The sequence below is a fragment of the Bradyrhizobium sp. URHC0002 genome (genome assembly GCF_054059515.1).
In genome coordinates this window covers 4825881-5718665 of sequence record NZ_JBSSCF010000001.1, presented here as the reverse complement: position 1 = coordinate 5718665, position 892785 = coordinate 4825881, and the positions used below count along the sequence as shown (strand labels likewise).

Here is an 892785-nt window from a genome sequence, read left to right as displayed (position 1 = left end):
GTCGCGATCGTGGAGCGCCATCTCCAGGCGTTCGTAGAAATACTTGTCGTGCATGTAGTGGATGCAGTTCATCGCGTGGACGTATGTGCGCGCCAGCCACTCCATGGTGGCGTCGAACTTGGCCATCACGTCGTCGTAGTCGAGGAAGTCACCCGCGACCGGCAGCGTTTCGGGAGCGACCTGGTCGCCTGAGACCTCGTCGCGGCCGCCGTTGATGGCGTACAGCAGCGCCTTCGCCAGGTTTACGCGGGCGCCAAAAAACTGCATCTGCTTGCCCAGGCGCATTGCCGAAACGCAGCAGGCAATGCCGTAATCGTCACCCCAGAACGGACGCATCAGATCGTCGTTCTCGTACTGAAGGGAGGACGTATCGCGGCTGACCTTGGCGCAATAGCGCTTGAATGTCGCGGGCATATGGCTGGACCAGAGAACCGTGATGTTCGGTTCGGGTGCCGGGCCAAGATTTGTAAGCGTATGCAGCATGCGATAGCTGCTCTTGGTCACCAGCGTGCGCCCATCCAGATCCATGCCGCCGACACACTCGGTCGCCCAATAGGGGTCTCCGCTGAACAGCGCGTCGTAGTCGGGCGTACGCAGGAATCGGACGATACGAAGCTTCTGAACCAGCTGATCCCAGAGTTCCTGAGCCCGGCTTTCGTCGAGAACGCCCGCTTTCAGGTCCCGTTCGATGTAGATGTCCAGGAAGCTCGATATGCGGCCGATGGACATGGCGGCCCCATTGGCCTCCTTGATCGCCCCCAGATAGGCAAAGTAGGTCCACTGGAAGGCTTCCTGGGCGTTGCTGGCGGGCTTCGATATGTCGAGGCCGTATAGCTTCGCCATCGAGGCAAGGTCCTTGAGCGCCCGCATCTGGTCGGACAGTTCTTCGCGCAGCCGAATGATGTCATCGCTCGGCCACATATCGTCGATCTGTTCCCGCTCCGCCTGCTTGGCCTCGAGGAGCCGGTCGATCCCGTAAAGGGCGACCCGCCGGTAGTCCCCAATAATGCGGCCGCGGCCGTAAGCATCCGGCAGGCCGGTGATGATCCCGGACCGCCGGCAATTCATGATCTCGGGCGTATAGGCGTCGAAGACGCCGTCGTTATGCGATTTTCGGTAGTTCGTGAAAGCCTTGTGGACAGCCGGATCGGGCTCGAAGCCCGCGGCCTTGAGGCCCGCCTCGACCATCCGCAACCCGCCGTAGGGAAAGATCGCCCGCTTGAAAGGCTGGTCGGTCTGAAGACCCACGATGATTTCGTTGTCGCGGTCGATATAACCGGCTTTGTGGGCAAGCAATGTCGAGGGAGTTTCAGCATCGACTGCGAGCACGCCCTTTTTTCTTTCCTCGGCGAAGTACGGCTGCAGTTTCGCCCAGACGGCTTTGGTGCGCTGCGAAGGCCCGGCGAGAAATGCTTCGTCGCCTGTGTAAGGCGTCACGTTACGGACGATGAAATCGCGAACGTTGATGGAGTTGAGCCAGTCTCCGGGCCGAAAACCGTCCCAGCAATGTCCGGCATCAGCTTCCTTCCTAGCCGCTGCGCTTGATTTCATGATGCCTCTCCCGCCGGAGTACATGCCTGGACGTCCGCGGCCGATCCGGACGCACCGCAGCAATACGATCATTGGGGGTCCGGCACTCCAGCCCTTGATCTAAGTCAACGAACCGATGGTCCCGCCGACGATCTTCCCGGCGCTGTGCGCTCGCCAGGCTAGGACTCAAAGTGGACAGCCATCGTTAATTCCAGCGTGATGATGCGGGGCAGTAGACCGTGTGACATCAATTTCCGACGGGACGACATGAAGAGCTCCGTCCCACCGACCGACGCACTGGAGGTTCTGCTGCGCTTCGGCGCCTTGATGCTGCAGGCGGGCAATACCGCCTTCCGTACACACAAGTGGATCAACGCGATCACGCCGAACATGGGTTTCAAGGCGGTGTCGGTCATCGTTTCGCTTGACAGCATCACTGTGAGCGTTCGCCGCGAGAGCGGTTGGCTCACGGCGATGCGGAACATTGGGCCGCCGGGTATCAATGTCCTGCGCATTGCACAGCTGGAGCGGCTGGCAATAACCATGCGCGCCGAAGTTACGCCGGCGGAATTGGCGGTTGGGCTTGATCAAATCGAGTCTGAAACTCATCAATATTCCATCGAGCAGATTGCTGCAGCCGTGGGTCTGGCAAGTGGCGGCTTTGCCTTTCTCAACGGCGCCGCAGCGCCCGAGACCCTTGCTGCAGCCATCGGTGGCGGCTGCGGCCAATGGCTGAGATTGTGGCTGACTCACCGCCGGCTGAATCAATACGGCGCTGCCGCGGCGTCGGCGATCATGGCATCAGGCGTTTTCGTTCTCCTGGCGGCAGCGGGAAGCCACCTTGGCTTCGGATTTGCACAATACCCGGCAGGCTTCATCGCCTCCATATTGTTTCTGGTCCCGGGATTTCCGTTGATCGCGGCGCTGTTCGACTTGCTGCAATACCAAACGCTCGCTGCTTTGAGCCGGTTCGCATACGGCATGATGATCCTGTTGTCCGTCGCTTTCGGCCTCAGCCTTGTCGTCGCCCTCGGTGGAGTCGACGTGACAAGGCAGCCCCCGATAGAGCTCGCCTATGTACTGAAGCTGCTGCTCCGCGGCGTCGCCAGTTTCATTTCGGGCTACGCTTTCGCAATGCTGTTCAACAGCCCACCGAGAACAGCGCTTGGTGCTGGTCTTCTGGCTCTGGGCGCGAACGGCTTGCGCTTGATCCTGGTCGACGTCGGCATGATGCCAGCGCCGGCCGCTTTCTTTGCGGCCCTTTCAATTGGAACCGTCGCTCTGATGATAGAGCAGCGCTACAAGATACCACCTATCGCGGTGACGGTGGCGCCGATCGTGATCATGATGCCCGGAATACTTGCCTTCGAAGCAATCGTGTTTTTCAATCACGGACAAATGCTTGACGCCCTTCAAGCATTCGCGTCATGCAGTTTCATTGTCGGCGCGTTGGTAATGGGGCTCGCGGTAGCAAGAGTTTTTGAAACTACGATAACGTGATCAACGGGACGCCCTGACGGCAGCTGAGCAGGTTCACTTCAGTGAAATCCTGACCTCGCTGAGGTTCGCGGCGAATTCCATCCCCGCCTTGGGCCCTTTCAAGGCGATCTTTACGCCCTTCTCATTGCCCAGCTGAACACCTCCGAATCCGCCGGCGAAGGCGCCGCCGCCACCGACGGAGCTGTAGGTGCCGGCAAAGTCGCCGACCTGCCTGATGCCTGACGCCCATCCTTCCAACCGGCTGACCGATGCTCCAGCGGTAACACCCAGGCTGAGACCTGATACCCTGAACGGATAGTCGCGGCCACGATACGTCAGGATGCCGCTGCCGGCACCGGCACCCACCACCAGGGCCGCCTTCGCCAGCTTGAGCCGGACATAGCCGGGCGCCTGCGCGAACGATGATGTCGCCGGATGAACGGCGGCGACAAGCGCGACCACGGCGAGCCGAACTATCCGTGACATCGCTGGAGCCTCGCGTTCAAGGTGCCGCCACATCCACCTTCTTCCAGGTCTGATCCGGATCGAACAGGTAGGCGCGCTTGGCGATGCTCTCGGTGCGTGGTCCGAGATCCTTCTGGTAGACGGTACCGGCATGATTGACCATGAAGGTCATGACGCCGGAATTTCCGTACTCGGCGGGGTATGCGATCAGCCCGAAGCCGCCGATCATCTTCCCCTTGACGACGTAGTTCAAAGCGCCACCCGGCGCGTTGGATCCCTGGCCCTTCAAAATTCGATAATAATAGCCATGATAGGGTGCCGCCTGCTCTCCGACCTTGTATCCTTCGGCCGACGCCTGCGCCGCCAATTCGCCCAGCGGGCTCGGGTCGCGATCGTCGCGCCAGAACAGCCCATCCTTCTTGCCGGGGCCACTGACGATGCGTTGAGCGTAGGTCCCCACGCCCTCGCCAGTGCGATCCTTTTCGGCGTATTCGTTCTGGGCATCGACGTAAGCCAGCGAGGTTTGAACAGCGTCCAGTTCATTACGTCCGATGCGACGATACAGAATCTCGAGACGCCCGGCAGCCGGGTCGAACTCCCAGCCAGTCCTGTTGTTCACCAACGGAATCGGGAACGGAAAATCGTCCGCGCCCAGGATGAGCGTGGCCTTCTTGTTCTCCTCGGCCTTGATGGAATGTTTGGCGTCATAGGCAGACAGGAAATGCTGACGCATTTCGGCATCGGCAACGTCATCGCCGGACTCGATAATGTCCGCGGCATCCTTGCCGAGGACCTTCAGAATGGTGCTCCGCGTGCCGGTCTTGACCGCGGCAGCCAGCGCCGCCGCAGCGTCCTCCGGCGAGGGATAGGCCTGCTGTGCCTGGGACGCACAGGTCAGCAGCGCCACTGCCACGATTGCGCCGAGGCCCGCCGAAGCCGTGCGACGGGGATAATTGAGCATGATCATGGCAGCGCCTCCGGTCGCGTGGGGATCTTTGCTCCGCCGGCAAGCCAGTCGCTGTAGGTGCGGAGCTTCAATCCCAACCGTTCGTAATAGACGCGGAGATACCCGTCCCGGCCGCGCGTCACGGCTTCAGGGACCAGGTTCTGCACCTCCTGCGCGATCACGCCGACATAGGGCTTGCTGCTGCCGAGATAGCTGAAGCGGTAGTAGCCGAGACCGTTGGCGAGATGACCGAGCAGAACGATGTCATGCTTCAATTCGATGTCGGAGCGCCGTCCGCCGCCGCCGCCACGGAACCCGCCACCGCCACCGCCACCGCCGTGGAAGCCGCCTCCACCTCCGCCGCGGACGCCACCCCCTCCACTGGCCATTGCCATACCGCCGCCGCGCGGGCCCATGCTCGCCATGCTTGCGTGGCCGCGGGCGGATTGCGCAGCGGCAGCCCTGCCCGACGACACGTTCATGGCGGAACCGCGACTACCGCTACCGCGCGCGGTGCTGCCGCCGCGATTGGCGGACTTCGCGCGATCGCCGCCACCCTTGGCTGCGGCCTTGGCGCGATCTCCGCCGCCGGCTTTGGCGCGATCGCCACCGCCCTTGGCACGATCCGCCGTGCCCGGCCGATTGCCGCCACGATCCCCGACACGATCGCCACCGCGGTCCCCTGCCCGATCGCCGACGCGATCACCTGCACGATCACCTGCACGATCGCCAGCACGATCGGCAACGCCCGGTCGATCCTGTCCCGGACGAAGCACCTGCTGCCCATCACGGCCGCGGAAATCCATCCGGTTTGCGGCGCCGGCCTTCAGGTTGTTGTTGCCGAAGCGCTGCTGAACGTTCGCGTTGTTGTATCGCACGCCCTGCCGATGCGCGGGATTGTGCTGCCAGGAATTCCCGATGTTGGTCGTCCTGTTGAAGTGGTTGACGTAGACGTTGCGGTTGCCCCAGTTGAATCCACCGCCCCAGTAATTGCCCCAGCGTCCAATGGCCCAGGCTGTACCGAAGGCGAGACCCGCCGCGATCACGCCGGCGCCGATATAGGACGGGTAGCCGAAGTAATAGGGTGGATATTCCGCATAAGGCCAGGCTCCATAGACCGTGGCCGGATCGTAGTACGGCACGTACATCGTATTGGGATCGGCCTGCTCGATGACGATCGCCTGCCTGTTTTCCTGTGTTTGAACGCTGACTTTCTGCTGCTTGGTGGTGACCAGCTTCTTGTTGTCATAGGCCTTGGAGCGCAGGCGCTGGATCGCGTCCATCACATCCGGCTGCTGCGCGAGCACGGCATCGCCGAGGTTCTTGGTCCAGTCGACCTTGTCGCTCATCATCGCAATGACGTCCGCGGTGCTCGCGAGCGCCTTGATGCTGTCGTCCCACGACTGCTTCTCGACTTCCTTTTTCAACGCATCGCCCTTTAGGGTCTTGCGCTCCTTGAGCCAGCGATCTGCTTGCACGACTTCCAGCGGATAGGTCGACGCCGCAAGGACATTCGCCAGCAACTCGTCGGGATAGAGCGCAATCGGGGCTACCAGCGCCTCAAGTTGCTCGGGCTTCAACAGCTCTGCAACTGGCGGCGATTGGGCTGCCGGTTGCGGCGTGCTGCTCTGAGCAGGCGGATTGTCGGCCGCTTGCGCCAAGGCGGCTACGGGGTTTGCCATCAGCAACGCGAGCGCGATCAGGGTCTTGCCGCAGCGGAACATCACACCCCTCCTTGGGCTCATCGCGGCAAGCATCGGTCCGAGGCGAGGTTGTTCTTTGATAAAGATCAAGGAAACCAGCGGCACCGCCTTGCTGCGGCGCAAGAGCAGCGTGGCCGCGCGAATCAGGCCGAAGTTGATCGACCGCGGGCGGTCGGAAGTCTGATCGTGAAAAGCGCGCCGCCGGACGACTGATTTGCCGCAGAAATCTTTCCGTGGTGGGCTTCGACGATGGTGCGGACGATCGCAAGTCCCATGCCCATGCCCTGCGGCTTTGTCGTGAAAAACGGATCGAAGACGTTCTTGAGATCGCCGGTAGCGATACCGGGGCCGGTGTCGCTAATCCTGATTTCCGCGTCGGTGCCCGAAAGGTTCGTGGTTACGTTGATTTCGCGCTCCTTTGTCTCCGCTTCGGATATCGCGTCCATCGCGTTGATCATCAGATTGAGAAAAACTTGTTGCAGCTGAATAGCATCGCCCTTGACGTTCAGATCGGTCGCGGTCATGCCGTACTTCAGTGCGATACCGCGCCCGTGGGCCACGGCTGCGACGAATCCGATCGCCTGCCGTACCGTCTCGTTCAAGTCGATATATTTCATTTCAAAAGGTGTTTTCTTCAACACGCTGCGCAGCCGACGTATCACTTCGCTGGCGCGCTGGTCGTCGCGCCTGATGTCGGCGAGGATTTCCCTCACTTCATCGAGATCGGGTGAAGAGCTCTTCAGCATGAGTTCCGCCGTTTCGGCGTTGGTAAGAATAGAGCCCAGCGGCTGGTTCAGCTCATGCGCGATAGAAGTCGTCAGTTCGCCGACAGCCGAATAACGGTTGAGGTGTGCAAGGTCCGCGAGGCGTTGGCGCGATTCGACTTCGGCGAGACGGCGGCGACGCCGTTCGTGGAGCAATCCGCCGATCAACCCTCCCTGGATCAGGATTACCCACGCAATCAGCGATAGCTGCCAACCATATCTTTCCCATATGCGGGGCTCACGAAACAAGAATTTCGCTCCCCGCGGGCAGGTTGCTCTCGCGGATGCCCCAGCGCTGCATTTCCCGCCAGTCGTACCTCGGTGATGCAAATCCGATCGGCTGCACCTTGATGTCGGCGGGCTTTTCGCCGCCGAGAATGCGAATGGCGGCATTGACGGTTTTGTCACTCGATCGCTGGATTGAATGCATCGGGCCGCCGACGGTGTCGCGGCCGAAAAAGGCTTCCTGGAAGGAAAAGATCGGGGCGTTCGCGACCGCATGAAGGCTGCGCAAGGCGAGATCGCCCTCATGGGCGAGACCTGCGCCATCGACCGACATCAAGCCCCAGAACAGAACGGTATGTGGCGGAAGCGACGATGCCTGCTTCAGTATTTCCGCAAAAGAGAGATCGGTATACCAGACGAATGCGACCCGGTTTTCGAAGGGCTTGACTTCCCTCTTTGCCTCCTCGAGCCAAAATTTCTCCAGGGGCGAGGCGCCTATAACCACGGCAATCGTCTGCGTGTCCGGCAGGACCTGAAGAATGCTGTCGAAAAAGGCTAAAAAATCGTTGTGGACCGCGATGACCGTGTCGTTATCGGTCAGGTCCGTTCGGTTCACCAGTCGCTGCTCGACCGCCGTCAGCACCATGGGCGCTTCAGGGAAAAGCTGCGCTCGATACTTCTGAACAAACCGGGCCGCAGGCGCGCCAATGCTCACCACGATGTCCGGCGGACGGCCAGAGTAAAGCGACCGGAGATAGTCGACAAACGGGGCTTCCGGTCCCGGGTTGTTAAACCGCGCCGACAGCAACGCGTGCTCTTGAAGGTCCATCGGCCATGGCGAACGCTGCTCAAGTTCGGCCCGGATGGTACTGGCATATTCGCTCCACGGCAGGAAATCCCGCCCGAAGGAGTGCAGCATTAGCACGCGTTTAGGTTCATCGCGCGGCTCGCCGCTTGCCGGTCTGGTCAGTATAGCCGCCAGGACCAGCAGGCAGACGCTGAGACGCGCGGCCAGGACTGGCCAGCCCGGACTGATCGCTGCGGTCGGGACGCATCCGCTCATTACTTACCCCGGCACTTCGAACGGCTGCATTCCAGCACATTTCCAGTGCAAGCGACACTGCAGCCAACCACCTCCGCTGTGCCGGACCACGACCTGCACGCGGGAGCAGCCATTGCAGGCGCCCGCGGCACTGACGGCAGCGCCTGCGGCTAGATCTGGCAGCGGTGATACGTCACATCCATTCCTTCCATGCCCGGAAACTCCCGGGAGATGGTGTTGTCATCAAGCACCTTCAGGAAAAACTGGACGTTTGAAAGCATAATGCTTGAGGCGCAGGCCACGACCAGGTTGATGGTTTGATCGCTTTCCTTCCTCGACCTGACCTTGCAGTTCTCGAACTTGCCCCTCAGGCGATTGGCTTCAGCGATGAAGCCGCCACCATACACGCCGGGGAAATTCGCAAAGCTTACCTGGTTTGCGCGTCCCTTGCGGGTGAACACCTTGGTGCATTGGTCCGCACTTGTGGCCCATGCACCGGTAAGCTCGAACGCATTCGCCTGCTGCGGTGATAGCAAGGGAGAGCAGAGCGAGATTGCCGCAGCGAGGACCAGGTTTCGAAGCACAATCATCGGCTTTCCCGTTGAACTTTATCAGTGGTCGCTCAGCACCAGTGTCTTGATCAGCCAGAGCGGAGCCTTGATCCGCTGCTGCTGCGAACTCGGCCGTTGACAGCGGGAACAAAGTGCGCACGACCGATGCGGATTGCTTGATTTGGATCAAAAGAACGACGCCGCCGCCACCTAGCCTTTCGGCAACGCCGACGCAGAACCACCCAGGAGCCAGTCATGCCTGACATCGATCATCTCATTCCGAGTGCAAAGCAGATCCGGACGGAAGCGGCCCTCAAGGAGGCCGAAAAGGCGGAGCAATATGCTCGCCTTGCCGCGGCCGCTGAAGCTGAGAAACATGCGCTGATCGATCGGCTCAACCGTCCGTCAGGCAAGTCCGAGGAGGAAAAGATCCAGCTCGCCTCGACAATCATCCAGCGGGCGGTGCGAAACGGATTGACGGAAGTACAGGTGTATCGGTTCCCCAACTCGCTGTGCACCGACAAGGGCCGTGCCATCATTCAGCAGGAGCCAGGTTGGGAGAAAACGCTGACGGGTATTCCAAAGGAAATATTTCAGCTCTGGGCCGATTACCTGAAACCGCGGGAGTATCGCATTAGCTACCAGGTCATCGATTACCCGGGAGGCGTGCCGGGCGACATCGCCATCACCATTGCCTGGGGGGAATGAAGGCACTTCAGGCGGATTTGGATTCAACAGGGAACGGTGAGCATGTCAGCCGACGCGCCCGCGGAAAAGATGAAGCGCAAGGACTACGAGAAAAAGCTGGAAAAGCTCCAGGTCGGGCTTTGCCATCTCCAGGAATGGGTGAAGGCCGAGAAGCTGAAGGTGATCATCATCTTCGAAGGCCGCGACGCCGCCGGCAAAGGCGGCACCATCAAGGCGTTGACCGAAAAGGTGAGCCCGCGAATTTTCCGTGTCTGCGCTCTGCCCGCGCCGTCCGACCGGCAAAAATCCCAGTTGTTCCTGCAGCGCTATATCGAGCAATTCCCGGCCGGCGGCGAAATCGTGATCTTCGACCGCAGCTGGTACAATCGCGCCGGCGTCGAATATGTCATGGGCTTCTGCTCGCCTGCCGAACACAAGCGTTTCCTCGAGTTGTGCCCGTTGGTCGAGAAATTCGCCGTCGATGCCGGCATCATTCTCATAAAGCTGTGGCTCGAGGTCGGGATGGAGGAGCAGGAAGCCCGCTTCAAGGCACGCATCGAGGATCCTTTGCGGCAGTGGAAGCTAAGCCCGATGGACACCGCGTCGTTCGGGCGCTGGTACGACTACTCGCGCGCACGCGACATGATGCTCGAGGCAACCGACACGAAGCATGCGCCGTGGCGGTTGATCCGCTCCGACGACAAGCGACGGGCACGGCTCAACGTCATCTCGCATATCCTTGAAACAATCCCGTACAAGAAGGTCGCGCGAGAAAAGGTCAAGCTGCCGAAGCGATCCAGCAAAGGCCGCTACGACGATCAGGCCAGCTTGCGCCGGATGAAGTTCGTCGAAGAGCGGTACTGAAGCAAACCGGGCCGCGCAGCTCCGCGGCCCCGTCGCCTCCCGCTTACTTCAACCCTTCAACCGTATCGTGACCCCACCGACGGCGGCAGACACTTCGGCGCCGACTCTGGGACCGCTGAGCTGCAAGATTACACCATTGGCGTTTTGCAGTTGCACACCTCCGGCTCCGGCGACGATGGCACCTCCAGCTCCGCCTACGGCATAGGAGCCTTCGATCGAAGCCGGTCCCTTCAGATTGAGTGCACGACCGACAAACTTGGTGGTGGAGGCGCCGATCGTGAAGCCGACACTCATGCCCGATACGGTGAACGGATAGCGTTTGCCTCGGAGCACGAGCACGCCCTCGCCGCCTCCGACTCCGACGATGAACCCGCCCTTGGTGAAGACGACCGCGACCTGGCCAGTTTCAGCTCGGGATGGCGTACTGATGCCAGCCACGCCCACGAGCAAGGCAACCAGGGCAACGCTAACGGCAACTTTTTTCATGACGTTCTTTCCTCTGGAGAGATGCGGAGCGACGACCACCTATGGGACCAGGAGCACGGGGAAATACCTGAACACGGTGAGCAATGCCGGACACGGCATAGGCGACGGCTCGGCGGATCGTCGCTCCCTGCCCGCCCACTCCTTTGATCCAAGTCAAGGTCTCACTCTCTCGATACGAACGCGCCAAGCTGCGCGAATGCTGTACTTCGCAATGCAATAGGCGTGAGGGATATCAGACGCTGATTGTCAGCGGGGCTTCACGATCCAGGCGGCCGTGGCGGGTCGAGACCGGACAGCCCCCTGGCATTGCTCTCACCCAGCACGCTGTCGAGTGTGCGGAGCCATTCGCTGCTGTCCGTCCGCTCCGCCAGCCCTTCCGCCCGCAACAGGTCACGCAACTGCGCATGGGCGCCGACGATACAGAACGCCACATGACGCGACGCCAGCTCATCATGGAGATCGAGCAACATGCGCGCACCGGCCAGATCGATGTAGGGGGATGCCGAAAGATCACAGGCAACCATCCTGACGTCAGACGATTGTCGCAGCGCCTTCAAGACCGCCTCCAGAATCGTCTCGGCGTTGATGTAGAGCAACGAGGCCTCAGGGCGGAACGCGATGACGCCGACCAGCGGCTCCACGCCTTCGTGCCTGGCGCTGTCGGAATAGCGGCCCGATCCCGGAAGTCGCCCGAGAAACGCTATGTTGGGCTGCGACGCTCGGCCAAGCAGCAGGAAGATGGACGCCAGAGCGGCAAGCAGCACACCCTGGAGGATCCCAAGCAGCAGCACCGACACGAGTGCGATAATCGCGGCATAGAAGTCGATGGGGCTTACTCTCCACATGCGAAGCAGCGCGCCAATGTCGACCAGCTTGTAAACGGCAACAAACACAATGCCAGCCAACACTGCCTTGGGAAGGTTGGTCAGCAACCCCGTAAAGAAAAGCAGGCAGAGCGCGAGGGCAAACGAGCAAAGCACCAATGCCAGCGGAGTGCGCGCTCCCGCCGTGTCATTGACGGCGGACTGCGATAGCCCGCCGGCCACGGGATAGCCATGGCCAAACGCGACTGCGAGGTTGGCAGCCCCCAGCCCGAGAAACTCCTGTCGAACATCAAGGCCATATCCGTGCTTCGCGGCAAAACTCCGGGCCGCCGAAACACCCTCTATATAGGCCAGCAGCAAACATCCGGCCGCTATTGGAAATAACTCCTGGAATTCCAGCATTCCGAAAGTGGGCACCTCGAATGCCGGCAATCCCTCCGGGATGTTCCCGGTGACAGGCACGCCCAGCGCCGGCAGCCCGAACAAGGTTGCCATGAGGATCGACGACGCCACCACGGCGAGTCCGATCGGTCGGCCCGATAGAAACCGTTCACCGAGCAGCAAGAGCAGGATCGCCGCGACTCCGATTGCCAATACGAGCAGATTGATGTCGCCGGCCTGACCTGCAAGCCGGATCGCCCGGTCGAAGAAATTGTGGCCACCACCGGCCACGCCGAACAGGCTCGGTAACTGACTCATTATGATCGTGAGCCCGGCCCCTGCCTTGAAGCCAACGAGGATGCTGTCGCTGACCAGACGGACGAGAATGCTGAGCCTGAAGAGCCAGGCAATCAGGCAAAGCACCGCCACCGCGAATGCCGAAAGGCTCGCGATCTGTGCGAAGCGTATCGCGTCCCCTCCGGCAAGCGCCCCGACGCTGCCGGCGATCATGAGCGAGATCGCGGACGTCGGACCGACCGCAAGCTGGCGCGACGACCCAAGGAGAGCATAGCCCAAGCCGCCAAGCATATAGCCGTAAATGCCGACCTGGGGCGGCAACCCGGCAAGGCCCGCATAGGCCAGTGACACCGGAATCGCATAAGCGGCGAGCGTGACGCCGGCGATCGCATCATGGCGCAACCAGGACGGCTGATAGTCGGCAAGCCACGCCACCGGCGGAAATATCCGTGTCCAACCCATTCGCTGGAACGAGCGTGACTTCATTGCAATTCCTTCTTGGGTCGTACCTCGCAGCGAAGCAGGACAATCAGCAGCGCCACCTCACCGTTTCGTCGCGGCGTATCGGCGGACCGGCGGCAATATCCAGAGAACTCATGTCAAGACGCAAGCTCCCGCGGGCCCCGACCGCCATAGCCGGTGTCTCGAGCCTGGCGCGGATTGATCTGGATCAAGCTTTCGACGAGTTCCGGGGAATCAAATTGATGGACTATCGAATGGAGCGCCGGTGGAGTGCGACCGTGGACACGGTCGGGTGGATCACCTCCACCGTTGCCTCGCTGGTTGAGTTTAATCAGGCCGCCACATCGAGGGAGTCCTGATATGTGTCAGCAAAGCTTCCGGGGCCTTGTCGCTGCGTTACTGCTGCTTTTCGCAAATCTGATCACGCCATCGCGGGCGGACGATCCCACGTCACGCCTTATCCAGGAAGAGATCTGGGCGCTGCCACTGCCGCTTCCGATGTTCGCCTATCTTGTGCGGCCGGTCGGCGACGGGCCTTTCCCGCTCGTGATCATGAACCATGGCGTTTCACTCAACCCGACCGACCGCAGCTTCTATCCCCTTGTGGAATTCCGCGACGCCGCCAGGTGGTTTGCCAAACGCGGCTATCTTGTCGTGGCTCCCGTCGGCACCGGATACGGCGCCTCGGCCATCGACATACCCGAGCACGGACTCTACGGCCCGTTTTTCTCGAAGGTCGGAAAGTGCAGCAATCCCAATTTTCGCGCTCCCGGCCTGGCGGTTGCGCAAGTCGATCTCTGGATCATCGACTACATGGCTGCCGAAAAGCGCATCCTACCCACCGGCGTGATCGTTGTCGGGCAATCCGCCGGCGGTTGGGCCTCGATCGCGCTTTCAAGCCTGAACCCGCCTCAGGTCAAGGCCATCATCGTCTTCGCCGGCGGCCGTGGTGGCCGCGTCGACGGCAAGCCGAACAACAATTGCGCGCCAGACAAGCTGGTGGAAGCGACCGCGGAGTTCGGCCGAACGTCGCGCGTGCCGATGCTATGGATCTATATCGAGAACGACACCTTCTTCGGCCCCGATCTGTCTCGACGCATGCATGAGGCCTTTAGCGCGGCTGGCGGCAACGCCGAATATCACCTGGTGCCGCCGTTCGGCAATGATGGGCATTTCCTTATCGACTCTCCTGATGCCATTCCCATCTGGTCGCCGCTGCTGGCGAAATTTCTTGACGAACAGCGATAACGAGCGACCGAAGCTTGGAGACACAACCATGACAGGCTCGAATCGCCGCGAAACGCAGCCGCAACGCGATTGCACAGCATTGTCCTTTGCAGCTGTCTTCCTGGCGGCGGCCGTGAGTGTTGCATCAAGTCAGCCCGCCGTGTCGCAACAGTCCGAGATTGCGACCCGAGGGCAGCGAGAAGTAAAGGACGTCACTTACGGGGACTGGCGAAAACTCTGCTACAAGCCGGGCGGTGCTCAGATGCAGTGCCGGACCTCGATCACCGGCAAGTTTGCAACCGGTCAAATGGCGGTCCGTCTCGATATCATCGAGCGGCAGGGCGACGGCAGTGCACGGCTGCAGATATTCTCCCCCGTCGGCATGTACCTGCAGAAGCCGGTCATGCTTACGATCGATCAAGGGCAGCCCCATCCCGTGCCTTATACCTGGTGTCTCACCAACACCTGTATCGCGGCGACCGTGGCCGACCCCAAGATGATCCAGGAAATGGGTTCGGGACAGACCCTTCGGCTTGAATTCGTCGATTCAAACCTGCTCGCACTCACGACGTCACTTCCGCTTGCACAGTTCGCCTCGGTCAACAAGGGCGCGCCCGTACAGACGTTCGAGCAGGACATTGACGAATGAATAAGCAGACCGATCGCGCTAGAATACTTCGGCAAGAGCTCTCTCGACCGCTTCGATAAGCGATTGGGCCGCGAATGGTTTGGACAGGTAGGCGATACATCCTGCCTCGATTGCGGCTGAGCGGTTCGCGTCGCTGTCATTACCGGTGATGAAAACTACCGGCAGTCGGACGCCTTTATCGGTGAGCTGACGCCGTAAATCTATGCCGGATTGGTCATGCAAATTGATGTCAATGATGACGCAAAAGGCGTCACTAAAATCCCCGCGACTGAGCAGCGCGACACCCGAATCGAACAGTGCGACCTTGTAGCCATACTCACGCAATAGCCGCTTCATGCACATGCGCATCGACGAATTATCGTCCACGACAAGGATTGATTTGGGTGTGCGCAAGATGAGCGACCTTCCGGATCTCAAAGCGTTGCCTACTGCGCTAAAGCGCTGCGGCCAATTTCAACGGTTTGGAGACCCGCATTAGCCGACGTACCGGCGCTTCATGCGCATTGCCTTTAGACGCCTTGTCAGCGGATTTTCATATTGTCCTTTTGGACAGGATCTCACGACGGAACCCTGCTCGTGAGGCAACGCCGTTTAGCCACCCAAATTGGCGCTACCGTCGAGAAGGCCGAGTCGTTCCGCGCTCGAAACCAACTCCGCGAGCGAGTGCACCTGCATCTTCTCCATCACTTCATGACGATGCGCTTTCACCGTGCGCTCGGTGGTTCCCAATTCCGTGGCAATTTGCTTGTTGATCTTGCCGCGCACGATCAGATCGAAGACCTGACGCTCACGCGGCGTCAGTGTTGCCAACCGAGCAAGGATCGAATTGAGTTTGCTGCGTTGACTGCGCGCTGACTCGTAGCGTGCAAGCGATCGCTCGATGGCGGCTATCAACTGTTCTGATGATGCCGGTTTGGTCAAGAAATCCTCGGCGCCCGCCTTCATGGCTCGCACTGTCGCAGGGGTGTCGGCGTGGCCGGTAACGAAGACTATCGGAAGGATGGAGCCGAGCTCGAGAAGGCGATCCTGTACTTCCAATCCGTTCAGTCCGGGCATTTGCAGATCCAGGAGGATACATCCCGGCCTTTCAGCGGCCGGCACACGATCCAGCAGCAATTGGGCCGACGAATAGGTTTCAACTTCATAGCCGGCAACCTTCAACCGGCGCTCGATCGCGGTGCGAAATGACGCATCGTCGTCAACCACATAAACAAAGCCAGGCATTGTCCCCTCCTAGCCGTTGACCAGAACTGCTGATTTCTCCTGGCAGATCAAGTCACGCCGCCGGGCAATCGCCTCCACACAAGATGTGCACCCTAAGGCGAAAACTGATCGCACTCACCAACCACTTCCTGCCCAGGACGCTGTAAAAACATCCAAATTTGCGGTTAGGACAGGTATTCTTGCCTTTCCTGAAGGGTATTACAGACCTGTCCCTTGGTACAATGACCCTTCAGCCAATAGTCAAAAATAATGCCGTCGTAGAAGATCAACTAATACGAGAGTACACTTATTTCCTGCGAAATATTTCCTAGAGGCCGACCCGGCAACAACCACCCGTGTAGCGTTCAGGAGTGTTGGCCATGTTTGTCCGCATCACGACTGATCCGGCCCCCCGCCCCACTTCTCTCGGCGAACTCGGAATAGCAAGTGAGTCAAATCCGAAGGTAAGTTTAAACGAATTTACCTACAAGAAAGGTACCGAAATCTACGGCGAAAAAGAGCCGGCGGACTATGTCTATCAGGTGAAGACAGGAGCGGTGCGAAGCTACAAGCTGCTTTCGGACGGCCGACGCCAGATCGGTGCGTTTCATCTTGCCGGCGATATCTTCGGGCTGGAAAACGGAAGCGAACACCGGTTTACGGCGGAGGCGATCGTGAATACCACGGTTCGCCTGATCAAGCGGCGCAGCCTCGAGATGGTGGCTGAGAGCGATGCGCTGGTTTCGCGAAACCTGCTCAGCATGACCACGAGCAACTTGCAGCACGCGGAAGACCACATGCTGCTGCTCGGCCGCAAGACGTCGCTGGAGCGGGTCGCCGCCTTCCTGATCGAGATGGACCGAAGGCTTACCGCGGCCGGCGTCATGCCACTTCCGATGTCGCGGCGCGACATCGCCGACTATCTTGGGCTGACATTGGAAACCGTGTCCCGTGCACTGTCGCGGCTGCACGAACTCGACATCATCGGATTCATTGGCAGCAACCAGCGTCAGATCATCCTTCTGGATCGGCGGCAGCTCGCTAGCCTCGATCTGCAGAACTGAACCAGGAAGCGCCGATCGACACGAGATGCTCGAGCGTCTTGCGTAGCACCTCGAACAGAACCGCAGTCGACCAACCGAACATCAAGATGCCGTTCATCGCGGTCATCGGCCCAATCAGCCGCCAGGCCTGCACGGGCACAACATCTCCGTAACCGAGCGTGGTATAATTGACGAAGGCGAAATAGAGCAAATCGCTGCCGGCAGGCGCCGCGCCGACGAGCGCATAGGCCAGCACCCAAACGAAAACCTCCAGCGTGTGCGCCACCATCAGCGCCGCCGCGGTGCCGACCATCACGGTCATCAGGTGCAATCGCGGCCACTTGGTGTGCCGCAAGCCCGCGGAGCGGGCAATGCCCATCGCGCCGACGGTCACCAGTGCGTGAATCATGATGTTGATCGCGCACACCAACCCGCCGACCAGGAATTGAAACGCCATTGCCTTCTCGTGCTGGATTGGGACCGGCAGAGGGTGCCCGCCGGGCCCCCCGCCGACCTTGCGGCTGCCTTCAGCTCTTTGGGGTAAAGACGCCTGTCGCAGCCTTCATGGCAGACTCGCCCATGCTCCTTGCATGGTCGGTCAGCGAGCGCATCTGCTCCTGGAAAAATTCGGACTGGATCCTGCCGGCTTCCTGCATGTCCTTTGCTTGAATCATCTTATCGCCGAGGTCGAAGGTCGCGGTGATATTGCGCTGCATGTAGCCGCAGAACTGCTTGGCCTGGCCGGCGACCGGCAGCGGCGAGGAGCTCAGACCCTTCTCGAGCAGATCGAAGTACTCCGCGCTGGCCTTTCGAAGGCGTTCGTTGGCCTCGGCCAGCATTGAACGGATCTTGTCGGCGGAAAGGTTGGCGTCTGACATGGCTAACTCCTCGCACTAAGATTGGCAAGCTTTGGGCCGAATCGCTCGAAGGCGTCGGCACTGCCATTCCCCGCGCGGAATAGCAGAAAGCCTTGACACAGATCAAAGGTGTGCCGGCGGGCCCTCGTCAACATCGCTGCCACTTCCGCGCTTTCATTGATCGCTTTGCCGACCGGAGTTTCAGTCATGAGGGCCGTTTCCGTCGAAGAAGCCGTTGCGATGATCCCTGTCGGGGCGAGCATCATGGTTGGCGGATTCATGGGTGTCGGAACGCCGGAACGCCTGCTCAACGAAGTGGTTCGGCAGCACAAGACCGACCTCTCGGTGGTCAGCAACGACGCTGCGACACCCGGCAAAGGTATTGGCAAGCTGTTTGACGCGGCTCTCGTTTCACGCCTCACGGCAACCCACATTGGCCTCAATCCAAAAGCGCAGCAGCAGATGCTGGCCAACCAGCTTGCCGTCGATCTCGTTCCGCAAGGGACCTTCGCCGAGCGTATCCGCGCGGGCGGATGCGGTCTCGGAGGCGTGCTCACGCCGACCGGCGTTGGCACCCTGGTGGCAGAAGGCAAGCGCCAGATCGAGGTAAACGGATCGACGTTTCTGCTCGAAACTGCGCTGCGGGCGCAATTCGCCCTGGTTCACGCATTCCTGGCAGATTACCTCGGCAACCTCTCCTACGCGCTGACGGCGCGCAACTTCAACCCCATCATGGCGATGGCGGCCGACACCGTGATCGTGACGGCGGAGCACATCGTGCCGGTAGGCGTCATCGGACCCGACCATGTCATGACACCGGCGCCGCTCGTCGACTACCTCATTACGAACGGGTGAACCATGGATGCGCAGACAGTCATCGCCCGGCGTGTCGCGAAAGAACTGCGTGCGGGCGACCTCGTGAATCTGGGGATCGGCATTCCGACGCTGGTCGCCAACTACGTTCCGCCTGACCTCAAGGTGTTCTTTCAGTCGGAGAACGGATTGATCGGCACCGGACCGATACCGGAGCAAGGCTTGGCTCACCCCCTTCTCACGGATGCCGGCGGACGCCCAATCAGCGCGCTGCCGGGTGCCAGCACCTTCGACAGCGCGATGTCCTTTGGATTGATCCGCGGCGGCCATGTCGATGTGACGGTCCTTGGCGGCCTGCAGGTCGACGGGCATGGACACCTGGCCAACTGGATGATCCCCGGCAAGATGGTGCCGGGAATGGGTGGCGCGATGGACCTCGTCAGCGGCGCCAAGCGGGTTATCGTCGCCATGCAGCACGCTGCGAAGGGCAAATCGAAGATCGTCGCCAAATGCACCCTGCCGCTGACGTCGACAAGGCCGGTGAGCCTGGTTGTGACCGACATGGCCGTCATCGCTTTCTCCGACGGCAGGGCGACCCTGGTGGAAACGGCGCCGGGTGTCAGCGTCGCGGAAGTCGTGGCCGTAACAGAAGCCGAGATCGCAATCCCCGACGCCGTCCCGGAAATGAATATCTGACCAGGCCGACGAACATGCGTATCTTCAGCGACTTCAACGAGATCAAATCTGCCGTTGGCACCGAGATCGGCGTGAGCGACTGGATCGAGGTCTCGCAGGAACGAATTAACCAGTTCGCGGAAGCGACCTGCGACGAGCAGTGGATTCATGTCGATCAGGAGCGCGCGAGGAACGAGCTGCCCGGAGGCACCACCATCGCCCACGGGCTTTTGTCGCTTGCGCTCGCGCCGCTGTTCATTCGATCGGTGATGGGCCTCAAGGGTCTGCGTAATACCCTGAACTACGGGGCGGACAAGATACGGTATCTGGCGCCCGTTCCAGCCGGCTCACGGCTGCGCGGACGGGTTACGGTCGCCGAAACGGAGGACGTGCCGCCGGATGGCCTGCGCGCGAACTATCATCTCGTGATCGAGATCGAGGGCGGTAAGCGCCCGGCTTGCGTCGCCGAGTTGATCGCCCTGCACTATCGCTAGCTGGCGCGCCGATCGCGTTCAATCGATGATGTGATAGCCACCGTCGATGTATTGAACGCCTCCCGTAATGAGCTTGGCCCCGTCGAGTGCCAGAAATGCAGTGGCGCGACCGACATCGTCAATACTGACGAGGCAGCGCGAAGGGGCCTTCGACTGTGCCTTGTCCATCAGTTCATCGAATTCAGGGATCCCCGACGCGGCACGCGTGGCGAGCGGACCGGGAGAAATCGCGTGAACGCGGATACCCTTCGGGCCCAGTTCCGCGGCAACGTAGCGAACGGCTGCTTCAAGGGCTGCTTTCGCCACGCCCATCACATTGTAGTTCTCCACCACCATCTGGCTGCCGTAATAGGTCATGGTGAACATGGTTCCACCGTTCTTCATCAACGGTTCGGCCAGATGCGCCATTCGCATGAACGACCAGCACGAGACATCCATCGTCTTGAGGAAGCCGTCGCGGCCGACGTCCACCACGCGCCCATGGAGCGCCTCCTTCGGGGAGAAAGCGATCGAGTGCAGCAGGAAATCGAGCTGCCCCCATTCCTTCCGGATCCGTTCGAACACCTGCTCCGTCTGGCCCTCGACCATGACATCCATTGGCATGAAGATCGGCGCCTCCAATGCCTGTGCGAGCGGTTCGACGTGCTTTTTGGCACGCTCGTTCAGATAGGTCACGGCGAGATCGGCCCCGAGTGCACGAAAGGCCTTGGCGCATCCCCAGGCGATTGATTGGTCGTTGGCGATGCCGACGATCAGGCCCTTCTTGCCCTTCAAGGCGACTTTGGTATCCGGGAATACGGGAATCATGACACCCTCGCATGTCTGGCGCTGGACGATGACGTGTTCAACAGCAGCGACAACGTATGCTGCGCGATCATCAGCTCCTCGTCGGTCGGGATGACGTAGACCGGAATGCGGCTGTCGGAACGCGATATCAGGCGCGCGTGGCGGGAATTCTCGGCCTCGTCGAGCGTCACGCCGAGCCACCGCAGCTGTTCGGCGATCCGCGCCCGGATACTCACCGAGTTTTCGCCGATACCGGCTGTAAAGACGAAAGCGTCCAGCCCCTGCAACGCGGCTGCAAGCATCCCGGCGTTGAGGCCGATCCGATAGACGAAATACGCGACCGCCAGCTGCGCCTTTGGATCCTCGCTTGCCTCCAGTTCCCGCATGTCGTTGCTGATGCCCGAGAGTCCCTTCAATCCGCAATCGCGGTAAAGGAAATTCTGCGCGTTGGAAGCCGACATTCCCTTTTCAGCGATCAGATAGAGCACGACACCAGGGTCGATTTGCCCCGGACGCGTTCCCATCGGAAGCCCATCGAGTGCGGTGAACCCCATGGTGCTCTCGGTGCTGCGTCCTCCCTTCAGCGCGCACATGGAGGCTCCGCTACCGAGATGCGCGACAATCACCCGCCCCTTTGCGATTTCGGGTGCGACCTGCGGCAAGGTCTTCGCTACATATTCGTATGAGAGACCGTGGAAGCCGTAACGCCGCACGCCCTCGGCGTGAAGCTGATAAGGAATTGCATAATAGTCCGCGACCGCGTCATGCGTGCGGTGAAACGCCGTGTCGAAGCAGGCCACCTGCGGAAGACCTGGAAAATTGGCCAGCAGCGATCGAATCGGGGCCAGGTTGTGGGGCTGATGAAGCGGGGCCAGCGAGACGAACCGCTCCAGCCGGGCGACGACGCCGTGGTCGATCACCACCGGCCGGTCATAGTCTGGACCGCCATGAACGACGCGATGACCGACGGCCACCGGGTTGATGCGAAGCTCGTCCCGCAGCCATCCGCCTGCGATGGCCATCGCGGCCGGAACATCTGGAACCGCCTCGATCGGATAAGCGCGGTCGGCCAGTGGATCGCTGTCCGCACCGCTCGCCCGCAGGCGAGGACGACTGCCAATGCCGTCCATCTGGCCTTTGATCAGCCGCCGTAACTTCCCTTCTCCCTCGACTGAAAAGATCTGGAACTTGACGCTCGAGGAGCCAGCATTGACGACGAGGATCGTATCCATGGCGATCACGCGGCAACATTTGGCGCCTGCTGGCGCCTGGCATTTGCATAGAGAGCCGCAACCGCGCAGGACGCCATCCGCGCGCGCGCTGTATCCGCACGCGAGGTCAGAACGACTGGAACCCGGGCGCCGAGCACAATGCCGGCACTATCGGCCTTGGCGAAGTAGGCGAGATTCTTCGCCAGCATGTTGCCGGCTTCGAGGTCGGGAACGACCAGGATCTGCGCCCGGCCGGCAACCTCGGATTTGATTCCCTTGATCCGTGCCGCTTCCACATCGATGGCGTTGTCGAAGGCAAGCGGTCCGTCGAGCAGGCCGCCGGTGATCTGGCCACGATCTGCCATCTTGCAGAGCGCCGCCGCCTCGATCGTGGAAGGAATCTTGGAGGTAACGGTTTCGACCGCCGACAGGATCGCTACACGCGGTGATTTGCCGAAGCCGGCTTGCGTATAGAGATCGATCGCATTCTGGATGATGTCCCGCTTGGCATCCAAATCGGGAAAGATGTTGATGGCCGCGTCCGTTACAATGAGGGTCTCGGCATAGGCCGGCACATCCATCACGAACACATGGCTGATCCGCCGCTCGGTCCGCAGGCCGCCCACCTTCGCCGTGACGCTGCGCATCAGCTCGTCGGTGTGCAGGCTGCCCTTCATCAGCATCTCGCCCTTGGCGGCATGGATGAGCTCAACACCCTTTGCAGCAGCCGCCTCGCTGTGCGGGGCATCGACGATCTCGTAGCCGGAAATATCGAGCCCGTATTTGCTGGCCGTATCCCTGATTTTCCTTTCGGGCCCGACCAACACCGGCCGGATAATGCCCGCAGCCGCGCTGTCGACAACGCCGCGCAGCGAAGTTTCATCGCAGGGATGCACGACAATGGTCGGCGCCGGCGGCACCGCCTTGGCCGCCGCGATCAGGCGGTCATACTTGCTGGGAGAGCGCGCTTTTCCTGAATCGGCTGGCATGGCTTTCATGGTGTCGCTCCGGATCTCTCCAATTGACGCTACGATGCCTTCGCTTTCGGATCGAAAGGGGCGACCTTCGAACCCTTATCTGAGAATTCGCCCGCATCGACGCCGAACAGTTCGGCAACACGTTTCAGACGCTTCGCGAGCTCACCCGATATTGCGGCACTGGCGGACAGCACTTCGCGAATCGCCGCGAAAGCAGCCTGGCGTGCTTTTGCATTGTCGGGCAACAGCTTCGGTATCGCAGCCAGCGCACCCTCTTGATCCAGCAGAAGCATGAAGAATTGCTCGCGAACCAGCATCTTGAACTCTGCCAGCGTCAGCCGCGCACCGGAGTCGCTACGGCGAACGTTGCGCAATGCTTCCAGGCTGCGCTCGTCCACCATCCCCCTCGCCGACCCGACATACAGCAGGCCGCGAATGGCTGCTTCGCGAAGGCCGCCTTCGCTGATTTTGGATTTCAGCTCGGCGATCCGCCTCTGGAGCATTTCACGGTGCGCAGCGGACATTTCCTGCCGGCGCGATGGGGTAGATTGCGGGTCAACTCCGACAGCCGCTTGCAACGCCGGCGAGCCGTAGACCGCAAGGAAGGTCGCCTCGCTGAGCCGCTCCTGCGAATCCCGCCAACCGTCCAGTGCATTGACGATTTGCTTGGAGAATTGCTCCTGAAAGGCAACGAAGGGATTTTCGGTCGAGACCTGCTTGCGATCCTCACTCACCCGCTCCGCCAGCGACTTCACCATGGCCATGAACGGATTCTTGCTGCTGAACGCTTCATACTGAAGGCGCAACGGATGCAGATTACGCATCATCTCCGCCATCTGAGGCTTCACCATGCCCTTGACCCAAGGCTGGAGATACTTCTGGTAGGCCGCGAGATTGATTTCCGATACGCGCTTGGCGGCAGCAAACCGCCGCTCATCCTCGGGCGAATTGCCGCCCATGGCACGAATGTCGTCGAGCGTCCGCGCCTCGCAACGCATCACCCACTGGCCGGCGGCGAGATCGGCATTCGTCGTATCGGTGCCCTTGGCCTCGAACGTTGCTTCGTAGAGACCCGGCGGCAGGACGTCGATCAGGTCGATATTGCTGGAAAATTCCGCATGTTCCTTTTTGGCAATACCACCGGAAACGAAAATGCCGAGATGGCCGACGGTCTCGTGAACCGTGTAGACGATCGTCTGGCCGTAGGCCCTGATTTCGTCGACGTTCGCATAGAGATCGAGGATCCAATCCAATGCCTGTTGCGGCGGGGTAATATTGTCCCCCTTGGAGCAAAACACCACGATCGGCGATCTGATATTGCGCAAATCGACCGGCTGACCGTCGGACATCGTGATCCGACCGGCCGCGAGATTGTTACCGACGAACAGCTCATCGACGATAAACTGGATTTCCTCGGCGTTCAGATTGACGTGCCCGCCCCACCAGCGTTCGAATTCGAGGTATCGGTCGGCCTCGGTATCGACCTTTGAATAGACGTTGTACTGCTTGGTCCACAGCGTATTGGAGGGATTCTGGCCCTCGAAGTTTTGCACGAGCCAGGCGCCGTCGAATTTGCCGGCTCCGAGATCGCTTGTTAGCGCGGTTAGCCAGCTTCCTCCGAGCAGACCGCCCGAATAGCGCATCGGGTTTTTGCCATGCACGCCCGCCCAATAAGCTAGCGGAGCGCCAGCGACGATAATCGGTCCGAACAGTTCCGGCCGCAGCGACGCCAGGATCATGACGGCCCAGCCGGCCTGGCAGTTTCCGATTACGCAAGGCTTGCCGTCGGCTTCCGGATGGCGACTGATGACTTTCTCGATGAACACCGCCTCGGCGCGTGCGATGCGTTCGATCGTTTGTCCTGGCATCGGTTCCGGCAGGAAGCCGATGAAATAGCAGGGATGGCCTGCCTTCATTGCGACGCCGATTTCGCTGTCTGCCTTGAATCCGCCGATCCCCGGACCATGACCTGCGCGCGGGTCGACCACGACGAACGGTCGTCGGTTGAGATCAATTTCGACGTCTTTGGGCGGAATGATGCGCACCAGCGCATAATTGACTGGTTCATCCAGCTTGCGGCCATCGATGATCAATTCGGCGGCATATTGCAGGACATGCGGTGCCGTTTCCGCGATGTGTTCCCGGTACTGGTCACCGCGTCGACGCAAGACGTCCAGGAACAGGACGCTGCGCTGGCTCGCATCCATCATGTACTCTACGGCCGAAGCGACGAGCCCTGACATCGGGCCGCCCGGCAGCTTTGCGTTTTCTATCTGCATGTTTCGACCTCACTTGTCGCGAAGTTCACTCAACGAGCCTCGCGGCATCGAACGTTGATCTAGGTCAACGTTCGAAAGTTGGTTCGGCAATGCCGCGTCGGCACGATCGGTGCGTATCCAGGCGACCGTCAATTCCCAGGCCACGGAGAGAATGATCGGTCCGATAAAGAGACCGACAATTCCATGCGCGAGCGTTCCACCGATCACCCCGACGAAGATGACGATCGTCGGCGTCGTCAGCCCGCGCCCCATCACCAGCGGCTTCAAGATGTTGTCGAGTACGCCGACGATGCACAGGAACACCGTCAACAGAAGCGCTGTGGTAAAATCCTTGTCTATCCAGATCCAGATGATCACGGGAACCAGGACGATTGCCGCGCCGATCTGCACGATTGCCAGGATCATAACCGCGAAGGCCAAAAGGCCGGCGCCCGGGATGCCCGCCAGCTTGAAGCCGAGACCTGCCAGCAAGGATTGGATGATTGCGACGCCGATGACGCCCTGGGATACCGCGCGGATGGTTGCGCCCGCCAATTCCAGGAAATGTTCACTCTGCTCGGGCACAATGCGATAGAGAAAACCCCTGCCCGCCGCCACCAGCTGCGAGCCGTAGGGAAAAAGAAAGCCAGCCAGCGCCACGGACAGGAGAAACTTGAGCGTTCCCACGCCGGCGTTGCCCGCGAGGCCGAGCATGATGCCAGCCAACGGCTTCAGATGCGGCGCTACCTCGCGCAAGGCCGTGCGAATGTTGTGGGACGCTTGGTTCCACAACTCGAAGAACCGCGGACCGATGAGAGGCCAATCTTTGACGCCGTCAGACGGAGACGGAACCACCAGGTTACCAGCAACCAGATTTGCGGCGAGATCCTTCACCCCTTCCACGGCACTCAAGCCAAGCCAGGTCGCTGGCCCGATGACGATGCCGAGATTGATGACGGTGAGAATTGCCGCTGCGAGCCTGGGACGACCGCCGAGAAGCCTGGAAAGGAGATTAAAGACAGGATAGAGCGCGACGGCGAGTACGATGCTCCAGGCCAGGATCGGGATAAAGGGACGGATCAGAACTAACGTCCAGTAGATCAGGAAAGCCAGCAATCCGAGCCGGATCGCAAGCTGGATGAGGTCCTCTCCGGACCGGAACTGGCGAGACGTTTTCAAGGACGCGCCTTCATCTGAGAGGGGCATGCGACCGCCAAGCTACCGGCCGCTTTTCGCGTTGAAGTCTTGATCCAGATCAAACGACCGCAATCCGGGCCCGCGCTTCATCCGCTGACGCCGATCAAGACACCTACTTTGTTTGCCGGCACATGAGGCCCAATGTCTGAGGCGATCAACTACACTGCACGCGAGCTTCTGCGCGACGGCAGCCAGGTTGAAATCCGTGCGCTCCGGCCTGAGGACGAAGCCGACATGCTCGCTGCGATCGAAAGGACCAGCGCGCAATCACTGCAGCGCCGTTTCTTCGTCATGAAGCGCCACTTCTCGGAGAAGGAGCGCGCCTTCTTCATGGATGTCGATTTCAAGAATCATGTCGCGATTGTCGCGCTCGCAGAGGAAGCCGGCCGCAAGGTGATTGCCGGAGGCGGCAGGTACATTGTCTTCGAGCCCGGGCGAGCCGAGATGGCATTTGTCGTCGTCGACGCCTGGCAAGGACGAGGGGTCGGCTCGATCCTGATGCGTCATCTCGCCAGGTTTGCGAGCGATGCGGGACTGCAGGAATTGACGGCTGAGGTTCTGCCCGAGAACGCCGCGATGAGAAAAGTATTCGAAAAGTTCGGCTTCAGGCCCGTCGCGCGCGGAGACCCGCAGATAGTCCATCTGGTGCTGAAGCTCGGTTAGAAACGCGCGGCCTGTCCGTGCACGCCCGTTCGGGCTCACCTCAGTCCCAAGGGCGAGCGCCGATAGCCGCTATCCCGCGCCTCATTCCTGCAGACGAAGCTGCCGGTATGTCCCGACGCGTAGCGCCTCTGGCCTTTCAGGTAATAGCGCCCTGTTCTGAAATCGAGCCACACGATCATATCCCCGGGACAATGGCGTTGCGCCTGGGATTCATAGCGGAACGGAGTAAGGCTCTGCGCTATCGCGCCATGAGACGCGCAGGAAATAATGGCCAAAAACGTAATGGAACAGCCGTAGAAGCCTAGTCGCATGTCGCAGCCGTTTCGTTGCCCTCAAACCGGTACACTGCGGCGCTCATTCTTCCGGGATCTAGCACCTCTTGCCATTACACCGGTCCGTGCGATCCCGGTGGAACCATATAGAGCGTCATGGCGAATATGACATAGATGAAAATCAGCAGAGCGCCTATGAACCATGCCGAACGACCGCTGTTCGTAACGAAGGTCGCCGTCACAGTAGAAATCATCACCATCGTCACGGCGCCGGGCCAAAACTGCAGATCCATTGGTTTGGGTCCGACGACGTAGCTCAGGACCACAAGCACCGGTGCAACGAACAGCGCAATCTGGGACGCGCTTCCGAGCGCGATGCTGACGCTCATATCCAGGCGGTTCTTGCGCGCGGCGGAAAAAGCGACAGCCATTTCGGCGGCAGCACCGACCAGGGCTACGATGATGAACCCGACGAAAGCTGGGCTCATCCCCAGTGTCGTCGCCGCGTGTTGCACCGACTCAACGAAGATTTCGCTTACCAGCGCCACCAGCACGGTAACAACGAGGAGTGTTCCGACCGCCAGGTTGATCGGCCACTTTGCCTCCTTCGTCTCGCCATGGTCTTCGCTCGCAAAAAGCTCCTTATGGGTCTTGAGCGAGAACAGCAGGCTCAATGCGTAAGCCACGATAAGCAGGATCGCCAGGGCGGCGCTGAAATTCTGGGCCATCACCTCGCCCCGCGCCAAATCGAGCTCGGAGACCGCCGCCGGTGCAAGGAGCGCAACCGTCGCCATCAACAGCAATGCCGAGTGCATCCGGCCTCCGGCACGATTGTACTCCTGAACATGATACCGGAGTCCGCCCAGCAGAAAGGATGCTCCCAGCATGAAAAGCGAATTGGTGACGATAGCGCCGGCGATCGATGCCTTCACCAGCATGTACTCCCCGGCGCGGAGTGCAGTGATGGCAATGATCAACTCGGTCAAGTTTCCAAGCGTCGCATTCAACAACCCACCGACTGCATCACCCGTCTTTTCGGAGACCGCTTCGGTTGCATGACTAAGCAGGGCGGCAAGCGGAACGATTGCGAGAACTGCGAGCACAAACAGGATCGTATGGGCGGTTGGCACAACTCTGGCTGCGATCAGCACGGTCGGCACAAATATTAGCATCCGCAGCAACGGAGTCTCTCGGATCTCCCTAAGCAGAGGGTTCATGGGTTTGGCCGTTCCTCGGAATAGGGCCTTCCGATTGCCTTCCGGATCCTCTCCCGCTTGGTGATCCCACCGGGCATCCGGGCGTAAGACAAATCGTTGTCGCACATTCCTGTTGATCTAGATCAACGGAGCCTGCGCAGTATCTGAATCACTGGAAGCTGGCTTCGTGATCGTCCCAGAGTGGTTTCAGGCCGTCGCGTCAGTTCTGACGGTAGCCGGCGCGCCCCTACGATGTTGCTATGGGGCCGAACGCGTCTCGCTTGGATACGAGGTTTGCCATGGCCGAAACACCGAAACTCTCTGTCGAGAAAGCACTGGAAAAACTGCGTGCCGCCGACGCGACGAAATCCAAGGACGCGCGACGCACCGAGGAAATGGACGCACTCGATGACGAGATAAAGCGCATGCGAGCGCAAAGACTTCGCCTGGACCGCCAACAGCGACGGTCGACCAAGAGTGATTGACATCATCATCGATTTACACTGAGGAGATGGTCCGGCCCTTCACAAGGTTCGCTACGCACAATGCTAGCGGCCGCATTTACTTTTATCGGCGCCTTGTTGTCACGGGGCAGGAGGCGCCCGCCGGATTGACCCGTATCCGAGAGTAAGGCTGCAGTCCTGATTGCGGCATCCTGTCAGAGATTCGTCACCCGCAGGACGAATTGCCGCCTTAACCCGAATAGACCCTACCTCGATTAAATGGGGTCTGTGTCATGGACCTGTTTCGGGCTGAGAGGTTTGCTACCGTCAGCGACCAATCCGACGAGACCTGTCGTCTCTGCGGCGCCAAACTCGTTCTCCTCAGATTGATCATTGATTCCGAGACAGGCACTGCCTTTCGCATGTTCGAATGCAAAGAGTGCGGCGATCACATTTGGTTCGAATAGAAGGTCCGTTACTGGACGATTAGACCGCGGTCCGGCGCACGACGTTGCCGGACGACCTAGGGTCGACCCCCCTCTAAACCGCGGATTTCCCTTGGAATGGTCTATTCAAGCTGGATGTGATCCCAGAATTGCGCCTGATGCAGAAACCCGCCGGGTTGAGATCGGCGGGTTTCGCACGCTCGCGGGGGTTTGGGCGGATTTCCGCGATTGGGCCATGGGTAGCAATCCGAGATTAACGATTCATTAAGCCTGCATCGGGCGACAGGTCCTGGCTCAAAATAAAAATGGCCCCAGCGCGAAGCCGTTCGCCGGGGCCATCGGGAGTATTCCATTTCAAACAGCCAGATGGAGTAGTGGGTACCCACCCGACTTGCCAATGGAAGCGGGAAAAGATGGCAAGGTCTGCCCAGTAGTGAACAGAACGCGGAGGTTTGTTGGAACAGCGGCCGTCTAACCCACATTGGACATTACCAGGAACCCGCAGCGTCGCTCGGAGTAGTCCATCGCTCCCGGCGGATCGTCGAGACAGGCCGGGAGAAAGTGGCGGCCCCAGCGTTCTGCCCCCAGGCTGGGGCCGTTTCTTATTCTGATACCGGTAGCTTCCTCGGTTTATTAGCATCGGGAAGAAGTGGCAGTAGCCGAGGAACCTGCGCCCGCTGGCGGAGTCAGTTCACAGCTTCCGGTTTTTGCCCCCGAAGAAACCTGCCGGAAGAAAAACTCGGGGTTGGCGGCCCCAGCTATCGGTTGAGATAGCTGGGGTCTTTTCATTCAGAAGCCAGCGCGGCAACTCCAGCCGGCGCCATAAGGCCTGTTGAGAAAGTAGTTGCGGCTGCTAAGCGCCTTCTCTGCGTACTGATCGCAACGAACGCCGGCAAGGTGCACGAGTTTACGGAGAGCAATGAACACCACTGGGGCCGCAGAAAGCTCAAGAGGCACCAATGACCGTGCTCATCTACGTGGATACGAACAAGCAGGTCGGCGACCCCGATCACCTCAAAGTCTTCGCGAACGCCGACGCCGCGGAAACCTGGCTCGAGGAAAACGACCCCGAAGGCGTAGCCTTCGAGTACGCGGTTCTGGGGAGTGAACCGGATTGGCCGGTGTTCCCGAATTAACCCGCAACGCGGACATCAAGCTTAACGCGCGAGTTTCATTGCGGGCGATCTAAACAGGTTTAGCGTGGTTGCAAGTCGCGCAGATTGGCCCCCAGTTTTGCCTGCGTACTGCGCGATTAGGGGTCGCTTCGTGCCCTCGAAGCGACCCCGCCCCCCGAAGCCGCCGCTTCCGCTCCCGATCCTGTTTTCGCACATTGACGGCCGGCCGCTGTCGCCAATCGCGCGCGGCGGCGCCCTCAGGTGCACGCCGTACGCTCAATACCAACTAAAGCGTCAGCCTGACGTTGCAGATGTCGTGTTCGACCGGGTCTGAATGCACTTCGAAGCCAAGGCTGCGGCACATCGCCAGCATCACGGTGTTGTCGGCCAGGACGTCGCCGGAGATGGCCTTCAATCCTTCCGATTTCGCATATTCGATGATCATCTGCATCAGCGCCCAGCCAAGCCCCCTGCCCTTGAGGTCCGACCGCAGCAAGATCGCATATTCGCCGCTCTCATAGATCGAGTCCGAATGAATCCGGACCACGCCGACCAGCTCATTGGTCGCCTCATCGAATGCAACGAAGGCCATCGCCCGGGCATAATCGAGCTGGGTCAGGCGGGCGATGAATTCATGGGAAAATTCCTTCATCGGGGCGAAGAACCGCAGCCGCAGGTCCTGCATCGTGACGTGTTTCAACATCCCGTGGATCAGCGGCTCGTCCTCGGGCCGGATCGGACGGACGTATATGCGCCAGCCGTCCTTGACCTCGATGTGACGCTGCCATTGCGAGGGATAGGGCCGCACGGCGAAATTCGCCGGACCCGAACCGCGAAACTTGCGCTCCACGCGCCCGATGACGACGCGTGCGTCGACGGCGAGCACGCCTGCTGCATCGGCCAGCAACGGGTTGATGTCGAGCCCGCGGATTTCGGGAATGTCCGCGGCCATCTGCGCCAGCTTGACCAGGACCATAGCGACGGCATCCTGCTTCACCGCCGGTACGTCGCGATAGCCGTGCAACAGCCGCGAGACGCGGGTGTGCGCGATCAGGCTGCGCGCCAGCTGCAGGTCGAGCGGCGGCAGCGCCAGTGCCTTGTCGTTGATGATCTCGACCGCCGTGCCGCCGCGGCCGAATACGACAACGGTACCGAAGGTCGGATCGTCGGCGAGGCCGAGAATGAGTTCGCGCGCCTTCGCCCGCACCACCATCGCCTGCACCATCACGCCCGAAATCCGCGCCTCCGGCCGCAACGATCGTGCGCGCGCGAGAATCTCGGCGGTTGCCTTGCGCACCGCGTCCGCGCTGGTGAGGTTGAGCACGACGCCGCCGACGTCGGATTTATGCACGATGTCGCGCGACATGATCTTGAGCACGACGGTCGAGCCCTGCGCGAACAGCGTGTTCGCATGCGCGACCGCCTCCTCGGCATCGGCGGCGGCGAAGGTCGGCACGACGGCGATCTCATAGGCATCCAACAACCGTTTGACTTCGATCGGATCGAGCCAGGAGCGGTCATCGGCCAGTGCGGCGGCCACGATCTGCCGCGCCGCGTCCGTATTGGGTGCAAACTCGCTCGGCATGGCAGGCGGAACCTGCGCCAGCGCCTCCACTCCCTCGCGATGCCGAACCAGGTGTATGAACCCGAGAACAGCGTCGCCGCCGGTCTGATAATTCGGAATTCCCGCGCCGCTCAGCAAGTCGCCGATCGGCTGGTCAGCGCCGACCCAGACCGCGAGAACCGGCTTCGGCGACCCGCGATGCCTGGCGCGATATTCCCGCACCACGCCGGTCACGGCCGCGGCGATCTCGTCGGCGGGCGTGATCGCCGTCTGCACGTTCATGACAAGCACGGCGTCGTTTTCGGGATCGGCCAGCAGCGCTTCGAGCGCTACCGCATAGCGCGCGGGGTCGGCATCGCCGATGATATCGACGGGGTTCGATTTCGACCATGTCGACGGTAACGCAGCGTCCAGCTTCGCGCGGGTCGCAGGCGAGATGTCGGCGGGAATGCCACCGAGTTCGACCAGCCGGTCAACTGCCAGCACGCCGATGCCGCCGCCATTGGTCAAGATTGCAAGCCGCTTTCCGGGCGGCGATTTGACCCGCCCGAGTGTCTCGGCGCAGTCGAACAATTCGCGTAAGTCCGATACGCGCAGAATGCCGGCACGCTGAAACGCGGCGTCATAGACGGCATCAGCCCCGGCGAGCGCGCCGGTATGGGTTGCAGCGGCGCGCGCGCCTTGTGCCATCCGGCCTGACTTGACGACCACGACCGGCTTGATTCTGGCGGCGGCGCGCGCGGCCGACATGAACTTGCGGGCATCCTTGATCGCCTCGATGTACAGCAGGATGGCCTGGGTCTTTTCATCCAGCGCGAAATAATCGAGCAGATCGGCGATATCGACATCGAGCTGGTCGCCAATCGAGACAATGCCGGAAAAACCCACGGCCCGCTGTGCCGCCCAATCCACCATGCCCGCGGCAATGGCGCCTGACTGCGAAATCAGCGCCAGATTTCCCGCGGCCGGCATATGCGCGGAAAAGCTCGCATTGAGGCTGACACCCGGCATCATGATGCCCAGGCAATTCGGGCCGATCAGCCGCATGCCGTATTTTTGCGCCGCCCGCTCCGCTGCTTCCGCCGGCGAACCTGGACCACGCCCGAGCCCGGCACTGACGATAACTGCACCCGCCGCACCGCGACGGCCCGCTTCGTCGATCAGGCCTGCGATGGTCTGCGCCGGCGCGGTGAGGACAACGAGTTCGGGCGCAAAGGCCAGTTCTGCGATGCTGCCGACGGACGCAACACCGTCGATCTCGTGATAGCGCGGATTGACCAGGCCGAATTCGCCCTTGAATTGGGTTTTACGAATATTGTTGAGAATGGCGCGGCCGACCGAGCCATGGCGCGGGCTGGCTCCGACCAGCGCGACGGAATGCGGCGAAAGCAGATTCTTCAGGCGATAGGTGGACATCAGGCCTTGCTATCCGGCAGGTCGCAGACACCTGTGAACCGAGATCCCGCGCAATGTGTTCCCCGCGATGATAACACGGCCCGATGACAACCGCTTGCCCGAAACGGGGCGCCGATCAGTTCAATGGACGGCCATTGATCAATTGCGACGTGCTCGCGATCATCCGCCTACTATGCCTGAACAGCCGCTCGGAATCGCGGCGGAAGAAGTCGAGTTGATGCTCGCCGCATTGCTGGCACATCGTTCTTACGTCCTGAACGGAATGTGCAGCCGCCATCTTCGTGACGAACTCGGTGAAGAGCTGCATTTCTGTGCGCGTCCGCTCCAGCATCTCGTCACTGAAAAATACCAACTCCTCTAGCATCATCTTTTGCGCACCAAGCATGAACTCCAGTGCACTCTGGTTCAGCTTGGTGGCTTCCGCCTCCGCATTTTCGCTTGGCTGGTAAGAACCGGAAGCGGCCCGCCCGGATAGCTGTGCCATGACAATCTCCGATTTGCGGATTTTACCGAAGCGATACCTGATTGGCATCAAGCCAACATTGAAATGGATCAAACTGGCGGGATTGCGACCGTCAGCCCCAGCCGAGGCTGATCGAGACGGAACATCGCATTCCCCGCTCTCCCGGACCAAATCAGTGCGACATCAGCACCGGCACGGTCATGCTGTCGAACATGCTGCGCGTGACGCCGCCCAGAATGCGCTCCTGCAATCGCGAATGGCCGTATCCCCCCATCACCAGGAGGCCGATACGGCTATCGGCCGCAACCGACAGAATAGCGCCTTGAACGCCGCCGCGGTCCGCCGTCAGCCGCTGCACCCGGGCTGCGATGCCGCGCCGCCCCAGATGCACGGCGAGCTGGTCCGAGGAGGCTTCACCAGCCTCCTCGTTAACCGCAATCACGGTCACCGCCTTGGCGCCCATCAAAAACGGCATCGCATCGCGCACCGCGCGGGCCGCAAGGCGGCTGCCGTCCCAGGCGATGCCGACATCGTGGGCGTCGAGCGGTCCCTTGTGGATATAGGGAACCATCAGCACCGGCCCGCCGGAATTGAACAGGATGTGCTGAGGAATCTCGTTGTCGTAGCTCGCTATCGCGGGTTCCGGTTGCAGCACGATCGTCATATCGTAAAGCCGGGCAAGCGTCCCGATCGTCTGCCCGGCTTCGGCCGGGATCGCCACGAAGGTCCTGGTGCCGTAGGCGATTTGGCCGAGCTTGGCCTCGATCTCGAACGCGGCGATCGCAGCGTTCGCCCTCTCGTGGGCGCGCTCCTGTTCGGCGCCTATCACGGCGGCAACGGCCGCGCCGCCACCCTCGACAATCATCCCGGCGGCGCTCATCGATTCATAACCGATGGCGACCGCATCGAGATGCGACCGGCGCGCAATGGTCAGCGCGACGGCGACATCAATCACCGGCCTGACCGGACGCTCGGAGGGAATATGAACCAGAATGTTTCTGAACATCGCCATTCTCCCACACATTCGAGGGGACTTACGGCCCCCGTCCGGGTCTGCTGCCGGAGCGAAGGTAACCGATGGACGACTGGCCGAAGTTGACCCACATCAAAACTCGGACAATGCCGGGCGGCCGCGCATGCGAACGGTGGCGTCAGGAAAACCCGGCGTGCTTGAGGTCACGATGCGCTGCGATGGCGATGCCGAGCAACTTTTCCCTTCGATCGCGATAACCCGGCGGATGCTTCTCGCCTCGTTTGCCATTATCGGCCTGCGGCGATCCGTCTGCAAGGGCAGCGAAGCGCTCGAGATCGCGCATGTCGCCCAATGCGCGCTGCATTCGTTTCGCCGGCCGGTGCAGGTGATGGAATTCGCCCCGCCCCCACAGCGCGACGGTTTCGGTCAGCGCTTCCAGCATGTAGCGGAAGCGTTTGGCCTTGATCCGCAGCCGGTGACGGCGTGACGCACCCAAGGTCTTGAGGTTCCGCCCCTTGCGGACCAGCCGTTCGTGCCACTGGTTGAGTTCGCGCGCGCAATAGGGTTGCAGCGCCTCCGCGTGCTTGCGCCGCTCATAGCGCACCAGCCAGGGACCTTGTCTGATCCAGCTTGCCAGTGCGGCGATGAAGCGTTGCGTACGAACGGAACGCAGGCAGCGCACCAGGCGGCGATGGTCCCGCGTCCGGCGCTGATCGAGCTGCTCGCCGATCACGCGCCGCGCCCATGCGGCATATCGCTTGCGGCGCGCATATTCCACGACGACATCGCTGTCGCGCGCGGCGCCGAGCGGACCATTTAGCCAGGCGATTTCCTGTTTCAAACGCCGCCATTCCGCATCGACCACGATGGGGTTAAAGAACGCCACGGCGGCACGCAATCGCGTGATCGCAACCCGGATCTGATGCACGGCCTCGGCATCGCCGGCGCACGCGCTGCTGTGATGGGCCTTGATATCAGCGACGCAGCCGAGCGTCATGGTCTGGAATGCGGTTGCACAGTCGAGACTCGCGGCTTCAGCGGCCTTGTCCCGGCTGGACGTTCTTGTTGGACGGCCCCTCATCGTCACCGCTCACCCGGCACTTCAAAGAGAGACACGGGCGCTGCGAAGCGACTGGTCCGGCGTCTCCGAGGCATCGATCATATGCCAGTTTATCGTACCGATCGCCAAAGTCTCCTGCTTCAGAGCAACATTTCCGCGTTGCATCAGACGCATCATCCCCCTGCTTGATGGCCTGGAAAGGCAGCCGTCAAATGCGCGGCAATTTGCTGCAGATGCGACCTATCCGCGCGTGCTCTCGGCCAGCGCGCGCATGATATCCTCGCGCGCGATGATCCCGACCAGCCGCTGTTCGGCATCCATCACAGGGAGACTCTTCATCCGGTGGTCCACCATCAGTTGCAGGACGCGGGTCAGTTTCATTGCCGGATCGACATGGATGAATTCCGGCGTCATCACTTCCGTCACCATCCGCGACAGCAGGTCATCATAGGCCGGAACCATGTGGCTGGGATCGAACGCAAAGCGCTTCAGGAAATCGAAATTGCTCACGACCCCGACGATGTCGTCGCCTTCGCGCACCGGATAGCAGTTGAAATTATCGGCCTCGAACATCTTGTGCAGTTCGCGCATGGTGGTGTCGCGCATAACCGTCTTCACCTTGCGCGTCATGTATTGCCCGGCGGTCGCTTCGAGAAATCTATGCACGGGAGTTCCTCGCCATTGTAGATCCTCAAACGGGACAGAGACGCGCAGCGGCGCGGTTCAGTTGCAAGGTGGCGCGTAACGCCGCCGAGTACAGCTCAGCGACCAGGGTATTCCGGTATTTTCGAGCGCGCCCGCAAAATCGTGTTACGCAACCGCCGGCGGCTGGCAGACATGGACGCCAGAGAGTATAAGCCTGGGCGACAAGAATACCGGAAGGACGGGAGGGCTAGATGAACAATTATCGCGTCTCCTTCTACAAGGATCTCTGCAATTCCGACGGCCATAGCTTCAAGTGCCTGCAACGCCAGATCGAAGTCCAGTCAGACGGACCATCCCAGGCGCTGGTGTTGGCGGAGCGGCTGGTCGATAACGGACGCCTGAACGCCGATTGCGTGGAGGTGACGCACTTGGCTGGCCATCAGGAGTTCGAGCATTCGGTGAGCCATTCGTTCGCCCGCAGCAAGGACACATGGAACCGCGTCGCGTGATGAATTGACCGCGATCAAGCCGGCCGGCTTGCGCGATGCCCACAAATCCCAAACCGGTTCCGGTCGACGCCGGCGCTTATCGATTGGATCCCGCTTCCAGTCCGCGAACGGCCTTGAAACCGTGCGAAGCCGCCTGCAGCGCCTCGTCGATATCGGCGGGGCGATGCGCCAAGGACAGGAACATATCGTGCTGGGGATGAAAGAACGCGCCGCGGCGTAGTGCCGTCGAGCAGAACGCCCTGCCCTTGCGTATATCCGCGTCAGCCTCGAACAGCATCAGCGGCATCTGCGGAGGCCCGCTCTGAGGGATCGCAAGGCCATGTTCTTTCGCCAGCGACGCCAGTCCGTCACGCAATCGCAAGCCCATCGCGCGGATATGCCCGGCCACGTCAGTCTCGCGCGCGATCCGTAGCGTCGCCCGTGCCGCCGCCATCGCGCCGCGTTCAGATGGCCCCACATGCCGCCTGGAACCACCGGCCGCGCTCTTGCGCGCAACATAGCATCCGCTGACTGCGTTTCGCTCAACAGCGGCGTGTGCTGGGTCATGACGTTCTCTTGTCTGGTTCGCAGAGTTTGCCTTGCGCTTCCTGTCTCCGCCTATGATTGGATCGCCAACAATTCACGGTCAACTCCGGTCGCCGTCAGGTCAGGTGGCTTTTGGTTCGCAAAACCAGTAGAATTGGCGGACATGACGGCTCGCCACCTCTCGCCAGTTCGTTTCGGAGTAACCGTTGAACGTTCGTCACCGCATCGCCTTCGCCGTCCTCCTCGCTTTCGCATCGCCAGCTTTCTCGGCTGCTGCCGTCGCGCAAAGCGCGATTGCCGCAGCGGTCGCCAAGCCGGTATCGCTTCCTGACATTGCAATCGGGTCTGCGAAAGCGCCGATCACCCTCACCGAATATTCGTCGATGAGCTGCCCGCATTGCGCAGCCTTCGGCCAGAATGTGTTTCCGATGTTGCGGTCGAAATATATCGATACCGGCAAGGTGCGTTTTGTGTTCCGTGAATTCCCGCTCGACATCAAGGCCGCCGCCGCTTCGATACTGGCGCGCTGCATCGGCAACGGCGATTCCGAAAAATACCTCAGCGCGGTCGAGACCATGTTCAAGCTGCAGGACGGCCTGATGGCGCAAACCAAGAATACGCCGATCTATGTCGGCAAGCAGTACGGAATGAGCGAACAGGACATCGAGACCTGCGAAAAAGACCAGGCACAGTTCGACAAACTGACCGCCGACCAGCAATATGCCGTTCAGGAGTTGAAGGTCACCTCGACGCCGACCTTCTTTCTCAACGGTGTGAGGCTGCAGGGCTCGATGCCGTTCGAGGAGCTGGAAGAACGGATCAAGCCGTTGCTGAAGAAGTAGCGGTCGCAGGCATAGCAGTAGCCCCTTGCCGGGCGCCGCCGCCTCGCCGATGATGGCCCCAACAAACATATTGGGGAGAGCGCCATGGTCGCGGCTTTGCGCGTAGTGTTGGCAGCGACGTGGCTGTTGTCCGGCGTCGCGGCGTCATCGGCGCAAAACTATCCGAGCAAACCGGTGCGCGTCGTGGTCGGCTTTCCCGCCGGTGGACCGACCGATGCCATCGCCCGCATCGTGGCGCAAAAGCTTACCGACAATCTCGGCCAACAATTCTACGTCGAGAACATCGGCGGCGCCGGCGGCAACACCGCGGCCGGACAGGTCGCACGCGTGACGCCGGACGGCTACACCATCATGGCGATCAGCACCGGCTTCGTCGTGAACCCCAGCCTCTACGCCAAGGTGCCGTATGATCCGGTCAAGGATTTCGCGCCGGTGACACTGGTTGCGGTTTCTCCGAATGTCGTGGTGGTCAACCCGCAGGTTGCGGCCAAAACGCTGCCGGAACTGGTGCAGCTCGTCAGGGACAACCCCGGCAAATACAGCTTCGCCGGGCCCGGGGTCGGATCGACGCCGCATCTGGGCGGCGAGCTGTTCCGGCTCGCCTTCAAGCTCGACCTGGTGCACGTGCCTTTCACAGGTGCCGGGCCGGCGATCCAGGCAACGGTCGGCGGACACACGCCGATTGCCTTCACCGCGCTGCCGCCTGCCCTGTCGGCGGTGCAGAGCGGACAACTGCGCGCGCTTGGGGTGGCGTCAACCGAACGTGCCGCCGGGATGCCCGACGTGCCGACCTTCGCCGAACAGGGCGTGAAGGATCAGGACGCCGACACGCTCACGGGCATCGTCGCGCCTGCGGGGACGCCGAAAGAGATCGTCGATCTGCTTTATCGTGAGATCGCCAAAATCGTCGCCCAGCCGGACGTCAAGGAGCGCCTCACGGTGCTCGGCTTCAAGCCGGTCGCCAATACGCCGGATCAGTTTGGCGCGCGTATCAGGCTGGAGATGGACAAGTGGGGCAAGGTGGTGCGCGACGCAAAGCTGCGGATCGAGTAGCGTGCTCAGCATCCCTGCTACGTTGGCGGCGGTTCAGCGACCGCATCCGCGATCTGCATGAAGGTCAGGCCGATACGATTCTTCTGGATCCAGGCGACCCGGCACTCGTGCACGACCGAGGGATCCTTTGCCATCACCAGGCGAAAGTGCTGCGGGACGAAGGCCGCGTTTTCGACATCGATCGCCGCGCCTTCACGCGAGATATTCCGCACCACGCAGGGCATGACGGAACCGCCCGACGAAACATAGGCAGGCTGGTCAATTTCCGTTCGCGGATGCTTTCGCTTCTCTTCCATGCCGTCCGTCCCGTCCCGATCGATCCCGACCAAATCGCTAGCGCAAAACCCTAAACAAAGTCGGCACGTGCGCCCGGGAAGCCGGAATAGGCGCGGCCGGCGGCCGATGCAATTGACATCGGGCTCCATTGTGCAGAGCGGCACGAAATTCCAATCGCTTATTCGCAGATGTGCTCCGCGTCACCATGGACTTGCCGACCGCGGCGATGGCACGATAGCCTTTCCACCAATGATTGGCACAAGGACGCGATGGACCGACAGGCATGGTCTTGAATACACCGATCGCAAGCTCTGCCGATCTTGCAGGCGACCAGGCGGTGATCGCCCGGGCCGAGGCCATACTTCCTGATGTCGCAACAGCTTCCGACGACATCGAGAGCGCGCGCCGGCTGCCGCCTGCGCTGCTCGACAAGCTGCACGACGCGCAATTGTTCCGTCTGTTGCTGCCCCGCTCGACCAACGGGATCGAAACCGATCCGATAACTTTTTTCCACGTCATCGAAACCATCGCCAAAGCCGATGCCTCCACCGCCTGGTGCCTTAGCCAGGCCGGCGGTTGCGCGATGTCGGCGGCCTATCTCGACCTGCCGGTGGCGCAGGCGATCTTCGGCGATCCGCGCGCGGTGCTGGCGTGGGGGCCCGGCCCCAGGGTTCGCGCGGTCGAATGCGAAGGCGGCTACAGGGTCACCGGCGTGTGGTCCTTTGCTTCCGGCGGCCGCCATGCGACCTGGCTCGGAGCGCACTGCCCGATCCATGCGGCCGACGGTTCACCGAAATACGACGCCAACGGCGCCCCGCTCGAGCGCACCATGCTGGTACGCTCCGAGGATGTCGAGTGGACCGACATCTGGAACACCGTCGGCCTGCGCGGCACCGCCAGCGACCAGTTCGCGCTCAACGATTTCTTTGTGCGCGCAGACCATTCGATAATCCGCGAGTTCGACCGGGAATGCCGCGAGCCCGGCCCGCTCTACCGCATGAGCAATCACACCTGCTACCAGGTCGGCTTTGCCGGTGTCGCCTGCGGGATCGCCCGCACCGCGCTCGACAATTTCGTCGAGACGATGCGCAACAAGGTGCCGCGAGGCACGAGGGTATCGCTGCGGGACAATGCCGTGGTCCAGTGCAACCTCGCGCAGGCGGAAGTCAATCTGCGCGCCGCGCGCGGCTACGTGTTGCAGTCGATGGCCGACACCTGGAAAGAGCTTAGCGCGGGCGCGACCATCACCGTGGCGCAGCGCATGAACATCCGCATGGCCTCTACGAACGCCATTCACAAGGCGCGCGAGGCGGTCGACTTTGCCTACAACGCCGCAGGCGCTACCGCGATCTTCGAGAACCATCCGCTGGAGCGCCGCTTCCGCGATATCCATACCGTGACCCAGCAGCTGCAGGGTCAGCTCAGGCACTTTGAAACCGTCGGCGCCTGGATGATGGGCGTCGATGCCGACCTCAGCTTTGTTTAGGAGACCACCATGGGACTTGGCGGATTGCAGCACTACACCATCGAACCATCTGACCTTGAGCGAACCAAGGATTTCTACTGCGACGTGTTGGGTCTGGAGAACGGTGACCGTCCGCCGCTCGGTTTTCCCGGCTACTGGCTCTATTCCGGCGGCACCGCCACGGTGCATCTGATGGGCACGCGCCAGCCGCGCGAGGGAATCGTGGTGCGCGGCACCGAGCGGAAGTACGACGATACCGGTCGGCTTGACCACATCGCCTTTGCGGCGACCGATGTCGAGGGCATGCGCAAGCGTCTGCAGTCGAAAGACGTCAAATTCCGCGAGAGCATCGTGCCGCGCACCGGCGATACGCAGTTCTTCCTCTACGATCCAGACGGCGTCGGCGTGGAGCTGAACTTCTCGAAAACCTGAGGCCTCGTCCGAGTCCCGCTGCTTCCCGAGCCGGCCGAATTGGTTTTGGCGGCTGAGCTGCCGGGGCGCGTATGATGTTGGGCCGCCACACTGCCCGTCAAAGAATGAAGTTCCCGACAACGCCGCAAGTCAGCCATCACTAAGGCGCGAGTCGGTCAGGGTTTCATCATCATTGCAATGAGATTGGAGAAGCCGCGCCGCTGCGGCAGAGTAGCCGGGTGCCGCGCCTTTCAACCTACCCCAGGGCATGCGTGCCCGGCTATTCGTCCGGCGGGGCCCGCTAATCGAGCCCGCGCTCGTGGCTCAAATTGACCATTTCCTGAATAAAAGTCGCCTTTTGCTTGTCGTCCAGACTGGCAAATAGCGGCTCGGCCGCATCGGCCACATTGCGCTGATCGACCGCGCGGTCGTTGAGGAACTGGGCCTCATTGCGCATCTGCTCAATGATGTCATCGGGGGGATCGCGCTTGGCGCGCGCCACACGCAGATTGAGGCGATCGGCGCCGTTGTGACCGAGATAGTGCATCGCACTGTTGAATCCGGCCCAATGCTTCTCCTGTTCGGGCGTGAGGTTTAATTCCTTCTTGATCCGCTCGATATTGGCGTCGCTGTTGGAGACGATCTGTTCAGCCGTCATTTGCGGCGCGCCGGCCTGAGTAAGGACGGCGGGCTGCTGCTGTTGCTGCTGCTTGGCGGTCTTCGTGGCCTTGCTCGCCTTCGCCGGCTTCGACGTATCACCCTGCTTGGATGGCTCGCCTTGTTTGGAAGCCTCACCTTGCTTGGAAGCCTCACCTTGCTTGGCATCCTTTGCCGCCGGTGCCTGTCCGCCCTTGTTATTGCCCCCGGTCAGCACACCGGTGACTCCGGTCACGACGCCCACGACGCCGCCAATGGCCCCGCCAAGCACGCCGCCGACCGGGCCCGCCGCCTTGTTGCCCTCGCGGGCGCCCTTCTCGACACCCTGAACCACCTGCGCATCCGCAAGCCGCGGCGCGTTGAGAAGCATGATGGCGGCCAACCCCATGGCTGCGCACACTTTCCAATGCGTGCGCAGTTTGGATGTCGGGCTGATCATTGTTGTTCTCCGTGGGTCATTAACTAGGACTGGTGTCCTCGAATCCGAATCTTATCGTCTTAGCGACGAGCAAGTCTAGCCGCGGTGCCGACCGTCATCGCCGGCGTCGAATTCCAAACCTGTGGACCGGGAACCCCCGCGCAGCGCGACCGGCAACCCCTAAACTCTCTTGCGATCATGATGCCGCGTGCAACGCAATATGCCGCGCAGGGACGCAGTATTCCGACCGCTGGAAAATCCGTACGCAACGTTAGTTCTAGAATGTCGCACATGTCATTTCTCGACAGGCGCGTTTAATTCTGTTCTGATTGCGCAACCAAATCTCCGCGGGGCACGCCATCCCAAATCGGCGCGATCGCGTGAATGCCGGTAAGAATTCAGAAGAGGGAAAACAAGACGACAACAAGAAGCCAGCAAAGGGAGACGTCATGTCACGCAAGAAGCTTTCTCGCCGACAATTCGTTGCTGCTACAGCGCTGTCATCCGCAGCGCTCATCACCGCACCCTATGTGCGCGGCGCCTATGCCGCCGGCAAGCTTTCGATCGGCTTCTGGGACCACTGGGTTCCCGGCGCCAACAATACCTCGACCGCTCTCGTCAAAGAGTGGGCCGCCAAGGAGAACGTCGAAGTTTCCATCGACTACATCTCCAGCCAGGGCAACGGTATCCAGCTCAAGATCGCAGCAGAAGGTCAGGCGAAGTCAGGCCATGACATCCTCGCGATGCCGACATGGTGGCCTCATGCGCATGCCGAACAACTAGAGCCCGTCAACGATATCATGGAGCCCTTGATCAAGCTGAACGGCGCGGTCAACGGCACGGTGCAGTATCTCGGCAAATCCGGCGACAAATGGCTTGGCGTTCCCGCCACGATCGGCAGCCAGATCAAGGGGCCCTGCTCCCGGATCGATCTGATGAAAAAGCATGCCAACATCGACGTCCAGGAAATGTATCCGGCCGGCGGCCAGCCAAAGGCGGACAACTGGACGACGGACACCTTCCTGAAAGCCGCGGAGGCCTGCCAAAAGGGCGGCGTTCCCTTCGGCATCGGACTCGGCGAGACAACCGACTCGGTCGATACCGCAGGCGCCTTTTTCCAGGCGTTTGGCGCGCAACTGGTCGACGGCAAGGGCAACCTCTCGGTCAAGACCGACGCGGTGCGGCAGGCGCTCGAATTCTACAAGAAGCTTATCGCATTCCTGCCGCCGGACGTCGGGGCCTGGGACGACGCCAGCAACAACAAGTGGCTGGTTTCCGGCAAGGGCGCGATGATCATGAATCCGCCCAGCGCCTGGGCGGTTGCCAAACGTGACGCTCCGCAGGTCGCCGAACAATGCTGGACGCATGGCTTCCCTGTTGGACCCAAAGGCCGGTTTGCCCCGTTCCTTCCCTACTTCTGGAGCATCTGGAATTTCTCCAAGAACAAGGAAACGGCCAAGAGCCTGCTGGTCCACCTTTCGCAGCCAGCATCCGTCGAGAAGCTCGTCGCAGCCAGCGGCGGTTATGATCTGCCGGCGTTCGAGAAATTGACGACCCTGAAGACGTGGGCCGAAGAAGGCCCGCCGAAGGGAACGCTGTACCACTACCCCAACCCGTACAACCATCAGGTTCTGTCGATTGCGGCGTCACCCGCACCGCCTAAGATCGCCCAACAGATCTATACGCAGGCCATCCTGACGAAGATGTGCCTGCGATACCACCAGGGCGAAGCGATGGAAAAGACCCTGGCCTGGGCGGAAGGCGAGTGTGAAGGCTACATGCGGAGCTGACGGTCTCGCCGCCGCGGCCCTGCCTCACTGCAGGCCGCGACGGCGTTCATCCATCGTCCGCCATGGCGCCCGGTTAGCCGGCAAGGTGCCGGCTTCCCGGCCGCAAATCCGGAAATGCGCCTCCTGAAATGAAACTCGCGGGGAACAAGCTTCATGGTTGATGTCGCAGCTCAGCCGAACAGTGTCGGCGCAGCGCAACCGGCGCGCAAACGCTCCAGTCTGCGGGTCGCGATGAAGCGAAAATCAACGGCGGCGTTTCTGATGACGCTGCCGCTGATTCTTCTGATCGCGATTCTGGTGCTCTACCCGGCGTTCTATTCGCTGCATCTGGCGACGCTGAACAAGTCGATGCAGCGGTTCGTCGGCCTCGGCAACTTTGAATTTCTGTTCCGGCGCGAAACCTTCTGGCTGGTGGTAAAGCAATCGTGCATTTTTGCCATCACCGCGGTGGTCTTCAAGGCATTGATCGGCTTCATCGTCGCGCACTTCGTTCACAACATTCCGGTGAAGGGCCAGCGCAAGTGGCGCGGCATGCTGCTGGTGCCGTGGGTGATTCCACCGGCCATGAGCACGCTGGCCTGGTTGTGGCTGTTCGATCCTTCCTACAGCGCCTTCAACTACACCCTGTCGTTTTTCGGCATCGGGCCGATTGCGTGGACCGGCGAGGCAGGCTGGGCCCGCTTCTCCGTCATTCTCGTGAACATCTGGTACGGCGCGCCATTCTTCATGATCATGTATCTGGCGGCGCTGAAGTCGGTGCCTGAGCAGCTTTACGAGGCGGCGGCGATCGACGGCGCCAACTGGTGGCAGCGGATCTGGTACGTGACATTGCCGATGATGCGCAACATCATCGCGATCACGACGCTGTTCTCGCTGATCGTCACCTTTGCAAATTTCGACATCGTGCGAATCCTTACCGCCGGCGGTCCGCTGGACCATACCCACATCTTCGCGACCTGGGCCTTCAGGATCGGCATCGAAGGCAGTGACATCCCGCTTGGGGCCAGTGTTTCGCTGTTCATGGTACCGATATTGGCGATCGCAGCGATCTTCATCCTGCGCGACGTCAACAAACGCGGGAATGAAGCCTGATGAGCACTGCAACGATCGACAAGGCCGCGCCGACACGTACGGTCAAATATGGCAGCATGAGCCGCGACCGCACCTGGGCGCTGCGTTGGTCGTACTTCTTCCTCACCCTGTTCGCGATCTTTTCGCTGGTGCCGCCGCTCTACATGCTGATCACGTCGCTCAAGACCAGCGCCGAGATTTCGGCGGCGATAAATCCATGGTGGATATTCCATCCGACACTGGAGAACTATGTCGGGTTGTTGACGTCGAACCAGTTCCTGACGTTTTTCCGCAATTCCGCCTTCGTCTCGATTTTCGTCGTGACCATCACCATGCTGATCAGCGTGCCGGCGGCTTTCGCACTGTCGCGAATGAGGTTCTGGGGCTCGGCGACGCTGGCCACCGGCGTATTCCTGACCTATCTGATCCCCGACACCCTGCTCTTTCTTCCGCTGTTCAAGATGTTTGCGGTGTTCGGCGACCTCACCGGCATTCAGCTCATCAACCGATGGTACGTGCTGCTGATCGTCTATCCGACCCTTACCGTACCGTTCTGCACCTGGATCATGATCGGTTACTTTGCGTCGATCCCGAAGGAGCTTGACGAAGCCGCACTGATCGATGGCGCATCATGGTTCCAAACGCTGACGCGGATCTTCATTCCGGTGGCGCTGCCGGGGATCATCGCCGCGACGATCTTCGCATTCACGGTCTCCTGGGCACAATTCCTCTATCCGTTGGTGTTCACGACCTCGACCGATCAGCTCGTGCTGCCGGTCGGCATCATCACCACGCTGATCAAGGGCGACGTCTTCAACTGGGGACAGATCATGACCGGCGCCCTGCTCGGCGCGGCGCCTCCGCTCATCATCTACGCTTTCCTGATGGACTATTACATTGCCGGCCTGACCGCCGGTGCGACGAAGGGTTGATCTCATGGCTGACGTGACGTTGCGTAAGGTTGTTAAACGCTATGACGAGGTCGAGGCCGTGCGCGGCATCGACCTCGACATCGCCGACCATGAGTTTGTCGTGCTGGTGGGACCGTCGGGCTGCGGCAAGTCGACCACGCTGCGGATGATCGCCGGCCTGGAAGATATCTCCGACGGCGACATCATGATCGGCGGCGACGTCGTCAACGACGTGCCGCCAAAGGACCGCGATATCGCGATGGTGTTTCAGAACTACGCGCTCTATCCGCATATGACGGTTGCGGAGAACATGTCGTTCGGATTGCGGCTCAAGCGTTACCCGAAGGCCGAGATCAAGAGCCGCATCGACGAGGCGGCGCGCATGCTCGACATTGTCGAGCTGGTCGACCGCAAGCCGAAGCAATTGTCCGGCGGCCAGCGTCAGCGCGTCGCCATGGGCCGCGCCATCGTGCGCAACCCGAAAGTGTTTCTGTTCGACGAGCCGCTATCCAATCTCGACGCCAAGCTGCGGGTGCAGATGCGGATCGAGATCAAGAAGGTGCACCAGAAGGTCCGCACCACGACGGTCTATGTGACCCACGACCAGGTGGAGGCGATGACGCTGGCCGACCGCGTCGTGGTGATGAACCATGGCCGGATCGAGCAGATCGGCACGCCGAACGAGCTCTATCACAAGCCGGCAACGAAATTCGTCGCCAGCTTCATCGGCTCGCCGGCGATGAATTTCATTCCGTGCCGGCTGGAGGATCTCGCCGGCAAGTTGCACGTCCGACTTACCGATCGCATCGCCTTCGCGCTGCCGCCGGCCCGTGCCGCCCGCTATCAGGGCATACCGCGCACCGACAAGCTGCTGCTGGGGCTGCGGCCCGAGCACATCACCGAGGCCAAGCCGCATTCCGAGCCGGGCGTGGAGACCTTCGATACGGTGCTTGATGTCACCGAGCCGATGGGAATGGAGACGCTGATCTATTTCACGATGGAGGGCACGCAGGTCTGCGGCCGGGTCAATCCCAATGCCGGCGCGCACGATGGCGGCCCGCTTCGATTGGCTGTGGACCTCAATAACATGCACCTGCTAAATGAGGTGACCGGCGCCGTCCTTTGACGGCGCAATTGCTGGGAATCAAGGGCAGGAAATGGCTACCAACAAGAAGAAAATCTTCGTCACGGAATCGATGTCGCAACCGGGAAGAGCGCTGCTTCACGCGCGAGACGACATCGAACTCGTTGAATTTCCCAACATGATTTCGCAGCGGGATTTCGAAGCCAAGCTGAAGGAGCATGCGCCGGTCCACGGTGTCGCCCTCGGCGGCACCCGCTTTGGCGAGCCCGAGCTCGACGCCTCGCAAGACATGCTGGTGGTGACCCGGATCGGCGTCGGGTTCGACGCCGTCGACGTTCCCGCACTCAGCCGCCGCAAGGTCCCGCTGATGGTAGCGGGCACCGCCAATTCGCCGTCCGTTGCCGAACACGCCCTGTTCATGATGCTGACGCTCGCCAAGCGCGCGACGGAAATGCATTCGCTCGTCCGGGACGACAAATGGGCGGACAGGCTCGGGATGCTGCCCTACGACCTCTTCGGCAAGACGGTTCTGATCATCGGCTTTGGGCGCATCGGCACCCGCACTGCCAAGCGCTGCCTCGCGATGGAAATGGACGTCCTGGTTTTCGACCCCTACAAGCCCGCCGCCGACATCAAGGCCTTAGGGTACGAACCGGTTGCCGACCTCAGCGCCGCGCTGCCGCGCGCCGACTTCGTCAGCATCCATTGCCCGAAGAATCCGGAGACGGTCGGGATGTTCAATGCTGACAGGCTGAAGCGGATGAAGCCGACCGCCTACCTGATCAACACGGCGCGCGGCGGAATCGTCGACGAGGCCGCGCTCCACTCCGCGCTGATGTCCGGCGAGCTTGCCGGTGCGGGCCTCGACGTTTTCGCGCAGGAGCCCCCGCCGGCCGGACAGGCATTGCTCGCCCTGCCGAACGTCATCATGGCGCCGCATGTCGCAGGCGTCACGGTGGAAGCCGGCGACCGGATGAGCGAGCAGACCGCCCGCAACATTCTGAGTGTGCTGGATGGTGATCCGCTGCGTCAGAACGTGATCAATCAGGACGTGCTCGGCTAAATCGTCCGCAAGTCAATGACCGAGGCGCGGCCACTCCACCGGCCGGCAAGTGAGGTATGCGCATGGCCTTCAAGGAATACAGCAATTACGACGCGGTCGGCCTGGCTGAATTGGTTCGGAAGAAGGAAGTCTCGGCCAAGGAATTGCTCGACGAGGCCATCGCCCGTACCGCGAAGCTCGATCCAGAGATCAACGCGGTCGTCGTCAAGCATTACGACTATGCCGAACGCCAGATCGAGCGCGGCCTGCCGGACGGCCCGTTTACCGGCGTGCCGTTCCTGCTGAAGGATCTCGATCTGCTGGAGGGCACGCGCACGACCTCGGGCGCGACGGTCCTGAAGGACTTTGTGGCCGATCACAGCGGCACGCTGGCGCAGCGCTTTCTCGACACCGGCGTCTCGATCTTCGGCAAGAGCTCCAGTCCCGAATTCGGCCTGATGCCGACGACGGAATCGCGCCTGCACGGACCGACGCGCAATCCATGGAACCTCGAGCATTCCTCCGGCGGGTCATCGGGCGGCGCGGCGGCGGCGGTTGCCGCCCGCATTCTGCCCGTCGCGCATGCCAGCGATGGCGGCGGCTCGATCAGGATCCCCGCCTCCGCGTCCGGCGTATTCGGCATGAAGCCGACCCGGGCGCGCAATCCGCTCGGGCCTGATCGCGGCGAAGGCTGGGGTGGATTCGCCTGCGGCCATGTCGTGAGCATCAGCGTACGCGACAGCGCTGTCATGATGGACGCGATCCACGGTCCCGAGCGGTCGAGCCCCTACGTGGCGCCGCCGCCGGAACGGCCGTTTTCGCAGGAAGTCGGCCGCGATCCCGGCCGGCTCCGCATCGCCTTCACCGACAAATCGCCTTATGGCGACGCCATTGATCCGGAAATCGCCGCCGCCGTGCACGAGGTTGCGGGCCTGCTGGCGGGGCTTGGCCATCAGGTGGAAGAACGGGCACCGGTGCTTGCAGCTGATCCGGCCGCGGTCATGACCACCATCGTCGGCGGCCACACCGCGCTGACGGTGCGGCTGATCGAGCAAAGGCTCGGGCGCACTGCTACGGAAAACGATTTCGAGAAATTGACGCTGGCATTCGCTCACAACGCGCAACGGACCACCGCGACCGACTATGTCGCTGCCCAACTCGCGGGCTTCCAGATTTCGCGCGCCCTCGCCGCCTTCTTCGAGAGCTGCGACGTTTTCCTGTGTCCGACATTGTGCTCGCCACCGCTGCGCATCGGCGAACTCAACAGCATGTCGAACGACCTGTCGCACATTGTCCCGATCCTGCGCCGCTATATGCCGGGGACTTCCATGTTCAACATCTCCGGCCAGCCGGCGATGTCGGTGCCGCTAGCGTGGAACAAGGCCGGCTTGCCACTCGGCATGATGTTCTCGGCCCGGTTCGGCGATGAGGCGACCCTGTTCCGGCTGGCCGGGCAGCTCGAACAGGAGCGGCCCTGGAAGAGTAAATTACCTCCAGTTTGTGCATAACCGTCGCCGCAAAAACGCCAAGATTTGACAAAGCGCGGCCGTATCGGCACTGAGGAACGTGCACCGGGCGGAAGTGGGACACCGATTCCGGAGACCGAACTCGATCCGGAGGCTTACATCGTGGCTCAAGTCGACCCGACGGACCATGCCCTGGCAACCATCGCCAGCATTCTGGACATGCCGGAAAGCCGCCGCGAGCCTCAGAACACCGCGGTCACGGAGCAACGGCCCGCCGTCCCTCCGCCCATCCCCACGGTGGTTGCACCGATCGAGGCGCACGGTTACGCCAAGTACGGTCCCGGCCCGATGGCCTCGATCCGCTTCAAGTGGACGGTCCGCCTCCAAAATGGCGACTATTATGTCGACGAGACCATCGGCGAGAATTCCGCTCCGATCGCCTCCGGCCCGATGTCGAGGGAAGCCGCGATCCAGATGGTCGACGATCGCGAAAGCGACGCACGCCGGCGCTTCGAGCAATTGAAGAGCGAGATGACCGGACGCGGCGCCGCCGCCAATCTGGTTCGCATGGACAGCGGCGGGGCCTAGCCCGCCGCTTCTCAAGCGTTATCGCGGCGGTCCCAGAAAATCCTTCTTGGCAATATCGACGCCGACATGGCGCAGGATGTCGTAGGCTGTCGTGACGTGAAAGAAAAACTGCGGGACGCTGAACGTCAGCAACAGCGATTTTCCGGTGAATTGTCGCTGCGCGCCGTTCTTGAAAGTGAAGGCGACTTCCTTGTCGGCTGCGGCTTCGATCTCCGCACGCGGCAAGCCCTGCACGAAATCGATCGCCGCCGATATCCGCGACTTGAGCTCGGGAATGTCGGGCTCGGTATCCGAAAATGTGTGAGGTGCACAACCAGCCAGCAGCGCGCCGGCAACGACCGCATGCCGGTTGGCTTCTCCCACCTGCTGCTTGAGGCTGTACATGGTGGGTGAGAGCCGCATGTTCAGAAGGACGGCGGGATCGACGTTTCGGGCTTCGGCATGTGCCGAGGCGCGGTCGAGAAGCGCCGACAGATTGCCGAGATACGGCACGAACACGCCGACGGAAGCTTCGTGGAGAGAGATGGTCACGATATCAATTCCCCGGGTGGCACCTTCGCGAGATCTGGTTTAAATCGGCGCCAATGCTCCAGAGTGTCATCTAATTCGCCGGCGGAGAAGACCCGATGTTTCGAACGTTCGTTAGCCTTGCAATGGCTGTCCTGTGGACCGTTGTCGCCCACGCGCAGCAGCCGGCGAATTCCCGTCTCGACGACATCGTCAAGCGCGGCACGCTGCGGGTCGGCATGACCGGCGACTATCGTCCCTTCACCTATTTCGACAAGACGACGTCGAAATTTACCGGCTTCGACGTCGACATGGCAGAAGCGCTTGGCAAGGCGCTCGGCGTCAAGGTCGAGTTCGTTCAGACGGCGTGGCCGCAGCTGATGAAGGATTTCGAAGCCGACAATTTCGATGTCGCGATGGGCGGCGTTTCGATCACGCTCGACCGGCAGAAGAAGGGAATGTTCTCGACGCCGATCATGCGCGAGGGCAAGACGCCGATCGCCCGCTGCGCCGACAAGGGCAAGTATGAAACCATCGCCGATATCGACAAGGCCGGCACGCGCGTCATCGTCAATCCCGGCGGCACCAATGAACGCTTCGCCAAGGCGAACATCAAGAACGCCGAGATCAAGATGTGGACCGACAACGTCACGATTTTCGACGAAATCGCCAAGGGCAACGCCGACCTGATGATGACGGACTCTTCCGAGACCCGCTACCAGCAGAAACAGCACCCCGGCGTGCTCTGCGCGGTGCATCCGGACAAGCCGTTCGACTTTGCCGAGAAGGCCTATTGGCTCCAGCGCGACGTCGCGCTGAAAGCCTTTGTCGATCAGTGGCTGCACATCGCCACCGAGGACGGCAGCTTCAAAAAAATCTATGCGGCCTGGTTCGATTGATTCCTGGTTGGACGAGCCTGTTTTCGCAGGAAATTGACCGTCCTTTAGGCGCTATTTAGACTGCCCTGCTGAATTTGAACCAAAGCCGCTAGTACACGACTTATAGTTTGAAAGTGATCTGGATCACGTTGGGTGAAGCTATTGCTGCGTAATAGCTTCGGGGATGGGGTTTCCCTGCTCAGGAGGTCGCAAATGAAGAAGTCTCTCGCTATCGCCGTGCTCCTGCTGGCGAGCAGCCTCACCGCCGCGCAGGCCCAGTACAGTTTTGAGTATGGCGGCCGCACCATCACCATCGATCCCGATCGCGGCACGGTTCAAATTCCCGGCGTCTACGATAATACCGGCAAGAAGGCCAAGCGCGCGCGTGGCGAGGAAGGCGACCTCGATCGTCCGACCAGGAAGGCGCCGCAGCAGGCGAAGTCCACCCCACAGGCTGCCCCCGAGGCGGCAACCCCGGCTGCACCTGCACCGGCCGAACAGGCTGCCGCTCCGGCGGCTGCGCCTGTGCCGGCCGCCCCAGCCACCACTTCGAGGGGCGAGCCAGCGACCGCGACGGCGGCCGTTGCGCCGGCGGATACTGCTGCGCCAGCACCGCCCCCTGCTCCTCAAGCCGTTCCGGCTGCACCGCCAGCGCCTGCTCCCATTGCCGCGCCAGCGCCTCCGCCGCCGCAACAGAAACAGGCCGCCGCCCCGGCAGCTTCGACACTTCCGTCCGCGAACTCACCGCTCGGCGTGTGGCTGACGGAGGAGAAGGAAGGCAAGGTACGGATCGAACAGTGCGGCCCCAATCTCTGCGGCTATTCCGTCGACAAGAAGTCGAACCAGAACGGCGAGCAGGTTCTGATCAACATGAAGCCCGGCAAGGACAAGTGGAGCGGTCGGATTTTCGATCCGAACAGCGGCAGCACCTATGATTCCACGATCGCATTGAAGGGCACCGACAGCCTGCGCGTTCAGGGCTGCGCCTTCGGCGGCATGTTCTGTGGCGGCCAGACCTGGACCCGCGTCAACTGACCGGCAGCTGACGCTGCGCATTCGATCAAAGCCCCGCCGCAACGCGGGGCTTTTCACTGAGCCTGTCATCGTGCTCTGGCGCGTGATGGCAGTCACAGCCGTAGTGGAACCGCTGTGAGATCGTGATCGTGTCCAAACCAAAGGGGCACGTCATGATAAAGTTTTTGAAATCCGCAGTCACCGCTTCGCTGCTTGCTGTACTGGGCTTTGCGACACCATCCGCAGCCGCGACATTCGATGGCGCCTGGAATGTGCAGATTACCTCATCGAACGCTGCCTGCAGCAGTGGCGCGTCGGTCTCGATCGGAATCAGCAATGGCCAAGTCGCCTCGAACAGCGCGACGGTAACGGCGTCTGGCCGCGTCGCCGAGGCTGGCAACATCCATGTGACTCTTTCGAGCGGCATGAAACGCGCGGTCGGCTCCGGTGTTCTCACGGGCACGTCAGGATCGGGCACATGGCGCGCAGCCCTGTGCTCCGGTACCTGGACCGCGCAGCGGATTTGAGGCTGCAGCCTAACCCACCTTTGCCGAATACTCCGCGTCAGTCACATGCTCCATCCAGTTCACGTAGCTGCCGTCGGCCGCTTCCTGCATGGCAATGTGCGTCATGGCGTTGGTCGGGGAAGCGCCATGCCAGTGCTTTTCACCGGGCGGAATCCAGACGACGTCACCGGGGCGGATTTCCCTGATCGGTCCGCCTTTGGCCTGCACCCGTCCAACCCCTGAGATGACATAGAGCGTCTGGCCCAGCGGATGCGTGTGCCAGGCTGTCCGCGCTCCCGGCTCAAAGGAGACGCGCGTCGAGGCCAGCCGTGCCGGCGCGTCGGTCTGGATGATCGGATCCTGTAGCACCGTGCCGGTGAAATATTCCGGCGGCGCCCGGCGCGTCGGCCGGGAGCCCGCGAGATGGATATCCATGGAGTTGTCTCCTTTTTGTCAGCGTATTGGTGGTGGCTGCGTAGAATCTTGTAGGTGGGCAAAGGAGCGTTAGCGACGTGCCCACCACAACCCGAACCGTATGCTGCGATAGATGGTGGGCTCGCTTCGCTCAGCCCACCCTACAAGCTCGCTACTTCTTGCTGGCCGCGTAGCGCGCCTTGGTCTCGGCGTTCATCGGATAGAGGCCGGGCAATGCCGCACCGTTATTCACTTCGTTGACGATCCAGGCTTCCATCCGCTCCTGCTCCGGCCCTTCGGCCAGCACATGGTCGAGCAACGCCTGCGGGATCAGCACCGCGCCGTCCTGGTCGGCGACGACAATGTCGTTGGGAAATACCGCGACCCCGCCGCATCCGATCGGCTCGCCCCAGCCGACGAAGGTCAGCCCGGCCACCGACGGCGGCGCCGCGAAGCCGTCGCACCACACCGGCAGATTGGTGCCAAGCACCCCTTCAATGTCCCGCACCACACCGTCAGTGATCAGCGCCGCAACCCCGCGCTTCACCATGCGCGCGCACAGAATGTCGCCGAAGATGCCCGCGTCGGTCTCGCCCATGGCGTCGACCACGGCGATGCAGCCTTTCGGCATGGCTTCAATCGCGGTGCGGGTCGAAATCGGCGACGACCAGGACTCGGGTGTTGCGAGATCTTCGCGCGCGGGCACGAAGCGCAGCGTAAAGGCCGGTCCGACCAGTCGGGGCTGCCCGGGCCGCAGCGGCTTGGTGCCGCGCATCCAGATGTTTCGCAGGCCCTTCTTGAGCAGCACGGTGGTGATGGTGGCGGTAGACACGCCGGAGAGGGTTGCGAGGGCTTCGGGGGACAGGGACATCTGAAATGCGGGCTCCGGTGGATGGGTGAAAGGTAGCGCATCTTGCGAAGCACGGGTGTCGCGTCAAGGGCTCGCGGAAAGCAGCGCGATCACAACATCTTATCATCGGCATGCAGATTAATTTATTGAACTTACTGGCTGATTTCGCGCGAAGCGAATTCCACTGGCGCCCAAAACACGCTAAGGGTTGAGTGAGCACGAGAGCTGCGAGACAGTTTACAGGCCATGGCCGCGACGCTTCCCCCGCCCCGCCTTTTGCCGAGTGGCGACAGCGCCATCACGGTGGAATTCAGCCGCAACATCGACGATGCCGCCAACCGGCGGGTGCTGGCGCTCGACCGGGCCATGACCGCCGAGCCGGTCACGGGCGTCACCGAAACCGTGCCGACCTATCGCTCGCTATTGGTCCATTACGATCCCGAGCAAATCGATTTCGACAAGCTCGGCGAACAGATTCTAGCGCTCGCGCAGCGGCCGGTACCGGCAACGACTAAGACCCGGCGCTGGCGCATTCCGGTGGTTTATGGCGGCGAGCACGGCGTCGACCTCGAGGATGTCGCCAAAACCCTCAACACCACACCCGACGAGATCGTGGCGCGGCATGTCGCCGGCGACTACCGCGTCGCCATGATCGGCTTTACGCCCGGCTGGTCCTATCTCAGCGGGCTGGAGAAGTCCCTCCACATGCCGCGTCGGCAGAACCCGCGTTTGCTGACGCCGGCAGGCACCATCTCGATCGGCGGCGTACAGACCGGCGTGCAGTGCCTCGCCGGCCCGAGCGGCTGGCACCTGTTGGGACAAACGGCGGTGCGCACCTATCAACTGCATCGCGATCCGATCTTCCTGCTGGAGCCGGGCGACAACGTCACCTTTGCGCCGGTCGATGCCAAAACCTTCGCGGAGCAGGATCGCGCCGCCGAGGCCGGCGAATTCATTGCCGAGCAGATCACCTCATGAGCAAGCTCGTCATTGCATCGATCGGCCCGGCAAGCTCGGTACAGGACGGCGGACGTCCCGGCGCCCAGCGCTATGGCCTGGTGCCGAGCGGCGCGATGGACCGGTTGGCGCTGGCGGCTGCGAATGCGCTGGTCGGCAATGAGCCCTTCACGGCGGCGGTCGAGGTCGGTCCGTTCGGAGCAAAGTTCATCGCACGCGGCGGCGCGGTGCGCATCGCGCTGGCGGGAGCCCCGCGCAATGCCGATATCGCCGGCCGCGCCGTGGCATCGGACACGTCCGCAACCCTCGCCGATGGCGAGACGCTGACGCTCGGCTTTGCCCGTGGCGGCTCGTTCAGCTATCTCGCGATCGAAGGCGGCATCGCCGGCGAGCCGATGTTCGGCAGCCTCGCCGTCAATGCCCGCGCCGGCCTCGGCAGCCCCTATCCTCGCCCCCTGCAGGCCGGCGACGAATTGCAGACGAGGGCGGCAGGCGGTGCGCCGGAACGGCGGATCGAACTGCCCGCGGCAACCGATGCGCCGATCCGCGTGGTGTGGGGTCCGCAGGATGACGAATTCGCCGATGAGACCAAAAAACTGTTTGTCGACAGCGAGTGGAAGATCTCGGCCACCAGCGACCGCATGGGCTACCGGCTCGAAGGCCCCGTGCTCAAACACCTCCACGGCCACAACATCGTTTCCGATGGTACCGTCAACGGCAGCCTGCAGGTGCCCGGCAGTGGCCAGCCAATCGTGCTGATGCCCGACCGCGGCACCAGCGGCGGCTATCCCAAGATTGCGACCGTGATATCCGCCGACTTCGGACGGTTCGCGCAGATCCCCGCCGGCCGCGCCTTTCGCTTTCGGGCCGTCAGCATGGCGGAGGCGCAGGCCGAAGCGCGCAAGTTTGCGGCGTTGTTGCGCACCCTGCCCGAGCGGCTGCGATCCATCGAAAGCGTTGATCTCAACATCGATGCGCTGCACGATGCCAATGTCGCGGGCCACGCGGTCAGCGCCGTTGATGCCGGAACCTGGCACGCCGTATCTCCGGCCGACATGGCGGGCCCGGACTGATCAATCAATCCACTCACGAGAAGCGGACCAGCATCATGACCTCAATCGACCTCAATTGCGATCTCGGCGAAGGATTTGGCGCGTGGGAAATGGGCAATGACGCTGCGATGATCGAGCTGGCGACGTCGGTGAACGTCGCCTGCGGCTTTCATGCCGGCGACGCCGACATCATGCGCCGCACGGTTGAACTGGCGAAGGCGCGCGGCGTCAGCGTCGGCGCCCACCCCGGATATCGCGACCTGCACGGCTTCGGCCGGCGGCCGATCCCCGGCCTGAAATCGTCGGAGATCGAGAACCTCATCGCCTACCAGATCGGCGCTTTGCAGGCGATTGCGACCGCCGCCGGCCACAAGGTGACTCACGTGAAAGCGCACGGCGCGCTCTCTAACGTCGCCTGTGAGGACGACATGACCGCGAAAGCGATCGCCAACGGCATCAAGGCCGTCGACCCCAATCTGATTTTCGTGGTGCTCGCCAATTCAAAACTGGTGCAGGCCGGCGAAGCCGCCAACCTGCCGATGGTGCACGAGGTGTTTGCCGACCGCGCCTATGAAGACAACGGCTCGCTGGTATCGCGCAAGAAACCGGGCGCGGTGCTGCACGATGCGAAAGAGATCGCCGACCGCGTGGTGCGGATGGTGCAGGACGGCGCGGTGGTCTCAGTCACCGGCAAGGTGATCAAGATGCGCACCGACACCGTATGCATTCACGGCGACACGCCGGGGGCGGTCGAGATTGGCCGTGGGGTCAGGCAGGCGTTGAAGAATGCCGGGATCGACGTCGCGCCGTTCAACGTGAAGCAGCGCGTGAATACATAAGTCAAACGCACGGCCGGAAGTCCGCTTCGGCGCCTTGACCCATTTTGGAATCGCGCAAGATGCGAAAAGTCGCCGATAAGCGACATGTCGCGGCGCCTGAACTCCTTCAAGAACTTGTTGGCTCAACCAAAGGGGAAAGGTATCATTATCTGCTCTCTGGACTAGCCGGCTTCGTTGGAGGGTCAAATGGTCTCCGTGTATCTCCGCCGACTGGTATCGGCGGCACCGGTCTGTGCGCTATTTCTCTCAACAAGTGCGGCGCAAGCTCAGCAAACCAGCGGCGCAGTCACGCTGTTCAACAATGTCAGGGTATTCGACGGCAAGGGCACGTCGTTGTCCGAACCAACCAACGTGTTGGTTCGAGGCAACCTGATCGAAACAATTTCACGGACGCCGATTTCGGTCGATCGAAGCGCGACCACTACGATCGTCGATGGAGGCGGCCGCACGCTGATGCCCGGCCTGATCGACAATCATTGGCACGCGATGCTGGCGCGTACGACCCCGGCACAGGCGTTCGGTGACGTCGGTTTCAACAATCTCGATGCTGGCGCCGAAGCGACGGACACGCTGATGCGCGGCTTCACCACCATTCGCGACGTGGGCGGGCCGGTGTTCGGTCTCAAGCGCGCCATCGACGAAGGCATCGTCAAGGGCCCGCCGCATCTATCCGTCCGGCGCCATGATCACGATCACGAGCGGGCACGGGGATTTCCGCCAGTTGACCGATCTGCCGCGAACGATCGGCGGCATGCTCACCCGCATGGAGCAGGTCGGTGGCGCCATAGTTGCGGATAGCCCCGACGAGGTGCGCGTGCGCGCGCGCGAACAGCTCATGCAGGGCGCCTCCCAGGTCAAATTGACGGCGGGCGGTGGCGTGTCGTCACCCTTCAGTCCGATCGACGTGACTACTTTCACCGAGGCCGAACTGCGCGCCGCGGTTGAAGCGGCCGAGAACTGGGGCACCTACGTCGTCGCGCATGCCTTTACACCGGCTGCGATCCGGGGGGCCATCGCGGCCGGCGTGAAGTGCATCGAACACGGCTTCCTGATGGATGAAGCAACCGCCAAACTGATCGCCGAGAAGGGCGTCTGGCTGAGCCTGCAGCCGCTCCCCGAGGACTTGAGGCTGGGCTTTCCAGTGGGCTCCGTGCAGCGAGCCAAGGCGGATGAGGTTTGGCCCGGCATAGCCAGGGCCTACGAGCTGGCGAAGAAGTACAAGATCAAGACGGCGTGGGGCACCGATGTGCTGTTCTCCCGCGCGCTGGCGCAGCAACAAGGGGCAATTCTGGCCTCGCTTGCCCGTTGGTACACGCCTGCCGAAGCGCTGGTCATGGCGACATCGACAAACGCCGAACTGCTGACGCTATCCGGCAAGCGCAATCCCTATCCGGGAAAACTCGGCGTGGTGGAACAGGGGGCGCTCGCGGATTTGCTGCTTGTCGACGGAAATCCCTTGGACAACATCAACCTGGTTGCCGACCCCGCCAACAACTTCAAGATCATCATGAAGGACGGCAAAATCTACAAAAACACCCTGACCAAGTGAGCCTGTCGAGTCGAACCTGCGCGCTTGAGGCGCAATTTTAGAACGGGTGAACCGAGAGCGTGCCGAACACGATGGCGGCAATGAGCGCGAACGCGCTGTAGAGCGCGGCGGTATGCAAGCCGGTGCCGGAACGGCGGGACACCGAGCGTGCGTAAAGGTGCAGGCGGGCTTCCGCCGATGGTTCGCGCATGATCGATCTCCAACGCAGCATGGAGTGCATATGGAATATCGTTTGCGCGGGGATGCAAGGTATCCGCCGAAATAGCGATGTGGGCGCTCCGGCGCAGGCCATTTCGAGGGGAAAATTCCCCTCCTCCCGACCAGCGCGAGAATTTTATTCGGGCCGATTTGAGTTGGTTGGAACCCGCAATTAGTAAACGTCCTGCTGGAACCGGCCCTTTTTCTTTAATTCCCCGACAAAACTGACGGCCTCGTCGGTCGTACGCGCGCCGAACTGGGCCACGATATCGACCAAGGCGCGCTCGACATCCTTGGCCATCCGCTTGGCGTCGCCGCAGACGTAGATGTTGGCGCCCTCGGCGAGCCAGGTCCACAATTCGCGGCCGACCTCGCGCATGCGGTCCTGCACATAGAACTTCTTGTCGCCGTCGCGCGACCACGCCAGCGACAATCGCGTCAGCAGGCCCGAGGTCTTCAAGGCGTTGAGTTCGTCGGCATAGAAGAAATCGCAGTCGCTGCGCTGATGGCCGAAGAACAGCCAGTTCTTGCCCGGCGCCCCGGTGGCGCGACGATCGAGCAGGAAGGCGCGGAACGGCGCCACGCCGGTGCCGGGCCCGATCATGATGATCGGCGTTTTGGGATCCTGCGGCAGCGCAAAACCATGAGCCTTCTGCACATAAACCTTAAGCGCATCGCCGGGATTAATGCGCTCGGCGAGGAAGGTCGACGCCAGGCCTAAGCGTTTGCGTTTGTTGATCACGTAGCGCACGCAGTCGACCGTCAGCGACAGTTTTCCGGGCGTCGCATTGTGCGACGACGAGATCGAATAGAGCCGCGGCTGCAGCGGCTCGAGCGCCTCGACAAAGGCCTCGGGGTGCGGGCGCACGCCGGAGAATTTCTGCAGCACCGCCATGACATCGAGCGTTGCCGCGTCGCCGTCGGGGTCCTCGCCCTGTGCCAGCGCCCTCGCCTTCTCGCGCGTGGCCCCGCCGGTGATGAAGGAAATCAGTTCGAACAGCGAGTCCGGCGCCGGCGCCAGCGAGACGTCATCGATCAGGACCTCGCGCAGCGTCTTGCCGTTGACCTCAGTGGTGTGGGATGCGCCGAGCAGCGCGATGATCTGGTCCACCAGGCCAACATCGTTGCGCGCAAAAATGCCAAAGGAATCGCCGACCACATAATCGAGCCCGCAACCGGACAGATCGAACTCGATGTGCCAGGTCTCCTTTTCCGAACCCTTCTTGTTCAGAAGGCGGCGTGACAGGAAGGTTGCCGCGATCGGGTTGTCGCGCGATCGGCCCGGCTCTGCCATCATCGCGGGCACGGCTGCAGGCGCCGATGACGGCGCAGCTGGCACCTTGTCGATGTCCTCATAGAGCGCCTTCAGCATCCGCGCGGTTTCCTTGCCGCCGGGGACGCACAGGTTGAGCCGCGCTTCGCTCTTGCTCGCAATCGCTTCCGAATAGTTGTGACAATCGTAGCCGCACTGGCCGCAATCCTGCTGCGCCATCGCCGCCATAAAACGTCGCCGCAACGGGCGGCCTTCGGCGAGCTTCATGCGATCGGCGATCGGCATGGTCTGGTCGTGCCACGGGGCTTCGCCATCATCGCCGTCGCCGCCTGCGCCTTGCATGACGGCCGCACCCTGCTCCGCCGACAACGGCGTCGCATCTGACAGAAGTCCAGCGAAGAACCCGTTCAGCCAGGAACGCTGCGCCTCGGAGAACGGTGCACTCGAGGGAATGATTTCGATCTTCGGTGGAGGCGTGATCTGATTCATGAGGACACCTCGGCGTCGGCGAGCTTGCGCAGCGTCTCGCCGTCATGGCGGCGCGCAAACGTCAGGAAGGTTTCTTCGGGCGAAACGCGATGCGCGAGATAGGCCTTCAACAGTCGCTCGACCGTCTTCGGCGCGTCTTCCGCCTTGAGGTCGTGATAGACCTCCTGCCCGACATCGGCATCCGGACCAAAGCCGCCACCGGTGAACAAGTGATAGCCCTCGACCGGATCGACATCTTCGCCGACATCCACTTTCGCGGCGATCAGCCCGATATCGCTGATGTAATGCTGCGCGCAGGAATGGTGGCAGCCGGTGACGTGGATGTTGAGCGGCGTGTCGACGTTGACGCGCGGCTCGCACCAGTCGCCGATCTCGGCGGCATGGCGCTTGGTGTTCGACGCCGCAAACCGGCAGCCGGCATTGCCGGTGCAGGCGATCAGCCCGGCGCGGATTTGCGAAGCCTCGACCGCAAGCCCGACCTTCCTGATCGCGGCGATCGCAAGTTCGACATTCGCGTCGCGCACGCCCGGGATCAGCAGGTTCTGCCAGACCGTCAAGCGGATATCGCCGTCTCCGAGGTCCTGCGCGATCCTGGCCAGCCCGCGCATCTGATCGCAGGTGACCTTGCCGAGCGGCAACGAGACGCCGATCCAGTTCAGCCCTTCCTGCTTCTGCTTGTGCACCCCGATATGCGCCATGCGATCGAAAGCCGGCCGCGGGGAAATCGCTTCCGGCGGCACGCGAGTAAAGGGTTTGCCGAGCCGCTCCTCGACCAGCGCGAGAAACTTGTCGTGCCCCATTCCATCAAGCACATATTTCAGCCGGGCCTTGTTGCGGTTGGTGCGGTCGCCGAGATCGATGAAGATGCGGACGATGGCATCCGACACTCTTGTGGCGTCCGCCGGCCTGACGATGATGTCACCGTATCTGGCGAAATCCCTGTGGCCGGTGATGCCGCCGAGCCCCAGGCGAAACCAGACGCCGGGCTCTGCGCCAAAGCCATCCTTCACCTCGACCGCGGAAAACGCGATGTCGTTGGTGTCCTCCAGCACCGCGATCTTGCCGGCGCCGTCGAAGGCGACGTTGAACTTGCGCGGCAGCCCGTACAGCGAGCGATCGTTGAGGATGTGGTAGTGCCACTCGCGCGCGTATTCGCGGGTATCCAATAACTCCTGCGGATCGATCCCGGCCGTCGGCGTGCCCGTGACGTTGCGGATGTTGTCGGCGCCGGTGCCGCGCGAACAGAGGCCCAAGTCCTGGATACCTTCGATCAACGCCACCGCGTGCTTCGGCGGAATCTCGCGCACCTGCAGGTTGGCCCGTGTGGTGACATGGCAGAACGGCCCGCACAGTTTTTCGGCGAGATCGGCCAGGCCGGCAAACTGCCAGTGCTTCATGATGCCGTTCGGGATCCGCAAGCGGCACATGTAGGAATCCTGCGCCGGCGCCACATAGAACAGGCCGTAATAGCGCCAGCGGAAATTATCCGCAGGGGAAGGCGGCGCATTGTCGAGCGCTTGCTGCTTCAGCCGCGGATAGGCGTCGAACGGATGCTCCTCGCGCTTGAATTTTTCCGGGTCTGCAAGCTTCTTGCCGGAAGCTGTAGCCTTGTCCTGCGCCTTGATATGCGCGGCATCCGGCCCAGTCGGTTCGGCATTCGCCTTGCCGGCGTTACCGCCGCCAAGGCCCCGCCCCACCCGGCTGATCTGCAGCCCGGTGGAAAAGCCTTCAAGGTAGCGCTTCTGCTCGTCGGTAAAATCGACTGTGAGCGTTTCGATCTTCATGGTGCGCGACGAAGCTCCTGCGGCCACGAGGGGTGGCGTCAACGAAGTTGGGGGCGACCGCCCCTGGACCAGCCCGGGCCTTGTGAGCCGGGCCTGAATTGAGCGGTCCGACCAGCTTCGTTGCTGCGGAAATCCATCTTGGACGTGGGCCGGCAGGCATCTACGACGACCGGCCGCACTGCAACATACAAGTTGCGTGCCACCTCGATCTCAATAAATTATCTATTTATTTCAATATGTTCCGAGAAAAGCCTCAAAGCTGTGAAGCAGGCTTCACTGCTGCTCTGGAAGCAAATAGCCTAAGAATTAGGCGAGACGGGTGGATGCCCAATATTTCTTCACTGAACAGTCTGTCAGGGCTTCCAGTGGCCGATCTGAAATGCCGCCAGATGGCCGGCGATGTCGCCGGGGTCAAACGCGGGACCCACAAAGGCGCCGATGGCATCGGAAGCCCCGGGGGCCCTGCCCTGGTGGCCCATGGCGGCGTCGTAGAGGTCCGGCCTGAAGACCTCCATGGCGGTCTTGAGCGCGTCCGGCCGCATCGCCGTCTGACCCCAGCGCACCATCTGCGCATAAAGCCAGGCGGCCTGCGCGGGGTCCGGACGGCCCGCGCCCTCGCGCCCGACCAGAAGATAGCGGCCGCTCTCGCGCCGCTGGCCATCGGGGGAAATCTTGAGCCGGCCGTCGAGGGTGCGCTGGATCACCTCGGCGCCGACGCCGATCCGGTCGGGCCGCGCCAGGACATGCGCGGTCTCGGCGCGGTTTCCCGGGTCCTCGATGTATTCGGCGGCGTGGGAGGCTGCACGGACCAGGGCCGCCAGCACGTCCGGATTCTTTTCCGACCAGCTTTGCCTGACCGCGAGCACCTTTTCTGCCGCGCGCACCAGGATGTCAGAGACGAAATGCAGGATGTGGCCGACGCCGAGATCGACCGCGACCGAGTTCCAAGGCGCGCCGACGCAGAACGCATCCACATGCCCATTGGCGAGGCTGTCCACCATGTAGGGCGGCGGCAGCACCACCAGGCGAACGTCCTCGTCGGGATCGACCCCGCCTGCCGCCATCCAGAACCGAAGCTGGTAGTTGTGGGTGGAGAACGGGAACGTCATGCCAAACGTCAGCGGTTCCGCGCCGCTCTTGCGCCTGCTGGCCACGACGCGCGCGAGCGCCAGTGCGGTGGCCATGGGATCGAGGACATCGCCGTCGATCTCGCCCAGGATTGCCGCATGCAGCGCCGGCGACACCGTGATCGCATTGCCGTTGAGGCCCAGATTGAATGGCGCCACAATTGGCACCTTGACGTGCCCAAGCCCGAGGCTGGACGCAATCGCCACCGGCGCCAGCAAATGCGCGGCGTCGAACAGGCCGATATTGAGCTTGTCGCGGACATTGGACCACGACACTTCCCGCACCAGCTTGACGTCGAGCCCTTCGGCCGCCGCAAAGCCCTTGTCGACGGCGATGATCAGCGCGGCGGCGTCGACCAGCGGGATGAAACCGATATGCAGCGGTGTCGTCATTTCAACAGCTCCGAGGCGGTCAGGATCGACTGCGCGATCTCTCCGATCTTCTTTTTCTCGCGCATCGCCGTGGAGCGCATCAGTACATAGGCCTCGTCTTCGGTCAGGCCCTTCACCTTCATGAGGATTCCCTTGGCGCGGTCGATAACCTTGCGTTCCTCGAGCGCGGATTTGGTGCGATCGAGTTCGTCCTGCAGCTTCGAGAAGGCATTGAAGCGGGAGATGCAGAGGTCGAGGATCGGCTTGATCCGCTCCTTCTTCAGGCCATCGACGATATAGGCGGAAACGCCGGCGTCGACGGAGGCCTGGATCGAGGCCGCATCGCTCTGGTCGACGAACATGGCGATCGGCCGCCGCACCGCGCGGCTGACCTGGAACATCTGTTCCAATACGTCGCGGCTGGGGTTCTCCAGATCGATCAGGATGACGTCGGGATCGAGCGCATAAATCCGCGCCAGCAGGCTCTGCATTTCGCTGATATGCACGACGCCGGTAAAACCAGCCTCCCGCAATCCCTCCTCCAGGATCGCGGCCCGGATCGGGCTTTCGTCGACTATGACGATTTTCGGCGACGACTCAGCGCTCATCGATCAACTCTTGGCCCGGCAGGGCATCCATAGCACGGAAGAAGCGCGCGCAAAGCCTTGTAATTATGGGCAATTGGGACTAGTTCGTGCTGATCAATCAGGCAGATTAGATATGCAACAGGCCGCTGCGCCCAAAGTCAGCTTTGTTTCGCTTGGGTGCCCCAAGGCGCTGGTGGATTCCGAGCGCATCATCACCCGGCTGCGCGCCGAAGGCTATGAGCTGGCCCGCAAGCATGACGGCGCCGACATCGTCATCGTCAACACCTGCGGCTTCCTCGACAGCGCCAAACAGGAATCGCTCGGCGCCATCGGCGAGGCGATGGCCGAGAATGGCAAGGTCATCGTCACCGGCTGCATGGGCGCGGAACCCGAACAGATCGAGGCAGCCTATCCCGGCGTGCTGTCGATCACGGGTCCGCAGCAATATGAGAGCGTGCTGGAAGCCGTGCACCGGGCATTGCCGCCGGTCCATAACCCACATCTCGATCTCGTGCCGCCGCAGGGCGTCAAGCTGACGCCGCGGCACTATGCGTATTTGAAGATTTCCGAGGGCTGCAACAACCGCTGCAGCTTCTGCATCATTCCGAAACTGCGCGGCGACCTGGTGTCGCGCCCGGCGAATGACGTGCTGCGCGAGGCGGAAAAGCTCGTCGCCGCCGGCGTCAAGGAACTGCTCGTCATCTCGCAGGACACCTCGGCCTATGGCGTCGATATCAAATATGCCGACAGCCCGTGGAAGGACCGCCAGGTCCGCGCCAGATTTTTCGACCTCGCCAAAGAACTCGGCGATCTCGGCGCCTGGGTGCGGCTGCAATATGTCTACCCCTACCCGCATGTCGACGAAGTCATCGGCCTGATGACAGAAGGCAAGATTCTTCCCTATCTCGATATCCCCTTTCAGCATGCAAGCCCGGACGTGCTGCGGGCCATGAAGCGTCCGGCCCACCAGGAAAAGACGCTGGCGCGAATCCAGAAGTGGCGCGCGGAATGTCCTGACCTGACGCTGCGCTCGACCTTCATCGTCGGCTTCCCCGGCGAAACCGATTCCGACTTCGCCTATCTGCTCGACTGGCTCGAAGAAGCCGAGATCGATCGTCTCGGCTGCTTCAAGTACGAGCCGGTCGCGGGCGCGCCTTCAAACGCCATCGGCAACGCCGTGCCCGACGAAATCAAGCAGGAACGCTGGAACGCGCTGATGGCGCGGCAGCAAAAAATCTCCGCGCGGCGCCTGAAGCGCAAGGTCGATACCAGGCAGCAAATCATCGTCGACGAGGTCGGACCGACGGTCGCAAAGGGCCGTTCAAAGGCCGACGCGCCGCAGATCGACGGCGCGGTTTACCTCACCAGCCGCCGCCCGCTGAAGGTCGGCGAGATCGTCACCGCAAAGATCGAACGCGCGGATCAGTACGATCTGCACGGTAGCGTCGCCGGGTTCTGATAATCTGATTAGAATATCCAAGCTGGATTTGTGACGAATACTATCGACTTGTGGCGCGTCGCGTCCGAAACAATCAACGCGCTAAATGGCGATGCTTAACAGTAGGCTTCGCAAGACAGGCCGGAACCGACGAAATGAAAGACGCATGGATTCCAGTTATCGCGTCCGCAGCCGTGGCGGTCATTTCGCTAGCGGGCGCAATTTACATCAAGACCAAGATAGAAAGGCCGATGATGTCGATGTGGTGGAACAGGATCGCCGCAGTCCTGGTCGGCGCTGCTGTCGCCATTGCTGCTGACCATTTCTGGCACCTCGGATGGTATTTGGCAATTCCACTGGGGGCCATCGCCTATGGCTGCGCCCGCTTCCCGGCATATCGCCGCTATGCCAAGGACGCGAAGCCTCGCGATCAAATTTCAAACTGAGACACTACCGTAACTCCAGAATAGAACCCGCAGCGTTCACGCCGCTTGACATCCACTGCCAACTGGCTGTATGGCCCATCGCCATGAAATTGAACCGGACCAACCGCCGCACCTCTCTGCGTCGTCGCACCAGCGACGATGGGTTGCGCCGTGTCCGACGACTACGCTGATTAACTAGTTCAGCAACGTTCTCGAGAAGGCCGCACCCTCAAAAGTGCGGCCTTCTTGCGTTTCGGCCCCACCTTTTCACCCCAGCCCCACCCAGAGGAGATCGACATGACTGACGCCGCCCATCCGTTCGACGCGCTGATGGAGATTACCGCTCGCCCGCCGGTGGTGTTCGTCCGCGGCGCGGGCTCCTATCTCTGGGACGACTCCCGCAAGCGCTATCTCGACTTCGTGCAGGGCTGGGCCGTCAACGCGCTCGGCCACTCGCCGCCTGCGGTTGCGGAAGCGCTTGCCGCACAGGCCAAGCGGCTGTTGACGCCGAGTCCGGCGTTCTACAACGGTCCGAGCCTGCAACTCGCCAAGGCGCTGGTCGAGAACAGCTGCTTCGATCAGGTCTTCTTCGCCAATTCAGGCGCGGAGGCCAATGAGGGCGCCATCAAGCTCGCGCGAAAATACGGCGCGAAATACAAGAACGGCGCGTTCGAAATCATCACCTTCGAAGGCGGCTTTCACGGCCGCACGCTCGCCACCATGTCGGCGTCGGGCAAGAAGGCATTCGAGCCGCTGTTCGAGCCGAAAGTATCGGGATTCCGGAAAGCGCGGCTCAACGACCTCGATTCAGTGAAGGCGCTGATCTCGGACAACACGGTCGCCGTAATGCTGGAGCCGATCCAGGGCGAAGCCGGCGTCTGGCCGGCCACCGATCAATTCCTGAAGGAGCTGCGCGCGCTGACCAAAGAGCACGGCCTGCTGCTGATCGTCGACGAAATCCAGACCGGCATGGGCCGCACCGGAAAGCTGTTCCACTACGAACATGCCGGCATCGAGCCTGACATCATGACGCTCGGCAAAGGCATCGGCGGCGGCGTGCCGCTGGCGGCCCTGCTCGCGACCACGCATGCCTCGTGCTTCGAGCACGGTGACCAGGGCGGCACCTTCAACGGCAATCCGTTGATGTGCGCCGCGGGGCTTGCGGTGCTCGAACACGTCGCCGCGCCGGAATTTTTGAAAGCGGTGGCGGACGCCGGCCTGTTCCTGGAAAGCGAGTTGCAGAAATTGTCGGCGCGGCATGGTCTCGGCGAGGTGCGCGGCCGCGGTCTGTTGCTCGCGCTCGATCTCAAACTGCCGATCGGCGCTTCGATCGTGGCCGAGGCGCTTGCGGACGGCGTACTAATCAACTCGCCGCAGCCCGATGCGCTACGATTCATGCCGGCGCTCAACGTCACCCGCGAGGAGATATCGCTGATGATCGATTGCCTTGATGCGATTTTGGTCAAGGCAGGTGCGGCGAGACGGGTGGCTTAAGCCGCGACGGGAGCCGCGCGGCGTTGCTCGTGCGACTCCCGGACACGTAACCGGAGAGATAGACGTGACCAGACCTGATCCGAAGATCAGACTACTCACTTGCGCCGATGCCTTGGCTTACAGGGACATCCGCCTCGAGGGTTTACGCCAGAATCCGGAAGCGTTCGCCTCGACATTCGAGGATGAGCGAGACAGGCCGCTGGACTGGTTCAAGGAGCTGATTACCCAGTCGCGGATCTTCAGCGCAGTCCTCGCGCAAGAGCTGGTCGGCGTCGTCGGGCTGCGCTCGCACGCCGACGCCAAGCTGCGCCACAAGGCCATGATCTGGGGCATGTATGTGCGGCATGAAGCCCGCGAGTACGGCATCGGCGAACGCCTCATCGATGCTGCCGTGGCGTACGCGTCCAGTCATGTCGAGCAGCTTCAGCTCGCCGTCGTCACCGAGAACGAGGCCGCGCGCCGGCTCTACGCCAAGGCAGGCTTTATCGAGTACGGCCATCAGATCAACGCGCTGAAGCACAGCGGGCGCTACCACGACGACATCCTGATGGTGAAATTCCTCGGGTCCGTCAATAACGACAAGGTTCCGTAGCTCAATTGAGAGAGCATCGCGTTGCCACAGCCGTCATTGCGAGGAGCGTAGTGACGAAGCAATCCATCTATCCCAGCGCGGAGACGTGGATTGCTTCGCTTCGCTCGCAATGACGGCAAGAGCACTCTACTACGGCCGCAAGATCGCGGCCCCCGTGGTCGCCCTGCTCTCCAGCTCCGTATGCGCTTTCGCCGCATCCTTCAGCGCATAGGCGTGGTTGATCGGCACATGGAGCTTGCCGTTGATGACGGCGGCAAACAGCGTGTCGGCGCCTTCGAGCAGTTCCTTGCGGGTCGAGACGTAGTCGTTGAGCTTTGGCCGGGTCGCGAACAGCGAGCCGTGGTTGTTGAGCTCGGTGAGCGCGAACGGCGGTACCGGGCCGGAGGCGTTGCCAAAACTCACGAACAGGCCGCGGGGCCGCAGGCACGACAGCGAGCCCGGAAAGGTGGTCTTGCCGACGCCGTCATAGACGACATCGCAGAGCTCGTTGCGGCTGATCTGTTTCACCCGCGCGACAAAATCTTCCTCAGTGTAGAGGATGACGTGGTCGCAACCATTGGAAAGCGCGAGGTCGGCCTTGGCCTTGGAGCCCACGGTGCCGATCACATGGGCGCCGAGCGCCTTTGCCCACTGGCAGGCGAGCAGCCCGATGCCGCCCGCGGCGGCATGGATCAGCACGCGGTGGCCGGGCTCGACCTTGAAGGTCTTGTGCAGCAGGTACCAGACCGTCAGCCCCTTGAGCATCAGGACGGCGCCCTGCTCGTAGGTGATGTGGTCGGGCAGCTTGACCAGCTTGTCCGCCGGGATCACCCGCTCGCTGGCGTAGCCGCCGAGCGTGAAATAGTAGGCGACGCGGTCGCCGGGGTGGAAATTGGTAACGCCCGAGCCGACCGCCACGACCTCGCCGGCCGCCTCGTTTCCGGCGATGAACGGCAGTCCCGGCGCCTTGTAGAGGCCGGTGCGGAAATAGACGTCGATGAAGTTCAGGCCGACGGCATGCTGACGGATGCGGACCTCGCCCGGTCCCGGCGCCGGCACGTCCACGTCCTCATACACCAGGGCTTCCGGACCCCCTACCTTGTGCACGCGCACGGCCTTGGTCATGGCAGTCTCTCCCTCGGTATTTGCTCAGGCGCCCAACTTGGATGGCAAACGAAAGCCATCGCCGCCGCCTTGTCAACTCATCGGTTCAAATCGGCTATTTGGCAACCTTCCGGCGGTTGCGCCTGGCGAGCACATTGAACAGTTCGACGGCCGCCGCAAACACGATGGCAAAGTAGATATAGCCGCGCGGGATGTGGAATTTGAAGCCGTCCGCCACCAGCGCCACCCCGATCAGCACCAGGAAGGCCAGCGCCAGCATCTTGGTGGTGGGGTGATCGGCCACGAATTTGGCTACCGGTCCCGATGAGACATACATCACAAGGCACGCGATGATGACGGCGGCGACCATGACTTCGATATCCTGCGCCATGCCGATCGCGGTGATGATCGAGTCCAACGAGAACACGATGTCGATCACGATGATCTGCATGATCGCCCAGAAGAACACGCTGGCCTTCGACTCGGTGTCCGGCTCGCCATGACTTGCCTCGACTTCGGCATGAATTTCATGTGTCGCCTTCGCGATCAGGAATGCGCCGCCGCCGATAAGGATGAGGTCGCGCCATGACAACTCGGCGCTTCTCACCGTAATGACCGGTTCCGTGAGACCGATCAGCCACACCAGCAGGCTGAGCAAGATGATGCGGAATACCAGCGCCAGCAGCAGGCCGATCTGGCGCGCACGCTTGGCCTGCATCGGAGGGATGCGTGACACGATCACCGAAATGAAAATGACGTTGTCGATGCCGAGCACGATTTCCAGTGCCGTCAATGTCAGCAGTGCCACCCAGGCTTCCGGGCTCGTCAACAATTCCATCATGCTCTGAACGACTTCATTTGCCGGATCACGGCGTCACTTCCTATTACGTACGCGCCAATGGCGCAAAGCCCGACGACGATGGGAGCACCCACGTCGAAATCGCGGACGAGCGTATATACCGCGAGCATGGCTCCGATGGCCATCAGCCACAGGGTCAGCCAGCGCAGACGCACCACCCGGATCGGGTGCAGCACATGAAACGGCGCGAATGTAAGCGCGATCAGAACTGCAATGCCGAGAGTGGAGAGCGCCGGCGGCAAGTGCAGCAAGAACAAATAAAACGCCGCGGCGTTCCACAGCGCCGGAAAGCCGCGGAAATGATTGTCCGACGCCTTCATGCGCCGGTCCGCGAAATAGAGCGCGCCCGACACCATAATGCCGATGCCGAGCAGCGGTGCCGCCACCGGCAGCAGCATTCCGCTGGCGGTGATCGCATAGGCCGGAACGAAGACATAGGTCACGAAATCGACGACGAGATCGAGCACCTCGCCCGACCAGTTCGGTTGCAGCCGCACGACGTTCAGCCTGCGCGCCAGCGGACCGTCGATCGCGTCGATGATCAGGGCGACGCCGAGCCAGCCGAACATGTTGGCCCAGTGTTCGCGCACGGCCTCCAGCATCGCCAGCAACGCGATGCCCGCGCCCATTGCCGTGAAGATATGCACGGCAAATGCTGCGGTCCGCATTCCGCTGGTTGCCGGGACGGAATCTGGCTCTGTGGTCTGGTCCATTGCTCCGGCAGTGCTATCAGGAATCGCCCCGATTTGCATATCGGCGCTTGCGGCGTTCGGCCGCGCGATAGGGCGGAAACATTTCGGCCAGTTGATGGCTTGAAAATGCCGCTCCGACCGTCAATTGTCGGGGTATGGACAATGCATCGCAAATTTATGACACCGCCGTGATCGGTGGCGGGCCGGCGGGGTTGACCGCGGCCATCGCGCTGGCCGCGACCGGCGCGAGAACCGCCCTGCTCGCCCGCCGCGTCCCCTATGCCGACAACCGCACCACGGCCCTGCTCGGGGCTTCCACCGATCTGCTCGAACGGCTGGAGGTCTGGTCCCGCTGCCGCGACAAGGCCGCCGCCTTGCGGACCATGCGCCTCGTCGACGACACCGGCCGGTTGATCCGCGCGCCCGAGGTGCGCTTCACCTCGGACGAGATCGGCCTCGAACAATTCGGCTACAACATCGACAACCGCTCGCTGATGGTCGCCCTCGAAGAGCGTGCGGCCGAGCTTCCGAACCTGACCCGATTTGACGATGAGGCGGCAACGATCGACCCGCAGGACGCGACCGTCGTCATCCATACCGGCAAGGGCGAGCGGCTTGCCGCACGGCTCGTGATCGGCGCCGACGGGCGGCAATCGCCTTCCCGCGAGGCGGCCGGGATCGGGATCAGCCGGCGCGACCTGCATCAGTCGGCGCTGACCTTCAACATTTCCCATTCGCGGCCGCACAACGGCATCTCTACCGAATTTCACACCGCGCAAGGCCCGTGCGTATTCGTGCCCCTGCCCGGCAATCGCTCCAGCGTGGTGTGGGTCTCGGCGACCAGGGAAGCCGAGCGGCTGATGTCGCTCGGCGACGACGAATTGTCGGAAGCCGCGGAAACCCAGTCGCACTCCATTCTCGGCCGCATCCAGGTTGAAGCCGGGCGCAACGTGTTTCCGCTGACGATCGAGCGTCCCGACCAATTCGCCAGCCATCGTGTCGCGCTGGTCGGCGAATCCGCCCATGTGGTGCCGCCGATCGGCGCGCAGGGCCTCAACATGGGATTGCGCGATGCGGCCGATATCGCCGACATCGTAGGGAGTGCAATCTCGCTCGGGGAGGATCCGGGGTCGCCGGCGGTGCTGGCGCGTTATCAATCCGCCCGCCGCGCCGACGTCGCGAGCCGGCTGATCGCCATCGATGTCGCCAACCGTTCCTTGCTCAGCGATTTCCTGGGCATGCAATCGCTGCGCGCTGTGGGCATGCACCTGCTTGGTTCGTTCGGCCCGCTGCGGCGGCTCGCGATGCGCGAGGGGCTGGCGCCGACCTGGAAGCGCGTGAGCTGACCATACTGCCGTAGCCGGGCGGCGAAGTGATTTTCTACTTTGCATGGGGTTGTTTTCGATATTTCGTATTTCGAGCCCCTTTACGGAAACACCAGCCGTCCGCTCTGGATGAACCACATCACGCTGGTCAGCGAGACCACGGAAGCGAAGGTTCCGATCAGCACGGCGACGGACGCCGGTTCGATCCAGGTGTTGTTCTGCCGGGCCATCACGAACACGTTCAGCGCCGGCGGCAGGGCTGCCATCAAGACCGCGGTCGCCGCCCAGGGCTGCGCGAACGGCCCGAACAGCAGCATCAAGCCGAACACGATCAGCGGATGGACCAAGAGCTTGATCGCGATCACGCCGGGCACTTCCCAGGGCACGCGATCGAACGGCCGCAACGCCACGGTGACGCCGAGCACGAACAGCGCGGTCGGCGCTGCCGCGTTCTGAAGGAACAGCAGCGTTTTATCGACCGCAACGGGCAGCTGAATATGCAGCGCGGCGGCGAGCGCTCCGGCGGCCGCCGACATGATCAGCGGATTCAGCACGATCTGCCGCGCGGCGACGCCGATCGCGTGCAGGAAGGACGGATGCTCGCGATCGGTCAGCGCCATCAACAGCGGCACGATCGAGAACAGGAAAATGCTGTCGCAGCAGAAGATCAGCGCCGTCGGCGCCGCCGCCTTGGCGCCAAGCACCGCCAGCGCCAGCCCGGGGCCCATGTAGCCGATATTGCCGTAGGCACCCGCCAACCCGGAGATCGTCGCCTTGCGTAGCGAGAGGTCGCCGATGATCCGCCCTACCACCATCGCCAGCACGAAAGCGCTGACCGTGCCGACCGTCGTTGCGATCAGGAATGGCGGGTTATTCAGTTCGGCGAACGGTGTCTCCGACATGATGCGAAACAGCAACGCCGGCAAAGAAACGTACAGCAGGAAGAAGTTCATCCAGGCGAGGCCGGATTCCGGCAGGCCCCTGGTCTTGCCGCAGGCAAAGCCGATGAAAATCAAACCAAAATAGGGAAGCGCGAGGTTGAGGATATCGGCCATCTCGGAAGCGTCTTTTTGTCAGTGATTTCTGGAGCATGGCACTGGATCCGGGCACCACGTGTAAAGGTTAATTCGTCCTATTGCCCCTAGCATCGGCCACAATCATGGTCTATTCGACGGACATGATCAAAGCGCGCACCGCCAAATTTCAGATCGGGCAGATTGTCCGCCACCGGGTGTTTTCATTCCGGGGCGTGATTTTCGATATCGATCCGGAATTCAACAATACCGAGGAGTGGTGGTTATCGATCCCCGAGGAGGTCCGGCCCCACAAGGATCAGCCGTTCTATCACTTGCTCGCGGAAAATTCGGAGTCCGAATACGTCGCCTATGTCTCCGAACAAAACCTGCTGCCGGACGATTCCGGCGAGCCGATCCGGCATTCGCAGGTGGCCGAAATTTTTGTGAAGGACAAGTCGGGCGGCTATCGCCCGCGCAACCCGTCGCTGAACTAGCAATCTTTGACCGCAATAAAAAAGGCGCCCTGCTCGGGCGCCTTTTGTGTTTTGTCGAACGACGCGGCTGTTACTTCGCCGCCGGATTGGTGCCGACACCCGCTCCCTCGAGCTTCTTGCGCTGCTCTTCAGCCCGCTTCTGCAGCTCTTCCTGCAGCTTCTTCTGGTTTTCCTCGAACACCTTCGGATCGGTCGGCGGACCGTCATAGGCCTTGGAGAATTCACCGGCCAGCGGCAGCGGCAGCGTCAGCGGCGCACCGTTGGAATTGATCGCCTGAACAACGAGATTTTGGCCCTTCTTCAGGCTGGCGATCAGCTCAGGCGTTGCTTCGTAGTCGGACATGCAACCGTTCTGGAAGCAGATGACGTAGGGGCCCTGCAGCGGCGCGTTGCTGTCGACGATGATCCGGGTTCCGTGCACGAGCTGCATGCCGAGCGGCAGGGTCACGCGCAAGAGCTTCTTCGGCTCGCCTTCCGGCTCGATGATGACGGCGGCGATGACGGGTTGGCCCGACTCGATGCGGCCGTCCTTGCCGGTGAAGCAGACCTGCTTGGCGCCGGCTTCCTGCCCCTTGAGGCAGAACTTGGTCCAGGGCGCGTAGATCAGCTGGACCTGCTGTTCCGGCGGCTGGGCAGCGGCGGCGGGCGGAGCGCCAGCCGGAGGGGCTTGCGCGGCCGGGGGAGCCGGGGCCTTGGGAGCAGCCTTCGGAGGCGCTTTCGGAGCGGCGGGCGCCGGCGCGGGCTGCTGGGCCTGCGCACCCGAAGCGATCAACATTGCCGACAATGCCGAGGCCGCCAACAGGGCCAAGATCTGCCCACGCGGCCGGATCGACCCGGCCAAGATACGGAAATTCATTGCGGAAAACCCTTTCTGAACCGCAGCGCCCGAAACCGCTACAGGCACCGACACCTAGCCGCGCTAGGGCGGCTGTCTCGTTGGCAATTGAGGCGGATACGTGACAGGTGTTCCCGCCGTTATCAATTGCCCGCCTTCAATACAGCGGCAGACGAAAAGATCAATGCCGACAGGCATCTTTGGCATTCCCCGACGGTCCGGGCCGAAGCCTATGGTAAAGCTTTCGGGTGCGCATTTTCGAATCAAATCCGTGCCCGCCTATGACCGCCTGCGGGCGTATCCTGCTACGTGTGTTGGCGTGGCTCGCCCTCGCGCTGGGTGTGACGCCGCTCGCGGCGGTCGGCGCAGCAAAGGCGGCCGAAAGCCACGCGCTGGCGATGCACGGCGCACCGGCCCTCCCCCCCGACTTCAGGCATATGCCCTACGCCAACCCCGACGCGCCGAAGGGCGGGCGGCTGGTCTGGGGCCTCCTCGGAACTTTCGACAGCCTCAATCCCCTGATCGTCCGCGGCATCGCCGTCCAGCAGACCAGGGGCTATGTGGTCGAGAGCCTGATGGCGCGCGGCAATGACGAGGCTTTCACGCTCTATGGCTTGCTGGCCAAAAGCGTCGAGACCGACGACGCGCGCAGCTACGTTACCTTCCACCTCGACCCCAAGGCGCGCTTCGCCGATGGCAAGCCGGTCACGGCGGACGACGTCCTGTTTTCGTGGGAGCTGCTGCGCGACAAGGGCCGCCCCAATCACCGGCAGTATTATTCCAAGGTCGCAAAGACCGAGTCGCCCGACCCGCTCACGGTGCGGTTCGATTTCGGCGGCGCCAATGACCGCGAGCTGCCGCTGATCCTCGGCCTGATGCCGGTCTTGCCGCGGCACGCGGTCGATCCCGCGACGTTCGAGGATACGACAATGACCGGGCCGATCGGCTCCGGCCCCTATCGCGTCACCGCCGTCAAGCCGGGGACCAGCGTCACGCTGACCCGCAATCCCGATTACTGGGGCCGCGACCTGCCGGCCAATCGCGGCTTGTGGAACTTCGACGAGATCAGGCTCGACTTCTATCGCGATTCCAACGGCCAGTTCGAAGCGTTCAAGCGCGGCCTCTATGACTTTCGGGTCGAGCACGAACCACTGCGCTGGCACGACGGCTATGATTTTCCGGCGGCCCGCAGCGGCGAAGTGATCCGCGATACCATCAAGCCCGGAATGCCGCAGCCTTCGGAACTCCTGGTGTTCAACACGCGGCGTCCGATTTTTTCCGATATCCGGGTACGTCAGGCGCTGACGCTGCTGTTCGATTTCGAGTGGATCAATCGGAATTACTTTTTCGGGCTCTATACGCGCTCAGCGGGCTTCTTCACCGGTTCGGAACTGTCTGCCTATGGCCGTCCGGCCGACGATCGCGAACGCGAGCTTTTAAAGCCGTTTGCCGAGCGCATCCGGCCCGACATTCTCGACGGCAGTTACCGCCTGCCCGTCACCGACGGATCGGGACGCGATCGGACGACGCTGCGCAGCGCGCTCAAATTGCTGTCGGAAGCCGGTTACGAGCTCGATGGAACCGTGTTGCGACAGGGTGCGACCAAAATCCCCTTCACCTTCGAAATCCTGGTGACGACGCGCGATCAGGAGCGGATCGCGCTGGCCTATCAGCGCGACCTCAAGCGCGCCGGCATCGCGGCCAGCGTTCGCGCGGTCGATCCCGTACAATTCGATCAGCGCCGGCTTGGCTACGAGTTCGACATGCTGCAGAATCGTTGGGATCAGTCGCTGTCCCCCGGCAACGAGCAGTCCTTCTACTGGGGCAGCCAGGCCGCCGACATTCCCGGCACGCGAAATTACATGGGAGCCAAGGAGCCCGCCATCGACGCCATGATTGCGGCGCTGCTCGAGGCGCGCGAGCGGGCGGCCTTCGTCTCCGCGGTGCGGGCGCTCGACCGCGCCCTGATGTCTGGCTTCTACGCTATCCCCGTTATTAACGTGGAGGAGCAATGGATCGCGCGCTGGAATCGGATAGAACAACCTGTAGCGACCGCGTTGACGGGCTACCTGCCGGAAACCTGGTGGCAGAAGCCGGGAACGAAGTGAACTCACCAAGTGATGCAACCCTCGTGACAGAGCCGAAGTAACGCCGTGACCCAGCCCACCGCCTCGCCCACGCTCGATACCTTGTTCAAACGAAACCTGGCCCGGCAGCCGGATGCGCTCGCGCTGGTCGATCCGCTGAACAAGCAGCGCATCACGGGGCAGCCGCCGAAGCGTCTCACTTTCGCGCAGGCCGACCGCATGATCTCGGCGCTATCAGCGCATTTCATCGAATCCGGCCTGCCGTCCAATTCCGTGATCGCGGTTCAGCTGCCCAACACCATCGAATTCGCGCTGACCGTGCTCGCCGCCTTCCGCGCCGGCCTCGTCGTCGCGGTGCTGCCGCTGCTCTGGCGGCAGTCGGAATTGACCATGGCGCTCAACCGCACCGCCGCGCGGGGGATCGTGACCTCCGGCAAGGTCGACGGCGTGATCTATTCCGATATCGCCATGAACGCCGCCGCCGAAGCGTTCTCGATCCGCCATGTCTGCGGTTTCGGCAGCGACCTGCCCGAAGGCATGGCCTCGCTCGACAACGCAATCTTCCGGGAATCCCTGACCACGCGCGCCGTGATTCAGGACGGCCGCAAGGCGGCGCTGATTTCCTTCGACGTCACCTCGGACGGCTTCCGGCCGGTCCCGCGCGCCCATCTCGGCCTGATTGCCGGCGGCCTTGCAATGTCGCTCGAAAGCGACGTGCCGCAAGGCGCAACCGTTCTGTCGGCCTTCTCGCCGATGTCGTTTGCGGGCCTCGCCTCGTCGCTGGCGGTATGGCTGCTGTCGGGTGGAACGCTGGTGCTGCACCATCCGTTCGACGAAGAGGCGCTGGAACAACAGGTCAACGAGCAGGCCTGCGATACGCTGATTGCACCGGCTCAACTGGCGCTGCGGCTGGACGAGATGGACCTTGCGGCGCGGATGCCAAGCCTGCGCAACGTCGTCGGCCTGTGGCGCACGCCGGAACAGGTCGGCTCCAGCGCGTGCTGGACCTCGCAACAGGCGAAGCTGACGGATGTCTATCTGTTCGGCGAGGCCGGATTGTTCGGCGCGCGCCGGATCGCGGAGGACGGCTCGCCGGCCCTGATCAAGCCCGGCCCCCACGGCGCGCCCCGCGAGTTGCCGGGATCGTCGATCGCGGGCGAGATCCTGCTGACGCCGCGCGGCACGTTGGGATTGCGCGGGCCGATGGTGCCGGTCGCGGCCTACGCACCGCCTCCGCCGACGAGCGACTCCCTGATCGCCTCACCGCCGCGCGACTACGTCGACACGGATTACGCGGCACGGCTCGACCGCGTCACCGGCGCGATCAACATCACCGCGCCGCCGTCCGGCGTCATGGCCGTCGGCGGCTACCGGTTCCTGGCGCAGGACCTGCAGGAGTGGGCACGGCGGCTCGGTCAGGGCGCGCTATTGACCGCATTGCCCGACCGCCTCAGCGGCCACCGCATCGCCGGCCGCGCGCTCGACAATGCGCGCGCCCGGGACGCGCTGACAGAACTCGGTCTTAACCCATTGATGGTGGAAGCATTCCGCGATCGGTCCGGCGCGGTCTGAGAGCCTCCGGCAGGAGCGGCGTTGACGCCGCATTAAGCGGCGCAAACTAGACTCGCTGGTTCCGATAGCGTTTTCGAGCGAAGTGGATACCGCTTCGCGTGAAGAAAACGCGTCAAAACAAAAGTTGCGCGCCTGATCCGAGTTCTCAACATGTCCCAGCAAGGTCCGATCCTCGTCGTGTCGACCGCGAGACGGCCGTCCTTTGCCGCCACGCTCGACGTCGGCAGGCTGTTTCCGGTGGTCGAGACCGAGTGGGCGGACGCGGTGCGCGCCGTCGAACAGGTGCAACCGGCCGCCGTGCTGGCTGCAACCTCCGACATCGATGCAGCCGGGCTGGCCGAGCTCGCAGCGCGGGTTGCGGCACGCCAGCCTTATCTGCCGCTGATCGCGGTCGACCCGCAGGTCCCGCATCCAGACAACGTCATTCCCTTCTTTCAGAGCCAAATCCCGCAAGCCGACACCTTGCAGACCCAAACCTTGCAAGCCCAAACCTTGCAAGCCCAAGGCGGCTCCGACCGTCTGGTGGCCCGCCTGCGTGCCGCGCTGCGCGTGCGGTCGTTGCATGCGACCGTGATGCGCCGGCTGGTGCCGGCAACGCCGATGGCGCTGTCGCATATCGATCCGGCGCGCGACGCCACCGTGCTGCTGATCGGCCGCGGCGGCGCCTATCCGACGTTGTCGGTCGAGCTTGGCGAGCGCACCGGCGTGGTGGGCGCGCTCTCGATCGAGGCGGCGGCGAAGCATCTGAACGTCAGAGACATCGACGGCATCGTGCTCGGCGAAGGTTTTAGCCCGCGCGTCATCGACGCCTTCCTCACCGTGCTGACGGAGGACGCCCGTTTCCGCAACCTTCCCGTCGTCGTGACGGCAGTCGATCTGGCACCTAGCTACGATCTGCCGAACCTCGAGGTCGTCTCCGACGATATCACCCAGGTGGTCGCGACGGTGCTGCCGCTGATCCGCCAGCATGCCTTCGAAGCGCATCTCAGCCGCACGCTGAAGGCCATCGACGCCGATGGCCTGATCGACGCGCGGACCGGCCTGCTCACCCGGGAAGCCTTCGAGCGCGACTTTGCCAGCGCCATCTACCAGACGCAGCAACGCGGCGGCGGATTGTCGGTCGCGCGCTTTGCGTTCGATCCCGAACATCCCCGCGCGCAATTCGACGGGGCGCGGATCATCAGCCGCCTGATGCGGCAAATGGATTTCGGCGCCGCCCTCGAAGGTGGCTCGGTTGTCGTGGTCTTTGCCGAAACCGACTTGAAGACGGCGCACACCATCGCGCGCCGGCTGTCGAGCGTGATGCGCCATACCAGCCACGGCCAACGCGACGCACGATCGGAGCCGGCTGTTACCGTGGCAACGCTGCTGCCGAACGATTCCGCAAAATCACTGCGGTCGCGACTCCAGGAAGAGGCGCATCGCGCGGCGTCGTAATTGTTCCGGGCGATCCGACGGGAACAACCGTTATCGTCCTGCATTGTAGATCATCAATTCTGCACTGGAGGACAATATGAAGAAAATTGCACTGATCACCGCTTCGCTGGCCATGCTTGCAAGTCCGGTTTTCGCCGAGGACGCCAAGACCGTCGGCGCGGCGCCGGCGGAAGCGAAATTCTCGACGGTGTCGAAGGACGAGATGTTCTCTTCGAAGCTGAAGGGGCTCAATGTCTATAACCAGAAGGAAGAGTCGGTCGGCGAAATCACCGACATTGCCATCAAGGGCAGCCAGGTCGACGCGCTGATCCTGTCGGTCGGCGGCTTCCTCGGCATGGGCGAGCACTATGTTGCGGTGTCGCCGTCTTCCGTCAGCGTGAAGCGCGATACCAAGAACGACAAATGGGTGGCGACGATGAACACCACCAAGGAGGCGCTGAAGGCCGCGCCGGAATTCAAGTATCCGAAGTAAGTAGACGCAATCACTGACCTCGTAGGGTGGGCAAAGGCGCGCAAGCGCCGTGCCCACCTTTCTTCTGAATGGTGGGCACGCTTGCGCTTTGCCCACCCTACGAAGCTCCTCGCGATGATGCGACGAGCTACGCCGCCTTCTTGCTCTCGGCGAGATTGGCGAGTTGCCGCAGGATCTCGGTCGTGCCCATCAACCGCTCCTCCGGCGTCTTCCATACCTGGAGGAACACTACCTTCATGTCGGGTCGCACCTTGGCGGCCTGGCCGTGCTGGCGGATAAAGAACACCAGCCGGTCCGGCTGCGCGAACTTGTTCTCGCGGAAGGTGATGACCGCGCCCTTCGGTCCGGCATCGACCTTCTCGACGTTGGCTCTGCGGCAATAAGCCTTGATGGCCGCGACCTTGAAGAGATAGCGGACTTCGTCCGGCAGTACACCGAAGCGATCGCGCATCTCGGCGGCGAAATTGTCGATCTCCTCGTCGGTCTCGAGATCGGCGAGCCGCCGGTACAGCGACAGCCGCACCGCGAGATCGTTGACGTAATCCTCGGGGATCAGCACCGGCATGCCGATGGTGATCTGCGGCGACCAGCGATCGGCGGCAGGCTCCGCTACGCCGGCCTTGAGGTTGAGGATCGCCTCCTCCAGCATCGATTGATAGAGCTCGAAGCCGACTTCCTTGATGTGGCCGGACTGCTCCTCGCCGAGCAAATTTCCGGCGCCTCTGATATCAAGGTCGTGCGAGGCGAGCTGGAAGCCCGCGCCCAGCGTTTCCAGCGACTGCAGCACCTTCAGCCGCCGCTCGGCCTGTCCGGTGATCTTCTGCTGCGCCGGCAGCGTGAACAGAGCATAGGCCCGCAGCTTCGAGCGCCCCACCCGGCCGCGCAGCTGATAGAGCTGCGCCAGTCCGAACATATCGGCGCGGTGCACGATCAGCGTGTTGGCGGTCGGGATATCGAGCCCGGACTCGATGATCGTGGTCGAAAGCAGGACATCGTATTTGCCGTCGTAGAACGCCGACATGATGTCTTCGATCACGGTCGGCGGCATCTGGCCGTGGGCGACCGCGACCTTCATCTCCGGCACGTTCTTGTCGAGGAAATCCTTGACGCTGGCGAGGTCCTCGATCCGCGGCACGACGTAGAACGCCTGCCCGCCGCGGTAGCGTTCGCGCAGCAGCGCCTCGCGGATCATCAGGGGATCGTGCGGCGCCACGAAAGTCCGCACCGCCAGTCGGTCCACCGGAGGCGAGGCGATGATCGAGAGATCGCGCACGCCGGTCAGCGCCAACTGCAGCGTACGCGGGATCGGCGTGGCGCTCAGCGTCAGCACATGCACCTGGGCACGCAGTTGCTTCAGCCGCTCCTTGTGGCTGACGCCAAAGTGCTGTTCCTCGTCGACGATCAGCAGACCCAAATCCCTGAACTTGATCGCCTTGCCGAGCAGCGCATGGGTGCCGACCACGATGTCGACATTGCCGTCGGTCAACCCCTTCTTGACCTGCGTCAGTTCTTTTGCCGGGATCAGCCGCGATGCCTGCGCGACGTTGACGGGAAAGCCGCGAAAGCGTTCGGCAAAATTCTTGCTGTGTTGCCGGGCCAAGAGCGTGGTCGGGACCACGACGGCGACCTGCTTGCCCTCTAGCGCGACCGCAAATGCTGCGCGCAGCGCCACCTCGGTCTTGCCGAAGCCGACGTCGCCGCAGATCAGGCGGTCCATCGGGCGGCCGCTTTCGAGATCCTTCAGCGTGGACGTGATGGCCCCTAACTGATCTTCGGTCTCCTCATAGGGGAAGCGCGCGCAGAACTCGTCATAGACATGCGGCTGCACCGGCATTTTCGGCGCTTCGTGCAAATGCCGCTCGGCCGCGATCTTGATCAACTCGCCGGCGATCTCGCGGATGCGGTTCTTGAGCTTTGCCTTGCGCGCCTGCCAACCGCCGCCACCCAGCCTGTCGAGTTCGACATTGGCGTGGTCGGAGCCGTAGCGTGACAGCAGTTCGATGTTTTCAACGGGGAGGAACAGCTTTGTTTCGGCGGCATAGTGCAGTTCGAGGCAGTCATGCGGCGCCCCGCCCACCTCGATCGTCTGCAGCCCGACAAAGCGTCCGATGCCGTGCTCGACGTGGACAACGAGATCGCCGGTCGAAAGGCTCGTGACTTCGGAGATGAAGTTATCGAGCTTGCGGCTCGACTTGCGCGGCCGCACCAGGCGGTCGCCGAGGATGTCCTGCTCGCTGATGACGGCGAATTCGTCGGTCTCGAAACCGCTCTCCATGCCGACAACCGCCAGCATGGCCTCGTTGCGCGGCGTCGCCTGCACCGTACGCCAGGCGTTGACGCTGGTGAGGTTGGCAAGCTTGTGATCGCGCAGCATGCTGCCCATGCGGTCCCTGGAGCCTTCACTCCACAGCGTGATCACCACCTTCTTGCGTTGCGCCTGCAACGCCAGCACGTGCGCCACCACGGCTTCGAACACGTTGACCGAACCATCGGCGCGCTCGGGCGTAAAGTTGCGGCCCTGCCGCGCGCCGGCGTCGAACACATCGGCGCTGCCCTCAGGCACCGCAAATGGCGTGAGCCGCGCCAGTGCCGCCTCATTCAGACGCTCGGTCCACTCAGCTTCCGTCAGATAGAGCCGATCCGGCGGCAACGGCTTGTAGATCGCGCCACCGCCTGGATGTTCCAGCGCCTCGCGCCTCGCCTCGTAATAGTCCGCGATCTGCTTGAAGCGCTCGCGGGCGGCGTCCTCGCTCTGGGGCTCGATCGCGACCGGCGCGCCGTCGAGATAGTCGAACAGCGTATCCATCCGTTCCTGGAACAGCGGCAGCCAATGCTCCATGCCGGGATGGCGGCGCCCCTCGCTGACCGCTTCATAGAGCAGATCGTCGCGCTGCGGTGCACCGAAGGTCGCCACATAGCCCATGCGAAAGCGGCGGATGGTTTCGGTGACGAGCTGGAATTCCGAGACCGGAACCAGATCGAGCGCGCGCATGTCGAGCAGCGTGCGCTGGGTTTCCGCGTCGAAGGTGCGGATCGATTCGAGAGAGTCGCCGAAGAAGTCGAACCGTACGGGTTGGTCGAGCCCGGCCGGAAACAAATCGAGGATACCGCCGCGCACGGCGTATTCGCCGGGCTCGCGCACAGTCGAGGAGCGGTTGTAGCCATTGTGCTCCAGCCAGGCCACGATCGAGTCCATCGGCACGACATGGCCGGGCGCCACCGACAGCGCCTGCGCTGCCACCATTTCGCGCGCCGGCACGCGCTGCACGATGGCATTGACGGTGGTGAGCACGATCAGCGGTTTGTCGCTGCCCTGCAGGCGCGACAGCCGCGCCAGCGTGGTCAGCCGCTGCGCCAGAATGCCGCCGTGCGGCGATACCCTGTCATAGGGCTGGCAGTCCCAGGCCGGAAACTGCATCACGGGCAAGTCAGGCGCGAAGAATTCCAGCGCCCGCGCGAGCTGCTGCATGCGCGGACCGTCGCGGCAAACGACCGCAAGGCTCACCGCCGGCGGTTTTGGCCGTGCCGCCACCGCGCGGGCGAGGTCCGAGATGACGAGCCCCTCGGCGCCTTCGGCAACGTTGGCAAAGGTCAGCGCACGGCCGGGGGCCAGCAGCGCGGCAGGCGATTTGACAGGCGACTTCATGCGTCGTGATCCACGGCGCGAAACGCCTTGATGCGGTCGAACAGCGCGGTCGCATATTCCGGATCGAGCGGCGTGTCCCCAATCAGCGCGGCATAGAGATCGGGATCGGGCACCTCGATCAGGCGCTCGAGTTCGGCCAGTTCGTCATCGCCCATGCCCGAAATCTCGGCATCCGCAAAGCGGCCGAGGATGAGATCCATCTCGCGGGTACCGCGATGCCAGCAACGGAACAAAAGCCGCTTGCGGCGGTCGTCGAGGCCGCTGCTTGATCTTGTCGTACCCGTCATTGTCCCATTCCGTTTCGAACGCCAAAAGCCCGGACATGCCGGGCGGGGTTGATATAGCCCTCGCACCGGGGAATGTCAGTAGCGTTTCACCCACAGGCCCATGTGAAAGTGGCGTGTGCTGCTCGCACAGCAGCCCGTTGCGCGCGCAACTCCCGCGTGGATTCCTACGTTGCTCGCGCCCCTCGCCCGTGGGGGACTTGCAGCTTTTCCATTTCGCCGCTATGTGTCTGCCGCGATCGGCGGCCGATTTTGGCACGATCATCACGGAGAAGGCTCGATGACACTGTCTCGCCGCCCCGTCGAGGGCATCGCCTAAGGGCGCGTGCGTTAGCCGCGCCGCTTGGGAGCTCGCGCGCTTAAGTCAGCGATATCTGCGCGCGCCGACGATTCTCAATCTCCTGAAAGCACCTCAATGGGCACTTCCCCAAAGGTGGACGGCTGCGCGCCGATCCACGTCTTCGCCTCGTCCAAATCCTGGATCGAGGGTAACGCCACGCTTCAACTCCAACAGGTCGCCGCATTGCGCGGCGTCCGGGCGGTCGCGGCCATGCCGGATCTCCATCCCGGCAAATATGGTCCGGTCGGCTGCGCCGTTCTGGCTGATCGCATTCACCCGCAACTGGTCGGCTCCGACATCGGTTGCGGCATGGGCCTGTTCGAGCTCGATATCGCTGCGCGCAAGCTGCGGCTCGACCAGCTGGCCGAGCGTTTGCACGCGCTCGATCAGCCGTGGGATGGCGACACGGATAGCGTCCTGGCTGACGCAGGTCTTTCCGCCACCGCCTTTGCTGCCTCGCTCGGCAGCATCGGCGGCGGCAACCATTTCTGCGAATTCCAGGCCATCGAGGAAATCCTTGCGCCTGACATCGCCGCGCAAGCGGGGCTCGACCGTGACCATGCCTATGTCCTGGTCCATTCGGGTTCGCGAGGCCTCGGTTACTCGATCCTGGAGCGCGTCCTCCTGAATGGGCAGACGGCGCTTGATCCTGCCAGCGACGAAGGCCGCGCGTACTTGGACGCACATGACCACGCGGTGCGGTGGGCAAGGCTCAATCGCCGCATCATCGCGGAACGGGCTGCAGCGGCCGCGCGTGCGGATCTGCGTCCCATCAACGATCTGCCACACAACATGGTCGAGCGTGCGCGCAGCCAAGACGGCAACGTCATGGCGCTGCACCGGAAGGGAGCGGCAGCTTCCGATCGCGGGCTGGTGCCCGTGCCGGGATCGCGCGGGACACTGTCGTATCTGGTGCAGCCGCTGGCGGCGATGCGAACCGAGGCCCTCGCCTCACTCGCACATGGCGCGGGCCGCAAGTACGATCGCGGCTCCATGCACGGCCGCGTTCGGGTCAAGAAATCCGACGTGGCGCGGCTGGAACGCAATCCCTATGGCGGCATCGTCGTCTGCGGGGATCGCGGCCTGCTCGCGGAGGAGGCGCCGGAGGCCTACAAGAACATCGAACGCGTCATCGCCGATCTGGTGGAGTTCGGCCTGGCGCGCGTCGTGGCGACGTTCCGACCGCTGGTGACCTTCAAGAAGGCGCAGTCGAATGCCGCAGCCGGCGGAGCGAAACGGGAGAAATCCTGGAAGGAGGATCGCCGATGATCCGACTTCTCTTCACCAGCGGACGCGGTCCGGCGGAATGCCGGATCGCGGTCCGCAAGGCTGTTGCAGCGCTTGCTGCAGAAGCTGCTTCGATCGGACTCGAGACCGACTGCCTGGAAGGCCCGAATACGGACGGGCATGGCCCGGCCTCGGCCATCGTGGTCATCCATGGTGATGCCGCGTCGGCGTTCGCGCGGCCGTGGGTCGGCGCAATCCAGTGGGTGGCGCAAAGCCCGCTCCGGCCGCATCACAAGCGGAAGAACTGGTTCATCGGCGTGTTCGAGCTTCCGGCGCTGCCGGATGCACCGAAGGCGCTCGCGCTCCAGGATGTTCGCTTTGAAGCCTTCCGCGCCGGCGGCCCCGGCGGCCAGCATCAGAACAAGACCGAGAGCGCCGTCCGCGCAACCCACATCGCGAGCGGCCTTTCCGTCGTGGCGCGGGAGGAGCGCTCGCAGCACCGAAACAAGGCGCTGGCATTGGAGCGAATGGCAGCGCTGCTCAAGTTGCAGGGCGAGTTGCAAGCGATCACCGCGCAGAACGATGCGCATGCGGCGCATGATCGCCTCGAGCGCGGGCGGCCGGTGAAGCGGTTCAAGGGCCCCCGCTTCCGCGCGTCATAATCGTTGAACCCGGCTCGAAAAAAGCCGTGGACGTCTCGTCCAAACCCGCGCATGACGGCACCAAACGGTCTTAGGTTTCCTCAATGCGCCCCACCTTGCTCAATCCTTTGTTTGCGCTGGTCACGAGCCTTCCCGGCGTCGGGCCGAAGCAGGACAAGCTGCTGCGCTATCTGCTCAGCCGCGATGAGACGCCGCGGCTGGTCGATTTGCTGCTGCACCTGCCGGCCAGCGTGATTGACCGCCGAGCGCAGCCGAAGATTCGCGAGGCGGTGCAGGGAACTATGGTGACGCTGGAGGTCACCGTGGATCGTCACCGGCCGCCGCCGCCGCGCAATTCCCGCGCTCCCTACCTGGTCTATGCCTCGGACGATACCGGCGACGTGGTGCTGACATTCTTCCGCGCCAAGCCCGGCTATGTCGAAAAGCTGCTGCCGGTCGGCGAGAAGCGCTACGTTTCGGGGACGCTGCAGATGTACGACGGCATCCCGCAGATCGTGCATCCCGACCGCGTCGTGGACGAGGCCGGATTTGCAAAACTCAGCGGCATCGATCCGGTCTATCCGCTCACCGAAGGCCTGGCGCTCGGTTCGCTGCGCCGCGCGATCGCGCAGGCGCTGCAGAAACTGCCTGATCTGCCCGAGTGGATCAGCCCGGAAGTCATCCGCCGCTGCAGCTTTCCGCCGATCAGCGAGGCGCTTAACCGCGTGCATGTGCCGCTCGAACTCACCGACATTTTGCCCGATGGCCCGTTCTGGTCGCGGCTCGCCTTCGACGAACTTTTGGCTGGTCAACTGGCGCTGGCGCTGGTGCGTGCGCAGTTGCGGCGCCCGGCCGGCGACCGCAACGCCGGCGACGGTCACCTGCGCCACAAGATCATCGATGCCCTTCCTTACGCGCTCACATCCTCACAGCGCGAGGCGGCTGCCGCCATCGCCGAGGATCTGCGCCAGCCGGTGCGGATGCTGCGGCTGCTGCAGGGCGACGTCGGCTCCGGCAAGACGGTCGTGGCGCTGCTCGCCGCCGCTGCGGTCGTCGAGGCCGGCAAGCAGGCCGCGCTGATGGCGCCGACCGAAATCCTCGCCCGCCAGCATATCAAGACCATCGCGCCGCTGGCCGAACGCGCCGGCCTGCGCGTGGCGATCCTGACTGGCCGCGAGAAGGGCAAGGAGCGTCGGGAAATTCTGGCACGGCTGGAAGCGGGCGAGATCGATTTCCTGGTCGGCACCCATGCGCTGATCCAGGACGACGTGGTCTTCAAGGCGCTGGCGCTCGCCGTGGTCGACGAGCAGCACCGCTTCGGTGTGCGCGAACGGCTGGCACTGACGAATAAGGGTGAAGCGGTCGATGTGCTGGTGTTGAGCGCGACGCCGATCCCGCGCACGCTGGTGCTCACATATTTTGGCGACATGGATGTCTCCGAGCTGCGCGAGAAGCCGGCCGGCCGCCAGCCGATCGAAACCCGCACCATATCGATGAGCCGCCTCGACGAGGTCACCGACGGCGTCGGCCGCGCGCTGCAGGCCGGCAAGCTGGTCTACTGGATCTGCCCGCTGGTGGAGGAATCGGAAGCCGAAGGTACCGAGCACCTCACCAACGCGACCGAGCGGTTTGAAAAGCTGCGGCAACGCTTCGGCGACAAGGTCGGTCTCGTCCACGGGCAGATGAAGGGCACGGAGAAGGACCGCGTGATGGCGCAATTCGCCGCCCACGAGATTGGCCTCCTGGTCGCGACCACGGTGGTCGAGGTCGGCGTCGACGTTCCCGCCGCGACCATCATGGTGATCGAGAACGCCGAACGCTTCGGGCTCGCGCAATTGCACCAGTTGCGCGGCCGGATCGGGCGCGGTTCGGAGGCGTCGACCTGCCTCTTGCTCTACAAGGAGCCGCTCGGCGAAATGTCGAAGGCGCGGCTGAAGGTGATACGCGAAACCACCGACGGTTTTCGGATCGCCGAGGAGGACCTGAAGCTGCGCGGCGAAGGCGACGTGCTCGGCATCCGCCAGAGTGGCCTGCCCGGCTATCGCATCGCCCGCTCCGACGTGCACGCCCAGCTGATCACGCAGGCCCGCGATGAGGCGTTGCGCATCATGAAGGACAATCCGAAACTCAAGGGCGAGCGCGGCGAGGCGCTGCGCTGCCTGCTCTATCTGTATGAGCGCGATGAAGCCGTGCCGCTGATCGGTGCCGGATAACGTGCGCCAGCCTCGGCGATGCGGCGCCGGTAGTGCCCGGTGCCCGCGACGATCTTGTCGATCAGCGCCTCCAGTGCCCAGAATTTTTCGTGGATATCGAAGGTGACGGCCCGGCTGTCGGTGCAAGCGAACGTGCCCAGACGCTGGTGGTAGAGCTTTGCGAGCTTCGGATAGCCCATCGGTTCGGCCATCGCCGACAGCGCGAGGTAAACGGAGAGTTCGTCCGCCAGCGCTGGATCGCCGGCATGCTCGGTCATCAGCCACTTGTAGAGATCGGGATGAAAGTTCGTGAACACGCCGGTAAAACCGCGTGAACCGGCCTTCATCGCATCGTAGGCAATCGCCGCATTGGCGTTGACCATGGCAAGCGGCGTGCCCCTGGTCAGCGCCACGCGACGTTTGACCGTTTCGAGGTCGCAGGAAACGTCCTTGAGGATGACGAAGCGACCGCTCTTGGCGCAGAAGGTCAGTTCATCGTCGGTGAGCAGACGGCGATAGGGCGCCGGGCATTCGTAGAGACCGAGCGGCATTTGCTTCGGCAGCCGCTCGAGCAGCCAGCTTAGATCGTCGATGAACTTGGCTCCGCCTTCCCGCCTGGCGTCGAGACGGTTGGTGACGAGCACCATGCCGTCGACCCCGGTCGCGGCAATCGCGGTCAGTTCGGCAAGCTGGTCGTCCAGGCTTTCGCTGATGTGGCCGGAAGCGATCACCGGGACGCGGCCGGCGGCGGCTTTGCTGACGAAGGCGGCGAGCTCTACGCGTTCATCCAAGCTGAGATACTGCATCTCGCTGGACTGGCAGACAGCAAACAGCGCATCCGAACCGTGATCGATGTACCATTCCACCAGCCGGCCGAGGCCGGGATAGTCGATTCCGCCGTTCGCGGTGAACGGCGTGATCATCACGGGAATGATGCCTTCGATCTTGTTGGTCATGCTTCAGCCTGTCTGACGGCGGTGGAGCGTCGCGCGTCCCCTACTCCGCCTTCACCTTCACGGGCTGCAGCGCGGCTGCCGAATTGGCCACGCGCGCCGCGTTCGCCATGCCGGCCAGCGCGGCGGCATTGCGTTTCTGCGGGTCGGAGCCGGGCTGCACCACGCCGGCCGACATGATCAGGGTCGCGGCGTCTTCGGTGCTCATATCGACTTCGATGATTTTGCTCTTTGGGACGTAGAAGAAGAACCCCGTGGTCGGGTTCGGCGCGCAGGGCAGGAAAACGGAGATGTGCTCCTCCTGGCCGGGCAATTTGTTCGCAACGTCGACGCTCGGCGACTGCGAGATCAAAACGATCGACCACATGCCCGGCGAGGGAAATTCGACCAGGCCGACCCGGCGGAAGCTCGACCCCTTGCCCGAGAACAGCGTCTCGAACACCTGTTTCAGGCCGCGATAGATCGCGCGCACCACCGGCATGCGGCCGAGCAGGCGTTCGCCAAGATCGACCAGCGTCCGCCCGATCAGGTTGGCGGCGAGGAAACCGAGCAGCGTCAGCGCGATCACGGCGACGATCAGGCCCGAGCCGGGCAGCCCGAACGGCAGGTAGGTTTCCGGCCGGTAGGCCATCGGCACGAACGGACGGACGATGCTGTCCACCCAGTTCACGAACCACCAGGTCAAATACAGCGTGATCGCAACCGGCCCTGCGACAATCAGTCCGGTCAGAAAATAGTTCCGGAAACGGGCCATTAGCCCGCGAGGGTGTTCCGGCGGGGGTTCGTCCGGGGGCGCAATCGGGGGCAGTTCTTCGCGGTTCATCAGGGTTCCAGGTCAGGGCAGCCGGACTTGACATTTGGGCGCGATCGGACGCGCCCATGCCAGCTAAGCCATCCTAGCAGGTTTTTGAAGAGCCAGCGTGACAGCCGAGTGGCTTGACTATTCCACCGTGACCGATTTAGCGAGATTTCGCGGCTGATCCACGTCGGTGCCCATCACCACGGCGGTATGATAGGCCAGCAATTGCACCGGGATGGCATAGACCATCGGGGCGAACGCCGCCGCCATGTCGGGCAGAACGATGGTGACCAGGGATTCGATGGTGGCTTCCGCCGCCCCCTTGGCGTCGGTCATCAGGATGATGTTGCCGCCCCGGGCCGCGACTTCCTGCATGTTGGAGACGGTCTTCTCGAACACCCGGTCGTGCGGCGCGATCACCACCACCGGCATGTTTTCGTCGATCAGCGCGATCGGCCCGTGCTTGAGCTCGCCGGCGGCATAGCCCTCGGCGTGAATGTAGGAAATCTCCTTCAGCTTCAGCGCGCCTTCCAGCGCCAAGGGATAGCTGGTGCCACGGCCGAGATAGAGCACGTCCTTTGATTTCGAGATGTCGCGCGCCAGCTTTTCAATTTGCGGCTCGATCGTCAGCGCCGCCGTCATCAGGCGCGGAATCTCGACGAGGCCGTGGACGAGTTTTACTTCGTCCTCCTCCGACAATTCACCGCGCGCCTTGCCGGCGGCGACCGCGAGCGAGGCCAGCACCATCAACTGGCAGGTAAACGCCTTGGTCGAGGCGACGCCGATTTCGGGGCCGGCCAGCGTCTGCAGCACGGTTTCGCTTTCGCGCGCAATCGTCGAGGTCGGCACGTTCACGACAGATACGGTGTGGACGCCCTCGCCCTTGGCGTAGCGCAGCGCGGCCAGCGTGTCGGCGGTCTCGCCGGACTGCGAAATGAAGATCGCAAGATCGCCCTTGCGCAACGGCGCCTCGCGGTAACGGAATTCCGAGGCGACATCGACTTCAACCGGCACGCGCGCGAACCGCTCGAACCAGTATTTGGCGACGTAGCCGGCATAGCTCGCGGTGCCGCAGGCCGTGATCGAAATGCGCTGGATGTCCTTGAAGTCGAACGGCAGCTTGACCGGCAGCATGACGCGCTCGCTCGCCATGTCGACGTATCTGGCAAGGGTGTGGCCGACCACTTCCGGCTGCTCGTGGATTTCCTTGGCCATGAAGTGGCGGTAGTTCGCCTTGTCGACCAGCGAGGTCGAAGCCGAGTGCTTGACCGCGTCGCGGTGCACGATCGCGTGGTTCTTGTCGTAGATGATCGCGCCCTTGCGCGTCAGCACCACCCAGTCGCCGTCTTCGAGATAGCTGATCGTATCGGTGAACGGCCCAAGCGCAATCGCATCCGAACCCAGATACATTTCGCCGTCGCCATGGCCTATCGCCAGCGGCGGGCCGTTGCGGGCGCCGATCAGCAGATCGTCGTCGCCGGCGAAGATGAAGCCGAGCGCGAACGCGCCGCGCAGTTCCGACAGCGCCGCCCTCACCGCCTCGACCGGCTTGATGCCCTGCTGAAGCAGGTTGTCGACCAGGTGCAGAACGATCTCGGTATCGGTTTCGGTCTTGAAGACCGTCCCCTTCTTCTCGAGCGCTTCGCGCAGCTCGCGGAAATTCTCGATGATGCCGTTGTGAACCACGGCGACGCGCTCGGTCGCATGCGGATGCGCGTTGTTCTCGGTAGGCCTACCGTGGGTTGCCCAGCGGGTGTGCCCGATCCCGGTGTGGCCCTTGAGCGGTTCGGCATCCAGCCGCTTTTCGAGGTTCTTCAGCTTGCCTTCGGCACGGCGGCGATCGAGATGACCGCCCTCCAGCGTGGCGACGCCGGCGGAATCATAGCCACGATATTCAAGCCGCTTGAGTGAATCCACCAACAGCTCCGCGACCGGAGCTTTCCCAAGAATGCCGACAATGCCGCACATGCGGTTCAATATCCCCAAATCGACGAATAGCGTCGCAACCCAATAGTCTCTTAACGAAGTTCGCAATCTTACAGATACTCAATAATTATTGCGAATTGAGACAGTCCTGAGCGGAAAGCTTAATGGGTAGCCAAACCGGGTATTAACCTGTCACGTCAGCGCGGCCTGTCGAATACGGGCCCGCGATCTCGCGGCATGACCTGCCCGAGCTTTGGCCTTGGTTCCCCCGAAAGAGAGGGAGCAAGGAATGCCGGATGCGCGCTGCACCCGCGGTCTCGCATGCAGTGGGTGGAAGAAAACGCACACGCGCATACAGGTTCAGCGGAGGCAATCCGGCATTCCCTGCGCAATGGCTTTACGGCTTATTTCGCGCTCTTCCCGGCGACGAATTCCTTCTTGCCACCGTCGCCAGCGGATTGAGATTTGTCTAAAGCCCGGTCGGGCCGACGCGTCTCCGCTGGCTTGACATCAGCAACGGATGCCAGAACCACACGACTTCGCCGTACGCAGCGCCCTCACCCGCCACTCCCATATGGTGCCGGCGCCGAGGTGGGCGTTGGCGCCAACGTGGATGTCGCCGACATAGGGGAGATGGTTGACCTTGGCGCCCGCCTCTAACGTCGCGGCCTTGGTCTCGACGAAGTTGCCGAGCTTCGCGGCCAAGGTCCGCTTTTGACTCACAGCGCGCATTCAAGTTCCGACTGTCTCATATCTGCCGCACATCGCTCGAACGTGACCGATCCGCCGCACTGTAGGCGTATTCGGACATTCATGCTCATGGCGTGGCTGAGAGGGGCGCGGCTGATTGCCTTGCATTCTCTAACGTAGAGGAAAACGTACTGTGATGAAGATCGTGATTGTAACGGGTGCGACGCTTGCCATGGTGACTGCGGCTGGAGCTGCCGATATCCCGCGCCCACAGCCCGTCTATCAGCAGGCCCAGTTCGGCAAGATGCCGATTGGCAAGACCCCGATCGGGAAGACCCCGATCGGCAAGACGCCCGTCGCGGCGCGGCCCTATGCGCGGTATTGACCGGGATCCTCGTTGATCCCGAGCTTTATCTTCGACAGTTGAGGGGCGAACCGTGGCAAACAGGCCGAAGAGATCAGGACTATGCTTGCTTGCGGGACTCGCTGTCCTGCTCCAGTGCGAAATCCATCCTGCTTCGGCACGCGAGATTGACATTCTCGCGGGCCTGGAACGTCTCATTTCTCCCAAACAGGAAGTCGACAAGCGCACCGCCAACGCGAGCGCGCTTGTCTCCGGTGAGGCGTCGACTCGAAAGCCAGGATCGGGATCAGCAAAGGGCCCGTACTACGTCGATTTCAGAGCCAGAACGGCGGCGAGCTGGGGACATGCTTTCGTCTGGTTCGGGAAGACAAGCGAGCGAGCCGTCGAAGTCGCGGGCCTCACCCCTGCGGGAGACACCGTGCCTTATGTACTTGGTCATCTGACCTGGGTGCCGTCCGAGACCAAGGCAAGCTATGGCGATCTTGATCCGCAGTACCTGACCGCCAGTTACCGCGTTTACTTGAATGAGCCCGACGCAAAGAGGGTTTTCGCCTACATCAAGAAACTGCAGGCGAGTTCACCAGTCTGGAACGCCGAAACAACCAATTGCACTTCGTTTATCGGCAGCATCGCAGAATTCATGGGATTGAAAGTCCCTCATCGCTGGCAGCGTCCCGAGAACTACGTCAACAGTCTCAAGGCGATGAATGACGGGCGCCAGATGATCCGCCTGTCGTCAGAGCAATAGCGTTCGTCACTGCCCCCTGAAGGATGAGCTTCGCGTCGCCCGCGACCTGAGATGCCAGCGCGTAGGATGGGTGGAGCGAAGCGATACCCATCAGCTGCGGTGCGTAAACCCGATGGGTTCGCTTCGAGGCTGAGCAAGTAGCCCGCATGAGCTCCGCGATAAGCGGGACAAATCCCGGATGTCACTGCGCTCATCCGGGCTACGCTTGCTATTCAATCACGACAAACCAAGAAGCTAACGGTGGAAAACGCTGGCCCTGCTGATCAATGGAGGCGGCGCTCCCAGCACAGCAGCCACTCCGGCTTCACGTCGAGCGCATGACACAGCTTTATCAGCTCGATCGGGTACATCCGCGCGCGCCCGCGCTCCCAGCTCACAATCTGTTCCACACTGTAGCCTGTCAGTTCGGCAAGCTCGCTGCGATTCATATGGGCCTTGGCCATCGCACGGGTCAGGCGCTCGCCGATCCGTTGCTGCTTGGCAGCGTAATTCTCGTGAGGCATCGCCGCGCCTCCCTTTGTCCAACTGTAGCCTACACCAAATGTTAAGAGACGGCAGGCTTTTCCGGCGCCAAAGACGCGGGCCCGGGATGAGGCAAGAACGCTGCAGCGACCGTTGCCGGACGATCCGCTGAAGATCGTCATGCGGGGCGCTGACAAGGAAGACAAGGCAGCAGCATAAAATTGCTCATCGGGGTTTTACCGCCACGCAGAACTGTTCCGTGACCGCTGTCGTTTCCTCTGTGACGTTCCAGCCGTTCGTCTCGGCGTTTTCCTTGGCCAGCTTTTGCTCGTTCTGAAGCATCTTTTTGATGAGCGCGTACGGTTTCCAGTCGGCCTTGGACAGCTTGACGGGGGGCGCACCGCAGACGTTGTGGGCAATCGCTTTCTGCACACTTTTGCTGACGTCGGTCATATGGTCCTCGACCACGGCGGTAAAGCGCGCCTTGGCGTATTGGCTATTGGCTGCGATGAAGTCCCTGCAAAAGGCGACCCGTTGACCTCCATCGCGGGCCTTGATGTAGGCCGTCTGCGTTTCGTAGTGCACGCGGTAGGCGAGTTTGTTGGCGTTCGGGTCGGACTTCACCGCTTCGAGCATGGCGCGATGGTCACCCGAGGTGTCGTCACTGATCCTGAAGTCACATACTTTGGCCAGGGAGACGACCGGAACGTATGCCCGCACCTTGGCTTCCAAGGCGTCGTTGGCGTTTGCAACAGGCACGAACAGGCTGGTGGCGATTGCGAAAGGAGCGAGACAGCGCTTCATTGGCGATACACTCCAGATCACCGGACCGGAAGCGGTGGCGGGGTTAGGGTCGTGGTGGTCCACCACACGCACCAGCGCAGCGACCCAGCCGCGAAGCGTCCAGCCCGGAAAACGGGTTGAGCAACTTACTGCGCGAATTCATTGGGCGGCAGTCGAGCGGCAACATTGATCTGGATCATGCCCGGGACCGGGTCGTCGGTCGTGCCCATCAATACCGCACCGCAACTCGCCATCCCGCCCCCTGGAGCCGGGGTCCGCAGGCAACCCATTTACCCTGCGAGCACCAGATCGCTCGCCTTCTCGGCCAGCGCAATTGTGGCGGCGTTGGTCATTGCCTGCGGGATTCCAGGGAAGACTGACGCGTCGATGACGCGCAGGTTCGAGACGCCCTTTACACGCAAGGCATTGTCGACGACGGCACCCATGCGGCAGCTGCCGACAGGGTGATGGAACGAATCCGCCGCACGAAGAATGAACTTGCGTATGTCGGTCGTGGTTGTTGCATCGAAATTACGGTGACAGTGCTGTCACCGTAATTCCGTAATCGGTTTGCTGTCACAAGGCGCACTAAGGTCTACTGCACACCGTAAGCTTACGGGCGATCCTAGCCGATCATCACCGCAAATCCGCCGCGCAAAATCCCGCGCTGCTCTCCTGCGGGCATGAACAGAATTTAACCGCGATAGTCTGTCGCTGGCACGCATTCACAAGCAATTGGCGCGAAATCACAAGTTACGATTCGCGTTTCTATTTAGATGTCTTGGTCGGCTTCACCTGCAAGCAGGCGTATGCGCGAGCAGCAGACCAAGATGGACGAATATAGAGAACGGTTGGAAACACTTCTGCTGGACACAGAAGACTTCGAACTGATCGCCAGGCTCGCCAAACTCTTACCTGTCATCCGGATGACCGAACAGATTCGGGCAATGGCCGCCGATTTGAAGATCGACATCGCCGCGAAACGCGCTTGCCGATCCGCAAAGACCTGAAACCACCCCTTTCGTACGAAGCGATGACAGACCAAACTCCATTGCGCGTCTTTTTCAGTTGCCTGTATTGCAAGGCGGTCTACCACGCGACGCAGATACGGAAGCCGAGCATTGTGGTCGGCCGCTTCACCTGCAAAGGGTGCAACACGACGGTGCTCCGGTGGTGGGGCACCCAATACAGTTATACGGGTTGGAAAGGACCGCTTGACGTGCGGCGACCGCGGCGACCCAATTAGGCGGGAATTACGATGACAGTGCACTTAGATGCGCAACGCGAGCAACCTTCGACCGGATTAAGCGCACTGGACTGCACCCCTGAATGAGACACGATAATTTCTGTGACAGGCATTTCGAGGATGACCTGTGGCAGCAAGAGGGACGATCCGTTAGTCTCCGACGGCTTACAAATTGAAGGCGATCAAGCGTGTTGAAGGAGGTGAAGGCGTTCTGCCTGTGGCCCGCGAGCTTCGGCGGTGCGCTGTTTGGCCATTTACCCTGCGAGCACCAGATCGCTCGCCTTCTCGGCCAGCGCAATGGTGGCGGCGTTGGTCATTGCCTGCGGGATTCCCGGGAATACTGACGCGTCGATAACGCGCAGGTTCGAGACGCCCTTTACACGCAAGGCATTGTCGACGACGGGACCCATGCGGCAGGTGCCGACAGGGTGATGGAACGAATCCGCCGCACGAAGAATGAACTTGCGTATCTCGGTCGTGGTTGTTGCACCGGGACCCGGATAAACCTCCCGCATGCGCCAGTCGGCAAAGGCAGCACCGGCCCCGATTTCGCGCGCGAGAGAAACGCCCTCGACAAGAAGGTCAAGATCGGCCGGCTCGGAGAGGTAGTTCGGATCAATCAGGGCCGGGACCCGAGGATCGCCGGAGGCAAGTTTCACGCTCCCGCGGCTGCGGGGTCGCATCAGGCAAGGCACAAGAACGTAAGCCGGTGCAGGCAACGCCCCGACGCCCGGCAGGACGAACGGCAAGGAAAGGCACATCACAAGGTGTTCGGGACTTTCCCTGGGGTCGCTGGGCGGCACGTAAAGAAGCGCATCGGCATGGTTATAATGCGAGTGCGGCACATCGCGCCGTGCCGCGTAGGCCACGCCCGCGACCAAGAGATGGTCTTCAAGATGGCGGCCGACATCCGGCAGATCCCGGACAACGGGAATACCGAGAGATCGGAGCTGGTCGGCAGGGCCTATTCCGGACAGCATCAGGAGGCGTGGCGAATCGATCGCGCCGGCGCAAAGCAGGAGTTCGCCGTCCGCCCGCACGATTCGTTCGGAAAGCCGCAGGCCGATGCACCGTCCGCCTTCGATCGCAAGGCCGAGCACTTCCGTGTTCACAAGCAGATCCACGGCCACGTTCTCGAGACTGTCGAGATATGCAGTCGCGGCGTCGTCGCGAACCCCTCTTTTGATGCTGAGTTGATTCCAGCCGACGCCTGTCGTGACCTCCCCTCCGATGTCTGAAGTCATCGAGAACCCGAGGTCTTGCGACGCCTTGACGAAAGCGGATGCCACAGGCGTGCGATCCGTGACGTCTGCGAGCGACAGCACGTGCAGAGGACCGTTGCCGCCCCGCCATGGGCTGGCGCCGCCGGAAAAAGTCTCAGCGCGCTTGAAGTAGGGCAGCAGGTCCGCCGCGCGCCACCCCTCGGGCCAGCGATCATAGGCGGCCGGATGGCCGCGCTGATAGGCGAGCGCATTGATGGTGCTTGAGCCACCCACGACCTTCCCGCGCGGACAGCGAATGATGCGGCCTCCCAGTCCCGGTTGCGGGATTGTCTGATAGCGCCAGTCAAACTGGCTGCCCTGGAGCTTGGGCCATTCTGGCGGGTCTGCGATATCAGCCAGTTTCGCCTGGCCGCCTGCCTCGACAACGAGTACCCCTCGTCCAGCCAGACCAAGCCGATGCGCCAGAACGCAACCGGCCGATCCCGCACCGACAATGACATAGTCATAGGATGAACGAAGCTGTTCAGGCGAATCGAGTATGCGCACGCCGGACACTGCGCCGGCGGACCGAGCCAGACTGGACAGCGCCAGGCCGCCGCCGATCGTCGCCGCAAGTGCCTTGCGCCGATTGACTTGCCGACCCGTGAAGCCGCCTCTGTGATCAGCAGAGATCATGCTGACGACGATTCCTGTTGGCTAGTGGTGACGGTGCGTCACCGCAACGGTCCATGTTGGCGCGGATCGGCATCCCGGCTCACTCCGCGTATAGCAACCGGTAGACAGACTTGAACCGAAAGGATTGCTTGCCAGCCAGCGCTGTGGCTTCGAACTCGGCACGATCATCCGAATAAGTTCCAGTAAACCCAATGGTGATGGTCTTTCGTGCCCATGGATACGTTCCAGAAATAGGTGAATGCTCCCGGCTCGTCATTTCGCCTTTCCACTTGCCGTCAGAACAAGTGTAACTTCCGACGGAATAATAGAATCCGCCGCCCCCGCGCATCGTGCCGTCACGCAGCACCATGATATGTCGATTGTAGGCTTCCACGCCGTCCAGAAATCTGGTCTCAGCTAGATAAAGTCCGTTCCTGATCATGATTTGATGCCGCGCTATCGGGAGCTCGGCCAAGGCCCTGCTGCCCGAGAATGGCCCCGACGATGTTGCGCCGGGGCCACTCGAGATCATCAGGCCGGGTACTTCCGCCGACCCGACGATCCTGAACTCTCAGGAATAACCGCACCGCCAGAGTTTCACCTCAGCGTACAGCGCCCTGGTGCGCGGGTGAATATACCTCGAACGAACTAGCCCTCGCGTCTTCACGAAGCGCGAGATTTTCTCAGCGCATGCAGCGCCTGCCCGGCCTTCGCAAAGTGGCACAAAACAGACACGCGGTCACCCGGAGCCGTCCGTAATCCCATGTCTGCCGCGCTCCGATAACGACCGCTTCTGTGCGTAAGGCGATGACGCGATGGGCCAACACCAGACTCATGCAGCGCAGCATGAAATCTGCGTTAAGGTGTCAGGGTCGCGGCAGGCGTTCGCCGGAGACTGCGCCACTCCCAAGCATGTCGTGCGCCGCGCCGCCTCCGGCCATTCAAAAACTGTGGCGGCAACCTGCTGCAAGTCGTACTATCTGTTTCTTGACCTCGATTGGTTCACCGTCAGCCAGGGAGGCAATCACATGATGCCGACTAGTTCGCGCACTGACCGGTTCAAACAGGGTAAAGCGCTTCGCCTCGAGACACCGCGCGAAACGCACGCGGATTTGAAGGGGAAGTCGTCGCGCAACGCCGTCGCGATCCTTGCCGAAAGCGACCGTGATCGACTGCCGGAGCTGGTCCCGGAGCGCTACGCGCGCATGTCCGTTGATCCGTTTGCGTTCCTGCGCGGCGCCGCCGCAGTCATGGCGGCGGACCTCGCCGGTCAACCGACCGCTGGCGTTCCGGTGCAGGCCGGCGGCGACAGCCATTTGATGAACTTCGGAGCTTTCGTTACGCCTGAAAACAATATTCTCTTCGACATCAACGATTTCGATGAGACGCTGCCTGGCGTTGATTTCACCGTCGACGTGAAGCGATTAGCGGCAAGCGTCGCGGTTGCGGCACTGGGGTCGGGGGCACCTAAAAAGGAAGCCCGGGCCTATGCAGCGGCGACCGCCAGAGCCTACCGGTTACATATGGCAGCGCTGGCCAAACTGTCTCCCCTGGAGATATGGCACAGTCGAATCGACCTTGAAAAAGAGATTGATCGGATCACCCATGGAAGCTTGAGACGCAAGCTGGCCGGCGTTGTCGCGAAGGCGCGCAGCGAGGGGCTGTCGAAAGACGACAACTTCCCGCATCTTGTCGGCGAGGGCGACATGCGGATCGTGGATAAGCCGCCAGCGATCTTTCACCTGGATCCCAAGGCTAACGCCCGGCACAGGCTGAGCTTTCAAAGAGTGTTCGCCGCGTATCGGGAAGGCGTTGCGCAAGATCGATTGCGGCTCCTCGATCGCTTCACGCTGAAGGACCTTGTGTTCAAGGCGGTCGGCGTCGGCTCCGTCGGCACGTTTTGCTGCGTCGGACTCTTCCTGACCGGAGACGACGAACCGCTTTTCCTGCAACTCAAGCAGGCGCAGCGCTCCGTGCTGGAGCGGCTCGGCAGCAAGCTGAAGTATAAAGGGCATCAGGGGCGTCGCGTCGTTGAAGGACAGAAGATGATGCAAGCCGCCAGCGATATCTTTCTCGGCCAAACCGAGGACGATACCACTGGGCGGCATTTCTATCTTCGAACATTGAAGAATCGCAGGCTCGGCAGCATTAGCGAGATCGGCGAACAGGAAGCGCTTTCCAGTTACGCCCAACTATGCGGCCGAACCCTGTCGCGCGCGCACGCGCGATCCGGCGACCCGGCGGCCATCGCAGGTTATATGGGCAAGAGCGAAGAATTCGACGACGCGATTGCGTCATTCGCCATGCTTTATGCCGATCAGACAATCCGTGACCATGCCGCCCTCGTGGCCGCGAGGACGGCGGCGAAATCAGCGAAGGCGGTCTCTGCGAGGCAGGTACAAGCGGCGTAATGCCGAAGAAAGCGCCGGGACCAGGGTTGGGAATTGCGGTGACAGTCCAGCGCTGTCACCGCAATCGGGGGAGCGAAGGTGTTTTCCTGACGAAGGAGAAACCAGCTACAGATTCCCGTTGAGGCCTCGCCAAGCCTTGTTCGGTTTGGTGTTCTCAGGCCCTGCTAACCGTCGCCACCGAACGCCAGCAGTCGTGATGGAACATACTCGACATCAATGCTGATGCCGTCTCCGTTGAGAGGATTCGCCGTGTAGACCGCGGACACGGACAGCTCCAATGTGCTCGCGATCGATAGAATGGCGATGGTGAGCGGGGTCTCTCCGCTCGGGGCCGGCAGAATCTCCGCGATGCGGCAACAATCGTCCATCGTCGCCGCCAGCGGCGGAAGGATGATGGTCTCGATCTGGCGTTTGGGAAGCGTAAGGGGGTTCGTGACGTCGGGCTCACGTGCAAGAACGGCACCCATGTGGATCAACGGTTGAACGAACTTCAGAACCGGCGCCTGCACGAAATTGAAATTTTGAATGTTGACCTCGGTCGCATACAGGCCCGGCCGGGTGCCTGCGACGCAGCAACAGTTTTCCCCGGTCTGTTTGCCGCACACGATCTTGACGCTGTACGTAAAAAAGCCCTGGGCGGCTGCGGCAGCACGACCTTGGGCGGCTGCTGCAGCATGCATTTCGCGCAGCTTGTCGAGAAGCGGATGGGGTTGGCGGTCAGCGTTTGCGTGCGTTTGGTTCGTAGCCATCTCGACCTCCGAAGGGTTGAGGGTTGAGGAATACGAACATAATGATCCATTCAACCCACGAGTGTATGAGTTGGCTCACACTACGATAAAGCTGGCATCACGAAATCGGCACTGTGCGGAGAGTCGTCGAATCATGAAATCGCGGCGCACGTGGAGCGCATCATCCATGACCCGCTACATCGGCTCCGTTCGCATCAAAATGTTATTGAGCAACGGGATGTCTTCGATTTATAGCGAAAGTAACATCCAGATCGTCAGACCACAGAAGACGAAAAGCCAGGTGATCGAGAGCCAAAAAATTGCGTCGTCGCGGTCCATTGTCGGTGCTGCTGGTTGATGCCGGTTCAAAGCGGAAATGACACCGAGATCGCGGTACGGTAGGAACCGAAAAACCAGGCAAAACGTAAGCCAGCTAAGCGCGTCGTCTCGGGTTATCGTCCGGGTCGGCAAGAGGATGTTGCATGGGCCGCCCGTGCCTCGGCGGCGCTAACGTGTTACCCGAACCATCGGATTGAGACTTGTGATTGCGCGCCAATGATTTGGTTTCGCGGGCCACAGCGAGTTCCGCCAAATCCAACCTTGGCCGCTGTCGCGGCGGCTTGCAGCATTCTCCTTTTGTCGAACAGTAGTCCTCCGGCATTGGAAAATTCAAATCCCAGGTGCATGTGTTCGCAGCGCACTGCACTTCTGGTTTTGTTAGGTGGCGTTTATGAGTAGTTGTTGTCGTGAACAGGCTTTGCTTCAAAGAGTTGCGAAAATCACCCAGTTGATTGCTGAACTTCGTGATCTTCGGATGCAGGTTCGGCAGGCCGAGGCGACAGCGCTTGCCAGGCAGCTTGTCGCAGTAAGCGATCAGCAAGCGTTGGCGGTCGCTGTGGATCGGCTCCATTAGATGCCAATGTTGCAATAACAGCGAGTAGCCCGCATGAGCGTAGCGATATGCGGGGGATAAACCACAACCCCGGATGTCACTGTGCTCATCCGGGCTACGCTTGCTGCTGAACGTCAACGTGCGCGGGCCAATCATTGCAAGCAAGGCAGCCCTCGCCCACCTTGCCAAGGGCGGTCGCGTTATCACCATCGGAAGCTATTTCACCGATCGCGGTCCTCGGCGTGTACGCGGCATCGAAATCGGCGCTGGCCGCATTCACGAAGGCGTTGGCGCGGGAGCTCGGCCCAAAGGAGGTCACGGTCAACCTCGTGCAGCCAGGCTCGATTGACGCCGACATGAACCCAGCGCATGGCCGCGGTCGCGGACACGCTCTCCGGCAGTTCATGGCATGAGGCCGGTATGGCAGAGCGGACGACATCTCCAACGCGGTGGCGTTCCTGGCGAGCGCGAAGACCCAGTACGTGACCGTTGACGGTGGCGCGAACGCCTAGACGCCAAAAGGGTTCGGCGGACGTGGTGCCGCCCGGCCGTACCCTTTGGTCGCTTCAGCCAGCCCAATGCTGGGATAACCGCAACCCCGGATGTTGCTGCGCTCATCCGGGCTACAATGCGCCCATCCGAACGGCTACTATGAGATGCTCTCACGACGTCGGGGATAGCGGAGAAACACCATGGATGAGAACGATCGCTTGGATTCGATGGCGCGATGGATGTGGGACGCGAGGCAGCGGCGCCAAACCTTTTCCAACCTGCCCAACGAGTTGCGGCCTGCATCCATCGCCGAGGCCTACGCAGCCCAGGAGGTTTATTATCGGTTTGCGGAGCCAGTATATGGCCCGGTTGCCGGCGCCAAGATTGCCACCACAACCAAGGTGATGCAGAAATTGATGGGCATCACGCATCCATGCGGCGGAGCGATCTTTGCACGAACGATTCATACGTCGCCGGCGAAGCTGCGGACGGCGGATTTCGTCAATCTGCGTGTCGAAAGCGAGATTGCGCTGAAACTCGGGGTTGACTTGCCCGCAACGGGCGCACCTTGGACGCGCGACACTGTTGCGCCAGCCGTCGCGAGCGCGATGCCAGCGTTCGAACTGATCGAGGACCGGCACGCGGACTATAACGCTACCGATGCCTCGTCGTTGATCGTCGAGAATTGTTGGAACGGCGGAATAGTCCTGGGTAACCCTCAGGCGGTTCAGGCCGGAGACCTTGTCGGCATCGCCGGTCGGCTCAGCATTAGTGGCAAAACGGTTGGCGAGGGCAACGCAGAGGATCCCTACGCAACGCTTGCCTGGGTCGCCAATCACCTCGCCGAGCGTGGTCGTGATCTAAAAGCCGGCATGGTGGTCATCACCGGCAGCGTCATTCCAACGGTTTCAATTGCGAGCGGCGACCGCGCGCTGTTCACGGTTGATGGATTGGGCGAAGTCGCCATGGAAGTCGTCTGAATGTGCTGCCGCCACGCTCACCCCTCCTTCGGCTTCTTCGCCCGCATCTTCATCTCGCGATATCGCTTCGCCCCGCCCTCGCGGTTGTTCTGCGGGCTGCGTTCCACCGCCATCGCATCATCCGGCACGTCCTTGGTGATGACGGAGCCAGAGCCGACATAGGCGCCGTTGCCGATTTTCACCGGGGCCACCAGCGAGGAGTTGGTGCCGACGAAGGCGCCCTCGCCGATCGTGGTCTTGTGCTTGAGGAAGCCGTCGTAGTTGCAGGTGATGGTGCCGGCGCCGAGGTTGGCGTTGGCGCCGACATGGGCGTCGCCGACATAGGAGAGATGGTTGACCTTGGCGCCCGCCTCGATCGTCGCGGCCTTGGTCTCCACGAAATTGCCAATCCTAACGCCGTCGCCGAGCGAGGTGCCGGGGCGCAGGCGCGCATAGGGACCGACGGAGGCTTTCTTTCCGATCGAAGTCTGCACGATGTGTGAGAATGAATGGATCACCGCGCCGTCGGCGATGGTGACACCGGGGCCGATCACCACGAACGGTTCGATGGTGACGTCGCTGCCGAAAATGGTATCCGCCGCGAGATGGACCGTCTCCGGCGCGATCAGCGTCACGCCGGCGTCGAGGGCTGCCTTGCGCAGCCGCGCCTGCATCACCGCTTCCGCTTCGGCGAGCTGGCTCTTGTTGTTGATGCCGCGCACTTCGTCCTCGCTGGTTTCGATCACGACGGCCTCCAATCCCATTTCCCTGACAATAGCGACGGCGTCGACCAGATAATACTCGCCCTTGCTATTGGCGTTGCCGATCCGGTCGAGAATTTCGAGCGCACGATGGCCGTCGAACGCCATCACGCCGGCATTGCACAGCGTCACCTTGCGCTCTTCTTCCGTCGCATCGGCATGCTCGCGGATCGCCATCAGGCGGTCGCCCTCGAGCAGCAGCCGGCCATAGCCGGTCGGATCCGCGGCGCGGAAGCCGAGCACGGCAAGGGCTGCGCCCTGCTCCAGCGGCGCGCGCAGCCGCGCAAATGTCTCGGCCGAAATCAGCGGCGTGTCGCCGAACGCCACCAGCAAATCGTCAGTGCCACGGGCGATCGCCGGGCGGGCGGCCAGCACGGCATGCGCGGTGCCGAGGCGCTCGGCCTGAACGAACGTTGTTGCATCCGCGCGGATGCGCTTGACCTCGTCGGCGACCGCCTTGTGGTCCGGCCCGATCACGACCGCGAGGGAAGCGCCCGTTCCGTGCGGGGCGGCGTCCAGCACATGCGCCAGCAGCGACTGGCCGGCTATGGGGTGCAACACCTTCGGCAGCGAGGATCGCATGCGCGTGCCCTCGCCGGCCGCAAGCACGACAGTCAGGCTGGATCGAGCGGTCATTCTATTTCCCTAACGGACAATTCGGATGGCGCCGGGCCGTCTTTAATTGTTTTCCCCCGGAGATCAAACCGATTCGCCGCCCTGAAAACGTCCGGATTCAAGTGGGCGGCGCTTTTCCTGTTAATGTTTACCCTGTGATTCGGCAGGGGCCTTGAGGAGGGCCGAGGGCGCTTGGCCAAAAAACCAGACCATCTCGCGGACTTCGAGGCGGATGACACCGGTGGCGTGCTGAGCAACCTGTTGGCCGAGGAAGACGAGCTTGACCGCCGCGCGCTGTGGCGGATCGGGTCCTGGGGCGTCGGCGCGACGGCTGCGGTGATCCTGGCCGTGATGGCCAACCAGTCGTCGCTCGGATTGAAGCGCGATCAGGTCGCCGCCGCCGACCTGACCCGGCAGGCGCAGCAGATCCAGTCAGTCGCCAGGGAAAGCCAGAGCGAGGCGCGGCGGCTAGCCGCCGCCATCGATACGCTCAACAGCGATCGCGACCGGCTGTATTCCCGGGTCACCGGCCTGGAACAGGGGCTCGACTCCGTCACCGGGGCCATCGCCCGGCAGGGTTCCGCTGCGGCCACGCCCCCTGTTGCCCATGCGGAACCGCAGGCCGCCCAAAACCCGCAGCCCACGCCGGCCGTAGCGCCGGTAGCGACCGCCCCGGCCATGGCGCCCGCGGACAAATCCACTGCCGCCGCGGAGCCCGCCCTGTCAGCGGTTTACTCCGCCGCAAAGGATGCCGCCAAGACCGACGCCGCCAAAGCTGACAGCGCCAGGCTGGAAGCGGCAAAGGCGGAGATGGCAAAAGCGGAGTTGGCAAAAGCGGAGTTGCCAAAGGTCGAAGCGGCAAAGGCCGACACCGTCAAGCCGGAGTCCGCAAAGCCTTCGCCCGCCACGCCGCTGGTGGCGGCGCAGTCGATGATGGCTCCGCCCGATCCCGCAGCCGGCAAGCTGATCGAGCCGGGCACGGCGCCAAACCCTGTCATCGCAAGCCCGATCCCTGACGTCATGGCGTCGGCGCCATCGGCGGCCGATGTGGAAGCCGACGATGACGCGGCGCCAAAAGTCTCGCTGCGGCGAACCGAGTTCGGGGTCGATCTTGGCACCGCCAATTCGGTGAACGGCCTGCGTATGCTGTGGCTCGGGCTGTTGAAGTCGAGATCGAACGCGCCGCTCGCGGCGTTGCGCCCGATCATCGTCATCAAGGAAAGCGCCAAGGGGCTAGGCATGCAGCTTCGCCTGGTTGCGGGTCCCTTGAACGACGCCGGCGCCGCCGCCAGGATCTGCGCCGTCCTGACCGAAAACAACCGCACCTGCGAGACCACGATCTTCGACGGTCAGCGGCTGTCGCTGAAGTCGGATGATCTGCCGCCCACCATCGCCAAGCCGCCGCCGCGCCGGCGCGGCGTCACCAAGCGGGCGGCGGTCGTCGTCGAAGAGGTGCCGCGAAAGCCGGAAGCGCCGCCTGCGGCAACGCAGACGACCCTGTCGTCCTTCTTCAACCGGAAAAGCTCGCAATAATCTTTTGACTCCAGCGCGTTACGCCGAACTTTTGACACGCTCTCGCACCATTGCCGAGCGCTTGTCCCGGCAGCCAATCCCGACCATATTGCGCCCATGAAAAAATCCCCGTTCCGGCTCACGCCCTATCAAGTTCAATTCCTGCTGGTAGTCGGCTTCATCACTGTCGGTTACGCGCTTTACCTGCGCTACCTCGCGGTCGAGTTCTCAACCGTGGCCCTCGCCTGCGACGCCGGCCTGCAAAGCATGCTTTGCAAGTCGCGGACGCTTGCGACCTACCTGTTCAAGAATTCGGTGTTCGGCATCGTCGCGCTGATCATTGCGACGCTTCACGTCATGCGGCCGTCGATCGTGCTGTTGACCGGCGGGCTGATCGCGGCGGGACTAGGAATCGTGCTCTACAATATCGTGCTGTCGGGAATTGCGATCGGCCTGCTCATTTTGGGATTTGCACGGCCCGCGCCCGCCACAGCGTAAACGCCAGCAGCAAATAGACCGCGCAGGTCCACATCGACTGCCAGTTCTGGTTGCCCTCGTTGATGCCGGTGAACAGCGCAGCCGCCACCAGCAAGCCGGCAAAGGCGGATTCGGCGATTGGGCGCACGCCCTCTTTCGGCCGGTTGAGCAGCATCAAGGCCGCGAACGGCACCACCGCCATGGTCAGTGAAGCGAACGGAAAATCGCGGTAGCGCGGATCGAACGCAAAGCCGAGCGCGGTTCCCGCCGCGATCAGCGTGGTCACGATCAGTACGAGACCCAGCAGCACCGTCAGCACCGAGTTGGTGCGGTAATCGCGCGGTCCGAGCAGTTCGAGGAAGGTCGGCAGCGGCCGTCCCGACATCGCAGCGTTCGCGCACAGCATCGGTGACGCAATGGCGGCCGCCAGCAGCGCCCCCCATTGCAGCCAGCCGCCGGCGCCGTAGCTTTCGTAATACATCTTGTCGGCGGCGATCCCGAGCAGCATGCCGGCGGTTGTCGCCGACGTCCCGACCGCGATCCACGCGGCCAGCCGCGGCTTCCACGGCCGCCGTCGCAGCGTCAGCCAGCCCGCCAGGAAGACCAAGGCGCTGAGCGCCATGCCGCATCCCATCTGCAGTTTCCAGAACGGATAATTGCTGATCGGCTCGCCGGGCGGATATTTCACCGCGCGCTGCGCGTCATCGATCAGGCCCCAATAGCCGCCGACGGTGCCCTCAAGCTGGCGCTTCCACGGCTGGTCATAGGCCTCGATCAGGTTGACCCGAAACTTTTCGCGCTTGGCGAGATCGAGGATTTCGGACACCACGCGCGCCTGGTTGGTGCGCGACGGCAGCGCGCCCTCGCGCATCCGCCCCGCGCTCGGCCAGCCGGTTTCGCCGATCAGGATTTCCTTGTTTGGAAACGCCACCGCCATCCGCTTGCGGATATCGTCGACATGGCCGGCAGCGAATTTCGCGCGCACCGGGATGTCTTCCCAGTAAGGCAGGATGTGGATCGTGACGAAGTCGACGGCCTCATAGACTTCGCGGTTGCGCAGCCAGAATTCCCAGACGTCGGCATAGGTCACGGGCACGGTCACCCGCGACTTCACCGAGCGGATATTGGCGGCGAGATCCGACGTCGTCATCTCGCCGCGCAGCAGCACCTCGTTGCCGACGACCAGCGCGGTAATGACGCCCGGGTGTTCCTTGGTCAGTTCGATCGCGATCGCGATCTGGGCGAGGTTCTTGATCCGGTTGCTCGAGAGCCAGATCCCCTGGATCACCTTCAGCCCCACCTTGGCGGCCAGCGCCGGGACCTGGTCGAGCCCGTTCTCGATCGAATAGGTCCGCACGCAGTCCGTTATCTTGGCGAGCTGCGCCAGGTCCTGCGCGATCTGCTCGGGAGAGATCTGCGTGGTCGGGATCAGGGGGGTCTGGGCGCCACGGAACGGCGCGTAGGAAACGCATTGCAGCTTTGCGTCGGGATCGATCGGCGCGCGCACAAGCGTAATCGGCGTGGCCAGCCACCACCAAAGGGCCGCGATCATACCTAGCGATGAAAGGAGAAGCGCCAGCGGCGTACGAAGAGAAATCAGTTCCATCCTCCGGGCGAGGACCGTCGATTACCCGTTCATCGGCGTTCTGCCAAGATGGAGTATAGCCCTATTGCGCCTCTTCCCCTGCGGCAGTTTTACCACCGCCATGATAAAGTTGTGACTTTGCTGGACAAAATCCGAAATACCCGTCATTTGAATCGCCTGAAGTGGCCGCCGCATTGGGGACCAATTTGGGCGGCAACAAGCCAAACATCACACCGGCCGCGCGCGGCCGGAAACTAATCGGGGTATGTATGCGTCGACGGGTGCTTGATCCTAGAGTTGCGGTTTTGAGGGGTTTCGCTGCTGCCGGCCTGGCCCTTTTGATCGGATCGGCTGGCGCGTTTGCCCAGAGCGGCAGCCCGAATCCCCAGGATCAGTCCAAGCAGCCGGCCGCCAATGCCGCCGACGCCAACAAGGACAACCAGCGCAAGGCCGACGAATTCGTCGAGGCGGCCCAGGCCATCAACGGCCCGGGTGGAAACCCCGAATGCGTCTGGCTCGGCCGCCGGGTGGTTCGCCTGATGTGGCGCGACGACCTGGATACGGCGTTCCGGCACCTCGATCTCTACGACCGGTTTGGCTGCCCCGGCGGCCATGTCCAGGCGGCCTTCCGCTGCCTGACCCGCTTCGGCGGACAGATCGATCCCAAGGTGGCCGAAACCCTCGACAGCCGCATCCACGTCTGCTGGATCAACCCGGGCGCCCAACCCCAGGCTGCGGCGGCGGCCAACCCGGCACCGGCGCCTGCGACCGCCGGCAACGCAACGCCGGCGCCTGCCGCCTCGCCCTCGCCGGCCCCCGGCGCTAGCCCTGCCCCGCCGGCAAAATAGACCCGGCATTCAGGATACGTTCAGCGGAACGATCCTAGTTTGCCAGCGTTTCTCGGCCACGCCCTGAAAACGCCGTCCTTAAAAAAGTCACGGCGTCATACCAGTTGTGAAATCGCAGGGCAGGACTATCCTTATGATGCCGCCGTGTCGGTCGAGCCTAGGGGACAGGTTCGCTTACCTCAAATTGCAGCCCCGTATGGTTTAGCTCCCGATGCGTGCCGTCGTCGCCGTTCTGCTGTTTGTGACCGCAGCTCACGCCGGGCTGTGGGGCCTGTTCCAGGAAAAGCAGCCGGCCCCCGATTTCCGCGGCATCCTGCCGAGCGTCTCCTATGCGCCGTTCGAGGGCAGCGCCCATCCCGACGTCGACAATATTCCGCAGATCGAAAAGATTCGCGCCGACCTGAAGAAGCTGTCCACGATCACGCGCGCGATCCGCCTCTACTCCTCGACCGGCGGCGTCGAACTGGTGCCGCCGATCGCCGCCGAGTTCGGCCTGAAGGTCACCGTCGGCGCCTGGATCGACAAGAACGCCGATCGCAACAAGCGCGAGATCGAGGCGGCGATCGGCCTCGCCAAGCGCAACAGCAACGTCAACGGCATCGTCGTAGGCAACGAAACCATTTTCCGCGGCGAGCAAAAGATCGACGACCTGATCGAGCTGATCAAGCAGGTGAAGAAGTCCGTCAACGTCCCCGTGACGACGGGCGAAATCTGGAACATCTGGCGCGACAATCCGGAACTGGCGTCCTCCGTCGATTTCATCGCAGCACACGTGCTGCCCTATTGGGAAAACTTCACCTCCAAGCAGGCCGTCGATCAGGCGGTTGCGATGTTCCAGCTGCTGCGTGACCAGTTTCCGGGAAAACGGATCGTGATCGCCGAATTCGGCTGGCCGAGCGCCGGCTATAATTTGAGAAACGCCGACCCCGGACCGTTCGAACAGGCCTCGGTGCTGCGCAATTTCGTCACCCGCGCCGAAGCCATCGGCATCGACTACAACATCGTCGAGGCGATCGATCAGCCCTGGAAATTCTTCGAAGGCGGCGTCGGACCCTATTGGGGCATCCTCGATGCGTCGCGCGAGCCGAAATTTTCGTGGACCGGCCCGATCGTGAACGAGAACTATTGGAAGCTGGCGGCGATCGCGCTGCTGGTCGGCATCCTGATGTCGCTGCCGATCCTGCGGATCGAGCAGCCGACCATTATGCAGGCCCTGGTGCTTTCGGCGGCAGCGAATGGCGTCGGCGCCTGGACTTCCACCGTGTTCGCCTACTGGACCGGGCACTATTTCGTGTTCGGCTCGGCGTTTGCGCTGACGCTCGGCCTGATCCTGCTGGTGCCACTGGTGCTGATCGCGATGGCGCGCATCGACGAAATCGCAGCCGTGGCCTTCGGCCACCGTCCGCGCCGCCTGATCAGCAAGAGCGCGCCGCTGGCGCCCGCCACCATCGGCGAAAACGTCGCCTTCCCGAAGGTCTCGATCCACATCCCTGCCTATTTCGAACCGGTCGAGATGCTCAAGCAGACACTCGATGCGGTGTCGCGGCTCGACTATCCGAATTTCGAATGCGTCTGCATCATCAACAATACGCCCGACCCGGAATTCTGGCGGCCGATCCAGGACCACTGCCGCACGCTCGGTGAGCGCTTCAAGTTCATCAACGCCGAGAAGGTGCAGGGCTTCAAGGCCGGTGCGCTCCGCATCGCCATGGACCGCACCGCGGCGGACGCCGAGATCATCGGCATCATCGACGCCGACTATGTCGTGCACCCGGACTGGCTGAAGGATCTGGTTCCTGTTTTCGCCGACCCGCGCGTTGGCCTGGTGCAGGCGCCGCAGGAGCATCGTGACGGCGACCTCTCGCTGATGCACTACATCATGAACGGCGAATATGCCGGGTTCTTCGATATCGGCATGGTCCAGCGCAACGAGCATAACGCCATCATCGTGCACGGCACGATGTGCCTGATCCGCCGCGCGGCGATGGACATGGCCGGCGGCTGGTCCAGCGACACCATCTGCGAGGACACCGATCTCGGCCTGACCATCCAGCAGCAGGGCTGGCTCACGCACTACACCAACGTGCGCTATGGCGAGGGCCTGCTGCCTGACACCTATGAGGCGTTCAAGAAGCAGCGCCATCGCTGGGCCTATGGGGGCTTGCAGATCGTCAAGAAGCACTGGCGGCGCTTCCTGCCCGGCGCGAGCCGGCTGTCGCCGGACCAGCGCCGCGAATTCTCGCTGGGCTGGCTGAACTGGCTGGGAGCCGAGAGCCTCGGCGTCGTGGTCGCGATCCTCAACCTGATCTGGGTGCCGATCGTGGCGTTTGCCGACATCGCGGTTCCGGACAAGATCCTGACGCTGCCGATCATCGCTTCCTTCATCGTCTCGCTGGCACACTTCCTCGCGCTGTATCGTCTTCGGGTGAAGATCAAGGCCGGCCAGATGCTGGGCGCCATGATCGCGGCCATGAGTGTGCAGTGGACGGTATCGCGCGCGGTGGCGCAGGGCCTGATCACCGAGCATATCGCCTTCGCCCGCACCTCGAAGGGCGGCCTGTCGCGGATGTCGATCGAATTCCAGGCGTTCTGGGAGGCCGTGATCGGCGTACTGCTGCTGGTCGGCGCCACCGTGCTGGTCGTGACCAACGGTTACAAGCAGGTGCGCGAGATCTACATCTTCGCGGGCGTGCTGGTGCTGCAAAGCCTGCCGTTCCTGGCCGCAGTCGCGATCGCGTTGTTGGAAAACTCCCGCACCAATTCCTTCGCCTTCTGGCGCAACAGCGCGGTGCGGACGGCGGAACTGATCGGGCTGCGCCCGGTCCGCCTGCCGGCGGTCACCAGCCAGTCCCAGCCGGTTGCATCGGAAATCCGCCGCGAGGCGAACTGACGGTGGATGAAGCGGCCCTGTCCGCTTCAACAAGCCCTGCTAAGCGTCACGGGCACAAGGAAAATTTGGGTTACTCAAGTGCCGCTTTTGTCGCGCCGGCACTATTGACCCGCAGGGGCCCGCCCCCTACACAGCGCGGCAAGTGAGCGCGTAGCTCAGGCGGTAGAGCACGTGACTTTTAATCATGGGGTCGAGGGTTCGAGTCCCTCCGCGCTCACCAACAGAATCAAGTACTTAGGGACTTCTCGGGATTCGGCTAATCTGCCAGTGTGGGCACTGTGTTGGCAAAACGATTGCGCAACTCGGGGGCTCTCATGGATTCATGGGTCATCGTCCTGGTGCTTGGTCTGGTCGCCGCCTACTTTGTCGTGCGGCTGGCTTTGCGATTCTATTTCCCGCCCGATACCTGACACGCCAAACAGCCTCGCCATGACTCTGGGAACGCCGCTGGTGCACCGGCCCGTTGCAGGCTGTCGTGTGCCGGTCGATCGTCGCCAGCGCATGGGCGGGTCTGTGCCGCTGCCAGCGCACAAAACGGCCGCCCGGGTGGGATGGAGAGGCCGGCCACCGGACGTCCCTGTACTGACATGTGCGGGTGCCCTTCGCCGGGCTTGGCGCTTACGACAAGCCGAATCGGCATAAATAGGGGCATGCAGACAATCAACCCCCAATATTTAGGTGATTGTTAACCAGGAATCGGGCTTGGTAAGCACATCCTCGGAGGTGCCTGAATTTGCCCGCCTCTTCGCAACCAAGGTGCATGCGTGCTAAGAGGCATGCATGACTGAGCAGCCGCCTTCGGCCTTGAGCACGGCCAAGATCCAGTTTCATTACATCAAATCGCCTGATTATCGCGAAGTGGCTTGCCACGGAGCCTTGGGCGGACCGACGCCGCAGAAGTACATTTGGATGTCACTTTTCTCGGAACGCACACCTATCCCGCGCGTCGTTGAATACACGGTGGAGGGTATTCCGGGACAAGAAGTCAAGCTTTCGGAGGCGACGGCAGTGCCAACCAACATCGAGTCGCGCGCGGGAGTAATCAGAAGCGTCGAGATTTCCGCTTATCTAGATCTTGAAACCGCAAAACGTGTCAACCAGTGGCTCAGTGAGCAAATCGCGCTCCTAGAAGGTGCCAAGTGAGATCACCCCTCATAGCATTTCAGCCCTCCGTATCGGCAACAACAGGTCCCGATCGGATGACGCTTCATTCGCCCACGCGCGCGGTAAGCGGAGGGTCTTACCGTCTTCCAGAACCCGAGGTCGATGAATTCTCATCGTTTGAATCCTACGACATTGACGATTGGGATGGCTATGGTGCGAAGCCGATAACGGCTGACACTGTAAAAGCTGCGCGGGCGTTTCGGCGTCTCTTCGATCAAGAAACGCCTCAACCGGATATTGCACCAGGCGCTGACGGGACGATTGGCTTTGAATGGCAGATGAGTGATCAAACACGAGTTTTGATTGATGTTGGTCCAGGAGGGAGAGTTTTCGCCCGTCGCATCGATCAATCGGGAAGAGTGTCAACCTTCGCCCCCACGCGAGTTGAAACAGCGGCCAAGCAGCTTCTGCTTGAAATCTTTTCCACCTAAACGGCGATGTGCGACGGAAGCCAGTTGCAGGAGAACCAGCCACTGCATGATGACGCGTGTTGGTTCAGAACTATCACAAACGAGGATCACCTCACTCGTACCGGAACCCTCCACTACCAAGCTCTGAAGGGCGCGCAGTTCAGCCCAGCCGACCCTGGAATGGCATGGGATCACGAGCTGTCCGGACGCGCGATTTGCCTTGCCGGCACTGCTGCGCAAATCGAAGCAGATGGCCGCTCTCGAATCGAAACCATAAAAAATAACTACGCCGCTAAGGGGAAGGTCGCCCCCAGCAAGATCAAATTCGTCGGCGTCGCAAGCGCGACTGCACTCGAAATTCGTAGCGACTTCGGCACGGTCAAAAGCGATACCGCCTATACGCCCAACCAGGCGGATGTAGCGCATTCAGATCTAGTGACGTTTGGCACTGCATCTGATTCTGACGTCGATCAGGTTCGGCATTGGCTACAAAACAGGCTGCGTATAACGCCAGCCACAAACCTCGTTATGTTGGTTTCGAATTGTGGCGTCAGCAAAGTGACCTGAGCGCGGGACCGAATCCCCGCGCCCACGTTGCGACCTTAGCTCAAAGGCTGGCAGCGTTGGGTTCAGGCCGGCGTGCGGCGAAATCCGCGAAAAATCCAGGCCAAGTCGATTCCGAAAGCCAATAGAGCAGCAGGAGGGATCACCGTGATCAACCAAGCATTGACCGCTCTATCTCCCGCCGTCGAATAGCGCATCCCAAAATGGTCTAAAATCTCGTTGCGATCGTCGGCGCCCGCTTTTTTTCCAGATGTGGCCGGTTCCCGTTGCAGCGCGTCATCGAGCGTCGCTGCAAGATCCTCATGGCTCCGTGACGTGTCTAGGGTAACTTTTCGTCCGCTACCGAACTCGATTTCATACTTCGGCGCGTTCCAGAGCAGCGCGTATGTTGGCGGCTTCGCGATGAGAACGGTCGCAGCCCCCCACAGGATAGAGAGGACGATCCACGCACGAAAGAAACCTTTGCCCCAGCTCAACATCTCAGGTCCCCGCACACCACCAATCCTTCCTTCGAACCACAAAAAAGCCCGCCGGTGCAAGTCGGCGGGCTCCGTTGTGCACTACCGCCGCAGTCTTCTGGCGTGGTTCGCCAGTCGCTGCCGGTTGCGCTTCCTCATCGATCGGCGCCGGCGCTTCATAACATCGACCCGTGTTTGCCGTACTTCGCGACGTGTCGCAGCGAGAGCCGCACAGTGCGTAACAGATGGAAGGCGAACGATTCCACCCTGGGCACCCCTCCGAAGTCACCGGCTACCACTACGTCCGTCGGCAAGATCGTGAAGTTTTTCTCGAGATACATCGTGAGATCGCACAACGCCTTGAGATCGGTCGGCATGACGATGATGAGACTTCGCGCCGCCTCGACCATCTCGGCATGAAACTTCCTGGTGTCCTCGCGCGCCGCCTCGATGCTTGCGATCGACAGGTTTTCAGCCTCTGCAGCGGCGAGCCATGACACCGCGGCCTGGTAGGTGCGACGCGCCTCGATGTGCGCCTCGATGCCGCGCTTCACACAGGCGCGGTCCCGGAGACCTAATTCTTCGGGTTGCGTCTCACCCGGATCCTCGGCCGCCTGGCGCGGGCGGCTGATCTTCGTGCCGTTCTCGGAAGGCTGCGGCGATTGCGCGCCTTTGAACGCGGACAGTTCGATAATGTTGCTCATGCCTGCACCATGATGGCTTCGATCACGGCCGCCAGATTGCGGTGCAGAACGCATGACCAGGTTTCGGCAACCTCCTCGCCGTCGGGCGGCAATTGCGGCCACGCGTCATTGTCGTCCAGATTTTCTCGTTCCTTGACATGGGCCAGCAGCGCCGCGAGGCCGGCCATCGTCGTCGGCTGAACCTTCACGAGGTCCCATGCGGCCTGGTCTGCCTTGTGGCCCGTTTGGTCGCGTCGCTGCACAGCTTCAATCCACCGGGGATCATCGGTGTCGAAGATTATCTCTTCCCAAGCGGTTACGGACGACCGCCGGCCGTCCCTCGGAAGTTTTGGTTCGAGGTCGAATTCCACTCTTACGGCTGCGTCGAACTCGGCGTGCGCCGTTCGGTGGCGCTGGATCACGGCGAGGATTGGATCAAGGACTCGCTCTGCGGCTCCCGCCGATCCGGGCAAAGGAAGTGCCAGGCCAAGGGCAGCGCCACCAGCGGCAGCTACAGCGGCTTGTGCGAGGAAGCCGCGACGTGATGGATCCACGGGCGGGAACATAGGTCTTTCGATGGTCATGGTGGTTGCTTTCGGTTTGGCTTCTCACAGCCGCGCCCAGTGACAGACTGGGCAGCCGGGGGGTGAGAACCTGCCGAAAGACAGGTCGTCGCGCTTTTAAGCCGCGAGGCTCTGGACATGGCGCAACGCCCCCGGCATAAAGCCAGAACGGCGCGCCCGCCAAGGCGCTCCTTAGCGCCAGGACAGCCCGCCAAGGCTGTTCGCGCTTTCGGCAGCAATCGACGCCAATCGATCGCCAGCCTATTTCGGTCCGGGTTCTCACACCCACGGACATGCTCCGCTGATTTGGTTAAAAAAGCAATTCCCCACCTGGGGGAAACGTGATCGCCTGTCGGCCTCCTCGAGGGATGGCGCCAATGAGCGATGAAATGGCAGAGAACGAGAATCCCGATCTCGGTTGGCCGAAGCACGATCGCACCACGGCGCCGGAGACAGGCCTCTTCGTTTCGGACACCGAGCTTTATCGCCGGCTCGGTGTGGGTCCAAAAACGGGCAGGATCGCTGTGCAAGCGCTTGCGCGAGCCGGCTTTCCGCCAAAGCAACCACTGTTTGGCAACAAGCGCTACTGGCCTGCAGTCAGATTTTTCCTCGATCGATATTATGGCCTGATCGACGGCCGCGCCGCCGTGCCTGCTGCCGCGGATCGTCGACGAGCGCCCCAAGACCGTGGGCGCTGATTCATGCCCATGCTCACGATCAAAGAGGCCGCCGCTGAGCTGCGGGTTTCGCAGCAGTGGCTGAAATATTGGCTGGTACAGCATCCGGTCGACACCGCCGGCGTTCCATTTTATATCCAGACGGGCAGCCGAAAGAAGTTTGAGCTGAAAGACATCGATCGCATCATCGCCCATCTGCGCGAGCTCGAAAGCGCTCGTCTTGGTCCCAGCGTGAAAAGTCAGGTTCGGCTCATAGGGCTTATGTCGCAGGTCGTCGGCATTGATTACGAGGAGCGTGTACGTCAGCGCGAAGCGGAGAAGCGGCGCAAGGAGGCGGAAAGACGAGAGCGGCGGGTGAAGCAACGGGTCCGGCTGCCCAGGGCAAAACGGCCGCCGCAGGACTGATTTGCGTTAAAGGGGAAGTGCATGGCAGGGGCCGAAACAGATTTGTTTGCGCGCGTTGTCTCGGGCATGGCGTTGGCCATTTCAGCGGCAACTTTCATTTGGTCTCGATTGGACAAGCATTGGGAAAGACAGGCGGCAGCGAAAGCCGACTTGCCAACGGTCCGTGCCCGATGGAATCCGCAAATCGATGACGACGGCTATTACACGATTAAGTTCGGTTTCCGGGACGTAAGTCGGGCGATCAGTTTTAATGAGGCAAGAGTGATCAAGCCTCGCCGAGCGGTGATCGCAACGTGGGACGGTAAGCAAAGGGGAAAAGATCAGTCTCGCAACATCCCTTTGAAGTGGACTTTCGATGTGTCCATAAACCCGGCCATGGGTTCCGATGCATACGCGGCTCACCTGCATCTAAAACCGCACGGCGATCTCGGCGCTAATGTTGAAATCGAATTGTCAGGGTCTTTCAGTGATGGCGCCAGAAGTCCTGTAAAAATGCGCGTTGCGGCGCGCATCGAGTAACGCGTTTCCACAGCCACGACACGCTGTAGCTTCGTGCCGTTCCGATCCCCAAGGGATTGATAATTTGCGTCATGCCGTCGGCTGCGGAATCATCCGCGATGGCTTCGCAGCGGCAACACTCTCGATGGACAGACAAATACCCTCCTGGCGGTCCGGCGGAATGGCTCGCGGACGGTCACGTGACCTGCAACATCCAATGTTCGGCCGGCAAGTGCGATCGACGGATGGTCGACGTCCGACTGGATACCCTGCCCCAAAACTTGCCCTGGTCGACGATCGGCCGCCGCCTCGCCTGCAAGGCATGCGGCGCCGCAGGTTCTGTGAACATCGTGCCAAACTGGCATGACAGAGCTGGCGCTCCCGTGCCATTCACCAAGCATTGGAAAACGTGAGACTTGCCCTCGCGCCTTCCAGTTGCGATTTCATTCAGCAATGGAAGCTATACGAAATTTGCGAAGGCGATCGGCGCGTATCATCATTCGATCAGGTTTCTTAACTCTCGCAAGGAGGAATATTCGATGGATATCGCAGCAGCCTTGTCACTTTTAGGTCAGGCCACCAACATCGTGAAGAATTTGCGCGAAGTTGAAAAGGGTTTCGACGTCGCTGCACTGAAGGCTCAAATGGCAGAATTGTACGGAACGCTCGCCGACGTGAAGATCGCGCTGTCCGACGCAAGAGAAACGATCCACGATAGAGATAAGAAGATCAAAGAACTCGAGGAGAAGATTTCTACCCTGACCTCAGGCGAATCGTGTCCGATTTGCGGCGACGGTCGAATGAAAATTGCTTCTTCTCGCCCGCATCCGCACTTCGCCTTCGCGGGCGTTCAGGAACGCACTCTGAAATGCGAGAAGTGCCCGCACACAGAAACGCGAATGTTTGACCCGAACGGCGTGACCAAGGGCAAGTAGCGGCATTGAACCGGCACCACGTCCGCGAGTTTAAACCTTCAGGTGATCCTTGTCGCCAACCTGCTTGCTGGTGTTGAACCGCGCCCCAGTGCCGGCAATTGTGCCGTCGTAGTTCGTCTCACGGATTGAAGACGCGCTGGAGGATGATGTTGCTTGTAAGGTTGCTGCCGGAGGGGTGGCCGTTCACGATGGCAGTGGTGCACGAGGCGGCGTTGAATTGTTCGAACAAGGTGATGCCATTGGGGTTGGCGGCAGATAGGGTGGCTCCAGCGGTGCAAGGGCTCACGACGTTGATATTGCGCAACGACGATGGCCCGGTGTTTTGGATTAGAACCCCATGAGAAGTACCCTCGATGTGTACGTTGGACATATGGAATTCGGAGCCACCGAGGACAGTGACGGCGGTGTGGGTGCATAGCGACGGGGCACAGCCGAACGTGGCGTTGGTGAGGAAAACCTGTGTGCCGCCAACGCCGCTGCCGACCACAAAGGAAGAGTTGGTGACTGCGGTGGCGTTTTCACAGTCGATATTTTGGAAGATTGCGTTCGCTGCGCCGCCCTTGCCGATATCGTAGTAGATGCAGCCACGGACTCCGGGCTGAATATAGACGTTGTCGACAAGGGGGAATTGCTGACCTGAGACGGAATAGATCGCCGCAATATTCGCATTCGATGCGCCGTCGGCTACGATGGCCAAATCCTTCACCGCGCAGCCGAACTGACCAAAGTTTGTGTAGATGTCGCATAGTTGGATTAGATGGTTGGCAGCGCTCTCCGCCGTGCAGAACTTGAGGACGCTGCCACCGTAGACGCCGACCCCACGGAGGACTACCCCACGAGGTATGGGTAGGACAGCACCATTGGCACCACCACAGATTAGCGAATTGCCTCGAGGTACCAAGATCGTACCACCGGAGACAATGGCGTTTGAAGAGGAGAATGGAATAGCAATCTGGGCGATGGCGGACATATACGCCGCGCGGTCGTTCGTCGCGCCGGCGTCAGTGCCGTTCCAATCGAGCTTGGCGCCGTATTGACGGACGTTGGGTACGCCACCGTCATCGGTGACGATTTGCCATTTGTTGCCCGCGCTATCGGTAAAGGATCCCGTGGCTGTGGCTATGGTGGCTACGGTAAAGGTGAAGCCAGTGCCGTTGCCGATGAAGGAATTGTCTGTCGTTAGCACATCGCCGATGGCGTAGCCGCCGCAGGGGATGGAGATCAGAACGGAGGTGACGGACCCACCGGTGGTGATGACACGGGCGGAACAGCCATTGCTGGAGCCGCCTGTGAGCGGGATGTTGTCGTAGGTGTTGTTGGCGTAGCCAGAGCCACCGGCGATGGTGCCGGTGAGGATATAGGCGTCTCTGAATGAGACTGCGGATTTCTGGAAGACGGCACCGCCGCCATCGCCGGGAGTGGTATAGCCGAGCGTCCTGATCGCTGACAGGGCGGACAGATCCGATGCGGCAGCGGCAACCCGCGACGGCAGCACGTATTGCGTAGCTGCGGTGGCGTTCACCGTGCAGTTGATGGACGTGCCCGAGCATGTGCCACCCAGCGACACGCCCGTGCCGGCGACCACCTGTTGCGTCAGGAAGGCATGCCAGGCGGCATCATCGCCGAGATACCGGCCGGTTGCCGCCGTCGGCGCCGGAACGCATCCCTTGAGAGTCAGCGTGAAGGTGTTGCAGATGTTGGCGGTGATCGTCGAGAACGGGATGGCCGATGCCGGACCGCTGCCGAAACCGGTGCGGCCTATGACAGTGTTCTGCGGGACCGTCGGGAATGTCTGCGCCGCAGCGAGCGCGGGCAGCAAGGTGGCGACGAAAGCGAGGCCGCGAAAGCCGCTGCGGATGTTCATCGCGAATCCCCCGCGCGTTGGGGGATCCCGGTGAATGCGGCGTACGCTTCAAGCGCGGTGCGAGCCGCGGCGGGATCGGCTTGAAGTGCTGCCCTGATCTTCGCCTGTACCAGCCAGAACGGCGCCGGCGGCGCTTTGCTCGTCGGCTGGCGGTCCATCGCTTGGACGATGGCGGCGACTTCTGAGGGATCTAGCCGAAGAGTGATTTCGCCGACACCCTGCGACAAGGCAGCGGTCGGCAGCAGACCAAAGACGAGAGCAAGCGTGCGGATGAGATAATTGCGCATATGCGCAAACTGGAGAATCTACCGTTCCCAGCAACGCACCATAAAAACCGGAGCGCGGATGAAGGCGCTTGCGCTAGGCCTGGAGCTGCGAATTCATCTTTCGGCCCGTCGACACGGTGGAGTAACCCCGCCGCCGCTTGGTCATGCGCCACCGGTACCCAGAGCGAGCAGTGCGGGGACGAAGTTCGAGGACGGCAAACCTTGCGCCACACAAGAGGCAATGATCGAGCGATAAAAAGCGATCTCGGCCGCCTTTACCGCAGCGGCGTAAGTGGCGTGCGAGCCGCCGGCATCGTAGACCAACTTGGCGCTGCCGATGACAGACTGCCTCGTCATTTCCGCAGCCTCGCAGGCGGCGGTGTGCGCTTTGTGTTCGGACCGAATCATCATGTCATGTGCTCCTATTGCAAAGTCACGGCCCGGACGCCGTTGCCAAGCGGGATGAAGCCGCGGGGAATGTTCGGTCGCGCCAGTGCCTGCACGTACTCTTGCGCCCATTCTAGTCCTTTCATTGCCTTGACCTGTTCGGGCGACAACGAAACCACGATCTTGCACTCTTCATTGGTTTTTGGATTTACCACGCGGACTTCGTAATTCATGGTGCTGCCTCCAAGCTTGACGGCGGGTTACGCGATCTTTTTCGCCTCGAGCTTGGCCGCCGTCGCAGCGAGCGCGATATGCTCGCGCGCCTGCTCCGCTCGGCGAAGGGCCGCATGGTCCTGCATTTCGCCAGCGTGCAGCCCGCCCTTGCGTGGGTGAGCGCAATACGGCTTGCCTGAGATGACGCAACCATCGACGTTGCATTCGTTCGGGCACATGGCTTCTGTCATGCCTGCGAGGTTCATGCTGCTTTCTCCTGGTTCTTGATCGGGCTGTTCAGCACGATGTCCGCTTCGGTCATCAGTCGTCGCGCTTCCAGATCGCCGCCGAGATATTTGGCGGTCCAATCCTTGTCCCGCATGCGGTCGGCCTTCCAGCGCTTTTGTTCGTCGTACCGCTCTTGCGTCACGGGCTTGCCGGTCAGGGTGTCGCGGATTATCTCGTCGCGGATGCCAAGCTCGCGCAGATGCTGCGCGACGCCGATCATCTGCATGTGGCCACTGCGCTGAACGGGCGAGTCGTCGAGCAGACCAGCCATCGCCCTGTCGACATCGGGATTGTCGCTCTTGTTCAGCATCTCCTGCAGAGCATGTATCTCGCGCGCTTCGGTGACACCGCCACCGAGATAGCGGTCACGCCAGGCGGTGTCGGCCTTCAATTCGTTCAGCCGCGTGGCGGCTTCGGCGGCGGTGGCCGGTGCCGGTGCCGGTGGTGCCGGCGGGACAATGGGGGGCTGGTCGGTCATCGGTTGGCTTGCTCCTGTCGCAGGATCTCGCGGTTTGCGGCGTGGTGGTTGTCGCGGATGGTGCGGTCCGCCTGGTGCTGTGGCGGGATGCCCGAACGCCGGGGATGCATGCACGCATTGATGCCGCACGCGAGCGCACAACCACCGGGGTGGCAAAGATCAGCGCATTTGTCCCGCGTGATGCCGGCAACCAGCGCCGCGGTCGGCATGGCGCGGATGCGCGCGGTAAAGGCCTCGGCCGCGAAGCGGTCGGCAACCAGCGCCGCCTTGTACGCCGCATCCTTCCGGGTGCGATCGGCCCGGGCCGCCGCGATCTTGGCTTCCAGCGCCGCAAGCGCCTCGGTGGCGCCCTTCGTGCCCTGCGCTTCGGCCAGCACAAGCACCCCCACTCGGCTTTCACATTCGGCAATCAGCCCCTCGGCCGCGCGCGCCTGCTCAAGCAACATGGGTGCCATCGGCGGCGGCGGCACAATTGAATGCTCGAGCGGCGCCTCGTCGATGCGCGCGGTGCGGGACACTGCCGAGCTCATGCTGTTACCTCCGATTTGGGATCAGTCGGCGGCTCGGACTTGGCAAGTGCGTCGCTCAAGACGTTGCGCACGAATTGAGAAACCGGCCGCCGGTCTTTCTCTGCGGCAATCTTCAGCCGCTCGTCGAGCTCAGGGTCGAGGCGCACGCCAATCATTCTGTTCGCCATGTCTGGTTCTCCAGTGTTGCCAAAATTAAACTCTGGTTCGTTGTGATTAGCACTGCACCATTGAGCCGAACGCGCTGGCTTCCTGTGGTTCGGCCGCCGCTTCCGCGGCGTCCACCGCCCCGACACCGCCGCTGCCGCCTCGGGATCTTCTGCGATCTCGATTTTCACAATCTTGAGCGCCAGCGCTCCCAAAATTGCGCCGAGCGCGATCGGCCCAATATTTTTCGCGGGCGTCAGCGAAAGACACTTACTCGTGTATGAGTCAGCCACCCCCGCGATTCCGTCTATCGTCGACGCGCTGATGTTCAATTCGTCCTGGCGCTCAAGCAAAAGCGCAATGAGTTCGCGGCGCGATTTGCAGACGCGGAGTTTCATCGCGTTAACAGTGCTCCGCAGTGTTCAACGATGTTTCTGCAGGGAGCCGCCCAAAATTTTCGGACCAGACCGCGAAAGCGCGATGGCATGTGATTTATAGCGAAAGAGTTGGATTTTCCTCCCCACCCCGTCGATTTCAGAAATAATATCAAGGACTTGCCGGATATCGGGGCGATTGCCATTGGCTGGGCTATCGCCTGGCTCATGCCTCGCGCGCGCTTGCCGGTCTTTCTCTCTGACAGTGTGGTGATAGCTGATAGAGCCCGCGCGCTAGTACCTTCCGGCCGGCCGATCGACGCTTCCCATGATCTTCCATCATGGGGCCGAATGGCGCAAATGGCTGCAGTTCGCAGGCTTGCGTGATCTTGGCTGCGGCGTGTGGGCAGTATGTGGGCGCCGGCCGTTGCGAATAACCGCGTTACCCCCTGCCAACCGTCACGGGGGTAACTGTTAGCTTTTGCGCCGATCGCCTGGATGCTCACATTGCACTGTCGGCAAAAAGGCGTTGGCGCGATTCTGCCGTAATCGGCAGAATATTTTTCGTTATGTGTATATGCGGTCAGGTGAGCTGTTATTTGCCCTCCTGCCAATGCTCTCCTCACCCATGATGGTGATCGGGTTTGGGGTCTGAGCGTTTGATCACGAGCGGAGCGACAGCGCAGCGGTGATCGAATGCGAGCCGCACGAGCGGTGCCCGGAGCCGCGCGCGAGGGCTTCGATCGCACAGGGGGGTATGGGGGGATCGAGCACACCCCGATAGCAGGGGCGATCGCAGTCGATCGCAGGGGCGATGGAATACCCGATAGCAGGGGCGATCGCACCGATGGAAGGGCGATAGCAGGGGCGATCGAAGGGGTCATGACGCTGCCCTTTCGAGGTGCTTGGTTGCCTTCGAGGGCGGTCCTTTGGTCACCACGGTGATCTTGCCGGCGGTCAGTAGTCTTTCCATGCTGGCGGTGAACGCCTTGGAGCGGATGCCGCCTGCGTCCGGATCGCGCTCGAACTCGGCGGGGGCATATTCCCTGCCCGTGCCGGGCCGCACAGGCCTCGCTTGGGCGTTGCGCTTGTCGAGCAGCTGCAGGAACACCTCGTCGACCTTGGCATCTGCAGCGATGCGCGCGAGCGAGCCTTGACCCTGTTCCAAGGCCAGTCCGCCGTCTCCCCATTGCAGCCGCACCGGTTGGCCGGTCGGACCGTAGTTCGATTTTTGCGTTTCCATCACGCGAACACCGCGCTCGGCCTCGGCCTTGTCGTCGGGCAGACGCAGATAGAGCGCTGAGCGCACGGCGTTGCGCCAGTCCATGTTGCCGCCCCGCCCGGTGCCGTTTGTCATACCGGACAGGCTCGGATGGTCGAGCAGCAACACCGCCGGGTGGCTCGGCTGGCGGGCGATCGTGCGCCAGAGGTTGACGTAGCTGCGCACCATCACGCGGTCGTTCTGGTTGCCAGTGAAGGTCGCGGCCACATTGTCGACGATGACAGCCACCGGTGCGATTTCGGCAATGGCCCGTTCGATGTCGCGGAAAAGTGGCGTCGGCTGCATGATGCCGTTGCTGGCCGGTATGGCGAATACCGCGCCGGCCACGTCGTCGGGGAACCACATATGCAGGTCGGCGAGGTCGTGAGGGTCGAAACCGTCGCGGCGGCTGTGCAACCAGATGCGCCGGCGCAATTCCCGCTGCGGTTCCTCGGCGCTGATGATCAATACGGGCCCAGCGGCGATCTCATGACCCAGCCAGTACGGCGCCCCGCGCGCGCAGCCCTCGGCGAGCTGGCAGGCGATATCGGTTTTGCCCGCGCCACCGTCCCCGTGCAGCGTCGTCACGTCGCCGCGGGGGATCCTGCCATCGGCCAGCCAGTCGATCGGCGGCGGGGCCTCGTCCGGCCAGTCCAGCGGCGTGATGAGAGCGGCTTTCGCTGACGCTGTCGTTTTGCCTGGCTCGAGGTCGGGCTCAAAGACTGGCTCGTCGTCGGCACCGTCCGGAATTTCGGTCGGCATCGGCGTGTTGTCCGGCGGCGGGTCGAACTCGCCGGTGGGGATCGGCACACCGGCAAATCGGAAAGCCTCTTCGACGGGATCGAGGCGGCGATCGGGCGCTAACATCGGGAGGCCTTCCAAATTTCGTAGAGTGCGGGCGCGTCGGCCGGGTGATTTGCAAGCCAGCGGGCGAGGCAATCCGGGTTTTCGAGCCTGTGGACATGCCAAAAGGCGTCGACGGTCGATTGCGCCGGCGCGTAGGGCTCGCACTGCCTCACCACCGGCCTTGCCTGGGGTCGAGGCTCGCCCGTGTGTCGCCAGCGGTCGCGCGGGTCGGCCAATTCCCACTCGCGCAGCATCTCGGCGGCGCGTAGCGCAATCTCAATTTCGAGAGCCTCGGCCAGTTCGGCCAACTCGTTTGCATCCGGTTCCGGCACCAGATGCGCCATGGCGATCGCCTCGCCCATGATGTCCTGAACCGCGTCCTGGCCGATCGCGGCAATCAAGCCGGTATGCTCGGCAATGGCCTGCATCTCGTCGCCATACTCGCAAACCAACAGGCTACCGTCGGCAATGAGAGGAGCGCGGCTCGCGCACAGCGCGGCAAAATCGAATTGGCTCGGGGCGAGGGTTTCGGCGGTCATTCGGCCGGATCCTCACTGTCGATCAAGCCAAGCTCTCGCGCCTTCGCCAGTGCCTTCGTGACGGCCTGGTGTAGTTCTGGCAGCCGCCGAACTACCATCGCCAATCCCTTCGGCGTCGGCACAAGCCGGCCCTCTTTCATGGCGTGCGTTCGCAGGTCGACGAGGTTGTGGCCTTCGTATGTGCTGAGCGAAACAATCACCGCGTCGTGCCGGCGGTTCTTCCAAAACTTGCTGATGACCACGGGCTCGTCGAGCGTGGGGCGGCGCGTGCTCATGGCGCGATCCGATCCAACGCGGCGCCGATCGGCGAAGATGGCTCGCCCGCACTGTTGCGCTTCATCGCGGCCTTGATCGCGGTGAGGTCGGCGCCAAACTGCAGGGCAAACGAAATGGCAATCGCCGCATCGGATACTATCGCGTCAATTGCGCTGCTGGCGCGCCTGCTGTTGATAAACAATTCGCCGAGTTGCCCGTCGCGATAATAGCCGGCAGTCACCGTGAACAGGGCCCCGCCGTGTTCGATCGTGAATGTTCCCGATGCCCTGCGGTTCGGCAGAAGCTGGCGCGCAGGTTTTAGTGCGTTGTTGGAGTTTGGGGGCTGTTCTATCGCCATGACCTTGATCGCTTGTCGAAGGGTGATCGGAACGGTGAACGAAGAAAGGTCGCCAAGGGACTCCCGCCCCTGGCGACCTATTCGTTTATGCGGCGTCTGCGCTGGTCGAATTTTTCGCGGCGCGCTCCTGCGCCTGCAGCCATTTTTCAACGCTGGCGGCGCGGTAAACCACGTCCCGCCCGATGCGCGTGACCGGTGGGCCTTTGCCGTCCTTCTCCCATGCGATCAGCGTAAATTCGCTGTATGGCCGGCCGCGCAAGCGCTCGCCAAGCTGTTTCGCCAGTTCCTTGCGGAGAATGTAGTTCGCTGCGATTTCGGTGGTTGCCATCGGGTTCTCGCCTTCGTCTTGTTGACGCTGGCGAGAATGGGCTGATTTGCTTCGGTCGTGGTGAGACAGTTAGGTCCGCAAACGTCGAGCCCCTAACTGTCTCACTTTCGCCGCCCGTTCGATAATGCGGTTCAATCTGCGGACCATGGAATCAACCTGGATTTTATCTTGCCGCCTGATCTTCCCGCCGATCTTCACCGCGTGATTTTTCAGGGCCATTTTTGCGAAGGCTCGTTTGGTCTTGCCGTTGCGAGCGGTGTTCCAAAGTTGCAGGAGGTATCTATCGCCCTCGGGGTCGTGGGGCCCTCTCCGCTTTTGTGGCGGCGGTCGCTTGCCGCGCTGTGTCGCCTTCGGCACGGCCTTTGCCTGCGCGCGAAAAAGCTTTGCTGCAGCCTTCGCGCCGAAAATCGCGCAGCCTTCGGAGAACAGAAAAGCGACGCGCTTCCTGTAGTCCTCGCGCGATTCCTCGGTGAGCCCGAGGTCGTCGGCCCCGGATGTCGGCCGCTTCATTGAACTTGCACCCGTCGCGCTGCAAGCTCCTCAACGTTTGCGGTGGGATTTAGAATTCTGTCGACGAGCGCGGCCAGTGCTTCAAACGCCGCGCGCTTCTCGTCGAGATATTCGTAGCGGTCATAGGTGCCGCGAATGCCGACGATGATGTGACCCAGCGCGCGTTCGGCGTGGTCGGGCTGCACGCCAGCGCGGGACATGAGGGTGCGGGCGGTGCGCCGCAAATCATGCAGCGTCCACTTCGGCATTGCCTCGCGCCCTTCCCGCTTGCGTAGCTCGGCAATCACCTTGTCGAGTTCGGTCTTGGCCTTTGAAAATCCGCTGAATGGCTTTTCGCCCGCGGTGGTCGAGAACACATGCCAAGAATTCTTCTTGGCGCCGGCCGGCTTGACGCCCATCAGCGCGAGCGCCGCGGCCGAAAGCGGAATAACATGGTCCTTGTCCGCGTCCTTCGGCAATCTTTTGTAGCGTTCGCCTGGAATCGTCCAAACGTCGCTATTGATTTCGATCGAATGCGCATTGGCCGCTTCGTTGCGGCGGGTGGCGGTGAGCAACAGCGACTTGACGAATGCCGGGTAGCATGCGGGCGCCTCGGTGATGGTTTCGAGCGCGGTCCACAAATCCCTGATCTCGTCATCATCGAGAACGCGGTCACGCTGCTTGGTGCTGCCCTTCCTCATGTCCTTGACGAGCGGAGTCGAAAACTGCTCGTCCCGGACGGCATACCAGTTGAACGCTTTGCGGACATAGGCCAACGTCCGATCGGCCATTACGGGCCCGCGCTCGTCCTCGATCTCGTCCAGCATGGCGTTCACATGCGAGCGGCGGACTTCGTAAATTCCAAGGTTGCCGATTTCCGGTTTCACCAGCCGATCGAAGGCGGCCTTGATCTGGTTGCCGGTGCGGAGCTTGGCTTCCTTTTCGACATAGCGCGTCATGAAAAGGTCGAGCATGCCGGCGACGTCGAGCCCGTCCGGCCGGTCGCCATCCTGCAGCCGGCGGGTACGCTCGGGCCGGGGATCTTCCCGCCGGCCATTCTTGAAGTCTTTCGCCAGTTTCTCCGCGCGCACGATCGCGTCGCGCACCGTGAGCGTGCCGCCCTGGTCGTTGGCGTCCCAGCGTCCAAGGGTTTCGAGATATTTCCGGCCGTCCATCCGGTGGAAAAGAACGAAGGCCTTGGTGCCGGCGGCGGTGCAGCGAACGCCAAAACCCGCCGGCGCCTTCTTGCCCTGCAGGGTCGCGCCGCTGAAGAAATGCACCTTGTTGCCCTTGGCTGGCACCGGCAGGGCGGCAATTATTTTTTCGCTGATCGCCTTCATTCAGTCCCCCTCGGCGCCGCCCAAAGCGCCCGTGTGGGCATTGTGTGGGCACGTCGGAACATATCCGAGCTACAACGAGGTACAATTAGAAATCACGGGACCAAGCGAATTACTCAATTATTTCTGTGGGTTTTTCTGCCAACACAAGAAATGTGTGGGCGGTCAACGGGATGGGGAAATCGGGCTGGTTTGACTTTTAATCATGGGGTCGAGGGTTCGAGTCCCTCCGCGCTCACCATAGAATCAATCACTTAGCAGGTGGCCGGCGTGTCATTCCGACACGACGTCACTGGCTCATTCCGACGTCTACCCACCCGACGCACAGGCGTTATGGGTCCCGGCTCCGCAGCGCACCGCCACGCGACCTTGCGCCCAGGGTAGCTTGATCCACATCAATCCGTCGTGGCAGCAGCGCCCACAATGGCTGTCACCGGCTCACGCCGTATCGAAGTAATCTTCGTAAGGAGGCGTCAATGCGGACATTGCCCATTGCTGCTGTGCTCGCCCTATTAGGGTCGGCTTCGGTCGCTCAGACCGACGCGCCCAAGGGTTACATCGGCGCTTACGGGCCTGACGACCCAAATCGACCGTTCGGAGGCCCTGTGCCAGAGGTGAATTTGGGTCCAGGCTTGAACGTAGTGGGCCCGAACGGAGCAACCAAGGTAGTTAAAGCCGTTCCCTGCAGCACGGCTGCCCGAGGAACCGACGGCACGACTACCTGCGTAGGGATTCCCGGCCCGATTAGAGGAAGCGGCGATTCCCGCGAAGGCACGACTACTGGCGCGTCACGTCGGTAGCGACGGGGGGGGTAGTAAGACCTCCCCCGTTCGAGAGGGATCGGTCCCGCATGATCGCGTTTGCGATTACGGCAACGGTTTGAGTTGGGTTGGCAGCTTGCGATTACCTTGCGGGCAACCCGTTCGTCCATGGGGAGACTCAGCCGGAGTTGAGGGCAGAGACGCCGAGGTCGCGCTCATAAATTCGGCCACTGCCTTGTCCGATGACCATTCCGCGTAACTAACAACCGCGAACCCAAGCGCAACGACGGTGAGAAGCTCCACCGCCACCGTGGTTCCTATTCCTCGCCAACCGAATGGGGTGCTGAATGATGGCATAGCCGCCTCCCGAAATCGGTGTTCCGACGGCCTTAGATCAAATCGCGATTTTCAAATGTGAACTGCTTCACGTCTCACGCTGTCGTGATGCCGCATCAATGCACTGTCCGGCTTGCATGCCTGTAGGCTTTAACGGCGCGCGATCATCAGGCCTGGACCAATGAGAAATATCGCCGCTTCGATCGCGGCGAGCGAATGCCGCCGGACTGGCGACCGCATGGCCAAAACTGATCCTGCACGCGCCGATACGCCGGATGGTGCCAGCCAGAGAGGCATTAATCGCCGTCAAAAATGATGCGCCGACGCATCACTTTACGAAATTCCTGGCGCGACGGTTACAAACCGTACCGACGCGAATCGGCCTGCCGACGTTCAATTGGGCTTTCATCACCGGATGACATCCGGCGAAATCATTTGATTGGGGATCAGGCATGAACGATGGGGTCGTGCAGGCCGCGATTAGTGGCGCAACACTCGGCGCCGGCGCCGCAATCTGGCTACTTGTGGGCTACCTGATCCAGCGATTTGCCTTCCGCAATCCAAGACCGACCGCCGGTACCATCCTTGCGACATCAATGAGCGTCTCGATGCTGTTGTTTTCGCTCGGAGCTTTGCTGGCGTCTCACATCCGATAAGATGATCCGGGTGCGGCTGATGGCCTGGTTCAAACGGTTCGTTGACCCTATCATTTTGCCCGACGGGCGAGAGTTGCTGACGCTGCGCGAGGCCGCCTAATATATCACCGCGCTTCCGAAAGCCGAGCATGATGCCGCCGATTGGCAAGTCGCGATGGAAACGCTGCTCTTGGTCGCCGAGCGCGACGGGCCGGAAATGCTGGCGCGGATCGCGGTCATGAAGGCGCTGAACAGAAACCGAACGCGGTAAGCGTTCGCTGACACGCATTCACAAGTAATTGGCGCGAACTCACAACTCATTGGCCACAAATTGCAAGACCGCAAGTGCAAAAGGTCGCGGATTGTTTTGCTAGCCCGGTCAAAAGAAAGAAAGCCAACCTTGAACTATCAGTTCAGCCAGGAAGAAGTCACCTTGCTCCGCCTTGCGCTCGGCATTGCGCTGAAGCAGTTCGAGGACTGCCTCGATGGCGAGGCGCCGCAAATGCTCACCTATCTCAACCAGCCATCATGGTCAGAGGCCAGCCAAGCGGCGCGTACAATGATCGAACAACTCTCGGTTCCGGGTTTGGTACTGACGATCAACGCGCAGCGCCGCAGGAATTAAGCGAACAACTCGGCACCCGCTTGGGTGGTCCTGGCGCTGCTCATGGCGGACCTCTGGACGGCCTCGCCGATGGCGTTAGATCAAGACGGGATTTTCAGATGTGAACTGGGTCACGTCTCACAGTGTCTCGATGCCGAAGCAGATCCCCCGTCGTCTCTCCAGGTTGCGGCGCCGGCTCCCCTTCTGCGCTGGTTCCAGATTTAACCTTCCCGACGGGCATCAAGCTTAATTCGTGAGTTTTGTTGCGGCCGGTCCAAACACGTCTAGCGTGACTGCAGGTCGCGCAGATGGCTAACTGTTTCGGCCTGCGTACTGCGCGATTAGGGGCCGCTTGTCCCCACGGGCGGCCCCGCCCTTATTTCAAGAAAAGCTTTTTGCGTGCCCTGGTCGACATTGCGCTAGCCGCCCCAGCACATGGGCGCCCGAGACAGATTCCTGCGGCGCCGCTTAGCAACCTTTAGGACACCGTGAGCGTTGAAGTCCGTACCCGGGGCAGGATCGCGAACCCCGGAGTTCGAATTGTGAGCATTATTCCTCTCGACCTGCAAAGAAAGTTCGAACGGCGGTGGGCTGCCAGATTTTTACGGCCGCCGCCGGCGCCTCGGGCGCATCGGCCTGAAAGCCAAAGTCAGCAGCTTGCCGTACCCAAATCCAAAAGAAAAACCCGCCGGATTGATGCGGCGGGCTTGAGGCAATTACCAACGGTGTGACGCGGGACCGAAGCGACGCGCCTTGATCTCTTGTTCTTCAGCCTTGCGGGGTTGCCGTGGTAGCCGGCAGACTTAGGGGGGCTCCTCCAAGCGAAAAAGGTCCTACAGGCTGCGGCTGCCGAGCCATCTTTTTGCGCACCGCTCGGGATAGCCGGTTACGAGCGTGCGTTGTTGAAATCGAGGAAGTTACTTCCGGGGCTATTGCATTTTGCAGCGAGTCGACCTTCGCCATAAGCTTGGTGACCTGCGCGAAGATCTTCTTCACGTCTGCATGTTCATCCGCAATCTGACCAGATATCTTCTTCACATCGACTTGCTCATCCACGACGCTCTGTCTCAGAGAAGCAAGCGCAATTGAATCCTGCTGAAGCAAAGCTGTGTTTTGCTGCAACAAGAAGTTATTCTCTTGCAGCGAGACAACGTGTTGCTGCTGCACCGACTGAATATTCTTCAATGCGGCGACAGCCGGATCATCCGATATTGGATCGGAAGCTTTCGGGTGCGGAATCAGTTCGGCCAACCTGCTGATATCAGGCAGAGCAAAATCGGACGGCGACAGCGTATAGACGGCCGCAGTCGTGTTTATTCCAAGCGCGAACACCGCAAACGCCAGGATCGATTTCCGGCTCGATTGCTTGATCGGCGCCGTGGATTCGGGTTGGTCGGCTTGGCTCTGGTTTTCCGATGTCTGGGTCACGTGCACTAACCTCAAATGAGTGAACAAAAAGGAGCCGACCGCTGGATCGTCCCTAGCGACGGCTCCTTTACGCGACACCCAACTAGAACTGCCTTGGATTATAGGCTTATCAGATTAATTCCGCGTTATCGCCGCAGCCGCCTGGCATGCACCGCGAGCCGCCGCCGGTTACGCTTCATCATCGATCGGCGCCGGCGCTTCACTGACTGCGCTCCGCCAGAAAACCCGGCAAGCTGAGACCACAGCTCATGTCAACGAGTGGCTAACGTCACCGGGACTGCAGCCTCCAAGGGCTTTGGCAAACTCGCTCGCCGATCAGAAGAAAGGACAGGCCGTCCGACATGCAGGATCATCTGGCGGCACAAGAACGTCTGCGGAAGGATGCGGCCGACGCCACGCTGATCCGGACCTCGCTACGGACAAAGCCAAGCAAGACTTCTTCGACCGATTGCACCGTCACTTGGATCAGCCAGCGGATAGATCAGCTAGCGGACGAAATTGAGCGAGCCATGAACAAGCCAAAGACGGAGTAAGGCTGCTCGGTTGGCGGCCCGGCGCACGACGTTGCCGAACGACACGCGTCGAGTCTTGCCACTCCGCTGTGACAAAATGTCGACAGCACTATGCGCCTTGGCGGAGTGACGATGCGTTCGAATTGCGATAGGGCTACGAGTATTGCCGGTTGGAATGAACCAGTTGAAATCAGGAAGTATTGAGTTCAACGGGCGCACGATCGCCTGCCTCATCCGCAGCCAGTCCGAGACTGGGGCGGCGCTGGAGGTGGTCGGCCCGCTAGGCATCCCGACGCAATTTACCCTTCTGATCGTTGCTGATCGCCTGAGACGCGGATGCACCGTGATATGGCGAACGGAACACCTGGTCGGCGTCAAATTCCACTAGGCTTATCTACCGAAGGGGTTACCCCGCCAGAGTTCCCGGAATGAAAAAGTAGCCAGGACCGGCTCTTGTTTTCCCCGATAGTGTAGTTCTGCGCTCGGAAGGGCGCGTAAGGGGGACGGCTCCAGCATGCAGACCCCCAGCCTTCGCGCTGGGGCCGTTTCGGTCTTGATAAGCCGCACTGGCGTATCGGAATCACGCGCCCCTGCCTTTCGCAACGCTGGGACGGTCCGTCCTCCCGTAACACTACGGCGCCGCTAGGCTATTTACCATTTCCGAAACCGTTGCTCCGTATTCTGCGCCTTTACTGGGGTGGGGGCCCCGCGATGGAGCTATTTCGAGCTGAAAAGATTGCCACTGTTCGCGATCAATCAAACCATGAATGCCGTTTCTGCGCAGGAAGGCTCACCCTCCTCAAAACCATCATGGAATCTGAAAGCGGAGTCGTCATTCATATATTTGAATGCCTGCAGTGCGGAGATCGCACGTGGACCGGCTAAAGCAAGAAGTTCCGCTTATCTTGTTCTGTTGTTCGCCTTGCCCCGATCCACCCCGTTTGAGCATCCATCCCCGCGGCCGAGTCGTTACGATAAAGGCCGAACAGAACCAGCCTAAATAGCAAACGGCCTCTTCATTGCCTGATTGAGACTGCGGAGGTCCGATGCACGCGCGGATCGGGATGCTGCGGGCGCTGAACGCCGACAGGCCTCGCGTGTTCAAGGAAAGCAGAATGCACCACTGGGGCCGGAGAAAGCTCAGCCCGAGGCGAGCAGGCCAGTCGGTTCAATTATGCGATTGGGCGATGCTTCCGGCGCTCTCGCGCGTGTTGCCGGCGACTTGTGGCAAGGCAAGGGTGAAAGCATCGACCAGCCGACGTCGCCAGGGCTGCGTTAGCATCGACAGCTTGCCTTCCAGCAGAGCCGCCCTTTCCCGGGCGCCGATGCTCTCCGAGGTGGTCTTGAGCAATTCGGCCAACAGCTTGTTCGTGCGCTCGCATTCTCTCTCGAAGTCGGCCCGATGGCCGCTGGCAACAGCCTTCGCCTCGATCAGTTCGGCCTGCAAGCTCTCGATTTTCTGCTTGAGGGCGGCGACCACCTGGTGACCGGCCTGTGCTTGCGGCGGACGGGTGATCGGGGAATGGCTGATTTCGGTGAGATCGACCTGCACCAACGTCTTGCCGTCGTTGGCGCGGGAACGCGGCCATCGATGTCGTTTTACCAGGGCGCGGGCCGCCTCCGGCGAAATTGTGAGTCTTTCGCCCAGGTCGGCATACGTCAGCATCTCGACGGGCATGATAGTCGCTCCCGTTTAGCCGGACGGTCACCATCCGGACACAGCAGACCGTACCGATTCATAGTTAAGCGTTGGTTTACTGTGACGGGCGAGCCGCAGGCGCGCATGATAACCTCGTGCCCGCGCTGCTCGCGGCACGACCCGGTGGAACCAGAACCACCCTATCCTCTGCGCCGCATCCCGCGCAGGTCGAGGCCCCAGAAGGCAATAAGGATCAGGGCGCATGTGCTCACGCCCAGCAACAATACAATTGCTTCCAGCATGATCGAATCACTCCGCGCTGGTGTCACAAAAGCATGCGCCCCCGCCGCGAAATTGTCATCATTCAGTTGTCGCGGAACGGTCCGGACGAAACCATTTTCTGAAGCCGACGAAAACATCCTGAAACAAAGGGCTGCCTATCTCGTTGTTAACAAGACAGGGACGGCCGTCATGCAATTCTTCTTCGAGCTCATTTGGAACCAGTCACGCAGTAGATTCCTCGCCACAATCGGTGAGGGGGAGACCGGGCAATGATTGAGATTTCAGCAGGTATCCTCACTCTGGTCAGCGTAGGCATCTTCGCCGCCCATGCGCTGGATGCCTACCGCAGCGGCTAGGCCGCAGCACAGACCGCCGCGCGCGCCGCGGGACGTTACCTCAGCGCCGCTCGTCCGACGCGGGCGACCTGTTGTGGCTCTCTGTCCAATTGAAGTCCGTGAACTCCGGATCGGTGGCCTGCGAGCGCGCCTTAAGTGATAGTCCCAGCTGGTGCGCCTTGAAGGTCACCCCACCCACAGTCCGATCCATCTTTTCGGCAATCGCCTGGGCTGAATACCTCTGAGCGAGATTCTTGAGGTCGTTGATATCCTCGAAACTCCAGCGCTTGGCCATTTGCCGCTCTCCCGCTCCTGCTTCGGAACCCAAATCGGGAAAAAGCGGAAAGTTCCCCTAAGCGCCTCCCGTCCGAACAATTTAATCGTAATTATGCCGAGATACCCGCTTGCCTGAAACTATGGGCCGATTTAATGGCTCTATTAGTTTAATTTAATGCGCCGGACGTTTGCGGGTGACAAATTATCCGCCCGACACGCATTATGCCCCCGATCGGGAGACCGCGCCTTTCCGGATGGGCCTTTCGGACGGTGGCTTCCAAAGTTTGGAGCCATGCCTCATGCATACGCGATCCAAAAGATATCTCGAAACCGCACCCTGCCCTGACGCGGCTGCCTGCCATGCGGCCCGGAGGTCGGAGATCGTTGGCGCGTATTATTATGTGTAATGGATCCAACCGGGCTTGCCCGACTCCGCACGATTTAAATATTAATTAGGAGTCGGACCCAGTGTGCGCTTGCCGGAGCGCTACGGCCGGCGCAGCCCTGCGATAGCTTCAGCAACCACCGCAACGAGCGAAGCCATGGTGTACGGCTTCGGCAGCCATCCGAGCGGGGCATAGGGCTCGGCGCGTCCGCGCGTGTGCGCATCGTCGTGTGCGGTCGCAAAGATGCAGCGAATGGCGAAGTCCTGGTACAATTGCCGGGCGGCGTCGATGCCATCGCGGGTGCTGGCGAGACGAATGTCCATCACGGCGAGCGTCGGCTGCGCCTCGCCGGCCATCGCGACGGCTTCCTCGGCGGTCGTGGCCGGGCCGATAACCTCAAAGCCGGCTGCCGTCAGCGCGATTTCGGTTTGCATGGCGATCAGAAAATCGTCCTCGACGACGAGAACGCGCGGAGGGCCATGCTTGTCTTCTATCCGTCGGGCCTCTTCAGCCGGCAACGGCGGGTTCCGGGCTGGTCCGGGCTGCGGTGAAAAAAGCCCTGCGCGCTGCTGCGGCGTCATCGATGACCGCCCTAGATTTTCGCGGCGGGAAAATCGAGGCTCGCCCGCGAGGGGTTTTTCGTGACGGAAAGCGTTCCATGCAGTTGGCGTGCGAGGCCGAGGACGAGCTGGAGTCCGGATGAATTCTTGCGGACCTTCTCAAGGTCGAACCCCTCGCCGTCATCCTCGACGCTGAGAACCAGCCGTCCATCCCGATCGGTCAGGCTGACCCGAACGCCCTGCTTCGCATGGTCCTTGATGCCGTGTTTGACGGCGTTCGTCAGAAGCTCGTTCAGTATCAGCGCGAGCGGCATGGCAACGTCGTTGGAAAGCACGCCGTGCGCCGCGCCGCTTTCGATTCGCGCCGCCGGCGGCAGCAATTGCCGGATTGTTTCACAGACCGCGGGCAGGAATTCCGCCGCCGCAAACCGGCTGGCGTCGCTGCGGCCGTACAGCACGCGCTGCGCGGCCGCCATGGCCGCGATCCGCGCGCTGGCCTCGTTGAGGACTTTCCGCGCCTCCTCGCTGTGCGCCGTTCTTGCCGCGGAGAACAGCAGCGCCTGCAGCATCTGCATGTTGTTCTTGGTGCGGTGGCTGAGTTCATCGAGCAGCAGCCGCTGCTGCGTCTCCGCCTGCCGCCGCTCGCTGATATCCACCAGCATGTTGATGGCGCCGTTGATCCTGCCGAGAGAGTCCCGCAGCGGCGTCGGGAACGGAATGAAGGGCACCCGCGTCCCGTCCGGCCGCTCCGCGACCGCTTCAGCGCCGCGGACGGCGCGCCCTTCCTTGAGTGCAACCGCCATCGGGCACTGGTCGTGCGGGAGCGGCGTGCCGTCAGGAAGGAACAGTTTCCATGTGACGCACCATTCGTCGCTGCCGAGCGTCGGCGTCCGGCCGGAAAATTCGACCGCCGCCTCGTTGAAATAGGTGATTTTGCCCTGCGCGTCGGTCGTGTAGATCGCGGCCGGTATAGCCGCAAGCAGTTCCGTGAGACGCTGCTCGCTCTCCCGGAGCTTGCGTTCGGCTTCCTTGCGATCGGTGATGTCGCGGGCGATCTTCGATGCGCCGATGATCCGTCCTGTGCCGTCGCGTACCGGCGAGACGGTCAGCGAAATGTCCAGAAGGCTGCCGTCCTTCCGCCGGCGGATGGTTTCATAATGCTGCATGCGCTCGCCGCGGCGTATCCGCGCGAGGATCCCGGGCTCCTCGTCTTCGCGTCCCGGCGGAAAAAGCATGGTCACCGGCTTGCCGACAGCCTCGCCGGCGGTATAGCCGAACAGCCGCTCCGCGCCTGGATTCCAGGTCCGAATGATCCCGTTCAGGTCCTTGCTGATAATCGCATCGTCAGAGGATTCCACGATGGACACGAGTTGCTGCGCACGCTCTTCGGCGGCGCTCCGCGCCTCTTCCGCCCTCAATCTTGCAACGCCGAAGCCGAGTTGCCGCGCGAGCGTCAGCGCGACGTCGATCTCTGATTCGACAAAGCGATGCGGCCTGTCGTAATAGGCCATGAATTTTCCGGCGAGCCGGCCGCCGATCAGGATCGGAATGAAAGCGACGGCTGCGATGCGTTCGCGCGCAACCGTTTCCTTGATCGTGTCGGAAAGATCGGACACGCCAACGTCCTCGAAACAGACCGGACGCGGATTTCGTTCGTTCCTGTCCCAAGGTGAATGGCCTTCGACGGCCTTCCGGTACCCGTCCGACAGACACCGCCATCCGACGAAGCGCATCACGTCATTGTCGTCGAACAGCAGAATGGAGGCGCGCTCGCAGGCAAGTGCCGCGAGGATGGCGTCCAGGCCGGCGTCGTAAACGCCTGGAAGCGATGTGGCGTATTGGAGCCTTTCGGAGAATTGGAACAGTGCCGCCTGCTCTTCGCTGCGGCGCGCCAGCGCCTGTTCGGCTTTCTTGCGGGCGCTGATGTCATGCTGAACACGTACCGCGTAAAGGAAATTTCCCGACGCATCGCGAACGCTCGAGGACGTCACCTCCACCCAGAGATATGAGCCGTCCTTGCGGGCGAGACGTTTTTCGATGGTGTAGCGATCGATTTCGCCGGCAATCTGTCGCCTGAACTCCGCGAGATCCTGCGCAACGTCCTGTGGCGAGGTCTCGTCAAAGATCGAGCGGCCGAGCAGATCGGCCGCTCCGCGTCCCGTCAGCTCGCAGACTTTCTGGTTGACGCGCAGCATCCGCCCGGCCTGATCGATCTCGGCGATGCCCACGCCGACGTTATCGTAGGTGGCGGCCAGACTTTCTTCGTGCGCACGGAGCCATTCGTGGCGCGGCACTTGAGCGACGTTCGGCGTGGCGGACTGACCTGGCGGGGAGAGAGTCTTGGCCGTCCGTTGCTGGATATTCATTCCGGCCATCCGCTGCCCTTGGGGCAAATCTTGCGTCACACAATACTCGGCGTCAGCAGATGCAGGGTCAGCACGCACGGCCGCTCAGGCCATAAGTCCGGCTAGCGAAAATTGTTCCCCGCCAAGACCGAACATCGAGATGTCCCTCTTCTTGCGAGCTCGCTCCCCGTGGAACCGGCATTTGATCGCTAACAGCCCCGGCAGATCCCCGTAAAACTGCTCACCTCCGGTCGCGTCCGCCGCCGAACCGGCGGCTTTCCCGGGGACGCCTGGCGCGCGCTGAAGATCCGCTGCGAGGCGCCGGTATAGGGCGGCGTCGCGAGCCGCGCGCGTGGCGCCGGCGTATCGACTGAGCCGTAGGTCGTTACCGGCGCCGGAGGGTTGGGGCGGAGCGGCGGGTTGCTCGAGGCATTGCCGATGCCGCTGGGATCGGAGAGCGCCCGGGGATTGGCCGGGCCGAACGGCACGCCGGATATCGACGAATTGCCGGCGCCGGCCGAGCCGGCTGGCGGCGTCAATTGCGCGAACGCGCTGACGGGGGCGATCAGGGCGAGCGCCGTGAAGAGAACAAGCGCCGGATAGCGGGACATCGAAGTCGCTCCAGGAAGCCATCATCAACGATCATGTGGCGTGCGCGTTCCCTGGCTTCCAGCTCGGTTTTTCCTGCCCTGCAACGGTAGGCGTCGGCGCGAGAATCAGGCCTAATCATGGCGCGATCACGTTTTGAGATTCCGGCGGAATGAACCAGCCTGATATCCTCGATTCCGATATCCGCGCCCTGCAACAGTGGCTGCGCGCTGCCTGGCAGCAGCTCGGCGATTCCTCCCTCACCACCTTCAGCCGGCGCGAGTTGCGCAACCAGATGAAGCAGTGCAGCGCCGACCTGCGGGAGCGCCTGCAAATGGCGGCCGAGCAACGGTCCGAGCCGCTTCAGCAACCGCTCCCCGCCCACTCCCGGCCAGAGCTGCGCATCCTGTCATGGTGACGGAACAAGGTCGGGCGCCTGCCGCTCCGCCGCCAGCCACGAACACACCGCTGACGGCACCGCGCCGATGAGCCCCAACAGCAGGACTTCCGGCCCGTGGGCGAAGCCCATCCAGAACGCTGCCGCGAGCGGCAGGTAGCTGATCGCATAGCCGAACAGCGCCGTGAGCGCGACGCGGTACGAGACATGGTGCTTTGCCAGCGCATGGTCGAACCACGCGGCCAACAGCGCGGGGATCAACCCGACCAGGTATATCGTCGGCAGCATCATGAGTTGGCCGACATCAAATGTGCTCGGGCTGCCCGCAAGCCAATTGGCAATCTGCAGCATCACCCAGAACGCGACGACGAAGCCGAGCGGCGGCGCTATGGCGGCAAAAACGAGAAAGCGTTTCATGCGGGTCGTCCGTGGTTGCTGATCCGGGGCTCAACCGTAGCGCCGCGCCGTTCGTTGCCGCTGTGATGCCACGCACGCTGGCCGGCGCCGCCAAGCCGGCCCGAGTTGCGCCGTCAAGGGCTAGCTCAGCCGCCCGCCCTGTTGATAACCCAAATGCCTCGGGCCTAGCGTCGAAACAGGCCGTCATGGTGTGCTATCGGCATACCGGCCTGATTAACGACGGACAGAACACATGCGGATCACCCTGGTCGGTTCCCGCCATTTCGGCGTGACGACATTCAATACGCTGCGCCAACACGGGGTCGATATCGTCCGCGTCGTCGTCCACGATGGCGAGGACCGGCTTGCCGCCACCGCGCGGGCCGCCGGGATCGACGTCGCCGTGCAGGCCGATCCGAAACGCGTGGCAGCGTCCGAAATCGCACCCAATACCGACCTGATCGTGACCGCGCACAGCCATGCCCGCGTCACCAGGGAGGCGCTGGCCGCCGCCAAACTCGGCGGCATCGGCTACCACCCTTCGCTCCTGCCCCGGCATCGCGGCATCGCCGCAGTCGAATGGACCATCAAGGAGGGCGATCCGATCGCCGGCGGCACTGTCTACCACCTTGCCGACCGGATGGATGCGGGCGCCATCGCCGCGCAGGAATGGGTGTTTGTCAAGAAAGGCGAAACTGCCCGCGAGCTATGGGAGCGCGCGCTGGCTCCGCTCGGCCAGAAACTGCTTGCCGACGTCATCTTTCACGCCAAGACCCACAACAACCTCCCTGCCACGCCGCAGGAGGAGGAGTTCGCCACCCAGGCGCCGAACCTGTCGGACGCAAAGCACTGAACGCTACCTAAATACCTCCAGCACGGTTTTGGTACCGAATCAGTGGCGAAATCGGAACTTTTTTCGTTCCCCGCCCGGAACCGGATTCACCTTGATGTGTTTGAAATCCCGGGAACATTCCGCAGTGTTGCGTTGCACCCAAGTTTGGACACATTGTGACCAGATAAGGTTCGTCATCACACACATCTCAAGGATTTGATCCATGCGCGCCAATCGCATCCGCGAAATTTTGTATGCTTCGTTTCTTGCCTCCGCCGCGACCCTGACCGCAGCTCCGGCCTCAGCTCAGTCGCCCTATGACGGCCTTTGGCAGGTCACCGTTGTCACAAAATCGGGCAGTTGCGATGCGCAGACTACCTCGACCGTGAACGTCGCCGACGGCAAGATTTCGGGCGGTCCGGTTTCCGGCAGTGTCGGCAGCGGGGGACTTGTGCGAGTCTCGATCAATGGTGCATATGCGAACGGTCAACTCAGTGGCAACTCCGGATCGGGGAAATGGAATGGGGCTTCAGCTGGTGTCGCGTGCAGCGGTCGATGGGAAGCGTCCCGTCAGTAAGGCAAGCCAGGCTTCAGAATTTTTCGCCAAAGCGCGGCGGCTGACATTCGCAGCCGTCGCGTTTTTTTTGACGGCCTTTGCGGCCTCCACGGGCTACGCCCAGTCCAGTACGTTCGCCGGCATGGCCGGCACCTGGTCCGGTTCCGGCACCGTGACGCTCGATGACGGCTCGAACGAGCGGATCCGCTGCCGCGCGACCTACAAGGTGGCGGGTGCCAGCATGGATATGATCCTCACCTGCGCCAGCGATGCCTACAAGTTCAACCTCCAGGCGGCGGTGGTCGCAGCAGGCGGCGAAGTCAGCGGCAACTGGAGCGAGACCAGCCAGAATGTTGGCGGCAACATCCAGGGCCGTGGCGCCAACGGCAGCTTCCAGCTGGTCGCCCAGGCGGCCGGCTTCAGCGCCAGCATCGCGCTGAAGACCACCGGCACCAAGCAGCAGATCGCCATGAAGGCCGACAGCCAGTTCCGCGCCGCCCATATTTCGCTGTCGAAGTAGCCCCTCAATTGTCATCGCCCGCGGCGAACGCGGGCGATCCAGTGTTCCAGAGGCGCGCGATTTGATCTCGCTTAACTCGTCTTCGGCTTCTCGAGTTTCGCCGCCGTCTCCTTGATCGTCTTGGCGATCAACAAAGCCTGCTCCTTGTTGAACGCAAAATCCTGCACGCCCCTGTGCGTGGTCAGCGACAGCACCATGACATCGGGCTGGTGCTCGGGCCAGCCGGTTGCGAAGGCTGTGACGTAGTCTGCAGAGGTCGATCGATTGGTCATTGGCTCACGATATCCTTTTGTCTTTTCCGGCGCGGTTGTTGAAGCTGATAGCGCCTGGCGTTTGTGATGTTCGGCCAGGCCTTGGTCAGGCCTTGGGCACGAAGGCGGTGACTTCGATTTCGACCTTGGCCCTGACGTCGACCAGCCCGTCGATGTAGAGCAATGTCGATGGCGGGAAATTGCGCCCGAGTGTTTCCTTCCAGGCAGCGCCGATGCCAGGACCTGCGGCTTCGTATTCGCTGCGGCTGGTCAGGTACCAGGTCAGGCGGACGATGTGCTCGGGCCCCGCGCCGGCTTCGCCAAGCAGCTTGATGATGCGCTTCAGCGCCGTGCCGACCTGGGCGGCCATGTCAGGGGCATAATCGCCCTTCTCGTCGCCGCCGGTCTGGCCGGCCAGCACGACCCATTTGCCTGAAGCGTCGACCTCGACACCGTGCGAGAAGCCGCGGGGTTTCGACCATTCGGCCGGTTGCAAGATACGCATGCGTAGGTTCCTCGTTGAGACCGCCGCTCCTTAGCACTGAACCGGCCGTCGCTCCCACAGCGAAATTGCGGTGCCGCGCATCGCTGCCCGCCGCATATGCGCATTGCAAATTGTGGCGCGCTCGCCGATACCGGCCTGCCCCAACCCCGCAAGCTTTTCGAATGGACCGCACCCCCTCCAAAACCCTGGCCGCGCTGTGGATGGCCGGCTGGCTCTCCCTGATGCTGATCATTGCGATCGCCGGACGCGAGGCGGCGCGCGAGATCAACGTGTTCCAGCTCATGGAGATGCGCTCCATCCTCGGCTTCCTGATGCTGTACCCGCTGATCCGCGCCAATGGCGGATTTGGCATGATGAAGACGACGCGGCTACCGCAGCATATTGCGCGCAACCTCATCCACTATGGCGCGCAGCTCGGCTGGTTCTTTGCGCTGACGCTGATCCCGATCGGCCAGGTGGTGGCCATCGAATTCACCATGCCGATCTGGACCGCGATCCTGGCCGCGACGTTTCTCGGCGAGCGCATGACCATCTGGAAGATCGCGGCGATCGTGCTCGGGCTAGTCGGCGTCGTCGTGATCGTTCGCCCCGCCACCAGCGAGGTCGATCCGGGCCAGTTGATCGCGCTGGCGGCGGCCGTCGGGTTCGGCGTGTCGGTCACGATGGTCAAGTCGCTCACCCGCACCGAGCAGGCGCTCTCGATCATGTTCTGGATGCTGGTGGTTCAATCGGCGGCTGGCTTGTTTCCCGCGCTCTACGTCTGGACGTGGCCGCCGACCTATCTCTGGGGCTGGGTCGTGGTGATCGCGTTTTGCGGCACGTTCTCCCACTACTGCATGGCGCGCGCGATGCTGCATGCCGATGCCACCGTGGTGATCCCGATGGATTTTCTGCGAGTTCCGCTGACCGCCGCCGCCGGCTGGCTGATCTATTCGGAACGGCTGGACCTGTTCACCGTGCTCGGGGCCGCGTTGATCCTCACCGGAAATCTGTTGAACCTGAAACCGAATCCTTCGACTAAGGCGTCCGCCCCTAGCTGAATTTTATTTGCCGGGCTGTGATCTAGATCACGCGACGATGCGTGTCGCGACGGTAACGGATGGCTCCGGATTTGGTTGTCAGCCTGCTTTTTTGTGGCGCGAAGCAGGCGATTTTCTGTACTGTCCAGCCAGCGTCACAATCAAAGCCTTTGTCGATTCTGCAGGGGGATTTCCTATGCGCTACCCAACCCTCATTTTGTCCGCCATTTGCATGGTCCTTACGGCGGGCGCCGCCAGTGCCGAGAAGCGTGTTGCCTTCGTCGTCGGTAACGGCGCCTACAAGAACGTAGCCCCGCTGCCGAACCCGTCGGTCGATGCGAAGGCGATCGCCGCGACCCTGCGCAATGTCGGTTTCGAAGTGGTCGAGGGTTCCAATCTCACGCGCGACAAGATGACCGAGCGGCTGCTCGACTTCGGCAAGAAGGCGCAAGGCGCCGACGTCGCGCTGTTCTTCTACGCCGGTCACGGCATCGCCATCTCCGGCACCAACTATCTGTTGCCGATCGACGCCGACATCAAATCCGAAATGGACGTCAAGCTCGGCGCCGCGATCAATATCGACCTCACGCTCGAGCAGACCATGGGCGACGCCAAGGTCAAGCTGGTGTTCCTCGATGCCTGCCGCGACAACCCGTTTGCGGCCAAGATCAAGTCGAACTCCGCGACCCGCAGCGTCAATGTGCAAACCGGTCTTGCCGAAATGAAATCCGGCGAAGGCACGCTGATCGCGTTCGCGACCGGCCCGGGCCAGACCGCGCTCGACGGCCAGGAAGGTTCCAACAGCCCGTTCACGCGCGCGCTGCTTGCCAACCTCACCCAGCCCGGCGTGGAGATCCAGCAGGCGATGACCAAGGTCCGCGCCCAGGTCAATGAGGAGACCAACAAGGGACAATTGCCCTGGGGTCACACCAACCTGATCGGTTCAGTCTATCTGAACGGCGCGCCCGCGCCCGGCGCGGTGGCGGCTGCAACGCCGGCAGCGGGCGCTTCAAAGGCGTCGGACGTGGAACTGGAATTCTGGCGCTCGATCAAGGATTCCAACAAGCCGGAAGAACTCAACGCCTATCTGAGCAACTATCCCAATGGTCAGTTCCGCTCGCTGGCCTTGTCGCGCATTGCCTCGCTTGAGTCTGGTCCCAAACCCGATGCCACCCGCAACCTGACCACGGGCGTCGATCCCGCGACCTTCAAGGAGGAAGCGGACCAGACCACCGAGGATCAGATCGGCCTCGACAAGGGCCAGCGCCGCGACGTGCAGCGCCGCCTCACCGGGCTCGGCTTCGACACCAAGGCCACTGGCCAGTTCGATCAGGCAACCCGCGGCGTCATCTCGCGCTGGCAGGCGGCCCGCGGCTATCCCAAGAGCGGCTACCTCAACAAGCTGCAGCACAAGGCGCTGCTGAGCGAGATCGTCGCGGCGGCGCCGACCGCGAGTTCCGACGAGGAGCGGCCGAAGCGCCGGGCCCCGAGCAGCGGCCAGGCACAATCACAGCCCCAGCCGCAGCGGCACTACAACAATAGTGGGCCTGACCCGGCCGGAGCCGGACGCTTCATCGGCGGCGTCATGGGCGGCATGCTGCGCTAGGCGGCAAGCGACGCCATTGCAAAAAGGCCCGGGTTCATCCCGGGCCTTTTTCATTGTGCGCTTCGCCAAATCAAAATGCGTACTCGCGGCAATCTACTTGCCCGCGGCCTTTCGCAAGGCCTCGTTCATGCGATCCTGCCAGCCGGGGCCGCCTTCCTGGAAAAATTCCAGCACGTCCTGGTCGATGCGCAGCGAGACCAGTTCCCTCACGCCGGGAAGCCGGGTCGTCTTCGGCGGCGCTTCCGCCACCTTGGTGGTGGTGCGTTTGAACGCGGCCTCGGCCTCGGTGCGCGCGTCGTTCAGGGTTCTCGGCCGTCGCGGTTGGTCCGCCATCGCTAGATTCCTTCAAACAGTGCGGTTGACAAATAACGCTCGGAGAATGACGGCACGATCGCAAGGATGGTCTTGCCGGCGCTCTCGGGTCGTTTGCCGATCTCGAGCGCCGCCGCGATCGCAGCACCCGAGGAAATGCCGCCGGGAATGCCTTCCATGCGCGCCAGTGCGCGCGACATTTCGATCGCCGTCGGGCCGTTGACCTTGACGATCTCGTCGATGACCGAACGATCCAGAATGTCCGGAACGAAGCCGGCGCCGATGCCCTGAATCTTGTGCGGCGTATGCTGCCCGCCCGACAGCACCGGGCTTTCCTCCGGCTCGACGGCCACCACCCGCAATGACGGCTTGCGCGGCTTCAGCACCTGTCCGACGCCGGTAATGGTGCCGCCGGTGCCGACGCCCGCGACGAAGAAATCGATGTTGCCGCCGGTGTCGTTTCAGATTTCCTCGGCCGTGGTGCGGCGGTGAATTTCGGGATTGGCAAGGTTCTTGAACTGTTGCGGCATTACCGCGTTGGGCGTGGTCCGCACCAGTTCCTCGGCGGTCGCGATCGAGCCCTTCATGCCTTGTGATGCCGGCGTCAGGATGATCTCGGCGCCGAGGAAGGCCAGCATCTTGCGCCGCTCGATCGACATCGACTCCGGCATCACCAGTTTCAGCCGGTAGCCGCGCGAGGCCGCGACAAAGGCCAGCGCGATGCCGGTATTGCCTGACGTCGGCTCGATCAGCACGGTGTCGGCGTTGATCACGCCGGCCTTCTCCATCGCGATCACCATCGCCGCGCCAATGCGATCCTTGACGCTCGCGGCGGGATTGAAATATTCGAGCTTGGCCAGGATGGTTGCGCTAACACAATGCGCCTCCGGCAATTTGCGCAGGCGGACGATCGGGGTGTCGCCGATTGCATCGACGATGGAGTCGAAAACCCGGCCCCGCCCCGGACGTTGCACTGCACTCGTGGTTGACGACGCATCCATCTCAACACTCCATAGGCGATCATCTGCGGGGAACTGCGGCTCTCCTTACTTAGGAGGCGGCCAGTGCGATGTGCAAGCTGGAATCGCCGGAGCGAAGAGTTCGCTGCATTGCAAAACAAGAGCGTCGCTAAATTTCGTGAAATCAACGCATTTGTGTTGCCACAACGTCAAAGATTTCGGACTATACTTTGGTAGTGAGCTGAACCAGAGGTGAGGTCACGATGCCAGGAATTGCTGAACTCCTGTCGCCAGTTGCGTATCGGCCCGACCCGCGTGGTTGTGATTTGCCGACGTGCCCTGTGTGCGCCGACACCATGGTGGCAGCGGAAGCTTCAGCCTACCTCAACGACCACGTGATCAGCTATCTCTGGACCTGCGACACCTGCGGTTACGGCTTCGTGACCAAACATTCGGTCAAGAGGTTTGCTTGTAATTGACTCAAGCTATCGTGGAGCAATGTCACCGCGCGCCCAACCGGCGCGCGTTTTCATTTGGAACGTCTCGAACGTGCCGCTTGCGATCGCTTCGCGCATGCCCTGCATCATGTGCTGATAATAGGCCACGTTGATTTCCGACAGCAGCATCGCCCCCAACGTCTCCCCTGAGCGAACCAGATGATGCAGATAGGCCCGCGAGATGTCGCGCGTCGCCGGCCATGCGCTTTCCTCATCCAGCGGCCGCGGATCGTCGGCGTGACGGGCGTTGCGCAGGTTGATCTGGCCGAAGCGAGTGAACGCCATGCCGTGACGCCCGTTGCGGGTCGGCATCACGCAGTCGAACATGTCGATGCCGCGCGCCACGCTTTCCAGCAGATCCTCCGGCGTGCCGACGCCCATCAGGTAGCGCGGGCGATCCGCCGGCAGAGCTGGCGCGGTTTCCTCGACCATCGCCAGCATCACCGCCTGCGGTTCGCCGACCGCAAGCCCGCCGATCGCGTAGCCGTGGAAGCCGATCTCGACCAGTCCGCGCGCATTGATATGGCGCATCTCGGGAATGTCGCCGCCCTGCACGATGCCGAACAACATGTAGCCATCAGGCGCGGTCTCGAACGCACGCTTGCTGCGCTCCGCCCAGCGCAACGACAGCCGCATCGCGCGCTCGATGTCGTCACGCCCGGCCGGCAGCCGCACGCACTCGTCCATCTGCATGGCGATGTCGGCGCCGAGCAGCCGCTGCACCTCGATCGAACGCTCCGGCGACAGCTCGACCTTGGCGCCGTCGATATGCGAACGGAAGGTCACGGCTTTCTCGCTCACCTTGCGCAGGTCCGACAGCGACATCACCTGGAAGCCGCCGGAATCCGTCAGCATCGGGCCGTTCCAGCCGGTGAAGGTTTGCAGGCCGCCGAGCGCCGCGATCCGCTCGGCGCCGGGCCGAAGCATCAGATGATAGGTGTTGCCGAGCACGATATCGGCGCCGGCATCGCGCACCTCGCGCCAGTGCATGCCCTTCATCGCACCTGCGGTGCCGACCGGCATGAAGGCCGGCGTGCGCACCACGCCATGCGGCGTGGTCAGGCGGCCGGTGCGGGAATTACCGTCGGTGGCGATCAGTTCAAAATGGTTGGGGAGGCTCATGGGGGAGCTTATTGCGTGACAAAGCCACTCCGTTCAACCCGGTTTGGAGCGATTTTCGGCCCAAAACCCGTTGACGCCGGTCGAACTCTGCCGCATAAGTCCGCGCCATGACGACTTCGACCAAAGCGACCACGAAAACCAAAGCACCCTCCGGGGGCTCGGGAGCCGTGCGCGCGTAGTCGAACGATCGCATTATCTGAACCGAAGCCCCGCCTGAAAAGGACCGGGGCTTTTTTATTGCCCGCAAGCATTGATGCTCAACCAAAGAGGATAGACCCGTGAGCCACGAACCCGTTGTAGCCATTGCCGGCGTGACCGGCGCTGTCGGCGCCGAATTCATCGCCACCATGGACAGGCGTGCTTTTCCCGTCCGCAAGCTCAAGGCGCTGGCCAGCGCCCGCTCGGCCGGCAAGACCATCGACTTCCGCGGTGAGCGGATCGTGATCGAAGAGCTCACCGAAAAGTCGTTCGAGGGCGTCGACATCGCGCTGTTCTCGGCGGGTGCCGGCACTTCCCGAAAATTCTCTCCCGCAGCCGTCAAAGCCGGTGCGGTCGTGATCGACAATTCTTCGGCCTTCCGGATGGACCCGAACGTGCCGCTGGTCATCCCGGAGATCAACGCGGGCCGTATCCGCGAGCACAAGGGCATCATCGCCGTCCCGAACTGCTCGGCGATCACGGCGCTGGTGCCGCTGTGGCCGATCCATCGGCAAAACCGCATCAAGCGCGTGATCCTGTCGACCTATCAGGCAGCGAGCGGCGGCGGTGCCGCCGTGATGCAGGAACTGTTGGAGTCGACCCGCGCTCATCTCGAAGGCCGCGCCTTCCAGCCCAAGGCGATCCCGCATCCCTACGCCTTCAACCTGTTCAGCCACAACACGGCCATCGATCCCGAGACCGGCTACAACGACGAAGAGACCAAAGTGATCAAGGAGACCCGCAAGATATTCGAGGACGATCAGATCGCGATCGGCGTCACCTGCGTCCGCGTGCCGGTGCTGCGCGCGCATTGCGAGGCGATTACCTTCGAATGCGAAAGGCCGATTACGGAAGCTGACGTGCGCGCCATCCTGGCCAACGCGCCGGGCGTCAGGATCGTCGATGACCGCGCGAAGAACTATTTCCCGATGCCGATCGATGCGTCAGGCCAGGACGACGTTCTCGTCGGCCGCATCCGCAAGGACCTCAGCGATGCCTCAGGTCACTCGATCTCGATGTTCGTGTCGGCCGATCAGCTCCTGAAGGGCGCGGCGCTCAACGCGATCCAGATCGCGGAGCTGCTGCCGCAGCGGGTCATGGCTTGAGATGGAATCGCAGGGTGGGCAAAGGCGCATTTGCGCTGTGCCCACCCTCCACACTTCTCAATCAGAGCATTGCCAATTTTACCCAAAGAGGACATTGACTCTTTCTGGTAAGTCAACCGCTCTGACTTATGGTTCGCCGGTCGCGGTTGATGTAGTTTCACGCGTGTGAGGTTACGAAACTCAGCAAGCCAGGTTGGGACAGTTTTCAATTTATCAGCCCAGGTGACATCGATTACCTGACGCCGAACAACGCAAATCACTAGCCGCTCGCATTGCAAGAGGCCGTCTCATGTCTGGCCAGTATTCGCAAGGGAGTGTGTCATGCGATTCTTTCCCAAAAGTAGCCAGTGCAGCAGTTGCCCTGTGCATGTTGTTGCTACCATTCGGCTCCAGCGCTTTGGTCGAACCGAAAACGGAGGTGGCGGCAGCGGCCTCGGCATGGGGGCAAGCTATCGGCGGAGGCGATCCAGAAAAAGTCTTGACGCTCTATGCGGACGATGCCGTACTCTGGGGCACGCTGTCGCCGACGGTGCGTTCCAATCGGGCGGCGCTACAAGATTATTTCGTGAACGCCTTCAAGGCTCTGCCCGGCCTGAAGGTCGCCTTCGGCGATCAGTTGATCCGCGTGTACGGGAATGCGGCGATCAACACCGGCTACTACACGTTCTCCTATGTCAGGGATGGCGAGGCGAAGACCCTGCCGGCGCGCTACAGTTTAACCTACGTCAAGAACGGCGAACGTTGGCTGATCGTCGACCACCATTCCTCAGCCATGCCTTCACCACCGAAATAGGAGCTGTAGGGTGGGCAAAGGCGCACTTCGCGCCGCGCCCACCACCTAGCCGCATCGGCCGTGAATAGTGGGCACACTTCCGCCTACGCTCTTCGAGCTACGGCGGACAAGTCGCTTTGCCCACCCTACGCCGCTACGCGCCCGTCACGCGCCAGATCACGTTGCCGACATCGTCGGCCACCAGCAGCGAGCCGTCGGGCCCGAGCGTGACGCCGACCGGGCGTCCGTAGGAGACCTTCTCGTCGGGTGCTAGAAACCCCGTCAGAATATCCCGCGGCGGACCGGACGGGCGGCCGTTCTCGAACGGTACGAAGACGACGGCGTAGCCGCTCAGCGTGCTGCGATTCCAGGAGCCGTGCTGGCCGATCACCATGCCGTCCGGAAAGCCTGGAAGCGTGCCTGCTGGCATCCAGCACAGGCCGAGCGACGCGGTGTGGCCACCGAGCGCATAGTCCGGTTGAATCGCCTTCGCGACCATGGCCGGATCCTGCGGCACGCGATCGTCCACCGTCTGCCCCCAGTAGCAATAGGGCCAGCCGTAGAAGCCGCCGTCGCGCACCGAGGTCAGATAGTCCGGCGGCGTCTCGTCGCCGAGGCCGTCGCGCTCGTTGACGACAGTCCAGAGCACGCTTGTGTTGGGCTCCCATGCGAGGCCCACGGCGTTGCGCAGGCCGCCGGCGAAGATGCGGTTCGTGCCGCCGGCCAGATCGAGCTCATAGATCGCGGCGCGGCCTTCCTCGACCTCCATGCCGTTCTCGGCGATGTTGCTGAGCGAGCCGACGCCGGCATAGAGTTTTTTGCCGTCCGCGCTCGGCAGCAGGCTCCGCGTCCAGTGCCCGCTGGGCTTGAACGCCACGAGCTTCCGCCCCTCGGCGGTGATGCGGTCCGCGCCCGCGACGTAGGGAAAGGCGACCACGCCGTCGGTGTTGCCGACATAAAAGGTATCGCCGACCAGCGCCATGCCGAACGGCTGGCTCAGCCCTTCCATGAAAACCCCGCGTCCCTCGGCGACGCCGTCACCGTCAGGGTCGCGCAACAAGGTGATACGGTCAGCGCTGACGCCGAGCGCCGCGGCACGCCGCATCGTTGCCTGCATCGCATAATGGAACACGCTCCTGGGCGGTCCCGCGATTTGCGTGGCTTCTGCAATGAGCACGTCGCCATTGGGCAACACGTTGATCCAGCGCGGATGATCCAGATCTTTCGCAAACGCGTTGACCTTGAGCCCGGGGGCTGCCGTTGGCTTTTGCCCGTCGCTCCAGCCCTGCGCCGACGGCATCTTGAGCGTCGGGATAGCGCCTTGCGGCTTCGCCTCCGGTATAGCCGGCGTACTGCCCCAGGCCGGTGCAGGCGCGGATCCCTGCTGGCGGCGCCACAGCAGCGCAACGGCGCCGATCAGCGCGACGACGCGCGCAAAAATACCCGACATGTTCATGAAGTTCTCCAGATGATCGCGCGCACCCTATCCGACGGCAGGAACCGTTGGAACCTCGTCGTCGAGGCACAAAAGCGCCGGCGCGCGCCGCGCACCCGGATGGTGGCAACAGAGCAACAGCACACGCGAAAGCTCGGAAGCCGGTAGTTATACCATCTTGGCGGTAACAGCCGAATCGAAGAGACAGATAGTGGCGCTTTGTTGTCAGAGCGCTTCCTCCCTGAACCTTTAGCCCGCCGCACCGGCGGGCTTTTTTTCCAGGGTGCCGCGGCTGTCCGTGCTGGCGGCACGGCAGCAAGACGCCCGGCTTTGCCTCAATCCCGTGCGCGAAACAGCAGGCAGGCATCGCCGTAGGAATAGAACCGGTACCCCGCCGCGATCGCATGCGCATAGGCATGCTTCATCGTGTCGAGACCGGAGAAGGCCGACACCAGCATGAACAGCGTCGAACGCGGCAGGTGGAAATTGGTCATGAGGATATCGACCGCGCGAAAGCGATAGCCCGGCGTGATGAAGATCGAGGTCTCGCCGTCGAACGGCTGGATGATGCCGTCTTCGGTCGCAGCGCTCTCCAATAGCCGCAGCGACGTGGTGCCGACGGCTATGATGCGCCCGCCCTTGGCGCGGGCGGCGTTCAAGGCGTCAGCAGTATCGGCCGATATCGAACCCCACTCGGCATGCATCCTGTGCTCGGAGGTCTCCTCCACCTTGACCGGCAGGAAGGTCCCTGCCCCGACATGCAAGGTCAGGCGGTGCAGTTCGACGCCACGGCCGCGCAGCGCCGCTTCCAGGTCAGGCGTGAAATGCAGTCCCGCCGTTGGCGCTGCGACGGCGCCTTCGTTCGCCGCGAACATGGTCTGGTAGTCGGCGGCGTCGCGATCGTCGGGCGTGCGCTTGGAAGCGATGTAGGGCGGCAGCGGCGGCGTGCCGAGATCGGCAATGGCCTGGTCGAGCGCCGGCCCGTGAAACGAGAACGACAGCGTGATCTCGCCCTCTTCGCCCTTGGCCTCGACCTCGGCGTCGAGATGGCCGAGCAGGCAGACCTTGCCTTCATTGCCGAAGCGAACGATGTCGCCCGGTGCGAGCTTCTTCGCCGGCTTGACCAGCGCCTGCCAGCGCGAACCGTCAAGCCGCTTGATCAGCGTCGCCTCGATCTTGGGCTCGGTCTCGCGGCCGATGCGGCGGCCTTTGAGTTGGGCTGATATCACCTTGGTGTCGTTGACGACGAGCTGGTCGCCGGGCTGCAGCCACAGTGGAAGCTCGGCGACGCTGCGGTCATGCAACACGCCGTCCGGCTGCACCACGAGCATCCGCGCCGCATCGCGCGGGCTCGCGGGCCGCAGCGCGATGCTGGTGGCGGGGAGTTCGAAGTCAAAGAGATCGGTGCGCATCGGCCCAGGCCGTCATCGCCCGCCTTGTGCGCAATTGCGCACTGCGGCGGCGATCCAGTACTCGCCGGCGTCCCACATAACGAAAGCTGGCGAGTACTGGATGCCCCGCCTTCGCGGGGCATGACATTGGAGTTCGTTACTACTTACGCCGCGTCGACGGCCATGTGCGCCTTGACGATCTTGTCCGGATTCTGCACCGGCTCGCCGCGCTTGATCTTGTCGACGTTCTCCATGCCGGAGGTGACCTTGCCCCAGACCGTGTACTGGTTGTTGAGGAAGGAGGCATCGTCGAAGCAGATGAAGAACTGGCTGTCGCCGGAATCCGGGCTCGCGGCGCGGGCCATCGAGGTGGTGCCGCGGACATGCGGTTCCTTGTTGAATTCGGCCTTCAGCTTCTTGCCGGAGCCGCCGGTGCCGGTGCCGTGCGGGCAGCCCGTCTGCGCCATGAAGCCCTCGATGACGCGGTGGAACACGATGCCGTCGTAAAATCCCTCGCGCACCAGTTCCTTGATCCGGGCGACGTGGCCCGGCGCCAGATCGGGGCGCATTTCGATGGTGACGGGGCCCTGGGTGGTTTCAAGTATCAAAGTATTTTCTGTATCAGCCATGCTCTTTTCTCTTCAGGTTTGGGTGGACGTTTGCGGGTTCTGAAAGTGACCGCGAAAGGCCGGCCGGCGACCGCACCGCCCAGTCCCTCGGTAAATGGCAACGGCGTACAGCGTTGCAATGTTTCCATGACGGCAATTCGGTACGCGATCCGGTCGTCATCGCCGGCGTTTGCGGATTCATAGGTAATCTTGGGTTGACCGAGAATGGCGCCCTCGCGGTTGAAACTGACGATAACCGTGATGTCGATCGGGTTGGCGCGTGAGGCAGGCGGCGGCCGCCAGCACGAATACAATTTGGCGTAGACGTCCTTGATGGTGTCGAGCTGCTGCGGTTGGGCCTGCGCGTGCACCGCCGGCGCAAGCCACACGAGAGCGGCGGCAAACCAGACGAACTGCTTGCTGCGCGCCGAAATCATGGCCTCACTTGATGTCGGATGCGACCTGCACCTTCACCATCTTGTCGGGATCGACCACAGGTTCGCCGCGCTTGATCTTGTCGACCACATCCATGCCCGACACCACTTCGCCGATCACGGTGTACTTCCCGTTCAGCGACGCGCCTTCGGCGAACATGATGAAGAACTGCGAATTGGCGGAATCGTTGCTTGCCGCGCGCGCCATGCCGACGATGCCGCGCTTGAACGGCACGTTGGAGAACTCGGCTGCGAGATTCGGATATTTCGAACCACCGGTGCCGTTGAAATTCTTGCCGTCGCCTGTCTGCGCCATGAATCCCTCGATCACGCGATGGAACGGCACGTTGTTGTAATAGCCCTCGCGCGCGAGCTGCTTGATGCGCTCGGCATGCTGGGGCGCGAGATCGGTCCGCAGCTTGACCACGATGCGGCCCTTGCTGGTGTCGATGACGATCGCGTTCGCCTTGTCGAGATTGGCCGGCAGCGGCTGGGCGATCGCGGGAGCCACACAGAACAGCGCGGCGACGAGTGCGAGAATTCGGATCATGAAAACTCCGGATCAAGAGGTCGGGTAAAGGGAGCGCCGACGGGACGGCTAGCTGGCGAATTTGGCCTTGAGCTGGGCCGCGACCGAGGACGGCACGAAAGCGGAGAAATCCCCACCCATCTGGGCGATTTGGCGCACCAGTGTGGCGGTGATCGGGCGGACCGCCGGCGAGGCTGGAACGAATACCGTGTGCACGTCGGGCGCCATGGCCTCGTTCATGCCGGCGAGCTGCATCTCGTAGTCGAGATCGGTGCCATCACGCAGGCCGCGAATCATGATGGTCGCGCCTGCCTTCTGGGCGGCTGTAACAGTAAGGTTGTCATACGTCGTGCAATCGAAGGCGCAGCCAGCCGTCTGGGCGATCGGTCCGCATACTTCCTGAAGCATGGCCAGACGCTCTTCGGTCGAAAACAACGGCTTTTTACTGGAATTGACCGCCACGGCGACGATCAGGCGGTCGCATAGGGTGACGGCGTGCCTCACCACGTCCAGATGGCCGTTGGTGACGGGATCGAATGAGCCGGGGTAGAGCGCGATACGGGGCATAGGTCCCTCCTACCCCGCCCCGGGCGGCCCGGCAAGCCGGACCCGGTTCCCTGCCGGGCCGGCTTTTTATTTCGAATCGGCCAATGAACCAGTCTGGGGCTTCGAGCGTCTCTCTCGGCGAGCCGGCAATGTTTCGTCCGCCACTGGCCGACGAAACAAAACTCGGCCGGGATGAAACCATTTTCGGGGCCGGTGAAGACGGCCGGAAACTTGCGCTGGCTACAAGTCCAACCAACGAAACGACGGGGCCGCCAAGGCCCATGACAGGGGACCGTCATGATCAAGGCTTTTTCCGCAATCGCTGCCGCTGGGTTCATTGCCGCCGCGCTGACCGTATTGCCCGGTTTTGCCCCCCAGGTCGAAGCCAGTGTGCCGCAGGCGCTCGCCAAGGGTGACCGCCTGGATATCCGTACCGTCGGCAAGGATTGCTCGCAGCAGGCCTGGCCGAATTTCGAGGCCTCCTGCCTCCGCGCCGCCGGCTCCAAGTCGGTCGTGCGTGAAGCGCGCCTGGTTACCGCTGATCGCACGCCGTAGGGCGTCGACCCTACCTTTTCTTCCGTTATTTGCTTCCAGATTGCTCTGGTTTGAGGTCCTCGGGATGCCCCCCGAGGACCTCATTGATTCCGGCGTTGTCGTCGACCGTACACCGTCGAACGAAAGACTCTCCCGACGATCGGAACCCCATGGCAATTTGCGGCGTCTCGTCGCAGACTGGCAGTTGATTGCGCGCCTCGGCTGATCCGGCGGGCGCGATGCCAATGGGGGCGCCAGTGACAGTCACGCCAGTTGCAACCGCCGGCCACTCCACTCAACTCCCCGCAGCAGCCACGCTCGGCGCCCTTGGTGTCGTCTACGGCGACATCGGCACCAGCCCCCTCTACGCCCTGAAGGAAGCCGCCAGGGCCGCCACCCATGGCGGGCCGCTGACAAATGAAGCCGTCCTCGGCGTGGTGTCGCTGATCCTATGGGCGCTGATCCTCATCATCTCGATCAAATACGCGCTTTTGATCCTGCGCGCCGACAACCGCGGCGAAGGCGGCATTGTCGCGCTGCTGGCGTTGCTCCACGCGCGCCATGCGCAAGCCGGAACGTGGCGCGCAAAACTGCTGGTGGTGGGCCTCATCGGCGCCGCCCTGCTCTATGGTGACGGCGCGATTACACCGGCCATCTCGGTGCTCAGCGCCATCGAAGGACTGAAGGCCGACGCGCCGTCGCTTGCGCCTGCCGTCGTGCCGCTCACGGTCGTGATCCTGATCGGGCTGTTCGTCATACAGCGGCAGGGCACCCAATTCATCGGGCGGGCCTTCGGCCCGGTCATGGTCGGCTGGTTCGCCGTCCTTGCTGCGCTCGGCATCCACGGCATCGTCATGGCGCCGGGCGTGCTGGTCGCCCTCAGCCCGCTCTATGCCTTCGATTTCCTGATCCACCAGAACTTCCACGTCAGCTTCGCCATTATCGGCGCAGCATTTCTGGCCGTCACCGGTGGCGAGGCGATGTACGCCGACATGGGCCATTTCGGGCGATTTCCGATCCGGCTGGCCTGGTTCGCGGTGGCGCTGCCCGCGCTGGTGCTGAATTATTTTGGACAGGGGGCGCTGCTGATTACCGATCCTTCGGCCGCTGAAAATCCCTTCTACCAGCTCGCGCCGGATTGGGTGCACTACCCGCTGGTCGCCTTCGCCACACTCGCCACCGTGATCGCCTCGCAGGCCATTATCTCGGGCGTGTTTTCCCTGACGCAGCAGTCGATCCAGCTCGGCTTCCTGCCGCGCATGCATATCAGTCACACCACCAGCGACGCGATCGGCCAGATCTACGTGCCGCTGGTCAACTGGTTGCTCGCGGCGGCGACGCTGGGCGCAGTGTTGCACTTCGGCTCATCGGAAGCCCTCGCCGGCGCCTACGGCATTGCCGTGTCGCTGTTGATGGCTATCACCACGCTGCTGGCGGCGCTGGTGGCTATCCAGTGGGGCTATTCGCCGATCATCGTGATCGCGGTCAACGGATTCTTCTTCGCCATCGACGTCGTTTTCTTCGCCGCCAACTCGGTCAAACTGTTCGAGGGCGGCTGGTTTCCGCTGCTGCTCGCAGCGATAATCGCCTTCGTGATGCTGACCTGGCGCAGCGGCGTCAAGCTGGTCGAGCGCGCACGCGGAAGCCTGCGCCAGCCGGAAGAGGATCTGATCGAGACCGCCATCAACCGTTGCCACGCACGGCTCGCCGGCACCGCCGTATTCCTGGCGTCCTCGCCCAAGGGGGTGCCCCTGGCGCTGACCCAATTCGTCAAGCACAATCACGTGCTGCATCAGCGCGTGGTGTTGGTGACGGTGCTGATCGAGGAATCGCCGCGCATATCCGACGAGGACCGCGCCGAGATCGTCGAAATCATCCCGGGCATTACCCGCGTCATCCTGCATTACGGCTTCATGCAGTATCCGACGATCTATGACGGGCTGGTCCTCGCCTGCAAGCAAGGCAAGCTGCCGGGCATCGACCTCACCGACATCACCTATTACATCGGCCGCGAGACCATCATCCCGCGCGAGGATGTTCCGGGCATGTGGGTGTGGCGGGAAGCCCTGTTTGCCTTCCTGCAGCGCAACGCCGAGCGCTCCGCCGCCTTCTTCGGCGTGCCGACCAGGCAGGTGGTGGAGTTCGGGACCGAGATCGAGATTTAGGGGCGTGGCCCGGATCCAGCGAAGCCAAATCCGGGAACGCTCGCGCCCACGCGATCAATGTGATGGACTCGACGGAACACCAAACACCGGAACATCGGTGCGATCGACCAGCGCCTCGGCTCCTTCGTGCGGCAGCGCCTCTGCAAAATTAAGAGCGGCGTCGATATCATTCTCCCAGACCTCGCGCGGCAGATCGTACACCAGCTCCACACCATAGCCGTTGGGATCGTGAACATAGAGGCTGTGCGTCATGCCGTGGTCGATGCGCCGGTCGAACTTCACGCCCTTGGCCTGAAGATAGGCGAGCTGACGCAACCACGCCTCGCGGCTCGGATAAGTGATACCGATGTGATTGACGGCAAGCGGCATGTCCCACATTTTCCAGTCCGTGGGTGGCGGCGGCAGCTTCGGGTTCTCCACTAGCGCAAGATCATGGTGGTGGACTCCGTCCGTTCCCGTGCTGCGATAAAACTGCATTCTGGGGGTCGTTGGCCGGCCAGGGCGCTGCCTGAATTCCCCGACCAGCCGCAGGCCGATAATCTCGGTCCAGAATTGATGACTCTCCTCCATGTCGCGCACGTTCAGCACGATGTGGTTCAAGCCGGTTGGCGCAACCGGTCCGGGGTTTGCCGTCTCCGCTGATGCCATCGTAGCCTCTCCCTGTCTCGATGCCGGCCTTCATGGCCGGAGCCTCGCCTGATCTTGGCGCAGGTGTGATAACTTCCAGCGCGTAACTTGTACGATACGTACGGGTCCACAGGTATGCTGGGTTGTCTGCTTTTCTTGCTCGATCGTCCGAGACCGGGAGGCACGCAATGACGGATGTTCTTTCGGACGTGCTGAATACGGTGCACCTGACCGGCGCTATCTTCTTCGAACGCCATCTCCACGCGCCTTGGGTAGGTGAGTCACCGCACTCGGCTGCAATCGCCTCCGCAGTCATGCCAGAGGCCGAGCATGTAATTAGCTTCCATGCCATCCTGTCGGGCTCTTGCTGGGCCGCATTGGTCGGCAGCTCCGATTCCTGTACGCGGTTCAATGCGGGCGATATCGTCATCTATCCGATCGGCGACGCCAACGTCCTGAGCTCCGCGCCCGGGATGCGCGGCATTCCCGATCTCGCGCAATACTGTCGGCCGAAAGACCGGGCTCTGCCGATCGTGACCCACCTGAACAACGACGGCGCCGAGTACTGCCACCTTGTTTGCGGCTATTTCGGCTGCGACGCGCGACCGTTTAACCCGCTTCTGGAAGCCCTGCCTCGCATGCTCATCAGCCAAATGTCCGCCGCAGGACAGAGTTGGTTGTCCAACATGCTTCGCCTCGCAACCGAAGAGGCCGAACGCGGCAGCGCCGGCAGCGAAAGTTTGCTGGCCAAGCTTGCCGAGCTGATGTTCATTGAAGTGGTCCGCAAGTACATCCTTCAGCTTCCTGATGATGCGCAGGGCTGGCTATCCGGACTAAAGCATCGCCACGTTGGACACGCGCTGCGGCTCATCCATGGGCAGCCGGCAAAGCCGTGGACGCTCGCTGAACTTGCCCGGGATGTCGGCCTCTCGCGATCGGTCTTTGCCGATCGCTTCGCCCATTATGTGGGTGTTTCGCCGATGCACTATCTCGGCAGATGGCGCATGCAGCTCGCGACCCGGCGTCTGGCGATCCCGGGCGTCAGTGTGGCACAAGCGGGCGCGGAGGTCGGGTACCAATCCGAAGCCGCCTTCAACCGCGCCTTCAAGAAATATGTTGGTGTGCCGCCCGGCTCATGGCGGAAGGGCAAGTCATCGGCACTTCTGAAATAACAAGGAGTCTTGGTCGCTTCCGGGCCGCTTCAGGTTCGCGAGCTCCTGCCGGAAGATCGCAGCGCGGCCGTAATCAGGTCGGGACCGCAATCGGCAGCGCCGAAACCAGGGCGTGAACTCACTACGCTATGAGTGCGCGCCCTGGTTCGGTGCTTAATCCAACAAGCGGTCAGTAGTCCCAGAAGACCGGTACCCAACGAAAGGCGTCGCCGTCGACCGCCACATGGCCGATGGATGGGAACGGCAAGTGAGTCGCCACCAGCAGCCCGCCGGTCTCAGCCAGTTCCCGCAAAAGACGGACCCGAACGCGGGCCGCCTCCTCAGGGTCGTGTTCGAAGCCGTTGAACCAGTCGGGGTGCTCGAACCCGGCCGCGAACACTGCGTCGCCGGCGAAGGTCAGCCGGTCGCCGCCGGACGCCAGGCGGACCACGCTGTGCCCGGGGGTGTGGCCGCCGGTGCGATGGATCACCACGCCCGGCGCCACTTCGTACTCGTCCTCGAACGGCCGCAGATGGTTGCGATACTGTTTCACGAACCGCTTGGCGGTCGCTCGAAGCGCGTCCGGGAACCCCGGCGGCATGGAGACGCGAGAGAAATCGGGCGCCTCCCAGAACTTGACCTCGGCGGCCGCCAGGTGGATCCGCAGGTCCGGACGCAGCAGGTCCTTCACCCCGTCGACGAGCAGCCCGCCAACGTGGTCCATGTGCATGTGGGTCAGCACCACGTCAGTCACGGACGAAAGATCGATGCCGGCGGCCCCCAGTCGCTTGATCAACTGACCGGCCCGCGGCAAGTGCAATTCCGGGTCCAACCCTAGCCCAGCGTCGATGAGTATGGTCCGGCCGCCGCTACGTACCACGACCACGTTCAGCGCCCAATCGAACGCGTCCGGCGGCAGGAACATGTCCTTCAGCCATGCCGCCCGGACGGCCGGGTCGGCGTTGTGGGCCAGCACTGCGGTTGGGAGCGGCAGCACGCCATCGCTGACCACCAGCACGTCAATGTCGCCGATCCGCAGCGCGTAGCGCGACGGAACCAACTCTTCGGGCGCTCGTGTGCCGGGGTGCGAGGTTCTGTCCAGGCTCATGTTTGTCAGGCTCATCTTTGTCTCCTTCTGAGTGTCGCGGTTCATCTGATTCATCTTTGAAAACTCCTGCGCTCGTTCTTGGCGCTCGATCTTGAGCGGGTCGCGCCGCCAGCCGGAACGCGGTCGTCATCGGTTGGGCGTCTAGAGGTTGGTCACGCCTTCCGGATCGGCCGACGCGAGGGCGGCGGCGCGCTCGGCCTTCGGCGGGTAGATCCAGACGGTGTTGATTTCCTGCTTGGTCTTCTTGGCGACGTCGCCGACCATCTCCACCTTGCGCTCCCAGCCACGCGTGAACAGCGCGCCGGCGTCGCCGAGATCGAGACAGGTGACGTAGGCCTTCTGGTGGTAAGGCCTGGTGGCAACGCCGAGCAGTTCGGCTGCGGCATTGTTGCCGGCAAAGGCGCCCATCCGCGTCGCGTGCTGGCACGACATCAGCGCGTAGTTGCCTTCGTCGTCGCAGGCGGCACGGGCGGCATCGCCGGTGGCGAAGACGCCTTGAACGCCGGGCACGCGCAGATCGCGGTCGACCAGCAGCCGGCCGAAATTGTCACGCTCCGCGGGGATCTGCGTGGTCAGGGGGGCGGCGCGAATGCCCGCTGCCCAGATCACGGTCTCGGCTTCGATGTGTTCGCCGCTGGACAGCGTAACGCCGGACTCATCGAGCGAGGCGACGCCGGCGCCGACACGGGTTTCCACGCCAAGCCTGCGCAGGGCGTCCTCGATGACGGGGCGAGGACCTGCGCCCATGTCGGGCGCGATGGCGCTGTTGCGTTCGACGATGATGACGCGGGTCTTCGCATCCTTGCCGAGGATCTCGCGAAGCCGCGCCGGCATTTCCGTTGCCGCCTCGATGCCGGTGAAACCGCCGCCGGCCACGACGACCGTGTCGCGTCCGTTCATGGCCGGCCGCTTGGCGAGCCCATGCAGGTGCTTGTCGAGGGCAACCGCATCGTCGAGCGAGTCGACGCTGAAGCCGTGCTCGGCAAGGCCGGGAATGTTCGGACGGAATAGCCGGCTGCCGGTAGCCATGACCAGGCGGTCGTAAGTGAGCGACTTCCGCGGGCCTTTCCCGGTCGAGATCTGCACGGTGCGGGATTTGGTGTCGACCGTCTCGGCGCTGCCTTGCACATAGTCAACGTCGATGGCCTTGAGCACATCGAGCAGCGGCGCGGTGAGCGTCTCGGGCTTCGGCTCATAGAGACGCGGGCGAACCACCAGCGTCGGCTCAGGTGCGACCAGCGCGATTTCGAATTCGTCGGGCGAGACGCCCTGGATCTCGCGCAGGCGGGCAGCAGAAAGGGCAGCATACATGCCGGCGAAGCCGGCGCCGATGATAACTAATCGCATGTGAAGTTCTCCTTTGGTTTGATTCTCTCGAAGATCCGCGCGCTACCGCCGCTGCTCCTCGGTGCGGGCAGCGATCGATGACGACGCGAAGACGTGAAATGAAGACGCCCAGCCTGTTATGGAGGTGAGCAGTTCAGCGTGAGCGGCATTGGCATGGGGCGGTCGCATGCCGCGTGGCAGCCTCTGGAGCTGAGCGGCCAGCCGCGCTGAAAGACAATCGAGCGAGCGGGTTTCAGAGGCCAATCCGTGGAGATTGGGGCGCCGTCCTTGATCATGATGGAAAGCATCGAACTGGTAGCTTGAGCCGCTTGCGCCGGACTTTCAGTTTCTTCGCCTGTCGCCGAGGTGAAGCGAACCGTCAATGAAAGCCCGTACATGAGGGCGCTTGCGACGACCCTCCGTCGTGATGTGATGGCATATGGGCCGATCAAATTATTCCAGGCCATTGCTTGTCTCCCTGGCTGTTGGCGTGAGCACCGCGATGATCTTGATCTAGCGGATCAAGCCTGGCGCCGCCCCAGAGCGATTGCCGTCGCTATAGAGCGATTGCTGCTAACGCATGCGCCTGCGCCAATCGCTCGGGGTTTCGCCGGTCAGCTTTCTGAATGCTGCAGCGAAGGCAGTCTGCGAGGAGTAGCCAAGCGCCGCTGCGATCGAGACGACCGAGTCGTCGGTGTCGCGCAGCATCTTCATGGCCTGCTCGAGCCGATGCTGGCGCAGCCAGGCATGCGGCGAGAGCCCCGTACTCTCCTTGAAGGCGCGGCAGAAGTGAAAGCGCGACAGGCCGGCATCCGAAGCCAGCGCGGCAAGCGAGACGTCCGTATCGTCTTCCGAGCGCAAACGCTCGATCGCGCGACGAAGCGCGGTTGGTGCAAGGCCTCCCAGCATTGGCTGAAAGACGGCAGGCGCCCCGGCATGTGCAGCCAGCAGGCGTGTGGCGAGAAGATCATTGAGCTGGTGCCGGAACAGCGCGTCCAGCGCCGCGCTGCCTACAATCGCATCCGATGCGCTCATCAGCAGGCGGGATGTGATGGGATCAGGATGCCCCGTTCGCTCCAGCAACTCGGCCGGCGCCGTGTCGGCTTCACCGGCAACGCGCACCAGCGTCCTGTGGGGAAGGTAGAGCTGAACGACGTTGACGGGCCCGGGAATGTCCCAGCGGGCGCTTGAGCCGGCCGGAATGATCGTCACGACCCCGGTACGCGCCGTTCCAATCGCAGCTGATTTTCCGTTACGCCGCTCCAGCCGCTGCGCGCCGGTGGGATACGTCATGATGACGTGATCGGCCATTGGCTCGACGACGTCATGCAGTGCGCCATGCTTCCAGTGAGCGATGGCGCCGCTGGCCGGGTCCGAAGCCATGCTGACCGGTGCGGTCTTCAGCACGCGCGCCATCTCCACATCGGCGGGGCGCGGCTCGCCGTTCGGCAGGAAATGCTGGGTCGCCCCGGAAGTGTCGGACTGGGTCTGCTGCGGAACGTCGCGCAGGGTTGGTCTGCAGCTCATGATCAATGACCTCGCCGTTGAGACACTTCGATTGAGCGTGTTCGGCGTGCGTTCTAGGCGCTGTGAAGGCCAAGCGTCTTTCCCAAAGCCGCCATGCTTTGTCCGAACCTACTGCAAGCGGCCATCACGCATGTGCGACCAAAGTCGGGTGGCGAACCGCCGTGGAGAGTTGCATTGCTGCGAATGGGAAAACTGCGCTCACTTTCTCGTGTAAGTTATTGGGCTTTGCGTCATAAAACCGAAGCATTGCAGCTTCGGACGAACAACTGGACGGCCGCGCAGCGATGGCGGATAATGGTACTCACCTCCCGGGCGAGCGAGTTTCGGCTTAGCCTCATTGATGAGATCATTTGGATGGCACAGTCGGGCGCCTTCGGGCCGAGGCTAGGCAAGTTCTTGCACTTGAAGGATGCGCCGCCTTCGTTGATGACGCGTTCCTTGCGCAGCGTCGAACTCGCCGTGACCGAGACCCGTGATGATAATCCCGTGCCCGGCCTCTCTGGCTCGCTTGCTCTTGAGGACGCCTTTCTCGTCAGCCTGAAACTTCACGACTACCCGGACTGCGAACTCTGGGAGAACGGCAAGTGCGTGATGAAGGCGGATGTCCCGGCGGGGGCAACATATCTGTATGATCTCAAGCGCGATCCCCGCTATGTGATCGACAAACCGTTCCACTCCCTGTTCTTCTATCTTCCTCGCTCGGCGCTCGATGGCATATCCGAGCGGTCAGGCGCGCGGCGCGTTGGCGAGATCGCCTGCGAGCTCGGCGTCGGTCATGACGACGCGATCATTCGTCAGATCGGCGCTTCGTTCCAGGAAGGGCTGCGCCGGCCGGCGGAGACCAACCAGCTCTTCATCGATCACATGATGCTCGCGCTCACCGCGCACGTTGCCCAGACCTATGGGGGATTGCAGTGCCCCGCTGAACTGGCCCGCGGCGGTCTTGCGAGCTGGCAGGTGAAGCGTGCTTGCGAAAAGCTCGAATCCGATCTTGGCGGAAAAATCTCGCTGGAGCGAATCGCGGCGGATTTCGATCTTTCGGTCAGCCATTTCTCGCGCGCCTTCCGCGTCTCTACCGGCCTGCCGCCCCACCAATGGCTGCTGCGCCAGCGCGTGAATACGGCCAAGCAGTTGATGAGCGTGCGCGACCTGCCCCTGTCGGAGATTGCGATATCGGCCGGGTTCGCCAATCAAAGCCACTTCACGCGGGTGTTTTCGGCCGTGGTCGGCGTCAGCCCGGCGGCGTGGCGCCGCGAAACGCAGGGCGCACCGGAAAGCGAAACCTGACGTTCTTCTTTTGGCGCGTTTTCTACCGCAGATAAGTCTACGCAATCTGCGTAAACTTGATTGCTAAGCGAACCGGTACCCACTTCGCTTGAAAACGCTCTGCCGGATCAGCGACGTCTTGCCTGCGAGATCGCGTAAGCGGCGCAGCGCGCCGCAAACATCTCGTCCGGCGGACGACCGATGCCTTCGGCAAGGTTGGCCGGATTGAAGACGGCCTCCTCGCACACATCGTTGGCTTCGACGCCGGTGACCACGATCGTTCCCAGTCGCAAGGCTTCGCGCGCGTCCTCGTCGGGCCATCGGATGGTGACATCCATGACGGGGTCGCCGGGACGGTCGAGCAGCGCCATCACGCTGAACCGGATATCGCGGGCCGCGATCCGGGAGTCGAGATCACCGTGCAGGAGGTCGGGAGGTTTCGCCGTGGTCTCGCTCGCGACCTCCCCGCCTTCGCCGACCGGCATGACCTTGAACTTGATGAACCGTGTCTCGCCTTTTGAATTCGTCGCGGGAAATGCGTGCACCCCCCAATAGGTCGTGCCGGCAAAGCTTGCGGGCAACGGATGCGCGGCGATGTAGCCCGCCTGATGCAGCGTTTCAGGATTGCTGGCGGAAAATGCCTCGACCTTCTGCCAATCCGGCTTGCCGTCCGGTCCCAGAATGCGTGCCGCAAGGAAGGCCAGCATCTGATCGAGCGTCCTGGCAAAATGGACCGGGGCGCTTTGCGTGAAAATTTCCGAGCGCTGACCGTCGCTGCCGAGCCGAAAGCTGAAACCGCGCAACAGGAGGTCCGTGTTCGCCGCCGTCGGATTGCCGCCGTCCAAGGAGAAGCGCGCCAGCACGCGCGATGGCTTGGTGAAGCTGCGGGATTTCGTGATCTCCCGCGCCTGATCAGAGGGGGCATAGGTACCCCGAACGCATCGGCCCCAGGCGAAGCTCGCGCGGGTCGTTGACCGCAGACCGGCTGCGGCCTTCAGGGCGTCGACAATGGATGCGGGCGTGGCAACGCCGCTAGGGAACCTGGGCAGGACGGAACCTTGGGCTCGAACATTGGGACTTTGCTTTTGGCGTAGGGCAAGCCAAGCGTCTTTCCCGAAGCAACCATGCCTTGTCCGATTCTGCGACGAAACTTGCCGATGGCAGCACGTAGCCCGGGTGGAAGCGCAATCCGGGCTACAGCACTGACCGCGATGGCAGAGGAAGCGCGCCCGGTTACCGCCGGTAATCTCAAGCGCGCGATCTTCTTGCCGGAAGATCGCGGCGCGCGGCCGCCGGTCGTCCCGGGATTGCCGACGCGCTTCAGCACCGACGTCACGACGTATCGGCCGGCGGGATGGATGCTTTCCGATATCTCGAACAGGCGGCCGTGCGCGTCCAGATAGCGACGGATGACTTCCAGCGCGGGCGATCCGGCTTCCGCTCCCAGCGCCTTGGCAAACGCGTTCGGGATCACGGTCGCCGCAACCGTTTGATGCACTTCGGAGGCGATCACGCCGTAGCTGTCCGCAATCATGTCGCAGACCAAGCGGCGATCCTTTTTGATGTCGCTCACGGCCTCGGCATAGCTTTCCTCGACATAGCAATCGACCCAGGCCAATGGCGGGCTTTTGGGCTTTGTCGAGGCACGAACGTAGGCGATCCGCAGCCAGCGCGAACCCGGCTGACAACCAAAACGCCGCGCCGCCTTGCGATCCATCACGACCGTCTCGATGCTTCTGATGTCGCGATCCGTCGCAGCAGCCAGCGCCACGAGATCGCTCAATGACCCGAGCGTCTGCTGAAAACTCTCCTGTGGAGGTTCGCGCGTCTCAACCCGCGTGCCGGAACCCTTGCGGCGCGAAACCGCCCCAAGCTCGGTGAGCCGCCGCATCGCCGCACGCACGGTCTGCCGGCTGACCTCGTAGCGCGCGGCAAGCTCCAGTTCGGTCGGTATCAGGCCGCCGACGGGATATTGGCCCCGGTGGATCGCCTCCAGCAGATCGCGGGCGATATCCTCGTAAATTGGCATGTCGAAACGGTTCTCGCGGTCGGAGTGCTGCTTAGCATGGCTTCGGCGGTCCCGCACCCCGCGCTTGACAAATTTGTACACATAAATCATATGGCCGTACATATTAACGGGGAGTGAAACAGGCGCATGGCCAGCACCATGTTCGACAGCGTCCTCTATCGCGACGTGTTCTCGACGCCGGCCATGCGGGCGGTGTTTTCCGACGAGGCTCAGCTCAAGGCCTATGTGCAGGCCGAAGTCGCGCTAGCGGTGGCCCAGGGCGAAGCCGGCGTGATTCCCCGCGAGGCGGCGCGGGAGATCGCGAAAAAGGCTCCGATGATCGTGCTCGATAGCGAGCAGTTGAAACACGACACCGAGAACGTCGGCTATCCCATCGTCGGCCTGGTGCGCCAGCTCTCGGAGCAACTCGGCGAAGCCGGCCGCTACGTGCATTGGGGGGCGACCACCCAGGACATCATGGACACGGCGACGGTGCTGCAACTGCGCGAAGCGGTGGCGCTGATCGAAGCCCAACTCGTCGAGGTGATGGCCACGCTTGCCGATCTCGCCCGCCTGCATCGCGATACACCGATGGCGGGGCGAACCCATCTTCAGCAGGCCCTGCCGATCACGTTCGGGCACAAGGTTGCGGTCTGGCTCTCGGCGCTGCAGCGCTCGGCCGACCGGCTCGCACAAGCCAAGCCTCGCGCCCTTCAGGCGCAGCTCGGTGGCGCGGTGGGAACGCTGGCCTCACTCGGCGAATCGGGACTGGATGTACGCGCCGCCTACGCGCGCGCGCTCGGCCTCACTGAGCCTGACATCACCTGGCACGTCGCCCGCGACGGGCTGGTCGAGATGGTTCAGACATCGGCTGTGATCTGCGGCGCGCTCGGCAAGATCGGCTATGACGTCATGATCCTGATGGCGACCGAGATCGGCGAGGTGTTCGAGCCTTTCTCCTCGCATCGCGGCGCGTCCTCGACCATGCCGCAGAAGCGCAATCCGATCTCGTCGGAAGTTCTGCTGGCCAACGCGAAGATATCCCGCGACGCCGCCTCGCTGATGCTCGACAGCATGGTGCAGGATCTCGAGCGCGCCACCGGCCCCTGGCACTGCGAATGGCTCGCATTGCCCCAGGTCTGTCTTCTCACGGCCGGATCGTTGGCGCAGGCGCAATTCATGCTTTCCGGCCTGATCGTGGATCAGGCGGCAATGAAGCGAAACCTCGATTCCACGCGCGGCCTGATCGTGGCCGAAGCGGTCATGATGGGGCTGGCGCCTGCGCTTGGCCGACAGCAGGCGCATGACGAGGTCTATGCCGCCTGCCGCGAGGCGTTCACCCGTAGCGAGCCGCTCCTCGATGCGTTGCTGCGGCGGCCGGCAATCGCATCCGCCCTGCCCCGCGACCGGCTCGCCGCCTTGTGCGAGCCGTCGAACTATCTCGGAACGGCCGGGATGATGGTGGACCGCGTGCTCGCGCGTCACGTCAAACGGTAAGCAAACCGATCACCACAAAACGATCGACACAAAATAATCGACACTTGGGAGGATCTCATGGCGTCCCGAATTCTTGATCGCCGCGCCGTCACGTTCGGCCTGGCAGGCGCACTCTGCATGCCGTCCATTCTTCGTGCGCAAACGAATTACCCGGACCGGCCGATCAACGTCATCGTGCCGTTCGCCGCCGGGGGACCGACCGATGCCATCGCCCGCATCTATGCCGAATTCCTCTCGCGTGACCTCGGACAGGCGCTGGTGATCGAAAACGTCGCCGGGGCCGGCGGAACGATCGGCTCGACCAGGGCCGCGCGCGCGACGCCTGACGGCTATACGATCCAGATCGGCCAGGCCGGCACGCACGTGTCCAGTGTCGGGCTCTACAAGAACCTGAAGTACAACCCCATCACGGATTACGAACATCTCGGATTGCTCGGTGATCTTCCGCAGGTGCTCATCGTCAAGCGTGACCTTCCGCCCGATAACTTCAAGGCATTCGTGGATTACGTCCGCGCCAACGAGGCCAAGCTCAACGCCGGCACTGCCGGACCCGGCTCGTCGGCGCATATGGGCGCGGCGATGCTGAACGTACGGCTCGGAACCAAAGTCAATCTGGTCTCGTATCGCGGAACGGGTCCTGCGATGAACGACCTTATCGCGGGCCAGATCGACTACATGGTCGAAGTGTCGCTCACGGCGCTGGCTCAGATACAAGCGAAAACCGTGCGCCCGCTGGCTGTCTTTCGCTCCGCGCGGATTTCCACTCTGCCCGACGTGCCCTCCACCAACGAGTTCGGCGTCGACGGCCTCGACTTCCCGGTCTGGCTCGGATTCCTTGCGCCCAAGGGAACGCCGCAACCGATCGTGGAGCGGTTGAACGCGTCGATCCGCAAGGCAACCCAGGATGCGACCTTGCGCGCCCGTCTCGCCCCGCTCGGCCTGGAAATGCCGCAGGATGCGACCAATACCCCGACCGGCTTCCGCGACTATGTCCAGTCGGAGATCAATCGCTGGGTGCCGCTGATCCAGAAGGCGGGGCTGACGATTGAGTGAGGCCTGCGCGCAGCACTCAATCCGGCCCGCGATAGTTTGGTAAAACGATCGCGCCCCAGGGAGGTGCTTGAGTCAGGTCTGCTTGTGTCCCAAAGCCAACATGACCGCGGGCGCTGCCGACTTCGACAAAAGGAGAATGCAGCAAGCCGGTGCGCGAAACACTGCAGGGCTTACGACCGACGAGGCTGAACGGCACGAGCGCGATCCACGTACAGGCTAGCGAAATTGTTGTGCTGACGGCCCTGCGACACTGTTCAAAACAGAAAAAAGCACCCGATCAGCAGGCCCGCAGAAAAGGACCAAAGCCCCAAGGTGCAAGCCGACACGACGCGCACGAGGTTGCGAACCTGCACCTCGAACTCCGCATCTGTTGTCTCATGGAACTGAGCTGTCATTTGCGTGGCCCTGCCCAGTAGGCGCGGCCGGATGTACGCACAAATCATGGTAAAGGTGGGGCGTTTGCGCCCCGCAGTGATGGCAATTGTTTTGCTGATTTAGCTGGCTCGCGGCGTCAAACCACGCGCTAAACCTTATACTTGACCATACTACCAGGTCCGAACCGCCCCTCTGCTACGAAAAGGCCTTGATTGAGCCATGCACAGCGCGGATCGCCAGTCTCAAATCGGGGCAAACGGCCCCGCGCCAATTTCCACTGGTGGCTTGAGCGTACCGGCGAGTGCAAATTCGAATTCGAAGTTCAGCCCCCTGATGGCGCGTAACGCGCACTGGCTAAATTGACAGACGTGTCGTTTAGGTCCCGGAGCCTGAAGGCCGTGCGCTATTTTCGAATTCCAATAGTGCAGAGGTACTCGCGCGGCATGGCCAGCCCGACTGGGGTACGATACTTCTCATGCATCGCGACGAAATCTCGCTGAAGTGCCGCGCGCCTTTCAGGTTCGAGCGAAGCAGCCAGCGTCTTGGTTGGACCATAGCCGGATACAAAAATGTCCCATACTGTTTGTCCGCTCGGCATACGAAGCACCGTGGTGCCACGTTCGAATGCCAAATCGAATTCATCACCTAGCAACTCCCGAACGCGGTCTTCCCGGCCCCACGCGAATGGCGAAGGAGGAGGATTGTCCGGCGGTGGTGGCATGTACGGCCGCATGGTCTGGAATATTTCATCAACCGCACTGCCAGGCAGCCAGGTGACCAGTCCGAGCCGCCCACCCTTGCGGGTAATGCGAGCCAATTCGGCAGCCGCGGCCTCGGGGCGCGAGACGAACATGACACCGAACGTCGACGTAACGCAGTCAAAACTCTGATCCGGAAACTCCAGCGCTTCGGCGTCACCGACCTTGAAGTCGATCTCCGGAGCCATCCGCTTTGCCGCCTCGATTACGCCTTCACCAATATCGACGCCAGTTACCTTTGCGCCCCAACTTGACAACCGACGCGCAGTCCAGCCCGTGCCCGTCGCAACATCCAGAATCCGCTCCGCCGACTGCGGCCAGACTCGATTCACGACATGATCGATGGCGTCAGCTATGCTTTGGCTCACGATGTCGTAGGACGCGCCGCCGGAGCCCCAAGTCGCAGCTGATTTCAGATTATGGGGAAGAACTTGTGTCATGAGCTCACTCCTCGATATGGCATCTTCGTCGATCGAGAATGACTAATCGGCCGCTAACGCTCCAACAGGAGGACACTGGCACGGAAGGCGAATCTCAACCACGCCTGGACAGCGAATGCGGCGCTATGTCTCAGATCAGATCCGGCTCATGTTCGTGGCTAGGGAGCAATCCCGATCCCGATGCCGATACCGATAATCGCCAGCGATATGACGATCACCAGCACGTCAATCGTCAGCCATGTGGGTATGCGCTTTGCAGGTTGGGTCATAGCGTGTGCCCTCCGCTGCCGCGTTATGTACCGAAAGCGCGCAAGTGGCTGTGAACGAGTTCACATGTTTGAACAATCGCCGCCGCCGTCGCCAGGGCTGGCGCGTCAACCTTCGATCACTGTGACCGCCGGGATACCACCGTTCCGCTAATGCACCATTCTGTGGGATGATCTTCGGTGAACAGTCACTCCAATCAGCACCGCTAACAGCGCCATCAACATGATGATCACCATGACGATAGTCCTGGTGTTCATCAGCGATGGTTCTGCAATCGCCGCCGGCTTGATCCGGTGCTGCGGCAGTTCTTCATCGGGCCAGCGATCCAGAATCTTCACGATCGGCTCTGAGGGCATCGCCGCCATGCTGTTTGCCCATTTGCGCAAATCATCCGGCGTTAGCGTTCCGTTGGCTCCCGTGGGCACCGGGCTGGGGTCGGCCACTTCAACTTTTACTTCCGGCTTGGGTCTGGCTTTGGTTTTATGCGACGCCTCGACCCGGTTCGCCCTTGCGGCTGCCACTTTTTTGAGACGGTGCGAGGCACGCGGCGAGGCATCCCAGCAGCGACCCTTGCCATGCCAGTACAGATACGAGGTGCGATAGATGTTGCGGGCCTCCGCCCTGGTCATGCAGTCTTTCGATGCATGCGCGACGGCTGGCGACAACAACATTACAACAGCAATGGCGACAATACGCATGTTCGGCATGATGGAGAGCCGTACCTGTTCTAAGTGCCCCGGCAATCCTATCGCAGCGTGGGTCGGTCACAACGAAACCCGCGTGTTAAGCTTGGCGATTAAGCTTGATGTGCGCTGTGCAGGTTAATTCTGGAACAGCAAGGGCATCCACCGGCATAGAGGCCTGACCATCGAGTGAGGCCTATCGCCATCTGGCCGACCGGCGCGAGGCGAACGATCACCTCGCGCTCAGAATTGTCACGGCGTCACGATGTTGAACCAGAAGGGGAATTTGTCCAGCAAGCTGAGAAAGTCTGAGACGACCTGCTCGTTACCTTCGACCTTCATGTCTCCTGCCGCTATCGCTTGCTCGGCTGTGACCTCGCGCAGCTCGATGCGATCCAGCACCACCTTGGCCAGGATGAGCTTGGCATCGGCGTTCGGTACCGCCTTTCTGGCATAGTTCAACACACCGTTCTCCACCGTGAGCGCATAGACCTCCTTGCGATCAGTAAAGTCGACATTGATCGTGAACTTCTTGCCTGCCGCCTTCGGTCCGTTGAGCCGCACAGCGAAGTAGTCGAACAGCATTTCGGGCGGCATGGCGCGGATGGTGTCTGGGCCCAGGATGTTGGCTGCGCCAAGATCGCGGACGCCATAGCGAAGCTCGAGGGCGCCTTGCAGATACACTGAACGCCACGGACCGGACTCGGCCTGATAGCCCATCTGCTCGTAGGCATCGGCGAGCAATTCCTTGCCCTCCTTGTTGTCGGGATCGGCAAAGACGACTTGCTTCAACGCCTCCGCAACCCAGCGATACTCGCCTTTGTCGAAATCGGCTCTCGCTTTGGCAAGGATTGCCGGCGCCCCTCCCATGTACTCGACATATTTCTTGGCAGCTTCTTCCGGCGGCAGCTGATCGAGCGTCGTCGGATTGGCGTCGTAGAAGCCCATGTAACGCTGATAAACCGCGCGGGTGTTGTGCCTGACCGTGCCGTAATAGCCGCGATTGTAGAACTGCTTGTCCAGTTCGGGCGGCAGCTTGACCATGTTGGATATCTCTATGCCCGTGTAACCCTTGTTCATCAGGTTGACCGACTGATCGTGGATATACTTGTAGAGGTCGCGCTGCTTCTTCAAATAGTCCAGTATCCTGGCGTTGCCCCACTGCGGCCAGTGGTGAGACTGGAACTTGATCTCCACATTCGGTCCATAGAGATCGATGGTCTCGTCGAGGAAGCTCGCCCACTTGAGAGGATCGCGCACCAGCGCGCCGCGCAGCGTGAGGATGTTGTGCAGTGTGTTGGTGACGTTCTCCGCCATCCACATCGCGTTGAATTGCGGGAAGAAGGTGTTCATTTCAGCGGGCGCTTCGGTTCCCGGCGTCATTTGAAACACCATCTTCACGCCATCGATGGTGACTTCTTCCCCTGTCTTCTTGATTTCGCGGGTAGGAAGAACGAGACCGGCGGTGCCGGTCGACACGGTCTGGCCAAGGCCGGCGTTGACGCCGCCCCTCGGGTTGCGCGGTAGCGCGGAGCCGAACATGTAGATCGACCGGCGCACCATTGCGTTGCCGGCAATCACGTTTTCGCTGATGGCGTGCTCGGCAAAATCCTCCGGCGCGAGTATTTGCACTTTGCCCGTCTTGACGTCGGCCTCGCTCACGATTCCCTTCATGCCGCCGTAATGGTCGACATGTGAGTGGCTATAGATCACTGCAATTATGGGCCGGCTGCCAAGCTCCTTGGTGACAAGCTCGTGAGCCGCCTTCGCGGTTTCCTCGGAGATCAGTGGGTCGAATACGATCCACCCGGTGTCGCCCTGGATATAGCTGATATTCGAGAGGTCGTATCCGCGGACCTGAAAGATGCGGTCGTGCACTTTGAACAGACCATGGTGCATGTTGAGCTGGGCATTGCGCCACAAGCTCGGATTCACAGTATCTGGTGCAGGTTTGTCGTCGCCAATGTAGGTCTTGTACTGCTCCAGGTCCCAGACGACCTTTCCCTTGGCGCTCTTGATTGTAAGTGTGTCGGGTTTCGCAATCAGGCCGCGCTTCGCATCTTCGAAGTCCTGCTTGTCGTCGAAGTCTAGATATTGCTGGACGGCGCGGTTGGCTGATTTGGTAGCCTCAGTCGCGGGCTTCGGCTGGGTCTGCGCTAGCGCGATCAATGGAGTAAGGGAGAGAACGGCGGCAGTTGCAGGAATTTTCACGTAACGAAACAGCGACATGTTACCTCCGCGGTTTTGTTCTGTTGCTCCTGAAATAGCTCTGGAAGAGTATTAGGTCGAAGAGCTTTGGCAAGGTGGTGCCGCACGCAGTCGCGTATGGCTAAGGGTCTGCTTTTTGCAGGCACCCGAGAGAGTGCCCGCTTTTGCGAGCACGGCAGACATAAACGGCGACGTGCGGCCGCCCTGCTTTTGACCGAGCCGGAGTAAGCGGTCCTTAAGCCGCTGCCGCTTTTCGTTCCTCTTCCTCGTAGAGTTCTTTTTTCGATAGTTTGCCGACCGCGGTCTTCGGCAATTCGGACCTTATCTCCATGGCCCCAATCATTTCATGCTTGCCAAGCTTGTCCTTCAGGAAAGCCTTCAGCTCGTCGAGCGTAAAGGCCGCGGCGCCGCTTTTGAGTTTGACGAAAGCTTTCGGCGATTGGCCGCGATAAGCGTCGCGGATGCCGATAACGCTGACTTCCTCAACCGATGGGTGCGAATAGATCGCTTCCTCGATGGTGCGCGGATACACGTTGAAGCCGCCGCAGAGCAGCATGTCCTTGGTCCGATCGACGATGTAGATATAGCCGTCGGAATCCATGTAGCCGACATCGCCGGTGCGCATGAAACCGTCGGCGGTCATGATCGCCGCCGTCGCTTCGGAATTTTTCCAATAGCCCTTCATGACGTTGGCGCCGCTGATGCAGAGTTCGCCACGTTCGCCTTGCGGCATGTATTTTGTCTGATCCTCAAGACTGAGAAATTTGATGATGACTCCGGGGATGGGTACCCCGCACGAGCCCTGCTTCCGCGGGCCCGGCACCGGCGTGAATGAGCCAGTCGGCGAGGTCTCGGTCATGCCCCATCCCTCAGCCAGTCTGCATCCGGTTGCCTTCTCGAATTCCTGCTGAACTTCGAGCGGCAGCGAGGCGCCTCCCGAGGCACACCATTTGAGTGACCGGAGATCTGCCTTCGCGACACCTGGGTGATTGATGACCGCCACGAACATCGTCGGGACGCCGGGAAATGCCGTGATCCTTTTGGTCTCGAGATCCTTGATGACGGCATCAACGTCGAACCGTGTATGCAGAACGAGTTCTGCGCCGATCCGTAGGCCGAGCAGCATATTGACGGCCAGGGCATAGATATGAAACGGCGGCAGCACCGCCAGGATGCGTTCCTTTCCAGGCTCCAGCACGGGCGGATCGCCGCGCGTGGTCTCCATATACTGGCCGATGGCAGCCGAAAGATTGGCGTGGGTCAGCATGGCGCCCTTGGGCAAGCCGGTCGTACCGCCGGTGTATTGAAGCACGGCAATCGTGTCGGCTACATTGACGACGGGGTAGCGTTGATACATGCCGTCGTTGTCGAGCAGGTTTTGAAACGTGATGTGCCTGTCGTCCGTAGGAACCTCGGCGAGTTGCCTGGCGGCTCCCAACTGAGCTTTGACGGTTTCAGGCGCGACGGACATTTCGGCGAGGTTGCCGACAATGAGCTGCTTGAGCCGGGTTGCTCCCAACAGGCGGTCCATTTGCGGATACAACGCGGCAAGGTCCAGCGTGACGATAAAATCGGTCTCGCTATCCGCGACCTTGTGCTCAAGTACTTTCTCCGCATCCAGCGGCGAGTAGTTGACGACAGTGCCGCCAGCCTTGAGAACACCGAAAAAGCTGATCAGGTAGTGCGGCGTGTTGGGCAGGTAAATCCCGACGTGAATGCCGGGCTTGACGCCGAGCTTCTGAAATCCCTTGGCGGCGCGGTTCGCGAGTTGGTTGAGTTCGTCATAGGAAATCTTTTTTCCCATGAAATCGATGGCTGGATTGCTTGGCCATCTTGCCGCCGACTCCTCAAGAATCTGCTGGACTGGCATAAGAGGGATATCGGCATCCCACCTGACGCCCGCCGGATAAGACTTGATCCATGGATGTTCGGTCATGGCTTTCCTCCCTTAAGATCGTCTAAGCGTTTGCCTATCCCCTGTGTTCTTCCATTTCTCGTCGACACCATCAGAAACCCATTCAGTTCCGCGTGCAATGGCAAAATTGATAAGCCGATTTCGCGTTTACAGGTGGTTGTCGCCAGCAAAGCCGGCACCATACTGTCGCAGGCAGCGACGCGGATTTAGGAGGTGCTGTTTGACGGGGAAGGGTCGTGACACCAGTGAATGGTGAACTGGAGAAAGACCTTGCGCGGCAAGAGCCGGCCGTGACTTCTGCCCAAGGAGACGCCGGACGCCCTTTCCCATTGCCGGCCTAAGCCGATACGATGGCTCATCCCCGGACTTGAGGCAGGCAATGAAAGCAGGCGACAGACCAACCAGATCGAGAAGCCACGCGACGGCCACGGCAAAGGCGCCAAAAGCGGCGCGCGCTTCCAGCCCCGCAAAAGCCAAAGTCGAAAGTCCTACCAAAACCGAAGTCGAGCAACTTGCCCTCGAACTTCATGAAGCCAGGGAGCGGCAGGCAGCGACAGCCGAGGTCCTGAGCCTCATCTCGGACTCGCCGACCGGTATCCAGCCGGTGTTCGACAGGATCGTCAAGAACGCCGCGCGGCTGTGCCAGAGTGTGCTGAGCGCCGTCTATCGCCGCGAGGGGGATCATGTCCATCTCGTCGCTTACGATCAGTTCTCCCCGGAATCGGTGGCCGCGGTGCGCAAGGCCTACCCTGCCCCGCTGTCCAGCAAGAACCTGATCTCGGTCGCCATCCGCGAGCGCCGTGTCGTGCACGAACCTGATGTGCTCGTCTCCGGCGGATACAGCGAGCTGCAGCGAACATCGGGTTATCGCAGTATCCTCGTCGTGCCGATGTTGCGCGACGAGGTCGCGATCGGCGCCATCGCGGTCATGCGACTGGAGCCTCAATTATTTCCCAAAGCGCAGGTCGAGCTCCTGAAAACCTTCGCCGGTCAGGCGGTCGTTGCCATCGAGAACACGCGGCTGTTCGCCGAGGTCCAGGAGCGCACGAGGCAATTGTCGCAATCGCTCGAGGATCTCCGTACCGCGCAGGACAACCTCGTACAGACCGAAAAGCTGGCCGCGCTGGGAAGGCTGGTGGCGGGCGTCGCTCACGAACTCAACACCCCCGTCGGTACCAGCCTGACCGTCGCCTCGGCTTTCCTGAACAAGCCCGATCGATTTGAAGCCGATGTCGCCCGCGGCGGCGTGCGCCGGTCTACCCTGGCTGAATTCATTGCGGCAGGCCGCGAGGCGGCATCGCAAGTCATGATCAACCTCAATCACGCGATCGATCTGATACAGTCGTTCAAGCAGGTCGCGGCCGATCGCAACGTTTCAGACCGGAGAGGCTTTGATCTCGGGCAGGTGACCAAGCAGGTCGTCAAGGGACTGCGGTATGGGCTGCGCAGAAATCTCGCGGTCAGCGTCGAGTGCGAGCCTGACCTTGCCATGAACAGCTATCCCGGACCTTACGGCCAGGTGCTCACCAACCTGGTTATCAATTCCGCGGTGCACGCCTATCCGGACGGCGCACGAGGATCCGTCCACATCGCGGCACAGGCGTCGGGCAGGCACAATGTCGAAGTGCTGTTTTCAGACGACGGCTGCGGCATGAGCCCGGAGGTCAAGCGCCAGGTGTTCGATCCATTTTTCACGACCCGGCGCGACCAGGGCAGCACCGGCCTCGGATTGCACATCGTCCACAACATCGTGACCAATCGCTTGGGGGGCCGGATCAATCTGGAAAGCAAGCCCGGCGCGGGAACGAAAATCCGGATCATCGTGCCGCGCGAAGCGCCGCTTGCCGCGGAGTGATGCGCATCTGCGGAGAGGAGCGTCGTAGCCCGGATGAGCGCGATGGCAACGCCCTCGTAAAGCAAACGCCAAATAATCATCGTCTTGGCCGACGCTGATTCATATAGCCGCCAGATTAGGAGGGCGCAAAATGGATCAGCGTGCCGACAAATCCACGACAACCGCGCTGCGCAAGAAACTGCGCGCCGCCGGTTACGATCCAATCCCGGTCAACGGCAAGAAGCCGCATCTTGACGCGTGGCAAACCAAGCTCGCCGCGCCCGATGCTGAAATTGACCGCTGGGGCAAGGCGCATCGCCACGCCAAGACTGTGGCTTCAGCCTCGGTCTTCGCCAAAGACTACAACCTTTGGCAAAAGTGAATCATCTCACAGACAGCACGGCGGGAGACGCGTAGCTTCCAAAGCGGTGCAGGATGCACCTGCACCGCGGGCCAGCATGGAGGCGGCAGCATGACAGACACAGAGAGACAGCCCGACCAGACGGGACCCTTCGGCCAAGCGAACAGTCGCCGCGTCTCACAAAGCCATGACAAACCCGGCGTCGCTGCGGCCTCAGAGACGGCAACTTCGGGAAAAGATGCCCACCTCCCGCCGCTCGCTAGCTCGCCACCAGACGCCACCCCGTTGCGAGAGCGGTTTGCGAGAAGGAGGGAATGATGGAACTCCATTTTCGCAATCGAACCTCGCAGGGGCTTTGGCTCGCGATCATGTATTTCAGCCCAGATAGCTGCCGAGATTTAGGGAAATGGGGCACGCGCGGCTGGTGGCATATAGACCCCGGCGGGGAGATACACCCCCTCAACACGAGCAATCGCTATGCCGCTTATTATGCAGAATCGGCGGACTATGTCTGGGCCGGGCCTTATGGTCCCGTCTACGTCCGTGACCAGGCGTTCGACCATTGCTATCTCATCGGCGACAACAACCCAAACACCCAAATCCTCGGAATGAAGCTCGTCGATATGCATGGTGATGACATTCACTACAAGAATCTTGATCCACCCGAATAAGCCGCCGCCACCGACGTCTGGGTTGACGTGAGCGATCATTCCGTGACGCGTCGCATGTTACGAAAATAACGCGCGCTCTGCCGTTCGTCGGCATCGTGGTCGGCCTTCGGAAGCTTGATGATGTATTCGGCCGCGTCGCGCAGCGTCAGCAGCTTGCGCCCGTCCGGAAGGATAATCGGATCGTAGAACCGCCTCAACCAAGCCATGGGAGGCCAAAATGAAACCCCGCTAGGTACCGCCCAGCGGGGCTTTATGGGGTGTATCTAAAATGCGCGCTGATGAAATATTTCCCCTGATCAGATTGGAAATCTCTTGACCTTGATTCACAAGCCGATTCTGTCTTCCCCGTATTCCTACGGGGGAAAAAGTGGCAAAGACCGCTTTCTTCTCGGTCGAGAACTCCGGCCGCACGTCCGCGACCGGTATAGGGGGTAATTGCCCCCGGCCCAGCGCCCGCCCCACGGACGGGCCGAACTACCGGCCTCGACGCCGATGCCTCCAGACCCGGTTTCTGGCCCGCCTAGCGAGGGCCTGATCTGCGGGAGACAGATCGGGGGACGGCCTGCGATTTTGTGAAACACGACAGCAAAATCAAATGGCAGTGCCCGGAGAGCGAAGCGATATCCGGGCTACTGATCCCGGGTCGAGCTACCCTCCACCCGGGCTGCACACAAGGCCGGCGGCGCTAGCCGCCGTTGCCGTTCTCGCCGTTCTCGCCGTCGTCGCCGATATGCTCGACCGACACCACGTGTTCGTCTTCAGCCGTATCGAACACGATGACGCCCTGCGTCGAGCGGCCGGCGATGCGGATGTCCTCGACCGGGCAGCGGATCAGCTGGCCCTTGTCGGTGACCAGCATGATCTGGTCGCTGTGCTCCACCGGGAATGACGCCACCAGCTTGCCGTTGCGGTTGTTGACGCTCATCGCGACGATGCCTTTGCCGCCACGGCCGGTGGTGCGGTACTCGTAAGATGACGTACGCTTGCCGTAGCCGTTGACGGAGACCGTCAGCACGACCTGCTCCTGCGCAGACATCTCGACATAGCGCTCCGAAGTCAGCTGGATCGCGCCCGACGTCTCCTCGCCCTCGGCATCGACAGGCTCTTCCGCCGCGGTTTCGCCGGCGACCGCGCGGCGCATCTTCAGGTAGGCCGATCGTTCGTCCGAGGTGGTCTCGACATGGCGCAGGATCGCCAGCGAGATCAGCGTGTCGTTGCTGGCGAGCGCGATACCGCGCACGCCCATCGAGGTACGGCCGGTGAAGACGCGTACGTCGGTGACCGGGAAGCGGATGCATTGGCCGCCGGCGGCCGTCAGCAGCACGTCGTCGCGCTCGGTGCAGATCTGCACGTCGACGATCGCCTCGCCTTCCCCGAGCTTCATGGCGATGATGCCCGAGCGGCGGACATCGACGAAGTCGGACAGCTTGTTGCGGCGGACGGTGCCGCCTGTGGTGGCGAACATCACGTCGAGATTGCCCCAGGAGGATTCATCCTCCGGCAACGGCATGATGGTGGTGATGCGCTCGCCCTGCTCCAGCGGCAGGATGTTGATCAGCGCCTTGCCGCGCGCGTTTGGCGCCGCCACCGGCAGCCGCCAGACCTTCTCCTTGTAGACCTGGCCCTTCGAGGAGAAGAACAGCACCGGCGTGTGGGTCGAGGCCACGAACAAGCGGCTGACAAAATCCTCGTCGCGGGTCTGCATGCCCGCCCGGCCCTTGCCGCCGCGGCGCTGCGCCCGATAGGTCGAGAGCGGGACGCGCTTGACGTAGCCGGCGTGCGAGACCGTGACGACCATGTCCTCGCGCTGGATCAGGTCCTCGTCCTCGACCTCGCCTTCCTGCTCGATGATGACGGTCTTGCGCGGGGTGGCGAACTCGCCCTTCACCGCCGCAAGTTCTTCCTTGATGATGCCCTGCACGCGCGCACGCGAACGCAGGATGTCGAGATAGTCGGCGATTTCCACCGCGAGCTTGTCGAGCTCTTCGGAAATCTCCTCGCGGCCGAGCGCCGTCAGCCGCTGCAGGCGCAGTTCGAGAATGGCCTTGGCCTGCTCCAGCGACAGCCGCGCGGTGCCGTCGGGGGCCATCCGGTGCCGGGGATCGTCGATCAGCGTGATCATCGCTTCGACGTCCCGCGCCGGCCAGTCACGCGACATCAACGTGTCGCGCGCGGTGTTCGGATCGGGCGAGGTACGGATAACGCGAATGATCTCGTCGATATTGGCCACCGCAATCGCGAGGCCAACCAGGATATGGGCGCGGTCGCGGGCCTTGTTGAGCAGGAATTTCGTGCGCCGCGTCACCACCTGTTCGCGGAAGGCGATGAACAGCGTCAGAAAGTCCTTCAGGTTCATCGTCTGCGGCCGCCCGGCGTCGAGCGCCACCATGTTGGCCGGGAAATTCGTCTGCAGCGGCGTGAAACGGTAGAGCTGGTTCAACACCACGTCAGGCACGGCGTCGCGCTTCAGTTCGACGACGACGCGAAAACCGTCACGGTCAGATTCGTCGCGCAGGTCGGAGATGCCCTCGATCTTCTTCTCGCGCACCAGTTCGGCGATGCGCTCGACCATGGTGGCCTTGTTCACCTGGAAGGGAATTTCGGTGATGATGATCGCTTCGCGATCCTTGCGGATGGTGTCGATGGTGACCTTGCCGCGCATCACGATCGAGCCACGACCGAGATGATAGGCCGAGCGGATGCCCTGCCGTCCCAGGATGATGCCGCCGGTCGGAAAATCCGGTCCCGGCACGATGTTGATGAGGTCGTCGATCGTCAGCGCCGGATTGTCGATCAGCGCCACGCAGGCGTCGATGACTTCGCCGAGATTGTGCGGGGGGATGTTGGTCGCCATGCCGACGGCGATACCGCCGGCGCCGTTGACGAGAAGGTTCGGGAATTTCGCCGGCAGCACCGTCGGTTCACGGTCGCGGCTGTCGTAATTGGCCTGGAAATCGACGGTGTCCTTGTCGATGTCGTCGAGCAGCGTCTGCGCGATCTTGGTCAGGCGGGATTCGGTGTACCGCATGGCGGCCGCCGTATCGCCGTCCACCGAGCCGAAATTGCCCTGGCCGTCGATCAGCGGCACGCGCATGGAGAAATCCTGCGCCAGACGCACCAGCGCGTCGTAGACCGACTGATCGCCGTGGGGATGGTATTTACCGATGACGTCGCCGACCGTGCGCGCCGACTTGTTGTACGACTTGTTCCATTCGAAGCCGTTCTCGTGCATCGCGTAGAGAATGCGCCGATGCACGGGCTTCAGTCCGTCGCGCGCATCCGGCAGCGCCCGCGCCACGATCACGCTCATGGCGTAATCGAGATAGGAGCGTTTCATCTCGTCGAGGATGGAAACGGGACGGATATCGGAGGGCTCCGGCGGCTCGCCGGGCTTGTTATCTTCAGGGTCAGACAAAGGGGGAATCCGGTCAATTCTCAGCTGAGAATCATATAGCGCATCGGGGGTCCGATAACCACCCCGAAGCGCGCTGGAAGGGTGGTTTTTCCGCTCGTTTTTTCATGGACTTACCGGGATCGGAGGCGGCTTTTTTGGTGCCTGCCGGAACCGGCATTTTCGGGACCGAAAACCAAGCCTCCAAACAGCGTCTCCAGCATCGACCTAATGGCCGAAAACCACCGCGTGCATGATCCGCCCCGGCAGGAAGGTGAACAGGCCGGCGACGATCAGCGCGCCAAAGAAGATCGTGGTCATCGCCTTCTTGTGACCGCTGACATTGTGCCGGCGCGCATGCAGGACCGCGAGCACCAGCATGATCGGCGTGAAGATCGACAGCAGATGGATGGGGCTGAACGGCCCGACCATGCGGATCTCGTGGATCCAGAACGCGCTGATCGCGACCGCAAACATCAGCAGCACCCAGATCCAGCCGATGGTCCGGTGCGGCAGCGTTCCCTTTGGGGCTGCGAATTGTACGATGCCGAGGGCGAACGCCGCCATCGCTGCGAAGGCATGCAACGGGATCGTCCCGGGGGCCTCCAGCAGCGGCGCGAGGCTCATGGGTGGACGCTCCTCCAGGTTAAGTGGGCGTTCGAGGCTGGAAGCAGCTTAAGTGCAATAGCTCATGCAAATGTTAAAGAACATCACGCGTGAGCGCTCGGATCGCCGCGTCTACGAGCCGGTTTTCAGCGGAATGCGGGTGGTTCTGCGCCGGCACATCAGCCGGCACATCAGTTGTAAATCAGGCGCAAACGCCCGTTCTCGCGAACGAATTTATCGCAAGCCAATGCGCCGGCAAAAGCCCTGCCCTAGAACGGGATGTCGTCGTCCATGTCGCTGTTGCGCGCGCCTGCCGCCACCGGCCGCCGCGGCGCGGAGCTGACGGGCCCACTGGTGCCGAAGTCACCGGCATCGTCAGAGCCGAAGCTGCCGCCACCGCCGCCGCGGCCTTCGAGCATGGTCAGGGTCGAGTTGAAGCCCTGCAGCACGACTTCGGTCGAGTATTTCTCGACGCCGCTCTGGTCGGTCCATTTGCGGGTCTGCAGCGCGCCCTCGATGTAAACCTTGGCGCCCTTCTTCAGATACTGCTCGACAATCTTGCAAAGCGGTTCGGAGAAGATCACGACGCGGTGCCACTCGGTCTTTTCCTTGCGCTCGCCGGTGCCCTTGTCGCGCCAGGTCTCCGAGGTCGCGATGCTCAGATTGGCAATCGGCCGCCCGTCCTGTGTCCGCCGGATTTCAGGATCCTTGCCGAGGTTGCCGACCAGAATCACCTTGTTCACGCTTCCCGCCATCGCCGCTCTCCACTCGATATCGCCGGCAAAAATTACTGGACCGCCCGCCAAGTGCCGGCCGCCTCCAATTCTTGACCTGTCGCCAATTCCTGACTGTGTTTTGTCCGCTCGTTCGCGTCCGCTTCCGGACATCTGAAGCGACCCTATACGCTGGCAAGCCCCGCCGACTTAGCGATCCCTCGGCAAGTCGGCGGTTATCCACATATAGCATCGCCCCGGCCCATGTTCCAGCTTTGTTCCGAAAATCCATGTCGCCATGGGCGAATTCACTACTCAACTAAACGGCGACTTCAGTTCGCCGCAATTGGGTCCCGGAAACGACAAAATGGAACCGAAAGTTCTGCCCGTTAACGGGAATAATATAGATATATCATGAGCTTGACTCCATACTTTGGCTTACAAGTGTTGCAATTCAGAGACGCAATTTCCGAGCGACTCGCGATATAGAATTGGTCAGCGGCGCGGCGCTCGCGTCATTTCGAGAACGCTTTCGGGACCAACGGGAAGCGGACAAAACCTGGAGTTAGACCATGAAGAAGCTTCTGTTGAGTACGGTTGCTCTCATTGCGTTCGCTGCCCCTGCGGCGGCCGCCGACCTCGCGGCGCGCCCTTACGTCAAGGCCCCGCCGGTGCCGGTCCCCGTCATGTACGACTGGAGCGGCTTCTACCTCGGCATCAACGGCGGCTGGGGTTCGAGCCAAAAGTGCTGGGACTTCGTGGACCCGGTGTTCGGCGGGGCTGAGGGCTGCCATGACGCAACAGGCGGCACCGTCGGTGGCCAGATCGGCTATCGCTGGCAAGCCAGCAGCTGGGTGTTCGGCCTCGAAGCGCAGGGCAACTGGGCCGACTTCAGGGGCAGCAATGTGAGCGTGCTCGATCCGACGCTCCGCAATCAGTCGAGCATCGATGCGTTCGGCCTGTTCACCGGTCAGGTCGGTTGGGCCGCCAACAACGTTCTGTTCTACGTCAAGGGTGGCGCCGCCGTTACGGCGGATCGTTTCCGCGCGTTTGCTGTTCCCTCCGGCGTTTTGGTTGCCACCACCGGCGACGACACCCGCTGGGGCGCCGTGGTCGGCGCGGGCCTCGAATTCGGCTTCGCCCCCAACTGGTCGGCCGGCATCGAATACAACCACCTGTTCATGCAGGACCGAACCCACACCTTCGTCGACACCGCCGGCTTATTCTTCGGTAACGAACGTATCCAACAGGACGTCGATCTCGTCACCGTTCGCGTCAACTACCGCTGGGGCGGCCCGGTCATCGCGAAGTACTGATCTTCGCCTTCAACCAACTGACGACCGAAAGGCCGGCCTCGCGCCGGCCTTTTTGTTTGGTTGTACCCCGACATAGTCAGCACCCGCCACGGTTGTATCTTACCTACATTTGCCGCGGATGTGGTTTTTCGGCGACAGCATTATGCGATGACTTCGCGCTATATGCGCAAGCAACCTCAAATAGACTACTCGCGTAGTTGCGTTGGAAATCCCGAAGAAGGAAGAAACAAAGTGAAGAAAATTCTGTTGACGACGACCGCCCTGATCGCATTTGGGATCGCGCCTGCGGCCGCCGCAGACCTTGCCGCGCGGCCCTACACCAAGGCGCCCGCCGCAGCGATTGCGATCAACAACTGGACCGGCTTCTACCTCGGCGCGATGGGCGGCTACGCCCAGGAAAACTCTTCGGACATCGGTACGCTCAGCGGCGGATTCGCCGGCGGCACCGCTGGCTACAACTGGCAGACCGGCAACCTCGTCCTCGGTATCGAAGCCGACGCCGCTTGGGCGGACGTGGGCGCGACCGTGGCTGTTGTCCCGGGCCTCGCCTCGCTCAGCTACAAGATTCGCGACATGGGCACCGTTCGCGGCCGCGTCGGCTACGCCTTCGATTCGGTCCTGATCTACGGCACCGGCGGTTGGGCCTGGTCCGACAACCGCTTCACCGCAACCGCGCTCGGCGTGAGCATCTCGGACAGCAAATTCCACTCCGGCTGGACCCTTGGCGCCGGTGTCGAAGTCATGTTCGCACCGAAATGGTCGGTCAAGGCCGAGTACCTCTATAAAAGCCTCGAAGGCCAGACCTACTTCGGCAACGTTGTGCGGGGCGGCCTTCCCGTCGGAACGATCAATCTCAACAGCGTTCAGCTCGGCGTGAACTATCACTTCTAAGACTTCTCTGCTGCAACTGCCTCTCGCCTCCGTTCCGATCAAACCGGAACGGAGGCGTTTTGTTTTGCGGTTCCTGCGATGGACCTGCTGACTGCTACTGCCAAAAAGCGTTTGCTTGAAGCGTTTTCCCGACGCGAACCGGTCCCTACTTCGCTTGAAACCCGAGGGCGCAAACAATCCGTTGATGATTCGCACGCGGCACTGGAAATCCATCACCGTTCTTCCTATGTTCCGACTTTCAATCATCGGCGCCTGATCCCGGCCTAGCCCGGCAATGCGCGCCCAACGTGGCGCGCGCCTGCACGCCTGGAAATGCCGATATGGATGAAGTGCTCAGGGCGAAGCGCCAACCTAACGCCGGCTCCGCATCGCGCGCGATAACCATCCGCGGCGCACGCGAGCACAATCTCAAGAACATCGATGTCGAGATACCGCGCGACAAGCTCGCCGTGTTCACCGGCCTGTCCGGCTCCGGCAAATCCTCGCTCGCCTTCGACACCATCTATGCCGAAGGCCAGCGCCGCTATGTCGAATCACTCTCGGCCTATGCGCGCCAGTTTTTGGAGATGATGCAGAAGCCCGACGTCGACCAGATCGACGGGTTATCTCCGGCGATCTCGATCGAGCAGAAGACGACGTCGAAAAACCCGCGCTCCACCGTCGGGACCGTCACCGAGATCTACGACTACATGCGCCTGTTGTGGGCGCGCGTCGGCGTGCCCTATTCGCCGGCCACGGGGCTGCCGATCGAAAGCCAGATCGTCTCGCAGATGGTCGACCGCGTGCTGGCGCTGCCCGAAGGCACCCGCCTCTATCTGCTCGCGCCGGTCGTGCGCGGCCGCAAGGGCGAGTACAAGAAAGAGCTCGCCGAATGGCTCAAGAAGGGCTTTCAGCGCGTCAAGATCGACGGCACGTTCTATGAGCTTTCCGAAGCGCCGATCCTCGACAAGAAATTCCCGCACGACATCGACGTGGTGGTCGACCGCATCGTGGTCCGCCCCGACATCGGCCAGCGCCTCGCCGAAAGCTTTGAGACCGCGCTGAAGCTTGCCGAAGGCCTGGCCGTGATCGAATACGCCGACGCGCCGGCGGGTGCTGCGGAAGAGAAGAAGTCCGACAAGAAGACCGCAAAAATCCACGACAAGAGCGGCCCCGAGCGGATTCTGTTTTCGGAAAAGTTCGCCTGCCCGGTTTCCGGCTTCACTATCCCTGAGATCGAGCCGCGGCTGTTCTCGTTCAACAATCCCTATGGCGCCTGCCCTGCCTGCGGCGGCCTCGGCGTCGAGCAGCATATCGACGAGGATCTTGTCATTCCCGACAAGGAGGCGACCTTGCGTAAGGGCGCGATCGCGCCGTGGGCAAAATCGTCGTCGCCCTATTACATCCAGACGCTGACCGCGCTCGGCAAATTCTACAAGTTTACGCTCGACACCAAGTGGAAGGACCTGCCGAAAAAGACGCAGGCCGCATTGCTGCACGGCTCCGGCGACGACGAGATTAAATTCTCCTACGAAGACGGCGTGCGCTCCTACGACACCAAGAAACCGTTCGAGGGCGTCATCACCAACCTCGAGCGCCGCTTCCGCGAGACCGAGAGTGAATGGGCGCGCGAGGAGCTGGCAAAGTATTTCTCCGACATTCCCTGCGCAGGCTGCAACGGCCATCGCCTCAAGCCCGAGGCCTTGTGCGTCAAGATCGGCGGCAAGCATATCGGCGAAATCTCGGAATTGTCGGTGCTTCGCGCCGGCGAATGGTTCCAGACCGTGCCGAAGGCGCTCAACGCGCAGCAGAACGAGATCGCCACGCGCGTGCTGAAGGAAATCCGCGAGCGGCTGTCGTTCCTGCTCGACGTCGGCCTGAATTATCTCACGCTCGCGCGCGCCTCCGGCACATTGAGCGGCGGCGAAAGCCAGCGCATCCGCCTCGCCTCCCAGATCGGCTCGGGCCTGACCGGCGTGCTCTACGTGCTGGACGAGCCCTCGATCGGACTGCACCAGCGCGACAATGCGCGGCTACTGGAGACGCTGAAGCGGTTGCGCGACCTCGGCAACACCGTGATCGTGGTCGAGCATGACGAGGACGCCATACGTCTGGCCGATTACGTGCTCGACATCGGCCCCGGCGCCGGCATGCATGGCGGCCACATCGTGGCGCAGGGCACGCCCGCCGAGATCATGAAGAACCCGAAGTCGCTGACGGGAAAATACCTCACCGGCGAAATGTCGGTGGCGATCCCCGAGCGCAAGCCGCCGAACCACAGGCGAACCATCAAGGTCATCAACGCCCGCGGCAATAATCTGAAGAACGTCTCGGCGGAAATCCCGCTCGGGCTGTTCACCTGCGTCACCGGCGTCTCCGGCGGTGGCAAGTCCACGCTCCTGATCGACACCCTCTACAAGGCGATCGCCCGCAAGCTGAACAATGCCAGCGAAGGCGCCGCCCCCCACGACCGCATCGAGGGGCTGGAGCACATCGACAAGATCATCGACATCGACCAGTCGCCGATCGGCCGCACCCCGCGTTCGAACCCCGCGACCTATACCGGCGCGTTCACGCCGATCCGCGAATGGTTCGCCGGCCTGCCCGAGGCGAAAGCGCGCGGCTACGAGCCGGGGCGCTTCTCCTTCAACGTCAAGGGCGGCCGCTGCGAGGCCTGCCAGGGCGACGGCGTCATCAAGATCGAGATGCACTTTCTGCCTGACGTCTACGTCACCTGCGACACCTGCAAGGGCAAGCGCTACAACCGCGAGACGCTCGAAGTCCTGTTCAAGGGCAAGAGCATCGCCGACGTGCTCGACATGACGGTGGAAGAAGCCGCCGAGTTCTTCAAGGCCGTCCCGCGTGTCCGCGAAACCTTCAAGACGCTACACCGCGTCGGCCTGGATTACATCCATGTCGGCCAGCAGGCGACGACGCTTTCCGGCGGCGAAGCCCAGCGCGTCAAGCTGGCGAAGGAACTGTCAAAGCGCGCGACGGGACGCACGCTCTACATCCTCGACGAGCCGACCACGGGGCTTCATTTCCACGACGTCGCAAAGCTTCTGGAAGTGCTGCACGAGCTGGTCTCGCAGGGCAACACGGTGGTCGTGATCGAGCACAATCTGGAGGTCATCAAGACCGCCGACTGGGTCATCGACCTCGGCCCCGAAGGCGGCGACGGCGGCGGAGAGATCGTTGCGTGGGGTCCGCCAGAGGATATCGTCAAGGCGCCGCGGAGTTACACGGGAAAATTCCTGGCCCCGGTGCTGAAGAAGGCGGATGGCAAGCCGCGGAAGAGCAGCAGCGCGAGCGAGGCGGCGGAGTAGCGAAAGTCAAAGTGAATTGCGGTGTGATGAGATGTGAAGTCCTCAGGAATGGGTAGCAAATACCCCGCTGGTCTTTATCCCGGCATCCGCGGCAGTCTCGCTCCGCCGACCCCACGCGCTCCGATCTCGCGAACAGACCTCGGACTTTTACTCCACGATCTTCCAGTAGGAGTCCTTGCGGATCACCTTGCCGTTGCGAAATGTATAGAAGTCGCAACCATGGACCTCTTTTCTCGCTCCCTCGCGGGTGGTGCCTGTGAGCGTCCATTTTGATATGCCCGTGTCGGCAGCCGAATCCACAAAATGTGCATCATTGCCGTAGTGGACATCAGGCAGGCCTTCAAAGCGTGTCGCCAACGCTTCCCGTACGTTCCGTTTGCCCTCGAAACGGGAGCCCCAAGGCTTGTTTCCCCTTGGCATCTCCAGGATACAATCGTCAGAAAAGAGCGCCATGATGCGATCAAGATCGTGCGCGTTGAAGGCTTCACATAGCTCCGTCAGTGTCGATCGAATGTCCATTCGTCCGCTCCATCCCCCGGATTATCGCTATTCGTTTGCGCATGGATATTGGCGCTGAGGCCGTCAAGGCCAGCAAGCGTAGCGCGGATTAGCGAAGCGTTCCCCGCCAGCACGAATCATGCCTTCAGCAAGCACCGGCGTTCTACACCGTCCAGTAATGCGGATGTGGTCGCGAGCGATCGCCCCAGTCGAAGGCTTCTTCATCGAGTTCGGACGGACCGGCGCGCAGGTCTTCCGGCGTCACATCGGTCTGGTAGACCTGCCGCGCGGGATCAAATCGGAGGGCGTCCCACCGGATCGGACAATGATGGTGGCTGCCGAGCAGCCCTCCGGTCTTGACGACGGCGTAAGCAACCGTTCCGCTGGCCTTGTCGAGCATCAGGCGTTCGATCGAGCCGAGCTTTGTGCCGTCGCGGCAGTAGACGTTCACGTGCTCAACGCGATCACTGGGCACCAGGGTATGAGGCATGGCGTCCTCCCTGTTTTCTCTTGATCTGCTGGCTTTATAGCACGGATGAGCCGGGTAGGCAGGGGCGTCCGGTTGCCGCGGAGCACCAATGCACGACTGGTTCCAGCGCGTAGGATGGGTGGAGCCTCACTCCTCCATCGCCGCTTCCACGAACCCCGCCGGGTCCTCGTAAAATTCCCGCATGACCTTGTAGTGATCGGTGCCCTTCACCGTCACCGGCTCCAGCCCGTACTTCGTCAGCCGCAACAGAGTCGCGTTGGGATACGCCATCAACATCGGCGAGTGCGTGGCCATGATGATCTGGCAATGGCCGATATTCTCCATCCGCCGCATCAGCTTCAAAAACTCGATCTGGCGCGCGGGTGATAGCGCAGATTCCGGTTCGTCGAAGATGAAGATGCCCTGGCGCTGGCAGCGCTCTTCGAAAAAGCGCAGAAAGCCCTCGCCATGGGAATGGGAGAGGAAGTCGGGCGGCGGACCTCCTCCCATTGGATATTTCTGGGCCATCTCGTCCAGGTATCGGGCGACCGAGAAAAAGCTTTCAGCGCGGAAAAACCAGCCATTGGTGATTTTGGGCAGCCAGCTCGCCCGCAACGCGCTGGACAATTTGCCTCCCATTTTTTCCAACGCCCAGGAGTGGTCGACCGTCATGTAGCCCTTGCCGCCGCCGGCTTCGTCGTAGCCGGCGAGTACGGCGATGCCTTCAAGCAACGTGGATTTTCCCGTGCCGTTCTCGCCGACGATGATGGTGATCGCCTTGTCGAAACTCAATTCGAAATCATCGCGCAGCAACGGAAGGCAGAACGGATAAGCCTCGCGGTTGGCGATGCGCGACGGTTCGAGCCAGATGCGCTTGAGGTACGGCGCCGGCAGGTTGATCGGGCGGTTGCGGCTGTAAGCCATTGGGTCGGATCCCCGGAAACAAAGCCGTTTGTCATGGTTATACTATGGAAGCCGTACAATCCTAGATGGCACAGCCGCCCCATGCCAAGCGCCACCTACACCCTCTTCCGCAACGCCATCCGCGGCGAGCAGCAGGTCGTCTGCATCTATGACGGCCGCGTGCGCGAACTGTGCCCGCACATCATCGGCACCAACAAACGCGGCGAAGAGGTCGTGCTGGCCTGGCAGTTCGGCGGCGAGAGCTCAGGGCCGCTGCCGCAATGGCGATGCCTGAAGCTGGCGAATATCAGGAGTGCCCCGCACGCGTGCGGGCCGCTGGCAAGAAGGCGGCTCGCATCAGACGACGCAGACCTGCGTCAGCGACATCGATATCGACATCAACGTTCACGTGCGAAAGCGCAGATGAGGTAAATGCTGCAGTCGCAGGGTTGGCAAAGCGTGCCAAGACATGTTCGACGAAAGATGATGGGCACACTTCGCTTTGCCCACCCCACGGGCTGCGAACTGATTTGCTTTACGCGCAAGCGCAACTTCATGCAGCGGCCTGCGACCAATTGACACCACGGGCAAATCACCAAAAATCTGACCAGCCCTTCTCGCAAAAGCAATCCATGCTGCGGCATAAAGAAAGAATGGATTGCTTCGCTTCGCTCGCAATGACGTGGAGAGAGCGCAACCACGACGCCTCCCGATATTCCAAGCGATATCGATGCTTTAAACGACAAACCGCGGCGTACTGAGCACTCGCACACGCGTACACAACGATCGTGATTGCACGAACACAGCCGCCGCTCTCTTCACAAGTCGAACAACTCCGCGCCGCGCGTCGCCGCAGTGCCGTCGAAATAGCAACCTGCCCGTGTCAATGCGCGGTCGCGCTTCGGTCCAACTTTTGCCGGCATACAAATCGTATGGTTAACCCGCAAGCGAACGTTCTCACATCCGCCGGACGTCGCTTGCAGACGGCTCTTTGAGGGCGCGTTCGCGCCCGTTTCCACAACGATACGTCACCATGCCGGTGCGATCGGTTCGCTATCGAGCCCGCAGGGGGTTATACGAATGCTCAACTACAGGGGACAAAATATGAAACGACTACTTCTAGCTGGTGTGGCCCTTTCGGTCGCGACTGCGGCCTCCGCCGCCGACATGCAGGCGCGGCCCTACACCAAGGCCCCTCCGGCGGTGGTGTCTCCGGCGTATAACTGGTCAGGCTTCTATGTCGGCGCGATGGGCGGCTATGGCTGGGGGACCGATGCGGGCAGCGGTGGCTTCGGCGGTGGCACGGTCGGCTACAACTGGCAGCTCCCCGGCAGCCAGTTCGTGTTCGGTGTCGAAGTCGACGCCGCCGGCGCCAGCCTCAAGGACAGCTTCATCGTAGAAGACGCTGGAATTCAGGCCACGGTAGACTCCAAGATCAATTCATTCGGAAGCGTGACCGGCCGTGCCGGCTTCGCGATGGATGCGGTGCTTCTCTACGCCAAGGGCGGTTTTGCATGGGGCAACAACAAGACCACCATTTCAGTGCCAGCGTTCGGCGCAACGTCTTCGGATAGCCACACTCATACCGGCTATACGCTCGGCGGCGGCATCGAATACATGTTCGCACCGAACTGGTCGGCCAAGGGCGAATACATGTTCACCAGCCTCGGCAGCGAGAACTATAATCTGTTGGGCGACTCGCAGCCTTCCGGCAATATCGACTTCCACACCATCAAGGTCGGGGTGAACTATCACTTCAGGTAAGGTCGAGAACTGTAGGGTGGGCAAAGCGTAGCGTGCCCATCTTACGGAATGATACGAACCGTCGTCACCCGCGAAAGCGGGTGACCCTGTATTCCAAAGGCAGCAGTGATTGGCTGATAAGCCGCGGCGTACTGGATACCCCGCATGCGCGGGGTATGACTCCGCTTTTGGAGCGGATAACGGACCGCTCACACCACCTCGAGCACCAGCTCCATCGTCATCAGCACCGGGTTGTCGCCGCGCATCAGCCGGCCCTCCGCGATGCCGCCGAGATAATCGACCAGCGCGACGTCGAGCTCCGCCTGCAGCGTGCCGTCGGCGCCGGGCACAATGGTGCCGGCCTTGATCGCAAGCTCGGTCGCAAACGGCACCACGGTGCGGCCATCGCTGAAATGCGCGCCAATGGTGGAGCCTACGCCGCCATGAATCCGCGCGCGCAAAATTCCGTGCTGCCGGCAGAACGTCTCCAGCGCCGCGGCAAAATCCTGATTCGGCCGCAGCCGCAGCACGAAGGCGCGGCTGTCGGCCTTCACATCGGTGCCGGCGCGCGCCACTGGCCCGAACAATTTGAAATTGGTCTCGGGATCGGGCTCGGCCACAAACATCGCGCCGTCGATGCCGAACGCTTCCACTGCGAACGATTCGGCGACGATGCTCTCCTCGGGCAGAATGTGGCCACCGTGCAGCGATCCGTCGGTCTCGGTCCACAGTCCGTGGCAATGGAAGAACGGCGCACCATCGCGTTCGCCGAGTGTCAACGCGCCGAGCTTCAGCTGCGTGATGCCGGAGGGTCGAAACGTATCGCTGTAGAACGCCGCGTTGGTGCCGGTCTTCGACAGCGCCGGCATCACATAGGCAAACGGCCCAAGCGCCCCTCCCCGCATGCTCAGCACGCCGCCTGAAAATCCGGCCTCGGCAAAGCCGCGGCGCGCGGCTTCCAGCAGCGGCAGGCCGGCGGCAAGCGTGAATGAAAACGCGCGGCCCCGGGCCTCGACCCATTGGATACGCTGGGGCACCGCCGCGCCGGGTTGGTCAATGCTGCGCATCCCTCAGGTGCCCGTCGACTTCGCAACGAGTTCAAGCAACCCTCGCGCCTCGAGTTCATCGCGAACCAGCCGCTTCGGAATCTTGCCGTAGCCGGATTTCGGCAGCGCCTCCCAGAAGAAGAAGCGCTTCGGCATTTTGTAACGCGGCACCTTAGGCGCCAGGAACGCGGCCAACTCCGCCTCGCTCACCGCGACCGCACCCTCGCGCGCGACGCAGACGGCAACGCCCACCTCACCCCAGAACGGGTCGGGCACGCCGAGGACGGCGACCTCGCCGATCGCCGGATGCGTGAGAATCTTCTCCTCGACCTCGCGCGGATAGATGTTGGAGCCGCCCGAGATGTACATGTCCGAAGCGCGGCCGGTGATATAGACGAATCCTTCCTCGTCCATGTGGCCGAGATCGCCGGTACGAAACCAGCCGTCGCGAAACGCCTTCGCGTTGGCCTCGGGGTTGTCGTAATAGCCGGCGAACACGGCCGGACCAACCACGCAGATCTCGCCGGTCTCGAAGGGCTTGAGTTCGCGCCCGTCGTCGCCCTGAATCGAGACCTGCATGCCCGTGCGCTCGAAGCCGCAGGTGCCGATGCGGGCCTGCGGGCCATCCTCGGGATCGTGCAGATTGGCCGGCATGACCGTGATATTGCCGGTGACCTCGCCGAGCCCGAAATATTGCACCAGCACCGGGCCGAGCTTGTTCAGCGCCGCCTTCTGGTCCTCGCGATACATCGGCGCGCCGGCATAGATCACGAAGCGCAGCGAGGAATGGTCGTATTTGTCGACGGCGGGATGCTCGACCATCATCTTCAAAATGGTCGGCACGGTAAAAATGTTGCTGACGCGATGCGCCTCGATCAGCCGGAACGCTTCGGCGATATCGAATTTCTCCGACGGCAGCAGGAGCGTCGGCACGCCGCGCGCCGCCTGCACGAGCTGGTGCACGCCGGCGCCATGCGACAGCGGCGCGACCACCAGCGAGGCGTCGGTCTCCGTCGTGCCCGGCATCAGGTCGGCGAGATGATTTGTCACCACAAAGGCCATCTGGCCGTGGGTGAGCACCGCCGCCTTGGAGCGCCCGGTCGTGCCGGAGGTGAAGAAGAACCAGCAGGGATCGTCGTAATCGACCGCTGCGTTATCGATCCTGGCACCTGCATGATCGGCGATCACGCCGCCCACGGCCTTTTCACCAAACGTCCCCTCGCCGATCCGCCAGATGAATTCGAGCGTGGGATTGGCGGCAGCCTTAGCGTGATCCGGAAAATCGCCATGGCACAGAAAGGCCTTCGCGCCGGAAGCGGTGGCAAGATAGGCGACCTCGTCCGGCATCAGGCGGAAATTGGTCGGCACCCAGACGGCGCCCAGCCTGAAGGCCGCAAACATCGACCAGAACATCTCGTCGCAATTCTTGGAATGCACCAGGACGCGGTCGCCCTTGGCAATGCCCCGCGCGGCGAGTCCCGCCGCCAGCGCAGAGACGTGGCCGTCGATCTCGCGCCAGGTCCAGGATTTGTCGCCCCAGATGAAGCCAATGCGGTCGCCATGGCGGCGGGCATTTTGGGTGAGCATGTGCGCCAGGTTCATCACCCGGCGTGACATCCGCGCCAGGCCGCCGCGCGGGGTGGGAATAGTCACGGTTTCAGTCACAGGGAATCAACCATCACGCTTCGAAAAACAGACATGGAACACCTCATTCCGACGATAGCAGAAAGCCTCGTGACAGAAAGCCTCCTGGCAGAAAGCCTACTGGCAGAAAGCCTTGCGCCTGCTTAAATCCGCCGCGGGCCGGCGTTACCGTGTGCCGGTCCCCTTGCAGCGCTGGCATTTGACCACCCTGTCGCCCTTCTTCAGCAGGCCCTTGCCCTCGCAATTCTTGCATTTCTGCTTCTTCTTGATGTTGGGGCCTTTTTCATTGGCCATGATAATCTCCCGGCAAGCGTTGCACGCATCACCATAGCCAGCCCTGCACTCCCGTCCATAAGCCCGCACCAACGATTTAAGAGATCACCATGGTTACCCGTCGAAAGCTGATATTGTCTGGCGCAGCCGGCCTGCTGGCCGCCATCTTGCCGCGCGCGGGGTTGGCGGCGCCGGACGATCCCGTGGGCATCGTGACCGCCATTTACACCCGTGCCGCTAAAGACAAGGGCGATGGCGGCGGCGGGTTTGTGATCGAGAACAAGGCGGCGAAGGCAAAATACCTGTCGAAATCGCTGGTCGCACTCTGGGCCAAGGCGGACGCCCGCACGCCGAAGGGGGATGTCGGGCCGATCGATTTCGATCCCGTCACCAACTCGCAGGATCCGGACGTGACATCGTTCAAGGTGGTTGCCGAGAAGCAGGAAGCCGACAAGGCGACGGTCGCCGTCACGATCGAAAGTCATCAGCGGGAGGCGCGCGCCAAGGCGGCCGACAAGACCATCCGCTACGACTTTGTCCACGAGGCTGGCCAATGGAAGATCGACGACATCAAGGGCGCCGCCGACGGCAGCCCGTGGTCGGTCCGCGCCCTGCTCGTCGCTTCATTGAAGCACTAGGGTTTGGCTCGAAGGCCCGCCGGCCACGTATGGGGCCGGCGGGCCCTGCCCGCAATTGCTACGAATGGTTGGCCAGTTCCTGATCGCTCAAGCGCCAATCCTGCCAAAGCTGAAGCGCGCCCAGCAGGACGACGATTGCACCGAGGGCGATGTGCCAGGCCCGAAGCATGTCGTCGCCGGAGTAGCCGAGGATGAGCGGTGAAGCGATCAGCCAGAGGCCGAGCGCGATCTCGCCCACCTCCTCCCAGCGCTGCAGTGCGACATATTCGAGCTGGGCCAGGCCGAAGATCAGCATGCCGACCACGAACGTATTGAGGATCATGGTGCTGCGTTCGGCGTCCATCACGTCGTGGCTGGAGAAAGGAAACCACGGCGATACCACGATCAGCGCGCCAAGCAGCATGCCGAACCAGTCTTCCCATGTGCGATGTTTGTTGAAGAAACCAAAGCCCGACATTGTAAACCTCCTCTCGCAAAGAGGCATACGTCGGCGGCCGCGATCACAGCATTTCCGATATCGAGCAGACGCGGCCGCTTCGGCGGCGTATGTCATCCCAAAGACGTGGGAACCCCACACCCCGTTGCAAGGCCTCACCTGCAAAGATCTTGCGAGCGCGAACATTACGGCGGCGCCCAGCAAAGCCGTAAGGCAGGTCAGAACCCGCATGTCAGCCAATCCCTGGCGAGCCGGTTCCCCCGTCGCCGCCGGTTTGCATCGGCGGGTTCATGTTCCTAAATGAAGGCGTGAATCATCCGGGAATCGCCACATGGCCGCCGTCCGCGACAACAAGGCTCAAAACCGCTTCGAACTCGACGTCGACGGCGCTGTGGCGTTTGCGAACTATCGCGTCACGCCCTCGGCCGTCATCATCACCCATACCGAAACGCCCCGCCCGCTGCGTGGCCGCGGCATCGCTTCCGAACTGGTCAGGGGCGCGCTCGAACTGATCCGCGCCGACGGCCGCAAGGTCATCGCCGGCTGCGGCTTTGTCGTGGATTACCTGCGCAGAAACCCGGAGTTTTCCGATCTGGCGGGGTGAAGCCGGCGCAATTCGCTGTCGTCCCTGCGAACGCAGGGACCCACACTCCGTGTGGTTAAACGTTGCGCTCGATCGAAGACAGCGTGGGCGATACTCTCGCCTATCATTGCCTTCAGTGGTTATGGGCCCCTGCTTTCGCAGGGGCGACGGCGGTGGGTGCAGTATTCTCAAACGATCCGTATCGACATATCCGGCAGGCCCTCGAGCTTACACAACAGCACGTCGCCCTTCACGACCGGGCCGACATTTTCCGGCGTGCCCGAATAGATGATGTCGCCCGGCTTGAGTTCGAAGGCATCCGAAAGCTTGGAGATCTGCTCCGCCACGCTCCAGATCATGTTGCGCAGATCGGAGTTCTGCTTGACCGTGCCGTTCACCGCGAGCGAAATCGCGCCCTTGGTAAAATGTCCGGTCTTGGCCGCGGGGTGAATCGGCCCGAGCACGGCGGAGCGGTCAAAGCTCTTGCCGATTTCCCATGGCTTCTTCTCGTCGCCCATCGCGCGCTGCAGATCGCGCCGCGTCATGTCGAGGCCGAGCGCATAGCCGTAGACGTGGTCGAGCGCCTGCTCCGCCGGAATATTGGTGCCGCCGGATTTCAGCGCCGCCACCAGTTCGACTTCGTAATGATAGTTCTTGGTGAGCGAGGGATAGGGATGATCGCCGACCGCGCCGATCGCGACATTCTGGATCGCGTCGGTCGGTTTCTGGAAGAAGAACGGCGGCTCGCGATTGGGGTCCGAACCCATTTCGCGCGCATGCGCGGCATAGTTTCGCCCGATGCAATAGATCCGCCGCACCGGAAATACATCGGTCTCCCCCACGATCGGGATGGTCGTCGTGCCAACCGGAAAAATCGATTTCGGGCCGGCCTGCGCGGCAGCCGTACCGCCTTGTACGGCCGTGCCGGCCAGCGCCAGCGCGCCCGTTGCCAGGATGGTCCTGCGATCGACATCGCTCATTGGCGTCCTCCTTGTTTTGCTTAGTCTTCTTGTCCGCCCTGTCTACAGCGTTTTCTCCGCGAAGGGGATACCTTTGCGCGTTGCTGCATTGCAATCGTACCAAAAGAAGAAAGGCCCGCGTCGCCGCGGGCCTTCGCATCCATGAACCGGGCGAAGCGTCAGTGCTTGATATCAGGCGGCAGCTTGCCGCCATTGGCGGCCAGCTTGGTCATGACCTGCTTGTGCAGCCAGATGTTCATGCTAGCGGAATCGTTGCTATCGCCGGTATAGCCGAGTTCCTTCGCGAGCTCCTTGCGCGCGGAGAAGCTGGAATCGATGTCGAGCGCCTTCATCAGGTCGACGATCGAGGTACGCCACGCCAGCTTCTCGCCCTTGGCGGCGACTGCCTTGTCGAGAATCGGCGCGACCTCGACGGTGGCGGCGGCCGGTGCTGCTGCGGCACCGCCGGAAGATGCGGCTCCGCCCGACGACGCGGTGCCCGCAGCCGCGCCACCGCTGGCCGGTGCTGCGTCCGCCTTGGTGCCAAAGATCGCACCCATGATTTTTCCGAAAATGCTCATCGTTCACTCCCAATGACTTGAAGATGGGGTTCTGTCTCTCGCGGCACTGTTTGACCGGCAGCACCACGCCGGGATCGCCTACAAGTTTAGCCAGACGGGCGAGCGTTGCCAATGAAACATTCACCTAAGCGTGAGTGCCTTTGTCGCTGTTTGGGAGTACGCTGGCTGTTCAGTTCGCGACAAGGCCAGTTCCAGCATCCTGTCTTCGCGTCTGGCCTGATGGTGATCGTTTTGAACGGGGCGTTTGCGTCTCTCGTCTGGCGCAAAGTGCGACCACCGAAGGGAGACAGCGACCATGGCCACTTCTTATCAAGGCAATGTCACATCACTGACGCAGAGCGGGCCAGATACCGCATCTGCGCCGGTGATCCGAACCATCGGCCTATCAGAACTCCATCGGGCCTTGCAGCTCGGCTGGGAAGATTTCAAGGCCGTACCAAGCCACGCAATCATCCTGTGCATCATCTATCCCGTGCTCGGATTGATGCTGGCACGCGTCGTGCTCGGCTATTCGGTGCTGCCACTGTTGTTTCCGCTCGCCGCCGGCTTTGCCCTGCTTGGCCCGTTTGCTGCGCTCGGCCTCTACGAAATGAGCCGCCGTCGCGAACGCGGCGAACAGGCAACCGCCTGGGACGCGCTCGAGGTCGTACGCTCGCCATCGTTCGGCGCGATGCTCGGGCTCGGTGTGCTGTTGCTGGCGCTGTTCGTGACGTGGGTGGCTACCGCGCAGGCGATCTATATCGCCGCGTTCGGCTATGCCGGCGTGGCGGGCGTTTCCGATTTTGCCGAGCGCGTGCTGACAACGCCGCAAGGCTGGTGGCTGATCGTGGTCGGCTGCGGCGTCGGCTTCCTGTTTGCCCTCATCGCGCTGTGCATCAGCGTGGTGTCGTTCCCGTTGATGCTCGACCGCCATGCCGGCGCCGGCGATGCGATGGTGACCTCGCTGCGCGCGGTTGCACGCAATCCCGTGCCGATGGCGGTCTGGGGATTGATCGTCGCGGTGCTGCTGGTGGCAGGATCGTTGCCGGCCTTCCTCGGCCTCGCCGTCGTCATTCCTCTGCTTGGGCACGCCACGTGGCATCTCTATCGGGAGACGATCGAGCCGGAACTCAATCCGCAGCCGCTTCCGCCCCGCGCGCACCGCGAACGCAAGCCCGCTGCCGATTTCCCGGCCAATCTGTTCCCCTGGCGGCGCAAGGACAGCGCATAGGCTTGCACGGAACCTGGTCGATCACTCCGCCGGTCGAACCGACCGGCGGTGTTGTCGTTCACCGCTCACTAACGATGAATTGAGCATATTCAACGGAAAGGCATTGAAGGCTACGACATCAGCCTTGTTTTGGCCGATCTTGCTCCGAACATTCGGCGTAGCTTGGACACTGGAGCCTCAGTTCTGGTTGAATCAGAACCCGAAGCTCTCGATTCCCTTTTTTGACGCGTTTTCGTCACGCGAACGGTAGCCACTTCGCTCGAAAACGCTACAACGTCGATGATACATCGATCGTGGAGCGAACGGCCCGATGATCTCTCGCCTTTTTCTGCGCGCTCTGACCCTGGGCGCCCTGTTGATGACTTCTGCGGCGCCCGCATTCGCCGCGCCGTGCGGCACCGGCTCGTTCGAAACCTGGCTGGAAGATTTCAAGAAAGAAGCTGCCGCCAAAGGCATCTCCGCCTCAGCCATACAGGCTGGCTTGACCGACGTCACGCTCGACAAGAGCGTGCTGGCCCGCGACCATTCGCAGAAGGTGTTCAGCCAGACGTTTGAGGAATTCTCCGGCCGCATGGTTCCGCCCAGGCTGACCCGCGGCGCCAACATGCTCAAGCAATATGGCTCGGTGCTGGGTCGTATCGAACAGGCTTATGGCGTGCCTGGCGAAGTGCTGGTGGCGATCTGGGGCCTGGAAACCGATTTCGGCGTCAATATCGGAAAATTCGCGACGCTGCGCTCGCTGGCGACGCTGGCCTATGATTGCCGCCGCGCCGACATGTTCAAGGCCGAGCTGATGGACGCGCTGCGCATCGTCGAGCGCGGCGATATCGCGCCACAGGATTTGCGCGGCGCATGGGCGGGCGAAATCGGCCAGACCCAGTTCATGCCGTCGTCCTACATCAAGTTCGCGGTCGATTTCGACGGCAACGGCCGCCGCGATCTCCTGCGCAGTCCACCGGATGTGCTGGCCTCGACCGCCAACTTCCTCGCCAACCACGGCTGGCAACGCGGCAAGGACTGGGAGCCTGGCAGCGCCAATTTCGCTGCGATCAAGGAGTGGAACAAGAGCGAGGTCTACGCCAAGACCATCGCCTATTTCGCGACGCAGCTTTCGCGGGCGCCTTGAACAAAAAAATTCAAAGGGCCGATCGCAAGCCGACCGGCCCTTTGCAAGCTGATCTACTTCGCCGTACCCACATGCACCGCCTTGCTCAGATGCGCCGCGCAGGCACCCGCCTTGCCGCTCAGCATGGCATCCTGGGCAGCCGCGATTTCCTTCTGCGCGGCGATCTTCCCCTCACCGTCCGCCATATTCTCGATCATTGTTTCGGTCTTGCTCAGATTGTCGCCGCTGCAGGCGGCCGCTTTGACGCGCGCGGCGTTGGCTGGAGAGACGGCAAATGCCAGAGCTGCTATCGCAGTAGCTCCGAGAAATTTGTTGAGCATGGTAACTCCCTTTTTGTTTTTGGACAGACTGCGCCATTGCCGCCTGCAACAGCAATTGTTCGCCGAAGCGGGAGAACTTCAGAATGAACTTCGCGCGAGGTTGTGAGCGCAGCGCGCAGAGGCCTTATGCGGAATCGTGCTTTTTCATTACGGACTGGCAACAAAGGCAAGCGCGGCTTGCGGCAATCACCTTTGGTCGTGATGCAAATCATTCCGCGGCAACGATGGCGGGCACCTCAGGCGCGCCATCGCAGACGACAACAGGACAAGCAATTGGGCGGGGCCTTCCTCGGCCCGGCAGGCCGAACGCCGGGGACGCCGGCGCAGCAGACCGGCGCTGCATGATCAACCTCGCGCGGGCAGGCTTGTATCGAGACGCAGGTTGGCCGCCCAGCCCCCAGAGTTGCACAGGCAGGCGGCATTTCGGCGCTTTCCATAATGAATATATATTCATTCTTATGTAACGAGACGCATGCGATTTGCGCATAAGATTGTTCCAAAAAGCCTAGTCTTTTCGTACATTTTGTCCGCTTGGCATCGCCGTGTGCTTGTGCTCGGCCTCCCTGGACCGCCATTTGGCCAGACCGCAGAGTTATCCACCGATTACAATAAACCCGCAAATTTACGTCACTACTTGCATGAACAGGTACCCCATCGGTCGCGGTGGCCGATCGGTCCGGCAGCCATGCGCAAAGGTTAAGCGGATGCTACCATTGCCATGCGTTTTAGGATTAGCTGCATCGCAACATCGGAACTTCTGCACTGCGGAATCTAAGCTATATTCATTTCAACGATGACGCCAACCTCAAAGGCTGAATCGTAACTGCAAGGAGACTACGATGCTACTCTCGCTCATCCGCATGATCCAGGCGTTCCGGGATTATCAGCGCAATGTCAGCGAACTGTCCCAGCTCAGCGATCGCGAACTGGCCGATATCGGCCTCGATCGTTCGGACATTCCGCGCGTTGCCGCCGGGACTTATGCCAGCTGATCTCTGTTCAGCCGCCTGACGAACGGATAACGCCCGCCCCGCTGCGGGCGTTGTCGTTTCTGGTCTTAGTTTGACGCGTTTTCTTGACGCGGACCGGTGCGCTTGGCGCGAAAACGCGCTAACCCTGCGCGCATGATTTCCTCCACTCCCCAAACTGACACCGTCCATGTGATTGGCGGCGGCCTCGCCGGTTCGGAAGCCGCCTGGCAGGTTGCCAATGCCGGCGTTCGCGTCGTCCTGCACGAGATGCGCCCGCAGCGAATGACCGAGGCGCACCGCACCGAGGGTCTCGCCGAGCTCGTCTGCTCCAACTCGTTCCGCTCGGACGACGCCGCCAACAACGCCGTCGGCCTGCTGCATGCCGAGATGCGCCGGCTGGGCTCGCTGATCATGCGCTGCGCCGATGCCAACCAGGTGCCCGCGGGCGGGGCGCTGGCGGTCGACCGCGACGGGTTTTCCGCGGCCGTCACCAAGGCCCTGCACGACCATCCCCTGATCGAGATCGACCGGGCCGAAATCGCCGGCCTGCCGCCCGCCGAATGGGGCAACGTGATCGTCGCGACCGGCCCCCTCACCTCGGCGCCGCTGGCGGACGCCATTCGCCAACTCACCGACGAGAACGCGCTGGCGTTTTTCGATGCGATCGCGCCGATCGTGCACAAGGATTCCATCGACATGTCGGTGGCGTGGTTTCAGTCGCGCTACGACAAGGTCGGGCCCGGCGGCACCGGCGCCGACTACATCAACTGCCCGATGACGAAAGAGCAGTATGACGACTTCGTCGCCGCGCTGCTGGCCGGCGACAAGGTGGACTTCAAGGACTGGGAGACCAACACGCCCTATTTCGACGGCTGTCTGCCGGTCGAAGTGATGGCCGAGCGCGGCCACGAGACGTTGCGGCATGGACCGATGAAGCCCGTCGGGTTGACCAATCCGCATAACCCGACGGTCAAGGCCTACGCGATCGTGCAACTGCGCCAGGACAACAAGCTCGGCACGCTCTACAACATCGTCGGCTTCCAGACCAAACTGAACTATGGCGCGCAGCAGCGCGTATTCCGCACCATTCCGGGCCTGGAGAACGCCGAGTTCGCCCGGCTCGGCGGCCTGCATCGCAACACCTTCCTGAATTCGCCAAAGCTGCTGGATGGGCAATTGCGGCTGCGGGCGCAGCCAAGGCTGCGCTTCGCCGGCCAGATGACCGGCTGCGAGGGCTATGTGGAATCCGCCAGCATCGGCCTGATCTCCGGCCTCTACGCCGCAGCGAACGCGCGGGCGCAGTCGCTCGAACCGCCGCCCGTGACCACGGCGCTGGGGTCGCTGCTCGGGCATATCACCGGCGGCCACATCGAGACGCCGGAAGCCGGAACGCGATCGTTTCAGCCGATGAACATCAATTTCGGCCTGTTCCCGCCGCTGGCCAGTCCGCCGACCAAGAAACCCGACGGCACAAGGCTGCGCGGCAACGAGAAGACGGTGGCAAAAAAGCAGGCGCTCAGCGCTCGCGCCCTGGCCGATCTCGATCGCTGGATAACAGATCATCTGCGCATAGCAGCGGCGGCTTGACACCATGAGCTTGCCCAAAGACGACGCCGCCATCTTGTCGGCGCGCTGGACCGAAGGCGTGCTTCTCAAGCGCGACGTGTTCTCGACCGTCGAGCGCGGTCGGTTTCGCGAAGATTCTGGCGAGGTCGATGCGGTGCTGCGCCGGCTCGACCAGGTGCCGCTGTGGTCCTATCCGCTGGCCCGCCATTTGTTCGCCCGCGAACGCCACGCGCTGGCGCTGGCGCGCGATCTCGATGTCGGCCCCAAACTGCTATGGGCCGGCCGAAGAGCGCTGGTGCGCGGTTTCATCGACGGGGTCGCGCTGCATCTGGCAAAACCGCATGGCGACCTCGCCTATTTCCGCTCTGCCAAGCTCGCTTTGCGCAAGCTGCACCGCGCCGGCATCTGCCATAACGATCTTGCCAAGGAGCAGAACTGGCTCCGCGGCAGCGATGGCCGGGCCTATGTCACCGATTTTCAACTGGCCGCCTGTTTCAAGACAAGAAGCCGCCTGTTCCGGATCGCGGCCTACGAGGACCTGCGCCATCTGCTGAAGCACAAGCGAAGCTACGCGCCACAGGCTTTGACGCCGATGGAGCGCAAGATTCTCGCGCGCAAATCCTTTGTCGCCAGTATCTGGCTCAAGACCGGCAAGAAGGTCTACCAGGCCATCACCCGCGGCCTGTTCAACTTCACCGACCGCGAAGGCGGCGGCCGACGGCTGGTCAACGACGCGCCGGTCCTGATCGACCTGATCAGGAAGAACCCTGAAGTACGCGACACCGCCATCGTGGCTTTCGCCGACCGACGCACCGGCGTCGGGCTGTACGCCTTTGTCGAGGCCGACGACGTCGCGCTGGAAAAGCAGTTGCGCAGCGAACTGTCCTCCGCCAAAGGCGTCAAGCCCCCGGAGCATATCCAGGTGGTGCACGCCCTGCCGCGCGACGCCGCCGGCAAACCGCGCACCGAGATCCTGCAACTCGTCGCGATGAACCAGCTCGACCTGATCGAGCCGCTGATCACGAGCGACGTCGACCGCGCGTTCATGAAGGACATTCTGGAGAGCCGCAAGAATCTGCGGGACCGGTTCAATTTTGAAAGCAGCGAGTTGAATTCGCGATAGGTCTCCCAGCGTCATTGCGAGCGACGCGAAGCAATCCATTCTTTCTTCGTGTTGTGAGGTGGATTGCTTCGCGTCGCTCGCAATGACGATGCGGCCACCTACCCGCCAAATTCGCGCGACCGCGCCGCGCGCCACAAGGTCCACAAGGTCTGCAACCGCGACGTCGTGTGCGGCGTGAAGGGATCGGCGTCGGCACGCGACATACGCGTCAGATCGCGGCGGACCAGCGCCAGCGGCAGGAAAACCGGCCGCGCCTGCGGCGGCACGTGCGTGAGCAGTTCGAAGGCCGTGCCGAGATGCTTTCGGGCCTCCCCCGCCAACTGATCGGTCGCCGCGCGCGCCTGCGGCGTCTGCTTGCCGGAAAAGACCGCTTCCATCCCGCTACCATGTTGCTGCAGCAACTGCAGCGGCAGGAATAGCTGGCGCCGCGCGGCATCGAGCGGCAGCGTTGCGATCACCTGCGCCATGCCCTGGGCGAGGCCAGCATGGCGTGCGAGATGTTCGATCACAGCCGACGGCTGTGCCACGATCCGCGCGGCGAGCGAGAACAGCGCCGAGGAGGTGTCGGTGACATAGCCCTCCAGCGCCGCCATCGACGGCATCGGATCGTTGTAGAGGTCGAACTGATGCTCGTCGATCAGCCGCGACAGCGGCTCGACCGGCAGGCGAAATTCGGCGATCGTCTGCAACAGCTCGGCCGCGACCGGATTGCCCTCGACGCCGCCATGGCCGGCACCTTCCACCATGTCGGTCCACCATTGCAGCCGCATTTCGCCCGGCAGAGGTTGACTGACCTGCTCGCGCACGCGCGATATCTCGACATTGAAGGCGTAGACCGACAGCAGCGCGCGGCGCTGGATCTGTGGCAGGAATAGCGTCGATGCATAGCGGGCAAAGTCGTGCGTGCGCACCAGATCGGCGCAGAACGCGGCGGAATCTTTCGACGTCGCCGCCCCGCTCATGGCACCGCGATCAATGCCGCCGCGACGCGCCGGCGCTCGCCAAGCATGACGTTGTAGGTGCGGATCGCCGGTCCCGTCTGCATCGCATCGAGCACGACGCGCACGGCGCGCAGCGCCTCGCGAAGGCTCTTTGGCGCCACCCAGACTTCAGTGCCGGTGCCGACGATCAGCGTGTCGATGGAATTGGCAGCCTTGAAGACGCGCGCGAGCGAATATTCGTCGATCTCTGCAGGCCTGGTCACCTGCCAGGCCCAGATCGCATCCGGCAGGCACAGCAGCGAGCCGCGATGCGACATGTCGGCGAAGGCGAAGCCACCCTTGCCGTAGGCTTCGATCGGCGCCGACCTCGGAAGATGCGGAGCGTCCGAGGATGTGGGCATCTTTTACTTCTTCGCAGGCTTATCCGGCGCGTCGCGGTGCTCACCAACGCCGAGATAGATCAGGATCGGCGCGGCGATGAAGATCGAGGTGTAGGTGCCGACCAGCACCACGCCGAACATCATGACCGCCGTGAAGCTGTGGATCGCGTGGCCGCCGAACACGAGCAGCGCCAGCAGGGCCAGCGTCACCGTGACGTGGGTGATGATCGAGCGCGACAATGTCGAATTGATGGATTCGTTGAGGAGCTGCGGCATCGGCATTTTCTTGTACCGCCGCAACATTTCCCGGATGCGGTCGTAGATCACGACCGTATCGTTCAGGGAGTAGCCGAGAATGGTCAAGAGCGCCGCGATACTGGTGAGGTCGAAATCGACCTGCGAGATCGACATGAAGCCGATGGTCAGCACGATGTCGTGGACGTTGGCGATCATGGCGCCGAGCGCGAACTGCCATTCGAACCGGAACCAGAGATAGATCAGGATCGCAAAGATCGCGAGCATCAGGCCGAGCATGCCGTAGGCCAGCAATTCGCCAGAAACACGCGGACCCACCACTTCGACGCGGCGGTAATCGACGGTGTCACCGAGCGCGCCGCGGACCTTGGTCACCGCCGCCTGCTGCGCGGCGTCGCCGCCGGGCTGTTCGGCCACGCGGATCAGGACGTCGTTCGGGCCGCCGAACTGCTGCAGCTGGATGTCGCCGAGCCCGAGCGTACTCAGCGTTGCGCGCATCGAGCCGATATCCGCGGGACCAGCCTTGTTCTGCACTTCCAGCAGCGTGCCGCCCCGGAAGTCGATGCCGAAGTTCAGGCCGTGGGTGAAGAACAGCACGATCGCCAGAATCGAAAGCGCCGCCGAAATCGGAAAGCTGATGCGGCGAAAGCGGGTGAAGTCGAAATGCGTATCGTCGGGGACGATGCGCAGCGGCGGCAGCAGATCGAGCGCGGCGACCACAGTCAGCACGGCGATCAGCACGCCCAGCCCAATGAGAACGAATTGAGTCACAATGAGGTCCCTAGATCGGCACGGTCTTCGGCCGTTTCCATCGCACCCAGCCGGCGACGATCAGGCTGGTGAGGGTAAAGGCGGTGAAGACTGTAGTGATAATGCCAATGCCGAGCGTAACGGCGAAGCCGCGCACCGGGCCGGTGCCGATGTAGAACAGCACCGCGGCGGCGATGAAGGTGGTGATGTTGGAGTCCAGAATGGTCGAGAGCGCGCGCCGGAAGCCGGCGTCGATCGCGGAAATCGCGTTGCGGCCGCCGCGCAGCTCCTCGCGGATGCGCTCATAGATCAGCACGTTGGAGTCGACCGCGATGCCCACTGTCAGCACGATGCCAGCGATGCCGGGCAGCGTCAGCGTGGCGTTGAGCAGCGACAGGATACCGAAGATCATCGCGACGTTGATGGCGACCGCGATATTGGCGAACACGCCGAACAGGCGGTAGGTCAACAGCATGAACACGATCACCAGGATCGAGCCGACATAGGCAGCCAGTTCGCCCTTTTCGATCGAGTCCTGGCCGAGGCCCGGACCGACGGTACGCTCCTCGATCACGGTCAGCGGCGCCGGCAGCGCGCCGGCACGCATCAGGAGCGCGAGCTCGTTGGCACCCTGCACGGTGAAGCTGCCGGAGATCTGCCCCTGGCCGCCGGTGATCGGCTCGCGGATCACGGGTGCGGAAATCACCTTGTTATCGAGGATGATCGCGAACGGCACGCCGACGTTCTCCGACGTCGCCTGCGCGAATTTGCGCGAGCCCGAGCTGTTGAACTTGAAGTTGACGATCGGCTCATTGGTGCGCTGGTCGAAACCCGGCTGCGCATCGGTCAGGTCGGCGCCGGAAACCAGCACCTGCGTCTTGACGACATAAGGCACCTTTGGCGACGCCTCGCTCATCAGGACTTCCGAGCCGGCCGGCACGCGTCCCTGCTGGGCCTGATCCGGCGAGATCGACGGATCGACCATGCGGAATTCCATCTTGGCGGTCGTGCCAAGAATGCGCTTCAACTCGGTCGGATCCTGCAAGCCCGGCACCTGAACCAGGATCCGGTCGGTGCCCTGGCGCTGGATCAGCGGCTCGACCGTTCCGAGCTGGTTGATGCGGCGCTCGACGATCTGGATCGACTGTTCGATGGTTTGCCGGACGCGCTCGGTAATGGCGGCTTGCGGCACCACGAGGCGGATCAGCCCGCCGCCGGCGTCCGAAACTTCCAGGCTGCGCTGCCCTGAGGAGCCAAGCAGACCGCCGAGCGGCTGCGACAGTTCACGCAGCTTGGGAATGGCCGCCTGCAGGTCGGTCTCCTTGACGCGAACCTCGACCGCATCAGCGCGCGCAGAAAGACCGGTATAGCCGATCTTGGCCTCGCGCAGCACGCGACGGGCTTCGTCGCGCACCTGATCGAGCTTTTCCTTCTTCACGTAGTTGGAATCGACTTCGAGCAGCAGGTATGAGCCGCCCTGCAAGTCGAGGCCGAGCACGATGTGGCGTTGCGCCCATGCCGGCCAGGTCTTCACCCGCTCCTGGGGAAAGAAGTTCGGAACCGCGAACAGGCAGACCACAAGCGCGGTCAGAATGATCGCCAGCGCCTTCCACCGCGTGAAATACAACATCGAGAGACCTGTCAGATCCAGGAAAATGCGCCGCCGGAAGCGGCGCGGGAAACTCAGCTTGCGGACGTCTCGTCCTTGGTCTCACTCTTTTCCTTGGCCGGCTCGCCCTTGGCGCGGACGCCAGAGATCATTTGCCGCATTTGCCGCACGCGGACACCGTCCGAAATTTCGAACTCGATCTGGTCGTCGTCGACCACCTTGGTCACCTTGCCGACCAGACCGCCCGAAGTGACGACCGTGTCGCCGCGGCGGATGTTTTTGACCAGTTCCTGGTGATCCTTCACCTTCTTCTGCTGCGGGCGCAGAATCAGGAAATACATGATCACGAAGATCAGCGCGAACGGCAGCAACGACATCAGCATGCTGTTGGCATCGCCGCCGGCCGCAGCCTGGGCGTACGCAGGGGTAATCAGCATTCGAACAATCCTCGTGAGATGGAAAAGAACCGGCCATGCCTCGGCATAGCGTCCTGGGCATGTCGCCGGTTCGGGCAAATTCGCGCGGACTATAGCGGCGGCGGGCCCAATTGCAACGTGGCCGGGCCTCTCATTTAGGCCGCTTGCGGGACCTTCCAAGGCCCGTTAAGGCTGCGCGGTCAGGAACTGCAAAAATGTCGAAAAAAGCAAAGAAAACAGCGCCCCGCGCGACCCCCAAGACCGCCTCGCGGGCGCCAGCGAAAACCGCGACAAAACGTCCGGCAAGCGCGCCCAACGGCGCCGCTGCCGAGCGGATCGCAGCCGCGCTCGAAGCCATCGCCGGCCACCTTTCGGCGGCCTCTCCGGCGGCGGGAAGCCATGAGTCGTTCGGCTCCGCCGACGCCTTTGTCTGGCATCCGGATGGGCGACTTTCCCCGGTGCCGCGCGTCAGCCGCGTCGACCTCGGCCTGCTCAAAGGCATCGACCAGGTGCGGGACATCCTGATCGAAAACACCGAGCGCTTTGCCGACGGGCTGCCCGCCAATAACGCGCTGCTATGGGGCGCGCGCGGCATGGGCAAATCGTCGCTGGTGAAGGCCACTCACGCCAATATCAACATCGACCGCAAGCCGGCCGATCGGCTGAAGCTGATCGAGATCCACCGCGAGGATATCGAGAGCCTGCCCGGCCTGATGGACCTCCTGCGCAGCTCCGATTTCCGCTTCATCGTGTTCTGCGACGACCTCTCCTTCGACGGCAACGACGCTTCCTACAAATCGCTGAAGGCGGTGCTGGAAGGCGGTATCGAGGGACGTCCCGACAACGTCATCCTCTACGCCACCTCGAACCGGCGGCATCTGCTGGCGCGCGAGATGATCGAGAACGAACGCTCGACCGCGATCAACCCGGGCGAAGCGGTCGAGGAGAAGGTGTCGCTGTCCGACCGGTTTGGTCTGTGGCTCGGCTTCCACCGCTGCAGCCAGGACGAGTACCTCGCGATGGTGCGCGGCTATTGCGGCCATTTCGGCATCAAGATGGGCGACGCAGAGCTGGAGCGCGAGGCGCTGGAATGGTCGACCACCCGTGGCTCCCGCTCGGGCCGCGTCGCCTGGCAGTTCACGCAGGAACTGGCGGGACGGCTGGGCGTGAGGCTTTCCGGGAAGTGACGCGGTCGCGCCTCTGCCTCTGACCGTCATCCCCCGCGAAGGCGGGGGATCCAGTACGCCGCGGCTTCCCGGCTCAATCGCAAGTGCACTGGAATACTGGATCGCCCGGTCCCAGTGCGCAATTGCGCACAAGGCCGGGCGACGACAGTTTTGGGTGTGGCGACGCCGCTGCGCAGCGATCGATTACGCCCCGTTCAGGAATTGAAGCGGGTCAACCGGCGAAGATCCCTTGCGGATCTCGAAGTGGAGCTGCGGCGACCCCACCTCACCCGATTGACCCGACTTGGCAATGATCTGACCGCGCTTGATCGTATCCCCGCGCTTCACCATCAGTTCACTCGCATGGGCATATGCAGTGACGTAACCGTTGGAGTGCCGCACCAGAACCAGATTGCCGTAACCCTTGAGCTCGTTGCCGGAATAGGCGACCACGCCATCTTCCGCCGCCTTCACCGGCGTGCCTTCCGGCACCGCCAGGTTGATACCGTCATTCGATTTGCCGTTGGTCTTGGCGCCGTAGCTCGTGATCACCTTGCCGCGCACCGGCCAGCGGAAGGTCGGCAGTGCGCCGGTGGCTTCGCTTGATTTGACGGACGCCGCTTCGACGACGGGCTTTTCTTCCACGACATTGGTGGTGGCAGAGGCCAGCCGCGCGCTCTGCGGCGGTCCGCCGGCCAAAGCCATCTTGGTGACCGGCGCCGCAACCGGGGCGACGGGCTGGGCGGATGCGGCGACGACGGGCTGCGCCACTGGCGCTGCGGCCGCAGACCTCGAACCGGGTACCGTAAGTTTCATGCCGAGACTGAGCTTGGCGGACTGATCGAGATTGTTGGCCTTGGCGAGTTCGGCAACCGGGACATTGTTGCGGCGCGCGATGCTTATCAGCGTATCGCCGCGATTGACGACATGGACGCTCGGCGGTGCGGCCGCAGCGGCAACCGGCTTGCTGGCCGCCGGCGCAAGCGCCGGCGCGGCTGCAGCCACCGCGGCCTGCTTCGGAATGATCAGCTGCTGGCCGGGCGACAGCACGCGGGGGCCCTTGTAGCCATTGGCCTGCAGGATCGTGGCGGCTGAAACGTTGTAGCGTTTGGCAATATGGTCGAGCGTGTCGCTGGTGCCGACGATGATCGTGGTGCCGTTCTGCGCAGCCGGGCGCGCGGCTGCGACCGAGCGGGGCGGCACCGTGGCGGTGGTCTCGATGGGCGAATGGGACGGCGGCGCATAGGACGAAATCCCGCGCCCTCCTCCCGACACCCCGCCCGAGCTGGCCGGATAAGCGCGCGGCGTAGCGACGGCGGGCGCCGGCAAGGGCTGGGACTGGTATTGTGGCGCGGAGGACGCCTGCGGCCGGGAATATTGCGGCGGCTCACGGCGTTCGACGGCGGGCGAGCGCACCGAACCGGTGGCTTCGGGCTGCGAGGCAAAGGGATTGGAGAAGTCGGAAAGGCGCGTCTGCATATCGGCGCTGCAGCCGGCAAAGCCGACCGACATCAGCGCCAGCACCGCGACCTGCGGCACCCGACGCGAGCGAAGCAACTCGGCAAGACGGGACATGGTTACTCACTCGTACGCAACAAAATACTGTTTTGAGTAAACACCTCGCGAGTAAATAACCGCTTAACCCTTGGAATAAGATGTTGGCGGGAACCGCCAATCCGGAATTCTACAGCTCGCGCGCAATTCCCGGCAGCGCCGGTACGAAGCGGACATCGACCAATTCCTTGCGCTCGAACCCGCTGTCCGTCCTGGTCACCCTGACCAGCGTCTGGGTGCCGTGATGCGGGCCGACCGGTGCGATCAGGATGCCGCCGGGCTCGAGCCGCTGCTGCAAGGTGTCCGGGATTTTCTCCATCGCGGCGGTGACGATGATGCGGTCGAAATCGCCGGCGCCGGGTGGAATGTCGAAGCCATCGCCGAGCATCACCTCGATATTGAAATAGCCGAGCGCTTCGAGCCGGTCGCGGGCCGTGTCCGCCAGCGTCCGGTAGCGCTCGATGGTCAGAACGTGCGCGCATAACCGCGACAGCACCGCGGCCTGATAGCCGGAGCCGGTGCCGATCTCGAGCACCTTGTGGCCCTTCTGCAGTTGCAGCTGCTCGGTCATGTAGGCCACCACGAAGGGCTGGCTGATGGTTTGTCCGCAGGCGATGCCGAGCGCGCTGTCGCGGTAGGCATGACCGCGGTCGCCAGCCGCCACGAAAACCTCCCGTGGCACCGCTTCCATGGTGCGCAGCACCGCCTGGTCGCTGATCCCCCGCCGCCGCAGGGCGAGCTGAAACATCATCTTCTCGGGCGGTTCTTGCGACATTGCGGTCTCGCGGCGGGCTCAGGCTCGCCGAGATGTAATAGCGTCCACGCACTTAAGGAAGAATTTCCTCAAGATTCTGGTTCCGGCTACTGGAACTGCCAACCTGCTCCCGGCGTTAGTGCACCGGCTAATCCGTCGCCGGCGTCTTTGCTTCAAAGCGTGCCGGTTGATGTGGACGTTGCGCCCAGGGGTGTTTTTTGCGAACCTCAAAGCCTTGGAAGGTCAAGGATTCCCCTCATGATAGCGACACGGCCGGTGGGCTGTTCTGTTTTCCTCGTTGAAGACGAGGTCATGATCCGGATGATGGTCGCTGACATGCTGGAAGAGCTGGGCCACAGCGTAGCTGCCGAGGCCGGCGAAATCGGCGAAGCGGTCAAGCTGGTGCAATCGACCGAATTCGATCTCGCCATTCTCGACGTCAACGTCAACGGCAAGGTGATCACGCCGGTCGCCGAGCTGATCACGGCGCGCAACCGCCCGTTCATCTTTGCGACCGGCTACGGCTCCTCAGGCCTGCCCCAGGAATATCGCGACCGCCCCGCCCTGCAGAAGCCATTCCAACTGGAAACGCTGGCCCAGGTCATCGCCTCCACGATGAAGAGCGCGCCGGTCTAGGACCATCCAAACGTACAACTGTCATCATCCGCGAAGGCGGATGATCCAGTATTCCAGAGACCTGCGAAGGAATCGAGAAGCCACGGCGTACTGGATCCCCGCCTTCGCGGGGATGACGCTTCGCGTCACTTCAGCGTCGCCGTCAGCTCTTCCGAAAACGCTTCGTCGGTGCGGTCGAGTCGCAGCGGCGTGACCGACACGTAGCGTGCCGCAAGCGCCGCGAGATCGGTGCCTTCGGTCGGCGTATCCTTCGTCGCGGCCCGATCGAAGCCGATCCAGAAATAGGGGTTGCCGCGGCCGTCGTGACGCTTGTCGACTTTGAGGAAGCCGAGATTGCGCTTGCCCTGACGCGTCACGCGCACGCCCTTGACCTGATCGGGCGTACAGGCGGGAAAGTTGACGTTGATCACCGTGTTCTTCGGCACGCCCGCATCGATCACCTTGCGCAGGATGTCCGGACCGAATTTCAGCGCGGTTTCCCACAGCGGCGCGTGCCGGGTCTCGATGGAAAATTCCTGGCTCAGCGCGAATGACGGGATTCCCAAAATCGTGCCTTCAAGGGCGCCGGCGATGGTGCCGGAATAGACGACGTCCTCGGCGACGTTGCGGCCCTTGTTGACGCCGGACAGCACGAGATCGGGCATCTTCTCGCCGAGGATGTGGCGCGAGCCCATGATCACGCAATCGGTCGGCGTGCCCCGCACCGCGAAATGGCGCGGGCCGACTTCGCGCAGCCGCAAGGGATCATTCAGCGACAACGAATGCGACACGCCGGACTGATCGAGCTCCGGCGCCACGATCCAGACGTCGTCGGACAGCGCGCGGGCGATCTCCTCGACGATCTTCAGGCCCGGCGCATGGATACCGTCGTCGTTGGTGCAGAGAATTCGCATCCGTCAAAATGCCTTCTGGTTCAGGTCGAGGCGGGCTTTTGCCTTTGGGCGTCGTCTTATCCGGCTATCGCGGCTGAGGCAAACCGGCCGATTTCCTCATGTCTTCTTCATCCAGACGCGCCAAGGCCGTGCGAATCTGGCGCCGCCATCGATTTTCAACTGCAGGTCCGGCGATTGCTGCTTTGCCGGCTCGATGGCAACGGGCGGCGGGCTCTCAAGCACCTGCGGTTTTGATGGAGACGGAGGCTGCACGGCAGCGGGCCGTTCAGGCTTCGGCGTTTCAAACTTCGGCGTTTCCGGCTTCGCCGGAGGCGGCGCGATCGGCGCCTGCGCAGTTACCGGCACCGGCCCCACCGCGCCCGACGACTGCGGATGTCGCGTCCGCGCAACCGCCAGCGCCTTGTCGAAATCGTCGGCCTTGAGCCACGCCTTGGCACGCAAGCTCTCGATGAGATCGCCGTCCCACAGCCGGGCCACTTCGATATCGAAGGCCCCCTCCAGCCGCTGGTCGATCAATTGCATCCCGTGGCCGGTTACAGCCCATTGCCTCCCGATCCAAAAGATGTCGCGATGCAATGCCATTTTGCTTTGCGCTATTTGTCCCGCTCGATCGTCTTGAGCCCGCCCATGTAGGACTGCAACACCTCAGGCACCGCGATTGCGCCGTTTTCCTGCTGATAGGTTTCCATGACCGCGATCAGCGCGCGGCCGACCGCCGTGCCGGAGCCGTTCAGCGTGTGCACAAAACGCGGCTTGCCGTCGGGCCCGCGCGAACGCGCATCCATGCGCCGCGCCTGGAAATCGCCGCACACCGAGCAGCTCGAGATTTCTCTGAAAGCACCGCCCTCGCCCTGCCCCGGCATCCACACCTCGATATCGTAGGTTTTTTGCGCCGAGAAACCCATATCGCCGGAGCACAGCGTCATCACGCGGTAATGCAGGTCCAGCCGTTTGAGCACTTCCTCGGCGCACGACAGCATGCGCTCGTGCTCGTCGCGGCTGGTCTCGGGCGTCGCGATCGATACCAGTTCGACTTTTGTAAATTGATGCTGCCGGATCATGCCGCGGGTATCGCGGCCCGCCGCGCCCGCTTCAGCGCGGAAGCACGGCGTCAGCGCGGTCAGCCGCATCGGCAGTTCTTTTTCGTCGACGATGGACTCGCGGACGAGGTTGGTCAGCGAGACTTCGGCGGTGGGAATGAGACCGAGACGCTCGGTCTTCAATCGTTCGTCGGGCGCCGCAAGCAATTCGCCCTTGATGGCCCAGAACTGGTCGTCCTCGAATTTCGGCAATTGGCCTGTGCCGAACATCACGTCGTTGCGCACCAATAGCGGCGGGTTGATCTCGGTGTAACCATGCTCGCCCGTGTGGAGATCGAGCATGAACTGACCGATTGCGCGCTCGAGCCGCGCGAGACCCTTCTTCAGCACAACGAAGCGCGCGCCACTCAGTTTTGCGGCCGCCTCGAAATCCATGTAGCCGAGCGCACCGCCGAGATCGTCATGCGGCTTCGGCGTGAAGGCATAGTTGCGGATCTTGCCGTAGACGTGACGCTGCACATTGCCGTGCTCGTCTGCGCCTTCGGGCACGTCGTCGAGCGGCAGGTTCGGAAGCGCTGCGAGCTCTTTCGCCAACTCTTCGTCGGCCGTCTTGGCGGCCAGCTCGAGCTCCGGCATCGTGGTCTTGAGTTCGGCGACCTCCGCCATCAGCTTGCCGGCGCGCGCCTCGTCCTTGGCCTTCTTGGCCTCGCCGATTTCCTTCGACGCCGCGTTGCGCCGCGCCTGCGCCTGCTCGGACGCCAGGATCGCCGCACGGCGTTTCTCGTCGATCGCCAGCAGCCCGGCCGACAGCGGCGCCAGCCCGCGGCGCTTCAGTCCGGCGTCGAACGCCTGGGGGTTGTCGCGGATCGATTTGATGTCGTGCATTGGCGGTCAGTCCTCGGGCGTCACGATGCAAACAGTCAGCGCTCTCGTTGACCGTTTGTGGTGCGCTCCAAGTACCACACAGGTCATCACCCGCGAAAGCGGGTGATCCAGTATTCCAGAGCACCAGTGCGATAGTCGAGAGGCCGCGGCGTACTGGATTCCCCGCTTTCGCCGGGAATGACGGCCGATTATCGGGCGCCAAGGCTGCCCTACTCCGCCGGATTGGCCTCGGGCGGCGGCGGGCTGGCGGAGGGCGGCGTGCCGGCCGCGGACTTGGCCGCAGCGGCCTTCTTCTCCACGATGGCGACCGCAATGATCGCGCCCTCGTAGAGCGCCAGCAGCGGGATCGCGAGCGAGGCCTGGCTGATCACGTCGGGCGGCGTCAGGACGGCTGCGATCACGAAGGCGATGACGATGAAATAGCGTCGCTTCTCGCGCAGCATCTTCGCGGTGACGATGCCGATCCGCCCCAACAGCGTCAGGATGACCGGAAGCTGGAACGCGATGCCGAAGGCGAAGATCAGCGACATCATCAGCGACAGATATTCGCCGACCTTCGGCAACAACTGGATCTGCGCGGTCTCGTCGCCGCCGGTCTGTTGCATGCCGAGCGAGAACCGCACCAGCATCGGCAGCACGACGAAATAGACCAGCAGCGAGCCGAGCACGAAGAAGAACGGCGTGGCGACCAAATATGGCAGGAACGCGCCGCGCTCGTGCTTGTAGAGGCCGGGCGCCACGAACATGTAGATCTGCGCGGCAACGATCGGGAACGAGATGAAGGCCGCGCCGAACATCGCCAGCTTCAGCTGGGTCAGAAAATATTCCAACAGCGCGGTGTAGATGAATTTCGAGTTTTCGGGCCCGGCGACCCAGACGAACGGCCAGACCAGCACGTTGTAGATCTGCTTGGCGAAGAAGAAGCAGAAGATGAAGGCTATGCCGAAGGCCAACAGCGCCTTGATCAGCCGCGAACGCAGCTCGATCAAATGATCCATCAATGGCGCCTTGCTGGCCTCGATATCCTCGATGGTCATGACGCTTTGGCGTCCTTGAGAACGTCAGGCGCCGCGGGCGCGATATCCTGCGCCGCCGCCTGAGCTTCACGCGTGATCGCAAGCGGCTCGGACGCCGCCGCATGCGCCTCGGCTTCCACAAAAGTCTCCGGCACAGGCTCGGCCGGCGTCGTCGGCGTGACGGGTTCGCCGATCGCGGACGCCACCTGTGCATCGTTGGGTTGGGTCGTGGCAGGCTTGTCGATGTCGCCGATCTGCAGGGCGTCGCCGACGTCCTTCTGCAGCGAGGTCATGACATTGGCTGGCGAGAGGCCTGCCGCGACGTCCTTGACCTCGTCAAAGCTTTTCTTGAGGTCGGCCATTTCGGCCTCGCGCATGGCTTCCTGGAACTGGCCCTGGAATTCAGACGCCATCTTGCGCGCCTTGCCCATCCATTGCCCGACCATGCGCAGGACGCCCGGCAGCTCCTTCGGGCCGATGGCAATCAGCGCGACAACCGCGATGACGACCAGTTCACTCCACCCGATGTCGAACATGAATTCTTCCGCTCGCGCGAGACGTCCGCGCCCCAATCCATCATAGCCACGATTTGGAGCTGCCCGCGCCTTTTCTCAACCGGCGTCGTTCAACCGACGCCTGGTCCAAGATGCCTGGTTCAGACAGCCTTGCTGCCGACATCCGTCCGTGCCGCCGTCGGCGCAGGCGCCGCATTGTGATCGATGGTCTTCACCGGTTCGGCGGGCTTCTCGGCAGCCGTCTTGTCGTCGTCCTGCATGCCCTTCTTGAAGGCCTTGATGCCCTGGGCAACGTCGCCCATCAGGTCCGAAATCTTGCCGCGGCCGAACAGCAGCAGGACCACTGCGATCACGACGATCCAGTGCCAAATGCTAAGTGAACCCATCCTGCAACCCTCCAAAAGAGACGGCCAGCTTCCGGCCAAGCTTTGCCGGAAGGTAGGCCCGAGAGGTATCAAAAACAAGGACCCCTGCCGCGGCAAATCGCTGTCGCGGTTACGTATTATGGCTATTGTTAACCCGGCTTGCGGGGCTAGCCGGCTGAGCCTTCAGAACCAGCTCCACCGCCCTCTTCGGGCTCGGCGGCCGGCGCCAGCAGGAGTTCCAGAGTATCGCCGGCGTCGAGCGGATCCTCGTCCTCACGCAGCGCCACGTCGTCGGACGGCGTCGGAACGCTGAAGCCGGAAGGCAGCCGCGAATCCAGCAGCCCCGTGCCCTTCAACTCTTCGAGACCAGGCAGGTCGCCGAGCGCTTCCAGGCTGAACTGCGACAGGAACGCTTCCGTCGTGCCGAAGGTCAGCGGCCGGCCCGGCGTCTTGCGGCGACCGCGGGGACGGATCCAGCCGGTTTCCAGGAGCACATCCAGTGTTCCCTTGGACGTGATCACGCCGCGGATGTCCTCGATCTCGGCGCGCGTCACCGGCTGGTGATAGGCGATGATCGCCAGCACCTCGATTGCGGCTCGCGACAGCCGCCGCGTTTCCGTGCTTTCGCGCGTCATCAGCCAGGACAGATCGCCGGCGGTGCGAAAGGTCCATTTGTTGGCGACGCGCACCAGATTGACGCCGCGCGGGGCATATTCGGCCTGCAGTTGCGCCAGCGCCGCCTTGACGTCGACGCCATCGGGCATGCGCTTGGCAAGCGTCGCCTGATCGATCGGCTCGGCTGAGGCAAACAGCAGCGCTTCGAGAAGCCGCAATTCCTCCGGCCGCGCCTCAACTTCAATATTCTGGTCGATGGGATGATCCTCGGCATCTTCCATGCGTTTTTCCGCCAGGCTTGCCATGGCTAGGTCTCCTTCCACTACTCGACCGTCATATCCGGCGCGGGCATCGCTGCCTGCGGCGGACGCTTACGAAAATACAGCGGCGCGAACGCCTCTTTCTGGTTCAATTCCATTTCGCCTTCCCGCACCAGTTCGAGCGCGGCGGCGAAGCTTGACGCAAACACCGTGGCCCGCTGCGAGGGATCGACCACGTAGCTGAGCAGGAAATCGTCGAGGCAGCTCCAGTCTTCGGACTCGGTCATTCCAACCAGCCGCTCCAGCGAGGCGCGCGCTTCGGCGAGCGACCACACCGTGCGCTTGGCCAGATGCACCGTCGCCAGCACGCGCTGCTGGCGCTGTGCGGAATAGGCGGTGAGCAGGTCGAACAGGGTTGCCGTGAATTTGGGATGGCGGATTTCGGCGATCGATTCCGGATTGCCACGCGGGAAAATATCGCGCTGGAACTGCGGGCGGTTCATCAGCCGGTTGGCGGCTTCGCGGATGGCCTCGAGCCGGCGCAGCCGGTTGGCCAGCGCCGTCGCCATTTCTTCCGCACTCGGTCCGTCCGGTGTCGGCGGTTCGGGCAGCAGCAGGCGCGATTTCAGGTAAGCCAGCCAGGCGGCCATCACGAGATAGTCGGCCGCGAGCTCAAGGCGGATCTTTCGCGCCGCCTCAATGAACGACAGATACTGATCGGCCAGCGCCAGGATCGAAATCTTGGCGAGATCGACCTTTTGCTGCCGCGCCAGCGTCAGCAGAAGATCGAGCGGACCCTCATACCCCTCGACGTCGACCACGAGCGCAGCCTCGCCGTCCGGGATTTCGGCAGGCCGTCCGGTTTCAAACGATAGAATCTCAGCCGTCATGCCGTTCCTACCCGATCCATCAACGCTTCAAGTTCAGCCCGTGCCGCCTGCCGGTCGAATGGCTCGGGCTGTTTTCGCGAGGCCAGCGCCCGCCTGGCGCGGTCCAAAGCTTCGCCCGCCAATTCCGGCGTCTCGCGCGCCACGTCGCGCATCTCGTCGAGCTTGCCGTTGCAATGCAAAACCATGTCGCAGCCGGCGTCGACGATGGCGCGGGTCCGCTCGGCGATCGATCCCGCCAGGGCATTCATGGACACGTCATCACTCATCAACAAGCCTTGGAACCCAATTCCGCCGCGAATCACCTGCCGGATGATTGTCGCAGAAGTCGTCGCCGGTTGGGCGAGGTCTAGCGCGCTAAACACAACATGCGCGGTCATCGCCATCGGCAGGTTCGCCAGCCGCTGGAACGCGGCGAAATCGGTCCGTTCCAGCTCTTCCCGCGATGTATCAACGGTCGGGAGCCGGAAATGGCTGTCGGCGGTCGCCCTTCCGTGGCCGGGAATGTGCTTCAGCACGGGCAGGACGCCGCCCTGTTCCAGCCCTTCGGTGACGGCGCGGGCGATCGCCGCAACTTTGCCCGGCTCGGTTCCATAGGCCCGGTTGCCGATCACGGCGTCGGCCCCGGCCACCGGCACGTCCGCCAGCGGCAGGCAATCGACGGTAATCCCAAGGTCGATCAGGTCAGCCGCGATCAGGCGCGAGCTGAGCCGCGCAGCCTTCAGCCCCAGCGCCTTGTCGAGGTCGTAGAGCGCTCCGAAGGTGGCGCCGGGCGGATAGGCCGGCCAATGCGGCGGTCCCAGCCGGGCGACCCGCCCGCCTTCCTGGTCGATCAGCACCGGCGCATCCGCTTGGCCCACACAATCCCGCAATTCGCCAACGAGGTCAGACACTTGACCTGGCGTCTCGACATTGCGTTTGAACAGGATGAAGCCCCATGGGCGCTCGCCACGGATGAATTCACGCTCCGTGGCGCTCAGTGCCCGTCCCGATATGCCCGTGATGAATGCGCGGCTGCTCATGGGGGCCGATTAGGCCCCTCACAGCACCCGGGTCAAGGAAACCGGAGATAATTCTACGGGATAAAGCACTGCCCGCCGGCAGCTTTCAGTTCGGTGCAGAACTGGGCAGCCTCCTGGCGCGTGCGATACGGCCCGATCATCGCGCGATATTTGACCTTCCCATCGGCCAGATCCACCCGCTTGATCACCGGCGAACGGGAACCAAGCACTGATGCGTACTTGCCTTGCACCATCTTGAACGACTCCCTGGCCGCGGACTCGCTGTCCTGCGACGTCACCGAGACCAGGAAACTGCCCCCACCCTCGGGAGCTGCAGCCGGGGCGGTTTGGGTCGGGTTGGTCGCAGCCACCCGGGTCGGCGGCTCCGATTCGGACGCCTGCGGCGCAAGCGACATCGGCGGGTTGGCGCTGGCATTGGCTGATGCCGGGTTACGCGCCGACGGGGCAGCCGCGGCCGGGGCAGCCGCGGATCGCGTCGGCGGAGCCGGCCTCTGCGGCGCACTGGCGCCTGCTGGAATGCCGCCATTGTCGGCAGCGTCGCCCTTGACGGCGAGCGTCCTGATCCTGCGCGGCTCGTTGTTCGGCATCGTGCCGTTGGCGGCCACAGGCATCGGCGCCGACGGAGACACACTCGCGGCCGGCGGCGGGTTGGCGTTCTGGTTCAGCGGCGGAAACACCACGCGCGGCCCGCCGGACCTCGAATTGACGTCGACCGGGGTTTCTTCGCGCGACAACAGCTTCTCGCCGCCATCGCCCGGCATCATGCGGTCGGGGTTTTTGGCCGCGCTCGCGTCGGACGGTGCCGGCACCACCTTGGTCGGGCTGTTGTCGGCCCTGATGATCGGGGGCTCGCCTGAACGGGGCGAACCGACAAAGGTACGATAGGCAAAGGCAGCGCCCGTCCCCACCACCGCCAGCGCCAGCACCGCGGCGACCGTCATCAGGCCGCTCGAGCGCTTCTTCGGCGCGGGTTCTTCCTCATACTCGCCCTGATAGGCGTAAGGATCGTCCGGATAGGCCGGATCGCGCTGATAGTCGTGCTCGCCGGTTTCGAGCCGCCCATACAGCGCATCGTCGTAGCGCGACGGGTCCTGCTGCGGCTCGTCGGCGTATTGCTGCGGCGCCTCGTAATAGTCCTGCTCGGGCTCCTGCGGCGGCGGCTGATGGGCTGCGTACTGCTGCGGCTGGTGGGCTGCGTACTGCTGGGGTTGCTGGGCCGCGTGTTGCGGCTGCTGGGACGCCGCGTAGCGGTGCACAGGATGCACCGGCGCCGCCTCGTACTCGGGCTCGTCATCGTAATCCTGCGGCACAGGCGGCACAGGCGGCGGCAGCGGGGTTTCGTGACGCGCGCGCTGCATCCATGCCGGCGGGCTCGGAGGCGCATCGGGCAGTTCTTCCGGCGGATCATACTGCTGTGGACGCACGTTGGCGCGCGACTGCAGCGGGCGCGACGCCGGTTTGGCCGCGGCTCCCAACGGATCGTTCTGCCCGATCAGCCTTGCGAGCTCCGCAAGCGGATCGTTCTCGCCGCGAGCTTGGTCGGCGGAGGGAAACGGTCGGTCCTGATATCGATCAGCCATCGTGATGATGCATCCCCTACGGGAAAGCGCCAACCCGCCATGTCAACAAACCATGACGAGCGTGGCCCCTGCCAGATACCCCACGGACCCCCATCCGTGAAGCCTTCGCCCCTGCCTACCGCATCTCGGTCGGAGCGCGGACGCCGAGAACGGCTAAGCCCGATGCCAGAACCGAGACGACGCCCTGTACCATTGCCAGACGCGCCCTCGTGATCTCTGCATCATTAGTCATAATGAAGCGTAAATAGGGCAAATCCCGCCCTTTGGTCCACAACGCATGAAATTCACTGGCCAAATCATATAGATAAAAAGCGATTCGGTGCGGTTCATGTGCGACCGCCGCTGCCTCGACCATCCGGGGATAGATCGCCAGCCGCTTCAAAAGGTCCAATTCGGCCGGATCGGTCAGCAAGCCCACTGGGGCGTCTGCCAAATAGGCAGACCGCGCAGCATCGTCCTCGGGCAGGTTGGGAACCACCTCGCGAGCATTCTTGAAGATCGAATGGCCGCGCGCATGCCCGTACTGGACGTAGAAGACAGGGTTGTCCTTCGATTGCTCGAGCACCTTGGCGAGGTCGAAATCGAGCACCGCGTCGTTCTTGCGGAATAACATCATGAACCGCACGGCGTCGGAACCGACCTCGTCGACCACCTCGCGCAGCGTGACGAAATCGCCGGACCGCTTCGACATCTTCACTGGCTCGCCGGCACGCAGCAGCCGGACGAGCTGCACGACCTTGATGTCGAGCGCGGCCTTGCCGTCGCTGACGGCCTTCACCGCCGCCTGCATCCGCTTGATGTAGCCGCCATGATCGGCGCCGAACACGTTGATCATGTCGAGGAAGCCGCGATCGACCTTGTTCTTGTGATAGGCGATGTCGGACGCGAAGTACGTATACGAGCCGTCCGACTTGATCAGCGGACGGTCGACATCGTCGCCATAGGCGGTGGCGCGGAACAGCGTCTGGATGCGGTCCTCGTAATCATCGACCGGCTTGCCTTTCGGCGGCGGCAGGCGGCCCTCGTAGACATCGCCCTTGGCACGCAGGAAATCGATGGTCTCGGCCACCTTGTTGTTGCCGGTCTCGATCAGCGACCGCTCCGAGAAGAACACCTCGTGCCTGATGTTCAGCGCGGCGAGATCGCCCTTGATCATGTCCATCATCATGGCGATGGACTTGTTGCGAACGATCGGCAGCCATGACGCTTCCGGCATCGCCTTGAGCTTGTCGCCATGCTCTGCCGCTAGCGCCTGTCCGACCGGCACGAGATAGTCCCCCGGATACAGCCCTTCCGGGATTTCGCCGATGTCTTCGCCAAGCGCTTCCCGGTAGCGCAGGAATGCCGAGCGCGCGAGCACATCGACCTGCGCGCCGGCGTCGTTGATGTAATATTCGCGCGTGACGTCGTAGCCGGCAAAATCAAGCAGACCGCACAGCGCGTCGCCGAACACCGCGCCCCGGCAATGGCCGACATGCATCGGCCCAGTCGGATTGGCCGAGACGTATTCAACATTGACCTTGGCGCCGTGGCCGATCGCGCTTTTGCCGTAAGCCGCGCCTTCGCGCAGCATCGTGAGCAGTTCGCCAGCCCAGACCTCGGGCTTCAAGGTGAGATTGATGAAGCCGGGCCCGGCGACCTCGACGGAAGCCACCAACTCGTCGGCGCGCAATTTTTCCGCGATTTTATCGGCAAGCTCACGCGGCTTTGCCTTGGCGTCCTTGGCGAGCACCATTGCCGCATTCGTCGCCATGTCGCCATGGCTGGAATCGCGCGGCGGCTCGACCACGACGCGGGAGAAATCGATGCCGGCGGGCCATTGGCCCTCGGCGGCCAGCGTCGCGCAAATCGCGTGCACGCGCGCGAGCACATCGGAAAACAGGTGTTGTGAAACTGGCTTGTCGGACATGGGCGCCGCCTAACGCAAATCCGGGGTCGAGTCAAAAAGCCTTTGATGCTCGATTAAGGCGAAACGGTCGGTCATTCCGGCGATGAAATTGCCGATCCGGCGCGCCCGCTCCCCCTCGCACTCGCGCTCTGACCCCTCGACCCATTCGGGCGGCAGGTCGCCCGGGGAGGTCCGGTAGCGTGCGAACAGGTCGAACAGGATACCTTCCGCCTCGCCCATCACCCGCATCACCCGCGGATGGCGGTACATGTGCTGTTTCAGGAACGCCTTGATCGCGGCCTCCTCCTCCGCGACCACGGGCGGAAAGGCGATCAACGGCTGATGGTGGTGGCGGACGTCATGCGCCGATTGCGGCTTCCCCGCCGCAAGCCGCCTGCCCGCCTCCGACATGACAGCCCCGATCATGTAGGAAATCAGCTCGCGCACCAGTTCCGCGCCGCGCCTGGCATCGTCGAGATTGGGATAATGCCGGTCGATCTCCTTGATGATCGCTTGGGTGAGCGGCATCACCTTGAGGTCATCGACGCCGAACAGGCCGGCGCGCAGGCCGTCGTCGATGTCGTGGGCGTCATAGGCGATATCGTCGGCGAAGGCCGCGGCCTGCGCTTCCAGCGAAGCGTAGCTCCAAAGCTCCAGATCGAACTTTTGATTGAAGTCGGCAATACCGACGGGAATGCCGCTTTCGCGGTATGGCCCGGCCGGCGCCCCACCCGGCTCGGTCAGCGGACCGTTGTGCTTGACGATGCCCTCCAGCGCCTCCCAGGTCAGGTTCAGCCCGTCGAACTCGGGATAGCGGTGCTCCAGCGAGGTCACCACCCGCAGCGCCTGCGCGTTGTGGTCGAATCCGCCATGGTCGGCGAGGCATTTGTCGAGCGCCCGTTCGCCGGCATGGCCAAACGGCGGATGGCCGAGGTCGTGCGCCAGCGCCAGGGTTTCGGTGAGATCCTCGTCGAGCCCGAGCTGGCGGGCCAGCGCGCGGGCGATCTGCGCCACTTCCAGCGAATGGGTCAGTCGCGTGCGGTAATGGTCGCCCTCGTGGAACACGAACACCTGCGTCTTGTGCTTGAGGCGACGGAACGCGGCGGAATGGATCACCCGGTCGCAATCGCGCCGGAACGGGCTGCGGGTTCGGCTCGGAGGCTCCGAGAACAGCCGGCCACGGCTGGAATCGGGGTCGCAGCCATAAGGCGCGTGGGGGGCAGCCATTCCGACCGACACGATTTTTTAGCCCTTATCCATTTGATTCCGTGAGATTACACACTTAACTATGTATGACGCCCGATACCAAATGAATTGGGTATGACGGGCCGGAGAGCATGCCATGACCACTGCCATCACCGTCAGCGAGCGGGCCGCCCGCCGCATCGGCGAAATCCTCAAGACCGAAGGCGACGGCGCGATGCTGCGCATCTCCGTCGAGGGCGGCGGCTGCTCCGGCTTCCAGTACAAATTCGACGTCGACCATGCCAAGGCCGAGGATGACTTGGTGATCGCGCGCGAGGACGCGGTGGTGCTGGTCGATCCGGCCTCGGTGCCGTTCCTCGCCGGCTCCGAAGTCGATTTCGTCGACGATCTGATCGGCGCGTCGTTCCGCGTGGTCAATCCGAACGCGACCGCGTCGTGTGGTTGCGGGACCAGTTTTTCGATCTGAGAAGCCAGCGCGGCTTTCTGCGGCCTCATGGTTCGATCGGCGATGCAAGCATCGTCCGAGTACGCGCGGCGTTGCCGCGCTCCTCACTATGAGGGTCTGAGACCTCATCTTGAGGAAGCGCGCAAGCGCCGTCTCGAAGGATGCAGGCCCCCGCTCTCTCCACGTCATTGCGAGCGCAGCGAAGCAATCCACGCCTCGGCGCGGGGATAGATGGATTGCTTCGCTGCGCTCGCAATGCCGGCTGATGGTGTCTGTAAACATGAATTCGCGATCTCGCGGCGCTGATCGCCCGAGGTTTGCATCTTCTTTTGCCCCCCCCCAAAAAATCAGAGGGCGCAGGGAAGACCGGGTGCACGCTGCACCCGCGGTCTCGCGTGCCAAATGCGCAAACAAAAACGCACACGAGCATACAGGTTCAGCGGAAACACTCCGGCCTTCCCTGCGCAATGGCTTTACGGCTTACTTCGTGCTCTCCCCGGTGAACGGCTTTCTTGCCACCGTCGCTCCACGAGCTGACCCGTGAAACTTAGCGCCAGCACCGCGACGCCAGAACCACACGACTTCACCGTACGCTTCAGCCAGCCTCGTCAGTCATGGCTTCCGCGTCCATCGCATCTCACCGTACGTTCGTGACGATGGCCAACGCCCCTCATCTGCCGTGAGACGCGCGGAGTTATGCAGGTGATTTGCCTTACGCGTGAAGCGGAATATTTTTGCCTGGCAGACTGGACGGCCCAAATCACCTTGATTGGCTTGAGAAAATCGGCGTTTTGGCGCAACGACCGAAGCGGAGATATTGGGCCTGGCTCAATCGCCCCGACCAGGGAAAGTGCGGCAATGGCGGCTCACAACCTACGCCTCGCGGGCATAGCGTGGCAGATCGGCCTTCAGCATTTTACAGGACGTCATCGCCGCGTCGGATCGCGTGTATCGCGGGTGACGGCGGCCGCCGGCGTGTCGCCTAGTCGTCTCGGGGCGCGTTCTCCGGGCCTAATACATCAAGCCGCTCGGCAATACTGACGAGTTGAGGTACCGTTTGAACCTCCATTTTGACCATGATTATTTGCCGATGAGCCTTGATCGTTCGCTCGGTGCAGCCAAGTTCGCGCGCGGCATGCTTGTTCGTCTTACCTCGCACGACCATTTCAAAGACCTGCCGCTGGCGCGGCGTCAGGGTCGATAGCCGAGCCCGTAGCGCTCCCAGTTCGCTGTTTAGCGCGCGCTCTGTGTCGTGCCGCGCCATCGCCTTTTCAATTGCTCGCAGTAAGTCCTGCGGACTTACCGGCTTGATCAGGAAGTTATCTGCTCCCGCCTTGATTGCCCTCGCCGTGGTACTGATGTCCTGGTAACCCGTCAGAAAGATGATAGGCAGGGTTGAGCCGAGTTCAGTCAAGCGGCGCTGCAGCTCAGGCCCGCTCAAGCCGGGCAATCGGACATCCAGAAGAATGCAACCCCCGGCATTTTCGTCTGGCCGCTGATCCAGCAATTGCTCAGCTGATCGATAAGTGATGACCCCGTAGCCGGCGATTTCCAGCAGTCGCTGAATGGCGGTTCGGAACGATGTGTCGTCATCCACGACATGGACGATGCCGGGCATGCTTCTCCTATGACGAAAAGTAGCGCTGTGCTTGCTTTTCTTGCTTATTGTTGCAGCGCCTTCTCGCCCGGCCATTGCCAGTCGCGTCGCTCTTGGAGGGCAACTATCGATTTGGGATTGGAAGGGCAAATTAAATTCAACTTAGCTGGCTACGCCGAAAGTCGAGGTGTGCCCTTTTGATTGCAAATGCCTCGCAAGTGCTGGTCGAAGTGCTGAACTGGATCAGGCGCGTTCGTTGAAAATTAAATTTGTGTAAGGAGGGCTGCGTTGCTGCTGAGCCAAGGGGATGCCGGCGCGGCTGTAAGAAGCATGCGTGCTCGCCGTTCGTCGGTCTCTAACAAGTGTTGTGGTGCCGATGACTGCGTGAAAGCGCGCCCACCATCAAGCAGCGTAATCGAGGATGGAGGGTGGGCACGTCGCTAACGCTCCTTTGCCCACCTACGGATCTCATCCGAGCTACGCTTCTCACAACGTCTACGCCTCGCGCGCGTAGCGCGGCAAATCGGATTTCAGCATTTCGAGGACGTCATCGCGCACGGGATCGCGCGTGCCGCGGGTGAAGGCCGCAGCGAGCGGCAGCTTGTTCATGTCCGTCGCCGCAAGGCGGATGAAGCGGACGCCGCGCGGGGCCATTCGCGAGGTCCAGCGCGGGACGATGGCGACGCCGAGCCCTGCGGAGACCAGGTTGACGATGGTCTGCTTTTCATCGGCAATCTGGGCGACGCGCGCCTCACGGCCGGCCTCGGCGAACAGTTTCATGGTGAGATCGTGGCTGTGCGGACGTGAGCGGCGTTCGGGGACGATCAACGGCTGGTTTTCGAGATCGGCGACGGTCACGCGCTTCCGCGACGCCAGCGGATGACGGTCGGCCACCGCGACGACCGCGGTCTCATGCAGCAGGAAGAGAAATTCCAACCGCTTGTCGGGCCGCTCCGGCGGACGCACGAAGGCAAGGTCGAGCCGGCCGGACAACAGGCGCGGCAGCAGGCGCACGGTCTTGTCCTCGACCAGTTGCACGGTGACGTCGGGCCGAAGCTGACGGAAATCGTGCAAGAGCCGCGGCAGCAGCCCTGCGGCGGCGCTGTCGATGGCGCCGACACGAATGACCGCAGTCCGCTTCCGGCCGCGCGTGCGAAACCGGCCGGCCAGCGCATCGGCTTGCGTCAATAGCGTCCGCGCTTCCTTCAGCAGCACGGCGCCGTCGTCCGTCAGCGCGACGCTGCGCGTCGTGCGCGTCATCAGCCGCGTGCCGAGATCGTCTTCGAGCAGCCGGATGAAGCGGCCAAGCGCCGACGGCAGCATGTCGAGCCGCTGCGCCGCCCTGCCAAAATGCAATTCCTCGGCCGCCGCCACGAAGCAGCGCAGTTGATGAAGATCCATCAGCCCTCCCGCGGAGATTATATCAATTTTTTGTATAAACGCGAGGCAATTGCCTCGCCGCGGCAGCAGTCGCAGACTTGAAAGCAAGGCAAGCAAACGCCCCCGTCATTGCGAGCGCAGCGAAGCAATCCATGCCTCGGCTTGCGGCTCTCTGGATTGCTTCGCTGCGCTCGCAGTGACGTGGATAGGCCACGGGCCCAAGCCGTTCCCAAGGAGATTTCGATGCGTGAATATTCAATCGCGGCAATTCCCGCCGACGGGATCGGTCCCGAGGTCATCGCCGCCGGCGTTCAGGCGCTCGAAAGCCTGCAGAAGCGCCTGGGCGACGTGAAATTCAATGTCGAGACCTTCGATTGGGGTTCGGCCTACTATCGCAAGCACGGCGTGATGATGCCGGCCGACGGCCTCGCCACGCTGAAGAAATTCGATGCGATCTATTTCGGCGCGGTCGGCGCACCCGATGTTCCCGACCACATCACGCTGTGGGGCCTGCGCCTGCCGATCTGCCAGGGCTTTGACCAATACGCCAACGTCCGGCCAACCCGGATCCTGCCCGGCATCACCTCACCGTTGCGGAATGTCGGTCCCGGCGACCTCGACTGGGTGATCGTGCGCGAAAACTCCGAGGGCGAATATGCCGGCTGCGGCGGAAGGGTGCATCGCGGGCTGCCGGAGGAAGTCGGCACGGAGGTCGCCGTCTTCACCCGCGTCGGCGTCCAGCGCATCATGCGCTACGCGTTCAAGCTGGCGCAGTCGCGGCCGCGAAAATTCCTCACCGTGGTAACAAAATCGAACGCGCAGCGACATGGCATGGTGATGTGGGACGAGATCGCCGACGAGGTTTCAAAGGAATTCCCTGACGTCACCTGGGACAAGATGCTGGTCGATGCGATGACGGTGCGGATGACGCTGAAGCCGCAGAGCCTCGATACCATCGTGGCGACCAACCTCCATGCCGATATCCTGTCCGACCTCGCCGGCGCGTTGGCGGGCAGCCTTGGCGTGGCCCCAACCGCCAACATCGATCCCGAGCGGCGCTTTCCTTCGATGTTCGAGCCGATCCATGGCTCGGCGTTCGACATCACCGGCAAGGGCATCGCCAACCCGGTGGCCAGCTTCTGGACGGCATCGCAGATGCTCGATCATCTCGGCGAGGCCGAGGCCTCGGCGCGGCTGATGCGCGCCGTGGAAAAGGTCACGGGCGCCGGCATCACGACGCCCGATGTCGGCGGCACCGCGACGACGAAGGATGTCACCGAGGCCGTCGTGGAGGCGATCCATAGCTCCAACGTGTGACGGCCGGTCGCCAGCCGCGACGGATCGATCGCGAGGCAAAAAGGTCCGCGAGACAAATCAGAAAAAGAATTTGGGAGGCGCAAATGCACATGAAGAAGACAGCCGCGATCGCGCTCGCATTCGCCATGGTCGGCTCCGCGGCCCTGGCGCAAAACTATCCGAACCGGCCCATTACGCTGCTGGTCCCGTTCGCCGCCGGCGGCGCGACCGACACGGTGGCGCGGGTGACCGCGCAATCGATGTCGAAACTGCTGGGTCAGCCGATCGTCATCGAAAACGCAACGGGCGCCGGCGGCACGATCGCAGCCACGCGGGCCTCCCGCGCGGAGCCTGACGGCTACACGCTGATGATCCACCATATCGGCATTTCCACGGCGGCCACGCTGTACCGCAAGCTCGCCTACGACACCAAGACCGCGTTCGCGCCTGTTGGACTCGTCACCAATGCGCCGATGACGATCATCGGCCGCCCCGATCTACCGCCGAACACGCTGGCCGAGCTGGTGACGTACATCAGGGCCAATGGCGACAAGATGACCTTTGGCAATGCCGGCCTCGGGGCCGCATCGCATCTCTGCGGCATGCTGTTCATGACCGCCGTCGGCAAGGAAATCCTCGCCGTGCCCTACAAAGGCAATGCGCCCGTCATGAACGATCTGATCGCCAAGCAGATCGACCTATCCTGCGACCAGACCACCAACACGACGGCGCCGATCGCATCGAAGCTGGTCAAAGCCTACGCCATCACGACGAAGACCCGTCTCGCCTCCATGCCGGATCTTCCAGCCGCCGATGAAGCCGGACTGAAGGGGTTTGAAGTCGGTGCCTGGCACGGCATCTATGCGCCGAAGGGTACGCCTGACGTGATCATTCAGAAACTGTCCAAAACGCTGCAGGAAGCGTTGCGCGACCCGGACCTCGTAAAACGGTTCAACGACATCAACACCGAACCGGTCCCGCAGGATCAGGCCACGCCAGAAGCGTTGAAGGCGCAATTGATCAGCGAGGTCGATCGCTGGGCACCGCTGATCCGCGCGGCCGGCCAGTTCGCGGATTGACGCCTCTCAGCGCTCGCTGCCAAACAGTGCGCGCGCATTGCCATGGGCAATCTGCGCCGCGGTCTTTGGTGGCAACTGCGCGAGCCACGCCCGATACCCGGCCATGATGTCGCCGTAGCCCTGCCAGCGCTCGTTGATCCAGGTGTCGGAGCCGAGCAGGAAGCGATCGGGATAGCGCTCGAACAGCGCGCGCCATTCCGCCGTCAGTTTTCCGCTGCCGTCGACGATGCCGCCGCGGTAGGACAATTCGCCCCACAGCTTTGGATATTTTGACAGCATTTCCGCAACGCGGTCGGTCGAAAGCCCGAAGCCGGTATGGGCCCAGATGATGCGGGAACGCGGGTTGTGCCGCATCAGGATTTCGACGGCGATATCATCGGCGTGGGCATGCAGATAGAGGTCGTGCTGAGCCGCGAAGTCGACGGTCTTCTTGACCCACTCGCCTTCGGCGGCCTTGCCCGAGATGTGAAACTCGCCGATGCCGCGGTAATAGCCGCGTTTGAATTCGTCCCTTACGAGGTCGAAGATGAAGGGATCGCCGAACCAGGTCTGGATGTCCGCGCGCACGCGATAGGGCCGGATGAAGGGTACGATCTGCAGCCCGGCGGGCTTCGCGTCCATCAGCGCATGCGTGCCGGTGTTCGGACGGCTGGTGGCGAGGATGCCGGTGACGCGGTGCTTTTTGAACAGCGCCAGCACCTCGTCGACGCCGTAATAGGGCTTTGGCTCCCAATTGTAGTGCATATGGGCGTCGAAGATTTCGATCGGCTCGTCGGCGCGAGCCGGGCCGCTCGGCGTGGCGACAAAGGCGAGCGCAATCAGAATGGCTACGTTGCGGCCCGCCGAGCGTATCGCCCGCCCGAACGCCATCATTCGGCGGCGACCACGTGCGGCCGCTCGCCCTCGCCCGTTTCTTCCAGCTGAGGTTCGAGCTTGCGCTTCAAGCGCCGGTCGATGCGGTCGAGATAGATGTAGATCACAGGCGTGATGTACAGCGTCAGCAATTGCGACAGGCAGAGGCCGCCGACCACAGCAATGCCGAGCGGCTGGCGCAGTTCGGCGCCGGCGCCCGCGCCGAGCGCAATCGGCAGCGTGCCGAAGATCGCGGCAAACGTCGTCATCATGATCGGGCGGAAACGCAGCAGCGCCGCTTCCCGGATCGCGTGCTCGGCGCTCAAGCCGACGCGGCGGCGCTCCAGCGCGAAGTCCACCATCATGATGGCGTTCTTCTTGACGATGCCGACCAGCATCACGATGCCGATCATCGCAATGACCGACAACTCCATCCCGAACAGCATCAGCGTCAAAATCGCGCCGATGCCGGCCGACGGCAGGCCCGAGATGATGGTGATCGGGTGGATGAAGCTCTCGTAGAGAATGCCGAGGATGACGAAGGCGGCGAAAACAGCAGCGAGGATCAGCACGCCCTGCCCGCGCAGCGAATCCTGGAACACCTGCGCGGTGCCCGAGAAGCCGGTGGCGATGGTCGCCGGCAGGTTCGAGTTCTGCTCGAGCTCGGTGATCTTGTCGACCGCATAGCCCAGCGAAACGCCGGGCGCGAGGTTGAAGGAGATCGTCACCGCGGGCTGCTGGCCCTGGTGGTTGATCTGCAACGGACCGACGGTCGGAACCAGTTTTGCCACCGCCGACAGCGGGATGGTCACGTTGTTCTGGGTCTTCATATAGAGCTTGGAGAGATCGGACGGGTCGACCTTGAACTGCGGCTGCACTTCCAGAATGATCTGGTAGTCGTTCGACGGCATGTAGATGGTGCCGACCTGGCGCGCGCCATAGGCGTTGTAGAGCTGGTTGCGGACCTGATCGACGGTGATGCCGTAGACCGCGGCCTTCTCGCGGTCGATGTCGACCGTCATCTGCGGGTTCTTGAGGTAGAGGTCGGTGGTGACGTCGAGCAGGCCCGGCAGCTTCTCGATCTTGTCGCGCATCTCAGGTGCAAGGCGATACAGCGACTCGGTGTCGCCGCTCTGCATCACATATTGGTACTGGCTCTTCGATACTCTGCCGCCAATGTTCAGGTTCTGGATCGGCTGGAAGAACGCCTGCATGCCGGGGATCTGGCGGGCCTTGGCCCGCAGCCGCCCGATGATCGCGTTGATATTGTCGCGTTCCTTCTTTGGCTTCAGCGCCATGAACAGGCGGCCGTAATTGGCGGTCGGGTTAGGTCCGCCGGAGCCGACGGTGGAGTTGATGTATTCGATCGCCGGATCGGCCTGCAGTATCGCGACCAGCGCCTGCTGCCGCTCCTTCATCGCCTCGAAGGAGGTGTCGGTGGCGGCTTCGGTGACGCCGATCAGGAAGCCGGTGTCCTCCTGCGGGAAGAAGCCCTTCGGCACGATCATATAGAGGTAGACGGTGCCGCCGAGGGTGGCGAGCGTCACCACGAGCATCAGCGCCTTGCGCGCCAGCACCCAGTCGAGCGTCCATTCATAGGCGCGCAGCCAGGATTCGAACATCGCTTCGAAGACGCGCAGCACGACATTCGGCTTTTTCGTCGTATCATGCGCCCGCAGCACGCGCGCGCACAGCATCGGCGTCAGCGTCAGCGACACGAACCCGGACACGATGATCGCGACCGATATCGTGACCGCGAATTCGCGGAACACGCGGCCGACGATGCCGCCCATCAGCAGCACCGGAATGAACACCGCGATCAGCGAAAACGTGATCGAGATGATGGTGAAGCCGATCTCGCGCGCGCCTTTCAGCGCGGCCTCGAACGGCCGCATGCCGTGCTCGATATGGCGGACGATGTTTTCCAGCATCACGATGGCGTCGTCGACCACGAAGCCGACCGAGAGCGTCAGCGCCAGCAGCGTCATGTTGTTGATGGAATAATCGAGCGCGTACATCACCGCGCAGGTGCCCAGCAACGAGATCGGAACCGCCAGCGCCGGAATGAAGGTCGCCGAAGCCGAGCGCAGGAACAGGAAGATTACCAGGATGACCAGCCCGACCGCGATCAGCAGGGTCTCCTCGACGTCGGCCACCGCCTGACGGATCGAGACCGAGCGGTCCATCATCACCTGCATCGTGACCGAAGGCGGAATCTGCGCACGCAGCGCCGGCAGCTTCGCCAGCACCGAATCGACCACCGCCACGGTGTTGGCGTCCGGTTGCTTCTGGATCGCGAGCACGACCGCCCGCTCGCCGTTCAGCCAGGTCGCGATCTTGTCGTTCTCGACGCTGTCATAGATTTTCGCGACCTCGTCGAGCTTGACCGGCGAGCCGTTGCGCCAGGCCACCACGATCTTGCTGTAGTCGGCCGCCTTGTCCATCTGGCCGGAGGCCTGCAGGGCGACGTCCTGCTTCGGCCCGTTCAATGTGCCGACCGGCGTCGACGAATTGGCGCGCGACACCGCGGTCCTGATGTCCTCGAGCGACAGTCCGCGGGCGGCCGCCGCTTCCGGATCGGCCTGGACGCGGATGGCGAATTTCTGCGTGCCGTAGATCAGCACCTGCGCCACGCCGGGAATTTGCGACAGCGTCTGCCCGATGGTGATGTCGCCATACTCGTTGACCGCCGACAACGGCAGCGTGGCCGAACCGAGCGACACGAACAGCACCGGGAAGTCGGCCGGATTCACCTTGCGGAAACTCGGCGGGATCGTCATTTCGATCGGTAACCGCCGCTGCGCGATGGTCAACGCCGTCTGCACGTCGAGCGCTGCGGCGTCGATGTTGCGGTTGAGATCGAACTGGATGGTGATGACGCTGGTGCCCTGCGAGGAACTCGACGACATCGAGGAAATGCCGGCGATGGTCGAGAGCTGGCGTTCAATGATGCCGGCGACCGAGGCCGCCATGGTGTCCGCGCTGGCGCCCGGCAGCGTCGCGGTGACGGCAATGGTCGGGAAGTCGACCCGCGGCAGCGCCGAGACCGGCAGCAGGCGGAAACCGAAGATTCCGAACGCGATGATCGACGCCGTGATCAGCGTCGTCATGACCGGCCGGCGGATGCAGAGTTCGGAGAGCGTCATCGGTTACGCTCCGGCCTTTTTGGCCCGGGCCTCGACCCGCGTTCCATCTGACAACAGCAATTGTCCGTCGACAACGACGCTTTCGTCGCCGGCGAGCCCCTCCAAGATCACCGACATGCCCTGCGCGGTGCGGTCGACCTTGACCGGCTGGACCTTAGCGGCTCCGTCCTTGACCACGAAGACGAAATTGCCGTTCTGGCTGCGCTGCACAGCGACCGTCGGCACCACAACCGAATCCTCGACCCGGATGACGAGCTTGGTCGCCACCAGCGTCCCCGGCCACAACGTCTCGTTCTCGTTGTTCATGATGCCGCGCACGGTGACCATGCCCGTGGTCTGATCGACGGTGTTTTCGACCATTGCGACCTTGCCAGTCTCGGAGCGCTGATGGCCCGGGATGGTGGCGGTGACGCCGGAGACGCCCTTGGCCATCGCCTCGCGCAGATCGACCAGCACGCGCTGCGGCACCGCGAAAGATACGTAGACCGGCGCCATCTGGTTGATGACGGCAAGCGCGGTGGTATCGGCGGGCCGCACGAAATTGCCGACCTTCACATTGGCGGCGCTGATGCGTCCCGAGAACGGCGCGCGGATCGTGGTGTAGCTTTTCTGGACCTTGAGATTGTCGAGCGCGGCCTGATCGGCCTTGATGGTGCCGATGAGGATGTCGGACTGCGTCCTGGCGTTATCGACGTTGACCTGCGTGGTGGCACCCTTGCCGACCAGGTCGTTGTAGCGGCGGAGGTCGCGCTGCGCGCCCTCGAGCTGGGCCTGGTCCTTGGCGAGCACGCCCTCGGCTTGTTCGATCTGGGCGTCGATCTGGCGGCTGTCCAGCGTAAACAGCAGATCGCCTTCGTTGACCTTGGCGCCGTCCTCGAAATGCACCGCCAGAATGGTGGTCTCCAGCCGCGACTTCAGCGCGACGCTGGAGATAGGCGTCACCATTCCGATCGCATCGACATCGACGGGCATGGATTTGCGCTCCGCCTTGGCCAGCTCGACGGAAACCATCCGCGGCCGCTGCGGACCCTGGGCGTTGCTGCTTCCGCCCATCCACGATGAGCGGGTAACGAAACCGGCCGCGGCAAGGATGGCGACGGCACCAACAAAAAGTATCAGGCTACGTTTTTTCATAATTTTTCACGCCGGCCAGTCCTAAAGGACGGGACGGCCTTCTCCAGCCCCTTGACGGCGATGTTTGCGCCTTATTTCTAAACGGTTATCACAGCCTTGCTGCACATGGTATGCCACTGCCAGAAAATGTGTAGTTACAATCCCGAGCCTTTTCATGCGCATTGCAACCTGGAACGTCAATTCGATCCGGCAGCGGCTCGACCATCTCCTGACCTGGCTCAGGGAGTGCTCGCCGGACGTCGTCTGCCTGCAGGAAATCAAATGCGTCGACGAGGCATTCCCGCGGCTGGAGATCGAGGCGCTCGGCTACAACGTCGTCACCCACGGCCAGAAGACCTTCAATGGCGTGGCCTTGCTGTCGAAACTGCCGTTCGACGAGACCAAATCGGGCCTGGCCGGCGACGACGAGGACGCCCATGCCAGATTCCTCGAGGGCGTGGTGACGCTCAAGACCGGGGTAATACGGATCGCCTGCCTCTACCTGCCCAACGGCAACCCGCCGGATACCGACAAATATCCCTATAAACTCAAATGGATGTCCCGACTTCTTGAATACTCGAAGGAGCGGCTTAAGGCGGAAGAGCCGCTGGTGCTCGCAGGCGACTTCAACGTCATTCCGGCAGCCGCCGACGTCTACAACCCCACGGCCTGGGCGAACGACGCCCTGTTCCGCCCAGAGACCCGCGAGGCCTTCCAGTCGCTGCTTGGCCTCGGGCTGACGGACGCGCTGCGCGCAGTGACCGACGAGCCAAACCTCTACACGTTCTGGGACTATCAGGCGGGCGCCTGGCAGAAGAACTGGGGCATCCGGATCGACCACCTCCTGCTGTCGCCACAGGCCAGCGACCGCCTGACCAATGTCGGCGTCGACAGCTATGTCCGCGCCTGGGAGAAGCCGTCCGACCACGTGCCGGTGTGGGCGGATTTCGACCTGGAGACGGCTTGAGAGCCACCGGAACGGCAACGGCAGCGATTCGGGATGCTACGCCCGATGATGCCGGCGCAGCCTGCCATGTCCTGACGACGGAGTGCCGACAGGCAAGTTCGGCACGAACGCCGGCTATCCGATGTCAAAGCTGATTGTCGCTTCGCGGCAGTCTGTAGGGTGGGCAAAGCGACTTGTCCGCCGTAGCTCAACGAGCGAAAGCGGAAGCGTGCCCACCATTGACGCCAACGAATTCGGAGAGATGGTGGGCACGCTGCGCTTTGCCCACCCTAAGGCAGCTTCACCGATCGGCTATCGCCGTCAGTCCTTCTTGCCCTGCACCCAGTGCTCGAGCATCTGCAACGCCATGGCGCGGTCCTCGTCGGAGGCCTTGGTGAAAGCGCGGTTGTAGCTTTCGCGGATCCAGGACTCGTCGGGGGCGGCGTTGTCGCGCGCCAGCGTCAGCCACATCAGGCCGCGCGCTGCCTGCCGCGGCAGCCGGTCGCCGGCGAACAGCATCTGGCCGAGCATGGCCTGGGCCTGATGCTGGCCCTTCTGGGCGGCCAGACCAAGCCAGCGCGCGCCGTAGCGGAAATCGTCCCGCGAGGCGTCCGGGGTCTTCAGGTAAAGCCGCGCCAGATCATATTGCGCGTCGGCGTTGCCGAAATAGGACGCGGCATAGGAGAACATCTCCCGGGCGCGATCGCTGTCGGGCTTGATCTTGGAATTCGGGATGCCGTTGAGGTAGTAGCGTCCCAGCGCCACGAAGGCGTTCGCGACGATCGTCGCCTGCGGCGCCGACGGGCTGTCCTCGGCATGCGCGTTGGCGATGCGGCTGAAATACTCGAAGGCGCGCAGGTCGTCCTGAATGACGCCATCGCCATCGGCATACATCCGGCCGAGCTTCCACTGCGCGACGGGATGGCCGCCCTCGGCGGCGTATTGCAGCGAATTCAGGGATGGCGCGGCAACCGCAGTCGCTGCCGGCGCCGCTGTCGAGCCTGCGGAAGGGACCTTCTTCAGGGCTTGGGCGGTGACCGCTTGCGCGGCGTCCGGCTGGCTGCCCCTGGGCAGCGTGGCGTCCGGCTTCACCGGCGCGCCATCAAATGCAAAGCCGGGAGCCGCCAATGGCGTGGCCCCTAGCATCAACGCAAGAATGATACGCCTAGATGTCCGCATAACACTGTTTCTCGTGCGCACCGCCAGGATGGGTCACAGCCCCATCCACCGCCGGCCCAACCTGTTGGGCATATTTCCACAGCGCACCCGACGTGTGGTTAGTCTGTCGAGGCACCCATTTGGTTTTACGTTCGGCGAGTTCGGCGTCGGTCAATTTTACGTTAAGGATTCCGACCTCGGCGTCGATCTCGATAATGTCACCATTCTGCAACAGGGCGATCGGACCGCCCACGGCCGCCTCCGGCCCGACATGGCCGATGCAGAACCCGCGGGTGGCGCCAGAGAATCGGCCGTCGGTGATCAAGGCGACCTTGCCGCCCATCCCCTGCCCGGTCAGCGCCGCTGTGGTCGAGAGCATCTCCCGCATGCCGGGACCGCCACGGGGCCCCTCGTAGCGGATCACGATGACCTCGCCCTCTTTGTAGGTCTTCTTCTGGACGGACTCGAAGGCGTCCTCTTCGCGATCAAAGCAGCGCGCCGGACCAGTAAATTTCAGCTTCGACATGCCCGCGACCTTCACGATCGCACCCTCCGGCGCGAGATTACCCTTCAGGCCAACCACGCCGCCCGTGACGGTGATCGGCTTGTCGGCTGACCGCACTACATCCTGGTGCGGATTCCATTTCACGCTCTTGAGGTTTTCGGCGATCGTACGGCCCGTGACGGTGAGGCAATCTCCGTGCAGGTGGCCATTGTCGAGCAGCGTCTTCATCAGAAGCGGTATGCCACCAACCTCGAACATGTCTTTGGCAACATAACGGCCCCCTGGCTTCAAATCCGCGACATATGGTGTCTTTTTGAAGATTTCGGCGACGTCGAATAAGTCAAACTTAATGCCGCACTCATGCGCGATGGCCGGCAGGTGCAGCGCAGCATTGGTCGACCCGCCGGAGGCGGCAACGACCGCGGCGGCGTTTTCCAGCGAGCGGCGGGTGACAATGTCGCGCGGCCGGATATTGGCTGCGATCAGCTCCATGACTTTCTCGCCGGCGGCGGAGCAAAACGCGTCGCGGATTTCATACGGCGCCGGCGCCCCCGCCGAATACGGCAGCGCCAGGCCGATCGCCTCGGATACTGTCGCCATGGTGTTGGCGGTGAATTGTGCACCGCACGCCCCTGCCGAGGGGCAGGCCACCCGCTCGATTTCATCGAGGTCATCGTCCGACATTTCGCCGACGGAATGCTTGCCGACGGCCTCGAACATGTCCTGCACCGTGACCTGCTGGCCACGGAAATTGCCCGGCAGAATCGAGCCGCCATAGATGAAGATCGAGGGCACGTTGAGCCGGACCATCGCCATCATCATGCCCGGCAGCGACTTGTCGCAGCCGGCAAGCCCGACCAGGGCGTCGTAGGCATGGCCGCGGACGGTCAGTTCGACCGAGTCGGCGATGCATTCGCGGGACGGCAGCGACGAGCGCATTCCGTCATGGCCCATGGCGATGCCGTCGGTCACGGTGATGGTGCAGAATTCGCGCGGGGTGCCGCCGGCGGCGGCGACGCCTTTCTTGACCGCCTGCGCCTGGCGCATCAGCGAGATATTGCAGGGCGCGGCCTCGTTCCAGCAGGACGCGACGCCGACGAACGGCTGGTGGATCTGCTGGGTGGTCAGCCCCATCGCGTAGAGATAGGACCGATGGGGGGCGCGCTCCGGCCCCTCCGTCACGTGACGGCTCGGCAATCTCTTTTTGATGTCGGTCTTAACGTCCATCCGCGGAACCTGTTTCCCCAGCCATCTCCTTGTTGGTCTCGGGAGCAATTTCCCGTCGCCTTGCTGGTGCTGTGGTCAACCAGCCAATGAAAGAAATGGTTTCATGGAGGGGTGTGGCTAAAAAGCGGCGCGAGCAAGGGCGGGCGGGGCGATTAACCAAATGTTCGCTTACTGTTGCGGTCACGCAACAATCGTGGCCCGGAGGCAACCTTTATTTGGGGTTGATCGAACCTCGCCGCGTTATCCGGCCTCGACAAGCCTCCATTTCGAGTGTCCGCGCGCACGGCCCGCCACAATCTCCGCGCGAGTGAACGGAAACTTCCCCGAGGATTCGCCTCGCATCATGGCGCGCCAACCCATCTGCCGACACGCATCGCCGAGAATCGCAAAGCGCAATTCGAATCATATTCCTGCTGCATCTGATCGTTCGATTCCTCCAGCGCGCGACGCGCGCGGCGAAAATTTCACCGCATGACATCAACCGTGTTCGAAAGGGATCGCGTCATTTTTGTGCGGCCGGCACCTTTTGCGCGCGTTTTCGTCACGCGATGATGCAGCCTGCGACACGCACGCCGACAGCGGACTTATCTTTCATACGCAAGACAGAACAACGTCGTGCGCAACTTGTCGCAGACGTTTTTGATGACCCGTCGGAATTGAGGCACGCGCCAAAGAATCGGCCGCACGAATGCCTTTCGCGTCACCATATTGCCCCTGCCGCGCGCAAATCCGCCGCGCGCACGTCCAGCCGCGGACCCGTTTGGCTGTTCATTCTTCGATGCGGGTGAGGGAATCCTGCCTCACGTTCTCCCCGCGCGCATCACTTCACGATTCCCAAAATCAGTGGTGGTCGTTTGTACCTCGTGAGGCCTCTGAGTAAGAGGTTTTAATAAATGGCACGCTTCAATCTGAACGGTTTCCTCGACAATAGCCGCTTCGAGGATTTTTTCGCCAGGTTCGGCGGCGGCAGCTCCGACCATGATCATCTGAACGGGACAACCGGCAACAACACCTTGTTCGGGGGTGCCAAGGAAGACACGCTCGCCGGCATGGCCGGCAACGACACGCTCAATGGCGGCTCCGGCGATGACAAGGTGTGGGGCGGCTCGGGCAACGACAACCTCGCCGGCGGCACCGGCAACGACCTTCTGGTCGGCGGCTTCGGCGCCGACCGGATGGATGGCGGCGCCGGCAACGACGTCCTGCTCAGCCGGTCGGATGCTGGCGAAATGGTCGCGGCCCAGGACGGCAAGACGCAGATCTTCGCTCAAGAAACCGCTGCGTTCAAAGCCGTCAACGACACGCTGACCGGCGGCGCCGGCGGCGACACCTTCCGCTTCGAAGGTATGGTCAACGCCAAGGACTCGATCGTCGCCAAGCACGTCAATGCCGACGGCACCATCGACTGGGTCGGCGTCACCGGTGAAAACGGCGCCGTCCACGACCACTGGGTCGACGGCTTCGGCAACGACGTGATCCGCGACTTCAATCGCGCCCAGGGCGACAAGATTGAAATTTCGGCGCACACCGCCGAGGTCAAATCCATCGAGTACAAGGACAGCAACGGCGACGGCAAGAACGACTACAGCGTGATCACCGTCATCAGCCAGCAAGGCAATGCCGGCGCGCATGACGAGGATCTGCTCGGCACCATCACCGTCTACGGCAACCTGGTGAAGCAAAGCGATATCAACGTTACCCAGACGGTGTACGGCGCTTACGAGAAGGTCGGCGAACTCAACGGCGCGCACTTCCAACTGGAGGACGACGGCGTGCTCGCGGGTGGCGGCACCGACGGCGGCCACCACAACGAAGCGACGGCAATGGCCAACATGCACATGTAAGGCGAAAACAACGAGACACGATCACGGACAAGGGCCGCCTCCCGGCCCTTGTCCTCCAGCGTCCGGTACCGTTTCGATCGTCACCGGGCGCTGGACTGCATTTGCGTCAATGCTCTAGTTTGATTTTTGCCTGACGTATCGGCCGGGCGCGGGCTCGATCACGCCGAAAGCGTCGTTGCCCAGTTTCGTCGGCGCGTGAACGGTGCCACTGGAATGGCCTTTCATCCATCCGTCCCAGTCAGGCCACCAGCTTCCCGGCTTCTCGTTGGCGTTCTCCAGCCAATTTTTCGCGTCGCCTTTCAGATTGTCGTTGATCCAATAACTCCGCTTGTTGCGGGCGGGCGGATTGATCACGCCTGCAACGTGACCGCTGGCTGCGAGCACAAAGCGCGGGTCTTTTCCCATAAGGTCCTTTGAGCGGAACGCGCTCTGCCAGGGAACGATATGGTCCTCGCGAGAGGCCAGTATGAAGATAGGCACCTTCACTTTTGAGAGGTCGATCCGTTGACCGCATTGGGTGGTCGCGCCGGGCTCCCGGACCTTGTTTTCAACGTAGGTATTGCGCGTGTACCAGCAGTACATCGGGCCCGGCAGGCTGACGCTATCGGAATCCCAGTAGAGCAGATCGAACGCGTCAGGCGTCGCCCCCTTCAGATAACTCTCGACAACATAGCGCCAGATCAGATCGTTGGCGCGCAGGGTTCCGAAAGTAAAGGCCAGTTCCTTGCCGGGCAGAATACCGCCCATTCCGATCGTCGCCTCGCGCAGGGCTACGGAATTCTCGTCAATAAGCAGGCCGATTTCACCGGTATCGGCGAAATCGACCATCGTCGTCAGAAGGGTTATCGTTGCGAGCTTGTTGTCTCCGCGCGCGGCGAGAACGCCCGCGGCGCAGCTCAAGATGGTGCCCCCAACGCAGAAGCCCAGCGTATGAATTTGATCGGCTTTTGCAATGTCGCGCACAACCTCGATGCTCCTTAGCACCCCGAGGTTAAGGTAGTCGTCCCAGGTCAGGTTCTGGATCTCGGGAACGGCACTTCGCCAGGAAATCAGGAAGACCTGATGGCCCCGAGAGACCGCATATTCGACAAACGAGTTTCCGGCGCCGAGATCGAGCAAATAGTATTTGTTGATGCAAGGCGGTACGATCAGGAGCGGTGTTTTCTCGACCTCCGCCGTCTGCGGCGTATATTGGATGAGCTGAATTAGCTCGTTCTCAAAAATGACCGATCCGGGCGTCACCGCCAGATTGCGCCCCACCTCAAAGGCGGATTCGTCGACCCGGGTGATGCGGCCCTTCTGCAGATCTTCAATCAGGTTCTGCATCCCGGCCACAAGGCTCCCTGAACGCGTCTGGATGGCGGTTCGAATGACTTCCGGGTTGGTCGCCGGGAAATTCGACGGACTCATCGCATCAATGAATTGACGCGCGTAGAAGCGAAGCTGCAGCTTTGATTTTTCGTCTACCTGGGCTTGATCGACAAATTCGGCCAATTGCTTTGAAGTCATCAAGTAGGACTTCTTGATGAGTTCGTAGTAAGGCGAGTGCTGCCAGGCCTCGTCCTGGAAACGTCTCTCGAGGGCCGACCGCCGGGAACCCGCTGCAGATTCGTCGCCGAGGTAGCCTTTCCAGAAATCGATAACCGGATACCAGAACTGCCGCTGCAAGTTTGCCGCGAAGGTAAACGGCCATTGTTCGCCGCGCGTGGGAGGCTTGCCCTCTATGCCCATCGCGCCGACGAGCGCATCGTCAAATTGCTTCACTGACTGCTGGCCGGCGCGCATCAGGCTCTCGAGATATGCCGAGGAATCACCTGGGAATGACGAGCTGTTCATGTGAGCCTCCCGGATTGGTTTTGTATGCCGGTCGTTGTTATGCCGGCGAACCAATCGATGCAGATTATCGCTCCAAGCCGGCGCGATCGGCAAAATAAAAATGTTTATAGTGCGCTCGGCATACGGCTTGACATAGATCAACAAAAAGTCCGCCGCCCGCCCCTAGCCCTACTGAAGCACGGGCGCGCTGGAAGCAACGTTCTATTCGGAAGCCGGGAGCGAGCCTCCGAGCTTGGCGAGTGGTGTGTGCTGTATCCACCAAGACAGGATTGTCAAATCGCTCCAGGCCATTCTGCTCCCGGGAAGTGAGGCATCATGGATCATCCGCTCAGACGGCCGGAAGAAATTCTGGCTTATCGTTCATTAAAACAGGTCATCGCCGCAAAGCCGAGGTCTCTATGGACCGTCGGGCCCCGGGACAACGCGCTCACGGCAATGCGTCTGATGGCAGAAAAGAACATTGGGCTTGTCGTGGTTATGGAGAACGGGGCAATCGCAGGCATTCTTTCCGAACGCGATTGCGTGCGGCGGCTTGTGCTTGCCGGAAAAGCTCCAGAACGTACTCCAGTGGCGGACATCATGGTCAGGGAAGTTATCAAAATTGATCCTGCGAAGACGTTCGTGGACTGTCTGAAGCTGATGCACCTGCACAACATTCGTCACCTTCCGGTGGTCGAGAACGGTACTCCCATAACCGTTATCTCAATCCGTGACTTGCTGGCCGAGGCAGTCCAACACCACGCCAAGGTCATCGACGAACTCGAGCGCGAACGCATGACCATGTTCACGTCAACGGCCTGAGCATGCCTGGATACATTGGCTGACCATTGGAAGGGGAATGTCGCCATGAATCTCTTGATCGTTCTGGGCGCCCTGGTCTTTTTGATGTTTGTGGCCTACCGCGGCTACAGTGTCATCCTGTTCGCTCCGATCGCTGCACTTGGCGCGGTGTTGCTGACGGATCCCTCGCTCGTTCCACCGCTCTTTTCCAGCGTCTTCATGGAGAAGATGGTCGGCTTTGTGAAGAACTACTTTCCCGTTTTCATGCTGGGCGCCGTCTTCGGCAAAGTCATCGAGCTGTCAGGCTTTTCCAAGTCGATCGTCGCCGCCGTCATCAGCGTGCTCGGTCGGGAGCGCGCCGTACTATCCATTGTTGTTGTCTGCGCAATCCTGACCTATGGCGGCGTGTCGTTGTTCGTCGTTGTGTTTGCGGTCTATCCGTTTGCGGCCGAAATGTTCAGGCAGGGCGATATTCCAAAGCGGCTCATCCCCTGCACGATCGCACTCGGTGCGTTCAGCTTCACGATGGACGCCTTGCCGGGGACGCCGCAAATCCAGAACATCATTCCCACGACATTCTTCAATACGACGACGTGGGCCGCGCCGGTGCTAGGGCTTGTCGGCAGCGCTTTCGTTCTCGGCGTCGGCCTTGCCTATATCGAGAACCGCCGACGGGCGGCACAAAAGCGCGGAGAAGGCTACGGCACGGAACTTCTCAACGAGCCGGTGCCATTCGAAGAGAAGGAATTGCCCAACCCGTGGATCGCCATGCTGCCGCTGGTCGTGGTGGGCGTCACTAACCTCATATTGACGTTTCTGGTACCTCGGGCTTACGGCGCGAAACACGAAGTCGTACTCGGCGGCCACCCGATCGTTACTCAGATCGGTCCGGTGGCGGCCATATGGGCAGTGGAGGGCGCGCTGCTCCTCGGTATTGCGACGGTCTTCATCTTTGCCTGGCGTCCCGTGCTTGCAAAATTCGCGGATGGCAGCAAGGCGGCGGTTGCCGGGGCTTTGCTTGCGTCGCTCAATACCGCGTCCGAGTATGGGTTCGGCGGGGTGATTGCGCTTTTGCCGGGCTTTGCGGCGGTTTCCGCTGCGCTCAGGGCGATCCCCAATCCGCTTGTCAATGAAGCCGTGACCGTGACGGTGCTCGCCGGCATCACCGGCTCGGCTTCCGGTGGCATGAGCATTGCCCTTGCCGCGATGTCCGAAGAATTCATTGCAGCCGCAAAGGCGGCGAACATACCGCTCGAAGTCTTTCACCGTATCGCGGCCATGGCGAGCGGCGGCATGGATACATTGCCTCACAACGGCGCCGTCATCACGCTGCTCGCGGTTACGGGCCTGACCCACCGCCAGGCCTATAAGGATGTGTTCGTGATCACGTTGACAAAAACTGCGGCAGTGTTCGTTGCCATCGCGTTCTTCTATCTGACCGGGATCTACTGAGGGCGTGAGCTGTCCTGGCATCTGCAGGTCGGGATTTTCGAGCTGCTTGCGCACCGCCCGGATCGTTCAGCGCATCAACGTGCGCGGCATTGAGCCGGGCAAACCCGCTCCGTCCGTGGTCGAAGGCGATTCCACGCATACTCTGGAACTTTTCGCACTCCATCGCCTCATTTTGCACGCGTTTGTTGTACAGACGTGACAATTGCATCGCGGGCGTTGTGGTACCCTTCGAACAGTTCAGGCCACGCATCACGCGATCTCCTGGTTTGACAGTGTTTGTGACGTGGGTTTCGCAGGGGGGCCATGGAATGAACCGGTGCTTACGCTCGCTGTCCTGTTTTTTCACGCTAGCCGGGCTCGCCTTCTTCTCGACAGATGCGACCGCACGGCCCAGCCATAAGCCACACGCCCAGAAGGCGCACGAAGCGACCAAGAAGTCGCAAGCGGGGAAGGAAGCCCGCCCTCGTCGCAGCGCGGCAATCGGAAAAAATCGGCACGCCAAGCACGCTTCCGCACAACGCAAGGCGAAGCAGCCGGAGGCCTCGCCCGCTCCCAAGGAAGCCATCGCGCCGCTGACGGGCGATCTTGCGCTGGTGAAAGAAGCCATCGATCTCGCGCGCGAGGCAAAGACCCAGGAGGCGACGGACATCCGGAACAGGATCGCGGATCCGGCGGCGCAAAAGCTCGTCGAGTGGTACATCCTGCGTCATCCGGAAACGATCGCGCCTTTCAGCCGCTACGCGGCGTTCATCGCCGCCAATCCCGAATGGCCGAGTGCGCCGTTGTTGCGTCGGCGCGCAGAGGCGCGGCTGTGGGAGCAGCGCATCGATGCGGCGACGGTCCGCGGCTTCACCGGCGATCGGCCCGCCAGCGCCAAGGGCAAGTTGGCGCTGGCACGCGTGCTGCTCGCAGAAGGCGATCGGGACGGCGCGGCCCGGCTGGCGCGCGATGCATGGCGGTCGGACGAATTGTCGGAGCGCCTGGAGATCGACGTGTTCGAGACGTTCCGCGACCTCCTCAATCGCGATGACCACCGTGCGCGCATGGACAGGCGCATCGGCGCCAAGGATCTTGTCGGCGCGAAGCGCGCCGCGAAGCGCCTTGGCGACGACGAGCTCGCGATCGTGAAGGCCTGTGCCGCGGTCAAGGGAAAAGCGGACAAGGCGATGGATGCGCTCAACGACGTCGCAGCCGAGGCACGGCAGGATCTCGGCTACACCCTTTGCCGTGTCCAGTGGATGCTCGCCAAGGACCAGATCGATGACGCGGCCCGCCTGATGGTGGCGGCCTCGCCGGAGACGATGGCGCTGCAGGACACCGATCAATGGTGGCGCGAGCGCCGCTCGCTCGCCCGCAAGCTGCTCGATCAGGGCAAGTTCCAGACGGCCTATCAGGTGATCCGCCCCGCCGCGCTGCCGGCCAATGAATACTACCGGTCCGACTTCCACTTCATGTGCGGCTGGATCGCCCTGCGCTACCTCGGCGACCCCGCCACCGCGGCCCGGCATTTCGCCCGCATCGATGAGGGACAGGTCAATCCGACCGTGCTGGCGCGGGCGCACTACTGGCGCGGGCGCGCCGCCGAAGCCCTTGGCCAGGCGGATGCGATGCGTGCGAGCTATGAAGCGGCTGCCCGCTACCCGACCGCCTATTACGGCCAGCTCGCGCGCGCCAGGCTTGGCCGCGACCAGATCGAACTGCGCGCGCCCTCGCCCGTTCTCGCCTCCGCCGATGCCTCGGTCACCGACGAACGCGTGCGCGCCGCCGATATGCTCTACGGGATCGGCGAGCGTGATGTCGTGCTCTATTTTGCCGCCGATCTCGGCGCACACAGCTCTGATGTTACCCTGCTCGAAGCGCTCGGCGAACTCACCGGCCGCCGCAACGACGCCCGCGCGATGCTGCAGGTTGGAAAGCCCTCACTCGGCCGCGGACTGCCGCTCGACCATTACGCGTTTCCGACCATCGGGATTCCGCCGCACCGTCAGCTCGCCCCCGAAATCGAGCACAGCATGGTCTATTCGGTGGCGCGCACAGAGAGCGCGTTCGACCAGCGCGACAAGTCTGCGGCAAATGCCGTCGGCCTGATGCAGGTGACGCCGGAAGCGGGACGCGATACCGCAAAACGCTTCAAGATCACCTATGACTGGGACCGGATGGTTTCCGACCCGGTCTACAACACGCAAATCGGCGCCGCCGAACTCAGTGCGCTGCTATCGGAATACAAGGGCAATCACATCATGACCTTTGCCGGCTACAACGCCGGACGGGGCCGCGTCCGGGACTGGGTCAAGGCGTATGGCGATCCGCGCGATCCCAAGGTCGACCCGGTCGACTGGGTCGAGCGCATCCCGTTCTCCGAAACCCGCAACTACGTCCAGCGCGTGATTGAGAATTTAGCGGTCTACCGCGCCCGGTTTGACAGCAAGACCGCGGTGGCGTCGAAGACCGACGCACGCGTTGTTACGCAGGAGACGAATGCGGCACCGGTGCCGGCGGCGAACGCGGCGCAATAAGTTCGCCGCATCGATAGGCCGTCTGCGGCCTGTCGAACAGCCGATGCGCCGGCCCGTTAGAGCATGATCGGTTCTGATTGAATCAGAACCGAAGCTCTAGATTCTTGTTTTGACGCGTTTTCTTCGCGCGAACCGGTATCCACTTCGCTCGGAAACGCTCTAGTGGGCTGCAACCTCATGCATCCCGCTGTCCTTTATCGTTGGCATCCACAGTCTTGCGAAAACCGGGATGACCAGCAGGCTGCAGATCGGGGACAACAGCATCCCGCCAACGATGACCAGCGCCAGCGGCTGCTGGACCTGCGAGCCGATCCCTGTCGAGATAGCCGCCGGGACCAGGCCAATACACGCCGATAGCCCTGTCATGAAGATTTGCCGCATCCTTGTTTGCGCGGCGCGGATGATGGCGTCCTCCGTCCCCATGCCTTCCTCGATGTCGTGGCGGATATAGGACATCAGCAGGATGCCATCCATCGCCGAGACGCCGAACAGCGAGATGAAGCCAACCGCGGCCGAGACGCTGAAATTCAGGCCGCCGATATGGAGCCCGAGAATTCCGCCGGCCACCGCGAACGGAATGCCCGACAGCGCCAGCAGGCTGTCCCGTATCGAATTGAACAGGCTGTAGAGCAGCATCAGGATCAGAAGCAGGCTCAACGGCACAATCAGCGCGAGCCGCTTCTTTGCGTCAACAAGCGCGCCATATTCGCCCGACCATTCGAGCGAATAGCCCTGAGGGAGCGGAACGTTCTTCTGAACCCGCTCCTGGGCCTCGAGCACGGTCGAACCGAGATCGCGGTCGCGGACGCTATACTTCAGCGGGATAAAGCGCTGACTGTTCTCGCGGTAGATATAGGCCGCGCCGCTGACGAGCTTGATCTCGCCAAGATCGCCAAGCCGAATATAGGCCGTCGGCGTCTTGGGATCCGAGTTTGGAAGCGCGACCGGAATCGCGCGAATGGCGTCGACATCCCTGCGGTATTCCGGTGCCAGGCGGACCGTCAGCGCGAAGATCATCTCCCCTTCATAGACCTTGGAAACTTCCTGGCCGCCGATCGCGGCCTGGACCACGGAATTGATGTCGCTGATCGAGAAGCCGTAGCGCGCGGTCTTGGCGCGATCGATCTGGACGATCAAATTGGGCTGGCCGAGCAGGTTGAAACCGGCGGGATCGGCGACCCCACGCACGCCCGAGAGTTCGGTCTTCACCGATTTGGACAGCCGCTCCAGCTCATGGAGGTCCCTGCCGAAGATCTTGATCGAGTTCTCGCCTTTCACGCCGGAGACGGCTTCCTCGATATTGTCCTGGATGTACTGCGAGAAGTTGAAATCGATGCCGACGAATTCCCGGTTGAGCTTCTCGCTCATCTGCTTGACCATCTGCTCCTTGGTCAGCCCCGATGGCCACGTGTCGGCCGGCTTGAGCGGAACGAAGAACTCGGCGAGAAACGAACCGTCGGGATCGGTGCCTTCTTCACCGCGTCCCTGCTCGGAAAACACGGTCTGGACTGGTGGATAGCTCGCTATGATGGTGCGGATCTTTGCCACCGTTTCCATTCCGGCCTCGAGCGTGATGGTCGGCGGCATCACGGCCCGGATCCAGAGGTTGCCTTCCTCCAGCTTGGGCAGGAACTCGGTGCCGAGCCGGAATCCGAGACTGAGGCACAGCACGAGAAACACTGCGGCGATGGCTGCGGCGCGGCGGTAGTTGCGGACCGCGCGCACCAGAACGGCCTGGTAGAGCTTGCGGATATGCCGGACCAGGAAGGTTTCGACTTCCTGGACATGGACCGGCAGCAGAATTGAGGCCAGCACGGGTGTCACCGTGAAAGTCGCTATCACGGCGCCGAGCAATGCATAGGCGTAGGTCCGCGCCATCGGCCCGAAGATCTGGCCTTCCACACCCTGCATCGTGAAAAGCGGCAGAAATGCTGCGATGGTGATGATGACCGAAAAGAGGATCGCCTTGTCGACCTCGACCGCGCCGGTCAGGATCCAGCCAAGTTTGTCACTGAGCCTGGCGCTACGTCCCGGCGGCAGCCGTGGCCCGTGATGGGCGATCTGGCGGAAGATATTTTCCACCATGATGACGGTGCCGTCGACGATGATGCCGAGATCGATAGCACCGACCGACAGCAGGTTCGCGGACTCGCCCCGCATCACCGTGATCATCACTGCAAGCAATAGCGCCACCGGAATTGTGGCAGAGACGATCAACGCGCAGCGGAGGTCGCCGAGAAACACCCACTGGATGAGAAAGATGAGCGCCACTCCGAACAGCAAATTATGCAGAACGGTCTGCACCGTGATCGCAACGAGATCGCCGCGGTCATAGAATGGCACGATCTTGACGCCGGCCGGCAGCGATCCGTCGGAGTTGATACGCTCCACCGCAGCGCGTACGCGCTTGACCACCTCCATGGTGCGCTCGAGTTTCTGCATCAGGACGATGCCGGTAACGACGTCGGTCCTGTCATCACGGCCGGCGAGACCGAGCCGGGGCGCGTACCCGATCTGGACCTTGGCTACGTCGGACACCAGTACCGGCACGCCGCCCTGCTGGGTCAATACGATATTGCCGATATCGTCCATCGAGGTGACGACGCCGATGCTGCGGACATTGACCGATTGTTCGCCGATCGCGATGGTGCGGCCGCCGACATTGGAATTGCTCGCCGAAATCGCGGTCATGATCTGCGGCAGCGTCAGCCCATAGGCCATCATGCGGTCGAGATTGATCTCGGCCTGGAACTCCCTGGTCTTTCCGCCGAGCACCGCGACGTCGGAGACACCGGGCACGATGCGCAGCTTGCGTTCGACCACCCAGTCCTGCAGCGTCTTGAGCTTCATGACGTCCATGCCCGGGGGCCCGGTAAGCTCGTAGCGGAAGATTTCGCTGATGCCTCCGGCGGGCGAGATCACCGGCAGGACGCCGGTCGGCAGAACCGCATCCTTCAGCCGGTTGATGGTCTGCTGACGAACGAAATGATAGTCGCGGCCGTATTCGAACTGCAGACGGATAAAGCCCAGTCCGTAGACGGTGTTGGAGCGGATGAACTTCAGGCCGGGGGTGCTGGCGACTGCGATCTCGATCGGAATCGTGATGTAGCGCTCCACCTCCTCCGGCGACTGGCCCTGCTGCTGGGCGATGATCTCGATGATCGGCGGCGCCGGATCGGGATAGGCCTCGATGTTCAGGGCCAGGAAAGCAACGCTGCCGAGACCGAGAAAGGCCACGTACGCGACCATCACCAGCAGCCGCCGCGAGAGGCAGAATGCGATCAGACTACGCAGCATCGATGGCCCCGTACCGCCTGGTCATTGGCGCCACTCGTTGTCAACGAAGATCGCCCCTTGCGCGACCACCAGTTCTCCGAAATCGAGACCGCTGCGAATCTGCGTCAAACCACCCTGCTGGATGCCGATGCCGACCACGCGGCGTTTGAACAGCATCGGCTCGGTTTCGACCCAGACGGTGGCAACGTCCCCCTCGCGGATCACCGCGTCCGTCGGCACCGCGGGGCTGGCCGATCCATCGTCAATGCTGATCTTGAACATCGCGAACATCTCGGCCTTGAGCAAGCCATCGGCATTGTCGATCTCGGACCGGACGACAACACGGCGCGTCGTCAGGTCTGAAGCCGAGTTGATGGTGTTGATGCGGGCCTTGAAGATCCTGTCCGGCACGGCGGAAACCCTGGCCTCGATCTCCTGGCCGACACGCACCTGCGCGATATCCTGCTCGAAGATCTGGGCCTTCAACCACATCGTCGAGAGATCGGCAATCGTATACAGGGCCTCGCCCGAATCGGCTTTGACATGTTGTCCAGGCCCTACCTTGCGTGAAACGACCGTGCCGCCGATCGGCGCCGTGATCGTGGTCACGCGGCTGAGCATGCCGGTCAGTTCGAGTTTCAGGATTTCCTCTTCGCTACGGCCGAGAATCCGCAGCCGGGCGCGAGCGGCCTCGAACGCCATGTCAGCCGACCGCAGGTCATTTTCGGCCGCCGCGAGCTGCGCCTCGGCCTGTTGCAAATCCTTGGACGGTGCAGCCTTGCCCTCATGAAGATCGCGAACGCGCTTCTCGACGATTTGTGCCAGATTGTGTTGAGAGCCTGCTTTCCTTTTTGCAGCCTGTGCCGCGATGAATTCGTTCTGTGGGGCCAATTGCTCGGGGCTGTCGATTTCCAGCAGCGGATCACCCCTTTTGACTTTGTCACCGGGCCTGGCAATCAGGCGGGTAACCCGGCCGGAGAATGGCGTCAGAACGACCGTGCTGGCATCCTCATTGTATCCGATCTGACCGATCGCCGACGTCTGCGCGCGGAACGCGTAAGTCCCGACCTTCACGATCTGCAGCTGATGCATTTGATCCGGGACGACACGCAAAAAGTCCGCCCCCTTCATCGGGCCTTCGGCCGCGGCGAACGATGCCGTCAACGTCCCACCGAACAGCGGGGCAAGCAGGAGCAAAAGGGCTTTCGCGGTCATTGACATGCCCCGGACGATACCTCTGCCGCGCAACCCAAGACAAAGAAAATCGCGCGGGCCGCGCCCACAGCTCTACGCTCGCCGGTCAAGAAGCCCCCATAAGCCGGAGTCATGCAAAGGGGATCAAAGCATGCGGGTCGAGTCGCAGCCAGAGACCACGAAGTGCAAATCGCCCGGAATGCCCGTTCCCGGTCATTGGTATCGATTTTGGCGCGTCCGGTCTGGCGCGACGAACCAAAACACGGCTGCAACGATGCAAGCGAACGCCAACCACGCAATGCTCCCCACCCCGTCGCGCACGGTATCAACCGTAAGCCAAGCGATCACACCGACGGGCAGAAGGTATGCAAGCGTTACCGTCCAAAAATTCCACCATCCAATGCGGGTCAAAATTACGTAGATGAGCGCGCCATAGACGAGTTGCACAGCAAGTGCAGGCCCGAGCGTCAATGCCCCCAGGCGAAGATAGGACAACGGGGATCGGAAGGTCCGCTCGTCGAGCCAGACCCAAAGTCCCATGAAGCCAACAAAGGCAACCGTAAACGCTGCGCTAGATGCAAGCCACGCCAATGCAAGCTTCTTCATTGGCGTTTCGCCCGCATGAGTTCAATCCACCTTGACGTTGGCGGCCTTGATCATCGGCCACCATTTTGCAATTTCGGCCTTCTGCCAGGCGCCGAGCGCTTCGGGCGTGAGCTTGTCCTTCGGCGGCATCTGCAGGCCGAGGTTTTCGAGCTGCTTGCGCACCGCCGGATCGTTCAGGGCGTCAACCGCCGCCGCATTCAACTTTGCGACGACGTCCTTTGGCGTGTCCTTGGGCACCCAAAGTCCGGACCACAGCGTCATGTGGAATCCAGGCAACCCCGCCTCGTCGACGGTCGGAATGTCGGAAGCTGATTCCACGCGCTTGGAGTCGGTGATGGCATAGGCGCGGATGTTGCCGGCGCGCACCTGCCCGATCGAGTTCGAAGTCTGGTCGACGATCAGGTCGATCTGCCCGGCGACGAGATCGTTCATCGCGGGGCCAGTGCCGCGATACGGCACGTATTGCAGCTTGATGCCGGCGACGTTCTCGAAATAGAGCCCGGCGATGTGACTTCCGGAGCCCGCGCCTGCGGTGCCGGCCGTCGGCGGCGACGGCTGCGCCTTCAGCCACGCCAAAAATTCCTTCAGCGAGGTTGCCGGGACCTCTTTCTTGCTGACGATGATCATCGGATTGCTCGGCAGCAACGCCACCGGTTCGAGATCGGTGACGAGGTCGTAGCCGAGCTTGTAGATCGCGCCGTTGGCAACGTGGGTGCCGAGATGGCCGAAACTGATTGTGTAGCCGTCGGGCAGCGAGCGCACCGCGCGGCCGACGCCGACCGAACCGCCCGCCCCCGTCACGTTCTCGACCAGCAACGTTTCGCCGAGCGTGGTCTTCATCCGCTCGGCCAAAATCCGCGCCATCGCATCCGACGGCCCGCCGGCGGAGAACGGCACGATGATGGTGATGGGTCGCGACGGAAAGTTCTGGGCAATCGCTGCGTTGCCGAATACGAACACCGCGAGGATCGACAGAACTAACTTTCGCATTTCAAGCTCCCATCACAACCGCCACACGACTGTCAGAGTTTCGCGTAGTCGATCGGTTGGTGGCGATCGAGCGTGCGCGTGACCGGCGGCAGCGGATATTTAAGCCCTGTCGCGCAATTGAACAGCATGACGCGATCGTTTTTCGTCACGCGCCCGTCGGCAAGGCTTTGCTGATAGGCAGCATACGTCGCGGCTCCTTCCGGACACAACAGCAGGCCTTCCTCGCGCGCCACTTCGTTGAGCGCAGCAGAAATCTTCTCATCCGGCACGGCGATCGCAAATCCCTTGCTCTCGCGGACCGCGCGCAGGATCAGAAAATCTCCGACCGCCTGCGGCACGCGAATGCCCGACGCGATGGTGTGGGCATCTTCCCAGCGCGGCGCGTGCTCGGTGCCTGCTTCAAAAGCACGCACCATCGGCGCGCAGCCCGAGGCCTGCACCGCGACCATCCGCGGCCGTTTCGCGCCGATGAAGCCGATCGCTTCAAGCTCGGCAAAGGCCTTCCACATGCCGATCAGGCCGGTGCCGCCGCCGGTCGGATAGAAGATCACGTCGGGCACTTCCCAGCCGAGCTGCTCGGCGAGCTCCAGCCCCATCGTCTTCTTGCCTTCGATCCGGTACGGCTCCTTCAGCGTCGAGGTATCGAACCAGCCCGCCTTGGCCTTGCCTTCGCCGACGATCTTGCCGCAATCGTCGATCAGCCCGTTGACGCGATAGACGGTGGCGCCCTGCAGCTCGATCTCGCTGACATTCACTTCCGGCGTATCGGCCGGGCAAAAAATCGTGGTCCTGATCCCGCAGGAAGTCGCATAGGCCGCCAGCGCCGCGCCGGCATTGCCGTTGGTCGGCATCGCCATGTGCTTGATGCCGAGCGCCTTGCCCATCGACACCGCCATGACAAGGCCGCGGGCCTTGAACGAGCCGGTCGGCAGCCGTCCCTCGTCTTTTACGATGATCTCGCCGCCGCCGATTTTTTTCGCGAGCTTCGGCAGCCGGATCAGCGGCGTCGTGACTTCGCCGAGGCTGACGATATCGGAGACTTTTCGGACCGGCAGCAGTTCGCGGTAGCGCCACATGTCGGCGGGACGCTCGCTAAGCGCCTCCTTGGTCAGCGCCTTCTTCACGCCGGCGAGGTCGTAGCGCACCAGCAGCGGCTTGCCGGCCTTGGAGAGATTGTGGATCTGATCGGCGGGATAGTGGTCGCCTTCCAACGCGCATTCGAGATGGGTCACGAACGTTGGACGTTCGATGGTCAGGTTATCGTTGTCTTTCACGGATTGCTCTTTCGTTTCTTGTTGGGCGCGACCGGGAGATCACGCCTTACATATTCAGCACGCGCCCATAAGCATCCAGCACGGCTTCCTTCATCATCTCCGACAGGGTCGGATGCGGGAATACCGTGTGCATCAGTTCTTCTTCCGTGGTCTCCAGGTTCATCGCGACCACGTAGCCCTGGATCAGCTCGGTCACTTCGGCGCCGATCATGTGCGCGCCGAGCAACTGCCCGGTCTTCTTGTCGAAGATCACCTTGACCAGTCCCTGATCCTCGCCAAGCGCAATCGCCTTGCCGTTGCCGACGAACGGGAAGCGGCCGACGCGGATCTCGCGGCCCCCCTCTTTCGCCCGGGCCTCGGTCAGGCCGACGGAAGCAACCTGCGGGTGACAATAGGTGCAGCCTGGAATGAGGTTCTTGTCCATGGCGTGCGGATGCAGGCCCTTGATGGCTTCGATGCAGACCACGCCCTCATGTTCGGCCTTATGCGCCAGCATCGGCGGCCCCGCGACGTCGCCGATGGCGTAAATGCCGGGAACGTTGGTCTTGCCGTAGCCGTCGATCACGACGCAGCCGCGGTCGGTCTTGACGCCGAGTTTCTCCAGCCCAAGGCCTTCGATGTTGCCGACCACACCGACCGCCGAAATCACGCGCTCGAACTCGACCGTTTGTGGCTTCTTGCCGTCGTCGATGGTGGCGACGACGCTGTCGGCCTTTTTCTCAAGCTTCGTGACCTTGGTGTTGCTGAGGATCTTGATCCCCTGCTTCTCAAACTGTTTTCGCGCGAGACCGGCGATTTCAGCGTCCTCGACGGGAAGGATCTGCGGCAGCACCTCCACCACGGTGACGTCGGCGCCCATGGTATGGAAGAACGAGGCGAACTCGATGCCGATCGCGCCGGAGCCCACCACCAGCAGCGATTTCGGCATCCGCTCCGGCACCATCGCCTCGAAATAGGTCCAGACCAGCTTCTTGTCGGGCTCGAGCCCCGGCAGCACGCGCGGCCGGGCGCCGGTCGCGATGATGATGTGCTTGGCCTGATAGGCGCCCTCGCCCAGCGCGCCCTTCGGCGCCTCGACGGCGGACTTCTTCACGGTGATCTTGCCCGGCGCGTCGATCGAGGCGTCGCCCCAGATCACCGTCACCTTGTTCTTCTTCATCAGGAAGCCGACGCCGTCATTGAGGCGCTTCGAGACGCCGCGCGAGCGCGCGACCACGGCCTTCGGGTCGAACGAGACCTTCTCGGCGGAGAGCCCGTAATCCTTGGCATGCTGCATGTAGTGGTAGATCTCGGCGGAGCGTAACAGCGCCTTGGTCGGGATACACCCCCAGTTCAGGCAGATGCCGCCGAGATAGGATTTTTCGATGATTGCGGTCTTGAAACCGAGCTGCGCCGCGCGGATCGCCGTGACGTAGCCGCCGGGGCCGGAGCCGATGATGATGACGTCGAAGGATGTGTCGGCCATGGAGGCTCCCGTTCAACTCAAGCAGTTGTTTCGCCGCGAGCGCGGCGATTGATAATAAACACCCTGAGCAGCCATTCGAGCGCGACGACCAGAGCTAGGATCGCCATCGCGGTCAGGACGATCGGTTGGGCGATGTTCCGTGCCAGTTGCTCCCCGGCAAAGAACGCGGAGTGCAGAAAATCGAGCCCGACGGGGTTGAGCGCGACGGCGGCTGTGAGCAGCATCGATATCCATGGCCAGCGTGTCCGGACATTCAATGTTGCCCCCTTTAAATTGGCGCGCGCCTCACACCATCATCATCACGGGGTTTTCGATCAGCTGCTTGAAGGCGCCGATCAGCTCGGCCCCGAGCGCGCCGTCGATGGCGCGGTGATCGCAGGACAGCGTCACGCTCATCATCTGCGCGATCTCGATCTTGCCGGCGCGCACCACGGGGCGCTCCTCGCTGGTGCCGACGGCGAGGATCGTCGCCTGCGGCGGGTTGATCACGGCGGTGAAGTGATTGATGCCGTACATGCCCAGATTCGACACCGCCGTGGTGCCGCCCTGATATTCTTCCGGCTTCAGCTTGCGCGCCCGCGCGCGCGCCGCATAATCCTTCATCTCGGCCGAGATGGTCGACAGCGTCTTGGTTTCCGCCTTGCGGATGATCGGCGTGATCAGGCCGCCCGGCATCGCAACGGCCACGCCGATGTCGGAATGCTTGTGCTTGAGCATGCCGCCTTCGGTCCAGCTCACGTTGCAGTTCGGAATTTTTTGCAGCGCGACCGCCATCGCCTTGATGACGAAGTCGTTGACCGAAAGCTTGTAGAGCGGCTTCTTTTCCTTGTCCTTGGGTGCGGCGGCGTTGATCTCCTCGCGGGCGACCAAGAGCTTGCCGATGTCGCAGTCCATCGTCAGGTAGAAGACCGGCACGGTCTGCACCGAGGCGGTAAGCCTTTGCGCTATCGTGCGCCGCATGCCGTCATGCGGCACGACCTCGTAGGAGCCCTCCTCGAACAGCGCCAGAATCTGCTTGTCCGACATCCCGGGCGCGAGGCTCGGGCCCGCCGCAGGCGCGGCGGCCGGGGCCTTCAGGCCCTTGCCGGATTTCGCACCCTCGACGTCGCGCGCGACGACGCGACCATGCGGGCCGGAGCCGGTGATGCGCGCCAGATCTATCCCGGCATCCTTGGCGAGACGGCGCGCCAGAGGAGATGAGAAGATGCGGGCGTGACCGTTGCTCTTGGCGGGCGCCGCGGCAGCCTGAGGCGCCGGCGCAGGTGCCGCTGCGGGCGCGGGTGTTGCTGCCGGTGCGGTTGCAGCGGCAGCAGCGGGTTTGGGCGCCTCAGCGGGCTTCGGTGCGGGCGCGGCCCCCGCGCCAGCCGCCTTCACGTCCTCGCCGTCGCCGGCCAGCACCGCGATGATATCGTTGACGGGAACATCTTGCGTACCTTCAGGCACCAGGATTTTCGCAATCGTGCCCTCGTCGACGGCTTCAACTTCCATCGTCGCCTTGTCGGTCTCGATCTCGGCGATCACGTCGCCGGACTTGACCTTGTCGCCCTCTTTCTTGAGCCATTTGGCAAGGTTGCCCTTTTCCATCGTGGGCGACAGCGCGGGCATCAAAATGTTGATCGGCATTGTCAGTGACCTTGTTGCGACCGGGACGTGGTAGAGCCCATATCGGTCGGCCGGTTGATTTCGGCTTCGAACATGTCGACGATACGCGTCAGCGCCTCGTCTTCGGTGTAGCCGCTTTCGCGCGCATAGGCGCGAGCAGCGTGGCGCGCGATGTCGACCAGCAGCATGCCCCACATGTCAGGCTCCTCGAACGCGCGCTGGAACGCGATCGAGAGCCCGCCGTCGACCACGAAGGCGCGCAGCACTTCGACAGCATCCTCGCGACCGATGACGTCGGGCGGCAGCGGCTGTTCGTTGGGACCGGCCATGGGGGATTACCGATAGGCAACGGCTTTGGCGGCCGCGACCACCTCGGCCACGCTGGGCAATGCGAGCTTTTCGAGATTGGCCGCATAAGGCATCGGCACGTCCTTGCCGGATACCCGCGCGACCGGCGCGTCGAGATAATCGAAGGCATGTTCCATGATGCGGGCGGCGATCTCGGCACCGACGCCAGACTGCTGCCAGCCCTCCTCCACCGTCACCGCGCGGCCGGTCTTCTTCACGGATGCAACGATGGTCTCGGTGTCCATCGGGCGCAGCGTGCGCAGATCGATCACCTCGGCCTCGATGCCTTCCTTGGCCAGTTCGTCGGCGGCCTTCAGCGCGTAGGTCATGCCGTTCGACCACGAGATCAGCGTCACGTCCTTGCCCGACCGCACGATCCGCGCCTTGCCGATCGGGATCACGTAGTCATCCAGCTTCGGCACCTCGCCGGAATGGCCGTACAGCATCTCGTTTTCGAGGAAGATGACGGGGTTGGGATCGCGGATCGCGGCTTTCAAGAGACCCTTGTAATCAGCGGCCGAAAACGGCGCGACCACCTTGAGGCCCGGAACCTGCGAATACCAGGCCGAGTAATCCTGGCTGTGCTGGGCTGCGACGCGAGACGCGGCACCGTTGGGCCCACGGAACACGATCGAGCAGCCCATCTGGCCGCCGGACATGTACAGCGTCTTGGCCGCGGAGTTGATGATCTGGTCGATCGCCTGCATCGCGAAGTTAAACGTCATGAACTCGACGATCGGCTTCAAGCCCGACATCGCCGCGCCGACGCCGATGCCGGCAAAGCCGTGCTCGGTGATCGGCGTATCGATCACGCGCCGCGCGCCGAATTCCTGCAGCAGCCCCTGACTGACCTTGTAGGCGCCCTGATATTCCGCGACCTCTTCGCCCATCAGGAACACGTCCGGGTCGCGCCGCATCTCCTCGGCCATCGCATCGCGCAGCGCGTCGCGGATGGTCTGGGTGATCATCTCGGTGCCTGCGGGGACTTCCGGATCGGGCTCGGCGACGGCGGCTGCCGGTGCAGCCTGTGGCGCCGAAATCATCGGCTTGCCCTCGCCGACCGGCGAGCGCGATTCCTCGACTTCCTTTTGAACATTGGGCGCGGGCGCCGGTGCCGCGGCTGCCTTGCCGAGATCGGCGGCGCTTTCGCCGTCGGCCAGAATGGTCGCGATCGGCGTATTGACCGCGACGTCGGCGGTGCCTTCGGGAATCAATATCTTGCCGAGCGTGCCCTCATCGGTCGCCTCGACTTCCATCGTCGCCTTGTCGGTCTCGATCTCGGCGATGACATCGCCCGACTTGATCGTCTCGCCTTCCTTCTTCAGCCACTTCGCAAGGTTGCCCTTTTCCATGGTGGGCGAAAGCGCAGGCATCAATACTTGAATGGGCATATCGGCTCCCGAAATCACTTTTAGTTCGTTTGAGCATGATCTTTTCGGAAAAACCGGTTTCCACTTTTCCGGATCATGCTCGAGTTTGTTCTGCGCGCTTATCGGTAGATATCGGTCCAGAGTTCGGACGGATCGGGCTCGGGATCGCGCTGGGCGAAATCCGCCGACGCGTTGACGATCTCGCGCACCTCGGCGTCGATGGCCTTCAATTCCTGTTCGCTGACCTTTGCCGCCAGGAGGCGGGCCCGCACCTGCTCGATCGGGTCCTGATCGGTACGGATCTTCTCGACCTCCTCGCGGGTCCGGTATTTCGCCGGGTCCGACATCGAGTGGCCGCGATAGCGATAGGTCTGCATTTCCAGGATGAACGGCCCCTTGCCGGCGCGGCACCAGGCGACCGCCTCGTCGCCCGCGGCCTTCACGGCCCGGACATCCATGCCGTCGACCTGTACGCCCGGAATGTTGAAGGAGATGCCGCGCTTGGAAAAATCGGTCTGGGCGGAAGAACGCGTCACCGACGTGCCCATGGCGTAGCGGTTGTTCTCGATCACGTAGATCACCGGAAGCTTCCACAGCTCCGCCATGTTGAAGCTCTCGTAGACCTGGCCCTGGTTGGAGGCGCCGTCGCCGAAATAGGCGACGCTGACGAGATCATTGCCGCGGTAGCGGTTGGCAAAGGCCAGACCCGTTCCGAGCGAGACCTGGGCACCGACGATGCCGTGGCCGCCATAGAAATTCTTTTCCATGCTGAACATGTGCATGGAGCCGCCCTTGCCCTTGGAATAGCCGCCGCGGCGTCCGGTGAGTTCGGCCATCACGCCGTTTGCTTCCATCCCGCAGGCCAGCATGTGGCCGTGGTCACGGTATCCGGTTATGACCTGATCGCCCTGCTTGAGGGCCATCTGCATGCCGACCACGACCGCTTCCTGGCCGATATAGAGATGGCAGAAACCGCCGATCGCACCCATGCCGTAGAGCTGGCCGGCCTTTTCCTCGAAGCGCCGGATCAGCAGCATGTCCCGCAGCGCTGCCAGTTCCTGTGCCTTGGTGAATTCCGGTGGGGAGTTTGCCTTCTGCCCTGATTCCTTCTCGACGCTTTTCTTGGGTGCGGCCATGGCAAATCCGGATGAGAGAGACGATCAGCCCTCTCTAACCCAACTGAAACCGCCGTGAAAGGATTGCGTGCGCTGGGGAAAATATTGCTATGCCGCACTGCAGCGCGACGCGACATTTTCGAAATCGATTTTGTTGTTTTTTGAAATTTGCGGACCGGCGTGCGGAGGTCAGGCCAACGACGGCGGTGTTCGTGACATCGCCATGAAAATCAGTTCGGCTTGATGGTCCGGACCAGATCGCGCGGACTGGCGTAGTCGAGCTGGAAGCGCGCGCGCTCGTCCAGCATGTCGGGATCGACCCGGTCGGACCGCAACAGCGAAACCCGCTGCTCGCCCTGCGCCCGCTCACGCTTCAGCCGCGCCAGTTCCGAGGTCAGCGCGATGATCTCCTGATCGAGTTCCTGGCGGGCGTTCAGCCCATATTTGCCGGTATAGGCGTTGACGCCGAAATAGCCGACCATCAGCGCCGCCATCGTATAGAGGGCGAGGCCTGTCAGAATGGATTTTAGGCGGGTGCGGGAGACCATACGCCCAAGATGCGATGGTCCGGTTAATGGAATCCTAAGATCGCGGGTGTGGGCACGAATGCCGCCTCCGTCATTGCGAGCGCAAGCGAAGCAATCCATGCCGCGGCAGAACGGATGGATGGATTGCTTCGCTTCGCTCGCAATGACGTGGATGGGTCTGCCTACCCGTTCTGCTTCTCAATGAACGCCGCAAAGGCGTCGATATATTGCTGCAGCACCTTCTGCACGGCTTCCTTGGTGAGCTGCCCCTTGTCGTCGAAGGCGTCGCCGCAGCCATTCACGTAGATTTCGGGCTGGCCGAGGATCGGGCCGGCAATACCCGGCAGGATGTTCTGCAGATGCTTGGCCGCGCTGACGCCGCCGAGCGCGCCCGGGGAATTGCTGACAATACCGACCGGCTTGCCGAGGAACGAGCTCTTGCCGTAGGGGCGCGAGGCGACGTCGATCGCGTTCTTCAACACGCCGGGGATCGAGCGGTTATATTCGGGCGTGACAAACAGCACGCCGCTCGACTTCTGCAGCTTTTCGCGGAACGCCAGCCAGTCCGCCGGGGGATTGGCTTCCAGATCCTGGTTGAAGAAGGAAATGCCTTCGAGCGTCGTCACGTCGAGCTTCAGCGAAGCCGGCGCCAGTTTTGCGAGCGCATTGGCGAGCTTGAGCGAAAAGCTCTCCTTGCGGAGCGAGCCTACGATGGTGACGACGGTGTGGGTGGCCATTGAGTATCCCTCTCGGAGCGGAAGTGCCTGCCCTCCCATACGCCATATTGCCAGAAAGATGCAAGTGCATGGAATGGGCTTTGTGGCTTCGCCGCGAGAAAATCATTCTGCAACGGACCGCAAATGCAGGACGGGCCGCCTTTGCAAGGCGGCCCGTCCGGTTCATGGCTGGATGAAGGCGCCTGCCGCCATCAGCCCTTGCTCGGATTGATGAGAAACTTCTCGCCGGTGGAGCGCTTGTTGTAGATCGCGATGTTGGCGAGCTGCAGCGTCTCCTGCAACGACACAACTTGCGTGTAATGGCTGGCAAAGGTGGTCTTGAGTTCGGAAGCGACCCGCTGGCGCAAGCGGCCGATTTCGGCGGGGCCGATCTTCTGCAGGAACGGCGTCAGCAGCCAGCCGGCGACGCCCCAGGTCAGCCCGAACGCCCGGCTCAATTCGGTCGGACGGTTGTCGAGGCTGCCGTAGATATAGACCTGCTTGTACACGTTCGAGCCGTAGCGGCTGTATTCCTTGGCGGTCTTGTTGGCGGCGATCTCCATGCAGGTGAGGATTTGCCCCGCGAGCTTGCCGCCGCCGATGGCATCGAAGGCGATGGTCGCGCCGGTTTCCACCAGCGCGTTGGTGAGATCATCTATGAAGGTATCTGCGGTGGAATCGACGACGTGTTTGGCGCCGATCTTGTGCAGGATGTCGGCCTGCTCCTTGCTGCGCACGATGTTGACGAGGCCGATGCCGTCCTTGATGCAGATCTTGTTGAGCATCTGGCCAAGGTTCGATGCGGCGGCGGTATGCACCAGCGCCTTGTGGTTTTCGCGCCGCATGGTCTCGGTCATGCCAAGCGCGGTCAGCGGATTGACGAACCATGACCCGCCGTCGGCAGGCGTGGTGCCGGCCGGCAGCTCCATCACGTCCCTCACCTTCATGGTGCGATACTGCGAGTACATCGCGCCGCCGATCATCGAGACGTTCTTGCCCATCAGCGCTTTCGCAGCGTCCGACGATCCGGTCCTGATCACGACGCCGGCGCCCTCATTGCCGACGGGCAGCGACTGATCGAGCCGGCCCCCCATCATCCGCATGGCGGCTTCCGGCATCTTCGCAGTGACCACGGGGGCGTCCGTGGTGCCGGAAACCTTGGCGGTCGACATGTCGGCCGGTCCGATCAAAAGCCCGAGGTCGGACGGGTTGATCGGCGCGGCCTCGACACGGACCACGACTTCGTCGTCGGCCGGCTCCGGCGTCGGGACGTCGACCAGCGACAATTCGAGCTCGCCGCTCTTCTTCAGCAGCGAACGCAGTTGAAACCCGCTCTTGCCATCACTCATCGCACGTCTCCCCCAATTGTGTTGGTTATATCTGGATACGCCGAAGCGTTACGCCAGTGCCTTCAGCGCCGATTTGCCCGCATATATTGCCTGCGCGCCGAGCTGCTGCTCGATACGCAGGAGCTGGTTGTACTTGGCGGTGCGGTCCGAGCGCGCCAAGGAGCCGGTTTTGATCTGGCCGCAATTGGTGGCGACCGCGAGATCGGCGATGGTGGAATCTTCCGTCTCGCCGGAACGGTGCGACATCACGGAGGTGTAGCCGTATTTGTGCGCCAGTTCGACCGAAGCGAGCGTCTCGGTCAGCGTGCCGATCTGGTTGACCTTGATCAGGATCGAGTTGGCGCGGCCGTTCTTGATGCCGTCGGCAAGGCGCGTGACATTGGTGACGAACAGGTCGTCGCCGACGAGCTGGCACTTCTTGCCGATCAAATCGGTCAATTCCTTCCAGCCATCCATGTCGTCCTCCGACATGCCGTCCTCGATGGTGACGATCGGATAGCGCGAGACGAGATCGGCGAGATATTTCGCCTGCTCGGAGCGCGAGCGGGTCTTGTTCTCGCCGCCATAGACGTAAGCGCCGTCCTTGAAGAATTCGGTCGCCGCGCAATCGAGGCCGAGCATCACGTCACTGCCTGCCTTGTAGCCGGCCTTTCCAATTGCGCTCACCACGAAATCTAGCGCGGCATCCGCCGACGGCAGGTTCGGCGCAAAACCGCCCTCGTCGCCGACATTGGTATTGTGGCCGGCCTTTTTCAGCTCGCCCCGCAGCGTGTGGAAGATTTCGGAACCGCAGCGCAGCGCTTCGGCGAAGCTCGTAGCGCCCACCGGCAGGATCATGAATTCCTGGAAGTCGATCGGGTTGTCGGCATGCACGCCGCCATTGATGATGTTCATCATCGGCACCGGCAGCGTCCGCGCCGAGGTGCCGCCGACATAGCGGTAGAGCGGCATGTCGAAGGACTCGGCCGCCGCCTTGGCGCAGGCGAGCGAGACGCCGAGGATGGCGTTGGCGCCCAGCCGGCTCTTGTTCGGGGTGCCGTCGAGATCGATCATGATCTGGTCGATCTGGACCTGCTCCTCGACGGCCTGATCGCTCAGCGCCTCGAAGATTTCGCCGTTGACGGCTTCGACCGCCTTCTGCACGCCCTTGCCGAGATAACGCTTTTTGTCGCCGTCACGCAGTTCGACCGCCTCATGCGCGCCGGTGGAGGCGCCGGAGGGAACAGCCGCGCGGCCGATCGACCCGTCTTCCAGCACCACGTCGACTTCGACGGTGGGATTGCCCCGGCTATCGAGAATTTCGCGGCCAATGATGTCGACGATGGCGGTCATGTCTTGCACTTTCCTGGGAATGGCGGGTCCGGGTTCGGGGGCGTCTTACACGGCGCGCAAGCAAATGTGAACGCTTTGGGTTCGGCCTTTTCCGGACGGTGGAGCCGGGTCAGGATAGACTGCTTGAAGGTTGATATCAGCGTTCAAACCTTCACGTTCACAAGCCGGGGTAACGCAATGAATCGCCGCCAGTTTCTTGGAACCGCCGCCTTTGGCGTCCTCGCCGCGCCCGCCCTGCTGCGAAGGGCCGCCGCCCAGGAAGGCCCGTTCCGCGTCAAATATTATCCGGTCACAGCGGGCATGGGATCGCGCGACACCACCCCCGCGCCCGACGGCACGATCTGGTTCTGCGGCCAGCGCAACGGCACGCTCGGGCGTCTCGATCCCCGCGACGGCTCCTACAAGCTGATCGACCTCGGCAAGGGCGCCGCGCCCCATGGGGTCATCATCGGTCCTGATGGCGCGCCCTGGGTGACCGAGGGCGGCCAGAACGCGATCGCGCGCGTCGACCCCGGCGATCACAAGGTGACGCTGTTCCGTCTGCCCGAAAAGGAAGCTTACGCCAATCTCAACACCGCAGTGTTCGACAAAAACGGCATCTACTGGTTCACCGGCCAGTCCGGCATCTATGGCCGGCTCGACCCGAAATCGGGCGACATGACCGTGTTCAAATCGCCGCGCGGGCGCGGCACCTACGGCATGACCATCACGCCGAAGGGCGATATCTGGTACGCCTCGCTCGCCGGCAACCACATCGCCAAAATCGACACCGCGACCGGGAACGCGACCGTGGTCGAGCCACCGACGCCCAATCAAGGCGCGCGGCGCGTGTGGTCGGATTCCAAGGGCCGGATCTGGGTCAGCGAATGGAACAGCGGCAACGTGTCGGTGCACGATCCCGCCGATGGCTCCTGGAAGGCCTGGAAGCTGCCCGGCACCAATCCGCGCACCTATGCCGTCTATGCCGACGACAAGGACAAGGTCTGGCTCACCGATTTCGGCGCGAACGCGATCGTGCGCTTCGATCCCGTGACCGAAAAATTCAACGCGTTCCCGAGCGACAAATCGGGCGCGAATGTGCGCCAGCTCGACGGCCGTGCCGGCGAAACCTGGGGCGGCGAATCCGGCAACGACCGTCTCGTCGTGATCCAGACGGTCGCGCCTGCGTGAGATTGTTCGCAGTCCTGCTGCTGTTACCGGTTCTCGCGCCCGCTCCCGCCAACGCGGAGGAAGACGGCGCGCGGGCATTCACGCCCTGCCGTGCCTGCCACAGCCTCGACCCCACGGAGCGCGGCCTGCCCGGTCCCAATCTATCTGGCGTGATCGGCCGCGCCGTCGGCGGCGCCGCTGACTTCGATTACTCGCCGGTGCTGCGCAAAGCCCGCGAAGACGGACTGCGCTGGGACCCAAAGCGTCTCGAAACCTTCCTCGCCGATCCCGCCCGGATGTTTCCGGGATTGTGGATGTCGATGCGCGGGATCGAGGATGCGGCCGAGCGCCAGGCGCTGGTGCGGTATCTCACGGACCCCTCAGCCCGCTAACAGTTGACGGCCACGCCTGTTGCGTCCATGTCAGCCTTCGCAACAGGACGATCATGATGGCCAAGAAATCATTGCAGAAATCATTGCAGCTCGGCCGCGCCGTGGAATGGCCGGACAGCCCTGAGAAAGCAAAACTCGACCGCGTGCCCAATCCGCAAGCGGATACCAATTATCTGGTTCGTTTCACCGCGCCGGAATTCACCTCGATTTGCCCTGTCACCGGCCAGCCGGACTTCGCGCATCTGATGATCGACTATGCGCCGGGCCAGTGGCTGCTGGAGTCCAAATCGCTAAAACTCTATGTCGCGAGTTTTCGCAATCACGGCGCCTTCCACGAGGATTGCACGGTCATGATCGGCAAGCGGATTGCCGCCGAGATCAAGCCGAAATGGCTTCGCATCGGCGGCTACTGGTATCCGCGCGGCGGCATCCCGATCGATGTGTTCTGGCAGACCGGCAAACTTCCTAAAGGCATGTGGGTACCCGACCAGGGCGTCGCGCCCTATCGCGGGCGCGGCTAGGCGCTGATCAGAAGGACAGACTCGCAGCGGACCTCCGAGAACGGTTTAAGCTCGAGGACGAAAGGTCAGTTGCGCTGCCACGATCCACATATCCGTTCAAGCACAGCACGAAAGTTGTATAGTGCAATCTAATTTTTTTCAGGTGCGCCAAAAGGAGGAAGTTCATGCGGAAGTCTTTCCTCGGGTTTGCCGTCGCAGCTCTTACCCTGTCGACATCCCAGCCGCTGTTTGCGCAAGATAATGTGGATCAGCAGCTTGGTACCCTGCACTTCAAAACCTCCTGCAACGACGTGGCGCAGCGTCGCTTCGATCGCGGGATGCGCTATCAGCACTCCTTCTGGTACACCAACGCAAAGGAGGTCTTTGAGGAGGCCATAAAGGCTGACCCGACGTGCGCTATGGCATATTGGGGCATCGCGCTCACGCTGATGGACAATCCGCACGCCGCAATCCCGCGGCCGAACCTGGCGCCCGGTCTCGCCGCTATTACGAAGGCCAAGGAGATCGGCGCCCCGACCGAGCGCGAACGCAGCTACATCGATGCGCTCACGGTGATGTACGCGGACTATGACAATATCTCTCACGCCCAACGCATGCGCGCACTGCGCGACGCCCTGGCTCAGGTCGCAGCGAAAAATCCAGACGATGACGAGGCTCAAATCGCCTACGCGATCATTCTCAACACCTCGGCGGATCTGAACGACAAGACTTACGCACAGCAGACCAAGGGCGCCGCAATCCTGGAGCCGATTTCCCTACGGCTGCCACAGCATCCCGGCGTAACACACTACCTGATCCATCTCTATGACTATCCGGCGACCGCGCAAAAAGGTCTCGACGCCGCCAACCGCTACGCCAAGATCGCGCCGGCCGCGCCGCACGCCCAGCACATGCCGTCACACATTTACACCCGTGTCGGCTATTGGAAGGAATCAATCGACTCCAACGCAGCTTCCGTGAAAGCAGCCAAGGCCGAGAAGTCGGTGGGCAATTACCTGCACGCGCAGGATTACATGGTTTATGCCCACCTTCAGCTCGCCCAGGACCAGCAGGCGCGCGCCGTCATTGACGACATGATAAGGGAGACCGACTTCAAGGCGACGGTCGCGGCGGCCGACTACGCGCTGGCGGCATCACCGGCCCGTTATGCGATCGAGCGCGGCGATTGGGAGGCCGCGTCGCAACTGCCTGTCAGGCCAAGCGGCTTGAACTTCGCGATGGCGGTCTCACACTTCGCCCGCGCTCTCGGCGCCGCGCACTCCGGCAAGCCGGAAGCTGCCAAGGCTGACGTCCAGAAGCTCGCCGAATTGCGCGACAAGTTACGCGAAGCCAAGGATAATTATTGGTCGGAGATCGTCGACATCCAGCGTCAGGTGGCCGTTGCCTGGGTGCTTCACTCGGAGGGCAAATATGACGAAGCGCTCAAGGCCATGAGCGCTGCAGCCGACGCCGAGGACAAGACCGAAAAGCATGTGGTCACGCCAGGTCCGCTGGCGCCGGCGCGCGAGCTTTACGGCTTCATGCTGCTCGATCGCGACATGGCCAAGGCGGCGCTAGCGGCCTTCGAGGCCACCAAGACCAAGGAGCCAAACCGCCTCCAGGGCTACGCCGGCGCTGCCAAGGCAGCCGACAGGCTCGGTGACAAGGCCGCGGCACGAGACAACTATCAGCAACTCGTGGCGCTGACGGCGAATGCCAATACGGAACGGCCAGAGGTCGCGGCGGCGAAGAAGTACCTCGCCAGCAACTAGCCCAACCAGAAGCGGGGTTGCAATGAGGAGGATCGCCGGCGCCGCCATTGCAGCAGTCTCGCTAGGGAGCGTCCTGGCGGCGGCATTGGCATGGTTCGGTCTGCCACAGCACGCGGCCGCAACGGCGACCGCGCCGGTATGGACCGAGATAGCCTGGCCCTTCCCCACCGATCCGTGGGGCAAGGGAAAGGCGTTCCGCTGCAACACGGCGGACTGCGGTACCGAAGTGAACATTTATCTGCGTGCCAAGATAGGTTTTTGCAATTGTGCGACTGGCGTGGCCGATGACGAAGATCTGGATCGCATGGGCGATCTTGCTCTGGTTGGCGAGGTTTCGCCGCTCGGCACCGGTCGTCCGATCAGCATTGCGCGGATGGACGGTCGCAGCCGCACTTACATGCTCAACGCTCGCAATCCGCTTGGCAAGACGGCGATATCGGTCGTTTTCAGGGAACGCTGCGACATGATCGCAGCGACAGCCGTGCTCGGCCACGACCGGCCGGCTGCTATCGAGCCCAGCGTGATCGCGTTTCTCAATGGCAGCACCGTGATGCGCTGGGCCGAGATCACGCTTGGCCTCTGATCTGACGGCGAGAACGCGTTGCCGTGTTTTCGCGACCGGTTGCTCTTGAGAGGGAATAAGTTCCCCGCCCCCTGTCCCATGGAGCGGGGGATCTCGTCATCCACCGATCAAGCAGGGTGAACCGTGGGCTTCTGCCTGAGAATCGCCCGGCGATCATGAATCAAACCCTCCAGCCGATGGGCGGCTATATTCAGGGTGGTGGCATCCACTGCGCTCTCGTCGCCGCTCGCCGCCCTGTCGCGTTGGGCTTTAAGAATGTTGTCGATTTCGTCCTCAATATTCAACAGTTCAGCTTCTGACTCAACCTTCCGTATGCGCCGCGCCAAGGCATAAAGTGAATCCAGCGGTCCTTCCGGCGTTAGTGGATTTCCGATCCCCAGAAATTTCCAGGCGGCCGCAAGAACAGATGCGACACCGCCCAGGATCATCGGCGCCAAAAAGATTTCATTGCTATACTCATCCATGAAGGATTGTTGCGTGCCGTTGTAGTAAGCCGCCGCCCCTGGATGTACCGCAAGGTAGGCATCTGGATCGGTGCTGGCAGCGGTGATCTGCGCGAGAAGCGGCTGCTCGGTCATGAGGTCCCGGCGTGCGGTCATGATCGTCTGCGTCAGCGTTGCGATGACGTCGGAACTGAGTTTCTTGTGGGCGACCAGGTAAAGTGACGTCCTTAGGGTCGTCACGTCATCCTCCGGCACGGGCGGCGATCCGCGCAGGGTGCCCTTCGGCACATCGAAGCTCTCATAGGCCCGTTCGGTCTCCGCTATCGCTCCGGCGGAGTCGATCGCGATCAGAACCGGCAGCGCCTTCGGACCCTGCTGAAAAAGCCCCCGTACGAGCGACAAATATTTCCCGCTTAGAGGGATGACCACCAACAGCGCGCTGACTTCCTTGGATTGGAGCGCCTGCCGGGCCTCCGTGAAAGCCAGGTTCTTGAACACGACTTTTGCGCGGGACAGGTCATACGTATTGTTCAGGACATCGACAATCTTTGCGTTCACCTCACCGCCAAGAACACCAACCGTGCGGCCCTTGAGTGTACTTATGCTCGTTATAGATGAACCTGGCGGAGCAATGATCAGCGCGGCCAAATGAGCGACCACCAAGACGGCCTGCGCTTGCGACAAGTCGCCAGCGTCGCCACGAACCACAGCCAGATCCGCTTTTCCCGCCGCAAAAGCCTTGGCGGCTTCAAGGGCGCTGCCGGTATCGGTTACGTTGAGCCTGACGGGCGCCCTGATCGAAGCGAGCCGGCCGGCAATGGCCGACATCGCCTTGGCGGCCTCACCGTCAATCGAGCCGACCGCGACCGTGAGCGTTGTGGGGCGCGCATAATAGCGATAGCCGAGGAGACTTGCGCCGGTCACGACGACGACGACACCGGCAAGGAGGACTATGCGACGCCACAACGACAATCTTATTGAGTTCATGCGCATCGTTGCAAGTCCGTAAACCACGGGATGAGCCCAGCGCCGTTCCGATGGGCCTCAGCCCCACTTCTTGATGGCCTGCTAGACACCTATGACGAAGAACGCCGTAGAAATCCCTAAAATCACCTGACCGTTGGCGGCCGGCAGCGCGACCCACCGCAGCGCAAGCCGTGACTTAGTGTCCGCTCAGCACCAGCGTCTTGATCGGCAATAGCAGCGCTTGGATCCGCAGCAGCAATGCATGAACGAGCGCGGTCGCATCGACGGCGTGCAGAGCAAAACCCTTCAGCGCACCGGTTTTCGGGTCGGCAATCACATCATGGTTGCTGGTATAGGCATTGACGATGCAGGAGCTGCCCGGCGTAACACCGTCGAGGCCCCCCTTGTAAAGCGGCTCAAGGAACACGAGAATCGAACCTGGCCTTTGCAGGTTCTGCGGATCGATCAACACCTCAGTGGCTCGGAACTGACCGGCGGCGATAAAATCCTGCACGCTTGTGACAACGAGCGGAATGATCTTCCAGGGTCTCGAGATGCAAGTGGCTTCCGCAAGCATGCCGGGCCTCATCACCTGGGCCTCGATCTGCCCAAAGCCGGCCTGCAATCTGCCGCGTCCCGCTTCATCGGGTATCATGACTCCGGCCGGCCGCATGATCTGGGCGACGAGGTCGCCGGGGCGAACGAGGAATTGCTCCACGCGGCCATCGACGCCAGCACGGACAAAGGTCTTGTCGAGATCCACTTGCGCCTCCGCCCGTGCGGCCTCGGCGCTCGCCCTCTCGGCCGGCAGCAGCGTGGAGACCCGCAACGCCGAAGATTCCCTGGCGGCAGTTGCGGCATCGACGCCGGACTGTCGCTGATCGACCAGCACCTGCAGCTTCTCGATGTCGCGTTGCGGCACGATGCCCGGATTTCGGCGTTGCAATTCGCTCTTCACGTCCAGCTCGTCCTTGGCCTGCTGCAGGGACGCTTTCGCTTCACCGACCTGGGCGTCCGCCTTGACGATATCGGCCTGCGCCGAGATCAACGACGCATCTACCTCGGCGATCTTTCGCTTGGCGGTCTCCAATGCGGCGGTCTGCTTCGAACTGTCCAGCCGGAACAGAACGTCACCTTTTTTTACCGGCGCGGTGAAGTCGACATTGACCTCAACGACCCGGCCGGAGCCCTCGGGCAGGATCGGCACCGTGCGGAAGTAGATCGCCGCGGAGGTTGTCGAGGGATGGAAATAGAAGATCATCGTGATCAGTGAGATCGTGAGCATCAAGCAGCTCGTGATGCCCCATCGCAACTCGTACCAGACGGAGAAAAAGGTAATCTCCTTGCCGAGCCGCTTGCCCTGCCGATAGCGGCGAAAGAGGTAATCGGGAAGGATCGTCACCATCGAGCAGAGCATGAGCTCAAACATGGTTGTGCACCCCTTCCCTCGCGGGCGCTTTGGCGCCGGAATGGCTGCCGGGTGTGGGCTCAACTTCGAGTTCGGCAGCCGGCGCGCCCGGCGTGGCGTCGGCAATGCGCTCGACAGAATCGGCAATACTGCGCATCGGCGTGCCGAAATCCGGCAGGTCGATCATGGCAAGCAGCAGCCCCGCGACCCAGAAAATATGCATGTGGGTAAAGAGCGATATCAGCCCGAGCACGGCGACAATCTCGAACTGCAGCTTCTGGGATTTGTGCGCCATGCGCTCGGGCAGGCTGTGCAGCTTCCAGTACAGGGTGCCCACCCATAATACAGTAGCTACAAGGAAAATGCCCATCACCACCGTCAGGGTATCCGACCCGTCAGCGCCGGGAATAAAAAACGGCAGGTGATGCGGCGCTGCCGGATGCATCTGTTCGCTCAAGGTGTTCTCCCGATCCGGACGTGTTCCAGCGATGGTTTCAAAGGGACTGTGGGTCTCATGTCGCACCACCTCTTGATCTGGATCAACGGCCGAGGCCAGCGCTGCCTAGCGCATCGGCGGCGGCGGCGATACGGCATGTTGATCGGCATTTTCGGCCTCCCGACGCTCAGTAAGTGACGCGGACAGATCACCTATTGAATTTATCTCATCGGCGGCCTCGAAATACCAGCGACTTTGCTCGGTAGCGCGCGCGAAGGCAATTCGAGTGGCTCGGGACACGACAGTTTATCCGATGAATTATGACGATGACCCAATTAGATCGGCTTGCCGACCGCGGCTCAGAGTTCCGTATGAGGTGAACGTCGTCATGAGGTCCTCATAGCCGAGGTTCTGGCTCCAAGCCTTCATGGCCTCAATGTCGCGACATGTTTTCTGGCCAAGTTAGGACGTGGACTCATAAGCCATGATTCCGACGCCCCACACTTTGGGAGCGCTTGAATCACGGTTCGTTAGCCAAGCTCAACTGGTCGCTACGCACCCGAAAGCGGACATATCCTCAGGTTGAGTTTTGTCGTTCATGACCAAAGCGGTCATACCGTGCAGCCTTCCGCGACGCGTGGAAATCGTTTCAGTGGCGGTCGCGGCTTTTCGGACGCCGATCACGAGGAATGCTTTCACGGTCACGGCTCCTTGACTTCGTTCTTGAGCGTCAGGCCAGCGGCAAAATCCGAGACGTTGGCAAGCGTCGTGTTCATGATCTCTTCCAGCGCTTCGCGCGTGAAGAAGGCCTGATGGGCCGTGAGGATTACGTTCGGGAAGGAAACGAGGCGCTGGATCACATCATCCTCGATGATGGAGCCCGACAAATCCCGGAAGAAAAGACTGGCTTCGTTTTCGTAAACATCGATCGCCATCCCGCCGAGCTGACCGGATTTGAGTCCCTCAATCGCCGCTTCGGTATCGACCAGACCGCCACGACTTGTGTTGATCAGGAGTGCGCCTTTCTTCACCTTGGCGATCGTCCTCGCATTGACGACATGCTTAGTTTGCGAAGTGAGCGGAACATGGAGGGAGATGACGTCCGCATCCGCCTGAATTTCCTCCACCCCGGCATAGCGGCCAATCTTCTCGAATTCAGGCGAGCGGTGGGCATCATAGCCCAGCACCTTGCAACCGAACCCATTCATGATCCGACCAAAGATGGTGCCGATCTTCCCGGTTCCAAGCACAGCCACTGTCCGGTTGACGAGGTCGAAACCCATGAGGCCGTCGAGTTCGAAATTGCCGTCTCGCGTCCGGTTATAGGCCCGGTGAATTTTGCGGTTGAGCGCGAGAAGGAGCGCCACCGCATGCTCTGCCACCGAATTGGGAGAATAATTGGTAACTCGCGTAATCTTGATGCCACTCTTCTTTGCGGCCGCGAGGTCTATCTGATTGTAGCCGGTTGAGCGGGTCGTCACGAGCTTGGTGCCACCAACAGCGAGCCGCTTGATGACGTCGGCATCGACTTGGTCATTCACGAAGACGGCGACCGCCGGAGATCCTGCGGCCAATAGTGCTGTGTCGGGACCAAGCAGCGGCTCAAAATAGACGATCTCATGCTTGTAACGAGAATTAAGCTCATCGAGCAATCTGCGTTCGTAATTCTTTGCTCCAAAGACTGCGATTCGCATCTTTACCTCCTGCCGGAAGCATTTCTTATGCGTGGGGAATGGCTCCGATTGTCATCGCCAGCACGATCATATTCGCGCAAGGCCGCCTTACGCCTTCTTGACGATCTCAAAGCCCCTAGCAGCCAATTCCTTTAGAATGCTCATTGCCAAATGGGAGCATTCTTCGGGCTTGATCCAACTAGCGCTCCTCCAGTCGGGGTCATCGTCTCTGGAGTATGTAGTGAACGCGGACCTTATTCCGGCTTCGATTGCACTTGTGGCCTCGTCTGGCATGCGCGCCTCCACAACATGTCTTATGAGAAATGCGTCCCGGAATTCCCGTGGCAGCGTTGACGTAGATCAATGTTGTTCTGCTGGCGGAAAGTAGTTACAGGCACGGTCGCTTCAGGCTGGCAGCCTTATCCGCTAACCCGGAACGTCTCCCATTGGCCCTTCTCCGACCTACCACGATGTCCGCTTTCGTGCTGTTGTTGAGGGCCAAGCCACATCGTAAATTATGAGTACACGGCCTAGAGAAACCTGCGCCAGACTCCGCATTTGCGATCTACAGCGGGCTTCGACGCGCGGCGGTCTAGGCCGCCGCCGCGTCCACCGGACGGGTCTGCTTGAGAAGCTTTGCGCAGACGAAGCCGAGCGCGATCATGACGGCCGCTGCGGTCAGCAAGGTCGGGACCTTGCCGGCGTGCTGGATGCCGAAACCATAGGCGATCGGGCCGATGGTCTGGCCCATGAAGAAAAAGAACGCGTGCAGCGACAGCGCGGTCGCGCGCGCTTCCGCCGATAATTCGCTGGCGAAGACCTGCAGGCTGCCGTGGATCATGTAGAACCCCCAGCCCATGAAGATCAGGCTGAGCGTTTGCAGCCTCCATTCCGGCCCCATCGCCACCACGATGAGCTGCACACCGACTAGCGCCGCGCCGCCGATCATCATGCCGTTGACGCCGATCCTCGGCAGAAACCGCGACACCGTCAGGGTGTAGAACAGCCCGCCGACGGCGAAGCCCGCGATGACGATGCCCGCGATCGAGAGCGAGGTTTCGCCGAGTTCGAACAGGAACGCCGCGATGAAGGGAAACAGTCCGAGCACACAGCAGCCTTCGATGAACACGGCCCCGTAGCAAATACGCGCATTCGGATTCGTGAAAATCGTGCGATAGCCTTGCATGAGGGCTGACAGGCTTGTGCGCGGCGGACGCGTCAGTGCGGCACCGCGAAAGCCGGCCGCCACCGCGATCGAAGCCAACACGACAAGAACGCCAAGCACGGCAAGCACGCCGCGCCAGCCGATAAAGTCTCCGATCAGGCCGGACGCAGAAGCCCCCAGAAGATTGCCGGTCATCGCGCCCGCCAGCGTTCGACTGATCGCGACCTGGCGTTTTTCGGGGCCAACGAGATCGCTGGTCAGGCTGAGTGAGACCGGGAATACGCCGCCGGAGCCGATGCCGGCGAGAATGCGGCTTGCGAACAGCAGCGGGAACGATGTCGCCATCGCGCCAAGAATATTGGCAAGCCCGAGCAGCACCAGGCAAACGATCATCAGCCGCGCCTTGCCGAATATGTCGGCCATGGCGCCGAGCACGGGCTGGATGATGGCAAAGGTGAAGGCGAAGACGGCGGCGAAACTGGCGGCGGTCGCGATGCTGACGGAAAAATCCTCAGCCACATGCGGCAATACCGGATCGAGCGCGCGGGCGGACAGGGCTGCCGAAAAGGTCGCGAGCGCAATGATATTGAGCGCCGGCGGCATGCCGCTGGATGCGGTCACGGCGAAGCGTTCGTTGCAGTGTTCTTGGCCAGCGCGTCGAAGTCCATCAGCCGCTTCACCAACGCCTCGAACTCGCGCAGCGGCACCATGTTGGGCCCGTCCGACGGTGCGCGATCGGGATCGGGATGGGTCTCGATGAACACGCCGGCGACGCCGACCGCGACCGCCGCGCGCGCCAGCACGGGCACGAATTCGCGCTGGCCTCCGGATGAGGTGCCCTTCCCGCCCGGCTGCTGCACCGAATGGGTGGCGTCGAAAATAACCGGCGCCCCCGTTGTCTGCGCCATGATCGGCAGCGCACGCATGTCCGACACCAGCGTGTTGTAGCCGAACGAGGCGCCACGTTCGGTCACCAGCACATTTGGATTGCCGCCTCCGGTGATCTTGCTGACGACGTTCGTCATTTCCCACGGCGCGAGGAACTGGCCCTTCTTGACGTTGACGACCTTGCCGGTCGCCGCGGCTGCCAGCAGCAGATCGGTCTGACGGCACAGGAACGCCGGAATCTGCAACACGTCGACCGCCTGCGCGGCTTCCGCGCATTGCGAGGGCTCGTGCACGTCGGTCAGCACGGGCAAACCGAGCGAAGAGCGTATCTCGGCGAAGATTGGCAAGGCCTGCGGCAGGCCAATGCCGCGACCGGCCGAGCCCGAGGTGCGGTTGGCCTTGTCGAAGGAGGTCTTGTAGACGAGGCCAATTCCGAGGCGGCCCGCGATCTCTTTCAGCGCGGTCGCCACTTCAAGGGCGTGCGCGCGGCTCTCAAGTGCGCAGGGGCCGGCAATGATCGAAATCGGCAAGGTATTACCGAATTTGACCGGGCCGACCGAGACGACCGGGGCTGCATCGAGTTTCGCGTTCAAGGGATTTTCCTTACGTTGAGCGCGGACCATGCCGGTCCGCGCTTTCAGGATCAACCCCGTTTAACCCCTAAATATCAGGGTTGCGCCGGCGGTTATTTTACCGCGGAGAACGCCGTCGGCACAAGCAACTGGCTGACGATGTTGTCGATGATCTGGCCATCCTCCTCGCTCTTGGCGCGGCCGGCGATCCAGTCGGGATCGGACTGGAATGCGGTCCATTTCTTCTCGCGATCGGCCAGCGAGTCCCAGGCGACGAAATAGGTCAGTTCCTGATTGGAGGTGCCGATCAGCGTGGTGTAGAAACCGGCCTGCTTGATGCCGTGCTTGTCCCACAGTTTCAGCGTCAACGTATCGAAGCGCTTCATCAGCGCCGGCAGGCGGCCCGGCAGGCAGCGATAGACGCGCATTTCCATGATCATTGGTGGCACTCCCTTTATTGTTTTTGCAGTTCAGGGAGCGGGTTGTCGCAACAATTGGCGCGCTCGTCAAAGGCGGAGCCGCAGCGTATTTGTAGGGTGGGCAAAGGAGCGAAGCGACGTGCCCACCATTCCATCCAATATGCGGTGCAAGATGGTGGGCACGCTTCGCTTTGCCCACCCTACGATTCCGCAAAAAGCCTACACCAGCCGGCTCTGCTTCGCCGCCGCCTGGATGAACGACGCAAACAGCGGGTGCGGCTCGAACGGCCGCGACTTCAGTTCGGGGTGGAACTGCACGCCAATGAACCAGGGATGATCCTCGTATTCGACGATCTCCGGAAGCACGCCGTCGGGCGACAGCCCAGAGAAGCGCAGGCCGTGCTGTTCGAGGCGGTCCTTGTAGGCCGTATTGACCTCGTAGCGATGGCGGTGGCGTTCGGAAATCTCGGTGGCGCCGCCATAGACTTCCGACACCCGGCTGCCGCGCTTCAGCGCGGCCGGGTACGCGCCAAGCCGCATGGTGCCGCCGAGGTCGCCGGATTTCGATCGCTTCTCCAGCTCATTGCCGCGCAGCCATTCCGTCATCAGGCCGACCAGCGGCTCCTTGGTCGGGCCGAATTCGGTGGAGTTGGCCGCCTCGATGCCGACGAGATTGCGCGCGGCCTCGATCACCGCCATCTGCATGCCGAAGCAGATGCCGAAATACGGCACATCGCGGACGCGGGCGAACTGCGCCGCGCGGATCTTGCCCTCGGCGCCGCGCTGGCCGAAACCGCCGGGCACCAGGATGCCGTTGACGTGTTCGAGGAACGGCGCCGGGTCCTCGTTCTCGAACACTTCGCTCTCGATCCAGTCGAGATTGACCTTCACCTTGTTGGCGATGCCGCCATGGGAGAGCGCCTCGATCAGCGATTTATAGGCGTCCTTCATGCCGGTGTACTTGCCGACGATGGCAATGGTTACGGCACCTTCCGGATTGCGCACGCGCTCGTTGATGACGTTCCAGCTCTGCAGCGCCGGCGGAATTTTCGGGCTGATGCCGAACGCGGCCAGCACCTCGTCGTCGAGGCCGGCGGCGTGATAGGCCTCCGGCACCGCGTAAATGTTGTCGACGTCGCGCGCCTCGATCACGGCGCTTTCGCGCACGTTGCAGAACAGGCCAAGCTTGCGCCGCTCTTCCTTTGGAATTTCACGATCGGTACGACACAGCAAAATATCCGGCTGGATGCCGATCGAGCGCAGTTCCTTCACCGAGTGCTGCGTCGGCTTTGTCTTCAGTTCGCCGGCGCTTGGGATGAACGGCAGCAGCGTCAAATGAATATAGACGGCGTGATCGCGCGGCAGTTCGTTCTTGAGCTGGCGGATCGCTTCGAAGAACGGCAGGCCCTCGATGTCGCCGACGGTGCCGCCGATTTCCACCAGCACGAAATCATATTCGTCATTGCCCGAGAGCACGAATTCCTTGATCGCGTTGGTGACGTGCGGAACCACCTGGATGGTCGCGCCGAGATAATCGCCGCGGCGTTCCTTGGTGATGATGTCCTGATAGATGCGCCCGGTGGTGATGTTGTCGGCCTTGGTGGCCGGCCGCCCGGTGAAGCGCTCGTAATGGCCGAGATCTAGATCGGTCTCGGCGCCGTCGTCGGTCACGAACACTTCGCCGTGCTGATACGGCGACATCGTTCCGGGATCGAGGTTGAGATAGGGGTCGAGCTTGCGGAGACGGACCTTGTACCCGCGGGCCTGCAGCAGGGCACCGAGTGCCGCTGAAGCCAGACCCTTTCCGAGCGAGGAAACCACGCCGCCGGTGATGAATATGTACCGCGCCATGGGACTCAACCTTTAAGGCCACAAACCCGATTCGCCAAAACGAATCGCATGCACGGGCAAACATTCTGCCGGGCTGTGGGTGACGTGAATTTTGAAGCGATATCAGAGCATTGATGGGAAGTTCTGATGCAGGACGGTAGAGGCCGTTCCTGCATAGCCACCCTGCTTTATTGCGAACGCGGGGCCTGCGGGCCTGACGGTGCCTGCTGTTCATCCACCTTCTTGAGCGTATCGAGCACGCCGCCGGAGGTCGGCGGGGCGATCGGCGTCGCGCCGCCCGGCTGGGATTGCGTCGCCGGCGCGCCGACGATCGAGGCCGGTTTACGATCGACGCCGGCGATCCAGGCCAGCGCCATGCTGGTCAGGAAGAAAAGCCCCGCCAGGATCGCAGTCGTCCGCGTCAAGAGATTGGCGGTGCCGCGGCTCGACATGAAGCCGGCGCCGCCGCCCATGCCGAGGCCGCCGCCTTCGGATTTCTGCAGCAGCACGGCGCCGATCAGCACCGAGACGATCATGAGGTGAACGACGATAATGACGGTCTGCATCTTAAAAACCTTCCGTCACAAGCTGAAGAGCGCCGGGCTTCGGCTGCACCAAGTGCTTGCGGGTTTTCCTGAAGTTGCGCGGTGTTACACGATCGGACGGGGCATTGTCACCCCCAACCGCCGCCGTGGAGATAATTGCCGCAGGTCGGACGGCAAGGCTGTCCCGGCTTTCGCCGACGTTCGAATCCGGACTTGAGGTTCCGTCAATTTCTCTTATAATAGACAAATGGATACTATAGTAGACGATCTCAGCGCCCGCCTCGCCCAACGCCTGCGGCTCGAGCGCGACAGCCGCGGCTGGTCGCTGGCTGATCTCGCCGAGCGCTCCGGGGTTTCCAAGGCGACCATCAGCAAGATCGAGCGCGCCGAGGTCAGCCCGACCGCGGTGGTGCTGGTTCGGCTCGCCAGCGCCTTCGACCTCACCCTCGCCGGCCTGATGCTGCGGGCCGAAGGCCAGGGCGAGCGTCTTTCGCGGGCCGCCGCGCAGCCGGTGTGGCGCGATCCCGAGACCGGCTATCTGCGCCGCCAGGTGTTCAACCGGCCCGATCATCCCATCGAAATCATCAAGGTCGAGATGCCGGCGAAGCAGCGCGTGACGCTGCCCGCCTCATCCTACGCACACATCCGCCAGGCCCTCTGGGTGTTGTCGGGCGCGCTCGTCCTGATCGATGGCGGCGAACGCCACGAACTCCGTGCCGGCGATTGCCTCGGATTCGGTCCGCCGGCGGAAGTGACGTTTGCCAACGAGAGCGCCGCGCCCTGCACTTACGTCGTTGCCCTTGCCCGGAGCTAGCTGGCGATGGCGGAGAGCGAAATCAGGCGTTCTCCGGCCGACCCGGCGAGTTCGAAAAACCCCGTTCCCGCCGGCCACAATCACGGTCCGCCGCTCGACGACGAGCATCGGCCCGAATGGGGCCTCGGCGGAATCGGGAATTATTTCTACTGGAAGGCGGCGCATCGCGCCGCCTGGCACAACCCCTCGCCCGGCATCGTCGCGTTTCGCATCAAAAAAGCCGAGCGGCTGGGCGTCACCTACGAAGAATACACATTGGAAATTCTCGAACGCGGACGTCACCTGCAGATCGAGGATGTCGAACGGATTGCAGAGATCAAGCAGGCGCGCGCTGCCCGCGCAGGCAGGAATCGAGTTGAACCCGCGGAAACGCATTTCATTCGCCCGGAGCCGATAATTGATGCCTGAGATCCAGATCCGAACACTGAAATCCTCGCCTGATATCTGCGCGACGCTCAGTGAAATGTTGGTTGAAACCGTTGAGAATGGCGGTTCGGTCAGCTTCATGCACCCTCTTCCGTTCGAAGCGGCCAACGAATTCTGGCGCAACTCGCTTGCTTCGGCCGACCGAGGCGAGCGGATCGTTCTCGGCGCCTTTGACGACGAAGACCTGATCGGCACCGTGACGCTCGTGCTCAACCTCGCGCAGAACCAACCACATCGCGCCGAGATCGTGAAGATGATGACGCGGCTCAGTCACCGCCACCGCGGGATTGCCACGGCGCTGCTGCGCGAGGCCGAGCGCATCGCGATCGCGCGCGGACGCTGGCTGTTGGTGCTCGATACCGCCGAGGACGAGGGCGCGGCCGGACTTTACGAACGGATGGGATTCAAGCTGACCGGACTGATTCCGGACTACGCGCTGAAACCCCATGGCGGCCTCACGGGCACGCTGATCTACTGGAAGCGGCTGCAGGATGCCGTGCCGGCCAACCGGCCTCACCTGAATGGTCAAGCTTTGGCAGCGCGAATGCGTGCGAGCCGCCCCCGATCGGCGCGACCGGAAGAGGTATTCAGAGCGCCGTATCACAGGCTGCTGACACAACGCTGTCAGCAGGACTGACTTAAGCACGCGTCGGCAATCAATCGCGCGTTGCGCGCGCCCTCGATTTGGATCTGCCTTCCAATCACCGATATCGACGGGTCGGCATGCACGAACGTACATCTCCTGCGGCGGATGGGCGAATTGTCCCAATCACATTTGCCCTTGGCCTCGGCGCATTTCTGACGCTGTTCGACGTGACCGCAGTCGTGGTCGCCATGCCCGGCATCGCGAAGGACCTTGGCTTCGCCGTTGCCGGCGCTGCCTGGGTCATCGACGCGTACAGCCTTGCCTTCACAGGTGCTCTGCTTGCTTCTGGGGCGCTTGCAGACCGCTTCGGCCGCCGCCGTTCGATGTTGATCGGCAACGCCGTGTTCCTCATTGCTTCTATCGCATGCGGCCTGGCGACGGATGGGCCGATGCTATTGGCCTCGCGGGTCGTGCAGGGCATCGGGGCCGCCTTCATGGTCACGGGCGCAACCGCGCTCATCGCCGGTGCATTTCCGAATCTTGGTCAACGGGCACGGGCGTTCGGCGTGATTGGAGTAATTGCCGGCGTCGCCATGGCCTTGGGCCCGACCTTGGGCGGCTTGCTCGCCTCATGGTTCGGCTGGCGCTGGATCTTTTACGCCAATATCCCCTTTTGTCTTTCGCTGACCATCGTCGTGCCGCGATTTGTTGCCGAGACGAATGATCCGGACGGACCACCGCTCGACCCCGTGGGTGTCGCGTTGCTCACGATATCGCTTGGCTTGGCGATCGATGCACTGCTTCGGCGAGACGGCTCATTGGCAATTCGAGCCGCCTGCCTCGCCGGCAGCGCCATGGCGGCACTGTTGTTCGTTTTGCAGCAGTGGCGCCGTTCGCGTCCGGTGCTCGATCCCCGCGTATTCGCAACATCGGCGATGGCGGGGGTTGGCGCGTTGCTCACCGCCATCCAGTTTGGCTACTGGGCCGTGCTCGTCTACTTGCCGCTGTTCTTGAGCACCGCGCTCCTCGTGAGCATGGAGGTGGCAGGTGTCGCATTGCTTGCCGCGACGCTGCCGATGCTCCTGGTACCACTGATCGGCGGCCGCTTTGTCACGCAGTGGGGATGGCGGTGTTTCTTCGTCGTTGCGTTTGGCATCATGGCCGCCGGAGACGCATTGCTTGCGTTGGCCGCCGTCTCCACCAGCCCGGCAATGCGCCTTGCCGCGACCATCGCCGGAATGCTCACAATCGGCGTCGGCTCCGCCCTGGCAAATCCGCAAATGTCGAGCGTGGTGCTGGCGCTCGCACCGCCCAGGCAAGCCGGCATGGCCTCAGCCGTGACCATGATCGTGCGTCAGGCCGGCTTTGCCATCAGCATTGCGGCGTTGGGAGCGACGCTCACGAGGACCGATATGGCAACGGCGTTCGCGGCACCATTCGCTCTCGCGACGCTTGCCGCGCTGGCCGCCATCGCCGCTGCGATCATCTTGCTTCCGGCCAAATCTTCTCAAAAAGACGTATCAGGTTGAGCATTCCAGGCTCCGCCGAGAAACTTGGGGCGCGACCTAACACCCCGCCGCGATCGCGAGGAAATCGGCTGCTTTCAGGCTGGCACCGCCAACCAGCGCGCCGTTGACATCGGCGACCGCCATCAGTTCCGCCGCGTTGGACGGTTTCACGGAGCCGCCGTAGAGAATCCGGATCCTGCTACCCTCCGCCTTAAATCGGCTGGTGAGAACACCGCGGATAAACCGATGAATCTGCTCGACATCTCCCGCGGTCGGGGTCAACCCGGTGCCGATCGCCCAGACCGGCTCATAGGCCACGACCAGATTGGCCGAGGTCGAGCCGTCCGGCAGCGATCCCGCAAGCTGGCCGCCGCAGATATCGAGCGTCTCTCCGGCGTCGCGCTGCTTCTGGGTCTCGCCGATGCAGACGATGGCCGTCAGGCCGGCCCGCCAGGCCGCTTCCGCTTTCTGCCGGACCAGCGCGTCAGTCTCGCCATGGTCGGCACGCCGCTCCGAATGTCCGACGATAATGGCGCTGGCGCCGGCATCCGCCAGCATTTCCGCCGAGAGATCGCCGGTATGGGCGCCCGAAGCCTTTGGGTGGCAATCCTGGGCCCCGACGGCGAGTTTTGAACCAAGCGCCTTGTCGGCAAAACCGGCGATCAGGGTTGCTGGGGGGCAAACCAGCAGGTCGGCCTTGCCGGCCAATGCACCCGCCCCCGCAATCATTGCCTCGAATTCATCCAAAGCGGACTTCAGGCCGTTCATTTTCCAGTTTCCGGCGATCAGCGGCCGAATGGCGTCGGTCATGTCAATTGTCCCGCAAATGTCAGACTTTGTGGCTTGGAGATGCGCTAGCAGAGGCGCGCCGCCAGTTCCAGATACCGGTCAGATGATCCCCCAGGCCATTAACCGCTTCAAATGGCCCACGCTGCCGAGGTTGCGAGGGGAGCGCGGCCACTTTATGATGCTTTATCAACTCGGTGACGCCCTGTTGCGGAAGTCGATCCTGAACGGAATCGAATTTTCGCCGGGCACGACCCGGTTCCCCCTCTCCTGAAAAACAAGTTGGACCCATGCTTCGAGGAATTCGGAAAGCCTCATCAAACTGGCTCGGCAAGATTGTCATGGCCACCGTGATGGGCGTTTTGATTGTCAGTTTCGCGGTTTGGGGCATCGCCGACATCTTCAAGGGGTTCGGCCAGTCGTCGCTCGCCAAGATCGGCAAGACGGAGATTTCGACCGAGCAATTCCGCCAGATCTATACCGAAAAGCTGCAGCAGCTCGGCCGCAGTTTCGGCCGTCCGCTGACCTCGGAGCAGGCCCGCGCCTTCGGGCTCGACCGGCAGGTGCTGCAACAGACCATCGCCGACGCCGCGCTGGATGAGGAAGCACGGCGCATGGGGCTCGCCCAGTCCCAGGAAGAAACCATGCGGCTGATCTACGGCGATCCCAATTTCAAGGGATTGGGCGGCAAGTTCGACCCGGCACGCTTCCAGGCCACGATCCGCCAGTTCGGCTACACCGAGCAACGCTATCTCGCTGAACAGCGGCGCCTCGGGCTGCGTCGCCAGATCGCCGGCACCGTCTCGGCCGGGGTGGAGCCGCCGAAGGTCCTGATCGACGCCATGACCCGTTTCCAGAACGAGCAGCGCTCGATCGAGTACGTCAAACTCGACGCCGCGCAGGCCGGCACCATCGATCCCCCCTCGCCCGAGGCGCTGGCCGCCTATTTCGAGGACCGCAAGACCCAGTTCCGCGCACCCGAATATCGCAAAATATCCTTTGTCGTGATCAGCCCCGAAGAGATCGGCAAATGGAGCGAGGTCACCGACGAGGATGCGAAGAAAATCTTCGAGCAAAATCGCGACCGGCTCGGCACGCCGGAGAAGCGCGAAGTGCAGCAGATGGTGTTTCCCAACGAGGGCGAGGCGCAGGCCGCGCGCGCGCGCATCACGTCGGGCATGTCGTTCGACGACCTCGCCAAGGAACGCAATCTCAATCTGGCCGACGTCGACCTCGGCATGATTACAAAGAGCGCGATCATCGATCCTGCGATTGCGGAGGCGGCGTTCGCGCTGCCATCGGGCGAAGTCAGCCAGCCGGTGCAGGGGCGGTTCGGCGTGGCGCTGGTCAAGATCGGCAAGATCGAGCCGGGCACAACGCCGACGTTTGAAAGCGTCGCAGCCCAGGTGAAGAAGGAACTCGCGACCGAACGCGCGCGCGCCAAGGTCAGCGAAATCCAGAACAAGATGGAAGACGAGCGCTCCGGCGGCGCCAATGTGGTGGAGGCTTCGCAGAAGCTCGGCCTGACCGCGATCACGATCGACGCCGTCGACCGCTCCGGCCGCAAGCCCGACGGCCAGCCCGTCGCCAACATTCCGCGCGGCCTCGACGTGGTCTCGCAGGCCTTCAACAGCGATATCGGTGTCGATAACGAACCGATCCAGTTTGCCGGCGGCTATGTCTGGTACGACGTGCTCGGCATCACGCCCTCGCGCGAGCGCCCGCTCGACGAGGTGCGCAGTCAGGTCGAAGCGAAATGGCGCGAAGACCAGATTTCGAGCAAGCTGCGCGCGAAGGCGACCGAGATGGTTCAGAAGATCGAGCAAGGCGGCACGCTCGCCGCCGAAGCGGCTGCGGTCGGATCGAAGGTCGAGACCGCGACGGGCTTCCGCCGCGACGCGTCGCTTTCAGACGTACCTTCGGCCGTCATCGCGGCCGCGTTCCGGACCCCCAAGGACGGCGTCGGGCAGACGCCGGGCGCCGGTGGCAGCGAGTGGATCGTGTTCCGCGTCACTGATGTGACCGTGCCACAAGTCGATGCCGCCTCCGAAGAGCTGAAGAAGTTGAAGGACACGCTGCAGCGCGGCCTCACGGACGAACAGGTCGCGCAATACGTGACGAAGATCGAATCCGAGATCGGCACCACTATCAACCAGGCCGCCTTCGCGCAGGTGACGGGCGCTAACAACTGAGCATGATCGGCCAAGACTAATCCAAAGCTTGCGTCGGTCATGCTTCGAGACGACACCCTATCCTGAAAGCCCACGTGATGGACGACCTCAAATCTATCATCGGAAAAGTCGCCACCGGCGCGACGCTGTCGCGCGAAGAGGCGGCCTCGGCCTTCGACAGCATGATGTCCGGCGAGGCCACGCCTTCGCAGATGGGCGGGCTGTTGATGGCGCTGCGGGTCCGCGGCGAAACCGTCGACGAGATCACCGGCGCGGTGTCGGCGATGCGCGGCAAGATGCTGCGGGTCCAGGCGCCCGCGGACGCCGTCGACGTGGTCGGGACCGGCGGCGACGGTTCCGGTTCGGTCAACGTCTCGACCTGCGCTTCCTTTATCGTCGCAGGCGCCGGCGTGCCCGTCGCCAAGCATGGCAACCGCGCGCTGTCGTCGCGCTCGGGCGCGGCCGACGTGCTGGCTTCGCTCGGGGTCAAGATCGACCTGACGCCCGATCAGGTCGGCCGCTGTGTGGCCGAGGCCGGCATCGGCTTCATGTTCGCGCCGGCGCATCATCCGGCCATGAAGAACGTCGGCCCGACCCGGGTCGAGCTCGCCACCCGCACGATCTTCAATTTGCTCGGACCACTCTCCAATCCGGCCGGCGTGAAGCGGCAGATGGTCGGCGTGTTCTCCAGGCACTGGGTGCAGCCCTTGGCGCAGGTGCTGAAAAATCTCGGCTCCGAATCCGTCTGGGTCGTGCATGGCTCCGACGGGCTCGATGAAATCACCCTCACCGGGCCAAGTTTCGTCGCCAGCCTCGACAACGGCAAGATCACCACCTTCGAGGTGACGCCGGAGGACGCCGGCCTCACCTGTTGCAGCGGCGAGGCGCTCAACGGCGGTGATGCCGATGCCAACGCGGTGGCCCTGTCGAGCGTGCTCAACGGCAAGCCCAGCCCCTATCGCGACGTCGCGCTGTTGAATGCCGCGGCGGCGTTGATCGTGGCCGGCCGCGCCGGGAGCCTGAAGGAAGGCGTCGCGATCGGCGCCAAATCGCTCGACAGCGGTGCGGCGGCGGCGCGGCTGAAGCATTTGATCGCGGTCTCGCGCGGCTGACCGCAGGAGCGCCAGAGATGTCCGATATCCTGACCAAGATCGAGGCCTACAAGCGCGAGGAGATCGCCGCGGCCAAGCGGGCGCATCCGCTGTCCGAGGTCGAAGCCCAAGCCAAGGCAGCATCGCCGCCGCGCGGTTTTCTGCGCGCGATCCGCGACAAGCTTTCGCGCGGTGACTATGCGCTGATCGCCGAGGTGAAGAAGGCCTCGCCGTCCAAGGGGCTCATTCGCGCCGATTTCGATCCGCCCGTGCTGGCCAAAGCCTACGAGGCCGGCGGCGCGGCGTGCCTGTCGGTGCTGACCGACACGCCCTCGTTCCAGGGCCATCTCGACTTCATGGTGGCGGCGCGTGCCGCAACCAGCCTGCCGGTGCTGCGCAAGGATTTTCTGTTCGACACCTATCAGGTGGTGGAAGCCCGCGCCCATGGCGCCGACTGCATCCTGATCATCATGGACGCGCTCGACGACGCCATCGCGAAGGATCTCGAGGACACGGCCATTGCGTTCGGCATGGACGTGCTGATCGAAATCCACGACCGCACCGAGCTTGATCGCGCGCTAAAACTTCGCTCGCCGATGATCGGCGTCAACAATCGCAACTTGAGGACCTTCGAGACTACGCTTGCGACCAGCGAGGCGCTCGCGCCGCTGATCCCGCGCGATCGCCTGATGGTCGGCGAAAGCGGCATATTTGCGCCGGCGGATCTGGCGCGGCTCGAGCGCGTCGGCATGTCGACCTTCCTGGTCGGCGAAAGCCTGATGCGGCAGGCCGACGTGACGGCCGCAACCCGCGCGCTGCTGGCGCGGGCTGATAGCCCGCGCGCGACCGGGACCGGCTAGCCAATGGCCGGCAAGACTTCCAAAAACAAGGCTTCCAAAGGCGGCTCCGCCCTCACCCATATCGATGCGTCGGGCGAAGCGCGGATGGTCGACGTCTCGGCCAAGCAGGCGACCGAGCGCACGGCCGTGGCCGAGGGGCGCGTGGTCATGGCCAAGGCGACGCTTGATCTGATTGTCTCCGGCAATGCCAAAAAGGGCGACGTGCTGGGCGCGGCCCGCATCGCCGGCATCATGGCGGCCAAGCGCACGTCGGAACTGATCCCGCTGTGCCACCCGCTGGCGCTGTCCAAGGTCACCCTCGACATCACGCCCGACCGGAAACTGCCCGGCTGCCTCGTTCGAGCCACCGTCAAGGTCACCGGCCCCACGGGGGTCGAGATGGAAGCGCTGACGGCGGTGTCGGTCGCTTGTCTTACGATCTACGACATGATCAAGGCGGTCGAACGCGGCGTTCGCATCGAAGGAATCCATCTGGTCGAGAAAATCGGCGGCAAGTCCGGCCATTATCGCGCAGGGCGATGAGGCCCGCCGATTTTTTGCCCGGCCAGCCGGTTCCATCGTCGAACCACCGCTCCCTGTGGTTGCCGACGGAACCCTCCGCCACCGGCTAACGCTTCATTAACCAGACTTCCTAACGTCAATTCCATCTCGGCGCGCTATCGAAGTCGTGTTGGGTGAACTCCGCTTCCGGAAGTTCATTTCTCGGCAGCGATCGCGTTCCATGGCTTCGACCGGCAGCACCTCATTAAGGATTGCGTCCGCCTTCCGCGGCGGCCCGATCCGCTGGCTGATCCTGGGCGGCACGCTCCTGATCTCGGCAATCGCCATCGGCGCGACCGTCATGGCCGGTAATTCCCGCGAGCGCGCGCTGCGCAGCAGCGAACGCGAGCTGGAAAACACCGTGCTGCTGCTCGCCGGCCATTTCGACCAGCAACTCGAAGACTTCCAGGTCGTGCAGAAGGACCTGATCGCGTTCATGCGCTCCGGCGGGATCGCGACCGCGGATAACTACAAGCGCCGGATGTCCGGCCATGACATCCATCTGATGCTGAAATCCAAGATCGAGGCGCTGTCCTATGTCGGCGGCATCAACATCTTCGACGCCGAAGGCAATTTGATCAACGCATCGGCCACCTGGCCCGTGCCACAGGTCAACTCGGCGGACCGCGCCTTCTTCAGGACCTTCAAGTCCAACCCGCAATCGCCGGAGATGCTGGTCGAGCCGGTCTACAGCCGCGTCACCGGCGCCTGGACCACGGTAATCGCCCGCAAGGTCACCGGGCCGAAAGGCGAATTCCTCGGCCTCATTGGCCGGGGCATCGAACCCGTCAACTTCGAGAAGTTCTTTGCGACCGTCGCGCTCGGACCCGGCGCCTCCATCGCCATGTTCCACAGCGACGGCACGCTGCTGGCCCGCTACCCGCACGTGGCGGATATGGTCGGCAAGAACTTCAAGAACGGTCCGGCTACCGAGCGGCAGATCTTCGAGCAACCCCGCAGCACGTCGCGTCTCACCAGCCGGATCGACGGCGAGGACCGGCTGATCTCGTCACGTACGCTGACGAATTTCCCGATCGTGATCGTCGCTTCAACCGCGACATCGACCGCATTGGCCGACTGGCGCGAGCAGATCGGAATCCTGATCACGATCACCGGACTTTCCGTGTTGGCGATTGCCGCACTGCTGCTTGTTGTCGTCCGCAAGCTTTCGCACCAGCACCGCGCGTCCAAGCAGCGGCTGTCGCTGGAAAAGCAGCGTCTCGACACCGCCGTCAACAACATGACGCAAGGCCTCTTGCTGTTCGATGCCAGACGGCATCTCGTCATCTGCAACAAGCGCTATCTCGAGATGTACGGCCTTTCGGCCGAAATCGTGAAGCCGGGCTGCAGCTTCCGCGAGGTGATCGCCCACCGCAAGGACACCGGCTCGTTCGTCGGCGACATCGACCAATACGTCGAAGTGGTCATGCGCGACATCGCGCATCGGAACGCCATGGTCATCTCGACGCCCGATGGACGCTCGATCCAGGTCGTCAACGAACCGGTGGCGGACGGCGGATGGCTGGCGACCCATGAAGACATCACCGAACGCCGCCGCGCCGAGGAGCGCATCACCCACCTCGCCCATTACGACGCGCTGACCGACCTGCCGAACCGCACGCTATTCCACGAACGGCTCAAGCGCGAACTCTCCTACGCCGCGCCGGACCGGCAACTGGCGGTGCTCTATATCGACATCGACGAATTCAAGAGCGTCAACGATTCGCTCGGCCACATGATCGGCGACGAGCTTTTGAAATCGGTCGCCGCCAGCCTCGCCGGCTGCGCGCGCAAATCCGATTTCGTGGCCAGGCTCGGCGGCGACGAGTTCGCCATCATTCAGACCGGCATCGAGGATACCGACGACGTGATGATGCTCGTCAGCCGCATCTTCCAGGCGATCCGCTCGCCCTATCAATGCCTCGGCCATCAGGTGACAACCGACGCCAGCATCGGCATCGCGCTGTCGCCGCGCGACGGCACCGATATCGACCAGATCCTGAAGAACGCGGACCTGGCGATGTACGCGGCCAAGGCCGCCGGCCGCCGCACCTATCGCTTCTTCGAAACCGACATGGAGGCCGAGGTCCGCGCCCGCCGCAGCCTGGAAATGGACCTGCGCCAGGCGCTCGTCGACGGCGGCTTCGAGGTCTACTATCAGCCCTGCCTCGGCCTGCAGACCAACGCAATCACCGGCTGCGAGGCGCTGGTGCGCTGGCGCCATCCGCAGCGCGGCATGATTTCGCCCGCCGAATTCATCCCGCTTGCCGAGGACACCGGCCTGATCAACCAGCTCGGCGAGTGGGTGCTGACCACAGCTTGCAAGGAAGCCGTGAGCTGGCCCGGCAATATCAGGCTCGCGGTCAACGTCTCGCCGATTCAATTCAGGAGCGGCACGCTGGCGCTGAAGGTGATGGCGGCGCTGGCCGCATCCGGCCTCGCCGCGAGCCGGCTGGAGCTCGAGATCACCGAGGCCGTGCTCATCCGCGACGACGAGGCGGCGCTGGCCGTTCTGCATGACCTTCGCGCCATCGGGGTCCGCATCGCGCTCGACGATTTCGGCACCGGCTATTCCTCGCTGAGCTATCTGCAGCGTTTCCCGTTCGACAAGATCAAGATCGACCGCTGCTTCATCACCGACATCGCCGAGCCGGAAGGCTCGTCCAGCATCGTGCAGGCGGTGGTGACCATCGCCGCCGACCGCCACATGACGACGACCGCCGAAGGCGTCGAGACCGAGGCGCAACGCGACTTGCTGCGCGAACTCGGTTGTTCGGAAATGCAGGGCTATCTGTTCAGCCCGCCGAAGCCGGCGGCCGATATCAGGCCGCTGCTGTTTACGGATCGGCAAGGACCCGACGCGGTACGGCCGAGCCAGGCACGCCGGCGCAAGCCGGTCGCGCGCACGGCGTGACGTGCAGGGCGCATGTCGGGGCCGCTTTGCAATCTCACACGCAAACCAGTCTCGGTCTAGGAGACAGATTTCTGATCACGATCGTCCGAATACTCGACAAACTTCTTGTAGACCCAGCGACCCCCACGGTTGCGCCGCCATACCATGCCCCAAACGAGTCGACCGGTAATCGATCGCCTCGGAATGATTATCCGCCAGAGATGCCAGGCATCGGACCACGCCTGTCCCAGATCCGAACGGACGGCAGAATGAGTATCGCTGCTGTTGGTCATTAGTCATCCGCGATATTCGAAGATGCTGAACCGGGCGTCGCGGCAATGGGCGTGGCAGGCAGCGGCGAAAAGCCGCCGCCTGCCGTCTGACTTGCCTAGCCGTTTGCGAGCGGCACGGCGACGTAACGGGACGCGTCGCCCGAGCGAAGCCGCATCAGCACGCTGCTCTTCTTGTCGGCTCGCGCAGCTTCAAGCGCGTCGCCAACGTCGCCGGGCTTCGCGACGTTCTTTCCGGCAACCTCCAGAATAACGTCGCCCTTCTTGACCCCGCGATCGGCAGCCGCGCTTTTCGGTTCGACCTTCGTGATGACGACGCCTTCCTTGCCGTCTGCCTTGCCCGCCGGAGCAAGCGTGAGGCCGAGGTGCGGAACGTCGGTACCCTTGCTCGAGCCTTTGCCCTCGCCTTCACTGTCGGCCTTGGCTTGCCGATCATTCGGCAACTGGCCAAGGGTCAGGCTGACGACCTTGCTCTTGCCATTGCGCAGAACGTCCAGCTTGACCGCACTGCCAGGTGCAAAGCCGCCGATGATGCGGGCGAGTTCGCGGGCATCCTTGACCGGCTGGCTATTTACCGCAGTGATGACGTCACCCGCCTCGACGCCGGCCTTTGCTGCAGGTCCGTCCTTCTGCGGGTCAGCTACCAACGCACCCTGCGCTTGCTTCAAACCCATGCCGTCGGCGATATCCTGGGTTACCGGCTGAACCTGTACACCGATCCAGCCGCGGCTGACGTTACCCCTGTCCTTCAGCTGAGCGACCACGTTCTTAACAGTCGTTGCCGGGATCGAAAATGCGATACCGACGCTGCCGCCGGATGGCGAATAGATCGCGGTGTTAACGCCGACGACCTCACCCTGCATATTGAAGGTCGGGCCGCCGGAATTGCCCTTGTTGACGGGCGCGTCGATCTGGATGAAATCGTCGTAAGGGCCGCTTCCGATGTCACGGCCGCTGGCCGAAACGATGCCGGCAGTCACGGTGCCACCCAAGCCAAACGGGTTGCCGACTGCCAGCACCCAATCGCCAATCCTGGCCTTGCCGGCCGAAAGCTTCGCAAACGCAAAATCCGAGCCGCCCTCGACCTTGATCAAGGCAAGGTCGGTCCGGGGATCTGTCCCGACGACCTTCGCGGTGTAGGTCTTTCCGGCGTCCGTCGTTACCTCGACCTTGTCGGCTCCCTCAACGACATGGTTGTTGGTCACCGCGTATCCGTCGGATGAAATGAAGAATCCGGAACCTTGTCCCATCGAGCCATGCCGGCCGTTACGCCCGGGATTCTGGAATTCGCCGTTCGGGCCGCCGAACTCCCGAAAGAAGCGCTCCATGGGCGAGCCCTGCTCGTCGGCGTCGTCCTTGTTGCTGGCGTCAGCGGCCTTGTCCTTCATCGTGACCTTGACCGAGATCACCGACGGCTTCACCCGCTCCACCACATCGGCAAAGCCTAGGGGCTGCTGGGTGGCGCCCGATGCGGCGTTAGCAGTCTCGGCATGGGCCGCGCTGCCAAGGATATCAATGCGATCGGGCGACGCGCTGAAGCCATACATCGCAAGCCCGGTCACGACCGATGCCATCAATGCCACTTTTCGTGCCGAGAACAGGGAGCGCTTCCGCTGCCCGTGAGAAACAAGGTTACGTTGGTCCATTACAAAATCTCCAGGATGATGATTGAGCGCAAAGCCGCACGCCGCCGTAGATGGGGTTTCCCGCATTACACGACGCTGGCTTGGGAATTAATGTTTGGAAATGAACTTCCGAAATCGCCTGACGCCTTGGATCGCAAGCCGCTTGCGCAGACGGCGCTGCAATTTCGACGGACGCTGCCCGTTATCGTCATTGCGAGCCGCCGCCGGGTCGCGAATGAGTGCCGGATGACTCGCAATGACGTGGAGGGTTCCTCGATGCAATTTTCAAACAGCTCGCCAGATGCGCGTCAGCATTCCCGCGGCGCGTTTCGCCCTACCCCTAAAGAGATGGATAAGCTCCGTTAGCGACGGGAATCTCTTGCTGCCTGTGCTCTCTTGTTCGCCTGTGACACCCGTCCAATTGTTGACCGCGGGAGTTTGATATTTCGTCGTCTGCTCGGAACAGCCTTCATGCCTTCATGGGAAGTTGGCTCATTTGTCGGGCGGGAGAATTGCTGTGCTCTACGAAGAGAAAGAGCTCGCCGAGCCGCTTCTCCCAGTTGCTTCCTCGCCTCAAATTTTTGGAGACGTGCGATCTCCTTGTTGACCCGCTTCAGGGCAGCCACGAAAACCTGTTTACGGTGGAGAGCATGCTCGGCGGACCCCGAAATGCTTTGGCCGCGCGGCTCGGCGGTGCCTTTGCTGATCCGACGCCGGCCGAAGGCGAGCGTCCGCTCCCTGTCCCGGAGTTTTCTGAGCGATGATTTCAGGTCTTCAAGTGTCGCGCGATCCGCGTCACCAATTTCGGGGTGATGAGAGGTTTGTATGAGCGCTTTCTCATCGTGATTTAGGATACTTAGCTCGAACTTGCAGGGTGCGGACATTTGACACCTCATACGTGCAATTCGTTGCCTTGCCGTCGCTGCGCTAGCCAGCTTGCAAATCATATCCACGGTGCGTTTCCGAGGCTCTCACGATAACTTGATGAAATCCGGCGAGAGTCCATTCAATTGCCGCGCAGCGCCTTTGTAACATCACGAATGAAAATGCACTGTCGCCGCAATTCCAGACCACGCACTGGCGTCGAAACGTAAGTTAAATGCGCTGCCACCGGCATTCCAGCTTCGGCAGCTCATACATGATCCCAATTGTGAAATGGCACACAGACAGGAGTCGTTCTGTCTGGTTGTGTTAAGTTAATGGTCGTCCTTGGTGGGCTTGGCCAGGAGCGCGCCACGCGGTCTCGAAAGCCGTTGCGCCATGAGATTGACGGCTCTGCCGTCCGTTTTCGTTTAAGGAGAATCGTCATGCGCGGTTTCAATCGTACGGCCCAAGTGATGTGCGCCTCACTTATTCTCGAGTCCACCTTGAGCGGGTGAACCGAAGGTTTCGCGTGCGCTGAATATTGCGTACTGGGATTTTCTGGGCCCCGCCGGCGACGGACGGGGCTTTTCCATTTCTTTTTTCTGCCCAGTGCTGCCCGGCGGTGCCCCTGTGAAGAAGGACAGGGGTCATGTGGTACTTTTGGCCCGATTTAGCATTTGATGTTGTCAAGGGGCTGGTGGCCGGAGGTGCCTCGCTGGCGTTTCAGGTGGTCGCCCCGATGACGGTTCGCGCCTTCAAGCGGTTTCGCGCACGCTGGTCGGCGCGGAAAGCCGCAAGAAAAGCAGGCCCCGATACGCCAGTGAAAGATGAAGGTTAGGAGGACGATCGCATTAAACCAGCCCGTCGGCGCATTGGCCGGCGGGCTTTCTTATCAAAAGCAAGTGGCTTGCTAGAGTCGCGCCTTCAGCGGAACCCGAAAAGTCCTGAAGCCGGGGATATCGGGAAACCACTCTGCCGCTTCGGGCGATACCAACGTCACAACCGCGGCCGGGACTTCGCCGCTGATCAGCCGCTCGATCGCGCCGGCCTGTCCTTCGCTGAACTGGACGTCGGCGGCGCCCACCGCCATCAGTGCGGCGCTGACACGTCCGCTTGATGCGGATTGCTTCGCCTCGATCGCAACGGCCTTGTTGTTCAGGTCGGACAGCGAGCTGATCTCCGGGCGCGCCAGGACGAGCGCTACCAGATTGTCCTCCTTGTCTGGCGATGCGGATGCCGTCTTGCCGGTATCGCTGGCCTCATTGGATCCCGCTGCCGGATTGTCCGATTGGTTGGCCGCTTCACGTCCCGCCCCGATTGCCGTGAGGCGATCGGCCATTCCCGTCGCTTCCACAACCTGCTTCTGGATGGTTCGGGGAGCCGAAGCGGGAGCAATGCCAACGGTAGCGGGCAACGCAGCGTTCTCGGACACAGCAGGCAGCGCGGCAATCTCGAGCGTGGCTGGCGGCGGCAGCGCAACCTCGGACTTGACCTCGGATTTGGGGGCCTCTGCGGGCGGCGATGCGGCAATCGAGGTGGCTTGCGCAGGCGCATCTGTGCTCTCCGGTTTGCGCGCCGGCACCTCTCCTCCCGCGACGGCCTTTTCCCGCGCCACTGTCGCTGTGGCCGCCGGAATATTCTTCCTGACTGCTGCGAGACTGGGCGCGGCGGCCTTTTTGGAATTCGGCGGCCTGGTCTTCGATGCCGCCACGACGCCGCGCGGCGCAATGCGGGAAACTGGCGCCGGCTGCCTCGCTACGCGCGGCAGGCCTGCGTGTTCCATTCGCTCTATTTCCGCGCCAGCCGGCACCACGACGTTGGTCCCGCGTTGCGCGCGGTGTCGGGCAGACAATGCCTGGGCGGACCAGGCCAAATAGGACTGGCACGCGCTGTTGCACGGCACCCCGTCGATATAAACGATGTCGGGTGAATCGAGCGGGTTTGCCTGCAGGGTTCCACTCGAATAAAGGGACAAGATTACCGTCAATAAAATCCATTTTTGCGACATGACTACTCCGTTTGAACGCGCATGGAGTGGGAACCGGCTTTCGTGAAAGCTCGCGCACGAGCTACGTCCGGATGGAAATGCGGTTTCAAAAAACGGTCTTGTTTCGGATCGCTGCTCGCCCTTGATGCTTTCCCGCTGCGGCCGCGACCGCCACACAAAAATACGTTATCGCGGGAACCTTGATTGGCCGCCTCGATCTGCTCGCCGCCCAATGCAAGGAGGTCGAGACCATGACCAAAATTCTCTCGGCGACAGTCGCTATAGTCGCATTCGCGGCGCCTTCATTCGCGCAGCACAAAACTGCCGGTCAGGCGCCGCGGGAATGGCTCATCGAACACAGGCAGAAGCGCAAACAGTTTTGGCGGCGGATAAAACTTGCGCCAAGTGATCGTCAAGCAATGAAGTGAAGGCGCGAGTACTGGGCTGGGTCTATTGATCGGCAAAACGACTGGCCCGCCTCGCCAGCCATTGCCTGCGACAAACGCGAAGCGTTTGCGCAAGGGAGCGGAAGCGACGACGGCGTCCGCCGAAGCTCAAGGAGCGAAGCAAAGCAATCGATTTCTTCTTGCGCGCGAACGGAGAGCTGGATTGCTTCGCTTCGCTCGCAAATGACGCGGAGAGTTTCGAGTTTCAACAACGTCAATTGCGCATTGGCTGCCGCTAATTCGGCACTGCCCGCTTCGCCATCGTCGGCGCGTTCGCGTTCACCGTCACCCCGCGCAGCAGATTGAATGCCGCGTTCAGCGCCTTGTCGTCCTTGTCGTTCGGCGGAACCCAGGCTTGCGAGCCGGCCTGCTCGGCACCATCGGCCGCAAGATGGCCGCGCATCGAGGCTTCACCCTTCAGCTCGGCGCGGTTCTTCAGTTCATCCGGCACGTCCTGCAGCACCTCGACGTCGGGCGCGATGCCCTGGGCCTGGATCGAGCGACCCGACGGCGTGAAGTAGCGCGCCGTGGTCAGCGCCAGTGCGCCATTGCCTGAGCCGAGCGGGATGATGGTCTGCACCGAGCCCTTGCCGAAGGTGCGCGTGCCGATCAGGGTGGCGCGCTTGTGGTCGCGCAGCGCGCCGGCCACGATCTCGGACGCGGAAGCCGAGCCGCCATTGATCAGCACGACCAGCGGCTTGCCCTTGGTGATGTCGCCGCCGCGCGCGGTGAAGCGCTGGGTTTCCTCCGCGGTGCGGCCGCGGGTCGAAACCACCTCGCCCCGGTTCATGAAGGCGCTCGACACCGACACCGCCTGGTCGAGCAGTCCGCCGGGATTGTTGCGGAGGTCGACAACATAGCCGGCGAGCTTGTCGGCGGGGATCTCCTTCGAAATGCTCGCGATCGCCTTTTTCAGGCCATCGGTGGTCTGCTCGTTGAAGCGGGAGATCCTGATATAGCCGATGTCGCCGCTGTCGGTCTTGTAGCGGACCGGCCGCACCCGGATGATCTCGCGCATAATGGCAACATCGATCGGCGCGGCGGAACCCTTGCGCGCGACCTTCAGCCGGATCTTGCTGTTGGCGGGGCCCTTCATCCGGCTCACCGCCTGTTCGAGGGTCATGCCTTGAATTTGCTCGTCGTCGATCTGGGTGATCACGTCGCCCGACAGCATCCCGGCCTTGGCCGCGGGCGTATCGTCGATCGGCGTCACCACCTTGACGAGGCCGTCTTCCATCGTGACCTCGATGCCTAATCCGCCGAACTCGCCATGGGTGGTTTCCTGCATGTCGCTCCAGCCCTTCTCATTCATGTAGCGCGAATGAGGATCGAGCGCGGAGATCATGCCGTTGATGGCGCCTTCCATCAGCTTGGAATCGTCGGGCTTCTCGACGTAGCTGGTCTTGATCCGCTCGAACACGCTGCCGAACAAATTGAGCTGGGTGTAGGCGTCGGAACGGGCCGCGGCCTTTGCCGCCGCCACCAGACTTGTCCCCTGCGGTCCCGTCACGACAACGGCCAGAAACGCACCCGTCACCGTGCCGAGAAGAAAGGCAAAATTCCTGCGCATGTGGGGCGTCCCTTATTCTTTCTGCGGACGCCCGCGATTCCCGTGAATCGGCGCCCCTGTCCCGGCGCCACCAACTCACAATGGCTTTTTGGTCGGATCAAGGCACGCCGACCCGGACCACTACGGCCCGCAGGAGGCCTTATCGGCTCCAAAATGATCTGAGACCCTGAAAACAGGAACATTTTCTCACTGGGGACTGGACGACAATTTGCTGAGTTTCCTGTCGAGTACAATGTAGGATGGGCGGAGCCAGATTCCGCGGGGTTCGAGGGGGAGCAACCATGGGCGATGGCGACGAAGTGCAGATCGAACCTGTGCTGACCGCGACCGACGAGGTGCGCTCACTCGTCGGTGAGTTGGATGCCGCGCTCTCCACGGAGTATTCGCCCGAGCAGCGGCATGGATTGACGCTTGATACGATCTTTCAACCGCACGTTCGATTCTTCCTCGCAAGATTACGCGGAGCGGCTGTGGGCTGCGGCGGCGTCTGCCTCTTTCCCGATTTCGCGGAGGTCAAGCGCATGTACGTGCGGCACACCGCACGGGGACAGGGAGTTGCAGACGCGATCCTGGTTCGCATCGAAGCGGAGGTCCGTCGTGCCGGGATCTCCATGTTGCGTCTGGAGACGGGAGACCGGCAGATCGCGGCGATGCGGCTCTATGTGCGGATGGGATTCCGGGAGTGTCCGGCGTTCGGCGCCTACGCAATGATGGCAACGCAATCCATTGCGAGCAGTGTGTTCTTCGAGAAGCGGATCTACACGTAGCCCGGCTTGGCCGAGCGACATCCGGGATTCTCTCATTTCCTCTGACACCCGCATATCGCGGAGCCATCGCTGCGCGAGCGCAATTGCGCTCGTCGTCGGGCACGCGTTTCGCGCGACCCGTTGGCTCATGCGGGCTACGGGTTCGGTCGCCTAATCGGCCCTCTGCAGCCCATTTTGCCAGGTCGAGGGCGGGGTTCCGAAGCCACGCTTGGCGCGGGTGCCCAGCCAGTAGCCGAATTGCGGCGGAACGTTGCGGAATGCCCCCTCCACGCCGAGCTTGAGCGCGGCGTCCATCGGCCAATTGGGATTGTTGAGGATTTCCCGCCCCACCGCGATCAGATCGGCCTGCCCATCGCGCAGGATCTGCTCGGCCTGGTCGCCATGGATGATGAGGCCGACCGCCATCGTCATGATGTCGGCCTGGCGGCGGACATATTCCGACAGCGGCACCTGATAGCTGTACTTTATTTCCTTGCCCAGGATCGGCGCCATCTCGGTGATGCCGCCGGAGGAGCAGTCGATGACGTCGACGCCCTTCGCTTTGAGGATTTTTGCCAGCCGGGCGCTCTGCTCCGGTCCCCATCCGGCATTGTCCTCGACCGAGAGGCGGACGAACAGCGGCTTGTGGTCCGGCCAATGCGCGCGCACGGCTTCGGTGATTTCGGTGATGAAACGCATGCGATTGGCTTCGGAGCCGCCATATTCGTCGCTGCGCGCGTTGGAGCGCTCCGACAGGAACTGATGGACGAGATAGCCGTGCGCGCCGTGCAGCTCCAGCACGTCGAAACCAGCTTCATGCGCGCGCCGCGCCGCGTTGCCCCAGGCCTGCACCAGGTCTTTCACCTGGCCCCGCTCCAGCGCCTTCGGAACCGGCCATTTCTCGCTATGGGGAAGCGGGCTCGGGGCCACCGGCTGCCACGCGTCCCAGTCCTCGATGTCTGATGTCCGCTGCAGCGGGCGGTCGCCCTCCCAGGGCCGGCTCGCGCGCGCCTTGCGGCCGGAATGGCCGAGCTGAATGCCGGCGACTGAATTCTGCTGTTTGATGAATTTGACGAGGCGGCCGAGCGGCTCGACAAAGGCATCATCCCAGATGCCGAGATCGCCGACCGTGCCGCAGCCGCGCCGCTCGACCTTGGTGGATTCCACGACCACGAGGCCGGCGCCGCCGGCGGCGAACTTGCCGGCGTTCATCAGGTGCCAGTCGGTCGGAAAGCCCTTCTCGGCCGAATATTGATGCATCGGCGGCACCACGATGCGGTTCTTCAGCGTCACGCCGCGGATCGTCATCGGCGAAAACAGCAGCGTTTCCGTCATCTGAAGTTTCCTCGCATCCGGACACATTGTCCCGGCATGGCGCCGGAAAGTGTCTTCTACTTTTACTTTGCGGCGCCCTCGGCGGATTTGGCCTTCGGCTTGGCCTGTGGCGCCTTGGCCGCCGCTTTCGGCGGCGTGCTGTCGCCGCGCATCGTTCCCCAGGGGTCGGTGCTCTTCTGCTCCGGAATATTGCCGAGCGAGCGGTGGTAGGCCTTTTCGGCTTCCTTTTCGGCGGCTTTTTCGGTCGCCGTCTTGGGCGTGTCCTCCTCGCCATATTTGGCAGGACCTTTTTGGGCTGCAGCAGGTCCAGCCAATAACGCGATCACGGCGACGGCGCTCAAGATTCTGCCCACGACTTTCATGCGACTACTCCCTGAAATCGGCCCAAGCCTTAGCACAGCTTGCGCACGGGCTTAAGCGCCAGATTGGGCGGAAGTCCGTTCCCTGCTGTTGCCCGGGCTCTCCCGGTTTTGTAAACGACTGTCATGAATTCGCCGATCCTGCCCCACTCCGCCGACGTGCTGCTGTTCGATATCGGCCGCGTCGTGCTCGATATCGACTTCAACAAGGTAGTGGCGAGCTGGGCCAACCACGCCGGCTGCGAGCCAGGCGATCTCGTCAGCAAGTTCTCGCCCGACGAGGCCTGGCATCGTCACGAGCGCGGCGAGATCAGCGACGCCATGTTTTTCGAAAGCCTGAGAGCCTCCCTCGGCATCGGCCTCACCGACGCGCAGTTCCTGGAAGGCTGGAACGCGATCTTCACCGGCGAGATGCCGGGAATTGCGCCGCTGCTGGCCGGCGCGGCACAACGCCTGCCGCTCTATGCCTTTTCCAACACCAACCCGGCTCATGTCGCGCATTTCTCGTCAGCCTATGCCGGCGTTCTCAGCCATTTCCGCGAGATATTCTTCTCCTCCAGCATCGGTTTGCGCAAACCCGACGCGGAAGCCTATGATCATGTGGTAAAAGCGATCGGGGTGCCGGCGTCGCGGATCCTGTTCTTCGACGACTTGGCCGCCAATATCGAAGGTGCGCGGGCGCGCGGCCTTTGTGCCATCCACGTGACATCGATGGATGACGTGGCAAGGGCACTGACCGCACTCGAAGTCTAGGAGGTCTGCCCGTGGCCTTGATGCCTGTCGCCGATGCGCTTGCCGCAATCCTTGCCGGCGCAGAACCGCTGCCCGAAGAAGTCGCCGCACTCGATGCCGCGCATCATCGCATCCTCGCGCGCGACGTCGCGGCACGGCGGACGCAGCCGCCGCAGGCGATGTCGGCGATGGACGGCTATGCAGTGCGCGCGGCGGATGCCGCCGATCTCTCCGCGCGGCTGAAGGTGATCGGCGAGGTCGCCGCCGGCCGCCCGTTCGAGCGCAAGGTGGGCGCCGGCGAAGCGGTGCGGATCTTCACCGGCGGCGTGATCCCTGACGGCGCCGACGCCGTCATTATCCAGGAAGATACGGCGACCGACGGCGATTGCCTCACCATCACGGAAGCTGCCGTTCCCGGGCGGCATATTCGCGCCGCCGGCGTCGATTTCCGCGCGGGCGACGTCTTGCTGACGCGCGGACGCCGCCTCACCGACCGCGATTTGTCGCTCGCCGCCGGCATGAACTATCCGGAGCTTGCGGTGCACCGCCGTCCGAAAGTCGCAGTGCTCGCGACCGGCGACGAGCTTGTGATGCCGGGATCGACCCCCGGCCCAGGCCAGATCGTCTATTCCAACGGCTATGGAATCCGAGCGCTGGCGCGCGCCGAGGGCGCCGAGGTCGTCGATCTCGGAATCGCCGCCGACACGGTTGCCGCCACCGCGCAAGGCATCCGCCGTGCGCGCGAGCTTGAAGCAGATATCCTGATCACCATGGGCGGGGCCTCGGTCGGCGACCATGACCTCGTCAAGCGGTCGCTGGAGGCCGAGGGCACGGCCATGGCGTTCTGGCGCATAGCGATGCGGCCGGGCAAGCCGATGATGCACGGCAGGCTGGGGGCGATGCGGGTGATCGGCCTGCCCGGCAATCCCGTCTCCTCCTATGTCTGCGGCTTCCTGTTTCTGGTGCCGTTGATTCGCGCGCTATCGGGCCGCGACAGCATCCATCACGTCAGAGAAAGCGCCCTGCTGGGTCGCGATCTCGCCGCCAACGACCAGCGCGAAGACTATCTTCGGGCACGCCTCGAAGCGCGCGAAGACGGCACGCTGGTCGCGGTGCCGGTGACCCACCAGGACTCGTCCCTATTGGGGAATCTCGCTGCGGCACGGGCACTTGTGATACGTCCGCCGTTCGCGCCGGCAGCGGCCAAGGGTTCGCCTTGCGAGCTGCTCCGGCTGCCGGAATGACGCCCTGAGCGGCCAAGCCGTAATGCGTTCACCTGAAATTAAGTGGTTGCGGAACACATATCGAACATATAGTGTCCGTTCATGATTTGTTTCGACTGCTAGTGTTTGTGGTTGGGGGTTTTGGGGACTCCCGCGATGGACCCTGACGATTCGAGACCGAGAGACGACGCCAACCGGGGGATTGCTCGCGATGCTTACGCGCAAACAGTATGAACTTCTGCGTTTCATCAACGAACGGCTGAAAGAAGCCGGCGTACCGCCCTCCTTCGACGAGATGAAGGACGCGCTCGATCTGCGTTCGAAATCCGGAATCCACCGCCTCATTACGGCGCTGGAGGAGCGCGGCTTCATCCGCCGCCTGCCCAACCGCGCCCGCGCCATCGAAGTCATCAAGCTGCCCGAGCTTGCCGGGGCCGGCGGCGGCAACGGCCGCCGCGGCTTCACGCCGAGCGTCATCGAAGGCACGCTCGGCAAGCGCTCGGTGAGCGTGCCGACTGCCGAGGACGACGGCAATCGCCCGGTCGCCGTCCCCGTGATGGGCCGGATCGCCGCCGGTACGCCGATCGAGGCGCTACAGACCCGCAGCCACACGATCAGCGTGCCGCCTGACATGCTCGGCTCCGGCGAACATTACGCGCTCGAAGTGCGCGGCGATTCCATGGTCGACGCCGGCATTCTCGACGGCGACATGGCGCTGATCCAGCGCAACGAAACCGCCGACACCGGCGACATCGTGGTGGCGCTGATCGACGAGGAGGAAGCCACGCTGAAACGCTTCCGCCGCCGCGGCGCCTCGATTGCGCTTGAACCGGCCAATGCCTCCTACGAAGTCCGCATCCTGCCGCCGAACCGGGTCCGGATTCAGGGCAAGCTGATCGGGCTGTACCGGAAATATTGACCGTCCGGTTCGCGGACATGCCTGCGACGGCAGCCCCGGCCCTGGGCCGGGGTTTTTTGTGCGCGATTGGAACCCCAAATTGAGTTAGCGCGTTTGTGATTTAGACGCAGTGCGCCAGTCGCAGAAATGCCCAGAAACAAGAAAACGCTCTGCGCCAAGTCCACTCTGATAGAGGCCTGTGCCTCCTGCCAGACACGGGTCAGCTATCTCAAACGAGGGAGCCATCCGATGTGTGACTATAGCCTGCATGCTGTGAAGACGCGGCCTGCCCAGGTCGGCGAGACGCTGATCTCCACGACATTCCGCGGGACATCGACCCGCGGCTTTGCGTCGGAACGCGAACCAGCCGTGGCGGTCTGCATGCTTCCCGGCACCGAACTCGCGTTCGCCGAGGACGTCAGATACGACAACCGCTGGATCTGGACGCGAACCACCGACTGGCGCGTCGGCAAGTTCAACCAGATCGAACCCGAAGTGGCCGATCGCCACCATGACGCGATCGAATTTCCGGACGGAAGCCATGTGCTGGTGACGCAGCTTTGCGAAGGCCAGCGCGCGACCGTGCTGCAATTGCCGGTCGTTCAGACCGATGGCGAACGTACACCGAAGGTGACGGAAGCGCCGCCGGCCGAATTCATCGTGACCGGATAAGCGACGCACATGCGATCCGCCGGTTCAAGCCGGCGGATCATGGTGGTATAGTTTTCGAGAACTCGGCGCCGAGGGGCAGTCGGTGGTCAATAAGGTTACATGGCAGAGAGCCGGACGCGTCACGGAGCCCGGACGGTACATGTTCCGGTACGGCTGGCTCACTATCACGGCCGAAGATCTCGCGATCTGGCAGCAATTCCCCGAGGCGTCGTTCACACTGGTCAATTTGCCGGCGTCCCCCGACGCGCCGGAGGAATTCCACCTCGGCGCCTTCGAAATACCGGCCAGTCCCTCAAGTCCTCCGCTCGACGAGCACTAGTTTTCTGCTTTGGCGCGTTTTCTCCACGCGAACCGGCTTCCAGCCCACGGATCAAGTCCGAGGGCATGCTTCGCTCGAAAACGCTATGTTTCGTCTATTCCTCCGCCTGAAGATCGGCCTCGGCCGGCGTGGCGTCGACGGCGCGCGGCGGCACGACGCGCGGCGCCAGCATGGTGGCGTCGGCCTCGCTCTCGTAGGCTGCGGCCGGCGACCACGGGCGGTCGATCCCCTTGGGTTTGGCCGCCTCGACGACAAATCCGTCACGGCCTCGCCGCAGCGCCATCGCGCCCTGCCGCCGCAGCCGGTCGGCGTCGATGACGGAAGCCGCGCATGAAGCCGGCGCCTGCCGCAGTGTCACGATGAGCGCCGCGCGCTCGCAATCGTCCGAAAGCGCCTCGGGCTTGAACGCCTGCGCGACGAAGCCGCCGCCGGCGGATTGCATCACGCAGCCAATATCGTCGCATGAAACGCCCGAAATGAGCGACGCGTCAGCCGCGGTTCGTGCGTCGGCATCCGCCGCCAGCCACTCCTTCAGCAGGAAGACATCCCGGGAGCCCTTCGCGGCATGCATCAGATGCAGTCGGCCATCCCCACCGCGGACGCCGACATGGCGGCCATCGGCAGAAATCAGAATATCCGGCTGCGGTACCTTCGCCGCCCACAGCGCCGCTGATAGCACCAGCACGGCGCCCGACCAGCGCAGCGGCGTACGCAACAGGCCGAGCAGAATGATGCCAAGGCTGGCCGCAATCAGCGGGCCGATGCCAAACGCCGGCACCCGTCCGACCGCGCCGGGCAGCGCCGCGACCCATTGCGTCACCGCGATCATCCAGTCGATGCCAACGCCCATGATCGCCCAGAACACACCATCGAACCCGAACGGCATCGCGACGAGGCCGAGCAGGCCCGCCGGCATCACGACCGCGGAGACGACCCGCATCGCCGCCAGATTGGCCAGCACGCCAAAGGGCGTGACCCGGTGAAAATGAAAGGCCGCGTAAGGCGTGGTGGCGAGCCCCGCCACCAATGAGGCCAGCAGCAGCATCGCGATCTCGCGGCCGCCCCACAGCGCCACGCGGGCGGTCGCGCTATGGTCCGGCGTCGCGAACATGCGCGGCAAGCCGATCTGCACCAGGGCAACGAGGCCCAGCGTCGCCGCAAACGACATCTGAAAACTCGGATGCACCAGCGCTTCCGGCGCCACCGCCAGCACGATCAGGGCCGCAACCGCGAGCGTGCGAAACGTGATCGCCCGGCGATCGACCATGACCGCGATCAGCACCACGGCTGTCATGAAGAACGAGCGCTGCGTCGCCACTTCCGCCCCCGACAGCAGCAGATAGAACGCGGCGGCGACCAGGGCTGCCGCCGCCGACCATTTCTTGATGGCGTAGCCGACGGTGAGCGCGGGAAACAGTGCCAGCAGCGCCCGCACCGCAAAGAACACGACGCCGGCGACGACGGCCATGTGGTACCCCGAGATCGACAGCACATGGCCGAGACCCGAGATGAACATCGCATCATTCACCGGCTGTGAGATCGCATCGCGCCGCCCGGTCAACAGCGCGGTGGCAATCGCGCGCTTGTCGCCCTCCAGCGTGGTCCTGATCCGCGCGTCGATCGTATCGCGCAAGCCCTGCATGAGCGCGGAATAGCGCAGGCGAAGCCCGCCACCGGTGGCCGGCGGCTCCACGGCCTTGATCGCACCCATCACGAAGCCGGAGGCGCCGATGCCGGCAAAAAACATGTCGCGGCTGAAATCGTAGCTGCCCGGCCGCACCGGCATTAGCGGCGGCAGCAGCCGCGCCTTCAGCTCGACGAAGCTGCCGACCGCAGGCGCCGTGCCCTTTTTCACCGACAGCCGCACGCGTTCGAGCTTTGTCGTCCCGCGCGCGCTCTCCATGGTGACGACGCGCAGGACAAACCGGTCGGTGCGCTCGCGGATGTCGCGGGTTTCGACAAAGCCCGTCAGCGACACCGAAAACATCGGCCGCGCCAGCACGCCATGCGCGATCCGCGCGGTCTTCCAGGTCGCGATCGCAAAGCCCGCCGCAACGGCTGCGATCATGACCGCGAGGGGAAAGAATTTTTGCCGCCGCAGCAATACCGCCACCGCACATAGCGCGATGGCCACAACGGCGGCCACCGACAGAACCGGCTCGTGATCGGCGGCAAAGTAAAAAGCGATTCCGGTGCCGAACGCCACCGGCACCCAGGGCAGCAGGCGGCCTGCACCGGCTTCCGCGCGGGCCCATGCCCGCAGGGCTTCGACAATCGGCGGCCAGAAAGCGGGCCGCGATGGCGCAAGACCGCCAATAGGCGCCGCGGAGCGCGGCGGCCAAGTTCCGGCGTAGCCCCGCTTCCGGCCCGAAATGTCGCCCTGCTCCGCCACGCCGGCTACACCTTACGATCTCGTGGAGAGCGCAAGACTACCGGACGGTGTATTCACGCCGCTAGCAGAACGGATGCAGAAACCTGAAGAAATGCACAGCGCCTGGCGCTACACTGGAGCATCCCAGGAATCGGACGAAGGTCGGACATCCCATGAAGCTTGCGGCCTGCATTTCGATTGCGCTGGCGATATCTGGTCTGCCGTCCGCACTGGCAGCGGCCGAACAATGCCGCTTCATCGAGGCGAGAGCCGAACGGGAGGCGTGCTATCAGCGCCAGGAAACTGAGCGTGCCGCCCGGCAGAAGGCCTCGGAAGCGCAACAGGCCGCACAGCCAAAGCCGTATGAGCCGATGGGGCCGGAGGATGCCCAACTCGCAAAATCCATGCGCGGCATTTGCCGGGGCTGCTAGGCCCAATCCCGCCGCGCTCGCCTATTGCGCGATCAGCGGCGTCTTCGACGAGACGTGGTGGCTGACGATCTTCCACTCGCCGTCTTCGCGAACGATCACCCAGGTGATTTTCACCACCAGCGGCTCGGCATCCTTCTCGACAGCAAAGGATGCGGTGCCTGCGACGTTGATCAGGTCGGCGGCTGCCTGCGCGGTCCTGACATCGGTGAATTGAACGGATGGCGACTGCCATCGCGGCAGCCCTTCGAAATAGGCCTGCACGCCGTCATTACCGCGGTAAAAATTCGGGTTCGAGCCGAAGAAGAACGCATTCTTTGAATAGAGCGATGCGAGTGCCTTGGCATCCAGTTTGCTGAACGCTGCAGCCCATCGGCCCATGATGCCCGAGACGATGTCGTCGGTGGCGCTTTGCATCGATGATCCAATCCGAAATCGCAGGAGCCGTAGGGTGGGCAAAGCGTAGCGTGCCCACCATCACGAGCACGTTGCTTGATGGTGGGCACGGCGCAAGCGCGCCTTTGCCCACCCTACACCCTTCACCCCTTCCCGCCGACTTCCTTCGCAAAGGTGTCGCGCAGGCCGATGGTGCGGTTGAACACCGGCTTGCCCGGCGCAGAATCCCTGTCGCGCACGAAATAGCCCTGCCGTTCGAACTGCATCACCTCGCCCGAATTATCCGATGCGACCGATGGCTCGATCCGTGCGTCGGGCAGGATTTCCAGCGACTCCGGACTGAGGTCGGCGGCGAAATTCGCGGCACTGGGACTGGGGTTCGAGAACAGCTGGTTGTAGACGCAGATTTCCGCCGGCATGGACTGCGCGGCTGACAGCCAGTGCATGGTGGCCTTGACCTTGCGTCCGTCGGGCGCGTTGCCGCCCTTGGTCGCGGGATCGTAGGTGCAGCGCAGTTCGACGACTTCGCCGGCGTCGTTCTTGATCACGCCGGTGCACTTGACGAAATAGGCATAGCGCAGCCGCACTTCGTTGCCCGGCGACAGGCGAAAGAATTTCTTCGGCGGGTTCTCCATAAAATCGTCGCGCTCGATATAGAGCTCGCGGCCGAACGAAATTTTTCGCGTGCCCAACGAAGGATCGTCGGGATGGTTGACGGCCTCTAACTCCTCGACCTGGCCTTCCGGATAGTTCTCGATCACGACCTTCAGCGGCCGCAACACCGCCATCCGCCGCTGCGCCGATTTGTTGAGGTGCTCGCGAATGCAGAACTCCAGCATGCCGACATCGACCACGCTGTTGGCCTTTGCCACGCCGATACGCTTGACGAATTCGCGCACCGCGGCCGGCGGCACGCCGCGCCGCTTCAGACCGGCAATCGTCGGCATGCGCGGATCGTCCCAGCCGGAAACGTGGCCGTCGCGGACGAGCTGCGTCAGCACGCGCTTCGAGAGCAGTGTGTAGGTCAGGTTCAGCCGGGCGAATTCGTACTGGCGCGGCTTTGACGGCACCGGCAGTTTTTCCAGCAGCCATTCGTAGAGCGGCCGGTGGTCCTCGAATTCCAGCGTGCAGATCGAATGCGTGATGCCTTCGATGGCGTCCGACTGGCCGTGGGCATAGTCGTAGCTCGGATAGATCGACCATTTGGTGCCGGTGCGCGGATGCTCGGCATGCAGGATGCGGTAGAGCACGGGGTCGCGCAGGTTGATGTTGCCGGCGGCCATGTCGATTTTCGCGCGCAGCACGCGCGTGCCGTTCGGGAATTCGCCCGCCTTCATGCGCCTGAAGAGGTCGAGATTTTCCTCCATTGGGCGGTCGCGGAACGGCGAGTTCTTGCCGGGCTCCGTCAGCGTGCCGCGGTTGATGCGGATTTCTTCCTGCGACTGGTCGTCGACATAGGCGTTGCCGGACTTGATCAGGCCCTCGGCCCAGTCGTACAGGCGGTCGAAATAGTCAGAGGCGTAATAGAGATCGGTTCCCCAGTCGTAGCCGAGCCAGTGCACGTCGGCCTGAATGGAATCGATATATTCCTGCTCTTCCTTGGTCGGGTTGGTGTCGTCGAAGCGCAGATGGCACTTGCCGGCGAATTCCTGCGCGATGCCGAAATTCAGCGCAATCGACTTGGCATGGCCGATGTGCAGGTACCCGTTCGGCTCCGGCGGGAATCGGGTCACGATCCCGCTGTGTTTCTTGGAGTCGAGGTCGGCCTGCACGATGTCGCGGATGAAATCGCGCCCTGCTTCGGCCGTTGTCGGTTCTGTGGTCATCCTAATTCCTTACGTCTTTCATTCTCGCCGCGGCGAGCCGTCCGCAATCGCCGTCAGAGCCCGGCGATTTTTGTACGCACGCGCTCCGCAAACGCTTGCCGTGAGGCCGGCGTCGATCGATCCATATCATAATGCGCCAGATAGAATGATCGAACCCCGGGCCCGCACATGGGCTTCAAGGCGCGGAACAGCACCTTGCGGCCGGGGTCCTGCATCACGATGCGGGGGAGCCACCAGGGCGAGCCATAGGTCGTCACCACGCCGAAAAGCTTGATGTTGGTTAGCAGGGGCTCGATGCGTCCGCCATCCAAATCATGCTTAAAGGCCGTTCCCGGCGCCCAGACCCGGTCGAAATAGCCCTTCAGCATGGCCGGCATCGAGAACCACCAGTGTGGAAAGCAGAAAATGATGCCGTCGGCCTGCCGCAATTGCCCAACCAAATGCGCCACCTCGTCCTCGGCGTAGGCAGGCTGATAATAGCTTCGGCGCTCCGCCTCGGTCATAACGGGCGAAAAGCGCTCCCGGTAAAGATCGGTAGCTATGACCTGATGCCGGTCTTGCAGCTGATCTACGATGATCCGGAACAAGGCGTGGTTAAAGCTGTCCGTCAGCGGATGGCTATGAACGACCTGGATTAGCATTGGCACAATCTCCCGGCCCTATGATACACGGTCGCCCATCAACCACCTTTCCTTATCCCGCGCGGTCAATGAACACCTCTTCCGTCGTCACACGCTTCGCCCCCTCGCCCACCGGCTTCCTCCATATCGGAGGCGCCCGGACCGCCCTGTTCAACTGGCTCTACGCCAAGAAGACCGGCGGCAAGATGCTGCTGCGGATCGAGGACACCGATCGCGAGCGCTCGACCGAGCCGGCCATTGCGGCCATTCTCGACGGGCTGAAGTGGCTGGAGCTCGATTGGGACGGCGAGGTCATCTATCAGTTCAGCCGCGCCGCGCGCCATCGCGAAGTCGCCGAGCAATTGCTGGCCAGCGGCAAGGCCTACCGGTGCTACGCCACCGCGGAGGAGCTGACCGCGATGCGCGAGAAGGCGCGCGCCGAGGGCCGCACCCGCCTCTATGACGGGCTGTGGCGGGACCGCGATCCGGCAGAGGCGCCTGAGGGCATGAAGCCGACCATCCGCCTCAAGGCACAGCAGACCGGCGAGACCGTGATCGAGGACCAGGTTCAGGGCCGCGTGGTCTGGCAGAACGAGAACCTCGACGACCTCGTACTGATGCGCGGCGATGGCAACCCGACCTACATGCTGGCGGTAGTGGTCGACGACCATGACATGGGCGTCACCCACGTCATTCGCGGCGACGACCATCTAATCAACGCCGCGCGCCAGAAGCAGATCTATGACGCACTCGGCTGGGACATCCCGAACATGTCCCATATCCCGCTGATCCATGGACCGGACGGCGCGAAACTGTCGAAGCGCCATGGCGCGCTCGGGGTCGAGGCCTACCGCGCCATGGGCTACCTGCCGGCAGCGCTGCGCAATTATCTGGTCCGGCTCGGCTGGAGCCATGGCGACCAGGAAATCTTCTCGACGCAGGAAATGATCGACGCCTTCGATCTGCCCGCCATCGGGCGCTCCGCGGCGCGGTTCGATTTCGCCAAACTGGAGAACCTCAACGGCCACTACATCCGAAACGCCGACGACCGCGAGCTGGTGTCCCAGTTCGAGAGCGTGCTGGATTACGTCCCCGAAGGCGCCGAACTGAAGGCGAAACTCAACGACAAGACGCGCGGCCAACTCCTTCGTGCCATGCCGAGCCTGAAGGAGCGCGCCAAGACCCTGATCGAGCTGATATCGGGCGCCTACTTCATCTTTGCCGACCGTCCGCTCGAGCTCGAGCCGAAGGCCGCCGCCCTGCTGACGCCGGAGACCCGCATCCTGATCGGCCAACTCCGGACCGCGCTCGAGGCCGTCACCGATTGGAGCGCCGAGGCCGCGGAAGCCGCCATGCGGAATTTCGCAGAGCAGAACAACCTCAAGCTCGGCGGCGTCGCCCAGCCACTCCGGGTGGCGCTGACCGGACGCACGACTTCGCCGGGTATTTTCGATGTTTTGGCGGTGCTGGGGCGGGAAGAATGCCTGGCCCGGCTAGGCGATCAGGCGGCCGGCTGAGCCCCTACCATATGGGGACCGCGGCCATCTTGCAGTGCACATTGCAATAAGCTACGCCTTTGGCGCCGCTTCTAGACAACCCGGCTTCCCTTGCTGCTGCCGCAAAATGGCACCAGGGTCGGCGCGGTTTTTCGTAACGATTTCATCGGGGATTCACGATGGACGCAAAATCCAGCAACAAGACTGCTACGCTCACGGTAGGTAACAAGACCTACGATTTCCCGATCCTCAGCGGCACGGTGGGGCCCGATGTCATCGACATCGCCAAGCTCTACGCCCAGGCCGGGATGTTCACCTACGACCCCGGCTTCACCTCGACCGGCAGCTGCCAGTCGAAGATCACCTATATCGACGGTGACGCCGGCATTCTGGAATACCGCGGCTACCCGATCGAACAGCTCGCCGAGAAGGGCGACTTCCTCGAGACCTGCTACCTGCTGCTTTACGGGGAACTTCCGACCCCGGCGCAGAAGAAAGATTTCGACTACCGCGTGATCCATCACACCATGGTTCACGAGCAGATGGCCCGCTTCTTCCAGGGTTTCCGCCGCGACGCCCATCCGATGGCGATCATGGTCGCCGCCGTCGGCGCGCTCGCCGCGTTCTATCACGATAGCACCGACATCAACGATCCGAAGCAGCGCATGATCGCTTCGATGCGCATGATCGCGAAGGTGCCGACGCTGGCCGCGATGGCCTTCAAATACACCGTCGGCCAGCCCTTCATGTATCCGAAGAACTCGCTCTCCTTTGCCGAGAACTTCCTGCACATGTGCTTTGCGGTGCCGTGCGAGGACTACAAGATCAATCCGGTGCTGGCTGACGCGCTCGACAAGATCTTCATCCTGCACGCCGACCACGAGCAGAACGCCTCGACCTCGACGGTGCGTATCGCCGGCTCTTCCGGCGCCAACCCGTTCGCCTGTATCGCCGCCGGCATCGCCTGCCTGTGGGGCCCGGCGCATGGCGGCGCCAACGAAGCCGCGCTTGCGATGCTCGCCGAGATCGGTTCGGTCGACAACATTCCCGAGTTCATCGCCAAGGTGAAGGACAAGAACTCAGAAGTCCGCCTGATGGGCTTTGGCCACCGCGTCTACAAGAACTACGATCCGCGCGCCAAGATCATGCAGAAGATGTGTCACGCCGTGCTGGCCGAGACCGGCCATGGCGACGACCCGATGCTGAAGGTCGCGCTCGAATTGGAAAAGATCGCGCTCTCCGACCAGTACTTCATCGACCGCAAGCTCTACCCGAACGTCGACTTCTATTCGGGCATCACGCTGAAGGCGATGGGCTTCCCGACCTCGATGTTCACCGTGCTGTTCGCGGTCGCCCGCACCGTCGGCTGGATCAGCCAGTGGAGCGAGATGATCGAGGATCCGCAGCAGAAGATCGGCCGCCCGCGCCAGCTCTACACCGGCGTCGCCCGCCGCGATTACGTCGCGATGGACAAGCGGAAGTAAGTCCCGGCCTCAAGGCCTTGGAAGCGGCGTCATCGCAAGATGGCGCCGCTTTCGTTTGAGGGAACCGAGACCGCACGCGACGCGGCCGATCATTCGGGAATTCCCGCGAGCCGTAGCCCCTCAACGAGACGAGCGACATCCTCCTGTCGGCGGAATGGTGCGAGTTCGCCTACGCCCGACAGTCGAAATGTTGGATCAAGGCTGAGGATTCTGCGAGCTACAGATCCGGCTTGATCGAGCTTGCCTTGGAGGGCCAGGGAACAAGCAAGAAGACGCAGCGTACCCAAATGGCCATTTGTAAGCTGCACCGCCTCGCTTGCGAGCCGCTCCGCCGTCTCGAACCGGCCCAGGAAGAAATTCGCGGTGCCGACCATTGAAATCATGATCCGCCGGTTGGGATCGCGCGGACTGAGCCGCAGGGCCCGATTCTGATGTTCGACCGCGACATCGTGGTGCCCCATGTAGAGTCTTACCCAACCACTGACGCTCCATGCGAACGCGGAATTCGGATTGAGCTCAACTGCCTGGTCTGCCAACGACGCCGCGGCATCCAGTTCACCGCCCAGAAAGCCCAGAACCAACGCACCCGCTGCAAGCGCGACCTCGTCATCACTTCCGAAGGTGACTGCAAGCCGGGCCAACCTCATGGCCTCGGCTGTTTCTTGCTGAGGATCGATCATCCAGTGAGGGTGCTTCTTTGCGTTTATGCAGAGAGCAGCGCGCGCATAGGCGCCACCATAATGAGGATCGAGCTCAATCGCCTTATATGCGAGGCGCAGCGCTTCCTCGTTTGCTTCCCGATCGCCATGCCGCCACACTGCGTTGGCCCGCAGGACGTAGTCATAGGCATCGAGCTTGTCCGTCGGCTTTCGTTGCGAGAGAAGAGCTTGCTCAAATTGGAGCCGCATATCCACGGTTACCGCGATGCGTTCGGTGACGCGATCCTGCAGCGCGAATATGTCGTCAAGCTCGCCGTCGAACTGGTCTGCCCACAAGTGGACGTTGGTTGCCGCTTCGATCAACTGTCCCGTAATGCGCACGCGGCGGCCTGCCTTGCGCACGCTGCCTTCGACCACATAGCGTACGCCCAGTTCGCGGCCGACCTGCTTGATGTCGACCGCCTTGCCCTTATAGGTGAAGCTCGAATTGCGGGCTATGACGAACAGCGACCTGAACCGCGACAATGCGGTGATGATGTTCTCCGACATCCCGTCAGCGAAATAATCCTGTTCCTGGTCGCCCGACATGTTTTGGAAGGGCAGCACCGCAATCGAGGGTTTATCGGGGAGCGCCAACGCCTGTTTCGGCGATTGAACGAGACCGTTGGCAGCTGCTTCATCGGCAGGATTCTCGGCTTCCTGCACGTGTCCGACGAAGCGGAATCCCTTCCGTGGCAACGTCTTGATCAGGCGTTGGCCCTCCCCGGAATCGCCGATTGCAGTCCGGACGGCGTTCAGGCGCGTCGTCAGCGCTGCATCCGACACGCTCCGCCCCTTCCAGATCGCGTTGATCAGGTCGTCCTTGCTGACGACGCGCTCCCTGTTGCGGATCAGGTAATCGAGGAGGTCGAAGACCTGTGGCGCAATGGAGACCACCTCCACCCCGCGACGCAATTCGCGCCGGTCGGTGTCGAATACAAAGTCCTGGAAGTGATAGCGCAAGACGCCAATCCCCTGGACAATCACCGGCTCCGTCTGGACGGTTCAGAGTATGCCGCCGATGAGAAAAATGTAAGCTGGATATCCGGGCGTCACCCTCTGGGGCCCGGCGCCCGCCCGAGGATGATATCCTGGGCGGGATTTTTGTTTGAGCGGGAGGCGCCATGCTTGCTGGAAACTGCCTGTGCGGAAGCGTGGCCCAAACTGTGAATCGAATTAAATTCACTAAACCGTAATTCCAACCTACTCGACGCGTGACACCCATCACGTACATGTCCGTACGCCCCGGTCATTCTCTTTCTCCTGAGCTGCATGGTGCAGCCACGCGGACCGGGACAACGGACATGAAAACCTCACGCATCGCTCTCTTCGCTTTCGCAGCTATCATCGGAAGCGGCTCGCTGGTCAGCTCAGCTCCGCAGGCGGCAGCTGGAAGTCTTGATTTTTTGAATCGGATGAATCCGCAGTACAAGAACTGCGTGGCCACGACACGCGCCAATATAGCTCCGCAGTATCGCGACACGCGCGCCGTTCATGATGGCATCATCGACAATTGCGCCCGGAGATTTCCTCCATTCGGCAAGTAACAGGAGCCTGCGTAGGCCCACCCATCCTACCCCCGCCGCGCCTGCCACATCGTCGCCAGCACGATATCGGCGGCACGCGCGCTGGGCAGCTGGTTGCCGGTCGAGAGGATCCCGTCGATCTTGCCGAACGCCTCCAATTGCCTTCGACGCAGGTCGCTGTCGCCGAGCACGTCGCGCAGCGCGGCTGCGAGCTTTTCCGGCGTGCAATCTTCCTGCAGGAATTCGGGGACGACGTTCTCGCCGATCACGAGATTGGCCAATATCACCGAGTTTACCTTGATGGCGCGGCGCAGGATCCAGGCCTCCACGGTGCCGGTCCGGTAGGCCGTCACCATCGGCACCCCGGCCAAAGCCAGTTCGAGCGTCACGGTGCCGGATTTGGCCAGCGCCGCGTGCGCGATCCGGAATTTGGCCCGCTTCTCCTGCTCGCCGATCACGACCTGGGGCTGCACCGGCCAGGTCTTCACCGCCTCCACGACCGCTTCCTGCAGATGCGGCATGGTCGGCAGCACCAGTTCGAACGCCACGCCCTGCTCCTGCAGCCGCGCCACCGCCTGGCCGAACACCGCCATGTGGTGGCGGATTTCGCTGCGCCGGCTTCCCGGCAGCACCAGCAACACCGGCGGCGATTCCGCCCGCCGCGCGGCTTCGTCGGCGTTCGGGCGCAGCGATGACAACTGCTCGGTCAGGGGATGGCCGACATAGCTGCAGGGCGGCCCATGCAGCCTGCGATAGGCCTCGGGCTCGAACGGCAGCAGCGCCAGCACGTGATCGACATATTTCAGCATCGCGCGCGCCCGCCCTGGCCGCCACGCCCAGACCGAGGGCGACACATAGTCGACGATCGGAATCCCGGGATTCTTGGCGCGAACGCGTTTGGCGACGCGGTGGGTGAAGTCCGGGCTGTCGATGATGACGAGAATATCCGGCGCCGCTTCCGTCACCGCGATCGCCGTTTCCTTGATCAGCCCGAGGATCTTCGGCAGATCCTTGACGACGGCGGCAAGCCCGATGATCGAGAGCTCCTCGATCGGAAACAACGACTCCAGGCCTTCGCGCGCCATCGCGCGGCCGCCGATGCCTTCGAACTGCACCGCGTCGCCAAGGCGCTGGCGCAGCACCTTCATCAAATTGGCGCCGAGGCGATCGCCGGACTCTTCCGTCGCGATCAGAAAAACCCTCCGCTCCATCCCGGCGGTGTCGCGAGACGGCGTCACGCTGATAAGCCCTGGATGAACAGGCCGGCGCTGTCAGCGGCCTCGATCATGGCTTGCGCCTCCGCGGCAATCGTATGGCCGGCGATCACGGCGATGCCGGCAAGCCCGGCCCGGGCTGCGCCCTCGATGGTTTTAGCGCCCACGGTCGGCAGGTCGAAGCGCAAATCCTGGCTGCTCTTGGGCGCCTTCACCAGCACGCCACGGCCGGATTTGGCGCGAATACGTCCCGCCTCGCGCAGCCGCGCCACGCGCGCCAACAGCCCGTCGGTGCCCTCGATGTCCTCGACCGCAACAACATGTCCGTCGATCACGACCACGGCCTGGCCAATGTCGAAGGGCCCAAGCGCGCCGAGCACCTCCCGCCCCTTGGCGATGTCAGCAGCGGCGGCAGAATCGGGCGTGGCGCGGGCAATGCTTCCCTCCGGCATCAGAATGTCGGGGGCGATATCCCTGATCCCGACCATCCGAAAGCCGTCCTGTTCGAGGATGCGGCCGATCCCCGACAACAGATGATCGTCACCGCCGCGAAACGCGGCCCAGACGCGGCCAAGGACGCGGATCGTTCCCCAGTCCAGCCGGATTTCCGACAGCGCCGGACGCAGCAGCGTACCGATGAAGATCAGGTCGCGGCAGCCCTCGCTGCGGAACAGTTTTGTGGCGCGGCCGAGTTGCCCGACGGAGATCCAGTGATGGCGGAAGCGCTCGACGCGATCAGGATCACAGGCGCCGCGGAGCGCGAACAGCACCGGCGCGATCCCCCGCCGGCTAAGCGACTCCGCCACCGCGAACGGCATGGCGCCGCCGCCTGCGATGACGCCGACGGGCGATGAAATGTCAGAAGCCGCTGAAATCATGGCTGCGGCGATCCCGTCATCACTACTTGTTGCCGTCGTCGGCGGGAAGGCAGAGCGCGCGATGCTTGCCTTGCGCGATGAAGCTGAGGATTTCGGCGATCGCCGGATCCTCTGCGGCGAGCGGCTGCACCGCATTCAGCCGCTCGGCAAAGATGCCGGGACCGTGAAACAGCTTTTGGTAGAACGCGCGCACCGTCGTCAGCCGTTCCTTGGTGAATTTGCGGCGCTTCATGCCGATGATGTTCAAACCTTCGAGGCTCGCATACTGACCGTTGGCAAGCCCGAATGGAATGATGTCGCCGCGCACGCCGCAGACGCCGCCGACCATCACCTGCGGTCCGATCCGCGTGAACTGGTGCACCGCCGACAGCCCGCCGATGAAGACGAAATCGCCGATCTCGCAGTGACCGCCGAGCGTGGCCGAGGTTGCAAAAATCGCGTCATTGCCGACCTGGCAATCATGCCCGACATGGCTGCAATTCATGAAGTAGCCGCGCTCGCCGACCCGCGTCACGCCGCCGCCGGCAACCGTACCGGCGTTCATGGTGGTGGATTCGCGGATGGTACAGCCCGCACCGATCTCGAGCCGGGTCAGTTCGCCCTTGTAAGTCAGCGATTGCGGCGGGGTACCGAGCGAGACGAACGGATAGATCGTGCAACCGGCCCCGATCGTGGTCTGCGCGGTAACGTGCACATGCGCGATCAGTTTGCAGTTCTCGCCGATAACGACGTTGGGCCCGATGATGCAATAGGGACCGATTGTCGTCCCCTCGCCGATCACAGCGCCATCCTCAACCCGCGCGGTTGGATCGATCGTACCCATCAAGCAGCCCAGCCCATCGATTGGACGCGAATATCACGCGTTTTCGGGTGGTTAGCGCGACGTATCAACGCTGTCCAGTGACGTATGGTTACGCCGTGTGTCGGCGCGTCCGGCTGCAAATCCTCCCGACGGCGGCCTGATTCCGCTGCTCAAGATCGAGATAAGACCGTTGCTAGATCATACTGCCGGGCAGGAAGCAGCGGATCGAAATCCCGGTTGCCCCTTTTACAGGCCAGACCATGGTCCGGCCGGCGCGATTTGGCACGGTAATGACGGCATCGTCGGGCACGTCGATCCACTGGCCGTCGAGCCGAACGCGATAATGACCGTCCTTCGAGTCCCAATCGACGTCGGAAACGACGGAGCCGTCGGCATCCGAGCAGCATAGCCCCTTCGCGCTTCTGAGGCTGTCGAACCAGGACTTGAGTGGGGAGTTGGCGTAGCGGCCATCATCACGGGCCGTCGCACTTCCGGCGAAAACAGCGGCTGAGGCGATCAGCGCGCCGGCGGCTCTGAGAAATTTCATGCGGCCCGTCTCCGCAACACCCTCTTCCACCGGAACTACAAACCTGTGGGCGGGTCGAAGTTCCTTCGTGGCAAAACCAAATCTGGAGCTGCGGTCAGAACCGCAGCTCTAGATTCTTGTTTTGACGCGTTTTCTACCGCAGATAAGTCTACGCAATCTGCGCAAGCTTGATTGCTGCGCGAACCGGTGCCGACTTCGCTCGAAAACGCTATGGCTAGCTGCCCGCCAGTGCGATCCATTCGCCAGGCTGCACGCGCGCGACAAGGACGGCCGGGCCCGAGTCGCTGGTCTTGTAGACGAGCGCCTCGCCTTCGCGGATATCGGCAAATTCCTTGCCGAAGGCGTCGGCGACGTTGGTCTTGTGCGTCACCGCCAGATTATTGAGCCCGGCCTTGGGAGGCGCGTTCACCAGATCGCGCACGCCACGGCCGGCCTTGGCGCTCTTGCCGTCCGGGTTGGCCATCGCGGACGAACTGCCCGCGCCGCTGTCGGTCAATGCGTCCACGGGAGAGACGTCCTTCCCGCCAAGCAGCTTGCCGGTCTCGACGGCCCGATTGAGCTGGCTCGCATAGACTTCGCCCATCGGCACACCCAATTTCTTGAGCGCAGCCCCAATCTCCCGCGCCATCTCGCGGCCTTTTTCGCTCAGCTGCCGCTGCGCGGTCATGTCGTCGAATTTGAAGGGGTAGACATCCTTCTGGCTGTCGTCGGTGGCGCCGTGTCGAAACACGAGGACGTAGCCACCGTCCTTGAAAGACGATACGAGCCCTTCCAGATCAGCCGCGTAACTTGGCGGCGACATCAGCAGAAAAATGACCAAACACGAAATGACGGGCGCAAGCTTGTTCACGGACGCCTCCGTTAAAAACGGCGAGGACCCGAACCGGATTTAATCTGCAAATTTCTTCAATCGACCTCGGCGTGGGTTCCACTACCAGCGATTGAACAAAGATATCAGGAAGACGTCGGTTGTATGGCGGATAAATACAATCCGACTTAATCCGTCAGCATCGCACCGACGTCGGCCTCCGCGACCACGCTGCCATTCACCTTGGCGTCGCCGTGAAACCACCACATCGCCTTGCGGCGGCCGATCGAGCGCATGTGATACTCGATGGTGTCGCCGGGCATCACCGGCTTGCGGAACTTGCACTTGTCGATGGTGAGGAAATAAACCGCGCGCGGCTTCTCGGTGCCCTCGACCGATTTGATGCCGATGACGCCGGCGGTCTGCGCCATGGCCTCGATCATCATCACGCCGGGATAGACCGGACGGTCCGGAAAATGGCCGAGAAACGGCGGCTCGTTGAAAGTGACGTTCTTGATGCCGATGCCTGAGTAATCGGTCCGGATCTTGATCACCCGGTCGATCAGCAGCATCGGATAACGGTGCGGGAGCGTCTTGAGGATCTCGTTGATATCCACGAGCTCGAATCTGACCGCGGCCTCCTCCATCACTCCCGTCCCTCGTCCTTCGGAGCGGCCGTGCCGCCCTGCACCAGTCGCTCCACTGCAATAATCTCCTTGAACCACTGCCTGGTCGGCTTTGCAAAGAAACCGCCCCAGCGGCCGTTGGGCGGGATGTCATCCTTGACCCCGCTCATCGCCGTAACCTGGGCGCCGTCGCCGATCTTGAGGTGGTTGTTGATACCCACCTTGGCGCCCAGCGCGACGTTGTCCCCGATCGTCAGGCTGCCCGCGAGTCCGATCTGGGCCGCGAGCAGGCAGTGCCTGCCGACGGTCACATTGTGGCCGATCTGGACCTGATTGTCGATTTTGGTGCCCTCACCGATCACCGTATCGCGCAAGCTGCCGCGGTCGATGGTGGTTCCAGCGCCGATCTCGACATTGTTCTGGATCAGGACCCGGCCGGTCTGCGGCACCTTCAGATGGCCCTCGGGGCCGAAGAAGATGAAGCCATAGCCGTCCTGCCCGATGCTGCACGCAGGATGAATCAGGACATTGTTGCCGATCAGGGAGAACTGGATCGCGGTGCGGGCGCCGACATTGCAGTCGCGGCCGATCTTGACGTCGGCGCCGATCACCGCGCCCGCACCGATCACGGTGCCGGCGCCGATCTCGACCCTGGGGCCGATCACCGCGAGCGGATCGACGATGACGCCATCCTCCAGATGGGCGGACGGATCAATGATGGCCGATGGCGCGATGCCATCATTGTCGAACCAGGATTGCGGACGAAGCGCATCGGCGTGCCATTCGCGCGACAGCTTTACGAAGGCGCGGAACGGCTGGGTGGCCCGCAGCACCGCCACATGGGCGGGCACCTGGGCCTCGAACCGCGGGCTGACCAGGCAGGCGCCGGCCTTGGTCGCCTTGAGCTGATCGGCGTATTTGAGGTTGTCGAAAAACGTCAGATGCATCGGACCGGCTTCGTCGAGCGAAGCGAGACCCCTGATCACCTGACCGCCCTTTGCGGGGTCGACCAATACCGCTCCCGTCAACGCGGCCAGTTCGGCCAGCGTCGAGGAAGGTGGTCGCTTGAAGAATATCGGCTGCGCCATTCCACCCGTCGTAGTCCGGCCGGCCTTCACACCGGAGCGCCGGCTCCGACCAAACGGAGCCGAACTCTCCTCTTATTCCCAGGTGTTCTCGTCACGCGGACCTGACGTCCGTTCGCTTCAAGCCACCTTAGAACGATGTGCCACCGCCAAACTTGAATTGCTGCACGCGGTCAAACTGACCTTTCGTAAGCGGAACCGCATAGTCGAAGCGCAGCGGACCGAACGGCGAAGCCCAGATGATGCCTACACCCACCGAGGTGCGTACCACGTTGCCGTCGTCATACTGCAATCCCAAACAGGTTCCGGGAGCGGCCGACGTCGTTGCCGTGAGCTGGGTCGGCTTGATGCAACCGGGCACGTTGACCTCGCCCGTCTGCGCCCACGCCGTCGGACCCTTGTAGTCGAACAGTCCGCCGGCGTCGGCATAGACCGAGCCCTTAAGTCCGACTTCCTTCGGCAGGAACCAGAACGGCATCTGCAATTCGAACGAAGCGCCCCAGTACTTGGTGCCGCCGAGCGCGTCACGCGTGCCGTATGGGTTGATATCGCGCGGACCAATGCCGTTCGGGGCAAAACCGCGAACGAGGTTCGGACCCATCTGGAAGTGATCGAGCATGCGCAGCTCGCTGCCGCCGAACTGGTTCAGCATGCCGCCCTGGAGATGGATCAGGCCGACGATATCGGAGACCAGCGGGGTGTAGTACTTCGCATCGATCGCCGACTTGATGTACTTCACGTCACCGCCGACACCGGCGAAATCCTGCTTCCAGTCGACCAGCAAGCCGTCGGTCGGGTTCTTGTTGTTGTCCAGCGTGTTGTAGTTCAGCGAGTAACCGACCGACGAGGTCAGCGTCTTGCCGCTCTGCAGTTCCTTGCGGACCGGCAGCGAAGCTTCGCCATCGCTGTAGCACCACAGGCCGATGCCGGAGGTGTCGGTGGCGGTCTGGCCGCCCGACGTGATCGATCCGCCCGCGGGAGCGCCGACCAGATTCGCAAATGCCGGGCTCGGATTGAACGCAAGCAACGAGTTCGACGAATTATTGTTACAGTTCGCGAGCTGGTTCGGCAGCGAGATTTGCTGCTGATAGATCGAGTAGCGCAACTGAAGCGCGAGATCTTCCCGCAGCGTAAAGCCGAGCCGCGGGCTGAAGCCCAGCGTCTTGGTGCCGTAGGCGATGTAGCTGTTGGCCAACTGCTCGCGATAGAACAGGTCGAGGCCGAGCGCGACGCGATAGTCGAACAGGTAGGGGTCGACGAACGACAGCGAACCGCCGCGCGCGTACTGACCGTAGGTCACGGCCGCCTTCGCATAGAGGCCACGGCCGAGGAAGTTGCGCTCGGCAATGCTGACTTCAGCCAGCGCACCGTCGGTGGTCGAATAGCCGCCCGACACCGAGAAGTCGCCGGTCGACTTCTCTTCGAGATCGACGATCAGAATCACGCGGTCGGTCGACGAGCCGGGCTCGGTCAGGATCTTCACGGTCTTGAAGAAGTCGAGGTTCTTCAGCCGGCGCTCGGCACGATCGACCAGGGCGCGGTTGTAGGCGTCGCCTTCGGACAGGTCGAACTCGCGGCGAATCACGTAGTCGCGAGTACGGGTGTTGCCGCGGACGTTGATGCGCTCGATATAGGTTCGCGGGCCCTCATCGACGGCGAACACGATCGAAACGGTGTGCGCTTCGAAATTGCGATCGCCGCGCGGGCGCACCACGGCGAAGGCATAGCCGCGCCGCGAGGCCTCGATCTGCATTTCCTCGACGGATTTCTCAAGCGCCTCGGCATTGTAGACCGAGCCGACGCTGACGCGCGAGTAGCTGCGCATCGAGGCGGCATCGAGGGTTGCGATGGAGGTCTGGAAGTCGACGGAGGCGACGCGATATTGCTGCCCCTCCTCGATCTTGAAGGTGACGGAGAAACCCTTTTTGTCGGGGTCATATTCGGTCAGCGCGGCGATCACCTGCACGTCGGCGTAACCGTTCTTGAGGTAGAAGCGGCGAATCAGGTCGCGATCGGCTTCGACCCGGTCGGGATCGTAGACGTCGGCGCCGCCAAGGAAGCTCAGAAGGTTGGATTCGCGCGTCTTGATGATGTCCTTCAGGCGATAGGACGAATAGGCGACGTTGCCGACGAACTCGATCGACCTGACGCCGGTCTTGCTGCCCTCGGTGACCGTGAAGATGAGGTCGACGCGGTTGTTCGGCTGCTCGATGATTTCAGGCGTCACACGCACGTCATAGCGGCCGGAGCGCCGGTAGATTTCGGCGATGCGCTGGGCGTCCGACTGAACCATCGGGCGCGAGAATGTGCCCCGCGGCTTGGACTGGATTTCAGCCGAAAGCTGCTCGTCCTTGACCTTCTTGTTGCCTTCGAACGCGATGCGCCCGATCACGGCGTTTTCGACCACGGTCACGACCAGCCGGCCGCCCACCTGGTTGATTCGCACGTCCTGGAACAGGCCGGTCTCGATCAGCGCCTTGAGGCCGTCGTCGATCTGAGCTTGCCCAAGCCGGCCGCCGGGGCCTGGCTTGAAATAGGAACGGATGGTCTCGATCTCGACACGCCGGTTCCCCTCAACGGCGATCGACGCCACGGTCTGGGCCACAGCCGGTACAGACACCAGCGCGCCCGCCATTGGCACGGAAACCATGATCAGAGCGCCCAGTAGAGCCCCCCGCACTCGCATTCCAAACATCATGCGCAACGCGCCCTCGTCATTCCAATGCCGGCCCGTACCCCTACGAACCGGCAGATTCCCAAAGTTGCACTGCTTGTAACTAATTTCGAGGGGGCGGCAAACCAGACATCGGGGTGCGATTCCATTTTCATTCCAAGACGTTGCCAATGGGCAACGTCACAAAAAAGCCGCTACTACGATCTTCCGAACAGCCCCTTCAGCCACGGGACCTGATGGAAATCGTTGTAAAAGGCGAACACCATCAACATCAGAACCAGAACCAGCCCCACGCGGAACCCGTATTCCTGGGACTTTTCTGACAAGGGACGCCCCCGCAGCACCTCGGCCGTGTAGAACAAAAGGTGGCCGCCATCGAGCAGGGGCACCGGGAACAAATTCAGCAGTCCGATTGAAATGGACAGCACTGCCGCCAGATGAAGCAGCGGAATCAGTCCCAGCGTGGCGACCTGCCCCGAAATCTGGGCGATTCGAATCGGCCCGCCGATCTGGTCCGCGCTCGCCCGCCCGGTGAAGATGTTGCCGATATAGGAGAGCGTCTGGTCGATAACGAACCAGGTTTCCTTGATTCCCAGCCAAAGCGCGCTTGCCGGATCGACCTTCTCGGTGGTCACTTCGCCGGGTGAGGTTGCACGGGTGATGCCGAGAATCCCGAGCCGCTGCGTGTTCCCGAACGGATCCTTCACTTCGCGCAGTTCCGGCGTGCCCTTCAATTGCAGCGTGGAATCACCGCGCTTGACGGTGAAGGTCAGGGTATCGCCGGCGCGCACGCTGACGAATCGCTGCATGTCGGAGAAGCTGGCGATCTTCTTGCCGTCGATCGCGGTAACGACGTCGCCGACCTGAAAGCCTGCCCGCTCGGCGGCGCTGCTGGTTTCGATCTTGTCGACGCGCGCCGTCGTACTCGGCTTGCCGAAGAAGGTGAAGAGACAGGTGAAGATGACGATCGCCAGAATGAAATTCGCGATCGGACCGGCGGCAACGATGGCCGCGCGCGCGCCGACTTTCTTGTGATGGAAGCTGCCCGCCCGCTCCTCGTCGGTCATGCCGGCGAGCGCTTCGGCCGAGGCAGGCGTCGAGGCTTCCGATTCGTCGCCGAAGAACTTCACATAGCCGCCGAGCGGGATCGCGGAGATTTTCCAGCGCGTGCCATGGCGGTCGTTGAAGCCGACGAGTTCCGGCCCGAACCCGAGCGAGAACGTCAACACCTTCACGCCCGCCCACCGGGCGACCAGGAAGTGGCCGAGTTCATGGAAGAACACGACGATGGTCAGGACGAACAAGAAGGGAATGATGTAGCCGATGAGCCCATGGCCCAACGTGTTGAAACTATTTAGAAAAAACTCTGACATCAGATGTCCCTCGACAAGAGCCAAAGGCTCCGTAACGCTCTAGGATGCCTTTAAGGCAATTTGAGGCAATAGGGCGGCAGCTCTATTTCGCGCGGCATGGTCAACGGCAATCGCGTCGTCGGCCGAACTCAAAGGCGCAAGATTCCCGGCGCGAATCCAGTCGTTCATGGTGGCTTCGACAAGGCGCGCGATCGACCCGAACTTGATCTTTCCGGCAATGAACGCCGCCACCGCCACCTCATTGGCAGCGTTGAATACCGTGGTCGCACCACGACCGGTACGTAACGCCTCATAGGCCAGCCGCAAGCCCGGGAACCGCTCGAAATCCGGCGCCTCGAAGGTAAGCTGTCCGATTTTTGCAAGATCCAACCGGGCCGAGGGGCCGACGATTCGGTCGGGCCATCCAAGGCAATGCGCAATCGGGATTCGCATGTCGGGTGCGCCGAGCTGCGCAACCACGGAGCGATCGGAGAATTCGACCATGCCGTGGATGATCGACTGCGGATGCACGAGAACGTCGATTTCCTCGGCGCTCAGCGCGAAGAGATAGGAGGCCTCGATGACTTCGAGGCCCTTGTTCATCATCGAAGCCGAATCGATGGTGATCTTCTGGCCCATGCTCCAGTTCGGATGCTTCAAGGCCTGCTCCAGCGTCGCCCGCTCGATGTCGGCCGGGGCCCAGGTGCGGAACGGGCCGCCCGAGGCGGTGATGATCACGCGCACCAGTTCCTCGCGGTTGCCGGAGGCAAGCGCCTGAAACAACGCATTGTGTTCGGAATCCGCCGGCAGGATGCAGGCGCCGGCTTTCGCCGCGCGCTGCATGAAGAAATCGCCGGCACAAACCAGGCATTCCTTGTTGGCGAGCGCCACCGTCGCGCCGCGGTCGACTGCGGCCAATGCCGGCTTCAATCCGGCCGCGCCGCTCACGGCCGCCATCACCCAGTCGGCGGGACGTGCCGCGGCCTCGATGATGGCGCTTTCGCCGGCGCCGCATTCGATGTCCGTGCCGGACAGGGCGTTCTTCAGTTCGCCGAGCCGCGCCGGGTCGGCGATTCCAGCGAATCGTGCGCCGAATTCCTTGGCGAGTTTGGCCAGCGCTTCGACATTGGAATTCGCGGTCAGCGCCTCGACGGAGTAGCGGTCGGGCGCGCCGCGCAGCAAATCCAGGGTGCTGTCGCCGATCGAACCTGTGGCGCCCAGCACCGTTACGGTGCGCGCGTCCGCTACCGGGACCTTGTTGTTACGCAATGGAACTGCGCTCATCAAATCACCAAACCATAAGACCGCGGCCGACGCCATCGGCGCCACCCCGCAGAAAGCCGAAAAGGGCCGCCACGACGACGGCTGCGACAAATCCGTCCAGACGATCCATTAGCCCGCCATGGCCGGGAATGATGTGACTTGAGTCCTTTACGCCAAAACGCCGCTTCACGGCTGATTCGAAGAGGTCGCCGAGCTGGGAGACGACCGAAAGAGCCCCGGAAACCATCAATAACGGCCCGATTTTTCCCAGACCGAACGCGGCAAATCCGCACGCCACGGCGAGGCTTGCGGCCAACCCGCCGGCGGCGCCCGCCCAGGTCTTTTTCGGGCTGACGCGCGGCCATAGCTTCGGCCCGCCAATGCCACGGCCCGCGAAATAGCCGCCGCTATCGGTCACCCATACGATCAGCAGCACGAACATCAGCGCGGCGAAGCCCTTGACGGGATCGAGACGTACCAGCACCGAGGCGATCTGGGCCGCCGCCGCGTACAAAAATCCTGCCCCTGCCCAGCTTCGCCGCTCCGGCGCGATCGACGCCACCGCAACGAAACCAACCGTCAGCACGATCAGCGCGGCATCGAGCCGGCCAATCGCAAAACAAAGCCCGGCGATCGCAAGCGCGGCCACACCCGGCACCGTCACGCGCGTAGCGCCGGCCAAACCCACGATCGCGAGCCATTCCACGAACAGGCCGATGGCAGCCAGCGTCACCAGCACGGTCCACAGCCAGCCGCCCGCATAGGCGATCGCGACCGCAAGCGGGATCAGCACGGCGGCGACGGCGATGCGCATGACGAGATTGCGCGAGTCAGATTCGCGAATTCGCGAATCGGTGCTCGCCGCCGCCGGCGCGGCCTTGTCCTCGGTCACGACCCGGTTTTCGCGGCCAGACCGCCGAAACGGCGTTCCCGTCTGGCATATTCGGCAATGGCGCTTTCCAGCGCGGCCTTGTCGAAATCCGGCCAGTGGATCGGCACGAACACGAGTTCGCTGTAGGCGGCCTGCCACATCAGGAAGTTCGACAGCCGCTGCTCGCCGCTGGTGCGGATGATCAGGTCGGGATCGGGAATGTCGGGCGCATCGAGATAGCGGCCGAGCGCATCGGCATCGATCGATGCCGGATCGCGCTTGCCCTCCGCCACTTCGCGCGCCAGCTTTTGTGCAGCGTTCGCGATTTCCTGGCGCGAACCGTAATTGAATGCGACCACCAGATTGAGCTTGGTGTTTGCCCTGGTCAGTTCCTCGGCTTCGTTCAAGAGCGTGCAGATATCGGGCTCCAGCCCTTCCCGCTCTCCGATCACGCGCACGCGCACGCCGTCGCGATGCAGCGTCGCCAGGTCGTTGCGGATGAAGCGGCGGAGCAGTCCGAAGAGATCGCCGATTTCGGTCGCCGGCCGCGACCAGTTCTCGGAACTGAACGAAAAGATCGTCAGATAGAGCACGCCGAGTTCATGGGCGGCGCGAACGACACGACGCAGCGCCTCGACGCCGCGGCGATGGCCTTCGGCACGCGGCAAGCCGCGCGCTGCCGCCCAGCGCCCGTTTCCGTCCATGATGATCGCCACATGCAACGGGACGGATCGATCCGGTCCTTCCGGTGCGGGGGCGGCGGCGTTGGGCATTATCTGAATTCCAGGACCAATCTCGATTCTTGGACGTTGCCGTCAAACGGTGAGGATTTCCTTTTCCTTCGCCGCAAGCAACTGATCGATTTCCGCAATCGTTCCGTCGGTCGCCTTCTGCACATCATTGGCAAGGCGCTCCTGATCGTCTTCGGAAATCTCGTGATTCTTCTCGAGCTTCTTGACGATATCCAGTCCGTCGCGACGGACATGGCGGACCGCCACCTTGGCGGCTTCGGCGTATTTGTGCGCGACCTTCACCAGTTCCTTGCGCCGCTCCTCGTTGAGCTCGGGAATCCGTAAGCGCAGCACCTGCCCTTCGGTCGCGGGCGAAAGGCCAAGGTTCGAATCGACGATCGCCTTTTCGACGGCCTTCACCATCGACTTGTCCCACACCTGGACGGAGAGCAGGCGCGGCTCGGGCACGCTGACGGTGGCAAGCTGGTTGAGCGGCATATGCGAGCCATAGGCCTCGACCTGCACCGGCTCCAGCATGGACGCCGCCGCGCGACCGGTGCGCAAGCCGCCCAGTTCGTGCTTGAGCGACTGGGTGGCGCCTTGCATGCGGCGCTTCAATTCGTTGATGTCAAAACCGGGCGTGGCCATAACGCTCTTCCCTCCTTAGAAACCAGCCGCCGGCGTCTTAAAGCCCGCGGTTCGAAGCAGCACTGGCCATTTCAGCCGGCAACCACCGTGCCGTGGCCGGTCCCGCGCAAGATCGCGCCGATCGAACCCGGCGAGGCGATCGAGAATACGATGATAGGCAGTGACGTCTCGCGGGCAAGCGCGAATGCGGTCGCATCCATCACCTTATAGTCGCCGGCAATCGCCTGCGAATGCGTCAGGCGGTCAAAACGCTTGGCCGACGGGTCCTTTTTGGGGTCGGCATTGTAAACGCCGTCGACATTGGTGGCCTTCAGGACGGCCTGCGCCCCGATTTCGGCCGCCCGCAGCACCGCCGTGGTGTCGGTGGTGAAGAACGGATTGCCGGTTCCACCGCCGAGCAGCACGATTCGGCCCTCGGCGAGGTATTTGTGCGCTGCACTGCGGGTGAACAGTTCGGAAATCTCGGGCATCACGAACGCCGACAGGGTTCGCGCCGGCGTCCCCTTGCGCTCGATGGCAGCTTCCAGCGCCAGGCAGTTCATCATGGTGGCGAGCATGCCCATGGTGTCGCCGGTCGGGCGCGACACCCCACGCGAGGAGACTTCGACGCCGCGAACGATATTGCCGCCGCCGATCACGACGGCCACCTCGACGCCGAGCTTCTTGGCCGCGATCAGGTCGTCGGCGATACGGTCAACGGTGGTCTGGTCGATACCGAAGGAGTTGCTGCCGGCAAGATACTCGCCCGAGAGCTTGATCACGACGCGACGATAGACCGGCTCAGCCATTGCTTATCGCTTCCTTGTCCCGCGCAGCCGACTTCCGGCGCGCCTGCGCCGGAAGATTTTGACCGCAGCGGTTACTTCTTGCCGCTGGCGGCTGCGACCTCGGCTGCGAAATCGGATTCCTGCTTTTCGATTCCCTCGCCGAGAGCATAGCGCACAAATCCGGCGATCTTCACAGGCGCACCGATCTTGCCTTCGGCTTCCTTCACCGCCTGGGCGACCGACTTGCCCTTTTCGTCGTGGATGAACGCCTGCTCCAGCAGGCAGACTTCCTTGTAATAGGTCTTCAGGCCGGATTCGACGATCTTCTCGATCACGTTCTCCGGCTTGCCCTGCTGGCGATACTTGTCGGCCAGCACGTCCTTTTCGCGCGTCACGATCGCCGGATCGAGACCGCTCGGATCCAGCGCCTGCGGATTGGTCGCGGCCACGTGCATGGCCAACTGACGGCCAAGCTGCGCGAGCTCATCGGCCTTTCCAGTGGATTCAAGGGCCACCAGCACACCCATCTTGCCGGCGCCGTCGATCACGGCGCCATGGACGTAGCTCGACACCACGCCCTGGCCGACTTCGAGCGAAGTCGCACGGCGCAGCGACATGTTCTCGCCGATGGTCGCGATCGCGTCCGAAATCGCGGTCTCGACCGTCACGCTGCCGACCTTGGCCGCCTTGATCGTCTCGACGTCGGCGCCGTTGTGCAGCGCGACCTGCGCGATCATCTTGACGAGCCCCTGGAACTGCTCGTTGCGCGCAACGAAATCGGTCTCCGAGTTGACTTCGACCACGACGCCCTTGGCGCCCGAGGTCAGCGCGCCGATCAGACCTTCCGCCGCGACGCGGCCGGCCTTCTTGGCGGCCTTCGACAGGCCCTTCTTGCGCAGCCAATCCTGCGCGGCCGTCATGTCGCCGTCGGTTTCGGTGAGGGCTGCCTTGCAGTCCATCATGCCTGCGCCGGTCGATTCGCGCAGTTCCTTGACCATCGCCGCAGTGATCGTTGCCATCGTCGAATATCCTTCTTGCCTGTTAGCCACAGCCGTAGCGCGCGCTTCGCGCCATGCCGCCGTCAGCTCCAGGGAATGCTCAGCCTTGAGGAACAGAGCCGGTGGCCGGAGAACCGGCCACGCGGCGTTACCAATTATTCCGCTTCCGCGATCAGCGTCTTGGCCTGCGCGACCCAGGCATCGGCCCGGCTCGGAAGACCAACCTCTTCACCGATCTTGTGCGCGGTGTCGTGATCGAGTTCGGCGAGCTGCCAGTAGTGGAAGATGCCGAGGTCGTTGAACTTCTTCTCGATCGCACCCGACACGCCGGTGAGCTTCTTGAGGTTGTCGGCGGTACCGCGCGGACCGGCCAGACCCTGGAAGCCGGTCGGCTGGGGCGCTGCAGGAATTTCCTCGCGGGCCGGCTGGGCAGAGGCACCGATGTCGATGCCATGATCGCCCTGGGCGCGCGAGATGCCGTCGATGGCGGCGCGGGCCACCAGGTCGCAATACAGCGAAATGGCGCGGCCGGCGTCGTCATTGCCCGGCACCACAAAGGTGATGCCCTTGGGGTCGGAATTGGTATCGACGATCGCGGCAACGGGAATGTTGAGCCGCTGCGCTTCCTGGATCGCGATGTCTTCCTTGTTGGTGTCGATCACGAAGATCATGTCGGGAAGCCCGCCCATGTCCTTGATGCCGCCGAGCGAACGGTCGAGCTTGTCGCGCTCGCGCTGCAGCGTCAGCCGCTCCTTCTTGGTGTAGGAGGATGCCTCGCCGGACGACAGCACTTCATCGAGATGACGCAGGCGCTTGATCGAGCCCGAGATCGTCTTCCAGTTGGTCAGCGTGCCGCCGAGCCAGCGCGAATTGACGAAATACTGCGCGGACCGCTTGGCGGCCTCGGCAACGCCGTCCTGCGCCTGGCGCTTGGTGCCGACGAACAGGATGCGGCCGCCCTTGGCGACGGTGTCACTGACCGCCTTCAGCGCGGTGTGCAGCAACGGCACGGTCTGGGCGAGATCGATGATGTGGATGTTGTTGCGGGCACCGAAAATGAACTCCGCCATTTTCGGATTCCAGCGGTGCGATTGGTGGCCAAAGTGCACGCCAGCTTCAAGCAACTGACGCATAGAAAAATCGGGTAGCGACATAGTGATGATTCTCCGGTTGGTTCCTCCGGAAACGTGTGAGCAAACGAGCCTTATGGCCCGGCTGCCACCGGACGGCCTTTTGAGCCATGTTTCCGTGTGAGATGGCGCGCTGTATAGCCGGATTCCAGCCAGAAGCAAGGAAATAAGGCCTGATTTTCAGCCTGCCGGCCCTGCGATTTAGGGGCCGCCGCCGGCCAGATCCCCGCGGATCTGGCCGTTAACAATCAGCATCGCGCGCCCGGCGGGCACTTCCTGGCCGCCGCCGGCGGAGCCGCACGCGGCGGTGGCGCAGCCATCCGGGGCGGCGGTGCCGCCATGCGCTGTGGCGGCGGTGCGGCCATACGCGGGGGTGGAGCGGCCATCCTTGGTGGCGGCGACGGCGCGGCCATTCTCGGCGGTGGCGGAGCGGCCATCCGCGGCGGTGGTGCCGGAGCGACGCGCGCTGCCGGCGGTGGTGGGGGCCTTGCCGCGTGCACCGCCGACGGTGGCGGGGCTCGCCGCAGTTCAGGCTGCGATTGAGGTCTCGGAGCAATCGCAGCAGCGGGCTTTGGCGGTGGGGCGGCGCTGGGTGGCGGGGCTGCGACCCTCGCCGGGCCGGAGACGCCCGGTCTCGGCTGGCCAACCGGCGCTGCGGGAGCAGTCGCCCCGACGGCGGGCCTGGAACCGGGAGCCGCGCCGGGAGCGGTCGGAGCCGCTGATCCCGGAGGTGCCGCGCCAGGCCTCGCGTTCGGATTGACGGCGCCTGGCGATACCGCAGCGCTCGGAGCGGGTGGTGCGCCCCTGGCACCCGGGATCGGCAGGGCGTTGGTCCTCGGCAAAGGCTGGGTCGACGGCAGTGCGCCCGGCGCATTGGCCGGCAACGTCCCGTTCGGCCTACCGGTCTGCCCCGCGCCGGGCAAGCCAGCCCTCGCGGCAGGATTGATCGCGGCGCTCGGCGGCACCGGCGCTTTGCCCTGCTGGATCAGCGTGGCCCTTTGCGCCACCGCGGGCGGCAGTGTCGGCGTGGCGCCACCCTGCCCCGGTGCAACCGGGGAGCCGGGGCGTCCGCCGGCCTTGGCACCACCAATTCCGCCCACGGGGCCAGCCGGCTGTGGCGGCCTGTTGATCACGTTGTTGATGACAGCCCTGTTGTGGATGTTGGCAAAGATGATGTTGTTCGGCGGCGGCGCCACGTAGCGCGGGGCCCTCACGTAGATCGGTATCGGCACGAAGATCGGCTGCGGCAGGATGAACAGCCCGATCGGCGCCGGCGGCGGCTCCAATATCACGAAATCATCCGGCGGCGGCGGCAGGTAGTAGACCGGCGCCGGCGGCGGCGCGACAAAATCGAATTCGGGATCGCCGAAGGCCAGCACCGGCCGATCGACATAAATGAACTCTTCCGGCGGCGGCGGCGGCACGTCGTAGTCGATGACGTCAAATGCGGCCGGCGGCTCCAGCGGCGCGGTGAGAATGGCGAGCCGGCGGCGCGCGTCGCCAGCATGAGGCCCGCGCGGGTAGCGTTGCAGATACGACCAATAGGCGTTCGGGGTGTCGGCGCGGAAGGTGCGGCGCCAGGTGATCGCTTCGCGCCGCGCCGCCGCGATCGCCCTCACCCGCTTTGCCATGGGATCGTCGGGATAGGCGGCGAGAAAATCCTCGTAGGCCGGGAGCGTGTCGCGCTCCAGCACCGCAGCGTAGGCGTCCTGTACACCGAGATCGCGGACCGGCTTGCTGCGGATGGCGGCGACCTGATCCGGCGGCGGAGCTGCGGGTGCATCCGGTCCGCGCTCGAAGAACGTGAAGGCCGCATCGACCTTCTGGCTGTCCCAGGGCACCTGTGCGCCCTTGCTCGCCTCGTTGACGCGAAGCCGTACGCGGTTGAAAACCTCCGGCAACGGCAACCCGCCGGTCCGGATCATCTCGGCCAGCGACTGGGCGTAGACGCCGTACGGTCCCTGCTCGGCCGGCGCGACCGTTCCGGGCGCCGCGTTGAACGCGATCAACATGTGCGGGTCCGCCTCGACCAGAGCGAGACCGCTTGCGATCTGTCCGTTGACGAAAGGCTGTTGCCGCGCCGCGTCCAGCACGACGATGCCGGCCTTCAGCGGCAGCGAGGCGAGCTGACGGATGTAGTCGCCGGTCCGCAGCGCCTCGATCGGCACATCGGTATCGCGGTTGATCGTGGAATCGACCGGCACGAAGTAGTTGTCGCCGCCCAATTGCAGCCCGTAGCCGGCCAGATACACCATCGCGACCGTGTCCGGCCCAGCGGCTTCGGCCTTGTTGATGAAGTCACGAAAACTCTTGCGCAGCGTATCGCCGTCGAGATCGCGGGCGCCGATCACATCGAAACCGGCTGCCTGCAAGGTCTGCGCGATCAGGCCGGCGTCATTGGCCGCGGTCGCCAGCGGCGATTTCGCATAGGCGCCATTGCCGACCACCAGCGCGATGCGCTTCTCCGGCTGCTGCGCGGCGGCAGTGTTCAAATGTCCCGCCAGTCCAGATATCGCGACCAGACACGCCGAGAGGATCGACAAACTTCTTGCTACCCACATGGAATTCCACCCTGTCGCCGCCCCGCGCTGCCTACGGCGCGCGTTAACGCTGCATAGGACGCGTGCTAAAATGAACGTTTCTTGAATAATTGCGCTCTCAGCAAGGCATAGCGCCTCGCCCCGCGCGGTTCCGGCACCGAAATTCGCATTGTCGCGGCCTTTCGGCGGGCGTATCCTCAATCCTATCGTGTTCGCCCGCATCGTGAGGCGACTGCGCGAGATCCTCCCGATGTGCGAATTGGCCATGCAATGGAGGAAATCGCCATGACCGTTTCCCCGACGCTGCAGAAATATCTGGATCAGGGCGTCACCTATGACCTGATCCCTCATGCCCCTACCATGTCATCGACGCGCACAGCCGAGGCTTGCCACGTACCTGGCGAGGCGCTGGCCAAGGCCGTCGTGCTGCGCCGCGACGGCGGCTACATGATGGCCGTTCTTCCGGCCTCCCGTCACCTGCATCTGTCGGCCCTGAAAAGTCAGCTCGGCCACACGGTCGACCTGGCGAGCGAAGACGAAATCGCGCGACTGTTCGAGGACTGCGACCGCGGCGCCGTACCGCCGCTCGGCGAGTGTTACGGGCTGGACGTCATCGTGGACAACAGCATCGATGCGCGGCAGCCCATCTACCTGGAAAGCGGCGATCACGCCACGCTGATCCGCATGGAGGGCGAGCAATTCGCGCGGCTGACGGCGAAGGCCTGGCGCGGCCACTTCAGCACGCACGATTGAGGCCGCTCGATCCGCCGGCTGTGCCGGCGCGGCCGAGCGACTTCAAGCAGGAGGCCTCGCGCCTGTTCGTGGTCGAACGGGCGCGAGCCGTTCAAGATGCTTCGATCGCAACAGGCCGCCGCTTCAGTGATGGGCCGCAACGCTCTTCACGTAGCCGGACACCAGATCGCCTGACGTAGAATGACTGACGTCGCCCAGGCTGATCATGCCGACCATGCGTTTGCTCTTGTTGATCACCGGCAACCTGCGGACTTTCAGCGTCTCCATGTGATGTATCGCTTTCGCAAGATCGTCGTCCTCGCGGCAGCAATGGATGCCCTCGGTCATTACGTCGCGCGCCTTGGCGCGGCTGGCATCGAAACCGTTGCCGGCGAGCCCCTTGCAGACGATGTCGCGGTCGGTCACCATCCCGACCAGTTTGTCGTCCTCCCCGATCGGAATGCAGCCGATATCGTGCGCGCGCATCAGCTTTGCGATTTCGGTAATCGGCGTGTCGGGGCTGACCCAGTCGACGCCCTTGTGCATCGCGTCTTTGACTTTCATGGCGGATCTCCGTTGCTGCGATTTCAGGTGGTATTCACGTGATGCAGAACAGTTCCCCCTCGGTGCGACTATACGCCGGATCGGGTAGATCGGCATCGCAAAAAAGCAACGCCAACTTCTTGAAACTGGTGATCGCATCGTTGCGCGCGGGTTGAAGCAACCCGCGCGCAACTCTGTTCCAAGCCAGAAGACGTCAGAAGAAACCAAGCTTCTTCGGGCTGTAGCTGACCAGGAGGTTCTTGGTCTGCTGGTAGTGATCCAGCATCATCTTGTGGGTCTCCCGGCCGACGCCCGATTGCTTGTAACCACCGAACGCGGCGTGCGCCGGATAGGCATGGTAGCAATTGGTCCAGACGCGTCCCGCCTGAATCGCGCGGCCGAAGCGGTAGAGCCGGCTCGCATCCCGGCTCCAGATACCGGCGCCGAGACCGTAGAGCGTGTCGTTGGCGATCGCGAGCGCCTCTTCATCATCCTTGAAGGTGGTGACCGAAACGATCGGTCCGAAGATCTCCTCCTGGAAGACCCGCATCTTGTTGTTGCCCTTGAACACCGTCGGCTTGACATAGAAGCCACCGGAAAGGTCGCCCGGCAGTAGATTGCGCGTTCCGCCCGTCAGCACCTGCGCACCTTCCTCGCGGCCGATGTCGATATAGGACAGGATCTTCTGCATCTGCTCGGACGACGCCTGCGCGCCGATCATGGTGGCCGGATCGAGCGGATCGCCCTGGACGATCGCCTCGACGCGCTTCAAGGCCCGTTCCATGAAGCGGTCGAAGATCGATTCATGAATCAGCGCGCGGCTCGGACAGGTGCAGACCTCGCCCTGGTTGAACGCAAACATGACGAAGCCCTCGATAGCCTTGTCGAAGAAATCGTCGTCCTCGGCGACGACGTCCTTGAAGAAGATGTTGGGCGACTTGCCGCCGAGTTCGAGCGTTACCGGAATGAGGTTCTGGCTTGCATACTGCATGATCAGCCGGCCCGTCGACGTCTCGCCGGTGAAAGCGATCTTGGATATGCGCGGCGAGGACGCCAGAGGCTTTCCGGCTTCGAGGCCGAAGCCGTTGACGATGTTGAGTACGCCCGGCGGCAACAGGTCGCCGATCAGGCCTGCCCACACCATAATCGCGGCCGGGGTCTGTTCGGCCGGCTTCAGCACGACGCAGTTTCCGGCGGCCAGCGCCGGCGCCAGCTTCCAGCACGCCATCAGCAGCGGAAAATTCCACGGAATGATCTGGCCTACGACGCCGAGCGGCTCGTGGAAATGATAGGCGACGGTGTCGTGGTCGATTTCGGAAAGCCCGCCTTCCTGGGCGCGGATGGCACCGGCGAAGTAGCGGAAATGGTCGATGGCGAGCGGCACGTCGGCAGCAGTGGTCTCGCGGATCGGCTTGCCGTTGTCCCAGGTTTCGGCCAGCGCGAGCAGGTCGAGGTTTTCCTCCATGCGGTCGGCGATGCGGTTCAGGATCAACGCGCGCTCGGCGACGCTGCTGCGGCCCCAGGCTTCCTTGGCGGCGTGCGCGGCGTCGAGCGCGTCTTCGATATCCTGGGCATCGGAGCGCGCGATCTCGCAAAGCAGTTGGCCGTTCACCGGCGAGTGATTATCGAAATATTTGCCCGAGCGCGGCTCGGACCATTTTCCGTTGATGTAGTTCCCGTATCGCCTTTCGAACGGGGCCTTCGCAGTTCGTGAAAATTCGACCTTGTTCATGGCTTTTCCTCGCTATGGCGTCGCTGGATGCGGCGCTCGCGGAAAACCATGGCGAAGGCAGGCTTGGCTGTCTGCCCGTCGAATCCGGATCGCGGGCGCGTGTGTCGCAGAACTGCGACAGTGGACCGGACAAAGCGTCAGTGTGCGCGATTTAGATCGAGGCGCCGCAGCTTTCGGTGCAGCGTCGCACGGCTGATCCCGAGCGCCTCGGCGGCGGCCGACACGTTGCCGTCGCTGCGCGCCAGCGCCCGCTGCACCGCCGCCCGCTCGGCCTGGTCGAGATCCCGCGCCGGACTGGACACGCCGCCGAGCAGGTCGGCTGCCGGCAACGGCTTCTTCAGAAAATCCCGCGTCACGCCGAGCGCCAGCCGCGCCGACCGCGTCGCGCCGATGACAAGGTCGTCGGCATCGACCGCGATCAACCCACCGCCGCCGCGATTGATATCGGGCGCAAACAGAAAGCGGGCGTTCGGAAACGCCAGTCGGAAATTCTCCGTCTCGATCCGGCGGGCGGCATCGCCGACGGCGACCGCAATGAGATTGACGAAACCTTCCGTAAGATCGGCGCGGCAGGAGGATACGTCGAGCGCCGCGGCCAGCCTGCCCTCGTGATCGTAGATCGGCGCCGACGTGCAGCTCAAAAGCGTGTTGCGCGCATAGAAATGCTGGTCGCGATGGACGGTGAGCGCGCGTTGCTCGGCCAGACACGTTCCGATTCCGTTGGTGCCCTCGCACTCCTCGCTCCAGACCGTCGCGGTCCACAGGCCCCACGCCTTGAACGTGTCGTCGTCAGACGTTGCGCCGCGCCGGTCGACCGGCACGCCGTTGCGGTCGGCCAGCAGCACGCAGCAGCCGACGCCGCCGACCGCGAGAAACAGCCGGTCGAGGTTGGATTGCGCGGCCCGGACCAGCGGCTCGATTTGCTGCCGCGCCAATTCGAATTCGGCCTGGCTCAACCGGCGCGGCAGGTTACATTCGGCGGGGTCGAGGCGATGAAAATTGGATGACCGGCGCCACGACGCCACCACGGCGGATGTTGCGGCCGAGCCACGCGCGACCGTCGCCTGCACCTGATCGGCATGGTGTTTGGTGGTCTGCGCCACACTCAATCCTCCCGCGTAGGTCAAAATATTCGGCCCGGACGGTTGGCGAATTGATCTCGATCAAGCGCGCGCGATCTTGACCCGTTCCCGCCCTCGAGCCGGCATTTAGCCGGTTATGCCCGATGATGCTGACACGTTTTGGCAGCATGCCCTGATAGACTTTAGTCGGTTTGGTAACGGGGCGGATTAATGTCGCGCGCGCAGCGCTTACTCGATCTCATTCAACTTTTACGTGGCTATCGGCATCCGGTCAGCGGCGCGGTGCTGGCGGAGGCGCTCGGGATTTCGCTGCGCACGCTCTACCGCGACATCGAAACGCTCAACGCGCAGGGTGCGCAGATCGATGGCGAGCCTGGTGTCGGCTACGTGTTGCGTCCGGGCTTCATGCTGCCGCCGCTGATGTTCTCGGAAGAGGAAATCGAGGCGATCGTGCTCGGCTCGCGCTGGGTGGCGGACCGCACCGACGCGGTTTTGAGTGGCGCCGCACGCAGCGCATTGGCCAAGATATCCGCTGTGCTTCCGCATGACCTGAAAGACAGTCTCGATACGTCGGGCCTTCTGATCGGGCCGGGAAAAGCGATCGCCGCAGGTGATGTTGAACTGCCGGTCATTCGCTCGGCGATCCGGACCGAGCGCAAGTTGCGGATCGGCTATCTCGACGGCAATGGAGGCAGCTCCAAGCGCACGATCTGGCCTTTCGCGCTCGGCTTTTTCGACCGCGTGCGCATCGTCGTGGCGTGGTGCGAGCTCCGCGAAGGCTTTCGGCATTTCCGCACCGACCGCATCGGCAAGGTGCTGGTCCTCGACAAGCGTTATCCGCGGCGGCGACAGGCGCTGTTGAAGGAATGGCGCGCCAGCGAAGGAATTGCCGAAAGATAGAAATTCTTGTTTTGACGCGTTTTCTTCACGCGAACCGGTAGCCACTTCGCTGGAAAACGCTATGGGATTTCACTACTGACAGTTTTTGGCAGGGTCATGCCCTAGGCTGAACTCATGCCGGACGCCGCAAGCGGCTTCGGCAGCGATGTTCAACCAGGAATCTTCCAGATGCCAAATTTCAGTTTCGTTCTGCTCTATGTCGAGAACCCGCCGGCCAGCGCCGGCTTTTATGCAGACCTGTTCGGCCGTCCCATTCTCGATAGCTCGCCGACCTTTGCGATGCTGCCGCTCTCGGAGGGCGTGATGCTGGGACTGTGGTCGCGCAAGACCGTGGAGCCCGCGGCCACCGCGCAGGCAGGGGCCTCCGAGGTCGCTTTCACGGTCGAAAATGCCGCCGCGGTCGAGGCGACCTTCGCCGACTGGAAGAAGCGCGGGCTGAGCATTCTCCAGGAGCCGGTGCAGATGGATTTCGGTACGACCTTCGTCGCGACCGATCCCGATGGCCATCGCCTGCGCGTGTTCGTTCCGGCGGCGACATGAGCAGGAACTGGGTGGCGGTGGCTTCCGCCGAACATGTTCGCATCGGCCGCAGCCAAGGCTTCATGCAGGTCTGTCACGGCAAGGCCGCGCCGCTCCGGCGCGTCCAGCCCGGCGACCGCGTCGTCTACTACTCGCCGACCGGTGCCTTCCGCGGCCAGGACGGATTGCAGTCGTTTACGGCGATCGGTGTCGTGGATGACGGCGCGCCGTATCAGGCGGAGATGGGCGGCGGCTTCTCGCCGTTCCGTCGTGACGTCAGCTGGTGCGCGGCCCGAGAAGCGCCGATCAAGCCCCTCGTCGGCCGGCTCGAGTTCACGACGGCCAAACGCAACTGGGGCTTTCAGCTCCGCTTCGGACTGTTCGAAATCTCCGAGCACGACATGAAGATGATAGCGGCAGCGATGGCCGCGCCGCCGGCGTGGCGGCCGGGTGATTTCGGCCCGGACGCTATTCCGCCAGTTGAAGCTCCGCGAGCGTCGTTCTCGCCGTCGGCTCGTCCAGCGGAATGAGGTCGGCCGGCCCTGTATTGTCGCTGCCGGAGGTTACGACAGACGCAACCACGGCGCCGGCCAAGCCCGCAACCATGGTCGTGCCGGTTACCGCGTCATGCCTCGCGCTGGACTTGACCAGAAAGAAATAGGTGCGGCCGGGCGCGGTGCTGAAATCGCGCTTGGTCTCGCCGGGAAACATCACTTCGGTCGCAGTGAGCTGGTGTGGACCTGCGGCGAGGTCGGCATAGGCGTAGGTTCCTACCATCACCTTGCCGATCGGACTGCCGTCCAGCTTCACGTCGCAGGCGCAAAGGGACATGGATAGGCCGTCGCGCTTTGGCTGTAGCACCACCACCCGGGACTGCCCTGGTTTCGGCGGGCCGATCTTTTGCGATATCGCCGCATAGTCTGTTCCGACTTTGGCGGTCATACACCCCGACAGCAACAACGCACCCGACAGCAACGCAATTCCACGCCCCAACATAACGCCCCCAAAACTAGTCCCCTGAAAGGGCATAGCCGGGAACTCGGTGAGGTTGCAATAGCATTTATGTTGTCGCGGCTTGTGAAGCCGGGATGGAATTGAAGCGGCCCAGGAAACCTCGAGGGATACGGATGACGGCGATTGTTGCCGCTTCTTCCCTAACGTGACCACGCTCAACCCTGGACCGAGCGCGGTGGCGCGCACCGCGCTCCGTCCAGCCGGGTCAACTCAACAGTTCGACCTTGCCGGTTGCAAGCCGGTAGATGCCGCCGACCACTTTGACCTTGTTCTGCTCGACGGCGGCGTTGAGGATCGGCGCGGCCGATTTCAGCTTGGCGACGTTATCGATCACGTTCTGCCGAATAGCGTTGTCGAGCGCATTTCCGCTCTGCTGTGCCGACGCCTTCACCGCGGGTGCAATCGCAGCCACCAGAGACGGAATGTGTCCCGGCGGCGGCTTGTCGTCCTTCAGGGATTTGATCGTCGCGTCGACGGCACCGCAACTGTCGTGACCAAGGACGAGGATCATCGGCGTGCCAAGCACGGCGACAGCATATTCCATGCTTGCAACCGTATCGTCGTTGGCGAAATTGCCGGCAACGCGGCAGACGAACAGGTCGCCCCGCCCGCTATCGAAGGCATATTCGGGCGCGATGCGCGAATCCGCGCAGCTCAGGATGGCCGCGTAGGGGTTCTGACCTCCGGCCAAGGCTTCCCTTTCATGCTTGAAGTCGTGGCGCCGCGCCGTGCCGTCAACATAGCGCGCGTTTCCTTCCATCAATTTCTTGAGGGCGGCATCCGGCGACAATACGTTCTGCGGCTTGGGAGGAGCCTTCGTATCCTTCGTATCCTTGGCGCTAGCCGTATCGGCGAGCATCAGCCCGCCAAGTGCCGAGGCCGCGAACAGAACCAGGGAACGCCGCGAGGGCGCCGTCGAATGAAGCTGACCTAATGAACATTTTTCGCACATTGCAATTTTCCTTGCCTTTGCGGCTTGCAGCGTCCAAGTCGCCGACTCATGATTTATATCACTTGTGGTTGTACGGTGGAACTTCGCGGAATCAGGATGGATAATTTTTGGTTTCTGACTTGCTTCTCAAGCTGCCGCGAAGATGCAACGATTCAGTACACTAGTAGAAGTTGCAAAGGCGGATTGGCCGCATGATCGCGAAGATGTTGGCATGCGCCATGTCCTGACGTTGGTTACAGCGTCTGCACGTCCACCACGCCGGCCACCGCCTTGATCGCGCCTGCGATCTGCGGCGAGACCTTGAAGCGCCCCGGCAGCTTCATCTCCACCTCGGTCTGCAGGTCGAGCATGATGACGAGCGAGACGTCGCCATCGGCGCCGCCCGATGGCGCGGGCGCGGGCTTTGCCGGCTGGCCCTTCGTCAACCCGTTCGGAGCGGCGGCTTCGGGCATGTTGAGCCGCCGCGCGATCGAATCCAGCGGCTTGGTGTCGCGAACGAAAATCCGCAGGCCCTTTTGCGTCTTTGCAGCGGCGTCATCCAGCGGCTCGGCGTGCAGCACCCGCGCGCGCACATCCTCGCCCTGCAACTCGGCGCCGAGCTGCAGCAACACGGCAGCCCCCGGCTCCAGCACGTCGCGATATTGCGCAAGCCCTTCCGAAAACAGCACCGCCTCGAAATGGCCGGTCGGGTCCGACAGCCCCATGATGCCCATCTTGTTGCCGGTCTTGGTGCGCCGCTCCATCCGCGACACAACCGTGGCCGCGACCTTGCCCGCGGTCGCGCCCGTTTTGACGGCGCGCGAGAATTCCGCCCAGGTCTGCACGCGCAGCCGCTTCAACACCGTGGCGTAATCGTCGAGCGGATGGCCGGACAGGAAGAAGCCGACGGCATCGTATTCACGGCGGAGTTTTTCGGCCGGCAGCCAAGGCTCGATCTGCGGCAGCATGATGGTCGGCGCATCGGCAGCGTTGCCGAACATGTCGTTCTGACCGATCGTTGCGGCCTGATGGCCGCGCTGGCAGGCGGCGAGAATGGCATCGGCGCCGGCGAACACGCGGGCGCGGTTGGATTCGAGCGTGTCGAACGCGCCGGCGGCAGCCAGGCTTTCGATCACCCGCTTGTTGATGGCGCGCGGGTTGACCCGTGCCGCGAAGTCGGCGAGCGAGGTGAAGACGCCCTTGCGCCGCTCTTCGACGATCAACTCCACCGCCTGGGGACCGACACCTTTCAGCGCGGCCAACGCATAGTAGATGGTGTTCTCGCCAACCTCGAAGGTGGCGCCCGAGCGATTGATGTTGGGCGCCTCGACCTTGATGCCGAGCCGCTGCGCCTCGGCGCGAAATTCCGACAGCTTGTCGGTGTTGTTGAGTTCGAGCGTCATCGACGCCGCCAGGAACTCCACCGGGTAATGCGCCTTCATGTAGGCGGTGTGATAGGACACCAGCGCGTAAGCCGCGGCGTGGCTCTTGTTGAAGCCGTAGTCGGCGAATTTGGCGAGCAGTTCGAATATCGTGTCGGCCTGCCCCTTCGGCACGCCGTTCTTGACCGCGCCGGCGACGAAGACCGCGCGCTGCTTTTCCATCTCGGCGCGGATCTTCTTGCCCATCGCGCGGCGCAACAGGTCGGCGTCGCCGAGCGAATAGCCGGCCATGACCTGCGCGATCTGCATCACCTGTTCCTGATAGATGATGACGCCGAACGTCTCCTTCAGGATCGGCTCCAGGATCGGATGCAGATATTCCGGCTCCTCGTCGCCGTGCTTGCGCGCGCAATAGGTCGGGATGTTGGCCATCGGACCCGGGCGATACAGCGCCACCAGCGCAATGATGTCCTCGAAACGGTCGGGCCGCATGTCGATCAGCGCGCGCCGCATGCCCTGGCTTTCGACCTGGAACACGCCGACCACATCGCCGCGCGCCAGCATCTGGTAACTCTGGGCATCGTCGATCGGCAGCGTCGGCAGATCGACCTGGATGTTGCGCTGCCTGAGCAGTTTTACCGCGACGTCGAGCACGGTCAGCGTCTTCAGGCCGAGGAAGTCGAACTTCACGAGCCCCGCCGGCTCGACCCACTTCATGTTGAACTGGGTCACCGGCATGTCGGATTTGGGATCGCGGTAGAGCGGCACCAGTTCGCTCAACGGCCGGTCGCCGATCACGATGCCGGCGGCGTGCGTCGAGGCGTGGCGCGTCAGCCCTTCGAGACGCTGGGCGATGTCGAAGGCGCGCGCGACCACCGGGTCCTCGTCGCGGAATGCCTGCAGCTTCGGTTCGCTTTCGATCGCCTGCGCCAGCGTCACGGGTGCTGCGGGATTTTGCGGCACCAGTTTTGTCAGTTTATCGACCTGGCCGTAGGGCATCTGCAGCACGCGGCCGACGTCGCGCAGCACGCCGCGCGCCTGCAGCGTTCCGAAGGTGATGATCTGCGCCACCTGATCGCGGCCGTAGCGCTCTTGCACGTAGTCGATCACCTCGCCGCGGCGATCCTGGCAGAAGTCGATGTCGAAGTCCGGCATCGACACGCGCTCGGGATTGAGGAAGCGCTCGAACAGCAGGCCGAAGCGGATCGGATCGAGATCGGTGATGGTCAGCGAATAGGCGACCAGCGAACCGGCGCCGGAGCCACGGCCGGGACCGACCGGAATGTCGTGGGCCTTGGCCCATTTGATGAAATCCGAGACGATTAGGAAGTAGCCCGCATAGTTCATGCGGTTGATCACGTCGATCTCGAAGGCGAGACGCTTCTGGTATTCCTCCTCCGTGGTGCCGGGCGACAGGCCGTGAACCTGCAGCCGCCTTGCGAGCCCCTCCCCGGCCTGGCGCTTCAGCTCGGCCGCCTCCTCGGCTTCCGCGTCCGAACCTGAGCCGGCGCCGACCGTGAAACGCGGCAGGATCGGCTTTCGCGTCTTCGGCCGAAACGAGCAGCGCTCCGCGATCTCGACCGTGGAGGCCAGCGCTTCCGGAATATCGGCAAACAGCACCGCCATCTCGGCGCGGGTCTTGAAGCGGTGATCGGGCGTGAGCTGCTCGCGATCGGTCTCGGCGATCAGCTTGCCACCGGCGATGCACAGCAGCGCGTCGTGGGCCTCATAATCGTCATTCGCTGCGAAATATGGCTCGTTGGTCGCGACCAGCGGCAATCCCTTGGCATAGGCGAGATCGATCAGGCCGGATTCGGCGCGGCGCTCCTTGTCGATGCCGTGGCGCTGCAATTCGACATAGAGGCGATCGCCGAACAGGTTCGCCAGCCGGTCGCAACGGGCCGCCGCAAGGGCTGCGTGATCGGCATGCAGCGCCAGCGAGATCGGGCCGTCGGGGCCGCCGGTCAGCGCGATCAAATCCTCGGCATCGTCTTCCAGCCATTCCAGCTTGATATGCGGGGATTGATGCACCGGCGTTTCCAGGAACGCCCGCGAGTTCAACCGCATCAGGCTGCGGTAGCCGCGCTCCCGCGCCGCCAGCAATACGATTCGCGACGGCGCCGAGGCCAGCGCATTGCGCGCGTTCGGGTCCTGGTCGCCGAAATCGACGGCGAGTTCGCAGCCGACGATCGGCTGGATGCCATAGCCCGCCATCTTGTCGGAGAATTCCAGCGCCCCGAACATGTTGTCGGTGTCGGTCAGCGCCAGGGCGGGCTGGCGATCGGCCTTCGCCAGTTCGCCGAGCTTGGCGATCTTGATCGAGCCCTTCAGCAGCGAATACGCCGAATGAACGTGGAGATGAACGAATCCGGCACTGGACATGGTCGCTTAACGGGCTCTTGCATCATGGTGGGGAGCGATCATCGGCCACTGATGCGCGCCGACTCGCCACCGCAATGGTGATGCCTTGGCCTTGCCGAGTCCACGCGGAACGCAGCTTCCGCGCCCGCCATCCGGCTTTTCCCCAGCCCGTCCGCTGGAGGGCCTGGATCAGGTTTCCGCACCACCTCAAAGCTGCGGAATCACCTGCGCCCAGACCGCAATCATCGCGACAAACAGCGTAATCGACGCCAGCGCCGCCGCTTCTTCCACGAACATCCGCAACATCGTCCGACTCCCTACGATATGAGAACATATGAGGAACATTGTTCCTTTTTTGTTCTAGGAGTCAAGGGCAGGTAGCGGGTCAGTTTGAAGAATGACCGCTGTGGTTAATTCTCGACCGGCCTCACGGCCTAGCGGCGGACCTCACGGCGCGACGAAATGAAGGACAAAAGCCGCCACGACGCATGTGCCAACGGCAATGACTGCGCCTCGCCGCCTATCCGGAATAACGCCAAGGGTGAGAACCACCAGCGCAGCCAGCAGGACAATTTTGATAAAGGCTTCCATCACCGGAATATGCGCCCGGCGTCGTCCGCTTTCCAGCCCCTTGGCCACCGGCCGCCGCAACAAAAAAAGCCCCGGGACAACCGCCCCGGGGCTTCTCTGTTTCGCTGGTTAGCTGCGAATCAGTACTTCGCGATGACCGGGCCGCCGAAGCGGTAGTTCACGCGGGCGGTGATGAGATCAGCGTCCTGCTTGATGTCGTCGTTGCGGACGTTGATGGCTCCGACCACGCTGCGGAAGTTGTAGTTCTCGGTGCCCATGAACAGGTGGTTATACTCGACGCCGAACGACCAGTTCGGAGCGAAGGCGTATTCCACACCGGCGCCAACCGAGGCGCCCCAGCGGGTCTGCTCGGTACGATCGAGCGCGACACCGGCGAACACGCCTTCGTAGCGGTTGTCGGTCACCGCAGCACCGCCCTTGACGTAGAACAGGACGTTGTTGGCGGCATAGCCGACCTGGCCGGTGAACAAGCCGAACGCGTCGATCTTGGAGCGGTTGACGGCGGGCGCCGCGAGGAGGCTCACGTTCGAACCCGTGAAATCGGCCCAGTTGCCCTGCGCTTCGAGACCGAACACCCAGTTGCCGGCCTGCCAGCGGTAGCCGACCTGACCACCGATCGTGCCGCCGTCTGCGTCGTGGCAGCCTTCGGCAGCCGGCGCAAACGGAACGCCGCCAACCGCGGTGTTGGTCCAGCAGTTGCGGCTCGTGCCCCAGCCGCCGTTGGCGCCGATGTAGAATCCGCTCCAGTCATACACCGCAGCGATCATCGGGGGCGCCTTGGTGTAAGGACGCGCAGCGAGATCCGCGGCAACAGCCGGCGCAGCCGCGCCGAGCGCGATCAGACTGGCCGTAACAAGCATAACCTTCTTCATTCTTTTTATTCCCGTTCCGTTAGACAGCCCCCAAGGCCGTGACATGCTCATAGCATCGTTCGTTCGATTTGCTGTGACCTCACGGCAACAACGCACATCAAACGGCCGCAGTATGAACGTAAGTTAATGTTGTGCCGCAGGCGTTTTTCGAAACTTTGCATTGGAACCCGCCGCAAAAGCTTCACATTCAGTTCAGCGACGGTATTGCAAGGTGGAATGGCTTGACGGACGTGCGCGGGTGCGGCTTCTGTCGATGAAACTGGAACCGGCAAAGCGCGGATGCAGGATGAGGAGATTCGAAATGCGTAAAGCGATTCTGGCCGTGCTGGCCGCGGGTGGATTGGCCGCACTCGGCGCCGCGCCCGCCGAAGCGGTTGGCACCCGATATCCATTCTGCCTTCAGGGAGACGAATATCCGGCGCTGAGCCACTGCACATTCGCCAGTTACGAGCAGTGCCAGGCGACCGCTTCGGGACGCTTTCTCTATTGCATCGCCAATCCCTATTATGTCGGCGAGAGCGAGCCGCCGTCCGCGTATCGCTCGCGCGGCCGCGCGCTGCCGCCCGCGCCCGGCACCGGCAGGTACTGAGCGCCCACCCAAGGCTCATTGCACCGCCAGCGCACGTTGAGGATCATTCAACGCGCGAACGTGATTTGACGCGGACGCAGGTGGATCTTCTGATTAGCGACTGAAGATTGGTGGCCGAAGATTCCGGGCTACCGGCGGAGGATGCATGCGTAGGGCATGGCTGGCGCTGATGGCGGCCGGTGCAGTGTCGGCAGCGGTTGCGATGCCGGCTGCGGCGCGCGAGTTTCCCTACTGCATCAAGGGCTGCGATTTCGGCGCCGGTGTCGGCGATTGCAGCTTTTCGTCGCTTGGGCAGTGTCAGGCAAGCGCCTTCGGGCGAGCTGCGAGTTGCGCTGCGAATCCCTATTTCAACGCCAAGGCGGACACGCAGACCGATCGCAGCCGCCAACACGGAAGGAGATTCTGATGCGCGTTGTGGCTTTGGCAATTTTGGCAATCGGAGCGGCCTCGGCAGCGGCACCGGCGCAAGCACAGACTTACGATCCCCGTTATCCGGTTTGCCTGCATGTTTATGGCCGGGGGGCCAGCTATTACGAATGTAGTTATACGTCGCTGCCTCAATGCAACGCGTCGGCGTCGGGCCGCTCGGCGCAATGCGTGATCAATCCCTATTTCGCGCATGCATCTCAAGACACCTCGGCACGCCGCTACAACCACTACGGCAGCGGCTATTGAGCGGAGATCACGCCGCTACTCCATTTCGACGACCTGACCGTCGACCAGCGACACCCGCCGGTCCATCCGGCCGGCCAGTTCCATGTTGTGGGTGGCGATCAGCATCGCGACCTGCGTGGCCTTCACCAGTTGCATCAGCGCCTTGAACACGTGATCGGCGGTGTGCGGGTCGAGGTTTCCGGTCGGCTCGTCCGCCAATAGCGCCCGCGGCGCATTGGCGACCGCGCGCGCGATGGCGACGCGCTGCTGCTCGCCCCCGGATAGCTCGGCCGGCCGGTGCGTGATGCGGTCGCCGAGACCGAGATAGGAGAGGATTTCCTCCGAGCGCTTGATGGTCTCGGACCGTTTGAGCCCGCGGATCATCTGCGGCAGCATCACGTTTTCGAGCGCGGTGAATTCCGGCAGCAGCCGGTGCGATTGATAGACGAAGCCGATGTCGGAGCGCCGGATCTGGGTGCGGTCGATATCAGACAATTGCGAGGTCGGCGTGCCCGCGACATAGACCTCGCCGTCATCGGGACTCTCGAGCAGCCCTGCGATATGCAGCAATGTCGACTTGCCCGAACCCGACGGCGCCACCAGTGCCACCGACTGTCCCGCCCACAGCGCGAGCTTGGCGCCGTTGAGAATGGTCAGCGTCGCCTCGCCTTGCCTGTACTCGCGTTTTATCTCGTGGAGATAGATAACCGGTACGTCTTCCGCCTCCTCGGCCATCTCGTCCTCACTCGTACCGTAGCGCGTCGACGGGATCGAGCCGCGCGGCGCGCCAGGACGGATAGAGGGTCGCCAGGAACGACAGCGTCAGCGCCATGATCACGACCGCGGTGGTCTCGCCGAAATCGACCTCGGCCGGCAGCCGGGAGAGGAAGTAGAGTTCCGGCGAGAACAATTCGGTGTTGGTCATCCATGACAGGAATTGCCGGATCGATTCGATATTCAGGCAGATCAGCATGCCGACAAAGAAGCCGGTCAGCGTGCCGACCACGCCGATCGCCGCGCCCGTGATCAGGAATATCCGCATGATCGAGCCCTGCGAGGCGCCCATGGTGCGCAGGATGGCGATGTCCTGCCCCTTGTCCTTGACCAGCATGATCAGGCCGGAGACGATGTTGAGCGCGGCAACCAGCACGATCATCGTCAGGATCAAAAACATCACATTGCGCTCGACCTGAAGCGCGTTGAAGAAGGTCGAGTTGCGCTGCCGCCAGTCGACCAGGAACACCGGCCGCCCGGCCGCCTCCGTCACGGCCTTGCGGAACGCGTCGATTCGATCGGGGTTGGTGGTGAATACCTCGATCGCGGTCACGTCGTCCTTGCGGTTGAAATAGGCCTGCGACTCCGGCAGCGGCATGAACACGAAGCTGGCGTCATATTCGGACATGCCGATCTCGAACACGGCCGCCACCTTGTAAGGTTTGATGCGCGGCGTGGTTCCCATCGGGGTCACCGCGCCCTTCGGCGCAACCAGCGTGATGGTGTCGCCGGCGTGCAGCGACAATTGATCGGCGAGACGGCGTCCGATGATGACGCCCTGCCCTTCGTCAAAACCTTCCATCGTGCCTTGTTTGATGTTCTTGGCGATCGAGGTGAGATTATTCAGGTCCGCAGACCGCATGCCGCGCACCAGCACGCCGGCGGCGTTGAAGGCGGAAGACGCCAGCGCCTGACCGTCCACGACGGGTGCTGCAAGACGGATGCCGTCGACCTGGCTGATGCGCTCGGCGACGTCCTTCCAGTCGGTCAGCGGCGATTCCAGCGGCTGCACCAGCAAATGCCCGTTCAGCCCGAGGATCTTGTCCAGGAGTTCCTTGCGAAAACCGTTCATGACGGCCATCACGATGATCAGCGTGGCGACGCCGAGCATGATGCCGAGGAAGGAAAAGCCGGCAATAACCGAAATGAAACCTTCCTTGCGACGCGCCCGCAGGTAACGTCCGGACAACAGCCATTCGAATGGCGCAAAAGGCGGGGTTCGTGCTGTCTCGTTCATGGTCTCATGCATTACTCGATAATCCCATGATTCGGACCAAATGTGGCCTTATTGGCCCACATTGCAACCGCGGTGGATATCTTATCCCGCTATCTTTGCCACCACTTCCGCCGGGCTGAGATTCTCGCGCGAACCGTCGCTGCGCCGCTTGATCTCGAGCTTGCCCTCGGCGAGGCCCTTCGGCCCGACCAGAATTTGCCAGGGGATACCGATAAGGTCGGCGGCCGCGAATTTTGCGCCGGCGCGCTGGTCGGTATCGTCATAGAGCACATCGACGCCCTTGGCCTGAAGTTCCAGATAAAGCTTCTCGCAGGCGCCATCGACAGCCGCGTCCCCCTGCTTCAGGTTCAAGATCACGGCGGTGAACGGCGCGACGGCTTCCGGCCATTTGATGCCGGCGTCGTCATGGCAGGCCTCGATAATGGCGCCGACCAGGCGCGAGACGCCGACGCCGTAAGAGCCGCCGTGGATCGGCACGTCGACGCCATCGGCGCCGGCGACCAGCGCCTTCATCGCGTCGGAATATTTGGTGCCGAAATAGAAGATCTGGCCGACCTCGATGCCGCGCGTATTGACGCGCTTGTCGGCAGGCACTTCGCGTTCGTAACGCTCGGCATCGTGGACGTCCTCGGTCGCCGCATAAACCGACGTCCATTGCTTGATGAAGTCGGTGAGATCGCCCTCGTAATCGACGTCATCGGGCGGGATCGGCAGGTTGAGCACGTCGCTGTTGCAGAACACGCCGGATTCGCCGGTTTCCGCCAGCACGATGAATTCATGGCTGAGATCGCCGCCGATCGGGCCGGTCTCGGCGCGCATCGGGATCGCCTTCAATCCCATCCGCGCGAAGGTGCGCAAATAGGCCACGAACATCCGGTTATAGGAACGGCGCGCCGCGGCCTCGTCGATGTCGAAGGAGTAAGCGTCCTTCATCAGGAATTCACGGCCGCGCATCACGCCGAAACGCGGACGCTGCTCGTCGCGGAATTTCCACTGGATGTGATAGAGATTGAGCGGCAGGCTCTTGTAGGATTTGACGTAAGCGCGAAAAATCTCGGTGATCATTTCCTCGTTAGTCGGCCCGTACAGCAATTCGCGCTTGTGGCGGTCGGCGATGCGCAGCATCTCCGGACCATAGGCGTCGTAACGGCCGCTCTCGCGCCAGAGGTCGGCAAGTTGCAGCGTCGGCATCAACAGTTCCAGCGCACCGGCGCGGTCCTGTTCCTCACGGACGATCTGCTCGATCTTCTTCAGCACCCGAAAGCCCAACGGCAGCCAGGCGTAAATGCCAGCCGCTTCCTGCCGCATCATGCCCGCGCGCAGCATCAGCCGATGCGAGACGATCTCCGCCTCTTTCGGATTCTCTTTCAGGATGGGTAGAAAAAACCGCGACAACCGCATGGGACAACTCAAGGAATCAGTGGGATACCGGAAGAGGTGCAGTGAAACCGGATCGGGTGCCAAAATACAAGGCCGGGGCCGTTGAAAAGCGGCCGAAAAGGCGGATTTCCGGGCCGTTTTTGGGCCTCGTGGTCTTCATGCCTTCACAACGGCGTCATACCCCGCGCAGCTTGGGTCGCAGGGTGGGTGGAAGCGGAATCCGCCGTCAGCGCACCTGCAATTCATCTTGCAGCGTGATCTTCTGAAAGTCCGTGACCAAGGCATCTATCTGCATGTGCCAACGTCCCGCCAGCGGCAGCGCGACGCCGCGCACGTGCCAGTAACCGTCCGGCCCGAGCGTTGCGCGACGCTCCATCGGCTCGATGCCGCGCTCCGGCAAGCTCAGGATCAGCGTCGCCTCTTTGGCCGGCAGCAGGGCGGCGTCGCCCGTCATCAGCTGCAACACAAAGTCGTTGGAGCCGACCTTGCCCGGCGACACCAGCACCTGAAACATCGCTGCATCCGTATGGATATGGACCGAGAGCGGCGCCGCAACTGATGCAGCCGAGGCGCGCGGCGGCGGCGTGAAGCGCCAGCCGGCGACCACGGCAAGAATGCCAATGACGAGAACGCATTCCAGCAGGATCGACCCTGATAGGGCCCGGGTGTTCTCATAGTCCGCAGCGACCGCGGGCGTGAAGAGGAACCGGTTCAGCGCCGCAAGGCCGAGCAGCAGGATCACCAGCGCCAGCTTGACCGAAAGAATGATGCCGTATGGGGTCTCGATCAGTGCGCGGACACTGCCAAGCTGGATGATCGACAGCGCCAGCCCGCTCAGCACGAGCAGCCCGACCAGCGGAATCGCGATGGTAGAAAACTGCTTGAGCACGCGCAGCAGGCCCTCATTGCGCCGATGCGCCATGGTCGCCAGCGGCGCCAGCGCGCCGATCCAGTAGGCAGCGGCGACGCCGTGCAGGAACAGCGATGGCCGCGTCAGCCATTGCGGCGAGGCGGTCGCGGCATGTCCGCTCATCGCCAGCGACAGCCCGACGCCCGCCATGGCTGATGTGGTCAACACCCAGGCCATCGGGATGCCCGGGCTTTTCCACGCGCACCAGCCGATGGCCATCACCACGATCGCAATCAACAGCGACGGCCCGAGGGAGGTCGCGAGCGCGCTCGCCCAGGGCGCCCACGTCACGATGCCACCCGGCGCAAGGTTGAGGAGATCGAGGCCTTGCAGGCCGAGCGAGGCCACCGCGCTGACGAGACCGACGGCGAGCGCGGCGCGGCTAACCGTCGATCCGCTCGGGCCCTGCCCGATCCAGACCGCGAAGAACGCGCCGCCGACGCCCACGAACAGCCCGAGATAGACCCCGATCCGCGCCAGCCAGATCAGCACCGCCAACGGGCTCGCTTTCGCCGGCGGCGCAGCCCCGGTCACGGCGCCGATTGAAAACACCATCGATCCCGCCACCGGATGACCGTCCTGCGAGACCACGCGGTAGCTGACGATTTGCGTTCCTATCGGCAAGTCGTCGGGCAGAACGATCAGCACGGATTGGCCGACCGCGCGCGTCGCGACGTCGCGTGTCCTGCCGCCGGCATCGATGACGCCGATCACGGAAGGCGCAACGCTCTCGTTGAAATGCAACTGCACCATCTTCGGCGGCAGCGTGAGTACGCTGCCGTCGGCAGGTTCCGAAGAAAGCAGCGTCGCATGGGCCCACGCGGCGCTCGCGATGCACAGAGCCGACAGCAGCGCGGCAAGGCCAGCGAGCACGCGCACCATCGGGATGGCTCTACGGTTTTGCGATCAGCTTGAGGCCAGGTGCCGGCGTCTTGCTGTCATGGCCACGGCCGCCATCCGCGGGGATATCGATCCAGCGGCTGACGCCCTGTTCGCATTCCTGCACCACCGGAAAATACAGCGTGGTGTCCGGCTTCAGACCCGCCGTGAGATAGCTGGAGAAGACGAATTCATCGAAATTGTCGTCGGCGAGCTTGCCGCCGCTCCACACCACTTCCTTGACGCCTTCGGACAATTTACTGCCGTGAAACTCATACTCGGTCGCGTATTTGCCCTTGACCATCTCGAGGGTCCAGCCCGGCTTGGGCATCGGCTTGATGCCGATCACGCCTTCCGGAATTTGCACCCGCAGCTTGACGGTCGGCGACCCCGCGCAGCCGTGCGGCACGGCGAACACCGCCTTGTAGTACGAGCCCACCGGCGCCTGGCGCTTCTCGAGGGTGACATGCGCGCTTGCCGGAAATGCAACGAGCACGGTGGCGATCATCAGGTAGATCTTGTTGGACATGCCGGCCTCTTATTGAATTTGTGAAGCGATCGGTGATGCCGATCGCAATGTGTATTGCTGGTCAGATTTTCAGGGACGCGCCGGCCACTCTCGCGGCAGCTTCGGCCTGGGCGATAGCTTCCTTGCGTCGACGCAATATGTCGTTGGTAAGGGCCGGCCCGGCACGTTCGGGCGAACCGGCATCGAACGGCGGTTTCGGATCGTACTCAATCAGCAACTGTATCCGTTTGGCGGTTTCTTCTCCCGCCAGCCTCGACGCGATGGTCAACCCAAAATCGATCCCGGCCGTCACGCCGCCGCCGGTCAACCGGTTGCGATCCTCGACCACACGATCCGTACGCACAATGCCACCCATAAGCGGAAGTAAATCGCGAACATACCAATGCGAGGTCGCCTGGTAGCCCCTGAGCAAACCCGCCGCCCCCAGCAGCAGGGAGCCGGTGCAGACACTGGTGACGAATCGCGCGGTTTCGCCGGCAGATCTCACGAAATCGACAGTCTCTCTGTCATTCATTGCAGCGACCGTACCCTTGAGTCCTCCCGGCACGAACAACACGTCGAATGCGCGCGGCGACGTTTCAAAGCTCTCGGTCGGTGCAACCGGCAGACCGACATCGGTCATTACCGGCTGCATGGTCTTCGCGATTAGGTGCACGCCGGCCTGCATGATGTTGAACACCGTCAGTGGGCCGGTCAGGTCGAGCATGATCATATCAGAATGGATCAGCATTCCTACGCGCGGACGAGCTGGCGGTGCTGGCTGGGCATGGGCAGCTGTTCCAAACAGGTTGGCAAGCGACGACGCAGCCAGCGCCGCGGTGAACTCTCTGCGGTCCATATGGCTTCTCCAGTCAACCGGCCCGTCACCGCAAACCGCATCGGCCTGCTCGAACTTCATCCTGCGCTCACTTCTTCATGCCGGAATGATCATGCCCCGCGGGGCCCTGTGCGCCGACGCCCTGCACCTCGAGCGGCAGGGTCACCTTGCCGGCTTTTTCGAACTCCAGCGTGAGCGGCACCTTGTCACCCTGCTTGAGTGGCGTCTTCAGATCCATCAGCATCAAATGATAGCCGCCCGGCGCCAGTTTGACGGTCTTGCCGGGCTCGATCACGAGGCCCTTGTCGAGCGGACGCATCGTCATGACGCCATTGTTCATCGCCATCTCGTGAATCTCGACCTTGCCGGCGAAATCGCCGGAGCCGCTGATCAGGCGGTCCGGCGCAGAGCCCTTGTTCTCGATCGTAAGGTAGCCGCCGGCGATCTTGGCGCCGCCGGGCGTGGCGCGGCTCCAGGCCTGCGTAATGACGAGATCGCCGGCCTTGACCTCCTGGGCGTGCGCGGGTGCGCCCAGGTGAGCAAACAGGGCGGCCACGCAAGCAAGCATGCGCATAATGTTCTTCATGGTCTGACTTTCGTGTTCAACCGGGTTCCGCATGGGTCTGCGTCGGGTGGATACCTACCATCTGTACTTCATCCCGGCAAAAACAGCCCTTCCGTTACCCGGTTCAAACAATGGTGACGTGGCGGTCGCCTGGTTGATGATGCTGGTGCTCGAAATGTAGGCCTTGTTGGCGAGATTGCGCCCCTCGATATAGGCCGAAACCGGCCCGCCATTGTCAAAGCCCATTTTCAACCCGAGCAGTGCATAGGCCTCGGTCTTCAGGGTGTTCGCGCTATCGACGAAATAGGCTTGCGGCACCCATTCGACATTAGGTCCGAAATAGAATCCGTTCGGGTTCTTGTACAGTAACTCGGCGCGGAGGTAGTGGCGCGGGGCGCCGGGCAGCAGGTTGTTGCCGAAGGTGGCATCATTGTCGAAACGGAAGTCGTTGAACGTGTAGGTCAGATTCAACCAAAGCTTGTCCGGTGCCGGGCCGTTGTTGAAGATGCCGTGGAAAATCGCCGCGCCCGCCCCTGCTTCGATGCCCTGGTGGACGGTGCGGTCGGCGTTGGTGACGTTGCAATTGCCGAACGCGCTGTAGAGGCATTGCAGTTCGTTGCGGATGTTGGCGCGATAGGCGGAGAGCTCCCAGGCGTAATCGGGTCGCTTCATCCGCGTTCCGATCTCATAGGTGGTGGCGGTCTGCGGGCGGATACTGGTGAACGGAATGAACGGTATCCCCGGCCCGTTCGAGCTTTCGCCAAAGCTCGGCACCTCGGCGCTGCGCGAGATGTTGGCAAAGGCCTGCCAGGTCGGATCGATATTCCAAAGCAGGCCGGTCTTCGGCGACCACAGATTGAACTCGGTCGACCCCGATTGGTCGCCATTGCTGAGAAAGCGATCCTGTCGGCCCCGCGTTGCGTAGAGGAATTGCGTTCCAGCGATCGCCGCCACGTTCGGCAGGAAGTAGAAGCTATCCTCGATATAGGCAGAGGTATTCTTGGAGCGGTCGATCGACGAGGACAACAGCGCGCCCTTCTGCCCGCCGAGATTTTGGAACTGCTGGTTGTCGATGCTGCCGTTCAGGATGTTGATGCCGGCGACCACGCGGTTGCGAAAGCCGCCGATGAAACGGTCGTCGGTCACCTTGGCGAAGCCGCCATAGTCCTTGTAGCTGTAATCGAGCCACTGGAAGATCGGATGCATCAAATGGCGGTCGACGCCGAAGGCGCCGAATTCGATCTTGGTGTCGTCGAGCCGGATGGTCGTCTTGTTGGCCACCCGCACCGTGTCGATGTTGCGCTGCTGGTCGATCGCGACATTGGCGGGATTGGCGGCTTCGGGAGTGGTCAGGGCCGATTGCTTGGTGACGGTACCGGGGATGCGCTGGCGAACCTCGTTGGCGTTGAAATAGAACCGCGTCTCCGCATCCGGCGAGAACTGGTAGCCGACATTGCCGCTGACGCGGGTGGCGCTGCCGAAACTGTGATCTCTGAAGCCGTCGGAGGCCTGCGTCGCGGCGGTGACGAACCCGTCCCACGGCCCGTTGGCGCCGCCGGCATTGGCTTGCAGCCGCTTGAACCCGAACGCGCCGATGCCAACCGACACCCCGTTCGGCCATGGATCGCGGCCGGTCGGAATCACGAAATTGATGGCGCCGCCGAGCGAGTTCGCGCCGAACTGCAGCGCATTGGCACCCTTCCAGACCTCGACATATTTGTACGCGGTCGGGTCGATCTCCTGGAAATCGCCGTAGCCGTCGGCGGTGTTGATCGGGATGCCGTCCATGTAGAGCTGGACGCCGCGCAGATGGAAGTTGCGCGACAGGCCGGAGCCGCGGATCGAAAGCCTGGTGTCGTCGCCCCATTTCGGCTGCGCGAAAACGCCAGGCACGTAGTCCAGGATGTCCTTGATGGTGTTGGCGACGGTCGAATTCTTGTAGGCCGCAGCCGGCACGATCGCGACGCCGCCCGGGGTGTTGTTGATCTCGGTCAGCGCCTGCTGCGCGCTCAGCACCGCCAGCGCGCCGCGACCGCCCTGCCCCTGATCGCCGGCGGTCTGCGGCGCCGGAGCGCGCACCTGCCTGACCGCGGTTGCGGACCGCGTCGCGTTGCGCGGCGGGCGGACGCCGGCGGCGCGCTTCTGTTCCGGCGCCGTGACGGTCACGGGCGGAAGGCTTGTTCGCTCGGACTGGGCCTGGGCGTCGAAGGGAGAGGCGAAGACCGCAGCCGATGCCAGCAGCGTGCTGCGCACCAGCCCGGCGGGTGGAGGAATACGAAACATGGAATGATCCTGACGCCAGCTCTTTGGCCGGCTTGCTCGACTGTACGGACCGGCACGGCCGCGGGGCCGCACCAATCTTGATGGGAGGTAGCGAGGTCGTCAGGAAAAGGTGGGAGGCGCACGCGCCTGCGCGTGCGATCCGGCGCGGACCAGCGGCATATGATCCGTAGCTTCCAGCCACGCGATAAGCCGGTATTGCCGCTGCAGGACGACAAAAATCAATGGAGGCGGATCGACCGCAACGGCGCCGCTATGGCCGATGCTACAGAAACCGCAGCAATTGACACCGTGCTGCGGCTTGACGGGAATAGCCTGTGAGGCGTCCTGCGCGGACGCCATTCCGGAACAGATCGTTGCCATGTAGAGCGGATCGGAGGCCGCATGTGCGACCACGCGAAAGGCCCCGATCGGCGCCAGCAACTGCACCATGATCGAGAACAGTACGATTGGAATGAAGACTTCCAGCCGCCGTCGCATGCTTACCCCAAAGCGTCCGAGTCGCCGTAGCGCCCACCATGCACGTTTCTCATTTCGCCGCAGCCTTTTGCTGGGCCGACCATTTTTCGAGGTCCGGTATTTCGGCCGAACCTTCGATCGTGGTGACGGTTCCGTCCCGCGCGATCAAGAGTGTGCGCGGGATATCACCCTGCCAGGCCGGGTCGATCTCGAATCGGAGGCGTTCGACAAAGCCGTCGGCGAAAAGCCAGTTCTCCGCGGCCCCGAGCCCGGCCTTCTCCAGCATCGCGCGCGCAGCACCCGGCAGATTCGGAACGAGATCGGCGCTGATCATCACGACGTCGACTTCGGCATTGTCTTTCATGAATTGTCCGAGCAGCGGCAATTCAACCTTGCAGGGGCCGCAGGTGACGCCCCAGAAATGCACCAGCGTGGGACGGCCGGCGTGCGAGCGCAGCATTTCCTGCCAGCTGCCCCGCACGAACGGCTTGAGCTCGGACGGCGTCTCGGCTGCCGGCGCAGTGGCCAGAGAGGCAAACAGGAATATGGCAGCCAGCAGGCGGCGTTTCATGATCCATCTCCAATCGGCAGCAGGCGATATCCGTCGGCCTTGGTCATCCAGGAAAGGTAGGTCGCCTGTCCGTCGCTGACCAGCAGCGGGTGGTCGGAGGTATCCGTCGTCGTGGCGATCGTGACCGGCGTCGACCAGCTCTTGCCCTCATCATGCGAGGTCATCGCATTGACCGAGGTCTTCTCGCCGTCGAATTCCTTCCAGACCATGGTGGCGCCGCGCGGGCCCGTCAGCACGAACGGCCGCGTGGGGTTGCGGTCGGCGCGGCCAAGCGGAAGCGGATCGGAAAACGTACGGCCCTCGTCCTGGGAGCGGGCATAGAACAATCCCTTGCGGGCCTTGCCGTTGGTGTACCAGCTCACATGGTAGGTGCCGCGGACGAGATCGAAAGACTTGGGCCGTGATGCGGGCAGGCGGAAATCTGCCAGTCGTCGTTGCTGACGCGACGAACCTCGCCCGGGGTCGCCGGATCGGCGAACGTCATGACCGCGTGATCCCGCACACCGCCTTCGAAGAGATTCCTGAACACCACGACGGGACGGCCGGGGCCTGCGAATGCCAGACCGAGCCGGCAGCACTCGCAGGTGTTGTCGCTTGCGAGCCGTGCCTCGGCATAGGACGCACCGCCGTCCTTCGATGACGCAAAGAACACCCCTGCGCCTTCGTATTTTTTGCCCTCCTGCTTCGCGGGTACGCGGTTGCGCTTGTCGATCCAGGCCGCGAACACCGATCCGTCAGCATCGAGGCCGAGCGCCGCAAAGCGCTGGCTCTCATTGTTCGCAGTGATCGGCTGCAACTCGGCAAAGTTCCGGCCGCCGTCGATCGACCTTGTGGCGAGCACCTGCCCGTTGAACGCCTTGTCCCGGAAGATCGAGAAGGCCAGCGCGATGCCGCCGTTTTTCTCGACCACGATCTGGGGACGCGCATCCGGACCCCAATCGAGCTTGAGCTTTTCTTTTGTCACCTGAACCGGCGTCGAAAAGCTGCGCCCCTGATCCTTCGAGCTTGCCACCGAGATCTGACTCCCCGCCATCCAGGCGAGCCACAGCGTTCCGTCTGACGCGAAGGCCGGCGTGACCTTCGACGCGCACCGCAACTCGGCCTCCTCGCACGCCGCTTCCGAGGCATGGTTGTGATGGCTCATCTGCGCCTGCGCCGCCGTCTGGCAAAGCGAGAACGCGAGCGTCGCAAGCAAGCTCATTCGCAGCATGGCCTTAACTCCTTCTGCCGTGTGGTCCTATCATTTGAACGCCAGCTTTATTCCCGCGATGAAGGCGCGGGGCGAGCCGGCGTAGATCGAGCCGGTGGTGTTCGCCAGCACGGCGGCCGGGTTCTGAATGCCGGCGGCATTCACCGTGTTGCCGATGTTGTTGGCGGAAGCCACATAGGTACGATCGAACACGTTCCTGACTTCGGCATACATGCTCAACGACTTGAAGTAATCGGACTTGAGATCCGTGTTGTAATGGACGTTGAGATTGACCAGTTCGTAACCGGGCGCCTTCAGCAGATTGGCGTTGTCCATGTAGAACGAATCTTTCCACTGGACTTCGACGAACGCCCCGAGGCCCGCAAGCGGCCCCCACATCTGATCGTAGCCAAGCCGCGCCGTCAGTTCGTTCGGTGAGACGCCGGGAATCTTGTTACCCGCGCGATTGAAGCTGAACGTCCCTCCATTGACGAGATTCTCGGTGTACTCGGTGTAGAACTCGTCGAGGTAGGTATAGGCGGCCGTGAACCGCCAGCCCGGATAGAACTTCCAGTCGGCGGCAAGCTCGACGCCGCGATGCTCCGATTTCGGCGCGTTGAACGTAAAGCTCGCATTGGGCGCGCCGACCTGGGTGGCCTGCGAAACCAGCTCGTTCTTGAAGAACTCATAGAATCCGGTCGCGCTGAATCTGAGCGTGTTGTTCGGCGTCCAGTCGAACCCGATGTCGTAACCGAGGTTCTGCTGCGTCTTGAGCTGCGTATTGTTTCCGTTCTGACCGTTCGAGAGGACAAAGAGGTTGCCGACCTGCGGCGTGCCGTAACCTGTGGCGACCCGCGCCCGGAACTGCCATTCGGGATTGAGCTTGTAGAGCAGCGCCAGCTCGGGCGCCGTGTTCTGGAATTGCCGGTCGGCGGATATCAGCGTGGTCACCGCCGTCGGGACATTCGTCGTCGGATACGCATAGGTCGTATTGACGCCCCTCAGGACCGTCGTTTCCCAGCCGATGCCGGCAATCGCGGTCAAATTGGGCGCGATCTTGACCTCCTCGCGCGCGCGACCCCCGTAGTTGGAGGTGCTGCTGAAGGTGTTGCTCTGCAGCAGGCCCAGCTTCGCATTGCCCCCCGGCATGACATTGCGCGTGTCGCTCGACGCCGCCAGCGTGTTGTACCAAGCCCCGAAATACGTCGTCGATTCCATCCCGAGGATTTCACCGCGCTTGGTGACGTCGCTCATGTAATTGTAGGACGGGAAATCGCCGATCGCGCTGGTGGCGCCGGTCGGCTGGCTGATGTTGCGATCGTCGAACGTGAACTGGTTGCGCCAGGTGGTCGTGTTGTCGAAATCGTGCTCCCAACGGCCGCCGACGATGGTGCGGCGATCCTCGCGGCCGAGCCCGGCCTGGATCGCGGTGATGGGAGTACGCGCTCCGTTGAAGCCGTTGTTGAAAAGGGGGACCGAGGCGCAGGCGGTGATGCCGGCGAACTCGCATCCCTGCTGGAACGGATTTTGATTGTACTGGTTCAGCGACAGCCGGATCGGCAGCCGCGTCTCCAGATTGTTGTTGATGAACTTGACGGTGAAGCGGTCGTCGGGCGTGAGGTGCAGCGTGCCGAGGAAGTTCACCGTCTGGGTATTGTACCAGCTGTTCTGGATAAACCCATCACCTCGCGCGTCGCTGGCAAACAGCGAGTATTCGAAATTGCCGACCTTCTTGCCCGCGGCCAGATAATTGTTGAGGTAGCCGAAGCTGCCGCCATCGACGCCGTATTCGACGCCGTCGATGGTGCGGCCCTGGCGGGTGCGGAAATTCAGCGCGCCGCCGGTGGCATAATTGCCATAGAGCGCCGACGACGGCCCACGGATGACATCGATCGCGCCATAGGCGCGCGGATCAATCAGATCGCTGCGGGAAAGCCCGTCCGGCTGCGTGACCGGAAAGCCGTCGTCGAAGATCACGAGATTGCGGATGCCAAAACCATTCCGGGCATTGGAACCGCGAATCGAAATGCCGATATCGCGCGGCCCGTTGCCCTGCTTCACCGAGATGCCGGGGCTCTCGCGCAGCACGTCGGCCACGGTAACCGCCGGCCGGTTGTCCCACTGGCTGCGATCGATGGTCGTCTCGGTTTGGCCAGTGGGTGCCTGATAGAGCAGCGCGCGCGCCACGCTCGGGGTAATGCCCGCGGTTAGCGAGGCTGATGGCGCGGGGTTGGTCGAGGCCGGCCGCGCCTGCGTCCGGGCGGACGAGCGAACGGCCGGCTTTCGGGCCGCAGGTCTTGCCGCTGTGGCGCGCGGCGCCTCGATGGTCACCGCCGGCAACGACGTCTGGGCCTTTGCGGTCGACGGCATCAGGGAGAGCGAGCCGCCGAGTACGGCTAAGCTCGCGCCACCCAAGGCGTAATAACGATACATAAGATATTCCTGACGCCAGCTCTTTGGCCGGCTCGAATGACTGCACCAACCGGCGCGGCAATCGCCGCACCGATCATTGGGTGTTCCAGGTCGTCAGGAAATGGCGGGAGGGGCGCGCGCCTGCGCGTGTGAGCCGGCGCGAGCGTTCGTCAGCCGGAAGGCAAAATCAAACCAGGCCGCCTGCTCGGCAACCCGATCGACGTCGATCACCGCAATCTGCGGCACGTCGACCGGCGCGCCGGTCTGCAGCACGCTGCAAACCGAACAGCATCCGTCATGAGCGCGGTGGCCGGTCTGATCGGTCTGCCCTGCACCGGGCGCAGCATTGCCGTGGCAGATGACGGCGCCGGCGAGCGGATCCGAGGCCGCGATGCTCGCCGCCCAGCATGCGCCGATCGGTGCAAAAATCTGCACCGCCAGGGCAAACAGGACTATGGGCAGAAATTTCTTCAGCCAGCGCATCGCAAACCATCCGACTCGGACCTAATCACCATGAGAGTCCGAAGTCGAGATCAGGTTCCCGGAACTATGTTGCGGCTTCAAGGAGTAAACCTGGCGGAAAGCGATGCTTTTTACGCCACAGGCAAGGCGCCCTACCGACCCTACCTCAATACCAAGCCTCGGGGGTATTGCAGCTAAATCCACAACCGATAGTAGCAAATTCTCATTCATTTCGCAGATTGCTGGAATTTTGAACAAAGGTTGCCGAAAATGGTGACAAGTCGAAAAAGATGGTCTACCAATCCAAGCTCAGGCTGGCCGAGAGGCTCAAGCTTGGTGGTCCAAGTCTCGGGAGGAGCCCTGACGCGCACAAGCAGCGTCGCCTCGACAATCAAGATCAAATCTACATTTGCGAGGAAATTAAGGGTCGACACAATTTTTGAGCAGGGCTTGGCGCCCTGCTCTTTTTTTTCGAGACCATCCTTTTTCAAGACGATCGCAAGCGACAATGATGGCATCGTCAAATCCGATCGAGCGAAGTTTTGAACTGGCCGCCGAGCGTTGCGAGGATCTGACGCCGCTGGTCTATCGCCGCCTGTTCGACGCGCATCCCGAAGCACGAGCGATGTTCCGCACCGAGGGCAGCGAACTCGTCATGGGTTCGATGCTGGCTTTGACGATCGACGCCATCCTGGATTTTGCCGGAGAACGCACCGGCCATTTCCGCCTGATCATCTCAGAGGTTTCCTCGCACGACGCCTACGGCACGCCGCGCGAATTGTTCGTCGCCTTCTTCGGCATCATCGCGCAGGCGCTGCGCGAAATCGTCGGAGCAGACTGGTCGGACGAAATCGATGCGGCGTGGCGGAAATTGCTCGGTGACATCGAAAGTCTCGTTGCAGCGCAGTGAAACGACGAGCACCAACGCTTCCTGAAACTCATTGATACGGACGATCAAGTCAGCCGGTGGACATTCGCGCCGAGTGTGAAAGACTGCCTCGATCCGCGGCGCGTTCAATCGACGCCGTCGGTAATAAAACGACAAACGAGGGAGCGAGCGATGTCCGGGACTGAGAAATCCTCTACGACAAGGCGTAATCTTCTTCAAGCGGCGGCGACTGGCGGCGCGGCAACCGCCCTGCTCGGCGGGTTGGGTATCAACCCGGCGCTGGCGGCAGCGGCACGTTCGGAGAAACCTCTGAAGGCCGCGTTCTCCAATGCAGGCCTGCAGGCCACCTGGTGCGCCCAGGGCAAGCAGGCGGCGGAATGGTGGGGCAAGCTGTTCAACGTCGAGGTCACCTGGTTCGACGGCCAGCTCGACGCGGTCAAGCAGCGCGCCGCGATCGACAACATGGCGTCGCAGAAATGGGATTTCGTCGCCATCCAGGCGTTCGGCATCGGCACGCTGACCCAGCCCGTGCAGAAGATGATCGACGCCGGCATTCCCGTGATCGACATGGACACGCTGATCGCGCCACTCGACCAGATCAAGGTTCATTCGTTCCTGGCGCCCGACAATGAATTCATGGGCGCGTCGGTGACCCAGGCGCTTTGCAACGCCATCGGCGGCAAGGGCAAGGTCATCATGACGCAAGGCGCGCTCGGCCATACCGGCGCGCAGGGTCGCGCCAAGGGCTTCGAGACGGTCATCAAGCAATTCCCGAACATCGAGGTGCTCGACACCCAGCCGGCGGATTGGGACGTCTCGAAGGCCGCGCGGTTGTGGGAGACCTATTTGACGAAGTACCCGCAGATCGATGCGGCGTTCTTCCACAATGACGACATGGCGCTGGCCGCCGCCAACATCATGAAGGCGCGCAACCGCACCAACATCCTGATCGGCGGCGTCGACGCCATGCCGCCGGCGATCCAGGCGGTGAGCGAAGGCCGCATGTTCGCGACCGTCCGCAACCCCTCCTGCCGCATCCATGGCGGCGCCATCATCGCCGGCGTCGCCGCGGTGACCGGCGGCGAGAAGAGCGGACAGGGCATCCCGAAGCATGTGATCACGGACGGCCCGGTGGTGACGAAGGCCAACGCGGCCGGCATGCAATGGATGGAGGACCACTTCCTGATCTGAGCCAGCATGTCCAGGGGACATCAGCCCATCCTCGAACTGCACGACATCACGAAGGCCTTCGGCGGCGTCGAAGCCCTTCGTGGGGTCGACTTCGCGCTCACCGCCGGCGAGATCCACGGTCTCGTCGGCGAGAACGGCGCGGGGAAAAGCACGCTGATGAAGATCATCGCCGGCGTGCATGCGGATTTTTCCGGCCGGCTCGTCCTCGACGGAAGGGAGACCCGCTTTCGATCGGTGCGCGACGCGCATGCGGCCGGCATCGCGATGGTTCATCAGGAACTCAGCGTCGCGCCGGACCTGACGGTGGCCGAAAACGTATTTCTGGGCAGCCAGCCGACCAACCGCTTAGGCTTCGTGCAATGGCGGCGGATGGCCCGGGAGGCCGGCGAGCAGCTCAAGCGGTTCGGTATCGATGTCGATCCGATGTCGCGGCTCGGCGATCTCCCGATCGGGCTGCAGCAACTGATCGAGATCGCCCGCGTGCTGTCTTCGGGCGCCCGCATCATCATTCTCGACGAGCCGACCTCGGCGCTGTCGCCGCCGGAAGTGGAACGCCTGTTCGCAACGCTGAAACGGTTGCGGGACGAAGGCACCAGCATCGTCTTCATTTCGCATTTCATCGAGGACATCCTGCGCGTCTCCGACACCGTGACCGTGTTCCGCAACGGCAGGAAGGTCGCGGAGACCGCCGCGTCTGAGACGAGCAAGCCGGCCCTGATCGAGGCGATGATCGGCAAGGGCCGAGAGGCACTGGAAGAGACCTACACCCACGACATCATGCTGCCGCCGCCGACCGATCAGCCGGTGGTGCTGAACGCCAATGGGCTGACACTGGCTGGCCGCCTGCGCGAGGTTTCGTTCGAGGCCCGCGCCGGCGAGGTGCTCGGCATCTACGGTTTTATGGGATGCGGACAGCTCGAACTGGCGCGGATCCTGTTTGGCAAGTTAAAACCCGACCTCGGCACGCTCGCGGTCGCAGGCCACCAAAAGGCCTTCCGCAGCACGGCCGACGCCAGGCGTTCCGGCATCGCCTTCGTTCCCGAGAGCCGGCGCGACATGCTGTTCCTGCAGGAGCCGGTCTACAAGAACATCTCGATCAGCATCCTCGATCGCATCTCGTCCCTGCTGCTCAAGCCGTCGCGCGAACGCTCGATCGCGACCCGGCAGGTCGAGCAATTGCGGATTCGGCCCGCGGCCGTCGATCTCGAGCTCGGCATGCTGTCCGGCGGCAACCAGCAGAAGGTGGCGCTGGCAAAATGGCTGAGCTATCCGCCGCGGCTCCTGGTGCTGTGCGAGCCGACCCGCGGCATGGACGTCGGCGCCAAGAACGACGTCATCCACATCGTCAGAGATTTGCGCACCAAGGGGCTCGCCATCATCGTGCTCTCCACCGAGCCCGAGACGGTGCTGTCGCTCGCCGACCGCGTCATCGTGCTCAAGCGTGGCGCGGTGGTGCGGGAATTTGCCAACGAACAGATCAGCAAGGACCGCCTCTTGGAAGCGGCGTGAGGAGACGGGACATGACTTCAGGTGAAGGCGTGACAGTCGCCGTGGATCGGAAACGGCCTCGCGGGCTCGCCGCGATAATGCGCTCCCAGATGCGCAACATCGCGCCGTTCCTGACGCTGATCTGCCTGTTTTCCTTCTTCGCGGTTGCGAGCCCCTCCTTTGCGACGCTCGACAATCTCGGCAACATCCTGACCCAGATATCGGTCACCGGCATCATCGCCGTCGGCCTCACCTTCGTGATCCTGTGCGCCGAAATCGATCTGTCGATCGCCGCCATCGCCAACGTCACCGGCATTGCGGTGGCCTATTTCACGCTGCAGGATTCCTACGTCAACATCGCCAACGTCCCGATGCCCGGATGGGCCGCGATCCTGCTGGCGCTGGCGCTGTGCGCCCTGCTCGGCCTCGTCAACGCGTTCGGGCTGACGGTGATCGGCATCCCTTCCTTCATCATGACGCTGGCGATGATGCAGATCGCGGCCGGCGTCTCGGCGCTGCTGGTGCGCGGGCAGATCGCCTACAAGGTGCCTCCGCTTGTGACGACGCTCGGATCGACATCGATCGGCGGCATTCCCTGGATCGTGATCGTGGCAGCGCTAATGCTGCTCGGGGGCCATCTGGTGCTGACCTACACCCGCTTCGGCCGTTACGTCTACATGGTCGGCGGAAACCGCGAGGCGGCGGAATATTCCGGCCTCAACGTCAAGCTGATCCTCGGCAGCGTCATGGTGATCTCGGCTGTTTGCGCCGGCATCGGCGGCATGCTGGGCGTGGCGCATTTCGGCAGCGCGCAGCAGAACGAATTCGATACGTATCTCCTGGATTCGATCGCCGCCGTCGTGGTCGGCGGCACCAGTCTCTTTGGTGGCCGCGGCGGCATCGGCAACACCATCGTCGGCCTGTTCGTGCTCGGCGTCCTCAACAACGGCCTCGACCACGTCAACATCGACAGCTTTCTGAAGATCTTGATCCGCGGCCTGATCCTGCTGGCGGCGCTCATCATCAACGTCTATGCACAGCGTTTGCGGGAACGGACCGGGGAATAAGGTACATGGTGCGCGAAGCACTGCGACACAGTTCGCGGCTCGATCTGACCGTATGGTTCGGATAAATTGGGGACGTCGCCGACCTTATGGACGGCAACGTTGACCGTTGCCACGATCAGGCCCGACTCATCTCGCCGGCATTGCTAGTGCGACATCAAAACCCAGCAGGGCGGGTCTCCAACGACAGTATAGGTAGCACCAGGCATGAAGAACTCTCTTAGCCGAGAATGTCGATAGGCGCCCATCACCAAAAGATCTATCGCGTTATTTTTGACATGTGCTTCGAAGATCTTTCCAATTGACGCCCCAGCCTTGGGAATCGTTTCGAACCGCGCCTTGATGCCGTGCGCGGCCAGATGCTTGACGAGGGCTTCTCCAGATTCCCGCTCCGCCGGCGCTTCTTTGTCGGTCACTGTGAACACTTGCACTGTTTTGGCGCCTTGCAAGAACGGCATAGCATCCGCAACTGCCCTCGTGGCCTGCTGACTGTGATCCCAGGCAATTGCTGCATGATCAAACGAATTGGGTAACCGATCCGCCCTTCCTCCTGAAAAGATCAGGAGCGGGCGCCCCGATTGGAAGATGAGTCCTTCGACCACTTTTTCATGCATATCGTCAAATGGTCTGATGGGGACCAAAGAAAGATCAATCGTCCGTGCGCACTGTGCCAAATAGGACGAAAAGTCCTCCGGAACACAGCGCTTGGTTATTTTATCGTACGCGATGCCAGATTCACGCGCTGCAGCGTCCAAAACCGCCATCATCCGTTCAGCATTCTCAAGGCTCTTTTTATGCTCAGGCGGTTCAATCGTTAAACCGCCCGTGGAAAATGGCCTTGTAAGGTTGCCGTCCAGCGGACGAGCATCCACTTCAAACGAAACAGCGGTGATTCGTGCGTTCAAGTGCGCCGCTACCCATACGGATTGCTTTATCGCGGCTTCTTCGACTGCCACCGGATAGCTGATGAGCGGTAGTAAAATTTCGCGAATTGCCATGGTCATTCTCCCACGTGCTTTGCAATCTAAGGGACACGATCGAGACCAGACGTCGATCTACCTCAAAGAAGTCGGTAGGGCGAACTCGCTGGCAGAATCGCTAGGCTTGGGCTGCAGGCAAGAGATTATGAAGAGCAGATCTGATAGATGGACAACCGTACGCGCCAATCGGTCGGCCCCTTTGATTTAAGTCAAGTGATCACCAAGCGCATATCAAAAGCCGGGTATTATTCAGTCGAACGATTGAAGGTATGAGATTGAGCGATGGCGGACGACATCCACATGCAGCCGCCATGGCTGGTCGAAACCGCGATCGAGCCGAAGTCAAAGGCCGACCGGGAAAAGCTCGACATCGCGCTGGCGAAGCTTGCCGCCGAAGATCCGTCATTCCGCGTGACGACCGACCCGGAATCCGGCCAGACCATTCTCAAGGGCATGGGCGAACTCCATCTCGCCTCCAAGATCGACATCGTCAGGCGCACCCACAAGGTCGACGCCAATATCGGCGCGCTGCAGGTGGCGTTTCGCGAGCGTGTCACCCTGCGGGTCGAGCACAGCTACACCCACAAGAGGCAGACCGGCACTACCGGCCAGTTCGCGGCCGTGACCATCATCGTCGAGCCGAACGAGGCGGGTAAGGGCTACGAGTTCGAGTCGAGGATCGTCGGCGGCTCGGTGCCGAAGGAATACATTGCCGGCGTCGAAAAGGGTCTCGAAAGCGTGCTCTCGTCCGGCGTCGTTGCCGGATTCCCGGTGGTCGACGTCAAGGTCCAGCTCATCGACGGCAAGTACCACGACGTCGACTCCTCGACGCAGGCCTTCGAAATCGCGGCGCGCGCGGCCTTCCGCGAAGCGCTGCAGAAGGCCAAGTCCGTTCTGCTCGAGCCGATCATGAAGGTCGAAGTGGTGACCCCGGATGACTGTACGGGCCCGGTCATCGGCGACCTGAACTCACGGCGCGGCCAGATCCTGGGTCAAGACAGACGCGGCAACGCCAACGCCGTCAACGCGATGGTGCCGCTCATGCGCATGTTCGGATACGTGAATAACCTGCGCTCGATGAGCCAGGGACGCGCGACCTTCACGATGCAATTCGATCACTACGCTCCTGCATCACCTTCGCCCGAAGACGACCCGCCATTTCGGCCTGCGATAGGGATGCGAGCTTGAACGCCCGACGGTACGCGATGGCTGTTGCCTCTTCCCTTTGGGAAATCAGACCAGCTACCCTCCGACTTTGTACGCGTCCGTTCAAAATAGCTGCGAGCAAGATTGCACTCGGCTATAGTGATTAGTACGCGACGGTTGGAACCGATACCGCGACCACTTATTAGTGCGTGTACCTGCAACTGGCTTTGCTTAGGAGATCAGAACATGATTTCGCGCCCATTCGTTGGTCTAGCGCTGGCTGCTGCTGTGGCATTTTCCGGTCCCGCCTTGGCGAAGGACCGCGCCAACCCGATCAAGATGTTCGACACCGACAATGATGGTACCCTCGATCTGGCCGAGGTGAAGAAGGCCGCGTCCGCCATGTTTGCCAAACTTGACCCGGATCGGGACGGCACGCTCGATGCGCGTGAGTTGCGCGGCAGGTTGAGCGCCAAGGAGCTGGCTGCAGCCGATCCCGACCGTGATGGCACGCTGACGCTGGACGAATATCTTGCTGTCGTCGAGCAGCGCTTCAACGCAGCCAATCCGGACAAGGATGGAACGTTGGACGCCAAGGAATTGAGATCGCCCGCCGGACAGGCTCTGCTGCGGCTCATGAAATAGTGCCAACTTGGAGCAGCGATCCTCGCCGGCGCGCCGTCAACCGAAATCCGGCTGCCAGTCGCGAACCTCCCGCGCCGCCTTCGTCACGGCACCGATCGTGGGGAACGAAGCCGTCTCCACCATCATCGCACGCGCCAACCGCAAACTTCGCGCCTCGCAAATGGCCCGCCGCTTCGGGTCCTCGATCAATTCGAAATCGATATTGTGCGCCAGGCCCAGAATACGGCGGATGATTTTTGCGGCCGAGAACCCAACTGTGTCGCTAAATAGCCGCGCCACATAGGCCTGCCGTTCGATCTCCAGACGCGCCGCGCCGGCTTCACCCGCGAACAGGGTCGCCGGATAGGCGTCGCCTTGAGCTTCCGTCCGCCAGAGCTCGAGGAATTCATGGGCGAACGCCGTCCAGACGTTCTCGATCGTTTCCAGCACCCAGACCTCGAACAGCCGCCGTCCGCCGGGCGAGCGTTCGTGGCCGGCGGAGGCCAGATAGCTCATCAGGAGATTGGCGATGACCGCGCCGAGATCGAACCCCATCGGTCCGTAGAAAGCGAACTCGGGATCGATCACGACAGTCGAGCCTTCCGTCACCATGATCGAGCCGGTGTGGAGGTCGCCATGGATCAGGGCCTCCGGCGCGTTCAGGAATTTAACCTTCAGCCGCGAGATCGCGACGTGGAGGTCGAGATCTTCCCGAAACGCGGCCGCGGTCGCATCGAGCCAGGGCTGTGTCCAGCGGTTCTGCTCGGCCACGCGGTAGGGATCGGTGAAGATCAGGTCCTCGGTGATCTTGCACAGCGCATGGTTGCCCGCGAACGCCGCGATCCCCTCCTTCTTCCTGGCGGCAGGAAGCGCGAGGTCGGAAGAGAAAAACAGCGTGCGCGCCAGAAAGGTCGCGATGTCCCCGACAAAGCGCGGATAGAGCGTGCCGGCAACCAGCCCCTTGCGCATGATGATATGCGGCTCGATCAACTCCATGACGACGAGCGCGAGCCCCTCGTTGTGGTGCAGCACATCAGGCACCAGCCCGGGCGCCAGCCGCGCCTGATGCGTCAGCGCCAGGTATTCGTAGTGCGAGCGCGACAGCGGCAGCGGCCAGCTTTCGCCGACGAGCCGCACGTAAGGCAGCGCCTGCTTGACGGCGATGCCGCCCGCGTCCCCCTTGACGATGAACACGAGATTGAGGTTGCCGTCGCCGACCTCGCTGATCGACCAGACGGCCGGGGCGCCGCCAAGCCGGACCGCGACCGCCGGGACGCCAGCGAGGTAGTCCCGCAGGTCGGCCTCATGAAGAATTCGATATTCGTCCTGCCGGGGATCAGCCAATGATCGCTGCTGTGAACTCATCGCAGTCTGCCCCCCAATGCCGGTGCGAAAGGTCTCACGCACTCCCGCTCCAGGAAATTCGATCCGATATCGGCCTTTTTCTTGACCGGATCATAATCGCAAAACGCTGTCGGCGACCAGCGTTCGGCATTTGACCCAGTGTCCCAAATGAGCTGCGCGAGCCAGATGGTATGGCCACCACAGTCGAGGTCCTCAACAACATGCGACACCACATCAAACCCGTTCCTATCGAGCAATGATCGATATTCGGCCGGGTTGAGGCTCGCACGATACAGCCGCAGCGTATCCAGGGCTAGCTGCTGCCCGGGCGGCAGCGGCGTATCGTCGACGATGGTGTAAGGCGCGATCACGATCTTGTCGGGCCCGCGCTCTTTGACCGGGCCGGTATCGGGGATCCGCTGCACCAGGAACACCACCAGCTCGCCGGCGACCGGCGCCGGGATGCCCGGCTTGCCCATCATGTGGCTTTCGACGGCCGCGCGGTGGGCCTCGAGCGCGGCCGCGAACTCTTCCGGCGTGCAGCCGATGGCGGAAGCTTCACTTCGTACATTCGAGCCTCGGATCATCTAGCAACTGGTCGACCAAGCCGCCGCGAATAACGCGATCGACGATCGCGGCCGTAAGCGCATTGGGATGCTGGCGTCGGCGGATAGCCTAGCTGGCCAGCTCGAGGAAGACAGGACCGCGCAGCCAGGCATGGGCCACATGCGACGCCCGCGGCGTGGTTTTGACTTCGGTCGGTTCGCTCGAGGCCTCAGCCATCCCGCGTCCGCAAGCCGGCGGTCGTCACTTTTTTCGACCTGCCAAAATAGAATCCCAGGATGGTCGTCCAACCGGCCAACAGCTCACGCGGAATGTCTGCGGAATTCTTAAACACAACTACGTAACATATGACCAATGTGACGACTATTCCAATGAGCCCCGCAACATCCCAAGTGATATCGGCAATAACTTTGTCCATAATGCCTTCTCGGGGCGGAGTAGGCGCAGCGCGCTCTGCGTCTCTGATGGCGCGCAACAGCTCAGCGAAGTCCACGCTAGTGTCCTTCAATCGAGCTTGGATAGCCGGGTCCTTCATCAACTCCATTACGTACCGGCTCTGGTTGCGTTGCGGTATTGCTACCATGAGCACGATACCTGTTATGATCACTATGACCGTCAACAGGATAGTAATTTCGATCGAATGTTCCGATATCGTGTTCATCACTGTGCCCTCCCATGTCAGCCCAGTGTTGGTAGCTTCCGTCTGACAAGCTTCCGTGTCAACGACAGGTAGTGGGTGTCCCCCAGCACGGGCTGTGCTGCACGCGGCGCGGAACATGTCAGCGCTTGCGCGCCGCTGGCTCGACTGCAGAACGGAGGCAGGCGAGTCAAATCCTGGTGTCCGTTAAGGGCTGTTATCGGATGCCAGACTTCGACTATAAACGCAGTGGTGGCTGCCCATGGATTGGAAGATTGCCGCGCTATTAGTGCTTGCCGTCGGGTAAATGCTGATCCCGATTCTTTGGGACATTCTCGATCTTCGCAATTTCTTCAAAGTGGTTGACCCGGTCGCACGATGGACCGCGGTGGTTGGAACAGCGACCGTCGCATTGGTAATCGCGACGATCTACAATGCGATCATACTCCGCATTACAGACGATACGCTCCAATATACCGTTGAGGCCGCCAACCGGGCCTGGCTAGCACCAAGCCGGGGCGACTGGACGCGGCCGGTCGAGCACGCTGAAGGCCTGCCGCCACTCTCGACTACCGAAATGTGGGCAGAGAGCCCGCGACCAACGTTCACGTCGGCATGGGCATCATCGCACTACCCCTGAGCCGCCCAATCACGTCAATGCTCGAGTTCCCTGAAGCGCGCTGGCGGATAATCAACCTAGCAGCGCCGGCATGCGTAGACATCCAACCACCCGGAAGCGGTGGCAGCGTCATTTTTCCTTCTACGACGCATGAGAGCAGCGCAACCGGCGAGATTGCGATTGTAAAACCCTGGGACCGCGATCGTCTTTTGAGTGGCGAGTCCATCCTCGTGGTCACTGCCTCCCTAGTCTATCGAACATGGGGTAAAGTGCGCCGGACGTTTGTTTGCGAGTACCTTCAACCGGATCCGAATGTCCCGTCTCAGGCCTGGGAGTTCAGAGGTTGCCCGGTCGGCAATTCAGCAAACTAGAGAAATCCCCGCCTGCGTGACCGCCCAAGCCGCTTTCCCGGCGATCGTAGATCTTCAGCGTATCGACCTTCGCGTGGCGCGTGATCGGAGCATAGTCTTGAAGGCGCGGACGCCAGCGCGCCGGCGATCAGCGGATATCGACGGGTTTGCCGGCCTTCAATGCGCGCTTGATCGTGTCTTCCGTTCCGCCCTTGCGGTCAGGTGCAGGAAACGCGATCACCCGGTCGCAATCATCTGCGACAACCTAGTTGCGAGCGTAAAAGGCTTTCGTGAATTCGAACCGCTGCCTGCAGCCCGACGTGTCCGCCAAGTGTTCGATGATAGGTAGCCCGGCCTGGCGCGCGGCACCGACTGCCCATTTATCCGGGCCGTCGCAGCCTCCGGACACGACGATTGCGCCAACTGGCAGGGAATGCACAGCTGCAATGACCGCTGCCTTCACTGTTTCCGCCGAATGAGCTGCGCGAGCCAGATGGTATGGCCGCCGCAGTCGGGGTCCTCGACGACATGCGACACCTCGCGAAACCCGTTCCGGTCGAGCAATGATCGATATTCGGCCGGGTCGAGGCTCGCATGATACAGCGGCTCGCCCCCAAAACTCCCGATCGCCTCTCCATGCGCGGGACCGCTCGTAAACATCAGCGCCGCGTTCGGCGCAGCATGCGCGCGAAACACCGGAAACATCCGGCGCTGGTCGTCGTAACAGAGATGAAAGAAACTGTCCCACGCCAGGATGCCGGAAAAAGTCCGCTGCAAGGCAAGCCCGCGCATATCGCTGACGATCCATTCCTGCTTCGGAAACCGCTCGCGGCAGACATCGATCATGGCCGGGGAGGAATCGACGCCAACGACGGAATGGCCAAGCTCGATCAGGTACGCGGCCATTGGCGCTGCGGATCCACACCCGATGTCGAGGATCGGCGCAGCGGGCGGCAGCAGCGCCCGGAATCGGTCGAGCCAGGACTTTTCAATTAACCTGGTGCGTGCGCGGCTCTCGATCCAGTCCAGCGCCTTGCGCTGGTACAGGTCGATGATCCCTGCGGCATCTTCCGACGCCATTTGCCAACTCCCGCACCACGTATCGCCCGCGCCTAGAATGTTTCCCGTTCCAGGAAGTTCGATCCGATGTCGGCCTTTTTCTTCACGGGATCATAGTCGCAAAAGACGCTATCGGCGACCAGGGTGTAGCTCGGGAAGATCGTGTCCTTGTTCAGCTTGACGGAAGTCAGGCCGATGACGGCAGTCTGCTTACCACCCGTCCATTTGAACGGAGTCGTGCTCTGCACCCTCTCGCAGGCCGCGACCGCGTCGGCGAAGACCGAACTCTCCACAAAGGCCTTCACCGTCCGAAGCTGCCCCAGCGTCTTCCAGTTCATGTAGAAGGCGCCGGCAAGGCCTGCGGCGAGCAGAACCACAAGTAATAATAAAATACGCTGAAAATTCATTCATTTCCCCCAGCCGGAATGGACCGGCGCAAAATTAGCCGATCCCGCCGGATTTGTCAGAACCCGGATACTACCCAAGGAATCCTCCACCGGGCTATTGTCGCGGCAGCTTAGATGTGACTATCGGTATCTTTCGACCTTCAGGATCGGATCAGGGGCATCCGGTGACAACTGACGACCCAGACGCGATTGCATTGCGGCCCACCGTCATCGGCGGCGCCCGCCAGGACGACGACTATGAGGTAGTCTGGCGCGGCTTCCAGGTCGGACGGATGATGAAGCAGGCGGATGGTCCGCACTGGTGGTGGGCTTGCACCGTCTACGGGCTCCCTCCGACCCCAAATGACCGCGGGCCCGCCATCAATTACAAGGACTGCCAGGTCCGCTTCCGGCTCGCCTGGGCCAGAATCAGGCCATCGCTGACCAACGAGACCATCCAGGCCGCAACGCGGCACGCCCAAGGGCTGCTGGAGCAACAGGCGGCGAAGGGAGCCGAGCCCAAGGCACCTGAACCGCTTCAGGTGCTGGAGAACCATCGCGCAGCGCCCCGGCACCGGGTATTGAAGGCAGGATCCATCGAGTTCAATGGCGGCGTTATCGACTGCACCATCCGGAATGTATCGGACACCGGCGCTGCAATCGAAGTCGCCAGTCCGGTCGGCGTCCCCGACAGCTTCTGGTTGGTGGTCTCGGGCGATCATACGCGCCGCCACTGCCGGGTGGCCTGGCGAACGGACAAGCGGATCGGCGTCGCGTTCGATTAGAGCAGGATTAGGATAGTTGGGCCGTGACGACGGTCCATCTGGTGCCCCGGACGTAAGCGGCGTCAGTACCGGGAACCCGGGCCCATTCCACTTTGCATGGGGTTGTTTTCGAGATTTTGTGCCCGCGCTCTGCGGCGTGGGGTCAGAACGGCAGCCCCATCAGCTTCGACAGCCGCTCGATGTTCAGATAGCCTTGGTAATACGCCCACATGCCGATGCCGAAAACCACGCCCGATATCAGCGTGGTCCAGAGCAGCTTGTAGCCCATTCGCGCCATGACCGGGGCGCCGGGATCGGTGCCGGGCGCGCCCTCGCCGTCCTCATGCTGGCTGCGAACGCCGAACGGCAGGGTCACGAACAGCACGACCCACCAGAGCACAAAGTAGATCGCAAGCGCGGTGGAGATGCTGTAGGCCATCGCCGTTCAAGCCTGCTCGATTTCGACGAGCGCGCCGGAGAAATCCTTCGGGTGGAAAAACAGCACCGGCTTGCCGTGGGCGCCGATCTTCGGCACGCCGTCGCCGAGCACGCGCGCGCCCTCGCTGATCAGCCTGTCGCGCGCGGCGATGATGTCGGGCACGTCGTAGCAGATGTGATGGATGCCGCCGTCGGCGTTGCGCTCGACGAATTTGGCGATCGGCGAGGCCTCGCCGAGCGGCTGGATGAACTCGATCTTGGTGTTGGGCAGCGTCACAAAGACGGTGATGACGCCATGCTCCGGCAGCGGCACCGCGCCGGAGATTTCGGCGCCGAACGCACCGCCATAGATTTTTGCAGCCTTTTCCGCATCCTTGACCGCGATCGCGACATGATTGAGCCGGCCCAGCATGACACTTCACTCCCTGCTTCTTCCCGGCGCACCCGCTCGGTTTCGAAAACGCTTTCTACCTCAAACCGTCAGCACATGAACGAGGCAAATCGGCTTCTTGCCCCAGTTCTCGTTGATGACGGCCCGCACCGCGCGGCGCACCGATTCCGCCGTCGCGTCCGCATCGCGCCGCCGCGCCCGCGGCAGGTTTTCCACCGTCGAAACCACCGCATCGAACACGATTTCGTCGATCACCTCGCCGGCCGCATTCTTCTCGGGGATGCCGACGAGATCAACCTCGGGATCGTCGGCCAGTTCGCCCTTGTCGGTCATGGCGATCGCCACGAAGGCGCAGCCGGCAAATCCCATCCGCCGCCGCTCGACCACGGCGCGGGACTTGGAATCCTCCAGGATATTGCCGTCCTTGTAGAGCCGCCCCGACGGCAGTTCGTCGATGACGGCGGGATCGCCGGGACCGAGCTTGACCAGGTCGCCATTGCGGCAGATCAGCACCTTCGGCACGCCGGCGGTGCGCGCCAGCTTGGCGTGCTCGGACAGGTGCAGCGCCTCGCCATGGACGGGGATCAGGATCTGCGGACGCACCCATGAGATCATGTCGCGCAGCTCGTCGCGGCGCGGATGGCCGGAGACGTGGACGAGATCGGTGCGGTCGGTGATGACCTCGATGCCCTGGCTGACCAGGCCGTTGATGATGGCGCCGACCGCCTTCTCGTTGCCGGGGATGGTGCGCGAGGAAAAGATCACGCTGTCGCCCTTGTTCAGCGTCACCTGCGGATGGTCGTTATTGGCGATCCTGGCCAGCGCCGCCCGCGCCTCGCCCTGGCTGCCGGTGCACAGCGCCAGCACCTTGTCCGGCGGAAAATGCCCATAATAATCGGCGCCGCGGAAATTCTGCACGCCATCGAGATAGCCGGTCTCGCGGGCAACCTGCACCACGCGCTCCATGGCACGGCCGACCACGACCACCTCGCGGTCAGCGGCTTTGGCGGCATCCGCCACCGCTTTCACGCGCGCGACGTTGGAGGCAAAGGTCGTGACGGCGACCCGGCCCTTGGCCGCCTTCACCAGCTTGGCGATGGTGGCGGCAACTTCCGTTTCCGAGGGCGAGCGCCCTTCCCGCACCGCGTTGGTGGAATCCCCGACCAGCGCCAGCACGCCGGCATCGCCGAGTTCGCGCAGGCGCCGCTCGTCGGTCGGCAGGCCGATGATTGGCGTCGGGTCGATCTTCCAGTCGCCGGTATGGAGCACGGTGCCGACGGAGGTGTGAATCGCCAGCGCATGCGATTCCGGAATGGAGTGCGCGACGGGGATGAATTCGACGGTGAACGGCCCGAGATTGATCCGGCCGCCCGACGGCACCACGGTCACGGGGATCTTCGGCGGATTGCGCTCGGCGGCGCATTTGGCCTCGAACAAGGCCGCGCTGAATTTGGTGGCATAGACCGGGCATTGCAGCTTCGGCCAGAGGTCGATGATGGCGCCGAAATGGTCCTCATGGGCGTGCGTCAGCACCAGGCCCATCAGGTTCTTGCGCTCCTTCTCCAGGAAGCGGATGTCGGGCATGATCAGGTCGATCCCCGGCAAATGCTCCTCGTCGCCGAAGGAAACGCCGAGATCGACCGCGAGCCAGGACCGCTGGTTGCGGTTGCCCAGCCCGTAGATCGACAGGTTCATGCCGATCTCGCCGACGCCCCCGAGCGGCGCAAAGGTCAATTCATCCGGCCGCCCCATCAGGCTGCTCCTACCGACGCTGCCGTACCAAAAAAGACTTCGCCGGCCGTGATCGGCATGCGCCTGCCGTCCGCGGTGCGGACGATCAGACAGCCGGTATCATCGATCGTATCGAACGTGCCTTCCACCTTCGTGGTTCCGGTCTGGATCGCGACCGGCTCGCCGACGCCAAAGGCACGCTCCAGCCACAGCTTTCGGATTTCACTGAAGCCGCGGCCATTGTCCCAGATGCCGCGGAACTCGACCCAGGCATCCGACAGCGCGGTGAACAGCTCTTCCGCACCGACATGGACGCCTAACGCGGCCAGCGACGTGGCCGGCGTCGGCGTGCCCTCGGGGGCGGCGATGATGTTGGTGCCGATCCCCGCCACAACGGCAAGGCCGCCGTCTGTCATGGCCTCGGCCTCCACCAGCAAACCGCAAAGCTTCTGCCCGCGGACCAGAATGTCGTTCGGCCATTTCAGGAGATATTGCAATTGATCCGATCCGGCCAGCCGCAGGTTGGCCTCGACGCTGACACGCTGCAGCGCGCTTTCATGCGCCAAACCAAAGGCGAAGCCCATGGTCGCCGCAACAGCGGGAGAAACATCCATGACCTCGAGCACGCTGCTGGCGAGGTTGCCGCGCGGCGCGACCCAGGCACGCTGCCGGCGGCCACGGCCCGCCGTCTGTTCCGTGGTGACGAACCAGGTCGGACCGCGCTCGCCCTGGCGCGCGTGCGCCATGGCTTCCGCATTGGTCGAACCGGCCTGATCGAAGGCAATGAGGCGGTGGCCCACCGCTGTAGCCCGGGGACCGAGTACGAAAGTCATCCTGGAAACAGCGACTTCGCCGCCGTCGTGGCGACGCTGACCAGCGGCCCCGGGTAGACGAAGAAGAAGATGTTGAAGATGCCGGCGACCGCAAGCACCGTGCGCAGCTCGATGCGCATCGGCTCGATCTCGCCGGCCGGCTCGTCGAAGTACATCACCTTGATGATGGTGAGATAGTAGAACGCGCCCACCACGCTGGAGAGCACGCCGACGACGGCGAGCGTGAACAGGCCTGCCTTGATCGCGGCGACAAACACGTACCATTTGGCGAAGAAGCCTGCGAGCGGCGGAATGCCGGCCAGCGAGAACAGCAGCATCGCGAAGAAGAACGCCAGCAGCGGATTGGTGCGCGACAGACCTGAAAAATCGCTGATCTGCTCCATCGGCTGACCGGCGCGCTTCATGGACAGGATCACAGCGAAGGTGCCGAGCGTCATCGCGACATAGATCGCGATATAGACCAGGACGCCCTGCGCGCCCTCCACGGTGCCGGAGGCGAGCCCGACCAGCGCAAAGCCCATATGGCCGATCGACGAATAGGCCATCAGGCGCTTGATGTTCTTCTGCCCGATGGCGGCGAACGAGCCCAGCGCCATCGAGGCGATCGCGACGAAGACGAGGATCTGCTGCCATTGCGGGACGATGCCGGGGAAAGCCGTCAACGTCACACGGGTGAACACGGCGAGCGCTGCGACCTTCGGCGCCGAGGCAAAGAACGCCGTGACCGGCGTCGGTGCGCCCTCATAGACGTCGGGTGTCCACATGTGGAACGGGACGGCGGACACCTTGAAGCAGAGCCCGGCCAGCAGGAATACGATGCCAAACACGATGCCGACGCTGCCGGTTTTCACCGCCGCCGCGATGCCGGCAAATCCGACCGTGCCGGTGAAGCCGTAGATCAGCGAGGCGCCGTACAGCAGCATGCCGGAGGACAGCGCGCCGAGCACAAAGTACTTCAGGCCGGCCTCGGTGGATTTGGCGTTGTCACGGTTAGAGGCGGCGACCACGTAGAGCGCGAGGCTCATCAGCTCGAGCCCGAGATAGAGCATGATCAGGTCGGCGGCCGAGATCAGCACCATCATGCCGAGCGTGGAGAGCAGCACCAGGATCGAATACTCGAAAATGCGCCGCGACGGATCGGACAAAAACTCCGTCGACAGGATCAGCGTCACCGCCGAGCCGATGATCGCAAGGGTCTTCAGGAAGCGGGCAAAATCATCGACGATGAAGCTGCCGCCGAAGGTCGCGAGCTTGCCGGTCGGCAGCATCAGTTCCAGTGCGCCGGTGACGACCAGCAGCACCACCGCAAGCGTGGTGACGAGCCTGGTCGTTCCCTCGCCGCGATAGGCGCCGAGCATCAACAGCACCATGGCGCCGACGGCCAGCACCAGCTCCGGCAGCACCGGCAGCAACTGATAACCTGCACTTGAGAAGCTCATGGCGGACTTATCCTTGACGCGTTTTCTTCATGCGAACCGGTTCCCACTTCGCTTGAAAACGCTACCCTATTGGACGACCAGCGCGGCTGCCTTCACGGCAGTCACGGCGGCATTGTAATTGTTGACGAGTTGCTGAACCGAGGCGGCCGACATGTCGAGCACTGGCTTCGGATAGACGCCGAACAGGATCGTCAGCGCGACCAGCGGGAACAGCGTCAGGCTCTCGCGCAACGTCAGATCCTTGATGCTCGCCAGCGACGGCTTGGTCAGCGCGCCGAACACGACTTTCCGATAAAGCCACAGCGCGTAGCCGGCCGACAGGATCACGCCGAGCGTTGCAAAGGTCGCGGTCGGGATCGAGACCTTGAAGGTGCCGAGCAGGGTCATGAACTCGCCGACGAAGCCGGACGTGCCGGGCAGTCCGACATTGGCCATGGTGAACACCATGAACACCAGCGCATAGAGCGGCATCCGGTTGACGAGGCCGCCATAGGCCGCGATCTCGCGGGTATGCATGCGGTCGTAGACGATGCCGACGCACAGGAACAGCGCGCCAGAGACGATGCCGTGCGACACCATCTGGAACACGCCGCCGGCCACGCCCTGCGTGGTGCCGGCGAAGATGCCCATGGTGACGAAACCCATATGCGCCACCGACGAATAGGCGATCAGCTTCTTGATGTCTTCCTGCATCAAGGCCACCAGCGAGGTGTAGACGATGGCGATCACCGACAGCGAGAAGATGATCCAGGCGAAATCATGCGACGCCAGCGGGAACATCGGCAGCGAGAAGCGCAGGAAGCCGTAGCCGCCCATCTTCAACAGGATCGCGGCCAGGATCACCGAGCCCGCCGTCGGCGCCTCGACGTGCGCATCGGGAAGCCAGGTGTGCACCGGCCACATCGGCATCTTCACCGCAAAGGAAGCAAAGAACGCCAGCCACGCCCAGGTCTGCAACGAACGCGGCACTGCGGTGTGCATCAGCGTCGGGATGTCGGTGGTGCCGGCATTCCAGTACAGCGCCATGATGGCGAGCAGCATCAAGACCGAGCCGAGCAGCGTGTAGAGAAAGAATTTGAACGATGCATAGACCCGGCGCGGGCCGCCCCAGACGCCGATGATCAGGAACATTGGGATCAAGCCGCCCTCGAAGAACAGATAGAACAGCATGAGGTCGAGCGCCGAAAACGTGCCGACCATCAGCGTTTCCAGCAGCAGGAACGCCATCATGTATTCGCGCACGCGCAGCGTGATCGATTTCCAGCTCGCGATGATGCAGAACGGCATCAAGGCGGTGGTCAGGATCACGAACGGCAGCGAAATGCCGTCGACACCCATGTGATAGGTGATGCCACTGGCGAGCCAGTTCGCCTTTTCGACGAACTGGAAATCCGCACTGGCAGCATCGAAGCGCCAGACCAGAATCAGCGACACCGCGAAGGTAACGAGCGTAGTCCACAGCGCGATCCAGCGCGCGTTGCGCCGCGCGGCCTCGTCCTCGCCGCGGATGAGATAGATCGCCAGCGCGCCGATGACCGGCAGGAAGGTGACGACCGAAAGGATGGGCCAGGTTGTCATTACTGGCCTCCCGAGCCGAACATGAACCAGGTGATCAGCCCGGCGACCCCGATCAGCATCGCAAAGGCATAGTGATAGAGGTAGCCGGTCTGGATCTTCACCACGTTGCGGGTGACATCGAGCACGCGCGCCGACACGCCATCCGGGCCGAAGCCGTCGATGACGACACCGTCGCCCTTCTTCCACAGGAAGCGGCCGAGCCGCTTCGCCGGACGGACGAAGAGGAAGTCATAGAGCTCGTCGAAATACCATTTGTTGAGCAGGAACTGGTAGAGCATCTGGTGCTGACCGGCGAGCTCGACCGGCAGATACGGCCGGCGGATGTAGAACAGCCACGACACCAGGAAGCCCAGCACCATCATCACGGTCGGCAGGAACGCAATCGCCTGCGGAATGTGGTGCATCTCGTCGATGATGTGCGGGTGCATTTTCAGCGACTCGCGGAAGAACTCTTCCACGCCATGGCCCGCGAATACTTCCTTGAACGGGAAGCCGGCCAGGATGGAGCCTGCGGCGAGGACGCCGATCGGGACCAGCATCCACATCGGCGCTTCATGGGCCGCCTCGTAATGGTGCTGGTCGTGCGGCTCGCCGTGGAACGTCTTGAAGATCAGGCGCCACGAATAGAACGAGGTCAGGGCCGCCGCGATCACCGTCATCGCGAAGCCGTAGTACGCGAATGGGTTGTGCGCGACGTAGGCGGATTCGATGATCGCGTCCTTGGAGAAATAACCGGCCGTGAGCGGGAAGCCGGTCAGCGCCAGGGTGCCGATCACCATCACGCTATAGGTGTAGGGGATCTTGTCCTTCAGCCCGCCCATGTTGCGGATGTCCTGCTCGTGGTGCATCGCGTAGATCACGGAACCTGAGCCCAGGAACAACAGCGCCTTGAAGAAGGCATGCGTGAACAGATGGAACATGCCGACCGAATAGGCCCCCGCTCCCATCGCCACGAACATGTAGCCGAGCTGCGAACAGGTCGAATAGGCGACGATGCGCTTGATGTCGTTCTGGACGAGGCCGACGGTTGCGGCAAAGAACGCCGTCGTGGCGCCAAAGAACATCACAACAGCCTGCGCGTTCGGCGCGAGCTCGAACAGCGGCGACAGCCGGGCCACCATGAACACGCCGGCCGTCACCATGGTCGCGGCGTGGATCAGTGCCGAAACCGGGGTCGGGCCTTCCATCGCGTCCGGCAACCAGGTGTGCAGCAGGAACTGGGCCGATTTGCCCATCGCGCCCATGAACAGCAACAGGCAGGTCAGCGTCAGCGCATCGGCGTGCCAGCCGAAGAAGTTGATGGTCTTGCCTGATAGCCCCGGCGCGCCGGCAAAGATCGTCTCGAAATCGGTGGTCTTGAGCAGCATGTAGATGGCGAAAATGCCGAGCGCGAAACCGAAATCGCCGACGCGGTTGACGATAAAGGCCTTGATCGCCGCCGCGTTCGCCGACGGCTTCTGATACCAGAAGCCGATCAGCAGGTAGCTGGCGAGACCGACGCCCTCCCAGCCGAAGAACAGCTGGACCAGATTGTCGGCGGTCACCAGCATCAGCATCGCGAAGGTGAACAGGCTGAGATAGCCGAAGAAGCGCGGCCGGTACGGATCCTCGTCCATGTAGCCGATGGAATAGAGGTGCACGAGCGAGGAGACGGTGTTGACCACGACCAGCATCACCGCGGTCAGCGTGTCGACCCGCAGCGCCCACGAGACCTGCAGATCGCCGGAATTGATCCAGGGAAACAGCGCGATCCTGACGACATCATGATGCAGGAAGCCGATGTCGACCAGCACCACCCAAGAAAGCGCCGCGGAAACGAACAGAAGTCCCGTGGTAATCAGCTCGGCCGCGCGCGAACCCTGCGCCGGCGGCTCCGAGACGTGGTGGTCGTCGTGGCCGTGATCGTCATGGCCATGGTCGTCATGGGCATCAGCGGCATGGGCGTGCGCGCCATGCCCGTCGTCGTGGTGCTCGACCGTATCGCCGGTCGGGTTGCGCGCATGCGCCCCGAAGATCGCGATCAGGCCGGCCAGAATGGCGCCCAGCAGCGGCAGAAAGACGATTGCCTGAACCATAGCTGCCCTTAGCCCTTCATCAGATTGACGTCTTCAACCGCGATCGAACCGCGGTTGCGGAAATACACCACCAGCACCGCCAGACCGATCGCCGCTTCCGCGGCGGCAACCGTCAGCACCAGCAGCGCAAACACCTGGCCGACGATGTCGCCGAGGAAGGTCGAGAACGCCACCAGGTTGACGTTGACGGCGAGCAGGATCAGCTCAATCGACATCAGGATGACGATGATGTTCTTGCGGTTCAGGAAGATGCCGAGGATCCCGAGCGTGAACAGGATGGCGCCGACCGCGAGATAGTGCCCCAGACCGATCGTCATTTCACCCACTCCGCCGCATCCGCGTCCTGCAGGCCCTGCCCGGACGCCACCTTGCGCACGGCCATCGCGAGCTCCGGCGTCCGCGCGTTCTGCACGTTGATGTCCTGCCGCTTGACCTTCGCCTTGTGACGCAACGTCAGGACGATGGCGCCGATCATGGCGACCAGCAACACCATGCCGGCGATCTGGAAGTAGTGGATGTACTTCGTATAGAGCACCAGCCCGAGTGCCTCGGTGTTGCTGACATTGGCCGGGATCGCCGCCGTGATCTGCTTGACGGTGCCGGGATTGATGACCCAGCCGCCGGCGACCAGCAGAAGTTCGACGAGGAAAATGCCGCCAATCACCAGACCGATCGGCAAATACTCCAGAAAACCCTCGCGCAGTTCGACGAAGTCGACGTCGAGCATCATGATCACGAACAGGAACAGCACGGCGACCGCGCCGACATAGACGACCACCAGAATCATCGCCAGGAATTCAGCGCCCATCAGGATGAACAGGCCGGAAGCGTTGACGAACGCCAGGATCAGGAACAGCACGGAGTGCACGGGATTGCGCGACACAATCACCATGACCGCCGACGCCACGCAGACGCCGGCAAAGAGATAGAAGAACAGCGCGGTTAGGATCATGCCCTCACCTCACCGGTACGGCGCGTCGAGTTCGATTGCTTTCGCAATCTCGCGCTCCCAGCGGTCGCCATTGGCGAGCAGTTTCGCCTTGTCATAGTAGAGTTCCTCGCGGGTCTCGGTCGCGAATTCGAAATTCGGTCCCTCGACGATGGCATCGACCGGGCAGGCTTCCTGGCACAGGCCGCAATAGATGCATTTCACCATGTCGATGTCGTAACGCACCGTGCGGCGGGTGCCGTCGTTGCGGCGCGGGCCGGCCTCGATCGTGATCGCCTGCGCCGGGCAGATCGCCTCGCACAGCTTGCAGGCGATGCAGCGCTCCTCGCCGTTCGGATAGCGGCGCAGCGCATGCTCGCCGCGGAAGCGCGGCGAGATCGGCCCCTTCTCGAAGGGATAGTTCAGCGTCGGCTTCGGCTTGAAGAAATAGCGCATGGCAAGGAAGAACGCCGATACGAATTCGCTCAGCAGAAGCGCCCGGGCGGTTGCGTTGACGTTGACACTCATGACGGCCTCACTTCGGCGCGATGCCGGCGAATTGCAGCACGCCGGCCACAATCACCACCATCGCCAGCGACAGCGGCAGAAACACCTTCCAGCCGAGTCGCATCAGTTGATCGTAGCGGTAGCGCGGCACGATCGCCTTCGCCATCGCGAACATGAAGAACATGAAGAACACCTTCAGCGTGAACCAGATCACCCCCGGTATCCAGGTGAAGGGCGGCAGCGCCACCGGCGGCAGCCAGCCGCCGAGGAACATGATCGTCGCCAGCGCGCACATCGTGGTGATCGCGACATATTCGCCGAGCATGAACAAGAGATACGGCGTCGAGCCGTATTCGGTCATGAAGCCCGCGACCAGCTCGGATTCGGCTTCCACCAGGTCGAACGGCGGCCGGTTGGTCTCGGCCAGCGCCGAGACATAGAACACCACGAACATCGGGAACAGCGGCCACACATACCAGTTCAGGATGGTGAGCTGCGGCAGGCCGATCAGGCTGGCAAACCCGCGGGTATTCTGCGCTTCCACCACGGCTGAGAGATTGAGCGAGCCGACGCACAGCAGGACGGTGATGATGACGAAGCCGATCGAGACCTCGTAGGACACCATCTGCGCGGCCGAGCGAAGCGCTGCCAGGAACGGATATTTCGAATTCGACGACCAGCCGGCCATGATGACGCCGTAGATCGACAGCGACGAGATCGCGAAGATGTAGAGCACGCCGACATTGATGTCGGAGATGACCCAGCCGAGATCCATCGGGATGACGGCCCAGGCCGCCAGCGCCAGCACGCACGAGACCAGCGGCGCCAGCAGGAACACGCCCTTGTTGGAGCCGGAGGGAATGACCGGTTCCTTCAGCACGAATTTGAGCAGATCCGCGAAGGATTGCAGCAGGCCCCAGGGGCCGACGACGTTGGGGCCGCGGCGGATCTGCACCGCCGCCCAGATCTTGCGATCGGCGAGCAGGATGTAGGCGATCGCGATCAGGAGCACGACGAGCAGCAACACGCTCTGCGCGACCATCACGATCAGCGGCCAGAGAAAGCCGGTCCAGAACGAGCTTGCGAAGAAATCAGCCATCAGGTCACGCTCACTCCGCTGCCGTCAGCATTTTCCCGGACGCCAGCCGGGAACATTCCGCCATCACCGCCGAGGCCCGTGCGATCGGGTTGGTCAGATAGAAATCCTCGACCGAACTCTTGAATGGCGACTTGTCGACCTTGCCGCCCTTCCCCGCCAGCGCCTTGACGTCGTCAGCCTTGCCGGGCTCGATCTGGTCGATCCGCATCAGATGCGGGACGGCCTTGAACAGCGCCTGGCGCAACGCCCCGAGGGAATCATACGGCAGCTTCTTGCCGAGCATATCCGACAACGCGCGGATGATCGCCCAATCCTCGCGCGCCTCGCCGGGCGGGAACGCCGCGCGGCTGGCGATCTGCACCCTGCCCTCGGTGTTGACGTAGAGGCCGGATTTTTCGGTATAGGCGGCGCCCGGCAGGATGACGTCGGCGCGGTGCGCGCCGCGGTCGCCATGGGTGCCGATATAAACCACGAACGTGCCGTCAGGCACCTTCACTTCGTCCGCGCCGAGCAGGAACAGCACGTCGAGCGTGCCGAAGGTCGTCATCTGCGCCAGGCTGAGGCCATTAGCACCCGCCGCAAAGCCGATATCGAGCGCGCCCGCGCGCGAAGCCGTATCCTGCAGCACGGCAAAACCGTTCCAGCCGTCCTTGAGCGCGCCGACACCTGCTGCGACCTTGGCCGCCAGCACCAGCGCCGCCGCGCCGTCATGCCGCGAAAGCGAGCCGGCGCCGACCAGCACGATCGGGTTCTTGGCGCCCTTCAGCACTTCCGTGAAGGAATGCTTGCCGCTGGCGAGTTCACTAAGCGTATCGGTGCCCGCGCCGAGATAGTCGTAATCATAGGTGAGATCGGCCTTGGCGCCGATTACGCCGACCTTGAGCTGGCCGGTGCGCCAACGCTTGCGGATGCGCGCGTTGAAGACGGCGGCTTCCTTGCGCGGGTTCGAGCCGATGATCAGCAGCGCGTCGGCCTGCTCGATCCCGGCAATGGTCGGATTGAAGATATAGGACGCGCGGCCGGCTTTGGTATCGAAGGCGTCACCGCCCTGCACCGCGAGATTGGAAGAGCCGCACTTTGCCAAGAGCTCCTTCAGCGCGAACATTTCTTCGACCGCCGCAAGATCGCCGGCGATTGCGCCGATACGCTTGCCGTCGATCCGGCCAGTCTTGGCGGCGATGGCTGCAAAGGCTTCCTGCCATGAAGCGGCGCGAAGCTTGCCGTTCTCTCGGATATAGGGCCGGTCGAGCCGCTGCGTGCGGAGGCCGTCGACGACGTGGCGGGTCTTGTCGGAAATCCATTCCTCGTTCACGGCCTCGTTGATGCGCGGCAGGATCCGCATCACCTCGCGGCCGCGGGTATCGACGCGGATCGCCGAGCCAATGCCGTCCATGACGTCGACCGACTGCGTCTTGCCGAGTTCCCACGGACGGGCGGCGAACGCGTAGGGCTTCGAGGTCAACGCGCCCACGGGGCAGATATCGACGAGATTGCCCTGCAGTTCGGAAGTCAGCGCCTGCTCCAGATAGGTCGTGATCTCCATGTCCTCGCCACGGCCGGTCGCGCCCATTTCCGGGGCGCCGGCGACTTCGGCGGAGAAGCGGACGCACCGCGTGCACTGGATGCAGCGGTTCATCGAGGTCTTGACCAGCGCGCCCAGATACTTGTCCTCGACGGCGCGCTTGTTCTCGGCAAAGCGCGAGGTATCGACGCCATAGCCCATCGCCTGGTCCTGCAGATCGCACTCGCCGCCCTGGTCGCAGATCGGGCAATCCAGCGGGTGGTTGATCAGCAAAAATTCCATCACGCCTTCGCGCGCCTTCTTGACCATCGGCGAACGCGTGGAAATTTCCGGCGGCTCGCCCTTGGGACCGGGCCGGCAATCGCGTACGGCCCAGGCGCAGCTTGCGACCGGCTTCGGGCCGCCCTTCACCTCGACCAGGCACATCCGGCAATTGCCGGCGATCGACAGCCGCTCGTGGTAGCAGAAGCGCGGAATTTCGGCGCCCGCCGCCTCGCACGCCTGCAGCAGCGTGTATTCCGCGGGAACATCGATCTCTTTGCCATCGACGATGAGTTTGGTCATTGCGCTCTCAAGTCTTTCCGAGCTTGCAGTCGGGTGGTGTAACGCTGGCGGTCTTCATGGCGGTCTTGACCCATTGCTGGGTCTCGACGCCATAGGTGGCGAGATAGGCCGGCTGGGCCACGTTCTTCTCGCACAGGAACGGCAGATGCGGCTTCAGGTCGTAATCGCAGGAGGCCTGCCATTCGCGCTTGTCGGCGAAGGCGCCGATCGTCTCCTCGCAGGCGTAGAGGAAGTAAGAGACGAAGCTCTCATACTGCACCCGCTCCTCGCGGCTGCCGGCCTTGATCGTATCGTAGTCGGGCTGCGAGAATTTCGGGTTCTGGAACGCCAGTTCAGTATAGCCCAGAAACGCCTGCCGCGCGCTCGAACCGCGGTTGTTGGTGCGGATCTCGTTGATCTGGAGCAGGATCGCAACAAAGCCGAGCAGCGCCACGGTCGCCTGCGCCATTTGCGCCAGCGTCCCGTATTTCTGCCACCAGAAAACCGGTTGCGACATTGGTCCCTACTCCGCCGCGACCATGTTCACGGGATCGCGCACGCCGATATCGTCGATATCCGCCTTGTGCGAATACTGGGCGATGCGCTCCTCGATCTCGTGCCGGAAATGCGCGATCAGGCCCTGGATCGGCCATGCCGCGGCGTCGCCGAGCGCGCAGATGGTGTGGCCTTCGACCTGCTTGGTCACTTCCAGCAGCATGTCGATCTCGCGCTTGTGGGCGCGACCATCGGCCATGCGCGAGAGCACCCGCCACATCCACCCCGTGCCTTCGCGGCACGGCGTGCACTGGCCGCAGCTCTCATGCTTGTAGAAATAGGAGATGCGCGCGATCGCCCGGATCAGGTCGGTCGACTTGTCCATCACGATCACGGCGGCGGTGCCGAGGCCGGAGCGCAATTTGCCGAGGCTGTCGAAATCCATCGGCGTATCGATGATCTGCTCGGCCGGCACCATGCGCACCGACGATCCACCAGGGATCACGGCTTTCAGATTGTCCCAGCCGCCGCGAATGCCACCGCAATGGCGCTCGATCAACTCGCGGAACGGAATCCCCATCGCCTCTTCGACGTTGCAGGGCCGCTCGACGTGACCGGAAACGCAAAACAGCTTGGTGCCGACATTGTTCGGCCGCCCGATCGCGGCGAACCACGCCGCGCCGCGCCGCAGGATGTCGGGCGCCACCGCGATGGACTCGACGTTGTTGACGGTGGTGGGGCAGCCATACAAGCCGACATTGGCCGGGAATGGCGGCTTCAGCCGCGGCTGGCCCTTCTTGCCTTCGAGGCTTTCCAGCAGCGCGGTTTCCTCGCCGCAGATATAGGCGCCGGCGCCATGCGCGACATAGATGTCGAACGGCCAGCCGTTGATATTGTCCTTGCCGACCAGCTTGGCGTCATAGGCCTGATCGATCGCGGCCTGCAGATGCTCCCGCTCGCGGATGAATTCGCCGCGCACATAGATGTAGCAGGCATGCGCGTTCATCGCGAAGCTCGCGAGCAGGCAGCCCTCGACCAGGAGATGCGGATCGTGCCGCATGATCTCGCGGTCCTTGCAGGTGCCGGGCTCGGACTCGTCGGCATTGACCACGAGATAGCTCGGCCGCCCGTCGGTGGATTCCTTGGGCATGAACGACCATTTCAGACCGGTCGGAAAGCCCGCCCCGCCGCGACCGCGCAGGCCGGAAGCCTTCATCTCGTTGATGATCCAGTCGCGGCCCTTGTCGATGATCGCCTTGGTGCCGTCCCACGCGCCACGGCGACGTGCGCCCTCCAGCCCCCAATCGTGGAGGCCGTAGAGGTTCTTGAAGATGCGATCCTTGTCGTCGAGCATGACTTGAGCTTCCTAGCGGATCAACGATTGGATTGCGCGTAAGCGAGACCCGCGGCGCATCCGCCGAAGGTCAACGCCCACAACAGGCTGGATTCGAGCGTTGCGTTCAGCCCGTAACGCTGCAGCAGAAAAATGAACGCCGCAGCCGCGAAGGCGTGCATGCCGACATAGCGCCAGTTCTTCATCGCGCTGACCCTTCCCTGCCCGATCACGGGCAATGTGCCGTTACGCGTCATGTGGTTTCCTTCAGCGTCGTCGGCCCGCCCACCGGCGCCGAGAACTGACGGTCGATCTGCGGTCCCGGCTTCGGCGGATTGCCGGACGCAAAGCCGTCCAGCACCTTGCCGAAGTTTTCCTTGGTCAGGTCCTCGTAGGTGTCCTTCCAGATCAGGACCATCGGCGCGTTCACGCAGGCGCCGAGGCACTCGACCTCTTCCCAGCTGAAATTGCCGTCCTTCGACAGATGGAAGGGATCGTGATGGATGCGGCTCTGGCACACCTTGATGATGTCCTCGGCCCCGCGCAGGCGGCACGGCGTGGTGCCGCAAACCTGCACGTGGGCCTTCTTGCCGACCGGCTGAAGCTGAAACATCGTGTAGAAGGTCGCCACTTCCAGCACGCGGATGTAGGGCATTTCGAGGAGGTCGGCGACGGCGCGGATCGCGGCTTCCGACACCCATCCTTCATGCTGTTCCTGCACGCGCCACAGGATCGCGATCACCGCGGACGCCTGGCGACCCGGCGGATACTTTTCGATCTGCGCCTTGGCCCAGGCGAGATTCTCTTCCGAGAACGTGAAGCTCGCGGGCTGCAATTCCTTCGGTGCGAGGCGGCGGACGGACATCGTTCAGTCTCTCATTGCACGCTGCGCCCGGCTTTCGCATTGAGCGCATCGATCCGGGCGAGCCAGAATGCGCTTGCGGTGCCGAACACGTTGTAGCCGACATGGGTTGAAACCTTGATCCGGTCCAGAATCGAAAGGTCGGTCACGGTTTCAAGGCGATTGCTGCGCGGGTCGTAGACGATCAGCTTCAGCGGGGTCTGCTCGAGGATATAGCGCGACACGGTGTGCTGGGGATCGTTGCCGTGCTCTTCGCACAGCAACACGCTGTCACCCTGCATCAGCCGCACGCCGCCCTTCATCGCCTCGATCTCGACGCCTTCGACGTCGAGCTTGATCAGATATTTGCCGCCGGGCGCGACCTTGCCGTCGTCGAGCAGATTGTCGAGCGCGATGACCGGCACTTCCTCGCCGGCCGACTGGTCGCCGGCGATGGAAAACGCCTCATGCTTGGTGCCGGACAGCCGCGCGGTGCCGCGCATTGCACCGATCGCGCATTTCATCGTCTCGAAACGATTGCCGTTGATCCTGGCGTTATTGGCAAGCTTCGCAAAATTCTGTCCCGACGGCTCGATCGCGATCGCCCTGTGCGAGCCGAACGGCTTGCTCGACACCAGGACCGACCAGTAGCCGTAATTGGCGCCGCAATCGAGCAGCGTGTAGTCGACGTCGGCGGAGTCCTGAAACAGCAGTTCGAGTTCGTTCTCGTACCGGAAGGTGCGATTGAGCAGCTTGCTCCAGTAACCGTCGCCGTAGGGAAACTCGTAAGTAGCGTCGGGATTGAGTTTGATCTGGATGCCGCGCTCCGGCAGCGTCGTGCGCAACAGATTGGCGCACATATTGTAGCCGCGGTGCGAAAAATTCGACGCCACCTTCGACCCCATCACCAGCGCAACTGCAGCCAAACGCTCCCACGCGCTCGCGCCTACGAGCGCGCCCGAAGCCCGGTCAAACTGGATGGGCGCCTGCGCCATCACCGATCGACCTCTCCGAACACGATGTCGAGCGAGCCGAGAATGGCCGAGACGTCGGCCAGCAGATGGCCCTTGCAGATGAAATCCATCGCCTGCAGATGGGCAAAGCCCGGCGCGCGGATCTTGCACTTGTAGGGTTTGTTGGTGCCGTCGGCGACGAGATAAACGCCGAACTCGCCCTTCGGCGCCTCAACCGCGGCGTAGACTTCGCCGGCCGGCACGTGCACACCCTCGGTGTAGAGCTTGAAGTGATGGATCAACGCTTCCATCGAGCGCTTCATCTCGCCGCGGCGGGGCGGCGCGATCTTGTTGTCCTCGACGACGACAGGCCCTTGTCCGTCGGGCGCGCGCAGCTTCGCGATACACTGCTTCATGATGCGCACGGACTGGCGCATTTCTTCCATGCGGATGCAGTAGCGGTCGTAGCAGTCGCCGTTCTTGCCGATCGGAATGTCGAAATCCATCTCGGCGTAGCATTCATAAGGCTGCGACTTGCGCAGGTCCCAGGCTCCGCCCGAGCCGCGCACCATCACGCCGGAGAAGCCCCACGCCCAGGCCTGCTGCAGCGTCACCACGCCGATGTCGACGTTGCGCTGCTTGAAGATGCGGTTGCCGGTCAGCAGCGTTTCGAGGTCGGCGACGACCTGCAGGAACGGGTCGCACCACGCCTCGATATCGTCGATCAGTTTTGGCGGCAGGTCCTGGTGCACGCCGCCGAGGCGGAAATAGGCCGCGTGCATGCGCGAGCCGGAGGCGCGCTCATAAAACACCATCAGCTTTTCGCGCTCTTCAAAACCCCACAGCGGCGGGGTCAAGGCGCCAACGTCCATCGCCTGCGTGGTGACGTTGAGCAGATGCGACAGGATGCGGCCGATCTCGCAATAGAGCACACGGATCAACTGGCCGCGGCGCGGCACCGTGATGCCGAGCAGCTTTTCCGCGGCGAGACAGAACGCGTGCTCCTGATTCATCGGCGCGACGTAATCGAGCCGGTCGAAATACGGGATCGCCTGCAGGTAGGTCTTCTGCTCGATCAGCTTTTCGGTGCCGCGATGAAGCAGACCGATATGCGGATCGACGCGCTCGACGACTTCTCCATCGAGCTCGAGCACGAGACGCAACACGCCGTGGGCCGCGGGATGCTGCGGCCCGAAGTTGATCGTAAAATTGCGGAGGTGTTCCGGTTGTTCATTCATGGTCAGGCCTTCGGCTCAGCCTTCTCGTCGCCCGGCAGCGGATAGTCCGCGCCTTCCCATGGCGAGAGGAAATCGAATTTGCGGAATTCCTGGTTGAGGCGGACCGGCTCGTAGAGCACCCGCTTCTCCTGGTCGTCGTAACGGACCTCGACGAAGCCGGTGAGCGGGAAATCCTTGCGCAAGGGATGGCCGTCAAAGCCGTAGTCGGTCAGGAGGCGACGCATGTCGGGGTGGCCGGTGAAGATCACGCCGTAGAGGTCGTAGGTCTCGCGTTCGAACCAGTCGGCACCGGGGAAAACGTCAATGACCGAGGGCACCTGCGTGGTCTCGTCGGCCTCGGCCCGGACGCGGATGCGCTCGTTCAGCGTCGGCGACAGCAGATGATAGACCACGTCGAAACGCTTCTCGCGACCGGGATAGTCCACCGCGGTGACGTCGGTGACGTTGACGAAGCGCAGCGCAGGATCGTCGCGCAGGTGCTTCATCACCTCGACGATCTTCGCCGCATCGACCGTGACGGTGAGCTGGTTGAACGCGACCGCATGGGCTGAGGCCGCGCCGCCAAGCGCGCTAACAATCGTCTGCCCAAGGGCGTCGAGTTTGCCGTCGTCCATTACCTAAAACCTTAGCGTTCGATGGTCCCGATGCGGCGGATCTTCTTCTGCAGCAGCAGCACGCCGTAGAGCAGCGCCTCCGCCGTCGGCGGGCATCCGGGCACGTAGATGTCGATCGGCACGATGCGGTCGCATCCGCGCACGACCGAGTAGGAATAGTGATAGTAGCCGCCGCCATTGGCGCACGACCCCATCGAGATCACATAGCGCGGCTCCGGCATCTGGTCGTAGACCTTGCGCAGCGCCGGCGCCATCTTGTTGGTCAGCGTGCCCGCGACGATCATGACGTCGGACTGCCGCGGCGAGGCGCGTGGCGCAAAACCGAAGCGCTCGACGTCGTAGCGCGGCATCGACACCTGCATCATCTCGACCGCGCAGCAGGCGAGACCGAACGTCATCCACATCAGCGATCCCGTGCGCGCCCAGGTGACCAGGTCGTCGGCGGCGGCAACGAAGAAGCCCTTGTCGGACAGTTCGTGGTTGACCTCGAGGAAGTACGGGTCATTCGCCCCAACCGGCTTGCCGGTCGAGGGGTCGAGAATGCCCTTCGATGCCTGCGCGATTGCGGGCGAAGAGCCTACAGCTGTCGGGCTCAATCCCATTCGAGCGCGCCTTTCTTCCACTCATAAGCAAAGCCGACCGTGAGGACGGCGAGAAACACCATCATGGACCAGAATCCGGTGGCGCCAAGCTTGCCGAACGCGACTGCCCACGGGAACAGGAACGCCACTTCGAGGTCGAAGATGATGAAGAGGATCGCGACCAAGTAGAAGCGCACGTCGAACTTCATGCGGGCGTCGTCAAAAGCGTTGAATCCGCATTCATAGGCGGAGAGCTTTTCCGGGTCCGGCTGCTGGAACGCGACCAGGAACGGGGCGATCAGGAGCGCCAGACCGATCAGGCTCGCCACCCCGATAAACACCACAAGTGGCAGGTAATTCTGGAGGATGCCGGTCATCGGCGGTGCCTTTTCCTGCGGTTTTTGAGGGCCGCAGATTCGTTGATTGGAATTATTCTTGGCTTAGCGCAGCGCAACAGAGGGCGCAAGACAAGCGATCTTGACGTCTCTCCCTGCCCTTGGCGCGTCGGCAGAACCCGAAAAAGTGTTGCGTTCCTGCCTCGCTCGGCAACCGCAGGGCCAGCCGAATGGGCCGCAATTTCAGCCCAGCTTCTTCTCGTCCGCGAGCATCTGGGCGGCGGTGTCGGTGAGGCGATCGATCTGGTCGAGCAGCACCTTGAACTCATCCTTGCTGAGCTGTTCCAGAAGGCGCCGGTTACGCTCCTGCGCGCCTGCCACAATAGCGTCATGGGCCGCCAGCCCCGCCTTGGTCAGGCAGACCAGCGTCTCGCGGTTGTCCCGCGGATTGACCTCCTTGGCGACCAACTTCCGCGTGACCAGTTCCGCCAGTGCGCGGCTGATCTGCCCCTTATCCATGCCAACCGCTTCCGCGAGCCTGATGACGCTCATCGGCGGCTGCCGCCCCAGCGAGGCCACCAGCCCAAACTCCACCGAGGACAGCCCCGCCAGCCGCTTGTAGCGCAGGATCGCGCCGCGCTTGAGCAGATTGGCCAGCACCATCAGCCGCGACGACATCATCGCCGTGATCGGCGCCAATGCCTCGTCATTCCCCGCAGCGGGCGCAGGCGCGGTGTGCTTTCCGGGCTTCTGGCTCATCCCAAACCTCTGCCAACAAAGCGGGCCGATGCCAAGATCGTCGGCGATTGCGATCGAACAAGTCAATCAAGCGATGCGATATCGATATCGTTGACATTGTCATCGATTTGCATTTCACTCAAACACGCCAGACGACCGCGGCACCAAAAGCCGTGGCGGGAGGAAACGGCATGAACATTACGCAGCGGGATCGCGATCTCGGGACCGGCTATGCCATGAAGCCGTCCACGACCCGGACCGAGCTGACCTCGGTCGGCCGCGGCACGCCAATGGGCGAGCTGTTGCGGCGCTACTGGCACCCGATTGGCCTCGTTGCCGACGCCACCGATATCCCCAGAAAAGTACGCGTGCTCGGCGAGGATCTGGTGCTGTTTCGCGACAAGCACGCCCGGGTCGGCCTGTTGCACGCGCGCTGCTGCCATCGCGGCACCACGCTCTATTACGGCAAGGTCGAGGAAGACGGCATCCGCTGCTGCTATCACGGCTGGAAGTTCGACACCGAGGGCCATTGCCTCGAACAGCCCTGCGAGCCCGAGGGCGGCCTGTTCAAGGACAGGATTCGCCAGCCCTGGTACCCCGTGCAGGAGCGCTACGGCCTGATCTTCGCCTATCTCGGACCGGCCGAGAAGAAGCCTGCCCTGCCGCGCTACGAGTGCCTGGAAAAGATGGACGACGGCGAGTTCGTCGAGGCGGACGATTCTTCAATCGGCGGCGGCGGCCCGGCCGTCATTCCCTGCAACTGGCTGCAGCATTTCGAAAACGTCGTCGACCCCTACCACGTCCCGGTGCTGCACGGATCGTTCTCGGGGCCGCAATTCACCAACATGATGGCCTCGATGCCGGAGGTGAAGTTCGAGACGTCGCCACGCGGTGTCACCGTGCGCTCGATCCGGCATCAGGACGACGGCAAGGTTTTCTACCGGGTGACCGAAGCCGCCCTCCCCACGCTGCGCGTGGTGCCCAATCCGCGCGTGGCGCAATTCGCCCGCGTCGAATCGATCGGCTGGACGCTACCGATCGACGATACGTCGTTCCGCATCTATGTCGCCGGACGAGTCAAGAATTCAGGCGACATCGGACGGATGCGCTCCAAATTCAACGGCAAGTTCTGGTGGGACATGACCGAACAGGAGCACCAGCAATTCCCTGGCGATTACGAGGCGCAGGTCGGCCAGGGCCCGGTAACGCTGCATTCGGAAGAGCACTTTGGCCAAAGCGACCGCGGCATCCTGATAATCCGGCGGATGCTGGACGATCAGCTGGAAGCGATGGCCGCGGGCCGCGATCCGATCGGCATCTCGTTCGAGGAAAACGCGCCGCCGGTTGAATTCGAGGCGGGGAATTTCATTCGCGAGGCGTGAGGCGCAGACGAAACGGAAGAAATCCGTACAGGGGGAAGAATGGTCGATCTCGCGCCGCAGGTGACCTTACAAGCGGAAACCGCCGCAAGGCCCTCGATCCGGCGCTATTACGTGCTCGGCTTGTTGACCGTCATCTACGCGCTGAACTTTCTCGACCGCACCATCTTCAACGTCCTGATCGAGCCGATCAAAAAGGAATTTGCGCTCAGCGACACCACGATGGGCCTGCTCGCGGGTTTCGGCTTCGTGCTGTTCTATTCGCTGCTCGGCATCCCGATCGCGCGCATTGCCGACCGCTTCAACCGCCGCAACATCGTGGCGATCGCGCTGGCGTTCTGGAGCGCGATGACGGTTTTCTGCGGCATGGCCCAGAGCGTGACCACGCTGGCACTGGCGCGCATCGGCGTCGGCATCGGCGAATCCGGCGGCACCCCGGCCTCGCAGTCGATCATTGCCGACCTCTTCAGCAAGAACGAACGCCCGCGCGCGCTCGGCATCTACGCCATCGGCACCTATCTCGGCGTGTTCCTCGGCTATTTCATCGGCGGCTACGTCAACCAGCACTATGGCTGGCGGATGGCGTTCTATGTCGCCGGCCTGCCCGGCATCGCGCTCGCCGCAGTGCTGTGGCTGACGATATCCGAACCGAAGCGCGGCGCGATGGCGGAGACGTTTAAGCCGGAGCCGATCGGGCCGACGCTCGGTTTTCTCGCCTCGCAACGTACATTCGTCATCCTGCTCGTCGGCTTTTGCCTGACGACCTATACCAATTACGCGACGTCGGCCTGGATTCCGCCGTTCCTGGCGCGCGTGCACCATCTCTCCAGCGTCGAGATCGGCACCTATGCCGGCACCTTCAAGGGGCTGTGCGGCATCGCCGGCACGCTGCTCGGCGGGTTCGTGGTGGCCCAGATCGGCCGCCGCGACGATCGCTGGAAATTATGGGCGCCCGCGATCACGTCGGGTCTTGCCGGCCCGGTGTTTGCGCTGTGCATGCTGACGCCGGACTTCACGACGATGGTCGCGACGCTGGCGGCGACCTCGTTCCTGGTCGGCTTTCAGCTCGGCCCGATCTTTGCGATCGCCCAAACCGTCGCCAAGCCGAGCATGCGGGCGCTGGCGTCGGCGCTCATGTTGCTGACGGCTGCCGGGTTTGGACAAGGCATCGGCCCGCTGGCCGTCGGCATGCTCAACGACGCGCTGAAGAACGACTATGGCGCCGAGGCCGTGCGCTATTCGCTGCTGTCGGCGGCGGTAACGTCCACGCTCGGTGCCCTGCTGTTCGTCTGGGCCGCGCGGTCGATTCGGGGCGATATTCAGCGCGCGAGCTGATTTCATCAGCTCGCGGCCAGCTTCCCCTTTGATTTTATTATTGTTTTTATCCCGACCCACGTCACCGCGGCCCGCATCGCTGTCGGTCAAACGACCTGTATGTGATCTACATCACTATGCTTTGACAAATAGCAGGCCAAAAACAAGCCAAATGAAACCATTTTGCCGAAACCGCGAAACGATCCTGAAACACACGCGGCGTACCTCTCTCACCAACAGGGACGCGGAAGGCGTCTGGGAGGCATCACATGAACCACTCAATTCACTCAGCGGACCGCACGACCCACCTGAAGATCGTGGTCGTCGCCCTGGTGGCGGGTATCGCGGTTGCGGCTTTCAGCATCTCCGCCCGGACCGGCGCGGATTACAGCCAGAGCGCTCAAGTCGTTAAGGCCGGCAAGGCGGTGACCGTGACCAGCTCGAGCACCTCGACGGTCCGTTAAAACGATATCGACATCGTCGGAATAAAAACGGCCGCCTCAAGGGCGGCCTTTTTGTTTGCGGCAGTCTCTATTTGCGACAGTCTCGGAAGATCGACGTCAAGCCATCGAAAAATGGCGCGAGAGACGGGACTCGAACCCGCGGCCTCCGCCGTGACAGGGCGGCGCTCTAACCAACTGAGCTACTCCCGCGGATGCCGTAATCAGGTTCTGATCCGCGCAGAACCGAGGGCATAAAGGGCCGCCCCCGCTTAGTCAAGGACGTTGCGAATCCCAGCGTCAGACGGGCGTTTCTGCGATTGCGATGCAAATAACGGCCTGTTTTCAGGCAAAACAGCGCAGGCGGCGATCGTCCGAATCGTTTAAGGCCTGATACGTCTGGGTTTCTTGAAACCCTCCCCACTCTGGTTGTACTGGATCCCCGGGGTTTCAAATCACCACGCAGGGCGTTTTCCGGCGGACCGGTTTCACAAAACGCGCTCAAAGCCATGCAACCAACGAGGAGGGCCAGATATGGCGAAGAAAGCAGCGACTCCAGCCACCATCACACTCAAGCACCTGGCGGCGGCCCTCGCCGAGGAACATGACCTGTCGAAGAAGGCCGCCGAAGCGATCCTGACCGACATGGTCGGCAAAATTGCAAAACACCTGAAGAAGGGCGAGCGGATCCGTATCGTGGGTCTCGGCATCCTCCAGGTCCGCAAGCGCGCCGCCCGCACCGGACGCAACCCCGCCACCGGCGAACCGATCCAGATCAAGGCCAGCAAGAAAGTCGCCTTCCGCGCCTCCAAGGAACTCAAGGAAGCCGTCTAAGCCGAGCTACCCAGATCGCACCAGAAAGCGTCATTCCGGCGGGGACCCGGAATGGCGCTTTTCTGTTATAGAGCGCTTCCCTTGTTCATCTTTTTCGGATCGTCATGCCGGCCTTGCCCATCACCTTCACCCACGATGGCACCGAGCGCTTCCTGCGCTATGTCGTGATCGACACCCAGTCCGATCCGGCCTCGCCGACCTGCCCTTCCACCGAGAAGCAGAAGAATCTGGGCCGCCTGCTGGCTTCGGAGTTGCTGGCGATCGGGCTCACAGACGCCCATCTCGACGAGCACGGTTATGTCTATGCCACGATCCCGGCCAATACCGACAAGAAGGTGCCGGTGATCTGCTTCTGCTCGCACATGGACACGTCGCCCGATTGCACCGGCGCCAACGTCAAGCCGCAGATCGTGAAGGATTACCGGGGCGGCGACATCGTGCTGCCGGCCGATCCCACCCAGGTGATCCGCGCCGCCGACCATCCCGCGCTCGCCGACCAGATCGGGCACGACATCATCACGACGGACGGTACCACGCTGCTGGGGGCCGACAACAAGGCCGGCCTTGCCGAAATCATGGATGCGGCGCGGTTCCTGATTCAAAACCCTGGCATCAGGCACGGCACCATCAAGATCCTGTTCACGCCCGACGAGGAGATCGGCCGCGGCGTCGACAAGGTCGACCTGAAGAAACTCGGCGCCGACTTCGCCTATACGATGGACGGCGAAACCGCCGGGAATATCGAGGACGAAACTTTTTCAGCCGACGGCGCCACCATCACCATCGAGGGCGTTTCGACCCATCCCGGTTTCGCCAAGGGCAAGATGGAACACGCGATCAAGATCGCGGCAGCCATTGTCGACCGCCTGCCTGGGGACACCTGCTCGCCGGAGACGACTGAAGGCAAGGAAGGCTTTTTGCACCCGATCGGCATTACGGGCGCGCTTGAGAAAGCCACCATCGGTTTCATCGTGCGCGATTTTACCGACGAGGGGCTGCAGCAAAAGGAAGCCTTGCTCGAAGACATCGTCAAAGGCGTGATGAAAGATTATCCGCACTCGACCTACCGGATGGAGGTCAAGGCGCAATACCGCAACATGAAGCAGGTGATCGACCGTCACCCCGAGATCATCGACTACGCCATCGAGGCGATCCGCCGCGCGGGGCTAAATCCGGTGCGAAGCTCGATCCGCGGCGGCACCGACGGCTCGCGGCTGTCGTTCATGGGCCTGCCCTGCCCTAACATCTTCGCCGGCGAACACGCGTTCCACTCGCGGCTGGAATGGGTCAGCCGCCAGGACATGGAAAAGGCCGCCGAGACGATCGTACATCTGGCGATGATTTGGGAAGAGCGGGCGTAGCGAGTTCCGCAAGGCTTTCCCCGTCATTGCCTGCGACAACGTGAGGCGTTTGCGCAAGAGCGCGATAGCGACGTGGTTGTAAGTCGGGTATGCCCCGTCTTTGAAGGAGGAAGTCTACCATGCGGTTGTCCAAGGTCGCCGCTTTGGCGCTCATCGTTGGAGCCACAGGCTCAATGTCCGCCCCTCCAGCGCTGGCCGCTTCTGACTGTCCAATATTGGTAGGACTACCGGATTGGGGCGAGAACTCGACCGGCGACATTAGCGTCGCGCCCGGGCAAAGTTGCCTGGTTCCGATCAAGATGCGCGGCACGGTGAGTAGCTCGGAGATTTCTCAAAAGCCGGCGCACGGCAAGTTGAAAAAGCTCAACGTAACGACTTACGAATACAAGGCGAAGGCCAGGTACAAGGGAAGCGATACCTTTGCCATCAAGGCAACGGGTCAGGGGCCGACGGCTTCCGGCACGTCGGTCATTACTGTGAACGCGACAATCAAATAGTGTTCCTCGCGCCCATTGCGTGGTGGCTGCGCGTGCCGTCCGAAAAGTTGCCTTATTCCACCGATCCTCTCAGGCCTCTGACACCCGTGCCCGACGTAACAGGCTCAAGTTTCTCGGGAGTGGCAGGCGCGCGGAGATCGCTGTGTTCGGACGCAGTGATGACTCGAACGATGATTGCGCCGAGCACAAGCAGCATGAGCATAATCAGCCCAGCCCGGGCCGGAGTTAGATGCCGATCGGACAAGCGCACCATTGCTGTACCCATGCGCCCATCGCCGCCAGCCCCGTGCAACAAGCGTCGTTGAGTCGTCAGGCGATTTGGTGGCGTGGCGATGGCCATCCGGCGTTCAATTGGAATGGGGCAGCCGCCAGGACGAGGGCGCTGGCTTGAATTACGACGCCCTTGCCGTGACGATCCAGACCGATGCCGGCAACAGCACCGCATCGCCCTTGGCGAACGGCGTCAGCGCCTCGCGGATCGAATTGGCGGCAGCCTTGCGCAGTTCTTCCGGCTGGCCCTCCAGCGCGCGGCTCACCGGGCCGATTTCGAACGCGCCCTGCACCGCGCCGTCGAGGCCGCGGCCGATCGCGGAATCAAGCAGCAGCGGACACGCTTCCAATTCGATTCCAGTAAAGCCGGCCTCGCCGAGAATCCGGCGCACGCGCGCCTCGGAGGCAAACGCAAACGGCCCGGGATCTTCCGGCCCCTGCTGCGGCAGTTTTGGGACGTGTTTGTAGGCGGCCTGCAGCGGCGCCATGAAGAACGGATTCTCGCGCGGCTCGCGCCAGCAGGCGAATGCCAGCCGGCCCGAGGGCCGCAACGCCTTGCGCATGTTGGCAAACGACAGCGCGGGGTCGGCGAAGAACATCACGCCGAAGCGCGAGGCCAGCACATCGAAACTGGCAGGCTCAAACGGATAGACGGTGGCGTCGGCCAGCACAAAATCGACCGGCAGATCCTTCGGCGCGCTCCGCCGCGCCCGCTCCAGCATCGGGCCGGATATGTCGACACCGAGCACATGGCCTGACGGCGCGACCTCTCGCGCAAACGCAATCGCCGTGGCGCCGCTGCCGCAGCCGACATCGATGACGCGCTCGCCCGGCTTCAGCTTCGCCCGATCGATCACAAGGTCGGCGACCGGCTTGAGCACGACGTCCTGCTCCGCCTGCCGCGCGGCCCAGCGCTGGCCGGCGGGACCGTTCCAGTAGGCGACCTGGTCGGCGTTTTGATCGTGGCCTTGGGGGGCGTCCATTTGCGCGATCCTTTTGATATTTTGGAACGTTCAGTTTTCGCGCAATGGGGTTCGAACAGTCCGCCTTCGCTCTTCGAGCTTCGGCTGGCATGCCCAGCCGTAGCGCGAAGCGCGAAGGCTGGTAGGCGGCGACAGATTCGAACTGCCGACCCTCTCGGTGTAAACGAGATGCTCTAACCAGCTGAGCTAGCCGCCCTTGAGCCGCCTGTTTAGCCCTGCGGCCCCCTTTGATGCAAGGTGCCATATCGCCGGGCTTTGCAGGGAGCTAGTCGCCCGGACGGGCAGGTAACCCCTTGAGATCGTTTATCCAGGGCGCAGCCGAGCGGCACCAGATCTGCCGCACCGGCTTGAGCTGGTCGCGCTGGCGGATGCTGCCCCAGCGGATGCCCCAGTCGTCCGGCCCGCCGTCGCCGCTGGTGAACAGCGGGGAACCACAGCCCTCGCAAAAATGCTGGAAGCGTGTGCGGCCGTTGTCGCCGGTCTTCGCGTAAATCTTCGCCGGCGCGCCCGTCACGCGGACCTGTTCCTCGGAGCAGATCACCGTGACCCGGTACGGTGAGCCCGTCAGGTTCTGGCAATCGGTGCAGTGACAGATCGATACTTTCGCAGGATCGATGTCGGCCCGATACGTCACCCGCCCGCAATGGCATTGCCCGTCGATTTCCATCCCCTTCAACTCCGCTTGGCCAATGGAGGTCCGGTCCGCACAAACAAAAACGGCGCCCGAGGGCGCCGTTTTATCATTTTCAGTGATGACCGATCGGACTTAGTGGGCCGTCAACCCACCGGCCGCTTCGTCGCCGCCGTCGGTCTTTACCGGCACCTTGCTGTCCTCTTCCCAGACGATCGGCACCGGTGGGCGGACCAGCGCCTTGGCGGTGACGTCGTCGAGCCGGGCCACCGGGATGATCTCCATCCCGCCCTTGATCGCATCGGAAATCTCCGTGAGATCCTTGGCGTTGTCCTCGGGGATCAGCACCGTCTTGATGCCGCCGCGGGCGGCCGCCAGCAGCTTCTCCTTCAGACCGCCGATCGGCAGCACCCTGCCGCGCAGCGTGATCTCGCCGGTCATCGCGACATCGTGGCGAACCGGGATGCCGGTCATGACCGAGATGATCGCGGTCGCCATCGCCACACCCGCCGACGGTCCGTCCTTCGGGGTCGCCCCTTCCGGCACGTGGACGTGGATGTCGCGACGGTCGAACAGCGGCGGCTCGATGCCGTAGTTGATCGCCCGCGAGCGGACGTAAGACGCCGCCGCCGAGATCGACTCCTTCATCACGTCGCGCAGATTGCCCGTGACCGTCATCTTGCCCTTGCCGGGCATCATGACGCCTTCGATGGTCAGCAGCTCGCCGCCGACATCGGTCCAGGCAAGGCCCGTGACAATACCGACCTGCGGTTCGCTCTCGATCTCGCCGTAGCGGTACTTCGGCACGCCGAGGAAGTCTTCCAGAGTCTTCTCGGTGACCTTGACCGACTTCTTCTTGGAAATCATCAGCTCCTTCACCGCCTTGCGGGCGAGTGTGGAGAGCTCACGCTCCAGATTACGCACGCCCGCTTCGCGGGTGTAGCGGCGGATCATCAGCAACAGGGCGTCATCGTCGATCGACCATTCCTTGGAATCGAGACCATGCTTGGCGATGGCGTTCGGGATCAGATGCTTGCGCGCGATCTCGACCTTCTCGTTCTCGGTGTAGCCGGCGATCCGGATGATCTCCATGCGGTCCATCAGGGGACCGGGAATATTCAGCGTATTCGCGGTCGTGATGAACATGACGTTCGACAGATCGTAGTCGACCTCCAGATAGTGGTCGTTGAAGGTCGCGTTCTGCTCGGGGTCCAGGACCTCAAGCAGCGCCGACGACGGATCGCCGCGGAAATCGGCGCCCATCTTGTCGATCTCGTCCAGCAGGAACAGCGGATTCGAACTCTTCGCCTTGCGCATCGACTGGATGATCTTGCCGGGCATCGAGCCGATATAGGTGCGGCGGTGACCGCGGATCTCGGCTTCATCGCGCACGCCGCCGAGCGACACGCGCACGAATTCGCGTCCCGTCGCCTTTGCGATCGACTTGCCGAGCGAGGTCTTTCCGACGCCGGGAGGCCCGACCAGACACAGGATCGGTCCGGTCAGCTTGTTGGCGCGCGACTGCACCGCGAGATACTCGACGATGCGGTCCTTGACCTTCTCGAGCCCGTAATGGTCGTTGTCCAGCACGGCCTGCGCCGCCTCGAGGTCCTTCTTGACCTTGGACTTCTTGTTCCACGGGATCGACAGCAGCCAGTCGAGATAGTTGCGCACGACAGTTGCTTCCGCGGACATCGGCGACATCTGGCGCAGCTTCTTCAGCTCGTGCTGCGCCTTCTCCCGCGCTTCCTTGGAAAGCTTGGTCTTGGCAATCTTCTCTTCCAGATCGGCGAGCTCGTCGCGGCCTTCGTCGTCGCCGAGCTCCTTCTGGATCGCCTTCATCTGCTCGTTCAGGTAATACTCGCGCTGGGTCTTCTCCATCTGGCGCTTGACGCGCGAGCGGATGCGCTTCTCGACCTGCAGCACCGAGATCTCGCTCTCCATCAGGCCCAGCACCTTCTCCAGGCGCTGCGTGACGGACAACGTCTCCAGGATGCCCTGGCGATCGGCGATCTTGACGGCGAGATGCTGGGCGACCTGATCGCTCAGCTTGGCGAAATCAGTGATCGCCTGAACCACGCCGACGACTTCGGCGGAGATCTTCTTGTTCAGCTTCACATAGCTTTCGAAGTCGGACACGACCGAGCGCGCCAGGGCCTCGGCTTCGACCGAGTTGGCGTCGGTGTCCTCGAGCGCGACCGCGGTCGCCTCGTAATATTCGCTGCGGTCGGAATATTTCTGCACGCGCGCGCGTTCGAGCCCTTCGACCAGCACCTTCACGGTGCCGTCGGGGAGCTTCAGGAGCTGCAGCACGCTGGCGAGCGTACCGACCTCATAGATCGATTCCGGGCTTGGATCATCGTCGGATGCGTTCTTCTGCGTCGCAAGCAGGATCAGCGCGTCATTCTTCATCACCTCTTCGAGGGCGCGGATCGATTTCTCGCGGCCGACAAAGAGCGGCACGATCATGTGCGGGAAAACGACGATGTCGCGAAGCGGCAGCACCGGATACGAATGGCTTTCGCCGAGAACGATGGTCGGCCGGGTTTTTGGGGTCGTCATGGCCTATTCCTTTTGTTTTGCCCCCTTGCACGCAGTCCGCTTCGCTTGCGCAACCGCCACAAGGTGCCGGGAGGTTCCGGGCCGTTTGGCCGCCTTCGCGAGCCCACGCTACCGGATCGTTTTGCGACGAATCTCGAACATGATTTCCGCCACCGACAGCATTAGGTGGCTATCGGGTATGGGGGTGTCAAGTCATGGAAAAATGCCCACAAATTGGGGCTAAACGCGCACAAAACGCTGACGCAACAACGGCCGCCGGGATGTCCGGCGGCCGTCCTTATCGGGGTAGTCCGAGCGAGGTATGCCGCGCGCGATCAGGCGCTGGCGCTGCTTTCGACGGCCCGGTCGGAACGGTCCGCATAGATGTAGAGCGGGCGAGCGGTTCCTTCGACCACTTCGCGCGAGATCACGACCTCTTCGACGCCTTCCAGGCCGGGAAGATCGAACATGGTCTCGAGCAGGATGCTCTCGAGGATCGAACGTAGTCCGCGCGCGCCGGTCTTGCGCTCGATCGCCTTGCGGGCGACCGCGCCAAGCGCCTCGTCGGCGAAGGTGAGTTCGATGTTCTCCATTTCGAACAGCCGCTGGTATTGCTTCACCAGCGCGTTCTTCGGATCGGTCAGGATCTTCTTCAGCGAGGCCTCGTCGAGGTCCTCCAGCGTCGCAACCACCGGCAGGCGGCCGACGAATTCCGGGATCAGGCCGTACTTCAGCAAATCTTCCGGCTCGACGTGGCGGAAGATTTCACCGGTGCGGCGGTCTTCGGGCGCCAGAACCTGGGCGGCGAAACCGATCGAGGTCGAACGTCCGCGCGCGGAGATGATCTTCTCCAGGCCGGAGAAGGCGCCGCCGCAGATGAAGAGAATGTTGGTGGTGTCGACCTGCAGGAATTCCTGCTGCGGATGCTTGCGGCCGCCCTGCGGAGGCACGGAGGCAACGGTGCCTTCCATGATCTTCAACAGCGCCTGCTGCACGCCTTCGCCCGACACGTCGCGGGTGATCGACGGGTTGTCGGACTTGCGACTGATCTTGTCGATTTCGTCGATATAGACGATGCCGCGCTGCGCGCGCTCGACATTGTAATCGGCCGACTGCAACAGCTTCAGGATGATGTTCTCGACGTCCTCACCGACATAGCCGGCTTCGGTCAGCGTCGTCGCATCCGCCATCGTGAACGGCACGTCGAGAATCCGCGCCAGCGTCTGTGCCAGCAGCGTCTTGCCCGAGCCGGTCGGACCGATCAGCAGGATGTTCGACTTCGCGAGTTCGACGTCGTTGTGCTTGGTCTGGTGATTGAGTCGCTTGTAGTGGTTGTGGACGGCGACCGAGAGCACCTTCTTGGCATGGCCCTGGCCGATCACGTAATCGTCCAGAACCTTGCAGATTTCCTTCGGCGTCGGAATCCCGTCGCGCGACTTCACCAGCGAAGACTTGTTCTCCTCGCGGATGATGTCCATGCAGAGTTCGACGCACTCGTCGCAGATGAAAACGGTTGGACCCGCGATCAGTTTGCGGACTTCGTGCTGGCTCTTTCCACAGAACGAGCAATACAGCGTGTTCTTGGAGTCGCTCGTGCCAACCTTACTCATTCCTGTCTCCGTCCGCCGTTCGATCCGTTACCCGATCGACCCATTCCGGCACTCACACCGGACCTCAAGGTAGATAGAGCAAATTCCGTACCAGAAAAGACCCTAACTCAAATACGCACCGTGCGAATCACGGTTTCTCGAATCCCCCGCGATCTTAACCCATCCCACACAGCCAACCATGCTGACACCCGACTATCAAGAATTCGCTAATCGGGGCCAGAATGGCTACCCGTGACAATACCGTGATTTTTGGCGTTCGCACGTGGAGAAGTTGACGAAATCGACCGAGCGTTGCGCAACTGCCACGCAGCAAAACCGGCACGAAAGCGGAACTTTCGGCCCATGCGGGGGCATGGGCACGCAGCTTTCGGCCATATTTGCCGATTCAACCAACCGTTAAGGTCAACGAGGGGTGTCGCTATCCGTTACCTTACGGGGTTTTCGTCCCCGCCGCCTCTTCGGGGCGTTTGTCGATCACCTTGTCGACGATCCCGAAGTCGCGGGCCATCTCGGCGGTCAGAAACTTGTCGCGCTCGAGCGCGTCCTCGATCGCCTTGTAGGTCTGGCCGGTGTGCTTCACGTAGATTTCGTTGAGGCGCTTCTTGAGATTCAGGATCTCCTGCGCATGCAGCATGATGTCGGTGGCCTGGCCCTGGAAGCCGCCGGACGGCTGATGCACCATGATGCGGGAATTCGGCAGCGAGAAGCGCATGTCCTTTTCGCCGGCGGCGAGCAGCAGCGACCCCATCGAGGCCGCCTGCCCCGTGCACAGCGTCGAAACGGCAGGGCGAATGAACTGCATGGTGTCGTAGATCGCGAGCCCCGATGTCACCACGCCGCCAGGCGAGTTGATGTACATCGAGATTTCCTTCTTCGGATTGTCGGCTTCCAGGAACAGAAGCTGCGCGACGACCAAGGTCGACATGCCGTCTTCGACCGGGCCGGTCACGAAGATGATGCGCTCTTTCAGAAGGCGCGAAAAAATGTCGTAGGCGCGTTCGCCGCGGTTGGTCTGCTCGACCACCATGGGCACGAGGTTCATGTAGGTTTCAACGGGATCGCGCATTAGTCACCCCAAGGGTTAGTAGAAGGGTTAGGTAGAGAACAGCGGGGGCGAACATCCATCGGCAAGGCAAACCAATCGGCAGATTGCCGCGCGGACGAACGTCCCGTGATGCGGGACTTCAACTCAGAACTCGCGGGTAAGCGAGCCGCTCACAGATATGAGCCAATTTCCCGGCGACAAGACCGGGCCATCGCGAGCCGAACTGGGCGAGTTCAAGCTGATTCGCAGGCGATCTCATAGCGACGGATGCCGTCGCCACGCCAGTTTTGCCGTTCATCATTAACGTCAGCCTGAATTAACGTCAGCCTGACCAAACCGGTCAGGCTGCGCTCTTTTCGTCGTCGTCCTTGAACAGGTCTTCGCGCGAGACCTTCTTCTCGGTCACGTTGGCGAGTTCGAGGATGAAATCGACCACCTTGTCTTCATAAATCGGCGCACGAAGCTGGGCCAGCGCATTGGCATTGTTGCGATAGTAGTCCCAGACTTCCTTCTCGCGGCCGGGCATCGAACGCGCCCGCTCGATCACCGCGCGGCTGACTTCGTCATCGGTCACGGTGATCTTGTTCTTCTCGCCGATCTCCGACAGCACGAGGCCAAGCCGGACGCGGCGGTCGGCGATCTTCTTGTACTCTTCCTGGGCCGCCTCTTCGGTGGTGTCCTCGTCGGCAAAGGTCTTGCCTGAGGATTCCATCTCGGCCTTGATCGAGTTCCACATCAGGTTGAACTCTTCCGCGATCAGCGACGGCGGCGCCTCGAATTTGTGGCTGTCGTCGAGACGGTCGAGCAGCGCGCGCTTGACGCGCTGGCGCGTGGCACCGGCGAACTCGGCGACCAGCCGCTCGCGCGCGGCTTCCTTCAGCTTGTCGAGCGATTCCAGACCGAGCGTCTTTGCGAACTCGTCGTCGATCTTGGTCTCGCCGGGCGCTTCGATCAGGGTTGCCGTGGTTTCGAACTCGGCCGGCTGGCCGGCGAGTTTTTCACTCGCGTAGTTCTTCGGGAACGACACCTTCAGGGTGCGGGTCTCGCCTGTTCCCATGCCGGTGAGCTGTTCCTCAAAACCCGGAATGAACTGGCCGGCGCCGATCACGACCGGGATGCCCTCGCCGGTGCCGCCGTCGAACAGTTCGCCGTTGATGCTGCCCTTGAAGCTGATGGTGACGCGATCGCCGGTTTCAGCCTTGGCGCCCTCGGCCTTCGCCGCATAGGGCCTGTTCTGGTCGGCGATGCGCTTGATGGCCTCATCGACCTCGGCATCAGTGACTTCGACCACCGGCTTCTCCACCGAGAAGGTCTTGAAATCGGCGAGCTGGATCGTCGGCACCACCTCGATCGCCACCGTGTAGGTCAGGTCGGTCTTGCCGGCGAGCAACTCCTCGACCTCGGCCTGCTCGGTCGGCATGGTGATCTTCGGCTCGGTCGCGAGGCGGAAACCGCGGTCGGTGAAGATCTGCGTGTTGGTGTCGCGGATGGTCTGGTCGATGGTCTCGGCCATGACAGAGCGGCCATACACCTTCTTCAGGTGGCTCACCGGCACCTTGCCGGGGCGGAAGCCGTTGAGCTTCACCTTGTCCTTGAGGTCGACCAGCTTGGCGCCCGCCTTGGCATCGAGATCCGATGCGGGAACGCTGACCTTGAACTCGTGCTTCAATCCCTCGGCGAGGGTTTCGGTGACCTGCATGATGTCAATCTTCTTCCGCTTGCGCCGGGCCAGAGCGGCCCGGCAGTGTCAAATGTTCGAGGCGTAGCCTTGCAGCCTGCGCCGGTGGTTCGGCGGACCCTCGCTTCCCGACCGGGAAGCAGGCCCTCCAGTATTCGTCATGCAAACGCTTGGATAGAGCGCTTGGTGCGGGCGGAGGGACTCGAACCCCCACAACTTTCGTCACTGGAACCTAAATCCAGCGCGTCTACCAGTTCCGCCACGCCCGCGTGAAAAGCATCCATACCCGGCCGCGATGCCGCGGGCGGCGGGCTTATAACATGAGCCTACACCTCCGCAGCAAAAAAATGGCCCTTTTTGACAGCACCGGGGCAAGGCGTCACAGCTAGGCCAGAGACAACAAAAAATGGTCCGCATTGGCCCGATGGCAAGCCCCGAATTCTCGCTGGATCGACGCGAACTGATGGCTGGGCTCGGCGCTGTCGCGCTGGGCCCATTTTTCACGTCGACAACGTTCGCTCAAACTCGCCTCGAGTTGCAGTTGGAGGGTAAGGTCGAGAACCTGCCGCTACGCTCCGAATCTCCTGCGTCCCCCGTCTGGGGGCTGGGAAACCCGGATTTGCGCTTCAAGCGCAGCGAAACCGTCAAAGTAGGTTGGGCTGGCCTTGCTGGCGACGGCCATCCCGCGATGCTCAATTGGCGCGGAATCGATGGCGCCCCGGAAGTCGGGCCGCTGCCGCCCCGTTTCTTCAAGGGCACCCGGCCAATGCCCCTGCGCCACGCTGGTACGTTTCTTTGCGACCTCGCACTCCTCGGTGACGGCAAGACGCGGCCATCGCGGGCATACCCGCTGGTGGTCCAGGAAAGCGAATCCGTTCCGGTCGACCGCGACGAGGTGTTTCTGATCGAGGATTGGCGGGTCCTGCCCGACGGCACTGCGATTACGCCTGGCGTCGATCCAAAGGAGGCCCTGCCGGTTCATACGGTCAACGGCCGGAATTTGTTCGAAATCTCAGTTCGAACCAATGAGCGTGTCAGACTCCGCTTTATCAACGCCTGTCAACGGACTGTTGTTGCAACGAAAATAGAGAAATACGAGGTTCGCGTGATGGCTATCGACGGTCAGCCCGCCGAACCATTCCAGGCCCGCAATGGTGCTCTAGTGCTAGCCCCGGGGAGCCGAACCGACGTCTTTATCGATGTGACAATGCCGGCAGGCACTTCGACACCAATCCTCCTGCATGACGGCAAGGAGGCCCGCCCAGCGGGGAAAATCGTGATCTCCGGCGAGCCGCCGATCCGCCCCGCGCCGCTGCCGCCGGCCCCGCCGCTGCCCTCCAATGGCCTACCCGAGCGGATCGAGCTCAAGGGCGCGACCCGGGTCGAACTGGCGCTCGGCGTCTCTCAGGATTGGGTGACCCCGGCCAGCTTTACCGAGACCGCCGCCCCTGTCTTCCGCGCCAAGCGCGACCGCACTGTTGTGGTGGCCCTGACCAACCGCGCTGCCATCGCCACCGTCTTCCATCTGCACGGCCATCATTTCCGCTTGCTCGACCGGCTCGACGATGGCTGGAAACCGTTCTGGCTGGATACGCTGGCGATCGAGCCCGGCCAGACCCACCGCATCGCCTTCCGCGCCGAATATCCGGGGCGCTATCTGATCGAATCCGTCGCCACCGATTGGGCCGCGCCGCGGCTGGTGCAGTGGTACGCTGTCGAGTGAGGAGGAAACCATGAGCAAGTCCGTTCCCGCCATCCGCGGCGTCAAGGCGCGCGGTGTCGTCGTGCCGCTCGCGCGCCCCCTAAAGAACGCGTTTGGCGTGTTCGATTCCGGGCCGCTGGTGCTGATCGACGTCGAGACCGATCAGGGCGTGACCGGCCACGCCTACATCTTCGCGTACGCCAAGATGACGATAAAGCCGCTGGTGCATCTGATCGAGGAAATCGGGCGGGAGCTGATCGGCAAACCGGTCGCGCCTTACGACCTGATGGCGGCGATGGACGCCAAGTTTCGCCTGCTGAGCTGGCAGGGACTCGTCGGCATGGCGGTATCAGGCCTCGACATGGCCTATTGGGACGCGCTCGGCCAGGTGGCGGGAAAGCCCGTCGTCGAACTACTCGGCGGTTCGCCCAAACCGGCCAAGGCGTATGACAGCTACGGCGTGGTCGATCCCAAGGCCGACGAGCGCGCGCTGCGCCGCTCGCTCGAACAGGGTTTTCGCGGCATCAAGATCAAGGGCGGCGACGGCGATGCCGCCAATGACGAGCGCGTGGTCAAGGGCGTGCGCGCCCTGCTCGGCCCTGACGTGGCGCTGATGATCGACTTCAACCAGTCGCTCGATCCGGCTGAAGCCGCGCGCCGGATCGCCCGCCTCGAACCCTACGATTTGCACTGGATCGAGGAGCCGGTGCCGCAGGAAAATCTGTCAGGACACGCAAGAGTGCGCGAGACCTCGCCGACGCCGATTCAGGCCGGCGAGAACTGGTGGTTCCCGCGCGGCTTTGCGGAGGCGATCGAAGCCGGCGCCAGCGATTTCATCATGCCCGATCTGATGAAGTGCGGCGGCGTCACCGGCTGGCTGCAGGTCGCAGCCCAAGCGGCAGCCGCCAACATTCCAATGTCGAGCCATCTGTTTGCGGAGGCCAGCGCCCACATGCTGGCGGTCACGCCGACCGCGCACTGGCTCGAATTCCTCGATTTTGCCAGCTTGATCCTCGCCCACCCGGCCGAGATCATTGACGGCAAGGTGACCGCGCGCGGGCCTGGGCTCGGGCTGGAATGGAATGAGACGGCGGTCGCGAAGTATCTCGTCGGATAGCGCGTCGCCTTACGGACGCGTCCAGAGATAGCGCGCGTCCGGCTCCTTCTCTTCATTGCGGGCACCGTCGGTTTCCTCGACGAGCACAAAGCCTCGCGCTTCGTAAAAGCGCCGCGCGCCCAGATTGCGCTGAAACGTCCAAAGCTGGAGGCAATCAAACGCGCGCTTTGCGACGTGCAGCAATTCGCTGCCGACGCCGCGCCCCTGCGATTCCGGCCGCACATACAACTGGTCGATCCAGTCGCTCCGGAAGGCGATGATTCCGGCCAGCGCACCGCCCTCGAAAGCTCCGTGCACGTGACACCCCGTGAACACGCGTTCCCGGTAGAACCATTGGTCTTCGTCTGATGTGTGCAGACCAGTTAGCCAAGGCAATGCATGATCGAACGCCGTGCGATGAACGCGCGCCGCCGCGTCCATGTCGGCGAGTTCGAGTTGCCTAATACTCAATCTCGAATTCGTCATAGAGTCGCCGGAACACCGCGGGCAGCACTTCCGGCAAGTCTTCCGCGATCAGCCCCGGCCCTGCCTCGCGCGCGGCTTCGCCGTGCATCCACACCCCAATGCAGGCGGCCTCGAAGGCCGCTACGCCTTGCGCCAGTATCCCCGCGATCATGCCCGCCAGCACGTCGCCGGCGCCGGCGGTGGCGAGCCAGGGCGGCGCGTTCGAGGCAATGCTGGTGCGTCCATCCGGCGAAGCCACCACCGTATCCGGCCCCTTCAGCAGCACCACCGCGCCGCAGCGTTCGGCGGCGTCGCGCACCCGCTCCAGTTTGGAGCGGCCGGGATGCTTGTTGCTGATATCGCTGAACAGGCGCGGAAACTCGCCTTCATGCGGGGTCAGGACGACCTGGGCGTCCTCGGCAGCCTTGATCGCCTCAAACAATCGCTCCGGCGCTTCCGCAAAACTCGTCAGCGCGTCGGCGTCGAGCACGAGGCCGCGTTTCGCCGCGAGCGCCGTGTGGACGAAATCGCGCGTGCGGGCGCTGACGCCGGCGCCCGGCCCGATCGCGATCGCATTGAGCCGCTTGTCGTCGAGCAGTTCGGCGAACTGGATTACATTGTCGATCGCGCGCACCATGACCGCCGTCAGCGCCGCAGCATTCACCGCGAGCGCATCACGCGGCGAGGCCACGGTCACCAGCCCGGCGCCCGCCCGCAGCGCGCCGCGCGCCGCCAGTCGCGCCGCCCCGGTCGACGCCAGTTCGCCTGACAGAACGACGGCATGGCCGCGGGCATATTTGTGGCCGTCGATGTCAGGCACGGGGAAAGCGCGTTGCCAGCTCTGCGGCACGTTCTCTGACGTCTGCGGGCGGATTTCGTCGAGCACGCGGGGATCGATGCCGATATCGGCGACACGCACGCGGCCGCAGTGCTTGCGCCCCGGCATCAACAGATGCGCCGGCTTGCGGCGGAAGAACGTCACGGTTTCCACGGCGTTGATCGCAGCCCCCATCACGGCGCCGGTCGTGCCGTTGATCCCGCTCGGCAGGTCGACGGCGAGCACCGGCGCGCCGTTGGCGTTGACCGCCTCGATCATCTCGAGCGGGTCGCCCTTGACGGGACGGTTGAGCCCGGCACCGAACAGCGCATCGATGATCAGCGCCGGCTTGCCGATCGCCTGCGGGTTGAACGGCAGCACCGGGTACTTCCAGCCACGTGCAGCGAGCGCGGCGTCGCCCTGAAGGCTGTCGCGCTCACACAGCAAGATGACGGAAACGTCCCGGCCGCGCGCCGCCAGTTCGGCCGCCGCCACAAACCCGTCGCCGCCGTTGTTGCCGCGGCCGGCGACGACCATGATCGGTCCCTCCTCGACGAGACCCATCGCGGCCTCCGCCACGGCTTGCCCTGCGCTCATCATCAGCGCGAAGCCCGGCGTGCCGGCGGTGATCGTCAACCGGTCGGCACGCTCCATCTCAGTCGTGGTCAAAACGTCCATGCCGAATCCTCGATCCGTCAGCCTTTTCTGGAGGCATATTGCCGTCGCACCCCGCGACCCTCCTGGCCTCGTCTGCACACGAATTGACCTATTTGCCTATTCTGTAGGCTCCGCTATCATACAGCGTTCGGCACGACCTCTTCCACCGGCCTGTTAAAAGTTTGATAACGTTCCGAAATCAGCCACGTTAACAACTTGGCATAGACCCTGCTTTTGAGGAAGCCGGTTAGAAAACCGCGCTCATGATCGTCGCAGTCCGCGTCAATTATGAGCAACCCGGCTTTGCCGGATGCAAGGATCAAACCAGACGGCGCCAGGGAAATTCACCAGGCTGCGACATCGAAACTATCTGCCATTTGGAAATGCCCGGGAGGCGCTCAGTGAAAAAGATTGAAGCCATCATCAAGCCATTCAAGCTCGACGAGGTGAAAGAGGCGCTTCAGGAAGTCGGACTGCAGGGAATCACAGTCACCGAAGCCAAGGGTTTCGGCCGGCAGAAGGGACACGCCGAACTCTATCGCGGCGCGGAATACATCGTCGACTTCCTGCCCAAGGTGAAAATCGAGATCGTGATCGGCGACGACCTGGTCGAGAAGGCGATCGACGCAATCCGCCGCGCCGCCCAGACCGGGCGTATCGGCGACGGCAAAATCTTCGTCTCCAACATCGAGGAAGCGATCCGGATCAGAACCGGAGAATCGGGGCTGGACGCTATCTAAGCCGGGTGCTATCCGAATTTTGCGACTAAAAAACAAGAAAAGGGCTGCTTCGGCAGCCTGATTTCGTTCGCGCTATCTCACCGGATCGTTTGCGAAGAGTCGTGTCCTGGAAACCGTCCCGTAAGCCAAAAGGGGTATTCATGAAGACCGCCAAAGACGTCCTGAAATCGATCAAGGACAACGACGTCAAATACGTCGACCTGCGCTTCACCGATCCGCGCGGCAAGTGGCAGCACGTGACCTTCGATGTCAGCATGATCGAAGAGGACACCTTTGCCGAAGGCCAGATGTTCGACGGCTCCTCGATCGCCGGCTGGAAGGCGATCAATGAATCCGACATGTGCCTGATGCCCGACCCGGTGACCGCGACGATCGATCCGTTCTTCGCCGAGACCACCATGGTCATCGTTTGCGACGTGCTGGAGCCGACCACCGGCGAGCCCTACAACCGCGACCCCCGCGGCATCGCCAGGAAGGCCGAGGCAATGGTGAAATCGTCCGGCGTCGGCGACACCATATTCTTCGGACCGGAAGCCGAATTCTTCGTGTTCGACGACGTGCGCTACCAGACCACGCCTTACAACACCGGCTTCAAGCTCGACTCCTCCGAATTGCCGATCAATTCGGATACCGAATATGAAGGCGGCAACCTCGGTCACCGCATCCGCACCAAGGGCGGCTACTTCCCGGTCCCGCCGCAGGACTCCGTGCAGGACATGCGCTCGGAAATGCTCGGCGCCATGGCCAAGATGGGCGTCAAGGTCGAAAAGCATCACCACGAAGTCGCTTCCGCCCAGCACGAGCTCGGCATGAAGTTCGACACCATGACGCTGATGGCCGACCAGATGCAGATCTACAAATACTGCATCCACCAGGTCGCCCACATCTACGGCAAGACCGCCACCTTCATGCCGAAGCCGGTCTATGGCGACAACGGCTCGGGCATGCACTGCCACCAGTCGATCTGGAAGGACGGCAAGCCGGTGTTCGCCGGCAACAAATACGCCGACCTGTCGGAGACCTGCCTCCACTACATCGGCGGCATCATCAAGCACGCGAAAGCGATCAACGCCTTCACCAACCCGTCGACCAACTCCTACAAGCGCCTGGTCCCGGGCTATGAAGCCCCCGTGCTGCTCGCCTACTCCGCGCGCAACCGCTCGGCCTCCTGCCGCATTCCCTACACGGCGAACCCGAAGGCCAAGCGCGTCGAAGTCCGCTTCCCCGACCCGATGGCCAACCCCTATCTCGGCTTCGCCGCGATGCTGATGGCCGGCCTCGACGGCATCAAGAACAAGATCGATCCCGGTCCGGCGATGGACAAGGACCTCTACGACCTGCCGAAGGAAGAGCTGAAGCAGATCCCGACCGTGTGCGGCAGCTTGCGCGAGGCGCTGGAAAATCTCGACAAGGACCGCGCCTTCCTCAAGGCCGGCGGTGTGTTCGACGACGACTTCATCGACAGCTTCATCGAGCTCAAGATGACCGAAGTCGAGCGCTTCGAAATGACCCCCCATCCGGTCGAATTCGACATGTATTATTCGCTGTGATCGCGCGCGGCGTGCGCGCCGCCGGTATCACCGTCCAATAATGCGAAAGGCGCTCCTTGCGGAGCGCCTTTTTGCTTTGGTGGTTGGTTCCCGCTCTTGCGCAATGCAAATGCGGGCTTTCCGCGTGATCTAGCGGTTCCATATCCCAGTAAAATCAAAACTTCTCCTAAATCGTGGCGCTGATGGCCGCTTTTCGACCTCGCTGGGGGTGTATTGATGGATGGGGATCAATAAGAGGCGGCATCAACCAAATGGCGACAAACGATGGTTTCCAGCCGGATCGTTCTCCTATCTTTCTCTCCGGGCATGCGGAAGAAGCCGAGCAGCCGGATATCGGGAGGGCTTGGAACATCGCGACTATCTCATCGCGAATCCTCAAGACGAGTATTTTGGCTGTAACGGTGACAGCGATCGGCATCGCTATTCTATCGATCGGAAATCCGGTTGCGCTTGTTGCAAACGTGACGGATTGGTGGGCCGACAAACCAGCGCTTCAGCCTGAACCCGATCCGTCGGCGCCAACAATTCAAACAATCGCCAGCACTCAGGATTTGCCGCCGACCACAACGGATACGCCGCCGCGCGAGGAAATTGCTGCGGCTGTCGAACCTGCCGATCAGAGCCGAGTCGAGGTCGGTCAGAGTCAAGCCGGTCAGAGCCAAGCCGAGACCAGCCAGCCACTTACTGAAGAATTGTTCAAGCAATTCCAGGCTTGGGCGGCAGAGGAAGAGACACGGGGACAGGCCGGGCTCGCACAACCCATGCAGGCTCCCACTATCAAGGTGATGCAAGATGCCCCAACGCGGGTCCGGCCCGTGAAAAAGCACCGACACGTCCGGTCCGTGCAAAATGCACGAGCAGAGATCCGAACCCAGCGAAATCATCGAGCAAGGGTCCGGGAGGAACAAGATCCACGGGGACAGGTCCCGCCCGTGGCCGACCCCCGAGCGCAGGACCCGTCAATGCAAAATACCCAGCCACCTTCACTCCTGCAAAGCTTGGGTTTGCGCAATTAGGTCCAGCGGGAAGCCTTGCCCGGGTGAGCGTGAGAATTGCAAGCGGCGCTCCGTTCGGGCGCCTTTTGTTTTTCGATCATCCCGGCATTGCCGGGCTATCCGGATCGCTCCCGCGTGACCGCAGTGAGATTCATCGTGAGCAATGCGCCGGGCTTGGGAAGGTCCTGGGCTGAAATGGCCGTACGTGCCGGTCTGCGATCTCCCATGATCTCGACATAGGCCGCGTTCATAGCCTCGAAGTCGGACATGTGCTTCAGGAAGATATTGATGTGCGTGATATGGTCGAGATCGGAGCCTACCGCTTCAAGCATCACGATGAACGATTTCAGGATTTGCTGTGTCTGGGCGCCGACGTCCGTGCCCGCCAACTGTCCTGTGGCCGGATCGACGCCGGCAGTGCCCCCGATCCATATGTGTTCGCCAACCTTGGCGATGTGACTATAAGGGCCGATCGGGTTCGGCGTGTTCGGCGGCGTGAGCGTCTCTACGCGAGATTTCATTTGTCTGCCTCGCTTTGTAACATCCGCATGCAATAGCTCGCCGGCATTCGCCGGATGGGTGGAGGCGAAGCGATACCCCATCGTCTCCAACCTTGCCACCACGATGGGCTTCGCTCGCGCTACCGAACCTGCATTCTGTGAGGCCGCAACCAAACGGCTATTTCTTCTCTGGCGGATTTTCCCGCAGGAAACGCTCGAGATCCTCCTGCACCGAATAGGGCAGCGGAATCGGATCGCCCATGTGGTCGATCGCGCGGTCGAGGCAGAGGCGCACCATGCGTGCAAGTTCGGCCTTGCGGTACGGCTTGGTCAGCAGCAGCACGCCCTCGCCGGGACGCCCGCTCGTATCGAACGCGCCGAATGTGTTGCCCGAGGTGTAGAGCACCCGGAGCGGCCGGCGCAGTTCGGCGACCTTTTGCGCGAGCTGCCGGCCGTTCATGGCGCCGGGCATGACGATGTCGGTGAACAGAAGATCGAACGTCATACCCGAATTTACCAGTTCGAGCGCCTGCGCCGCGTTGGAAGCGGTGATCACCTTGTAGCCGAGACTTTCGAGACGGCCGGTGACATGGGCCCGCACCACATCGTCATCCTCGACACACAGGATGGTTTCCGAGCCGCCGCGCAGTTCGTCATCTTCAGGCGGCGCGGGATCGCTCGCCGAAAACACGTCCGAAGGGTCGACGTCGGCCTTCGGCAGATAGATGCGGAAACAGGCGCCTTTGCCCTCCTCACCGTCGACCACGATGCCGCCGCCGGATTGCTTGGCAAATCCGAACACCATGCTGAGGCCAAGTCCGGTGCCGGTGCCGAACTGCTTGGTCGAAAAGAACGGCTCGAAAATCCTGTCGCGTATCGCAGCCGGAATGCCCGCGCCGCTGTCGATGACCTCGATGGTGACGTAATCTCCGGGACCGAGCCCGACCATTTCCGCGTCATGCGCATCGCGCGTAAAATTCGCCGTCCTGAACAAGAGCCTTCCGCCCTCGGGCATGGCATCGCGGGCGTTGATCGCCAGATTGACCAGCGCCGAGGAGAGCTGGCCGCGATCGATCAGCGCCGGCCAGGCCTGATCGCTCAATGCGGTCTCGATCTCGATCTGTCGTCCGAGCGTCGGAGACAGCAGTTGCACGACCTCCTCGACCAGCGCATTTACGTTGGTCTCGCGCGGCCGCAGCGGCTGCTTGCGGGCGAAAGCCAGCAGGTTGGCCGTGAGCTGGGAGGCGCGGTCGGCGGCATCGTCGATCATCCGCACGATCGAGGCGAGCGCCGGATCGTGCTTGACACCGTCGGCCAGTATTTCGATCGTGCCCGTGATCACGGTGAGCATGTTGTTGAAGTCATGGGCGATGCCGCCGGTCAATTGCCCGACCGATTCCATTTTCTGCGCCTGGATCAACTGTTCTTCGGCGGCGCGTTTTGCAGTGATGTCCCTGACGAACGCGTTGATGATGTGACCGTTATTGCGGCGCAGCGCGGTGAACGAAACCTCGGCGAAGAATTCGCGGCCGTCCTTTTGCAGCAGCGGCGTTTCGTATCGCCCGCCGACCGCGTCGCCTTCGGCCCCAATCAGAAACTGGTCGAGCCATTGCCGGTACAGTAGGCGCAGCGGTTCCGGAAAGAGAAGCTCTTCCACGCTCCTGCCGACGGTCTCGCCGCGCGTCCACCCCATCAAGGCCTCGGCGTGTGGGCTCCAGTCGAGAATGACGCAGGACTCGTCGGTCTGGACAAAGGCATCGAGCGCGTTTTCGACGATCGCCTGCGCCATTCTCTCACGATCGGCGAGCGCCTGATAGGCTCGCGCCTGCTCCGCCTCCGCGCCGGCAATCGCCAGCTTCGCAGCCGGCGACGGCTTGAGCAGAACATTCGTGATGCCGACGGCAAGAGCGATCGCGAGCACCGCCGCAATCGCACCACCGGCCAGCGCCGCGCTGATGATCGAAATCAACACCGCACGCGAAGCAGCTTCAGCAAGGAAATAATAGGCGAATGCACTGACAATGCAGGACGTCACCACGACCAGCAAAACCATCGCGAGCGCGAGGCGGCCGGACATCTTCTTAGCCTCCCCCCGGTCGCGAAGTGATGGACAAGTACCGGCTTTTTCAGGCCATATCGGCCGCAGCGGGCAATGCTGCAGCGTATTCTCGTTGCTTACCCGACTTCAGGTTTGCGATCCCACATTTTCCAGCCCGTAAAAGTACGGAGAATGCTTGGTACGGGCCGCCCTTATGATTCGTCCAGCAAGTCACTGGTTGCCCGTTTAAAATACAGATCCTTGCAGTTGCAATCACTTCGGGTTTATTTCCAGCCCTGGAAGGTGCCGGCATCACACGCCGAAGATTTTGCTGTAGCGCGCCTTGATCTCCTCGCTTTGCGCCTGCACCTGCGCCGGATCGGCCTTGAGCAGTTTCAGGCTGGAAAGCGGGATGTGTCCGCCCTTCTCCTTGACCTCGCCGTGAAAGGAGCGATGTGCAAAGACGTCGACCAGCATTTGCTGGGCTTCCGCACTGAAGAAGAAGCTTTGGAACAGCCTTGCCGCGTTCGGATTCGGCGCGCTGCGGAAAATGCCTGACGGTACGATGATCAGCGGCGATCCTTCGGCAGGATACACCACCTCCACCGGTTTGCCCTGGTCCTTTAGCAGCACGAGATTGTAATCATTGCCGTCGGCCATGACCGCACGCTCGCCGAGCAGGATCTTCTTTGGCGGATCGGCGGCCGACTGCACCTGCATGATCTTCTGCTGGCCGAGCTTTTCCAGATACGGCCAGCCGAGATCGCGCGCCAGCAGAAAGGTTGTGGTCAGGATGGCACCGCTATAGCCCGGATGAGCCTTGACCATCTTGCCCTGCCATTTGGGGTCGAGCAGATCGGCATAACCCTTCGGCGCGTCCTCGCGCTTGACGAGGTTGGTGTTGTACCCGATCGCCTCCGTCCACGCGCACGACGTCGCGTGCATGCCGTCGAGGTCGATCTGATCGGCCGGAAAATGTCTGGCGACGTCGGCGGGAATGTACGGCGCCAGCCAGTCGTTCTTCTTCCACTCGAGATAATGCGCGGGATCCGTCGAGTTGGCGACGTCGACGGCCTTGATGCCGCTGCCCTGCTCCTGCGCGATGCGCTGGAAAATCCGCTCCGCGCCGGAGCGCTCGACGCGCACGGCGATCCCTGGATATTTCGCTTCGAAGGTCCTCGCCACGCGCTCGGCAGTGTTGAGTTCAAGCGCCGAATAGAACGACAGCTTGCCCTCCTTCTTCGCAGCTTCGATCAAGGCCGGCGTCACCTCCGCCGCCGGCGGCGCCGCAGCCTTCAGGGGTTCGGCAAACAGCAGGCCCGCAGCGGACACCGTCGACGCCTTGAGCAGGTCGCGTCTCGTCCATTTGCGGTCTCGCATCGCATCCTCCGTTGTGACGCGACCTTTTTTTGCGGCCGCCTAGCCGGTTCGCTTATGGGTCTTCAGCGCCTCGCCGAACGCTTCGAACAGCTTTCGGTTGATCGGGTTGCGCTGCGGATCGTACTCGGCGTGCCACTGGACGCCGAGGGCGAAGCTCGCGGCATCCGCGATCCGGATCGCCTCGATGGTGCCGTCTTCGGCAATGCCTTCGATGACGACGCGCTCGCCGGGTTCGAGGATGCCCTGCCCGTGCAGCGAATTCACCCGGATGGTCTCGCAGCCGAGCAGGCTTGCAAACGCGCCGCCGGGCGTGAGGTGGACGTCGTGCCGATCGGCGAACACCACCGTCGGGTCGGGATGGATTTCGCCGTTCTCCAGCCGCGGCATGCGGTGGTTCATGCGGCCGGGGATCTCGCGGATTTCCGGGTGCAGCGAACCGCCGAAGGCGACGTTCATCTCCTGCAGGCCGCGGCAGATGCCGAAAATCGGCACACCGCGGGCGACGCAGGCCTCCGTCAGCGCCAGCGCGACGTCGTCGCGATGGATGTCGTACGGCTCGTGCCGCTCATGCGGCTCGATCTTGAAGCGGGTCGGATGAACATTGGCCCGCGCCCCGGTCAGCACCACGCCATCGACGACGTCGAGAAGCGCGCCGATGTCGGTAATCTCGGGCGAGCCCGCAAACATCAGCGGCAGCGCCCCCGCCACGTCGGTGACCGCACGCAAGTTGCGCTCTCCGACCATCTGCGTCTGGAACCGATTTTCGACGCGATAGGCGTTCCCGATCACACCGACCACGGGCCGCTTCATCGCAAAAATTCCGCTGTCATCGTCCTGTGCAAGGATCTTCCGGGTTGGGCCATGATTGGAGAAGATAATGCCTGCGAGGGGACGGCGGATCAATATCCGACGAGCGCGCGCGGGCCTGCCCTGCTATTTCCGCGTAAACGCCTCCCTGGCGTCGATCCCGTCAACTCCGGGCAACCCGGCCGCCCGAAGCGCGGCGGCTGCGGCACTATCGGCGCCGTTGAGCCACGGCAATTTCGCCACTATGCCGCGCGTGACGGGCTCGCCCAGCATGCCGCCGAAATCGATCGGCCAGAATCCGTTCGGCACCACCTCGGCGGTGATTCCCTGGAGGCGATAGCCCTTCCCGAGCACTGCTTCGGCGTCGTCCGGCGCCACGGCCCGCGCCGAGGCGGGCTTGGCCGGATCGTCGAAGGTTACCAGCACCGGAACAAGCTCCGCCTTTACCGGCACGATGCCGGTCTGCGCGCTCATCGCGTTGAACGAGACGCGCTTGCCGGAGGCGGCCGTATAGGCGCGCAAGGCGACGTAGTTGATGCCTTCGAGTTCGAGCTTGTTATTGTCGATATGCGCCAGCAGCGCGACGAGGTTCTTGCCCTGCCCGAGATCGACGAAAATGGCATCACCCAAAGTGCGAGTCTGGCCGCGGCGGGTGTAGCTGCGATCGGGATGGACGGCCACCACGCCAGAGGCCGATTTCTGCCCCTCCGGCGTCTCGACCTCGACCGTCAGGCGATATTTGTGCGCAGGCCGGTTGATCCTGATCTGGTCGCCGATCACGAGCGCCGCCAAGAGCGCAAGCGGGCCGAACCATTTGAAAATCATCTCACCCTCACCGGCCCACCATATCAGCTTCATGCACCGCTTGGCATACCGGAGCGGGCAGCGTCAAACCGGCGCGTGCTCGCCCGCTTGATCCCGGCGGCGTTTTGGCCAAAGACTGGCCGAATATTCTGCGAGAAGGAATCAATGTGACAAGTCCCGCTGACGATCGCCTTCAGGCCCGCAACGATCTGGCGTGGGCGATATCGGTCGGCGGCATCGGCGTCGTGCTGTTCGCCGCCTTGCTCGTGTTCACCTGGCAGTTCGCCGCAACCCTGTTTCTGATATTTTCCGGCATCCTACTCGGCGTCGCCCTCAACGCCATGAGCAACCTGCTCGGGCGCGTCGTGCGGCTGCCGCATGCGCTGCGGCTGACGGTGGTCTGCCTGGTGGTCGCGGGCATGCTGTCCGGCATTGTCTTTCTCGGCGGCACCACGATCGCCCAGCAGACGACGGCGTTGAGCAACACGCTCAAGTCGCAACTCGTCAACGTCAAAGGGTTTCTGGAACGGAACGGCATCGACACCAGCTTCTTCGACTTCGGCACCCTGTCGCAGCCATCGGATGATGCCGCGCCGGCACCCAACGCGACGCCCCACGCGCTTCCGAGCGCCGGCACGATTGCGGCCAGCGGCGGCGCCATATTCAGCCAGAGCCTGAAGCTGATTCTGGGCACCGCAAGCGCGGTCGGAAACTTCTTCATCGTGCTGTTTCTGGGAATAGCCTTTGCGACCCAGCCCAGCGTCTACCGCGACGGACTGTTGTTCATGGCGCCGGCCAGACACCGCGCGCGCGCGGTTGCGATCGTCGACCGGATCGGCGAGACGCTGGAGCGCTGGCTGATCGCGCAGATCATCACCATGGTCGCGGTGTTTCTGGTGACCTGGATCGGGTTGTCGATCATCGGCATCCAGAGCTCGTTCATCCTGGGCATCCAGGCGGGACTACTCGCCTTCATCCCGACGGTCGGCGCGATCCTCGGCGGGCTGATCGTGGTGCTGGCCAGCGTCGCCTCGGGATGGGTCGCGGCCCTCTCCGCCTTCATCCTGTTCCTCGGCGTGCACGCGCTCGAAAGCTACGTGCTGACCCCGATCATCCAGCGCCAGGCGCTGGATATTCCGCCGGCCACCCTGTTTGCGTTCCAGATCCTGCTCGGCGTTGTCTTCGGCATCTGGGGGCTGGCGCTCGCGCTGCCGCTGATGGCGATCGCCAAGGTGATGATCGACCATTTCAAGGCGGAAGCGGTGCCGGCGGTAACGGCTTAGGAACTCAGCCCGCCGTAGTCAGCACCGTCTCGGTGTGTTCGACCTCCGGGGGAGCAGCAAAATACTGCCCGACCAGGCCGCGCCATGCGGTGAAATCTTCCGAGCCGCGGAAATCGACGGTGTGGTTCTCCAGCGTCTCCCACTGCGCCATCAGCCGGTAACGCTGCGGCTTCTCGATCGATTTGTGCAGCTCAAAGCCCTTGCCGCCCTTGGCACGCAGAAACAGCGGGCGCGCCTTGGCAACGGCCGCCTCAAAATCCTTCTCGGTGCCCGGCTTGACGTCGATTTGTGCGATTTCGGTGATCATCTGGGTTACACCTTCTCATGAGAATTCGCGTGTCTACCCCAGTCGTCCAAAAAGCAAAAGACAGATGCAACGCCTATCCGTTGCTGCGACGCACGCGCATCACACATGACAAAATCGCGCGAGCGACATGCTCTCCCCTCAGACCTGGTTTGGTGTAGGCTTGCGCCAAACAACAAGCGGCAAGCTCGCGGCCACACGGGGAGAGAAACCATGAACCTCAATCGGATCCTGTTCTCCTTCACCTTGGCTGCGGCGGCGGGCGTGCTCAGCTTGGCCGTCGCGCCGGCGCATGCGCAGCAGGCAACGACAGTCGCAATCGACAATGATGACATCGGCGGCGTGGTAGCCGGACCTAACGGCCCGGAGGCCGGTGTCTGGGTGATCGCGGAAACTACCGAGTTGCCGACAAAATTCGCCAAGATCGTCGTCACCGACGATCAGGGCCGTTACGTGATCCCGGACCTGCCGCCGAAAGTGAACTACGCCATCTGGGTGCGCGGCTACGGGCTGGTGGATTCGCCGAAGCTGCGCGCCAGGCCTGGCCAGCAGGTCAATCTCACCGCGGTGCCGGCGCCGAGCGAGGCGGCGGCGGCTCATTATTACTCGGCCATCTACTGGTACACGATGATGAAAATGCCGCCGGCAAAGGATTTCGGCGGCAGCACCGAGATTCCGAAGGAGATCACGCAAGACATCTGGCGCCAGCGGATGAACAATGTCGACTGCATCGGCTGCCATCAGCTTGGCCAGGAATCCACGCGCACGATCCCGGGCGCGTTCGGCGAATTCAAATCGGGCGAGGAAGCCTGGATGCGCCGCGTCTCCTCGGGCCAGACCGGGGAATGGATGACAAATCGGCTCGCCGGCCAGCTCGGCGGCGTGCCATTCAAGTATTTTGGCGACTGGACCGACCGGGTGGCCAAGGGCGAACTGCCGAAATCCAAGCCGCCGCGGCCGACGGGCATCGAGCGCAACGTTGTCGTCACGTCATGGGAATGGGCGACCGAGAAGCATTTCGTCCACGACCTGATTTCCTCGGACCGGCGCAATCCCACGGTCAACGCCTACGGACCGCTGTACGGCGCGAATGAATACTCGTCCGACGACATGCCGATCCTCGATCCGAAGACGCACAAGGTGACGTTCTCCAAGATGCCGATCGCCGATTCCAATGCGCCGGAGTCGTTCGGCCCTCCGCTCCATGGCACGGCCGTGCTCAATCCGGTCAGCCCCTCGGCCTATTGGGGCGAGGAGAAGATCTGGAGTCAGCGGGCCAACAATCACAACAGCATGTTCGACAAGAAGGGTCGCGTGTGGCTGGCGGCGGCGGTGCGTGGCATCGAAAATCCGGCTTACTGCCGGAAAGGGTCGGACCATCCATCGGCCAAGACCTTCCCGCTCGAACGCTCGGGCCGGCAAGTGACGGTGTTCGATCCCAAAACCCAGAAATACAGCTTCATCGATACCTGCTTCGGCACCCATCACCCGCAATTCGGCTACGATGCCGACGATACGCTTTGGGTCTCGGGGACCGGCCCGGTCGCCGGCTGGGTCAACACCAAGCTATGGGACGAGACCGGCGACGCCGTCAAAGCGCAGGGTTGGGCGCCGTTCGTTCTCGACACCAATGGCAACGGCAAGGTCGACGAATACACCGAGCCGGGCAAGCCGGCAGAGGCGGACAAGGACATGCGGGTCGCGGGTTCGGGCCCCTACGCCGTGATGCCGCATCCGACCGACGGCTCGGTCTGGTACACCGTCAACGTGTTCGTCGGCCAGCCCGGCTTCATGCGCTTCGATTCCAAGACCAAACTGTCGGAATTTTACGCCATTCCGAAGGAAGGCATCGGCGTTCGCGGCGGAGACATCGACAAGAACGGCGTGCTCTGGGGGTCGGGCTCGAACGGCAGCCTGATCCGCTTCGATCGCAGCAAATGCAAGAACCCGCTGAATGGGCCGAGCGCGATCGGCAACCACTGCCCGGAGGGCTTCTCCTATTTCAAATATCCGGGCCCCGGCTTCGAAGGGTTCGAGAGCTCAAGCGCCGAGGCCAGCTACTACACCTGGGTCGATCACCACAACACGGTCGGCCTCGGCGAAAACATCCCGATCTCCACCGCCAACCTCAACGACGGTTTCGTTGCTCTCAAGGACGGGCAGATGGTGATGCTGCGCATCCCCTATCCGCTCGGCTTTTTTGCCAAGGGCCTCGACGGGCGCATTGACGATCCGGGCGCGGGCTGGAAAGGACGTGGGCTGTGGAGTTCAAGCGGTGACCGCACACCCTGGTTGATGGAGGGTGGCAAGGGCTCAAAGCCGCGGGCGGTGCATATTCAGGTACGTCCCGATCCGTTGGCGAAGTGAGGGATCAGCTTAGCTGAGCAGCAGCACCGTGCCGGCGACCATCAGCGCACAGCCGACGAATAGAATGGCAGGCCAGCGCGTTCTGCGCTGATCATAACGCCCCTGCGCACGACGCTCCGTGATGAGCGCCATCTCGTATTCTTCCGAGGTCGAGAACATGCAGCCAAAACCGCCGCGGGCCGAGTCTTCTGCCGCTTCGAGCGACGTCAGGGCGGCTTGGGAATTTTGTCTGCGAGGTGAATCCATGACGCAGATAATATGGACGGAATGGTAAACGGGAGGTTACCGCGCGCCAATTCCGAAAGCGACCGATCCAAAAGGATTGGATAAATCTCCGGAGGTATCGCCTTGTTCGGGCGAGGCGTTTAGATCGCTGCCGGCACCTGGCGTTGCGAAGCTGCGCGGCCGGCGGTCTTGCGCCGCCAGTTCTCCATCGACAGCGGCAACTCTTCGGCGGCCTCGACCCGGTTACGGCCAGAGCGCTTGGCCTGATAGAGCGCAGTATCGGCCGCCGCCAGCAACACTTCCAGCTCCGTGCCCGCCGGACCACCGGCGACACCGATGCTGACGGTGGTGTCGACCGGACCTTCCTCGCAGACGATGTTGGAGGTCTCGAACGCCTCGCGCACGCGCTCCGCCACGATCACGCCCTCGTCCAGCGAACACGCCAACAACGCCGCGAACTCCTCGCCGCCGATCCGCCCCGAGAGATCGCTGATGCGCAGATTGCTGACCACGACGGTGGAGAACAGTTTGAGGATCTCGTCGCCCGCGGGATGGCCGAAGCGGTCGTTGATGCTCTTGAAATGATCGATGTCGAAAATCATCACCGTCACCGGCCGCCCCGCGGCGGCCTCGCGTTCGATCACCCGGTTGCTGGCTTCGGAAAAACCGCGGCGATTCAGCATGCCGCTCAAGGGATCGACCGAAGCCGCGGTCTTGTGCACCGTCACGGCGCGGTCCGATACCAGCATGAAAATGACGAACACGGTGCCGATCGCATACAGCACCAGTTCGATCGAGAACGCCGTCACCCAGATGCTGCTGGTGAAGGTTTCGTCATGCGGGCGCAGCAAACTGCCGAGCAGGATCGGCAGCGCCAGCACGCAACCATGCATCACGGGCACGGCAATCGCCGGCCAGCGCGCGTGCATCGTCCGCCGCCGCTCGCTCCACAATTCGGAAGCCGTCAGCCCCGCATAGATCGCGACGATCGCCGCACCGACGATCAGCCGCGTGGCCGGATTCAATGGCACAGCCAGCGCCGCGCCGACCCAGACGGCGGCGCCAAACAACAGCCCCGGCAGATTGGGCTTGCGGCCGAGGAAAACGCGCGAGGCGTTCCAGACCATGCCGCAGGCCACGAAACCGAGCGCATGCAGCGCCAGCAACAGCGGCGCGCCGAGCGCGGTGCCGCCAATGGTCCAGATCGCCACCGACGATGCGCCAAGCAGATAGGCCGTCCCCCACCACTTCAAGGCCGGGATGTTTTCCTGCTTGCCGAACAGCAGCAGCATGGCCCCGAGCATGCCTGCGACCATCGTGGCAAACAGATATAGCGTAGAGGTATCGAACGACATGGGCTCACCCGAACGCGTGTGATGCAACTTGTTCGGCGCACACTGAAATGCAATTTCGCGCCGGAGCATTGGCGACACTAGGAGCGCCGTATTCCATTTTCGTTCGTGCGGGTAAGCAAGTTTTCACGAAAATCCGTGGTAACCGGTCACTAAATGGTAAGCAAAAAGGGCGCCCGATTGGGCGCCCTTTTCGTTTCGGGAATGCAGCAATACGCTGCAAATTTTAGCGAAGCAATTAGCGCTTCGAGAACTGGAACGACTTGCGCGCTTTCGCCCGGCCGTACTTCTTGCGCTCCACGGTACGGGAGTCGCGGGTCAGGAAGCCGCCCTTCTTGAGCACGCCGCGCAGATCCGGCTCGAAGTTCGTCAAAGCCTTCGAGATGCCGTGACGCACGGCACCCGCCTGGCCCGACAGACCGCCGCCGGCAACCGTGCAGATGACGTCGTACTGGCCGGCGCGAGCCGCTGCGACCAGCGGCTGCTGGATCAGCATGCGCAACACGGGGCGGGCGAAATAGACCTCGACTTCGCGGGTGTTGACCACGATCTTGCCGGCGCCCGGCTTGATCCAGACGCGCGCGACCGCGTCCTTGCGCTTGCCGGTGGCATAGGCGCGGCCGTATTTGTCGACCTTCTTGACGTATTTCGGCGCTTCGGGAGCGGCCGTCTTCAGCGACGCGAGCTGATCGAGAGACTGCATGGTATCGGACATCTTATGCGGCCCTCATGTTCTTGCGGTTCATCGAAGCGATATCAACCTTCTCGGGCTGCTGGGCTTCATGTGGATGTTCGGCGCCGGGGTAAACGCGCAGATTGCCCATCTGCACGCGGCCGAGCGGGCCGCGCGGGATCATGCGCTCGATGGCCTTCTCGACCACGCGCTCGGGGAAGCGACCCTCGAGGATCGACTTGGCGGTGCGCTCCTTGATGCCACCGATGAAGCCGGTGTGCTTGTAGTAGACCTTGTTGTCGCGCTTGCGACCGGTCAGCACGACATGCGCCGCGTTGATGATGACGACGTTGTCGCCGCAATCGACGTGGGGCGTGTAGGTCGGGAGGTGCTTGCCGCGCAGGCGCATGGCAACCAGGGTGGCGAGTCGGCCGACCACCAAACCTTTGGCGTCGATCAAGACCCACTTCTTCGTCACCTCGGCGGGTTTTGCCGAAAACGTTTTCATGTGAGGAAATCCGTGAAAATGGAAATCGGCGCCAGATGCGCCGAACTGGCGGGTTTCTAGAGAATGCGTCGCTGTCCGTCAACGCCATTTCGAACAAATTACATCAGCAAAAACAGCAGCTTATAAATATGGTGTAATATTACCGGTAAAAACCCTACGTATTTGGAATGGAGTAGGTCGCCGTCACATGGGCGATCGGATCGGGCGATGAGCCCGACAGCAGGTTGACCTCCCCGACCGCCAATCGCTTGCCAAGCTTCAAAAGCTTCGCAACCGCCAGCACGTCCTGACCGGCCAGGCCTTTGCGCAGGAAATTGATGTTGAGATTGGTTGTCACTGCAAGCCCAACCGGGCCGATCGCCGACAGCAGCAGCACATACATCGCGCAATCCGCCAGCACCATCAGTGTCGCCCCGGAGACAGTTCGGCCGGGACGAAGCATGGACTCACGGAAACGTTGCCTTATCCGACAGGTCCGACCGTCGGCATGCTCGATCGTAAGATCGTCATAGTCGAACATTTGCGGAAGCTCGGTGCGTAGGAAAGCATCGAGTTCAGCCGCAGTCATTCGCGCTGCTGTCATTATCGCGGCTCCAGGAACCGGCAAGGCGAACCATTATCAAATTTTCACGAAGTCCCCGTGCCGGCCAAGTCCCCCACTGAAGCGGCCTGCCCCAGCCACGCCGTCCTCGATCAACGCCTCGCGTCCATTGTACCATTCCTGAATCAGCGCCTCGCGGATAGTAAGGCCATGGCTCTTGATGGCAGACCGTCGGTCGGCGCGGACACATACCTGCGGAAACCGCGCGATCTCCCGCGCCAGTTCCTCCGCCTTCGCCCGCGCGCCCCCCTTCGGGACGACATATTCGCACAAGCCGATGTTCAGGCATTCCTCCGCCGGAACCTTTCGTCCCGTGAGAATGATCTCAAGTGCGCGGCCTTGGCCAACAATACGCGGGAGCCGCACGGTTCCGCCGTCGATCAGCGGGACGCCCCAGCGACGGCAATAGACGCCGAAATAGGACTCCTCAGCCATCACGCGGAAGTCACACCACAGTCCTAATTCCATTCCACCGGCAACGGCAGGCCCCTCGATCGCGGCAATGACCGGCTTGTCCAATTCGAGACGGGAGGGTCCCAGCGGACCACGCGGGATTTCGCCGCCATTGCCGCGCGGCCGAGCCGTCGGAATGTCGAGCTCGGCGAGCGGGTAAGCTGCATCTAGCGTGCTGACATATTTCAGGTCCCACCCGGCGCAGAACGCTCCACCCGCGCCATGGAACACCGCAACGGCGGCATCCGTGTCCGCATCGAATTCAAGAAAGGCTGCGGTCAGGTCATCCGCGCTTTTCGGGTCCATGGCATTGCGGGCCTCGGGCCGGTCGTGAACGATTGTCCATACTGCCCCATCCTTTTCGATCCTGACTGCCATTGCGAGCCTCCTGTATACCGTTCATTAAATTTAACATCGTTAAAAATTCTAACACCGTTAGATAAACCGTCAAGTGTGCTATTGAAACCGGATGGCGAAAGAACGGATGACGGGCCGCAGGAAGGCCGTGAGCGACCTCAAGCGCGAGTTGATCCTCGATGCCGCCCGCAAGGTATTCGAAGCCGACGGGCTGGAGGGGACGTCGCTGCGGGCGATAGCGGCCACAGCGGGCTACACCCCGGCCGCGCTTTATTTCCATTTCGAGTCCAAGGAAGCGATCTACGCAGAGGTTTTGAGAGGCTCGCTCGCCGATCTCGAACAGGCCGTCAATCGTTCGGTCGCTCGCACCAAGACACCCATCGATCGGCTTCGGGCTGCGGCGATGGCATTCTTCCGTTACTACTCCGACAATCCGAGAGACCTTGATCTCGGTTTCTACCTGTTTCGTGGTGGCATGAAACCGCACGGCCTCGGCAAAGAGCGCGACGACATGCTCAATGCCGCGCTGGAATCCGCGCTGCGGCCAATCGCCGAGGCCGCGCTGGCGCTGGGCGCCCGCCGCGAGGAGGCGCGATCGTTGATGGCGGATATTTTTGCTCACGCGGCAGGGCTGCTGTTGTTGGCCCACACCGGCCGCATTCGCATGTTCGGGGCTTCGGCCCTCAACCTGATGGAACGCTTTGTCGAGGGTGCAATCCTGACGCTGACCGCGAAGCAACGGGGATGAGAACCTGGGCTACGACTATCGAGCGCGCTCAACCATGTGGGGACTCGCATCCCTCGGCCGATGGCCTACAATGTCGACATGACGCATCTTGCCAGAGACCGGATATTTCGATGACAAGCCAGCCCGCCCGCGCCGCAGCGCCGCAACCGCCGATCTTGCTGCGCGAAACCGTGGACTCCGTCGCCGTGCTGACCCTGAACAGGCCCGTGGCGCGCAACAGCCTGTCGGAAGGGCTGATCGCGGAGTTGCACGCAGCACTTGACGAGATCCGCGACGACAACAGCGTCCGCGCCGTCGTCATCGCGGCCAACGGTCCGGCCTTCTCCGCGGGCCACGACATGAAGGAACTGACCGCGCGCCGCAGCGATGCCGATCGTGGCCGCGCTTATTTCGGGCGGATCATGAACGCCTGCAGCGCGATGATGCAGGCGGTCGTGCTTCTGCCGAAGCCCGTCGTCGCCGCCGTTCAGGGCATCGCGACCGCCGCCGGCTGCCAGCTCGTGGCAAGCTGCGATCTTGCGGTCGCCTCCGAGGCCGCGGGCTTCGCCACCCCCGGCGTCGATATCGGCCTGTTCTGTTCGACGCCGATGGTGGCGCTGTCGCGCAACATCCCGCGCAAGCAGGCGATGGAGATGCTGCTCACGGGCGAGCCGATTTCAGCGGCGACGGCGAAGAATATCGGCCTCGTCAACCGCGTGGTTGCCGCCGGCACCGAGCGCGATGCGGCGATCGCGCTGGCGCAGAAGGTCGCGCTCAAATCCGCCTACACCGTCAAGCTCGGCAAGGAGGCGTTCTATCGCCAGGCCGAAATGAACCTTGCCGACGCCTACCGCTATACGGCCGAGGTGATGACCGAGAACATGATGGCGCGCGACGCGGAAGAAGGCATCGGCGCCTTCATCGACAAGCGCGAGCCGAAATGGCAGGACCAGTAGTCCGTCATTGCGCGCGAGGCGAAACAATCCGCCACGCGAAAAGAGAATGGATCGCTTCGCTGCGCTCGCAATGACGCAAGTGGATAGAAAATGAACCACGACAATTACGACGACAACTATATCCGCAGCATCCTCAACGGCGTGAAGTCGATCGCGATGGTCGGCGCCTCGCCGGTCAATGTGCGGCCGAGCTACTTCGCCTTCAAATATCTGGCACAGCGCGGCTACGACATGATTCCGGTCAATCCCGGCCATGTCGGCAAGAGCCTGCTCGGAAAGCCCTTTGTCGCCTCGCTGTCGGATATCGGCCGTCCCGTCGACATGATCGACATCTTCCGCAATTCCAGCCACATCATGCCCGTTGTCGACGAGGCCCTGACATTGTCGCCGCCGCCGAAAGTGATCTGGATGCAGCTCGGCGCGCGCGACGACGCGGCTGCCGAGAAAGCCGAAGCCGCCGGGCTCAAGGTGGTGATGAACCGCTGCCCGAAGATCGAGTATGGACGGCTGTCGTCGGAAATTTCATGGATGGGAGTCAATTCGCGCACGCTGAGCTCGAAGCGCGCGCCGATTCCGACCCAGGGCATGCGGCTGTCGCTGAACCGGACCAGCCTCGGCGGCGGCGCGACCACGGCATCGGATCGCGCTGCGAAGAACAAGAATGAATTGACGTGACCTGAATTGCGAAATAATTGTTTCGCCAAGGTGGCGTAAAGAAGTACGCCCGTTTCTAATCCAATTTGTGATCCACCCAACTTGACGGCGCACGCGGCTGCGATCAGCATGCCGCGCATTTCAGAAACATGCCAAAAGAACAGGACGCATAGAATGACCGACCGTCTCCCGGGATTTTCGACCCTTGCCGTGCACGCCGGCGCGCAGCCCGATCCCACCACCGGCGCACGGGTGACGCCGATCTATCAAACCACGTCCTTCGTGTTCAACGATGCCGACCATGCCGCCTCGCTGTTCGGGCTGCAGGCGTTCGGCAACATCTATACCCGCATCGGCAATCCGACGACCGCGGTGCTGGAAGAGCGCATTGCGGCGCTGGAAGGCGGCACCGCGGCGCTTGCGGTCGCCTCGGGACACGCCGCGCAGGTCGTCGTGCTGCAGCAATTGCTGATGCCGGGCGACGAATTCATCGCCGCGCGAAAACTCTACGGCGGCTCGATCAACCAGTTCACCCATGCGTTCAAGAGCTTTGGCTGGAACGTGGCGTGGGCCGATCCTGATGATATCGGCAGTTTCGAGCGCGCGGTGACGCCACGCACTAAGGCGATCTTCATCGAATCGATCGCCAATCCCGCCGGCAGCATCACCGACATCGAGGGAATCGCGGAAGTGGCCCGCAAGGCCGGCGTGCCGCTGATCGTCGACAACACGCTGGCGACGCCGTATTTGATCCGCCCGATCGACCATGGCGCCGACATCGTGGTCCACTCGCTGACCAAATTTCTCGGCGGCCACGGCAATTCGCTCGGCGGCATCATCGTCGATGGCGGCACCTTCGACTGGTCGAAGGACAACAAATATCCGATGCTCAACGAGCCGCGGCCGGAATATCACGGCATCAGGATCCAGGAGACCTTTGGCAATTTCGCCTTCGCGATTGCCTGCCGCGTGCTTGGCTTGCGCGACTTAGGTCCAGCGATCTCGCCGTTCAACGCCTTCATGATCCTGACGGGCATCGAGACGTTGCCGCTGCGCATGCAGAAGCACTGCGAGAATGCCAAGGCGGTCGCGGAATTCCTTGCCGGCCATTCCGCAGTGGCGTCGGTGAACTATGCGGGCCTTGCCAGCGACAAGTACAACAAGCTCGCGCGCAAATACGCGCCGAAGGGCGCAGGTGCGGTGTTCACCTTCAGCCTGAGAGGCGGCTACGACGCCGGCGTCAATCTGGTGTCGAACCTGAAACTGTTCTCGCATCTGGCCAATGTCGGCGACACCCGTTCGCTGGTGATTCACCCGGCATCGACCACGCACAGCCAGCTCGACGACGCCGCCAAGGTGAAATCCGGTGCCGCGCCCGATGTCGTGCGCCTGTCGATCGGCATCGAGGACAAGGAAGATCTGATCGCGGATCTGGAGCAGGCACTGAGCGCGTAAAGCGTCCGCATCGTCATTGCGAGCGAAGCGAAGCAATCCACCTCACCGCCCGGGATAGATGGATTGCTTCGTCGCTATGCTCCCTTGCGCAAACGCTTCGCGTTTGTCGCAGGCAATGACGGGGTTCGAGCCCAGGCTATTCGACCAGACTCCCGGCCCAGATACCTCTCGCGCCAATCACAAGCCTCTCGTTAACGCTCATTCCGGCATAAAGTGGCGCTGAGCCGCCCTTGATGATTCGGAGCAAACGATGCTGCGCTGGACGATGCCCTTCCTGGTCGCAATTTTCGCGATCGGAACCGCTGCCGCCGAGGGCCCCGACGTGAACAAGACCACTGACGGCCCCGCAGCAGCCAAGCCTGCCGACAACCCGGCCGCCGCCCCGCCCGCGAACAGCCCGCCCACCGTCAAGTCGGCCACCAGCCCCGTCGCCGCGAAACGCGCCGCAACCAGGCGCGCCGCGGTCCAAGCCGCCAGCCAGTTGCCGCCGGGCCTGCCTCGCGCCCACTATAAATACCGGACCACGGTTGCCCCCGCCGCCCCTCTCTACGTGCGCCGTGGCCGCGCGCTGGTGGTCGAGGAAGAGGTTGATCTGTGGTTTTCACCGGTGAACCCGGCTCCCTACGCGCCACGCGTCTTCGGCACGCCGCTGCTTCCGGGCTCCTCGACGCTGCCCGGCTATTACGGTACGAGCCATTCCTATAGCTATGACGGGCCCTATTACGGCGGCCCCTATACGCCTTACTGGGACCGCTTGCCGTACGCCTGCGGCGTGTTCGGATATTGCTAGGAACGGATCATCGACGTGGCAGGGGCACAGCGAAGGACCAGTGACAAGACCTCCGCCAACGCGACCACGGCGGATCTCGTCGCCGTCCTCGTCGCCGTCACCGACGGCGAGCCCAAGATCATGACCATCGCCAACGCCGGCGCGCTGCCGAGCGGCCCGTTCGAATTTGCGCACCGTTCGCTGCAGACGGGCTTGCGGGCATGGGTCGAGGCGCAGACCGGCCATCCGCTCGGCTATGTCGAGCAGCTCTATACGTTCGCCGATCGCGGCCGGGCTGGAGATGCCAAGTCGCCGCATTCGATCTCGATCAGCTATCTGGGCCTGACGCGCGAAGACCAGGTCGGCCAGGGCTTTGAGGCGCACTGGTCCGGCTGGTACGAATATTTCCCCTGGGAGGATCAACGATCCGGTCTCCCCGCGGCGCTGGCGAAGACATTGGCGTCGCGGCTTAGGGCGTGGTCGAAATCCGCAGACACCGCCAGCCTGCAGCGCGAACGCTGGCAGCGCGTCGCCATTACGTTTGGCCTCGACGAGCGCGAATGGAACGAGGAACTGGTGCTGCAGCGCTATGAGCTGCTCTACGAAGCGGGCCTGATCCCGGAAGCCGTGCGTGACGGGGCCGATACCACTGCCGTCATTCCCGGCCGGCCGATGAGTGGAGATCACCGCCGCATTCTCGCGACCGGGATCGCGCGGCTGCGCGCCAAGATCAAATACCGTCCCGTGGTGTTCGAACTGATGCCGGCGGAATTCACCCTGCTGCAACTGCAACGCAGCGTTGAGGCGCTTGCAGGCCGGCTGGTGCACAAGCAGAATTTTCGCCGCCTGATCGAGCAGCAGCAACTCGTTGAGGAAACTGGCGCAATCGCCGCCGATACCGTCGGCCGCCCCGCCAAGCTGTTCCGGTTCCGCCACGGCGTGCTGGCGGAACGGGCGGTTGTCGGAACCAAGCTCCCGCTTTCGCGCACTTGACATCGGTTATGCTCAGGATAAGTATAAGCCAACATATACTCAAGGAGAGTATAAATGGCCGACCTCAGCTCCACTGCACGCGCCCGTTCCGCAGCGCTTTACGACCGGGTCAAACGCGTCATCCCGCCGCCTGAATGGGCGACCTTCGCCGACGACGTCGACGCCATCCTCGAACTCAAGCGAAGCCGCAACGCCGTCATCCTCGCGCACAACTACCAGACGCCTGAAATCTTCCACGGCGTCGCCGACATCGTAGGCGACAGCCTGCTGCTGGCGCGCGAAGCCACCAAGGTCGATGCCGACATCATCGTGCTGGCCGGCGTGCACTTCATGGCCGAGACGGCCAAGCTGTTGAACCCGGAAAAGACCGTGCTGATCCCGGATCTCGCGGCAGGTTGTTCGCTGGCCGACTCCATCACCGCGCAGGACGTGCGGCTGATGCGCCAGCGCTATCCCGGCGTCCCCGTCGTCACCTATGTCAACACCTCGTCGGCGGTGAAGGCGGAATCCGATATCTGCTGCACCTCGGGCAACGCACTCAAGGTCGTGGAATCGCTCGGTGTCGAGCGCGTGATCATGCTGCCGGATGAATACCTCGCGCAGAACATCGCCACGCAGACGACCGTGAAGATCATCGCATGGAAGGGCCATTGCGAGGTGCACGAGCTGTTTACGGCATCCGACGTCCGGCAGCTGCGCGAAAATCATCCTGACGTGACGATACTGGCGCATCCGGAGTGCCCGCCCGAAGTGGTCGCGGAAGCCGATTTCTCCGGCTCGACGGCCGCGATGTCGGAATTCGTCGGCAAGCAGCGGCCCCCCCGGGTCGTGCTGCTGACGGAATGCTCGATGAGCGACAACGTTTCGGTGCTCCACCCCGACGTGGAGTTCATCCGGCCCTGCAATCTGTGCCCGCACATGAAACGGATCACGCTGAAGAACATCCGTCATGCGCTGGAAACCGGCCGGCACGAGGTGACGATCGATCCCGCGATCGCCGTATCAGCCCGGCGTGCCGTCGAAAGGATGCTGGCGATATGAGCACGGAGATTTCAACGCTGAACAACCGTCCCGTCATCATCGGCGGCGGCGCGGCCGGATTGATGACGGCGTTGCAGATGGCGCCGGAGCCGATGTTGCTGCTCTCGAAGGCGCCGCTCGGCGCCGAAGCGTCGAGCCTGTGGGCGCAGGGCGGACTTGCTGCGGCGATGGGCGGGGACGACGACCCTGCCCTGCATCTAGCCGATACGCTGGCCGCTGGCGCGGGCCTGTGCGACGAGGCCGTCGCTCGTCGGATCGTTCATGCTGCGCCCGCGGCTGTCGAGCATCTCGCCAGACTTGGCGTCGCCTTCGACCGCCGGCCGGATGGCGGCTGGCGGCTCGGCCTGGAAGCGGCGCACGGCCGCAACCGAATCGTACACGCGACCGGCGACGGCACCGGGCGCGAGATCATGCGCGCCTTGATCGCAGCGGTGCGCCGCTGCCCCACGATCACGCTGTTGGAGGGCGTCGAGGCGCGCAGCCTGATCGTCGAGGACAATGCCATCAAGCGCGTGCTCGCGGTGAACGCGCACGGTCCGCTCGTGATCGACACCGGTCGCGTCGTGATCGCGACGGGTGGAATCGGTGGCCTGTTCGTCGACAGCACCAATCCTGCGGGTTGCTTCGGCCAGGGACTGGCGCTGGCGGCACGTGCGGGTGCGCTGCTCTCCGATCTCGAGTTCATCCAGTTTCATCCGACGGCCTTCGACGGGCCGTCGCGTCCGATGCCGCTGGTCACCGAGGCCGTGCGCGGTGACGGCGCCGTCCTGATCGACGACACCGGGCAACGCTTCATGGCGCATCAGCCCGGCGCCGAACTCGCGCCCCGCGATATTGTTGCGCGCGCCGTCTGGCGTCGCCGCGCGGAGGGACATCGCGTCTTCCTTGACGCGCGGCAACATCCGGGAGCGGAATTTGCAAAGCGCTATCCCGTCATTTCCGCCTTCTGCAAAATGGCCGGGATCGATCCCGCAACCGATCCGATTCCGGTGAGGCCGGCGGTGCACTACCACATGGGCGGGATCGCCGTGGATATCGAAGGCCGCAGCACCGTGAACGGCCTCTGGGCCTGCGGCGAAGTCAGCCGCACCGGGCTGCATGGCGCCAACCGGCTCGCCAGCAATTCGCTGATGGAAGCGATCGTCTGCGCGCAATGGGTTGCGGAGAGCGTCCAGAGCGCGAACCGCGGCCCGCTGAAAGCGCGCGCGGCCAACACGCCGCCGCCCGCATCCGACCCTTCCGCCGTGCGGCCGATCCTGTCGCAAGGCCTCGGCGTGCTCCGTGACCGGCATAAAATCGAACGCGCGATCTGCGGTCTCTACCCCATCGCCAGCGGCCGCGGCGCAGCCGCCGATCCCGCGCTGGTGGGATTGATGCTCGCAGTGGCAGCGTATCGGCGCGAGGAAAGCCGCGGCGGGCATTTCCGCAGCGATTTTCCGGAGGCCCTGCCCTCGGCAGTGCCGTCTACCATCTCGCTTACGGAGGCGCTCGACGCGGCGCGCAACGTCTTTGAAACCGGATCTCTGTCTGTTGGGAGTGCCCAGCCGTGACGCTTACACCGCTTCTGCCTCTCATGTACGAACCGCTGGTTCGAACCGCCCTGCTCGAAGACCTCGGACGCGCCGGCGACATCACGGCGGACGCGATCGTTCCCGCCGACCGGCACGCTTCACTGGTGTTGCGCGCGCGCCAGCCCGGCGTGGTGGCCGGGCTCGATATCGCGCGCTGTGCCTTTCAACTCGTGAATCCTTCCATCGGGCTCACTGTGGAACGGCCTGACGGCAGCGTGGTGGCACCGGGAGACGTGATCGCGACCATCGAAGGGCCGGCGCGCGGGCTGTTGACCGGTGAACGGACGGCTCTGAACTTCCTCTGCCATCTCAGCGGCGTCGCCACCGCAACGGCCTCGCTGGTGTCGGCAGCGCAAGGCACCAAGGCGCGCATCGTCTGCACCCGCAAGACCACGCCCGGATTGCGCACGCCGGAAAAATACGCGGTCCGCGCCGGCGGCGGCAGCAATCACCGCTTTGGCCTCGACGACGCTGTCCTGATCAAGGACAACCACATCGCCCTGGCCGGCGATATCAGAACCGCAATCGAGCGCGCAAAGGCGCATGCCGGCCACCTCGTCAAGATCGAGATCGAGGTCGACACGCTGGCCCAGCTTGAACAGGTTCTCGCGATCGGCGTGGATGCCGTCCTGCTCGACAACATGACGGTCGAACAACTGCGGCAGGCGGTGGCGATGACGGGCGGCCGGGCGATCACGGAAGCTTCAGGCCGCATCACTGCCGAGACCGCCGCGGCGATCGCCGCGACCGGCGTCGACCTGATTTCCGCGGGCTGGCTGACCCACAGCTCCGCCGCGCTCGACATCGGGCTCGATTATCTCGGACTCAATCGGCAGGCAGCTTAGGCGCGAGCTACTCGGCCGCGCGCATGGCCTTGTCCTCGCGCATCAGGCGGTTGTTGCGCTGGACCACCGAATAGGTCGCCAGCGCAAACAGGATCACCAGGCCCTGGATCGACAGCGATTCAAGCGTTGGATTCAGGCCGATCGCGGTCAGGAACGCCGAGCCCTTGACCTCGGTGACGGTGATGATCGCCTGTTCCTGGAACTCCTGCACGGCCTCGCCGATGAACTTGATTGCCATCGCGAACAGAAACGCCGAGGTGATGATGAACAGCGGCCGCAGCGGAAGCTTTCGCGCAATCAGGTTGATAAAATAAAACAGCACGGCGAGCCCGAGCGTTGCCGCGGCAAGGCCGGCGAACAGACCGGCGCTCCAGCCGCCTTCGGCCGTCGCCAGCGCATTGATGAACAGCACGGTTTCGGCGCCCTCGCGGAACACCGCGAGGAAGGCCAGCGCGCCGACCGCCCACACCGTGTCCTGCGACAGCGCTGAATCGGCCTTGTGCGCGAGATAGTCCTGCCAGCCGCGCGGATCCTGCTTCACCATCAGCCAGCCGCTGACATAGAGCATCAAAGCGGCGGCGACGAGGATGATGATGCCTTCGAGGACATCGCTGTGCTCGCCCGAGTTCAGCACGGCAAACAGCCAAGCGGCGATAATGCTGGCGCCGACGGCCGCGAGCGCGCCGCCGTACAGCGCCTGAATGCGATGTCCGGCACCGGCCTTGGTCAGATAGCCCGCCAATGCGGCGATCACGAGCATGGCTTCGAGCCCCTCGCGGAGCAGGATGACGGCGGCCTGGATGAATGCTGAAGACATGAAACGAACCCGTTTTTTGTTCGTTTTATCGCCCAAACCATCCAAGTAAAGCGGTGCGGCCCCACACGAACGCGTCAACGGCGTCGTGCAACAAGAAACCCCTGCAAATCGGGCACTTCCCGGAATGCCGGCAGATTAGAATCGCTCAATTTCAGCTGGGTTGCCCGAGCGGCATCGCCAGCTTCTGCCGGTCGTGCTCGGTTCGCCGCGCAACCAGGCGTTCGGTCTGCAGGACCGCGAGCGTCAGCACCACGATGGCGACAGCTTGATGCGCCAGCGCCAGATCGATCGGCACCTGGTGCAGCAGCGTGAGGATGCCGAGCGCAGCCTGCAGGATGATAGCGGCCACCAGCGACCACGCGCCGCCGATCACGGCAGCGCTGGCCCGTGACCGCACAGCATCGATAGCATGAAGCACCGCCAGGATCAGTAGCGCATAGGCGGTCATGCGGTGCTCGAACTGCACGGTGAGCGTGTTGTCGAACAGATTGCGCCACCACGGCTCCTCGAACCACAGCCGCGCCGCCGACGGAATGAAGGCGCCGTCGATCTCGGGCCAGGTATTGTACACCCTGCCCGCCCGCAGGCCCGCGACCAGCGCGCCGAAATAAAGCTGGACGAACGTCAGGGCGAGGAGGGCCACCCCGGAGAGCTTCAGCCGCACGGAGACAACGGGCTGCGCACGCGCGATCATCCGCCGCAGCGTCCAGATGATGGACGCAAAAATGATCAGCGCCAGCACCAGATGCGTCGCCAGACGATACTGGGACACTTCGGTCCGTTGTGTGAGGCCCGACGCAACCATCCACCAGCCGACCGCACCCTGCAGCGCGCCGAGGGTGAAGATCATCCACAGCCGCCGTTTCAGCTCAGTGCTCAACGCGCCGCGCCACAGAAAGTACAGGAACGGCAAAAGATAGATCGCTCCGATCACGCGCCCGAGCAGGCGGTGGCTCCATTCCCACCAGAAGATGGTCTTGAACTCCGCAAGGCTCATGCCGGCGTTGAGTTCGCGGTATTGCGGGATAGCCTTGTAGCCCTCGAACGCCTGCACCCACTGCGCCTCGTTGAGCGGCGGCAGCGTGCCGGTGACCGGCTTCCACTCGACAATCGACAATCCGGATTCGGTGAGCCGCGTGGCGCCGCCGACCAGCACCATGACCGCAATCAGCGCGGCGACCACGATCAGCCACCATCTGACGGCGCCGAGATGCGGGGCTTGCTGTGCGGAACTGGCGGTCATAAAACCCGTCTTGGCTGGCCCTAAAGGCGCGCTTGATTGAACTGGCGCGCCCCTTATAGTCCGCCCCTTCCCGCGCGCAACCCGCCACGAGCCTCACAATCCGCCATGACGATACGCACCCGCAAATTCTTCGGAACCATCGCCCTGCTGGTGCTGGTCGTCGTGTGGTCGCTCTTGGGAATGACCATCGCCCAGACGCCCTGGCTGGCCAATTCCGGCCTGTTGCAGGCGATCTTCTATGTCGTGGCCGGCCTCGGATGGGTGCTGCCCGCAATGCCGATCATCAGCTGGATGTCTCGGCCGGACCGAGCCGCCTAGATTTTGACGCATCTTCTTCATGCGAACCGGTATCCACTTCGCTTGAAAACGCTCTTTATTGCACGCGATCCAGCCGCGCGCCGTCTGCCGTCGAGCTAAAAATACCTGCCGTGCGGCCGCACACTTTCAATCAGAGCGACCGACCTTTGAGCGCTTCTTTATGACTTAAGAGCCTGCCTGCAGTGATGAATGATCATTTCGAGAAAGGTATCAGAGCCTGAGAGATCTGTACGCGTGATAGTCTTAGCAGCCCACTAAATGGAGAGTTCAGTTCAGAAATCAGGAATAAGGCGCCCGACGATGACAAGGCAAATAGAAGCACAAAGATCTTCACGGTCAGGTTCGTCTCTCCTAGAATGCTGTAGCTCGCAAAAATGATGGTCAGCCAGAAAACAAGGAGTGCCAAGAACGGCATCGGCAATGTGCTGCCTGAATCGGAAAACAAGCGTAATCGCGCCTGGGCGGCACGGCTTACTACTTCGTCAATCTGCTTCCTGAGATTTCGTTGCTGATCGGTGGATTCGGGAAGTTGATTCATGGCGATCGAGAAACGCCTCCATGCATCGGACGCCGCAAAGGCCTGGTGCGGTGGCTTGCTCCTCCCGGCCCAGATGCTATTTGCCAGCGCATCCGATTGATCCCGCAGGGCTTCCCTCGCCCCGGAGGCCGACGGGCCATATTCGGAAAGTAATTGGTCGAGTAGCACAAGATCCGATGCTATCTGACTGACTTGGGATGCGGTCGAATCGTAAGAAATCTTCGCGGTCGAGATCAACAAGCCAAGGATCAGAGCTGCCAAGGTTGAGATCAGTCCCATGCCGGACTTGATGACTCCTGCGGGTCGGTCGGCCAGATGATGCTCTGGAAGCCGGTTACGCAGCCAGGAACCGATCGCGGCACCGCCGATCATTGCCCCCAGCGAGATGATCAGTATCCATACAGATTCACTCACTCGAACACCTTCAATTAAAACGGCAAGACTGCAATACGATCAAACAATAAGAATGACCTGCGTGTGCGCACCAAACGCAACGCTTGCTGTCGCTGACAATATTGCGCCTTCGGTCAGGGTTGCAGCGGGACGTATCGGCTTCGGTGCAGGAAAAACTGCTCGAATAATTTTCCGTTGCCGACGTCTCTGGCTATCTCCTTCACGGCGAAGAAGGGCATCAGCACGATGAACATGATCAAGCCAAACACGATGAGCTCCGAAGCATTGATGCTCTCGGCAGTCGAGCGACCGTGCCAGAGTCCCAACAGGATGTCCTCCAGGAGATGGCAGGAAATCAATATCAAAGAAAACACCGCGGATTTGTACACGATAGGATAAATCAACGGCTTGCGCTTTAGATCGTCGGCGACGTTGAAGACTTCTGCAATGAACATGATCTTGGCAAGCACGAATGCGTTTATCATTGCAAAGCCCTGATGATAAAACAGGTTCGGCTCGTTCAAAACGAGCGATTTATGAACGGCGAACAATCCAAGAAGGATCCAGAGGTACGCAAATATCCAAAGAAGCTCTTTTGCTTCTGTAATACCCTTCTCCCTGAAATGGTTTAGCTGGTCACGTGTCATTTTTCGATCCCACCGATTGCGAATCAAAAAGAGGCCGGAACCTACGCATTCACGTTCCTTGCGACCGATTGGTCCACACTGCCCGGCTGTACTCGTTCTAACTCCTCGGCAAGGATCGGAACGGCTAGATTACAGGCCTGAACGCCCTGCACGACGCAGAGCTTCAGCACTTCCATAATCTCCTCGGCGGTTGCGCCCGCATTGAGTGCACCCCTGATGTGCCTACGCGTGCCAGGCGCGTACATGTGGGTGTAGGAAGCATCGAACGCGATGCTCAGAAGCTCGATCTCCTTCGGTGTGAAGGTCCCACTGCCATAGATGCCCGCGCCTGTTGCCATGAACTGATCTGTCCAGACAGGGTCGAGTTGAAAGAACGGATCCCAGGCTTGATTCCACTGTCCGATTTGCTTCATCCGGTCGCAGGCCGGTGTCGCATCCCCTACCTTGGGTGCCGGCATTTTTCCGGCCCCGGTCGCTTCCTCGATCAGAATAGGCGCGCCGAGACTGCACGAGTGAATAGACATCACCGACGCCATCTTCAGTACCGAGAGGATTTCGTCACGCGTCGCGCCGGCTTCGAGCGCGGCGCGGATGTGACGGCGTGTGCCGTCGTGGTTGAGATTTGTACAGGCGGCGTTCAGGCCCAGGCTGGTCAACTCAACGAACTTGCGCGACAAAATTCCGTTCATCCATGGATTGATGGTCATCTTGACGCAAGCGTCCGCCCATTTGGGGTCCCATTCGCGCAGTCGATCCACCGCTGAATCCCAAGGGCCAGTTACCTGGTTTGGATCGTTCTCGTTCATAAAAATTGCCTTTGGGCTCCGTCCCGCCCTCGTCAAGGGCGGGACATCCTGGATGTCGTCGCGAGTTACCTTCTCGCTGCCATCAACGCGGCTTGTGCGGCCCGGACCGGCTCTGGTGCCATCATGCACGCGGCGATCGGGTGCGAGTCGCCTCCGATGACCGGTGGCTTGATCTTCCCGTCCGTTGGCCAGGTGAGGAAGCCCGGATTGAACTCGGTGGGATTGGGCGGCATGCCGTTGTTTTGCAACGTCTCGTCAACGCTGTCATACCAGACCCCGACCTTGCAGATTTCGCGCGCTTCCGCGGCGGTCGCCACCTTGCGGCCGAACTCCTTGGAGAGACGCACCACGCCCTGAATTTGCTCGACCGTGGTTTTGCGCTTGCGATCCGCACCCCACAGGTTGTCTTCGTTGCCGACTCGCACATGCTGGCCGAGCACTAGGGACATCGCCGAGATGGAAATCAAACCTCTCATGCTGGACCAGAAGGTGTTGACCGATCCTTGCGGCACGCGTTGCAGGAAATGCATCAGATCAAATGGGTTTCGACCGAGCGTCCCACCGCCGTACGCGCAGAGCGCCATGTTCAGCGGACCCATATAAACGCCAGCACGGATACAGCGTTCGATCAGTTCCCATTGGTGAACATGCGACGGTACAAAGTAAGGCTGGATGCCATTCTTCCGAAGCCGCTTGAGATGCTCCACGTAAAAGGCCGGAGTCGAATCCACCACCATATTGGCCCACGCCGCGAGCACCTTGGGATCTTCCATGTGCGTCCCTTTGATGTCCTCGGGGGACATCATTGACATGATATCCCACAGCGAGGTGCCAGTCGTCACCGTGATAAACTCCGGCCTTGGGTTCAGCTCTGTGAGCATGTGGCGCGTGTCGTAGTCTAGCCACTTCGCCTTGGCATCGGCCGTGTGCGGGGAGAACGAAATTGAGCCGCCGACCTGAATGATCATTTCCGGCACCGCTTCCTTCACTCGCTTGAGCAAGTAATTGTATTGCTCAAAGTCCGAGGAGCCCATGCCTGTGGCCGGGTTGCGAACGTGGAAGTGCAGCATGGTGGCGCCCGCCTCGTAGCAGTCCACAGCAGCCTGGACCTGCTCATCCCAGGAGAGGGCGATGTCGCTCGCGTCTCCAGGCAACCACGCCGGGCCGTACGGTGCCGCCGTGATGATTAGCGGTGCCATGTTTTCCGGTAGAATTGAGTTATCTGTGTAATACATGTTTTCCCTTTCGATTTGGCGTTTGTGGTTCGTTGCTGATCGTTCGGGCGTGATTGGAGTTAGTCCGGCTCCGGCATCGGAAAGGCGGTCGAGTCTGCCTGCCAGATGCCGAAAACGTTTTTGGCGGGGTCCGCCACAATGGTCACCCAAGCAGTCCCTGGGCACCGCCGTCTTGGGGCGGACAATCGTACCGCCCAGGTGTAAAATGCCCGCCACTGCTTCATCGAGCGAGGGCACATTGACGAACAGCATCCACCCGTTCAGGTCTGGAATCGCGCGGTAGGTCAGGCCGCCATGCAGGGCCGGTCCATCCGCGGCGCCACTCTGAATCCGCCAGTAACCGATGCCCTCCATTTTTTCGACCTGCCAGCCGAACGCCTTGCGGTAAAAGTCAGCCAAAGCGACGGGGTGCTCGCCGTAGATTTCAAAATGAGTGACCGGGTTTGTCATGAGGTCAATTTCTCGCATCTCGATGATGGCTCCGCCATTCGCTCGGTGCGGCACCGGCCCAGCGGTGGAATGCATTCGAAAATCCGCTCGCGTTGGCGTATCCGAGCGCGAGCGCAACATCGGCTATTCGCATCCTCGTGCCTTTGAGCAACTGGCGCGCAACTTCGAAACGTGCTTCGCTGGTCAATGCGCGGAAGGTCGTGCCCTCTGCCTGCAATCGGCGGTTCAGCGTTCGCGGTTGCATTGAAAACTCATCTGCAATTTCTTCCAGGGAAGGGTTGAGAAAAATCACCCGTGCACGGAGCACGCGGCTAACCGCATGCGTCATGCTCTGCCTGTCTTCCAGCCGCCGCTTTATGCCAATAGCCGACATTCTCTTCCGCCATTGGTTCAGACCATCGAAAGCATCGATCTCTCTAACCAGCCTTCGAAAATATCGTCGACATCTCCCTTAGCTCATCGCCGGCTTCGTCGATTTGGCCTGTATCGTGGTAATGCGATGCCGATGGCGTCAGCTAATGTGGTTCGTCGCTTGATCTTGATTGAAGCAGAAGCGGCGAAAGGCCGTTTGCTAATTTGCGACACGGTGTCGGATTTGGTAGCTTTCGCCTCCAAGCTCAGTTCAGCCGGGGGTCTTCGGTATGGAAGGGCAACAACGCGTTGGTGTGTTGGTTGAAGTCCCACAGGTACTACGAGAATTGGGAAAAGACCCGGCAAGGGTCGTCGCCCGTGCGGGCGTCAACCCTGACCTTTTGCGCGACCCCGATAATTCGCTTTCGTTTGGCGAGTTTGGACGGCTCGTCGAGGTTTGTGTTGCCGAGACTGGATGTAACTATTTTGGGCTACTCGTCGGTCAACGAGCGGCCATAGCGCATCTCGGACTGGTTGGCCGGCTGATGCAGAATGCGCCGACACTCAAGGATGCGATCCTGGATTTATGCAAAAACCAAAAGCGCTATGTAAGTGGTGCCGTTGCCTATCTGTTGATCCAGAACGAGACGGCTTTTTGGGGATATACCATCCACCATCCGGCTATGCGGGCGGTTGAGCAAGTCAGTGAGGGAGCGATGGCGACAGCTTTCGCATTGACGTCAGAACTGGTGGGCATACCGCCCGACGCCATACTAATGGCTTGTCGAACGCACGATGATGTCGCTCCCTATCGACAATTCTTTGGCTACGCCCCCACGTTCAATGCACAACAATATGCAGCGGTCTTCCCTGCTGCATTGCTTGCGCATCCTGTTCGAGGCGCAGACCGCGAATTGCGCCGTATTCTGGAAAAATCGGTCGCCAACTATTGGGCATTGAAGCAACCAAGTATTACGCAATCGGTCGTTCGGATCCTCCACGCCCTGGTGGTCTCTCCTGATGCGACACTCGAAAGAGTAGCCGACGAACTCTCCATGCACCCACGAACACTGAATCGTCGCCTGGAGGCGGACGGAACCAGCTTTAGAACACTCGTCAACGAGGCGCGTTTTTCGGTTTCCCGCCAACTGCTCTCAGGCACTAAGATGGACGTCGCGGATATCTCGCTGGCGCTCGGCTATGCCGATCCGAGCGGCTTTACACATGCGTTTCAAAGATGGTCCGGGATGGCGCCAATCGAATGGCGCAAGCAGGATGTGTTTTCCACCTGACTGCTACAGGAAGTTCGTCTCTTCACCTACTGCGCCGGGCACCGCGAAAAATTGATCTCCGTGCCGTCCATACCTGGAAACACTCGCGTCAATCGCATCTAGCAACCAGCTGGAAACCCCTCGTCACCGAAGGGGCTATTCACTTTATCGAATCGGCGGAGACTAAACCCAATTGTCCCGGCTCGGCCGGACCGCAGGAAACATGATTCCCGACAGCATCACGCGCATCATGCGCAACGAACGCTGCCGCCCGTCCCAGGCGATCCGGGGCAGCGCGTGCAGATTGGTATATCCCCTGGCCTCGACAACCCCCGGGATCGTCGATACCGCGCTGGCGAAACCGGCCTCCTGCCCCATCACGACATGCTCGCGGCGCCAGGATTGCCGATCGCCGAACGGATAGGCGAAATGCCTGACGGCGCCGCGCAAGGCGGTCTCCGCGACCGCCTTGCCCATCGTCATCTCACGTTGCGCGTCGGCCGCTTTCAGGTTGGACAGCGCAGGATAGTTCACCGTCGCGCTGCCGATCGTCACCAGTGGATCGGCTGCGAGCTTCGCCAGATCGTCCCAATCCATCGACGAGTTGCGCGACAGCGCCGCGAGATCGACCGAGTAGCGCGTGCAGAGGTCGTGGATCGCGAACGCAAGATCCGGCGGCGGCAGCGTCCGCATCCAGCTCGTCAGAAATTCGAACGTGTCATATTTCTCCAAGTTGCTGGCGGTGGCGAAACGCCGCTCCTTGCGGTCGATCACCATGCTGATGCGCTCTTCGCGCGCGATCATGTCTTCCAGCGCGAGCCACCAGGCTTCGCCGAGCCCATCCGGAAACGCGGTCGGCAGGTAGACGGTGAAGGGCACGCCGTGCTTCGACAGCACGGGGTAGGCCTGCGTGATGACATCCTTGCAGCCGCCGTCGAAGGTCAGGCAGGCAAATCGATTGGCCTTCGGCAGCGTGACCGCCCGCCGGCACACTTCGTCCATCGTGATCAGATCGAAGTTCCAGCGCTTCAGCGCCCGGATCGTCCGGTCGAGAAATTGCGGTGTGATTTCACGCCACCGGTTCGGCTGAAACGGGCGGGAATCGCGCGGACGCACGCGCTCGAACCGCAAAATGACGCCGGCGCCGCCGGTCTCCCGCTGCTTCAGCCTGAAATATCCGCTGAAATAGCCGAGCTCCATCCGGGCCCGCCGCAAAATTCCGAGATCCGAAGTCAACGTTCCGCCCCCACCCTACGGTCGCGCTGCCCCCGCCGCGGCCGGATTGTATTACCCTTTGTTGACATTTCCCTGCGAAGGTCGCCAAAGCCAAAAATTGTAAACAATTTCATATAGCACGGGCTCTGCGATGACCATGGCTGCCGCGATTGAAGACCGGACGGCGGATTCAAATGCGTGGTCGAAAGCGAGCCGCATCGCCGGCATCGACATCGTTCACGACCTCACCACAGCGGAAGGCATCTGGCGCAAGCTGGAAGGCGCGCAAACGTCCTTCACGCCGTATCAGCGGTTCGACTTCCTCAGTTCCTGGCAGCGGCAGGTCGGCGAGCGCGAAGGTCTTGCTCCCTTTATCGTGGTCGCCTACGACGCGGAACACCGTCCGCTGGTGCTGCTCCCGCTCACGCTCAGGCACGCTTACGGCGCGCGTTGCGCAAGTTTCATGGGCGGCAAGCATTCCACCTTCAACATGGCGCTGTTCGACCGCGATTTCGCCGCAAGCGCAACGTTGGCCGATCTCGAAGACGTAATATCGGCAATCTCGCAGCGATCCGAAGCCGACGTCCTCACATTGCATCAGCAACCGGTTCGCTGGCGCGATATGCCCAATCCGCTTGCCTTGCTTCCGCATCAGCCGTCCGCCAATGATTGCCCGGTGCTAGTGATAGAGCCCGGCGCCGCGCCCGCGGCGCTGGTTAGCAACTCCTTCCGGCGCCGCCTCAAGGGCAAAGAGCGCAAGCTGCAGTCCCTGCCCGGCTATCGCAGTCACATCGCCTCGTCGGAAGCCGACATCACGCGGCTGCTGGACTGGTTCTTCCGCGTCAAGCCGCTGCGGATGGCCGAACAGAAGCTGCCGAATGTCTTCGCCGATCCTGGCATCGAGGATTTTGTCCGCGGTGCCTGCACGGCGCCGCTCGCCGACGGCAAGCACGCCATCGATATCCACGCGCTGGAATGCGACGAGGAAGTGATCGCGATCTTCGCCGGCGTCGCCGACGGCCACCGCTTCTCGATGATGTTCAATACCTACACGATGTCGGCGAACTCGAAATACAGCCCCGGCCTGATTTTGATGCGCGACATCATCGATCACTATGCCGGACAGGGTTATCGGGCCCTCGACCTCGGGATCGGATCGGACGATTACAAACGGCTGTTCTGCAAGGACGACGAGCCGATCTTCGACAGCTTCATCCCGCTCAGCCAGCGCGGCAAGCTCGCCGCCAGCGTGATGTCGGGCCTCAACCGCACCAAGCGGCTGGTGAAGCACAATCCGGCGCTGCTGGAGATGGCGCAGAAGCTGCGCAACGCGTTCAGCTAAGGCACCCTGTCAGCCCGTCATTGCGAGCGAAGCGAAGCAATCCACCTCTCCGCTTGCCGCGCCATGGATTGCTTCGCTTCGCTCGCAATGACGTGGCTAGATCTCGCTTAAGCCGCCACCACACGCGGGCCGGTTTCGACGGCATCCGAAGCCTGGCATGGCTTGCTCAGCATCGTCACCTCGGAGAAGCCGACTGCCCTGAGCTGGTCGCACATCAGGGCGCGCGCGTCCGACGCCATCGACGCTTCGGGCACCACGACGGCCCGCGCGTGTGACGTCAGCAATTCGGCCGGCAGATCGGAGGCCGTGCCGGCGTCCAGCAGCACATGGTCGTAAACCCGCAGCAGCGCGTCGATTGCAAGCGTCAACCGCGGCGACTGCAGCTGCGTGCGGTCGAAGCCGGGACGTCCGGCGCTGACGAGATGAACGCGCGACAGCCGATCCTTGGTGATGATTTGCGCAAACGACGCCTCGCCCTGCATCAGTTCGGCGAGCCCGGGCGCGACCGGATCGGCCGACGCCGCAGTCATCATCGGCGAGGATGCCACGAGATCGACGACCACGACTTTCGCCTTCTGCGCCATCAGCCGCGCCAGCGTCAGCGCGGTCAGCGTGATGCCGTCGCTCGATGCCGCGCCGAGCACGGTCACCTTGCGCGCCCCTGCCCCAACCAGGACATCCGCCATCTGCTCGATTTCACCGGTCTTCGTCGCGGTATCCATGCGAGGGCCGTCCGCGCGCGGCTCATCCAACATCGGCTCGAAGGCGCGATCTGCGGCGGCGAACTCCGCCGCTGGAAGTACGCGCGCGATCGCCGCTGCGCGCAAGGGTTCCGCCGGAGAAGGCAAGTCGATTTCAGGCGCGATTTCGGGGGCCACGTCGCGCTCAACCTCAGACGAAACCGCGCCGGGTCTCCGTGGCGCGGTCATGCGCAGCAGTTCGCCTGTCGCAATCGCACCCGAGGTGAGCAGCAGGGTCGCCAGCGTCGCGATCAGCACGATCGGCAGTTTCTTCGGATAGGCCGGGGTGTTGGAGACGGTGGCGCGCGAAATGATGCGGCCATCGGCCGGCGCCGCCTCGATGCTCTCACGGGCGCTCGCCTCGCGGTATTTGGCGAGGTAGGATTCGAGCAGATCGCGCTGGGCCTTGGCTTCGCGCTCGAGTGCACGAAGCTGTACGTCCTGGCCGTTATTGGAGGAAGCCTGCTTCTTCAATTGGTCGAGGCTCGCCGTCAGGCCTTCGACGTTGCCGCCGGTGATGCGGGCATCGGCCTCCAATGAGCGGGACACCTTTCCCGCCTCCTCGCGCAACTGACGATCCAAATCGGCGAGCTGCGCCTTCAATTCCTTGATGCGGGGATGACCGTCGAGCAACGTTGAGGATTGCTCGGCGAGCTGGGCGCGCAGCGTCACCCGCTGTTCGGACAGCCGGCGGATCAGCTCGGAATTGAGCACCGCGGACGCCTCGATCGGCTTGCCGCTCTGAAGCATATCCTTGATCAACCGCGCCTTGGACTCGGCGTCCGATTTCAGCGCACGGGCGTTGTTCAACTGCGTGTTGATCTCGCCCATCTGCTGGTTCGACAGCGTGGTGTTGTTGGTACCGACAAACAGGCTCGACTTGGAGCGGAAATCCTCGACGCGAGACTCGTCATCGGCCACCTTCTTGCGCAGTCTTTCGATTTCACCCGACAGCCACTGGCCTGCCGACTTTGCCTGCTGCTGCCGCGCATCCTGCTGCAGCACCAGATAGCCTTCCGCAATCGAGTTGGCGACGCGCGCGGCAAGTTCGGGATCGCGCGACTGGAATTCAATGACGATGACGCGGGACTTGTCGACGGCATAAGCCGTGAAGCGATCGTAATAGGCTTCCAGGACACGCTCTTCCGGCGTCAGGGAGAGCGGGTCGCGGCCGATGCCGACCAGGGCCAGCAATGACTTCAGCGGCGAAAATCCCTGCAGCACCGGATCGAATTCGGGGAGCTCGGCAAGCTTGTTCTTCCTGATGATCTCGCGGGCCAGGTCGCGCGACTGCACCAGTTGCACCTGACTGGTCACGGCTTCCGCATCGAGCGCGCTGCGCTCCTCGTTGCGCTCGCCGGTCGGACGCAGGAACACGTTCTCGCGGCCATCCACCAGGATGCGCGCTTCCGATTTGAACCGGGGAGTGATCATGTTGACCGCGGCGAGCGATGCCACCAGCGCCAGCACCGTTGGGACGATGATCCAGCTTCGCTTGCGCTTCAGCGCGTGGCCGAGCGCATGCAGATCGAGATCGCCGGCTTCGGACGTGGCGACGGGCTTTGGGGCCGAAGGCGTAAGCCTTGCCATCGCCCACTGCACCACCGGCTTGTCCTTGCCTGCACGCCAGAACGCCAAACGCATCGCACACTCCCGTGGACGCAACTGCTGGTCCACTCGAACCCGGCCGAGTACACTCCATTATGGTTGCCGCTGGGTTAATTTGCCCGTTTGCATCGCGAAACGCTGCCCCGCATGCGTCCAGTCATTTTTTGTTAACCATGAACACCCCTTAATCGAAGGATACCTTTTCAGGATTCCCTTGATGCGAGGCGTGCTCGCCCCAATTCCATGTCTGGTTGCTGCGCTGGCGCTTGCGGGCTGCATGGGCCGGACTGCGCCGGTCGCGATCGCCTATGCCGAGCCCGTGCCGGTCCCGCACGACGCAGCCTATCATCTCGATGCCGGCGACCGGCTGCGCGTCGTGGTCTACGGCCAGGAAGGCCTCACCAACAGCTATGCGATCGACGCCGGCGGCTCGATCACGCTGCCGCTGATCGGCGCGGTTCCGGCGCGCGGCCGCACGACAGCGGGGCTTGCGGCCGAAATATCGGCCAGGCTGCGCCGCGGCTTCATCCGCGAACCCTCCGTGGCCGTGGAAATCGAATCCTACCGGCCGTTCTTCATCCTCGGCGAAGTGGCGGCGCCGGGCCAATATCCCTATGTTCCCAACATGACCGTTGAAACTGCCGTCGCCATCGCAGGCGGCTTCTCGCCACGCGCGCGGCGCGACGGCGTCACGCTGACCCATACCGACGCATCGGGACCGACGCGTTTCGTCGTGCCATCAGGCACCCCTCTCAGCCCCGGCGACACCGTGCTCGTCGGCGAGCGCTGGTTCTGATCATGCCTCTCGTTGACGGTCAGCCGCTTCGTATCCTGCACGCCACGCGCGCGCCTGTCGGCGGCATTTTCCGCCATATCCTCGATCTCGCCACCGGCCAGGCCGACCGCGGCCATCACGTCGGCATCATCGCCGACAGCCTCACCGGCGGCGAACGCGCCGAGCAGGCGCTGGCGGAAATCGCTCCCAAGCTCAAGCTCGGCGTTCACCGCACGGCCATTCGCCGTGAGCCACTGCCGGGTGATCTTTTGGTGTGGGCCCGATTCCAGCGCATGATCCGCGAACTGAAGCCGGACGTGCTGCACGGCCACGGCGCCAAGGCCGGCGCCTACATGCGTCTCAAGACAGCCTCGCGCGACAGGATCCGGGTCTACACGCCGCATGGCGGCTCGCTGCACTATCCGCTGTCGACGCTGAAGGGCAACATCTACGCCCGTGTCGAACGCGCGCTGATGAACGATACCGACCTGTTCCTGTTCGAAAGCGCGTTTGCGCGCGACACCTATCAGCGCACCATCGGCACGCCGAAGGGACTGGTGCGATGCGTGTTCAACGGCGTCACCGCCACTGAATTCGACGCGGTCGTGAAGGCCGAAGACGCCACCGATCTGATCTATGTCGGCGAGTTCCGGCACATCAAGGGCGCCGACCTCCTGATCGACGCGGTGGCGAAGCTGCGCGCGGGCGGCCGACCGGTGACGCTCACGCTCGCCGGCGACGGCGAGGAAAGCCAAACCCTCAAAGCCCAGGTGGAACAGCTCGGCCTCGGCGAGGCCGTGCGGTTCATCGGCCACGTCAAGGCGCGCTATGGCTTCTCCAAAGGCTCGCTGCTGGTGGTTCCTTCCCGCGGGGATTCAATGCCCTACGTCGTGATCGAGGCGGCGGCCGCCGGCATTCCGATGGTCGCCGCCAACATCGGCGGCATCCCGGAGATTTTCGGCCCGCATGGCGATGCCTTGTTTGCTCCCAGCAACACAGCCGCTATGGCCGATGCGATCGAAACCGCGCTGAAGGATCCGGCCGCGGCGAAGGAGCGGGCCAAATCGCTGCGCGAACGAATCTTCATGCATTTTTCGCAGAAGGCGATGGTCGAGGGCGTCTTTGCCGGCTACCGCGACGCGTTTGCCAATCGTTAACCGTTCTTTACCAACGTAACCGTTTCTTCTGATTTGTCCCGTAAGCCGTTTGTGTGGGGAATTCCGCACCGGCAGGCACGTTCCTATGTGCATGCTCCAGAACGGACGTGGACCAGTGGAACCGATTAACGCTCGCTCGATGCTCGATGCCGCGGCAACGGCCGCGATGACCGCCACTGCCGACCGCCCGCCGGTCGAACGACGCCGCAGGCTCACTCCCGCAGCCCTTGCTGTCAGCAACCAGAAAGTCGGCCGCGCCTACTCGCCGATCGTGATCGCAGGCGTGGTTCGTGTCATCGATTTCGCAATGCTGAGCGCGATCGGCATCGCGCTTTATTTCGGATATGTCGTCCCCCTCTCCGGCTTCCACTGGGAATTTCTCGCGGCGATCCTCGGCGTGGCCGCAACGGCCGTGATCTGCTTCCAGGCGGCCGATATCTACCAGGTCCAGCTATTCCGCGGCCACCTGCGCCAGATGACCCGGATGGCTTCATCCTGGGCGTTCGTATTCCTGCTGTTCGCCGGCGCGTCCTTCATCGTCAAGCTCGGCAGCGAAATTTCGCGGCTCTGGCTCACGGCGTTTTTCTTCAGCGGCCTTGCGGCGCTGGTGACGGAGCGGTTGTTCCTGCGCTCGCTGGTACGCAGCTGGGCCCGTCAGGGCCGGCTCGATCGCCGCACCATCATCGTGGGCGCGGACGAGAACGGCGAACAGCTCGTCCAGGCGCTCAAGACCCAGGATGATTCCGACATCGAAGTGCTCGGCGTATTCGACGATCGCAACGACGACCGCGCGCTGGATACCTGCGCCGGCAGCCCCAAGCTCGGCAAGGTCGACGACATCGTCGAATTCGCGCGCCGCACCCGCATCGACCTCGTGCTGTTCGCGCTGCCGATCTCGGCCGAGACGCGCATTCTCGAGATGCTGAAGAAGCTGTGGGTGCTGCCGGTGGATATCCGGCTTTCGGCCCATACCAACAAGCTGCGGTTCCGTCCCCGCTCCTATTCCTATCTCGGCGAGGTGCCAACGCTTGATGTGTTCGAGGCGCCGATCACCGACTGGGACCTGGTGATGAAGTGGCTGTTCGACCACGTCGTCGGCTTCGTGATCCTGGTGCTGGCGCTGCCGGTGATGGGTCTGGTCGCACTTGCGGTCAGGCTCGACAGCCCCGGGCCGGCGCTGTTCCGCCAGAAAAGATTCGGCTTCAACAACGAGCGCATCGACGTCTTCAAGTTTCGCTCGATGTACCACGATCAGGCCGATCCGACCGCCTCCAAGGTCGTGACAAAAAATGACCCGCGCGTCACCCGCGTCGGGCGTTTCATCCGCAAGACCAGCCTCGATGAACTGCCGCAGCTCTTTAATGTCGTGTTCAAGAGCAACCTCTCGCTGGTCGGCCCCCGCCCGCACGCCGTGCAGGGCAAGCTGCAGAGCCGGCTGTTCGACGAGGCCGTCGACGGCTATTTCGCGCGCCACCGCGTCAAGCCGGGGATCACCGGCTGGGCGCAGATCAACGGCTGGCGCGGCGAAGTCGATACCGATGAGAAGATCCAGAAGCGCGTCGAGTTCGATCTCTATTACATCGAGAACTGGTCGGTGCTGTTCGACCTATACATTCTGCTCAAGACGCCGCTGGCGCTGATGACCAAGAGCGAGAACGCGTATTGATTTGGACGTCCGTCGTCATTGCGCGACGAAGCAATCCATCTATCCCCTAGGGCACCATGGATTGCTTTGCTTCGCTCGCAATGACGCTGCTAGCAGTGCCGTAGTTGTTTTGTTGCGTTGCGTGAGTGCGTGAGTATCGATGAGCTATGCGGCAACAGCCGGGGGATCGCTCCCATCGATGACGGCCGCGCCCGGCGTGCTTGCCTTGCAGCGCGCGCTGGTCTGGCTGGTCGGCGCATGCGGCGCGATCGTCTTCATCGAACCCTCGCCCTATGAGCTGGCGACCCTTGCCGCCTCGCTGGTGTTCTTCGCAACGGGGTTGCGGATGCGGCTGGTGTTCATGCCGCTGCTGTTGGTGCTGTTCCTGCTCAACCTCGGCTACAGCATCGCCGCAGTCGCGGTGATGGACCGGCCCAACGTTCCGAACTGGATCGCGACCTCCTGGTACATGGCGGTCACGGTCATCTTTTTCGCGATGGTCATCTCCGAGGACACCACGGCGCGGCTCGACATGCTCCGGCGCGGCCTTGTCGTCGGTGCATTGATTGCGGCGCTCGCCGGCATCGCCGGCTATTTCAATCTCGTCCCCGGCGGGCGTGACCTGCTGACGCTGTATGACCGCGCCCGCGGCACCTTCAAGGACCCCAACGTGTACGGCGCGTTCCTGATCCTGCCGGCGCTGTTCGCCCTGCAAAGCGTCGTTTCAGACAAGTTCGGCAAGGCGTTCCGCAACGCGGTCGCCTTCGGCATCATATCGCTGGCCATCCTGTTGGCATTTTCGCGCGCCGCATGGGGCGTGCTGGTGCTGACCTCCGCGTTGATGCTGGTGCTGATGGTGCTGACGAGCCGCTCGCAGTCGCAGCGCTCGCGCATCATCGTGATGGCGCTGATTGTGGTGGCGCTGGCGGTGGCGCTGGTCGCCGTGCTGCTGTCGTTCGATTCGATCGCGCAGCTGTTCAAGCAGCGCGCCAGCTTCGACCAGAGCTATGACTCGGGCCGCTTCGGTCGTTTCGGCCGGCATCTTCTCGGCGCCGAAATGGCGCTTGGCCTGCCATTCGGCATCGGGCCGTTGCAGTTCAACCGCTTCTTTCCCGAAGACACCCACAATTCCTACCTGAACGCGTTCATGTCGGGCGGCTGGCTGTCCGGCATCTGCTATCCCGCGCTGGTCTTCGTCACCGTGCTGACGAGCTTCCGCTATGTGTTCGTCCGCGTGCCCTGGCAGCCGGCCTATCTGGCGATCTTCGCAGCTTTCCTCGGCACGGTCGGCGAGAGCTTCATCATCGATACCGACCATTGGCGGCACTTCTGGATGATGCTGGGCACCATGTGGGGCATGTTCGTCGCTGCCGAACGCTGGAAGGCGGGCAACAATCCAGCGCTCACAGTGCCCGCGAAGGGTTCCTAGGTCCGCTTGCCCTTCTTGGCGGGCTTTCGCTTTGATGCATCGACCATCGACTTCAATTCCTCGGTCGCCGCCAGCATGGTCTCATAGCCTCTCGACGCAAACTCCAATAGCAGCCGCAATTCCGCGTCCGAATAAGATTCCCAAAGTTTGACCATGCCGCGCTGCATGTGTTCGTAGAACCGTCCGACCTTGGCGATGTTCTCCGGCACGGTTGCGATAAACACCTTGCGGCGATCGGCGGGATCACGCTCGCGACGAACCAGTCCCGCTTTCTCCAGCCGGTCCACGACGCCGGTGATTGCCCCGGTGGTCAGCCCCGTGACCTCCGCCAGCCGTCCGGCCGTCACGCGGCCTTCCAGGTTGAGGAAGTCGAGGCACTCAAGGTCGGAGCCGGAAATCCCGACCGTATTGGCCACCGTCTGCCCGAAAATCACGCCCTGCGCCGACGAGCGCCGCAGCGCGTGTTCCAGTTCCTGCATCAGCACAGCCCGTGCCTTCGCTCTTGACAAAGCTCGCCCCATCTCTTAGTCGATATATATCTTAGTCGCTAAGATAATTAGCGACTGTTACTTTTCCTACCACCTCGCGGATGCAAGGAGCAAGGCATGAGCAGACGACCGAAAGCGCTGATCATCGGCGGCGGTATCGCCGGTCCCGTGACGGCGATCTTCCTGAAGAAGGCCGGCATCGATGCCGAACTGTTCGAGGCGTGGCCCTATTCCACCGGGATCGGCGGCGGCCTGCAGATCGCGCCGAACGGCATGCATGTGCTGGCCGAGGTCGGCCTCGCCGACGAACTGATCCGGCGCGGATCGGTCGCGGAATCCTTCGATTTCCATTCCCAATCAGGCGCCCGGCTCGGTTCCGTCAACCAGAACATGAGGCAGCGTTTCGGCCAGCCCGCGGTGAATATGTGCCGCGCCACGCTGAACGAAGCCCTCATCAACAAGGCCTGGTGCGAGAATGTCGAGCTGCGGTTCGAGAAGCGGCTGGTTGCCATCGAGGATCCCGCCGACAAGCCCGTCGTCGCGCATTTCGCCGACGGCTCCTTTGCCGAGGGCGATTTCGTGATCGGCGCCGACGGCGTGCATTCCGCGGTGCGCGCGCATGTGATCCCCGATGGCCCAAAACCGTTCGACACCGGCCTGATCGGCTTCGGCGGCTTCGTGCCGCGATCATTGCTCGACGATGTGTCGATCGGTCAACGCGTGGTGACGACGTTCGGGCAAAGCGGTTTTTTCGGTTATGGCTTTTGCAGCTCCGATCCCAGCGACGGCGTGATGTGGTGGAGCACGCAGCCTTCGCACGGCAAGGACGCGGCAACGTTTCGCGCCATGAGCCAGGATGCGATCAGGGGGCATCTGCTCGATTTCCATGCCGGCTGGCACGATCCGATCCCGCGGATTCTGGAGGCGGCCGAAAATATCGTGGTGACGGCGACGCTCGATGTCGCGACGCTGCCGACCTGGTCGCGCCAGCGTACGCTTCTGATCGGCGATGCCGCGCACGCCACCAGTCCGCATGCCGGCCAGGGCGCGTCGCTGGCGCTCGAAGACGCCATGCGCCTAGGTCGCCTGATGCAGGACCGGCAGGAGCTTGGCGTAACCTTCCAGAATTTCGAGGTCGAACGCCGGCCCCGCGCCGAGAAGATCGTCGCCCTCGCCCGCCGCAACGGCAACAGCAAGCGCGAGTTCAGCGCCACCGGCGCCTGGATCCGCGACCGCATGCTGAAGCTGCTACTGCCGCTGTCGGCCAAGGGCATGGACTGGATGTACGCGTATGATCCCCGCGCGGCGGCGTAGCTGCTGTCGCCTCGGAGGCGGCTGTGTAGGGTGGGCAAAGGCGCGCTTCGCGCCGTGCCCACCATCTATCCACAATCGTTAGCTCGAATGGTGGGCACGCTTCGCTTTGCCCACCCTACGAATCCGAAGCCTACTGCTCCACCGTGAACGTCAATCCGGCATGATCGACCAGCCGCTTGATCAGCCTGTGCTGCATCGCCGCCCCCGGCGTCCAGATGCCGGCGGGAACATCCGGCGTGTCGCGCAGCAGGCAGATCGCGCATTCCGAGATCATCTTTGACGTCGAGCCATAGCCGGGATCGCGGTCGCCCTTTACCGACGCACGGACCTGGCGGCCGTCGGGCGCGATGGCGACATAGAGCAGATCATAGAGGCCGTTCTCGCGCTCTTCCTTCGACGGCCCTTCGCCCGGCTTGGGCGCACCGGGGCCGGTCTTTTCGGTGTTTGCGGCCATCACCAGCTTGGCGTTGGATTCGCCCTTCTCGCCAGCCCCCGTCAGCACCATTTCGTCGTAGACGAAATCCTTGCCGTACGGAAAGCCCATCAGCATGTTCGAGCGATGGATGTTACGGGTGTTGATGAGCGCCATCATGAAGGGCGCCGCCCAGGATTGCAGGTCTTCCTCATAGGCCGGCTTGCTGCCCGGCGGCTGTTTCGGCCCCTTGGATCCGGGCGTCAACGCGAACGGATCCTTGAGGATCGCAACGAGGCTGAGATCCTTGGCAACCGCGTCGAAGGTCGCCTTGGCGCTCGCGGCGGTGCCGCCGGACAGAGTGCCGCGCATATCGCGCACACGGCCCTTGACGCGCAAAGCCGGCGTGCCGAACACGCGCTTGGCTTCTTCCTGCACAAAGAAGGCACCGAGTTCGAACGGCACCGAGTCGAACCCGCACGAAAACACGATGCGTGCACCGCTGGCTTTCGCCGCGGCTTCATGCTTGTCGATCATCTCCCGCATCCAGAGCGGCTCGCCGCAGAGATCGAAATAATCGGTACCCGAGGCCACGCAGGCCGCAAGCAGCTCGTTGCCGTAAAACTGATACGGGCCGACCGTGCTGATCACGGATTTCGTCTGATCCACCATTGCTTTCAGCGAGGCGGGATCGGATGCATCCGCCACGATCAGCGGCGTATCGGCCGGCGCGCCGATCGCGTCGCGGACGGAGGCGAGCTTGTCCTTGCTGCGCCCGGCCATCGCCCATTTCAGACTGGCGTCGCCCTTGTATTGCGCGGCGAGATATTCGGCGACGAGCTGGCCGGTGAAGCCGGTGGCGCCATAGACGACGATGTCGAATTTCGACGAAGACATACCTGAATTCCCTCTAGTACTGCTCGTCATTGCCCACGGCAAACGCGAAGCGTTTGTCGCAGGCAATGCCGGTTTCCTCTCGCTTTCGCAAGCCTATTTCTTCGCGTATGAAACGCCCATGCCGGCGCGCACGTCGGCCTGGATACCATAGGGCGCGATCGGATAGCGCAGGCCGTTCTTGGCAAGCTGCTTCATGCCGACAATGGCCTTGGCGAGATGCTCTGGCTTGAGTGCCATCAGCATCTCTTCGTCGGGCACGCCGCCGTAGCGCCGCTCGGCAAAGCACGGCAGCGAAAGCGACGGCTCCCCGGTCTTGAGCGCCCTGCCCCAGGAATCCGCGCACGCGGTCTCGCCGACCACGCCCCATTCGAACTTCTTGTAGCCGGTATATTGCAGGCCGTTGATGAGAATAATCATCTGCCCGGGCGTGGCGTAGACCAGACAAATATCCGGCGGGTTGAGCCGGCCGCTGGTGAGCGGGCTCACCGCCATCGCCTGGTACTGGCCGTAAGGCACGACGTCGAGCGCCTCCTGACGCTTGCGCGCGTCCTCGGCCGTACCGTGCCAGACGCCGACGTAGTTTTCTCCGGCGAGAAACTTTTCGTCCTGCGGCGCCAGCCCGATCACGGCGCGGCACTGCGCGCCGACCAGATCGTCACCGGTGATGCCGACGGTCCAGCCGAGCCGCGAGGCCATGCTGACGATCTGGTCGGTGGTATGTACCGCCGAGGGACGGCGGATTTTCGGGATCGCGGTCATCTCCTCGACGCGGGCGAACATCTTGATGCCGATCACGGTCGTCTTCAGGCGAAGCAGACTGTTGAGGTCCGCCACCATGCCGGCCAAATCGAACGCTTCCGGCGGTGTCTGCTGTTGCATGGCATAAACTCCCGATCGGCGCGCTGAACAAGCGCCTTGCCCGATTGTAGCCCGGCTGGATGGGGGTTGCGACCTCTTACTTCGGCGCCGGCCCCGGCAACAACTCGTCGATCTTGCCGGTGAGCCGATATGCGATGAGGCCCATCCATTCGCGCACCGCAAGGTCGGTCCGTCCGAGCCCTTCGACGGCGACGTTTGAAGGCGTCATCAGGTCGTCGCGTCCGCCGACCCGCCAATCGACGGGATAGGGCTCGACCGCAAATCCCGCTTTTCGAAACAGGCCGACCGATCGCGGCATATGAAAAGCCGACGTCACCAGCAACCATCGTTCCCCGTCCTTCGGCGCGACCATTGCCTTCGAGAACTCGGCGTTCTCCTGCGTGTTGCGTGATCGCCGTTCCATGATCAGCCGCGATTTATCGACGCCGAGGCTTTCGAAGATCGCGCCCGCGAAATCAGCTTCCCTGGCATCGTTCGAGACGAGGTTTGCGTTGCCGCCGGAAAAAATCACGCGCGCGTTGGGATATCGCCTCGCCAGTGCGGCCGCAGCGATGATCCGGTCCGGCGCGCCCCGAACCACCGGCGTTCCATGCGCCACGGAGAGATCGGCTTCGATCGACGCCCCGAGCACGATGATGCCGTCAGGCGCACCGCGCGCGGCGTCCCATGACGGGAAGCGCTGCTCCAGGGGATAAAGCAAAGCTTTTCCGAGCGGCGACAGCCCGCAGATCACGAGGAGCAGCACGGCCGATACCACGAGCTTGCGGCCGAGCGATGCAAAGCGCGTCACCATCAGAATGGCGCCGACGAACCCGATGGCGATCAGGAAATTTGTGGGCAACAGCAGGTAGCCGAGCGTTTTGGACAGGACAAAAAACAAGGGAAGCCTCTGACAATGTCTGGTACAGCGTCATACGACGCCATTGCAGCAACCAAAAGCCTCCTCATGCCCCATCATCACCTGCATTCCAGCCCCGAAACCTGCCACTGGGGTTTTTTCGATGCGAAATTGAAGCCCATCATAACGATCGCCAGCGGCGATGAGGTCACCATCGAGACCGTCAGCGGCGGTCCGGAGGTCGTGCCGGACAAAAGCAAGTTTCACGTACCGCCCGAGCTTGCAGAGATTCACGCGAAGTGCGAGCGCCAGCTGCAGGGCCATATTTTGACCGGCCCGGTCGCGGTTGCCGGCGCCGAGCCCGGCGATGTGCTGGAAGTCGACATCCTCGACGTCCAGCTCCGGCAGGATTGGGGCTGGAATCTGATCCGTCCGCTCGCGGGCACCCTGCCCGACGATTTCCACGAGACGCGGATCCTGAACATTCCGCTCGACCGTGAACGCATGGTGGGCCGCATGCCATGGGGCCTCGACCTGCCGCTTAAGCCGTTCTTCGGCGTGATGGGCGTCGCGCCGCCGCCCGCCTGGGGGCGCATCACCTCGCTGATCCCGCGCGCGATGGGCGGCAACCTCGACAACAAGGAACTGGGCGCCGGTGCCAAACTGTATCTGCCGGTATTCGTGCCGGGCGCGCTGTTTTCCTGCGGTGACGGCCACGGCGTGCAGGGCGACGGCGAAGTCTGCGTCACCGCGATCGAGACCGCCCTGCAGGGCCGCTTTCGCCTGACGCTGCGCAAGGACCTGCGGCTTGATTATCCCCGTGCGGAAACATCAGATCATTACATGACGATGGCGATGGAGCCCGATCTCGACCAATGCGTGGTGCGCGCGCTGCGCGACATGATCGTGCTGCTGGGCGAGAAGCGCAACCTGTCACGGGAGGACGCCTACACGCTGTGCAGCCTCGCCGCCGATTTGCGCGTCACGCAGACCGTCAACGGCTCCAAGGGCATTCACTGCATGATCGCGAAAACGGTCGTGCACGGCTAGAGCATGATCCGGAAAAGTGGAGACCGGCTTTCCCTCGCGACAAACGCGGAACGCTTTGCGCGGAGACCATGCTCAACTAAAGAGATGAGATCATGATGCGTCAAATCGCATCATGATCTAACCCAGCCTTCAAAACTCCGAGCAGAGCTTTAGCCTGGCGTGGAACACCACGCTGGTTTTTCCGACCAGCGCCGTCCCATTCACTGCCGCCGCGTCGGCGGAATAGGCGCCGGTAAAGCCGCAGGCGACTTCACGCCCGCCGAACAGTGGCAGGCTGCCGGCGGACTTCGTGTGCTCATTGGTGATCAATTCGCCGCGCCATTTGCCGTGATCGGCGCGATAGGAGCCCGTGTAATAGAAATACGAGTCACCGCCGGCGATCTTGCCGTCGTGCAGCACAATCACGCCGTTGGCGCGGCCATGCCCGCCGTCCGTCATTTCGATCTGAATCGTGTAGAGGCCGTTCGTTACCGTCATTGCGCCCGTGCCGCCGTCCCCCGACATCATCGGCATTCCCTGCAGCGCGGCAATCAAGAAATGGGCGCGCGACTGGAGCGTTTCGCCGCGGCCGTGAACGCTGAGAAGCCCCGCCGGGAGCTCCGCTCAACAGGCGCTCAGCCACTCCACAGACCCGCCGTCGGATTTTTAACCGCTTTTTCAAACGGATAGGAAGCTATCCACAAGTCGTTTGACTCATGTGTGCAAAACTAAATAGAGTCGAAATAGTAACTTTTCAGTACATCGTTTAAAAGTTAGCGTTCCCCATGGCTACAGAAAAAGCCGAAACCGACCGCGTTCCCGTTACGTTGGCGCTCTCGACCATCAATTATCTCGAAAGACTGGTGAGACAGGGCACCCACGGCACCAGCGTTCCCGGCGTCGCAAGGACTTTGATCGAGGAAGGCATCCGGCTCGCCATCAAGGACGGGCTGCTTGCCATCCGCGACAACGGAAAGGCGTCCTGACGGGAATTTTCGGAACGCGGCGGTTCACACAGAATGTGGAACCGAGAAACATGCTTACGCATCTGCCGACCTGGACTACCGACCGCGTCGAATTGCTGAAGAGTCATTTTGAAGCCGGCCTTACCTGCCGCGAGATCGCCGCCAGCATCGGCGTCAGCCGCAACGCGGTGATCGGCAAACTCGCCCGCCTCCAGTTGACGCGCGGCCCGGCCCGCGCCGAACCGCGTCGGACCAAGACCGCCCGAGAGCGCTCCAGGAAATCCATTCCCAGGCTGCAGTATCAAATCCTGCAGGCCGTCTACGAAAACGCACAGCCGCTCCAGGAGGAGCCGATCGCAAGCGAACGCCGCTGCTCGCTGTTCGAACTCAGCGACAAACGGTGCCGTTGGCCGATCAGCACGCCCGGCGCGGAGGATTTCTGCTTCTGCGGCAACACGCCGGTTGAAGGTATGCCCTATTGCTCGGGCCACCACCGCCTCGCCTATCGTCCAGGCTCGCGCCAGCGCGTTGTGAGGGGATCAGACAATCGGTTCGCGTGAAGAAAACACGTCAACACAAGGAGAAGCCGTCGGTTCTGATTCCATCAGAACCGACAGGCCCTAGCCGAGCCGCCAGCCAACCTCTTCCGCAAAGCTCTTGAAGAACTCCGGCGTGTAGGCCTTTTCCGGGGTCTGCCGCACCCGCTCGTCGAGCTTGTGCGCATCGTCGCCGACGAGAATACGCCAACGCTCGGCCTTGACGCCGTCGAGGATGATCTTTGCCGCGGCCGCCGCCGTGGTCGGCGCCTCGTCGCGGAAGGTGCGCGCGCGGTCGAGTGCCATCTTCTGGATGTCGTCGTCCGACATCGGCGCGGTGTCGATGCCCATGCCCTTCAGGCGCTGCCGCGTCGCCAGGATTTCATTCGGGCTCAGTTGTTCGGATTCCGATCCGCTCTGGATCTTGCGCGAATTGGAAACGATCGACGTGCCGATATGCCCGGGCATCACGACCGAGCATTTGATGTGCGGCGCGTTAAGCCGCAGGTCCGTCATCAGCGCTTCGGTAAACCCTTTCACCGCGAACTTGGCGGCGCAGTAGGCGGTATGCGGCACGCCCATGCCGACCGACGCCCAGAAGCCGTTGACGCTCGATGTATTGACGATGTGGGCCTCGTCCGCCTTCATCATCAGCGGCAGGAAGGTGCGGACGCCGAGATAGACGCCGCCCCAGCAGATGTTGAAGGTGCGCTCCCACTGCTCGCGCGTGTTGGTGAACAGGCTGCCGCCACCGCCGATGCCGGCATTGTTGAACAAGAGATGGATCTTGTCGGTCGCCTGCTGCTCAATCAGCTCATCGCGAAAACGCTGGAGATGGTTCTCGATCGAGACGTCGGCGACATGCGTGGTGACGCGAAGGCCCTGCGGCAGCTTTTCCCCCTCGCACAACCGTTTGGTCTCGGCCATCGCCTCCAGCGAAACGTCGCACATTGCGACGTTGCAGCCTTCGGCCACGAGCTGGCGCGCGAGTTCGCGGCCCATGCCCGTGCCGCCCCCTGTGATCACGGCAAACTTTCCGGCAAAATCCTTCATTGAGATCGTTACCTCGGTTTTCGTTTTTGAATTGGAGCTCATGCCAACGAGCCCGTGCGTGACAGGACAGTAGCAGGTGGCAACCGCGGGTAAAGCGCAGGGACGTTTCGTCAGGCGGAATTACTCCGCCGCTTCGGTTTGACGGTCCCACGCGCCCAATCCCTCAAGCGCCTTCCTGATGGCACCCTGCTGCGCGGGCGATGCTTCCGGCATCGGTGCGCGAGAGAATGTCGTGGGCAGTCCCTGCAGCGACTGCGCATAGCGCACGCACGCCGGCAGATTGTCCGAGACGATCGCGTTCCACAACGTCAGCAGTTTTTGGTGCAGCTCCAGCGCGCGAACATGGTTGCCCGCCTTGACCACGTTCCAGAGTTCGACGGAAGCGTGCGGCGCGGCGCTCAGGATCGCCGCGATCGATCCATGCGCACCGAGCGCGTAGGATGGGTACATCAGCGCGTCGACGGCGCTGTAGATCAATTTGTCCGGCGCCATCATCATGAGATCGGCGAACAGTTTCAAATCGCCCGCGCTCTGCTTGACGCCGACGACCAGCGGCACCTCGTTCATGATGCGGGTCAAAAGCGCTGGCGAGAGGTAGGACCACGGCACCACGTTGTAAATGATGATCGGCATGCCGGTTTCGTCAGCCATGCGGCGGAAGTGATCGACCATCGCCTGCTCGTCCGGCTTGAACAGATAATGCACCGGCGTCACCTGAAGTGCTGCGACATTCATGTCGCGCACCAGTCGGCCGCGCCGGATCGCATCGCGCGTGGAGTCGACGATGATGCCAGCAATCACGGGCGCGCGCCCTTTCGCGGCTTCCACTGTCGCCGCCACCAGGTCGCGATACTCCTCATGGTCGAGCGTATGCCCCTCACCGGTCGAACCGCCCGCCGCCATGCCATGGCTGCCGGCGCCGATCAGCCAGTCCACCTGAGGAGCAACAAGACTAAAATCGATCTCGCCGTCTTTCCGGAACGGCGTGGTCATCGGCGGTATCACGCCGGTCGGACGTGCTTTCATGGGCTGGCCCTCACGCTTCCATCCGTTATGTGCGGGTGTGTCCCCGCTTTGCCGGCAACATCAGCCGGTTGCAGCGAGCCTATGGGATGTCGGGGCAGCTTTCCAGTTGCTGAATTGGCACGGCAGGTTATCGGAAACGCCGCGTGAACCGGCTGTCGATCAAAGCCGGCCCCGCGCCCGTAGCGCGCAATAATTCCACGCAGGCACATCAACGCTTGCAGATATCGCGGGTCTCTTTCTCCTCACGCATGATCCGCATGATTTCGGGGGCGGCAAAGCTGCCGAAATCAGCAGCAACAAGCGTGCCATAGCGCCGGTGGTTCTTGAGTGCGTTCAACAATTTATCGCTCATATTTCTGATGACGCTTGCGGCGTCGGCTGGGATCGGCGGCTTGGACGCTTCAGCCTGCTTTGCGAAAGCAAAGAACTTCGTGGTGGCCTCAACCATCGCTGCGCGGTTATCAGGGTCACAGAGTTCACGATCTTCCTGCGCATAAATGCAGCCCGCCAGCTCTCCCCATCTGGCGGCCAAATCAACCGTCCGGAAATCCGATCTCGGATCGTCTGGTTTGCCGGCCAGGCTGGAAATGTTCGCCTGCATGGTGCCGCCCTTGAGGATGAAGTATCCAGCACTTGGCTCCATCTTCGCCGCTTCCGGACCGACGTCCACAACGCGGAAAATGCAGCTCCGCACGACCGGCGCCACCTCCGGCCGGCCGAGGCGATTGGCATCGGCGAACAACGAGACGCTGGGCCCGACCGAGACGAAACCTGACATCGCACTCGATATATTCGGGGCCCAGATCCACCCGCCGACCACGAGGAATCCTCCGGCGAAAGCCAGGATGAGGGTGAGAAATTGACGGATCAAACTCAAAGGTCCCACTCCTAAACTCTGGGGCAGTTGTCGGTCGTGCCCTTGTACCGATCGAGCATCGGCTTCATTCCCGACGGGACGGTCCAGCCGAAGTCAGCCTTGATCAGCCGGCCATTGCTGGTGTCCTGCATCAAGGCCGTGTTGATCGCTCGGTTGCGAGGGCTGTCCCAGAGATTCCTGACCGTGGACATCTCGGATTCGCCATATCGCTTGGCGGTATTCATCATTTCATCGAACGTCGAGAAATAGCGGTTGATGTAATCGACGATGTAGGCGCGATTGTTCCGCTCGCAGATCGCGTTCGGATGGGTGACGAGATAGCAGTTCAGCGCCGCCGTCATCTCTTTCGCCCGGTTGAGGTCTCGCCAGTCGACACGATGTTCTTTGCTCGTGAGCTTTGGCAGCAGCTCATCACGCTCGGGGCTTTCAAGCGCGGGATAACAGGCTTCGCGTATTTTGGCCTCTTTCCATTCGCCCATACGTTGTCCGCCCGGCAGGTAGTCCCCGGTGTGGCCGAGGACGAAGTAGTTGATCAGGTTTATGCCCCAGAAAAATGCCACCCAAGACAAAGGCCGCACGCATCAAAAGATTCATGGCTCAACGCCCAACAACGGTTGTATCGGGATATCTATTACACTCAGAGTATGCTGAGAACGTTAATCGCGGATCGATGCGTGGGGTTGAGGCGAACTTACCGGAGCGGCGACGCGCATCGGAGTTCTGGTACCTCGGGTAGATCGTCGCGCATCAACCAGATGTCGCGGGCACTTTCGCTCAGCGCAGGCCGATCCGCCGGTCGGCTCGGGCAGAATTCTGGACCGCGCAGCTTTCAATGGCTGGCCTTGTTGGATCGCAGCACCGAACCCGTCCCGACAGCCGGTCGTTGAAGATGCTTAAAAATCCCTCAAAATGCGAGAGCATTGATCCGACTGCCGAGAAGTTGCATGGCCAGATCAATACTCCTTTCACAGTCTCGCACTATTTATGGGGTCTCAATGAATTGGGGACTCGCATGGTTGAGGATGCTGCCAACCCACCAAATCAGGTCGCGATATCCCGGAATCGCGCGGTTTCGGCCGCGCTCCATCAATGATTTTCCCACCGGTCGCGCCGACGGATGGCCCACCGACTGTGTCCTCGTTCGATCCGCGGCTGGAAAGCCTGCGTGGCCTCGCGGCGCTGATAGTATGCGTGCACCACGGAATGAGCGTGTTCGCCGACAATGCGCGTCTTGTTGTCATGGACGCGCTGATGTTTGCGTTCAATTCCGCGGCCGCGGTGATCTTCTTTTTCGTGCTGAGCGGCTACGTGCTCGGCCGCGCGCTGGAGCGCGACGGCGAATTTGTGACCTACCTGGTACGGCGGCTGTTCCGGTTGCTCCCGCCCTTCGTGGTCGTGGTGCTGTTCACGTTCGCCTGCGAGCGGCTCTTCCGTATCGATCCCGCACCGTCGGGCTTGATGCCGGGTTTCCAGCGCATGTTCTGGCCGCAGCCGACCTGGGATGCGCTGTGGGATAACCTGCTCCTCAGTTCGTTCAAGGTGAACGGTCCGACGTGGACGCTCCTTACGGAACTGCTGGGCGCCCTGATGCTGCCATTTGTGGTCGCTGTGCACGTCAGAATCGAGCCGCAGTGGCGCTGGGCACTGTTCATCGCGATCACGACACTGCTCGCGGTCAGCCCTTATCACACGCTGTTGTGGTTCTATTTCGGCTGCTTTCTCGCCAAGGAGATTAGCGCGTTGCTGGCGGGACGGCCTCGGCTTGCCGCAATCACGTTCGTCGTCGGCCTGATCGGCCTCGAGATGGCCGGCACCAACTCCGAATTTTATGCAGTCGGCATCGTCATCCCGTCAGCGATCGCAGCGGCGCTGATGATCGGCTCGGTGGCGGCATCGCGCGAGTTGCTGCAGTGGACGACGGTTGCTCCGTTGCGATTCCTCGGACGAATCTCCTACAGCCTCTATTTGGTGCATTGGCCGATCTTCTACGTCTGTACCTTGCTCGCCGTTATTTGTCGCCCGATCATGCCGACCCATATCTGGGGAAATCTGTTCGTGATGGTGACGTCCGTGATCATCGCGGTTGCCCTCGCCGGGCTGTCCTATCGATTTGTCGAAGCGCCCTCGATCAGAGCGGGCAAGTCGATGGCGCGTGCCCTGGCGCAGACGTGGACGAGGATTTGGCGGCCGCAAGCCGAGGCGGCCTGAAGCGACGGCTCAGCTCGGGCCGAGGCCACAGGGTGCGACATCAGCGCTCGTTGAACCTTTGGCTTCCGCCAACGACCTACTGACCAGAGGGAGTGTCATCCAGAGGAGGCCGCCGTGAGCCAGTGGCACGACAACATGGTCGATCGACCGGAAACGGATGGTGCGGCTTACCTGACCGGCTGGACCGTCAGCGGAGTAGCTGTGCTTGTGGCCATCGTGGCCGTCTGGGCACTCGGCATCTAGCGGACATCCGCCAACGCCCATCTATTTGCAAGTTCACGCCTAAACACTGATCGGCCGGTGTTAGGCAGAGGTTGGCGACTATCAGTCAAAGCGCGCGGCGGCGCTGCCGTTATACAGCCACTGCCGGGTCTGCTCCTCGGTCCATCCGGGAACCGCGACTTGCGGCGTGGGACCGGTGACACGTTGGATCGGGCGTAAGTGACCCTCGCGCGGTTTGGAGCGATGCGCTGGCGCGGCGTTGGCAGTAGCGCACAAGGTGATCAACAGGCCGAAGGCCATAACCGCTCGCATCGTATTTGCTCCGCTATCACTGACATCACGCTGCCATGTGCGCACGTGCGGCCGCCTCCTCAAGTTGCAACGGCTTCACGATCAGTCAAATACGCTTGATGCCGCTGGCTCGTATGCCTGTCAAAACGCACGGAATAAAAATCAATTTAAATGGTGTCGGCGGATGGCGAACTTACATCCATCTTCAGGCACTTCGGGGCAACGAATTTCGCAGAACGGCTATGTCGCGCGCTTCCGAGACTTCCTGGCGCGGGGAAGGCCCGCGAGCGGCGTCGCCAGGCGCGATCGTCAAGGGCGAGCATGGCCTGCCGGTCGGCGCGCGCAGCTACGGCAACTGGTTTCGCGACATCGCGCGTGCGGCCGGCATTCCGGATGCGGTCTTTGGAAAACGGACGCTCGCGCCGGCGGTGCCACCGAGGCCGACGAGGCCGGCGCCGCGGTGGAGGCAATTCAGGGCGCGCTGACCCACACCAACAAGGCGACGACGCTGCGGCACCCTTCGCGGCCGGTGCACCAAGACGCTTTCGGAAATCGCCGAAGCGCGCAATGGCAAGCGCGCCGCGGAAAATGACAGCGGTACAGCGTAAGAACCGCCCGTCAGAATCAGACGAAAAACGTCAGAATGGCAGGTAGGGAAATCAATGAGTTAGATGGTCGGAGCGAGAGGATTTGAACCTCCGACCCCTAGTCTCCCAGTACAGTGGGCTCGGTCGGAATCCTTTTTTCTTGTCTTCGGCTTAGCTCGCTTTGTCGAAAACAGCCTGCCGATTTCCCCGGGAAAGATTGAGCTGCTCAATGGCGTCGGCGACTTCATCCTCCAAGACGTGCGCGTATTTGCTCGTCGTCTTCAGGTTGGCGTGGCCAAGCGCTTTCTGCACGAGTTTCAAATTGCCGGTGCCGCGTAGCAGCTTGGTCGCGAAGTCGTGGCGGAAGTCATGGAAGCGGAAATCGGTCACGCCCGCGTCGGTGCGCGTGCGCCTCCATCTCGTCTTCACGCCGCTAATCGTCATCGGGTATCGCTGGCCCCGGATGATCTCACGAGGCTTGATGGTCTTCTCGGCAATGTAGGTGAAGACGGCTTCCGGGTGGTGACCTTGCAACGGCCACAGGATAGCGTGAATGCTCGGCGTGATCTTCAGGGTGATACGCTTGCCGCCCTTGCCTAGCTTGGTGATGGTCTTGGTGCCGAAGTTGACTTCGCTCCATTTTAATTCGACGGCGGCACCTTGTCGCCAGCCAGAGGCCGCCACGAAATCGAATAGCGGCCGGTAGTCGTCGCGCATCGCGGCATCGATTGCATCGCCCTCGTGATCCTGCAATTCCCGAACCCGTTCCTCCGGTTCTTTCAGGAAGTGCGATTTCCATTTCGGCTCATGCTCGAAGCGCACGCCCTCGCCTTTGGCGAACGTGAACAGCTTTTTCAAAACTTCCGTTGTGCTGCGATTGACCGTAGCGGGTGCGACCAGTGCCTTCGATCCCTTGACGTGCTGGCCCCGACGCCATGCCACCATCTTGGCAGCATCGTTGTCGGCGATCTCGGTCAACAGCTTGGCCTCGCCGAAATGATCGACCAGCCGATTGAGATCGCGTTCAGTGGTGTCGGCACCCGCGTGATGCTTGCCGATCTGTTCCCAGTAACGCGCCGCGACGTGCACGATCTGCAGCGAACCGGTAACGCGCAACGATGCCTTGATTGCCGCTTTGGCCTTGTCGCGTTCCGCCGCTTCTACTTGTTCGGCTTCTTTGCGAGCTGTGCAGCGCGTCGAGCCATGAAACCGTCGGCCTCCGATTTGGAAGTCGAACCAGTAGTACGGCGCTGACTTCTTTGATTTGTAGACGGACATGACGGCGACTCCCTTTGCGTTCGTCGTTCAATGAACTCGTCAAGGTCTGCCTTGGTGAGCCGGATGCGCGGTCGCTTTTTGCCGCGACCTACGTTGATGTATTTCAATTCACCGTCGTCGATGAAGGCGCGAACCTGATCCGACGTGATGCCGAGATATTGCGCGGCATCGTTGATCGACAACGCGGCGGGAGGCGCTGCCCTTTTGCGCGGAAACACGGCGAAGCCCAACGGCTCGCCAGTGATGACGACGTCATCAGGGTACACGCTGACAAGCATCAGATGCTCCTGAATAGTCATATAAGTTGACGCTTGGGGATTGAAAGTACCCCAAAGAGATACGTATTGGCAATGTAAGCGGCCCTCGCCGGACGTTTGGGCGCGTCAGCGAGGGCCTAAACCACAACTCTCGCCGTAGGAGGGCGAATCATGGCGAAGGCTAGAGCAAAGCGTATCGACAGCGCCAGCGTCGAGGGTATGACCGCCTATAAATTGCGCGGCGGTGGGTATGAACTCGACATCGCTGCCTCAAACGGTCAGCCCCGCACTCGCCCAACATTCAAGACGTTGGAGCTGTTGATCCGCTGTCGCGATGAGACCGCAGCGAAGAAATCCACCGGCAAGTTTAAGGTCGGTATGGGTAAAGCCACGTTCAGCGAGGCGCTGGACGATTTGATTGAGCGCAAGAAAAACGAGGACGTTGGAAAGGGCTATCGGGACGGCATTCTAAGTATCATCAACAGCCATCTTCGTCCCGCGTTTGGTGCGCGCAAGCTGCACGAATTCGCTGACGAGCACATGGAATTTGTGGAGGTCTGGTTGAAACATCAGGCCAGCCACCATCACACCGGAGCTGATCGTCTCTCGTTTATTCGCACCGTGCTTAGCATGGCGTTCAAGGAGGCGATCAGACTCCGAAAGATGGACGCGCCTAATCCCGTCAGAGAATTTGAGCTTCAAGTCCCGCAGCTGAATCAGAAAGAGGATCGCGAGGCCCTGACCCTAGAGCAGATGTCAGTGCTGGTGAAGGCGGTTCTGACTCGGACCGAATCGGATCGCAGCGAGCTGACATGGTGTACCCGTTGGATGATGATCATGATCGGCATGTTTGCCGGTCTGCGCAATGAGGAATGTTCGGGGCTGTTTTGGGATTGCGTCCACATCGAAGACCGCACCATCGATATGAACCGCATTTGGCGCGATGGTGAAGGGATTATTTCGGCTGCCAAGAGCAAAAACGGCAAGCGCACTATTCCGATGTCGCCAATTTTGGCTGCGGCTTTTGTCGCTTATGGCCAGCGGCTGGTCGGGATGGAGCGCAAACTTGAAGGCCCGGTTTTGATCTGTAAGTCAGAGATCGTGAAGCCGGAGGCCATCTCGTCTCAGCATTGGAATGCTATTGCACGTAAGGCTGGCTTTCCTGATGCTAGCGAGCCCGGACGGCACACGTTCTACACGGTCGGTCGGCATACCTGCATCAATCTATGGCGTGCCGTTGGGATTCCGCTCGATACCGTGGCGGCAATGGCGGGTGACAAAACCGACACCATCGATGAAAATTACAAGCACACGGTTTCAATCTCACGCTTCAAGGTATTGAGAAAAGAGATCGAAGCGCGCGGCTATAAGGGGTATGAGGCCGACGATTTGGTCGAGCGCTTGGGCACCGTTCTGTATGATCGCTTGTGCGCCGAAGGCATTGACGTCGGCTGCGCACCGCCTCGATCAGCAACGCCGCTATCGATCAACAGTCCGACGGCACCGCTGGCATTGACGAACGGAAACATTATCGACGTCACGCCGAATTCCCAACTTGCGCCATTCGAGGCGCAGCCGACGGTTATGATTCGCTCGTCGAAACAGCTTCGTGAATGGCAGGCCGGGGAAGTTAAACGCCTTTGGTCGGCAGGCTGGACCAAGGCCCGCATATCCATCGATCTGGGTATCGACCACAACACAGTCAGTGCAATGGTTCGCGAAATTGAAGTCCCGGAAATACAAACCGGGTTCATGCCGCGCGATAAATATCAGGCCAAGGTCAAACAGCTCGCGATCTTGCAAAAGCAGCATCCAGATTGGGCGGTGCTCGCGCTTGCAAAGGCCCTCAACGTGCGTCCGCGATGGGTCGTGCGTCACGCGGCACGCGGGGGAAATCCCCTGCGGCATTCCGGACCGGGTGCCTTCAAGCTCGGCAAGCACGAGCAGTTGATCCGGCGTTCGTTCGCCCAGAAAAAGAGCCTCAACCAGATCGCGGATGCCATCAATCTCTTGGCTACATCAGAAGCTGAGAAGGTCACGCGCACCGGGGTCAGATGGTACGCAAAGAACCTTGGCCTGACCCCAACCTACGAGGGCAATGGCGTGGCGAAGGTCGATCAGTACGACGCCGATATCATTCGCATGGTCGCCGAGGGCAAAGGCGGCAAGGCTATTTCCCTCACCTTGCCGGTCTCTCACAGCGCGGTTAACCGGCGCATCAAAAAGCTCGGCCTCACGGTCACCGCAAAGGGGACTGGTCACCAGCTCGGCGATAAGCATGATGATACCATTCGTGAGATGTTTGCCCAAGGCAAAGACGGCAGAAAGATTGCACACCTGCTATCGATTAGCCACTCTGCGATTTGTAGGCGGATCAACGCGTTAGGGCTGAACACTGGCTGACCGAAAAAGCCAATGCGACAGACATGCAAGCGAAAAACACCATAGCTCACAATATCTTATAACCCGTTTTGGGAAAGATTTGGGACATTACCCGATTCCGACCTGCTCCCGACCACTAAAAACCCAATGATTTCAGTAGGGGTCCGCGTCTAACCCAAGAAGATGGGCGTGATCTTTAGGCTATCGAAAACGCCTATTTTTATAGGGTTTCTGAGTGCCGTCGGACACCTGAATAGGCGTTTTTCCGGGTCTTTCTTGGGACGAATTTGGGAAGGCGTAAACACGCGCAATCGACCTATTTCTATAGGGTTTGCGGCATGATCGGCGCGGCTGCGTTTTGTAGTTTGGAACGGTTTTTCTGGGACGAATTTGGGAATGACGCTGTTTCTGTGCAGTGTTCCATCATCTCTTCGAATAGGCCCTCGACGCTTGGTGCGCCGGGGGCCTCTTTCGTTTGTCCGCGCGGTTCCATTGATGACAGTGGTGACAGTACTTTTCCAGAAAATCGGAAATACCCTGGGGCGCTCGACGCGCCGCGCCTCACAGGGGTCGCTGAGCGCGTTTCGCTGACGGCAGCGCCCCGAACCATCAACCTCGACTGAAACGGCACAGGCGGCACGCAGGCGTGATCCTGACGGCCGCGTGAAAGGAACACCCCGCGATGACAATGACGAACCAGACTATTCGCGTATACCGTGCCGACACCGCGCGGTTGTCGGTGACGCTGACGCAGGCGGACGGTAGCGCATTTGATCCGACCATCAACGCCGAGATCAAATGGCGGATGTCGAAAAACTGGCATTCGACCGAGGTCGAGGCCCTCGCGCGCAAGGAGATCGGTGCTGGCCTCGAAGTGGTCGATGGCGGTGTCGAAATCACGCTTGAATCGGGAGACACCGATTTCCCGCCCGGCCTCTATCATCACGAGCTGAAGTTGTTCGATGGTGGCGATGTTTCGACGGCGATGACCGGGACCGTCGTGATCAAGGCCGCGATGTGGATGGGGACGACGCGGGTGACACCGAGCGGTGTAATTTACCTTCAGGCCAGCGTGCCGACAGTGGACGCCTGATGATGAAAGACGACATCACAACGATTCCCGACGCATTGACGGCCTACGATTTCCTTGAAGCTCGGACCTACATCACGTTGCACGATGAGTTCGTGCTGCTGCGCATGCGAACGACGCGCGGCTCCTACTGGTTTCGCCTAACGCGTGAGGAATACGTTCGCTTCGCGGCATTCCTGACGAGTGAAGCACAGCTCATGAATCACTGACATGGCCAGCCACATCAAGTTCTATAACACTGCCGACTGGCGGTCGGTTCGGCGTCGTCAGCTTGTGCGCGAGCCGTGGTGCCAAAGCTGTCCTGATGATCTCACGCCTGCATTCGCGGTCGATCACATCGTGCCTATCAGTGCAGGCGGCGCGAAGCGAGACCCCGCGAATTTACAGTCACTTTGTGAAGCCTGTCACGGTTTGAAATCTCGATGCGAGCAACTCGGTCAAACATGGATAGCACTGCGGTATCGAGGATGCAGCGTCGATGGTGCGCCGCGCGTTGCTTGGGGGCCGGAGGGGGATCAGCCTCTAGGGGCTAATCGCGACCGAGCGCCCGCTTCGACCAAGCGGTAGTTTGTTTCTCAAAAAAATCAGGATGGCCGGTTGGGATTGCGAGGTCCGAACGCGAATAAGCGTGATTTAGAAGTCACTTCTAAATCAGCTGTTGCCAGCTGGAAGCGCAAGAAAACCCGTGTCGGTCGGGTCATCTCGTTCCTGCAAAGTCTGCCGATCACCAAGGGGATTTACGCCGGTCGCAAGATGCGGCTGCTGCCGGGTCAGCGCAAGTTCATCAAGGACATCTATGGCGACGTGTCGAAAGACGGTCGGCGTCGGGTGCGGATCGCAATCAAGAGTGAACCTCGCGGTAACGGCAAGAGCGGCTTGCTCGCAGGCTTAGCGCTTTGTCACTTACTCGGCCCTGAGTGCGAGCAGCGCGGCGAAGTCTACAGCGCGGCTTACAACAAGATGCAGGCCGCGCTGATCTTCGCAGAGATGAAAGCGATCATCGAGGCCGTTCCGGAGTTCGCGGCCCGCGTCAACATCAAGCGCCAAGTCAAAATTTTGGAAGTGATGGAGGGCGACGGCGTCGGCAGCATTTATGAATCATTATCGGCAGACGGCAAGCGCGCCCATGGCCTCGCGCCGTCGTTCTGGATTTACGACGAATTCGCGCAGGCTCCGAATAGCGATTTGCTCGATAACCTGCGCACGGCGATGGGCAAGCGGCGCGAAAGTCTCGGCGTCGTTATCAGCACGCAAGCCGCCAACGATCAACATCCCCTGTCGCAAATGATCGATGATGCCAAGCTCGGCGTCGATCCCAGTGTATATTTGCAGCTAGCCGTCGCGCCGGACGACGCTGATATCTACGATGAAAAAACTTGGCGCGCTTGCAACGAAGCGCTCGGCAAATTTCTCGATCTAAAGGAATTCCGGTCGCAGGCGGCGCTTGCAAAACGGTTGCCGAGTTTCCGCGCCAAGTTCGAAAATCTGCGGCTCAATCGTCGCATAGATGCCAACGTTCAATTCATTTCCGATTTCGATTGGATGACGTGCAACGCCCCGCTCGACATGGCCGAGCTACTCGGCAAGCCCTGTCACGCTGGCCTCGATCTGTCGCAGACCACGGACATGAGCGCGTTGGTTTTGTACTGGCCACACAACGGCGCGGTGCTGCCCTACTTCTGGTTACCCGAGGAAGGTTTGCTGGATCGTGATCGCAAGGAAGGCGGCCACTATCGCAACTGGCGCGATGCCGGTTTGTTGGAAACGACGCCCGGCCGCGCGATCAACTTCAAGGCCATCATCAAGCGGCTTGCCGAGATCAACGTCGAATACGATCTACGCGCCGTCGCCTATGATCGCGCCTTCATCAATACGTTCAAGGTGCAGTGCGCCGAGCAAGGCGTGGTGTTGCCGCTGGAGGAATTCGGCCAAGGCTACGTTTCCATGGCCGGTCCCGTACAACTGTTGGAGGCCGCTGTCCTCGACCAGCGCATTCATCACGGCGGGCATCCGATTCTGCGCTGGCAGATTTCGAACGTCGCCATCGAGATGGACCCGGCAGGCAACCGCAAGCCGAACAAGAAGCGTGCCATTGGCCACATCGACGGCGTCGTCAGCCTGATGATGGCTGTGGGCAGCGCCAGCCGGACACCACCGCCGCGTCGGTCGGTCTACGAGGATCGCGGCATCCTGACGATTTGAACTGGCTCAGATGAGACAGTTGTATCAATTAGTTGCTAAAGCAACTAATATCCCCCGAGGCCCGCAGTGACTGCGGCCCTTTTCCCAGTCCGGGGACGCCCGGCAAGATGGAGGCCAACTATGGCCAAGCTGCACGAGTTGCAGGAATCGCGCGCGCGCGCTGTTTCTGAAATGCAAATTCTCAATGACAAAGTCGAAACCGAGACGCGGGATTATTCCGATGTCGAGGACAAGCGCCACAAGGAATTGAAAGTTGAACTCGCCAGTCTCGACCGGCAGATTCAACGCGCGGCCGATCTGCAGGAAGCGACGCGATCAGCGCCCGCGATTCTCCATCACGGTCGAGGCGATGGGAATTTTGAAGATCGCTGCCGTCGCGATTATTCGCTGATCCGAAACATTGCGCATCAGTCCGGTATGGGCGTCGATGCTGGCTTTGAGATCGAAGCCAGTCGAGAGTTACAGCTGCGGTCGGGTATCACGGCCGGGGGCATGCTTGCTCCAACCCAAATTTTTGAACGGCGCACCATCTTGACCACTGCGCCTGTCGGCGGTCCGGGCAGCAACGTGATTCCGACCGATTACATGGCCGCGCAGTACATCGATATTCTGCGGGACAGTCTGACCACGACGCGGCTCGGCGCGCGCGTGCTGTCGAATCTGCACGGCAACGTCGCCATCCCCAGACTCAAAACTTCAGCGACTGGATACTGGGTTGCGGAAGATTCGGCGATCACCTTGTCGGATCAAGAAAACGAACACGTGACGATGACGCCGAAAACGGTCGGCGCGCGCACCGAAGTTTCGCGCCTAATGCTGTTGCAATCTTCGCCCGATATCGAAACGCTTATCAGGGACGATTTCGCTGCACTGATCGCAAGGGCTATCGACAAGGCCGCACTCGTCGGCGGCGGGGCGAATGAACCGACTGGCGTTCTCGCAACGTCCGGCATTGGCGACGTTCCGGGCGGCACGAACGGTCTCGCGCCGACTTATGCCAACATCGTTGCACTGATCACGATGGTCGCTGGCAATAACGCACTGCAGGGCAATCTCGGTTTTGCTGGCAATAGCAAGTTTGCCGGTAAGGCAGCTGGCGTTCTCAAGTCGGGTGCGGACACGGCAAGCAACTTCATCATGAGCCCCGGCGATCAGACCTTGCTCGGCTACAAATTCGTGATGTCGAATCTTGTGCCGTCCACTCTCACCAAGGGTTCGTCGGGTGCGGTCGCGTCGGCGCTGATCTTTGGCAACTGGTCCGATCTGATTATCGGTTATTGGTCGGCATTTGACGTGCTCGTCAATCCCTACGCCGAAGTGCCGTACAGCAAAGGAAACGTTCAAGTCAGAGCGATGGCGACATGCGATGTCGCGATCCGTCACCCGAAAAGCTTCGCCGCGATCAAAGATATTTTGACAACGTAATCGCCATGGACATGGAACGCCGTGCCGCATCGACCGAACTTCGCGCCAAGGGTCGGCGCTTGTCGGGCTATGCGGCAACGTTCGGCACCGAGGCGCGCATCAATGATTTTACGGAAACGATTTCGCACGGTGCGTTTCGTAAGACATTGGCCAGCGGCACGGATGTACTGGCGCTGGTCGATCACGATCCGCATCGGGTGCTGGCGCGCACCCGGTCGAACAATCTTCGCTTGATGGAAGACAGTCGCGGTCTGTCGTTCGATCTCGACGTGCCCGATACATCTTACGGCCGCGACATTCTCGAACTGGTCACGCGTGGCGACTGCGGCGGAATGAGTTTTGGATTCGTCGTCGTCGAGGAGCGTTGGGACGGCGATCACCGCATCCTCAACAGCGTTGATCTGAGAGAGATCAGCGTCGTCAGTTCGCATCCAGCCTACAGCAACACAACTGTGCAGGCCCGGTCGCGTCCGTCACCCGTATTGTCCTCACGGGTGGCGGCGCGTCGGCGTTTCTTGGAAATTGTCCGATGAGCATCCTGTCGCGCATGTTCGGATCAACTGGTCCACATGGACCAGTTGAAAAGCGCGCCGCGCCATCGTCATGGGATTTGATGCGCGGGCTTGGCGAAACGCAGTCCGGCGCAAACGTCAGTCCCTACTACGCCGAAAATTTATCGGCGGTCTATGGTTGCATCCAAGCGATTTCGGAAACGGTCGCGTGTCTGCCTCCCCGCGTGTACCGGATGGCTGGCGACGGGGTGAAGCTCGCGGACATGACGCATCCCGTCGCCAGACTGTTTAAGCAGCCGAACGAAATCCAGACTTGGCCGGAATTCATCGAGATGCTGCTGGGCCTTTGCCTGTTGCGCGGCAATGCCTATGCCGAGATCGTGCGCGATGGTGCGGGGCGGGTCGTCGCGCTGCTGCCGCTGCATCCCGATCAAGTCGGCGTCTGGCGCATCCCCAAGACCAGACAGATTGTCTATGACGTTTCCGACCTGGACGGTCGTCGTCGTCGATTGCTGCCGGAAGAAATGCTGCACCTCCGTGATCGGTCGGATGATGGCATCATCGGCAAGAGCCGATTGCAGCGAACCCGCGAAGCGCTCGGCACGACCATTGCGACCGAGACGCATGCGGCCGCGACATTCCGAAACGGCGCGCGGCTGTCGGGTGTGCTCAGTCATCCCGAACATCTCAGCACTGACGCGCATCGGCATCTGCGGGATTCCTTTACTGATAAGTTCGCCGGTAGCGACAAGGCTGGCCAAGTCGCGGTTCTCGAAGAGGGAATCAAGTGGCAGTCGATCAGTGTCAGCCCGGAGGACTCCGAGCTGCTGGCGTCGCGGCGGTTCGGCACCGAAACCATTGCACGAATTTTCAGAGTCCCGTTGCCGCTGCTCGGCGACATCTCGAACGGCTCTTATGCCAACGTCGTCGAACTCAACAGGATGTTTGCAACGCATTGCCTGACGCCGTGGATCGTGCGGCTTGAACAAGCGATCATGCGCGATCTGCTTTCGGCAGAAGGCAAGCGGACGCATTGCGTCGAGATCGATCAGGATGATCTGTTGCGAGGCGACATGCTGCAGCGCTGGCAAGCGTACCGGATCATGCGCGAGATCGGCGGCGCAAGCGCCAACGAAATCCGCGCATGGGAGCGGATCAACCGGCGCAGCGATCCGGGCGGCGACGAATTCCTGTCTCCGATGAATATGCAATCCGAACAAACCGGCGCACCGAAACAAGAATCTTAAGCGAGGCCACATCGTGTTAATGCAAACGCCGCGACGCGTTTCGACGCGCGGATATTGGGCGCAGCCAGCTGCGCCACGTCGAAAGCAGCCGCGCGTCGTCTGGCAGATGAGCGAACGTCAGCTCACCGATATTGTCAAATCGCTGCTGCCGTTTTTGCGTGAAGCGCAGCCGACAGCTTTCGCCGAAGAAGGTCCGCGCCGACACAAGATGCGTTCGAAACTATGCTTGCAGGGTTGGCCGTGGGATTACGCCGATCAGCAGGCCGCCGCTATTCTTCACACCGCCTTGAATCGGATCGGCGCGCACCGCCCCCGTTGGATCGAGGGACAACAGGAATATTGCCACGACGGATATCTGCGCGATGATCATTGCTGGGGCTGTGGATCACCACTGCCGCAATACAAAAAGAAATATTGCTGCGGTCAATGTGCCGCCGCTGTCCGTCGCGAGCACGTCCGCACGATGTATGATAACTTCATCTTCTGATCTGCTCGACCGCTGTCCGCATTGCGGAAAGCCGCTGCCGCTTGATCACGATACCCGGCAAGTGTTTTGCAGTTACAAATGCAGCCGGGCCGCCTACTGGCGGATGGTGTCGGAATCCAAACGACAGGCGCGGGCCGGGAAAACCTGTCAGCACTGCGGCGCGGAGTTCGATGCCAGATATCTCAGCAGGCAGATTTTCTGTTGCCGCAGGTGCGCCCGGGATTACCACAACGGTCTGCGGCGGCCATTGGTCCGTCGTAAACCCGGCCGTGTCCCGCGTGCCATCAGCAGAACCTGCCTTCACTGCGGTGATCGTTTCGACGCCAGAAGGGTCGAGCAAATTTTCTGTTCGCTCAGTTGCTGTGCGTCGTTTCGTAACCGCCTTCGCTTGCGCACCCGGTGCCCCGGGACTTTCCCCGGGACTCTATGACGGCAAGCCCGGGATTTTGCCCTATTTTGTCTGGGTATTAAGCAACTGTGGAATAAACCACAGTTGCAATTTCGTAAGTCTTTTCAGGGGGTTTATTGGTCGGAGCGAGAGGATTTGAACCTCCGACCCCTAGTCTCCCAGACTAGTGCGCTAACCGGGCTGCGCCACGCTCCGATGCCGTTCCATTAGCTGCGATCAGCGCCCGGCGCAAGGCGCGCGAGCGGCCTCATTGAGGCCGGTGGACCACCGGTTCCGGCCTGCCCGCTCAGCCGTCCTTCAGGGCGTTATCCAGCAATTGCCGGCAGGCGACGAGATCCTGCAGTACCCGCTCCAGACGCTCGCGGTCGGCTTCAGAAGGTCCCGGCTTGGCCTTGGCGAACGGCAGTAAAATGCCCTCGTCGTCGGTATCGACAAAGCGGTAGTCGATTTCCTTTTCTTCGGTCTCGTAATCCTCGTCTTCGGCATCGACGGTCGGCGTCTCGCCTTCCTCAGGCTCCTGCAGGCTGAGACCGATGGCCTCCTCGACCGCGCCGAACGTGACGGCGGAAGTCTGGTCGGCAAGGCCCTGCACCGATTTGATGCCGTGCTCTTTGAGGATCCGCTGCACGCCGCGGATGGTGTAGCCCTCGCCGTATAACAGCCGGCGGATGCCCTTGAGCAGGTCGACGTCGTCAGGGCGGTAGTAACGCCGCCCGCCGCTTCGCTTCATTGGCTTGATCTGGGCGAACCGCGTCTCCCAGAATCGCAGCACGTGCTGGGGAATATCGAGTTCTTCAGCGACTTCGCTGATGGTGCGGAACGCATCCGGCGCTTTGTCCAAATGCCAGCTCCTCTCAACTCATCTTGTTGGTGAAGACGCGGTACTCGCCTTGTTACGCGGCCGTGTTACTCGGTCTCGCTAGTCGATCTTGCCTTCGCCGTTGCCAACCGCGTGTCCGTTGATCCGCTGCTTCAGAATAGCCGACGGCTTGAACACCATCACACGACGCGGCGAGATCGGCACTTCAGTACCGGTCTTCGGGTTACGTCCGATCCGTTGACCCTTCTTGCGAACCATGAAGGAGCCGAACGACGACAACTTCACCGTCTCGCCCTTCTCCAGGCAATCGGTAATCTCTTTCAAAACGAGCTCGACAAACGCAGACGATTCCGTTCGCGACAAGCCCACCTTCTGGTAGACCGCCTCGCACAAATCGACGCGTGTGACTGTTTTTCCGGTCCCGGTCATCGCCTGCCCCGCACTCTCGGCGAACAATTTACTCTCTGAAATTAGGAGGTTAGCTCGCAATGGTCAACAGAGACCATCATGCAGAAGCATGAACACGGCCACAATTTTAGCCGGTACTTTTACGCAGTGCTTACCAGCGTACGAGCGCGGAACCCCAGGTGAAGCCGCCACCCATGGCTTCGAACAGCACCAGATCGCCTTTCTTGACGCGCCCGTCCTTAACGGCCACCGCGAGCGCCAGCGGGATCGACGCCGCCGACGTGTTGCCGTGCTGATCGACGGTCAGGACCACTTTCTGCGGTGCAATATGAAGCTTGTGCGCTGAAGCATCGATGATTCGCTTGTTGGCCTGATGCGGGATGAACCAGTCGATGTCCTCGGCTGTCAGACCGGTCGCGTTGAAGGCATCGACGATCACGTCGGTGATCATGCCGACAGCGTGCTTAAACACCTCGCGGCCTTCCATCCGCAAAACGCCAACGGTCTGGGTTGAGGACGGGCCGCCATCGACATAGAGCTTCGACTTGTGGCGACCGTCGGAACGCAAATGCGTCGTCAGCACGCCGCGGTCGCTCGATTTGCCCAGCTCCGTCTGCGCCTCCAGCACGACCGCGCCGGCGCCATCGCCGAACAGCACGCAGGTACCGCGGTCGTTCCAATCCAGTATCCGCGAAAAGGTCTCGGCGCCGATCACCAGCGCGCGCTTGTAACTGCCCGCACGCAGGAAATTGTCGGCGGTCGCCAGCGCAAAGACGAAGCCGGAGCAGACCGCTTGCAGATCGAAGGCAGCGCCGTGGTTGATGCCGAGGCCCTCCTGCACCGCGACCGCGGTGGCCGGAAAGGTGTTGTCCGGCGTCGAAGTTGCCAGCACGATCAGGTCGATCGCCTGGGCGTCGAGCCTCGCATGATGCAGCGCCGCACGCGCAGCCTTGATCGCAAGGTGCGAGGTGAACTCGCCCTCGGCGGCAACGTGGCGCTCACGGATGCCGGTGCGCTGCACGATCCACTCGTCGGACGTATCGAGGCGGGTCGCCAACTCGGCATTGGTCAGAATCCGCTCCGGCAAATATGAGCCACAGCCGAGCACGACCGAACGTATTGCAGTCACGACACAACCTCCTGCGCGATCTGCGCCTGTACCAGCGCACTGATCTTGGTGAGGAGATCGCAGCGGACCATCTCATAGCCAACATCAACTGCGTAGGCAAAGCCCTCGGCGTTGATTCCGCCGTGGCTCTTGACAACCACACCCTTCAATCCGAGCAAAACACCACCGTTGGATTTGTTCGGATCGAGCTTGTCCCGGAGCGCCTTGAAGGCACTGCGGGCGAACAGATAGCCGATCTTGGATTGCCAGCTGCTCGCCATTGCGTTGCGCAGAAAATCCGCCATCTGGCGCGCGGTGCCTTCCGCGGCCTTCAACGCGATGTTGCCGCTGAAGCCTTCCGACACAATTACGTCAGCCGCGCCTGCGCCGATCCCGTCGCCCTCGACGAAGCCGATATATTCCAGCTCCGGCAGGTTCATCGCGCGCAGCTGTTCGGAGGCCTTGCGAATCTCCTCGCCGCCCTTGACCTCTTCGACCCCGATATTGAGCAGCCCGACGGTTGGACGCTTCTTGCCGAACAGCACGCTCGCCATTGCGCTGCCCATGACCGCGAGCGACACGAGATGATGCGCATCGCCGCCGATGCTGGCGCCGAGATCGAGTACGACGGAATCGCCGCGCGCCGTCGGCCACACACCGGCAATGGCCGGACGGTCGATGCCGGGCATGGTGTGCAGATGGAAGCGCGCCATCGCCATCAGCGCGCCGGTATTGCCGGCGGAAACCGCCACGTCGGCCTCGCCCTTCTTCACCGCGTCGATGGCAAGCCACATCGACGAGTTCTTGCGGCCGCGGCGCAGCGCCTGGCTCGGCTTGTCGTGCATGCTGACGGTCACATCGGTATGGACCACGCGGGAGGCCTTTTGCAGCGCCGGATATTTCGCAAGCTGCTCGTCGATCTGCTTGCTGTCGCCATAGAGCAGAAATTCGCTGTCGGGATGCCGTTTCAAAGAGATGGCGGCGCCGGGAATGACGACCGATGCGCCGACATCGCCACCCATGGCGTCAAGCGCGATTCGAACCTTTTGCGGCATGAACGTCCCGGAAACCTGATCTCTTGCGGCCCTCGTAGAGCGCGGCCGCGCACTGGAAAGGCACCGCCAAAGCGGTGCTCGGCAAGACGCATCCCCGCGCCCCCGCCGGGCCGGGACAATACCGTGTCCCTGTCCCGACACAACCTCTTGACCACGCTCTTTTGGCGAAAGGCAAGCGCTGTGGCCCGAAATCAAGAATACAGAATATCCCGATATGATTCAATATCTTATGGGGCAAATTTGGCGAGACATCACAACCACCTCAAACCGATGGCGGCTTCGCCGGCCACTTTAACCGCCGGCTAGTTGCCCTTGGGCTTCCTGCTGCCTCGTTTTTTCGGGTCTGCCTTCAACGCCTTGAGCGCCGCGAACGGGTGATCCTCGGGATCGGCAGCTTCAACCACCGGCTCGAAGACGGCGCCGGGTTTGCGCGGATATGGATCGACTGCGAGATACAATGCGTCGGTGGCGACCCGGCCGAGATCGATCACTCCGTGCTCGATCGGCTCGGGCGGATCGGGTGTCTCCTCGTCGCTTTCCTCGGCCTCATCGACCAGCGCGGCCATCTGCGGGATCTGCTCGGGCGGCGCGAAGGTCAGGTCGATCGGCTCATCGATATCGGTCTCGATCTCCTCCAGCGTCACCACGCAGGTCTGTCCGATCCGCGCCCGCACGTGGCCGGCCACGTGAAAGCGGCCGCCGCGCGCTGGCGTGACGTCGAACGAAGCCTGCACCGAAAGCACCTCGCGCAAGCCCCCGACATCGGCCACCGCGTTGCGGGTGGCCTGATCAGCTTCGATATCGCGATGCAGACCCGTCTCCGGTATCTGCGCCACCGCCACGGGGACGCGCCACGGGTCGGGCTTCTCTGTCGTGCCGGTCTTGTCTGTCGTGCCAGTCTTGCTCATTGCTGCGCGCCATTCTCCGGCAAGGGAAACCTGGCCGAACCGCTCGCCACCGCCGCCTCGTCGAGGCTGTCGAGAGCGGCCATCGCGGCCTCGGCATAGGCCGCAAGCAGGCGGGCCTTTTCGATGTTCTCGCCGTTCAGGATATTCTTGCACATCGCCTGCGCCAGTGCCTCGCGGCCCTCCGTCAACGCAAAGTCATAGGCCGCCGTCCGGCCATAGAAAGCTTCGCCGAAGGCCTGCATGCGCTTCGGCACCGTGAGGTCGCCGACCCCCATCTCGCGCAGATTATCGTCCATATCGTTGCAAAAATGGTCGAACAGCCCCTGCGACAGGGCCGCTCCCCCCTCCGCCGACTTCAGGCGCCGTAGGAACAGCCACAAATGCAGCAGAAGCAGGTCAAAACGGCCGTTAACCGTGTCCGGAACCCCAAAGTCCCGATAAAACAACGGTTCTCGCGCCTGCGTCACGATCATGCCATAGATGGCCTCGATGGTGCCGCGCAACGGCGTCCGGGGTTTCCTGAAGTGATTGAACGGCCAAAGCATTGTGGGTTCCGCAAGCGGGCCCTCCAGAATCTTTGCCCGGAGACCACGCGTGTTGCAATTCAGCGTGCTGCCCGGTACGTCAACGCACCGCGCGATGCAAGAGGACGGGCTAATTCCTGAAATGACCGAGATGAGCCACCTGAGCACCAGCGTGCCCTCGCCGCGCCGCCTGACCGCTCGCCAGCGCGGTTTTCGCGCGGTCGCGGCGGTGGCATTGGTCTGTGCGGCCCTCGCCGGCTGCACCGGCGAGCAGTTCCAGAAGGGCTATATCCTGCCGCCCCGCGCGTTGGAGCAGATTCCAATCGGCGCCAGCCAGGATCAGGTGCTGATCGTGATGGGAACGCCCTCGACGGTCGCGACCCTGAACGGCGAGGTATTCTATTACATCTCGCAGCGCTCCGAGCGCAAAGTCGCGTTCATGAACCAGCAGGTCGTCGACCAGCGTGTGATCGCGATCTATTTCGACAAGAACCGCCAAGTGCAGCGGCTCGCCAATTACGGATTGCAGGACGGCAAGATCTTCGACTTCATCAGCCGCACCACGCCGACTTCCGGCCAGGAGCTCAGCTACCTGACGCCGCTCTTCAAGCTGCTCAGCTTTAACTAGCGCTTTCGCTTCTTTAACGAGTACTTGGCCCAGTTCCGGGATGCGGAAATCCTGCGCCAAGTCGCCCGCTTGCTCTCTGCGCGCGTGGTGCCTACGCTTCCTGCAAATAATGGATCAACAGGGAGCGAACTTGTGACGATTAAAGCCATTTCTCGACGCCGCGTTTTGACCGGAGCCGCAGCCGTTTCCGCCGCGGCAATCCTGCCGCGAGCGAGCTACGGTTCCGACTGGCGGCCGACCGAGACCGTGCGTCTCATCGTGCCGGCCGCAGCTGGCGGCAGCACCGACGTGATGGGACGGCTGCTGGCTGCGCATCTGCAGACCGCCTGGGGCCAGTCGGCGGTCGTGGAAAACCGCTCCGGCGGCGGCGGCACCATCGGCACTGCCGAAGCCGTGCGGGGCAAGGCAGACGGCCACGTCATCCTGATCGGCAATCCCGGTCCGAACGCGATCGCCTACAGCATCTTCCGCAACATGACCTACAAGGCCGAGCAGTTGCAGCCGGTTAGCAACATGATCCGGATTCCGAACATCATATCGGCGCATCCGTCCACCGGCATCAAGACGATCCCCGAATTGATCGCCTACATCAAGGCCAATCCGGACAAGTTGACCTACGGCTCCTCCGGCGTCGGGCAGAGCCCTCATCTCACCGGCGCCTGGTTCCTGCAACTCACCAACCTGAAGATGGTGCACGTGCCGTTCCGCGGCGCAGGTCCCGCGCTGCAGGCGGCGCTGGCCGGCGATATCCAGATCCTGTTCGACAACCTCTATCCGACGCTGCCGCAGACGCAGGACGGCAAGCTCACCGCGCTCGCCGTGACGACAACGGAGCGTAGCGCACTGGCGCCGACCGTCCCGACCATGAGGGAGAGCGCCCCCGAACTTTCGAAGTTCGATGTCTCGTCCTGGTTCGGTGTGTTCCTGCCGAAGGCCACGCCCGCTCCCGCCGTCGATGCGCTCAACAAGGAGATCAAGGCGATGCTCGCGCGCGACGACATCAAGACCACCATCGGCAAGATGGGCGCAACTGGCGACTGGGGCACGCCGCAGCAATTTTCCGACTTCGTGCAGGCGGAAACACTGAAATTCGGCGAGATCATCAAGCGCGAAGGCCTGCAGATGGACGCGGGCTGAGGGGCTCCCGTGTTTCGGTCAGGATGATTTGTTGATTTTCTTGATCTTGGCATCGGTGGCTTCAATCGACGTCGCCAATTCCAGGATCGCTTTCGACAGCAATTCGGCGGCCTCCTTCTGATCCTGGGACTTGGAAGCGCGGAGCGCATAGTTTCGGGCGGATGACAGCGACATCGATCAATCTCCATATTGTCCGCCGGTCTTTGCGGATTCGTTGAACATGCTGGCGGTTTAACTGCAACCTGCACAGAATCAAAAACCCCGCGGCTCGCACCGCGGGGTTTTCTTTTCGATGAGCTTCTCGCCGCTCAGTGCGCCAGGATCGCCAGCAGCAGCAGCGCCACGATGTTGGTGATCTTGATCATCGGGTTGACGGCCGGGCCCGCCGTATCCTTGTAGGGATCGCCGACGGTGTCACCGGTGACCGCCGCCTTGTGGGCGTCGGAACCCTTGCCGCCGTAATGGCCGTCCTCGATGTACTTCTTGGCGTTGTCCCAGGCGCCGCCGCCCGAGGTCATCGAGATCGCGACGAACAAACCCGTGACGATCACGCCGAGCAGCATGGCGCCGACGGCGGAGAACGCCGCCGACTTGCCAGCCGCACCGCCACCCGCGATCGCGTAGATCGCGAAGTAGACGAAGATCGGCGACAGCACCGGCAGCAGCGACGGGATGATCATTTCCTTGATCGCCGCCTTGGTCAGCAGGTCGACGGCCTTGCCGTAGTCCGGCTTGTCGGTGCCCTGCATGATGCCGGGCTTCTCGCGGAACTGACGCCGCACTTCCTCGACGATCGCGCCGGCCGCGCGGCCGACCGCCGTCATGCCCATCGCGCCGAACAGATACGGCAGCAGGCCGCCGAACAGCAGGCCGACCACCACGTAGGGGTTGTTGAGCGAGAAGTCGGGCAGCACACCCTGGAAGTACGGAAACTTCGCAGCATTGGCGATGAAGAACTTGAGGTCTTCATTGTAGGCCGCGAACAGCACCAGAGCGCCGAGACCGGCGGAGCCGATCGCGTAGCCCTTGGTGACTGCCTTGGTGGTGTTGCCGACCGCATCGAGCGCGTCGGTCGACTTGCGGACTTCCTTCGGCAGGCCGGCCATTTCGGCGATGCCGCCGGCATTGTCCGTGACCGGGCCGAAGGCGTCCAGCGCCACGATCATGCCGGCCAGCGCCAGCATCGTCGCGGTGGCAATCGCGATGCCGAACAGGCCGGCAAGGCTGTAGGTAATGAGGATGCCGGCGATGATGACCATCGCGGGCATCGCGGTCGATTCCATCGAGATCGCCAGGCCCTGGATCACGTTGGTGCCGTGGCCGGTGACCGAGGACGACGCGATCGACTTCACCGGGCGATAGTCGGTGCCGGTGTAGTATTCGGTGATCCAGATGATCAGGCCGGTGACGGCAAGACCGACGACGCCGCACAAGAACAGCGCCATGCCGGTGTACTTCACGCCCTCCAGCGGGCCGAAACCGATCAGCCAGTTGATGACGGCGGCAACGCCGAGCAGCGACAGCACGCCGGTCGCGATCAGGCCCTTGTACAGCGCGCCCATGATGGACTGGCTGGCACCGAGCTTGACGAAGAAGGTGCCGATGATCGAGGTGATGATGCAGACGCCGCCGATGGCGAGCGGCAGGGTCATCATGTTCACGAGGAGCGGTGAGGTCGCGAAGAAGATCGCGGCGAGCACCATGGTGGCGACCGCGGTCACCGCATAGGTCTCGAACAGGTCGGCCGCCATGCCGGCGCAGTCACCGACGTTGTCGCCGACGTTGTCGGCGATGGTCGCCGGGTTACGCGGATCGTCCTCGGGGATGCCGGCTTCGACCTTGCCGACGAGGTCGCCGCCGACGTCCGCCCCCTTGGTGAAGATGCCGCCGCCGAGACGGGCGAAGATCGAGATCAGCGAGGCGCCGAAGCCGAGCGCCACCAGCGCATCGACGACGACGCGGTCGTTGGCCTTCAGCCCCATGCCATGGGTGAGATAGGCGAAATAGATGGTGACGCCGAGCAGCGCGAGACCGGCAACGAGAAGACCGGTGATCGCACCGGCCTTGAAGGCGAGCTCAAGGCCGCCCGCCAGCGAGGTGGTCGCAGCCTGCGCAGTACGCACGTTGGCGCGAACCGAGACGTTCATGCCGATGAAGCCGGCGGCGCCAGACAGTATCGCGCCGATCAGGAAGCCGATCGCAACCAGCATGCCGAGGAAGTAGGCCAGAAGGGCGAAAATCACGATGCCGACCATGCCGATCGTCATGTACTGGCGCTTGAGATAAGCCTGCGCGCCCTCGGCCACCGCGGCCGCGATTTCCTGCATGCGCGGGTTGCCGGCATCCGATTTCAGAACGGAAGACGTCGCCCAAATGGCGTAAACGATCGAAAGCGCTCCGCAGAGCACAATCACCCATAATGCTGTCATAGAAGTTGCCTCAGATGCTGGTTTTCCGCCCCACGCCATCCCGCGAGCGCGGCCGGCGCATATTATGGAAGCCTTCCCTGCCCAAAAGGGTGGCCTCAAATCGGCGGGACCATGCCAAAATCGTCTCCCCGGCGCAACGCCGCGGAAGCTAAAAACCGTCGATTTTTGAAAGGAATCACCGGTAAAGCACCGGCAAATCGTTGGGCAGGCGAAGCAGGCGCTGGCCTTGGACCCAAAAATACAAGAACCCGCCCAATCCTATCGGGATCGAGCGGGCTCACTAGCCATTCCAGTACATCCGTGAAACGACCGTTTCGAGGCCTTAGACGAGCGACAGGTTTTCCGCGCTCACCTTGCCCCGCATCTTGTCGGTCTTGAGTTCGAACTGAACCTTCTGACCTTCGGCCAGTCCGCCGAGGCCCGCACGCTCGACGGCCGAGATGTGCACGAACACATCCTTGCTACCATCGCTCGGCTCAATGAAACCGAAACCCTTTTGACCGTTGAACCACTTCACTGTTCCCGTAGCCATTTTCTCTTCTCCAAAGCACGTAGGCTTTTAATTCCGCGCGGCGATCGCACGGATTCAAATCCGTTCTCGACGATGTCTCTGGAAGAAGCCCCTTAGGGAGCGCGTTCGAAAAGGCACGACGGTAATCGAATGACGATACACCTACAGGTTTTCCGCGAAATTGCAATGGCTGAAGGGAAAGAAATGCCCGACAGCATTAACGCAGGCACCTTCAGAAATGGCTGTAAGAGAGCCGTTCCAGCACGATTTCCCTGCCCTGCCCGTCGATGAACTTCGGAACCGCGCTACCCGCGACCACCGTTCCGATGGAACTCACGGCGACGCCGGCATGCTCCGCGGCCTGCGAGAAGGCTTCGACGCGATCCTCAGCGACCGTGCACAGTATCTCGTAATCGTCGCCACCGGTGATCAGCGCTTCCAGCCCGACAATCCCTCGCAACACCAGATTGCGCGCGGCACTCGACAGCGGGATCGACACCAGATCAATCACTGCGGATACGCCGGACACGCCGCAGAGCTTCGTAAGATCGCCGGCAAGACCATCCGACACATCCATCGCCGCACTGGCATGGCCGCGAACGATCTCAGCCATGGCCACGCGCGGCTGCGGCACGCGATAGCGCCCGACCAGCGCGTCGCGCGTGGCGATATCGCTTGCCGCGGCGTGGACCTTGCCGCCCTTGAGAACGGCAAGCCCCAGCGCGGCGTCGCCGATCGTGCCCGTCACCATCACGCGCTCGCCGGGTTTTGCGCCACTGCGATGAACCATCTTGCCCGGCGGCAGGCGGCCGAAGGCGGTGACCGAGACCATCAGCGGGCCCGGCGTCGATACGGTGTCTCCGCCCAGCAGTGGACAGGCGAACTGCGCGGCATCCTCACCAAGCGCTGCCGCGAACGGTTTTAGCCAGGCTTCGTCGGCATTGCGGAGCGCCAGCGTCAGCACGAAGCCGGCGGGCTTGGCCCCCTTCGCCGCGAGGTCGCTAAGATTCACCCGCAGTGCCTTGCGCGCGACGGTGTCGGGGGGATCGTCGGGCAGGAAATGCACGCCTTCGACGATGGCGTCCGTCGTCACCACGATATCGTCGCCCCATGGCCTCAACGCCGCGGCGTCGTCGTCGAGGTGGAACGCGCCTGGGTCGGTCGCGATCGGCCGGAAATAGCGCGCGATCAGCGAGTCCTCGCCGGACGCGGGTTTTCCGCTAGCCACGCGCGAACTCGTCGGCGCGGAACTGACGCGCGATCTGGTCGAGCACGGCGTTCACCATGCCGGTCTCTTCCTTTTCGACGAAGGCATGCGCGACGTCGACATATTCGGACACCACCACGCGGCCCGGCACATCCTTGCGGTGTTCCAGCTCATACGAACCGGCCCGCAACACCGCCCGCAAAATCGCGTCGATCCGCTTCAGCGGCCAGCCTTTCTGCAGCGCATCGTCGATCAAGGGATCGAGCTTGGCCTGGTCGCGCACCACGCCGGCCACCACGTCCTTGAAGAACGCAGCCTCCGCCGGCAGATATTTGTCGCCTTCGACCTCGTTGCCGAGCCAGTGGCTTTCGAACTCGGCGAAGATGTCGTTGATCCCGGCACCCGCGATGTCCATCTGGTAGAGCGCCTGCACGGCGGCGAGCCGCGCCGCGCCACGGCGGTTGGCTTTCCGGTCGGGAGCTTTCGCTGGCTTCTTGCTGTCTGCCATCGTCAGGCCTTTGCCAGCCGGCGCTTGATCCGCAGCATCGCGAGTGCCGCACGTGCGGCGTCTCCGCCCTTGTTGAGTTCGCTGGCGCGCGCCCTCGCCCACGCCTGCGCATCGGTATTGACGGTTATGATGCCGTTGCCGAGCGGAAAACCTCTGGCGACCGCGAGATCCATCAGCGCGCGCGAGGATTCGATCGAGACGATTTCGAAATGGATGGTGTCGCCGCGCACCACGCAGCCGAGCGCAATTGCCGCATCATAAGGCTTGCCGTTCTTTTCGGCAGCATCAAGCGCGATCGCGATCGCCGCCGGAATTTCCAGCGCGCCGGGCACCGTGATGACGTCGTGCGTCACGCCGGCCGCCTTGAGCTCGGCAATCGCGCCTTCCAGCAGCGCGTCCTGGATATCGTCATAGAATCGCGCCTCGACGATCAGGGCGCGCGCGCCTGTGATGTCGGTCTGGTCCTTCAGCGGTGCGCGCCGTGCGTCTGCCATTATTCAATCCATCTCCACGCGCTGACAATTTGTACTAACGCCAATTGTCAACATTCGCGCGTTTTAAGCGCCGTATGTCCGCCTGTCACTTCATTTCCGACAGCCGCGCCGCATAGCGGGCCATCAGATCGACCTCGATATTGACCTCGCTGCCTGCGCGCCAGCCGCTGAGCGTGGTGACGCTGAGCGTGTGCGGGATGATCAGCACCGAAAATGCGACATCCTCGACTGTGTTCACCGTCAGCGACACGCCGTCCAGCGTCACCGAGCCCTTGGTGGCGATGAAACGCGCCAGCTCCCGCGTGGTGCGCAGTTCGAACCGCGCCATGTCAGGCAGATCGTCACGCTTGACGATGGTCGCAATGCCATCGGCATGCCCCGCGACAATATGGCCGCCGAGTTCGTCGCCGATCTTCAGCGCGCGCTCGAGATTGAGTTTCGTGCCGTTGACCCAGTGTTTTGCGGTCGTCATGCCGAGCGTCTCCGCGGCGGCGTCGACGTCGAACCAGGTCTTGCCACCTTCGACGCCGGAAGCGACCACCGTCAGGCAGACGCCATTGCAGGCGATCGATGCGCCATCGGCGATGGTGGTCTGGTCGTAGCGGCATGCAATGCGCATGCGGTGCAACTGGCCCTGCGCCGTTGGCGTAAGGCTCGCGATCTCGCCGATGTCGGTGACAATTCCGGTGAACATTTAAACGCGCTCGTAGATGGTGAGGGTGTCGTTGCCGAGGCTTTCGCTAGCACGTGTCTTCAAGGCAGGCGACCCGGTGAGAGCCGACAGCGGCAATGCGTCCAGCGCGGGAATCCCGCTGGTCCCGATGGTTTCAGGCCCGCGTAGCAGCCATACTTCGTCGACCAGGCCGCTGGCGACAAAGGACGCGGCGACCCGCGAGCCGCCTTCCACCATCAGCCTTGTAATGCCCTTGTCGGACAGCGCGTGCAGCACCGCCGGCAGATCCAGCCCGGGCGGCTGCGCGGTCGCCGCAGCGCGCATCACCTGCGCGCCGGCCGCGCCGAGTTTCATGGCGGCGGGGGCTTCGGCGAAATCCGACGTCATGACCCAGAGCGGCGTCTGGCGCGCGGAATGGACCAGCTTGCTGGTGCCGGGCAGCCGTAGCGCGCGATCCAGCACCACCCGCACCGGCGAGCGCGCTTCCATGCCCGGCAGGCGACAGGTCAGAATCGGGTCATCCGCCAGCACGGTGCCGATGCCGACCAGGATGGCATCGCACTGCGCGCGCAACAGGTGCACGCGTGTCTTCGCCGCCTCGCCCGTGATCGCGACCGGCTTGTGGCCGGCGGCGCCGATCTTGCCGTCGGCAGAGACCGCGAGCTTCAGGATCACATGGGGGCGCTTGTCGCGGATGCGGCGGAAATGCCCGGCGTGATCGTGGGCGGCTTCCGCTGCACCCAGGCCAACATCGACGGCGATCCCGGCGGCCCGAAGTTTACCATGCCCCTGCCCGGCCACTTCCGGATTAGGGTCTTCGATCGCCGACACCACGCGCGCAATGCCGGAGGCGATGACCGCATCGACGCATGGCGGCGATTTGCCGAAATGCGAACAGGGCTCCAGCGTCACATAGAGCGTGGCGCCGCGTGCGGCTTCACCGGCACGTCTCAGCGCCTCAGGCTCGGCATGCGGCCGTCCGCCAGGTTGGGTCCAGCCGCGGCCAACGATCACGCCATCCTTGACGACAACGGCGCCGACGGCCGGGTTCGGCCAGGTGCGCCCCAGCCCGCGCCGGCCGAGCGACAGCGCAAGCTGCATGAAGCGCTGGTCCGCGGCACGAGCCTGTTCCTTGGCCTCTTTGGATTTCTGCGCGTACTGGTCTTCCAGAATGCGGAAGATCATTTGCGTAACGTGGCAACCCGCGCGGCGTCTTCGGCGGAGAGTTCGCCGAGCACGGCCTCAAAGTCCTTGGCTTCGCGGAAATTGCGGTACACGGAGGCAAAACGCACATAGGCGACGTCGTCGAGCTGGCGAAGATGCTCCATCACGATCTCGCCGATCGCCTCGGAGGATACTTCCGCCTCGCCGCCGCTTTCGAGTTCGCGCACGATCGCGGAAACCATCTTCTCGACCCGTTCAGGATCGACCGGCCGCTTGCGCAGACTGATCTGCAGCGAGCGCACCAGCTTGTCGCGGTCGAACGGCACCCGGCGGCCGTTGCGCTTGATGACGGTCAGTTCGCGCAGCTGCACCCGCTCGAAGGTCGTGAAACGGAAGTTGCAGGCGATGCACACCCGCCGCCGCCGGATCACGGCCGAATCCTCGGTCGGACGCGAGTCCTTCACCTGCGTATCGAGACTGTTGCAGCTGGGACAGCGCATCCAACGAAGCCTTTACTGATAAATCGGGAAGCGGTCGGTGAGTGCCTTGACGCGTTCCTTGATCGCGGCTTCGACCAGCGGCGCCTTGCCGTCTTCCGACTGCGCCAGCGCGCTCAGCACTTCGGCGATCATGCCGCCGACCTGCTGGAATTCAGCAACGCCGAAGCCGCGCGTGGTCGCCGCCGGCGTACCGAGGCGCAGACCGGAGGTGACGAACGGCTTTTCGGGATCGAAGGGAATGCCGTTCTTGTTGCAGGTGATCGCAGCGCGCACCAGCGCCTTCTCCGACACGTTGCCCTTCAGGCCCTTCGGCCGCAGATCGACCAGCATCAGATGGTTGTCGGTGCCGCCGGAGACGATATCGAAACCGTGGCCGCGCAGCGTTTCCGCCAGCGCCTTGGCGTTTTCGACCACGTTCTTTGCGTAGATCTTGAATTCCGGACGCAGCGCCTCGGCGAAGGCGACGGCCTTGGCGGCGATCACATGCATCAGCGGACCGCCCTGCAGGCCGGGGAAGATCGCCGAATTCAGCTTCTTGGCGATTGCCTCGTCGTTGCAGAGGATCAGGCCGCCGCGCGGGCCGCGCAGCGACTTATGCGTGGTGGTGGTGGTGACGTGGGCATGCGGCACCGGCGAGGCATGGACGCCGCCGGCGACGAGGCCGGCGAAATGCGCCATGTCGACCAGCAGATAGGCACCGACGGAGTCGGCGATCTCGCGAAAGCGCTTGAAGTCCCAGGCACGCGAATACGCCGAACCACCGGCGATGATCAGCTTCGGCTTCACCTGCTCGGCCTGCTTTGCGACCGCATCCATGTCGATGATCTGGTCCTCTCGCCGCACCGTGTAGTGCGAAGCCTTGAACCACTTGCCGGACATGTTGACGGGCGAGCCGTGGGTGAGATGGCCGCCGGCGGCGAGGTCGAGGCCCATGAAGGTATCGCCGGGCTGCAGCAGCGCCAGGAACGTAGCCTGGTTCATCTGGCTGCCGGAGTTCGGCTGCACGTTGGCGAATCCCGCGCCGAACAGTTTCTTGGCGCGCTCGATCGCCAGCGTCTCGGCGACGTCGACCCATTCGCAGCCGCCGTAGTAACGCGCACCCGGATACCCTTCCGCATACTTGTTCGTCATCACCGAACCCTGCGCTTCCAACACCGCCCGGCTGACGATGTTTTCCGACGCGATCAGCTCGATCTCATGCCGCTGGCGGCCGAGTTCGCCCTTGATCGCGGCCGCGATTTCCGGGTCGGCCTCGGCAAGCGTGGCCGTGAAAAACGAGTCGGGCGCGGAAGCGGTTTTGGGGGTGGAGGACGAGGAGGTCATGGCGAAATATCTCCACCGCCGCAGGCCCTTAGGGGCAAGGCGGTCGGCTATGTGTGGCGGTCGAAAGAAGTGCCTGCGAGATACCACATTGCCCGGAATTGGCCAAGCACTTGCGGTACAGGACTGATATTTATGCAAGATATGGTGGGGGGTGAAGGGGTACCTCCTGCTCTCGTCGCCCCGGCCTTGAGCCGGGGCCCATACCCACGGAACGTTATTGGGGGAGAAGGCGTCGACCAAGGTGCCCCTTCCCCGGGCCGCGGCGTATGGGTCCCTGCGTTCGCAGGGACGACACCGAGATTATCACGCAAACCGGTAGGCCCCGCCCTTCTCGACGCTCCGCAGGAACGCCGGCCGGGCGTGCATCCGTCCCAGCCAGGCCGCGAGGTTCGGGTATGGGTCCAGCTTCCCGAACACTTTTGCCATCTCGCCGACGAAGCTCATCTGGATGTCGGCGCCGGTCAGCGACGGCCCGACAAAGTACTCCCGCCCCTTCAGTGCGCCGTCGACATAGCCGAGGTGGTTGGCAAGCTCGCTGTCGATGCGCGGATGCAGTGGCGCACCGGCTTCCTTCAGCCGGGACACGTAGAGGTTCAGCATCAGCGGCAACATCGCCGAGCCCTCCGAATAATGCATCCACTCGTTGTAGGCCTCAAAGTCCGCGCTTCCCGGCGCCGGCATCATCGCGCCCTTACCGTAGCGGCGGATGATGTAATCGACGATGGCGCCGGATTCGGCGATCGTCGTATCGCCGTCGGTGATGACGGGCGACTTGCCGAGCGGATGGATCTTTGCGAGCTCCGGCGGCGCCAGCCGGGTCTCGGCGTTGCGCTGATAGCGCTTCATCTCATAGGGCGTGCCCAGTTCCTCCAGCAGCCACATAATTCGCTGCGAGCGGGAGTCGTTGAGGTGATGAAGCGTGAGCATGGGGTTTCCTCTGGTTGTTCTTGGGCGGCCGGAGCCAAACCTGTCATTGCGAGCGTAGCGAAGCAATCCATCTTCTCGCTTGTAGCACTGATGTGACCTCGCCTTCTCGCGACGCATTGCATCCGAGGTTTGATCTTCGTGTGCCCTCCTCGAAAATCAGAGGGCGCAGGGAGGCATCATTTGAAATGCGCCCGACGTGATCCAGTTCACAGTTGAATGCTTCGGCTGGGTCCATAAACGCTCAGGGCCGACAGATGGATTTCGCAAATGTCTGAATCACGCTCACATTGCGAGCACAAGACTAAATCGAACCGCTGGCTGAAAACGGCCTTCCTGATCTATGGAATGATGGTCGTCGGCCTGCTCGGATTCTTTATCGTATTTCCAGATACCAAGATCCATGGAACGCAGGGCGAAGGCACGTCCATCCAAACCGCAGCGAAGGCGGTTAGATATGAGGCCGTGATCGCTAACTGGAACCGGTATCGCAACAAAGACGCGAGGGCGGACGCGCGCTGAAACAAGCGGGTCTGGCTCAATCGAGGAGCAGGCGACCGACAGGTTCGGCGCGATCTCTGCCGCCTTTGACGACGACGATCTCGCCGCTGGCCAGCCAGGCACCGGTCAGCGCCTGAATGTTCGCACCGTGGGTTACGACAAGGAGGTTTCCGCGCGCGGTCCATTTGGCGATGAGCGCACGGGCACCCACGGCAAGCGTCTCCCTCTGATCTCGCAGCACCACGACATTGCCGAATGTCGCCTCGGTTTCGACCATCCCGAGATTGAGAAGCTTGGCGGTATCGATGCATCGGCACCACGGCGAACTCAGGATTTTCTCGAACGCAATCCCCTCCGACTGGAGCCCCGCGCCGATCTTTGCCGCATCCGCCCGCCCCTTTTCGCTGAGGTTGCGCTGCGTGGCGCAATCATCGACGCGGAAGCCTGGCGGATCCCCAACACCACCCGGCGCATCGGCATGGCGCATCAGCGCGACGTGGCCGCCTGCCCGCAACGCCTTCCATGCATTGGCCGCGTCATCGGCGCCGGCGACCTCTGCCGTGATGCAGAAGCCGAGAAGGGCCGTGAAGATGACGAAGCGCATGCGGCGCATGGCGGCAGATCTCGAAAAAGCAGGCAGTCATGCGCCCGCTCAACTTTTATGCGGTAAGCATCGCTTCCAGCATTTCCACGGTCAAGACATGCCGCGAAAGCCGCTTACAGCCCCGTATATCCCGCCTTCACCGGATCGCTGCTGCCGTCGAGCTGGCGCAAATAGGTCAGCCCGCACACCGTGAGCCGGTGCGGATCCTTCTCGCCCGCTTCCACCAGCGTGGTGAGATATTCCGTCACCTTGGCGCGCGCCTCGTCGTTGGCTGCGGCGGTGCGGTTCACCAGCAGGTCATAGGTCTGCATGATGCGGTCGATCGCGGCTTCCATCGGCTTCTCCTGAATTGCGTGATGCGGGTGATGCGGTCAGGCAGGTAGACGCGCTTCGAATTCGGAAATCGCCTTGTTGGCGAGCCGGAGCTTGTTGAATTCACCGCGCTGGAACATGTTGACGATGATTTCGAGCAGCCGCTCGTCGGTCACGATGCTATCGGCAATGGCGCCGGTCTTGCAGAGGTAGTTCGACGCGATGGCATAGGCATCGCCCACCACCTCGAAGTTCATGACCTGAATTCCGCGCTCGATCAGCATGCCTCACCTGTTCCGTGACAGTGCTGACAATGCGCCAAGTGCGCGATGGTTCCATCTTTTTGGAACCCGATCGTTTTCGCAGCAAAAACCGGCACTTCGGCCTGGTTTCACGCCGAAATCGGCAGCTCGGTCTCGGGATCGAAGAAATGCAGACGGCCGGCCTGCGCCGAAAGGCGGACCTGGTCGCCGCGCGCGATGGCGGTTTCCGCGGGCACCCGGGCCGCGGTAACGCTGGCGACGCCTACCCTCGTTTCCAGCAGGATCTCGGAGCCGAGCTGCTCAACCACGTCGACGCGGGCATCGAAACCAAGGCCCGGGGCGCCGCTGCCGAGTGTGAGGTGCTCCGGCCGTACGCCCAGGATCACGCGGCGACCGCTGTGGGCCGCGAGCGCCGACGCGTCCGCAGGCCCCACCGTGAGCCGCAGACCTTCTGCCTCGACCGACGTCACACCCGCTGCGCTGCGCACGGTGACCTCGATAAAATTCATCGCGGGCGCGCCGATGAAGCCCGCGACGAACTTGTTGGCCGGCTTGCCATACACCTGCAGCGGCGTGCCGATCTGCTGAACCCGGCCGTCGCGCATGATCACGACGCGGTCGCCGAGCGTCATGGCCTCGACCTGGTCGTGGGTCACGAATACCGACGTGGTCGGAATCGCTGCATGCAGGCGCTTGATCTCGATGCGCATCTGCGCGCGCAGCTTGGCATCCAGATTGGACAGCGGCTCGTCGAACAAAAACACCTGCGGATTGCGCACGATGCAACGGCCGAGCGCAACGCGCTGCTGCTGGCCGCCGGACAATTGTTTCGGCTTGCGCTGCAACAGTTCGTGCAGCCCGAGCATGCTGGCGGCCCGGTCGATCGCCGCCTTGATCTCGGCCTCAGCCGTTTTCTTGTTGCGCAGGCCGAAGGCAAGATTGTCGTAGACGCTCATATGCTGGTAGAGCGCGTAGTTCTGGAACACCATGGCGATATCGCGGTCGCGCGGCGGCAGATTGTTCACCAGCCGATCGCCGATCCGGATGTCGCCGCTAGAGATGTCCTCCAGCCCCGCAATCATGCGCAGCGTCGTCGACTTGCCGCAGCCGGACGGGCCGACCAGCGCCACGAACTCCTTGTCGGCAATCTCGAGATCGACGTCCTTCACGGCGTGGAACAGCGAGCCATAATGCTTGTTGAGCTTGCTGAGTGAAATTGCTGCCATTGCCCCGCCGCACCTAAACTTGAAGTTGACCTAAAAAACAATCCCGCCGCGACGTGCCGCGGCGGGATGCTTGCTTTCGACTATTGCGCGGCCTTGCTGACCAGCGGCGCACCCTCGGCCAGCACCTTCGAGATATCCTCGCGCTTGCCGGTGACGGCTTTGGTGACGGTGTCGTTGAACGCCTTGTGCACGGCGGGCCATTGCGGGAAGTAATAGGCGCCGCGCACTTTGTCCGGCGAATCCAGCACCGATTCCTTCAACAGCTTCATGAACGAATCTTCCGCCGCGATTTCCGCCCAGAACTCGGTGTTGGGCGGTGGCGCGCCGGTCGCCTTGAACAGCTTCTTCTGGCCTTCCTTGTCGACCATCATGGCTTCCAGCATCTCCTTGGCGAGCTTCTTGCGCTCCGGCGCGATCGACTTCGGGATCGCCCAGCCCCAGATATCGTCCCAGGCGAACGGCCTGGCCCGGTTGGGACCGAGCGGGAAGCGCGTGGCGGCCACCTTGCCCGCGATTTTCGACTTGGCCGGATCGTTGAACGTGCCCCACCACAGCGAGTCCGCCACGGTGAATGCTGCATCGCCGGACATGAATACGGCGTTGGCTTCGTTGCGGTCGTAGGCCGGCATGCCGCGCGGCACGATCTTGTGGGTGTTGATCGCATCCCACCAGTATTCGACAGTCTCCTGCATGCACGGCTCGGTCATGCCCGATTTCCAGCCGGCCGCGGCGAGCTTCGCATTGTCGCGCTCATAGGGCGGCATCAGCACGTCGCAATTGTTGCCCCACATCGACCAGAGCCAGCTGAACCAGCTGTTGTTCATCGACATGCCGCCGACATAGCCGAACTTGACCTTGCCGTCCGCCTGCAGCTTCTTGCTCGCGGTGACGAGTTCAGCCAGCGTCTTCGGCACCTCCTCCGGCTTGACGAGGTCGGAGCGGTAGAAGAACACGCTAAAGGTCTGTCCCATCGGCACGACCGTGTTCTGGCCCTGCGCGTTGGCGAACACCACCGGCGCCATGCTCCATTTGTCGGCAAATTTGTTGGCCGCGACGTCGTCGGTCGGCTCCAGCAAATGCGCCCAGGTCTGGCCCCAATCGTCATTGTGCCAGATCACGTCGTACTGATCCGAGTTCGAGGTCAGCGATGCCGTCATCTTCTCGACATAGACGCCGTAGGAATTCGGCACCTTGACGATCTTGACGCCATTCTTGGCGCCCCAGGCCTCGAACATCGCAATTGAGGCATCCTGGATCGGGCTCGGCTGATAGCCGATCCGAAGCTCCTTCACCTGCGCCGCGGCACCGCTGGTCGCAGCCACCAAGGCCGCGGTCGCCGCCACGAACCATCTCGCCAGTCCCTGCATAGCTTCTCCTCCCATTTTTTGTCGTTGTGTCGTGTCTCGGTCTTTCCTTGCCTAAATCCTCAAACCCCTGATCACGTATTTCTGGCCGAACAGCGCGATCAGGAACGCCGGCACCAGCGCCATCACGGCGGTCGCCGCCATCAGATTCCAGCGCAGCCCCATCTCGGTGACGAACTGCGCCATCACGACCGTGATCATCGGCACGCGATTGCCGGTCAGGATCAGCGCAAACAGGAATTCGTTCCAGGTGAACAGCCAGCACAGCACCGCGAGCGCCGAGATCGCCGGCAGCGCCGACGGCACCGCGACGCGGATGAAGGCTCCCCACCGCGTGCAGCCGTCGATCATCGCGGCGTATTCCATCGACGGGTCGATGCCGTCGAAGAAGCCCTTCATCAGCCACGAGAAGAAGCAGATATGCACCGCGACATGCGGCAGCAGCAGCCCGGTATAGGTGTCGTAGATGCCCCAGCTTTGCGCCACGAAATACAGCGGCAGCACCCAGGAGATGTAGGGCACGCAGCGGAACACATAGATCGTTCCAAACCAGATCCGGGAGGCCGGCCCGGTGAAGCGCGACAGCATGTAGCCGCTCGAGACCGTCACCAGCAGCGAGAACACCGTCGCCAGCGTCGAGATCAGCGCGCTGTTGAGGAAGGCTCCGACAATCCGCTCATCGCTCAGCACCTCGGCGAAGCTGCCGAGCGTGAATTCAGTGCCGCGATGGACGTAATAGACGCCGGATTCCGGCCGCAGCGAGGTCAGGATCAGCCATAGCACAGGAAAGGCGAACGCAAAGCAGGCCGCAGCGAGCGCCAGCGCGAACAGCGTCTTGCGGCCCATCGCCGGCAGCCACGGCAGGAATTCGGAACGGCTCACCATGGGCATCGGGTCAGGCCTTTGCGATGCGGTCGACGAGGCGATAGAGCACCACGCCGATCACGAGGATGATGAGCCCGCCGATGATGGCCGCTGCCGAACCGCGGCCGAGATCGAGGTTGAGGAAGGCGTGCACATAGGCATACAGGCTGAACAATTCCGTCGAGCGCCCGGGCCCGCCGCCGGTCAGCGTCCACACGATGTCGAAAGTGCGGAAGGCGTCGATGGCGCGGATCACCACGCAGACCACGATCACCGGGCGCAGCATCGGCAGCGTCAGGAAACGAAACACGCGCCAGGTCGTGGTGCCGTCGATCGCAGCCGCCTCGAACGGCTCCTTCGGCAAGCTCTGCAGGCCGGCCAGCAGCAGCAGCGTGAACCACGGCGTCCACAACCAGATGTCGGTCAAAAGGATGATGCCGAAGGCGCTCCAGCGCTGCACCAGCCAGGGCTGCCCTTCGAGGCCGATCGCTTCCAGCACCACGTTGACGATGCCGAACTGGTCGTTGAAGATCCAGCGGATCATGATCGCGGCGACGACCGGGGCGACCATCAGCGGCACCAGCAGGATCGTCTGCACCAGCTTTTGTCCGCGAAACGGACGGTTGAGCAGCAGCGCGAGCGCCAGCCCCGCCACCAGCGCTCCGGCGACGCTGAGCACCATGAACAGGAAGGTGTTCGGCAGCACCACGTAGAGGAACGCCGGATCCGTTATCACGGCGACATAGTGGTCGAAGCCGATCCAGGTCTTTTTGGGATTATAAAGCGCCCAGTTGCGAAAGCTGGCGTTGGCGCCGATCACGATCGGCACGACCTGAAACAGCAGCATCAACAGCGCAGCCGGCGCGATCAGCAGCAGCACGAAGCGCTGTTGCTCGCCAAACATGGGACGCCGCGATGCCGACAAGCCCGTTTTCCCCATTTGGGCGTCAAGCCGTCACGACTCTTGCGGTCGGTACGTGCGTGAAGCCTGTATTTTCAGGGAGTATGGGCGGGGCGTCGAAGGCTAGTCAATCCGGATTGTGCAAGAGCACAATCGGATGGTGCGCGAGGTACAATCGGGTTGTGCTCTTGCACAATCGGGTTGCGGGAGAGGCGAGCGATCGGGCAGACGCTCGTTCAAAACGTCAACTTGAGGTGCTCCAAAACAAAACGCACCGGACCCGGAAAACCGGGGCCGATGCGCTTTCAGCAAGGCTTGCTGCCTTGCCAGTTCATTATCCGCTGGTGGCTTGCCGGTCTTTTGAATGGCCGGCTTGACCGCTAGCGGAACGAAATTCTCAGAGCCGATACAGGATCTGGTCAGTCCAGAACCGCTCGAGGCGGTGCAGCGACTTGTTCAGCGTCGCGAACTCTTCGTTCGAGATGCCACCGACCTGCTCCACCGTTTTGACGTGCTTCTGATAGAGCGCGTCGACGATCTTGCGGATTTCCTGGCCCTGCGCGGTCAGGCGGATGCGAACCGAGCGGCGATCGACGCGCGAACGCTGATGATCGAGGAAGCCGAGCTCGACGAGCTTCTTCAGGTTATAGGAGACGTTGGAGCCGAGGTAGTAACCGCGCGTGCGCAGTTCGCCCGCGGTCAGCTCCTTGTCGCCGATGTTATAGAGCAGCAATGCCTGCACCGAATTGATGTCGGCGCGGCCGCGGCGATCGAATTCGTCCTTGATGACGTCGAGCAGCCGGCGGTGAAGCCGCTCCACCAACGTCAACGCTTCCAGATAGAGCGGCTGCACCGGAGCTTGACCGGCAGAGCGTTCAGCGGTTTCCACCGCCGTTGCAACGGCTTTGATCATGACACTTCCCCTGTCGTCGTTTTTCGACTTATTTCGACGAAACTTCTGTCCCGCCTGATAGCTTCAACTTAAGGGGGCGGTTTGAAGATCCGCTTAAATAAGAGAATAAAGAGATCATGAATTTAACAGAGTGAATTGTCGATTAAGCCCCATGGATCAAGGCCTTTTGCAATATTTCATTGACGGTGAGAGCGCCCTGTTCACGCTTCGTCTGCAAGCCCTGTCGCATTCCAAAACAGGTGCGCCGGAAATTGAAACGCTCGCGTAAGGTGTGTGGTGGAACCCTTTACGGCCCTTAACGGTGACTGAAACGTTACCGGAAAAATTTTTGAAAATTGTGCGGGATGGCGATGCGGTTTCTGCACGCGGATGAATTATGGCGAGAAACTGACACGTTGAGATTGGAATTAGGTGTTGCTCGTCATTCCCGGCCTTGTGCCGGGCATCCACGTGCTTGCTTCCTTTGAGCTAGAAGGACGTGGATGGCTGGGACAAGCCCGGCCATGACGACAGACCACATCTTCGTCGAACTACGGCGGGCGCTCTCGCGCGGCCATCCAGGCGAGTGCGAGATAGGCGCCGAGCATCACGGCCTCAAGCCCCACGACTGTGAGGCTGCCGCCGTAGATGCCCGGAAACATCAGTTCGATCACCGCCATCGACACCACCGTGGTGAGCCACACCACCGCGCCCCAGGGCGTCGCAAGCCACAGCCCGACAGCGGCGACGAGTTCGATCACGGCGAAATAGACGGTCGCGGTCTGCCAGGCCATCGACTGGTTCTCGAACGCCTCCTCCTCGCCGCCGATGAATCCCGTGACCTGCGCCCAGTGGTACAGGCCCTTCAGGATCGAGATAACCGCCATGACGCGCAGGAACAGCACCAGGCGGCGCGTCCAGACATTCTCGTCGGGCTCGATCCGCTCCGACGACATCGCCGCCATCGACATCGCATTGTCCCTGGACTTGTCCCGCCCCTGATCGCGCGCCGACGCATCAGACATGGAAGCTGACCTGGGAGCTGCGCCGGGAGGAATCGGGGCTCAACGCGTGCTGGAGTGTTCTCATGCCCATGTCTTGGCCCGCCGGGGCGGCAAAATCAATTGCCGATGAGATGGATCAAGGCTCGGTGACGGGACAGCCGCAAGGTGCTAGAACTGGAACAAATCAAAACTGAAACCCGCCGCCTTCAGGAGTACCCATCACATGGCGATCAAATTCGGGCGTCCGATCGAAATGCGTGACGCACCGCGGCGGCAGACCGCCCTCGCCTCCACCCCGCTCGACCTGGCGATCCGCCCCCGCCGCAACCGCAAGGCGGAATGGGCGCGGCGGCTGGTGCGCGAAAACGTGCTGACCACAGATGATCTGATCTGGCCGATGTTCGTGGTCGACGGCCAGAACACGCGCACGCCTGTCACCTCGATGCCCGGCGTCGACCGCCTCACCGTCGATCAGGCGGTGCGCGACGCCGAGCGCGCGATGAAGCTCGACATCCCCTGCATCGCACTGTTCCCCTATACCGAGGCGTCCCTGCGCGACGAGACCGGCTCCGAAGCGCTCAACCCGAACAACCTGGTCTGCCAGTCGGTGCGCGCGATCAAGAAGGAATTCCCTGAGCTCGGCGTGCTCTGCGACGTGGCGCTGGATCCCTTCACCAGCCATGGCCATGACGGATTGATCGAGGATGGTAAAATCCTCAACGACGAAACGGTGGCGGTGCTGGTGGCGCAGGCGCTGGTGCAGGCGGAAGCCGGCTGTGACGTCATCGCCCCCTCCGACATGATGGACGGCCGCGTCGGCGCGATCCGCGAGGCGTTGGACGACGCAGGTTTTCTCGACGTGCAGATCATGTCCTACGCGGCGAAATACGCGTCCGCTTTCTACGGCCCGTTCCGCGACGCCATTGGTTCCGCAAAAACGCTAACCGGCGACAAGCGCACCTACCAGATGGACAGCGCCAATTCCGACGAGGCGCTCCGCGAGGTCGAACTCGATATCGCCGAGGGCGCCGACATGGTGATGGTGAAACCCGGCATGCCCTATCTCGATATCGTGCGGCGCGTGAAGGACACGTTTTCGATGCCGACCTTCGTCTATCAGGTGTCCGGTGAGTACGCGATGATTGCGGCAGCCGCCAACAATGGCTGGATCGACGGCGACCGCGCGATGATGGAGAGCCTGCTCGGCTTTAAGCGCGCCGGCGCGGATGGGATTTTGACGTACTTTGCGCCGAAGGCGGCGGAGAAGATCAAGGCCGGCGGATAAGTCTCCCCTGTCGTCCCTGCGAACACAGGGACCCATACGCCGCGGCCTATCGATAGAACGATGGGGCCAGTTGCCTTTGCTGCAATGTGCAGCGGTGGTTATGGGTCCCTGCGTTCGCAGGGACGACGAGACATTGTGCCCACCCCCGAATATTGCACGCTGTTAATGGTCGCAGGCCCTTGGCGGCAGCGAGGCCGGTTCCCATGTGAGCCCGGGAATATCGACCTGGAGGACGGACCATGTCTTATAGCGGCTCTGGCAATACCGGCGGCGCCTCAAATGCTGGCGGCGGATCAAATGCTGGCGGCGCCTGGCGGAACGACGGTGGCGTGCCGCCGCATGCGTTCGATCCCGATTTGCAGCCGGAACTGTTTCGTGGGGTGCTGACGCGGCGGGTGTTTGCGTTCCTGATCGACCTCGTCGTGCTGTCGGTTCCTGTCATCCTCGGCTACATCTTCATTGCCGTATTCGGCGTGATCACGCTCGGGCTCGGCTGGATGCTGTTCTGGCTGGCGTGGCCGGCCACCATCGTGTGGGCGATCGTCTATTACGGCGCCTCGATCGGCGGCCCGCATTCGGCCACCATGGGCATGCGCGCGATGGATCTGGAGGTGCGCACCTGGTACGGCGCGCCGGGCTATTTTGTACTCGGCGCCTGCCATGCCGTGCTGTACTGGGTCTCGGTTTCGTTTCTGACACCGGTGGTGCTGCTGGTCGGCCTGTTCAACGGCCGCCGCCGGCTGCTGCACGACATCATCCTGGGAACCGTGGTCATCAACAGCTCGGTCCGTACTCAGGTAGCGCCTTCGGCACGCAGCAGCTACTGAGCGAGCAACAAACTATAATTGACCGTCAGCCCTAGGGGCGCGATGTTAGAGCCGGTCCGGCCCCGAAATGAATCGGGGCCGTACCGGCGCTTTGTCGTTTTGAGGCGTTTTCTTAACGTGAAGGCGCTATGGTTGATTGTTTCGGAGGCCTGACGACCCGACGTGACCCAGCATTCGCGTGACACCCCGCAATTCTACCTGACTGCGCCCTCGCCTTGCCCCTATCTGCCGGGCCGGCACGAGCGCAAGGTGTTCACGCATCTGGTCGGCGACAAGGCCGGCGATCTCAACGACCTGCTGACCCATGGCGGCTTCCGCCGCAGCCAGTCGATCGCCTACCGCCCGGCCTGCGACCAGTGCCGCGCCTGCGTTTCCGTGCGGGTGGTCGCCAACGAGTTCCGCCCCTCGCGCAATTTCAAGAAGGTCCTGGCGCGCAATGCCGACATCGTCGGCGAACAGCGCAGCGCGGTGCCGACGTCGGAGCAGTATTCCGTGTTCCGCGCCTATCTCGACCGGCGGCACCGCCACGGCGGCATGGCCGACATGACGGTGCTCGACTACGCCATGATGGTGGAGGACAGCCATGTCGAAACCCGCATCATCGAATACCGCAAGCGCGGCGTCGACACCGGCATCACCGGCCGCGGCGAGGAGCTGATCGCGGTGGCGCTGACGGACGTGCTCAGCGACGGGCTGTCGATGGTGTATTCGTTCTTCGAGCCGTCGCAGCAGAGTCGCTCGCTCGGCACCTTCATGATCCTCGATCACATCACCCGGGCGCGCAGGCTCGGGCTGCCTTACGTCTACCTCGGCTACTGGATCGAGGGCTCCAAGAAGATGGACTACAAGGGCCGCTTCCTGCCGCAGCAGCGGCTGGCGCCGTCGGGCTGGCTGCGGATCGACGCGTCGGGCGAAATGCTGTCCGAGCCGCAGGACTGAAAGGCGATAGGCGGTCAGGCTCATGCCGCTCCGAATCGCCGCCATCAGCGATACCCGTATCTCGGCACCTTCGGGTCTGTAACCAGCATTCACCGCCGAATATCCTCAACCTGCAATATTGTGTCGTGATAAGGGTCGATGGGTGATTCACACGCGGGACGGTCGCTGGAGCAGCTAGCCCTCATGAACGAACCGGGCCCTTCCGCCGCCAAAATGCCTCCTCACGTATCTGACGACTGGCTGCAGCGGCGGATCGTCATCGCGGCGGTCGCGTTCGCGCTTGCCCTTCTCGCCGTGCAGGCCTTTCAGGCCTGGCATGGCTATCGCACGGCCCGGACCGAGGCCGAACGGCGCGCGGCCAATTTGGTCTACATTCTAAGCGCGCACATGCAGGAGGCGGTGGCGGCGCTGGATGCCTCGCTGGTGCAGATCGCAGCGGCAAGCGCGCGGCTGGGCGGACCTTCCGGAGACGCGGACGACTGGAGTGCCGTGCTGATGGGCGCGATCGCCGGCATGCCAAACACGGGATCGCTCAGCGTCACCGATAGAGAAGGCGTCATCCGGCATGCGACGGTCGCGAGCATTCAGGGTCAGTCGCGGCGGGAGCTCTATCTGTTCCAGACTCTCCGCCGCCAGGCGAATGCCGGAATGGTGGCGGACAGACCCTACAAGGGCCTGTCCGGCGAGATGTTGATTCCTCTCGGGCGACGGCTGGAAGGCCCGGCTGACACATTCCAGGGCCTGGCTGTAGCCACCTTGCGCTTGCAGCAGCTGCGCGAATTCTACCGCTCGATCGATGTCGGTCCCGGCGGGCTGATCCGCATCCTGCATCCTGACGGGCAGGTTCTGTTCCGCGAGCCGTCGTCACGCGAACCGATCGGCGAACCCGCGCTGGAAGACCCGGTCTACCTGGCTTACCGGGCCGGCAAAGCCGATGGCCTGCTGAACGAGGAGTCTGGTCCCAATGGGCGTCCCCTCATCACCGCCTTCCATGCCCTGCCGTCGCCCGGGCTCCTGCTTGCGGTTTCTCTCGATCGCGGGGCGGCGTCCGCGGAATGGCGCAACAAACTCGCCGTCGATGGCGGCCTCCTCGCCGCGGAGATTTTGGTTCTCGCGAGCGCGACCACGATAATCCTGCAATTGCTGCGGGCGCGCCACGCCGCAACAATGCGGCTGGCAACCCGGGAGCGGCAGTTGCTGCTGGCCGAGTCGATCGCCCATATGGGCGCCGTCACTTTCGACATCGCGACCGCTACGGTTCAGCCTTCGCCGCAGATCGCCACCATTTTCGGCTGGCCGGATCCCGTCGAGGAAATTCCGCTGCAGGCGTTCCTTGCGGCCGTGCACGAAGCGGACCGGCAGTTGCTCGACCAAACGATCGCGCGCTGTGCCGAAGGCGGCGGGCCGTATCGCCAGGAATTTCGCATCATGCGCCCGGATGGCAGCGTGCGTATCATCTGGTCCGAAGGATTCCAGGACGACGGCGCGCGAACCGCCGCAGCTGGCGTCGTCGCCATCTGCCAGGATGTGACCGATCGCCGGATGGCAGAACGCCAACTGGCCCAGTCACAGAAGATGGAAGGCGTCGGCCAACTCACCGGCGGCGTCGCCCACGACTTCAACAACCTGCTGACCGTGATCATCGGCAATCTGGACACGCTGGCCGAATGGCCCGGCGCGGACGCGCGCGCCCGCGAGACGGCCGAGATCGCGCTACGGGCTGCCGATCGCGGCGCCGATCTCGTGCGCAGCCTGCTGGCCTTCTCACGAAAGCAGCCGCTGCAGCCGCGCGTGGTCAATCTGAACGAGATCGTCCTGGAAACCGACCATCTGCTGCGGCGCACCCTCGGAGAACAGGTCGAACTGGAAACCCGCCCGGAACGCAAGATCTGGCTGACCATGGTCGATCCCGCGCAATTGCAGGCCGCCCTGCTCAACCTGGCGGTGAACGCGCGCGATTCCATGACGCAAGGCGGCAAGTTGACGATCGAGACCGGTAACGTCGTGCTCGATGAGCACTACGCGCGGCAGAGAGCGGATGCCAAGCCCGGCGCCTATGTTTTGCTTGCCGTGAGCGATACCGGCACGGGCATCCCTGCCGCCATACTGGAGCGCGTGTTCGAACCGTTTTTCACGACCAAGGAGACCGGCAAAGGAACCGGACTCGGATTAAGCATGGTCTACGGCTTCATCAGGCAGTCGAATGGCCACATCAAGATCTATAGCGAAGTCGGGCACGGCACGACCGTGAAGCTCTATCTGCCGCGAAGCGAGACCACGGCGCGCGTGGAGGCTTCCGCCCCGCCGGTCGAACCGGACCAGGCGGGCAACGAGACCGTGCTGGTGGTCGAGGACGACGCGATGGTACGTGATTTCGTCGTGCAGCAGTTGCGGCAGCTCGGTTACCGGACACGACTGGCCGGGAATGGCAGGGAAGCCCTGGCGGCGCTCGGCGACGGCACCGGGATCGACCTGCTGCTGACCGACGTGATCCTGCCGGGTGCGCTGACGGGCAAGCAGGTCGCCGACGCAGCCCGGCGGCAGCGACCGGGCCTCAAGGTGCTGTTCATGTCCGGCTATACCGAAAATGCGATCGTGCATCACGGCCGGCTTGACCCGGGCGTCCTGCTGCTATCGAAGCCGTTCCGCGCCACGGACCTCGCACGGATGGTACGCAGGGCGTTTGCAGGCAACCAGCCCAGTGACGCGTGAGGCGGCTGCCGTGCCGCCTCAGCCGAAGAACGTCTCGAACAGGAGTTTTACGTTCAGCGCCACGATGATCGCGGCGACGATCCATGCCACCACAGCGACTGAACGGGAGATCGCGAAATCACCCATCTTGCGGCGATCGGAAACGAACTTCACCAGCGGGATCACCGCGAACGGCAATTGCATCGACAGCACGACCTGGCTGAAAACCAGAAGCTGGCTGGTGCCGCGCTCGCCATAGAGCGCCGTGACGATCACGACCGGAACGATGGCGATGCCGCGAGTCAGCAGCCGACGCGCCCAGCTTGGCAGCCGCAGATGCAGAAAACCTTCCATCACGATCTGGCCGGCCAGCGTCGCCGTGACCGTCGAGTTCAGGCCGGAGGCGAGCAACGCCACCGCGAACAGGGTGGAAGCGATCCCGAGCCCCAATAGCGGCGACAGCAGTTCGTACGCCTGGCCGATCTCGGCGACCTCGGTGCGGCCGGTCGCATGGAACGTCGCGGCGGCGACGATCAGGATCGCGGCGTTGATGAACAGCGCCAGCATCAGCGCAATCGTCGAGTCCGTCGTCGCCCATTTGATCGCCTCGCGGCGGCCTTCGTCGTTACGTTCATAGGCGCGGGTCTGCACGATCGAGGAGTGCAGATAGAGATTATGCGGCATCACGGTAGCGCCGATGATGCCAATGGCGATGTAGAGCATCTCGGGATTGGTGACGATCTCGGTCGAGGGCATGAAACCCTTCAGGACCCCGGCAACCGACGGAGCGGCGGCCACGATCTGAATCCCAAAGCAGATCGCGATGACGATCAGGAGCGAGATGACAAAGGCTTCGAGGAAACGGAAGCCCTTGTTCATCAGCAGTAGCAGCAGGAAGGCGTCGAGCGCGGTGATCAGCGCCCCGCCGATCAAGGGAATGCCGAACAGCAATTTGAGCGCGATCGCCGTGCCAATGACCTCGGCGAGGTCGCAGGCGATGATCGCCGCCTCGCAGGCCAGCCAGAGCATGAAGTTGACGGGCCGCGAAAAGCTGGCGCGGCAGGCCTGCGCGAGATCGCGATCGGTGACGATGCCAAGCCGCGCGGCGAGTGCCTGCAACAGGATCGCCATCAGGTTCGACAGCAGGATCACCGACAGCAGCGTGTAACCGAACTTCGAACCGCCCGCGAGGTCGGTCGCCCAGTTGCCCGGGTCCATGTAACCGACCGAGACCAGGTAGCCGGGGCCGAGAAAGGCCAGCAGCCGGCGCGACCAGTGCCCGCCAAAGGGGACCGAGATGGTCGAGTTGACCTCGGGCAAGCTCCGCTGGGTGCCAGCGGCGGCGTCAGCGCGCCAGCCGGCGGCAGTCGTATCGGTCATCGGTCCACTCTCAATCGGGGTCTTCGGGCCCAATGCGGGCGTTCGGGCGTCCATTTGAGCAAGATGACCGATCTCCATCCTTATTGCAACTCATTTGCAACTGCATCTAGCAATCACGAAAATGATACCGGCGCGACCTCTGTAAAGCACTGAGGAAGTGCTTTATGCTAAAAGCATGATCAAGATCCCGGTCGAAACGCCCACGGCCACGTTGCGATACGCCCTCGCTCCCGACGAGGGAGGCATCGCCGCCATCGAGGCGACCTTCGCCGCCTACGACCGGATGATGGCGATCCTCGCCGAGGTTGCGCCCGTCGGCGCCAACCTCGTCGCCCTTCACGCCCAGGCTTACGAAAGAATCCGCGTCGAGACCGGCCTGCCGGCGCGGCTGGTGACGCTCGGCCTGCGCGACCGCGCCGGCTACGTGGCCGATGCGGCGATGCGCCGAATTCCACTCGACGACAAGTTGTTTGCGATCAAGGGACCAACTTCACTGACCATTAGCACTGTCCAGGGACGCGTCTTGGTTCCGTTCGACGTCCCCGGCTATGTTGCCGGCTGGGAGAGTCCCTTCCCGGCTCACTTGGTCTCAGACGGCCACGCCTACGAAATCCAGATCGCCGTCAAATCGAAATCAATCCAACCGGAGGAGAAGACCATGCTTCACGAAGGCATCCTTGCACGCATGGGCCGGCTTCTTGCCGCCATCGCGAGCCAAACGATCGACAACGCCGAGAACAGCAACAAGGTCGCGCTGGTCAAACAGGCGATCCGCGAGATCGACGCCGGCGCCGACGAAGCGCGCTACGCGCTCGGCAAATCGCGCGCCGAGGAATTCCGCCTCAAGCGGCGGCGCGAAGAGCTGGACGCCGAAGTCGCGCGACTGACCGACAAAATTCGACTGGCGGTTGCAGAAAGCCGCGAGGATCTCGCGCGCGCCGGCGTCGCACGGCAAATTGATCTGGAGTCGCAGACGATCGCGCTCGAACGCGCGATGGATTTCGTCGAACTCGAAATCGATGAGCAGACCAAGGCCTTGCAGGCGATGCTTGCCGCGCGACGTGAAGCCGAAACCCGCCTCGCCGATCTCGAGGCGAGCCTCGTACAGCAGGCGCCACTTGAAACCGGCCGGGCAGTTCCCACGACTAAAACTATGAGTGCCGACCGGGCCATGGCGGCGATCGCACGCGTAACCGGCGTGCCCGCTGCAAGCGTGCTCGGCGACAGGGAGCTCGACGAACTCGACCGCCTGCATCGCGAAAAGGAAATCGCAGCAAGGCTTGAAAGGATCAAATCGCAGCAATGAGTGCAGTGACCGATATCCTGCTGGCGCCCGACGTACGTCCCTTTGCGATATCAGCCGCTATCATGCTCAGCCTGGGTGGCATCGAATTGCTGACGATGATCGTCGGTTTCTCGATCAGCGAACTCATCGGCAAGGATTTTGCGCTCGAAAGCGAGAGCCATAGCGCCATCGGCGGCTTGTTCCTCTGGATCAATGCGGGACGGCTGCCGCTGTTGATCCTGATGATCCTGGCGCTCGGGGTGTTCGCGATCGCGGGCTTCCTGCTGCAAGGGATTGCACACAGCATCGGCATGGCCGTGCCGGTCACGCTTGCGGCGCTTGCCGCCGCAGCGCTCAGCCTGCCGGCGATCCGGGTGAGCAGCCGCGGTATCGCCCGCATTATCCCGCGCGACGAGACCTATGCGGTGGACGAGGCCGATTTCGTCGGCCACGTCGCCGAGGTTTCAATCGGGCCGCTCGACCAGGGGCTGCCCGGCAAGGTCCGTCTCAAGGATGTCTTCGGCAACTGGCATTCTCTCGTCGCGCGCGCCAGTCCCGAATCCACGCCGCTTCCGGTCGGTGCCAGCGTCCTGCTGGTCGACCGCGACGCCAGAAGCTTTATCGCCATATCCGCACCAGCCGACCTCATTGCGCAACAGCCAACATCACGCAGGGCATAAAATATGTGGGAACTTGCAGTACCCGTCGCTATCAGCGTTCTCGTTGTTCTTATTATCGGCATCTTCCTCGCAAAACTCTATCGCCGCTCGACACGTGACGAAGCCTATGTCCGCACCGGGCTCGGCGGCCAGAAAGTCGTCCTCGACGGCGGCTCGCTCGTGCTTCCGGTTTTCCACTCCACCGCCGCGGTCAATCTGAAGACGCTGCGGCTCGAGGTCGCCCGCGGCGGGCCGGACTCGCTGATCACCAAGGACCGCATGCGCGTCGATATCGGCGCCGAATTCTATTTGCGCGTCAAACCCGATGCATCGTCGATCGCGCTGGCCGCGCAGACGCTGGGCAGCCGCACCAATGATGCCGCCGAATTGCGCGAGCTGGTCGAAGCAAAATTCGTCGACGGCCTGCGGTCGGTGGCGGCCACCATGAACCTCGAAGAGCTGCAGGAGCAGCGCGCCACCTTCGTCAAGGCGGTGCAGGATGCTGTCGGCGCCGACATCCAGAACAACGGCCTCGAACTCGAATCGGTATCGCTGACGCGGCTCGACCAGAGCGACATCAAGCATTTCAACCCGAGCAATTTCTTCGACGCCCACGGCCTGACGACGCTGACCAAGATCACCCGGGAGCGCGAACAGGAACGCAACCAGATCGTCCGCACCACCGAAGTCAACATCGCCCAGCAGGATCTGGTCGCCCGCCAGACCACGCTGACGATCGAATCCACCAAGCGCGAGGCCGAGCTGGCGCAGCAGCGCGACATCGCCAACAAGACCGCCTCCATGCGCGCGCAAACCGCGCAGGTCGAGCAGACCGCGGTGCAGAACGAGGCCGAATATCGCATCCAGCAGGAGCTGGCAGTCGCCAACAAGCAGACCGAAGCCAATCAATTGCGCGATACCAGGAAGATCGAGGCCGATCTGGCGGTGAAGCGTCGCAATACCGAAATGGATCGCGACCTGCAGATCGTCGCGCAGGAGAGCGCGATCGCGGTGGCGGTCAAGAGCAAGGAGCAATCCGAGGCCCAGACCATCGCCGAAACCGCGCGTGCGCTCGCCATTGCGGCTGAAGAAAAGGTCACGACCGCCCGCGCCACCGAAATCGCCGAGCGCGACAAGATCATCAACGTGATCGCGGCGCGAAAGGCCGCCGAGACCGACGCGATGCCGATCACCGTGATGGCGGAAGCCGAGAACCAGGCCGCGACCAACAAGGCGGAAGCCATCACCATGCTAGCCAGGGCCGACGCCGATGCGGCGACCACCCGCGCGGCCGGCGTCAAATCGCTCGGTCAGGCCGAGGCCGAGGTGGCGGCGTTGAAGGCGGAAGCGCGCAACAAGCTCTCCCAGGCGATCGTCGACTACGATCTCACACTGGCGCGCATCAACATCATCCCGAATGCGCTGGCCGAAGCGGTCAAGCCGATCGAGAAGATTTCCGACATCCGGATCTTCGACACCGGCGGCCTGCTCGGCCGCGGCGGCGGCAACGGCGCCATGAACGGCCACGGCAACGGTCTTGGCCTTGGCGACGGTCTTGCGGCGCAGTTGTTGTCGGTTTCGGCCTTCAAGCCGATCATCGACAAGATCCTCGCCGAAGGCGGCTTCGCTGCCGGTCCCGATGCGCTGACCAGCCTGACCAACGCGCTGGCCGCGCAGCAACTGGCAGGTCCCACCGAGCCGCCCGCCGTGCTTGATGCAGATGATGATGACGTGGTGACGCCGCCCGCAACGATCTCGGGAACGGGCAAGGCAACGCTCGGGCCCAAATCGTAATAGCCGAAGCGACAGGTCGAACTGCTGTTCGAACTGAAATCGAAACAGGCCCGCCGCAGTTCACGCGGCGGGCTTTTTCTTGCGCAGTTCCCTCACGCCCCTTGTCGGGAAACGGGTGGGTTCGATCGTCCTGCAGTCAGACAATGAGGACAGAACCGAATTCAGGAATTTGCCAAGGAATCCTGCCATGACCGCCGCCGACACGCCTCGCCTGCCCGCAACCTTCAACCGCCTGGCCTGGTCCAATCTCACCGCACAGTCGGCCGAACAGATCGCGCTGGCCGCGGCCCCGATTGTCGCCGTGCTGTTGCTCGGTGTCGGCGAAGGCCAGACCGGCCTGCTGCAGACCGCGCTGACGCTGCCCTTCATCCTGTTCGCGATTCCCGCAGGTCTCCTCGCCGACCGCATCTCGCGGCGCTGGGTGATGGCAGGCTCCGAAGCGCTGCGGGCCGCGGCGTTGGCCGGCATCCTGCTGCTGATCTGGCTGGGCCAAATGACGCTGCCGCTGCTCTCGTTGCTCGGCTTCATCGCCGTCTGCGGAACGGTCGCTTACAGCGTCGCCGCCCCGGCTTTGGTGCCGTCGCTGGTGACGTCGCAACAACTGCCCGCCGCCAATGCGCGGATCGAACTGGCGCGCACCGTTGCCTTCGCCAGCGGCCCGGCGCTCGGCGGCGTGCTGGTCGGATGGGTCGGGGCCGCGCCCGCCTTCGGCTTTGCCGCGGCGTTGTCCGTGATCGCAGTGGTGCTGCTGTCAGGCATCTATGAACCGGCGCGCGCGCCTGCCCCGCGCCGTCATCCGCTGCAGGAGATCAAGGAAGGCGCCGCCTTCGTGCTGCATCATCAACTGCTGCGGCCGGTATTCATCACACAATTCATCTTCAACACGGCGTCGTTCCTGCTGCTTGCCGTGTTCGTGCCCTACGCCGTGCGCCGCCTCGGGCTATCGGCCACCGGCGTCGGGATGACGCTTGGGATGTACGGCGTCGGCATGGTCGCCGGCGCGCTGGCTGCGACGCGGGTGATGAAGCGGCTGGCCTTCGGAACCGTGATCGGGCTCGGGCCCGTCACCGGCTTGGTCGCCGCTGTCGTGATGGCGCTGACGACCATCGTGCCGACGCCATGGCTGGCGGGCCTGAGCTTCTTCCTGCTCGGCGTCGGCCCGATCCTGTGGGTGATCTCGACCACGACGCTGCGGCAATCGGTGACGCCGCCGTCGCTGCTCGGGCGTGTCTCCGCCATCAACATCATGAGTTACGGCGCCCGCCCGGTCGGCTCTGCGCTGGGCGCCATCGTCGGCGGGCTTTATGGCGCCGAGGCCTGCCTCTATCTGGCGGCCATCATCTTCGGCGCGCAGGCGCTGGTGATCCTGCTGTCGCCGGCGGTGTCGCTGGCGCGGCAGCCGGACATGGTCGGCGAGCCGGCGGGCTGTTAGCCCGAAGCCGTTATTGCGAGGAGCGCAGCGACGAAGCAATCCATTCTCTCCGCGGAGGGATGGATTGCTTCGCTTCGCTCGCAATGACGGGAACAAGAGCAATTCATTCCAAAGCGGCCTATCCACTGGCGCTCCCCCAATTCTTTTTATATGATAGTCATCATCTTTAGGAATGGAACCGCCATGATCGACCAGACCGCCGCGATCGACACGAGTCCCCGTACCGAGGCCTCCTCGACCGTCCTGCAGATCGCTGTATTGGCAGGGCTTGCCGCCACCGGCACGCTTGCCACCAATATCCTGCTGCCGTCGCTGCCGCAGATGGCAGTGTCGCTGAAGGTATCGAGCGCGGCAGTCACCTCAGCCATCACCATTTTCCTTGCGGTGTTCGCAGTGGGCCAACTCGTGGTCGGGCCGATCTCGGATCGCTACGGACGTCGCTGGCCGGTCTTGATCGGCTTTGCGGTTTTCTTCGCCGGCAGCATCTGGTGCGGGCTCGCAACGGACTTGCCGGGCCTGCTGATCGGCCGCATGATCCAGGCCGCCGGCGCCTGCGCCACTTCGGTGCTGTCCCGCGCAATCGCCCGTGACATGTTTTCCGGTCCCGCACTGGCGCGTGCGATGGCACTGATCATGATCGCGATGGCGGCGGCCCCCGGCTTCTCGCCGCTGCTCGGCGGCGCGCTCGACCATTATTTCGGCTGGCGTTCCGAATTTGTCCTCGTCGCCGTCTTTGCCGGCCTCGGCGCCCTTGCCTATGGCACCGTGTTCGGCGAGACCCATCACGCGACCCGGACGCCGCTCGATCCCTTGGCCATTGCCAGGAATTACATCGGCCTGATCGCCGACCGCCGCTTCGTGGTGCCGGCCGCGACCGTGAGCCTGATCATGGGCGGGCTGTTCTCGATATTCTCGGCAGCGCCCCGCGTGCTGATCGAGGCGATGCACTTCACGCCGATCCAGTTGGGCTTGTTTTTTGCCGGCACTGTGTTGATCGTGTTCGCCGCCGGCATGCTCGCGACCAAACTTGCGCCGCGCTACGGGCTCGACCGCTCGATCCGCGGTGGATTATTCGTGGCCGCGACCGGCAGCATCGCGATGCTGCTGGTCTCGCTGTACAGCCCCTCCTTCCTGCCGTTTCTCGGCGCCATGAGCGTATTCCTGCTCGGCATGGGCATCGTCAATCCGTTGGGGACGGCGCAGGCACTTTCCCCGTTCGGCGACAAAGCGGGCGCGGCATCCGCGCTGGTCGGCTTCTGGCAGATGATGACGGCCGCCATCGGCGTCTGGCTCGCGGCTACGATCTCGCATGACGCGCTGTTCGCGCTCGGCGTGGTGCTGACGGTGTTCTCGCTTGTCGCGGTCGGGCTCTACACGATGCGAGCGAAACCGATCTAGCTCGCCAGATACCGCTCGTACTTCCCCGCCACCACCTCATCCGCGGCGATATCCGGATCGAGCGTGTAGAGATCCTGCGCGCGGCCGATGCCGCGCAGCGCATAACGACCGGTGGACACCAGATAGTTTCGCCCGGCGGCATCGAGGCCGGCACGGAACGCCGACGACATCAATAATTCCCGGTCGACGGAGCGGCACATCGAGGCGATGCGGCTGACCTCGTTGACGGCCGGTCCCACCACGGTGAAATCGAGCCGGTCATCGCTGCCGATATTGCCGTAAAACACCTCTCCGACATGCAGGCCGACATGGGCTGACGTGACCGTGCGGCCCTCGGCGGTGCGGCGGGCGGTGAGCGCCTTCATGTTGCGGCGGAAGCGATGTTCGGCGCGCAGCGCTGCGCGCTTGGCCGCCGCCAAGTTCTCATGGGTGAACATCGCCAGCACGCCATCGCCGATCAGCTTCAGCACCTCGCCGCCGGCCTCGTGAATCGCATCGATCGAGGCCTGCGCATAATCGTTGAGGAACGGGATGATCTCGCCGGGCTCGATGCTCTCGCTGATCGCGGTCGAGCCGCGCAGATCGGAGAACCACAGCACTGCGTTGATACGCTCGGTGACGCCGCGCGTGATCCGCCCGCGCAGCACCTGTTCGGCTGTTTCGCGCCCGAGATAGACCCGGCCCAGCGTCTTGGTGATATCGGCCTGCGCTGCGGATTTGATCGCAAGGCCCAGCACCGGCACGAGGTCGCGCAATGCCGCCAGCCCGTGCGCGCCAAAGCCCTCGTCGCGCCGGGTCACCCAATAGGAATAGACGCAATCCATCTGCCCCATGGTGCCGGCCTCGCCGAACTGGTGCACATAGGCCACCACATGCTTGTGACCCTTCTCTGCGAGCTCGCCCATGAATTTGAAATTGGGGGCCACGCCATTGGCGAGGTCGACCGGCAGTTCCTCGTGGCCGTTTTCGAGCATGTAATAGAAGACCGAACTCCGCCAGGCGTCCGCGGCCTCGCCCTCGTTGGTCGAGCCATATTCGAAGACGTCGCTTTCGTTGGTCTCGGCGTCGTTCCAGCGAAAGCCGCGGCCCTCGAAGATCGGGTGCAGCGTATCGATGAAGACCATCCCGCGCGACACGGGGAGGCCCTCGGCGCAGCAGCGCTCGCAGAAACCGCGGATCAGATCATTCTCGGGCAGGCCGGTGAGACCCTGGCTGACCAGCCAGTTCATCAGGCGCAGACGGGGCGTGAGTTCCATACGCCATTATGCCGCGCAATCGTGACGAGTAAAAGCCTCGCGCCCTTCAACGTTTCGCGCGCGCCACCGCCTCGCCGTCTTCCTTGACGAAAGATTCGATCGGGTTATCGAGCAGATCGAGCACCAGTTCCGACGGCCGGCATAGCCGACCCCCCCTCGGCGTCACCACGATCGGCCGGTTGATCAGGATCGGATGATCAAGCATGAAGTCGATCAGCTCGTCGTCGCTCCATTTGGGATCGGCAAGGCCGAGCTCGGCATAGGGCGTGCCTTTTTCGCGCAAGAGATCGCGTGGCGCGATGCCAAGTGCTCCGATCAGTTCGACCAGCTTCGCACGGCCCGGCGGGGTCTTCAGGTATTCGATCACCTCGGGCTCCTCGCCGCTCTGCCGGATCATGGCGAGCGTGTTGCGCGAAGTGCCGCAGGCGGGGTTGTGATAGATCGTGACGGTCATGGCCGGGCCTCCCTGGTGTTTGCCGCCTCGCCCGCCCCGCGCAGCAGCCAGTTCATGAAGATCAGCGCCACGACCGCGCCGCTCAGTTCGGCCGCGATAAAGCCGGGAAGATCGGCAGGGCGAATGCCCGAAAACGTATTGGTCATCGAGCGCGCGATGGCAACGGCCGGATTGGCAAACGAGGTCGAGGCCGTGAACCAGTAGGCCGCCGTGATGTAGAGGCCGACCAACCAGGGCACGGCCGTGCGGTTGAACCTGATGCCGGCGAGGATGGTCGCCACCAGGCCGAACGCGGCGACGCCCTCGGCGAACCATTGCGCACCGCCGGTTCGCGTTTTCAGCGAGGCGTCGATCAGCGGCAGCGCGAACATCGCATGCGCCATCATGGTCCCCGCGATCCCCCCGGCGACCTGCGCAGCAACGTAACCCAGCGCATCGCGCGGCGTCAGTTCGCCCTTCAAGGCAAAGACCAGCGATACCGCGGGATTGAAATGCGCGCCCGAGATGGGCCCGAGAATGGTGATGAGCACCATCAGGATCGCGCCGGTCGGCAAGGTATTGCCAAGCAGCGCGAGTGCGACGTCCTTGGTCAGGGTTTCGGCCATGATGCCGGAGCCGACCACGGTCGCGACCAATAGCGCGGTCCCGAGGGCCTCGGCAGCGAGCCGGCGCGACAGATTGAATTCGGACATCAGCTGGCGTTTCGCATGCCGAACATCTACCTCGTCATCTCACGTGCTGCAGCAGGCCGCGGTGGAAGTAGCGGCGGCTTTGGGAACGCAACACGCATTCGGCTTCTCATGCGCTACGCGGGCATTTCGTTCACCGGTACCATCGCCATAATCGGTGCTCTCACCGGTCGTGAGGAAGGTTTCCCACGCGACCCCGGCCGGGTCGTCGATCCAGGATTTTTCGGACTTGGCATAGCAGCAGACGGTTGCTCCTTGCTCAATGATGTTGCCGCCGGCCTTATGAAGCCGCGCATAGACCTCCTGCAGTTCGCCGGAGTTGTCGACCTGAATTCCGAGATGGTCGAGGCCGGCCTGCTTGCCTCGGGTGGAAATGGCAAAATTCACGCGCGGGTCTTCGAGCATCCACTTGGCATAGTCGGACTTGATCACGCTGGGTTGCGCGTCGAACAGCGCCGCATAGAAGCCGATCGATCGCGGAAGGTCATCGACTGCCATATGAATGTGAAGTCGCTTCATTTCGTTCTCCCCTCATGAACTGACCTTGGCGCGCTTGCTGCGCTCAGGCTTGCATGCCGTAGCGGGCACGCACAAATCGGCGCGGCCGCCGCAACAATCCTCAACCAGGAACGATGTCAGGTTTTGAAACGCCGCCAAATTGGCGCGATAGATGATCGAACGGCTTTTTCGTTCGCTCATCACCAGGTCCGCGCGTGCAAGCACAGCGAGGTGTGCCGACATGGTGTTCTGGGGCACGGCAAGGTGTTTGGCGATGTCCCCGGCCGCAAGTCCATCCGGCTCGTATTTCACCAACAGCTTGAAGACGCTCATCCGCGTAGACTGGGCGAGAGCGGCGAGCGCAAGGATGGCGTGTTCTGATTCCATATATCCAGATATATCGATATATACGAAGTGGTCAAGCAAATTGCGCTACCCTCGAATCCTCCCTATTCGATGACATTGGAAAAGAAAAAGAGGCGAACCGGGTGCGGATGACGCCGGCAAGAGATCAGAATGGCGAATAAGCCATGAGCGGCCCACTTCCGATCATTCTGGCGCTCGGCACAACGCAGACGCTGGCCTGGGCCTCCAGCATGTATCTGCCGGCCATCCTGGCCGACCCGATCGCGCGCGATCTCGGGGTTTCCTCGAACTGGGTGTTTGGCGCCTTCTCGGCCGCGCTGGTGCTCTCGGCGCTGATCGGCCCACGCGTCGGCCGCCAGATCGATCTGGTCGGCGGCAGATCCGTGCTGTCGATGTCCAATCTGGTGCTGGCGGCGGGCCTCGTCCTGCTCGGCTTCACCACGTCGATACCCCTGCTCGTCGCCGCGTGGCTTCTGCTCGGCGTCGGCATGGGCGCGGGCCTTTACGATGCGGCCTTTGCCGCGCTCGGGCGCATCTATGGCGATGCGGCGCGCCGCTCGATCACCGGCATCACGCTGATTGCCGGGTTTGCGTCGACGGTCGGCTGGCCGCTGTCGGCATTGGGGCTGGAGACCATCGGTTGGCGCAACACCTGCTTTGCCTGGGCGGCGGCGCATATCTTGATCGGCCTACCGATCAATTTGTGGATGCTGCCGGCCGTCACGGGGGCGAAAGCTGCCGTTGCCACGGCTGCCAAGCCGCATATTCCGATCGATCGCACCATGATCGTGCTGGCATTCGTCTTCGCAGCGGCCTGGACCGTCACCGGCGCGATGGCCGCGCATTTGCCCCGCCTCATGGAGGCGGCCGGCGCGACCACCACGCAGGCTGTGTTTGCCGGCGCGCTAATCGGCCCGGCACAGGTAGCCGCCCGGATATTCGAGGCGAGCTTTCTCAGCCGTTACCATCCGCTGGTCTCGACCAAACTCGCCTGCATCACACACCCGATCGGCGCCGCGATTCTCGGACTGGTCGGCGGCGGAGCGGCCAGCGTGTTCGCGCTCTTTCACGGCGCCGGCAACGGCATCCTGACGATCGCGCGCGGCACGCTGCCGCTCGCGATCTTCGGCCCTGAGAATTACGGCTATCGCCTCGGCATTATCGGCGCGCCAGCCCGGATGGCGCAGGCCGCGGCCCCCCTGATGTTCGGATTGCTGATCGAGGCCATGGGCGCCCGCGTCCTGATCGTCTCCTCAGCGCTCAGCATCTCGGCACTGCTGGCGCTGTTCCTGCTGCGCACACCGCCACCTCGAAGCGTGACGAAAGAGGAGATGTCTGAATGATCACCCGCATCAATCCGCCCGAACTCGGTACGCCGCCCGGCTATTCACAGATCGTCGAGGTGAAGGCGGGGCGCATCATCTTCATCGCCGGCCAGACCGCACTCGATCGCGACGGCTATGTGGTCGGCAGGAAGGATTTTGCAGCCCAGGCGGAGCAGGTGTTTCGAAACCTCGCGATTGCGCTGGAGGCGAGCCAGTGCACGCCGGCCAATCTGGTAAAGCTCACGGTCTTCCTCACCGACATGGATAATCTTGGACCCTACCGCGAAGCCCGAAACCGCTTCTTTGCCTCAGTGACGCCGCCGGCGGCGCCTGCGGTCACGCTGGTCGAGGTGTCGAAACTCTACGGTCCGGATTTTTTGATCGAGATCGAAGCCATCGCGGCCGCATAAGCGTCACGCATTCAAGACTTCCTGACCTCCGACGTTGCGATCCAGATCCCGGCAAACACCGCGACAAGCCCGAGCACAAGATTCGGTGTGATCGGCTCTCCGACGAGTTGCGTGGCGAGCAGCCCCGCCGCGAGCGGATTGACGGTCATGGTATTGGCCACGCGTGTCGGCGACGCCCGTTCCAGCGCCAGCACCCACAGGATGAACGCCAGCGCGCCGCCGGCAACGCCGAGATAAATCCCCGCGATCCATTGCGGCGTGCTGAACTGGCTCAGTGCCGCGACGCTTCCCGTCAGCAAGCCGACCAGGACCAGGGCCGCGGCGCCGGTCCCCATGCCGACGGTGAGAAAGCCAAGCGCGCTCGATCGCTGGATGAGGGGGCGAGACCAGACATTGTAGAACGCCATGCACATTACCGCCGCGGTCATGATCAGTTCGCCGCGCCACGCACCCGGCGGCGCGGCCGACAATCCCGTCGCAAGCGCGGCAACGACCCCGAGTACCGCGACGCAGACCCCGATCGATTTCCGGCTCGTCAGCGGCTCGATGCCAAGCAAGGCGCCGACCACCATGGTGTGCAGCGGCAATGTCGCCAGCGCGAGCGAGGCGCGCGCCGCGGTCGTGTAGGACATCGCGATGTTGTAGAGAACGAAGAACACGCCGAAGAAGCAAAAGCCCAGCGCGGCGACGGCCGGCCAGTCGCCGCGGCGCGGCCATCGCGCCTTCAGCAACAGCGCCGTCGGCAGCACGCAACAGAAGCCGATCGCCCAGCGCAGAATCGCAAGCGTGATCGGATCGGTGTTGCCGGCAAGATAGCGCGTGATCGCCGCCGCAGTCCCGCCGAGGCAACTCGAGACCAGCGCGATCGTGACCCCAACCCATTCGCCCACACCGTCTCTCCGCATTCAACGCGCCATCGGCTGCAGCGCTTGGCTGAACATATGGTCGCTACAGACCGGCGCGCGAGCAAAAAGCGTTTGTCGCGCGAATCTTTTGCCGGATGGCGACAACTGTCAGCAGCGCTGCCATCGCATGCAGGCTTCACGATGCATCTTGCGCGTGCGGCCATGCCGGGCCTAACCTGAACACGGGGATATCGCAGCCTCCCCGTCAAATGGCGATCCCATTCAAGCGCTGCTCGCTTTTCTGTGGAGCGGGCACATGGATGGAACGACCCTCGAACTGCCGCTGTTTCTTCTCGCGACCTTTGCCGGCGCGCTGGTCGCCGGCCTCTCCGGCTTCGCCTTCGGCCTCGTCGCATCAGCGATCTGGCTCTACATCCTCACCCCGCTGCAAACCGCGACGCTGATCATCGCATTCGGGTTGATCGTGCAGGGCTATTCGGTCTGGAAGCTGCGCTCCGCGCTGGACTGGCGAAAGCTCTGGCCGTTCGTGGCCGGCGCCGCGCTCGGCGTTCCCGTCGGCGTCGGCATCCTGACCTGGGCGAACCCCGCCCATGTGCGCATGGGCGTCGGTGCCTTCCTGGTGCTCTACAGCCTCTACGCGCTGCTGCGGCCGGCCATCCCCGCGGTGAAAGCGGGCGGCGCCGCGGCCGACGCCGGGATCGGTTTTCTCAACGGCGTGCTGGGCGGCATCACCGGACTTGCCGGAATTCTGGTGACGATCTGGTGCGGCTTGCGCGGCTGGCCCAAAGACGCGCAACGCGCGGTGTTTCAGCCGGTGGCGGTTGCGATCTTCGCCATGAGCGCAATGTGGATCGGTGTCAGGGGCGCGATCACGCCTGAGGTGATCAAGCTGTTCCTGATCGGATTGCCGGCCTTGTTCGCCGGCACGTGGCTCGGGCTGAAGCTGTTCGGGCGGCTCGACGAGGCCACGTTCCGGAAAATCGTGCTGGCGTTGCTTCTGGCGTCGGGCGCCCTGCTGATCGTCTAGGCCGGATTTTACGGGAAATATCGCAACGGATTGACGCTGCACGCAAATTTTCGCATCAATCCATTCGTAAATTTCAATCAATTGCGTCGATCCGGCATAGCAGGCCGTCAAGAAGTTTTTGGCATGAGAGGTTACCGGACCCCCTTGTTCGGTGGTTTCGAAGCTCCGGCAGGTTGGAGCTTCCGGGCTCTGGAATTGGCAATGCAAGAAGCTAACCGCTTAAGTGAATTGGAAGCCGAGTGCCGGCAGCGCGCGCTGAGCGAGCCGGACAAGAAATGGTACTGGCTTGCGCAGGCCGCCAAATACCAGGTGCAGGCAAACCAGAAACTCGCCTTTCACTCGGAAGAGGCCAACGCGCCCGACTCTCCGGAGATCAAGCTGGCGCAATGGTCGCATGTCCGTGATGAGCGACGATTGATGGAGCCCCTCCCCGACGGACGGCGAAGCCCCTGGTAGTCGCGCGCCGCGTTGATGATGATCTGACAACCCTCAACGCCGAAAGCCGAAGAACGGGCGATCCAGCTTCAATCGATCAATTGAAGGTGAACGTACGGCCGGCTTCTCGGAAAGTCCCGCAGTAATGCGCTTGGAATAAGGGCTATCGCGCCGTCCTCGTAACACCGTTGCAGTAGCCGGTGCCAGAGCACGTTGACAGTCCACGTCAGTGTGGCTGAATACAGCCATGGGGGTTTGCGATCCCCCCACGAGGCGTCATGCCCAAGTATCGCGTCCCGGTTTCCCGGAGGCGCATACGCATGCCCGAATACTTACCTTCACTCACAAAAATCCGTCAACGCCCGGCCGTGCGGCGTCACGCCTCGCGGGAACATTGCCATGGGCGGCCGAACATGGGGCGCAAGAAGGAGAACGCCATGAAACAATCCCTTACGCTACTCGCGCTCGTCACCGCGCTGCTGCTGTCACAGGCCGCCCGAGCCGACGCTATCGACTGGAAGAAGGTGGACGCCGCTCTCGGGAAGACTGCCACGGTAAGCGGCGAAGTGCATCGTTACGGGCTGCCGCGATCCGATCTGCATGTCACGCTGGACGGCGTCGCGATCAAGCCGGCGCTGGCGCTCGGAGGATGGGTCGCCTTCGCGCCCATGCAGGGAGAGGCCATGCTGATGGGCGACCTAGTGCTGTTGGATACAGAAATCACACCGGTCATAACCCGGTTGCTGGATAGCGGGCTGGACATCAGCGCGATCCACAATCACGTTCTCCGCGCTTCTCCCGCGACCTTTTACATGCATGTGGCGGGGCACGGCGACCCCGAGAAAATGGCGGCCGCGATCCGCGCAGCGCTTTCTTCGGCAAGCAAGACGCCCTTCGACCCACCGGCCACCACCGCCACCGCGGCGCCGGCGATTGATCTCGATACCGCAGGAGTCGACGCTGCAATGGGCGCCAAGGGTACCGTGAATGGCGGCGTCTACCAGTACGGCATTCCAAGGCGTGATCCGACCAAGGAAAGCGGAATGCAGGTCAACGCCGCCCTCGGCGGCGCGAACGCCATCAACTTTCAGCCGACCGGCGGCGGCAAGGCCGCCATCACAGGCGATTTTCTCGTGACCGGCAACGAGGTCAATCCCTTGATCCGGGCGCTACGTGCCGGAGATATCGAGGTCACCGCGATCCACAGCCACATGCTTGCCGAGGAGCCGCGCATGTTCTTCGTTCATTTCTGGGCCAACGACGATGCACTGAAGCTGGCGCGCAACGTTCGCGCGGCACTCGACAAGACAGCCGTCGCGCAGCATTGAACCGTCGATCGACCGCTACCGTTTTTCCTCCGGCGGCTTGATGTGACGGAATGTGAACAGGAGTGCCAGATCGTAAGCGATCTTCAGGGTGCCACAGACCACCAGCGGTAGCCCCGTAAACGACGTCATCAAGAGCGCGCCCGCGATCGCCGGGCTGATCGCGGATGCGAGGCTGCGCGGCACGGCGGTGACGCTGGCAGCCGCCGGGCGTTCCGCCGGCGTCACCACGGCCATGACGTAGGAGGTGCGGGTCGGCACGTCCATCTGCGACAGCGCCGAGCGCAACAGCAGCAACCCGAGCGCCAGATAGAGGTTCGGCGAGAACGCCGCCAGGATCAGGAAGATGCTGGAGGGAATATGCGTGAACACCATGGTGTTGACGAGGCCGATGCGCTTGGCGATCCAGGCGGCGACCGGATAGGAAAAGGCGCTCAGCGTGCTCGACCAGAAGAAAAACAATCCGGCCGCGGACAATGACAGGTCGAAACGCTCGAACAGCCAGAGCACCAAGAGGGACTGGGCAACGAAACCGCCCGCGAAGGCGTCGATGCTGAACAGCGCCGCGAGCTTGTAGACGGTGCCGCGCGATGGCCCCAGCGGCGTCTGTGGCGTCCTCTCCTCGCCGCGCGTATGCGGGACGTAACGATAGAGCGCGGCGCTCAGTATCCCGAGCGCGGCATAGGCATAAAACATCACACGGAACGCGCCGAGCGTGGTGCCGCCGTGCGAAACCAGGAAATCAGGCAAGGTTGCCGCAAGCGAGCCGGCGGCGGTGCAGAGCGCCCCGATCAGGCTGTAGCGCGCAAACACCTCGGTCCGGCGGTCGTCGGTGGCGCTCTTCGCCAGCACCGCGTGTTCGAGCGGAACCAGCACGCCAAGATCGCCGCCCGAGGGGTTGATGGTACCGATGAACGCCACAAGCACGATCAGAACGAAATGCTCCGCGCCCGGAAATGCAAGGCCGGTCGCCGCCATCAGACCTGCGCCAAAGATCAGGAGCGCGCGCAGGTCGTGACGCGGCGCGATCCAGCCTGTTATCAGTGTGAGCAGCGCCGTGCCAAGCAGCGACGCGGTCGCGACGATGCCGACCGCGATGGCGTCGTAGCCCAGCGCCGTCATGTAGGCCGGCAGGATGATGACGGCGAAACCGTCCCCGAAGCCGCGCAAGGCGCGCGCGGCATAGAGCAGCGAGATCAGCGCGTTTCCAGTCGATGCCTTTGGTTCAGTCGCGATATCGGCCATTCCAGCGTTCCCGTTACGGCAAGATGGTGATCTTGAACTGATCGAAGCGCGTTACGCTGTCGGACTTGGTCCACAGCGCCACGCCTCCCGCCTCGGCAAAAGTCTTGTCCGTCGCGCTGAATAGTTTCTTGCCATCGAAGGAGACCGTGAAGCGCTGGCCTTCCGCGCGCAAGCCGAGCGTATGCCATTCATTGGGGCTGACCTTCAAATTGGCGCCATCCAGTTGCTCGCGCCGGCCGGCGACGACGCGATAGAAGCGGACGTTATCCTCCAGCGCATTGGCGCGGGCGACATAGTAATTGTCGGCGTCCGCCAGCCGCACGGCGATGCCGCCGGCCTGATCCGTTTTACCTCGTACTGCCTTGAAGCTGACTTCGACGTCGACATCGGTGGCCGAGAGGCTCTCGTGGATCGCGAGCGGAAACCGGTAATCGGTGCGGTCGGTGCTGGTCTGCTCGATCGCCTTGCCTGCTGCAGCGGTTCGATCGGCGGTGACGGTCCATTCGCCCTCACTGCCCCGGCCGGTTCGTGCAAACGAAAATCCCGCCGGAGGCGATCCGGGCGTCATACGATCAATGGCAATCATGGCGGCTCCTGTTTGCGCGGACGCGAACAGCGTCGCGTCCGCGAGGAAACACGCGGCGAGAAAAGCGGTCAGAACTGATCTGCGGGGATAAAAAAATATCGGCCCGTTCCCATCCATGCGCAATCCTCGACACGTCGAGTGTGCGCAGAGCTTGGACGGAAGGGCCGTCTGACGGGGAGCCTGCTTTATCCCCGATGCCGACCAAGCTAGGTCCGAATGCGGAATTCCGCAAGCCTCCCGTCGGGAACCGATGCGGCACCAGTTGACAGTCGAAGCCGCAGGCGGTTAATTCGGCCTATGGGGGTTTTGCGATCCCCCCACGAGGCGACATGCCCAAGTATCGCGTCCCGTTTCTTTTACGAGGGCGCAGCCATGTCATCCTACACCACGATATCTCCAGACAAGCTTTCACGACTGATCGGCACGGCGCACATGCCTGCCCTGATCGACGTTCGCACCGACGAGGATTTCGCCGCCGACCAGCGGCTGATTCCCGGCGCCATCAGGCGCAGCCATCAGGATGCCGGCGACTGGAGCGGCAAATTTTCCGGAAACTCGGCCATCGTCGTCTGCATGCGCGGCGCAAAGCTCGCGCAGGGCACGGCCGCCTGGTTACGGCATGCCAATGTTGCCGCGGAAACGCTCGAAGGCGGCTTTGAAGGCTGGAAGGAGGCAAAGCTTCCGCTGGTGAACGCATCGAAACTGCCGGCGCGTGACGCGCAGGGTCGCACCGTCTGGGTTACCCGCGCGCGGCCGAAGATCGATCGCATCGCCTGCCCGTGGCTGATCCGCCGCTTTGTCGATCCGACCGCGGTGTTCCTGTTCGTGGCGCCTTCCGAGGTCATCGCCGTCGGCGAGCGCTTCGGCGCCGCCCCCTTCGATGTCGAAAACGTGTTCTGGAGCCACCGCGGCGAACTCTGCACCTTCGACGTCATGATCGAGGAATTCGGGCTCGCGACGCCGCCCTTGCTGCGGCTGGCGACGATGGTCCGGGGCGCCGACACCGGGCGGCTCGATCTGTCACCGGAAGCGCCTGGGCTGCTCGCCGCCTCGCTCGGCCTGTCGCGCATGTTCGATGACGATCTCGAGCAGTTGGAAGCCGGTATGACGCTGTACGACGCGTTCTATCGCTGGTGCCGCGACGCCTCGGGCGAGACGCACAACTGGCCCACCAACAAGGCGAAACCATAATGGATGCCACGATGGACAAGACGACCGAGGCCGGCGCCGCCCGCGACCTCGGTCACGGCATCAGTTTTGGTGAAGCCTTCCGGGTCTGGCTGCGGGTCGCCCTATTGAGTTTCGGCGGCCCGGCCGGACAGATCGCGGTGATGCACCGCATCCTGGTCGAGGAAAAGAACTGGATCTCGGAGAGCCGGTTTTTGCACGCGCTGAACTACTGCATGCTGCTGCCGGGCCCGGAAGCGCAACAGCTGGCGACCTATATCGGCTGGCTGTTGCACCGGACCGCCGGCGGTATCATGGCCGGCGGCCTGTTCATCCTGCCCGGCGTCATCGCCATCATGGGCTTGAGCTACGTCTACGCGGCCTATGGCAATGTCGGCTTCGTAGAGGCGGTGTTCTTCGGGTTAAAAGCTGCGGTACTCGCCATCGTGGTCCACGCCGTGGTCCGCGTGGGAAAACGCGCGTTGCGCAACCGGGTGATGATTGCGCTGGCGGCCATCGCCTTTGTCGCGATCTTCTTTTTCAACGTCCCCTTCCCGATCATCATCATCGCGGCCGGCGTGATCGGTTATTTCGGCGCGAAAAGCGGACGGCCGGAATTCGCCGCCATCGAGCACGGTGGCGGCGGCAAGAAGACCGCCGCCGTCGACAGCCTGCTCGGCGCGGAATTGCCCGATCACGTACGCCCCAGCGTCGGCCGCGCGCTACGCGTAAGCTCGGTGTGGCTGTTGCTGTGGGTGGTTCCGGTGGCCGCGCTCCTGATCGGGCTCGGGCAGGCCAACGTGTTCAGCCAGATCGCGCTGTTCTTTTCCAAGATGGCGATGGTGACGTTCGGCGGCGCCTACGCGGTGCTGGCCTATGTCGCCCAGCAGGCGGTCGAGCATTATCAATGGCTGCAGCCACGCGAGATGCTGGACGGCCTCGGCATGGCCGAAACCACGCCGGGGCCGCTGATCATGGTGCTGCAGTTCGTTGGCTTCATGGCCGCCTATCGCGATCCCGGCGCGTTGTCGCCGATGCTGGCGGCCACCCTTGGCGGCTTGCTGGCGACCTGGGTCACCTTCATCCCCTGCTTCCTCTGGATCTTCCTCGGCGCGCCCTACATCGAGACGCTGCGCGGCAACAAGGGCCTCGCGGGCGCGCTGTCGGCGATCACCGCTGCCGTCGTCGGCGTGATCCTGAATCTGTCGATCTGGTTCGGATTGCACACGCTGTTCCGGCAGACCATCCCGGTTCGCTCGTTCGGACTGTCGTTCGACATGCCGGTGTGGACAAGCCTCGATCTCGCGGCCTTCGTGCTGGCGGCGGCCGCAGCGACCGCGATCTTCCGACTCAATATCGGGATGTTGTGGGTGCTGGCGGGATCGTGCGCGGCGGGGGTGGCGCTAAGGCTTGCGGGGATGGTTTGAAGAGTGCTCGTAGGGTGGGCAAAGGCGCGTAAGCGACGTGCCCACCATTTTTCCGGAGGGTCCGAATGGTGGGCACGCTGCGCTTTGCCCACCCTACGGCACTACACCCGCTCCGCCGGCGCCAGCTTGCACACCTCGGCGGCGGCTTCGATCTGCAGCGTGGCGTGGTGGATGTTGAAGCGGTGCGAGAGTTCCTCGCAGACCCCATGCAGGAAGGCGTCGTCGCTGCCGCCAGGCCGCACCAGATGCGCGGTCAGCGCGGTCTCATTGGTGCTCATCGCCCAGATGTGGAGGTCATGCACTTCGGTGACCCCCTCCAGCCCACCGAGATAATTCCTCACCTGCGCAAGCTCGATGCCGCGCGGCACGCCGTCGAGCGCGAGGTTGACGCTGTCGCGCGCCAGCCCCCAGCCGCTCCAGAACACCACGGCGGCGATGACGAGGCTGATCGCGGGATCGAGCCATAGCCAGCCCGTCAGCATGATTACCCCGGCGGCGATCACCACGCCGAGCGAGACGCCGGCGTCCGCCGCCATATGCAGGTAGGCGCCGCGAATATTGAGGTCGCCGTGGCGGCCGCGCATGAACAACAGCGCGGTGAAGCCGTTGACGGCGACGCCAAGCGCCGCAACCACCACGACCGTCCAGCCCGCGACCGGTGCAGGACTGTAGAGCCGGTTGACCGCCTCGACGACGATGCCGCCGACCGCAACCAGCAGCAGGCCGGCGTTGAACAGGGCCGCCAGGATCGAGGCCCGGCGATAGCCGTAGGTGTGCCGTTGCGTCGGCTGCTTCTGCGACAACCACGCCGCGCCCCACGCCAGCAGGAGCGCGATCACGTCGGAGAGATTGTGGACCGCGTCGGAAATCAGCGCGAGCGAATTGGCGGCATAGCCAAAGATCAGTTCCGCAATGACGAAGGCGGTATTGAGCGCGGCGCCGATGGCGAACGCCCAGCCGAAATTATCCGGCGCATGGCTGTGGCCGGCGTGACCATGGGAATGATCATGCCCGTGGGAATGATTGTGATGAGAGTGATCGTGCGCCACGCGGATAACCGTCGCTTCTGATGTTTCGACGGCGACTTATATAGCGGGCGGATTATCGAATACTATTACAGCGATACCGCGATCAGCTCCTCCACCAGCGGACCGCCGCCGATCGGAAACACGATGAACTGCTTGCCGCCGGCCATATAGGTCATCGGCGCGCCAGTGGCGTTGGCCGGCAGCTCCATCTCGGCGAGCGTTTCGCCGCTGGTCTTGTCATAGACCCACAGATGCGGATCGAGATTGTGGAGGTCGCGTATCGGCAGATTGAACTCGGGCACGAAACGCGGCGCGCTGAAGTAGTCCAGTTGCACCACGATCATCACCGTCCTGGTGACCAGCGTCCAGTTCCGGGCCGGCAATCCCAGGTTTTCGGCAATGGCGAGCCTGCGGACCGCGCCCATCGCGTTGCTGCGCCCGACCGGAATGCGCCAGCGATGCTCGCCGGAATTCATGTCGATGGCGACGACACTGCCGAACGGCGGCTTGAGCAGCGGCAATCCGCGCGGGCCCGGCAGATATTGCGGCAGGCCGATGAAATCATACTGGCCCTGCCACGGCTCCGGCTTGCGAATGGTGACCAGCGTCGGCACGCGCTGCGTCCCGACGTAGAGTGTGCCGGTTTCAGGGTCGATCGCGGCGCCGGACCAGCTGCCGCCACCGGCATTGCCCGGCACCTGGATGGTGCCGCGCTGCGACGGCGGCGTATAGATGCCACCACGGTCATACGCCTTGGCGATGTCGATGGCTTCCTTGTGGATCTCCGGCGAAAGATCGATCAGGTCATCGTCTCGCGCGCCCTGGAGGTCGAATGGCGCAGGCTTGCTGGGAATCGGCTGCGTCTTCGATGCGCTCTCACCAGGCACGCTGGACGCCAGCACCGGCTGCTCCTCGATCGGCCATACCGGTTTTCCGGTAAGGCGATCGAACACATAGACGAAGGCCTGCTTTGTCACTTGCGCGACTGCCTTGATCGGCTGTCCGTCGACCTTGATGTCAATCAGGTTGGGCGCGGCCGGCGGATCGTAATCCCACAGGCCGTGATGAACGAGCTGGTAGTGCCAGACCTTCTTGCCGGTGGTGACGTCGAGGCAGACCAATGTCTCGCCATAGAGCCCGTCACCCGGCCGGTGGCCGCCATAATAATCGTTGGTCGGCGTGCTCACCGGCAGATAGACGTAACCCAGCTCCTCGTCCGCACTCATCGGCGCCCAGACATTGGCGTTGCCGGCGTCCTTCCAGGAATCCTTCTGCCAGGTGTCGGCGCCGGGCTCCTCGCCCTGCGCGACGGTATGGAACGTCCACAGCAGGCGTCCACTGCCGGCGTCGTAGCCTCGGACATCTCCCGGCGGCGATGGCTTCTTCGCCCACCAGTCCATCACCGACGAGCCGACCACGATGACGCCACGCACGATCACCGGTGGGGATGTCATGGTATAGTAGTTGCGGTCGACCGGCCGGCGCAGACCTTCGGTCAGGTCGATCCGCCCATCGGTCCCGAACGACGGCACCGGCTTGCCGGTTTTGGCGTCGAGCGCGATCATCTGCGCGAACGCGGTCAGGATCACGATGCGTTCGTCGTCGCCGTTGCGCCAGTATGCGACGCCGCGGTGCAACCAGCCGAGATTGGCTGGAAGCCCGAGGCCGTTTTCGTAGATTTTTGGATCGAACAGCCATTTGGTCGCGCCGGTGGCGGCGTCGATGGCGGCCACCTGCGACAGCGACGTCGAGGTGTAGAGGACGCCACCGATCATCAGCGGCGTCGATTCATTGGCAAAGCTCGGGCCGATGTTCGAATTGGCCTCCCGGACCGCCATGTCGGGCGATTTCCAGCGCCAGGCGATGTGGAGGTTCTTGGCGTTGGTTCGGTCGATCTGCGTCAGCGGCGAATAGCGCGACGCGGCGTAGGTGCCGGCATAAGCCGGCCATTCGCCCTGCGACAGGGCGTTGGCGGATTCAGGCAGCGCACCGGGGATGGACTGGGCGTGGAGTGTGGCGGGCGTTGCGCACACGACGAGCGCAAGGCCGATCATTGTGAAGAGCCGTCGCGATCCTGCTTTGCGCAATGCCGCCTCCCTGACCCTCAGGCAAGCATCGGCGAGAACAGGGACGTAGTCAAAGGGGATCAGAAAAAACTGCAGCTGGATTACGAAACCGTAATCCAGCCTCCCTGCGCTACTCCACCCCGCGCAAGAACTTGTTCGACTTCGGCAGGCCGCCCGCGAGGCGGCCGGCGTCGGCGCGGTTGCCGCGCCAGTCGGACAATTCCTTGGCGCTCATGCTCTGCTCGCGGCCGGCGGAATCCTTCCAGGTCAACCCCGCCTTGAGCTCGAACACAGCGACATCGGACAGCTTGGCGCTGGAATACTTTTGCAACCGCACGCCACGCCCACGCGCCATTTCCGGCACCTGGTCGAGCGGGAACAGCACCATCTTGTGGTTGGTGCCGATCGCGGCAACGGTGTCACCCTGCACGGTCGCGATCGCGCAGGCCTCGTTCGGCATGGTGACGTTGAGCACCTGCTTGCCCTTGCGGGTGTTGCCGACGCAATCCTCTTCCTTGACGACGAAGCCCTGCCCTTCGCTGCTCGCGATCAGGAATTTGCGTTCACCCTTGTTGACGAACAGCGAGACGATCGCGGCATCCTGCTCCATGTCGATGAACATGCGGATCGGCTCGCCATGGCCGCGGCCGCCCGGCAGTTTTGCGACATCGAGCGAATAGAATTTGCCGTTGGTGGCAAACAGCAGCAGTTTTGACGTGGTCTCGGCGAAGAAGGCGTGGTCGAGCTTGTCGTCGGTCTTGAAGGCGAGCCCCGAGATATCCTCGACATGCCCCTTCAGCGTGCGCACCCAACCCTTCTCGGAAATCACCACCGTGCACGGCTCGCGCTCGACAAAGGCTTCCTCGATCGCGGCGAGATCGTGCTCGGGCGCGTCGGCGAACATCGTGCGGCGCTTGCCGAGCGGCGTCTTCGGTCCAAAAAGGTCGCGGACCTTGCGGACCTGCTCGCCGACCTTGGACCATTGCTCGGTCTCCGAACCGAGCAGCGACTTGATGCCCTTCAGTTCGCCGCGGAGGTTCTTGTCCTCGGTGCGGATTTCGAACTCCTCGAGCTTGCGCAAGGAGCGCAGCCGCATGTTGAGGATGGCATCGGCCTGGACTTCCGTGAGCTTGAACGCCTTGATCAGCGCCGGCTTCGGCTCGTCCTCGGTGCGGATGATCTTGATCACCTTGTCGATGTTCAAGTACGCGATCAAATAACCGCCGAGAATTTCGAGCCGGTTCTCGATCTGGGTCTTGCGGTAGTTGGAGCGGCGCACCAGCACGTCGCGCAAATGGTCGAGCCACTCGCGCAAACATTCGGCAAGCCCCACCACTTTGGGGATCTTGCCCTTGATCAGCACGTTGAGGTTCAGCGAAATCTTGCTCTCGAGCTCGGTGAGCCGGAACAGCGATTCCATCATCAGCGCCGGATCGACCGCGCGGGATTTCGGCTCGATCACGAGGCGAACGTCTTCGGCGGATTCGTCGCGGACGTCGCCGACCAGCGGCAGCTTCTTCTCGTTCAGCAGCTCGGCGATCTTCTCGACCAGCCGGGATTTCTGCACCAGCCACGGGATCTCGGTGATGACGACCACCCAGGTGCCGCGCGCGCCCTCTTCCTGGGTCCACTTGGCGCGGGTACGGAACGAGCCGCGCCCGGTCATGTAGGCTTCGGCGATGCTTTCCTTGGAGTCGACGATGATGCCGCCGGTCGGGAAATCCGGGCCCTTGACCCATTTCAAGAGCGACTTCGATTTGGCGTCGGGCTTGTCGATCAGATGCAGCGCCGCGTCGCAGAGTTCGGCTGCATTGTGCGGCGGGATCGAGGTGGCCATGCCGACCGCGATGCCCTGCGAACCGTTGGCGAGCAGATTCGGGAAGCCGCCGGGCAGAACCACCGGCTCCTTGCTCTGTCCGTCGTAATTGGGGCGGAACTCGACGCCGTCCTCGTCGATACCTTCCAGCAGCAGCCGCGCGACGTCGGTCATGCGCGCTTCGGTGTAGCGGTAGGCGGCCGGATTATCGCCGTCGATATTGCCGAAGTTGCCCTGGCCGTCGACCAGCGGATAACGCGAGGCGAAATCCTGCGCCAGACGCACCATGGCGTCGTAGATCGCCTGGTCGCCATGCGGATGGAACGAGCCCATCACGTCGCCGACGATCTTGGCGGACTTCTTGAAGGGGGTGCCGGGGTCGAGGCGCAACAGGCGCATGCCGTAGAGGATGCGCCGGTGCACCGGCTTCAGCCCGTCGCGGGCGTCCGGCAGCGCGCGGTGCATGATGGTCGAGAGCGCATAGGCGAGATAGCGCTCTTCCAGCGCATCGCGCAGCATCACCTCGTGGATTTCGGCCGGCTCTTCCGGCGGTAGCTGTCGTTTTCCCATGGGGAGGCGTTAAACTTTTCGGCTGAATCGGGCAAGACGCGAATGGGAACTTCCGCCGTTCCGACGCGTGCAAGGCCCATAACCACAGGTGTTTGTGGCGAAAAATGGCTGGGGCCACCGTGCGGTTGATGGGCCGCGGCGTATGGATCCCTGCGTTCGCAGGGACGACGCCCGGTGGTGACACGTCAACCCGTCGAACTGATTCGCGCCCGATTCCTCGTCACCGCGTTGATGAACCCGCCCCTGGCGTCGGAATGGCCCTGCCTGCGTGGCTCGGCCTCCCGTGCAGGGACACCCCGGGGAGCCGGCTAGGGCTTGTGATCGATGAGAATCATCTCGCTCTTAAGCTTACCGTCGATCTCCTCGATCCGGACACTTTTAAGCCTGTAGGGATATTTCATTTCGTCCATGAGATCGGCAAGCTTGAGTCCTGCGGGATTGTCGATGTACCGGGTCCACGACCCCGGATTGTAGTATTTGCGGCCATTCTCCTCGATCTCCTCCGGAAGATGGGTGTGGCCGAGCACGACAATCTCGGCGCCGGCGAGCCATTTACCCCTGGCAATCTTGGCGCAGGCGGCGCGAACGTCGATCCTTCCGGTTTCGATGATGCCGAGTACCTCGCCACCCGTCGATCCAACTGAGCTCGTGCCGGGCTTGGCGATTTCGATGACGTCGATCCATTTGCTCATCGTGCCGTCGGCCTCCAGCAGGGCGGCCAGCAGTTCGGCGACGTCGTCTTCCGTTGCATATTTCTGCAGCACCTTGTCCGCGGTCATGTCGGGTATCTTCAGAAGATCCCTGCACAGGCCGGCGATCTTCTCGCGGAAGAAGGAATCCAGCTGGATGGCATTGAGCAGTTCCGCGCCCGAGGCGGCTGTGCCGGTGGCGCTCAGCGCCGCGCCGGGATGCTGGGCGATGAACCTGCTGCCCAGCCACGCCACCGTTCTCAGGCCCCACGCGTCCTCCCGCAGCAGAACGCGCAAGATTTCGGTCTCGGGGTGCAGGTTATTGGCGAACGGATATTTCGCCGTGAGCGGGTTTACCACCCGCACCACAAACAGCGTGCCGTCGCACATCTGAAGCCGCTTCGGATCGGAGTCGGCGGGCAACGGCAGTATCGGATCCGCCCATTTCGAGAAGCCGTTGACGGTGTCGATGGTGGGAAACAGATGGCCGTGGCTGATATGGAGCCTGTTGCCGTATCTGTAATACGTGTCGGCCTTCAATTCGATGTTGACGTTTCCCGTTTTTGTCCTGAGCAGGTCCCGCACCTCCGGCCAGTAGAGATCGATGTCGTGGTTGCCGGCAAAGATCGTCACGACATTGCCGGGCACCTGAAAATCGGCGATCGCCTTGAAGACCTTGGGATGGCCTTTCAGGAGAGTCTTCAGCTTTTCGACCGACTCTTCCCGCGAGCACCAGTAGTCACGCGAATTCAGGGTGTAGAGGTCGGGGCGGACCATGACGAATTCGAGAAAATCACCGTTGACGATCAACTCGATCTCGCCCTTCTTGCCGCGGTCGGTCAGCAATTGCTCGGCGAGGAATTTGGCAAACTGGTTCTTGTCATCGACGAAATCGTCGCTGGAGCTGCCGTCGCCCATATGCAGGTCGCTGACGATCAGGGTCAGGGGCTTTTGCATGTCAGTTCACCGGTGCTTTGAGGTCGAGGGGACATTGCAGCGAGTACCAGAGGCCGAGCGGTTTGTCGTCCGACAGCAGCTTCTTGCGCAAATCGAACAGGATCGATCCGACGGCTTCTTTGCCGGCATAGCGCTCCATGAAGGCCTTGGCGAAAATCGCTGCGAACAAGGTCGGGATCGGGAAAGACGGCGCGATCAGTCCCGCGGCCCGGCGCTTCCTGAATTCCGTGCGGAACGAGAGGAACGAAAGCGGAGAGGTGTTGCCCGCATCACAGGCGTTGATGAACACGACGGGCCAGTTGGAAAACTTCTCGCCGTCCACATGGTAGGGGGTGAAGGCGGTCGACGCTTCGAACTCCAACCTGTCGGCCGTTCCGTGGCAGAAGAAGTAGATCAGGCTGGCGTCCGGCGGCTTCCTCCGGATCGCGGTCAGTACCTGCTTGTATCCAGCGGCATAGTCGCCGCTGCTGGCTAACACCGAGTCAAAATAGGCTTTCTGGAACTGCACCGGCAGCAGGTCCCGCCCCTTCCAGGCCGGGGCGAGATCGATGCTGGCATTCAGCCCCATGCTGACATGCAGCTTGCCGCCCTGCTGACGGTTCGAAGGCAGCTTCTCCGCGCTCGACGTGGCGATCAGCAACGACTCGATGATGAAGCGATTTCCCCAAAACATGTCCGGCTGCAGATTTTCCTTCGGCTCACCGTCGATAATGGAGAGCGGATAAAACAATTCCCAGGGGAAGACGACGTCGTCGGTGATCACCGTAATCCTGGACCCGTCGGGCAGCTTTTCAATCAGTTCGATGGCTTCTTCAAAAACCTCATCCTCGCGGAAAAGCTTGTGGAGCTTGTAGCCGGCGCTCGCCGTGATACCCATCAGCTTCTGCGCTTCGTCGCGCGAGGCAGCATTGTCAGGCAGATGCAGTTGCGCATCGGTATTGCGCCACAGCGCACTCTCCGCGACCTGCTTCAGGTCGTTGTTGATATAGGTGTCGTAAGCCGCCTTGAGCGCAGCCGGTGTTGCCTTTGAAGCGATCCGGGGCCGGCTCTGCACGCCGTCGATATTCCAGTAAACCTGCCAGGCGGCACCTTCGTTCGTGATCGTAATCGTCGCGACCCGCTCCTCGGGCTTGCTGGCAGCGACACCGTCGAGGTCGATATCGATCACAGGCGCCGGATGCGCCTCGCGGTCCAACACCTCGACCAGACGAATTTCGATGAAGAAGCTGTGGATGAGCGCGTTCGCCTTGGTCAGCATGACGAAGACGCCGCAAGGACCGCTGGCGCGGCGCGCGAGGTCGGCCGGCTGCGGTGCTCGGAGCTTGAAGCGCGGCTTTTCGCCTGTCAGAACGCCATTCTCGAACTTCAGGATTTGAAATGGGCTGCATTCGCCGAGAGCGAACCCACTCGGCGCGACGGATATTCCCAGTTCGGCGGAAGGTCCGGAAGTGGCCGAGATCAGCCTCGCGCCGGTCACCACGGTCAGCGCATCATTTGAACCCGCTCCGTAGTCGACGACCAAATCGAATGGCTTGCCCCAAACCACCTCGTCGACACCGACACCGTCGGCGTTGCCCTCCAGCTTGAAGATGAGTCCCGGGCGTTCCGGGACAGCAATCATCGGAGCGAGACGATCCAGGATACCCTTCAAATCCACAGGCGACGGCGGTAAGTTTAGGTACCCAGACAGTTGGTTCGGCTCAAGTGAACTCCGCTTCACCGCACCGTGCTCGGCAGCCGGCGGGCCCCTTGGGTCATCAACAAAATCCCGTGGCCTGCGGCTGGCCCCGCGCGACCTGCGGCGCCTGGGCGCCCTGCCCGGATATATCTCCGTCGAGAGGTATTCGCCGGAAACGGTGTGCACCGCGACAGGCGCATCCCCGCGCTTCTGCTCCCAGGGCTTGCCGGCAATAGCGCGGTTGGTCGCGGCGAAAGCCGCACGAAATTCGGGATTCCCGGACGGGCGCGACTTCGGGTCCACGAAGCCGGTCGCGCCACTCGAATTGGACAGCGCATGAACAATATCGACGGTGGTCAGGTCGAAGGCCCCGGCCGAGAGCGGTCGGGGGCGTTTCTCTTCGGTGATCCTGCCGAGGGCGAGATTGTTTCCGATGGCCTGGATGTCGTAGTCGATCCGGGTGACGTTGGCGATTTCACGCGCCCGCGCGCGCTGCCATTCGGGCTCCCCGGAGAAAGGTCGCTTGCGCGCCCAGGGATCGACGACAAAGACGAGCAGACGGCGAGCTTCCTCGTGCAAGATGAATTGAAGGGTGGTGACTGAAAGCCAATCGTCGTTCCAGTAACGCTCGCCGTTGATTTCGATCGAGAACCTGTCCGGGCTCGCCAGACTGCAGGCCAGGATGTGGTCAGCAGTAACCATGGATCTCGAACTGTCGAAGAACGTGTAACTGCCCCGTGCCACGCTGGTCGCCAACGTGGTCATACGAACCGGTCCGTTGTTCAGCAGGTCGAAGTCCACGAGACGAAAGAGGGTAGCGTGCGACGTGTCATAGAGACGGCGCTCGGTAGTGGCCTGAGCATCCGGGGACTGCGGCCAGACCCACGGATCGCGCTGGTACCAGTGCCAGAAGTCGCGAAGGGCAACCATCCGGCGCTCGGGCGAATTACCGGCAATAATCGCCGCCGAAATGGCGCCGCCTGAACTGCCGCACACCCATTGGATATCGATGCCAGCTCGCTCCAGCGCCGCCAGCGCCCCGGCATGATGCGGCACCGCGGTCACATCACCGAGCAGAACGAGAACCGGCGTTGCCTTGATGTCAGCGATCGCCAATGGCAGCTCCCTCCGCCCGGCATTCTAGACAGTATGGCGCGGCAACTTCAACAGCAAGTCGCAGCCCGGACGCCCTGCACCCGAGGCGTGATCGGATGCGTGATCGCGCCGCCGCCGCAAACGCGGAGAATGCCGGCCTAGGCGCGCGCCCGCCGCTTCATCACCGCGTTGATAAAACCGTCCCTGGCGTCGGAATGGCCCTGCCCGCGCGGCTCCAGCACGTGGCGGAGCAGGAACAGCCCGGTCAGGCGAAAACCGTCCTGAAGATCCTGGTCCGACCAGCCGTTCGCCCCGCCCTCGCCTTCGCGCAGGAAGGCCGGCAGCCGGAGCAGCCGGTCACGGTAAGGTTCGCCCGCCCGCCGCGACACCGCGCCGCCGGATTTTGGCGAGACGTAGATCAGGTCCGCGGTCTCGCCGGTGGCGGCGCAGTTTTCCAGATCGAGGCCGAAGCCGAGTTCGGCGAGCATCGCGAGCTCGAACCTGATGAGGTGGGCGGCCGCGCCGCCGGCATCGTCAAAGTCGTCAAGCGTGCGGTCGAGCATCTCGTAGATGTCCTCGTGCGGGTCGCGCTCCGGCAGCAGCCGCACCAGCGAAGCCAGATGGGTGACGCCATAGGTCGCGTGGGCCGACGCCAGCAGGGTGGCCGCGCGCAAGCGCGTGCCCTCGATGGCGTAATATCCGAGATGCTCGTCGAGCCGCGCCCGCCACACCGTGGTGACGCTGTTGCCCGGCTGCAGCAACGGCCGCATCCGCTTGCCCGCGCCGCCTCGCACCAGGCCGAGATGACGGCCATGCCCGCGCGTCAGCAGCTCGACGATGGCAGAGGATTCGCCATGCCGCCGCACGCCCAGCACGATGCCTTCGTCGGTCCATTCCATAAGGTGGAGATTACAGGATTTCGGAGCATGCGGGGTGGGCAAAGCGCAGCGTGCCCACCGACGATCACGCGTTGAACCACCCCACCGCGTCGCCGGTGAAGGAGAAGTACAGCCCTAGCGCCGCCAGCGTACAGGAGACTATCTCGATGCCACTCTCGAATTGCACGCCGTTCTGGCCGATCACCAGTACCAGCGAGATCACCGACAGCACCAGGGCTGCGGTCAGCACCCAGCGTGGCCAGTTCTTGCGGCGTTGCGCTGCGAGCCTGACGAAGTAGACCAGCAACAGGATCAGGCCGGCCGCCATCACGGTGTCCATGTCGATCATCGGCGCGTTCATTTCGGCCTTGGGCGTGCGGTCGCGGAACGCCGCGGACACCGAATCCAGCGTCAGCGCCAAATACAGCAGAACCTCAAACCACAGCACGTTGCGGGGTACGCTCATCGGGCATGTACTTCTTTATTGCCTGGATCGGGCCTCGATCATTGCAGATCATTCCTCGATCATTCCCTGGGGAATTCCAGTCCCATTTCCCGGTAGCGGTCGGGGTCGTCGCCCCAGTTCTCGCGCACCTTGACGAACAGGAACAGGTGCACGGGCACGCCCACGATCTCTGCGATCTCCTTGCGCGAATCCGCGCCGATCGACTTGATGGTGGCGCCGCCCTTGCCGAGCACGATCTTGCGCTGGCTCTCGCGCTCGACAAAAATCGTCTGCTCGAGGCGGACCGATTTGTCCTTGCGCTCGGTCCAGCTGTCGGTCTCGACGGTGGACTGATATGGCAGTTCCTGATGGAGCTGGCGGTAAATCTTCTCGCGGGTAATTTCGGCCGCCAGATGCCGCAGCGGCGCATCCGACATCTGGTCCTCGGGGTAATGAAACGGTCCCGGCGGCACGCTCTTCGCAAGCGTCTTGCGCAAATCGGCGACGCCGTCGCCCGACAGTGCCGAGATCATGAAGGTGCTTTCGAATTTCATGCGCTCATTGGCGGCCTGCGCCAGCGCCAAAAGCTTCTCGCGCGGAATCAGGTCGATCTTGTTCAGCACCAGGATTTTCGGGTGCTGGACCGTGGCAAGCTTGTTCAGGATCGCATCAGCCTCCTCGTCGATGCCCGCTTTCGCATCGAGCAGCACGCAAACGAGGTCGGCGTCATGGGCGCCGCTCCAGGCGGTGGACACCATGGCGCGGTCAAGCCTTCGCTTCGGCGAGAAGATGCCGGGCGTATCGACCAGGATGATCTGGGCGTTGTCCTCGATCACAATGCCGCGGATCAAGGCGCGGGTCGTCTGCACCTTGCGCGAGACGATGGTGACCTTGGAGCCGACCAGCGCGTTGACGAGCGTCGACTTGCCGACATTGGGCGCGCCGATCAGCGCGACGAAACCGCAAGCGGTCTCGCCGGACGACGCGGGGGGTGACGATTCAACTGTCATTGCTGCCACCGCCGACACCTTCGCGTTCGATCATCACGGACGCCGCCACTTTCTCAGCGGCGCGCTTGGAGCCGCCGACACCTTCGGCGGGCGTCAGTCCCGGCAGGTCGACGGCGACGCGGAACTGCGGGTCATGATGCGGTCCGGTGCGCTCGATCTCGCGATAGACCGGCGTCGGCAATCCCTTGCTCTGGGCCCATTCCTGCAACACCGTCTTGGGGTCGCGCAGCGGCCGGCGCGGCTTGCGCATCCGTTCCAGCCAGTTGCGTTCGACAAATTGCGACGCCGCCGCATAGCCGCCGTCGAGATAGATCGCGCCGATCACGGCCTCGCAGATGTCGCCGAGCACGGATTTGCGCAAGCGCGCGCCCGCCCCCGCACCGACCGCGCCGAGCTTGATGTCGTCGAGCAGTCCGAGCGATTTTGCGACGTCCGCGCAGCTTTCCTTGCGCACGAGATCGGCGAGCCGTTTTGACAATTCGCCCTCGTCGGCCCGCGGATAGGCCCGATAAAGCATGTCGGAGATAATCAGCCCGAGCACGTGATCGCCGAGGAATTCCAGCCGCTGATAGCTGTCGGCGCGATGACGCGTGGCGGGCTTCAGGGCCGAGACATGGGTAAAGGCGGTCGTCAGCAGCGCGGGATCGGAAAATTTGTAGCCGATGCGGCCCTCGATCGCGGCAGCGGCCGCCTTGGCCCCGGCCTTGCCGCGCTTCTTCTTCGGCGCAGCGACGCCGGCGGCTTCGGCCTGCTGGCCCGGCTCGCCCGAGGTCGATGTATCAGGAATGATCGCTGTTTCGTCGTTCATCGCACGATTGTGAATAGGCGATTCCAGCGCACGGCCGTCGGCCAGCGCCAGAACATCCAGGCATGTTCGCCCTCGGCAATGGAGAAGAAGATCATCTGCGCCCGGCCGACGATGTTCTCGAACGGCACATAGCCCACCGCCGACAGCACACGGCTATCAGTCGAGTTGTCGCGGTTGTCGCCCATCATGAAGAAATGGCCGGCGGGCACGGTGTAGACGTTGGTGTTGTCGTAGAAGCCGTTATCGACGCAATCGAGCGATTCATAGCTGACGCCGTTCGGCAGCGTTTCCTTCCAGCGCTTGACGCGCGCGGTGGCGTCGGAGCCGCAAGGGTCTTCGCCGATGAAGTCGGAAAGCCGCTCGCGCTTGACTGGCTTGTCGTTGATGTGCAGCAAGCCTTCCCGCATCTGGATGCGGTCGCCCGGCAAGCCGATCACGCGCTTGATGTAATCGGTGGAGTCGTCCTTCGGCAGGCGGAACACCAAGATGTCGCCCCGGTTCGGCTCCGAACCGAAGATGCGGCCCGAGAACAGCGGCGGCGACAGCGGAATCGAATAGTGGCTGTAGCCGTAGGAATATTTCGAGACGAACAGGTAATCGCCGACCAGAAGCGTCGCCTTCATCGATCCCGAGGGGATGTTGAACGGCTGGAACAGGAAGGTGCGGATCACAAGCGCGATCAGGAGAGCGTGGATGACGACGCGGATGGTTTCACCCAAGCCGCTTTCAGATTTTGTGCTGGAGGTCACGCTCATCGCTTTCCCAATTCCCGCAGGCCTTTGCCCGCACGGTGGCAGAACGTTTTCCGCACGCGAATCGCCGATCCGTTCGCGTCAGGAAAATGGTCTCAATACTGATGTTGAGAGCCAATTCCGGCACTAACCTGAATCGGCCCTGGCTCGAACACGTTGCTCGCGGCGTTTTAGACGGTTGTTCGTGGGCGCGCAATCAAGCGCCTTGTCAAAACTTTATAATACATTGATAAATCAATGTTTTTTAGTTTTGCCGCATCCCCGGCGCAAACGCCTGCGCGGTTCAGGGTTTGCCGGGAACGACCGCCGAAATTATGACGAAGGCCTGCGCCAGCGGCCAGTCATCGGTGATCGACAGATCGATCCGCGCCTCGAACCCCTCCGGCGTCAGCGCCTCCAGCCGCGCCAGCGCGCCGCCGGTGAGTTTCATGGTGGGACGGCCGCCTGGCAGGTTCACCACCCCCATGTCCCGCCACCAGACGCCGCGCCGGATCCCGGTGCCGAGCGCCTTGGAACAGGCCTCCTTGGCGGCGAATCGCTTGGCGTAGGTCGCGACCACCAACTTTTCGCTGTTGGCGCGTCGCGCCGCCCGGGCGCGCTCGGCGTCGGTGAAAATGCGGTCGAGGAAGCGATCGCCATGGCGTTCGATCACCTTGGCAACCCTTGTGATGTCGATCAGGTCGGAGCCGATGCCGATGATCATGGCCGGGCCGCGATCTTCTGGCGGCCGCGGTCCATTGCCGCCCGCATCTGCCGCACGGTCTCGCCAAGGCCTACGAACAACGCCTCGCCCATCATGAAGTAGCCGATGTTGAGTTCGGCGATCTCGGGCAGCGCGGAAATCGTCTCCGCGGTCTGGTAGTCGAGGCCGTGGCCGGCATGGACCTCCAGCCCCGCAGCTCGCCCCAGGGCCGCCCCCTTAACGATTCGCTGCCATTCCGCCTCGGCCTTGGCGGCGTGGCCGTCGACCACGGCGTCGCACCAGCCGCCGGTATGGATCTCGATGACAGGCGCGCGCAATATTGCCGCCATCTCGATCTGTTGCGGGTCGGCCGAGATGAACAGCGAAACCCGGATGCCGGCATCGCCCAACCGCGCGATGAAGGGGGCCAGCGCATTGTGCTGGCCGACCACGTCCAGGCCGCCCTCGGTGGTGAGTTCCTCCCGCCGTTCCGGCACGAGGCACACCGCGTGGGGCTTGGTGGCGAGCGAAATCCGCAGCATGTCTTCGGTGGCCGCCATCTCGAAATTCAGCGGCTTCGATATCTCGGCCTTCAGCCGGGTCATGTCGCTGTCGCGGATGTGGCGGCGGTCCTCGCGCAGATGCGCGGTGATGCCGTCGGCGCCCGCCTCGATCGCGGCCAGCGCGGCGCGCACCGGATCCGGCCGTTCGCCGCCCCGCGCATTGCGAAGGGTCGCGACGTGATCGACATTTACACCGAGGCGCAGCGGGGGCACGGACATGGCGGATCTCTCAGGCAATCTGACGCGACATCGTTAGCACAAAGTGCCACGCGCGGGCGTGACCCGCGCACCCATCTAATTGAGAAGGATGGATTGCCGGGTCAAGTCCAACGTGAAGATACCGCCTATCCGTTGACGCGCTCAACCTTGGCGACGACGGCTTTGGCGCGCAATTGAGCGATAATTGCACTGAGATGCTTGAGGTCATAGACCTCGAGATCGATGGTCAGCTCGGTGAAATCCGGCGAGCGGCGCGACATGCTGATATTGTCGATGTTGCCGTCGTGCTCGGCGATCACGGTGGCGACCTGGGCGAGGCTGCCGGGCTCGTTGACGTTGTGGACGAGGATTCGCGCCGGGAAACGCTGCGGCATGGTCTCGTCGATGTCCCAGCGCACGTCGAGCCAGCGCTCCGGCTCCTCCTCGAAATCCTTCAGCGCCGGCGACTGGATCGGATAGATCGTGATCCCCTCGCCCGGCGTGACGATACCGATGATGCGGTCGCCCGGCACCGCACCGCCATTGGGGGCGAACTTGACCGGCAAATCGGAATTGATGCCACGCACCGGGATGACGGACGCGCTGCGCGCCGGGTGCGGCGGCGATTTCAGCTTCAGTTTGACCGCGAGGCTCTTCTTGGCCCCGTAGCGCACCATCCGCTCTTCCTTGTAGTCCGGATACATGGCGCGGGCGACGTCGGAGGCTTTCAGTTCACCGCGCCCGACGGAGGCCATCACATCCTCGATCGAGATGCGCGCCAGTCTTGGAAGTGCACCCTTCAGCTTGTCGTCGGCGTATTCGATCTTGGCGCGGGCAAACAGGCGGTCGACGATGCGGCGGCCGAGGCCAGCATATTGATCGCGCACCGCCGTGCGGGTCGCGCGGCGGATCGCGGCGCGGGCCTTGCCGGTGACCGCCAGCGATTCCCAGGCCGAGGGCGGCGCCGACTGGGCGACCGAGGTCAAAACCTCGACCTCGTCGCCGTTCTGCAGCTCTGACGATAAAGGCGCGAACTTGCCGTTGATCTTGCAGCCGACCGCCGAGTTGCCGACATCGGTGTGAACGGCATAGGCGAAGTCGATCACGTTGGCCTGACGCGGCAGCGCGATCAGCTTGCCCTTCGGGGTGAAGCAGAACACCTGGTCGTGGAACAACTCGAGCTTGGTGTGCTCCAGAAACTCTTCCGGATTGGCGCTTTCGGACAGGATGCCGACGGTATGGCGGAGCCAGGCAAAGGCGTTGGATTCGTGCTTGAGCCGCTCGGTCGGCGAGCCCATGCCTTCCTTGTAGAACGCATGCGCGGCGATGCCGAATTCGGCGATCTGGTTCATTTCCTCGGTGCGGATCTGCAGCTCGACGCGCTGGTTGCCGGGACCGATCACGGTGGTATGGATCGAACGGTAATCGTTCTGCTTCGGCGTCGAGATGTAGTCCTTGAAGCGGCCCGGCACTACCGGCCAGGTGGTGTGCACGACGCCGAGCGCGCGGTAGCAGGCTTCGACATCCGGCATCACGACGCGGAAGCCGTAGATGTCGGAAAGCTGTTCGAAGCCGACCGATTTGCGCTCCATCTTGGTCCAGATCGAAAACGCCTGCTTGCGGCGGCCATAGACGCGCGCGGCAATGCCGTTCTTCTGCAAATTTTTGGAGAGCTGGCTTTCGATCTCGCCGATCAAGTTGCGGTTGCGCTCAGCCAGCGAGTCCAGCCGCTGCATCACCACCGCATAGGCTTCCGGATCGAGCGTATGGAACGAGAGATCCTCGAGCTCCTCGCGCATCTCCTGCATGCCCATGCGGCCGGCGAGCGGGGCATAGATGTCCAGCGTCTCCTCGGCGATGCGGCGGCGGGAGGCGTGCGGGACGAATTCCAGCGTGCGCATGTTGTGCAGGCGATCGGCGAGTTTGATCAAAAGCACGCGAACGTCGTCGGCAATCGCGAGCAAAAGCTTGCGCAAATTCTCGGCCTGCTTGGCCTCGCGCGAGACCAGTTCCAGCCGCTTCAGCTTGGTGAGCCCTTCGACCAGTGCGCCGATCTCGTGGCCGAAGATGTTGTCGATCTCCGCGCGCGTCGCCTCGGTATCCTCGATGGTGTCGTGCAGCAGGGCAGCTACGATGGTGGCGTCATCGAGCTTGAGGTTGGTCAGGATCGCCGCGACCTCGAGCGGATGCGAGAAATAGGGATCGCCGGACGCCCTTGTCTGCGTGCCGTGCGCCTTCATGGCGTAGACATAGGCGCGGTTCAGCAGGTCTTCGTTGGTATCGGGATTATACGACCTGACCCGCTCGACCAGATCGTATTGCCGCATCATGCGCGAGCGCGGCGATTTCGGCTTCTCCGCCACGGGAGACGTCGGCGCGACCGCGACCTGGTTGGTCGCGGCCTGCATTTGCCGGGAGTTGCGGCGCCAATACGCCATCCAATCACTGCCTTCTTCCACCAGACCCGGACGGGTCCCGCCGTTACGTATCTAATGCGTTTTCGAACGGCGATGCACGCCGCTCGGGCCGCAAAACGGTTCAATTTCGCTTGGGCGGCGGCCATCCAAAGCCCACCCGGTGACCTGCCGGCCAGGCGAGTCAGCCCATTTCGGCCGCGCCGCACAAGGACGCATTGTAACCGCAAAAATGTCAACAAAAGCAAAGGCCCGGACAGATGTCCGGGCCTTTGGCAAATCGGGGAGTTTGAGACGGTCCGGAATGTTCCGGATTACTCGTCCTCTTCAGGCTGCTCTTCCGGCGGCGCCAGGCCTTCCAGACCCTTGAGGAGCTCTTCCTCGGTCATGCGCTCGACAGCGACCTCGGTGTCGTCGGCATCGACGCTGGCCCCGGCCGAGCCAATCAATGGCACGGTATCGGGCTCTGGCTCGTCGACCTCGACGAATTTCTGCAGGGAATGAACCAGTTCCTCGCGCAGGTCTTCCGGGGAAATAGTGGAATCGGCGATTTCCCGCAGCGAAACGACCGGGTTCTTGTCGTTGTCACGGTCAACCGTGAGTTGTGAACCGGACGAAATCATACGGGCGCGATGAGCCGCCAGCAACACCAGGTCGAACCGGTTATCGACCTTATCAATGCAATCTTCCACGGTGACGCGCGCCATAGACTGTCGCTCCGTTGTTTGGGGCCAAATATGTCGGTATTGGGGGCTAGTTATAGCGGCGGAGGCTATTTCGCAAGACTAAATTTGTGATTTGCCTTCCTAATGGGCTCTGATACCCCAGCTTCGGGGCCAAAATGGCCGGAGCGTCCAGACGCGGCAGGGTTGCCGGACACGACAAGTAAATCTCTCCATTGCACAGTCAAAAGTATAGGTTTTTCGCCCTCGCCGCACCATAATTGCAGTGGTGACTGTCGTGGGGCACGATTCACCGAACTTTAGGCAACAGAACTGGAAAGTGCGCGCGGTCGATGGCCGCTGCGCTAGAAAAGCTAACAACAACGTGAGAACCATTTGATGTCACCCGCTTCCAACAAGATTGCGCTATTCATCGACGGCGCCAACCTCTACGCAACGGCCAAGACGCTCGGCTTCGACATCGATTACAAACGCCTTCTCAAGGAATTTCAGAGCCGAGGGACGCTGTTGCGTGCGTTCTACTACACGGCGATCATCGAGGATCAGGAATACTCCTCGATCCGTCCACTGATCGATTGGCTCGACTACAACGGCTACACCGTCGTCACCAAGGCGACCAAGGAATTCATCGACGCTTCCGGCCGACGCAAGGTGAAGGGCAACATGGACATCGAACTCGCCGTCGATGCCATGGAACTCGCCGAGCATGTCGACCAGATCGTGCTGTTCTCGGGCGACGGCGATTTCCGCTCGCTGGTGGAGGCGGTGCAGCGTCGTGGTGTTCGCGTCACGGTCGTTTCGACCATTTCGAGCCAGCCGCCGATGATCGCCGACGAGCTGCGTCGCCAGGCCGACGTCTTCACCGATCTCGTCGAACTGCAATCAAAGCTGGGCCGCGATCCGTCCGAGCGTCCGGCCCCGCGCGAGCCGCGGCATCACTCCCCGCAATTCCTGCAGCGTGCCACCACCGTGGCGCCGCGCGGCGGCGACGACGAATTCGACGATTGAGAATAGGCCAGTACGCTGCTAGAGCCTCGGTTCTGATTGAAACAGAACCGGGGCTTTTTGTTTGGCGCGCGTAGTCGACGCGACCGGCCTCGATCGCGGATCCAGGTCCGCGGCCGGCTCTCGCTCGAAAACGCTTTGGACACATGGCTCGTCTCCCCGCCCCTGCTTCTTTCGAACCCGGCCGCGATTGCCCGCTCTGCCCGAGGCTCGCCGAATTTCGCGCGCAGGCGCGCGCGAAAGAGCCGGATTGGCACAATGCGCCGGTTGCTTCGTTCGGCGATGCAAACGCGCAGCTCTTGATTGTCGGGCTCGCGCCCGGCATGCAGGGCGCCAACCGCACCGGACGCCCGTTCACCGGCGACTACGCCGGCGACCTGCTGTATGCGACCCTGCTCGAATACGGCTTTGCGAAAGGCGTCTATCAGGCGCGTCCCGACGACGGACTGAAGCTGGTCGGTTGCCGGATCAGCAACGCGGTGCGCTGCGTGCCGCCGCAGAACAAGCCGTTGCCCGCCGAGATCAACACCTGCCGGCAATTTCTGGTGAAGACCATTGCGACCATGCCGAAGCTTCGCGCGATCGTGGCGCTCGGGCGCATCGCCCATGACTCGACGTTGAAGGCGCTCGGCCTGCGCAATGCGGCCGCGCCGTTTGCGCACGGCGCCGTGCATGAGGCCGGCGACGTCAGGCTTTACGACAGCTATCACTGCTCGCGCTACAACACCAATACGCGGGTGCTGACGCCGGAGATGTTTCGCAACGTGTTTGCGAAGGTGCGGAATGATCTCGATTCGTAGGGTGGACAAAGCGAAGCGTGCCCACCATTGACGCCAACGATTTCGGAGAGAGGTGATGGGCACGCTTCGCTTTGCTAATCCGCCCTGCCGGCTATTGCCTTTGCCCCTGATAAAATCGAGCCCGATAATCCTGCGGCAACACGTGTAGACGGCGGCGGAAAGCGCGCCGCAAGTGCTCTTCACTTTGAAATCCCGCGCGAGCCGCGATTTCCTTGATGCTGGCAACGGATTCTTCCAGCGCCCTGCGGGCGGCCTCGACGCGAAGCTCCTCCACCGCTTTGCCGGGCGTCCGGCCGGTCTTTTGCCGAAATACGCGCGCGAATGTGCGGGGGCTCATTCCTGCTCTTTCGGCCAGACTCTCCACACGCAAATCACGGCGGAGATTATCCTGCATCCAGGTCGAGATATTTTCGAACGCCCTGTCTTCGGACGACTGCAGTGACAGCGGCACGCTGAATTGGGCCTGCCCCCCGGGTCGCTTCAAAAACACCACCAAACGTCGCGCGATACGCATGGCTTCGCGGTGTCCGAGATCATCTTCCAGCAAGGTGAGCGCAAGGTCGATGCCTGCCGTCACCCCCGCAGATGTCCAAACTCCGCGGTCGTGAACGAAGACCGGATCGACCAAGACCGAAACGTCGGGGTATTGGGCGCTGAGCAGCTCGCAGGAGCCCCAATGGGTGACAGCACGTCGCCCATGCAGCAGGCCGGCTGCAGCCAGAACAAACGTACCGGTACAGACGGAGCAGACACGTCTTGCGTTCGGCGCAGCCAAGCGAAACCAGTCGACAAGCGCGGCCTCCGCAGAAGCACGATGAACGCCGGGCCCGCCACCGACGACGAGCGTGTCGATATTGATGCGGTCGCAGTCGGAAAGGGAGGTTGTCATCACCTCCAGGCCGGACGAGGTTCGAACCGGCCCGCCCTTCAACGAGCAGATCTGCCAGACATAGGGCGCACGGCCGGCCTCGGCGTTTTCGCAGGCAAGCTCAAATGCCTGCAGCGGCCCGGCGAAGTCGAGCAGCAGGCAATCCTCGAAGAGAACGAAGACCAGACGGCGGGCTTGGGAACGAGCCATGAGCGGGCCTTGTCAGAGCAAATCTTGGCAGGAAATGCGTGTATTATGACATTTCGGCAAACCCACCGGCCTGTCAACCTGCCTTCGTTCAAAACGGAGGTGCACGATGTCCGGCAAGCCGATCGAGATCGGAATTCTGTTCTTTCCCGGGATGACCCAACTGGATGTCACCGGACCTTTCGAAGTCTTTGCCCGCCTTCCGAACGTTCGCGTGCATTTGCTTTGGAAACGCATCGAACCTGTCATCAGCGACGTCGGCCTGCCGCTGCTGCCGACCACCATTTTCGCCGACTGCCCGGATCTGGACGTGTTCTGCATCGGTGGCGGCCCGGGGCTGGTCGACTTCCTGGGCGATGACGAGGTGATTACGTTCGTTCGCGACAAGGGCGGATCGGCTCGCTACGTCACCTCGGTTTGTGCGGGCTGCCTAATCCTCGGCGCCGCCGGCCTGCTCGACGGATACAAGTCGGCCTGCCATTGGCTGATGAGTGAGCAGCTTGCCGCCTTTGGCGCCATCGCGGTCAACGAACGCGTCGTGATCGACCGTAACCGCATTTCCGGCGGTGGTGTTACCGCCGGAATTGATTTTGGCTTTCAGGTCGCATCCGAGCTGTGCGGCGAAGACGTCGCGAAGAAACTCCAGCTCATGCTGGAATACCAACCGCAGCCGCCGTTCGATATCACGGTGCAGAATGCGCCGCCCGAACTGCTTTCCCAAATGCGCCTTGAGGCCGAACCCTGGCTTCGCAAGCGCGCCGCGGCGGTGCAGAAGGCTGCGCTAAAGCTCAAATCGAATGCGATGACGGTTGCTTAACCCGTTGGTTAGAGGGCCGGAAACGTAGCGCCACACCTGGAAAGGTACCCGCATGATTTGGAATGGCCGCGCGAACCCGAGAAGAGCGACACTCAAGGTTGCTGCTCTTTTGATCTTTGGGGTACCAATCGGATCCTTCCCGGCGGCCCACGCTGGCGAACTCTCCGGTGGCGTCGTCCGGATCGGCATCATCAATGACCAGACCGGGCCATTGTCCGATTTGAGCGGACCAGGGTCGATCGCTGCCGCCAGGATGGCGGCGGAGGATTTTCAGAAATCGGTGCCGTCGATCAAGGTCGAGATCGTCGCCGCGGACCATCAGAACAAACCGGATATCGGCGTAGGAATTGTCCGGAAATGGTTCGACGTCGATGGCGTCGACATGGTCGCCGACGTGTCCAACTCGGCCGTTGGCCTCGCCATCCAGTCACTGGCGCGCGACAAGAACAAGATTGCCGTCTATTCGGCCGTCGCGACCACCGAACTTAACGGCAAGCAATGTTCCCGAAACGGCCTGGCCTGGCTCCACGATTCCTACAATCTGGTGTCGGGACCGATCCGTACGCTGGTCTCGCAAGGCTACGATACGTGGTTCTTCATTGCGGCCGATTACGCGTTCGGGAAGAATATGGTGCTGGAGTCGCAGCGCGTGCTCGCGGCGACAGGAGGCAAGTCGCTCGGCGCCGTGTATCACCCGATCGGCACTGCGGATTATAGTTCGTTCATTCTGCAGGCCCAGGCGTCCGGCGCCAAGGCCATCGCCTTCGCCAATGCTGGCGAGCAGCTGGTGACCTTAATGAAACAATGGAACGAGTTCGGCATGAATACGGGCAGCCAAAAGCCTGTCGCCGAGCTGATGTTCATCACCGATGTTCATGCGATGGGCCCGAAAATTGCCAAGGGCCTGACGACCCTTACGGCGTGGTATTGGGCGTTGAACGACGAGACCAGGGCCTTTGCGCAGCGCTTCTACAAGCTTCGCGGCGCAATGCCCACGGCACCGCAAGCGGCGGTTTATTCGGGTGTCGGTCACTATCTGAAAGCCGTTGCCGAGGTTGATACGGATGCAACGGATCCGGTGCTGGAAAAAATGCGTTCGATGCCCGTTGACGACTTCTACGCAAGGGGCGCGAAGATCCGCGAGGACGGAAAGCTGGTGCACGACTTCTACCTTGTCCAGGTGAAGGATCCATCCGACGTCAAGGCCCCCTGGGAATACTATAATGTCCTCGAAAGAGTTCCGAGCGGCGACATTTACTCCGCGTTGGCTGATAGTGAATGCCCGTTGATCAAACGAGCCCGTTGACAGACCTGGCGTAGGGCCGCCCCACCCTACAAGACCAAGACACGCTTACGCCGGATTTTCTCCCAGCCACGCCAGCACGTCGGCGGCGTTCCGGTCGGGCGGAAACACCGGATAGAAGACGTGCTTGATACGACCGTTGTCGACGATCAGCGCCAGCCGCTTGATCAGCGTCAGCCCGGCCACTTCCATGGTCGGCAGCTTCAGGGCGTGGGTCAGCAAAAGCTTCTCGTCCGACAGGACCGGAAACGGCAGATGCAACCGTGACGCCATCTCGGTCTGGTAGACGTTGTCCTGCGTGGAGAGGCCGAACACGTGGGTCGCGCCGGCGGCCTTCAGCTCCGCAAACAGGTCGCGGAACGAGCAGGTTTGCGGCGTGCAGCCGCGCGCGCCGGGAATCATATCCCAATCGTCGACGAGACTGATCTTGCCGGGCTCCCCCGTGCGCGGATAGGCGAATACGACCGTGCGGCCGGCAAGCGCCGACAACGTCACCGAGTTGTCGTCGGTGGCATGCAGCGTAACCGGCGGGATCATCATGCCGGCCAGATGCGCCGCGGCGCCGTCGTCCGTCGGCGCCGGGATTTTGCTCCAGTCGACTTCGAGCAGGTTTTTCTGGTTCATGGACACCATTCTCCATCAGCCGTCATTGCGAGCGAAGCGAAGCAATCCACACTTCCCTGCAGCACAATGGATTGCCTCGCTCGCAATGACGGATAGACCTTTCTATCCCCGTGCCCGCATCAGGCGGCCTTTCTCCCGGCCCCAATCGCGCTTCTTTTCGGTCTCGCGCTTGTCGTGCAGCTTCTTGCCCTTGGCGACCGCCAGCAAGAGCTTGGCGCGGCCGCGTTCGTTGAAATAGAGTTTCAGCGGAATCAGCGTCATGCCTTCGCGATCGACCGCGCCCATCAGCTTGTTGATCTGCTTTCGGTGCAGCAGCAGCTTGCGTGGCCGTTTCGGCTCGTGGTTGAAGCGGTTGGCCTGCAGATACTCCGGAATATTAGCGTTGATCAGCCAGATCTCGCCGTCCTTGGTATCGGCATAGGATTCCGCAATCGTGGTCTTGCCGTTGCGGATCGACTTCACTTCCGTGCCGGTCAGCGCAATGCCGGTTTCGATGGTGTCCTCGATCGCGTAGTTGAACCGCGCCTTGCGGTTTTCGGCGACGACCTTGATCGGACGCTCGTTCTTCTCGGCCACGTTAGCCCTTCTTGAGGAGATCGCGGATCTCGGTCAGCAGCGCCACCTCGGCCGACGGCTTCGGCGGCTCGGCAGGTTTCGCTTCATCCTTCCGCTTCAACGTGTTCATGGCGCGAATGACCATGAACAGCACGAAAGCGATGATCATGAAGTTCAGCGTCAACGTCAGGAAATTGCCCCAAGCCAGTACCGCGCCCTGCTTTTTGGCGTCGGCCAGATTGGTCGCCGTCACCGACTTCGACAAGCCCGTGTAATAATTGGAGAAGTCCAGACCGCCGGTAATCGCGCCGATGATCGGCATGATCACATCGCCGACCAGCGAGGTCACGATGGCGCCGAAGGCCGCACCGATGATGACGCCGACGGCGAGGTCGACGACGTTACCCTTCATCGCGAATTCGCGGAATTCCTTCAGCATGTCGAGTCCCCCCTTTCGTGGTTCACACGAAACCCTTGCCGGCTTAGTTGATCAGGCCCGCATGCACCATGGCATCGCGGATCACCTTGCCGGTTGGCGGGGTCACGTTCATCAAAGGCAGGCGTACTTCTTCTTCGAGCCGCCCCAGCAGTTTGAGGCCATGCTTGGCTCCCGCGAGGCCGGGCTCCTTGAAGACGGCATCATGCAGCGGCGTCAGGCGGTCCTGGATCTTCAGTCCGGTAGTGTAATCGCCCTGCATAACGGCTGACATCAGGTCGGCACACAGCTTCGGCGCCACGTTGGCGACCACCGAAATGCAACCATGTCCTCCCGCCGCCATATAGGCCAGTGCAGTCATGTCCTCGCCGGACAGCTGGATAAAATCCGGCCCCATCGCATGGCGTTGCTGCGACACCCGGGCAAGATTGGCGGTGGCGTCCTTGACGCCGGCGATGTTCTTCAACTCGAACAACCGGGTCATGGTCTCGACCGACATATCGACGACGGAGCGCGGCGGGATATTGTAAATGATGATCGGGATCCCGATCGCGTCATTCACCGCCTTGAAATGCTGATACATCCCTTCCTGGGTCGGCTTGTTGTAGTACGGCGTCACCACCAGCACGGCATCGGCACCGGCCTTTTCGGCGTGAACAGCAAGGTCGACGGCTTCGCGCGTTGAGTTCGAGCCCGCGCCGGCGATGACAGGCACGCGTCCTTTCGCCTCATCGATGCACATCTCTACCACCCGATGATGCTCGGCATGGCTCAACGTCGGGCTTTCGCCGGTGGTACCCACGGGAACGAGACCGTGTGACCCCTGCTCGATCTGCCAGCTCACGAGCCCCCGGAAGGCCGCCTCGTCGAGCGAGCCGTTCTTGAATGGCGTGACCAAGGCGGTGAGCGATCCCCGGAACTTTGTCTTGGCTGCCATGGACTTTCCTCCAACGCTTAAGAAACGGCACGACCGAAACTGGATTTCAATTCATATCGGGTCTGGTGACCGGGCGAAAGGCCGTGCCGTATGGCGCTAGCGCTTTGTTTCGACGCTCTTTCTCAGGCTGGCCGAGCCGCCCTCCTCAACAAGGCGGCAGCCGCGATTTTGCCGCGGTGATGGCGCAAACAGGTTTGGCCGCGACGTTTTAGCATTTTGTCCACATATTCAATCAAATAGACCTAAGGCTGGACCGATTGAATGATTCGCCGCCGCAGAGGAATGCCGTGATCCCTTCCGCCCGCGCCGCCGCCTTGCGATCGACCGCACTGGCCACGAGCCTCGCGCTGGCCGTCGGACTGGCGGCGTTGCCGTTGGATGCCTGGGCCAAGCCAAAAGTTCCCCTGCCGAAGCCGCGGCCGATCGCCCGCAATGTCGTTCCAAAGTCCACGGCACAGACCAGCGCTCCCGCCGCACACACCCCCGCGGCGGCGGCCGCGCCCGCTCCTGCGCCGCCAGTTCTGGCACCCGCGACCCGCCAGCATGCCGCCTTGCCGCCCCCGCGCAAGCAGGTGGCGCCGGCAGCGGTTGCCGCGACTTCCTCGACGTCGCAGGCCGACAAGGACGCTCTGGAAAACGTCATCGAGCTGGTGCGCAAGCAGAAGCCTGCGGACGCCGCCCAGATGCAGGCTGCGATATCGGATCCGGTCGCCCGCAAGCTCGCGGAATGGCTGATCCTGCGCAGCGACAACAATGGCGCCTCCGTGGAGCGCTATCGTGCCTTTGTCTCGGCCAATCCGAGCTGGCCGTCGCAGACCTTCCTGCGCCGGCGCATCGAGGCAGCCCTGTGGGACGACCGCCGCGACGACGCCACGGTCTGGTCCTGGTTCGGAAACGAATCGCCGATTTCGGCCAAGGGCAAGTTCGCGCTGGCGAAGGCCATGCTCGCGCGCGGCGATCGCACCAATGCCGAACGGCTGATCCGCGAGGCCTGGCGCAATGACGGCATGTCGGAAGACACCGAAAGCATGGCGCTCGATATGTTCGGCGCATTGCTGACGGCGGGCGACCACAAGACGCGGATGGACACGCTGCTTTACGGCACCGAGCAGGAAGCCGGCGGCATGCGCGCCGCCAAGCGGCTCGGCTCGGGCCATGTCGCGTTGGCCAAAGCGCGCGTTGCGGCCAACAAGAAATCCTCCAACCTCAAGACGCTGCTCGACGCGGTGCCGCGGGAGCTGCACAACGACCCCGGCTACATGTTCGCCAGGATCCAGTGGCTCCGCCGCGACGAGAAGTTCAACGAGGCCGCACAGCTCATGCTGGCGGCGCCGAAAGATCCGAACCGCCTGCACAATCTCAACGAATGGTGGATCGAGCGGCGCCTCCTGTCGCGCAAGATGCTGGACGTCGGCGAACACCGCACCGCCTATCTGATTGCGCGGGACGCCGCACTTCCGTCCCGCGACATCTACAAGACCGAGCAGGAATTCACCGCGGGCTGGATTGCGCTGCGGTTCCTGAAAGATCCGGCGGTCGCCGCCCAGCACTTCGCGCGCATCGGCGTCGGCAGTGCGAACCCGACCGCACTAGCGCGCGCCGGCTATTGGCAGGGCCGCGCGGCGGAAGCCGCGGGCCGCACGCAGGAAGCCCGCGCGGCTTACGGCCGGGCGGCCGAGCAATCGACCAGCTATTACGGCCAATTGGCGCGCGCCAAGCTCGGCATGCCGCAGCTTGAGCTGAACAGTGTCCCCCGCGGGCGCGGATCGGAGCGGCTGGAGATCGTCCGCGCCGTGCAATTGCTTTATGAGCTCGACGAGCGCGAGATTGCGATCCCGATTTTCGCCGACATGGGCGAGAATGGCGATCCGGATGCCTTGGTCGGCCTCGGCGAACTCACCTCGCGCCATAGCGACGCCCGCGGCATGCTGCTGCTCGGCAAGGCCGCGCTCAACCGCGGCCTGCCGTTCGATCACTACGCCTATCCGGTCAACGGCATTCCGTCGTTCAAGCAGATCGGCCCCGAGGTCGAGCCGAGCGTCGTCTATTCGATCGCGCGGCAGGAAAGCGCCTTCAACCCGGCCGTGGTCTCACCGGCCCAGGCCTACGGGCTGATGCAGGTGACGCCGGACGCCGGACGCTATGTCTGTAAACGGGCCGGCGTCAGCTTCGACCTCAACCGGATGAAGACCGACTCGGTCTACAACGCCACGCTTGGCGCCGCCGAGCTCGGCGGCCTGCTCGAGGACTACCGCGGCTCCTACATCCTGACCTTCGCCGGCTACAATGCCGGCCGCGGCAGCGTCAAGAAATGGATCGAGCGTTACGGCGATCCGCGCGATCCCAAGGTCGACGCGGTCGATTGGGTCGAGCAGATCCCCTTCTCCGAGACGCGGAACTACGTGCAGCGGATCATGGAGAACCTGCAGGTCTATCGCGCGCGGTTCGGCGGCGGGACCAAGCTCCAGATCGAAGCCGACCTGCATCGCGGCGCCAGCGTCCAATAGCAGCAGCATAGATTACACGGCGGCCCTGCCGAGCGCTTCGCGCCGCGCGATGTCATCCCACACGCCTCGACGCTTCCCCCGGCTCCGCCTTCCCTGCCGACACCCCCGCCTGAGTGGGCAAGCTGCGATACCGATTGGCTGCAGGGCCGCAACGAGCGCTTCAGCGCGCGACAAAGAAAAACCCCCGGCAGTTGCCTGCCGGGGGTTCTCCTTGGAGTTTCAAGTCGTTCGGGATCAGAAGTTACGCCGAGCCTGGAGGTTCAGGTAAACGGTGCTCTGGTCCTTGAACTCGTAGACGGCGGATGGCTTCGGAGCCGACACTGTCGTCAGGGTGGCAGCGCCCGTGAACTTCTGGTCAAGGAAGAACGCGCCGACTTCAGCAGCGAACGTCAGGTTCTTGACGGGAGTCCAGCGGGTGACAACACCAACCTGGGCAACGTTGAAGTCCGGGTTGCAGCTATAGTCTGCAGTCACGGCCTTGCCGAAGTTGAAGCTCGCGCACCACTGACCCTTGGCGGTCAGGATGTCGGCTGAATTGCCACCATACCGCACCTGGCCGTAGCTGCCGAACAGGCTGGACGACCAGTAGGGATCCCAGTTGTGGTTGAACGCACCACGGATACCCCATGAATCCACCAGCTTGAGATCGCCGGTTCCGAAGCCAAGGAACCCGGGCAGGTAAACCGCATCAGCCGTCTGACCGAAGCCGATGCTCTGGTAAGCGCCCGGACGGCCCGTGCCGCCGAACATCGCGAAGCTCGGCGAGGCACCGCTCGTGGAGATCACCTGCTTGGTGACGCCCTTGGCGTAGGAGACGTCGATCTTGAAGTCGTCGCCTGGACCGGTCGGGAGGTTCTTGATCTGCAACGCAGCCATCACCGCGCCGCCCCACTTGTCTTCGGGGTGACCGGAGATTTCCGACAGAGCAGTCGGAACGCCGCCGGCGCCGAGGATGTTGTAGGAAGCGTTCACGAGATGCGCCATACCTGAAATCTGGAACAGACCCCAAGCCTGGTCGACGCGGATGTTACCGACGATGTCGGGAGCATGGGTGCCGCCGAGGGCGTTCACACCAGCGGCCGTCGGCTGGAGCGCACCAGCGGCCGTTGTAAACCCTGCCGTTGTGGCGAGCGCGCCCAAGTTCAGCACAGCGGTACGGCTGTACGTGCTCGGATCATCGAGGCCGATGGTGGCCGACACGCCGTTGCCGAACTGCGCGGTGTACTGGATGTTGTTGACGCCCGTGACGTAGTCAGCGCCGCCCATCAAGAACGAGCTGTTGTTGCCCGGATAACCGAACCAGGGCGTCGCGTAGGCCGAAGCCGACTTACCGAAGGTGAACCCAGCGAACTGGATGAACAGCAGGTCGACGCTGACGTAGCCGCCGCCCGGTCCGAACAGACCGGTCGAGCTCGAGGCCGGGAAGGTCGCGAGAGTGGTCGGGTTGTTGGTGCCGTTGTTCTGGAAGTTGAAGTTCGCCAGACCGAAGGTACGGACGACGCCGTATTCCGTAGCCGTGCGGGTATCAACGTTCAGCTGCATACGGGAACGGGTGGCGAAGTAATCGCGGTAGCGATTGCCCTGGCCGAGATCGCTGCTCCAGGCGGGCTGACCGTAGTTGCCACCGTTGAAGGTGATGTCAGCGCGCAGGTAACCAGCCAGCTTGATGCAGGTGTCGGTGCCCGGGATATAGTAGAAACCCGCGCCATACAGGGAGCAGATCCTCACGTACTCGACCGCTTTGGCCTTGACGGGAAGATCGGCGGCCTGAGCTCCACTCATAGCGACGAGACCCGCCGCTGAGCCGAGAATAAGGCTCTTAACCATCTTCATGTTAAACCTCCAAGTTGCTCTGTAGGGAAGGTTCCGGATCCGCCGGGTGATGACACCCTAAGGTTGGTTCCCTTAATCCCCTGAAACCCGCTTAGTCGCTTCGCGCCTTCGGACACTCCCGCATGAACGCGAGGGACTTAAGCGAACCACCTAACGGGACGACCTCGGGATGCCCCCCTCCGTCGCCCGATCACAATTACCGAGGACTTCTGCACACGCAATAAAGGAACCGCTTCGAGCAGCCCCGCTCCGCCCCTTTTCCGTAGGGTGTTGCACAAATAACACTTCTTTGTGAACGAACTTTCCCTGCAAGATATTGTTTCTATTCGGTATTTTCGAATAGCTCGTTTCGCGCCGAGAAAGTCGGTGCGGGCACCGCAACAAGCGGCCCGTGCCCGCCAGCGCGCCTCTCTCGCATCGAATCGAAGGTGAGGTCGCCGAATCCGCAGCGGGTCATTACGCACCCATTATAGAGTCTGCGGACCATGCTCGTCGGTGACGGGTGCAGGCCCCCACGGGCGTCTCACCCTTCAACGGCCCCCAACCAGGGCAAAAAAACCGGCGAAAGAGGATGGAAGCCCGATATTTCGCAGGATCGGAAGGCATTATTGAGTGCGGAGAAACCGGCGTTGCGCGCGCCGATCTGGAACCGTGACTCGCATGGAATCGAATCGGCACGTCGGGTGCCATCGAATCAATTTCCCGCGATTTCGACGCGGCGCCTGGGCAAACACGTGGCGAAAACTCCTGCCCCGGTCAGGCCTCGCGGCGCGTATGCCGTGCCGATTGCTGGGTGTCATCGAGACTGCAGAGCCCGGGAACATGCGCCCGAACGCGCGATACGGGATGTCGGCCGCCCGCAAGGAATGCCCGCGAAGCGACGGTGCCCCTAAATGGCCTCGGCGTAATCTGAATCTGCCGCTTGCGGCTGGCCCTCGCGTCAGGCATATCCGCGCTGATGGAGCTGTGGCCGAGTGGCTGAAGGCGGCGGTTTGCTAAACCGTTATAGGGTTGTAAAGCCCTATCGAGGGTTCGAATCCCTCCGGCTCCGCCATCCCGGCTTCTTATTGCGCTTCGGCGCGGCCAGCCGATCGGTCCACTGTTGGGCCCACAATCAAAGCTTCAAACAAATCTACCGCCAAATCCGCAACCCTGCTCTGAGCCGGCACGATTCCAAACGTATCGCCCGCGTCCTACAGTTCAGCGCTGCAAGCTTCGAACATCCAGACCATCTCCAAGCCTTGGAGCAAAAACAAAAATATGACTTCGCAAGAAGAGCGTTCGCTGACGTTCCGCTGCCCGATCGAACTGGACGGGCTGCTGCCACCGCCGGTGCCGGCAGCGCTCGGTGTGCCCGACTGGTTCAAGGCGATGCCGTCACAAGCATTCAATCCGGTCCATTCCCGGGTCGGCGACACGCTCAAGCGTTGTCCGCCCTTTGTCGACGCCATGACCTCCGGCTTTTTGATTCCGCTGATCTGCGACCTGAGGGTCGAAAACGGCGAATTCACCTGGGACAATGATCTGCCGCCGGGCGGAGAGGTCGGTTTCGTACGCTCGCCGGTCGGCTTCCACGACGCCAGTCAGGTCAGCGGCACGCCGCTGTTCGACGCCGATCGCTTCCTGATCAAATTTCACAACCTCTGGACGATCGAGGCGCCGGAAGGCTATTCGGTGCATTCACGCATCCGGCCAACCGCTTCGATTTGCCGTTCACCACGCTGACCGGTCTGGTCGATTGCGACCTCTACCATGACAACTGGATACATTTTCCGGCGCATTGGCACGACGCGAATTTCAGCGGCGTGCTGCCGAAGGGCACACCGGTCGCTCAGTGCATGCCGGTCAAGCGCGAAAGCTGGGTGGCGCGCACTGCGACCTTCACCAAAGAAGAGGCGCAGCGGGCGCACGATCTCACGACGGCGATCTACCGCGAGACCGGCATCTATCGCCGGCAGTTTCGGGCATAACGGCAGTCAGCTTCTTTCAACGCCCAGGAACTTCGCGGCGGCGCTCGGCCGCAGGAAGAAACGACCGTGCGAAGCGGCGGCAAGCGAGGTGATCGCCTGCCCGACCAACTGCGGCGCGCCATGCGTTATCGCACGCAAGCTCGCTTCTCCCGCCTCGCGCTCACCCATCTCAAGCTGGCATATGCCGAGATTGTTTCGCGTCACGGCATCGTCGGGCCGCATCCCAAGCGCACGCCGATAGAGATCGGCGGCGGCGGCATATTCACCGTCCAGCGCCATCACCTTGGCCAACCCGACCAGAACGTCGTACCGCTCCGGCGCTGCCGCGAGCAGTTGCGAAAAAATAGCGCGCGCCTCGGCGCGGTTGTTGCGTTTGATATGGAAATACCCAAGCTGCGTTCGCAGATCGACCGCATCGGGGGTGAGCGCAAGCCCACTTTCCAGCACGGCGACGGCCTCGTCGACGCGTCCAATCTTGCCAAGCTGGCTGGCATATTCGAGAAATGCCGGCGGAAACGGCGGTCGCCGCGCAATGGTCCGGCGCAACCGGTCAAGCGCCTCGTCGCCCCGCCCGATGGCGGCCAATGCGACGGCCAGCAGGGTCTCGATCTCCGGATCGTCACTGCGACGCGCCGCTCTCTCCAACGGGACAATCGCCTCGTTGGCGCGGTTCTGCATCAGTAGCGAGCGTCCGAGAATTTGCGCGGCAAGGGCATTGCCCCGGTCCGATTTCAATACGCCGAAGGCAAGCCGCTCGGCCTCATCGGGACGCTGCATCCGCAACGCAAGCGCCGCGCTTTCGAGCACCTGAGCGCTCGAACCAGGTCGTTGGATATTCGAAGGATGTAGGGGGCGCTTCGGCATCGGTCCAAGAATAAGCCATAAACCGGATTGCGCCAGCTGGCCGGTTCGGATTTCTCAAGCGTTTCCGCTCCAGCCGCCACAGCGCCTAACCAGGACAAGCCGACAGGCCGAATGGCCGGAAGGCGTTGTCCTTAGTGCGCCGTCATCCAGGCGCGCGCTTCGCGCTGCGCGGTGGCGATTTCGGCATCCGACATCATTGCGGCGACCTCGCGGCGCATGGAGATGGCATCCGCACGGCCCTTCAGCGCGGCGAGATTGAACCATTTGTGGGCCGCGACGAGATTGACCACGCCGGAACGGCCGCTCGCCCAGTAAAGGCCGCGCTCGAACAGCACGTCCGGGATCGCCGTCGCCTCCACCGCAATGGCCGTGTCCAGATCAAAGTGCCCCTGAAACATCTGTAGCTCCCCTTTTTATCGTTGCCGCCCTCCCCCGAGCGCGGCCCCTGTCCACTGTTAAGCCCTGTTATCCCCAACGCCGTTTTCCGGTCTGTTGTTGGGACGATCATGACCGATCAAATTTGAAGGGCAGTTTAAGGTTCGCGATGAACGGGGTGTAAACGCGCGCATCGTGCCCTCGAGCACGAAATCGCAGAAGTGCCTGCGGCACAGGGAGAAGTTTCCAATCGTGAAGTTCGGTTTACCCTGCGGTTTCGCAGAACGATAACCATCGCAGCAACGTCGATACCATCTTCCCTCGTCACCGGGCCGGCGCAACACGCTGTGCAGTGTCGGTTCCAGCAGATGATCTGAAATCGCGCAGCCTCTGCGACCGTTCGGAAGTTCGCGGCGTGCCGGAACCCGAATTCGCGAGCGATGACGCGCCTGGGGGGCAACGGGCGGAAGCAAACCAGCCGACGCCTGCGAGCGATCAATTTGAAGCGGGGGAGATTTCAGCGCCGCACGCCTGATGCGTGGTCTATCGGAGCGCTCCGGGGAACGAGGACGTTCCGATAAAGCGGGCGTTCCGGGGACGAGTACGCCCCGAGGGAACGAGGGCGTCGGCGAACACGTCAGGACCAGATTTCATACCGGGCTTTGGGCCCGGTGAAACTGCGGGTAGTTAAGGATACCCGCACCGAACGAAGAAAAACTTGTTTCTTCTGCCGGACCGGCTTTGAAAGAGCGGGCTTCTTTTGAAAGCACGCTCTTTGCGAAATACGATCCAGCCGTTTGACCTGATGTCTCGCCGACACCCTCTTTCGTCGACCAGAGCCTTCAGATGTTTATCCGGGGCTCGTGTGACGTGCCGGCATCAAGCCGCCGGCAATCCTTGGAGAAGCGAAGTTACTTCTTCTTCTTGGCGACCTTGCGGGTCTTCTTCGCAGTCTTCTTCACCGCGCTCTTCGCCTTCTTTGCCTTCTTAGCTTTCTTGGCCATGTTGCCCTCCTAATGTTAAGTGAGATGGCTTTAGTCTGCTGCGTGCACTCGGGAATCGAGATGCACTACATCCCGAATACACCAACGCACTCAAAAAAACAGCTTCCCGCTTAAAGAAGTGTTGACGGAGCAATGTGAGCGCGCGCAGTGCGACGATATCGGCGACATCGCAACATGCTCGCGCGTCGATGCAAAAAATGCCGAAGCGAGGCATGCTCTCACTGCCAAGCATCGCAGGAATCGCCTGTACAGTTGCGCATTTTTGAATTTGCGAAGATGATGATCGATCAACGATCATACTCGCATCGACTCATCAACTGCGTCAAAATGACGTGCGCGCGGACTCTGAGTCGCACGGTTTGGCAACAAAAAAATTTTCGTAGTCACAGCGCTCAGGTCTCGCCGACGCGCGCCAAAACGAACTTTCCGGACGAATCGCGACCGCCGATTCGGATACGTGCTTGCAGTCGCGACTGTTAACTTTTGGATCGCGATGGACGATCGAAGTGCACTCGCGCATCGATCGCGACGTCGCCGATGTTACGAGCGTGTCCCGTTACGGGACGATTCAGATGCCGAGCTTCGCCTTCAAGAGGTCGTTGACCGCCTGCGGATTGGCTTTGCCGCCCGACTGCTTCATCACCTGGCCGACGAACCAGCCGGCGAGTTGCGGCTTGGCTTTCGCCTGCGCGACCTTGTCCGGATTGGCCGCGATGATGTCGTCGACGACCTTCTCGATCGCGCCGAGATCGGTGACCTGCTTCATGCCGCGCGCTTCGACCAGTGCGCGCGGGTCACCGCCTTCGGTCCAGACGATCTCGAACAGGTCTTTTGCAATTTTCCCGGAGATGGTGCCCTCGCCGATCAGGTCAACGATCGCCGCCAGCTGCGCCGCCGACACCGGCGATGCCGTAATATCGTGGCCTTCCTTGTTGAGACGCCCGAACAGCTCGTTGATAACCCAATTGGCGGCGAGCTTGCCGTCGCGCGCCTTGTCGGCAAGGCCTGCGAGCACGGTTTCGTAGAACACCGCGCTCTCGCGCTCGGCTACCAGCACGCCGGCATCGTAGGGCGACAGACCGAGGCTCTCGATGAAGCGCGCTTTCTTCTGGTCCGGCAATTCCGGCAGGTCGGCCTTCAGCCCGGCAACATAGGCTTCGGTGAACTCGAGCGGCAGCAGGTCCGGATCCGGGAAATAGCGATAGTCATGCGCTTCTTCCTTGGAGCGCATCGAACGCGTCTCGCCCTTGTTCGGGTCGAACAGCCGCGTCTCCTGGTCGATCGTGCCGCCATCCTCGACGATCTCGATCTGGCGCCGCGCCTCGTACTCGATCGCCTGGCCGATGAAGGTGATCGAGTTCATGTTCTTGATCTCGCAGCGGGTGCCGAGCGGGCCGCCCGGCTTGCGCACGGAAACGTTCACATCGGCGCGCAGTGAACCCTTCTCCATGTCGCCGTCGCAGGTGCCGAGATAGCGCAGGATCGAACGCAGTTTGGTCACATAGGCCTTGGCCTGCTCGGCATCGCGGATATCGGGCTTTGACACGATCTCCATCAGCGCCACGCCGCAGCGGTTGAGGTCGACATAGGACATGGTCGGCGACTGGTCGTGCAGCAACTTGCCGGCGTCCTGTTCCAGATGCAGCCGCTCGATGCCGATCGTCGCGGTCTTGCCGCCGTCCAGTTCGACAACGACCTCGCCCTCGCCGACGATCGGCGACTTGTACTGGCTGATCTGGTAGCCCTGCGGCGAATCCGCATAAAAATAGTTCTTGCGGTCGAACACCGAGCGCAGATTGATCTGCGCGTTGAGGCCGAGCCCGGTTCTTACAGCCTGTCTGACGCACTCCTCGTTGATGACAGGCAGCATGCCCGGCATCGCGGCGTCGACCAGCGAGACGTGGCTGTTCGGCTCGCCGCCGAATTCGGTCGAGGCGCCCGAGAACAGTTTTGAGTTCGAGGTGACCTGGGCGTGCACTTCCAACCCGATCACGACTTCCCAGTCGCCGGTCTGGCCCTTGATCAGTTTTCCCGGTTTGACTGTGGCGTTCATCGATGCAGGCTTCCAACAGGTTGAAATGTGGGACGGCTTGGGCTTCGCGCAACGGATGACATCAGTCAAGCCGCCGAAATCGGCATCCGGATGGCCGAGACCAGCACAGAACGCCCGGTGCAGGCGGCCCCCGCCCACGCCCCTGCACAATATCTCCTGAAGGCTTCATTCGCCGTAGCATTGACGCGCAGTAGAATTGTACCGTAGAAATTGCATAAGGGTTGGGGAATGAAATGTTTCGTGTGTTGTTGGTAGCGGCCGTCGCCGTCAGTCTCGCGTCGTGTGCAACTCCTTACGCCCAGCAAGGGTTCACCGGCGGCTTCGACGTCCAGGAATTGAGGCCGGACGTCTTTCGCGTGAGTTTTCAGGGCAACGGCTACACCACGCGAGAGACCGTTCAGGTCTATTGGCTTTATCGCTGCGCCCAACTGGCCATCGAAAAGGGTTTTAACGGATTTGAGATCCTGTCGGACATGCAATTCTCCATGCGGCGTCCGCCGGCGGACGATCGCGACAGCTCAAGCCTGGGTAGCTCAAGGCTGAGCAGCTCGGTAGCTTCGCTGCGCACCAGCATTCCTGTGTCACCGGACGAAGTCTCCCAAGCCGCCGCATGGCGGCCCGAGAGCGACCTCGCCAGCCGCTCGGTTGAACCGATCAGGATGGCGCGTGGCGGCGGAGCCCCGATCTTCATCTATACCGGAGGCGGGGCCGCAGTCCCGAAACCGGCGATCGAGGGCGATGTGCACTTCCTCTCGACGCCAGTCGCGTCGGCACCGCCAAAAGTGTTCAATGCCAAGGAGCTGCTTAGCCAGCTGGAGCCACTCGTCAAGGCCGAGAAGTGCGGCGTCGGCAATGTGTGTCCGCACGTGCATGAATATTTGCTGCCGAAAGGAAAGCTGCGCTAACGACTGCCCGCGACCGGCCGTTCACCTTGCCGAACCAGCACCAAGCAGCGCGGACACGATCCGCTCCCATTCGGCTTCCAGAGAATCCTTCGCCACCGGCTGGCCGGCCTGACGGTACCAGTAACCGGCATTGCCGAGATCGCCTTCGACGCGGTGCAGATAGGCGTGCACCCACGCGGCGTTCGCATCGCTCTCATCCTGCACGATCTTGTGCGCCTGATCCCAGTCGCCCTTGGCGGCCCACCACAACGCAGCCAGCGACGGCTCCAGGCCCGTCGCCGGGGCCGCGTCCGTCAGGCTGGCGCGGAAATCCGCCATGTCACCACCACTTTGGCGGCGTGAACCGTCCGGCCGCCTGTTCGACCACTTCGCCGAGCGAGAACAGCGTCTCCTCGTCGAATGGACGACCGATCAGTTGCAGGCCGAGCGGCAAGCCTTGCGCGTCCTTGCCGGCCGGCACGGCGATGCCCGGCAGTCCCGCCATGTTCACCGTCACCGTGAAAATGTCGTTGAGATACATCTCGACAGGATCGGCGCCCTTTTCGCCGACGCCGAACGCCGCCGACGGCGTTGCCGGGGTCAGGATCGCGCTGATGCCTTTTGCAAAACAGTCCTCGAAATCCTTCTTGATCAGGGTGCGGACTTTTTGCGCGCGCAGATAATACGCGTCGTAATAGCCGGCCGAGAGCACATAGGTGCCGATCATGACGCGGCGGCGCACCTCGTCGCCAAAGCCTTCAGCGCGCGTGTTCTCGTACAACTCCCCAATGCTGCGCCCCGGCACGCGCAGGCCGTAGCGCACGCCGTCATAGCGCGCGAGGTTGGACGAGGCTTCCGCCGGCGCCACGATGTAATAGGCGGGCAGCGCGTATTTGGTGTGCGGCAGCGACACCTCGATCAATTCGGCGCCGGCCGCCTTCAGCCATGCCGCGCCTTCGCTCCACAGCTTTTCGATTTCCGCCGGCATGCCGTCGAGACGATACTCCTTGGGAATGCCGATCTTCATGCCCTTGACGGATTTTCCGATCGCGGCCTCATAGTCCGGCACGGCGCGGTCGACCGAGGTGGTGTCCTTCGGATCGTGCCCCGCCATCGAGCGCATCAGGATCGCGGCATCGCGCGTTGTGCGTGCGATCGGACCCGCCTGGTCGAGCGAGGACGCGAACGCCACGATGCCCCAGCGCGAACAGCGCCCATAGGTCGGCTTGACGCCGACGGTCGCGGTGAACGCGGCGGGCTGGCGGATCGAACCACCGGTGTCGGTCGCGGTCGCGCCCATGCAGAGCAGCGCCGCCACGGCGGAAGCCGATCCGCCGGATGAACCGCCCGGCACCAGCGTGGTGTTGGAACCTTCGCGTCGCCACGGATTGACCACCGGGCCGAAGCACGACGTCTCGTTCGACGAGCCCATCGCGAATTCGTCGTTGTTGAGCTTGCCCAGCATCACGGCGCCGTCGCGCCAGAGCTGCGAGGTCACGGTGGATTCGTAAGGCGGCACGAAATTGCCGAGGATTTTCGAGCACGCCGTGGTGCGCACGTCCTTGGTCGCGAACAGGTCCTTGATCCCCAGCGGAATGCCGGCCAGCGGACCGCCCTCGCCCTTGGCGATCTTCGCGTCGATCGCACGCGCCATGGCGCGGGCCTGATCCGGCGTTTCCAGGATGAAGGCATTGAGCGAACGCGCCGCTTCGATGGCGGCGAGATGCGCATCCGTCAGTTCAAGCGAGGTGAAAGACTTGTTCGCGAGGCCGGCTTTGGCCTCGGCGATCGTCATCGATGTCAGGTCGGTCATTTATTGATCGGGCTGCAGAAGAACGGAGAAAGCGTCTTGTCGCTGGCGGGGTCGTTCGGCTTGGGCCGCGTCCGCTCGTTGGCCTCGAGCTGATCGAGCACGGCGTCCATCGCCTTGTCGGGATCGGCGGCCTTGCCCTGCCGCTCCATCGCGTCGAGGTAATTCATGTAGGCCTGATAGGCCTTTTCATCGTCGCACAGCAGACACATCGGACTTCCGATCTCATAACGAATAGAAGCTATTCAACAACCTTCGGCACCAGGAAGAAATGGTTTTGCGTTTCCGGCGCGTTCCTGACCACGTCGTCAGCGATCTCGCCGTCATTGACCACATCGGGACGCTTTTTCATTTCCATCGGGGTCACCGAGGTCATCGGTTCGACGCCGTCGACGTTCACTTCCGAAAGCTGCTCCACGAAATCAAGCATGGCGTTCAGCTCGCCCTGCAGATGGGGAACTTCGGCCTCGGTGACCGCAATTCGCGCCAGTTGCGCGATGCGGCGGACGGTAGCGGCATCAACGGACATGAATATAGGCCTCGAAAGGAGAATTCGCATCCGCCGTATAGCAGAGGCCGCTTTTGCACCGCAACCGCGGGAACAGGCGAGCCGGCCCCGGGGACACCGAATCCCGCCTTTTGGAGGTCAGAAGCCGACCCGACCCCGACGCACGAGATTTTGAGCGCCAAGCGCCCCTTTCCCCCTCGCAAAGGCGCCCCGACGAAACCATTTTCCTACCTCACGTAGTCGTCCTGAAACAGTCGAGGGATGTAGTCGCGGCCAGGACATCGGGAGGCCGTGTCATGTCGACCATCGAGAACGACAGAGCCCATCACGAAGGCTGGGACCCCGCCCTCTGGTCAATCGGGACCGTACTCGGCATCGCGATCGTTTATCTCGCCTGCTTAAGCTGACAAACGGGAGAGAGCCATGTCGCAGGCTAAAATCCTCCAGGAAAAGGCGGAAGTGTTCGAACGTCGCGCGGAAACTGCGACCGATCCCATCTCCAGGCAGCACTACAAGGAGATGGCCGCGCACTACCGGTCGCTGGCGGTGGAGCATCTGGAGGTCCAGCGCGACGAACCCGCACACTAGTCGGAAGGCCCCCGCGTTCCGCGGTGCAAACGATCAGCGCAGCCCAAGTTGCAGGCCACAGGCCATACCCCGACGTCGCAACAGGCGCCAAACCAACACGACCACCTGCTTCCGGACCTCGATAGTTTGAGATTAATATCGTCTCGGGTATCGTGGCCCTCGGATTGCAAGGCTGACCGACCAGTCGCTCGCCGTGACAAACAACAAAAAAAGCACCCGGGGGGCGCAGGATGGATTTCATTGAAGCCAACGGCGTCGGGCTGCGCTGCGAACTGACCGGCGGCGGCAACCGCACGCTGGTGCTGGTTCACGAAATGGGCGGCTCGCTCGAAAGCTGGGACGATGTCGCGCCACAGTTCGCAAAATCGCGCCGCGTGCTGCGCTACGATACCGGCGGGGCCGGAATGTCGCAAAAGGTGCGCGACGAACTTACCCTCGATACGATGGCCGATGACATTGCAGCCCTGCTCGATCATTTTGGAATCGCCGGCAAGGTCGCGCTTGCAGGCGTCGCCGTCGGCGGTGCGATCGCCCTGCACTTCGCGGCCCGATATAAGGAGCGCACCAGCGCCGTTGCGGTCGGCAGCCCGGCCACGGGCATCGCGGCGGAGCGCCGCGCGGCAGCGCTGGAGCGCCTTGCGCGGATCGAAGCCGCCGGCATGGCGTTCGCGGTCGAGGATTCGATGTTGAACGGCTATGCCCCGGAGCTTCGCGGCGATATTGCCCGGTTTGAGCGCTTCCGGACGCGATGGCTCGGCAACGATCCCGCGAGCTATGCGACGATCTGGCGAATGCTGGCGGCAGCCGACATGCGGGACGAACTCGCCCGGCTGGCGTGCCCGGTCCTCGTGATCGGCGGCAGTCTCGACCGCGTACGCCCGCCGGCGCTGGCGGAGAGCGTGGCCAACGCCATTCCCGGCGCCCGCTACGTCGAAATCCGCACCGGGCACTATATGTCGGTGCAAACGCCCGACCTGCTTTCCAATTGCATCGACGAATTCCTGCGATCGGTCGACGCCTGACCGAATCTGACTATTCCGCAACAGCCCCGAGGTCTCCCATATGAATCCGCAACCGACCGCGCAGATTCCCGGCGTCTATCATCGCAAGATCGGCGATATCGTCGTCACCACCATCAGTGACGGCTATCTCGACGGCACCCTCGAGGTGATGCGCAACGTCGATGTCGAAAAGGCACGTCAAATCCTGACCGACGCGTTCCGGCCGGCGCGGCGAACCAGCGTCAACACCTTCCTGATCCATTCGAAGGGACGCATCGCGATCATCGACACCGGATCGGGCAACTATTTGCAGCCGACAGCCGGCTTCGTTCAGCGCAACCTCGCTTTGGCCGGTATCGATCCGAAGTCGATCGATACGGTCTTGCTGACCCACATGCATCCGGATCATTCCGCCGGCCTGACCGACATGTCGAACGGGCAGCTTCTGTTTCCGAACGCGGAACTTGTGATGCACGAGAACGAACTGGCGCACTGGTTCGACGACGGCGCGATGGCCAAGGTCGACGAGCGATCGGCGCAACTCTATTTTCTGGCTGGCCGTGAACAGGTCGCGCCCTACAAGAGCAGGACCCGATTGTTCAGGGAGGGTGAGGTGTTTCCCGGGGTGACCGCCGTGCCGAGCCTCGGGCATACGCCGGGCCACACCGCGTATCTGATCGCGTCAGGCAACGATCAGTTGATGATCTGGGGCGACACGGTGCACGTGCCCGAAGTGCAGACCGCGTTTCCCGAAGCCGGCATGGCCTTCGACACCGATCTCGCCGCCGCCGCGGCCGCGCGCAAACGCATGTTCGATCGCGTCTCCGCCGACGGCATTCTCATTGCCGGGATGCACCTGCATTTCCCGGCGTTCTCGCGGCTGGCCCGGCGCGGCGACGCCTACGCGCTTTATCCGGAGGCCTGGGTCCACGCGTTGTGAGGCGACGTCGAGTTGCTATCCTGGGCGGGAAGATTCACCTGCGGAATATTCCGCCCACCGCGCTCCCCACGCCCCTCCCGACGCCGCGCACCGCGCCCCCCACGCCACGTACTGCGCCGCCAATCGCGCCGATCGGACCATCCGGACCACGCGAATAGCGGGTACGGTTTCCAGCGCGACGACGGTCCTTACGGTCGGCTTTGGCAGCCTGCTTCGCGGCGTCCGCCAGCGCCTTGTGCTGGCTGGCGTCGAGGAAGCCGGTCGATGGGTAGCCGGACTCGTCCTGCCAGCGCGAGATGGCCGCGCGCGTCTGCTCATCGAACGTCCCATTGATCTTGGTGTCGAACCCGAGCCTGGTCAGCCGGCGTTGCACGTCACGGCGTTTTGCCTTGGTGAGGCGGATCTGTTCCTCGGTCTGCTGGGTCGCTTCGTTGGTAGTGCTTGCCGTATCGGCGGGAGCCGACGTTTCGCGGGGCGTGTCGCTCAGACCGGCCGCGGCAAAGTGCGCGCTGTCGAGGATCGCCAGGATGGACAATGCCAGGATCAAGGCCCGCATGACCCCGCCTTTGCGCTCAAATCTGCTGATGCGGTCTACAAGACAAGGATACATCGCGCCGCCCCCGAGCTATCGACATCCGGAGGCCCCACTCCGCTTCGTCGCGGGGATAAGTGTTGTCCATGGCAGACGGTTCCCCAGCCCCGCGCCAAACCGGAAGTCGGCTCTCGGGATTTTCGCTAGCGAACTCCGGCGGCCGATCTGAACGACTGCTAATACTTGCTTTTGGCCCAATTTTGACTTCGAGCTAGGCATCCTATTGCGCGGCGATCCATCGCAGGGCCGACCTCATGTGCACACCCTGGACCGGCTTTTGCGCACACGCCCTAGCCGCCCAGCGCGCCGAGCCGCGCCAGCGCGGCACCGGCGAGCGCCCGCGTGAGTTCGGCCGCCGGCATCTCGCGGCCCATCCGCACCGCCTGCCCGGCCCAGAGATTGGTGAAATCGACCTTGCCGAGCTTTTCGGCCGCCGTCTTCAGCGGCCCGAGCGCGGTGGCGGCGTGCGGGAACGCGGGCGCATCCGGCGAGATCGGGCCGACCTCGCGCATGACGCGGTTGGCGACACCGCGCGCGGGGCGTCCGGTCATGACGTTGGTGATGACGGTGGAATCGTCATGCGCCTGGGCCAGTGCGGTGCGCGCGGGCGCAATCACCTTCGATTCCGGGCATCGCAGATAGGCGCTGCCGATCTGCACGCCGGATGCGCCGAGCGCAAACGCCGCCGCGATGCCACGCCCGTCGGCAATACCGCCGGCCGCGATCACCGGCACCTTCACCGCATCGACCACCTGCGGCACCAGCGCAAACGTGCCAGGCTGCTGGGCGATATTGTCGGTCAGGAACATGCCGCGGTGGCCGCCCGCTTCGGCGCCCTGCGCGATGATGACATCGGCGCCGTTCTCCTCCAGCCAGATCGCCTCCTTCACGATGGTCGCCGACGACATCACGATGCAGCCTGCCGCCTTGACACGCCGGACCAGCGCAGGATCCGGCAGGCCGAAATGGAAGCTGACCACTTCAGGCTTCAGTTCCTCCACCAGAGCGCACATGGCTTCATCGAACGGCGCGCGGTTGGCGGCGCTGAAGGGCGCGGCGGGATCGAGCCCCAACTCCTTGTAATAGGATCCAAGCCTGGCCTTCCATCCAGTTTCGCGCGCGGGATCGGCATCGACCGCCGTGTGGCAGAAATAGTTCATGTTGACCGGCGCCGAGACACGCTGGCGGATGATGTTGACCTGCTCGCGCGCCTTCTCGGCCGAGAGCATCGCGCAAGGCAGCGAGCCGAGCGCCCCGCCCTGCGCCGCCGCGATGACGAGTTCGGCGTCCATGATGCCGGCCATCGGCGCCAGCACGATCGGAAATTCGGTCTTGAAGAGGTCGATGATCCGGCGGTCTGGCCACATGGTTTTGCTCGCTTGGGTGAATTGAAGGTGTGAAGGGTCAGGCGGCGAAGGAATTGCGCCGCCCGCTCAATATCTGGTCGGCCTCGGTGACGATCCTGTCGACGATCTCGGCTGCCGGCGGAATATCATGGATCAGGCCGGCGGACTCACCGGCAAAGACGGCGGCGACATCGAAATTGCCGGCCGCTTTCGCCGCGGCATAGTCTGCTGCGACCTGGTCCGCGCGCTGCATCAGCTCGATCTCGCGGCCCGTCCAGGTCCGCACATGGTCGTTAATCAGCGTGCGCGCGGTGAATGGCGCCGGCCACAACAGCTGTCGCGACCAGTCGAACACCACGCCGCGGACAGTCTCGCCGCTGCTGGCCGCGCGTATCAACTGCTTTGCTTTCTCGGCGCCGTCAGCCTCGATGCTGGCATAGAAGCGCGTGCCCATCAGCACGCCGGAAGCCCCCAGCATCAGCATCGCCGCCAACCCGCGCCCGTCGGCAAGGCCGCCGGCAGCGACAACCGGTACGCGTCCAGCGGCCAGATCGACGATCGCCGGCACGATATCGATCGTGGTCCGCGAGGCGCCGTGTCCGCCCGCTTCGGTTCCTTGTGCAATCAAAACGTCGGCGCCGGCATCGAGGGCTTGCCGCGCCATCTCCTCGCTCTGCACCTGGCAGATCAGCAACGCGCCCGCCGCCTTGATCTTCGGCGCGAACGGCGCGGGATCGCCGAACGACAGCATGATGGCGCGCGGTTTGGCGTCGAGCGCGATGTCGAGAAGTTCGGCTTTCTTCGCCAGACTCCAGGTGATGAAGCCGATGCCGAACGGTCCGGCGCAATCTTTCAGCTTCGCGGTCTCCGCTTCGAGCCGGGCGCGATCCCCATAGCCGCCGCCAAGAATGCCGAAGCCGCCGGCCTCGCTCACCGCCCGGGTCAGCCGGCTGCCCGAGATCGTGTCCATCGGCGCCAGCAGGACCGGATGTCGGATGCCCAGAAGTGCCGTCAAATCAGTCCTGATCGGCATGCGTTCGCTCCCTTGTCTGGACAGCGAGCTTAGGCCGAACTAACATTCTGGAATAGTGAATACTAGAGAACGCTGCCATCTAATATAGGGAACGGAGCAATCCCGTGGAATTGACCGACCTTCTCACCTTTTCCACGGTCGCCCGGCTCGGCGGGATCACCCGCGCCGCCGACGAACTCAACACCGTGCAATCCAACGTCACCCAACGGGTGAAAGCGCTGGAGGCCGAGATCGGCACCGCGTTGTTCGAGCGGCACAGCCGCGGCATGACGCTGACCGGCGCCGGTCGCCGCCTGCTGCCCTACGCGCAGCGGATGGCCGCGCTGTCGCGTGAGGCGCTGCTGGCGGCGCGGGACGATGGCGAACCGAAGGGACCGCTCGCGATCGGATCGATGGAAACCACGGCCGCCGTTCGCCTGCCCTCGCTGCTTGCCGAATTCCATCGCCGCTTCCCGGCGGTGCGGCTGAGCTTGCGGACGTCGACGACGGCCGAGTTGGTGGCGGGTGTGCTCAACGGTACGTTTGACGGCGCATTCGTCGCGGGTCCGATCGAGCATGCCGACCTCGACGCGACGGTCGCGTTCCGGGAGGAGCTGGTCCTGGTCACCGCACGGCGATGGACGAGCCTCTCAGCCTTGCGTGCGGGCACCCCGGAGTCCGGGCCGACCGCGCTCGTTTTCCGTACCGGCTGCACCTACCGGCAACGGCTCGAACAGGTCTTCACGGAATTCGGCTGGCCGTCTTCCGCCCGGTTCGAACTAGGCACGCTCGACGGCATGATCGGCTGCGTCGCCGCCGACATGGGCGTGACGCTGCTGCCGCGCGCGGTGGTCGGGCGGAACGAGACCGTCAACATTCACACACTGAACCCGGCGCAGTCCAAGGTCGAGACGCTCTTCATCACCCGCCGCACTTCCCATCAATACAGCGCCCTGCAGGGTTTTGCGTCCTGCCTGAACGGCAATGGCGAGGTTATCGCCGCCTGACATACCAGCGCCGCAACGCGACGCCGGCACTCAACCAACAAAGATACGTTCGACCAGCCAGTAGGTGCCGATCGCCGCCACCGCCAGCGAGGCGATGCGCGGGGTCAGCTGCGCGCCGCGGCCGCGCGACAGCCACATCAGCGCGGGCAGGAAGACGGCGACGAAAATCAGTTGCCCGATTTCGACCCCCACATTGAAACCCACCAACCCGCGCACCAGTGTCTCCCCCTTCAGGCCGAGTTCGCCAAGTACGGAGGCAAATCCGAAGCCGTGCACAAGGCCGAAACCGAAACTCCAGATCCACCGCCTCCTGTCGGGCTCGGCCGCGAAAAGATTCTCCAGCGCGACCCAGACAATCGTCGCCGCAATCAGCGGCTCGATAATTCGGTCGGGAATCGTCACAATGCCCAGCGCCGCAACCGACAGCGTTATGCTGTGGGCCAATGTGAAGGCCGTCACGATGCGCACGACCGACCACGCACCTCGCGCGGTGGCCAGCAGCGCGACCAGGAACAGCAGATGGTCATAGCCGGTGAGAATGTGCTCGATGCCGAGCTTGACGAAGTCGAACCAGCCCGTCGCAACGGTGCGGTCGATGTCCACCGTGACGGACCTTGATTCCTCCCCGAAGATCACCTGCCGCTCGCCGCTCGGCGTGTGGAGATTGCCGAGGGTTTGGTAGTGCTCGCCCAGAAAGGCGCGCCAGTCCTCGGTGATATCGAGACGGCCATGGGAAGCGTCGCAGGTGAAGTCGACCTCGATTGTTGCGCGGGTCTCGTTGGTGCTGGCGCCGCCAATGCGCACCCGTCCCGTCCGACAGCGTGCGCCGTCGAGGTCGACCGTGACGCTCTTTCGCGCCGCCTCGGCCACCACTTCCGCCGCTCCGCGGTCGCCATTTGCGGCGGCAGTGAGGATCGTCGCGGAGGCGGGCGGCAGCTCTGGCAAGACGACCGAGAGCACGTAGAGCATCCGGCCGCCTGTGAATTCGATGCGCAATAGTCCCGTGGTGGTTACGTGCGCAAGCGCGCTGCAGCAGCCAATAAGCGTCAGCCAGAGGAGTGCCCATGGCGCGAGCCTCTTCGTCACGGTGCGCCTCCCACCCGTTCCCATTCTTCGACAACGAAGGCCGGCAACAGTGCGATCTCCTGACTCCCGTCAAGTCTCGCATAGTGCGACAGGCCCATTGGATTGGTGCCGCCGAACGAAATCACGAACACCGAAGCGCCGGGTCCGCTGACAATCACGCGCAGCCGGGGTGGCGCGAGACCGAACTGCGCCGCGCCGACCGGCGCGACTTCCGCCTCGGTCAGGACGCGATCCGGTCCCGAGTTTCGAAGCAGCTTGAGCGCGCTGTCGAGGCGCGCCTCGAAGCCTGCTGCGGCCGCGCCCTGCGTCGCGCGCCAGCCGGCTTGCGTGCGCACGAAATGCCAATGGCCGCGCGAGGCGATTACATCGACCTCCCGGACGTCCTCGACCGGAATCGTCATCAGCCCCTTCGGAACGAAAGGCTCAAGCCCTGGACCACCGCGTCCGCCGGTAAACGCCAGTGCCACGAGGAAACCGGTAGCTCCAAGCGCTGCAGCTGCCCAAACCAGCCGGCTCATCGCCGCCACCACCACATCGCGCCGCCGGCGAATGCGATCAGCCCGGGAATAAGCAGCACCGTGACCAGGAAGATGCCACGCATCTGTCCACCGGTGAGCGACACCGTCGGTAAGACTTCGACCGGCGGCTTCATCGCCGGCGCCCGCTCCTCACGCGTCAGCCAAGAGATTCCAGCCAGCACGGCGTCGGAATTGGCCAGATAGGGAAAGAAGGAATTGGAAGCGAAATCGGCATCGCCAGCGACGATCAAGCGGAAGGGCGCTGCTGCCGATCCATTCAAGCGTCCCTCCGCGGCGAGCGCTATGATCTGTGATGCGCGCGGACCGGACTTGGCCTTTGTTTGGTCCCCGAGACGATTTGCGATGACAAAGCTGTCGGCGCTGCTGGCGGCCAGTGGCGTCACTTTGACGCCCGACGCCGGCAAGACCTCCAGCGGCCGCGCGCCGGGATAGAACGATAGCGCCAGCCCACGCGTGGCAGAGTGGGAGCCGTAGCGCGATACGGCGATCATCTGCTCATCGGTGAAATAGTGCTCGGTCGGATCGACGATCACGCCGTCGCGCACCGCGATGCCAGCGCCGGCAAGCAGCGCGGCGAGGCTCTCGTCGACGGTATAATCCGGCTCGATCAGGAACATCGCAGAGCCGCCGCGCTCCAAATAGCGGCGCAGCACGTCGGTTTCGCCGGGGCTGTAGCGGGTCCGCGGATTGGCTTCGACCATTGCAGCACAATCATCCGGGATAGGCTGCCCTGTGGCGAAGGAAACCTTGCGGGCGACCAGGCCGAGTTTCTCGATCGCGCGCCTCAGGCGGCCGAGGCCGTGCTGCTCCATCTGCACCACCCCCGTGCCGGAGACGTTGTGGCTATGATTGTGAGCCCCCTCGAAATGCGTGTGGAATTCGAAGTTATCAATATCATACTCGCCGTGACCCGACGCGAAACAGATCACCACTTCGCGTGTGCGTAGCAGCCTCAACACACCAAGCGCGATCTCGCGATCGTCGGTTGTGATTACTTCGACGCGGCGTTCATCAAGCCGCAGCACGGCGGAATTGTAGGTTCGCACACCCTGGCTGCTGGCAAGCGCCGGATTCTGGTCGGCGTCGATCAACTGCACGCGAAAATTTTCGTTCAGCCGCTCGAGCTGCCGCAGCATGGCGCCGAGCGCGCGTGCGGCCTGATTCTGCTTCTGGTAGAAATACGCCACCTCGACGCGCCCGCTGAGCCTGCGCACGACCTCGCGCGCCTCCGCCGATGGCGTGAAGGCCTTTTCGTGCGTGAGATCGAGATGGGCGTCGTGGCGAAAGAGCGCCACATTGGCGAGGATCGTGACCGCTACGGCGGCGACGACGACGAGCGTGGCAGAGGCAATGCGGCTGGCGAAGGCAAGCCGCGCCGGCACCTTCAGCCCGGCCGCAAACAGCACCGCCAGCGCGAAGACTACGCCGGCAAACCAGCCCAGATTGATCCAGTCGAGCGATTGCAGCGACTCGAGCAGACTGTGAAGAAGGCTCATTTCCTCGGCCGGCAGGTCGTTCGAACCTTGCGGGTCGCTCATCGCTGCGCGAGCCCCCACGTGGTGAGGAAAAGCGCAAGCATGCTCGCGGTGACAAAGTAGCCGATATCCGACAGGAACACCGAGCCGCTAACCATCGGCTTGAAATGGCCGATCAAGGAGAGGTTGATGGCAAAGCTGTCAAACGGCGGCGGCAGCAGATAGGACACCGAATCGGCGAACCAAAGCATCAGGAACGTGCCGATCGACAACGCCGCGGCCACGACCTGGCTCTCGGTAATGCTCGACATCAGGAGACCGACGGCGACCAACAGCGAGGCGTGGAGCGCGAGCGCCAGATAACCGGCATAGATCGGTCCCCAATCCGGTTCGCCGTAGCGGCCGAGGATCACGGCGTAAATAAGCGTCAGCGCGAAAATCCCCAGCACGAGCGTCAGCGTAGCGGCATATTTCGCCAGCACGACCGAGAGCTCGCCAACCGGCGCGGTAAGCAGCAATTCCAACGTTTCCGACCGCCGCTCTTCGGCGAAGGTGCGCATTGTCAGCACGGGGACCAGCAGAATCGACAGCACATACATCTGGTGAAAGATGTATTGGAGGTTCGCTACCTTGGTGACGAACAGCGTCAGGCTGAACGTATAGCCCAGCACGAGCAGGAACACGGCCGCGACCGTATAGCCGATCGGCGACGTCAACGTCGCGTTCAATTCTTTGGCGAAGAGGATACGCAGCGATCTCATGTCAGCGACAAAAACCAGCTTTCGAGGTCCGGGGTGTCCGCCATCGCCTGGATGCCGAGCAACCGGCCATCGAGCAGCACTGCCACGCGGTCGGAAGTCTTCTCCACCTCGCTGAGGATATGCGAACTCATGAGCACCGTGTGGTGTCCGGCCAACGAGCGGATCAGTTCCCTCATTTCGATGATCTGGCGCGGATCAAGTCCGTTGGTCGGCTCGTCGAGAATGAGAATATCGGGATCGTGGATCAGTGCCTGGGCCAGCGCTGTCCGCTGGCGATAACCGCGTGACAGGGCCCTCGTCGGCTTGTCCACGACAGCGCCCAATGCGAGCCGGTCGACCACCCGCTCCACGGCGGCGGTGATCGCGCGTTCGGGCAGCCCGCGAAGCCGGGCCATGAATGCGAGAAATTCGCCGACACGCATCTGGCGATAGAGAGGTGCCGATTCCGGCACGTAGCCGATGCGCCGTCGCACCGCGAGTGAATCGCGAACCGTATCGAGGCCTGCCACCGTAAGCCGCCCGGCGGAAGGCAACAGGTAGCCCGCAAGCAGCCGCATGAAGGTGGTTTTGCCGGAGCCGTTCGGTCCCAACAGACCGAACACCTCGCCGCGGCGGATGTCGAGCGTCAGCCCGTCAAGTGCCGTGACCGCCCCGTAGCGTTTGCTTATACCGACGGCCGAAATGGCGGGAATATCCGTCACTCGGGTTGGCGCATCATCCTGCGGCGCCGCGTCGATTGACGAGAAGGTCATGCAGCGTCCCGAAAGAGCAGCGCCTGCCCAGCGGACAAGCTTGCTGCCGCATCGCTTCGGCTGGTTAGCCTGCAATCTGGCGCGGGCGCTCCGCCTGGCACGGCCCGCGCCGGTTCAGCTTTCAATCGTAGAATTCGGGCGCTTTCTTAGTCGCCTTGAATATCTCCGGATCGTGTCCATAGAAAATCTGCGCGTTGTTGGCGTCGCGCACCAGCCGAACGCGCTGATAGCTGTGATAGGCGTCGCCCGGATTGTGTGTGCCCGGGATCGGCGGGATGAGGTTCTTGTCGAGGTTTTCCTTGAGATAGACAACATCGCTCGTCAGGATCACCGAGCCTGTCTTGGGTAGCTTCACGACCACGAACTGGCTACCAGGCGTATGACCGGGAGCGCGCATGACGCGCACCGAGCCGTCGTCGAACAGGTCCAGGTCGCCATTGAGGCGGATGACGTTCATCTTCTTCGTGTCGGCGAAGTCGCCCGGAATGTAATAGACGGAGAAGCCGACATCCGGCCACCAGGCGGCCTTCAGTTCGTCGTCCTGGGTGACGAGCGTGGCATTCGGAAACTGGCCGACGTTGCCGCCGTGATCGAGATGTAAGTGACCGGCCACCACATATTTGATGTCGTCGGTCTTCAGACCGATCTTGGCAAGCTGCGCTGGAATTGCGTCATCCTTCGTCATCTTGAGGCCGAAGCCCTTGGCGAGCGGTCCCCACCATCCCTCCGGATCGGTGATCGTCTTGTCGTTGTTTCCGGTGTCGATGATGACGTTGCCCTTGGGATGTTTGAGCACGTAGAAGCTCACCGGTGCCCAGTCGATATTTCCTTGGCCACCCATCTGCAGGGCTGCCTTCGGGAAGCCGCCCAACGAGCCGGATGTGAAGACGTAGAGTTTCGGGCCCTCCTGTGCGGGGGCCGGCGCGGCCACAGCCGCAAGGCCGAGCGCGATAGCTAGACTCAGGGCAACATGCTTCATCGTCATAGCGTGTCCTCCTTTGCCTTCGTTTTACGGGCTGTCTGTGCAGCCACTAAGCGTCGCCCCGACGCGGTCGAGGCCAGCTACCTGAGAATAGATTGGGCCTCACCAAAAGCAAGTTGGGAATGCCATTTGAAAATAGGCTCCTTCGGTCAACGCCGCTTTTGCTGGCCTTTTTTAGCCTTCAGCCCCTCCGCCTGACTGCGACAGGCCTTCGCCATACTTGAAACCTTGGGAGACCTTGGCGTCTGGGCCGGACCGCGCCATCCCGCCGCCGCAATCGGCAACAGCCGGGGGCAAGCCGGGACCGTCCTCAGGGGGGCGTGGCCCAGCGGCAGGCTCGGCACGCGGCCAGAACGATTATCTTCGTTGAGCGTTCCGTTACACTGGCTATGATTCTTGCGAGCTTCTGACCCCGGCTCTCTTTTTTATGCGGCGGTGCTTTTCTTTTGAGACTGACGATGGTGAAGGAAACCAAGTTCTTCCGTAAGCAGGCGGACAAGGCTGAGCGCATGGCGCGATCCGCTAACGACGTCGAAATCTCGCAACGATACCTGAACATGGCGCGGGCCTATCGCAGTCAGGCTGAGATTTTGAAGGCCAACAAAAAGGCTAAGAAACTGCGCTAACGGCCTCATGTCGGTCTCCTCGGAACCCTCACCTTCCGGCTGGGTTGGTCGTTCTAAGTAAAGGGAGGTTCGCCATGAAAAAACTCGCGCCTATCGCTTTCGCCGTGGCCCTTTCAGCGGGTTCGCTAAACCTAGCAAGGGCCGATCAGCCAGGGCCGGACTGGATGCCCGCGCAGCAAGTAATCGAGCAGGTTCTCAAGTCGGGCTACACGCAAGTCACCCAACTTGAAGCTGACGATGGCCGATGGGAGGGTGAAGGTATCAAAAACGGGCAGAAGATGGACTTCCATGCCGATCCCAAGACGGGCGTAATCACCTTCGAAAAGCTCGATGACTAAGCGAGCAGGTAGAAAAGCTGCCTCAGTCGAAGTCGGATAAATCCGACTTCGGTCGGGAGAGGTGGAGTGAGCGCTTTGCTTGACGGGCACGACGCGTGCTAAGCGGGACCATGCCCGCCCCCATTCTTCCCCTGATCGAAGCCGTGACGCACTGGCCCGAGCGTGGCGCCCTAATCGGCCTCGATCTCGGCACCAAGACCATCGGCGTTGCCGTGTCCGATCCCGATCGCCGGCTGGCGACCGGCGTCGAAACGCTCCACCGCAAGGCGTTCAAGGCCGATGCGGCGCGGCTGCTGGCGATCTCGGGCGAACGTAATGCCGTCGGCTTCGTGCTCGGCCTGCCGATCAACATGGACGGCAGCGAGGGCCCGCGCGCGCAATCGACCCGCGCCTTTGCCCGCAATTTCTCCAACCTCACCGGGCTTGCCATCGCGCTGTGGGACGAGCGGCTGTCGACGGCTGCCGTCGAGCGTGAGCTGATCGGCATGGACGTTTCCCGCGCCCGCCGCGCCGAGGTGATCGACGAGCATGCGGCGATGTTCATCCTGCAGGGTGCGCTGGACCGGCTGGCGAAGCTGCGCGGGGACGCTTGACGATGGCGGTCGTCGTCGCGGCGCTGCTGCCGGTGTTTTTGCTTATCGTGCTCGGCTTCATCCTGAAGCGGACGCTGATACGGCCCGAGACACAGTGGCATGGGCTGGAACGGCTGACTTACTACGTGCTGCTCCCGGTCTTTCTGGTGCAGACGCTGGTCAAGGCCGATCTGAGCACCGTGCCGGTTGGCGGTGTCGGAGGCGCCCTGCTGTTGTCGGCGCTCGCGATGTCACTGGTGTGCCTTGCGCTGCGCCCCCTGCTCGCCCGTGCCGCCGTTGACGGTCCCGCCTTTACCTCGATCTTTCAGGGCGCGACCCGCTGGCAGACCTATGTGGCGCTTGCCGTGTCCAGCAGCCTGTTCGGTAGTCTCGGGCTGGCGCTGGCATCCGTCGCGATGATCGCCATCGTCCCGCTGGTCAACGTACTCAGTGTTGCGGTGCTTGCCCAATACGCCTCGCCCGAAAAGCGCTCGACCGCTTCCATTGTCGTGACGGTGGTGAGCAATCCCCTGATCTGGGCCTGCGCGATCGGGCTGGCGCTCAACGTCACTCACATTCCGCTGCCCAGGCTCTGGCACGAGGTGGCGGACGCGCTCGGCCGTTCCTCCCTCGCCATCGGCCTCCTGGTGACCGGCGCCGGCCTGCAGCTCGAAGGCCTGTTCAGGCCCAGCCTGGCCGCCAGCGTCGCGGTGTTCCTCAAGCTGGTGCTCATGCCTGTCATCGCCGTCGCACTGGCGTTGCAATTTGGCATCGCCGATTCCAATCTCGCCGTCGTGACGATTTGCTCAGCGGTACCCACAGCATCAAGCGCCTATGTGCTGGCGCGGCAGATGGGCGGCGACGCGCCGATATTGGCACAGATCATCACGCTGCAGACCATTCTGGCGGGAGTGACGATGCCGGTCGCGATTGCGCTGGCCGCGATGTTCTAGCCGGAGCCCGCCAGCCAGAAAGTCTGAATGGTCGCAGCCGTATTGTTGATACCGTGCAGGACGATCGTCAGCCAGGTCGAGTTGGTGCGATAACGCAGATAGCCCAGCAGCAGGCCGATCGAAAACACCTCGCCGAAAAAGAACCAGTCGTACTGCAGATGCAGCGAGGTCCAGGCCAGCGACGACAGGAAGATCGCGCCGGCGACGCCGAGCCTTGATTCCGACCAGCCGCGGTAGAGAAACCCGCGCGAAAATATCTCTTCCCACATCGGCGCGGCGACGCAGAACGCGATCACCAACAGCCACAGCGCGCCGTCGGCCTGCGCGGATTTCAGCACGTCGCCCATGAAGCCCGGCGTCACCTCGCGCCCGAGCGCCCGCGACAGCAGGTCCCAGCTGCCGACCAGGATGGCCAGCGCCGCGACGCCGATGAAGAAATTACGCCATGAGGTCCAGCGCAGCGCCAGATAATCGGTGAAGGACATGCGCGTTGGACGGATCGCGATCCACGTCGCCAGCAGCACGGCAGGCAATCCCAGGATAACCGAGAGCGAGATGGTCAGACCGCCGCCGACGACACGGATCGCTTGAGCGACGTCGAACGAGCCACCCTGCCGCAGCACAAAGTAGACGATGACCGCGACCTGACCGAGGAACATCGCAGCGAAGATGAACAGGCCCCACAGCGTCGTGCCCCAGAATTTCCAGACGCGTGGCGGCCGCTGATCGGGGATCGTGGGCGGAACTGCAACAGCACTTGCGGGAGTAACGGAATCCATCAGATCGCTTTCTCGTTGTCGTCACGCCCGGGCTTGTCCCGGCCACGACGGCTGGCGTGGTTTTCAGGGCAGCGCACGTTCGAGCAACCCGCGGACGTCTTCGCTCGCCAGATCCACCGCGCCGTACATGCCGGCGTGATTCCCGGCAAGGCGCGTGGTTGCGAATAACTGCGCATGCCGTGGCGACACGGCATTGAGCGCGGCAGCAGCTGCCAGCAACGCCAGCTTCTCGACTGCCAGCCGCGCCACGCGCTCGCTGTCCGGCCGGCGGAACGCCTTGCCGATGAAGGCGGTTGCCTCACCCGCGCCCGGCAATCCGAGCGTCTCGCCGGTCAGTTCATGCACGATGCTGGACGCCGCTTCCGGCTCGCGCGCCAGCGCACGGAGGACGTCGAGGCACATCACATTGCCGGAGCCTTCCCAGATCGCATTGACCGGCGCCTCCCGGTAATGCCGCGCCAGAATGCCCTCTTCCACGTAACCATTGCCGCCGAGGCACTCCATCGCCTCGTAGAGAAAACCCGGCGCGCTCTTGCAGACCCAGTATTTGATGGCGGGCGTCAGCAGCCGCATATAGGCGGCTTCCTTGGCGTCAACGGGCGCGCGGTCGAACGACCGGCACAGCCGCATCACCAGCGCGATGGTTGCCTCGACATGCAGCGCCATGTCCGACAGTACCGCCTGCATCAGCGGCTGATCGGCGAGATGCTTTTGGAACACGCTGCGATGCCGCGCATGATGCAACGCATGCGCCAGGCCCGATCGCATCAGGCCGGCGGATGCAATCGCGCAATCCTGCCGCGTCAACTGCACCATCTGGATGATGGTGCGGATGCCCTTGCCCTCGCCGCCGATGCGCTCGGCATAGGCGCCGTGAAACTCGACTTCCGACGAGGCGTTGGAGCGGTTGCCGAGCTTGTCCTTCAGCCGCTGGAACCGGATCGCGTTGATCGAGCCATCGGGCGCAAAGCGGGGCATCAGGAAACAGCTCAGGCCTTCGTCGGCCTGCGCCAGCACCAGGAAGGCGTCGCACATCGGCGCCGACATGAACCATTTGTGCCCAGTGATACGGTAGGCGTCTCCGTCGCGCTCCGCCCGCGTCATGTTGGAGCGCACATCGGTGCCTCCCTGCTTCTCGGTCATGCCCATGCCGAGCGTCATGCCGCGCTTGGTCCACCACGGCGCAAACGTCGGATCGTAGGATCGCGAGCCGAGCACCGGCATCACCCTGGCCAGTAGCTCGGGCTGTTCCGCCAGCGCGGCGACCGAGGCCCGCGTCATGGTGATCGGGCAGAGATGCCCGGTCTCGACCTGCGCGGCCATGTAGAATTTGGCGGCACGTATCACCTCCGACGCACCACCAGCCGGCTTGCCGTCGGCGGTCCACGTCGAATTGTGCACGCCGGCATGCGCGCTGTGCGCCATCAACTCGTGATAGGCCGGATGAAACTCGACCTCGTCGCGGCGGTTGCCTCTGGAATCGAAAATGCGCAGTTTCGGCGTGTTCTCGTTGGCAATGCGGCCGCGTTCTGCCATCGCAGCGGAGCCCCAATGCCTGCCGAACTCCGACAACTCACTCTGTGCCGAAGCGCCGCCATTGGCGGCGACCGCCTCGACCAGCGGTCGGTCGACTGCATAGAGGTCGATATCTTCGAATGGCGGCGACTGGTTGAAGACCTCGTGGGTCGCAAATGTTGCCTGGCTCATGGCTGGTCCTGGAACCGTGAATCACTTCCGCGGTACGATCGGGAAATCATAGGCCTGCCTGCCTGCTCCCGGCAGTGAAAAGTGCCACCACTCCTTCGAATAGTTTACAAATCCTCGCCGCGCCATCAGCAGAACCAGCTTCTCCCGCCAGCGGCGCTGCGCAGCCGTGATGGATCTCGCCGCCGTGTGCGACTTGACGTCAGAACAGTCATAGCCGGTGCCCATGTCGACGCTGCCATCCGGCGCGCGAAGGTTCACATTGGCGGTGCAGTCGCCATAGTCCTTGGCGGGATCGAACATCGCTGAGTTGTCGGCCTTCAGATCGACCAGCGTAAGATCGAGCGCGGCGCCGGTGGAATGTCCTGAATGGGTAGCGATATAGCCCAGCCGAAACAGATCCGCCTTGCTGAACGCCGGATTGTAGCGCTTCTGTGCCGGCGTTTCACGGCCGTCACGCGACCACGCCACCATGTCGGCGACCGCCCGCGTCGGGCGATAGCAGTCAAACATCTTCAGCGACAGGTTCTGCAGCGCGAGTTCTTCCTGAACGCTCTTCAGTAGCGCGCCGACTTCGCGCTTCACCACGCATTCAGCGGCTTGATACCCCTTGATGGGACGGCCGACGAAATTGTTGGCGCCGGCGTAGCGCATGTCCTGAATGATGGTCGGATCGATATCGCGCAGATAGACGAATCCGGCGGGCAGCTTTTGTGCCTGCGCAGCGGCCCCCGTGAGACAGCTTGCTGCACAGATCGCGGCAAGCACTATCCGCCCAAGGATGCTCGCGCCCGGCGTTGCTCGGATCACTGCGCCGGCTCCGAATTGACCACTAGCTTCGTAATTGCGGTGTCCGTGTATTTGTTGCCGGCCCAGACATCGTCGATGATGAACTTGACCCAGTAGGCTTTGACCGGCTTGGGCAGCGTTAGGGATTCCGACCCGCTTCGATCCTGCAGCGTCAACGTCTGGGTCTCGCCTTGCGAGAACACCGCCCGCAAATGCCGCACGCGGTTGTTCTTTCCGAAGATATCGTTGCTCTTCTGATAGCCGTTGCGCACGACGATCGAACGCACGGTGCGCATCCCCTCGAATTCGACCGTAATCCACTCGCCCACGCCATTACCTTGTTGGCCCTCGACCCAAGCGCTGCTGGCTGGCCCCTTGAAAAGGTTTTCCGGGCCATAGGAATTGCCGAACTGCGGCTTCAGCACCGAGCTGACACAATAGGTCTCATTGCCGTTGCGTGCGCAGATTTCGCCCGGTGCAGACGGACGCTGCGGTCTCACCGCAGCCCGCTCGGCTACCGGTGGAATTGTCGGCGGCGGTACCGACGTGGCGGCAAGCTCCGGCGGCCGACTGCCTGTCGATGGCCCCGCCAGATAGATGCGGCCGCCAAGTGTCTGGTCATAATAAGCCGGCGTCTGCTCGTGCGGCGCGGGCTGGCCGCGTTCGTCGGTCGCTTTCAGCGCCAGCTCGGCGACGCGTTCGCGCACTTCGACGGCGAGATCGCCAAGGTGCAGCTCCGGCCGCTTGAGTTGTTCGGCGAATATTCGCGTGAACACCGAATTGTGGGCAGTGTCGCTGCCGCCAAGCCGATCCAGCGCGGTCTGGCCGATGCCGGCGGAATAGAGCGTGAAGATGCCGCGCGCCGGCTTGGCATCGGCCAGCCCCCGTGTGTTGCCGATCGACCGGCCGGCTGAGCGCGGAAACGGATTGTCGCGGCAGGCGTCGATCACCAGCAGCGCGACGCGAACCGAACGTGCCTGCAGTTCCGCGATCAGATCGGGCTCGGCCAGCGATGCACCGCGCACGCGCGCTTCGGCGCCTTCGGTCACGGCCGGGACATCGCTCGGGATCAGGTAATTGACGCCCGCAATCGCCACGCCGTGCCCGGCAAAGAACAGCGCCGCGGTGTCGCCCGGCTGCAGCCGCGCGGTGAACTCGGCAAGCTTGTCGATCATCGCCTGACGGCCGAGATTGGTGCCGACGATGACCTCGAAACCGAGCGACGTCAGCGTTCCCGCAATCGTGGTGGCGTCGTTGGCGGCCTTCTTGAGCTGCCGGTCGGCGGGCAGATTGGGATAGAGGTCGTTGCCGATGGCGAGGGCTATGCGCTTCTCGGCCACGGCTGGCGTGGCCGGGAGGCATGCAATGGCCGCCAGCAGCACCCATGACACGATCCGGACGGATTGAATGAAATGCCGCACGTTTTGCCCAGCCTGATGCACCGTGCGCCATCCTAGCTGAATCGCTCGCCAGGGCCTACCGCCCGGCCGTTTACCCTGCCGCCGAAGCGCTAGTGGATAAGTCCGGACCCTGGATTTGACGCTTGCCCTACCCGGCATCTCTGCCTATAGCTCTGGCTTTAATGACCCCTGCATCGAAATCGACCTTCGTCCTCGGTCACCGGCATCTGCTGGGAATCGAGGGACTTTCCGCTGCCGATATTACCGGCCTGCTCGACCTTTCCGAGGAATATGTCGAGCTCAACCGCCAGGTGGACAAAAAGCGCACTTCCCTGCGCGGTCGCACCCAGGTGAACCTGTTTTTCGAGGCCTCGACCCGGACCCAATCCTCGTTCGAACTGGCGGGGAAACGGCTGGGCGCCGACGTCATGAACATGTCGGTGTCCTCGTCCTCGATCCGTAAGGGTGAGACGCTGATGGACACGGCAGTCACGCTCAACGCCATGCACCCTGATATCCTGGTGGTGCGGCACCACGCATCCGGTGCGGTGGAACTTCTGGCCCGCAAGGTTGACGGTTCCGTGATCAATGCCGGCGACGGCGCCCACGAGCATCCGACCCAGGCGCTGCTGGACGCGCTGACCATCCGCCGCAACAAAGGCCGGCTGGAAGGCCTCGTCATCGCGATCTGCGGCGACGTGATGCATTCCCGCGTGGCGCGCTCCAACATCCTCCTGCTCAACACCATGGGCGCCCGCGTTCGCGTGGTGGCACCGTCCACGCTGCTGCCGCGCGGCATCGAGCGGATGGGCGTCGAGGTCGCGCGCGACATGCGCGAAGGCCTCAATGGCGCCGACATCGTGATGATGCTGCGGTTGCAGCGCGAGCGGATGAACGGCTCGTTCGTGCCGTCGAGCCAGGAATACTTCCACTATTTCGGTCTCGACCAGAAGAAGCTCGCTTACGCCAAACCGGATGCATTGGTGATGCATCCGGGGCCGATGAACCGCGGCGTCGAAATCGACTCGATCGTGGCGGATGGCGCGCAATCGCTGATCCGTGAACAGGTGGAAATGGGAGTGGCGGTGCGGATGGCGGTGCTCGAAGCGCTCGCCCGCAACCTGCCGAACGCATAAATCATGCTGACCGACCGACGCCCTATCCTGCTCGCCAATGCCCGCGTCGTCGATCCCTCAAGGGATTTCGACGGGCCCGGGGACGTGCTGATTGCCGACGGCACCATCCGCGACTCCAAGCGCGGCATCGGCGCCGCCGGCGTGCCTGAGGGCACCGACATCATCAACTGCGCCGGCAAGATCGTCGCCCCCGGCCTGATCGACATGCGCGCCTTTGTCGGCGAGCCCGGCGCCAGCCACCGCGAAACCTTTGCCTCCGCGAGCCAGGCGGCTGCGGCCGGCGGCATCACCACCATCATCTGCCAGCCGGATACTTCGCCCGTCATCGACAATTCGGCGACGGTGGACTTCGTGCTGCGCCGCGCCCGCGACACCGCGATCGTCAACATCCACCCGATGGCCGCACTGACAAAAGGCCTGGGCGGCCAGGAGATGACGGAGATCGGCCTGTTGAAGGCTGCCGGCGCCGTCGCCTTCACCGACGGCGACAGGAGCGTCACCAACGCGCAAGTGATGCGCCGGGCGCTCACCTATGCCCGCGATTTCGATGCGCTGATCGTTCATCACACCGAAGACCCTGATCTGGTCGGCGAAGGCGTGATGAACGAGGGCGAATTCGCAGCGCGGCTCGGCCTGGTCGGCATTCCCAATGCCGCCGAAGCCGTGATGCTGGAGCGCGACATGCGCTTGGTGGCGCTGACCGGCGGGCGCTATCACGCCGCCTCGCTGTCCTCGCTGGAGTCGCTGGAAATCCTCAAGCGCGCGCGCGACGCCGGCCTCGACGTCAGCGCCTCCGTGTCGATCAATCACGTCACGCTGAACGAAAACGACATCGGCCCTTATCGCACCTTCCTGAAACTGTCGCCGCCGCTGCGCACAGAGGAGGATCGCCTCGCGCTGGTCGCGGCCGTCGCCTCCGGCCTGATCGATGTCGTGATGTCCGATCACAATCCGCAGGACGTCGAGGTCAAGCGGCTGCCGTTCGCCGAGGCCGCTGCCGGCGCGGTCGGGCTGCAGACCATGCTGCCGGCGGCGCTGCGCCTGATCCACAATGGCGAGATGGATTTCAAGACGCTGATCCGGGCGATGTCGACACGGCCTGCGGAACTGCTCGGCCTGCCCGGTGGCTCGCTGCGCGCGGGTTCCCCGGCCGACGTCGTCGTGATCGATCCCGATACGCCCTGGGTGCTCGATCCCGCCGATCTCAAATCGCAGTGCAAGAACACCCCGTTCGACGAAGCCCGCTTCTCGGGGCGCGTCGTGCGTACTATCGTGGGCGGACGGACGGTTTATGAACATGTCTGACCGTTGCCAGACGGCCACGGTGGGAGCCTCACGCAATGACTGAAGTATTCCTCCTCGCCGCCTTCCTGCTCGGCTATTTCCTGGGCTCGATCCCGTTCGGCATGGTGCTGACCAAACTGGCCGGTACGCAGGATCTGCGTTCGATCGGAAGCGGCAATATCGGCGCCACCAACGTGCTGCGCACCGGCCGCAAGGGCCTCGCCGCGGCAACCCTGATCGGCGACATGCTCAAGGGCACGGTCGCCGTCATCATCGCCGGCTATTACGGCGGCGCCAATGCGGCGATGCTGGCTGCGCTCGGCGCCTTCCTCGGCCACCTCTTTCCGGTCTGGCTCAAGTTCAACGGCGGCAAAGGCGTTGCCACCTATATCGGCGTGCTGATCGGCCTGTTCTGGCCGGCGGCCCTGATGTTCTGCCTGATCTGGCTCGCAACCGCCGTCACCACGCGATATTCCTCGCTCTCGGCGCTGGTCGCAGCCTTCGTTACGCCGCTGTTCCTGTGGTGGTTCGGCCACCCGGCGCTGGCCTCGCTGTTCGTCGTGCTGACGCTGCTGCTGTTCTGGAAGCACAACGAAAACATCAAGCGCTTGCAGGCCGGGACCGAAGGGCGGATCGGGGCGTAAAGCATCTCTGCCCTCGCAGCGCTTCAGTCCCGCTTCAATGCCTCCCCAACAAAGCGCGCCGCCGCCAATGCCTCGGCATCGGCGCCATATCGCGCAATGACCTGCACGCCGACCGGCAAACCACCGTCCGCGATGAGCGCGGGAACATTGACGCAGGGCACGCCCATCAGCGTCCACAGCCGGTTGTAACGGGCGTCGCCGGTCGAGCCCAACCCCTTGGGCGCCGCACCCGGCGCCGACAAGGTCAGCAGCACATCGACCTCTTCGAACACTTCTGCCAGCGCGTGCCGCGCGCGGCTCGCAACGCCCATTGTCGCGTCATAGTCGGCCGGTGTCAGGCCCCTGCTCTCGTCCAGCCGGGCGCGCAACAGCGGCGCCATCGCATCGTAATTTTCGCGGTATTCCCAGGCGAGCGCCTGATGCGCCTCGAATTCCTGGATCGCCGGATGGGCCCGCCACGCCTCCGCAACGATTTCGTGCAAATCAACCCCATGCACAGTAGCGCCAGCGCGTTCCGCCGCCCGCGCGGCGGTCTGCAGCGCCTCCGCGCCCGAGGCCTCCGGCGCGCCGGCAAAATGCTGCGTCACGACACCGATGCGCGGTGCGGCGAGTGAAGCGCGCGGCAGCAATTCGGGCCGCCCCGTCATCGCGGCAAGCCCGCGCGCCACATCGTCCACGCCGGCCGCGAACAGGCCGACGGTATCGAGCGTCCACGAATAGCATTTGACGCCGACCGTCGGCAGCAGGCGATAGGACGGCTTGATCGCGGCCACGCCGCAGAACGAGGCGGGGCGGATCACCGAGCCGCCGGTCTGCGTTCCCAGCGCGAGCGGGATCATGCCGGCTGCCACCGCAGCCGCCGAACCGGATGACGATCCGCCGGGCGTGTGGCCGTGGTTGTGCGGGTTGAGCGTCGCGGTCGGATCCACGGAAGCGAATGCCGTCGTCGTGGTCTTGCCGACGATGGTCGCGCCGGCCTGCTTCAGCATCATCACCACAGCGGCATCACCGCGCGGCCGGAATCCCCGGTAGATCGGCGAACCCATCTCGGTCGGGAAATCCCTTGTGTCCATGATGTCCTTGATGCCGACCGCAATCCCGCGCAGCGGCCCGGCGTTTTGCGCGCGCGGATTTTCGTCCCGGCAAACGAAGGCGCCGATGGACTTTTCATGCGCACGGGTTGCTTCCAGCGACTGCGCGATCGCAGCGTCCGCGGAAAGGTCGCCGGCATCGATGCGGCGCTGAAGTTCGGCGAGCGAGATCATGGACGGCGCTCCTGTGCGCAAGCCGATCTCCGATCGGGATCGGGGCGAGGCAAAACTTCTCTGATGCTACCGGGTTGCGCCACTTTGCGCTCCATTATTTGATTGAGGCGGGTGATTGTTAGAAAACACCTCCATCCCAACAGGGCGGCGGACTTGAATTTGGAGTACCAATTTCAAATCCATATCTACCGATGATCACAAGCACTGGGCCAGAAGGTGTCGATACCTGAATGGCCTGCCGCACGCAGACATCAAAGACCTCCGGCTCGAAGTTCCATGATGCTATTGCAATGTCTTTGCGAGCTGTGAGCGCGAGACCAGGGCGGTGTGAATCCGTCGACGGACCGCACTTGATAACCATTCTGCAAAACTTCTCCCTGCACTCGGAATCTTCGAAATACTGCACTTCGAGGCCGGATTCGCACATCGAGTTCCTGGCTCGCAATTTCATCGAAAAGACGGTAACCGCCTTCGGGTCGCGGAGCTTGTAGCCGCGCTGCTCGATCCATTGCTGGTCAAAGTCATCGAGAGCGCCGGTCTGAGAATTCTGGAAATATCTCTCTGCATTCCGATACGACTCGGCAGAAGCGCATCCCGTACAGAGCAAGACGAGAAAGCCCCAAGCAAAAAAGGCAAATTTTAGCGACGGCATCAAGATCGGAGTATTGAGTTTCCCGCCACGACAATGCTTCGCTGACTTACACGCCTCGAGCTGACTGTGGTTCAAACCAGACATGCTCATTTAATGAAGTGCCGCCCTGACGATAAGTCCCAGGCCAAAAACCATGAGGATGACGCCCAGAATACGCATGTATCTGATGTAATTGTCATCTGACAAAGTGCGTATGGCGATGCTCGTCTTGAGCCAAATGCCCCGTCGAAAAATCGTCGGCTTCAGCAGGTAAACAGCTCCGACCGCAACCAGCACAAGTCCCAAGAGCATTCGATACCTCCGTAGGGACGCCCCCCGTTCCGTCGGCAAGACGAGGCTCTGCAGACACACAATTGGTTGTCCACATCCCCAAGTTGCGCCATGCTACGCAGCATGGACTGGACCAGCGGCGACAGCAAGCAACCTTCAAATCACCTCTCCGACACCGAACGGCTCAACCGTCTCAGGCTGATCCGCTCCGACAATGTCGGCCCGCGAACCTTTTATTCGCTCCTCAATCATTTCGGCAATGCGGGCGCGGCGCTGGAGCGGCTGCCCGATCTGGCGCGCCGTGGCGGTGCCGCGCGTTCAGGGCGGATCTGCAGCGAGGAGGAAGCGCGGGCTGAGATCGCTGCGGCGAAAAGAATTGGCGTCTTGCTGGTCGCGCCGGGCGAAGCCGCCTATCCGCCGCGGCTGGCGACGCTTGAGGATGTGCCTCCCTTGCTTGGCGTGCGTGTGCGCGCTGCGCCCGACGTCCTGATCCGGCCGATGATCGCGATCGTCGGCTCGCGCAACGCTTCCGGCGCCGGGCTGAAATTCGCCGGCCAACTGGCGCGCGATCTCGGCGACGCCGGCTTTGTCGTCATCTCGGGCCTGGCGCGCGGGATCGATCAGGCCGCGCATCGCGCGACGGTCGAAAGCGGCACGGTTGCAGTGCTGGCCGGCGGCCATGACCGGATCTATCCGCCGGAGCACGAGAACCTGCTCGCCGCCCTGCTCGATCAGGGCGGCGCGATTTCCGAAATGCCGCTCGGCCATGTGCCGCGCGCCCACGATTTTCCCCGGCGCAATCGCCTGATCTCGGGCGCGTCGCTCGGCGTCGTCGTGATCGAGGCCGCGCATCGCTCGGGATCGCTGATCACGGCGCGGATGGCCGCCGAACAGGGCCGCGAAGTATTTGCGGTGCCGGGCTCGCCGCTCGATCCGCGCGCCGCCGGCACCAATGATCTGATCAAGCAGGGCGCGGCGCTGGTCACCGAAGCCAGCGACGTCATCAACGTCATTCAGCCGATCATGGAGCGACCGATCGTGCTCGACGCGCGTGAAGGCAATGACGAGCCGCTCGATTTCGACACCGATCCGGGCGAACGCGGGCGCATCGTCACGCTGCTCGGGCCGAGCCCGGTCAGCCTCGACGATCTGATCCGGATGTCAGGCCTCTCGCCCACCATCGTTCGCACGGTGCTGCTGGAGCTCGAGCTCGCCGGCCGGCTGGAGCGCCATGGCGGTGGCCTGGTGTCGCTGATCTAGAGTCCCGTTTCGATGAGTCGAAACGGGACTCCAGATCCTTGATCTGACGCGTTTTCTTAACGCACGGTTCCCACTCGCTCGAAAACGCTCTAGCCCTTCTCGTTGCGCGCGTCGAAACTTGTCCGCGCGCCATCGATCTCCGGCAGGTGCTCGAACGCCCATTTGCCGAGCGCCTGCACCGGCTGCGCCAGCCCGCGGCCGAGATCGGTGAGTTCATAGTCGACCCGCGGCGGAATGGTCGGAAACACGGTGCGCGTGACCAGCCCGTCGCGCTCCAACCCGCGCAAGGTAAGCGTCAGCATCCGCTGCGAGATGCCGCCGATCTTGCGCTTCAGCTCGTTGAAGCGCATCGGCCCCTCGATCAGCATCATGATCACCAACACGCTCCATTTGTCGCCAACCCGTGCCAGCACGGAAGCCACCGCACGGCAATTGCCGTCGGCATGCGGGCTCGGCGGCAGGGCAGGCACAATTTTGTGCTCGGGTCTCATTTCTGTGCTCGGGTGTAAAAAATGTGCGTTCTTGCGGAGGTTTGCCACGGTCACTCATATAGCGCCAGTTACAAATCTATACCAAAGGGTGACATCAACCATGAAACTTCTGCACATCGACTCCAGCGTTCTCGGCCCCCACTCCGTCAGCCGCCAGGTTTCCGCCGCCATCGTCGAACGGTTGCGCAAGGCCAACCCGGGCGTTGAGGTCAGCTATCGCGACCTCACGCTCACGCCGCTGGCCCATCTGTCCGGCCCCCACCTCGCCGCCGGCCAGGGCGCTGCTCCAGAGGCCGGCCTTCAGGCCGACATCGCCGCGGGTCAGAGCGCGCTGGAGGAGTTTCAGGCTGCAGAAATCATCGTGCTCGGCGCTCCCATGTACAATTTTACGATTCCAAGCCAGCTCAAGGCCTGGATCGACCGCATCCTGGTCGCGGGCAAGACGTTCAAGTACGGCGCCCAGGGCGTCGAAGGTCTGGCCGGCAACAAGCGCGTCATCGTCGCGATCTCGCGCGGCGGCTTTTATGGTCCGGGCACACCGGCCGCGGTCGGCGAGCATCTGGAAACCTATTTGCGCTGGGTGTTCGGCTTCATCGGAATCAAGAGCCCGGAATTTATTTCCGCCGACGGCATCCAGGTCGGTCCCGAACATCGTGAAAAAGCCGTGGCCGGCGCGCTGAAGGCCGCAGGCGATCTGAACGCCGCCTGAGTTGCGGCGTGAGCGGTTGTCGTCGCTCGGCGCGACGGCAGCCGCTCAAATCAGAAGACGCCGTGCATGCGGAGGAGCACGACAATCAAGGCGGCCAGGAGACCGACACCGGAAAACAGCGCGATCGAAGCAAATTGAGCGGTGTCCGAATTTTCCGCCGGGGTCGAGGAGATGCCAGTGGTCCTTGGCACGATTGCACTCACCAGTTTCTGTTGCGAGACTCCTGCCTCGAAATCTCTAGCAGCCATACGCACGGTTCAATGCGCGTTCTGGCTCAGCGCCAATCCGCCGCAGGGCGTCGAAGCGGGCCAGCGACTGAGCTCATCAGACCGCCGCCCGGCTTCGATATTGCCGCGATATGCCCTATCCCCGATAGATCGGCGCGCCGCTTGGAGACGCGGTGGCGCCGCCGTCGACGAACAGTTCCTGGCCCTGCACATGTGCGGCATCGTCCGAGGCGAGGAACAGCACCGTCTTCGAGATATGATCGGGTTCGCCGATACGGCCGAGCGGCGTCGATAGCGCGATGCGCTTTTCAAAGGCCTTTTCGGCTTCCGGGGTTGCGGTCGCCGCGCCCCAGATCGGGGTGCGGATCGCGCCGGGCGCCACGACATTGACGCGGATGCCGCGCGGTGACAGTTCCGACGCCATGATCCGTGCCATCGCCCGCACACCCGCTTTCGCCGCGCCATAGGCCGAATAGCCGGGGATGCCGAGCACGGAAATGACCGAGCCATTGAGAATGATCGAGGCGTTGTCGTTCAGATGCGGCAACGCGGATTGCACGGTGAAGAACACGCCGGTGAGGTTGGTGCTGATGACCTTCTGGAACGCCTCGATATCAGTCGCACCCAGCGGCGTGCCGCCGGCGATGCCCGCATTGGCGAACAGGATGTCATACTTGCCGAACTTTTCGGCCCCCTTCCCGATCGCAGCGTCAGTGGCAGCGACGTCTGTCGCGTCGGCCACGACCGCGAACGCATTCGGGCCCAACTCCTTCGCAGCAGCATCGAGCGTCGCCTGATTTCGTCCCGTGATGACGACCTTGGCGCCCTCGGCCACGAACAGTCTTGCGGTCGCGAGCCCGATGCCGCTGTTACCCCCTGTGATCAACGCCGTCTTGTTCGCGAGCCTCATGGCACATCTCCGATGGTTGCATTATTAAACTAGATTGATTGCCTAGGGCATCTAGTTTAATATTGCAACTACACAAGACTGTGATCGGTCTCAACCCGATCGGAGACTGAAATGGTGAAACGGACGAGCTTTGAACACGACGATTGCCCGGTCGCGCGCTCGCTGGATGCGATCGGCGACTGGTGGTCGATTCTGATCATTCGCGAGGCGCTGTTCGGGGTCAGCCGCTTCGGCGAATTCCAGAAGAAGCTCGGCCTCGCCAAGAACATCCTCACGGTGCGGCTGCGCGCGCTGGCCGATCAGGGCATCCTGAAAACCGCCCCCGCCTCGGACGGCAGCGCGTATCAGGAATATCTGCTGACGCCGAAGGGGCGCGGCGTATTCCCGATCCTGGTCGCCTTGCGGCAATGGAGCGAAGAATTCGACGAGCGGCCGGAAGAGATCGCCACCATTCTCGTCGACAAGGAAAAGGGCCGGCCGGTTCGCAAGCTGGAACTCTATTCGCAGGATGGGCGGTTATTGAGTGCGGGTGATACCGCGCTGAAGGCACGGTCGGCGGCGAAGCAACGCAAGCGCGTTACGGCGTAAGGAAGCCGGGCGGCTCACGACAGCTTGTGCTTGCTCCGGGTACGCAGGCGCTCTTCCGCCTCGAGCTGCGCCATGCCGAGCAGATGGCCGAGCACCTCCAGCCGGTGGCGCTGCGCCAGCTTGACCAATTCGGCAACGGTCTCCGCAATGAAGGCCACGGCCTCGTCGGGGCCGCCCTCCTCACCTCGATCAGCGGTGCGTTCCTCGGGTGGCGAGTCCCGACGCTTGCCTGAAGCTTTTCGCTTCCGGCCGCCTCCAGCTTTGCTCAAAAAACGTGCATCCAATCGAATACAATATTGCCCAGAAATAACCCCTTTGGGGGCGCAACTCTAGGGCGCATTTCGTAACTCGTTAGATATAAAGTCGCCCCCAAAGGGTCCCCGACGGCATTTGTAGATTTGACAGGGGCCGCCTCACCACCCATGTTCGGGTCCAATCGGGGGGCCGCGAGTCTCGCGGAACCCGCCTTGATCCCTTCCCATAAGCCATTGGAATGACATGAATATCGTCATCGTGGAGTCGCCGGCGAAAGCCAAGACTATCAACAAGTATTTGGGCGCCTCCTACGAGGTTCTGGCCTCGTTCGGCCATGTCCGCGACCTCCCCGCCAAGAATGGTTCCGTCGATCCGGACGCGAATTTTCAGATGATCTGGGAGGTTGATCCCAAGGCGGCCAGCCGACTCAACGACATCGCCAAGGCGCTGAAGGGCGCCGACCGGCTGATTCTCGCAACCGACCCTGATCGCGAGGGCGAAGCGATCTCCTGGCACGTGCTGGAGGTCATGAAAGAGAAGCGCGCGCTGAAGGATCAGAAGATCGAGCGCGTGGTGTTCAACGCCATCACCAAGCAGGCGGTGACCGATGCGATGAAGTCGCCGCGCCAGATCGACGGCGCGCTGGTCGACGCCTATATGGCGCGCCGCGCCCTGGACTATCTGGTCGGCTTCACGCTCTCGCCGGTGTTGTGGCGCAAGCTGCCGGGCGCACGCTCGGCGGGGCGCGTGCAATCGGTCGCGCTGCGGCTGGTCTGCGACCGCGAACTCGAGATCGAAAAATTCGTACCCCGCGAATACTGGTCGCTGGTCGCAACGCTGACGACGCCGCGCGGCGATGCCTTCGAGGCCCGCCTCGTCGGCGCCGACGGCAAGAAGATCCAGCGTCTCGACATCGGCTCCGGCGCCGAAGCCGAAGACCTCAAAAAGGCCATCGAGGCCGCGAACTTCACGGTTACGACCGTCGAAGCAAAACCCGCACGCCGCAATCCGCAGGCGCCCTTCACCACCTCGACGCTGCAGCAGGAAGCCAGCCGCAAGCTCGGCTTTGCGCCGGCGCACACCATGCGGATCGCGCAGCGGCTTTATGAGGGTATCGATATCGGCGGCGAGACCACCGGCCTCATCACTTATATGCGAACCGACGGCGTGCAGATCGACGGCTCCGCGATCACGCAGGCCCGCAAGGTGATCGGCGAGGATTACGGCCAAGCCTATGTGCCCGACGCGCCGCGCCAATACCAGACCAAGGCCAAGAACGCGCAGGAAGCGCATGAAGCGATCCGCCCGACCGATCTGTCGCGCCGGCCCGCCGAGATGCGCCGGCGTCTCGATGTTGATCAGGCCAAACTCTATGAGCTGATCTGGATCCGCACCATCGCAAGCCAGATGGAATCGGCCGAACTCGAACGCACCACCGTCGATATCGCGGCGAAGGCCGGCTCCCGCCTGCTGGAACTGCGCGCCTCGGGCCAGGTCGTGAAGTTCGACGGCTTTCTCGCGCTCTATCAGGAAGGCAAGGACGACGACGGCGACGACGAGGATTCACGCCGCCTCCCCGCCATGAGCGCGGGCGAAGCGCTGAAGCGCCAGGATCTCGCCGTCACCCAGCATTTCACCGAACCGCCGCCGCGCTTCTCCGAAGCGTCGCTGGTCAAGCGGATGGAAGAACTCGGCATCGGCCGTCCCTCGACCTACGCCTCGATCCTGCAAGTGCTGAAGGACCGCGGCTACGTCAAGCTGGAGAAGAAGCGGCTGCATGGCGAAGACAAGGGCCGCGTCGTGGTCGCGTTCCTGGAGAATTTCTTCACGCGCTATGTCGAGTATGACTTCACCGCCGCGCTGGAAGAACAGCTCGACCGCGTCTCCAACAACGAGATTTCCTGGCAGCAGGTGCTGAAGGAGTTCTGGGCCGGCTTCATCGGCGCGGTCAACGACATCAAGGATCTGCGCGTCTCCGAGGTGCTGGATGCGCTCGACGACATGTTGGGGCCGCACATCTATCCCGCGCGCGCGGACGGCGGCGACGTCAGGCAGTGCCCGACCTGCGGCACCGGCAAGCTCAATCTTAAGGCCGGAAAGTTCGGCGCCTTCGTCGGCTGCTCGAACTATCCGGAATGCCGCTACACCCGCCCGCTCGCCGCTGATAGCGAAGCCAGCGCCGACCGCGTGCTCGGCAAGGACCCTGAAACCGATCTCGACGTGACTGTGAAGGCCGGACGCTTCGGTCCCTACATCCAGCTCGGCGAACAAAAGGATTACGCCGAGGGTGAAAAGCCCCGGCGCGCCGGCATCCCGAAAAACATGTCGCCCGGCGACATGGAGTTCGAACTGGCTCTAAAGCTGCTGTCGCTGCCGCGCGAAATCGGAAAACATCCGGAGACCGGTGAACCGATCACCGCCGGCATCGGGCGCTTTGGCCCGTTCGTGCGGCACGAAAAGACCTATGCGAGCCTGGAAGCCGGCGATGAGGTGTTCGACATCGGCCTCAATCGCGCAGTGACGCTGATCGCGGAAAAGATCGCCAAGGGCCCGAGCGGCCGCCGCTTCGGCGCCGATCCGGGCAAGCCGCTCGGTGAGCATCCGAGCCTTGGCGGGGTTGCTGTCAAGAACGGCCGCTATGGCGCCTACGTGACCGCCGGCGGCGTCAACGCCACGATCCCGAGCGACAAGACGCCGGAGACGATTACGCTCGCCGAGGCCATCGCGCTGATCGACGAGCGCGCCGCCAAGGGCGGCGGCAAGCCGAAGCGTGGCGCGAAGAAGGCCGCGCCGAAGAAGGCCGCCGCCAAGAAGGCGGCTGATAAAGCTGCCGATCCCGACGCGCCAAAACCGGCCAAGAAGGCGGCGGCGAAGAAGGCCGCTGCAAAGCCGAAATCGGAAGCCGTTAGCAAGGCACGCGCGCCGGTCGCGTCCGCCGCCAAGACATCGGCGGCGAAGCCCGCCACTGCACCCAAGACGCCTGCGAAGAAGAGCGCGGGCAAGGCCCGGGGATAAGTGAAGAGAAAACACGACAATGGTTTTCCAAGCCGGGACGCCATCGTCGCCTTCATCCGTGCGAATCCGGGCAAGATCGGCACGCGGGAAATCGCCCGCGAGTTCGGCCTGAAGAACGCCGATCGCATCGAGCTGAAGCGCATCCTGCGCGAACTCGCCGACGACGGCACCGTCGCCAAACGGGGCCGGAAAATCCACGAACCCGCCACCCTGCCGCCGACCGTGGTCGCCGACATCACCGGCCGCGACACCGACGGCGAATTGCTCGCAACTCCCACCGAATGGGACACCGAGGAAAGCGGCCCCGCGCCAAAAATCCGCATTCACGTGCCGCGCCGCCCGCAGCCGGGAACGGCCGCCGGCGTCGGCGACCGCGCACTGATGCGCGTCGAGAGGCTGGACGAGGGCGAAGGCGCGCTTTATCGCGGCCGCGTCATCAAGGTGCTCGATCACGCGCGAACGCGGCTACTCGGCATCTTCCGAAAGGCTCCGGGCGGTGGCGGCCGGCTCGTTCCCGTCGACAAGAAACAGGCGGGGCGTGAACTGAACATTGCGCCACCGGATACCGGCGGCGCCGAGGACGGCGATCTCGTCAGCGTCGATCTCGTTCGCACGCGCGGTTATGGCCTCGCTTCCGGCAAGGTGAAGGAACGGCTGGGATCTCTTTCGAGCGAGAAGGCCATCAGCCTGATCGCGATCCACGCCCATGAAATTCCGCAAGCGTTTTCGCCGAGTGCCGTGCGCGAAGCCGGGGACGCGCAGCCTGCCAGTTTGAAAGGCCGCGAGGATTGGCGCGATCTGCCGCTCGTCACCATCGATCCGCCCGACGCCAAGGATCATGACGACGCGGTGCATGCCGCGCCTGACCCCGATCCGAACAACAGAGGCGGCTACATCGTGCATGTCGCGATTGCCGACGTCGCGTTTTATGTGCGGCCGGGCTCGGCGCTGGACCGCGATGCGCTCACGCGCGGCAATTCGGTATACTTCCCCGACCGCGTGGTGCCGATGCTGCCGGAGCGCATCTCCAACGATCTCTGTTCGCTGGTTCCGGGCGCGCCGCGCGGCGCACTCGCGGTGCGGATGGTGATCGGGCCCGACGGCCGCAAGCGTTCGCACAGCTTTCATCGCGTGCTGATGCGCTCGGCGGCCAAACTGAATTACGCGCAGGCGCAGGCCGCGATCGACGGACGGCCCGACGATACCACCGGCCCGCTGCTGGAACCGATCCTGAAGCCACTCTACACAGCCTATGCGCTGGTAAAACTCGCGCGCGACGAACGCGATCCGCTCGATCTCGATCTGCCCGAACGAAAAATCCTGCTCAAGGCTGACGGGTCAGTCGATCGTGTCGTCGTGCCCGAACGGCTCGACGCGCACCGGCTGATCGAGGAATTCATGATCCTCGCCAACGTCGCCGCGGCCGAAATGCTTGAAAAGAAGGCGTTGCCGCTTATCTACCGGGTGCACGACGAACCATCTCAGGAGAAGGTTCATAACCTCCAGGAATTCCTGAAGACGCTCGATCTGCCGTTCGCCAAAACCGGCGCGTTGCGGCCTGCGCTGTTCAATCGTGTGCTCGGCCAGGTCCGCGGCGAGGATTACGAGCCGCTGGTCAACGAGGTGGTGCTGCGCTCGCAGGCGCAGGCGGAATATTCGGCGGAGAATTACGGCCATTTCGGCCTCAACCTGCGCCGCTATGCGCATTTCACCTCGCCGATCAGGCGATACGCCGACCTGATCGTGCATCGCGCGCTGATCCGCGCGCTCGGCCTCGGCGAAGGCGCGTTGCCCGAGACTGAGACGCTGGAAAGCTTAAGCGAAGTCGCGGCGCAGATTTCCGTGACCGAGCGCCGCGCCATGAAGGCGGAACGCGAGACCGCCGACCGGTTGATCGCGCATTTCCTCGCCGACCGCATTGGCGCAAGTTTTCAGGGGCGTATTTCCGGCGTGACCCGCGCCGGGCTGTTTGTGAAGCTTTCGGATACCGGCGCCGACGGGCTGATACCGATCCGCACGCTGGGAACGGAATATTTCAATTACGACGAAACCCGCCACGCGCTGGTCGGCACACGCAGCGGTGCCATGCATCGATTGGGGGACGTCGTCGACGTCCGTCTGGTAGAAGCTGCCCCAGTAGCTGGCGCGCTGCGGTTCGAGCTATTATCTGAAGGCAAGGTCATTCCGCGTGGCAGAAAACGCGATGGCGGGCGCGAAGGTTCGAGAGCGCAGGCCACACCATCGAAGGCCCATCCCGGCCGCAGTCCGCGCAAGAAGGATCGCAAGCCGAGCAGGCCAAAGCCCGGCAAACCGAAGAAAGGCAAGTCATGGAAACGGTGAGCCCCGCGACGACAGTCTGGACCCGTGATTCCGTAAAGGGCGAGAAGCGCGACCTCTGGACCGCGATGAAGCGCGGCTTTCGCTGCCGCTGCCCGCGCTGCGGCGAAGGCAAGCTCTTTCGCGCCTTTCTGAAGACCGCCAATAATTGCTCGGTCTGCGGGCTCGATTTCACGCCGCATCGCGCCGATGATTTGCCGGCCTATCTCGTGATCGTCGTCGTCGGCCACATCGTGGTACCGGCGGTGCTGTGGATCGAGACCAATTACGCGCCCGCCGTGTGGCTGCAACTGGCAATCTACCTGCCGCTGACGTTCACCATGTCGCTGCTGCTGTTGCAGCCGGTCAAGGGCGCGGTGGTCGGCTTCCAATGGGCATTGCGCATGCATGGCTTTGACGAGAATGCCCCTGGCGACATTCCGCCGGTCTAGCTAAACCGGAAACAACAAGAAGCACCAAAATGGGGATGGAATGAGCGAAGCTGCGACCGCCGTAATCGAAGGAAAAGAAGCCGATCACCATCCCTATTTCCGGCCGAAGGATGCCGCGACGCTGATCCTGATCGACCGCTCCGGCGACAAGCCGAAGGTGCTGGTTGGCAAGCGCCACGACAAGGTGGTGTTCATGCCGGGCAAATATGTTTTTCCGGGCGGCCGTGTCGACAAATCAGACAATCGCATTCCCGTTGCCGCTCCGATTTCCGGAGAGCTCGAGGCCAACCTGCTCAAAGGCAGTCCGAAGATCGTAGCATCCCGGGCACGCGCGCTCGCGGTTGCCGCCATCCGCGAGGCCTGCGAGGAAACCGGTCTTTGCCTCGGCCGCAAGGTCGACAAGCCGGTGAAGCTCGAAGGCGCCTGGAAGCCGTTCACGGAAGCGGGGCTGCTGCCCGATCCGTCCAGCCTGTTCCTGATCGCGCGCGCGATCACCCCGCCCGGCCGCGTCCGCCGCTTCGACACGCGCTTTTTCACGGCTGATGCTTCCAGCATCGCCCACCGCGTCGAAGGCGTGATCCATGCGGACGCCGAACTCGTCGAACTGGTGTGGGTCGAGATCGGCTCGCAGCCGCTCGCCGACGCGCATGCCATGACCAAGAACGTGCTTACCGAACTCGACCGCCGCCTTGCCACCGGGCCGTTGAAACACGATGCGCCGGTGCCGTTCTTCCATTTCTACGGCGGCAAGATGCAGAAGGACGTGCTGGGGGCTTAGCCCCCGCTCTCTCCCGAATGACGGGACTGATGTCACGGCAAATATCCTCCCCCAATGCCTTAAATTGCAAAATTCTTCTCGATACCGCCTAATGGCGCTGCCCTGGTCGCCTCCCTATCTGTTCCCCAACAATAACAGCTACGGAACGGGGCAATGGCACAGCGGCAACTCAAGCTCGGCGCGTTCATGCGGCCGGTCTCCATCCACACCGGCGCGTGGCGCTATCCCGGCGCCTGGCCCGATGCCAATTTCAATTTTGCCCGCATCAAGCAACTGATCCAGAAGCTGGAGGCCGGCAAGTTCGACGCCTTCTTCATGGCCGATCACCTTGCCGTGCTGAACATGCCGGTCAATGCGCTCAAGCGCAGCCATACGGTGACATCGTTCGAGCCGTTCACGCTGCTGTCGGCGCTGGCCGGCGCCACCGAGCATATCGGCCTGATCGCGACGGGATCGACGACGTTTGACGAGCCCTATCACGTCGCCCGGCGTTTTGCTTCGCTCGACCACATCAGCGGTGGACGGGCGGGTTGGAACATCGTGACTACGTCCAATCCGGACGCTGCGCTCAATTTCGGGCTCGATGACCACATGGAGCATGCCGAGCGCTACAAGCGGGCGCGCGAGTTCTATGACGTGGTCACCGGTCTCTGGGACTCTTTTGCCGATGACGCGTTCGTGCGCGATGTCGAGGCCGGGCTCTTTTTCGACCCTGCGAAAATGCACGTGCTCAATCACAAGGGCAAATATCTCTCCGTGCGCGGGCCGCTCAACATCGCCCGCCCGGTCCAGGGCTGGCCGCTGATCGTGCAGGCCGGCGCATCGGAGGACGGCAAGCAGCTCGCGGCGGAAACGGCGGAAGCCGTATTTACCGGTGGCGGCCCTCTCGCCGACGCGCAGAAGCTTTATGCAGACATCAAAGGCCGCATGGAGAAGATCGGCCGCAACCCCGAGCATCTGAAAATCCTGCCCGGCGCCTTCGTCGTGGTCGGCGACAGCGTTGACGAAGCCAAGGAGAAGCGAGCCAAACTCGACAGCATGGTGCACTACGACAGCGCCATCGCCTCGCTCTCGGTGCAGCTCGGCACCGATGCCTCCGGCTTCGATCCCGACGGGCAGTTGCCGCCGATCCCCGAGACCAACGCCAGCAAGAGCGGCCGCCAGCGGCTGGTCGATGTTGCCGCGCGCGACAAGCTCACGGTGCGCCAGCTCGCCCAGCGCGTCGGCGGCTATGGCGGGCTGTCATTCGTCGGCACGCCGCAAACCATCGCCGACCAGATGGAGGATTGGCTGATGAGCCGTGGCAGCGACGGCTTCAACATCATGTTCCCGTTCCTCCCGGCAGGCCTAGACGATTTCGTCGACAAGGTGGTGCCGGAACTGCAGAAGCGCGGGATTTTCCGGACAGAGTATGAGGGCCGGACGCTGCGGGAGAATTTGGGGCTGCCGAGGCCGAAAAACCGGTTCTTTGAGGGTTAATCACCTCGAATCGGGGCAGTATTTGCCCCGAAAACCTTGACTTTGGGCGATCAGAAGCTAGGTTGCGCGCAAATGCAGGCCGATTTGGCCGGCGCCTGATATCCCCCTATTTGAGGTTCTGAACATGGCCAAAGCGGTCACCATCAAGGTCAAGCTCGTTTCCACGGCGGATACCGGCTTCTATTACGTCGCCAAGAAGAATTCGCGCACCATGACCGACAAGCTGGTCAAGAAGAAGTACGACCCGGTCGCGCGCAAGCACGTCGAGTTCAAGGAATCGAAGATCAAGTAATTCGTAAGCGCTTCGCTGACGGATTTTGAACGGGGCCCCGCGGCCCCGTTTTTGATTCTGCGGCCTGTGACTTTGCAATCGGTCCGCTTAGCCCGTCGTGCTCGAATATGTTCCGCGACCAAGCGCAACCAGTTTCTTGCCATCGTCGAAAACCTCGACGTCAACAATTGCGGCTGTCCTTCCCGCGCGCCGCACGCGAGCGACGGCGGTGAGCGCTTCGCCGATCGCCGGCCGCAGATAGTCGGTCCGAAAATTCATCGTCGGCACGCCGCCACCAGCCAGCATGCCGATTGCAAAATCCCCGGCAATATCGATGAACGCAGCGATCGGGCCTCCGTGGAACTGCCCCGTGCCAGAGCGCCGCTCGAGTTCCGGCCGCATCGCCATCCTGATCGTGATCTCTTGCAGCTCATGGTCGAGGGACACAACCTTTAGCCCGAGCCAGCCGATGAATGGCGAGCGATCGAAGATCGCCTGCACATCGACTGCGGAGAGCTTCGCGGCTGCGTTGGTCATGGTCTCACGATGACCTTGCCGAATACGGCGCGATCTTCCAGCAATCGGATGGCCTCGTTGGTGTCTTTCAGGGACATCTCCCGGTCGATGACCGGCGTGAGCTTGCCGGAGCCGAGGAGATCCAGCAGAGACGTCAGATCCTCTCGCATCCAGCCATTGGAGCCTCGGACGTTGAGCTCGAAGGTCCAGATGAAGCGCAGATCCTCCTTAGGGTCGTACCCGGCGGTTGCGCCGCAGGTCAGGACCCTTCCCTGCCGGTGCAACGTCTTGAGCGAGGGTACCCAGGTGTCGCCACCGGTGAAGTTGACAACGACGTCAACACCGTCACGAAAGCTGCGGCGGTGCGGCTTGCCGTATCTGGAATAAACCCATTTCACGAAATCCTCTTTCGAGTAGTCGATGCCGTGATCTGCGCCGAGCTCCTTGAGTCGCCTCAGCTTGTCGGCGCTCGATGCGCACACAATCACCTCCGCGCCGGCAAGCTTTGCGAGTTGAACGCAGCAGGTACCAACGCCGCCCGAGGCGCCCAGGATCAGGACCTTCTCGCCTGCTTTCACCTGACCGATGGTGACCATCATGCGCAGCGCCGTGCCGTATGCGACCGGAAGGCAGGCAGCAAGTTCGTAAGCTATGCCGGCCGGTAACCTGACGAGGTTATGGGTCGGCACGGCGCAATACTCGGCGAGGCCGCCGGGCCGCACCTCCCCGATCAAGCCGCCACCCCCGACCCGGTCAACCGGATCGATCATCACGCGATCGCCGACCGTCCAGTCGTCAACGCCAGCTCCGAGTGCTGCAATCTCGCCTGTGAAATCGATGCCCATAATGCACGGCATCGGCACCTTTATCCCGGGCATACCGCGCCGCGTGAAGATATCGTGGTAATTCAAAGCCGTTGCATTCACCCGCACGAGGACTTCGCCGCGGTCAGGTTCGGGGTCCGGAAAATCGGCCTCGTAGCGGATCGAGCCCGGACCGCCATGCTCGTAGATAACTGCAGCTTTCATGGCGTCGTCCCTGAACTACGCCGCCACGCGGATGGCGACCAGTGTTCGCGGGCGACCAGGCCGAGCGCCTTGCGATCGACCTTGTTGGTCGTGGCAAGGGGCAGCTCCGCCATGAAGAAGACGCCGCGCGGATGCTGGTAGGCGGGCGCGTTGTCGAGGGCATAGCGCCTGACCTCGTCCTCGGTCAGATGCGCGTTCGGTCTGAGCACAACAAAAGCGATCGGTTTGGCACCCTTGATCTCGTCAGGCACCGGCACAACGCAGGCCTGCGCGATATCGTCGTGCCGCTCAAGCATACTCTCGATCTCGCCCGGATAGATGTTCTCGCCGCCGCACACGAACATGTCATCAGTGCGGCCAACGAACGTGTAGGCGCCCATTGCGTCGCGGTGAAGGACGTCACCGGATTTGTACCACCCATCGTCTGTCAGCACTTGCCGCGTTTTCGCCGGCAGGTTGAGATAGCCTGACATGTTGGCCGGCGTGCGAATCCAAAGCTCACCTTCTGTTGTCTCTTCGCCATCCGGCCCGACAAGCCGAACTTCGACGCCGGGAAGCGGCCAACCAAGGGCGATGTCGGGTTTGGCGCAACCAGGCCGTGGGCCGAACGCGATGGGCCCCGTTTCCGTCGTACCGTAGCCAATGACGAGCGGCGTGTTCGCAAATACGCCGTTCACCTCATCGATCAGCGATTGCGTGATCGGCGCTGAGCCAGTGCGCACAAACTGCACGGAAGACAGATCTGTTTGCGCAAGAGCCTCACGCTCCCGCAAGGCCAGCGCCAGCATGGTAGGAACCGACGTTAGCCAAGTCACCTTGAACCGGCCGATCGCTTCTACATAGCGCCGCGCGTTAAACTGCGGCAGGAGGACCATGCTCGCACCCGCTGCACACACGAACTTGGCCATTCCAAGTGCATTCATGTGGAACAGTGGAGCGGCCACCAGCATCCGTTGACGACTCTGGTCGCCCGCACCAATACGTGTTCGCACCGCCCAAAGCTGGCCATCGTGCGACAAGGGCACCCCCTTGGGACGGCCGGTCGAGCCGGAGGTGTAGAGCACCATCGCCGTTTCGCCGGGCTTTGGGCGGATGGTCTCGAAGGCGCCAGGATCAAGGAAGTCTGCAAAGCTGCCAGGGCCCGAAGCGTCGAAATCGACCACAGGTAGCCCCACCGGCAGCAGCGCGCGTCCAGCCGCGTCGCAAAACGCAAATTTGATCTCTGCATCATCAAGGACGAAAGCAATCGTCTCACGGGGAAACTTGATGTTTACAGGAACCGCCACAAAACCGGCGCGCATGATCGCGAAGTATGCGATCAGGACCTCGGCGCGATTAAGGGAAAGGATGGCAATGCGATCGCCGCGCGCGAGACCGCGCTTCCCGAGCGCTCTTGCGCTCGCATCCACGTGCCGGTCGATCTCGCCGTGAGATAGTGTGCGCGGGCTCTCCCATTCGCGGCAGTCGATCAATGCGACATTTTCATCAGGCGTCACGGGATTGTGCAGGTCGCCCAGATTGAAGAAATCGTGCATGTCTCCCCCAAATCAAAGGAAGCAATCACAGATTATTTCTTATCTTGCAGACCGCAATGCCGTTTTATCCTAAGCCAAAGCAACGATTTCGTATACGGGCTATTCGAGCGGAGGCGCTATGTCCACGGTAGGTCCGGTTATCGGTCAATTTCGAGATGATAGTTCGAAATTGCGAACGCCGGGACCGGTGTCACTTGCCGGATCATGTTCTATCTCGCCGCCACCAGCGGCGGCCCGCTCGGCCGGATCAGCGCGAACGCGACCTGGATGATGCCGCCCGCCAGCCCAAGTGCGACGCCGATCCGCCACGCCATGGTGTAGGAGCCGAGCGCGTCGTACAGCACCCCGCCGCCGAAGGCGCCGAGGAAACTGCCGACCTGGTGGCTCATGAAGGCGAGCCCCTGGATCATCGCCTGCCATTTCAGGCCGAACATCTCCGCGACCGCGCCCGCGACCAGCGGGCCGACGCCCATCCACAGAAAGCCCATGATGGCGCCGAACAAGAGCGTGGTCGCCGGCGTCGGCGGCAGCGTGAAATACCAGGCGAGTGCGATCGAGCGGAAGATGTAGATGCCGCCGAGCAGCGCAAGCTTGTTCCCGCGCTGGCCGGCCCAGCCGAAGAAGATACTGCCGAGCACGTTGAAGCCGCCGATCATGCCGAGCGTCTGCGCGCTCAGCATCGGGTCCAGCCCGCAGATCGCAAGGTACGACGGCAGATGCGTGGTGAGAAACACGAGCTGCATGCCGCAGACGAAATAGGCGCCAGTCATCACCACGAAGGAAGCGTTGGAGAACGCGATTCTGGTCGCGACGCTGGCCGAAGAGTTGTCGATTTCGTCATCCGCGGGCTTGGGCAACGGGATCTTGTCCACCCTGCCCGCGTACCAGGCGGCGGGAAGCATCAGGAGCGACAGCACCACAAAGCCTGCGAGCCCCATCCGCCAGCCGTAGCCCTCGTTGAGGATCTGGCCGAGCGGCGCCGAAAGCAGCGCGCCGAGCGATCCCGCACCCGACACCAGGCCGAGCACCGTCGAGCGCACCGACACAGGCACCGCGCGGGCCGCAACCGACATTGCGATGGCCGCCGCGGTGCAGGCCAGCGACGTGCCGATCAACACGCCGCCGCCGATCATGACGCTGAGAAAACCGTTCGCGCCCGCCATGAAACCAAGGCCCGCGACATAGAGCAGCGCGCCCGCCACCATGATGGCGCGAAACCCGTAGCGCACGGTCAGCGCGCCGGCGAACGGCTGCAAAAATCCCCAGGCGAGATTTTGCACCGCGAGCGCCAGCGTGAAATCGGACACCGAAATCCGGATGTCCTGCGTCAGCGGCTGCATGAAAAGGCCGAGCGATTGTCGCAGGCCCATGCTGATCGTGAGCATGATGGAGGCGCCGATCAGGATGGGAAGCGTGGGCCGCAGGATTTGCAGCAGGGCCATTGTTTTTATTCTCCCCAGGGGCGCGATTCGAATGCCGCGTCCTGCAATTGATATCTGAAATAGGTACACAGACCTGTGTAACTAGGCTATAAAGGGCGCGCTGCTGTCAAGCTAACGGTGACCCACGCATTCGCATGGCTACCCTGCCCGCCAAACCCGACATGAAGGACCGGATTCTCGAAACCGCAGACAGGCTGTTCTATCTGCAGGGAATTCGCGCGGTCGGCGTCGACACCATCGCGGCCGAAATCGGCATCAGCAAGCGCACGCTGTACAATCATTTTCCGTCCAAGGATGCGCTGATCTCGGCCTATCTGGCGCGCCGCTTCGTGGCGCCGCGTCCATCCGACAAGTCGCCGGTCGAGCAGATTCTCGGCACCTTCGATTCGCTGGAGCGGCGTTTTTCGGCGAAGGATTTTCGCGGCTGCCCCTTCGTCAATGCGGTTGCCGAACTCGGCGAAGACCGGTCGGTCCGAAAGGTTGCCATCGCCTTCAAGGAAAGCCGCCGCCTCCGGTTTCGCGACCTGCTGGTGCAGCTCGGCGTCACTGATGCGGACGCACTGGCGACGCAGCTTGCCTTGCTGGTCGACGGCTCGATCGCGCAGGACCTCGTCCGCAACGATCCGGCGATGGCGCGGGCGGCAAAGGAAGCGGCGACGGTGCTGTTGATGAATGCGGGGGTGAAGGTGGGTGGGAGTGCAGCCACGAACAAGCGCGTGGCAAAAAAGCGGCCGTCAAGGCCGGACTCTTGAAGGCCCTCTCCGCCGTCGTCCCTGCGAACGCAGGGACCCATACGCCGTGGCCTTTCAGTTAGGCGATGTGGTAGTTACCTTTTGCAGCAAAGAACATCGGTGGTTATGGGTCCCTGCGTTCGCAGGGACGACACCGCGGAAGCCTAGGGAGCGACCATGGAAGACCTGAAAGTCACCGCCAACGGTTACAATTTCAAACCGGCGCAGGCGGCGATGCAACGCTACGTCGATAACAACTTGCTCTCAGGCATTTCCTGGGCGGTCATGGTCGGGCGCGACCTCGTCGACGTGAATTGCGTCGGATGGGCCGACAAGGAAGCGCAGGTGCCGCTCCGCACCGACCACATCTTCCGTGTATTTTCCAACACCAAGCTGGTGACCTCGTGCGCGGCGCTGCTGCTGTTCGAGGAAGGCAAACTCAGGCTCGACGACCCGATCGAAAAGTTTATTCCGCAACTCGGAAATCGAAAAGTCCTGCGCCCGGGCGCAACGTCAATTGATGACACGGAGCCGGCGAAGAGCTCGATCACCATCCGTCAACTGCTTAGCCACAGCTCCGGCCTGAGCTATGGCTTTTTCGATCCGGGCACCGTCATCTTCAAGGCCCTCAACGAGCGCGGCGTGCACAATCCCAGGACGACGCTGGCGCAAATGGTGGATGTGCTGGCCGATCTGCCGCTGATCTACCATCCGGGCACGTCGTGGGAATATTCGCTCGCCATCGACGTCGTGGCGCGGCTGGTCGAAGTGATCAGCGGCCAGGGTTTCGATAAATTCATCCAGGCGCGCATCCTCGATCCGCTTGGCATGGTGGACACCGGATTTGTCGTTCCGCAGCAGAACCAGAACCGCCTGGTCGCCTACTATGCCGGGGCGGACCTGATGGAGCCCATGAAGCCGGGCCTGACCCGAACCGACAACGCCCCGTTCCCCGGCGCCTATCTGAGCCCGATCGAACGGCTCAATGGCGGCGGCGGCCTGGTTTCAACACTGCATGACATGGTGGCGCTGATCCGAAGCCTGCTGCCCGGCGGCAAAACCCTGCTCAAGCCTGAGACGATTGCGTCGATGATGACCAACCAATTGCCCGAGGGCCAGTGGATCCGCTTTGCCATGATGGGCGAACAGCCCGGCAAGGTGCACGGGCTCGCCGGCAGCCTGATCCAAAAGCCATCGCCGATCGATCATCCCGACGCCGCCGGCGAATTCTATTGGGGGGGCGTGGCGGGCACGCAGTGGTGGATCTCGCCGAAGCGGAACATGGCCGGCGTGATGATGGCGCAGCGCCAGATGGCGTTCGTCCATCCGTTCTCGTTCGAGTTCAAGCGGCTGGCGTATGAGACGGTGAAGCAAGGCGCCGAGGTTGTCGCCTGAGGCAGCCCCCGATCTATCGTCGTCCCTGCGTTCGCAGGGACGACAGCTAGGCCGCGGTCGAAACCACCCTGTTGCGTCCGTCATGCTTGGCGCGATAGAGCGCCACGTCGGCGCGCTTGAGCACGTCGGCGACCGGCTCGCCCTTGTGGTCCAGCGTCGCCAGCCCGATCGAGATCGTGACGTCGATGCGCTTGGTGCCCTTGTTGACCGCAAAGGTTTCGCCGGCGATCGAGCGGCGCAGGCGCTCGGCGACCATGCCGGCGACCTGGATATCGGTTTCCGGCATCACGATGACGAACTCCTCGCCGCCATAGCGGCAGGCGAGGTCGATGCCGCGGATCGACTTGCGGATGCGCACCGCGAATTCGCGCAGCACGTCGTCGCCGGCGTCATGGCCGTAGGTGTCGTTGATGGACTTGAAGAAGTCGATATCGAGGATCATCAGCGCGAGCGGCCTGCCGCGGCTCGAGGCCTGTTCGGCGAGCGTCGAAAGATGGCTTTCCATGTAGCGGCGGTTATGCAGGCCGGTCAGCGCGTCGAGGATCGCCATTTCGATCGAGTTCTGCACGTTGTCGCGCAGATGGTCGGTATAGCGCCGCTTGCGGATCTGGGTGCGCGCCCGCGCCAGCAATTCGTTCTTGTCGACGGGACGCAGGAGATAATCGTTGACGCCGATTTCAAGCCCACGCAGCAGCCGCGCATTGTTGTCGGCATCGGAGATCGCGAGGATCGGCAACTGGCGGGTGCGCTCCAGCGAGCGCGCCTGGCTGCACAGTCGCAGCCCGTCGTAATTTTCCAGGCTGAGTGAAACGATCAGCAAATCGTAATTGCCCTCGGCGGCGTGAAACAGCGCCTCCGCCGGATTGATTTCGACGTCGATCGTGTGCTCGGCAGAAAGGATTGGCGCCAGCCGGTCGTAGGACGATGGCCGGTCGTCGACAAGCAGGATTCGCCCGCCGACGCCCTTGTCGGCGATCGCGCTGCGTTCGGGCGCCTCCATGCCGATCTCGAGCGAGGTGATGGCACGCATCCGCAGCTCGTCGGTCATCATCTTCAGCCGCGTGAGCGAACGCACGCGCGCGATCAGGACGATGTCGGACACCGGCTTGGTGAGAAAATCGTCGGCGCCGGCTTCCAGCCCGCGGACGCGATCAGACGGGCTGTCCAGCGCGGTGACGATCACGACGGGAATGAAATGGGTGGCCGGGTTGGATTTAAGCCGGCGGCAGACCTCGAAACCGTCCATGTCGGGCATCATGACGTCGAGCAGGATGATATCGCATTCGGAGCGCGAACAGAGGTCGAGCGCCTCGGCTCCGTTGGAAGCCGTCAGCACGTCGAAATATTCGGCCGACAGACGGGCCTCCAGAAGCTTGACGTTCGCTGGGACGTCATCGACGACAAGGATACGCGCAGACATCGAAACTCACTCCTACCCGATAAAACGCCGCACGGTTTCGATAAACTTGCCGACGGAAATTGGTTTGGACAGATACGCCTCGCAGCCGCCCTCGCGGATGCGCTCTTCGTCACCCTTCATCGCGAATGCCGTGACCGCAACCACCGGAATGGCGCGCAACTCCGGATCGTCCTTGATCCAGCGCGTCACTTCGAGGCCGGATACTTGCGGAAGCTGGATATCCATCAGGATCAGGTCCGGGCGCAGCTTGCGGACGAGATCGAGCGCCTCGAAACCGTTGCTGGTACCCGAGGTCTGATAGCCATGCGCTTCCAACAGGTCGCGAAAGAGCTTCATGTTGAGCTCGTTGTCCTCCACGATCAGGACGGTTTTTGCCATCCCGTCCCTCCCCTCATCCCAGGAAACAGATCCGGCCTTTCAGTACGCTTGCGTACCGACGCCTTCCCTGTCGAAAAGTGAATTCAAACTAGCGTCAGATTTCGCTCTAAGCCGTTAAATCGATGCACCAACTTTTGCGGAGTGGTTTCCACTTGCTTGAACACACTCAACAGACTCGGGCATGATGGTTCCAAACTAGACACCATAAGTTAACGGAAAGGCAAACCCAGATATTGAAAAAGCCTGTTCACAACCCCCGCGAAGTGGCTGAAATCGTTGCAGTTCAGGCGCTGAGTTTTATTGCCGGCGACCCTGAAAGGCTCGGCCTGTTCCTGGCCGAAAGCGGCATCGGCCCGGAGACGCTGCGCACGGCCGCGGCCGACCCGCAATTTCTGGCTTCGGTGCTGGATTTCGTGCTGCGCGACGATGCAACCGTGAAGGCGTTTGCGAGCGCTTCGCAACTGCACCCGACCAATATCGCCGCCGCCCGCCAGGTGCTGGGCGACCCGCATTGGGAGCGCGACGTGCCGTGAGCGCGCCCGCGGTATCCTTGGACGGTCCGCGCGCTTTCTGCCGGGATTGCCTCGGCGACCTCGATATCAAGGCCAGGCGGTGCGGCGAATGCGGTTCCCCGCGCCTCGTCCGCCACCACGCCCTGCCCTCGCTTACGCTGGCGCATATCGACTGCGACGCGTTCTACGCCACGGTGGAGAAGCGCGACAATCCGGAACTCGCCGACAGGCCCGTGATCATCGGCGGCGGCAAGCGGGGCGTGGTATCGGCCGCCTGCTACGTCTCGCGCACCTATGGCGTGCGCTCGGCGATGCCGATGTTCAAGGCGCTGGCGCTGTGCCCCCAAGCTGCCGTAATCCCGCCCGACATGGCGAAATATGTCCGCGTCGGCCGCGAGGTGCGGCATGCCATGCAGACGCTGACACCGCTGGTGGAACCGCTGTCGATCGACGAGGCGTTCCTGGATCTGGCCGGCACGCAACGCGTTCACGGCATGATTCCGGCAAAGGTGCTGGCGCGCTTTGCCCGCGACGTCGAGCGTGACATCGGGATCACGGTATCCGTCGGCCTGTCCTGCAACAAGTTCCTGGCCAAGATCGCCTCCGACCTCGACAAGCCGCGCGGCTTTGCCACCCTCGACCAGGCCGGGGCGCGCGAGATGCTGGCGGACAAGCCGGTCGGCTTCATCTACGGCGTCGGCCCCGCGACCCAGGAAAAGCTGGTGCAGCGCGGCTTTCGCACCATTGCGGACCTGCAGCGCGCCGACGAAGTCGAGCTGATGAAGCAGTTCGGCGGCGAAGGCCGCCGGTTGTGGCGGCTGGCGCGCGGCATCGACGACCGCAGCGTGGTGCCGGACCGCGGCGCCAAGACCATTTCCAATGAGACCACGTTCGAGAACGACATCAAGGATTTTGCAACGCTGGAAAAGGTGCTGTGGCGGCTGTCCGAAAAAGTGTCGTCGCGACTGAAGAGCGGCGATCTGTCAGGCCTCACCATCACCCTGAAGCTGAAGACCGCGGATTTCAGGCAACGAACCCGCTCGCAATCAATCCAGGCGCCGACGCAGCTCGCCGCGAAGATTTTTGCGGTGTCGCGCGAAATGCTGGCGAAGGAGATCGACGGCACCGCCTTCCGCCTGATCGGCACCGGCGTCAGCGCGCTGCGCGAGGGATCGCTGGCCGACGACACCGACATGCTCGACCGCCGCTCGGCCCATGCCGAGCGCGCGATGGATGATTTGCGGAAAAAATTCGGCAATGCCGCTGTCATCAGGGGCATCGCGTACAAGGGACCGGCGAAGGAAGAGGATGAGGAGGAGTAGCGCACCGGCCTCTTCCCGTCATTGCCTGCGACAAACGCGAAGCGTTTGCGCAAGCGAGCGCCGCGAAGCAATCCATAGCGCCACAAGCGGAGAGATGGGTTGCTTCGCGGAGCCTGTCATCGGGCGCGCATTCGCGCGACCCGGTGGCTCGCAATGACGGCGTGGATGCAGAGGCGTCAATCGACGACGGCCACGGCCTCAATCTCGATCAGCCACTCAGGGGCCGCAAGCGCCGTTACACCGACGAGCGTGCTCGCCGGCGGCTCCATGCCTTCAAAGAACACCGAGCGCGCCTTGCCGATGATGGGACGGAGCTCCGGTCTGTAGCCGACGACGAAGGTGGTGATCTTCACGATATCAGCATAACTCCCACCGGCGGCTTTCAGCGCCAGGCCGATATTGTGCATCACCTGGGTCGTCTGCGCGGCCAGATCACCCTCGCCGACCACCCGTCCCTCATCGTCGGTAGATACCTGTCCCGCGATATAGATCGTGCGCGCACCCGAAGCGACGACGACGTGGGAGTAAGCCGGATTGTGGTGAAGTCCGCTTGGCCTGAGATGTTCGAGCTTGCTCATGTTTGCTTCTCCCTGACGTGCATGGTTGGGCCGAAGCGTATCCGGGTCCGGCGCGCTCGACCAGACTGATCCTCGCCGGCACGACGGAAGGCCAGGCCGCGGCTTGAAGGGATGGTCGAACCCCGGAGCTGCCGTCAGAGCATCTTGCCGACAACCTTGGTCATGTCCGCCGCCGAGAAGGCACGCAACGACTCGGTGCGAACATTGCCAAGGGCGCCAAGGCTCAGGCTAAGCGTCATGGCTGAAAATTCATCCGGCGCTTCGAGGACTGTCACAACGTCATACCGTCCCTGCGTCCAGAACAGTTCCTTTACGGAGATCCCGAAGGTCTCGGCCATTTTCTTGAAAGCCTCCGCCCGCTTCGGTGAGTCCTTGGCGGCGCGGATTCCCTGATCGGTGAAGTTGCCAAGCACGACATAGGTTGCCATCGTGGCTCTCCCTGGTTGGCGGATCCAGCCGAACTTTCTAGCCGAGTGTTCGGCTGCATCAGCGCTGTTGACCCGTCCGGCCGCATCACGCGATCGCCTTGTTGCCGGCAACAAGTCACGTTGCTTCGTTCCGCCGCCCTGGCATATGACCAAGCAAATCCATCGGCAGCGGAAAGACCACGGTCGAGGATCGCTCGCCGGCAATGTCGTGCAGCGCCGCGAAGTAGCGCAGCTGCATCGCCTGCGGCTCCTGCGCAAGCGTTCGGCCAGCCTCGACAAGCTTCTCGGCGGCTTGCTGCTCGCCCATCGCATTGATCACCTTGGCGCGCCGCAACCGCTCCGCCTCGGCCTGTTTGGCAATCGCACGCACCATGGTTTCATTGAGATCGATATCCTTGATCTCTACGGTGGTGACCTTGATGCCCCAGACGTCGGTCTGCTGATCGAGAATTTCCTGGACGTCGGCGTTAAGCCGGTCCCGTTCGGCGAGCATCTCGTCCAGTTCGTGCTTGCCGAGCACCGAGCGAAGCGTGGTCTGCGCCAGTTGGCTGGTCGCGGCCATGTAATCGCCGACCTTGATGATCGCGCGCTCGGGATCGATGATGCGGAAGTAAAGAACGGCATTGACCTTGACCGAAACGTTGTCGCGCGAAATCACGTCCTGCGGCGGCACGACCTGCACCATCACCCTGAGATCGACCTTCACCATCTGCTGCACGATCGGGATCAGGATGATCAATCCCGGACCCTTCACGCCGGTGAAGCGGCCGAGCGTGAACACGACGCCGCGCTCATATTCGCGCAGGATGCGAATGGCCGAGGACAGAAACAGGACCACGACGACCGCGAGCACCGCATAAGTCAAATAATCAAGCATCATCAAGTACCTCCTTCGGGGACGGTGAGCACCGGCCGGCGCCGTACCACCAGCGTCAAATCCACGATGTTGGCCACCTCGACCACCTCTCCGGGCTTGAAGGCTTCGGTGCCGCGCGCCTGCCACCGCTCACCATGGGCGAAGACGTGGCCTTCGCTTTCGGACCAGTCGAGGATTTCGGCCGGCAGGCCGCGCATGGCTTGCGCACCGAGGCGCATGGGGCCTCTTTGGGCACGTCGAAGCGAGCCGAGGACAACCAGGATCAGTCCGACGAAGATCGCCGCCGTGACGCCGATCACCGGCCATGACAGCCGGAATCCGGGCGCTTCGAGCTCGAACAGCATCACTGCTCCGAGCACGAATGCGACGACCCCGCCGAGGCCGAGAACCACGGTCGGGTTGAAGACTTCGATGACCAGAAGCGTGATCCCCAACAGGATCAGGCCGAGGCCCGCATAGTTGACGGGCAGCATGTTGAGCGCATAGAGGCCCAGCAGCAGACAGATCGTGCCGATCACCCCGGGCGCGACCGCACCGGGCGAGGAAAGTTCGAAGATCAGGCCGTAGATGCCGACCAGCATCAGAATGAAGGCGACGTTGGGATCGGTGATCACCCTCAGAAATCGTGAGATCCATCCGGGATCTATCGCTTCACGCGCGACCTCCCTGGTCGCCAGCTGCCGCGTCTCGCCGCCCGCAACCTCGACCGTGCGACCATCGATCTGCCTGAGCAGCTCGGCCTGGTCGCGTGCGACAAGGTCGATGACGTTCGCCTGCAATGCGGCGTTGGCGGAAAGGCTGGCGGCCTCCCGCACCGCTTTCTCCGCCCAATCGGCATTGCGGCCGCGCAACTCGGCGAGACTGCGGATCAGGGCGACGGCATCGTTCGTCGCCTTCGCTGCCATGGCATCCTTTGTCTTCGGCTGCTGGTCGCTGCCGTCCTTCTTTTCCTTGTCGCCCTTGTCAGGGCTTGCGTCCGGCAGGCCCGGCAGCGGGCCGCCAATCTGCACCGGCGTCGCCGCTCCGAGATTGGTGCCCGGCGCCATTGCCGCGATATGCGTGGCGTAGAGGATATAGGTCCCGGCGCTGGCCGCATGGGCTCCGGAGGGTGCAACGTACCCGATGACGGGAACGCGCGAGGCAAGCACGTCTGCGATAATCTCGCGCATGCTGGTTGAGAGGCCGCCCGGTGTATTCAAACGCAGAACGACGACCTCGGCATGTCGTTCGCTTGCCTTGGTGAGAGCGTCTTTCACGTAACGGGCCGTTGCCGGCCCGATCGCTCCGTCGACCGAGACGGTCAGCGCAAGCTTGCTGTTGGCTTCCCCCGCCGAGGCGACAGGGGAATAGACGGCCAGAGCTACCGCTGCAGCGACCGCAACAAGAGTCGCCCGTACGTTCTGCACAGCAAGGACTCCCTTATCGAGATGATATGGGGGTGTCGTCCTCGAACCTCAATATATCAGGGATTGGCGGTCCGCGGCGTTTCCCGGTGAATCGGGCTCGCGGAGATCAGCTTTCACCGTCGTGGAAACGGCAGCGCGTCAGTGGTACATCAAGCTATGGCAAATGGTCAGGTTGTCCTCGTAACAACTGAACCGTTGGGAGGCGGTTCGCCCATCCGCTCGGTCTACTTTGTGGCTGAACAGGATCCGACAAAGGCTGAGGCAATTATCGCCGCAATGATGGCCCCGAACGAAAGGGTCGAAGCCTGGGGGCTGCTACCGGAGCCAGCCGTCAAAGCGCTCGGATTGAAGCCCGGCGACTTCACACGCGGATGACCGACTGGACGGAGCCCTCACTTACACGGCTTGGCATCCTTGACGTCGAACCGGCCCATCGCGCCTGCGATCACGAAATCATTATAATCCAGCACCAGCGCGCGGGAGACGCCGTTCTCGAACAGCTCGAACGACATCGCGTAAACCGGCGTCTGCTCGCCTTCCGTGGTCTTGGCGTCGCGGTCGTAATAGCTCACGGTCACGGGCCAGCGGGTCAGCGTCTTCATCTGGTCGTTGGCGGTCGAGGGATCCGGCGAGGCGATGCTACGGGTGCCCGGGATCGGCTGCCCGATCACCGACAGCGTATTGTAGACCTTCTCGCCATTGTCGGAGCCGTCATAGACCGTCAGCTCCAGCACCGATTTGCCCTCGCGGGCGGCGGCGATGATGTGCTGAATCTGCTCGGTCGGGAACACGATCTTGCCGTCGAGTTCGAACGTCTTCGCGACCGGCTGCTTCAGCTTGACCGTGATGCGGTCGCCGACCCGTTCCGCGACGCCGTCGACCGGCATAGCGTCGGTATCGTTCATTCGTGTGTCGATCTTGAAGCGGTAGCTCTTGCCCGCAGCATCTTCCCAGGAATGCGAGCGCAGATCGCTCAGCGTCAGCTTGCCCTCGCCGCTGTCGAGTTCCGACACCTGGCGAAATTCGGACGTGTAGCCCTCGCAGGCGCTGCCCGAAAAATTGTAGAGGATGCGCCCGCGCGCCCCCGATATCGCGTTGCTCCCGCGCGACTTGACCAACTTCAATTCATAGAGCGCCTGATGGGCGAGAAACGGGCCGCCGGCAGCTGCCAGCGCCGGTCCGCTTGCGAAGCCGGATATCAGGGTCGCGGCAGCCGAGAACGCCAAAGCACGGACCGGAATCGGAAACGAGCTAACCATGTCCAGTTTTTTCCTCGAGGGAGATTCAGTTACATTAGTGATGGCTCCATTGCGTCGCAACTAGGGCGGGGTCACGAAAACGCGGGAATTAGATACCGAAGCTTGGTGTTTTCCGGCGTTTTCGGCGGTATCCGCACCGATCGCGGCGCAGGAGGCGGATCCAGCGTCACTTGCAAGAGAAAGCGCGATGCGCGAAACAATGCGCGCCTGACCGTTGGTCAGGAACGGTCACATCAAGCGGGGACGGAAAACAATGGCGGGTACGGTCGAACAAAATCTGACGGCGCAAGGCATCGTCCTGACCGAGCCCCGCAGCCCGGTGGCGAACTACGTCGGCTTCGTGCGATCAGGCAATTTGCTGTTTGTCTCCGGCCAGGTTTGCGCCAATGCGGAAGGCAAGCTGATCGCCAAGGGCAAGCTGGGCGCCGGCGTCACCATCGAACAGGGCTACGCGGCGGCGCAGGGCTGTGGCGTCAACCTGCTGGCGCAGGTCAAGGCAGCCCTCGGCGATCTCGACAAGGTGGTCCGCGTGGTCAGGCTCGGCGGCTTCATCAATTCCGCGCCTGATTTTCTCGACGGGCCCAAGGTGCTCAACGGCGCCTCCGACCTGATGGTCACGGCGTTCGGCGACAAGGGCCGGCATGCCCGCACCACCGTCGGCGTCGCATCCCTGCCCTCGGATGCCGCCGTCGAGGTCGATGCCGTCTTCGAGGTGTCCTGAGCGGAGCGCCCTTCATGCGTGCTCCGGACTGGCTGACGGCGCGTCCGGTCGCCCATCGCGGCCTGCATGATATTGCGCGAGGCATCGTCGAGAACATGCCGGCCGCCGCGCAGGCCGCCGTCAACGGCAATTTTGCCATCGAATGCGACATCCAGCTTTCCAGAGATGGCGAGGCGATGGTGCATCATGACGACGGGCTCGGCCGCCTCACCGATGGTTCCGGCGCGTTGCTTGGCAAGACCGCGGCCGAACTGAAGGCGGTTGCGTTCAAGAACACCCCGGAGCGCATGATGACGCTCGGCGATCTCTGTTCGCTCGTCGCCGGCCGCGTGCCGCTGGTGATCGAGGTCAAAAGCCATTTCGATGGCGACCGCCGGCTGGTGAGGCGGATGGCGGAGGTGCTTGGCGCCTATTCCGGCCCTGCCGTCGGTATGTCCTTTGATCCCGACCAGGTGGTGGCGCTGCGCGAATTGATCCCGGGACGCCCCCGCGGCATCGTGGCGGAGCGCGAATATACCGCCGACGAGTGGCCCGAAGCCTCGCCCGAACAGCGCCACGGCATGACACACCTGCGCCACGCCTTCCGCACCCGACCACATTTCGTCGCCTATTGGGTGGATGAGCTGCCGACAGCCGCCCCCTGGATCGCCCGCAACATTTTTGGGCTGCCGCTGCTGACCTGGACTGTGCGCACGGCGGAGCAGCGCGCCCGCGCCGCACGCAATGCCGACCAGATGATCTTCGAGGGGTTCCTGCCGGGAACCTGATGCGCAGCCGCGCACCTTGAACTCGCCCGCCCGATGCACGATCTTTGAGATGTTGGCCACCCTGCGCGATGGCTGATCGCACGATGGGACCGGTCCGAATTTCTAGATGGCGTCATCCGAAATCACCCTCGAAGCCGTTCCCTCCGTCAGCGACATCAAGGCTGCGGATTGGGACGCCTGCGCCAGTCCGAAGCCTGATCCGAACAGTCTCGAAAACTTCGACACGCTGGCCGCGAGCGGGTCTCAAAGCACCTGCAAGGGTGCCTATAACCCCTTCGTTTCGCACGCATTTTTTGCAGCCGCCGAGGCCTCCGGTTCAGCCTGCCCCCGCACCGGCTGGGGGCCGCGGCATCTCCTGGCAAGGCTCGATGGCGAGATCGCCGGGATCGTGCCCTGCTATCTGAAATCGCATTCGCAAGGCGAATACGTTTTCGACCGGGGTTGGGCGGATGCCTATGAGCGAGCCGGCGGGCGCTATTATCCAAAACTGCAGGCCTCGGTACCGTTCACGCCCGCCACCGGCCGACGTCTGTTGATCCGCGATGGCGTCGACCGCGAGCAGATCGGAACCGCGCTCGCGAGCGGCCTGATGGCGCTGTGCAACGCGACCGACGCCTCCTCCGTGCATGTAACCTTTGCTCAGGAGTCGGAAGCGAAGTTTTTGGGCAAGCACGGCTTCCTGCAACGCAACGACCAGCAGTTTCACTGGCACAATGCCGGCTACGGGACTTTTGATGATTTCCTGACCTCGCTGAACTCGCGTCACCGCAAGGCGATCAAGCGCGAACGCCGCGAGGCCACTGCCGCCGGGATCACGATCCACCATCTGACCGGCAGTGACATCACCGAGGACGCGTGGGATGCATTCTTCGCGTTCTACATGGAGACCGGCTCGCGCAAATGGGGCCGGCCTTATCTGACCCGCAAATTCTTCTCGCTGATCGGCGAGAGCATGAGCCGCGACGTGCTCCTGGTGATGGCCAAACGCAACGGCCGCTGGATCGCCGGCGCTATCAATTTCATCGGTTCGGATACATTGTTCGGCCGCAACTGGGGCGCGGTCGAGCATCATCCGTTCCTGCATTTCGAGGTCTGCTACTACCAGGCGATCGATTTCGCGATCCAGCGGGGCCTCAAGGTCGTGGAGGCCGGCGCGCAGGGCGAGCACAAGCTGGCGCGCGGCTACCTGCCGCAAACCACCTACTCCGCGCACTTCATCGCCGACCCCAATTTGCGCCGCGCAATATCAGACTATCTGAAGCGCGAACGCGCCTACGTGGCGGAGGCCGGACGCGAGCTGACCGAGGCCGGACCGTTCCGCAAGGCCTCCGACGAGGCTTGACCTCGCGCGGCGCGAGCCCGGTTCTACCGGGCTCTCGTTTGTTTTGACGCGTTTTCTTGACGCGAACCGGTATCCACTTCGCTCGAAAACGCTATAGAGACATGAAATTGAAAACGAACCCCGAGGGAACAACCATGCCCGCCTATGACACCAACAACCCCTTCGCAAAAATCCTGCGCGGCGAGTTTCCCTGTCACAAGGTCTATGAAGACGATCACGTGCTGGCCTTCCTCGACATCATGCCGCGTTCGCCGGGCCATACGCTGGTGATCCCAAAAGCCCCTGCCCGCAACATCCTCGACATCACGCCCGACGATTACGCCCACGTTGCGCGCGCGGCCCACAAGATCGCCGCCGCCGCCATGAAGGCCTTCAAGGCCGACGGCATCACCGTGCAGCAATTCAACGAGCCCGCCGGCGGGCAGGTCGTGTTCCACCTGCACATGCACGTCATGCCGCGCCACGACGGGGTCGCGCTGCTGCCGCCGGCAAGCCGCAAGGAAGATGTGAAGGTGCTGGAGGACAACGCGACCAAGCTGGCCGCGGCGCTGGGGTAGCAACCGTCTCACTCCGTCATTGCGAGCCAACGGGTCGCGCGAATGACAGCGAGACAATCGCTCCGTCGAGGTCCTCCACGCGATGTGGCTGGATCGTTGGTTCAGGATCGGCGCAATCGGCGGGCTATTCCCTTCACCCGGCGCCCGAGCGGCGCCGCGCCGGAATACTGGGGGCCACCGGGAGATTTGGGAGGTCTTCCGGTTTCAGCTGGAACACGGCGGGATATTTGTCGGGGTCGGTATTCTCGTCCGGCTCGGTCGAACGCCACGCATAGAGGCAGGTCGCACAACCAAACACGGACCAGACTCCGGCGACGGGCGATGTGCTCAGCACCTTGACGGTGGCCGAACGACAGCGCGGGCAGAATCGATGCTGGCCGGCCTGCTCCATCTGGCTCATTTCTGCAGATCCTTTATCAACGCACCAAGCTTGAGCCGCCACGCGTCCATCCCCTGCGGAATGTCCAGTTCCTCGCCGTAGTGGCCACGAATATCCGGGGCGACCGGCGTGGTGGCATCGATGATCATCTTGTGTGACATGCCGCCCGGCTGACCCGCGGGGTCCAGCAGATTCTCGGGAAGGTTCGGCAGGATGATGACGTCGCCGGCGGGATTGACCTTGACGGACAGCGCCCACATCACCTGCTTCAGGTCGAACGGGTCGACATCGGCATCGACGACGATGATGATCTTGGCGTAGCCAAGGCCGTGCGGCGTGGACAGCACGCTCAGGCCGACCGACTTGGCGAAGCCGCCGTAACGTGTCTTCGTCGATACGATCACCACCAGCCCGTGCGTATACAGCGCATTTACCGCCACGATCTCCGGGAATAACGCCTTGAGCTGAACAAAGATCGGCGCGCTTGTCGTCATCGCCTGCAAGAAATCCAGCTCGGTCCAGGGCCTGCCGACATAGACTGCGTCGTAGATCGGATCCTTGCGATGCGAGACCCGGTCGATTTCGATCACGGGATATTGGTGACAACCCGAGTAATAGCCGGGAAACTCTCCAAACGGCCCTTCAGCCTCGCGTTGCCGGTTCAGTACCCTGCCTTCCAGCACGTATTCCGATCCCCAGGGAACATCCAACCCCTTCGCCGTCTTGACCACGCGGTACGGTGCGCCCTGCATGACGGCGGCCATCTTGTATTCGAGCTGATCGTAACGCATCGGTGTCGCACCCATCAGCGTGATGATGGGCTCGTTGCCGAGCGCGATCGCAACCGGCAGATCCTCACCGCGCTCTTCGGCGTGCGCCAGATGGATCGCGATGTCGTGCTGCGGCACCGTCTGGATGCCAATCCGGTTGCGGCCCTTCACCTGCAGACGATAGACGCCCACGTTCTCGACGTCGTCGTTGTTCCAATCGTCGAGGTCGCGGCTGACGACACATGGCTTATCGATGAAGTAGCCGCCGTCACCCCGGTTGAGACGAAACAGCGGCATCAGATCGTAAAGGTTGACATCCTTGTCGATCACCACCTCCTGCCATGGCGCGCTGGCGACGCGCTCCAGCTCGCCGGGATATTGCTGGAAGCGGCGAACGAACTCGAAGAACTGGTCGCGCAACGGCGCCTCCTTGTCCATGCCAAGCGCGAGCGCGTGGTTGGGCCAGGAGCCGTGCACGTTCATCGCGACATGCGCATTGGTGTAGCCGGCAATATTGTCGAAGCGGATTGCCGGGCTGCTTTCGCCGAGATGCGCCAGTGCACAAGCCGCCGCCCCCAGATCCGGCTCCAGGCGAACCGGTTCGGCGATCCGCAACAACTGGCGTTCCTGCTCAAGCACGGACAAGAATTCTCGAAGATCCTTGTAGGCTCGCATGGACGTGCCGCCTTTCAGGTCATGGCCCGCAACGCGGCGATCTGGCGTTGCCAGCGCGGTAGAACTGCTTGCGGCTCGTGCAGCGCGAAAGTGATGCCGCTGGTCACAGCGGCGTAGGGCGCGATGTGCGTTCGTACCGTCTCCACCTCGGCCTCAAAGCAGGCCAGTGGAATTTCGGGCAAAGAATGCGCAAGCCGGCGAGCGCGCAACCGCAACTCGCACATGCCGCCGGCGATCGAAAGGGTCAGCGTCAGCCGCCCGTCACGCATCAAATTGGCGCACGTCGCAGACTGTGGAAACAACGCGAAGCGGATACGGCCGGACGGCAACGCGACCATATCACCTGCGCTCAGCAGCGAAGCGTGCGGCCACCCCTCTTGATCGACGGTGGACAAGCGTATCGCCTGCGCTTTCGCCAGCAGGTCTGTGCCATCGAGGTAGCGCGCCAGTTCGGCCGGCACCGCATTGCCGTCCGACGCCTGGGGCCGCGAATAGGTGTGCTCGGCTTCGTTCATGTTCCGCTCCCCTTGGCAACGACATGCGGGCGCTCGACCACCGCAGGAAGATCACCTTCCGCACGCATCCCGTTCCAACGCCGCTGCGGCATGTCCAGGCCGAACAGGTCCAGCACGCGGCCGACGGTGTGGTCGATCAGGTCTTCGATGGTCTGAGGATTGTTGTAGAATGCCGGCACCGGCGGGGCGATGATTACGCCCATGCGACTCAGCGCCAGCATATTCTCCAGATGAATATCGTTCAGCGGCGTTTCGCGCGCCAACAGCACAAGGCGGCGCCGTTCCTTCAGCGTAACATCGGCGGCACGCGAAATCAGTCCATCGGAATGCCCGAAGCGGATCGCCGAAAGCGTCTTCATGGTACAGGGCGCAACGATCATGCCGTCGTGGCGGAACGAGCCGCTGGCAATCGTTGCTCCCTGATTGTTGTGCGGATGCACGATTGAGGCCATCGCACCAACCTCGCGCGTGCTGAGGCCAGTTTCCTTCGGGATCGTCACCTCGGCCCACTTGCTCAAAATGAGGTGGCGCTCGACGTCGAGCTCCCGGAGCGCAGATAGCAGGCGGACGCCATAAGCCGCGCCCGTCGCACCCGTTATCGCAACGACGATTCGCATTTCCGCCCGGTTCCCCGCTGGTAGGAGACCTTGTAGCGCTTGCGCTTCCAGACCACTTTACGACGAGCCGTTGTCGGTATGCAACAAGGAGCTGCAGAATTCACGCCGTCAATGCGGCGCACCCCGATCGCACCCGATCGTCCCGGCTACAGGCTGCAGGTGGCCATGACCGATCCATCCACTCGAACCGGACCGCTCACTCCGTCTGGAAATCCCCGGGCTGCGGCGGCGCCAGCGGGGTGAACTCGCAGCGGTCGGGCTTGACGTCGAGTAGCGGCGTTTCGTCGAGGCAGTCGAGGCCACGCACCAGGATGACGTTGCCTTCGATCTTGACGAACTTCACGATCGAGGTGCCGATCGGATTGGGCCGCACCGGCGAGCGCAGCGAGAACGTGCCGCGGGTTTTCTGGTTGTTCTTCGGGCTTTGCAGCACCAGGTCGCGGCGCGACTGGTGCAGCCAGTAGATCACTTCGAGATTTTCATAGAAGTCGACGCCCTTGATCGCGGGCACCCAGGGCTCGAAAATCTCGAGCCGGCAGACCGGGCCGTCCAGGCGGCCCTGCCGCGGCGTCTCCAGCCGCGACTTCCAGGGCGTGCGGATGCGGCCGACAAACACCAGCCCGGCATCGCGGGCCGGCGGCATGTCGACGGTGATTTCGCCCTCGCGGATTTCGCTTTCTCGAACCATTTCCCTAATCCAGTGAGATGTTGAGGGCCTTTATCACGCCCGCCCACCGCGCGCGATCCGTCGCAACGAACTTTTCGATCTCGGCCTGGCTCTTGGGCCGCAGCGGCGGGAAACCGACCTTGTCCAGCGAAGCGCGGAACGCCCCATCGTTCAACGCCTTGTTCAAACTGGCGGTAATTTTTTGCGCGATGTCGTCGGGCAGTTTGGCCGGCGCGGAGACGCCGTACCAGACACTGACGCCATCTCCGGATAGCCGCTCTCGGCCATGGTCGGTACGTCGGGCAGATCGGGGATACGTTGCGCCGAAGAGACCGCCAGCGGCCGCAGCAGTCCACCCTTGACCGGCGGCAGCGCGGTGCCGAGCGTATCGAACATCAACTGGATATTGCCCGATATCAGATCGGTCAGCGCGGGGCCCGCGCCCTTGTAGGCGACATGAACCATGTCGACGCCGGCCATCTGCTTGAACATCTCGCCGGCGAGATGAATGGTACCGCCGGTGCCGGCCGATCCGAAATTAAGCTTGCCGGGATTTTGCTTGGCATAGGCCACGAACTCCGCGACCGTCTTGGCGGGCACGGAAGGATGAACCTCCATCACGACAGGAAGGTCCGTAATCAGCGCCAGCATTCGGAAATCCCTGGCGGGGTCATATGGCAGCTTCTTGTAGAGCAGCGGGTTGAGCACAATGATCGAGGCCGCTGTAAAGAACAGCGTGTAGCCGTCGGGCTCGGCGCGCGCCGCGGCATCTGCACCGATCGCGCCCTGCGCACCGGCCTTGTTCTCGACCACGACGGGCTGCTTGAGGTCGCGGCTGAGATAGTCGCCGACCATGCGGCCGAGCACGTCGGTCGGGCCGCCCGCGGCATAGGGTACGATCAGCTTGATTGGACGCACCGGATATTCCGCCGCATGGGCCAGCGGCGCGGCGCAGACGAGGCTGCAGGCCAGCGCCGATAATTTCAGCCAGTTCATCTTGTTTCCTCGATATTTTTATGCGCCGGACAGTACCGGATTATCCTGCGCCTGCAATCAACCGAGCCACCATTTCCCGGCCAGCAACACGATCTCGCCGCAGACCACGCCAACAAAGATCGAGCGCCGCGTCAGCATGAACGCCGCAAAGCCGGCCGCAACCGCGCCATAACGCAACCAGTCCGGGACATCAGCCAGCGCGCCCGGCGGCTGCATCAGGATTTGCGCAATGACCCCGGCGAGGATCGCGGTTGCCACCGCCCTCACCCACACCAGGACTTCCGAGCCCTCGTCGACGCCGGCGCCGAACCACAGCCCGGCCATGCGCCAGACCTCGTTGGGCAGGAAGCCTGCGAGCACCAGAACCAACAGCGCGTGGGGATTACCGAAAAACTCGCTCATGCGCGCGCCCTCTCCCGCCACCAGTGCACGCCATAGGCGATGGTGCCGGCGGTGACGCCGCTGATCAGGATATCGACGCCGGTATGCAGCATCGACACCAGTGGAAACAGCGCGATCCCAAGCACCAGCGCCAGTATGTCCGATATCTGCCGGCAGTTGCGCGCGGTGGAAAGCAGGAACGCCAGCGGCGTCAGCAGCAGGATCGCCGCGGCAAACAGCGGCGGCAGGTTGGCGGCAAGGCCATAGCCGAGCGTGGTCGCGACCATGCAGACGGTGACAAGCCCGCAGCCGAGCCCATGCGTGAACGCAATCCGCCGCTCGCGCGGCACTTTCGGCAGCAGCCGGTAGCATTCGACCCACAGGGTGACGGCGATGAAATGCGTCGCCAGCACCAGATGACGGCGCTTGGTCTCGGGTGTGCGCATCAGCGGCAATACCGACACTACCATCGGAAACAGCCGGATCGCGCTGACGGTCACGGCGATCGCGGCCTGCACCGCGGTCGCGCCGGAGCCCAGCGTCGAGATAAGGATGATCTGCGCCGGGCCCGCCCAGACTAGCAGCGTGCTGCCGAGCACCCAGCCCAGGCTGAAACCGCTGTCATGGGCCAGCGCGCCGATGCCGAGATAGGTCGCAAACAGCACCAACGTCAGCACGGTGGAAGCGACCGAACTCATGCCCCATGCGAAGGCGCGGATGGGGCTTTTCCAACTCGGGGAAGAGAGCGGAGGTAACTTCACCTTCAACCGGCATGCTTGAGTGGTGCAGGCATAGGGCTGACGAAAGCGTCTGGCGTCAAGCAAGCGCGGCTCAGAGCGGCTATGCACTGCGGGCTACGATAATTCCCCGCTACCCCGGCACGCCCCTGTTTTTCAGCACAAAGCACGCCCCGGCCGCTTTGCGGATGCGATTGCAGAGATCGTCGGCGGCGGGCCGTGTGTCAGCGCCGATCCGCACCTGGTAGAAGGCGCGCGTGCCGCGGCTGCGCATCACCGAGGAGAGCAGGCTCGGATCCTGGTCGCCGATCACGGCGCTGAGCCGCTTCATGGCGCGGGCGTACATCGCGAGCGCCTTGTCGCGGCTGAAGCCGGCTGCGAGCTGCACGCCCCACACCTTGGCGGCACCGAGCGTGATGCGGTTCTCGAGTTCAGTGACGAAGGGACTGGGGGCCTGCTTCAGCAGCGCCATCAAGTCGCGACAGCTCGACGTCGGTATCCGCTCCGGTGTCCTGCCGCCCCTCCGCGCCTTCGCCCATTCCTCGACGCTGGAGCCCGTGATGGCGAGGACGTAGCTACGCGTCTCCTGCGGCATCGGCCCAGTGCCGGCGAGCCACTCCTGAACCCGGCGCGGGCCGGCATTGTAGGCGGCGGCCGCCAGTCCCAGATTGCCGAACTGGTCGCGCAGCTCGGCCAAAAACTCCGCCGATTTCGGCAGCGCCTGCACGGGACTGAAGGGATCGAGCAGGCCGCGCTCGTTCGCGGTGCCGGGCATGAACTGCGCAATCCCCTGCGCCCGCTGGCCGCTGCGCGTCACCGGCCCGATCGCGTCGGAGCGGAAGCGGCTCTCCTGCCAGATCACGCGGGCGAAGAATTCGAGCGGCAGGCTTGAGGCTTTCGCGGCCGACTCGATCATCAGGCACATCGCCTCACGGGTGTCGCTCTCCCGCGTCCCGTCAGCCGGCTTCTCGGCCGGTATCGCAGGTGGCTCGAAGCCCGACCGGGTAGCCTCACCCGCGTCCTCGGCGCTGGCAGGCGCAACCGAAGACAAAAGCGACACCGTGCAGCATAGGGCGCGAAGAAATCGGGCTCTTTGCATGGCAGTTCAATCCGGGCGCGCATGGCGGCGAAAGCGTTAGTCAAACGATCACGGCTGGGCGGTGGATCCGCGGTTTCACCGCCTTTTTGCACTGCAATTGTTCCGAAATCCCCGCCAACGGAACCGCCGTTAATTTACGTTAATGCCGCATTTTGCGTCAGCCGGTCTTTTACGGGGCACAAAGCGGGGTAAAAGTCTCCCTCTTTGTTGGGAGACATTCAATGCTGGACCGGCGCGAGAGCGTGCGCGACAAGGTGATGTATGGCGGCGTCGCCGAGATCGGGGAATGCGGCACGACGCGCGAATGCATCGTCCGCAACATCTCCGATCGCGGCGCGACCATCGAATTCAGCAATAACCTGCAGTTGCCGAAAGAACAGATCTCGCTGCGTATCGCGCGCAAGGGCCGCTCCTTCCTGGCCAAGGTGATCTGGTGGCGCGACAATTTCGTTGGTGTCGTCTTCAGGGCGGAAAGCCCGGCCGAGCCGGTCTCCGATCTCGCGGAACGGCTGCGGAAAAGCGAAATCAAGAAGCGCCAGCTCGAGCGCCGCATCGACGAACTGCTCAACGAGCGCTGAAGCCTTTTGGCGATCTACTCGGCAGCAAGCTTTGCCGCCGGCGCCGGCGACCATGCGACGGTGCGATTACGGCCCTCCGCCTTGGCCTGATACAAGGCTTGATCGGCTGCATGCAGCAGAGCTTCGAACCCGGACATGCTCACCGTCGCGGCCGCAAACCCGACGCTGGCGGTCACGTTGAAGTGAACCCCGTCCGCCTTCAACGCGCTGGCGGCAACACTTTGGCGAACCCGCTCCGCCACGATTCTCGCCTGATCGAGATCGGTTTCCGGCAGCAGCATCGCGAACTCCTCGCCCCCGAGCCGGCCGACGATGTCGGAGCTGCGCTTGCCTTCCCGGCAGGCATTGGCAACGGCGACCAGCGCTTCGTCCCCGACGGCGTGTCCGTAACGGTCGTTGACCGCCTTGAAATGATCGACGTCGATCATCAGGACCGATAGCGGCCGGTAGTAACGCTGAAACCGGCTCCATTCGGCCGCGGCCAGCGTCCAGAAATGCCGCCTGTTGTACAGGCCCGTCATCGAATCGATGGTCGCCAGTTCTTCCATCTGCTGCGCGTTGCGAACGAGGTCGGTGACGTCGCAATAAGTCAGCATCCGGCCGCCGTTCTTGAGAAGCGCGCAATGCGCCCGGACGTTGCGGCCATCGGTGGTTCGCAGATCCCGCAACGGCTCGCTGCCGTCTCGCACGGCGGCAACCCGGCTGGCGTAGAACGCGTCCAATTGGTCAGGGGTCATGCCGCGATCGTTTGCATGCGGCGAATTCCTTATCAGCGTCTCATAGGACGGACGGCTGGCGGCCCGCTCCTCGGTAACGCCCCAGAAGGTTCGCATCTTCTTGTTCAGGAACTGGGCATTGAGATTGCCGTCCAGCATGACGACGCCCTCGGAAACGTTGTCGAGCGCGCTGCGCAGCACTTCCAGCTCGTCGGCGTGGCGAACGATGTCTGTCACGTAGGTATAGCTGATCATCCTGCCGCCGTTCGGCAGGTTCGCGCACTGCATCCGGATCACCTCGCCATTGGTGCGGCGCAGATCGAGCGGCTTGGTGTCGCCTGCCCGCACCAGACGGACGCGCTCGGCGACATAGGCGTCGATATTTCTGGCGTCGATCTCGTAGGCCTTGGTATCCCGGCCATGATACATCAGCGCGACGAATGCGGGATTTCGGTCGGCGACAGCATCCGGCAACGCCCACATGCGACGGAACGCGCGGTTGATGAATTGCGATTTCATGTCCGCGTCGAGCAACAGCACGCCGACATCGACGACATCGAGCGCCGCGCGCAGCGCCAGCAACTGCCCCCGTACGAGCTGTTCGCCGCCCTTCGCCTCCTCGGCGCCGCTGCGGGCAGCTCCCTCTTTGGCCGCCTCCGTCGCCTCAAACACACAGACCGACCTGCTTATCGGATTGCCACGCCCGTTTGCACGGCTGCGGCTGGCCTTCGCCCGGAATCAGCAAATGGAAATGCTCGGGAATGCCGAGCGCGCTTTCGACCTCGATGACGGCGCCGACATCGGACATCTGACGGACGATGCAATCGATCGACGACTGGCCATAATTCGAGATGATCTTGCCGGCCAGGAAGGTGCGACCGCGGGGCATGGATTTCAGTTCACTCATGGCGGCGATTCCAGTTGGGTTCCCGCCCGAAATATCCAGCCAGGTGATCTAAACTGGCTTAACCGGGATGATCCAACCGGGCTTCCACGACCCCGGTTTTGTCCACGTTGCTAACGGAACGTTAACGCGCCGCCGCAGCAAAGCGCCCTGCGCCCGGCAAAAAGCCGGCGGTCTCGCGACGCGCCGGCTTTGCAACTCGAACTCGCTTTATCCGCCGATCAAGCCTTGACCAGCGGTCCCCGCGAGGCTGGCCCCTTGGAGCCTCCGCCTCCGTTGGGCCCGCCCGGTTTCGGCTTGCGCTTGCGGGCACCAGGCAGCTTTTCCGGCTTCGGCGTGACCGGTCCCTCGACGAACTCGAAACCGATCTTGTCCTTGCCGTCAGCGCTTGCCTCGTCCTTGACCAGCACGACGCGGACATGGCCTCCGCCCTTGAGGTGACCAAACAGCACCTCGTCCGCCAACGGCTTCTTGATGTGCTCCTGGATCACGCGCGCCATCGGACGCGCGCCCATCTGCTCGTCGTAACCATGTTCGATCAGCCAGGCCTTGGCGGGTTCCGACAGCTCGATGGTGACGTCGCGGTCGGCGAGCTGCGCCTCGAGCTGGAGGACGAACTTCTCCACCACCATGCCGATGACGTCGGCATTGAGATGGGCGAACGAGACGATCGCATCCAGCCGGTTGCGGAATTCCGGCGCGAACTGGCGGTTGATTGCCTCGTGGTCGTCGCCTTCCCGCCTGTTGCGCGTGAAGCCGAAGGCCTGCCGCGCGAGGTCGGCGGCGCCCGCATTCGTGGTCATGATCAGGATCACGTTGCGGAAATTGACCTGCTTGCCGTTGTGGTCGGTCAGCCGGCCGTGATCCATGATCTGCAGCAGCACGTTGTAGAGATCCGGATGCGCCTTTTCGATTTCGTCGAGCAGCACCACGCAATGCGGATGCTGGTCCACGCCGTCGGTCAACAGTCCGCCCTGGTCGAAGCCGACATAGCCGGGAGGCGCGCCGATCAGGCGCGACACGGTGTGCCGCTCCATGTATTCGGACATGTCGAAGCGAAGCAGCTCGACGCCAAGCGAGGCCGCAAGCTGTTTTGCGACTTCGGTCTTGCCGACGCCGGTCGGACCCGAGAACAGATAGGAGCCGATCGGCTTCTCCGGCTCACGCAAGCCGGCGCGCGCCAGCTTGATCGACGCCGACAGCGACTCGATCGCCTTGTCCTGGCCGAACACCACGCGCTTCAGGGTCTGCTCGAGATGCTTGAGCACCTCGGCATCATCCTTCGACACGCTCTTGGGCGGAATCCGCGCCATGGTCGCGATCGTGGTCTCGATTTCCTTGATGCCGATGGTCTTCTTCCGCCGGTTCTCGGCGACCAGCATCTGGGCCGCGCCCGACTCGTCGATCACGTCGATCGCCTTGTCCGGCAGCTTGCGGTCGTGGATGTAGCGCGACGACAATTGCACCGCCGCCTCGATCGCCTCGTTGGTGTATTTCAGCCGATGGTAATCCTCGAAATAGGGTTTGAGGCCCTTGAGGATCGCGATCGCGTCTTCCACCGTCGGTTCGTTGACGTCGATCTTCTGGAACCGGCGCACCAGCGCGCGGTCCTTCTCGAAATGCTGACGGTATTCCTTGTACGTCGTCGACCCCATGCAGCGGATCGTGCCGGACGCCAGCGCCGGCTTGAGCAGGTTGGACGCGTCCATCGCGCCGCCGGAGGTGGCACCGGCGCCGATCACGGTGTGGATCTCATCGATGAACAGGATGGCGTTCGGATGCGCCTCCAGTTCCTTCAAAACCTGTTTCAGCCGCTCCTCGAAATCGCCGCGGTAGCGCGTGCCCGCGAGCAGCGTGCCCATGTCGAGCGAGAACACGGTGGCAGCGGCCAGCACTTCCGGTACTTCGGAATCGACGATGCGCTTGGCGAGCCCTTCCGCGATCGCGGTCTTGCCGACGCCGGCTTCGCCCACGAACAGCGGATTGTTTTTCTGGCGGCGGCACAGCACCTGGATCGCGCGGTTGATCTCGGAATTGCGTCCGATCACCGGATCGATCTTGCCGTCACGCGCCTTCTTGTTGAGGTTGACGCAATAGGTCTCGAGCGCCTCGCCCTTCTTCTTGGCGTCCTCGGTGCCCTTGGTCTCGGTCTCCTCGTCGACGCCGCGCACCGGGCGCGCTTCGGAGACGCCCGGCCGCTTGGCGATGCCGTGGCTGATATAGTTGACCGCGTCGTACCGCGTCATGTCCTGCTCCTGCAGGAAATAGGCGGCATGGCTTTCGCGCTCCGCGAAGATCGCGATCAGCACGTTGGCCCCGGTAACTTCTTCACGCCCCGAGGACTGGACGTGAATCACCGCGCGCTGAATCACGCGCTGGAAGCCTGCGGTCGGCTTGGCGTCGTCGGCGCCGTCAGTCACCAGATTTTCGAATTCGGTCTCGAGATAGTTGACGAGGCTCGTGCGCAGCTTGTCGAGATCGACGCTGCAGGCACGCATCACGGCCGCCGCATCCGAGTCATCGATCAGCGACAGCAGAAGATGTTCGAGCGTCGCGTATTGATGATGCCGCTCGTTCGCAATCGCCAGCGCACGATGCAGGGATTGTTCAAGGCTTTGGGAAAAAGTTGGCATTCGCGTCCTCTATGGCCCCCGCTCATCATGATCGCCATTACCCGGTCAGGCAACAACAACCTTCGTCATTACTTGTCATATAGTTACGCACGATCGTGGCGAAAGACCGGTTCCGGAAAGTTGGTTTTCCTCTAAATTCACGCACCCTTCCCCCGAAAAACTACCGGGAATACGATCGGCTTCGTCAACGCAGTCAATGCAAGACCCGTTCCCGTCTCCGGCCGGGTCGAGAGCCATGCGCGGCTATTTCTTTTCCATCACGCATTGCAGGGGATGCTGGTGCTTGCGCGCGAAATCCATCACCTGCGTGACCTTGGTCTCGGCAATCTCGTAGGTAAACACGCCGCACTCACCGATCCCGTGGTGATGGACATGGAGCATGATCTTGGTGGCCGCTTCGGCATCCTTCTGGAAGAATTTCTCCAGCACATGAACGACGAACTCCATCGGCGTGTAGTCGTCGTTCAGAATGAGGACGCGATACAGGTTCGGCCGCTTGGTCTTCGGCTTGACCTTGGTGATGACCGACGTCGACGGCCCGCTGGTTCCGGCGTTGCGGTTCTCGTCATTGCCCATTCGGGGAGCAGAAGCGGACGACTTTGCCGGCACGGACGGAAAAGCTTTGAAGGTTGATTGCAACATGGCCCAGGCGTTCGAAATAAAAAAGGAGTGACCGGAGCGCATCCTGGCCCGTTCGCGATCGGCTCTGGCGTGAGCCGCCGCGAAGTACCCAGCAACGCTTTTCCAGATCGCCGCTCCCGGTCCGACCCGTTGGCCGGATCGGCACCTGGAATATGGGTCCGCCGCCGGATCGCCGCAAGCCATTGACACTGCCCCGGCGCGACCCGCGACCGACCCGATTCCCGGCTCGGCTATCCGGGCCAAGGTTAATCGCTTATGCCGGATTTGACAAAGGACCGCGACTGTCCGTTTAGCCGCAGGATGGAGGGAGCTTCGGTGGTCGGGTACGGCGATGCGCGGGCTTTGACCTGTTTTTGGCGGAACCGGTTTCGCCAGTTCCCAACCAGATCTTGTCGGTGTTCAGTTCGATCGGGCAGCCGCCGGCCAGGCTGCGCGTCGCGAAATAACCGTCGTGGCGCGCCAGGAATTCGAGCGCCAAGAGAAACGACGAGAGAAACGACGAGAGAAACGGCAAAAAACGTCGAGAAAAAACCTCAAGAAAAAGCCCGGCCACAACGGCCGGGCTTTTTTATTATCGAAGTATCAGATCGCGAACGAATTAGCGCGCGGCCGGGTTGAACTTCGAGACCAGGCCCTCGTAGGGCTTGAAGGTCTGCTTGGCGAGATCGGTGTAGAGACCCGCGATCTTCTGCGATTCCGCGACGAAGGTCTCGTAGGAAGAGCGCGCGAATTCGGTCTGCGCTTCGATCGCCTTGTCCAGCGACTTCACGCCGGAGAGCTTTTCAACGAACGATTTGGTGTCTTCGAACGACTTCTTGGCGTAATCGCCATAGGCGGTTGCGATCGCCTGAACGCCGCTCTGCACGTTGCTCGCGGAAGCGGCAACCGAATCAAGATGCTCTTTGCCGTAGTTCTGAATGTCTTCAACCTTGACCATCATGGAGTCCTTTCCCAGACTGCAGGTGTAAACTGATTGCCGGGAGGTCCCGGCCCCCTGACCACCATCCATATATGTGCACCGCACAATAAAGTCAAGAAATATTGTGCGACGCACAAATGTGGCGAATTCGCACAAAAAACGTGGGTCTTACGCAACGGTTAATTAATCTTTTGGAAACCCGCTCCGCCTAACCTGATTCCTGGACTTGTTCGCCTTCCGATAGACAGCTTGAAAGCTGTTTGTGAACAGCATCTTAGCTAGAACAGCGACCTGATCGGCCAAGCCGGCCGCGCGTAATGGCCGGATCGGTACTCCGAACGGGGGAGCGTCAGCGGTTGGCGGGCACAATTTTGCCTCACGAGCCGGTGATCAAGACAGAAATTGGGACGGGGAAGTAAATGCTTCGTACAACCTTGGCTTCCTCGCGCGCTTTGCGCGTGTGCGCCCTCGGGCTCATTACGTTCACAACCGTAATCCTAATCTCGAGCGAGAGCGCCGAAGCGCGCCGCTACAAGCATCGTCGACACCACCACAACGTCGTGCGGGAAAGCTACAACCCGCAGTTCTCCTCCATCATCGTCGACGGCAATTCAGGCGCGGTGCTCAGCTCCAACAATCCCGACGGCATCCGGCGCCCGGCGTCGCTGACCAAGATCATGACGCTTTATCTGCTGTTCGAACGCCTCGACGCCGGCAAGATGAAGCTGGACACCGAGATGAACGTCTCCGAGCACGCCTCCGAACAGGCGCCGACCAAGCTCGGCCTCAAGCCCGGCCAGACGCTCAAGGTCGAGGACGCCATCAAGGGCCTGGTGACGCGTTCCGCCAACGACGCCGCCGTCGTGATCGCGGAGGCCATTGCCGGCGATGAAGACGAATTCGCCAAGCTGATGACGCGCAAGGCGCGCTCGCTCGGCATGAGCAAGACCACCTACCGCAATGCCTCCGGCCTGCCCAACGACGAGCAACTGACCACGGCACGCGACCAGGCAACGCTGGGACGCGCGATCCAGGATCGCTATCCGCGTTATTACCGCTACTTCGCCACCACCGTGTTCAATTATCGCGGCCAGTCGATCCGCAACCACAATCGCCTGCTCGGCAATGTCGAAGGCGTCGATGGCATCAAGACCGGCTACACCCGCGCTTCCGGCTTCAACCTCGTGAGCTCGATGCGCCGCGGCAACCGCCACATCGTCGGCGTGGTGCTGGGCGGCCGCAGCGGCGGTTCGCGTGACGCCACCATGCGCAACCTGCTGGCCGAGAACCTGGAGAAAGGCGCGACCAAGCGTACCGTGGCCGCGATCGCCGAGCGTAATCCCGCCGACGGCTCTGTCGATGTGGCCGAGGCCGAGACCGCTTCGCGTCCGGCAGAAACGGCTCAGTCCGCGAGCGTCCTCGCCGCCGCCGAACCGGGGCTCGCAGCCATGCCCGTGACCCGCTCGATCGCTCCGGCGAAGCCGTCGCTGATGGCGGCGGCCGCCGCTGCCCTGCCTCCCGCGCCCGCCAAGGTCGAACAGAACAAATTCGAGCAGCAAGCCAGGCCCGAGCCTGCGCCGTTGACCAACGGCGTCATCCAGACCCAGCAGATTTCCGCGATCCCCGGCTCGGCTGAGCCGATGAAGCCGGTCAAGGTCAAGACGGTTCAGGTCAAGGCCGGGCCGATGAAACTGGCATCTGCCGGCCCCTCACAGCCGGCGGCTCCGCCGATCACCAACGCCGTCGCTGCCCGCCCCGAAGTCGCCGAGACCTCCAGCGCCGTTGTCGCAAACGCCGCCGAGGCCAAGGCCGAGGCCGCCAAGGAAGCCCTCAGGGCAGCCATGCCACAGCAGCCGGCCGGCCACGGCACCGGGAACGGCGTGCTCGGCGTGCTACCCGCTTCCAGCCTGGCACCGGCGCACACCTCGCACGCGCAGACGCTGGCCTATGCCGAACCGGCGCCCCGTGCCCAGCCGCAGGCCGCACAACAGAACGACGCCGTCAAGCCGGCCGCACCGGCGGTGGTTCGCACCGGCTGGATCGTCCAGGTCGGCGCACTCGAAAGCGAAAGCGAAGCCAAGCAGCGGATCGACCTCGCCCGCACCAAGGCCAGCGCGCTGCTCAGCAAGGCCGATCCCTTTACTGAAACAACCGTGTCCAAGGACAATCGCACGCTATACCGCGCCCGCTTCGCGGGTCTCGATCGCGATTCTGCCGAAGCGGTCTGCCGCACGCTCAAGCGCGCCGACATTTCCTGCATGACCGTTCGCAACTGATCCGGATTTCCGTTGAAGTTCGCAAAGCCGGCGCAGCAAGCGCCGGCTTTGTTGTTTTCCAGGCATCTTCAAGCGAGGCCTGCCGCGAACTTGATCCCGGGTGGGTCCGTTTTCATGAAGCAACCGAAATATAGGAGCAACGGCTCTGACCCGTCAGAACCGTGCCTCCTGGAGCACAGTTGTGGAGGACAGTTGCAGCGGCAATCGCGCGGTGGCGGTAATCGACCGAACGAAAACTTCTCGTCAAGAATTTGCGGTTAAGTTTCCCTGCAATGAATGATCGACCACGCCGGACAACGGCGGGCGATGTGGGGCGTTAGTCAGAGAACAGAAGCAACTCTCGGTTTGTAGCGTCGGTGGCGTGAGCCGGAGTTAGCTAAAGATGCGTGCGAAGAAGGGTATCCTTGGCCTCGTTTACACGGGCAGCGAGGTACGTCGAGCCCCCCTGGTCGGGATGCAGTTTCTTCATCAGGGCGCGGTGCGCCCGGCTGATGTCGTCACGCCCCGCCCCCGGCTGCAGGCCAAGGATCTGATAGGCCTCCTCGTCCGTCATTTTTCCGCTCGGCGCCGTACGGCGCTGCCCCCCTGCCGCGTCGCCTTGCGCGTTCTGACGCCAAGCGGGAAACCGGCGGTCAAGATAGCTTTCAAGTAAGGCAACGCTCTCGGCGTCGAAGGCCGCTATCATCGCGATCAACTGCGGCAGGTCGAATTCGTCGAGCGAGCGCCCGGCATTCGGCCCGTCGACGATCTGGCCCGACAATTCGCCCGTGTCGTGATCGAGGCGCATGTCGAGAAACTGCGAACGCACGCGCGAAGCCTGTCCCGCCGAGCGCTGCGCCCCGCCGCCGAAGAGCCCCCCGATATTGCTGAAGCCACCCGGCCCGAACGGCGACCAGCCGAGCAGGCCCGCGCCGAAGATGCCGAGCGGGATGGCAACCGCAAGCTCGCCGCGCAGCCCGGTGAAGGCCGCGACGGCCAACGCCGTCACGCCGCCCACGATCTTGATCCCGCGAGCGAGCACGACCGGGTTCGCTGCACGAAACATCTGCAGCAGCAAGTAGAGAAGGACAACGGCGACGACGCCGGCAATCAGGGTTGGCATGGCTCTAATATAGCGGCACCGGCGCCGAAAAGCATGGTGCCCGGCCCGGTGGCAACCAAAGTCGTAATCACTTCATCTGGCCGATCAGCGCGGCCGCACCGCTTGCGGTTTTCGACAGCGCCAACAGCGCCTCGCGTCCACCGGCGGCATACGCTGCGGCGGCGCGCAGGAGCTCGCGCAACTGCGCCGCGGCCCCTGGATCGAACCTGCACCACGCGCCGCCGGTGAGCCGCGCAATCTCGCGGAAGGCCTGTTCGGCTGTGGCGTCGTGGCCTTCCTGAAACATGAACACCGGCACCTTGAGAAGGCCGAGCTCGCCGGCCTTGGCGCAGAGATCGTCGACCGCCTCCTCCATCGCGTCGCCGACAAACACCACGGCGCGGACCCCGGAAGCCACCGCCTCGCGGCGTGCCTCCGACAGCACCTTGCCGATCTGGGTGTTGCCGCCCTGGCAATCGATCTTGCCCATCAACCTTGCGAGTTGCGCAGAATCGGAAATCCAGCCCGTGGCGCGGCATTCGTTGAAGCCGCGGTAATAGACCAGCCTTATATCGAGGCTGCCGAGCGAAGCCGCCTCGCGAAACATGTCGGCCTGCAGCGCGCAGGCCATGTCCCAGGTCGGCTGCCGGCTCATGGTGGCGTCGAGCGCAAACACCAGCCTTCCCTTGGCGCCCGGTCGGTGCGGCGACATCGCGCGCGCTTTCGCCACGAAGGCTGCGATATCGTCCGATGCCGACGGCTTGGCATCTGGCAACGGACCGCCCTTGCGCGTCTCGGCCGTCGCCGAAGCAACGTCGCCTGCCGATTTCGGTTTGATGGGTTCGCCGGCCATGAGCGCTCGCAGGTAAGCAGCAAGCTCTATGTGGTAGGAAGCCCTTCCCCGGTCAATGCGCCGGGTGGTGACGAAACCGCGAACGCAGGACGACCGCCGGCCGCCTAGTTCGTAGCCTGCTTGTTGGGCACCGGATTGCTGGCCAACGGGACGGACAGCGGCACCGGTCCGGGGCTTGCGGTCAGAATGTCGGGCACCTTGGTCGACACCGGCTTCAACGCGCCGCTCTTGTCGGACTCGTCGAGGAACTTGTCGAGCATCGACTGGATCGAGGATTTGGCTGCGTCAGGCCCGGTGTCGCGCATGTCGTTATGCTGGAAGCCGGTGTTCACGACCGTGATCCCGGCCTGCTCGCACTGCTCGTCGTCGGGCACGACGCCTGGATCGGGCTTGAAATTCGTATCCTTGGAGCGGAACGACAGGATCTTGAACTTGCCGTCGGTCAGGAACGGCACGCGCAGATTGTCCAGCGTCACGACCTTCTTGATTTCGTCGGGATACTCCTTCGCGAAATACATCGAAATGTCGCCGCCCATCGAATGGCCGACCATCGTCACCTTCTCATAGTCGGCGTTGGGCTGAAGCTTCTTCATTTCGTTGATGGCGAAATGGATGTTGGCCACGCCACGCTGAATCTGCGGCAGACGGCCGACATAGGGCTCGCCGACCTTGGTCACCATCGGCGGATCGGTCGGCAGGTCATGCTGCGGGCTGATCGCGAGATATCCGCGCCAGGCGAAGACGGTAGACAAGAACGAGTACTCGGTGTGCTTGACGGTGTTGCCGTGATTGAGGATTGCAACCGGAAGCTTGATCAAGCCGGCGTTGGCCTGCGTTTCCTTATCGCGGCGAACGGCGACACGTACGGCGACAAGACGATTGTCGCGATCGGGATCGTGCAACACGATCGTCTCATGCCGGATCGCCCACTTGTTCGCGGTGACATACGCGACAGCGAACAGCACTGAGAGTGAAAGCAGAACGAGAATTCCACGTTTCATTTTCGTCTTCGTCCTCGCGCCCCGTTAAGGGCCATCCCTGTTCTGGAACTCTTTCGGTCCCATCTTGATGATATATGTCACGATGGCGTGACATAAAGGCCAAATGTTGTGTATCAGCCGCCTGATCGTTGTGCGGTGCAACTATCTATTGTGCAGCCGCTCAATCCCCACAAATTCGACCCGTTCTCTCTTATGACGCCTCCCATCAACCTTTGGTTCGAGGGCAAGATAAAAGTCTAATGAAAACGTGGTAATGTCGGACTGGTTCCCGGGAACCCGCGCGGCCTTCAGGTGCAGAAATACCGACAGCGTCTCCGAGGCTTAGACCGCGGTGTAAATAACGAGCTTCAAGGCCGGGTCGTCATTGGCCTGAAAGCTCGCATATTCCAGCTTGAGCCGGCCCTTCTTGGGATGGATCAAGGATTTTCGTCCTGCCGCCACGCCGCTGACGTCGTGGGCCTCCCACCAGCCTGCGAATTCGGGACAGCCTTCGCGCAGGCGCGCCAGCAGGTCGCGAAAAGCGGGATCACCGGCCCACAGGTCATGTGTCGCGCGAAACTGGGCGACGATGCGTCTGGCCTCATCCGCCCATGATGCGCCGAACAAGCGCCGCGTCGCGGGGTTGGTCAGCACCGACAGCAGGCTGTTGCGATCGACTTCTGCCAGCCGGCTGAACGCAAAGATTTCTTCCGCGGCCGCATTCCAGGCGAGAATGTCCCAGCGCCGTCCGGTGACATAGGCCGGCAGGTTGAGCTGTTCGATCGTGCGCCGGATCGCGGGCGGAACGGTCTCGCGAACGAAGGGGCGCCGGGCGGTATTTTGCGTCAGCTCCGCCAGATGCCGGTGTTCGGCTTTGGTCAGCCGCCAACGCGCGCGCCAATGCGTCGATCGTCGCAGCCGAAGGGCTGACGGATCGTCCCTGCTCGAGGCGGATGTACCAGTCGACGCCGATGCCGGCGAGTTCGGCTACCTCTTCCCGCCGCAGGCCGGGCGTACGCCGCCGCCGGCCCACCGGCAGGCCGACCGCTTTCGGCATCAGCTTCTGCCGCCGCGACCGCAGGAAGTCGCCGAGTTCGTTTTGCCTCGAATTCGTGCCTGACACCGCCACGCGCACCGTGCCTGAAAGAGAGGGTCTGCTAGTCCTAGGATAATACCAGGTCTTGTTGGGATCTTGAAGGCCCGCGAGAATGCGGCTTCATCGAAATGAGGAGCCCCCATGAAGGCTGCCGTCCTGAATGCATTCGGATCGCCGCTTGCGATCGAGACCGTCCCCGACCCGCTTCTTGGCACCGGCGAGGTCGTTGTCGAGGTCGCGGCGAGCCGCGTGCTCGCCTACGCCAACGAGGTGCTCAGCGGAGAACGAAAATACCTCCTGGAATTGCCCATGGTGCCCGGCCCCGGCGCGATCGGTCGCATCCGCGCCACCGGCCCCGATGCGACGCGGCTTCGTCCCGGCGCTTGGGTCTATTGCGATCCGACCGTGCGCTCCCGCGACAATGCGCTATCGCCCGACATCGCCCTGCAAGGCCTCACCGCGGGCAGCGAGGGAGGCTTGCGCCTGCAACGATATTTCCATGACGGCGCCTGGGCCGAACAGATGCGGCTGCCGACCGAAAACGCCATTCCGATCGGCGATATCGACGAGAAGGACGCAAGCCGCTGGTGCGCGCTCGGTACACTGCTCGTACCTTATGGCGGGTTCCTCGCCGCGCATCTGCAAGCCGGAGAGATAGCGCTGGTCAATGGCGCCACCGGCAGCTTCGGCAGCGCGGCCGTCGCCGTCGCGTTGGGGATGGGCGCGCAGTGCGTCGTCGCGACCGGGCGGAATGAGCAAGCGCTGAGTGAACTGGCGCGGCGGTTCGGCGCCCGCGTCCGGACCGTGCCGATGCGCGGCCACGAGGCCGACGATCGTGCGCGCATCCTGCAGGCGGCGCCCGGCCCGATCGACTGCGTGCTCGACATCCTCCCGCCTGCGGCCAATGCCGTGCAGGTGCGGACCGCCGTCATGGCGGTGCGGCCCTACGGACAGGTGGTGCTGATGGGCGGCGTCGGCATGCTCGGCGGCGCCGGCCTCGACCTGCCCTACCCCTGGATGATGCGAAACTGCATCACGCTCCGCGGGCAATGGATGTACCCGCCGCACGCGGCTACCTTGATGGCCGGCCTGATCCGCTCAGGCCTGGTCGACCTCGATCATTTCATGATCACGGCCTTCGGTCTCGACCGCGCCAACGAAGCGGTCGCGCATGCCGCCGCCAATAGCGGTCCTTTCAAAATGACGGTGATAGAGCCGCGATAGGCCAAGGCGCTGATCAAGGCTCAGGCGTTCGAGGCTCAGGCGCTGATGATGTCGCCGATGATGTCGTGGATTTCGAGCGGCTTGTCGACCTGGGTGAACCATTCGGCACGGTTGGCGGCGCGGCGGCGGCCGCGCTCGTCGAGCGGCAGCTTGAGCTGGCGCAACAGGCTGGTCACTTCCTCCCGCGCCGTGACATGGCCCATGCTCGGCCGGGTTCCCAGCGTCGCCTCGTCGAGGTCGTCGAGCGCGGTCAGTCCACGGGGGAAGAATTCGCGGTAGACGACCCGCTCGGCAAATCCATCGATCGAACGGAAGCCGAGCCGCAGCGAAAGGTCCTTCAGGCTGTCGGCGACCAGTTGCTTGTTGCGCGAGCCGATCATCGACAGGCGGTTGCGCACCACGATCCAGTCGGTGGTAGCGCCGTCGATCTGGCGGCGCTTGCGCCTGACGTCGCGCACCATCTCCGCATAGTGGCTCTCGCCGGTCACGGAATAGGTCGCGGGATCGACGGTTCCGAGTACGTCGAAATCGAGGAAGCTGTCGTTGATCGGGGTCACCAGCGTGTCGGCCATCGAATGCGCCAGACGCATCAGATAGGAGTCGGAACCCGGCGTATCGATGACGATGAAATCGAAGGCGCGCTCGATCGCGCTCACCGCCTCCATGAACTGCTGGAACTCGGAATTTTCATTGTCGGCGATCTGCATCGTCTCGCCGAGCTTGACGCAGTAGTGCACGGGAATTTCGAGGTCGAGACCGGTGCGGCGCGCCCACGCGCTCCGGTTGGCGATGTAGCGGGTAAAACTCTGCTGGCGGCAGTCGAGATCGATGGTGGCGACACGCTGTCCGGCCTTCATCAGGGCAACCGCGATATGCAGCGCGGAGGTGGATTTTCCCGACCCGCCCTTCTCGTTGCCCAGCACGACGACATGCGCCGAACCGAATTGACCCTGACTCGCCTGAACCAACATGATTCAACCCCCGCACGATATCTTCAAATCACGCGCGGCTGCGCGTCAAGTGAAATGCGCGACGACGCATTCAATTCGCTCGCGGCGTGTCTTTAATGATGAATCCTGACGGTTGCGATGTCGCTTCCGGACTCGCATTAGCTGCCGCAGGCACGCCATATCCAAGCAAACTTGGCGGCAATGCTCCGGCCTTATAAGGTCAGCGCGCCCGCCGAAAGGCTCGGGGCCGCCGGCCCCTCATCCCATCAGAAGCTGCAAGAGATCGAGGCCAGATGTCGCGAAGTCCCATGGTTGTCCGTACCGTTCCCGCCTTGCGCCGCGCCGTCGAGGCCTTGCGCAGCCGAAAGGCCGCCGTCGCATTGGTGCCGACCATGGGAGCGCTCCATGACGGACATGTGTCGCTGGTGCGGCTCGCCCGACGCCGGGCGCAAAAAGTCATCGTTTCGATCTTCGTCAACCCGACCCAGTTCGCGCCGACCGAGGATTTCGGTTCGTACCCGCGCACCTGGAAAGCCGACGTCGCCAAACTCGCCGCCGAAAAGGTCGACCTGATCTGGAATCCCGACGTCAAGGCGATGTACCCGGACGGTTTCGCCACCCGTATCGTGCCGGAAGGTCCGGCCACCGCCGGGCTTGAGGATCGTTTCCGGCCGCATTTCTTCGGCGGCGTCGCCACCGTGGTCGGCAAGCTGTTCACCCAATGCCGGCCGGATGTGGCGATCTTCGGCGAGAAGGATTTTCAGCAATTGCGGGTGGTGACGCGGATGGCCGCCGATCTCGACCTCGGCGTCAAGGTGATCGGCTCGCGCACCGTGCGGGAACGCGACGGGCTGGCGATGTCCTCACGCAACGTCTACCTCTCGCCGGAGGAACGACAGACGGCGCCGACGCTCTACCGCGCCATGAAGGAATGCGCCAAGCGGCTGAAGGCCGGCGAGGAATTCAACACCGCGATGGAAGCTGGCCGCGAACTGATCGGCGCCGCCGGTTTCGCGCTGGACTATTTCGAGGCACGGCACGCCGAGACGCTGGCGCCGGTCGCCTCGATGAAGGACGGGCCGGTGCGGATCCTCGTCGCCGCAAAACTGGGCACGACGCGCCTGATTGACAATATCGGGGTTTAGGCCGCCCGATTGTGCTCCCTTGCGCCAGCCAAATACTCGGTCGAATATCGTCCGGGGATTTCCAGCAAGGTTCGCCAAGGTCGCCAAGGTCGCTATGTCTTTACGCGCTGCCATCTTCGGAGCCTTGATCGGCCTCATCTCGGCCGGTTGCGCGCGAGCCCAGGATCCGCACCGGCCGGCGGTCGGCGGCATCGGTTCGCCGGTCAATGCCATGATCTTTTATGTTGCGCATGGTGCGGACGGCGCCTGCGGGAAAGGCTGTTCCGAATGGATCGCCGCCGAAGGCACCGTTCAGTGGGACACCCACAAGCGGCTGATCGCGATCCTCGACCGCCAGGCCGGACGCAAGCTTCCCATGATCATCCATGCCTGGGGCGATTCCAATCTCAACGTCGCCGCCAGCCTCGGACGTATCCTGCGCGACCACGGCATCGACACATCAGCGGGGACGACCGACGCCGAGGCCTGCCATGGAAAAAACGAGACGGAATGTTTCGCGATCAAGCGTCCGGGCGGGCCGCTCGATGCCAAGGTGACCCTGACGGACACCCGCTGCGATCTCGCCTGCGTGCTGACGCTGGCCGGCGGCGTGCACCGAACCCTCCCCGCCGGCACCAAAATGGTCCTGAGCGGCATGTCGATCCGCAACCGGCTGGCGCCCAATGTCTCGGAAGAACGGCGTCAAGGCCTGACCGCCCTGTTTGGCGATCAGTTGCGCCGCTACCTCAAGGACATGGGTGTCGAGCCTGAACTCCTCGACATCGTCGACCGAAATCCCGAAGACAAGCGCCCGATCGAAATGCCGCCATCCGAATGGCTTCGTTTGCACATCGTCACGTCAGCGGCGATGTAGCCGGCACGAGAGCGGACGCTTTTTCGCGGCAGGCCACTGCCTGTACGACAATTAGAGCAGCCCCAGATCGCGCAATTCGCGCCGCATCGGTTCCGGCATCGCGGCCACGCTGGCGGCCGAGGATTTGGTAAGATCCGGCGGCGCGGCGTCCTCGGCGAGGTAGCGCCAGCCCTGGAACGGACGCATCGGCCGCGGCGAGACCGCAAACACCTTGGGCTGCATCACCAGGCGGCACCGCCCGATACCGTCCTTGTCGCGAAACGGCTCGATCGCGATGATCTTTTCGCGGGCGGCGATTTCGCCCTTGATCACCCAATAGAGTGAGCCGCCGGCCAGCAGCTCGCCGTCGCGCTTTGGTGTCATCCGCGTCACGTGGACGTGACGAAGCGGCAGGCCCTTTTTCTTGGCGGTTGCCATGCGTTCGGCAACCCAGCCCTTGAGTTCCTTGACTGACTCGCAGCCGACGGCAAGCTTGATGAGATGAAGCGGCATGATCCCGCCGATGTAGCGGCCCGTGCGCGCTTTGAAAAGATCACTCGTTGTTATCAGCTGTGGGCGCCGAACCCGACGGCGCGAGCTGGACCGGCGCTCCGTTGGACGGCCGCTTCGCCGCCGGCGCCGGCGTCGGCGGCTTCTTGGTGGCGGCCTGTGTCTGCGGCGATGCCGGCGGTGTCGCCGCGGCCGGACGCGGCGCGGCCGGCGATGCCGGCGCAGTCGCAGCTGACGACGACGGCTTCGGCGCGGCGCCTAACGGCGGCTCGGGCGTCATGATGTTGACCGGCGGGGTGGACGCCGAGGTCGGGAATTCGGCATTGGTGGGCCTGCCCGTGGGGACCGACGGCGGCAGCGCCGCGATCATGCCTGAAGCGGCCTGCGGTGCGTTCCATGACGGCGCGTAGCGCATGATCAGGCCTTCATAGACGCGGTCTTCCATATTGGTCGCAATCTGGCGCGTCTCGGTCAGCGAGCGGAACGCGCGGCAGGCCGACGGCGTGCAACGGTCCCGCGCCGTCAGCACATAGGCCATCAACCCATAACGGTCGCGCTCGACGGCGCGGCGCAGCGCCAGCAAGTCGGAGCCGCCCCCCTTGTTCGCGGTGGCGACATCTCCGAGCGAGGTCAGCAGCGTGATCTGCGAGGCGGCGTAGGCCACGGCCGCAGCCACCGACTCGGCCGAACCGAACAGCGTCTTTTCGCACGCAGCGAGGACCACATCGCCGGCCAGCTCGTCAATGCAGGAAAGCTGCGGCAGCGGCGCGGTAACCGTCTGAACCGCACGCGCCTCCGTCGACTGAACCACGTTTGCCGTGCTGCTGAAACCACCGAAGGTCGCCGCCCCGGCGACCCCGACGCCGAGCAGCGTGATCAGCGCAAGCACGCCGTTGGCCACCGATCTCTCCGAGCGCAGCAGCGTGATCAGAACGATGATGCCGACAAAACAGGCCGTGGCCAGCGTCAGGTACAACGGAATGTTTGGCGAGCGCCAGATTTGATCCAGCGAAGCAGCCCAGGCCCAGTTCATGCGCAGTGTCCCTTAACGCAGCATCAAACGCGATCGAACGACGAATGCGTCTTTGTCGCATTCGCTTTTCGGCAGAATGGTTCTGCGAACGGGGCCTTTTTGACGACGATCGAAGTGGAACTTCGTCAGCCGACTGCTTGCACACAACTGTTTCAGGAGATCGCGAGCTGGCTTTCCTTGGCGACCCGTTCGAAAGCTTCGGTCGAGCTTTTGATACGATACTGACAATCATCGCCATCTGTCGGGAGCAGCCGGATCACCTCATAGGTGCCGCTGGCGGCCGGACGGGCAACGTTACTGGCAGTAAAATAGACAGTCTCTCCAACGGAGTACTTATGCTTCAACGCCCTCTCCATCACGCAAGAACGCCGGCCGCGCTCACGGTCCCGCTAGCTTTCGGCCGACTTGAGAACCCTGCGGCAACCTAGCACAGCGGACCGCCCAAAAGCCAGCAACATCGAGGCATGGCAAACACGCAAATTCCGCATGTTTTTCAGGGCGATAAGCGGAAATTCTTGCGGTTCCCGGGAATCCAGTTGCCCGGCATGGAGGCAGATTTTCCCAAAATCGGACACCCGGTTATAATTTATCCAATGGTGCGGGGGTGCCCTGGTGCCGCCGCCCGACCATCGGTCCCGCACCCGAAATCAGACCGTCTCGAACCGTTCGATGACGAGCGTCTCGGCCAGGCCGGCACGCGTCCATTCCTGGAACGCCGGCAACGACATCATCGCCTCGTAATAAGCCCGTGCCTCGCCCTTCACTTCGATCGCATAGGTACGAAAGCGATGCACCACCGGCGCGTACATCGCGTCCGCGCCGCCGAACGTGCCGAACAGGAACGGTCCTTCCTTGCCGTAACGGCTGGCGCAATCGGCCCAGATTTCCTGAACGCGCGCCACATTGGCGCGTGCATCATCCGACAGATCGACCGCGCCGACCGGACGATGCAGGTTCATGCCGCATTCATTGCGCAGCGGCATGAAGCCCGAATGCATTTCCGCTGAAATCGACCGCGCATGCGCCCGGCGGGCACGGTCTTCCGGCCACAGTCGGCTTTGCGGGTATTTCTCGGCGAGATACTCGATGATCGAAAGCGAATCCCACACCGTGACGTCGCCATCGATCAGCGCCGGCACCTTGCCCGCGCGGGAAAAGCCGAGAATCCGGTCCTTGTCCGCCTTGTCATTGGTATAGAGCGGGATGAACACTTCCTCGAACGGAATTTCATTGGCACGCAGCGCCAGCCACGGCCGCATCGACCATGACGAATAGTTCTTGTTACCGATGACCAGTTTCAACATTTGCGGGGGAAATCCTGTTGCGCTCCTGATCTTGCCATAGTGCACCGCACGCGTTCAACCTGTACATCACGATGTCATAGCCACCATCGGGGATCTCGCCACATGGGCGCCTATTGGGTCGATATCGCCGCCGTCACGTTCTTCGTCGTGGAATGGCTGGTCTACGGCTTTACGCTCGAGCACACGGCCTATGGCCGCGACAGCCTGTCGGCGCGCATGAACCGCTATCGCGAGGTATGGGTACGCAACATGCTCGATCGCGAGGCGCGGATGGTCGACATGCAGATCATGGCCTCGCTGCAGAACGGCACCGCTTTCTTCGCCTCCACCAGCCTGATCGCGATCGGCGGCGGGCTGGCGCTGCTGCGGGCGACCAACGATGCCCTGGCCGTGCTGCGCGAACTGCCGGTCGATCTCACCCCCTCGCCCGCCCTGTGGGAAATCAAATGCGTCGGGCTGATCCTGATCTTCATCTATGCTTTCTTCAAATTCGCCTGGTCGTACCGCCTGTTCAACTATGTAGCGATCCTGCTCGGTGCGATGCCGCCGGCGTCGAAGCGCGACACGGCGGAAGCCGAAGCCCATGTGATGCGCACGACACGCTTGTTCGAGGCGGCGGGCCGGCATTTCAACCGCGGCCAGCGCGCGTTCTTCTTCGCGCTCGGCTATCTCGGCTGGTTCGTCAGCCCCTGGGTATTGCTGGCGACAACCGCGCTCGTCGTCATCGTGACCTGGCGGCGACAGTTCGCCTCGAACGCGTGGCTGGCGATGGGGAATTAGGAGTGGTTTCAAAATTCAGATGGTGGCCCCGACAAGCAAGAAAGCGGCACCAAGCGCGGCCAACGCAAGACCGGGCCAGCTCGATTTGAGCCCGAAGCCCCCAGCCGGTCTTTCAGGTTCGAGGGTGTCGCTGGGTTGTCCGGCGCGAAATCGCCTTCTGCCGCTTAGCCGGCCACGCCAGATTGGCTGAAACACCATCTACAACACCCCGCCGAAAACAAGAAGCACACCAAGCCATATCAGTGTCATGCTCGTCTCCCGCCAGTGAATGGACCGCGAGAACTGGCTAGCGTCCGGAGTTCGACTGCCCTTTGGGTCGATTGCGTTTAACGTCCGGCCAACGGTCTCGGGCCATATCGTTCCTTATTAGCCGTTTCGCCCGGCCGGAGCTCCAATTTGCCTCAAGAGCGCGACCTTCCCCTCTTCCTTTAGCGCCGTGAGTTCGCGCGCTAGGACGCCGAAAAATCCTGCGGCGTGAAGCTGAGATCGATCACCTTCCATTCGCCGTAGCGGTCCACCGGCAGCATGGCATAGGGCTGGCAAGCCTGCAGCGCGCGGATCGCGCCCTGCATCAGCAAGGGTCCCTTCATCGAGGCGCTGGCCTCGATCAGGATCGGCTCGGCGGCGAGCCTGCCGTCCGGGGTCATCAACACGCGCAGCTTGACCTTGACGTCGTCGGCGCCCGACAGCGCGGCCGGCAGTTTCGAGCAGGTTTTGAGGTGCCGCCGGAATTCCGCGATCAGCGTGCTCGCGATATCGGCGGCGTCGGTCGCCGGCCCATCGAAATTGTCGTCGCCCTTGTTGCGGGCCTGCGCGGGTGCCGGCGGCAGCGGCGCGAGGTCGGGCGGCAGGCCGAGCAACACCTGGTACTTGATCGAGACATCCGGCTCGGCCGGTTTGTAGGCAGGCGCCGCCGGTTGCGATGGCGGCGGTGCCACCTGCTGCGATGGCGGCGGCTGGGCCGCGTGCGGCGTGGCGAGCGCAGCCTGCTTCTGCGGCCGCGCGGCAGGCGCCAGGCGGTGCCGCCGTGGCCTCCGCAGGCTTGTCGAGCAGGGAGAAATCGGGCTGGGGTTCCGACTTGGTTTCGGCAGGCTTGTTTTCGGCAGGCGGCTCGTCGGGAGGCACTTGCTTCTCGGCAAGCTCTTGCGGGGTCACGATCTCGACGGGGATCTGCTCGGCCGTCACTGCGCCGAACGGATGCACCTCGGAAAACAGCAGCACCAGCGTCAGCAGCGACACATGCACGATCGCCGACGCCGTGATGTCAGTGGGTATGATCCGCCGCAGGTCCATCACATCAGGACGAGTTCGATATATTTACTGCCCGCCAGCATAGCGTCCGGCGACGCAACTCCTCAATCCCATTTCGGCGCGAAACCGAAATCCGTGAGCCGGCCACTGGCGCTGCCCATGGCGGAAATCTGCTGCATGTCCTGTTCCGACAGCTCGAAATCGAATATCTCGATGTTCTCCGAGAGCCGCTCGAGCTTCGACGTTCGCGGGATAGCCGCCACGCCCTGCTGCACCAGCCAGCGCAGGCAGATTTGCGCCGCCGTCTTGCGATAGCGCTCGCCGATCCGCTGCAGCGCGCGGTCGTTCTTGATGCGGCCCTTGGCGACCGGGCTATAGGCCACCAGCGCCATGCCGTGGCGCCCGCAGGCTGCCCTCACCTTGCTCTGGTCGAGATAGGGATGGTACTCGACCTGGTCGCACACCAGCGGTTCCGAACATAAGGCCGCCGCCTCCTCGATCAGGGCCACGGTGAAATTGGACACGCCGATGTGACGGGCAAGCCCCTGCTGCCTGATCCGCGCCAGCGCGCCCAGCGTCTCCACCAGCGGCACCTGCGGGTTCGGCCAGTGCAGCAGCAACAGGTCGACCTCAGTCAGGCGCAGTCGCACCAGGCTTTCCTTGGCCGAACGCTCCAGATCGTGGGGCGCGAAATGCGAGGGCCAGATCTTGGTGGTGAGGAACACCTGATCCCGCTTCACGCCCGAGGCGCGCAGCCCCTCGCCGACCTCACGTTCGTTATCGTACATCTGCGCGGTGTCGATGTGGCGATAGCCGAGCCGGATCGCCTGCTCGACGAGCCGCGCGCAGGTGCGTCCGCGCAGCTCCCAGGTGCCCAGCCCGATTGCGGGGATTTTTGCGCCATTGGCTTCAACAAAGAGCATTGGTTGTATCCGCGGACCGGCCCCCATTATGGGCTGCGGAAACAGCCGTGCCAACAGATAGCGGTTTCGGGCCGTGTCTCAGTTTGAATTTCGGCTCGCGAACCGGTGTGGAAGTGAGACATGGCCCGGTTTCGGGCGAAGCGTGCCCCGGACTAGGCGGACGACGGTTCTGTAGCGAGAGCTTCGAAAACGGTTTCCGGCGAATGGGCGATCACGGCGAGCAGCGCCCGCGCCGGTCCTCGGGGGACACGCTTGCCCTGCTCCCAGTTCCGGATGGTTTCGACGGGCACGCCGAGCCGGGCCGCGAATTCGATCTGGGTCAGCTGCGCACGGCGGCGAAGGTCACGCACGGCCGGCAGCGTGCCGGTTTCGCCCGGCGTTGCGTCAGGCAGGGCTGAAGGCGTCGCGAACCCAGGCTCGGGGTCGGGCATCGCAAGCGCGAGCCCGGGCATCGCAAGCGCGAGCTCGGGCATCTCCGGCGCGAGCGGAAATTCCTGCCCGTCCCGCAGTTCGACGATCCTTCCGTCCGCTTTCAGCCGCAAGCGCTGCATGTCGACCTCGTGAGCCAACATCATCGGACAAGCGCCTTAAGGGCCGATTAACGATAAAAGCGACCTTGTTCTGACGCGTTTTCTTCACGCGAACCGGAGGCTTCGCTCGAAACGCCACGCTACTTGAGCCCGAACCACAGCGTGGCGATGCCGAGAAACGAGAAGAAGCCGACCACGTCGGTAATCGTCGTGACGAAAGTTCCCGACGCCACCGCGGGGTCTGCCCGCACCCGGTCCAACACCATCGGGATCAGGATGCCGCCGAGCGCACCCGCAACCAGGTTGCAGATGATGGCAAGGCCGATCACGACGCCCAGCCCCGGGATCTTGAACCAGGCCACCGCAGCCACGCCCGTGATCACGGCAAAGGCAAGCCCGTTGACGAGGCCGACCATCGCCTCGCGCATCACCACGCGCAATGCATTGTTGGAGCCGAGTTCACGGGTCGCCAGCGCCCGCACCGCCACGGTCATGGTCTGTGTGGCGGCGTTGCCGCCCTGGCTCGCCACGATCGGCGCCAGCACCGCGAGTGCGACCATCTTCTCAAGCTGACCCTCGAACACGCCGAGCACGGAGGACGCCAGAAACGCGGTCGCCAGATTGACCAGCAGCCAGTTGAAGCGGGCGCGTGCGATGGTCCAGACGGTGTCGGACAATTCTTCCTGGCTGCTGACGCCGCCGAGCGCCTTCAGATCCTCGTCGGCCTCTTCCTCGATGACGTCGACGACGTCGTCGATGGTGATGACGCCGACCAGGCGGTTGGTGGTGTCGACGACGGGGGCCGCGACCAGATTGTACTTGCCGAACATCCGCGCGACCTCTTCCTGGTCGTCCAGCACGGAGACGCGGCGGCGGTCTTCATCGATCAACTCGGCGATCGGCACCGGCCGGCGCGCCCGCAGCAGCGTGTCCAGCGAGACGGCACCCTGCCAGTGCTTTTCGGAATCCACCGCGTAGATCTCGTAAAACCGGTCCGGCAGATCGGGGGTGTCGCGCATGTAGTCGATCGCCTGGCCTACGGTCCAGTCCGGCGGCACCGCGATGAACTCCGACTGCATCCGCCGGCCTGCGGAATTCTCCGGATAAAGCAGACTGCGCTCCAGCGGCTCGCGCTCGGCCGGCGGCAGCTTTTCGAGGATCTCTTCCTGGTCCGCCTCATCGAGGCCTTCGAGCAGCTCGACCGCGTCGTCGGATTCCAGCTCACGCACGCCCTCGGCGACCGTCTCCGGTTCGAGTTCCTCGAGGATTTCCTCGCGGACGGAATCATCGACCTCGTTGAGCGCCGAGAAGTCGAAATCGGTGCCGGTCAGCTCGACCAGCGTGACGCGGTCGTCGGGTTCGAGGGCCGCGATCAAATCGCCGAGATCGGCCTCGTGAAGTTCCGCCACCACCTCGCACAATAGCGGCCGGTCGGCGGCGTGGATGGCGCTTGCGATCTCTTCGACGAACTCGTGGCGGAGCTGCCCCTCTTCATCCCGCATCGGCAGGTGGTCGAGCACGGAGCCTTGCGCAGGTTGCGCCTCGGCTGGGGCAACGTCGATATTCTCGGCCATGCCACGCCTCGCCGGTTTGACAGATTGAGGGAAGTTGTCTGAGTTACGCTGCACGCTTACCCAATCGGTAACACCCAGCGCAATGCCAAATATGTCTGACTGCAAATGACCCTAAATTTCAGCGCGACGCTGTGCTCGGCGGTCGCGGCATGGATCACCCTCGTTGCGGCGGCGCCGGCGGCCGAATGTGCCCGCAAGGATGCGCTCGGCACCTCACGCGTTCTCGCGGTGGACGCCGCTACCACCCCGCGCGTCGGCCTCAAAAGCTTTCCGCAGAGCCTTCCGCTTGATGACCACGAGGTGGTGCTGACCTTCGACGACGGGCCATGGCCTGCGACGGACCAGAAGATACTGGCGGCGCTGGCGCATGAATGCGTGCGCGCCACCTTCTTCCTGATCGGAAAGCCGGCCTCCGAACATCCCGAACTGGTACGGAGAATAGCGGCGCAGGGCCATACCATCGCGCATCACACCTGGACCCACCACAATCTGAAATACATGAAGCCGGAGGCGGCCATCGGCGAGATCGACAAGGGCATCGCTGCGGTCGAAACGGCGCTGCACGGAAAGGTCACCACGACCCCGAGCACGCCGTTCTTTCGCTTCCCGTTTTTTGACATGACGCCCGCGACGCTGGACGCCTTGCAGAAGCGCGGAATCGCCGTGTTCGGCGCCGACCTTTGGGCCGGTGACTGGAATCCGATGACGCCAGCACAGCAGTTGAAACTGCTCACCGAGCGGCTGCGGATTGCCCGCAAGGGCATCATCCTGCTGCACGATCCCAAAGCGCAGACCGCTGCCATGCTGCCGGCCTTCCTGCGCTACCTCCGCGACAACCGTTACCGCGTGGTCCATCTGGTGCCGGCAGGCACCAAAACCGTGTCCGACAAAGCACATTAAATCACGATCTCTTCAGCTGACGCCGGTCCTGTGGCCTGGATCACGCCCCGAAGCCAAATTAGGTGTAGAATTCAGGCGATTAAGGCGGCATTCATGGCGCCAGATGTAAGCCGTTGCGTGCTCTTGGAATGAAGCCGGGGTTCAATGATCGTTAGCGTATTTGTAGGACTTCGACGGCTGCCTTGGACTGCCGTCTGCGTGGGCCTACTGACCTCTGTCGCCGCGCAGGCGGCGTCGGCCGCCGATTGCCCAGGTCATCCCGACGCCATCGGTACGTCACGCACCATCGTGGTCGATCCGCGCGCCCATCCGATCATCGGCACCATGCAGTATAACAAGACGCTGCCGCTTGGAGATCGTGAGGTGGTGCTGACCTTCGACGACGGTCCACTGCCGAAATACTCTAACCAGATCCTCGAGATTCTCGCCGCCCACTGCGCGAAGGCGACTTTCTTCCTGGTCGGAAGGCAGGCCAACGCCAATCCGGGAGGCGTGCGCAAGGTGCGTGACGCCGGCCATACAGTGGCCACCCACAGCCAGAACCATCCGACCGGCATGGATCGGCTGCCGCTCGACCGCTCCAGGCAGGAGATCGAACAGGGCATCGCGTCGGTGACCGCGGCGCTGGCCGACGGCACCGCGCCCGCGCCGTTCCTCCGCATTCCCGGCCTGCGCGTCAACGACGGGATCGAGGAATTTGCTGCTTCCAAGGGGCTCCAGCTCTGGAGCGCCGATTTCCCGGCCGACGACTGGCGCAACGTCTCCGCCAATCGCGTCTATGAGCTTGCGATGCAGCGGCTGGAGCAAAAGGGAAAAGGCATCCTGCTGCTGCACGACATTCAGCCGCGCACAGTCGCCGCGCTGCCGAGGATCCTGCGCGAACTGAAAACGCGCGGGTATCGCATCGTCCATGTGGTGCCGGCGACGCCGGAGCGGCCGGCGACGCCGACCGAGCCGCAGCAATGGCAGTTGCATCCGCCGTCGGAGATGGTGGCAATATCGCGCTGGCCGAAGATTCCGAAATTCGCTTTTGCCGGCCCTGCGGCACTCCCCGTCCCGGCGTTGTCCGATCTCGATTGGCACACGTCCGATCTTGGCGTACGCGCCTCGCGGCGCGGGCGCGGCGTTCCCCTGCCACAGGTCGCGCCGTGGCCGCGGCAAACGCCGTTGCCGCCGGCTGCCACGCTGGCCGCGCTGCCGGTTCCGGCAGCGAGCCTTTTCAAGCTCGCGGAATCGGCGCGCATGACCCTGCTGGCCTCGCCCCCTCGCCGGGCGGCATCGACTGCGCAGGCGCGTTCAACGGAAGTCTCTTCCGCAAAGCTCGCCGGCAAATCCGGCAAATCTCGCCACCACGGCCGCACGGTCGCGGCCCCGCCGCCGGCGTCGACCGGAGAAACCGCGCACGCGGCGCAAAGCGCTGGCGGGATCACCCCCAAGCCGGCGGCGCAAGCCAAACGGAACGGGCGATCGGTACGGGTTGCGGGCTTGAAGAAGCGCTGATCAGCGGGCTCTGATCGAATGATCAGGATCATCAGCCAGTCATTTGTTTTGGTGCGTTTTCCTGACCCCAGGGACCTCTCCGCGCTCGGAGCGGGGCTCAGTTCGTCACGATCTTGGCGATGCAGAGCAGGATGACGATGGCGAGGAACAGCAGGTCGATATAGGCCTTGATCTCACCGGCATGGCGGAGCGCGCCGACCTCGGTGATAATCTGCTTGCGCGTCGACGTCGAATTCGGCCCCTCGCCCAGCGCCGCCACCAGACGGCGCGCCTCCAGCTCGAGCCGCTCGATGCGCTGGAAGAAGTGAAACGACCGCAGCGCCGACGCCGCATGCATGCCGGCATAGACCAGCACCAGAATCGCGACCACCACGCGGTGCTGGTACTTTTCGAGGAAATTCAGAGCCAAATAGACCAGGGCCAGGAACACGAAGTTGGAGAGGAAACGATAGGCGTAGCTCAGAAACAGCATGAAGATGCTCCGGGTGGTCTTGGTAGCGTCGAACTTCCTGGAAGCGCCGAACGGCGGGAATCAGCGGCCGCCGGCGCGGGTCAGTTTACGCGAACGGTGCGACTGTAGGGGCATCAACTCGCACGCCGCGCCAAACGATTCGCGCGCCGTGGCATTGCGGACACGCAAACACCTCGCAAAACCGATTGCATCAGACCAAACTGCAACATTGTGGTGCATTCGGAGGGTATCGGATCAGCCAGGTTTACGAAGCCGTTACAAACGGGTGCGGACCAGCCTGATCAGCCGCGGCCGCCACCACGGCGCAGCTGTGAAGCTATTCTGACTGTCGGATACCGCAAAGAGGCCCCGCCATTTGCGGCGGGTGCTAGTCTAGGGAGGAGACAACAAACTAAGCCGATTCGCAGCACCAGCGTGTACCGCAATTCACACACGCTATTCAAAAAACAGACCCGATCGATGTTCGCAATATCTCACGGCGGCTATATTTTGCCTTCGATCATCTTGAGTTTGACGGTCTCGCAGGTCTTCCGAACCTGCTCGGTAAAGATCGCGCATTCTTCGATGCGCTTGAAGATCTTTTTAGCTTCCTCGCGATACGAGGCTGCGGTATCGCGCATGAAGGCAATGGCATTATGCACTTCGGCGGTCATCGCCTCGCATTTCTTCGCCGCGCTGATCAGCTCCGCTCCCATGGCTTCGATTTCCCTGGCGGCGGCTTCATAGTCGCGTACCACGGCCTCGGCAGTGAGCGCACCGACGCGGGTCACGCCCTCTTCATGCTCGACGTAGTCTGGCATCGCCCCCGATGGGGCCGCCCTGATCGCGGGAAGGTTCCCTACGACATCTTCTTCAAGCTTGGCTAAATCCAGCGGTGCAGCAGTAGTTCTATGAAGTCGTTCGATACTCGCCATAGGCCCGTTCTCCATCACTCGATGAACAACCCCCAGCGCGCAAGCATGGCGACCGATTCGTGGCGGAATCCAGAATCAAAGAAAGCAACGAGAAGGCGAGCGTGTGAATACAGGCGCCGTGGGATGGCGCCGAGGCGCTTCCATTCACTCGAAGCCTTAATCGGCCCACGCATTAACCATGCCGGCGCATCAGGCTGCGCGAGGCCTACGCTTAATGCGCGTTTAACGGTTTTGCATCAATGATTGACATTCCAGCGCAACGTCTTTCAAGCCGCAAGAATTGCGGGCCGCATTCAACCTCTTTTGGAGGATCGATTGAGGACGCCTATTATTTGCGCGCTGGCCACCACCCTGGTCGGTTGCAGTAGCCAACAATCAGCACAGCCATCATGCGTTGGCCTGAACCCATTGGCCTGCCTGACCGCGGTTCATGTGCCGATTGAACCTGCATCATATGACGGCGACACTGTCACAGCGAAACCAGTGTCCGACATCGCCTGGCGCGTCGACAGCCCGCCCCGATCGCACGCAGACGACGTCGCCTGCCGGACACCCAAGCCAATCAAGGTCGCGGCAAAAGCCGCTGCTACCGTCCCCATACCGATTCCATCTCCGCTAGCGAACCAGCAGACGACGGGCAATGCCGTTATTTCCGAAGCGCCACGCGCTTCAGAAGCTGCTCGCGCTTCCCAGCTGACACGCGGAATCACCATCGATCCACAGACAACGAGCGACGTTGGGCAGACCCGAACGACGGAGGAGCAGGTGGCGGCGGCCGCCGCGGTCGCGGAGGGAAAGTCGGTCCCGACGTTGGATACGTCGCTGGACGCGCTGGTGGCCGTCCTCGTGGCGGGTCCCGACGTCAGGTCGATCTCCGACCTGGCCGGCAAGACAATCGCGATCGACGATAGATATTCCGAGCAGTCGATCAGCCGCGTCAGGACCGCGATGGCGGCGGCGGGCGCGCTCGAAATCCAACTGAGCAAAGGTCAAACCACAGCGATCAATCGACTGGTTGCCAAAGAAGTTCCGGCCGCGGTCGTCGGATTAGTCTCCGCCACCGCCGCGGATAGCTTTCCCGAGCTCGCGCGATTGAGGATCTTCCGAGTACCTCTCTCAGCTAGGTCGAGCCCGACGAAGCCGTGACGGGTTGTCCCTCGGAGCCTCCGCACGCCTGGCAAAGGGCCGGCCACGGAGCCAAAAACCCAACAAAAACAAAGCTGATTTTTTGAGGTGGTGCGCTCGGAGGGACTCGAACCCCCACGATTTTACTCACTGCCACCTCAAGGCAGCGCGTCTACCAATTCCGCCACGAGCGCTTGGGATACCGGCTGGAGCGATGCAGCCCGCCGGATCAACGGCGCCGATGTAACAAATCAGAGATGGGGGGACAAGGAGGTTTTGCGCGCCGATAACTACCTGACATCAGGGGATTTCGGCAGCATTTGCTTGACTTCGACCGCGATACGGTTGCGATCGACCAGCACCACGCCGGAAGCCACCGGAAGGTTGTTGGCGAGGATCTTGACCTCGTCCGCTTCGGTGGCGTCCAGTTCGATGATGGCGCCGCGGGAAAGCCGCATCACCTGGTGGATGGGCATGGTCGTGGTGCCGAGCACCACCATGAGATCGACGCTGACTTTATCGAGAGTCGCCACTACTGAACCGCCTGAGGGGGACTAAATTGATGCGGTTCCACCTGACCACGTTATGGTTAGCCAATGGTTAATGACCGCCAAAGCCTTGATTTGACGACATTCGCGCGAGCCCAGGGCGGCGGCGCGGTCGAATGGCGGATTTCAGCTGGCCCGGTGCCCTACCCCGAGGCCGTGGCTGAGATGGAAGCACGCGCGGCCGATATCGCCGAGCGCAAGGCGGCCGAACTGGTCTGGCTGCTGGAGCATCCCCCGCTCTACACCTCCGGCACCAGCGGCAAGGAAGGCGACCTGCTCGATCCGCGTTTTCCCCTGTTCACCACCGGCCGCGGCGGGCAGCTCACCTATCACGGGCCCGGCCAGCGGGTGGCCTACGTGATGCTCGACCTCAAGCAGCGGCGGCCGGACGTGCGGGCCTATGTGGCCGGCCTTGAAGAATGGATCATCCGCACGCTCGACGCCTTCAACGTGCGCGGCGAGCGTCGCGAGGATCGCGTCGGCGTCTGGGTCAGGCGGCCGGACAAGGGCGCGGGCTACGAGGACAAGATCGCCGCGATCGGCGTGCGGCTGCGGCGCTGGGTGTCGTTCCACGGCATCGCCATCAATGTCGAACCAAACTTGTCGCATTTTTCCGCGATCGTGCCCTGCGGCGTCATCGATCCGCGTTACGGCGTCACCTCGCTGGTGGATCTCGGCCTGCCCGTGACGATGGAAGATGTCGACGTCGCGCTAAGGCGTGCATTTGAAGACGTGTTCGGCGCCACCGGCGCGCGTCTGCCGGAAGCGATTTAGCCCGCTTGATCACCGGAAATCCGTGAGGGCGATCCCGAACCGACTTGATCTCGATCTACCTCGTCATGTTTCCATTGGCCGGCTCTGGTCTCGCAGCAACACAAGCCCCTCAGGAAAGCGAACCCATGCAAACTTCGAGTCGCACCAGGCCGCTACCTGTGGCGCAGGAAAAGATGGGTCCGCAAAGCAACCAGCCGGTATGCCGATGAGGCCGGGAAAAAGTTCGAGGCTCGTGCTCACTGTCGAGCCACATCGAGGGCAAAACACGCAGTGAACGTTCCCGCCTGACGCTCCTTTGCGGGTGAAGGTCGAGCTATCGCCCAAGCGGCTGGTTACTTGTTCGGAGTTCCATCGGGACGAAAGAGAAAATGCACTTCCCGAACGCCTTTGACATCGCGTGCAGTTGCAGGCTGTCACCATCGCAGGTTCGCCTTCGACCGTTATGCTTAGCTGGCCACATTGGCAGGTCGCCGTGCGCATCCCCTCATACCTCTCCCGCTACCCGTCAGTGTCGGAAAATCATACGGCGTCCAGTCGCTTGGGCAAGCAGTTTTGGTTGATACGAGTTGCTCCATAAACTCCCCGTTGCCGATCGGCACTGATATCTGATCTGTCTTTGGCCCGAGGCTTTGTTCCGCCAGCGACTTCCCCTTTTTTGCGATTTGGCAGCGACAGATCTTCCGCCGGGAGTGAACCGGGCGCACATATTCTGAGCAAGCGGATTGGGAACAGGAGGTCGCGATGACGACGCCCAGACTTCCCTTCGAAAACCGGTGGACCAACAACGCGAATGCGCTGCAATGGAATTGCGAGCTTGACCATCTGGGCGTGGCGAACGTGCGGGCCATGTTCGTGGATCACGAAACCCGGCATCCCAACCGACGCAACGTCGTGCAGGACGTTCCGGCCGGCTTTGTCCGGGACTGGCTGGCGTTCCAGGATCGGCGCGCCGCGCGGCAACAACTGCTTTGGCGCGCAACCGTGATTGCGCTCTCGGGTGTTGCTGCGACGGCGGCCGTGCTGGGCGTACTAAGGACGTGACACGCGCTTCCCGATAAAGTTCACGCTGCAGCCTTCCGCAGCGCCACCTCCAGCTTGCCTGCGATGTAGCGGCGCTCCTGGGTGAGGCCGCCGAAGCCGTAGGCGTCTCCCTTGACCTCGTCGACATGGGCATAGCTTTCCTCGTGCAGCGGCCCGAGCAGTTCGCCCATGCGCCGGAACAGCTCGGCCAGATAGGCCGCCTTCTCGTCCTTGGTATTGGTGCCCTCGCTGACGTGAACGTCGAGCCAGAAGCTGGCGAGGCTCTGCTCGGCGAGCGACTTTCCGCCGGCGAACCAGTCGGCGGCATCGACCGATTTCACGATGATGGCGGTGACCTTGGGATCCTTGCGCAGGATGCGCGCGGTGAGATCGCTGACGGCGGAGGCAATTTCCGCCTTCAGCGACGGCGACTTGCGGACGCTGGAATAGGTGACGGTGATGAGCGGCATGGTGGTTCTCCTTCGATGGGACGCGCTGTCATCGCGCTCCCATTGATGTAGACCCGCGCCCATCATTTTGGTATCTTATCTCTATTCATAACAGTGATAACATATGTTGATGATGACATGAGCACGCTGGATATCGATACGGTGCAGGCGTTCCTGCTGGTCGCCGAACTGCAAAGCTTCACCCGCGCCGCCGAGGCGCTCGGCACCACGCAAGCCGCCGTCAGCATGAAAATGCAGCGGCTGGAGAGCGTGGTCGGCAAGCGGCTGGTCGAGCGCTCGCCGCGGGCGGTCGCGCTGACCGCCGAAGGCACGGCGTTCCTGTCTCACGCCCGCGCGCTGATCGAAGCGCATGACCGCGCGCTATCCGGCGAGACACCCGCGCGCCAGCAATTGTCGCTCGGCATCTCCGATCACGCCGCGGGGCCGGAACTGGTGCCGCTGCTCGAACGGCTGCACGCGATGTCGTCGCAACTGGCGCTTTCCGTGACGATCGGCTTTTCGCGCGCGATGCTGGATGCCTACGATGCCGGCGAACTCGACGCCGTGGTGGTGCGGCAGGAAGGCAGCCGCCGCGGCGGCGAGAAGCTGACCGAGGATGAGTTCGGCTGGTTCGCCGCCAAACGCCTGGCCTGGCGCCGCGGCGAGACGCTGCCTCTTGCCACGCTGGCGCCGCCCTGCGGCGTGCGCGCGCTCGCCATCCGCGCCCTCGACAAGGCCTCCATCGCATGGACCGAGCGCTTTGTGGGCGGCGGCGTCACCGCCGTGGCCGCAGCCGCATTGGCCGGCCTTGCGGTAGCGCCGCTGGCTCGGCGGATCGCGCCGCCAGGCCTGGTCGACATCGGACCGGCGCAAGGGTTGCCGCGGCTTTCTTCCTCGAAGGTGATGCTGCACTCGAAGGTCAGCGACCCCGCCAAGCGCGCGGCATTGCGGACGCTGGCGGCGACGTTCAGGAGCGCGGTTGCCTCAGCCTAACGGTCCGTTTCGCCGGCGTAACGGACCATTTCGTTAAAAAGCCGATTTTTCGGGAACCAATGCGCGTGTGGTGCGTTTGCGCCACTGAAACGGGCAGTCGGATGTTCAAGAAAGATCAACAACGGCAAAGGGATCTACACGAATCCGAACGTAATTTCCGACTCCTGGTTGAAGGCGTTGCCGACTACGCGCTGTACATGCTGGACCCTGACGGCGTTGTGACGAGCTGGAACATCGGCGGCCAGCGGATCAAGGGTTACGCGCCCGACGAAATCATCGGGCAGCACTTTTCCCGCTTCTATACCGAAGTCGACCGCACCAACGGCAAGCCGCTCCGCGCCCTGCGCATTGCCCGCGAACAGGGCCGCTACGAGGAGGAAGGCTGGCGCGTTCGCAAGGACGGCACCTTCTTCTGGGCCAGCGTCATCATCGACACCATCTATGAGGACGGCAAGCTGGTCGGCTTCGCCAAAATCACCCGGGACATTACCGAACGCCGCGAAGCCCAGCTCAAGCTCGAGCGAATGCATCAGCAGCTCGCGGAATCGCAGAAGCTCGACGCACTCGGCCAGCTGACCGGCGGCGTGGCGCATGATTTCAACAACCTCCTGATGATCATCAGCGGCAGTCTTCACACGCTGAGGAAAGCGGTGGACAACGATCCCAAACGCCAGCAGGCGCTGTTGGCGATCGAAGGGGCGACCAAGCGCGGCGCCTCCCTCACCAGTCAGTTGCTGACATTCGCACGGCGGCAGAGCGTTAATCCGCAGGCGGTCGACATCGCCGAGCGCATCTATGCGGTGCGCGAAGTGCTCAACACCGGCGTCGGCAGCGCGGTGACGCTGCAATTCGAAGTCGCCCCGGGGATCTGGCCGGTCATGGTCGACGTCGCCGAGTTCGAGACGGCGCTGGTCAATCTCGTCATCAATGCGCGCGACGCGATGACCGACGGCGTCATCACGATATCGGTAAGTAACGACAGACTCAGCGACGAGATCAACGCCGGCGAGTATGTCGCCATTGCTGTCGAAGACAGCGGCTCCGGCATCGCGCCCGATATCCTCAGCAAGATCTTCGATCCATTCTTCACCACCAAGCCGATCGGCAAGGGCACCGGTTTGGGACTGTCTCAGGTTCATGGCTTCGCGCATCAGGCCGGCGGAACGGTCAAGGTGGCGAGCGAACTCGGCAAAGGCACCCGGATCACGATCCTGCTGCCGCGAAAGGAAACCGCGCCCGCGGCCGAGGACGCCAATGCGGCGGAGATCGGCGGCAGCGGCATCGTGCTGCTGGTCGAGGACAATCCGGACGTCGCATCCGTCAGCGCCGGCCTGCTCGAACAACTCGGCTACACCGTCCGCAAGGTAACGAATGCCGAAGCGGCCTTGCGCGAAATCGAGCTCGACGGAATAGACCTCGTCTTCTCCGACATCGTGATGCCCGGCAAAATGGACGGCCTCGGTCTGGCGCGCCACCTGAAGGCTGTCAGGCCCAGACTGCCGATCCTGCTGGCCAGCGGCTATAGCGATGCCGCGCTGAGCGTGCGCGGCGATTTTCCCATTCTGCGCAAGCCTTACGAAATCCACGAACTAAGCAAGGCAATTGCGAAACTGCCGCGGTGACGCCCGGGAAAATATCCGGAAATATACGGAAACATTTACGACCCGTTAACCATGCTTTGAAATGGTCCCCCGCGGTAACGGTCCCTTAACCGTTGCCCAAACGGGGAACGCGAATGACCTCGATAAATACCGGACCGAATCCGTATGCCCAACAGGGCTCCGCCTATGCCCGTGCGGCCGCCACCCAACCGTCGCTGGCCAACACGCTCAACAATGCCGAGGCCGGCAATCCGCCCGACAACTCGGCGGCGACCAATTTGACGCTGTCGCAAGCGGCGCGAGAGCGGCTCGCCAGCGGGACTGCGTCGAAGGATTTTACGACAGTGACTTCCGAGGCGCGCGCCGCGCTCGATGCGCTCTACGCCGCCGCCAAGGTCAAGGGGCCGATCGGCGCCGACGGCAAGGCGACGGTCGACCTGTCGTCGCTCGACCGGCGTTCGCTGTTTGCGGTTGCGACCAACAATGCCGGCAAGTTCAGCCCCGACGAACAGAAGGCCGCCACGACCGAACTCGGCAACCGCTTCGACAATGTGCTGGCGCCGGCCGCGGCGACGTCGAAGCTGACGGGTGACTTCAGTTCGCTCTACAAGGCGGCGCTCGACTATCTCAATGGCGCAAGCGACGAGGAGAAGGCAACGGCGACGTGGTCGGCGCAGCGGGATGCGGTGCTGAAGGGCGTCCAGGCCACGCTGCAAAATCCGGCTGTCGTGCCTGACATCGCCAACGATCCGGTCGGTGCCCATCTGTCGCAGAATCCCGCCGGCGGCGGCACCGCAACCCAGAATATCTCGACCATCGCCAGGAAAGTCCGCGCCACGCTCGACGCGCAGGCCAAGGCTGCCGCCGCCGCCGGCAAGGACCTGGTGTTCGATGCCGGCCGCAAGACCGGTCAGCAGGCGGACCTCGCTTCGCTCGACAACCGTTCGCTGGCGGCGATCTCGCTCAACCAGGATGGCTTGTTCTCGAAGCAGGAGAGCTTTGCCGCCAAGCAGTTGCTGGGTTCGCGTAGCCGCGCCAGCATTCTCGCCGCACTCAATCATAGCCAGACCAGCGGCGATCCGTCCCAGCTCAGCCTCGGGATCCTCAACGCCTACTCGTCGATGAGTTCAGAGGAACGCCAGGCCGTTAACTGGACACCGAGCTTCCGCGACCATGCAGTCGCCAGCTATAAATCGACGAAACAGATTCTGTCGATGTTGAGGGGCGCCTGATCGATTTCCCGCCCGCCTCACAGGATCGCTTCGAACGCACTGCGCAGCGTCTCGTGCCGGAACACGAATCCGTTGCTGAGCGCCTTGTTCGGGAGCACGCGCTGGCCGCCCAACAGCAATTCATCGGCAAAGTCGCCGCCCACCCGGCGCAGCAGCCCGCCGGGAATTCGGAAAATCGCGGGCCGGTGCAGCCGGCGACCCAATTCCTCGGTGAACTTCGTATTGGTCACGGGGATCGGTGCGGTGGCGTTGATCGGCCCTGCCAGTTCAGGCTTTGCGATCACATGCGCGATCAGGCGGATTAGATCGTCGCGCTCGATCCAGGACATCCACTGCCGGCCTGAGCCCAGCGGCCCGCCGAGGCCGAACTCGAACGGCGTCAGCATTCGCGTGATGAAGCCGCCGTCGGTGCCGATCACAAGGCCAATCCGCAGGCAGACCACGCGCACGCCATGCGCTTGCGCCGGACGCGCCGCGTTTTCCCAGGCGTCGCAGAGCTCATGGCTGAAGCAGGCGTGTGATTTCGCCGACTCCGTCAGCACCTGATCCTGCCAGAGCCCATACCAGCCAATGGCCGAACCGCTCACCAGCACAGCCGGCTTGCGTTCGAGCCGCGCGATCAGCTTGACGATGTCGCCGGTCATGTTGATCCGGGAGTCGAGGATCTTTCGGCGCTTGACGTCGGTCCACAGCCCGTTGCCGATCGGCTCGCCCGCGAGATTGACGATCGCATCGATCCTGGCTTCCGCGGAGAGCTGGTCGAGGCTCGTGATCAGCATGATCGGCGGCGGCAGCATGTCCGCCTTGGCCGGATCGCGCACCAGCGCGATGACCTGATGGCCCGCCCCGCTCAGGCCCGCGACCAGGCGGCTGCCGATGAATCCGGTGGCGCCGGTGACCAGCACGGTCTGCCGGGCGGGCAGTTTTTCGACCAGGCTTGCTGCGGGCGCGCTGCTCATTCGCGCCAGACGTTTCGACGCGGCAAAATCGCGCAGACCGCACAGCGCCGCACCGACGGCCGAGGCCGCTGCAACCAGGCTGAGCCATCCCGTGTAGGCCGATTTGACGCCGGTCGGCTGCGCTGCCCAGCCGATCAGGACCGGCAGCAGCAGCACCAGGATGGCGCCGTAATTGATCGCAAGCAGTGTGTGATTGATGCGTTCGCTGGCCGGCAGTTTCCGGCTCATGTCCTCCTCGACGAAATCCATCAGCGTGATGACGATTTCGGCTGCCAGCACCGCGATGATCAGCATCGCGAGGATGCCGTGCACTTCCAGCCAGCCCAGCACCAGGAACAGCAGCGCATAGAGCATGTTGCGCAGGCTGTGGAGCTGCAGCTCGTAGCGCTGCGAGGGGCGCCAGGCGAGCCGCTCGGTCAGTTCATGGTGATAGAACGTGTCGAACACGCCCATCACGATCTGAATGGCGATCAGGATCCAAAGCAGCGACGTCATGATGCGGCCTCCCGGAACACGGCGGATTGACGAATGAGTTTGCCGAAGCGCGGATGAACGATCTCCAGCGTGAAGCGGAACGTGCCGCCGCCGAGATCGGAATGGATCACGGTGAGATCGCCGGGCGTCAGCCGCATCGGCAACGGCAATCGCAATGGCCCGATCTGCAGCGAATAGCCGACACTGCGGAATACCAAAGCCTCGTGCTCGACCGAGATACGCAACGCCATGCTGACGCCGTAGCCGACATATTCTTCAAGCCCGGTCGGCCCGGCGAACCGTTTCGCGGAGTGAATGACCTGCGGAAATCCGCATGTGCGCGCGCAGATGCGGGTCCAGATCTGGCCACCGCTCGCCGCATCCTCGGTCACCGTCACGACCATCGGGACACCGGTCTCGGCGCCCGTCGGCAGCGGCCCGCCGATGATCCGCGCAAGCTGCGCCAGCCACCAGCCGGCGCGGCTGAAACTCGCCTCCTCCACCGTGCCGACATAGACGACGGTCTCACCGTCGGCGAAGCGCTTCGAAAAACGCCGCCAGATCGCCAGCGGCAAACGGCCCCACCCCTCGTCAGGCAACAGGTTGTGGAAGCGGCGGTCGTCGAGCAGGATGGTGTTCGAGGCAGGTGTTGCGGGAAGCCTTGGTAGTCTGGTGGACGCCATTACACGCTCCTGCTCTGCCCCTCTGCCCTATCTGGATTTCCCCGCCGGCAGGAAACTGACGATCTTCTCGCCAAGCTTGATCAGCGCGACCAGTCTCGGCCTCGGCACGCCGAGCATTTGCATGTACCAGCGGTCGACCAGTTCGGTGAACGCCAGCATTTCCTTCAGCCGCTTGGCCGCGACCGGGCTGATGGTCGGATCATCGGCCGCGTCGGAGACGCAGGCGCGCAGCGCATCGACCGCGGGGTCGATCTCGCGTTCCTTGCGGCCGGCGGCGATCCGCGCCGCCACTTCCCAGATGTCGGTCTCGGCCTCGAAATGATCGCGGCGGTCGCCGAGGATCGGCACCCGGCGGATCAGGTTCCAGGCCAGCAGCTCCTTGATGGAGTTGGAGACGTTGGACCGCGCCATGCCGAGCGTCTCGGCGATATCCTCCGCGGTCATCGGCGCCTCGGCGAGATAAAGCAGACCATGGATCTGGCTGACGGAGCGGTTGACGCCCCACTCGTCCCCCATGTCACCCCAGTGCAGGATGAAGCGCTCGACGGCGGCGGGGAGTTTCTTCTTGTCGGTTGTTTCTGTCATAACAGAAACATCTGACGGAACTGCCCGGATGTCAAGTCCCGCTGAGGGCGTTTTCAGGTCAAGCCCCGCCTGCCCGCCAAATTTGGTGCGCTCCCCCGGTTCCCTGTATGGAACCGGCCCAGATCGCGGCTAGCCATTCTTTTCCTGATCGATTTGTTAACCGCTTCGGTACCTCTCCCCTCTTAGATTCCGAATGCGCGATACTGGCCGACGGGGCCGGGCGCGCTGCCATCAAGGCGAGAAATGCCCGATCTGAATCCCCCAGACTCCGGCGGGCCACTGCGCCGGACATCTCCCGCGGCAGTGGTGATCGTCTTTGCGTTGGCGATGACCGCCTGCGTCCTGGGCGTTGTGGTCTGGAAATCACTGGAGGCCAAGGCGACTACGCTCGCTCGCGGCCAAACCGACATTGAGAACCTCGCGCACTCACTGGCCGAGCATGCCGCCCATGCGATCCGATCAGCCGATATCGCGATGGCCGGAATGGTCGATCTCCTAAAATATCGTGACCCGTTGCCGGAGCGGTTCAACCCATACTTGGCCGGCACGGTCAGTTCGTTACCGCAGATTCGCGAGATCGGCGTGTTCGATGTCGACGGCAGATGGCGATATTCTTCGTTGCCGGAAACGCCCAAGCACAACAATTCCGACCGAAGCTACTTCATCTACCACCGTGACACACCCGGGAGCGCACTTCGCATCAACGAACCGATACAATCGCGCTTGACCGGACGGTCTACGATTATCCTGTCGAAGCGGATCGACAGGCAGGACGGCAGCTTCGGCGGTGTTCTTACCGCCGCGATCGACAGCGACTACTTCAACCGCTTCTACAAGACCTTCCAGCTCGGTCCCGACGGCAGCATCAGCCTGCTGCGAAATGACGGTGCCGTCCTGATCCGCTGGCCGTTGTCTGACAGAAGTACAAATCTTTCCGGGACCGACCTGTTTTCAAGACACCTGAAGCTCAGCTCCGTCGGGTATTACAAGATCATCTCCCCCTTTGACGGCATCACGAAGTATTTTGGCTATGAGGAAACGCCTTACTACCCAACCGTCGTCACCCTGGGCGATGTCGGAAGACTGGCTGCTCGCGGATTGGCGGAAGACGCTGCGGACCGACGCCATCGTTGCCGGCGTGCTACTGTGCATGATCGTTCTGCTGGCTGCGCTGGTTTCCCTGCAGATCCGCTCTCGCATGAAGACCGTACGTGCCCTGCGCAAGAGCGAGGCGCACTACCGCCTGCTCGCGGACAACATCGCCGATATCATCATTCTGATCGATGCCCGCAGCCTGCTCCGCTATGTTTCTCGGTCGGCCGAACCGGTGCTGGGACTGCGCCCGAAGGATCTTGTCGGCAAGTCATGCTTTGACCTGGTGCATCCCGACGACAGGGAGAGCGTCAAATCGGCGACCGAACGGCTCAACGGAGTCGACAGCGTCAGCACGGTCGTGTTTCGACACTATCGTGGCGACGGAACGCTGGCATGGGTGGAAAGCAAGTTCAAGCAGGCGTCGGAAACGGACGACCCCACACGGATGGAATTCCTCTGCGTCATCCGCGACGTCACCGAACGCAAGCGGATGGAGGATGAGTTGACCCAGCTCAACCGCCGCCTCACCCAGCTCGCGGCAACCGACGGGCTGACCAGCCTCACCAACCGCCGCACCTTCGACGGATTCCTGCGGCGCGAATACGAATCCTGCGAAGAGATTGCGGTACTGCTGTTCGATATCGACAACTTCAAGGGCTACAACGACACCTACGGGCACCAGGCCGGCGACCGTTGCCTGCAGGCGGTTGCGAAAACCATCGGCGATGCGACTGCCGATACGTCCGGCCTGTCCGCGCGCTATGGCGGCGAAGAATTCGCGGTCGTGCTGCCGAACACCTCGGAAGATGCCGCCCTGAAGGTCGCCGAAGCCATCCGGCTGACGGTTCGGGCGCTGGGCATTCCGAACACGGCCTCCAGCCGCGGATACATCACCATCAGCGCGGGCGTGGCCGCCAGAAACCGCTCGACGCTCGATGAGACCGCGTTGGTGGGGGAAGCCGACACCGCGCTCTATCAAGCCAAGCGTCTCGGCCGCAATCGCAGCATCCTGTATTCCTCCCTCGACCTGCAATACGTCGAGAGCGCCTCCATCCAGCACGATGGCGAGTTCGCGCCGGGTCAGCCGGCGCATTAGCGCGAGGTTCGTCTTCTGCCGATCATTTGGCCGAGAGGTGAGCCAGCTCACATCCATGCAAAGCCCTCCGCGCTATCAATGGCACGGGCGCCGACTCATGGAGGCACGATTGACTGCTATCGAACGGGCGTTTACGCGCGCCATTGTCACCCTCAACAACAACGAGATTCTCAAGCAGCTCGCGCTTTTGTGCGCCGCCGGCCTGTTCGTTTCCCTGCTGATGCTGACTTACGGTCTCGATCTAAGCCCGGGCTTGTTCTAACCGCTTCCCGGGTCCTATCGCGTGCCAGGCCGCCACGAGAGATCATCAGACAGCACATAGATCGTGATCGCGGCCAGGCACATCACGACCCCGATCCAGAAGATCGGGGAATGATGGATCCGTCTCCAGTCGCGTCCGGGGTGGTGCGGCTTCATTCAGTCACCTCGTGGGTGGGTATCGGGCCTTGTCAGGGCGGTCAGATCGTCGGCAGCACCGAAAACCGCTCGCCTGCCTCCCGCAGGTTCAGCATGTCGGGATTGGCGGCTTCGTCCCGGACCGCCTCAACCCGCGCCGATGACGGCCCGCGGCGGCAAGCCGCGATCATGCCCGTAACGGCTTCCGCGGGGCCTGAGAACAACGCCTCGACGCTGCCGTCGCGGCGATTGCGCACCCAGCCTTCGAGATCACGCAACTGCGCCTCGCGTTCGACAAAGTAGCGATAGCCGACGCCCTGCACCCGCCCCCTGATCGTGACATGGCGGATGGCGTCGCTCATGGCTTCTTCAATCCGAGAAATGCGCCACTGCGCGCTTTCACGTCCGCTTCGCGCGTCGCCCTGCCGGTCAGTTCGGACGACGCCAGACCCTTCAAGTCCTTCGGCGAACCTCCCTCACGCAAAGCCCTCAGCGTTTCATAGACGGCTTGCGTTGCGGCGGCGAACGGCGCGTGGCTCTGCAAGGCGATCCGCACGCGCTGACCGGCGAGATAATCGAGCGCGGTCATCTCCTCGGGCGCGCCACCGAGCACGATCGGCAGCCGGGTCGCGGCGGAAATCGCTTCCAATTCCCCACGGTTCTTGACGCCGGTGAAGAACAGCGCATCGACGCCGGTGGCCTCGTACGCCCTCGCCCGCGCGATGGCGTCGTCGAGACCTGTGACGGATACCGCGCCGGTGCGGCCCATGACGACCAGCGACGGATCGCTGCGGCCATCGAGCGCGGCCTTCATCTTGCCGACGCCCTCCTCCAGCGGGATCAATTGCGTTCCGACCTGTCCGAACGCCTGTGGCAGCAGCGTATCCTCGATCGTCAGGCCGGCGGCGCCGGCCGTCTCCAGTTCCTGCACGGTGCGGCGGACATTGAGCGCGTTGCCATAGCCATGGTCGGCATCGACCAGCACCGGCAATGTCGAGGCGCGCGACATCCGGCGCATCTGCTCGGCCAGCTCCGTCAACGTGATCAGCGCAATGTCGGGATCGCCGAGCACGACCAGCGAGGCCACCGAGCCGCCGAACATGCCGAGCTCGAAGCCGAGGTCTTCGGCAATGCGGATTGAGGTCGCGTCATAGACTGACCCGGGCCGGATGCAGGTGGGGCCGTTGAGAATGGAACGCAGTCTCTCTCGGCGCTGACGGAATGCCATGGTGCCCTCAGTTCTATCCGCCGTCAGAAGAGCGTAGGCGGAAGCAATCCACACTTCCTTTTCGGCACGATGGATTGCTTCGCTCCGCTCGCAATGACGGGGCTAAGCGTTACGCAAATTCCAGGATCAGTGCGTCGACGGCCAGCGTGGCGCCGGCCGCGGCGTGGATCTTCTTCACCGTGCCGTCGCGTTCGGCGCGCAGCACGTTCTGCATCTTCATCGCCTCGACCACGGCCAGGGTCTCGCCGGACTTGACCTCCTGGCCTTCAGCGACGGCAATCGACACCACGAGCCCCGGCATCGGGCACAGCAGCTTCTTGCCGGTGTCGGCGGCCGACGTCACCGGCATCAGCCGCGCGGCGGCCGCCTCGCTTTCGGTGAAGACGTTGACCGCAACATCAAAGCCCTGATGCGCCAGGCGGATGCCGTTCGGGATCGCGCGCACCTGCATCGCCACGAAGTGACCGTCGATGGTGCCCTGCCAGACCGGTTCGCCCGGCGTCCAGTGTGAGACCAGATTGTGCGGATTGCCGGGCAGACCATCGGCACCGATGAAGCGCACCGCAATGCCGTCGGCCTCGCGCGCCACGTCGAGCGCGATTTCGTCGCGATCGAGCCACACCGCGCGGCGGCGTTCGCGCTGCACCAAACGTCCGGTCAACTGGCCGGAAATCTGACGCTTGCGTTCGCCGAGCACGTGGTCGATGGCAGCACCGACCGCAGCCAGCCGCCGCGCGACCTCGCCTTCCGGCGGACGCGCGGAAAAGCCCTTTGGAAATTCCTCGGCGATGAAGCCGGTGGAGAGCTTGCCCTCGCGCCAGCGCGGATGGTTCATCAGCGCCGACAGGAACGGAATGTTGTGCCTGATGCCGTCGACGTAGAACGCGTCCAGCGCGGTCGACTGCGCCTCGATCGCGGCCGCGCGCGACGGCGCGTGCGTGACGAGCTTGGCGATCATCGGATCGTAATGGATCGAGATTTCGCCGCCTTCCTGCACGCCGGTATCGTTGCGGATGGTGACGCCGTCACGGCTCGCTTCCGCGGGCGGGCGGTATTTCACCAGCCGACCAATGGACGGCAGAAAATTGCGGAACGGATCTTCGGCATAGACGCGCGATTCCACCGCCCAGCCGGTCAGCGTGACGTCTTTCTGCGACAGTGCAAGCTTCTCGCCGGCGGCGGAGCGGATCATCTGCTCGACGAGGTCGATGCCGGTGACGAGCTCAGTGACGGGATGTTCGACCTGCAGGCGGGTGTTCATCTCCAGGAAGTAGAAGCTCTTGTCCTGGCCGGCGACGAATTCGACGGTGCCGGCGGAATCGTAGTTCACGGCCTTTGCCAGCGATACCGCCTGCTCGCCCATCTTGCGGCGGGTGGTTTCATCGAGCAGCGGCGACGGCGCCTCCTCAATGACCTTCTGGTTGCGGCGCTGGATCGAACATTCGCGCTCGCCGAGATAGATCACGTTGCCATGCTTGTCGCCCAGCACCTGGATTTCGATATGGCGGGGATCGACGATGAATTTTTCAATGAAGACGCGGTCGTCGCCGAACGAGGATTTCGCCTCGGCCTTGGCGAGGTTGAAGCCTTCGGCGACTTCGGATTTCGAATGCGCGATCCGCATGCCCTTGCCGCCGCCCCCGGCGGAAGCCTTGATCATCACGGGATAGCCGATCTCATCGGCGATCTTCACCGCGTGCTTTTCGTCCTCGATGACACCGAGATGCCCCGGCACGGTCGAAACCTTGGCCTTGGCGGCGGCCTTCTTGGATTCGATCTTGTCGCCCATCGCGGCAATCGCGCCCGGATTGGGACCGATGAAGACGATGCCCGCCTTGGCGAGCTCGCGCGGAAACGCCTCGCGCTCGGACAGGAAGCCGTAGCCGGGATGCACGGCCTCTGCGCCGGTCTTGCGGCATGCTTCCACGATCTTGTCGATCAGAAGGTAACTTTCGGCGGCGGCCGGCGGGCCGATCAGCACGGCATCATCGGCCATTTCGACGTGCAGCGCATCGCGGTCGGCCTCGGAATACACGGCCACCGTCTCGATCCCCATCCGGCGCGCAGTCTTGATGACCCGGCAGGCGATCTCGCCGCGATTTGCGATCAGAATTCTCTTGAACATGTTCTTCTTGCTTGAGCTTTGGGCGGGATCCTCACCCGCAATGTGACATGCGGGGACGCGGGTAACAAACCCGTCGTACAGCAAAAATCGATGGAGGCAACGGTCTCGTATCGGCCCGGCCGTGCCGGGCGCCGGCCATTCACCCGGAATAGGCGTTGAAGCGGCCCCGCGCATAGGCGTGGGATACCGCCTTCATCAGTTCGCCGACCTCGGTTTCCAAATATTCATTGGCGACGATCAGCGCGCGGATCGTCGCCCTCATGTCGCCGCCGCAGGCGGAAATGGCCTGATCCACAGCGGTTTCCAGCCCGTCGTTCTCTTCGGACTTCGGCTGTGAAGAGGACGACATGAAATATTTCCGTGTGAAGCGACACCGCTTACGTTCCTCTTTTGTTCTCACGAAGTCAATAGTGCTGTCGTCCCCTTTAGTAGGAGCTTCGATATCGGGAGGACGATCAAATGGATTTATCGGCGATGATCAGACGAGCGATTGAAATCGGCGACCAGCATGGGTTCATCACATTTGACCAAATTAACGAGCTCATGCCGTCATCTGCCGACAGGTTTGGGCCCGAGGCGATCGAAGCTCTCCTCGACGCCCTGGGCGCCCGGGGAATCGACGTCAGAGAGGCGTAAGGCCGCCGCGCTTGGTTCCTTGACGCCAGCATGTGCTAGAACGCATCGGTGCGAAATCTATTTAAAGTGAAACAGATGCGGTCACGAATTTTTCTGGTTGCAGCGTTGCTGTCGATCGTACTTCCGGCCAGCCAGAGTTCGGCCGCCACCGCCATCGTCCGGGATGGCAGCACGCTTCAGCTTGGCAATGTCACCTACCGGCTCGACGGCATCGACGTCCCGACCGTCGACCAATTCTGCATCGACGAGCACGCCGATAGCTGGACCTGCGGTATCGAGGCGCGCGATCAACTGACCAAATTGATCGGCGGCAAGCAGGTCCGCTGCGACGACCTCGGCCCCGATCCCGCCTACAAGAAGCGGCACATCGGCGTGTGCAAGATCGAGGGCGACACCACAAGTCTCAGCCAGTTGCTGGTCCGCAACGGCTTTGCCTTGAATGTCGAAGCTTCCGCCAGCGGTCGCTTCAAGGCGGACGAGGCCCGCGCCCGCGACGACCGCCAGGGCTTGTGGAAAGGCTGCTTCGTCGCGCCACGCGAGTTCCGCGCGGACAAGAAGGACGGCGCCCTGATCGGCGCCGCGTGCCGCGCCGATCGCGACCGAGAAATCCGCGTGGCCTTATTCCCCGAGGATCTCGTGATGCCGGCGGGCTGTAACATCAAGGGCAAATACGCCGTCCGCGCACGCGTCACCGGGAACCTCGGCATCTACCACCTGCAGGCATGCCGCTCCTATCCGGGCCTGACCAAGCCGGATCGCTGGTTCTGTTCCGAGGAAGACGCGCAGGCTGCCGGGTTCCGCAGGGCCTATAATTGCCGATCAACCACCAAGAGTAAATGACGCTGGCAAAACCGCCGCTTCCTGTGTGAAAGTACCGGCAGAGGTTTGCCGGCACGCAATGACCACTTCCGACACTTCAAACGTGTTGCCCGAGGCTGACGCCGCCGAACGCTTGCGGCGACACCTGCAGGAAATCGCGAACGAGCGCGACAGGGCTCATCGCGCGCTACAGGAGCGCGAAGCGGAACTGGCGCGGATCCAGCGCATCGCCGGCGTCGGCGGGCTCGAAATCGACTTCCGGGACGGCGTCAAGAACCGCCGCTCCCCTGAATATCTGCTGGTTCACGGCTTGCCGCCCGACGCGGCCAACGAGACCTACGAGGAATGGGTCAGCCGAATCCATCCCGACGATCGCGAACAAACCGTCCAGCACTTGTTCGGTATCCTCAAGAGCGAGAGCGAGGACTATTCGGCCGAATACCGCATCGTGCGGCCGAATGACGGCACGATGCGCTGGATTCGCGTCGTCGCCAAGATCGAGCGCGACCGCGACGGCCGCGCGTTGCGGCTGGTCGGCGCCGATTGCGATGTCACCCCCCAAATGCTGGCGCAGGCCACCTTGCGCGAAAGCGAAGAGCGCTTCCGCTTGATCGCCAACAGCGCGCCGGTGCCAGTCTGGGTCACCAAGCTCGACCGCACGCGTTCCTTCGCCAACCAGGCCTATCTCGATTTCCTCGGGCTGCCGTTCGAGGAAGCCATCGTGTTCGACTGGCGCGAGCGGCTGCATCCGGACGACCAGTCGCGCATCGTGCAACAATCGGTCGCGGGCGAGACTTCACTGAAACCATTCGTGCTGGAGGCCCGCTATCGGCGCGCGGACGGCGACTGGCGGTGGCTGCGCTCCGAATCCCAGCCGCGCTGGGATCCGACCGGCAATCATATCGGCTTCATCGGCGTCGCCCACGACATCACCTCAGCCAAGCAGGCCGAGCACGATCTGCGCCGGCTGAACGAAATCCTCGAATTGCGGATCACCGAACGGACGGCGCAGCTGGAATCCAGCGAGGCCCAGATGCGGGCGATCTTCGAGACCAGCCATCAGTATCAGAGCCTGCTCAACCTGCACGGCGACGTCCTGTATGCCAACAAGACCGCGCTCGCCGGCATCCGCACGGACGCCAGCGGGGTGATCGGCAAGCCGTTCTGGGAAACGCCGTGGTTTTCCGCAACCGCCGGCATGCGCGACACCGTCCGCGACGCCTTCATCGCCGTCATGCGCGGCGAAGAAATCCAGACCGAGATGCGGCTGCAGCTGCCGATCGGCGACCGCTATTTCGACTTCGCGATGCGTCCCTTGCACGACCAGCACGGCGCGATCATCGGCGTGGTGCCGGAGGCCATCGACATCACCGAACGCCGCCAGGGCGAGGAAGCGCTGCGCCAGTCGCAGAAGATGGAAGCGGTCGGGCAATTGACCGGCGGCGTGGCCCACGATTTCAACAATCTGTTGACCATCATCCGATCCGCTACCGATTTCCTGCGCCGCCGCGAACTACCGGAAGAGCGGCGCCGGCGCTATATCGACGCGATTGCCGAGACCGTGGAGCGCGCCTCCAAGCTGACCGGACAATTGCTGGCGTTCGCCCGCAGGCAGCCCTTGAAGCCGCAGGTATTCAATGTCGGCACCCAGGTCGAGGCGGTGGTGCAACTGATCCGCCCGCTGGTCGGCGCCCGGATCAGGATCGACGTCGACATATCAGACATCAATTGTTTTGCGATCGCCGATATCGCGCAATTCGAAACCGCGCTGATGAATCTCGCCGTCAACAGCCGCGATGCCATGAACAGCGAGGGTCGGCTGAACATCCGTGTCCGCAAGGTGGATGCCATTCCGCCGCTGCGCGCCCAGCCCGCCCGCGACGGCGATTTCGTCGCCATCACCGTGACCGACACCGGCGTGGGCATCGCGCCTGCCCTGCTCGAGACGATCTTCGAGCCGTTCTTCACCACCAAGGAAGTCGGCAAGGGCACCGGCCTCGGCCTCAGCCAGGCGTTCGGCTTTGCCAAGCAATCCGACGGCGACATCGCGGTCGTAAGCGACCCCGACCAGGGCGCGACGTTTACGATCTACCTGCCGCAGGCCGCGGTGCCGGCCGATGCCGTCGAGGCCGCCGCGACCGCCAGCCAACCCGCCGCGCGCGGCCGCGGCTACCGCGTCCTCGTGGTCGAGGACAATGACGACGTCGGACAGTTCTCCACCGAGCTGTTGGAAGATCTCGGATACACGGTCCGCCGCGTCGCCAGCGCGGATGCTGCGCTGGCGATTCTGGCCGAAGACGAGTTCTCCGCCGACCTGGTGTTTTCCGACGTCATCATGCCCGGGATGAACGGCGTCGAGCTCGCCGGCATCGTGCGCGAGCGCTATCCCGGCCTGCCCGTGGTCCTCACCAGCGGCTACAGCAACGTGCTGGCGGAGAATGCCCACCACGGCTTTGAGCTGATCCAGAAACCCTATTCGGTGGAATTGCTGTCGCGCAGTCTGAGGAAGGCGATTTCCGAGGCGCGCCGTTAGCTCACGCCGCGGCCTCGGCGCCGGCCTCCCCTGACGCCAGCAGTGCGCGAATTTCCTGCGACGGACGCGCCGCGCTGAACAGAAAGCCCTGCATCTGGGTACATCCGAGATTCTGCACGGTCTCGCGTTGCTGCAGGGTCTCGACGCCTTCCGCCGTGGTGACCATGTTGCGGTCGGCGGCGATGCTCACCACCGCGCGGATGATCGAGGCTGACGAGGAATTGCGCGTCACTTCCTTGACGAAGGAACGGTCGATCTTGATCTTGTCGAACGGGAAGCGCTGCAAATACTGCAGCGAGGAATAACCCGTTCCGAAATCGTCGAGCGCGATGTGAACCCCGAGCGCGCGGAGCTGGTTCAGCGTCGCGAGCGCCGCGTCGTCGTCCGCGATCAGGACGGCTTCCGTGATCTCCAGCTCCAGCCGGCGCGGGTCGAGCCCGGTCTCGGAGAGAACAGCCGCGACCTTCAGCGACAGCGTTTCCGACCGGAACTGGATCGGCGAGACGTTGACGGCGATGCGGACATCGGCCGGCCAGGTCGCAGCTTCCGCGCAGGCGGTGCGCAACACCCACTGCCCGATCTCCTCGATCAGGCCGGTTTCCTCGGCGACCGGCACGAAGTCGGCCGGCGAGACCATGCCGCGCACCGGATGCCGCCAGCGCAATAGCGCCTCGCAGCCGGTGACACCATCGCTGCGCAGATCGACCTGCGGCTGATAGTGCAATTCGAAGGCGCCCTGCGCCAGCGCCGCGCGCAAGTCCGCCTCCAGTTCGCGGCGATGATTGGCCTGCTGCTCCATCGCGGGATCGAAGAAGCGATAGGTTCTGCGGCCGGCCGCCTTCGCCGCATACATCGCGAGATCGGCGTTCTTCAGGAGATCGAACAGATCCGTGCCGTCGCGCGGCGCGGTCGCGATGCCGATGCTGGCATCGCTGGAAAGCTGGTGGCCGTGGCAGTCGAACGGGGTCCGCAGCGCCTGATAGATCCGCGCGACCAGCGCGTGAACGTCCTCGGCGCTCTCGATGCCGTGCTGAAGGATGGCGAATTCGTCCCCGCCGAGCCGGGCGATGAAATCTTCAGGTCCGACCGACTGGCGCAACCGCTCCGCCACGCCCTTGAGGAACTCGTCGCCGATCAGATGTCCCAGCGTGTCGTTGATGCGCTTGAACTCGTCGATGTCGATATAGAGGATCGCGAATTGGCGTCCTTCGGTTTCCAGCAGCAACCCTTCCGCATGGCGCTGGAACAGCGAGCGGTTCGGCAGATTGGTCAGCGCATCGTAATGGGCGAGATGTTCGATCCTGGCCTGGTCGCGCCGCCCTTCCGTGACGTCTTCCAGTGTCGTGGCCCAGCCGCCGTCCGGCGACCGCTTGTAGATCAGCCGGATCGTGCGCCCGTCCGGCGTCGAGGTCACGGTATCCTGAACCAGGCTGCCCCTGGGATCGAGAAATCGGGCACAATAGGCGTCGACGCCGCCGACAAAGGAGCCAAGCTCCTGGCGGTGCCGGATCAGGTCGCTCAGATGGCAGCCGGGTTTGACCACGTCGGTCGAGAGCCCGAACATGTCGATATATTGCCGGTTGCAGATCACGAGTCGCCCTGAGGAATCGAACAGCAGCAGGCCCTGCGTCATGTTGTTGATGGCGGTGTCGAGATGCTGGCTCTTCTCCGAGAGCTTGCGTTGGGCTGCGGCATGCTGCTGGCGCAGCTGACGCACGATCAGGAAAACCATGCCGATCACGACGACGATCGCCAGCGCCGCCGCAAAAAACTGCAGCCTGATCTGCGCCCGCCAGTCAGCGAGCGCGGTCTCCGTCCTCGTGGTCGCGACGATGAGGATCGGAAAGTGCAACAGCGACTTGACCGCGCCGACCTTGTCTTCCGACATTCTCGCGCTGACGAAGCGCCCCGAAACATTGCCGTCGAGCGCCAGCGCGCGCTGAAACGCGTCCGTATTGGCGACGTTCTGGCCAATCAGCTTGTCGTCCTTGGGATAGCGGGCGATGATGGTGCCGTCGCGGTGGATCATCGAAATCGCGGTGTCGCTGTCCAGCGCCAGCGATGCGACGAAGTCTTCGAAGTGGGAAGGTTCGACACCGCGGACGGCAAAGCCGATGATCTCGCCCTGGCGGCCGGTGATCTTGCGTGCAAAGACCGTCGTCCAGACCTTGGTTACCCTGCTCACGACCGGCTCGACGATCACGTCGGGCGCAGGCTTGCCCGACATGAACTCCTGGAAGTAGCGCCGGTCGGTGATGGTCTTGTCCTCCACCGGCCACATCTCGGACGAATTGATCAGCCAGCCCCTGGCGCTCCAGAGATTCAGGGCGCCGACATGCGGCAACACCGAGAGCTTCGCGCGCAGCATCTCGTGCGCGCTCAATGTCGACATCTTGCTTTCAAAGTCGTCGGCGGTGTGGACCCCGTCCGACCGCAGGCCGGTCACGACGTCTTCCTGGACGTGCTGGAGGTCCAGCAGTTGCTGGTCGAAATGTCGCGACAGCAGCAGCGCGCTGTTGTTGAGTTCGCGTTCGGCGACTTCCAGCGCCCGCTCGCGGTATTGCATGGCGAAATAGCCGGTGCCGAGCATGATCGCGATCACGAGCGCCGCCGCACTCAGGATCAGCCACTGGATTGCACCCAGCCGGATCCGCCACGCCATGCCGCCACCAAACAACGGCTGGCTCTCCGCGACGTCGTGCGATGAATTATTCAGCATTTCCCGCTGCCCCCACAGGCGCTTGTTGTAGGGAACACAACCCAAGAGGGCGTTAGCAAAATGAGTTATTGAGAGGTTAAAGCGGCAGCGGAATCAGACGGTTTCCGCCATCTCCTCTTCCACCAGGCTGCACTCGATCAGTGCGCCGTCGATCGTGAACTTCGAAAACAGCGAGCCCGGCGTCGAGGCCTGCAGCGCCGCGAAGTACTGTGAATCTCCGGGGCTCTTCAGGAAGAAGCGGATGTGGCTGGCCGACATCGTGTCCCTCGACAGCCATACGATGCCGGAGAACAGCGCCACCATCATCTGGGCGTACTGGCCGGCGTCTGCGATCCCCAGTTCATAAATCGGCGACGCCAGGATAAAGCGCGCCCGCAGGATCGGCGACGGGAATTTGCTCATCATCAGGCGGCTGACCTGGCAGGCCGCATGAATCCGCTCGCCGTCGGAAAGGCAGTACAGGCTGGGGTGGTCGCCATCCTTGGTCAGGCCGTCATAGGCCGTAAAGCTTCCCGTCGAAAAGGTCGAAAAGTCCTCGCCGACGCTTTCGGCGTCTTTCTTCCACTGGCCCTTGATCGACCGCCAGGACCTGTCCGGCTCTTTCATCGGCAGAAGGCGCATGACTACCCGGGGGTTAATCGAGGAAGTGATTGCCTTCATCTTACGGCCTGCAGCTAAACGTTTGCTTACGCCGCCACCTTGGCGACCACGTATTTGTACGGGCTTCCAAAACTACGACCTCGGCGAGTGTTTTGTTGTCGCGCTTCCTCGCGGCGGCGACATCAGGGCGACCAGCGAAACGCGTTGGCGAAGCGACCACAGGAACGATCAGGCCCGCTCCGGGTTTTCCCGTATCGGCGTTTCATTCCCCCCGCGACGTCGAACTCGGGCCCCGCCAACATCCCATGGACGGGGTTGGCGGGGCTTCTTTATGCCGGTTGCGAAGGACGGACGATGGCGCTGTTTCGGATAGGGCCGACCCGGGCCGACATCGAAATCGCGGAACGGATTTCGGACCACACCAGTCCGGAAGTCGAACAGATTGCCAAGGTCCTTACCTGGGGTGCCGACGAGCATGTCATTTGCGCGCTCGCGGCAGGCTGGTGGCTCTACTGCAGGCATCGAAGCCCGCGCCATCGCACCGACAGCAACCATCTCCTGCTGACGACGGTCGCCGTTACGCTTCTGCCGCATCTGTTGAAGTCGATCTTCGACCAGAAACGTCCCGACCGTCTGATGATCCGCGGCCATCTTCACGGGGTGCCGTTTTCGGGAAAGCCTCTCGACGCCTTTCCATCCGGTCATGCCATCCATGTCGGCGCGATGGCGTCGGCCGCCACGATACTGCCGCCCGCGAAACGCAACCTGGTCTGGTCGATCGGCGCCGGCCTGGTCCTGACACGGATCGTGCTGCTTGCGCACTGGACCAGCGATGTGATTGCCGGCCTCGCGATCGGAGCTGCGGTCGAACGGATGCTCAGGCGCTGGACGGGTTTCGGATTGTCGCGCCGGCAAGCCAGGGCCGTCGGCGCCTGCCATGAAGACATCAGCGCCGCCGGCCGGCTACTCCGCGCTATGCCGCGGCCTCATAATTGACTGCGGTCTCGGCAAGCTTGGTCAGACTTTCGTCGGTCTTCTTCTCCTCGGCCAGGGTCTGATCGAGCAGCTTCGCGGCTTGCTGATTGTTCAGCTTGAGCGCCCAGGCTTTCAGGGTGCCGTAACGCGAGATCTCGTAATGCTCGACCGCCTGTGCAGCGGCCAGCAGGCCGGCGTCGAGCGCGGGCGTGTCGGCATACTCCTCCATGATCTCCTTGCCTTCATCGAGAATGCCCTCGATGGCATCGCACTTCTTGCCACGCGCAGCCTTGCCCAGAAGTTCGAAGATCTTTTCCAGACGCTCGACCTGTCCCTCGGTCTCGTCGTGGTGCTTTTCGAAGGCGGCTCGCAGCTTGTCCGAGGTGGCGGCCTTCGCCATTTTCGGCAAGGCCTTCAGGATCTGCTTTTCGGCGTAGTAGATGTCCTTGAGAGTATCGAGAAATAGTTCGTTGAGGTCTTTCTCAGCCATGACGTTCTCCATTGTTGGTGGGCCGACAACGTTGGATTGAACGAAATGGTTCCTATGCCGACCCGCCCGACGCCGTCAGCCGCACGGGCGAGCTTGGCTGTGATGAGGTCGGGCAGCAAATCGTTGTTCAACCTCCGTGGCCTCGATTGCGATAGCGAGCGCCTTCATGACCTCCGATTGTGAAGTGCAGGAACGTAAACTACGGGGCGCCGAAACCGCGGTCATCTCGCGAAGATCGATCGCGCCGGCCATGAGCACGATACGTGTTGCGCGGCTTTTGCGATCCGCAATTCAGCCATTATTTGCCGATTAGCGTTCCATTATAGTTGCATTGCTCCCACTGAATTGCTGATGGGGAATTTCATGCGCGCGATTTTTGGCGTTACCGTTTGCATGCTTTGGGCTTTGTTCGCAGGCGCCGCCGGGGCGCAGCAGCGCGCTCCGGCTCAAGTCAACGAACTCCCCGAGCGCGATCTTCTCAATGCCGGCACGGTCACGGTGATCACGGCGCCGATCGGCGGCCCGATGTCGATCATGGGCTCCGACATGGCCTCGGTGCTCGACGATGGCGACAAGCTCCGGGTGCTGCCAATCCTCGGCAAGGGCTCGGTCCAGAATCTCATCGACATCCTCCGTCTGAAAAACATCGACATGGGCTTCGTCACGTCCGATGCGCTGGAGTTTGCCAAGACCGAATACAACATTCCCGACATCCCCAAGCGCGTCCGGTACATCACCCGTCTGTTCCACAACGACATTCACATCGTGGCGCGGAAGGAGATCAGGAGCCTGCAGGATCTGCAGGGAAAGAGGATATTCGCCGAACGGAGCATCGGATTTCCGGCGGCGCGCATCATCTTGCGCCGCATGGGCATTGAGGCGGACATCGATACCCAGACCGATCCCGACGGCGGCCTGCAGAAGCTGCTCAGCGGTGAGAGGGACGCATGGATCGCGAGCGTTTCGAAGGGCGCCCCGGTCATCAAGAACATCAAGAACGAGGCGGGGAAATTCCATTTGCTGGAGATCCCCTACGCAAAACCATTGCAGGACATCTATCTGCCGTCGTCCTTCACGTCCGAAGAATACCCAAACCTCGTGGCGAAAGACACCAAGGTCTATGCCCTTGCCGTTCCAACCGTGCTGATGGTGTATAATTGGCCACCCGAGAGCGAGCGCTACCGGAGGGTGGCGCGCTTCGTCGATGCGTTGTTCGGCAAGATCGGCCAGTTGCAGCAGCCCCCGCGTCATCCGAAATGGAAAGACACCGGACTATCGGTCGCCGTCGCCGGACTGGAACGTTTCAAGCCGGCGCAGGACTGGCTCGACAAAGCCCAGCCGGCGGCGGCAACGCAAACGGGTCCGACCGCTGCAACAGCCGAAGAATTCCGCAGTTTCCTGGTCCAGAAAAACGGCGCTGAAAACGTTTCTCAACAGGATACGGCCAAGGCTTACAACGACTTTCTTCGATGGCGGGCTGGACAGAAATGACATGATCTGCGGGCTGCTGCCGTCCGCACCCAGCAAAACATGCCACCCCTCTAATATCTCTACAGCCTTTCGATCTGCTCCTCCGCCATGAGGTTTTTCAGCTGTCACTGAATCATTCGTGACGCTCAGCCGCCCGCCGTTCCAAGATCGATCAGCGCAATCCCGAGGTCCGCCCGCTTCTTCCGTCGAAGCGTCGCCGGGACTTCGGTCAAGACCACTTCGAGCGTCGGCCTTACCGTTCCTGCCAGCAGGTGGCCGCCGCGGGTCGAGCCGTCGGCGAGCCCGAGCACGATGTGGACATGAAGGCTGGGCTTGCCGTCATCGCCGATGGCGACGTCCCCGATCGCACTGAGGACCTCGCATTGCTCATTGACCTCGATCTTGCGGTAGCTCTTCGAGGCGATGTCGAACCAGCCGACGGTGGCCCGCTCGAAAGCGCCGATTGCCGTCAGCGACGCCGCGGATATCCCTGATTCATTGGTAAAGCGGGTGAGCGCCGCAAACGCCTCCTCGCCCGTGTCGAGAATGATGATATGAACCTGCGCCTCCGTGTCGGCGGCAATATGCTTGCTCTTCATGGGTAACCTCGCAGTTGCCGTCCAGGCCGCGCGACGTCCGCAACCCGACGTCGCCGAGCATTTGCCTGATCTGTTTGGTCCGGGCTTCGGCCTTCTGTTGGAACTTGCTCATGGCTGGCCTCCTGAAGGAGAACGGCCTCGGGGTGCTGATGTTTCCTCCAATCGGCCCAAACCTTGACCGGACCCTGCGTGGACCAGGTTCGGCACTTGAGGCTGGTTCCACACAATGTAACAATCCTGTCGCAGAGCAAAACTAAACGGGAGCGAGACGGCGGATCGCCGGAACTGCTGCCTGTGGGGGAGAACCTGATGCGCCGCACCATTGTATTGCTGTCCGCCGGACTGATCACGCTTGCCGCGGGCTCAGCGTCCGCGCAAAACGCCACACCGCGTAACCTGATCCTGTTCGTGCCGGACGGCCTGCGCGGGCGCATCGTGACGCCGCAGACCGCGCCTGCGATGGCCGAACTGCGCGACAAGGGCGTCAATTTCAAGAACTCGCATTCGCTGTTCCCGACCTTCACCATGGCGAACGGCTCGGCGATGGCCAGCGGCCATTACCTCGGCGATACCGGCACCTTCAGCAACACGATCTACACCGGCTATTCTTCCGCGCCGGCCGGCGACACGGTCGTGCCCTTCATCGAAAACGACGCGGTGCTCGGCGACGTCGACGAGCATTTCAACGGCGACTATCTTAACGAGGAAACGATCTTGAAGATGGCCCGCGCGCAGGGCTTCTCCAGCGCAGCAATCGGCAAGCTCGGCCCGACCTATCTTTTCGACCATACCGACGGTGGCAAGAATACGATCGTGATCGACGATTCGACCGGCGGCAAGAATGGCGTGCCGCTGTCCGACGAAATGAAGGACGCGCTCACCAAGGCCGGCCTGCCCCTGGTGACGACCCCGCGCGGGGAAAACAGCAAGGCCGGCGACGCCAAGACGCCGGGCACGACAAGTGCCAATGTCGCGCAGCAGGCCTACATGGCCGATGTCGCTTCCAAGGTCGTGCTGCCGATGTTCAAGGCGCGCAACAAGCCGTTCGTGCTGGTGTTCTGGTCGCGCGATCCCGACGGCAGCCAGCACAACACCGGCGACAGCCTCAACACCATCACCCCCGGCATCAACGGGCCGACCTCGATGGCCGGCATCAGGAACGCCGATAACAATCTCGCCCAACTGCGCAAGGCGCTGGACGACCTCGGCCTCGCCGCCTCGACCAATATCATCATCTCCTCCGATCATGGCTTCTCGACGATTTCGAAGGAAAGCAAGACCAGTCCGTCGGCAAAGATCTCCTACGACGACACGCCGAAGGATTTCCTCCCGATGGGTTTCCTTGCGATCGACCTGGCGAAGGCGCTGAACCTGCCGCTGCACGATCCCAACAACAAGAATGCGGCCGTGGCTGATAACGCCCATCCCAAGGCCGGCAACGGCGTGCTGGGAAAGGACCCGACGAAACCCGATCTGGTGATCGCCACCAATGGCGGATCTGACCTGATCTACATTCCCAGCAAGGACCGCAAGCTCGCGGACCGCACCATCAAGGCGCTGCTGGAACAGGATTACGTCAGCGGCCTCTTTGTCGACGATGAGTTCGGGAATTTCCCCGGCACGCTGCCGATGTCGCAGCTCGGCCTCAAGGGCAAGGCGGTCGTGCCGCACCCGTCGATCGTGGTCAATTTCCGGTCATGGTCATCAGGATGCGATGAGCCAACCAACTGCTCGGTGCAGATCGCCGACACCGTGCTGCGCCAGGGCCAGGGCATGCATGGCAGCTTCAGCCGTGGCGATACCTTGAACTTCACGGCGGCGATCGGACCCGACTTCAAATCGGGCTATGTCGATCCCCTGCCCGTCAGCAATGCCGACGTCGGCGCCACCGCGGCCAAGCTGCTGGGGCTCACGCAAAAAGCGAAGGGCAAGCTGATCGGCCGCGTCATGACCGAAGCCATGCCGAACGGCGCAACGCCGAAAGCCCATGCCGGCACCGTGACGTCAAAGCCGTCGGCCAACGGGCTGCGCACCGTGCTCAACTTCCAGCGCGTCGGTTCGCAACGCTATTTCGACGCGGCGGGTTTTCCCGGCCGCACGCTCGGGCTGGACGCAGCCGAAGGCAAACAGAAAACCGCAGGGAAATAGCTGGCGAGACAAGTACGCCCCGCCGGCTCGGAAGCCATTTGCCGCCTCCTTTCCCTCAGACCGGAATGATGTAGTTGAGGATCGCCAGCTGCCGCAGCAGCACCCGGCGGATGACGTGGCTGACCTTGACGTGGTCGGTAAAGATCGCCGCCGTCCCGGTGGCGCCGGCCGGCAGTGTTCGCGCAAAAGCATCGTCGTCGAGCCTGACGCGCACCACGAACGGCACCGTCTCGATCCCCTTTGGGGCCACAGCCGTGCCTGAAATCTGCGCCTGCCCCGTTGCCACCGCCTGCAAAATACTTTCGACCTTGCCGGTGAACACGCGTCCGGGCGTGAACTTGAAGGCGATCTCGACCTCCTGGCCGGGCGCGATGTAGCGCGCGTTGATCTGGCTGATCTCGACGACCACGCTTGTATCCGCGGTATCGATGAACGCCATCACCGGCGACAGCGGCAGGTTGGCCACCCGCGCGCCCTTGCGCAGCGCGAGGTTGGTGACGTAGCCGTCGGCGGGCGCGCGCACCACCGTCTTGTCGAGATTCCACTGCGCGGCCTGGAGCTGGCCCTTGAGCTGATCGACTTCGGATTGCCGCTGCTCGACGTCGAAGCCACGTCCGGCGTCGCGCTCGTAAAGCTGCGTCATCTGCGACAGCCGCGTGTCCGAGAGCTTCAATTGCGCCGCGATCGTCTTCACCTGCGCGTCGTAGGGCGTGGGATCGATCCTGAACAGGATATCGCCCGCCTTCAGGGGTATGTTCGCCGTGACCGGCACCTCGGTCACCTCGCCCGCGACATCAGGCACGATCGAGACGGCGTTGCGGTAGACCAGTGCCGGTCCCTGCGGCGCCCCCCAGCCCATCGGGATGAACAGGCCGAGATTGAGCAGCAGCAGCACGATCAGCGGCGACACCTTCCAGAAGATGTTGAAGCGGATGAGGCCGATCCACACCAGCGCAAACAGCAGCGTAATGTAAACCGCCATAATCGCGATCATCATGACTGCGTCCTCCCGGGTGCGCGTGGCGCGGGCACGTCGACATAGGCCCAGATGAGCACGAGGGGCCACAACGCGAAGCCGAGGATCAAGGTGACCCAGCCGGCCACCCTGACCGCGTCGGCCCAGGGATGATCGCGGGATCTTGCGATGTGCCCCGGCAGCGAGCCGAGCAGGCAGAACACAAAGACCAGCACCGCGATCAGAATAATCAGGACGATCCAGGCGAAGATGTCGAGGCCGCTCACGGATAAGCCTCCCAATAGCGATCACCAGCGCCAGGCCTCCTCCTCGCACACGTCATTGCCGCACACCCATCGTGGTGCCTTCCGCGCGCCGCACCGCTGGCGGCGTCCAGGAACCCTCCATGATTTCCGCCTTGGGCCAGTAGGCGCGGACATAGAGCGAGAAATCGCCGTTGGGCGCCGGCAGCCAGTTGGCGCGCTGGGCTGGATCGGTCGGGGCCTCGGCCTGAACGTAGATCGTCAGCGAGCCGTCGGCGGCGAACTTCAGGTCCTTGTTCTTGGTGCCGACCGAGAAGCGGTTGATCGGATTCTTTACGAAGAAATGATGTTCGTTGTAGATCGATATCGACCAGAAGCCGTTCACCGGCGGCACTTGCCCGGCGTCGAAGGTGACGGTGTAGCGATTGCCGCTGTTGAGCCGCGCGCCGTTCGCATCGAGGTCCTGGTAGAAATATTTCGTTTCGTTCGGCGCATTGACCAGGATGTTCGACTTCGCCACCGCCGTGCGCGTGAAATAATCGGTACCGAAGGCGGCTTCATTCGAGATCGTGGACCAGTTGTGCGGAAGCTGCTGACCGTAGTTGCGGAACTGGAATAGCGGCTTCACCAGCTTCTCGTCCGCTTCCTTTGCGCCCTCGGTCATCGCCTGCTTGATCGCGGGATTGTTCCTGGCGGCGGTCACGACCGCAAGCACCTGGGCGTAGCGCGCTTCTTCGCCGGGCAACGGCGTTGCGTCCGCAAGAACGGCCGGCAGTACGTCGACGAACTTGTCCGGAGGCACCCATGTCGTCTCCTCTGCCCCGCTTGGAGGCGCAGGCACCTTCGGGAGGTTGGCCCAATCCCTTGTCTTCGTCCGGCCGTCGTATTCCGCCACCGGATACATCATGATGCCGGGCAATACCGATTGGATGGCAAGCTTGTCCTCGGGCGTGTCATTCTGCGCGACGCGCGGCGCGACGAGTCCGGTATTGGTTGAGGACCGGAAGACCTTGGTAATGCCTTTCGGGACTTCACCGTTCCAGTGAGGCCCGACCAGCAAATAGAAGCCCGGCGTGGTGCCGTACATCTTGCCGAGCTGGACGAAGCTGTCGGTGCGGAGATCAACCACCTGATAGACCCAGAACCGGTCGCCGAAGTCCGGCACCTGGACCACAACCGGCGAAACGTCGAGCGCAAGGGCGCCAATACCGTAGACGACATCCTGGTTTGGACACGCGACCGCGCGCTCCTCCGGATCGACGTAGTCGGTGAGCATGGCAAGGCGGTTGGCCGGCGCCTCCATCAGCGGCCCCCGAACCACCATCTCCTTGACCTGCGTGAAATACAGACGGCGGTTATATAAATTTACCATCGGCCACGCCCAGAAATACGCATCGCGTCCGACCTGCTTGGCATATTCCTCGGTGATCTTAACGCGTGTGTCGGGACCGGGCGGCATGGCCCGATTCCAGCTTGGTGACAGCGTCAGGGGCATCTCTTCCGCCATCGACCCTGTGAGAGCCGTCGCAGCCATCAGGCTGACAAGAAGGGCTGTGCTGGTTTTCTTCATCGTCATCTCTCCCATTGCTGGCGACATTGAGGGCGATAGGCCGTGATGGCGCGCCGGATTTCCGCACCATCGCGTGCATGCCGCGCTTCACCTTGCTGTTCCAGTTCCGACGGTGCTGCCGATTTTCTCGACATCGGAAAGCACCCAGCTCTTTTCGAACAGCGCTTTCGTCGGCGCGTAGGCGCGGAACATCAGCTCGAACTTCCGCACAGGATCGGTCGGCACCCAGTTTGCATCCTTGCCCGCAGGCGCCGCCGGGCCGAAGTAGATGTCGACGGAGCCGTCGGCGTTCTTCTGCAATTCCGGAATCTGCGACGAGCGGCTTGCGCGCGGCATATTCTTGATCAGCGCGTGGGTCTGGCGGTCATAGGCGGTGACCGACCAGTATTGCTCGACCGGAGGATTCGCCGGCACCGTGAGCCGATAGGTGTTGCCGCCGTCGAGCGACTGGCCGTCCTTGTCCCGGATCGAGATCAGGTAGAACTGGCCGGCGCCAAGGTGTTTGAGGCCGACATAGGCATAGCTGTAAGTCATGCCGCGGTTATCGACAGGATAGAGGTTCGGATCGGCATAGGCTTCCTGCATCACCTTGATGAGGTCCGGAGGCGCCGGATAGGTCCAGCGGCTGGTCGCGGAGAAGAACGGCGGCAAGCCGGCGTCGTACTTTGCTTCCAGCAACGTGCCGGCTTCGCGTGTCGCCGCCGTCAGCATTGTCTTGGTTGCATCATCGGGCTTGAACGGCTTGCCCTTCTCGATACCGAGCGACTTCAGCTGATCGATCATCGCGCGGTCGCGCTGCAGCCAGGGCTCGCTCTGCACGATGCGATCGAGGTGTTCGAAGTAGCTCGCGTCGTAACGGATCGTGGAGTCGAAGGTGACGTCCTTGGCGTCGGTAAAGATCGTCGGGGCCGGACTGGACGCCTGCGCGAGCGGGTAGACCTTGAACTGCTTCCCGTACTCGATCGATCGCGCGACTTCGGCACTGTCGTGACTTTTGAGATTGGCGCGGAACAGCATGTAGCCGCCAAAGGTGTCCGACTGCAGCGCCATGTAGCCATCCGGCGCCTTGTCTGCGTAACCCGGCGGCAGGATCAGATACTTGCCGCCTTTGCCCTTGTCGGCGCCGTGCAGTCCGGCATCTTCGAGCGGCATCTGCCACACAGTGACGATGTTGGCGTTGAACGATCCGTTACTGTCGCCGGGCGGCAAATCGAGAACGACCGGACCATCCTTGGTGTTGAAGAACGCCATGAAGTAAATCGCGTCCGGATTGGGCGTGAGCGTCTGATTGTGCCAATCGAGCGGCCGGCCCCAGTAAACAACTTGGTTCACCTTGCCGTCCGTCTTGCTGAGCATTTCCTGCAGCATCAGGTCGTAGTTGACGACAGGCATGCCCCAGATCACCGCCTCGACGGCACGACCGTGAATGAGCCGCTCTTGCGGTGAATTTTGCGCGAGCGCACTTCCCGTAACGAAAGATAGTGCAAGTGCAACAAAAAGCCCTTTGCTCATGTCATCCTCCGTTCGATTTTTCCGCCCTCACTTCAGGGCAAAGCGCGCGCCTGATGTCATCGCTGCCTCCCATCGCATCATCGCCTGATCAGTGGCGGCGGATAGTAGGTGCCGTTCGCCACGCCTTCCGTCGGCCGGTAGAACCGGAACGTCAGGCGATACTTCGATCCTTTCGGTGTCGGCAACCAATTGCCGTCAGGGGCGTCGGCAGGCTTCTGGTCGGCGAAGTACAGGGTGAGCGAGCCGTCCGCGCCGTATTGCAGCTTCGACTGGTTGTTGATCAGAAACCGGTTGATCGGGTTGGGCAGGACGCGAAAGCGGTGGCCATCGACGGCAATCACCGACCAGAAGAACGTCGCGTACTGAGCAGGCAACCCATCCTTCGGGAAGGTAAGCGTATAGACGTTGTCACCGCTGAGTTCGGCTCCGGCCTGATCGAGGCTTCCTCGGTAGTACAGAACTTCCGGCTTGATATTGGCCCAGATGCCACCGTTATCGACCAGGGTCCGTGCCAGATAATCGAGGCCGTATTCTCCGACGACACCGGGACGCGCCCAGCCGTTCTGCACCGTGCCGTGGCCGATGATGGCCCCAGCCTTGCCGAGATCGGCAAAGGCTCGGGTGCGGATCACCTTATCGACGCGCGCGCGCTCGTCAGGGTCCTTGACGGCTTTGGCGATGGCGCGGGTTTTCTCCTGCAGCGCTTCCAGCCCGATGCTGAGATCCGGTTCGCCATCGAGGGCGATATCGGCGGCCTCGAAGGCTTCGACGCCCGGCAACGCCTCCAGCTCGAATATCGGCGTCTTGGGAATTTCCGGCAGTTTTGGTGCGCCTGTCGCCCGGAATTTGAACTGATGCTGCAAGGCAATTGCCGCGTCCGGATCGGAGCCGAGTTCGACCCGGGCAAGCACGCGGGAATACTTCACCGGGAGATCGATGCGCGTCGCTCCCGCGGGGATCGCGACGTTCGCGCCCCTGAGGCACATGGCGAACTCCCCGAACGGCCGCTTGGGAAAGAGGCGCTCGTTGATGTTGGCAATTGTCTCACCCCAGCCGTTGAGGAAGTGGACCGTGTAGTAGCGGCCTTCGACCTTGGGCACGGTGACCATGGTGCAGCTGCTGTCGTCGATCGCTACCCACGCTTCGGAATACGCCACGTCGAGGTTCGGATTCGGCCAATCCACCGCGCCGGGCTTGCGGTGCACCAGCTCGTTCCATTTGAAGCCTTCCTGGAAATCGAGCTGCTGCTGACGCGTTACCAATAGTCGGCCAAGAAGATAGATATACGCGTCACTGATATCCTGATCCGCGATGCGGGCGGGTTGCGCCTGCGCGCTTGCTGCCACTGCCGTAGCCAAGAGCAGAGCGAATGCTGCGCAAACAAATTTGGTCATCATCTACTCCTGTCCATGCCTCTGAAAAATTGATCAGGGCTCGAACGCGAAAACTTTCTTCCAGTCCTGCCTCATGTCCATGACGGTCCAGCCCGCGCGACGAAGTCGGTGATTGCCTTCTTCGCCGCGCCGTCATTCCAGGATGGCAAGGGGTCCGCCGGCTGCGCCACCGCGACAGCGATAGCCGCAAACTGTCAGTCCCTTGATCCGCACTACCGCGGCTTCATTCGCTCAAGTTCGTTGAGCCGTTTCAATGCCGCTTGCTGCCGGAGCAATCCATAGTTGATCCCGCCCGCATTCAGCGAACTGCCTTCCTGATAGGGGAACTGATCGAAATCGGAGAAGAATTCCTTGATCTTTCCCTGCACCGGCACGATCAGCCAGATATTTCGGGCGAGGAAGTCTATCGCTCCCCCTCCTTCCTCCAGGCCGCGCTCGTAGGGGTCCATGCGCAGATTCGCGATCAGCGACCATGCCGACACTTCGCGCGTTCCAGTCGCGATATTTCCCTTCGATGTGGCGAAGCTGAGCTTCCAGTCGTTCCACCGGATCGCATTGAGATTGCCCCCTTGATCGAAGTAGTAGATCGAATCGCGGGGCGGGGTCGGGGTTTCTCCCTTGAAGAAGGGCAGGAAGTTGTAGCCGTCGAGATGAACCCTGAAGCTCTTGCCGCCCGGGCCGGCAAATCCCGCCTTCATCTTTTCCTTGATGTCGGGAATCCCGGCCGCCGCGCACAGCGTCGGGAACCAGTCGATCAACGAGATCATCTCGTTGTATTGCGTTCCCGGCTTCACCACGCCGGGCCATCGCACCATCATCGGAATGCGGAAGCCGCCTTCCCATGTCGTGCCCTTCTCGCCGTGAAACGGCGTCATGGCGCCGTCGGGCCACAGAGCAATTTCAGCGCCATTGTCGGTCGTGTAAAGGACGATCGTGTTGTCGGCGATGCCGAGATCGTCGAGCTGCTGCAGCAACTCGCCGACCATCCCATCGTGCTCAACCATGCCGTCGGCGTGAATGCCCTTGCCGGTCTTGCCAAGCGACGACTTCTTCAAGTGGGTAAATATGTGCATTCGCGTCGAGTTGAACCAGACAAAAAACGGTCGATTTGCCCTCGCCTGCCGTCCGATGAAGTCCTTGGCAGCACCGAGGAACTCCTCGTCCACCGTCGGCATCCGCGCCGTGGTCAGGGGGCCCGTGTCTTCGATCTTTCCATCCGCGGATGCTTTCATGACGCCGCGGGGACCGAACTGCTTCCGGAAATTCGGATCTTTGGGGTAGAAGTAGCCTTCCGGCTCCTCTTCGGCGTTGAGGTGATAGAGATTGCCGAAGAACTCGTCGAAGCCGTGCTTGGTGGGCAGATGCTCGTCGCGGTCACCGAGATGGTTCTTGCCGAACTGGCCGGTGGCATAGCCTTGCGTCTTCATCACATCCGCAATCGTCGGCATCCAGTCCTGGATGCCGTGGGGATCGCCGGGCATGCCGATCGTGAGAAGACCCGTCCGGAACGGTTCCTGGCCGAGAATGAAGGAAGCGCGGCCGGCGGTGCAGCTCTGCTGACCATAGGAATCAGTGAAGATGGCTCCCTCCCGCGCGATGCGGTCGATGTTGGGCGTACGGTATCCCATCAAGCCCATCGTGTAGGCGCTGATCTGTGGAATGCCGATATCATCGCCGAAGATGACGAGGATGTTCGGCTTGCGGCCGGCCGCTGGTGCCGCGGGAGCTGGCGCCGCCGGGGCCGCCGCTGGCGCGGCCTTCTGGGCCTGCGCGAATGCCTGCGACGTCAACGTTGCCGCCGCGACGATAGATGATGAGCCGAGCAACACTGCCCGACGATCGATAGATACGTTGTCACCGTACTGGGAATCGGTAGCGGCGTGGTCGTCCGTTTTTGCCTCACTACTCATTCTACGCTCCTTGGGTGCTCAGGGTTACTCTTTCCATCGATCCGGACTTTGTGCTGTGCTCGATCTGTCTTCGTATGCTCCTTTCATCGGGCCGGCTTTCTGCGCCCATGGGTGGACGCGCCCCACGGTCCGACCGGGTTGAGTTGTTGGGGTAAGCGCATTTTGCCGCTGTGCCCTGCATGCGGCCGCAATCTTCGTCGCGCGGCACTCACGCGGTGCAGCAGTTGATGTCGCGACCAACGGCCCGTGCCGCGCTGTGCTGCAAACAGTTCAGTCTCGATCCCGTCTATCTCACGGTCCAGCGCGGGGTCCCCTGCAGCCACCTTGAAGGCTTCGACCGTGTGATCCGGGGTTGCCGCGCCAACATGCGGAAGCCAATCAAGCATCGCAAAATAGGCGGCCTTTGCATCGCGGTGCCGGACGGCATGGCGAAATCGATGGAAGGCGTATGCCTCGGATTGCAGATACGCTTGCCGTCGGCGGCGACGATAGACTGCGCCCCCTCTAACCGCTCCAGGCGCGATCCTGATAAGGCCGGCGATGACGAGGGTCGCAAGGAGTGCGAACGGCCAGTGGTCCGCGATGAGATCCACAATCCCTGCCCAGCTAAACCGCGCCTTCGGTGCGCTCGCGCCGGCCGCCTGCACAGCCGGATTGGCCGCGACCTGCATCGTCACCGCATCAAGATGGGCGGTATCGACGTGCTCTTCGCCTGCGTTCCACCAGCGGACATCGATCGCCGGCAGCACATAGTCGCCGGGTCGCTGCAGGATGTAGGTCGCGGAATCCGTCCGTGTCGCGGTCAGCGCATCGGTCCGTCCCTCGGTCTTGTCCTGCAGCGCCGGTTGCGCAGGGTAGATCGCAAGCCCATCGACCGTCGGAAATGTCACCGGCGGCAACAGCATCGCCGGCGTTTCGTCCGCCTGGATTGTCACGGTGCGGGTGATGGAATCCCCCACCTTGAGCTGCTCTGACGAACGCTCGACGGACTGTTCGATCCTTAGTCGGCTGGCAGCAACGTACGGGTTCAGGTCAGCCGCAGCGTCGGGAATGAAGGCGTCAAACGACATGCGCGGCAGCGAAAGCAGTTCTTCGCGCACGGCGGGGGGTTCTGCCGCGTATTTCACCTTCACCTTCTGATCCGAGATGACGAAGGCGCCGGGCTCCTGCGGATAGATCGCGAACTCGAAGCGTACGCCGGCATAGCTCGATCCGTTGCGCTGTTCGGAAAGATTGACGCTCTGCAATTGTCGCGTCACCGCGTTGCGGACCTGGAAGCCGGGCAGTTCCGGCGGCGAGGTCATGTAGTTCGGCGCCAGCACGTCGATCCGCAGCGTTGTCCTTTGCCCGACCACGACGCGAGGCGGATCGAGCGTTACTTGCAGGACTGGTGCGGGCGCAGCCGTTTGCTGCGCCGATGCGCCGCAGGGAGTTATCACCGCAAAAGCAATAAGCACGGTTGCGGCTGAGCGCTTCATGGCCGACTCCCGGCATTCGGCGCGCTGTTCGCCTGAATCGCGAATTTCAGCTTGAGGAAGTCCGCAGGCGTCGTCTGCACCGCGCGCATCCAGGCTTCCGCGGCGCCGGCCGTGGTGACGTCTTCCGGTTTGACCTGAATGCGCTTGCCGCCCTTCTGCTTGGGATCGACGCGCATCTCGTCCGCCTTCTGGTCCGGCGGCGCGCTGTCGTCCTGTTCCTGCTTGCGGCGTTTTTCCTCCTGCGCCTCGAAAAGAGCGACCACGATCGCGCGATTGGCTTTCGCCGCGAGATGAGCGGGCTGCGCCTTCAGCACTTCGTCATACGCCTTGATCGATCGCTCCCAGGCATGGTTCTGCGCCTCGGCATTGCCGAGCGCGAAGCGGCCCTCCACGGTGTCGACCTTGCGGAATTCCTGTGCCGCGGTCAGGAAATCGAGCGCGCGGTAGGCGGCGATCCCGCGCCACATCGGATCGGCAAAGCGTTGTGCCGCCGTGGTGTAATCGCCTCGATCGAACGCTATTCGTCCCTGCTGGTCGGGCGTCAGCCAGACGTCCACAAAGCGGTGCGGCTGCTCCAGCGCCCTTGCAGGCAAGGCCTGCACGGCGACGAACAACGTCACCACCCAGGCCACCGTCGTTCCGCGCCGGAACCAGAGCAGGCCAAGAAGCGCGAGCGGAAACATCAGCCAATAGCCTTCGTCGCGCCATTGCATGCCGAAAGCATCGCCTTGCGCCGCCTGGAAGCGGGTTTCGATCCGGCGCTCGATCGCCTGGATGTCGGAGCCATCAACGCTAACGCGCACGATATCGGAGCCGAGACCCATCCCTTCTCCTGATGGTGCAGGCGCTACCCTCAACATCGCGACGCCGTTGCGGCCGGCCGCCTGGCGGATTGCGGATTCATCAAGATCATCGGCCACGACAAGGATGGTGCCGGCAACTGGTTCGGCGGCCAAAAACTGCGTTGCCAGCGAAACCGCCGCCGTGACGTTCTTTCCGTCTTCCGGCATCAGGCCGGTCGCCAGCGCCGCAAGGAACGGCTCGATGACCGAGCTGTCGTCGGTCAGCGGCATCACGAGGTGAGCGGTGCCGGCATAGGCAATCAGTCCGCTGCGCGCGCCAGCGCGGGCGCCGAGCAAATCCTTGATCTTCTGCTTGGCGCGTTCGAGACGCGTCGGCGCGACATCTGCCTGATTCATCGACGTGCTCAAGGCGAGCACGATCATCAGCGGGGCCTTGTCCTCGACAAACGGCGGCAGTTCGCGTCGCCAGGTCGGCCCCGACAGGGCGGCAATGCCCAGCACCAAGCCGGCCGTTACGAGGTAAAGCGGGCTGACGCCGCGTCCCTGGCCAGGCTGCACGATCAGGTGCTGCAGGAGATGCGGCGCGATCACACCGCCCCATTGCGCTCGTGGGTTCTGCCGCCAATGCAGCATGCCGAAGATCGCCGCGACCGGGATCAGCGCGAGGAGCCACAGCGGCCGCAGCAGGTGGAACGGAATGGTGGCTGCGTCATGCATGACGAAGCGCTCCTTTCCGTTCCCGTTCGCCGGTCAGCCATAGGCCAAGCCATAGCGCCAACCCCAAAACGACCGCAGCGCCCAGCGGCCACTGGAACAGCGGCAGCTTCGGGCGCCACGACAACGTGTCGAGTTTGGCGGGCGCGAGCCGGTCGATGTCGGCATAGATCGCCTGCAACTGCGCGCCGTCCTCGGCGCGGAAGAAGCGGCCGCCTGTTGCTGCCGCCACGGATTGCAGCACGCCGAGATCGACGCGATTTTCGCCCGCGGCCGCGGGATCGCCGACACCGATCGTGTAGACTGCCATATCCTTCTGGCGCGCGATGTCGGCGGCGTGTTCGGGCGGCACGCGGCTCGCCGTGTCGTTGCCGTCGGTCAGCAGGATCAAAAGCTTCTGCTTTGCGCGGCTTCCCTCCAGCGTCTTGATCGCAAGCCCGATAGTGTCGCCAATCGCCGTCTGCTGTCCGGCCATGCCGACCTGGGCCTGGTCGAGCAGTTGCTGCGCGGTCTGCAGGTCCTGGGTGAACGGCACCTGCACATAGGCCCTGGTGCCGAACAGGATCAGCGCCACGCGGTCGCCGCGCCGCCGCGCGATGAAATCCTTGACGACCAGCTTGACGCCACCGAGACGAGTTAGCGTCACGCCGTCAGCGGCGCGAAAGTCGCGCTGCTCCATCGAGCCGGAAATATCGATCGCCAGGATGAGATCGCGGGCGGAAATCTCACGCGTCACGGCATCGCCGACCCATTGCGGCCGCGCCAACGCCACCACAATCAGGATCCAGATCAGGGTCGCGACGATCATCTGAACACGGCGCCGCTGCAGCACCACAGCGCCTCGCTGCGGGGTCTGCCCCGTGGCGGCCGCCAGCCGGTCGAAGAACGGGATCTGCACCGACGCCTGCCGCGCGCGGTATGGCGGCAGCAACCACCACGCCAGTATCGGCAGCGGCAGCAAGGCCAGCATCCATGGCCAGGCGAACTCAAACATGGTGCACCCTGATCCAGCGGTCGACGAGACCGCGCAACGCATCCAATTGATCGCGGCCCGGCGCGGTCTGTTGATAGGGAGCGCTGACGAGCCATCGTCCCACCCCCCGCGAGAATTCGTCCCCGCCATAGCTGCGGTCGAGAAATGCCAGCCACGCCGTTCCGGTTAGAGGAGCGACCGTCTCGCGCGGAAAAACGCCTAGTGCCGTACGCCGCACAAGCAGGGCGAGTTGAGCCGCCAAATAATCCGGCGCCGCCTCGGACGTCTGGCGCATTCGTTCCAGCTCCGAGAGCGCCTCGCGCCGGTACCGATTGGCGCGGTATCGATGCAAGAACCGCCAGGTCGCCAGCGCGCTCAGCACCACCACCAGCACGATCGCGATCCGCAACGGCCAGGTCTGCGGCCACAGGCTCACTTCCTGCGGGAGCGGAATATCGATCAAGCCCGCGAGCGGATCGCCCTGTCTGGTTTGCGCGTCAGCCAAGGCTTGCCCCCATCTGACTATGGCCGCCACGTTCGCTGCGGCTCTGCAGGCCACCGAGCAGGTGGCGAAGCTGTTGGGCGGTATCCTCGGCGGCACTCAGCGGCAGCACTGGGACGCCAAGTTCTCGCGTCCATGCAAACACGCCCTTGAGCCGTTCCTGCAAAGCTTGCGAGATGCTTTGCCGAACGCTTTCACTCCCCACTTCCAGATGGATTTGCAGTTCGCCGTCGGTCACGGTCATGCTGGCGGTGGCCGGCAGGTCGCTCTGCAGCGGATCGTGAACGAGCAGCGCCACGACGTCGTTGTGGCGGGCTATTGCTCCCACCATCTTGTGCGTCTCGTCATCGGCGCCATCGAAGTCGCTGATGATGATCACCGCCGCGTCGTGCAAGGCGCGCCGCTGTGCCTGTTCAATCGCCTTGTTCAGCATCGACGGCGATGCGGACAGGCCGCGGCCGACGCCGAGCGACCGGTTGGATGCAACGATTGCGGACAGGATCTGCAGCACCGTCGCCCGGCTGCGCCGCGGCCGGAACTCGGTCAACCCGCGATCGTCGAACACGATGGCGCCGACACGATCCCCCGCGCCAAGAACGCGCCACGCGCTGATCGCCGCGGCTTCCGCCGCTGTGACCGACTTCATCGACCGCTGGCTGCCGAAGAACATGGGTAGCCGCTGGTCCACGACCAGCAACGTCTGCCGGTCGCGCTCCTCGTTGAAGACACGGATGTGCGGCTTCCGCAACCGCGCGGTCACCTTCCAGTCGATCGAGCGGACATCGTCACCCGCGCGATAGTCACGGATTTCTTCAAAGTTCAGCCCGCGGCCCCGCATGCGTGACGCGAAGCGGCCGGACAACAGGCTGTGCACCGGCTGGCGCGGCAGGAAGGAGACCTTGCGTCCGCGGTATTCGAGCGCGAGCAGATCGTCGAGACTGACGTAGACACCCGGCGTATTGGCTGTCCCGTCGGTCATGATGCCCTCACGCGGCTGAAACAAGTTCGGTGATTTTGTCGATCACCTGGTCGGCGTTGATGCCCTGCGAGACCGCTTCGTAGCTCAGGATCAGCCGGTGGCGCAGACAGTCATGCATCACGGCGCGCACATGGTCGGGCGTGACGAATTCCTGGCCGTCGAGCCAGGCACGCACGCGGGCGCAACGATCCAGCGCAAGGCTGCCGCGCGGGCTGGCACCGACCTGGATCCATTTGCCGAGAGGCTCGCCGTACCGGCCAGGGAACCGCGTGGCGTAGATGATGTCGACGATATATTTCTGCGCCAGATCCGAGACGAAGACCCCGTCGATCTCGCCGCGCGCGTCCAGGATGGCCTGCTGCGGAACCGGCGCCGGTTCGGCGGCATGCTCCTTCGGCTTTTGCGCATTCTCCTCGCGGTTCAGCCTGATGATCTCGCCTTCCGTCGCCTCGTCCGGATAGGTGATGACGACATGCATCAGGAAGCGATCGAGCTGCGCCTCGGGGAGCGAATAAGTGCCCTCCTGCTCGATCGGGTTCTCGGTCGCCAGCACCATGAAGAGATCGGGCATCTTGTATGTCTTGCCGGCGACGGTGACCTGACGCTCTTCCATCGCCTCGAGCAGCGCCGATTGCACCTTGGCCGGCGCGCGATTGATTTCGTCGGCGAGCACCAAATTGGCGAAGATCGGCCCTTTCTGGAACTGGAACTGGCCACCCTTGTCGGTCTGCACGTAGATTTCCGCGCCGGTCACATCCGACGGCAGCAGGTCCGGCGTGAACTGCACGCGCGACAAATCCGCCGCCAGGTTTTTGGCGAGCGTCTTGACCGCGCGGGTCTTGGCAAGTCCCGGCAGGCTTTCAATCAGGAGATTGCCGTTGGCAAGCAATGCGATCAGCATGCTCTCGACCATGCGATCCTGGCCAAGCACGGATTTACCAATCCGTGCCTTCAGATCGAGCAATGCGTCCCGGGCCGCTGAACGCTTCGCATTTCCTGACGCTTTTGTGGTTTGCCGTGTGTTTGTGTCGAGATCGTTCATGTGTCTCGCCTTGAATTCCACCGGTCGCTACAGGCGGTGGCCGGTTCACTGCAATGCCCTGCGGCGTCGAGGCCGCAGGGCATTTGCCGAGCCTTACTTCGTGCCCGTCTTGTCCAGGTTCTTCATCAGCGAATCGACCATCTGGTCGATACTGAAGCTCGCGGAGCGCTGGCTCGGCGGATATTCCTTGAAGGTCTGCAGGAATGGAGTCACACGCCATACGCCGTATTGAATGAGGTAGGCGTTCTTGGCGAGCCAATCGTAATACTGGTCCGACACGACGTCGGCGCGTTCGAACGGGTCCATCCGCAGGTTGAAGACCTTTGGCGCGCGCAGGCATGTGAACGGATTGGCCCACACCACGAATCCGCCGGGCTGCCGTTGCTCGCAGAACACGATCTTCCAGTCTCCGTAGCGGTAGGAAACCACTTCGCCGTCATCGTTGAAGTAGAAGAATTCGTTACGCGACGATTTAGGCTGCTGACCGGTCAGGTACGGGAGCTGGTTGTAACCATCGAGGTGAACCTTGAAGGTCTTGCCGTCCAAATTGGCGCCCTTCGCGAGCCGATCCTTGATGTCGGTGTCGCCGGCCGCAGCCAGCAGCGTCGGGAACCAGTCGAGGCCTGAGACCATCTCATTGGATACCTCGCCGGCCTTGATGCGGCCGGGCCAGCGGATCATCGCGGGCACGCGGAACGCGCCTTCCCAGTTGGTATCCTTCTCGCTGCGGAACGGTGTGGTGGCCGCATCCGGCCATGACCACTGGTTTGGGCCGTTGTCGGTCGTGTAGACAACGATCGTGTTGTTACCGATGCCAAGGTCGTCGATCGCCTTCAGCAGCTTGCCGACGTCGCCGTCGTGCTCGATCATGCCATCGGCGTATTCGTTGCCGGGCATGCCGCTTTGTCCACGCATGGATTCGCGGACATGGGTGAATGCATGCATTCGCGTCGTATTCATCCAGGTGAAGAACGGCCTGTTCGCCCGCGCCTGCCGCTGCATGAAGTCGATCGCTGCGGCGGTGGTTTCGTCGTCCACCGTCTCCATGCGTTTCCGGTTGAGCGGCCCGGTGTCCTCGATCTTGCCGTCCGCGGAGGCCTTCAGCACGCCGCGCGGCGAGTTAGCCTTGACGAACGCCGCATCGTTCTTGGGGTAATAGGGCCGTTCGGGCTCTTCTTCTGCGTTGAGATGATAGAGATTGCCGAAGAACTCGTCGAAGCCATGTTTGGTCGGCAGGTACTCGTCGCGGTCGCCAAGATGGTTCTTGCCGAACTGCCCCGTCGCATAGCCAAGCGGCTTGAGCGCCTGGGCGATCGTGATGTCACGATCCTGCAAGCCGACCGCAGCACCGGGGATACCGACCTTGCAAAGCCCAGTACGCAGGCAGACCTGTCCGGTAATGAAGGTCGAGCGGCCGGCCGTGCAGCTGTTCTCCGCATAATAGTCGGTGAAGATCATACCCTCATTGGCGATGCGATCGATGTTGGGTGTCTTGTAGCCGACTACTCCGCGCGTATAGGCGCTGATGTTGGACTGGCCGACGTCGTCACCGAAGATCACGAGGATGTTTGGCTTCGCCGTGTTCGGCTGCTGGGCAAAAGCAGGCGACCGCACGAGCGGCGAAAGACTCGTTGCTACAAGTGCGGCAGCGAACAAGGTGCGAAGCAAGGCTCTGGGCTTTGGCTTGACGTCACTCATTCCACACTCCCTGCGCTTAAAAAGTATATTCGTGATGGCCTATCAGTGGGTGCGCGCATCACGCACTGAAGGCCCTCCTGACGCATCTGAACCCGACGTGGCTGGTCGAGGTATCGACCGGCTCCGCATGGCGCGCGGCCGGGCGATAGCGGCGGCAATAGTTCGGCGCGCAGAGGTGCGAGCCGCCTTTCAATACTTTTCGCGGGATGCGGATGTTAGGTTGACATGGATCAAGGCTCGCAACCTCGGGACCGCCGCGCGGATTTTGCGGAACGCAGCAGGCCTTTTGGCGCATCGGCTTCGTGCTTCTGCGACCACCAGTCCGACGTCCATTCCCAGACATTGCCGATCATGTCGTGGACGCCGTAGCCGTTTGGCGGGAACGCCGTCACCGGTGAGGTGCGCTCATAACCGTCTTCACTCAAGTTCTCGATCGGGAAGTTGCCCTGCCAGGTGTTCGCCATATGCTTGCCGCCGGGGGCAAGCGCGCTCCCCCAGGCGAACTCTTCGCCCTCAAGCCCGCCACGCGCGGCAAATTCCCATTCGGCTTCGGTCGGCAGATCCTTGCCGGCCCATTTCGCGTAAGCCAGTGCATCGGCAAAGGACACGTGCACGACAGGATGGGCGTCCAGCACGTTGATGTTACTTTTCGGCCCGTAGGGATGCCGCCAGTCGGCGCCCTTCATGAAGGTCCACCACTGGCTCCAGTCTCTGAGATCGGTGACGCGGCGCGGCGGCGAAAACACCAGCGAGCCCGCATAGATCATGTGCGGCAGCGCGCCGGGATAGTCCCTGGGGTCTGGCGGAACCTGCGCGGTCGTGACGTGACCGGTCGCCTTCACGAATTCCTTGAACTGCAGGTTTGTTACCGGCGTGCGGTCGATCCAGAAGCTATCGACCGACACGCCGTGTGACGGCGCCTCTTCGGGATAGTGATGGTCGGATCCCATGCGGAACGTGCCGCCGGCAATAAAGACCATCCCGCCGGTTTCGGTCGCGTCTGGTAGGTGCTGTTCCGTTTCAGCCTGCGACATCGCGATCTCCCCCGCGTGGGTTGGGTTCCGCCCTACTGGCAGTAGTCCCAGAACCCCTGCGTGCGGGAAGGATCGGTGTAATACCAGCACATGCCCGGCGCCGGTGCTGCGCCTGCCCATGCGGCCGCCGTTGCGGCCGTGACAACGCCAATCGCTGCGCCGGCCGCAATCGCGCCGCCCCGCGGCCAGCCATATGTAGCAGGCCGCGCCCAGCGGACGCCGCCGCCACGATATCCCGGCCGCACCACCGCAGCGCCGCGCACGGCAGGGCCGCGCACCACCGTCCTGCTCCGATAGGCCGCCGCATTGCCGCGCGGTCCAACCACGACGCCGCCGCGGCGCGCAACAGCACGAATTTCGACGACGTCGCCGGTCGCTGCCTCCTTGCCCTGGGATGCCAGTGCAGCGCTCCCCATGGAGCTCAGGGCGGATGATGGGGTGGGAGACGCAGCAATCCCGCCGATACTTAGTATGGCGACTAGTGCGATCGAATTGAGCGATTGACGTATCCGGCGGGCAAGAATGGTTGTTATCGGCAGCATGGTCAGCTCCCTTCGTTACTCTCTCGCTGCGCACCCGATGCAGCGTTACATCAGTCCTCTTGTCCTATTTTTGGCGAGTGATTGGCGGCGTTCGACCGCTTCTATTTATCGTTACATTTCAAGCATAAGCGAAATTTTCCCGCCTGTGACGTTCAGTTTGTGCCAAATGTTCGTCTTGCTGGCCTATCGCCGCCACCTTTAAGACAAATGCCGCCGGTTCGCGACGCATTGCCGCATTTGTCCGGCAGAATCGGCTTTGATGGGTGGCATTTTGGCGTCACAATCACGCTGCGAAGAATATGAGGCTTTACAGAAGCTTGGTCCGAAGACGAGGCAGGCGCGATGGGGCAGTTCGCAGCGCTACGCACGCAGAAGATCGAAGGCTTCGAGGAACTCAAGGAAGTCGTCGTCGGCACGCGCCGTGAGATCGTTCAGCTTGAACGCGGAAAGATCAAGGGCGAGATCGCGCACGCCGTAATCGGCGATTTGCCGATCGACACCGCAAGCTTCAATCTCGGTATCAGGACGAAGGGCGGATCGCACAGGGATCGCATCGGGATCGGATTGCTCGCCGCCAGCGCCAACCACGTCGTGCGCTTGTCCTATGAGTCCCGTCCCGGCGACGTGCTGGTGTTGCAGCCCGGTTGCGAGCACGAGAACAGGTATTATGGCGGCGCTTCCATGATCATTGTGATGGCATCGGAAGGCGACATCGAGTCATCGTATGGCACGGAAGCCCGGATGTGCGATCCAACTTGCTGGTGGAGAAATCACTACAAGGGCGATGGCGAGATGGTGACAAGCGTCATTCCGCACCTGCGGTCGCTGCTTGGTCGGCTCCGCAACCTGTCGCTGACGGCAGAGGCTACAGAGTTCTGGAAGCGGGCGGTGATCGAAGCCGTCACCGCCAACGTCGTGGCGGGGATGCCCTCGGAGCGCGATGGCCCGCTTCCTTCTGCGCTGAAGATCGTGCGACAGGTCGAGGAATATCTGGACGCGCGGCCCAGCGAACCTATCCACATTTCCGAGATTTGCAGCCACCTCCACGCGCCGCGACGTACGCTGCATCGCGCGTTTCACGAGGCGCTCGGGACCGGCCCGATCGCTTTCCTTCGCCACCGCCGGCTGTGTGCCACCCACACCGCGCTGCGCGCGCCAGAAGACATCCGGACGATCGCGGATATCGCGATGCACTTTGGATTCCAGAATCTCGGCCGGTTTGCCGGCTACTACCATCAATTGTTTGGCGAGTACCCGTCCCAAACGCGGCAGCGGCATCGGCCACAGCCTGGTCTGCCACAGCGGCAAATCAGCGGATGAGTGCAGCGACATCCGGGACTCGTCACCAACTACGTTCCCGCATGTCGAGGGCCTGTCACGGGCCCGCCATGCTCGGGATCGATGCCGAAGGCCGCAAACAGAAAACGGCGGGGAAATAACCCCGCCGCATGTATCTGACTATCCGATGAGCCATAGCCCCTTGTGGATGTCGAACTTTACCAGACCTTCGTCGCGCATCTTGAGAAGCAGGGATTGGCAGGCTTCCTCATTCGGGAGATTGGCACGCCGCATGAGCTGGTAGGCCTTGAGCGGCTTCTCGCGAAGCGCGTTCAGGATATTCTCGCGATCTTTCAGCATAACAGCTCCTGCAACCCCAAACCGGCGTTCATGATGATCTGCTCAGGCCATGACGAGTGTGATCTGGCCGTCTTCAAAGCTTTCCGCCGCGAGCGCGTCGCGCGCCCCCTTTTCGATAACAGGCCAGCCGCGCCTGGGTCCGTTTCTTAAAGCTTGCGAATGGCGGCGAGCGGCCGACTAGGACTGATCGTCCTTGGCCTTTGGAGAGCGTTTCGGCCTGTCATCCGCGATTGGCTGCGTGTTGCGGACCGCCTCGGCCAGCATCAGGCGCAACTCATCCTTTGTCTTCGGCGGTTGCCGCGTGGTCGACGATTTCCATTGTACCATGAAGGCCATATGGGGATGCCGGAGCGGGAATTAAACCCCCGGACGCCAAGAACTTTGTTCCGGGCCACCCAGTTCGCAGGGTGGGCAAAGGCAAGAATGCGGCGTTGTGGCCTCGTAGGACGGGTGGAGCGAACCGATACCCATCGCCCCCCTGCATCGGCATGGGTATCCCTTCGCGTCACCCATCCTGCAAAACAAAAGCGGCGGGGAGTAACCCCCGCCGCCTGGAATTTAACGATCGCCGGATGAACCTACAGCATCCCCATATCCAGCATGCCCGGCAATTGGGCGAGCGGCAGTGCTGCGGCGCCGATCAGGGTTGCGACCAGCGCCGTGAGCCGATGGTTGATGCGACGCTTGCCGCGCATCTGGCTGGCAAGCCATTCCAGCACCTTGGTATCGATCTTGGCGGCCTGCGTCGGCGCCCAGCTCTCGATCTCGGTATCGGGCGACAGCGCAACCGTGCGCGGCGGCACCGGCAGGCCGGACTCGGACGCCGCATGATGGGCGACCGCCTTGGCCAGCAGATCGTCGAAACGTCCGTCGTCGCTACGCTCGGCGGCGGCATCGTTGATTTCGAACAGCGCCTCGACCTCGGCGCGGCTCACGGGCTGATGCTCGACCGCGCTCACTGTCAGGAAGCGCGCGCACCAGGCGGCGTCGTCGGCATCAAGCGCGCGGGAAAAATGAATGCGGCCTTTGGTCGTCGGCCCCTCGCCGGTGATCACGCCGTCGCGCACGATGGTGAGCGCGTGGGCCGCGGTCTTGCGGCAGGACGGTTGGGGAACCTCGGAGGCCTCAGAGGCCTCGTCAATGGTCTTGGCAGTTGCGGCAGACATAGTTGCACTTCTCAATTTCTTGTTTTTCAGCTCCCAGCATTTCCATACGGGGAATGAACGAGCGGTTAACGATTCGAAACTGGCATTTCGAGATTTTTAGATGGTTGCCAATTGGTCGCTGTGACATCGATCACGGTTCAGGCCAGGGCACCCGGCTGCAAAGCGGCCCGGCGTGATGCGGGCGATAAAAGGCAATATCGGGGCAGAGCGGGCAGAAAAGTGGTACAGCTTTGAAAAGATTGCGATCAAACAAAAAGATAGCGCCAGAACCTGACGCATCTCCGTCGAATGCGGGAGCCGGCGGGTTCTTTTCGTCGCAGAGGCGCGGATCAAAAGAAGATGCTAGGAGTTCCGGGCGTGCGGAGAAGGATCTCACCTTTTGCGCTAACCCGTTCACTTAACCGCTTCAGCCTCCTATAATCTTAAAGACGAATTCTCCTGTAACTTTAATGACATGAGGTGAAACCATGGCACTCCAGATTGGCGCAACCGCCCCCGATTTCGAAGCCCAGACCACCGAGGGAAAAATCAATTTCCACGACTGGATCGGCAGTAGCTGGGCGCTTTTGTTCTCGCACCCGAAGGATTTCACGCCGGTTTGCACCACCGAACTCGGCGCTCTCGCGAAGTTGAAGCCGGAATTCGACAAGCGCGGCGTCAAGCTGATGGGCTTGAGTGTCGATCCCGTCGACAGGCACGCGAAGTGGTCCGAGGACATCAAGGAGACGCAAGGCGCGGCGCCGAACTATCCGATGATCGGCGACATCGACTTCAACGTCTCCAAGCTCTACGACATGCTGCCGGCCTCCACCTCGGGCGATCCGCTCACGCGCACGCCCGCCGACAACCAGACCGTCCGCAACGTCTTCATCATCGGACCGGACAAGAAGATCAAGCTGGTGCTGGTCTATCCGATGACCACGGGGCGCAATTTTGCGGAAATCCTGCGCGTCATCGACTCCCTGCAGATGACGGCCAAGCATCGCGTCGCGACGCCGGCGGACTGGAAACAGGGCGAGGACGTCATCATCGCGGGCTCCGTTTCCGACGACGAGGCGAAGACGATCTATCCGCAGGGCTGGAAGTCGCCGAAGCCCTACATCCGGATCGTGCCGCAGCCGAAGTGACGGTTAGGACGCTTCGTAGGGTGGGCAAAGCGCAGCGTGCCCACCACTACTTGCGTCACTCTTGATGGTGGGCACGGCGCAAGTGCCCCTTTGCCCACCCTGCGGAATCGGCGCAACAATTCACCCCTTCGCTGCAACCCAATTCGCGACGAGCAATCCGGCGGTCGATGAGACCGCCGTCGCGAATGAACCCCAGGCGATGTCGACGATCGCGACTGGCCAGCTCCAGTGCTTGAGCAGCGCCAGCGAGGTCAGGTCGAAGGTCGCATAGCAAAAGAAGCCGAACAACGCGCCATAGAGCAGCGTCGATTGCCAGGTAGCGCCCTGCCCGCCGCTGACGAAGACCACGGTGCCCACGACATAGAGCAGATAGAACAGGATCGCCGGCGCGAGCTTGATCTCGCCCAGCATGTTGCCGACCTGCGAGGTGAAGAAGTCCTTGGCGACGACGCCAAGGAACAGAAAATCGAGGGGGACGATGACGAGCAGCGTCACCAGATAGAGCGCAGCGTACCGGTTCACGGAAGCCCTCCAGCCCGGGAAACGAGGGGCAATCATTCGCAGTATGGAGAAACTACGAATCCGGAGGCTTCTGGTTTCACGGCCGACGGGCTCCGCCGCCGTGGCGTTTCCATCAGGCGGCGCGGACGCGATCGAGGAACTTTTCGACCTCGGCCTTCAGCTGCAGGCTCTCGCTCGACAGATTTTGCGCGGACGCAAACATCCGGCTCGACGTCTCGCCGGTCTCGTCGGCGCCCTGCGCGGCATTGCGGATGTTGGCCGCGACATCAGCCGTTCCGCTGGCGGCGGCGCGAACGCTCTGGGCGATGTTCTGCGTAGCGCCGCGCTGCTGCTCGACTGCCGCCGAAATCGAGGTGGCGATATCGCTGATGCGTTCGATGGTCTGGCCGATCGCCTTGATGGCGCTGACCGACTCTTCAGTCGCAAGCTGCATGTTGCCGATCTGGCTGGAGATCTCTTCCGTCGCCTTCGCGGTCTGACCGGCGAGGCTCTTGACCTCTTGCGCCACCACGGCAAAGCCGCGGCCGGCGTCACCTGCCCGCGCCGCCTCGATGGTGGCATTGAGCGCCAGCAAATTGGTCTGCTCGGCAATCGAGGTGATCAATTTCACCACGTCGCCGATCCGCGCGCCTGCTTCCGACAATTCGTTGATGCGCTGGTCGGTGGCGGCCGCCTGCTTGACGGCATCGGCCGCGATCCCGTTCGATTCCTGGACCCTGCGGGTGATTTCCGCAATCGAGCTGGAAAGTTCGTCGGACGCGGTCGCCGCGGTGCGGACATGCTCGGAGGCGGTCTCGGAAGCACCGGCCGACTTGCCGGAGAGCCCGGCGGTGGTCCGCGCGGTCTCGGTGAGCTGCCGCGCGACACGCTCGAATTCGCTGGAAGAGCTCAGCACCTTGTCGAGGATGCTGCCGACGCTGGTCTGGAACTCGTCGACGAAGCCGCGCAGTTCAGTCTTGCGCTGCTCACCCGCGGCTACGGCGGCCGCGGTCTGCTCGTCGCGCATGCGGCGGCGCTCGACCGAATTGTTCTTGAAGACGGCAAGGGTACGCGCAATCTCGCCTATCTCGTCCATGCGATCGTCGCAGTTGATCTCGACATCGGCGTTGCCGTTGGCGATAGCGGTGAGCGAAGCCGCAACCGACGACAGCGGCTTGGTCACCCGCCGCACCAGCACCATGGTCAGCATCATCACGAGCAGCGCCGCGATGCCGGCGGCGATGGCCATATTCTGGATGGCATGCGACAGCATGGTCTCGTAGTGAGCCATGGGAATGCCGACATAGAGCAGTCCGATCACCTTGCCGGCCGAGTTCACGATTGGATAGTACGCCGTCATGAACGTCTTGCCGAACAGCGTCGCCGGCCCCTTGTAGGCCTCGCCGCGACGCACGACCGCCTGCCCCGGATGGTCGGGGGCGAGCTGGGTGCCGACGGCGCGGTCGCCGTTCTCTTTCTTCACGTTGGTGGTGCGGCGGACGAACTGGTTGCTGGCCTCGTCATAGACGAACAGCGTCGCGTTGCCGCCGGTGTAGCCAACCGCACGATCAACGATCGCGTGATCCTTGAACTCGGGCATCTTGGGAATTTCGGCGCGGGCGACGGCCCCGTCCTTCATCGTGATCTTGGCGTCGCTGTAGGTCTCGGCAAACGCCAGGCCCAGCGTGCGCAGATTGACCTCGATGTCCCGGAGCGCCCGGTCGCCGAATTCTGATGTCAGCGACCAATGGGCCGCACCTACAACCAGCGCGGTATTTACTGCAATCAGGAGGATGGCAGAGATGACAGCCTTGGTACCGAGCCGGAGCTTCAGCGCCGGCAGGAACTTTCCAATGGATCGCGTGGTCATAACGAAGAATCCCCCAAAATCGGGCTCAATCTGCCCCGTTTTGCTTACGATCGCCTTAATGGGCACAACCGTTGGCAAAGCTTAGGAAATTCAATGGAACCTATGCGCGCATGACCGCCATCGTTTGGTATCGCGACGACCTTCGCATTTCCGACCATTCCGCGCTGCACGCAGCCACCAAATCGCACGCGTCGGTTGCGTTCATTTACGTGCTCGACGACAAGGCGCCGGGCGTTCGGCCGCTCGGCGGCGCGGCACGATGGTGGCTGGCGCAATCGTTGCGCGCCCTGCAAGCGAGCCTGCGTGAGCGGGGGGCATCGCTTGTGTTGCGCAAGGGGTCTACGCCCGCGGTCATCGCCGCGCTCGCTCGCGAGGTCGGTGCCGAGGCGGTCTACTGGAACGAGATTGCGCAGGCACCACACCAGGCCGTTGCAGATCAGGTTGCCGCGGCGCTGAGCGAGATCGGCATCGTCACGCACTGCTTTCCCGGCGACCTGCTGGCTTCGCCGAACCAGATCCGCAACAAGGAGAACCGGGGTCTGCGCGTGTTCACCCCGTTCTGGCGGCGGGTGCAGGCGCTGGGCGATCCGCCGAAGCCATTGCCGGCGCCTAAGACGCTCAAGGGCGCACCGAACGTCCCAAGCGACAGGCTGGAGGATTGGAAGCTCGAGCCGACGCGGCCGGATTGGGCTGGCGGGCTGCGCGACACTTGGCAGCCTGGCGAGGCCGCGGCGCAGGCACGGCTCAAGGCGTTCCTCGACGGCTGCATTGCCGGCTACGCGGGCGATCGCGACCGGCCCGACCGCGACGGCACATCGAGGCTCTCGCCGCATCTTCGCTTCGGCGAGATCAGTCCGCGTCAGGTCTGGCATGCCGCGCGCTTCGCCGCGGCCGAGCACCCTCGCCTGTCCGCCGATATCGAAAAGTTCCTCAGCGAACTCGGTTGGCGCGAGTTCTGCCGTCATCTGCTGTTCGACATCCCCGATCTCGCGACGCGCAACCTGCAGCCCCATTTCGACGGCTTTCCATGGCAGCACCATGCGAAAGCCTTGCGCGCGTGGCAGCGTGGCCAGACCGGCTATCCGATCGTCGATGCCGGCATGCGCGAACTCTGGCACACCGGCGTCATGCATAACCGGGTGCGGATGGTGGTGGCGTCGTTCCTGGTCAAGCATCTCCTGATCGATTGGCGCTGCGGCGAACAATGGTTCTGGGACACGCTTGTTGACGCCGATGCCGGCAGCAACCCTGCGAACTGGCAGTGGGTGGCAGGCTCGGGCGCCGACGCCGCACCCTATTTCCGTGTCTTCAATCCGATCCTGCAGGGCGAGAAATTCGATCCCGATGGCGTCTATGTCAGGCGCTGGCTGCCGGAGCTGGCGCAATTGCCCAACAAGCTGATTCATCAGCCCTGGACCGCAACGCCGCTTGAACTCGCAAGCGCGGGCATCGAGCTCGGCAAGACCTATCCGCGTCCGATCGTCGATCACAAGGCCGGCCGCGAGCGCGCGCTAAAGGCCTACGCGACGATCCGCGGCAGCTAGGCCTTTGCCGGCGCATTGCGATTGACCAGCAGCACGGCGCCGGCGCAGGCGATCATGCCGAAAATCGCGATAGCATCGAGCCGCTCGTCGAACAACACGAAGGCCATCAGCGAGGTCACGGCTGGCACCAGATAGAACAGGCTCGCCACCGATGTCGCGGCCTGGTGCCGGATCAACCAGTACAGCAAGCCGATCGAGCCGATCGATAGCGCCACCGCAAGCCAGGCCAACGCAAGAATGAATTCGCTGGTCCAATGCACCGTGCGCGCTTCGAACAGGAAAGCGCCGATCGTAAAGAACACGGTCACCGCGACATATTGCACGAGGTTGCCGCTGCGCCAGTCGATGCGGCTGCAATAGCGCCGCTGGTAGAGCGTGCCGAGCGTGATGCTGACCAGCGATACAGCCGACGCAATCCAGCCCCAGCCGGCCTGCCCACCCATCGGCCGGTCGTGCAGGATCAGCGCAACGCCGGCAAGCCCGATCAACAGTCCGCCCCATTGTATCGCGGTCACGCGTTCGCCCAGCCAGCGGTTCGCAATGGTGGACGTCAGGATCGGCTGCAAACCCGGGATCAGCGCTGAAAGGCCCGCGGGAATAGACAGCGAGATCGCGATCGCCGTGCCACCGAGATAGATTCCATGCACCAGAATGCCGGCGACGGCGCTGTGCCCGATCTCGATACGGTTCGGCCATGCCGGCCGGGCAATGGCGCAGATGACGGCCATCAGTATCACCACGATCGCCATTCGGATCGCCAGATACGTCAACGGATCGGCATTGTTGACGACATACTTGGTACCGATGAAACCGGTGCTCCACAGCAGGACGAAAACCGCCGGCGCCGCACGGGCGGCGAACTTGTCAAAATCCTCTGTCATTGCCGCCCCTGTTGCCCGATCATATGCTATGCGGCAAGAACTGATCGCGCGGGGAGACCCGCGCGATTTCACGCGGCTTGCCGAACCGCGCCGCATGCGTGTGATCGACGCCGAGCGCGCAGCCGAGCTTCGCAGGGCGAACATCCGGCTGTCGGAGCTTTCCAACACCGTTCCCTGACCGGCGCATTCAATCGCCGGTACCTCGACCAGTTTGTGCAGCAATCGTCCACCTCGGTCGTTCCCGCGCGCGCTGGCAAGGCGTACTGATGATCGACGTCGATCATTTCAAGCTGTTCAACGATTTTGGCGGCCACGCCGAGGGCGATCATTGCCTGAAGCAGATTGCCGAGGCGCTTCGCCACGCCATGCGTTCCGAGGATGATCTGGTGATCCGCTACGGCGGCGAGGAATTTGCGGTCATCCTGCAGGACGCCGACCTGACCGAGGCGCGGCAGGCGGCAGAGCGCCTGCGTGAGGCCGTGCGCGATCTGAAGATTCCACATCCGGGCTTGGGCCAGGCCGCACGGTTTCCATCAGCATCAGCGCCTGCGCGGTCGCACCGGAAGAGAGCATCAGCGATGCCCTCACCCGCGCCGACAAACGGCTCTATGAGGCAAAACGGGCCGACCGGGATCGCGTCGCAGCCTGAGCGGCGGCCAGTGCGATCAACGTGCGATCACCACTCTTCCGGGCAGGCATCAACGATCTTCCAGAGCTCGCCGCCGTTCTTGATCTTCTTCATCTCGGTGGTGAGCCCGCCATTGCGGCGGATCCAGTCCTTCACCGTATCCGGATAATAGGACATCAGGTCTGAGGTGCCTTCCAAACTCGTGACCTTCATGCCGAACGTGAAGGCCTTGTCGTAATAGGCCTGGTGGAAACCAAGGCTCGCCTTCGGCGTCACGCAGATCTTGTTCATCGGCACGATGCCGAACACCAGCGTGCAGGCCGAGTTGCAGATGCCGTCGATGATGACGCGCTCCTTGCGCTCGCGGATGAGCTTGTACTTGGCCTTGTACTCCTCGACATATCCGCCGTGATCGCGCCTGATATGCAGGTCGGCGCGCGCCGGGCTCGCGACCAGCACACAGAGAGACAACAAGGCAAGAGACGTGATGCGCATGGGTCGATCGGAAACCGGGTAGCCGTGGTTAGACGCGGGATAGTCGGTCCGTAGAATGAGGACAAGACAGCAGAACTCTGGCCGGACTGTGTTGGGAATTCGTTAAGCATCCCTTGAGGCCAAAAATGGGCGCTTTAGGGTGGGTTTCCGGAGCTTTTCTATCCGTTCTCCTAGAATGCGAAATCAGATCCGCCCAATTCCAGGCCGGCACAAGTTTCGATCGAATTAGAGGCTAATCTCCTATCTTATTGTTTTAACTATATTTTTTCCTTCACACAAGCGCGGCTATCCGTCCAGCTCGAAATCGCTATAGTTTCAGGCAGGACTTCCGGAGAATCGAAATGACCAAAGCGAAGTTTTTGATTGCCGCCGCCCTGCTGTCCGCCGCGACCCTGGCCCCAAACCTGGCCGACGCCCGCCATAATCGGTACCACCTGCATAATTGGGGCCTGCCCTACCCAATCAGCTACCTGCACAATTACGGTCCCGGACTGCAGCCCGGCACCTTCGCCTTTTATGATGGCCCCTCCACCGTCCTCTGCCGCCAGGGCGCCGCTGCCTATATCGGCCAGGACCGCCGGCGGCATCCCTGCTACTGACATTCGGCTGCTAGCCCTGCCGGGCCAAGTCTGATAATCGGCAGACCGCACGCGCTCGTAGCTCAGCTGGATAGAGCATCGGATTTCGATTCCGAGGGTCGGGAGTTCGAATCTCTCCGAGCGCGCCACCAAAAACCCTTGCAACGCAGCCACTTCTTTCATTTTGAGCTTGTAAATTTAGCTCCCGAAAAGGCGTCAGAATCCGAATTTGGGTCCATTTTTGGGTCCGCGTCGAAACGTTGGGCGGCCGCAGCCGATTGACCGATTCCGCGGCCGGCACCACGCTGCCGCCCCATGCAGCGCGATGTCATGGTGATCAGTCTGGCGGTGCTCGGCGGCTACGCGCAAATTAGGCGCGTCCGGGTGACGCTGCCGTTGGTGCCGGCGTTGCTCGACGAGGCGGACCATAAGTATTGCCTGCCGGACGATCTGCCGCCGCTGTCCAAGGTCGATTCCCAGCCGCTCGGCCGGCAGCGAATTTATCACCGGCCGCGGTTGGGCGAGCCGGTCTAGCCGGTGGTGTGACCACGCCGCGCCGGTTGCCGCGGCCGGTGCCGATCGGCTTAAATGCGGACTATGCCCGAACTCACCCGCCGCCGTGATCCGTCCCGCGCTGCTTGCTGGTTGGTCTACTACGGCGACGTTCGCGTCGGCACCCATGTTCGCGCAAAGGCATTCCGCCGGATCTTCTCACCGCCTATAGGAGTATGAGCGTCAGCAGGATGGGCACCACGACCCCAACGCCCCCACAGCAGAGCGTCCTGCACGGTTTCGCTACGCGAACGCCGCTTAAGGGTCATGAGGCCAACCTCAATTTCGCAACACTCACTGTGTTTGAAACATTCGACTATGCGAAAAGCGCCTGTGCGTTGGTTTGTCGCTGGCCCTTTGGTCCGGCGGCCCCGTAAACCTGTCTCCACGGACGCGTTGGCGCGCGTTCACAAGTAATTGGCGCGAACTCACAAGTCATTGACCACAAATTGCAAGACCGCGCAGTGCAAAAGGTCGCGGATTGTTTTGTTAGCCCGGTCAAAAGAAAGAAAGCCAATCTTGAACTATCAGTTCAGCCAGGAAGAAGTCACCTTGCTCCGCCTTGCGCTCGGCGTTCGCCCATAGCGAGAGTCGTGCCTGCTCCTAATGGCCACGCCTGATCGACTGTTATCTCGTTATGATCAAATCCGGCCTTGAACGGGCCTTCATAATATTTTGCGATCGACCGACACCAGTTTGAACCAGTCGCTCGTCTCGGCGGGCGGCGCGAGGTTGCCTCCGTCGATATAGGTGCGGAAATGAAGCCGGTGATTGCCTCAAGGGTGAACGAGGCACAGCGCTAAAGACGTCTCTCGATCATACCAAGGAAGCGGCTTAGCAAGCGGCAGGCCGGCGCCCAGTCCCTCTCAGCCTGCGACTTCTTAGAGCGTTCGCGTCAAAGCGCGACCAGCAGTACAAACGAAAGCGCGGGACCGAAACCCCGCGCCCTACTCGCTCACCGCCTCTGGTCGAGGTTCCGGTGACGCACATCACGGTCGTTGACTTTGGGATCGGCTATCCCGGACGTGTGTCGAAAAACACATTGCGAGGCAACCGTTACTGCTCTTTGAACCTTGGAGGTTAAATGACTCGGATTAGAATTTCCCATAGCTGGCGGACCATTCGCGGTGCGCATATTCGAATCGTCCACCGGCGTAGAGTTGGGATTCCCGCATGGCGTATTTCCGCTCGGCTTACGCGCGTTTGATCTCGCGCGGGTCGCTCTCGATCAACGTGGCGACAATCTCGAGGCTCGAAACCTCGGAGCCAGCCCGCATCTCCGATCGGGCCTCTGATCGCGCTCGTTGGGCGGCAATCCGAGGTTGGATCCTGCTCGTCGCCGGCCTCTGCATCGCATTGGTGGCTATGCTGAGCGGTTCAGCGCATGCCGGCGTCGCCCTCGAAGCACGCAAACTGCCGATGAAGTTCACCTGGGTCGATTGCCAGCCGAATTGCCGGGGCTGGGTCAGCGCGGCCGGTATCGTAACCGCCGATAGTCCAAGGGAATTTGATGAGTTCGCCCGCGGCCGACAGCTCGGCGGCGTGACCATCGTGCTGGATTCCAGCGGCGGTTCGGTCAACGACTCGATCGCGCTTGGACGGCTCTGGCGCAGTCTCGGGGCGCTGACCACTGTCGGCATCAGCGATCAGACCAATACCGCGCAGAGCGCTCCTGCCAACATGGCGCCCGTGGCGTATTGCGAATCAATGTGCGTGTTCCTGCTGCTCTCGGGCAAAACGCGCTACGTGCCCGAGACAGCCCATGTTCGGGTGCATCAGATCTGGCTCGGTGACCGCGCCAATAACGCCAAGGCCGCGACCTACAGCGCAGATGATCTGATGGTCGTGGAACGCGATATTGGGCGTCTCGCTAAATACACCTTCGACATGGGCGGCGCGGGTGATCTGTTGTCGCTGTCGCTGAATGTGCCGCCGTGGGAAGATCTGCATGAACTGTCTCGGGACGAATTGCAACTGACCAACCTCGTCACCACCGATATGGTTGCTCAGGCGGGTAGCACCAATGCAGCGATGGTCGAGCTGACGCCCAAGCCGGTGCAGGCTCGCTTTGTAAGCAGCGCGGTTGCGCCGGAGCCGGCGAAACCTGTCAGGTCGGCTGAAGCTATAAGCCGCACGGGCGGCATGAGGGCGGCCGCGGATCAGGACATTGCGACGGCGCGCGGCATTTCATCGAACGTACGCCCGCGATAGTGTCTGCCGGTGCTCTTCTTGCGAACGCCGCCCCACTGTTTGAAGAAAAACGCCGTCCTTGCCTTGCGACATGCGGTTTCAATCTCCGCGACCCACTGCTCCGCCATCGGACGCGAACGCGGGCCACTCTCGCCGCCGACGATTGCCCACTGGATGTCCGTCAGATCGGCCCGAGCCACGGACCCGAGCAACGGCTCAAACGAAACAAAACTAACGGCAGCATCGACCTTGCGCAGATCGTCAATGCGCCCAAGATAATCGGCGCTCTCGACGCTGGTCCCGAGCCACACGTTCGGCAGCACCGGCAGCGATGCGGTGATGTCCGCCATCCGGTCAGGTCGCTTCGTCAAAATCTGATAGGTGTGCTGCGGCGTTGTCTGCATTGCACGTTGCTGGTCGAGCAAGGTACGTCCTCTGATGCCTTGTTTCTTGTGCTGGATGGCGCGCTCGCGGTGGACCGAAAAGATCATGTTGGCTTGCCGTCGTCGGCCGGCTTACCGGCCTCATCGGTCAGCAAATTGTTCATCGTCTTGCAATCGCGTTCGGAACGAGCGCCATCGACGCCTTCTACGACGATCGCGATCGTACGTCTTCGATTTTTGTGACACCGCTTTTTTCTTTCAGACGACCCGGTATTCGTGATCCGCATCACGGTGAAACTGGACTGCAGGCTTACTCTGCTGACCAAGGATTGAAAGGAGACCCCTCCCGCTCAACCCTATGCACAACTCGCATTTTGAAATTACCGGCCACTGCGGCGGCCACATTCTTTTCGCCGGGTCAAAGGCGAGCTCGAATGGAAGCCAATATGCCTGTCGTCTTGTCGATGATGTTTACTGCCTGCTGAGTCTTGCCTTGCGCCAACGGATGTTTTGCACACTGCTCAGATAACTGAACCAGCCGTTTTCTTTCGCTCATCAAGATCATGCTGCTGTTGTCGATGGCAAACTTGACGATACCCCGCATCGGATTGTTGTCGCCAAAGTCGGTCAGATCTTTCTCCATCGTGATCAGATAATCATAGCTTGCTAGTTCGTCGGAGATCTGGAGAAGTTCCCGGATGATCTCGTTAATACAGCCGGCGTCGCCGCTGGAAACATCGGGGCGCTTTACGGTTTCGACAAGGTCGCTCATGAGGTTGGCAAAGAGTGGCTTAAGGCTCTCCGCCTGCTTGAAATCGCTCTCGGACAGGATACCCGCGCAACACACACTGGGTAGCAACAGCCCAAGCGCCAAGCTTGCCGCCAGCATCTTTCGCTTCATTCGCGCTGGGCACGAAAGTCTCGTGGTGCCGATCAGCCCGTGCGTCACAATTGGTCCCTTCCTGCCGCCCCTTATTGTTAGACGGTCGATTCTGTGCAAATATCCGACATCGTCGACTTCAGTTCATCAATTGCATTGCGTGCGGATATGTCGACGTCTGAACCGCTCCGAACACCGGAGCATAAGAGCATGACCGACGGACCGCAACGGGCATTTCGCGCCGCGGCTCTTGACCGGGCTGCGTCTCCCGAGCAGCTCGATCATGTCGTTGTTATCACCAAGCCCGCTGATTGGATTTTTACCCTTGTGCTGTGCATCGCGCTTATGGCGGCCGTGCTGTGGGGCATCTTTGGGCGCGTGCCTACCCGCGTCTCGGGCGAGGGAATCCTCATCAGCAGGGGCGGTAAGGTCGTCGATGCCGTATCCGCCGCTGCCGGACGGCTGCAGGCGGTCTCAGTCGCGGTGGGCGATCGCGTCAGCAAGGACCAGCCCATCGCCGAGATCGTTCAAACCGACATCAAGCAAAAGCACAACGCAGCCACCGAGGTCTTTGATGAACGCGAGCGGGAGCACGCCGACCGGGTGTCGAAAGTTGCAAGCGAGCTCGCCGCCAAAAGCCAGAACTTTGCAAAACTTGAAGCCGCCCTGCAACAGGCGATCAAAGCAACGATCCAACGCATCGAATATCTCACCGTCGACGTCAAAAACCTGGAGGATTTGCTAGCCAAGGGATATACGACGCGGCGCAATCTGGAAGAGCGACGCCGCGAGCTGGCCGATGCACAACAACGCCGTACTGACGCCCAAAACGAGATTTTGAAGTTACGGTCGCAGAAGACGGATCTGGAGACGGAGCGCGGGCGCGAAATTCAGCGGTCCGAGTTTGCCCTCAACGAGGCCCGGCGGCAAATGAATGCCACCGCCGAACAGCTGAGCCAGAACACCAAAGTGATCAGCCCGATGGACGGGCGGGTTTTGGAAGTGAAGATTTCGCCCGGTTCGGTGCTGGCCGTCGGCACAGCGGTGATTGCGATCGAAAGCGAAGGCGCCAAGCTCGAAGCCGTCGTCTATATTCCCGCCGAACGGGGTAAATCCATCAAGCCGGGCATGCAGGTGCACCTCGAGCCGAGCACGGTCAAGCGCGAGGAATTTGGCATGATGCTGGGCAGCGTGGTCAGCATCTCCGATTTTCCGATGACGCCGCAAGGCATGGCCGCACTGCTACATAACGACAGCCTGGTTTCACGCTTCTCGCGCGAAGGTGCCCCCTACGCGGCAACGGTTGTGCTCGATGAAGACGCCTCCACCGCAACCGGATATCGATGGGCCGTTGGCGAGGGGCCGAGCATTAATCTCACGAGCGGAACGTTGGCGCGGGCCGAGATCACAACACGCCGGCGGCGCCCCCTCGATCTGGTAGTACCACTGCTCAAGCAAATCACGGGAATTGATGGATAAGCCTACTCCAAACGAGCTAACCGGCAAGCGCGGGCGGCCCAAATCTTACGTCAACCGCATGGCGAGCTGGTTGCCGCGCCGAAGCATCCGACGGACACCCATCATCCTGCAGATGGAAGCCGTCGAATGCGGTGCGGCAGCGCTTGGCATCATTCTCGCCTATTACGGGGCGTGGATTCCGTTGGAGCAGCTTCGTATCGCATGCGGCGTATCGCGCGACGGCAGCAAGGCGAGCAACGTCATCAGAGCGGCGCGCCGATACGGGCTGACGGCGAAGGGCTACAGCGTCGAACCCCCGGCACTTGCCGAAATGGCGATGCCTTGCATCATTCACTGGAACTTCAACCATTTTGTGGTCCTGGAAGGAATTGACAAAAAGCGCGCCTACATAAACGACCCCGCGAGCGGGCGGCGGCGGATCGATCTGGTCGAGCTCGACCTCGCCTTCACCGGCGTTGTCCTGGTGTTTGAACGCGGCGAAAAGTTCGAGAAGGTTGGCAGCAAACCGAAGGGCATACGCCTGCTCATGCGTGAGCTGCGCCAATCAAAGAAAGCGGTGGCCCTGCTGGTTGTTGTCAGCATCGCCGCGGTCGTACCCAACATTGTTGCCGCGGGCTTCTCAAAAATCTTTGTTGATGACATTTTGATCCAGCACACGCGCGGCTGGCTTGTGCCGCTCCTGATCGGCATGGCGCTGACGGCGGCCTTCCGGGCCTTTCTGACCATCCTGCGCCAATCGCTGCTGTTGCGGCTGCAGACCAAGCTCGCCGTCGTGATGACCAGCCGCTTTCTGTGGCGCGTCATGACGCTGCCGCTGGAATTCTTCACCCAACGCCACGCCGGCGATATTTCGAACCGCATTTCAGCCAACGAACAGATCGCCCAGCTGCTTTCAAGCGGCATTGCCGCCAATGCGCTCAGCCTGATGTCGGTGGTCTTGTTCGCCGCGGCTATGGCTGTCTACGACGTCGCCCTGACCGCGCTTTGCGTCACAATCTCTTTGATCAATGTTCTTATCCTGCGGCTTGTCGCTCCACGCCGCCAGGAACTGAGCTATAAGTTGGGGCTCGAACAGGGAAAGCTGCTCGCGGCGACCGTGGGCATGGTACGGACCATCGAAACAGTCAAGGCAAGTGGGTTGGAAGACGACGCCTTCGGCAGGTGGGCTGGCCTTCAGGCCAAAAACCTCAACGCAGAACAGAGGATCGGCGCCTCCGCCATCATATTGGACATGGTCCCGACCCTGCTCACGGGCCTCACGATCGCCGCGATTCTTGGTTTCGGAGGCTGGCGGGTCATTCAGGGCTCGCTGACATTGGGAGGCCTCGTGGCCTTCCAAACCTTGGCAATGAGTTTCTCCGAGCCTTTCGTCGGTCTCGTGAACTATTTCGGCGGCCTGCAAACCATGAAGGGATCGCTCGAAAGGCTCGAGGATGTCTACCGGTACCCGCTAGCGCCGCCAACGCCGACACATGTGGATGCGTTCCCGCCCAAGCTTGCCGGCCGACTCGAACTTCACAACGTCAGCTTCGGCTATTCGGTGCTCGAGCCGCCGCTTTTGGCGGATCTTTCGCTGGTGATCCCTGCCGGTTCACGAGTCGCGCTCGTCGGTGTGTCGGGCAGCGGAAAGTCAACCCTCGGCAAACTGATCTGCGGACTGTACAGACCCTGGTCGGGCGAGATTCGTTTTGATGGATGGAAGTTGACGGATGTTCCTGCGGACGTTTTTGCGAACTCCGTCGCCTATGTCGACCAGGACATCTTTATGTTCGAGGGAACCGCACGAGACAATTTAACGCTCTGGGATTCAACAACCGATGAGCGCCACCTGCTGACAGCGGCCAAGGACGCGCTGATTCATCAAGACCTCGCGATCAGACCGGGCAATTATGACTGCTACGTCAATGAAGGCGGCACGAACTTCAGCGGCGGCCAGCGTCAGCGCATCGAAATCGCCCGAGCTCTGGTTTGCAATCCCTCGATCCTTGTCCTGGATGAAGCGACGGCTGCACTTGATCCGATCACCGAAAAATCCATCGACGACAACCTGCGGCGCCGAGGCTGCAGCTGCATCATCATCGCGCACCGCCTGAGCACGATACGCGATTGCGACGAAATCATCATGCTCGAACGCGGTCGAATCGTTGAACGCGGCACGCATGAAGAGCTTCTTGCGCTTCAGGCCTCCTACGCCAAACTGGTGGCGCGCGGATGACAGATCGATTTGCCAGCGAAAATTTCATTGGGCATCAGCGCGAGGTGCCGATCGGCCTGTTGCACCGGACTGCGCTCGATGCGCGTCGCCCGATGCTTCTCAGCGACCACGAACACGTTCTTCAAGTGGCCGCGGGTCATGTCGATTTGTTTGCAGTTCAGCCGACAGGCACGCGCCAGCATTTGTTCCGTCTCGAAACCGGCGAAGGCATTCTGGACCTGCACAATGCCTGCGAAACCTCGGGCAGCCGGTTGCAAATCATCGCCGTCGGAGCCCCCGGGACGGAGGTTTTGGAGGTGCCGCGAAGTGCTGCGTCCTTTGGACATGTGTCTGGCTGGATTGCCCACTTGGCGACGTTCATGGCCCGCTCGGCGGCAAGCGAGACCATTTCCGAGCAGGTGGGCGGTGAAGCGATTGAACTGCAGCCGGGCGAGCGCCGCCGCAGTCCGATGCGGGACCTCGTATGGGCACGCCTCGAAACCGGAACGGTAAAGCTCATGAGCCTCGGCCCGAGCTTCGCTCCCGGCCAACCTCCCCTCCCTTTGACCGCTGGAGTGTGGGTGGAAGCCGGCGAGCACGGGTGCAAATTGCGTCTCGACGCGGATCCGCCGGATGCCCTACTCCTCTGGCCCGCGATTGATCGATTCCAGCTGGCAGTTATAGCCCAACTTGAGCGCAGCCTGGCAGAAGGCGCCATTCAAGAGCGGGAACAGCTAGCCCGGCGTGGCGAACTCATTGTATCGCAAACACTCGACTCGTTTGAGCGGCTCTCTGATGTCGTGGTCAGAAAGCCCGATCGCGCGAAATCAGAGTGGGACCCGACGGACCCTCTGCTTTGCAGTTGTCGCATCGTCGGAGAAGAACTGGGAATACCGATTACGCTCTCACAGCGAGCTCAGCCCGCAGGGCAGGCCTTCAGCGAGATTTTGGACATCGCTCGCACGGCCCAATTGCGGGTCCGCCGTGTGGTCCTGCGCGATGTCTGGTGGAAGACCGATGTTGGACCGCTCCTCGGTTGGCTTGGAGACCAACGCAGTCCAGTGGCTCTGGTGCGCAATCGGGGGAACACCTACACGATGTTCGATCCGAAAGGCGGAGGGCATCGCTTGGTCGATCGCTCCGTTGCCGGCGAGCTCAATCCGGAGGCCATCGCTTTCTATCCAGCGTTGCCGTCCCACCCTCTTCGATACCGCGATCTGCTTACCTTCGCGATGCGAGGCGTCTCAGGTAGCATCGCGCGCATCGCGTTGGCTGTTCTGGCAATCGGGCTACTGTCGCTGATGCCGCCATTGCTGACGAATGTCCTGGTCAGTTCGATTATCCCACGCACCGAGATCGATCAGCTCGTTGTTTGTGCGCTTGCGCTGACGGTCACCGCTATGTCGATGGCCAGTCTGCAGATGATGCAAGGACGGGTCACGCTAAGGCTCGAAGGTCTGCTCGACTATAAGCTTCAGGCCGCGCTGATCGACCGACTGCTCCGCCTACCCACCTCTCTGTTTCGCGAATATACAAGCGGCGATTTGGTCGATCGCGCCATGGGCATCAACGCCGCTCGCCGGATCTTCACCGGACGCGTGCTGCGCGGCTTTACGGCCTCGTTCTTTTGTCTCTTCAGCATTGGGCTGATGCTCTACTATGACCTCCGTCTGGGCGCCATTGCACTGCTGCTCACGATGATCAGAGCGGCTGTGATTCTTGCCACGAGCGCCCTGCGACTCTACTATGAAACCAGACATTTCAACCTGCAAGGCAACGTCAGCGGCTTTGTGCTGCAACTGATTACGGGAGTCAGCAAGTTGCGCGTGGCAGGCGCAACGGCGCGCGCGTTAGCGCGATGGTCGCAACAATTTGCCGTGCAGAGACGCTATTTTATCGTCTCGCAGCAAGCGGCGAACGCGCTGGCCACCTTTGACAGCGCCTTTCCGATGCTGGCGAGTTTGACCATCTTTGCGCTTGCCTCCTACACAAACAGTCGCGTCCTGCTCGATCTCGGCGCTTTTCTCGGCTTTCTGGCAGCGTTCGGACAGACCATGGCCGCGATCGGCACTTGGGCCTCGAGCGTCAGCGAATCGCTGGTGGCGATTCCACACCTCACCCGCTTGAAGCCCGTGATTTCCACCTCGGCCGAGATCTCCGGGGAACGGCGATCGCCTGGAGAACTATCCGGAGAGATCGAACTTTCCGGCGTGGTCTTCCGCTATGCGCAAGGCGGGCCGAAGGTCCTGGATGACGTCAGCCTAAGCATTGCGACCGGTGACTACGTCGCGATCGTCGGTCCCTCAGGCAGCGGGAAATCGTCGCTCTTTCGTTTGCTGCTCGGTTTTGAGCGGGCGGAAGCCGGCACGGTGTTTTACGACGGCAAGGCGCTCAACACGCTCGACATCAGCGCGGTACGCCGTCAGCTTGGGGTGGTGCTGCAAGATACCAAGCTCGCAACCGGAAGCCTTTACGAAAACATCTGCGGCGGCGTTGATTTGTCGCTGGAGAAGGCGTGGGAGGCCGCCCGACTGGCGGCGCTGGATGCCGACATCTCGCAGATGCCGATGGGCATGCATACGCTGGTCGCGGAAGGCGTGAGTACGCTGTCAGGCGGTCAGCGGCAGCGACTATTGATCGCCCGGGCTCTTGCGCGTTCGCCACGGATTCTTCTGTTTGATGAGGCAACCAGCGCGCTCGACAACCAAACCCAAAGCATCGTCGGCGCCTCGCTGGAACGACTGAGCATCACGCGGATTGTGATTGCGCATCGCCTCAGCACCATCCGCAATGCAGATCGTATTGTCATGCTCTCGCGCGGCAAAATCGTGCAAACGGGAAGCTTCGCAGAGCTCATGAGCGAGCCGGGACCGTTTTCGGATTTTGCCGAGCGGCAGTTGGTTGAACCGGCTCATCGCCAGCCTGACGGCGGCGGACAGCGATCCTGAAACATCATGTGCACTTCACAGTCCTGCGAACCGAAATAGGGACTAGCAAGAGCCCACGTGAGCGAAGTCGTCTGGGAGACCACAGGGCGACCTCCAGAAGAGCACAGCGGTTGTGTGGAGCGGACCTGGGGCGGAGGATCTCTCACCTTCCAGGATTTACAGGGTTTCCTGATCGCTTTTGATGGACCCGGCCGGGCCATCCCCCGTGGGGTGAGCATCTCTCGGCAGGTAGGCACGGGTACGCTCGTCGCGCATCGACACCGTGTCGAGACCCTCTTCCCGTAATTCCCTTAGCGAGGGTGCTCGTGTCGATGAAAATTGTCGATTGAAATGAGTACCCGCACACCCCGGGAGCAGCCAGGGGTGTGCGGGCTTTCGAAAGTTAGCCGATCGAGCTGGTGTTCGACTGCGCGAGCAGCTGCGCGACGTTAGCCGCACCACCGGCACCGAAAACGCTGGAGCCGCCCTGAGCCACACCAACCTGCGTGGCAGTGTTCGCCTGTGCAACGATGTTGTTGGACAGATTGGTAAAGTCGAAGATCCCGCCGCACACCGCGTCGAGTTCCGCATCGATCAGTTCATGCACTACTTTCATGAATTCCATCCTTTGGGGTTGCATGTGAAAATTGTCGATTGAAATGAGTACCCGCACACCTCGGGAGCAGCCAGGGGTGTGCGGGCTTTCGAAAGTTAGCCGATCGAGCTGGTGTTCGACTGCGCGAGCAGCTGCGCGACGTTAGCCGCACCACCGGCACCGAAAACGCTGGAGCCGCCCTGAGCCACACCAACCTGCGTGGCAGTGTTCGCCTGTGCAACGATGTTGTTGGACAGATTGGTAAAGTCGAAGATCCCGCCGCACACCGCGTCGAGTTCCGCATCGATCAGTTCATGCACTACTTTCATGAATTCCATCCTTTGGGGTTGCATGTGAAAATTGTCGATTGAAATGAGTACCTGCACACCCCGGGAGCAGCCAGGGGTGTGCGGGCTTTCGAAAGTTAGCCGATCGAGCTGGTGTTCGACTGGGCGAGCAGCTGCGCGACGTTAGCCGCACCACCGGCACCGAAGACGCTGGAGCCGCCCTGAGCCACACCAACCTGCGTGGCAGTGTTCGCCTGTGCGACGATGTTGTTGGACAGATTGGTAAAGTCGAAGATCCCGCCGCACACCGCGTCGAGTTCCGCATCGATCAGTTCATACACTACTTTCATGATTTCCATCCTTTGGGTTTGCGTGTGAACAACATCTGGCTCGAAGCAAGCCAGCGCCTCACTGAGCGTGTTGGTACACGAGGCTGGCTTTTCCATCTGTGACAGAAATCACGGGCGCCTGTGCCTACCGTAAATCACATCCGGCTATATTGATGGTACGAGCCGGGCACCCTTGTTCAATGACAAATGAGTGCGCGTGGCGTTGTAGTCATCTTTGTAAGACGGCAGAACGTGGCGCTGATGGCGTTCGCCAAACACTACGACATGATCGATTCATTCCCGCCGGATTGAGCCGATCAACCGTTTAGCGTACGCGTTTTGCCAAGGTGAGCAGGAAGCCGTCAGGCGGTCTCGAACGCCGATAGACCAAACCCCGGCGGACAACGATCTCGCCATAGGCTCGATTTCGGTCCCTGATTAAGTAACGATGGATTTGCTCCCAGCCACAGGCTTCGGTGAGCTGATTGACAATCCAATCGGCCGTCGTGTGCGCCGTGATCCCAAACCACAGGATTGCCGCCATGACCCATGATCAGCAAACCATAGAGCAGCCGGAACGAAATCGTCGGCACGACGAAGAGGTCCATTGCGACAATGCCATCCCCATGGTTCCGAAGGAACGTCTTCCATCCCTGGAGGAAGGGCCCCTCCTCCGCGCCATGTACTTGGCCTGATCCGGCCGATGTCGATGCTGAGCCTGAGAAGCCCTCCATCGATCTTGGCGCTCCTCACAACGGTTGGCGATGCTCATCTCGCGGATCAGCCGACGAATTTCCAACGGTACGGCCGGTCGGCCGCAGCCGTGCGGCAATTTGCAGCGCCACGCCTTGACGGTATTTTGTACCAACGATACAGGCCAACAAAGATCAGGCGATCCGTGACACTGAAGGCTATCTCTCCGGCTGGTGCCGTCGCTGAATGTCAGTTGATGGAGAAGGATCAGGATCTCAGCTTCCGACGACGCCCGCGCCCGGAACAATGAAACCAGCACCGACCATACCAGGCTGCAAGCTTCTCTCATAAGGCAGAAGCATTGCGCGATCCAACATCACGTGCCAGCCGGATTAGGTTTCCGACAGAGGCAGCATGAATTTTGCTGATCAATCCGCCACGTGACCGTCGCATGGATTGTCTTCTATTCCAGTTGATGCAGGCACCCTGCTGATGCACGCGGACAATAGACGTGTCGATTATTTGCAGAGCGGCATCATGGGTGCGCGAATTTTGTCGTCATGATCCAGGCCGACATCCAACAAACAAAGATCATTCTGGCCAAGAGTTCACCTTGGCGTAGCCGAAGCTGACTACCACCGTGGGGCGCCCGTGATTTCTGTCACAGATGGAAAAGCCAGCCTCGTGTATCAAACACGCATGTTGAAGCACTGGCTTGCTTCGAGCCAGATGTTGTTCACATGCAACCCCCAAGGAGGGAACTCATGAAAGTAGTGCATGAACTGATCGATGCGGAACTCGACGCGGTGTGCGGCGGGATCTTCGACTTTACCAATCTGTCCAACAACATCGTCGCGCAGGCGAACACTGCCACGCAGGTTGGTGTGGCTCAGGGCGGCTCCAGCGTTTTCGGTGCCGGTGGTGCTGCTAACGTCGCGCAGCTGCTCGCCCAGTCGAACACCAGCTCGATCGGCTAACTTACGGGAGCCCGCACACCCCTGGCTGCTCCCGAGGTGTGCGGGCACTCATTTCAATCGACAGTTTTCATGGACACGAGCACCCTCGCTCAATGAATTACGGAAAGAGGGTCTCGACACGGTGTTGATGCGCGACGAGCGTACCCGTGCCTACCTGCCGAGAGATGCTCATCCCACAGGGGATGGCCCGGCCGGGTCCATCAAAAGCGATTCCGCTGCCAACTGCAGTGTTTCTCTAAATAGATCCCGAACGATCAAGATCGCCTCGGGCATATACGGTACTTCGGAGATCACGATAGGAGCGACGTCATGCCAGAGTTTGCAATTTTCATAGTGTTTCTCCTTGCTGCGTTCGCGATCAGCAGGCTCGTTTAGTGAATTGAAATTTGCTCCCAATGACACGCACGAAGGCTACACCGTCCAGCTAAGCGTCGATCGCTTCAGAGTTCGCAGGGAAAGTAACCGCAATTGGGTAGGCTGCTCCGGATCCCCTGGACCAGCTGCGAGACAACCGCGCGAGGGCTTCATGACGATTCAGATCTCACGACGAGGCAATGCATATTTAGAGACAGCACGGACTTTGCTCCGCCATGCCGAAACCATGACAGACCGAGCGATTGCCGGTCAGCTTAGGGCTCTTGCTGACGACTACGAGCGGCGAGCTGTGAAAGCTTCGCATGTCGATGCAGCCAAAGCACTCGCTCGATCGGCTGCTGCTAGCGCTGAACCCGAGTGGTGTACATGACCTGGTGGGCAGCCTCACAGCCCACCATACGGAGCGAACATGGGCGAGATTGTTCGATTTTCCCCAAAGTCTGAGCGCGACCGAGCCCGCTTAATTCGAGAAGCACGCGCGATATATGACAGCATCTTCCCGCCGGCTGATCCGGTCAGGGAGCAGCATGACAAGGCACCGATAAGGCATACGGTCGGCGGCGCCAATGCCCTTCGCAGCGACGGGGATCTCCTGTCGTGATCACGATCATCGCCGTGCTCTGCAGTCTCTCTTCTCCGACAAATTGCCACGAGCAGGTCGTCACCACCTCGGACTTCGCCGACGTCTCGATGCAGTCCTGCCTGACGGGCGCACCGCAGCTCGCCGAGTGGATGAACCAGCATCCGGCCGAGCGCCTGGCAGCATGGCGCTGCGTGGTTGGTAAACAGGATCGCAGGGGAGCTTAGGCTGGAACGCAGCTTCCCCGGACGCTTTGAACCGCTTAATCACGACGGCTGCGGTTACTGGCGCTGGCAGCGACAGGTAAGCGCTTGACTGAGCAAGCACATAATCCACGGCGAGCAAGAGTTGGCAGCCACCGCCAATCGGAAGGGTTTCGACGACACCAATCCATGGCTTCTCGATCGCGGAGCCTGTGAGATCAAGGGGCGATGCGTTCTCGCGCGCCACGCCACGAACCATTTTGTGCTCGTACCCCGCGGCGTACGTCGCGGGATTGGTTGGAATTGAAGGTGGTGTTGTCTCCGAGGTGATCAACCTCGAAGCATCCGGCGTTGGAGCGCCAGATCGAAGACCACGCCGTGACCAGCAACATCACGAAGATACCATCCCCGCAGTGTGAGGGAAAGCGGCTCCCCAGCTTTTCGACGATCGATTCGATCCGATCGAAACTGCGGTACGGGAACGAGCGCGGGAATTTATTGAAGAATTGATCCGCAGCGTGCTCGCTGCGGCTCGTGCGGGTCCGCGCCGGTTTTGAGGGAACGCTTGGCATTGCGGGTCATCGGCACGGCAGCCGGCTGCGGTTGCTGACCGGTACCTTTGGGCCGATTAAGATTGCGGTCCCGCGTGCCCGAATTGACACCCCCGGAGGGCGGGACGACGGAATGGAAAGCAGGCGCTGCGGGAGTACCATCGCCGCACGCTGGCCGCCGACGCGCTGATCGCCAGCAGCTACCTGGCCGGCACCAACACGCGGCGGGAGCGCCGCGCCCTCAGCGCTCTGTTGCTGGCGCCATCGGCAAGGACACGGTGGGCCGGGTGTGGCGCAATGTGAAGAGCAGCTGGGACACGTGGAATGCCGGCTCGCTGGCCGAGGAGCCGATCATGCGATTGAGCGCTCCAACGCCGGATGATTCGAGGTTGATCACCTCGGAGACTACGCCACTCTCAATTCCTACCAATCCCGCGACGGGACCGTGTTCATGAGAATTCTCGATTGAAATAAGTACCCGCACACGCCCAGGAGCAGCCAAGGGGGTGTGCGGGAATCGGTGACTTAGCCGATCGAGCTGACACTCGACTGAGCGAGCAGCTGTGCGACGTTAGCAGCACCACCGTTACCGAAGACACTGAAGCCGCCGACGGCAACACCAACCTGCGTAGCAATGTTTGGCTGTACCACGATATTGCCTGTCAAATTGCTGAAGTCGAAGAGCCCTCCGCACACCGCGTCGAGTTCCGCATCAACCAGTTCATACGCTTCACTCATGAATTCCCTCCTTGGGGGTTGCATGTGAACAACATCTGGCTCGAAGCAAGCCAGTGCTTCAACATGCGTGTTTGATACACGAGGCTGGCTTTTCCATCTGTGACAGAAATCACGGGCGCCCCACAGTGGCAGTCAGCTTTGGCTACGTCATAACCTGTTGGATTACGCTGTGAGCCAGCTGGCATCCTCAGGGCCGTCGTCGCCACGGCCATGCCCCTAGGGTCTGCATGATGGGATAAATCGACGAACAGTGATTCAAGTTTCCCGACGCTGGAGCCTGGGGACCGCTTACAGCCGTCACGCGAGATACTTATGAGCGCGGCAAGATTGCTACAGTTGCCTCGGCTTCCATGCTGTTCGGTCGCGCGAACGGCGCGCCTGCGAGCGCATTCGATGCACGACCTTGCGTCGCGCTAGGAGCTGTGGGTGCTCTCAAGATGGCGTGCGGGCTGCGACGGAAATGCCGCTGCGCGCTTATCGCTCCAGCGAAGGCACGCCGGAGGAATGTCGTCGCGATCGCATCCAAGCACTGGTGAAAACGCATGAATGACGGCAGCTTCGACGGCATGACGTCCTCAGTGCGGCTTGCCGAGCACGAATGCGAAGGGCAAGACGAAAATCTCATCGCCGGCCTCATCGATGGCATGCAAGACCCAATCACGCCAATCTTCAAGGTTGGCTGCTGCGATGACCGATCGCACCCTGCTGGCGGCCTTCTCGCACGCCTCGATCAGGTCGGAGACGGATGTACCGCAACGATCCATCAACACTCCTCGAGCGTTGGAGACATGGAAGTAGACTTGAGCCATGTACGCCTCCTCTGAACATCCTGGTTAGCAAGGTCGACCCTGCATATCGGAGGCCATACAAGGCTGCAGAAGAGGTCGTCTGTGATCATGCTCACAGGGTACCTGAGGCTCGCCAGCGTTCGCAAAAATGAAATTGCAAGCTCTTGGCGCCCTCAAGGCCCAAAAGACTGCGATACGCAATGGTCCAGGATACAAGCGTTGTGGCTGCTTATGGCGACGCCGCGATTCGACAACTGTCTCGCTCACAGACAAAAGTGTCTGACGATTTGTTCAAGGATTGCTGCCGACGCGATCAGTCGCCTTGGTCTCGACCGCCGGGCCGATCAGGAGATTGATCGGAACGTCCTGTCCGTGGCGGCAGGTCAGCAGTCCCGATCCAGATGAGCCAGATGCGACGATGCGGCATTGATCGCCGTCCATGACCAACGTGCCTTCCAGGCGTGCGGACGAAACCTTCAGCTGCATACGCGCCTGCTTTTGCTCGACGCCATTGACGCTGCACAGGCCGACGTGTCGCAGCGTCATCGCCCCTGAATAGTCCGCACCTAGGCGCGTTACCGTTTTCGCGAGATTTCCCGTCATCTCCCATTCGTGGAGATAGCCGATTTGCCCGCTGAACGAGTAGGACTGCGCCACAGCGGCCGGCGCAGCGGCAAACATCAGTATCACCGCAACGATCGTGCGCATCCTTCCCGCACCCTTCGTGCTCACTGCAACTCGCGCGCGACGCGAAAGCCGTTGGCATAGTAGCGCACGTCAACGTCGTAGCGAAACCTCGCCGGAGATCTGACGTCGCTGGCCTTGCTCAGGAAGTTCCCCCCGCGCAGCACCCGCAGGCGGCAATCGCCCGACGTCCAGGGCGACCCGTCCTTCGGTGCATTGCGATAGGAGTCGTTCCAGCAATCCTCGACCCATTCCGCCGCATTGCCTGATGTGTCGTAGAGCCCGAAGCCGTTTGGCCGGAACGAGCCAGCGGGAACTATCCGCTGCTTGGTCGGACTGCCGCAGGTTTCGCACTGTGCCTTGCCCGCGCCTACCTCTCGTCCCCACCAAAAAGGCGTCCTGGTCCCCGCGCGCGCGGCATATTCCCATTCCGCCTCGCTGGGAAGACGGTATTTTTGTCCGGTCTTCTGCGACAGCCAGGCGACAAAGAGCTTGGCGTCCTCCCAGCTGACATTGATCACTGGGCGGTCGCCGCGTCCCCAGCCGTGATCGTCGGGACGCACTTTGCAAGCGCCAGCATCGGCGCATTGATCCCACTCCGCAAACGTCACCTCGCGGCGGCCGATGGCGAAGGGCTTGCGAATGCTGATCGGATGCTCGGGCTTCTCATAGGGCGTCTCATTGGATCCCATCACGAAATCCCCCGGCGGCACCACCACAAGCTCAGGACAATTGTCGCAATCGCGAAATAGTTCTCCTGGTTCCGGAGGGGCACTATTTTGAGCCACCCTGGTGTTGGATGGCGCGGACGGCCGGTCGGCAGGCTGGCCGCTGCTCAGCCCTCTCTGGGCGATCGCCACAGAACTCGCCAATTCCACTAGCGCTGTGAGGAGGATCACAGACAAGATGGCCAATTTCATGTTGTGATCTCCAGTAGGCCTGAACGATCGAGAGTATGAAATGTCACATGCAAATGGGCATAACATGCTTCATCCAGCCTCAGCCGGCAAGGCGACGGTTCCGACCGAGGAATTTCGGATTTACATTGGGCGGCAAAGGAATATCGTTTGCCCGACCCGCTCGCTTTGCTTGACGGGATAATACTAGGTTTTTGCATTTTTTTTCAGATTACCGCGACTGCTGCGGTCCAGACATTGGGAAGAGCGCGATGACGCATCGCTTCCTGCCATCAGTCCTGGTTCCATTTATCGCCGGCTTGATGCATTGCCACGCCGCACAGGCTCAGGCCGGCGGACCGACGCCGTCGCCGGCGGGGGCAGCCGTCTATTTCATCGGAGTGAAGGACGGCGACACGCTGCCACCCAAGACCACTCTGCATTTCGGCCTGCGTGGCATGGGCGTAGCGCCGGCAGGTTCGGACCGGGCCAATAGCGGTCACCATCACTTGATCATTGACGCGCCGACGCCGCCGCTGAATGTCGAAACCCCCAACGACTTCCAGCACCTGCATTTCGGCGCGGGACAGACCGAGGCCGAGATTTCGCTGACACCTGGCGAGCACACGCTGCAGCTCGTGTTCGCCGACAAGAATCACGTTCCGCATTCGCCTCCGGTGATATCCGAACGGATCAAGGTTAAGGTAGCCGAGCAGACCGCCCCCGCGGCGGAGCAGACGGCACCACCTGCTTCAGGCGGACGTCACCCCTCGCCGAAGGATGCCAAGGTCTATTTCATCTATCCCAAGAACGGCGCCTATATTTCTCGTAACCCGGTTATCCGCTTCGGCCTGCTGAACATGGGCGTGGCACCGGCGGGCTTCGACAAGCCCAACACCGGCCACCATCATTTACTCGTCGATACCGAGTTGCCGCCGCTCGACATACCGACCCCGAACGACTTCAACCATCTGCATTTCGGCGCCGGCCAGACCGAGGCGAAGATCACGCTGCCGGTCGGCCAGCACAAGCTGCGCCTGCTGTTCGCCGACGCCGCTCACGTGCCGCACGATCCGGCAGTCTACTCGGAAGTCATTACCGTCAACGTGACGGAGAGCGGCCAGCCGCCGCGGAAGCGCTACAAGCGCCGCCATCGCTCATGGCGAAGTTACTGATATTGATACTGATATTGATGCAGCCATGAAACTGCGCCAACTCATGATTTTCGGCCTCTGTCTCGCCATCGGCGCGATGTTCTCCAATGCGGCCGCAGCGGAGCGTCGTGTCGCGCTGGTGATTGGAAACTCCGCCTACAAGAACGCAGCCACGCTGTCCAATACCACTAATGACTCCTATTCGATGGAAGCGCTTTTCAAATCGATCGGCTTCGACGTCGTCTTTTCACGCACTGATCTCGGCGTCGTCGACTTCAAGCGCACTGTGCGCGAATTCCTCATCACGGCAGAGAACGCTGATATTGCGGTGGTCTATTACGCCGGGCATGGCATCGAGATCAGCGGCACCAATTATCTGATACCGGTCGACGCCAAGCTGAGCCGCGACTACGACGTCGACGATGAAGCTATCGCACTCGACCGCATCATCTGGGCGCTTCAGCCGGTACGCCGCCTGCGTTTGATCCTGCTCGACGCCTGTCGCGACAACCCGTTCGCGACCAAGCTGCGCTCCGCAGGCCGCGCGGCGACCAGAGGCGGGCTGGCGAAGCTTGATGAAGTCAGCGCCGATACGCTGGTGGCCTACGCGGCAAAGGCCGGCTCGATTTCCTATGACGGCGACGGCTTCAATAGTCCCTACGCAACCGCGCTGCTGCGGCACCTTGCCGCGCCCGGCGTCGATATTCGGATCGCGCTTGGCCGCGTCCGCGATGCAGTTATCGCCATGACCGGTGGACGGCAGGAGCCGTTCATCTATGGCTCTCTCGGCGGCTCAACCATCGCCTTGGTGCCGCTGCCGGATCCGCCAAATGTCGCGCCGGTGCTGCAGCCTGCGGCGGCTGCGCCAAGCCCCCCGCCGGTTTCGGTTCCGGCCCTGCCAAAGCCGAGTGTTGCCGGGGTCAATCCAACGGCGCCAGCAATCACGCCGCCGGCCGCGAAGGAGGACCCCCTCAGATCACCGCTTGGGGCCCAGGCGGCGATCGAGCCCGCAGACCCCTGTGTCCGCGACGAAACGCGCCTGGCGCGTCTGCGCTCCAACCCTGTGCCCGACGAGATCGTCAAGCTCCAGCGCGAGGTCGCCTGCAGCCGGCTGCGCCCGCAAGTGCAGCGCCTCTTCGAGAGCTTCGTCAGCGATACAACTCCGTCCCCTGGCGTAAATGCCGCACCGCAACCGGCCCTGAGGCAGCAGGCGCAGAGCGAACCCGTTCGCGCCGAAGATGCCTGTGCCCTTGATAGGGCGCGTCTGGCACGCCTGCGCGCTGAGCAGCCTACATTCGAGGCGATTACCAAGTTCGAGAAGGAATTGGGCTGCGAACAGCTCCGGTCCCAGCTCCGCCGACTGCGCGAGAGCGTCACCCCCTGATCCGACTGTCTGGACAACCCGCGATCGGTATTGGACCAGGCCGCGCAGGGCCGGTGTTACGGTATTGCTGACAAGGGCTTGTACTCAATCGTAGTGGCTAAAATCGGCGAGCAGTGATTCAAGCTTCCCAAGGATTTTGGGAAGCTGACCAAGCGCTATGACCTGACCATGTCGTACGCCAGGCGGCGCGCGGCGAACGGCGTTGGATGCAGCGTCAAACACGCGGCTATGTCGTGATCGGGACAACACGTTGCGGCATCGTGGGAGGCGCTTCATCTTCGTCATCTCCACTGTTCAGCAGCAACCGTGCGGAGCGTTTCGCCTTTGGCGCGATCGTTCGATCGAAGTGCCGAATCGCAGGTTGTCCGAACGAGATCAGGGGCCGACGCTCTCGCGCGGTCGGCGGCGTGAGACCGGAACTGCTCGCACCCCAACTCCTTCTCTAACTGGGTGATAGCCTCGAGCGTAGGCTCAGCGCGCAAGCGCACGAGACGCGCCGTGTCGCGGGTACAGGTATCTTCGGCGCGAACAGACTCGTTCTATGCCTGCTGCTTCGGAGCCGGTTGCGGCATGGCGAGACAGTCCCATCGACTGAACTCTGTTCCGGATGATGCACACTCGATGCTAATCCACGCGGACAATCGAGGTGTGTCGATCATCTGGACGGGGTCATTGGCAGCGGCGACCGCGTCCACGATATCGCCTCCACACGCCAGCAAACGAAGCGACTGTAGCAAGTGGTCATCAAATCGTACAAATTTCCATCCGCCGCTGACTTGGGCGGTCAGGAGATCGGAATGGATACGAACTTGCGCGTAGAGGGATGCATCTCTGGGCAGGTACGCTCGTTGGGCATCGACACCGTGTCGAGCCCTTCCCGAAATGCCTTGAGCGAGGGTGCGCGTGTCGTGTCTATGAAAATTCTCGATTGAATTTGTATCTGAACACCCTCGAGAGCAGCCAAGGAGCGTGCGGGCATCCGCAATCTAATGCGACGGTTTCCTCACGCATGGCCGAAGCCGCCAACAAGCCGCGATCCGGAGTCGGAGGCGATGGAGCTGAAGTTCAGCTGACTGAGCGCCTGTGTGACGCTGGCCTCACCGCCGACAGCCACACCAATCTGCAAGGCAATGGTCGGCTGTATGACGATATTGCCGAAATTGACGATATTGCCGAAACTGAAATTGCCGAAACTGAAACTGCCGATATTGCCGAAGTCGAAGAGCCCCTGATTCCCCTGATTCCCCTGGTGCCCGTGATGGCCGTGATGTCCGTGACACCCGTGATGCCCTCCACACACGGTGTCGAGTTCCGCATCGATCAGTTCACGCATTTCACTCATGACTTTGATCCTCAGGGGTTTGCATGTGAACAACATCTGGCTCAAAGCGTGCCAGCGCCTCACTCGTGTTTGATACCGGAGGCCGGCTTTTCTATCTGTGACAGAAATCACAGGCGCCCCACGGTGGCAGTCAGCTTTGGCTACGCACCGTTGGATTTACGCTGTGTGTGTGACTTTGCTCGCACAGCAAATGATCGATGCGTGCCTGGAACTGCTGATAAAGCGTGTGCATGTCGCGGAAGCGCTGCTCGAACGGACTGCCCGGGAAGATCGCGCCGACGCCCGCTCCCTTGCGAAGTCTCCCAGCTCGACCTCGCCCGGGATCGCGTTGGCGCAGGCGAGTCGCACACGGGCCCGATTGGTGACATCGATCGGCGCCACGTCGTCGGCCTCCGCATTGTGAGCGTGTCGATGAGGTAGGCGCTCGCCGAGCCGCGCTTTCGCGCGTGCCAGGTCGGCCTGCATGACCGCATTGTCTGCGAGCCGGAGGCCCCGCGGCGCCTTGTGGGGCGCCAACGTGATGAGCTCGGACAGCATGGCGCGCGATGCCGAGTGCCACGGCGGCGACCCCGGTCGCGTAGAGGCCCTGCATGGTAAAGGCATAAAGGCCGACGCGCTCGCGGCGCAGCGCCTTGTCTAGGTCCACTGGCAGCGTTCTGTTTATTTCAGGCCGGGCCAATTCCGCAAAGTATTAATTCATTGAGCGAGGGTGCTCGTGTCCATGAAAACTGTCGATTGAAATGAGTAACCCGCACACCTCGGGAGCAGCCAGGGGTGTGCGGGCTCCCGTAAGTTAGCCGATCGAGCTGGTGTTCGACTGGGCGAGCAGCTGCGCGACGTTAGCAGCACCACCGGCACCGAAAACGCTGGAGCCGCCCTGAGCCACACCAACCTGCGTGGCATTGTTCGCCTGCGCGACGATGTTGTTGGACAGGTTGGTGAAGTCGAAGATCCCGCCGCACACCGCGTCGAGTTCCGCATCGATCAGTTCATGCACTACTTTCATGATTTCCATCCTTTGGGTTTGCGTGTGAACAACATCTGGCTCGAAGCAAGCCAGCGCCTCACTGAGCGTGTTGGTACACGAGGCTGGCTTTTCCATCTGTGACAGAAATCACCGGCGCCCCACAATGGGACTCAGCTTTGGCTACGCCAGGGCGAAACCCCTTGGCCAGAATGATCCTCGTTTGTGGATGTCGGCTTGGAGTCAAACTGAGAAGAACTCATCGATGACCACCAAGAAGACGATCGGCGCCGTGTGGGTCGCCTGTAGCAATGGAGCTACGGTTGCCGTGTCAGTAGCAGCCACGATGACATCGAGCGAGAGCGAGGTTAATTCGGCCGCATGCACGCGAAGGTCGGAATCGGTCGTGCCCCACCGAGTGTCGATCCGCATGTTGCTGCCGTCGATCCAGCCTAAGTTCGTCAGCGCTTGGGTGAACGCCGCGATGCGGCCCTGGTATTCCGGCACACTGGAAGGGGCTGAAAGTGACTTTGGTAGCTAGTCCGCGGGGCGCAGCCGATGTCCGCCTTGGGTCGGTCATTCGCGTCGGTTTGGCCGGATCACGGCGACTTCCGGTCTACCCCGGTGAACGGACATTCTCAGGATAGGCGGGCATGTCTCAAAGGTGCCAACAACGGAAGTGCCTCTTTCGATCACCTTGTTGCCATGGGCGAGCATCTGGCAGCGCGTGGTCATTCGGGCAGCCCGGCTTGCCGCAATCCTTCTTCATATCGCGAGAGATCGTCGGCCCGCCAAGGGCCCAGCACGGCTTTGAGATTGGAAACACGCAGCACGGGGTTCAGTCGCCGCAGCCGAGCCATTGCCCTATGTGCTTGCTCGGGCCGTCCGGCCATTGCATTGCTCGCGGCATCGATCCGTAATCCAGGTTGATAGTCCGGATTGTCCTGCGATGCCATTGCCGCCCACGATGCCGCCTGATCATGGCGGCCCAGGAAGAAAAGTGCATGCGCGGTCCCGCTCAGCCCTCTTGTTACCCACGGATCCAGTGGGCTCAGGCGCATGGCACGCGCGAAGCGCTCGATCGCCAGTTTCGGTTCCCCGAGGTAGATTTTCACCCAGCCGCTGTAATGCCATGCCTCGGCCAAGTTAGAATTGAGCCCCAGCGCGCGATCGATTAAGGCCGCGCCTCCCCCGAGATCGAGAACAACAAACGCCAACGCCCATCCGCTCGCGGCGAGCGCCATCGCATCATCTTTGCCCAGTTCAACCGCCCGCTGTGCGAGCCTCGTCACTTCGGCAATCTCGTTCCCTGTGACCGAAATCCAGCCATTGCCCTTGGCTATGACGTAGCAAACGGTTGCACGACCGTAGGCGGACGCAAAATCCGGGTCGAGCTCGATCGCGCAGTTGAACAGGCGCAATGCCTCGTCGTTCGCTTGCCGACTATTAAACTGATAAAGCTTAGCCAAACCGCGCAAATAGAGGGCATAGGCGTCGAGACTTTCGGTCGGCCTGCGCTTGGCACGCTCGATCTCAGCTTTTTCCACCGCTGGCGCGATCGCCCCGACAACGCTCTCAGTCACCCGGTCCTGCAGATCAAAGATGTCACTGAGCCCGCCATCAAACCGTTCCGCCCAAAGATGTGCCCCAGTGGCGGTATCGACGAGCTGTCCCGTGATGCGCACCCGGTTTTCCGCTTTGCGAACGCTGCCTTCCAACACGTAGCGCACCCCAAGCTCTCGTCCGACTTGCTTCACATCGACGGCGCGCCCCTTGTATGTGAAACTCGAGTTGCGGGCGATGACGAACAGCGCCTTGAAATGAGATAGCGCGGTGATGATGTCATCGACCATCCCGTCCGCGAAATACTCCTGTTCGGGATCACCTGACAGGTTGTGGAATGGCAACACCGCGATCGAAGGCTTATCGGGCAGCGTAAGGGCGGGTTTCGACGGTTCTACGGCGTTATCGGTGACTGCCGCGCCTGCGGCTCCCTGCGCTTCCCGCACTGTTCCGACAAAGCGGAAGCCCTTTCGCGGCAATGTTTTGATGAGGCGCTGTTCCTCGCCTGTATCACCGATTGCATTTCGCGCGGCATTCAGGCGGGTCGTGAGTGCCGTTTCGGAGACAATACGCCCGTTCCAGATGGCCTCGATCAGGTCATCCTTGCTAACGACACGCTCCCTGTTGCGGATCAGGTAGTCCAGCAAGTCGAAGACCTGCGGCGGGATAGCGACCAGTTCAGCGCCGCGAAGAAGCTCGCGGCGGTCGGTGTCCAAAGCGCAGTTCTCGAAGAGGTAGCGCAAGCTGCGTCCCCCAAGCAGCCGCCGAACGTCGGGGCCCAACACGCCGGTAAGGCAAAGATTAAGCTGCCGGTGACCAAAATGTAAGGAGCAAGTAAAGCGCGCCAGCTCATGCCCTGGCATCCTCTGGGCCGAAACAACACCCGAGGAGAGACCGCCATGAGCACGATAACCGTAATAGGACAGCCCTCCGTGTCGACCCGGCAAGTCCCTGGCTTCATCAGGCGATGCTGGAGTGCGCTTCAGGAACGACGTAAACGCGAGAAGGTGCGGGCCGCCTTGTACGCCCTGAACGGCCGCGACCTGCACGATATCGGCATTGCCCATAGCGATATCGAGTACGTGGCCTCGAACCCGAACCTCGACCCGCGAGGTATCTGACGCGGCGCGATGTCGCCCTCCTCACCTGAGCGCACACCCCGGCTGGTGATCCCTGCTGTGGGTTAAAGCTGACTTCAGCCAGAACCCGACCGCGTCTGCTGCGGGTCAAATGCAAACGTCGGCTGAGCCAGCGCGATGTCTGCTTAGGGTCACACTCGGACTTCGAGCCACGCTACAGCCGTGTCTGCTCGTCTCCCAACAGCGGACCTCGCCTGGGTCGGTTCGGTATGTCCGAAAAGTGCCAGCAGCAGTGTAGTTTGCTGCGACAGCGGATGGGGGCCCTGGGCCGTGTCGCGTTTACGGTGATGTGACGCCTGTCCACAGCCAGGAGGCCCTGTACTTTGGGGGAGCCACCATCCGCTAGAGATTGATAATTTGCCAACCAGATCATGTGGCACTCTCACCTTGTATGCTCCGACGCCCAGACGGTCTGGTCACTTCCCGGATCGCTGGGATCGCGCCCGGTGAGGGATATCTGAATGCGCGCGCCAATGGATGAGGCAATCTCCGCCTTCGTAGCGCCCGAATCGTCCTTGCAATTCATTCAGGTTCAATTCGCTGGAGTGAGCGATGGCAATAGAGCCCGCAAAACCGCGTGTTTGGACCGAAGATGAGGTCAAGCTCTTGATCGAACTCGCGCAACTGAAGACAAGTGCGCCATCGATCGCGAAGCAGCTTAAACGCCACACAGCTTCTGTCAGGCGACGCGCTTACCAACTCGGATTAATTCTGCCTGCGGGCGGACGTCAATCGCAAGTCTAGCTTCCACCGTTCGACCCTTAGGTATACGTCGGTGAGAGACCGCTCAGCGGCTCTAGAAGCAACCCGCATCTTGCGCTGATATTCATCCGCCACTTCCCGGATTTCTTACCGCGAGCCGCTTAACTAACGCTTTGTTTCTTTCAGGCAGCAGCGCGGCCAATTCGGAAACCGGAAGCGCCCCGCGTGCGGACATCGGAAGGCTGCCGCTGGATGTCCGCAAGGGACTAACGCACAACGCCGCGCCGGCCGAATATGCTGGCCGGGCGCGCCGCCGGTTACGCACTGGAGCACTGAAATTTCCTCCAGCCGCCGATTAGTCTGCAAGGGAAGTGCTAATAATCGATCATGGGTGCGTGACGTGGTTGCCCGCTATCGGATCGGGCCAAAGATTTGTCGATCGGCTCTCGCGGTCAACGACGCAGGCACTGCCTGCGACGGGGTCCGCAACGTGCAAGTCGTGATCACGAAAGCGGTCTTGTGGCACTGCCATTCGGGGCCCAGCACAGCACTGTCGATCGGCTTCGAGCGTGTCAGGGCGACCGCACCCCCGGCAAGCGCCGCGATCGCAAGTATTGCGAGCGCCAAGCTCCGCAGGGAAAAGGTCATGGCCGTTGCTCCGCGTCGTTTGGGTGCTGGACCACGCTCTGGAGGAGCAGTGGCCCAGTCGGACTGACCGTGCAGGGAGGAGTGAGGGTCACGGTCAGTCAAGCGACTAATTGTTTCGAAGCTAATCTTCATTTGGGACGCCCTGCTGGAAAATGCTTTTCACGGATATGAGCGCAGAGCTACCCGTTTTCGCCATCGCGGGGCGTGATAGAGATCACGCCGCTCGCGGAGGATCAGGTCTCGTGCTTACCTGCCGATTTCGGAAATGGCAGGGAGTGTTACGGCTGCAATGCGCGAAGCCACCCAGCCGGCTGGCGGTGGCCGTTGCGCAGTTCGGCAAGAGTGCTTTGATGTTGCCTTACGAAGTTATCGGTGAGCGGGTGGAGGTATCGAAGCCGCCGGAGGCGGTGACGCGGGCTTCCCATGCGGCATTGAAGACGTCGAGATCGTCGTAATAGCGATCACCGCGGCTGCGCCAGTTGGTGCTAAGGCGATCGCGATTGGCGGCGCGGCTGAGTGCGCGCTGCTGCTGCGCTGGCGTGAGCTGCCTGGGCTTGCGGGAGATGAAGAAGCTGAAGCAAAACCGCCCGAACCGCACAAAGTGTAGCCGGCCGAATTTCTTGTAGCTCATGCAATCACTCCGTCGCTGGCGCTGAGTAGCGCGGTGAAGGCGGCAACGAGGATGCTGGCGACGATGCCCACCACGAAGGACGGCGCGTCAATGTAGATTCGCTTCATGGGCGGCATCGGGTTTGCCCGCTTGGGTGGAGGACCATTCCTCACCTCGTGTCGGCAGATACGCCGGTCCGAGATCGGCGGCTGTGATAAGCGTCACACTCCAAAACAGGCCACTGCTAAACTCTCCAGCGGGATTCGCACCGCGCCACCGGCCTTGACGATGATGGTGACCGGGTTGCCGTCCGCCAAGAAACCGGCCAAAGACGATGGCAGCGTATGATGGCTGATCCATACGCGGGCTTTCACGACACGCGCTTCGTTGTCTTTCAGATCAACAAAGATTGGTACTGGCAGTGCATGGGGTACCAATCCACCCTCGGTCCCTATCCGACTGCCGAGTGCGCCTACAATGGCGCGCTGGGAAACGATGACACAAGCTGAATGATGTGCGGTCGAGGAGCCGGTTTACGAACGTTCTCACCGCATGTCGATCAGGATCGGATTTCGATTCCGAGGGTCGGGAGTTCGAATCTCTCCGAGCGCGCCATTAGAAACCGCTGCACAGCCACTGACCACGACCTGCCAACTCCGGCGCTTCCACGTCAGCGTCCGCAGGTGGCGCGTTTGCTCGACGGCCGACGACACGAGCTTGGCCCCGAAAATTTGCATCTATTCAAGTTGGACAAGTAGCGCTCTGGCATCGGCGAGATCGCGAACGTCGAGGCCCTCGGTGAACCAGCCATAGACCGGCGCGAGCAGATCGCGCGCCTCAGCGCACCTGCCCTGGCGCCGCCACAGGCGGGCCAGGCTTGCGGCTCCGCGCAACTCCCACATTTTCGCGTTTTGCTGCCGTGCGACCTCGATGGCTTGTTGAAACGACGCTTCGGCAGCTGCTTGATTGGGGCTGGCCAGAGACAGCACACACTCGCCTCGCAGTCGGTGCAATTCGGCCTCGTAACAGCGCTCGCCAGTCATGCTCGTCCGAGAGACCGCTTCGCTCAATAGATCCAGAGAATCCTCTCCGGAGCGCCCGGTCTCCTGCCGTGTCTCAGCATGCACGGCCAGTAACAGCGGCATGAAGAGTTCCCCTCCCGTTGCACGGTACGCCGCGATTCCCTGGTTCAACTCCGCAATGCCATCCTCGGGATGGCCCCCGCTCGCCAGGGCCCAGCCGTGAAGGCAATGGGCCGCACCAAGCCAGAAAAAAAGCCTCTGCTCGGTACAGAGAGAAATCAGCGCCTCAGATCGCTCCTGGGTCGCCTGTCGATCGCGGCGCTGGTAGTGCACGGCTGAACTGAAGATCAACGCGTACGCCAGCGTATTGAAGTGGGAAAGGTGCCCGGCATCAGCAATAGCCTCGCCGATTCTCCTGAGCCCTTGCTCCGGGTAGCCGCTGAAGAGGAGTGTCCAGGACAACCAGCAGAGGGCTGTCACGCGAGGGCTCTGGCCATAGACGAATGTGAGAGGATGGTGCTGCTCGGGATCGTAGAGCGCGAGAGCCTTTTCCAATTGCGCACGACCCAGGGAGAAGTCGCCACGGGAACAGAAGACCTCTCCGAGGAGGCCGTGGGCCGTCATCTGAGCAGCGCCGTCGCCCGATTCACGGGCCAGCCGCAGCATTTCTTCATTGAGCTCGCGCGCTGCGTCCAGTTCCGCTCTGACGAAGCGAAACCCGCGCTGCCCGTACAGCACCGGAAAAATCAGTGAGCGATCGCCTGCGCTTCCGCACAGCTCCCCCGCGCGCGTGAGCGCCGTCCCGGTTTCCGGTGCCGCATATCCCCTCACCCCCACCAACACGCTGAACAAAGCAAGTTGCAACAGAAGCTCTTGCCGGTCCCGCTCCGGGCTGGGCTGAAGGCCTGCCAGCAGTTGCAATCCCATTTGCAGCTGTGCGATCGCCTCGGGTGCCGCAGAACGCTCACTCGCCCGATGCCCGGCCCGAAGACGGTAATCGACCGCCTTCGTGATAACCTTTGCCAGCTCCCAGTGGTGCGCAAGCAATTCGGGTTTGGTTTCGGCCGTTTCCGGAAACTGCTCCTCCAGCGCGCTGCCAATACGAGCGTGCAACCGCTGCCGTTTGCTGCGCAGCAGGCTCTGGTACGCCGCTTCCTGCACGAGCGCGTGCTTGAAGGTGTAAGTCTGCGGCTGATCGGGCGTATCCTTTCGAAACAGGAGCCCAGCACGCGCGAGTTGGTCCAAGGCAGCCAGCAGTTCGCGCTCCTTCACCGGCGCGACGGTGGCCAATAACTCGTAAGAGAATTCGCGACCGATCGCGGCACCAATTTGCGCCACCTCCTTCACTGAAGCCAGGCGGTCGAGCCGAGCCATCAGACTGTCGTGCAGCGTCGCCGGGATCCCGAGCGGCGGCAACGGACCGGCCAATTCGTAATGATCGCCTTGGTCCGTGAGCAGGCCCGATTCGAGCACCATCTTCGTCAGCTCTTCCACGAACAGCGGCACGCCGTCGGTCCTCACAACGATCTGCTCAAGGATTGCGGTCGGTAGCGCCCTGCCATCGGTCAGCCGCGCCACCATCTTTGCCCCTTGAAGCCGGCTCAACCGCTCAAGCAGTAGCGACGTGACATGCGGCTGTCCGGTCCACGGGGGAACAAACTCAGGCCGGAAGGTAATAACCACGAGGACCGGCAAGCGCCGCACCAGCTCAATTGCGAGTCCCAGCAGCTCGATCGAGGTGGGATCGATCCAGTGCGCATCCTCGAACATCATCAGCACTGGTTCGCGCGCAGCCAGGCCGGCCAGTTGCGTCAGAAGGGTCTGTAAGGTCTCGTCCTTCCGCCGCTGTGGCGTCATGGCGAGCAGCGGATAGCGGTCGCCCGTCGGTATTGAGAGGAGTGCCGCAATCAGCGGCATCGCGGCGTCGACATCCAACGCGGATTGGGCCAGCAGGGCCTCGAGCTTGGACAGGCGCTGTTCGGGACGATCATCCCGGGTCAATCCGGCCGCGCGCTCGAGCTGATCAATGACAGGATGCAGCGCGCTGTCGCGGTAAAAAGGCGAGCCGTGATAGCTTAGGCGTGTATGCGGCTCATCGAGCACCCCCCGCAGGGTTTGCGCGAGGCGCGACTTGCCGATGCCCGGCTCACCCGAGACCAGCACCACTTGGCCCTCGCTCCGTTTGGCCTTGCGCCAGCAGTCGAGCAGCCGCTCGAGTTCCGGCTCGCGGCCGACGAACGGGGTCAGGCCGGCTAGCCGCCTGGCTTCGAAACGGCTCGCCGCTGCGCCCTCGCCGAGCACCTGCCACACCCCAACCCGCGCCGGGAAACCTTTCAAGCGGCGCTCGCCGAGGTCGCTGCACTCGAACATGCCGCCGAGCAGGCGGCGTGTACTCGCAGCGATGACGACGCTGTTTGGCCCTGCTTCAGCCTGGAGGCGGGCGGCGAGATTGGGCGTTTCACCGACCACTGTCTCTTCCTGCGCCGCCCCTGTGCCGATCTTCTCGCCCACGACGACCAGGCCGGTGGCGATTCCGACACGTACCTGCAAGGCGAGGTCGTGTCCCGGCGTCAGCTGAGTGACCGCCGCGACCAGACCCAGCCCCGCCCGCACAGCGCGTTCTGCGTCGTCCTCGTGCGCCTGGGGATAGCCGAAGTAGGCGAGCACGCCGTCACCCAGATACTTGGCTACGTAGCCGGAGAAGCGACCAATCACTTCGGCGCAGCACCCCTGGTAAGCCCGCATGACCTCGCTCAGATCCTCCGGGTCCAGTCTCCCGGAGAGCTCGGTGGAGCCGACAAGATCGCAGAACAGGACTGTCAGTTGCCGGCGCTCGGCCTCTGCGCCTGCGGCAGGCGATGCACTGCTTCGCTCGGCTCCGAGTGCAGCGATGGCCTTCAGGAGCTTCTTGCGTGGACCGAGCGGCAGTCCAAGCTTTTCGAGATCAGCCTCGCTGAGCTCGGGGAGCACTTCCCAGTCAATCTCGTTGTCACGGAACGTCGTCTCATAGCGGTCGAGTCCGAGGTCCCGCAGCCAGGCCATGACGTCCATGTCCACCTCCGGACTTGGCCGTAGAGGTGTTCAATCGGCAGCGAGTATAGCTTAAACCCGGATTGAGAGCCAACTTGCCACGATCAACCCCTCTCCGCCCCCAACACTGCCACACCCGCTCGCGCGCGTCGGTCCAATGCAGCATTTCGGTGAACGAAGGCAGCAGTGCCGCCGGCCAGAAGGTCGCCAGGCCGCGCGCCGCATCGATCGACCGATGGTGGGCACGCTCCGATGCGTCACGATTTCCGAAAAACTTTTGAGTTGAATTTCGGTTCAAACCGATATTGAATTGAATTCAATTCAGCTCCTGGGGCGAGATGATCGCAACGATCGCGACACGCGAAAGATTAGTCCGGGCAGCCCAGGACGAACTCATCCGGAATCATGGGCATCTCGAAATGCAGGCCGTCGCGAAGCGGGCGCAGCTTTCGGTCGGGCTGGCCTATCACCACTTTGGATCGAAGGCGGGCCTGATCGCGGCCGTTGTCGAAACTTTTTACAACCGCCTCGATGAAGGGGTTTTCAACGACGCGTGCCGGCCCTCGGAAAGCTGGGCGGACAGAGAGAGACGGCGAATAGCCTGCTATATCGCCTTCCACTACGACCACCCCTTCGCTCCCCTCGTCATCGGCGCTTTGAGCCGCGCGCCGGAGGTGCTCGATATCGAGCGGGCTTTCACCAACAAACAGCTCGCCGGTGGCGCACGCATGATCGAGGCGGCACAGCGTGACGGTTTCGTTCCCGATCACATCGATCCCCATCTCACCATTGCGCTGATGAGCGGCGGAATTCGCCAGGCCCTTATCGGTGCCCTGATGAGCGAACAGCGACCCGATCCGGAGAAACTCACGGATGAAATTTGGGCCTTCATGACCGGAGCCCTGCGCCTGACTGCTGGCGCCGGCATCAAAAAAAACGGTCGCGGCAAAGTCGCCTGACGCTGCGCAACCGCCAGCCAAACGCCGAAGGAGTTTGTCTTGTCCAACCCAAGAGACTTTCACGCTCCGCAATCGTCCTACACGAAGGAAGATCTGCTCAGATCGAGCGAAGGCGGCTATTTCGGCCCGGGCAATGCCCAACTGCCTGCGCCGCCCATGCTGATGATAGACCGCATCACCGAGATCAGCCTGGACGGCGGCGAATTCGGCAAGGGTCACGTCATCGCCGAGCTGGATGTCGCCCCTCGCCTCTGGTTTTTCGATTGTCACTTCCCCGGCGATCCGGTGATGCCGGGATGTCTGGGTCTGGATGCCATGTGGCAAATCGTCGGCTATTGGCTTGGCTGGTCGGGTTCACCGGGCAAGGGCCGCGCCGTCGGCGTCGGCGAGGTCAAGTTCCGGGGAGACATCAAGCCAGGCATCAAGCGCGTGCGCTACGAGGTCAGTATGCGCCAGGTAAGGCGCGGCAAACTGGCTGTTGGAATTGCTGACGGCCGCGTGTTTGCCGACGACGCATGCGTGTATCTCGCCAAGGATATGAGGGTCGGAATGATCGCGTCCACGACCTGATATGCGGTCTGGAAAAGAGGCTGCCGTGGCGCGTGCCGTGCCAAGCCAGCGATGCAGGGCTGCGGCAGCAGGGACCGCCGCGAACGAACAGCGCCGATCCTGATCGACCGTGGCCCGCCACACCCCTCACAGGTGAGCGCCATCAGAAAACAAGCGGGCACATCGATCAGGAACAAATCCAGATGATCGCAACCGCTATCAGGACACCCAAGCCAAGTGCGCCGAAAATCGTCGCGACGAATTCGGAAACCAGACTTGCTTGGTGTCGTACGCCAGATGACGACATGACGTTACTCCCTGGAGCCCCGCGAGCCACCGCCCGCCCCCAAGATGAACGATCAATCGCGCCTTCGGACTAAAGCCCGTGGCGACTCTTTTTAGAGGGGCAATGCTGGGGCGTTATGGTTAACAAGTGGTTAATTGGCATAAAGAGAAGCCTGCAGACCGCGCCTTGAAGGCGCGCCGCTTGATTGTGAATCGCGCGCCGGCGGTGCACGCGTGGTTTCGCCCAAAGTTCCGGAAGAGCGCCGCGCCGGCATCGTCGGCCGCTCCCGGTCTCGCCCCGGCCGCCGTCAAGGAATGGCGCCTGCTCGGCGCCACTCCTTTTCAGCGGCAGGCCGATCAGAACGTGCAGCCAAGCGCCGTGAGCGAGGCCTTCGTCGCATCCAGGGTCTGCTTGCAGGTCGCTTCCATGGTCGCCTTCGTCGACGGATTCTTCGCCATGTCGACCCATGCCTTGCGCGTCTGGTCGATCTGCGTCTTGTACATCGCGCGCTGTGCCTCGGGGACCTTGGAGCCGATGCAAGCGTCGTATTTGGTCAGGAAGTCGTCACAGGGGACGATCCCCGTGCTCTGCGCGTGGGCCGTGGTGACGCCCGCGAGCAAGGCTATGCCCGCCGCGAGTGACAGCACCTGTCGGCGGTTCGCGCTCGAACCTGCCACGGCCTTCGATGTTGCTTGACGCATAACTCTCATTCCTCTGTAACGACTGAATAATTCGGATCGCCGGCAAGCGCCCGGCGTCGCCCGTATCTCCCCGATCTATCCGCAAAGCGTCGCGCGTCGACAACCGGTCGGCGTTGCGGACGTTGAGCAGTTCAAGCGTTGAGTAGTTCGAGGCGAGACCGGGCACCATCGTGCCGGCAACGAATAATTGTTCCGTCAATTTGGCGACATTAAGGGTGACGGCGTGGTGACATTGCGACGGCCGCTCGATCGATGACAGGCTGTCGCCATCATGTTGCGGTGCTAGCCCGTTGCACTGAACGGCATCGTAGCTGCGGCATTAGCCGTTGATCGAATCTCACCCGGCCGCAGCCATTCGCGGATTATCCGGCAGGCGGTAGTTGCCGATGAAGGTCTCGACCTCGCTTTGCGGCATCGGCTTCGCAAAGAAATATCCCTGCATCGTCGAGCAGCCGAGACGGCTGATGATCTCGACCTGCTCTGCCGTTTCCACACCTTCGACCACGCAATCGAATTTCAGGTTGCGGCACAGGTCGATCACCGTCTTGACGATGTTGCGGGCGTTCTCCTGCGTCGCGATGTTGCGAATGAAGCCCCGGTCGATCTTGATCTTGTCCAGCGACAATTGATGGACATAACTGAGGCTGGACTGTCCCGATCCGAAGTCGTCCAGCGCCACCTTCAATCCCATCGATCGCAGGATCCTGAGCGAATCCTGCACCTGCTCGTAATCCTGCATCAACGCCGTCTCGGTGACCTCGATGATGATACGGCGGGGATCGATGCCGCTGCTTTCGATGAGGGCGACGGTCTGCAGGATGGTGACTTGCGAGATCAGGTCGCGCATCGACAGATTGAAGGACAGGGAGATATCCTCCGGCCAGGAGCGTGCTGCAGCCAACGCCTTGCGCAACAGGACCTGCGTGATCGTCCCGATCAGTTCGGTGCGCTCCGCGACAGAAATGAAGACGTCCGGAGGGACATCACCGAGTTCGGGATTATGCCACCGCGCGAGGGCTTCGAAGCCGACCAGCCGCGCCGTCCCCACATTGACGATCGGCTGAAAGTGCAACGACAGTTCCGCGTCGAGATCGATCCTTCGCAGCGTATGTTCGATGGTGCTCAGCTTGCGGATTTCGACTTCGTGCTCCCTGGAGAAGATCACCGGCCGGCCGCGGTACCTGGCCTTGGCGTGGTAGAGCGCGTAGTCGGCGCGCTCGTAGAGCAGCTCCGCCGTCGTGCCGGCATCGGGTGCAAGTGCAAATCCCACCGAGCCGCCGATCTTGGCGACGATTCCGGCGACGGAAAACGGCGCGTCGAAAACGGAGCAGACCTTCGAGCCGACCGCTAGAACAGCCTCGGGATCGAGGTCCGCATCGACGATGATTCCGAACTCGTCGCCGCCGAGACGCGCGATGAATTGGGTGTCACCGGAAAGCTCCAGCAGGCGCTGACCGGTTTCCTGCAACACCCGGTCGCCGACCCCGTGTCCGTAGAGATCGTTGACCGCCTTGAAGCCGTCGAGATCGAGCACGCCGACGACGAATCTGTGGTTCGCCGTTTTCGCCTGTTCGGCGAGAACCGACAGCCGGTGGAAGAACTGGCGCCGGTTGGGCAGATCGGTGAGGCTGTCGACATTGGCAAGACGGAAGTTCTCGTTGCTGAGACGCCTGGTCTCTATTTGACCATTGACCATCGCGGCGAACTGCCCGGAACAGATGATCAGGATGTAGATCATCGCGACCGTGACCAGGAGCAGGTTCAATCCGATGGCGATATGAACCACGTCGCCGCTCGCAAGCAGAAAAATCACGAACGGTGCGATCACCGTGCCGGTCAGGGTCAGCGCCGCCGGGCGCACATGCATCAGGCAGAAGATGCAGCTGACGACCGTAATGCCGACGAAGAACAGGATATGGCCGTGGCGGGAGGTGTCGCCATACGGAAACAGGCTCAGCGCCCACGCCAGGAACGCAAAGCCCAGTGCGCCGCCCAGCAGCACCGTCGCTCGCAGGGTGCGGGCCGCGGCCTTCGGCTCGACCACGCGGTCGCGGCGTCGCAGCCAGATCAGGCAACGGATCGCGCAAGCTCCGACCAGAAAGCCAGGAAACGCAACGGTCAGGCTTGGGGGCGCGATGCCCAGATGTGTAAACGCCAACGCAATCGAATTCACGCTCAGGATAAAATAGAGCAACGGGACCTGCCGCGAAAACGCCGCGAGCTGCGCGCCCATCAATTCGTGATTTTCGGCATCGATCCGAAATAACTTCGCGATACTGTTCATGAGGTAGCCAAAAAGACTCAACCTCATCGATCGTGCCGCAAATATCTTAAATATCGATCCCTGCGGGTACCATGGCGCGGCGCGGCTGGTTAACAGCTCGCTAAAGCGCCGAAAACAGATGCTCCGGACGCGCTTTACGCGGCTGAGGTGTCGATCGAACGGCGTATCACCCGCCGCACTTCGGCATTGGACAGGAACAAATCGTGGTTGATGACGCCCCAGCCTGCGTCGGACGCATCGATGACGCGCACCCCGAGCTGCTCGATGGCGGCCTTCTCGGCGGCGCCGACTCGTGTCATCCCGCCGGCTATTCGCCCCGACAGCGCCAGCGCGCGGTCGTTCGTCGCGGTGACGACGGTGATCTTGCGGCCGATGGGACCGATGCGAACAACCGCCGACGAGAATACGTCCATGTCGATGTCAGGTGAGGCAAACACCACCGCCCCGATCTTGTCTGCAACGCTGTCGCCATTTCGCGCATAGAGCTGGCGCAGGCTTTCGAGCGTCAGCATGGTGCCCATGCTGTGCGCGACGATGTGAACGCGGGCGGTGCCGGGAGTCGTGACGACGGATTGAAGCACGCGTTCGAAGCCATCGCGGGACCACATCGCACTTTCGCGGTCATAGGCGTAATCGAACAGTCCCGCCTTGGACGGCCACGAGAAGACCATCGTCTGGCCGCGGAATTTGATGCCGTCGGCGAGATGCGCGGCATCGAGCGCCGCCGTCTCGAATGTCTGCTTGAAACCGTGCACGTAGATCAGGACGTCGCCGCTTCCCTGAGCCAAGAGATCGCTGACCTCGCCCGACACCGGTTCGACCGCGTCGAGACTCCAATCGCCCAGACCGGCTGCGGCGAGCGAAAAACGGCTCTCGTCAGGCGCCACCAGCTTCGCCCGTGCCACGGTCATCCTGGTGGCGCGCTCCGGCCCGAACCAGGGTTTCGTCCGCCCACCGTTCACCGGCTTGCGCGTGGTTGCGACGACCATTGTCGGTTCCGCCGTAAGCGATGACGCATCGTAACGCGCGCCGGTCGCGCCCAGACTGGCGCATCCACCGAGCGCGAGCACGCTGGCGGAAGACGCAATCCCGCGCAGGAACGCGCGGCGGGACGTAAAAGTCTCGTTTTGCAGCAAATGTCGGACGATCACATAGAACCTTTGGGAATACCGCGTCGCAGAGCGGGCCCCGCAGGTCTCCCGAACTAGGATGGCGAGAAAAGGGCGGACGATGGCCTCGATTGTCCAGTTCCGTCGCGATTCCGTGATCCGCGGGCACCGCAACGAAACCATTTTGAGCCGTTCGCGAAGCGCTCCGGAAACAAACAGCCACTACGGTCGGGCCAGCAGAACGAACGGGGTTAGATCATGTTGGTATCAGTACTCAACCTCATCTACCGCCAATTTCTCAAGCGTGCCCTTGTCGGCATGACAATACAGGGAGGAAGGCTATGACCGAAGTCGTGACAGCGTTCCTCATCTTCGTCAGCATCGGCGTGTTTCTGGCCCATGCGTTCGACGCCTATCGTTTGCGTTAGATCTCTCCCACGGCACGCAAACATGACTGGGCCGCGAGATCAGCCGACGTTTTGATGCGCTTCTGGCGGCCCTCTCCTATCGGGTTCTATCCTTGCCGGCGATGAATACGTCGCGGTCCGGGAATTTTTCAAACACTTCCGGCGGCTGGCCGAAATTGGTGGCGAGTACGTCCTTTGGATTTGCTGCGACCCATTGCGACAGGTCGATGGTCTCGTAGATGCCCGCATTGAATCCGATCAGGATGCGCGCACCTCCGCTGCCGACATTCTCGATCGAGTGGCCATAGCCTTGCGGGATATAGCCGACGTCACCCTTCTGCAATCGCTCGATCCGGTAGCGGCCGTGAGAGCCGAACAAGGTGACGCTCACCTCGCCCTCGACGACGTACTGCCATTCATCGGCGTTCGGATGCCAGTGCAGTGTCCGCAACGCACCGGGATCGAGATCGAGCACGACGCCCGTGATCGTCTTTGCAATCGGGAAGCGGCTGGAATCGACGCGCCACTCGCGGCCGCCCGGATAGGTCGCATGCGGCGGCTGCGCCAGCAGGCGGTATTTGTGGGTCTCCGGCGGCAGCTTCCAGCCCTGCAGCGGCACCGAGGGCTCGGCAGGCGGCAATGCGCCGCGCGCGAAATACACTTCCTCCTTCGGAAACGTTGCGAACGCAGCTTCAGGCAGGCCGAAATTCTTCGCCAGCAGCGCCGGCGGCGTATGTCCGACCCAGTCGGTGATGCTGAAGGTGCCGAACTCGGAGAAGTAGCCGTTGTCGAAGATCAGGATGAAGTGACAGGGCTTGTCGCCGAGGCATTGCAGCATGTGGCCGTGGCCGCGCGGGAAGTACCAAACGTCGCCGGGGTCGAAATCGTTGGTCTCGGCGAGGCCGCCTGGGTCGACGACGGTGGTGCGGACGCGGCCCTCAAGAACGAACGCCCATTCGGCCGCGGTGGCGTGCCAGTGCAGTTCGCGCATCGCGCCGGGCTCAAGCCGCATCGAGACGCCGGCGATCCCCTTGGAGATCGGCAGTTGCGTAACCGTCGCCTCCTTGCCGTAACTGTTGCCGATGACCTTGCCGTCCGACTTCTCCAGCGCGAATTTGAAGGTCGGCAGGTCCTTGCCCGCGAGCGTTGGGTCAGGAACATTGTTCATGAAACTCGGATCGCCACCGGCGGCCGGCTGGGCCCCACCCAGCGCTGCCAGCGAGGCCATGCCGGCGGCGGCCAGAAATTCTCGGCGTTGCGGATCGGACATGGTGCTCTCCCTGCGGTCCAGCGAAATGCTCCGACGACGGCGCCCCATGCGATCGCCGAAGAAGCGCCTACTAGACCACAAAGTTGGCGTTGGCGGATGGGGTGTAAGCCGCCGGGCGCCCCAACCCAAAGGTCAAGCGAGGTCCGGCCAACACCCTCCGGGCCGTCCGAGGCTCAATTGAATGGCTATTAAATCAACAGGTTAGACAGACGCTCGGGGATGATGCTAGAGAACGCAGGCGCGCAGCGGGATTTCGATTCCGAGGGTCGGGAGTTCTGGTCTCTCCAGGCGTGCTCGTTCGGCTTACGGCTATTCGGACATTTCGACATGAAAAAAATCATCCTGACGCTGTCGATCCTGTATCCGGCAGCGGCGCTGGCTCAGGGGACCGCCCCCGCCAATCCTCCGTCCATTGGCGGCAAACCGCTGGTTGTGGTGGGCGCGAAGAAATCAGCGGCGGGCAAGAAGGAAAAAGAAAAGCCCTTGTCGCCCGCTCAGAAGCTGCAGGCCTGCCTGGACATCGACGATGCGACCAAGGAACGGCTGAATTGCTACGACGCGATTTATGCGCCGCAGCCCAAGCCGAAGGCGCCAGCAGCGAAGGGGGTCAATGACTGCCGCTTCCTCAAGGAGGAAGACGAGCGGCTGACCTGCTACAACGGTTTTGCGGATAAGATTCCAAAGCTGCCGCGCGCTAACTAGATCAGGCGGCGCACCCTACCAGGTGCTGTTCCAGTTTGAGCCGCCGAAAAAGCCGAAATGCGACTGCTGCGCGACCTGCGTTGGCTGGGCGGGACGGTTCCTGACGATCTTGCGCTTACGCGGAACCTGCGACTCGGGCTTCTTTGCCCCTGCCGGAACGTACTGGGCATAGGTGTCCCGCACGCGGGCTTGGGCGGTGGCGTCGGCCAAAGGAGAGGCCGCCGGAGCAGCAACACTAACAGCGGCTTGGGCAGCCTGCGGCGGAACAATGGTCGGAAGGCTGGTATCGTAGACCACCCGCTCCGGCGGCTTTTGGTCGGAACGAATGCGGACCACGGTCTTATCGACCGAAGGAGCAGCCTGGCTGGCCACAACAGCCTGTTGCGGGACAAGCGCATCAATCGCCAACAACAGCGCGAGCAGAACTCCGCCGACAAACAGAAAATAGCGCGCTACGGGCATTGATCTCGCTCCCCCCGCGCGAGTACTGCGCGGCACAATCGCCTAACGGGCGACACACCAGTTAGTTCCTGCCCCACCGGTAAGGTTCAAAGACGGCGATCACATTTTCGGGTGCGGGAACGCGCGCTTGATCGCCCAGGGTTAAATTCGGCTGGCCGTCACCACTGAACATTTCGCCTTATTTGCGTTGACGTTGACGAACCCTACCAGCATGCCGGCGTAGCGCTTCCGGCTGTTCATGTTCACGGTATCGGGAACGATCCGCCTGCGGTCAGTCAGATGGCTGCCGTCCCGGCGGGCGAAGGTGCAGGCGATTTCGATATCCCTGACCGCGTAGTCATTGGCGTTGCGGAGCGTGAAGGTCACCAGCGCCTTCGAGCCGAGCCCGCCCCTTCGCCACGACTGCGAAATAATTTTCAGGCCGTCGAGCGGCGACGTGGCGGGCGCCACCGTTTCCGGCGGTACGATGTCGCCAGGCGCGGCAACAGGGCTGGCATCGGCAGGCGCCGGGCTCGACAGGGTCCCGGCTGTGTCGTCCGCGCGGGACGTATCTTGCGTAACGCGGGTAACCTCAGGTGATGTCGCGGTGGAATGGCCCTCGGCATCGCTTGCTTGCGGGAGCATCAACCATATGGCGCAGCCAGCGATGGCGATGGCCGGCAGCACGGCGAGCCGCGCCTCGGACTTTCCGAACGACCACCCGGCGATTCTCATAGCCGCGCCCTCACCCGGCAGCACCGGCGATTGCCGTGCTGCACACGAAAAAGCCATACGGGCGACCCGTACGGCTTCCGTCACGACCGCCGCTGTACGGATCCCGCCGCTCGACAACAATCACCCGGGGCAGAAATGGTTTCATGCCACCTCTACAATATTGCGGCGGCCGCGCGACCGGGATGGAATTGCGGATGCGCGGCGGCTACATTGGCCGCGCCGCAACCGGCCTTGAGCGCCGCAATAACAATAATGGGGGAGACTGAAATGCCGAACGTTATCTGGGACCATGTCCATTTGCGCAGTCCTGATCCCGAGGCGACCGCGGCCTGGCTGGAAGACGTTCTGGGCGGCGAGATCATCCGCGGCCCCGGGCGGATCGACGTCAAACTCGGCGGCGCCAATGTGTTCATCGCGCCGGTCACCACCGGCGACGGCGTCAACACCCCGCCGGTGACGCCCTATCAGGGTCTCGACCATTTCGGCCTGACCGTGAAAGACATCGACGCGGTCGCGGCCGAGATCAAGGCCAAGGGCGTCGAGTTCACGAAGGAGCCGACCACCATCCGGCCCGGCGTTCGTATTTGCTTCATCCGCGGGCCGCAAGGCATTTCGATCGAGCTCCTGGAGCGCGACAAGAAATACGCATGACTCCACTTTCGCCGAGTATGACGATCGGTCCGGGCCGGTGCTCGCGCACTACGTCATGCTGCCCGGCATGAAGCAGCGGATGCTCAATCCCTGATAGCCGCGGATCGGCCAGACCATGGTCCGCCCCACCCGGTTCGGCTCGGTGATGACGGCATCCTCGGGAACGTCGTGCCATTCGCCGTCGATGCGGACGCGGTAATGCCCGCTTTTCGATTCCCAATCCACGTCGCTGACGGCACTGCCGTCGGCGTCGGAACAGCATGGTCCCTTCCCGCTTCTGAGACTATCGAACCACTGCTTCAGTGGTGAGTTGGCGTAGCGGCCGTCGGGATCGCGGGCCGCGCCGGGATCGGCGGCCAGCGGCAACATCAGCAACATCCCGCCGACGATCAGCGGTCTTTTCCAGCGGCCTGCGCGGTGCCGGCCGATGGTTTCAAGCGTGCAATTCTCTGCGTATGGGCGCGGCACGTGGCCGCCGGAATTCATCCAGTTGGTCACCTGTTTCTCTTGCTCCAGCACCCGCCGGCCGGTGCCAGACCAAGTTATGCATTTCACGGGCCAACCTGATTCAGTCCACCGTCCTCGTGTCACGTCGGAGTGGTACGCTTCGCGCTTGCTTCCTGTACGGGAATTGGCAGTCAACCTGACGCGTTGACGATGCATGCCGCGCTTTGGCATAACTTCCTTGACCGGCTTCCTTGGGCGCGGCGGCCGGCAGCTGGGACCTCATGAACAACGGGCTCTATTCGATCCACGTCACCCTGCTGGATGGGCGCACCGGCAAGGGCAGCGGCGTCATTCTGTTCCGGGATGGCCAGATTCTCGGCGGCGACGCCTATCTTTTTTATACCGGCAGCTACACCGTGAAGGGCGATACCTTCAAGGGCGAGGTCCTGGTGCAGCGCCATACCACCCCGCGTGACAACGACAATCCGCTATTCGGCGGACCCAGTCCGGTTGGCATCGGCGTATCCGGAACCTTCACTGACACCCGCGGCAGCATGAATGGAACCGCGCTGGTCGGCAAAGCGAGCCAGATCTTCGGCGCCACACTGCGCAAGCTGGCGGATATCAATTAGCCGGTCCGCCGATCATCGGTGGATTATCACACAGTCCTGCGCGGTGCGGCTGTCACAGCATTTCCGGTGTTTGGCGTGCCGGTCGGCTCGATCAACAGCAGATGCACCTCTTCCCTAGCAACGGGCCGATGCTCGACGCCCTTAGGTACCACGTACATCTGTCCCGGCCCGAGCGTGATGGTTCGATCGCGAAGTTGAATATCCAGCATGCCCTTCAGAACGAGAAAGAAATCGTCCGTATCGTCGTGCTTGTGCCAGACAAACTCGCCCTTCACTTTCACGACCATGACGTCGCAGTCGTTGAATGGGTCACCGTGCGGGGCGACCAGTGCTCGGAAAACGTGGACAACTTTTCTGACAGATCGATTGCACTGGACATCGGAGGCCCCTATTCCGCCGCCTGTTCCAGCGGCGCGGTGCGCGGCAGGACCATCTGGATTCGCGTGCCGCCACCCAGCTGCGAATCGAGATCAAGTCGGCCGCCCAAGCGTGTCGTCACGATGCTGTAGACGATGTGCAGGCCGAGCCCGGTGCCGCCCTGGTCGCGTCGCGTGGTAAAAAACGGATCGAACGCGCGGCGGCGCACGTCGAGGCTCATGCCGATGCCGTTATCCGAGAAGATGATCTCGACATTGTCCTTGCCGGACTCCCGCACCTGGATGTCGACCGTGCCGGGCTTGCCGTCCGGGAACGCATGCGCCACCGAATTGAGGAACAGGTTGGTGAGCACCTGTCCGTACGGCCCGGGATAGCTGTTCATTATCAGGTTGGGCTGGCACTCGACATTGAGCGTCAGATTGTGTTTGCGCAAGCCGGGCCGCAGGCTCATCACCACCTGCTCGGTGAGATCGCCGAGGTCGAAAGAGCGCTGGTCGGAATAATTGCGGTCAGCGGCGACCTGCTTGAACGACTGGATCAGCTCGGCGGCGCGGTTGAGGTTGGCGACCAGCTGCGACGATGCATCGCGGCTGGTCTCGAGAAAATCGTTCAGGCTGGAGCGCCGCAGTTCGCCGCGGGCGACCTCGGCGGCAAAGTTCGACGTCTTGCGCTCCAGCGCGGACGCAACCGTCAGGCTGATGCCGACGGGATTGTTGACCTCGTGGGCTACGCCTGCCACCAGCCTCCCCAATGCGGCGAGCTTTTCAGCTTCGATCAGCGAATTCTGCGTCTCGCGCAGGTTCCGCAGCGCCCCCTCCGCTGAATCCTTGGCCTTGCGCATTTCGAATTCGACGCGCTTGCGCTCGCCGATGTCGAGCGCAACGGTCACGATGTTCTCGATCTCGCCGGCCGTATCGAGAATCGGCAGCTTGTTGACCAGCCATTGCCGCATGTGGCCTGCGGCATCCTGGTATTCCTCCTCGTAGAAGCCGAGTTCCTTGCCGGCGGCCAACACCCGCTTGTCGGGCTCGCTGGTCTTTCCCGCGCCGTAGCGCGACATCAGATCAGCGGTGGTGCGGCCGATCGCATATCCCGGCTCGACCCCGAAAATGCCGGCCATATAGCGGTTCATCAGGACGTAGCGGAGCTCCTTGTCCTTGACGTTGATGACCGCAGGCACGGTGTCGATCACCATTTGCAGCAAGCGGCGGCCTTCGGCGATCGCATCCTCGGCGCGCTTCTGGTCGGTAATATCGCGCACCGTTCCCTCGTAGCGGACGATGACGCCGGCCTCGTTGTGCACGGCGCTCGCGCTGTCGGAGAGCCACAGCACCGAGCCGCTTCGCGTGCGAACCTGGTACTCATACTCACGGATCATGCCGTCGCGCTGCATCAGCCGCTCGTATTCCGCCCGCGCCTCGGGATGGACATAGACCGCATCCGCGATGTCGCCGATGCCGTTGATCAGATCCTGCGGCGTGGCATAGCCCATCATCCGCGCCAGCGCCGGGTTGGCGTTGAGCAGCGCGCCGCCGGGCGTCGTGACGTAAATTCCGTCGACCGAGGACTCGAACAGCTTGCGGTAACTTTCCTCGGCGAGCCGCTGTTCGGCGAGCGCGCGCACCGCTGCCTCGCGCGCCGCGTCGGCGTCGACCAGCGTCTGGCGGAACACTTCGGCCGCGCGGGCAATGTCGCCGATCTCGTTGTCCACGTCGGTCGCCGGAATCGAGGCGCTCTTCTCGCCGCCGGCCACCGCACGAATCGAGTTTGCGATCGCAGCAAGCGGACGCACGGTGCGGCGAACCACCAGCAGCGAGGCGAAAAGCCCGATCAGCACGCCGGCTGTGCCGAGCACGATGCTCTGCCACTTGGCTTCGGCGAGCGTCCTCGCAAAATCGCGGGCGAGGACACGACCCCGCCGCTCACTGACCTCGCGCAGCAATTCCGTCACACGCTGGATCAGCCGGCCCTCCGCACTCAACACTTCCTTGTCGATATCGGAGATTTGCAGTTCGCGGGTCGATATGTTGCCGATCGCCAGCGCATAGTCGTCGACTGCCGCGCGCAGGTTCGGATCCGCGATCGTCAGGGAGCGCATGCTTTGCGCCGCTTGTTCGGCCGCCGACGGGTTATGTGCCAGCAGCGCTGAGGCGATCCGGCTTTGGCTCTGAAGCAATGCCGATGCGATCGCGGGATCGATCGCATCGGCAATCGCTGCATCGAATTTCTCGCGCAAGGGCGGCAAGGCGACGATCATTTCGGCACGGCGGTTGATCAGCGAGGAAATCCGCTCGATGCCGCTGCGGTAGGTCGACAGGCGTTCGGATACGCCGTCGATCATATCCTGCTGCTCGGGAGCGAGTTCCAGGCGCGTCTTCTTTAGGACCTCGCTAAGTGCCGTGGCGGCTTCGCCAACCTGAAGCGACTGGGTGCCGGGATCGGTGACGAAATCCCGCGCCGCGAGCCGCAATTCGTTCATGCGGCGGTCGATGTCCTCGGCCATGTTTCCGACGCTCTGCAGCCGCTGCAGCTCGGCAAAGGTCGAATCGATGTGGCGGATGGCGATGACGCTGGCGGTCGAGGTGATGATGATCACCGCCAGCACCAGCATGAAACTGCCGAATGTCAGTTGGCCGATCGAAAGCGAGAACGATCGCGGGGGCGGCGAATTCGGCGGCGTTTCAGCGGTCATGTGGGTCGGGGCCGGGCTCCAGTCGGGCGCAATATACGATGTATTTCGGGCCGTGGGGAACATGCCGGCGAGTGGTTAATGGCGGCAGGCCGGATTCCGCAGCCAAACGGACCGCGGCCCGGTTACACAGCCCTGTCGCACTTGGGTCGCCCCGGTCTCAGCGCCCGCGCCAAGTCTGACGGCATCATGCCGAACATGTCGCGAAATGCGCTGGAGAAATGCGCCGAGCTGGCAAAGCCAGCGGCGTGGGCCGCTTCCGTCAGGGAGGCGCCCTCGGCGCTGGCACGAATAGCCGCGCCCAGCCGGTTCCAGAGGCGGTAACGCCGCAACGGCACGCCCGTCTCCGCCTTGAATAGGTGGAGAAACCGCGACGGCGACAGGCCGGCCCGCGCCGCCAAGGCCGTCAGGTGGGCGCGCGCTGGTTCATCCCGCATATGCTGCAGTGCTGCAGCGATGCGCGCGTTGGTTTTCCCGCGCACCCCGACACCCAGCAGTTCGCCGAGCAATGCGCGTCCATCCTGCGCCGCTAACCGGCTTTCGGCGAGGCCGGTCATGATTTCGATCACGGCGGACTCGTCCTTCAGGTCGAAGGCGGCCCGCGGCGTTGTGTTCGTCATCCGCGCGATCAACGCCTTGAGGTCGCGCCCCAACGGATCGACATAGAGGAATGCCATCCGGCCCCGTTCGATGCGCAAATGGTGCAGGCTGTTGGGCAGGATCAGCACGCTGCGTGCTGCGCGATAATGCGTCGTGCGATCTGCCGGCTCGTCGGCGACTTCGAGCTGATCATCGAGACCGACGGCTAGCACTGCGGTCGCATTCCGGTGCGGCGTCAGCCCGAAGGCCGGGCCGAGGTACAGCGCCCGGCCGCCCCACCCGATCAGTTTCGCCGCCGCCATTGCGCACATAGCCAGTTCTTGAAAGCCCGGATTGTCGGGCAGATCTAACGTCAGGGATGACAACGATCCGCGAGGGCGACAAGGATGGCAAATAACCGGTCTGAGATCGAGCACCAAGCCGCGATTGAGCGCACACGAGTGGCCGTCAGCCGTTACGCGAGCGCCTGGCTGGCCGGCGACCGTGCAGCGCTAGCCGCCTGTTATCATGACGACTTCACGCTGCACTATTTCGGCCGCCACCCGCTGGCCGGCGACCACAGGGGCAAGGCCGCCGCGCTTGGCATCCTGGCCGAGGTCACAAAGCGCACCAATCGCCGGCTACTCGCCATCGTCGACGTCATGGCCGGCCCTGAACGCGGCGCTCTGCTGGTCCGCGAGCGTTTCGAGCGTGACGGCAGGACGGCCGAAGTCGAGCGCTTGCTGGTGTACGCCGTGCGCGACGGCCTGCTTTCCGAATGCTGGGTCTACGACCAGGATCAGGCGCTGGTCGATACCTTCCTGACATGAAGCCGTTCAGACAGCCTCCCCGATCGACCTCGCCTTCCGTGCTGGGATTGTCATCGCGGCGACACCGACGACGACACAGGCGAGACCGATCCAGGCGGTCGAACTCAACTGCTCGCCGAGGAAAACCACGCTCGCTGCGACGCCGATCGGCACACGCAAATAGGCCTGCGCGGTGGCGCCAATCGATCCCAGCGTCTGGATCAGGCGGAAATAGATCACGAAGGCGAACGCCGTGGAAAACACCGCGAGCCCGAGCAGCGCCAGCAACGAATTCATCGACGGCGCCAGCGTCCACGGCCGATCCACCACCAGGCTCAGCGGGATCAGGATCGCGGCGCCGCAGAGCAGCGATCCGGCCGCCGGCGCCATTGGATCGAGATCCTTGAAGGCGCGGCCGAAAATCGCCGCACCCGCGTAGCAGATGGCGGCAAGCAATAGGACGATCTGCGCCGCCAATTGCTCGCCCAGTCCCGCCAGCGCCTGCATGCCGACGATCAGGCAGATGCCAGCCATCCCCGCGACGACACCGACCAGCTTTCGGGACGTCACCGCCTCGTGGCGGGTGATCGCGAAGGTCAGGAAAAACGTGAATATCGGCGCTGTCGAATTGAGGATGGTTGCGACACCAGCATCCAGCGCCCGCGTGCCCCAGGCCACCATCGTCCACGGAATAACGCTGTTCAGGCAGGCCTGGAACAGGAAGCGCCGCCAGTTCGCGGCATCCGCCGGCAATGCGATGCCGCGCCAGCGCATGATCGCGACCAGCAGCAGGCCGGCGATCAGCGTGCGGCCCGCAATCAGCGTAACCGGCGGGATCGTCGCCACCGCGACCTTCAGGAAGGTGTAGGACGCACCCCAGAGCGTCGCGAGCACCAGCAGCAGCGCCAGTTCGGTCGCCATGCCAGCAGGCTGAGGATGGCTTTCGTCCATGTCCGAATTTCCCGGTCCCGATGAATTCCGGGACGGACATTACAGCCCGACGCCCCCTGATACTTCGTTGTACACCGAAGTGTGGATGCAGCTTTGGCCTCGGCCGGGCTTCAGGCGCGACGGGCGCGTCAACCGACCGAGCCGACCTCGAACACCTCGCCGTCATAGCCGGCTTCGAGGGGAATCCGGAGCTGGCGGCCGCCATTGTTTTTGGTCATCACCGGCGTCACCGTGACGACGGTTTTGCCTCTGGAGTCGTCGAGTGCCGCCTTCACGCTTTGCTGCTTGCCGAGCTTGATCAGGTTGCGCGTGGTGGGGAACGGCAGCTTGAAGCGCCCGCTCTCGCCGCCTTCGAGCGCCTCGCGCGGCGACACCCAGATCGAATCGGTGGATTCCTTGCCGTCGTGGGCGCCGACCTGTTCCGGCGGCGCCGCGGCGAGGAAGAACCAGGTGTCGAACCGTTTTGGCATGCCCTCGGGCGTGATCCAGTGCGCATAGGGCACGAGCGCGTCGAGCGCCAGCACCATGCCGTTGTCGGCCAGTACCTTGAGAAAGCTGATCTTGCTGTCGCAGAGGTCGGCGCGATGCGCCGCCTCGATCTCGCCGGCGCGCTTGGCATCGACCAGCGCCTTCGAGCCCTTCGGTCGCGCCAAAAGGATGCCGCTCTCTTCAAAGGTTTCGCGGATCGCAGCAATGCGGAAGCTCAGCGTGGCCTCGTCGAGCCCCTCGCCGCCCGAATACAGTTCCGGCGTCGCGATGATCTCCTTGTCGCCCTTGTCGACACTGCCGCCGGGGAACACCAGCGCGCCGGAATTGAAGTCGATCTCATAATGGCGAACCATCATGAAGACCTCGATTTCCTTCGCATCCGGGCTGTTGCGGAGCAGCAAGATGGTGGATGCGGGACGCGGGGCGACGGTTTCGGCCATGACACGTAACTCCTCGAGACCTCATCCTCAGGACCGGCCCTTGGGCCGCGTCTCGAAGGATGATCACGATCGGGGCCTCATGGTTCGAGACGGCGCTTCACGCCTCCTCACCATGAGGGACTTCTAGCCTGCCGCGCTGGATTGCGGTTGCAGATTGGCGCGGCGATCGACGCGCGCCACCCGCGACAGCAGATAGTCGACTTCGGCCTTTGCGGTCGCCGTAATCGTAGCACCCGGCTTGCGCTGCGCGCTGGACGAGATGATGCCGCGCTTCTGCAGCACGTATTTGCGCACCGAAAGCCCCGCGCCGGGCTGCTGCTCGTAACGGATCAGCGGCAGATGCGCGTCGAACAGATCGTGCGCGGCATCGCGTTTGCCGGCCTTTTGCAGCTTCACGACATCGATCAGCAATTCCCGGGAAGGCGTAGCCGGTCATGGCGCCGTCGGCGCCGCGCTCCATCTCGAAATCGAGGAACAAGCCGCCGTTGCCAACGAGAATCGACATCGGCTTTAGCGAGCCGTCTTTCTGATAGCCGCGCAGCGTGGTGATCTTCTCCAGGCCCGGCCAGTCCTCGTGCTTGAGCATCACGCAGGACGGCGAGTCCATCACGATCTTGCGGATCACAGCGGGCGTGAAGATGACGTTGAGCGTCAGCGGATAGTCCTGCAGCACCCAAGGAATCTCGTCTCCAACAGCTTCCTGCGCCTGCTTGAAATAGCCCGTGATCTGGTCGTCGGTGCGCAGATGCGGCGGCGGCGCGATCATCACGCCGGCCGCGCCGGCATCCATCGAAGCCTTTGCCAGCGAGCGCATGCTGGCAAATCCCGGCGCCGAGACGCCAACGATGATCTGCATGTTCTTGGCCCGCTTGACGAAGCGAACCGCCACCTGCTCGGCCTCAGCCGCATCTAGCTTCGGCGCCTCACCCAGAATGCCGAGCACGGTGACGCCGTCGCAGCCGACTTCGGCGTAGAAGTCGGTCAGCCGGTCGATCGATTTCTCGTCGATCCGGCCGTCGTCGTGGAACGGCGTCGGCGCGATCGCGAAAGTACCGGCGGCCTGGGCAGTGAGCTTGGTCATGTGTGCCTCTGATCTCCCGTCATTCCGGCCTCGCGACGTCGCGCCCCGGAATGAAATTTTACTTGAATCGCCGCGCCGACTTCTTGATATCCTCCTCGGAGAAGAAGATTTCATCGGCGTGGGTCACGATATCCTCAGCCTTCCACCCCGTAAACGGCGGCGTCCAGCCTTCCATTTCCATCATCCGCATCTCCCGCACGCCGCGCGGGCCGGAGACGCCGAGCACCTTGCCGGTCTGGTCGCCCGACAAGTCGCTGACCATGTATAGCACGGCCGGCGCGATGCCGTCCGGGCCCAGCGCCGCGCCGGGGTTCTCCTTATAGCGCGGCAGGTCGGCGGTCATGCGGGTCAGCGCGCCCGGGGCCAAAGTCCAGATCCGGATGTTGTATTTGCGGCCTTCAATGGCCAGCACGTTCGACAGTCCCCAGATACCGCCCTTGGCGGCGCCGTAATTGGTCTGGCCGAAATTGCCGATCAGGCCCGAGGTCGAGGACGTGTTGACGATGACGCCGCCGCCGTTCTCGCGCATCCATTTGAACACCGGCTGGGTGCAGCAGAAGGTGCCTTTGAGGTGCACCTTGATCACCCTGTCCCAGTTGGCTTCCTTGGCTTTTGCAAAGGTCTCGTCGAGCAGGATGCCGGCATTGTTCACCAAAATATCGGCGCGGCCGAAATTCTTGATGGCGTCGTCAAACACCGCCTGCCCGCCTGCGATGGTCGAGATGTCGGAACCGTTGGCGACGGCGCGACCGCCCTCTTCCTTGATCGCATTGACGACCTTCTGCGCCATCGATACGTCGGCGCCGGAACCGTCGCGGGGACCGCCAAGGTCGTTGACCACGACCGCCGCGCCCTCGCGCGCGAACAGCTTTGCGTAGGCCTCACCGAGCCCGCCGCCCGCACCGGTGATGATCGCGACCTTGCCGTCGAGTAATCCCATGGTTTCGCTCCCGTCGTCGTTTGTTATTCGTCGTCATGGCCGGCCTGGTCCCGGCCATGACGATAAAACTCAAAGCACGTTCTGTCGCAGCGTCAACCCAGCACCGTCTTGCCGCTCTTGATCACGGTGACGCCACGCGACTTCACCTTGGCTTCGAACGAGACGACGTTGCCGTCCTTCCACAATTCCATCGTCACAGTCTCGCCGGGGAAGACCGGCGACGAAAAGCGCGCGACGTGCTGTTTGAAGGCGGATGAATCGTAATCGGCGTAGGTTTGCAGCACGCCGCGGCAGGTGATGCCGTAGGTGCACATGCCGTGCAGGATCGGCTTCGGGAAACCGGCCTTCTTTGCAAACTCGGGATCTGAGTGCAGCGGGTTGCGGTCACCGCAGAGGCGATAGACCAGCGCCTGGTCCGGCCGCGTGGTGATGTCCACGATCTTGTCCGGAGCCCTGCTCGGCACCTTGTGCGGTTCGGGCTGCCCCTCCGAAGGTCCGCCAAACCCGCCATCGCCACGGGCGAAACGTGAAGCTACCAGCGTGGCGAGTTTCTCGCCGTTCTCGTCCTTCAGCACGGTCTGGTGGCGGATGACGGCGCCCTTGTCCTTGCCCTTGTCGAAGACGTCGAGCACGGTCGAGTCGGCCGTGATCTTGGCCGCACTCGGCAGCGGCTTGTGGAAGGTGATGTCGCGCTCGCCGTCGACCACCATCACGCGGTTGAGATTCATCTCGCCAGGACCTGCGCCCCATGCCGCCACCGAGGCGAAGGTCGGCACGACCTTGAGGGGACGCGGCGTGAATGTGCCTTCGTTGACATAGGCGAGTTCGTTCTCGTCCATGGGGTCGGCGCCCATGCCGATACCGTAGGCGTAGAGCATCACCTCGCGGTCGGTATAGGCGTATTTCTGGCCGAGGTTTTTCAGGGCCATGAGCTGTTCGTAATTGATCGGCATCGCGGTCGTCTCCCGAACTTTCTTGTCCTCTGTCATGCCCGCGCAGGCGGGCATCCAGTAATCGCCGGCGTTTACTGGATCCCCGCCTTCGCGGGGATGACGACTTGTTGCTTGGCGCGCAGCGTGGGCAATTCCATCAGGCCGCCGTGAAGAACGGCAGTGGGGCGCCATCGGTTGGCTTGAACACCACCTTCACCTTCTGGCCGATCTTCAGGCTCGTCAGATCGCAATCGACGATATTGGTCTGCAGCGATGGGCCTTCCTTCAGCGTCACGTAGGCAATCGCATACGGACCGGTCGGCGATTTGCGCATCAGGCTGTAGGTGTAGATCGTGGCCTCGCCGGAAGCTTCCTCCCACTCCGTCTTGTCCGAGAAGCAGAACGGGCAGATCGAGCGCGGGAAATAATGCGGCTCACCGCAGGCGGTGCAGCGCTTGATCATGAACTTGCCGGCCTTGGCCGCTTCCCAGAACTGCGCGGTCTCGGGATTGGTCACCGGCGTCGGATATTTTTTCGCTTCAGCCATCACACGCGCTCCAGAATGCAGGTTGAGGCGGCGTGGCGCACGCCGAGAAGTCCGCCGGTGCCATGGGCGATTGCGAGGTCGCAATTCGGCACCTGCACCTTCGGATGGGCTTCGCCGCGCAATTGGCGCACCGCTTCGATGATTTTCGTCATGCCACCGCGGTTGACCGGGTGGTTGCTGCAGAGGCCGCCGCCATCGGTGTTGAACGGCAGCTTGCCGACGCCCGAGATAAGGTTGCCATCGGAGACGAACTTGCCGCCCTCGCCCTTCTTGCAGAAGCCGAGGTCCTCGAGCTGCATCAGCACCGTGATGGTGAAGCTGTCATAGATCGAGGCGTATTTGATGTCGTTTGGCGCGATGCCCGCCTCTTCGAAGGCACGCGGGCCCGACCACACGCCGGCAGAATAAGTGAGATCGAGATCCTTGCCGCCGCGCGGGCCCTTCATCGCCTCGCCATGGCCGATCAGCCGCACCAGCGGCTTCTTCAGGCTTTTCGCGATTTCCGGCGTGGTCACGATCAGCGCGCCGCCGCCGTCGGTGACGACACAGCAATCCATCCGGTGCAGCGGGTCCGAGATCATCGGCGAGTTCAGCACGTCCTCGACCGTGACGACATCCTTCAGCATCGCGTGCGGGTTGTACTGGGCGTGATGCGAAGCCGCGACCTTGATCCAGGCGAGCTGTTCGCTTGTGGTGCCGTAGTCGTGCATATGGCGCATGGCACACATGCCGTAGGCGTTGTGGGTGGTGGCGCCATAGGCCGCCTCGAAATCGGCTTCCGCGCCGGCGGCGCGCGGGGGCATCGGGCCGGTGCGTGGCTTGCCCGCCAGGGTGATCAGCGCGATCGAGCACTTGCCGGCCGCGATCGCTTCGGCGGCGTGACCGACATGGATCAAATAGGAACAGCCGCCGGTATCGGTGGAATCCATATGGCGAACCTTGAGGCCGAGGTAATCGACCATCGGCCAAAGGCCGCCGGGGGCGTCGCCGGCGCAGAAATACCCGTCAATGTCGGCTTTGGTGAGCCCGGCATCCTCGATCGCACCCTTGGCGACCTCGGCGTGCAACTGCGCGGTTGATTTGTCGGGTGCGTGCCGGGTCGGATGCTCGTAGATCCCGGCAATGTAGGCTTTGCCCTTGATGGTCAAATCGTTCTCCGTTGGCGTTTCTTCTTCCAGGTTTTTTCTGACCTGTCAGGGCTGCCTTGGCAAGCGCCGAGATATTCCGCAGGGCGAGACAGGTAGCGACCAGACTCAAGTCGGGATGATTATCGTCGGAAATCGTATCGGATCGGAGATGCGGATGTGCCAGCGCGTTCTCGCGGCGCGAGGCTTTCGAGTTGTGCATGGTCACTTGCCCCCTCAGGAATCAGAGGGCGCAGGGAAGACCGGGTGCGCGCTGCACCCGCGGTCTCGTGTGCAATGTGCACCAAGAAATGCGCACACGAGCATACAGGTCCAGCGGAGAGCATCCGGCCTTCCCTGCGCAATGGTATGACGGCTCTCCCCGGAGACGAATTCCTTTTGCCTCCGTCGCTGCCGGATTGACGGCCAAACGAACCCGGTTGGATTCGATCAGCCTCCGCCAGCTTGACACCAGCCACGGGTGCCGGAACCACACGCTTTTGCCGTACGCGAACTGCGCCGCTCGTCCTGCGCGGATCGCTCGCTCACAAGCCCGAAGGGCCGCCCTGCAATGACTCACACGCGCGAGCGCCTTCGCACCGCACTCCTCCTAACGAGCGAACGCGCAAGCGTTGCCCACCTTTCAAAGAACTAAAAACACATTAATCACGGGTGATCTTGCCGTCTTCGACGACGTACTTATGCCTGGATCTTTTTTGTCGGCAGCATCAACGCCGCCGAAGGTACGAATAGTACCCGTCGCATCTTGCCAGCCCAGCGCGGACTCTGGGCAGAGCGGAGCGTGCTTGACACTTGACGCTACGGCCCTACGAGGACACGTACATCCAACGGCGTCTCTGTAACTCAAGTTGGCGCTAGTTCCGATTGGTCCGTTATCTAAGCCAATAGGAATCCCATACTTGAGAGCAGCCTTGGGTGATCGCTCTCCGGAGATGACCGGTAATATTGAGATCGTTCTGGACAAGTACTATGTTCGGTATTGAACTGCTTGTGCGATCGGTTGTTCCCTGTCGGTTGAATCGAGGACGAAGCGATGAAGAATTTGACTTCGGAGGAGCTGGAGCGTATCCGCGACCCCATGAAGCGTGGTTGAAGGCTTTGCCTGGCGTGGTTGGTACTGGGATCGGCATGGACCGTGGCGGCCGAACCAGTCTGAAGGTCTTCAGCAATCGCATGTCTGCAGACAATCTCGGAGCGCCTGGGCGCAATTCCGGTGGCGATCGAAGAACGGGCGAGATTCGCAAGCAGGCTGCGCAGAAAGCTTAAGAGCGAGCGGCCGGTCATCGGCGCAGGCCACTCACCAGGCGGACGGCGGAATCGGAGGATGCGACATCCGCTATATACTCCGGCGGGCCGACAAACATTGGAGTGGTAGCTATGCCGAAGACACACGTACAGGCAATACTAATGCTGCTCATTAGCATCTCTGCTATGGTTTCTCCTTTTGCACGTGCGCAAACAGGCTCCTCGTCATCGTCTTCGTTATCACCTCCAGGCGTTGATACTACTCCACGTGACACGCAAAATTATTGGACTGAGGAAAGACTCAGGAACGCCAAGCCCTTGGAACTTCATCCGGCAGCACGACCCGAAGCTTCGCCTGAAACGATTCCGCGCAGCACCGCGCCATCAAAGCGTGGCGAGGGTAGTCCGCCTCAAGGGAGATGAAGACGAGAACGAGCGCCGCGGCAGAACCACGCGCCAGGGGTGCACCGATTGCACCCCTGGCAAATACTGCCACCAGATATTTTACTCTTTGGATATATACCGGCTTTCAGCAGTTCCCGGGATTCGAACCGCACGCGTGGTTGAGAACGTCAAGGAAACGTGCGTCAAGATTCGAAGCTCCCAGATACTTCGGTTCGGTAGCCACGGGACCGTATGACGTGACGGCTACGAGATAGTTTGTTCCGAGCCCGGTTATGGGCGGGTTGCTAGTGGAAGCCACACCGAAATCCTGAATCCAGCCTCCGCCGCTGGCACCTCCCCGCATCGCCGAACCATAGATGTAAGTATTTGATCCACCCGATACGAAGGTTTGCGCGTTGGTGTATTGCTCTCTGAGGCAAGCGTCGAGATTGCAGGGATAGCCAAACATCGTCACGTTATTGTTAGCCAACTGATTGGTGAAGTAACCAACCCATCCTGTCAGAGTTCCCAACTTGGTAACTCTTCCATTGATCACCTGGTCGTTGGCTATCAACATGGCGACATCCTGCTCGTTGGGTACCGAACCATTGGAAAAATACCAAGCGTTCGAAACCCACTGCTGGCTGCTGGTCCAAGTTTTCAATGGCGCAGCCCCGCTGTTGAAAGCCGGAACGAAAAGAAAGTTCGTGTAGAAATATCTTTCCGCGGCGTTCGTGCTCGGGTGGGTCACGCAATGCCCTGCCGTTGCGATAATTCTCGGTCGCAACACAGTCGCGGAGCATTGGAAATTTTGGCCCGTTTTAGGATCCGTGAAGAAAAGTTTCCCAAAGGTACTAAACGGGTAAACCGTTAGTACGGCATCGGGAAATACACGAGAGGTCGTAAAGTGGGCGCCGAAACTGCTTGTCATTTCGGGCACGATAATTGTCTCTTCCGACAATGTGCCGTCCTGTCGAGGAAACAGCTGCTTTTCAACGCCGGCTTCAAGCTGAACGGAAGGTGCAGCGCCTTCGCCCTTCTCGCCCTTACTCGCTCCACTTGGCATCCTCAATTGAGGCGCCACCACCTGAACTCCTTCGGGGAGCCCCTCTGGTCCCACCTTGTTGGGCGTTGGCAAGATCGGTTTCGCGTTTTTGAGGCGCTCTGCGTTCCAATACGCCGGAACGTCTTGGGGCGCAGCGAGCGCGGTATTGGGGGACGATGACGATGAAGAATCGCTTTGAGCTTGAGCCGACGTAGCGGCAAAGATCGCTGCTCCAGCCGGCAAAATAAATGCAGCTATTACCAACGCCAATCTACACATGGTCAACTCCTCTCATTGAAAGGCGACTACTCCTTCTGACTCTAGATTGGACACAACCGAGGCAAGAACAACATGCCCGCAGTCATCAAAGGTTTTGTAACACGTAGAGATTGGGTAATCAACTTTAACGAGCATCGCCGCCCGCGCGCGTTCTTCCAGAAGATGGTCACAAGTTGCTTAGCTGAATGTCAGCGACGCTGACGGTTTCTCTAATCGCGGCGGGACCGGAAATGCGTGCCGACGTCCCTCAATGCGAACGCGCAATCTGAGCCCACCTTTGACACCACAAATGTTGATGCTTGGTGGGCACGGCGCGTTACGCCTTTGCCCACACTATCAGGGACACGGAGAGATCCTAAGTCCCCGCGATCTGGCGTGGCACGGGCGGATGAATCAATCTCAATTTCCAACCAACGTATTGTACGCGGCAATGGCGCGCTTGAGGTCGTGGTATTCCTCGCAGGGAAGCAGGCAGAGATTTTCCAGCGCGGTCAGCAGTTGCTGTGCCTTGGCCGGCTCGCCCAGCACCAGATAAGCCTCACCGAGATGCTCATGCGCGCTGCGGTGACGGGAATTCAGCATCAGCGCCTTCTGATAATAGCCAATCGCCGGCCCCATCTGCCGCAGCCGCCGATAGGCATAGCCGATGTAGTTCTGGATATCGGCATTGGTCGGGTCGCGCAGTGCCGCGAGTTCGAACGCCGCGATTGCGCCATTCCAGTTCTCTGCGCGCAGTGCCTTCTTGCCGGCCTTGAAATCAGGATCGAGTTGCACCCAGTCGGCCTCCTCTGCAACAGAGGCCATGGTGGTGCAGATCGGCCAGGCTTCGGCCGTGGCGGTCAGCTCAGCCGGCGATACGGCCGCGCCGAATAGCGGCGCAGTCGTGGTCCGCCAGCCCGGCAGGCTGATGAGATAGGCGGAGACGCCGCTCACCAGCACGCCAAGCATTATAGCCAATGCGACTGCGCGGATCATCGCTGCCTTCTCGACCTGATGGCTGCCGGGCGCTGGGCTAGGCAGCCAAGGGACTATTTTCGTGCGGCACCTATTGTGTCGTCCTGACGCGCATACGCCCGGGCCACAAGGATTTCCTGCCGCTCCGTATCGGCGTTGCTGGCCAGACTCACCAGCTTGTCAAAGTAATCGGAGGCCTTCTGGCGGTCACCTGCACTGTCGGCCGCGCGGGCGGCTCCCCAGAACGCGCGGAAGCGATTGGGCGTCTGCTTGATTGCGGTCTCGAACTCGTTCAGGGCAGCAGCGGGCTGCCCTGTCTCCAGAAGCATTTCGGCCAGCAATTCGCGGAACGGATAGAGCCTGTTCTCCATCGCCACATGCTTGACGCTGCCGTCTTCGCCATCGGCCGCTGCTCGCATGAATTTCAGCGCCTGATCGGGCGCGCCTTCCTTCAGTGCGATCCAGGCCGAAACAGCAAGCATCTGCTCCTCGGTCCGGTCCGCCCAGTAGGATTGGTCGGCGCGCTGCAGTGTCGTTTGCAACGCCTTCATTTCTTCGATTTCTTTCTTGGCGCCTGCAAGATCACCCGCACGGGCCATGCCCAGGCCACGCGTGAAGCGGATCAACGAATCCGCCATGGGATATTGGCTTGTTGTCATCGGCAGATCGGCCGCGCCGGCCCAATCCGCCCGTTCCAGGACGTACCGCGCCGGCATCGCGGCCTTGGCGGTGAAATTGGCGAAGTTGATCGGTCGATCGCCGCGGTCGGCGGTGGCGAGCGACTTCTTGATCATCGCATCGGCTTTGGCATCCTGCGCGAGCTGCAGGTGTGCGTAGACTGTAAAATCCGCCGCATGATAATAGTCCGGCTGGATCTCAAGCGCCGACGCGTTCGAGGCGATGGATTCCTCCCAAAGCCCTACCATCGAGTAGATGTGCGACGGCATGTGCCGCGCGTGCGGCACGGCCGGCGCAATGCCGGCATAGCGTCGCGCCGACGCTATTCCTTTCTCGGCAAGCGGCGTGGATGAGGTAGTGCGTCACGCCCGGATGCTGCGGGTTCTGCTCGAAGAGTTTCTCCAACAGCGCCGCGGACTTGATCTGATTGGCGTAGGTGAGATCGCTCTTCGGTGCCGACGCTTGAAGCGTCAGCGCGTAGTAGGCCTGCGCCTCGTAGTCATCAGGATAGGTTTGCGCCACCCTCTCCATCGCGGCACTATAGGCTGCCATTCGGGCATCCACGGCGATCTTGTCATGGTCGCGGAAATAGACGGCAAGGGCATCGATCCAATCGCGCTCGCGCTGCGTCTTGGGCCCGGCAGCCTGCGCTTTTTCGATTGCTTCCCAGCCCGCCTGCGCCTCGGCTCGCGTCGGTGTAATTGCAAGGGTGTTACCGAGGCGATCCATCGCCACGCCCCAATACGCCATGGCGCAAGTGGGATCTTGCTTCAGGATCTCTTCGAATTTTCGGCGGGCAATCAAGAACCAGTACGAATGCAGCATGGCGACGCCGCGGTCGAACTCGACCTGCACAGCGGGGTCGCAGGAGGTTGCGAAGGTTACCTTGCCGAGCTTGTCGTCCTGCTGGCCGATTGCGCCGCTGATGAGCGCCGCACTGATCAGGCCGGCGGCAAATAAGGTTCGTCCCGATTTCGCGTTCATCGTGAGTCTCCTTTACGCCTTTCGAGTGATCGTCCGTAAGCTTGAGTGGTCAGATACCTCTCCGTCTCTCCTCATTCTCCAGTTCGATTTGTTGCTCTGTGCCCGCGCGTCAACGCGCGGCCACTGCGCAACAATTGCGCATGCAACCAGTCTTGAATGAATGTGCAATGCTTGTTGTTAAAGGCACCGACGTCACCCTCAATCACTGGATTTCGGTACGTCTATCTGGTGCTGATCGACTGAAGTCTAACTCTCTTTCCACGCCCCCGAAAGGGCGGAGAGTTGAGTCCCGGAATGTGCACAAAGGCGGGCATTCGAACCGCCCCGGATTTATGGTTCCGCTCCTGCAGCCGAATGCGCGGACCAGGATCAGGGGCAGCCAACGCAAAAATTGTCTCCGGTCAAGAGATGGTGGGCACGACGCCTTGCGCCTTGGCCTACACTACGCAGCTAGATCAGTGATGCTTTTCCAGAACAATGACCGGTGCGGCGGATGCGCACTTCCACATTGCCGCGACGTAGCAGTAGCTGCCCGGAAAATCGTCTAGGCAGAAGCCATCGGTGCCCGGAGCAACTAGCCGGCAGCTCACTTCGGTCTTCCAGAAGACAAAGCGATCGTCCTCGGATATCCACCGCAAGGGCAGCCCTGTTTCGGCAACCACGAAACTCGAACCATCCCGCAGAAATCGCTTGATATCTGTCCTCTCCCAGACTCTCAGCGCGACGTGCATCCAACGGGCCGTCGGCGTTCCAGAGCTCTGTGAGTGGCGTCTGTGTGACGATCTTCTGGGCCGTATCCATGCTTTTCTTACTCTGTGCACTATCGATCGCGCAGGCCACACCAACTGGCGCAACTACTATGTCACGATTCATGAGAAAATGGTGGGTTACCCTTCGCTAACCCACCCCACGCTGGTCTTTGTGCTGGAAGACGTGCTACCCAGCTTCGCTATCTTTGGTTGAGCGGAGAGTCGCGGCATGACGCGAGTACGGACGATGTTCACCATGGCGACGGCGATCGCGATTATGGGGATTGTAGCGACCACCGACGCGCTTGCGCAGCAGGCGCGACCGGACCTCGTCGATCCCGTCCATCGCGGCTATTACAAACGTTCGGGACCCGGTTTTGGCTGCGTGATCGGACCGTCGGAAAAACTGTCTCCCGAGCAGATCAAGGCGCTGTCGGAGCATGCCTGCATGCGCATCGGCCCGCTGGTCGTCGGCATGGAAGCGGCGGCGCTCACGGCATTGTTGGGACAACCCGCTCGCCAGATCCAGGGACCGAAGGACACGATGGTGTGGGCCTATTTCTTCGGCAAGACAAATGACGATCCCTATCTGCTCGCTTCGATCTGGAAGGACAGGCTGGTAGCCATCCAGGTGACGGGCCGCCTGCCGGCCGACAAATATGTCTTCAACGGCATCACGCTCGGAGCGACGGCCGAGGGCGTGACCAAGCAACTCGGCACACCGATGCACGTCGGGCCCAGCTCTTTGCCGAACACCGATGTGTGGTCGTATCAGCCCTGGACTTTTTCACTCGAATTGAGCGGCGGACGCGTGACGTCGATGCGGGTTGCGGACCCACAATTCAATTGATGTACGACGTGATTGCGATCTCGCTTTGTAGATAGGCAAAGCGAAGCGTGCCCATCGTTAACACCACGAACGCTGATGGAATGGTGGGCACGGCGCCTTGCGCCTTTTGCCTACCCTACTCCGCTGCGGGTTGCCGTGGCGCCGTTGCCGGGTTCACTCGAAGATCGCGACGGCACGGATGGGGCTTGCGGTGCCACCGCGAATCTTGAGTGGAAAGCCGATGAAGCGGAATCGACCGCGTCCCACAAGCTTGTCGAGATTTGCAAGGCATTCCATGTGTGTGATCCCCCGTTCGCCACATGCGAGATGGGCCTGGAAGTTGGGTTCGCCTTCGGGGGCTGGGCTCACCGCCTCCACACCAAACATGCCGATGCCCCGGTCAGCCAGCCAATGCACGCTTTCCACCGCGAGGCCGGGGAAATCGTGGAGGTAGCCCGGCTTACCCAGCAGGCGATCGTTAGTGGCCATGTGCAGCAGCACGGTGTCGTCGGCGCGGATTTCCTGTCCGGAAGCCGCCAGGGCCGCTTCCATTTCCGGGACCGTCACGGCATGGCGCAACGGTACGTGGGACAGATCAAGACAAATGCCGGACGTATAGAATTTCTCCAGCGGCATCTGGTCGATTGAAAGGGCACCGGGACGGGAATCGAAGTGCACCGGCGCATCCACATGTGTTCCCGCATGATCGCTGAAGGCGATGGACAAAGCCTTGGAGGAAAAGTCTGTGTTTCCCGCGCGCTTCTTCTCGGCGTGGTCGTACCACACGGAGATGATCACGGGAGGGTGGGCCGGATGCGTCTGCGTGCGGTGGAACAGGTCACGACTCAAATCGATCATTTCCATGGGGTTCCCCTTAGCGGCTCTTGGTCGAGCGTATCAGGAGATGGTACGAAGTAAGCCCGCATTCCGCGGCCTTTCGCGAGTTGGAAACGGTCTTTGAATTCCCAATCTGGCGGGAAGGCCCGGCAGGGTAAGCTTCTCCGACTGACTTCCACAGTATTCCGGTTTGCTACGCGTATAAAGTCCGAGGAGGAAGCCAACCGGCTCCGGGTCAACCGACGCCAATGACCCAGGCGGAAATTGAAGTCCAACCAAGCTACTCTTAGCTTGGTTGTCCATGGTCTCCCGACAGAAACCGAAGGACTTCCTTTAACTCCGGAATAGGCGGCATCCCCTTCGCTGCGGCTTCCTTGGGACACCATGGGTATGCTTGCAGGTTGGCCTTCGCTATGTCGAAACCTTGTCTGCGACCCTCCGCGAAGCTTTCGGCAATTGCCCTCGCAACGATCTGAGCATCGTCGCAAGAGAGCCGTTTGAGGGGCGCCAATGAGCGCACGATCTGACGACCGCGTATCAGGTCCATCTCTGTAACAATGGGCGGCTTGATCGGCATTGCCGCAACTCCAGAACCGCAGAATACAATAATGCTACCGTGGTTAGGAGGATTTCAGGTATGCGTTTGCGCAACCAAAGCATCGCTTAGTCCGAGCTTCCTGCATTGCTCGCAGTCCATAGAGTGGACAAAGCGAAGCGTGCCCACCATTCCAGACAACGGTGAGAGATGGTGGGCACGGCGCAAGTGCGCCTTTGCCCTACTCGCCACGGGCCAACAGACCTTACTGAACTCCGAGGCTGGGTCGGCATCAATGCCCGCAACGCGTTGCAATTTCCCAGAGACAGATTTCGCCTGCAGTGGGGTATTGCCCCAAAGGGCAATGCGCATCCTGCGACGTTTTGGTTAGGCTAGCTGCATTCTGGATCTGGCGCGTCTGAACCTCAACGTCAGGCCGTGCTTCGAGCCGGCTTTGAACGTGCGCGATTGAGCCGCCGCGCTGAGTCGAAGGCGTCATCCGCCGCATCTGAACGACAACGCGAAGGAACCGACAACCTGGCCTCAAATGGAGCACCCCAATGACACACATCATGCGAGCGTGTTCAGTACTCTTTGCAATCGCGCTGGGCTTGGTAGCAGTAGCGGCGCCGGCACTTGCCCAGAACGCTCCCCAATGCGTGGTGTCGGGATCACCGCCAGCAGGCTGGGGCTTTAACTCGACCGGCTATATCATGATCGCTTCCGGGGGAAGTTGCTTGTTTACCATCAATATTTCGGGCGAAATATTGAGTTCGAGAGTTTCACAAAGACCGGCGCACGGGAGGCTGCAAAGGCTCGATAGGTCTTCTTACATATACACATCGCAGGCAGGATATAGAGGTAGCGATGCTTTCTCCGTTCAAGCGACGGGTAAGAGTCCGACCAGTTCCGGCACGTCAATAGCTACCGTTAACGCAACCTTGCAATAGTCGTTCCAACTCTCCATCAGGGTGATCGCCCCCTGTGCGAACCATAGCGGGTGGTCAGGCAGCACCGACGTGCCGCAAGAGTCAGCGCCATGACCAAACATGATTCAGAAGCATTCGATATGGCAATGATGCGCCGCTGCGTTGCGCTGGCACAATCCGCGAGTTCAAGGAGGGAATACCCGTTTGCAGCTGCCATCGGACGACGAGGCGAATTCATTTGCGAGTCGCTCAATATGGTCAGAAACGACCGAGACGTTACGCGGCACGCCGAGATGGTCGCAATTTCTTCAGCTCAGAAACAATTAGGGTCAACGAGCCTTGATGAATGCTCGATCTATTCAACTATTGAGCCCTGCGCGATGTGTTCCTACGCCATCCGGGAAAGCAGGATCGGTAGAGTGATATTCGGCCTACGCTCCCCGGTAATGGGAGGTAACTCACGATGGAATATTCTAACCGACGCCGGTTTGTCCTCAACATTGCCGGAGGTATTTGCTTCCCCGCCCGATGTCGTGTCAGGATATTTGCATAACGAAGTTCAGAAGGTTTTTCAGAAGCGGAATCCGTTCATTTGGAAATTCGTGAAAGCTCGAAGGATATTCGTGGATGGCTCCGGAGATGATCGCGCCGGGACTTTAAAAGGTAAGATGGGAGTTGGGCCCGGCTCGCGCCTCGCAGCTTTGGCAAGGGTTCTGGTTGTTGATCGCCTTTGGCGCAGTTAGGATTCTTCACAACCCCTGAGCTGAACGCCATCCCCGCGAACGCAGTCATTCGTAGGGCGGGCAAAGCGAAGCGTGCCCACCGTTAACGCCACGAACGCTGATAGAATGGTGGGCACGGCGCCTCGCGCCTTTGCCCACCCTACGCAGCTTCGCCGTCGCTGCGGCTTCCGGATATCCATAGTCCGGAGGTCAGGCAGAAGGTAGCGGGCCGAGGCTTGCGATTGTTCTTTGCCGCATCGCGTAACGGTCAGTCGACACGTCGTGGGCAGGGTCTAGAGAAGGTACGGGATGATTATCTTGGTTCGCTGTCGATAGACCTCGTAGCGCTTGCCAAATGTACGGCTGAGCAGTTTCTCCTCCGCGCGGGCGCGCCAGGCCAAGGTCGGGACGATCCCCAACAGCGCAATAAAGAGAGCCGGCCAGCTGCCGAAGGCGACCGCTTCGCCCATGACGAGCAGTGCAAGACCCAGATAGATGGGGTGTCGCACGAGGCGATAAGGGCCGGTTGTGACGAGGCCGGTGCTCTGATCTGCTTTGGGCGCGAAGCTCCAAGCGGCACCAAGCTCGGCGTGGCATCTGACGACGAGGACGGTGCCCGCTAGCGCAAGAAGGGACCCTGACAGCGCCAGCAGCAGTGCCGTGAAACCGGCGGGGCTGCTGGAAGAGATCAGAAGCGAAAGGAAGAACAGGCCGAAAGCAGTGAAGTTCGCCACCAGCGGTGCTCGGTCGCCACGATCCTGACGTGCTCGCGTCTTGGCTTGTCCGCGACTCCAGCTGACTGTCAACAACGTGAGTCCCGCAAAGGCGAGCAGGGAGACGACACGGAGGACGATGGTCAGTGTTAACATTTCTTAGTCCGGCGCGTAGGGTTGGCAAAGCGACTTGTCCGCCGTAGCTCAACGAGCGAAGGCGGAAGCGTGCCCACTATTTAGCGCCGCGATCGTTGAGCGATGGTGGGCACGACGCTTCGCGCCTTTGCCCACCCTACGCAGCCTACTCCGCCGCGATCTGCCGCGGTGCGGGCGGCGGATTGACGAGGTCGGCGGCCAGTTGCGCGTAGCGCGCCTTGGCGTCCGCAACCGCCTTCTCCTTGACCGGGCCGTAGCCGCGGATGCGGTCGGGCAGCGAGAGAATTTCGACGGCCGTATCGTGCGTGACCGGCGACAAGAGGCCGAGCACGGTGGCAACGTCCTTCTCATAGCCCGCGATCAGATCGCGCTCGAGCTTGCGGTCGGGGCTATAGCCAAAAATGTCGAACGACGTGCCGCGCAGGAAGCGCAAGCCCGCCAGCGTCCGGAACATCGGTAACATCCAGGCGCCGAACGCGCGCTTCTTCGGACGGCCGAGCGCGTCCTTGCCGCCGCCGAGGATGGGCGGCGCCAGATTGAAGTTGAACTTGAAGTCGCCTTCGAACTGGTCGCGAAGCTGCTTTTCGAACTTGCCGTCGGTGAACAGCCGCGCGACCTCGTACTCGTCCTTGTAAGCAAGCAGCTTTGCGTAGTTGATCGCGACCGCGCGCGGCAACGCCTCGCCATAGCCGCCATCGGTAGCCGCATCGCGTACTCGCTTGACGAGCCCGCGATAGCGCTCGGCGAGCGCCGCATTTTGATAATCGGTCAAAAATGCGCCGCGATGGGCGATGACTTCATCCAGCGACATCGCATCCAGCGTCTTTGGTGCGACGACCGCATCCTGGCCTTTCATCATGCCCTCGAGCCGCGCCGGATCGGCCGCGGCGAGACGGCCGAGCTGGAAGGCCTGGGCGTTCATCTTGATCGAGACGCCGTTGACCTCGATCGCCTGCAGGATGGCCTTCGCCGACAGCGGCAGCAGGCCTTTCTGATAGGCATAGCCCAGCATCATGATGTTGGTGGCGATGGAATCGCCGAGCAACGCTTCGGCCGGTTTTGTAAAGTCGTAGAACGACGAATCCTTGCGCAGCTCGGTTTCCAGCACGTGGTTGACCTTGCGGCTCTGGAAATTGAAATCGCGGTTGAGGATGAAGTCGGCGGTCGGAATGACGTGGGTGTTGATGACGCCGACGGTGCGGCTGGCTTCACAAAGCGTGATGGTGTCCTTGGCGGCAGCCACCACCTCGTCGGCGGCCATCACAAGATCGGCGGTGCCGGTGACGATGCGCGAACACGTGACGTCGGCGGTGTGTTCCGAGAGACGGACGTGGCTCAGCACCGCGCCGCCTTTTTGCGCCAGCCCCGACATGTCGAGAATCATGCTGGCCTTGCCCTCGATGTGGGCAGCCATGCCGAGCAGCGCGCCGATGGTCAGCACACCGGTGCCGCCGACGCCGCCGACGGCGATGTTGTAGGGCCGCTCCAGCGAGGGGAATGAGGCCGGCTCGGGCAGATCGCCGATATCGCCGGCGTCGCCAAGGTTTGCCGGCGCGCGGCGGCGCGGCTTGCCGCCGTCGATGGTGACGAAGGACGGGCAGAATCCCTTGAGACAGGAATAGTCCTTGTTGCAGGTCGACTGGTTGATGGTGCGCTTGCGGCCCATCTCGGTTTCCAAGGGCTCGACCGAAATGCAGTTCGACTGCACCGAGCAGTCGCCGCAGCCTTCGCAGACGGCCGGATTGATCATGACGCGGCGCGCGGGATCTTCCATCAGGCCGCGCTTGCGGCGGCGGCGCTTTTCGGCAGCACAGGTCTGCACGAAGACGATCGCCGAGGTGCCCTTCAGCGTGCGGCAGGTTCTCTGGACCGTGTCGAGGTCGTCGCGATGCGCGACCTTGACGCCCGGCGCGATGTCGGAGGCCGGATAGGCATCGGGGTTTTCCGAGACCAGATAGATGTTGCGGATGCCTTCGGCGTGAAGCTGGAAGGTGATCTGCTGCGGCGACAATTCGCCGTCGACATGCTGGCCGCCGGTCATCGCGGTGGCGTCGTTGTAGAGCAGCTTGTAGGTGATGTTGGCGCCTGACGCGATCGCCTGACGGATCGCGAGGCTGCCGGAATGGAAATAGGTGCCGTCGCCGAGATTGGCGAATACGTGCTCTTCCTTGGTGAAGGGGGCAACGCCGACCCACGGCACGCCCTCGCCTCCCATGTGGGTGTAGGTCTCGGTCGAGCGGTCCATCCACAGCGCCATGAAATGACAGCCGATGCCGGCAAAGGCGCGGCTGCCTTCGGGCACCTTGGTCGAGGTGTTGTGCGGACAGCCGGAGCAGAAATACGGGGTGCGGGTGACGGGGGCGACCGCCTGCATCTGGGTCGCCTGCCGGCCGTTGAACCAGTCGGCCTTGGCGCGGAGCATCGCGGCGATTTCGGGATTGAGGTTAAGTCGAAGCAGGCGTTCGGTGAGCGAACTGGCGAGCGAGGCAACGGAAAGTTCGGCGGCAAAGGTCAGGAAGCGCTTGTCGTGGTCGTCCATCTTGCCGACGATGCGCGGGCGGACGTCGTCGCGCCAGTTGAACAGCTCCTGCTTGACCTGATTTTCGACGATCTCGCGGCGCTCTTCGACGATGAAGATCTCCTCGAGGCCGACGGCGAATTTGCGGACGCCTTCCGGCTCCAGCGGCCAGGGCATGCCGATCTTGTAAAGCCGCAATCCGATCTTGGCCGCGACCTCCTCGGTGATCCCGAGTTCGCGCAGCGCCTGGCGGATGTCCTCGTAGCTCTTGCCCGACGCCATGATGCCGTAGCGGGCGTTCGGCGAATCCATGGTGATGCGGTTGATGTTGTTGGCGCGCGCAAACGCAATCGCGGCATAGCCCTTGTAGTCCTGCAAGCGCAGGTCCTGCGCAAAGCGGTCATCGGGCCAGCGTAGATTGAGGCCGCCGGGCGGCATCTCGAAATCGGTCGGGATATTGAAGGGCGTCATCTCGTCGGTGAGGTCGATCTCAGCGGTGGTCTCCACGGTCTCGGTGATCACCTTCATGCCGACCCAGCAGCCGGAGTAGCGCGACATCGCGATACCCAAGAGACCCATCTCGATCATTTCATGGATGCTGGAGGGATAGAGATAAGGCATCAGCGCGGAGATGAAGGCATGGTCCGACTGATGCGGGACGGTGGAGGATTTTGCGCCATGGTCGTCGCCGGCGAGGACGAGCACGCCGCCGTTCTTGGCCGAGCCCGCGGTATTGCCGTGCCGGAAGACGTCGCCGCAGCGGTCGACGCCGGGGCCCTTGCCGTACCAGATGCCGACCACCCCATCATATTTGGCGCCGGGCGAAAGGTTGAGCTGCTGCGAGCCCCAGACCGCGGTCGCGGCAAGGTCCTCGTTCACGCCGGGCTGGAACTTGATGTTGTATTGTTCGAGGTGTTTTCGCGCCGCGAAGAGCTGCTGGTCGTAGCCGCCAAGTGGCGAGCCGCGGTAGCCGGAAATGAAGCCGGCGGTGTTCAGCCCGACGGCACGGTCACGGCGGATCTGAGCCATCGGCAGGCGGACCAGCGCCTGGATGCCGGTCAGGAAAATGTGGCCTGTACCTTGCGTGTATTTCTGATCGAGACTGATCGGACCCTGGTTGATTCCCATTGCACCCTCTTGAGCCTTGATCGGGATGACTGTTTTTTAGCTAGTCATCTGAGCTTGTTAGAACCAGTCTATGTCGGATTTTCTTGGGCCACGCACTACAAATCTCGCCCCCGAAGCCGCGCCTTCAAAGATCGCAATTTCGTGCCGGGAATAACGGCGCCGCTTTTCGGTTTGTGTCGTCCGGGAGCCTTGACACGAAACGGCATGACATCCCTCCTCTGTCGGTTTTCACGCTATAACGCCCCAGGGGGCCAGATGGTGCAGGGACCACGCCCGATGATGCGGACGATTCTCGCTCGCGTGCTTTTGTGCACTGCGTTGGCGGTCGGCGAAGTCTTCGCGGTCGGCGACGTCCATGCCCAGCCCAAGGTCCAATCAAGCGCCGAGCCGACCGCTGACGACATCGCGCGCGGCAAGGCGCTGACGGACGCCGGCGACTGCGCGAGCTGCCACACCGCCGATCCTGCAAAACCGTTCGCCGGGGGCAAGCGGATCGATACCCCCTTCGGCGGCATCTATTCGCCCAACCTGACGCCGGATCGCGAGACCGGGTTGGGCGCCTGGAGCGACGACGATTTCTACCGCGCTTTGCGCTTCGGCGTCGCGCGCGACGGCTCGCGCTATTACCCGGCCTTCCCCTATCCGAATTTCACCAAGCTGACGCGCCAGGACATTTTTGCCATCCGCGCCTATCTGGCGACGCTGGCGCCGGCGAGCAACGCACCCCGCCCGCCCGAGCTGCGCTGGCCGTTCAATTATCGCGTCGTCATGCGCGGCTGGAACTGGCTGTTCTTCAAGCCCGGCATTCTGATGCCGGACCAGCAGAAGAGCGCGGAGTGGAATCGCGGGCGCTATCTGGTCGAGGGCGTCAGCCATTGCGGCGCCTGCCATACGCCGAAGAACATGTTTGGCGCGGACAGACGCGGCCAGGCCTACGGCGGCGGGCGGGTCGCGGGCATGTTCGCGCCACGGCTCGACGGCGCTGAGCGTAGCGGGCTGAAATCCTGGAGCGTGGAAGATATCGCCGAGTACCTGCAGAGCGGCCGCAACGGCAAGAGCCATGCCGGCGAATTGATGTCGGAGGTCGTGGTCAATTCGACCTCAAAGATGAGCGACGCGGATATCCGCGCCATCGCGGTTTACCTGAAAGACCTCCCTGCGGGTAAGCGCGAGCCGAAGGTTACCCAGCTGCCATCGACGCAAATGGCCGCCGGCGCTAAGCTCTACAATGGCGCCTGCATCGCCTGCCATGAAGAGGATGGATCAAGTGCGCCGCGGATCTATCCGCCGCTGCCCGGCAACGCCAATTTGCAATCCGCCGACGCCTTGAGCACGCTGCGCATCATCCTCGACGGCGCCGAAACCGTGACGACGCCGCGCGCGCCCAACAAGGGATCGATGCCGGCCTATGCCGCCAAGATGACCGACCAGCAGATTGCCGACGTGACGAACTATATCCGCAATGCCTGGGGCAATGCCGCGCCGCTGGTGACAGCGGACCAGGTCGCGAACGCGCGGCGGGCGAAGTAGCGCGGCGCTCCTACCCTCTGGTGGACGTGGAACGTCCCTACCGTTCGCCGTTGAACACGAACTTCGGCATTTCCCAATTGGGAACCCGCGGGAATCACCGGTTCCGACATTACGGGGTTGCAACTTTGGCGCGGAACATCCGCTCACGCCAGCCATTGTCTTCCCGCTTACTCTGGGGCGCTAACGGAGGAACCCATTCATGGCATACCAACCTAATCCGAACGATCCCTACCGCGCCGGCCTGAGCGACGAAGAAATCCGCCATCAGGCCCGGCTCAACAGTCTCGACAATGAGTTGCAGGCCGATCCCACGCCTGCCGAAGGCTCGCCCGGGGGCGCCAAGGTCGCCATGTTCGCCGTCGCTATCGCGGTGGTGCTGGGTGCTCTGTTCTATGGCCTGAATAACACCACCGTGAACCAGGCTGGCACCACGCCGCCCAGTCAAACGGCGCAGACAACCCCGGCCAACCCTGCGGCGCCTCCAGGCATGCGTGATGTAACGCCGCGCGCCAACACCGACACCGGCACGACCACCGGTGCTGCGCCCACTCGCCCGACGCCGCCGGCTCCGTCCAGCACGGACATGAACAAGACCACACCGCCGGCCGCCCCGGCCAGCAAGCAGTAACGATCAATATCCGAATCAACGCGCAGCGGGCCAATGGGCCCGCTGCTTTTTTGTGACTCCCAAGAATGCGATGGGACGCCGAAGGTTATGCTCGTGCGGGGTTATCCCCACATGTGGTGGAAGTGGTGCTCGGCGATTTCCGAATGGTGGATTTCCACAGTCGTGGGGGCGACATCATGCGTACCGGCGTCAGCGGCAGCAAGCGTCGCAGCCGGTGCTGCTGAAGCGACTGCAGCGGCTGGTGCAGCGGCAGCAGCCGGTGCGGCCGCCGCCACCGCAGCCGGGGCCCCGGCTGTCGACAGCACCTCAGCCACGGTCAAACCATCGGCATTGTAGGTGCCGCCGTTCACCGGGATATTGTTGCCTCCGACATCGGCGGAGTTGGCATGCATCTGCTCGGCGGCAGCGCCGACCAACGCCGCATTTCCGGTCTGCAAGCCTTCGATCATCTTGGTTACCTCGGCTCCAAGCGTACTGGTATCGCCGAGCAGTTCGTTGTCGAACCGGGCCTCGAAGATGCCCCCCTGCGCGGCGTCGAAGTTGGTGACGTCCGTCTGGAAGGTATGCAGGTTGGCGATCACAGCAGCGGTCGCCGCCGCATCGTGCGCGGTGACGGCCGCAATCGCCTGTTGTCCCAGCGAATTGGACTGCGCGATGAAGTTTGCCCAGAAGTTGGTTTGCGCATCGTTGTCGAGGTATTTCGGCGTGGGGTTCAGGCTGTCGCCAAAAGGCGTGAAACCGGAAACGCCACCCTGGTTCGCCATGTTCGCCAGATTGGTGTCGCCCTGGACGATGTCGATAATGTCGAGAAGGTTGTCATTGCTGCCCCTTCCCGCGTCGGGGTTTATCCCCGCCTGGGCGATGTAGGTGTTCTCGAGCTCGAGCTGCCGTACGACCGCTTCCGCGTGAACGCCAGTCAGCCCGCCGAACAGCAGCGGGTTGGCGGTCATCAAGGCCTGCATGTCCGTAATCATCGCGTTAACATCGTTGCTGATCACGGTCGCATTATTGGCATTGACCCCACCGAGTATCTGGCTCGCGACGTCGTTGAAGATCACGCCGATCTCGGCGAGGTTGGCGTGGGGCGCGGTCGCGGCCGTGACGCCGTCGGCAAGGCCCACGGGTGCGGCGAGAAATCCATTCGCGCCGTCTTGCGTCGCCAGGGCGGCGAGATTGGCATCCTTGTGGACGATGTCGAGGATGTCGAGATGGCTGGTACGCAACGCCGTTTCCGCAGCCGCGACGCTACCGAATTGTCCGCCGCCGTTCACCGAGGCTGTGGCCGCCGAGAGCGCGGTCGTAATATCGGCCAGTATTGTGTTGACGTGGGTGAGCGTGTCGCCGGTGAACTGCCCGGCCGCAACCTCGGCCTGAAGGCCGGTTTGCACGGCGGTGAGATCGGCGGTGTATTTCAATACGCTGCCAAGTCCCTGGCCGCCCTCCTCGACCACGTTTTGCCACAAACCGCCCACCAGGGCGCGACCCGCGTCATTGAACGTAAGGCCAAGGTCCGAGAAGGCCGGCGCAGAAGATGCTGGCGGTGTTGGATCGGCAGGCGGGGTCGGATCGGTTGGAGGTGTCGGGTTGGTCGGGGGATCCGGAGTAACAACCGGGGGCGACTGATCGTGGTGACGATGGTGATGAGAATGGCTTGCCATGGGCTGGCTTTTCTCCCTGTCAACGTGGCTGATGGTCGCAACCGATCGTCTTCTTTCATGGCGTCATTCAGCCGATACCGCGGCCGATGCGTGCGGAAGCAAGGTGATACTCGGACGAACATATGTTGGGGAACCGCGACCGAGCGCATTTTCCGAATTGGAACGCGCGTGCCGGTCCAGCCATCACCGTGCTCTAGCGTAAGGCCTCCGGCCTGCCGCGTCCGAGCGCGAATTGACCGACCGGACCCTCTACATGGAATTCGAGCCCCGTCATTTTTGCAAACAGATCGATGTTGCTGGTGCCGATGGCGCAGCCACCAAGGCCCATGTCGGTCGCCGCCAGGTAGAACGTCTGGATCAGGCTGCCGACATCTTTCAGGATCAGCGAATATGCGATTGAGCTGTATTTCCAGGAGATCCGCCCAAAGCGCGCTGATATCGTGATCAGGACCTGCGGTGGACCTGACGCGTCCATGGCAAACTCGGCTGCCGCTGAAAGCGCCTTGAGCTGCTGTGCGGAGACCTCGATCGCTACCAGCGCGTGGCCGCCTGCGTCGTAGTGGTAAAGTCCGCGTGCAAGCCCCTCGCAGTTCGTCACCGCCAGATACAATTCCAGTTCGTACGCGCTGCCGGCCGCCGGATAGGGTCTTGTGCTGTAGGTGATCTCAGGAATGCCTACGAAATTCGCGTCACTCTTCCATTCCGACAGGACGCGAGCGGTGGTGTCGAGAAAGCGCGCGAGTTCAGCGAGCGTGATCGGATGCTCGTCATCGAAATCCCGGACCGAATGGCGTTCGCGCAACAGCTTTGCGAAGGGCGAGATCGGATCCGACGTAGGCAATTTCCGCAGGTCGATCTTCTTGCCGGGCCACGATGGACGCACCGCAGGCAGCGGTGAAACGACGCTTGCATAGGTGAAGGTGCCGCCAACCGGATTGGCATGTCGGCCCTCCGTGCTCCGCGTGTGAAACACGAGATCGTGGAAATCCCAAAGAACAAGATTGCCGTCGCCTTCATTCACCCGAAGGCCGTCGCCGTTTTTCGCATCGAGCTTGAGCAGGAACTGGCTATCCAGCAGCAGTTCGAGCAGATCGAGGTTGAAGGGGGCCGCGTGGCGGCGAAGCCTGCTGATCTTCTGAGGCCGCGACAGCGCAGCGAGGGTGGCGACAATGGCGGGATCGCCAATTCGAAACAGCGCGCCGGCGCGCGGCGATTCCAGCACCATCTCGTTGCCACGCCGGCGCAGATTGGCAAAGCGCGACAACACGACGGTGTCACCCTCACCGAGCTTTGCGCGTTGCGGCCAGTACTCAGGGACCTGGGGCTCGATGACCGCGAGGACCTGCTCGTCACGCGGAAAGGACAGGCTATATTCGAGCAGCCCGTGCCGCGCCAGTCGATGCACAAGGACGTCCACTTCCCTCGCGATGGCGCTCTTGCCGGCAAAGGACGCCAGCGGCAGGCCGTCGATCAAATTTCGCGCGCGGTCCATCGCGGCCGCGCTCAATTGTCCCAGATTGACGGAATAACCGTCCATGAAGGCGGTGATGCTCCCGTCCGCCTGCATCTGCAGGGAGAAATGACCGTTCAATCGGGCGGTGATGACGGGCGCGATCTTCCTGGTCGACTTTTTCCGGGGAGCGCGCACGAAAGACCCTTTCAGGTGTGCGGCAGGAACGGAGTGAGTTCGCTTTCCAGTCGCGGGCGATCCAACAATCCAAGCCTCACGGGAACATCGTAAAGCCGGCCCGGTGCGAAGCGGCGATAGAAATGCCGCAACCCCGGAACGAGCACTCGAACGACGGGGACCTCAACGTCGGGCCGCGTCTGGTCGAGCACGAGGAAATCGTAACCTGCCTGGGTTGCGATCTCGACACAGGCATTCACCTGATCGCGCGTGTTGTCGTGAACCTTGAGGTCGGGAGCCGGCGGAACGACCGGATTGTCGCTCGGGATTAGGAACGGATAATCTTCCAGGCGCAGCGGATTGACACCGTCAAGCGATGGCTTCTCGCCGCTGCCGCCGCCCATCATGCCAATCGACATGAATTGGGTCAGCTCGGTAAGGGAACGCAGCAAGGCGATGCGGCGATCGAAATGCGCGCCGGAGCCGAACTCGATATTCTCGTGGCCGTTCTGCATCCAGTGCATGATCGCCACGTAAGTGGGAACGCCGAGGTCGCTGGTGACGTCGAGCACCCACAGCCGGCGCCCGGCATCGGCAAACTGGGCTTGCAGATCGCGGACATAGGAATCATCGAATTGCTTGAGGTCGAGCTCGGCACGCTGCAGCCGATTGTACCACCAGATGGCGTAGGCATCGCGCTCGATCAGTTCGAGGAAACCCTGAACGATGGCTTCCTCGCGGGTGTTGCCGGCCGCGCAACCGTTGGAGTCCGTATGGAAGCCGCCATAGAAGAAGTAAAGCAGACCGGTCGGAAGATATTTGAAGCGCTTGTCGCGCAACGACCAGACCGGCGACCACTCGGTCCTCATCGAAGGATCGAGCGGCTCAGGAACCGGATGTGCGTCGTCCGGCTGCTCGGCAAACCTGCCTTGAAACTGCGCTTCGCTGAAAAGCTGGACGTCATTGGGGTGAATGGCATCGCCGGGATCGAAATCGGTAAAGCGGCGCGCCTTCCTGATCTCGTCACCCTGGAAAATGCCCGAATAGCGCTCGATGGCCTCCATCAGCGCACTGGCCTCGCCCTGCTCGGCCGTGGAGCCCTTGCCGAAGCTGCCGCCACTCAGTCCGGACCTGAGCTGATCGACGCTTTGGGCCGGCCCGGAGAAATTGTGGTAGGCGAAAAAATTGGTGTTCATCGGCAGATCGACCTCGATCCGCTCGAGCCGCGTCACCACGCCAGTCAGCGGGCTTACATGCTTGCGGAAGCGGGCCACGGTGGCCCGAGAGGTCACGGTGCGATATCCACCGCTGGTCATGATGAGCTTGCTGCCTTCGGCGAGTTCGATTGACGTCGCCGCCCGGCGCGGACTCTGCAGCTTCTTACTGCCGCAGGTCAGACATTGCGGGCGCCGCGCGACAAAGTGCTTGGCGATAACCGCACCAGTCAGATCGAGGCTCGCAATATGATCGCGCAGATCGGTGCGAAAGCCTGTGGCAATCGCTTTCGTGATTTCGACGGCAGCGAAGTGGATAGCGGTCTGTCCAATGGTGTCCTGGACCAGGGGCGATACGGCGACGGCCCGCGCCTGTCCGCGGTCGAGAAATCCCTTGATCTCCCGGTTGCGGATCATGCGATCGAACAGACAGTTCCAGCAGGCGTTCTCGCCCGGCTTGAACACCGGGCCCACCAGCGGAAAGACACCAGACGGCTGCACCATCAGCCAGGGCGCCTTGCCTGCCACGCGCTCCTGGTTCATCTCGGCCAGCCGCCGGTCGAGATAGTCGTTCACCAACGTGATCGTGAGCCTGGGCGACCGCTTGGTAATTTGAACGCCGAGTTTGCTCAGGGCCGCGGCAAGTTCTTTGGCGCCTTTGACATCGATCGACTCCACCTGCACGGGACAATTTCGAAGATTCTGCTCCGCGACCTCGGGAGGCAGGCCGAGGCTCGCCCAATATCCAGCGACGGCGCCATCGAATGCGTGCGATGTCCCTGTAACGACGTATCGACGCTCGAGCAGCCGCTTGATCGCTTCCTCTATCTTGTCGGTCGGAAAGCTCTTCGAAAGCTGGCGAACGATCTCCGGCGCAGCCTTTCCATTTTTTCCGATCGCCGTGGCCACCGCACAATACAGATCGCCGTGCAGGAAGAATTTGCGATCCTCGGAATAGAGGCAGACCACATCGGGAGGAAGTACATAGGCGGTGAAGTTCGGCGCGAATCGCAAGATGTCCTTGCGGGTCTTGCTCGCAACGCGGCTCTTGCGATTGGCTGTCATGGGGTCAGCACGCGGATCCTGTTGCCTGTTATTTCAGATCGCCAGAGGCGCACGGTGCAACGAAAACAAGAAATTGGCCGGGTCGATCGCGAACCCGGCCAATGAAATCGTGGCTTGTCGGTGCACATTCAGAAAGCGTCGTTGCCTAGCACCAGCGGCACCGGCCCCAGGATGCACAGCAACCCGCACATCCTATGCCTATGCCTATGCCTGGCACCCCTATCCAACCAACGCCGCAGCCACCACAGCCGCCGCAGCCGACGCCGCATCGGCAGGCTCTGCATCCTGCGCAGCCGCGACAACCACCGCATCCGCGGAAGCCACCGCCACCGCATCCACGGCAGCCACCGCATCCACCGCACCCGCGGGCTAGCAGTACGCCGCTAAGGAGATTTTCTTCTTCGTCGAAGAGACGGAAGGTGGCGAGGCTGACGTCGGCAATTTCCTCTTCACCGAGCGTAATCATCGCGCCAGGAGCGAAATTCCGCCCCTGTTGAACGTCACCGGTCGGTACGGCCGATGCCGATGCGCCTCCTGCTAGCGAAAAAGTCAATCCGGCCGCACCCAACGCCGGTACAGCGGTTCTGGTTAATCGCCTTTTTTTCGAAGCTTGCTTCACACGCGGCATGGTCGCATCCTCCAAATCTTGCAAGAAGGATATCCGTCCGTAACGCGATCCTACGCCGACCAAATAAGGCAGGCAAGATTCATGCGCACACGAAAATGTAATGACGCTCGTTCAGATTGCATTCATCTTCATGAACGCTGTCGCCACATTTCCGTTCATTGCAACGACGGTCCGCGCCCGCAGGGCAGATTGCAGCGAGTGCGACTTGGTGCAGTGCGCAATCATTTCGAGGCTTGAACGGAGAAACTGGCTTGGTCAATCAACCCGGACGCTTCGCCTGGTATGAGCTTCTGACCACGGACGTCGCGGCAGCAGGCGCCTTTTATGGCAAGGTCGTCGGCTGGGATGCGAAGGATGCGTCGACTCCTGAATTGGCCTACACGGTGCTTTCTGCCGGCGACGCTCCGGTAGGCGGGCTGATGGATATCCCGGAAGAAGGGCGGCGATTGGGGGCAACTCCGAGATGGGTCGGCTACGTCGCAGTCGATGACATGGATGCGACGGCCATGCAGATCAGGCGTCGTGGAGGCGCTGTCATGCTGCCGCCAACGGACAGCAATATCGGCCGGGTTTCAGTGGTCGCCGATCCGCAAAGGGCGACTTTTGCGCTGGTCAGCGGGCTGACGTATGGCCAACGGCAGCCCGGCGGGCTGGACGAGCTGGGGCGCGTGGGCTGGCACGAGTTGCTGGCTGAAGACCGGAGCAAGATCTTTGATTTCTACGGCGAGATCTTTGGCTGGCAGAAGGCCTCCGGTGAAGCCGATCCGGCAGACGTGTATCAATTGTTTTCGGCGGCCGGGCAGACGATCGGCGGCATGCTCACCAAGCTTCCGAGCGTGCCGCAGCCGTGTTGGCTCTATTACTTCAATGTCGACCACATCGGCACGGCCGCCCAGCGCGTCAATGATGGTGGTGGCCGGGTCCTTCAGGGTCCGATCGAATTGCCAGACGGTTCCTGGATCGCGCGATGCGCCGATCCCCAAGGCGCCCTGTTTGCGCTGCAGGGTGCTCGAGGTCAGAGAGACACCGAGCAACCCTCCACCTCGGAAGTCGCCTGGTCCGCCAAGTGGGGTGGCATTGCTTCACAGGGCAGGATGGTGCTGCCAAAGCCGAAGCGCTAAGCCAGAGCGTGCCCTAGCTGAACATCCTGTTGAGTTCGCCGCCGGGATAACCGTTGGCGAATTCGGTGAACGTCCCCTGCTCCGCCATTTCCTTTGATGCCTTCATGAAGCCGGTCCATGCCATCCTCGCCAGCGCGCCACCGACGCTGATGCGGCGGACGCCGAGATCGCCTGCAATCTGCAGCGACGGGCCGGCCGCGCCGACCAGCAGATTGACGGGCTTTGGCGCGACCGCCTTCACGACCGCCGAAATTTCTTCAGCCGTCGAGATGCCGGGGGCATAGAGGCAATCGGCGCCGGCGTCAGCATAGGCGGTGAGCCGGTCGATCACGAGTTTCAGGTCCTTCTGCCCGCGCAGGAATGCTTCGCAGCGGCCGGTAAGCAGCACGCCGCTATTGTCGGCATCGATCGCCTTGCGCGCCGCCTTGATGCGATCGATTGCAAGCGCACGATCGAACAGCGGTTTCGCGTTGTCCCCGGTAAAATCCTCGATCGAAAGGCCGGCGACGCCAGTCTTCACGGCGCGGGCGACATTGACGCCGACCTTGTCCGGCTCGTGCGCAAAGCCGTCCTCGAAATCGGCATTAACAGGGATATCGACCGCCGCGCAGATCGCCGCGAGATGATCGCAGACATCATCGACGGTGACGCGGTTGTCGGCCTTGCCAAGCGTCCAGGCAAAGCCCGCGCTGGTGGAAGCCAGCGCCTTGAAGCCGAGATGCTGCAAGGCTGCCGCGCTGCCGACATCGAAGGGATTGGGGATGATGAAGCATCCGCTCTTGTGCAGTTCCCTGAACGCGGCGCGTTTGTCAGCAGGTGTCAGCATGGGTCGCTCCCCTCAATGTTGTTTGCGCCGCGTAGATAGGAATGCAACGCCGCTTGTGCCAGACGCCTCACGCCACGACCTTGCGCAGAAAGGTGCGCTCCTCAGTGAGGATGAACTTGTTCTCCTCGGCGAAATTGAAATTGGCCATGCCTTCGCTGTCGGCGCGCAGCCGCGCCCGGTAGCTTTCATAGGCCGCGAGACTCTCGAACGAGATCAGCGCAAAGGCGATGTTGTTGGTGCCCTCGTGCGGCATCCAGTAGCCAAGCAGGTCGCCGCCGCATTTCGGGATGATGGTGAGCCAGTTCTTCGAATATTGCTCGAACTGGGCGCGCTTGAACGGATCCAGCTGGTAGCGGATGAAAACGGTGATGGTCATGACGGGACTCCGGTGGTTGTAATCGTCATTGCGAGCGCAGCGAAGCAATCCATGCCGCCGCAAGCGAGTAGATGGATTGCTTCGTCGCTGCGCTCCTCGCAATGACGTTGAGGCACCAATACCCGCTTGATCGACGTCGATGCTTCGGCTATCATCGAACTATGAAAGCAGGCCCCGACATCGCCATGGTCGCCTCTCTCGTCGGCGATCCCGCGCGCTCCAACATGCTGACGGCGCTGATGACCGGCCGCGCGCTGACGGCGAGCGAGCTGGCGCACCAGGCCGGCATCACGCCGCAGACCGCGAGTTCGCACTTAGCGAAGCTCGAAGCCGGCGGACTGATCGAGCCGGAGAAACAGGGCCGTCACCGCTACTACCGTCTCACCGGCCCCGACGTCGCCCATGTGCTCGAAGGCCTCGCGGGCCTGGCGGAGCGTGCCGGCCATACCCGCGTGCGCACCGGACCGAAAGAGCCGGCGCTGCGGCGGGCGCGGATCTGCTACGATCATCTGGCCGGCGATCTTGGCGTGCAGATGCTCGACAGCCTGCGCAAGCAGCGGCTGGTCCGGCAGACAAAACAGGACATCGAACTCACCGGCGAAGGCAAGCGCTTCATGGCCGAGGCGCTGCAGATCGACACGGAGGCACTGGCCCATCCGCGAAGGCCGGTCTGCAAGGCCTGCCTCGACTGGAGCGAACGGCGCCATCACCTCGCCGGCACGCTGGGTGCCGCCGTGATGAACCGGTTCACCGAACTCAACTGGGCAGCACGGGATCCTGCGCCGGGCAGCCGCGTCGTCAATTTCACCCGCACCGGCGAAAAGCGGTTTGCCATGCTGTTCGGAAGCGAGCCGGCTTAAAAAAACCGTCATGCCCGGCCTTGTGCCGGGCATCCACGTCCTTGCTTCAATTAAATCAAGAAAGACGTGGATGACCGGGACAAGCCCGGCCATGACGAAAGATCGTCTCCTCACCACGAGGGGCGACTTGCTCATGCTCTCGCTAAAACGTGAAATGCAAAGCCTTTACCCCGCGCATCCGTCGCATCAATAAGGCGCCATCAGAGGGAGCCTGCGATGCGCCGCGTGATCATGATTTCTCTTTACATTGTTCTGAGCAGCCTTTCGTACGCGCAAGGCGCCGAACCAGCCGCACGCGAGCCCTATGGTATCGGGCTCGAGGGTTTTGCCTATCCCTACTCCGTCCAGCTGCTGCCGCTGGTGAACGACGGCGAACAGGTGCGGATGGCCTATATGGACGTCGCCTCGGCGCAGCCTAACGGCCGCACCGTGGTGCTGCTACATGGCCGGAATTTCCCATCGAGCTATTGGGCGCCGGTCATCAAGACCTTGAGCGATGCCGGCTACCGCGTGGTCGTGCCGGATCAGATCGGCTTTGGAAAATCCTCCAAGCCGCAAGGCGACCTGCATTTCGACACGCTGGCGCGCAACACGATCGCGCTGCTCGATCATCTCCAGATCGCCAGGGCCGACATCGTGGCGCATTCGCTCGGCGGCATGCTCGGCGTCCGGACCGCGCGCGCCTACCCGGACCGGATCGCGCATCTGGTGCTGACCGCCCCGATCGGCCTGGAAGATTACCGGCTCTACGTGCCGCCGACGCCGACCGAGAAGATCCTTGAAAATGAAGACAAGTTGACCGCAGACGGCTATCGCAAACAGCTGGAGACGAATTACGCGCTAAAACTGCCGCCCGAACAGGTGACACCGTTCATCGACGCGCGTTTCAACATCAAAGGCAGCGCCGAATATCCGCGCTGGCTTCGCGCCTTTGTCAGCTCGGCGCAGATGATCTACCGCGAGCCTGTCGTCCACGAGATCCCGCTGATCACGCAGCCGACGCTGTTCGTGATGGGCGCCGACGATCACAACGCGCCGGGCAGAGCCAATGCGCCGGAGGCGTTGCGCGCGAAAATGGGACAGAACGCCGAGCTGGCCAAGGCGCTCGCCGCTGGGATGGCGAACGGGCGGGCCGAGGTGATACCGAATACCGGGCACCTGGTATTTCTGGAAGCGCCGGCCAAGTACAGCGAACTGCTGCTCGGGTTTCTGGCCGCAGCTCCATGACAACTCACAACATTCATATTCCATTCAGCTGTTCGTGACTAGGTTCCGAGCCGTGCCGCCTTGCGGCCGAGAACGGGAGAAAACATGAAGTACCTTTTCGCAGCAGTTTTGGCCCTGGGCACCGTTGCCAGCTTCAGCGCGGCGGAAGCCGCGGGCGGATGCGGCCCCGGCTGGCATCGTGGCCCCTATGGTGGTTGCCAGCCCAACCGCCGAGTCGTTGTGGTTAACCCTGCACCGATCGTCGTGGCGCCGGCTCCGGTCGTCGTGGTGCGCCCCGGTCGCGTGTGTCCTTACGGCACCGTGTGGCGCTACGGACGCTGCCGCGTTTATTGATATTTCCGAAGCACGACAAAAGCCCCGCTCGCGCGGGGCTTTTTTTATTCCTTGTCTGAATAGTCTCTGGCGGCGACTTACCAGTAGTAGCGACGACGACGCCAGTAGCGGCGGCGCCAGCGACGGCGGCGATGCCAGCCCCAATGCCTGCGACGCCAACGGCGGCGGCGCCAACCCCAGTGCCGGCGACGCCAGCCCCAGTGTCGGCGGCCCCAGCCGCGATGGCGGCCGCGGCCCCAGCGCACTTCTTCCGGCGAGAGGCGATCGACCTCCTCGTCCGAAGTGACGGCGGGTTGGGCATCAGGATTGACGGGCAGTTTGGCGTCGTCGGCGAGCGGCGCCGGCATCAGCGGCGCGGCCTGCGCGCTCGCTGCAAGCGCGATGCCGCCCGCGGCAAATCCAAAGGCGAGTTTCAGAAAGTGGCGGCGTTCCATCACATCTCCTCCTCCGTCTGCTGGGTGCGAAGAACAGAGTTTCGAGGTGCCGAGATGAATGCGCGGTGAACTGCGCGTTCAGCTTTGCCGCGAACGGAATCGATCAAGATTTATTTTTGCGCGCGGCGGCTCGCTGCGGAACATTTTGTCGCCGCTGCGGCATTTCTGCATCGCGCGCGCGAGTGGCGCACGCAGCCTGAATCTCAAGCCGCGACCAACTCCTCGGCAAGCACCAGCACCTCCCGCGTCCGCGTCACGTCGGGCCAGTCGCGGTTGAAATCGGCGACCAGGCGCTCTATCTCCGACCCCTCCATCGCGCGATCGAGCGCGGTCTTGTCCGTGAATTGGTACATCGCGTGGTGCAGCGACGGATCGGTGACGCTCCAGTAGCGCCACGCCCGCACCGCGCCGAACGATTTCATCGCGTCCGGCAGATGTTCGCGCGAATACCAGGTGCCGAAGGCCTCACGCTTGGTGGGGTCTGATACGGTAGCGCGAACAACGAAAACGACTGCGGACATGTTTTCCTCCGGAAATTGTTCTTGTGGTTCTTGCAGGGTGGGCAAGGCGCGAATGCGCGCCCGATGACAGGCTCCGCGTGCCCACCGATACTGCCGCAGCTTGTCGATTGCCAGACCTCATCCTGAGGAGCCAGCGAAGCAGGCGTCTCGAAGGATGAATGGCACCATCGGGGCCACATGGTTCTCCCGGCGATGCAAAGCACCGTCCGGCGACGGCGCTTTCCAGGCTGTGTAGAAACTAGTTTTGCTGAACTGAAAAACCCCTCTTGACTTAGAGTGCGCTCGAACCCGTAGCTTCTCCTGCGTCGTGATGAGAAACAGGTGAGCATGAAAATCGGTGAACTGGTCAGACGTTCGGGACTATCTGCCCATACCATCCGGTACTATGAGCGGATCGGGCTACTTCCCTATGCCGACCGGGACCGATCCAGCCACCGCGACTATGACGCCTCGATCCTCACTTGGATCGAGTTCCTCGGCCGCCTGAAGTCGACCGGAATGCCCATCCGCGAGATGCTGCGCTATGCGGCGCTCCGGGAACAGGGAAACGGCACGGAGGCAGAGCGCCGCGAACTGCTGGAAAAGCACCGCGAACGCGTTCGAGCTCAAGTGGATGAACTCAGCGCCTGTCTTCTCGTCCTCGACACCAAGATCGACGGGTATGTCGATGCGAAAAAGAGGATCAAAGACTATGACGCAACTTCTGAACAGCGACGAAAACCGGCTGGAGCGCGGCAAGCTCGCGCTAGATAAGATTGACGGCGAGGCTGGCCACAAGGTCGTCGCCGCCCTTGCCGACATCGCGCCCGACTTCGCCACTTACGTGTTCGAGTTTCCCTTTGGCGACATCTATTCCCGGCCGGGCCTCGATCTGCGCTCACGCGAGATCGCCACCATTGCGGCGCTGGCAGCCATGGGCAATGCCGCGCCTCAGCTCAAGGTTCATATCGAAGCCGGGTTGAACGTAGGCCTGTCACGTGAAGAGATCGTTGAGATCCTGATGCAGATGGCCGTTTATGCGGGCTTCCCGGCGGCACTGAATGGCCTGTTCGCGGCGAAGGAAGTCTTCGCGCAGCGGGATGTCACACCTCAGGAGACTGCGGAGTGAAGGTGTCTCGCCGAAGCTTCCTCACTTGCGCTTGCGCCGTGTCGTTTCCAGCGCTTGTGGCGCGTCGTGCTGAGTTGAATCGCTTGTCTCCGTGCTCGCCTTCAATATGATCCGGAGCATCAAGCTCCAAGCACGGCCGAGCTGAAGTGAGGTCAACTCTCAAACACAGGTCGCCCCCCCGCGAGGCGGGGGCCAACCTTTTCACACAGCCTGTCTAGCGCCTCCTCACCATGAGGGTTTAATGGTTGCTACACAGCCACGCACTCCACACGCAACTGTCACATGCTCCGTGATATCAAGGCCGCGCGCAACGCGTTATCCGAGGTGCCACCCATGCCTATCCGCCATCGCTCCGCTCTTGCCGCAGCCCTCTGGCTGTTGACGGCGGCCGTTCCCGCCCTTGCCGACGACATCATGCTGCCGCGCGAGCCGCAGATCGGGCCGCGGCCGTTTTATCTGGTCGACAAGATGAAGGACGGGCCGCTGAAGCAACAGCTCAGCCAGTGCACCGGGCCGTTTCGCAAGACCGACTTTTCCATCGGTCACCGCGGCGCAGCGCTGGAATTCCCCGAACATACGAAAGAGTCTTATATAGCGGCCGCCCGGATGGGCGCCGGCATCATCGAATGCGACGTAACCTTTACCAAAGACCGCGAACTGGTGTGCCGCCATTCGCAATGCGACCTGCACACCACGACCAATATCCTGACGGTGCCGGATCTCGCCGCAAAATGCTCGCAAGCCTTCAGCCCGGCCGATCCCGCGACCGGCAAGAAGGCTTCCGCCAAATGCTGCACCAGCGACATCACGCTTGCTGAATTCCGCACGTTGAGCGCGAAGATGGACGGCTTCAACGCCGATGCCAAGACGCCGGAGGAATACCAGAACGGCACGCCACGCTGGCGCACTGATCTCTACGCCAATTCCGGCACGCTGATGACGCATGACGAGAGCATCGCGCTGATCAAGAGCATGGGCGCCAAATTCACGCCTGAGCTGAAGGCGGCGGAAGTGGCGATGCCGTTCGACGGCGACTACAGCCAGGAGAAATACGCTTCGCAAATGCTGGACGCCTACAAGAAGGCCGGCATTTCCCCGAGCGATGTGTTTGCGCAAAGTTTTAATCTCGCCGACGTGCTCTATTGGGTGAAGACCGAGCCGGAGTTTGCAAGACAGGCGGTCTATCTCGAAGAGCGCTACGAAAAGCAGGGTCTCGATCCCAACAAGTCTGAGACCTGGAAGCCCTCGATGGCGGAATTGAAGGCGCAGGGCGTCGCGATCCTCGGACCGCCGATCTGGACCATGCTGACGCTGAACGACAAAAAGGAAATCGTCCCGTCCGAATACGCCAAGGCCGCAAAGGCCGCAGGCCTCGACCTGATCGGCTGGTCGCTGGAGCGCGACGGCCCGCTGCACAAAGGCGGCGGCTTCTATCACAGGTCGATCAGATCCGTAGTCGATCGCGACGGCGATACGCTGACGGTGCTGGACGTGCTCGCCAAACAGGTCGGCGTCCGCGCCATGTTCTCCGACTGGCCGGCGACGACGACGTTCTATGCGAGCTGTACAGGAATGAAGTGAGAGGTTTCGTAGTGCGTAGGGTGGGCAAAGGAGCGTTAGCGACGTGCCCACCATCTATCATCGAGCGCGTTTCTTTATGGTGGGCACGCTGCGCTTTGCCCACCCTACGCGCTAACCCAACCTACGCACTGCCTGTGCGTCAACTCAGTTTCATGGGGCTATCACCGACCACCCGGAGATCGATCCGGCTGATCAGATCCGAACGGAGCGCCTCGGCGGCGCTGATGGCGTCCGTCGTCTGTCGCAGCGTACTGACATTCGATCCAAGCGACACGATGCCGCCCAGCACCGCGGCGATCGAGCCGAGGGCCGCGACCTGACTGGAGCCGAACAGGCCGAGCACCATCACGAGCAGCAATGCGCCGCCGCCGGCGATGACCGCCTTGGAAACCAGAATGATCTTCCGGCATCGCTCGGCTGTTTCGGCAAGCTCCTCGAGCCGTTCCTCGATCAGTGAAATTTCGTCGGTCGGGTCGTCCTCAGCCATTATATTCAAGATCGAACACCAAGTGCGGTTTCGTCGGATGGGTTAGCGCAGGCGTAACCCGCCGAAATCTCGCCACATGGTCGGTTCGGCGGTGGGTTACGGCTTCGCCTAACCCACCCTACCCGCCGATCGCCGTTCGCGCTAGACCGGGTCCAGGCCGAGCGCCTGCGCGCTCTCGATCCAGGATGGCAATTCGCGCTGATACAAGGCATTGCTCTCCTTGAAGCCGAGCGCCGGCTCCAGCACGAACGTGGCGAGAACTTCCTTCACCTTCGGATCGCCGTTGGCGGCTACGCACAGTTCCGACAACCGATCGACGATCGGTTGCGGCACAGCCTTCGGCAGCGCCCAGCCGGTGAAGCCGCTCAGGGTGAAGAACTTCGATGTCGCGCCCTGTTCGGGCAGAGTCCTGACATCAGGGATCGCGGCGACCTTCTTCGAATGCACCGCGAACACGACGCCTTTATCGCCCTGCAGGACGGTTTGGGCTGCCGTGTAGCTGCCCATCGCGACATCGAGCGTGCCGTCCAGCAGCCCCGTCCACATCGGTGCCTCGCCCCGGTAATGAATCGGCTCGATCTTGAGACCATACTGCTTGTTGAGTTCGTTGATCGTCACGTGCGGCGCCGAGCCCGCGCTGTAGGTGCCGAAGTTCACCTGGCCCTTCTTGCGCGCGAACGCGACGAAATCGTCCAGCGTTTTGACGCCGGACGCCAGACTCGCGACCAGCAGCAGCCCGGCGCCCGGAATGATACTGACGAGCGTCAGGTCCCTGTCCATGTCGTAGCCGGGGTTCTTCATCATGACCCTGTTCATCACATAGGTGGCCGAGATGGAGCACAGGATGGTGTGGCCATCCGGCTCCGCGCGCGCGACGTCCGCTGCGCCGATCGAGCCCGAAGCGCCCGCCTTGTTTTCGATGACGACGGTCTTTCCCACCTGCCTGGTGATGAAGTCGCCGAACGCGCGCGCGAGCAGATCGGTCTGCCCGCCCGCCGGATAGGTGCAGACCATACGGATATTCCGCGATGGCCACGCGGCTTGCGCCGAGGCGCTGCGCGACAGGAAAGGCATCGCGGCGGCTGCCGTGCCGGCAGCGATGAAGCAGCGGCGATCGATTTTCACTGACATTGATTTCCTCCCTGAATTTTTCAGGGAGCGTAGCGCATCGCCCGGTCACCGCCAGATGCGAATGCCGGGACAGATTGGCGCACTTGCCGAAATTCGCGCAGGCGCGCCAACCATATTCCGAGCGCTGGAAAATATTGCGACCAGCGAGAGAGGCAACACCGCCCTCGGCGGACGGCGACGCCTGTGAAAACTACTGTTGCCGGGACTGCAACTGCACCGGCGCCCGCGGCCGCACTTGCGCTCTGGCCTGCGTCGGCGGAAGCGTCGACACGGGCTTACGCGCAGGCTTGGCAACCGGCAATGGCGGATTAGCCGATGCCGCCGCTGCGTTCCGCAGGTTCTGCTCGGAGGCGCTGGAGATCGCGCGCGCTATTTGTTCCTGGTTCGCCTTGAGCTGTTCGGCGGTCCTGGCATTTTCGCGGACCAATTCCGCCTGGCTGGCCTTGAGCTGCTCGATCTCCTGCTGCACGCTTGCGAGATCACGCGCCATCGTTTGGAGCGACTGCGTCACCTCCGGTGGGATCGGGGCGGATGCCACCTCTTGCGGCGCGGTCTGAGCCGGAGGCGATAATTGCGCAATTGCTGCGTCCGCCGCGGCCACCTGAACAGCAGGCCGGCTCTGCTGGGCGGCGAGCTCCGGTGCTGCCGACGGTAGCGACGAAGCCAGTTGCGGTGCCCACCGGGAGATCATCTGCCTGGCCGTCTCGCCATAGGACCGCGAGGCGAAAGCGGCGAAACAGACGCCCGCTGTCAACAGCAGGGCGATGAAGCCGCGCAGCGCGGGCCTGCCACGCGACGGCCGACGAAGCTTGTTCGCGGCCTTCTTCCGTGCGGCATCCTGCTCCATCCTCGAAATCTGTTCGTCGACGCGGGCGATCTGTTCATAGGCATGCGCGAGCCGTTCATCGGCGCGCGCGACCAGCTCGATGTCTTGCGTGGACAGTCCCGGACCAGCATCGCGTGGATCGGCTTGCTTGGTGTTTGCCGAGGAATCCATGGGCGCCTCCTGCCAGTTTGCCGTCAACTGAACGGGCGATCGTCGGATTGTAGACTACACCCTACCGCCGTTTTGACCAAAGCAAGGCTGGAGGATGGAAAGTATAGGGCTGATTTTAGGCAATGCGGACGGAGTCGGAGAATAGAATTTGCGTCCGCGCACGGCATGGACGGCCGTCTTCCCCAAGCCGGCGTCGCAGCGCTTCCTCGCCTGGATGACGATTGCCCTGGTTCCGGCGGCGGCTCAGTTGGCCTTGCGGCTCAGGAAGGACGGGATGTCCAAAACCTTTTCCTCGACCTGGTTCCGTACGGGAGCGGTGCGGCCGTATGGATCGAGGCGCTGCGGCGCCGTCGGCCGCGCATGTTCCGCGATCGGCTTGGCCGTTCGTCCCTCGAGGTGGCGGGGCGTCGGGAGGAGCGACGGCGGACGCGCGTATTGCTGCGGCGGTACATTATGCTCGATCCGCTCCGTGATGCGGCGCCTGTCGTTGCCCAGCCTGGAGGCAAGGTCCGTCAGCGAGCTTTCCGCCGGCGGCCGCTCGCGCGCGGAACCGAGATTATCGATGCCGGTCGCCACCACCGAGACGCGGACGACACCATCGAGGTTGGCATCGAAGGTGGCGCCGACGATGATGTTGGCGTCCGGATCGGCCTCGTCGCGGATGCGGGTCGCAGCTTCGTCGACCTCGAACAGCGTCAAGTCCCTGCCGCCGGTGATGGAGACGATCAGGCCGCTGGCGCGCTTGATCGAGGGATCCTCGATCAATGGGTTGGAAATCGCAGCAATAGCGGCGTTGAGCACGCGCTTGTCGCCGGACGCCTCGCCCCTGCCCATCATCGCCTTACCCTTTTCGCGCATGACCGAGAGAACGTCGGCAAAATCGAGATTGATCAGGCCTTCCTTGACGATGAGGTCGCTGATGCAGGCCACGCCCGAATAAAGCACCTGATCGGCCATGGCGAAGGCATCGGAGAATGTGGTCTTCTCGTTGGCGACCCGGAACAGGTTCTGGTTCGGGATAATCAAGAGGGTGTCCACTTCCTTCAGCAGTTCCGCGATGCCGGCTTCGGCATAACGCATGCGGCGCTGGCCCTCGAACTGGAATGGTTTGGTGACGACACCGATGGTGAGAATGCCGAGCTCGCGCGCGGTCCTGGCGATAATGGGGGCTGCGCCAGTGCCGGTGCCGCCGCCCATGCCGGCGGTAACGAACACCATGTGTGCGCCGGCCAATTGATCGCGGACCACTTCGATGGCCTCTTCCGCCGCCGCGCGCCCCACATCAGGCTGCGCGCCGGCGCCAAGGCCGCCGGTCACCTGCGTGCCCATCTGGATGATGCGCCTGGCCTTCGAACTGGTGAGCGCCTGTGCATCGGTATTGGCGACGATGAAGTCGACGCCTTCGAGCCCGGCCTCGATCATGTTGTTGACGGCATTGCCGCCGGCGCCGCCGACCCCACACACGACGATGCGCGCCTTCAGCTCGCGAATACCGGTGATGTCAGTCATTGTTGCCCCACGAGTGCTCCGCCAGGCGGCGAAATGAGAAAGGGATGGCTATCCACGCGCAGCCTTGCGGTCTGCGTCCACCAGGGTCGCGGCGAGTTGCCCCAGCCGCCGTTCCGTCTTTTCGATCGAGCTATCAGTGCGGGCACGGGTCCGCAGGACTGCGACCTCCCCTTCGAGCCGCGCCGCCGCCTCCCTGGCGGCCGTGGCCTCGGCGGTCGCCTGCAGCAGATCGGCCATCAGGCGATCGGCGCGCTCGCGTTCGTGCTCGAAATCGGCGCGGTGGCCGGCTACGCTTGCTTCAAGCTGCGCGATCTCCACGTGCAATGCCGCGACCATTGTCGTCCACTGGGCGACGTCGCCGGCCTGGCGACGGCCCGGCGGCTGTGGCCTATGCTTGATTTCGGCAAGATCGACGCTCACCAGGGCCTTGCCATCCTCCGACAGCGAGCGCGGCAATTGGAGCCGCCTGGCAAGCGAACGGGCAGCCACCGGCGAAATGTTCAGGCGGGCGCCGAGGGCGCCATAGGTCAGAATCTCAACTGACATCGGCTGTTCTCCTCGAACGAACCGGCGGTAATCCGCAGTGATCACAGGCAATAACCACAGGCTAGGCCGGCATGGTTAACAGATGGTTAACGGACGGGCGGCGGGCCGCCGATATCGGCCGGCCGCGGGCCACGACGACCATCCGAATTCGTTCCCGGAAAGTAACTAAGCGCGTCGAAAGCTGGCACGTGATCAACAGGTTGCGGTATGTTCTTGGGATTGCGGCTGAGGCGCGATGGCCATGGACGACGAACAGCTCGCTGACCTGCACAGATTCCTTTCCGAGTATCATCGAAGGCTCGCCAAGGAAGCCGTGCTCGACGTCATACAGCAATATCACTCCGACCTCGCGCAACGACTCGCGGATGAGGCCGCGCTGATACCGAGGCGAACCGCGATCGCGCAGCGCCTTCGCGACGGCGAGCAGCAGAAGAAGAACGATCTGGAGTGAACGGCAGCGGTCGCGGCGGCCTCAGTCTCATAGGATGGGCAAAGGCGCTTTGCCCCGTGCCCACCATTCTTGCGGCGTCGAGATGGTGGGCACGCTTCGCTTTGCCTACCTTACGAAGCTAACCTACCCTACCGGCCGACCGTTTCGTGAGGACCAGAGGAAGGCTATTATGTCCCATCACCACGCGATGGGGCGGATGATCGAGGGAGGCCGTCATGAACCAGCCGCAGCCAGTCAAGGACGCCAGTCACCTTTACGAAGTTGAACGTCGTGCATACCACGCCGAGCGCCCCGGCTTTCGCATTGCAGAGTTGCAGCTCTCTGCAACCCAGAAGGTGCCGTGGCATACCCACACCAATGTGTCAGATACATTTTACATTCTGGAAGGCCACATGCGGCTGTTCCTGCAGCAGCCGAAAGAGGAAGTGAATCTGAAGCCGGGCGAAGTCTATGTCGTCAAACCCACGCGACCGCATCTGGTGACCAACGGGGGCGCGAAGTCGCTTACCTTCCTGGTTCTGCAAGGCGTCGGCGAATACGATTTTGTTCCGCTGCTGGGGACGAAATAAGATCGGCCTCGCAGCTTCGTAGGGTGGGCAAAGCGAAGCGTGCCCACCCTTTCGAAGCGCGATCGGTGATAGATAGTGGGCACGTCGCTAGCGCTCCTTTGCCCACCCTACGCGCCGGCGGCGCTGACGTTCTAAGCGAATTGCTGAAATCCGTTGATATTCTTCCGCGCGCCCTCGCCGCGCGATGCTATAGATGTCCGCGACAAAAACGAGCGCGAAAGAGGGTTTCAACCTCTCGCGCCAGACAGGGAAGGAACGGCCATGCGCAGGATATTGGCGGGCGCGATCGCGGCAGTTTGCCTCTCACCGATTACACTCCGGGCGGAGGTCGTTCGCTTCGGTATCGTGGAACGCCAGCCGGCCTTTGCTGGTCGCAGCTTTGGCGACGTCGGTCCCTATGAGCGGATCACCGCGCGCGCCACCATCGCTCTCGATCCGTCCGACGATCGCAACGCTGTCACCACCGATCTCGCGCAGGCGCCGCGCAATCCCGACGGCAAAGTGGAAGCGACCGCCGACGTCGTGATCCTGCGTCCCGCAGATCCTGCGCGCGGCAACGGCACGCTGCTGCTGGATGTGCCCAATCGCGGCCGCAAGCTCGCGCCGCAACTGTTCGACGATTCATCGCAGCCCGGCGCGAACAACGCACAAAGCGCCGACGACGCCGGCATCGGCTTCCTGCACCGCCAAGGCTACACCATGGTCTGGGTCGGCTGGCAGGGCGACATCCCCTCCAGGCCCGGGCAGATGGCGCTGACCGCGCCGGTGCTCAAGGGCGTGACGGGTCCGGCGCGCGAGGAATTCGTTTTCGACACCACGACAAGTCCGGCACGAGCGACCCTGACCTGGCCCGCGGCCGATCCCGCCAACCTCACCATCACCGTTCGCGCCGCCTGGGCCGACGCGCGCCAGACGCCGTCAGGCCTCTCGGCCCGCCTCGCCGATCCCTCAACCGTCGAGATCACGCGGCCCGACGGTTTCGATGCCGGCGCGCTCTACGAGATCACCTACACGGCGCGCGATCCGGTGCCGCTCGGCATGGGCTTTGCCGCGGTGCGCGATGTCGCAAGCTTCCTGCGTCGCGATGCGACACCGGCCAATCCGCTGCTCAACGGCCTGCATCCCTCCGTCAGCCGCGCGATCGGCTTCGGCGTTTCGCAATCCGGCCGCTTCCTGCGCGACTTCCTTTATCTCGGCTTCAATGAAGACGTTCAGGGCCGCGTCGTGTTCGATGGGCTGATGCCGCATGTCGCGGGGACCCGGCGGATGTCGACCAATGTCCGCTTCGGCCTGCCCGGCCGCAACCCGCGCCATCCGCAGGACCCGGCCTGGCAGGCCGACCTGTTCCCGTTCACCTATGCAACGCTGAGCGACCCGATTTCCGGCAAGACCGACGGCCTGTTGCGCCGCTGCGCGCTGTCCGTGACCTGCCCCAGGGTGATGCAGACCGACAGTGAGCATGAATGGTGGGCCTCCCGCGCCTCGCTGCTGGTGACCGATCTCGCCGGCAACCACCTCGATTTGCCCGACACTGTCCGCGCCTACATGATCGCGGGCACGCCGCATTTCGCCGACCCCGCCGACGTGATGCGCAAGGGCGTGGCTGCGCTGTCGCTGTCGCAAAACCCTGTTCACGCCGGCGCGCCGATGCGCGCGCTCTTGACCGATCTCAATGCCTGGATCAGCGATGGCGTCCCGCCGCCGGCAAGCCGCGTGCCGATGCGCGCCCATGGTACACTGGTCGGGGCCGAGAGCGCGGTGCGCACCGATATCCCCGGCCTCCCCTTCAATGGCATCCATACGATCGCCGCCTTCTCCGACCAGAGCGTGCTGCCGCCCAAGGAGATCGGCCGCTATCCCGTGTTCGTGCCGAAGGCGGACGACGACGGCCTGGCGATCTCAGGCATCCGCCAGCTTGCGCTTGCCGTGCCGCGCGCGACCTACACGGCGTGGAATCCACGCGCGCAAGGTTTTGGGCCGACAGCGTTGTATCCATTGCAGGGCGCCGTGGTGCCGTTTGCGCCGACCGAAGCGGCACGAAAGGAAATACACGACCCACGGCCGTCGATTGCAGAACGTTATGCGGATAACGACGTCTATGTCGCCGCGGTGCGCCGCGAGGCGGCGCGGCAAGTGGCCGAGCGGCTGCTGTTGCCTGAGGATGCGGAGCGTGCGGTCGAGGCCGCGAAGCAAGGCAAGCTGGCGAAGCTCGGGCAGTAAGGCGTCATAGGTTGGGTACAGCGCACCGGGCTACGGCGTCGCCTGCCCCAGCGTGATTGCTCAGAGAGCACCACGCGGCGCGCAGCGGGGCTCCCTGGTCTCAACCGCAAGGCGCTTGCCCCGAGGTCGACCCTCCAGCGCCATCAGTCCGCCTCTAGCCAGCCCAAATTGATTTTGAAGCTGCCAAGCGCCGTCCCGGACTTGAAGGATACGGCGAATTTTTTGTTCGATTGGCCTCGGGGAAGCGGCAATGAAGCAAACCGTCATGTGGCTGGCATTGGCGTTGTTGTTTGCGATCGGCGCGGTCCTCTCGGTCACCGCCGACACCTTCGGGCCAGCGGCCACGGCCGAGACGACAGGGCCGGCAACCTTGGTGGAGGCGCCACAACCCGTCGTCGCGGCGAGCGCGAAACCGGCCGAGCCGGAGGTTCCCGTTGCGATGCTCGATGACGTGCCGCCGAAACCGGCTATTGGATCTGAAGCGCTTGCTCGCTGGTTCGTCGCACCCGGCGCACCGCCGGCGCCGCGGGCGGCCGAGGCGCTGCTCACGCCCTTGCCACTCGCTCCAGCAACGACCGCGACCATTACCGGCCAACCCGGGCAAAACTCCAAAGCAGGCATCAAGCCGCTTGAAGGCGACGCCCGGCAAAAGCCCAAAGACAGCAACGCGCAACTGCCCGGCAAGCGGCGAACCGCCAACGCCAGGGCATGCGGATCGCCAAGCCGATTTACGGATCTATTGCGACGATTGAATCTCGCATCGCGCTGCTCGACCAGGCGCTCGGCCGCTTAAAGCCAACAGCGTATCGCGATATTGGTGGGTTACACTAACGCTAATTGAGCGCAGCCGTAACCCGCCGCGCTCGTTATGACGCAAAGACGTCGGGGTACGCTAACGCCAACCCGCCCTACGCGCTGCCCAAGTGCGAGCGGTGCGGCGCAACTGCAAAAATCAGTCGCGTTCGAATATCCTGGCGCCAGGGTAGGCTCGCCAAGCGTACGTCACGACCAGCTCCCGGTCCTGTGTCTCCAGGAACGGCGTTCGGATCTGGCACGACCCAATGATGAGGTACCACAGACCATTGAGCTTCTGAATGAAGATGTTCATTTGAGCGTTCCTCGAAGACCTTTCAGTCCAGCAACCGCGTGTTGATCGCGACAGTCCAGCGATTCACGCCTCGGAGCAGTGATCCCGGTCACAGATGTCGAAACCCACCTCGCGCCCGCTGGAGAACGACGATTACTAGCCCGAGAGTATAAAGACCTGTCGCGGCCGCTAAATTGTACGAGCGTAAGCTGCGGGCATGAGATGGGATGAAAGAGACATACAAGGGTATGCTGATGTCTGTCTGCGATGACGAAAAAGATGTCACTGATGTCGGAACGCGAGCCGTTCGCTCGTCCTTTGCTTTGAAGCAGGACATGTAGGTGCAGAATGGCCGACCTGACGCTGACTACCTTCGATTGGGTTCCTGAGATGCCGCGGGGCCATGTGCGGGACCTGCGTGTGCGTTGGGCGCTGGAAGAGGCTCGCTTGCCCTATCGCGTCGAGAGCGTGCCGTTTGGCGATCGGAAGCCTGCGCACTTCGCGCACCAGCCGTTCGGCCAGGTGCCGTGGCTGACCGATGGCGACATCTCGATCTTCGAGAGCGGCGCGATCCTGCTCCATCTCGGCGAGCTGAGTTCGGTACTGATGCCGGCCGATTTGCGCGGTCGCAGCGAGGTGATGGAATGGGTGTTCGCAGCGCTCAATTCCGTCGAGATGGCGAGCCTGCCATGGTCCATGTTCAAGTTCACCGGCGAGCCGGCATCGAAGTTTTTGGACGAATTCCTCAAGATCCGGCTCAAGCACCTGGAGGCGGTGTTGGCAGGACGCGAATGGCTGGCGGGGTCCTTCTCCGTCGCCGACATCCTCATGTCCGATGTGCTGCGCCCCGTCGATCGCTTCGACGGGCTGTCGGGCCATCCCGCCTGCCGGGACTACATCGCGCGCGCCACGGCCCGCCCGGCCTTCGTGAAGGCACGTGCAGACCAGATGGCGCATTTCGCTGCAGCGGATAGTACGCGGTGACCCACCCTACGGGCTATGCGGACAAACCGGATAGGGAACGTGGTTGTCTTCGATTTCGGTGAGTTTGTCTTGACAGCTAGCCAGCCCCGCAGCCTTTTCACTCAGGAGCATCACGATGACCATCACTATTACCGCCTTTGAGCGGTCACCCGATGGTGGCAAGGGACTTGCGCGTGATACGCGCGTTCGATGGGCACTTGAAGAAGCGGGCCAACCCTACGAGGTTCGCCTTGTTTCGTTTCGTGCGATGAAGGAACCCGCGCATCTGGCGCTGCATCCTTTCGGCCAGATTCCGACCTACGAGGAAAGCGATCTCGCCCTGTTCGAGACAGGGTCGATCGTATTCCATATCGCCGCGCGCCATACGGGCCTGCTGCCTGATGATGCCGATGCGCGGGCGCGCGCAATCACATGGATGTTTGCCGCGCTCAACACGGTGGAGCCGCCGATCCTTGAACTCATGACCGCCAAGATTCTGGAGGGCGACAAGCCCTGGAGCAAGGAGCGCCTGCCTCTGGTCGAGGATCGCATCCGCGACCGGTTGAAGCAACTTTCCGCTCGCCTTGGCCGTGCGGACTGGCTCGACGGTGGGTTCAGCGCGGGCGACCTGATGATGGTGTCGGTACTGCTCAGGTTGAAACCATCGGGCATTCTGGACGGATATCCGAACCTCGCCGCCTATGTCGCCCGCGGCGAAGCGCGACCCGCCTACAAGCGGGCTTTCGACGCTCAATTGGCGGTCAACACCGGCAAGCCACCGACCGGCTGATGGAGGTCCGTCCCGGGCTCGAAGACGACGGGAACCTTTGCCGCGGACCGTCGGCCTAGACCTATCACATTTTCGCGCGGCTCATTTTGCGCCCGGTTTCGGCAAACCGATTTGGCCGCTGCGCGTTATTTCGGTTCGTTCAACGCCACAGGAGACTGCCATGGCTGCGAAAGTAAAACCGGTGCCGTCGCGGAGTTGGTAGGAATGAGGTTGGCGTAGTCTCCGGGGTGATCAACCTCGAATCATCCGGCGTTGAAGCGTCGGACTGGAGACTACGCCATGACGAGCATTACCACGAAGCCCGGTTCCTCGCAGCTTGAAGCAGCGACGACTTGCCGACTTTTCGACAACTGGTTTGATCCGATTGAGACCGAGATGCGGGCTCGGGCACGCGGGTTTATTGAAGAGCTGCTGCGCAGCGAGCTTGATGAGGCGCTGGCACGGCCGCGTTACGGACGAAGTCAGATGGCCGGCAACGAAGGAAGATCGGGCATTACAGGCCACCGTCACGGCAGCCGCACGCGGTCGCTGACGGGCACGTTCGGGCCGATCGAGATCGCGGTGCCGCGCGCCCGGTTGACCACGTCCGAGGGCAAGACGACGGAATGGAAGAGCCAGGCGCTGCGGGCCTATCAACGCCGCACATTGGCTGCCGACGCGCTGATCGCGAGCACGTATCTGGCCGGCACCAATACGCGGCGGGTGCGCCGCGCGCTGGCGGCCTTGTTCGGCGGGACGGTCGGCAAGGACACGGTGAGCCGGACGTGGCGCAAGGTGAAGAGCGACTGGGACGGCTGGAACACCCGATCGCTGGCCGGGGAGCCGGTCGTGCGCCTGATCCTGGACGGCACCGTCGTTCGCGTGCGGCTCGACCGCAAGGCGACCTCGATCTCGCTGCTCGTTGTCCTTGGCGTGCGCGCGGATGGCCAGAAGGTGCTGCTCGCAATCAAGAGCATGGGTGGCGAGAGCGCCGAGGCCTGGCGCACTGTGCTGGACGATCTCATCACGCGCGGGCTGCGGCGGCCCGAGTTCCTCATCGTCGATGGCGCGCCGGGGCTCGACAAGGCCGTCGCCTCTGTCTGGGACGGCGTGCCGGTCCAGCGCTGCACGGTCCACAAGCACCGGAACCTGTTCGCCCATGCCCCCGAGCGGCTGCATGACGAGATCACCGTGGATTACAACGACATGATCTACGCGACGACGCCTGAGGAGATCGAAACCCGCCGCAAGGCCTTCATTCGCAAATGGAGGCTCAAGCATCGCGCCGTTGCCGACAGCATGGAGGAAGCCGGCGACCGCCTGTTCACCTTCACCCGGCTGCCGCCGAGCCAATGGCGCAGCGTACGCACCACCAATGCGATCGAGCGGTTGCACGAGGAATTCAAGCGGCGGATCAAAACGCAAACCGTGCTGCCGTCAGCCGACACCGCTGCCATGTTGTTCTGGGCGCTGCTTGCCTCCGGTCAGATCAACATGCGCAAGGTTGACGGTTGGCAGACGCTCGCCACAAAACCCATTGATCAGCCAATTGACGTCGCCGCCTGAAACGATACCTTCATGTTACCGGAGAGTGCGCCACACCGATTTCCAACCGCATTCCGGACGGCACCGTAAAACCGATCCCGAAAGGGTTTCACACCGTGACGCCTTACATCATCGTCGAGGGCGCGAAAAAGACCATCAGCTTTATGGAACAGGCGCTGGGCGCCCAGCATGACCACGAGCCGACCTTGCGGCCGGACGGCACGGTCATGCACGCGACGCTCAAGGTCGGTGATTCCATGGTGATGATCTCCGACGCCTCCGAGCACGCCAAGGCCATGCCCGTCATGCTGTATCTCTACGTGCCCGATGTCGATGCCGCCTATCAGCTGGCAATCAAGGCCGGTGCCACCTCGATCATGGAGCCAGCGGATCAATTCTACGGCGACCGCAGCGGCGGCGTAAAGGACGCCGCCGGCAATAGCTGGTTCTTCGGCACCCACATCGAAGACGTCGCGCCAGCGGAATTGAAAAAACGCGCGGCGGAAGCCTTCAAGAAGCAGAAGGCAGCATAACGCGCTGAGTTTGCGATGGAATAAGGCTCAGCTTAGTAGGGTGGGTGAGCGAAGCTAAATAAATTCGGATCGTCCGATGATCACGGCGATCTCGTTCATGAAGATGAATGGGAGCGATTCTCCTTGCGTGCCGGGTTTGCCGGGCGCACACTTGCCACCCCAAGCTCCATCATAAGAACTTACGGAGGATGCAGACCATGCCACGGGTCAAGCAGGCTTCGAAGCAGAAGAGCACAACCAAAGCCGCCGCCATGACGGTGCTGGGTGCCACCGGACTGGGTTTTTCACTGCTGGGTAGCACATCAGCATCCACGATGCCCGCTGCTGATATCGCGCAATCTGACAATACCACGTCCAATCAGCGCTTCGTTCTTAGCGAAGAGGAAATGGCCGACGTCAGTCTCGCCACGTTCCATCTCCTCGATAAGGAAAACGTTGGCAGGGGCGTGCAGCTAGCTCGCGGATGCGGTGGCTGCCGTGGCTGCGCGGCCCGTGGCTGCCGCGGCTGCGCGGCTCGTGGCTGTCGTGGCTGCGCGGTCCGCGGCTGCGCGGTCCGTGCCTGCGCAGTCGGCTGCGCGGTCGGCTGCGCCGCCGGCAGCTGTTGCGCATCTTGGGGATATTGCCGCGTGTGCTAAGTAGCCACGAACGCCTTCGGCTAACCCACCCTATACACCACGCACCGCCTTACAGCGGCAAGTTGTCGTGCTTCTTCGCTGGCATCTCGACCTTCTTATCCCTGAGCATCGCCAGCGCCCGCGCGATCCGCTTCCTTGTCGAATGCGGCATGATGACGTCGTCGATGTAGCCGCGTTCCGCGGCGATAAAGGGGGACAGGAAGCGGTCTTCGTATTCCTTCGTTCGCGCGGCGATCTTTTCGTTGTCGCCGATGTCGCTGCGGAAGATGATTTCGACCGCGCCCTTGGCGCCCATCACGGCGATCTGGGCAGTCGGCCAGGCGTAGTTCATGTCGGCGCCAATTTCCTTGGACGCCATCACGTCGAACGCGCCGCCATAGGCCTTGCGGGTGATGACGGTGACGAGCGGCACCGTGCATTGCGAATACGCAAACAGCAATTTCGCGCCGTGCTTGATCAGTCCGCCATATTCCTGCGCTGTGCCCGGCAGGAAGCCCGGCACGTCCACGAACGTCACGATCGGAATGTTGAAGGCGTCACAAAAACGAACGAAGCGTGCGGCCTTCCGCGAAGCGTCGGAGTCGAGCACGCCCGCCAGCACCATCGGCTGGTTGGCGACGAAGCCGACCGTGCGGCCGGCGATGCGGCCAAAGCCGGTGACGATGTTGCGGGCAAAGGTTTCCGAGATTTCGAAGAAGTCGCCCTCGTCCGCGACCTTCTGGATCAGTTCCTTCATGTCGTAGGGCTTGTTCGGATTGTCGGGGATCAGCGTATCCAGCGACATGTCCACGCGTTCGATGTCGTCGAAGCTCGGCCATTCCGGCACGCCGTCGGTGTTGTTGGATGGCAGGAAATCGATCAGTCGGCGCATCTGCAACAGCGTCTCGACGTCGTTCTCGAACGCACCGTCCGCAATCGAGGAGCGCGTGGCGTGCACCGAAGCGCCGCCGAGTTCTTCGGCCGTGACCACCTCGTTGGTGACCGTCTTCACCACGTCGGGGCCGGTGACGAACATGTAAGAGGTGTTCTTCACCATGAAGATGAAGTCGGTCATCGCCGGCGAATAGACGTCGCCGCCGGCGCACGGGCCCATGATGACGGAGATCTGCGGGATCACGCCCGAGGCGATGACGTTGCGGCGGAACACGTAGGAATAGCCCGCGAGTGCCGCCACGCCCTCCTGGATGCGCGCGCCGCCAGCGTCATAGAGGCCGATAATCGGCGCCCTCGCCTTCATCGCCATATCCTGAAGTTTGGTGATTTTCAGCGCGTGGGTTTCGGACAGCGAGCCGCCGAACACGGTAAAGTCCTTGGCGAACACAAACGTCTTGCGGCCATTCACCGTGCCCCAGCCGGTGACGACGCCGTCGCCCGGCACTTTTGACTTCTCCATGCCGAATTCGGTCGAGCGGTGCTCGACGAACATGTCGAATTCCTCGAACGAGCCCTTGTCGAGCAAGAGCTCGATGCGCTCCCGCGCGGTCAATTTTCCTCGGGCATGCTGCGCCTCGATGCGCTTTTCGCCGCCGCCGAGCTTGGCGCCGGCGCGCCGTTCTTCGAGGGTGTCCAGGATGTCCTTCATGCTGCTTTCCGCCCGCTTTTAGTGCCGATTTGAAGGCCTTCTAACACGGCATTTTCGGAAGCGGAAACACCCCTTCCGGCCTCTGGTACCGCCGCCTGGCACCCCCTATATCCGCATCCTGACTATGGGGAATGGAATGACCGATACCGCAAGCGCCGGGGCGTCCGGCGCCGTTACCGGAGGCCCGCGAACGGTGCTTCGGCTGGAAGGATTAGCGCTCTTTATCGGTATGACGCTGCTTTATTATATCTGGGACGGCGACTGGTGGGTTTACGGCCTGCTGTTCTTCGTGCCCGACCTCAGTTTTGCGGCCTACCTGTCGGGGCCGCGTTTCGGCGCCCTCGTCTACAACGCCGTGCACAGCTACCTCGCGCCAGTCACGATGATGACCGGCGGATTTGCCACCGCCTCGCCGCTCATTCTTTCGATCGCCATGATCTGGCTGGCCCATATCGGCTTCGACCGCGCGCTTGGCTACGGGTTGAAATACGCCAGCGGTTTTGGCTTCACGCATATGGGGCGAATCGGGAAGCCGTCCACCAAGGCTTAGACCGGCGGTACGCTCAAAGTGAGCCGCCGTCGTCGCGTGATCGTCTACGGCTTCTTTGGCGACGTGCTCTGCAACGGACGGTCGACGTTGAAATAGAGCGTTAAGGTTTCGTCCGAATCCCGCTTCTTGACCTCCATCCGGTCGAAGGCGGATGCTCCCAGGTTCACCAGCGACTGGCTGACCAGCGTCAGCGAAAAGGTAGCCAACACGCTGTACTCTTCCTCGATGGCGATGACGACGAAGGCGGTTTCCGGGCTCTTTCCATCACCCGACCCGAGCACGGATTTGACCAACCCCATGAGCATCGCATGCTCCCGACGCGCCTCCTCCTCGTTGCCCGCCTTCCTTTGGCAAACGGCTGTTACAAAGTGGGCGTCGATCTGAACGAGGTTGACCTCGAATATCTCCTTTGCGTGCGCCATCGCTGCCGGACAATCGCCGGCGGTGAAGGCCTTCTTCATCTGGATCACCAGGAGCCGGGTGGCGCCGTAGGGTTCGTATTTTGAGCTGGCAACATGAGCCATGCGGAAAGCTGTGTAGTCGATGTCGAGCTTGCCGGCCTTCACTTCCGCAACGTAGTCGTCGTAAGACGGCTCGGCCGCACGCGCGTTTCCCGACGGCAGGGCTAGTCCAACCAGGAGCAAGACGACGCCTGCGGCCCGTGAAATGATGGCCATGCGCTCCTCCAAAGTTACCGCAATACTCCCCTGTTTCCAGGGCCCCCGCAAGGCGTGACGCAGCGGGACATTGGCGGCGCAAATTGACAGCCTGCCCGCCGCTTGATCTAGTTGCGGCCATAAAGAAAACATCGGGGGAAATGGATGCTGACGGATTGGCGCGTGGCGGCTGCGGCTGCGATCTTGTGCACGGGACTATTGGTCACCTGCATCGAAACATCAGCGCAATCGATGCCGAAGGACGTCGCGGCACGGACCGAAATCTACGCGATCCCGTCGCTGACGATTTCCGACCAGCAATTCCTCACCGGCGATGCCAACGGCAAGCAGGTCACCGTCGCCGGCGAATTCCGCATCGCGCAAGGCAGCGGAAAACTCCCGGTCGTGGTGCTGATGCACGGCTCGAGCGGCGTCGGCGCCGGCATGGATCCGTGGGTGCGCCATTTCAATGCGATGGGGATTTCGACCTTCGTGATCGACGGCTTCAGCGGCCGCGGGCTGACGGCGGTCGGCCCCAACCAGGCGCTGCTCGGCCGGCTCAACTTCATCCTCGACATCTACCGTTCGCTGGAGATCCTGGCCAAACATCCGCGCGTCGATACTGACCGCATTGTGCTGATGGGATTTTCCCGCGGCGGACAGGCCACGCTCTATGCCAGTCTCGATCGCTTCCACAAGCTATGGAACAAGTCCGGCGCGCAGTTCGCCGCCTACATTCCGTTCTATCCGGATTGCTCGACCAGCTATGCCACCGATACCGAGGTCGCGGCGCGTCCGATCCGGATCCACCACGGCACGCCCGACGACTATAACCCGGTCTCGAGTTGCAAGGCCTATCTCACCCGCCTGCAGGAAGCCAAACGCGACGTGGCGCTGACGGAATATCCGGATTCAGCACATGGCTTCGATGCCGGCCTGCTCGGCGTCAGCACGATCGCCGTATCGACCAATGCCCAGTCGGCGCGGAATTGCCGTCTCAAGGAGGGCGACGGCGGCGTTCTGATGAACGACGATACGAAGGAGCCATTCACCTACAAGGACGCCTGCATCGCGCTCAATCCGCATGTCGGTGGCAATCCGACCACCGCACAGGAAGCGCGCAAAGCGGTGAGCGAATTCCTGCAGGCGTTGCTCAAGCTCGGGTAGCGGCGGCGTGATGGAACCCACCCCACACGTCAGGCGGTGGTGAAGCCGATGAACCTGTTCGCGATTTTGGCGTTGATGGCCACACCCAAATGGAGGCCATCAAGATGTCTGGATCCAGTTTAAGTAAAACTGCGCTGCTGCTTGCATCGCTATCGCTGGCCGGCGGCGCGGCGATAGCCGCACCTGTCTCGCCTTTCGTCGCCATGGCAGGTAGCTGGTCGGGCGGCGGGATGCTCAGCACCACCGACGGTCAACAGGAGCAATTGCGTTGTCGCGCGACGTACGACGTCGCCGGAGCCGGCGAACAACTTCGACTCAATCTGACCTGCGCCAGTGCGAGCTATAAATTCGATCTCGCAAGCGAGGTCGAATACCGCGGCGGTGCGATTTCAGGTGCATGGACCGAAGCAAGCCGCAACGCATCCGGGACGCTTTCCGGACGTGCAGCCGGCGATCACGTCGAGGCCGCGGCACGAGGCGACAGTTTTTCGGCCAACCTGTCCTTGACGACGCGCGGCGGCCGCCAGACGGTGTCCATCCAGCCTCAGGGCGGCAACATCGCGTCCGTCTCGCTCGCGCTGAACCGGCGTTAGCGAAATCGGCGATCCCGTCCTAGGGCAGCCGCTTGCCCGGCATATGCCTGCCGTTCTGATGCAGCGTCAGTGACGGCGACACGCCACCGTCGGGCCGGTCGAAAGTGACCTGCGCGTTGACCACGCGATAGAAAAACTCGGTCTCGCTTTCGGCATAGACCTCGAACTCGGCCTGCGCCGTCGCCTGAATGTACAGGCGCCCGCCATCGGGGCGTACTGTCAGGATGAAGGTCGGCGATATTTCGTAGCGGCCGGCATAAGTTGCGAGCACCGCCGGATCGACCTGCATCTCGCGGCGAAGTTTTGGAAGCGGGTATGCCGCGTTCACCAGGTGCGTGCCCAGCGCGGTATTGGAGGCATAGTCGGCCGCATTGGAGAGGAGAATGCAGTTTCGCCGGGTCTTTGTCGAATAGCCGATGAACGTGGCATAGCCGCCGGTGCCGCCATCCTTCCAGACCAGTTCGTCGCCGAACCGGGAAGCGACAAACCAGCCCGAAGCCACATCGCGTTGATCGGCCCTTGGACGGCGCTCGGCAAGCGCCAACTTCTGCGCGCCGCCGACGGGCCCATCCCCGGGCTCCAGGCACATCTGGAGAAACTTCAACAGATCGTTCGCCGTCGAACGAAGCGCGCCGGCGCCGGCGAGCACCGAAAAGTCCCAGTTCGCGACGGGGGCAAGACCCACGTTGTGGCCGCGCGCCAGACGCTGCTGCATCGAGCTCGAAAGCGTGATGCGCGTGTCGTCCATGCCGAGCGGTGTGCAAATGCGCGAGACGACGAGCTCCTCATAGCTCCTGCCGCCGCGCAGCTCGAGGATATGGCCGAGCAGGCCGAAGCCCAGATTGGCATATTCGTAATGCTTGCCCGGCTTGAAGCCGAGCTTGTGGTTCGACAGATAGTCGTAGAGCCGCTCGGCCGCGTAATCGATGTAGGGATTCTTCGGATCCTTCGGCGCGAAATTGGACGGCATCCGCGGCAGGCCCGATGTGTAGGTCGCAAGATCAAGCAGGGTGATCGGCGCGCCTTCGAAATCCGGCATCTTCACGCTGGCGGGGAGAAATTTCGCGGCCGGATCGTCCGGCGCCACCTCGCCACGCAGCACCATGTCGGCAAACAACAGCGCAGTGAACACCTTGGTGATCGAGCCGATCTCGAAAACCGTGTCACCATCGAGCGGGCGATTGTTCGGCGAATCGGATTGCCCATAGACCGTGACGCTACGCCTGTCACCGTCGAGAAAAGCGGCAACGACGCCCAGCGTTTCACGCCCGACATCCACCCTCTCCTTGAGGATGGCGGCAACATCCTGCTCCGGTGAAGTCTGAGCCCAGCCGAAGGCTGGCCGAAGCGAAAGCGCCAAGCCTCCCAGCAATACCGAGCGACGATGCGGCATGCACAGCCCCGTGGTGGTCAGGGCAGGCTAATACAACTCGCTGCCGCGCACCAGCCAGCCCGGCACAGATCGGCCGATCAAATTGCAACAATGTCCGTGAGGCATTGCTGCACCACCGTCATGCGCGCGGCGATGTGGCTTTGCTCCTTGCAGTCCATGTTCATCGCGAACACGGTGGCCGAAGAGCCCTTCTCCACCCAGCCGACCATCCAGCCCAATGACGGCTTGCCCTGCTCCGCACCGAGCAGCCCGCTTTTGGTGCGGAGGGTGGCGTCGCCGACCTTCGTCACAGTGAGGATGTCGCGCGTCAATTCCTGGCTGCGCTTGGACACCGGCAGCACGCCGCGGCGCAGCCGGTCGAGGAAATCGATCTGCTGGACCGGGTCGATGCGCAAGTTGCCGGTTAGCCAGAACTGGTCGATGCCGCCGCCGATGTCGCGGTTGCCGTAATCGAACAGGTCGACATATTTCTGCATGCGTTCGGCCCCGATGCGACGGGCGATTTCCTGATAGACCGGCACGGCGGACACCGCGATAGCCGAGCGCAGCGTGTGGTCCTTGTTCCAGGCCTCGATGCTGCGCGTCACGCCGTCCCACTTGAAGACGTCCTTGTCGGGGTCCTCGACCACGCCGGTCTCGAGCGCAATGATCGAATTCGGGATCTTGAAGGTCGAGGCCGGCAGCTTGCCCTCGCCTGAACGCACCTTGTCGCTGGCGATGATCAGGTAGTCGTCCACCTTGTAGCCGACGAAGGTGCCGGTCGTTCCGAGATCGAAAAACCGCTTGGCCAGATCGTCGCGAAACTCGCTGCGCTGGTAGGAGACGCTGGCAAAGGTGCGCGCGGGCGCGAGAGTGGTAGCGGCAAGCAGGCCGAGCGCATGACGACGATTGATCACGTTGGTATCCGAGCTGATTGAGAAAGGCCGAGACGATGCTGATGGCATCGTGGAAAAACTATGACAAGCGGGCCTTTAGTTTGATCCCTGTTCCCGGTGCAGGCAGGCGGTCCGCTCGCGCGAAAGGCTCTCGCTATCAGCGGATCCGACCCGACAGCCGCAGCACGAAGATCAAGACTTCAGCGACCGCCTTGTAGAGTTCCGGCGGAATTTCGTCGCCGATCTCGACATGGGACAAGGCGCCCGCCAGCACCTCGTTCTCCTCGATCGGGATGTCATGTTCCCGGGCGAGCTCGACGATCCTGGCACCGATGACGCCCTTGCCCTTGGCGACGACCCGCGGGGCGCCGGTCTTGTCATAGTGCAGCGCGACCGCGAGCTTGTTCCTGGTCTCGACGCTCATAGCGCGCGGTCCAGAAAGTGACCGGCGCGGGCGGCGGGTGCGGGCTGCGGCGGAGCGCCGTCGCGGATCACGATGTCGCCGGGCTGCAATTCGGCCCGGCTGAGTGCCTGGCTCAGGTCCGATGCGCCGGCGCGCAGTTGCGCTGCGGTGGCAGACCGTTCCGCCCAGATCCGCACCGAGGTCTTGTCGCCGGTGAGCGATATCAGCGCGTGAACTGGCCCTGCCGGCTCGACGTCGAGCGAAAATCGCGCCCGCCACACCCGCTTGGCGGCCTCGACTTCCTGTTCGCCGCCATCGCGGGAAATCTCGAACTGCGCCATCGCCGTGCCCTGCGGCGTCGCGAAGGGGATTTCAAAATTCCAGCGCGGCACATTCATATCGGCCTTCGGCGCCGAAGTGTCGATGCGGTCCGGCAGGGACGCCACCTGCAGCAGGGTTTGCCGTGCGATGGCGGCATCGGTGTCATCGAGCAGATGATGCGCGGTCGTCTCGAGCGACGCATGCGGCGCAATCGTCGGCGATGCAATCGGCTGGGCGGCCGGCAGCGCGCCGCGCACGGGCGGCGGCGGCGTGTTGGTGTGGAAGGTCATGTCCGCGCCACGAACGTCTTTCGGCGTGGCGGCTGCGCGCACCGGGTTGCCAAGCTCCTGCAGCGCTTCCTGCAGCAGGTTCATGGTCGCACCGGCCGAAGGTCCGGCGTCGAGCGCAGCCGCAAGCGGATTGCGGGCGGCCTGGCCGGCCAGCGCGAGATTTTCGGCGACCACCAACCGTGCCTGCGGCAGCAGGATTTCCTGGACGTCGAGATTGGGAGACGAAGACGGCGCAAGGCTCGGGGCGATGGCCGGTGGCGGTGCGGCTTGCTGTGCTCCTGCCGGTGCCGCCGGCGTCGCGACCGTCGAATTGACGCCAAGTGCCGACTGCAGCGTCTGGCGAAGCACGATCAGGGCGGCCTTGAGATCGGGAACGCCGCTCGCGGGGACCGAACCTGCCGCCAGCGACGCCTCGAGAAAAATTCCGGACTTCTGGAACGCGGTCTTGATGTCGCCGCCGCCGAGGTTTTGATCGAGGCTGGTCTGTTGCGCCAGCACCTGCGCGATCGCCGCTTGCAGCTTCGGCGGCAGGTTGCTGGAGGAAACCGCGGCACCCAGATTGGCAAACAACGGCGCCAGGCTGTCCTGTTCGGTGACCGCGGCTTGCGCGGCTGCGGAGACGGCGACCCGCTCCAGCGGCGTCAGCATGTTCTTCGGCGACACGATGGCCGGCCGATTGACGGCCGCATCGGCCAGCGCATCGGGTGACAGTGTCACGGCATCGGCCGCGGCTCCCGCCGCATCGCCGCCCTGCCCGACCATGGCGAGGCGAATGCCGTCCTTGGTCTGCACGACCGCAAGCTGCAGGTTCTGGCCCTGCTGCAACGGAATTTCCGAGGCCACGTCGATCGAGAGGCTGGCGATCGCGATCCGCACCAGATCGGCGGACAGCACTTTCAGGACCTGTGCGGTGACCACGCTCCCCGGCTGCAGCACGAGTTCGGGCGCCACGCCCCCAACCTCTTGGGCTGCAAGCACCGGGAGAACGGGATTGATTGATATCGCCATATCTGAGGTCTCGGCCGGGCTAGAGGCTAACCCGACGGCGTAAACCTCTCGTTAACCGGCGGCTGTGCCTGCGGCCAAAGTGTTCGAAGCGGCCACGCTTAGGCCTTCACGGCCTCCAGAATGGCCACCGCGGCGCGGAAATCGATGAACCTGGCCGCGCGACGGGCCGCGACCTCCTCATCGACACCCCATTTCTCGACGTTCCAGTCATCATCGACGTGGGCGGCCGCCCAGACCTCGTCGGAATCGAGGGCTCCGCGCACCAGCGCCAGCGCCAGCAGCGCCGAGCCTGTCAGCGTCGTCACCACATGCAGCGCCGCCACCGACCATGGATCGGCGGGAAAGAGGGCGCGCGCCGCCTTGATCGCCTGCTCCGGCTGGGTCACATGCACGATCCCCTCGGACAGGATGAAATGAGCGCCGAGGTCATTTGCCGCCCAGGCCAGCACCGGGTCCCAATACGCGGCCTCCCGCGCGACCAGCGCCTCGGGATGGCCGGCGCGATAGAACAGCAAATCCGAGCCGAGATATTTTGCGACATCCTCGGCCACGGCATCGACGCGGTCGGTGACCTCGGCGACGCTGTTGGCAAAGCGCGTCAGCGGCATGGTCAGGGGATCGATGGTCTCGCCTTGCGCATTCCATTCCGCGGCGATCGCTTCCGCGATGGCGCTGACCGGCGCCACGACATGGCGGCCGGAAGGCGTGCGGATCGGCTTGCCGTCGAGCGTGACGGCAAACCCGCCATCTGCCGCGGCCGTGCCGGCCGCCTTGTAGAAGCGCTTGCGCTGGGGCGTGCGCGTGGCGCGGCGCACCGCCTCCTCCGGATCGAGCGGCGAATGTCCGGCGACTTCATCGAATAGTTCACGCATCTCGTGTTCGGCTTCCCGCAGGCGGCGATAAATTCAGGTCGGACAATACGATAATGGTGGATGCAAATAAAGCCGATGAGGAAGTTGCGGCGACATCCTGCGATGCTGGTTCCGGCGGCAACCGCGGATACCGGTTCCGCCGACGTCAGGGTTTTTGATAGATTACGTTGCCGGCGCGGATCGTGTAGGCGACCTTGGCGAGTTTGGTGACATCGGTCGTGGGATCGCCGTCGAGCACCACGACATCGGCGTCAAACCCCTTCTCGACCCGGCCCTTCCTGGCGGCCTTGAAATATTGCGCGGGGTTGGTCGTCAGCGACGCCAGGATCTGGCGTTCCGACAGCGCGCGATGCATCAGCTCGTACTCGAGCGTGGTGTCGTAATAGGTGGTGAAGCCGACATCGGTGCCGAATAGGACCGGACCGCCATTGTCGGAGAACGCCTTGACCTGGTTGACGGTCGTAGCAACGAGACGCGCAGCGATGTCAGGTCCGACGGGCAGTTTTGCAAACAGCGACAGCGTCGGAATCAGGGCAATGCCCTGCTGCTTGAATCGCGCGAGCTGCTCCGGCGAATAGACCGGTTCACCGGCCACCGTGTGAGCCATGATGTCGACGCCGGCCGAGATCACGGCATCCACGCCCGCCATGTTTTGCGGATGGGCGAACACCGGCTTGCCCGCGGCATGCGCCACATCAACGGCCGCCTTGGCGATGGCCGGATCCATGTTCACGACCGGCTTGCCGGAGCCCTTGAAGGAGCCGGTGAACAGTTTCATGCCGTCGAGACCAAAGCCCATATAGGCGCGCGCCAGTTGCGCGGCTTCGTCCGGCGTGGCGGCTTCGGGGAGTTGCATCTCCGGCGGCAGATAGGCGGGATGGCCGTCCCTGGGGAAGATGCTGCCGGCCAGATGGATAGCCGGGCCCGGCACCTCGCCGGAATCGACGCGCCGGCGCAACGGCATGGTATTGCGTGCGTCGGAGCCCACGTCCCATACGGCGGTGAAACCCCACCGTGTCAACATCGCCTGCATGTGCTCGGCCATCGGTGCGGCAGGTGCCGAGCCGGCATTGTTCCATTCCGCTTGCGTGAAATGGACGTGGCTGTTCCAGAAGCCGGCCACCACCGTCTTGCCGGTGCAATCAATGACGCGCGCATCGGACGGAAGCTGCACCTCGCTGCGGCTGCCGATCGCGGCAATGACGCCGTTGGCCGTGACGACGACGGCGTCGTCGAGCGCCGTGGCGTCAGGCGACGCGTAGACCTTGCCGCCCACGAGGGCGAGGGTCTGCGCATTGGCCGGGCCACTTGCGCCGGCAGCTCCGATCAGAACGAAAAAGCAAAACGCGAGGCGGACCAGATTTCCGTTCATGCGCGGCATCCCTGAAGTTACTGGCGGCCGGATGTTAGAGACCGCCTGGACCGCGCAATATCAAATCAGCGTGTTTGCCGTTTGACAGTTGTTGCGCCCACCTCACTCCTCCGGCGCGTTCTCGATCGGATCGAACCGGTCATGCTCAAGCCCCAGCAAATTCCAGGATTGCAGCATGTGCGGCGGCAGCGGCGCGCTGGCATCGATGACGCCGCCGCGCGGATGCGGGATCACGATCCGCCGCGCCAATAGATGCAAGCGGTTCTGCAGGCCGCCCGGCAGCTGCCAGTTCTCCTTGTTGAAATATTTGGGATCGCCGACAATGGCGTGGTCGATATGCGCCATATGGGCGCGCAATTGATGGGTTCGTCCGGTGACCGGCTTCAGCGATACCCAGGCGAGTTTTTGGGCGGAGGTCTCGACCACGGCGTAATAAGTCACCGCGTGGCTCGCGCCCTCGTCGCCGTGTTTTGCCACCCGCATGATGCTGTCGTCCTCGTTCTCCTCCTTGGCGAGGTAGGTCGAGATGCGGCCCTGCTTCGGCTTCGGCACGCCGGCCACCAGCGCCCAGTAGATTTTGCGCGCCGAGCGATGGCGGAACGAGCCGGTCAAAGCGGTGGCGGCAAAGCGGGTTTTTGCAATCAGCAGACAGCCCGACGTTTCCCGGTCCAGCCGGTGCACCAGCCGCGGCTTCTGCCCCTTGGCGTCACGCATCACTTCCAGCATGTCGTCGACATTTCGCGTGATGCCGGAGCCGCCCTGCACGGCGAGCCCCGCCGGCTTGTTCAACACCATGACATCGGCATCCTCAAAGAGGATCATGTCCTTGATGGCTTGCAGCGTCTTGGTTGCAGCTTCCGAGAGCTGGCCCACACCCTTCGGCGTATCGAGCTTGAGCGGCGGAATGCGAACGCTCTGGCCTTCCTCCAGCCGATCCTTGCTGTCGGCGCGCTTGCCGTTGACGCGCAGCTCGCCCTTCCGGACGATGCGCTGGATGTGAGAGAACGAAAGCCCCGGAAAGCGCGCCTCGAGGAAACGGTCGACGCGCATGTTGTTCTCGTCCGCGGTGACGACGACGGTCTGAACCTTGGTCGGAAGCGGCGGCGGCTCGGGCGCAATCTTCTCCGGCTCAGGCACAAAAGGCTTCGCCGCACGCGGCGGCGAAGCCGGAAACCGCGCCGGCGGCTTGCCGCCCGGACGGGACGACTGCGGCCGCTCGGCTGCCGAGCCCCGATAGGGCCGCGCACCCTTCGGGCGATCGCCCGCCGGGCGGAGAGGTTTTTTGACGCGTCGGCTCATGGTTGCTGCGGCTCCGGATTGAGCGGTTGCGTAGCGCAAATACGGCGGATCGTCACGGTGAATTCGGCACCAAATCGCGGCCGGATCGGTCATGTTTGGCAAAACACGCAAGAACCAGGGAGCGTTCGGGATGGCATCATCGAAGTCGGCTCTGGCTGTTCTTGCGGTCATGATCACCACAATGGCATCGGCCCCATTCAAACTCTACGTGATGCTGCCGCAGCACAGCCACATGTCGAAGATCTGTTCTCAACACCGCTGAGACGTGCCTGACCGACCAAATCCTGGATTTCGTCAGAGACGGAAAATAGTGGGCACTATTTGCACTGCGCCACGCTTCTCACCGCCGTCAGGTCGCTGATGGAATTGTTCGACGGCCGCTTTTTGGCGGCCTCCTCCGCCGCAACGCAGGCCGCGGCCGGGTCTCCGTTCTGAAATCTCGCCCAGGCGAGATTGGTCCAGGCATCGCTGAAGTCAGGGGTCTCCTTGACCGCCTGGTCCAGCACCTCCTGCGCATCGCGCGGCCGCTTCGCGATCAACAGCATGCGGCCATAGTCGGCCTTGAGTGCCTTCACCGGATTAGGCTGCTTGAGCGCGATCTTGAACAGTTCGTCGGCGGCATCGAAATCACTGAAGCGAGCTTGGGCAATCACCGCAAACCCATGATAGACGCTGCTCTGTTCAGGTGAAACGAGAAAGGCCTGATTAAACCGGAGCGCGGCTTCCCGCACCTTGCCGGCCTGTATCGCTATCCAGGCGCGCTTGGTTGCTTCTTCAAAAGCCTTTTCGCGCGACCCGGTGGCGCCGATCATGGCGCTGACGAACTTCTCATCCTCGGCCTTCTGCTCCGCAGTCTTGGCCGCAAATCCGAAGAACGGCTGCTCGTTGACCGGCGCCGTGTAGGTCCGCTTCGTCACTTGCACGCCCGGCGTCACCTCGACGGTCTCCGCGGCGGCGGGAAGCGCCGACACCAGCGTCACGAAAGCGACAGCCCGAACGGTCTGTTTGAGATAGTTCTTGAACCTGCTCATTCGCGCTCACGTTCCCTTCGCAACTTCGCCCAGTAATCCAGCCGCTTGCGGATCTCGCGTTCAAACCCGCGATCCGGCGGATCGTAGAAGGTTTGCCGCCCCAGCGCTTCCGGAAAGTAATCCTGCCCGGAGAAGGCGTCCGGCGCGTCGTGGTCGTATTCGTAGCCGGAACCATAACCTTCGGACTTCATCAGCTTGGTCGGCGAATTGAGAATATGTTTTGGCGGCAGCAGCGAACCGCCCTCCTTTGCCGTACGCATCGCAGCGCCAAAGGCCTTGTAGGCGGCGTTCGATTTCGGCGCGGTGGCGAGATAGATCACGGCCTGCGCGATCGCAAGTTCGCCCTCGGGAGACCCAAGAAAATCGAAGGCGTCCTTGGCGGCGTTGCAGATCACCAGCGCCTGCGGATCGGCAAGACCGATGTCCTCGACGGCCATGCGCACGACGCGCCGCGCCAGGAACAGCGGGTCCTCGCCGGCATCCAGCATGCGCGCGAGGTAATACAGCGCGGCATCCGGATCGGAGCCGCGCACCGATTTATGCAGCGCCGAGATCAGGTTGTAGTGGCCGTCGGCGGATTTGTCGTAGATCGGCGCGCGGCGCTGCAGAATTTCCTGCAACTGCGCGGCGTTGAAGCTCTCGCCCTTGCGCGCGGCGCGCCAGACCTCTTCGGCCAGCGTCAGCGAAGCGCGACCGTCGCCATCGGCCATCCGCACCAGCACGGCGCGCGCCTCGGCATCGAGCGGCAGTTTTCGGCCTTCGACCTTCTCGGCATGCGCAAACAGTTTTTCGATCGCGGCGGCATCGAGCGAGTGAAACACCAGCACCCGCGCCCGCGACAGCAACGCGGCGTTCAGTTCGAACGACGGATTTTCCGTGGTGGCGCCGACCAGCACCACGGTGCCGTCTTCCATCACGGGCAGAAACGAATCCTGCTGGGCGCGGTTGAAGCGATGCACCTCGTCGACGAACAGCAGCGTGCCCCTGCCCATCTCGCGCCGGGCGCGCGCCGCATCGAACACCTTCTTGAGGTCGGCGACACCGGAAAACACCGCGGAAATCTGCTCGAAATGCAGTTCGGTGGCATCAGCCAGCAAGCGCGCCACGGTGGTCTTGCCGGTCCCGGGCGGTCCCCAGAACACCAGCGAGCCCAGCGTGCGCGTCTCCAGCATGCGCGTCAGCGCGCCGTCGGGACCCAGGATATGATCCTGGCCCACGACATCCGACAGCGACTGCGGGCGCAATCGATCGGGCAACGGACGCGGCGCATCCTGCTCCATCCCCGCCGCGGCAAAGAGATTGGTCGCCTCGCGGGGTTGCTTGGGGCTCATCCGCCCAGCGTCACGTTGATCTGCTGGCCGCCGCGCACCACGACGATGCGCCAGAGCCTGGACCCCGCTTTCGAGGCCTTGTCGAGATCGCTGGTCTTGGCGATCTTCTGGTTGTTGACGGCAAGGATGATGTCGCCCTTTTGGAATCCGACGCTGGCCGCTGTGCCACCGTCGACGAGATCGACCACCACCACGCCCTCGGTCTGGGAATCCAGATGCAGTTCGTCAGCGACCGCCGGCGAGATATTGGCGACCTTGGCGCCCTGGAACGGCGAGCGCGCGGTGAGCTCGATTTCATCGCGGTTGGTGTCGGGCGCGGTTTCCAGCGGCACCGTCAGCTTGACGGTCTTGCCGGCGCGCTGCACGTCGATCTGCGCGGAGCCACCAAGCTGGCGGGTGGCGAAGCGGTAGTCGAACGCGTTGGGATCGTCGATGGTCTGGCCTTCGATCGCGATGATCAGATCGGACGGTTTCACCCCAGCGCGCGCCGCCGGACTGTTGGGCGCGACATTGGCAACCAGCGCGCCGTTCGGCAGTTTCAGTCCCATCGTCTCCGCGATCTCAGGTGTCACTGCCTGCAGTTTTGCGCCCAGCCACGGCCGCTTGACGGCCTTGCCGCCGCCCTTGGCCGACGCCACCACCACGCGCACCATGTTGGACGGAATCGCAAAGCCAATGCCCTGCGAGCCGCCGGAGCGCGAGAAGATCGCGGTATTGATGCCGGCGAGCTTGCCGGTCATGTCGACCAGCGCGCCGCCGGAATTACCGGGATTGATCGCAGCATCGGTCTGGATGAAGAACTGGTAGTCGGTGATGCCGACTTGCGTCCGCGCCAGCGCCGAGACGATGCCGTGGGTCACGGTCTGGCCGACGCCGAAGGGATTGCCGATCGCGAGCACGACGTCGCCGACCAGCAGTTCGTCGGAATTTGCAAAGTCGAGGGTCGCGAACTTCTCCCTTCCGTCCTTCACGCGCAACACGGCCAGATCGGTGCGGCTGTCCTTGAGCACGATCTCGGCTTCGAATTCGCGCTTGTCGGCCAGCGAAATCTTGACCTGGTCGGCGCCCTCGATGACGTGGTTGTTGGTGACGACGAGGCCGGAAGCATCGACCATCACGCCCGATCCGAGCGAGCGCTGCATCTGCTCGGGCTGCTGGCCGGGCACGCCGAAGAAGCGGCGGAACAGCGGATCATCCAGCAGCGGATTGCGGTTCTGCACGGTCTTGGCGGCATAGACGTTCACCACCGCCGGCTGCGCGCGCTGCACGATCGGCGCGTAGGACAGCCGCAGCTCGGCGCCCGAGGACGGCACGCGCCGGTCCTGCGCCAGCGCAGGCGTTGCAACGACTGCGGAGATCAGCAGCAGGGCGAAGGAGCGGATCAAATTCATGCGAAATCCTGGAATTTGGCGCCTCACATATAGATGCGAGGCGGCAGCGAGAGAAGATGAAGTGGTCACAATAGCGGCAGCTATGCCGCGCGATCGGGCGTTGCGACGGCGTCGGGCGTCGGCGCACAGGATAGCCGTTCCTGATGGCCCTCGCCCCACGCCCGCAGCGTCTCGATCACGGGCCGCAGGCTCTCGCCGATGTCCGACAACGTGTATTCGACCCGCGGCGGCACCTCGGCATAGACCTTGCGGATCACGAGCCTGTCGTCCTCGAGCGCCCGTAGCTGCTTGGTCAGCATCCGCTGGGTAATCCCGGGCATCCGCCGCCGCAACTCCCCGAACCGCTGGGTACCGGCCTGCAGGTGGAACAGGATGACACCCTTCCACTTGCCGTCGATCAGGTCGAGCGTGGCCTCGACAGCGCAGCCCGGCCGATGGGCAAAATTCCGCCGTTTCATGAGCACTTTTCCAATAGTATCCAAACAGGGACTAGTTCCCCAAATTTACAGTACTTGCCAAGTGGATGCCAGCGCGACAGTTAGGCAAGCAACCCTTTCAAGCAAGGAGGAGGCACGACATGAAGGCCGTCGGGTACAAAAAATCGCTCCCCATCGAGGACGCAGATTCGCTGATCGATTTCGAAACCGCCAAGCCGGAACCGAAGGGCCGCGACATCAGGGTTGCCGTCAAGGCGATCTCGGCCAACCCGGTCGACTACAAGGTCCGCAAGCGCGCGGCCCCGCCCGAGGGCGAAACCAAAATCCTGGGCTATGACGCGACCGGCATCGTCGATGCCGTCGGTCCCGACGTGACCCTGTTCAAGGCGGGCGACGAAGTGTTTTACGCCGGCTCCATCCTGCGCCAGGGCACCAACGCGGAATTTCATCTGGTCGATGAGCGGATCGTCGGCCGCAAGCCGAAGTCGCTGTCATCAGCGCAGGCTGCGGCACTGCCGCTGACCTCGATCACCGCATGGGAATTGCTGTTCGACCGGCTCGGCGCCGTGCCGGGCAAGAGCGTCGATCCGCGCACGCTCCTGATTACCGGCGGCGCCGGCGGGGTCGGCTCGATCCTGATCCAGCTTGCGCGCCGCCTCACCGGGTTGACGGTGGTTGCCACCGCCACGCGCCCGGAATCGCAGAAATGGTGCCTCGATCTCGGCGCGCATGCCGTGATCGACCATTCCCGACCGATGAAGGAGCAGATCGAGAAGCTGAAAATACCGCCGGTAGGTCTTGTCGCGAGCCTCACCTTCACCGACCAGCATTACAAGGCGATCGCGGATTTCATCGCGCCGCAAGGCAGGTTCGGCCTGATCGACGATCCCCCGGAATTCACCGTCAGTGCCTTCAAAGGCAAGGCGGTGTCGATCCATTGGGAATCGATGTTCACGCGCTCGTCGTTTCAGACGGCTGATATGATCGCGCAGCATCATCTGCTCAACGATGTGGCAGACCTGATCGACAAGGGCGTGCTGCGCACCACGCTCGACCAGACTTTTGGGACAATCAACGCGGCCAATCTGAAGCGGGCGCACGCGTTGCTAGAGTCCGGCAAATCGCGGGGCAAGATCGTGCTGGAGGGATGGTAGCAGCCCAACAACCCTGTTGTTGGGCTGCTAGCGCCCAACAACAGGGTTGATCGGGACGTCGATTCAAGGGACGTTGTTCCATCGATCCGGGATGGCTGTCGCCGAAAACCCCGGCGCGAATTGCCGGGGAACACGGAAGACAGGAGACTTGCTTCGACATGATACGGATGTTTCTGACGGCCGCGATAGCGTCGGCCTGCGTGGTGGGCTGTGCTTCGATCGCCACGGCGCAAGCGAACTACCCCGAAAAACCGCTGCAGTTGATCGTGCCCTTTCCAGCCGGCGGGGCCTCCGATGTCGTCGGACGCATCGTTGCCGGCGAGCTCGAGACGCGCCTGGGCAAGCCTGTGATCGTACTCAATCGCCCCGGCGGCGGCACCACGATCGCCGCCAAGGAGGTCGCCATCGCGGCTCCCGATGGATACACCCTGTTCTCCAGCTCGAATTCGACCTTCACCTTGCAGAATGCGGTGAAGGAGAACGTGCCGTATGACAGCGCGAAGGATTTCGAGCCGATCGCCCAGACCGGCACCATAACGATGGTGCTGGTCACCCATCGCGACAATCCGATCAAGGACGTTGCTGGGCTGGTTGCGGCGGCCAAGGCCAATCCAGACAAGCTATCGCTGGCTTCTTTTGGCGTGGCGACCATATCGCATTTCGCCGGCGAGCTCTTCAAATCGAGTGCCGGCATCAAGATGGTGCACCTGCCCTACAGGGGCAGCGCGCCGGCGATGAACGACCTGATGGGCAAGCACATCGAGTATCACGTCGATACCGTGATCGCGATCAGGCCGCAGATCGAAGCCGGCACGGTTCGCCCGCTGGCAGTGTTCTCCGCCAAGCGCTCGCAGTTCCTTCCCGACGTTCCGACGCTCGCCGAACTCGGTTATCCCAATATCGACCTTGTCTCCTGGGGTACCGTGGTCGTGCCCAAGGGAGTCCCTCCGGCCATTCGCGACCGGCTGACCTCGGTGCTGGAAGAGGCGATCGCCAGCCCTTCGGTGATCGAGCGTTTCCAGAAGGTCGGGTACGAAGCCGCCTTCAAGCGCTATTCGGACTGGCCGGGATTCATCGCCAAGGAAACCGCCGAGATGAAGGAACTGGCCCGCCAGGGCGGGATCAAGGAAGAGTAATCCTGACATGACCGAGCCGTGCGACCTGCCCGCGGTAACGGCGCGGGCGCTGATCGGCGAGCGCAAGCTTTCGCCGGTCGAACTCATGGACAGTTGCATCCGGCGGATCGAGGAGGTCGATCCTGCCGTCAACGCAGTGATCGCGCGCTCGTTCGAGACGGCGCGCGGGGCGGCGCAGGCGAGCGAGGCTGCCGTGATGCGCGGCGATAGCCTCGGCGCGCTGCACGGGCTTCCGCTCGGGGTCAAGGACCTGATCGACGCCAAGGGGCTGCCGACGAGTTTTGGCAGCGTGCTGTTCGCGGACAACATCGCGGCCGAGGATGAAGCAATCGTCGCGATGCTCAAGCGCGCTGGCGCTATCGTCGTCGGCAAGACCAACGTCCCCGAATGGGGCGCGGGCGGCAACACCCGCAACGCGCTTCATGGCGCCACCGGCAACCCGTTCGACCCTGATCGTTCCGCCGCCGGCTCGTCCGGCGGATCGGCGGTCGCGCTCGCCACCGGCATGGTGCCGCTGGCGACCGGTTCGGATACCGGCGGATCGGTCAGGAACCCCGCCGCGTTTTGCGGTGTCGTCGGATTCCGCCCCTCGCCCGGGTTAGTCGCCAGCAACAGCCGCAACATGGCCTGGCTGCAGATCTCGCAGCTCGGGCCGATGGCAAGAACCGTATCCGACGCCTGCCTGATGCTTTCCTGCATGCTGGATCGCGACGCGCGCGATCCGCTGTCGGCGATCCTGCATGCCGGCGGAACGCCCGCGCGCGAGACCTACCGCGATCCGCCACGGACCGACCTCGCCACTTTGCGGATCGCAGCGACATCCGATTTCGGATTTGCGCCGACCGAGCGCGCCATCGCCGAGACGTTCCGGAAGAAGCTCGCGACATTCGGATCGGCATTCCGCAGCCTCGAATGGACCCATCCAGACTGCAGCCATGCCGACGAGGTATTCCGGGTGTTGCGCGCCGTCGCATTTCTGGGGCGTCACCGTGAGCTTGCGGAAAAGTATCCGGACAAGGTAGGTCCCAATATCCGCGACAACGTCGCCGAGGGACTCGGCTATTCCGCGCTCGACGTGGCGCGCGCGCTCTCGCTGCAGACCGCGCTCTACCGGAGCTGGCAACAATTCTTTGGCGAATATGATTTTGTTATTGCGCCGACGGTCACGATCAGCCCGCGGCCGTGGTCGGAGCTCTATCCGGCCACGATCGACGGCACGCCGACAAAAAGCTATTTCCACTGGTTGGCGCTGGCCTATGCGGTGACCAATGCTGGACACCCGGTGGTGGCGATACCGGCCGGCCGCGACGGCGCCGGATTGCCGTTCGGCATCCAGATCATCGGCCCGCGCGGCGGCGATGTCGCGACGCTTGCCGTCGCCCGCGAGATCGAGGCGCTCCTTGCCGCCAATCCGGAGACGGCCCGCCCCGTCCCCGATCTCGCCTGGCTGCGCCGTCAGCCGCCGATGGCCTCCCGGCCCGGTTTTCTGGATTTCGACTGAGGCCGCAAAGCGAGCTCGACCGCTTCCTGCTTCCCCTCAACCCGCACTGGCACGGCAACGAGAGCGCCGTCGTCCGCCAGCTCCGCGTCCGGGTGCCCGGCTAGAGACCGGCCAGAGCCATCCGGCCGCCGGCGGTTCGAGCGGAGCGTGCGATTTCGCCGCAGTTGGAAAGGGTACAGATTCACGGAGCCTTGAGTTCCAAAACGGGAGGAAATTGACGATCCTTACGGTCGGAACGGCCGCGTACGTCCGCGCCGTCCCTGGCACTTGTTCATGAAAGTTAAATCTGCGGGTGAAGCCGTTCGGAACCGGCACCTCTAGCAACGAACTTCACCCCAATGTGTTGAACAGATATTGGTTTCAGGAAAGGAGTGGTCCATGAGGAAGGCACCTTTGGCTCTGGCCGCTGCGGCGGTCCTCGGCTTGACGGCGGTAGCGGCACCTTCGCCGGCGCATGCCTGGCGCGGAGGGGGCTGGGGCTGGGGCGGGGCTCTGGCTGGCGGATTGATCGCGGGCGCGGTAATCGGCGGCATCGCTTCGAACGCTTACGCCTATGGTCCGGGCTACGGATATTACGACGGCTATGCGCCGGGATATGGTTATGGCGGCGGATACGCCCCGGCCTACTACGGCGGCTATTACGGCGGTGGCTACGGCGGCGGTTACGCGCCAGCTTACTATGGCGGCGGGTACGGCTCCTACTATGGCGGCCCCTATGTTCGCCGCGTGTATCGTTCGTACGCCTACTATCCGCGGCGGTATTACGGCGGCTACTATCGACGCTGGTGATTTGGCTAAATGAAAAAGGGCCGCCTCTACTGGCGGCCCTTTTTTGAAGTCGTGGAGATCGCGTCAGTCGACCTCATGCACTACCGTGCGGGTGGCGGGATCAACCAGCATCACGCGGTTGCCTGAATAGACGTAGCGATACTTCGTCACCGACGGACCCCAATCCGAGGGCACTGCCGTGAGTTCGACGTCGGTTGGCACCTTGGCGCCAACGACGATTCTTTCGCGGGTTTCGACCGGGCGGATCTTCTGCTCGGTCACATAGCTCTTGATGCGGGTGCGATATTCCGGCTCGATCCGAACCGTCGCGCCTGCGGTGCCGGTCGTCGTCTCGACCGTGGTCTGCGCGTTGGCCATCGTCGCAACCAGCGACGCTGCCGCCGCAATCATGAATAACTTCTTCATCTGGTTCCTCCTCAACCGCATCAGCGCGGCTGCGGGAAAAACAGATTTTCCGCGCTCTTGTTCCGAGAAGAATTCAGCACCGCAACGCGTCGGAATGCGCAAAGATATCACCTGACGCTAAGCTCGCTCGGCGTTCCATTGTAAGCTCACATCGGCGCGACACCCTCAACGAAGATCAGCCGTCGATCCAGTGCAGTCCGCCGCACTTTCAGCGCCTCGGCGTATTCGGGCGAGTCGTACCATTCGCGCAAACGTTCCATCGTCGGAAATTCGACGACGATGATGGTCTTCGGCGGTGGGCCGCCTTCGATCACGCTTGCGGCGCCGCCGCGCACCAGATAGCGGCCGCCATATTGCGCGATCGCCTTCGCGGCGATGGTGCGGTAGGCCTCGAAACCTGCGACGTCGCGCACATCGACTTCGGAAATAACATAGGCCGACATTTCTCACCTCACGCGATGGTCTGGATGATGCCGCCCTCGACCCGAAGCGCCGCGCCGTTGGTCACGGAGGCCTCCTTCGAACTGACATAGACCACCATGTTGGCGATCTCTTCGACGCTGGCGAACCGCTCCAGCAGCGATGTCGGGCGGTGCTGCTTGACGAAGCGCGCCGCCGCCTCCTCCACCGACTGGCCGTTCTGCTTCGCGAGGTCTCTGACGAATGTTTCCACGCCCTCCGACATGGTCGGGCCCGGCAGCACCGAATTGACCGTCACCGCGGTGCCACGGGTCATCTCCGCAAGCCCGCGCGACACCGAAAGCTGCGCGGTCTTGGTCATGCCGTAGTGGATCATTTCCTTCGGAATACTGAGAGCCGATTCGGAGGAGATGAAGACAATGCGGCCCCAGTTGCGTTTCAGCATCCCCGGCATGTAGGCCCGCGACAGCCGCACGCCGGACATCACATTGACCTCGTAGAAGCGGGTCCAATCTTCGTCAGGAATGTCGAAAAACCCCTTCGGCTCGAAGATGCCTGCATTGTTGATCAGGACATCGACGTCCGTCAGGGCCGTGGTCAACGCCTTGCATCCAACCGCTGTCGAGACATCGGCGGCGGCGCCGCGAACCTTGGCGCCCGGCACCCCTTTGGCAATCGCGGCGACCGCGGCATCGACCTTGCCCTGCGTGCGACCATTGACGACTACCGTTGCGCCCGCCGCGGCAAGTCCGCTGGCGATGGCGTGCCCGATGCCGGAGGTCGAGCCCGTCACCAGCGCCGTTTTGCCCGAAAGGTCGATTTTCATGAGATATCTCCATCATTGATGGTGGAGATATCGGGAGCGGCGCAGGCGACCGCAATTGCTGCCTGCGCAAGATCCTGCAAAATAGAAAAGCGGCGCTATCCGGCATCGCCTTTTCAATTCTGCTCCGGAGCGGACCAGGCAGCGGCCGCCCTCGGAAATAACATAGGCCGACATCGCGCACCCCCGGCGATGAAACTGCTCACCGGATCTCCACGATCTCCGCTTCGCCTCCGGCGACGACGATGGTATCGCCGACACTCTTGCCGAACAGCGCGCGCGCCAACGGCGATGCATGCGAGATCGTCCCTTGCGCGGGGTCGGCCTGATCTTCGCCGACGATGCGGAAGGTCTGCTGGCGGTCGTCCGCGCGCACGATGGTGACGGTGTGGCCGATGCGTACGGCCGAATTATCCGCAGGCTCCGGGATCACCGCCGCCGTAGCGCGGCGCGCGCTCCAGTAACGGAGGTCACGGCGGGCGCTGGCCTGGGCCGCCCGATCCCCGGCAGATTGCGCCGCAGCGTGGGCCGCCTCGGCCGCGGCCAGTGCTTCCTCGATCTGGCGGAGACCCTCAGCGGTCACGTCATTCGGAAGATCGGAGATCGGCCGGTCAGGCAGATCCTCGACGTCCTCGGCTTCCTTGACGAATGCACGGCTCATGCCTTGTCAAACGTCTGCAGTCCCCGAGGGTTCCTACGACCCACGCCCCCACATGGTCACGAGATGGCGGGCGCGCCGGCCAACAAAAAAGCGGCGCCGGAAGCGCCGCTTTTGAAACTTGCGATTTTGGAAGACTTACGCGGCTTCGGCGGACTTTTCCTGCACCGGGCCGGAATCCAGGCCCTTGGCATCGACGTCGCGGTCGACGAACTCGATCACGGCCATCGGCGCGTTGTCGCCGTAGCGGAAGCCGGCCTTGATGATGCGGGTGTAGCCGCCCTGGCGGTCCTTGTAGCGGGTCGCCAGTACGTCAAACAGTTTGCGGACCTGATCCTTGTCGCGCATCTCGGAGATCGCCTGGCGGCGCATGGCCAGCCCACCCTTCTTGCCGAGGGTGACCAGCTTCTCGACGATCGGGCGCAATTCCTTTGCCTTCGGGAGCGTGGTGACGATCTGCTCGTGCTTGATCAGCGCCGCGCACATGTTGGCGAACATCGCTTTGCGATGCTCGGCGGTGCGGTTGAGCTTACGATGAACCTTGCCGTGACGCATTGATCTATTCCTTGATTTGTCTTCGTCGCGACGGTTCGTCGGACATGTTGCTCAGGTGGGCTTCCTGCGTTCGCCCGGTAAACTGATGGCCGGAAGTCCCCGGCCATCATGATAATGGTTAGATCAGTAGTGATCCTCGAAGCGCTTGGCGAGCTCGTCGATGTTCTCCGGCGGCCAGCCCGGCACTTCCATGCCGAGATGCAGACCCATCTGGGCCAGCACTTCCTTGATCTCGTTCAGCGACTTGCGGCCGAAGTTCGGGGTGCGGAGCATTTCCGCTTCCGACTTCTGCACGAGGTCGCCGATGTAGACGATGTTGTCGTTCTTCAGGCAGTTTGCCGAACGCACCGACAGTTCGAGCTCGTCGACCTTCTTGAGGAACGCCGGGTTGAACGCGAGATCGGGGATGATCTCCTGCGCCACTTCCTTGCGCGGCTCTTCGAAGTTCACGAACACGTTGAGCTGATCCTGCAGGATGCGGGCGGCATAGGCCACCGCGTCTTCCGGCGTGATCGCGCCGTTGGTCTCGATCGTCATGGTCAGCTTGTCGTAGTCGAGGATCTGGCCCTCGCGCGTGTTCTCGACCTTGTAGGAGACCTTGCGCACGGGCGAGAACAGGCTGTCCACCGGGATCAGGCCGATCGGCGCGTCCTCGGGACGGTTGCGCTCGGCGGCGACGTAGCCCTTGCCGGAAGCGACCGTGAACTCCATGCGGATTTCCGCGCCCTCGTCCAGCGTGCAGATCTGCAGCTCCGGATTGAGCACCACGACGTCGCCGACGGTCTGGATGTCGCCGGCGGTGACGGCGCCCGGGCCCGACTTCTTCACGACCATGCGCTTGGGGCCTTCGCCCTGCATCTTGATCGCGATGTCCTTGATGTTGAGCACGATGTCGGTGACGTCCTCGCGAACGCCCGCGATCGAGGAGAACTCGTGCAGCACGCCGTCGATATGCACCGACTGCACGGCGGCGCCCTGCAGCGACGACAGCAGGATGCGGCGCAGCGCGTTACCGAGCGTCTGGCCGAAACCGCGCTCGAGCGGTTCGGCGACGACGGTGGCAAACCGGGTCGCATCGGTGCCCGGCGTTACCTGCAGCTTGTTGGGTCGAATGAGTTCTTGCCAATTTTTCTGGATCGTCACTTTGTCACCCCTTCGGGTCAATAGACCGGCCAGTCGATCTGTGTTCAAATCACTGGCGTTGGAGATCCGCGGATCAGTCCGCGGCAGTCAAATTCCAAAACAATCGCGAGGCGCGCGAATCGAGCGCCCGCGACCAGACATCAGACGCGCCGGCGCTTGCGCGGACGGCAACCATTGTGCGGGATCGTCGTCACGTCGCGGATCGACGTCACGGTGAAGCCCGCCGCCTGCAGCGCACGAAGCGCCGATTCACGGCCCGAACCGGGGCCTGCAACTTCCACTTCCAGCGTGCGCATGCCGTGTTCCTGCGCCTTCTTGGAAACGTCTTCGGCCGCGACCTGCGCGGCATAAGGGGTCGACTTGCGCGAACCCTTGAAGCCCATCGTGCCGGCCGAGGACCAGGCAATGGTGTTGCCCTGCGCATCGGTGATGGTGATGGTCGTGTTGTTGAACGACGAATTGACGTGCGCGATGCCCGAGGCGATGTTCTTGCGTTCGCGACGGCGTACGCGGGTGGCTTCCTTGCCCATTACCTAAAACCTTCCTGTGATCTCAAACGCCGCCGTACTGCCAGCGGCTACACCTGAGCGACGAGCGGCGTACATCGACGCCGCCCCCTGCTCTCGATTCGAAAATTACTTCTTCTTGCCGGCGATCGACTTGGCCGGGCCCTTGCGCGTGCGCGCATTGGTGTGGGTGCGCTGGCCGCGCACCGGCAGGCCGCGACGATGACGCAGGCCGCGATAGCAGCCGAGGTCCATCAGACGCTTGATGTTGATACCGGTCTCACGGCGAAGATCGCCTTCGACCAGATAGTCGCGGTCGATCACTTCGCGGATCTGCAGGACTTCCTGGTCGCTCAGCTGGCTGACGCGACGATCCTCGGGGATCTTGACCTTCTCGATGATCTCGGCCGCGTTCTTCTGGCCGATGCCATGAATGTACTGGAGCGCGATCAGCACGCGCTTGTTGGTCGGGATATTCACGCCGGCAATACGGGCCACGGACTTCTCTCCTGTCGCCGATCCCTCATGGGCCGGCCTTAAAGTTCTTGCTATCTCGGGCAGGTGTCCGCAAACGCGAACACGACGCCCTTCCCCTCATCTGCTTCGGGGCCCGGCATCGTCAAAAACTATCCGACTTGGATGCGGGGCTTATTAAAGGATTCAACTCGGTTTCGTCAACCGCCTCTATCGCTTAGCTCGCTTTTTCGTGACCTTTTTCGAGGCCTTGGCGGAGGTCTTCCTTGCGGTCTTTTTTGCCGCCTTTTTGGCCCTGCCGACAGCCCTGCCCCTGGCCGCCGGGGCGGCCTTCCGCCCGGCCTTGCTGGAAGCCGCTTTCTTGCCCTTTGGGGCCGCTTTGGCGGCCTTCTTGGCGGTTTTGGCAGCCTTTTTGCCCGCCGGCTTCGCGGTCTTCCTGGCGGCTCCCCGGGCCTTTTTGGCCGAGACCACCGGCCTGGCCGCCCTGGGTTCCACCGCCCCGATCGCCGACAGGATCCGGTTAATCTCCCGGGTGACGTGCTCGATGGTCATCATTCCGTCGACCGTCAGAAGCTTCCGCCGCTCCGAATAATAGTGAATCAGCGGCTCGGTCAGCGTGCGGTAGTTCGCCAGCCGCTTCGACAGCACTTCCGGGGTATCGTCGATTCGCACGTCCTCGCCGCGGGCCCGCATCTCGGCGACGCGCGTCTCGACGCGGTCCAGCAACGCACTCTCGTTGACGCGCAGTTCGACCACGGCGTCGAGCTTGATGTGCTTCCTCTTCAGCAGTTCGTCGAGGGCCGCCGCCTGCGGCACCGTGCGCGGAAAGCCGTCGAGGATGAAACCGTTCTTCATGTCGGGCTGGTCGAGACGGTCGGAGATGATCCCGATCACGATCTCATCCGGCACCAGCGAGCCGCTTGCCATGACGTCCTTGGCTTGCAGGCCGACCGGCGTTTCGGCTGCAACCGCCGCGCGCAGCATCTCGCCGGTCGAGAGCTGGATGATGCCATGCTTCTGAACCAGCCGCTGCGCCTGGGTCCCCTTGCCTGCGCCCGGCGGACCCAAAAGGATCAATCTCATGACTATTCGCCCCCCGGCTTGGTGAGCGAAACGCCGCGCACCCTCTTATTGAAATTCAGACCGCAGCGTTCCGCGAGATCAGCGGCGGCGGCCCCTCAGTTTGGATTTCCTGATCAGCCCCTCATACTGATGGGCCAGCAAATAGCCCTGCACCTGTGCCACCGTATCCATGGTCACGCTGACGACGATCAGAAGCGAGGTTCCACCGAAGTAGAACGGCACCGAAGCGTAGGAAATCAGGATTTCGGGAATCAGACAGACGATCGCCAGATAGATCGCGCCGAGCACGGTGATACGCGACAGCACGTAGTCGATATATTCGGCGGTGCGCTCGCCCGGGCGGATGCCGGGGATGAAGCCGCCATGCTTCTTCAGATTGTCGGCGGTCTCGGTCGGGTTGAACACGATCGCGGTGTAGAAGAAGGCGAAGAACACGATCAGCGCCAGATAGAGGAACAGGAACAGCGGACGGCCGTGGCTGAGCTGGGTGTTGAGCCACTGGAACCATTCCGGGCCCTTGCCGGCGTTGAAGTTGGCAACGGTGGCCGGCAGCAGCAGCAGCGACGAGGCGAAGATCGGCGGGATCACGCCCGAGGTGTTGAGCTTGAGCGGCAGATGCGAGGACTGGCCCTCGAACATCTTGTTGCCGACCTGGCGCTTCGGATACTGGATCAGGAGCCTGCGCTGCGCGCGTTCCATGAACACGATGAAGGCGATCACGGCGACCGCCATCACGATCACGATCAGGATCAGGCCGGTCGACAGCGCACCCTGGCGTCCCAGTTCCAGCATGTTGGCGAGCGCCGAAGGCAATTCGGCGACGATGCCGGCCAGAATGATCAGCGAAATGCCGTTGCCGATGCCGCGCGAGGTAATCTGCTCGCCGAGCCACATCAGGAACATGGTGCCGCCGGTTAGCGTGATCGTCGTGGAGATAAGGAAGAACGGGCCGGGGTCGCTGACGACGTTGCCGGCGCCCTGAAGGCCGACGGCGATGCCGTATGACTGGAACGAGGCCAGGATCACCGTCAGATAGCGGGTGTACTGGTTCAGCGTCTTGCGGCCGGCCTCGCCTTCCTTTTTCAGCGCCTCGAGTTGCGGAGAAACCGTGGTCAGGAGCTGGATGATGATCGATGCCGAGATGTACGGCATGATGTTCAGCGCGAAGATCGCCATGCGGTGGATGCCGCCGCCGGCGAACATGTTGAACATGCCGAGAATGCCGCCGGCCTGCGACTTGAACACCTGCTCCCAGATCGCGGGGTCGATGCCGGGCAGCGGGATATAGGTGCCGAGCCGATAAACAAGCAGCGCACCCAGTGTGAACCAGATGCGCTTCTTCAGTTCGTCGGCTTTCGCCAAGGCGCCGAAATTGAGGTTTGCCGCGAGTTGTTCTGCTGCTGAGACCATGATCAGGCTTTCTCCCGCCGCCCCCCAAGCCGATCCCCGGTCGGGGCCTATCGGCAGACGCCGGACATTATTTGGTGCTCGGCTTCGATAAGTCCATTGGTCGATCGTGCGGATCGCCCGGCATTCAGCGGGCGATGACGCAGAAGTTACGCCGCCTCGCCGTCTTCCTTCTTGGCCGGGGCCAGGATCTTCACCGTGCCGCCGGCCTTCTCGACCGCAGCAATCGCGGGTTTGGAGGCGCCGTGCACCTCGATCGCGAGCTTGGCCTTGAGTTCGCCGCGGCCGAGCAGCCGCAGGCCGTCCTTGGCGCGACGGATCACGCCCGCCTTCACCAGCGATTCGACGGTGACGGTTTCCTTGGCGTCGACCAGCTTGGCGTCGATCGCCTCCTGCAGCCGGTCGAGATTGATCTCGGCGAAGTCGAGCCGGAAGATGTTGTTGAAGCCGCGCTTCGGCAGGCGCCGATGCAACGGCATCTGGCCGCCCTCGAAGCCCTTGATGCGCACGCCCGAACGCGCGGTTTGGCCCTTGCCGCCGCGGCCCGAAGTCTTGCCCTTGCCTGAACCGATGCCTCGGCCGACACGCATCCGCTTCTTGCGCGAGCCGGCGTTGTCGGCGATATCGCTGAGCTTCATCGCGAAATTCCTTTTTCTCTCGAGAGCATGATCTTAACCGAAAACCGGTCCCCACTTTCCGGGATCATGCTGCTCCTTACTTACTTCTCGCCGACGATGCGGACGAGATGTTGAACCTTGGCGATCATGCCGCGAACTGCAGGCGTGTCCTGCAGCTCGGTGACACGACCGATCTTGTTGAGCTTGAGGCCGATCAGCGTCGAACGCTGCGAGTGGTGGCGGCGGATCGCGCTGCCGGTCTGCTCGACCTTGATCGTCTTTGCGGCCTTGGCCATCGTCTTAACTCCAAAAAGCGCTGAAAATCGCGCCAGTTATTCAGCCACCACTTCGGCGTCGCCACCGACGCGGCGCGACTGCAGCGTGGATACCTTGATGTTGCGGCGTGCCGCCACCGAACGCGGTGAATCCTGATGCTTCAGCGCGTCGAAGGTGGCGCGAACCATGTTGTAGGGATTCGACGAGCCGATCGACTTCGCCACCACGTCCTGGATGCCGAGCGTTTCGAACACCGCGCGCATCGGGCCGCCGGCGATGATGCCGGTACCGGCCGGAGCGGCGCGCAGGTAGACGCGGCCGGCGCCGTGGCGGCCGGCGATGTCGTGATGCAGCGTGCGGCCTTCGCGCAGGGCAACGCGCGTCAAATTGCGCTTCGCCGACTCGGTCGCCTTGCGGATCGCCTCGGGAACTTCGCGCGCCTTGCCGTGGCCGAAACCGACCCGGCCCTTCTGGTCGCCGATCACGACCAGCGCCGCAAAGCCGAAGCGCTTGCCGCCCTTGACGACCTTCGCCACGCGATTGATGTGGACGAGCTTGTCGACGAACTCGCTGTCGCGCTCTTCGCGATCCCTGCTCCGTTCGCGTCCGCCGCGTTCGCGTTCACCTGCCATGGTGTTTTCCAATCTTTAGGGGAGTAAAGCCCCTGTCCTCGTAATTATCCAAAACAGTTCGTTAGAAGCTCAGTCCGCTCTCGCGGGCCGCATCCGCGAGCGCCTTGACGCGCCCGTGATAGAGATACTGACCGCGGTCGAACACCACTTCCTTGACGCCGTTCTTCACGGCGCGTTCCGCCAGCAGCTTGCCGACGGCCTTGGCCGCATCGATGTCGGCGCCGGTATTGCCGCTCTCGCGCATGGTCTTTTCCAGCGACGAGGCGGAAGCCAGCGTTTCGCCCTTCAGGTCGTCGATGACCTGGGCATAGATGTGCTTTGACGAACGGAATACCGACAGACGCGGACGTCCATTGGCGGACCGGCGCAGCGAGTTGCGCACGCGCTGCTTGCGCCGGGCATTCGTGACCTTGAGTGACATGACCGGCTCCGTTACTTCTTCTTGCCTTCCTTGCGGAAGATGAATTCGTTGGCGTACTTCACGCCCTTGCCCTTGTAGGGCTCCGGCGGACGGTAGGCGCGGATTTCCGCGGCGACCTGGCCGACCCGCTGGGAATCGGTGCCCGTGATCGTGATCTCGGTCGGCTTCGGCACCACGATGGTGATGCCTTCCGGGATCGCGTAGACGACGTCGTGGCTGTAGCCGAGCGCGAGCTGCAGGTTCTTGCCCTGCAGCGCAGCACGGTAACCGACGCCGGTGATCTCGAGCTTCTTCTCGAAACCCTTGGTGACGCCCTCGACCAGATTGGCGACCTGCGCGCGCGCGGTGCCATACATGGCCTGCGCCCGGTTGGTTTCGATCCGGGGCGCGACCTTGACCGCGCCGTCCTCGAACTTCACTTCAACGTCGTCATGCACGACGAACTGAAGCTGGCCCTTCGGCCCCTTCATCTTGACGGTCTGCCCTTCGACGCTCGCCGTCACACCGGACGGGATCGGAACGGGCCGTTTGCCAACACGTGACATGGCTTCAATCCTTCCTCAGAACACCGTGAAGAGAATTTCGCCGCCCACATTCGCGTCACGCGCGGCGTGGTCAGCCATGATTCCCTTCGGCGTCGACAAAACCGAAATACCGAGACCGTTGTTCACGCGCGGCAGGTTCTTCACCGAGGCGTAAACGCGGCGGCCCGGCTTGGAGACCCGCTCGATCTCGCGAATGACGGGCTCGCCGTCGAAATATTTCAACTCGATCTCGAGCTCGCTGCGGCCCGAAGCATGTTCGACGCTGGCGTAGCCGCGGATGTAACCCTCGGACTTCAGCACTTCGAGCACGCTGGCGCGCATCTTCGAGCCCGGGGTCGAGACCTTGGACTTCGAACGCATCTGCGCGTTGCGAATGCGGGTGATGAGATCGGAAATCGGATCGTGCGTTGACATCTTGACGACCCTCCTTACCAGCTCGACTTCACGAGCCCGGGAACCAGGCCCTTGGAGCCGAGTTCACGCAGCGCGATGCGGGAAAGCTTGTTCTTGCGGTAGTTCGAGCGCGGACGACCGGTCAGCTCGCAGCGGTTGCGGATGCGCGTCGCCGACGAATTGCGCGGCATCTGGGCCAGCTTCAGCGTCGCCGCGAACCGCTCTTCCATCGGCCGGGTCTTGTCGGCGATGATCGCCTTCAACTTCGCACGCTGCGGGGCGGCGTTCTTCGTCATCCGCTTGCGCCGGTTGTTCTTCTCGATCGAACTCTTCTTTGCCATGCTTGGCTCCTGGGTTTCCGCGTTTGAGAGGCTTTAACTGCGTCTCACTGCCGGAACGGGAAATTGAATGCGGTCAACAAGGCACGCGCCTCGTCGTCGGTCTTCGCCGTGGTGCAGACCGTGATGTCCATACCGCGAGCTTCCGAAACCTTGTCGAAATCGATTTCGGGGAAAATGATGTGCTCCTTGATGCCGAGCGAGTAGTTGCCGCGGCCGTCGAAGCTCTTCGGATTGAGGCCACGGAAGTCACGCACGCGCGGCAGCGCCACGTTCACCAGGCGATCGATGAACTCGTACATCCTGGCCTTGCGCAGCGTGACCTTGCAGCCGATCGGCTGGTTCTCACGCAGCTTGAAGGTCGCGATCGCGACGCGCGAATAGGTCACGATCGCCTTCTGGCCGGCGATCTGCGTCAGTTCGGCAGCCGCGGTCTCGGCCTTCTTGCGGTCGTTGACGGAATCGCCGACGCCCATGTTGAGCACGACCTTGTCCAGCCGCGGCACCTGCATGACGTTGGCATAGCCGAACTGCTCGGTCAGCTTGCCGCGGATTTCCTTGTCGAACTGCGCGCGCAGGCGCGGCGTGTAAGCGGTATCAGCCATCGATCTCTGCTCCCGAGCTCTTGGCAATGCGTACCTTCTTGCCATCAGCCTGAATCCTGAAGCCCACGCGGGTCGGCTTGCCGTCCTTGCCGACATAGGCGACGTTGGACAGGTGGATCGGCGACTCCTTGGAGATGATGCCGCCTTCCTGGTTCTGGGTCTGCTTCTGGTGACGCTTCACCATGTTGATGCCACGCACCAGCGCCTTGTTCTCGGCGGGGCGGACCTCGAATACTTCGCCGGTACGGCCCTTGTCGCGGCCGTTCAACACGATGACCTTGTCACCTTTCCGGATCTTGGCAGCCATCACAGCACCTCCGGCGCAAGCGAGATGATCTTCATGTGGTTCTTGGCGCGCAGCTCGCGCGGCACGGGCCCGAAGATACGGGTGCCGACCGGCTCCGACTGGTTGTTGATCAACACGGCGGCGTTGCGGTCGAAGCGGATGACCGAGCCGTCGGCGCGGCGGATGTCCTTGCGGACCCGCACCACGACGGCCTTCATCACATCGCCCTTCTTCACCTTGCCGCGCGGAATCGCTTCCTTGATCGACACGACGATAACGTCGCCCACGGTTGCATAGCGGCGCTTGGAGCCCCCCAGCACCTTGATGCACATGACACGGCGTGCGCCTGAATTATCGGCCACGTCGAGGTTGGTCTGCATCTGAATCATTGATGCACCTCGTCCTCTTTCTGATGCGCTCGAATTAGCGCCTAAAATTTTTCCTGATTACCCGTCCGGCCAGGCCGAACGAACTCAGGCGGTTTTCTTCTGTTCGCCCCGGACCACGGTCCAGCGCTTCAACTTGGAGATCGGCTTGCTCTCCTCGATCCACACCATGTCGCCCGGCTTGAACTCGCTGTTCTCGTCGTGTGCGTGGTAGTTCTTGGAGCGGCGGATCGTCTTCTTGTAGATCGGATGGGTGAAGCGGCGATCGACGCGCACCACCACCGTCTTGGCTTGCTTGTCGCTCACGACCACGCCCTGAAGGGTACGTTTCGGCATGATAAGGCCTCTTACTTCTTCTTCGCGCGCGTTTGCGCGGCGATGGTCTTGATGCGGGCGATATCGCGGCGGGCTTCGCGCAGCCGCGAGGTGTTCTCCAGCTGCCCGGTGGCGCGCTGGAAACGCAGGTTGAAACGTTCCTTCTTCAGATTGAGGACGGCGTCGTCCCTCTGGTCGTCGCTCATCGCGCGGATGTCTTCAACTTTCATCGGGGCCATGACGTTACTCCGCAATGCGCGCGACGAAGCGCGTCTTGATCGGCAGCTTGGCGGCAGCGAGCGAGAGCGCTTCCTTGGCGGTCTGCACCGTGACGCCGTCGATCTCGAAAATCACGCGGCCGGGCTTGACCCGCGCCACCCACAATTCCGGCGTACCCTTGCCGGAACCCATGCGGACTTCGGCGGGCTTCTTCGACACCGGCAAGTCCGGAAACACGCGGATCCAGACGCGGCCGGCGCGCTTCATGTGACGGGTCAGCGCGCGGCGCGCGGCTTCGATCTGGCGGGCGGTGATGCGCTCGGGCGCCATCGCCTTCAGGCCGAATTGACCGAACGACAACGTCGCACCCGAAGTCGCAACGCCGTGGATACGGCCCTTATGCGCCTTCCGGAACTTCGTTTTCTTTGGTTGCATCATGGCTTTAAGCCCTCAAACCTTCTCTAATGTCTCACGCAGCGTCGCGGCGCGGCCGGGTGTTGTCGCCTTCGGCCATCTTCTTGTCCTGGGCCATCGGGTCGTGCTCGAGGATCTCACCCTTGAAGATCCAGACCTTGACGCCGCAGGTGCCGAACGTGGTGAACGCGGTCGCCACGCCGTAATCGATGTCGGCGCGCAGCGTGTGCAACGGCACGCGGCCTTCGCGATACCATTCCATGCGCGCGATTTCGGCGCCGCCGAGCCGGCCCGAGCAGTTGATACGAATGCCTTCGGCGCCGAGACGCATCGCCGACTGCACCGCCCGCTTCATGGCGCGGCGGAACGCGACGCGGCGCTCGAGCTGCTGGGCGATCGATTCGGCGACCAGGGTAGCGTCGAGTTCGGGCTTGCGGATTTCGACGATGTTGATGACGACGTCGGAAGCCGTGATGTCGGCAACCCGCTTGCGCAGCTTGTCGATGTCGGCGCCCTTCTTGCCGATCACCACACCCGGACGCGCCGAGTGGATCGTCACGCGGCACTTCTTGTGCGGACGCTCGATCACGATGCGGGCGACGGCCGCCTGCTTGAGCTCCTTGTGCAGGATCTCGCGGATCTTGACGTCTTCATGCAACAGCTTGCCGTACTCGTTCTTGCCGGCGAACCAACGGGAATCCCAGGTCCGGTTGATGCCCAGACGCAGTCCGATTGGATTGATCTTTTGACCCATCGTATTCTCCCGCGCCCTTAAGCGCCAGCCTCGGCCTCGACCTGACGAACCACGATGGTCAGGTGCGAGAACGGTTTATAGACACGCCCCGAACGGCCACGGCCGCGCGGTGAAAAACGCTTCATCACGATGCCGTTGCCAACATGCGCCTCGGCGACGACGAGATCGTCGACTTCGAGGTCGTGGTTGTTCTCGGCGTTCGCGATCGCCGATTCCAGGCACTTCTTGACGTCGACAGCGATCCGCTTGCGCGAGAACTGCAGGTCGGCGAGCGCAGCAGACGCTTTCCGGCCGCGGATCAGCTGCGCGACAAGATTGAGCTTCTGCGGGCTGACGCGCAGCATCCGGGCAATTGCCTTGGCCTCGTTGTCCGCAAGGACACGTTCGCGCTTTGGTTTGCTCATCGTCTATTCCTCAAGCCTTCTTGGCTTTCTTGTCGCCAGAATGGCCATGGAAGGTACGGGTCGGCGAGAACTCGCCGAACTTGTGACCCACCATTTCCTCGTTGATCGACACCGGCACATGCTTCTGTCCGTTGTAGACGCCGAACGTCAGGCCGACGAATTGCGGCAGGATGGTCGAGCGGCGGCTCCAGATCTTGATGACGTCGTGACGGCCGGACGCGCGCGCAGTATCTGCCTTCTTGAGCAGAGACGCTTCGACGAACGGGCCTTTCCAGACTGAACGTACCATGTCCGGCGTTCCTTACTTCTTCCGCTTGTGGCGGCTTAGGAGGATGAATCGATTGGTCGACTTGTTCGAACGGGTCTTCTTGCCCTTGGTCGGCTTGCCCCACGGTGTGACCGGGTGGCGGCCGCCCGAGGTGCGGCCTTCGCCGCCGCCGTGCGGATGGTCGATCGGGTTCATGACGACGCCGCGGTTATGCGGACGCCAGCCCAGCCAGCGGGTACGGCCGGCCTTGCCGATCGAGATGTTCATGTGATCGGGGTTCGACACCGCACCGATGGTGCCGCGGCAACGACCGTGCACCAGGCGCTGCTCGCCCGAGTTCAGGCGCAGAATGACGTAGTCCTGGTCGCGACCGACGATCTGGGCGTAGGTGCCGGCCGAACGCGCGATCTGGCCGCCCTTCCCGATCTTCATCTCGATATTATGGATGATGGTGCCGACCGGCATGTTGCCGAGCGGCATGACGTTGCCGGGCTTGACGTCGACATAGTTGCCGGCAACCACCGTGTCGCCCGCAGCCAGACGCTGCGGCGCCAGGATGTAGGCCTGCTCGCCGTCCTGATACTTGATCAGCGCGATGAACGCGGTGCGGTTCGGATCGTACTCCAGCCGCTCGACGACGGCGGGAACGTCGACCTTGTTCCGCTTGAAGTCCACTAGGCGGTAGGACTTCTTGTGGCCGCCGCCGCGGAAACGCACGGTGATGCGGCCGGTGTTGTTGCGGCCGCCATTGCCGAGCTTGCCCTCGGTCAGCGCCTTTACCGGCTTGCCCTTGTAGAGGGCCGAACGGTCCACCATCACCAGCTGGCGCTGGCCCGGCGTCGTCGGATTGTATGTTTTCAATGCCATCGCTGTATCGCCTTATAGTCCGGTAGTGACGTCGATGCGGTGGCCCTCTTCGAGGGTCACGACAGCCCGCTTCACGTCCGACTGCGAACCGAAATTGCCGCGGAACACCTTGGTCTTGCCCTTGCGGACCAGCGTGTTCACGCTCTTCACCTTGACGTCGAACAGCTTTTCGACGGCTTCCTTGATTTGCGGCTTGGTCGCCTTGGCGGCGACCCTGAACACGACCTTGTTGTGCTCGGACGCAACCGTCGCCTTTTCGGTGACGACGGGTGCTACGATCACGTCGTAATGGCGCGGATCGATATTCTTCATTTGAAGCGCGCCTCCAGCGCATCGACTGCCGCCTTCGTCAGCACGAGCTTCTGACGACGCAGAATGTCGTAGACGTTGATGCCCTGGATCGGCAGCACGTCGATATTCGGAATGTTGCGCGCAGCGGTCGCGAAACCGGCGTGCACCTCGACGCCGTCGATGATCAGCGCATTGGTCAGGCCCAACCCTGAGAAATGACCGACCAGCGCCTTGGTCTTGGCGTCCTTGATCTGCGCATTGTCGATCACGATCAGGCCGCCGTCCTTGGCCTTGGCCGACAAAGCATGCTTGAGCGCCAGCGCGCGCACCTTCTTCGGCAGGTCGGTCGCGTGCGAGCGAACCACCGGACCGAACGCACGGCCACCGCCGCGGAACTGCGGCACGCGGGCCGAGCCGTGACGGGCGCCGCCGGTGCCCTTCTGCTTGTACATCTTCTTGCCGGTGCGCCAGACGTCGGCGCGACCTTGCGTCTTGTGCGTTCCAGCCTGGCGCTTGTTGAGCTGCCATTGCACGCAACGCTGGATGATGTCGGCACGCGGCTCGAGACCGAAGATCGCGTCCGAGAGCTGGACCGAACCAGCTTCCTTGCCTTCAAGGGTCGTGACTTTCAGTTCCATCTCACGCGCCCTCCTGCTCGGCCGGAGCCTGAGCCTGCTCGCCGCCGGCGACCTTGAACTTGCCGGGCTTCGGAGCTTCCTTCGGCAGCGGCTTCTTGACGGCGTCGCGCACCGAGATCCAGCCGCCCTTGGAGCCGGGAACGGCGCCTTCGACGAGGATCAGGCCGCGCTCGACGTCGGTCTGCACCACACGCAGATTGAGCGTGGTGATGCGGTCGACACCCATGTGACCGGGCATCTTCTTGTTCTTGAAGGTCTTGCCGGGATCCTGGCGTCCGCCGGTCGAACCGATCGAACGATGCGAAACCGACACACCGTGGGTGGCGCGCAGACCGCCGAAATTCCAGCGCTTCATGCCGCCGGCAAAACCTTTACCGACCGAGGTACCGGTGACGTCGACGAACTGGCCGACCACGAAATGGTCCGCCTGAATTTCGGCGCCAACCGGGATCAGCGCGTCTTCCGACACGCGAAACTCGGTGACTTTCCGCTTGGGCTCGACCTTGGACACCGCAAACTGGCCGCGCTCTGCCTTCGGCAGATAGACGGTCTTGCGGGTACCCGAACCGAGCTGCAGCGCAACGTAACCGTTCTTCTCGGTCGTGCGGTGGCCCAGCACCTGGCAATTGCCCAGCTTCAGCACGGTCACAGGGATATGTTCACCGGTCTCCGTAAAGACCCGCGTCATCCCGACCTTTTGTGCGATCACTCCGGAGCGCATCGGCGTGCTTCCTGTTCTTTCTGTCCGCTAACTTCGGACGATCCTGAAAATCTTAGAGCTTGATCTCGACGTCGACACCGGCGGCCAGGTCGAGCTTCATCAAAGCATCGACGGTCTGCGGGGTCGGGTCGACGATGTCGAGAAGGCGCTTGTGGGTGCGCATCTCGAATTGCTCGCGGCTCTTCTTGTCGACGTGCGGCGAACGGTTGACGGTGAACTTCTCGATGCGGGTGGGCAGCGGGATAGGTCCGCGAACCTGGGCACCGGTACGTTTCGCCGTGTTCACGATCTCGCGGGTCGACGTATCGAGGATACGATGGTCGAACGCCTTGAGACGGATGCGAATATTTTGGCCGTTCATTGCCGTTGTCTCTTTCTTCGTCGCTTGATGCGAGTAGTGAGCGGCGGATAGCGAATGAAATCATTCGCTATCCGCTTTTCGTTTTCTCTTTACTCGATGATGCTTGCGACGACGCCGGCACCGACGGTGCGGCCGCCTTCACGGATCGCGAAGCGCAGCTTTTCTTCCATCGCGATCGGCACGATCAGGTGCACTTCCATCGCGATGTTGTCGCCCGGCATCACCATTTCGGTGCCTTCGGGCAGATGCACGACGCCGGTCACGTCGGTGGTGCGGAAGTAGAACTGGGGCCGATAGTTGGTGAAGAACGGGGTGTGACGACCGCCCTCTTCCTTGGTCAGGATGTAGGCCTCAGCCTTGAACTTGGTGTGCGGCTTGACCGAACCCGGCTTGCACAGCACCTGGCCACGCTCGACTTCCTCGCGCTTGGTACCGCGGAGCAGCGCACCGATGTTGTCGCCGGCCTGGCCCTGATCGAGCAGCTTGCGGAACATTTCGACGCCGGTGACGATGGTCTTCTGGGTTTCGCGCAGACCGACGATTTCGATTTCCTCGCCGACCTTGACGATGCCGCGCTCGACGCGACCGGTCACAACCGTACCGCGGCCCGAGATCGAGAACACGTCTTCGACCGGCATCAGGAACGGCTGGTCAACCGGACGCTCCGGCTGCGGAATGTAGGAATCGACGTTCTTCATCAGCTCGAGAATGGCGTCGTGACCGAGCGCCTTGTCCTTATCTTCGAGGGCGGCCAGCGCCGAACCCTTGATGATCGGGATAGTGTCGCCCGGGAATTCGTACTTCGAAAGCAGTTCGCGGACTTCGAGTTCGACGAGCTCGAGCAGCTCCGGATCGTCGACCATGTCGCACTTGTTCAGGAACACGACGAGCGCGGGAACGCCGACCTGACGGGCGAGCAGGATGTGCTCGCGGGTCTGCGGCATCGGGCCGTCGGCGGCCGACACGACCAGGATCGCGCCGTCCATCTGCGCTGCGCCGGTGATCATGTTCTTCACGTAGTCGGCGTGGCCCGGACAATCGACGTGGGCGTAGTGCCGGTTCTGGGTCTCGTATTCGACGTGGGCGGTCGAGATCGTGATGCCGCGCGCCTTCTCTTCCGGCGCCTTGTCGATCTGGTCGTACGCCGTGAACGTCGCACCGCCGGTTTCAGCCAGCACCTTGGTGATCGCTGCGGTCAGCGAGGTCTTGCCATGGTCGACGTGACCGATGGTTCCGATGTTGCAGTGCGGTTTATTACGTTCAAACTTTGCTTTGGCCATTTGACTCTCCGTTCAGTCGTTAGCTTTGAACCAACGACAATCAGGCAAACTTCTTCTGGACTTCTGCCGACACGTTCGCCGGCGCTTCAGCGTAGTGATCGAATTGCATCGTAAAGGTCGCGCGTCCCTGGCTCATCGAGCGAAGGTTATTCACGTACCCGAACATGTTCATGAGCGGCACCATCGCGTTGATGACGTTGGCATTGCCGCGCATGTCCTGGCCCTGGATCTGGCCGCGCCGCGAATTCAGGTCGCCGATGACGGAACCGGTATAGTCTTCCGGGGTCACCACCTCGACCTTCATGATCGGCTCGAGCAGAACGGACTTGCCCTTCTGCAGCGCTTCGCGGAATGCCGCGCGCGATGCGATTTCGAAGGCCAGCGCCGAGGAGTCGACGTCGTGATACTTGCCGTCGACCAGCTGGACCTTGACGTCCACCACCGGGAAGCCGGCGACCACGCCCGAACCCATCACACTGTTGAGGCCCTTTTCGACGCCGGGGATGTATTCCTTCGGCACCGCGCCGCCGACGATCTTCGACTCGAACTCGTAGCCCTTACCGGGCTCGTTCGGCTCGACGATGATCGACACTTCGGCGAACTGACCGGTACCGCCGGTCTGCTTCTTGTGCGTGTACTTGACTTCAGCGCGCTTGGTGACCCGCTCGCGGAACGCCACCTGCGGCGCGCCGATGTTGGCGTCGACCTTGTAGGTGCGGCGAAGGATGTCGACCTTGATGTCGAGGTGGAGTTCGCCCATGCCCTTGAGAATGGTCTGGCCGGACTCCTGGTCGGTCGACACGCGGAACGACGGATCTTCCGCAGCAAGCTTCGCCAGCGCCACGCCGAGCTTTTCCTGGTCGGCCTTCGACTTCGGCTCGATCGCGATCTCGATCACCGGCTCCGGGAATTCCATCTTTTCGAGGATCACCTGCTTGTCGGGATCGCACAGCGTGTCACCGGTGCGCGCTTCCTTCAGGCCGGCCAGCGCGACGATGTCGCCGGCATAGGCTTCCTTGATGTCTTCGCGGTTGTTCGCATGCATCAGCAGCATGCGGCCGATACGTTCTTTCTTCTCGCGGGTCGAATTGACCACGCCGGTGCCGCTGGCAAGAACGCCGGAGTAGATGCGGCAGAACGTGATGGTGCCGACGAACGGATCGTCCATGATCTTGAACGCGAGCAGAGCCAGCGGCTCCTTGTCGTCCGCCTTGCGCAGGACTTCGTTGCCGTCATCATCGATGCCCTTGATCGCGGGCACGTCGACCGGCGACGGCAGATAGTCGACCACGGCGTCGAGCAGCGGCTGCACGCCCTTGTTCTTGAAGGCCGAACCGCACAGCACGGGATAGAAGGCGCCAGTCAGCACGGCTTTACGGATCAGCCGCTTCAGCGTCGCCTCGTCGGGCTCCTTGCCATCGAGGTAGGCCGCAAGCGCGTCGTCATCGAGCTCGACGGCGGCTTCCAGCATCTTCTCGCGGTATTCCTTCGCCTTGTCGACGAGGTCAGCCGGAATGTCGATGTCCTTGAAGTTGGCGCCGAGCGCCTCGTCTTCCCAGACCACGCCCTTCATGCGGACGAGATCGACCAGACCCTTGAAGTTGTTCTCGGAGCCGATCGGAAGCTGGATCGCAATCGGCTTGGCACCGAGGCGGTCGACGATGTCGTCGAGACACTTATAGAAATCAGCGCCGGTCTTATCCATCTTGTTGGCGAAGACGATGCGCGGAACGCGGTACTTGTCGCCCTGGCGCCAGACGGTTTCGGTCTGCGGCTCAACGCCCTGGTTGGAATCGAGCACGCACACGGCGCCGTCGAGCACGCGCAGCGAACGCTCGACTTCGATGGTGAAGTCGACGTGGCCGGGGGTGTCGATGATGTTCAGGCGCTTGCCGTTCCAGAACGCGGTGGTCGCAGCCGAGGTGATCGTGATGCCACGCTCCTGCTCCTGCTCCATCCAGTCCATCGTCGCGGCACCTTCGTGCACTTCGCCGATCTTGTGGCTCTTGCCGGTGTAATAAAGGATGCGCTCGGTGGTCGTGGTCTTGCCGGCATCGATGTGCGCCATAATACCGAAGTTGCGGTAGTTCTCTATGGCATGAACGCGGGGCATGGGCTGTTCCTTAAATCCGTTTTTCGCCGTTACCAGCGATAATGCGAGAAGGCACGGTTGGCTTCCGCCATCCGGTGCACGTCTTCACGCTTCTTGACGGCGTTACCCCGGTTGTTCGACGCGTCGAGCAGCTCGGCCGAGAGCCGCTCCGTCATCGTCTTTTCGTTCCGATCGCGGGCCGCCGTGATGATCCAGCGAATGCCCAGCGCCTGACGGCGAACCGAACGCACTTCGACCGGCACCTGGTAGGTGGCGCCACCGACGCGGCGCGACCGCACTTCGATGGTCGGCATGACGTTTTCCAGCGCCTGCTCGAACACCGGCAGCGGACCCTGCTTGGTCTTGGTTTCGATCATGGCGAGCGCGCCGTAGACGATGCTCTCGGCGGCAGACTTCTTGCCGTCGTACATGATCGAGTTCATGAACTTCGTGATGATGATGTTCCCGAACTTCGGATCCGGGTTCACTTCACGCTTTTCAGCAGAATGGCGACGAGACATCTGATCTGTTCCCGATTACTTCGGACGCTTCGCGCCGTACTTCGAACGACGCTGCTTACGGTTCTTGACGCCCTGGGTATCGAGGACGCCGCGGAGAATGTGGTAGCGCACGCCGGGCAAGTCCTTGACGCGGCCGCCGCGGATCATGACCACCGAGTGCTCCTGAAGGTTATGGCCTTCACCCGGGATGTAGCCGATCACCTCGAAGCCGTTGGTCAGGCGCACCTTGGCGACCTTACGAAGCGCCGAGTTCGGCTTCTTCGGGGTCGTGGTGTAGACGCGCGTACAGACGCCGCGCTTCTGCGGCGACTGCTGCAGCGCCGGCACCTTCTTGCGTGACTTCTGCACCGCACGCGGATTTGCGATCAGCTGGTTGATCGTCGGCATGTCAGCCTTCACCCTTTAGTTCGCGCGAAACCTTGAATGGCTTTCGCAAATTCTTCTCGGAACTAGCCGTTCCGTTCGGCCCGCTTTGCGTGAAAAAACTTCCACGCAAAACGAAATCACGCCAACCACTCATCGCTGAGCGGAAAGCGCTTCGACGCCACAGAGGACCGCAAGTGAAGACCGATCAGCTTTCGCTGTCCGGCCTGCTACCGAGGTCATGCATCCGAATTCACCCTCAAGAGAACGTGCTCAAGAGAACCAAAATCGTCCTGGCAGTGCCTAGCAATATGATCGACAGCGTTTGAGCGGCATTCGTCGAGGTTGGTGCCCGTTCAGGTCCCTTAGGAAACTTCCGTAAGGATTTGAAAGGGTGTTCCGTTCCGACGCTGGCGTTGCTCACCGCCTGTCGTTAAGTGGCCGTCTTCTATAAGCGGTGGATAGCTAAGTCAAGCGAAACGAGAACGCTGGAAACGCCTATGGCGTCTGCGGATTCAACGCTTCGCACCGATCCGCTGAGCGCTGAAATGAATTCGCGAGGTGCGGAATCGGCCCTCGCCTGCCTTGGCAGGTACCGTCCGAGCCGGTATTTATACCCGGATAAATATATCCAGAAACAACATTTTCCGGTTCCAGTTTTTCCCGGCTAAGCATTTGTTTGCCATTCGGGGGGCAAAACTAGCAATTCGAGGCCGGGATTCCCCATGAAGTATACCGACATCGCGATCATCGGCGGCGGCCTTGCCGGCTCGACCGCGGCCGCCATGCTCGGACGCGCGGGGATTCCAACTGTACTGATCGATCCGCATCAGGCCTATCCATTCGACTTCCGCGTCGAAAAAATCAGCGGCGACGAGCAGCTCGATCGTTTTTACCAGACCGGAATCGCCGACTCGGTGCTTCGCTCGGCCACCCATGACGGCGAAAACTGGATCGCACGATTCGGCTACCTGCTCGACAAGAAGCCGAGCCGCCAATACGGCATCATGTACGACGCGCTGATCGGCGCGATTCGCGCCGAAATCCCAGCCCCCGCCGAACTCATCTACGCCAAGGTGACCGATGTATCGACCAGCGCGGAACGGCAGAAGGTCACGCTGTCCAACGGCGAAATAATCTCGGCGCGGCTGGTGGTGCTGGCCAATGGCCTGAGTGTCGGGCTGCGCCGCAATCTCGGCATCGAGCGCCAGATCATCAGCGTCAGCCATTCCATTTCGATCGGATTCGACCTGATGCCGGTCGGCCGCCCGGCCTTCGAATTTCCCGCCCTGACCTACTTTTCCGAAAGGGTAAAGGAGCGGGTCGCCTATGTGACGCTCTTCCCTATCGGGAGCCGGATGCGGGCCAACCTTTTCGTCTACCGCGAGGTCGACGACCCCTGGCTGCGCGAGATGCGGAAGCGGCCGGTCGAGACCATGAATGCCGCGCTGCCGAGGCTGCGCCGCATCATCGGCGAATACGGCGTTGCCGGCGACGTCAAGATCAGGCCCGCCGATCTCTATGTCTCAACCGGCTATCGCCAACCGGGCGTCGTTCTGGTCGGCGATGCCTTTGCGCACACCTGCCCGGTTACCGGCACCGGCACCGACAAGGTATTCACCGACGTCGCCCAGCTCTGCAACGTCCATATCCCGGCATGGCTTGCGACCGAGGGTATGGACGCGGACAAGATCGCTTCGTTTTACGACGACCCGGTCAAGCAGGCCTGCGACGCCTGGTCGATGGCCAAGGCCGTCAGCTTCCGCAGGCTCACGATCGAAAACGGGCTATACTGGCGTGCACAGCGCTGGGCGCGCTTCCTGGTGTGGTTCGGCGAAGGCTGCTTGCGGCGGATGCGAAACGGGCTCAGCGCGGGGTCAAACCGCCGGGCTCACTCCTCGTCATCATCCTCGTCATCGTCATCGTCTTCATTGTCGTCGTCGGCCTGACCGGCGGCGTTGTGCGGCGTGTGGCCCTGGTCGTCCCAGAGCTTGCGATAGACGCCGTTGGCCGCGAGCAACTGCGCATGCGAGCCGCGCTCGATCGCCTTGCCGCCTGAAATCACGATGATCTCGTCCATCTCGACCACCGACGTCAGACGGTGGGTCGACCAGACCATGGTGCGCCCCTCCGCCACGTTGAGAAGCGTGCGGTTGATCGCGGCTTCCGTGGTCTGATCGAGCGCCGACGTCGCCTCATCGAGTAGCAGCAGCGAGGGATTGCGGATGACCGCGCGCGCGATCGCGATGCGCTGGCGCTGGCCGCCCGACAGCGTGTCGCCGCGCTCGCCGACCGGCGTGTCGTATTTCTGCGGCAGGCTCATGATGTAGCTGTGGATCTCGGCCTTGCGCGCGGCCGCTACGACCTCCTCGTCGCTGGCGCCCTCCTTGCCGAGCCGGATGTTCTCGCGGATCGACATGTTGAACAGCATGTTCTCCTGGAACACGACCGCCATGCCCCTGCGCAGGGATTCCCGGGTGACGCGGCGGATATCGACGCCATCGATGGCCACCCGCCCCTCGTCCGGCACGTAAAGTCGCAGGATCAGATTCAGCAGCGTGCTCTTGCCCGAGCCGCTGGGGCCGACGATCGCGATCCGTTTTCCCACGCCAAGCTTGAGGCTGAAATTATCGAGCACCGGCGTCGCGCTGCCTTCGTAGGCAAAGGTGACGCGCTCGAAGCTGATGTCGTTGGTGATGGGCGGCAAATCGGGCGCCCCCGGCCGATCGGCGCCGCGCGACGGCTCGTCCAGCAGTTCCTGGATATGCCGCACTGCCGCCGCCGACTGGATCGACACCGGAATGAAATGCATCAGATGGGCGATGTTGTAGGACACCTCCCAGAACGCGCTCTCGAAGGTGACGAAGGTGCCGATGGTGATCTGTCCCTTGGTGGCGAGATAGGCGCCGATCGCCAGCACCACGAGGTGCAGCAGCAACACTGAAATGGTGACGGTGCGCTCCACCATCGTGGAGAGGAAGACGGCGGACGCGGTCTTGATGCGCACTTCCTGGTTGCGCATGGTGAACCAGCCGAGCGTGCGGCGTTGCAGGCTGAACGCCTTGACCACGGCCTGCGCCGCCACGTTTTCCTGCACCGTGCCGAGCAGCGCCGATTCATTCAGCTTCTGCTCGTAATTCGCCTGCACCGCCTTCGGCGTCAGGATCCGCGGCCCGATCAGCGTGATCGGAAACACCAGCAGGGCGACCGCCGCAAGCTGCCAGTTCAAAAACAGCATCAGGATGATGCCTGCGATCAGTTCCAGGAACGGCAGCGCCGCGCTGTTGGCGAAGGTCTTGACCGAACCTTCGAAGGCCGCAAGGTCGATCGAGAAGCGCGAGAGAATTTCGCCGCGCTTGGTGCGCGCGAAATACGAGGACGGCAGGTTCTGGACGTGCTCGAACAACTGCGTCCGCACGTCGGCGATGATGCCCGCCGCCAGCCGCGCATCCCATCGCTCATACCAGACCGCGATGATCGAGGTGATGATGCCGGCAACCGCGAGCACGCCGAGGATCTTGTAGAGCGCCTGAAAATCCTCTTCGCCGAGCGCGTCGTCGATCAGGAATTTCAGGCTGAGCGGCATGATGACGTTGAACAGCGTCTCGACGAGAACGCCGAAGGTCACGAAGGCGAGCAGCTTCCTGTAATTGCCCAGATACGGCCGAACGAAGCCGTAGATGGTGGCCATCGCGCCGGCGGCTTCCTTGGCGGTGAAGACGACGAGGTCCTCGTCATCATCATCGTCGTCGAGCTCCAGCTCGTCCTTTTCGTCGTCCTTGTCATCGTCGGAGGGCGCGCCAGCGGCGGCCTTGCCGCCGGAAAGCGGCGCGACAGCCTCCAGCACGAGCTTCTTCGTCAGTTCCGGATCGTCCGCCGGCGCGGGTTTTTGATCATCCGAGGAAGGAGGCTTGGGCGCCATGAAACCAACCGATGCTGCACGGCCGGCCTGACCGCAAATCAAACGCGGTAGCGGACAATGCTACCGCGGCGATCCTATGCGATCGGGAAGAATTCGGCAAAACAATTGGACGGCCGGTTCTCAGAACCGGCCGGAATATCAATCGTCCGATTCGACCTTGTCAAAAAACGAATAGCGCAGGCTGTCGGCGTCGGCGTACCACTGCCCCGGCCCCTTGTTGGCAGCCAGCGTCGCCGCCCATAGCGCATCGGTACAGTCGCGGCGATGCATCGAGAGGTCGAATCCGTTGCCGAAGAACAATTCGGACCATTCCCACCAGGTGCCGAGCTTCTTCACGCCGCGCAACAGGTCGTAACGGTCGATCAGTGCGGGGGCCATGTCCGAAGTGACAGACCCGAACACCAGCCCGGTCTTCACGACGCGGTTGAGTTCGCGCACCGCCCGCGGGACCTGCTTTTCGGCGACATGGCACAGGCTGGTCTCGAACACGAAGTCGAATTCGTCGTCCTTGAACGGCATGTCGACGATGGAGCCGAGCTTGTTGTACTTTTTCAGCGCCTTCGGCGTTTTGGCGTGGATCGCCTTGTTGTTTTCGATACCCCAGGCATCGATGCCGCGCTCGCGGAGCGCGCCGACCAGCTCGCCGCTGGCGGAGCCGGCAACGAGCAGCCTGTAGCCCTTGGCCCTGTTCCAGACGATCTTGATCAGGTCGGTCAGATAGGCCGGATCGGTAAACCGGCTCCAGGCTTCGCTGTAGGGGCCGACACCACGGTAATTCTCGAAATAGCTGCGATCGATCTTGTCGGACGATACCTCGCCCTGTTGCGCACGGGCGCGGCGCAACCGCATCATCTCGGTTAGAATGATGTCGGTGGCCGCGTCGGAGGAGTCGAGCAGACCGTTCAGCGTCGAATCGAACAGATAGTCGCCGACCACGACGATTCCCGGATGCTCTTTCGGCTCCGGCCGGTGGTTGGTCATGACGTCGCGCACCGGCAGGCCGCCCGGCAGCGCATTCACCGATGACAGCCAGCGGTGAATCTTGCCTTCCATGAAATGGTCGCGGGCGTTGCCGAGCGAGGCCGGCAACGATTTCAGCGCGGCGTCGATCAGTTCCTGATCGCTCAGATTGGCGAACGCCAGCGCGTCCGAGCCGGCGATCAGCCAGTTGAGGACGCCGTGCTTGCCGACGTCGTGGCGGGCGCCCTCGTTGTAGACACAGCAGCCGCCGAACGCTTCCGACATGAACCAGGCGCCGGGGATCTTCTCGCCCCAGAAAGGTTCGTCAAACAGGATCGAAACCCTCAGGTAATGCGCCGGACGGTCGAAATAGGCGACGTGCTTGACCATCGACTTGCGCAGCTCTTCGCCATCCCAGCGCATGGTGGCGAGCCAGGAATGCGGCAGGCACATCAGCACCAGATCGAAATCCCGCGTCTCCGGCCCCTTCCCGTTCATCATGTTGAGCTCGTAACGGCCAGAGTCGGTCTTGCCGACCTTGAGCACGCGATGGTTGAGCTGGATGTCAGCATCGACTTCCGAGCGCAGGCATTCGATTAGTTGCTCGTTGCCGTTCTGGATCGAATACAGGCCGATATAGCCGTCGATATCCATCACGAAGTTTTTCAGCGCATTCAGGCCGTTGGTGTTGTGAGCCTCGGTCGCGATATCCGATCGCGCCATCGCCTTGAAGAAGCGCTTGGCGGTGGGATCATCGACGAACTTGTCGAGCACTTCCTCGCAGGTCATGTAGGCCCAGGGGTGCTCATTGTCGTGGGCGCCGACGCCTTCGTAATATTCGATCGGCGACACCATGTCGGAACAACGCTTGCGGAACGCATCGATCGCGGCCGCGGTCTTCTCACCATACTTGCGGCGCATGCCCGGCACGTCGTTGAGCAACTCGCCATCGAGGTGCACCTGCTCGGCGTCCATCGGTATGGTCTGCAGGCCGAAATGCTGGATCAGTTCCCGCAGCGGATCCGGCCCCGTCATCGAATAATCGTAGATTTCGGCGACGCCGGCCTCGTACATCGCCGGCGCGGAATCGAATTTGCGCGAGACGATCTTGCCCCCGACGCGGTCGGATGCCTCGTAGATCGTGACGCGGCAGAGATCGCCGAGCTTTTTCTTCAAATACCAGGCGCTCATCAGCCCGCCCGGGCCGCCGCCTACGATTGCAAGATCCAACATGTCTTTTCCGTCGCCCTCCGGCCCCCTGCCTTCGGGGCAACCGGTCTAAACCGTATTAGCAAAAGCGCTTTTCACCCTGAAGGGAAGATGAACAAAGCAGGTCCTCGCAACGCAGCAATGAAAGAAAGCAGCAAAAAGGCCGGCTTGTGCCGGCCTTTTGTCTTCGCACCGTATTCTTGCGGAAAGTCTCATTTCGTCGGCGAATGGGCCAGCGATTCCGCCCCTGGAGCCGCAACCGGGGTGCGGCGGCCACCTACTCGCTGCTGCGGAACGCTTTGCCGGCGAGCAGGCTGACCAGTTCCTGCTGCCGTGAGAGGCCGGTCTTTGACAGCACGGCCTTGAGCTGGCTGCGCACCGTCTCTCGATTGACGCCTGTCGCGTCGGCCAGTGTATCGATGGTTTCAGCCTGGCCGATGCCCCGCGCCACCCGCGCTTCCGCCGGCGTCAGGTCGAACAGGCCTTGCAGAACTTCCGCGGTCGGCACCGCGGCACGATCGACCGGCGTCACCACCAGCAGCGCGGTCGCCTGGGTGAAGATATCGCGTGCGGAACCCCGGACGGGGATCACATGCAGCACCATCGGCACCTGACCGACCATCGCCGAGACCGGTATGGATTTCACGGTCCGGCTACCGGCAAGAGGCAGCGCGCCGAGCGTTTCTGCGAGCAGCGCATCCGCCGCGACGTCCGTGATCGTCACGCGCTCGGTGCGATCCTGAAACAGCGATGGCATCAACGCATCGAACAGGCCGTTCGCCGCGAACACCCGGCCGGGCTCGCGCAGCACCGCGCCCGGCAAACCCAGCGCCTGCAATGCGTCAACCTGAGCAAGTGCGCGCTCGAAGCCAAGGCGGTTTGCGGCAAGGGCGGCCCGGGCCAGATGCGGCCGCAGTCCATCCAGGAGATTGACGACCTCTCGCGGTACCGGGCCATGATCCTGATGCCGCGGCATCACGATCGCGATTGAATCGCCACTCGGTATCGGAATGAGCGTCCCGGCCCGGTAGCCAATGCCGTGTTTGCGGTAAAAGTTGCAATAGACTTCGTTGGTCGCGATTTCCTCATCCGAGAGAAGGTCATGGTCAGTGACGAAGCCCGCATGATTCAGCGCGATGGCGCGCGGCAGGTTCGGATCGCGTTCGCTCCATCCGTCTTTCAGGAAGACCGGCATGAGGTGGTCATATTCGACAGAATTGACCCCGCTTGTGTAGCCGTCCCGCACGCCGAACAGAAAACCACCATTGCCGCCGATCGCTGCGCCGAGTTCGCCAAGCAGAGCTGGCCAAAGCGAAGGTACCAGTCCAGCCTCATAAATGCGGTCGATCAGACGTTCTGAATCAGAGATGCGTTCATGGGGAATTCCAGGGACTGTCAACATAGCCAGACATCACCCGTGGTTTGGTAGCACGTATCACCTTTAAGGATGGAAGCACGGGTCACGCCGTTGAAAAAGCAAAAGCCGGCTTCGCAGCCGGCTTTCTTGTTGATTGGAACTCGAGCAGCTCCTGGCGGAACCCTTACTCCGCCGGCGGCAACGCCAGCGGTTCCGCTTCGGGCGCGGTCGGCACGATCGCCACCTGCTTCTCGCGCTCGTCCAGAATCAGCTTGTCGCGCTTGACGGCGACTTCGCGGATCTTGGCCATCGAGGCGCCGGTGCCCGCCGGGATCAGCCGGCCGACAATGACGTTCTCCTTGAGGCCTTCCAGCGGATCCACCTTGCCGTTGACGGCGGCTTCGGTGAGCACGCGGGTGGTCTCCTGGAACGAGGCCGCCGAGAAGAACGAGCGGGTCTGCAGGCTCGCCTTGGTGATGCCGAGCAGAACCGGCGTTCCCGTGGCGGGCTTCTTGCCCTCTTCCTTTGCCTTGACGTTGAGCGCGTCGAACTCGATCTTGTCGACCTGCTCGCCCGAGATCATGTCGGTGTCGCCCTGGTCGGTGACTTCGACCTTCTGCAGCATCTGACGGACAATCACCTCGATGTGCTTGTCGTTGATGAGCACGCCCTGCAGCCGGTAGACTTCCTGGATTTCGTTGACCAGATAGGCAGCGAGTTCCTCGATGCCCTTGATCGCCAGGATGTCGTGCGGCGCCGGATTGCCTTCGACGATGAAATCGCCCTTTTCGACGATGTCGCCGTCCTGCAGATGGATGTGCTTGCCCTTCGGGATCAGGTACTCCCTGGTCTCCTCGGTCTTGTCCATCGGCTCGATCGAGATGCGGCGCTTGTTCTTGTAGTCGCGGCCAAAGCGGATGGTGCCCGCGATTTCCGCGATGATCGCCGCGTCCTTTGGCTTGCGAGCCTCGAACAGTTCGGCCACCCGCGGCAGACCGCCGGTGATGTCACGGGTCTTGGCGCTTTCCGTGGAGATACGCGCCAGGATGTCGCCTGCCCTGACCTTGGCACCGACGTCGACCGACAGAATGCCGTCGACCGACAGCATGTAGCGGGCATCGCCGCCACGTGCGAGCTTCAGTACCTTGCCGTCCTTGCCCTTGACGACAATAGCCGGACGCAGATCCGCCCCGCCCCGCGACGCGCGCCAGTCGATGACGACGCGCTTGGCGATACCGGTGGATTCGTCGAGCGTTTCCGAAATCGACTGGCCTTCGACCAGGTCCTCGAACCCGATGGTGCCTTCGACTTCGGTAAGAACCGGACGGCTGTACGGATCCCATTCCGCGATGCGCTGGCCACGCTTGACCGCATCGCCCTCGTCGACGTGCATGCGCGCGCCGTACTGAATGCGGTGGGTCGCACGCTCGGTTCCGTCGGCATCGGTGATCGCAACGACCATGTTGCGGACCATCGCGACCAGGTGACCTTCGCTGTTCCTGGCGATGGCCTTGTTCTTGATGGTGACCTTGCCGTCGAAATTCGACTCGACGAACGACTGCTCGTTGATCTGCGCCGCGCCGCCGATGTGGAACGTGCGCATCGTCAGCTGCGTGCCGGGTTCACCGATCGACTGGGCGGCGATGACGCCGACCGCTTCACCGTGGTTGACCGGCGTGCCGCGGGCGAGATCGCGGCCGTAGCACTTGCCGCAGATGCCGTTGACGAGTTCGCAGGTCAGGGCCGAACGGATCTTCACTTCCTGGATGCCGGCCTGCTGGATGGCATCGACATGCGTCTCTTCCATCAGCGTGCCGCGCTTGACCACGACCTTGTTGGTCGCGGGATCGCGCAGGTCCTCGCCCGTGGTGCGGCCGAGGATACGCGACGCCAGCGACGCAACCACCGTGCCGGCATCGATGATGGCGCGCATCTTGATGCCGAGCTTGGTGCCGCAATCGTCCTGCGTGATGATGCAGTCCTGCGCCACGTCGACCAGACGGCGGGTCAGGTAACCGGAGTTCGCGGTCTTCAACGCGGTGTCCGCGAGGCCCTTGCGGGCGCCGTGGGTCGAGTTGAAGTATTCGAGCACCGACAGACCTTCCTTGAAGTTGGAAATGATCGGCGTTTCGATGATTTCACCCGACGGCTTCGCCATCAGGCCGCGCATACCGGCGAGCTGACGCATCTGGGCCGGCGAACCGCGCGCGCCCGAATGCGCCATCATGTAGATCGAGTTGATGTCGGCATCGGCGCCCTTCGCCGTCTTCTTGGTCGAGGAGATTTCCTTCATCATCTCCTTGGCGATTTCCTCGGTCGCCTTCGACCAGGCGTCGACCACCTTGTTGTACTTCTCGCCATGGGTGATCAGGCCGTCGTTGTACTGCTGCTCGAAATCCTTCGCCAGCGTACGGGTGGTGTCGACGATCTTCCACTTCGAGTGCGGCACGACCATGTCGTCCTTGCCGAACGAGATGCCGGCCTTGAACGCGTTGTAGAAGCCGAGCGCCATGATGCGGTCGCAGAAGATCACCGTCTCCTTTTGACCGCAGTGACGGTAGACCTGATCGATCACGCCGGAGATTTCGCGCTTGGTCATCAGCTTGTTGATGATGTCGTACGAGATCTTCGCCGAACTTGGCAGCAGATTGCCGAGCATGACACGGCCCGCGGTGGTTTCGATCCAGCGCTTGGCCTGCTTGCCGGTCTCGTCGATGCCCTCCCACCGGTACTTGATCTTGGTGTGAAGGTGGATGACCTTCGAATGCAGCGCGTGCTCGAGTTCGGCCATGTCGCCGAAGATCTTGCCCTCGCCGGGCAGGCCTTCGCGCATGATCGATACGTAGTAGAGGCCGAGCACGATGTCCTGCGACGGCACGATGATCGGCTGACCGTTCGCGGGATGCAGGATGTTGTTGGTCGACATCATCAGGACGCGCGCTTCGAGCTGCGCTTCCAGCGACAGCGGAACGTGCACGGCCATCTGGTCGCCGTCGAAGTCGGCGTTGAACGCGGCGCAAACCAGCGGATGGAGCTGGATCGCCTTGCCCTCGATCAGGACCGGCTCGAACGCCTGAATGCCGAGGCGATGCAGCGTCGGCGCGCGGTTCAGGAGCACCGGATGCTCGCGGATCACCTCGTCCAGGATATCCCAGACCTCGGGACGCTCCTTTTCGACGAGCTTCTTCGCCTGCTTCACGGTGGTGGACAAGCCCTTGGCGTCGAGCCGCGAATAGATGAACGGCTTGAACAGTTCGAGCGCCATCTTCTTCGGCAGGCCGCACTGATGCAGGCGCAGTTCGGGACCGACCACGATCACCGAACGGCCCGAATAGTCGACGCGCTTGCCGAGCAGGTTCTGCCGGAAGCGGCCCTGCTTGCCCTTGAGCATGTCGGCCAGCGACTTCAGCGGACGCTTGTTGGCGCCGGTGATGACGCGGCCGCGGCGGCCGTTGTCGAACAGCGCGTCGACGGCCTCCTGCAGCATGCGCTTTTCGTTGCGGATGATGATGTCGGGCGCGCGCAGCTCCATCAGCCGCTTCAGGCGGTTGTTGCGGTTGATGACGCGGCGGTAGAGGTCGTTGAGGTCAGACGTCGCGAAGCGGCCGCCGTCGAGCGGCACCAGCGGACGCAGGTCCGGCGGAATCACCGGCACCACGGTCAGGATCATCCACTCCGGCTTGTTGCCGGAATAGCGGAAGGCCTCGACGATCTTCAGGCGCTTGGCGAGCTTCTTGTGCTTGATGTCGGACTCGGTCTCGTGCATCTCCGCGCGCAGGGACTGCTCGAGCTTTTCGAGCTCAAGCCCCTTCAGCAGTTCGCGGATCGCTTCGGCGCCGATCATGGCGGTGAACGAATCCTGGCCGTACTCGTCCTGCGCCTTCAGGTACTCGTCTTCCGACAGCAGCTGACGGTCCTTGAGCGCGGTCAGGCCCGGCTCCAGCACGACGTAATATTCGAAGTACAGGATCCGCTCGAGATCCTTCAGCGTCATGTCGAGCAGAAGGCCGATGCGGGACGGCAGCGACTTCAGGAACCAGATGTGGGCAACGGGTGCCGCCAGTTCGATATGGCCCATGCGCTCGCGCCGGACCCGCGACAGCGTCACTTCGACCGAGCACTTTTCGCAGATGATGCCCTTGTACTTCATGCGCTTGTACTTGCCGCACAAGCACTCGTAATCCTTGATCGGCCCGAAGATGCGGGCGCAGAACAGGCCGTCACGCTCCGGCTTGAAGGTCCGGTAGTTGATGGTCTCCGGCTTCTTGATCTCGCCGTAGGACCAGGACAGAATCTTCTCCGGGGACGCAATCGAGATCCGGATCTGGTCGAAGACCTGGGCCGGGGTCGTCGGATTGAAGAGATTCATAATTTCTTGGTTCATCGTCTTCTCCTCGCGTGCCGATCGTCACCGGCAGCAAATTCGAAATTCTTCTTTGGTCCGCGCCCGCTCAACGTCCGAGCGGAGCGCGAATGTCCGGCCCTCTTGCGAAGTTGTCTTCGCGGTTTGGGTCGGACATGGAATCTTTGCCGTTACTCGGCCGCCTCGGACGGCGCCGGTCCCACCTTGGAATTGTGCAGGTCGACGTTGAGGCCGAGCGAGCGCATTTCCTTGACCAGCACGTTGAACGATTCCGGGATACCCGCCTCGAACGTGTCGTCGCCGCGCACGATCGCCTCGTACACCTTGGTACGGCCGGCGACGTCGTCCGACTTCACGGTCAGCATTTCCTGCAGCGTGTAGGCCGCGCCGTAAGCTTCCAGCGCCCACACCTCCATTTCGCCGAAACGCTGCCCGCCGAACTGCGCCTTGCCGCCCAGTGGCTGCTGGGTGACGAGCGAGTACGGACCGATCGAACGCGCGTGGATCTTGTCGTCGACCAGATGGTGCAGCTTCAACATGTAGATGTAGCCCACCGTCACCTTGCGATCGAAGGCGTCGCCGGTACGGCCGTCATAGACGGTCGACTGGCCGGAGGCGTCGAAGCCCGCGAGTTTCAGCATCTCCTCGATGTCGGCTTCCTTGGCGCCGTCGAACACCGGCGTTGCGATCGGCACGCCGTGGCTCAGATTCTTGCCAAGCTCCATCAGTTCGCCGTCGTTCAGCGTCTTGATGGTTTCATCGTCGCCATAGATCTTCTTCAGGGTCTCGCGCAGCGGCTTGAGGTCCTGCTTCTGATAATAGCTGTCGATGGTCTGGCCGATGCGCTTGCCGAGGCCGGCGCAGGCCCAACCAAGATGCGTCTCCAGAATCTGGCCGACGTTCATGCGCGAGGGCACGCCGAGCGGATTGAGCACGATGTCCGCGTGCGTACCGTCCTCGAGGAACGGCATGTCCTCGATCGGAACGATCTTGGAGACCACACCCTTGTTGCCGTGACGGCCGGCCATCTTGTCGCCGGGCTGGATCTTGCGCTTCACCGCGACGAAGACCTTGACCATCTTCATCACGCCGGGCGGCAATTCGTCGCCACGCTGCAGCTTTTCGACCTTGTCGAGGAAGCGCTGTTCAAGGCCCTTCTTCGATTCGTCGTACTGCTTCCGCATCGCCTCGATTTCGCTCATCAGCTTGTCGTTCGGCGAAGCAAACATCCACCACTGCGACTTCGGATACTCCTCGAGCACGGCGCGCGTGATCTTGGTGTCCTTCTTGAAGCCCTTGGGACCTGCGATGCCCTGGCGGTTTTCCAAAAGCTCCGCGAGGCGGCCGTAGACGTTGCGGTCGAGGATCGCCTGTTCGTCGTCGCGGTCCTTGGCCAGACGCTCGATCTCTTCCCGCTCGATCGCCAGCGCACGTTCGTCCTTGTCGACGCCGTGACGGTTGAACACGCGCACTTCCACGATCGTGCCCTGCACGCCCGGGGGCACGCGGAGCGAGGTATCGCGGACGTCGGAAGCCTTTTCGCCGAAGATGGCGCGCAGCAGCTTTTCTTCCGGCGTCATCGGGCTTTCGCCCTTCGGCGTGATCTTGCCGACCAGGATGTCGCCGGCGCGGACTTCGGCGCCGATGTAGACGATACCGGCTTCGTCGAGGTTCTTCAGCGCTTCTTCCGAAACGTTCGGAATGTCGCGGGTGATTTCCTCAGGTCCGAGCTTGGTGTCGCGGGCCATCACCTCGAACTCTTCGATGTGGATCGAGGTGAAGACGTCGTCCTTCACGATTCTTTCGGAGAGCAGGATCGAGTCTTCGAAGTTGTAGCCGTTCCACGGCATGAACGCGACCAGCACGTTGCGGCCGAGCGCGAGTTCGCCGAGATCGGTCGAGGGACCGTCGGCGATGATGTCACCCTTCCTGACGATGTCGCCGACCTTCACCAGCGGACGCTGGTTGATGCAGGTCGACTGGTTGGAACGCTGATACTTCATCAGCCGGTAGATATCGACGCCCGACTTGGTGGGATCGAGATCTTCGGTGGCGCGGATCACGACGCGGGTGGCGTCGATCTGGTCGATCACGCCCGAGCGCCGTGCGGCGATCGCAGCGCCGGAGTCACGGGCGACCACGCCTTCCATGCCGGTGCCGACGAACGGCGCCTCGGCGCGAACCAGCGGCACCGCCTGGCGCTGCATGTTCGAGCCCATCAGCGCGCGGTTGGCGTCGTCGTTCTCGAGGAACGGGATCAGCGCCGCGGCCACCGAAACGAGCTGCTTCGGCGACACGTCCATATAGTCGACCTTGTCGGGCGTAATGGGCAGCACTTCGCCGGCGTGGCGGCAGATGATCAGGTCCTCGGTGAAGCGGCCCTTGGCATCGAGCGGCACGTTGGCCTGCGCCACGCGATAACGGCCCTCTTCCATCGCCGAGAGGTACACGACCTCCTCGGTGACGCGGCCGTCCTTGACCTTGCGGTACGGCGTCTCGACGAAGCCGTACTTGTTGACGCGCGCGAACGTCGCCAGCGAGTTGATCAGGCCGATGTTCGGACCTTCCGGCGTTTCGATCGGGCAGATGCGGCCGTAATGCGTCGGATGCACGTCGCGCACCTCGAAGCCGGCGCGCTCGCGGGTCAGACCGCCCGGGCCAAGCGCCGAGAGACGGCGCTTGTGGGTGATCTCCGACAGCGGGTTGGTCTGGTCCATGAACTGCGACAGCTGCGAGGAGCCGAAGAATTCGCGCACCGCGGCAGCCGCCGGCTTGGCGTTGATCAGGTCCTGCGGCATCACGGTGTCGATATCGACACTGGACATGCGCTCCTTGATGGCGCGCTCCATGCGCAGCAAACCGATGCGGTACTGGTTCTCCATCAATTCGCCGACCGAACGCACACGGCGGTTGCCGAGATGGTCGATGTCGTCGATCTCGCCCTTGCCGTCGCGCAAATCGACCAGCGTCTTGATGACGGCTAGGATGTCTTCCTTGCGCAGCGTGCGATGGGTGTCGGGCGCGTCGAGCTCGAGGCGCATGTTCATCTTGACGCGGCCGACCGCGGACAGGTCGTAGCGCTCACTGTCGAAGAACAGCGACTGGAACATGGTCTGGGCCGAGTCGATGGTCGGCGGCTCGCCCGGGCGCATCACGCGGTAGATGTCGAACAGCGCGTCTTCACGCGTCATGTTCTTGTCGGCATGCAGCGTGTTGCGGATATAGGCGCCGACATTGACGTGGTCGATGTCGAGCAGCGGCAGTTCCTTGTAGCCCTGCTCGTTGAGCGCCTTCAGCGACTTCTCGGTAAGCTCCTCACCGGCTTCGGCGTAAATTTCACCGGTCTTCGGATTGACGAGATCCTCGGCAAGATAGTTGCCGACCAGCTCTTCGTCCGACAGACGCAGCGCCTTGAGGCCCTTTTCCTGCAGCTGGCGCGCCGCGCGCACCGTCAGCTTCTTGCCGGCCTCGAGCACGACCTTGCCGGTATCGGCGTCGATCAGGTCGTTGATGGTCGAATAGCCGCGGAAACGGGCGGCGTCGAACGGCACGCGCCAGCCTTCCTTGGCGCGCTTGAAATTGATCTTCTTGTAGAAGGTGGACAGGATCGTCTCGCCGTCGAGACCCAGCGCGTACATCAGCGAGGTCACGGGAATCTTGCGGCGGCGGTCGATACGCGCGAACACGATGTCCTTGGCGTCGAACTCGATGTCGAGCCAGGAACCGCGATACGGAATCACGCGCGCAGCAAACAACAGTTTGCCGGACGAATGGGTCTTGCCCTTGTCGTGATCGAAGAACACGCCAGGCGAACGGTGCATCTGGGAAACGATGACGCGCTCGGTGCCGTTGACGACGAAGGTGCCGTTCATGGTCATGAGCGGGATATCGCCCATGTAAACGTCCTGCTCCTTGATGTCCTTGACGGACTTGGCGCCGGTTTCCTCGTCGATATCGAACACGATCAGGCGCAGCGTCACCTTGAGCGGCGCAGCATAGGTCATGCCGCGCTGGCGGCACTCGTCGACGTCATATTTCGGCGGCTCGAATTCGTAGCGGACGAATTCCAGCATCGAGGTGCCCGAGAAATCCGAGATCGGGAACACCGAGCGGAACACCGCCTGCAGTCCCTCGTCCAGCCTGCCGCCCTGGGGTTCCTCGACCATCAGGAACTGATCGTAGGACGCCTTCTGAACCTCGATGAGGTTCGGCATCTCGGCAACTTCCTTGATGTGTCCGAAGAACTTGCGAACGCGTTTGCGACCGGTGAATGTCTGCTGCGCCATCGTGGCCTCTCATTTTCGTCGCCCTTGTGGGCGAACCTTCCGAAGCGCGACTGCCATCGCCCCCGGGTTGAATTTCGAATCGCTCAAAAGGAACAAAGCTCAATTTCAGGAATTAAGTCCTGAACCCGCACTTTAGACCTTCAAAACGCAAAACGACGCGCGGGGCGCATGACTGCACCCGCCCGTCTCAACTTTCCGCTTCACGGACTGAAAAAGCCCGAAATCTGACTGTCTCCCAACGGCTTACGCCAGGAACCTTGCCGTCCCCGCCGCCTACCGCCTTTTCCTGCTGCCGCTCCGATATGGGGCGGAATCGTGGAGATTCGAGGGGCTAACCCCGCGAATCCCCACACTTTTCTGTGTAGTACGCTTACTTCAATTCGATCTTCGCGCCAGCCTTTTCGAGCTGAGCCTTGAGCTTGTCGGCCTCTTCCTTGTTCACGCCTTCCTTGACCGGCTTGGGCGCGCCTTCGACGAGGTCCTTGGCTTCCTTGAGGCCCAGGCCGGTGATGGCGCGGACTTCCTTGATGACTTCGATCTTCTTGTCGCCGGCGGCAGCGAGAACGACCGTGAACTCGGTCTTTTCTTCAGCCGGAGCAGCAGCAGCGCCACCACCCGCAGGCCCGGCAACCGCCACGGCGGCAGCAGCGGACACGCCCCACTTTTCTTCGAGGAGCTTGGCGAGTTCGGCAGCTTCGAGCACGGTCAGGCTCGAGAGGTCGTCGACGATTTTCTGTAGGTCAGCCATTGATCTATTTCCTTAAACGTTTGGTTCGAACCAGGTTTGATTTGCGAAGGGTCAGGCCGCTTCGCTCTTTGAGGCATAGGCCTGGACGACGCGCGCGAGCTTGGCCGCGGGCGCAGTCGAGAGCTGAGCGATCTTGGTCGCCGGCGCCACCAGGAGGCCGACAAGCTTTCCGCGCAGTTCATCGAGGGACGGCAGCGAGGCAAGCGCCTTCACGCCGTTCACATCCAGGACGGTTTTACCCATCGAACCGCCGAGAATGACGAACTTTTCGTTCGCCTTGGCGAATTCCATGGCAACCTTCGGCGCCGCTACCGGATCGTTTGAAGTCGCGATCACGGTCGGCCCCTTCAGCAGGGAACCGATGGCAACGACGTCCGTGCCTTCAAGAGCAATTTTGGCGAGACGGTTCTTCGAGACCTTCACCGACGCGCCCGCCTGCTTCATCTGCATGCGCAGCTTCTGCATCTGGGCCACGGTGAGGCCGGAATAATGGGCGACGACTGCGACACTGGTGGTCTTGAAGACCTCGTTCAGCGCCCCAACCGCGTCCTTTTTTGCCGCTCTTTCCACAGCAAGCTCTCTCCGGTTGGCGGCCTTCGCTTAAGAGCGAGACCGCCGGGTTACACCCATCGTCTCACCCAAACCTGACCTCTAGACACCAGTCTCAAGGACACGCCGGGCAGGACGACATTGATAGGCCTGCCCTCCCGAACCAGATGGCGCGGGGTGTCGAGGTTCGAACCAAATCAGCCATCGCGCCGCGCGAGGCGGCGTTGAAGCGAAATCCGGTCTTCACCCGTCTATGCAGGCTGTAAGATTAAGCCGTTGAAGAAACTTGCATTTCTTTGCGGGCGCCTGCAGTCTCGGACAGGATCGAGGCCATCCGGCAAGCCGAAAGACCCCTGCCGCAATCCACCGAAGCGATGGGTTTTCCTTCCTTTCGAGCAATCCATGCGGATGTCCTGAAAGGAATGATCTCCTACCGTATCGGGTTTTCGGAATGCGAGCACAGACGTGCCAGCAACCGCCAGCACGCCCGGAAGCTGTTGTTTAACGAGTCTTGTCCGGCTTGCCAAGAGCAAAATTCAGACCAGTTCGCGGACCGCGCCGGCGGCGAATTTGGGCCCGAAATGGCCCGGAAATTTCTTTGGCCAGCTCCGTCACACCCGGGTCGCCTCGCTCGTCTTGGCCGCAGGAGGTTCTCATGCGGCGTCTGATAGCAGCAATTCTCGCGATACCCACCCTCTTTAACGGGCTGGCGATGCTCGCTGCCGGTCCGCTCTGGTACGAAACCGTGCCCGGGGTGCCGGACACCGGCCCGTTCAACCCCCATTTCGTCCAGGACATCGGCGTAGCGTTCCTCGTGGCCGGCCTCGCGCTCGCCGCGCGGGCATGGCGCCCCCGATACTGGCCGGCGGCCGTTGCGGGTGCCGGCTTCCTGGCCGCACACGCTCTGCTCCATCTCGTGATGATTGCAAGCGGCCACGGCCATCACGCCGCGTTCGACCTCCTCGCGATCGTGCTGCCGTCGGCAGCCGCGCTCTATTCCGCCTTCCCCAGCCAAGGAGAACATCATGCGTAGTTGGATCGCGCGCCGCACGCTGCGCGCATTTGCCAAGCGTTACGGGTACGACGTTAGCTATCTCGAGATGATGCTGAACTGTTCCCCTGCCGCCTTCTTCAAGTTCGCACCCGTCATGAAGGCGGCCGCCCACCGCGAGGCGGTCCCGATCGACGCAAGTTTCGCGGCCAAGATTGTCGGCGCCCTGGCCGAGGATTGCGGCCCCTGCACGCAATTGGTCGTCGACATGGCGCTGGAATCCGGCATGCCCAAGGACCAGATCGAAGCGGTCCTCCGCCGCGATCCGCGGGCCATGAATGAGGCGACCACGCTTGGATTCCGGTTCGCCGACGCCCTGGTGCACCGGGCCATCGAGAGGGAGGACGAGTTCCGCGACGCCGTCCGGGCCCAGTGGGGTCCGAAAGGCGTGATAGATCTGACGCTGGCGCTGCAAATGGGCCGCATATTCCCGATGGTGAAGGCGGGCCTCGGCTATGCCAAGGAGTGCCGCCGCGTCACGGTGGATGGACAGAATGTCGATGTCGTCAAACAGGCTGCATGACAACGACCCGCTGGCGCCCCATCGCGGGCGCCTGCTCGGGCTCGCCTATCGCATGCTCGGAAGCCGCAGCGACGCGGAAGACATCGTACAGGATGCCTATCTCCGCTTTGCCGGCGCGCAGGACGTGCGCAACGCGGAGGCGTTTCTCGTCACCGTCGTGACCCGGCTTTGTCTCGATCGCCTGAAGAGTGCAAGAGCGCAGCGAGAAGTCTATGTCGGGCCGTGGCTCCCGGAGCCGGTGTTCGACGCGGAGGGCCTGTCGGCCGATGCCGCCACCGAACTCGCTGACGATCTCTCGTTCGCCTTGTTGCTGGCGCTGGACCGGCTGTCTCCGCTGGAACGCGCGGCCTTCCTGCTCCACGACGTCTTCGACACGCCGTTCTCCGAGATCGCCGCCATGCTCGGCCGCACCGAGGCATCGTGCCGGCAACTAGCCTCGCGGGCCCGCCGCGCGGTGCGCGACAATCGCCCGGCGCCTGCGGCAACCCCTGACAGTCACGCACGCCTGCTGCAGGCTTTCAGTGAGGCGGTCGCCAGCGGCGATGTCCAGCAACTGGCCGAATTGTTGCGTCAGGATGCGGTCGCAATCACCGATGGCGGCGGACGCAAATTCGCGGCGCTCAATCCGATCATCGGTCGCGACAAGGTCGCGCGCTTCTTCGTCGGCCTGGCCGGCAAGACGGCCGGTCAGGATGTGCGGATCGAGCCGGCGGTCATCAACGGCGCCGTCGGCGCCCTGCTCTTTCTGGACGGTGAACTCGATCTCACCCTGAGCATGGCCATCGACGGCGACAAAATCGCCGCGATCTATATCGTCCGCAATCCCGACAAACTGCGCCACGCACCGCGTTGAAGGCCGTACTGGTCAGCAGGAACCGATCCGCATCGACAGCTCGACGTCCCCGCCGAATGGCGCGGACATATAGCCGCCAGCCGACCCGCGCACGCGCGCCAGATAGTCGGGGCTGTAATCGACATTGTCGGCGACAATGAAGGCGCCCGGCCGAAGGCGGCTCTCGACCGGGTTCAGGATTTCTGGATAGAGCGCCTTGGCACCGTCCAGCAGCAGCAGGTCAATCGTATCAGGGAGATCGACGCTGAGCGTCCGCAGGGCGTCCCCTTCCCGAATCTCCACGAGGTCGATGAGACCGCCGGCTGTCAGATTATCGCGGGCCCGCACCACCTTGGATGGCTCGAACTCGCTGGTGATCAGGCGGCCGCCACCATTGTCCCGTAGCGCCGCGGCGAGATGCAGGGTCGAGATGCCGAACGAGGTCCCGAACTCGACGATCGTCCGCGCGCGAGAGCTTCGCGCCAGCATGTAGAGCAGCGCGCCAGTCTCTCGCGAGATCGCGAGCGGCGCATTCTTCAGGCGCCCATAGAGGTCGCGGTAATCGGTCTTGCTCCGCATCAGGCGCGCCCGGGCTTCGTCCGAGAGATCGGCCACGGCCGCCTCGGTCTCCGCCGAGGCCGCATCGGCCTCGTCGAACAGGCGATCCAACAGGGGCGCAAGCGGGCTGGTGGTCAGGGTAGTCATCATGCAGGTCTCCAGGGTGAGCGCGTCCTTGCGCTGCCCCTCAAATACGACTAAACATTCGCGTTTTCTAATCGCATTCCCGCCGCTCCTGATGACCGATCGTCGAAGCCCTTCAGTTTCCTCGCGAAAGCGGCCCCAGCAGGCTCGCTCGACCGAGCTCGTTGCAGCCATCCTGGAAGCTGCTGTTCAGGTTTTGGCGAAGGAAGGCGCGCAGCGCTTCACCACGGCGCGGGTGGCCGAGAAGGCCGGCGTCAGCGTCGGATCGCTGTATCAGTACTTCCCGAACAAGGCGGCGATCCTCTTTCGCCTCCAAAGCGACGAATGGCGCCAGACGACCGAGCTGCTGCGCGGCATCCTTGAGGACGTCCAGAGACCGCCGCTCGAACGGCTGCGTACGCTGGTCCACGCCTTCATCCGCTCGGAATGCGATGAGGCCGTGGTGCGAGTCGCACTCGATGACGCTGCCCCGCTCTACCGCGACGCGCCGGAGGCGCACGAAGCGAGGGCGTCGGGAGACCGCACCGTCCAGCTCTTCATGCAGGAAGCTCTGCCCGAAGCTTCGGAGGCGACGCGTGCACTGGCGGGGGAGCTGATTACGACGGCGCTCAGCGCAGTGGGAAAGCAGTTTTCGGAAAGTCCCCGAACCGCAGCCGAGATCGAGACCTTTGCCAATGCAATGGCCGATATGTTCTGCGCCTACCTCAAAGGGCTCGCGCACCGCGGAGATGATCAGCTGGAACTTGACGTCACGGGGTGAGCGAGCGGCTTGCCGGCGAAGAACGCGTCGAGATTGGCCAGCACGCAGTTCTGCATCGCCACATGCGACTCCAGCGTATGGCCGCCGATATGCGGGGACAGCACGACATTGGGCAGCGCCGTCAGCGCGTCGGGCGCGTGCGGCTCCTTCGCGTAGACGTCGAGGCCGGCGCCGGCGATGGTCTGGTCGGTCAGCGCCGCGACCAGCGCCTTCTGATCGATGACGGAGCCGCGGGAGATATTGACGATGTAACCGTCCTTGCCGAGTTTCTGCAGGATATTTGCATCGACCGCATGTTCGGTATCAGCCCCTGCCCGCACCGCGACCATCAGCACGCTGCACCAATCCGCCAGCGCATCGAGCGTCGGAAAATATTGATAGGGAACGTCGTGCTTGCTGCGGCTGAAATAGCCGACCTCGGTCTCGAAGGCGGCGACGCGCGCCGCGATCTTGCGGCCGATCTCGCCCATGCCGTAGACGCCGATTTTGCGGCCGAGCATGCCCGCCTGCGGGCGCATCATCGGTGACGGTTTTGCAGCCGCCCAGCTCCCGCCCCGCACATAGTCGTCAGCCACGAGCAATCGCCGTGTAGTCGCCAGCATCAGGGTGACCGCGATGTCGGCGACCGAAGCCGCGTTCGCCCCCGGGCTGTGAGCGACGTCGATGTTGCGTTTCGCCGCCGCCGCCAGATCGACGCCGTCATAGCCGGTGCCGTAGCAGACGATGGCGCCGAGCTTTGGCAAAAGGTCCATCGCGTCGCCGCCGAGCGGCGTGCCGCCGGCCGTGATCATCGCGCGGATATCTGCGAGCTGTTCGGCAGAAAACACTTCATTGGGCGGCTTGCCGGCAGCGTTCAGGAGTTCAAACCGCTCGCCGAAACGCTCCATCTGGGCCTTTGGAAAACGCGAATAGATCAGGACCTTCTCGGGCATTGTTGTTCCTTCTTGGCAAAGTCCGGCGGGGCGACGATTACGCAAAAGCGACGTCAAACGCAAAGGGCGGAATCGGTCACCCGATTCCGCCCTTGTTTATTCACGTAAACCGCGACGAATTAGCCGAGCAGCGTGCCCGGCTCGACCTTGACGCCCGGGCCCATGGTGGAGGAGACCGCCACGCGCTGGATGTAGGTGCCCTTGGCGCCGGCGGGTTTTGCCTTCGACACCGCGTCCGCAAGCGCTTTCACGTTCTGCACCAGCTTTTCCTCGGAGAACGAGGCCTTGCCGACGCCGGCCTGCACGATGCCGGCCTTTTCGACGCGGAATTCGACCGAGCCGCCCTTGGCGCCCTTCACGGCTGACGCGACGTCCATCGTCACGGTGCCGATCTTCGGGTTCGGCATCATGCCGCGCGGACCAAGCACCTTACCGAGGCGGCCGACCAGCGGCATCATGTCGGGGGTGGCGATACAACGATCGAAATCGATGTTGCCGCCCTGCACCTTCTCGACCAGGTCTTCGGCGCCGACGACGTCAGCACCCGCAGCCTTGGCTTCTTCCGCCTTGGCGCCGCGGGCGAACACGCCGACGCGCAGCGTACGGCCGGTGCCGTTCGGCAGGTTGACGACGCCGCGAACCATCTGGTCGGCGTGACGCGGGTCGACACCGAGATTGATCGCGATCTCGATCGTCTCGTCGAACTTCGACTTGGCGCGTTCCTTGACCATCTTGATGGCTTCCGCGAGCGGATAGAGCTTCTCGCGGTCGACACCCTCGCGGGCCTTCTTCAAACGTTTTCCGATTGCCATCGCCCGTTACCCCGCAACTTCCAGACCCATCGAACGGGCGGAGCCCTCGACCATCTTCATGGCCGACTCGATGGAATCGCAATTGAGATCCTTCATCTTCTTCTCGGCGATCTCGCGCACCTGCGCTTTCGTCACCTGGCCGGCCTTGTCGCGGCCCGGAGCTTTCGAACCGGACTGGATCTTGGCGGCCTGCTTGAGGAAGTGGGACATCGGCGGCGTCTTCATCTCGAAGGTGAAGGAACGGTCCGCATAGATGGTGATGATCACCGGGATCGGGGTGTTCTTTTCTTCCTTCTGCGTCTGCGCGTTGAACGACTTGCAGAATTCCATGATGTTGAGACCGCGCTGACCAAGCGCGGGACCGATCGGGGGCGAAGGATTCGCCGCACCGGCCGGCACCTGCAATTTCAGGTATCCGGTCACTTTCTTTGCCATGTATCGCTCCTGTTGTGCCGGCCGGAACCGGCTGTTTCAGGGTCCGTGGTTCGGTTGACGAGCGGTTGGCGACCGCCCTCTCCCTCCCACGGCCTCAATCAACGCGAGACAGAGCCTCGCGCCGCTCGATACGCGAAGACGCGCTTCGCGCTTTCGGTCAGACCTTCTCGACCTGACCGAATTCCAGTTCGACGGGCGTGGCGCGGCCGAAGATCGACACCGCGACCTTCACGCGCGAACGCGCCTCGTCAATTTCTTCAACCACGCCGGAGAACGACGCGAACGGGCCATCGGCCACGCGGACGTTCTCGCCGATTTCGAACGACACCGACGCCTTCGGACGTTCGACGCCTTCCTGCACCTGGTGCAGGATCCGCATCGCCTCGGATTCGGAGATCGGCATCGGCTTGTTCTCGGCGCCGAGGAAACCGGTGACCTTGGGCGTGTTCTTGATCAGGTGAAACGCCTCGTCGGTCAGCTTCATCTTCACCAGCACGTAGCCCGGGAAGAACTTGCGCTCGGCGTCGATCTTGCGGCCGCGGCGCACCTCGGTGACTTTTTCGGTCGGCACCAGCACCTGCTCGAACAGATCCTCGAGCCCGCGCTGCTTCGCCTGTTCGCGGATCGATTCAGAGACCTTCTTTTCGAAATTCGAATAGGCGTGAACGATGTACCAGCGCTTGTCCATGGTTTGGGTTCCGGTGCTCATCAGTGGACGCCCAGCAGGAAAGTGACAACGTAGCGGATGATCAAATCCGATGTGAAGAAGAAGATCGACGCCAGTGCAACCATCACGAACACCATGATCGTGGTGATCGTCGTCTCGCGGCGCGTCGGCCAGGTGACCTTGGCGGTCTCCGAGCGCACTTCCTGCAGGAATTTGAACGGGCTGAAAGCCATCGTTGGTTACCGCGTCCTTCGTGAGACGATTGTGATTTAAGCGAAATCCGAACAGCCCTCTAGCGCCCAGCCCTCTCTCGAAGGATGAGCCGCACAGCGGGCTCGATTGTTCGGGGGAATTCAAAGCCGCGCCGGATATCCGCATTAACGGGCCAGCAGCAGGTGGCGGGTATCTACTGCCAGTCGGGCAAAAGGTCAAGGTACGGGGTGCCGCGGGGCTTCAAATCGCCCCTTTCGGGACCAGGCGAAAAGCACCGCCGGCCATTGGTTAATCCCCGGGTACAACCTTCCCTCAAATGCTCACAAGCCCGCGATCTGGATTTTAAAAGCTGCTTTCTATCCTGTGCGCTCCATAGGGGAGCGCGACGACCATGGCTCTGTCAGGCCAAGACCAGGAAAGACCCACGGGCGAGACGGCCTGGACCGTTCTCGACGCGGCCAACGACCTCGGCGACATCATCACGATCGATGCATGCCGGCGGGTGATCGACGCCGATCTGCGGGGCGAGCCTCCCGCCCGATCGGACGTCGCGGTGCTTTCCGCATTCTTCAGCTAATTTCAGGCTGGCGGCAAAAATCCCGCCAACCCGCTGATCAATCAACATATTTTTCCGATAAGCTACGGTCGTAGCTTTTCCCGTCCCGCGTCCAGCGCATCCCGACCGGCTTGTTGAACCCGGTCGGCATATTCGGCGCCGGCGTCCGCGAACTCCGCTTTGAGCGTATCGGATGCCTCTCGGACGCTTTGCGACACGGCCCCGGCACGCTCCTTCAAGTCCGCCTTCAGGCCGTCACTCAGGTGCCCGACCCATTGGTCTTCGAGACTCGACTTGGCCAGCGCGCCCGCCACCGTCGCGCCGATCGCAAGGCCTACGGCGCCCAGCACCAGCGGTTGCCTTTCCAGGAGATCGGACAGCGACGATTGCGCCTGCCTCAGAGTTTCCGTCCTCGGCAAAGCCCGGCCCACCCGGTCAAACATTTCCCGGGCGCCGGCCATGCCTTCGTCGAACCGCTCGCTCATCGTTTCCGCCGCGCCTGACATCGCATCGGAAGCGGCTGTTCTGGCCTTGCTGACCGTTTCATTGACGGTGTGTGAGGCTTCGTCCTGCATTCGGGAGGCGCGGTTCCGCATGGAGCCGTAGCTATCCTCCCAGCTGGAGAAGGCCGACGTTTGTGCGCGTGCGCCAAGATCGGCGATCGGCGCGGTCGCTGAGGTGATCGAACCGGCGGCGTTTTTCAGTTTGTCACTGCCGATCAGCAGCCACAGCGCACCACCTCCGATCAGGGCTGCGGCAAGCGGGTTTTCCCGGGCAGCCGCGGTCAGACCATCTATGAAACTACCTTGTGAACCGTTCATCGCACCATTCCCTTCACGGTGTCCTTGTCCTTATCGAGCTGACGCAACGTTTCTCGCGGCGCCAGATGACGTGCGTCCAGCCGGTTCATGCCGACCGCAAACAAGATGCCTGCGAGCACCGCGGCAACAATCGCTGACATCAGATAGGAGACCGGCTGCGACCAGCCGCCCGCGATCAGGGCCGCGGAAAGCGCAAACAGCGCCATGACGATCGCGGGAATAACCAGGACGGCGCCGGCCGCAATGAGGCCGACGGCGCCACCGATTTGCTGAACCTTCTCACCGAGTTCGGCCTTGGCGAGATCGACCTCGTTCTGGAAAAGTTTTGAAAATTGCGAGAGCGCATCACCGAAGAGATGCGAGATCGCCCGAAGATCGGTCTTGGTGGTCATGACGCCTCACCCTTGTAGGATCCCGAGCTGTAGGATGACGGGTTGTAGGAGGATGGGCTGTAGGAGGATGGCGTATCCGACGATGAAGAGCCCCGGCCCATAGAGCCTTGACCTGAAGCGCCTTGACGTGAAGCGCCTTGGCCCGAATAGCTCTCGCTTCCCGACGCCTTCAGGAAGCGGACAGCCGCGAAGCCGGCGAGCACCGAGAGACCGAGAAAAGCCGCAGGCTGCCGTTTCGCAAAATCCGTCGCGCCGTCGACGAGATCACGGAAGCTTCCGTTGCGGATTTTCTCCGCGGCCTCGTCGACATATTCGGCCGC

882 protein-coding genes, 9 tRNA genes and 18 pseudogenes (2 of these 909 running past the window's edge) are annotated in these 892785 nt (G+C 62.5%); 332 read left to right on the top strand and 577 right to left on the bottom strand.

The window, feature by feature from the left end; translation table 11 throughout:
- A protein-coding gene (gene pflB / locus ACVWVY_RS27930; protein ID WP_456629388.1) for a formate C-acetyltransferase crosses the window boundary here: on the bottom strand, nucleotides 1–1551 show its 5' portion. Its footprint begins 720 nt before the window's first position; only the first 1551 of its 2271 coding nucleotides appear in the window; its start codon is at nucleotides 1549–1551; the stop codon falls past the left edge of the window.
- A 246-nt stretch (nucleotides 1552–1797) separates the two neighbouring features.
- On the opposite strand from pflB, the gene ACVWVY_RS27925 reads away from it, so the two are divergent.
- On the top strand, nucleotides 1798–3030 hold the full coding sequence (locus ACVWVY_RS27925) for a threonine/serine ThrE exporter family protein (RefSeq protein WP_456629387.1): 1233 nt from the start codon (nucleotides 1798–1800) through the stop codon (nucleotides 3028–3030).
- 33 nt (nucleotides 3031–3063) lie between these two features.
- Here the strand turns inward: ACVWVY_RS27925 and ACVWVY_RS27920 are convergent, their stop codons facing one another.
- The 6 genes from ACVWVY_RS27920 to ACVWVY_RS27895 form a co-directional block, all read right to left on the bottom strand.
- On the bottom strand, nucleotides 3064–3495 hold the full coding sequence (locus ACVWVY_RS27920; RefSeq protein ID WP_456629386.1) for a hypothetical protein: 432 nt from the start codon (nucleotides 3493–3495) through the stop codon (nucleotides 3064–3066).
- Between the two features lie 16 nt (nucleotides 3496–3511).
- Entirely contained in the window at nucleotides 3512–4441 is a 930-nt protein-coding gene (locus ACVWVY_RS27915; protein ID WP_456629385.1) for a DUF2950 domain-containing protein, read from the bottom strand.
- Nucleotides 4438–6144, bottom strand: coding sequence for a DUF3300 domain-containing protein (locus tag ACVWVY_RS27910; RefSeq protein WP_456629384.1), 1707 nt, complete (start codon nucleotides 6142–6144; stop codon nucleotides 4438–4440). Before ACVWVY_RS27910 ends, ACVWVY_RS27915 begins: the two co-directional genes overlap by 4 nt.
- Before the next feature lie 122 nt (nucleotides 6145–6266).
- The gene (locus ACVWVY_RS27905; RefSeq protein ID WP_456629383.1) at nucleotides 6267–7055 is read right to left on the bottom strand and encodes a sensor histidine kinase; all 789 of its coding nucleotides are present in this window, start codon (nucleotides 7053–7055) and stop codon (nucleotides 6267–6269) included.
- A gap of 70 nt (nucleotides 7056–7125) precedes the next feature.
- Nucleotides 7126–8175, bottom strand: a complete 1050-nt coding sequence (locus ACVWVY_RS27900) for an ABC transporter substrate-binding protein (RefSeq protein ID WP_456629382.1) — start codon at nucleotides 8173–8175, stop codon at nucleotides 7126–7128.
- Nucleotides 8176–8324: 149 nt separating this feature from the next.
- A complete protein-coding gene (locus ACVWVY_RS27895) occupies nucleotides 8325–8744 on the bottom strand; it encodes a hypothetical protein (RefSeq protein WP_456629381.1) in 420 nt (139 codons plus the stop codon).
- A 216-nt stretch (nucleotides 8745–8960) separates the two neighbouring features.
- Between ACVWVY_RS27895 and ACVWVY_RS27890 the strand changes: the two genes are divergently transcribed.
- Entirely contained in the window at nucleotides 8961–9413 is a 453-nt protein-coding gene (locus ACVWVY_RS27890) for a hypothetical protein (protein WP_456629380.1), read from the top strand.
- Nucleotides 9414–9455: 42 nt separating this feature from the next.
- Nucleotides 9456–10256, top strand: coding sequence for a polyphosphate kinase 2 (gene ppk2 / locus ACVWVY_RS27885; RefSeq protein WP_456629379.1), 801 nt, complete (start codon nucleotides 9456–9458; stop codon nucleotides 10254–10256).
- 48 nt (nucleotides 10257–10304) lie between these two features.
- On the opposite strand, the gene ACVWVY_RS27880 is transcribed toward ppk2, so the two are convergent.
- Nucleotides 10305–10742, bottom strand: a complete 438-nt coding sequence (locus ACVWVY_RS27880) for a hypothetical protein (protein ID WP_456629378.1) — start codon at nucleotides 10740–10742, stop codon at nucleotides 10305–10307.
- Nucleotides 10743–10999: 257 nt separating this feature from the next.
- The gene (locus tag ACVWVY_RS27875; protein ID WP_456629377.1) at nucleotides 11000–12730 is read right to left on the bottom strand and encodes a SulP family inorganic anion transporter; all 1731 of its coding nucleotides are present in this window, start codon (nucleotides 12728–12730) and stop codon (nucleotides 11000–11002) included.
- On the opposite strand from ACVWVY_RS27875, the gene ACVWVY_RS27870 reads away from it, so the two are divergent.
- Genes ACVWVY_RS27870 through ACVWVY_RS27860 form a run of 3 tightly spaced genes read left to right on the top strand, consistent with a single transcriptional unit; the run spans nucleotide 12694 to nucleotide 14582 of the window.
- The gene (locus ACVWVY_RS27870; RefSeq protein WP_456632497.1) at nucleotides 12694–13065 is read left to right on the top strand and encodes a hypothetical protein; all 372 of its coding nucleotides are present in this window, start codon (nucleotides 12694–12696) and stop codon (nucleotides 13063–13065) included. The genes ACVWVY_RS27875 and ACVWVY_RS27870 overlap by 37 nt on opposite strands.
- 1 nt (nucleotide 13066) lies before the next feature.
- Nucleotides 13067–13954 carry an alpha/beta hydrolase family protein gene (locus ACVWVY_RS27865; protein ID WP_456629376.1) on the top strand — a complete coding sequence of 296 codons (888 nt, stop codon included), beginning with the start codon at nucleotides 13067–13069 and terminating at the stop codon, nucleotides 13952–13954.
- Entirely contained in the window at nucleotides 13938–14582 is a 645-nt protein-coding gene (locus ACVWVY_RS27860) for an invasion associated locus B family protein (RefSeq protein ID WP_456629375.1), read from the top strand. The genes ACVWVY_RS27865 and ACVWVY_RS27860 overlap by 17 nt, the downstream gene beginning before the upstream one ends.
- Nucleotides 14583–14600: 18 nt before the next feature.
- On the opposite strand, the gene ACVWVY_RS27855 is transcribed toward ACVWVY_RS27860, so the two are convergent.
- Together ACVWVY_RS27855 and ACVWVY_RS27850 are read right to left on the bottom strand one after the other, a co-directional pair.
- On the bottom strand, nucleotides 14601–14975 hold the full coding sequence (locus tag ACVWVY_RS27855) for a response regulator (protein WP_456629374.1): 375 nt from the start codon (nucleotides 14973–14975) through the stop codon (nucleotides 14601–14603).
- Between the two features lie 198 nt (nucleotides 14976–15173).
- Nucleotides 15174–15806 carry a response regulator transcription factor gene (locus ACVWVY_RS27850; protein ID WP_456629373.1) on the bottom strand — a complete coding sequence of 211 codons (633 nt, stop codon included), beginning with the start codon at nucleotides 15804–15806 and terminating at the stop codon, nucleotides 15174–15176.
- A 359-nt stretch (nucleotides 15807–16165) separates the two neighbouring features.
- Here ACVWVY_RS27850 and ACVWVY_RS27845 point away from each other — a divergent pair, with 359 nt between their 5' ends.
- Complete coding sequence (locus tag ACVWVY_RS27845) at nucleotides 16166–16849, top strand: helix-turn-helix domain-containing protein (RefSeq protein WP_456629372.1); 684 nt, start codon at nucleotides 16166–16168, stop codon at nucleotides 16847–16849.
- On the opposite strand, the gene ACVWVY_RS27840 is transcribed toward ACVWVY_RS27845, so the two are convergent.
- Nucleotides 16827–17285: a potassium channel family protein gene (locus tag ACVWVY_RS27840; protein ID WP_456629371.1), complete on the bottom strand. Its 459-nt coding sequence runs from the start codon at nucleotides 17283–17285 to the stop codon at nucleotides 16827–16829. The genes ACVWVY_RS27845 and ACVWVY_RS27840 overlap by 23 nt on opposite strands.
- A 70-nt stretch (nucleotides 17286–17355) precedes the next feature.
- On the bottom strand, nucleotides 17356–17706 hold the full coding sequence (locus ACVWVY_RS27835) for a phasin (RefSeq protein WP_456629370.1): 351 nt from the start codon (nucleotides 17704–17706) through the stop codon (nucleotides 17356–17358).
- Nucleotides 17707–17892: 186 nt separating this feature from the next.
- Between ACVWVY_RS27835 and ACVWVY_RS27830 the strand changes: the two genes are divergently transcribed.
- Genes ACVWVY_RS27830 through ACVWVY_RS27820 form a run of 3 tightly spaced genes read left to right on the top strand, consistent with a single transcriptional unit; the run spans nucleotide 17893 to nucleotide 19667 of the window.
- A complete protein-coding gene (locus tag ACVWVY_RS27830) occupies nucleotides 17893–18540 on the top strand; it encodes a CoA transferase subunit A (RefSeq protein ID WP_456629369.1) in 648 nt (215 codons plus the stop codon).
- A gap of 3 nt (nucleotides 18541–18543) precedes the next feature.
- A complete protein-coding gene (locus ACVWVY_RS27825; RefSeq protein WP_456629368.1) occupies nucleotides 18544–19194 on the top strand; it encodes a 3-oxoacid CoA-transferase subunit B in 651 nt (216 codons plus the stop codon).
- Between the two features lie 14 nt (nucleotides 19195–19208).
- Nucleotides 19209–19667, top strand: coding sequence for a MaoC family dehydratase (locus ACVWVY_RS27820; RefSeq protein ID WP_456629367.1), 459 nt, complete (start codon nucleotides 19209–19211; stop codon nucleotides 19665–19667).
- 18 nt (nucleotides 19668–19685) lie between these two features.
- Here the strand turns inward: ACVWVY_RS27820 and fabI are convergent, their stop codons facing one another.
- The 5 genes from fabI to ACVWVY_RS27795 are packed head-to-tail and all read right to left on the bottom strand — an operon-like array spanning nucleotide 19686 to nucleotide 26078.
- Nucleotides 19686–20474, bottom strand: coding sequence for an enoyl-ACP reductase FabI (fabI, locus tag ACVWVY_RS27815; protein ID WP_456629366.1), 789 nt, complete (start codon nucleotides 20472–20474; stop codon nucleotides 19686–19688).
- On the bottom strand, nucleotides 20471–21685 hold the full coding sequence (locus tag ACVWVY_RS27810; protein WP_456629365.1) for an acetate/propionate family kinase: 1215 nt from the start codon (nucleotides 21683–21685) through the stop codon (nucleotides 20471–20473). The genes fabI and ACVWVY_RS27810 overlap by 4 nt, the downstream gene beginning before the upstream one ends.
- 5 nt (nucleotides 21686–21690) lie before the next feature.
- Nucleotides 21691–22653 (bottom strand): phosphate acetyltransferase, encoded by a 963-nt coding sequence (locus ACVWVY_RS27805; RefSeq protein ID WP_456632322.1) that lies wholly within the window; start codon nucleotides 22651–22653, stop codon nucleotides 21691–21693.
- Between the two features lie 38 nt (nucleotides 22654–22691).
- On the bottom strand, nucleotides 22692–24920 hold the full coding sequence (locus ACVWVY_RS27800; protein ID WP_456629364.1) for a DUF3141 domain-containing protein: 2229 nt from the start codon (nucleotides 24918–24920) through the stop codon (nucleotides 22692–22694).
- Between the two features lie 9 nt (nucleotides 24921–24929).
- Nucleotides 24930–26078 carry an AI-2E family transporter gene (locus ACVWVY_RS27795; RefSeq protein WP_456629363.1) on the bottom strand — a complete coding sequence of 383 codons (1149 nt, stop codon included), beginning with the start codon at nucleotides 26076–26078 and terminating at the stop codon, nucleotides 24930–24932.
- Between the two features lie 159 nt (nucleotides 26079–26237).
- Between ACVWVY_RS27795 and ACVWVY_RS27790 the strand changes: the two genes are divergently transcribed.
- Nucleotides 26238–26759 (top strand): N-acetyltransferase family protein, encoded by a 522-nt coding sequence (locus tag ACVWVY_RS27790; RefSeq protein WP_456629362.1) that lies wholly within the window; start codon nucleotides 26238–26240, stop codon nucleotides 26757–26759.
- Between the two features lie 35 nt (nucleotides 26760–26794).
- Here ACVWVY_RS27790 and ACVWVY_RS27785 read toward each other — a convergent pair whose 3' ends face one another.
- Together ACVWVY_RS27785 and cax are read right to left on the bottom strand one after the other, a co-directional pair.
- Nucleotides 26795–27070 (bottom strand): hypothetical protein, encoded by a 276-nt coding sequence (locus ACVWVY_RS27785; protein ID WP_456629361.1) that lies wholly within the window; start codon nucleotides 27068–27070, stop codon nucleotides 26795–26797.
- 74 nt (nucleotides 27071–27144) lie between these two features.
- Nucleotides 27145–28248: a calcium/proton exchanger gene (gene cax, locus ACVWVY_RS27780; RefSeq protein WP_456629360.1), complete on the bottom strand. Its 1104-nt coding sequence runs from the start codon at nucleotides 28246–28248 to the stop codon at nucleotides 27145–27147.
- A 278-nt stretch (nucleotides 28249–28526) separates the two neighbouring features.
- Here cax and ACVWVY_RS27775 point away from each other — a divergent pair, with 278 nt between their 5' ends.
- Both ACVWVY_RS27775 and ACVWVY_RS27770 read left to right on the top strand, forming a co-directional pair.
- Nucleotides 28527–28712: a hypothetical protein gene (locus tag ACVWVY_RS27775; protein WP_456629359.1), complete on the top strand. Its 186-nt coding sequence runs from the start codon at nucleotides 28527–28529 to the stop codon at nucleotides 28710–28712.
- A 1363-nt stretch (nucleotides 28713–30075) separates the two neighbouring features.
- Nucleotides 30076–30252 (top strand): hypothetical protein, encoded by a 177-nt coding sequence (locus ACVWVY_RS27770; RefSeq protein ID WP_456629358.1) that lies wholly within the window; start codon nucleotides 30076–30078, stop codon nucleotides 30250–30252.
- A 265-nt stretch (nucleotides 30253–30517) separates the two neighbouring features.
- Here the strand turns inward: ACVWVY_RS27770 and ACVWVY_RS27765 are convergent, their stop codons facing one another.
- The 5 genes from ACVWVY_RS27765 to ACVWVY_RS27745 form a co-directional block, all read right to left on the bottom strand.
- Complete coding sequence (locus ACVWVY_RS27765) at nucleotides 30518–33211, bottom strand: bifunctional acetate--CoA ligase family protein/GNAT family N-acetyltransferase (RefSeq protein ID WP_456629357.1); 2694 nt, start codon at nucleotides 33209–33211, stop codon at nucleotides 30518–30520.
- Nucleotides 33212–33326: 115 nt separating this feature from the next.
- On the bottom strand, nucleotides 33327–33695 hold the full coding sequence (locus tag ACVWVY_RS27760) for a hypothetical protein (RefSeq protein ID WP_456629356.1): 369 nt from the start codon (nucleotides 33693–33695) through the stop codon (nucleotides 33327–33329).
- Between the two features lie 151 nt (nucleotides 33696–33846).
- Nucleotides 33847–34680 carry a universal stress protein gene (locus ACVWVY_RS27755; RefSeq protein ID WP_456629355.1) on the bottom strand — a complete coding sequence of 278 codons (834 nt, stop codon included), beginning with the start codon at nucleotides 34678–34680 and terminating at the stop codon, nucleotides 33847–33849.
- Nucleotides 34681–34825: 145 nt separating this feature from the next.
- The gene (locus ACVWVY_RS27750) at nucleotides 34826–35728 is read right to left on the bottom strand and encodes a CHAD domain-containing protein (protein ID WP_456629354.1); all 903 of its coding nucleotides are present in this window, start codon (nucleotides 35726–35728) and stop codon (nucleotides 34826–34828) included.
- A 219-nt stretch (nucleotides 35729–35947) separates the two neighbouring features.
- Nucleotides 35948–36373: a CBS domain-containing protein gene (locus tag ACVWVY_RS27745; RefSeq protein WP_456629353.1), complete on the bottom strand. Its 426-nt coding sequence runs from the start codon at nucleotides 36371–36373 to the stop codon at nucleotides 35948–35950.
- A 230-nt stretch (nucleotides 36374–36603) separates the two neighbouring features.
- Here ACVWVY_RS27745 and ACVWVY_RS27740 point away from each other — a divergent pair, with 230 nt between their 5' ends.
- Nucleotides 36604–36861 carry a hypothetical protein gene (locus tag ACVWVY_RS27740; protein WP_456629352.1) on the top strand — a complete coding sequence of 86 codons (258 nt, stop codon included), beginning with the start codon at nucleotides 36604–36606 and terminating at the stop codon, nucleotides 36859–36861.
- Nucleotides 36862–36937: 76 nt separating this feature from the next.
- Here ACVWVY_RS27740 and ACVWVY_RS27735 read toward each other — a convergent pair whose 3' ends face one another.
- Nucleotides 36938–37294, bottom strand: a complete 357-nt coding sequence (locus ACVWVY_RS27735; protein WP_456629351.1) for a hypothetical protein — start codon at nucleotides 37292–37294, stop codon at nucleotides 36938–36940.
- A gap of 298 nt (nucleotides 37295–37592) precedes the next feature.
- On the opposite strand from ACVWVY_RS27735, the gene ACVWVY_RS27730 reads away from it, so the two are divergent.
- Both ACVWVY_RS27730 and ACVWVY_RS27725 read left to right on the top strand, forming a co-directional pair.
- Entirely contained in the window at nucleotides 37593–38228 is a 636-nt protein-coding gene (locus ACVWVY_RS27730; RefSeq protein ID WP_456629350.1) for a DsbA family protein, read from the top strand.
- A gap of 84 nt (nucleotides 38229–38312) precedes the next feature.
- Entirely contained in the window at nucleotides 38313–39281 is a 969-nt protein-coding gene (locus ACVWVY_RS27725) for a Bug family tripartite tricarboxylate transporter substrate binding protein (protein WP_456629349.1), read from the top strand.
- Nucleotides 39282–39298: 17 nt separating this feature from the next.
- Here the strand turns inward: ACVWVY_RS27725 and ACVWVY_RS27720 are convergent, their stop codons facing one another.
- On the bottom strand, nucleotides 39299–39577 hold the full coding sequence (locus ACVWVY_RS27720; RefSeq protein ID WP_456629348.1) for a PilZ domain-containing protein: 279 nt from the start codon (nucleotides 39575–39577) through the stop codon (nucleotides 39299–39301).
- Nucleotides 39578–39840: 263 nt separating this feature from the next.
- On the opposite strand from ACVWVY_RS27720, the gene ACVWVY_RS27715 reads away from it, so the two are divergent.
- Both ACVWVY_RS27715 and ACVWVY_RS27710 read left to right on the top strand, forming a co-directional pair.
- Nucleotides 39841–41043 (top strand): acyl-CoA dehydrogenase family protein, encoded by a 1203-nt coding sequence (locus ACVWVY_RS27715; protein WP_456629347.1) that lies wholly within the window; start codon nucleotides 39841–39843, stop codon nucleotides 41041–41043.
- 9 nt (nucleotides 41044–41052) lie between these two features.
- A complete protein-coding gene (locus ACVWVY_RS27710; RefSeq protein WP_456629346.1) occupies nucleotides 41053–41454 on the top strand; it encodes a VOC family protein in 402 nt (133 codons plus the stop codon).
- 280 nt (nucleotides 41455–41734) lie between these two features.
- Here ACVWVY_RS27710 and ACVWVY_RS27705 read toward each other — a convergent pair whose 3' ends face one another.
- Nucleotides 41735–42529, bottom strand: coding sequence for a Spy/CpxP family protein refolding chaperone (locus tag ACVWVY_RS27705; RefSeq protein WP_456629345.1), 795 nt, complete (start codon nucleotides 42527–42529; stop codon nucleotides 41735–41737).
- Nucleotides 42530–42957: 428 nt separating this feature from the next.
- On the opposite strand from ACVWVY_RS27705, the gene ACVWVY_RS27700 reads away from it, so the two are divergent.
- From ACVWVY_RS27700 to ACVWVY_RS27670, 7 genes are all read left to right on the top strand, one after another.
- Nucleotides 42958–44298: an ABC transporter substrate-binding protein gene (locus tag ACVWVY_RS27700; protein ID WP_456629344.1), complete on the top strand. Its 1341-nt coding sequence runs from the start codon at nucleotides 42958–42960 to the stop codon at nucleotides 44296–44298.
- 153 nt (nucleotides 44299–44451) lie between these two features.
- Nucleotides 44452–45390: a carbohydrate ABC transporter permease gene (locus tag ACVWVY_RS27695; RefSeq protein WP_456629343.1), complete on the top strand. Its 939-nt coding sequence runs from the start codon at nucleotides 44452–44454 to the stop codon at nucleotides 45388–45390.
- Nucleotides 45390–46301, top strand: coding sequence for a carbohydrate ABC transporter permease (locus ACVWVY_RS27690; RefSeq protein WP_456629342.1), 912 nt, complete (start codon nucleotides 45390–45392; stop codon nucleotides 46299–46301). The genes ACVWVY_RS27695 and ACVWVY_RS27690 overlap by 1 nt, the downstream gene beginning before the upstream one ends.
- 4 nt (nucleotides 46302–46305) lie before the next feature.
- Complete coding sequence (locus ACVWVY_RS27685; protein WP_456629341.1) at nucleotides 46306–47406, top strand: ABC transporter ATP-binding protein; 1101 nt, start codon at nucleotides 46306–46308, stop codon at nucleotides 47404–47406.
- Between the two features lie 31 nt (nucleotides 47407–47437).
- The gene (locus ACVWVY_RS27680) at nucleotides 47438–48427 is read left to right on the top strand and encodes a hydroxyacid dehydrogenase (RefSeq protein ID WP_456629340.1); all 990 of its coding nucleotides are present in this window, start codon (nucleotides 47438–47440) and stop codon (nucleotides 48425–48427) included.
- Between the two features lie 62 nt (nucleotides 48428–48489).
- Nucleotides 48490–49914: an amidase gene (locus ACVWVY_RS27675; protein WP_456629339.1), complete on the top strand. Its 1425-nt coding sequence runs from the start codon at nucleotides 48490–48492 to the stop codon at nucleotides 49912–49914.
- A gap of 120 nt (nucleotides 49915–50034) precedes the next feature.
- A complete protein-coding gene (locus ACVWVY_RS27670) occupies nucleotides 50035–50460 on the top strand; it encodes a hypothetical protein (RefSeq protein WP_456629338.1) in 426 nt (141 codons plus the stop codon).
- Nucleotides 50461–50478: 18 nt separating this feature from the next.
- Here the strand turns inward: ACVWVY_RS27670 and ACVWVY_RS27665 are convergent, their stop codons facing one another.
- On the bottom strand, nucleotides 50479–50991 hold the full coding sequence (locus tag ACVWVY_RS27665) for a DUF1993 domain-containing protein (RefSeq protein WP_456629337.1): 513 nt from the start codon (nucleotides 50989–50991) through the stop codon (nucleotides 50479–50481).
- Between the two features lie 95 nt (nucleotides 50992–51086).
- On the opposite strand from ACVWVY_RS27665, the gene ACVWVY_RS27660 reads away from it, so the two are divergent.
- Together ACVWVY_RS27660 and ACVWVY_RS27655 are read left to right on the top strand one after the other, a co-directional pair.
- Nucleotides 51087–51866: a transporter substrate-binding domain-containing protein gene (locus ACVWVY_RS27660; RefSeq protein ID WP_456629336.1), complete on the top strand. Its 780-nt coding sequence runs from the start codon at nucleotides 51087–51089 to the stop codon at nucleotides 51864–51866.
- Nucleotides 51867–52058: 192 nt separating this feature from the next.
- Nucleotides 52059–52880, top strand: a complete 822-nt coding sequence (locus ACVWVY_RS27655; protein WP_456629335.1) for a DUF2147 domain-containing protein — start codon at nucleotides 52059–52061, stop codon at nucleotides 52878–52880.
- A 25-nt stretch (nucleotides 52881–52905) separates the two neighbouring features.
- Here the strand turns inward: ACVWVY_RS27655 and ACVWVY_RS27650 are convergent, their stop codons facing one another.
- From ACVWVY_RS27650 to ACVWVY_RS27640, 3 genes are all read right to left on the bottom strand, one after another.
- On the bottom strand, nucleotides 52906–53262 hold the full coding sequence (locus ACVWVY_RS27650; RefSeq protein WP_456629334.1) for a hypothetical protein: 357 nt from the start codon (nucleotides 53260–53262) through the stop codon (nucleotides 52906–52908).
- 133 nt (nucleotides 53263–53395) lie between these two features.
- A complete protein-coding gene (locus tag ACVWVY_RS27645) occupies nucleotides 53396–53800 on the bottom strand; it encodes a (R)-mandelonitrile lyase (protein WP_456629333.1) in 405 nt (134 codons plus the stop codon).
- Nucleotides 53801–53951: 151 nt separating this feature from the next.
- Entirely contained in the window at nucleotides 53952–54650 is a 699-nt protein-coding gene (locus tag ACVWVY_RS27640) for a ribonuclease activity regulator RraA (RefSeq protein WP_456629332.1), read from the bottom strand.
- A 225-nt stretch (nucleotides 54651–54875) separates the two neighbouring features.
- On the opposite strand from ACVWVY_RS27640, the gene pxpB reads away from it, so the two are divergent.
- From pxpB to ACVWVY_RS27620, 4 genes and pseudogenes are all read left to right on the top strand, one after another.
- Nucleotides 54876–55607 (top strand): 5-oxoprolinase subunit PxpB, encoded by a 732-nt coding sequence (pxpB, locus tag ACVWVY_RS27635; RefSeq protein WP_456629331.1) that lies wholly within the window; start codon nucleotides 54876–54878, stop codon nucleotides 55605–55607.
- A complete protein-coding gene (locus tag ACVWVY_RS27630; protein ID WP_456629330.1) occupies nucleotides 55604–56659 on the top strand; it encodes a 5-oxoprolinase subunit C family protein in 1056 nt (351 codons plus the stop codon). The genes pxpB and ACVWVY_RS27630 overlap by 4 nt, the downstream gene beginning before the upstream one ends.
- Nucleotides 56660–56694: 35 nt before the next feature.
- Nucleotides 56695–57477, top strand: a complete 783-nt coding sequence (locus ACVWVY_RS27625; RefSeq protein WP_456629329.1) for a LamB/YcsF family protein — start codon at nucleotides 56695–56697, stop codon at nucleotides 57475–57477.
- 186 nt (nucleotides 57478–57663) lie between these two features.
- A pseudogene (locus ACVWVY_RS27620) lies at nucleotides 57664–59026 on the top strand (amidohydrolase family protein).
- Nucleotides 59027–59063: 37 nt separating this feature from the next.
- Here the strand turns inward: ACVWVY_RS27620 and ACVWVY_RS27615 are convergent.
- The 5 genes from ACVWVY_RS27615 to ACVWVY_RS27595 all read right to left on the bottom strand — a co-directional run bounded on the left by ACVWVY_RS27615 (nucleotide 59064) and on the right by ACVWVY_RS27595 (nucleotide 64877).
- On the bottom strand, nucleotides 59064–59216 hold the full coding sequence (locus ACVWVY_RS27615; RefSeq protein ID WP_456629328.1) for a hypothetical protein: 153 nt from the start codon (nucleotides 59214–59216) through the stop codon (nucleotides 59064–59066).
- Between the two features lie 180 nt (nucleotides 59217–59396).
- Nucleotides 59397–60986 carry a sulfite reductase subunit alpha gene (locus ACVWVY_RS27610; RefSeq protein ID WP_456629327.1) on the bottom strand — a complete coding sequence of 530 codons (1590 nt, stop codon included), beginning with the start codon at nucleotides 60984–60986 and terminating at the stop codon, nucleotides 59397–59399.
- Nucleotides 60983–62770 carry a NirA family protein gene (locus ACVWVY_RS27605; RefSeq protein ID WP_456629326.1) on the bottom strand — a complete coding sequence of 596 codons (1788 nt, stop codon included), beginning with the start codon at nucleotides 62768–62770 and terminating at the stop codon, nucleotides 60983–60985. Before ACVWVY_RS27605 ends, ACVWVY_RS27610 begins: the two co-directional genes overlap by 4 nt.
- A 353-nt stretch (nucleotides 62771–63123) precedes the next feature.
- Nucleotides 63124–64290 (bottom strand): CmpA/NrtA family ABC transporter substrate-binding protein, encoded by a 1167-nt coding sequence (locus ACVWVY_RS27600; protein WP_456629325.1) that lies wholly within the window; start codon nucleotides 64288–64290, stop codon nucleotides 63124–63126.
- On the bottom strand, nucleotides 64287–64877 hold the full coding sequence (locus tag ACVWVY_RS27595; RefSeq protein ID WP_057852587.1) for an ANTAR domain-containing response regulator: 591 nt from the start codon (nucleotides 64875–64877) through the stop codon (nucleotides 64287–64289). The genes ACVWVY_RS27600 and ACVWVY_RS27595 overlap by 4 nt, the downstream gene beginning before the upstream one ends.
- Nucleotides 64878–64989: 112 nt before the next feature.
- Between ACVWVY_RS27595 and rimO the strand changes: the two genes are divergently transcribed.
- From rimO to ACVWVY_RS27575, 4 genes are all read left to right on the top strand, one after another.
- Nucleotides 64990–66315, top strand: a complete 1326-nt coding sequence (gene rimO / locus ACVWVY_RS27590; RefSeq protein ID WP_456629324.1) for a 30S ribosomal protein S12 methylthiotransferase RimO — start codon at nucleotides 64990–64992, stop codon at nucleotides 66313–66315.
- 134 nt (nucleotides 66316–66449) lie between these two features.
- The gene (locus ACVWVY_RS27585; RefSeq protein ID WP_456629323.1) at nucleotides 66450–66740 is read left to right on the top strand and encodes a hypothetical protein; all 291 of its coding nucleotides are present in this window, start codon (nucleotides 66450–66452) and stop codon (nucleotides 66738–66740) included.
- A gap of 276 nt (nucleotides 66741–67016) precedes the next feature.
- On the top strand, nucleotides 67017–68213 hold the full coding sequence (locus ACVWVY_RS27580; RefSeq protein WP_456629322.1) for an acetylornithine transaminase: 1197 nt from the start codon (nucleotides 67017–67019) through the stop codon (nucleotides 68211–68213).
- Nucleotides 68214–68277: 64 nt separating this feature from the next.
- Entirely contained in the window at nucleotides 68278–68805 is a 528-nt protein-coding gene (locus ACVWVY_RS27575; RefSeq protein WP_456629321.1) for an N-acetyltransferase family protein, read from the top strand.
- 129 nt (nucleotides 68806–68934) lie between these two features.
- Here the strand turns inward: ACVWVY_RS27575 and ACVWVY_RS27570 are convergent, their stop codons facing one another.
- The 3 genes from ACVWVY_RS27570 to pcsA all read right to left on the bottom strand — a co-directional run bounded on the left by ACVWVY_RS27570 (nucleotide 68935) and on the right by pcsA (nucleotide 71460).
- Nucleotides 68935–69909 carry a quinone oxidoreductase family protein gene (locus ACVWVY_RS27570; RefSeq protein WP_456629320.1) on the bottom strand — a complete coding sequence of 325 codons (975 nt, stop codon included), beginning with the start codon at nucleotides 69907–69909 and terminating at the stop codon, nucleotides 68935–68937.
- Between the two features lie 94 nt (nucleotides 69910–70003).
- Nucleotides 70004–70729 carry a TerC family protein gene (locus ACVWVY_RS27565; protein WP_456629319.1) on the bottom strand — a complete coding sequence of 242 codons (726 nt, stop codon included), beginning with the start codon at nucleotides 70727–70729 and terminating at the stop codon, nucleotides 70004–70006.
- Nucleotides 70726–71460 carry a phosphatidylcholine synthase gene (gene pcsA, locus ACVWVY_RS27560; RefSeq protein ID WP_456629318.1) on the bottom strand — a complete coding sequence of 245 codons (735 nt, stop codon included), beginning with the start codon at nucleotides 71458–71460 and terminating at the stop codon, nucleotides 70726–70728. Before pcsA ends, ACVWVY_RS27565 begins: the two co-directional genes overlap by 4 nt.
- Nucleotides 71461–71594: 134 nt before the next feature.
- On the opposite strand from pcsA, the gene ACVWVY_RS27555 reads away from it, so the two are divergent.
- Entirely contained in the window at nucleotides 71595–72785 is a 1191-nt protein-coding gene (locus ACVWVY_RS27555) for a UbiH/UbiF family hydroxylase (protein WP_456629317.1), read from the top strand.
- Between the two features lie 80 nt (nucleotides 72786–72865).
- Here ACVWVY_RS27555 and ACVWVY_RS27550 read toward each other — a convergent pair whose 3' ends face one another.
- Complete coding sequence (locus ACVWVY_RS27550; protein WP_456629316.1) at nucleotides 72866–73819, bottom strand: AEC family transporter; 954 nt, start codon at nucleotides 73817–73819, stop codon at nucleotides 72866–72868.
- Between the two features lie 122 nt (nucleotides 73820–73941).
- Here ACVWVY_RS27550 and hspQ point away from each other — a divergent pair, with 122 nt between their 5' ends.
- Nucleotides 73942–74274, top strand: coding sequence for a heat shock protein HspQ (gene hspQ, locus ACVWVY_RS27545; RefSeq protein ID WP_027537766.1), 333 nt, complete (start codon nucleotides 73942–73944; stop codon nucleotides 74272–74274).
- 70 nt (nucleotides 74275–74344) lie between these two features.
- Here the strand turns inward: hspQ and ACVWVY_RS27540 are convergent, their stop codons facing one another.
- Complete coding sequence (locus tag ACVWVY_RS27540) at nucleotides 74345–75130, bottom strand: invasion associated locus B family protein (RefSeq protein ID WP_456629315.1); 786 nt, start codon at nucleotides 75128–75130, stop codon at nucleotides 74345–74347.
- A 260-nt stretch (nucleotides 75131–75390) separates the two neighbouring features.
- Here ACVWVY_RS27540 and ACVWVY_RS27535 point away from each other — a divergent pair, with 260 nt between their 5' ends.
- The 4 genes from ACVWVY_RS27535 to ACVWVY_RS27520 all read left to right on the top strand — a co-directional run bounded on the left by ACVWVY_RS27535 (nucleotide 75391) and on the right by ACVWVY_RS27520 (nucleotide 80677).
- Nucleotides 75391–77217 (top strand): extracellular solute-binding protein, encoded by a 1827-nt coding sequence (locus ACVWVY_RS27535; RefSeq protein WP_456629314.1) that lies wholly within the window; start codon nucleotides 75391–75393, stop codon nucleotides 77215–77217.
- 45 nt (nucleotides 77218–77262) lie between these two features.
- Nucleotides 77263–78768, top strand: coding sequence for an AMP-binding protein (locus ACVWVY_RS27530; RefSeq protein ID WP_456629313.1), 1506 nt, complete (start codon nucleotides 77263–77265; stop codon nucleotides 78766–78768).
- Between the two features lie 150 nt (nucleotides 78769–78918).
- Nucleotides 78919–80205 carry a GGDEF domain-containing protein gene (locus tag ACVWVY_RS27525; protein ID WP_456629312.1) on the top strand — a complete coding sequence of 429 codons (1287 nt, stop codon included), beginning with the start codon at nucleotides 78919–78921 and terminating at the stop codon, nucleotides 80203–80205.
- Nucleotides 80206–80281: 76 nt separating this feature from the next.
- Nucleotides 80282–80677, top strand: coding sequence for a PRC-barrel domain-containing protein (locus ACVWVY_RS27520; protein ID WP_456629311.1), 396 nt, complete (start codon nucleotides 80282–80284; stop codon nucleotides 80675–80677).
- A gap of 127 nt (nucleotides 80678–80804) precedes the next feature.
- Here the strand turns inward: ACVWVY_RS27520 and mfd are convergent, their stop codons facing one another.
- Complete coding sequence (gene mfd, locus ACVWVY_RS27515; protein ID WP_456629310.1) at nucleotides 80805–84323, bottom strand: transcription-repair coupling factor; 3519 nt, start codon at nucleotides 84321–84323, stop codon at nucleotides 80805–80807.
- Nucleotides 84320–84610, bottom strand: coding sequence for an FAD assembly factor SdhE (locus ACVWVY_RS27510; protein WP_456629309.1), 291 nt, complete (start codon nucleotides 84608–84610; stop codon nucleotides 84320–84322). Before ACVWVY_RS27510 ends, mfd begins: the two co-directional genes overlap by 4 nt.
- Before the next feature lie 412 nt (nucleotides 84611–85022).
- On the opposite strand from ACVWVY_RS27510, the gene ACVWVY_RS27505 reads away from it, so the two are divergent.
- The 3 genes from ACVWVY_RS27505 (at nucleotide 85023) to recG (ending at nucleotide 89028) form a co-directional block, all read left to right on the top strand.
- The gene (locus tag ACVWVY_RS27505; protein WP_456629308.1) at nucleotides 85023–86216 is read left to right on the top strand and encodes an RNA ligase RtcB family protein; all 1194 of its coding nucleotides are present in this window, start codon (nucleotides 85023–85025) and stop codon (nucleotides 86214–86216) included.
- Nucleotides 86213–86836: a peptide chain release factor H gene (gene prfH / locus ACVWVY_RS27500; RefSeq protein WP_456629307.1), complete on the top strand. Its 624-nt coding sequence runs from the start codon at nucleotides 86213–86215 to the stop codon at nucleotides 86834–86836. Before ACVWVY_RS27505 ends, prfH begins: the two co-directional genes overlap by 4 nt.
- Nucleotides 86837–86919: 83 nt before the next feature.
- On the top strand, nucleotides 86920–89028 hold the full coding sequence (gene recG / locus ACVWVY_RS27495) for an ATP-dependent DNA helicase RecG (protein ID WP_456629306.1): 2109 nt from the start codon (nucleotides 86920–86922) through the stop codon (nucleotides 89026–89028).
- Here the strand turns inward: recG and ACVWVY_RS27490 are convergent.
- The 4 genes from ACVWVY_RS27490 to ACVWVY_RS27475 form a co-directional block, all read right to left on the bottom strand.
- Nucleotides 88980–89963 carry a dihydrodipicolinate synthase family protein gene (locus ACVWVY_RS27490; RefSeq protein ID WP_456629305.1) on the bottom strand — a complete coding sequence of 328 codons (984 nt, stop codon included), beginning with the start codon at nucleotides 89961–89963 and terminating at the stop codon, nucleotides 88980–88982. The two genes, recG and ACVWVY_RS27490, sit on opposite strands and share 49 nt — an antisense overlap.
- A 40-nt stretch (nucleotides 89964–90003) precedes the next feature.
- Nucleotides 90004–90783 (bottom strand): DUF502 domain-containing protein, encoded by a 780-nt coding sequence (locus tag ACVWVY_RS27485; protein ID WP_456629304.1) that lies wholly within the window; start codon nucleotides 90781–90783, stop codon nucleotides 90004–90006.
- Between the two features lie 117 nt (nucleotides 90784–90900).
- Nucleotides 90901–92727 (bottom strand): glutamine--fructose-6-phosphate transaminase (isomerizing), encoded by a 1827-nt coding sequence (glmS, locus tag ACVWVY_RS27480; protein WP_456629303.1) that lies wholly within the window; start codon nucleotides 92725–92727, stop codon nucleotides 90901–90903.
- Between the two features lie 468 nt (nucleotides 92728–93195).
- Nucleotides 93196–93417, bottom strand: coding sequence for a hypothetical protein (locus tag ACVWVY_RS27475; protein ID WP_456632496.1), 222 nt, complete (start codon nucleotides 93415–93417; stop codon nucleotides 93196–93198).
- Between the two features lie 154 nt (nucleotides 93418–93571).
- On the opposite strand from ACVWVY_RS27475, the gene ACVWVY_RS27470 reads away from it, so the two are divergent.
- Together ACVWVY_RS27470 and ACVWVY_RS27465 are read left to right on the top strand one after the other, a co-directional pair.
- Nucleotides 93572–93760 (top strand): hypothetical protein, encoded by a 189-nt coding sequence (locus tag ACVWVY_RS27470; RefSeq protein WP_456629302.1) that lies wholly within the window; start codon nucleotides 93572–93574, stop codon nucleotides 93758–93760.
- A gap of 52 nt (nucleotides 93761–93812) precedes the next feature.
- Complete coding sequence (locus tag ACVWVY_RS27465) at nucleotides 93813–94487, top strand: hypothetical protein (protein WP_456629301.1); 675 nt, start codon at nucleotides 93813–93815, stop codon at nucleotides 94485–94487.
- 263 nt (nucleotides 94488–94750) lie between these two features.
- Here the strand turns inward: ACVWVY_RS27465 and ACVWVY_RS27460 are convergent, their stop codons facing one another.
- From ACVWVY_RS27460 to ACVWVY_RS27450, 3 genes and pseudogenes are all read right to left on the bottom strand, one after another.
- The gene (locus ACVWVY_RS27460; protein WP_426524978.1) at nucleotides 94751–94990 is read right to left on the bottom strand and encodes a helix-turn-helix domain-containing protein; all 240 of its coding nucleotides are present in this window, start codon (nucleotides 94988–94990) and stop codon (nucleotides 94751–94753) included.
- 184 nt (nucleotides 94991–95174) lie between these two features.
- Nucleotides 95175–95753, bottom strand: coding sequence for a hypothetical protein (locus ACVWVY_RS27455; RefSeq protein ID WP_456629300.1), 579 nt, complete (start codon nucleotides 95751–95753; stop codon nucleotides 95175–95177).
- A 269-nt stretch (nucleotides 95754–96022) separates the two neighbouring features.
- Nucleotides 96023–96250: pseudogene (locus ACVWVY_RS27450) on the bottom strand (GMC oxidoreductase); the annotation flags it as partial.
- Nucleotides 96251–96541: 291 nt separating this feature from the next.
- Here ACVWVY_RS27450 and ACVWVY_RS27445 point away from each other — a divergent pair.
- Nucleotides 96542–96742, top strand: a complete 201-nt coding sequence (locus tag ACVWVY_RS27445; protein ID WP_456629299.1) for a hypothetical protein — start codon at nucleotides 96542–96544, stop codon at nucleotides 96740–96742.
- 490 nt (nucleotides 96743–97232) lie between these two features.
- On the opposite strand, the gene ACVWVY_RS27440 is transcribed toward ACVWVY_RS27445, so the two are convergent.
- Entirely contained in the window at nucleotides 97233–98876 is a 1644-nt protein-coding gene (locus ACVWVY_RS27440; RefSeq protein WP_456629298.1) for a GMC oxidoreductase, read from the bottom strand.
- Nucleotides 98877–98955: 79 nt separating this feature from the next.
- Nucleotides 98956–99297: a hypothetical protein gene (locus ACVWVY_RS27435; RefSeq protein ID WP_456629297.1), complete on the bottom strand. Its 342-nt coding sequence runs from the start codon at nucleotides 99295–99297 to the stop codon at nucleotides 98956–98958.
- A 373-nt stretch (nucleotides 99298–99670) separates the two neighbouring features.
- On the opposite strand from ACVWVY_RS27435, the gene ACVWVY_RS27430 reads away from it, so the two are divergent.
- A complete protein-coding gene (locus ACVWVY_RS27430; RefSeq protein ID WP_456629296.1) occupies nucleotides 99671–101266 on the top strand; it encodes a DUF2252 domain-containing protein in 1596 nt (531 codons plus the stop codon).
- A gap of 164 nt (nucleotides 101267–101430) precedes the next feature.
- Here ACVWVY_RS27430 and ACVWVY_RS27425 read toward each other — a convergent pair whose 3' ends face one another.
- Nucleotides 101431–102015, bottom strand: a complete 585-nt coding sequence (locus ACVWVY_RS27425; protein WP_456629295.1) for a hypothetical protein — start codon at nucleotides 102013–102015, stop codon at nucleotides 101431–101433.
- Between the two features lie 166 nt (nucleotides 102016–102181).
- Between ACVWVY_RS27425 and ACVWVY_RS27420 the strand changes: the two genes are divergently transcribed.
- Entirely contained in the window at nucleotides 102182–102352 is a 171-nt protein-coding gene (locus tag ACVWVY_RS27420; RefSeq protein WP_456629294.1) for a hypothetical protein, read from the top strand.
- 75 nt (nucleotides 102353–102427) lie between these two features.
- Here the strand turns inward: ACVWVY_RS27420 and ACVWVY_RS27415 are convergent, their stop codons facing one another.
- Nucleotides 102428–103051, bottom strand: coding sequence for a hypothetical protein (locus tag ACVWVY_RS27415; protein WP_456629293.1), 624 nt, complete (start codon nucleotides 103049–103051; stop codon nucleotides 102428–102430).
- Nucleotides 103052–103128: 77 nt separating this feature from the next.
- Here ACVWVY_RS27415 and ACVWVY_RS27410 point away from each other — a divergent pair, with 77 nt between their 5' ends.
- Together ACVWVY_RS27410 and ACVWVY_RS27405 are read left to right on the top strand one after the other, a co-directional pair.
- Entirely contained in the window at nucleotides 103129–103299 is a 171-nt protein-coding gene (locus ACVWVY_RS27410; RefSeq protein ID WP_456629292.1) for an SDR family NAD(P)-dependent oxidoreductase, read from the top strand.
- Between the two features lie 279 nt (nucleotides 103300–103578).
- Nucleotides 103579–104358 (top strand): 2-keto-4-pentenoate hydratase, encoded by a 780-nt coding sequence (locus ACVWVY_RS27405; RefSeq protein ID WP_456629291.1) that lies wholly within the window; start codon nucleotides 103579–103581, stop codon nucleotides 104356–104358.
- 17 nt (nucleotides 104359–104375) lie between these two features.
- Here the strand turns inward: ACVWVY_RS27405 and glmU are convergent, their stop codons facing one another.
- On the bottom strand, nucleotides 104376–105734 hold the full coding sequence (gene glmU, locus ACVWVY_RS27400; RefSeq protein ID WP_456629290.1) for a bifunctional UDP-N-acetylglucosamine diphosphorylase/glucosamine-1-phosphate N-acetyltransferase GlmU: 1359 nt from the start codon (nucleotides 105732–105734) through the stop codon (nucleotides 104376–104378).
- A 171-nt stretch (nucleotides 105735–105905) separates the two neighbouring features.
- On the opposite strand from glmU, the gene ACVWVY_RS27395 reads away from it, so the two are divergent.
- Together ACVWVY_RS27395 and ACVWVY_RS27390 are read left to right on the top strand one after the other, a co-directional pair.
- A complete protein-coding gene (locus tag ACVWVY_RS27395) occupies nucleotides 105906–107246 on the top strand; it encodes a hypothetical protein (protein ID WP_456629289.1) in 1341 nt (446 codons plus the stop codon).
- Nucleotides 107247–107342: 96 nt separating this feature from the next.
- On the top strand, nucleotides 107343–107723 hold the full coding sequence (locus ACVWVY_RS27390) for a hypothetical protein (RefSeq protein WP_456629288.1): 381 nt from the start codon (nucleotides 107343–107345) through the stop codon (nucleotides 107721–107723).
- On the opposite strand, the gene ACVWVY_RS27385 is transcribed toward ACVWVY_RS27390, so the two are convergent.
- Nucleotides 107683–109308, bottom strand: coding sequence for a glycoside hydrolase family 17 protein (locus ACVWVY_RS27385; RefSeq protein WP_456629287.1), 1626 nt, complete (start codon nucleotides 109306–109308; stop codon nucleotides 107683–107685). The two genes, ACVWVY_RS27390 and ACVWVY_RS27385, sit on opposite strands and share 41 nt — an antisense overlap.
- Before the next feature lie 248 nt (nucleotides 109309–109556).
- Between ACVWVY_RS27385 and ACVWVY_RS27380 the strand changes: the two genes are divergently transcribed.
- From ACVWVY_RS27380 to ACVWVY_RS27355, 6 genes are all read left to right on the top strand, one after another.
- A complete protein-coding gene (locus tag ACVWVY_RS27380) occupies nucleotides 109557–110135 on the top strand; it encodes a beta-1-3, beta-1-6-glucan biosynthesis protein (RefSeq protein WP_456629286.1) in 579 nt (192 codons plus the stop codon).
- A 211-nt stretch (nucleotides 110136–110346) separates the two neighbouring features.
- The gene (locus ACVWVY_RS27375; protein ID WP_456629285.1) at nucleotides 110347–113025 is read left to right on the top strand and encodes a glycosyltransferase; all 2679 of its coding nucleotides are present in this window, start codon (nucleotides 110347–110349) and stop codon (nucleotides 113023–113025) included.
- 144 nt (nucleotides 113026–113169) lie between these two features.
- A tRNA-Lys gene (locus ACVWVY_RS27370) sits at nucleotides 113170–113245 on the top strand.
- 560 nt (nucleotides 113246–113805) lie between these two features.
- Complete coding sequence (locus tag ACVWVY_RS27365) at nucleotides 113806–114168, top strand: hypothetical protein (protein WP_456629284.1); 363 nt, start codon at nucleotides 113806–113808, stop codon at nucleotides 114166–114168.
- A 56-nt stretch (nucleotides 114169–114224) separates the two neighbouring features.
- The gene (locus ACVWVY_RS27360; RefSeq protein WP_456629283.1) at nucleotides 114225–114620 is read left to right on the top strand and encodes a hypothetical protein; all 396 of its coding nucleotides are present in this window, start codon (nucleotides 114225–114227) and stop codon (nucleotides 114618–114620) included.
- A 24-nt stretch (nucleotides 114621–114644) separates the two neighbouring features.
- Nucleotides 114645–115166: a hypothetical protein gene (locus ACVWVY_RS27355; RefSeq protein WP_456629282.1), complete on the top strand. Its 522-nt coding sequence runs from the start codon at nucleotides 114645–114647 to the stop codon at nucleotides 115164–115166.
- Between the two features lie 62 nt (nucleotides 115167–115228).
- Here the strand turns inward: ACVWVY_RS27355 and ACVWVY_RS27350 are convergent, their stop codons facing one another.
- From ACVWVY_RS27350 to ACVWVY_RS27340, 3 genes are all read right to left on the bottom strand, one after another.
- Nucleotides 115229–115642, bottom strand: a complete 414-nt coding sequence (locus ACVWVY_RS27350) for a hypothetical protein (RefSeq protein WP_456629281.1) — start codon at nucleotides 115640–115642, stop codon at nucleotides 115229–115231.
- Between the two features lie 155 nt (nucleotides 115643–115797).
- Nucleotides 115798–116379 (bottom strand): hypothetical protein, encoded by a 582-nt coding sequence (locus ACVWVY_RS27345; RefSeq protein ID WP_456629280.1) that lies wholly within the window; start codon nucleotides 116377–116379, stop codon nucleotides 115798–115800.
- The gene (locus tag ACVWVY_RS27340; RefSeq protein WP_456629279.1) at nucleotides 116322–116888 is read right to left on the bottom strand and encodes a twin-arginine translocation signal domain-containing protein; all 567 of its coding nucleotides are present in this window, start codon (nucleotides 116886–116888) and stop codon (nucleotides 116322–116324) included. Before ACVWVY_RS27340 ends, ACVWVY_RS27345 begins: the two co-directional genes overlap by 58 nt.
- Nucleotides 116889–117244: 356 nt before the next feature.
- On the opposite strand from ACVWVY_RS27340, the gene ACVWVY_RS27335 reads away from it, so the two are divergent.
- From ACVWVY_RS27335 to ACVWVY_RS27320, 4 genes are all read left to right on the top strand, one after another.
- Nucleotides 117245–117565, top strand: coding sequence for a winged helix-turn-helix domain-containing protein (locus ACVWVY_RS27335; RefSeq protein ID WP_456629278.1), 321 nt, complete (start codon nucleotides 117245–117247; stop codon nucleotides 117563–117565).
- 3 nt (nucleotides 117566–117568) lie between these two features.
- Nucleotides 117569–117949, top strand: a complete 381-nt coding sequence (locus ACVWVY_RS27330) for a hypothetical protein (RefSeq protein ID WP_456629277.1) — start codon at nucleotides 117569–117571, stop codon at nucleotides 117947–117949.
- Between the two features lie 21 nt (nucleotides 117950–117970).
- Complete coding sequence (locus tag ACVWVY_RS27325; RefSeq protein WP_456629276.1) at nucleotides 117971–118468, top strand: hypothetical protein; 498 nt, start codon at nucleotides 117971–117973, stop codon at nucleotides 118466–118468.
- A 518-nt stretch (nucleotides 118469–118986) separates the two neighbouring features.
- Nucleotides 118987–119382, top strand: coding sequence for a hypothetical protein (locus tag ACVWVY_RS27320; protein ID WP_456629275.1), 396 nt, complete (start codon nucleotides 118987–118989; stop codon nucleotides 119380–119382).
- 118 nt (nucleotides 119383–119500) lie between these two features.
- On the opposite strand, the gene ACVWVY_RS27315 is transcribed toward ACVWVY_RS27320, so the two are convergent.
- The 15 genes from ACVWVY_RS27315 to ACVWVY_RS27245 all read right to left on the bottom strand — a co-directional run bounded on the left by ACVWVY_RS27315 (nucleotide 119501) and on the right by ACVWVY_RS27245 (nucleotide 129342).
- Nucleotides 119501–121246 carry a hypothetical protein gene (locus ACVWVY_RS27315; RefSeq protein ID WP_456629274.1) on the bottom strand — a complete coding sequence of 582 codons (1746 nt, stop codon included), beginning with the start codon at nucleotides 121244–121246 and terminating at the stop codon, nucleotides 119501–119503.
- Nucleotides 121243–121533: a hypothetical protein gene (locus tag ACVWVY_RS27310; RefSeq protein WP_456629273.1), complete on the bottom strand. Its 291-nt coding sequence runs from the start codon at nucleotides 121531–121533 to the stop codon at nucleotides 121243–121245. Before ACVWVY_RS27310 ends, ACVWVY_RS27315 begins: the two co-directional genes overlap by 4 nt.
- A gap of 141 nt (nucleotides 121534–121674) precedes the next feature.
- Nucleotides 121675–121923 carry a hypothetical protein gene (locus ACVWVY_RS27305; protein ID WP_456629272.1) on the bottom strand — a complete coding sequence of 83 codons (249 nt, stop codon included), beginning with the start codon at nucleotides 121921–121923 and terminating at the stop codon, nucleotides 121675–121677.
- Between the two features lie 11 nt (nucleotides 121924–121934).
- Nucleotides 121935–122132 carry a hypothetical protein gene (locus ACVWVY_RS27300; protein ID WP_456629271.1) on the bottom strand — a complete coding sequence of 66 codons (198 nt, stop codon included), beginning with the start codon at nucleotides 122130–122132 and terminating at the stop codon, nucleotides 121935–121937.
- Nucleotides 122133–122159: 27 nt separating this feature from the next.
- Nucleotides 122160–122378 (bottom strand): hypothetical protein, encoded by a 219-nt coding sequence (locus ACVWVY_RS27295; protein ID WP_456629270.1) that lies wholly within the window; start codon nucleotides 122376–122378, stop codon nucleotides 122160–122162.
- Nucleotides 122375–122878: a hypothetical protein gene (locus tag ACVWVY_RS27290; protein WP_456629269.1), complete on the bottom strand. Its 504-nt coding sequence runs from the start codon at nucleotides 122876–122878 to the stop codon at nucleotides 122375–122377. The genes ACVWVY_RS27295 and ACVWVY_RS27290 overlap by 4 nt, the downstream gene beginning before the upstream one ends.
- Complete coding sequence (locus tag ACVWVY_RS27285; RefSeq protein WP_456629268.1) at nucleotides 122875–123408, bottom strand: hypothetical protein; 534 nt, start codon at nucleotides 123406–123408, stop codon at nucleotides 122875–122877. Before ACVWVY_RS27285 ends, ACVWVY_RS27290 begins: the two co-directional genes overlap by 4 nt.
- Nucleotides 123405–123950, bottom strand: a complete 546-nt coding sequence (locus ACVWVY_RS27280) for a hypothetical protein (RefSeq protein ID WP_456629267.1) — start codon at nucleotides 123948–123950, stop codon at nucleotides 123405–123407. Before ACVWVY_RS27280 ends, ACVWVY_RS27285 begins: the two co-directional genes overlap by 4 nt.
- An 856-nt stretch (nucleotides 123951–124806) precedes the next feature.
- On the bottom strand, nucleotides 124807–126054 hold the full coding sequence (locus tag ACVWVY_RS27275; protein ID WP_456629266.1) for an AAA family ATPase: 1248 nt from the start codon (nucleotides 126052–126054) through the stop codon (nucleotides 124807–124809).
- Nucleotides 126048–126572, bottom strand: coding sequence for a hypothetical protein (locus ACVWVY_RS27270; protein ID WP_456629265.1), 525 nt, complete (start codon nucleotides 126570–126572; stop codon nucleotides 126048–126050). Before ACVWVY_RS27270 ends, ACVWVY_RS27275 begins: the two co-directional genes overlap by 7 nt.
- Nucleotides 126569–126847, bottom strand: a complete 279-nt coding sequence (locus tag ACVWVY_RS27265; protein ID WP_456629264.1) for a transcriptional coactivator p15/PC4 family protein — start codon at nucleotides 126845–126847, stop codon at nucleotides 126569–126571. Before ACVWVY_RS27265 ends, ACVWVY_RS27270 begins: the two co-directional genes overlap by 4 nt.
- On the bottom strand, nucleotides 126844–127185 hold the full coding sequence (locus ACVWVY_RS27260; protein ID WP_456629263.1) for a hypothetical protein: 342 nt from the start codon (nucleotides 127183–127185) through the stop codon (nucleotides 126844–126846). Before ACVWVY_RS27260 ends, ACVWVY_RS27265 begins: the two co-directional genes overlap by 4 nt.
- 85 nt (nucleotides 127186–127270) lie before the next feature.
- Nucleotides 127271–127513 (bottom strand): helix-turn-helix transcriptional regulator, encoded by a 243-nt coding sequence (locus ACVWVY_RS27255; protein ID WP_456629262.1) that lies wholly within the window; start codon nucleotides 127511–127513, stop codon nucleotides 127271–127273.
- Nucleotides 127514–127582: 69 nt separating this feature from the next.
- Entirely contained in the window at nucleotides 127583–128023 is a 441-nt protein-coding gene (locus ACVWVY_RS27250) for a hypothetical protein (RefSeq protein ID WP_456629261.1), read from the bottom strand.
- Nucleotides 128020–129342 (bottom strand): tyrosine-type recombinase/integrase, encoded by a 1323-nt coding sequence (locus tag ACVWVY_RS27245; RefSeq protein WP_456629260.1) that lies wholly within the window; start codon nucleotides 129340–129342, stop codon nucleotides 128020–128022. Before ACVWVY_RS27245 ends, ACVWVY_RS27250 begins: the two co-directional genes overlap by 4 nt.
- A gap of 1546 nt (nucleotides 129343–130888) precedes the next feature.
- Between ACVWVY_RS27245 and ACVWVY_RS27240 the strand changes: the two genes are divergently transcribed.
- Both ACVWVY_RS27240 and ACVWVY_RS27235 read left to right on the top strand, forming a co-directional pair.
- Entirely contained in the window at nucleotides 130889–131092 is a 204-nt protein-coding gene (locus ACVWVY_RS27240) for a hypothetical protein (RefSeq protein ID WP_456629259.1), read from the top strand.
- Nucleotides 131093–131471: 379 nt separating this feature from the next.
- Nucleotides 131472–131696 (top strand): hypothetical protein, encoded by a 225-nt coding sequence (locus ACVWVY_RS27235; RefSeq protein WP_456629258.1) that lies wholly within the window; start codon nucleotides 131472–131474, stop codon nucleotides 131694–131696.
- Nucleotides 131697–132443: 747 nt separating this feature from the next.
- Here ACVWVY_RS27235 and ACVWVY_RS27230 read toward each other — a convergent pair.
- Nucleotides 132444–133103: a hypothetical protein gene (locus ACVWVY_RS27230; protein WP_456629257.1), complete on the bottom strand. Its 660-nt coding sequence runs from the start codon at nucleotides 133101–133103 to the stop codon at nucleotides 132444–132446.
- 341 nt (nucleotides 133104–133444) lie between these two features.
- Between ACVWVY_RS27230 and ACVWVY_RS27225 the strand changes: the two genes are divergently transcribed.
- Together ACVWVY_RS27225 and ACVWVY_RS27220 are read left to right on the top strand one after the other, a co-directional pair.
- Nucleotides 133445–133636 carry a hypothetical protein gene (locus tag ACVWVY_RS27225; RefSeq protein ID WP_456629256.1) on the top strand — a complete coding sequence of 64 codons (192 nt, stop codon included), beginning with the start codon at nucleotides 133445–133447 and terminating at the stop codon, nucleotides 133634–133636.
- Between the two features lie 154 nt (nucleotides 133637–133790).
- Complete coding sequence (locus ACVWVY_RS27220; RefSeq protein WP_456629255.1) at nucleotides 133791–134003, top strand: PilZ domain-containing protein; 213 nt, start codon at nucleotides 133791–133793, stop codon at nucleotides 134001–134003.
- Nucleotides 134004–134783: 780 nt separating this feature from the next.
- On the opposite strand, the gene ACVWVY_RS27215 is transcribed toward ACVWVY_RS27220, so the two are convergent.
- The 7 genes and pseudogenes from ACVWVY_RS27215 to ACVWVY_RS27185 form a co-directional block, all read right to left on the bottom strand.
- Nucleotides 134784–135293 carry a hypothetical protein gene (locus tag ACVWVY_RS27215; RefSeq protein ID WP_456629254.1) on the bottom strand — a complete coding sequence of 170 codons (510 nt, stop codon included), beginning with the start codon at nucleotides 135291–135293 and terminating at the stop codon, nucleotides 134784–134786.
- 639 nt (nucleotides 135294–135932) lie between these two features.
- The gene (locus ACVWVY_RS27210) at nucleotides 135933–136166 is read right to left on the bottom strand and encodes a hypothetical protein (protein WP_456629253.1); all 234 of its coding nucleotides are present in this window, start codon (nucleotides 136164–136166) and stop codon (nucleotides 135933–135935) included.
- A 468-nt stretch (nucleotides 136167–136634) separates the two neighbouring features.
- On the bottom strand, nucleotides 136635–137051 hold the full coding sequence (locus ACVWVY_RS27205) for a response regulator (protein WP_456629252.1): 417 nt from the start codon (nucleotides 137049–137051) through the stop codon (nucleotides 136635–136637).
- Between the two features lie 74 nt (nucleotides 137052–137125).
- The gene (locus tag ACVWVY_RS27200; RefSeq protein ID WP_456632321.1) at nucleotides 137126–137551 is read right to left on the bottom strand and encodes a sensor histidine kinase; all 426 of its coding nucleotides are present in this window, start codon (nucleotides 137549–137551) and stop codon (nucleotides 137126–137128) included.
- Nucleotides 137534–138481: pseudogene (locus ACVWVY_RS27195) on the bottom strand (PAS domain S-box protein); the annotation flags it as partial. The gene ACVWVY_RS27200 and the pseudogene ACVWVY_RS27195, both read right to left, overlap by 18 nt.
- Nucleotides 138482–138532: 51 nt before the next feature.
- Nucleotides 138533–139459: pseudogene (locus tag ACVWVY_RS27190) on the bottom strand (PAS domain-containing protein); the annotation flags it as partial.
- Nucleotides 139460–139647: 188 nt separating this feature from the next.
- Nucleotides 139648–140049 carry a hypothetical protein gene (locus ACVWVY_RS27185; protein WP_456629251.1) on the bottom strand — a complete coding sequence of 134 codons (402 nt, stop codon included), beginning with the start codon at nucleotides 140047–140049 and terminating at the stop codon, nucleotides 139648–139650.
- 149 nt (nucleotides 140050–140198) lie between these two features.
- Here ACVWVY_RS27185 and ACVWVY_RS27180 point away from each other — a divergent pair, with 149 nt between their 5' ends.
- The gene (locus ACVWVY_RS27180; RefSeq protein WP_456629250.1) at nucleotides 140199–140444 is read left to right on the top strand and encodes a hypothetical protein; all 246 of its coding nucleotides are present in this window, start codon (nucleotides 140199–140201) and stop codon (nucleotides 140442–140444) included.
- On the opposite strand, the gene ACVWVY_RS27175 is transcribed toward ACVWVY_RS27180, so the two are convergent.
- Nucleotides 140436–140840: a DUF5413 family protein gene (locus ACVWVY_RS27175; protein WP_456629249.1), complete on the bottom strand. Its 405-nt coding sequence runs from the start codon at nucleotides 140838–140840 to the stop codon at nucleotides 140436–140438. The genes ACVWVY_RS27180 and ACVWVY_RS27175 overlap by 9 nt on opposite strands.
- Before the next feature lie 232 nt (nucleotides 140841–141072).
- Here ACVWVY_RS27175 and ACVWVY_RS27170 point away from each other — a divergent pair, with 232 nt between their 5' ends.
- The 3 genes from ACVWVY_RS27170 (at nucleotide 141073) to ACVWVY_RS27160 (ending at nucleotide 142727) form a co-directional block, all read left to right on the top strand.
- Nucleotides 141073–141672: a formyltransferase family protein gene (locus tag ACVWVY_RS27170; RefSeq protein WP_456629248.1), complete on the top strand. Its 600-nt coding sequence runs from the start codon at nucleotides 141073–141075 to the stop codon at nucleotides 141670–141672.
- Nucleotides 141673–141874: 202 nt separating this feature from the next.
- Nucleotides 141875–142228, top strand: a complete 354-nt coding sequence (locus ACVWVY_RS27165) for a hypothetical protein (RefSeq protein WP_456629247.1) — start codon at nucleotides 141875–141877, stop codon at nucleotides 142226–142228.
- Nucleotides 142173–142727, top strand: coding sequence for a hypothetical protein (locus ACVWVY_RS27160; RefSeq protein ID WP_456629246.1), 555 nt, complete (start codon nucleotides 142173–142175; stop codon nucleotides 142725–142727). Before ACVWVY_RS27165 ends, ACVWVY_RS27160 begins: the two co-directional genes overlap by 56 nt.
- A gap of 71 nt (nucleotides 142728–142798) precedes the next feature.
- Here ACVWVY_RS27160 and ACVWVY_RS27155 read toward each other — a convergent pair whose 3' ends face one another.
- Both ACVWVY_RS27155 and ACVWVY_RS27150 read right to left on the bottom strand, forming a co-directional pair.
- On the bottom strand, nucleotides 142799–142999 hold the full coding sequence (locus ACVWVY_RS27155) for a hypothetical protein (RefSeq protein ID WP_456629245.1): 201 nt from the start codon (nucleotides 142997–142999) through the stop codon (nucleotides 142799–142801).
- A gap of 85 nt (nucleotides 143000–143084) precedes the next feature.
- A complete protein-coding gene (locus ACVWVY_RS27150) occupies nucleotides 143085–143483 on the bottom strand; it encodes a RidA family protein (RefSeq protein ID WP_456629244.1) in 399 nt (132 codons plus the stop codon).
- Nucleotides 143484–143644: 161 nt separating this feature from the next.
- Between ACVWVY_RS27150 and ACVWVY_RS27145 the strand changes: the two genes are divergently transcribed.
- Both ACVWVY_RS27145 and ACVWVY_RS27140 read left to right on the top strand, forming a co-directional pair.
- Nucleotides 143645–144523, top strand: coding sequence for a DMT family transporter (locus tag ACVWVY_RS27145; RefSeq protein WP_456629243.1), 879 nt, complete (start codon nucleotides 143645–143647; stop codon nucleotides 144521–144523).
- Between the two features lie 175 nt (nucleotides 144524–144698).
- Nucleotides 144699–146108, top strand: coding sequence for a caspase family protein (locus ACVWVY_RS27140; protein WP_456629242.1), 1410 nt, complete (start codon nucleotides 144699–144701; stop codon nucleotides 146106–146108).
- Nucleotides 146109–146201: 93 nt separating this feature from the next.
- Here ACVWVY_RS27140 and ACVWVY_RS27135 read toward each other — a convergent pair whose 3' ends face one another.
- Nucleotides 146202–146441 (bottom strand): BrnA antitoxin family protein, encoded by a 240-nt coding sequence (locus ACVWVY_RS27135; RefSeq protein WP_456629241.1) that lies wholly within the window; start codon nucleotides 146439–146441, stop codon nucleotides 146202–146204.
- 2 nt (nucleotides 146442–146443) lie between these two features.
- Nucleotides 146444–147421, bottom strand: a pseudogene (cysK, locus tag ACVWVY_RS27130) (cysteine synthase A).
- 221 nt (nucleotides 147422–147642) lie between these two features.
- Here cysK and ACVWVY_RS27125 point away from each other — a divergent pair.
- Nucleotides 147643–147858 carry a hypothetical protein gene (locus tag ACVWVY_RS27125; protein ID WP_456629240.1) on the top strand — a complete coding sequence of 72 codons (216 nt, stop codon included), beginning with the start codon at nucleotides 147643–147645 and terminating at the stop codon, nucleotides 147856–147858.
- Nucleotides 147859–147864: 6 nt separating this feature from the next.
- On the opposite strand, the gene tgt is transcribed toward ACVWVY_RS27125, so the two are convergent.
- Entirely contained in the window at nucleotides 147865–148998 is a 1134-nt protein-coding gene (gene tgt / locus ACVWVY_RS27120) for a tRNA guanosine(34) transglycosylase Tgt (RefSeq protein WP_456629239.1), read from the bottom strand.
- Nucleotides 148999–149276: 278 nt separating this feature from the next.
- Here tgt and ACVWVY_RS27115 point away from each other — a divergent pair, with 278 nt between their 5' ends.
- Together ACVWVY_RS27115 and ACVWVY_RS27110 are read left to right on the top strand one after the other, a co-directional pair.
- Complete coding sequence (locus tag ACVWVY_RS27115; protein ID WP_456629238.1) at nucleotides 149277–150302, top strand: aspartate-semialdehyde dehydrogenase; 1026 nt, start codon at nucleotides 149277–149279, stop codon at nucleotides 150300–150302.
- Between the two features lie 289 nt (nucleotides 150303–150591).
- Nucleotides 150592–151095 (top strand): SgcJ/EcaC family oxidoreductase, encoded by a 504-nt coding sequence (locus ACVWVY_RS27110; RefSeq protein ID WP_456629237.1) that lies wholly within the window; start codon nucleotides 150592–150594, stop codon nucleotides 151093–151095.
- Nucleotides 151096–151228: 133 nt separating this feature from the next.
- Here ACVWVY_RS27110 and ACVWVY_RS27105 read toward each other — a convergent pair whose 3' ends face one another.
- The 6 genes from ACVWVY_RS27105 to coaD form a co-directional block, all read right to left on the bottom strand.
- Nucleotides 151229–152530, bottom strand: coding sequence for a PQQ-dependent sugar dehydrogenase (locus ACVWVY_RS27105; RefSeq protein WP_456629236.1), 1302 nt, complete (start codon nucleotides 152528–152530; stop codon nucleotides 151229–151231).
- Between the two features lie 314 nt (nucleotides 152531–152844).
- The gene (gene queA / locus ACVWVY_RS27100; RefSeq protein WP_456629235.1) at nucleotides 152845–153921 is read right to left on the bottom strand and encodes a tRNA preQ1(34) S-adenosylmethionine ribosyltransferase-isomerase QueA; all 1077 of its coding nucleotides are present in this window, start codon (nucleotides 153919–153921) and stop codon (nucleotides 152845–152847) included.
- A gap of 143 nt (nucleotides 153922–154064) precedes the next feature.
- Complete coding sequence (locus tag ACVWVY_RS27095) at nucleotides 154065–154529, bottom strand: peptidylprolyl isomerase (RefSeq protein ID WP_456629234.1); 465 nt, start codon at nucleotides 154527–154529, stop codon at nucleotides 154065–154067.
- Nucleotides 154505–154945, bottom strand: a complete 441-nt coding sequence (locus tag ACVWVY_RS27090) for a hypothetical protein (protein WP_456629233.1) — start codon at nucleotides 154943–154945, stop codon at nucleotides 154505–154507. Before ACVWVY_RS27090 ends, ACVWVY_RS27095 begins: the two co-directional genes overlap by 25 nt.
- Nucleotides 154946–154949: 4 nt before the next feature.
- Nucleotides 154950–155492, bottom strand: a complete 543-nt coding sequence (locus ACVWVY_RS27085; RefSeq protein ID WP_456629232.1) for a peptidylprolyl isomerase — start codon at nucleotides 155490–155492, stop codon at nucleotides 154950–154952.
- Nucleotides 155493–155540: 48 nt separating this feature from the next.
- Nucleotides 155541–156038: a pantetheine-phosphate adenylyltransferase gene (gene coaD, locus ACVWVY_RS27080; protein ID WP_456629231.1), complete on the bottom strand. Its 498-nt coding sequence runs from the start codon at nucleotides 156036–156038 to the stop codon at nucleotides 155541–155543.
- 276 nt (nucleotides 156039–156314) lie between these two features.
- Here coaD and ACVWVY_RS27075 point away from each other — a divergent pair, with 276 nt between their 5' ends.
- The gene (locus ACVWVY_RS27075) at nucleotides 156315–156572 is read left to right on the top strand and encodes a hypothetical protein (RefSeq protein WP_456629230.1); all 258 of its coding nucleotides are present in this window, start codon (nucleotides 156315–156317) and stop codon (nucleotides 156570–156572) included.
- A 224-nt stretch (nucleotides 156573–156796) separates the two neighbouring features.
- On the top strand, nucleotides 156797–158716 hold the full coding sequence (locus tag ACVWVY_RS27070) for a potassium transporter Kup (RefSeq protein ID WP_456629229.1): 1920 nt from the start codon (nucleotides 156797–156799) through the stop codon (nucleotides 158714–158716).
- A gap of 54 nt (nucleotides 158717–158770) precedes the next feature.
- Here ACVWVY_RS27070 and ACVWVY_RS27065 read toward each other — a convergent pair whose 3' ends face one another.
- Nucleotides 158771–159364 (bottom strand): VOC family protein, encoded by a 594-nt coding sequence (locus ACVWVY_RS27065; RefSeq protein ID WP_456629228.1) that lies wholly within the window; start codon nucleotides 159362–159364, stop codon nucleotides 158771–158773.
- A 167-nt stretch (nucleotides 159365–159531) separates the two neighbouring features.
- Here ACVWVY_RS27065 and ACVWVY_RS27060 point away from each other — a divergent pair, with 167 nt between their 5' ends.
- The gene (locus ACVWVY_RS27060; protein ID WP_456629227.1) at nucleotides 159532–160515 is read left to right on the top strand and encodes an AraC family transcriptional regulator; all 984 of its coding nucleotides are present in this window, start codon (nucleotides 159532–159534) and stop codon (nucleotides 160513–160515) included.
- Nucleotides 160516–160684: 169 nt separating this feature from the next.
- On the opposite strand, the gene ACVWVY_RS27055 is transcribed toward ACVWVY_RS27060, so the two are convergent.
- The 3 genes from ACVWVY_RS27055 to ACVWVY_RS27045 all read right to left on the bottom strand — a co-directional run bounded on the left by ACVWVY_RS27055 (nucleotide 160685) and on the right by ACVWVY_RS27045 (nucleotide 164455).
- A complete protein-coding gene (locus ACVWVY_RS27055; protein ID WP_456629226.1) occupies nucleotides 160685–161656 on the bottom strand; it encodes an MBL fold metallo-hydrolase in 972 nt (323 codons plus the stop codon).
- Nucleotides 161657–161743: 87 nt separating this feature from the next.
- Complete coding sequence (locus ACVWVY_RS27050) at nucleotides 161744–162949, bottom strand: NAD(P)/FAD-dependent oxidoreductase (RefSeq protein ID WP_456629225.1); 1206 nt, start codon at nucleotides 162947–162949, stop codon at nucleotides 161744–161746.
- A 552-nt stretch (nucleotides 162950–163501) separates the two neighbouring features.
- A complete protein-coding gene (locus ACVWVY_RS27045) occupies nucleotides 163502–164455 on the bottom strand; it encodes a helix-turn-helix transcriptional regulator (RefSeq protein WP_456629224.1) in 954 nt (317 codons plus the stop codon).
- Nucleotides 164456–164809: 354 nt separating this feature from the next.
- Here ACVWVY_RS27045 and ACVWVY_RS27040 point away from each other — a divergent pair, with 354 nt between their 5' ends.
- On the top strand, nucleotides 164810–165742 hold the full coding sequence (locus ACVWVY_RS27040; protein ID WP_456632320.1) for a helix-turn-helix domain-containing protein: 933 nt from the start codon (nucleotides 164810–164812) through the stop codon (nucleotides 165740–165742).
- 107 nt (nucleotides 165743–165849) lie between these two features.
- Here ACVWVY_RS27040 and ACVWVY_RS27035 read toward each other — a convergent pair whose 3' ends face one another.
- Together ACVWVY_RS27035 and ACVWVY_RS27030 are read right to left on the bottom strand one after the other, a co-directional pair.
- Nucleotides 165850–166701 (bottom strand): catalase, encoded by an 852-nt coding sequence (locus ACVWVY_RS27035; protein WP_456632319.1) that lies wholly within the window; start codon nucleotides 166699–166701, stop codon nucleotides 165850–165852.
- A gap of 14 nt (nucleotides 166702–166715) precedes the next feature.
- Nucleotides 166716–167750 carry a GntR family transcriptional regulator gene (locus ACVWVY_RS27030; RefSeq protein ID WP_456629223.1) on the bottom strand — a complete coding sequence of 345 codons (1035 nt, stop codon included), beginning with the start codon at nucleotides 167748–167750 and terminating at the stop codon, nucleotides 166716–166718.
- A gap of 126 nt (nucleotides 167751–167876) precedes the next feature.
- Between ACVWVY_RS27030 and pcaB the strand changes: the two genes are divergently transcribed.
- Together pcaB and ACVWVY_RS27020 are read left to right on the top strand one after the other, a co-directional pair.
- Complete coding sequence (pcaB, locus tag ACVWVY_RS27025; protein WP_456629222.1) at nucleotides 167877–169226, top strand: 3-carboxy-cis,cis-muconate cycloisomerase; 1350 nt, start codon at nucleotides 167877–167879, stop codon at nucleotides 169224–169226.
- A 57-nt stretch (nucleotides 169227–169283) separates the two neighbouring features.
- The gene (locus ACVWVY_RS27020; RefSeq protein ID WP_456629221.1) at nucleotides 169284–170279 is read left to right on the top strand and encodes a Bug family tripartite tricarboxylate transporter substrate binding protein; all 996 of its coding nucleotides are present in this window, start codon (nucleotides 169284–169286) and stop codon (nucleotides 170277–170279) included.
- Nucleotides 170280–170802: 523 nt separating this feature from the next.
- Here the strand turns inward: ACVWVY_RS27020 and ACVWVY_RS27015 are convergent.
- From ACVWVY_RS27015 to ACVWVY_RS26995, 5 genes are all read right to left on the bottom strand, one after another.
- A complete protein-coding gene (locus ACVWVY_RS27015; protein ID WP_456629220.1) occupies nucleotides 170803–170910 on the bottom strand; it encodes a DUF3237 family protein in 108 nt (35 codons plus the stop codon).
- Between the two features lie 147 nt (nucleotides 170911–171057).
- Nucleotides 171058–171852, bottom strand: a complete 795-nt coding sequence (locus tag ACVWVY_RS27010) for a class I SAM-dependent methyltransferase (protein WP_456629219.1) — start codon at nucleotides 171850–171852, stop codon at nucleotides 171058–171060.
- A gap of 416 nt (nucleotides 171853–172268) precedes the next feature.
- A complete protein-coding gene (locus ACVWVY_RS27005; protein WP_456629218.1) occupies nucleotides 172269–172826 on the bottom strand; it encodes a hypothetical protein in 558 nt (185 codons plus the stop codon).
- Between the two features lie 228 nt (nucleotides 172827–173054).
- The gene (locus ACVWVY_RS27000; RefSeq protein WP_456629217.1) at nucleotides 173055–175031 is read right to left on the bottom strand and encodes an alkyl/aryl-sulfatase; all 1977 of its coding nucleotides are present in this window, start codon (nucleotides 175029–175031) and stop codon (nucleotides 173055–173057) included.
- 214 nt (nucleotides 175032–175245) lie between these two features.
- Nucleotides 175246–176946 carry a long-chain-fatty-acid--CoA ligase gene (locus ACVWVY_RS26995; protein ID WP_456629216.1) on the bottom strand — a complete coding sequence of 567 codons (1701 nt, stop codon included), beginning with the start codon at nucleotides 176944–176946 and terminating at the stop codon, nucleotides 175246–175248.
- Nucleotides 176947–177304: 358 nt separating this feature from the next.
- On the opposite strand from ACVWVY_RS26995, the gene ACVWVY_RS26990 reads away from it, so the two are divergent.
- The 3 genes from ACVWVY_RS26990 (at nucleotide 177305) to ACVWVY_RS26980 (ending at nucleotide 179791) form a co-directional block, all read left to right on the top strand.
- On the top strand, nucleotides 177305–178780 hold the full coding sequence (locus ACVWVY_RS26990; RefSeq protein ID WP_456629215.1) for an ATP-binding protein: 1476 nt from the start codon (nucleotides 177305–177307) through the stop codon (nucleotides 178778–178780).
- A 130-nt stretch (nucleotides 178781–178910) separates the two neighbouring features.
- Entirely contained in the window at nucleotides 178911–179141 is a 231-nt protein-coding gene (locus tag ACVWVY_RS26985) for a hypothetical protein (RefSeq protein ID WP_456629214.1), read from the top strand.
- Nucleotides 179142–179437: 296 nt separating this feature from the next.
- Nucleotides 179438–179791, top strand: coding sequence for a hypothetical protein (locus tag ACVWVY_RS26980; protein ID WP_456629213.1), 354 nt, complete (start codon nucleotides 179438–179440; stop codon nucleotides 179789–179791).
- A gap of 35 nt (nucleotides 179792–179826) precedes the next feature.
- Here ACVWVY_RS26980 and ACVWVY_RS26975 read toward each other — a convergent pair whose 3' ends face one another.
- From ACVWVY_RS26975 to ACVWVY_RS26960, 4 genes are all read right to left on the bottom strand, one after another.
- Entirely contained in the window at nucleotides 179827–179997 is a 171-nt protein-coding gene (locus ACVWVY_RS26975; RefSeq protein WP_456629212.1) for a hypothetical protein, read from the bottom strand.
- Nucleotides 179998–180476: 479 nt separating this feature from the next.
- A complete protein-coding gene (gene gyrA / locus ACVWVY_RS26970; protein ID WP_456629211.1) occupies nucleotides 180477–183206 on the bottom strand; it encodes a DNA gyrase subunit A in 2730 nt (909 codons plus the stop codon).
- A 204-nt stretch (nucleotides 183207–183410) separates the two neighbouring features.
- Entirely contained in the window at nucleotides 183411–183809 is a 399-nt protein-coding gene (locus ACVWVY_RS26965) for a DUF2306 domain-containing protein (RefSeq protein ID WP_456629210.1), read from the bottom strand.
- A 248-nt stretch (nucleotides 183810–184057) separates the two neighbouring features.
- Entirely contained in the window at nucleotides 184058–184543 is a 486-nt protein-coding gene (locus ACVWVY_RS26960; RefSeq protein ID WP_456629209.1) for a single-stranded DNA-binding protein, read from the bottom strand.
- 530 nt (nucleotides 184544–185073) lie between these two features.
- Here ACVWVY_RS26960 and ACVWVY_RS26955 point away from each other — a divergent pair.
- The 4 genes from ACVWVY_RS26955 to uvrA all read left to right on the top strand — a co-directional run bounded on the left by ACVWVY_RS26955 (nucleotide 185074) and on the right by uvrA (nucleotide 190013).
- Nucleotides 185074–185817: an outer membrane protein gene (locus tag ACVWVY_RS26955; RefSeq protein ID WP_456629208.1), complete on the top strand. Its 744-nt coding sequence runs from the start codon at nucleotides 185074–185076 to the stop codon at nucleotides 185815–185817.
- 231 nt (nucleotides 185818–186048) lie between these two features.
- On the top strand, nucleotides 186049–186708 hold the full coding sequence (locus tag ACVWVY_RS26950; protein ID WP_456629207.1) for an outer membrane protein: 660 nt from the start codon (nucleotides 186049–186051) through the stop codon (nucleotides 186706–186708).
- Between the two features lie 78 nt (nucleotides 186709–186786).
- Nucleotides 186787–186975, top strand: coding sequence for a hypothetical protein (locus tag ACVWVY_RS26945; RefSeq protein WP_456629206.1), 189 nt, complete (start codon nucleotides 186787–186789; stop codon nucleotides 186973–186975).
- 53 nt (nucleotides 186976–187028) lie between these two features.
- Nucleotides 187029–190013 (top strand): excinuclease ABC subunit UvrA, encoded by a 2985-nt coding sequence (gene uvrA / locus ACVWVY_RS26940; RefSeq protein ID WP_456629205.1) that lies wholly within the window; start codon nucleotides 187029–187031, stop codon nucleotides 190011–190013.
- A gap of 147 nt (nucleotides 190014–190160) precedes the next feature.
- On the opposite strand, the gene ACVWVY_RS26935 is transcribed toward uvrA, so the two are convergent.
- From ACVWVY_RS26935 to ACVWVY_RS26920, 4 genes and pseudogenes are all read right to left on the bottom strand, one after another.
- Nucleotides 190161–190532 carry a nuclear transport factor 2 family protein gene (locus ACVWVY_RS26935; protein WP_456629204.1) on the bottom strand — a complete coding sequence of 124 codons (372 nt, stop codon included), beginning with the start codon at nucleotides 190530–190532 and terminating at the stop codon, nucleotides 190161–190163.
- Nucleotides 190533–190674: 142 nt separating this feature from the next.
- Nucleotides 190675–191001 (bottom strand): PRC-barrel domain-containing protein, encoded by a 327-nt coding sequence (locus tag ACVWVY_RS26930; RefSeq protein ID WP_456629203.1) that lies wholly within the window; start codon nucleotides 190999–191001, stop codon nucleotides 190675–190677.
- 126 nt (nucleotides 191002–191127) lie between these two features.
- Nucleotides 191128–191619, bottom strand: a complete 492-nt coding sequence (locus tag ACVWVY_RS26925) for an AAA family ATPase (protein ID WP_456632318.1) — start codon at nucleotides 191617–191619, stop codon at nucleotides 191128–191130.
- Nucleotides 191620–191691: 72 nt separating this feature from the next.
- Nucleotides 191692–191793: pseudogene (locus tag ACVWVY_RS26920) on the bottom strand (AAA family ATPase); the annotation flags it as partial.
- A gap of 192 nt (nucleotides 191794–191985) precedes the next feature.
- On the opposite strand from ACVWVY_RS26920, the gene ACVWVY_RS26915 reads away from it, so the two are divergent.
- Complete coding sequence (locus tag ACVWVY_RS26915) at nucleotides 191986–192315, top strand: hypothetical protein (RefSeq protein ID WP_456629202.1); 330 nt, start codon at nucleotides 191986–191988, stop codon at nucleotides 192313–192315.
- 672 nt (nucleotides 192316–192987) lie between these two features.
- A complete protein-coding gene (locus ACVWVY_RS26910) occupies nucleotides 192988–193647 on the top strand; it encodes an outer membrane protein (RefSeq protein ID WP_456629201.1) in 660 nt (219 codons plus the stop codon).
- Nucleotides 193648–193835: 188 nt separating this feature from the next.
- Here ACVWVY_RS26910 and ACVWVY_RS26905 read toward each other — a convergent pair whose 3' ends face one another.
- From ACVWVY_RS26905 to ACVWVY_RS26895, 3 genes are all read right to left on the bottom strand, one after another.
- A complete protein-coding gene (locus tag ACVWVY_RS26905) occupies nucleotides 193836–194693 on the bottom strand; it encodes a PCC domain-containing protein (RefSeq protein WP_456629200.1) in 858 nt (285 codons plus the stop codon).
- Between the two features lie 3 nt (nucleotides 194694–194696).
- On the bottom strand, nucleotides 194697–196289 hold the full coding sequence (locus ACVWVY_RS26900) for an acyl-CoA synthetase (protein WP_456632317.1): 1593 nt from the start codon (nucleotides 196287–196289) through the stop codon (nucleotides 194697–194699).
- A gap of 192 nt (nucleotides 196290–196481) precedes the next feature.
- Complete coding sequence (locus ACVWVY_RS26895; RefSeq protein ID WP_456629199.1) at nucleotides 196482–196610, bottom strand: hypothetical protein; 129 nt, start codon at nucleotides 196608–196610, stop codon at nucleotides 196482–196484.
- A gap of 89 nt (nucleotides 196611–196699) precedes the next feature.
- Between ACVWVY_RS26895 and ACVWVY_RS26890 the strand changes: the two genes are divergently transcribed.
- Nucleotides 196700–197227: a DUF3828 domain-containing protein gene (locus tag ACVWVY_RS26890; RefSeq protein WP_456629198.1), complete on the top strand. Its 528-nt coding sequence runs from the start codon at nucleotides 196700–196702 to the stop codon at nucleotides 197225–197227.
- A 58-nt stretch (nucleotides 197228–197285) separates the two neighbouring features.
- On the opposite strand, the gene ACVWVY_RS26885 is transcribed toward ACVWVY_RS26890, so the two are convergent.
- Nucleotides 197286–197684 carry an SPW repeat protein gene (locus tag ACVWVY_RS26885; RefSeq protein ID WP_456629197.1) on the bottom strand — a complete coding sequence of 133 codons (399 nt, stop codon included), beginning with the start codon at nucleotides 197682–197684 and terminating at the stop codon, nucleotides 197286–197288.
- A 310-nt stretch (nucleotides 197685–197994) separates the two neighbouring features.
- On the opposite strand from ACVWVY_RS26885, the gene ACVWVY_RS26880 reads away from it, so the two are divergent.
- Nucleotides 197995–198267, top strand: coding sequence for a GNAT family N-acetyltransferase (locus ACVWVY_RS26880; protein ID WP_456629196.1), 273 nt, complete (start codon nucleotides 197995–197997; stop codon nucleotides 198265–198267).
- Between the two features lie 167 nt (nucleotides 198268–198434).
- Here the strand turns inward: ACVWVY_RS26880 and ACVWVY_RS26875 are convergent, their stop codons facing one another.
- On the bottom strand, nucleotides 198435–199226 hold the full coding sequence (locus ACVWVY_RS26875) for a fumarylacetoacetate hydrolase family protein (protein ID WP_456629195.1): 792 nt from the start codon (nucleotides 199224–199226) through the stop codon (nucleotides 198435–198437).
- Nucleotides 199227–199384: 158 nt separating this feature from the next.
- Nucleotides 199385–199786: a DUF3597 domain-containing protein gene (locus ACVWVY_RS26870; protein WP_456629194.1), complete on the bottom strand. Its 402-nt coding sequence runs from the start codon at nucleotides 199784–199786 to the stop codon at nucleotides 199385–199387.
- Nucleotides 199787–200081: 295 nt separating this feature from the next.
- On the opposite strand from ACVWVY_RS26870, the gene ACVWVY_RS26865 reads away from it, so the two are divergent.
- Both ACVWVY_RS26865 and ACVWVY_RS26860 read left to right on the top strand, forming a co-directional pair.
- Nucleotides 200082–200996 carry a DUF2189 domain-containing protein gene (locus ACVWVY_RS26865; RefSeq protein ID WP_456629193.1) on the top strand — a complete coding sequence of 305 codons (915 nt, stop codon included), beginning with the start codon at nucleotides 200082–200084 and terminating at the stop codon, nucleotides 200994–200996.
- 310 nt (nucleotides 200997–201306) lie between these two features.
- A complete protein-coding gene (locus ACVWVY_RS26860; RefSeq protein ID WP_456629192.1) occupies nucleotides 201307–202122 on the top strand; it encodes a lytic murein transglycosylase in 816 nt (271 codons plus the stop codon).
- A gap of 53 nt (nucleotides 202123–202175) precedes the next feature.
- Here the strand turns inward: ACVWVY_RS26860 and ACVWVY_RS26855 are convergent, their stop codons facing one another.
- Complete coding sequence (locus ACVWVY_RS26855; protein ID WP_456629191.1) at nucleotides 202176–202442, bottom strand: hypothetical protein; 267 nt, start codon at nucleotides 202440–202442, stop codon at nucleotides 202176–202178.
- An 839-nt stretch (nucleotides 202443–203281) separates the two neighbouring features.
- On the opposite strand from ACVWVY_RS26855, the gene ACVWVY_RS26850 reads away from it, so the two are divergent.
- The 3 genes from ACVWVY_RS26850 (at nucleotide 203282) to ACVWVY_RS26840 (ending at nucleotide 206102) form a co-directional block, all read left to right on the top strand.
- On the top strand, nucleotides 203282–203434 hold the full coding sequence (locus ACVWVY_RS26850) for a DUF1127 domain-containing protein (protein WP_456629190.1): 153 nt from the start codon (nucleotides 203282–203284) through the stop codon (nucleotides 203432–203434).
- 132 nt (nucleotides 203435–203566) lie between these two features.
- On the top strand, nucleotides 203567–205000 hold the full coding sequence (gene trmFO, locus ACVWVY_RS26845) for a methylenetetrahydrofolate--tRNA-(uracil(54)-C(5))-methyltransferase (FADH(2)-oxidizing) TrmFO (protein ID WP_456632316.1): 1434 nt from the start codon (nucleotides 203567–203569) through the stop codon (nucleotides 204998–205000).
- Nucleotides 205001–205004: 4 nt separating this feature from the next.
- Entirely contained in the window at nucleotides 205005–206102 is a 1098-nt protein-coding gene (locus ACVWVY_RS26840; RefSeq protein ID WP_456629189.1) for a serine/threonine protein kinase, read from the top strand.
- Between the two features lie 98 nt (nucleotides 206103–206200).
- Here the strand turns inward: ACVWVY_RS26840 and ACVWVY_RS26835 are convergent, their stop codons facing one another.
- The 5 genes from ACVWVY_RS26835 to yajC are packed head-to-tail and all read right to left on the bottom strand — an operon-like array spanning nucleotide 206201 to nucleotide 210474.
- The gene (locus ACVWVY_RS26835) at nucleotides 206201–207064 is read right to left on the bottom strand and encodes a phytoene/squalene synthase family protein (protein WP_456629188.1); all 864 of its coding nucleotides are present in this window, start codon (nucleotides 207062–207064) and stop codon (nucleotides 206201–206203) included.
- A complete protein-coding gene (locus tag ACVWVY_RS26830) occupies nucleotides 207061–207444 on the bottom strand; it encodes an Mth938-like domain-containing protein (protein ID WP_456629187.1) in 384 nt (127 codons plus the stop codon). The genes ACVWVY_RS26835 and ACVWVY_RS26830 overlap by 4 nt, the downstream gene beginning before the upstream one ends.
- 3 nt (nucleotides 207445–207447) lie before the next feature.
- A complete protein-coding gene (gene secF, locus ACVWVY_RS26825) occupies nucleotides 207448–208449 on the bottom strand; it encodes a protein translocase subunit SecF (protein ID WP_456629186.1) in 1002 nt (333 codons plus the stop codon).
- A gap of 10 nt (nucleotides 208450–208459) precedes the next feature.
- Nucleotides 208460–210058: a protein translocase subunit SecD gene (secD, locus tag ACVWVY_RS26820; protein ID WP_456629185.1), complete on the bottom strand. Its 1599-nt coding sequence runs from the start codon at nucleotides 210056–210058 to the stop codon at nucleotides 208460–208462.
- Between the two features lie 53 nt (nucleotides 210059–210111).
- Nucleotides 210112–210474 (bottom strand): preprotein translocase subunit YajC, encoded by a 363-nt coding sequence (gene yajC / locus ACVWVY_RS26815; RefSeq protein WP_456629184.1) that lies wholly within the window; start codon nucleotides 210472–210474, stop codon nucleotides 210112–210114.
- Nucleotides 210475–210668: 194 nt separating this feature from the next.
- On the opposite strand from yajC, the gene ACVWVY_RS26810 reads away from it, so the two are divergent.
- Nucleotides 210669–211640, top strand: a complete 972-nt coding sequence (locus tag ACVWVY_RS26810; protein WP_456629183.1) for an ATP-binding protein — start codon at nucleotides 210669–210671, stop codon at nucleotides 211638–211640.
- Between the two features lie 183 nt (nucleotides 211641–211823).
- Here ACVWVY_RS26810 and ACVWVY_RS26805 read toward each other — a convergent pair whose 3' ends face one another.
- Both ACVWVY_RS26805 and ACVWVY_RS26800 read right to left on the bottom strand, forming a co-directional pair.
- The gene (locus tag ACVWVY_RS26805) at nucleotides 211824–213194 is read right to left on the bottom strand and encodes a peptidoglycan DD-metalloendopeptidase family protein (protein ID WP_456629182.1); all 1371 of its coding nucleotides are present in this window, start codon (nucleotides 213192–213194) and stop codon (nucleotides 211824–211826) included.
- A 109-nt stretch (nucleotides 213195–213303) separates the two neighbouring features.
- Nucleotides 213304–213948, bottom strand: a complete 645-nt coding sequence (locus ACVWVY_RS26800; protein WP_456629181.1) for a protein-L-isoaspartate(D-aspartate) O-methyltransferase — start codon at nucleotides 213946–213948, stop codon at nucleotides 213304–213306.
- 237 nt (nucleotides 213949–214185) lie between these two features.
- On the opposite strand from ACVWVY_RS26800, the gene ACVWVY_RS26795 reads away from it, so the two are divergent.
- Nucleotides 214186–214563, top strand: a complete 378-nt coding sequence (locus ACVWVY_RS26795) for a response regulator (protein WP_456629180.1) — start codon at nucleotides 214186–214188, stop codon at nucleotides 214561–214563.
- A 125-nt stretch (nucleotides 214564–214688) separates the two neighbouring features.
- On the opposite strand, the gene surE is transcribed toward ACVWVY_RS26795, so the two are convergent.
- From surE to ACVWVY_RS26735, 12 genes are all read right to left on the bottom strand, one after another.
- Complete coding sequence (surE, locus tag ACVWVY_RS26790) at nucleotides 214689–215456, bottom strand: 5'/3'-nucleotidase SurE (protein ID WP_456629179.1); 768 nt, start codon at nucleotides 215454–215456, stop codon at nucleotides 214689–214691.
- Between the two features lie 96 nt (nucleotides 215457–215552).
- Nucleotides 215553–216038, bottom strand: a complete 486-nt coding sequence (locus tag ACVWVY_RS26785) for a hypothetical protein (RefSeq protein ID WP_456629178.1) — start codon at nucleotides 216036–216038, stop codon at nucleotides 215553–215555.
- A gap of 11 nt (nucleotides 216039–216049) precedes the next feature.
- Nucleotides 216050–217381 (bottom strand): serine--tRNA ligase, encoded by a 1332-nt coding sequence (serS, locus tag ACVWVY_RS26780; protein WP_456629177.1) that lies wholly within the window; start codon nucleotides 217379–217381, stop codon nucleotides 216050–216052.
- Between the two features lie 209 nt (nucleotides 217382–217590).
- Complete coding sequence (gene tatC, locus ACVWVY_RS26775; protein ID WP_456629176.1) at nucleotides 217591–218418, bottom strand: twin-arginine translocase subunit TatC; 828 nt, start codon at nucleotides 218416–218418, stop codon at nucleotides 217591–217593.
- Nucleotides 218415–218933, bottom strand: a complete 519-nt coding sequence (tatB, locus tag ACVWVY_RS26770; protein ID WP_456629175.1) for a Sec-independent protein translocase protein TatB — start codon at nucleotides 218931–218933, stop codon at nucleotides 218415–218417. The genes tatC and tatB overlap by 4 nt, the downstream gene beginning before the upstream one ends.
- Before the next feature lie 119 nt (nucleotides 218934–219052).
- Nucleotides 219053–219298, bottom strand: a complete 246-nt coding sequence (locus ACVWVY_RS26765; protein WP_334387851.1) for a twin-arginine translocase TatA/TatE family subunit — start codon at nucleotides 219296–219298, stop codon at nucleotides 219053–219055.
- Nucleotides 219299–219444: 146 nt separating this feature from the next.
- Nucleotides 219445–220197: an SMC-Scp complex subunit ScpB gene (scpB, locus tag ACVWVY_RS26760; protein WP_456629174.1), complete on the bottom strand. Its 753-nt coding sequence runs from the start codon at nucleotides 220195–220197 to the stop codon at nucleotides 219445–219447.
- Nucleotides 220198–220214: 17 nt separating this feature from the next.
- A complete protein-coding gene (locus ACVWVY_RS26755; RefSeq protein WP_456629173.1) occupies nucleotides 220215–221042 on the bottom strand; it encodes a segregation and condensation protein A in 828 nt (275 codons plus the stop codon).
- Nucleotides 221039–222061: a beta-N-acetylhexosaminidase gene (gene nagZ, locus ACVWVY_RS26750; RefSeq protein ID WP_456629172.1), complete on the bottom strand. Its 1023-nt coding sequence runs from the start codon at nucleotides 222059–222061 to the stop codon at nucleotides 221039–221041. The genes ACVWVY_RS26755 and nagZ overlap by 4 nt, the downstream gene beginning before the upstream one ends.
- Before the next feature lie 53 nt (nucleotides 222062–222114).
- A complete protein-coding gene (locus ACVWVY_RS26745) occupies nucleotides 222115–223641 on the bottom strand; it encodes an SPOR domain-containing protein (protein ID WP_456629171.1) in 1527 nt (508 codons plus the stop codon).
- Between the two features lie 115 nt (nucleotides 223642–223756).
- The gene (gene argS / locus ACVWVY_RS26740; protein ID WP_456629170.1) at nucleotides 223757–225550 is read right to left on the bottom strand and encodes an arginine--tRNA ligase; all 1794 of its coding nucleotides are present in this window, start codon (nucleotides 225548–225550) and stop codon (nucleotides 223757–223759) included.
- A 9-nt stretch (nucleotides 225551–225559) separates the two neighbouring features.
- The gene (locus ACVWVY_RS26735; protein WP_456629169.1) at nucleotides 225560–226768 is read right to left on the bottom strand and encodes a deoxyguanosinetriphosphate triphosphohydrolase; all 1209 of its coding nucleotides are present in this window, start codon (nucleotides 226766–226768) and stop codon (nucleotides 225560–225562) included.
- Between the two features lie 103 nt (nucleotides 226769–226871).
- Here ACVWVY_RS26735 and erpA point away from each other — a divergent pair, with 103 nt between their 5' ends.
- Nucleotides 226872–227201, top strand: a complete 330-nt coding sequence (erpA, locus tag ACVWVY_RS26730; RefSeq protein WP_456629168.1) for an iron-sulfur cluster insertion protein ErpA — start codon at nucleotides 226872–226874, stop codon at nucleotides 227199–227201.
- 961 nt (nucleotides 227202–228162) lie between these two features.
- Here the strand turns inward: erpA and ACVWVY_RS26725 are convergent.
- Nucleotides 228163–228798: a response regulator transcription factor gene (locus ACVWVY_RS26725; protein WP_456629167.1), complete on the bottom strand. Its 636-nt coding sequence runs from the start codon at nucleotides 228796–228798 to the stop codon at nucleotides 228163–228165.
- Between the two features lie 474 nt (nucleotides 228799–229272).
- Nucleotides 229273–230178, bottom strand: coding sequence for a LysR family transcriptional regulator (locus ACVWVY_RS26720; protein WP_456629166.1), 906 nt, complete (start codon nucleotides 230176–230178; stop codon nucleotides 229273–229275).
- 222 nt (nucleotides 230179–230400) lie between these two features.
- Here ACVWVY_RS26720 and ACVWVY_RS26715 point away from each other — a divergent pair, with 222 nt between their 5' ends.
- A complete protein-coding gene (locus ACVWVY_RS26715; RefSeq protein WP_456629165.1) occupies nucleotides 230401–231474 on the top strand; it encodes a tartrate dehydrogenase in 1074 nt (357 codons plus the stop codon).
- A gap of 89 nt (nucleotides 231475–231563) precedes the next feature.
- The gene (locus ACVWVY_RS26710; protein WP_456629164.1) at nucleotides 231564–232532 is read left to right on the top strand and encodes a tripartite tricarboxylate transporter substrate-binding protein; all 969 of its coding nucleotides are present in this window, start codon (nucleotides 231564–231566) and stop codon (nucleotides 232530–232532) included.
- Nucleotides 232533–232538: 6 nt separating this feature from the next.
- On the opposite strand, the gene ACVWVY_RS26705 is transcribed toward ACVWVY_RS26710, so the two are convergent.
- From ACVWVY_RS26705 to ACVWVY_RS26695, 3 genes are read right to left on the bottom strand one after another with little or no spacing between them, the layout of a single operon-like run.
- The gene (locus ACVWVY_RS26705) at nucleotides 232539–233405 is read right to left on the bottom strand and encodes an amidohydrolase family protein (RefSeq protein WP_456629163.1); all 867 of its coding nucleotides are present in this window, start codon (nucleotides 233403–233405) and stop codon (nucleotides 232539–232541) included.
- Nucleotides 233402–236530, bottom strand: coding sequence for an efflux RND transporter permease subunit (locus tag ACVWVY_RS26700; protein WP_456629162.1), 3129 nt, complete (start codon nucleotides 236528–236530; stop codon nucleotides 233402–233404). The genes ACVWVY_RS26705 and ACVWVY_RS26700 overlap by 4 nt, the downstream gene beginning before the upstream one ends.
- 3 nt (nucleotides 236531–236533) lie before the next feature.
- The gene (locus ACVWVY_RS26695; protein WP_456629161.1) at nucleotides 236534–237664 is read right to left on the bottom strand and encodes an efflux RND transporter periplasmic adaptor subunit; all 1131 of its coding nucleotides are present in this window, start codon (nucleotides 237662–237664) and stop codon (nucleotides 236534–236536) included.
- A 154-nt stretch (nucleotides 237665–237818) separates the two neighbouring features.
- Between ACVWVY_RS26695 and xth the strand changes: the two genes are divergently transcribed.
- Complete coding sequence (gene xth / locus ACVWVY_RS26690) at nucleotides 237819–238610, top strand: exodeoxyribonuclease III (RefSeq protein WP_456629160.1); 792 nt, start codon at nucleotides 237819–237821, stop codon at nucleotides 238608–238610.
- Between the two features lie 300 nt (nucleotides 238611–238910).
- Here the strand turns inward: xth and ACVWVY_RS26685 are convergent, their stop codons facing one another.
- Nucleotides 238911–239768 (bottom strand): tetratricopeptide repeat protein, encoded by an 858-nt coding sequence (locus ACVWVY_RS26685; RefSeq protein ID WP_456629159.1) that lies wholly within the window; start codon nucleotides 239766–239768, stop codon nucleotides 238911–238913.
- Entirely contained in the window at nucleotides 239755–241479 is a 1725-nt protein-coding gene (gene ilvD / locus ACVWVY_RS26680) for a dihydroxy-acid dehydratase (RefSeq protein WP_456629158.1), read from the bottom strand. Before ilvD ends, ACVWVY_RS26685 begins: the two co-directional genes overlap by 14 nt.
- 893 nt (nucleotides 241480–242372) lie before the next feature.
- Between ilvD and ACVWVY_RS26675 the strand changes: the two genes are divergently transcribed.
- A complete protein-coding gene (locus ACVWVY_RS26675) occupies nucleotides 242373–243323 on the top strand; it encodes a calcium-binding protein (RefSeq protein WP_456629157.1) in 951 nt (316 codons plus the stop codon).
- Between the two features lie 114 nt (nucleotides 243324–243437).
- On the opposite strand, the gene ACVWVY_RS26670 is transcribed toward ACVWVY_RS26675, so the two are convergent.
- Nucleotides 243438–245300, bottom strand: a complete 1863-nt coding sequence (locus ACVWVY_RS26670; protein WP_456629156.1) for a PHA/PHB synthase family protein — start codon at nucleotides 245298–245300, stop codon at nucleotides 243438–243440.
- Between the two features lie 174 nt (nucleotides 245301–245474).
- Between ACVWVY_RS26670 and ACVWVY_RS26665 the strand changes: the two genes are divergently transcribed.
- The 3 genes from ACVWVY_RS26665 (at nucleotide 245475) to ACVWVY_RS26655 (ending at nucleotide 249907) form a co-directional block, all read left to right on the top strand.
- Nucleotides 245475–245960: a CBS domain-containing protein gene (locus ACVWVY_RS26665; protein WP_456629155.1), complete on the top strand. Its 486-nt coding sequence runs from the start codon at nucleotides 245475–245477 to the stop codon at nucleotides 245958–245960.
- Nucleotides 245961–246005: 45 nt separating this feature from the next.
- Complete coding sequence (locus tag ACVWVY_RS26660; RefSeq protein ID WP_456629154.1) at nucleotides 246006–247391, top strand: GntP family permease; 1386 nt, start codon at nucleotides 246006–246008, stop codon at nucleotides 247389–247391.
- Between the two features lie 308 nt (nucleotides 247392–247699).
- Nucleotides 247700–249907 (top strand): lytic transglycosylase domain-containing protein, encoded by a 2208-nt coding sequence (locus tag ACVWVY_RS26655; RefSeq protein ID WP_456629153.1) that lies wholly within the window; start codon nucleotides 247700–247702, stop codon nucleotides 249905–249907.
- 159 nt (nucleotides 249908–250066) lie between these two features.
- Here ACVWVY_RS26655 and ACVWVY_RS26650 read toward each other — a convergent pair whose 3' ends face one another.
- From ACVWVY_RS26650 to pdhA, 11 genes are all read right to left on the bottom strand, one after another.
- Nucleotides 250067–253204, bottom strand: coding sequence for an efflux RND transporter permease subunit (locus tag ACVWVY_RS26650; protein WP_456629152.1), 3138 nt, complete (start codon nucleotides 253202–253204; stop codon nucleotides 250067–250069).
- Between the two features lie 21 nt (nucleotides 253205–253225).
- Complete coding sequence (locus tag ACVWVY_RS26645; RefSeq protein ID WP_456629151.1) at nucleotides 253226–254398, bottom strand: efflux RND transporter periplasmic adaptor subunit; 1173 nt, start codon at nucleotides 254396–254398, stop codon at nucleotides 253226–253228.
- Between the two features lie 192 nt (nucleotides 254399–254590).
- Nucleotides 254591–254983, bottom strand: coding sequence for a hypothetical protein (locus tag ACVWVY_RS26640; protein ID WP_456629150.1), 393 nt, complete (start codon nucleotides 254981–254983; stop codon nucleotides 254591–254593).
- A gap of 21 nt (nucleotides 254984–255004) precedes the next feature.
- Entirely contained in the window at nucleotides 255005–255973 is a 969-nt protein-coding gene (locus ACVWVY_RS26635; protein WP_456629149.1) for a tripartite tricarboxylate transporter substrate binding protein BugD, read from the bottom strand.
- 32 nt (nucleotides 255974–256005) lie between these two features.
- Complete coding sequence (locus ACVWVY_RS26630; RefSeq protein WP_456629148.1) at nucleotides 256006–257247, bottom strand: threonine synthase; 1242 nt, start codon at nucleotides 257245–257247, stop codon at nucleotides 256006–256008.
- Between the two features lie 46 nt (nucleotides 257248–257293).
- Nucleotides 257294–258712, bottom strand: a complete 1419-nt coding sequence (lpdA, locus tag ACVWVY_RS26625; protein ID WP_456629147.1) for a dihydrolipoyl dehydrogenase — start codon at nucleotides 258710–258712, stop codon at nucleotides 257294–257296.
- A gap of 17 nt (nucleotides 258713–258729) precedes the next feature.
- Nucleotides 258730–258936, bottom strand: coding sequence for a hypothetical protein (locus ACVWVY_RS26620; RefSeq protein ID WP_456629146.1), 207 nt, complete (start codon nucleotides 258934–258936; stop codon nucleotides 258730–258732).
- 61 nt (nucleotides 258937–258997) lie between these two features.
- Complete coding sequence (locus ACVWVY_RS26615) at nucleotides 258998–260335, bottom strand: pyruvate dehydrogenase complex dihydrolipoamide acetyltransferase (protein WP_456629145.1); 1338 nt, start codon at nucleotides 260333–260335, stop codon at nucleotides 258998–259000.
- A gap of 2 nt (nucleotides 260336–260337) precedes the next feature.
- Entirely contained in the window at nucleotides 260338–260643 is a 306-nt protein-coding gene (locus ACVWVY_RS26610) for a DUF5076 domain-containing protein (protein WP_456629144.1), read from the bottom strand.
- A gap of 6 nt (nucleotides 260644–260649) precedes the next feature.
- Nucleotides 260650–262053 carry a pyruvate dehydrogenase complex E1 component subunit beta gene (locus ACVWVY_RS26605; protein ID WP_456629143.1) on the bottom strand — a complete coding sequence of 468 codons (1404 nt, stop codon included), beginning with the start codon at nucleotides 262051–262053 and terminating at the stop codon, nucleotides 260650–260652.
- Between the two features lie 98 nt (nucleotides 262054–262151).
- Nucleotides 262152–263168 (bottom strand): pyruvate dehydrogenase (acetyl-transferring) E1 component subunit alpha, encoded by a 1017-nt coding sequence (gene pdhA / locus ACVWVY_RS26600; protein ID WP_456629142.1) that lies wholly within the window; start codon nucleotides 263166–263168, stop codon nucleotides 262152–262154.
- Between the two features lie 67 nt (nucleotides 263169–263235).
- Here pdhA and ACVWVY_RS26595 point away from each other — a divergent pair, with 67 nt between their 5' ends.
- A complete protein-coding gene (locus ACVWVY_RS26595) occupies nucleotides 263236–263391 on the top strand; it encodes a hypothetical protein (RefSeq protein ID WP_456629141.1) in 156 nt (51 codons plus the stop codon).
- Here the strand turns inward: ACVWVY_RS26595 and ACVWVY_RS26590 are convergent.
- From ACVWVY_RS26590 to eno, 4 genes are all read right to left on the bottom strand, one after another.
- Nucleotides 263378–263695: an FtsB family cell division protein gene (locus tag ACVWVY_RS26590; protein ID WP_456629140.1), complete on the bottom strand. Its 318-nt coding sequence runs from the start codon at nucleotides 263693–263695 to the stop codon at nucleotides 263378–263380. The genes ACVWVY_RS26595 and ACVWVY_RS26590 overlap by 14 nt on opposite strands.
- Before the next feature lie 161 nt (nucleotides 263696–263856).
- Nucleotides 263857–264411 carry an NADPH-dependent FMN reductase gene (locus ACVWVY_RS26585; RefSeq protein WP_456629139.1) on the bottom strand — a complete coding sequence of 185 codons (555 nt, stop codon included), beginning with the start codon at nucleotides 264409–264411 and terminating at the stop codon, nucleotides 263857–263859.
- Nucleotides 264412–264602: 191 nt separating this feature from the next.
- The gene (locus ACVWVY_RS26580; RefSeq protein ID WP_456629138.1) at nucleotides 264603–265739 is read right to left on the bottom strand and encodes a zinc-binding dehydrogenase; all 1137 of its coding nucleotides are present in this window, start codon (nucleotides 265737–265739) and stop codon (nucleotides 264603–264605) included.
- A gap of 48 nt (nucleotides 265740–265787) precedes the next feature.
- Nucleotides 265788–267071: a phosphopyruvate hydratase gene (gene eno / locus ACVWVY_RS26575; protein WP_456629137.1), complete on the bottom strand. Its 1284-nt coding sequence runs from the start codon at nucleotides 267069–267071 to the stop codon at nucleotides 265788–265790.
- A gap of 177 nt (nucleotides 267072–267248) precedes the next feature.
- Between eno and ACVWVY_RS26570 the strand changes: the two genes are divergently transcribed.
- From ACVWVY_RS26570 to ACVWVY_RS26550, 5 genes are all read left to right on the top strand, one after another.
- Complete coding sequence (locus ACVWVY_RS26570; protein WP_456629136.1) at nucleotides 267249–268241, top strand: Vgb family protein; 993 nt, start codon at nucleotides 267249–267251, stop codon at nucleotides 268239–268241.
- Complete coding sequence (locus tag ACVWVY_RS26565) at nucleotides 268238–268612, top strand: c-type cytochrome (protein ID WP_456629135.1); 375 nt, start codon at nucleotides 268238–268240, stop codon at nucleotides 268610–268612. The genes ACVWVY_RS26570 and ACVWVY_RS26565 overlap by 4 nt, the downstream gene beginning before the upstream one ends.
- Before the next feature lie 56 nt (nucleotides 268613–268668).
- On the top strand, nucleotides 268669–269133 hold the full coding sequence (gene queF, locus ACVWVY_RS26560) for a preQ(1) synthase (RefSeq protein ID WP_456629134.1): 465 nt from the start codon (nucleotides 268669–268671) through the stop codon (nucleotides 269131–269133).
- Nucleotides 269134–269297: 164 nt separating this feature from the next.
- Nucleotides 269298–270884, top strand: coding sequence for a hypothetical protein (locus ACVWVY_RS26555; RefSeq protein ID WP_456629133.1), 1587 nt, complete (start codon nucleotides 269298–269300; stop codon nucleotides 270882–270884).
- A 22-nt stretch (nucleotides 270885–270906) separates the two neighbouring features.
- Nucleotides 270907–271467 (top strand): hypothetical protein, encoded by a 561-nt coding sequence (locus ACVWVY_RS26550; RefSeq protein WP_456629132.1) that lies wholly within the window; start codon nucleotides 270907–270909, stop codon nucleotides 271465–271467.
- A 107-nt stretch (nucleotides 271468–271574) separates the two neighbouring features.
- On the opposite strand, the gene ACVWVY_RS26545 is transcribed toward ACVWVY_RS26550, so the two are convergent.
- The 9 genes from ACVWVY_RS26545 to secG all read right to left on the bottom strand — a co-directional run bounded on the left by ACVWVY_RS26545 (nucleotide 271575) and on the right by secG (nucleotide 281833).
- Nucleotides 271575–272897, bottom strand: coding sequence for a TAXI family TRAP transporter solute-binding subunit (locus tag ACVWVY_RS26545; protein WP_456632315.1), 1323 nt, complete (start codon nucleotides 272895–272897; stop codon nucleotides 271575–271577).
- A gap of 175 nt (nucleotides 272898–273072) precedes the next feature.
- Nucleotides 273073–274305, bottom strand: a complete 1233-nt coding sequence (locus ACVWVY_RS26540) for an HlyD family secretion protein (RefSeq protein ID WP_456629131.1) — start codon at nucleotides 274303–274305, stop codon at nucleotides 273073–273075.
- The gene (locus tag ACVWVY_RS26535; RefSeq protein ID WP_456629130.1) at nucleotides 274298–274741 is read right to left on the bottom strand and encodes a hypothetical protein; all 444 of its coding nucleotides are present in this window, start codon (nucleotides 274739–274741) and stop codon (nucleotides 274298–274300) included. The genes ACVWVY_RS26540 and ACVWVY_RS26535 overlap by 8 nt, the downstream gene beginning before the upstream one ends.
- A 680-nt stretch (nucleotides 274742–275421) precedes the next feature.
- Nucleotides 275422–276414: a 2-hydroxyacid dehydrogenase gene (locus ACVWVY_RS26530; RefSeq protein ID WP_456629129.1), complete on the bottom strand. Its 993-nt coding sequence runs from the start codon at nucleotides 276412–276414 to the stop codon at nucleotides 275422–275424.
- Nucleotides 276415–276985: 571 nt separating this feature from the next.
- Nucleotides 276986–278161: an MFS transporter gene (locus tag ACVWVY_RS26525; protein WP_456632314.1), complete on the bottom strand. Its 1176-nt coding sequence runs from the start codon at nucleotides 278159–278161 to the stop codon at nucleotides 276986–276988.
- Between the two features lie 14 nt (nucleotides 278162–278175).
- On the bottom strand, nucleotides 278176–279069 hold the full coding sequence (kdsA, locus tag ACVWVY_RS26520; protein ID WP_456632313.1) for a 3-deoxy-8-phosphooctulonate synthase: 894 nt from the start codon (nucleotides 279067–279069) through the stop codon (nucleotides 278176–278178).
- A 62-nt stretch (nucleotides 279070–279131) separates the two neighbouring features.
- Complete coding sequence (locus tag ACVWVY_RS26515) at nucleotides 279132–279458, bottom strand: NIPSNAP family protein (protein WP_057834587.1); 327 nt, start codon at nucleotides 279456–279458, stop codon at nucleotides 279132–279134.
- Nucleotides 279459–279656: 198 nt separating this feature from the next.
- A complete protein-coding gene (locus tag ACVWVY_RS26510) occupies nucleotides 279657–281288 on the bottom strand; it encodes a CTP synthase (protein ID WP_456629128.1) in 1632 nt (543 codons plus the stop codon).
- A gap of 167 nt (nucleotides 281289–281455) precedes the next feature.
- Nucleotides 281456–281833, bottom strand: a complete 378-nt coding sequence (gene secG / locus ACVWVY_RS26505) for a preprotein translocase subunit SecG (RefSeq protein WP_456629127.1) — start codon at nucleotides 281831–281833, stop codon at nucleotides 281456–281458.
- A gap of 226 nt (nucleotides 281834–282059) precedes the next feature.
- Between secG and ACVWVY_RS26500 the strand changes: the two genes are divergently transcribed.
- The 4 genes and pseudogenes from ACVWVY_RS26500 (at nucleotide 282060) to ACVWVY_RS26485 (ending at nucleotide 285167) form a co-directional block, all read left to right on the top strand.
- Entirely contained in the window at nucleotides 282060–282626 is a 567-nt protein-coding gene (locus ACVWVY_RS26500) for a helix-turn-helix domain-containing protein (RefSeq protein WP_456629126.1), read from the top strand.
- Between the two features lie 6 nt (nucleotides 282627–282632).
- A complete protein-coding gene (locus tag ACVWVY_RS26495; protein ID WP_456629125.1) occupies nucleotides 282633–283034 on the top strand; it encodes a hypothetical protein in 402 nt (133 codons plus the stop codon).
- Nucleotides 283027–283539: pseudogene (locus ACVWVY_RS26490) on the top strand (GNAT family N-acetyltransferase); the annotation flags it as partial. The gene ACVWVY_RS26495 and the pseudogene ACVWVY_RS26490, both read left to right, overlap by 8 nt.
- Nucleotides 283540–283775: 236 nt before the next feature.
- Nucleotides 283776–285167, top strand: a complete 1392-nt coding sequence (locus ACVWVY_RS26485; RefSeq protein ID WP_456629124.1) for an MFS transporter — start codon at nucleotides 283776–283778, stop codon at nucleotides 285165–285167.
- Nucleotides 285168–285203: 36 nt separating this feature from the next.
- On the opposite strand, the gene tpiA is transcribed toward ACVWVY_RS26485, so the two are convergent.
- The gene (gene tpiA, locus ACVWVY_RS26480; protein WP_456629123.1) at nucleotides 285204–285956 is read right to left on the bottom strand and encodes a triose-phosphate isomerase; all 753 of its coding nucleotides are present in this window, start codon (nucleotides 285954–285956) and stop codon (nucleotides 285204–285206) included.
- Nucleotides 285957–286222: 266 nt separating this feature from the next.
- Here tpiA and ACVWVY_RS26475 point away from each other — a divergent pair, with 266 nt between their 5' ends.
- The 5 genes from ACVWVY_RS26475 to ACVWVY_RS26455 all read left to right on the top strand — a co-directional run bounded on the left by ACVWVY_RS26475 (nucleotide 286223) and on the right by ACVWVY_RS26455 (nucleotide 293508).
- Nucleotides 286223–288124 (top strand): peptidyl-prolyl cis-trans isomerase, encoded by a 1902-nt coding sequence (locus ACVWVY_RS26475; RefSeq protein WP_456629122.1) that lies wholly within the window; start codon nucleotides 286223–286225, stop codon nucleotides 288122–288124.
- 77 nt (nucleotides 288125–288201) lie between these two features.
- Nucleotides 288202–289215, top strand: coding sequence for an anthranilate phosphoribosyltransferase (gene trpD / locus ACVWVY_RS26470; protein WP_456629121.1), 1014 nt, complete (start codon nucleotides 288202–288204; stop codon nucleotides 289213–289215).
- Nucleotides 289216–289232: 17 nt separating this feature from the next.
- Nucleotides 289233–290054, top strand: coding sequence for an indole-3-glycerol phosphate synthase TrpC (gene trpC, locus ACVWVY_RS26465; RefSeq protein WP_456629120.1), 822 nt, complete (start codon nucleotides 289233–289235; stop codon nucleotides 290052–290054).
- A 3-nt stretch (nucleotides 290055–290057) separates the two neighbouring features.
- On the top strand, nucleotides 290058–290576 hold the full coding sequence (moaC, locus tag ACVWVY_RS26460; RefSeq protein WP_456629119.1) for a cyclic pyranopterin monophosphate synthase MoaC: 519 nt from the start codon (nucleotides 290058–290060) through the stop codon (nucleotides 290574–290576).
- 199 nt (nucleotides 290577–290775) lie between these two features.
- On the top strand, nucleotides 290776–293508 hold the full coding sequence (locus tag ACVWVY_RS26455) for a bifunctional diguanylate cyclase/phosphodiesterase (protein WP_456629118.1): 2733 nt from the start codon (nucleotides 290776–290778) through the stop codon (nucleotides 293506–293508).
- Nucleotides 293509–293875: 367 nt separating this feature from the next.
- Here ACVWVY_RS26455 and ACVWVY_RS26450 read toward each other — a convergent pair whose 3' ends face one another.
- Nucleotides 293876–295423 carry a Do family serine endopeptidase gene (locus ACVWVY_RS26450; protein ID WP_456629117.1) on the bottom strand — a complete coding sequence of 516 codons (1548 nt, stop codon included), beginning with the start codon at nucleotides 295421–295423 and terminating at the stop codon, nucleotides 293876–293878.
- Here ACVWVY_RS26450 and ACVWVY_RS26445 point away from each other — a divergent pair.
- A complete protein-coding gene (locus ACVWVY_RS26445) occupies nucleotides 295415–295768 on the top strand; it encodes a hypothetical protein (protein ID WP_456629116.1) in 354 nt (117 codons plus the stop codon). The two genes, ACVWVY_RS26450 and ACVWVY_RS26445, sit on opposite strands and share 9 nt — an antisense overlap.
- A gap of 1408 nt (nucleotides 295769–297176) precedes the next feature.
- Here the strand turns inward: ACVWVY_RS26445 and ACVWVY_RS26440 are convergent.
- Complete coding sequence (locus ACVWVY_RS26440) at nucleotides 297177–298049, bottom strand: hypothetical protein (protein WP_456629115.1); 873 nt, start codon at nucleotides 298047–298049, stop codon at nucleotides 297177–297179.
- Nucleotides 298050–298504: 455 nt separating this feature from the next.
- On the opposite strand from ACVWVY_RS26440, the gene ACVWVY_RS26435 reads away from it, so the two are divergent.
- Nucleotides 298505–298681: a hypothetical protein gene (locus tag ACVWVY_RS26435; RefSeq protein ID WP_456629114.1), complete on the top strand. Its 177-nt coding sequence runs from the start codon at nucleotides 298505–298507 to the stop codon at nucleotides 298679–298681.
- Between the two features lie 253 nt (nucleotides 298682–298934).
- On the opposite strand, the gene ACVWVY_RS26430 is transcribed toward ACVWVY_RS26435, so the two are convergent.
- A complete protein-coding gene (locus ACVWVY_RS26430) occupies nucleotides 298935–300269 on the bottom strand; it encodes a S41 family peptidase (protein ID WP_456629113.1) in 1335 nt (444 codons plus the stop codon).
- Between the two features lie 281 nt (nucleotides 300270–300550).
- On the opposite strand from ACVWVY_RS26430, the gene ACVWVY_RS26425 reads away from it, so the two are divergent.
- On the top strand, nucleotides 300551–301036 hold the full coding sequence (locus ACVWVY_RS26425) for a GNAT family N-acetyltransferase (protein ID WP_456629112.1): 486 nt from the start codon (nucleotides 300551–300553) through the stop codon (nucleotides 301034–301036).
- 150 nt (nucleotides 301037–301186) lie between these two features.
- Here ACVWVY_RS26425 and ACVWVY_RS26420 read toward each other — a convergent pair whose 3' ends face one another.
- Nucleotides 301187–302350: an NADH:flavin oxidoreductase/NADH oxidase gene (locus tag ACVWVY_RS26420; protein ID WP_456629111.1), complete on the bottom strand. Its 1164-nt coding sequence runs from the start codon at nucleotides 302348–302350 to the stop codon at nucleotides 301187–301189.
- A 62-nt stretch (nucleotides 302351–302412) separates the two neighbouring features.
- Nucleotides 302413–302712: a hypothetical protein gene (locus ACVWVY_RS26415; RefSeq protein ID WP_456629110.1), complete on the bottom strand. Its 300-nt coding sequence runs from the start codon at nucleotides 302710–302712 to the stop codon at nucleotides 302413–302415.
- A 123-nt stretch (nucleotides 302713–302835) separates the two neighbouring features.
- Between ACVWVY_RS26415 and ACVWVY_RS26410 the strand changes: the two genes are divergently transcribed.
- The 5 genes from ACVWVY_RS26410 (at nucleotide 302836) to ACVWVY_RS26390 (ending at nucleotide 306553) form a co-directional block, all read left to right on the top strand.
- Nucleotides 302836–303462, top strand: coding sequence for an HAD family hydrolase (locus tag ACVWVY_RS26410; protein ID WP_456629109.1), 627 nt, complete (start codon nucleotides 302836–302838; stop codon nucleotides 303460–303462).
- 11 nt (nucleotides 303463–303473) lie between these two features.
- Entirely contained in the window at nucleotides 303474–304685 is a 1212-nt protein-coding gene (locus tag ACVWVY_RS26405) for a molybdopterin molybdotransferase MoeA (RefSeq protein ID WP_456629108.1), read from the top strand.
- 190 nt (nucleotides 304686–304875) lie between these two features.
- Complete coding sequence (gene lexA, locus ACVWVY_RS26400) at nucleotides 304876–305583, top strand: transcriptional repressor LexA (RefSeq protein WP_456629107.1); 708 nt, start codon at nucleotides 304876–304878, stop codon at nucleotides 305581–305583.
- Between the two features lie 228 nt (nucleotides 305584–305811).
- Nucleotides 305812–306234 (top strand): hypothetical protein, encoded by a 423-nt coding sequence (locus ACVWVY_RS26395; RefSeq protein ID WP_456629106.1) that lies wholly within the window; start codon nucleotides 305812–305814, stop codon nucleotides 306232–306234.
- A gap of 139 nt (nucleotides 306235–306373) precedes the next feature.
- Complete coding sequence (locus ACVWVY_RS26390; RefSeq protein WP_456629105.1) at nucleotides 306374–306553, top strand: hypothetical protein; 180 nt, start codon at nucleotides 306374–306376, stop codon at nucleotides 306551–306553.
- Between the two features lie 94 nt (nucleotides 306554–306647).
- On the opposite strand, the gene ACVWVY_RS26385 is transcribed toward ACVWVY_RS26390, so the two are convergent.
- Entirely contained in the window at nucleotides 306648–308945 is a 2298-nt protein-coding gene (locus ACVWVY_RS26385) for a ComEC/Rec2 family competence protein (protein ID WP_456629104.1), read from the bottom strand.
- Nucleotides 308946–309097: 152 nt separating this feature from the next.
- On the opposite strand from ACVWVY_RS26385, the gene ACVWVY_RS26380 reads away from it, so the two are divergent.
- The gene (locus ACVWVY_RS26380) at nucleotides 309098–309355 is read left to right on the top strand and encodes a hypothetical protein (protein ID WP_456629103.1); all 258 of its coding nucleotides are present in this window, start codon (nucleotides 309098–309100) and stop codon (nucleotides 309353–309355) included.
- A 21-nt stretch (nucleotides 309356–309376) separates the two neighbouring features.
- On the opposite strand, the gene ACVWVY_RS26375 is transcribed toward ACVWVY_RS26380, so the two are convergent.
- The 3 genes from ACVWVY_RS26375 to ACVWVY_RS26365 all read right to left on the bottom strand — a co-directional run bounded on the left by ACVWVY_RS26375 (nucleotide 309377) and on the right by ACVWVY_RS26365 (nucleotide 312215).
- The gene (locus ACVWVY_RS26375) at nucleotides 309377–309769 is read right to left on the bottom strand and encodes an SgcJ/EcaC family oxidoreductase (protein ID WP_456629102.1); all 393 of its coding nucleotides are present in this window, start codon (nucleotides 309767–309769) and stop codon (nucleotides 309377–309379) included.
- Nucleotides 309770–309891: 122 nt separating this feature from the next.
- A complete protein-coding gene (locus tag ACVWVY_RS26370) occupies nucleotides 309892–311574 on the bottom strand; it encodes a glutamine--tRNA ligase/YqeY domain fusion protein (protein WP_456629101.1) in 1683 nt (560 codons plus the stop codon).
- A 53-nt stretch (nucleotides 311575–311627) separates the two neighbouring features.
- Nucleotides 311628–312215 (bottom strand): NAD(P)H-dependent oxidoreductase, encoded by a 588-nt coding sequence (locus tag ACVWVY_RS26365; protein WP_456629100.1) that lies wholly within the window; start codon nucleotides 312213–312215, stop codon nucleotides 311628–311630.
- Nucleotides 312216–312283: 68 nt separating this feature from the next.
- Here ACVWVY_RS26365 and gltX point away from each other — a divergent pair, with 68 nt between their 5' ends.
- Nucleotides 312284–313711 (top strand): glutamate--tRNA ligase, encoded by a 1428-nt coding sequence (gene gltX, locus ACVWVY_RS26360; RefSeq protein WP_456629099.1) that lies wholly within the window; start codon nucleotides 312284–312286, stop codon nucleotides 313709–313711.
- 158 nt (nucleotides 313712–313869) lie between these two features.
- The gene (gene gltA, locus ACVWVY_RS26355; protein WP_456629098.1) at nucleotides 313870–315174 is read left to right on the top strand and encodes a citrate synthase; all 1305 of its coding nucleotides are present in this window, start codon (nucleotides 313870–313872) and stop codon (nucleotides 315172–315174) included.
- Between the two features lie 89 nt (nucleotides 315175–315263).
- On the opposite strand, the gene ACVWVY_RS26350 is transcribed toward gltA, so the two are convergent.
- Nucleotides 315264–316835 carry a winged helix-turn-helix domain-containing tetratricopeptide repeat protein gene (locus ACVWVY_RS26350; RefSeq protein WP_456629097.1) on the bottom strand — a complete coding sequence of 524 codons (1572 nt, stop codon included), beginning with the start codon at nucleotides 316833–316835 and terminating at the stop codon, nucleotides 315264–315266.
- Between the two features lie 341 nt (nucleotides 316836–317176).
- On the opposite strand from ACVWVY_RS26350, the gene ACVWVY_RS26345 reads away from it, so the two are divergent.
- Nucleotides 317177–317419: a hypothetical protein gene (locus ACVWVY_RS26345; RefSeq protein WP_456629096.1), complete on the top strand. Its 243-nt coding sequence runs from the start codon at nucleotides 317177–317179 to the stop codon at nucleotides 317417–317419.
- 26 nt (nucleotides 317420–317445) lie between these two features.
- Here the strand turns inward: ACVWVY_RS26345 and lpxB are convergent, their stop codons facing one another.
- The 17 genes from lpxB to ACVWVY_RS26260 all read right to left on the bottom strand — a co-directional run bounded on the left by lpxB (nucleotide 317446) and on the right by ACVWVY_RS26260 (nucleotide 336353).
- A complete protein-coding gene (gene lpxB / locus ACVWVY_RS26340) occupies nucleotides 317446–318609 on the bottom strand; it encodes a lipid-A-disaccharide synthase (protein ID WP_456632312.1) in 1164 nt (387 codons plus the stop codon).
- A 23-nt stretch (nucleotides 318610–318632) separates the two neighbouring features.
- Entirely contained in the window at nucleotides 318633–319490 is an 858-nt protein-coding gene (locus ACVWVY_RS26335) for an LpxI family protein (protein WP_456629095.1), read from the bottom strand.
- Nucleotides 319491–319512: 22 nt separating this feature from the next.
- The gene (gene lpxA / locus ACVWVY_RS26330) at nucleotides 319513–320313 is read right to left on the bottom strand and encodes an acyl-ACP--UDP-N-acetylglucosamine O-acyltransferase (protein ID WP_456629094.1); all 801 of its coding nucleotides are present in this window, start codon (nucleotides 320311–320313) and stop codon (nucleotides 319513–319515) included.
- A gap of 172 nt (nucleotides 320314–320485) precedes the next feature.
- Entirely contained in the window at nucleotides 320486–320839 is a 354-nt protein-coding gene (locus tag ACVWVY_RS26325) for a hypothetical protein (RefSeq protein ID WP_456629093.1), read from the bottom strand.
- Between the two features lie 214 nt (nucleotides 320840–321053).
- A complete protein-coding gene (locus tag ACVWVY_RS26320) occupies nucleotides 321054–321689 on the bottom strand; it encodes a histidine phosphatase family protein (protein WP_456629092.1) in 636 nt (211 codons plus the stop codon).
- Between the two features lie 146 nt (nucleotides 321690–321835).
- Nucleotides 321836–322294, bottom strand: a complete 459-nt coding sequence (fabZ, locus tag ACVWVY_RS26315) for a 3-hydroxyacyl-ACP dehydratase FabZ (RefSeq protein ID WP_334481091.1) — start codon at nucleotides 322292–322294, stop codon at nucleotides 321836–321838.
- Nucleotides 322294–323361 (bottom strand): UDP-3-O-(3-hydroxymyristoyl)glucosamine N-acyltransferase, encoded by a 1068-nt coding sequence (gene lpxD / locus ACVWVY_RS26310; protein ID WP_456629091.1) that lies wholly within the window; start codon nucleotides 323359–323361, stop codon nucleotides 322294–322296. Before lpxD ends, fabZ begins: the two co-directional genes overlap by 1 nt.
- Before the next feature lie 127 nt (nucleotides 323362–323488).
- Complete coding sequence (bamA, locus tag ACVWVY_RS26305) at nucleotides 323489–326056, bottom strand: outer membrane protein assembly factor BamA (protein ID WP_456629090.1); 2568 nt, start codon at nucleotides 326054–326056, stop codon at nucleotides 323489–323491.
- A gap of 173 nt (nucleotides 326057–326229) precedes the next feature.
- On the bottom strand, nucleotides 326230–327405 hold the full coding sequence (rseP, locus tag ACVWVY_RS26300; protein WP_456629089.1) for an RIP metalloprotease RseP: 1176 nt from the start codon (nucleotides 327403–327405) through the stop codon (nucleotides 326230–326232).
- Between the two features lie 39 nt (nucleotides 327406–327444).
- Nucleotides 327445–328668: a 1-deoxy-D-xylulose-5-phosphate reductoisomerase gene (dxr, locus tag ACVWVY_RS26295; RefSeq protein WP_456629088.1), complete on the bottom strand. Its 1224-nt coding sequence runs from the start codon at nucleotides 328666–328668 to the stop codon at nucleotides 327445–327447.
- Between the two features lie 4 nt (nucleotides 328669–328672).
- Nucleotides 328673–329539: a phosphatidate cytidylyltransferase gene (locus ACVWVY_RS26290; protein WP_456629087.1), complete on the bottom strand. Its 867-nt coding sequence runs from the start codon at nucleotides 329537–329539 to the stop codon at nucleotides 328673–328675.
- Nucleotides 329536–330291: an isoprenyl transferase gene (locus tag ACVWVY_RS26285; protein ID WP_456629086.1), complete on the bottom strand. Its 756-nt coding sequence runs from the start codon at nucleotides 330289–330291 to the stop codon at nucleotides 329536–329538. Before ACVWVY_RS26285 ends, ACVWVY_RS26290 begins: the two co-directional genes overlap by 4 nt.
- Nucleotides 330292–330333: 42 nt before the next feature.
- Nucleotides 330334–330897, bottom strand: coding sequence for a ribosome recycling factor (frr, locus tag ACVWVY_RS26280; protein ID WP_456629085.1), 564 nt, complete (start codon nucleotides 330895–330897; stop codon nucleotides 330334–330336).
- 71 nt (nucleotides 330898–330968) lie between these two features.
- Nucleotides 330969–331685 (bottom strand): UMP kinase, encoded by a 717-nt coding sequence (pyrH, locus tag ACVWVY_RS26275; RefSeq protein WP_456629084.1) that lies wholly within the window; start codon nucleotides 331683–331685, stop codon nucleotides 330969–330971.
- A gap of 71 nt (nucleotides 331686–331756) precedes the next feature.
- A complete protein-coding gene (gene tsf / locus ACVWVY_RS26270) occupies nucleotides 331757–332683 on the bottom strand; it encodes a translation elongation factor Ts (RefSeq protein WP_456629083.1) in 927 nt (308 codons plus the stop codon).
- A 134-nt stretch (nucleotides 332684–332817) separates the two neighbouring features.
- Entirely contained in the window at nucleotides 332818–333816 is a 999-nt protein-coding gene (locus tag ACVWVY_RS26265) for a 30S ribosomal protein S2 (RefSeq protein ID WP_456629082.1), read from the bottom strand.
- A gap of 224 nt (nucleotides 333817–334040) precedes the next feature.
- Nucleotides 334041–336353 carry a caspase family protein gene (locus ACVWVY_RS26260; protein WP_456629081.1) on the bottom strand — a complete coding sequence of 771 codons (2313 nt, stop codon included), beginning with the start codon at nucleotides 336351–336353 and terminating at the stop codon, nucleotides 334041–334043.
- Nucleotides 336354–336617: 264 nt separating this feature from the next.
- Between ACVWVY_RS26260 and ACVWVY_RS26255 the strand changes: the two genes are divergently transcribed.
- Nucleotides 336618–337085: an aminoacyl-tRNA deacylase gene (locus tag ACVWVY_RS26255; protein ID WP_456629080.1), complete on the top strand. Its 468-nt coding sequence runs from the start codon at nucleotides 336618–336620 to the stop codon at nucleotides 337083–337085.
- A 123-nt stretch (nucleotides 337086–337208) separates the two neighbouring features.
- On the opposite strand, the gene ACVWVY_RS26250 is transcribed toward ACVWVY_RS26255, so the two are convergent.
- From ACVWVY_RS26250 to ACVWVY_RS26240, 3 genes are all read right to left on the bottom strand, one after another.
- Nucleotides 337209–337628, bottom strand: coding sequence for a CBS domain-containing protein (locus ACVWVY_RS26250; protein ID WP_456629079.1), 420 nt, complete (start codon nucleotides 337626–337628; stop codon nucleotides 337209–337211).
- A 193-nt stretch (nucleotides 337629–337821) separates the two neighbouring features.
- Nucleotides 337822–339339 carry an aldehyde dehydrogenase gene (gene adh / locus ACVWVY_RS26245; protein ID WP_456629078.1) on the bottom strand — a complete coding sequence of 506 codons (1518 nt, stop codon included), beginning with the start codon at nucleotides 339337–339339 and terminating at the stop codon, nucleotides 337822–337824.
- 137 nt (nucleotides 339340–339476) lie between these two features.
- Entirely contained in the window at nucleotides 339477–340442 is a 966-nt protein-coding gene (locus ACVWVY_RS26240) for a helix-turn-helix domain-containing protein (protein ID WP_456629077.1), read from the bottom strand.
- A 189-nt stretch (nucleotides 340443–340631) separates the two neighbouring features.
- On the opposite strand from ACVWVY_RS26240, the gene ACVWVY_RS26235 reads away from it, so the two are divergent.
- From ACVWVY_RS26235 to ACVWVY_RS26225, 3 genes are all read left to right on the top strand, one after another.
- Nucleotides 340632–341321: a helix-turn-helix transcriptional regulator gene (locus ACVWVY_RS26235; protein WP_456629076.1), complete on the top strand. Its 690-nt coding sequence runs from the start codon at nucleotides 340632–340634 to the stop codon at nucleotides 341319–341321.
- Between the two features lie 168 nt (nucleotides 341322–341489).
- Nucleotides 341490–341861, top strand: a complete 372-nt coding sequence (locus ACVWVY_RS26230) for a VOC family protein (RefSeq protein ID WP_456629075.1) — start codon at nucleotides 341490–341492, stop codon at nucleotides 341859–341861.
- On the top strand, nucleotides 341858–342370 hold the full coding sequence (locus ACVWVY_RS26225) for an EVE domain-containing protein (protein WP_456629074.1): 513 nt from the start codon (nucleotides 341858–341860) through the stop codon (nucleotides 342368–342370). The genes ACVWVY_RS26230 and ACVWVY_RS26225 overlap by 4 nt, the downstream gene beginning before the upstream one ends.
- Here the strand turns inward: ACVWVY_RS26225 and ACVWVY_RS26220 are convergent.
- The 5 genes from ACVWVY_RS26220 to ACVWVY_RS26200 all read right to left on the bottom strand — a co-directional run bounded on the left by ACVWVY_RS26220 (nucleotide 342309) and on the right by ACVWVY_RS26200 (nucleotide 348991).
- Complete coding sequence (locus ACVWVY_RS26220; RefSeq protein ID WP_456629073.1) at nucleotides 342309–342782, bottom strand: DUF2846 domain-containing protein; 474 nt, start codon at nucleotides 342780–342782, stop codon at nucleotides 342309–342311. The genes ACVWVY_RS26225 and ACVWVY_RS26220 overlap by 62 nt on opposite strands.
- Before the next feature lie 277 nt (nucleotides 342783–343059).
- Entirely contained in the window at nucleotides 343060–343806 is a 747-nt protein-coding gene (locus ACVWVY_RS26215; RefSeq protein ID WP_456629072.1) for a carbonic anhydrase, read from the bottom strand.
- A gap of 233 nt (nucleotides 343807–344039) precedes the next feature.
- Nucleotides 344040–347549, bottom strand: coding sequence for a DNA polymerase III subunit alpha (gene dnaE / locus ACVWVY_RS26210; protein ID WP_456629071.1), 3510 nt, complete (start codon nucleotides 347547–347549; stop codon nucleotides 344040–344042).
- A 426-nt stretch (nucleotides 347550–347975) separates the two neighbouring features.
- A complete protein-coding gene (locus tag ACVWVY_RS26205) occupies nucleotides 347976–348167 on the bottom strand; it encodes a hypothetical protein (RefSeq protein ID WP_456629070.1) in 192 nt (63 codons plus the stop codon).
- A gap of 71 nt (nucleotides 348168–348238) precedes the next feature.
- Entirely contained in the window at nucleotides 348239–348991 is a 753-nt protein-coding gene (locus tag ACVWVY_RS26200; RefSeq protein WP_456629069.1) for an outer membrane protein, read from the bottom strand.
- 301 nt (nucleotides 348992–349292) lie between these two features.
- Between ACVWVY_RS26200 and ACVWVY_RS26195 the strand changes: the two genes are divergently transcribed.
- The 3 genes from ACVWVY_RS26195 (at nucleotide 349293) to ACVWVY_RS26185 (ending at nucleotide 350255) form a co-directional block, all read left to right on the top strand.
- Nucleotides 349293–349580 carry a DUF3551 domain-containing protein gene (locus tag ACVWVY_RS26195; protein WP_456629068.1) on the top strand — a complete coding sequence of 96 codons (288 nt, stop codon included), beginning with the start codon at nucleotides 349293–349295 and terminating at the stop codon, nucleotides 349578–349580.
- A 145-nt stretch (nucleotides 349581–349725) separates the two neighbouring features.
- Nucleotides 349726–349986, top strand: coding sequence for a DUF3551 domain-containing protein (locus tag ACVWVY_RS26190; protein WP_456629067.1), 261 nt, complete (start codon nucleotides 349726–349728; stop codon nucleotides 349984–349986).
- Entirely contained in the window at nucleotides 349986–350255 is a 270-nt protein-coding gene (locus ACVWVY_RS26185; protein ID WP_456629066.1) for a DUF3551 domain-containing protein, read from the top strand. The genes ACVWVY_RS26190 and ACVWVY_RS26185 overlap by 1 nt, the downstream gene beginning before the upstream one ends.
- 15 nt (nucleotides 350256–350270) lie before the next feature.
- Here ACVWVY_RS26185 and ACVWVY_RS26180 read toward each other — a convergent pair whose 3' ends face one another.
- The 14 genes and pseudogenes from ACVWVY_RS26180 to ACVWVY_RS26115 form a co-directional block, all read right to left on the bottom strand.
- Nucleotides 350271–350969, bottom strand: coding sequence for an ABC transporter ATP-binding protein (locus tag ACVWVY_RS26180; protein ID WP_456629065.1), 699 nt, complete (start codon nucleotides 350967–350969; stop codon nucleotides 350271–350273).
- Between the two features lie 7 nt (nucleotides 350970–350976).
- Nucleotides 350977–352257, bottom strand: a complete 1281-nt coding sequence (locus tag ACVWVY_RS26175; protein WP_456629064.1) for a lipoprotein-releasing ABC transporter permease subunit — start codon at nucleotides 352255–352257, stop codon at nucleotides 350977–350979.
- Nucleotides 352258–352326: 69 nt separating this feature from the next.
- Complete coding sequence (gene proS, locus ACVWVY_RS26170) at nucleotides 352327–353646, bottom strand: proline--tRNA ligase (protein ID WP_456629063.1); 1320 nt, start codon at nucleotides 353644–353646, stop codon at nucleotides 352327–352329.
- Nucleotides 353647–353851: 205 nt separating this feature from the next.
- Complete coding sequence (locus ACVWVY_RS26165; protein WP_456632311.1) at nucleotides 353852–355414, bottom strand: copper resistance CopC/CopD family protein; 1563 nt, start codon at nucleotides 355412–355414, stop codon at nucleotides 353852–353854.
- A 13-nt stretch (nucleotides 355415–355427) separates the two neighbouring features.
- Nucleotides 355428–355943, bottom strand: coding sequence for a YcnI family copper-binding membrane protein (locus ACVWVY_RS26160; RefSeq protein WP_456629062.1), 516 nt, complete (start codon nucleotides 355941–355943; stop codon nucleotides 355428–355430).
- 61 nt (nucleotides 355944–356004) lie between these two features.
- A complete protein-coding gene (locus ACVWVY_RS26155) occupies nucleotides 356005–356841 on the bottom strand; it encodes a DJ-1/PfpI family protein (protein ID WP_456629061.1) in 837 nt (278 codons plus the stop codon).
- Nucleotides 356842–356848: 7 nt separating this feature from the next.
- Nucleotides 356849–357346, bottom strand: coding sequence for a copper chaperone PCu(A)C (locus ACVWVY_RS26150; protein ID WP_456629060.1), 498 nt, complete (start codon nucleotides 357344–357346; stop codon nucleotides 356849–356851).
- Between the two features lie 54 nt (nucleotides 357347–357400).
- Nucleotides 357401–359608 carry a TonB-dependent receptor family protein gene (locus tag ACVWVY_RS26145; protein ID WP_456629059.1) on the bottom strand — a complete coding sequence of 736 codons (2208 nt, stop codon included), beginning with the start codon at nucleotides 359606–359608 and terminating at the stop codon, nucleotides 357401–357403.
- A gap of 99 nt (nucleotides 359609–359707) precedes the next feature.
- Nucleotides 359708–360085, bottom strand: a complete 378-nt coding sequence (locus tag ACVWVY_RS26140; protein WP_456629058.1) for a DUF2946 domain-containing protein — start codon at nucleotides 360083–360085, stop codon at nucleotides 359708–359710.
- 49 nt (nucleotides 360086–360134) lie between these two features.
- Nucleotides 360135–360635 carry a TlpA family protein disulfide reductase gene (locus ACVWVY_RS26135; RefSeq protein WP_456629057.1) on the bottom strand — a complete coding sequence of 167 codons (501 nt, stop codon included), beginning with the start codon at nucleotides 360633–360635 and terminating at the stop codon, nucleotides 360135–360137.
- A pseudogene (locus ACVWVY_RS26130) lies at nucleotides 360632–361845 on the bottom strand (exo-alpha-sialidase). Before ACVWVY_RS26130 ends, ACVWVY_RS26135 begins: the two are co-directional and overlap by 4 nt.
- A 30-nt stretch (nucleotides 361846–361875) precedes the next feature.
- The gene (locus ACVWVY_RS26125; RefSeq protein ID WP_456629056.1) at nucleotides 361876–364257 is read right to left on the bottom strand and encodes a TonB-dependent receptor family protein; all 2382 of its coding nucleotides are present in this window, start codon (nucleotides 364255–364257) and stop codon (nucleotides 361876–361878) included.
- Nucleotides 364258–364350: 93 nt separating this feature from the next.
- The gene (locus ACVWVY_RS26120; RefSeq protein ID WP_456629055.1) at nucleotides 364351–364719 is read right to left on the bottom strand and encodes a DUF2946 domain-containing protein; all 369 of its coding nucleotides are present in this window, start codon (nucleotides 364717–364719) and stop codon (nucleotides 364351–364353) included.
- Nucleotides 364720–364925: 206 nt separating this feature from the next.
- Nucleotides 364926–365216: a hypothetical protein gene (locus tag ACVWVY_RS26115; RefSeq protein WP_456629054.1), complete on the bottom strand. Its 291-nt coding sequence runs from the start codon at nucleotides 365214–365216 to the stop codon at nucleotides 364926–364928.
- Between ACVWVY_RS26115 and ACVWVY_RS26110 the strand changes: the two genes are divergently transcribed.
- From ACVWVY_RS26110 to ACVWVY_RS26095, 4 genes are all read left to right on the top strand, one after another.
- Nucleotides 365207–365608, top strand: coding sequence for a globin (locus ACVWVY_RS26110; protein ID WP_456629053.1), 402 nt, complete (start codon nucleotides 365207–365209; stop codon nucleotides 365606–365608). The genes ACVWVY_RS26115 and ACVWVY_RS26110 overlap by 10 nt on opposite strands.
- Nucleotides 365609–365758: 150 nt before the next feature.
- Nucleotides 365759–366778 carry a sugar ABC transporter substrate-binding protein gene (locus tag ACVWVY_RS26105; protein ID WP_456629052.1) on the top strand — a complete coding sequence of 340 codons (1020 nt, stop codon included), beginning with the start codon at nucleotides 365759–365761 and terminating at the stop codon, nucleotides 366776–366778.
- Between the two features lie 6 nt (nucleotides 366779–366784).
- A complete protein-coding gene (locus ACVWVY_RS26100) occupies nucleotides 366785–368287 on the top strand; it encodes a sugar ABC transporter ATP-binding protein (protein ID WP_456629051.1) in 1503 nt (500 codons plus the stop codon).
- An 11-nt stretch (nucleotides 368288–368298) separates the two neighbouring features.
- Entirely contained in the window at nucleotides 368299–369333 is a 1035-nt protein-coding gene (locus ACVWVY_RS26095; protein WP_456629050.1) for an ABC transporter permease, read from the top strand.
- Between the two features lie 143 nt (nucleotides 369334–369476).
- Here the strand turns inward: ACVWVY_RS26095 and ACVWVY_RS26090 are convergent, their stop codons facing one another.
- Nucleotides 369477–370328, bottom strand: a complete 852-nt coding sequence (locus tag ACVWVY_RS26090; protein WP_456629049.1) for a universal stress protein — start codon at nucleotides 370326–370328, stop codon at nucleotides 369477–369479.
- 276 nt (nucleotides 370329–370604) lie between these two features.
- Here ACVWVY_RS26090 and ACVWVY_RS26085 point away from each other — a divergent pair, with 276 nt between their 5' ends.
- Complete coding sequence (locus ACVWVY_RS26085; protein ID WP_456632310.1) at nucleotides 370605–371498, top strand: hypothetical protein; 894 nt, start codon at nucleotides 370605–370607, stop codon at nucleotides 371496–371498.
- A 204-nt stretch (nucleotides 371499–371702) separates the two neighbouring features.
- Nucleotides 371703–372101, top strand: a complete 399-nt coding sequence (locus ACVWVY_RS26080) for a calcium-binding protein (RefSeq protein ID WP_456629048.1) — start codon at nucleotides 371703–371705, stop codon at nucleotides 372099–372101.
- A 36-nt stretch (nucleotides 372102–372137) separates the two neighbouring features.
- Here ACVWVY_RS26080 and mtnK read toward each other — a convergent pair whose 3' ends face one another.
- The 3 genes from mtnK to ACVWVY_RS26065 all read right to left on the bottom strand — a co-directional run bounded on the left by mtnK (nucleotide 372138) and on the right by ACVWVY_RS26065 (nucleotide 374649).
- Nucleotides 372138–373445: an S-methyl-5-thioribose kinase gene (mtnK, locus tag ACVWVY_RS26075; protein WP_456629047.1), complete on the bottom strand. Its 1308-nt coding sequence runs from the start codon at nucleotides 373443–373445 to the stop codon at nucleotides 372138–372140.
- Entirely contained in the window at nucleotides 373442–373906 is a 465-nt protein-coding gene (locus ACVWVY_RS26070; RefSeq protein ID WP_456629046.1) for a hypothetical protein, read from the bottom strand. Before ACVWVY_RS26070 ends, mtnK begins: the two co-directional genes overlap by 4 nt.
- 293 nt (nucleotides 373907–374199) lie before the next feature.
- Nucleotides 374200–374649: a hypothetical protein gene (locus ACVWVY_RS26065; RefSeq protein WP_456629045.1), complete on the bottom strand. Its 450-nt coding sequence runs from the start codon at nucleotides 374647–374649 to the stop codon at nucleotides 374200–374202.
- 283 nt (nucleotides 374650–374932) lie between these two features.
- On the opposite strand from ACVWVY_RS26065, the gene ACVWVY_RS26060 reads away from it, so the two are divergent.
- Nucleotides 374933–375265 (top strand): hypothetical protein, encoded by a 333-nt coding sequence (locus ACVWVY_RS26060; RefSeq protein ID WP_456629044.1) that lies wholly within the window; start codon nucleotides 374933–374935, stop codon nucleotides 375263–375265.
- A gap of 788 nt (nucleotides 375266–376053) precedes the next feature.
- Here ACVWVY_RS26060 and ACVWVY_RS26055 read toward each other — a convergent pair.
- Together ACVWVY_RS26055 and ACVWVY_RS26050 are read right to left on the bottom strand one after the other, a co-directional pair.
- The gene (locus ACVWVY_RS26055; protein WP_456629043.1) at nucleotides 376054–376674 is read right to left on the bottom strand and encodes a class I SAM-dependent methyltransferase; all 621 of its coding nucleotides are present in this window, start codon (nucleotides 376672–376674) and stop codon (nucleotides 376054–376056) included.
- A gap of 32 nt (nucleotides 376675–376706) precedes the next feature.
- Nucleotides 376707–377060 (bottom strand): hypothetical protein, encoded by a 354-nt coding sequence (locus ACVWVY_RS26050; protein WP_456629042.1) that lies wholly within the window; start codon nucleotides 377058–377060, stop codon nucleotides 376707–376709.
- Nucleotides 377061–377584: 524 nt separating this feature from the next.
- On the opposite strand from ACVWVY_RS26050, the gene ACVWVY_RS26045 reads away from it, so the two are divergent.
- On the top strand, nucleotides 377585–377824 hold the full coding sequence (locus ACVWVY_RS26045; protein ID WP_426538048.1) for a PilZ domain-containing protein: 240 nt from the start codon (nucleotides 377585–377587) through the stop codon (nucleotides 377822–377824).
- A gap of 142 nt (nucleotides 377825–377966) precedes the next feature.
- Here ACVWVY_RS26045 and ACVWVY_RS26040 read toward each other — a convergent pair whose 3' ends face one another.
- The 22 genes from ACVWVY_RS26040 to ACVWVY_RS25935 form a co-directional block, all read right to left on the bottom strand.
- The gene (locus tag ACVWVY_RS26040) at nucleotides 377967–378242 is read right to left on the bottom strand and encodes a DUF1467 family protein (RefSeq protein WP_456629041.1); all 276 of its coding nucleotides are present in this window, start codon (nucleotides 378240–378242) and stop codon (nucleotides 377967–377969) included.
- A gap of 6 nt (nucleotides 378243–378248) precedes the next feature.
- Nucleotides 378249–378653 carry a methylmalonyl-CoA epimerase gene (mce, locus tag ACVWVY_RS26035; protein WP_108516251.1) on the bottom strand — a complete coding sequence of 135 codons (405 nt, stop codon included), beginning with the start codon at nucleotides 378651–378653 and terminating at the stop codon, nucleotides 378249–378251.
- A gap of 60 nt (nucleotides 378654–378713) precedes the next feature.
- Nucleotides 378714–380384, bottom strand: a complete 1671-nt coding sequence (locus tag ACVWVY_RS26030) for a ribonuclease J (protein ID WP_456629040.1) — start codon at nucleotides 380382–380384, stop codon at nucleotides 378714–378716.
- Complete coding sequence (locus ACVWVY_RS26025; protein ID WP_456629039.1) at nucleotides 380384–381196, bottom strand: biotin--[acetyl-CoA-carboxylase] ligase; 813 nt, start codon at nucleotides 381194–381196, stop codon at nucleotides 380384–380386. Before ACVWVY_RS26025 ends, ACVWVY_RS26030 begins: the two co-directional genes overlap by 1 nt.
- The gene (nuoN, locus tag ACVWVY_RS26020; RefSeq protein WP_456629038.1) at nucleotides 381193–382635 is read right to left on the bottom strand and encodes an NADH-quinone oxidoreductase subunit NuoN; all 1443 of its coding nucleotides are present in this window, start codon (nucleotides 382633–382635) and stop codon (nucleotides 381193–381195) included. Before nuoN ends, ACVWVY_RS26025 begins: the two co-directional genes overlap by 4 nt.
- A 66-nt stretch (nucleotides 382636–382701) precedes the next feature.
- Entirely contained in the window at nucleotides 382702–384213 is a 1512-nt protein-coding gene (locus ACVWVY_RS26015) for an NADH-quinone oxidoreductase subunit M (protein ID WP_456629037.1), read from the bottom strand.
- Complete coding sequence (gene nuoL / locus ACVWVY_RS26010) at nucleotides 384213–386288, bottom strand: NADH-quinone oxidoreductase subunit L (RefSeq protein WP_456629036.1); 2076 nt, start codon at nucleotides 386286–386288, stop codon at nucleotides 384213–384215. The genes ACVWVY_RS26015 and nuoL overlap by 1 nt, the downstream gene beginning before the upstream one ends.
- An 8-nt stretch (nucleotides 386289–386296) precedes the next feature.
- A complete protein-coding gene (gene nuoK, locus ACVWVY_RS26005; RefSeq protein WP_214491662.1) occupies nucleotides 386297–386605 on the bottom strand; it encodes an NADH-quinone oxidoreductase subunit NuoK in 309 nt (102 codons plus the stop codon).
- Nucleotides 386602–387240 carry an NADH-quinone oxidoreductase subunit J gene (locus ACVWVY_RS26000; protein ID WP_456629035.1) on the bottom strand — a complete coding sequence of 213 codons (639 nt, stop codon included), beginning with the start codon at nucleotides 387238–387240 and terminating at the stop codon, nucleotides 386602–386604. The genes nuoK and ACVWVY_RS26000 overlap by 4 nt, the downstream gene beginning before the upstream one ends.
- A gap of 9 nt (nucleotides 387241–387249) precedes the next feature.
- A complete protein-coding gene (nuoI, locus tag ACVWVY_RS25995) occupies nucleotides 387250–387744 on the bottom strand; it encodes an NADH-quinone oxidoreductase subunit NuoI (RefSeq protein WP_057840541.1) in 495 nt (164 codons plus the stop codon).
- Nucleotides 387745–387751: 7 nt separating this feature from the next.
- Entirely contained in the window at nucleotides 387752–388822 is a 1071-nt protein-coding gene (nuoH, locus tag ACVWVY_RS25990) for an NADH-quinone oxidoreductase subunit NuoH (protein ID WP_456629034.1), read from the bottom strand.
- A 10-nt stretch (nucleotides 388823–388832) separates the two neighbouring features.
- Nucleotides 388833–390908: an NADH-quinone oxidoreductase subunit NuoG gene (gene nuoG / locus ACVWVY_RS25985; protein ID WP_456629033.1), complete on the bottom strand. Its 2076-nt coding sequence runs from the start codon at nucleotides 390906–390908 to the stop codon at nucleotides 388833–388835.
- Nucleotides 390909–390915: 7 nt separating this feature from the next.
- A complete protein-coding gene (locus tag ACVWVY_RS25980) occupies nucleotides 390916–391404 on the bottom strand; it encodes a hypothetical protein (protein WP_456629032.1) in 489 nt (162 codons plus the stop codon).
- A 6-nt stretch (nucleotides 391405–391410) separates the two neighbouring features.
- A complete protein-coding gene (gene nuoF, locus ACVWVY_RS25975; RefSeq protein WP_456629031.1) occupies nucleotides 391411–392736 on the bottom strand; it encodes an NADH-quinone oxidoreductase subunit NuoF in 1326 nt (441 codons plus the stop codon).
- A gap of 20 nt (nucleotides 392737–392756) precedes the next feature.
- On the bottom strand, nucleotides 392757–392972 hold the full coding sequence (locus ACVWVY_RS25970; RefSeq protein ID WP_456629030.1) for a hypothetical protein: 216 nt from the start codon (nucleotides 392970–392972) through the stop codon (nucleotides 392757–392759).
- The gene (gene nuoE / locus ACVWVY_RS25965) at nucleotides 392969–393580 is read right to left on the bottom strand and encodes an NADH-quinone oxidoreductase subunit NuoE (RefSeq protein ID WP_108516285.1); all 612 of its coding nucleotides are present in this window, start codon (nucleotides 393578–393580) and stop codon (nucleotides 392969–392971) included. The genes ACVWVY_RS25970 and nuoE overlap by 4 nt, the downstream gene beginning before the upstream one ends.
- An 11-nt stretch (nucleotides 393581–393591) precedes the next feature.
- Entirely contained in the window at nucleotides 393592–394551 is a 960-nt protein-coding gene (locus ACVWVY_RS25960) for an FkbM family methyltransferase (RefSeq protein ID WP_456629029.1), read from the bottom strand.
- Complete coding sequence (locus ACVWVY_RS25955) at nucleotides 394551–395747, bottom strand: NADH-quinone oxidoreductase subunit D (protein WP_456629028.1); 1197 nt, start codon at nucleotides 395745–395747, stop codon at nucleotides 394551–394553. The genes ACVWVY_RS25960 and ACVWVY_RS25955 overlap by 1 nt, the downstream gene beginning before the upstream one ends.
- Nucleotides 395748–395749: 2 nt before the next feature.
- Nucleotides 395750–396361: an NADH-quinone oxidoreductase subunit C gene (locus tag ACVWVY_RS25950; RefSeq protein ID WP_456629027.1), complete on the bottom strand. Its 612-nt coding sequence runs from the start codon at nucleotides 396359–396361 to the stop codon at nucleotides 395750–395752.
- A gap of 11 nt (nucleotides 396362–396372) precedes the next feature.
- Complete coding sequence (locus ACVWVY_RS25945; protein WP_456629026.1) at nucleotides 396373–396963, bottom strand: NuoB/complex I 20 kDa subunit family protein; 591 nt, start codon at nucleotides 396961–396963, stop codon at nucleotides 396373–396375.
- Entirely contained in the window at nucleotides 396954–397319 is a 366-nt protein-coding gene (locus ACVWVY_RS25940) for an NADH-quinone oxidoreductase subunit A (RefSeq protein ID WP_057856661.1), read from the bottom strand. Before ACVWVY_RS25940 ends, ACVWVY_RS25945 begins: the two co-directional genes overlap by 10 nt.
- A gap of 201 nt (nucleotides 397320–397520) precedes the next feature.
- Entirely contained in the window at nucleotides 397521–398036 is a 516-nt protein-coding gene (locus ACVWVY_RS25935) for a MarR family winged helix-turn-helix transcriptional regulator (protein ID WP_456629025.1), read from the bottom strand.
- Between the two features lie 170 nt (nucleotides 398037–398206).
- On the opposite strand from ACVWVY_RS25935, the gene ACVWVY_RS25930 reads away from it, so the two are divergent.
- From ACVWVY_RS25930 to ACVWVY_RS25920, 3 genes are all read left to right on the top strand, one after another.
- On the top strand, nucleotides 398207–399397 hold the full coding sequence (locus ACVWVY_RS25930; RefSeq protein ID WP_456629024.1) for a Rieske 2Fe-2S domain-containing protein: 1191 nt from the start codon (nucleotides 398207–398209) through the stop codon (nucleotides 399395–399397).
- 39 nt (nucleotides 399398–399436) lie between these two features.
- A complete protein-coding gene (locus ACVWVY_RS25925; RefSeq protein WP_456629023.1) occupies nucleotides 399437–400729 on the top strand; it encodes a spinster family MFS transporter in 1293 nt (430 codons plus the stop codon).
- 248 nt (nucleotides 400730–400977) lie between these two features.
- Entirely contained in the window at nucleotides 400978–401172 is a 195-nt protein-coding gene (locus tag ACVWVY_RS25920; RefSeq protein WP_456629022.1) for a hypothetical protein, read from the top strand.
- Between the two features lie 112 nt (nucleotides 401173–401284).
- Here ACVWVY_RS25920 and ACVWVY_RS25915 read toward each other — a convergent pair.
- Nucleotides 401285–401361 (bottom strand) — tRNA-Asp (locus ACVWVY_RS25915).
- 309 nt (nucleotides 401362–401670) lie between these two features.
- Here ACVWVY_RS25915 and ACVWVY_RS25910 point away from each other — a divergent pair.
- From ACVWVY_RS25910 to ACVWVY_RS25900, 3 genes and pseudogenes are all read left to right on the top strand, one after another.
- Nucleotides 401671–401982 (top strand): annotated as a pseudogene (locus ACVWVY_RS25910) (HU family DNA-binding protein); the annotation flags it as partial.
- A 104-nt stretch (nucleotides 401983–402086) separates the two neighbouring features.
- Nucleotides 402087–403343 carry a peptidase T gene (pepT, locus tag ACVWVY_RS25905; RefSeq protein WP_456629021.1) on the top strand — a complete coding sequence of 419 codons (1257 nt, stop codon included), beginning with the start codon at nucleotides 402087–402089 and terminating at the stop codon, nucleotides 403341–403343.
- Between the two features lie 119 nt (nucleotides 403344–403462).
- Nucleotides 403463–403840, top strand: a complete 378-nt coding sequence (locus ACVWVY_RS25900) for a hypothetical protein (protein WP_456629020.1) — start codon at nucleotides 403463–403465, stop codon at nucleotides 403838–403840.
- Nucleotides 403841–404232: 392 nt separating this feature from the next.
- On the opposite strand, the gene ACVWVY_RS25895 is transcribed toward ACVWVY_RS25900, so the two are convergent.
- From ACVWVY_RS25895 to ACVWVY_RS25860, 8 genes are all read right to left on the bottom strand, one after another.
- Nucleotides 404233–405093: a class I SAM-dependent methyltransferase gene (locus tag ACVWVY_RS25895; protein ID WP_456629019.1), complete on the bottom strand. Its 861-nt coding sequence runs from the start codon at nucleotides 405091–405093 to the stop codon at nucleotides 404233–404235.
- A 119-nt stretch (nucleotides 405094–405212) separates the two neighbouring features.
- Nucleotides 405213–405289, bottom strand: a tRNA-Val gene (locus tag ACVWVY_RS25890).
- 69 nt (nucleotides 405290–405358) lie between these two features.
- The gene (locus tag ACVWVY_RS25885) at nucleotides 405359–405760 is read right to left on the bottom strand and encodes a GFA family protein (protein ID WP_456629018.1); all 402 of its coding nucleotides are present in this window, start codon (nucleotides 405758–405760) and stop codon (nucleotides 405359–405361) included.
- 99 nt (nucleotides 405761–405859) lie between these two features.
- Nucleotides 405860–408286: an endopeptidase La gene (lon, locus tag ACVWVY_RS25880; protein WP_456629017.1), complete on the bottom strand. Its 2427-nt coding sequence runs from the start codon at nucleotides 408284–408286 to the stop codon at nucleotides 405860–405862.
- Between the two features lie 314 nt (nucleotides 408287–408600).
- Nucleotides 408601–409875, bottom strand: coding sequence for an ATP-dependent Clp protease ATP-binding subunit ClpX (gene clpX / locus ACVWVY_RS25875; protein WP_212419171.1), 1275 nt, complete (start codon nucleotides 409873–409875; stop codon nucleotides 408601–408603).
- Nucleotides 409876–410305: 430 nt separating this feature from the next.
- Entirely contained in the window at nucleotides 410306–410941 is a 636-nt protein-coding gene (locus ACVWVY_RS25870) for an ATP-dependent Clp protease proteolytic subunit (RefSeq protein ID WP_456629016.1), read from the bottom strand.
- A 319-nt stretch (nucleotides 410942–411260) separates the two neighbouring features.
- Complete coding sequence (gene tig / locus ACVWVY_RS25865) at nucleotides 411261–412619, bottom strand: trigger factor (protein WP_456629015.1); 1359 nt, start codon at nucleotides 412617–412619, stop codon at nucleotides 411261–411263.
- Between the two features lie 163 nt (nucleotides 412620–412782).
- Nucleotides 412783–412867: transfer RNA gene (locus ACVWVY_RS25860), tRNA-Leu, on the bottom strand.
- Nucleotides 412868–413004: 137 nt separating this feature from the next.
- On the opposite strand from ACVWVY_RS25860, the gene ACVWVY_RS25855 reads away from it, so the two are divergent.
- Both ACVWVY_RS25855 and ACVWVY_RS25850 read left to right on the top strand, forming a co-directional pair.
- The gene (locus ACVWVY_RS25855; RefSeq protein ID WP_456629014.1) at nucleotides 413005–414321 is read left to right on the top strand and encodes a multicopper oxidase domain-containing protein; all 1317 of its coding nucleotides are present in this window, start codon (nucleotides 413005–413007) and stop codon (nucleotides 414319–414321) included.
- A gap of 10 nt (nucleotides 414322–414331) precedes the next feature.
- On the top strand, nucleotides 414332–415417 hold the full coding sequence (locus ACVWVY_RS25850; RefSeq protein ID WP_456629013.1) for an enolase C-terminal domain-like protein: 1086 nt from the start codon (nucleotides 414332–414334) through the stop codon (nucleotides 415415–415417).
- 9 nt (nucleotides 415418–415426) lie between these two features.
- Here ACVWVY_RS25850 and ACVWVY_RS25845 read toward each other — a convergent pair whose 3' ends face one another.
- Entirely contained in the window at nucleotides 415427–415882 is a 456-nt protein-coding gene (locus tag ACVWVY_RS25845) for an N-acetyltransferase family protein (protein WP_456629012.1), read from the bottom strand.
- Nucleotides 415857–417356 carry an NAD(P)H-hydrate dehydratase gene (locus tag ACVWVY_RS25840; protein ID WP_456629011.1) on the bottom strand — a complete coding sequence of 500 codons (1500 nt, stop codon included), beginning with the start codon at nucleotides 417354–417356 and terminating at the stop codon, nucleotides 415857–415859. The genes ACVWVY_RS25845 and ACVWVY_RS25840 overlap by 26 nt, the downstream gene beginning before the upstream one ends.
- Nucleotides 417357–417736: 380 nt before the next feature.
- Between ACVWVY_RS25840 and ACVWVY_RS25835 the strand changes: the two genes are divergently transcribed.
- The 3 genes from ACVWVY_RS25835 (at nucleotide 417737) to ACVWVY_RS25825 (ending at nucleotide 420641) form a co-directional block, all read left to right on the top strand.
- The gene (locus ACVWVY_RS25835) at nucleotides 417737–418075 is read left to right on the top strand and encodes a P-II family nitrogen regulator (RefSeq protein ID WP_011441447.1); all 339 of its coding nucleotides are present in this window, start codon (nucleotides 417737–417739) and stop codon (nucleotides 418073–418075) included.
- A gap of 140 nt (nucleotides 418076–418215) precedes the next feature.
- Nucleotides 418216–419625 carry a type I glutamate--ammonia ligase gene (gene glnA / locus ACVWVY_RS25830; protein ID WP_456629010.1) on the top strand — a complete coding sequence of 470 codons (1410 nt, stop codon included), beginning with the start codon at nucleotides 418216–418218 and terminating at the stop codon, nucleotides 419623–419625.
- Nucleotides 419626–419876: 251 nt separating this feature from the next.
- Nucleotides 419877–420641, top strand: a complete 765-nt coding sequence (locus tag ACVWVY_RS25825) for a hypothetical protein (RefSeq protein ID WP_456629009.1) — start codon at nucleotides 419877–419879, stop codon at nucleotides 420639–420641.
- Between the two features lie 95 nt (nucleotides 420642–420736).
- Here ACVWVY_RS25825 and ACVWVY_RS25820 read toward each other — a convergent pair whose 3' ends face one another.
- The 5 genes from ACVWVY_RS25820 to ACVWVY_RS25800 form a co-directional block, all read right to left on the bottom strand.
- A complete protein-coding gene (locus ACVWVY_RS25820) occupies nucleotides 420737–421222 on the bottom strand; it encodes a RidA family protein (protein ID WP_456629008.1) in 486 nt (161 codons plus the stop codon).
- Nucleotides 421223–421298: 76 nt separating this feature from the next.
- Nucleotides 421299–423197 (bottom strand): PAS domain S-box protein, encoded by a 1899-nt coding sequence (locus tag ACVWVY_RS25815; RefSeq protein WP_456629007.1) that lies wholly within the window; start codon nucleotides 423195–423197, stop codon nucleotides 421299–421301.
- A gap of 273 nt (nucleotides 423198–423470) precedes the next feature.
- Nucleotides 423471–424538: an extracellular solute-binding protein gene (locus ACVWVY_RS25810; RefSeq protein WP_456629006.1), complete on the bottom strand. Its 1068-nt coding sequence runs from the start codon at nucleotides 424536–424538 to the stop codon at nucleotides 423471–423473.
- A gap of 39 nt (nucleotides 424539–424577) precedes the next feature.
- Entirely contained in the window at nucleotides 424578–425348 is a 771-nt protein-coding gene (locus ACVWVY_RS25805; protein ID WP_456629005.1) for a gamma-glutamyl-gamma-aminobutyrate hydrolase family protein, read from the bottom strand.
- A gap of 123 nt (nucleotides 425349–425471) precedes the next feature.
- On the bottom strand, nucleotides 425472–426203 hold the full coding sequence (locus ACVWVY_RS25800; RefSeq protein WP_456629004.1) for a hypothetical protein: 732 nt from the start codon (nucleotides 426201–426203) through the stop codon (nucleotides 425472–425474).
- A 113-nt stretch (nucleotides 426204–426316) separates the two neighbouring features.
- On the opposite strand from ACVWVY_RS25800, the gene ACVWVY_RS25795 reads away from it, so the two are divergent.
- Nucleotides 426317–427432 (top strand): AI-2E family transporter, encoded by a 1116-nt coding sequence (locus tag ACVWVY_RS25795; RefSeq protein WP_456629003.1) that lies wholly within the window; start codon nucleotides 426317–426319, stop codon nucleotides 427430–427432.
- Nucleotides 427433–427436: 4 nt separating this feature from the next.
- Here the strand turns inward: ACVWVY_RS25795 and ACVWVY_RS25790 are convergent, their stop codons facing one another.
- Nucleotides 427437–427739, bottom strand: coding sequence for an antibiotic biosynthesis monooxygenase family protein (locus ACVWVY_RS25790; protein WP_456629002.1), 303 nt, complete (start codon nucleotides 427737–427739; stop codon nucleotides 427437–427439).
- Nucleotides 427740–427949: 210 nt separating this feature from the next.
- On the opposite strand from ACVWVY_RS25790, the gene ACVWVY_RS25785 reads away from it, so the two are divergent.
- The gene (locus tag ACVWVY_RS25785) at nucleotides 427950–430103 is read left to right on the top strand and encodes a carboxypeptidase-like regulatory domain-containing protein (RefSeq protein WP_456629001.1); all 2154 of its coding nucleotides are present in this window, start codon (nucleotides 427950–427952) and stop codon (nucleotides 430101–430103) included.
- Between the two features lie 9 nt (nucleotides 430104–430112).
- Here the strand turns inward: ACVWVY_RS25785 and ACVWVY_RS25780 are convergent, their stop codons facing one another.
- From ACVWVY_RS25780 to ACVWVY_RS25755, 6 genes are all read right to left on the bottom strand, one after another.
- Nucleotides 430113–430349, bottom strand: coding sequence for a hypothetical protein (locus tag ACVWVY_RS25780; protein WP_456629000.1), 237 nt, complete (start codon nucleotides 430347–430349; stop codon nucleotides 430113–430115).
- A 119-nt stretch (nucleotides 430350–430468) separates the two neighbouring features.
- On the bottom strand, nucleotides 430469–431683 hold the full coding sequence (locus ACVWVY_RS25775; protein ID WP_456628999.1) for a diguanylate cyclase: 1215 nt from the start codon (nucleotides 431681–431683) through the stop codon (nucleotides 430469–430471).
- Nucleotides 431684–431918: 235 nt separating this feature from the next.
- Complete coding sequence (gene rpsI / locus ACVWVY_RS25770; RefSeq protein WP_108513524.1) at nucleotides 431919–432395, bottom strand: 30S ribosomal protein S9; 477 nt, start codon at nucleotides 432393–432395, stop codon at nucleotides 431919–431921.
- Between the two features lies 1 nt (nucleotide 432396).
- Nucleotides 432397–432861: a 50S ribosomal protein L13 gene (gene rplM / locus ACVWVY_RS25765; RefSeq protein ID WP_247786149.1), complete on the bottom strand. Its 465-nt coding sequence runs from the start codon at nucleotides 432859–432861 to the stop codon at nucleotides 432397–432399.
- A 154-nt stretch (nucleotides 432862–433015) separates the two neighbouring features.
- The gene (locus tag ACVWVY_RS25760) at nucleotides 433016–433444 is read right to left on the bottom strand and encodes a PaaI family thioesterase (protein ID WP_456628998.1); all 429 of its coding nucleotides are present in this window, start codon (nucleotides 433442–433444) and stop codon (nucleotides 433016–433018) included.
- A gap of 36 nt (nucleotides 433445–433480) precedes the next feature.
- Complete coding sequence (locus ACVWVY_RS25755; RefSeq protein ID WP_456628997.1) at nucleotides 433481–434293, bottom strand: crotonase/enoyl-CoA hydratase family protein; 813 nt, start codon at nucleotides 434291–434293, stop codon at nucleotides 433481–433483.
- A gap of 106 nt (nucleotides 434294–434399) precedes the next feature.
- Between ACVWVY_RS25755 and ACVWVY_RS25750 the strand changes: the two genes are divergently transcribed.
- From ACVWVY_RS25750 to nadC, 9 genes are all read left to right on the top strand, one after another.
- Nucleotides 434400–435020: a TetR/AcrR family transcriptional regulator gene (locus tag ACVWVY_RS25750; RefSeq protein ID WP_456628996.1), complete on the top strand. Its 621-nt coding sequence runs from the start codon at nucleotides 434400–434402 to the stop codon at nucleotides 435018–435020.
- A 110-nt stretch (nucleotides 435021–435130) separates the two neighbouring features.
- Entirely contained in the window at nucleotides 435131–435955 is an 825-nt protein-coding gene (locus ACVWVY_RS25745; RefSeq protein ID WP_456628995.1) for an enoyl-CoA hydratase, read from the top strand.
- Nucleotides 435956–436045: 90 nt separating this feature from the next.
- Nucleotides 436046–436630, top strand: coding sequence for a CoA-binding protein (locus tag ACVWVY_RS25740; protein ID WP_456628994.1), 585 nt, complete (start codon nucleotides 436046–436048; stop codon nucleotides 436628–436630).
- Nucleotides 436631–436783: 153 nt separating this feature from the next.
- Complete coding sequence (locus tag ACVWVY_RS25735; protein ID WP_456628993.1) at nucleotides 436784–438064, top strand: O-acetylhomoserine aminocarboxypropyltransferase; 1281 nt, start codon at nucleotides 436784–436786, stop codon at nucleotides 438062–438064.
- A gap of 322 nt (nucleotides 438065–438386) precedes the next feature.
- Nucleotides 438387–438854: a hypothetical protein gene (locus ACVWVY_RS25730; RefSeq protein ID WP_456628992.1), complete on the top strand. Its 468-nt coding sequence runs from the start codon at nucleotides 438387–438389 to the stop codon at nucleotides 438852–438854.
- 15 nt (nucleotides 438855–438869) lie between these two features.
- On the top strand, nucleotides 438870–439826 hold the full coding sequence (locus ACVWVY_RS25725; protein WP_456628991.1) for an NUDIX hydrolase: 957 nt from the start codon (nucleotides 438870–438872) through the stop codon (nucleotides 439824–439826).
- Nucleotides 439827–439880: 54 nt separating this feature from the next.
- Nucleotides 439881–440867, top strand: coding sequence for a quinolinate synthase NadA (gene nadA / locus ACVWVY_RS25720; protein WP_456628990.1), 987 nt, complete (start codon nucleotides 439881–439883; stop codon nucleotides 440865–440867).
- Entirely contained in the window at nucleotides 440864–442417 is a 1554-nt protein-coding gene (locus tag ACVWVY_RS25715; RefSeq protein WP_456628989.1) for an L-aspartate oxidase, read from the top strand. The genes nadA and ACVWVY_RS25715 overlap by 4 nt, the downstream gene beginning before the upstream one ends.
- On the top strand, nucleotides 442414–443283 hold the full coding sequence (gene nadC, locus ACVWVY_RS25710) for a carboxylating nicotinate-nucleotide diphosphorylase (RefSeq protein WP_456628988.1): 870 nt from the start codon (nucleotides 442414–442416) through the stop codon (nucleotides 443281–443283). The genes ACVWVY_RS25715 and nadC overlap by 4 nt, the downstream gene beginning before the upstream one ends.
- Nucleotides 443284–443290: 7 nt before the next feature.
- On the opposite strand, the gene ACVWVY_RS25705 is transcribed toward nadC, so the two are convergent.
- Nucleotides 443291–444100, bottom strand: coding sequence for an FTR1 family iron permease (locus tag ACVWVY_RS25705; RefSeq protein WP_456628987.1), 810 nt, complete (start codon nucleotides 444098–444100; stop codon nucleotides 443291–443293).
- A gap of 151 nt (nucleotides 444101–444251) precedes the next feature.
- Nucleotides 444252–445343 (bottom strand): COX15/CtaA family protein, encoded by a 1092-nt coding sequence (locus ACVWVY_RS25700; RefSeq protein WP_456628986.1) that lies wholly within the window; start codon nucleotides 445341–445343, stop codon nucleotides 444252–444254.
- Between the two features lie 105 nt (nucleotides 445344–445448).
- On the opposite strand from ACVWVY_RS25700, the gene ACVWVY_RS25695 reads away from it, so the two are divergent.
- The gene (locus ACVWVY_RS25695; protein ID WP_334481234.1) at nucleotides 445449–445661 is read left to right on the top strand and encodes a DUF2842 domain-containing protein; all 213 of its coding nucleotides are present in this window, start codon (nucleotides 445449–445451) and stop codon (nucleotides 445659–445661) included.
- A 193-nt stretch (nucleotides 445662–445854) separates the two neighbouring features.
- Here ACVWVY_RS25695 and ACVWVY_RS25690 read toward each other — a convergent pair whose 3' ends face one another.
- The 5 genes from ACVWVY_RS25690 to ACVWVY_RS25670 form a co-directional block, all read right to left on the bottom strand.
- Complete coding sequence (locus ACVWVY_RS25690) at nucleotides 445855–446613, bottom strand: bestrophin-like domain (RefSeq protein ID WP_456628985.1); 759 nt, start codon at nucleotides 446611–446613, stop codon at nucleotides 445855–445857.
- Between the two features lie 113 nt (nucleotides 446614–446726).
- A complete protein-coding gene (locus tag ACVWVY_RS25685) occupies nucleotides 446727–447239 on the bottom strand; it encodes a hypothetical protein (protein ID WP_456628984.1) in 513 nt (170 codons plus the stop codon).
- 41 nt (nucleotides 447240–447280) lie between these two features.
- Entirely contained in the window at nucleotides 447281–448045 is a 765-nt protein-coding gene (locus ACVWVY_RS25680) for a carboxymuconolactone decarboxylase family protein (RefSeq protein ID WP_456628983.1), read from the bottom strand.
- A 65-nt stretch (nucleotides 448046–448110) separates the two neighbouring features.
- Complete coding sequence (locus ACVWVY_RS25675; protein WP_456628982.1) at nucleotides 448111–449805, bottom strand: 3-keto-5-aminohexanoate cleavage protein; 1695 nt, start codon at nucleotides 449803–449805, stop codon at nucleotides 448111–448113.
- Entirely contained in the window at nucleotides 449735–450103 is a 369-nt protein-coding gene (locus ACVWVY_RS25670; protein WP_456628981.1) for a helix-turn-helix transcriptional regulator, read from the bottom strand. Before ACVWVY_RS25670 ends, ACVWVY_RS25675 begins: the two co-directional genes overlap by 71 nt.
- Before the next feature lie 268 nt (nucleotides 450104–450371).
- Between ACVWVY_RS25670 and ACVWVY_RS25665 the strand changes: the two genes are divergently transcribed.
- The gene (locus ACVWVY_RS25665; RefSeq protein WP_456628980.1) at nucleotides 450372–451373 is read left to right on the top strand and encodes an AraC family transcriptional regulator; all 1002 of its coding nucleotides are present in this window, start codon (nucleotides 450372–450374) and stop codon (nucleotides 451371–451373) included.
- A 162-nt stretch (nucleotides 451374–451535) separates the two neighbouring features.
- Here the strand turns inward: ACVWVY_RS25665 and ACVWVY_RS25660 are convergent, their stop codons facing one another.
- The gene (locus tag ACVWVY_RS25660) at nucleotides 451536–452588 is read right to left on the bottom strand and encodes a polysaccharide deacetylase family protein (protein ID WP_456628979.1); all 1053 of its coding nucleotides are present in this window, start codon (nucleotides 452586–452588) and stop codon (nucleotides 451536–451538) included.
- Nucleotides 452589–452718: 130 nt separating this feature from the next.
- On the opposite strand from ACVWVY_RS25660, the gene ACVWVY_RS25655 reads away from it, so the two are divergent.
- Nucleotides 452719–453909: a GNAT family N-acetyltransferase gene (locus ACVWVY_RS25655; RefSeq protein WP_456628978.1), complete on the top strand. Its 1191-nt coding sequence runs from the start codon at nucleotides 452719–452721 to the stop codon at nucleotides 453907–453909.
- Between the two features lie 107 nt (nucleotides 453910–454016).
- On the opposite strand, the gene ACVWVY_RS25650 is transcribed toward ACVWVY_RS25655, so the two are convergent.
- The gene (locus ACVWVY_RS25650; RefSeq protein ID WP_456628977.1) at nucleotides 454017–456293 is read right to left on the bottom strand and encodes a GumC family protein; all 2277 of its coding nucleotides are present in this window, start codon (nucleotides 456291–456293) and stop codon (nucleotides 454017–454019) included.
- A 181-nt stretch (nucleotides 456294–456474) separates the two neighbouring features.
- On the opposite strand from ACVWVY_RS25650, the gene ACVWVY_RS25645 reads away from it, so the two are divergent.
- From ACVWVY_RS25645 to ACVWVY_RS25630, 4 genes are all read left to right on the top strand, one after another.
- Nucleotides 456475–457053, top strand: a complete 579-nt coding sequence (locus ACVWVY_RS25645; RefSeq protein WP_456628976.1) for a polysaccharide biosynthesis/export family protein — start codon at nucleotides 456475–456477, stop codon at nucleotides 457051–457053.
- A gap of 2 nt (nucleotides 457054–457055) precedes the next feature.
- On the top strand, nucleotides 457056–458189 hold the full coding sequence (locus ACVWVY_RS25640) for a glycosyltransferase family 4 protein (protein ID WP_456628975.1): 1134 nt from the start codon (nucleotides 457056–457058) through the stop codon (nucleotides 458187–458189).
- Nucleotides 458190–458328: 139 nt separating this feature from the next.
- On the top strand, nucleotides 458329–459855 hold the full coding sequence (locus ACVWVY_RS25635; protein ID WP_456632309.1) for an undecaprenyl-phosphate glucose phosphotransferase: 1527 nt from the start codon (nucleotides 458329–458331) through the stop codon (nucleotides 459853–459855).
- A gap of 139 nt (nucleotides 459856–459994) precedes the next feature.
- Nucleotides 459995–461263, top strand: coding sequence for an O-antigen ligase family protein (locus ACVWVY_RS25630; protein WP_456628974.1), 1269 nt, complete (start codon nucleotides 459995–459997; stop codon nucleotides 461261–461263).
- On the opposite strand, the gene ACVWVY_RS25625 is transcribed toward ACVWVY_RS25630, so the two are convergent.
- Nucleotides 461260–461742 carry a MarR family winged helix-turn-helix transcriptional regulator gene (locus ACVWVY_RS25625; protein WP_456628973.1) on the bottom strand — a complete coding sequence of 161 codons (483 nt, stop codon included), beginning with the start codon at nucleotides 461740–461742 and terminating at the stop codon, nucleotides 461260–461262. The genes ACVWVY_RS25630 and ACVWVY_RS25625 overlap by 4 nt on opposite strands.
- 126 nt (nucleotides 461743–461868) lie before the next feature.
- On the opposite strand from ACVWVY_RS25625, the gene ACVWVY_RS25620 reads away from it, so the two are divergent.
- A complete protein-coding gene (locus ACVWVY_RS25620; RefSeq protein ID WP_456628972.1) occupies nucleotides 461869–463065 on the top strand; it encodes an FAD-dependent oxidoreductase in 1197 nt (398 codons plus the stop codon).
- A 130-nt stretch (nucleotides 463066–463195) separates the two neighbouring features.
- Here the strand turns inward: ACVWVY_RS25620 and ACVWVY_RS25615 are convergent, their stop codons facing one another.
- The 3 genes from ACVWVY_RS25615 to ACVWVY_RS25605 form a co-directional block, all read right to left on the bottom strand.
- Complete coding sequence (locus ACVWVY_RS25615) at nucleotides 463196–464374, bottom strand: saccharopine dehydrogenase family protein (RefSeq protein ID WP_456628971.1); 1179 nt, start codon at nucleotides 464372–464374, stop codon at nucleotides 463196–463198.
- A gap of 93 nt (nucleotides 464375–464467) precedes the next feature.
- Complete coding sequence (locus ACVWVY_RS25610) at nucleotides 464468–465253, bottom strand: DUF169 domain-containing protein (RefSeq protein WP_456628970.1); 786 nt, start codon at nucleotides 465251–465253, stop codon at nucleotides 464468–464470.
- A gap of 76 nt (nucleotides 465254–465329) precedes the next feature.
- On the bottom strand, nucleotides 465330–466133 hold the full coding sequence (locus tag ACVWVY_RS25605) for a YdcF family protein (protein WP_456628969.1): 804 nt from the start codon (nucleotides 466131–466133) through the stop codon (nucleotides 465330–465332).
- A 66-nt stretch (nucleotides 466134–466199) separates the two neighbouring features.
- On the opposite strand from ACVWVY_RS25605, the gene ACVWVY_RS25600 reads away from it, so the two are divergent.
- Entirely contained in the window at nucleotides 466200–467141 is a 942-nt protein-coding gene (locus ACVWVY_RS25600; RefSeq protein ID WP_456628968.1) for an acetamidase/formamidase family protein, read from the top strand.
- Between the two features lie 129 nt (nucleotides 467142–467270).
- Here ACVWVY_RS25600 and ACVWVY_RS25595 read toward each other — a convergent pair whose 3' ends face one another.
- Nucleotides 467271–467675 (bottom strand): GrlR family regulatory protein, encoded by a 405-nt coding sequence (locus tag ACVWVY_RS25595; RefSeq protein ID WP_456628967.1) that lies wholly within the window; start codon nucleotides 467673–467675, stop codon nucleotides 467271–467273.
- 230 nt (nucleotides 467676–467905) lie between these two features.
- On the opposite strand from ACVWVY_RS25595, the gene ACVWVY_RS25590 reads away from it, so the two are divergent.
- Both ACVWVY_RS25590 and ACVWVY_RS25585 read left to right on the top strand, forming a co-directional pair.
- A complete protein-coding gene (locus ACVWVY_RS25590; protein WP_057839093.1) occupies nucleotides 467906–468106 on the top strand; it encodes a hypothetical protein in 201 nt (66 codons plus the stop codon).
- A 50-nt stretch (nucleotides 468107–468156) separates the two neighbouring features.
- Nucleotides 468157–468645, top strand: coding sequence for a GcrA family cell cycle regulator (locus ACVWVY_RS25585; protein ID WP_456628966.1), 489 nt, complete (start codon nucleotides 468157–468159; stop codon nucleotides 468643–468645).
- A 60-nt stretch (nucleotides 468646–468705) separates the two neighbouring features.
- Here ACVWVY_RS25585 and ACVWVY_RS25580 read toward each other — a convergent pair whose 3' ends face one another.
- From ACVWVY_RS25580 to ACVWVY_RS25565, 4 genes are all read right to left on the bottom strand, one after another.
- Nucleotides 468706–469674, bottom strand: a complete 969-nt coding sequence (locus ACVWVY_RS25580; protein WP_456628965.1) for an SDR family oxidoreductase — start codon at nucleotides 469672–469674, stop codon at nucleotides 468706–468708.
- Between the two features lie 120 nt (nucleotides 469675–469794).
- On the bottom strand, nucleotides 469795–470700 hold the full coding sequence (locus tag ACVWVY_RS25575) for a dihydrodipicolinate synthase family protein (protein WP_456628964.1): 906 nt from the start codon (nucleotides 470698–470700) through the stop codon (nucleotides 469795–469797).
- Between the two features lie 208 nt (nucleotides 470701–470908).
- Nucleotides 470909–471442: a hypothetical protein gene (locus tag ACVWVY_RS25570; RefSeq protein WP_456628963.1), complete on the bottom strand. Its 534-nt coding sequence runs from the start codon at nucleotides 471440–471442 to the stop codon at nucleotides 470909–470911.
- A 146-nt stretch (nucleotides 471443–471588) separates the two neighbouring features.
- A complete protein-coding gene (locus ACVWVY_RS25565; protein WP_456628962.1) occupies nucleotides 471589–472137 on the bottom strand; it encodes a hypothetical protein in 549 nt (182 codons plus the stop codon).
- Nucleotides 472138–472708: 571 nt separating this feature from the next.
- Between ACVWVY_RS25565 and ACVWVY_RS25560 the strand changes: the two genes are divergently transcribed.
- On the top strand, nucleotides 472709–473785 hold the full coding sequence (locus tag ACVWVY_RS25560) for an acyltransferase family protein (protein WP_456628961.1): 1077 nt from the start codon (nucleotides 472709–472711) through the stop codon (nucleotides 473783–473785).
- 114 nt (nucleotides 473786–473899) lie between these two features.
- Nucleotides 473900–474028 (top strand): hypothetical protein, encoded by a 129-nt coding sequence (locus ACVWVY_RS25555; protein WP_456628960.1) that lies wholly within the window; start codon nucleotides 473900–473902, stop codon nucleotides 474026–474028.
- Nucleotides 474029–474109: 81 nt separating this feature from the next.
- Here the strand turns inward: ACVWVY_RS25555 and ACVWVY_RS25550 are convergent, their stop codons facing one another.
- Nucleotides 474110–474319, bottom strand: a complete 210-nt coding sequence (locus ACVWVY_RS25550) for a hypothetical protein (protein ID WP_456628959.1) — start codon at nucleotides 474317–474319, stop codon at nucleotides 474110–474112.
- Nucleotides 474320–474540: 221 nt separating this feature from the next.
- On the opposite strand from ACVWVY_RS25550, the gene ACVWVY_RS25545 reads away from it, so the two are divergent.
- Complete coding sequence (locus tag ACVWVY_RS25545) at nucleotides 474541–474783, top strand: hypothetical protein (protein WP_456628958.1); 243 nt, start codon at nucleotides 474541–474543, stop codon at nucleotides 474781–474783.
- Between the two features lie 273 nt (nucleotides 474784–475056).
- On the opposite strand, the gene ACVWVY_RS25540 is transcribed toward ACVWVY_RS25545, so the two are convergent.
- Together ACVWVY_RS25540 and ACVWVY_RS25535 are read right to left on the bottom strand one after the other, a co-directional pair.
- Complete coding sequence (locus ACVWVY_RS25540; RefSeq protein ID WP_456628957.1) at nucleotides 475057–475863, bottom strand: tyrosine-type recombinase/integrase; 807 nt, start codon at nucleotides 475861–475863, stop codon at nucleotides 475057–475059.
- A 182-nt stretch (nucleotides 475864–476045) separates the two neighbouring features.
- Nucleotides 476046–476462: a helix-turn-helix domain-containing protein gene (locus ACVWVY_RS25535; protein ID WP_456628956.1), complete on the bottom strand. Its 417-nt coding sequence runs from the start codon at nucleotides 476460–476462 to the stop codon at nucleotides 476046–476048.
- A gap of 129 nt (nucleotides 476463–476591) precedes the next feature.
- On the opposite strand from ACVWVY_RS25535, the gene ACVWVY_RS25530 reads away from it, so the two are divergent.
- From ACVWVY_RS25530 to ACVWVY_RS25490, 9 genes are all read left to right on the top strand, one after another.
- Nucleotides 476592–478823, top strand: coding sequence for a tyrosine-type recombinase/integrase (locus ACVWVY_RS25530; protein WP_456628955.1), 2232 nt, complete (start codon nucleotides 476592–476594; stop codon nucleotides 478821–478823).
- Nucleotides 478824–479484: 661 nt separating this feature from the next.
- A complete protein-coding gene (locus ACVWVY_RS25525; protein ID WP_456628954.1) occupies nucleotides 479485–479895 on the top strand; it encodes a hypothetical protein in 411 nt (136 codons plus the stop codon).
- Nucleotides 479896–479897: 2 nt separating this feature from the next.
- Nucleotides 479898–480101 (top strand): hypothetical protein, encoded by a 204-nt coding sequence (locus ACVWVY_RS25520; protein WP_456628953.1) that lies wholly within the window; start codon nucleotides 479898–479900, stop codon nucleotides 480099–480101.
- Between the two features lies 1 nt (nucleotide 480102).
- A complete protein-coding gene (locus ACVWVY_RS25515; protein WP_456628952.1) occupies nucleotides 480103–480459 on the top strand; it encodes an HNH endonuclease in 357 nt (118 codons plus the stop codon).
- Nucleotides 480460–480489: 30 nt separating this feature from the next.
- Entirely contained in the window at nucleotides 480490–482094 is a 1605-nt protein-coding gene (locus tag ACVWVY_RS25510; protein WP_456628951.1) for a terminase large subunit, read from the top strand.
- Nucleotides 482095–482214: 120 nt separating this feature from the next.
- A complete protein-coding gene (locus ACVWVY_RS25505; RefSeq protein ID WP_456628950.1) occupies nucleotides 482215–483519 on the top strand; it encodes a phage major capsid protein in 1305 nt (434 codons plus the stop codon).
- Nucleotides 483520–483524: 5 nt separating this feature from the next.
- Nucleotides 483525–484052, top strand: coding sequence for an HK97 family phage prohead protease (locus ACVWVY_RS25500; protein WP_456628949.1), 528 nt, complete (start codon nucleotides 483525–483527; stop codon nucleotides 484050–484052).
- Nucleotides 484049–485278 (top strand): phage portal protein, encoded by a 1230-nt coding sequence (locus ACVWVY_RS25495; protein ID WP_456628948.1) that lies wholly within the window; start codon nucleotides 484049–484051, stop codon nucleotides 485276–485278. The genes ACVWVY_RS25500 and ACVWVY_RS25495 overlap by 4 nt, the downstream gene beginning before the upstream one ends.
- A gap of 106 nt (nucleotides 485279–485384) precedes the next feature.
- Complete coding sequence (locus tag ACVWVY_RS25490; RefSeq protein WP_456628947.1) at nucleotides 485385–485765, top strand: hypothetical protein; 381 nt, start codon at nucleotides 485385–485387, stop codon at nucleotides 485763–485765.
- Here the strand turns inward: ACVWVY_RS25490 and ACVWVY_RS25485 are convergent.
- The 8 genes from ACVWVY_RS25485 to ACVWVY_RS25450 form a co-directional block, all read right to left on the bottom strand.
- Entirely contained in the window at nucleotides 485755–486105 is a 351-nt protein-coding gene (locus ACVWVY_RS25485) for a hypothetical protein (RefSeq protein ID WP_456628946.1), read from the bottom strand. The genes ACVWVY_RS25490 and ACVWVY_RS25485 overlap by 11 nt on opposite strands.
- Before the next feature lie 186 nt (nucleotides 486106–486291).
- Nucleotides 486292–486369, bottom strand: a tRNA-Pro gene (locus tag ACVWVY_RS25480).
- Nucleotides 486370–486460: 91 nt separating this feature from the next.
- Complete coding sequence (locus ACVWVY_RS25475) at nucleotides 486461–487015, bottom strand: MerR family transcriptional regulator (RefSeq protein ID WP_456628945.1); 555 nt, start codon at nucleotides 487013–487015, stop codon at nucleotides 486461–486463.
- A gap of 78 nt (nucleotides 487016–487093) precedes the next feature.
- Complete coding sequence (locus ACVWVY_RS25470) at nucleotides 487094–487423, bottom strand: integration host factor subunit alpha (RefSeq protein ID WP_456632308.1); 330 nt, start codon at nucleotides 487421–487423, stop codon at nucleotides 487094–487096.
- A gap of 130 nt (nucleotides 487424–487553) precedes the next feature.
- Nucleotides 487554–488531: a beta-ketoacyl-ACP synthase III gene (locus ACVWVY_RS25465; RefSeq protein WP_456628944.1), complete on the bottom strand. Its 978-nt coding sequence runs from the start codon at nucleotides 488529–488531 to the stop codon at nucleotides 487554–487556.
- Complete coding sequence (plsX, locus tag ACVWVY_RS25460) at nucleotides 488528–489565, bottom strand: phosphate acyltransferase PlsX (RefSeq protein WP_456628943.1); 1038 nt, start codon at nucleotides 489563–489565, stop codon at nucleotides 488528–488530. The genes ACVWVY_RS25465 and plsX overlap by 4 nt, the downstream gene beginning before the upstream one ends.
- A gap of 302 nt (nucleotides 489566–489867) precedes the next feature.
- Nucleotides 489868–490473, bottom strand: a complete 606-nt coding sequence (locus tag ACVWVY_RS25455) for a YceD family protein (protein ID WP_456628942.1) — start codon at nucleotides 490471–490473, stop codon at nucleotides 489868–489870.
- Nucleotides 490470–491018 carry a ubiquinol-cytochrome C chaperone family protein gene (locus tag ACVWVY_RS25450; protein ID WP_456628941.1) on the bottom strand — a complete coding sequence of 183 codons (549 nt, stop codon included), beginning with the start codon at nucleotides 491016–491018 and terminating at the stop codon, nucleotides 490470–490472. The genes ACVWVY_RS25455 and ACVWVY_RS25450 overlap by 4 nt, the downstream gene beginning before the upstream one ends.
- Before the next feature lie 121 nt (nucleotides 491019–491139).
- Here ACVWVY_RS25450 and ACVWVY_RS25445 point away from each other — a divergent pair, with 121 nt between their 5' ends.
- Both ACVWVY_RS25445 and ACVWVY_RS25440 read left to right on the top strand, forming a co-directional pair.
- Entirely contained in the window at nucleotides 491140–491625 is a 486-nt protein-coding gene (locus tag ACVWVY_RS25445) for an outer membrane protein assembly factor BamE (RefSeq protein WP_456632307.1), read from the top strand.
- 132 nt (nucleotides 491626–491757) lie between these two features.
- Nucleotides 491758–492762 carry a Bug family tripartite tricarboxylate transporter substrate binding protein gene (locus tag ACVWVY_RS25440; protein WP_456628940.1) on the top strand — a complete coding sequence of 335 codons (1005 nt, stop codon included), beginning with the start codon at nucleotides 491758–491760 and terminating at the stop codon, nucleotides 492760–492762.
- A gap of 18 nt (nucleotides 492763–492780) precedes the next feature.
- On the opposite strand, the gene ACVWVY_RS25435 is transcribed toward ACVWVY_RS25440, so the two are convergent.
- The 11 genes from ACVWVY_RS25435 to ACVWVY_RS25385 form a co-directional block, all read right to left on the bottom strand.
- Complete coding sequence (locus tag ACVWVY_RS25435; RefSeq protein ID WP_247522415.1) at nucleotides 492781–492936, bottom strand: hypothetical protein; 156 nt, start codon at nucleotides 492934–492936, stop codon at nucleotides 492781–492783.
- Between the two features lie 134 nt (nucleotides 492937–493070).
- A complete protein-coding gene (locus tag ACVWVY_RS25430) occupies nucleotides 493071–495191 on the bottom strand; it encodes a sodium-translocating pyrophosphatase (RefSeq protein ID WP_456628939.1) in 2121 nt (706 codons plus the stop codon).
- A 322-nt stretch (nucleotides 495192–495513) separates the two neighbouring features.
- Nucleotides 495514–495723 carry a cold-shock protein gene (locus ACVWVY_RS25425; protein WP_028345703.1) on the bottom strand — a complete coding sequence of 70 codons (210 nt, stop codon included), beginning with the start codon at nucleotides 495721–495723 and terminating at the stop codon, nucleotides 495514–495516.
- A gap of 211 nt (nucleotides 495724–495934) precedes the next feature.
- On the bottom strand, nucleotides 495935–496930 hold the full coding sequence (thiL, locus tag ACVWVY_RS25420; protein ID WP_456628938.1) for a thiamine-phosphate kinase: 996 nt from the start codon (nucleotides 496928–496930) through the stop codon (nucleotides 495935–495937).
- Entirely contained in the window at nucleotides 496923–497417 is a 495-nt protein-coding gene (gene nusB, locus ACVWVY_RS25415) for a transcription antitermination factor NusB (protein WP_456628937.1), read from the bottom strand. Before nusB ends, thiL begins: the two co-directional genes overlap by 8 nt.
- Before the next feature lie 2 nt (nucleotides 497418–497419).
- Complete coding sequence (gene ribH / locus ACVWVY_RS25410; protein WP_456628936.1) at nucleotides 497420–497911, bottom strand: 6,7-dimethyl-8-ribityllumazine synthase; 492 nt, start codon at nucleotides 497909–497911, stop codon at nucleotides 497420–497422.
- 85 nt (nucleotides 497912–497996) lie between these two features.
- A complete protein-coding gene (locus ACVWVY_RS25405) occupies nucleotides 497997–498605 on the bottom strand; it encodes a riboflavin synthase (RefSeq protein WP_456628935.1) in 609 nt (202 codons plus the stop codon).
- Nucleotides 498606–499769, bottom strand: coding sequence for a bifunctional diaminohydroxyphosphoribosylaminopyrimidine deaminase/5-amino-6-(5-phosphoribosylamino)uracil reductase RibD (gene ribD / locus ACVWVY_RS25400; protein WP_456628934.1), 1164 nt, complete (start codon nucleotides 499767–499769; stop codon nucleotides 498606–498608).
- The gene (nrdR, locus tag ACVWVY_RS25395; RefSeq protein ID WP_057849401.1) at nucleotides 499766–500248 is read right to left on the bottom strand and encodes a transcriptional regulator NrdR; all 483 of its coding nucleotides are present in this window, start codon (nucleotides 500246–500248) and stop codon (nucleotides 499766–499768) included. The genes ribD and nrdR overlap by 4 nt, the downstream gene beginning before the upstream one ends.
- Nucleotides 500249–500260: 12 nt before the next feature.
- Complete coding sequence (gene glyA / locus ACVWVY_RS25390; RefSeq protein WP_456628933.1) at nucleotides 500261–501571, bottom strand: serine hydroxymethyltransferase; 1311 nt, start codon at nucleotides 501569–501571, stop codon at nucleotides 500261–500263.
- A gap of 303 nt (nucleotides 501572–501874) precedes the next feature.
- Nucleotides 501875–502498 carry a glutathione S-transferase family protein gene (locus ACVWVY_RS25385; protein WP_456628932.1) on the bottom strand — a complete coding sequence of 208 codons (624 nt, stop codon included), beginning with the start codon at nucleotides 502496–502498 and terminating at the stop codon, nucleotides 501875–501877.
- 267 nt (nucleotides 502499–502765) lie between these two features.
- Here ACVWVY_RS25385 and ACVWVY_RS25380 point away from each other — a divergent pair, with 267 nt between their 5' ends.
- Nucleotides 502766–503017 carry a hypothetical protein gene (locus ACVWVY_RS25380; protein WP_456628931.1) on the top strand — a complete coding sequence of 84 codons (252 nt, stop codon included), beginning with the start codon at nucleotides 502766–502768 and terminating at the stop codon, nucleotides 503015–503017.
- 16 nt (nucleotides 503018–503033) lie between these two features.
- On the opposite strand, the gene ACVWVY_RS25375 is transcribed toward ACVWVY_RS25380, so the two are convergent.
- The 9 genes from ACVWVY_RS25375 to ACVWVY_RS25335 form a co-directional block, all read right to left on the bottom strand.
- The gene (locus ACVWVY_RS25375) at nucleotides 503034–503609 is read right to left on the bottom strand and encodes a histidine phosphatase family protein (protein WP_456628930.1); all 576 of its coding nucleotides are present in this window, start codon (nucleotides 503607–503609) and stop codon (nucleotides 503034–503036) included.
- Between the two features lie 104 nt (nucleotides 503610–503713).
- Entirely contained in the window at nucleotides 503714–503935 is a 222-nt protein-coding gene (locus tag ACVWVY_RS25370; protein WP_456628929.1) for a hypothetical protein, read from the bottom strand.
- A 36-nt stretch (nucleotides 503936–503971) separates the two neighbouring features.
- Nucleotides 503972–504196, bottom strand: a complete 225-nt coding sequence (locus tag ACVWVY_RS25365; protein WP_456628928.1) for a hypothetical protein — start codon at nucleotides 504194–504196, stop codon at nucleotides 503972–503974.
- A 107-nt stretch (nucleotides 504197–504303) separates the two neighbouring features.
- Nucleotides 504304–505401, bottom strand: coding sequence for an ABC transporter ATP-binding protein (locus ACVWVY_RS25360; RefSeq protein ID WP_456628927.1), 1098 nt, complete (start codon nucleotides 505399–505401; stop codon nucleotides 504304–504306).
- An 80-nt stretch (nucleotides 505402–505481) separates the two neighbouring features.
- Complete coding sequence (locus ACVWVY_RS25355) at nucleotides 505482–506768, bottom strand: ABC transporter substrate-binding protein (protein WP_456628926.1); 1287 nt, start codon at nucleotides 506766–506768, stop codon at nucleotides 505482–505484.
- Between the two features lie 51 nt (nucleotides 506769–506819).
- Nucleotides 506820–507650 carry a carbohydrate ABC transporter permease gene (locus ACVWVY_RS25350; RefSeq protein ID WP_456632306.1) on the bottom strand — a complete coding sequence of 277 codons (831 nt, stop codon included), beginning with the start codon at nucleotides 507648–507650 and terminating at the stop codon, nucleotides 506820–506822.
- Between the two features lie 10 nt (nucleotides 507651–507660).
- Nucleotides 507661–508533: a carbohydrate ABC transporter permease gene (locus tag ACVWVY_RS25345; RefSeq protein ID WP_456628925.1), complete on the bottom strand. Its 873-nt coding sequence runs from the start codon at nucleotides 508531–508533 to the stop codon at nucleotides 507661–507663.
- A gap of 394 nt (nucleotides 508534–508927) precedes the next feature.
- Entirely contained in the window at nucleotides 508928–509443 is a 516-nt protein-coding gene (gene ldtR, locus ACVWVY_RS25340; protein WP_074276258.1) for a transcriptional regulator LdtR, read from the bottom strand.
- Between the two features lie 530 nt (nucleotides 509444–509973).
- Nucleotides 509974–510447, bottom strand: a complete 474-nt coding sequence (locus ACVWVY_RS25335) for a DUF6163 family protein (protein WP_456628924.1) — start codon at nucleotides 510445–510447, stop codon at nucleotides 509974–509976.
- Between the two features lie 202 nt (nucleotides 510448–510649).
- Between ACVWVY_RS25335 and hemB the strand changes: the two genes are divergently transcribed.
- From hemB to ACVWVY_RS25315, 4 genes are all read left to right on the top strand, one after another.
- A complete protein-coding gene (gene hemB, locus ACVWVY_RS25330; protein ID WP_456628923.1) occupies nucleotides 510650–511711 on the top strand; it encodes a porphobilinogen synthase in 1062 nt (353 codons plus the stop codon).
- A 239-nt stretch (nucleotides 511712–511950) separates the two neighbouring features.
- Nucleotides 511951–512538 (top strand): RDD family protein, encoded by a 588-nt coding sequence (locus tag ACVWVY_RS25325; protein ID WP_456628922.1) that lies wholly within the window; start codon nucleotides 511951–511953, stop codon nucleotides 512536–512538.
- A 162-nt stretch (nucleotides 512539–512700) separates the two neighbouring features.
- Entirely contained in the window at nucleotides 512701–513477 is a 777-nt protein-coding gene (locus ACVWVY_RS25320; RefSeq protein ID WP_456628921.1) for an arginyltransferase, read from the top strand.
- A gap of 183 nt (nucleotides 513478–513660) precedes the next feature.
- A complete protein-coding gene (locus ACVWVY_RS25315; RefSeq protein ID WP_456628920.1) occupies nucleotides 513661–516189 on the top strand; it encodes an ATP-binding protein in 2529 nt (842 codons plus the stop codon).
- Nucleotides 516190–516207: 18 nt separating this feature from the next.
- Here ACVWVY_RS25315 and ACVWVY_RS25310 read toward each other — a convergent pair whose 3' ends face one another.
- A complete protein-coding gene (locus ACVWVY_RS25310) occupies nucleotides 516208–517602 on the bottom strand; it encodes an Nramp family divalent metal transporter (protein WP_456628919.1) in 1395 nt (464 codons plus the stop codon).
- 121 nt (nucleotides 517603–517723) lie between these two features.
- Between ACVWVY_RS25310 and ACVWVY_RS25305 the strand changes: the two genes are divergently transcribed.
- From ACVWVY_RS25305 to ACVWVY_RS25285, 5 genes are all read left to right on the top strand, one after another.
- Nucleotides 517724–518854, top strand: coding sequence for a PspA/IM30 family protein (locus tag ACVWVY_RS25305; RefSeq protein WP_456628918.1), 1131 nt, complete (start codon nucleotides 517724–517726; stop codon nucleotides 518852–518854).
- Nucleotides 518851–519513, top strand: coding sequence for an OB-fold-containig protein (locus ACVWVY_RS25300; protein ID WP_456628917.1), 663 nt, complete (start codon nucleotides 518851–518853; stop codon nucleotides 519511–519513). Before ACVWVY_RS25305 ends, ACVWVY_RS25300 begins: the two co-directional genes overlap by 4 nt.
- Before the next feature lie 3 nt (nucleotides 519514–519516).
- Complete coding sequence (locus ACVWVY_RS25295; RefSeq protein ID WP_456628916.1) at nucleotides 519517–521286, top strand: flotillin family protein; 1770 nt, start codon at nucleotides 519517–519519, stop codon at nucleotides 521284–521286.
- 187 nt (nucleotides 521287–521473) lie between these two features.
- Nucleotides 521474–522718 carry an MFS transporter gene (locus tag ACVWVY_RS25290; protein ID WP_456628915.1) on the top strand — a complete coding sequence of 415 codons (1245 nt, stop codon included), beginning with the start codon at nucleotides 521474–521476 and terminating at the stop codon, nucleotides 522716–522718.
- Between the two features lie 183 nt (nucleotides 522719–522901).
- Nucleotides 522902–524116: a multidrug effflux MFS transporter gene (locus tag ACVWVY_RS25285; RefSeq protein WP_456628914.1), complete on the top strand. Its 1215-nt coding sequence runs from the start codon at nucleotides 522902–522904 to the stop codon at nucleotides 524114–524116.
- On the opposite strand, the gene ACVWVY_RS25280 is transcribed toward ACVWVY_RS25285, so the two are convergent.
- From ACVWVY_RS25280 to ACVWVY_RS25260, 5 genes are read right to left on the bottom strand one after another with little or no spacing between them, the layout of a single operon-like run.
- A complete protein-coding gene (locus ACVWVY_RS25280) occupies nucleotides 524113–525372 on the bottom strand; it encodes an adenylate/guanylate cyclase domain-containing protein (RefSeq protein ID WP_456628913.1) in 1260 nt (419 codons plus the stop codon). The genes ACVWVY_RS25285 and ACVWVY_RS25280 overlap by 4 nt on opposite strands.
- Nucleotides 525373–525418: 46 nt before the next feature.
- Nucleotides 525419–525826, bottom strand: a complete 408-nt coding sequence (gene arsC, locus ACVWVY_RS25275; protein ID WP_456628912.1) for an arsenate reductase (glutaredoxin) — start codon at nucleotides 525824–525826, stop codon at nucleotides 525419–525421.
- Nucleotides 525823–526518 carry an aquaporin gene (locus ACVWVY_RS25270; RefSeq protein ID WP_456628911.1) on the bottom strand — a complete coding sequence of 232 codons (696 nt, stop codon included), beginning with the start codon at nucleotides 526516–526518 and terminating at the stop codon, nucleotides 525823–525825. Before ACVWVY_RS25270 ends, arsC begins: the two co-directional genes overlap by 4 nt.
- 39 nt (nucleotides 526519–526557) lie before the next feature.
- The gene (locus ACVWVY_RS25265) at nucleotides 526558–527034 is read right to left on the bottom strand and encodes an ArsI/CadI family heavy metal resistance metalloenzyme (protein ID WP_456628910.1); all 477 of its coding nucleotides are present in this window, start codon (nucleotides 527032–527034) and stop codon (nucleotides 526558–526560) included.
- Between the two features lie 12 nt (nucleotides 527035–527046).
- Nucleotides 527047–527400 (bottom strand): ArsR/SmtB family transcription factor, encoded by a 354-nt coding sequence (locus ACVWVY_RS25260; RefSeq protein WP_456628909.1) that lies wholly within the window; start codon nucleotides 527398–527400, stop codon nucleotides 527047–527049.
- 143 nt (nucleotides 527401–527543) lie between these two features.
- Here ACVWVY_RS25260 and ACVWVY_RS25255 point away from each other — a divergent pair, with 143 nt between their 5' ends.
- Together ACVWVY_RS25255 and ACVWVY_RS25250 are read left to right on the top strand one after the other, a co-directional pair.
- On the top strand, nucleotides 527544–528722 hold the full coding sequence (locus ACVWVY_RS25255) for an MFS transporter (RefSeq protein ID WP_456628908.1): 1179 nt from the start codon (nucleotides 527544–527546) through the stop codon (nucleotides 528720–528722).
- The gene (locus ACVWVY_RS25250; protein WP_456628907.1) at nucleotides 528719–529114 is read left to right on the top strand and encodes a RidA family protein; all 396 of its coding nucleotides are present in this window, start codon (nucleotides 528719–528721) and stop codon (nucleotides 529112–529114) included. The genes ACVWVY_RS25255 and ACVWVY_RS25250 overlap by 4 nt, the downstream gene beginning before the upstream one ends.
- 11 nt (nucleotides 529115–529125) lie before the next feature.
- On the opposite strand, the gene ACVWVY_RS25245 is transcribed toward ACVWVY_RS25250, so the two are convergent.
- Nucleotides 529126–530004, bottom strand: a complete 879-nt coding sequence (locus ACVWVY_RS25245; RefSeq protein ID WP_456628906.1) for a DMT family transporter — start codon at nucleotides 530002–530004, stop codon at nucleotides 529126–529128.
- A 271-nt stretch (nucleotides 530005–530275) separates the two neighbouring features.
- Here ACVWVY_RS25245 and ACVWVY_RS25240 point away from each other — a divergent pair, with 271 nt between their 5' ends.
- The 3 genes from ACVWVY_RS25240 to ACVWVY_RS25230 all read left to right on the top strand — a co-directional run bounded on the left by ACVWVY_RS25240 (nucleotide 530276) and on the right by ACVWVY_RS25230 (nucleotide 532770).
- Complete coding sequence (locus ACVWVY_RS25240) at nucleotides 530276–531007, top strand: sulfite exporter TauE/SafE family protein (protein ID WP_456628905.1); 732 nt, start codon at nucleotides 530276–530278, stop codon at nucleotides 531005–531007.
- 30 nt (nucleotides 531008–531037) lie between these two features.
- Complete coding sequence (locus ACVWVY_RS25235; RefSeq protein ID WP_456628904.1) at nucleotides 531038–531463, top strand: hypothetical protein; 426 nt, start codon at nucleotides 531038–531040, stop codon at nucleotides 531461–531463.
- 416 nt (nucleotides 531464–531879) lie between these two features.
- Complete coding sequence (locus ACVWVY_RS25230; protein ID WP_456628903.1) at nucleotides 531880–532770, top strand: DUF1259 domain-containing protein; 891 nt, start codon at nucleotides 531880–531882, stop codon at nucleotides 532768–532770.
- 15 nt (nucleotides 532771–532785) lie between these two features.
- On the opposite strand, the gene ACVWVY_RS25225 is transcribed toward ACVWVY_RS25230, so the two are convergent.
- Together ACVWVY_RS25225 and ACVWVY_RS25220 are read right to left on the bottom strand one after the other, a co-directional pair.
- Nucleotides 532786–534012, bottom strand: coding sequence for an MFS transporter (locus tag ACVWVY_RS25225; RefSeq protein ID WP_456628902.1), 1227 nt, complete (start codon nucleotides 534010–534012; stop codon nucleotides 532786–532788).
- 13 nt (nucleotides 534013–534025) lie between these two features.
- The gene (locus ACVWVY_RS25220) at nucleotides 534026–534598 is read right to left on the bottom strand and encodes a hypothetical protein (RefSeq protein WP_456628901.1); all 573 of its coding nucleotides are present in this window, start codon (nucleotides 534596–534598) and stop codon (nucleotides 534026–534028) included.
- Between the two features lie 372 nt (nucleotides 534599–534970).
- On the opposite strand from ACVWVY_RS25220, the gene ACVWVY_RS25215 reads away from it, so the two are divergent.
- Both ACVWVY_RS25215 and chrA read left to right on the top strand, forming a co-directional pair.
- The gene (locus ACVWVY_RS25215) at nucleotides 534971–535789 is read left to right on the top strand and encodes a chromate resistance protein ChrB domain-containing protein (protein WP_456628900.1); all 819 of its coding nucleotides are present in this window, start codon (nucleotides 534971–534973) and stop codon (nucleotides 535787–535789) included.
- Nucleotides 535790–535800: 11 nt separating this feature from the next.
- Nucleotides 535801–537192 carry a chromate efflux transporter gene (chrA, locus tag ACVWVY_RS25210; protein WP_456628899.1) on the top strand — a complete coding sequence of 464 codons (1392 nt, stop codon included), beginning with the start codon at nucleotides 535801–535803 and terminating at the stop codon, nucleotides 537190–537192.
- Between the two features lie 101 nt (nucleotides 537193–537293).
- Here chrA and ACVWVY_RS25205 read toward each other — a convergent pair whose 3' ends face one another.
- The 14 genes from ACVWVY_RS25205 to rpoZ all read right to left on the bottom strand — a co-directional run bounded on the left by ACVWVY_RS25205 (nucleotide 537294) and on the right by rpoZ (nucleotide 555548).
- Nucleotides 537294–538241, bottom strand: coding sequence for a cation diffusion facilitator family transporter (locus tag ACVWVY_RS25205; protein WP_456628898.1), 948 nt, complete (start codon nucleotides 538239–538241; stop codon nucleotides 537294–537296).
- Nucleotides 538242–538306: 65 nt separating this feature from the next.
- A complete protein-coding gene (locus tag ACVWVY_RS25200) occupies nucleotides 538307–540307 on the bottom strand; it encodes a pyrroloquinoline quinone-dependent dehydrogenase (protein WP_456628897.1) in 2001 nt (666 codons plus the stop codon).
- A 109-nt stretch (nucleotides 540308–540416) separates the two neighbouring features.
- The gene (parC, locus tag ACVWVY_RS25195) at nucleotides 540417–542672 is read right to left on the bottom strand and encodes a DNA topoisomerase IV subunit A (RefSeq protein WP_456628896.1); all 2256 of its coding nucleotides are present in this window, start codon (nucleotides 542670–542672) and stop codon (nucleotides 540417–540419) included.
- A gap of 308 nt (nucleotides 542673–542980) precedes the next feature.
- A complete protein-coding gene (locus ACVWVY_RS25190; protein ID WP_456628895.1) occupies nucleotides 542981–544318 on the bottom strand; it encodes a hypothetical protein in 1338 nt (445 codons plus the stop codon).
- A 1-nt stretch (nucleotide 544319) separates the two neighbouring features.
- Entirely contained in the window at nucleotides 544320–547112 is a 2793-nt protein-coding gene (locus tag ACVWVY_RS25185; RefSeq protein WP_456628894.1) for a patatin-like phospholipase family protein, read from the bottom strand.
- Between the two features lie 137 nt (nucleotides 547113–547249).
- Nucleotides 547250–547990 (bottom strand): DNA repair protein RecO, encoded by a 741-nt coding sequence (gene recO / locus ACVWVY_RS25180; RefSeq protein WP_456628893.1) that lies wholly within the window; start codon nucleotides 547988–547990, stop codon nucleotides 547250–547252.
- A 64-nt stretch (nucleotides 547991–548054) separates the two neighbouring features.
- Nucleotides 548055–548435, bottom strand: coding sequence for a hypothetical protein (locus tag ACVWVY_RS25175; protein ID WP_456628892.1), 381 nt, complete (start codon nucleotides 548433–548435; stop codon nucleotides 548055–548057).
- Nucleotides 548436–548494: 59 nt separating this feature from the next.
- Complete coding sequence (gene era, locus ACVWVY_RS25170) at nucleotides 548495–549424, bottom strand: GTPase Era (RefSeq protein ID WP_456628891.1); 930 nt, start codon at nucleotides 549422–549424, stop codon at nucleotides 548495–548497.
- Entirely contained in the window at nucleotides 549414–550232 is an 819-nt protein-coding gene (gene rnc, locus ACVWVY_RS25165; RefSeq protein ID WP_456628890.1) for a ribonuclease III, read from the bottom strand. The genes era and rnc overlap by 11 nt, the downstream gene beginning before the upstream one ends.
- Nucleotides 550229–550987 (bottom strand): signal peptidase I, encoded by a 759-nt coding sequence (lepB, locus tag ACVWVY_RS25160; RefSeq protein WP_456628889.1) that lies wholly within the window; start codon nucleotides 550985–550987, stop codon nucleotides 550229–550231. The genes rnc and lepB overlap by 4 nt, the downstream gene beginning before the upstream one ends.
- A 280-nt stretch (nucleotides 550988–551267) precedes the next feature.
- Nucleotides 551268–551687, bottom strand: coding sequence for a holo-ACP synthase (gene acpS / locus ACVWVY_RS25155; protein ID WP_456628888.1), 420 nt, complete (start codon nucleotides 551685–551687; stop codon nucleotides 551268–551270).
- Nucleotides 551684–552448, bottom strand: a complete 765-nt coding sequence (locus tag ACVWVY_RS25150) for a pyridoxine 5'-phosphate synthase (protein WP_456628887.1) — start codon at nucleotides 552446–552448, stop codon at nucleotides 551684–551686. The genes acpS and ACVWVY_RS25150 overlap by 4 nt, the downstream gene beginning before the upstream one ends.
- A 125-nt stretch (nucleotides 552449–552573) precedes the next feature.
- On the bottom strand, nucleotides 552574–554865 hold the full coding sequence (locus tag ACVWVY_RS25145) for a RelA/SpoT family protein (protein ID WP_456628886.1): 2292 nt from the start codon (nucleotides 554863–554865) through the stop codon (nucleotides 552574–552576).
- Nucleotides 554866–555155: 290 nt separating this feature from the next.
- Nucleotides 555156–555548: a DNA-directed RNA polymerase subunit omega gene (rpoZ, locus tag ACVWVY_RS25140; RefSeq protein WP_024512695.1), complete on the bottom strand. Its 393-nt coding sequence runs from the start codon at nucleotides 555546–555548 to the stop codon at nucleotides 555156–555158.
- 354 nt (nucleotides 555549–555902) lie between these two features.
- Here rpoZ and ACVWVY_RS25135 point away from each other — a divergent pair, with 354 nt between their 5' ends.
- Nucleotides 555903–556532, top strand: a complete 630-nt coding sequence (locus ACVWVY_RS25135) for a LabA-like NYN domain-containing protein (protein WP_456628885.1) — start codon at nucleotides 555903–555905, stop codon at nucleotides 556530–556532.
- A 143-nt stretch (nucleotides 556533–556675) separates the two neighbouring features.
- Nucleotides 556676–557329 carry a uracil-DNA glycosylase gene (locus ACVWVY_RS25130; RefSeq protein WP_456628884.1) on the top strand — a complete coding sequence of 218 codons (654 nt, stop codon included), beginning with the start codon at nucleotides 556676–556678 and terminating at the stop codon, nucleotides 557327–557329.
- Nucleotides 557330–557420: 91 nt separating this feature from the next.
- On the opposite strand, the gene ACVWVY_RS25125 is transcribed toward ACVWVY_RS25130, so the two are convergent.
- Nucleotides 557421–558407: a GlxA family transcriptional regulator gene (locus ACVWVY_RS25125; RefSeq protein WP_456628883.1), complete on the bottom strand. Its 987-nt coding sequence runs from the start codon at nucleotides 558405–558407 to the stop codon at nucleotides 557421–557423.
- Nucleotides 558408–558513: 106 nt separating this feature from the next.
- Here ACVWVY_RS25125 and ACVWVY_RS25120 point away from each other — a divergent pair, with 106 nt between their 5' ends.
- Together ACVWVY_RS25120 and ACVWVY_RS25115 are read left to right on the top strand one after the other, a co-directional pair.
- Complete coding sequence (locus ACVWVY_RS25120; protein WP_456628882.1) at nucleotides 558514–559221, top strand: DJ-1/PfpI family protein; 708 nt, start codon at nucleotides 558514–558516, stop codon at nucleotides 559219–559221.
- A gap of 52 nt (nucleotides 559222–559273) precedes the next feature.
- Nucleotides 559274–560527 carry an ABC transporter substrate-binding protein gene (locus ACVWVY_RS25115; protein ID WP_456628881.1) on the top strand — a complete coding sequence of 418 codons (1254 nt, stop codon included), beginning with the start codon at nucleotides 559274–559276 and terminating at the stop codon, nucleotides 560525–560527.
- Between the two features lie 45 nt (nucleotides 560528–560572).
- Here the strand turns inward: ACVWVY_RS25115 and ACVWVY_RS25110 are convergent, their stop codons facing one another.
- The 4 genes from ACVWVY_RS25110 to dapA form a co-directional block, all read right to left on the bottom strand.
- Entirely contained in the window at nucleotides 560573–561148 is a 576-nt protein-coding gene (locus ACVWVY_RS25110; RefSeq protein WP_456628880.1) for a peroxiredoxin, read from the bottom strand.
- Between the two features lie 102 nt (nucleotides 561149–561250).
- Nucleotides 561251–561724 (bottom strand): SsrA-binding protein SmpB, encoded by a 474-nt coding sequence (gene smpB, locus ACVWVY_RS25105; RefSeq protein ID WP_456628879.1) that lies wholly within the window; start codon nucleotides 561722–561724, stop codon nucleotides 561251–561253.
- A gap of 1 nt (nucleotide 561725) precedes the next feature.
- Nucleotides 561726–562142: a large conductance mechanosensitive channel protein MscL gene (gene mscL, locus ACVWVY_RS25100; protein WP_456628878.1), complete on the bottom strand. Its 417-nt coding sequence runs from the start codon at nucleotides 562140–562142 to the stop codon at nucleotides 561726–561728.
- Between the two features lie 43 nt (nucleotides 562143–562185).
- Complete coding sequence (gene dapA, locus ACVWVY_RS25095; RefSeq protein WP_456628877.1) at nucleotides 562186–563076, bottom strand: 4-hydroxy-tetrahydrodipicolinate synthase; 891 nt, start codon at nucleotides 563074–563076, stop codon at nucleotides 562186–562188.
- A gap of 287 nt (nucleotides 563077–563363) precedes the next feature.
- On the opposite strand from dapA, the gene ACVWVY_RS25090 reads away from it, so the two are divergent.
- The gene (locus ACVWVY_RS25090) at nucleotides 563364–565583 is read left to right on the top strand and encodes a lytic transglycosylase domain-containing protein (protein ID WP_456628876.1); all 2220 of its coding nucleotides are present in this window, start codon (nucleotides 563364–563366) and stop codon (nucleotides 565581–565583) included.
- A 234-nt stretch (nucleotides 565584–565817) separates the two neighbouring features.
- Here ACVWVY_RS25090 and ACVWVY_RS25085 read toward each other — a convergent pair whose 3' ends face one another.
- Nucleotides 565818–567416 carry a porin gene (locus ACVWVY_RS25085; protein ID WP_456628875.1) on the bottom strand — a complete coding sequence of 533 codons (1599 nt, stop codon included), beginning with the start codon at nucleotides 567414–567416 and terminating at the stop codon, nucleotides 565818–565820.
- A gap of 960 nt (nucleotides 567417–568376) precedes the next feature.
- Between ACVWVY_RS25085 and ACVWVY_RS25080 the strand changes: the two genes are divergently transcribed.
- Both ACVWVY_RS25080 and ACVWVY_RS25075 read left to right on the top strand, forming a co-directional pair.
- A tRNA-Ser gene (locus ACVWVY_RS25080) sits at nucleotides 568377–568470 on the top strand.
- A gap of 206 nt (nucleotides 568471–568676) precedes the next feature.
- A pseudogene (locus tag ACVWVY_RS25075) lies at nucleotides 568677–569386 on the top strand (hypothetical protein).
- 6 nt (nucleotides 569387–569392) lie between these two features.
- Here ACVWVY_RS25075 and ACVWVY_RS25070 read toward each other — a convergent pair.
- From ACVWVY_RS25070 to gatB, 3 genes are all read right to left on the bottom strand, one after another.
- Nucleotides 569393–570193, bottom strand: coding sequence for a tetratricopeptide repeat protein (locus ACVWVY_RS25070; RefSeq protein ID WP_456628874.1), 801 nt, complete (start codon nucleotides 570191–570193; stop codon nucleotides 569393–569395).
- Nucleotides 570194–570381: 188 nt separating this feature from the next.
- Nucleotides 570382–570648 (bottom strand): hypothetical protein, encoded by a 267-nt coding sequence (locus tag ACVWVY_RS25065; RefSeq protein ID WP_247786046.1) that lies wholly within the window; start codon nucleotides 570646–570648, stop codon nucleotides 570382–570384.
- Nucleotides 570649–572197: 1549 nt separating this feature from the next.
- Nucleotides 572198–573682 (bottom strand): Asp-tRNA(Asn)/Glu-tRNA(Gln) amidotransferase subunit GatB, encoded by a 1485-nt coding sequence (gatB, locus tag ACVWVY_RS25060; RefSeq protein WP_456628873.1) that lies wholly within the window; start codon nucleotides 573680–573682, stop codon nucleotides 572198–572200.
- Nucleotides 573683–573915: 233 nt separating this feature from the next.
- On the opposite strand from gatB, the gene ACVWVY_RS25055 reads away from it, so the two are divergent.
- The gene (locus ACVWVY_RS25055; RefSeq protein ID WP_456628872.1) at nucleotides 573916–574587 is read left to right on the top strand and encodes a CC0125/CC1285 family lipoprotein; all 672 of its coding nucleotides are present in this window, start codon (nucleotides 573916–573918) and stop codon (nucleotides 574585–574587) included.
- 21 nt (nucleotides 574588–574608) lie between these two features.
- On the opposite strand, the gene ACVWVY_RS25050 is transcribed toward ACVWVY_RS25055, so the two are convergent.
- From ACVWVY_RS25050 to gatC, 4 genes are read right to left on the bottom strand one after another with little or no spacing between them, the layout of a single operon-like run.
- Nucleotides 574609–574905 (bottom strand): hypothetical protein, encoded by a 297-nt coding sequence (locus ACVWVY_RS25050; protein WP_456628871.1) that lies wholly within the window; start codon nucleotides 574903–574905, stop codon nucleotides 574609–574611.
- Nucleotide 574906: 1 nt separating this feature from the next.
- Entirely contained in the window at nucleotides 574907–576379 is a 1473-nt protein-coding gene (gene gatA / locus ACVWVY_RS25045; protein WP_456628870.1) for an Asp-tRNA(Asn)/Glu-tRNA(Gln) amidotransferase subunit GatA, read from the bottom strand.
- Nucleotides 576376–576588, bottom strand: coding sequence for a hypothetical protein (locus tag ACVWVY_RS25040; RefSeq protein ID WP_456628869.1), 213 nt, complete (start codon nucleotides 576586–576588; stop codon nucleotides 576376–576378). Before ACVWVY_RS25040 ends, gatA begins: the two co-directional genes overlap by 4 nt.
- Nucleotides 576589–576617: 29 nt before the next feature.
- Nucleotides 576618–576905, bottom strand: a complete 288-nt coding sequence (gene gatC / locus ACVWVY_RS25035) for an Asp-tRNA(Asn)/Glu-tRNA(Gln) amidotransferase subunit GatC (protein ID WP_456628868.1) — start codon at nucleotides 576903–576905, stop codon at nucleotides 576618–576620.
- A 402-nt stretch (nucleotides 576906–577307) separates the two neighbouring features.
- Here gatC and ACVWVY_RS25030 point away from each other — a divergent pair, with 402 nt between their 5' ends.
- The 3 genes from ACVWVY_RS25030 (at nucleotide 577308) to ACVWVY_RS25020 (ending at nucleotide 579413) form a co-directional block, all read left to right on the top strand.
- Nucleotides 577308–577472 carry a hypothetical protein gene (locus tag ACVWVY_RS25030; RefSeq protein WP_456628867.1) on the top strand — a complete coding sequence of 55 codons (165 nt, stop codon included), beginning with the start codon at nucleotides 577308–577310 and terminating at the stop codon, nucleotides 577470–577472.
- A gap of 230 nt (nucleotides 577473–577702) precedes the next feature.
- Nucleotides 577703–578494, top strand: coding sequence for an alpha/beta fold hydrolase (locus ACVWVY_RS25025; RefSeq protein ID WP_456628866.1), 792 nt, complete (start codon nucleotides 577703–577705; stop codon nucleotides 578492–578494).
- A gap of 40 nt (nucleotides 578495–578534) precedes the next feature.
- Nucleotides 578535–579413 carry an MBL fold metallo-hydrolase gene (locus ACVWVY_RS25020; protein ID WP_456628865.1) on the top strand — a complete coding sequence of 293 codons (879 nt, stop codon included), beginning with the start codon at nucleotides 578535–578537 and terminating at the stop codon, nucleotides 579411–579413.
- 34 nt (nucleotides 579414–579447) lie between these two features.
- On the opposite strand, the gene ACVWVY_RS25015 is transcribed toward ACVWVY_RS25020, so the two are convergent.
- From ACVWVY_RS25015 to ACVWVY_RS25005, 3 genes are all read right to left on the bottom strand, one after another.
- A complete protein-coding gene (locus tag ACVWVY_RS25015; RefSeq protein WP_456628864.1) occupies nucleotides 579448–579969 on the bottom strand; it encodes a peptidoglycan-binding domain-containing protein in 522 nt (173 codons plus the stop codon).
- A 326-nt stretch (nucleotides 579970–580295) separates the two neighbouring features.
- On the bottom strand, nucleotides 580296–581372 hold the full coding sequence (locus ACVWVY_RS25010; protein ID WP_456628863.1) for an NAD(P)H-dependent flavin oxidoreductase: 1077 nt from the start codon (nucleotides 581370–581372) through the stop codon (nucleotides 580296–580298).
- Between the two features lie 37 nt (nucleotides 581373–581409).
- Nucleotides 581410–582384: an NAD(P)H-dependent flavin oxidoreductase gene (locus ACVWVY_RS25005; protein WP_456628862.1), complete on the bottom strand. Its 975-nt coding sequence runs from the start codon at nucleotides 582382–582384 to the stop codon at nucleotides 581410–581412.
- Between the two features lie 104 nt (nucleotides 582385–582488).
- Between ACVWVY_RS25005 and ACVWVY_RS25000 the strand changes: the two genes are divergently transcribed.
- A complete protein-coding gene (locus ACVWVY_RS25000) occupies nucleotides 582489–583370 on the top strand; it encodes a LysR substrate-binding domain-containing protein (RefSeq protein WP_456628861.1) in 882 nt (293 codons plus the stop codon).
- A gap of 30 nt (nucleotides 583371–583400) precedes the next feature.
- On the opposite strand, the gene ACVWVY_RS24995 is transcribed toward ACVWVY_RS25000, so the two are convergent.
- The 6 genes from ACVWVY_RS24995 to ACVWVY_RS24970 all read right to left on the bottom strand — a co-directional run bounded on the left by ACVWVY_RS24995 (nucleotide 583401) and on the right by ACVWVY_RS24970 (nucleotide 588968).
- A complete protein-coding gene (locus ACVWVY_RS24995; protein ID WP_456628860.1) occupies nucleotides 583401–584456 on the bottom strand; it encodes a HupE/UreJ family protein in 1056 nt (351 codons plus the stop codon).
- Complete coding sequence (locus ACVWVY_RS24990; protein ID WP_456628859.1) at nucleotides 584453–584974, bottom strand: hypothetical protein; 522 nt, start codon at nucleotides 584972–584974, stop codon at nucleotides 584453–584455. Before ACVWVY_RS24990 ends, ACVWVY_RS24995 begins: the two co-directional genes overlap by 4 nt.
- On the bottom strand, nucleotides 584971–586533 hold the full coding sequence (locus tag ACVWVY_RS24985) for a Gldg family protein (RefSeq protein ID WP_456628858.1): 1563 nt from the start codon (nucleotides 586531–586533) through the stop codon (nucleotides 584971–584973). The genes ACVWVY_RS24990 and ACVWVY_RS24985 overlap by 4 nt, the downstream gene beginning before the upstream one ends.
- The gene (locus ACVWVY_RS24980; protein ID WP_456628857.1) at nucleotides 586530–587231 is read right to left on the bottom strand and encodes an ABC transporter permease; all 702 of its coding nucleotides are present in this window, start codon (nucleotides 587229–587231) and stop codon (nucleotides 586530–586532) included. The genes ACVWVY_RS24985 and ACVWVY_RS24980 overlap by 4 nt, the downstream gene beginning before the upstream one ends.
- Nucleotides 587228–587983, bottom strand: coding sequence for an ABC transporter ATP-binding protein (locus ACVWVY_RS24975; protein ID WP_456628856.1), 756 nt, complete (start codon nucleotides 587981–587983; stop codon nucleotides 587228–587230). The genes ACVWVY_RS24980 and ACVWVY_RS24975 overlap by 4 nt, the downstream gene beginning before the upstream one ends.
- Before the next feature lie 121 nt (nucleotides 587984–588104).
- A complete protein-coding gene (locus tag ACVWVY_RS24970) occupies nucleotides 588105–588968 on the bottom strand; it encodes an N-acyl homoserine lactonase family protein (RefSeq protein WP_456628855.1) in 864 nt (287 codons plus the stop codon).
- Between the two features lie 455 nt (nucleotides 588969–589423).
- Between ACVWVY_RS24970 and ACVWVY_RS24965 the strand changes: the two genes are divergently transcribed.
- The 4 genes from ACVWVY_RS24965 (at nucleotide 589424) to ACVWVY_RS24950 (ending at nucleotide 591454) form a co-directional block, all read left to right on the top strand.
- A complete protein-coding gene (locus ACVWVY_RS24965) occupies nucleotides 589424–589591 on the top strand; it encodes a hypothetical protein (RefSeq protein WP_456628854.1) in 168 nt (55 codons plus the stop codon).
- A gap of 74 nt (nucleotides 589592–589665) precedes the next feature.
- Nucleotides 589666–589929, top strand: coding sequence for a PepSY domain-containing protein (locus ACVWVY_RS24960; RefSeq protein ID WP_456628853.1), 264 nt, complete (start codon nucleotides 589666–589668; stop codon nucleotides 589927–589929).
- A 110-nt stretch (nucleotides 589930–590039) separates the two neighbouring features.
- Nucleotides 590040–590522, top strand: coding sequence for a Holliday junction resolvase RuvX (gene ruvX, locus ACVWVY_RS24955; protein ID WP_247786032.1), 483 nt, complete (start codon nucleotides 590040–590042; stop codon nucleotides 590520–590522).
- 2 nt (nucleotides 590523–590524) lie between these two features.
- A complete protein-coding gene (locus ACVWVY_RS24950; RefSeq protein WP_456628852.1) occupies nucleotides 590525–591454 on the top strand; it encodes an AEC family transporter in 930 nt (309 codons plus the stop codon).
- Here the strand turns inward: ACVWVY_RS24950 and ACVWVY_RS24945 are convergent.
- The 4 genes from ACVWVY_RS24945 to ACVWVY_RS24930 form a co-directional block, all read right to left on the bottom strand.
- Nucleotides 591451–592233 carry a CPBP family intramembrane glutamic endopeptidase gene (locus ACVWVY_RS24945; RefSeq protein ID WP_456628851.1) on the bottom strand — a complete coding sequence of 261 codons (783 nt, stop codon included), beginning with the start codon at nucleotides 592231–592233 and terminating at the stop codon, nucleotides 591451–591453. The two genes, ACVWVY_RS24950 and ACVWVY_RS24945, sit on opposite strands and share 4 nt — an antisense overlap.
- Before the next feature lie 63 nt (nucleotides 592234–592296).
- Nucleotides 592297–593940, bottom strand: coding sequence for an acyl-CoA dehydrogenase family protein (locus ACVWVY_RS24940; RefSeq protein ID WP_456628850.1), 1644 nt, complete (start codon nucleotides 593938–593940; stop codon nucleotides 592297–592299).
- Nucleotides 593941–593961: 21 nt separating this feature from the next.
- Nucleotides 593962–594708 carry a M15 family metallopeptidase gene (locus ACVWVY_RS24935; RefSeq protein WP_456632305.1) on the bottom strand — a complete coding sequence of 249 codons (747 nt, stop codon included), beginning with the start codon at nucleotides 594706–594708 and terminating at the stop codon, nucleotides 593962–593964.
- Between the two features lie 35 nt (nucleotides 594709–594743).
- Nucleotides 594744–596168 carry an NADase-type glycan-binding domain-containing protein gene (locus ACVWVY_RS24930; protein WP_456628849.1) on the bottom strand — a complete coding sequence of 475 codons (1425 nt, stop codon included), beginning with the start codon at nucleotides 596166–596168 and terminating at the stop codon, nucleotides 594744–594746.
- Nucleotides 596169–596308: 140 nt separating this feature from the next.
- Here ACVWVY_RS24930 and ACVWVY_RS24925 point away from each other — a divergent pair, with 140 nt between their 5' ends.
- From ACVWVY_RS24925 to plsY, 3 genes are read left to right on the top strand one after another with little or no spacing between them, the layout of a single operon-like run.
- Nucleotides 596309–597262 carry an aspartate carbamoyltransferase catalytic subunit gene (locus tag ACVWVY_RS24925; protein ID WP_214493129.1) on the top strand — a complete coding sequence of 318 codons (954 nt, stop codon included), beginning with the start codon at nucleotides 596309–596311 and terminating at the stop codon, nucleotides 597260–597262.
- 3 nt (nucleotides 597263–597265) lie between these two features.
- Nucleotides 597266–598567 carry a dihydroorotase gene (locus ACVWVY_RS24920; protein ID WP_456628848.1) on the top strand — a complete coding sequence of 434 codons (1302 nt, stop codon included), beginning with the start codon at nucleotides 597266–597268 and terminating at the stop codon, nucleotides 598565–598567.
- A gap of 35 nt (nucleotides 598568–598602) precedes the next feature.
- Nucleotides 598603–599190, top strand: a complete 588-nt coding sequence (plsY, locus tag ACVWVY_RS24915) for a glycerol-3-phosphate 1-O-acyltransferase PlsY (protein ID WP_456628847.1) — start codon at nucleotides 598603–598605, stop codon at nucleotides 599188–599190.
- 23 nt (nucleotides 599191–599213) lie between these two features.
- Here the strand turns inward: plsY and ACVWVY_RS24910 are convergent, their stop codons facing one another.
- The 3 genes from ACVWVY_RS24910 to ACVWVY_RS24900 all read right to left on the bottom strand — a co-directional run bounded on the left by ACVWVY_RS24910 (nucleotide 599214) and on the right by ACVWVY_RS24900 (nucleotide 601398).
- A complete protein-coding gene (locus ACVWVY_RS24910; RefSeq protein WP_456628846.1) occupies nucleotides 599214–600455 on the bottom strand; it encodes an amidase in 1242 nt (413 codons plus the stop codon).
- Nucleotides 600456–600573: 118 nt separating this feature from the next.
- Nucleotides 600574–601197 carry a hypothetical protein gene (locus ACVWVY_RS24905; RefSeq protein WP_456628845.1) on the bottom strand — a complete coding sequence of 208 codons (624 nt, stop codon included), beginning with the start codon at nucleotides 601195–601197 and terminating at the stop codon, nucleotides 600574–600576.
- A complete protein-coding gene (locus ACVWVY_RS24900) occupies nucleotides 601198–601398 on the bottom strand; it encodes a hypothetical protein (protein ID WP_456628844.1) in 201 nt (66 codons plus the stop codon). It abuts the gene before it with no gap.
- A gap of 90 nt (nucleotides 601399–601488) precedes the next feature.
- Here ACVWVY_RS24900 and dprA point away from each other — a divergent pair, with 90 nt between their 5' ends.
- On the top strand, nucleotides 601489–602637 hold the full coding sequence (dprA, locus tag ACVWVY_RS24895; RefSeq protein WP_456628843.1) for a DNA-processing protein DprA: 1149 nt from the start codon (nucleotides 601489–601491) through the stop codon (nucleotides 602635–602637).
- A gap of 89 nt (nucleotides 602638–602726) precedes the next feature.
- On the opposite strand, the gene ACVWVY_RS24890 is transcribed toward dprA, so the two are convergent.
- The gene (locus ACVWVY_RS24890) at nucleotides 602727–603128 is read right to left on the bottom strand and encodes a winged helix-turn-helix transcriptional regulator (RefSeq protein WP_456628842.1); all 402 of its coding nucleotides are present in this window, start codon (nucleotides 603126–603128) and stop codon (nucleotides 602727–602729) included.
- 100 nt (nucleotides 603129–603228) lie between these two features.
- On the opposite strand from ACVWVY_RS24890, the gene ACVWVY_RS24885 reads away from it, so the two are divergent.
- Nucleotides 603229–603837: an FMN-dependent NADH-azoreductase gene (locus tag ACVWVY_RS24885; protein ID WP_456628841.1), complete on the top strand. Its 609-nt coding sequence runs from the start codon at nucleotides 603229–603231 to the stop codon at nucleotides 603835–603837.
- Nucleotides 603838–603887: 50 nt separating this feature from the next.
- Here ACVWVY_RS24885 and ACVWVY_RS24880 read toward each other — a convergent pair whose 3' ends face one another.
- Nucleotides 603888–604028: a hypothetical protein gene (locus ACVWVY_RS24880; RefSeq protein ID WP_456628840.1), complete on the bottom strand. Its 141-nt coding sequence runs from the start codon at nucleotides 604026–604028 to the stop codon at nucleotides 603888–603890.
- Between the two features lie 172 nt (nucleotides 604029–604200).
- Entirely contained in the window at nucleotides 604201–604974 is a 774-nt protein-coding gene (locus tag ACVWVY_RS24875; RefSeq protein WP_456628839.1) for an SDR family oxidoreductase, read from the bottom strand.
- A 111-nt stretch (nucleotides 604975–605085) separates the two neighbouring features.
- Here ACVWVY_RS24875 and ACVWVY_RS24870 point away from each other — a divergent pair, with 111 nt between their 5' ends.
- A complete protein-coding gene (locus ACVWVY_RS24870; RefSeq protein ID WP_456628838.1) occupies nucleotides 605086–605562 on the top strand; it encodes a winged helix-turn-helix transcriptional regulator in 477 nt (158 codons plus the stop codon).
- 14 nt (nucleotides 605563–605576) lie between these two features.
- Here the strand turns inward: ACVWVY_RS24870 and ACVWVY_RS24865 are convergent, their stop codons facing one another.
- On the bottom strand, nucleotides 605577–605831 hold the full coding sequence (locus ACVWVY_RS24865) for a hypothetical protein (RefSeq protein WP_456628837.1): 255 nt from the start codon (nucleotides 605829–605831) through the stop codon (nucleotides 605577–605579).
- A 229-nt stretch (nucleotides 605832–606060) separates the two neighbouring features.
- Between ACVWVY_RS24865 and topA the strand changes: the two genes are divergently transcribed.
- From topA to rpmG, 6 genes are all read left to right on the top strand, one after another.
- Complete coding sequence (gene topA / locus ACVWVY_RS24860; RefSeq protein WP_456628836.1) at nucleotides 606061–608832, top strand: type I DNA topoisomerase; 2772 nt, start codon at nucleotides 606061–606063, stop codon at nucleotides 608830–608832.
- Nucleotides 608833–611172, top strand: coding sequence for a ribonuclease R (gene rnr, locus ACVWVY_RS24855; RefSeq protein ID WP_456628835.1), 2340 nt, complete (start codon nucleotides 608833–608835; stop codon nucleotides 611170–611172).
- Nucleotides 611160–611600 carry a DUF983 domain-containing protein gene (locus tag ACVWVY_RS24850; protein WP_456628834.1) on the top strand — a complete coding sequence of 147 codons (441 nt, stop codon included), beginning with the start codon at nucleotides 611160–611162 and terminating at the stop codon, nucleotides 611598–611600. Before rnr ends, ACVWVY_RS24850 begins: the two co-directional genes overlap by 13 nt.
- A 40-nt stretch (nucleotides 611601–611640) precedes the next feature.
- Nucleotides 611641–612378, top strand: coding sequence for an NUDIX hydrolase (locus tag ACVWVY_RS24845; protein WP_456628833.1), 738 nt, complete (start codon nucleotides 611641–611643; stop codon nucleotides 612376–612378).
- 153 nt (nucleotides 612379–612531) lie between these two features.
- Entirely contained in the window at nucleotides 612532–613857 is a 1326-nt protein-coding gene (locus ACVWVY_RS24840; RefSeq protein WP_456628832.1) for an LLM class flavin-dependent oxidoreductase, read from the top strand.
- A 124-nt stretch (nucleotides 613858–613981) separates the two neighbouring features.
- Nucleotides 613982–614149 (top strand): 50S ribosomal protein L33, encoded by a 168-nt coding sequence (rpmG, locus tag ACVWVY_RS24835; protein WP_027537094.1) that lies wholly within the window; start codon nucleotides 613982–613984, stop codon nucleotides 614147–614149.
- An 87-nt stretch (nucleotides 614150–614236) separates the two neighbouring features.
- On the opposite strand, the gene ACVWVY_RS24830 is transcribed toward rpmG, so the two are convergent.
- From ACVWVY_RS24830 to ACVWVY_RS24815, 4 genes are all read right to left on the bottom strand, one after another.
- Nucleotides 614237–614665 carry a PaaI family thioesterase gene (locus ACVWVY_RS24830; protein ID WP_456628831.1) on the bottom strand — a complete coding sequence of 143 codons (429 nt, stop codon included), beginning with the start codon at nucleotides 614663–614665 and terminating at the stop codon, nucleotides 614237–614239.
- Nucleotides 614662–615672 carry a zinc-binding dehydrogenase gene (locus tag ACVWVY_RS24825; protein WP_456628830.1) on the bottom strand — a complete coding sequence of 337 codons (1011 nt, stop codon included), beginning with the start codon at nucleotides 615670–615672 and terminating at the stop codon, nucleotides 614662–614664. The genes ACVWVY_RS24830 and ACVWVY_RS24825 overlap by 4 nt, the downstream gene beginning before the upstream one ends.
- On the bottom strand, nucleotides 615669–617207 hold the full coding sequence (locus ACVWVY_RS24820) for a class I adenylate-forming enzyme family protein (protein WP_456628829.1): 1539 nt from the start codon (nucleotides 617205–617207) through the stop codon (nucleotides 615669–615671). Before ACVWVY_RS24820 ends, ACVWVY_RS24825 begins: the two co-directional genes overlap by 4 nt.
- Nucleotides 617208–617416: 209 nt before the next feature.
- A complete protein-coding gene (locus ACVWVY_RS24815; protein WP_456628828.1) occupies nucleotides 617417–618649 on the bottom strand; it encodes an MFS transporter in 1233 nt (410 codons plus the stop codon).
- Between the two features lie 134 nt (nucleotides 618650–618783).
- Between ACVWVY_RS24815 and ACVWVY_RS24810 the strand changes: the two genes are divergently transcribed.
- Together ACVWVY_RS24810 and ACVWVY_RS24805 are read left to right on the top strand one after the other, a co-directional pair.
- Nucleotides 618784–619401 (top strand): TetR/AcrR family transcriptional regulator, encoded by a 618-nt coding sequence (locus tag ACVWVY_RS24810; RefSeq protein WP_456628827.1) that lies wholly within the window; start codon nucleotides 618784–618786, stop codon nucleotides 619399–619401.
- 156 nt (nucleotides 619402–619557) lie between these two features.
- Nucleotides 619558–620775, top strand: a complete 1218-nt coding sequence (locus ACVWVY_RS24805) for a serine hydrolase domain-containing protein (protein WP_456628826.1) — start codon at nucleotides 619558–619560, stop codon at nucleotides 620773–620775.
- Nucleotides 620776–620821: 46 nt separating this feature from the next.
- Here ACVWVY_RS24805 and ACVWVY_RS24800 read toward each other — a convergent pair whose 3' ends face one another.
- Nucleotides 620822–622195, bottom strand: a complete 1374-nt coding sequence (locus ACVWVY_RS24800) for a PleD family two-component system response regulator (protein WP_456628825.1) — start codon at nucleotides 622193–622195, stop codon at nucleotides 620822–620824.
- A 12-nt stretch (nucleotides 622196–622207) separates the two neighbouring features.
- Nucleotides 622208–622573: a response regulator gene (locus ACVWVY_RS24795; RefSeq protein ID WP_027538546.1), complete on the bottom strand. Its 366-nt coding sequence runs from the start codon at nucleotides 622571–622573 to the stop codon at nucleotides 622208–622210.
- Between the two features lie 233 nt (nucleotides 622574–622806).
- Between ACVWVY_RS24795 and ACVWVY_RS24790 the strand changes: the two genes are divergently transcribed.
- Together ACVWVY_RS24790 and ACVWVY_RS24785 are read left to right on the top strand one after the other, a co-directional pair.
- Nucleotides 622807–623106 (top strand): DUF3572 domain-containing protein, encoded by a 300-nt coding sequence (locus ACVWVY_RS24790; protein ID WP_213252042.1) that lies wholly within the window; start codon nucleotides 622807–622809, stop codon nucleotides 623104–623106.
- Nucleotides 623103–624407 (top strand): DNA polymerase IV, encoded by a 1305-nt coding sequence (locus tag ACVWVY_RS24785; protein ID WP_456628824.1) that lies wholly within the window; start codon nucleotides 623103–623105, stop codon nucleotides 624405–624407. Before ACVWVY_RS24790 ends, ACVWVY_RS24785 begins: the two co-directional genes overlap by 4 nt.
- 176 nt (nucleotides 624408–624583) lie before the next feature.
- On the opposite strand, the gene ACVWVY_RS24780 is transcribed toward ACVWVY_RS24785, so the two are convergent.
- From ACVWVY_RS24780 to ACVWVY_RS24760, 5 genes are all read right to left on the bottom strand, one after another.
- The gene (locus ACVWVY_RS24780) at nucleotides 624584–624985 is read right to left on the bottom strand and encodes a RidA family protein (protein WP_456628823.1); all 402 of its coding nucleotides are present in this window, start codon (nucleotides 624983–624985) and stop codon (nucleotides 624584–624586) included.
- A 134-nt stretch (nucleotides 624986–625119) separates the two neighbouring features.
- Complete coding sequence (locus tag ACVWVY_RS24775; protein ID WP_456628822.1) at nucleotides 625120–625413, bottom strand: GYD domain-containing protein; 294 nt, start codon at nucleotides 625411–625413, stop codon at nucleotides 625120–625122.
- 115 nt (nucleotides 625414–625528) lie between these two features.
- On the bottom strand, nucleotides 625529–626293 hold the full coding sequence (locus ACVWVY_RS24770; protein WP_456628821.1) for a slipin family protein: 765 nt from the start codon (nucleotides 626291–626293) through the stop codon (nucleotides 625529–625531).
- Nucleotides 626293–627696: an NfeD family protein gene (locus tag ACVWVY_RS24765; protein ID WP_456628820.1), complete on the bottom strand. Its 1404-nt coding sequence runs from the start codon at nucleotides 627694–627696 to the stop codon at nucleotides 626293–626295. The genes ACVWVY_RS24770 and ACVWVY_RS24765 overlap by 1 nt, the downstream gene beginning before the upstream one ends.
- Nucleotides 627697–628088: 392 nt before the next feature.
- On the bottom strand, nucleotides 628089–628955 hold the full coding sequence (locus ACVWVY_RS24760; protein ID WP_456628819.1) for a cell envelope integrity EipB family protein: 867 nt from the start codon (nucleotides 628953–628955) through the stop codon (nucleotides 628089–628091).
- A gap of 253 nt (nucleotides 628956–629208) precedes the next feature.
- Here ACVWVY_RS24760 and ACVWVY_RS24755 point away from each other — a divergent pair, with 253 nt between their 5' ends.
- The 4 genes from ACVWVY_RS24755 to ACVWVY_RS24740 all read left to right on the top strand — a co-directional run bounded on the left by ACVWVY_RS24755 (nucleotide 629209) and on the right by ACVWVY_RS24740 (nucleotide 632342).
- A complete protein-coding gene (locus ACVWVY_RS24755; RefSeq protein WP_456628818.1) occupies nucleotides 629209–629676 on the top strand; it encodes a RidA family protein in 468 nt (155 codons plus the stop codon).
- 14 nt (nucleotides 629677–629690) lie between these two features.
- Entirely contained in the window at nucleotides 629691–630443 is a 753-nt protein-coding gene (locus ACVWVY_RS24750; RefSeq protein WP_456628817.1) for a glycerophosphodiester phosphodiesterase, read from the top strand.
- A gap of 106 nt (nucleotides 630444–630549) precedes the next feature.
- Complete coding sequence (locus tag ACVWVY_RS24745; RefSeq protein ID WP_456628816.1) at nucleotides 630550–631785, top strand: GNAT family N-acetyltransferase; 1236 nt, start codon at nucleotides 630550–630552, stop codon at nucleotides 631783–631785.
- Between the two features lie 134 nt (nucleotides 631786–631919).
- Entirely contained in the window at nucleotides 631920–632342 is a 423-nt protein-coding gene (locus tag ACVWVY_RS24740; protein ID WP_456628815.1) for an HIT domain-containing protein, read from the top strand.
- 133 nt (nucleotides 632343–632475) lie between these two features.
- On the opposite strand, the gene ACVWVY_RS24735 is transcribed toward ACVWVY_RS24740, so the two are convergent.
- The 10 genes from ACVWVY_RS24735 to ACVWVY_RS24690 all read right to left on the bottom strand — a co-directional run bounded on the left by ACVWVY_RS24735 (nucleotide 632476) and on the right by ACVWVY_RS24690 (nucleotide 639178).
- Nucleotides 632476–632742: a non-oxidative hydroxyarylic acid decarboxylases subunit D gene (locus ACVWVY_RS24735; protein ID WP_456628814.1), complete on the bottom strand. Its 267-nt coding sequence runs from the start codon at nucleotides 632740–632742 to the stop codon at nucleotides 632476–632478.
- Nucleotides 632739–634166: a non-oxidative hydroxyarylic acid decarboxylases subunit C gene (locus ACVWVY_RS24730; RefSeq protein ID WP_456628813.1), complete on the bottom strand. Its 1428-nt coding sequence runs from the start codon at nucleotides 634164–634166 to the stop codon at nucleotides 632739–632741. Before ACVWVY_RS24730 ends, ACVWVY_RS24735 begins: the two co-directional genes overlap by 4 nt.
- Before the next feature lie 14 nt (nucleotides 634167–634180).
- Nucleotides 634181–634681 (bottom strand): hypothetical protein, encoded by a 501-nt coding sequence (locus ACVWVY_RS24725; protein WP_456628812.1) that lies wholly within the window; start codon nucleotides 634679–634681, stop codon nucleotides 634181–634183.
- Nucleotides 634678–635298, bottom strand: a complete 621-nt coding sequence (locus ACVWVY_RS24720; RefSeq protein ID WP_456628811.1) for a UbiX family flavin prenyltransferase — start codon at nucleotides 635296–635298, stop codon at nucleotides 634678–634680. Before ACVWVY_RS24720 ends, ACVWVY_RS24725 begins: the two co-directional genes overlap by 4 nt.
- A gap of 196 nt (nucleotides 635299–635494) precedes the next feature.
- The gene (gene tsaA, locus ACVWVY_RS24715; RefSeq protein WP_456628810.1) at nucleotides 635495–635986 is read right to left on the bottom strand and encodes a tRNA (N6-threonylcarbamoyladenosine(37)-N6)-methyltransferase TrmO; all 492 of its coding nucleotides are present in this window, start codon (nucleotides 635984–635986) and stop codon (nucleotides 635495–635497) included.
- Between the two features lie 4 nt (nucleotides 635987–635990).
- Nucleotides 635991–636176, bottom strand: a complete 186-nt coding sequence (locus tag ACVWVY_RS24710; protein WP_456632304.1) for a hypothetical protein — start codon at nucleotides 636174–636176, stop codon at nucleotides 635991–635993.
- Complete coding sequence (locus ACVWVY_RS24705) at nucleotides 636149–636961, bottom strand: Bug family tripartite tricarboxylate transporter substrate binding protein (protein WP_456628809.1); 813 nt, start codon at nucleotides 636959–636961, stop codon at nucleotides 636149–636151. The genes ACVWVY_RS24710 and ACVWVY_RS24705 overlap by 28 nt, the downstream gene beginning before the upstream one ends.
- 57 nt (nucleotides 636962–637018) lie before the next feature.
- Complete coding sequence (locus ACVWVY_RS24700) at nucleotides 637019–637363, bottom strand: AzlD domain-containing protein (protein ID WP_456628808.1); 345 nt, start codon at nucleotides 637361–637363, stop codon at nucleotides 637019–637021.
- A complete protein-coding gene (locus tag ACVWVY_RS24695) occupies nucleotides 637360–638103 on the bottom strand; it encodes an AzlC family ABC transporter permease (protein ID WP_456632303.1) in 744 nt (247 codons plus the stop codon). The genes ACVWVY_RS24700 and ACVWVY_RS24695 overlap by 4 nt, the downstream gene beginning before the upstream one ends.
- Nucleotides 638104–638212: 109 nt before the next feature.
- Nucleotides 638213–639178, bottom strand: a complete 966-nt coding sequence (locus ACVWVY_RS24690) for a lytic transglycosylase domain-containing protein (RefSeq protein WP_456628807.1) — start codon at nucleotides 639176–639178, stop codon at nucleotides 638213–638215.
- Between the two features lie 221 nt (nucleotides 639179–639399).
- On the opposite strand from ACVWVY_RS24690, the gene ACVWVY_RS24685 reads away from it, so the two are divergent.
- Complete coding sequence (locus ACVWVY_RS24685) at nucleotides 639400–639756, top strand: PilZ domain-containing protein (protein ID WP_456628806.1); 357 nt, start codon at nucleotides 639400–639402, stop codon at nucleotides 639754–639756.
- A gap of 14 nt (nucleotides 639757–639770) precedes the next feature.
- Here ACVWVY_RS24685 and ACVWVY_RS24680 read toward each other — a convergent pair whose 3' ends face one another.
- The 6 genes from ACVWVY_RS24680 to ACVWVY_RS24655 form a co-directional block, all read right to left on the bottom strand.
- Complete coding sequence (locus ACVWVY_RS24680; RefSeq protein WP_456628805.1) at nucleotides 639771–641144, bottom strand: diguanylate cyclase; 1374 nt, start codon at nucleotides 641142–641144, stop codon at nucleotides 639771–639773.
- The gene (locus ACVWVY_RS24675; protein ID WP_456628804.1) at nucleotides 641137–641379 is read right to left on the bottom strand and encodes a PilZ domain-containing protein; all 243 of its coding nucleotides are present in this window, start codon (nucleotides 641377–641379) and stop codon (nucleotides 641137–641139) included. The genes ACVWVY_RS24680 and ACVWVY_RS24675 overlap by 8 nt, the downstream gene beginning before the upstream one ends.
- A gap of 218 nt (nucleotides 641380–641597) precedes the next feature.
- Nucleotides 641598–644009 carry an ATP-dependent Clp protease ATP-binding subunit ClpA gene (gene clpA / locus ACVWVY_RS24670; RefSeq protein WP_456628803.1) on the bottom strand — a complete coding sequence of 804 codons (2412 nt, stop codon included), beginning with the start codon at nucleotides 644007–644009 and terminating at the stop codon, nucleotides 641598–641600.
- Between the two features lie 243 nt (nucleotides 644010–644252).
- Nucleotides 644253–644585, bottom strand: a complete 333-nt coding sequence (gene clpS / locus ACVWVY_RS24665) for an ATP-dependent Clp protease adapter ClpS (protein WP_057840943.1) — start codon at nucleotides 644583–644585, stop codon at nucleotides 644253–644255.
- Between the two features lie 355 nt (nucleotides 644586–644940).
- Entirely contained in the window at nucleotides 644941–645204 is a 264-nt protein-coding gene (locus ACVWVY_RS24660; RefSeq protein ID WP_456628802.1) for a hypothetical protein, read from the bottom strand.
- A gap of 45 nt (nucleotides 645205–645249) precedes the next feature.
- Nucleotides 645250–645588: a phasin family protein gene (locus tag ACVWVY_RS24655; protein ID WP_456632302.1), complete on the bottom strand. Its 339-nt coding sequence runs from the start codon at nucleotides 645586–645588 to the stop codon at nucleotides 645250–645252.
- Between the two features lie 401 nt (nucleotides 645589–645989).
- Between ACVWVY_RS24655 and ACVWVY_RS24650 the strand changes: the two genes are divergently transcribed.
- Nucleotides 645990–647846: a serine hydrolase gene (locus tag ACVWVY_RS24650; RefSeq protein WP_456628801.1), complete on the top strand. Its 1857-nt coding sequence runs from the start codon at nucleotides 645990–645992 to the stop codon at nucleotides 647844–647846.
- Between the two features lie 376 nt (nucleotides 647847–648222).
- Here the strand turns inward: ACVWVY_RS24650 and ACVWVY_RS24645 are convergent, their stop codons facing one another.
- The 4 genes and pseudogenes from ACVWVY_RS24645 to ACVWVY_RS24630 all read right to left on the bottom strand — a co-directional run bounded on the left by ACVWVY_RS24645 (nucleotide 648223) and on the right by ACVWVY_RS24630 (nucleotide 651817).
- Nucleotides 648223–648948 (bottom strand): DnaJ domain-containing protein, encoded by a 726-nt coding sequence (locus ACVWVY_RS24645; protein ID WP_456628800.1) that lies wholly within the window; start codon nucleotides 648946–648948, stop codon nucleotides 648223–648225.
- A gap of 67 nt (nucleotides 648949–649015) precedes the next feature.
- A complete protein-coding gene (locus ACVWVY_RS24640) occupies nucleotides 649016–649780 on the bottom strand; it encodes a VWA domain-containing protein (protein ID WP_456628799.1) in 765 nt (254 codons plus the stop codon).
- Between the two features lie 104 nt (nucleotides 649781–649884).
- The gene (locus ACVWVY_RS24635; protein ID WP_456628798.1) at nucleotides 649885–650781 is read right to left on the bottom strand and encodes an alpha/beta fold hydrolase; all 897 of its coding nucleotides are present in this window, start codon (nucleotides 650779–650781) and stop codon (nucleotides 649885–649887) included.
- 321 nt (nucleotides 650782–651102) lie between these two features.
- Nucleotides 651103–651817, bottom strand: a pseudogene (locus ACVWVY_RS24630) (helix-turn-helix transcriptional regulator).
- Nucleotides 651818–651997: 180 nt separating this feature from the next.
- Between ACVWVY_RS24630 and ACVWVY_RS24625 the strand changes: the two are divergent.
- Nucleotides 651998–653080, top strand: coding sequence for a zinc-binding dehydrogenase (locus ACVWVY_RS24625; RefSeq protein ID WP_456628797.1), 1083 nt, complete (start codon nucleotides 651998–652000; stop codon nucleotides 653078–653080).
- A 35-nt stretch (nucleotides 653081–653115) separates the two neighbouring features.
- Here the strand turns inward: ACVWVY_RS24625 and ACVWVY_RS24620 are convergent, their stop codons facing one another.
- Nucleotides 653116–654051 (bottom strand): division plane positioning ATPase MipZ, encoded by a 936-nt coding sequence (locus ACVWVY_RS24620; RefSeq protein ID WP_456628796.1) that lies wholly within the window; start codon nucleotides 654049–654051, stop codon nucleotides 653116–653118.
- A 272-nt stretch (nucleotides 654052–654323) separates the two neighbouring features.
- Here ACVWVY_RS24620 and panC point away from each other — a divergent pair, with 272 nt between their 5' ends.
- Both panC and ACVWVY_RS24610 read left to right on the top strand, forming a co-directional pair.
- Nucleotides 654324–655175 (top strand): pantoate--beta-alanine ligase, encoded by an 852-nt coding sequence (panC, locus tag ACVWVY_RS24615; RefSeq protein ID WP_456628795.1) that lies wholly within the window; start codon nucleotides 654324–654326, stop codon nucleotides 655173–655175.
- A 94-nt stretch (nucleotides 655176–655269) separates the two neighbouring features.
- Nucleotides 655270–656028, top strand: a complete 759-nt coding sequence (locus ACVWVY_RS24610) for a hypothetical protein (RefSeq protein ID WP_456628794.1) — start codon at nucleotides 655270–655272, stop codon at nucleotides 656026–656028.
- A 51-nt stretch (nucleotides 656029–656079) separates the two neighbouring features.
- On the opposite strand, the gene ACVWVY_RS24605 is transcribed toward ACVWVY_RS24610, so the two are convergent.
- From ACVWVY_RS24605 to ACVWVY_RS24590, 4 genes are all read right to left on the bottom strand, one after another.
- Nucleotides 656080–656520 carry a DUF1489 family protein gene (locus ACVWVY_RS24605; protein ID WP_456628793.1) on the bottom strand — a complete coding sequence of 147 codons (441 nt, stop codon included), beginning with the start codon at nucleotides 656518–656520 and terminating at the stop codon, nucleotides 656080–656082.
- Nucleotides 656521–656560: 40 nt separating this feature from the next.
- A complete protein-coding gene (locus ACVWVY_RS24600; protein ID WP_456628792.1) occupies nucleotides 656561–657550 on the bottom strand; it encodes a hypothetical protein in 990 nt (329 codons plus the stop codon).
- Between the two features lie 152 nt (nucleotides 657551–657702).
- The gene (locus tag ACVWVY_RS24595; protein ID WP_108517906.1) at nucleotides 657703–657906 is read right to left on the bottom strand and encodes a hypothetical protein; all 204 of its coding nucleotides are present in this window, start codon (nucleotides 657904–657906) and stop codon (nucleotides 657703–657705) included.
- A gap of 291 nt (nucleotides 657907–658197) precedes the next feature.
- A complete protein-coding gene (locus ACVWVY_RS24590; RefSeq protein WP_456628791.1) occupies nucleotides 658198–658854 on the bottom strand; it encodes a glutathione S-transferase family protein in 657 nt (218 codons plus the stop codon).
- Nucleotides 658855–658956: 102 nt separating this feature from the next.
- On the opposite strand from ACVWVY_RS24590, the gene ACVWVY_RS24585 reads away from it, so the two are divergent.
- A complete protein-coding gene (locus tag ACVWVY_RS24585) occupies nucleotides 658957–659634 on the top strand; it encodes a DUF599 domain-containing protein (RefSeq protein WP_456628790.1) in 678 nt (225 codons plus the stop codon).
- A 449-nt stretch (nucleotides 659635–660083) separates the two neighbouring features.
- Here ACVWVY_RS24585 and ACVWVY_RS24580 read toward each other — a convergent pair whose 3' ends face one another.
- From ACVWVY_RS24580 to mgtE, 4 genes are all read right to left on the bottom strand, one after another.
- A complete protein-coding gene (locus ACVWVY_RS24580; RefSeq protein ID WP_456628789.1) occupies nucleotides 660084–660572 on the bottom strand; it encodes a hypothetical protein in 489 nt (162 codons plus the stop codon).
- 417 nt (nucleotides 660573–660989) lie between these two features.
- Entirely contained in the window at nucleotides 660990–661808 is an 819-nt protein-coding gene (locus ACVWVY_RS24575) for an aldo/keto reductase (RefSeq protein ID WP_456628788.1), read from the bottom strand.
- A gap of 152 nt (nucleotides 661809–661960) precedes the next feature.
- Nucleotides 661961–662359, bottom strand: a complete 399-nt coding sequence (locus tag ACVWVY_RS24570; protein ID WP_456632301.1) for a helix-turn-helix domain-containing protein — start codon at nucleotides 662357–662359, stop codon at nucleotides 661961–661963.
- A gap of 119 nt (nucleotides 662360–662478) precedes the next feature.
- On the bottom strand, nucleotides 662479–663912 hold the full coding sequence (gene mgtE, locus ACVWVY_RS24565) for a magnesium transporter (RefSeq protein ID WP_456628787.1): 1434 nt from the start codon (nucleotides 663910–663912) through the stop codon (nucleotides 662479–662481).
- Between the two features lie 105 nt (nucleotides 663913–664017).
- Between mgtE and ACVWVY_RS24560 the strand changes: the two genes are divergently transcribed.
- A complete protein-coding gene (locus ACVWVY_RS24560; protein WP_456628786.1) occupies nucleotides 664018–664812 on the top strand; it encodes a polysaccharide deacetylase family protein in 795 nt (264 codons plus the stop codon).
- Nucleotides 664813–665010: 198 nt separating this feature from the next.
- A complete protein-coding gene (locus ACVWVY_RS24555; RefSeq protein ID WP_456628785.1) occupies nucleotides 665011–666312 on the top strand; it encodes a polysaccharide deacetylase family protein in 1302 nt (433 codons plus the stop codon).
- Between the two features lie 97 nt (nucleotides 666313–666409).
- On the opposite strand, the gene ACVWVY_RS24550 is transcribed toward ACVWVY_RS24555, so the two are convergent.
- Nucleotides 666410–666784, bottom strand: coding sequence for a hypothetical protein (locus ACVWVY_RS24550; protein WP_456628784.1), 375 nt, complete (start codon nucleotides 666782–666784; stop codon nucleotides 666410–666412).
- Nucleotides 666785–667266: 482 nt separating this feature from the next.
- Nucleotides 667267–667698, bottom strand: a complete 432-nt coding sequence (locus ACVWVY_RS24545; RefSeq protein ID WP_456628783.1) for a hypothetical protein — start codon at nucleotides 667696–667698, stop codon at nucleotides 667267–667269.
- A gap of 243 nt (nucleotides 667699–667941) precedes the next feature.
- On the opposite strand from ACVWVY_RS24545, the gene ACVWVY_RS24540 reads away from it, so the two are divergent.
- Nucleotides 667942–668844 carry a hypothetical protein gene (locus tag ACVWVY_RS24540; protein ID WP_456628782.1) on the top strand — a complete coding sequence of 301 codons (903 nt, stop codon included), beginning with the start codon at nucleotides 667942–667944 and terminating at the stop codon, nucleotides 668842–668844.
- Between the two features lie 88 nt (nucleotides 668845–668932).
- On the opposite strand, the gene ACVWVY_RS24535 is transcribed toward ACVWVY_RS24540, so the two are convergent.
- Nucleotides 668933–669017, bottom strand: a tRNA-Leu gene (locus ACVWVY_RS24535).
- Between the two features lie 96 nt (nucleotides 669018–669113).
- On the bottom strand, nucleotides 669114–669356 hold the full coding sequence (locus tag ACVWVY_RS24530) for a FliM/FliN family flagellar motor switch protein (protein WP_066505938.1): 243 nt from the start codon (nucleotides 669354–669356) through the stop codon (nucleotides 669114–669116).
- Nucleotides 669357–669419: 63 nt separating this feature from the next.
- Here ACVWVY_RS24530 and lipB point away from each other — a divergent pair, with 63 nt between their 5' ends.
- Nucleotides 669420–670145 (top strand): lipoyl(octanoyl) transferase LipB, encoded by a 726-nt coding sequence (gene lipB, locus ACVWVY_RS24525; protein WP_456628781.1) that lies wholly within the window; start codon nucleotides 669420–669422, stop codon nucleotides 670143–670145.
- Between the two features lie 63 nt (nucleotides 670146–670208).
- Here lipB and ACVWVY_RS24520 read toward each other — a convergent pair whose 3' ends face one another.
- Nucleotides 670209–670625, bottom strand: coding sequence for a GFA family protein (locus tag ACVWVY_RS24520; protein ID WP_456628780.1), 417 nt, complete (start codon nucleotides 670623–670625; stop codon nucleotides 670209–670211).
- A gap of 261 nt (nucleotides 670626–670886) precedes the next feature.
- Here ACVWVY_RS24520 and ACVWVY_RS24515 point away from each other — a divergent pair, with 261 nt between their 5' ends.
- A complete protein-coding gene (locus ACVWVY_RS24515; RefSeq protein ID WP_456628779.1) occupies nucleotides 670887–671186 on the top strand; it encodes a hypothetical protein in 300 nt (99 codons plus the stop codon).
- Between the two features lie 20 nt (nucleotides 671187–671206).
- Here the strand turns inward: ACVWVY_RS24515 and ACVWVY_RS24510 are convergent, their stop codons facing one another.
- On the bottom strand, nucleotides 671207–671635 hold the full coding sequence (locus ACVWVY_RS24510) for a tautomerase family protein (protein WP_456628778.1): 429 nt from the start codon (nucleotides 671633–671635) through the stop codon (nucleotides 671207–671209).
- A 117-nt stretch (nucleotides 671636–671752) separates the two neighbouring features.
- On the opposite strand from ACVWVY_RS24510, the gene ACVWVY_RS24505 reads away from it, so the two are divergent.
- From ACVWVY_RS24505 to ACVWVY_RS24495, 3 genes are all read left to right on the top strand, one after another.
- Entirely contained in the window at nucleotides 671753–672607 is an 855-nt protein-coding gene (locus ACVWVY_RS24505) for a LysR family transcriptional regulator (protein WP_456628777.1), read from the top strand.
- 101 nt (nucleotides 672608–672708) lie between these two features.
- Nucleotides 672709–674229 (top strand): ATP-binding protein, encoded by a 1521-nt coding sequence (locus tag ACVWVY_RS24500; protein WP_456628776.1) that lies wholly within the window; start codon nucleotides 672709–672711, stop codon nucleotides 674227–674229.
- Between the two features lie 113 nt (nucleotides 674230–674342).
- Entirely contained in the window at nucleotides 674343–675440 is a 1098-nt protein-coding gene (locus tag ACVWVY_RS24495; protein ID WP_456628775.1) for a hypothetical protein, read from the top strand.
- A 17-nt stretch (nucleotides 675441–675457) separates the two neighbouring features.
- Here the strand turns inward: ACVWVY_RS24495 and ACVWVY_RS24490 are convergent, their stop codons facing one another.
- From ACVWVY_RS24490 to ACVWVY_RS24480, 3 genes are read right to left on the bottom strand one after another with little or no spacing between them, the layout of a single operon-like run.
- Nucleotides 675458–676894, bottom strand: a complete 1437-nt coding sequence (locus tag ACVWVY_RS24490; protein WP_456628774.1) for a TIGR01777 family oxidoreductase — start codon at nucleotides 676892–676894, stop codon at nucleotides 675458–675460.
- The gene (locus tag ACVWVY_RS24485) at nucleotides 676891–677556 is read right to left on the bottom strand and encodes a DUF4166 domain-containing protein (RefSeq protein WP_456628773.1); all 666 of its coding nucleotides are present in this window, start codon (nucleotides 677554–677556) and stop codon (nucleotides 676891–676893) included. The genes ACVWVY_RS24490 and ACVWVY_RS24485 overlap by 4 nt, the downstream gene beginning before the upstream one ends.
- Nucleotides 677557–677583: 27 nt before the next feature.
- Nucleotides 677584–678141, bottom strand: a complete 558-nt coding sequence (locus ACVWVY_RS24480) for a GbsR/MarR family transcriptional regulator (protein ID WP_456628772.1) — start codon at nucleotides 678139–678141, stop codon at nucleotides 677584–677586.
- A 243-nt stretch (nucleotides 678142–678384) separates the two neighbouring features.
- Between ACVWVY_RS24480 and ACVWVY_RS24475 the strand changes: the two genes are divergently transcribed.
- The 3 genes from ACVWVY_RS24475 (at nucleotide 678385) to ACVWVY_RS24465 (ending at nucleotide 680594) form a co-directional block, all read left to right on the top strand.
- Complete coding sequence (locus tag ACVWVY_RS24475; protein ID WP_456628771.1) at nucleotides 678385–679515, top strand: hypothetical protein; 1131 nt, start codon at nucleotides 678385–678387, stop codon at nucleotides 679513–679515.
- Nucleotides 679400–680332 (top strand): diguanylate cyclase domain-containing protein, encoded by a 933-nt coding sequence (locus ACVWVY_RS24470; protein ID WP_456632300.1) that lies wholly within the window; start codon nucleotides 679400–679402, stop codon nucleotides 680330–680332. The genes ACVWVY_RS24475 and ACVWVY_RS24470 overlap by 116 nt, the downstream gene beginning before the upstream one ends.
- Before the next feature lie 109 nt (nucleotides 680333–680441).
- Nucleotides 680442–680594, top strand: a complete 153-nt coding sequence (locus ACVWVY_RS24465) for a hypothetical protein (RefSeq protein ID WP_456632495.1) — start codon at nucleotides 680442–680444, stop codon at nucleotides 680592–680594.
- Between the two features lie 14 nt (nucleotides 680595–680608).
- On the opposite strand, the gene ACVWVY_RS24460 is transcribed toward ACVWVY_RS24465, so the two are convergent.
- The 5 genes from ACVWVY_RS24460 to ACVWVY_RS24440 form a co-directional block, all read right to left on the bottom strand.
- Nucleotides 680609–680749, bottom strand: coding sequence for a hypothetical protein (locus ACVWVY_RS24460; protein WP_456628770.1), 141 nt, complete (start codon nucleotides 680747–680749; stop codon nucleotides 680609–680611).
- Nucleotides 680750–680790: 41 nt separating this feature from the next.
- Nucleotides 680791–681090, bottom strand: coding sequence for an acylphosphatase (locus ACVWVY_RS24455; protein ID WP_456628769.1), 300 nt, complete (start codon nucleotides 681088–681090; stop codon nucleotides 680791–680793).
- On the bottom strand, nucleotides 681087–681956 hold the full coding sequence (locus tag ACVWVY_RS24450; RefSeq protein WP_456628768.1) for an isocitrate lyase/PEP mutase family protein: 870 nt from the start codon (nucleotides 681954–681956) through the stop codon (nucleotides 681087–681089). Before ACVWVY_RS24450 ends, ACVWVY_RS24455 begins: the two co-directional genes overlap by 4 nt.
- 109 nt (nucleotides 681957–682065) lie before the next feature.
- Nucleotides 682066–684081: an acetyl-CoA carboxylase biotin carboxylase subunit gene (locus tag ACVWVY_RS24445; RefSeq protein WP_456628767.1), complete on the bottom strand. Its 2016-nt coding sequence runs from the start codon at nucleotides 684079–684081 to the stop codon at nucleotides 682066–682068.
- A gap of 139 nt (nucleotides 684082–684220) precedes the next feature.
- Nucleotides 684221–684430, bottom strand: a complete 210-nt coding sequence (locus ACVWVY_RS24440) for a hypothetical protein (RefSeq protein WP_456628766.1) — start codon at nucleotides 684428–684430, stop codon at nucleotides 684221–684223.
- A gap of 110 nt (nucleotides 684431–684540) precedes the next feature.
- On the opposite strand from ACVWVY_RS24440, the gene ACVWVY_RS24435 reads away from it, so the two are divergent.
- From ACVWVY_RS24435 to ACVWVY_RS24425, 3 genes are all read left to right on the top strand, one after another.
- Nucleotides 684541–684717 (top strand): RNA polymerase sigma factor region1.1 domain-containing protein, encoded by a 177-nt coding sequence (locus ACVWVY_RS24435; RefSeq protein WP_456628765.1) that lies wholly within the window; start codon nucleotides 684541–684543, stop codon nucleotides 684715–684717.
- A 75-nt stretch (nucleotides 684718–684792) separates the two neighbouring features.
- Nucleotides 684793–685557, top strand: coding sequence for a thermonuclease family protein (locus ACVWVY_RS24430; protein WP_456628764.1), 765 nt, complete (start codon nucleotides 684793–684795; stop codon nucleotides 685555–685557).
- 58 nt (nucleotides 685558–685615) lie between these two features.
- Nucleotides 685616–688069, top strand: a complete 2454-nt coding sequence (locus tag ACVWVY_RS24425; RefSeq protein WP_456628763.1) for a PAS domain S-box protein — start codon at nucleotides 685616–685618, stop codon at nucleotides 688067–688069.
- A gap of 1 nt (nucleotide 688070) precedes the next feature.
- On the opposite strand, the gene ACVWVY_RS24420 is transcribed toward ACVWVY_RS24425, so the two are convergent.
- Together ACVWVY_RS24420 and ACVWVY_RS24415 are read right to left on the bottom strand one after the other, a co-directional pair.
- On the bottom strand, nucleotides 688071–690788 hold the full coding sequence (locus tag ACVWVY_RS24420; RefSeq protein ID WP_456628762.1) for a bifunctional diguanylate cyclase/phosphodiesterase: 2718 nt from the start codon (nucleotides 690786–690788) through the stop codon (nucleotides 688071–688073).
- A 93-nt stretch (nucleotides 690789–690881) separates the two neighbouring features.
- Nucleotides 690882–691409 (bottom strand): hypothetical protein, encoded by a 528-nt coding sequence (locus tag ACVWVY_RS24415; protein ID WP_456628761.1) that lies wholly within the window; start codon nucleotides 691407–691409, stop codon nucleotides 690882–690884.
- 333 nt (nucleotides 691410–691742) lie between these two features.
- On the opposite strand from ACVWVY_RS24415, the gene ACVWVY_RS24410 reads away from it, so the two are divergent.
- On the top strand, nucleotides 691743–692384 hold the full coding sequence (locus ACVWVY_RS24410; RefSeq protein WP_456628760.1) for a phosphatase PAP2 family protein: 642 nt from the start codon (nucleotides 691743–691745) through the stop codon (nucleotides 692382–692384).
- Here the strand turns inward: ACVWVY_RS24410 and ACVWVY_RS24405 are convergent.
- Complete coding sequence (locus tag ACVWVY_RS24405; RefSeq protein ID WP_456628759.1) at nucleotides 692362–692853, bottom strand: YciE/YciF ferroxidase family protein; 492 nt, start codon at nucleotides 692851–692853, stop codon at nucleotides 692362–692364. The genes ACVWVY_RS24410 and ACVWVY_RS24405 overlap by 23 nt on opposite strands.
- A gap of 363 nt (nucleotides 692854–693216) precedes the next feature.
- Here ACVWVY_RS24405 and ACVWVY_RS24400 point away from each other — a divergent pair, with 363 nt between their 5' ends.
- On the top strand, nucleotides 693217–694344 hold the full coding sequence (locus tag ACVWVY_RS24400) for a TAXI family TRAP transporter solute-binding subunit (protein ID WP_456628758.1): 1128 nt from the start codon (nucleotides 693217–693219) through the stop codon (nucleotides 694342–694344).
- Between the two features lie 125 nt (nucleotides 694345–694469).
- Here ACVWVY_RS24400 and ACVWVY_RS24395 read toward each other — a convergent pair whose 3' ends face one another.
- Complete coding sequence (locus ACVWVY_RS24395; RefSeq protein ID WP_456628757.1) at nucleotides 694470–694922, bottom strand: PPC domain-containing DNA-binding protein; 453 nt, start codon at nucleotides 694920–694922, stop codon at nucleotides 694470–694472.
- A gap of 309 nt (nucleotides 694923–695231) precedes the next feature.
- On the opposite strand from ACVWVY_RS24395, the gene ACVWVY_RS24390 reads away from it, so the two are divergent.
- Nucleotides 695232–697070: an alkaline phosphatase family protein gene (locus ACVWVY_RS24390; RefSeq protein WP_456628756.1), complete on the top strand. Its 1839-nt coding sequence runs from the start codon at nucleotides 695232–695234 to the stop codon at nucleotides 697068–697070.
- 55 nt (nucleotides 697071–697125) lie between these two features.
- On the opposite strand, the gene ACVWVY_RS24385 is transcribed toward ACVWVY_RS24390, so the two are convergent.
- The 15 genes and pseudogenes from ACVWVY_RS24385 to ACVWVY_RS24315 all read right to left on the bottom strand — a co-directional run bounded on the left by ACVWVY_RS24385 (nucleotide 697126) and on the right by ACVWVY_RS24315 (nucleotide 714439).
- Complete coding sequence (locus ACVWVY_RS24385) at nucleotides 697126–698067, bottom strand: HlyD family secretion protein (RefSeq protein ID WP_456628755.1); 942 nt, start codon at nucleotides 698065–698067, stop codon at nucleotides 697126–697128.
- Nucleotides 698064–698312: a DUF3302 domain-containing protein gene (locus tag ACVWVY_RS24380; protein WP_456628754.1), complete on the bottom strand. Its 249-nt coding sequence runs from the start codon at nucleotides 698310–698312 to the stop codon at nucleotides 698064–698066. The genes ACVWVY_RS24385 and ACVWVY_RS24380 overlap by 4 nt, the downstream gene beginning before the upstream one ends.
- A 52-nt stretch (nucleotides 698313–698364) precedes the next feature.
- Nucleotides 698365–699858: a DUF1254 domain-containing protein gene (locus ACVWVY_RS24375; protein WP_456628753.1), complete on the bottom strand. Its 1494-nt coding sequence runs from the start codon at nucleotides 699856–699858 to the stop codon at nucleotides 698365–698367.
- A gap of 87 nt (nucleotides 699859–699945) precedes the next feature.
- Nucleotides 699946–701370 (bottom strand): DUF1254 domain-containing protein, encoded by a 1425-nt coding sequence (locus ACVWVY_RS24370; protein WP_456628752.1) that lies wholly within the window; start codon nucleotides 701368–701370, stop codon nucleotides 699946–699948.
- Between the two features lie 77 nt (nucleotides 701371–701447).
- Entirely contained in the window at nucleotides 701448–702764 is a 1317-nt protein-coding gene (locus tag ACVWVY_RS24365) for a DUF1214 domain-containing protein (RefSeq protein WP_456628751.1), read from the bottom strand.
- A 212-nt stretch (nucleotides 702765–702976) separates the two neighbouring features.
- A complete protein-coding gene (locus ACVWVY_RS24360) occupies nucleotides 702977–704674 on the bottom strand; it encodes an arylsulfatase (protein ID WP_456628750.1) in 1698 nt (565 codons plus the stop codon).
- 83 nt (nucleotides 704675–704757) lie between these two features.
- A complete protein-coding gene (locus ACVWVY_RS24355) occupies nucleotides 704758–706152 on the bottom strand; it encodes a BatD family protein (RefSeq protein ID WP_456628749.1) in 1395 nt (464 codons plus the stop codon).
- Complete coding sequence (locus ACVWVY_RS24350; protein WP_456628748.1) at nucleotides 706149–707672, bottom strand: VWA domain-containing protein; 1524 nt, start codon at nucleotides 707670–707672, stop codon at nucleotides 706149–706151. Before ACVWVY_RS24350 ends, ACVWVY_RS24355 begins: the two co-directional genes overlap by 4 nt.
- Nucleotides 707665–708663 (bottom strand): VWA domain-containing protein, encoded by a 999-nt coding sequence (locus tag ACVWVY_RS24345; RefSeq protein ID WP_456628747.1) that lies wholly within the window; start codon nucleotides 708661–708663, stop codon nucleotides 707665–707667. Before ACVWVY_RS24345 ends, ACVWVY_RS24350 begins: the two co-directional genes overlap by 8 nt.
- Entirely contained in the window at nucleotides 708656–709147 is a 492-nt protein-coding gene (locus ACVWVY_RS24340) for a DUF4381 domain-containing protein (RefSeq protein ID WP_456628746.1), read from the bottom strand. Before ACVWVY_RS24340 ends, ACVWVY_RS24345 begins: the two co-directional genes overlap by 8 nt.
- Nucleotides 709140–710123 (bottom strand): DUF58 domain-containing protein, encoded by a 984-nt coding sequence (locus ACVWVY_RS24335; RefSeq protein WP_456628745.1) that lies wholly within the window; start codon nucleotides 710121–710123, stop codon nucleotides 709140–709142. Before ACVWVY_RS24335 ends, ACVWVY_RS24340 begins: the two co-directional genes overlap by 8 nt.
- A gap of 7 nt (nucleotides 710124–710130) precedes the next feature.
- Nucleotides 710131–711165 (bottom strand): AAA family ATPase, encoded by a 1035-nt coding sequence (locus ACVWVY_RS24330; protein WP_456628744.1) that lies wholly within the window; start codon nucleotides 711163–711165, stop codon nucleotides 710131–710133.
- Between the two features lie 93 nt (nucleotides 711166–711258).
- Nucleotides 711259–712863: an arylsulfatase gene (locus ACVWVY_RS24325; protein ID WP_456628743.1), complete on the bottom strand. Its 1605-nt coding sequence runs from the start codon at nucleotides 712861–712863 to the stop codon at nucleotides 711259–711261.
- A gap of 58 nt (nucleotides 712864–712921) precedes the next feature.
- Nucleotides 712922–713897: pseudogene (locus tag ACVWVY_RS24320) on the bottom strand (formylglycine-generating enzyme family protein).
- A 32-nt stretch (nucleotides 713898–713929) separates the two neighbouring features.
- A complete protein-coding gene (locus ACVWVY_RS24315) occupies nucleotides 713930–714439 on the bottom strand; it encodes a hypothetical protein (RefSeq protein WP_456628742.1) in 510 nt (169 codons plus the stop codon).
- A 342-nt stretch (nucleotides 714440–714781) separates the two neighbouring features.
- Between ACVWVY_RS24315 and ACVWVY_RS24310 the strand changes: the two genes are divergently transcribed.
- Nucleotides 714782–715759, top strand: coding sequence for a helix-turn-helix domain-containing protein (locus ACVWVY_RS24310; protein WP_456628741.1), 978 nt, complete (start codon nucleotides 714782–714784; stop codon nucleotides 715757–715759).
- Between the two features lie 138 nt (nucleotides 715760–715897).
- Here the strand turns inward: ACVWVY_RS24310 and ACVWVY_RS24305 are convergent, their stop codons facing one another.
- Nucleotides 715898–716077 carry a hypothetical protein gene (locus tag ACVWVY_RS24305; protein WP_057855515.1) on the bottom strand — a complete coding sequence of 60 codons (180 nt, stop codon included), beginning with the start codon at nucleotides 716075–716077 and terminating at the stop codon, nucleotides 715898–715900.
- A gap of 578 nt (nucleotides 716078–716655) precedes the next feature.
- Complete coding sequence (locus tag ACVWVY_RS24300) at nucleotides 716656–717243, bottom strand: hypothetical protein (RefSeq protein ID WP_456628740.1); 588 nt, start codon at nucleotides 717241–717243, stop codon at nucleotides 716656–716658.
- 467 nt (nucleotides 717244–717710) lie between these two features.
- Between ACVWVY_RS24300 and ACVWVY_RS24295 the strand changes: the two genes are divergently transcribed.
- Nucleotides 717711–718370, top strand: a complete 660-nt coding sequence (locus ACVWVY_RS24295; protein ID WP_456628739.1) for a peroxiredoxin — start codon at nucleotides 717711–717713, stop codon at nucleotides 718368–718370.
- Between the two features lie 120 nt (nucleotides 718371–718490).
- Here the strand turns inward: ACVWVY_RS24295 and ACVWVY_RS24290 are convergent, their stop codons facing one another.
- Together ACVWVY_RS24290 and ACVWVY_RS24285 are read right to left on the bottom strand one after the other, a co-directional pair.
- Nucleotides 718491–718892, bottom strand: coding sequence for a DUF2177 family protein (locus ACVWVY_RS24290; protein WP_456628738.1), 402 nt, complete (start codon nucleotides 718890–718892; stop codon nucleotides 718491–718493).
- Nucleotides 718893–719004: 112 nt separating this feature from the next.
- Nucleotides 719005–720741, bottom strand: a complete 1737-nt coding sequence (locus ACVWVY_RS24285) for a methyl-accepting chemotaxis protein (protein WP_456628737.1) — start codon at nucleotides 720739–720741, stop codon at nucleotides 719005–719007.
- A 110-nt stretch (nucleotides 720742–720851) separates the two neighbouring features.
- On the opposite strand from ACVWVY_RS24285, the gene ACVWVY_RS24280 reads away from it, so the two are divergent.
- Nucleotides 720852–722285, top strand: a complete 1434-nt coding sequence (locus ACVWVY_RS24280; protein WP_456628736.1) for a cryptochrome/photolyase family protein — start codon at nucleotides 720852–720854, stop codon at nucleotides 722283–722285.
- On the opposite strand, the gene ACVWVY_RS24275 is transcribed toward ACVWVY_RS24280, so the two are convergent.
- Nucleotides 722282–723166 (bottom strand): DMT family transporter, encoded by an 885-nt coding sequence (locus ACVWVY_RS24275; RefSeq protein WP_456628735.1) that lies wholly within the window; start codon nucleotides 723164–723166, stop codon nucleotides 722282–722284. The two genes, ACVWVY_RS24280 and ACVWVY_RS24275, sit on opposite strands and share 4 nt — an antisense overlap.
- Before the next feature lie 28 nt (nucleotides 723167–723194).
- Here ACVWVY_RS24275 and ACVWVY_RS24270 point away from each other — a divergent pair, with 28 nt between their 5' ends.
- Together ACVWVY_RS24270 and ACVWVY_RS24265 are read left to right on the top strand one after the other, a co-directional pair.
- The gene (locus tag ACVWVY_RS24270; RefSeq protein WP_456628734.1) at nucleotides 723195–723344 is read left to right on the top strand and encodes a hypothetical protein; all 150 of its coding nucleotides are present in this window, start codon (nucleotides 723195–723197) and stop codon (nucleotides 723342–723344) included.
- Between the two features lie 7 nt (nucleotides 723345–723351).
- Nucleotides 723352–723666: pseudogene (locus tag ACVWVY_RS24265) on the top strand (diguanylate cyclase); the annotation flags it as partial.
- 176 nt (nucleotides 723667–723842) lie between these two features.
- Here ACVWVY_RS24265 and ACVWVY_RS24260 read toward each other — a convergent pair.
- Nucleotides 723843–724289 (bottom strand): hypothetical protein, encoded by a 447-nt coding sequence (locus ACVWVY_RS24260; protein ID WP_456628733.1) that lies wholly within the window; start codon nucleotides 724287–724289, stop codon nucleotides 723843–723845.
- A 341-nt stretch (nucleotides 724290–724630) separates the two neighbouring features.
- On the opposite strand from ACVWVY_RS24260, the gene ACVWVY_RS24255 reads away from it, so the two are divergent.
- The 4 genes from ACVWVY_RS24255 to ACVWVY_RS24240 all read left to right on the top strand — a co-directional run bounded on the left by ACVWVY_RS24255 (nucleotide 724631) and on the right by ACVWVY_RS24240 (nucleotide 727630).
- A complete protein-coding gene (locus ACVWVY_RS24255) occupies nucleotides 724631–724888 on the top strand; it encodes a hypothetical protein (RefSeq protein WP_456628732.1) in 258 nt (85 codons plus the stop codon).
- Between the two features lie 51 nt (nucleotides 724889–724939).
- A tRNA-Arg gene (locus ACVWVY_RS24250) sits at nucleotides 724940–725016 on the top strand.
- 166 nt (nucleotides 725017–725182) lie between these two features.
- On the top strand, nucleotides 725183–725401 hold the full coding sequence (locus tag ACVWVY_RS24245) for a hypothetical protein (protein ID WP_456628731.1): 219 nt from the start codon (nucleotides 725183–725185) through the stop codon (nucleotides 725399–725401).
- A 1383-nt stretch (nucleotides 725402–726784) separates the two neighbouring features.
- Nucleotides 726785–727630 (top strand): hypothetical protein, encoded by an 846-nt coding sequence (locus ACVWVY_RS24240; protein WP_456632299.1) that lies wholly within the window; start codon nucleotides 726785–726787, stop codon nucleotides 727628–727630.
- Here ACVWVY_RS24240 and ACVWVY_RS24235 read toward each other — a convergent pair.
- Both ACVWVY_RS24235 and ACVWVY_RS24230 read right to left on the bottom strand, forming a co-directional pair.
- Nucleotides 727579–728013, bottom strand: a pseudogene (locus tag ACVWVY_RS24235) (DUF5131 family protein); the annotation flags it as partial. The gene ACVWVY_RS24240 and the pseudogene ACVWVY_RS24235 sit on opposite strands and share 52 nt — an antisense overlap.
- A gap of 397 nt (nucleotides 728014–728410) precedes the next feature.
- The gene (locus ACVWVY_RS24230) at nucleotides 728411–728881 is read right to left on the bottom strand and encodes a hypothetical protein (RefSeq protein WP_456628730.1); all 471 of its coding nucleotides are present in this window, start codon (nucleotides 728879–728881) and stop codon (nucleotides 728411–728413) included.
- Nucleotides 728882–729082: 201 nt separating this feature from the next.
- On the opposite strand from ACVWVY_RS24230, the gene ACVWVY_RS24225 reads away from it, so the two are divergent.
- Genes ACVWVY_RS24225 through ACVWVY_RS24215 form a run of 3 tightly spaced genes read left to right on the top strand, consistent with a single transcriptional unit; the run spans nucleotide 729083 to nucleotide 735493 of the window.
- Nucleotides 729083–730351 (top strand): NHLP bacteriocin system secretion protein, encoded by a 1269-nt coding sequence (locus ACVWVY_RS24225; RefSeq protein ID WP_456628729.1) that lies wholly within the window; start codon nucleotides 729083–729085, stop codon nucleotides 730349–730351.
- 58 nt (nucleotides 730352–730409) lie between these two features.
- The gene (locus ACVWVY_RS24220; RefSeq protein ID WP_456628728.1) at nucleotides 730410–732566 is read left to right on the top strand and encodes an NHLP family bacteriocin export ABC transporter peptidase/permease/ATPase subunit; all 2157 of its coding nucleotides are present in this window, start codon (nucleotides 730410–730412) and stop codon (nucleotides 732564–732566) included.
- Nucleotides 732563–735493 (top strand): NHLP bacteriocin export ABC transporter permease/ATPase subunit, encoded by a 2931-nt coding sequence (locus tag ACVWVY_RS24215; RefSeq protein WP_456628727.1) that lies wholly within the window; start codon nucleotides 732563–732565, stop codon nucleotides 735491–735493. Before ACVWVY_RS24220 ends, ACVWVY_RS24215 begins: the two co-directional genes overlap by 4 nt.
- A 382-nt stretch (nucleotides 735494–735875) precedes the next feature.
- On the opposite strand, the gene ACVWVY_RS24210 is transcribed toward ACVWVY_RS24215, so the two are convergent.
- The 5 genes and pseudogenes from ACVWVY_RS24210 to ACVWVY_RS24190 form a co-directional block, all read right to left on the bottom strand.
- Nucleotides 735876–736088: a hypothetical protein gene (locus ACVWVY_RS24210; protein ID WP_456628724.1), complete on the bottom strand. Its 213-nt coding sequence runs from the start codon at nucleotides 736086–736088 to the stop codon at nucleotides 735876–735878.
- A gap of 95 nt (nucleotides 736089–736183) precedes the next feature.
- The gene (locus ACVWVY_RS24205) at nucleotides 736184–736396 is read right to left on the bottom strand and encodes a hypothetical protein (RefSeq protein ID WP_456628724.1); all 213 of its coding nucleotides are present in this window, start codon (nucleotides 736394–736396) and stop codon (nucleotides 736184–736186) included.
- 95 nt (nucleotides 736397–736491) lie between these two features.
- On the bottom strand, nucleotides 736492–736704 hold the full coding sequence (locus ACVWVY_RS24200; protein WP_456628726.1) for a hypothetical protein: 213 nt from the start codon (nucleotides 736702–736704) through the stop codon (nucleotides 736492–736494).
- Between the two features lie 341 nt (nucleotides 736705–737045).
- A complete protein-coding gene (locus tag ACVWVY_RS24195; protein ID WP_456628725.1) occupies nucleotides 737046–737291 on the bottom strand; it encodes a hypothetical protein in 246 nt (81 codons plus the stop codon).
- 454 nt (nucleotides 737292–737745) lie between these two features.
- Nucleotides 737746–737916: pseudogene (locus tag ACVWVY_RS24190) on the bottom strand (IS5/IS1182 family transposase); the annotation flags it as partial.
- 224 nt (nucleotides 737917–738140) lie between these two features.
- Between ACVWVY_RS24190 and ACVWVY_RS24185 the strand changes: the two are divergent.
- From ACVWVY_RS24185 to ACVWVY_RS24170, 4 genes and pseudogenes are all read left to right on the top strand, one after another.
- Complete coding sequence (locus ACVWVY_RS24185; protein ID WP_456628724.1) at nucleotides 738141–738353, top strand: hypothetical protein; 213 nt, start codon at nucleotides 738141–738143, stop codon at nucleotides 738351–738353.
- A 784-nt stretch (nucleotides 738354–739137) separates the two neighbouring features.
- Entirely contained in the window at nucleotides 739138–739329 is a 192-nt protein-coding gene (locus tag ACVWVY_RS24180) for a hypothetical protein (RefSeq protein ID WP_456628723.1), read from the top strand.
- Nucleotides 739326–739535 (top strand): hypothetical protein, encoded by a 210-nt coding sequence (locus tag ACVWVY_RS24175; RefSeq protein ID WP_456628722.1) that lies wholly within the window; start codon nucleotides 739326–739328, stop codon nucleotides 739533–739535. Before ACVWVY_RS24180 ends, ACVWVY_RS24175 begins: the two co-directional genes overlap by 4 nt.
- 404 nt (nucleotides 739536–739939) lie before the next feature.
- Nucleotides 739940–740424 (top strand): annotated as a pseudogene (locus ACVWVY_RS24170) (transposase); the annotation flags it as partial.
- A 163-nt stretch (nucleotides 740425–740587) separates the two neighbouring features.
- On the opposite strand, the gene ACVWVY_RS24165 reads toward ACVWVY_RS24170, so the two are convergent.
- The 4 genes from ACVWVY_RS24165 to ACVWVY_RS24150 form a co-directional block, all read right to left on the bottom strand.
- Nucleotides 740588–740800, bottom strand: a complete 213-nt coding sequence (locus tag ACVWVY_RS24165) for a hypothetical protein (protein WP_456628721.1) — start codon at nucleotides 740798–740800, stop codon at nucleotides 740588–740590.
- Between the two features lie 575 nt (nucleotides 740801–741375).
- Entirely contained in the window at nucleotides 741376–741609 is a 234-nt protein-coding gene (locus tag ACVWVY_RS24160; protein WP_456628720.1) for a DUF6894 family protein, read from the bottom strand.
- 270 nt (nucleotides 741610–741879) lie between these two features.
- Nucleotides 741880–742296, bottom strand: a complete 417-nt coding sequence (locus ACVWVY_RS24155) for a hypothetical protein (protein WP_456628719.1) — start codon at nucleotides 742294–742296, stop codon at nucleotides 741880–741882.
- Between the two features lie 20 nt (nucleotides 742297–742316).
- Nucleotides 742317–743060 (bottom strand): formylglycine-generating enzyme family protein, encoded by a 744-nt coding sequence (locus ACVWVY_RS24150; RefSeq protein ID WP_456632298.1) that lies wholly within the window; start codon nucleotides 743058–743060, stop codon nucleotides 742317–742319.
- A gap of 380 nt (nucleotides 743061–743440) precedes the next feature.
- Here ACVWVY_RS24150 and ACVWVY_RS24145 point away from each other — a divergent pair, with 380 nt between their 5' ends.
- Both ACVWVY_RS24145 and ACVWVY_RS24140 read left to right on the top strand, forming a co-directional pair.
- Nucleotides 743441–744343 (top strand): DUF4399 domain-containing protein, encoded by a 903-nt coding sequence (locus tag ACVWVY_RS24145; RefSeq protein WP_456628718.1) that lies wholly within the window; start codon nucleotides 743441–743443, stop codon nucleotides 744341–744343.
- A gap of 25 nt (nucleotides 744344–744368) precedes the next feature.
- Nucleotides 744369–745706: a caspase family protein gene (locus ACVWVY_RS24140; RefSeq protein ID WP_456628717.1), complete on the top strand. Its 1338-nt coding sequence runs from the start codon at nucleotides 744369–744371 to the stop codon at nucleotides 745704–745706.
- A 1003-nt stretch (nucleotides 745707–746709) separates the two neighbouring features.
- Here the strand turns inward: ACVWVY_RS24140 and ACVWVY_RS24135 are convergent.
- The 4 genes from ACVWVY_RS24135 to ACVWVY_RS24120 form a co-directional block, all read right to left on the bottom strand.
- Nucleotides 746710–747048: a hypothetical protein gene (locus tag ACVWVY_RS24135; protein ID WP_456628716.1), complete on the bottom strand. Its 339-nt coding sequence runs from the start codon at nucleotides 747046–747048 to the stop codon at nucleotides 746710–746712.
- A 793-nt stretch (nucleotides 747049–747841) separates the two neighbouring features.
- Nucleotides 747842–748054, bottom strand: coding sequence for a hypothetical protein (locus tag ACVWVY_RS24130; RefSeq protein WP_456628715.1), 213 nt, complete (start codon nucleotides 748052–748054; stop codon nucleotides 747842–747844).
- A gap of 201 nt (nucleotides 748055–748255) precedes the next feature.
- Nucleotides 748256–748519 (bottom strand): hypothetical protein, encoded by a 264-nt coding sequence (locus tag ACVWVY_RS24125; protein WP_456628714.1) that lies wholly within the window; start codon nucleotides 748517–748519, stop codon nucleotides 748256–748258.
- Nucleotides 748520–748743: 224 nt separating this feature from the next.
- A complete protein-coding gene (locus tag ACVWVY_RS24120; protein ID WP_456628713.1) occupies nucleotides 748744–750318 on the bottom strand; it encodes a winged helix-turn-helix domain-containing tetratricopeptide repeat protein in 1575 nt (524 codons plus the stop codon).
- A gap of 156 nt (nucleotides 750319–750474) precedes the next feature.
- Between ACVWVY_RS24120 and ACVWVY_RS24115 the strand changes: the two genes are divergently transcribed.
- Nucleotides 750475–750696, top strand: a complete 222-nt coding sequence (locus ACVWVY_RS24115; protein WP_456628712.1) for a DUF1127 domain-containing protein — start codon at nucleotides 750475–750477, stop codon at nucleotides 750694–750696.
- A gap of 1726 nt (nucleotides 750697–752422) precedes the next feature.
- On the opposite strand, the gene ACVWVY_RS24110 is transcribed toward ACVWVY_RS24115, so the two are convergent.
- Nucleotides 752423–752695: a hypothetical protein gene (locus ACVWVY_RS24110; protein WP_456628711.1), complete on the bottom strand. Its 273-nt coding sequence runs from the start codon at nucleotides 752693–752695 to the stop codon at nucleotides 752423–752425.
- Nucleotides 752696–752895: 200 nt separating this feature from the next.
- A complete protein-coding gene (locus ACVWVY_RS24105) occupies nucleotides 752896–753111 on the bottom strand; it encodes a hypothetical protein (protein WP_456628710.1) in 216 nt (71 codons plus the stop codon).
- A 79-nt stretch (nucleotides 753112–753190) separates the two neighbouring features.
- On the opposite strand from ACVWVY_RS24105, the gene ACVWVY_RS24100 reads away from it, so the two are divergent.
- Nucleotides 753191–753289: transfer RNA gene (locus ACVWVY_RS24100), tRNA-Ser, on the top strand.
- Nucleotides 753290–753411: 122 nt separating this feature from the next.
- Here ACVWVY_RS24100 and ACVWVY_RS24095 read toward each other — a convergent pair.
- Nucleotides 753412–756747: an AAA family ATPase gene (locus ACVWVY_RS24095; protein WP_456628709.1), complete on the bottom strand. Its 3336-nt coding sequence runs from the start codon at nucleotides 756745–756747 to the stop codon at nucleotides 753412–753414.
- 317 nt (nucleotides 756748–757064) lie between these two features.
- Between ACVWVY_RS24095 and ACVWVY_RS24090 the strand changes: the two genes are divergently transcribed.
- A complete protein-coding gene (locus ACVWVY_RS24090) occupies nucleotides 757065–757685 on the top strand; it encodes a TetR/AcrR family transcriptional regulator (RefSeq protein ID WP_456628708.1) in 621 nt (206 codons plus the stop codon).
- 39 nt (nucleotides 757686–757724) lie between these two features.
- A complete protein-coding gene (gene fabA / locus ACVWVY_RS24085) occupies nucleotides 757725–758255 on the top strand; it encodes a bifunctional 3-hydroxydecanoyl-ACP dehydratase/trans-2-decenoyl-ACP isomerase (protein WP_456628707.1) in 531 nt (176 codons plus the stop codon).
- A gap of 621 nt (nucleotides 758256–758876) precedes the next feature.
- Here fabA and ACVWVY_RS24080 read toward each other — a convergent pair.
- The 4 genes from ACVWVY_RS24080 to ACVWVY_RS24065 all read right to left on the bottom strand — a co-directional run bounded on the left by ACVWVY_RS24080 (nucleotide 758877) and on the right by ACVWVY_RS24065 (nucleotide 764291).
- On the bottom strand, nucleotides 758877–759221 hold the full coding sequence (locus ACVWVY_RS24080) for a hypothetical protein (RefSeq protein WP_456628706.1): 345 nt from the start codon (nucleotides 759219–759221) through the stop codon (nucleotides 758877–758879).
- Nucleotides 759222–759558: 337 nt separating this feature from the next.
- Nucleotides 759559–761505: a putative bifunctional diguanylate cyclase/phosphodiesterase gene (locus ACVWVY_RS24075; protein WP_456628705.1), complete on the bottom strand. Its 1947-nt coding sequence runs from the start codon at nucleotides 761503–761505 to the stop codon at nucleotides 759559–759561.
- Between the two features lie 134 nt (nucleotides 761506–761639).
- A complete protein-coding gene (locus tag ACVWVY_RS24070) occupies nucleotides 761640–762656 on the bottom strand; it encodes an alpha/beta hydrolase (RefSeq protein WP_456628704.1) in 1017 nt (338 codons plus the stop codon).
- Nucleotides 762657–763118: 462 nt separating this feature from the next.
- Nucleotides 763119–764291, bottom strand: coding sequence for a cupin domain-containing protein (locus ACVWVY_RS24065; protein ID WP_456628703.1), 1173 nt, complete (start codon nucleotides 764289–764291; stop codon nucleotides 763119–763121).
- Nucleotides 764292–764618: 327 nt separating this feature from the next.
- On the opposite strand from ACVWVY_RS24065, the gene ACVWVY_RS24060 reads away from it, so the two are divergent.
- Nucleotides 764619–764993, top strand: coding sequence for a hypothetical protein (locus ACVWVY_RS24060; protein ID WP_456628702.1), 375 nt, complete (start codon nucleotides 764619–764621; stop codon nucleotides 764991–764993).
- A 15-nt stretch (nucleotides 764994–765008) separates the two neighbouring features.
- On the opposite strand, the gene ACVWVY_RS24055 is transcribed toward ACVWVY_RS24060, so the two are convergent.
- Both ACVWVY_RS24055 and ACVWVY_RS24050 read right to left on the bottom strand, forming a co-directional pair.
- Nucleotides 765009–765455 (bottom strand): hypothetical protein, encoded by a 447-nt coding sequence (locus tag ACVWVY_RS24055; protein WP_456628701.1) that lies wholly within the window; start codon nucleotides 765453–765455, stop codon nucleotides 765009–765011.
- Between the two features lie 141 nt (nucleotides 765456–765596).
- A complete protein-coding gene (locus ACVWVY_RS24050; protein ID WP_456628700.1) occupies nucleotides 765597–766121 on the bottom strand; it encodes a hypothetical protein in 525 nt (174 codons plus the stop codon).
- A 315-nt stretch (nucleotides 766122–766436) separates the two neighbouring features.
- On the opposite strand from ACVWVY_RS24050, the gene ACVWVY_RS24045 reads away from it, so the two are divergent.
- Nucleotides 766437–766820, top strand: a complete 384-nt coding sequence (locus ACVWVY_RS24045; RefSeq protein ID WP_456628699.1) for a VOC family protein — start codon at nucleotides 766437–766439, stop codon at nucleotides 766818–766820.
- A gap of 48 nt (nucleotides 766821–766868) precedes the next feature.
- On the opposite strand, the gene ACVWVY_RS24040 is transcribed toward ACVWVY_RS24045, so the two are convergent.
- Nucleotides 766869–767318 carry a hypothetical protein gene (locus ACVWVY_RS24040; RefSeq protein WP_456628698.1) on the bottom strand — a complete coding sequence of 150 codons (450 nt, stop codon included), beginning with the start codon at nucleotides 767316–767318 and terminating at the stop codon, nucleotides 766869–766871.
- Between the two features lie 230 nt (nucleotides 767319–767548).
- Here ACVWVY_RS24040 and ACVWVY_RS24035 point away from each other — a divergent pair, with 230 nt between their 5' ends.
- On the top strand, nucleotides 767549–767899 hold the full coding sequence (locus ACVWVY_RS24035; protein WP_456628697.1) for a GrlR family regulatory protein: 351 nt from the start codon (nucleotides 767549–767551) through the stop codon (nucleotides 767897–767899).
- A gap of 26 nt (nucleotides 767900–767925) precedes the next feature.
- Here the strand turns inward: ACVWVY_RS24035 and ACVWVY_RS24030 are convergent.
- From ACVWVY_RS24030 to ACVWVY_RS24020, 3 genes and pseudogenes are all read right to left on the bottom strand, one after another.
- A pseudogene (locus ACVWVY_RS24030) lies at nucleotides 767926–768278 on the bottom strand (cupin domain-containing protein).
- Nucleotides 768279–768287: 9 nt separating this feature from the next.
- Nucleotides 768288–770969 carry a PAS domain S-box protein gene (locus ACVWVY_RS24025; RefSeq protein ID WP_456628696.1) on the bottom strand — a complete coding sequence of 894 codons (2682 nt, stop codon included), beginning with the start codon at nucleotides 770967–770969 and terminating at the stop codon, nucleotides 768288–768290.
- Nucleotides 770970–771091: 122 nt separating this feature from the next.
- A complete protein-coding gene (locus ACVWVY_RS24020; protein WP_456632297.1) occupies nucleotides 771092–771982 on the bottom strand; it encodes a helix-turn-helix domain-containing protein in 891 nt (296 codons plus the stop codon).
- Nucleotides 771983–772006: 24 nt separating this feature from the next.
- Between ACVWVY_RS24020 and ACVWVY_RS24015 the strand changes: the two genes are divergently transcribed.
- A complete protein-coding gene (locus ACVWVY_RS24015) occupies nucleotides 772007–772375 on the top strand; it encodes a nuclear transport factor 2 family protein (protein ID WP_456628695.1) in 369 nt (122 codons plus the stop codon).
- Between the two features lie 6 nt (nucleotides 772376–772381).
- On the opposite strand, the gene ACVWVY_RS24010 is transcribed toward ACVWVY_RS24015, so the two are convergent.
- The 12 genes and pseudogenes from ACVWVY_RS24010 to ACVWVY_RS23955 all read right to left on the bottom strand — a co-directional run bounded on the left by ACVWVY_RS24010 (nucleotide 772382) and on the right by ACVWVY_RS23955 (nucleotide 785179).
- On the bottom strand, nucleotides 772382–773305 hold the full coding sequence (locus ACVWVY_RS24010; protein ID WP_456628694.1) for a DMT family transporter: 924 nt from the start codon (nucleotides 773303–773305) through the stop codon (nucleotides 772382–772384).
- A gap of 128 nt (nucleotides 773306–773433) precedes the next feature.
- Nucleotides 773434–774234 (bottom strand): NUDIX hydrolase, encoded by an 801-nt coding sequence (locus tag ACVWVY_RS24005; protein WP_456628693.1) that lies wholly within the window; start codon nucleotides 774232–774234, stop codon nucleotides 773434–773436.
- A gap of 123 nt (nucleotides 774235–774357) precedes the next feature.
- Nucleotides 774358–775315 (bottom strand): annotated as a pseudogene (locus ACVWVY_RS24000) (dihydrodipicolinate synthase family protein).
- Nucleotides 775316–775373: 58 nt separating this feature from the next.
- Nucleotides 775374–776255, bottom strand: coding sequence for an SDR family oxidoreductase (locus ACVWVY_RS23995; protein ID WP_456628692.1), 882 nt, complete (start codon nucleotides 776253–776255; stop codon nucleotides 775374–775376).
- A 92-nt stretch (nucleotides 776256–776347) separates the two neighbouring features.
- Entirely contained in the window at nucleotides 776348–777208 is an 861-nt protein-coding gene (locus ACVWVY_RS23990) for a MaoC/PaaZ C-terminal domain-containing protein (protein WP_456628691.1), read from the bottom strand.
- Between the two features lie 136 nt (nucleotides 777209–777344).
- Complete coding sequence (locus tag ACVWVY_RS23985) at nucleotides 777345–777734, bottom strand: Zn-ribbon domain-containing OB-fold protein (protein ID WP_456628690.1); 390 nt, start codon at nucleotides 777732–777734, stop codon at nucleotides 777345–777347.
- Nucleotides 777734–778882 (bottom strand): thiolase domain-containing protein, encoded by a 1149-nt coding sequence (locus tag ACVWVY_RS23980; RefSeq protein WP_456628689.1) that lies wholly within the window; start codon nucleotides 778880–778882, stop codon nucleotides 777734–777736. The genes ACVWVY_RS23985 and ACVWVY_RS23980 overlap by 1 nt, the downstream gene beginning before the upstream one ends.
- A 1771-nt stretch (nucleotides 778883–780653) precedes the next feature.
- Nucleotides 780654–781832 (bottom strand): trypsin-like serine peptidase, encoded by a 1179-nt coding sequence (locus tag ACVWVY_RS23975; protein WP_456628688.1) that lies wholly within the window; start codon nucleotides 781830–781832, stop codon nucleotides 780654–780656.
- A 399-nt stretch (nucleotides 781833–782231) separates the two neighbouring features.
- On the bottom strand, nucleotides 782232–782807 hold the full coding sequence (locus ACVWVY_RS23970; protein ID WP_456628687.1) for a hypothetical protein: 576 nt from the start codon (nucleotides 782805–782807) through the stop codon (nucleotides 782232–782234).
- 53 nt (nucleotides 782808–782860) lie between these two features.
- A complete protein-coding gene (locus ACVWVY_RS23965; protein ID WP_456628686.1) occupies nucleotides 782861–783733 on the bottom strand; it encodes a tetratricopeptide repeat protein in 873 nt (290 codons plus the stop codon).
- Nucleotides 783663–784448: a hypothetical protein gene (locus ACVWVY_RS23960; protein WP_456628685.1), complete on the bottom strand. Its 786-nt coding sequence runs from the start codon at nucleotides 784446–784448 to the stop codon at nucleotides 783663–783665. Before ACVWVY_RS23960 ends, ACVWVY_RS23965 begins: the two co-directional genes overlap by 71 nt.
- 455 nt (nucleotides 784449–784903) lie before the next feature.
- Nucleotides 784904–785179: a hypothetical protein gene (locus tag ACVWVY_RS23955; RefSeq protein WP_456628684.1), complete on the bottom strand. Its 276-nt coding sequence runs from the start codon at nucleotides 785177–785179 to the stop codon at nucleotides 784904–784906.
- A gap of 247 nt (nucleotides 785180–785426) precedes the next feature.
- On the opposite strand from ACVWVY_RS23955, the gene ACVWVY_RS23950 reads away from it, so the two are divergent.
- A complete protein-coding gene (locus ACVWVY_RS23950) occupies nucleotides 785427–786047 on the top strand; it encodes a hypothetical protein (protein WP_456628683.1) in 621 nt (206 codons plus the stop codon).
- Between the two features lie 153 nt (nucleotides 786048–786200).
- On the opposite strand, the gene ACVWVY_RS23945 is transcribed toward ACVWVY_RS23950, so the two are convergent.
- On the bottom strand, nucleotides 786201–786890 hold the full coding sequence (locus ACVWVY_RS23945) for a cyclase family protein (RefSeq protein WP_456628682.1): 690 nt from the start codon (nucleotides 786888–786890) through the stop codon (nucleotides 786201–786203).
- 1547 nt (nucleotides 786891–788437) lie between these two features.
- Between ACVWVY_RS23945 and ACVWVY_RS23940 the strand changes: the two genes are divergently transcribed.
- Complete coding sequence (locus tag ACVWVY_RS23940) at nucleotides 788438–789070, top strand: nucleoside deaminase (RefSeq protein WP_456628681.1); 633 nt, start codon at nucleotides 788438–788440, stop codon at nucleotides 789068–789070.
- A 272-nt stretch (nucleotides 789071–789342) separates the two neighbouring features.
- On the opposite strand, the gene ACVWVY_RS23935 is transcribed toward ACVWVY_RS23940, so the two are convergent.
- Together ACVWVY_RS23935 and ACVWVY_RS23930 are read right to left on the bottom strand one after the other, a co-directional pair.
- Nucleotides 789343–789918, bottom strand: coding sequence for a methyltransferase family protein (locus ACVWVY_RS23935; RefSeq protein ID WP_456628680.1), 576 nt, complete (start codon nucleotides 789916–789918; stop codon nucleotides 789343–789345).
- Nucleotides 789919–790063: 145 nt separating this feature from the next.
- Nucleotides 790064–793564 (bottom strand): indolepyruvate ferredoxin oxidoreductase family protein, encoded by a 3501-nt coding sequence (locus ACVWVY_RS23930; protein WP_456628679.1) that lies wholly within the window; start codon nucleotides 793562–793564, stop codon nucleotides 790064–790066.
- Between the two features lie 279 nt (nucleotides 793565–793843).
- Here ACVWVY_RS23930 and ACVWVY_RS23925 point away from each other — a divergent pair, with 279 nt between their 5' ends.
- Nucleotides 793844–795094 (top strand): c-type cytochrome, encoded by a 1251-nt coding sequence (locus ACVWVY_RS23925; RefSeq protein ID WP_456632296.1) that lies wholly within the window; start codon nucleotides 793844–793846, stop codon nucleotides 795092–795094.
- Between the two features lie 199 nt (nucleotides 795095–795293).
- Entirely contained in the window at nucleotides 795294–795722 is a 429-nt protein-coding gene (locus ACVWVY_RS23920) for a hypothetical protein (RefSeq protein WP_456628678.1), read from the top strand.
- A 101-nt stretch (nucleotides 795723–795823) separates the two neighbouring features.
- Here ACVWVY_RS23920 and ACVWVY_RS23915 read toward each other — a convergent pair whose 3' ends face one another.
- The 4 genes from ACVWVY_RS23915 to ACVWVY_RS23900 all read right to left on the bottom strand — a co-directional run bounded on the left by ACVWVY_RS23915 (nucleotide 795824) and on the right by ACVWVY_RS23900 (nucleotide 801634).
- Nucleotides 795824–797380: a hypothetical protein gene (locus tag ACVWVY_RS23915; RefSeq protein ID WP_456628677.1), complete on the bottom strand. Its 1557-nt coding sequence runs from the start codon at nucleotides 797378–797380 to the stop codon at nucleotides 795824–795826.
- Between the two features lie 193 nt (nucleotides 797381–797573).
- A complete protein-coding gene (locus ACVWVY_RS23910; protein ID WP_456632295.1) occupies nucleotides 797574–798947 on the bottom strand; it encodes a SagB/ThcOx family dehydrogenase in 1374 nt (457 codons plus the stop codon).
- A 92-nt stretch (nucleotides 798948–799039) separates the two neighbouring features.
- Nucleotides 799040–801286 (bottom strand): TOMM precursor leader peptide-binding protein, encoded by a 2247-nt coding sequence (locus ACVWVY_RS23905; RefSeq protein ID WP_456628676.1) that lies wholly within the window; start codon nucleotides 801284–801286, stop codon nucleotides 799040–799042.
- 219 nt (nucleotides 801287–801505) lie between these two features.
- Nucleotides 801506–801634, bottom strand: coding sequence for a hypothetical protein (locus tag ACVWVY_RS23900; protein WP_456628675.1), 129 nt, complete (start codon nucleotides 801632–801634; stop codon nucleotides 801506–801508).
- A gap of 531 nt (nucleotides 801635–802165) precedes the next feature.
- Here ACVWVY_RS23900 and ACVWVY_RS23895 point away from each other — a divergent pair.
- A complete protein-coding gene (locus ACVWVY_RS23895; RefSeq protein WP_456628674.1) occupies nucleotides 802166–803035 on the top strand; it encodes a VOC family protein in 870 nt (289 codons plus the stop codon).
- A 13-nt stretch (nucleotides 803036–803048) separates the two neighbouring features.
- On the opposite strand, the gene ACVWVY_RS23890 is transcribed toward ACVWVY_RS23895, so the two are convergent.
- Entirely contained in the window at nucleotides 803049–803861 is an 813-nt protein-coding gene (locus ACVWVY_RS23890; protein WP_456628673.1) for an isocitrate lyase/PEP mutase family protein, read from the bottom strand.
- A gap of 67 nt (nucleotides 803862–803928) precedes the next feature.
- Nucleotides 803929–804237, bottom strand: a complete 309-nt coding sequence (locus ACVWVY_RS23885) for an NIPSNAP family protein (protein ID WP_108518412.1) — start codon at nucleotides 804235–804237, stop codon at nucleotides 803929–803931.
- 161 nt (nucleotides 804238–804398) lie between these two features.
- Here ACVWVY_RS23885 and ACVWVY_RS23880 point away from each other — a divergent pair, with 161 nt between their 5' ends.
- The 3 genes from ACVWVY_RS23880 (at nucleotide 804399) to ACVWVY_RS23870 (ending at nucleotide 806657) form a co-directional block, all read left to right on the top strand.
- A complete protein-coding gene (locus ACVWVY_RS23880) occupies nucleotides 804399–805097 on the top strand; it encodes an ArsR/SmtB family transcription factor (protein WP_456628672.1) in 699 nt (232 codons plus the stop codon).
- A 231-nt stretch (nucleotides 805098–805328) separates the two neighbouring features.
- Complete coding sequence (locus tag ACVWVY_RS23875) at nucleotides 805329–806324, top strand: alpha/beta fold hydrolase (RefSeq protein ID WP_456632294.1); 996 nt, start codon at nucleotides 805329–805331, stop codon at nucleotides 806322–806324.
- A gap of 84 nt (nucleotides 806325–806408) precedes the next feature.
- Nucleotides 806409–806657 (top strand): GCG_CRPN prefix-to-repeats domain-containing protein, encoded by a 249-nt coding sequence (locus ACVWVY_RS23870; protein WP_456628671.1) that lies wholly within the window; start codon nucleotides 806409–806411, stop codon nucleotides 806655–806657.
- Between the two features lie 77 nt (nucleotides 806658–806734).
- Here the strand turns inward: ACVWVY_RS23870 and ACVWVY_RS23865 are convergent, their stop codons facing one another.
- Both ACVWVY_RS23865 and ACVWVY_RS23860 read right to left on the bottom strand, forming a co-directional pair.
- A complete protein-coding gene (locus ACVWVY_RS23865; protein WP_456628670.1) occupies nucleotides 806735–807091 on the bottom strand; it encodes a twin-arginine translocation signal domain-containing protein in 357 nt (118 codons plus the stop codon).
- 203 nt (nucleotides 807092–807294) lie between these two features.
- On the bottom strand, nucleotides 807295–807612 hold the full coding sequence (locus tag ACVWVY_RS23860) for a hypothetical protein (protein ID WP_456628669.1): 318 nt from the start codon (nucleotides 807610–807612) through the stop codon (nucleotides 807295–807297).
- 327 nt (nucleotides 807613–807939) lie between these two features.
- Between ACVWVY_RS23860 and ACVWVY_RS23855 the strand changes: the two genes are divergently transcribed.
- The 3 genes from ACVWVY_RS23855 to ACVWVY_RS23845 all read left to right on the top strand — a co-directional run bounded on the left by ACVWVY_RS23855 (nucleotide 807940) and on the right by ACVWVY_RS23845 (nucleotide 810301).
- Complete coding sequence (locus ACVWVY_RS23855) at nucleotides 807940–808365, top strand: MerR family transcriptional regulator (RefSeq protein WP_456632293.1); 426 nt, start codon at nucleotides 807940–807942, stop codon at nucleotides 808363–808365.
- On the top strand, nucleotides 808304–808720 hold the full coding sequence (locus tag ACVWVY_RS23850; protein WP_456628668.1) for a carboxymuconolactone decarboxylase family protein: 417 nt from the start codon (nucleotides 808304–808306) through the stop codon (nucleotides 808718–808720). The genes ACVWVY_RS23855 and ACVWVY_RS23850 overlap by 62 nt, the downstream gene beginning before the upstream one ends.
- Before the next feature lie 333 nt (nucleotides 808721–809053).
- A complete protein-coding gene (locus ACVWVY_RS23845; protein WP_456628667.1) occupies nucleotides 809054–810301 on the top strand; it encodes a glycerophosphodiester phosphodiesterase family protein in 1248 nt (415 codons plus the stop codon).
- A 139-nt stretch (nucleotides 810302–810440) separates the two neighbouring features.
- On the opposite strand, the gene ACVWVY_RS23840 is transcribed toward ACVWVY_RS23845, so the two are convergent.
- The 5 genes from ACVWVY_RS23840 to ACVWVY_RS23820 form a co-directional block, all read right to left on the bottom strand.
- Complete coding sequence (locus tag ACVWVY_RS23840) at nucleotides 810441–810788, bottom strand: hypothetical protein (protein WP_456628666.1); 348 nt, start codon at nucleotides 810786–810788, stop codon at nucleotides 810441–810443.
- A 141-nt stretch (nucleotides 810789–810929) separates the two neighbouring features.
- Entirely contained in the window at nucleotides 810930–811919 is a 990-nt protein-coding gene (locus ACVWVY_RS23835; RefSeq protein ID WP_456628665.1) for a Bug family tripartite tricarboxylate transporter substrate binding protein, read from the bottom strand.
- Between the two features lie 190 nt (nucleotides 811920–812109).
- Complete coding sequence (locus ACVWVY_RS23830) at nucleotides 812110–812916, bottom strand: hypothetical protein (protein WP_456628664.1); 807 nt, start codon at nucleotides 812914–812916, stop codon at nucleotides 812110–812112.
- A gap of 243 nt (nucleotides 812917–813159) precedes the next feature.
- Nucleotides 813160–814425 carry a cell division protein FtsZ gene (gene ftsZ, locus ACVWVY_RS23825; protein ID WP_456628663.1) on the bottom strand — a complete coding sequence of 422 codons (1266 nt, stop codon included), beginning with the start codon at nucleotides 814423–814425 and terminating at the stop codon, nucleotides 813160–813162.
- A 48-nt stretch (nucleotides 814426–814473) separates the two neighbouring features.
- Nucleotides 814474–814971, bottom strand: a complete 498-nt coding sequence (locus ACVWVY_RS23820; protein ID WP_456628662.1) for a hypothetical protein — start codon at nucleotides 814969–814971, stop codon at nucleotides 814474–814476.
- Nucleotides 814972–815212: 241 nt separating this feature from the next.
- Here ACVWVY_RS23820 and ACVWVY_RS23815 point away from each other — a divergent pair, with 241 nt between their 5' ends.
- The 8 genes from ACVWVY_RS23815 (at nucleotide 815213) to ACVWVY_RS23780 (ending at nucleotide 823108) form a co-directional block, all read left to right on the top strand.
- A complete protein-coding gene (locus tag ACVWVY_RS23815) occupies nucleotides 815213–815422 on the top strand; it encodes a hypothetical protein (protein WP_456628661.1) in 210 nt (69 codons plus the stop codon).
- A gap of 215 nt (nucleotides 815423–815637) precedes the next feature.
- Nucleotides 815638–815991 (top strand): cupin domain-containing protein, encoded by a 354-nt coding sequence (locus ACVWVY_RS23810; protein ID WP_456628660.1) that lies wholly within the window; start codon nucleotides 815638–815640, stop codon nucleotides 815989–815991.
- Nucleotides 815992–816252: 261 nt separating this feature from the next.
- Nucleotides 816253–818211, top strand: a complete 1959-nt coding sequence (locus tag ACVWVY_RS23805; RefSeq protein ID WP_456628659.1) for an alpha/beta hydrolase domain-containing protein — start codon at nucleotides 816253–816255, stop codon at nucleotides 818209–818211.
- A 250-nt stretch (nucleotides 818212–818461) separates the two neighbouring features.
- Entirely contained in the window at nucleotides 818462–819004 is a 543-nt protein-coding gene (locus tag ACVWVY_RS23800; RefSeq protein ID WP_456628658.1) for a hypothetical protein, read from the top strand.
- Nucleotides 819005–819646: 642 nt separating this feature from the next.
- Nucleotides 819647–820282 carry a glutathione S-transferase family protein gene (locus tag ACVWVY_RS23795; RefSeq protein WP_456628657.1) on the top strand — a complete coding sequence of 212 codons (636 nt, stop codon included), beginning with the start codon at nucleotides 819647–819649 and terminating at the stop codon, nucleotides 820280–820282.
- 115 nt (nucleotides 820283–820397) lie between these two features.
- The gene (locus tag ACVWVY_RS23790; RefSeq protein ID WP_456628656.1) at nucleotides 820398–821051 is read left to right on the top strand and encodes a glutathione S-transferase family protein; all 654 of its coding nucleotides are present in this window, start codon (nucleotides 820398–820400) and stop codon (nucleotides 821049–821051) included.
- A gap of 279 nt (nucleotides 821052–821330) precedes the next feature.
- The gene (locus ACVWVY_RS23785) at nucleotides 821331–822596 is read left to right on the top strand and encodes an IS256 family transposase (protein WP_456627335.1); all 1266 of its coding nucleotides are present in this window, start codon (nucleotides 821331–821333) and stop codon (nucleotides 822594–822596) included.
- A 95-nt stretch (nucleotides 822597–822691) separates the two neighbouring features.
- Nucleotides 822692–823108, top strand: a complete 417-nt coding sequence (locus ACVWVY_RS23780) for a VOC family protein (RefSeq protein ID WP_456628655.1) — start codon at nucleotides 822692–822694, stop codon at nucleotides 823106–823108.
- A 684-nt stretch (nucleotides 823109–823792) separates the two neighbouring features.
- Here the strand turns inward: ACVWVY_RS23780 and ACVWVY_RS23775 are convergent.
- Nucleotides 823793–825325 carry an acyl-CoA carboxylase subunit beta gene (locus ACVWVY_RS23775; protein WP_456628654.1) on the bottom strand — a complete coding sequence of 511 codons (1533 nt, stop codon included), beginning with the start codon at nucleotides 825323–825325 and terminating at the stop codon, nucleotides 823793–823795.
- A 136-nt stretch (nucleotides 825326–825461) separates the two neighbouring features.
- On the opposite strand from ACVWVY_RS23775, the gene ACVWVY_RS23770 reads away from it, so the two are divergent.
- A complete protein-coding gene (locus tag ACVWVY_RS23770) occupies nucleotides 825462–825875 on the top strand; it encodes a DUF4260 domain-containing protein (protein ID WP_456628653.1) in 414 nt (137 codons plus the stop codon).
- A 44-nt stretch (nucleotides 825876–825919) separates the two neighbouring features.
- Here ACVWVY_RS23770 and ACVWVY_RS23765 read toward each other — a convergent pair whose 3' ends face one another.
- The gene (locus tag ACVWVY_RS23765) at nucleotides 825920–826552 is read right to left on the bottom strand and encodes a DUF4919 domain-containing protein (RefSeq protein ID WP_456628652.1); all 633 of its coding nucleotides are present in this window, start codon (nucleotides 826550–826552) and stop codon (nucleotides 825920–825922) included.
- A gap of 144 nt (nucleotides 826553–826696) precedes the next feature.
- On the opposite strand from ACVWVY_RS23765, the gene ACVWVY_RS23760 reads away from it, so the two are divergent.
- Nucleotides 826697–827698, top strand: coding sequence for a dienelactone hydrolase family protein (locus ACVWVY_RS23760; RefSeq protein ID WP_456628651.1), 1002 nt, complete (start codon nucleotides 826697–826699; stop codon nucleotides 827696–827698).
- 89 nt (nucleotides 827699–827787) lie between these two features.
- A complete protein-coding gene (locus ACVWVY_RS23755; protein ID WP_456628650.1) occupies nucleotides 827788–828291 on the top strand; it encodes a hypothetical protein in 504 nt (167 codons plus the stop codon).
- Between the two features lie 19 nt (nucleotides 828292–828310).
- Here ACVWVY_RS23755 and ACVWVY_RS23750 read toward each other — a convergent pair whose 3' ends face one another.
- The 7 genes from ACVWVY_RS23750 to ACVWVY_RS23720 form a co-directional block, all read right to left on the bottom strand.
- The gene (locus ACVWVY_RS23750; protein ID WP_456628649.1) at nucleotides 828311–829684 is read right to left on the bottom strand and encodes a serine hydrolase; all 1374 of its coding nucleotides are present in this window, start codon (nucleotides 829682–829684) and stop codon (nucleotides 828311–828313) included.
- 77 nt (nucleotides 829685–829761) lie between these two features.
- The gene (gene blaOXA / locus ACVWVY_RS23745; protein ID WP_456628648.1) at nucleotides 829762–830580 is read right to left on the bottom strand and encodes a class D beta-lactamase; all 819 of its coding nucleotides are present in this window, start codon (nucleotides 830578–830580) and stop codon (nucleotides 829762–829764) included.
- 136 nt (nucleotides 830581–830716) lie between these two features.
- A complete protein-coding gene (locus tag ACVWVY_RS23740; protein WP_456628647.1) occupies nucleotides 830717–830983 on the bottom strand; it encodes an EscU/YscU/HrcU family type III secretion system export apparatus switch protein in 267 nt (88 codons plus the stop codon).
- Nucleotides 830980–832581, bottom strand: coding sequence for a flagellar hook-length control protein FliK (gene fliK / locus ACVWVY_RS23735; protein WP_456628646.1), 1602 nt, complete (start codon nucleotides 832579–832581; stop codon nucleotides 830980–830982). Before fliK ends, ACVWVY_RS23740 begins: the two co-directional genes overlap by 4 nt.
- 98 nt (nucleotides 832582–832679) lie before the next feature.
- On the bottom strand, nucleotides 832680–833453 hold the full coding sequence (locus ACVWVY_RS23730; RefSeq protein ID WP_456628645.1) for an ATP12 family chaperone protein: 774 nt from the start codon (nucleotides 833451–833453) through the stop codon (nucleotides 832680–832682).
- A gap of 145 nt (nucleotides 833454–833598) precedes the next feature.
- On the bottom strand, nucleotides 833599–834825 hold the full coding sequence (locus ACVWVY_RS23725) for an amidohydrolase family protein (RefSeq protein ID WP_456628644.1): 1227 nt from the start codon (nucleotides 834823–834825) through the stop codon (nucleotides 833599–833601).
- 102 nt (nucleotides 834826–834927) lie between these two features.
- Nucleotides 834928–836124 carry an RluA family pseudouridine synthase gene (locus tag ACVWVY_RS23720; protein ID WP_456628643.1) on the bottom strand — a complete coding sequence of 399 codons (1197 nt, stop codon included), beginning with the start codon at nucleotides 836122–836124 and terminating at the stop codon, nucleotides 834928–834930.
- A gap of 91 nt (nucleotides 836125–836215) precedes the next feature.
- Here ACVWVY_RS23720 and ACVWVY_RS23715 point away from each other — a divergent pair, with 91 nt between their 5' ends.
- Nucleotides 836216–836386: a hypothetical protein gene (locus tag ACVWVY_RS23715; RefSeq protein WP_456628642.1), complete on the top strand. Its 171-nt coding sequence runs from the start codon at nucleotides 836216–836218 to the stop codon at nucleotides 836384–836386.
- Between the two features lie 55 nt (nucleotides 836387–836441).
- Here the strand turns inward: ACVWVY_RS23715 and ACVWVY_RS23710 are convergent, their stop codons facing one another.
- The 4 genes from ACVWVY_RS23710 to ACVWVY_RS23695 form a co-directional block, all read right to left on the bottom strand.
- Nucleotides 836442–837155, bottom strand: a complete 714-nt coding sequence (locus tag ACVWVY_RS23710; RefSeq protein WP_456628641.1) for a tetratricopeptide repeat protein — start codon at nucleotides 837153–837155, stop codon at nucleotides 836442–836444.
- A complete protein-coding gene (locus ACVWVY_RS23705; protein ID WP_456628640.1) occupies nucleotides 837152–838486 on the bottom strand; it encodes a replication-associated recombination protein A in 1335 nt (444 codons plus the stop codon). The genes ACVWVY_RS23710 and ACVWVY_RS23705 overlap by 4 nt, the downstream gene beginning before the upstream one ends.
- Entirely contained in the window at nucleotides 838483–839877 is a 1395-nt protein-coding gene (locus ACVWVY_RS23700; protein WP_456628639.1) for a Do family serine endopeptidase, read from the bottom strand. The genes ACVWVY_RS23705 and ACVWVY_RS23700 overlap by 4 nt, the downstream gene beginning before the upstream one ends.
- 80 nt (nucleotides 839878–839957) lie before the next feature.
- Nucleotides 839958–840335 (bottom strand): winged helix-turn-helix transcriptional regulator, encoded by a 378-nt coding sequence (locus tag ACVWVY_RS23695; RefSeq protein WP_456628638.1) that lies wholly within the window; start codon nucleotides 840333–840335, stop codon nucleotides 839958–839960.
- Nucleotides 840336–840454: 119 nt separating this feature from the next.
- Here ACVWVY_RS23695 and ACVWVY_RS23690 point away from each other — a divergent pair, with 119 nt between their 5' ends.
- The 4 genes from ACVWVY_RS23690 to ACVWVY_RS23675 all read left to right on the top strand — a co-directional run bounded on the left by ACVWVY_RS23690 (nucleotide 840455) and on the right by ACVWVY_RS23675 (nucleotide 844894).
- Nucleotides 840455–841468 carry a zinc-binding alcohol dehydrogenase family protein gene (locus ACVWVY_RS23690; protein WP_456628637.1) on the top strand — a complete coding sequence of 338 codons (1014 nt, stop codon included), beginning with the start codon at nucleotides 840455–840457 and terminating at the stop codon, nucleotides 841466–841468.
- A gap of 158 nt (nucleotides 841469–841626) precedes the next feature.
- Nucleotides 841627–842604, top strand: a complete 978-nt coding sequence (locus ACVWVY_RS23685) for a Bug family tripartite tricarboxylate transporter substrate binding protein (RefSeq protein ID WP_456628636.1) — start codon at nucleotides 841627–841629, stop codon at nucleotides 842602–842604.
- A 7-nt stretch (nucleotides 842605–842611) separates the two neighbouring features.
- The gene (locus tag ACVWVY_RS23680) at nucleotides 842612–844105 is read left to right on the top strand and encodes an amidase (protein ID WP_456628635.1); all 1494 of its coding nucleotides are present in this window, start codon (nucleotides 842612–842614) and stop codon (nucleotides 844103–844105) included.
- A gap of 378 nt (nucleotides 844106–844483) precedes the next feature.
- Nucleotides 844484–844894 carry a hypothetical protein gene (locus ACVWVY_RS23675; RefSeq protein WP_456628634.1) on the top strand — a complete coding sequence of 137 codons (411 nt, stop codon included), beginning with the start codon at nucleotides 844484–844486 and terminating at the stop codon, nucleotides 844892–844894.
- 63 nt (nucleotides 844895–844957) lie between these two features.
- Here the strand turns inward: ACVWVY_RS23675 and ACVWVY_RS23670 are convergent, their stop codons facing one another.
- From ACVWVY_RS23670 to rpsL, 35 genes are all read right to left on the bottom strand, one after another.
- Nucleotides 844958–845299, bottom strand: coding sequence for a DUF1236 domain-containing protein (locus ACVWVY_RS23670; protein WP_456628633.1), 342 nt, complete (start codon nucleotides 845297–845299; stop codon nucleotides 844958–844960).
- Between the two features lie 146 nt (nucleotides 845300–845445).
- Nucleotides 845446–845742: a DUF1330 domain-containing protein gene (locus ACVWVY_RS23665; RefSeq protein WP_456628632.1), complete on the bottom strand. Its 297-nt coding sequence runs from the start codon at nucleotides 845740–845742 to the stop codon at nucleotides 845446–845448.
- Between the two features lie 8 nt (nucleotides 845743–845750).
- On the bottom strand, nucleotides 845751–846545 hold the full coding sequence (locus ACVWVY_RS23660; protein ID WP_456628631.1) for an SDR family NAD(P)-dependent oxidoreductase: 795 nt from the start codon (nucleotides 846543–846545) through the stop codon (nucleotides 845751–845753).
- 199 nt (nucleotides 846546–846744) lie between these two features.
- On the bottom strand, nucleotides 846745–847203 hold the full coding sequence (gene greA / locus ACVWVY_RS23655) for a transcription elongation factor GreA (RefSeq protein ID WP_456628630.1): 459 nt from the start codon (nucleotides 847201–847203) through the stop codon (nucleotides 846745–846747).
- Between the two features lie 135 nt (nucleotides 847204–847338).
- The gene (rplQ, locus tag ACVWVY_RS23650) at nucleotides 847339–847755 is read right to left on the bottom strand and encodes a 50S ribosomal protein L17 (RefSeq protein WP_456628629.1); all 417 of its coding nucleotides are present in this window, start codon (nucleotides 847753–847755) and stop codon (nucleotides 847339–847341) included.
- A 123-nt stretch (nucleotides 847756–847878) separates the two neighbouring features.
- Nucleotides 847879–848919, bottom strand: coding sequence for a DNA-directed RNA polymerase subunit alpha (locus tag ACVWVY_RS23645; RefSeq protein WP_456628628.1), 1041 nt, complete (start codon nucleotides 848917–848919; stop codon nucleotides 847879–847881).
- Nucleotides 848920–849038: 119 nt separating this feature from the next.
- Nucleotides 849039–849428, bottom strand: coding sequence for a 30S ribosomal protein S11 (gene rpsK, locus ACVWVY_RS23640; RefSeq protein ID WP_006021048.1), 390 nt, complete (start codon nucleotides 849426–849428; stop codon nucleotides 849039–849041).
- A gap of 105 nt (nucleotides 849429–849533) precedes the next feature.
- Nucleotides 849534–849902, bottom strand: coding sequence for a 30S ribosomal protein S13 (gene rpsM, locus ACVWVY_RS23635; protein ID WP_161855307.1), 369 nt, complete (start codon nucleotides 849900–849902; stop codon nucleotides 849534–849536).
- Nucleotides 849903–850088: 186 nt separating this feature from the next.
- Nucleotides 850089–850961 carry an adenylate kinase gene (locus tag ACVWVY_RS23630; protein ID WP_456628627.1) on the bottom strand — a complete coding sequence of 291 codons (873 nt, stop codon included), beginning with the start codon at nucleotides 850959–850961 and terminating at the stop codon, nucleotides 850089–850091.
- A 78-nt stretch (nucleotides 850962–851039) separates the two neighbouring features.
- Complete coding sequence (gene secY, locus ACVWVY_RS23625) at nucleotides 851040–852371, bottom strand: preprotein translocase subunit SecY (protein ID WP_456628626.1); 1332 nt, start codon at nucleotides 852369–852371, stop codon at nucleotides 851040–851042.
- Nucleotides 852372–852517: 146 nt separating this feature from the next.
- A complete protein-coding gene (gene rplO, locus ACVWVY_RS23620) occupies nucleotides 852518–853006 on the bottom strand; it encodes a 50S ribosomal protein L15 (protein ID WP_456628625.1) in 489 nt (162 codons plus the stop codon).
- Nucleotides 853007–853086: 80 nt separating this feature from the next.
- The gene (gene rpmD / locus ACVWVY_RS23615; RefSeq protein WP_456628624.1) at nucleotides 853087–853281 is read right to left on the bottom strand and encodes a 50S ribosomal protein L30; all 195 of its coding nucleotides are present in this window, start codon (nucleotides 853279–853281) and stop codon (nucleotides 853087–853089) included.
- A gap of 36 nt (nucleotides 853282–853317) precedes the next feature.
- Nucleotides 853318–853893, bottom strand: coding sequence for a 30S ribosomal protein S5 (gene rpsE, locus ACVWVY_RS23610; protein WP_028349043.1), 576 nt, complete (start codon nucleotides 853891–853893; stop codon nucleotides 853318–853320).
- Between the two features lie 61 nt (nucleotides 853894–853954).
- Nucleotides 853955–854314 carry a 50S ribosomal protein L18 gene (rplR, locus tag ACVWVY_RS23605; RefSeq protein WP_456628623.1) on the bottom strand — a complete coding sequence of 120 codons (360 nt, stop codon included), beginning with the start codon at nucleotides 854312–854314 and terminating at the stop codon, nucleotides 853955–853957.
- Nucleotides 854315–854325: 11 nt separating this feature from the next.
- Nucleotides 854326–854859, bottom strand: coding sequence for a 50S ribosomal protein L6 (gene rplF / locus ACVWVY_RS23600; RefSeq protein ID WP_456628622.1), 534 nt, complete (start codon nucleotides 854857–854859; stop codon nucleotides 854326–854328).
- 15 nt (nucleotides 854860–854874) lie between these two features.
- Complete coding sequence (rpsH, locus tag ACVWVY_RS23595; RefSeq protein WP_057834252.1) at nucleotides 854875–855273, bottom strand: 30S ribosomal protein S8; 399 nt, start codon at nucleotides 855271–855273, stop codon at nucleotides 854875–854877.
- A gap of 14 nt (nucleotides 855274–855287) precedes the next feature.
- Nucleotides 855288–855593, bottom strand: a complete 306-nt coding sequence (gene rpsN, locus ACVWVY_RS23590) for a 30S ribosomal protein S14 (RefSeq protein WP_025588640.1) — start codon at nucleotides 855591–855593, stop codon at nucleotides 855288–855290.
- 44 nt (nucleotides 855594–855637) lie between these two features.
- A complete protein-coding gene (gene rplE / locus ACVWVY_RS23585) occupies nucleotides 855638–856195 on the bottom strand; it encodes a 50S ribosomal protein L5 (protein WP_456628621.1) in 558 nt (185 codons plus the stop codon).
- Nucleotides 856188–856502 (bottom strand): 50S ribosomal protein L24, encoded by a 315-nt coding sequence (gene rplX / locus ACVWVY_RS23580; protein ID WP_456628620.1) that lies wholly within the window; start codon nucleotides 856500–856502, stop codon nucleotides 856188–856190. Before rplX ends, rplE begins: the two co-directional genes overlap by 8 nt.
- Nucleotides 856502–856870: a 50S ribosomal protein L14 gene (gene rplN / locus ACVWVY_RS23575; RefSeq protein WP_011473865.1), complete on the bottom strand. Its 369-nt coding sequence runs from the start codon at nucleotides 856868–856870 to the stop codon at nucleotides 856502–856504. The genes rplX and rplN overlap by 1 nt, the downstream gene beginning before the upstream one ends.
- Nucleotides 856871–856954: 84 nt before the next feature.
- Entirely contained in the window at nucleotides 856955–857203 is a 249-nt protein-coding gene (gene rpsQ / locus ACVWVY_RS23570; RefSeq protein WP_057843583.1) for a 30S ribosomal protein S17, read from the bottom strand.
- Between the two features lie 11 nt (nucleotides 857204–857214).
- Nucleotides 857215–857421 carry a 50S ribosomal protein L29 gene (gene rpmC, locus ACVWVY_RS23565; RefSeq protein ID WP_025588647.1) on the bottom strand — a complete coding sequence of 69 codons (207 nt, stop codon included), beginning with the start codon at nucleotides 857419–857421 and terminating at the stop codon, nucleotides 857215–857217.
- 4 nt (nucleotides 857422–857425) lie between these two features.
- Complete coding sequence (gene rplP / locus ACVWVY_RS23560; RefSeq protein ID WP_025588649.1) at nucleotides 857426–857839, bottom strand: 50S ribosomal protein L16; 414 nt, start codon at nucleotides 857837–857839, stop codon at nucleotides 857426–857428.
- Nucleotides 857840–857870: 31 nt separating this feature from the next.
- Complete coding sequence (gene rpsC, locus ACVWVY_RS23555) at nucleotides 857871–858569, bottom strand: 30S ribosomal protein S3 (RefSeq protein ID WP_074828492.1); 699 nt, start codon at nucleotides 858567–858569, stop codon at nucleotides 857871–857873.
- A 17-nt stretch (nucleotides 858570–858586) separates the two neighbouring features.
- Complete coding sequence (gene rplV / locus ACVWVY_RS23550) at nucleotides 858587–858973, bottom strand: 50S ribosomal protein L22 (RefSeq protein ID WP_456628619.1); 387 nt, start codon at nucleotides 858971–858973, stop codon at nucleotides 858587–858589.
- A gap of 10 nt (nucleotides 858974–858983) precedes the next feature.
- On the bottom strand, nucleotides 858984–859262 hold the full coding sequence (gene rpsS, locus ACVWVY_RS23545; RefSeq protein WP_214491133.1) for a 30S ribosomal protein S19: 279 nt from the start codon (nucleotides 859260–859262) through the stop codon (nucleotides 858984–858986).
- A gap of 12 nt (nucleotides 859263–859274) precedes the next feature.
- Entirely contained in the window at nucleotides 859275–860108 is an 834-nt protein-coding gene (gene rplB / locus ACVWVY_RS23540) for a 50S ribosomal protein L2 (protein WP_212420848.1), read from the bottom strand.
- A 12-nt stretch (nucleotides 860109–860120) separates the two neighbouring features.
- The gene (locus ACVWVY_RS23535; protein ID WP_456628618.1) at nucleotides 860121–860420 is read right to left on the bottom strand and encodes a 50S ribosomal protein L23; all 300 of its coding nucleotides are present in this window, start codon (nucleotides 860418–860420) and stop codon (nucleotides 860121–860123) included.
- On the bottom strand, nucleotides 860417–861037 hold the full coding sequence (gene rplD, locus ACVWVY_RS23530) for a 50S ribosomal protein L4 (RefSeq protein WP_456628617.1): 621 nt from the start codon (nucleotides 861035–861037) through the stop codon (nucleotides 860417–860419). The genes ACVWVY_RS23535 and rplD overlap by 4 nt, the downstream gene beginning before the upstream one ends.
- 1 nt (nucleotide 861038) lies before the next feature.
- A complete protein-coding gene (gene rplC, locus ACVWVY_RS23525) occupies nucleotides 861039–861758 on the bottom strand; it encodes a 50S ribosomal protein L3 (RefSeq protein WP_334385801.1) in 720 nt (239 codons plus the stop codon).
- A gap of 52 nt (nucleotides 861759–861810) precedes the next feature.
- The gene (rpsJ, locus tag ACVWVY_RS23520; protein WP_002712302.1) at nucleotides 861811–862119 is read right to left on the bottom strand and encodes a 30S ribosomal protein S10; all 309 of its coding nucleotides are present in this window, start codon (nucleotides 862117–862119) and stop codon (nucleotides 861811–861813) included.
- Nucleotides 862120–862208: 89 nt separating this feature from the next.
- Nucleotides 862209–863399 (bottom strand): elongation factor Tu, encoded by a 1191-nt coding sequence (gene tuf / locus ACVWVY_RS23515; protein ID WP_456628616.1) that lies wholly within the window; start codon nucleotides 863397–863399, stop codon nucleotides 862209–862211.
- A 40-nt stretch (nucleotides 863400–863439) separates the two neighbouring features.
- Nucleotides 863440–865512 carry an elongation factor G gene (gene fusA / locus ACVWVY_RS23510; RefSeq protein WP_456628615.1) on the bottom strand — a complete coding sequence of 691 codons (2073 nt, stop codon included), beginning with the start codon at nucleotides 865510–865512 and terminating at the stop codon, nucleotides 863440–863442.
- Nucleotides 865513–865541: 29 nt separating this feature from the next.
- The gene (gene rpsG / locus ACVWVY_RS23505; RefSeq protein WP_334439099.1) at nucleotides 865542–866012 is read right to left on the bottom strand and encodes a 30S ribosomal protein S7; all 471 of its coding nucleotides are present in this window, start codon (nucleotides 866010–866012) and stop codon (nucleotides 865542–865544) included.
- A gap of 15 nt (nucleotides 866013–866027) precedes the next feature.
- Complete coding sequence (rpsL, locus tag ACVWVY_RS23500) at nucleotides 866028–866399, bottom strand: 30S ribosomal protein S12 (RefSeq protein ID WP_025588683.1); 372 nt, start codon at nucleotides 866397–866399, stop codon at nucleotides 866028–866030.
- 701 nt (nucleotides 866400–867100) lie between these two features.
- On the opposite strand from rpsL, the gene ACVWVY_RS23495 reads away from it, so the two are divergent.
- Nucleotides 867101–868324: an FAD-dependent oxidoreductase gene (locus ACVWVY_RS23495; RefSeq protein ID WP_456628614.1), complete on the top strand. Its 1224-nt coding sequence runs from the start codon at nucleotides 867101–867103 to the stop codon at nucleotides 868322–868324.
- Here the strand turns inward: ACVWVY_RS23495 and ACVWVY_RS23490 are convergent.
- The 7 genes from ACVWVY_RS23490 to rplJ all read right to left on the bottom strand — a co-directional run bounded on the left by ACVWVY_RS23490 (nucleotide 868267) and on the right by rplJ (nucleotide 883790).
- On the bottom strand, nucleotides 868267–870297 hold the full coding sequence (locus ACVWVY_RS23490) for an ABC transporter ATP-binding protein (RefSeq protein WP_456628613.1): 2031 nt from the start codon (nucleotides 870295–870297) through the stop codon (nucleotides 868267–868269). The genes ACVWVY_RS23495 and ACVWVY_RS23490 overlap by 58 nt on opposite strands.
- Before the next feature lie 138 nt (nucleotides 870298–870435).
- Nucleotides 870436–872490, bottom strand: a complete 2055-nt coding sequence (locus tag ACVWVY_RS23485; protein ID WP_456628612.1) for an FAD-dependent oxidoreductase — start codon at nucleotides 872488–872490, stop codon at nucleotides 870436–870438.
- 253 nt (nucleotides 872491–872743) lie between these two features.
- Nucleotides 872744–873868, bottom strand: a complete 1125-nt coding sequence (locus ACVWVY_RS23480; protein WP_456628611.1) for a helix-turn-helix transcriptional regulator — start codon at nucleotides 873866–873868, stop codon at nucleotides 872744–872746.
- Between the two features lie 139 nt (nucleotides 873869–874007).
- Nucleotides 874008–878207 carry a DNA-directed RNA polymerase subunit beta' gene (gene rpoC, locus ACVWVY_RS23475; RefSeq protein WP_456628610.1) on the bottom strand — a complete coding sequence of 1400 codons (4200 nt, stop codon included), beginning with the start codon at nucleotides 878205–878207 and terminating at the stop codon, nucleotides 874008–874010.
- A 149-nt stretch (nucleotides 878208–878356) separates the two neighbouring features.
- On the bottom strand, nucleotides 878357–882472 hold the full coding sequence (rpoB, locus tag ACVWVY_RS23470) for a DNA-directed RNA polymerase subunit beta (protein ID WP_456628609.1): 4116 nt from the start codon (nucleotides 882470–882472) through the stop codon (nucleotides 878357–878359).
- Nucleotides 882473–882842: 370 nt separating this feature from the next.
- On the bottom strand, nucleotides 882843–883220 hold the full coding sequence (rplL, locus tag ACVWVY_RS23465; RefSeq protein WP_456628608.1) for a 50S ribosomal protein L7/L12: 378 nt from the start codon (nucleotides 883218–883220) through the stop codon (nucleotides 882843–882845).
- Nucleotides 883221–883271: 51 nt separating this feature from the next.
- Complete coding sequence (rplJ, locus tag ACVWVY_RS23460; protein WP_456628607.1) at nucleotides 883272–883790, bottom strand: 50S ribosomal protein L10; 519 nt, start codon at nucleotides 883788–883790, stop codon at nucleotides 883272–883274.
- A gap of 634 nt (nucleotides 883791–884424) precedes the next feature.
- On the opposite strand from rplJ, the gene ACVWVY_RS23455 reads away from it, so the two are divergent.
- The 3 genes from ACVWVY_RS23455 to ACVWVY_RS23445 are packed head-to-tail and all read left to right on the top strand — an operon-like array spanning nucleotide 884425 to nucleotide 886196.
- Nucleotides 884425–884802 (top strand): hypothetical protein, encoded by a 378-nt coding sequence (locus tag ACVWVY_RS23455; RefSeq protein WP_456628606.1) that lies wholly within the window; start codon nucleotides 884425–884427, stop codon nucleotides 884800–884802.
- The gene (locus ACVWVY_RS23450; protein ID WP_456628605.1) at nucleotides 884795–885343 is read left to right on the top strand and encodes a hypothetical protein; all 549 of its coding nucleotides are present in this window, start codon (nucleotides 884795–884797) and stop codon (nucleotides 885341–885343) included. The genes ACVWVY_RS23455 and ACVWVY_RS23450 overlap by 8 nt, the downstream gene beginning before the upstream one ends.
- Nucleotides 885315–886196 carry a sigma-70 family RNA polymerase sigma factor gene (locus ACVWVY_RS23445; RefSeq protein WP_456628604.1) on the top strand — a complete coding sequence of 294 codons (882 nt, stop codon included), beginning with the start codon at nucleotides 885315–885317 and terminating at the stop codon, nucleotides 886194–886196. The genes ACVWVY_RS23450 and ACVWVY_RS23445 overlap by 29 nt, the downstream gene beginning before the upstream one ends.
- 12 nt (nucleotides 886197–886208) lie before the next feature.
- On the opposite strand, the gene ACVWVY_RS23440 is transcribed toward ACVWVY_RS23445, so the two are convergent.
- Nucleotides 886209–886880: an O-methyltransferase gene (locus ACVWVY_RS23440; protein ID WP_456632292.1), complete on the bottom strand. Its 672-nt coding sequence runs from the start codon at nucleotides 886878–886880 to the stop codon at nucleotides 886209–886211.
- Nucleotides 886881–886971: 91 nt separating this feature from the next.
- Here ACVWVY_RS23440 and ACVWVY_RS23435 point away from each other — a divergent pair, with 91 nt between their 5' ends.
- Nucleotides 886972–887637, top strand: a complete 666-nt coding sequence (locus tag ACVWVY_RS23435) for a TetR family transcriptional regulator (protein ID WP_456628603.1) — start codon at nucleotides 886972–886974, stop codon at nucleotides 887635–887637.
- Here the strand turns inward: ACVWVY_RS23435 and ACVWVY_RS23430 are convergent.
- From ACVWVY_RS23430 to secE, 5 genes are all read right to left on the bottom strand, one after another.
- Nucleotides 887610–888569, bottom strand: coding sequence for a 2-hydroxyacid dehydrogenase (locus tag ACVWVY_RS23430; protein WP_456628602.1), 960 nt, complete (start codon nucleotides 888567–888569; stop codon nucleotides 887610–887612). The genes ACVWVY_RS23435 and ACVWVY_RS23430 overlap by 28 nt on opposite strands.
- A 119-nt stretch (nucleotides 888570–888688) precedes the next feature.
- Entirely contained in the window at nucleotides 888689–889381 is a 693-nt protein-coding gene (rplA, locus tag ACVWVY_RS23425) for a 50S ribosomal protein L1 (protein WP_456628601.1), read from the bottom strand.
- A 6-nt stretch (nucleotides 889382–889387) separates the two neighbouring features.
- Nucleotides 889388–889816, bottom strand: coding sequence for a 50S ribosomal protein L11 (gene rplK, locus ACVWVY_RS23420; protein WP_456628600.1), 429 nt, complete (start codon nucleotides 889814–889816; stop codon nucleotides 889388–889390).
- Nucleotides 889817–889973: 157 nt separating this feature from the next.
- Nucleotides 889974–890504: a transcription termination/antitermination protein NusG gene (gene nusG / locus ACVWVY_RS23415; protein ID WP_247787048.1), complete on the bottom strand. Its 531-nt coding sequence runs from the start codon at nucleotides 890502–890504 to the stop codon at nucleotides 889974–889976.
- A 20-nt stretch (nucleotides 890505–890524) separates the two neighbouring features.
- The gene (secE, locus tag ACVWVY_RS23410) at nucleotides 890525–890716 is read right to left on the bottom strand and encodes a preprotein translocase subunit SecE (RefSeq protein ID WP_283034105.1); all 192 of its coding nucleotides are present in this window, start codon (nucleotides 890714–890716) and stop codon (nucleotides 890525–890527) included.
- A gap of 371 nt (nucleotides 890717–891087) precedes the next feature.
- Between secE and ACVWVY_RS23405 the strand changes: the two genes are divergently transcribed.
- A complete protein-coding gene (locus ACVWVY_RS23405; protein ID WP_456628599.1) occupies nucleotides 891088–891273 on the top strand; it encodes a hypothetical protein in 186 nt (61 codons plus the stop codon).
- Between the two features lie 62 nt (nucleotides 891274–891335).
- Here ACVWVY_RS23405 and ACVWVY_RS23400 read toward each other — a convergent pair whose 3' ends face one another.
- The 3 genes in view from ACVWVY_RS23400 to ACVWVY_RS23390 are tightly spaced (each overlapping or abutting the next) and all read right to left on the bottom strand, a layout consistent with a single transcriptional unit that may run on beyond the window.
- Entirely contained in the window at nucleotides 891336–892073 is a 738-nt protein-coding gene (locus ACVWVY_RS23400; protein WP_456628598.1) for a hypothetical protein, read from the bottom strand.
- Complete coding sequence (locus ACVWVY_RS23395; protein ID WP_456628597.1) at nucleotides 892070–892465, bottom strand: phage holin family protein; 396 nt, start codon at nucleotides 892463–892465, stop codon at nucleotides 892070–892072. The genes ACVWVY_RS23400 and ACVWVY_RS23395 overlap by 4 nt, the downstream gene beginning before the upstream one ends.
- Nucleotides 892462–892785: the 3' portion of a hypothetical protein gene (locus ACVWVY_RS23390; protein WP_456628596.1), read on the bottom strand. Its footprint extends 345 nt past the window's final position; 324 of the gene's 669 nt are visible here — the last part of the coding sequence; its start codon lies off the right edge, out of view; it ends in the stop codon at nucleotides 892462–892464. The genes ACVWVY_RS23395 and ACVWVY_RS23390 overlap by 4 nt, the downstream gene beginning before the upstream one ends.

Excerpts from the sequence above, each read along its gene's own strand:
- ACVWVY_RS26390 (WP_456629105.1), top strand. The coding sequence starts at position 306,374 with ATGTTCCGGTACGGCTGGCTCACTATCACGGCCGAAGATCTCGCGATC.
- ACVWVY_RS25640 (WP_456628975.1), top strand. The coding sequence starts at position 457,056 with ATGCCTCTCGTTGACGGTCAGCCGCTTCGTATCCTGCACGCCACGCGC.
- ACVWVY_RS27555 (WP_456629317.1), top strand. The coding sequence starts at position 71,595 with ATGGACAATGCATCGCAAATTTATGACACCGCCGTGATCGGTGGCGGG.
- mgtE (WP_456628787.1), bottom strand. The coding sequence starts at position 663,912 with ATGGCCGAGAATATCGACGTTGCCCCAGCCGAGGCGCAACCTGCGCAA.
- ACVWVY_RS25615 (WP_456628971.1), bottom strand. The coding sequence starts at position 464,374 with ATGTCTTCGTCGAAATTCGACATCGTCGTCTATGGCGCCACCGGCTTC.
- nuoK (WP_214491662.1), bottom strand. The coding sequence starts at position 386,605 with ATGACGATCGGTCTGGGGCACTATCTCGCGGTCGGCGCCATCCTGTTC.
- ACVWVY_RS25970 (WP_456629030.1), bottom strand. The coding sequence starts at position 392,972 with ATGACGCGTAACGGCACATTGCCCGTGATCGGGCAGGGAAGGGTCAGC.
- ACVWVY_RS26495 (WP_456629125.1), top strand. The coding sequence starts at position 282,633 with ATGGCGGAGAGCGAAATCAGGCGTTCTCCGGCCGACCCGGCGAGTTCG.
- ACVWVY_RS24910 (WP_456628846.1), bottom strand. The coding sequence starts at position 600,455 with ATGATCTCGCTCGCCGAACTTCAGCGCCGCATCGATGCCGGCGACCTT.
- ACVWVY_RS26420 (WP_456629111.1), bottom strand. The coding sequence starts at position 302,350 with ATGACGGAAACGCTGCTGTTTTCGCCGATGACGATCCGCGGCGTGACG.
- ACVWVY_RS23810 (WP_456628660.1), top strand. The coding sequence starts at position 815,638 with ATGAACCAGCCGCAGCCAGTCAAGGACGCCAGTCACCTTTACGAAGTT.
- proS (WP_456629063.1), bottom strand. The coding sequence starts at position 353,646 with ATGCGGTTGTCGCGGTTTTTTCTACCCATCCTGAAAGAGAATCCGAAA.
- ACVWVY_RS24420 (WP_456628762.1), bottom strand. The coding sequence starts at position 690,788 with ATGCTGAATAATTCATCGCACGACGTCGCGGAGAGCCAGCCGTTGTTT.
- ACVWVY_RS24900 (WP_456628844.1), bottom strand. The coding sequence starts at position 601,398 with ATGCTCTTGGGACTTGTGCTGGTTGCGGTCGGAGCTGTTTACCTGCTG.
- ACVWVY_RS23905 (WP_456628676.1), bottom strand. The coding sequence starts at position 801,286 with ATGACAGCCAATCGCAAGAGCCGCGTTGCGAGCAAGACCCGCAAGGAC.
- ACVWVY_RS23490 (WP_456628613.1), bottom strand. The coding sequence starts at position 870,297 with ATGGCGCCCAAGCCTCCTTCCTCGGATGATCAAAAACCCGCGCCGGCG.
- ACVWVY_RS23440 (WP_456632292.1), bottom strand. The coding sequence starts at position 886,880 with ATGACTACCCTGACCACCAGCCCGCTTGCGCCCCTGTTGGATCGCCTG.
- xth (WP_456629160.1), top strand. The coding sequence starts at position 237,819 with ATGCGCATTGCAACCTGGAACGTCAATTCGATCCGGCAGCGGCTCGAC.
- ACVWVY_RS24225 (WP_456628729.1), top strand. The coding sequence starts at position 729,083 with ATGACCGACGGACCGCAACGGGCATTTCGCGCCGCGGCTCTTGACCGG.
- nrdR (WP_057849401.1), bottom strand. The coding sequence starts at position 500,248 with ATGCGCTGTCCCAGCTGCAACAGTCTCGATACGCAGGTGAAGGACTCG.
- ACVWVY_RS27705 (WP_456629345.1), bottom strand. The coding sequence starts at position 42,529 with ATGATCAGCCCGACATCCAAACTGCGCACGCATTGGAAAGTGTGCGCA.
- ACVWVY_RS25505 (WP_456628950.1), top strand. The coding sequence starts at position 482,215 with ATGGCCAAGCTGCACGAGTTGCAGGAATCGCGCGCGCGCGCTGTTTCT.
- ACVWVY_RS27475 (WP_456632496.1), bottom strand. The coding sequence starts at position 93,417 with ATGCGCGCTGTGAGTCAAAAGCGGACCTTGGCCGCGAAGCTCGGCAAC.
- ACVWVY_RS26990 (WP_456629215.1), top strand. The coding sequence starts at position 177,305 with ATGAAAGCAGGCGACAGACCAACCAGATCGAGAAGCCACGCGACGGCC.
- ACVWVY_RS23715 (WP_456628642.1), top strand. The coding sequence starts at position 836,216 with ATGTTTGGCAAAACACGCAAGAACCAGGGAGCGTTCGGGATGGCATCA.
- ACVWVY_RS27770 (WP_456629358.1), top strand. The coding sequence starts at position 30,076 with ATGACCGTGCTCATCTACGTGGATACGAACAAGCAGGTCGGCGACCCC.
- ACVWVY_RS23835 (WP_456628665.1), bottom strand. The coding sequence starts at position 811,919 with ATGTCAGTGAAAATCGATCGCCGCTGCTTCATCGCTGCCGGCACGGCA.
- ACVWVY_RS26550 (WP_456629132.1), top strand. The coding sequence starts at position 270,907 with ATGAGGAGGATCGCCGGCGCCGCCATTGCAGCAGTCTCGCTAGGGAGC.
- ACVWVY_RS26975 (WP_456629212.1), bottom strand. The coding sequence starts at position 179,997 with ATGGCTTGGTTGAGGCGGTTCTACGATCCGATTATCCTTCCGGACGGG.
- ACVWVY_RS24510 (WP_456628778.1), bottom strand. The coding sequence starts at position 671,635 with ATGCCGCTCATCACCGTCACCTATTCCAGCGTCCGCAAGTCGCCGTCG.
- ACVWVY_RS26260 (WP_456629081.1), bottom strand. The coding sequence starts at position 336,353 with ATGTGGGTAGCAAGAAGTTTGTCGATCCTCTCGGCGTGTCTGGTCGCG.
- ACVWVY_RS24095 (WP_456628709.1), bottom strand. The coding sequence starts at position 756,747 with ATGGACGTCATGGCCTGGCTGCGGGACCTCGGACTCGACCGCTATGAG.
- ACVWVY_RS26070 (WP_456629046.1), bottom strand. The coding sequence starts at position 373,906 with ATGATGGGCAAGCCGGGCATCCCGGCGCCGGTCGCCGGCGAGCTGGTG.
- ACVWVY_RS24455 (WP_456628769.1), bottom strand. The coding sequence starts at position 681,090 with ATGAGCGACGCCATCCGCCATGTCACGATCAGGGGGCGGGTGCAGGGC.
- glmS (WP_456629303.1), bottom strand. The coding sequence starts at position 92,727 with ATGTGCGGCATTGTCGGCATTCTTGGGAAAGCTCCGGTCGCGGAGCTG.
- ACVWVY_RS24585 (WP_456628790.1), top strand. The coding sequence starts at position 658,957 with ATGGGCGCCTATTGGGTCGATATCGCCGCCGTCACGTTCTTCGTCGTG.
- ACVWVY_RS27090 (WP_456629233.1), bottom strand. The coding sequence starts at position 154,945 with ATGATTTCGGCGCGCAGCAAGCAGTTCGTCTGGTTTGCCGCCGCTCTC.
- ACVWVY_RS24210 (WP_456628724.1), bottom strand. The coding sequence starts at position 736,088 with ATGAAAGTAGTGCATGAACTGATCGATGCGGAACTCGACGCGGTGTGC.
- ACVWVY_RS23630 (WP_456628627.1), bottom strand. The coding sequence starts at position 850,961 with ATGAGATTGATCCTTTTGGGTCCGCCGGGCGCAGGCAAGGGGACCCAG.
- ACVWVY_RS27580 (WP_456629322.1), top strand. The coding sequence starts at position 67,017 with ATGACTGACGCCGCCCATCCGTTCGACGCGCTGATGGAGATTACCGCT.
- mtnK (WP_456629047.1), bottom strand. The coding sequence starts at position 373,445 with ATGAGTTCACAGCAGCGATCATTGGCTGATCCCCGGCAGGACGAATAT.
- ACVWVY_RS26120 (WP_456629055.1), bottom strand. The coding sequence starts at position 364,719 with ATGCGCTGGCTGAAGAAATTTCTGCCCATAGTCCTGTTTGCCCTGGCG.
- ACVWVY_RS25845 (WP_456629012.1), bottom strand. The coding sequence starts at position 415,882 with ATGACGAATTCGAGATTGAGTATTAGGCAACTCGAACTCGCCGACATG.
- ACVWVY_RS24515 (WP_456628779.1), top strand. The coding sequence starts at position 670,887 with ATGACGACGCCCAGACTTCCCTTCGAAAACCGGTGGACCAACAACGCG.
- ACVWVY_RS26540 (WP_456629131.1), bottom strand. The coding sequence starts at position 274,305 with ATGTTTGAGCTCATGCTCTGCTCGATGGTGACGATCCTTCCCGATTAC.
- ACVWVY_RS25380 (WP_456628931.1), top strand. The coding sequence starts at position 502,766 with ATGTCTGAATCACGCTCACATTGCGAGCACAAGACTAAATCGAACCGC.
- ACVWVY_RS25500 (WP_456628949.1), top strand. The coding sequence starts at position 483,525 with ATGGACATGGAACGCCGTGCCGCATCGACCGAACTTCGCGCCAAGGGT.
- ACVWVY_RS27775 (WP_456629359.1), top strand. The coding sequence starts at position 28,527 with ATGGCCGAAACACCGAAACTCTCTGTCGAGAAAGCACTGGAAAAACTG.
- ACVWVY_RS24300 (WP_456628740.1), bottom strand. The coding sequence starts at position 717,243 with ATGTCTGCCGCAACTGCCAAGACCATTGACGAGGCCTCTGAGGCCTCC.
- ACVWVY_RS25270 (WP_456628911.1), bottom strand. The coding sequence starts at position 526,518 with ATGTCCGAATTCAATCTGTCGCGCCGGCTCGCTGCCGAGGCCCTCGGG.
- ACVWVY_RS23820 (WP_456628662.1), bottom strand. The coding sequence starts at position 814,971 with ATGTCAGTTGAGATTCTGACCTATGGCGCCCTCGGCGCCCGCCTGAAC.
- ACVWVY_RS27735 (WP_456629351.1), bottom strand. The coding sequence starts at position 37,294 with ATGGCGGCGGCACGGGCGACGCTACGGATCGCGCGCGAGACTGACGTG.
- pdhA (WP_456629142.1), bottom strand. The coding sequence starts at position 263,168 with ATGGCCGCACCCAAGAAAAGCGTCGAGAAGGAATCAGGGCAGAAGGCA.
- rpmG (WP_027537094.1), top strand. The coding sequence starts at position 613,982 with ATGGCCAAAGCGGTCACCATCAAGGTCAAGCTCGTTTCCACGGCGGAT.
- ACVWVY_RS23395 (WP_456628597.1), bottom strand. The coding sequence starts at position 892,465 with ATGACCACCAAGACCGATCTTCGGGCGATCTCGCATCTCTTCGGTGAT.
- ACVWVY_RS24625 (WP_456628797.1), top strand. The coding sequence starts at position 651,998 with ATGAAGGCTGCCGTCCTGAATGCATTCGGATCGCCGCTTGCGATCGAG.
- ACVWVY_RS26335 (WP_456629095.1), bottom strand. The coding sequence starts at position 319,490 with ATGATTTCAGCGGCTTCTGACATTTCATCGCCCGTCGGCGTCATCGCA.
- ACVWVY_RS26225 (WP_456629074.1), top strand. The coding sequence starts at position 341,858 with ATGAGCAGGAACTGGGTGGCGGTGGCTTCCGCCGAACATGTTCGCATC.
- ACVWVY_RS26155 (WP_456629061.1), bottom strand. The coding sequence starts at position 356,841 with ATGAAGTTCGAGCAGGCCGATGCGGTTTGCGGTGACGGGCCGGTTGAC.
- ACVWVY_RS26645 (WP_456629151.1), bottom strand. The coding sequence starts at position 254,398 with ATGACCGCGAAAGCCCTTTTGCTCCTGCTTGCCCCGCTGTTCGGTGGG.
- ACVWVY_RS24675 (WP_456628804.1), bottom strand. The coding sequence starts at position 641,379 with ATGAGTGAACTGAAATCCATGCCCCGCGGTCGCACCTTCCTGGCCGGC.
- ACVWVY_RS23750 (WP_456628649.1), bottom strand. The coding sequence starts at position 829,684 with ATGCCGCATCGTCGCTCGGTATTGCTGGGAGGCTTGGCGCTTTCGCTT.
- ACVWVY_RS26055 (WP_456629043.1), bottom strand. The coding sequence starts at position 376,674 with ATGGCGTCGGAAGATGCCGCAGGGATCATCGACCTGTACCAGCGCAAG.
- ACVWVY_RS26685 (WP_456629159.1), bottom strand. The coding sequence starts at position 239,768 with ATGCGGACATCTAGGCGTATCATTCTTGCGTTGATGCTAGGGGCCACG.
- clpS (WP_057840943.1), bottom strand. The coding sequence starts at position 644,585 with ATGGGCAATGACGAGAACCGCAACGCCGGAACCAGCGGGCCGTCGACG.
- ACVWVY_RS24820 (WP_456628829.1), bottom strand. The coding sequence starts at position 617,207 with ATGCACGATTTCTTCAATCTGGGCGACCTGCACAATCCCGTGACGCCT.
- ACVWVY_RS24345 (WP_456628747.1), bottom strand. The coding sequence starts at position 708,663 with ATGTTTGAGTTCGCCTGGCCATGGATGCTGGCCTTGCTGCCGCTGCCG.
- ACVWVY_RS26380 (WP_456629103.1), top strand. The coding sequence starts at position 309,098 with ATGAAGCTTGCGGCCTGCATTTCGATTGCGCTGGCGATATCTGGTCTG.
- ACVWVY_RS25870 (WP_456629016.1), bottom strand. The coding sequence starts at position 410,941 with ATGCGCGATCCCGTTGAAACCTACATGAACCTCGTGCCCATGGTGGTC.
- moaC (WP_456629119.1), top strand. The coding sequence starts at position 290,058 with ATGGCCGGCAAGACTTCCAAAAACAAGGCTTCCAAAGGCGGCTCCGCC.
- queA (WP_456629235.1), bottom strand. The coding sequence starts at position 153,921 with ATGCGCACCGATCTCTTTGACTTCGAACTCCCCGCCACCAGCATCGCG.
- ACVWVY_RS27685 (WP_456629341.1), top strand. The coding sequence starts at position 46,306 with ATGGCTGACGTGACGTTGCGTAAGGTTGTTAAACGCTATGACGAGGTC.
- ACVWVY_RS25820 (WP_456629008.1), bottom strand. The coding sequence starts at position 421,222 with ATGGGGTATCGCTTCGCCTCCACCCATCCGGCGAATGCCGGCGAGCTA.
- parC (WP_456628896.1), bottom strand. The coding sequence starts at position 542,672 with ATGGGAAAACGACAGCTACCGCCGGAAGAGCCGGCCGAAATCCACGAG.
- ACVWVY_RS25945 (WP_456629026.1), bottom strand. The coding sequence starts at position 396,963 with ATGGGATTGAGCCCGACAGCTGTAGGCTCTTCGCCCGCAATCGCGCAG.
- ACVWVY_RS25220 (WP_456628901.1), bottom strand. The coding sequence starts at position 534,598 with ATGATTGCCATTGATCGTATGACGCCCGGATCGCCTCCGGCGGGATTT.
- ACVWVY_RS26415 (WP_456629110.1), bottom strand. The coding sequence starts at position 302,712 with ATGAAAGTCGTGGGCAGAATCTTGAGCGCCGTCGCCGTGATCGCGTTA.
- lipB (WP_456628781.1), top strand. The coding sequence starts at position 669,420 with ATGGTTAATGACCGCCAAAGCCTTGATTTGACGACATTCGCGCGAGCC.
- ACVWVY_RS27800 (WP_456629364.1), bottom strand. The coding sequence starts at position 24,920 with ATGCAGATAGAAAACGCAAAGCTGCCGGGCGGCCCGATGTCAGGGCTC.
- ACVWVY_RS27265 (WP_456629264.1), bottom strand. The coding sequence starts at position 126,847 with ATGAGCACGCGCCGCCCCACGCTCGACGAGCCCGTGGTCATCAGCAAG.
- topA (WP_456628836.1), top strand. The coding sequence starts at position 606,061 with ATGAATATCGTCATCGTGGAGTCGCCGGCGAAAGCCAAGACTATCAAC.
- ACVWVY_RS24200 (WP_456628726.1), bottom strand. The coding sequence starts at position 736,704 with ATGAAAGTAGTGTATGAACTGATCGATGCGGAACTCGACGCGGTGTGC.
- ACVWVY_RS27865 (WP_456629376.1), top strand. The coding sequence starts at position 13,067 with ATGTGTCAGCAAAGCTTCCGGGGCCTTGTCGCTGCGTTACTGCTGCTT.
- ACVWVY_RS23945 (WP_456628682.1), bottom strand. The coding sequence starts at position 786,890 with ATGGAAATGATCGATTTGAGTCGTGACCTGTTCCACCGCACGCAGACG.
- ACVWVY_RS27790 (WP_456629362.1), top strand. The coding sequence starts at position 26,238 with ATGTCTGAGGCGATCAACTACACTGCACGCGAGCTTCTGCGCGACGGC.
- ACVWVY_RS24410 (WP_456628760.1), top strand. The coding sequence starts at position 691,743 with ATGGCGCTGTTTCGGATAGGGCCGACCCGGGCCGACATCGAAATCGCG.
- ACVWVY_RS25855 (WP_456629014.1), top strand. The coding sequence starts at position 413,005 with ATGGTCCGCATTGGCCCGATGGCAAGCCCCGAATTCTCGCTGGATCGA.
- ACVWVY_RS25085 (WP_456628875.1), bottom strand. The coding sequence starts at position 567,416 with ATGAAGATGGTTAAGAGCCTTATTCTCGGCTCAGCGGCGGGTCTCGTC.
- ACVWVY_RS23925 (WP_456632296.1), top strand. The coding sequence starts at position 793,844 with ATGCGGACGATTCTCGCTCGCGTGCTTTTGTGCACTGCGTTGGCGGTC.
- ACVWVY_RS23845 (WP_456628667.1), top strand. The coding sequence starts at position 809,054 with ATGCCTATCCGCCATCGCTCCGCTCTTGCCGCAGCCCTCTGGCTGTTG.
- ACVWVY_RS24360 (WP_456628750.1), bottom strand. The coding sequence starts at position 704,674 with ATGAGTAGTGAGGCAAAAACGGACGACCACGCCGCTACCGATTCCCAG.
- ACVWVY_RS23405 (WP_456628599.1), top strand. The coding sequence starts at position 891,088 with ATGGCTCTGTCAGGCCAAGACCAGGAAAGACCCACGGGCGAGACGGCC.
- ACVWVY_RS27890 (WP_456629380.1), top strand. The coding sequence starts at position 8,961 with ATGCCTGACATCGATCATCTCATTCCGAGTGCAAAGCAGATCCGGACG.
- nusG (WP_247787048.1), bottom strand. The coding sequence starts at position 890,504 with ATGGACAAGCGCTGGTACATCGTTCACGCCTATTCGAATTTCGAAAAG.
- ACVWVY_RS27490 (WP_456629305.1), bottom strand. The coding sequence starts at position 89,963 with ATGACCAACAAGATCGAAGGCATCATTCCCGTGATGATCACGCCGTTC.
- ACVWVY_RS26255 (WP_456629080.1), top strand. The coding sequence starts at position 336,618 with ATGACCGTTTCCCCGACGCTGCAGAAATATCTGGATCAGGGCGTCACC.
- ACVWVY_RS26195 (WP_456629068.1), top strand. The coding sequence starts at position 349,293 with ATGCGTAAAGCGATTCTGGCCGTGCTGGCCGCGGGTGGATTGGCCGCA.
- rpmD (WP_456628624.1), bottom strand. The coding sequence starts at position 853,281 with ATGGCCAAGGCCGCAAAGACGATCAAGGTCGAGCAGACCGGCAGCGCG.
- ACVWVY_RS23890 (WP_456628673.1), bottom strand. The coding sequence starts at position 803,861 with ATGCTGACACCTGCTGACAAACGCGCCGCGTTCAGGGAACTGCACAAG.
- ACVWVY_RS26065 (WP_456629045.1), bottom strand. The coding sequence starts at position 374,649 with ATGAACACGATATCGGAACATTCGATCGAAATTACTATCCTGTTGACG.
- rpsG (WP_334439099.1), bottom strand. The coding sequence starts at position 866,012 with ATGTCTCGTCGCCATTCTGCTGAAAAGCGTGAAGTGAACCCGGATCCG.
- ACVWVY_RS27435 (WP_456629297.1), bottom strand. The coding sequence starts at position 99,297 with ATGATCAGGAACGGACTTTATCTAGCTGAGACCAGATTTCTGGACGGC.
- ACVWVY_RS27720 (WP_456629348.1), bottom strand. The coding sequence starts at position 39,577 with ATGGAAGAGAAGCGAAAGCATCCGCGAACGGAAATTGACCAGCCTGCC.
- ACVWVY_RS25455 (WP_456628942.1), bottom strand. The coding sequence starts at position 490,473 with ATGAGCAAGACTGGCACGACAGACAAGACCGGCACGACAGAGAAGCCC.
- ACVWVY_RS24205 (WP_456628724.1), bottom strand. The coding sequence starts at position 736,396 with ATGAAAGTAGTGCATGAACTGATCGATGCGGAACTCGACGCGGTGTGC.
- clpA (WP_456628803.1), bottom strand. The coding sequence starts at position 644,009 with ATGCCAACTTTTTCCCAAAGCCTTGAACAATCCCTGCATCGTGCGCTG.
- recO (WP_456628893.1), bottom strand. The coding sequence starts at position 547,990 with ATGGAATGGACCGACGAAGGCATCGTGCTGGGCGTGCGGCGGCATGGC.
- ACVWVY_RS26080 (WP_456629048.1), top strand. The coding sequence starts at position 371,703 with ATGATTTCGCGCCCATTCGTTGGTCTAGCGCTGGCTGCTGCTGTGGCA.
- ACVWVY_RS26725 (WP_456629167.1), bottom strand. The coding sequence starts at position 228,798 with ATGCCCGGCATCGTCCATGTCGTGGATGACGACACATCGTTCCGAACC.
- ACVWVY_RS25670 (WP_456628981.1), bottom strand. The coding sequence starts at position 450,103 with ATGTCGGCTATTGGCATAAAGCGGCGGCTGGAAGACAGGCAGAGCATG.
- pepT (WP_456629021.1), top strand. The coding sequence starts at position 402,087 with ATGCCGGCCTTGCCCATCACCTTCACCCACGATGGCACCGAGCGCTTC.
- ACVWVY_RS25405 (WP_456628935.1), bottom strand. The coding sequence starts at position 498,605 with ATGTTCACCGGAATTGTCACCGACATCGGCGAGATCGCGAGCCTTACG.
- rpsJ (WP_002712302.1), bottom strand. The coding sequence starts at position 862,119 with ATGAACGGCCAAAATATTCGCATCCGTCTCAAGGCGTTCGACCATCGT.
- rplN (WP_011473865.1), bottom strand. The coding sequence starts at position 856,870 with ATGATTCAGATGCAGACCAACCTCGACGTGGCCGATAATTCAGGCGCA.
- ACVWVY_RS27645 (WP_456629333.1), bottom strand. The coding sequence starts at position 53,800 with ATGGATATCCATCTCGCGGGCTCCCGGCCGACGCGCCGGGCGCCGCCG.
- ACVWVY_RS27420 (WP_456629294.1), top strand. The coding sequence starts at position 102,182 with ATGACCCGCTACATCGGCTCCGTTCGCATCAAAATGTTATTGAGCAAC.
- ACVWVY_RS27380 (WP_456629286.1), top strand. The coding sequence starts at position 109,557 with ATGCGTCGACGGGTGCTTGATCCTAGAGTTGCGGTTTTGAGGGGTTTC.
- ACVWVY_RS23875 (WP_456632294.1), top strand. The coding sequence starts at position 805,329 with ATGATTTCTCTTTACATTGTTCTGAGCAGCCTTTCGTACGCGCAAGGC.
- lepB (WP_456628889.1), bottom strand. The coding sequence starts at position 550,987 with ATGAGCGTGACCTCCAGCACAAAATCTGAAAGCGGCTTGGGTGAAACC.
- ACVWVY_RS24390 (WP_456628756.1), top strand. The coding sequence starts at position 695,232 with ATGCGCCGCACCATTGTATTGCTGTCCGCCGGACTGATCACGCTTGCC.
- ACVWVY_RS27835 (WP_456629370.1), bottom strand. The coding sequence starts at position 17,706 with ATGTCAGACGCCAACCTTTCCGCCGACAAGATCCGTTCAATGCTGGCC.
- ACVWVY_RS26715 (WP_456629165.1), top strand. The coding sequence starts at position 230,401 with ATGCGTGAATATTCAATCGCGGCAATTCCCGCCGACGGGATCGGTCCC.
- clpX (WP_212419171.1), bottom strand. The coding sequence starts at position 409,875 with ATGAGTAAGGTTGGCACGAGCGACTCCAAGAACACGCTGTATTGCTCG.
- ACVWVY_RS27105 (WP_456629236.1), bottom strand. The coding sequence starts at position 152,530 with ATGAACATGTCGGGTATTTTTGCGCGCGTCGTCGCGCTGATCGGCGCC.
- ACVWVY_RS26110 (WP_456629053.1), top strand. The coding sequence starts at position 365,207 with ATGATGGCATCGTCAAATCCGATCGAGCGAAGTTTTGAACTGGCCGCC.
- ACVWVY_RS24560 (WP_456628786.1), top strand. The coding sequence starts at position 664,018 with ATGACCCTAAATTTCAGCGCGACGCTGTGCTCGGCGGTCGCGGCATGG.
- rplO (WP_456628625.1), bottom strand. The coding sequence starts at position 853,006 with ATGAAGCTCAGCGATATCGCCGACAACGCCGGCTCGCGCAAGAAGCGG.
- ACVWVY_RS25745 (WP_456628995.1), top strand. The coding sequence starts at position 435,131 with ATGACAAGCCAGCCCGCCCGCGCCGCAGCGCCGCAACCGCCGATCTTG.
- ACVWVY_RS25920 (WP_456629022.1), top strand. The coding sequence starts at position 400,978 with ATGAACCACTCAATTCACTCAGCGGACCGCACGACCCACCTGAAGATC.
- ACVWVY_RS23880 (WP_456628672.1), top strand. The coding sequence starts at position 804,399 with ATGAAAGCAGGCCCCGACATCGCCATGGTCGCCTCTCTCGTCGGCGAT.
- ACVWVY_RS27440 (WP_456629298.1), bottom strand. The coding sequence starts at position 98,876 with ATGATCTCTGCTGATCACAGAGGCGGCTTCACGGGTCGGCAAGTCAAT.
- ACVWVY_RS27155 (WP_456629245.1), bottom strand. The coding sequence starts at position 142,999 with ATGACCAATCGATCGACCTCTGCAGACTACGTCACAGCCTTCGCAACC.
- ACVWVY_RS26880 (WP_456629196.1), top strand. The coding sequence starts at position 197,995 with ATGGCCGCCGTCCGCGACAACAAGGCTCAAAACCGCTTCGAACTCGAC.
- ACVWVY_RS26900 (WP_456632317.1), bottom strand. The coding sequence starts at position 196,289 with ATGTCACGCCGGGTGATGAACCTGGCGCACATGCTCACCCAAAATGCC.
- ACVWVY_RS25445 (WP_456632307.1), top strand. The coding sequence starts at position 491,140 with ATGACCGAGATGAGCCACCTGAGCACCAGCGTGCCCTCGCCGCGCCGC.
- ACVWVY_RS26345 (WP_456629096.1), top strand. The coding sequence starts at position 317,177 with ATGAAAACCTCACGCATCGCTCTCTTCGCTTTCGCAGCTATCATCGGA.
- ACVWVY_RS24810 (WP_456628827.1), top strand. The coding sequence starts at position 618,784 with ATGGCTACCCTGCCCGCCAAACCCGACATGAAGGACCGGATTCTCGAA.
- ACVWVY_RS24310 (WP_456628741.1), top strand. The coding sequence starts at position 714,782 with ATGGGGCAGTTCGCAGCGCTACGCACGCAGAAGATCGAAGGCTTCGAG.
- scpB (WP_456629174.1), bottom strand. The coding sequence starts at position 220,197 with ATGGCAAGCCTGGCGGAAAAACGCATGGAAGATGCCGAGGATCATCCC.
- rimO (WP_456629324.1), top strand. The coding sequence starts at position 64,990 with ATGCAACAGGCCGCTGCGCCCAAAGTCAGCTTTGTTTCGCTTGGGTGC.
- ACVWVY_RS23765 (WP_456628652.1), bottom strand. The coding sequence starts at position 826,552 with ATGGCCATCATTTCACGGGCCGCAGGCGTCGTCTTGCTCCTGGTTGGA.
- ACVWVY_RS26665 (WP_456629155.1), top strand. The coding sequence starts at position 245,475 with ATGGATCATCCGCTCAGACGGCCGGAAGAAATTCTGGCTTATCGTTCA.
- ACVWVY_RS26485 (WP_456629124.1), top strand. The coding sequence starts at position 283,776 with ATGCACGAACGTACATCTCCTGCGGCGGATGGGCGAATTGTCCCAATC.
- ACVWVY_RS24450 (WP_456628768.1), bottom strand. The coding sequence starts at position 681,956 with ATGGCATTCCGTCAGCGCCGAGAGAGACTGCGTTCCATTCTCAACGGC.
- ACVWVY_RS24005 (WP_456628693.1), bottom strand. The coding sequence starts at position 774,234 with ATGGCCGAAACCGTCGCCCCGCGTCCCGCATCCACCATCTTGCTGCTC.
- ACVWVY_RS23960 (WP_456628685.1), bottom strand. The coding sequence starts at position 784,448 with ATGAACGCGAAATCGGGACGAACCTTATTTGCCGCCGGCCTGATCAGT.
- ACVWVY_RS24840 (WP_456628832.1), top strand. The coding sequence starts at position 612,532 with ATGGCACAGCGGCAACTCAAGCTCGGCGCGTTCATGCGGCCGGTCTCC.
- ACVWVY_RS25535 (WP_456628956.1), bottom strand. The coding sequence starts at position 476,462 with ATGACTATTCAGGAGCATCTGATGCTTGTCAGCGTGTACCCTGATGAC.
- tsf (WP_456629083.1), bottom strand. The coding sequence starts at position 332,683 with ATGGCAACGATCACTGCGGCGATGGTCAAGGAACTGCGCGAATCGACC.
- ACVWVY_RS27630 (WP_456629330.1), top strand. The coding sequence starts at position 55,604 with ATGAGCAAGCTCGTCATTGCATCGATCGGCCCGGCAAGCTCGGTACAG.
- tgt (WP_456629239.1), bottom strand. The coding sequence starts at position 148,998 with ATGAGCCTCCCCAACCATTTTGAACTGATCGCCACCGACGGTAATTCC.
- ACVWVY_RS26200 (WP_456629069.1), bottom strand. The coding sequence starts at position 348,991 with ATGAAGAAGGTTATGCTTGTTACGGCCAGTCTGATCGCGCTCGGCGCG.
- ACVWVY_RS25300 (WP_456628917.1), top strand. The coding sequence starts at position 518,851 with ATGAGTGCAGTGACCGATATCCTGCTGGCGCCCGACGTACGTCCCTTT.
- ACVWVY_RS26925 (WP_456632318.1), bottom strand. The coding sequence starts at position 191,619 with ATGGGAGGCAAATTGTCCAGCGCGTTGCGGGCGAGCTGGCTGCCCAAA.
- ACVWVY_RS25680 (WP_456628983.1), bottom strand. The coding sequence starts at position 448,045 with ATGAACGAGAACGATCCAAACCAGGTAACTGGCCCTTGGGATTCAGCG.
- bamA (WP_456629090.1), bottom strand. The coding sequence starts at position 326,056 with ATGATGTTTGGAATGCGAGTGCGGGGGGCTCTACTGGGCGCTCTGATC.
- ACVWVY_RS27655 (WP_456629335.1), top strand. The coding sequence starts at position 52,059 with ATGAAGAAGTCTCTCGCTATCGCCGTGCTCCTGCTGGCGAGCAGCCTC.
- ACVWVY_RS23665 (WP_456628632.1), bottom strand. The coding sequence starts at position 845,742 with ATGTCGGCCTATGTTATTTCCGAAGTCGATGTGCGCGACGTCGCAGGT.
- ACVWVY_RS26285 (WP_456629086.1), bottom strand. The coding sequence starts at position 330,291 with ATGCCCAACGCCGCCGCCCCCGCACCGGAAGGACCGGATCGATCCGTC.
- ACVWVY_RS24365 (WP_456628751.1), bottom strand. The coding sequence starts at position 702,764 with ATGACCAAATTTGTTTGCGCAGCATTCGCTCTGCTCTTGGCTACGGCA.
- ACVWVY_RS27810 (WP_456629365.1), bottom strand. The coding sequence starts at position 21,685 with ATGGATACGATCCTCGTCGTCAATGCTGGCTCCTCGAGCGTCAAGTTC.
- ACVWVY_RS25900 (WP_456629020.1), top strand. The coding sequence starts at position 403,463 with ATGCGGTTGTCCAAGGTCGCCGCTTTGGCGCTCATCGTTGGAGCCACA.
- ACVWVY_RS25600 (WP_456628968.1), top strand. The coding sequence starts at position 466,200 with ATGCCCCATCATCACCTGCATTCCAGCCCCGAAACCTGCCACTGGGGT.
- ACVWVY_RS24035 (WP_456628697.1), top strand. The coding sequence starts at position 767,549 with ATGAACAACGGGCTCTATTCGATCCACGTCACCCTGCTGGATGGGCGC.
- ACVWVY_RS24610 (WP_456628794.1), top strand. The coding sequence starts at position 655,270 with ATGTCTTTACGCGCTGCCATCTTCGGAGCCTTGATCGGCCTCATCTCG.
- secE (WP_283034105.1), bottom strand. The coding sequence starts at position 890,716 with ATGGCTTTCAGCCCGTTCAAATTCCTGCAGGAAGTGCGCTCGGAGACC.
- ACVWVY_RS24395 (WP_456628757.1), bottom strand. The coding sequence starts at position 694,922 with ATGAAGAGCAAGCATATTGCCGCCGACACGGAGGCGCAGGTTCATATC.
- ACVWVY_RS25755 (WP_456628997.1), bottom strand. The coding sequence starts at position 434,293 with ATGGCAGTCAGGATCGAAAAGGATGGGGCAGTATGGACAATCGTTCAC.
- acpS (WP_456628888.1), bottom strand. The coding sequence starts at position 551,687 with ATGATCATCGGCATCGGCTCCGACCTGATCGACATCACAAGGGTTGCC.
- ACVWVY_RS25335 (WP_456628924.1), bottom strand. The coding sequence starts at position 510,447 with ATGTCTGATGCGTCGGCGCGCGATCAGGGGCGGGACAAGTCCAGGGAC.
- gltA (WP_456629098.1), top strand. The coding sequence starts at position 313,870 with ATGGACGCAAAATCCAGCAACAAGACTGCTACGCTCACGGTAGGTAAC.
- ACVWVY_RS23785 (WP_456627335.1), top strand. The coding sequence starts at position 821,331 with ATGACGAGCATTACCACGAAGCCCGGTTCCTCGCAGCTTGAAGCAGCG.
- ACVWVY_RS24990 (WP_456628859.1), bottom strand. The coding sequence starts at position 584,974 with ATGAGCCGGCTGGTTTGGGCAGCTGCAGCGCTTGGAGCTACCGGTTTC.
- ACVWVY_RS27915 (WP_456629385.1), bottom strand. The coding sequence starts at position 4,441 with ATGATCATGCTCAATTATCCCCGTCGCACGGCTTCGGCGGGCCTCGGC.
- ACVWVY_RS27340 (WP_456629279.1), bottom strand. The coding sequence starts at position 116,888 with ATGACCATCGAAAGACCTATGTTCCCGCCCGTGGATCCATCACGTCGC.
- ACVWVY_RS26910 (WP_456629201.1), top strand. The coding sequence starts at position 192,988 with ATGAAACGACTACTTCTAGCTGGTGTGGCCCTTTCGGTCGCGACTGCG.
- ACVWVY_RS27180 (WP_456629250.1), top strand. The coding sequence starts at position 140,199 with ATGAACCAGCCTGATATCCTCGATTCCGATATCCGCGCCCTGCAACAG.
- ACVWVY_RS27750 (WP_456629354.1), bottom strand. The coding sequence starts at position 35,728 with ATGAGGGGCCGTCCAACAAGAACGTCCAGCCGGGACAAGGCCGCTGAA.
- ACVWVY_RS27710 (WP_456629346.1), top strand. The coding sequence starts at position 41,053 with ATGGGACTTGGCGGATTGCAGCACTACACCATCGAACCATCTGACCTT.
- ACVWVY_RS25735 (WP_456628993.1), top strand. The coding sequence starts at position 436,784 with ATGACCGACCGTCTCCCGGGATTTTCGACCCTTGCCGTGCACGCCGGC.
- rplA (WP_456628601.1), bottom strand. The coding sequence starts at position 889,381 with ATGGCAATCGGAAAACGTTTGAAGAAGGCCCGCGAGGGTGTCGACCGC.
- ACVWVY_RS27875 (WP_456629377.1), bottom strand. The coding sequence starts at position 12,730 with ATGAAGTCACGCTCGTTCCAGCGAATGGGTTGGACACGGATATTTCCG.
- ACVWVY_RS23885 (WP_108518412.1), bottom strand. The coding sequence starts at position 804,237 with ATGACCATCACCGTTTTCATCCGCTACCAGCTGGATCCGTTCAAGCGC.
- ACVWVY_RS24240 (WP_456632299.1), top strand. The coding sequence starts at position 726,785 with ATGCTGAGCGGTTCAGCGCATGCCGGCGTCGCCCTCGAAGCACGCAAA.
- ACVWVY_RS24645 (WP_456628800.1), bottom strand. The coding sequence starts at position 648,948 with ATGCCAACCCTGATTGCCGGCGTCGTCGCCGTTGTCCTTCTCTACTTG.
- ACVWVY_RS26720 (WP_456629166.1), bottom strand. The coding sequence starts at position 230,178 with ATGGATCTTCATCAACTGCGCTGCTTCGTGGCGGCGGCCGAGGAATTG.
- ACVWVY_RS27610 (WP_456629327.1), bottom strand. The coding sequence starts at position 60,986 with ATGAATCAGATCACGCCTCCACCGAAGATCGAAATCATTCCCTCGAGT.
- ACVWVY_RS27525 (WP_456629312.1), top strand. The coding sequence starts at position 78,919 with ATGTCCCAGCAAGGTCCGATCCTCGTCGTGTCGACCGCGAGACGGCCG.
- era (WP_456628891.1), bottom strand. The coding sequence starts at position 549,424 with ATGACAGTTGAATCGTCACCCCCCGCGTCGTCCGGCGAGACCGCTTGC.
- ACVWVY_RS23830 (WP_456628664.1), bottom strand. The coding sequence starts at position 812,916 with ATGGATTCCTCGGCAAACACCAAGCAAGCCGATCCACGCGATGCTGGT.
- ACVWVY_RS23705 (WP_456628640.1), bottom strand. The coding sequence starts at position 838,486 with ATGAGCCCCAAGCAACCCCGCGAGGCGACCAATCTCTTTGCCGCGGCG.
- ACVWVY_RS24920 (WP_456628848.1), top strand. The coding sequence starts at position 597,266 with ATGCTGACCGACCGACGCCCTATCCTGCTCGCCAATGCCCGCGTCGTC.
- yajC (WP_456629184.1), bottom strand. The coding sequence starts at position 210,474 with ATGCTGATTACCCCTGCGTACGCCCAGGCTGCGGCCGGCGGCGATGCC.
- ACVWVY_RS27605 (WP_456629326.1), bottom strand. The coding sequence starts at position 62,770 with ATGAAGATCGAAACGCTCACAGTCGATTTTACCGACGAGCAGAAGCGC.
- ACVWVY_RS25580 (WP_456628965.1), bottom strand. The coding sequence starts at position 469,674 with ATGAAGGATTTTGCCGGAAAGTTTGCCGTGATCACAGGGGGCGGCACG.
- ACVWVY_RS24285 (WP_456628737.1), bottom strand. The coding sequence starts at position 720,741 with ATGACCACGCGATCCATTGGAAAGTTCCTGCCGGCGCTGAAGCTCCGG.
- ACVWVY_RS24750 (WP_456628817.1), top strand. The coding sequence starts at position 629,691 with ATGCGTGCTCCGGACTGGCTGACGGCGCGTCCGGTCGCCCATCGCGGC.
- rplP (WP_025588649.1), bottom strand. The coding sequence starts at position 857,839 with ATGATGCAACCAAAGAAAACGAAGTTCCGGAAGGCGCATAAGGGCCGT.
- ACVWVY_RS25825 (WP_456629009.1), top strand. The coding sequence starts at position 419,877 with ATGGCGACAAACGATGGTTTCCAGCCGGATCGTTCTCCTATCTTTCTC.
- ACVWVY_RS26590 (WP_456629140.1), bottom strand. The coding sequence starts at position 263,695 with ATGGTCTCCCGCACCCGCCTAAAATCCATTCTGACAGGCCTCGCCCTC.
- ACVWVY_RS26250 (WP_456629079.1), bottom strand. The coding sequence starts at position 337,628 with ATGAAAGTCAAAGACGCGATGCACAAGGGCGTCGACTGGGTCAGCCCC.
- ACVWVY_RS26230 (WP_456629075.1), top strand. The coding sequence starts at position 341,490 with ATGCCAAATTTCAGTTTCGTTCTGCTCTATGTCGAGAACCCGCCGGCC.
- ACVWVY_RS24545 (WP_456628783.1), bottom strand. The coding sequence starts at position 667,698 with ATGGCGAGTATCGAACGACTTCATAGAACTACTGCTGCACCGCTGGAT.
- ACVWVY_RS26325 (WP_456629093.1), bottom strand. The coding sequence starts at position 320,839 with ATGAAATTTCTCAGAGCCGCCGGCGCGCTGATCGCCTCAGCCGCTGTT.
- ACVWVY_RS27005 (WP_456629218.1), bottom strand. The coding sequence starts at position 172,826 with ATGCCGAACATGCGTATTGTCGCCATTGCTGTTGTAATGTTGTTGTCG.
- ACVWVY_RS27390 (WP_456629288.1), top strand. The coding sequence starts at position 107,343 with ATGAAAAAATCCCCGTTCCGGCTCACGCCCTATCAAGTTCAATTCCTG.
- ACVWVY_RS25430 (WP_456628939.1), bottom strand. The coding sequence starts at position 495,191 with ATGACAGCATTATGGGTGATTGTGCTCTGCGGAGCGCTTTCGATCGTT.
- ACVWVY_RS24280 (WP_456628736.1), top strand. The coding sequence starts at position 720,852 with ATGACCGCCATCGTTTGGTATCGCGACGACCTTCGCATTTCCGACCAT.
- ACVWVY_RS25425 (WP_028345703.1), bottom strand. The coding sequence starts at position 495,723 with ATGGCTACGGGAACAGTGAAGTGGTTCAACGGTCAAAAGGGTTTCGGT.
- ACVWVY_RS23445 (WP_456628604.1), top strand. The coding sequence starts at position 885,315 with ATGTCGATGTCGTCAAACAGGCTGCATGACAACGACCCGCTGGCGCCC.
- ACVWVY_RS27725 (WP_456629349.1), top strand. The coding sequence starts at position 38,313 with ATGGTCGCGGCTTTGCGCGTAGTGTTGGCAGCGACGTGGCTGTTGTCC.
- ACVWVY_RS27045 (WP_456629224.1), bottom strand. The coding sequence starts at position 164,455 with ATGAGCTGCAGACCAACCCTGCGCGACGTTCCGCAGCAGACCCAGTCC.
- ACVWVY_RS27210 (WP_456629253.1), bottom strand. The coding sequence starts at position 136,166 with ATGGCCAAGCGCTGGAGTTTCGAGGATATCAACGACCTCAAGAATCTC.
- ACVWVY_RS25215 (WP_456628900.1), top strand. The coding sequence starts at position 534,971 with ATGTCATCCTACACCACGATATCTCCAGACAAGCTTTCACGACTGATC.
- trpC (WP_456629120.1), top strand. The coding sequence starts at position 289,233 with ATGTCCGATATCCTGACCAAGATCGAGGCCTACAAGCGCGAGGAGATC.
- ACVWVY_RS26500 (WP_456629126.1), top strand. The coding sequence starts at position 282,060 with ATGGATACTATAGTAGACGATCTCAGCGCCCGCCTCGCCCAACGCCTG.
- ACVWVY_RS24975 (WP_456628856.1), bottom strand. The coding sequence starts at position 587,983 with ATGACCTTCTCGTCAATCGACGCGGCGCCGCAGGATGATGCGCCAACC.
- rpoC (WP_456628610.1), bottom strand. The coding sequence starts at position 878,207 with ATGAACCAAGAAATTATGAATCTCTTCAATCCGACGACCCCGGCCCAG.
- tpiA (WP_456629123.1), bottom strand. The coding sequence starts at position 285,956 with ATGACCGACGCCATTCGGCCGCTGATCGCCGGAAACTGGAAAATGAAC.
- ACVWVY_RS26765 (WP_334387851.1), bottom strand. The coding sequence starts at position 219,298 with ATGGGTTCACTTAGCATTTGGCACTGGATCGTCGTGATCGCAGTGGTC.
- ACVWVY_RS25350 (WP_456632306.1), bottom strand. The coding sequence starts at position 507,650 with ATGGTGAGCCGTTCCGAATTCCTGCCGTGGCTGCCGGCGATGGGCCGC.
- ACVWVY_RS24055 (WP_456628701.1), bottom strand. The coding sequence starts at position 765,455 with ATGCCCGTAGCGCGCTATTTTCTGTTTGTCGGCGGAGTTCTGCTCGCG.
- ACVWVY_RS25525 (WP_456628954.1), top strand. The coding sequence starts at position 479,485 with ATGACAATGACGAACCAGACTATTCGCGTATACCGTGCCGACACCGCG.
- ACVWVY_RS26885 (WP_456629197.1), bottom strand. The coding sequence starts at position 197,684 with ATGTCGGGCTTTGGTTTCTTCAACAAACATCGCACATGGGAAGACTGG.
- ACVWVY_RS26545 (WP_456632315.1), bottom strand. The coding sequence starts at position 272,897 with ATGAACTCAATAAGATTGTCGTTGTGGCGTCGCATAGTCCTCCTTGCC.
- ruvX (WP_247786032.1), top strand. The coding sequence starts at position 590,040 with ATGCCCGCCCCCATTCTTCCCCTGATCGAAGCCGTGACGCACTGGCCC.
- ACVWVY_RS24595 (WP_108517906.1), bottom strand. The coding sequence starts at position 657,906 with ATGGAGAGGGCGTTGAAGCATAAGTACTCCGTTGGAGAGACTGTCTAT.
- ACVWVY_RS23855 (WP_456632293.1), top strand. The coding sequence starts at position 807,940 with ATGAAAATCGGTGAACTGGTCAGACGTTCGGGACTATCTGCCCATACC.
- ACVWVY_RS23760 (WP_456628651.1), top strand. The coding sequence starts at position 826,697 with ATGCTGACGGATTGGCGCGTGGCGGCTGCGGCTGCGATCTTGTGCACG.
- ACVWVY_RS25950 (WP_456629027.1), bottom strand. The coding sequence starts at position 396,361 with ATGGACGACGGCAAACTCGACGCCCTTGGGCAGACGATTGTTAGCGCG.
- nuoH (WP_456629034.1), bottom strand. The coding sequence starts at position 388,822 with ATGGCTGATTTCTTCGCAAGCTCGTTCTGGACCGGCTTTCTCTGGCCG.
- ACVWVY_RS23755 (WP_456628650.1), top strand. The coding sequence starts at position 827,788 with ATGGAGGCCATCAAGATGTCTGGATCCAGTTTAAGTAAAACTGCGCTG.
- rplK (WP_456628600.1), bottom strand. The coding sequence starts at position 889,816 with ATGGCAAAGAAAGTGACCGGATACCTGAAATTGCAGGTGCCGGCCGGT.
- ACVWVY_RS26800 (WP_456629181.1), bottom strand. The coding sequence starts at position 213,948 with ATGTCGCAAGAACCGCCCGAGAAGATGATGTTTCAGCTCGCCCTGCGG.
- ACVWVY_RS23910 (WP_456632295.1), bottom strand. The coding sequence starts at position 798,947 with ATGCAGGCGGACGGGAGCATCACCGCCTTCATGGACGGTTATTCCGTC.
- ACVWVY_RS24770 (WP_456628821.1), bottom strand. The coding sequence starts at position 626,293 with ATGATGCTTGATTATTTGACTTATGCGGTGCTCGCGGTCGTCGTGGTC.
- ACVWVY_RS25025 (WP_456628866.1), top strand. The coding sequence starts at position 577,703 with ATGGATTTCATTGAAGCCAACGGCGTCGGGCTGCGCTGCGAACTGACC.
- ACVWVY_RS24215 (WP_456628727.1), top strand. The coding sequence starts at position 732,563 with ATGACAGATCGATTTGCCAGCGAAAATTTCATTGGGCATCAGCGCGAG.
- ACVWVY_RS26125 (WP_456629056.1), bottom strand. The coding sequence starts at position 364,257 with ATGTATCGTTATTACGCCTTGGGTGGCGCGAGCTTAGCCGTACTCGGC.
- ACVWVY_RS24740 (WP_456628815.1), top strand. The coding sequence starts at position 631,920 with ATGCCCGCCTATGACACCAACAACCCCTTCGCAAAAATCCTGCGCGGC.
- ACVWVY_RS23805 (WP_456628659.1), top strand. The coding sequence starts at position 816,253 with ATGCGCAGGATATTGGCGGGCGCGATCGCGGCAGTTTGCCTCTCACCG.
- ACVWVY_RS25355 (WP_456628926.1), bottom strand. The coding sequence starts at position 506,768 with ATGCAGGGACTGGCGAGATGGTTCGTGGCGGCGACCGCGGCCTTGGTG.
- ACVWVY_RS26995 (WP_456629216.1), bottom strand. The coding sequence starts at position 176,946 with ATGACCGAACATCCATGGATCAAGTCTTATCCGGCGGGCGTCAGGTGG.
- ACVWVY_RS25225 (WP_456628902.1), bottom strand. The coding sequence starts at position 534,012 with ATGGCCGATATCGCGACTGAACCAAAGGCATCGACTGGAAACGCGCTG.
- gatC (WP_456628868.1), bottom strand. The coding sequence starts at position 576,905 with ATGTCCGTTGATGCCGCTACCGTCCGCCGCATCGCGCAACTGGCGCGA.
- rpsQ (WP_057843583.1), bottom strand. The coding sequence starts at position 857,203 with ATGCCGAAACGTACCCTTCAGGGCGTGGTCGTGAGCGACAAGCAAGCC.
- ACVWVY_RS24440 (WP_456628766.1), bottom strand. The coding sequence starts at position 684,430 with ATGTCGTCCTCTTCACAGCCGAAGTCCGAAGAGAACGACGGGCTGGAA.
- plsY (WP_456628847.1), top strand. The coding sequence starts at position 598,603 with ATGACTGAAGTATTCCTCCTCGCCGCCTTCCTGCTCGGCTATTTCCTG.
- ACVWVY_RS24335 (WP_456628745.1), bottom strand. The coding sequence starts at position 710,123 with ATGACCGACGGGACAGCCAATACGCCGGGTGTCTACGTCAGTCTCGAC.
- ACVWVY_RS26570 (WP_456629136.1), top strand. The coding sequence starts at position 267,249 with ATGAATCGCCGCCAGTTTCTTGGAACCGCCGCCTTTGGCGTCCTCGCC.
- rplC (WP_334385801.1), bottom strand. The coding sequence starts at position 861,758 with ATGCGCTCCGGAGTGATCGCACAAAAGGTCGGGATGACGCGGGTCTTT.
- ACVWVY_RS24195 (WP_456628725.1), bottom strand. The coding sequence starts at position 737,291 with ATGGACCTCTTCGTCGTGCCGACGATTTCGTTCCGGCTGCTCTATGGT.
- glyA (WP_456628933.1), bottom strand. The coding sequence starts at position 501,571 with ATGACCTCCTCGTCCTCCACCCCCAAAACCGCTTCCGCGCCCGACTCG.
- ACVWVY_RS23675 (WP_456628634.1), top strand. The coding sequence starts at position 844,484 with ATGAGGAAGGCACCTTTGGCTCTGGCCGCTGCGGCGGTCCTCGGCTTG.
- ACVWVY_RS25675 (WP_456628982.1), bottom strand. The coding sequence starts at position 449,805 with ATGCATTCCACCGCTGGGCCGGTGCCGCACCGAGCGAATGGCGGAGCC.
- ACVWVY_RS25740 (WP_456628994.1), top strand. The coding sequence starts at position 436,046 with ATGAACCACGACAATTACGACGACAACTATATCCGCAGCATCCTCAAC.
- ACVWVY_RS26745 (WP_456629171.1), bottom strand. The coding sequence starts at position 223,641 with ATGGCTGATCGATATCAGGACCGACCGTTTCCCTCCGCCGACCAAGCT.
- ACVWVY_RS24400 (WP_456628758.1), top strand. The coding sequence starts at position 693,217 with ATGCGCGCGATTTTTGGCGTTACCGTTTGCATGCTTTGGGCTTTGTTC.
- ACVWVY_RS25240 (WP_456628905.1), top strand. The coding sequence starts at position 530,276 with ATGGATGGAACGACCCTCGAACTGCCGCTGTTTCTTCTCGCGACCTTT.
- rplL (WP_456628608.1), bottom strand. The coding sequence starts at position 883,220 with ATGGCTGACCTACAGAAAATCGTCGACGACCTCTCGAGCCTGACCGTG.
- ACVWVY_RS26655 (WP_456629153.1), top strand. The coding sequence starts at position 247,700 with ATGAACCGGTGCTTACGCTCGCTGTCCTGTTTTTTCACGCTAGCCGGG.
- ACVWVY_RS27695 (WP_456629343.1), top strand. The coding sequence starts at position 44,452 with ATGGTTGATGTCGCAGCTCAGCCGAACAGTGTCGGCGCAGCGCAACCG.
- ACVWVY_RS24090 (WP_456628708.1), top strand. The coding sequence starts at position 757,065 with ATGATCGCAACGATCGCGACACGCGAAAGATTAGTCCGGGCAGCCCAG.
- fabI (WP_456629366.1), bottom strand. The coding sequence starts at position 20,474 with ATGATTCCCGTATTCCCGGATACCAAAGTCGCCTTGAAGGGCAAGAAG.
- ACVWVY_RS24270 (WP_456628734.1), top strand. The coding sequence starts at position 723,195 with ATGCGGCAAGAACTGATCGCGCGGGGAGACCCGCGCGATTTCACGCGG.
- ACVWVY_RS24600 (WP_456628792.1), bottom strand. The coding sequence starts at position 657,550 with ATGAACTGGGCCTGGGCTGCTTCGCTGGATCAAATCTGGCGCTCGCCA.
- recG (WP_456629306.1), top strand. The coding sequence starts at position 86,920 with ATGCGCCCCACCTTGCTCAATCCTTTGTTTGCGCTGGTCACGAGCCTT.
- ppk2 (WP_456629379.1), top strand. The coding sequence starts at position 9,456 with ATGTCAGCCGACGCGCCCGCGGAAAAGATGAAGCGCAAGGACTACGAG.
- ACVWVY_RS27345 (WP_456629280.1), bottom strand. The coding sequence starts at position 116,379 with ATGCGTTCTGCACCGCAATCTGGCGGCCGTGATCGAAGCCATCATGGT.
- ACVWVY_RS27505 (WP_456629308.1), top strand. The coding sequence starts at position 85,023 with ATGGGCACTTCCCCAAAGGTGGACGGCTGCGCGCCGATCCACGTCTTC.
- ACVWVY_RS25190 (WP_456628895.1), bottom strand. The coding sequence starts at position 544,318 with ATGCAAAAGCCCCTGACCCTGATCGTCAGCGACCTGCATATGGGCGAC.
- ACVWVY_RS25935 (WP_456629025.1), bottom strand. The coding sequence starts at position 398,036 with ATGAGCCAGAAGCCCGGAAAGCACACCGCGCCTGCGCCCGCTGCGGGG.
- ACVWVY_RS26785 (WP_456629178.1), bottom strand. The coding sequence starts at position 216,038 with ATGGCATTGCATCGCGACATCTTTTGGATCGGGAGGCAATGGGCTGTA.
- ACVWVY_RS24550 (WP_456628784.1), bottom strand. The coding sequence starts at position 666,784 with ATGCTGTTTCTGAGCTACGCCTATCGTTTCCTCTCCAACTTCGTGTTC.
- ACVWVY_RS26700 (WP_456629162.1), bottom strand. The coding sequence starts at position 236,530 with ATGACGCTCTCCGAACTCTGCATCCGCCGGCCGGTCATGACGACGCTG.
- ACVWVY_RS24065 (WP_456628703.1), bottom strand. The coding sequence starts at position 764,291 with ATGTCCGATCCGCAACGCCGAGAATTTCTGGCCGCCGCCGGCATGGCC.
- ACVWVY_RS26660 (WP_456629154.1), top strand. The coding sequence starts at position 246,006 with ATGAATCTCTTGATCGTTCTGGGCGCCCTGGTCTTTTTGATGTTTGTG.
- rpsI (WP_108513524.1), bottom strand. The coding sequence starts at position 432,395 with ATGTCCGATACCATGCAGTCTCTCGATCAGCTCGCGTCGCTGAAGACG.
- ACVWVY_RS25930 (WP_456629024.1), top strand. The coding sequence starts at position 398,207 with ATGAACATTACGCAGCGGGATCGCGATCTCGGGACCGGCTATGCCATG.
- ACVWVY_RS27175 (WP_456629249.1), bottom strand. The coding sequence starts at position 140,840 with ATGAAACGCTTTCTCGTTTTTGCCGCCATAGCGCCGCCGCTCGGCTTC.
- ACVWVY_RS24445 (WP_456628767.1), bottom strand. The coding sequence starts at position 684,081 with ATGTTCAAGAGAATTCTGATCGCAAATCGCGGCGAGATCGCCTGCCGG.
- ACVWVY_RS24635 (WP_456628798.1), bottom strand. The coding sequence starts at position 650,781 with ATGAAACGTGGAATTCTCGTTCTGCTTTCACTCTCAGTGCTGTTCGCT.
- ACVWVY_RS24985 (WP_456628858.1), bottom strand. The coding sequence starts at position 586,533 with ATGAGCGACCCGCAAGGTTCGAACGACCTGCCGGCCGAGGAAATGAGC.
- ACVWVY_RS24655 (WP_456632302.1), bottom strand. The coding sequence starts at position 645,588 with ATGGTCAAGGTTGAAGACATTCAGAACTACGGCAAAGAGCATCTTGAT.
- ACVWVY_RS27040 (WP_456632320.1), top strand. The coding sequence starts at position 164,810 with ATGGCACAGTCGGGCGCCTTCGGGCCGAGGCTAGGCAAGTTCTTGCAC.
- ACVWVY_RS24640 (WP_456628799.1), bottom strand. The coding sequence starts at position 649,780 with ATGGCCGGCGAACCCATCAAACCGAAATCGGCAGGCGACGTTGCTTCG.
- ACVWVY_RS26640 (WP_456629150.1), bottom strand. The coding sequence starts at position 254,983 with ATGAAGAAGCTTGCATTGGCGTGGCTTGCATCTAGCGCAGCGTTTACG.
- ACVWVY_RS26870 (WP_456629194.1), bottom strand. The coding sequence starts at position 199,786 with ATGAGCATTTTCGGAAAAATCATGGGTGCGATCTTTGGCACCAAGGCG.
- ACVWVY_RS26375 (WP_456629102.1), bottom strand. The coding sequence starts at position 309,769 with ATGCAAAGCGCCACCGACGACATCGTCTCGGGCATCATGGGCCGATGG.
- ACVWVY_RS26555 (WP_456629133.1), top strand. The coding sequence starts at position 269,298 with ATGCGGAAGTCTTTCCTCGGGTTTGCCGTCGCAGCTCTTACCCTGTCG.
- tatB (WP_456629175.1), bottom strand. The coding sequence starts at position 218,933 with ATGTTCGACATCGGGTGGAGTGAACTGGTCGTCATCGCGGTTGTCGCG.
- gatA (WP_456628870.1), bottom strand. The coding sequence starts at position 576,379 with ATGACCGACCTGACATCGATGACGATCGCCGAGGCCAAAGCCGGCCTC.
- ACVWVY_RS25055 (WP_456628872.1), top strand. The coding sequence starts at position 573,916 with ATGTTTCGTGTGTTGTTGGTAGCGGCCGTCGCCGTCAGTCTCGCGTCG.
- ACVWVY_RS27405 (WP_456629291.1), top strand. The coding sequence starts at position 103,579 with ATGGATGAGAACGATCGCTTGGATTCGATGGCGCGATGGATGTGGGAC.
- gltX (WP_456629099.1), top strand. The coding sequence starts at position 312,284 with ATGAACACCTCTTCCGTCGTCACACGCTTCGCCCCCTCGCCCACCGGC.
- ACVWVY_RS24605 (WP_456628793.1), bottom strand. The coding sequence starts at position 656,520 with ATGCCGCTTCATCTCATCAAGCTTGCCGTCGGCTGCGAGTCAGTCAAG.
- ftsZ (WP_456628663.1), bottom strand. The coding sequence starts at position 814,425 with ATGACTGACATCACCGGTATTCGCGAGCTGAAGGCGCGCATCGTCGTG.
- ACVWVY_RS24825 (WP_456628830.1), bottom strand. The coding sequence starts at position 615,672 with ATGAAAGCTGCAGTTATCTACGAGCATGGCGGTCCGGGCTCGATCCGC.
- ACVWVY_RS27350 (WP_456629281.1), bottom strand. The coding sequence starts at position 115,642 with ATGTTGAGCTGGGGCAAAGGTTTCTTTCGTGCGTGGATCGTCCTCTCT.
- ACVWVY_RS27765 (WP_456629357.1), bottom strand. The coding sequence starts at position 33,211 with ATGTCCACCTATCGCCTGAAGAATCTGCTTTCGCCGCATTCCGTCGCG.
- ACVWVY_RS24950 (WP_456628852.1), top strand. The coding sequence starts at position 590,525 with ATGGCGGTCGTCGTCGCGGCGCTGCTGCCGGTGTTTTTGCTTATCGTG.
- ACVWVY_RS26145 (WP_456629059.1), bottom strand. The coding sequence starts at position 359,608 with ATGTTTCGTATTCCTCCACCCGCCGGGCTGGTGCGCAGCACGCTGCTG.
- surE (WP_456629179.1), bottom strand. The coding sequence starts at position 215,456 with ATGCGAATTCTCTGCACCAACGACGACGGTATCCATGCGCCGGGCCTG.
- ACVWVY_RS25125 (WP_456628883.1), bottom strand. The coding sequence starts at position 558,407 with ATGGCTCGTTCCCAAGCCCGCCGTCTGGTCTTCGTTCTCTTCGAGGAT.
- mscL (WP_456628878.1), bottom strand. The coding sequence starts at position 562,142 with ATGCTGAAGGAATTCCGCGAATTCGCGATGAAGGGTAACGTCGTCGAC.
- ACVWVY_RS27845 (WP_456629372.1), top strand. The coding sequence starts at position 16,166 with ATGTTTGTCCGCATCACGACTGATCCGGCCCCCCGCCCCACTTCTCTC.
- ACVWVY_RS27365 (WP_456629284.1), top strand. The coding sequence starts at position 113,806 with ATGACTGAGCAGCCGCCTTCGGCCTTGAGCACGGCCAAGATCCAGTTT.
- ACVWVY_RS25370 (WP_456628929.1), bottom strand. The coding sequence starts at position 503,935 with ATGGAAGCCGCGATCGACCGCATCATGCAGACCTATGACCTGCTGGTG.
- plsX (WP_456628943.1), bottom strand. The coding sequence starts at position 489,565 with ATGCCGCAAAAGGTTCGAATCGCGCTTGACGCCATGGGTGGCGATGTC.
- ACVWVY_RS26710 (WP_456629164.1), top strand. The coding sequence starts at position 231,564 with ATGAAGAAGACAGCCGCGATCGCGCTCGCATTCGCCATGGTCGGCTCC.
- ACVWVY_RS23695 (WP_456628638.1), bottom strand. The coding sequence starts at position 840,335 with ATGAAACGGCGGAATTTTGCCCATCGGCCGGGCTGCGCTGTCGAGGCC.
- ACVWVY_RS25365 (WP_456628928.1), bottom strand. The coding sequence starts at position 504,196 with ATGCTGATCGAGCGCGGAATTCAGGTCATGAACTTCGAGGTGGTGGGC.
- cax (WP_456629360.1), bottom strand. The coding sequence starts at position 28,248 with ATGAACCCTCTGCTTAGGGAGATCCGAGAGACTCCGTTGCTGCGGATG.
- ACVWVY_RS24180 (WP_456628723.1), top strand. The coding sequence starts at position 739,138 with ATGGGCGAGATTGTTCGATTTTCCCCAAAGTCTGAGCGCGACCGAGCC.
- ACVWVY_RS24060 (WP_456628702.1), top strand. The coding sequence starts at position 764,619 with ATGAAAAAAATCATCCTGACGCTGTCGATCCTGTATCCGGCAGCGGCG.
- ACVWVY_RS24505 (WP_456628777.1), top strand. The coding sequence starts at position 671,753 with ATGAGCACGCTGGATATCGATACGGTGCAGGCGTTCCTGCTGGTCGCC.
- ACVWVY_RS25780 (WP_456629000.1), bottom strand. The coding sequence starts at position 430,349 with ATGGATTCACCTCGCAGACAAAATTCCCAAGCCGCCCTGACGTCGCTC.
- ACVWVY_RS24475 (WP_456628771.1), top strand. The coding sequence starts at position 678,385 with ATGCCCGATCTGAATCCCCCAGACTCCGGCGGGCCACTGCGCCGGACA.
- ACVWVY_RS27700 (WP_456629344.1), top strand. The coding sequence starts at position 42,958 with ATGTCACGCAAGAAGCTTTCTCGCCGACAATTCGTTGCTGCTACAGCG.
- argS (WP_456629170.1), bottom strand. The coding sequence starts at position 225,550 with ATGTCCGACAAGCCAGTTTCACAACACCTGTTTTCCGATGTGCTCGCG.
- ACVWVY_RS24260 (WP_456628733.1), bottom strand. The coding sequence starts at position 724,289 with ATGCGCATCACGTCTCTTGCCTTGTTGTCTCTCTGTGTGCTGGTCGCG.
- ilvD (WP_456629158.1), bottom strand. The coding sequence starts at position 241,479 with ATGGACGTTAAGACCGACATCAAAAAGAGATTGCCGAGCCGTCACGTG.
- ACVWVY_RS24805 (WP_456628826.1), top strand. The coding sequence starts at position 619,558 with ATGGAAGACCTGAAAGTCACCGCCAACGGTTACAATTTCAAACCGGCG.
- ACVWVY_RS24245 (WP_456628731.1), top strand. The coding sequence starts at position 725,183 with ATGCAGCGCGATGTCATGGTGATCAGTCTGGCGGTGCTCGGCGGCTAC.
- lpxA (WP_456629094.1), bottom strand. The coding sequence starts at position 320,313 with ATGGGTACGATCGATCCAACCGCGCGGGTTGAGGATGGCGCTGTGATC.
- ACVWVY_RS27245 (WP_456629260.1), bottom strand. The coding sequence starts at position 129,342 with ATGAAGGCGATCAGCGAAAAAATAATTGCCGCCCTGCCGGTGCCAGCC.
- ACVWVY_RS27160 (WP_456629246.1), top strand. The coding sequence starts at position 142,173 with ATGGGGCTTCAGCTGGTGTCGCGTGCAGCGGTCGATGGGAAGCGTCCC.
- ACVWVY_RS25260 (WP_456628909.1), bottom strand. The coding sequence starts at position 527,400 with ATGGAATCAGAACACGCCATCCTTGCGCTCGCCGCTCTCGCCCAGTCT.
- ACVWVY_RS24490 (WP_456628774.1), bottom strand. The coding sequence starts at position 676,894 with ATGACGTCGCTGCTTTGGATCCTGATCGCCATTCAGATCGTGATGGGC.
- ACVWVY_RS27430 (WP_456629296.1), top strand. The coding sequence starts at position 99,671 with ATGGGCCAACACCAGACTCATGCAGCGCAGCATGAAATCTGCGTTAAG.
- ACVWVY_RS27335 (WP_456629278.1), top strand. The coding sequence starts at position 117,245 with ATGAGCGATGAAATGGCAGAGAACGAGAATCCCGATCTCGGTTGGCCG.
- ACVWVY_RS27255 (WP_456629262.1), bottom strand. The coding sequence starts at position 127,513 with ATGGCAACCACCGAAATCGCAGCGAACTACATTCTCCGCAAGGAACTG.
- ACVWVY_RS25635 (WP_456632309.1), top strand. The coding sequence starts at position 458,329 with ATGCTCGATGCCGCGGCAACGGCCGCGATGACCGCCACTGCCGACCGC.
- rplF (WP_456628622.1), bottom strand. The coding sequence starts at position 854,859 with ATGTCACGTGTTGGCAAACGGCCCGTTCCGATCCCGTCCGGTGTGACG.
- ACVWVY_RS26000 (WP_456629035.1), bottom strand. The coding sequence starts at position 387,240 with ATGATCCTAACCGCGCTGTTCTTCTATCTCTTTGCCGGCGTCTGCGTG.
- ACVWVY_RS23685 (WP_456628636.1), top strand. The coding sequence starts at position 841,627 with ATGATACGGATGTTTCTGACGGCCGCGATAGCGTCGGCCTGCGTGGTG.
- ribD (WP_456628934.1), bottom strand. The coding sequence starts at position 499,769 with ATGATCTTCCGCATTCTGGAAGACCAGTACGCGCAGAAATCCAAAGAG.
- ACVWVY_RS27275 (WP_456629266.1), bottom strand. The coding sequence starts at position 126,054 with ATGTTAGCGCCCGATCGCCGCCTCGATCCCGTCGAAGAGGCTTTCCGA.
- ACVWVY_RS27165 (WP_456629247.1), top strand. The coding sequence starts at position 141,875 with ATGCGCGCCAATCGCATCCGCGAAATTTTGTATGCTTCGTTTCTTGCC.
- arsC (WP_456628912.1), bottom strand. The coding sequence starts at position 525,826 with ATGACCGTCACGATCTATCACAACCCCGCCTGCGGCACTTCGCGCAAC.
- ACVWVY_RS27020 (WP_456629221.1), top strand. The coding sequence starts at position 169,284 with ATGGCGTCCCGAATTCTTGATCGCCGCGCCGTCACGTTCGGCCTGGCA.
- ACVWVY_RS24960 (WP_456628853.1), top strand. The coding sequence starts at position 589,666 with ATGAAAAAACTCGCGCCTATCGCTTTCGCCGTGGCCCTTTCAGCGGGT.
- ACVWVY_RS26960 (WP_456629209.1), bottom strand. The coding sequence starts at position 184,543 with ATGGCGGGAAGCGTGAACAAGGTGATTCTGGTCGGCAACCTCGGCAAG.
- nuoE (WP_108516285.1), bottom strand. The coding sequence starts at position 393,580 with ATGTCCGTCCGCCGCCTCGCACCGAAGGAATTGCAGCCCGCGAGCTTC.
- ACVWVY_RS27640 (WP_456629332.1), bottom strand. The coding sequence starts at position 54,650 with ATGTCCCTGTCCCCCGAAGCCCTCGCAACCCTCTCCGGCGTGTCTACC.
- ACVWVY_RS26050 (WP_456629042.1), bottom strand. The coding sequence starts at position 377,060 with ATGAATTTTCAGCGTATTTTATTATTACTTGTGGTTCTGCTCGCCGCA.
- rpsK (WP_006021048.1), bottom strand. The coding sequence starts at position 849,428 with ATGGGCAAGGAAGCCACCCGCGTACGCCGTCGCGAACGCAAGAACATC.
- ACVWVY_RS24520 (WP_456628780.1), bottom strand. The coding sequence starts at position 670,625 with ATGCGCACGGCGACCTGCCAATGTGGCCAGCTAAGCATAACGGTCGAA.
- rplV (WP_456628619.1), bottom strand. The coding sequence starts at position 858,973 with ATGAGCAAACCAAAGCGCGAACGTGTCCTTGCGGACAACGAGGCCAAG.
- ACVWVY_RS24575 (WP_456628788.1), bottom strand. The coding sequence starts at position 661,808 with ATGCTCTTTGTTGAAGCCAATGGCGCAAAAATCCCCGCAATCGGGCTG.
- ACVWVY_RS25940 (WP_057856661.1), bottom strand. The coding sequence starts at position 397,319 with ATGACCGGCATCCTCCAGAATTACCTGCCACTTGTGGTGTTTATCGGG.
- ACVWVY_RS27140 (WP_456629242.1), top strand. The coding sequence starts at position 144,699 with ATGCGCTACCCAACCCTCATTTTGTCCGCCATTTGCATGGTCCTTACG.
- ACVWVY_RS25255 (WP_456628908.1), top strand. The coding sequence starts at position 527,544 with ATGAGCGGCCCACTTCCGATCATTCTGGCGCTCGGCACAACGCAGACG.
- ACVWVY_RS25775 (WP_456628999.1), bottom strand. The coding sequence starts at position 431,683 with ATGTCGTTCGATACCTCTACGCTATATCTGTTTGCCACGATGGTCGCA.
- ACVWVY_RS26220 (WP_456629073.1), bottom strand. The coding sequence starts at position 342,782 with ATGACCGCCAAAGTCGGAACAGACTATGCGGCGATATCGCAAAAGATC.
- trpD (WP_456629121.1), top strand. The coding sequence starts at position 288,202 with ATGGACGACCTCAAATCTATCATCGGAAAAGTCGCCACCGGCGCGACG.
- ACVWVY_RS27215 (WP_456629254.1), bottom strand. The coding sequence starts at position 135,293 with ATGCCCGTCGAGATGCTGACGTATGCCGACCTGGGCGAAAGACTCACA.
- nuoG (WP_456629033.1), bottom strand. The coding sequence starts at position 390,908 with ATGACCAAACTCATCGTCGATGGCAAAGAGATCGATGTTCCCGCGGAA.
- ACVWVY_RS26030 (WP_456629040.1), bottom strand. The coding sequence starts at position 380,384 with ATGGGGCGGCCGGATGAATTGACCTTTGCGCCGCTCGGGGGCGTCGGC.
- dxr (WP_456629088.1), bottom strand. The coding sequence starts at position 328,668 with ATGAGCGCAGTTCCATTGCGTAACAACAAGGTCCCGGTAGCGGACGCG.
- ACVWVY_RS23915 (WP_456628677.1), bottom strand. The coding sequence starts at position 797,380 with ATGGCAAGCCATTCTCATCACCATCGTCACCACGATCAGTCGCCCCCG.
- ACVWVY_RS24830 (WP_456628831.1), bottom strand. The coding sequence starts at position 614,665 with ATGACCAACGCAGCCGCGAAGCTCTCCGCAGTCGATGTGCAGGCGATC.
- ACVWVY_RS26860 (WP_456629192.1), top strand. The coding sequence starts at position 201,307 with ATGATCTCTCGCCTTTTTCTGCGCGCTCTGACCCTGGGCGCCCTGTTG.
- ACVWVY_RS24720 (WP_456628811.1), bottom strand. The coding sequence starts at position 635,298 with ATGCGAATCGTCGTTGCGATAACGGGTGCGACGGGCGCGGCTTATGGC.
- ACVWVY_RS25715 (WP_456628989.1), top strand. The coding sequence starts at position 440,864 with ATGAGCACGGAGATTTCAACGCTGAACAACCGTCCCGTCATCATCGGC.
- nuoL (WP_456629036.1), bottom strand. The coding sequence starts at position 386,288 with ATGGTTCAGGCAATCGTCTTTCTGCCGCTGCTGGGCGCCATTCTGGCC.
- ACVWVY_RS26175 (WP_456629064.1), bottom strand. The coding sequence starts at position 352,257 with ATGCATGAGACCATGAACGAGACAGCACGAACCCCGCCTTTTGCGCCA.
- tatC (WP_456629176.1), bottom strand. The coding sequence starts at position 218,418 with ATGACCATCGAGGATATCGAGGCCAGCAAGGCGCCATTGATGGATCAT.
- ACVWVY_RS26425 (WP_456629112.1), top strand. The coding sequence starts at position 300,551 with ATGGGCGATGGCGACGAAGTGCAGATCGAACCTGTGCTGACCGCGACC.
- ACVWVY_RS26025 (WP_456629039.1), bottom strand. The coding sequence starts at position 381,196 with ATGACTTTCGTACTCGGTCCCCGGGCTACAGCGGTGGGCCACCGCCTC.
- ACVWVY_RS26095 (WP_456629050.1), top strand. The coding sequence starts at position 368,299 with ATGACTTCAGGTGAAGGCGTGACAGTCGCCGTGGATCGGAAACGGCCT.
- ACVWVY_RS27050 (WP_456629225.1), bottom strand. The coding sequence starts at position 162,949 with ATGCGATTAGTTATCATCGGCGCCGGCTTCGCCGGCATGTATGCTGCC.
- ACVWVY_RS25655 (WP_456628978.1), top strand. The coding sequence starts at position 452,719 with ATGACCATGGCTGCCGCGATTGAAGACCGGACGGCGGATTCAAATGCG.
- ACVWVY_RS27075 (WP_456629230.1), top strand. The coding sequence starts at position 156,315 with ATGATCAAGGCTTTTTCCGCAATCGCTGCCGCTGGGTTCATTGCCGCC.
- nusB (WP_456628937.1), bottom strand. The coding sequence starts at position 497,417 with ATGGCAGACAGCAAGAAGCCAGCGAAAGCTCCCGACCGGAAAGCCAAC.
- ACVWVY_RS23920 (WP_456628678.1), top strand. The coding sequence starts at position 795,294 with ATGGCATACCAACCTAATCCGAACGATCCCTACCGCGCCGGCCTGAGC.
- ACVWVY_RS27650 (WP_456629334.1), bottom strand. The coding sequence starts at position 53,262 with ATGTTGCCAGCCTCGGCGACGCGGCCAGACGCCGTTACCGTCGCGCTG.
- rpsS (WP_214491133.1), bottom strand. The coding sequence starts at position 859,262 with ATGGTACGTTCAGTCTGGAAAGGCCCGTTCGTCGAAGCGTCTCTGCTC.
- ACVWVY_RS23740 (WP_456628647.1), bottom strand. The coding sequence starts at position 830,983 with ATGAGCGTCGAGACCAGGAACAAGCTCGCGGTCGCGCTGCACTATGAC.
- ACVWVY_RS24385 (WP_456628755.1), bottom strand. The coding sequence starts at position 698,067 with ATGATGATCGCGATTATGGCGGTTTACATTACGCTGCTGTTTGCGCTG.
- ACVWVY_RS26840 (WP_456629189.1), top strand. The coding sequence starts at position 205,005 with ATGAGCTTGCCCAAAGACGACGCCGCCATCTTGTCGGCGCGCTGGACC.
- hemB (WP_456628923.1), top strand. The coding sequence starts at position 510,650 with ATGGCGATCAAATTCGGGCGTCCGATCGAAATGCGTGACGCACCGCGG.
- ACVWVY_RS27675 (WP_456629339.1), top strand. The coding sequence starts at position 48,490 with ATGGCCTTCAAGGAATACAGCAATTACGACGCGGTCGGCCTGGCTGAA.
- ACVWVY_RS23450 (WP_456628605.1), top strand. The coding sequence starts at position 884,795 with ATGCGTAGTTGGATCGCGCGCCGCACGCTGCGCGCATTTGCCAAGCGT.
- erpA (WP_456629168.1), top strand. The coding sequence starts at position 226,872 with ATGACCACTGCCATCACCGTCAGCGAGCGGGCCGCCCGCCGCATCGGC.
- eno (WP_456629137.1), bottom strand. The coding sequence starts at position 267,071 with ATGACCGCCATCGTCGACATCATTGGCCGCGAAATTCTCGATAGCCGG.
- ACVWVY_RS27920 (WP_456629386.1), bottom strand. The coding sequence starts at position 3,495 with ATGTCACGGATAGTTCGGCTCGCCGTGGTCGCGCTTGTCGCCGCCGTT.
- ACVWVY_RS24375 (WP_456628753.1), bottom strand. The coding sequence starts at position 699,858 with ATGAAGAAAACCAGCACAGCCCTTCTTGTCAGCCTGATGGCTGCGACG.
- fliK (WP_456628646.1), bottom strand. The coding sequence starts at position 832,581 with ATGGCGATATCAATCAATCCCGTTCTCCCGGTGCTTGCAGCCCAAGAG.
- ACVWVY_RS24980 (WP_456628857.1), bottom strand. The coding sequence starts at position 587,231 with ATGAGATCGCTGCGTATCCTCTTCGCCAAAGAATTGAACGCGACGTTG.
- ACVWVY_RS26935 (WP_456629204.1), bottom strand. The coding sequence starts at position 190,532 with ATGGACATTCGATCGACACTGACGGAGCTATGTGAAGCCTTCAACGCG.
- prfH (WP_456629307.1), top strand. The coding sequence starts at position 86,213 with ATGATCCGACTTCTCTTCACCAGCGGACGCGGTCCGGCGGAATGCCGG.
- mfd (WP_456629310.1), bottom strand. The coding sequence starts at position 84,323 with ATGAAGTCGCCTGTCAAATCGCCTGCCGCGCTGCTGGCCCCCGGCCGT.
- ACVWVY_RS24735 (WP_456628814.1), bottom strand. The coding sequence starts at position 632,742 with ATGAGCCAGATGGAGCAGGCCGGCCAGCATCGATTCTGCCCGCGCTGT.
- ACVWVY_RS24480 (WP_456628772.1), bottom strand. The coding sequence starts at position 678,141 with ATGACAGAAACAACCGACAAGAAGAAACTCCCCGCCGCCGTCGAGCGC.
- ACVWVY_RS26140 (WP_456629058.1), bottom strand. The coding sequence starts at position 360,085 with ATGCGACGGCGGCTGGAAGTCTTCATTCCAATCGTACTGTTCTCGATC.
- ACVWVY_RS23790 (WP_456628656.1), top strand. The coding sequence starts at position 820,398 with ATGACCATCACTATTACCGCCTTTGAGCGGTCACCCGATGGTGGCAAG.
- ACVWVY_RS26865 (WP_456629193.1), top strand. The coding sequence starts at position 200,082 with ATGGCCACTTCTTATCAAGGCAATGTCACATCACTGACGCAGAGCGGG.
- ACVWVY_RS24905 (WP_456628845.1), bottom strand. The coding sequence starts at position 601,197 with ATGAGCATGTCTGGTTTGAACCACAGTCAGCTCGAGGCGTGTAAGTCA.
- ACVWVY_RS24430 (WP_456628764.1), top strand. The coding sequence starts at position 684,793 with ATGCGGTCACGAATTTTTCTGGTTGCAGCGTTGCTGTCGATCGTACTT.
- ACVWVY_RS26040 (WP_456629041.1), bottom strand. The coding sequence starts at position 378,242 with ATGGCCTACAGCATCTCCACCGCGCTTGCGATCTACTTTGTGCTCTGG.
- ACVWVY_RS23680 (WP_456628635.1), top strand. The coding sequence starts at position 842,612 with ATGACCGAGCCGTGCGACCTGCCCGCGGTAACGGCGCGGGCGCTGATC.
- lpxB (WP_456632312.1), bottom strand. The coding sequence starts at position 318,609 with ATGGAGCGGAGGGTTTTTCTGATCGCGACGGAAGAGTCCGGCGATCGC.
- rplQ (WP_456628629.1), bottom strand. The coding sequence starts at position 847,755 with ATGCGTCACGGCAAGGTTCATCGTAAGCTCAACCGCACCGCCGAGCAT.
- ACVWVY_RS25495 (WP_456628948.1), top strand. The coding sequence starts at position 484,049 with ATGAGCATCCTGTCGCGCATGTTCGGATCAACTGGTCCACATGGACCA.
- ACVWVY_RS27760 (WP_456629356.1), bottom strand. The coding sequence starts at position 33,695 with ATGGCACAGCTATCCGGGCGGGCCGCTTCCGGTTCTTACCAGCCAAGC.
- ACVWVY_RS23495 (WP_456628614.1), top strand. The coding sequence starts at position 867,101 with ATGAAGTATACCGACATCGCGATCATCGGCGGCGGCCTTGCCGGCTCG.
- ACVWVY_RS23815 (WP_456628661.1), top strand. The coding sequence starts at position 815,213 with ATGGACGACGAACAGCTCGCTGACCTGCACAGATTCCTTTCCGAGTAT.
- lexA (WP_456629107.1), top strand. The coding sequence starts at position 304,876 with ATGCTTACGCGCAAACAGTATGAACTTCTGCGTTTCATCAACGAACGG.
- ACVWVY_RS27030 (WP_456629223.1), bottom strand. The coding sequence starts at position 167,750 with ATGCCAATTTACGAGGATATCGCCCGCGATCTGCTGGAGGCGATCCAC.
- ACVWVY_RS26795 (WP_456629180.1), top strand. The coding sequence starts at position 214,186 with ATGATAGCGACACGGCCGGTGGGCTGTTCTGTTTTCCTCGTTGAAGAC.
- ACVWVY_RS27240 (WP_456629259.1), top strand. The coding sequence starts at position 130,889 with ATGAACGATGGGGTCGTGCAGGCCGCGATTAGTGGCGCAACACTCGGC.
- ACVWVY_RS27305 (WP_456629272.1), bottom strand. The coding sequence starts at position 121,923 with ATGATGATTCGGTCCGAACACAAAGCGCACACCGCCGCCTGCGAGGCT.
- ACVWVY_RS26615 (WP_456629145.1), bottom strand. The coding sequence starts at position 260,335 with ATGCCGATCAACATTTTGATGCCCGCGCTGTCGCCCACGATGGAAAAG.
- ACVWVY_RS27755 (WP_456629355.1), bottom strand. The coding sequence starts at position 34,680 with ATGTTCAGAAACATTCTGGTTCATATTCCCTCCGAGCGTCCGGTCAGG.
- ACVWVY_RS27185 (WP_456629251.1), bottom strand. The coding sequence starts at position 140,049 with ATGTCCCGCTATCCGGCGCTTGTTCTCTTCACGGCGCTCGCCCTGATC.
- ACVWVY_RS26675 (WP_456629157.1), top strand. The coding sequence starts at position 242,373 with ATGGCACGCTTCAATCTGAACGGTTTCCTCGACAATAGCCGCTTCGAG.
- ACVWVY_RS23770 (WP_456628653.1), top strand. The coding sequence starts at position 825,462 with ATGACCGATACCGCAAGCGCCGGGGCGTCCGGCGCCGTTACCGGAGGC.
- ACVWVY_RS27135 (WP_456629241.1), bottom strand. The coding sequence starts at position 146,441 with ATGGCGGACCAACCGCGACGGCCGAGAACCCTGAACGACGCGCGCACC.
- ACVWVY_RS27280 (WP_456629267.1), bottom strand. The coding sequence starts at position 123,950 with ATGAAACTCCGCGTCTGCAAATCGCGCCGCGAACTCATTGCGCTTTTG.
- ACVWVY_RS25585 (WP_456628966.1), top strand. The coding sequence starts at position 468,157 with ATGCTTACGCATCTGCCGACCTGGACTACCGACCGCGTCGAATTGCTG.
- ACVWVY_RS27360 (WP_456629283.1), top strand. The coding sequence starts at position 114,225 with ATGACGCTTCATTCGCCCACGCGCGCGGTAAGCGGAGGGTCTTACCGT.
- ACVWVY_RS25645 (WP_456628976.1), top strand. The coding sequence starts at position 456,475 with ATGCGAGGCGTGCTCGCCCCAATTCCATGTCTGGTTGCTGCGCTGGCG.
- ACVWVY_RS24885 (WP_456628841.1), top strand. The coding sequence starts at position 603,229 with ATGAAACTTCTGCACATCGACTCCAGCGTTCTCGGCCCCCACTCCGTC.
- ACVWVY_RS23860 (WP_456628669.1), bottom strand. The coding sequence starts at position 807,612 with ATGTCCGCAGTCGTTTTCGTTGTTCGCGCTACCGTATCAGACCCCACC.
- ACVWVY_RS25470 (WP_456632308.1), bottom strand. The coding sequence starts at position 487,423 with ATGACCGGGACCGGAAAAACAGTCACACGCGTCGATTTGTGCGAGGCG.
- ACVWVY_RS24010 (WP_456628694.1), bottom strand. The coding sequence starts at position 773,305 with ATGGACGAAAGCCATCCTCAGCCTGCTGGCATGGCGACCGAACTGGCG.
- ACVWVY_RS24155 (WP_456628719.1), bottom strand. The coding sequence starts at position 742,296 with ATGCGCACGATCGTTGCGGTGATACTGATGTTTGCCGCTGCGCCGGCC.
- ACVWVY_RS25530 (WP_456628955.1), top strand. The coding sequence starts at position 476,592 with ATGGCGAAGGCTAGAGCAAAGCGTATCGACAGCGCCAGCGTCGAGGGT.
- ACVWVY_RS25040 (WP_456628869.1), bottom strand. The coding sequence starts at position 576,588 with ATGTGTCTGCTGTGCGACGATGAAAAGGCCTATCAGGCCTACATGAAT.
- ACVWVY_RS27315 (WP_456629274.1), bottom strand. The coding sequence starts at position 121,246 with ATGAACATCCGCAGCGGCTTTCGCGGCCTCGCTTTCGTCGCCACCTTG.
- ACVWVY_RS27250 (WP_456629261.1), bottom strand. The coding sequence starts at position 128,023 with ATGAAGCGGCCGACATCCGGGGCCGACGACCTCGGGCTCACCGAGGAA.
- ACVWVY_RS27320 (WP_456629275.1), top strand. The coding sequence starts at position 118,987 with ATGGATATCGCAGCAGCCTTGTCACTTTTAGGTCAGGCCACCAACATC.
- ACVWVY_RS25705 (WP_456628987.1), bottom strand. The coding sequence starts at position 444,100 with ATGTCTTCAGCATTCATCCAGGCCGCCGTCATCCTGCTCCGCGAGGGG.
- ACVWVY_RS24925 (WP_214493129.1), top strand. The coding sequence starts at position 596,309 with ATGACCCCTGCATCGAAATCGACCTTCGTCCTCGGTCACCGGCATCTG.
- ACVWVY_RS25120 (WP_456628882.1), top strand. The coding sequence starts at position 558,514 with ATGTCCGGCAAGCCGATCGAGATCGGAATTCTGTTCTTTCCCGGGATG.
- ACVWVY_RS25325 (WP_456628922.1), top strand. The coding sequence starts at position 511,951 with ATGTCTTATAGCGGCTCTGGCAATACCGGCGGCGCCTCAAATGCTGGC.
- gatB (WP_456628873.1), bottom strand. The coding sequence starts at position 573,682 with ATGAACGCCACAGTCAAACCGGGAAAACTGATCAAGGGCCAGACCGGC.
- ACVWVY_RS24570 (WP_456632301.1), bottom strand. The coding sequence starts at position 662,359 with ATGCAGCGCTTGCGGCTGAAAGCGGACGGAAGGATCGTCGAACTGCGG.
- ACVWVY_RS25360 (WP_456628927.1), bottom strand. The coding sequence starts at position 505,401 with ATGGCAGCAATTTCACTCAGCAAGCTCAACAAGCATTATGGCTCGCTG.
- ACVWVY_RS27145 (WP_456629243.1), top strand. The coding sequence starts at position 143,645 with ATGGACCGCACCCCCTCCAAAACCCTGGCCGCGCTGTGGATGGCCGGC.
- ACVWVY_RS27510 (WP_456629309.1), bottom strand. The coding sequence starts at position 84,610 with ATGACGGGTACGACAAGATCAAGCAGCGGCCTCGACGACCGCCGCAAG.
- ACVWVY_RS27220 (WP_456629255.1), top strand. The coding sequence starts at position 133,791 with ATGAACCAGTTGAAATCAGGAAGTATTGAGTTCAACGGGCGCACGATC.
- ACVWVY_RS26705 (WP_456629163.1), bottom strand. The coding sequence starts at position 233,405 with ATGATGGCGTTCGGGCGGGCGATACGCTCGGCGGGCCGCAACGTAGCC.
- ACVWVY_RS26100 (WP_456629051.1), top strand. The coding sequence starts at position 366,785 with ATGTCCAGGGGACATCAGCCCATCCTCGAACTGCACGACATCACGAAG.
- ACVWVY_RS26510 (WP_456629128.1), bottom strand. The coding sequence starts at position 281,288 with ATGGCGCGGTACATATTCATCACCGGCGGCGTGGTTTCCTCGCTCGGA.
- ACVWVY_RS27325 (WP_456629276.1), top strand. The coding sequence starts at position 117,971 with ATGGCAGGGGCCGAAACAGATTTGTTTGCGCGCGTTGTCTCGGGCATG.
- ACVWVY_RS24165 (WP_456628721.1), bottom strand. The coding sequence starts at position 740,800 with ATGAGTGAAGCGTATGAACTGGTTGATGCGGAACTCGACGCGGTGTGC.
- ACVWVY_RS24815 (WP_456628828.1), bottom strand. The coding sequence starts at position 618,649 with ATGGCCCTGCTGCAAATCCTGCGGCCCACGCTTCCCATCCTGATCGGC.
- ACVWVY_RS24350 (WP_456628748.1), bottom strand. The coding sequence starts at position 707,672 with ATGCATGACGCAGCCACCATTCCGTTCCACCTGCTGCGGCCGCTGTGG.
- ACVWVY_RS26755 (WP_456629173.1), bottom strand. The coding sequence starts at position 221,042 with ATGACGGCTGAGATTCTATCGTTTGAAACCGGACGGCCTGCCGAAATC.
- ACVWVY_RS25590 (WP_057839093.1), top strand. The coding sequence starts at position 467,906 with ATGGCTACAGAAAAAGCCGAAACCGACCGCGTTCCCGTTACGTTGGCG.
- ACVWVY_RS24775 (WP_456628822.1), bottom strand. The coding sequence starts at position 625,413 with ATGGCAACCTATGTCGTGCTTGGCAACTTCACCGATCAGGGAATCCGC.
- ACVWVY_RS25020 (WP_456628865.1), top strand. The coding sequence starts at position 578,535 with ATGAATCCGCAACCGACCGCGCAGATTCCCGGCGTCTATCATCGCAAG.
- ACVWVY_RS26695 (WP_456629161.1), bottom strand. The coding sequence starts at position 237,664 with ATGAAAAAACGTAGCCTGATACTTTTTGTTGGTGCCGTCGCCATCCTT.
- ACVWVY_RS25135 (WP_456628885.1), top strand. The coding sequence starts at position 555,903 with ATGTCACCCGCTTCCAACAAGATTGCGCTATTCATCGACGGCGCCAAC.
- ACVWVY_RS27550 (WP_456629316.1), bottom strand. The coding sequence starts at position 73,819 with ATGGCCGATATCCTCAACCTCGCGCTTCCCTATTTTGGTTTGATTTTC.
- ACVWVY_RS27310 (WP_456629273.1), bottom strand. The coding sequence starts at position 121,533 with ATGCGCAATTATCTCATCCGCACGCTTGCTCTCGTCTTTGGTCTGCTG.
- rplB (WP_212420848.1), bottom strand. The coding sequence starts at position 860,108 with ATGGCATTGAAAACATACAATCCGACGACGCCGGGCCAGCGCCAGCTG.
- ACVWVY_RS27625 (WP_456629329.1), top strand. The coding sequence starts at position 56,695 with ATGACCTCAATCGACCTCAATTGCGATCTCGGCGAAGGATTTGGCGCG.
- ACVWVY_RS27385 (WP_456629287.1), bottom strand. The coding sequence starts at position 109,308 with ATGGAACTGATTTCTCTTCGTACGCCGCTGGCGCTTCTCCTTTCATCG.
- ACVWVY_RS24850 (WP_456628834.1), top strand. The coding sequence starts at position 611,160 with ATGGAAACGGTGAGCCCCGCGACGACAGTCTGGACCCGTGATTCCGTA.
- ACVWVY_RS26875 (WP_456629195.1), bottom strand. The coding sequence starts at position 199,226 with ATGAGCGATGTCGATCGCAGGACCATCCTGGCAACGGGCGCGCTGGCG.
- fusA (WP_456628615.1), bottom strand. The coding sequence starts at position 865,512 with ATGCCCCGCGTTCATGCCATAGAGAACTACCGCAACTTCGGTATTATG.
- ACVWVY_RS23435 (WP_456628603.1), top strand. The coding sequence starts at position 886,972 with ATGACCGATCGTCGAAGCCCTTCAGTTTCCTCGCGAAAGCGGCCCCAG.
- nuoF (WP_456629031.1), bottom strand. The coding sequence starts at position 392,736 with ATGCTCGACGACAAGGATCGCATCTTCAAGAACCTCTACGGCCTCCAC.
- ACVWVY_RS26945 (WP_456629206.1), top strand. The coding sequence starts at position 186,787 with ATGGACCTGCTGACTGCTACTGCCAAAAAGCGTTTGCTTGAAGCGTTT.
- secD (WP_456629185.1), bottom strand. The coding sequence starts at position 210,058 with ATGTTGTATTTCACGCGGTGGAAGGCGCTGGCGATCATTCTGACCGCG.
- ACVWVY_RS26015 (WP_456629037.1), bottom strand. The coding sequence starts at position 384,213 with ATGACAACCTGGCCCATCCTTTCGGTCGTCACCTTCCTGCCGGTCATC.
- panC (WP_456628795.1), top strand. The coding sequence starts at position 654,324 with ATGTCGCGAAGTCCCATGGTTGTCCGTACCGTTCCCGCCTTGCGCCGC.
- ACVWVY_RS25955 (WP_456629028.1), bottom strand. The coding sequence starts at position 395,747 with ATGAATGAACAACCGGAACACCTCCGCAATTTTACGATCAACTTCGGG.
- ACVWVY_RS25980 (WP_456629032.1), bottom strand. The coding sequence starts at position 391,404 with ATGTCGCAACCGGTTTTCTGGTGGCAGAAATACGGGACGCTGGCGCAA.
- ACVWVY_RS24315 (WP_456628742.1), bottom strand. The coding sequence starts at position 714,439 with ATGCTGCCGATAACAACCATTCTTGCCCGCCGGATACGTCAATCGCTC.
- nuoI (WP_057840541.1), bottom strand. The coding sequence starts at position 387,744 with ATGAGTGTCAACGTCAACGCAACCGCCCGGGCGCTTCTGCTGAGCGAA.
- ACVWVY_RS24485 (WP_456628773.1), bottom strand. The coding sequence starts at position 677,556 with ATGGCGTCCACCAGACTACCAAGGCTTCCCGCAACACCTGCCTCGAAC.
- ACVWVY_RS25545 (WP_456628958.1), top strand. The coding sequence starts at position 474,541 with ATGTCGCGCGCTTCCGAGACTTCCTGGCGCGGGGAAGGCCCGCGAGCG.
- ACVWVY_RS24275 (WP_456628735.1), bottom strand. The coding sequence starts at position 723,166 with ATGACAGAGGATTTTGACAAGTTCGCCGCCCGTGCGGCGCCGGCGGTT.
- ACVWVY_RS25750 (WP_456628996.1), top strand. The coding sequence starts at position 434,400 with ATGACGGGCCGCAGGAAGGCCGTGAGCGACCTCAAGCGCGAGTTGATC.
- rplD (WP_456628617.1), bottom strand. The coding sequence starts at position 861,037 with ATGGAACTGAAAGTCACGACCCTTGAAGGCAAGGAAGCTGGTTCGGTC.
- ACVWVY_RS25005 (WP_456628862.1), bottom strand. The coding sequence starts at position 582,384 with ATGCCGATCAGGACTGATTTGACGGCACTTCTGGGCATCCGACATCCG.
- ACVWVY_RS27535 (WP_456629314.1), top strand. The coding sequence starts at position 75,391 with ATGACCGCCTGCGGGCGTATCCTGCTACGTGTGTTGGCGTGGCTCGCC.
- ACVWVY_RS23995 (WP_456628692.1), bottom strand. The coding sequence starts at position 776,255 with ATGGGATTACTCGACGGCAAGGTCGCGATCATCACCGGTGCGGGCGGC.
- ACVWVY_RS23950 (WP_456628683.1), top strand. The coding sequence starts at position 785,427 with ATGACGCGAGTACGGACGATGTTCACCATGGCGACGGCGATCGCGATT.
- ACVWVY_RS24890 (WP_456628842.1), bottom strand. The coding sequence starts at position 603,128 with ATGAGACCCGAGCACAAAATTGTGCCTGCCCTGCCGCCGAGCCCGCAT.
- ACVWVY_RS26855 (WP_456629191.1), bottom strand. The coding sequence starts at position 202,442 with ATGCTCAACAAATTTCTCGGAGCTACTGCGATAGCAGCTCTGGCATTT.
- ACVWVY_RS25800 (WP_456629004.1), bottom strand. The coding sequence starts at position 426,203 with ATGAAGCTGATATGGTGGGCCGGTGAGGGTGAGATGATTTTCAAATGG.
- ACVWVY_RS27485 (WP_456629304.1), bottom strand. The coding sequence starts at position 90,783 with ATGAACCGCGAAGAACTGCCCCCGATTGCGCCCCCGGACGAACCCCCG.
- ACVWVY_RS25150 (WP_456628887.1), bottom strand. The coding sequence starts at position 552,448 with ATGTCCGTGCCCCCGCTGCGCCTCGGTGTAAATGTCGATCACGTCGCG.
- frr (WP_456629085.1), bottom strand. The coding sequence starts at position 330,897 with ATGGCCACGCCCGGTTTTGACATCAACGAATTGAAGCGCCGCATGCAA.
- ACVWVY_RS27880 (WP_456629378.1), bottom strand. The coding sequence starts at position 10,742 with ATGAAAAAAGTTGCCGTTAGCGTTGCCCTGGTTGCCTTGCTCGTGGGC.
- ACVWVY_RS24685 (WP_456628806.1), top strand. The coding sequence starts at position 639,400 with ATGCTGGACCGGCGCGAGAGCGTGCGCGACAAGGTGATGTATGGCGGC.
- ACVWVY_RS27615 (WP_456629328.1), bottom strand. The coding sequence starts at position 59,216 with ATGCGCGAACCATCGGCGGAAGCCCGCCTGCACCTTTACGCACGCTCG.
- rpsE (WP_028349043.1), bottom strand. The coding sequence starts at position 853,893 with ATGGCAGGTGAACGCGAACGCGGCGGACGCGAACGGAGCAGGGATCGC.
- ACVWVY_RS23930 (WP_456628679.1), bottom strand. The coding sequence starts at position 793,564 with ATGGGAATCAACCAGGGTCCGATCAGTCTCGATCAGAAATACACGCAA.
- ACVWVY_RS26980 (WP_456629213.1), top strand. The coding sequence starts at position 179,438 with ATGGAACTCCATTTTCGCAATCGAACCTCGCAGGGGCTTTGGCTCGCG.
- rpsC (WP_074828492.1), bottom strand. The coding sequence starts at position 858,569 with ATGGGTCAAAAGATCAATCCAATCGGACTGCGTCTGGGCATCAACCGG.
- ACVWVY_RS25760 (WP_456628998.1), bottom strand. The coding sequence starts at position 433,444 with ATGACAGCAGCGCGAATGACTGCGGCTGAACTCGATGCTTTCCTACGC.
- ACVWVY_RS26060 (WP_456629044.1), top strand. The coding sequence starts at position 374,933 with ATGCTGATCCCGATTCTTTGGGACATTCTCGATCTTCGCAATTTCTTC.
- ACVWVY_RS24700 (WP_456628808.1), bottom strand. The coding sequence starts at position 637,363 with ATGAGCGAGTTTTTCGGTAATCCCCACGCGCTGTTGGTTCTGGTGCTC.
- ACVWVY_RS25115 (WP_456628881.1), top strand. The coding sequence starts at position 559,274 with ATGATTTGGAATGGCCGCGCGAACCCGAGAAGAGCGACACTCAAGGTT.
- rpsL (WP_025588683.1), bottom strand. The coding sequence starts at position 866,399 with ATGCCGACGATCAACCAGCTGATCGCAAATCCGCGTGCGGTGCAGAAG.
- ACVWVY_RS26430 (WP_456629113.1), bottom strand. The coding sequence starts at position 300,269 with ATGCGCAGGAATTTTGCCTTTCTTCTCGGCACGGTGACGGGTGCGTTT.
- ACVWVY_RS26365 (WP_456629100.1), bottom strand. The coding sequence starts at position 312,215 with ATGCTAATCCAGGTCGTTCATAGCCATCCGCTGACGGACAGCTTTAAC.
- glmU (WP_456629290.1), bottom strand. The coding sequence starts at position 105,734 with ATGACCGCTCGATCCAGCCTGACTGTCGTGCTTGCGGCCGGCGAGGGC.
- ACVWVY_RS25620 (WP_456628972.1), top strand. The coding sequence starts at position 461,869 with ATGAGCAGACGACCGAAAGCGCTGATCATCGGCGGCGGTATCGCCGGT.
- ACVWVY_RS26370 (WP_456629101.1), bottom strand. The coding sequence starts at position 311,574 with ATGACCACAGAACCGACAACGGCCGAAGCAGGGCGCGATTTCATCCGC.
- ACVWVY_RS25050 (WP_456628871.1), bottom strand. The coding sequence starts at position 574,905 with ATGGCGGATTTCCGCGCCAGCCTGACGGACGCGGCCCCGGCGACGGGC.
- ACVWVY_RS26810 (WP_456629183.1), top strand. The coding sequence starts at position 210,669 with ATGTCGAAAAAAGCAAAGAAAACAGCGCCCCGCGCGACCCCCAAGACC.
- ACVWVY_RS26410 (WP_456629109.1), top strand. The coding sequence starts at position 302,836 with ATGAATTCGCCGATCCTGCCCCACTCCGCCGACGTGCTGCTGTTCGAT.
- ACVWVY_RS23975 (WP_456628688.1), bottom strand. The coding sequence starts at position 781,832 with ATGTGTAGATTGGCGTTGGTAATAGCTGCATTTATTTTGCCGGCTGGA.
- ACVWVY_RS23430 (WP_456628602.1), bottom strand. The coding sequence starts at position 888,569 with ATGCCCGAGAAGGTCCTGATCTATTCGCGTTTTCCAAAGGCCCAGATG.
- ACVWVY_RS26115 (WP_456629054.1), bottom strand. The coding sequence starts at position 365,216 with ATGCCATCATTGTCGCTTGCGATCGTCTTGAAAAAGGATGGTCTCGAA.
- ACVWVY_RS26850 (WP_456629190.1), top strand. The coding sequence starts at position 203,282 with ATGCTACTCTCGCTCATCCGCATGATCCAGGCGTTCCGGGATTATCAG.
- ACVWVY_RS23455 (WP_456628606.1), top strand. The coding sequence starts at position 884,425 with ATGCGGCGTCTGATAGCAGCAATTCTCGCGATACCCACCCTCTTTAAC.
- ACVWVY_RS23400 (WP_456628598.1), bottom strand. The coding sequence starts at position 892,073 with ATGAACGGTTCACAAGGTAGTTTCATAGATGGTCTGACCGCGGCTGCC.
- ACVWVY_RS27060 (WP_456629227.1), top strand. The coding sequence starts at position 159,532 with ATGACGGATGTTCTTTCGGACGTGCTGAATACGGTGCACCTGACCGGC.
- ACVWVY_RS26915 (WP_456629202.1), top strand. The coding sequence starts at position 191,986 with ATGCCAAGCGCCACCTACACCCTCTTCCGCAACGCCATCCGCGGCGAG.
- ACVWVY_RS25700 (WP_456628986.1), bottom strand. The coding sequence starts at position 445,343 with ATGACCGCCAGTTCCGCACAGCAAGCCCCGCATCTCGGCGCCGTCAGA.
- ACVWVY_RS26965 (WP_456629210.1), bottom strand. The coding sequence starts at position 183,809 with ATGAGCCTCGCGCCGCTGCTGGAGGCCCCCGGGACGATCCCGTTGCAT.
- ACVWVY_RS26185 (WP_456629066.1), top strand. The coding sequence starts at position 349,986 with ATGCGCGTTGTGGCTTTGGCAATTTTGGCAATCGGAGCGGCCTCGGCA.
- ACVWVY_RS24325 (WP_456628743.1), bottom strand. The coding sequence starts at position 712,863 with ATGAGTGACGTCAAGCCAAAGCCCAGAGCCTTGCTTCGCACCTTGTTC.
- mce (WP_108516251.1), bottom strand. The coding sequence starts at position 378,653 with ATGCTGGGCCGGCTCAATCATGTCGCGATCGCGGTCAAGGATGCGGAA.
- ACVWVY_RS24435 (WP_456628765.1), top strand. The coding sequence starts at position 684,541 with ATGGATTTATCGGCGATGATCAGACGAGCGATTGAAATCGGCGACCAG.
- ACVWVY_RS24845 (WP_456628833.1), top strand. The coding sequence starts at position 611,641 with ATGAGCGAAGCTGCGACCGCCGTAATCGAAGGAAAAGAAGCCGATCAC.
- ACVWVY_RS25030 (WP_456628867.1), top strand. The coding sequence starts at position 577,308 with ATGTCGCAGGCTAAAATCCTCCAGGAAAAGGCGGAAGTGTTCGAACGT.
- lpxD (WP_456629091.1), bottom strand. The coding sequence starts at position 323,361 with ATGGCGCAGCCGATATTCTTCAAGCGACCACCTTCCTCGACGCTGGCC.
- ACVWVY_RS24870 (WP_456628838.1), top strand. The coding sequence starts at position 605,086 with ATGGTGAAACGGACGAGCTTTGAACACGACGATTGCCCGGTCGCGCGC.
- pyrH (WP_456629084.1), bottom strand. The coding sequence starts at position 331,685 with ATGGCTGAGCCGGTCTATCGTCGCGTCGTGATCAAGCTCTCGGGCGAG.
- ACVWVY_RS23795 (WP_456628657.1), top strand. The coding sequence starts at position 819,647 with ATGGCCGACCTGACGCTGACTACCTTCGATTGGGTTCCTGAGATGCCG.
- ACVWVY_RS25575 (WP_456628964.1), bottom strand. The coding sequence starts at position 470,700 with ATGAAAGCACGTCCGACCGGCGTGATACCGCCGATGACCACGCCGTTC.
- ACVWVY_RS27850 (WP_456629373.1), bottom strand. The coding sequence starts at position 15,806 with ATGCCTGGCTTTGTTTATGTGGTTGACGACGATGCGTCATTTCGCACC.
- rplE (WP_456628621.1), bottom strand. The coding sequence starts at position 856,195 with ATGGCTGATACCGCTTACACGCCGCGCCTGCGCGCGCAGTTCGACAAG.
- ACVWVY_RS27840 (WP_456629371.1), bottom strand. The coding sequence starts at position 17,285 with ATGGCGTTTCAATTCCTGGTCGGCGGGTTGGTGTGCGCGATCAACATC.
- ACVWVY_RS26610 (WP_456629144.1), bottom strand. The coding sequence starts at position 260,643 with ATGGCCGGTCCCAACGAACAGCCGCTGCCGCCCGACGTCATCGGTCGC.
- tig (WP_456629015.1), bottom strand. The coding sequence starts at position 412,619 with ATGCAGGTCACCGAAACCCTCGCCGAGGGATTGAAGCACGAGTTCAAG.
- ACVWVY_RS26890 (WP_456629198.1), top strand. The coding sequence starts at position 196,700 with ATGGTTACCCGTCGAAAGCTGATATTGTCTGGCGCAGCCGGCCTGCTG.
- ACVWVY_RS23800 (WP_456628658.1), top strand. The coding sequence starts at position 818,462 with ATGAAGCAAACCGTCATGTGGCTGGCATTGGCGTTGTTGTTTGCGATC.
- secG (WP_456629127.1), bottom strand. The coding sequence starts at position 281,833 with ATGCAGACCGTCATTATCGTCGTTCACCTCATGATCGTCTCGGTGCTG.
- ACVWVY_RS26830 (WP_456629187.1), bottom strand. The coding sequence starts at position 207,444 with ATGCCCACATCCTCGGACGCTCCGCATCTTCCGAGGTCGGCGCCGATC.
- ACVWVY_RS24080 (WP_456628706.1), bottom strand. The coding sequence starts at position 759,221 with ATGCGTCAAGCAACATCGAAGGCCGTGGCAGGTTCGAGCGCGAACCGC.
- rseP (WP_456629089.1), bottom strand. The coding sequence starts at position 327,405 with ATGTCAGAGTTTTTTCTAAATAGTTTCAACACGTTGGGCCATGGGCTC.
- serS (WP_456629177.1), bottom strand. The coding sequence starts at position 217,381 with ATGCACGACATCAAATCGATCCGCGACAACCCCCAGGCGTTCGACGCC.
- rpoB (WP_456628609.1), bottom strand. The coding sequence starts at position 882,472 with ATGGCGCAGCAGACATTCACCGGTCGCAAACGCGTTCGCAAGTTCTTC.
- ACVWVY_RS26475 (WP_456629122.1), top strand. The coding sequence starts at position 286,223 with ATGCTTCGAGGAATTCGGAAAGCCTCATCAAACTGGCTCGGCAAGATT.
- ACVWVY_RS24115 (WP_456628712.1), top strand. The coding sequence starts at position 750,475 with ATGAGCACGATAACCGTAATAGGACAGCCCTCCGTGTCGACCCGGCAA.
- ACVWVY_RS26160 (WP_456629062.1), bottom strand. The coding sequence starts at position 355,943 with ATGTCCAACAAGATCTACCTGATGATCGCCACCGTGCTCGTTGCATTT.
- ACVWVY_RS24730 (WP_456628813.1), bottom strand. The coding sequence starts at position 634,166 with ATGCGAGCCTACAAGGATCTTCGAGAATTCTTGTCCGTGCTTGAGCAG.
- dnaE (WP_456629071.1), bottom strand. The coding sequence starts at position 347,549 with ATGTCCAGTGCCGGATTCGTTCATCTCCACGTTCATTCGGCGTATTCG.
- ACVWVY_RS27150 (WP_456629244.1), bottom strand. The coding sequence starts at position 143,483 with ATGCGTATCTTGCAACCGGCCGAATGGTCGAAACCCCGCGGCTTCTCG.
- rpsH (WP_057834252.1), bottom strand. The coding sequence starts at position 855,273 with ATGTCAACGCACGATCCGATTTCCGATCTCATCACCCGCATTCGCAAC.
- ACVWVY_RS26105 (WP_456629052.1), top strand. The coding sequence starts at position 365,759 with ATGTCCGGGACTGAGAAATCCTCTACGACAAGGCGTAATCTTCTTCAA.
- ACVWVY_RS25960 (WP_456629029.1), bottom strand. The coding sequence starts at position 394,551 with ATGGCGCAGGCGCCCATCCAGTTTGACCGGGCTTCGGGCGCGCTCGTA.
- ACVWVY_RS23725 (WP_456628644.1), bottom strand. The coding sequence starts at position 834,825 with ATGAACGGAAATCTGGTCCGCCTCGCGTTTTGCTTTTTCGTTCTGATC.
- ACVWVY_RS24045 (WP_456628699.1), top strand. The coding sequence starts at position 766,437 with ATGCCGAACGTTATCTGGGACCATGTCCATTTGCGCAGTCCTGATCCC.
- ACVWVY_RS27540 (WP_456629315.1), bottom strand. The coding sequence starts at position 75,130 with ATGAATTTCCGTATCTTGGCCGGGTCGATCCGGCCGCGTGGGCAGATC.
- ACVWVY_RS25265 (WP_456628910.1), bottom strand. The coding sequence starts at position 527,034 with ATGAAGCGACTTCACATTCATATGGCAGTCGATGACCTTCCGCGATCG.
- pxpB (WP_456629331.1), top strand. The coding sequence starts at position 54,876 with ATGGCCGCGACGCTTCCCCCGCCCCGCCTTTTGCCGAGTGGCGACAGC.
- ACVWVY_RS25295 (WP_456628916.1), top strand. The coding sequence starts at position 519,517 with ATGTGGGAACTTGCAGTACCCGTCGCTATCAGCGTTCTCGTTGTTCTT.
- ACVWVY_RS24370 (WP_456628752.1), bottom strand. The coding sequence starts at position 701,370 with ATGAGCAAAGGGCTTTTTGTTGCACTTGCACTATCTTTCGTTACGGGA.
- ACVWVY_RS25695 (WP_334481234.1), top strand. The coding sequence starts at position 445,449 with ATGACGATACGCACCCGCAAATTCTTCGGAACCATCGCCCTGCTGGTG.
- tuf (WP_456628616.1), bottom strand. The coding sequence starts at position 863,399 with ATGGCCAAAGCAAAGTTTGAACGTAATAAACCGCACTGCAACATCGGA.
- ACVWVY_RS27910 (WP_456629384.1), bottom strand. The coding sequence starts at position 6,144 with ATGTTCCGCTGCGGCAAGACCCTGATCGCGCTCGCGTTGCTGATGGCA.
- ACVWVY_RS27820 (WP_456629367.1), top strand. The coding sequence starts at position 19,209 with ATGCGTATCTTCAGCGACTTCAACGAGATCAAATCTGCCGTTGGCACC.
- ACVWVY_RS25010 (WP_456628863.1), bottom strand. The coding sequence starts at position 581,372 with ATGTGGCCAGACCGCCGGATCATCGACCTCTTCAAGACCGAATTTCCG.
- ACVWVY_RS26930 (WP_456629203.1), bottom strand. The coding sequence starts at position 191,001 with ATGCCTCATACCCTGGTGCCCAGTGATCGCGTTGAGCACGTGAACGTC.
- ACVWVY_RS24185 (WP_456628724.1), top strand. The coding sequence starts at position 738,141 with ATGAAAGTAGTGCATGAACTGATCGATGCGGAACTCGACGCGGTGTGC.
- ACVWVY_RS27070 (WP_456629229.1), top strand. The coding sequence starts at position 156,797 with ATGGGGGCGCCAGTGACAGTCACGCCAGTTGCAACCGCCGGCCACTCC.
- ACVWVY_RS26805 (WP_456629182.1), bottom strand. The coding sequence starts at position 213,194 with ATGTCCCGTCTTGCCGAGTTGCTTCGCTCGCGTCGGGTGCCGCAGGTC.
- nagZ (WP_456629172.1), bottom strand. The coding sequence starts at position 222,061 with ATGAGCAGCCGCGCATTCATCACGGGCATATCGGGACGGGCACTGAGC.
- ACVWVY_RS26150 (WP_456629060.1), bottom strand. The coding sequence starts at position 357,346 with ATGAAGAACATTATGCGCATGCTTGCTTGCGTGGCCGCCCTGTTTGCT.
- greA (WP_456628630.1), bottom strand. The coding sequence starts at position 847,203 with ATGAGCCGTGCATTCGTCAAGGAAGCCGAGGACGTCGAGGATCTGCCT.
- ACVWVY_RS26985 (WP_456629214.1), top strand. The coding sequence starts at position 178,911 with ATGGATCAGCGTGCCGACAAATCCACGACAACCGCGCTGCGCAAGAAA.
- ACVWVY_RS26440 (WP_456629115.1), bottom strand. The coding sequence starts at position 298,049 with ATGGAACACGCAGGCCTGCCGCGCGTAGCGAGGCAGCCGGCGCCAGTT.
- ACVWVY_RS25435 (WP_247522415.1), bottom strand. The coding sequence starts at position 492,936 with ATGTCGCTGTCATCCGCCCGAAACTATGCGCTCCGCGCTTCCAAGTCC.
- ACVWVY_RS24140 (WP_456628717.1), top strand. The coding sequence starts at position 744,369 with ATGAAACTGCGCCAACTCATGATTTTCGGCCTCTGTCTCGCCATCGGC.
- ACVWVY_RS25810 (WP_456629006.1), bottom strand. The coding sequence starts at position 424,538 with ATGCGAGACCGCAAATGGACGAGACGCGACCTGCTCAAGGCGTCGACG.
- ACVWVY_RS24110 (WP_456628711.1), bottom strand. The coding sequence starts at position 752,695 with ATGAGCTACAAGAAATTCGGCCGGCTACACTTTGTGCGGTTCGGGCGG.
- ACVWVY_RS26450 (WP_456629117.1), bottom strand. The coding sequence starts at position 295,423 with ATGGACCAACGTAACCTTGTTTCTCACGGGCAGCGGAAGCGCTCCCTG.
- ACVWVY_RS26635 (WP_456629149.1), bottom strand. The coding sequence starts at position 255,973 with ATGCGAAAGTTAGTTCTGTCGATCCTCGCGGTGTTCGTATTCGGCAAC.
- ACVWVY_RS26135 (WP_456629057.1), bottom strand. The coding sequence starts at position 360,635 with ATGAAACGCCGCCTGCTGGCTGCCATATTCCTGTTTGCCTCTCTGGCC.
- ACVWVY_RS24760 (WP_456628819.1), bottom strand. The coding sequence starts at position 628,955 with ATGGTTAGCTCGTTTCCGATTCCGGTCCGTGCTTTGGCGTTCTCGGCT.
- ACVWVY_RS24590 (WP_456628791.1), bottom strand. The coding sequence starts at position 658,854 with ATGTTGAAACTGGTCATCGGTAACAAGAACTATTCGTCATGGTCGATG.
- ACVWVY_RS27690 (WP_456629342.1), top strand. The coding sequence starts at position 45,390 with ATGAGCACTGCAACGATCGACAAGGCCGCGCCGACACGTACGGTCAAA.
- ACVWVY_RS27785 (WP_456629361.1), bottom strand. The coding sequence starts at position 27,070 with ATGCGACTAGGCTTCTACGGCTGTTCCATTACGTTTTTGGCCATTATT.
- ACVWVY_RS27595 (WP_057852587.1), bottom strand. The coding sequence starts at position 64,877 with ATGAGCGCTGAGTCGTCGCCGAAAATCGTCATAGTCGACGAAAGCCCG.
- ACVWVY_RS24965 (WP_456628854.1), top strand. The coding sequence starts at position 589,424 with ATGGTGAAGGAAACCAAGTTCTTCCGTAAGCAGGCGGACAAGGCTGAG.
- ACVWVY_RS26650 (WP_456629152.1), bottom strand. The coding sequence starts at position 253,204 with ATGCTGCGTAGTCTGATCGCATTCTGCCTCTCGCGGCGGCTGCTGGTG.
- rplM (WP_247786149.1), bottom strand. The coding sequence starts at position 432,861 with ATGAAAACGTTTTCGGCAAAACCCGCCGAGGTGACGAAGAAGTGGGTC.
- ACVWVY_RS24705 (WP_456628809.1), bottom strand. The coding sequence starts at position 636,961 with ATGAACTGGCTGAAATTATCGGCGCTGGCCTGCAGCCTCGTCTGCGCC.
- ACVWVY_RS27095 (WP_456629234.1), bottom strand. The coding sequence starts at position 154,529 with ATGGCTGATACAGAAAATACTTTGATACTTGAAACCACCCAGGGCCCC.
- ACVWVY_RS25805 (WP_456629005.1), bottom strand. The coding sequence starts at position 425,348 with ATGAAGCGGCCCGTGGTCGGTGTGATCGGGAACGCCTATCGCGTCGAA.
- ACVWVY_RS27520 (WP_456629311.1), top strand. The coding sequence starts at position 80,282 with ATGAAGAAAATTGCACTGATCACCGCTTCGCTGGCCATGCTTGCAAGT.
- ACVWVY_RS25630 (WP_456628974.1), top strand. The coding sequence starts at position 459,995 with ATGAGCTATGCGGCAACAGCCGGGGGATCGCTCCCATCGATGACGGCC.
- rnc (WP_456628890.1), bottom strand. The coding sequence starts at position 550,232 with ATGAACGACGAAACAGCGATCATTCCTGATACATCGACCTCGGGCGAG.
- ACVWVY_RS24075 (WP_456628705.1), bottom strand. The coding sequence starts at position 761,505 with ATGAACAGTATCGCGAAGTTATTTCGGATCGATGCCGAAAATCACGAA.
- ACVWVY_RS27270 (WP_456629265.1), bottom strand. The coding sequence starts at position 126,572 with ATGACCGCCGAAACCCTCGCCCCGAGCCAATTCGATTTTGCCGCGCTG.
- ACVWVY_RS24690 (WP_456628807.1), bottom strand. The coding sequence starts at position 639,178 with ATGCAAAGAGCCCGATTTCTTCGCGCCCTATGCTGCACGGTGTCGCTT.
- ACVWVY_RS27660 (WP_456629336.1), top strand. The coding sequence starts at position 51,087 with ATGTTTCGAACGTTCGTTAGCCTTGCAATGGCTGTCCTGTGGACCGTT.
- ACVWVY_RS23485 (WP_456628612.1), bottom strand. The coding sequence starts at position 872,490 with ATGTTGGATCTTGCAATCGTAGGCGGCGGCCCGGGCGGGCTGATGAGC.
- ACVWVY_RS26190 (WP_456629067.1), top strand. The coding sequence starts at position 349,726 with ATGCGTAGGGCATGGCTGGCGCTGATGGCGGCCGGTGCAGTGTCGGCA.
- ACVWVY_RS25250 (WP_456628907.1), top strand. The coding sequence starts at position 528,719 with ATGATCACCCGCATCAATCCGCCCGAACTCGGTACGCCGCCCGGCTAT.
- ACVWVY_RS26235 (WP_456629076.1), top strand. The coding sequence starts at position 340,632 with ATGTCGCGCGCGCAGCGCTTACTCGATCTCATTCAACTTTTACGTGGC.
- ACVWVY_RS27300 (WP_456629271.1), bottom strand. The coding sequence starts at position 122,132 with ATGAATTACGAAGTCCGCGTGGTAAATCCAAAAACCAATGAAGAGTGC.
- ACVWVY_RS24295 (WP_456628739.1), top strand. The coding sequence starts at position 717,711 with ATGGCACTCCAGATTGGCGCAACCGCCCCCGATTTCGAAGCCCAGACC.
- ACVWVY_RS27900 (WP_456629382.1), bottom strand. The coding sequence starts at position 8,175 with ATGAGCGGATGCGTCCCGACCGCAGCGATCAGTCCGGGCTGGCCAGTC.
- ACVWVY_RS24650 (WP_456628801.1), top strand. The coding sequence starts at position 645,990 with ATGCTTCGTACAACCTTGGCTTCCTCGCGCGCTTTGCGCGTGTGCGCC.
- ACVWVY_RS26180 (WP_456629065.1), bottom strand. The coding sequence starts at position 350,969 with ATGGCCGAGGAGGCGGAAGACGTACCGGTTATCTATCTCCACGAGATA.
- ACVWVY_RS24800 (WP_456628825.1), bottom strand. The coding sequence starts at position 622,195 with ATGTCTGCGCGTATCCTTGTCGTCGATGACGTCCCAGCGAACGTCAAG.
- ACVWVY_RS27425 (WP_456629295.1), bottom strand. The coding sequence starts at position 102,015 with ATGGCTACGAACCAAACGCACGCAAACGCTGACCGCCAACCCCATCCG.
- ACVWVY_RS23840 (WP_456628666.1), bottom strand. The coding sequence starts at position 810,788 with ATGGCTGAGGACGACCCGACCGACGAAATTTCACTGATCGAGGAACGG.
- ACVWVY_RS27170 (WP_456629248.1), top strand. The coding sequence starts at position 141,073 with ATGCGGATCACCCTGGTCGGTTCCCGCCATTTCGGCGTGACGACATTC.
- ACVWVY_RS25375 (WP_456628930.1), bottom strand. The coding sequence starts at position 503,609 with ATGCGCCGCATGCGCTTCGTCATCTTCACGGCCCTTCTCGGCTTCTGC.
- ACVWVY_RS25665 (WP_456628980.1), top strand. The coding sequence starts at position 450,372 with ATGGAAGGGCAACAACGCGTTGGTGTGTTGGTTGAAGTCCCACAGGTA.
- ACVWVY_RS26090 (WP_456629049.1), bottom strand. The coding sequence starts at position 370,328 with ATGGCAATTCGCGAAATTTTACTACCGCTCATCAGCTATCCGGTGGCA.
- ACVWVY_RS26955 (WP_456629208.1), top strand. The coding sequence starts at position 185,074 with ATGAAGAAGCTTCTGTTGAGTACGGTTGCTCTCATTGCGTTCGCTGCC.
- ACVWVY_RS27445 (WP_456629299.1), top strand. The coding sequence starts at position 96,542 with ATGCGCGAGCAGCAGACCAAGATGGACGAATATAGAGAACGGTTGGAA.
- kdsA (WP_456632313.1), bottom strand. The coding sequence starts at position 279,069 with ATGGTCCGCGCTCAACGTAAGGAAAATCCCTTGAACGCGAAACTCGAT.
- ACVWVY_RS25925 (WP_456629023.1), top strand. The coding sequence starts at position 399,437 with ATGGTCGATCTCGCGCCGCAGGTGACCTTACAAGCGGAAACCGCCGCA.
- ACVWVY_RS27570 (WP_456629320.1), bottom strand. The coding sequence starts at position 69,909 with ATGACCAAGGCCGTGCGCGTGCACAAGGTAGGGGGTCCGGAAGCCCTG.
- ACVWVY_RS24305 (WP_057855515.1), bottom strand. The coding sequence starts at position 716,077 with ATGCTGAAAGATCGCGAGAATATCCTGAACGCGCTTCGCGAGAAGCCG.
- nuoN (WP_456629038.1), bottom strand. The coding sequence starts at position 382,635 with ATGAGCTTCTCAAGTGCAGGTTATCAGTTGCTGCCGGTGCTGCCGGAG.
- ACVWVY_RS26585 (WP_456629139.1), bottom strand. The coding sequence starts at position 264,411 with ATGGCCACCCACACCGTCGTCACCATCGTAGGCTCGCTCCGCAAGGAG.
- pcsA (WP_456629318.1), bottom strand. The coding sequence starts at position 71,460 with ATGGACCAGACCACAGAGCCAGATTCCGTCCCGGCAACCAGCGGAATG.
- ACVWVY_RS27680 (WP_456629340.1), top strand. The coding sequence starts at position 47,438 with ATGGCTACCAACAAGAAGAAAATCTTCGTCACGGAATCGATGTCGCAA.
- ACVWVY_RS23965 (WP_456628686.1), bottom strand. The coding sequence starts at position 783,733 with ATGCCGTCGCACATCTACTCGATGGTAGGGCTTTGGGAGGAATCCATC.
- ACVWVY_RS26605 (WP_456629143.1), bottom strand. The coding sequence starts at position 262,053 with ATGCCCATTCAAGTATTGATGCCTGCGCTTTCGCCCACCATGGAAAAG.
- ACVWVY_RS25450 (WP_456628941.1), bottom strand. The coding sequence starts at position 491,018 with ATGCTTTGGCCGTTCAATCACTTCAGGAAACCCCGGACGCCGTTGCGC.
- coaD (WP_456629231.1), bottom strand. The coding sequence starts at position 156,038 with ATGCCCCGTATCGCGCTCTACCCCGGCTCATTCGATCCCGTCACCAAC.
- ACVWVY_RS24945 (WP_456628851.1), bottom strand. The coding sequence starts at position 592,233 with ATGGATTCCGTTACTCCCGCAAGTGCTGTTGCAGTTCCGCCCACGATC.
- ACVWVY_RS25515 (WP_456628952.1), top strand. The coding sequence starts at position 480,103 with ATGGCCAGCCACATCAAGTTCTATAACACTGCCGACTGGCGGTCGGTT.
- ACVWVY_RS27065 (WP_456629228.1), bottom strand. The coding sequence starts at position 159,364 with ATGGCATCAGCGGAGACGGCAAACCCCGGACCGGTTGCGCCAACCGGC.
- pcaB (WP_456629222.1), top strand. The coding sequence starts at position 167,877 with ATGGCCAGCACCATGTTCGACAGCGTCCTCTATCGCGACGTGTTCTCG.
- ACVWVY_RS23850 (WP_456628668.1), top strand. The coding sequence starts at position 808,304 with ATGACGCAACTTCTGAACAGCGACGAAAACCGGCTGGAGCGCGGCAAG.
- ACVWVY_RS23955 (WP_456628684.1), bottom strand. The coding sequence starts at position 785,179 with ATGCACGTCGCGCTGAGAGTCTGGGAGAGGACAGATATCAAGCGATTT.
- ACVWVY_RS25310 (WP_456628919.1), bottom strand. The coding sequence starts at position 517,602 with ATGGACGCCCGAACGCCCGCATTGGGCCCGAAGACCCCGATTGAGAGT.
- ACVWVY_RS25650 (WP_456628977.1), bottom strand. The coding sequence starts at position 456,293 with ATGCGTTTGGCGTTCTGGCGTGCAGGCAAGGACAAGCCGGTGGTGCAG.
- ACVWVY_RS25520 (WP_456628953.1), top strand. The coding sequence starts at position 479,898 with ATGAAAGACGACATCACAACGATTCCCGACGCATTGACGGCCTACGAT.
- ACVWVY_RS24145 (WP_456628718.1), top strand. The coding sequence starts at position 743,441 with ATGACGCATCGCTTCCTGCCATCAGTCCTGGTTCCATTTATCGCCGGC.
- secY (WP_456628626.1), bottom strand. The coding sequence starts at position 852,371 with ATGGTCTCAGCAGCAGAACAACTCGCGGCAAACCTCAATTTCGGCGCC.
- lon (WP_456629017.1), bottom strand. The coding sequence starts at position 408,286 with ATGACGACCCCAAAAACCCGGCCGACCATCGTTCTCGGCGAAAGCCAT.
- ACVWVY_RS23935 (WP_456628680.1), bottom strand. The coding sequence starts at position 789,918 with ATGTTAACACTGACCATCGTCCTCCGTGTCGTCTCCCTGCTCGCCTTT.
- ACVWVY_RS25015 (WP_456628864.1), bottom strand. The coding sequence starts at position 579,969 with ATGCGGGCCTTGATCCTGGCATTGTCCATCCTGGCGATCCTCGACAGC.
- ACVWVY_RS25490 (WP_456628947.1), top strand. The coding sequence starts at position 485,385 with ATGAGCGAACGTCAGCTCACCGATATTGTCAAATCGCTGCTGCCGTTT.
- ACVWVY_RS27295 (WP_456629270.1), bottom strand. The coding sequence starts at position 122,378 with ATGAACCTCGCAGGCATGACAGAAGCCATGTGCCCGAACGAATGCAAC.
- ACVWVY_RS25145 (WP_456628886.1), bottom strand. The coding sequence starts at position 554,865 with ATGGCGTATTGGCGCCGCAACTCCCGGCAAATGCAGGCCGCGACCAAC.
- ACVWVY_RS23985 (WP_456628690.1), bottom strand. The coding sequence starts at position 777,734 with ATGGCTGAAGCGAAAAAATATCCGACGCCGGTGACCAATCCCGAGACC.
- ACVWVY_RS23660 (WP_456628631.1), bottom strand. The coding sequence starts at position 846,545 with ATGAAAATCGACCTTTCGGGCAAAACGGCGCTGGTGACGGGCTCGACC.
- rpmC (WP_025588647.1), bottom strand. The coding sequence starts at position 857,421 with ATGGCCCCGATGAAAGTTGAAGACATCCGCGCGATGAGCGACGACCAG.
- ACVWVY_RS26455 (WP_456629118.1), top strand. The coding sequence starts at position 290,776 with ATGGCTTCGACCGGCAGCACCTCATTAAGGATTGCGTCCGCCTTCCGC.
- ACVWVY_RS25280 (WP_456628913.1), bottom strand. The coding sequence starts at position 525,372 with ATGGAACTCACGCCCCGTCTGCGCCTGATGAACTGGCTGGTCAGCCAG.
- ACVWVY_RS25850 (WP_456629013.1), top strand. The coding sequence starts at position 414,332 with ATGAGCAAGTCCGTTCCCGCCATCCGCGGCGTCAAGGCGCGCGGTGTC.
- ACVWVY_RS24255 (WP_456628732.1), top strand. The coding sequence starts at position 724,631 with ATGACCAAAGCGAAGTTTTTGATTGCCGCCGCCCTGCTGTCCGCCGCG.
- ACVWVY_RS26905 (WP_456629200.1), bottom strand. The coding sequence starts at position 194,693 with ATGCGCAGCATTGACCAACCCGGCGCGGCGGTGCCCCAGCGTATCCAA.
- ACVWVY_RS24620 (WP_456628796.1), bottom strand. The coding sequence starts at position 654,051 with ATGTTGGTTCAGGCGAGTCAGGGTCAATTCGGTTCGGCGCATGTCGTC.
- ACVWVY_RS26435 (WP_456629114.1), top strand. The coding sequence starts at position 298,505 with ATGACCAAAATTCTCTCGGCGACAGTCGCTATAGTCGCATTCGCGGCG.
- ACVWVY_RS25625 (WP_456628973.1), bottom strand. The coding sequence starts at position 461,742 with ATGCAGGAACTGGAACACGCGCTGCGGCGCTCGTCGGCGCAGGGCGTG.
- uvrA (WP_456629205.1), top strand. The coding sequence starts at position 187,029 with ATGGATGAAGTGCTCAGGGCGAAGCGCCAACCTAACGCCGGCTCCGCA.
- ACVWVY_RS25130 (WP_456628884.1), top strand. The coding sequence starts at position 556,676 with ATGGCTCGTCTCCCCGCCCCTGCTTCTTTCGAACCCGGCCGCGATTGC.
- ACVWVY_RS24220 (WP_456628728.1), top strand. The coding sequence starts at position 730,410 with ATGGCGAGCTGGTTGCCGCGCCGAAGCATCCGACGGACACCCATCATC.
- hspQ (WP_027537766.1), top strand. The coding sequence starts at position 73,942 with ATGATCAAAGCGCGCACCGCCAAATTTCAGATCGGGCAGATTGTCCGC.
- ACVWVY_RS23535 (WP_456628618.1), bottom strand. The coding sequence starts at position 860,420 with ATGAAGAATATCGATCCGCGCCATTACGACGTGATCGTAGCACCCGTC.
- ACVWVY_RS23970 (WP_456628687.1), bottom strand. The coding sequence starts at position 782,807 with ATGATCCGCGCAGTCGCATTGGCTATAATGCTTGGCGTGCTGGTGAGC.
- ACVWVY_RS27455 (WP_456629300.1), bottom strand. The coding sequence starts at position 95,753 with ATGAAGCGCTGTCTCGCTCCTTTCGCAATCGCCACCAGCCTGTTCGTG.
- ACVWVY_RS25385 (WP_456628932.1), bottom strand. The coding sequence starts at position 502,498 with ATGCTCACGCTTCATCACCTCAACGACTCCCGCTCGCAGCGAATTATG.
- ACVWVY_RS25790 (WP_456629002.1), bottom strand. The coding sequence starts at position 427,739 with ATGATCACCGAAATCGCACAAATCGACGTCAAGCCGGGCACCGAGAAG.
- rpoZ (WP_024512695.1), bottom strand. The coding sequence starts at position 555,548 with ATGGCGCGCGTCACCGTGGAAGATTGCATTGATAAGGTCGATAACCGG.
- ACVWVY_RS26530 (WP_456629129.1), bottom strand. The coding sequence starts at position 276,414 with ATGCGAATCGCAGTCTTTGGAGCAAAGAATTACGAACGCAGATTGCTC.
- ACVWVY_RS27830 (WP_456629369.1), top strand. The coding sequence starts at position 17,893 with ATGAGGGCCGTTTCCGTCGAAGAAGCCGTTGCGATGATCCCTGTCGGG.
- ACVWVY_RS23670 (WP_456628633.1), bottom strand. The coding sequence starts at position 845,299 with ATGAAGAAGTTATTCATGATTGCGGCGGCAGCGTCGCTGGTTGCGACG.
- ACVWVY_RS24425 (WP_456628763.1), top strand. The coding sequence starts at position 685,616 with ATGACCACTTCCGACACTTCAAACGTGTTGCCCGAGGCTGACGCCGCC.
- ACVWVY_RS27055 (WP_456629226.1), bottom strand. The coding sequence starts at position 161,656 with ATGAATCAGATGAACCGCGACACTCAGAAGGAGACAAAGATGAGCCTG.
- lpdA (WP_456629147.1), bottom strand. The coding sequence starts at position 258,712 with ATGGCCGACACATCCTTCGACGTCATCATCATCGGCTCCGGCCCCGGC.
- ACVWVY_RS27125 (WP_456629240.1), top strand. The coding sequence starts at position 147,643 with ATGCCAGGAATTGCTGAACTCCTGTCGCCAGTTGCGTATCGGCCCGAC.
- ACVWVY_RS24755 (WP_456628818.1), top strand. The coding sequence starts at position 629,209 with ATGGCGGGTACGGTCGAACAAAATCTGACGGCGCAAGGCATCGTCCTG.
- rpsN (WP_025588640.1), bottom strand. The coding sequence starts at position 855,593 with ATGGCAAAGAAGAGTTCGATCGAGAAGAACAACCGGCGCAAGCGGATG.
- ACVWVY_RS25315 (WP_456628920.1), top strand. The coding sequence starts at position 513,661 with ATGAACGAACCGGGCCCTTCCGCCGCCAAAATGCCTCCTCACGTATCT.
- ACVWVY_RS26895 (WP_456629199.1), bottom strand. The coding sequence starts at position 196,610 with ATGGCCAATGAAAAAGGCCCCAACATCAAGAAGAAGCAGAAATGCAAG.
- ACVWVY_RS26835 (WP_456629188.1), bottom strand. The coding sequence starts at position 207,064 with ATGAGCGGGGCGGCGACGTCGAAAGATTCCGCCGCGTTCTGCGCCGAT.
- ACVWVY_RS27375 (WP_456629285.1), top strand. The coding sequence starts at position 110,347 with ATGCGTGCCGTCGTCGCCGTTCTGCTGTTTGTGACCGCAGCTCACGCC.
- ACVWVY_RS27600 (WP_456629325.1), bottom strand. The coding sequence starts at position 64,290 with ATGACGACACCGCTGCATATCGGTTTCATCCCGCTGGTCGACGCCGCC.
- ACVWVY_RS27290 (WP_456629269.1), bottom strand. The coding sequence starts at position 122,878 with ATGACCGACCAGCCCCCCATTGTCCCGCCGGCACCACCGGCACCGGCA.
- ACVWVY_RS27565 (WP_456629319.1), bottom strand. The coding sequence starts at position 70,729 with ATGATGGAATTGTTGACGAGCCCGGAAGCCTGGGTGGCACTGCTGACA.
- ACVWVY_RS23775 (WP_456628654.1), bottom strand. The coding sequence starts at position 825,325 with ATGAAGGACATCCTGGACACCCTCGAAGAACGGCGCGCCGGCGCCAAG.
- ACVWVY_RS27110 (WP_456629237.1), top strand. The coding sequence starts at position 150,592 with ATGTCTGGCCAGTATTCGCAAGGGAGTGTGTCATGCGATTCTTTCCCA.
- ACVWVY_RS27585 (WP_456629323.1), top strand. The coding sequence starts at position 66,450 with ATGAAAGACGCATGGATTCCAGTTATCGCGTCCGCAGCCGTGGCGGTC.
- ACVWVY_RS27010 (WP_456629219.1), bottom strand. The coding sequence starts at position 171,852 with ATGACACAAGTTCTTCCCCATAATCTGAAATCAGCTGCGACTTGGGGC.
- ACVWVY_RS25885 (WP_456629018.1), bottom strand. The coding sequence starts at position 405,760 with ATGGAAATCGACGGGCAATGCCATTGCGGGCGGGTGACGTATCGGGCC.
- ACVWVY_RS25895 (WP_456629019.1), bottom strand. The coding sequence starts at position 405,093 with ATGGACGCCCCCCAAGGCCACGATCAAAACGCCGACCAGGTCGCCTAC.
- ACVWVY_RS27260 (WP_456629263.1), bottom strand. The coding sequence starts at position 127,185 with ATGGCGATAGAACAGCCCCCAAACTCCAACAACGCACTAAAACCTGCG.
- ACVWVY_RS27085 (WP_456629232.1), bottom strand. The coding sequence starts at position 155,492 with ATGATCCGAATTCTCGCACTCGTCGCCGCGCTGTTCTGTGTGGCTCCC.
- ACVWVY_RS24500 (WP_456628776.1), top strand. The coding sequence starts at position 672,709 with ATGTTCAAGAAAGATCAACAACGGCAAAGGGATCTACACGAATCCGAA.
- ACVWVY_RS27805 (WP_456632322.1), bottom strand. The coding sequence starts at position 22,653 with ATGCCAGCCGATTCAGGAAAAGCGCGCTCTCCCAGCAAGTATGACCGC.
- ACVWVY_RS23870 (WP_456628671.1), top strand. The coding sequence starts at position 806,409 with ATGAAGTACCTTTTCGCAGCAGTTTTGGCCCTGGGCACCGTTGCCAGC.
- ACVWVY_RS27285 (WP_456629268.1), bottom strand. The coding sequence starts at position 123,408 with ATGAGCTCGGCAGTGTCCCGCACCGCGCGCATCGACGAGGCGCCGCTC.
- adh (WP_456629078.1), bottom strand. The coding sequence starts at position 339,339 with ATGAACAAGGTCGAATTTTCACGAACTGCGAAGGCCCCGTTCGAAAGG.
- ACVWVY_RS23940 (WP_456628681.1), top strand. The coding sequence starts at position 788,438 with ATGACCAAACATGATTCAGAAGCATTCGATATGGCAATGATGCGCCGC.
- ACVWVY_RS27825 (WP_456629368.1), top strand. The coding sequence starts at position 18,544 with ATGGATGCGCAGACAGTCATCGCCCGGCGTGTCGCGAAAGAACTGCGT.
- ribH (WP_456628936.1), bottom strand. The coding sequence starts at position 497,911 with ATGGCAGACGCACGGCGCGCACCGCTGAAGGACCAGACCGACATCACA.
- ACVWVY_RS25230 (WP_456628903.1), top strand. The coding sequence starts at position 531,880 with ATGAAACAATCCCTTACGCTACTCGCGCTCGTCACCGCGCTGCTGCTG.
- ACVWVY_RS25840 (WP_456629011.1), bottom strand. The coding sequence starts at position 417,356 with ATGGACGTTTTGACCACGACTGAGATGGAGCGTGCCGACCGGTTGACG.
- ACVWVY_RS23710 (WP_456628641.1), bottom strand. The coding sequence starts at position 837,155 with ATGAGCAGGTTCAAGAACTATCTCAAACAGACCGTTCGGGCTGTCGCT.
- ACVWVY_RS24745 (WP_456628816.1), top strand. The coding sequence starts at position 630,550 with ATGGCGTCATCCGAAATCACCCTCGAAGCCGTTCCCTCCGTCAGCGAC.
- ACVWVY_RS25345 (WP_456628925.1), bottom strand. The coding sequence starts at position 508,533 with ATGTTTGGCGAGCAACAGCGCTTCGTGCTGCTGCTGATCGCGCCGGCT.
- ACVWVY_RS26265 (WP_456629082.1), bottom strand. The coding sequence starts at position 333,816 with ATGTCGCTACCCGATTTTTCTATGCGTCAGTTGCTTGAAGCTGGCGTG.
- dapA (WP_456628877.1), bottom strand. The coding sequence starts at position 563,076 with ATGGCAGCCAAGACAAAGTTCCGGGGATCGCTCACCGCCTTGGTCACG.
- ACVWVY_RS25285 (WP_456628914.1), top strand. The coding sequence starts at position 522,902 with ATGATCGACCAGACCGCCGCGATCGACACGAGTCCCCGTACCGAGGCC.
- ACVWVY_RS24795 (WP_027538546.1), bottom strand. The coding sequence starts at position 622,573 with ATGGCAAAAACCGTCCTGATCGTGGAGGACAACGAGCTCAACATGAAG.
- ACVWVY_RS25685 (WP_456628984.1), bottom strand. The coding sequence starts at position 447,239 with ATGACACGTGACCAGCTAAACCATTTCAGGGAGAAGGGTATTACAGAA.
- ACVWVY_RS23690 (WP_456628637.1), top strand. The coding sequence starts at position 840,455 with ATGAAGGCCGTCGGGTACAAAAAATCGCTCCCCATCGAGGACGCAGAT.
- ACVWVY_RS25065 (WP_247786046.1), bottom strand. The coding sequence starts at position 570,648 with ATGTTTCAGGGGCACTTTGATCTGGACACGGCCATTGCGGTGGAGGCG.
- ACVWVY_RS24330 (WP_456628744.1), bottom strand. The coding sequence starts at position 711,165 with ATGAACGATCTCGACACAAACACACGGCAAACCACAAAAGCGTCAGGA.
- tsaA (WP_456628810.1), bottom strand. The coding sequence starts at position 635,986 with ATGGTTCGAGAAAGCGAAATCCGCGAGGGCGAAATCACCGTCGACATG.
- ACVWVY_RS25305 (WP_456628918.1), top strand. The coding sequence starts at position 517,724 with ATGATCAAGATCCCGGTCGAAACGCCCACGGCCACGTTGCGATACGCC.
- ACVWVY_RS24725 (WP_456628812.1), bottom strand. The coding sequence starts at position 634,681 with ATGAACGAAGCCGAGCACACCTATTCGCGGCCCCAGGCGTCGGACGGC.
- dprA (WP_456628843.1), top strand. The coding sequence starts at position 601,489 with ATGCTACGCAGCATGGACTGGACCAGCGGCGACAGCAAGCAACCTTCA.
- ACVWVY_RS25785 (WP_456629001.1), top strand. The coding sequence starts at position 427,950 with ATGAACCTCAATCGGATCCTGTTCTCCTTCACCTTGGCTGCGGCGGCG.
- ACVWVY_RS24025 (WP_456628696.1), bottom strand. The coding sequence starts at position 770,969 with ATGACCGCTGAAACGCCGCCGAATTCGCCGCCCCCGCGATCGTTCTCG.
- ACVWVY_RS24415 (WP_456628761.1), bottom strand. The coding sequence starts at position 691,409 with ATGCGCCTTCTGCCGATGAAAGAGCCGGACAGGTCCTGGCGGTCGATC.
- ACVWVY_RS26395 (WP_456629106.1), top strand. The coding sequence starts at position 305,812 with ATGTGTGACTATAGCCTGCATGCTGTGAAGACGCGGCCTGCCCAGGTC.
- ACVWVY_RS27000 (WP_456629217.1), bottom strand. The coding sequence starts at position 175,031 with ATGTCGCTGTTTCGTTACGTGAAAATTCCTGCAACTGCCGCCGTTCTC.
- ACVWVY_RS23990 (WP_456628691.1), bottom strand. The coding sequence starts at position 777,208 with ATGCCGATCAATTACGAACAGCTCATGGCCCTGAAAAACCTCGGCCAG.
- ldtR (WP_074276258.1), bottom strand. The coding sequence starts at position 509,443 with ATGATCAAAGCCGTTGCAACGGCGGTGGAAACCGCTGAACGCTCTGCC.
- ACVWVY_RS25550 (WP_456628959.1), bottom strand. The coding sequence starts at position 474,319 with ATGCGAGCGGTTATGGCCTTCGGCCTGTTGATCACCTTGTGCGCTACT.
- ACVWVY_RS27925 (WP_456629387.1), top strand. The coding sequence starts at position 1,798 with ATGAAGAGCTCCGTCCCACCGACCGACGCACTGGAGGTTCTGCTGCGC.
- ACVWVY_RS24970 (WP_456628855.1), bottom strand. The coding sequence starts at position 588,968 with ATGACGATGAAGCATGTTGCCCTGAGTCTAGCTATCGCGCTCGGCCTT.
- ACVWVY_RS27740 (WP_456629352.1), top strand. The coding sequence starts at position 36,604 with ATGAACAATTATCGCGTCTCCTTCTACAAGGATCTCTGCAATTCCGAC.
- ACVWVY_RS24875 (WP_456628839.1), bottom strand. The coding sequence starts at position 604,974 with ATGAGGCTCGCGAACAAGACGGCGTTGATCACAGGGGGTAACAGCGGC.
- chrA (WP_456628899.1), top strand. The coding sequence starts at position 535,801 with ATGGACAAGACGACCGAGGCCGGCGCCGCCCGCGACCTCGGTCACGGC.
- ACVWVY_RS27330 (WP_456629277.1), top strand. The coding sequence starts at position 117,569 with ATGCCCATGCTCACGATCAAAGAGGCCGCCGCTGAGCTGCGGGTTTCG.
- ACVWVY_RS26525 (WP_456632314.1), bottom strand. The coding sequence starts at position 278,161 with ATGCCGCCGGCGCTCAATATCATTGCGCTCGCGACCTTTTCGGCAGCC.
- ACVWVY_RS23730 (WP_456628645.1), bottom strand. The coding sequence starts at position 833,453 with ATGCGTGAACTATTCGATGAAGTCGCCGGACATTCGCCGCTCGATCCG.
- ACVWVY_RS25110 (WP_456628880.1), bottom strand. The coding sequence starts at position 561,148 with ATGAACCAGAAAAACCTGCTCGAAGTCGACTGGAGCAAAATCCCGGCG.
- ACVWVY_RS27460 (WP_426524978.1), bottom strand. The coding sequence starts at position 94,990 with ATGCCTCACGAGAATTACGCTGCCAAGCAGCAACGGATCGGCGAGCGC.
- ACVWVY_RS24495 (WP_456628775.1), top strand. The coding sequence starts at position 674,343 with ATGACCTCGATAAATACCGGACCGAATCCGTATGCCCAACAGGGCTCC.
- ACVWVY_RS27715 (WP_456629347.1), top strand. The coding sequence starts at position 39,841 with ATGGTCTTGAATACACCGATCGCAAGCTCTGCCGATCTTGCAGGCGAC.
- ACVWVY_RS23865 (WP_456628670.1), bottom strand. The coding sequence starts at position 807,091 with ATGGAACGCCGCCACTTTCTGAAACTCGCCTTTGGATTTGCCGCGGGC.
- ACVWVY_RS26580 (WP_456629138.1), bottom strand. The coding sequence starts at position 265,739 with ATGAGTGATGGCAAGAGCGGGTTTCAACTGCGTTCGCTGCTGAAGAAG.
- queF (WP_456629134.1), top strand. The coding sequence starts at position 268,669 with ATGGCCAAGAAATCATTGCAGAAATCATTGCAGCTCGGCCGCGCCGTG.
- ACVWVY_RS24940 (WP_456628850.1), bottom strand. The coding sequence starts at position 593,940 with ATGAGCCAGGCAACATTTGCGACCCACGAGGTCTTCAACCAGTCGCCG.
- ACVWVY_RS24460 (WP_456628770.1), bottom strand. The coding sequence starts at position 680,749 with ATGAAGCCGCACCACCCCGGACGCGACTGGAGACGGATCCATCATTCC.
- ACVWVY_RS24160 (WP_456628720.1), bottom strand. The coding sequence starts at position 741,609 with ATGGCTCAAGTCTACTTCCATGTCTCCAACGCTCGAGGAGTGTTGATG.
- fabZ (WP_334481091.1), bottom strand. The coding sequence starts at position 322,294 with ATGGAGGAGGCCGCGGTCAGATTCGAGCTCGTGGATATCAACGAGATC.
- ACVWVY_RS26620 (WP_456629146.1), bottom strand. The coding sequence starts at position 258,936 with ATGCTGCTCACAGCCGCCGTCGCGCTCAACCCCGTCGGGCTCGATTTT.
- ACVWVY_RS24130 (WP_456628715.1), bottom strand. The coding sequence starts at position 748,054 with ATGAAAGTAGTGCATGAACTGATCGATGCGGAACTCGACGCGGTGTGC.
- rplR (WP_456628623.1), bottom strand. The coding sequence starts at position 854,314 with ATGTCACTCAAGGTCACGAATGCCCGGCGCAAGCAGCGCGTGCGCAAC.
- ACVWVY_RS25610 (WP_456628970.1), bottom strand. The coding sequence starts at position 465,253 with ATGCAACAGCAGACACCGCCGGAAGCGTTCGATTTGGCCGGCATGGTG.
- ACVWVY_RS27225 (WP_456629256.1), top strand. The coding sequence starts at position 133,445 with ATGCAGGATCATCTGGCGGCACAAGAACGTCTGCGGAAGGATGCGGCC.
- trmFO (WP_456632316.1), top strand. The coding sequence starts at position 203,567 with ATGATTTCCTCCACTCCCCAAACTGACACCGTCCATGTGATTGGCGGC.
- ACVWVY_RS23720 (WP_456628643.1), bottom strand. The coding sequence starts at position 836,124 with ATGAGCCGACGCGTCAAAAAACCTCTCCGCCCGGCGGGCGATCGCCCG.
- ACVWVY_RS27895 (WP_456629381.1), bottom strand. The coding sequence starts at position 8,744 with ATGATTGTGCTTCGAAACCTGGTCCTCGCTGCGGCAATCTCGCTCTGC.
- ACVWVY_RS26215 (WP_456629072.1), bottom strand. The coding sequence starts at position 343,806 with ATGTGCGAAAAATGTTCATTAGGTCAGCTTCATTCGACGGCGCCCTCG.
- ACVWVY_RS26515 (WP_057834587.1), bottom strand. The coding sequence starts at position 279,458 with ATGATCATGGAAATGCGCGTCTATCGCTGCCTGCCGGGCCGCCTGCCG.
- ACVWVY_RS23480 (WP_456628611.1), bottom strand. The coding sequence starts at position 873,868 with ATGTTGACAGTCCCTGGAATTCCCCATGAACGCATCTCTGATTCAGAA.
- rplX (WP_456628620.1), bottom strand. The coding sequence starts at position 856,502 with ATGGCTGCCAAGATCCGGAAAGGTGACAAGGTCATCGTGTTGAACGGC.
- nadA (WP_456628990.1), top strand. The coding sequence starts at position 439,881 with ATGGCCGACCTCAGCTCCACTGCACGCGCCCGTTCCGCAGCGCTTTAC.
- ACVWVY_RS25290 (WP_456628915.1), top strand. The coding sequence starts at position 521,474 with ATGACCGCCGCCGACACGCCTCGCCTGCCCGCAACCTTCAACCGCCTG.
- ACVWVY_RS25815 (WP_456629007.1), bottom strand. The coding sequence starts at position 423,197 with ATGTCCGGCCGCCTCGCGCTCGCGATGGTTTTGCTGGTCGTGGTGACG.
- ACVWVY_RS24780 (WP_456628823.1), bottom strand. The coding sequence starts at position 624,985 with ATGAGCAAGCTCGAACATCTCAGGCCAAGCGGACTTCACCACAATCCG.
- ACVWVY_RS24135 (WP_456628716.1), bottom strand. The coding sequence starts at position 747,048 with ATGAGTGAAATGCGTGAACTGATCGATGCGGAACTCGACACCGTGTGT.
- ACVWVY_RS23700 (WP_456628639.1), bottom strand. The coding sequence starts at position 839,877 with ATGAATTTGATCCGCTCCTTCGCCCTGCTGCTGATCTCCGCAGTCGTT.
- glnA (WP_456629010.1), top strand. The coding sequence starts at position 418,216 with ATGAAGACCGCCAAAGACGTCCTGAAATCGATCAAGGACAACGACGTC.
- ACVWVY_RS25175 (WP_456628892.1), bottom strand. The coding sequence starts at position 548,435 with ATGAGCGTACCCCGCAACGTGCTGTGGTTTGAGGTTCTGCTGTATTTG.
- ACVWVY_RS24405 (WP_456628759.1), bottom strand. The coding sequence starts at position 692,853 with ATGGCTGAGAAAGACCTCAACGAACTATTTCTCGATACTCTCAAGGAC.
- ACVWVY_RS27470 (WP_456629302.1), top strand. The coding sequence starts at position 93,572 with ATGAAGATCGTGATTGTAACGGGTGCGACGCTTGCCATGGTGACTGCG.
- ACVWVY_RS24355 (WP_456628749.1), bottom strand. The coding sequence starts at position 706,152 with ATGAAGCGCTCAGCCGCAACCGTGCTTATTGCTTTTGCGGTGATAACT.
- ACVWVY_RS24230 (WP_456628730.1), bottom strand. The coding sequence starts at position 728,881 with ATGCTGGCGGCAAGCTTGGCGCTTGGGCTGTTGCTACCCAGTGTGTGT.